The following is a 922,746-nucleotide window of genomic DNA, read 5'->3' as shown; positions in this document are numbered from 1 at the left end:
TAAGACGAACACAAATAAAGCAACTCAATCTGATATTTAAAAAGATTGAGTTGCCAGCTATTTTTAAATATTCAATTAGGACCTACTACTGAATGAGGTATATAGGCTTCTTCTAGAAAAGCAGTTTCTTCAGCTGTTAGCTTAACGGATAGAGAACCTACAGCGTCCTCCAGATGGGATATTTTCGTTGCACCAATAATTGGGGCTGTTATTGTTTCTTTTGATAGAAGCCAGGCAAGTGCAACGTGGATACGTGGAACATCATGTTTTTCTGCTATCGTTGCAACTCGTTCTGCCACCAATCGGTCTGCATCAGCAGTGGTATCGTATTTAGATTTTTGAATTTGGTCCGTTTTTGAACGATGTGTTGTTTCTGTCCAATCACGTGTCAATCTTCCGGATGCAAGAGGACTGTAAGGAGTCACACCAATTTTTTCTTCTTTACAGAGAGGAAGCATTTCACGCTCTTCTTCGCGATATATGAGGTTGTAGTGATTCTGCATTGATACAAAGCGTGTCCAATTATTTTTCTCTGCTACGTGTAATGCTTTTTGGAATTGCCAAGCATACATGGCAGAGGCGCCAATATATCTTGCCTTTCCGGCTTTCACCACATCATGCAATGCTTCCATTGTTTCTTCAATAGGGGTATTGTAGTCCCAGCGATGGATGATATAAAGGTCTATATAATCTGTACCTAGTCTCGTAAGGCTTTTATCAATTTCGCTCATGATGGCTTTTCTGGAAAGGCCCGCACCATTAGGACCTTGATGCATACGTCCATGCACTTTTGTTGCCAGCACAACCTCGTCTCGAATGGCATAATCCTTTAAAGCACGTCCTAGAAATTCTTCGCTGGATCCCATCGAATACACATTAGCTGTATCGAAAAAATTGATTCCAAGATCAAGTGCTTTTTTAATGATAGTGCGACTTTGCTCTTCGTTAAGAACCCATTGATGAATCCATTTTTCTGCTTCACCAAAACTCATACAACCAAGACAAAATCTTGATACATCCAAACCTGTATTTCCTAGTTTTACATATTCCATTTATATCATCCTCTCTTTGTCGCTCGTTTGTTGTAACCTCTTTCATTGTCTCATAATTTTTATACAATCAATAAACTCATTCGTCTCAAATCTTTGCCTAATACTATCAAAGATCTTTCAAGCTGAGAGAATAACAATTAAAATAAACTCAATTCAATTAAATCGAAGGAGAGGACAAATAAGAGATGAACATTAATTTGGACAAGCAGCAAGAACTAGGCAAACTTATTAGCAAGTATACAGATACAGATGGTGTTCATCCTACATCTATAGAATCATTATTTCTTATCCGTGAATCCATTATCAGTGAACCAGTCGCTAGAGTTAACGAAATTTCTTTTTGCATTATTGTCCAAGGAGAAAAGGAAGTATTGCTAGGTGAGGAACGCTTTACATATGGAGCGGGAAATTTTATTGTGGCATCAGTAGAGTTGCCGGTAACCGGGCAAGTAATTGATGCGTCGTATGATTTACCATATTTGGCCCTTAAACTTGAATTTACGCCAACGGATATATTAGAGGTTTTACATGAAACTGGTGTACGATCTGGTAAGAAACAAGATACGAAACGAGCACTGTTTATCGGAGAGTCAGAGCCCTCTTTATTAGATGCGGTAGTTAGGTTAGCTAGTTTGTTGGACAAACAAAAGCATATTCCAATACTAGCCCCATTATATAAGAAAGAAATATTGTATTGGGTTTTGCAGAGTCCAAATGGAGATGCACTGCAACAAATGGCTGTAGCAGGCAGCAATGCTATGAGAATTAGAGATGTAATTGAATATATCATTAGTAATTTTGAAAAGTCATTTCGAATAGAAGATTTAGCGGATATGGCGAATATGAGTGTGTCTTCCCTTCATCGACATTTTAAAGAGGTGACAGCTATGAGTCCGATTCAGTTTCAAAAGCAGTTGAGATTGCAGGAAGCAAAGCGTTTGTTATTGGTGGATTTCCCCGATATAGCTGAAGTTGCATTCCAAGTGGGATATGAGAGTCAGTCACAATTCACTCGTGAATATGCTCGGATGTATGGTTATTCACCTAGAGCAGATATGAAGAGATTTAAAGAGGAGCTAAAAAGTTTGATGTAAGGAGTGCTAATTAATAGAAGAGGCTGTCGATATTTTCTCGACAGCCTTATTAAGATAGTTATATATTTGCTTTTTATCAGGTTGGGATAACAACTACTTTGTTTTCGATTGTAATGATTATGCCCCTCTTTTGTTAGTTCGTAACAGGAATTTCAATTTTATTGTTTTTATGAATTTCTTCTGTTCCAGCTTTTAATGCAGTTTCGTAGTATGAACATTTATGTTCGATGAGTTCCATTGTTTTTTTTAGTTCTTCCATTTGTTTTTCCACCACAGATTTTCGATCCATAAACATATCGAATCTTTGCTGCAATGTGGTATCTCCATCAGTACACCAGTCAATGAAGGTCTTTATTTCTTTAATTGGCATGCCAGTCGATTTCAGACATTCAATGATTTTCAAAGCAGAAATATCGGATTCTTTGAACAAACGCTGACCGCTAGCCGTGCGCTCCACAAAAGGCATAAGTCCTTCTTTGTCATAGTAACGCAAGGTATAGGCAGTGACATGTAATTCCTTTGCCGCTTCGCCGATAGAATATGTCTTCATCGTATTTCTCCTTTTCTCCAATTATATTAATTGCGAGTTCACGCTATGAATAGGGAGGATTCTATCACATGACTTGCTGAACGTCAAAATGAAGATGTGATTGGTTTTAGTGTATCAAATACAAACAAAGATGTTTATATATAAAAAATAAAGCATTTGCTTGACTTAGAGTTGACTCTAAACATTACAATAGTTTGCAAGAGAAGAAAGGATATAACCTGTCCAAACATATTCTCTAAAAATATAAACAGTTATTGGAGGATTTATAAAATGGTTATAGCTAAAGCAAGAGCTGTTGACGGTCCAGAAAAACCCTTTCGAGCTGCTGAAATTGAAAGACGTGATCTTGATTTACATGATGTTTTAATCGAAATTAAGTTTGCCGGAATTTGCCACTCTGACATACATACTGCTCACGGTGAGTGGGGTCCAGTAAACTATCCGCTTGTACCAGGACATGAAATTGCCGGAATCGTTACGGATGTAGGTACCGAAGTAACGAAGTATAAGGTCGGTGACCGAGTCGGAGTAGGATGTATGGTTGACTCATGTGGAGAATGTGAGAACTGCGTAAAAGGTGAAGAACAATATTGTCATAAAGGAAATATTCCTACGTACGCAGGTGTAGATAAATATGGTGAACCTACACAAGGCGGATATTCTTCCCACATCGTTGTAACGGAAGAATTTGTTGTAAGTATCCCTGATAATATTGAACTTGATGCTGCTGCACCATTGCTTTGCGCTGGTATCACAACATTTTCTCCACTAAATCACTGGCAAGCTGGACCAGGCAAAAAAATTGCAGTCGTTGGTTTAGGCGGCCTGGGCCATATGGCTGTAAAGATTGCACATGCCATGGGTGCAGAAGTGACTGTTCTATCCCAATCATTGAAGAAGAAAGAAGATGGCTTAGAATTTGGTGCAAGTAACTACTATGCTACTAGCGATCCAGAAACATTCGAAAAGCTTGCCGGATCTTTTGATTTAATTATTAACACTGTAAGTGCAAAGATCGATCTGAATGCTTATCTTTCCTTACTGAATCTTGATGGCACTATGGTTAATGTTGGTGCTCCAGCTGATCCGTTGTCATTAAACGTACAGTCTCTCATCGGTCATCGTCGCTCGTTTGCAGGTTCGTTAATCGGAGGCATTCGCGAGACGCAAGAAATGTTAGATTTCTGCGCAGAACATAATATTGCTCCAGAAATCGAAGTGATTGCTGCTGACCAAATCGACGAAGCCTATAAACGCGTTCTTGCTTCAGACGTGAAGTATCGCTTTGTTATCGATAACAGTACGTTGTAATATATGTAACTTCCAATCTTAGAGGATGTCCCGTTGTTCGGCTTTGGGACATCCTTTTTAATACGAAATAAGCGGCTGTTCAGCTTGGCATAATTACAGAAATATCCTAAGGAAGGTGGAAACCATGCTGGTCACAAAGGTAACAGTGAAACTTCACCGAGGATTGCAAGCAAGGAACACTGCACTATTTGTTGATAAAGCGTGTTCCTTTACTAGTGATGTAATTCTTTCTAAAAGCGGAATATCCAGTGATGGAAAAAAGCTTATGAGAGTGATGGATTTGAATGTGAAGGATGGTGACGAAATCATGCTGATGGTAAATGGGTGTGATGAGCATGTTACTTTTGACACTTTAAAGAGTTTCCTTTTAGATGAATAGTAATTGCTATCACATCCTCAAACACTACTGTAAGAGTACATTTTTAAAATAATGATTGTATAAAAAGGAACGCAAGAGTATTCGTAGCGTTCTTTTTTCTTCGTAAAAGAACGAACTGCATGATTCAACTTGAAACACTATAGAATGACTTTTAATTGGTATTTATAGTTCTTATTCTAAATAAGAATAAAAGGTAACCGAATCTGAGTGCATTGAAGTGCATTTTGTATCTCAATATTCTTCTAACAGTGCAAGGGAGGATACAGATGAAAAAGACATTATATCTAATGAGGCATGGACAAACATTGTTTAACCAAAGAAAGAAAGTCCAAGGGTGGTGCGATTCACCACTGACAGAATTAGGAGTCAAACAAGCAGAGACTGCTGGTAAGTATTTTAAAGAGCGCAATATTATTTTCGATAATGCATACAGTTCGACGTCCGAAAGGGCAAGTGACACGTTAGAACTAGTAACAGATATGCCATATACAAGATTAAAAGGATTAAAGGAATGGAATTTCGGAACGTTTGAAGGGGAAAGTGAGGATTTGAATCCGCCGCTGCCTTATAATGATTTCTTTGTGAAGTATGGTGGTGAAGATCAAAAAGAATTGCAAGAAAGAATGGCAGCTGCTTGTCAAAAAATCATGGAAGAAGATAACGAAGTTGTGTTAGCCGTATCTCATGGGGCAGCATGCCGGAATTTTATGAGATATTGGGAACATACAAGTACTATCGTACAGCAAAATAAAATCGGGAATTGCTGTATTTTAAAATTTGAATATGAGAACAAGGAATTTAAATTAGTCGAGATCATTAATCATGATTTTAGTGACTTAATTGGTGATCTTACAATAGTTTCTTAACCTCAATATTACAATCTGGGACACTCCTGTGAGTGTCTTTTTAATTTGTTTAATACTAGTGGAGTTGGGTGGGAGGATTAGGCATTTATCTGACACGAATGGGATACCTGCTTAGTAATCAACTAATGCATAATAAAGGAATCGGGTGGTATATAAAGACAGATATAATGGAACAAAGTTTGAGTTAGGAGGATCTTATATGCAAAAAGTAAAATTAAACAACGGTGTGGAAATGCCTGTCCTAGGATTTGGAGTATTTCAGATCCAAGATCAAAATGAATGTGAACAAGCTGTTTATGATGCTATCATGGCAGGCTATCGTCTAATTGATACGGCTGCCTCTTATTTGAATGAAGAAGCAGTGGGCCGAGCAATCAAACGAAGTGGTGTGGCAAGGGAAGATTTGTTTATTACGACAAAACTTTGGGTGCAGGATACTGGTTACGCGAGTACAAAGAAAGCATTCAACAAATCATTGGATAGATTGCAACTGGACTATCTCGATTTGTATTTAATTCATTAGCCATTTGGGGATGTTCATGGGTCTTGGCGCGCAATGGAGGAACTGTATAAGGAAGGTAAAGTGAAAGCAATAGGAGTTAGTAACTTCCAACCTGACCGCCTGATTGATTTAATCATTCATAATGAAGTCGTTCCTGCAGTAAATCAGGTGGAAACACATCCGTTCTGCCAGCAATTAGAAAGTCATGACTTCATGAAAGAAAACGGCGTGCAGATAGAATCTTGGGGACCGTTTGCTGAAGGAAAAAATAACATGTTCGAGAACGAGGTCTTGGCCACAATTGCTGAGAAGTATAATAAATCTGTTGCTCAGGTAATTCTTCGTTGGCTGACACAAAGAGGAGTAGTCGCTATTCCGAAGTCTGTTCGTAAGGAAAGAATACTTGAGAACTTCGATATCTTTAACTTTGAATTAAACAAAGAAGATATTGCTAGCATAACGGAATTGGATACAAAACAAAGTCTGTTCTTTTCACACCGCGATCCAGAAATGGTGAAAGGGATCAGTACAAGGAAACTTGATATTTAAGAAGTATTTTTACATGCAAGGTTTATTAATCTAGCTATAATAATTGCTTTTCTTAAAAAACAAGCCGCTTCCAATTAGGAAACGGCTTGTTTTTTATTTTCCTTTTGTATTTGTCCTTTTTTTGTGTTAAACCTCAAAGCGGATGCCAGTATCACTACCATACCCACTATTCCGATCCAAACAAGGGTAGATACAGAGTTCCAAGTTAATCCTGAATGGAAAAAGAGCAGCTCTCGTAATCCTTCTACCATGAATCGCATAGGCAGCCAAGAGTAGATCCAGTCATGATAAAATGGTGACATCATTTCTGGAGCCATTGCTAGCAATGGTGCACCAAAGAAAAGCATTAGGATAAAAATAGGCATACCTTTAAGTCCTGTTAAAGAAAGTACAGCTGAAATCATTAGGAAGAAGCTGAGTGATGTGATAGATAAGAATAACGCTGTACTTGTAAAGTCTGGAATATGAAGTCCTACCATCTTATCAGCTAGCCAAGTTAAACCAAATCCTACGACAAGAGTTACAACCGCACCTGTTAGAATTTGAACCACTTTTACTGCCAAGTTCTCTTTTCGATTAGCTGTGGTTACTTTTCTAAGAGAGATGAAAACAATAGCAGCACTTGCTATACTAGCAATCCAAAGAGGTTGAAATAAAGAAGTAGGAGCATTCCCATTTGCGCTATTAGTTCCAGTTTCATTAACATTTGTGACTTTCTTTGCAATAGGAGAAGCCAGAACTTTAGCTTGCTCAGTTGATAATGATGCGCCTTGTTGTTCTAGTCCATCTAGTAGTTGTGTGCGAACAGTGTTATTTAGGTTGTCTACAACTCCATTCAACATTTGTCCTGCCATCGTTGACGCCATTGTATTCATACCTTGATTAATAAATATCTCGACTTCAGGTGATGAAGGCGTTGAAGTTTGTAAGGAAGACTGCTTTTCACTAAAATCTTTCGGTATAACCAAAGCTGCATAATATTTTTGGTTAGTTAATCCTTTTTGGACTTCCTCAGCGTTATTTACTTCAATCCATTTAACAGCAGGATCTTCTTGATCTGCTGTTACTTTTGAATTTTCTTTTATCATTTCCACTATTGATTGACCCATATTCAGTTTTGACTGATTCGGGATATCAACACCTGCATCCTCATTTACGATTGCAATTGGTAGATTTTTTGGTTCTGGTTGGACTGATGGAATAAGTGTCAGAGAAAAAATAAATATTATAACCAATGCAATTATTGGTGATAAGAATAGTAGTTTGTTTCTAAACATTATTGAACGCCTCCTAGCGGATACTTTATAATAATAAATAAACACCGTGTTGTTTATTACGTTCTAAATTATATGTAGGAATTAGATACTATACAATAGTCAGATATGGTAGATGTGTTGGTTACGGGACACCTTTACTAATTGTGTTGGATAAGTAAGGAGGAATTTACATGACTGACAGTAATATTGATTTAAGGGTAATACGAACTAAAGAATCCATTCGAGATGCACTCATAAAGTTAATCGATGAAAAAGGCTTCGAGGCAATTACAGTTAAAGATATAACAACAAAAGCGAAGATTAATAGAGGAACATTTTACGCACATTATCAAGACAAATTTGATTTAATGAAGAAGTGTGAAGAAGAAATTATGCTGGAGTTATCCAGTATTGTAAAAACAAAATTCCCAAGTGTTATGACTTCACTTAAAACAGAATCTGCGGCTGTGCAGCCATTCCCGCATACAGTTTCTGTATTCGAATATCTTAATGAAAATAGCGATATTATGAGAGCTGTATTAGGTCCAAAAGGGGACCTCTCATTTCAAGCAAGACTAAAGGAATTTATGTGGGAAACACTTTATGGTGATAATCCATTTGCTTTTGTAAAGGAAGAAAGTCTCCTTGTTCCAGGACAATATTTGTCTTCTTATTTAGGAAATGCAATGTTGGGAGTAGTTCAACAATGGTTGAACAGCGGCAGGAAAGAATCTCCTCAAGAAATGGCTCGTATCCTGACAACCATTACAGTTAATGGTCCTTTGTTTGCAGCTGGTATAAAAAAGTAAAGCAGCCTAACGGTCAGATCATCCAACTGATTGCGAGTAAAAAGTTAGGTTTGGTTTTTTCACTAAGAGTAAATCAAAGCTAGATAAGATAATTTGCATGAAACATAGAGTGAAAAAGACAGCGTATTAAAATAATTGCTGTCTTTTTTACTCTCTTTAGTTTTAAAAGTCGCTCTAGTAACGGTCTTTGCGTTCTTATTTATTTACTTTTTTGAGCGAGGATAATATAAACAGGCTGATTTGCAATTTTAGTTGACGGATAAATTTTATCAACTACAGAGAAGCCAGCATCAAGGATTTCAGTTTCCATATCTTCAGAAGAAACTCTCGGTCCAGTCGAAGCTTCAGTCTTTTCTAATTCAATACATAAGAACAAGCCTTTGTGTTTCAAGGTTCTGTGAATCTCTTTCAAAGCTGTTGCAAGGGGCTGAACTTCATGCAAAGAAATCGAAGCAATAGCTATATCAATATTATGATCTTCTAATGGAATATCTTTAAAGTTTCCTGCAACAGTTTTAATGTTAGTAATATCTCTTTCCTCTGCTACTGTGTCCAAGTGTTTAAGGATATCTTCATCATAATCGAAGGCGAATACCGTTTTCACACGATCAGCAATAGAAAGAGAAATATAACCAGTACCAGCTCCAAGATCCAGAACGCTGTCGTCTTTCTTAATAGGTATTAGCTCAAATAATTTATCTGCTGGAACTCTCTCTATATTTTCTAAGTTGTTGATTTTCTTTTGTGATTTTTGATTCATCTTAGCATCTCCTTTAATTAAAGATATATAAACTCTGTAATAACTATAATAGAAGTGCATCTTCTTGTAAATGGCAAGGCTCTACGATTCTCATAGATGCTGTAAGTTCGTGGACGAAAAAAAGCTGCCATTTGGCAGCAGGATGAGAATACAATTTGTTTCGATTATAAGTAAGCTTCGTTTGGATCAGAAGATAGTTCTTCAATAGTAAGAAAATCAAAACGTACTGTTTGATCCTTTCCTTGAGGGCTGCAAGCAAATAATCCAGCTGAAATAGGGGAGTCATCCGGAATGTCCAAATGAGCAATTCGCATTTGCATCCATTCTTCGCCATCCCATGAGAAATCGATATAACAGTTTTGAGCAATCCTGGATATACGAAAGTATAAGTCGATATCTTTATCCTGTACATATTGTGTTGACCAATCAGAAAATCCCTGGTTTGTAACTACGACGCCTAACTTACTCAAACTATTAGTTATATATTCTAAAGAAGTTTTCACCCATACATCCTTTGAATAGCGAATCATCAACCCTGCATGGTCATACTTTGCATTTGGCTGTGCCTTCACCTTAGTGGTCATTCTAAAATTCTTTTCGGTTTTCATATAAAGAAAATGCCCGTTATCATTTTCGAATCCATAATGTGTCTTTTGCCAGAAATCTGTTTTCGGATCAGTGTTTAAAACTAATTGAGAGCTCTGTGTATCAATAAACCATTTTTGAGGTTCAACACGCCATTGGAGTAAACTATTCAATTCTTTACTTTCAAATTTTTCTTCTAAAAGCGTTGGTTTCGCCACTTTAATCCCTCCAATTTCTGTAATTTGTTCATCTCACTATCATTATACTTTTTCTGTGTTACGAGTAAACCAGATAATTGAGGTGTCACCAATCTTCGAATGATGGATGGTATTATGATAGATTAATAAAATAATACAAATCAAAAAATCAGTTGATAAAGATATGGGCAGTGTGTATAATCCTCTTTATTGCGCCAAAAAATATATTATCTTCTTATCAAGAGAGATGGAGGGACTGGCCCCGCGAAATCTCGGCAGCGGAACTTAATTCTTTAAGTTGCTGTGCCAAATCCAGAAAGCTGAGGCTTGATAGATAAGAAGAGTGTTTTATAGTTATAAAACCTCTTCTTAATTAATATAAGAAGAGGTTTTTTTGCAGTAAATATCAAAAGAGGTGGAACAATGAAGAAGGCAAATCCATGGGCTCTGATCCCATTTGTTGTTTTTCTAATTTTATTTATTGGATCAGGAATTATTACAGGTGATTTCTATACCTTCCCTGTCATAGTAGCTATTACAATTTCAGCAGGTGTAGCTTTGGCGATGAATAGAAAAGAATCGCTCACTAAAAAGGTAGATATTTTCACCAAAGGTGCAGGAAATCCAAATGTAATGTTGATGGTTGTTATATTTCTTTTAGCGGGAGCATTTTCTGAGGTTGCAAAAGGTATGGGGGCGGTAGAATCTACTGTTAACCTCACTTTATCACTAATACCTCAAAATCTTCTCGTTGTAGGTTTATTTGTAATAGCTTGCTTTATTTCGTTGTCAATGGGTACATCGGTAGGAACGATAGTTGCATTGGCACCAATTGGTGTTGGAATTAGCGAACAGACCGATTTTTCTATGGCGTTAGTAATGGGGGCTATTGTTGGTGGTTCTATGTTTGGAGATAACTTATCGTTTATTTCGGATACAACAATAACTGCGGTTCGAACACAAGGCGCAGAGATGAAGGATAAATTTAAAGTTAACTTCTGGATTGTGTTACCAGCAGCCATTGTAACATGTATTATCTTAGGCTTTTTAACATTAGGAGAATCTGGACAAGTTGAACACTTAAGCTATAGTTGGATCAAAATCATACCCTATATTTTAGTTATTGTTTTTGCATTAATTGGTATAAATGTATTCCTTGTTTTGGTTTTGGGAATTGTACTTGCTGGTGCTGTTGGATTGTTGGATGGAAGCTATCACTTCCTGAGTTTGATTCAACAAATTGGAGATGGAATGGCCGGCATGTATGAAATTGCCTTCCTGGCAATATTAATAGCTGGAATGGTTGAGGTTATTAAATTTAATGGAGGAATTGACTTTCTTCTTCAACTCGCAACTCGAAGAATTAAATCCAAAAGAGGGGCTGAATTTAGCATAGCAGGTCTAGTTAGTCTTACAGATCTATCAACTGCTAATAACACGATATCTATACTGATTACTGGACCACTTGCTAAAAATATTGCTGATAAATATGGTATTGAGCCAAAAAAATCAGCTAGTATATTAGATCTTTTTTCTAGCTCTATCCAAGGTCTGTTGCCATATGGCGCCCAATTTTTAGCAGCCGCCACTGTAGCAGGAATATCTCCGATCAGTATAATCCCATACTGTATTTATCCAATTCTAGTAGGAATCTGCGGAGTTATCGCTATTCTCATTGGATATCCGAAAGCTAAGCAAAACTAAAAGTTTGCTGTAGGTTGTTGTTTAATAACAGTAAATTCAAGAAGAGCCATGTAATTCTCTCACTGTTCTTCTTGTCCATTTGATTGTCTCACTTTATGACTTGATTTTTATAGCAAGACCTTATACAATGTAGTGAATTGAATATTGCTAAATGTTTTCTAGGGTTCCGCAGCAGCTGCTGGTCTGGTCCGAGAGAAAACTCACAGTATTCACTGTGTCACGGAAGGATAAAAGCCTGGGAGAAACTGTTTAACAGTTACTCTCAGGCTTTTTTTCTTTTCCTGGACATACTAAATTTCGGAGGTGGAAGAATTGAACAAAAATTGGCTCATGGTTATTGTTGCTGCAGTATTTGAAGTCTTATGGGTTATTGGATTAAAACATGCAAGTGATACTCTGGAATGGGTTGGAACCATAATTGCGATCGTAATAAGCTTCTATTTGATGATAAGAGCTGGGCGCTATATACCAGTTGGAACGGTTTATGCAGTATTTGTAGGATTGGGAACAGCGGGTACCTTTTTCTCGGAAATTCTCTTCTTTGGGCAGCCATTCGTCCTTAATAAGTTCTTATTGGTAGCTTTATTACTTGCAGGTGTAATTGGGCTGAAACTTGTTACAAAAGATAAAGAAACAGAGGGGGCTGAACAGTAATGGCGTGGTCATTTTTAATCTTAGCTGGATTGTTTGAGATGTTTGGTGTAGCAATGATAAATAAACTGCATAAGGATAAAAGCTGGAAACCAGTAGCCCTACTGATTCTTGGATTTGGAGCTAGCTTTCTTTTTCTTTCTATTGCGATGGAGAGCTTACCAATGGGTACAGCCTATGCCGTTTGGACGGGAATTGGAGCATCAGGCGGTGCGATAATTGGAATGTTATTCTTCAATGAATCTAAGGATTGGAAACGAATTTTGTTTATTGCTATGGTATTGGGAGCAGCGGTAGGGTTAAAACTGGTCTCTTAAGAAGTCATCTCCGAATTGGTAGCATCCCACTTTGGGAAATTTTCTAAAAGTGTTATCATACTAAGTGGAACTGACGGTTAATGTGCTTATTTCTCAAATCATATCTCATCAGGAGCAGGTGATACATTGGATGACCTAATTGATAGATTGCAAACCAAAGCATTTGAACTAACGGAAGCACAGCGGAGAATTGCTGATTATGTTGTACAGCATCCTATGGAAGTAGCATTTCTTACTGTTGATAAGTTAGCTTCTACGGTAGGTACAAGTACAGCTACGATAATGAGGTTTTCCGCAGCAGTTGGCTACTCAGGTTTTTCTGAGCTGCAGAAAGAACTCCAAGCAAGCATGAAGCATAAAGCAGCTCCTCAAACCAGGCTGGAAGCCAATTTGAAAGATACTAATAAAAGTGAACTTTTGCAGCAGCATTTAGAGCTGCAATATAATAATATTCAGTATTCCTTAGACAATATTTCGGACAGTACATTACAAGAAATTATAAAGAAGATTGCAGCATCAGATAACATTTTATGTACGAGTGTACGGAGTGGTAGGCCAGTTGGAGAATACATAGCATTTGGGGTAAATAGAATTCTTGGAAATTGTAAATATATTGATGCGGATAAGAGTGAATGGGTCGACGAATCCATCAGCCTTACCTCGTCGGATCTAATAATAGCAGTGAGTTATCCGCGATATGCAGAAAGAATTGCAAATATGTTAGAAGTAGCAAAGTCCTGCGGTGCTGAAATCATACTAATAACAGACAGTTATTCTTCACCAATGACGAAGTATGCTGATTTCATCTTACCTTGTTCTTCTGCAAGTGCAGCTTCTCATAATAGCATTGTGTCAGCTATTTTTATCGTTGACTATATTTTAAGTGCTTTAGCTATAAATTATCCTGAAAGAACCAAGCCTAGACTTGATAAAATTAATGAAATACTTACGAAAATGAGTTATCACACAAAAAGGTGATGTGTGATAATTCATTTTTTATTTTAAAAATTTCAATGAAAGCGCTTTACCGTCGTGAAATAAAGTGGTATGATCACACCATCAAAGTAATAAACGTTACTTAATATTCATATAAAGTAATGTATATTACGAGGAGGGGTTATATATGGAAAGCGTATCGTTATTAGCAAACGAACTTATTGAGCGAGCTAAAAAACTAAATACTACGCTCCTTGCCGATGTGATGGGCTGTACAGGTTCGCTGGATTACCGTATCAAACCAGTGAGCACTGGTATGGAATTTGTAGGAACAGCACTGACAGTAAGCTTAAGACCTGGAGATAATTTGTTTCTCCACCAGGCAATTTATTCAGCAAAAAAGGGTCATGTATTAATGGTCGATGGAAAAGGACACACAAATAATGCTTACTTAGGAGAACTTATGGCTAGTTCAGCTCAGGCCATTGGTATAGAAGGTATTGTAATTGATGGACTAGTAAGGGATAAAAAAGCATTGGAAAAATTGAAATTCCCTATATACAGTAAAGGCTTTAATCCGAATGGACCTTTTAAAGATGGGCCGGGAGAAATAAACGAAGTGATTTCTTGCGGAGGGATCCGTGTTGCGCCAGGTGATTTAGTTGTAGGAGATGATGATGGTGTAGTAGTCGTACCTGCCAATCTAATTGACGAAGTGCTTCGTAAAGCGACAGAGAAATTGTCATATGAAGAAAAGCGTCTAGAAACAATTGCCCAGTATGCTCATCAGGAACGCCCTGATCCAATGTCATTAGCACCGAAATGGTTAGAAAATAAAATCAAACAATACCAAGAGTAGGGGTTGAGATTGATGAAATTAGGTTTTGTCGGGTTTGGGGAAGCTGCTTATGAAATGGCAACCGGATTGCATAGTGAAGGAATAGAAAAAATTTATGCTTTTGATGCATTATTAGATGAACCGAAATTATCTGATCGTATTAGAGAAAGAGCTTCCAAAGCAAATGTTGAGTTAGTGGGAAGCGCTGAAGAAGTTATGCAAATATGTACGATTGTTATTGCTGCAGTACCTGCCAACAAGACGTTAGAGGTAGCGCAATCACTAACTGACAGCTTTAAGGAAAATTTAGTTTATGTGGATGTATCTGCTGCCACTCCGGAAATAAAAAAACAAGTGGCAAGTGCAGTAGAGGATGAAGGTTCGCTATTTGTAGATGCAGCAATGCTTGGGCCACTACCTGTTTACAAACATAAGGTACCGATCTCTGCAAGTGGAAACGGTACAGATTTATTTATAAACAATTTAGCAGGATATGGCATGCAAATCACTAAAATAAGCGATCATCCTGGTGATGCTTCAGCGCTCAAACTTATTAGAAGCATTTATATGAAAGGTATCGTTGGTTTGATGGTGGAGTTTTTAGAGGCAGCCAAAACATACGGAGTAGAAGAACAGGCCATCCGTTCTATTGATGAAACGATGAACGCTAAGACTTTTGTTGAAACGATGAATCGGCTTGTAACCGGGAGTGCGCTTCATGCGAAAAGACGTGCTGTGGAATTGGGCGGCAGCATTGAGATGCTGCGAGAATCCAATTTAGATGCGAGTATTTCGATCGCTGCACAGAAGAAATTAGAACGCCTTGCTGAATTGGATATTCCAGAAAAGTATAAAGGAAGTAAGCCAGATACATGGGAAGAAGTTCTTGCGTTGTTAATGGATAAAAATGAAGTTTACAACACTTGAAATGAAAGCGTTTTAATGATGGTTAGAGCCAAGGGGAGGGAGAACAGATGACGGGTTTTATTGCATTAGTAGTGTTCATAGGAGTTATTATCATCTGGAATGTAATAGTGAAGCGCAACATGGGGGAAGCGATGTTTCTAGGCTTCATTGCCACCGTATTGTTTGGAGGAACTGATGCCCCAAGATTATTTTGGGACGGATTAGTATTTGCTTCCACTTACGAAGTATTATACGCTGCAGTTGCTTTTGTTTTCATGGCATTTCTAGTTGATCGGCTCAATTTGATTCAAGCTCTTTTACGAATACTCAATTCACTTATTGGAAAGCTGCCAGGTGGCGCAGCTTATATGAGTACGGTAGGTTCTGCTATTCTTGGAGCTCTCTCCGGTTCCAATTCAGCGAATACCGCGACAACCGGATCAATCACGGCTCAGTGGATGATCAAATCAGGATGGAGCCGTGAGACGACAGCAACTATCCTGGCTGGAAATGGCGGTTTAGGCGCTGCACTGCCCCCGAATTCCTCTATGTTCATTATGCTTGGGTTTGCACCAATAGGAGCTGTAGTTGCAGAGGGTGATCTGTATATTGCCCTTTTAATCGGTGGAGGTTACCAGGTTATCTACCGAATGATTTTAGTGTTCTTGCTAGTTAAGAAAAATGGTATCAAGGCTCTTCCGTCGGAGGATATCCTTGGCTTCAGGGAAGCTCTTAAACAAGGGTGGAAATCCATCTTCATTTTCTTCGGTGCATTGATTCCTATACTAGTTACTGTTGGTCCGCTTGCGGAAGCATTAAAGAACAATCCTAATATTGGACCAGAAGCAATGGACGAGATTTCATTGATTACTTGGATACCTATTTTAATCATGCTCATCAGTTTAATAATCGGCCGGAAGAAAACACCTGGATCGCTGGCAAATTGGTCTAAAATGTTATCATCTGCTATTCCGCAATTTACAACAATTGGCGCACTCATGCTATTTGCAGTAGCTGCCAGTGAAGTCCTTTCGCAACTAGGACTTGCGAATGATCTCAGTCAAATAACTTCTTCACTTGATATACCAAAATGGCTGATGGTCCTTATGGTAGGTATTTTGGTTACATTAGTAGCAGGACCGCTATCCTCTACAGCCACGCTTACTGCAGTTGGTTTGGTATCATTTTCTGCTTTAACATCTGCCGGAGTAGATCCATTGGTGGCAGTAGTAGCCATACTGGCATTTTCTTCAACTGAAGGCGCATCTCCTCCAGCTTCAGGGTCGATATTCATTGCATCCGGACTAGCAGGAGCAAGACCGGAAAAAACATTCATACCATTAATCTTATATTACATGCTGCCAATCGTAGGAATTGGCTGGCTAATAGGAATGGAGATACTGCCAGTATAAAAGAGATAGGGAGTTGGTAATGATGCGAAAACTTGCAGAATTGTTGTTTAAAGTATTTCTTGTAGCATTCCTGGCATGCGGTTCACTGCTTGTGTTCGGACAAATTCTAGGCTTAATTCTGCAAAATGGGGACCTTATTATCCAAAGTGCGGAATGGTTTAAAAATCCCACAATTATTTTAAGTGCAATATTCAGCCTTGTTGGTTTCTCGTTGAACTACTTGCCGAAGAAAAAAAGTGTTAATGACCAAGATAAAAGTATGTCCGGCAGTTGATATAGCACAAAAATTTGAAAGACCTGAGCCATAATGACTCAGGTCTTTCTATTTTTACGGCTGAGAGAAAAACAACCTTCAAAACGATAATTCCCTTTATTTCCGCAATAGAACTTGATCAATAATCCCGTAATCCTTCGCTTCTTTTGCACTCATAAAATAATCTCGGTCAGTATCGGCAGCTACTTTTTCGATTGGCTGGCCGGTAAAATCTGCAATCAATTGATTGATATGCTGTCTTTGTTTGATGATTCTTTTAGCAGTTATTTCAATATCGGCTGCCTGGCCTCTTGCACCTCCAAGTGGTTGGTGAATCATAATTTCGCTATTTGGCAGAGCATATCTTTTCCCTGGCGTGCCTGCAAGCAACAGCATTGCGCCAAAAGAAGCGGCCATGCCTGTGCAAATTGTCTGCACATCCGGTTTGATAAACTGTATCGTATCAAGTATTGAAAAACCAGCTGAAATTGAACCTCCAGGACTGTTGATGTAAAGCGAAATATCCTTTTCAGGATCATCTGCTGCTAGAAATAACAGCTGCGCCACAATAGCGTTAGCCATACTATCGTTGATTTCTTCACTCACCATAATGATTCGATCTTTTAACAGCCTCGAGTAAATGTCATAAGATCGTTCTCCCATATTCGATTGCTCCACTACATAAGGTATTGCTGTCACTAATTACACTCTCCTTTCGTTCTTCATAATTAGAACGAATTTAAAATGACATAAGATATGGGCAAAAAAAATAACTGCAACCTTAGGCTGCAGCCATATATAGATTCGAATTTGTTTGAAGGTAGAGCTTGGAAGTACGAAACACAGTAGGGAGAATGCGGATCATCTCTGCTGGATCGTCTCTGTTGAGAGACAATTCAATTAGCTCAAAAAACTCTTCCTGTTCTAAGTTTTCCCACGAGTTCCGTACAAGAGGATGTATCGTATCAGCTTGAATATTTATGCGTCCCCGATGTAGGAGTGCTTTTACAGCTGATTCGTTTAATTCGAGCAGATCTGCAATTTCGGCAGATTGATAATGAAAAGCTTCCTTTAAGACAAACACAATTAGCTGCTTTGGAGTAAGTTTTCGAAGCTGCTCCATATGCTGCACGTTGTCTTGTCTTTCAGCTAACGTTGTATCCTGAATCTCAGAAACAAGCTCTTCTTTCTTCTGTTTACGTATTCTGTCTATCCAGGCGTGATAAGCAATCTTTTTCAATAGACCGACAGACGGAGGGAAGGCCTCTTCGGGATATTTCATCAGCGTCTTTAAGACTGCCTCCTGCGTTATCTCTTCACTATCCCATTTATTTTTCGTCAGATACAAACAGTAATACGATAACTTAGCCATTGTTTCTTCTATTATTGATTGACGATCAACCTGTTTAGGCTGCTCCATTTTTTCACCCCTTTATTCCTTAGACGGTTTTAACTTCTAGAAAGATACGGGTACGCATTTAATTTTACTATAAGTGGATTGCTTACAGGATGCAACGACTCCGACAGCTTCGTATTACACATTTGAATTAGTAGGAGAAGGGACTCCGCCTTAAGACGGACAAAAGTCCATTCTGCAGATTGTTTTCCGGGTATTTCCATTTGATTATACTGTAAGTAACAAATGGAAAGAGGGTTGAAAGAATGGCAGAAGAAGCAACAGTAAGCAAATGGAAGCTGTTTCGCAATCGCAATTTTAGACTCGTTTTAATCAGTATGTTATTTTCTGCTCCAGGTTATTATGTTTACTTAATGGGTGCGGAGTGGTTAATGCTTTCCATTACGGATAATCGCTTTTATTTTGGAATGCTCTTTTTTGCAGCCTCCGTTCCTCGGTTATTATTCATTGTTATTGGCGGTATAACAGCAGATCGTTTTCCAAAGAAAATAATTCTGCTTCTATCTGACAGTTCCAGAGCAGTGTTGGTGGGTATTGTCATCGGGCTTTTGCTAACGGATATGCTGCAGCCATTGCACCTGCTGGTTCTGTCTGCATTGTTTGGTGTTTCTGATGCTTTTTCTTATCCTGCTGCAGGATCCTTGTTGCCGGAAGTGCTCCAACCGGAAAATCTGCAGCAAGGGAATGCGATGATTCAAATGACGAATATGATCAGTCCTATTCTGGGACCAGCTATCGGCGGAAGTCTCATTGTATTAGGTGGTTTTTCCGCAGTATTTACTCTTGCTATTTTTATGTTATTTGCAGCAACGTTGTCTATATCCTTGCTTCGAATCGTTTCAAGTAGGGAAGAAACTGCTGATGTGAAAAAATCAGCATTAGAAGATATAAAAGCAGGTTTCCACTATGTAAAGCATAATCCGCTTATCCGGACGATTATGACAGTAAGTTTCTTTATCAATTTCTTCTTAGTAGGTCCTATTTCTTTATCTGTTGCACTGCTGGCAAAGGACGTTTTTCAAACAAATGCGTTAGGCCTGACAATCTTGGAAGGTGCTTTAGGAGTTGGGTCTCTTGTAGCTGCTCTTAGCCTGGTGTTACTTAAAAATCTAAAAAGTCCTGGCTATACAGCGATCTTTAGTTTAATCATTATGAGTGCATTTTTCATATTATACGGTTCTGCTCTTCATTTCTGGTCTTCTGCTGCAGCTATTTTCGTTATTGGAATTTGCCTTCAACTCACCAATATCCCGATTTCAACTATGCTGCAGCAAACAACTGATCGACGGATGATTGGCCGAGTGATGAGTATTATGGCATTGGCTTCAACTGGTCTCATTCCAGTGTCCTATATGGTTACATCAGCACTGCTTGGAATTGGTATCAGTATTCAGGTTCTCTGTGTAACTGGAGGAATTCTTGTGATGATTACTGGGATTTTATGCTTGAGAAATAAACAACTTACTGCATTTAACAGTTATAATAAAGTAGAGCAACAAGAAATGGTATAAGCAGGTGGGATAGTATGAAACGAATATATAGTAATTTTTTTGCAATCGGAATAATAGTGATCGGTCTAGTGTTGATCTTGTCTAACATAGGTGCAATTGATTGGAATTACAGTCAGAGCTGGCATTATCTCTACCCCGTATTCATCCTTTTATTAGGGCTGAAAATATTAATAGATTTTTTGCGGGGTGAAGGAGGATTTTGGTTCGGCACATTTTGTATACTGTTTGGCGGACTTCTTATACTTGATCGTTTTGAAGTACTTGCATTTGAATTTAAAGATGTATTCAAGCTTTGGCCGCTTCTTATCATTTACTTTGGGTTTAGTCTGCTTCGCTTTGGCAAAAAGGGAACGACACGTAAATCTAGTGTGAATATTGAATGGGAAGCTGGCAGTAAAAAAAAGAAGAACAAAAAAAAGTATATGAAGAACCACAACTATGCAATAGGGGAGCATCGGTTTGAAAGTGAAGGCTGGACAGTTGAACCTACTCAGGTGAAGAATGCTGTAGGAGAGTACTATGTTGATTTTACGAAAGCTCTTATCCCGAACGATGAAATACCATTCCATATTAAAGGTTGGGCCGGGGAAGTACGGATAATCCTCCCCGATAATGTAGAATTTCGTTTGGAAGCATTGGTTAAGGCTGGGGAGATAAATGTTTTTGGAGAACTTTCAGAGGGCATCAACCGAAGCACATACTATGAAACTCCAGGTTATGCAGATGCTACCCGCAAGCTGGATATTTATGTCAACTATAAGGCCGGACGAATAAGAGTGGATCGGATTTGAGGTGACAGTGATGCTAAAAAAACTTAATAGTATTCGTTACTCATACATTAAAACCAATTTACGCACATTGTTTCTTAATGCAATACTACTTCTTGGTATCCTGCTGTCAATTTATGTTTTGCTGGAACCTACGTGGCTTAGTGTACAAGCTATTTTCACGTTCTGTATCCTATATATGCTTCTTCATTTTATTACATCCGTTTTTATTGGATTGCAAGACAGTAAAGAAATAAAGGATCGTATGGATTATATGTCTTTATTCATTGCAATGGTTGCTAATGGTAATTATCAAGCGAAAATTGTAGACAACAGCAACGATGAGATTGCGCGTATTGGTAAAGATTTAAATGAGCTGACAGATAAGATGCATACGCAGGTAAAATCGCTTCAACGTTTGGCGGATGAAAAGGCAGAGCTTGCCGATGGTGCACATCGAGCAGCAGCAATAGAAGAGCGCCAGCGCCTTGCAAGAGATTTGCATGACGCTGTTAGTCAGCAATTATTCGCGCTTACGATGATGTCAAAAGCCGGCATGAAGTTATTTGATAAAAATTCGGAAGCAGCAAAAGACAAATTTGCAGAAGTATCTCAGATTGCGCAGCAGGCTCAGACAGAAATGCGCGCATTGCTTCTGCATTTAAGGCCTGTCCATCTTTCAGGGGACTCTTTAAGCAGTGGCGTCAGGAAATTGGTTGATGAGTTGAAGCAACGTACTCAACTTATCTTTCATATACATATTGAAGATACGATGGAGTTGTCTAAATCGATGGAAGAGCATTTGTTCCGCATTATTCAAGAAGCTTTATCGAATACACTGCGCCATGCAGAAGCGAGTGAAGTAACAGTTGAATTGTTAACGAGGGGAATGGATGTGGCTGTTACTATTCAGGATAACGGAAAAGGATTTGATACAGCAGCTATGAAACATCGGAAAACATCGTTAGGATTAAAATCTATGCAAGAACGCTGTGAAGAACTAGGAGGAACGTTCATGCTGCGGGCAAGCGTTGGTGTGGGTACACAAATTGGTCTCCGAATACCGACGAACTGAAGGAGTTGACATGATGGTAAGAATTGCAGTAATAGATGATCATGATATTGTAAGAAAAGGGCTAATCGCATACTTAGAAACAGAAGATGGATTCGACATTATCGGGCAAGCGAGTAACGGTCGGGACGGAATACAATTAGTACTAACGGAGAAGCCAGATGTCGTACTCATGGATTTGATCATGGAAGATGGAACGGGGATAGAAGCAACCAAAGAAATCATAACAGCAGGGTCTGTTGCTAAAATTATTATTCTCACAAGCTTCTATGACGACGAACAGGTTTTTCCAGCTTTGGAGGCTGGAGCATTCAGTTATATGCTTAAAACATCAACAGCTGAACAAATTGCCGAAGCCATTAGAAAAGCAGCCAAAGGGGAAACAGTAATGGAAGCTGCTGTTGCTGCGAAAGTGATGAACAGCTTTCGCCAGAAAAAACAGCTCCTGCATGATCAATTGACCGAAAGGGAATTCGAAGTGCTGTGCTGTATTGGTCAAGGAATGACGAACCAGGAAATTGCGGATAAGCTTTACATAGGCATTAAAACAGTTAAAACACATGTGAGTAATACTTTGGCGAAACTACAAGTGAATGATCGAACACAGGCAGCGGTATATGTGCATCAGAATAACTTATTGAAGTCTTAATAATGTAGCATGCTAATGCGTTTACTGTACTGAATATTGAATTTAGAAGATGCAAGATATAAATTCGATCCAATGAAAAAGAATGCTATATGTTAGATGTAGCATTCTTTGCTGATTCTGCTTAGAGCTGGTTCTCGGGAAGTAAGAAGTGATATTACTTTCTATATCTGTTGCATGTTATTGCGGTTTGAAGCTTCATATAGTTATACATAGTTTGCGCGTGACGTCCTTCTTGCGTACGAGAATTGATTAGAGGACGCAGACGATTCAAAAACATCTGGTCGCATTCACATCGATTTCCATGTCTTCGATAACACATATCATGCTGTTTACACGCAGCATCTACTTTGTTGACTGGAGCACCTGGACCACTGCAGCCAGGTCCGCACCAGTTATATCCTGGAATACAGAAGCGGAAAAATTTTTGCGGCATCATTATCCCTCCTTATAAGAAACTCTATAGTCCAACCTATTCACTATGCATTCAAATTGTATATGCGGTTATCATAATTCAACTAATTCTTGTTAGTGTTAAAATGGAGATCATTAAAGATTATGATAAGAAAGCTAGGTTACTGACATCGATATAGTACATACATCTTTAATGTAGAAAGCTCAAAAAAAGCCGCTAATGAGCAGCTTTTAAAAGTTGTTGATTATAGTAATACATGCATGCAATAACCAAGGGAACCAAATTTTAGAAGTCAACTTTACTTATGTGCCTCAAATACTCTGGAAAGGAGTGGACGATTCTGATTCCACATTACGTTGACTGGAATACCAAAGAACTCTGAAAGCCGCCCGCTTGAAATCATGTCAGTTGTACTTCCAGAAGCAAAGACTTTCCCGTCCTTAAGCAGAAGTGTTTGATTAAAAGTAGGCAATATCTCTTCAATATGATGAGTTACATAAATAATAGTAGGGGCGTCTGGTTTTTTACTGATTCTTTCAATGGATTCCAATAAGGATTCACGCGCTAAAAAATCCAATCCATTGGCAGGTTCATCTAAAATAAGCAGGGGAGGATCGGCCATTAGAGCTCGTGCAATTAAAACGCGCTGTTTTTCCCCGAGCGAAAGTGTTTCGTATCGTCTATTCGCGTAAGCGAAACAGCCCAAATCGTGCAGCAGTTGTGCAGCTCTTGTTTTCATTTCATCTGTAGGTGTTTCATAGAGTCCGATGGATGCAAAGGCACCGCTAAGTACAACTTCAAAAGCATTATCACCCAGGTCAAACTTTTGCTGAAGCGAAGATGAAACAAAGCCAATTTGGATTCGCAGTTTTTCTGCAAGATAAGTCTTTCCAAATTCCATACCCAAAACACGCATGTTCCCGGTTGTGGGAAAAGTGTAGGCATTCAGTAAACTCAGCAGAGATGTTTTGCCAGAGCCATTCAGCCCGAATAATACCCAATTTTGGCCCTTTTCTATTTTCCAATCAAGATCCTGCAATATCCAGTTGCCGCCTCTTTTTAGTGAAACCTTCTCCAACTCTACTATCAATCTATTACCTCCCGCAGACTGTTAGCTATTATGGTAATTAAATCAGATATATCTTTTATTTTCAAAACATTTAAATAATTAAATGCATGGCGACTGCTTTACGTTGTAATTAGCCGCCTATATTGTGGATATCTGTAATTCTATCACTGCAGGCTCAGTAATTTGAATAAGTGCGATTTTGGACAATGTCCCTGAAAAAGGATCTAATCTTTGTTTGACTAGATGCTGAACAGCTGCCTGTTGATCTGGATTCAGATGGTTGGCGATTGTCATATGCGGAATCCAATTTTCAGGCGTATAAAGAGAAGGTGCAGCTTGCAGGCTATATATTTCCTGGTGGAGATCTGTTAACATACTGATCGGATCCGGAAGCAGCAGAAACGAATCGCTTTTCATAAAGCTGCCAAATAAACGGAAGCGTAAGGTAATAGCTTCGTAAAGACTCGTTAACTGCTCAATCTCCTGCAACAGATCTGGATTAAATTCCGTAAATGATGAAAAGGTAAGATGTGGGCGGTGCCCTTTACGCCGATAAGGATAATCTGTAATAGCTGTATTCCACAATTCTTCCCACAACTTCACTATCTTACTTTCGGTTACCTCATCAAAATATCCAACTATTGCGTACATCTGGTGTCCTCCATACGTTTCTGAATAAACTCCAAATAAAGCCGGACGATATTCACATCGCTTACCTTACTTAATGTTCTGCTTCCGACAACATCTTCAATTTCATTGAAAAGAAAGCTGCCGTTCTCATCAAACAAAAAGTCGATGCCAACAAAGCCAAAGTCGTAATGATCAACGATGCGTTGGACGAGTAGTTTCTCTTCCAGATTCAATGCGTAGAGAGATGCGCTTCCTCCCAGTGAGTAGTTTGCTCTGAAATCCCGCTCACTGCTGCGAAGAACAGCTGCAATGATTTCTTTGCCGATTACAAAAACACGTACATCTTTACCAGGTGTTGGAGCTAACTGCTGCATGAGGATAGATTGATCTGCATAGTGGTTCTGTAAATCCTGATACTGTGCTTCCGTTTCAACTAAATGTACTTCTTTACCACCACGGCCATTGGACGTTTTCAATACAAAAGGAAAAGCTATCGGTGGTTGAGGTAGAGGAGCATTTGTCTGAAAGTGCATATTTACCATCGGAATATCCAGTTTGGTGAGTTCCAGATGTGTTTTGATCTTGTCGTTAGCAAGAGCGGCAATCTCGGCATTATTGAAGCAGGCAATACCTGCTTGCTCCAGCTGTGCGGTCAACAAAGGATCAATTGTCCGCACGATGCTAAAGTCTGGGATGTGCTGTTTTTCTTTTGTATGTACAGATACTTGTCCATTATGAAGTGTGACTTGCAGATTTTCTGTGTAAACTAACTGTAAGTCTATGTTAAGAGAGTGGCTTTCCTCAAGGAACCAATCGATAAAAGCGGAATTACGTTCTGCGTCACTTCGATCGTAGATTAGCCACCCTCTCATGAAAGCACCTCTTTAATGTAGGAAATGATTGATTCTGTTACATCAACGCCTGTACAATCATAGATTGAACGAATATGGGCATTGGAATTCACTTCGCATACGAGCGGTTCTCCACCGGGACCGAATAACAAATCCACTCCAGCAAAATCAGTACCGACGGCAGCAGCTGCTGCGATAGCTAGTTCGGATTCTTTTTCTGTTGGCGTATACTGCTGCATACTGCCTCCGCTTGATACGTTAGCTCTGAAATCTGTTTCTGATGTCCGCATCATGGAAGCGACGATCCTGCCGCCGACGATATTGATCCGTATATCTCTGCCATGGCTTGTTTGGATATATTCCTGCAGGACGAATGGATTTGTTCCTATATCGCTAATCTTTTGATGTAATTCTTGTATACTATGGATCAAATATACTTGCTCTCCGAATGAACCGAAAGCTTCCTTAACGACCATCGGAAAGCCGAGCTCTGCAATAGCGGGATTAAAAGAATCCAATTGTACCGGCGTTGTGCCAGGGAAAATCTTCGGTGCGATTATCGTTTTTGGAATACTTATACCTGCTGTGGCAAGTGCCTGGTACATAAGAATTTTATTGTCGCAAACGGCAATCGCATTGCTGGAATTATAAAGGGGGATTCCCATTGCTTCGAGCTGCTGAGCAAGCGGAATATCTTTGTCGCTAAAAACGACAAAATCCGGTAGTTTCTGTTCTTCTTTTAGCAGACTGTTGTCTGTTCCCACCATACCGAGCAACGCATTATTTTTAATGATTTTCATAGTAATGTCTTGGGCATGAGCAGCACGCTGTATCCATTCAGCGAAATCAAGAAATTTTTTGCCGCCAAGATGGCCGTTATAAATGACCCAGCCAAGTTTTGGTGTAGCCATAATTGTAATTCCTTTCTTTAGGTGATGCCCAACAAATGATGAAATTATTTCTATAGTGGCAGCACAAACTAGTTTGATATAATAGTCAATTATACATGGAAGGAGATGCTTTATGTTTGCAAATCTAGCACAAGCGGAAGCTTTTTTAACCAGCCGCAGACATCTTGGCATCAAGCCGGGACTGCATCGGGTGCAGCAGCTGCTGAACGCATCAGCTAATCCCGAACGCCGAATGAAAAGTATACATATAGCTGGAACAAATGGCAAAGGTTCAACGTCAACATATCTAGCTAAAGCATTGACATATAACGGATATAAATCAGGTAGTTTCATTTCTCCAACACCAGGAGGATTCCTCGAGAGCATTCAAGTAGACGGCAAATGGATAACGGAAGAAGAATTTATCGCTGAATGTGATGCACTTCTTTCTACTATAGAAGAGATGGATCAACAGGACAATCATCCGAGTGAATTTGAAATTCACGTGAGTATCGCTTTTTCTTATCTTGCTAAGCATGCAGACATTAGCGTAATAGAAGCAGGTATGGGCGGCCGTGGTGACGCGACGAATGTCCTCCAGCAGCCTTTACTCAGCATTATTACCAATATCGGGCGCGATCATCAACGTTTCCTCGGGGATACGATTGAAGAGATTGCCGAAGAAAAGGCCGGTATCATCAAAGCTGGAGCTCCAGTGATTAGTGCAGTCACACAGAGCGGAGCGAGAGCAGTTATTGAGAATCAGGCGAATGCAGCGGCTGTGCCGATTACGTGGATAGACGAAAAGGACGCCGATCGACTTCAAATAAATCCGCAAATGAAAGGATCTCATCAAAAAGTGAATGCAGCATTAGCCGCGAAGGCATGTCATTTGCTGCAGGAGATGGGATTCTCAATTGATACAGATAAAGTGAAAGAAGCTATAAGTGAGGCTCAGCTTCCAGGCCGATTTGAACTTGTCGAAAGCACTCCTAGAATCATCCTGGATGGCGCCCATAACGCAGAAGGAATGGCAGCTTTCATAGAAACGGTCAAACAGAGCTACCCGAATGAAAGAATTGAAATATTGTTCAGTGCTTTTCAGGACAAACCATTCGCACAGATGATTCAGCAGCTTAAAGAAATTACAACTGATATTACTTTGACAACTTTCGATCATCCACGTGCAGCCGAACTGAAGACATTGTCAGCAGCATTCCCGTCAGTTCAAGTTGTGGCCGATTGGCAGGATTGGATGAGGCGGATTTATAATGATTATCAAACTGACACTGTCTATTTTGTGACTGGTTCTCTGCATTTTATTTACCAAGTCAGAAAGTATATTGTTCAAAATAGGAAAATGTGGTAGTTTAAATTATCTGAATCTTTATATGTACGGCTGATAGGAAGGAAGAAGCTAGATGGTGAACAGCAGCAAGAAACGTTGGATCTGGGCAGCTTGGGCTATCATTTGGCCAGCTTCCCTGTTTCTAATCTATCAACAGACAAATTTGGATAATTTGAAATGGCTTGATTTAGGCGCATTCACTGCTTTGGCTATTATTGTGGCGCTATTTCCAATCATGGTGAACCAGATTCCTGTCTTTTTCCTAAATGGTATTACGCTTGTCATTTACTTAAATTTTGGTTTGTTTGTAGAACTGATTATTACGACTATAAGTGTCACAATTGTGCTGCTGCAAGTGCGCAAGACAAAAAAAGATCTGTTTCGTATACCGTTAAATTATTTAATGTTCTTCCTGATGAGTGTCTCGGCAGCGGGAGTATATAATTTATTTGACCTTCCCGGAGACGCTTCCCAAGCATTGGAAACACCAATGCATATTATCGGGATCCTGGCTTACTCCATGACGTTATTCATGATGAATCATATCCTTATTACCCTGACCAGAAGATATATATATGGAAAGAGAGATAAATTCTTTGAGCGTAGCTTTTTCTGGGAATTCATGACGACCATCTATATCTTGCCAGCTGCACTGCTGCTGCACCTGCTTTATCACCAGATTGGCGCCGTCGCGGTTATCTTTATCGGTTTTTCAATTGTGAGTACATCTTATATATTGAGACTCTATTATAGAAGCAGTAATATGAATGAGCATCTTCGAAACGTCAGTGAAGTTGGGCATGAATTAACTGCACAGCTGAATGTTAAAGAGACATTGGATCTATTTATGGAACGAATTGTATCTGTCGTTCCAGCGGATCAAGCCTACTTGTATGATGTGACAAATGGCGAGGAACTGAAATTGATCCGACTATATGATCCCAAAAAGCTTTCTTTCTACCAAAAAGGTGATCGAATGAAAAAAGGCGAAGGCGTAGCAGGACTTGTATGGAAGAAAGGCGTCGGAGTTCGCTATGGAAAACGCAGACAATGGGTTGATAAGTGGAAGGTGATAGCTCCAGCTGATAGTGAAAGTCTTATGTGTTTGCCGATTGAACGTGATAATGAAATTATTGGTATCCTCGTGATTTTATCCGAACAGAGAAACATTTACGAGAAATATCAATTCATGCTGATAGAGTTGCTGGCAAACTTCATGGCCGTAAGCCTTCTTAATGCGCAGCATTATGAACAGACAAAACAAATTGGTGAGCGATGTGCTTTAACCGGTTTATATAACTACCGATATTTTGATGATGCGCTTAAGGGATTATTTCAAGAGGGTGCACCTAAAAAACCTGTGTCATTGATTATGATGGATTTGGATCATTTTAAACAAGTGAATGACACATATGGACATGAAGCTGGTAATGATGTACTGCGAGAGGTGGCTGCAAGATTGAGACAGGAGATAGGGGATGATGATGCGATTCTTGCTCGGTACGGTGGAGAAGAATTTGCCGTCATTTTACCTAACTGCGATTCTATACGAGCAGCGGAAGTTGCTGATTTATTATGGCACAGCATTATTGCACAACCTTTCCATACAAAAAATACATTAGATTCCGATCAGAACGTCTCCTTAAAAATGACTGTCAGTGTCGGAGTCGCGTCTTATCCTGAGAACAGTGAAGATGACTTGGAACTAGTCCGGCATGCCGATCGTGCGATGTACGTCGGTGCCAAGCAAAAAGGCCGAAATAGAGTAAGTATCTATCATGAACTGAATCAAAAAACCGAAAACATTCCTTCGTAAAAGGAATGTTTTTTTATAAAGTAATGCTTGACGTAACAAAGTGATTAATATATAGTTACTTACGTAAAGTAACTTAATGAATAAACACTACTGAGGAGGAACAAACATGGCAGTATTGAAATTAGATAAAGCACACAGCGGTATTGCATTCACAGTAAAACATATGATGGTTTCCAAAGCTAAGGGGAAATTCGAAGACTTCGACGTACAATTCAGTGGAGACTTGAATAATTTGGATAACGCATCCGTTACAGCAACAATTCAAGCGGCTACAATCAACACAGGCAACGCAGACCGCGACGGTCACCTGCAGTCCGGAGACTTCTTCGACGCAGCTAACCACCCTGCCATGACATTCAAAAGCAAATCTATTAAGAAAGTATCCGATGATGAATTCGAAATCACTGGAGACTTTACAATCAAAGACGTAACTAACGAAGAAACATTCAAAGTAGAATACAACGGCACTTCCAAAAACCCAATGGACGGCAGCACAATCGCCGGCTTCGAAGTAGAAGGCAAAATCAACCGTGAAGCATACGGTTTGACTTACAACGCAGCACTTGAAACAGGCGGCGTATTGATCGGTAAAGATGTTAAGTTCACTGCTGACTTTGAGTTTGTAGTAGAGTAAGAATGATATAGGAAAGACCTATCCCAGGGGATAGGTCTTTTATTTTTGATAAAGTTTCTAAGCAATATAGTGATGTATAGTTTTATGCTAACTGTCTTTAGGATTGGCTTAATTAATGTTGTGTAGTTAATGTAAAAATAGAGTTTATTTTTAAAATATTTAAATAGAGTTTGGTACAATTTATTGGGAGAGATAGGCGAGCAGCTTCTTAAAATTATTAAAGGAGGTGGGATAACTAGAAAGCGATTTTTGGAGTGAATTTCTTTAAAGGAGTGGTGCTATGTCGATTTTGCTTTTGATTTATTTCGTTGTTCTAGGAACTTTGTTCGGCTCATTCTACAATGTTGTAGGTATGAGGATACTTGAGGAGAGAATGTTCAAAACAGAACGTTCAATTTGTCCTGACTGTAAGCAGCAAATTAAAGCTTATGATTTGATTCCAATCATTTCCTATGTAATTCTACATGGTAAATGTCGAAACTGTAAAAAGCATATTTCACTCATCTATCCTGTAAATGAGCTTGCTACCGGTTTCCTTTTTGGTTATAGCTATTATTTGCTTGGAACAGGCTGGGATTTCGGTTTAGCTCTTCTGTTGGTATCAATCGGTGCAATCTTATTTGTGACGGATATGCGATTTCTACTCATTCCAAATAAAATCCTTCTGTTTTTTCTTCCTCTTTTCATTCTTCTTCGAATTATTACTCCATTGGATCCATGGTGGGACTCCATAATAGGATCTGTTATTGCGTTTATCCTACTTTTCCTTGTCATTTTACTCAGCCGAGGTGGAATGGGTGGAGGAGATTTAAAATTATTTGTATTACTTGGTGGCATACTTGGCTGGAAAGGAATTTTGCTCACTTTCATCCTTGCGTCTGTATTGGGTGCTGTTATTAGTCTTTTTCTTCTTTATATTAGGGTTTTAAAAAGGAATCAAGTAATTCCTTTTGGTCCGTATATATTAGCTGGAGCACTACTCACGTTTTTTCATGGTGATACAATCATAAGCTGGTACAGTCCATTTATCTTTATATGACTTTAGGGATAAAATAGAACAAATTGACGTGACAAATGCCTCGGAAAATAGCTATATTGCAACGATATCTTTACGGGTATTTTATAATCCTGCTTCTTAATTCGTAGAAAAGCGTGTTTGATAGGTTCATCCTGTCGAACACTCTTTTTTTGTCTCGACAGCATATCTCTTACTTCTTTTTCTAGCTGTGCTAGAGTTGAGCCAATCAATCATAAAAGAGGTGCCAGGATGGAAGAGAAAAAGGGATTTTCCGTCAAGATTGGCGGTAAAAAGCAGAAGAAGCAACAGCAGCAGTCAAAAGAAGAGATGATCGGTGAGGGAAGCTACACTCTTTATGACGAAGAAGCGGCGGCAACGGTCGAAAAGGATGTTCCTGTATTGGATCAGCTGAATAAGAAGAAATCAGAAAAAAATGCTGTATCTTTGTCTCCTTTTGCCAAGAAGCTGGCTGCGGCTGCACTGGGTGCAGCGCTTATCGGAGTCGTGCTAGGATTCCTGCTGCTTCGTTATACAGCGGGTATTGAATCTGAAACAAGTGGTGTGGCAGCTCCGATAGCAACACAGGGCGCTGCTGCTAACGCTGGAGCGTTTAGTGATTTGACAGCTTACGTTGTGCAGGGAGGCGTCTATAATCAAGAAGATATAGGGCAGGATGTTGTCCAGAAGTACGCAGATGCAGGAATCCCGGCAGTATTATGGGAAAAGAACGGTCAATTCTTCCTGCTGACAGGTATGGCAGGTTCTCAGGAAGAAGCTGATACACTTGGCTCCCAGCTGCAGGCTCAGGGTTATGAAAGTTATGTAAAGCAATGGGATCCAGGAGTCGAAGCTGCTAGCAGCGCTTGGCTGGACGAGCTGGCTGTTTTGCTTGCTGCAGGGGATAATCAAGATTCGGCTCTTTGGAAAGCTTGGCAGGAGAAAATTCCGGCGGAAGCTGAAAGCGTTAAAACGGCGTCTGATGAAGCAGTCAGCGCTATGGAGCAAGGATCGTTTACTGCTAGTATGTTGCTGCCGGTATGGCATGAAGCTGCTACTCTAGCTGCTGCCGGCCAATGAACTTAATTTTTCCGATCTAATTTCTACATTATCTCATAGAGAGACTTAATAAAATTTCTATTTGTCGATTTGAATAGAGTACCGTCTTCCGATAAGCTTCTCGTAACCTGTCTGCTACACAGGAATCCGAGTCAGAAGGAAGGCGGTTTTTTGTTGCATACTGAATTGGCGATAAAATCTGTGCCGAAGGAAGATCGTCCGCGGGAAAGGCTGCTGGAACTAGGTCCTGCTCATTTGTCTAATGCAGAATTGTTCGCCATCCTGTTAGGGAGCGGGACAAGAGATGAGTCTGTTACATTACTTGCACAACGTCTTTTGATGCATTTCGAAGGATTGCAGCTCCTGAGAGATGCGACCATTGAGGAGTTGACTGCTATTAAAGGAATCGGGACGGCCAAAGGAGTGCTTATTTTGGCTGCGATTGAGCTGGGACAAAGGCTGTATCGATACAAGCCGGCAGAACGTTATACAATCCGCAGTCCTAAGGACGGTGCAGATTACGTAATGGAAGAAATGCGTAATCTTAGCCAGGAGCATTTTGTCGTCTTGTTTCTCAATACGAAAAATCATATCATCCATCGTCAGACCATCTTCATTGGCAGTTTAAATGCCTCCATCGTTCATCCCCGCGAGATCTTCCGTGAAGCTGTCCGTCGTTCCGCTGCTAGCATTATTTGTGCACATAATCATCCCTCCGGTGATCCATCGCCTTCTCAGGAAGATATTCATGTTACAAAGCGTTTGCTGGAGTGCGGCAAGATGATTGGGATTGAGCTTTTGGATCATCTTGTTATCGGTGACCGGAAGTTTATTTCATTGAAGGAAAAAGGATACCTGTAATTACTATCTATTTTTCTGGTTTTCTCGTATAATTGGAACTAGCTTTGTAGAGAAGCGCCTAGCATGGTACACCTTACTAGCTGGCGCTTCTTCTGATGGTATGCTTTATTACCTTACAACGATGTCTATTGGATATAATATCTGATATGATAAAGTACAACATAATGAGACAATATATGAAAAGTATGCACTGCTGACAGCAGCTTTGCTGAAACACGAACGGACTCGGAAAAGGAGAATTAATTGTGGCGAAATTCAGTTTTTCACAAGACCTGGGCATCGACTTGGGCACAGCGAATACATTAGTTTTTGTAAAAGGAAAAGGCGTAGTCGTCCGTGAGCCTTCTGTCGTGGCGACAAATGTAGAAACAGGCCAGGTAGAGGCAGTTGGCGGCGACGCTCGTAATATGATTGGCAGAACACCAGGAAATATCCGTGTTATCCGTCCGATGAAAGATGGTGTCATCGCGGATTACGATACAACAGCTACAATGATGAAGTATTACATCAAGCAAGCACAGCGTAATCGTTCTTCCTTCGCGAAGAAGCCGAACGTAATGGTATGTGTACCGTCTGGTATCACAATGGTTGAGGAACGTGCGGTTATCGATGCGACAAAACAAGCAGGTGCAAAGGATGCTTTCCCAATTGCTGAGCCATTCGCTGCTGCAATCGGTGCAGGCCTTCCTGTATGGGAACCAACTGGAAGTATGATCGTTGATATCGGCGGCGGTACGACAGAAGTTGCTATTATCAGCTTAGGCGGTATCGTAACAAGTCAGTCTATCCGCACAGCCGGAGACGATATGGATGAAGCTATCATCCAATACATCCGCAAAACGTATAACCTTATGATTGGTGAACGCTCTGCAGAACAATTGAAGATGGATCTTGGTCATGCTGGAGTGCCAGAGCCGGATGAAGAAACAGAAATTCGCGGACGTGATCTGCTGACTGGTCTTCCAAAGACAATCAGTGTGAGCGCGAAGGAAATTTCAGGTGCTTTAGCAGATACAGTCAGTGCGATTGTGGATGCTGTGAAGCTTACATTAGAAAAGACACCGCCTGAATTGGCTGCTGATATTATGGATCGCGGTATTGTTCTTTCAGGTGGCGGTGCTTTGCTTCGCAATCTGGATAGCGTTATCAGTGAAGAAACAAAAATGCCAGTTTTTGTTGCGGAAAATCCGCTTGACAGTGTAGCTATCGGTACAGGTAAATCATTGGAGTACATCGAGCACTTCCGTTCACATCCACATGTGTTTTCCAAAGCTATCAAAAATTAAGTTGGGTGAATTATGAATTTCTTTAAGAAAAAAAGGATGTTCTTATTCCTGATTGCAATCATCATCCTTGTCGGATTGATAGGCTTTTCAACTAGGGATCGGAGCAGCCAGACATTACCAGAACAAATAATCAGTGATACCGTAGGGTTCGTGCAGAATATCTTCTCCAAACCTGCACAGTTCACCTCTACGGTAGTGACAAATATTAAAGATCTTAAGAACACTTATGAAGAAAACCAAGTGCTTAAATCGAAAGTGGACGATTACAAAGGCTTAATGTCCCGCAATCAGGAACTGGAACACCAGTACGAGGAATTGCAGCAGACAATTGACAAGTTCAATCAGTACACTTCGATGGATTATAACCCAATTCCAGCTGATGTAATTGTCCGGAGTCCGGAGGGTTGGTTCGATCAGCTGACAATTGATAAAGGGTCCGACGACGGCATTGACACGAACATGGCAGTAATGACAGCGAGCGGCTTAGTTGGAAAAGTTGAAGATGTTAGTCGCAGTACGGCATCTGTTCAATTATTAAGCGGATTTAATGAAACTAACCGTATATCTGCTAAGATTGACGGAGGAGAAAATGAAGACGGAGACAAACAGGCTCCGATATTCGGTTTGATTGAAGGCTATGATGAGAAGGACGGAATGCTGCTGTTTACAGGAGTAAAACCCGATTTAGAAATTAAAAAAGGATCTCTAGTCACTTCTTCTGGTCTTGGTGGAGTATTCCCAGAAGGTCTTCCAATCGGAGAAGTGGACTCAGTCGAACTGGATGAGTACGGTTTATCTCAAACGGTGCACGTTAAACCTACAGCAGACTTGTATGATATCGATAAGGTTTTAGTTATAGATGCTGCATCAGAAGACGCTTCGTCAGGTAACGGAAATGAGGGTCTGTGATGAAAAAGCTATATCTGCCTTTGATCATGCTTTTGATCGTTTGTCTTGAAGGAGTTGCCACCGCCATGCTGCCAGAGCAGTTCATTGGCGGTGACACATGGCTGATTCCGCATTGGAGTCTTTTGTTCCTTGTACTGATTGCTATGCTTTATGATTTGGATAATTCGTATTACAGTCTGTTATATGCACTTATATTCGGGCTGCTGAAAGATATCGTATATACAGATATGCTTGGCGTCTATATGTTCACATATGGATTCAGCATCTACTTAATTTTAGAATTGCGCAGAGTGCTGCATGGTAATATTCTTGTAGCTGCATTGCTGGGCATGCTGTCAATTGTTTTCGCCGATACAATCGGCTATTTTATCTATCATTTAATTGGCATCACGCCGATCGGATTCGGTACATACCTGATGCACCGTCTCTTGCCGACGCTAGGCGCCAACCTTATCATGCTTGTAATCTTGTATCTGATTTTCCACAAGCCTCTGCAGAAATGGTCCGATTCGCAGCTTAGAAGAACGACTAGCTTATAGAGAAGAAAATCAGACGACGAACGGAGGTGACCATCTTGATTGGAAACAAACAGATCATCACGATAAAAGGTACCCGGGAAGGGATATCCTTGCATATGGATGATGCCTGCTCTTTCGAGGAATTGATAAAGGAATTGGAAGAGAAGCTTGCTGCTAATCGTATTGATTCGGCTGATCACCTTGTAGGTGTACATATTCAATTGGGCAACAGGTATTTGTACAAGGAGCAGGAGGAAATCCTCCGTAAGATGATTACGAGTAAACAGAGATTAAAAATAGAATCCATCCATTCTGATGTCATTACGAAACAAGCGGCAAATGAGTGGAAGGAAGAAGCAGAAGTGAAGGCTGTCAGCCGTGTCGTCCGTTCCGGTCAGGTACTGGAAGTAAAGGGTGACTTACTGCTGCTTGGTGATGTGAATCCCGGGGGCTGTGTAACAGCTACTGGAAATATTTTCGTCATGGGGAATTTGCTTGGGATAGCGCATGCCGGCAAGGATGGCAACGTTGATGCTGTTATCGCTGCTTCATATATGAATCCGACGCAGCTTCGGATAGCGGATTACATCAGCCGCGCTCCCGATCATGAGACAGATGGTGTTTATATGGAATGCGGGCATATCGATGATGAACAGGAAAAGATTATCATTGACCGTTTGCAGGCAGTGATTCGCAAACGTCCGGGCATCAGCAGTTTCGAGAGGAGAATGTTAAATGGGTGAAGCAATCGTTATTACATCCGGTAAGGGAGGAGTAGGCAAGACAACTACTTCTGCCAATCTGGGAACAGCGCTTGCACTGATGGAGAAAAAAGTATGTTTGATTGATACGGATATCGGTCTACGGAATCTGGATGTTGTGATGGGTCTTGAAAATAGAATCATCTATGACATTATCGATGTAATTGTCGGCAGATGCGCGCTGAAGCAAGCGTTGATCAAAGACAAGCGTTTCGATCATCTTTACTTACTGCCAGCTGCCCAAACAAGCGATAAAACCGATCTGACACCCGATGGGATGGAAAAAATCGTAGCCGAGCTCAAGCCGGAATTCGATTACATCATCATTGATTGTCCGGCCGGTATCGAGCAGGGCTATAAAAATGCTGTAGCAGGAGCGGATAAAGCGATTGTCGTTACCACACCGGAAAAACCGAGTGTACGTGATGCGGACCGCATTATCGGCTTGCTGGAGCAGGAGGATATCGAACCTCCTAAACTGATCGTCAACCGGATCCGTAACCATATGGTGCAAGAAGGCGACATGCTTGAAGTGGATGAAATTGTCCAAGTGCTGTCAATCGACTTGCTCGGTATTGTTCTGGATGACGACGAAGTTATTAAAGCTTCCAATCACGGAGAGCCGGTTGCATTCCAGCCGAATACGAAAGCGAGTATTGCCTATCGCAATATCGCGCGACGCATTCTTGGTGAATCAGTACCGCTAATGAGCTTTGAGAGTGAGAAAGGCATGTTCAGCCGTTTGAAAAAACTTTTTTCCAAAAGTAAATGAACTTATGGTAAACTCGTAGCTCTGGTAAGAGTTACGAGTTTTTTTATGTCCATTACAAACAAGGGGAATGTACAACATGACATGGGATATTTTCAGTATTATAGGTACTGCTGCTTTCGCTATCAGTGGTGCTCTCGTCGCCATGGACGAGAAATATGATGTGTTCGGCGTATATATTTTAGGCTTTGTGACTGCATTTGGTGGAGGAGCGATTCGTAATCTATTAATTGGGTTGCCGGTCTCTTATTTATGGTCCCAAACGACTTTATTCTATATATCACTTATTTCCATTACCATCATCTTAATTTTTCCGAAGCTAATGAGCTATTCATGGAAAAAGGCTGGTTTGTATGCTGATGCGATAGGATTGGCAGCATTTGCAATTCAAGGAGCCCTGCATGCTTCCAGTTTGGATCATAGTTTGCTTGCAATAATGGTTGCCGCATTCCTTACAGGAAGCGGAGGAGGCATTCTGCGGGATGTGCTGGCCGGCAGGAAACCTTATGTGTTTAAAGCGGAGATTTACGGAACTTGGGCGGCTTTGGCGGGACTTGTCATTGGGCTTGGAGCTTCTGATCATCCTTTCCTGCTTTATGCTTTGTTTGCAGCGATCATTTTCCTGCGTATTTTTTCCTTTCATCGGAAATGGCAGCTGCCTGTACCGAAAATGCACTATCAATGAAGATCAGCTAATTGCTGATCTTTTTTTGTTATAATAAGGAAAAAGGGGGATGGCTATGAACAAGGAGCATCATCCATAACAACGAGGCGAGTACAAAATACGCTCTCCTCCCGCTTTGCTTGAAGGTTATCTAGCGAGTAAAAGGAGGAGAAATGATGAAGTTATTCAATCAGTTATTAGAAGACAGCAACACAGCCTTTACTGGATGGGACTTTTCTTTTATCGAAGATACTGGCAGAGTGCAATCTGAACTATTGCCCTGGTCATATGGCAGTAAAGCACGGAAATATCTTTTCGGAGCAAAAAGTCTGCTTGATATGGGAACAGGTGGCGGAGAGTTTCTATCTAAGCTGCTGCCGCTGCCAGATTACACTGTGGCGACAGAGAGTTACTTGCCAAATGTGCCAGTTGCCAGGAAGAGACTTGCTCCATTAGGAGTAGAACTCGTCCAAATCAAAGAAGACGATCAATTACCTTTCATGGATGAATCATTTGAAGTGATCCTAAACAAACATGAATCTTATGATGTAACAGAAGTAAGACGAGTGCTGAAACAAAATGCTATCTTTCTCACTCAGCAAGTAGGAAGAACGGATTGCGCTGAACTCAATCAGCTTTTGGGTGCGCCGATCAATCCTATGTATCAGAAATGGAATTTCCAGACAGCGGCTGAGGAACTAAAAGGGCAATTTACCGTGCTAGAATCAGCAGAAGCATTTCCGTCCATGCGTTTCTATGATATTGGAGCGGTTATCTACTATTTGAAGGCAATTCCTTGGCAAGTGCCGCGATTCTCAGTAGATGCTTACAGGGAAGCTTTATATGAATTGCATCTTATCATAGAGAAAAAAGGGTTCTTAGACGTGCGACAACATCGGTTCCTTTTAGCTGCTAGGCCGAAGTGAATTATTGCCTCCTATTTTGGGAGGCTTTTTTCGCTTGTTTTAATAACTCGTCCTCTTTCTTCATAGACTTGTACTAAGAAGGAGAGAGGGGTTCTTATTATGGGCAAGAATCTGCATTCGGTACGGAAAGGAATCGCTGAAAGGAAACGCCTGAAAGGGGAACAAATACAAAAAGGTATGGCCGATACGGTTAGACCTTTTACTGTGGATGAAGAGGAATCTCATGGGTTTCCGCCGCATCCAAAATATGAACCGCCTAGTTCGCAGGATAATTCGAAGTTTGCTTCAAGGTTCATGTTCCGGCTGATTTTATCTGCCAGTCTATTTTTTGGCACAGCCATCTACTTGCAAGCTGACCATCCGATTATTGAAAAGACGAAAGGAACAGTACTGACAGCATTGACGGAGGAGTTCCCTTTTGCTACCGTGAATAGCTGGTATCAAGAGCGATTCGGGGATCCGGTGGCGCTGAGCCCTAGTGGAGATAGTGCGAATACAGCAGAAGCTCAAGCGATGCCGGTTAATGGAACAGTCGTACAGCCATTTGAGGAATCAAAAGAAGGTATTTTGATTGAATCTGCACAGCAATCAGATGTTGTGGCAGTAGACGAAGGAATTGTCATTTTCGCAGGCAATGACCAGGAAACCGGAAAGACTATTATTCTCCAGCACGCAGATAAGAGCAAGAGCATCTATGGCCATTTGCACGCTATTGAGGTAAATCAATACCAGCGGATCGGAGCCAATGAAAAGATTGGTGAATTTGTACCGAATGCGGAAAATGCCCAGTCTGTCTATTTTGCTTTGCAGCAGGGGAGCAAGTATTTGAATCCGATCCAGGAGACGCAAGTTGACGCGCCATAATTGGCTCCCGCCTATTCACTTACATCCGGTATTCTGGGGATTTTTGCTTCTTGCTGTATTGACAGGGATGCTCATGGAAGTACTTATCCTATTCATCATCGTACTGCTGCATGAGATGGGGCATTTTATGGCGGCGCGCTATTTTCGCTGGCGTATCCGCCGTATCATGCTATGGGTTTTCGGTGGCGTAATGGAAACCGATGAACAGGGAAATAGACGAGCTTTGGAAGAAGCAATTGTCATCTTGTCAGGACCAGCAGTCCACATTTTTATATTTGCGGCTTTATATGGCCTTTCTGCCACGTCTACACCGGAAGCAGTGCTTGAGACAGCGTATATGTATAATACGACGATTCTTCTTTTTAACCTGCTCCCTATCTGGCCGCTTGATGGCGGAAAACTGATTGGTTTATTACTATCCTTGCAGCTACCCTATCGAAAGGCTCATACAATTCTTATCATTGTCAGCTGGATGATCGGGGTAGCTGTACTTCTGTATGTGTGTATAGCCACGCCCTTTACATTAAGTACAGTCAGCCTTCTCTGTTTTCTATTGTGGGAAAATCGGCTAGAATGGAAACGACGCTATTATGTGTTTCTACGCTTTTTGCTGCAGCGTGCTACATACGGAACGAATGCTGACATCAGCACTCCGATTTTCGCTACATCGGAAACGGCTCTTTTGGATGTACTATCCCAATACAGGAGAAACAGGCGGCACATAATTGTAGTGAAAGGGAAAAATGCATTATTGGACGAACAGCAATGCAGTGATATGTACTTTAAGCGGAAACAAGCACATTGTACAGTGGCGGATATTCTGCAACAAAACAGACAGTGAGGAAAGCAATGCTATCATTATATATATTTTTCAGAGGAACGGAAAAAGTAGCTTTAACAGTGGGGCGCGGGCAAGTTCAGGAAGTGTTCTTGGACAGGCCGGGAATAGGTTCGAAAGTAGGCAGCATCTTTAAAGGTATTGTTCGGCATGTGGATCATGGTTTGCAGGCGGCCTTTGTTGATTTTGGAGATGAACGGCAAGGATTTTTACAGCGTGAAGAAGTCCCGGCGTGCAAACAAGATCAATTACTCCGTATCGAGCAGGCAATTCAGGAAGGGCAGACACTCTTCGTTCAAGTCCAAAAAGATGCTTATGGTACAAAAGGAGCGAAGCTTTCAGCTATTATCACTATTCCAGGTAATGCACTCGTTTATTTGCCGAATGGGAACTACGTAGCTGTCTCTAGGAAATTGCCGGAAGAAAGAGCGGCCAAATGGAAGGCGCAAATGGCGGACCTGCTAATCCCAGGAGAAGGTGTCATTATACGTACGGAAGCAGATAAATTACCAGAAGAAGTTATATTGAAAGAATTGGAGCGGCTTCGAGGACGGTGGCATAGCTTATTAGTAAAGAATGCTGCCCCACCTGCGGTTATCTACCAGGATGCCCTTATTCCGGATCAGCTGCTCCGACGCTTGCCTGCAGGGAATATAGATGAAATCGTGGTGGATGATGGATTCGAAGCGAGACAGCTTCGCAAGCAGTTTCCAGAGCTTGGCGAGAAGATCAAGTGGGAAAGAGAGGCAGAAACACTTCTGCCTCAGCCGCTGTCTGTGCTTTGGGAGCAACTAGTTGCTCCGGTTACGAATATTGACAGAGGCATCACTCTGCATATTGATCAAACAGAAGCGCTGACGGTGATTGATGTAAACAGCGGCGGCTACACAGGACATTCAGACAAGAACCAGACAGCTGTCATGGTTAATCAGCTGGCGGCAAAGGCAATTGCCCGGGAAATTCGATTTCGAAATCTGTCTGGAATCATACTGATAGATTTTGTCTCCATGAAACGCCCGGACCAGCAGCGCGCTGTTCTTCAAACTTTCCGCCAAGCACTTCAGCAGGATGCGCAGCGGACAGAAGTCTATGGATTCACGAAGCTCGGTCTTTTGGAAATGTCGCGGAAACGGGAACGGCCGTCCTTGATGGAGCAGCTTCAGGAGCCGATTAACAGAAATCTTTCCTTTGAGACGAAATGTTTCCAGCTTGAGCGGGAAATCATTAGTCTGTCAGCAGAAAAAACATATATACTATCCGGTAAAAAGGAACACATCAAGCATTATCTTAAACTGGCAGGAAGCAATTCTGCTAATGCATCCGTGTTTGTAAAATTTCGGGATACAAATGAACTCAAGTTGACGGAGACAGATACGGAAACTGTTAGAAGAGATGGGTTAGATAGTCTTGACAATCTTTTTTGATGTATGATAACATCAGTATGTTACACGAGGTTAGCACCCGTGCTACAACCGCGCAGATCAGGTTACAAGCCCTAGTGCGCCTGTGATGGCGAGTCTGAGTTTAAGAGGAGGTGCGTTATGTACGCAATTATTGAAACTGGTGGAAAACAAGTTAAAGTAACAGAAGGACAAACTATCTACGTTGAGAAATTGGACGGAGAGAACGGTGCAGAAGTTACTTTTGACAAAGTATTGGTAGTTGGTGGCGACGATGTTAAAATCGGTGCTCCATTCGTTGAAGGTGCGACGGTTACTGCAACTGTTGAGAAGCAAGGCCGCGCTAAGAAGATCAACGTGATCAAGTTTAAAGCGAAGAAAAACTACAAACGCAAACAAGGCCATCGTCAACCTTACACTAAATTGACAATCGGCAAAATCAACGCGTAAGGCGAACCATGATAACTGTTACAATAAACCGTGTTGACGAGGATATTCACAGCTTTGAGCTTAGCGGACATGCGGAGAGCGGCCCTTATGGCTATGATCTTGTGTGTGCAGCTGTTTCGGCAGTTAGCTTCGGAGCAGTGAACAGCCTTTTCGTTCTCGGTGAGTTTGAGCCAGAGGTGGAGCAGGGCGGCGACGGTGGGTATCTACGTGTAGTACTTCCCGATCAATTGTCCGAGGAGCAGCTTGATAAAGCTTCTCTTTTGCTTGAAGGTATGCTTGTCTCTCTCCAAACGATTAAACAGGACTATGGGAAGCATATAAGAATTATTGAACAATAAGGAGGTGCACCACTATGCTACGTTTAGATTTGCAGTTTTTCGCATCCAAAAAGGGTGTTGGTAGCTCCAAAAACGGACGTGACTCTGAATCCAAACGCCTAGGCGCTAAACGCGCTGATGGTCAGTTTGTAACTGGCGGATCCATTCTTTACCGTCAACGCGGTACGAAAATCTACCCAGGAACAAACGTTGGAAAAGGAGGAGACGACACATTGTTCTCTAAGATCGATGGTGTTGTTAAATTCGAACGCTATGGCCGTAACCGTAAAAAGGTCAGCGTATATCCGGTAGCTCAAGAAGCTTAATTCTTGGAGAGAGACTCTAGCCTTCGGGTTAGGGTCTTTTTTTCTAATCCACATCTATTTGCACCACATATTGTTGAGTATGAAGAAGGAGTTGCCCTCTCAACTGCTTTTTCTTAAAGGAGGAATACAGTTGGAATATCATGAAGTGATGACGCTGTTAGGATTTACACGCCATGAATGGATGAATCGGCTCCAACTCCTACATAGCTATTCCAAATTAGGTAAGGATGAAAAGGTACAGGAAAAAATCGAGGAAGCCATTTATTTGGCAGATGAAGAGCGAAAGCTGTCCAATCTGAACATTCCAGAGACTTTCGTCTGGATTCTTTCATTCAACTGGACCTACTCTCAGTTTCGGATTAAATTCCATGTCGAAGAGTCCATACCGAAGATTTGGGAATATGACAAGAGAATTCGAGAAAACTTAGAAGCAGTAGTGGATGCATTAAGTGAAAGTGCGCAGGAGATGGAATTGTATGAAGGCTTGCTCCATGTAAAGACGCGGGAGGAAGAGCCAGTCATAGAAATGTCGTTTGTAGGAACGTTTACGGGCTGGAATAATTTACAGCTGATCGGCCAGAAAGATTATGTCCGAGAAGTGAAAATTGAATCATTGCCAGAGAAGAAATCACGCTGTACTATCGTACTGGCGTGCAATATATGAGGTGAAACCATGTTTGTAGATCAGGTCAAAGTATTTGTAAAAGCAGGCGATGGCGGTAATGGTATAGTTGCTTACCGCAGAGAGAAGTATATTCCACTTGGAGGTCCAGCGGGTGGGGACGGCGGAAGTGGCGGAGATGTCATTTTCAAAGTTGACGAAGGTTTAAACACATTAATGGATTTCCGTTACCAGCGTCATTTCAAAGCTAAACGCGGTGAAAACGGTATGAGTAAAGGGCAGCATGGGAAAAACTCAGAGCCGCTTATCTTGCCAGTACCACCGGGCACACTCGTTCGAGACGAAGATACAGGTGAAGTAATTGCCGATTTGACAAAACATGAACAAGAGGCAGTTATAGCGAAAGGCGGCCGCGGTGGTCGTGGAAATTCACGATTCGCATCACCGCGTAATCCTGCTCCTGACTTTGCTGAAAATGGTGAACCGGGTGTGGAGCGTAATCTTCAGATTGAGCTTAAATTGATCGCTGATGTTGGCCTAGTTGGCTTCCCGAGTGTTGGTAAATCCACATTCATATCTGTCGTTAGTGCTGCAAAACCGAAAATTGCGGATTATCATTTTACGACACTTGCTCCTAATCTAGGCGTTGTCGAAACGCAAGATCAGCGCAGCTTTGTATTAGCTGACTTACCAGGACTGATCGAGGGAGCACATGAAGGGATTGGGCTGGGACACCAGTTTCTGCGGCACGTAGAGCGGACTCGTGTCATTGTCCATGTGATTGACATGGCTTCGACTGAAGGTCGCGATCCGTACGATGACTATGTGACGATTAATGAAGAACTCAAGAAATATAATGAGGATCTTACAACCCGTCCACAAATCATCATCGCCAACAAAATGGATATTCCGGAAGCGGAAGAAAACTTGGTCGTTTTCAAAGAGAAAATACCAGCAGATATTGATGTATTTCCGATTTCTGCCATTACTCGTGATGGTCTTCAGGATGTGCTGTATGCTATTGCGGACAAGCTGGATCAGATCCCGAAAATCGAAAAACCAGTCGAAGATCAGACAGAACGTGTTGTGTATCGTTTCGAGGAAGCAGAGAAGCAATTTGAAATCACTCGTGATCCGGATGGAGCGTATGTATTGTATGGAGAACCGATTGAAAAGCTGTTTAAGATGACAGACTTCAACCGAGATGAAGCTGCTAGACGCTTCTCCAGACAAATGCGTGCTATGGGCGTAGATGAAGCATTGCGCAAGCGCGGAGCCAAAGATGGCGATATTATCCGTCTATTGGAATTAGAGTTCGAATTTATTGATTGATTCTGTGTGAGCCAAGGTGGGGAATAGCATGGCAGAGAAGGAAGAACAATTTTACCTCGTGCGCAGTGATGTACTGCCGGAATCGATGAAAAAAACATTGCAGGCAAAGGAACTGCTGGAGCGCAAAAAGGTTGCTTCTGTTTTCGATGCTGTACAGCAGGTTGACCTTTCACGCAGTGTTTTTTACAAGTATCGGGATGCTGTATTCCCGTTCCGCGCCATGGTGAAGCAGCGGATGATCACTCTTTTCTTCCACTTAGAGGATCGGACTGGTACGCTGTCCGAGCTATTGGCCATCGTAGCAAGATCAGGGGGCAACATCCTGACAATTCATCAGACGATACCCTTGCAAGGAAGAGCCAATGTCACCATATCATTGAATACGGCAGGCATGCATACTGATATCCAGTCGCTGCTGGATGAACTGAGAGCATTAGCATATGTAGATAAAGTAGAGATTTTGAGTTCGGAAGCTTAGGCAAGGGAGCAGAGGAAGATGAAGATCAGTTATCTAGGACCAAAGGGAACATTCACGAAAATGGCTGTAGATGCGTTATTCCCTGGTGAAGAAGCATATAGCTATGCGACAATCCCGCAATGCATGGACGCTGTCACAAATGGGGAAATGGACTATTGTGTCGTTCCAGTCGAAAATACGATTGAAGGTACAGTGCCAATTACGATGGATTATCTTATTCATCAAGCGAAACTGCCGATTGTCGGTGAGATTGTTATTCCGATACGTCAGCATTTACTTACGAAGAATGAGCTGGAGTTAAGTGAGATTAAAGCGGTATATTCGCATAGTCATGCAATTGCGCAATGTCATCAGTTTTTGCATACAAAGCTCCCGCAAGCGGTTACCCATGCGACTTCCTCCACTGGTACAGCGGCTGAGATGGTTGCTGATATGGAGGAGCCCGCAGCGGCTATCGGTAATGAACTGGCTGCAAAAGAGTTCGGTCTGACGATTCTGCAAGAAGATATCCATGACTATGCAAATAATCATACACGCTTCTTCATTTTGGCAGACCCTGCAGCGAAAGTACCTGAAACAATCGTTTCAAGTACTAACAGAAAGACGTCATTATATGTAACTCTTCCTCGTGACTACGCAGGTGCGCTGCATCAAGTATTGGCAGCATTTGCTTGGCGGAATATCAATATGTCGAAAATTGAATCCAGACCGATGAAAACTGGTCTGGGGAATTATTTCTTCATTATGGATGTAACGTGTGAAGCAGAGGATATACTCTTCCAAGGTGTACAACAAGAGCTAACAGCTTTAGGCTGCAGTCTCACGGTACTTGGAAGCTACCCAATCCATCAATATGAGAAAAAAGCCGGCGCGAATTTATAGTGTGCCGGCTTTTTCTATTTCAACCTTTTTGAATGTGATGCATAAGATGGTGAAGTAGTGCGTGAATTCATGAAAGGGGAGTTTCAGTTTTGAAGATTCATATTGTACAGAAAGGCGATACTATGTGGAGTATCGCGAGAAAATATGGTGTCAGCTTTGACGAATTGCGAGGATTAAACGGGCATATCCGTGAGCCGGAGCTTGCGGTGCCAGGAATGAAGTTGAAAATACCATCAACAGCAAAAGCAGTAGCAAAGGAAGCAGTTCTTCGCTCTGAAGCTGAAGGAAGCACACCGCCTGCAAACACAGGTCAACAAACACCTGCTCAAACGTTCCATAATACACCAGCGATCCAAGAAGATGACATGTCTGCTACTCCATATCCGATTATGCCGCAGATGCCGCAAATCTCTATGCCAGGTCAAGGTGGAAGCTCTTATCCGAATATGCCGCAGCAACAGGCTTATACTGGAGCACTTTCTATGCAGCCGATGCCGCAAATGCATCAAGGGCAGCAAATGCAAGGCTTTCCATCTTATCAGCAGCCCCATCAAGGTACCTGGCAGCAGCCACAGCACGGAAGCTGGCTGATACAGCAGCCAGGATATGGTGGCATGCCTATGCATGGCGGTGGAAATATGCCGGGAATGCAACCGGGCCAGATACAAGGCGACTGGAGCATGCAAGGAGGCCAACCAGGCCAGCAAATGCAAGGCGACTGGAACATGCAAGGAGGCCAGCCTGGTCAGCAAATGCAAGGTGACTGGAACATGCAAGGAGGCCAACCGGGTCAGCAAATGCAAGGCGACTGGAACATGCAAGGAGGCCAGCCAGGCCAGCAAATGCAAGGCGACTGGAACATGCAAGGAGGCCAGCCGGGCCAGCAAATGCAAGGTGACTGGGGTATGCAAGGAGGCCAGCCGGGCCAGCAAATGCAAGGTGACTGGAACATGCAAGAAGGCCAGCCGGGCCAGCAAATGCAAGGTGACTGGGGAATGATGCAAGGAGGCCAGCCAGGCCAGCAAATGCAAGGTGATTGGAACATGCAAGGAGTCCAACCAGGTCAGCAAAGGGAAGTGCCTTTTAACTCTTATGATCAACCAGCGCCTTATTCCTACCCGCCAGCGGCAATGCGCTCTTGTTGCGGTCCGGATATTCCTTTTCCTGCGGCACCAGAATTTACACAAGCACAGCCGGAATTCAGAGATCCTTACGGTGTACAACAGCCGCTCGCTGATTTCTATGAGCCTTCTCCTGCCCAAGATCTGCCGGGAGATGAACAAGAAAATAAGTGAAATAAAAAAAGCCCCTTCTACCGTTGAAGGGGCTTTCATTTATAATATACCATGCTCTTCGAAAATGCGGTGCATATCCTGACGATACTTATCTTCCATAGCAAGTACTTCTGCTTTGGACAAACCGGCGTGTTGAATGTGATTTCTAAGTATCAAGGTCGCTTTTTCTTCTGAGAAAACGCTCGCCATATTTGCTTCGCTTTTCGCTTCCACGTAGTGGAGGTACTTTTGCTGCGTAGTGTTTCTCACTTTTTATCCCGCCTTTGTTTTCAACTTTCTAATCCTTTACCACATATAATCGAAAAGAAAACCAGAAAAGTGTCGGTCAAACTATTATTTTTTCAAAAAAAACGGATAAAGAAGCGTTAACAGGAAAAAATGAAGGCAAATGTAACGGAATAGGGGTGGAAGATCATGAGACGTTTCTTAGTCTTTTGTTTGCTTTTCCTTTTAGTAATTCCAAGTGTAACAGTGCAAGCTGCGGATCCAGTAGAAGTGAAGGTCGTACTGCAACGTCAATATATTGATGGCAAGCAGACAGAGGTGACCCATCAAGAGAAAATCTATGCAATGGAAGATTTCTGGTCAACCTATCATGATTGGCAGCTTGTTTCCCAGAAAGAAGGTTTAGTTGTATTCAAACAGGAAGTGATGGATATTTCACCCTCGTTAAAGAAGAATGGCTATTTCGGTATATACAAAGGTAAGCTCACCATATTCGAAGGCCGGCCGGTAGATCAGCAAGCAATCCAATCGTTTTATCAGATAAATAAAGGAAAGTTGGAAAGTCATCAAGCGGAAGAGCTCGAAGATGGGATCAAGATTCAATCTAGAGAAGTGTATGAAGATGTCCTGGAAGCATTCCGTTCCAAAAACGATATAGCACCGCTACCAAGCTAAAGGATCGTCCCTCAGGAGAGGGAGATCCTTTTCCTGTTTTTCGCCATTAACCTTATACGAACATACGCTTGTGTGGTAAAATAGAAGGAAGTTATTGATTCAGGTAGGAGAGAAACAGCATGATAGCGTATGTTAAAGGCAAGATTACTGGAATTACAGAAGAAGCTGTGCTTGTAGAAGCACACGGTGTAGGTTATGAAATCATTTGCCCGAATCCTTTCCAATTCCAAATGGAAGAAGGCAAGGAGGCGCTTGTCCATACATATCATTATGTACGGGAGGATGCCCAGACATTGTTCGGGTTTAAGAATACAGAAGACAAGTTCTTGTTCCAAAAACTGCTTGGGGTGTCAGGGATCGGACCGAAAAATGCCTTGCAGATCCTAGCAGGTGTCAATGTCGAGGAATTTGTCGCAGCAATTGAACGGGAAGATGATAAGTTTCTGACAAGCTTCCAGGGTGTTGGGAAGAAGACAGCACGTCAAATGGTGCTCGATTTGAAAGGTAAGCTCGTTTATATGGTATCGCTTACTGCAATCGAAGCATCTGCTGGAACAGAAAGCAATACATCTAAGAAACGTCTTGCATTAGCAGATGCAGAAGATGCAATGCGGGCTCTAGGATATCAAGAGCGGGAAATTAAAGCAGTCTTGCCGCAGCTGAAAAAAGAAGATAGCGACAGTGCTGATCACCTGATTAAGAAAGGTTTGGCTTTGTTAAGTCAAAAGAAATAAAGGAGTGCGAAGATGGAAGATCGCATGATTACGAACAAATTGAAACAGGAAGACGAAGTGATCGAGCTCAGTCTGCGCCCGTCCACCTTAAAGCAATACATCGGTCAGCATAAAGCAAAAGAAAATCTGGCTATTTTCATAGAGGCAGCAAAGATGCGTGATGAGCCGCTTGACCATGTTTTGCTCTACGGACCACCAGGACTGGGTAAAACAACGATGGCGTCGATTATTGCCAATGAAATGGGAGTATCATTCCGGGCAACGAGCGGACCTGCTATTGAAAAAGCAGGAGATTTGGCAGCGATTTTAAGCTCGCTGGAAGCAGGCGATGTGCTGTTCATCGATGAGATTCATCGATTGCCAAGAGCGGTTGAGGAGATACTATATCCCGCTATGGAAGATTTCTTTCTGGACATTGTCATTGGAACCGGACCTAGCGCACGCAGCGTTCGTCTTGATTTGCCGCCATTCACATTGGTTGGTGCGACGACGAGAGCTGGATTACTATCTGCACCTCTCAGAGACCGTTTTGGTGTGCTGAGCCGCCTTGAATTCTATAATACGGAAGATTTGGCGAGCATTGTCGAGCGTACAGCAGTCATTTTCGATGTTGAGATTGAACCTTCTGCTGCCAACGAGGTAGCATTGCGTTCGAGGGGAACACCCCGGATTGCCAATCGCCTACTGAAAAGGGTACGCGATATATCCCAGGTCAAAGGGGAAGACTATATTACACAGGAAACAACCCATGCAGCGCTTAATCAGCTTCAAGTGGATGAAAAGGGCCTTGATCATATCGATCATAAGCTGCTGACAACAATCATGGATCAATTTCGCGGAGGCCCAGTCGGACTTGATACAATCAGTGCGACAATCGGAGAAGAGTCACAGACGATTGAGGATGTATACGAACCGTATTTGCTGCAGATTGGTTTCATACAACGAACACCGCGCGGTCGCGTTGTGACCCATCTTGCCTATGCCCATTTCAACCGGGAGGTGCCAGGGGCTTGACCGGCATTGGAAAAATCTTTATTCTTATAGGCGTTGTGTGTATTATAATCGGCATCATAATGTCGTTTGTTGGCAAACTGCCAGGAGATATCGTTTTTAAGAAAGGGAACACGACAGTCTACTTTCCGATCGTAACATCGATTGTAGTTAGTATTGTACTGTCGCTTATATTGTTCCTCTTCAACAAATTTCGCTGATACAGACTAGGAGTTAACAGGTATGGATATACAGGAATACGATTTTCATTTACCAGAAGAACTGATCGCACAGACGCCGCTTCTGGATCGGACTGCGTCAAGGCTGCTTGTGTTAAATAAAGAAGAGAAGACAATGGAGCACCGCCATTTTGCTGATATCGGTGACTATCTAAAGTCTGGTGACTGTCTTGTTTTAAATGATACACGTGTGCTTCCGGCACGATTGTATGGTATTAAGAAGGACACACAGGCAAAAGTAGAGATTCTCTTACTGAAGCAAGTGGAAGGTGACAGCTGGGAAGTATTGGTCAAACCGGCCAAGAAAGTCAAAGTCGGTACAGAGCTTAGCTTTGGTGACGGAAAACTAACAGCTGTATGTAAGGAATTACTTGAGCATGGTGGTCGGATTGTTGAGTTCCAATATGATGGCATCTTCTATGAAGTGCTGGAGCAGCTTGGTGAAATGCCTTTACCACCTTATATTAAGGAACAGTTGCCCGATCAGGAGCGTTATCAGACTGTGTATGCAAAGGAACAAGGATCTGCTGCAGCACCGACAGCAGGACTGCACTTTACGAAGGAGCTGCTTGCTAGTCTCCAGGAAAAAGGTGTGGAAATTGCGTTCATCACACTTCATGTTGGGTTGGGGACATTCCGCCCTGTAAGTGTGGATTCTATAGAGGAACATGAAATGCATGCTGAATTCTATCAGATGTCACAGGAAACAGCAGATCAGCTGACTCGGATCCGTGAAAACGGCGGACGGATCATCTCAGTTGGAACGACATCGACGCGTACATTGGAAACAATCACACGTGATCATGATGGAAAATTCGTGGCAGCAAGCGGCTGGACGGATATTTTCATATATCCAGGTTTCACCTATCGAGCTATAGACGGCTTGATCACTAATTTCCATTTGCCGAAATCCACATTGATTATGCTTGTTAGTGCATTTGCCGGACGTGACTTCATCCTTGATGCGTACCGGACAGCTGTAGAAGAACGCTATCGTTTCTTCAGCTTCGGCGATGCAATGCTGCTCGTATAGATTGATAATAGAAAGGGAACTACTATAATATGGCAATTCGTTATGAATTCATTAAACAAGATAAGCAGACAGGCGCTAGGCTCGGAATCGTACATACTCCTCACGGGAGCTTCGAGACGCCAACATTCATGCCAGTAGGAACACTGGCAACAGTAAAGACGATGAGTCCGGAGGAATTAACCGAACTTAACGCGAATATTATTCTATCAAACACCTATCACCTTTGGCTTCGTCCAGGTCATGAAATTATCCGCGAAGCAGGCGGCTTGCACAAATTTATGAACTGGGATGGCGCTATTTTGACAGATTCAGGCGGCTTCCAGGTTTTCAGTCTGAGTGATCTTCGTGATATTCAGGAAGAAGGCGTGCATTTCCGTAATCATATCAGTGGAGAGAAGTTATTCCTTTCCCCTGAAAAAGCAATGGATATCCAGAACGCACTTGGCAGTGACATTATGATGGCATTTGATGAATGTCCGCCATATCCAGCGACATATGATTATATGAAGGCATCGGTAGAGCGGACAAGCCGTTGGGCTGAGCGTTGCTTAACAGCACATGCTCGTCCGGATGTACAAGGACTATTTGGAATTGTACAGGGCGGTGAGTTTGAAGAACTTCGTAAACAGAGTGCACAGGATCTTGTTAGTATGGACTTCCCTGGCTACGCTGTCGGCGGTCTGTCTGTAGGCGAACCGAAGGACGTCATGAACCGTGTGCTGGAATTTACCACTCCATGGCTTCCGCAGGATAAACCACGCTACTTGATGGGTGTTGGTTCACCAGATTCCTTGATTGACGGTGCAATCCGTGGTATCGATATGTTTGATTGTGTGCTTCCGACTCGAATTGCACGTAATGGAACATGTATGACATCCAAAGGCCGTCTTGTAGTACGTAACGCGCAATACGCTCGTGATTTCGGTCCGATTGATGAGAATTGTGATTGTAAGGTTTGTAAGAATTATTCACGCGCTTACATTCGCCATCTTATCAAATGTAACGAAACTTTCGGATTTAGGCTAACTACTTACCATAACTTGCATTTTCTGATAGAATTGATGAGGAAAGTCAGAGAGGCGATCAAAGAGGATCGACTTGGCGATTTTCGAGATGAATTCTTCGAAAGTTATGGTTTCAACAAGCCGAACGCGAAGAATTTCTAGAAAGGGGGAGCAGTAAATGAATATTCAAAGTTTAATACTGATCGTATTAATGTTTGTCATCTTCTACTTCCTGTTGATTCGTCCGCAGCAGAAGCGTCAGAAACAGGTTAGAGAAATGCAGTCTAGCTTGAAAAAAGGAGACAGCATCGTTACCATCGGTGGTTTACATGGTAAGGTGCATGCTATAGACGAGGCATCTGTAGTCCTGACTACGGATGACGGCAGTAAATTGACGTTCGATCGTAACGCGATCCGTGACGTTAAACCTTCAGAAGTGTAAAAGACAAAGACAGGAGATTTCTCTCCTGTCTTTTTTATGTGCTCGTTTTAATGTTAACACCAATCATACCTCCGACTAGTGCAGCTGCTAGAAAGCCGCCATGCGTCAATAATTGTGTTCCTGAAAATCCTACCTGATAACCGAGATACTGATAGAGAAGGATGAAAAGAGAAAATCCGATTGCGGTCATACCGCCGAGCATCCAGCCTTTATCTTCGCCTTTCACTCCCGCAATGAAACCCCCGATGAACAAACTGAGTACTCCAGCTCCAAGGGTTGTCCAGTCCAGCATGCCTTTCCCCATCTCCGTGAAGCGAAGCAATAATGCTAGTGTGAAGCTGATGAATAGCAGCAGCGCAAATACGGTAATCCAACCATACAATATAGCTTGTACATTTCTTTTCACAAAGATCCCTCCAGCTAGTCTATATGGCTACTGTATGCTCGTCCGTTCAAATTAAGAACGAATAGAACCATTACTCTTACACAAAATAAACAAAAAGGAGGCGGGCATTTTGCTGGATACACTGGAATGGTCGATTATAGGAAGAACGATTCTTTCTTATATTGTCATCGTCGTTATTTTCCGCCTTATGGGTAAACGGGAGATTGGTGAATTGAGCATCATCGATTTAGTCGTTTATTTGATGTTAGCTGAAATAGCTGTATTTTCTATAGAAGACCCGAGCAGTCACTTGCTTCACTTTATCGTGCCGATGGTAATACTCTTGATAATACAAAGAGGCACGGCATTACTTTCCTTAAAGTTTCCTAAGATGCGTGATTTTATGGAAGGAAAGCCATCAGTCATAATTTCACGCGGTAAGATAGACGAGCATGAAATGCGCAAGCAGCGTTACAGCTTTTCTGATCTTCAGCAGCAGCTGAGAGAAAAGGGAACGAAAAGCGTACAGGATGTCGATTTTGCAATTTTGGAGACATCCGGAGAATTGTCTGTATTTGAAAAGCAGGATACAGATGATGGCAGCAGCGGCTTTGTTCAGCCATTGATTATTGATGGCGAGATTCAGCAAAAGGCGTTGGATACTATCAATAAATCTGATTCTTGGCTTCGCGGTGAGATGAAGCGCCATGGCCATCCTGATATTGGACGCATCTCGTATTGTACGCTTGACCAAGACCATAACTGGTATATTGATCGAAAAGATGAACGCTGAATTACATTATCGTTTTTTTCTAGTCAGAAACTGCTCTATTTCTGCTCTCGTTATAAACCCGAAACTGAGCATGAACAATAGATACAGGACAGTTAGAATGGAAAGTAATAATAAAAATGTTGGAAGGTTATATAGTGAACTGGCGAATATTCCCTTCAACAGATGTGCAGTAAAAGCTGTCAATCCTAGCAAACCAAGCATTTGACCGATTTCCTTCAACGATAATCTAAAACCAGCAACACGTGCTAGTGAGATCAAATGCAATAGAGTGATTAAAACTACTGTGACAATCATACTGATGGCTACTCCGATAATTCCAAACTTCGCATTGGAAGCCAATGAAACAAGTAAAATTATCTTAACACCTGCACCAATAATCGTATTCCACATCGCTGATTTGGCTGCGTCTAGCGCTTGCAGAGCGGTACTAAGCGGCATTTGAATATACATCATTAGGTAGAAAGGAGCCATGAGCAGGATGAATCGATCCGCGCTCTCGCTTCCGTACATATAATGAAGGATTGGACCTGCAAATACCGTCAGAATTACCGTTGCTATTGCACCTGAAGCAAAGCTTAGTCGTATTGCCTGGTGAATCCGATAATGTACGAATTGGTGTCTATTCTGTTCATTTGCCTCGCTGATAGACGGAAGTAAAGCTGTAGCAAGTGAATTCGTGATGAAAGTCGGCAGAAACAAAAGAGGCAGTGCATAGCCAGTAAGTTCACCGTACTGCCTTGTTGCCATTGCTGTTCCGACGCCTGCTAGGGCAAGACTTTGGGCAGTAAGTATTGGCTCTAGGAAATGGGTGCCGCTGGCAACCAGCCTGCTTCCGGTGGCAGGTAGGGCAATCGAGAACAGGCGCTCCAACGTCTGTTTGCCTCCCTTTAAAGCTGTTACGAATTGAGAACGAATTTTTACAGTCTTTTTTCGTTTAAATTGATAGAGCATATAAAGCAAAGAAATGAACTCTCCGATTAAAACTGAAATCATCGCCCCTAAAGCAGCAAATTCTACTCCGTAAGGCAAAAAGAATTTTACAAGGAAGACCGTACAGCTAATCCGGACAATCTGTTCAATTACTTGGGAGAAGCTCTGCGGCTTCATATTCTGTTTGCCTTGGAAATACCCCCGAAGTACTGCTGCAACTGCCAATATCGGAATGACTGGTCCGATTGCCAGCAATGGATAGATGACACGCGCATCTTTTAGCAGCTTGTCCGCCAGATACGGAGCTGCGAAGTAAAGAAATCCGACAAATATAATGCTGATGCTAAGTGTTACCGTTAGAGAAACGACAACGATTTTTTTGATTTGTTCGTTGTCTCCCCGCACATCTGCTTCTGCTACCCGTTTGGAAATAGCGGTGGGCAGTCCGAACTGGGTGATGGCAGTCGCCAGGAATAATGTCGGCATGGCCATCATGTATAGACCAATCCCTTCTTCCCCCATGACACGTGCAACGACAATCCGGTTCACGAATCCTAGGAAGCGGGTGATCAAGCTGGCAGCAATCAGAATGAGTGCCCCTTTTAGGAAAGTCTGCTTCGTCACATCGACAACCTGCCTTCTCAAATATTAGTTTTTCGGCTACAATTATATGTATGCATGAGATATGGCCAAGCATGACTAGCCTGAACAGAACAAGGCAAGTTGTTTTAGGAGGTAGAAACGTGTACGAAACAAAGACAGTAAATGAATGGAAGTCAGAAGTGATGCCTGCAGTGATCAGTAAAAAGGAAGAATTTCACCTGCTTGGATATAATAAAGCTTCTGCTGCAGATATTTGGAGCTGTATGGAGAAAAAGGTGTGGAAAAAAGAGAAAGATAAACAAAAGCGATTATATGAAGTAGTTGCTGATATTATGTCGCTGAATGTATCGGTTTATATGGGCTACTTGACTATGACAGTGTATGAGGAAGATGAGGATCTAATGGCATCCATTGCCGCTATCAATGGGCAATCCTGATAAGGGTAATGTTGACAGTGCTCGTTTATGTTTTCTATACTATGTGAGTATTTGACGGACGAGCACAGCATGTACATACAGGTAATTTTTATTGCAGATAAAGTCTGCAGCATATTAGGTTTCCGTTTGAACGGAAAATGGGAGGCAGTTGCATCATGGTGAAAAGAGGAAGAATAGTTGCCTTCTTCTTGATCGTCCTATTGCTTTTAGGAGCGATGGGAACGACGGTTAAAGGAATCGCAAATGATTTAAACTTAGGGCTCGATCTGCAGGGCGGATTCGAAGTACTTTATGAGGTAAGTCCACTGCAGGAAGGGGACGAGGTGAATACGGCAACGCTGAATGCCACAGCACAGGCATTAACGGAGCGTGTCGATTCTCTAGGTGTTAGTGAGACAAGCATTGATATCGAGCAGCCAAACCGGATTCGTGTCCAGCTTGCTGGTGTAAAGGATCAGGAACAGGCTCGTGAAATGCTGTCGACTACTGCTAATCTATCATTCCGTGACACTGCAGATAAAGAGTATTTGAATGGTACGGATATCGAGGCAGGAAGTGCGAAGCAAGCATTCGATCCGCAAACGAATCAGCCGCTCGTTACAGTGGAAATGAAGGACGCTTCAAAATTTGGTGAAGTAACGAGTGAACTATCACAGCGGGCATATCCAGAAAACCGTCTGGTAATTTGGCTGGATTATGAAGATGGAGACTCTTATGAAGAGGAATCTCAAAAACCTGAGAATGAACAGAAGTTTATTTCTGCTCCGGCGGTTTCTCAGACTATTAATAGTAAATCAGTTCAGATTGAAGGTAACTTCACAGTAGAAAGTGCGCAAGAGCTTGCAGATCTTCTAAATGCGGGTTCACTTCCAGTGAAGATGGACGAAGTATATTCAAACTCAGTTGGAGCTCAATTCGGACAGGAAGCGCTTGATCAGACCATGCTTGCAGGGTATATCGCATTCGCGCTAATCTTGCTGTTCATGATCGTGTATTACAGACTTCCAGGTTTGATTGCATCCATTACATTAGCAGTTTTTGCTTATTTGAACATACTTGTATTCGACTTGCTTGGTGTTGTTCTGACACTTCCGGGGATTGCAGCATTAATCCTTGGTGTGGGGATGGCAGTTGACGCCAACATCATCACATACGAACGGATAAAAGATGAACTGAAAACAGGCAAGTCACTCAAAGCTGCCTATAAAGCAGGTAACAAAAACTCATTGGCAACAATTACCGATGCCAACGTGACTACGATGATTGCAGGAATCGTACTGTTCATCTTCGGTACGAGCTCCATTAAAGGTTTCGCAACGACGCTAATCATCAGTATTCTATTGAGCTTCATCACAGCTGTGTATGGATCACGAGCATTACTCAGTTTGATGGTGAAAAGCCGTGCCTTCGATAAGCGACCAGGCTGGTTCGGTGTATCGAAGAAAAATATTCGCAAACTGAATGACAAAGAAGAGCGTGAAGTCACTTTCTATGGTTTGAAGCTGGATTTAGTGAAGCACAGAAAAGCATATTTTGCATTCTCTATTGCCCTTATGATTGCCGGGATCATTTGCTTGAGTGTATTTAAGCTGAATCTTGGTATCGACTTTACGAGTGGATCACGTGTGGAATTCGATTCCAACCAAGCTCTAACGACAGAACAAGTAGAGCAAAAGATGGATGATTTCGGCTTCGAGTCTAGAGAAACACAGCTTTCTGCTGACGGCAAACACGCCTCTGTCCGACTTGAAGATACGCTCACTAAGAACGAAGAAAATGAGTTGAAGAGCAGTATTCAAGATGAATATGGAGATGCACCGAGTATCAGTACCGTTTCGCCTATAATCGGTAAAGAACTAGCGAAAAATGGTTTGTATGCTGTCATCTTTGCATCGATTGGTATCATACTGTATGCAACGATCCGATTTGAATTCAAGTTTGCCGTAACAGCCATCTTGGCTTTACTGCATGACGCTTTCTTCATTCTGGCAGTATTCAGTATTACCAGACTGGAATTCGACATTACGATCATCGCTGCAATTCTAACCATCATCGGTTACTCGATCAACGATACGATAGTCACCTTTGACCGGATCAAAGAGAATATCCGTATTAAACGAAAAGTGAAAACGTTCGATGAGCTGGCTAAGATCGTAAATGACAGTCTACTGCAGACACTTGTACGAAGTGTGAACACTGTACTGACAGTAATAGTAGCAGCGATTATTCTCTGGATCTTCGGTGCTGCTTCAATTGCTAACTTCTCTATTGCGCTTATTATCGGGCTTGCTGCAGGGACATATTCTTCCCTCTTCATTGCATCACAGCTATGGCTCGTTTGGCGCGGCAAAAATATTGAAAAAAATCCAATCATCCATGAAGAGAAAAAGAAAGTGGAAGGACCGCAAGTCTGATTGGATAACCCCCGTATTAAATACGGGGGTTATTTTTTTTAGAATGGGGAATGTATAGAGTAGCCGCATTAGAAAGGAGCCAGCAAATGAAGGCACAATGGTATATCATTCTAGCAGTCATTTTTGCAGTACTTATTGCAGTATTCGCAGTCATTAACGTAGACAGCGTGCAGGTGGACTATTTATTCGGAACAGGTTCCGCCCCGCTAATCCTAATCATTTTGTTCTCCGTTTTGATGGGCGTCTTGATTACAGCATCTGTAGGAGGGTTGCGTATGTTCAAGTTAAATAGGGAAGTACGCGCTTTACGCAAGGATAACGATAAAAAAGCAGCTGAAATAACAGAACTACAAGAAAAACGTGCGGAACAAGGACATGAAGAACTAGATCGTCCAACAACAAATATATCCGATCCGACGACGAATACGTATCCTACATCCGAACGAATAAGAGATGAATACAAGCAATAACACATTGCTCCCTTGACCAGGCTCTAGTATAATAGCTTGGTTAGGGGGTCTTTTTTTATGTTGGAAAGTAGAATGAGATGGAAGGATAATAGCAGCCGCCCTTCAGCTCAAGAGCCGATGGGATTAGGTGTTTCTCCGCTTGTGGAGCAGCTGCTCGTACAGCGTGGAATCACGTCAGAAGAGGCTGCAAAACGGTTCCTTCATCCGTCTCTAGAGGACCTACACAGCCCGGAACTTATTTCTGATATAGATGTTGCAGCGGAACGGATTCATGCTGCAGTGGAGCAGGGTGAAAAAATTCTGGTTTTCGGAGATTATGATGCAGATGGTGTTTCATCCACTGTTGTTTTATTAGAAGCATTACGGGAGCTTGGAGCGGACTGTGATTATTATATTCCGAATCGATTTACCGAAGGATACGGCCCAAATGAGGCAGCTTTCCGAGCGGCAAAGGACAATGGCTATCAATTGATTGTAACAGTAGATACCGGTATTGCTGCGAACCACGAAGCGGAAGTAGCAAAACAAATCGGAATCGATCTTATCATCACTGATCACCATGAGGTGCAGGAAGCAGTTCCAGATGCTGTCGCAGTTGTACATCCGAAATGCTCGCCTGATTATCCTTTCCATGAGCTTGCCGGAGTAGGTGTCGCTTTCAAGCTGGCTCATTATTTACTTGGTTATTTCCCAAAACAGCTGCTTGATCTTGTTGTGATCGGCACGATTGCTGATTTGGTGCCGCTCGTTGATGAGAATAGGGTACTTGCTGCAGAAGGATTAAAGGCAATTGCATCGTCGACAAGGCCTGGAATCCGTGCACTGAGAGATAGCTGCGGACTAGATGGAGTTGTAACTGAAGAAGATATCGGCTTTAAAATAGGTCCGCGGATCAACGCTGTCGGACGATTGCAGGATGCTGACCTTGCTGTCGAACTGATGCTTGCAGCATCGTATGAGGAAGCTGCAGAAATGGCAGAAGAAATACAATCTCTCAATACAGAACGGCAGAATATCGTAGCTAAAATAGCTAAAGAAGCAGAAGCAATGGTAAGAGAACAGTCAGCAGAAGACAGCAGTCATGTTATCATCGTTGCCAAGGAAGGCTGGAACGAAGGGGTTCTTGGAATTGTGGCATCTAAATTGGTGCGAACTTTCGACCGTCCGGCAATCGTACTGGCAATTCATCCAGAAAAAGGCACGGCAAAAGGTTCAGCCCGCAGTATTGATGCTTTTGATTTGTTCCATCATTGTATGCAGGTTCGCGATCACTTCGTTGCTTTCGGGGGACATTCCCAAGCGGCCGGGATGACATTGGAACTGGAACAAGTGGAAAGATTGAGGAAAGCATTGAACCAAATGGCAGCAGAATCACTTTCAGCTAAAGATTTTAAACAAACTCTTGCTATCGACTTGTCGGTTGCCGTCGATGATGTGTCGATTGATTTGATCAAAGACATGGCTCAGCTTGCGCCTTTTGGTATGCAAAATCCAAAACCGCTCGTTAAGCTGACTTCACAGATGCGGGAAGTAAAACTCATCGGAGCGAATAAAAATCATCTTAAATTCGTATTCGCGGAGGATAACGTACAATTGGATGGTGTATGTTTTGGTCAGGGAGAGCTTTTCCCATTCCTCACTCCCGCAGATGATCTGGAAGTTGTTGGAGAATTGTCTATCAATGAATGGAATGGCAGACAGAAACCTCAAATTTTGATTGAGGATGTCGCAATTCGCTCTTGGCAGCTATTTGATCATAGAGGCAGCAAACAGCTGCAGAAGGTTGTTCATATTAAAGACGAAGAAGAGACAGCTGTCGTACGTTTTCGACCGAATACAGATTTAAGCTGGCTGTCAGATCAAATTCGTGTTCTTGATTTTGAAACAGAAGGTCTTGCTAATGCAGCAGGCAATATCAAGGCGGTCATTCTCGCCGATCTGCCTCGTCGTATAAAGGATATCACGTATGCATTGCAGCATATACAGCCAGATTTAATTTATACGTGCTATGACGTCAAGGAGAACGCCTATCTGCAAGGCTTCCCAGATCGTGATCAATTCAAGATATTTTATGCAATTGTGCTGAAGCAAAAGACGATTGATTATCGCCAGCTCGAAGATTATCTGAAAAACAGCCGGGGCTGGAGTCCGGAAAGGACCAAGTTTATTTCCGACGTGTTTTTTGAGCTGGAATTTGTTAAACTAGATAAGGATCAAATTTCAATCAACCAAAATCCTTCCAAACGTGATCTGGCTGACTCCAAAGTCTACCAGGGATTGAAGGAAGCGATAGAAGTCGAGAAGATCTTATATTATTCCGGCTATAAGGAATTGAGAGCGTGGCTGGAACGCGTACTTGAACGCGGGGAAGTTATCGAGGAGGAAGCAGTAAATGGATTATAAAAAATATATTACAGTCGTAGAGGACTGGCCGAAACCAGGTATCAGATTCAAGGATATCACCACATTGATGGATAACGGTCCGGCATATAAATCAGCGGTAAATGAAATCGTGGAATTCGCTAAAGATAAAAATGTGGACTTGATCGTTGGTCCTGAAGCTCGCGGCTTCATCGTTGGGTGCCCAGTATCTTATGCGCTGGATATCGGCTTTGCCCCTGTCCGTAAGGAAGGCAAACTTCCTCGTGAAGTTATCAAAGTTGCTTATGGACTAGAATACGGCGAGAATGTTTTGACAATCCATAAAGATGCAATCAAACCAGGACAGCGCGTTCTTATTACGGATGACTTGCTGGCAACTGGCGGTACAATTGAAGCGACGATTAATCTTGTTGAACAGCTAGGCGGTATTGTTGTCGGATGTGCGTTCTTCGTTGAACTGTCATATCTTGACGGCAGAGACAAGCTGGACGGATATGAAGTGCTTACATTGACTAGCTACGAATAATATCGAACATAACTAGAGTGCCTCTTTTGGGGCACTCTTTGTTCATTTTAATAAACAGATACTTGTCGAATAGAATGGATATTTGTTAAGCTTATAAAAAACATGTGACAGTTTAGAACCCTCGTCGCTTATGCAGACGATGAGAAGGAGTTTAACTAAAGAGATGCCAAAGGAAAAAGTTCTCACGGCCGAAGAGGTCATACAAGAAGCAGCCCGATATCTGTCGGACGAGCATATAGATTTTATCCGGAAAGCGTATGAGTTCGCCGAAAAAGCGCATGAAGGACAATTCCGCCGTTCCGGGGAAGCTTATATTATCCACCCTGTTCAAGTGGCGGGAATTCTTGTTCATCTGGAACTCGATGCTGAAACAATTGCAGGCGGCTTCCTGCACGATGTAGTGGAGGATACACCTGTTACGGTCGAAGAATTGGAAGCGGCTTTTAATGCCGAAGTAGCAATGCTGGTCGACGGTGTTTCCAAGCTTGGGAAAATTAAATATAAATCCAAACAGGCACAGCAGGCTGAAAATCACCGGAAGATGTTCGTTGCAATGGCGAAGGATATCCGGGTTATTTTAATCAAGTTGGCTGACCGGTTGCATAATATGCGTACACTGAAGCATCTTTCACCTGAAAAGCAGCGCCGAATTTCCAATGAGACACTGGAAATCTTTGCGCCGCTTGCGCACAGACTCGGAATCAGTACGATTAAGTGGGAACTAGAGGATACGGCTCTTCGCTATATGAATCCGCAGCAGTATTACCGTATCGTCCACCTGATGAAGCAAAAGCGCGATGAACGGGAAAGCTACATTGGGGACGTAATGGACCAAATTCGAAACCAGCTTAGTGATATTCATATCGATGCTGATATATTCGGACGGCCAAAGCATTTGTACAGCATTTATCGGAAGATGGAGTATCAGCATAAGCAATTCAATGAAATTTATGACTTGCTTGCGGTTCGGGTAATTGTGAAGAGCATCAAAGACTGTTATGCGGTTCTTGGTGTAATCCATACATGCTGGAAACCGATGCCTGGCAGGTTCAAGGATTATATTGCTATGCCTAAACTTAATTTGTATCAATCCTTGCATACGACTGTTATTGGACCAAAGGGCGACCCGCTCGAGGTGCAGATTCGTACAGAAGAAATGCATGAGATTGCGGAATATGGTATCGCAGCCCATTGGGCGTATAAAGAAGGTAAACAGCTTAATACTAGCACTCAAAAGAAATCATTTGAAGAGAAGCTGACATGGTTCCGTGAGATACTTGATTTCCAAAATGAATCCGATAATGCGGAGGAGTTCATGGAATCTCTTAAGCTCGACCTTTTCAGTGACATGGTTTATGTGTTCACACCAAAAGGCGACGTAATCGAACTTCCTTCTGGTTCTGTTCCAATTGATTTTGCTTATCGAGTTCATACTGAAGTTGGTAACCATACAGTTGGTGCCAAGATAAACGGTAAGATGGAGCCGCTTGAGTACAAACTGAAGAATGGCGATATTGTGGAGATGATGACTTCCAAGCACTCCTATGGACCTTCTCAAGACTGGGTTAAGCTTGCTCAGACAACTCATGCACGTAATAAGATTAAACAGTTCTTTAAGAAACAGCGCCGTGAGGAGAATGTTGCCAAAGGCAAGGAGCTTGTGGAAGAAGAAGTGAAACAGTCTGGCTTTGATTTGAAGCTCGTATTTACACCGGACAACCTTCGCAAGGTAGTTGAGAAGTTTAACTTCACGTCTGAAGAAGATATGTATGCGGCTGTTGGTTATCAAGGTATCACAGCTGCGCAGATCACGACGAGGCTTACCGAGAGTCTGCGTCGTCAGTATGAAAAAGAAGAAGTGATGGAGAAGACGATCGAAACAGCGAAGATGGCCAGTGCGTCAAAATCGGCTGCTTCAAGCCGCAAACGAGATTCCGGGGTACGAGTCGAGGGAGTAGATAATATGCTCGTTCGTCTTTCTAAATGCTGCAACCCGGTACCCGGTGACGAAATTGTCGGCTATATTACGAAGGGAAGAGGAGTCTCTGTCCATCGTTCCGACTGTCCGAATATGCAGACAGAAGATGCTCAAACGCGCAAGCTTCAAGTTGACTGGGAAAACAATGCAACCATTTCCAAGCAATATCATGTGGATCTTGAAATCACTGCTTTTGACAGACATGGCTTGATGAATGAAGTGCTGCAGGCTGTCAATGAGACTCGCACGCAGATTACTGCTGTTGATGGCAAGTCCGATCGGAATAAGCTTGCAACAATCCATCTGACTATCTTAATTCATAATATCGGCCATCTTCGTAAGATTGTAGAGCGAATCAAACAAATAAAAGATATTTATACAGTTACAAGAATGCTGCAATAAAGAAATGAGGCACAAGAGATGAAAGTAGTAGCACAGCTTTCAAAAGAAGCCTCCGTCACTGTTCGTGAAGAGGTTATCGGAAAAATTGGCAAAGGATTCATGCTGCTTGTTGGCATCACACATGAAGATACGGAAGCGGATCTTGATTATATCGTGAACAAGCTGATTAACCTCCGTGTCTTTGAAGATGCTGACGGGAAGATGAATGAGTCGCTCCTTCAAATCGGTGGCGAAGTTCTGTCCATTTCACAATTCACGTTATATGCTGATACGCGCAAGGGTCGCCGGCCCAGCTTCACTGACGCTGCTAAGCCGGATATTGCTATTAAGCTTTATGAACAATTCAATCAAAAGCTTATTGAAGCAGGCATTCACGTGGAAACTGGAGAATTTGGTGCACATATGGACGTGCAGCTTATCAATGAAGGACCTATTACCATTATTCTGGATAGTGCAGATCGGCCAAACAAGGAAGCATAATGCTTTCTTGTTTTTTTTGTATAAAAAACAGATGCAGCGAGAATACTAGTGATGAAAAAATCCGTAAAGGTGTGATCAGCTTGCGAGGCAGTGATACACAGCAGCATGTATTCGCGGCAGCTCGGCTGGATGCTATCCGGCTAAGAAGTGAACCGGCTTCTCTTATCGACGATCCATTTGTACCGGACATAACAGGATCGCCAAACAGTATAGAACGAAAAAAATTACAAGAACGGCTAAAACAATCTTGACAATCTTTCTTACAAACATGTACTATTATTACAATCTAAAGAAACCGGAAATCCGATGAGGGAAAGAGTAAGTCGAAATCACTGTGAACAGAGATCAGGCGTCATTGGCTGTAAGCGCCTGGCACAGCTTCGAACTGAAAGACATTCCTTAGGATCACTGTCGAACAACGCAGTAGACAGTGACGTAGCAGGCGTTAACTGACCAAGGTGGGATACAGCTGTATCCAACTAGGGTGGCAACGCGGGAAAAACTCCCGTCCCTTGTGTTATAAGGGACGGGGGTTTTTTGTCGTTATTTTTAGGAATCCGGGGATTGGGTCATTAGTCGAGGAGGGTATCACATGGAGATGAAAGCGCCAAGAGGTACACAGGATATCTTACCTGGTACATCAGAAAAGTGGCAGTATGCAGAGAAAGTTCTGACAGATCTGGCAAGTAAATTCAACTACAAAGAAATCAGGGTGCCAATCTTTGAACACACAGAGTTGTTCCTTCGCGGAGTAGGGGAAACAACCGATATTGTGCAAAAAGAAATGTACACATTCAAGGACAAAGGTGACCGCAGCTTGACGCTGAGACCTGAAGGAACGGCTTCAGTCGTTCGCGCATATGTACAAAACAAGCTTTATGGGTTGCCAGAGCAGCCAACGAAGTTGTTCTATCACGGACCAATGTTCCGCTATGAGCGACCGCAGCAAGGACGTATGCGTCAATTCGTTCAATTCGGTGTTGAAGCATTGGGTAGTGAAGATCCGGCAATCGATGCGGAAGTAATCAGCTTAGCGATGAGCGGTTATCAGCAGTTAGGCTTGAAATCATTGAAACTTATTATCAATACACTTGGAGATAAAGAAAGTCGTGATGCACATCGAACAGCTCTGATCGAACACTTCACACCTGTCAAAGATGAGCTATGCAGTGACTGCCAGAATCGCCTGGAAAAGAACCCATTGCGCATACTTGATTGTAAGAAAGACCGTGATCACCCTAAAGTGAAGAGCGCACCATCCATCCATGATTATCTAAATGACGAATCCAAAGCATACTTCGACGGTGTTAAAGCGAATCTGGATGCAATTGGTATTCCGTATGAAGTAGATCCGAATCTTGTCAGAGGCTTGGATTATTACAATCACACTGCATTTGAAATTATGAGTAATGCAGAAGGTTTCGGTGCTCTTACGACTCTTACAGGCGGAGGACGTTATAACGGTCTTGTTGAAGAAATTGGCGGACCATCCACACCAGGTATCGGTTATGCACTTAGTATAGAGCGTCTATTATTTGCTTTAGAAGCAGAAGGTATCGAACTGCCTGTTCAAGCTGGAACAGATGTTTATGTGGTTGCGCTTGGTGACGAAGCAGTCCAAAAAGAAGCTGCAAAGCTGACATATCAGCTGCGCTTAGCTGGAGTAACAGCAGATAAGGATTACCTTGGCAAGAAAATGAAGGGGCAATTCAAGGCTGCTGATCGCCAACAAGCCAAGTTCGTTGTTGTGCTCGGTGAAGATGAGCTGGAAAAAGGCGTTATCTCTCTACGTAATATGCAGGATGGACAGCAGAACGAAGTAGCAATCAAAGAAGCTGTGGATACAATCAAACAACAGCTGGATGGAGGAAAAGCGGATGAGTGAAAGACAAAAGGCAGGACTGCTACGAACGAGCCATGCAGACCAGATAGTAACAATTAAAGGATGGGTACAGAAACGACGTGATTTAGGCGGATTGATTTTTGCTGATATTCGTGATCGTTCAGGGATCGTTCAAGTCGTTTTTAATCCTGATGTATCCAAAGAAGCATTAGAAACTGCTGAGCAAATCCGCTCTGAATTCGTTGTGAGTGTTACTGGTAAAGTTGTGGAGCGCGAAGATGCTACTAAAAATCAAAACATGGCAACTGGTGAAATCGAAGTTGTTGCAGAAGAAATCAGTATCTTGAACAAAGCGAAAAGTCCAGCATTCCAAATTGAGGATAATGTAGATGCATCCGAAGATGTTCGCTTGAAATACCGCTATCTTGATTTGCGAAGAAAACCGCTACAGGAGACATTCCGTCTTCGCCATCAAGCAACGCAAGCAATCCGCAACTTCTTGAACGAAGAAGAATTTTACGAGATGGAAACGCCGATGCTGACTAAAAGCACACCAGAAGGAGCGCGCGACTATCTTGTACCAAGCCGTGTGCACCCAGGTGAGTTTTACGCGCTTCCGCAATCTCCGCAGCTTTTCAAACAGCTGCTCATGATCTCGGGCTTCGAGAAGTATTATCAGATTGCTCGTTGTTTCCGTGATGAAGATTTACGTGCTGACCGTCAGCCAGAGTTCACTCAAATCGATATCGAGACTTCGTTCATGTCCACAGAAGATATCATCGGCATGACAGAGCGCATGATGAAGCGTGTTATGAAAGAAGTGAAGGACGTTGAAGTTCAAGTACCATTCCCGCGTCTGCCTTATGCAGAAGCAATGGAACGGTTTGGTTCTGATAAGCCGGATACACGTTTTGGACTTGAATTGGTAGATGTAAGAGAAGCAGTAAAATCTGCTGACTTCAAAGTATTCCAAGATGCAATCCAGAATGGTGGACGCGTTAGCGCAATTAATGTCAAAGGACAGGCGGCTAACTTCTCTCGTAAGGATATCGATGCATTGACTGATTTTGTTAAGATATACGGTGCAAAAGGACTTGCATGGGTCAAAGCAGAAGCAGATGGTAGTTTGAAAGGACCAATTGCGAAATTCCTTGATGAAACAGTCCAGAGCGAGCTGAAACAAGTTCTTTCTGCAGAAGCTGGTGACTTGCTGGTGTTTGTGGCAGATAAGACGAAAGTGGTCTTTGATAGCTTAGGAGCATTACGAAATAAGCTTGGCCGTGAGCTTGGTCTTATCGATGAAACCAAATTCAACTTCCTTTGGGTAACAGATTGGCCATTATTCGAATACGACGAAGAAGAAGGCCGCTATTATGCAGCGCATCATCCATTCACGATGCCGGCGGCAGCAGATATCGACAAACTGGAAACAGATCCTTCCTCTGTTAAAGCTGAAGCGTATGATATTGTTCTCAATGGCTATGAGCTAGGAGGCGGTTCGCAGCGTATCTATCAAATGGATCTGCAAAACCGGATGTTCGAAGTTCTTGGCTTCACGAAAGAAGAAGCACAGGAGCAATTTGGCTTCCTACTGGATGCATTGGAATCAGGAGCTCCTCCGCACGGCGGAATTGCACTTGGTTACGACCGTTTCATCATGCTATTGTCTAATAGCACTAACCTTCGGGATACAATTCTGTTCCCTAAAACAGCATCTGCGACAGATCCATTGACAGATGCTCCAGATCCAGTAAGCAAAAAGCAGCTGGATGAGCTGTATTTAGATATTCAGAAAAAATCAGCAGGGCAGGAAGCATAATAGACAGAGTTACCAGTTGAAAACTCTGTTTATCCATGCTAATATAGTTCCATAAACAAATAGCAATCCTGATGTGTACGTTCTTCATATGTTTTGACCGATTACAGTGAAGTACGGGAGCCCGATAGTCTTCGCGCGGCATGCAAGCCTCCATGGAGTGGACGCATAAAGTGCGAATCAGGGCACCCACCTGCGGAGAGCGGGTTCAAAACTTCAATAGGACGGCACGATCGGGATTGCTATTTTTCCGTTAAAATGAACAAAGCAGCACACACCCTACTGGGTATGTGCTGCTTTTTATTTTGCGACTTGTTCCAAGTTGCCGTTTTTATCCATCCGGAAAGCAGGTGGTGCAAAGGCATCCTGGTCGTCGAAGATAACCATCTTCCTAGCACGATCCATGATTTGGATGAGCACTTGATAATCAGCTTTCATCGTCTTAAGCTGATTTTTTAAGCTCTCGCATTCTTCTGTAAGCTGTTCGTTTATATGGCGAAGGTTATGGTTCTCAGCTTCTAGCTGATGAATGGTATGTCGGCTCGTTTCACTAGTTTGATAACCTTGCTCCAATGATTGCAAGTAGCCAATTACTTGAGATAGGTTCAGATCTTCAGCTTGCGTGCTGCTATCGGTCTGTGTTTCAGTATGTTCACCAACAATGAATGTCTCTTGTGCGATTTCTGCTTCGAAACGGGCTGTTTCTTCATCCATTGTTATCGGGAAAGCTTGTTGTGTTTCCATCACGGACATCACTGGTACTGGCTGATGAACGGGTGCAGCAGCTGGTTTCTGTGCTCTTTGTTCTGCGCGTTTTTTCTCCTTGCGCTGTCGTTTGGCAATTGCAACGGCTTGTTCGTAACGGTTGCGGATTTCTGCGTTCCAGCGGAAGCCGCAAGCTGCTGAGGTGCGATTCAGTTTGTCGCCGACTTCATCGAAGGCTCTCAGCTGAGTGCTTCCTTCCCGAATATGCCGAAGCACGGTTTCGGCCAGCAATAAGTCGTCTTCATGACTCCACGCATCTTGTCTTACTTTAACCATATGGGCTAACACTCCATTTCTTATCTGTTAATCTACAAACATAGAAAGTAATAAAAACTGTTAGCCCCATTGTTACCGCAGACTCCTACTTGTATACCTGTAACCTCATTTTCTTTTTGTCACGCGTTCATAGACTTGTTTAAGAGCTTGTTCAAACTTGCCAGTGTCTACTGGTTCATAATATCGTCTGTTCTTAAGCAGGTCGGGTAGGTATTGCTGCTCCACCCAAGCACCTGGATAATCATGTGGATATTGATAATTTACGCCGCGGCCTAAATGCTTAGCTCCTTGATAATGGGCGTCCTTCAGATGAGCAGGCACCTCGCCGACTTTGCCTGAGCGGATATCCGATAGTGCAGCATTAATGCCTTTATAAGCACTGTTTGATTTAGGAGATAAACAGAGTTCTACAATGGCGTTAGCCAAAGGAATTCGTGCTTCAGGGAAACCTACGCGCTCAGCTGCTTCTACTGCTGCTAAAGCCCGAGGTCCGGCTTGCGGATTGGCTAGCCCAATGTCTTCGTAGGCACAAACAATCATCCGGCGCCCGATGCTGTCGAGATCGCCTGCTTCGATTAAACGTGCTAAATAATGTAAGGCTGCATTTACATCGCTGCCGCGTATTGATTTCTGGAAAGCACTCAATACATCATAATGTGCGTCGCCGTCTTTATCATGAGAAAAGCTTTTTTTCTGCATACAAGCTTCTGCTACTTCTAAATCAATTTTGACAGTTCCATCTTGTGCTGGGGTAGAGTATGCAGCAAGCTCCAGGCCGTTCAATGCTGCCCGCAAGTCGCCGCCTGATGCACTTGCAAAATGCTCCAATGCTTCTTTCGTAATATCCAGCTGCATTGCGCCCAGTCCTTGGTCAGGGTCATCTACTGCTCGCTGAAGTGCTTCTTTTACATCCGCCGGTTCCAGGCTATTCAATTCGAACAGATGACTTCGGCTCCGGATTGCCGGATTTATAGAATGATAGGGATTGCTTGTTGTGCAACCGATCAAAGTTATCAAATTGCTCTCAACATGGGGAAGAAGGAAATCCTGCTTCGCTTTATCAAGACGATGGACTTCATCTAGTATAAGAACGAGCTGACCGCTCATCTTTGCTTCTTCTACCGCAATCTCCATATCCTTTTTCTTATCCACTACCGCATTCAGTAGTTTGTATCGAATTTGAACACTGGAAGCAAGCGCGATGGCCATCGACGTTTTCCCTGTGCCCGGCGGTCCGTAAAGAATCATTGAACTTAATCGGTCTGCCTCCACCATCCGCCGGATCATTTTACCTTCTCCGACGAGATGTTTTTGGCCGATAATCTGGCTGATGTCCTTCGGCCGCATGCGGTATGCTAATGGTTGTCTGGCCATTTTTATTCCTCCATCCTGTTTCTGCTTGTCTTAGCGTATCCAGCGACCGGAGAAAATGCAAGCCACTTGCTATCCATGGTATAATATTTTCTGGTATAATAATCGTTATTGTTTTGGAAACCGAACATTACTGAGGCAGTTATGAGGAGTTTTATGAGATGAAAATATCGACTAAAGGACGATATGGATTGACTATCATGATCGCATTAGGAAAGCATTATGGAGAAGGACCAGTCTCCTTGAAGACTATTGCGACTGAAAATAAATTGTCCGAGCATTATTTGGAGCAGCTCGCTGCACCGCTTAGAAATGCCAGTCTGGTTAAAAGCATACGGGGCGCTAAGGGAGGCTATATGCTCGCTTCACCGCCATCAGAGATCACTGCTGGCGATATAATCCGTACGCTTGAAGGCCCGATTACACCTGTAGAGGGGATCGAAGAGGAGGAGCCGGCGAAGCAGCAGCTTTGGCTGCGCATCCGTGATGCCGTCAGAGACGTATTGGATACAACAACTTTAGAGGATCTTTGCACTCATGGAGATGATGAGAGCACAGATCCGTATATGTTCTATATTTAATGGAGGCAAGCAGTTATGAAACCAATCTATCTTGATCACGCGGCAACATCTCCGATGCATCCAGACGTCATTCAGGCTATGATTCCAGTGATGGAGGGTACATTCGGCAATCCATCCAGTGTCCATGCATTCGGCAGAGAAGCACGGCATATCGTGGATGTTGCACGTGATAAGGTTGCAGCAAGCATCGGTGCAACGGATAAACAGATCATTTTCACGAGCGGAGGTACAGAAGCGGATAATATGGCTCTTATTGGCGTGGCGAATGCCTGTCGCGAACAAGGTAAGCATATTATTACGACTGCAATCGAGCATCATGCTACACTACATGCAGCCAACTATCTGGAAAGCCAAGGTTTTGAGGTGACGTACCTGCCGGCCGATGAGTCAGGAGCAATTAAGCTTGCTGATCTGCAAACGGCACTTCGACCGGACACGGTGCTTGTATCTGTGATGATGATCAATAATGAAACGGGAGTCATGCAGCCGATCCAAGCTATTGGGGATCTGCTTCAATCTCATCCTGCATATTTCCATACTGATGCTGTCCAAGCTTATGGAACCGAGGAGATTGATGTTAATGCACTTGGAGTCGACCTTTTGAGTGTATCAGCACATAAAATCAACGGTCCAAAAGGAATTGGCGCGTTGTATCTAGCTGAGGGTGTTCGTATAAAACCGATCACTTACGGCGGGGAGCAGGAGCGCAAACGCCGTGCGGGAACAGAAAATGTTGCCAGCATTGCAGGTTTTGGTAAAGCAGCAGAACTTGCAATGCAAAAACGGACAGAACGCAAAGCAGCGTATCAGCTGCTTCAGGATACTTTCATTTCTGAGCTTACAATCGCCGGAATCGATTTTTCCATTAATGGAGAATCTGGTCAGCGTTCGGCTGGAATAGTCAATATCAGTTTTCCGGGCACGAATGTAGAATCGCTGCTGATGAATTTTGATTTATCCGGTGTTACTGTATCCAGCGGCAGTGCCTGTACAGCAGGTTCCGTTGATCCATCACATGTATTAAAAACGATGTATGGTGATGATGAACGTGTCACGAACAGTATCCGTTTCAGTTTCGGATACGGCAACACGGCAGAATCCGTCGCAGAGGCTGCCCAGACAGTCGCTGTTATTATAAAACGTCTAACAAAAGGAAAGGAGTGACAAAGATGAAAGAAAACAAAGATATTCGTGTTGTCGTCGGTATGAGCGGCGGTGTCGATTCTTCCGTTGCTGCCCTGCTGCTCAAAGAGCAAGGGTACGACGTAGTCGGCATCTTCATGAAAAACTGGGATGATACGGATGAAAATGGCTTCTGTACCGCTACAGAAGATTATGAAGATGTAAAAAAAGTTGCTAACCAAATCGGTATTCCATATTACGGGGTGAACTTCGAAAAGCAGTATTGGGATAAAGTATTCACGTACTTCCTTGACGAATATAAAGCTGGCCGCACGCCTAACCCGGACGTAATGTGTAACAAAGAAATCAAATTCAAAGCTTTCATGGACCATGCGATGTCTCTTGGAGCCGATTACTTGGCAACAGGGCATTACGCACAAGTCGTAGAGCGCGACGGCAAAACAGTTATGCTTCGCGGTTTGGATGAAAATAAGGATCAAACATATTTCTTAAACCAGCTGACAGAATCAACTCTATCTAAAGTTATGTTCCCGTTAGGTGGAATGGACAAGAAAGAAGTACGTCGTATCGCGGCTGAAAATAACCTTGCTACTGCAACGAAAAAAGATTCCACTGGTATCTGCTTCATCGGGGAGCGTAATTTCAAGAGCTTCCTAAGCGAGTACCTGCCAGCACAGCCTGGTGTCATGTCTACACTGGACGGCGTTGTGAAAGGTAAACACGACGGTCTTATGTATTACACAATCGGACAGCGTCAAGGTCTTGGTATTGGCGGCGAAGGCGAACCATGGTTTGTTGTCGGGAAAAACCTGAAGGAAAACATCCTTTATGTAGAACAAGGTTTCAATCATGATAGTTTGTACTCCGATGCACTGATCGCTACAGATATGAGCTGGGTTTCTGAAACAGAACTGTCTGAACCGATTACGGTAACAGCTAAATTCCGTTACCGTCAAAAAGACAGTAAAGTAACGGTTACACCAATCGGTGATAACAAAGTACGTGTCGATTTCCATGAACCGCAGCGCGCAATAACACCAGGACAAGCAGTCGTCTTTTATGATGGTGATGTATGTCTTGGCGGCGGTACAATCGATGATATCATTAAGAACGAACAACAGCTTGAATACGTCGGTTAAAACAGAAACCCTTGTCTTATGGCAAGGGTTTCCCTTACATAGAGGAGTGAAACAATGGATCATATTAAATCAGGAATAGAAGCTTTGCAAAAGCAGGATCTCGAGGGTGCTGCCAAGCATTTTAATTTAGCTATTGAAGAAAACCCAAACGATCCAGTTGGATATGTCAATTTCGGTAATCTGCTAATGCGGATGAATGAATTGGAGAAAGCAGAGCGTTTCTTTCAGCGTGCCATTGAGCTAGATGATAAGGCAGCGACAGCATATTACGGTCTTGGTAGTATGTATTACACTGGAGAAATGTATGAAAAAGCGATTCAGCAGCTGATGGAAGCAGTGAGCCTTGGCTTGGATGAAGGAGACGTTCATTATCTGCTTGGTATGTCCTTACAGCAAACTGGACAAGAAAAGCTTGCTCTTCCTTATTTGCAGCGTGCTGCGGAACTTGAAGACCGCGATGCGGCTATCGTTTTTCAATACGGGTTGGCACTAGCAAACGCAGGAGAAGTTGATACAGCTCAAAAGGTGCTGCTTGACCTATTGGAATGGAGTCCAAAGCACAGTGATGCCCATTATAATGTAGGTGTTGCCTATCTGTACCAGCAGCAGTTTGAAAAAGCGCTTGCTTATATGGATAAAGCGCTGGAAGCACAGCCAGATCATGAAATGGCTATGCATGGAAAGGCGCAAATAGAATTAATTATGGAGCAAATCGAGAACGAAGAGTAAGGAGCACAGGCGTATGGAATATGGGGAGACTGCCGAAAGCCCAAAAGGCTTTGTGAAAGGTGAATTATTGCATACGATTTTCCGGAAAGAAGAAGAACAGTTTTCCATTGTCCGGATCAAGGTATTGGAAACCAATGAGACGATTGAAGAAAAGGATATCGTCATCAAAGGATATATCGGAGAACTGGACCAAGGCGAGCCTTATCTGTTTTATGGTTCGATGGTCAATCATAAACGATTCGGTAAACAGTATGAGGTAACAGAATACAAGCGGTATGTACCAGAAACAAAGGATGGGCTTATTCAGTATCTTTCCAGTGATCTATTCTATGGTATCGGAAAACGGATTGCGGAAAGAATTGTAGCGAAGCTCGGTGAGAATGCGATAGCGGATGTTCTATCGAATGCGGATTTGCTGGATGGTATTCAAGGGCTGAACGATGAGAAAAAAGAACGGTTCCTCCACGACCTTCGTACGCATCAGGGCTTTGACCACGTGATGGTCCATTTGTCCAAGTACGGTATCGGGCTGAAGCTCGCACAAAAAATCTATAAGGTGTATCGCGATGAAGCAATCCAAGTACTGGAGAAGGATCCGTATCAATATGTATTTGATATTGAAGGATTCGGTTTCCATCGGGCGGATGAAGCGGCCCGTAAGAATAACTTGGAAATGGACCATAACAGCCGACTGCAGGCTGCTTGCTTGATGGTGCTGCAAGACAGCATGCAAGCAGGGCATGTTTATTTGCCGAATGAAGAAGTGCTGAAACAAGCATCAGTTCTATTGCGCAGTGCACAATTCGGTATCGGAGCAGAACAGATTGAAGAACAGCTTGGTGTGCTGCATGCTCAGAAAAAGGTTGTTAAACAGGAAGATCGGGTTTACCATCCTATGCTTTACTTTGCAGAGACTGGTTTTTGCAGCCATATGCAGCGGTTAACTGAAAAAGAAACCGAGACAGAAATTATCCAGGCAGAGCTTCTGAAGATAATTGGAAAGCTTGAGGAAGCGGAGACGATCAGCTACGGAAAAGAACAATTCGAAGCAATTGAGCAGGCATTGCAATCAAAGGTGATGATCTTGACCGGGGGGCCGGGTACTGGTAAAACGACGGTTATTAAAGGATTCATCAAAGCTTATGCCGAACTGCACGAACTGTCTCTCGATCCGAAGGACTATAAAGATAAAGATGAGAGTTATCCATTCGTCCTGACTGCTCCAACCGGAAGGGCAGCTAAGCGTATGAATGAATCAACGAATATTCCAGCCAGCACAATCCACCGTTTGTTAGGGTGGGACGGTAACGACTCGTTCGAACGGGATGAAGATAATCCGCTAGCTGGAAGGCTGCTAATCGTCGATGAATTTTCTATGGTCGATATTTGGCTCGCAAACCGTTTGTTCAAAGCCATTCCAGATGATATGCAAGTGTTGCTTGTCGGTGATGAAGATCAATTGCCTTCTGTCGGTCCCGGTCAGGTGTTATCCGATTTACTTCGTTCAGAGGCAGTCCCGTGTGTGATGCTGAAAGATGTGTATCGACAGAAAGAAGGATCGAAAATCATCACGATTGCTCATGCTATCAAGAATGGGACACTATCACAGGACGAACTGGAGAAGGACAAAGATTTCAACTTCATTCCTTGCCGGGAGCATCAAGTAGTCGACGTGATTACTCAGATTGTTGGCCGGGCCGTCGAAAAAGGCTGGGATTTGCGCGATGTGCAGCTACTGGCCCCGATGTATCGCTCACAAGCCGGTATTCATGAATTGAATAAGCAGCTCCAGCAGTTGGTTAATCCCAAGGACAAGCAGAAGCGAGAAATGGCTGCAAAAGATGTTATCTTCCGTAAGGGTGACAAAGTCATTCAGCTTGTCAATGATCCAGAGGAAGGCGTCTTCAATGGAGACATCGGCGAAGTAGTCGCTTTGTTTCGGGAAGAAGAAAATATCGAGCAGAAGGAGCAGCTTGTCGTTGCCTTTGAGGAAAAAGAAGTTGTCTATGAAAGCAAGGACTTATCGAATTTGATGCATGCGTATTGTATATCAATCCATAAATCACAGGGCAGTGAATTTCCAATCGTTATTTTGCCTGTTGTGCCAGGTTATCGCAGAATGCTTCGTAAAAATCTGCTTTACACCGGGATTACGAGAGCACAGCGTTCCTTGATCCTTGTCGGAGAAAAACAAGCGTTTCTTCAAGGAATTCAAACGGAAGACACGAACCAGCGCTATACTTCTCTTGTGGAGCATCTTGGTTTCCATGAACAGGGAGATGACATCGATCGGATGCTGCGTGAAGCAGAGGAAGAACAGGAAGATATCTCTCCATACGATTTCATGTAGTATATGAGAGGAAATAATTGGACATTCTAACATGTAAAAAGGATTTGGAGTGATCCAACATGTTGAAATGTCCGAACTGCAACAGCAAGGATATCGGAAAAATAGGGCCTGAACAGTATTATTGCTGGGGCTGCTTTATCGAACTATCTTATAAAGATGAGATGCTCTCCCTGCATCAAGTAGAGGAAGATGGTTCGTTGAGTTCCCTTGATGATTTGTTCACTGATGAAGAACGGAAATGCGACGGCGCATCATTCTAGTATTATGAAAGAGGCATCCCGTCTTTATCGTGTCCTCCTCTGGATGGTGACAATTGTCGTCGCCTTGCTGCTCTGTTTTCTAATAATTAAGCTATATCCATTTTATCGTTCGTTTCTGCTATTTTTAGGCGGACTATTCCTGCCATTCATCATTGCAGGCTTGATTGCTTATTTGCTTCATCCTATCATCGATTTTCTTGCTGCGTGGCGTCTGCCACGCTGGCTGTCGATCTTGATTATATATACGTTGTTTTTCGGTCTTACCGGGTTCCTGCTGTACAAAGGCTTTCCGGTTTTGATTAGTCAGGTGAAGGAATTCAGCCATAATCTGCCGGCGTTGACACAGCGTTATGATCATTATGTACAATTCATGTATGAACGAACAGCGTTCCTGCCGGAAACAGTACATGATCAAATGGATAGCATATTGCATGGCTTGGAACAGCGCGCGGAAGGATTTTTAAAAGATCTCCTGCATATATGGAACAAGCTGCCGCAAGTAGTCATTTTTCTTGTCGTAACGCCGGTTATCGTCTTTTATATTCTGAAAGATACGGATAAAATCGGCAATGCAGGTCTCATGCTGCTGCCTCGTCGTTATCGAGGCAATGTCAAAAGCTTAGTGCTGCGCATTGATAATAATCTAGGCTACTATATTCGCGGCGTGCTGCTTGTCAGCTGCATTGTTAGTCTTCTAACTTGGACTGCGTTCACACTGATCAAGCTACCATATTCCTTGGTATTAGCTTTATTGGTAGGAGCAACGAATATCATTCCATATTTCGGTCCTATCATCGGGGCCGTACCTGCTATTCTCGTCGGAATAACTATCAGCCCGAAAACTGCTCTCCTTGCTGGAATCATGGTTTTTATTATTCAATTGATCGAAGGGAACCTGCTTTCTCCTTTCATCGTCGGAAAAAGCATCCATATCCATCCGCTTCTAATCATTTTCGCCTTGCTTGTAGGAGGGGAACTTGGGGGTATTATTGGTATGATTGCTGCTGTTCCTTGTCTGACGATTATTAAAGCCTGCTTGGATACAGCAAAGGAGGCGGATGTTTGACAAATTCCGCTTTTTTCTCTATACTAACGCTTAGATTTATAGCTAAAAGCGATGAAGGTACAAGTACATGACGTCCTTTTATTAAGAGAGGAGATTCCTTGGCTGGAAGAATCTCCATAAAAGTGTGATGGAAAGCTATACTGGAGCTCTGAGTTAATCCTTATCGGCTGCGCACCGTTATCCGCGCCTAAAGGTGATAGACCATTTTCCGGTCTATAATCAGGGTGGTACCGCGATCATACTCTCGTCCCTGCATATGGCAGGATCGGGAGTTTTTTGTGTGTTTACATAATAAAGGAGGCATTTTTATGGAAAGATTAACGTCTGCTGAAGTAAGACAGAAATTCCTCGATTTCTTCAAGGAGAAAGGACATAGCGTCGAGCCAAGTGCTTCACTTGTGCCAATTGAAGATCCTTCCTTGCTATGGATCAACAGTGGCGTTGCAACGCTAAAAAAATATTTTGACGGACGAGTTGTGCCTGAGAATCCACGTATCGTGAATGCACAAAAAAGCATTCGTACAAATGATATTGAAAATGTAGGCTTTACGGCCCGCCATCATACGTTTTTCGAAATGCTTGGTAACTTCTCTATTGGGGACTATTTCAAAAAAGAAGCAATCCTTTGGGCTTGGGAATTCTTAACAGATAAGAAATGGATCGGCTTTGATCCAAATCGTCTATCTGTAACGGTTCACCCGGAAGATGAAGAAGCGTATCAGATGTGGCGTGATCTAGTTAAATTGCCAGAAGAGCGCATCATTCGTACGGAAGAAAACTTCTGGGATATTGGTGAAGGCCCGAGTGGTCCGAACTCTGAAATTTTCTATGATCGCGGAGAAGAATACGGCAATGATTCATCTGATCCAGAACTTTACCCAGGCGGTGAGAACGAACGCTATCTGGAAATTTGGAACCTAGTATTCAGCGAATTCAACCATAATCCGGATCACACATATACACCGCTTCCGAAACAGAACATTGATACAGGGATGGGTCTGGAGCGTATGGTATGTGTCATTCAAGATACGAAAACGAACTTCGAAACAGATCTTTTCATGCCGATTATCGAGAAGACTGCTACGTTTGCGAAAAAAGCATACGGTGAAACAGCAGCAGATGATACAGCATTCAAAGTTATTGCCGACCATATCCGTACTGTATCCTTCGCTATCAGTGATGGAGCGCTTCCTTCCAATGAAGGGCGAGGCTATGTACTACGTCGTTTGATTCGTCGCGCAGTACGTTATGCGAAGAACATTGGCATCGAGAAGGCATTCATGAAGGAGCTTGTGCCGGTTGTTGGTGAAATTATGGATGCTTTCTACCCGCAAATCCTAGAGAAACGTGACTTCATCGAGACAGTCATTCAGACAGAGGAAGAACGTTTCCATGAAACACTTGCGGATGGTCTGACTATCCTAAACCGAATCGTAGCAGAAGAAAAGGAGAAAGGCAGCAATGTCTTCCCTGGAACAGAAGTATTCCGTCTTTATGATACGTATGGTTTCCCGAAAGAACTGACTGAGGAATATGTCAGTGAAGAAGGCTTCACGATCGATGAAGCTGGTTTTGAGGAAGAAATGAAGCAGCAGCGTGAACGTGCGCGTGATGCACGCCAGAAAGTGAACAGCATGCACGTACAGGATAGCGTTCTGCAGGAAGTGGAAGCAGAAAGCACGTATGTCGGTTATGACCGCACTGAAACAGAAACAGCGATCCTTGCAATCGTAAAAGATAAGCAGCTTGCTGATGTAGCTGTTGAGGGAGACGAGATCTTCTTCATCTTGGAAGAAACGCCATTCTATGCAGAAAGCGGCGGACAAGTAGCAGACGAAGGCTGGGTGACGACGGAGACAGCAACAGTGCTCGTGCAAGCAGTTAAGAAAGCACCAAAAGGTCAAAATCTGCATCAAGCAGTAGTGAAGCAAGGACAGATTCAAGTGAAAGAAATCGTCCATGCAAAAGTTGATACAAGCAGACGTCAGCATGTAGTTAAGAACCATACAGCGACGCATCTATTGCATCAGGCACTGAAGGATGTATTAGGTACTCATGTTAATCAGGCTGGATCTTTAGTTGCTCCAGATCGTCTTCGGTTCGACTTTTCTCATTTCAATGCTGTAACAAAAGAAGAATTGGAAAAGATAGAAGAAATCGTTAACGAAAAAATTTGGGAAGAGCTTGCTGTCAGTACTTCCTATCAAAGCCTAAGTGATGCGAAAGAAATGGGTGCCATGGCACTGTTCGGTGAGAAATACGGCGATGTTGTTCGTGTTGTTCAAATCGGCGACTACAGCTTGGAGCTGTGCGGTGGTGTGCATGTGCGAAACACTTCTCAAATCGGATTATTCAAAATCGTGTCTGAAAGCGGTATTGGTGCCGGCACACGCCGAATCGAGGCAGTCACTTCTAAAGAGGCTTACCGATTCACGTTTGAGCAGCAACAGACTCTGTCTCAAGCAGCAGCTGAACTGAAAACAACTAACGAACAAGTACCTTCCCGAATTGAAGCAGTATTTGCGGATATGAAGGAAGTTCAGCGGGAACGCGATAGCCTGCGCAGCAAACTATCTCAGTTAGAAGCTGGTAATATCCTTGATAAAGTGAAAGAAGTGAAGGGTGTTAAAGTTCTTGCAGAACAAGTTGACGTAGCAGATATGAATCAGCTTCGCGGTATGGTCGATGATTTGAAACAGAAGCTTGAAAGCGGCGTTATCCTTTTGGCAGCAACAGCTGAAGGCAAGGTACAGCTAGCGGCTGGTGTCTCCAAAGACCTGATTGGACGCGGTCTGCATGCTGGTAACCTTATTAAAGAAACTGCGAAACGCTGCGGAGGCGGCGGAGGCGGACGTCCAGATATGGCGCAAGCTGGCGGTAAAAATCCGGAGCAGGTACCGGATGCACTCGCATATGCGGCAGTATATGTCGAAGAACAGCTTTGATTTTCCAAATCCGACAGAAAAGTATATACTGAGAAAAAGACTGGCAATTTAAGCGAGGTGGCTTCACGTGAGTTCGATGGATAAAACGATGAAATTCAACTTTCCGGAAGAACCGATGGACGAAAATGTCCGGGAAGTACTAATGTCCGTATACGAAGCATTGCGGGAAAAAGGATACAATCCAATTAATCAGATTGTCGGCTATTTACTTTCTGGGGACCCAGCTTATATTCCCCGGCATAAAGATGCCAGAAATCTGATCCGCCGTATGGAGCGCGATGAGATTGTGGAACAATTGGTAAAATTTTATTTGGAACAGAACAAATCATGACTGACATACTAAAGACGATTGGATTGGATGTCGGATCCAAAACGATCGGCGTGGCAATCAGTGATGGTCTTGGCTGGACTGCTCAGGGTCTGACTACGATTCATTGGAACGAAGAAGATTATGAAACAGCTAGAAATGAACTAGAGCAGATCATTCAGCAGCATGAAGTCAAGAGAGCTGTCATAGGACTGCCAAAGAATATGAATGGTACAATTGGTCCGAGGGGAGAAGCCTCACAGGTTTTCTCTCAGTGGATCAATGATGAATTTAAGCTCGAGACTGTGCTTTGGGACGAGCGTCTGACAACGATGGCAGCTGAACGAGTGCTGCTTGAAGCGGATCTTAGCCGCAAGAAACGAAAAAAAGTAATCGATAAGATGGCAGCAGTCATGATTCTGCAGGGCTTTCTAGATTCGAAACAATAAGGAGTGTAGCCATATGGCATTGGAAGAAAAAGAACGTATCATTATCCCAGACGAAAACGGAGAAGAACACTTATTTGAGGTTTTGTTCAATTTCGACGTGGATGAAACTGGACACTCATATATTGCGGTCGTACCGGCTGAACAAGCTGATGCGGATGATGAAGTTGAAGTGTTTGCTTTCCGCTATGAAGAAAAAGGCGATGACAAAGATCTTACATTATTCCAGATTGATTCAGAGGAAGAATGGGAAATGGTCGAAGAAATGCTGAATACACTTACTGATGAGGAAGACGGCATCTAATTTTGTAAAAGGCAGTCCTCTCTTTCCGATAAGGCAGAGAGGATTTTTTCTTGTAGCTTTATCCGCATAAATTGTCGGACGGGTGGTGACTCGCTTGACGTTTGTTGTATAATAAGGCGGATAAAGGAGGAAAGATAGCTTGACTGCCTCGAATGAAGATCTTTTTCAACAGAATCGGGACAGAAGAATGGAGGAAGCAAGCGTCGTGCGGAAAATAGTTTTGATGATCATATCCGTAATAATCGTACTTCTATTGATTGGTGCACTCGGAACCTTTATCTACGTGAATGCCAGTATGAAAGCTGTCGATTCAGACAATGATACGACACAAGTTGTCGAAGTTCCTATGGGAGCTACTGCTAGCTCAATTGGTCAATCCCTGGAGGAGCAAGGTCTGATTAAAAATGCTTTCATTTTCAGGCTGTATGTGAAGTTTTCTGGTGAAGCCAACTTCCGCGCGGGGAATTATGAGCTTTCCCCTTCTATGTCCATGCAGCAGGTCGTCGATGAACTTAACGATCCAGAGGCGGGGAACACCCCCTCTGCATCTGCTGCTGTTCCGGAAGGATCTGATATCGAGGAAATAAGCGTAATACTGTCTGGGTCACTTGGAATAGACCAGCAGGCTTTCCTGGATAAAATGAAAGATGAAGCTTATATCAAACAGCTGATAGATGAATATCCGGATATTCTGACTGAGGATATCTTAAATAAAGATATACGTTATCCGCTTGAAGGCTACTTATTTGCGGCCACTTATAACTTTACATCCTCAGATGATATCACTGTAGATAAGGTTGTCCATATGATGCTGGATAAGTCCCAGCAAATTATTTCACCATATTTGGATGGATTCAAACAGAAGAAATTAAGCGTGCATGAAGCACTAACATTCGCTTCACTCGTCGAAAATGAAGCAAGAAATGAAGATGAGCGCAAGAAGATTGCCGGAATCTTTTATAACCGTTTGGCAGATGATATGAGGCTGCAGACGGATCCTACTGTGCTGTACGCATTAGGAGAACATAAATCTCGCGTGTATTACAAGGATCTGGAAGTAGATTCTCCTTACAATACATATCGAAACAATGGGCTTCCTGTCGGCCCGATTAGCAACTTCTCAGAGAATGCGCTCGAAGCCGTCGTTCAGCCGGAAGAATCCGATTATTTGTATTTCCTAGCCGGAGATGATGGGGAAATTTATTATGCGCGGACATTCGATGAACATGAAGAACTGATCGAGAAGCATATGCATTTGGATGAGTAAGCAGGTAAAGTGAGGAAATGATATGTTACAAGCAATAATAGGATATTTGGAGGAGCATGTAGAGTCTTCTCCAGAATGGGCAAAGAAATTGGAAGAGCTTGCTGCAGAGGATCGTGTGCCGATAATGGAGCCGCTTGGTATCCAGTTTTTGATGCAGCTTGTTCGCCTTCATCAGCCAGATAAAATATTGGAGATCGGAACTGCAATTGGCTATTCAGCACTTATGATGCGCCACGCAAAACCTGATGTCAGCATCGTGACCGTCGAACGTGATGACGTCCGCCATGATCAGGCAGTTACACATATCCAAGAGCAAGGTGCACAGGATGATATTTTGATCCTTAAAGGCGATGCATTTGATTTAGAAGAGACAATCAGAGCGCATGCTCCATACGATTTCGTCTTCATTGATGCAGCAAAAGGCCAATATCAGCGATTCTTCGATGCCTACAGCGGGATGCTGAGTGAGCGCGGAGTCATTGTCAGTGACAATGTTCTGTTTAAAGGCTATGTGGCTGATGATAGCGAGGCAACACCACGCAAAGCTAATATCGCAAAGAAAATCCGTAAATACAACGACTGGTTATTCGAGCATGAAGCGTTCCACACAACGATCCTGCCGGTAGGCGATGGAGTAGCCGTCAGTGTGAAGAAGAAATGAACGAGGTATTAGGAAGAGGAGCAGGAGAAATGGCAAAGAAACCTATCATTATCGGTGTTGCAGGAGGATCGGGATCAGGAAAGACATCTGTCACAAGATCCATCTATAAACGGTTTACAGATAAGACAATTCTAGTTATCGAGCAGGACTCGTATTACAAAGATCAATCTCATCTTCCGTTCGAAAAACGTCTCAATACGAACTATGATCATCCATTCGCCTTCGATAATGAACTGTTAATGCAGCATTTACAGGCACTTGGCGAACAGCAGTCGATTGAGAAGCCGATTTATGATTACAAGATCCATACGCGTTCTGATGAAACAATACCAGTCGAACCAAAAGACGTTATTATTCTGGAAGGAATACTGATTCTTGAGGACGAGCGACTGCGCGATATGATGGATATAAAAGTATTCGTCGATACAGATGCAGATCTTCGCATCATCCGCCGTTTGCTGCGTGACATTAAGGAACGCGGACGGACAATTGATTCGGTGATTGAACAATATGTTAATGTAGTACGTCCGATGCATTTGCAATTCATCGAACCAACGAAGCGGTATGCAGATATTATCATTCCAGAAGGCGGAGAAAACCACGTAGCCATCGATTTGATGTCTGCGAAGATTGAAACGATCCTCTCTGGCCGCACTACGTGACTTGTACAGATAAGTATTGAATTTTCGGCGGGAATCTGCCATAGTATGGAATATGCATGAAAACGCTATAGAAGTTAGGCAAAGGGAAAGAATCTTTTAGAGCTCAAGGGGTGGTTGAATTGGCTACAGAAAAACAATATTACATGACGAATGAAGGTTTGGCGAAGCTGGAGGAGGAGTTGGAGTATCTAAAGACAACTCGTCGTCAAGAGGTTGTCGAGCGTATTAAAATCGCACGAGGCTTTGGTGACTTGTCCGAGAACTCCGAATATGATGCGGCGAAGGATGAGCAAGCATTCGTCGAATCCAAAATCGCTACAACTGAAAACATGATCCGCAATGCAGTGATCATTGAAAGTGATACAGATAATCCTGATATGGTAGGCATGGGTAAAACAGTTACCTTCATTGAGCTGCCAGACGGGGAAGAAGAAAGTTATACAATCGTCGGAAGTGCAGAAGCAGATCCGTTTGAAGGCAAAATCTCAAACGATTCTCCAATCGCAAAAAGCCTGATTGGCCATGAAATCGGTGAAGAATTGAGTGTCTCTACACCAGGTGGCGACATCCAGGTCAAAATTACTAAAGTAGAATAGACATAAAACAAAAGCTGCTTCCGAATGCTATGGAAGCAGCTTGTTTTATTGAGCCTGATGAAATGACTGTGCAGAAGATTTCTCAAACGGAAAAAAGGGTATAAGCTTTTGCAGGATAAAACTTTCTTTGTCTAGTGCAAGCAGAAAAGAAAAGACGACTTGTTCTTTCACACTAGTAAAAGATAAACAGCATTCTTCCGGTAAGAAGATAGAGAAGGTCTCGGCTTCCTTGTCGTAGCCGACATACTCGAACGATTCGTGCCCCCAAAGGTTCGTATCCATTCTTGTCACTTTCATCACGTTTATCTTCCTCCCCTTCCACAGGAATCATGATGACTGATCAAAGTAGTCCTACCTGCTTTTCTAATTTATATAGTTAGATATATATGCACAGAATCCTTCCGGTATGTCAAAATTAGAGATGCTTCAACAAAATCATCGAAAGAAAAAAGAGCTTATAATATGACTTTGGCTTAGCTTCAGTTCATAGTATAATAGAGACCAATGAGGAGGGATGAGCATGGCGGATGATAATCAGGATTTTTCCAGATTGAATAATAGAAACAGACGCAGAAAACCTAGGAAGTGGCTAACCGCTGTCCTGGCAATTGCGGGTGTCGCCCTAGTCGTCGTGCTGCTCGTAGCAGTTTTAAATGATAAACCTACAATGGAAAATCAGACAGCTGACGAACAGAACCAAAAATCCATCGCAGAACAACTTCAAGGCAATAATGATTCCAGCAATGGCGAAGATACAGAGCAAGCTGACGAAGAGAAGCAGGATGACGACGAAAAAGAGAAAGAAAAGGAAGACAAAAAAGAAGCCGAACCTTCAGATGATAATGTGAAGGAAGCTTACTCGAAGGACTGGGAGCCGGTAGGTACTGATCAGTCTGGAACACATACGACAACTTTTGAAAAAGGCACGCAGGACTGGAATGAAATGATGCAGGCAGTTGGAGGAGCAGTCGGATTGGATCCAGCCTCAATGACAGCTTGGTGGGTAGAGAACAATGGCAATGGCGGCAATGATGTTATTGCAACGGTCTCTGCACCTGATGCAGATGAAACATTCCGAGTGTTTGCAAGCTGGGTGGATGGATCCGGCTGGCAGGCAACAAAAGTGGAAGTACTGAAAGAAAACGATAGGAAGAGCTAAAGGAGTAGACGGAATGACAATCGGCATCATTGGAGCAATGGATGAAGAAGTAGCATTATTGAAAGAAACAATGGCAAACAAAAAGGAAGTAGTCGTAGCTGGTTACGAGATCACAGAAGGCACACTATCTGATAAACAAGTTGTCCTGCTTAAATCAGGAATCGGTAAAGTGAATGCTGCACTCGCTACAGCTATGCTGATTGAACGATATGCACCGCAAGCGATTATTAATACCGGTTCAGCTGGCGGTTTTGCTGCGAATCTGGAAGTAGGGGATATCGTCATCTCTGATGCTGTTGTTCACCATGATGTGGACGTTACAGCTTTTGACTATGCTTATGGTCAAGTACCGCAGATGCCACCAGCCTTCCAGGCAGATCAGGAGCTAGTACAACTAGCTAAGAGTGTTATCGATCAGTTCCCAGATACAAACGCAGAAATTGGTCTTATTGCGACGGGCGATAGTTTTATGTCTGATCCAGAACGCGTTGCATTTGTCCGGGACAAGTTCCCAGCAATGCTTGCAGCGGAGATGGAAGCTGCAGCAGTAGCTCAGGTTGCGTATCACTACGGAACATCTTTCGTGATTGTACGGGCTTTGTCTGACATAGCAGGTAAGGAATCTTCGGTATCATTTGATGCTTTCCTTGACCAAGCTGCTCGCAATGCAGCTACACTTATTATGAAAATGGTTGAACACCACTAATACTTATGACAGCAATTACCAGGTAATTGCTGTCATTTTTTATGTTACAATGTTGCTAGATTAGAAGAGGAGGCGACAAGATGAATAAAAGACAGCAGCAGTTGATTGACAAGATTGCAGATTACCGTCGTTTTGCATTGGCGCTTCTGATTCTTGGCAGTTATTTATACATTGGATCAATAATAAATGTTTATTTAACACCTTCAGATAAAGCAGATATTCTATTTGCCATGACTGGCGGATGCGTTTTTACAAGCGTACTTATTTGGTTCGCAATAGAACGATGGAAAAAACAATTAGAAAGCTAAAACTCCGGTATAAAACCGGAGTTTTTTTAATCCCATATATTCTCCCAAGCATAAGCTCCACCTACAAATAGCAGGACGAGGAAGGCAGCAATAAGCACGCCGGTGCTGGTTCGCTGCTGATAGTGACTTGATGAATGGCTGTTTGCATACATATTGGTAACCTCCTTCTTTAAAGCGAATTATTTGATAGTCAATGTTATGCTCTTACGTACGATGCTGACGATAATATTCATGGAAGATTTTCATCAACGCGCGCTTTTCAATACGTGAAACATAACTGCGGGAAATATTTAATTTTTTCGCAATTTCACGCTGTGTCATATCTTCTTCATTATTAAGTCCATAACGGCTGATGATTACTTCCTTTTCACGTCCGTCCAAGATGTCGATGTATTCCTTTATTTTTTCCACTTCCATATTCAACTGGATATATTCAATGATATCTTCATTCTCTGCTTGAAGAATGTCAATGAGACTGATTTCGTTTCCTTCCTTATCTTGACCAATAGGATCATGAAGGGAAATATCTTTTTTGGTTTTCTTTAGAGCTCTCAGATGCATTAGTATTTCATTTTCGATACACCTAGCTGCGTATGTAGCGAGTTTTGTGCCTTTATCACTCGAGTAGCTTTCGATTCCTTTAATTAGCCCGATTGTACCGATGGAAATAAGATCCTCCGCATCTTCGCCAGTATTTTCGAATTTCTTTACGATGTGAGCAACCAGACGCAAGTTATGTTCGATTAACTTATTACGGCTCGTTTCGTCCCCCTGCTGCATTCTTTCAATATGCAATGCTTCTTCCTCGGGAGGGAGAGGCTGAGGGAATGCATGATTCTTTACATAGGAAACGAAAAACATTGCTTCCTTTACTAGAAGTCCGATAGCACCAATAATACTCATTTCATTGCACCTCCTGTACACTCTCAAAGATTGCCTATACACTCACTTTATGTGAAGGAGTCTCTGAACGTGTCTGTCCAGGTGAAAAAGAAAAAGTGAATGCCTGATGGCATTCACTTTGATTTTTGTTGTTGTTTTTGTCTTCGTTTTTCTTTATCTATTGCTTCTTGGTATTGGTCCTTCAATGTTCCATATGGCTTTGCTCCACGAAGATGTGCTGCTCTGGATATAAGATGACTGGCAACAGGGGCAGTGAGCATGATGAACAGAACACCAAGTATCAGTTTCCCGCTTATGATTCCATATTCGGTGTAATGGAAGATACATGCTCCGATGAGTATGCTCGCAACACCTAACGTAGATCCTTTACTTGCTGCGTGAAGTCTTGTATAAATATCTGGGAAACGCAAAACACCGACTGAAGCGGTAAACATACTAAAAGTACCGCCAAGCAAAAATATGATAACTAAAATATCAAGGATGATATCAATCGTCTTCTGTATCAATCAAATCACCCTTTTCTAAGTAAATTGCAATCGCAACTGTTCCAATGAACAAAAGGATACCTATCAGCAAAACAATATCGTTGAAGTTAGGGGTGATCAGGATGATGGCGAGCAATGCAGCAAATGCCATAATATTTATTCCGATAGCATCTAGTGCAACGGCTCTGTCAGCATTGGACGGACCTTTCATCACTCGTATGATCAGTAAGAGGATGGAGACACTCAGCGCAATCAGACAGATAATGGATATCATCTGAATGATTTCTGCAAAGTTATCCTGCAGTGCACTCATCTCGTCACCTCCATAATATGTTTTTCAAAGCTATCCTTGATGGAGTGAACAGCGTCTTTCATATCAATAATATCCATAGCATGGATATACATTTCCTTTTTATCAGGAGAGATTGCCAGGGTGACTGTCCCTGGGGTCAGCGTGATCAAGATGGCCAATAGTGTTATTTCCCAATCTGTTTCTAACTCTGTTTCCATTGTAAAAATGCCGGGATTAATATCCAGTCGTTTGGCATAGACAAGCTTTGTAATTTCAAGGTTGGAAAGGATAAGCTCTTTAATGAAAATTACAAGCAAGGACAGAATCTTATACACCCTTCTCAAATAAAATGGCCCCTTCAGGAAGCGGCGCAGCAGGAATAACAGAACGATACCTACAATATATCCTGTTACAAATCCGGAAATGCTGTAGGACTCACCTAGGAACATCCACATAAAAGCTACGAGCAGATTAATACATATTTGAAAAGCCATTTAACGTCCCCCCTTCAATACAAGATCGATATATGCCTGCGGATTAAGAAGATAGTCGGCTATCTGCTGGACAGTTGGCAAGATTGCTTCGGCACCAACTCCGAGGAATACAGTAAATAGCATTAGGAATCCAGCTGGTAAAAGACGACGTGCATTATGTCGTTTTTGTTGTTTAATTGCTTCGCCTTCTCCCCAGAAGATACGAATAAATGCTCTCACGATAGAAAGTAGTATGAGTAAGCTTGTGAGCAGCATTATGATAACGGTAACTGCTTCGCCTTTTTCGAAAGCTCCTCGCACCAGAAGCAGTTTACCGATGAACCCGCTAAATGGAGGAACACCTGCAAGTACAAGACCGGCAACGAAGAACATCCAGCCTAGTACTGGGTGAGATCGTATCATACCACCCATTTTATTGATGTCCGACGTACCTGCTGCAGTAGCAATTGTCCCAGCCAGCAGGAAGAGCGCTGCTTTTACGATCATATCCTGGAGCAGATAATAGATGCTTCCGCTCAGACCGTCATGATTGAAAATCCCAATTCCAACGAGCATAAAACCGATGGCAGGAATGATATTATAAGCGACAATCAATTTTATATTACGTGATGCCAATGCGCCTATGACGCCGAGTAGCATGGTCAGATTACCAACCCAGATAAACAGCTGATCAATAATTTCAGGCTGCTGTTGGAAAATGAGCGTAAATGTACGGAGTAGGGAATATACACCCACCTTAGTCAATAGTGCTCCGAATAAAGCTGACACAACTGGATTTGGAACGATGTAGGAGTGTGGCATCCAGTAATACAGCGGAAATGCAGCACCTTTGGTCGCAAAGACAAAGAATAGCAGTATGGCGACCGTCGTGATAATGCCTGGCTGATCAGATGCTGCTGCTCGTTCAGCCAGCTGTGCCATATTAACTGTACCCAGCACAGCATATATGTAGGAGACAGCGGTAACGAATAACATGGAAGAAAACAAGTTAATCAATACGTACTTAATCGACTCGCGCAGCTGTACTTTCTTTCCTCCATGCGTGATTAAAGCATAAGATGCCATCAGCAGGACTTCAAAGAATACGAACAGGTTAAACAAATCTCCTGTCACAAAAGCACCTGATACACCAGTTACAAGCAAAAATACGAATGTATAAAAATAGAAGCTTTCTTGTTCCTCCGATACTGACGATGGTGCGTACCAAACGACAGCAAGGAGAATGATGGAAGTAGTTAAAACAAGTAAAGTACTCAAAGGATCCAGTACAAGGACGATACCGTATGGTGCAATCCAATCTCCTGCCTCCAGCACAATGCTGCCATCAATGAGGACCTTATAAAGAAGAAATCCCATAGTGATCAAATGGACTAGAGCAAAAAGCGCTGCTAAACGTCTTGTTAGCAGAACCCGGTTATGGGTGAATGCCAGTATTATACCGGCTAAGAATGGAATCAATATTGGTAAAATAGCAAAATTAGTCATGATCATTACCTCTTAATTCTTCCATATTATCTGTGCCGTTTGTTTTTACTGCCCGATAAGCCAAAACAAGAAGCAGACTGGTGACACCAAAACTGATAACGATGGATGTCAGAATTAGTGCCTGCGGCAGCGGATCAGTATAATTCTCTGTTCCATCAACAAGAACGGGAGCGGCACCACGTTTCAATTTTCCCATCGTCAGAATGAATAGGTGAGCCGCGTGTGACAGAAGGGCAGTGCCGATAATGATTCTGAGGAGCCGCTTCTGCAAAATGTTGTATACTGCGAATCCGAAGAGGATACCGGCAAGTACAATCATGATAATTTCCATCAGCGATCCCCTCCTTTTTGGCGCAGTTTGATAAGGGAATAGATTCCCAAAGCGGCAATAGCAAGTACAGTGATTTCAAATAAGGTATCCAGTCCCCGGAAATCGACGAGGATCACGTTTACGATATTGTCGCCGCCTCCAAGCTTATAGGAATACTTGACAAAATATTCTGAGATGCTAGGGAAGAGACGCTGACTGTAAGCAGCCAAGCCGACCAGCATCATCATAAGACCGCAAAGAGAGGCAATGATGAAATTGGTGATTTTCTTTGATCTTTTCTCTTTTCTTTCTTGCTCCATTTCCGGCAAATGGCGGAAGCACAGTAGGAATAGGACAACAGTGATCGTTTCGATACTAAGCTGCGTCAGTGCAAGGTCCGGCGCACGGAATAGGACAAACAAGATGGACAGACCGTATCCTACTACACCTAAAATGATGACTGCAGTCAGCTTTTTCTGTGATACAGTGCTTCCGAAGGCTGCGGCAATCATAATAAATGCTACCGCTAGCTCTGGCAGGCTTTGAGGAAACGAGACGGGTGAAGTATCAATATTCCGCAGATCGAAGGAGTTCGTTCCGAACAAAATCACTAAGGTTACAATCGAGATAACGCTTATAATGATTGCATTATATTGTCGGATAGAACCGTTTACGATACGGTCATTTACTACCTTGGTCTGTTTTTCACTAGCTGACAGAAGAGATGCATAGACGATATTTCCAGACAACTTTCCTGGCAGGACTTTGTATAGCACGGTCCAATATTTGCGAGTGATATACAATACGATACCTAAAGCAACTACAATTAGAGACATGATAAAAGCAGGAACGAGGCCATGCCAGAAATGGATGCTATGTTCTTTCATTGTCTCACCATAGACCGCATTTGCTGCTGGCTGCAATAAATGACGGCTGAACCAGTTCGGGAAAATACTTATCAATAGAACTCCTGAGACGAGCAATACAGGAGATGCCAGCATCCCGAACTTCGGATCATGGGCTTTTTCAGCTGTATCTTTCTCTGCCTTCCCTGTAAATGTACGGAAGTAAAAGTACATGCTGTACACAAAGGTGAAGATACTGCCAGCCACAGCCACATAAGGTACGATATTTGCTAGTACAGCAGCAAAATCGGTTGAAAATGCACGGTCGGCTGTCAAATCCCAAGAACTTGAGAAGAACTCTTCTTTACTATAAAACCCGTTCAGAATCGGCAGCGGCACACCAGCCATAGAGAAAGATGCCAGTATGCTGATTATTCCAGTCACAGGCATAAGCCTCCAAAGTCCTCCAAGCTTTCGGATATCCCGAGTTCCTGTCTCATGGTCGATAATCCCCACAGCCATGAACAAGCTACCTTTGAATGTTGCGTGATTAAGAATATGGAACATAGCAGCAAAGATAGCCGCCTCCGTCCCATAACCGATCATCGCCATGATCATGCCGAGCTGACTGATCGTGGAGTAGGCTAGAATCCCTTTGAGATCTGTCTGCCTGACAGCCATATAAGACCCCCAGAACAAAGTGACGAGACCGATTATAGATACGGCAATGAAAAATGCTTCGCTTTCTTTAAGCACTGGAGTAAAGCGGAGCAAAAGGAATAGACCGGCTTTAACCATTGTAGCGGAGTGCAAGTATGCACTGACCGGTGTCGGAGCTTCCATAGCGTCGGGCAGCCAGATGTGGAATGGAAACTGAGCTGATTTTGTACAAGCCGCTAGAAGCAAAAGCACGACAATCAGTGGGAACCAATCACTTGTTAGTATAAGGTCACCTTGTGTTAGTATTTCACGAATACTAGTAGTGCCGGTTACAAGGTGGAGAAGTACCAGTCCGCCGAGTAAGGCAAAACCACCAATGAAAGTGATTAACATTGATTTAAGGGCACCATCTGTGGAAGCCTTTCTAGTGAACCAGAAACTGATTAAAAGGAAAGAAGATACAGAAGTGAGCTCCCAGAAGGTGTAAAGGGCATAAATATTATCAGAAGTGACAATACCTAGCATAGCTCCCATGAACAACAGCAGATAAACATAGAAGGAGCCTAACCGTTCCTCGCGGTTAAGATAAAAGATAGAATAAAATGCTACAAGAGCACCGATACCGCTAATAAGTAAGGCGAAGAAAAGTGCCAGTCCATCAGTATAGAATGTAAAATCCAATCCAAGTGACGGTATCCAGTTGTATCGATATAGTATGTTGGTTTCCCCGCTAATCAGCAGAACGAGAAAGTATAGGAAGAGGGAGAGCGATGTAACAAACACCGCATATCCGGTATGTATCCTGTATTTGAATTTTGCGATGAATGGGATGCACATAGCAATTAAAAATGGCATCAGAATGGCAACGATCATATTATGGCAGTCCTCCTTTAAGATTATAGCTCTCAATAGTTACTTCTAATTTATAAAGTTTCTAAAAAATCCTATACCCAATTGTAAAGTAATTTAACCATACACTGCAACATACATTAACTCCTTCAAGAAAGAAAAAAAGCCTTACCGTTACGGCAAGACTGAGGGAGACGATGTTTAGCTGGTATAGCGGATCTTATGCGATAAGCCCCGTGACTGGATTTCTTTTTCTATTAGATGAATAAACTCTTGGCTCAAGTGGAGTTCGTTCGCCTTGTGGTAAGATTCGATCAGCAATTCATCAGACAGATGTTCCATCTTGCATTCCTCCTGATTGGAGATATCTTACTATCTTGCAGATCTTCTGTACGTGGGTTGGGGAGTTGATAAGTTATTAATAATGTATCACGAAAAAAATAGAGGGACAAGACGAGAGTTATCTACAGAAAACTGTTCATAACCTGTAGATAAAGTGTTTATAAATATGCAGAATTGATTCATATTGCGGTTAATAATGTGGACATAGTTATCCACAAGAAGAAGAATGTAGAGATTTGTCGAAAGGTTTTACTTCTGAAATCATGTGTATTGCATAAAGAAAGGTCGAAAAAAAGGGGAACAATGAAAGATTTTTTTGAAACCGTAGCTAAAATGTCTTATGATGGGTAAGTAACTGTTGAAGTGTACGAGATCGGAGGAAATCCACAATGCTAAAGAAGTTCTTGCCGAACGAGCATGTGAAAAGCATTTTTGATATAAAGCCAGAGAAATTGAAAGCGCAAGGAATCAAAGGAATCATTACGGATCTGGATAATACCCTTGTTGCATGGGATGTTGCAGATGCTACGCCGGAAGTGACCAATTGGTTCAAGGAAATGCGCGCACACGATATTAAAATTACGATTATATCTAATAATAATGAGCAACGAGTGAAACTGTTTTCTGAACCTTTAGAGATTCCTTTCGTCTATAGCGCAAGAAAGCCGCTGGGACGAGCCTTCAAGCAGGCTGTCAAGCAGATGAACCTTCAGAAGGATCAGATTGTTATGATTGGTGATCAGCTCCTTACAGATGTATTAGGGGGCAATCTGGCCGGTTTCTATACGATCGTTGTGGTGCCAATCGTCAAAACAGACGGAAAAATCACCAGAATCAATCGGATGATCGAACGACGGATACTCAACTATTTCAGAAGAAAAGGAAAGATTACATGGGAGGAATGAATGTGGAAGAATTGATTTGCCAAGGTTGCGGAGCTCCGATTCAAACAGAGGACGCTTCCTTGCCGGGTTATATCCCTGCATCAGCATTGGGGAAAAGTGATGAGGTCATCTGTAAGCGCTGCTTCCGGCTCAAGCATTACAATGAAGTCCAGGATGTTGCAGTGACTGACGATGACTTCTTTACGTTGATTAGTGAAATTAATAACAAAGATGGCATTGTCATCAAGCTTGTGGATATATTTGATTTTAACGGTAGCTTCATTTCCAGCATCAAACGGCTTGTCGGAGACAAACCAATTATTCTGGTTGGGAACAAAGTGGACTTGCTTCCAAAATCGACAAATCACGAACGTGTTAAACAGTGGTTGCGCGGGGCAGCCAAAGAATACGGTATTCAAGTGGCAGATGTACATTTGATTTCTGCAAAACGCGGAATCGGTATGTCGGAGCTTGAAGACAGCATTCAGGAATTGCGTGATGGACAGGATGTATATGTTGTCGGCAGTACGAACGTCGGCAAATCAACGTTCATTAACGCTTTGATCAAGCATTCAACAGGGATTAACGATGCGATCACAACTTCTTATTTTCCTGGTACGACGCTCGGATTCATTGATATCCCACTCGATGATACAAGCTCCCTTTATGATACACCAGGGATTGTTAACCGCCAGCAGATTGCCCATTATGTGACGGATAAGGACTTGAAAACCATCACTCCGAATAAAGAAATTAAAGCACGCATCTTCCAATTGAACGATAAGCAAACGTTGTTCATTGGCGGTTTGGCACGAATCGATTTCGAAAAAGGGGAACGTCAGTCATTTGTCTGCTATTTCTCCAACGCACTCGATATCCATCGTACGAAGCTTGAGAATGCGGATTCGCTTTACGAACGCCAAAAAGGAGAATTGCTTACCCCTCCATATCAGGAGCAGCTTGAGCACTTTCCACCTTTAAAGAAAGCAGCATTCAGAATTAAAGATCAAAAAACGGATATTGTCATTCCAGGATTAGGATGGATAACGCTGTCAGGTGAGCCTGCTTCGGTGACAGTCCATACACCAGAAGGAGTTCCGGCAACTATTCGCAGATCATTAATCTAAGGGGGAGCGAGAAGATGAAAATATTGAAGTTAGGCCTAATCGGCCATCCGGTGGAGCACTCTTTATCACCATGGATACACACACAATTCATGGAACAAGCTGGAATCGAAGGGGAATACAAGCTATATCCTATCGAACCAGATGTTTTTGATGAAAAAATTACAGCATTACTGCAAAGCGGGATTGATGGCTTCAATATTACGGTTCCATATAAACAGCGCATCATCTCATTCCTTGATGAACTAGATCCAGATGCAGCGAAAATCGGAGCTGTGAATACCGCAGTACGAAAGAACGGCAAATGGATCGGGTATAATACGGATGGATCGGGATATGTGCGTGCATTGGAACAGTTGATTCCCGCTCAAGAATCCTTGCATGTACTTATGCTTGGCGCAGGAGGAGCAGCTCGCGGCATATACCGGGCGCTAGTCGCTAATGGGTATCGCTATGTCGATATCGGCAATCGCACAGTTTCTAAGGCGGAGCAATTGCTGCAATTACAGGAACCGGAAACAATTACAGAGGTCCTGTCATATGAAGAAGCACAAAAGAAATTGGAAAGCTATGATATCATCATACACACATCAAGTGTCGGAATGAGCCCGCATGACCATGAGCAAATCATATCGTTAGCTAACCTAAAGCCTAATGCAGTGGTTAGTGATATCGTCTATAAACCGATTGAAACGATGCTGCTTCGCAGCGCCAAGCAGCAAGGAGCCACAATTCATCATGGTCATAGCATGCTTTTATATCAAGCACAGTACGCATTTGAAATCTGGTCAGGACAGCAAGTCATTATCGGAGACTTATTGAACCAACTGGAACAAAGATTAACGGAGGCATAATATGTTAACAGGTAAACAAAAAAGATATCTTCGCGCACAAGCGCATCATTTGAAACCAATTTTTCAGGTAGGGAAAATCGGTGTGAACGATAATATGCTCGTCCAAATCGGCGAAGCATTAGAAAAAAGAGAATTGATCAAAGTGAGTTTACTTCAGAATTGCCTCGATGAAAAAGAGGACGTTGCTGCAGCAATTGAAGAGGGTATAGGTGCCTCTATCGTTCAAATTATCGGCAGTACAATCATCCTTTATAGAGAATCAGAAGATAATAAACAGATCAAGCTGCCGTAAAGGAGTAAGACATGAAAAAAGTCGGGTTATTGGGGGGGACATTCGATCCGCCCCATCTCGGACATTTGTTCATTGCGCAGGAAGTCCAGCACAGACTTGGATTGGATGAAGTCTGGTTCATTCCTGCCCATGAAGCACCGCATAAACAGAAGTCCCAAACAGATGCGGTTCTTCGTCTCGAGATGGTGCAGGCGGCAATTGCGGAAAATCCTATTTTCCGTATGAATCCGATTGAGGTGGATCGTTTAGGCAAATCCTATACATTTGATACAATAAAGCTGTTGCAGGAAATGCATCCGAATACTGCATTCCATTTCATCATTGGTGCTGATCTGGTGGAGAGTCTGCACACTTGGCATCGTATTGATGATTTGATTGAAATGCTGACATTCGTAGGTGTCGGCCGGCCTGGATATGATCTGGAGACAACATACCCTGTCACTTATGTCGATATCCCGGAGCTTGAGATATCCTCGAGCATGATCCGGGAACGCGTTGAACAGGGAGCTCCTGTACACTATCTTATTTCAGGCGCAGTGTTCGATATTATAAAGGAGCAAAAGCTGTATGCAGAGAGATAAGGCATTGGCGATCGTTGAAAAACAATTAAAGAAACCTCGGTATGAACATACTATCCGTGTAATGGATACTAGCATCAGACTGGCAAAACAGTATGGTGCAGATGAAAAGAAAGCTGAGCTGGCTGCTATTTTTCATGACTATGCGAAGTATCGGCCACTCGAGGAAATGAAACGCTGGATCGAATCAGAACGGCTGCCGAAAGACTTGCTGGATTATCACCATGAATTATGGCATGGTCCAGTAGGAGCGCTTATGGTAAAACGTGAAGTCGGCATTAGCGACCCGGAGATACTGCATGCAATCACTGTACACACCACTGGATGTGTTGGTATGTCGATACTTGATAAAGTCGTATTTCTTGCAGATTATATTGAACCAGGCCGTGCTTTTCCCGGCGTGGATGATGTACGTAAAGTTAGTGAGAACAATTTGGATAAGGCGTGCTGGATGGCTTCCCGGAATACGATCAATATGCTCGTTTCGTTAAACCGGAAAGTATACCCGGACACTTTCCATGCTTATAATGATTTATTAAACTCTACTGGAGGTAACAAATAAATGGAAACTATTGATATAGCACAAATAGCAGCAAATGCCGCAGATGCGGTAAGAGGGGAAGACGTTGTCCTTTTGGAAATGAAGGAGGTCTCCTTGATTGCTGATTACTTCATGATTTGTCATGGAACGAGCGAGCGTCAAGTGCAAGCTATCGCTAGACGAATCAAAGAGAAAGCTGAAGAAGCTGGTGTAGAAGTGAAGCGTATGGAAGGAATGGAACAGTCAAGATGGGTTCTTGTCGATCTTGGAGATGTTGTTTGCCATGTATTCCATATCGATGAACGCAGATATTATAATTTAGAACGCCTGTGGGGAGACGCGCCGCAAGTGGAACCGGTATTCTCCCAAGAAAGCTGATGGCCGCATACGAGCGGCTTGCAGCCGTATATGAACGTCTGATGCAGGATGCGCCTTATGAGCCATGGCAGCAGTTCATGCAGGAGGTATTCCGTAAACACGCTCAAATCGAGATCAAAGAAATAGCCGATTTGGGTTGCGGAACGGGATATGTCACCAGGCAGCTGGCAAAGGCAGGATATCATATGACAGGTATTGATCAATCTGAGAATATGCTTGCCTTTGCTGCTTCCCGCGATACAAAACAGCAAGTGCGCTGGATACAACAGGATCTGCGGGAGCTGGAGACAATTAAAGCAGATGCTGCGATTAGTATGTTTGATGTAGTCAACTATATTACGTCACCACATGATGTGCAGCAAGCTTTCAACCGGATATGGCAGATGCTTGCTCCCGGCGGAGTGTTCCTGTTTGATGTCCATAGCATACGGCATATTGAAGAGGACTTGGCTGGTGAGGTTTTTGCTGAAATTCATGACGACCTTTCTTATACATGGTTCTGTGAAGCCGGCGAGGAAAAGGGAGAAGTATTTCACGACCTTACTTTCTTTACAAAAGAAACAGACTCGGATAAATACGATCGTTTTGATGAATATCATCATCAGCGTACATATTCCATTGATACGTATATCTCCTGGCTTGAGGAAGCGGGCTTTCGCGTGTGTGGAGTATACGGAGATTTTGATATAGAACGGACGGAGCACTTGGAACAAGCAGATCGGCTGTTCTTTGCATGTGTTAAAAACCAGGAGGCATAATCTGCTACCTGGTTTTTTTATGCAGGAAAAGCTAAGTATGTGTCGAATTTTTAGTTGTACAATCCCTTTTGAATTGCTTCCTTTTCCTCTCGGAATTTTCGGTGAGTTGCTTGGAATAATAGCGGAAACTGTTCTGTGGTTTCCTTCTCCAGTACTGCTATTCCTTCTCCTGTAATACCGCCCTTCACACAAACCTTTTTAATCAGTTCATCCAATGTATAATGCCCGTTTGCCAATAAGGTCCCGAGTCCGATAAGCATTTCCGAAGTTAAATGGGTAGCTTGTTCTTTACTGATTTCAGTTTCCGCCACTGCACCATCGATAAATCGCTGTGCGAGGTAGCTGAAGAAAGCTGGTCCGCAGGAAACAATATCTGAAGCTACTCTGGTTATATCCTCTGGAATATAAAGAGGATTTGAATAACTGCTAACTAAATCGATTAGCGCAGCTTTATTTCGATTAGACAGACTCGTTCCGAATGTCAGCAGAGTCGTACCTGCTGCGGCCCTGTTTGTGATACTCGGAATCGCTCTTGCTACCTGACAAGGTACGAGTACTTCGAGATCTTCAATCGAATATGGACTAGTAATAGATACTAGTACTTGATCCTGCTGTAATAGAGGGTGGAGCTCGTGGCAGACACCTGGTAAATGCGGTGGCCTCACACATAGAAACAAAATATCAGCATAATCCGCAATTTGGCTAGTGGAATCTGCTACATGTATAGATGGAAAAGCTTTTTTCCATTGAAGTGCCTTTTCGGCAGAACGGTTCAAAATCATAATATCTTCTTGGGCGATTGATCCGGAGTTCACCCATGTTTCCAGTAACATGCCTCCCATATTGCCAACTCCGATTATTCCCCATTTCGTCATTTTAAACTCCTCCTCTGCTCATTTTCTGATTGTTCCCATTTACGCTGCTACCCATTTTATGTTTTGAGGTTATAAAATATGAAAGGAGGTTCAAGGTGCAAATAATCAAACAATATAGCTGGGCTATCATACTGGCAGCTGTAGTATGCGTATTTTTAATTATGTGGATGAGGGAACCTAGAGGTGATGCTGCAGTGCAGCAACTTGAAGAAGTTAAAAATCCTTCTGATAATCAGATGCTCACAGAATCACCAGCTGAAAATCAAACTGCATCAGATAATGAGAAGGTCATGGTAGATATAAAAGGAGAGGTTCAGAATCCTGGTGTATACGAGCTTGCTCCAGACAGCAGAGTGGAACAGGCATTAAATGCAGCGGGAGGACTGACAGAGAACGCAGAGGGGCGAAGTATTAATCTTGCTCAGCGAGTGGCGGATGAACAGGTTATCTATGTAGCGGCTATTGGTGAAGCAGATGTGCCTGTTCAAACAGCGGGTTCGAGTACTTCCTCAGAGAAAATAAATATCAATCAAGCAGACAGCGAGGAACTGACAGAACTGAATGGCATTGGAGAAGCAAAAGCACAGGCTATCATTACCTTCCGTGAGGAAAATGGTCCGTTCACTTCGATCGAGCAGCTTACAGAAGTACCTGGCATCGGAGAGAAATCATTAGAGAATATGAAGGATCAGATCAGCTTATAGAGCTGGTTGACGGATGAGAAAGGGGATTGTACACTTACTCTAGAAAAGGAAAGGTGGCGAAACGTCATGGAACGAATCGCATGGAATCAATACTTTATGGCACAAAGCCACTTGCTGGCGCTGCGCAGCACTTGCCAGCGGCTGATGGTCGGTGCCACTGTAGTCCGCGATAAACGAATTATCGCCGGCGGTTACAATGGCAGTGTCACAGGCAGCAAGCACTGTGTCGATGAAGGATGCTATGTAATCGATGGTCATTGCGTGCGGACAGTACACGCAGAAATGAATGCTCTCTTACAATGTGCGAAATTCGGTGTTCCTACTGAAGGAGCTGAAATATACGTGACACATTTTCCATGCTTGCAATGCTGTAAAGCCCTAATACAAGCTGGCATCAAAACTGTCTATTATGCAAGTGATTATAAAAATCATCCTTATGCTGTTGATCTCTTTGCTGAAGCTGGTGTCACAACGGAACAGGTTGAGCTTGATGCAGTCGTAGTGGATACAAAGCCGCAAGAGACACGCAGTATGATGGAAAAAGTCGTGGACAAGCTCAAGCAGCTGGACGATACAGAAAGTCAACAACTCGCTGAAGAAGCTATGTCTCACTATCAACTCCGAAACAAAGAACGAATATGATTGGTAAATGGCATATTGTTGCGCTGGCAGCCCTTGGTGGGATGCTGGCGCATTCCTTACATTTTTCGATACTGCTAGTCATACTTGTTTGGCTGAGTCTGCTATATTACACAAAACGTATTCGATTACCGCTACTGCTGCTTTCTTCCATTGCCTCTCTTTTATTTCTCGGCAACAGTATCCTCGTACAAAAAATTCCTCCCCAACTGCCACTTAATGAGCCGATTCAGCTCACATCCGCAATATCAGATCTTTCCGAAACAAAAGAACGAATTCAATTCACTGCAGAAGATCCTTCTGGTTCTGCCTCCATCCAGGTGACATATTTCAAACAAGAGGAGCAAGAAGCTGTATCTGGTTTATCTGCAGGGTCCCAATGCATTATTAAGGGGAGTCTTGTACAGCCCGACCCTGCTACTAACCCAGGACAATTTAACTTTCAACACTATTTACGACAGCAAGGTATCTATTATGAGATAGAACTTCAGAATTTGGAGGATATCTCTTGTGCCGGAACATCACAATTCGGTCGGTTGTTAAAAGCAAGAACTGCGTTTTTGCATAAAACTGACAAGTTCCTTGACCCTCATACCGCTGCATGGGTGCAAGCAATGATTGCTGGCGAAGATAGCAATTTAGATGAGGAAACAGTAGAGCTGTTCAATCGCTGGAGCTTATCTCATATTCTTGCCATTAGCGGCATGCATATAGCATTATTTTCTGCAATCCTCTTTTTTCTCCTCACAAAACTCCAGATTCTCACGATTGAGAAGACATATTGGTTTTTATTTGTCTTCCTGGCTGTTTATCCCGTATTTGCGGGCGGTGAGCCTTCGGTATGGCGTTCCGCTTTAATGGTAATGCTCATCATGCTGCTTATGCGGTTTCGGATTAAACTGCCGATTATCGATAGTATCAGTATTGTTTTCATACTTTTACTCGTCCTCGACCCGTCTTATCTATACCATATTGGTTTCCAATTTTCGTTTTTAGTCAGCTTGGCGCTGCTATTGTCAGCTCGTTTATACACTGGTTCCTTCATCAGTGCACTGCTGGAAACAAGCTTACTAAGCCAGCTTGTTATCTTTCCTTTACAGGTCTCTCAATTTTATTTCTTGAATCCATTGTCGGTTTTAATGAATCTATTCACTATTCCGTTTTATACCTTTATTGCTATTCCGCTTTTATTGTTAATCAGTATTCTCCTGTATCCTCTGCCACATTTTGCTGCTCTTATCGGAGAAGGTTTTCGATTTCTCAATGAATTAGTAATTCGATTTATCCAATGGGTAGATGGTGTAGCTTTTTATCCTTGGGTAACAGGGGAGCTTCCGATAGGTATCTCACTGGTTTATTTTTTGGTTTTAATTCTATTTTGTTCTGCTTGGGAGGAAGGGAGGCGAAGAAAGGCTCTTTGGTATGGTGCTTTTCTCACCTCAATTCCGCTTACGGCAGTATTGCTGCCTTATACAAGCAGTACAGGATATGTAACCATGCTCGATATCGGACAAGGAGATGCGTTTGTTATTGAATTACCTTACCGCAGAGGTGTTTATTTAATTGATGCTGCTGGCAGTATTGGAATGGACTTTCAGCCAACTGATAAGAATTTCGACCAAGTGATCAAACCATTTCTGTATGAGCGGGGGATTGTTAAAGTGGACGGCATTTTTGCATCACATGCTGACCATGACCATATCGGAAGTATTGGTAAGCTGACAGAGGAATTTCATGTAGAATGGGTGCGTACATCGGTCTACTTTGACCGTTCAAAAGCTAGCCAGTGGCATTCAGATACAAAGATAATTCCTTGGAGAGCTGGAGAGATGCTCCGTCTGTCAGGCTGGGAAATTCAGCTGCTAGCTCCTTTCCGCGATAAAAAGGACCCAAACAAGAATTCGCTTGTCATGTATACGATGCTTGGCGGGAAGAGTTGGCTTTTTACTGGGGATATTGGCAAAGAGGAAGAAAAGGAAATCATCCGGCGGTACCCGTCAATGCAAACTGATATTCTGAAGGTCGGGCATCATGGCAGCAATACATCAACTGATACAGCATTTCTTCTGCAATTGAAGCCGGAGACAGCGCTTGTCTCTGCTGGCAGGAACAACCGATATGGTCATCCATCGCCAGAAGTGGTGGATAGCTTGTTACAACAAAACATCCGTATCTGGCGTACAGATACGGATGGGGCGGTCGTCTATGCCTTCTCAGGAAAGACAGGCACATTTAGCCCGTTCCTTCCATAAGATACGGTAGTTATAAATGAGGCAAATGAACTTACCACAGGCAACAGGTACTTACCTCGATTAGCAAGAGTTGTCACCTATAACTTGAGTGCTATCAGGATAACCTAGAGGTAAGAAAACACCGCTTCGCGTTACAGCCTCCGGAGCTGGCTAACAAGAGCGTTCATATAGATTGGGGGGGAACATTACAATGTTCTCCTCTGTTCCACCTTGCGTTAATTCCTATTTGCCGATACGATAAACAGTAGGATTACGTAGGAGTGAGAACATGTCATATACTGACGCTTTAAAAGCAATCAAGAAAAAGGATTTTTCACCTATATACTTACTATATGGCACGGAGTCTTATTTCATGCAGGATATAAAGGTAAAAATAGAGAAACAATTCGCCCTTTCCGATGGAACAAATGTTTCTGTCTACGATTTGGAGGAAACCCCGATCCAGGAAGTTATTGCGGATGCAGAGGAATATCCTTTTTTCAGTGAACAAAAATTAATACTTGCTTACCATCCTTTCTTTTTGAAAGCTAAGCCGGATAAGTCTGCAGTGGATCATCGTTTAGAGAGTTTGGAGCAGTATGTAGAAAATCCAGCTGCTTGGACAACACTTGTTTTGTTAGCTCCGTATGAGAAGGTGGATGAGCGCAAAAAAATTATTAAAAGCATTAAAAAGACAGGACAGGCTGTCGCCTGTTTGCCGGTTAAAGAATGGGATTTATCAGATTGGATCGTTACGTTAAGCAAGGAGCATCAAATTGTGCTGGAGGATGCAGTCGCTGATTTGCTCATCCAGGAGGCTGGAACCGACCTTTCCATGCTGCGCGGAGAAATTGAGAAGCTTGCTCTCTATGCAGGTGAAGGAAGTAAAATAACCTTGGAGATGGCGGAATCACTTGTTTCCCATCAGCAGACAAGCTCTGGATTAAAGCTTGTTGACAGCTTAATGGCAGGTGACTTGGCCAAGGCGATATACATCTTCCATGATCTGATCAAACTGAAGGAGGAGCCAATTGCTTTGATTGCGCTGCTTGCTTCCCAGTTCAGGACAATTTTGCATGTAAAGCTTCTGAAACATAAAGGGTATAACCAAGCGAAGATGGCAGAAGTAACGAAAGTTCATCCGTTTGTGATCAAGCTTGCCTTGAAGCGGGAAGCACACTTTTCTGAAGAAGAATTGAAGCATATTCTATTTTTAGCTGCCGAAACGGATGCTGATATGAAGCAGGGACGTATGGAGAAGAATCTAGCGTTTGAACTTTTACTTCAGCAAATAGTGACAATACGAAAAAAAGCCCGAATGGTTTAATAAACCACCGGGCTTTTTCTATTAAAAAACGATTCCTTCTAAAGGAATCGTTCTTCTAAGCATATTATGCGCCAATAGAGTTAACTTTTTTAGTCAAGTTAGACTTCTGACGGTTAGCTTTGTTGCGGTGGATAACACCACTTTGTGCAGCTTTATCAATTTTGCTTGAAGCTGTTAGAAGAGCTGTTTTAGCAGTAGCAGCATCGTTGTTGGAAACAGCAGTTTCCACGTGTTTCACTGCAGTACGCAAGTCGCTTTTCAAAGCTTGGTTTCTTAGACGGCTATCGTTGTTTACACGAACGCGTTTAATCGCTGATTTAATATTTGCCATGTTTGTTTCACCTCCGGCACATTTCATCTTACAACAAAAGCCATTGTACCAAAGCGGAGCGATGTTTTCAACAATTCTTTTCGCTGATGGTGTCACTTTTCGTATGATTTGCTGTTAATCTGCTTAAGCTAATGCTGACATTTTTGAAAAGTGGAGGGATAGTTTTGATCAAGCAGCTGCAAGTACGGACGGATTTAGCTATTGAAGCAAAGGACCTATATACATCGAGTGAACAGAAACAGGGAACAGCAGCAGGTATCTCAGTTACAGAGAAAAAAACAGAAGGTATTACCGTTAATTATGTACAAGTGAACGAAGAAGGATCAAAGCAGATAGGCAAGAAACCTGGTATCTATATTACGATTCATACTGATGCGGTAAAGAATCAGGACACAAAGCAGGAAGAAGAGACAGCACTTGTACTTGCCAAGGAACTGGAACAAATGCTGGCTGAGAACAACATTCCGACGAATGCGACTGGTTTGATAGTCGGACTAGGAAATTGGAATGTGACACCGGACGCTTTGGGACCGGATGTGATTGAAAAAATAATGGTGACTAACCATTTATTCAAGCTGCAGCCAGAGTCAGTGGAAGAAGGTTACCGGCCAGTTAGCGCCATATCACCTGGCGTAATGGGTACGACAGGTATCGAGACAAGTACTCTTATACACGGAATTATTGAAAAAACGAAGCCAGACTTTGTTATAGCAGTGGATGCTTTAGCAGCACGATCAGTCAGTCGTGTGAATAGTACAATCCAGTTATCCGATACAGGTATTCATCCAGGCTCTGGAGTAGGAAATAAACGGAAAGAGCTTAGCAAAGAAACACTGGGTATTCCTGTTTTCAGTATTGGCGTTCCTACAGTTGTTGACGCGGTCTCGATTACGAGTGATACAATCGATTCCCTTTTCAAGCATTTTGGAAGAGAGTGGAATGAGAAGGATAAGCCTTCAAAGGCCCTTGTGCCGGCAGGGATGCGTTTTGGAAAAAAGGAACTGACAGAAGAAGACTTGCCAAGTGAGGAACAGCGCCAGGCAATATTCGGAATGGTTGGCGGTCTTACTGAAGAAGAAAAGCGTCAGCTAATCCATGAGGTACTCACACCGCTTGGACATAACCTTATGGTAACACCGAAAGAAGTGGATGGATTCATTACCGATATGGCACATGTCATAGCAGCAGGTATTAATGGAGCTTTGCATGAAAAGGTCAATCCGGCGAATCTCTCGGATTACACTCGCTGATTTCTTTCAGAGGTTCTACTTCGAGCTTCTCTCTCATAGATTCTAGTAGAGTTCAACTAGATTCAAAAAGAGAGGAGCTTCTTTCTTGGGAAAAAAGAAGAACAGCTATAAGCGAAAGCGTTCAGGCGTACTGTTTATATATAAGCGGACACTCATACTTGTCGGCTCCATCCTTTTTCTATTGACCGGTATAGCGGCGTTAACTTCTGCTGGGCCGGCATACCGGTTGTCCTCACAAGCGATCACAGATTGGACAAGGCAGCTCGACAGCAGCATTTATCTGCATATACTTGGCAACGAAAACAAGATTTTCGAAAGTGTCAGACCAGAGGAAGCTCCATCAATCCAACTGTCTGCCGTTCTTATGCAAATGCTGACAACAATCAAACCGGATGACCCGCGTACTTTACTTGGCTCCGAAATACCAGGTTTCTCCCTATATGAGAACCAGATTGTCATTGCAGGAGAAGGAACAAACTATACGAACCTGCCAATTGAGTCGGCGCAGCCAGATCATGTTATCGAGGAAGAGCCAACTCAAGAAAAGGAAGAAGAAACACCATCAGAAGAAAATCAGAATCCACCTGACGATAGTCAGGAACAAAAGGATGAGGAGCCTGCGCCTTCAACAGGCGAAAAAGATGTTGTTTTTATCTACCATACGCATAATCAGGAGTCCTATCTGCCTTCCTTAGATGCTGACCAGAAAGATAGCGCTTATAACAAAAACTCTAATGTCACCGATGCCGGAGAAGCAATGGCCGAACGGTTGGAAGAGCTTGGTATCGGAACAATTGCTGACCAGACGGATATAGGAGCCATTTTAAATGAAAATGGCATGGCTTATCATCAATCCTACGATGCTTCAAGAGGAGTAGTTGAAGCTGCTGTAGCAGAACACAAAGATGTTTCCTTTGTTTTCGATATTCACCGTGACAGCTTGAAACGAAAAGACACGACGAAGGAAATTGAAGGTGACATATATGCAAAAGTTGTTTTTGTTGTCGGTGCTGAAAATAAAGAATATGAAAAGAATCTGAAGCTCGCAACGGATCTGCACAAAAAAATTGAAGCCAAATATCCTGGTCTGAGCCGGGGTGTTATTACAAAACAAGGTGCAGGAGTCGACGGAATTTACAATCAGGATGTTTCTGACAAAGCAGCCCTTTTGGAAATTGGCGGAGCGGAAAATACATTGGATGAAGCAACAAGAACTGCGGAATTGTTTGCAGAGATATTTGCTGAGTATTACTGGGAAGCAGAAAAAGTTCAAGGAGGACAAGCGGAATGAAATATGTAGTGGTTGTTCTGACGATGCTGACATTGTTCTTTGGCGGTATTTTAATTGGAATGGAAAAAGAGGATGTCCAGCAGGCAGAGCAGCCGCCCGCTGTGCAGCAGCAGGAAGGACAGCTGACTGCATCTTCCTCATTTGAGGGTGCAAAAAGCAAACCGGTGCTTAAAAATACAGCACCTGTATCGGATGAGGGAGCAGATAGCTCCATCGTCCAGCAGCTGGCGAGCGGACTTGGAAGTCTATTCACTGGTATTTGCTCTGTCATCATTACAGCAATTGAACAGCTTTCCATTGCTTTGTTCGGCTGAGGCAAAAGCGCTTAAAAACATTGAATAAACAGGGCGCAATTGCTATAATCAATGCTAGTTATTGTTACGGTTGCTTCTTATGGGGCAGCTTCGGACAATTTAGGAGTGATTTTGATTGGTAGAGACAAACAGACGAAATCAGCAGCATGTGCGGAATTTCTCGATCATTGCACACATCGATCATGGGAAGTCTACACTGGCTGACCGTATTCTGGAGAAGACTAAAGCTCTTACTGCGCGTGAAATGAAGGCGCAGTATTTGGATGCGATGGATTTGGAAAGAGAGCGCGGCATCACAATCAAGCTGAATGCAGTGCAACTTGAATACGAACGGGAAAATGGCGAGAAATATATATTCCATTTGATAGATACACCGGGACATGTCGATTTTACATATGAGGTATCCCGGAGTTTGGCAGCCTGTGAGGGTGCCATCCTTGTAGTGGATGCAGCTCAGGGTATCGAAGCCCAAACATTGGCCAATGTATACTTGGCGATGGATAATGACTTGGAAATCATCCCGGTTATCAATAAAATCGATTTACCGAGCGCCGATCCAGAACGGGTTAAACAGGAAATCGAGGACGTTATTGGAATTGATGCGAGTGACGCGATTCTGGCATCAGCTAAAGCAGGAATCGGTATAGAAGAGATTTTAGAGGCAATTGTTGACCGAATCCCACCACCGAAAGGAAATGAGGAAGCGCCGTTAAAAGGTTTGATCTTCGATTCCTTGTATGATTCCTATCGCGGTGTTGTTGCGTATACTTGTATTAAAGAAGGTTCCGTAAAAGTCGGAGACAAGATTCACATGATGGCTACCGGCAAGGAATTTGAAGTCAATGAAGTCGGTGTATTTAATCCGGCGCCAGTCAAAAAGGACGAGCTAGTCGTTGGTGACGTTGGCTACTTGACTGCCTCTATTAAAAACGTAAGTGATACGCGGGTAGGGGACACAATTACATTAGCGAATAATCCTGCCAGCGAGGCATTGCCTGGCTATCGCCGCTTGAATCCGATGGTTTATTGCGGATTGTTCCCGGTTGATGCAAGTAATTACAACGATTTGCGTGAAGCTCTGGAGCGATTGGAACTGAACGATAGTTCCTTGCAATATGAAGCGGAGACATCCCAGGCACTTGGCTTTGGATTCCGCTGTGGTTTCCTTGGACTTTTGCACATGGAGATCATCCAAGAACGGATTGAACGTGAATTCAATATTGATCTGATCACTACAGCACCAAGTGTTATCTACAATGTTGTCATGACCGATGGCAGCGAAGTGCGAGTTGACAACCCGGCGGCTTTGCCAGATGCACAATCACGTACGGAAGTGCAGGAGCCATATGTAAAAGCGACAATCATGGTACCAAATGATTACGTCGGTACAGTCATGGAGTTATGCCAGAAGAAACGCGGTGATTTCCAGGACATGCAATATCTGGACGATGTTCGTGTAAATGTCGTTTACGAAATTCCGCTTTCAGAGATCGTCTATGATTTCTTCGATCAGCTAAAATCTCAAACCAAAGGGTATGCAAGCTTCGATTATGAATTGGTGGGCTACAAGGCATCCGATTTGCAGAAGATGGATATTCTTTTGAATGGTGACACGATAGATGCGTTATCCTTCATCGTACACCGTGATTTTGCTTTCGACCGCGGTAAAGCAATAGTAGAAAAGCTGAAGGCGTTAATTCCGCGTCAGCAGTTCGAAGTACCAGTCCAGGCTGCAATCGGAAATAAGATTGTTGCCCGTTCCAACATTAAAGCGATGCGTAAGAATGTCTTGTCCAAGTGTTATGGAGGGGATATATCTCGTAAGCGTAAATTACTTGAAAAGCAAAAAGAAGGTAAAAAACGAATGAAGATGGTTGGTTCCGTGGAAGTTCCACAGGAAGCGTTCATGGCCATCTTGCAAATGGACGACGAATAAAAAACAGACAACCCTTGTCCTTAATCAGACAAGGGTTTGTCATTGCGGAAGGAGGCAGCATGATGAACGAAGTGAAATCCGCTTATATTCATATACCTTTTTGTGAACAGCTTTGTCATTACTGCGACTTCACGAAATTTTTCTATCGGGAAGATAGTGCAGATGAATATGTAGAAGCACTACGGAAGGAAATAGAGCATTATGTTCCGAACAAACAGCAAATGAACACGATTTTCGTTGGCGGCGGTACACCGACGGCATTGAATATGCAGCAGCTAGAGCATGTACTGAAGAGTGTGGACAGCGCATTTGATGTTCACGCAGCCAGAGAATATACATTTGAAGCAAATCCCGGGGATCTGACATTAGAAAAAGCTAAGCTGCTAAGGCACTACGGGGTAGATCGAATTTCCCTTGGCGTTCAAGTGTTCGATGATAAACTATTGGAGGCCATCGGTCGTGTTCACCGCGTCAAACATGTGTATGAAAGTCTTGATCTATTAAAACAGGCTGGCTTTGACAACATAAGTATTGACTTGATTTATGCTCTGCCGGGACAAACATTGGAGCAGTTTGGGCATACTGTGGAAGAAGCCTTACAGTTCGATTTGCCACATTATTCTTCTTACTCACTCCAGATTGAACCAAAAACAGTCTTTTATCAGCGTTACAAAAAGGGTACATTGAAAAAGGCGCCAGAAGAACTAGAAGCAAACATGTACAATCTGCTGCGCGATGAAATGAAATCACATGGCAGAGAGCAGTATGAGGTGAGCAACTTCGCGCTGCCGGGCAAGGAAAGCCAGCATAATCTTGCATACTGGAATAATGATTTCTACTATGGACTTGGAGCAGGTGCTCATGGGTACTTGCCGGGACGACGCGTTATCAACATTCGCCCACTCCCTGCTTATCTAAAACAAGCAAATGAAAATGGTATTCCAGTTTTGCATGAAGAATCTATTGGCCGCAAAGAGCGCATCGAGGAGGAGCTTTTCCTTGGGCTTCGGAAGAAAACCGGAGTAAGCAAAGCAAGTTTCCGTAACAAATTCGGTATCGAGCTCACAGATGTTTATCGCAAACCTCTGGATCTGCTGATTAGCAAAGGTTGGCTCACAGAAGATGCTGAACATGTTGCCATGACCGAAGACGGATTCTTGTTCGGAAACGATGTATTTCAGGAGTTCCTTTTAGAAGAAGAACCGGCAAGCGTTTCGAATTGACAATTTTTCTAGGCTTTGTTACCTTATATGTATATTTAGCACTCCCCATAAACGAGTGCTAATCGAGGTGATGATCATGCTGACAGAAAGACAGCTGCGTATCCTTCAGGTTATAGTCGACGATTTCATTCAAACGGCGCTGCCGATCGGTTCGCGTGCTATCTCCAATAAGCAGGACGTTGCCTATAGTGCCGCAACGATTCGTAATGATATGGCTGAATTGGAGCAGCTTGGCTTGATCGAGAAGACGCATACCTCATCCGGAAGAATACCTTCCGAAAAGGGCTATCGCTTCTACGTGGATCATCTACTGACACCGTTTCATTTGTCGCGCCAGGATACGTCAGCAATCAAACAGACATTTTCGACTAATATTCGTCAGATGGAAGAAGTCGTACAGCAATCCGCAGCTTTGCTTTCAGAGCTGACCAACTACACTAGTATCATTTTGGGACCGGAAATGCTGGAGACGAAGCTTAAGCATATTCAGATTCTGACTTTGTCGGACTTTAGTGCTGTCATGATTTTAGTGACAGACACTGGTCATGTGGAACATAAATCCTTCCGAATACCGGATGGGATGGACCATGCAGAAATGGAAAAGGTAGTCAATATCCTGAATGACCGTTTGGCTGGCGTACCGCTTATGATGGTGCCTGGCAGACTGAAGTCAGAAGTACAGGAATTGCTTAAGCAGCACACCGTCCATTTTGACACAATGTTCGCCTATCTGCGCTCGTTCATGGAAACGGAACAGCCGCTAAAGCTCTATTTCGGCGGCAAAACAAACATTCTGATGCAGCCCGATTTTCAGGATTTGAATAAGCTGCGAAGCTTATATACGATGATTGAGGAAGAAGGCGAGACAATCGCGCGTCTTCTCAAGGGAGAACAGAATGGTCTGCATGTTTCCATCGGCACCGAGAACAAGCTGAGTGCGATGCAGGATTGCAGCTTTGTCACTGCGAGCTATACAGCGGATGGCATACACATGGGAACAGTTGCCTTGCTGGGTCCTACCAGAATGGAATATTCCCGGGTAATGTCGTTAATGCATGTCTTAACGAACAAACTGACCAGCGCCTATCAGGACTGGCAGAAATGAGTTGAATATGGCTTGCTTCACCGCAAGCCTTTCATATAAGCAATGCTTTTCAGGAGGTGACCATCATGGCAAATGAAGAAAAAGAAAAAGTGAATGAAACCGAAGAGCAGGAAGCTGTTGAAGCAGAAGTGATTGACGCAGCCCCATCTGAGGAATCCGAAACTAACAATGAAGGCAGCGAACGACTCACGCAGCTCGAGCAAGAAAAAAACGAGATGTACGACCGTCTGCTTCGCTTGCAGGCTGAGTATGATAACTTCCGCAAGCGTACACAGAAGGAAAAGGAAGCTGCCAGCAAATATAGATCTCAGGATTTGGCGGAAGCTTTGCTTCCAGTTGTCGACAACTTGGATCGCGCCCTTCAAACTGTTCAGGATGAAGAAGCGAATAAAGGTTTCGTCGATGGTATTCGCATGGTATATCGTCAGTTATTAGATGCTTTCGACAACCAAGGTATCGAAACTATCGAAACTGTTGGACAGACTTTCGATCCGCATTTGCACCAAGCAGTTATGCAGGTGGAAAATGACGAATACGAACCAAATACTGTCGTACAGGAATTGCAAAAAGGCTATAAACTGAAAGACCGTGTCATTAGACCGGCTATGGTTCAAGTGAATCAATAAAGCACTACATATGCTGTAGAGGAGGAAAAATACAAAATGGGTAAAATCATTGGTATTGACTTAGGTACAACAAACTCTTGTGTGTCCGTAATGGAAGGTGGAGAAGCTCGCGTTATTCCGAACCCGGAAGGTAACCGCACAACTCCATCGGTTGTAGCATTTAAAAACGGAGAAAGACAAATCGGTGAAGTGGCGAAGCGTCAGGCTATCACGAACCCGAACACAATCCAATCCATCAAACGTCATATGGGTACGGATTACAAAGTGGAAATCGAAGGCAAGTCTTACACGCCTCAAGAAATTTCTGCAATCATCTTACAGTACATTAAATCTTTCGCTGAAGATTATCTAGGTGAAACGGTTGATAAAGCAGTTATCACAGTTCCTGCTTACTTCAACGATGCAGAGCGTCAAGCAACTAAAGATGCTGGTAAAATTGCTGGTCTTGAAGTAGAACGTATCATCAACGAACCGACAGCAGCAGCACTTGCTTACGGTATCAATACAGAAGAAGATCAAACTATCCTTGTTTATGACCTTGGCGGCGGTACATTCGACGTTTCCATCCTTGATATTGGAGATGGTACATTCGAAGTAGTTTCTACTGCAGGTGATAATCGTCTTGGTGGTGACGATTTTGACCAAGTGATCATTGATCATCTTGTAGCAGAATTCAAAAAAGAGAACGGCATCGACCTTTCTAAAGATAAAATGGCTATGCAGCGTTTGAAAGATGCAGCTGAAAAAGCGAAGAAAGATCTTTCTGGTGTTACGCAAACACAAATTTCCCTTCCGTTCATCACGGCTGGAGCAGAAGGTCCGCTTCACTTGGAGCTTTCTCTTTCCCGTGCGAAATTCGATGAGATTTCTGCTGATTTGGTAGAGCGTACAATGGGCCCAACTCGTCAAGCACTTCGTGATGCTGATCTTTCTGCAAGTGAAATTGACAAGGTTATCCTAGTTGGTGGTTCTACTCGTATCCCAGCTGTTGTGGAAGCAATCAAAAAGGAAACTGGTAAAGATCCTTCTAAAGGCGTTAACCCGGATGAAGTGGTTGCACTTGGCGCAGCAATTCAGGGTGGTGTCCTTCAAGGTGATGTGAAAGACGTTGTACTTCTTGACGTTACTCCACTTTCCCTAGGTATCGAAACTATGGGCGGCGTATTTACGAAATTGATCGAACGTAACACGACAATTCCGACTAGCCATTCTCAAGTATTCTCTACTGCTGCTGATAATCAGACAGCTGTTGATATCCATGTTCTTCAAGGTGAACGTGAAATGGCTTCTTACAACAAAACGCTTGGCCGATTCCAATTGACGGATATCCCGCCAGCACCACGTGGTGTACCGCAAGTTGAAGTATCTTTTGATATCGACTCTAACGGTATTGTTAACGTACGTGCGAAAGATCTTGGCACAAACAAAGAGCAATCCATTACAATCAAGTCTTCTTCAGGTCTTTCTGATGAAGAAGTAGAAAAAATGGTAAAAGAAGCAGAAGATAATGCTGAGGAAGATAAAAAACGCCGTGAAGAAGTAGATCTTCGCAACGAAGCTGATCAGCTTGTCTTCCAAACAGATAAAACATTGAAAGATCTTGCTGAAAATGTTTCTGAAGAAGATAAACAAAAAGCAGAAGCAGCAAAAGAGGAACTTAAGAAAGCATTGGAAGGTTCCGACTATGAAGACATCAAAGTGAAGAAAGATGCACTTTCCGAGCAAGTTCAAGCATTGTCTGTAAAATTGTATGAGCAAGCAGCACAGGCTCAGCAAGCACAGCAAGAGCAAGGCGGAGAGCAAGCAGGCGACGATGTCGTAGATGCTGATTTCGAAGAAGTAGACGATAAAGACAAAAAGTAAGACGATAAGTAAAATCTAGTATCACCCGACAAGTCAAAGCCGCTTCCAGAGCAGCTTTGACTTGTTACATGTTTAGCGCATTTGCTGCCTTTATGGCTTAATGGTATGATAAAATTTATGTAAAGATGAGAGTCGGGAGAGTGATTGTCAGTGAGTAAGCGGGATTACTACGATGTGCTTGGTGTCGGTAAAGAGGCCTCGAAGGAAGAAATAAAAAAAGCATATCGCAAACTTGCGCGCCAATACCACCCAGATGTGAATAAGGCGGAAGATGCAGCCGATAAGTTCAAAGAGGCAAAAGAAGCCTATGAAGTACTCGGCAATGAACAAAAGCGTACCCAGTATGATCAGTTTGGCCATGCCGGACCGCAGAGCCAAGGCTTCGGCGGAGCTGGAGCTCAAGATTTTAGCGGGTTTGGCGACATTTTCGATATGTTCTTCGGTGGCGGCGGACGCCGCAGTGATCCGAATGCGCCTCGTCAAGGTGCAGATTTACAATACACAATGACGCTTAGCTTTGAGGAAGCAATCTTCGGAAAAGAAACCGATATTGAGATTCCAAAAGAAGAGGAGTGTGATACTTGTCACGGTTCTGGAGCTAAACCAGGCACCAAGCCGAAGACTTGTACGCATTGTAACGGAAGCGGACAGCTTAATGTGGAACAAAATACACCATTCGGCCGTGTTGTGAACCGCCGTGTATGTAATACATGTAATGGAACAGGTAAAATCATTCCGGACAAGTGTAAAACATGCAGTGGTTCCGGTCGTGTGCGCAAACGCAACAAAATCCATATCAAAGTACCAGCAGGCATCGATGATGGACAGCAGATCCGCGTATCAGGTAAAGGAGAAGCTGGTGTCAATGGAGGACCTCCAGGAGATCTTTATGTTGTCATTCAAGTCCGCAGTCATGAGTTCTTTGACCGGGAAGGCGACAATATTTATTGTGAAATGCCGATTACATTTGCTCAAGCAGCACTTGGTGATGAAATTGAAGTGCCGACAGTTCATGGCGCAGTGAATCTTAAGGTTCCTGCAGGTACTCAAACCGGACGCACATTCCGTTTGAAAGGCAAAGGTTCACCAAATGTTCGCGGATATGGCCAAGGAGATCAGCATGTAAAAATTCGTGTTGTAACACCTACAAATTTGTCTGACCGTCAGAAGGAACTTTTGCGTGAACTCAATGATATTAGCGGTAATGACCCAACTGATGAACAGAATGACAGCATTTTTACACGTATGAGACGTGCGTTCAAAGGTGAGTCTTAATAAAAGGAGTGACGTGTACGTGAAATGGGCGGAGCTGTGTATCCATACTACGAATGAAGCGATTGAGCCGATTTCGAATATCCTGCATGAAGCAGGTGCCAGCGGTGTAGTGATCCAAGATCCAGAGGATTTGGTCAAGGATCACAAAACAACTTTTGGTGAAATTTATGCGCTGGATCCGAATGATTATCCGGCAGAAGGCATCTTTGTGAAAGCATATTTGCCACTTAACAGTTTTTTGAATGAATCGGTGAATGAAATCAAAGCTGCGATTACAAATCTGAGAGAATATCAGATTGACATTGGTGCTAACGAAGTGTCGGTCAGTGAAGTAGATGAAGAAGATTGGTCTACAGCTTGGAAGAAATACTACAAACCAGTAAAGATCTCTGAAACGTTCACTATCATACCGACATGGGAAGAGTATACACCAGTAGCAAGCGATGAAGTGATTATGGAACTTGATCCCGGCATGGCTTTTGGTACAGGGACTCATCCGACGACAGTACTAAGTGTACAGGCAATCGAACGTTATATAAGTAAAGGCGACATTGTTATTGATGTTGGTTCCGGTTCTGGTGTGCTGAGCATCGCTGCAGTATTGCTTGGTGCTGAGCATGTACACGCATTTGATCTCGATGATGTAGCGGTAAACAGTACTAAAATCAATGCCGAGCTGAATCAAACTGCTGACCGCATTACTGCCAGTGCGAATAATTTGCTTGAAGGCGTTGAGGTTGAAGCGGACGTTATTGTATCTAATATCCTTGCTGAAATCATCTTGAAATTTACAGATGACGCATACAAATTGATCAAACCAGGCGGTCTGTTCATTACGAGCGGCATTATCAGTCAGAAGAAAGGCGACGTAAAAGACGCCTTGATCGCATCTGGTTTCGATATTGTTGAAGTCAATGAAATGGAAGATTGGGTCGCCATCATTGCAAAGAAGAATTAAGGCAGAGGTGAGCGTATGCAGCGCTATTTCGTAGAACCTGCCAATTGGCAGGATAACCGGATTACATTGAATGGACAGGATGCCCATCATATTATTCGCGTGATGCGGATGAAAACAGGTGACACAATCATCTGTGTTCATCCGGATGGGCATGCAGCAAAATGTGAGATTGATGAATTGGCGTCAGATCATGTTACTGTATCCGTATTAGAAAAAGTTGACATGAATACTGAAATGCCGGTATCAGTGACGATTGCCCAAGGACTTCCCAAGGGTGACAAATTGGAATGGATCGTGCAAAAAGGAACGGAATTGGGTGCATCCGCATTTGTCCCTTTCCAAGCTGCTCGATCCGTTGTAAAATGGGACGAGAAAAAGAAGGACAAGAAGCGGCAGCGGCTCGAAAAGATTGCCAAAGAAGCTGCAGAGCAGTCCAGTCGTTTAATTATCCCTGCGATCGAAGATGTGCAATCATTCCAAATGCTGCTTGATAGCAGCGATACATATAAGCACAAATTGTTCGCTTATGAAGAAGCGGCAAAAGGGTTTAAGGCAGAGCCGCTTCGCTCTGTATTCCAGCACATTTCACCATCAGACAATGTGCTTGTCGTAATCGGACCAGAGGGCGGGTTCAGTGAATCAGAAGCAAATGCGCTTCAAAATGCAGGTTTTGCACCTATCAGGCTCGGGCCTCGTATTTTACGCACGGAAACCGCACCATTGTATATGTTGGCTAGTCTATCGTACCATTTTGAAGAATGAGGTGTTTTACCATGCCTACAGTGGCATTCCACACATTAGGTTGTAAAGTAAACCATTATGAGACGGAAGGTATTTGGCAGAAGTTCAAAGCTCAGGGCTATGAAAGGGTAGATTTTGATCACCAGTCTGACGTGTATGTAGTCAACACATGCACCGTTACGAACACTGGGGATAAGAAAAGCCGCCAAGTCATCCGCCGGGCAGTACGCAAAAATCCAGAAGGTGTCATTTGTGTTACCGGGTGTTATGCGCAGACTTCACCTGGTGAAATTATGGAGATTCCGGGAGTGGACATCGTTGTAGGTACCCAGGGCCGGGACAAAATGATTGAGCATATCGAGGAATTCAAGGTGAAGAAGGAACCGATCAACGGAGTCTCGAACATCATGAAAAACCGCGTCTTTGAGGAAATGGATGTTCCTGCCTTTACTGATCGTACGCGTGCGTCATTGAAAATTCAGGAAGGCTGCAATAACTTCTGTACTTTCTGTATTATACCTTGGTCCCGCGGATTGCTTCGCTCCCGTAACCCGGAGGACGTCATGAAGCAGGCTCAGCAGCTTGTGGATGCTGGATACAAGGAAATCGTCCTTACTGGAATCCATACTGCAGGATATGGTGAGGATATGCAGGATTACAATTTTGCAAAATTGCTGCGAGAATTGGAAAATAACGTACGCGGATTGAAACGAATTCGTATTTCATCCATTGAAGCAAGTCAGATAACAGATGAAGTTATCCAAGTACTGGATGAATCTGATAAAATCGTACGCCATTTGCATATACCGCTTCAATCTGGTTCTGATTCCGTTTTGAAACGCATGCGCCGTAAGTATTCTTCAGACTTCTATCGCAGCAAAATTGATAAAGTGAAGAAGGCTTTGCCTAATCTTGCCATTACAAGTGATGTGATTGTTGGATTCCCAGGTGAGACAGAAGAGGAATTCATGGAAACATACCGTTTCATTCAGGAAGTCGGCTATAGCGAACTTCACGTGTTCCCATATTCCAAACGTACCGGAACGCCTGCTGCACGTATGACGGATCAAGTGGATGACGAAACGAAGAATGAGCGTGTTCATCGTCTCATTACACTTTCGGATCAGCAAGCGAAGGAATATGCTTCTCAGTTTGAGAATGAAGTTTTGGAAGTCATTCCGGAAGAACTTTATGATGCAAATGAATCCGACACGTTATATGTTGGCTACACAGATAACTATTTGAAAGTGAAATTTGAAGCAACACCGGATATGGTTGGTAAAATTGTCCGCGTGAAGCTAACCAAAGCTGGCTATCCGTATAATGAAGGTCAATTCGTTCGAGTTATGGACGATGAGGAAGCAAGCGTAACTATCTAACTTGACTATAAAAGGAGTTATTTCTCTTGGAAAATATCGCTGCATATATTGATCACACACTACTTAAGCCTGATGCGACAAAGGAACAGATCGATGTTATTGTTCAGGAAGCGGCAACCCATAAATTCGCTTCTGTCTGTGTTAATCCTTATTGGGTTTCCCATTGTGCCCAGCAGCTGAAAGGTACAGATGTAAAGGTCTGTACTGTCATTGGTTTCCCGCTTGGCGCATCAACTAGTGCTGTAAAAGCTTTGGAAACAAAGGATGCTATTGATAAAGGTGCTGGCGAGATCGATATGGTCATCAACGTTGGTGCTTTGAAATCTGGTGATTTAGTGACAGTTGAGTCTGATATCCGTGCAGTTGTGGAAGCAGCAGCAGGTGTTCTGACGAAAGTGATCATTGAGACATCATTGCTGACTGAGGAAGAAAAAGTAACAGCTTGTGAGCTTGCAGTGAAAGCTGGAGCTGATTTTGTCAAGACTTCTACAGGTTTCTCCGGTGGTGGTGCAACAGTAGAAGATATTAAATTAATGCGTAAGACTGTCGGTCCGGACATTGGTGTTAAGGCTTCCGGTGGCGTACGTGATCGCGAAGCAACGCTAGCTATGATCGAAGCAGGAGCTACTCGCATTGGTGCGAGCGCAGGTGTTCAGATCATCGCAGGTGAAGCTGGAAGCAGCGATTATTAAGAAGAATTATGAAATGTGCATGATTCTGCACGTTTCTATTGACCAGGATTTAGCATTATATTATAATGAGCAAAGACATATGCAGCAGTGCATATGAGTTAGCACATTGTTGTATGCTTCGGAGGGAGGGAAATTAGCATGTCAAACACTACTCGCGTTCGCAAAAACGAGTCTCTTGAAGATGCTCTTCGTCGCTTTAAGCGCACTGTTTCTAAAAGCGGTACTCTATCTGAATACCGTAAGCGTGAATTTTACGAAAAACCTAGTGTACGTCGCAAGAAAAAATCTGAGGCGGCTAGAAAGCGTAAGTAAGCAAAGAGGGTGCAAAGAGATATGTCATTAACAGAACGTCTGAACCAGGATATGAAGACTGCCATGAAAGCAAGGGATAAGGAAACGCTCAGCGTAATCCGTATGGTGAAAGCTGCCCTGCAGAATGAAGCAATTCGTACTGGAAATGACACGCTGTCAGAAGATGAAGAACTTACCGTTTTATCTCGTGAGGTAAAACAACGAAAAGATTCCCTCCAAGAATTCCAAGAAGCTGGACGCGATGATCTTGCCCAGAAGCTTGAAGCTGAGCTTCAGGTACTGAAAGATTATATGCCAGAACAGCTTTCGGAAGAAGAACTTGAAGACATTATTAAACAGACCATCACGGAAGTAGGAGCTACTTCCAAGAAAGACATGGGCTCAGTCATGAGCGCTGTTATGCCGAAAGTCAAAGGCAAAACCGATGGTTCTTTAGTTAATAAACTCGTGAATAAGCACTTGTCTTAACTGATAGTTATATGAATATCTAAGGAAATCCCAATCATTGAATGATTGGGATTTCTGCATTTATACGAAAATTTATCTACATATGAAACCTTTTCTTAATCCAAGCGTATAAGTTACTGTACATAACAACTGAAACGAAACCAGTCGGGGTCAGGAGGATTTTCTATGCTGCAATATATCACGCTTCCAAGCCTTCAAACAGCGATGTCCAACTTCAGCGAAACGATGCAGACGTTGATAACTTCTCCGGTACTTGTTACAATCCTGCTTTCTATAGCTTTTGCTGGATTGGCAGTCGAGATGTTCACACCTGGCTTTGGAGCAGGCGGGATACTAGGGATCGCTGCCGGAGGAATCTTCCTTTACGGTCACATTGCGGCAGGACTAGTGACAAATACGGATATTCTGCTTTTGACTGCAGCTATCATTTTACTTGTCTTGGAATTATTCGTACCTGGAGGCATAGTGGGCATACTTGGTATGATAGGATTGCTCTGGGCGTTGTTCCGAATGTCGGCAGACAGAGCCGATATGATGATTAGCGTCAGTATTGCTTTTATTGTTACCATTATTGCTGTCATCTATGTGATTCGAATCGTTGGTTTTGAAAAGGGTATGTTTAAGCCGATGATCCTTCAGGAAACACTTAGACCAGATACGCTCCCTAGTTTAACGTCTATCATCGGTAAACGCGGTGTGGCAAAAACACCACTGCGACCGTCCGGTGTAGCTGAAATAGAGAGCAGGGTGATGGATGTCATCACAGAAGGCAGGTATGTAGCTAAAGGGTCTGAAATAGTTGTTATCCGTACAGAAGGCATGAAAATTATCGTCAGTCCAGTGACGAACAAGGAGGAAACAGAATGAATCAAGATATTATTGTACCGATTATTATTGCTGCAGTCATTTTGATTGCTTTGATTATCCTATTTACCTTCGTACCAGTTGCATTGTGGATTAGTGCCCTAGCAGCAGGTGTCCGTATCAGCATCTTCACATTGGTAGGGATGCGTTTAAGACGTGTTATTCCATCACGTGTAATCAATCCATTGATTAAAGCCCATAAAGCAGGCTTGAAGGTCGATACAAACCAGCTGGAGAGTCATTATCTGGCAGGAGGTAATGTCGATCGCGTCGTCAATGCACTTATTGCAGCACACCGTGCGAATATCGAATTACCATTTGAACGCTCAGCAGCGATCGACCTTGCTGGTCGTGATGTATTGGAAGCCGTGCAGATGAGTGTAAATCCGAAAGTGATTGAAACACCGTTCATTTCTGGTGTGGCGATTGATGGAATCGAAGTGAAAGCGAAAGCTCGTATCACTGTGCGTGCCAATATCGACCGACTTGTGGGTGGTGCCGGAGAGGATACCATCATCGCGCGTGTAGGTGAAGGGATTGTCAGTACCATCGGTAGCTCCACGAACCATAAGAACGTGTTGGAAAACCCGGATAAAATCTCACATAATGTGTTGGAGCGTGGTTTGGACTCTGGTACTGCATTTGAAATTTTATCCATCGATATCGCAGACATTGATATCGGTAAAAACATCGGGGCGATGCTTCAAACGGATCAGGCAGAGGCAGATAAGAATATTGCCCAAGCCAAAGCTGAAGAACGTCGTGCGATGGCTGTAGCGCAAGAGCAGGAAAACTTAGCACGCGTACAAGAAATGCGTGCGAAGGTAGTAGAAGCAGAAGCCGAAGTCCCGCTTGCGCTTGCTGAAGCACTGCGTTCAGGTAATATGGGTGTAATGGATTATATGAACTATCAAAACATCAATGCAGATACAACGATGCGTGATAGCATTGGCGACTTGTCAAACAATGAAGAGGAAGAACGTTAAGTTTTAGAAAGGTGGCAGGTGCATGTTTGATATGTTGCAATTTCTCGTGCCGTTAGCAATTGCTGCCATTGCTTTCTTCTTTAACGCAGCAGCCAAAAAAGGGGATAAAGAAAATAATGATCCCCGACGCACGCAGCCTCCGGTCAAGAACTGGCAGGAGAAGCAGCCGCGCACTAGCAAGGAACAGCGTCAGCAAAAGCAGAAGCAAGTTAAAGCACCAGAACTGGTTCAAGCGGAGCAGAAAGCTGATGAATTAAGGAAGCAGGCGACTGATGCAATCCAACAAGTTGTAGGAGTGCAAAGTGCCTCCTCTCTCCGTAGTAATAAAGAAGATCAAAAGATAGCTAAGCCTATCAGGCTGAAACGGCCGACTAGCAGACAATTAGCGGAACAAGTTCTCTGGTCGGAGATACTTGGAGAACCGCGTGCAAAAAAACCACATCGAACTTACAACAAGCGAGTCCAATAAAGGGCTCGCTTTTTTCGTGCGTCAGACTGTTCTTACTTCACCCTCTGCAACATAGAATGTGCAGAGGGGAGCTGGTGGAAATGAAAAAATGGCAGCAGCGGATCGGAAATTGGTTCACCGAGCATTTGGATATGCCTGCTGATGTGGTGCTTGAACTCCCTCGCATTACGACGATTGGCCATTTTCATGCCTATATCGAAAATCACAGAGGACTTGTGTTATTTTCGGATAACGAACTTAGGCTGCGGCTCAACACAGGTTTTCTTCGTATAACAGGGGAATCCTTCGTACTCAAAGTCATGCTGCCGGAGGAGATCTTACTCGAAGGCAAAATGAAGGAGTTTAAATTCATTGATTCATAAGGCAAGCGGATCGGGGAGGTACGTATGAAAAAGCACACACAGGATATTTATTTTACTGGATATGTGACCGTTCTGATTAAAGGGGACAGACCGGAGCTTTTTTTCAATCAGCTTGTGCAGGAGAAAGTCCTAGTCTGGGATATCATCAAAAAGGACAGCCAGACATGTGAAGCGAAGATCAGGAAACAGGATATAAGTAAGCTTCGCATGCAGCGAAGAGGGACAGGCTACAAAATACAATTCCGCAGCAAGCATGGTTTTCCTTTCCTCTTCACTGCATTGCTGCATAAGAAACCGTTGCTGCTTGGTATTGCCATCAGCATCCTGTCCATCTTTTTCCTATCAAATACAGTATGGAAAATCGAAGTAAGAGGCGTAAGCCCTGAATTAGAACATCAAATAGAAACGAAGCTGGACGATTATGGTGTACGTTTAGGGGCATTCAAGCTGACACTTGGTGCTCCAGTCGATATACAGCAGCGTTTGTTACAGGATATTCCGGATCTTCTTTGGATAGGAGTGCAAGAGAAAGGGACAACCTATGCATTGGAAGGTGTGCCGAAAACAATCGTAAAAGAAGAGGAACAACCAGGTCCCCGTCATCTTGTCGCAAAGAAAAAAGGTGTTATCGTCGATATGTTTGTATCAGAGGGAGTAGCGCAAGTTGGAGTCCATGATTATGTAGAGCCCGGGGATGTGCTTGTCTCAGGTTTAATCGGAAATGAACCGCCTCCTGTAAACAAGGATCAAAAGGATAAGACAGAGCAAAAGGATACACGCAAGCATGTTGCTGCGACAGGTAATGTCATCGCTAGGACGTGGTATAATGTGTCTGCAGCAGTTCCGCTTGAAGAAACATATACTGTTCTTAGCGGTAAGCAGGATAATAAATATGCCATTCAGTTTGGAGACAGCTTCCAGCTGCCGGTTTGGGGGTTCGGGGAAACCGAATTCAAGGATTCTCAGGAACAAACATCAGTCCGTCATCTCCGGTTCCTTCGCTGGGAGTTGCCGATTGGGATGGGGAAAACGACAGAATATGAGAGGGTTACCAAACAAGTAAAACGGACAAAGGAAGAAGCAATTGCACAGGCTGAAAAACTGGCCAAGCAGGATTTGCAGCTCCAAGTTGGCGCTGATGCTGACATTATTTCTCAAAAAATTTTACATGAGACTGTCGAGAATGGTAAAGTTAAATTAATCTTATACTTTCAAGTAAATGAAGATATTGCAACATCTCAACCTATATCTCAAGGAGATTGATTATGCCTGAAGACGTAAAACGTGTGAATCTGCAATTAAAAGATACCAATGAAACATTAGCTCTGTTTGGCACGGAGGATCGCAATCTAAAGCAGATTGAAGAACATTTCCGTGTATCCATTGTAACGCGAGGGGAAGAAGTTCGCGTAACTGGTCCGGAAGAAGAAGTCCGGACTACAGAGGAGCTGCTGCAAGCGTTGGCTGCTGTCATTCGACGTGGCATTCCAATCGGAGAACGTGATGTGGTTTACGCTATTGAATTAGCTAAAAAAGATAAGTTAGATCAATTCGAAACATTATTTGACGATGAAATAACGAAAAATGCAAAAGGCAAATCAATTCGAGTCAAAACGCTCGGTCAGCGGAATTATATCAATGGTATCAAGTCTAATGACTTGGTTTTCGGTATTGGACCTGCCGGTACAGGTAAAACATATTTGGCGGTCGTCATGGCCGTTAATGCCTTGAAAAAGGGTATCGTCAAGCGCATCATCTTAACAAGGCCAGCAGTCGAAGCGGGCGAAAGCCTCGGATTCCTGCCTGGCGACTTGAAGGAGAAGGTGGATCCGTATCTGCGTCCGTTATACGACGCCTTACATGATGTTCTCGGTTTAGAACAGACGACCCGTTTGATTGAACGAGGTACGATTGAGATCGCTCCGCTTGCTTATATGCGCGGGCGTACACTGGATGATGCTTTTGTTATCCTGGATGAAGCACAGAACACGACAAACGCACAGATGAAGATGTTCCTTACCAGACTCGGTTTTGGGTCCAAGATGGTCATCACTGGCGATTTGACTCAGATTGACTTGCCAAAAGGTGCTCTATCTGGTCTGCGTTCTATTGAAACAAAGCTAAGTAATGTAAAAGGTATATATTTTACTTACTTAAAACAAACAGATGTAGTGCGCCATCCGCTCGTGCAGCGGATTATCGAAGCGTACGAATCAGAGTAAAAAGGACAGGGCCCGGCTTCGGGTCCTTTTCGGTTCAGTCTGATAGGAGGGTAGAGCGTGGCTAGAAAGAAGTTCAAGGACCTGTTTAGAAGGAATTCTGGAGCTGGCGAACGTGCATTCATCCTGATAGGAGCAGTATTGCTAGGGTGCTTCTTCTTCATTACGACAGCTTCCAATGTGACGACAAAGAATTATGACGTCCAGATTTATGATGCAGCAACTGAAACGATCCGTTCGCCGATTACGATCGAGAATGAAGCCCAAACGGAAAGGCAAAGGCAGGAAGCCAGCCAGCAAATAGATGACCGTTACACAGTATCATCTGAAATCACCGAATCGAAAACGGATGCAGTAGAAGAGATTTTCTCTGCAATCGAACAAGCAAATGATGCCGATCAACCTATTGATCGAAGAGTCGAGTCAGTCAAGAACCTGCTTTCTGAATCTGTTAAGGAAGATTTGACGGATAGACAGTTGGAACAGTTAATCCAAATACCATCAGACGAAAGAGAAGTCAGTGAAAAAGTATTTGTAGATACTATGACTGGATATCTTGAAGATGGAGTAAAACGCGATGAGGTACAGCAGACGCAGGAAGAGATGGGAGAACGAATCGGTTATGCAGACGTGTCCGCTGGAGCTAAGCAAGCGCTCCGTTCGCTGACTAGCTTTGCCATTGTTCAGAATGCATCCTTTGACGCGCCGGACACAGCTTCAGCAAGAGCTGAAGCGCAGCAAAGCGTGGCACCTGTCATGATTCGTGCAGGCCAAATTATCGTTCAGGAAGGCCAGACGATCACGAACGATGTATATGAGGAATTGAAGCTCGTAGGTCTTTTAAACAATACAAGGAATGTCCTGCCACTCGTTGGTCTCGTACTATTTATGGCTCTCTTAGTCGGTGTTTTGGCATACGAAACGATACATACATTAAAAAAACAGACTAGACCGAGTAAGTCTGTCCTGTTGTTTACGTTTTTGCTTATGTGTATGTCTGTCCTGTTATTAAAGCTGGTTAGCGCACTTGGAACAACAGATCAGCATTATTATTTGCTGTTGCCTGCTGCATTTGCAGCTGTTCTATTCCGGCATCTGCTGAGCGAACGGTTCGCTATTGGATATGCAATCGTGTACAGTATATTGGCTGGAATCATCTTAAATGACGAAATACCTGGTTCTTTGAATATGGAGGCAACACTTTACTTCTTGTTCGCTCAACTCGCAGCTGTTTATTCTATTCGCAATGTAAAAGATAAGACTGCGATGGCAAAAGCGCTGCTATTACTGGCAAGTGTACAAGTAATTAGTGTATTGTTATTCTTATTCTTTGCATTCGAGAAATATGCTTGGGAAGCGGTACTGCTTTATGTTGGATTTGCCGTCTTTTCTGCCATATTGACAGTTATACTTGTAGCAGGTATTCTTCCGTTTGTCGAAGCTGGATTTGGAGTTCTTTCCGAAACGAAGCTTTTGGAATTATCGAAACCAAATCATCCGTTGCTGAAAAAAATCCTTACAGATGCACCTGGGACATACCATCACAGCATCATGGTAGCCAACTTGTGTGAAGCAGCATGCGAAGCAATCGGAGCGGACGGCCTGCTCGCCAGAGTCGGTGCTTATTACCACGATCTTGGCAAAACACGGCAGCCGCAGCTTTTCATTGAGAATCAAATGGGACGAAACAATCCGCATGACAAGCTGTCACCACGGCAAAGTGCGGAAATCATCATTCGCCATCCATATGATGGAGCACAAATGCTGTTAAATAACCATTTCCCAAAAGAAATTGTTGATATGGCCAAACAGCATCACGGCACATCGCTTTTGAAGTTTTTTTACTACAAAGAAAAGGAATATAATAAAGAAGTAAAAGAAGAAACTTATCGTTATCCTGGTCCAAAGCCGTCTACAAAAGAGGCAGCAGTCCTATCGATTTGTGATTCTGTTGAAGCGGCGGTTCGTTCCATGAAAGAGCCGACTCAGGAAAAAATCAGCAGCTTGGTAGACAGTATCATCAAGGATAAGCTAATGGATGGCCAGCTGGATTGTGCACCGTTGACGTTGCAGGATTTGCAAGTAATCAAAGAAGCGATTTGTCAGGTCCTTACGGGAATATTCCATTCCCGAATTGAATACCCGGATGAAGAAAAAGTGAAGGAGGCAAACTAATGCATATTGATTTTCACGATAAAACAAATAGCGTGACAGCAGATTATGTTGATCTGATTGATCGACTGATCCAATACGCAGCAGATGCAGAGGAAATAACAGAGGAAGCAGAGATGAGCATCACTTTTGTGGACAATAATGAAATACAGATAATCAACCGAAATTATCGTCAAAAGGATGCACCGACAGATGTCATATCCTTCGCCATGCAAGAAGAAGGAGAAGGGGAACAGCAGATCATCGGAGAAGAAATCCCAATTGTTTACGGTGATATCATTATTTCTGTCGACAAAGCTAAGGAACAGGCAGAAGAGTATGAGCATAGCGTAGAAAGAGAGCTCGGTTTTTTAGCTCTGCATGGTTTCCTGCATCTCTTAGGATATGATCATATGAACGAGGCAGATGAGAAGAAGATGTTCGGTCGACAAGAGGAGATTTTGAATGGCTTCGGACTCAAACGGGAAGAAAACTAAATCCGGAATCGGATTTCGCTATGCGTGGAATGGATTACGCTGGACATTCCTTGAGGAGAGGAACTTCCGCATCCATACGATCGCAGCATTAATCGCGCTAATAACAGGTGTGATTTTTCGAATAGATCCGGCTGAATGGGCGGCTATCCTTTTAAGTATCGGATTCGTTATTGTGACGGAAATGATTAATACAGTCATCGAGCTCATGATGGATCATCTTTCACCAGAGCAAAGCAAAGCAGCAGGCCTTATTAAAGATATTGCTGCAGGAGCTGTCCTCATTGCAGCCATCACTGCTATTTGTGTAGGCTTGGTCGTTTTCGTTCCGGAAATCATTTCTGTATTGTGAGAGGAAAACCGTCCATGAAGATGGGCGGTTTTTCTTGGTTTGGTTAGCGGCTAGCTACGGGAGCCAGGGACTGTGCCGTAAGCGATAAATACCTGCGTAAGGAAAGAACACCTTACTCCGGGCTTTCTTGCTTACCCCTCCGTTTCTAAACGGCCTTCTCCGCTTTTGGGTATCGGCTAGCTGCGGGAGCCAGGGACTGCGCCGTAAGCGATAAATCCCTGCGTAAGGAAAGAACACCTTACTCCAGGCTTTCTCACTTACTTCTTCATTTCTAAACGGTTCTGTCCGCTTTTGGTTATCGGCTAGCTGCGGGAACCAGAAACTGCGTTGTAAGCAATGAATCCCGCCGTGGGGAAATCACCCACTCTGGGCTTCCTTGCTTACCACTTCGTTTCTTAACGGTTCCCTCCGCTTTTGGGTTTCGCTTTTGATTTTTTTAACCCCTTTTGTCGAATGGATGAAGTGGCGGGGGATTTGTAGTAAGATAGAGATACAACATTTTATAGTACTTGAAGTTTTTATCGTACTAGTACTTGGAGGAATATAACAGCATGGAGAAAGAATTTCGTTCTGGTTTCATATCCATCATCGGGCGACCGAATGTTGGAAAATCAACTTTATTAAATCGTTTTGTCGGTCAGAAGATCTCTATAATGAGTGATAAGCCGCAGACGACGCGTAATCGGATCCAAGGTGTCCTTACACAGGATGACGCTCAGTTTATCTTTATTGATACGCCTGGTATCCACAAACCGAAGCATAAGCTCGGAGATTTTATGGTGAAGACTGCAGAGAATACAATGAATGAAGTGGACGCTGTCATGTTCATGGTCAATGCAGAAGAGGGCTATGGCAGAGGGGATCAATTTATCCTTGAACGTCTGCAGAGAGTCGAAGGCCCTGTTTTCCTAGTTTTGAATAAAATTGATAAGGTCCATCCGGATAAGCTGCTCGAACTTATCGAGTTGTATAAGGACAAGTTGGACTTCACAGAAATTGTCCCAATCAGTGCACTGGAAGGCAATAATACGGCGCGTTTACTTGAAACGCTAAAAGGATATTTGCCAGAGGGCCCTCAATATTACCCAGAAGACCAAGTGACGGACCACCCGGAACGCTTCGTTGTAAGTGAGCTCATTCGCGAGAAGGTACTGCATTTGACGCGGGAAGAAATACCGCATTCAATTGCAGTTGTCATTGAAGCAATCGAGAATCGCCACAGTGATACGGAAAAGGTATTCATCCAGGCGACAATCATCACCGAACGTAAATCGCAAAAAGGAATCATTATCGGCAAACAGGGCAGTATGCTCAAACAAGTCGGGAAGCTGGCGCGTAGAGATATAGAGATGCTGCTTGGTAGTAAGGTATTTCTCGAGCTTTGGGTTAAGGTGCAGCCTGATTGGCGAAATAAGCAAGCGCAGCTCAATGATTACGGTTTCAGCCGTGAAGAATATTGATAGCTGGTAATATTTAAAGCACATGGATTGAGGAGAGAGTGTCATCCTAACTAGGAGAATGTTTTGTATATTCATTTCTTAAAAAAAGCATAGAAAGGTGGACTTCCTGTGATTGATTTCCATTGGCAAATCTTTAGCAAGACCGGGAGTATCGAAACCTACTTATTGATGAAAGAAATTGAAACAATGTACAATTCACTAATACCTCCGGAGCAAGATAACATTATTGAGCTCCCAAGTTATAGACTTCAATCTAAAATGTAAGCAACAGGAGTGGGGAGAGAGCGTTGCTCCAAAATGTAGAAGGAATAATCCTGCGCACACAGGATTATGGGGAGACACACAAAATAATAACGATTTTCACAGAAGATCGCGGCAAAATTGCTGTGATGGCCAGAGGTGCGAAAAAGCCGAAAAGCAGGATGGCTGCTATAGCGCAGCCATTTATCTTTGGCTCATTTCTAGTACAGCTTGGTTCGGGTATGGGAGCCATGCAGCAAGGAGAACCTCTTCAAAGCTTCAGGTCAATTCGTGAAGACATCGTCAAAACAGCTTATGCGTCCTATATAGCGGAAATGACAGATAAGCTGACAGATAATAATAAGCCTGACCCTGATTTATTTCGTCAGCTGCTTCAAGTGATGGAATGGATCAATGATGGGAAAGATGCGGATGTTTTGCGCATCATCTATGAATTAAAGATGTTCCGTCGCGGCGGTTTCGCGCCGATAGTACATCAATGCGTTAATTGCGGAAATACGGAAATGCCTTACCGGTTTTCTGTACCGGAAGGCGGTATGCTTTGCAGACGCTGTATGCATCTCGATCCGGATGCATATGTTTTATCAGAAAAAGTTACAAAGCTCTTGCAGCTATTTTCGAGTATTGATATCTCCCGGATTGGCAATATTTCAGTTAAGCCAGAAACGAAACGGCTTTTGAACGAGTTACTTGATACTTATTATGACCGGTACGGCGGGTATTTCCTGAAAAGCAAGAAGTTCCTTGCTCAATTAGATAAACTTCAATAAAGGTTTGTTGACAATTAGTATGGCATTTTAGTATGATAGTTACAAAATCGACGGCTTGCGTTGAAGAAGAGTAGTATCCGTCCAGTGCTTTGCATAGCGAATCTGGGATAGTGGGAGCCAGAACAAAGGCAGACGGAGAAGGCGCTTTGGAGCAAAAGGAAAAAAGAGTGGCTTCCATTTGGGAGCAATTAGGGTGGAACCGCGGTAATCCCGTCCCTATGCTGTTTAGGCAGCATAGGGACGGGATTTTTCTTTGTCCATCCTGACGTTGATGAAAAGAAGATGGAGGGAATCCGATGAATATCCAAAATATGATTTTGACGTTACAAAAGCATTGGTCAGACCAGGGTTGTCTATTGATGCAAGCGTATGATGTAGAAAAAGGGGCAGGAACAATGAGCCCTATGACTTTATTGCGCAGTCTTGGTCCCGAGCCGTGGAACGTGGCTTATGTAGAGCCTTCTCGTCGTCCAGCCGACGGCCGCTACGGGGAAAACCCAAACCGTTTATACCAGCATCATCAATTCCAAGTGATCATGAAACCTTCACCAGACAACATCCAAGAACTATACTTGGAATCTCTTCGCAAACTGGGCATTGATCCATTGAAGCACGATATCCGCTTTGTTGAGGATAACTGGGAAAACCCAACGCTAGGTGCTGCTGGACTTGGCTGGGAGGTTTGGCTTGATGGTATGGAAATCACGCAGTTCACTTATTTCCAGCAAATTGGCGGATTGGAAGCAAAACCAGTTTCGGTTGAAATTACATATGGTCTGGAACGACTTGCTTCTTACATCCAAGATAAAGAAAATGTTTTCGAGCTTGAATGGACAGATGGTGTTACTGTAGCAGATATCTTTAAGCAGCCGGAATTTGAGCATAGCACGTATACATTTAAAGAATCTGATACAGACATGCTGTTCCAGCTATTTGATATGTACGAAAAAGAAGCGAAACGGATCATGGATCAAGGACTCGTCTTCCCTGCATATGATTACGTGCTGAAATGTTCCCATACATTCAACTTGCTCGATGCCAAAGGTGCTATCTCAGTTACGGAGCGAACTGGTTATATCGGCAGAGTACGGAATTTGGCAAGATCAATTGCGAAGAGCTATGTAGCAGAACGGGAACGACTTGGTTTCCCAATGCTGAAAGAAGGAGCGGATGAGCATGCAGAATAAGGATGTACTTTTTGAAATTGGTTTAGAGGAAATGCCGGCACGGTTTTTGCCTGGCACTATTGAGCAGTTGGAAACCAAAACGACTGCATGGCTGAATGAGTTAGGCCTCTCCTTTGAAAAGGTACTTGTACATGCTACACCGAGACGTGTTGCGGTTACAATTCTTTCACTTTCTGATAAGCAGCCTGACATTGAAGAGGAAGTAAAAGGACCTGCACTTCGAATCGCTAAAGATGAAGCAGGACAATGGTCGAAGGCAGCGCAAGGTTTCACGCGCGGTCAAGGTGCGACAGTTGAAGATATCTTCACGAAAGATGTGGATGGAACAGAATATATTTACGTGAAAAAGTTTGTTAAAGGTCAACATGCAGCAGACTTGTTGCCATCATTCAAAGATGTGCTGCTCAGCTTGCATTTTCCGAAGAATATGCGTTGGGGATCTGGCAACTTGCGTTATGCGCGACCAATTCGCTGGATCGTTGCATTGTACGATGAATCTGTCATTCCAATGGAGATAGCTGGAACAGAATCTTCAAATCTTACTTATGGTCATCGATTCCTTGGAAAAACGGCTACAATTGATAATCCTGCTGCGTATGCTTCTGTACTGGAAGAGCAATTTGTCATTGTAGATCAGAAGAAACGTCAACAGATGATCATTGATGGTATTCGTCAATTGGAAACAGCGAACGGCTGGCATATTCCGATCGATGAAGATCTTTTGGAGGAAGTGCTGTATTTAGTGGAATACCCAACTGTATTCCATGGTGATTTTGCTGCCAGCTTCCTTGATCTGCCGCAAGAAGTACTGATTACGAGCATGAAAGAACATCAGCGTTATTTCCCAGTAACAGATCCTTCTGGACAGCTTTTGCCACATTTCATCGGTGTGCGTAACGGTAACAGCGATCACTTGGAAAATGTTGCTCGCGGTAACGAAAAGGTGCTTCGTGCTAGACTCCAAGATGCGGAATTCTTCTTTGCTGAGGATAAAGCTCAGCCAATAGAGAAAGCACAAGAAAAACTGGCTAAAATGGTTTATCAAGTAGAACTTGGTACTTTGCAGGATAAAGTGGACCGGGTGACGAAGATTGCGAAGATGATCAGTGAAGCTGCAGCTATCGATAAGGAAACTGCTGCTCGAGCAGAGCGCGCTGCAAGCATTGCCAAATTCGACCTTGTGACGAATATGGTGAACGAATTCACTGAATTACAAGGTATTATGGGTGAGAAATATGCACGCCATTTCGGCGAAGCTGACAGTGTTGCTCAAGCAATTCGCGAACAGTATATGCCGCTTTCTTCCCATGGAGCGCTTCCAGAGTCTGTTGAAGGTACAATTGTCAGCATTGCGGACAAACTGGACACAATTGTAGGAAGCATGGTCATCGGTAATGTTCCGACTGGTTCCCAAGATCCTTATGGTTTGCGTCGTCAGGCAATCGGTATTATCCAAATGCTATTGAAGACAGACTGGCAAATCACAGTAGAGGAAATTGTTGACCGTACAGTGAAATTGTTCGAGCAGCAAGCTCTACCAACAGTTGAAAAGAACACTTACACAGAAGATATTCGCAATTTCTTCAAACAGCGTGCTTCTCAATTGCTGAAAGAAGAAGGCATCTCTCATGATGTAGTGGAAGCAGTTCTTTCTGTACAAATCGGTAACTATCCGTATACACTTGCTAAAGCGAAAACATTGCAAGTATTGCGTCAAGATGAGAACTTTAAACCAGTTCAGGAAGCATTGGGACGTGTCATTAACCTTGCTAAAAAAGGCGCGGATCAAGGTGTAGAAGAAGCGTTATTTGAAAATGAATACGAAAAGCAGCTCTACAGCATGCTCAATCAAAACAAAACTGCTTATATGGAAGCTGCAAGCAACCGTCAAGCGAAAGAAGCTTTGGATACACTGGCAGCGTTCGCTGACACTATCCATGCATTCTTCGACCATACAATGGTCATGGCAGAGGATGAAAAATTGAAAACGAACCGCTTATCATTATTGAACCAATTGGCTGCACTGATTCTTAGTTATGCTGATGTAACAAAAGTACAGTGGAAACAGGTCCAATGAGGGCAGTTCTTGGATAGAGGTGATGAACATGGATTTGTCTAAAAGACAACAGCAGATTATCGCGATAGTGAAAGAATCGGGTCCGATAACAGGTGAACAGATCGCGGAGCGGCTTAATCTGACACGGGCGACTTTGCGTCCTGACTTGGCAATCCTTACAATGGTAGGGTTCCTGGATGCAAGACCGCGTGTTGGTTACTTCTATACAGGTAAGACAGGTTCAGAGATTATTACAGAAAAACTGATGAAATACAAAGTGGAGACCTTCCAATCGATGCCGATTGTCGTCAAAGAGGATGATTCAGCTTACGATGCGATCAGCGCAATGTTCCTTAGTGATGTTGGAACACTTTTTGCAGTCGATCAAGACAATAATCTCGTTGGAGTTGTTTCTCGTAAGGATTTACTGCGAGCAAGTATCGGCAATCAGGTGCTACAGGATATTCCGGTTCACATCATAATGACGAGGATGCCGAATGTTGCTGTTTGTTATCCGGATGAATTGCTGGTGGAAGCGGCCAATCGGTTGATCGACAAACAAATCGACAGTCTGCCAGTCATAGAAAGATCAAATGAAGCAGGCGCAAAAGTAGTTGGGCGTATAACAAAGACAACAATCACGAAGGCTTTCGTAGAACTTGCTCGAAATGAACTTATGTAAATATAGCCAGGAGGGGAACCGATGGAGAAACCAATCGTCTATGTTGTATCAGATTCTGTAGGGGAAACAGCAGAGCTCGTTGTAAAAGCAGCATTAAGTCAGTACAATTTGGAAGAGCCGTTTGCTTTACAGCGTGTTCCTTATGTAGAGAACACGTCTATATTGGAAGAAACTTTGAAGCAAGCAAGCGAACGTCCATCAATTATTGCCTTCACAATGGTTAATCCGGATTTCCGGGCTTTCCTTACTAGCGAAGCACAAAGACAGGGTATTCCTTGCATCGATTTGATGGGGCCGCTTATGGATGCGATGGCAGATATGTTCCATCAGAAGCCAAAACTGCAGCCAGGCCTTGTCCATCGTCTGGATGCAGATTATTTCCGAAGAATCGAAGCGATTGAATTTGCGGTCCGTTATGACGATGGGCGTGATCCACGCGGTATTGCCCGTGCTGATATTGTACTCATTGGTGTATCACGCACATCCAAAACACCATTATCCCAATATTTGGCGCACAAACGTCTGAAAGTCGCGAATGTCCCGATTGTTCCGGAAGTAGATCCGCCTAGGGAACTTTTCCAAGTGGATCCTGCCAAATGCATAGGCCTTCGCATCAGTCCTGAGAAGCTGAATGACATTCGTAAGGAACGTTTGAAAGCACTTGGTCTTGGGGATCAAGCAAGCTATGCAAATATCGACCGGATTAATCATGAACTGGAACATTTTGATAAAATTGCCGAGCGAATTGGCTGTCGTGTAATTGATGTTTCCAATAAAGCAGTTGAAGAAACTGCTAATAGTATCTTAACTGTTCTCAACCAACAGGATTAAGTTAGTACAAAGTTAGTGTTAAGATTCTGTTTATCATGTTGACGGTCCTCCGGTAGAATCTTTACGATAAAAACAGAAGAGGTGACAGCAGACAATCTGTTGTTACCTCTTCTATTTCGTAAAATGATGTCTACAAGGAGACCTAACATGAAAAAACAACAGCAGATCCAATCTATTTATTTGATGCGGCTCTTAGCAATGTCACTTGTCGTACTCGTCCATGTGACGGGAGCGTATGCTACGGTTCTGCCGTTTGCAGGTGATGCGTACGAAAAATATCATTTTATCAACCGTATCATTCGAATAGAAGCAGGACTGTTCATAGCAATTACCGGCCTGGTTTTCTTTTATCAATACAAACACAAAAAGCTGACAAAGTCTTTATGGAAAGACTACTACAAGAAGCGGGTCAGCTTCATCTTGATTCCTTATATTATTTGGGCAATTGTATACGAGCTGCACAAGGCGATGCTCGGTTTTGGAGATTTGCAGCCAGCGGCAATTGCTAAGCGGATATTCTTTGGAGAAAGCTACTATCAGCTGCACTTTATATTTCTTATTGTCCAAATTTACTTAGTGCTGCCTTTGCTGATATGGCTGGATCATAAAGTAGCCATCTTCAGAAAATATATGTTTGTGTTCGGAGGCATACTGCAGATTGGTTACATTGCCCTGCAGACCTATATGCCGTTCAGCACGTTTCCATTATTCCTTCAATTGATGGGTACCTTATTGCTCGGCGGATGGATAGGCATACATTATGATAGAGAAAAAGCGAAAAGCAAACGCTGGTCGACCTGGGGTTGGCTCGTGATCAGTGGTATAGCAGGATCAGCTATTGCGATTTATTATTATCTTTCTGGAACGCTAGATGTCTTCGAGTGGAACAACATTCTGTATGAGAGTGTGAATTATGTTTTCCTTGTAACAGGCTGTTACAGCATTTTCCGGTTCGCTGAATCTATTGCAGACAAGCTTTCGACACCGACACTAGACAGATTACAGCAAATTGCGAGCTATTCCTTCGGTTACTATCTGCTGCATCCGCTTATCCTGGATTATGTGACAAGATCAATACCTGCGTACAGCAACTATTTGTTTCATATGCAGATACTGCTGCGCTATCTAGTTGTAATGGGAGTTTGTTTTTTGATCATCTATCTTTTTCATCGCTATGTGCCTTTTGCTTCGCTATTCTTCGGGAAATTACCTAAGAACAGCAGTTTGCGGAAGCATTCCAAGGCATCTTGATCGACAGTTAAAATAATGGCTTTTTTAAATAGTTTGTATTATAATTAGTTTTTGTGAAAAAATGTTGTTAGTATTAAATATGTTTAAATGGTAACCCTTGAGGTAAAAAGCTTTATAAAAATTTTACGAAAAAGGAAGGATTCCGCATTTTATTGTAGAATTAGTGAGACATGAAATCACATAACCCTATTGTCTATGTGGATGCAGATAGCTGTCCTGTCAAACAGGAGATTGTTTCTACATGTGCAGCCTATCACGTTCCTGTCCAATTCGTAACCACAATTAATCATCTGAGCAGTGATTCAGATGCATCCTGGGTGGTGCTTGACCCTGTGGATCAGGCGGTGGATTGGTATATTCTGAATCACATTACGCCTGGATCTTGTGTTGTAACGCAAGATCTTGCATTGGCTACTTTGCTTACAGTCAAGGGCGTATCAGTTATCACACCTCGCGGAGAGCTGATTACGGAAGAAGATGCCGATGAGATACTTCTAAGAAAGCACATGCGAATCCAAAATCAACGACAGGGCAAACGAATTAAGGGACCTTCCAAGCTGACAGCTGCCGACAGAAGAAGATTCCTTACTATTTTTTCGTCTTATTGTCGAAAAATGCAGGAATCAGACGAAAGTTGTTGAATTATATAGGTTGGTGATGTGGAATGGCTGGTGCAATACCAGAAGAAATAGTCGAGGAAGTCCGCAAATCAAATGACATCGTCGATGTGATCGGCGAGCATGTCCAATTAAAGAAACAAGGCCGGAACTACTTCGGACTTTGTCCTTTCCATGGTGAAAAATCTCCTTCATTCTCCGTGACCCAGGAAAAGCAGATTTTTCATTGTTTTGGCTGTGGAAAGGGAGGAAATGTATTTACTTTTCTAATGGAATTGGAAGGCCTTTCCTTCTCTCAGTCTGTTCAAAAGCTCGCTGAGAGAAGTGGAACAGAAGTACCTGCTTCCGTAGCGGAGCAGCAGGAACGCGGACAATCCCGTGAAGAGCAGACTGCACTTGAGGCAAATGAGTGGGTTGTTAAGCTCTACCATAACTTGCTGCGCAATACGAAAGAAGGTAAGACTGGTTATGAATACCTCCTTGGTCGCGGTTTGACTGATGAGACGATTGACACCTTCCAGCTCGGCTTTGCTCCAAACAGCAGAGATTTTACTGTGAAATTCCTTGAAGGAAAAGGGTACAAGCCACAAGAACTGCTTCATACTGGTCTGTTTTCAACCGATAAAGAAAATAAGCCCCAAGATCGCTTCCGCGGGCGGGTTATTTTCCCGATACGGAACCATCTCGGTAAGACAGTAGGATTCGGCGGCCGTACATTAGGCGGAGGTCAGGAACCGAAGTACTTGAACAGTTCCGAAAGTGAGCTTTTCCAAAAAGGAAGAATGCTGTTCAATTTCGATTTGGCAAGAAGTGAGATCCGCAAATCTGGCCAGGTTGTTGTATTCGAAGGATATAATGATGTAATTGCAGCGCATCAGGCAGGTGTAAGAAACGGTGTTGCGACGCTTGGAACATCTCTAACAGAGACCCAAGCAAGGCTTTTGAAACGGTATGCGGAACAGGTAGTCATTTGCTACGACGGCGATAATGCAGGGTTTGAAGCGACTTATCGAGCTTTGCAAATCCTGCAAAAGACCGGCAATCATGTACGTGTCGCAATGCTTCGGGATGGTCTCGATCCAGATGACTACATCCGCGAGCATGGAGCAGAAAAATTCAAACGATCCATCATTGATGCAGCGCTGACGGCTATGTCCTTCATGATGCACTACTTAAAGCAGGACTACAACCTTTCACTTGAAGGAGATCGCCTGCAGTATGTAGAAAAGGTATTGGATGAGATTGCGCAGATTGAAAGCTCTGTAGAACGGGAACACTATTTGCGGGAGCTGTCGAACGCAATGGATCTTTCCATGGATACGCTTGTCTCCGATCTTGAGCCCAGACTGCGCAAACGGGAAAGCAAGAGAAGAGTCAGCAACACTGCTAAAACGCCGGCTCCAAAGCAGCAATCCCGTCATTATGAAAAAAAAATACCAACTGCTTTTCAAACGGCAGAAAAACAGCTCTTGGCGCATATGCTTAGAACAGCGGCAATTGCGGATAAAGTACAGGAAGAGATAGGGGCTTCATTCATAACGGATCAGGTTCAGGTGATTGCTACTCATCTGTACGCTTTTTATGAAGAAGGCAATGATGCGGATGTGAGCCAATTCGTATCATCATTGGAGGATCCTTCCTTGCAGCAGCTGGTCATCCAGACAGCCATGCTGCCGGTGGTGGAGGATATCAGTGATCAGGAGATCAGTGATTATATTCGTACCATTAAGCGCGAGCAAGTAAATAAGACGGATATTAGCCAGCTGCTGGCGGAACAAAGGCAAGCCGAACAGGAAAATGATCCGATTCGGGCAGCACAGATAGCCATGAAAATCATGGAAATACGTAGAACTTTAAAAAGTTCTCTGTAACAATAGATAGCTTGATGTTTTGGAAGGAGGAGGACTTATGGCAGAGAATAAGCCAGCAGGTTCTAAAGTGAATGAGACTGAAATGACATTGGAGCAAGCAAAAGAACTCCTTGTTGAAATGGGTAAAAAGCGTGGAGTCCTTGCTTATGAAGAGGTAAGTGAGCGTCTTGCAAGCTTTGAATTGGATTCCGATCAAATGGATGAAATCTACGAGCACTTGAACGAACAAAATGTGGAAGTGATTGGTGAATCCGACCAGGACCCGAATATGAAACAAATTGCGAAAGAGGAAGAATTTGACTTGAATGACCTAAGTGTACCACTTGGCATCAAGATCAATGACCCTGTGCGCATGTACTTGAAAGAAATCGGCCGCGTCGATCTATTGTCAGCAAAAGAGGAGATTGCGCTGGCTGAACGCATTGAAGCTGGAGATGAAGTTGCGAAACGTCGATTGGCGGAAGCTAACTTGCGACTAGTAGTTAGTATTGCAAAGCGTTATGTAGGACGTGGTATGCTGTTCTTGGATTTAATCCAGGAAGGTAACATGGGTCTTATTAAAGCAGTTGAGAAATTCGATTACCGTAAAGGTTTCAAATTCAGTACGTATGCTACTTGGTGGATTCGTCAGGCAATCACTCGCGCAATCGCTGACCAAGCGCGTACAATCCGTATCCCTGTGCATATGGTGGAAACAATCAATAAACTGATTCGTGTACAGCGTCAGCTTCTGCAGGATCTAGGGCGTGAGCCATCTCCTGAAGAGATTGGTGAAGAGATGGAACTTACACCAGAAAAAGTACGTGAAATCTTAAAGATTGCTCAAGAACCTGTATCCCTTGAAACACCAATTGGTGAGGAAGATGATTCCCATCTTGGAGACTTTATCGAGGATCAGGAAGCAACTTCTCCTTCTGATCATGCAGCGTATGAACTGCTGAAAGAACAGTTGGAAGATGTACTCGATACATTGACTGACCGTGAAGAGAACGTGCTTCGTCTGCGTTTCGGACTTGATGACGGACGAACAAGAACACTTGAAGAAGTTGGCCGGGTATTCGGCGTAACTAGAGAGCGTATCCGTCAAATCGAAGCTAAAGCACTGCGTAAGCTTCGCCATCCAAGCCGTAGCAAACGCTTGAAAGATTTCCTAGAATAAGAAGGCTTTCGCTCAGCTATCATGTGTATAACCGCATGTAGCTGGGCTTTCTTATTGCCCTTAGGAATACATACATTTTACAAAAATTGAAAGCCGAATGCAAATTCTCTCAGCAAAAAGTGTGGGAGGATATTTTACAAAAAACACGTATATTTGACAAAGGAGTTGGATATAATGAACGTTTTATCATTGTCAGAGCGACTTTCAGCAGTTGCCGCCCAGTTGCCGAAATCTGCGCATTTTGTCGATGTTGGATCTGATCACGCTTATCTTCCTTGCTATGTATGTTTGCAGGATCCTTCCAGCAAAGCTGTAGCAGGAGAAATTAATGAGGGGCCCTTTCGCAGTGCTCAAAAACAGGTGAAGTTTCAAGGCTTAACTGATCGAATAGATGTACGTAAGGGTGATGGACTTGCAGTTGTTGAACCAAACGAGGTGAAGCAAGTCGTCGTCGCAGGTATGGGAGGTCCTTTAATTGCTTCGATCTTAGAACAAGGTAAAGATAAGCTTGGTCGTGTAGAACAGCTTATTGTCCAACCTAATATAGATGCTAGGGCTCTCCGTAAATGGTTCCAAAATAATGGTTTCGTTCTGCAAAAGGAACAGATCTTAGAAGAAGCTGGGCACATTTATGAGGTGTTGGTAGCTGTACGCGAGGGAAAGAGTATTTATCATGAGGATGCAACTGTACGTGAGAAGGAGCTTTTATTCGGACCGATCTTATTGAAGGAAAAAAATGCAGCTTTCCGAGCAAAATGGTCGGAGTACAAGCAGAAGCTCGAGCGCAACGTAGAAAACATGCAACAGGCGCAGCAAGTTGATGAAGCGAAGCTTGCGTCCTTCAAACAAGAGCTCGCATGGCTGGAGGAGGAATTGAATGACTGAAAAGCAGATGCTAATAGCTGATGTAATTGCGTACTTTGAATCATGGTGCCCGCCTTTACTTGCAGAAAAGTGGGATAATGTTGGACTGCAGGTTGGTACGCTTGATCAAACAGTCTCAGGTGTGTTGACTACATTGGATGTAACTGAAGCAGTTGTAGACGAAGCTATATCGCAAAATGCCAATCTGATCATTGCTCATCATCCATTATTATTTGCACCTCCAAAAAAATTAGATACTACTACGCCTAAGGGACGCATCATCCAGAAGCTTATGAAGCATGACATAACTGTGTATGCAGCGCACACTAACCTCGATATAGTCGACGGCGGTGTCAACGATTTGATGGCAGATGCCTTGGGTCTCGAACAAAAGCGGGTATTTCTACCTGCGGGGCACCAAACTTTCAAGAAGTTGATTGTTTTTGTTCCCAAGACACATGAACAAAACGTGAAGGATGCATTGCATACCAATGGAGCCGGAAATGTTGGCGACTATGAGAATGTCAGTTTCGTTTCAGAAGGAACCGGTTATTTTCAGCCGAATGCCAAGGCACAGCCATTCATCGGTCATGCAGGTGAACTGGAACGTGTAGAAGAGGTTCGAATCGAAGTTCTGGTTCCAGAAGAGAATGTAAGAAGCGCAGTAGCTGCGATGATAGAAGCACATCCATATGAAGAAGTGGCTTACGATATTTATCCTGTTGAAAAGAAAGGGAAAGCCTATGGATTAGGCCGTACCGGAAAATTGCCTTCTCCGATGACATTGAAGGAATTGGCGTTACTCGTGAAGCAGCAGTATGATGTGCAGCATGTACGATTCACTGGTGATGCGACTACTACAGTTGAAACAGTTGCAGTACTCGGAGGAAGCGGCAGGGATTATATCGACCAGGCATTGCAGCAAGCAGATGTGTATATTACAGGTGATTTAACATTTCATGAGACGCAAGATGCAATGCTAGCGGGACTTTGTCTGATTGATCCCGGTCATTATGCAGAGCAAATCATGAAGCAAAAAGTAGCAGATTATCTGCAAACTGCATTAGCAAATGTACCAGTACGTGTATCACAAGTGAACACAGATCCATTTCAAGTTATATAAAAAAACCGAGTCCAGTAAGGACTCGGTTTTCTTACGCTTTCTTAACTTTGACTTTCGGAAGGATCTTCTTCGGATCGACATTGAATTCCAGCTTCACATCTTCCAGATTCGCTGGATCAAACTTCTCGATAAAGTTGATAACTTCCTTCGTCACAGGAGTAGGAGTGGAGGCACCAGCAGTAATAGCAACTGTCTCGACGCCTTCCAGCCATTCAAGCTTCAACTGAGAAAGATCTTCGATACGGTATGCTGTCGTACCAGCAATCTCTTGAGATACCTGTGCGAGGCGATTAGAGTTGTTGCTTCGCGGATCACCGACAACTAATGTCAGATCAGCATCTTTAGCCTGTTCGGCGACTGCTTCTTGACGCACTTGTGTGGCCATGCAGATTTCCTGAATCATTTCAGTTTGCGGGAATTTCTCTTTTACGAGCTGCATTACATCGTAAACGTCCCATTGACTCATTGTTGTTTGGTTGGTTACAATCAGCTTTTGAGCGTCCAATTCAAGTTCTTGTACATCTTCTTCTGTTTGGACAAGATGTACCTTTCCTGGAGCGACGCCTATTGCACCTTCCGGCTCTGGATGCCCTTTTTTACCGATATAAACTACTTCATAGCCTTCAGCAACCTTTTCGCGGATCAGATCGTGTGTGCGAGTCACATCCGGGCAGGTAGCATCAAGGACAGTCAGTCCTTTATCGTGTGCACGCTGTTTCACTTCAGGAGATACACCATGAGCTGTGAATACAACGGTACCGCTGTCTATTTGTTCCAAAAGCTCCATTCGGTCTGAACCATCGAGTGTGATAACACCTTCTGTTTCAAATGCATTGGTTACATGGGCGTTATGCACGATCATGCCAAGAATATAAATCGGCCGGGGAAGATTCTCATCCCGCACGGCATTCTGCGCAATCACCATGGCATCTACCACACCGTAGCAATAACCTCGTGGCGCTATTTTAATTACGTTCATTCGCTGTGTTTCCCCCTTCTCCGTTTACACGGGACATCTATTTCTGGGTCTTCTCCATTATAAAGGCTAATAAGGAATATGACAAAGATTGTTTATTATCCTCGTGTAATCGTGCAAAATATGACAAAGTCCTCTATAATATAAAAGTAAGAGAATGACCAAAAGGAGTTACACATGAAAAATCACCAATTTAAACAATACGCGCTTCAGCCAACTGTCAACGAAGCGATTGATAAACTAGGCTTTGCTAATCCAACACCAATTCAGGAAAAAGTTATCCCGGCAGTTCTGCGTGGGGAGAGTGTTATCGGCCAATCCCATACCGGATCTGGTAAGACACATTCTTATTTGATTCCTTTGTTTAGTAAATTGAAGGAGAGCGAGCAGCGTGCTCAGTTTGTAGTCACAGCACCGACACGTGAACTTGCAATCCAGATATATGATGAAGCTCGTCATTTCATCAAGCTTGCTGGTAAAGAGAACGATTGGCATGCGAAGCTGTTCATCGGCGGAACAGACAAGAAAAGATCCATTGAGAAATTAAAAACTCAGCCGCAGATCATCATTGGTACACCAGGAAGAATTTTGGATTTGATGGAAGAGCAGGCACTGGATCTGTATCCAGCTGCAAGCTTCGTCCTTGATGAAGCGGATTTAATGCTGGACCTAGGTTTTATCAAAGATGTTGATCAAATTTTGACGCGCATGCGTCAAGATGTACAGCTGCTCGTTTTCTCTGCGACAATCCCTGAGCGTTTGCAGCCGTTCTTGAAAAAGTATTTGAACAATCCAAAGCACTTTGAAATCGGCGGTCATTTATCTCCGGAATCGATGGAGCATCGTTTAGTCCCGATGAGACACCGTGATGAAGCAGAGACTATCATGAAAATAGCAAGTGTCATCCAGCCATATATGGCCATTATTTTCGTCAATGGTAAAGACGCAGCCAATACATTGGCAGCAGAACTGACGGATAAAGGATTGCCGGTAGGTCTTTTGCACGGCGGACTTACTCCTAGGGAGAGAAAACGCGTACTTCGCGACATCCAGGAATTGCGTTTCCAATATCTTGTTGCGACTGACTTGGCTTCACGCGGTATCGATATTAAAGGTGTCAGCCACGTCATTAACGCGCAGCTTCCGAAAGAAGAACCATTCTATGTACACCGTGTAGGCAGAACAGCACGTGCTGGTATGGAAGGGACTGCCATCAGTCTATACAGTGATCATGACTTAGAACTGATTCAGAAACTTCATAAAAAAGGTCTCGAATTCACAACCTATGATATTGCTAATGGCGAATGGAAAGAACTGAAAGCGTGGAACGAACGAGTTACACGGAAGAAAACGGAATCTGATAATGAATCCCAAGCTTGGAAGCAAGTGCGTAAACCGAAGAAAGTAAAACCGGGCTACAAGCGGAAGATGCAGTATGAGAAAAATAAAATCAAGAAGAAGCTGGACCGAAAAGATCGTTTTAAGCGAAAGTAAGGAGAACGTGGATTTATGATAATCGGATCACATGTCAGTATGAGCGGTAAGAAAATGCTCTTGGGATCAAGTGAAGAAGCATATTCCTATGGCGCCAACGCTATGATGATTTACACAGGAGCACCGCAGAACACAAGAAGAAAGGCGATCGAGGAGCTGAACATTGAAGCTGGCCGGGCGCATATGAAAGAGCATGGTATTACAGATATTATCGTACATGCTCCTTACATTATTAATGTTGGCAACTCAATCAAGCCAGAGACATTCGAATTGGGTGTGAACTTCCTTCGCAGTGAAATCGAGCGCACAGAAGCTATTGGAGCGAAGCAGATTGTGCTGCATCCAGGTGCGCATGTAGGTGAAGGCGTCGCTGCTGGCATCCAAAAGATTATTGAGGGTTTGAATGAAGTGCTTGTGAAAGACCAGAATGTTCAGATAGCCTTGGAAACAATGGCTGGAAAAGGATCCGAGGTAGGATCCAACTTCGAGGAACTGGCGCGTATCATAGATGGTGTCACACATAATGACAAACTTTCCATCTGCTTCGATACTTGCCATACGCATGATGCAGGTTACGATATCGTGAACGACTTTGATGGTGTATTAGATCAATTCGATAGAGTAATCGGTCTGGACAGACTAAAGGTACTCCATGTTAACGACAGTAAAAATGAACGTGGAGCAAGAAAAGACCGTCATGAGAATATTGGATTCGGTCATATCGGCTATGATGCTTTGCGATATATCGTTCATCACGATCAGCTGCAGCAGCTGCCGAAAATACTGGAAACACCATTCGTTGGAGAAGATAAAAAGAACAAAAAAGCACCTTATGCGCATGAAATCGATATGCTCATAAACAACAGCTTCAACCCGAATTTAAAAGAGAATATCTTGGCTTAATAAAATACCCCGAAGCAGTAATTCTGCCTCGGGGTATTTTTCTACAACTTGATACCGTGTTCTTTGGCGAGCTGTAGAAAAATCTGATGGGTTTTTTGAGCGGTTTGTGTGTCGGTGATCTGTGCGAGTGCTTTTAGCATCTGCAGACGATCATCTTCTTTAAACGGATCTAACCTGTTTTGACGCAGAAATTGAACAATCTGGGATGCCTGCACGGGTGAAAGAGGCACTTGGTATTCTTGGCTATGCTCCAGGATCTCATCAACGGTCAAATTACGCAGCTTATTTAACACCAGTTTATGAACGATGAAATTCATTTGAAACCTCCAGCTCTAAGATGTGGATGTAGCATGCTAATTCCTTTATCTACCTGGTAAGTTTATGCCCAATCCACACAAACTAGAACCATACCTTACCCCAGATAAGGAGGATTCACATGGATAAGGAACAATTTGATCAAGATGTAAAAACAAAACGTGATGTCGAGACGGCAGCTGAGATATCTCCTGCTGAAGACCGTTATCGACGTTCTGAAAAAGAAGGCGAACAGCAAACGACTGATTCTGGAAAAATGTTTGGCTATATTGCCTTGATCTTATCTGTTGCATCTTTCTTTTTTGCACCGATCCTTGTCGGGGCGGCTGGTATCGTCTTCGGAGTACTGGCGAAGAGAAGAGGCGCAAATGTATTAGGGAATATCGCCTTAGTCGTAAGTATTTTAGCAATTGTCATTTCTCTATTCACAGCTCCATATGTATAAAAAAAGCTGACTCCGTCTGGAGTCAGCTTTTCCTTATGCTTTAGCTGCTGCTGCTTCTTTTTCTTTAGCTGCTTGTTCAGCGAAATATTCTTCAGCAAGCTTATCGATCTCGATTTTTAATTCTTCTACCATTGTCTCCTCAGGTACTTTACGGATGATTTCTCCGTGGCGGAACAATAGACCCTCTCCGCGGGCACCAGCGATACCGATATCCGCTTCACGAGCCTCACCAGGCCCGTTTACCGCACATCCAAGTACAGCAACTTTAAGAGGTGCTTTAATTGTGCTGATGTACTCTTCGACTTCATTTGCAATACTAATTAAGTCGATTTCGATACGTCCACAAGTAGGGCAGGAAATTAAAGTAGCCGCGTTGGAGGACAAATTGAATATTTTAAGTAACTCACGAGCTACTTTTACTTCCTCAACTGGATCTGCACTTAAGGAAATACGCATCGTACTACCGATGCCTTTACTCAAGATAGCTCCTAAACCGGCAGCACTTTTCACGGTACCGGCAAATAGTGTTCCGGATTCCGTAATACCAAGGTGGAGTGGATAAGGAATTACCTCTGCTGCTTTTTCATATGCTTCGATAGCCAATGACACATCGGATGCCTTGAGGGAAACGATGATATCGTGGAAATCAAGCTCCTCGAGTATTTTAATGTGATGCAATGCACTTTCTACCATGCCGTCTGCAGTTGGATAGCCATATTTCTCTAGAATATGACGCTCTAAGGAACCAGCGTTAACACCAATTCGAATCGGAATACCTTTTGCTTTAGCTGCGTTTACGACAGCTTCAACTTTCTCCCGCTTCCCGATGTTACCAGGGTTGATACGAATTTTGTCCGCTCCGCCCTCAATTGCTTTCAGAGCCAATTTATAGTTGAAATGAATATCTACAACTAGTGGGATATTTATGCGTTTCTTGATTTCAGGAATCGCTTCAGCTGCACGCTGATCAGGACATGCTACCCTTACTACTTGGCAGCCTGCTTCCTCAAGACGCAGTATTTCCGCTACAGTAGCTTCCACATCATGCGTTTTTGTTGTTGTCATAGACTGGATGACAACCTCGTTTTTACCGCCGATCGTAATATTACCAACATTGACCTGACGGGTATCTTGTCTGTGTATTAATGCCATTTATATATCGCTCCTTTGATTATCGCGAGGAAAACAGGGATATATCCTTATATTTTCCCATTATAATGCTAATACTGCTAAATTAGAAGTAACTAGGCTCAACTTTAATAAAATCTTCATCTAAGATAATGGGGAAAATAATAAGCGGATCCTGCATTCAGTGCATATGGATCCTTACCGGGATTCAATTCCTCGAAATCCACGATCACCTGTTCCATCGTAACGCGCAAGTCATTATTGTTCAACTCATTTGCTACAGAAAGTAGTGTGTCTCCTTGTTTTACCTGCAGAAGCACAGGCTGAAACGTCTCTTGAGTCATTTCCTGCTCTTCATCGTTTTCCGGTTCCTCCGTGTTCGTTTCTGCTGGTGTGGCTGGTACCGGACTGCCTATCGTAAGATCCTTCCATATGCTCATAAATAACGCGCAGCAAAACAAAAAAATACCGATCCGTTTCCACATAGATTTTCCTCCGCTCATCAAACGTGTATGTTATGTATTAGGCATAAGAAGGAAAATACCTTTATGATGAAACAAAAAGCATCTTAACTCGTATATAGATAGTAGGAGAAAGGAGTATGTGCATGTTGGATTATAATTGGCTGCCGGTCTTTATGACCGGACTTGGGACGATGTTTCTTATAGGTGAAATTTTAGTGAAAACCAAAGGTATCCTCTTTTTATTAGGGGCTGGCTTTATCAGTACTTTCTTTATCAGTTACTTGGATCCCTCTGCAATATGGTACATGCTTCCGCTGTATTTTGTCGGGATGCTATTAATCGTCATCGACGGAAAGCTTTTAAATGATGGTACGCTCAGCGTTATCGGTTTGCTGACGATGCTGTTAACAGTTGGATTCACAGCACCGAATTGGACCGCGGGTATTTATGCAATTATAGGAGTCATCCTTGGAGCTGTTGGTTCCTTCGTTTTCCTCAAGGCATTCCCAAAACGAGATATGTGGGGGAAAATAGCTCTGCTTGATACACTCAGTTCAGAAAAGGGATATAACTCGATGAATGAGACGTACGCTGCCCTTGTAGGACAAGAGGGAGAAGCGGTAACACCGATGCGTCCGTCAGGTACAGTACGAGTGGACGGCCGTGAGTTAAGTGCTATCACAGATGGAAAGTGGCTGGATCGAGGCAGCAGAATTAAAGTGACGAATGTAAGTGGTGCGAGAATTATGGTAGAGAAGGTCGAAGAGAATACTAATTAATTTACAAAAACAGCTAAATAAATTGTAAATTTCCATACAAGACCTTTACAAGCCTTCTAACAAATTCAATAATTGAATAGGAAACACTGAGAAGGGAAGGAAGGCTTGCTTTGTCTAATTGGGAATTTATCATCTTTGAATTTATCGGCGGTTTGGGCTTGTTTCTCTTTTCAATCCGTTATCTTGGGGATGGCTTGCAGCGAGCGTACGGCAAACAACTGCAAATTGCGATGCACAGATTCACCATCCATCCGCTTGTTGGAGTGCTATCAGGTCTTATCGTAACTGTTCTTATCCAAAGCAGCACTGCAACAAGCATACTTATTGTCGGGCTGGTCAATGCTGGTTACCTCACGTTAAGACAGGCTGTTTCTGTCATTATGGGAGCGAATATCGGTACGACTTTGACGGCGTTCTTTATCGGAATTGATTTAATTAAATTCGGTCTGCCGATCATGGCTTTAGGAGCATTTCTAATCTATTTCTTCGTAAATCAGCGTACACAGCAAATCGGGAAAGTATTATTCGGAGCCGGTGGTATTTTCTACGGACTGACTCTGATAGGGGAAGGGCTGCACCCTGTCCTTAGCATGGATTCTTTCCAGTCCCTGGCCACAAGTATGCACTCGAATCCGATAACAGGGGTTGCGATTGGGACATTCACAACAATTGTAGTGCAAAGCAGTGGTGCAACAATTGCTATCCTGCAGGAGCTTTATGCGCAGAATGGAATCGATTTGAAGGCGGCTATGCCGGTTTTGCTCGGGGATAATTTAGGTACAACTCTGACGGCTATGCTTGCCGCAATTGGCGCCACCGTCCAGGCTAAGAGGGCAGCGCTCAGTCATGTTTTGTTCAATGCAATCGGTATGGTAGTTTTTCTACTGATTCTGCCTTTATTCGTTGATATCGTGGCTTGGATGCAGCATACGTTCGAACTGAATGATAAGCTGACGATTGCGAGCGCACACGGTTTCTACAATCTTGCAAATACGTTATTGCTGCTGCCGTTTCTCGGTTTATTTGTCTGGATTATTACTAAGATAATACCCGGTGAGGAAGAGAAGCCGATGGCATTGACAAACCATCTTGATCCATTGTTCATTCAACAATCTCCGGTTCTTGCATTGGAGCAAGCAAAGCTGGAGGTATTACATATGGGCAGGCTTGCAGTAGATGGATTGGAACAGGCAAGTACATATGCAAATAATCATGAAAGACAATTCGCTGATTTGGCTATGCAGCTGGAAAAGGAAGTGAATCGGAAGGATAGGGAGATTACTGATTATCTTTCTAAAATTTCAACTAACACACTTTCTGAAGAAGAAAGTATCATGCATGCAGCTCTCCTAGATGCAATTCGGGATATTGAGCGTATCGGAGATCATTTTGAGAATGTTGTCGAGTTCGTCGATTTCCAGATTTCGAGTAACATCAAGCTGACGAGAGAAGCGCAGCAGGAACTCAACAGCATGTTCGATTTGACTATCATGACAGTAAAACAGGCTCTCGAAGCATTGGACAAGCAAGATCGAGAAACAGCGCTGGCAGTTCTCCAGAAGGAAGATAAAATTGATAAGATGGAACGTGCTTACCGGAAGTCGCATCTTATTCGTCTGAATGAAGGGAAATGTGCCGGATCTGCTGGAATTGTATTCGTGGATATTATCAGTAATTTAGAGCGTATCGGAGATCATGCCGTCAACATTGCGCAGCTGATATTGGGCGAGTAGACAGGAGAAATAATCTCCTGTCTTTATTTTTTGCTTGCACAAATATGAACAGACATGCTATAGTATTCCTGTCAGTTAACAAGAACGAAAAAACATAATAAAAACTTATGAAAAAACAATTGACAAGTTATTAAATGCATGATAAATTATATAACGTCGCTAATACATATCGTAATCGCGAATACATAACTTATCAAATTATTCCACAGTAGCTCAGTGGTAGAGCTATCGGCTGTTAACCGATCGGTCGCAGGTTCGAATCCTGCCTGTGGAGCCATATGGCGGTGTAGCTCAGCTGGCTAGAGCGTACGGTTCATACCCGTGAGGTCGGGGGTTCGATCCCCTCCGCCGCTACCATATTATCCTAAAGTCATGGCGGTTGTGGCGAAGTGGTTAACGCACCGGATTGTGGCTCCGGCATTCGTGGGTTCGATTCCCATCAATCGCCCTTTTAAAAAAACGGACCCTTAGCTCAGTTGGTTAGAGCTATCGGCTCATAACCGATCGGTCGCAGGTTCGAGTCCTGCAGGGTCCACCATTTGAAAAAAATCATATGATACATCTCGGAGGAATACCCAAGTTTGGCTGAAGGGATCGGTCTTGAAAACCGACAGGGGCTTAACGGCTCGCGGGGGTTCGAATCCCTCTTCCTCCTCCATGTCTTGGCTCGGTAGCTCAGTCGGTAGAGCAACGGACTGAAAATCCGTGTGTCGGCGGTTCGATTCCGTCCCGAGCCACTCCAAAGGCAGCTGTTCAAATGAACAGCTGTTTTTTTGTGTTAAAAACAAGCTGCTGGGAAGAATATACAAAGCTATTGAAGCAAAATGCTTGCCGTTTCAGACAAGCTTTGGTACGCTTTACGAAAAGGTAACCACCTTTGAATTACATATCATTTAAGGAGGAATAATCATGGCTAAATTTGAACTACCAGAATTGCCTTACGCATACGACGCACTTGAGCCTCATATCGATAAGGAAACAATGAACATTCACCACACAAAACATCACAACACATACGTGACTAAGCTAAACGACGCAATCTCAGGGAAAGCTGACTTAGAAAGCAAATCCTTGGAAGAGCTTGTTGCAGGTGTTAACGAACTTCCTTCTGACGTACAGACAGCTGTACGCAACAATGGCGGTGGTCATTACAACCACAGCCTATTCTGGAATCTTCTTTCTCCTAATGGCGGCGGCGAGCCGACTGGCGAAGTAGCTAGTGCTATTGCAAACAAATACGGTACACTAGATAAATTCAAAGAAGAATTCGCAGCTGCAGCAGCTGGCCGTTTCGGTTCTGGCTGGGCTTGGCTTATCGTAGAAAACGGTGAAGTTGAAATCGTATCTACTCCAAACCAAGATAACCCTGTAATGGAGGGCAAGACACCAATTCTTGGCCTTGATGTATGGGAGCACGCGTACTACTTGAAATACCAAAACAAACGTCCTGATTACATCAGTGCTTTCTGGAACGTTGTAAACTGGGATGAAGTAGAGCGTCTTTACAGAGAAGCAAAATAAGACAGTAAACCAAAAAGACATCAGCTTTTAGCTGGTGTCTTTTTTTGTGCATATCTCTTCTTTGTTGACAGATACTAAGTAGCAGTAAAAGGAGATGGCATTATGAAGCCGAACTTATTTACCGCGGATTCTGCTAAGAAAGAGCTGCATGTGCTGCTTATTATCGGGGCCCTTTACTCTCTCGGTATATTTCTGTCGAATACGTTTGTCAATATTTACTTATGGAAACAGACCAATGATCTAATCAATATTGCGATGTATAATTTAGCTATATATGTCGCTCAAACAATTCTCTTTACTTTGTCTGGAAGCTGGGCAAAACGAATCGACCGAGTCATCATACTCCGCATAGGTGTATTCTTCTTGAGTGTATTTTTTCTTCTGGTTTTATTTACAGGGGAAAAAGCAGCTTCTTATAATCTGCTTCTTGGCGCGGTGCTTGGAATAGGCTATGGGATGTACTGGCTGGCTTATTCTGTACTTACTTTTGAGGTGACAGAACCAGAAACAAGAGACTTTTTCAATGGCGTATCCGGCCTTTTGCAATCTTTAACAGGTATGATCGGTCCGTTTGTCGCCGGTTATATTATTACCAGAATGAACAATTCTCATGGCTATACACTGATCTTTGCTGTATCTTTCCTTTTGTTCCTTTTGGCTGTTATTTGTACAGCAGGTATAAAAAGAAGAGGGGCAGAAGGTAAATTCGGGCTGAGGCAGGTATGGAAGGAAGTTAAACGCGATGCGGCTTGGCGTAATACGGTGTTGGCTCACGTGTTTCAAGGTGTGAGAGAAGGTATCTTTACTTTCATCATATCTGTATGGGTCTTTATCGTTACGAATAGTGAGCTTTCGCTTGGTACGTTTAATCTCGTCTATTCCGCTTTTTCGTTTATCTTCTATTATATAGCTACCCGTTACATTAAAAGCAGGCAGAGAAAGACGGCTATCTTCCTTAGCGGTGTTGCACTATCACTTAGTGTCGTGCTTTTGCTGGTTGAGCTAAATTTTTCTACATTGCTAATTTATGCTGCTATCATCGGTGTTTTCTATCCGATTCTATACGTTCCTTATTTGTCTCTTACCTATGATGTTATCGGTAAGGCGAGGGATGCTGCAAAGCTGCGAGTAGAATATATTGTCCTTAGCGACGTGGCTACGAACATAGGCAGAATTATTTCTGTTGTACTATTGCTTATCGGAGTGGGGATCTGGGCAGATGCTTCCATTCCCTATCTAATGTTTATTCTTGGAACTGGACCATTTTTCATCTACTTTTTTACAAGGCATATCAAGAGCTTCGCGCCAGCTGCTTCAGTTAAGAAACTCCCGAAAAATGAAATCGCAGGAGACGACAATCGCTGACAGTCTATAGTAGAAGCGGACCGTGGATGATGATATAATGGGACCAGTATGTAAGAATGGGGGAACATTATGTCTAAAAAAAGGAAGAAGAAGCGTGCACTGCTTCCTTTCCGTCTCAATGTCTTGTTTGCGATTGTTTTCCTGCTGTTCTCTGCCTTGGTTCTGCAGCTTGGAGTTGTGCAGATCATCAATGGGGAGGAGCACCAGGCAGTACTGGAAGAGACGACAAATGATATCGCTGAAATTTCTGTTCCGCGCGGAATGATTTATGATAGCGAAGGAAATGTGATTGTCGGGAATGAGCCAGTCTATTCCATCACATATACTCCGCCAAAAAACGGAGATTCTTCTGAAAAACGTTTGGAAATTGCTACAAAGCTTGCCGATATCATCAAGATGGAAGATAAGGCAATCGATAAGATAACCGAGCGTGAGTACAAAGAGTATTGGTATGTATTAAACTCAGACGAAGCGAACGGCAGGATCACTGCTTCAGAAAAAGAGACCCTTGATGACTCAGAAGTATACGATCTTACTTTAAAGCGTATTACAGAAGACGATTATAAGGAACTTGAAAGTGATGATCATGCCAAGCAAATTATCGCTATCAAACGTGAAATCGATAGCGCTACTGAGCTTGTGCCGCATGTAATTAAGAATAAAAATGTCTCCGAGAAAGAATATGCGACGATTGCTGAAAGCATGGGCGAATTGTCCGGCATCAATGTTGCAACTGACTGGGAACGTTATTATCCATTTGATGGTTCTCTCAGCGGCATCCTTGGCGGAATTAAGACTGGTATCCCAGAAGGGGAAGAGGATTATTATAAGTCCCGTAATTATCAGCTGAATGACCGTATTGGTACGAGTGGACTTGAGAAGGAATATGAAAGTCTCCTGAAAGGTGACAAAAAACGTGTTCGCTATGTAACGGATAACAGCAACAGCATTGTGTCCCAGGATGTTATCTCTGAAGGACAGCGTGGTCAGGATCTTCAATTGTCCATCAATATGGACTTCCAGAAAGAATTGGACAAAATCGTACGCGATGAACTGAAAAGTGCCATCAATAAGCATCCAGGTGCAAACCGTTATCTAGAAGATGCAATGGCGGTAATGCTTAACCCGAATACTGGTGAAATCTACGCAGCCAGCGGACAGCATTATGACCGGGAAGATAATAAGTATGAATCTGCTGATATGAATACTGTCTTCAGCGCAAATGCGGTCGGTTCCACCGTTAAGGGAGCGACATTGCTTGCTGGATATCAAGAGGGTGTTGTAGAGATGGGTCAGACCTTCTACGATACGCCAATGAAAATTAAAGGCACGCCTGAAAAATCTTCTTATAAGAACATGGGTACTATTACAGATTTGCAGGCATTGCAAATGTCTTCCAACGTATATATGTTTAATGTAGCTTTACGATTAGGCGGCGAATATAATTATAAATACGGTAATAGTGTGAACTTTGACCACGATGCATTCCGGACGTTACGGAACTATTATAACCAAGTAGGTTTAGGTGTTGAAACAGGTATTGATTTGCCATCTGAATCAACTGGATACGTAGGTACAACCGGACAGGCAGGTAACCTGCTTGACTTCTCAATCGGGCAGTTCGACACTTATACTACGATGCAGTTGGCTCAATATGTATCCACCATTGCCAATGGAGGATACAGAATTAAACCGCATTTTGTAAGTGAAATTCATGAACCATCGAATGAAAAGGATAAATTAGGTCCGCTTGCGGAAACAAAGTCTCCGGAAGTATTGAATAAGATCACTGCTACGGACGATCAGATAAATCGAGTGAAACAAGGATTTGAAATGGTGTTCCAAACGCAAAAAGGTACTGCTTACAGTCATCTGAGTGCAAAAGCAAAAAATTATAATATTGCCGGTAAGACAGGAACTGCTCAGACTAGTATAAATGGTACTGACCTGGAGAACTGGACTCTAATAGGATACGCTGATGACGAAAATCCAGATATCGCATTCGCTGTCATGGTGCCGAATTTAGGTATTATCAGCGGTGGAACGCAATATCCTATCACGTATAACATCATGAACCGTGCACTTGAATATTATTACGAGCATACAGCTCCTGACGACGAAGACAAAAAAGAATAATAGTTATACCCAAAGAATCACTCCAATAAACGGGGTGATTCTTTTTTTTTCAACAAATTAATACTTAAGTTTACACAACCTTTACATTCCGTTTATTTTTCCTTAATAGAGACAAGTTAATATTGTACTTGTAAGGCAAATGAACTAATCGAATCACGTAGGGGGAAAATTAAACATGAAGAAGATGAAACTATCTGTATTGCTTGCAATGTTTGCACTAGTTATCGGTGTACTTGCAGCATGTGGCGGAAACGCTGGCGGCAATGAATCTGAAGGAGACACAAGCGGAAACAGCAACAGCGGCGGCGGAGAAGCTTCCGAAACTTCCATCGTTGTAGCAGGTTCTAGTGCAATGCAGCCTCTAGTAGCAGCAGCAGCTGAACAGTACAAAGGTGAAAACGCTGATGCAGACATTCAGGTTCAAGCAGGTGGTTCAGGAGCTGGACTTAGCCAAGTTCAGGAAGGTAGTATCCAAATCGGTAACTCTGATGTATTCGCAGAAGAGAAAGAAGGCATCGATGCTGGAACTCTTGTTGATCATCAAGTAGCGGTTGTTGGTATGACTGCAGCTATTAACCCTAATGCGGGTGTAGATGATCTTACTAAACAGCAACTAATTGATATCTTCACTGGTAAAGTGACTAACTGGTCTGAAGTAGGTGGAGAAGACCAAGAAATCACACTTGTTAACCGTCCTGATTCTTCAGGTACACGTGATACTTTCGTAAAATACGCTCTTGATGGCGAAACGCCAGCAGAAGGTGTTACAGAGGATTCCTCCAACACTGTTAAGCAAATCGTTGCTGACACAGACGGAGCGATTGGTTACTTGGCACTATCTTACTTCGATGACGATTCTATCGTAAAATCTAAAATCGATGGTGTTGAAGCTACAAACGAAACAATCGGATCTGGTGACTTCCCAATCTGGGCTTATCAGCACTCTTATACAAACGGAGAGCCTGCTGGCCTAGCGAAAGAATTCCTGGATTATATGCTTAGCGACGAAGTTCAAACTACAATCGTACCTGAACAAGGCTACGTTCCAATGACTGACATGCAGGTTGAACGCGACGCAGAAGGCAACCTTACTGAAAAATAATATTAAAAACATAAGGTAGATGCAGTGTAACACTGCATTTACCTTACTGTGGTTATATAAATTAGTTATATCACAGACAGCGGGAGACCATTTTTTAGGGTGTTCCTTTCCGCTGTTTTCATGAGGAGTTGTACAAGTTGGCAAAAGCATCAGTATCTCCATCAGCTGAAGAACGGCTGATTTTGACTAAGAAAAACAGACGGTGGGACGAAGTACGCGGACGTTCCCTCGTTACTATATGTGCAGTAATTATGATTGCAGCAACAATTGCTGTTACAGTATTCCTTGCTCAAAAAGGTTTGCAGTCCTTCACAGTCAATAATATTAATCCAATTGCATATCTAACTAGCGCGAACTGGAATCCAACAGGCGGAGAGAATGCATCATTTGGTATATTTCCATTTATTTTCGGCTCATTAGCTGTTACTTTCCTATCTGCATTAATTGCAGCACCGCTTGGTATTGGTGCGGCGATATTCATGTCTGAAATCGCACCGAAATTCGGTAAAAAAGTATTGCAGCCGGTTATCGAACTATTGGTAGGTATACCTTCTGTTGTATATGGTTTCATCGGGCTTGTTGTTCTAGTGCCATTATTACGAGATCATTTTCCTGGTATAGGTTTTAGTTTGTTTGCAGGTGTTATCGTCCTGACTGTTATGATTCTCCCTACGGTTACTACTATAGCAACAGATGCTATGCGGTCACTGCCTAACAGCTTGCGACAAGGATCACTTGCACTAGGTGCGACACGCTGGCAGACAATTCGTAAAGTATTAATTCCGGCTGCATTGCCTTCCTTACTTACAGCTATTGTATTAGGAATGGCTCGTGCGTTCGGAGAAGCACTAGCTGTACAGATGGTTATCGGTAACACACGTGATATCCCTGGCAGCATTTTTGACACAGCGGGAACTTTAACTACAATCGTTACACTGAACATTGGACATACGACATATGGCAGTATTGAGAACAATACACTTTGGTCGATGGGTCTCATCTTGCTCATCATTTCATTCCTATTCATCTTTGTTGTCCGTTACTTGTCCGGTAGGAGGAAAATCTAATGAACAGCAGAATCACAGATCGTATCGCAACAGGTGTATTTTACACAATCGCAGCAATAATGGTTGCATTGCTGCTTTATCTATTTTATTTCATTTTATCTAATGGGCTACCTCAGGTAACGTGGGATTTCTTAACTTCTCCTTCCAGCTCTTATCAAGCTGGCGGTGGTATTCGTGACCAGCTATTCAACTCCTTGTATATCCTGTTTATCACGATGATTATTACAGTACCACTAGGAGTATGTGGCGGGATTTACATGGCTGAATATGCAAAACCAGGCAAAATCACTAACTTTATTCGTACGTGTATCGAGATGCTGGCTTCTTTGCCTTCTATCGTCGTAGGTTTGTTTGGTCTACTGATCTTTGTTAACATCACTGGCTGGGGTTATACAATAATTGGTGGTGCTTTGGCACTTACTATCTTCAATATTCCAGTAATGGTTCGTGTTACAGAAGATGCAATTCGAAGCGTACCAAAAGAACAGAAAGAAGCGAGCTTGGCGTTAGGTATTACAAGATGGCATACAATTAAGACAGTCATTCTTCCATATGCCTTTCCTGGTATTCTTACAGGTGCAATACTAGCTTCCGGCCGCGTTTTTGGGGAAGCAGCAGCTCTGCTTTATACAGCAGGTCTTTCCACACCGACACTTGATTATGGAAATTGGAATCCATTCGCAGAGAATTCTCCGCTGAACATTTTCCGACCGGCTGAAACTTTAGCCGTTCACATCTGGTCTGTTAATACACAAGGTCTGATTCCAGATGTACGTGAAGTAGCTAATGGTGCATCAGCGGTTCTAGTCATTGCTGTACTTGTGTTCAATCTCCTCGCTAGATGGTTGGGCAGTGTCATCCATAAGAAGCTAACAGCAGGTAAATGATGAAGAGAGGAGTTCGTGATATGAACTATACAGCAGATAAACCAACAGAAACGAAAGCAGAAGATGAAATGGCTGCATCCAATACAAGAGCTTCTAAGAAAGAAGTTGTACTTGATGTAAAGGATCTCAGCATTTTCTATGGTAATAATGAAGCAGTGAAACGGGCGAATATGGGTATTGAGAAGAATGCAGTTACAGCACTGATCGGTCCTTCTGGCTGTGGGAAATCCACATTCATCCGTTCCATCAATCGGATGAATGACTTGATTCCATCCAGCCGAGCAGAAGGTGAAATCATCTATGACGGAATTAATATCCTTCGTAATGACATCAATGTTGTTGCATTGCGTTCAGAGATTGGCATGGTGTTCCAAAAACCGAACCCATTTCCTAAATCCATCTATAACAACATTACACATGCATTGAAATACAACGGTCAGAAAAATAAGAAGGTTCTTGACGAAATCGTTGAGGAAAGCTTACGTAAAGCTGCTTTATGGGATGAAGTGAAAGACCGTCTGCATCAATCAGCTTTATCACTATCCGGTGGTCAGCAGCAGCGTCTATGTATTGCTCGTACGCTTGCTATGGAACCGCAGATCCTTCTGTTGGATGAACCTGCTTCCGCACTGGATCCAGTATCCAATTCTAAAATTGAGGAACTTATCCTGCAGCTGAAAGAAGATTATAGCATCGTCATCGTGACACATAATATGTCGCAGGCATCTCGTGTGTCAGATAAGACAGCCTTCTTCTTGAATGGGGATGTCGTGGAATACGATGATACGAAGAAAATTTTCACTAATCCTTCTGAGACGAAAACAGAAGAATATATTTCCGGTAGATTCGGATAGGAGGCACGACAGCTATGCAAGTGGCAGCAGCGAAAGAGACAATTTTCCAAGTAAATGATCTGAACCTATGGTATGACGACTTCCATGCATTGAAGGATGTAAGCCTGGAAGCTTTGAATAATGAAATTTATGCGATTATCGGCCCATCTGGCTGTGGTAAATCCACATTCATCAAGACGCTTAATCTAATGATCAATATGGAGCCAGGTGTCAAAATGACTGGCGAAATTAATTATAAGAACAAAAACTTGCTTGATTCGAGAGTTGACTTGGTTGACTTGCGTCGTAAAGTGGGGATGATCTTCCAAAAAGGTAACCCTTTCCCGCAGTCAATTTACGATAATATTGTGTACGGACCAAAAATTCATGGTATTAAGAAGAAAAGTGAATTGGATGAAATCGTGGAAACAACATTGAAGGATGTTGCACTTTGGGATGAGGTGAAGGATCGCCTGAAGTCTTCTGCGATGGGTCTTTCTGGTGGTCAGCAGCAGCGTTTGTGTATTGCACGTGCGCTTGCGACGAAACCAGATGTCGTATTGATGGATGAACCAACTTCTGCACTGGATCCAATTTCCACTTTGAAAATCGAAGAGCTTATGTCTGAGCTTAAGAAGAAATATTGTATCGTAATCGTGACACACAATATGCAGCAGGCTTCCCGTATTTCAGATAAGACTGCATTCTTCCTGCATGGTCGTGTTGTAGAGTCAGCAGAGACTGGCAAAATATTCTCTAACCCGGAAGATAAGCGAACAGAAGATTATATTAGCGGACGTTTTGGTTAATTACGTATTGGAGGAGAACACATGGTAGCAAGAGAGCAGTTTTCAGCAGATTTGGAAGCAATCCAGAAATCAATTATTTCTTTTGCATTTGAAGTAGACACAGCTTTAAAGCAAGCTATCGACGCATTATATGAGCGAGACAGTGATCTTGCTTATAAAGTAATTGAGAATGATGAGTTATTAAATGAACGTGATCAGGAAATCAATGAGGCGACTATCCAATTAATTGCAATGCAGCAGCCTGTAGCAACAGATTTGCGTCGCTTAGTCGCTTTCCTTCGTGTATCCTCCGACTTGGAGCGAATGGGTGACCATGCAAAAAATATCGCGAAAAGCGTAAACCGTTTGAATGTATTAAGTCCGTATGACATTCCGCCGGCTATCCGTGATATGCAGGAAGTTGTCAGCAAAATGATTCATAGTGCTGTACAGGCTTTTGAAGAAGAAGATATTACGAAAGCAAAAAAGCTAGCTGATTTGGATAACGTAGTAGATAGTATGTACGGAGAGTTGTTCCGTGACATGCTGGATGAGCGTAAGGCACAGTCAGGGAAGCATCAACAGACGATGCAGCTCGTTTTTGTTGGTCGTTTCGTTGAGCGTGTAGGAGATCATATAACAAATATCGGAGAAAGTATCCTTTACCTTGTTAAAGGGACTGCAGTCGATCTAAATAAATAAGAAGCAGCGGCATATGCCGCTGCTTCTTATTTTGTCATTAATTTAGAAATGTCTTCGTACTTCATATCCGAACTAACGTGATAGGTACCGACTTGCAAAGCTTCACTTGCTTCTGTAACATCCAAATACGTACGAAATGCAGATGCATCTTCGATGATATCTGCTTCTTCAAGTTTAGTTGCTACATCATCACTCGTCATGCCAGTCTCTAGCTTGAGAGTAAATGTTTTAGGCTCCTCTTTTTTAGGTTTCTCTGGAGTCTTATTCTGAGCGTTCTTTAGCTCTTCATAGTCTTGATTAGACAACACATGATAGTCATTTTCTTCAAGCTCTTTTTTCATATCGTCTTCACTAGGTGTTACTGTTTCAACTGCTGCTGAAGCTGTTGTTGTTTCTTCAGTCTTTGGAGTATCTGTAAAATAAAGGGCCAGCATACAAGCACCTGCTAACAGAAGAGCAGTTGCGAATCCTTGGATTACTTGCTTCATAACTGTACCCCTGCTTGTTTGGCAATCCGGTATACATCATCTTCAGCCAGACTTGTTTGCTTTGCAATTTCCTTGATGGAAAATCCTTGCTGTTGCAGCTTTAGAATCTGCTGGAAGATAGCAGGTTTCTGTGAGGCCTTATTAGGTTTTGGTTCATGCTGTACAGTTGGCAGCAGCTCTTCTTCGAGAATTTTGACTTTCTTATTCAACATATATGTTTCTTGCATAGTCGAAAGGGTCAATTGTTCAATCTGTTGATCCATTTGTTTAAATTTATCTTGCATGAAGAAAGAGAAAATCCATAATATGATACCAGCTGTAAGAAAGGCGATAGCAGCGATTAACATGTTAGTATAAACCTCCTACTTATTGCTAACATAGTTATACCATACCAAGAAGCCACCGGATATATTGTTTTCGACATTTTTTGAAATAGTTATTGATAACGGTTGATTACCTAACATAAGTCTGCTATTATTAGATGGTCTGAAGATCGTTAAGTTTTCATACACTTATTTAAGATTGTTGGGAGGGATTATACATGCGTGTAAACATTACTCTCGCCTGCACAGAAACAGGAGATCGTAACTACATTACAACAAAAAATAAGCGTAAACATCCAGAACGCATGGAGCTTAGAAAATATAGCCCACGCTTGAAAAAGTATACGCTGCACCGCGAAACAAAATAAGTACGACAAAAAAACTCCCCCTTCAATTGGCGGGAGTTTTTTTACATATGAAGGAGGCAGAGCAAATGGAAGAAAAAGAAAAACTTCGACAGGAAGGGCTTCGTTTGCTGAAAGAAATGCCACAAACAGATAAACTGCATATTGAGCATCGGCTGGCAGAACAGCTATTTGCTTCCTCCGTGTGGAAAGATGCGAAAAGCATTGGTCTTACGATGGCTCTCCCGCATGAGTGGGATACCACTAAGCTGATTCATCAAGGGTGGCTCGAAAAGAAGAAAATATGTGTACCGCTTACAATCGAGAACCGAGCTATGCAGTTTTACCATATCGAAAGCTATAACCAATTGACAAACGGAGCATTCCACATCAAAGAACCGATTGCCGATCGCTGCGAACCTGCTTCGAAGGATACCATTGATCTTCTTATTGTTCCTGGTCTTCTTTTTGACATGTCTGGTTACCGAATTGGATATGGCGGAGGATACTATGATCGCTATTTAACTGATTATCAAAATAAAACGTTGTCACTGGCAAGCAGACAGCAAATAAAGCATTCATTACCTGTGGGACCTTTAGATCTTCCCGTCGATCATCTTTTGACAGATGATGGTTTTCTGTTTTAACCGAATAGGAGTATTCGGCTTCGGGTTAAACTAGGCTTATCCCGGAGGAAAGGAAGGGTGCCTATGTGGAAAACCCTCATTACAACGTTAACGTTGGCAGCAAGTATCGTATTTTTAGTACGGGAGCGGTATCGAGTGCTGAATGCACTTTTAGCCGTGACGGTTCTTCGCAAAGGTCTTATTCGGCTTTCAATGGGAATTGAACCTCTGCGTTCCCGGATGCTGCCGATTTTATTTAAACGCTCAGTGTAAACTGGGCGTTTTTCCATGACTTTTTTGATAAACTGTAGGCAAGAGGGGGAGAGGTATGACCTACAACGAAGAAACGGCCTATTATAAGATGATCAATCGTTTGTTAGCCGTTCATGGTTTTACATTTGTGAGGGCTGAAGATGATCTGAGAGTCTGTTGGCTCGAAAAGAAGCAAAATGGTATTACCCATGTGGTGAAAATTAATTATAGAACGTTTACTTGGGCGAACCATTTAAAACAGGATATTTTAAAAACAGCAAATCAAATACAAAATATGAGTAAAGGATTATTCTCCAAAAAGACGCGTATCCATAATGTCTATTTCGGTGAGCAGGAACCTGCGGATGATTGGTCGAAGCTAAAGAAACCGATGATCATCAAAAGCAAGCGTCCTATTCCGATGCAGCTTTATTATTTGGATGGAGTTTCTTATGAAAAGGAATCAGAGAAGTTATTCCGCCATTTGAAGCTTGATGACAAAATTACGTTGACTTCAGCTGATGAACAAGAGCTCGAGGTAGAGAAGAGCAGACTCCGAAGCTTGCTAGTCCAGCAGCAGCAAGCAGATCAAGCTGTATTTCATCGAAAAAAACCACTGCTTGTATATGGTCTTATCGGAATCAGTGTGTTGATGTTCCTATTGGAAACACTACTCGGTGGCTCGACAGATTCTTCTGTACTTGTTCAACTCGGTGCGAAATACAATCCATTGATTCTGGCAGAAAATGAATGGTGGCGAATTGTATCTTCGATGTTTTTACATATCGGAGCACTGCATCTTCTGACAAATATGTTGTCGCTATACTATTTAGGTACATTGACAGAGCAAATATTTGGTCATCGTCGTTTCTTTCTAATCTATCTCTTAGGAGGCGTCGTAGGCGGGCTGGCAAGCTTTGCTTTCTCAGATAATCTTAGCGCTGGAGCTTCGGGTGCCATTTTCGGTCTGTTCGGAGCGCTGCTTTATTTTGGTGTTGTTTATCCGAAGTTGTTTTGGCGAACGATTGGTAATGGTTTGATAGTTATTTTGCTTATTAACTTAGTGATCAGTTTCGCCGCTAGCCATGTAATTGATGTTTTCGCCCATCTCGGAGGCTTGTTAGGTGGCTTCGCCATTGCTTTGCTCGTCGGGATACCTGGTAAGAGAAATACAGGAGCTCGCATCGGAGGTACGCTTTTGTCGCTTGCACTTATTGCTGGTCTCATTTGGTATGGCTTAACGGGACCTGTGAATGATACACTGCGTCATGTACTTAAAGTGGAAGATGCGGTTAAGCAGAACGATTATGCTTCTGTTATTTCGGATGCAACGCTAGCCCTAGATGAAAGGGATTCTGTTTATGAGCATATGCTTTTATTCAATCGCGGTTTAGCTTACTACAGGACTGGAGAAATTGAAAAAAGTGCACAGGACTACGAGCGGCTGGTGAAATTAGCCCCGGAGGATCACGCTGCTCATTATAATTTGGCACTTGTCCTGCAGGAAGAGGGCAAGAACGAGGAAGCATTGAAGCACGCAAAGAGAGCTGTCGAGCTTAAGCCGGATGAAAGCCAGTATAAACAACTCCAGCAGAAGCTTTCTCAATAATATTGCAGTAGCTCTCTGTGCTGTCCGGTCTCATCCTGATAGAGGACACGCAGATGCTTTCCTGATTTATCAAACAGCAAAAGCGGGATATAAGTGGCAACTGTGCCTTTTTCCACTGCTGGACCGATTGGCAGTATGTAATTTCGATACAGTCCTTCCCATAGCCGGCTGATGATTTCTTGTCTTTTCTTATCTTCCGTAAGACCTGGGATTGCCGTAAAGTCGGTGGTCGGAAGAGCAGTGAGCGGTATTTCTGTATACTGACCGGCGGGAATGGATAATTGCTGTTTCGCGTCGGTCCAGACTTGCTGCAGTGTACGGCTAGTGTCTGTTTTTGCTATCTGTCGGGAGTGCATCTCTTTTTCATTTTTGGGAAATGAAAACAGCTCGTACGTATCAGACGTATAGGAACGAACACCGGACAACTTGAATGAACTAGTAATTTGGTTCTTGTGAAGTTCAGCAAAATGAAAAGAAACTGCATCCAGTTGTTTGTTCGGCTGAAGGATATGAGTTTTCTCCTGTGTAAGTCGGCTTGCAGGGTGCAGCCATTTATTCATCACTCCAACCAATTTGCCATTTTCGTACAATAGTCCAACATCCTGCCGTAAGTATGCTTCAGTATCGAGCGCGCTTGTAAGACGCCAATGAATGCGACGGAAATCCACTTTTTTCATTGAAGTAGATGTTTCCGTGAAAGCTGCCGAGTCATCAAGCGGGAAATGCTGAATCACAGGCTGTGGTTGCTGCATACGAATAAAATAAGTAGAGCACAGCACGTTGGAAAAGAATACGCAGCCAATTATAAGCCATTTTCGCATAAGTTTTCCTCCTCATTGGACAAACTCTCGCTTATTGATACTATGTAAGAGACCGATATGTTATGAAAGAGGGGATACAAATGCAGCAAATTGATCGAATATCAGAAACGTTGGAAAATTTAGTGCACATACCAAGTCCTTCAGGTTATACGAAACAAGCAATAGACTTTTGCAAAAGTGTTGCTGATACACTTGGATATAATTCAAAGGTAACAAATAAAGGCAGCCTGCTTATTACGGTACCAGGTAAAGACACAGCACGCCATCGCTTGCTGACTGCGCATGTTGACACACTAGGCGCCATGGTAAGAGGAATAAAAGCAGATGGTACATTGTCACTGGCAATGATCGGCGGTTTCCGCTGGAACAGTGTTGAAGGGGAATATTGTACGATACATAGCAAAGATAATGCTTTCACTGGCACAATCCTTATGCATCAAACGTCTGTTCACGTTTACAAAGATGCTGGAGAAGCAAAACGAGATGAAAAAAACATTGAGGTCCGAATCGATGAACAAACAACATCTCGTGAAGAAACAGAAGCACTCGGTATTCGTGTCGGTGATTTTGTGTCATTCGATCCTCGTTTTGTCCGTACTGATTCAGGCTTCATTAAATCAAGGCATTTGGATGACAAAGCAAGCGTTGCAATCCTGCTTGAACTGCTTCGGGGTTTGAAGGAGGACAGCCAACAGCTGCCATATACTACCCATATGCTAATTTCGAATAATGAGGAAATCGGTTACGGAGGGAATTCGAGTATACCTTCGGAGGTAGTGGAGTATATTGCAGTCGATATGGGAGCGATTGGAGACGGACAGGCTACTACAGAATATGATGTATCTATTTGTGTAAAAGATTCGAGCGGACCTTATCATTATGCTTTAAGAGAACAGCTTGCTGAGCTGGCTCAATCCAATGGTCTGCCATATAAGCTGGATATCTATCCGTATTATGGATCAGATGCATCTGCTGCGATACGTGCAGGATACGATATACGTCATGGTCTTATTGGGCCGGGCATTGCTGCATCTCATGCTTTTGAACGAACACATGAAAGTGCACTCACAGCTACGTATGCGTTGCTGGATTCTTATCTAAGAAGCAATATGTTTTGATTGTAAAGATTCGACCTGAAGTCAACCGACTTCAGGTTATTTTTTTTACATTAAGGCATATTGTTAAGAAGGTGTGAACGTATTCTTAAATCATTTTCAATTTTTAGTGAAGGTTGTTATAATAACTTAGGTGATGTGTATGAAAACGGTTTATGATGTGATGCAGTTATTGAAGACGTACGGTATTTTCGTATACATCGGAGACCGCAAGCTAGATCTGACGATGATGGTGGAAGAGCTGCGGGAGCTGTATGACAATAACCTATTGTCCATAGAGGAATATGGACAAGCAAATTTGATTCTTAGAAAAGAGATAAGTGCTTTATCGGATAGTCGAGAAGGAGCGGGAAACAATGAGTAAGGATGGATTATTGGTCGGTGTCGATATCGGCGGCACAACAATTAAGCTCGCCATTATCGATGAAACGAGCGAAATAGTGGAAAAATGGGAGATCAAGACGGATAAATTCGAGCAAGGTCTGCACATTCCGAAGCAGATTTGGGAAACAATCCAAGCAAAGCTCACTGAACGCGGCATTGCGAGGGATAGAATTCAAGGTATCGGGGTCGGAGCGCCGGGATTCGTAGTCCCGAGCAATGGTGTTATCGCTGAAGCGGTTAATGTTGGCTGGCGCGACTTCCCTCTTTCAGCCGAGCTTGGTGTACTTTCCGGATTGCCAGTTTTCATCGATAATGACGCTAACCTAGCTGCGCTCGGCGAAGTGTGGAAAGGTGCTGGAGCCCAGCAGGGTAATATCATTGCCATCACATTAGGTACAGGCGTAGGAGCAGGTATCATTGCAAATGGTCACATCGTGAACGGAATCAATGGTACCGCAGGAGAAATCGGCCATGTTACCGTCGAAGAGAATGGTGCACCGTGTAATTGCGGGCGAAAAGGCTGCTTAGAGACGATTTCTTCTGCTACTGGTATTAGCAGGCTGGCAACTGAAGCAGCCACTGTGCATCCAGAGAGTGGTCTTGGCCAACGCTTTGCAGAAAACGGTCGCGTTTCTTCCAAGGACGTTTTCGAACTAGCAGCTGAAAATGATCCAGCAGCTCAAAAAATTGTGGAGAGAGCAACTAGCATCTTGGCACAAACCTTAGCAAATGCGGCTATCCTTACCAACCCGTCCCGGATTATCATCGGGGGAGGCGTATCCAAAGCAGGAGACGCTTTGTTGGAACCTATCATGGAAGCGTTCAAGAAAGCGGCCCTGCCGCGTACAACATATGAATGTGAAATCGTGCCGGCTCAGCTCGGCAATGATGCAGGTGTCTACGGTGCTGCTTATTTAGTCAAACAGCACTTGGAAGAGACCACCAAATAAATAAAGAAATGCGTGCATGGCAGCAGCGCAAGTTGCTGCCATCTGTTTTACGCTTGGTTCTATTATGAGGAGGATTTTTACTTGAAACGAACATTCACTGCACCATTATATATTTTGGCGACAGTTTTGTTTGGACTGAAGACGTATATCATTTATCGTTTCCTATTCAATATCAGCTTGGATAATGCGATGCAGGAGTTCATACTGCTGCTGAATCCGTTTGTCAGTGCCTTTTTGGCTTTTGGTCTTAGCGTTTTATTCTCACGTAAATGGCAGATGCGGTATATCCGCTTCATTAGTCTCGTGGGTTCTATCATCTTGTACATCAACTTAATTTTTTACCGTCACTTCAGTGATTTTCTTACAGTGCCGGTCCTCATGCAAGGAAGCAATGCCGCAGATCTTGGCGGCAGTGTACTCAGCCTCATTTATCCACAGGACATTCTGCTGTTCTTGGATTTGGCTATCATCTGGTTCCTCAGCTACCGTTATAAAGAAAAAATGACGGTTGACTACGTTCGCAGAAAGAAAGTTTCAACAATGGCGGCTATTGCTGCTGTTGTAGTAATAAACATCGGACTTGCGGAAGCAGAACGCCCGCAGCTGTTCACACGCGGATTCGACCGGGAATATCTGGTCAAGAATATTGGCTTGTTCAACTTCCATGTATATGATGCAGTCATGCAATCAAAGACGGAAGCACAGCGCGTGTTTGCTGACGGAAATGAACTTCCTGAGATCCTTTCTTATGTAAATGAAGAAGTGGAAACAGAAAAATCAGCTAAATTCGGGCAGGCAGAAGGAAAGAATGTTATCTTCATCTCTCTTGAATCCATGCAGAGCTTCCTAATCAATAATGAATTGAATGGAGAAGAAGTTACACCATTCCTCAACAGTCTGACAGAAGACAAAGATACGTATTACTTCGAGAACTTTTATCATCAGACAGAACAGGGGAAAACCTCTGATTCTGAATTCTTAGTTGAGAATTCAATCTATCCGCTGCCGCGGGGAGCAGTATTTTTCACCCACGGTCAGAATGAATACAACGGAACACCTGAAATCTTAGGTCAGAGCGATTACACTACTGCGGTATTCCATTCGAACAACTCCAGCTTCTGGAACCGTGACGTTATGTATGACAGCCTTGGCTACGATACCTTCTATGATGAAAACAGCTACGATGTCATCACTGAAGGAGAAGACCAAAATACTGTCGGATGGGGCTTGATGGACAAACCATTCTTCGAACAGTCCATTCCATATCTTCAGGAAATGGATAAACCATATTATTCGAAGTTTATCACCTTGACCAATCACCATCCGTTTGATTTGCCGGAAGAAGAAGCTACTATTGATCAGTTCGACTCTAATTCCCAGACACTAAATAAGTATTTCCAAACAGCACGCTACACAGACGAAGCAGTACAGGAATTCTTTGAGCAGCTGAAGGAATCTGGTGAATATGAAGACAGCATCATCGTGATGATGGGAGATCATTATGGTATTAGTGAGTACCATAATAAAGCGATGAGCCAATACTTGGGCAAAGATATTACACCATATCAGCAAGTACAAAATCAGCGTGTTCCATTCTTTATCCATATTCCTGGTGATGGAAACGGACAGGTAATGGAACAAGTAGCGGGTCAGATTGATGTAAAACCGACCATCCTTAGTCTGTTGGGTATCGACGCTGAACATGACATCCAATTTGGTAACGATGTGTTTGCAGAAGATCGCAAAGACTTCACTGCTCTTCGAAATGGAGATTTCATCAGTGATGAGTATCTGTTCACCAATGATATGTGCTACGACAGGCTGACGGGTGAACCAGCTGAAGATATGGAAGGCGAAGAAGCAGAGGTATCCGGTGAGACTGGCGAACATATCGAAAGTGTTTGTGAACCGATTCAAGAACAAGTAACAAAAGAACTAAACTATTCTGACCGGATTATCTATGGCGACTTGCTCCGTTTCTATGATTTCCAAGAAGGTAAGGAAAAAGCAAGTTAACAAAAAGGATCGCTGCTTTCTGCAGTGATCCTTTTTACAATGAATTATAATAAGTTCGCAATGGAGAAAAACATAATGACAATCACAGAAATAACTGTGAAGATTGCCTGTGTTACTTGTCTTTTCTTGCATTCGGTAATAAGTGTGCAAACACAAAGAAATGCAATAAAAAACAAGATGATGGAAAGACTCACTTGCTTGCCCTCCTATGAGCAAAATAGTCGGTTTCCTGCTATACTTGTGATGAAGCTTGGCAAAGACCTTCTATATAGTAGTACACACATATATGCTTGTCGAGCCTTTTTTTAAAACATTCATCGGGAAGGAGCAGATGAGTAAAATGAAAATACATACATTAGGTCTTGGGCCGATGGGAACAAATTGTTACATACTGGAATCAAAGAACGATTGCTTGATTATTGATCCAGGCGGAGATAGCGTCAAACTAATCGAATGGATCAAGCAGAAAGAGCTGCGTCCGCAGGCAATCCTGCTGACACACGCCCATTTCGACCATATAGGTGCTGTCGATGATGCGCGCGACATTTATCATATTCCTGTTTATCTGCATGAAGAGGAAGCCGATTGGTTGGGCGACCCGGGAAAGAATGGATCAAAGATGTTTCCTGTCAAACAGATAACAGCAAGAGACGCGGATGAGAATTTGAAGCCAGGTAATATGAAGCTTGGTCACTTTGAATTTGAAGTCCGTCATACACCAGGGCATTCGCCGGGTAGTGTATCTCTCGTTTTCCATAAAGAAAAGTATGTCATCGTAGGAGATGCGTTATTCCAGCGAGGCATCGGAAGAACGGATTTGTATCGAGGTGATTTACCGACGTTGATGCAAAGCATCACAGATCAATTATTAACGCTGCCTGACTACTATGAAGTATATCCAGGTCATGGTCCAGAAACGACGATAGGGGAAGAGCAAGCGAAGAATCCTTTCCTAATATAAAAGAAGATCCCGCCAAATGGCGGGATCTTCTTTTTTTACTGGGCTAGCTGGATTCGAACCAACGATAACGGGACCAAAACCCGCTGCCTTACCGCTTGGCTATAGCCCATCGTACATAGACTATTTTGCACGAGATTGACTATCTTATACATCAAGAAGGATATTTTTTATAATAAATAATCGGTTCAAGACTTTCATCTGTTTTTATTTCGTATTGTACAAGTATGTGCTGCTCTTCTTCAGTGATCGTTATATTAGCCTCCAAAGCTTTATTATGGATTTTAAAGGTTTTATCATCATCTGCATTTAAATTCGGTAGATAGTGTTTTTCAACTGTCTTGAATGTGATTGATGCAGCTTGCTCTAATTTGTACTGTTCAAACAGGAGGTCAGTAGATTGCACTTTTGTTTGCAGAAGCAAACTGCCAGACGTAAGTAATAGCAGAAAGAAAGCTGTAAGGAACAAGAGGAATGGATGAAGGAATCCTTGTTCATTCCATATTAATCCGTTTTTCATATAACGAACCCTCTTTTCCTTTGACAGTTAAAACAATCGAGCTGCCATCCTGAATAATCTTTAAATCCTCGATATGATGCAGGTATATTTCATGTCCTTTCTCATCAACTTGTCGTCGAATCATATCTTTGTATTGCTCAAAAACAGTTGTTCTGCCTTGCTGGTCCTGGATGTAAAGCTTATCTTTTGCAGTATTTACAGAACCACCTTTGTGCGCCTCCATAGAAATGAAATGCAGTGCTTGCCTAACAGATACTGCTTCTGATTTTGTGTCTTGTGTCAAAGGATCCAGAAGTGGAGGAACCGAAGCGAGGATCAGCATTAATATACCCAATGCAAGTACCGCTTCAAGAAGCGTGAAGCCTTTATTATTCGAGATACCCATATAAGCAGCGCCTCTCCTCTCGCCCGTCTCCTCTTATGTCGATGCAGCCTTTTTTAAGACCATCCTCGACACTGAATTTTATTGCAATAGATAGCTTATCGTCTTTAATCTCTTGATCCTTTGGTGTTGATTTTGCGAGTTCATTTTGCAGCAGACTGTAATAAAATGTTCGTTTTTCCTGGATATAATGTTCCTTTTTAACGTCAATCCATAACGGCAGCAGCAACGTACATAGAAGAAGGAACATAGCGAAACTGAACAAAGCCTCCAACAGAAGAAAACCATCTTGATTATCTGGTGTCTTCATAACGGCCTCGCCCTTTGCCAAGTGGAAATACAAGCTTATCGGTTCCAGCAGGTGTGTGTATAGTGAAATTACCCGGAGATAGTGCTGTACCTGTTTGATTAAAGCCAAAGGACATTGCGTTAGGATAAATCTTGATTGTATATCCTTCTGGAATCTCCTGGACTAAAAGAACCTTCTTCAGTCTGCTTGAAGAGATCTGATATTTATCATCCTCTAGGTAGAGCTTAGCTGACCTGTCAAACTGCGTGTATTGCTGCAAATAAAGCAGGTCTTGTTCCAGTCGCTTTTTAAATTGTTTCGCTTCTGCTTCTACTAGTAAGTGCGAATATACTCCTGTGCCTATGCTGATGAGAAGAGAAGCAAGTCCTAGTACAATTATCAATTCAATCAAACTAAAACCTTTTTCTTTATGAACCTGATGCATTCGTCAAAGAAACCTCGCCTCCAGGACTTAGTACCAAGGAACGCTTTCCACCCTGACATGTTGTCTCGGTTAAATAGCCGTCTTGGAGCTGCGCAATGGAGGTTGGGGTGGTACCGTTGTCAATCTTATATGTTTGTACTTGGCTTTCAGCTAATTTTAAAAGGGCGTCACAGCCCTGTGTTTGGACGCGGTCATTCTTATCAGCTAGATTTGGTACAACAAGAATCATTAGCACCGAAATAACAAGCAAGACGATAAGCATTTCAATTAAAGTGAAACCTTTTTCATTTCGCATCAGATTACCTCTTTCTATAATGTATGGACCATTTGGAACATTGGAAGGAGCAAAGATAGATAGACAATGATGATGCACAGGGCCATGATACAGAGCAAAATAGGCTGAAGCAGAAAGAGAATTGATTTTGTCCGATCTTCCATTCTAGTCGTCATGATCTCCGCATACATCAGCAAATCCTCAGATTGTGACGACACATCATTTTCTTTCACCAAAATACTTTGAAGCTGGGCATCAAGCAGCGGGAAACCGGTCAGACATTCTTTCAATGAATAGCCGGAGGATAACTGAGATAGTAAGATACTGCTGTACAACTGCAGTATGTCGTGATATTGCTGTTTGGATAAGAGCTGGAGACTTTCATACAGTGAGAGCCCTGCCGAAAGAAGATTACCAAGCTGAATAGCGAACTGAAAACTTGTCCTTGTACGGGCCACAGTACGAACAACAGGTATGCGCTCTAAATAATAGCGTTTCTTTGCTGAGGGCCAGCGTTTTTGGAAATATCCTTGAAGAAAATATAGACTGATACCAATAACACCAAGAAGTAAGCTGGTATATAAAAGTACATTCACCAGTTTGGAGAAAAAGTGGAGAAGGTTTGCAGAGTCTGCGGAATAAGCAAATAGAGATAAAAATGAAGGATATACGTAGAGCTTCACAAACAGCAGCAGAAGCAGAATACTGAATAAAAGAAAAACGGGGTAACGGGTGACCTTCTTAAACTTGGCAAGCTGCTGCATTTGCTTCTGCATAGTTGTGTAGCTTCTTGCCAATGCATCTTCCAAGTTTCCGTCATGATGTGCCACATAAAAATGGATGACGATTATTGATGAGAATCGGGCGTGTGAAAAGGCCTCATCCAGCCTTAAACCTTGTCGGAGACCTTCTTGTAGTTTTTGGGTTGCCGCTTGCCATTGCGGTTGCCAGTGAAGAAAGTCCAAAGAGCGAGCCATATCATATCCTTGTGTTCTGAGCCGATGAAGCTGCTGGAGGAAAAGCATCTGCTGTTCCATAGACAGCAGTTTGTCTTCCTTCCTGAACCTGATAATTCTCTTTCGTGATAAAGCCATATGCATAGGCCTTCCTCCTAAGTTTCTCGAATGTCAGGAAAGACGTTTTGTTAGCTTTCAGCAGACGGCTGATTTGCACAGAATCGGCCAGCTCCATAATCGCAGCACGTGTTGGGTGGGGCTTTGTAATAGGAAGAAGTTCTAGCGAAGCAACACCAATTAACGTATGCTGCAAGTCAGCTATAGGTATTCCCATTTCCTTTAAGCGGTGAATGGCACCTGCAGCATTCTTAGCGTGGAGGGTACTGATGACAAGATGTCCAGTCCTTGCTGTTTCAAAGGCAAAACTGGCTGTGGATTCATCGCGAATCTCTCCAATCATCAGCACGTCTGGATCATGCCGCAGTGCTGCTTTTAAACCTGCTTGATACGTAAGGCCGGCCTTCTCATTCACTTGCACCTGCAGCATATTTTCCATTCTTTTTTCAATCGGATCCTCCAAAGTGATAGCCTGACATGCTTTGATACGCAACAAATCCTGCAGGATGCTATACATTGTCGTTGTTTTCCCGCTGCCGGTCGGACCTGTAAACAAAAGAATTCCTGTACTTTCCATTAAAATCTGCCGCAGTAAACTTATTTGAAACCGAAACAAAAACAGCTGGTCGAGCAAGGGAGCTTCACTTTGGGGAAGTATGCGTATTGCCAAACTTTCTGTTTGCTTGAGCGGCAGAGTTGAAAGACGAAGTGAATATTGCTTTTGTCCTTTGTACGAAAACGGCATTGCACCATCCTGAGGTTTTTGCATTTCGCCGATATCCATGCCACTTACGAATTTATAGTATGCAATGAGCTTGCGAAAGCTCGGAGTCGATAAGTGGCTATGAAGGACACGTTTTCCGTGTATCCGGACAAAAACGCTTGTTTCGTCTTCTTCTGGCGTAAAATGAATGTCAGATGCTTGTTGCTGTATCGCTTCTTCCATCAAATTTGCAGCAAAAACTGAAGGGCTCTCCAGCACTTATATCACCTCCTTTGCAGTTACAATACTATAAGTTCATGACAGCAGTCATACTTCGAAAAAACAGGAATCAGAAATGCTTTGGCGTGTAAAAAAGATTTCTCCCCATTAAGACAGCTTTCTTAATACAAATTGTATGGAAAGAAATGAAATTGGCTACGCTACAAGTAAAAGTAAGAGGAGGCTGTAACACATGTCTTCGAATGATTATTTCCGATTCGTAACGCAGGAGCTGGTGAAAAAGATGGATGCACCAAAGCAAGAAAAGAAACAGAAGGAAAAAGAAAAACACCAGCTGCACGGAAAGTGGTTTGGTGTTCTGCCATTTGCTTTCAAGCTGTTCTTCCGTAGTCGTAAAAAGTAAGAGGCCTGAACATGATCAGGCCTCTTTTTTATGGAGCAGTTTTCGCGCAGTTTCTTCAGAGAGATAGAAGATGCCTGCATTGATTGTTTCCATTTGAATGGATGGGATTAGTCTTTTATGAACTGCATCGAGCTCATTCTTGTACAATGCAGCTCTTTCTTCTTGGATTTCCGGTTCGAGCTCTTCCTGAGCGCTTTGATCGAAAAAATGCGCCAGTAAATCTTCTTCTTTTTTGAGCGTTTCTGCTGTTTCCTTCACCCAGCTATCATCGATAGTATCCAGATAAGTATGCATATAGCTACTGATACGCTGGTAGCCGCTCTGATATCGGATGATAGGGGAGAGGCAATAACATTGATCACTGATTTGCTGTTTGAATTCCACTTGAGAAAAGTTTTCCATCCAATCGGTTGCCAGCTGCCCATTCAATAGCTGTAATCCAACAGAATGTGTTTCTGTACGTTTGCGTTCACCTGAAAAATGCACGCTTAAATTACGGATGAGCCACGGATACAACGGTGTTCGTGAAGCAGTGTCCACCTTTTCATAAAGACGAGCAACTTGAGCGGAGTTACGAATGAGACGGAAGATCTTATGCAGACGAGGACTGCCAAAATGAATATGTTCAGCTTTCTCTGCTGTCTCATTAGGGTCAGTCAGGAGGGCTAGCTCCATTGGATCACCTTCCTGACCAAGTCTTTTCTTATAACGCCAATAAAACGGCCGATTCATTAATTCTTCATCCAGTTCTGGAGTCAGAAGAAACCGGAGCAACCCTTCTTTTTCCTCTAACAGCTGACAGCCATTTGATAGGAAAAATTTCCTCAGAAACTGATGGAGTGTGTGTCTATCCATGTAATTTATCCCTTTCCAGCTGTTCACCTGTCTCGGTTATAACCGCAGTCAGATTATCCAATTTCACTTTAATTTCTCCTTCGGAACGGGAGTCGGCGAAAATTCGTTTGATTTCTTTTTCTACATCAGACACTTGCAGTTCGGCTAAGATATGATCGAGATTTCCGATCACCCGCTCGAATAGGTTAATTTTCTTATAAAGCAATTCCAAAATGTGTGCTTCGAGTGTATTGCGTACGGCAAAATTAAAGATTTGCACATCCTTTTTCTGACCAAAACGATGAATCCGGCCGATGCGCTGCTCCAGTCGCATTGGATTCCAAGGCAAATCGTAGTTAATCATGTTGCTGCAAAATTGAAGGTTGATACCTTCGCCGCCAGCTTCTGTTGCAATCAGAACTTGTGCGTGTTTTTCGAAGAGCTCGCGCATCCAATCTTTTTTACCGGCCTTGAAGCCGCCTCGGAATGGAACGGATGATATGTCATGCTGCTTTAGCGTCCATTGCAAGTAAAATTGCGTGGCCCGATATTCTGTGAAGATGATGAACTTTTCTCCCGGTGGGGCAGCTTTGATCAGCTCTACCACTTTCAGTGCCTTGCTGTGCTGCGGTAGCTTTTCAATTTCTTTCATCACAGGCAAATAAGTATTACCGGTTTCCGGGTTTTCCTCCACCATTTTTTTCATAGACAAGTAAGCTGCTTCCCTGGAGCTGCATAACTCTCGTAGTAAAGTTATTTTAGCGAAAGTCGCTGCAGCGCTAGTGGAATCTTGCATATTCTCATACACTTGCCGCTCTTGTTCGGTGAAATCAATCCAAATCGTTTCCACTTTTCGCTTTGTCCATTGCAGTCCTGTTTCTTCACGTCGGTTGCGTACCATCACTTTGCGTATGAGCTCTTTTAAATAATGATGCTCTTCTGCATCTCTTCGATCATCTCCATATGTATCTTTGAATTGCTTATAGCTTCCAAGGTAACCAGGCTTAAGCAAGGATACGAGATTATAAATATCACTCAGTTTGTTTTGGACAGGTGTAGCGGTCAGCAGCAGACAATATTTCTTTTTAAGTGACTGGATAAAAGCATAATTTTTTGTCTGGCTGTTTTTCAGTTTATGAGCCTCATCGATTAGCACGAAATCATAGTCCTGCTCCAGGATGATTTCCCTGTGAGGAGAGCGCTTTGCCAAATCAATGGAAGAGACAATCACATCATAGTGCTCCCAAATATATTGCTTTCGCTGAGAAGCGGCTGGTATATGGAATTTAGAGTTCAATTCGTTAACCCATTGGTTGACAAGAGACGCCGGTACGAGCAGGAGTACTTTTTTCACCAAGCCGCGAATCATCAATTCTTTCAATACGAGACCTGCTTCGATTGTCTTCCCAAGACCAACTTCATCTGCCAAAATGGCGCGTCCGTTCATTTCTTCCACAACTCGCCTGCTTGCTTCCAGCTGATGGGGATGGAAGGTCATATGTGGCAAATATCCGGGAGCAACCAACCCGGTAAACGTATCAATATTCGTTTCTTTGGCCGCTGTATACGCCATTTGGAAATGCTCCCAAGATGCTTTTTCTCCTTCTTGCTGCAACACATCATCCATCATGTCGATGAAAGGTTTATCATCTTTTATATGCACCTGCATAGTGATTTCATCTCCTTATTCTTCGGAGTTTCATTTAAAAAGCTGAAAAAGATAGACACATTCTAAAAATGTTATGTTATAATGAGGCTGAAACCAGACATTATTAATATTTTTTATTAAAATGTTTGGATTTTGCTTTTTTATAGGTTGATTGTCTGTTAGTATGCCCGCGTTTTACAATTTCATAATCCGCGAGTGAATGTTGGAGGAGAGACCGCTATATGCGGCGCCGAAGGAGCAAATATTGAGTGAATCTCTCAGGCAAAAGAACTCCAACAGGACGCAACTCTGGAGAGTGCTTCCGTAGTAGAAGCCACCCAAGAAGCAACTATGGTCCAAGGACGATAAGAAACTTTCTGGTAAATGGACAGAGCCCCTCAAAGCTTTTTCGAGGTGGCTCTGTTTTTTGTTGCGAGGTACATAAGAGAGGAGCAAGATGATGAGTGAGTTGAGAAGAACCCCGCTTTATCCTGCTTATCAGGCTAACAGCAAGACGATCGATTTCGGCGGATGGGAACTGCCAGTCCATTTCAGCAGCATCCAGGAAGAACATCATGCAGTGCGGCAAGCAGCCGGGCTTTTCGATGTTTCCCATATGGGTGAGATTTTAGTTGAAGGACCAGCGAGCAAAGACTTCCTGCAATTTGTCCTGACAAATGACATTGAACTGCTCGTTCCGAATAAAGCGCAGTACAGTGTAATGTGTTATAAGGATGGCGGAACTGTAGACGATTTAATCGTTTATATGCTGGAGGAGAACCGTTATTTATTGGTTGTGAATGCCAGCAATACAGAAAAGGATTTCGAATGGCTGCTTTCTCATAAAAGAGAAGGTGTTACCATCGAAAATAAATCGGCGTCATACATGCAGGTTGCCCTGCAAGGACCTCATGCGGAACAAATCCTGCAGCAGGTAACAGACGAGAAATTGTCGGAAATTTCATTTTTCCGATTCGCTTATCCAGTGCAGCTGAAAGGTGCAAAAGGAGATTTTCTTGTCTCACGTACTGGCTACACTGGTGAAGATGGCTTTGAAATTTATGGGCCAGCTGAAAGCGGTAAAGCTGTTTGGGAGCTTTTGCTGGAAAAAGGCCAAGCATACAATCTTCAGCCTATTGGATTGGGTGCAAGGGATACATTACGCTTTGAAGCCAATCTGCCTTTGTATGGTAATGAACTGTCGAAGGATATTACTCCAATCGAGGCAGGTATTGGATTTGCAGTGAAAACGAACAAGTCTGCCGATTTCATCGGTAAAGAGACCTTGAAGAAGCAAAAAGAGAACGGAACGAAGCGCAAGCTTGTCGGCATTGAAATGCTGGAAAAAGGGATACCGCGCCATGGATATCCAATCTTCAGCGGGGAAGAACAAATCGGTGAGGTAACGACAGGAACGAAGTCACCAACATTGGATAGTTATATCGGGCTTGCGCTCGTACAAGTTGACGCTGCCGAGGAAGGCAGTATTGTGGACGTGCAGATCCGAAAGAAAAGGCTACAGGCCAAGGTTGTTGCAACACCATTCTATAAACGGAAATAGAAGGAGGATACAGCATGGATTTCAGGTACTTACCGATGACAGAGCAAGACAAAGAAGAAATGCTTCAAACGATAGGCGTGAAAGACACGGAGGAGCTTTTTTCTGATATTCCGGAAGAAGTTCGCTTGAAGGGACCGCTTCAGATTAAAGAGCCGAAAAGTGAAGGTGAACTGAAGGCTGAACTCGCTGCTTTGGCAAGTCGGAATGTGACGATGAAGACACATGCTTCCTTCCTTGGAGCGGGTGTATACGATCATTACATCCCTTCAATTGTGGATCATGTTATCTCAAGATCTGAATTCTATACAGCGTATACGCCCTATCAGCCTGAAATTTCTCAAGGAGAGCTGCAGGCAATCTTTGAATTCCAGACCATGATAGCTGAGCTGACTGGAATGGATGTAGCGAATAGTTCTATGTATGATGGCGGAACTGCATTGGCGGAAGCAGCAACACTAAGTGCTGGTCATACGAGGAAGAAGAAAATTGTCGTATCCGAAGCTGTACATCCAGAATCTCGTCAGGTGATCGATTCATACGGAAGAGGACAGCATTTAGAAATTGTCACAGTTCCACATAAGGATGGCTTGACAGACTTACAAGCATTGGAAGAAGCAATAGACGCAGATACGGCAAGTGTTATCGTGCAATATCCGAACTTCTTCGGACAGGTCGAACCGTTAGCAGATATTCGTAAAATCATAGATACTCAGCCAAAAGCGATGATGGTTGTCTCAAGTAACCCATTGTCTCTAGGATTCTTGACACCACCAGGCAGCTTTGGAGCAGATATTGTTGTTGGTGATACGCAAGTATTCGGTATTCCGGCACAATACGGCGGTCCTCATTGCGGCTATTTCGCAAGCTCAGCGAAATTGATGCGTAAGCTGCCGGGAAGACTTGTTGGCCAGACAAAGGATGAAGAAGGCAGACGTGGATTTGTTCTAACACTTCAGGCTCGGGAACAGCATATCCGTCGTGATAAGGCGACGTCAAATATTTGTTCCAATCAGGCATTGAACGCTTTGGCTTCTTCTGTGGCAATGAGTGCACTTGGGAAAAAAGGTGTAGCTGAGATGGCACACTTAAATATACAAAAAGCACTTTATATGAAAAAGCAGCTTGAAGCACACGGGCTGCAAGTCATCTTCCAAGGCGCCTTCTTTAATGAATTGGTTATTAAAGTAGACGACGATGCGGATGCACTGAATGATTATCTGGTTACACAAGGGTTTATCGGGGGGTATCACTTGGGACGGACAGATGATCGTTTGAAGAATCATATACTTGTTGCTGTGACGGAGCAGCGCACAAAAGAACAGATTGATACATTCGTAAGAGAGGTGGCGGCAGTTCATGCAAAACAATACTGATTTCCCATTGTTATTCGAACAAACGAAACCAGGCAGGACAGGATACAGCTTGCCGCCGCTGGATGTTCCGGAAACGGATCTTTCTGAGGTATTCGAATCAAGTTATATTCGCAGTGAGCCTGCAGAACTTCCAGAGCTAAGCGAGCTGCAAATCATCAGGCATTATACAGCTCTTTCAAGAAGAAATTACGGCGTCGACTCCGGATTCTATCCGCTCGGATCCTGTACGATGAAATATAATCCGAAAATTAATGAAGATGTTATCCGAATGGACGGATTCAGCCATGTCCATCCATATCAGGATACGAAAACGGCCCAAGGCGCACTGGAGCTTATGTTTGATCTTCAGGAGCAGCTAAAAGAAATTACCGGCATGCACGAGGTGAGTTTGCAGCCCGCAGCAGGAGCTCATGGCGAATGGACAGGACTAATGATGATCCGTGCTCTACATGAGAAGAACGGTGAGACACAGCGTACGAAGGTTATCGTGCCGGATTCAGCGCATGGTACGAACCCAGCTTCAGCCACTGTTGCTGGATTCGAATCTGTAACAGTTAAATCCAATGAAGAAGGACTAGTTGATTTAGATGATTTGCGACGCGTTGTTGGAGAAGATACAGCGGCATTGATGCTTACAAATCCGAATACACTCGGTCTGTTTGAAAAGGATATTTTGGAAATGGCCAAGATTGTCCATGAAGCAGGCGGTAAATTGTATTATGACGGTGCGAATCTAAATGCCATTATGGGTTATACAAGACCTGGAGATATGGGCTTTGATGTTGTGCACTTGAATTTGCATAAAACGTTCACCGGCCCGCATGGCGGCGGGGGGCCAGGATCAGGTCCTGTCGGCGTTTCAGAGGAGCTTGCAGCTTTCCTTCCGAAGCCAGTCGTACGCAGACAAGGAGAAGAAATCATTCTTGACGAAGACCGTCCAGACTCTATTGGCCGTGTGAAACCTTATTATGGAAACTTTGGTATTAATGTTCGTGCGTATACGTATATCCGGACGATGGGACCAGAAGGGCTGAAACGTGTAAGTGAATATGCTGTCCTGAATGCTAATTACATGATGCGCCGTCTGAGTGAAGCATTTGATTTGCCGTACACACAGCACTGTAAGCATGAATTTGTTCTTTCCGGACGCAGACAGAAAAAGCTTGGTGTCCGTACACTTGATATCGCTAAACGACTTCTTGATTTCGGTTATCATCCACCGACTATCTACTTCCCGCTTAATGTGGAAGAGGCACTGATGATTGAACCAACCGAAACAGAAGCAAAAGAGACTCTGGATAGTTTCATAGATACGATGCTGGAAATTGCAGCGGATGCTGAAAGTAATCCAGAAATCGTGCAAGAAGCACCGCATACGACGGTAGTGAGCAGAATGGATGAAACGACTGCTGCCAGAAAGCCAATTCTTCGTTATATACCAGAATAAAAAAAGAGCTTTGCACATGATGATGTGCAAAGCTCTTTTATTCGCCTTTTCGTTTGATCTTACCGCTCCAGGCTTTAAAACCGCCTTTTAGCTGATTAAGATCCTGATAACCTTTTTTGTGCAGCATTGCTGCAGTACGAACAGTACGTGTACCGTTTTGGTCATACATATAAACAGGCTTGTCCTTGCGGATTTCAGCCAAACGGTAGCGAAGCTGGGTTAGCGGGATATTGCGAGCACCTAGAATGTGTCCGCCATCGAATTCTTTCGGTTCACGAACATCAATCAGCTGTGCTTTACGGTATCCAGCTTTGAATTCTTCCTCTGTAAGAGTTTTCAGGTGTTTCTTCTGAATGAAATAGCGGATTACACTATATGCGATGAATACAATCAGTGCAATTCCGATAACTAATACTGCTTCCATGTCATTTCCCCCATCTGCAAATACTCCAACTTACATTATAGCAAGCAAGCGCTTATTTTCAAAGATTTTTTATAGCCGTTCAAACAAGTGTAACACTTTTTACCTGCTTCAACTTTGTTGGCTTGTTTGTCTGCTCGAAAAGGTGTATCATATAAAGATGTAGAAGTTGCAGTGGATTGAATGGAGGAATTTTATGCCTACACCGAGCATGGAAGATTATATTGAACAAATTTACATATTAATGGAACAAAAGGGATATGCCCGAGTGTCTGATATAGCAGAGAATCTGCAGGTACATCCGTCTTCTGTTACGAAAATGGTGCAGAAGCTGGACAAAGATGAATATTTGAAATATGAAAAGTACCGTGGCTTGATTCTTACTGATAAAGGAGAGCAGGTCGGCAAACGGCTTGTCTATCGGCATGAACTTTTGGAAGACTTCCTGCGGATTATCGGTGTCGAGGAAGAGAATATCTATCAGGATGTAGAAGGAATAGAGCATCATATGAGCTGGAATTCCATCGAGCGGATCGGCAATCTTGTGGAATATTTCCGGGAAGATAATAAGCGGAAAGAAGCATTAATCAAAATACAGCAAAAACAAAAGTCTTAACTCCTACCATCCATTTCGGATGGTTTTTTTGGTTCTAAAAGAGCACCTTCCTGATTAGGTATAATAAAAAGTCATCATGGAGCGTGCTTATGAAAATAGACGGCGTTTTCTCAGGTGGCGGGGTGAAGGCTTTCGCATTCATCGGTGCTATTCAGGCTGTGGAGAAGGAAAAATATGAGTTTGAGAATGTAGCTGGTACCTCTGCTGGTGCCATTGTCGCTGGTTTGCTGGCAGCGGGATATACCGGAAAAGAAATGGAAGCATTACTACAGGAAACAGATATCAGTAAATTCACTGATCCTATCAAGCTAACGAGGTATATTCCTTTTGCCAACTGGCTGACGCTCTATTTTAAGATGGGTCTGTACAAGGGGAACGCGTTGGAACGCTGGCTTTATGAAGCATTGGCAAAAAAGCAGGTATATACCTTTCAAGATTTGAAGCCAAGAACACTGAAAGTGATTGCCGCAGATGTAACATTAGGACGCTTAATTGTATTTCCGGATGATTTGGCTGAGACATATGGAATCGATGGCGGAAGTTTTCCTGTGGCCAGAGCCATCAGGATGAGCGCGGGTATTCCGTACATATTTATGCCGGCCAAACTGCTATACAACAATCGGAAACGAAGCCTGCTATTGGATGGGGGGGTACTGAGCAACTTCCCGATTTGGACACTGGAGGGCGATGAACGTCTATTAAGACGCCCGATTTTAGGTATGAAGCTAAGTGAAGCAGTACAAAAAATCCCAGTTCAAAAAGTCCATCAATCTTTTGATCTTTTTTATGCGCTTTTCAAAACGATGAAGGTAGCGCATGATATGCGACATATAAATCAGGAAACAGCGAAGGATATCATCTTTATTCCTGTTGAAGATATCGGAATGGCCGACTTCAATATATCAGCTATGGAAAAGGAAAAGCTGATTACAGTCGGAAGAGAGAAAGCGGAGCACTTCCTGAAACGCTGGCCATAAAAAAAGTCGGGCATCAGATGCTCGACTTTTTCCTTTTCTGTTTATTTCCTTCAATGACACGAAGCTGTGGACCGCGAGACCGATCTTTAACCGTTCGTTTTTTTCTTGCAGCGGAAGCTTTCTTAATGTTAGCAGTTTGTTTTGCTGGTTTGTTGACAGGGCGGGCTTTTGGCTGCTTGTATTTCTGTTTGGATTGCTTTACTGCTTTCTTATATTTCTGCATATCGCCGTTGCTGCCACCCCCGGCTCCAGCAGTACGGCCGCGCAAGCGTGTAAGTATAAAATAAAGCAATGCACCGAAGAGAACGGCACCTCCGATCCAAACGAGCACATTTTGGAAGAGTGCTCCTGGATTTGTCACGAGCTGCATGCTGACACCAATAACAGCAAGACCAATCAAAACAAAGACGATGATGGAAGACCCAGATCTACGCAACCCATTTTCCTCCTTTCCATGCCTTGATGGTGACATGGTTTCTTTATCTTACTATCTTTATACCACTATTCACCTGCACAGAATCATTTTCTAGCACTTTTTTGAAAGAAGCCAGCGCAACTTCCACTTGATCATCTTTCGGCTCTTTAGTTGTGACTAGCTGCAGCCAAAGACCTGGATAACCGAGGAAGCGAAGAACAGGGATATCACGAACCTTGTTCGTCAGCTGAAGCACCTCAAAAGAAAGTCCGATGACAAGCGGCAGGAGCATGATGCGGTTCACCATACGCCACCATAACGGATCCGTTGCAACGAACATATACACAATCACGCCTACTATGACAGTGAACAGCATAAAGCTCGATCCGCATCGATAATGAAGCCGAGATTGTTTTTGAACATTCTCTACGGTAAGCGGCAGGCCATTTTCGTAACAGTTGATCACCTTATGTTCAGCGCCGTGATATTGGAACACCCGTCTGATCAATGGTGTCAGGGAAACGAGATAAACATATGCAAGAAGCAAGATAAGCTTCAGGAAACCTTCCAGTGCAACCTGTTCGAATCTGGAAGGAAGCCACTTGTCGAAGAAATCCGCGACGAGTGCAGGAGTTAGAGTGAAAATCAATTTCCCAAAAATAAAGGATAATACTCCAACAGCACCGATACCGATAATCATCGCCAGCTTTGATTTCTTCTCCTCTGGAACAATCTGTGCATCGTCTTCCGGATTGACCCCATAACGTTCTGAGGAAAAGTTTAGATGCTTTGTGCCATTAGCGCTGGCGTGTATGATTGCTGCGATCCCTCGCAGTATAGGTATTTTTTTCAGCTTGGATAATTTCGGATTGTCTTGGCGTTCGACGGTTAAGTAGTCAATGCTCTCGTCATTTCTGCGAACGGCAGTAACGAAGCTGTTTTTTCCCGCAAACATGACACCTTCGATGACGGCTTGACCGCCATAGGTATTGGTTTGTTTATCTGACATAATTTCACCAGCCTCGTTTCGATTTCCTTCTATTTTACTAAAAAAATACAGATAACACTAGATGGCATCTGTGATTAAAATCGCTCGGTTAAGGAATGCTACGTATTGAGGTGAGTTTTATGCAGCAAAATCGGAAAACCGCATCACGTTTTAATAGAAGTGCTGTTGTGACTGGGTTCGTCGGCGGTGTACTTTGGTCAGCAATCGCATTGGTAGCGCACTTCTTTCATTTCACCGACTTGTCTGTGGCTGATTTCGTCCTCCGTTCATGGGTTTGGATGCCTTGGGCCGAAACATGGGTGGCTGAACTGCTCAGCATTTTCATAGTCGGAATTCTATCCATATTAATCGCTTATTTGTATTTTCTGTTCTTGAAAAAACAGCAAGGAATCATTCCAAGCATAATTTTCGGTGTTGTGCTCTGGGTTCTTGTCCAATTAGTGCTGGCGCCGATTATCCACGGTGTAGATAGTGCATTCCAAGCAGACCGGAATGCAAATATCACGACAATGTGCTTGTATTTGCTTTATGCTGTATTTATCGGGTACAGCATCAGCTTTGAATACCAGCAAAGCCAAGCATACCAGGAAAATTAAGCATTTCGAATTTTCAATCACAAAGCCTCAGTCTTATGTTACACTATGTGAAAGTTAAAATAATGTAACCAAAGGATGAAGAACGTGAATCGCTTAATGTTGATCAATGGACCGAATTTAAATTTACTCGGAACGAGAGAACCTGGTATTTATGGCAGTCATACGCTGTCTGATGTAGTTGCTGAAGTTAAAAAGGTAACAGACAGTTTCGGATATGAGCTGGAGGATTTTCAGTCGAATCATGAGGGAGCTATGGTTGATAAGATTCAGGAGGCAGGCCGTACATGCAGCGGAATAATATTGAATGCTGCTGCTTATACGCATACTAGCATCGCGATTAGGGATGCGATTGCCAGTGTTCCAATTCCGGTTCTTGAAGTGCATATTTCGAATATTCATACCCGTGAGGAGTTCCGCCATCATTCGATGCTGGCATCCGTATGTAAGGGGCAGGTCGTTGGTCTGGGGATTAAAGGCTACCGATATGCAGCGTTAGCACTGCTGGAGAAATAAAGGGAGAGGAAGAAACAGATGGAGAAAATAGAGAAATTACGCGCTTTAATGGAAAAGAAAAACTTGGACGCATTCATCGTAACGAGTGCTCAGAACCGCCGATACATATCAGGTTTTACAGGAAGTGCGGGGCTGCTTATCATTACTAAATCTAAGCAGTTGTTCATCACTGATTTCCGTTATATTGAGCAAGCAACAGAACAAGCTCCTGATTTTGAAATCATTGAGCACAAACAGTCCATCATTCAGGAAGCGGCTGCACAGCTTCTTAAAGAAGGTGCTCAGCAAGCTGGATTCGAGCATGAGGATGTTACTTTTGCGCTGTACCAGCAGTTCCAGAATGCTGTACATGCAGATCTTATTCCTTCTTCTGGCCTGATTGAGGAATTACGTTTGATTAAATCAGAAGCAGAGCTTGCTATCATGAAGACAGCTGCCGAGATTGCTGATGCAGCATACACACATATCCTTACTTTCGTGAAGCCAGGTATGAAGGAAATCGAAGTTTCCAATGAGCTTGAGTTCTTTATGCGCAAGCAGGGCGCGACGCAGTCCAGTTTCGATACGATTGTCGCTTCCGGATACCGTTCTGCATTACCGCACGGTGTTGCTTCAGATAAAGAGATTCAGAAGGGCGAATTGGTTACACTTGATTATGGTGCCCTTTACAATGGATATTGCTCGGATATTACCCGAACTTTCGCGGTAGGCGAGATAAGTGACAAATTACGTGAGATTTATGATATAGTACTAGAGGCGAATCTTCGAGGAGTAGCAGGCGTGAAACCGGGTATTACTGGTAAAGAAGCCGATGCGCTCACACGAGACTATATATCTGAAAAAGGCTATGGCCAGTATTTCGGACATTCTACCGGCCATGGGCTAGGTATGGATGTACACGAATCACCAGCTCTATCCTTCCGCTCCGATACGGTATTGAAGCCGGGAATGGTCGTAACAGTAGAGCCGGGGATCTACATACCGGAAGTAGGCGGATGCCGAATTGAGGATGATCTTGTGCTGACAGCTGATGGCAGTGAACGCCTGACGTTCTCCACTAAAGATTTAATTACATTGTAACAGCCGTTTTTCGAAGGAGGAAAACAATGATTTCAGTAAACGATTTTCGTACGGGCCTTACAATCGAAGTAGACAATGGCCTTTGGCAGGTTATCGATTTCCAGCACGTAAAACCAGGTAAAGGTGCAGCATTCGTACGTTCTAAGCTGCGTAATTTACGTAACGGAAACATCCAGGAAAAAACATTCCGTGCCGGAGAGAAAGTTTCTCGTGCACATATTGAACATAAAACGATGCAATACCTTTATGCTTCAGGTGACACACATACTTTCATGGACACAGACACATACGATCAGCTGGAACTTCAGACAGCGCAGATCGAATACGAACTTAAATTCCTGAAAGAAAACATGGAAATCAGTGTTATGACTTTCGGCGGTGAAACACTAGGTGTTGATCTTCCGAATAACGTAGAACTGAAAGTAGTAGAAACAGAGCCAGGTATCAAAGGTGATACTGCGAGCGGCGGTACGAAACCAGCTATCGTAGAAACTGGTTTGAGTGTGCAAGTACCTTTCTTCATCAATGAAGGCGATGTACTGCTCGTAAGTACTTCTGACGGGAAATACGTTTCCCGCGCATAAGCTATCTAAAGAGTCTCTTCCCTATATGGGAAGGGGCTCTTTTTTTGTGCATAAACAAACCCGTGACACATACATTACAGTATGGACAACATGTCCAATCGAAGTTAGAGGTGAGCAAGGATGAAGGAAATCCAGAAATTGTTTCGAGCGCCTTTACAAGCACTATTGTCAGAAAAGGTAGGAGGACGATGGGATAAGCTGCAGGAAATTCGCTGTCGGACGAACCAGCAGCTTGAGCTTTGCTTCGATGACAGAACCGAGTGGATTGAAGCGTCGCTAATGGAGGTTGCGGATGCACGGTTTATGCTGAATCAATTGAGTGATTTTTCTTTATATGCACTTGAAAATGAATTGCGAGAAGGTTATATCACCATTGCAGGAGGGCATCGGGTAGGTTTGAGCGGACAAGTCAATACAGAGGGCGGTATCGTCAAAGCTCTCAAGCATATATCCTCCTTCAATATAAGAATTGCAAAGGCCAGACCTGGAGCAGCGAGTAGAATTATGTCTTCCTTGTACAAGCCTGACGGCACTTGCCGCCACACGCTCATCATAGGGCCGCCGAAGTCCGGTAAAACGACTATTCTTCGCGATATAGTTCGTTCGCTATCAACTGGCTGGCAGCAATATCAGGCGATAAAGACAGCAGTCGTTGACGAACGCTCTGAAATTGGAGGCAGTATTAATGGCATTCCGCAGCACGATCTTGGAAAAAGGACAGATATCATGGATGCCTGTCCAAAAGCAGAGGGATTGATGATGTTGATTCGATCGATGTCTCCTGACGTGATTGTGGCAGACGAGATAGGGAGCGAACGTGATGTCCAGGCGCTTCTGGAAGCCTTGCACGCAGGTGTGAAGATCGTCTGCAGTGTTCATGGAGACAGCTTAGATTCCATCCGTCATCGTCCTTCCTTAAGGCCCTTGTTTGAACAGAAAGTGTTTGAGCGTATCGTCATTTTAAAGAAGGGTATGGCGCCTGGCGTAGTACAAGCAGTATTGGAAACAGCCAGTCCAGCAGGTGCAAACGCATGAAGTGGGTAGGAGCGATACTTGTACTTATCGCCGCTACTTGGGTGGGTTTCGATTTGTCACGCAGACTGCAGCAGCGCCCAAAGCAAATCCGCCAATTGATCAGCAGTTTGCAAGTGATGGAGGCTGAAATCCTTTATAGTCAGACAAGCATTATTGAAACAAGCGATAATCTGGCCAAGCAAGTTCCACAGCCGGCAGCTGCTTTTTTTCAATCTCTATCAGATAAACTGCTGCTGCACCCGGTAGATTTGTATGATTGCTGGGAAGAGACGACAGAAGCTTGGATAGACACAACAGCGCTAAAGACTTCTGAAAAAGATGTGTGGCTGCAATTCGGCCGTACACTTGGTCAGCATGATTTTGAACAGCAGCAAAAGCACATCCAGCTGGCCAAAACCCACCTGGAACGTGAGCTCGAGGAATCAGAAGAAGCGAACCAGCGGTATGGAAAAATGATCCGCAACCTCGGATTCCTGACAGGTTTGCTGATTGTACTACTGCTTATCTGAACGAGGTAAGAAAGGAGTCCGCTATGCTCGGTGAAGCAATGATTCTATTTCAAATAGCAGGTATTGGGATGATTGTCGCAATCATTCATACTGTACTGAAGCAAATGGGGAAGGAAGAGATTGCACAATTTACAACACTGATGGGATTCATACTCGTACTGCTCATCGTCTTGGGCAAATTATCGGAACTGTTCCAGCAGATCAAGTCGGTGTTCTTATTCCAGGGATGAGGCGATAAAGATGGATATTATTATAATCGTATCCATTGGCATTGTAGCGAGTTTGCTTGCTTTGATTGTAAAAGAACAAAATTCATCCATTGCATTTTTTGTAGTAGTAGTGACAGGCATCATCATTTTCCTGTTCATCCTGCAAAAGATTACAGGCATCCTGCTTTTGATTGAGCAGCTAGGTGAACGGGCAAATGTGGAAGGACTTTATATAAAGACGATTTTGAAAATCATCGGCATTGCTTATATCACGGAATTTGGTGCGCATTTAACACGAGATGCCGGATTGTCAGCAATTGCTGCAAAAATAGAGCTTGCCGGAAAGATCATTATCATAACGGTGGCCATACCGATTCTGACAGCGGTCATCGAGACAATCATGAGTTTCATGCCGGGCGGATAAGGAGCTGGATACGTTGAAACGCTGCTTGGTAATTCTTTTAGCTTTGTTTGGTGTACTTGCAGCTCCAGCAGCTGCTTATGGAGAAACAGGTCAAGCAGAAGAACAGGAAGTTGCGGTCACAGCATTCGATAGCCTTCCGACAGAAGAACTCACTGAGTATTGGGAGCTTTTGTCTGATAAGTACGGTCAGTTTATTCCGGAACTAGAGAAAGGCTCTTTCGTTGATTTTATCAAGCAGCAAGGAGATATCTCCATCCAATCATGGCTGAAAGGGCTTTTTGAATATCTGTTGTATGAGCTGCTGCTAAATGGAAAGCTGCTTGGTATTTTGATACTTTTAACGCTTTTCAGCAGTATCCTGCAGACGATCCAAACTGCATTCAATAAAGGCTCGATAAGCAAAGTCGCTTATCTGATCGTATGTATGGTGCTTCTGACACTTCTTTTGAACAGTTTCCGTTTGTCGGTGAATTACGCAATGGAAGCTATCAACGGTATGAGTGATTTTATGCTGGCTTTGATTCCGCTGCTGCTCGGGTTGATGGCTTCATTTGGAAGTCTTTCTGCTGTCGCTTTCTTTCATCCGATCATCGTTTTCCTTATCCATGCCAGCGGTCTATTGATTGCTAAGGTAATTATCCCATTATTCCTCATGAGTGCTCTTTTGCATCTTGTCAGTACAATCAATAAAGAATATCCAGTCACTCAGCTTGCTGACTTATTGAAAAACATAGGGCTATGGCTGTTGGGAATATTCTTTTCTGTCTTTCTTGGAGTCATCTCCGTACAGGGTGCCGTTTCAGCTGTTCAGGATGGTGTAGCGATGAAGACAGCTAAATTCGTTACTGGAAACTTCATACCCGTCATTGGCCGGATGTTTACTGATGCCACTGATACTGTGCTTAGTGCTTCGCTTCTTCTGAAGAATGCAATCGGAATTGTCGGGGTGCTGATTGTCTTAGCGATCTCCTTATTCCCTGCAATAAAGATTCTTGCTATCGCACTTATCTACAAAATTGCCGCAGCCTTGCTGCAGCCACTAGGCGATGGTCCAATCATCAAATCGATGCAAGTGATGAGTAAATATATCCTTTATATTTTCGCTTGCTTGCTCGTTGTTGCGTTCATGTTCTTCATTGCTATTGTGATCATTGTCGCTTCGAGCAACGTTACATTAATGCTGAGATAGGAGCTGATCACTTGGAAGCATTGCAATCATGGGTGATGCAGATCATTCTGTTCATCCTTCTCGCTTTTGTACTCGATATGGTTTTGCCCGACACCGATATACGTAAATACGTGAAGCTGGTCATGGGGCTCATGCTGCTTCTGTTATTCCTCAAGCCAGTATTCGCCTTATTCCAGGTCGATTCAACGAGAGCAGTGCAAGAAGCAATGGAAGGATTTGCTGCCCTTACAGATGCTCCTTCGATAGAAAATTCAATAGAAGAGAAGAAAAGTGAAATAGATTCCGTACAGCGCGCATATATTGAGGAACAGATGGCTGTCCAATTGAAGGACCAAGCAAATCCAACGCTGCAAGAGAAGTTTCATATGCAGATTACTGACATCGCAGTGGCCTTTAAGGAGGGAGAGGATGAGGAAACGACCGAAGCAATCGATTCCATCCAAGTGAAGGTGCAAAGTACCGACCAGGGATTACCGGAAGGAGAAGTCAGCGACGTCGTCATCGACAGTTCCCGTCCAATTGAAGCAAATGAACAGACCGAGGACATGGAGAGAGTGAAATCCTATCTGACCGAAATCTGGGAGCTTGAGGATCTGCCGCTTGAGGTCACCCAAAAAGGGGGGACAGGATGAAAAAGTTATTAGACAAGCTTTCCGAACAGTGGAAGCTGAAAGATTCTCAGAATAAGAAACCGACAAAGCTTGGATATTTGGTAATTGTCGGCCTGCTAGGTGCCTTACTTCTACTTGTAAGCGGCTTATTCACAGAACAGAAGGAGCCAGATAGACAAAACACCCAGCAGACTCAAAATTCAACAGCAGCAGAAACAGAAGAGACTTTCGCCAAGAAAGAAAACGACGCTTCTTCTTCCACTACAGATTTGGAAGCAGCATATGAGCAAGACCTAGTTGGCTTGCTGGAAAAAATCAAAGGTGTTTCCGAGGTGGAAGTAATGGTCAATCTGAACAGCACCCACCAGAAAATCTATGAAAAGAATCTGATCATCGGCCAGCAAACATCTGAAGAAACCGACCAAAACGGTGGAGAGCGGGTGGTGGAAGATGAAAATGAGGAGCAGCAAGTTGTTCTTGTCAGACAAGGAGATCAAGAAGTACCGCTGCTGGTAGAAACAAGAAAGCCAGAAGTGAGAGGGGTGCTTGTTGTTGCAAAAGGTGCAGAACAAGCAACGGTTCAGGAATGGGTTGTACAGGCAGTATCACGAGTCCTGGATGTACCGACACATCGAATTTCGGTTATGCCGAAAAATTAAGGGGGAATTGGGATGTTGAAGAAACAAACAGTATGGCTATTGACGATGCTGAGCTTGCTAATCGTATTGAGTGTTTATTATATGACTTCTCCAAACGGTGACGAACTAGCTTTTATCAATGACAAAGCGGATGAAAATGGGACAAGTACAACAGCTGGCGACTCCGGTGAAACCGAGTCTAAAGAAGAAGGAGAAGCAGATGTAACGACTGAACCTGCTAATGTCGATGAGCTATTTGCCAGCATCCGGATGCAAACGATGGATCAGCGAAGCGAAGCAAAAACCAGACTTGAAGAAATTGTTGCCAACTCCTCTACAAGCACAGAAGAAAAGAATGATGCCGTCAGCCAAATTGAGTTAATGGAGCAGTTCGCATCGAAAGAATCCATTCTGGAAGAATCAATCATCGCAGAAAAGGGCTATGAGGAAGTGCTTGTCCGAGCAGAAGATGGACATGTGCAAATTACTGTTAAAGCGGATAAAATGACGGCTCAAGAAGCCAACAGCATCATGCAGATGGCTGCTGATGAATTCACCGGTGCCAACGTTGATGTAAAATACATTCCGCAGAAATAAGATCTTGGCCAAACAAAAATCCGAACGATGCAAATTTCTTAGTGAATTTGCTTAGGTTCGGTTTTTTGTATTTTAAATGAGAATAAGAATTCCGCTCCGAGAGAATACTTCGCTTTCGGTTGGCACGGACTAGTTCTGTTTTCGTCTCGTATATGAAAGAGATGTTAGTAAAGGTACACAAGCGCAGTGCCGGAGCGGCAATTAGAACTTCGAATCTATAAATCAGTTATGTGTCAGTACCTTTTTCAATGAGAGGGTGTTTAGTACGATTTTGTTTGAAGTGGTGGTATGCTAGGGTATGATTAGCAGCAGGCTATACATAAGCAGGGAGAAGGCGTAAGCAGTGAAGACAGTATTCAGTTATCTTAAACCTTATTGGCTCATAATCGTAACTTCATTGATTTTTATCATGATGGAGCTTTCCGTTGAACTTGTGCAGCCATTTCTTTTGCAAAAACTTATTGATGACGGAATTGCTGCAGGTAATAATGAGCTTGTTATCGAGCTCGGCTTGGGGATGGTAGCAATTGCGATTATCGGCTTCGGAGCCGGAATCATCAATATCTTCTTTGCCGATCATCTTGGTCAAAGTGTTGGAAAAGAGCTGCGGGATCAAATGTATGAAAAGGTTCAGCAGGCTGAGCTTCAAGATATCCAGCGCTTTGGTACGAGTACACTTTTAACCAGACTGACAAATGATGTGAATCAAATTCAGTTGACACTTGTCATGTTCTTTCGTTTCATGATTAGGGCTCCTTTCCTGATTATCGGCGGAACTGTCATGGCTTTTGTAGTGAATGCACGGATTGCACTTATCTTATTGATCGTCATTCCTATACTGTTGATTTTCCTTCGTTTCATCATGAAAAGGAGTATCCGTTATTTCGGAACTGTGCAGCGCAGTGTGGATAAAGTTAACCATGTGATGAGGGAGAATCTTGTCGGACTCCGACTTATCAGGATATTCGTCCGAGAGCAGCATGAACAGAAGCGCTTTGAGCAGACCAGCAATGAGCTGCGTCAAAATATGCTGAAAGCATTTCGATATACAGAATTATCTGTACCTCTGCTCACTTTGGTAATGAATATTGCTATTCTGGCTATTTTATATATTGGTGGAATACAGCAGCAGACGAATGTCGGAGATATAGTCGCAATCGTTAACTATGCAACACGAATTACGGGTGCATTGAGTGTTGTCGGCATGCTGATCACGTTTTATGCGCGAGCGAAAGCATCCAGTACTAGAATTGCTGATGTTCTGGAGCTAGATACTCCTGCAGATGATGGTGAAACAACATCAGAAACTTTCCGCGGAAAAATAGACTTGGATCAGGTAACTTACCGATACCCAAATGGTAAATTACCAGTCATTGAAGAGTTTACGATGGAAATAGAATCGGGAGAACGTGTTGCCATATTAGGGGAAACAGGTTCTGGTAAGTCAACTTTGTTACATCTTATGATTGGCTTATATGAACCTGATAAAGGTCAAGTATTGGCAGATGATATGCCATTATCAAGTCTGGACAGCAAATCTTTTCGCCGACAAGTCGGATTTGTATCTCAGGATGTGCAGTTGTTTTCCGGTACAATCCGTGAGAATATCGCCTGGGGCGTACCGGATGCGAGTGATGAAGCAATTATTCGTGCTGCAAAGGATGCACAAATCTATGACACGATTAGCAAATTGCCAGATAAGCTTGATACAAAACTTGGTCAAAATGGGATCAATCTTTCAGGCGGTCAAAAACAACGGCTGACGATTGCAAGAGCATTGCTGCTAGAGCCATCACTTTTGCTCTTAGATGATAGTACAAGTGCACTGGATTTACAGACAGAACGAAAACTATTGGAGGCGCTCAAGCGGTATGAGTGTACGACAGTGCTTGTCACACAGAAACTTAGTACGGCAATGCAATGTGATCGAATTTTAATCATAGAAGAAGGAAAACGGACTGCATATGGTACAGCAGATGAGCTTCTGGAGCAATCAGAGCTGTTCCGTGCGATTCAGGCTTCTCAAGCGCAGAGGGAGGCGACATCATGAAAAAGTTATCCGATGCGTTCCGATATAAACGGCCGGCATATACGACAAATGCCAGTAAGCAGAAAGCAAAAGTAGAAAATCCTAAAGGCACGCTACTAAGGATTTGGCATTACATGCTTCTCGAAAGAAGACTTCTTTTCAGTACGCTAGGTATGATTATCGTGAGCTCTATACTAGCGTTGGTGGGTCCTGTCATTCTTGGACATATCGTTGACCGGTTTGTAAGTGGGGAGTATACGGCAGGATATCTTCTGCAGCAATTAAGCTGGCTGCTGCTAATCTATTCAGCTGTTGCTGTAATGACTTTTCTGCAAGGATATTGGATGATCACTATCTCGCAAACAGCTGTGTATTCAATCAGGAAAGATCTATTTGTTCATCTGCAGAAATTGAAGCTTGCTTTCTTCGATAAGCGGCAGCATGGAGAGCTAATGAGTCGGATGACGAATGATGTGGATAATATTTCAACAACGCTCAATACGTCTATGGTTCAGATTGTTTCCAGCATCATCACCTTTATCGGCATACTGGCTGTCATGGTTATACTTAGTCCGATACTTACAATTATCACATTGCTGGTTGTGCCGATCATGTTCATAGGCATCAAATGGATCACCAACCGTACTAGGCATGCTTTCAGAACACAGCAGCAAGCTGTCAGCAAGGTGAACGGTTATGCCGAGGAAAGCATATCCGGCCAAGCAGTCATAAAAGCATATGCCCAAGAAAGCAAAGTTATCGGTACCTTCCGTGACAAGACAGAGGAGCTACAGCATGCAGGTTTCTGGGCTCAAACTTTTTCCGGTTTCATTCCCAAATGGATGAACATGCTAAATAACATCAGTTTCGCGGTCATTGCCGGCGTTGGCGCTCTCTTAATCGGGTATGGACGTGCGGGTATAACAGTTGGTACGATTGTAATATTCCTGGAATACTCAAGACAGTTTACACGTCCACTGAATGATCTGGCAAACCAATTTAACTCCTTATTCTCTGCACTTGCCGGAGCAGAGCGCGTTTTTGGAATTCTGGACGAGCAGGAAGAACACCAAGAGACGGCGAAAGAAACAATATCAAAACTTCGTGGAGACATACACTTTGAGAATGTCACATTCACTTATGAAGGTGAACCGGCTCTGAAGGATATTAGTTTCTCTGTTCAATCAGGACAAATGGCTGCTTTTGTAGGCCCGACTGGATCTGGTAAAACTACGATCATGAATCTGATCGCCGGTTTCTATCAGCCTGATCAAGGCCAAGTAACAATCGATGATATGGCGCTTCCTGAGCTCGATTTAAGCAGCTATCGCAATCGAATCGGGGTTGTGCTACAGCAGGATTTCCTTTTCAAAGGTACAATCTTGGAGAACATCCGCTATGGCAAATTGGATGCTACCGATGACCAAGTTAAAGAAGCGGCCAAAGCGGCCAACGCTCACCGTTTCATCACCAGGCTGCCTGATGGATATGAAACGATAGTCGGACAGGATGGCGGCGGTCTTAGTCATGGACAACGGCAATTGCTGTCTATCGCCAAAGCATTGTTAAAAGATCCGGACATCCTCTTGCTGGATGAAGCTACATCCAGCATTGATACGATTACTGAACTTAGAATCCAGGAAGCAATGAAAGTATTGATGGAGGGGCGTACAAGTATTGTAGTGGCGCATCGCCTCAATACGATAGAACAGGCTGATAAGATATTTGTTCTACAGGATGGCGAAATAAAAGAACAAGGAAGTCATCATAAGTTGATAGAGCAAAAAGGCTTCTATTATGCACTACAGAACGAGAAAAAGCAGCATAGTTCGACCAGCTGATGCTTACTGTTAATCGTTAGGTGTTGCGATTTTTTTAACGTTTGCGTAAAATATGTTAGTGATTAAATCTGTAGGAACCATTTTGCAGGACCATTGTAAAGGAGTGCCAATATGCTTAAATTAGAAGAATTGAAAGAACTTATTACCTTAATTGACCAATCTTCAATAGATGAATTCGATTATGAAACTGAAGGGGAAAAAGTCTCCCTTCGCAAAAACAAAGAGGTTGTACAAGTAGCAGCGGCACCAGCGCCAGTTCAACCGGCAGTGAGTGCACCACAGGCACCAGTATCAGCTGCACAGCCTGAACCAGCAGCACAAGCTCCAGAAGCAGCTGCAAAGAATTATGATTACGAAATTACATCGTTGATGGTAGGTACTTTCTACAGCAAACCAAATCCAGATTCTGATGATTTCGTCAGCATTGGAGAACGGGTGGAGAAAGACACAGTAGTATGTATCGTGGAAGCGATGAAACTATTCAACGAAATCACTGCAGATGTTACTGGTGAAATCGTCGAAGTACTAGTGGAAAACGGAGAGCTTGTTGAGTATGGACAACCTCTGTTCAGAGTGAAGGCTAACTAAGGGGTTGACTCGTTGTGATTAAGAAATTATTGATTGCCAACCGAGGCGAGATTGCTGTCCGGATTATCCGTGCCTGTAACGAGCTGGATATTGAGACGGTCGCAATCTATTCGGAAGCAGATAAAGAAGCATTACATGTACAGCTGGCTGATGAAGCATATTGTGTCGGTCCCGCGCCAAGTAAAGAAAGTTATTTGAATTTCTCGAATATCATTAGTGTAGCGACGCTGACAGGTGTCGATGCCATCCATCCTGGATATGGATTTTTAGCAGAAAATCCTGATTTTGCAGAACTGTGTGCAGAATGCAACATCACGTTCGTCGGTCCTAGTGCATATGCCATCAATAAGATGGGAACAAAAGACGTTGCGCGTGAAACTATGCGTGAAGCGGGTGTTCCAGTCGTACCTGGATCAAACGGTATCGTAGCAGACGCCGAAGAAGGCAAGCAAGTTGCAGAAGAGATAGGCTATCCTGTCATCATCAAAGCAACAGCAGGCGGCGGCGGTAAAGGTATCCGAATCGCCCGTACAGAAGAAGAGCTTGTAAAAGGAATCAGTGTAACACAGCAGGAAGCAGCAACTGCTTTTGGTAACCCTGGTGTCTACTTAGAAAAGTACATAGAAGATTTCCGTCATGTGGAAATCCAGGTGCTTGCGGATAACCATGGCAATGCGATTCATCTTGGAGAACGTGATTGTACGGTCCAGCGCCGTATGCAAAAGTTGATCGAAGAATCTCCTTCACCAGCTGTTTCACCGGAAATCCGTGAGAAAATGGGTGCAGCCGCTGTGAAAGCAGCACTAGCTGTTGACTACTCCGGTGCTGGTACAATCGAATTTATCTTTGACCGAAAAGATCATACTTTCTATTTCATGGAAATGAATACACGTATTCAAGTAGAACACCCAGTTACGGAGCTTGTGACAGGTGTGGATCTTATCAAGGAACAGATTCACATTGCCAACAACGAGCCATTACGTTACGCGCAGGAAGATATTACATTCAACGGATGGGCTATCGAGTGCCGTATCAATGCGGAGAATCCATTCAAAAACTTCATGCCTTCACCAGGTAAGATCGATCTTTATCTTGCACCTGGCGGTTTCGGAGTACGTGTGGATGGAGCAGCTTATCAGGGGTATTCTATTCCGCCATTCTATGACAGTATGGTAGCGAAGCTGATCACGTTCGGTAAAACACGTGAAGAAGCAATCTCCCGCATGAAGCGAGCTTTGGGTGAATTTGCTGTTGAAGGTGTGCATACGACGATTCCATTCCATTCTCGTATGATGGAGCATCCGGTATTTGTAGAAGGGGATTTTAACACGAACTTCCTTGAAAACTACACAATCATGGAGTAAATAACCTAAAGGATGTGAGATCTTTGCAAGAGCAATCTTTCGTATCGATCGGTCATAAGGGAGCACTTGGCAATGTCATGCTTTCACCTGCTGTTATTGAGGTCATTGCCGGAATTGCAGCAAGCGAAGTGAAGGGTGTTATGGCAATGCGGGGCGGATTTGCCACTGGTGTGGCAGAGAAGCTCGGTAAGAAGGCACATGGTAAAGGTGTCAAGGTTGAACTCACAGAACAAGGAGTAGCAATCGACGTCTTTATCACAGTTAGTGCCGATTGCAGGATGCCCGAGGTAGCCAAAGACATTCAGCAGCATATCCGTCAGGCGCTGCAGACGATGACGGCACTTGCGACCAAAGAGATCAATGTCCATATAGTAGGTATACAACTCGATCAAAAAGCGGACACTGTCGAGTAGACTGTTTTCGTTGGAAAAGACCTTGGCTGGTTCGGCCCTGAGGTCTTTTCTTTTGTTCAAAGATAGATTTAAGCCTATATATCATGTTATGATTTGATGAGATGAGTTAAAAGGAGATAGAATATGAAACGACGTACGGCACGGGAAACTGCCTTCCAAGTCCTCTTCCAGATGGACATGAACGATATTCAGCCAGAAGAGGCTGTGGAAAATGTATTAGGAGAGCCGTTGCAGAATGCTTTTTTGGCTAGTCTTATTAATGGTGTAATAGAGCATAAAGCTGCAATCGATGCAAAAATTGCCGAGCATTTAGAGAATTGGTCATTCGATCGGCTTGCGAGTGTGGAGAAGACAGCATTGCGTATTGCTGTATATGAACTTCTTCATCATTCAGATGTACCACAGGGTGTAGTCATAAACGAAGCAATCGAGATTTCGAATCTATTCGGAGACGAGAAATCAGGCAAATTCGTTAACGGCGTACTATCAAGAATAATCAAAAAATAAGGGAGCGGATGAGCATGACAGCAGAATTAATCTACGGAAAAGAACTTGCAGCAACGATTCGAGAAGAACTGAAACAAGAAGCAGCAGCACTGAAAGAACAAGATATTCTGCCTCATCTTACCGTTGTCATAGTCGGAGACGATCCCGCCTCCAAATCTTATGTAAAAGGTAAAGAAAAAGCATCAGCTGAAATTGGTATCAGTTCTGATCTAATCGAGCTTCCAAGCGCGACGACACAGACGGAGCTGCTGGATCTTATTCAGCGACTGAACTTGGATGTAAATGTGAACGGCATTCTAGTCCAATTACCTCTTCCAGCACATATCGACGAACAAGCTGTCATTGACAGCATTGATCCAGAAAAAGATGTAGATGGCTTCCACCCTGCTAATGTAGGGAAGATGATGCTTGGAGAAGATACATACTATCCATGTACACCTTATGGAATCATTCAAATGCTGAAGTCGAAAGATGTAGAGATTGCAGGTAAAACTGCTGTTATCGTCGGCCGAAGCAATATTGTCGGCAAACCAATCGGGCAGCTGCTTTTAAATGAACATGCAACTGTTATCCATACGCATTCACGCACTCCTGATCTTAGAAGCTTTACAAAACAAGCAGATATCCTTGTTGTGGCTGTTGGACGTGAGCATATGATCAAAGCTGAGGATATTAAAGAAGGTGCTATCGTCATAGACGTAGGTGTGAACAGAAATGCAGCAGGCAAGCTAACAGGAGATGTCGATTTCGAACATGCGAAGGAAGTTGCCTCTATTATCACACCAGTACCAGGCGGTGTAGGTCCAATGACAATTACAATGCTGATGCTTAACACAATTAAAGCAGCCAGACGCCAAGCGGCAGCGGTAGTGTAAGGAGCAGGAAAAGTATGAGTGATGACCGTTATTTGACCGTGACTGCCTTGAGCCGCTATATGAAGCGAAAGCTGGAAACGGACAAGCATTTGAAGGATATATGGCTAAGAGCTGAAATATCAAACTTCAAACATCACAGCCGCGGTCATATGTATATGACGTTGAAAGATGACGGAGCACGGATTCAGTCTGTCATGTTTGCAAGTCAAAACAAAGGAATGAAATTTGTTCCCGAAAACGGGATGACCGTTCTGATCCGCGGAGAAATAGGCTTATATGAGCCACAGGGCCAATATCAGCTTTATATTCAGCATATGGAACCAGATGGTGTAGGAGCGCTGTATCAAGCTTATGAACAGCTGAAAGAGAAGCTGGAAAGAGAAGGCTTATTTTCTGCTACTCACAAAAAACCGCTCCCGGAATATCCGGAGCATATTGGAGTCATTACATCCCCAACCGGTGCTGCTGTGAGGGATATTTTGACAACGATCAAAAGGCGGTATCCAATTGTTAAAGTAACGGTTCTGCCTGTATCTGTCCAAGGTGATCGATCAGCTCCGTCGCTTGTGCAGGCTCTCTCTTATGCTGAAGAACATGATTTCGATGTGCTGATCATCGGAAGAGGTGGCGGCTCGATTGAAGAGCTTTGGAGCTTTAATGAGGAAATAGTTGCACGTGCTATCCACAGGGTAAGTATCCCGATTATTTCTGCAGTTGGTCATGAAACGGACTTCACTATCAGTGATTTTGTTGCCGATGTCAGAGCAGCTACTCCGACCGGCGCTGCTGAATTGGCAGTTCCAGCGCGTGAAGAACTGCTGCATCGTTTAGTGCAGTTGTCTAACAGGATGCATTATGTTGTCCGTCAAGGCTACAATCAAGAAGCAAACCGATTGGCAAAACTTCGAGGTTCTTATGCATTTCGTTATCCTGAGCAGCTTCTAAGGCAGAAGGAAATAGAACTGGACAAGCTTTCCGATCGATTAAGCAGAGCGGGTACGACTGCTGTGTCGGCAAGGCAGCAACAATTTACCACATTGGTCAATCGCCTTTCGCTTGTTCATCCAGGTAAACAGGTACAAAATTATGATCAGCAGCTTACTGCCCTGCAAGCTAGATTAAAGCAAGCAATGGATAAAAAGCATGAAAGAGAACAGCAAAAGTTTCTTCATCAAATAAACAAGCTTTCTTTATTGAATCCATTGGAAACGATGAAGCGAGGATACAGTATTTCGTACAAACAAGATACCCTTCTAAAGAGTGTTGATCAGGTTACTAAAGGCGATGATGTGCAAATCCATCTGGAGGATGGCACGATAGATTGTATTGTCAAGGAAGTGAAGGAGGATACAAATGGCTGAGGAGAAAAAACAGAGCTTTGAAGAAGCGATGCAGCAGTTGGAGGAGATTGTGAGCAAGCTTGAGCAAGGAGATGTCCCGCTTGAGCAGGCGATCGGCTATTATCAAGAAGGTATGAAGCTTTCCAAAATCTGTGGAGATAAGCTCGAGCAAGTCGAGAAGCAAATGGTGGAAATTGTGAATAATGCCGGCGAAACCGAGCCATTCACTGTACAGGAGGAAGAATAAGTGAGTGAAGCGTTGCAGGATTACTTGAAAGCAGAGCAGCAGCAGCTAAACGAGTACATGATGGATTTGCTCGAAAGTGACAACATGCTTCCAAACTCTTTAGCAGAATCTGTTTTATATAGCATGCGAGCTGGAGGCAAGCGGCTGCGTCCAATCCTGATGCGGGCAGCGTTTGAATCTTTCGGCGGACGTGGCGAAAAAGTCCTTCCAGTCGCTGCTGCGCTTGAAATGGTGCACACCTACTCTTTGATTCATGATGATCTTCCTGCTATGGATGATGATGATTATCGCCGCGGACAGCTGACAAACCATAAGAAATTTGGGGAAGCAACAGCGATTCTTGCAGGAGATGCACTTCTTACAAGAAGTTTCTCTGTCATCGGGCAAGCCACAGGGCTTCAGCCGGAGGAAAAAGTATACCTGATGTCTTATTTGTCTGAAGCTGCAGGTCCAACGGGTATGATTGCTGGGCAAACTTTGGATATGGAAGCAGAAGATAAAGAAAGTACGCTGGATGAATTAGAGCAAATACATAATCTAAAAACGGGTAAGTTATTAACATATGCAATTGTTGCCGGTGCTTATCTAGCCGGAGTTAAACCAGAAACTCTAGAGCTGATGAAACAGTTCGGTACTTACATCGGTCTGATTTTCCAGGTGCAGGATGATATCCTGGATGTAACAGGGGACGCTTCTGTCCTTGGAAAACCAGTCGGCAGTGATGAAGGAAACAAGAAGAGCACGTATCCTAAGCTGCTTGGACTTGACGGAGCGAAGGCGCAAATGGACAAATACGTTAATCTGGCCCATCATTGTCTGGAACAAGCGGAAATCAAGGATTCCAGATTGCATGAGCTTACCATTTATCTGAGCAGAAGGACGAGCTGACTGTTATTGATTGTAAGCTAATAGCCAACTGTGATATATTGCTACTAGGAATATAGGACAGAACTGATACGTACGAACATAGAAAACGCCGTTATCACATATGTGCTAGCGGCTCTTTTTAAATAGGCTCCTGCACGGCCGCAGTGCAGAAATTGTCTGAAATTGAGGTAGGGGAGATAGAAACAGGGTATAAAACCTACAGGATTGATTTCTTCGTCCGGCGCAGAAATGTACCTATTCATACTATGCTGTCAGGCTGATCAAGCCGGTGACAAAAGGGGAAGGTTATATGGATTTAACAGCAATTAAGAACCCGGCATTCTTGAAGGAAATGTCAAATGAGGAGCTAAGTGAACTTGCAGCTAGCATCCGGACATTTCTGATTGAAAAGCTGTCCGTCACAGGAGGACATCTTGGTGCGAATCTTGGTGTCGTGGAACTCACGCTAGCACTGCATAAAGCATTCAACAGTCCGCAGGATAAATTTATCTGGGATGTAGGGCACCAAGCATACATTCACAAGATATTGACCGGCAGAACCGCTGACTTTGAAACATTACGCCAATATAAAGGCATGTGCGGCTTTCCGAAACGGATCGAGAGTGAACACGATGTATGGGAAACAGGACATAGCTCTACATCCCTTTCTGCTGCAATGGGAATGGCGACAGCAAGAGATATGATGGATGAGAATTATGAGGTCGTGCCGATTATTGGAGATGGTGCTCTTACTGGCGGAATGGCTTTGGAAGCGCTCAACAATATCGGTGATGAGAAAAAGAATATCACCGTCATTCTTAATGATAATGAGATGTCTATTGCGAATAATGTGGGTGCGCTGCATCATGTTTTAGGAAGAATGCGCAGTGCAGGTAAGTACAAGCGTGCGAAGGATGAAATGGAAACGCTACTTAAAAAGATTCCAGCTGTTGGCGGTAAGCTTGCTACCGCAGCAGAACGAATGAAAGATAGCATGAAGTATTTCATGGTTCCTGGCATGTTCTTCGAAGAACTAGGTTTCACCTATTTCGGACCTGTTGACGGCCATAACTTCCAAGACCTTGAAGAAGCAATAAATTACGCTAAAAAGACAAAAGGACCTAAAATCATCCATGTTGTTACCCAAAAAGGAAAAGGGTATCATCCTGCTGAAAGTGACAAAACAGACAATTGGCATGGAGTCGGACCATATAAAATTGAATCAGGTGAAAAGATTAAAAGCTCCGCTACGGCACCTGCCTGGAGTAAGGTAATCAGTGAAGCTGTTCTTGAGAAAGCGCGTACGGATAAACGGATTGCAGTAATTACTCCAGCCATGATTCTTGGTTCCAAGCTAGAAAACTTCAAAAAAGAAATGCCAGATCGTCTTTTTGATGTCGGGATAGCTGAGCAGCATGCTACAACGATGGCGGCTGGTATGGCAACACAAGGTGTAAAACCTTTCCTTGCCATTTATTCCACTTTCCTGCAGCGGGCTTACGATCAGTTGCTTCATGATATTGCAAGACAAAATCTCAATGTCTTTGTTGGAATTGATCGAGCAGGTTTTGTTGGAGCTGATGGGGAGACACATCAAGGTGTATACGACATCTCGTTCCTACGAGCAATGCCGAATTTCACCATTATGATGCCAAAAGACGAAAATGAAGCGCAGCACATGGTTCATACAGCGTTGGCACATGAAGATGGTCCTATTGCTCTGCGTTACCCGCGTGGAAACGCACTCGGTGTACCAGTAGATGAAGCAACTCATGCATTACCTATTGGAAGCTGGGAAGTGCTAAAAGAAGGTACGGATGCTGTTATCCTGACATTTGGGACAACGATTCCACTTGCAATAGATGCAAGTGAGTCACTCGCTGCGGACGGTATTTCTGTTCGTGTTGTGAATGCTCGTTTTATCAAACCAATGGACGAAGCAATGCTGCATGAAATTTTCTCTTCTGATTTACCGATACTGACTATTGAAGAAGCTGCGTTAAAAGGCGGTTTCGGCAGTGGCGTGATGGAATTCGCTGAAGAAAATGGCTACAATGCGTCTTCTGTCAGACGATTGGGTATACCTGATTACTTTGTTGAACATGGAAGTGTACCGGAACAAATGGAGGAAGTTGGATTAACGAAGGAAAATACAATCGACAGACTCCGTAAAATAGTAAGAATGAATGAAGAGCAAAGGGCTTGAGTGAATGGCAAAAGTGAGATTGGATGTTCTCCTCGTTGATAGGGGACTTATCGAAACAAGAGAAAAGGCAAAACGGACAATCATGGCTGGACTCGTATATTCCGGCCAAGATCGTCTTGATAAACCTGGCATGAAGGTTGACGAAACAGCTGACCTTACTGTGAAAGGCAAAGTCATTCCGTATGTAGGTCGTGGCGGATTGAAATTGGCGAAAGCTCTAGATTATTTTGAAATCGATGTTGAAGGACGGACAATGGTTGACATCGGTTCTTCTACTGGAGGCTTTACAGACTGTGCTTTGCAGCGAGGTGCTGCTCGCAGCTACGCAATCGACGTTGGTTATAATCAGCTCGACTGGAAGCTCCGGAATGATCCACGTGTTGTTGTAATGGAAAGAACGAATTTCCGTTATGTTACACCAGATATGCTGACAGAAGGACTGCCGAATTTTGCGTCGATTGATGTATCTTTCATTTCCTTGCGCCTGATTCTACCTGCATTGAAGGAGATTTTAGCGCCAGGCAGTGATATTGTCGCGCTCATTAAACCTCAATTTGAAGCAGGACGTGAGCAGGTAGGCAGAAAAGGAATTGTGCGTGATCGGAAAGTGCATTTTGAAGTACTGGAGGATACACTGAAATTCAGTGAATCACTCGGTTTTCAGTATGAAGGACTGACTTTTTCGCCAATAACTGGAGGAGACGGCAATATCGAATTTTTAGCCCACTTAGCATGGGGTAAAGATACTGCAGCTGATTTCCCTGATACAGAAGCGATTAAATCAGTCGTTGACGATGCGCATCAGCAATTATCTGCGAAAAAAGGCGTGTCGGAGAAAGCGATGGAGGAAGACAATGAGTAAAATTCAACGACATATCAAAATTCGTGAGCTGATTACAAACAATGATATTGAAACACAGGACGAGCTAGTAGACCATCTGAAGGATTTAGGATTCAATGTGACACAAGCTACCGTTTCCCGTGATATTAAGGAATTGCACCTTGTCAAAGTTCCGACCTTTGAGGGTGCTTACAAATACAGCTTGCCTGCAGACAATCGGTTCAATCCGCTTGAAAAACTGAAGCGGCTTATCATGGATGCTTTTGTGAGTATTGATACGACGAGTCATTTTATTGTACTCAAAACACTTCCTGGTAATGGGAACGCGCTTGCTGTTCTTTTAGATAACCTGGATTGGGATGAGATTCTCGGTACGATTAGCGGTGATGACACGATTCTGATCATTTGCCGTACGGAAGCTGATACAGAATTTGTGAAAGATAAACTGCTGGCCATGCTGTAAACGGAAGTGAAATGAGGGGATACCATGCTTACAGAACTTTCGATTAAGGATTTTGCAATTATTGACCAAATACGGATACATTTTAAAGAAGGGCTTACTGTGCTGACTGGAGAAACGGGAGCAGGTAAGTCTATTGTCATTGATGCAGTCCAGCTGCTTAGCGGCGGAAGAGGGTCGGTTGAATTCATCCGCCACGGTCAGAAAAAAGCCGAGCTGGAAGGCCTTTTTATCATTGACTCACCTGATCACCCTATTTATGCTATTGGTGCTCAGTTTGGTGTGGATATTGATGATGGAATGGTTGTGCTGGAGCGTACCATGACGACAAGCGGAAAAAGTATTTGTCGTGTAAATGGCAAGCTGGTGACTTTGGCTATATTACGTGAATTCGGCAAGTCATTAATCGATATTCATACGCAGCACGAAACCCAATCTTTAATGGATGCAGATAAGCATATAGAGCTTTTGGATTTGTACGATGCAGAAGCGATTGGTAAAGCAAGGGAAGCCTATATGCTTCAATTCAAAGAACTTCAAAAATTGAAAAAACGCTACAAAGAATGGAATACCAATGAACAGGAAATGGCCCAGCGTCTTGACTTACTTAAATTTCAATACAATGAATTGAAAGAAGCGGAACTTCAGCCTGGTGAAGACGAACAGCTTACAGAAGAGCGTACAAAGCTAATGAATTATGAACGAATTTATCAATCGCTTCATGATGCGTATAACGCACTTTACGGTGAGCAAAAAGGATTGGACTGGGTAGGGCATGCTTTAGCTAGTCTTGAATCGGCTAGTTCCTATGATGATGATATACAGAAGCACCATCAGATGATCAGTGAACAATATTATCTGATGGAGGATCTCACATTCCAGCTGAGCAGTCAGCTTGATTCGCTTTCTTACAATCCAGAACGCTTGAATGAAATTGAAATGCGCTTGAATGAAATAAGCCGATTGAAAAAGAAGTATGGCCAATCGGTCGAAGAAATTTTAGAATATGCAGCGAGTATTGAAGATCAGATCGATCAGATTCAGAATCGAGACTCCCACATTCATCAGTTGGAGCAGCAGATAGAGGATCTTGGAGAAGATGCAATGCTTGAAGCAAAGCAGCTTCATGACCTCCGTGTTCAAGCGGCTGTCCAGTTAACAGACGCTATTCATGAGGAACTGAAGGATCTGTATTTGGAAAAAGCTCGTTTTCATGTTGATGTACAGTTAAAGAATGGGAATTCTGGTGATCCAGAAATGAATGGTAAGCCTGTCCAGTTGACCGCAGACGGTTTTGACGCGATTACATTCCATATCTCTACAAATCCTGGTGAGCCTTTGAAGGAACTGCACAAAGTCGCTTCAGGAGGGGAATTATCTCGTATCATGCTGGCGCTGAAGCGTATTTTCTCAAGACATCAAGGAGTGACAAGTGTCATTTTTGATGAAGTAGATACAGGAGTGAGTGGCCGTGTCGCCCAGGCGATAGGAGAGAAGATATATGGTATCTCTGTTGGCTCGCAGGTATTGTGTATTACCCATTTACCGCAGGTAGCCTCAATGGCGGATACGCATTTATTAATTGAAAAGCATGTTGAAAACAACAGTACGCATACATCTGTGACTGAACTTGGTCAAGACACTGCTGTCGAAGAAATCAGCAGAATGATGACTGGAACAGTGCTCACTGAAAAGACTAAAGAGCATGCAAGAGAACTGATAACTCTTGCTGGACAATACAAACAATCATGATCCTGCCAAGTATGGCAGGATTTTTCGTTTTAAATAAAGGAAAAGATAGGCGCTTTTTCTGATGTTTTCTGGGTTTAAAAAGCGTCTGTGAAAGTCAAACTAGAAGTACATAAACAAGCATGAACTGCTGTGGGGTAGGACTTCTAGGAGATGAGAAAATGAAGAATAAGGTAGCAGCACTGCGCATCGCCATTGGTCTTTGTCTGCTGGCTCTATTGGTAGCCGCACCATTGACAAAACCAGTACAGTCCTTTTTGAGCATACCCAAAACAATGACTTTGTTTTCAAATAATTATCTTTCTGAAGCTCTTCCGGCCTTTGGTGACGGAGAGGCTGTGGAAGCCATTGACCAAGAGATATTTCAGGGCCAATCAACAGGCAAACAAGACCTTGTTTACACGGTAGGCAGTATACCTGTCAAAAAGGTATCTGTTGATGTATTGAAAGATATCCGTATTGTTCCTGGAGGACATTCAGTAGGAGTTAAGCTTCATACATTAGGTGTGCTTGTTGTCGGTCATCACCAAGTAAGAACTGCCGAAACAAGTGTATCTCCTGGAGAAGATGCAGCTATCTATACTGGGGATATTCTCTTGAAAATTGATGAGAAGGAAATCCACAGGATGGAAGAAGTTGCTCCGATGATCGAAAAAGCAGGTAAAGCGGGTAAGCCTGTCAGCATTGAAGTGAAACGCGGCAGCCAAGTTTTAACCACTGAACTCAATCCTGCACTGGACGATAAGGATAAGCAGTACAGAATGGGTCTTTATATCCGTGATTCAGCAGCTGGTATTGGTACGATGACCTTCTACGATCCTGCATCAAAAAACTATGGTGCATTAGGTCATGTTATATCGGATATGGATACACAAAAGCCTATTGAGATTCATGACGGTACAATCGTCCGATCTAATGTTACGAGCATTCAAAAAGGAAACAATGGCAAACCAGGGGAAAAACTCGCTGAATTCAGCATGAACCGCAATTATATCGGAACTATCACGAAAAATAGCCCATTTGGTATTTTTGGCAAACTGGAAAGTGATATGCGTCAGAATGAGGAAGAAAAAGCACTTCCAATAGCTTTAAGCGAGGATGTAAAAAAAGGACCGGCAGTTATCCGCACAGTAGTGGATGGCGAAAAGATTGAAGAATTCGATGTGGAAATCGTCAATAGCGTACCGCAGGATCATCCCGCAACAAAAGGTATGATCATCAAGGTTACTGACAAGCGTCTGCTTGCTAAAACAGGCGGAATCGTCCAAGGGATGAGTGGAAGTCCGATCATTCAGGACGGTAAACTAATTGGTGCTGTTACACACGTATTCGTCAATGACCCGACGTCCGGCTACGGTGTGCACATCGAATGGATGCTGCAGGAAGCAGGCATCGACATCTACAAAAGCGATAAAAAAGCAAGCTGATGAAGGCAATTCCTGTTCGTTTACGAATAGGATTGTCTTTTTCTTTTTCAAGTCATACGGTATACTGTAAAGACAAGAAACACCTGTTCGGAACAGGCCGCGTCGCATGCTGTCGAATGATGGGCAGGATTACATACTCTGGAAATAAAAGCGAGGTTTTTTTCAATTTGGCAGGAATTGACCTTGATGTGTCGAAACTATAACGTGGAATCATAAGGGATATTAAGGGAGGAAGCTGGGAATGGATAAGATTAAAGCAGTTTTGGTCGATGACAATCGAGAGCTTGTGCAGCTTATGGAGGAATACTTTGAAGACCAATCCGATATAGAGGTAATTGGAACAGCTTATAATGGAAAAGATTGTTTAGATATGCTGGAAGATATCCAGCCGGATGTCGTTGTACTCGACATCATCATGCCGCATGTCGATGGACTGGCTGTTCTTCGTACATTAAGAGAAAGAACATCCGCACCGATGCCGCATGTAATCATGCTGACAGCTTTCGGTCAAGAAGAAGTAACGAAGAAGGCAGTCGATCTCGGCGCTGCTTATTTCATCCTTAAGCCCTTCGACCTTGAGAACCTTGCGGCACAGATCCGTCAGGTAAGCGGATATGGCGGAAGTTATGAATCAAGTCCAATTCGCGTAAAAGAGAAAAAACGCGATAAAAAGCCGAATCTGGAAGCGAGTATCACCAATATCATCCACGAAATCGGTGTGCCGGCGCACATCAAGGGTTATATGTACCTGCGTGAAGCAATTACAATGGTTTATAATGATATTGACTTGCTTGGTTCTATCACGAAGGTTCTTTATCCGGACATTGCTAAAACATATAATACAACAGCTTCCCGAGTGGAAAGAGCAATCCGCCATGCAATTGAAGTTGCTTGGAACCGTGGAAATATGGATAGCATCTCCTCTCTATTTGGATACACAGTCAGCATTTCTAAAGCGAAGCCGACGAACTCTGAGTTCATTGCAATGGTAGCAGATCGTCTGCGTCTTGAGCATCGTGCCAGTTGAGGCTGAAATAGAATAATTAAAATAAAGAGACCGAAAAACTTCACCATAAATAGTTTATTTTATAGTGTTAACGCTTCTGTTTATCAATCGTGATAAGGGAGGCGTTTTTATTTTGGATTATTATATGGTTACACAGTTGACTAACGGCCACTTAAAGGGTATACAATAGAACTATCGTTAGAGAGAGGAAGATACATACGAACAACAATTGTTATAATTCTTTACCTCCTCCTTATTTTGTCAAATATAATGATAAAATAAATTTCTTGAGGAGTTATACATTATGATTACTGCATTAATAGGAATTTTAATAGGTACGGGATTGTCATTTCAAACTGCTGTGAATTCACAGTTAAGAAAATTTGTTATCTCCCCGTATTTGGCTTCGATGATCTCGTTCGTTATCGGGGCACTATCATTGGCCGTCATAACTTTGATAGCAGGTTCGCCGCTTGGAATATCATGGGGATTTATTTCACAACAGCCAATATGGATTTGGCTTGGTGGTATACTTGGAGTTATTTTTCTTACGGTAAACATCTTACTATTCCCTAAACTTGGTAGTGTACAAACAGCTATAATGCCTATATTAGGGCAAATTATTATGGGTATGCTGATTGATAATTTTGGATGGTTCCATTCTATGAAGGAACCATTTGATGTGTATCGGATAGTAGGTATAGCTTTAGTTATGATTGGTGTTTTTTTTGCTATTGCCATTCAAGAAGTCAGATCAAGACGGGAAAAAAAGACTGAAAAAAATCCTAATCTGTGGATTTGGCGTTTAGTCGGCATAGGGTCAGGTATGCTGATGTCAACACAAGTGGCGATTAATGGTCAACTAGGAATTGTTCTGCATTCTTCCATACAAGCTGCTTTTGTCTCCTTCTTTATCGGAGCACTTACATTGATTGTTGTAGTCGCTTTAAAAGAACGCACTTTTGCCGGGGTAAGAAATCCGATAAAACAAAAAGCAGCATGGTGGGTTTGGCTAGGTGGATTCTTAGGAGCGGCATATGTTTTAATTAACATTTATTTAGTTGGACAAGTGGGGACAGGACAAACCGTTGTTTTAGTCTTATTTGGACAGATTGCAGGAAGTTTACTTATCCAACGCCTGGGACTGATGGGTTCTTATAAAACTCAAATTGATTTTATACAGATAGTCGGTCTAGTTATGATCTTGGCTGGAGTAGTCTTGATCAGGATGTTTTAATTGAGACAGTGGTCTGGAACGTACTTGTATTAGCTTTGCTTTAAGCTTTCATTATCAAAACATGATAATGAAAGCTTTTTTATATATTAAAGTTTATTGTAATATAATTATGTAAACTAAACTCCTCTCCGAAAGATGATATCCAATTCTATAAAAAAACAAAGTAAATAAAGACAAATAAAGACAAACAAAACAATTTAATGTATAATCCAATCATGAAGTGTTTTGAAAGCGCTTTATATATGCAGCTATTACTACTGTTTCAATACTTAGGAGGGGAATAATGGCGGAGAAACAAGGAAGTTTAAAGGCTACAATTACAGTTGCAATGTCCAACTACTTGGAGGCAGGTTCGATTGTTGCCGGAGCAGGCGGATTGACTTTATGGATGGAGTATCTGAATCTGAATGATGCAAAGCTTGGACTTCTCGGTGCATTGAGTGCAAATGGCTTCGGGTCGGCAATCGGAGCTTTTCTTGGTGGCATCCTGGTGGACAAGTATGGCAGAAAATTCATTTATAAGTATGATTTGCTTGTGTACATGCTAGGGATTTTGCTTATTATGTTTTCATTCAATTTCCCGATGCTACTCGTCGGTTATGTGGTGACTGGAATCGCTGTCGGAGCGGCAATACCAGCTGCTTGGACTTACATAGCGGAAGAAGCGCCGAAGGGAGAGAGAGCAGCGCGAGTCGGCTGGGGGCAGTTTGCTTGGTCGATCGGGCCGGCAATTACGCTGTTTCTATCAGTTTTATTGGCTCCTTTAGGTTTGCTTGGCAGCCGGATCATCTTTGCACAGCTCTTCGTCGTGGCTCTTATCACTTGGATTATGCAGCAGCAGATCAATGAGTCCACAATATGGACGGAGGAAAAAGAAAAAAGTCGAAGAGAAGTTGGGAAACAAGATGTATCATGGAAACAGCTGTTTACTGTTAAAGCAAATTTAAAAGCAATCGTGCTGCTTGTTGGCATCTATGTGTTTTGGAATCTTGTTGCAGGTGTTATGGGCTATTTCATGCCTTATATTTACGAAACCGTCGGTGGCTTATCTGCATCTCAGGCAAACTTACTGCAAGGCTTCCTTTGGACGTTAACTGTGGCAGCAACTTATTTTGTCTTCATTAAGCTTGGTGACCGGGTAAATCGTAAACTTCTTTATGGAGTAGGTGCGGGTATGGGGATCGCTGCGTGGCTTGTACTTACGTTTGGCGGAATGGGCATGTTCGAGCTGTACACATTTGTCGTCCTTTGGGGAATTGCAGCTGGTTTCGGAGCACAGGCATTTTATGGGCTTTGGGCAGGAGAGCTATTCCATACCCGTTACCGGGCAAAAGCACAAGGTTTTATCTTTGCCTTGGCGAGAATAGCAGTCGGATTGATTTCACTTGTTGTACCTTTAATGATAACTTCACTCGGATTCCAGTCAGCAGGTCTGGTCATGATTGGATTCCTTGTTATCGCCGCGGTTGTTGGTTTAATCATGGCACCAGAAACAAGAGGGAAGTCATTAGAGGAAATCCAGGAAGATCGGTATGGAAGTGTAGAAGAAAGAGCACGTCAGGCAAGGAATTAACAAAACAAAAATAAACAAATAAAAATAAAGATAAATACACAAATTTGCTCGATTCTAATGTATAATGAGTTCATTAAATGAAAGCGCTTCATCAATTACAGAAGGAGTGATAGAATTGGTACAGAATAAGTGGAATGAATCAAATGCAAATCAAGTGGAAGGATTGGGTGAACTCGTATATCGATCCAATCTGATTGGAAGTGACCGTTCTGTTTGTAACTGGGGCGGCGGAAATACATCTATGAAAACTACGGTGGAGGACTTTCGCGGACGCCTGGTAGAAGTTATGTATGTTAAAGGCAGCGGATCTGACTTGGCAACAATGGGCGCGCATAACTTCACCGGTTTGCGGATGGAGGATATTCGCCCTTTGATTGAAAGAGAATCTATGACAGATGAGGAAATGGTCGCGTACTTAAGTCAATGCATGATTGATGCTAGTCATCCGCGTGCGTCAATAGAAACATTGCTGCATGCGTTTCTTCCCTTTAAACATGTTGATCATACACATCCTGACAGCATTATTAGTCTATGCTGCGCCGATAATGGACAGGAAATTGCTATAGAAATCTTCGGTGAGCGATTCGTCTGGGTTCCTTATATCCGACCTGGATTTACTTTATCTAAAATGATCGCAGAAGCAGTTGCGGCAAACCCGCAGGCAGAACTTGTGCTGATGGAGAAGCATGGCTTGGTCGTATGGGGAGAGACAGCAAAAGAGAGCTATGATCGGACGATTGCTGTTATTAATGAAGCAGAAAGCTATATTTCTCAAAAGCAGTCAGAAACAAAAGCTTTCGGCGGAGAGAAGTTTTCAGTTTTGGATAAAGAAAAACGAAATCAGCTTATTACGAAAGTAATGCCAGCGATCAGAGGCGCAGTGAGTGGAGAAAAGAAAATGATCCTCAGCTTCGATGATAGCGAAGCTGTGCTGGAATTTGTGAATAGTGAACAAGCGCAGGAGCTAAGTCAGGTAGGAGCGGCGTGTCCGGATCATCTTGTACATACAAAGCGTACGCCTTTGTATATTGCATTCGATCCTTCAGCTGACAATACTGATGAACTGCTTCAAAAAGTAGAAGATGGTATCCAAAACTTTGCTAAAGATTATGAGGATTATTTCAATCGTCTTGCATCCGAGGGAGATGTAATGTTCGAGCCAGTGCCTAGAGTAGTGCTCATCCCTGGTGTGGGTATGGTCACGACTGGCAAGGACAAGAAGGCTGCTGATATTAGTGCTGCTTTGTATCATCGTGCAATTGCCGTGATGAAAGGAGCAACGGCACTCGGTGACTTTGTTTCCTTGTCCGAAGCGGAATCGTTTGCAGTGGAATATTGGCCGTTAGAGCTGTATAAGCTTTCCTTGGCACCACCAGAAGCTAGATTTAGTCGCTCTGTCGTTCTCGTAACAGGAGGAGCTGGCGGTATTGGAAGTGCTACATTGCGCGTTTTCCTGGACGGCGGAGCTCATGCGGTTGTTACCGATATTAATCTCGAAGGGGCAGAAAAGGTCGCTGGGGAGTTAAACGAAACATACGGGTCAGGACGTGCGATAGCGGTCAAAATGGATGTAACCGATGAGTCAGCTATCGCTGAAGCGTTCGAGACAGCTGTTCGGCAGTTTGGCGGAGTGGACCATATCGTCAATAACGCAGGGCTTGCTACAAGCAGTCCATTTGATGAAACAACATTAAAAGAATGGCAGCTTAATATGGATGTTTTAGGTACAGGTTATTTCCTTGTAGCCCGTGAAGCCTTCCGTTTGATGAAGCAGCAAGGCATTGGCGGAAGCATGGTATTTGTCGGATCGAAAAACAGCGTTTATGCCGGTAAGAATGCAGCGGCTTATAGTGCAGTGAAAGCAATGGAGATGCATTTGGCTAGATGTATTGCTGCAGAAGGCGGCGGATATGGAATTCGAGTTAACGGCGTCCTTCCTGATGCCGTGCTGCAAGGGTCTGCAATCTGGGGATCCAAATGGCGTGAGGAGCGTGCAGCAGCTTATAATATTTCACCAGATGAACTGGAGGAACATTATCGCAAACGCACGACACTTGGTGTCAATATTTATCCGAGTGATATCGCTGAATCCATTGCTTTCTTTGCCTCAGATGCAGCGCTTAAGACAACTGGCTGCATGATAACAGTGGATGGCGGCGTACCGGCTGCCTTCACTAGATAGGGGGATATCATATGCATATTGCTGTTGATATCGGAGCATCAAGCGGCCGACTCGTTTCTGGTGAAATGAAGGACGGAAAACTGCTTATACAAGAGATACACCGTTTTGCGAATGGCTACCAGAAACAAGGAGATCACCATTGCTGGGATATTGATCATTTGGAAGAGCAAATATTGCGAGGGTTAGAAATTGCCAAGCAGCAGGGTATCACATCATGCACGCTCGGAATCGACACGTGGGCAGTGGACTACGTGTTACTTGGGAAGGATGGTGAGCGGCTGCGTGATGTGATCGCTTACCGGGATTCCCGGACAGATGGTGTGATGGAACAGGTGTGGGAAAAGGTATCGAAAAGTGAAATTTACCGCAAAACAGGTATCCAGTATCAGTCTTTCAATACAATTTATCAACTCTTCACAGAAAGTGAGGAGCTAATTCAAAAAACGGATACGATATTGCTTGTACCAGATTATCTGCACTACAGACTTACTGGGAAAAAAGTGATGGAAGCGACTAATGCTTCTACGATGCAGTTAATGAATCCACTCACAAAGGATTTTAATGCTGACCTGCTTGCTTTAACAGGCTTTCATTCTAAGCAGTTTGCTCCACTGATTGAAGCTGGAACAATTATTGGTGAACTCGACGAGTCGCTTAAAAAACAGTATGACTTGCCCGTTTGTACTGTTATTGCTGTCGGATCGCATGATACCGCTTCTGCAATCGCCGGTGTACCTGCGAGCGGGAAGAAGTGGGCATATCTTAGCAGCGGCACCTGGTCTCTCATCGGAACGGAGCGAGAAAATCCCATTCTTGAGGACAGCAGTTTAGAAAAGAACTTCACCAATGAATGGGGTATCAACAACACATATCGATATTTGAAAAATATCATCGGTATGTGGGTGATTCAGGAAATCAGAAGAGTATATCCTGTTGATTATAATTTTGGTGAGATGGTGGAAGCTGCAAAGCAGACTAATTTGAAACAAGTAGCTTCGATTGATCTGAATGATGCAAGATTTTTAAAGCCGCACAATATGATTGAAGAACTCCAGGACTATTGCCGAGAAACGGATCAAAGTGTACCTGCCGATATAGGGGAGCTTAGTCTGACTGTATTTCATAATCTGGCTATTGCTTACAGCGAAGCTTTGAAAGAGTTGGAAGTACTTACAGGAGAGAGTATTCAAACGCTGCACATAGTAGGTGGCGGATCGCAAAATGCCGTGCTCAATCAGCTGACAGCAGATTACAGCGGATTACAAATAGTTGCTGGCCCTACGGAAGCGACAGCACTTGGAAATTTAATTGTACAAATGATAGCAGCAGGGGAACTGGAATCTTTGGATGCTGGCAGACAGCTTATCCGTAAATCGTTCCCTGTCGAGATTTTCACTCCATCCAGTCGAAATAAAATAGAGAAAAATAGGAGGACAGTCCATGATTCGAAAAGCTAGTGTCATGTATGTTTACCGGGATAAATTCGACGAATACAAAGAACGCCATGATCAGCTTTGGCCTGAAATGGAGCAAGTTTTAAAGGAGCATGGAGTCAGTAACTATAGTATCTTTCTGCATGAACCGACTGCTATGTTATTCGCCTATTTGGAGGCTGAATCAGAAGACAAGCATGCTAGTATCGCTGAAACGGAAGTTTGCCAGCGATGGTGGGCATATATGCAGGATATTATGCAGACTAATCCTGATCTTAGTCCGGTTAGTGAAACGGTGAAAGAAGTATTCCATTTAAATTGAGGAGGAAAGCGTATGACAGTGATTAAAGCGTATGAACTTGCGAAATCGATGTACGAAGCATTAGGAGTGGATGTTGAAGCGGCATTGGATAAATTGAAAACGGTACCAATAAGTATCCATTGCTGGCAGGGAGATGATATCGGCGGTTTCGAAGTGCAGCAGAATGAGCTGTCAGGCGGAATTGATGTGACAGGTAACTATCCTGGTAAAGCGACAACCCCGGAAGAACTGCGCGCAGATCTTGAGATGGCATTGCGTCTCATACCAGGCAAGCATCGTATCAATTTGCACGCTATTTATGCAGAGACAGACGGTCAGCATGTGGAGCGTAATGAAATCAAGCCAGAACATTTCCGTAATTGGGTAGAGTGGGCAAAGCAGCATGATCTTGGGTTGGATTTTAACCCAACGGTCTTTTCCCATGAAAAAGCTGCTGATGGATTAACGCTTGCACATCCAGATGAGGAAATCCGCCAGTTCTGGATAGAGCATTGTATCGCGTCCCGTCGTATCGGCGAGTATTTCGGAAAAGAACTCGGTACAGCGAGCCTAACAAATATTTGGATACCCGATGGCTACAAGGATGTACCAAGTGATCGTCTGACACCGAGAGAACGCCTAAAGCGCTCACTTGATCAGATTTTTGCTGTCGAAATCGATGAAAACTACAATATTGATGCTGTGGAGAGCAAGCTGTTCGGAATCGGTTCTGAGTCATATGTGGTCGGCTCACATGAATTTTACATGGGATATGCTTTAACTCGTGGTAAGTACTTGCTCATGGATACTGGGCATTATCATCCAACGGAGATGGTTTCGAACAAACTCAGCGGCACGCTTCCATTTACAGATAAGATTGCCTTGCATGTATCACGGCCGGTACGCTGGGACAGTGATCATGTAGTAACGTTTGATGATGAACTGAAGGAGCTGGCACATGAGCTGGTTCGTAATGATACGCTTGATAAAATACGAATCGGACTCGATTTCTTTGATGCAAGCATAAATCGTGTAGCTGCGTGGGTAATCGGTACCCGCAATATGCAAAAAGCGCTTCTATATGCTTTACTGACACCGCATGCAGAACTGAAGGAATATCAAGAGAAGGGACAATTCACTGAAAGGCTCATGCTGATGGAAGAGCTGAAGAGTTATCCATTCGGCGCAGTATGGGATTATTTCTGCCAGGAGATGCAAGTTCCGCGCGGGACGGCTTGGCTGCAGCATGTTCAGGAGTATGAAAGAAACGAAATGGCGCATCGGTAACACGTTAGATTATGCTACACTATAATCAAAACGTGATAAAGGCAGGAAAAGGGATGTTAGTTGCAGAAAGACAAAGGAAGATCGTAGAACTTGTCAACGAGCGGGCCAGCGTCCGGGTTACTGAACTCAGCTCTCTCTTTCATGTAACCGAAGAGACGATACGCCGTGATCTTGAGAAGCTTGAAAAGGAACAGCTTTTGCATCGCAGTCATGGCGGAGCAGTTCGCATAGAGGAAGGGGCAACTGAGATTGCCCATGAAGCACGTGAAGTGATGCGAATGCAGGAAAAGCAGGCAATCGCTAAAGCAGCAGTTTCAGAAATCCAGACTGGAGAGCGGATTATTCTGGATGCCAGTACGACAGCATGGTATATGGCGAAGGAATTGCCAAACATGCCGCTGACGATCATCACGAACAGCATTAAAGTGGCGCTCGCCTGCAGTACGAAGGATCAAATACGAGTTATTTCGCTTGGCGGACAGCTGCTATCGAAATCTTTATCCTTCGTCGGTCCACTGACGGAAAGGTCATTGACGACTTATTATGTGGATAAAACCTTTCTTTCTTGTAAGAGCGTGCATCTCGAACACGGCTTGAGTGATTCAAATGAACAGCAGGCTATCGTCAAGAAACAGATGATTGAGATAGCGGGGCAGACAATTTTGTTGGCTGATTCTAGTAAATTCGGAAAGCGTGCTTTTGCAACGATCACTGATCTTGGGCGTATTTCGAAGGTCTACACAGATACAGGAATCGATTCTGTCACAAAAAGCTATTTTGAAAAACAAAACATGGAGTTCCAAGCTGTGAACTAATCAACTGACCCCGCAAAGATAGCTTTGCGGGGTTGCTAAGGATGATACTATGCAAAAGAAATCACTTGTCCTGCTTATTCTGTTGATTTTTGTAAGCGCTTGCAATAAAAAGGAAATACTCTATGTGCAGGAAACGCCGCCGTCAGAGCCATATCCAGAGCAAACGGAACAAATCGATATTGCCATTGTGCCGAAAGTGATGGAAATTCCCTATTTCCAAGCTGTACAACAGGGAGTGGAAGAAGCGGCTAAGTCCTCTGGCGCTACTGTTCATTTTAAAGGTCCAACAACAGCTGATACTTCTCAGCAAGAAGAAATCATCCGTACTTTTATAAAAGAAAAGGTCGACGTTCTGGCGGTAAGTGTCATAGATCCAGATCGACTCTCACCTGTACTGGCAGAGGCGAGACGGCAAGGTATAACGGTTCTGACATGGGATGCGGATGCTCATCCTGAAGCCAGAGACTATTTTATCAATATGGTAGATGCTGAAATGCTAGGTGAGCATTTGCTGGACAGCCTGGCAGCACAAATCGGCGAGGAAGGCGAGTATATTATTCTTTCTGGGTCGCAGTCATCGCTCAATCAAGAAGAATGGCTGCATTGGATCAAACAGCACAATCGAGCTTATTATCCGAATTTGATACTTCAAGAAGTGGCTTATACAAATGATAATCCTGTCACAGCTTATCAGGAATCAAAACGAGTGGTGAAAGCATATCCGGATTTGAAGGGCATTATTGGAATAGCATCGCTCGGTCCGCCAGCCGCAGCCGCCGTTTTAAAGGAAGAGAATGTATCAGATGATATTGTTATAGTCGGCTTGGCATCTCCGCGTGACATGAATGAGCATTTGAAGGAAGGTGACGTCAAAGGGATCACTTTATGGAGTCCTAAGAAACTCGGTTTCTTGACTGTCATGATTGCAAAGCTGATGCAAGATGGTACTGAAATCGAAGATGGTATGTTCATAGAAGATGTTGGTAGGATCCAAGTAAAGGGAGAGCAAATCATTATGGGGGAACCGATTGATTTTACAGCGGATAATGTGGATCAATATGATTTTTAAAAAGAAATTCCGCAATCTTTCGTTAATGCATAAACTGCTGCTATCTTATACACTGCTTACCATCATACCAGTTGCACTGCTCGGTTTTTTCATTTATACAGCATATACAAAAGCTGCAGAAGAGCAAATCGGAACGCTGGTACCGCAAATGCTGGAACAGGCAAGTCAGCAAATCGATCGAAATGTACAGGACGTTACGAATATGCCCGAAAGACTGTATCAATCACAGCAGATGATCGAGATATTGAGGCAGGATAGCTTCCAGTCACATGCAGAAGCGATGCAGCAGCAATACGTGATGGAGCGCTATCTTTCCAGCAGTTTTCTTCATAGCAGTTCTTCTGATTTGCTCGGTGTGTTTGTCTTCTCTAAAAATAGAGTGTTCGCAGCCACAGCCAAAAGTTACAGCGGCTTTTCTAAAAGTGAGGCAGCTGTTTATGGCCAAAGCTTGGAGCTGGAAAAAGGAAGCATGATTCTTCTTCCGCAAGATACAAATCTTGTATTTGAAAATAATGCTGATTATCTTTTAATCGGTGTGCCGCTGCAGGATCGTGATAACCAAGCTTATCTTGGAACAATGTTCTTGGCATTGGATGTAGCATTTGTCGACCGCATTACAGGTACAATTAAAGAACATAATGCTGCCAGAATCATGCTTTTGGAAAAGGATTCTGGGAGAATTGCCTATGATTCTAAAAGTGAGAAAAGCGACCAAATTGTCCCAGAAGACTTTTATCCAATCGAAAATGGAAGCTTTCTGCAGGATGGTAAATTGATTGGTATCACTCCAGCGATACAGCAGGATTATGCTTTAATTTATGAAATACCTACAGAAAAGCTGTTTGCCAAACAGCAGCAAACCAGAACCATCTCAATTGTTCTTTTTTTGCTGTTCATTATATTCAGCGTGTGTTTGTATACCTTTGTTGCCTATAATGTATCGCAGCCTATTAAGCGTTTGATAGCTAACATGAGAAGCGTCCAAGGCGGGAAGTTTCAGCAAACGCTTCCGGTGACAAAACAAGATGAGGTTGGCAGACTGACGGAGAGTTATAATCATATGATTATTGAAATACGTGATTTAATTCAAAAGAATTATATGATCAGACTCAAGCAGCAGGAAGCTGAGTTATATGCACTCCAAACCCAGATCAATCCACATTTTATCTTCAATACTCTGGAAACGATCAATTATGCTGTTGAAGCAGGAGAACAGGAGGAAGTTATCAATATTATCACGACACTTGGTAGAATGCTGAGGTATTCCTTGGATAATGGCGTCAAATTTGTCTCCCTTACTGAGGAAATCAGGCATGTCGAAGATTTTCTGTCAATCCAGCAGTTCCGGTTCCTTGACCGGCTTACTTGGAAGACCGATTATCCTGACCCTGGAATCTCAACTGATGTCCAGGTTCCGAAATTCATACTCCAACCGATTGTCGAAAATAGCATTAAATATGGTTTGGAAACCAAGACTAGCATTCATATTGATATAAAGATTCACCAAACACCCGATATGCTCATTTTGACTATAAAAGATGATGGACCAGGCTTCGACCCGACAGTTAAAACGGAGCTGGAAGAAGAGCTTAGTCTGGAACCAGGGATAACCTCGAAATCTGCGCATTATGGGTTAAGCAATGTTAGCAATCGAATTAAAATGCTGTACGGAAATAACTATGGTGTATCACTGGAGAACAATCAAAAGGGTGCAACCGTACGACTTTACTTGCCATTTCGTCATGTTTCGGAAAGGGGAAGTCTTGATGCAGAATTTGCAAATCATGATCGTAGAGGATGAATATCGAATCCGTATGGGACTAGAGCGTTTTATCAGCAATCAGCCGCAATACGCGGTTATTGGTACGTTTGCTAATGGGCAAGAGGCATTGAATGAATGGAGACTTGGTAAAAAAGCCGAAGTCATTCTGACAGATATCAAGATGCCAATCATGGATGGATTAACGCTGATTACAGAGTTAAAAGAGGAAGGCTACACAGGAGAATTCCTTGTTTTGAGCGGTTTCGATGATTTTCAGTATGTGCAGCAAGCATTACGGAATCAAGTTGCCGATTATCTTTTGAAGCCAGTCGATAGGCAGCAGCTGCAAGATCGGCTACAGCAGCTGTATGAAAAGAAACAAGAAATAGAAAATGTGCGAAAACAGCAGAGTCAGAAACAAGAACAGCTTCTGTTGCTGCGTGCTCTTTCGAGTGAAAACAGCTTGGCTGATACACAATGGACAGAAATATTTCCATCTGGAACGTATTACACATGCCGTTTACAGATTCAAAACTTTCATCAGCAAAAAGCTAAACGAGATCCTGTTCGTTTTCACCAGGAGCTAAGTGCAGTTGTCCGAATATTTGATACAGAGCTGTCAAACCAATGGTCGGATTCATCCTTTTGGTGGTGGTGGGATCAAGAACAGAGCTTTGGTCTGCTTGTACATACAGAAGAGAAAAATTCTCCTATTCTTATCGATCGTATTGCTGAAACTCTATCTCACCGCACCTTCTTTAAGCTAACAGCTTCACCAGGACAAATACTGTACGAATTGGAATTGCTGCCGGCAGCAATGGAAGCAGAACATATGGAGTTAAAGCTCCAGCCTGTTTCTGTAGAAAGTCAATATACAGAAGCCCTTAGTGTTAACATCCAGAATATCTTGCATTCACTTCGATTTGCCTTTAAGCAGTTTGTTTTCGACGATATGGATACTGCTTTAAATAGGTTAAAAGAAGAGCTTGCAACAGCAGAGCAGCTGGACTCGGTAATAGCGCTTCTTCAATCCTCAGGTATCGAAATGCTGCATGATGTTAGTAAGCGATTACCCGTCAATGATGTTCACCGTATGCTTCAAAGATTAGGAAGAAACACGAGCCAAACCTTAACAGCATCTGAATTGCTTCAAGGCTTTGAAAATTGGACCAAAGATCTGGCAGATATGTGCATCAGATTGGATCAACATTCAGATCGAACAGCGGTGGAGCGGGCGAAAGCATTCATACATCAGCATGTGCAGGAAGCGATAACGATCGAACAAGTAGCAGCACATGTCTATATGAACCCGACATATTTCTGTGCTTATTTCAAAAAGCATACAAAAGAAACTGTACTGCAGTATGTTACCAAACAAAGGTTAGAGCTTGCCAAGCGCAAGTTGGAGGATACAGATGACAAAGTAACGATAATCGCTGATTCTGTCGGATATCATGATCATAAATATTTCAGTAAGCTGTTCAAAAAACATACAGGATTTGCTCCATCAGAATATCGGCGTTTGCGCCGGTAAGAGAAAAACAGAAGAATAACCTCCTATTCCGAAAGACGTCCCCTTCTCGAAGCGGGACTTTTTTCATACTCTTTATGTAAGCGCATTCAGCGGTGAAGGAGGGCAAGATATGACAAACGAATATGTACTTGAAATGAGAGGGATATCAAAAGCCTTTCCTGGTGTAAAGGCTCTGAACGATATGCAATTCCAGCTGAAGAAGGGTGAAATCCACGCTTTGATGGGTGAAAATGGTGCGGGGAAGTCCACTTTCATCAAAATCATTACAGGCGTCCATCAACCAACAGAAGGCGAGATGCTCTTGCTGGGTGAAAAAGTGTCTTTTCAAAATCCTAAACAAGCTCAGCAGCAGGGAATTGCAGCTATTTATCAGCACGTAACCAGTTATCCCGACTTGAGTGTTGCTGAAAATATATTCATGAATCATGAAGTTAGGCACCCTGTATGGAAGACGCTGAATTGGCGGGAGATGCATAAACAGGCTCGGCAGCTGCTGCGTGAATTAGGAAGCAGCTTAGATCCTAAAACTCAAATGAATACGCTGAGCGTTGCGCAGCAGCAAATCGTTGAAATAGCTAAAGCAATAAGTACAAAGGCAAAGATCATCATCATGGATGAACCGACCGCTGCACTAACTGCTAGAGAAAGTGAAGAGCTATATCGTATTACTGAAAAGCTGCGGGATGAAGGTACTTCTATTATCTTCATTTCCCACCGTTTTGAGGATATGTACCGACTCGCCAGCCGTGTTACCGTACTGCGCGATAGCAACTACATCGGCACTTGGGATGTGGAAGACATATCGAATGAAAAATTGATTGTCGCGATGGTCGGTAGAGAGATCAATCAGATTTTCCCTGATAAAAAGACGAGCGCAGGAGAGACAGTTCTGGATGTGAAAAACTTGTCTAAGCTAGGAGAATTCGACGATATCAGTTTTTCAATCAAAAGCGGCGAAATACTTGGTATGACAGGATTGGTTGGCGCCGGACGAACAGAGGTATGCCAAGCGATATTTGGCATTACAGCATTTGACAAGGGAGAAATACTGTTGAGCGGCAGCTCGATTCGCAATAAAAATCCACAGGAAGCTATGGATAATGGCATCGGATATTTGGCGGAAGATCGATTGGATCAAGGTCTGCTCGTGGATTGGAGTATTGAAAAAAATATAACGTTAGCAAATTTAACCGATCTATCGACCTTAACATGGATACACCGTGATAAAGAAAAACGGCAGGCTAAAGAATTTGGTGAAAAAGTGCATATCAAAGCTACGAGCATCTTTGATTCAGTCAATTCACTTTCCGGTGGTAACCAGCAAAAAGTAGCCGTTGCGAAACTGCTGACAAAGGATTTAAAAGTAATTTTGCTGGATGAACCAACGAAAGGTGTCGACATCGGAGCAAAAGCAGCTATATATGAAATCGTTCAGAATCTGGCAGAAGCTGGATATGCAGTTCTGTTCGTCTCTTCTGAAATGCCCGAGATTCTCGGTATGAGCGATCGGATCTTAGTAATGAAAGAGGGCAGGATTGCAGCCGATTTTGTCAACAGGGGAATCACTCAGGAGATGATTTTGGAAGCAGCAATGGGCGAAGAGCAAGTACAGGAGAAAAGCGGTTAAGAAGGAGGGGTCAAAATGAAAATTAAAACAGAAAATCTAGAAATGGAGAAGAAAAATCCGCTGGCACTGTTTTATCAATTCCGAGAGCTCGGGCTGTTTTTCTTCATCGTTATTTTATGTATCGGGGTACAATTGCGAAATCCTTCTTTTTTGACAGGAGAAAACATCCTTGATATGGCAACCAATACATCAATCCTGGTCATCCTTGCGTTAGGGATGATGATTGTTTTGATCACAAGGGGAATCGATTTGTCGATCGGAGCTGTAATTGCGCTTTCCGGTATGCTGACAGCGCAGCTTGTGGCAGCCAATCCATCAGTCAATCCGTTTCTATGCTTGCTTATCGGTACTGTAATTGGCGCTCTGTGCGGGATGGTCATTGGTGTGCTGGTTGCTAAAGTCGGCTTGCTGCCAATCATAGCTACACTAGCTTTAATGAATATTTTCCGTGGTCTTACGTTTTTAGTGAGTGATGGAGAGTGGGTTAGTTCGTATCAAATGTCGGAAAGCTTCGTGGAAATTGCAACCGGAACATTCCTGGGACTGAATCATCTAATCTGGATTGCGGTTCTTTTCTGCCTCGTATTCTTTTATTTTCTTAATTACACACGCACAGGCCGGCAAATCTATGCTGTCGGCAGTAATCCGCAATCTGCAGCTGTGAGCGGAATAAAACAAGGACGAATTTTATTCCTTGTTTATACCATTATGGGGGGATTATCTGGACTGTGCGGCGTCTTGTGGGTATCCAAATTTGCATCAGCGCAGGGAGATACAGCCTCGGGTTATGAACTTACTGTCATTGCAGCATGTATATTGGGCGGTGTCAGCATTGCTGGTGGTTCTGGAAAGCTAGCAGGCGTTCTTCTCGGAGCAATATTACTGGGGATTTTGAACAATGCACTGCCGCTTTTGAATGTGTCTCCATTCTGGCAAAACGGTATCCAAGGTTTTATCATCCTGCTTGCTGTTATCGTCAATGCCGTCGTGAAACGCCGTGTCGAACGAACTCATCTGCTTAGGAGGGCTGGCTGATGGAACAAAAAAAGCAAACATATCAACCTCGTACTCTAGAAACGAATTTGCCGTTCTCCTGGAAGCGTCTCTTCTTCCAATGGGAATGGATGCTGCTGCTCATATTGGTAGCCGTGCTCCTGCTCGGAAGCTATGTGTCACCTTATTTCCTGAATTATCCGAGTTTGCGAGACGGAACGATGGTCTTCCTGGATAAAGCATTGATCGTCTTTCCGATGGCGATGATCATGATCATGCGCGATATAGATATTTCTGTAGGTTCAACAGTTGCGTTATCGTCTGTTGTCATGGCCACGCTTTATACAAGTGCCGGTCTGCCGATGGAAGTGGCCATCATTGCTTGTCTAGCAACTGGTGCTATATGCGGTCTGATCAATGGACTCTTGATTGTGAAGTTCAAAGAGCTTTCTGCGGTCATCGTTACACTTGGAACCATGATCCTATACCGGGGCATTGCTTACATCATTCTGGAAGATCAGGCAGCAGGAGGCTTTCCTGAATGGTTCGGCTTCTTTGGATGGGGTTATGTTTTCGGAATACCGTTTCTATTGATTGTATTCGCAGTGCTAGCTGTCGTATTCGGCATCGTGCTGCACAAGACTACATTTGGAAGAAAGGTATTTGCCATCGGGAACAATCCGACTGCCAGTCGCTTTTCAGGTATCAAGGTAGATAAAGTCAAGGTGATCGTCTTCATGCTGGCAGGGTTGCTGGCTGCTGTGACAGCGATTTTCCTTACATCAAGGATGGGCAGCACACGGCCGAACATTGCTACTATGTATGAACTTGACATCATTGCGATGGCAGCACTTGGTGGAGTCAGCACAGCCGGCGGAAAAGGACGGGTGCTAGGTGTCGTCATAGCGGTCTTCATCATCGGCTATCTGCAATATGGACTAGGACTTATCAATCTTCCAAGTCAAATGTTTTTAATCATTGTAGGAGCATTGCTCATCCTGTCAGTTGCTATTCCGAAGCTTGGCGGGATGATAAAAAGAAAATGAGTATTCCAGCGCTTGCTGATACTAATAGATAATAAGGGGAGACCGAGATGAAAAAGTGGAGCAAATGGATTGCTATGATGCTGTTAGTAATGTTGCTGGCTGCCTGCAGCCAGGGAGCGCCTGAATCTAGCGGTGCATCTGGTGGTGGAGAGTCAAACGATGGACCGAAGAAATATGCTTTTGTATTTAAAAATACAGGCAATCCGTATGGTGAGAAAATGCTGGACGGTTTTGAAAGTACGATCAAGGAACTGGGCGGAGAAGTAATTCTGCGCTCACCAGATCAGCCAACTGCGGAAGGACAAATTCAGATAATCGAACAGTTGATCACGCAAAAAGTAGATGTTATCGCAGTAGCTGGAAACGATCCGGATGCATTGGAGCCGGCATTGAAAAAAGCAAAAGATCAGGGAATCAAAGTTTTGTCAGTCGATTCAGCAGTGAATGCTGCCAGTCGTGATATTCACGTGAACCAAGCTAACCCAGAACGCATTGGAAGGGTACAGATCGAAGCTGTATCTGAAATGATCGATGGCGAAGGTCAGATTGCAGTTCTGAGTGCAACAAGCCAGGCTACAAACCAGAATACATGGATCGAATGGATGAAGAAGGAACTTGAAAAAGAAGATTATAAAGATATTGAACTTGTAAAAGTGGCTTACGGAGACGATTTGCGTGATAAAAGTGTATCCGAAACGGAAGCATTGCTTAAATCTTACCCTGACTTGAAAGCAATTATTGCACCTACGACTGTTGGAATTGCCGCAGCAGGTAAAGTGCTCACAGACAAAGGTTTGGAAGGACAAATAGCTTTGACTGGCCTTGGCTTGCCAAGTGAGATGGCGACTTATATTGAAAGCGGTGTTAGCCCTTGGATGTACCTGTGGAACCCGATTGATGTTGGTAAAGGAGCTGCTTATGCTGCTTATGAACTGGGTGAAGGCAACATCACTGGCGAACTAGGAGAAAAAGTAGACTTACGTGATCTTGGTGAAGTGGAAGTGGTCGAAGACGGAGAAGGTACGCAGATTATGCTCGGAGATCCGTTCAAATTCGATGAAACGAATATCGATGAATGGAAGGATGTTTATTGATAAGTATTAGGCCGGGGAGCTTTTATCCCCGGTTTTTTACTAGCAAAATTCATGAAATAGATGTATAGATGGTATTACTAAAGCGGTGACATTTTTAGCACGCAGTCATTGATGTTTAATTGGTAAACAAATCTTACAAAAGGACATGGCAGGAAGCTTATCGAAATATAGAAGAGAAAACTTAATCTAAGGCCGTATAAAAAGCCATGCAAAATTAAATAACAAAAAGACTGGAAACAGGAGGAAAAATAGATGGGATATGAACTTAAAACAAAGGAAACAGACAATAGTGTGCTAGATTTTATCGATACTGTAGAAAATCCTAAAAAACGAGATGATGCTTATAAGCTTCTGGACATTTTTACAGAGGCAACGGGTCATGAAGCCAAGATGTGGGGTACGAGTATCATTGGATTTGGTTCTTATCACTACCGTTATGCAACCGGACACGAAGGGGATGCCCCGCTTGTTGGGTTTTCGCCGAGAAAAGCCAATATTAGTCTTTATCTGGCTCCGGGTGAACCTGATAGAGAAGAGAGCCTGCTGAAACTTGGAAAACACAAGACTGGTAAGGCTTGTGTGTACATTAACAAAACAGCTGATATTGATGAAAATGTCTTGAAACAATTAATACAAGACTCAGTTACTTTTCTAAGAGAAATGTATCCAGAATCATAAGGACTGATGCCAGCAAATTGAGCTGGCAATGTATTTGAAAGCGTTATCATTATTGAAAATAACTAGCGGGCAGCTTTTATCCACGTTTTTAGGAGGAGAGTACATGAAAAAAGCGAGAATTGGACTATATTCTGTAGGGTTGGAGGCTTATTGGAGTCAGTTTCCTACATTAAAAGAACGCTTGCTAGGATACAACCAGCATGTGAAGGACCAGATAGAGCAATGGGCAGATGTATGCAATTTCGGTCTGGTAGATTCGGAGCAAGCTGGCAGAACGGCCGGAGAATACTTTCAAGAGAATCAGGTGGATCTTATTTTCTGTCACGCCGCAACGTATTGTACGAGTGCTTCCATACTGCCGATTCATCGAATGTGTTCTGCTCCAGTCATTTTCCTTAATCTCCAGCCGACTCGCCAAATCAATTATGCAAAAACTTCTACTGAGGAATGGCTTGCACATTGTGGCGCTTGTCCAGTACCTGAATTTGCGAATGCGTGTCACCGAGCAAACATCTCATATCATGTTGTGAATGGTTTACTTGGACTCACAGAAACTCCATCTGTTTCTATAGCAAATGAAGTGACAGTTGAGGAACCGGAGGCAATTGCCGCTTGGGAACAGATCAAGGAATGGACTGTGGCAGCGACTGTTAAGCGCAGCCTGCAATATAGTAATTTCGGTTTTCTTGGAAACACATACAGCGGCATGCTGGATATGTACAGTGATTTTACTATGCTGCAGTCACAGCTGGGTATTCATGTAGACGTATTAGAAATTGGAGACTTAAAAGAACAATTAGAACAAGTGTCGGACGAAGAAATGCAGTCAAAACGAGCAGAAATAGAAAGTGTATTTACAATCAGTGATGATTCACACAGTGACCCGATTGCCAAGAAACCGACAGAGAATCAATTAAATTGGGCGGCAAAAGTGGCTGCAGCTGAGGAACAGCTCGCTGATCAAAGGAATTTAGCTGCTTTGACTTACTATTACCATGGTGCACCTGGCAGTGAGGAGGAAGCATTGCAGGCAGGAATGATTGTCGGGAACAGTCTGCTCACAGCTAAGCATGTACCATGTGCTGGAGAAGGAGACTTGAAGACAAATATTGCAATGAAGATCTGTGACTTACTCGATGCAGGCGGCAGTTTTGCTGAAATTGTACTTACAGATTATGTAGAAGGAACGATTTTGCTTGGTCATGATGGTCCATTCCATATAGCTATAGCAAAGGATAAGCCTATATTGCGCGGAATGGGTTTATATCATGGAAAGCAGGGTTCAGGAGTAGCTGTAGAAGCCAAAGTGAAAGCAGGCCCTGTTACTACATTAAATGTAACCCAGACAGTTGAAGGGAAAGTAAAATTCATAATCAGTGAAGGAAAGTCAATAGATGCTCCAATCATGCAAATTGGAAATACGCAGACCCATGTCAGCTTCAATGAGCATCCAGATACTTATATGACGAGATGGTTTAAGGAAGCCCCAACACATCATTGTGCACTGGCCGTGGGAAAGATAGCGTCTCAGCTTGAGAAAGTTTCCGTATTACTAGATGTAGAGTATGTGATTCTGTAAATTTTCCGTCCTCAAAATTACTATATTCTAACTGAACCGACTACACTTGTTAACTATAATTTAATTATGTTAACAAGTGTAGTCACTTTTTTCTCAAAATTATGTCTTTCATCTAGCCAGCAGAAGAAACTCTGTGATACTATTTTACCTATGTAAAGAAAAAGCGTAATGGAGAGAGACACATGAAGGTAGCAAAATTTGGTGGTAGTTCAGTAGCAAGCGCGGAACAGCTCCGCAAAGTAGCACAAATCGTGAAAGCTGATCAGGAGCGGAAGTTTATCGTCGTTTCTGCACCAGGTAAGCGAGATAAATCAGATACTAAGGTGACAGACTTACTTATTGCTATCGGAGAAGCGCATAGCAAAGGGGAAGACGTCAGTACACAGGTAGAAAGAGTTTTGTCACGATTTCGGTCCATTGTTGAGGAACTAGAGCTCGATAATAATTTGATTGAGCAAATAGCGGATCAATTGAAGGGCATCCTGTCTGATTCGATTCCTGCAGTTAATAAAATGGATGCATTAAAGGCGACAGGGGAAGATTCCCTTGCCAAGGTATTCAGTGCTTACCTCAATAAATTAGGCGTGCAAGCAGCGTATGTGAATCCTCAAGAAGCAGGCTTGCTTGTAAGAGAGGAATTAGGCGGTGCACGAATATTGGATGAGAGCTTCGAGCTTTTGTACAAGCAGCGTGACCGTGATGGAGTACTTGTCATTCCGGGCTTCTTTGGCTATACAAAAGAAGGTAAGCTTGCAACATTCCCACGGGGCGGATCTGATATTACCGGTTCTATCGTAAGTGCAGGCGTGAAAGCTTCTTTATACGAGAACTTCACCGATGTGGATAGTGTATACAGTGTAAACCCGAATATCGTCGATCATCCAAAAGAGATCAACACATTGACATACCGGGAAATGCGTGAGTTGTCTTATGCAGGTTTTTCGGTCTTCCATGATGAAGCACTGATTCCTGCCTTCCAAGCAAAAATACCAGTATGTGTGAAAAATACAAACAATCCTTCTGCACCTGGTACGATGATTGTTGCCGAAAGGGAAGTAGCTGGTAATCCAGTTATCGGGATCGCCAGTGATACAGGCTTTTTGAGTATCTATATCAGCAAATACTTAATGAACCGTGAGCTAGGGTTCGGACGGAAACTGCTGCAAATACTTGAAGAAGAGAATATTTCATTCGAGCATGCGCCATCCGGAATCGATGATATGAGCGTAATTCTCCGTGAAAGCCAGCTGCCGCCTGACAAAGAAGTTATTGTCGTTCGCAGACTTAAAGAAGAACTGCAAGCAGATCAAGTATCGATTGATCGTGATTTGGCTATGATCATGATTGTTGGTGAAGGAATGATCGAGACAATTGGTGTATCTAGCACTGCTACAAAAGCATTCACTGATGCGAATGTGAATATCGAAATGATTAACCAAGGGTCCTCTGAAGTATCCTTGATGTTCGGTGTAAAAGCACGTCAAATCAATGAAGCTGTGCAATCTTTGTATTCAGCATTTTTCCAGAAATAAAGAATCCGGGCAGCGTCTTTTCAGACGTTGTCCGGATTTTTAACTTTAAATCTAAAGAACTGCTATCTGGTATACTCCTCTTACGGCTTTTTAGCCCCTTTATAGCATTAGTGAAAACCTTCTTCAATCTTTTGAAAGGGTTTTCAATTATTTCTTTTAAACTTCAATTTATTTAAATCCCCAAGAATGATTCTTTAGTCTTTTAAAATTATATTGGATAAGCTCCCTTTTAATAGATCGATAATCAGTTTGTATATAGAAACTGTATATTAGTTCTATTGATTGTACTTACTCAGATGCTGAATAAACGGCAGGTATTGTCTGTTACTCAAAGGATGTTTCGATTTATTCTCCAATGGTAATCCTGTAAGTGGATTCAAACCTTATATTGCATGAAGGGTATAGAACTGACGGTTATATGAAGTGAGCATTTAAATAGCGGAGTATATCGAACAGAAAATTGTTTTCTATTTAATAAATGCAATACTTTGCAGAAGCAACTACGAAATAATGCATACTCACATTAGTGAGTCTTTTTAGTGGCAAGGATGTTTTCATTCCTCTAAAAAACATAGAGTTTTCCTTATTTATATAAGGGTTTCGTTCATTAACATCTTTGGGCGGAAATAGCGGGTTAGAGGTATGGATTTAATCAAAATTGAAGAGAAAGTCACTCCTTGCATGTCAAAAATCTTATTATTGCTAATTTCTGCAGACTAGTTTACGCTATATATGTGCAAAACTTTGCAGGATGTGATTATATTGAAACAATTACTTATTGTTGGAGCAGGAGAAGAAGCAGTTGAATTCATTAAATTGTTCCAACGGAAAAAAGGCTTTCGGATAGTTGGGATGCTAGTCAAACAACCAAGTGCAATCGTGAAATATCAAGCTGAACGATTAGATATTCTTCTCTGGAAAGACGTGACGGCGGAATCGCTTGATCATGTCGACTTTGTGCTGGAAACTTCAGAAAGATTAGCAGACTACCTTGAACCGACTTCCTGCAAAGCGGAAATCATATCCGGACAAAGTGCACAGCTGATGCTAGCATTCGCATCTCAAGAAGAGACAGAGAAAACTTCTACATATAATAACCAGCAGTTTCGCAGTAAAACGCTGGAGTACTTGCATGAGGGGGTCCTGTGCGTCAATCGTCAGGACGAGATTATATATATTAACGAAGCAGCCGAAAAACTGCTTGGCAGCAAGAAGCACCAAATGATAGGACAACCGATAACACGGATTCTGCCTAAATCGAGGCTGCCAGAGACTATTCGAAAAAGAGAGCGCTACGTGGATGAACAGCTAAGACTTCCTTCCGGTATTGAGATTGTCTATACCTGTGCTCCGATGGAAAATGACCAAAAGGAAGTAACTGGCGCCTTTACTGTAATGAAGAAAACAATTGATATAGTTTCTTTGGCAGAAAAACTTACAGATGCCAGAGAAGTGAAGTCGATGTTGGAAGCAATTATCGATTCTTCGCAAGAGGCGATCAGTGTAGTAGATGAAAATGGCATCGGTTTGATTGTCAATCCTGCTTATACACGGCTAACCGGATATACTTCTGAGCAGATAGTCGGGAAGCCGGCGATGACGGATATCATGGAAGGGGAGAGCTTGCATATGCAGGTTCTTCGGACACGCAGACCTGCCACGGGTGCTCGGTTGCGCGTCGGGAAGCACGGTAAGGAAATGATGGTCAATGCGGCGCCAATCATTGTTGATGGAAAACTTCGCGGAAGTGTTGGAGTGCTGCATGATATCTCAGAGCTGCATGAGCTGCAGGATGAAGTACAGCGAGCACGAAAGATTATCCGCAGTTTGGAAAACAAATACACATTGAATGATGTTATAGCTGATTCTGAAACGATGCAAGTCACACTCGAACAAGTCAAATTCGCTGTAAATGCAGATGCGCCATGTCTTTTGCGTGGAGATGCAGGTGTAGGAAAAGGTATGTTTGCAGCTATTATCCATAATGAGAGCAAACGACGCCATCGGCCATTTATCCGAGTAGATTGTACAGTTGGTGATGAACAAAGTTTAGAAAAACAGTTGTTCGGATCACTGCGTAACAGTCACGCTACTGGAATGATCGAAAGAAGTGACGGCGGCACTCTGTTTCTTGATGATATTGATGGCATGCCAATTCGTGTCCAGGAAAAGCTTTCAGATTTCATGGATACAGGCAAACTGCAGCTCGCCTCCGGGAAATTGAAACAAGTGGATGTTCGGATAATAGTTAGTGCGCGTCATCCGTTAGAGCGCGCCGTTTTCGAAAAACGTTTTTATGAACCATTCTTCGAGAGACTAAAGCGTATAACGATTTATATACCCGCTTTAGCTGAACGGATGAAAGATTTCGAAGGACTGTTATCCACAATTGTCCACAAGCAGAATCAGCTGCTTCAGTGTTCGGTTCAATCCATTTCTGAATCATCAATCGATGTATTGAAAGAAAAGAAATGGACCCATAATGTAAAAGAGTTGGAAACAACAGTGGCCCAAGCGATGACATTTCTGGAGAAGAAGGAACATGTCATCCAGCCGAAGCATTTGCAGATTTCTTCCTTGGATCAGCAGTCCTTTGCGGGCACATTACAGGAACAGGTGGAGAACCTGGAGAAGCAGCTGATTGAATCTGCTCTTCGGGCGAACGACTTCAATAAAAAAGCGACGGCAGATCAGCTTGGAGTGTCGATTCGTAATCTTTACTATAAGATGGATAAATATGATTTTGATAGAAGTGGCATGCAAGATTTTTCATAATGGGGAAGGAAGAGTACGATGCATAAGTTTACCGCTCTTGAAAAAATGGCGGCTGCGAAGCAGGGTTTCACTATTGCGATAGCAGCTGCAGATGATCCTTCCATTCTTAAGGCAGTAAAGAAATCGGCCGATCAGAAGATAGCAACATTTCTTTTGTATGGGGATATTGATCGGCTAAAACAGTTTATGAAGGAAGAACTGCTAACAGAAGATAACATTACCTGTATCCACGCGCCATCCGCAGACAGAGCCACAGATATGGCAATAGAAGCTTGGAAATCAGGCAAGGCGGATATGCTGATGAAAGGTATTGTCAGCACAGATGTGCTGGCGGGTAAGATATTGAAGGATAAAACAATGCTCAAGCCAGGCAGTATCCTGTCGCAGCTCGCCATCTTTGATATTCCTTCGTATCATAAGTTGCTTTTCCTGACGGATGCAGGTATTAATATTGCACCGTCGTTAGAAATAAAGAAAAAAATCTTGGACAATGCAGTATCTGTATACACGAAGATGCTCCACGCAGAACCTAAAGTCGCCGCACTTGCCGCTACTGAGAAGGTGAACTCTGCCATGCCGGCGACGACTGACGCTGCGCTGCTATCTGTCATGCAGCAGCGCGGGCAGATAACAAATTGTCAAATTGATGGTCCACTTGCACTGGACAGTGCATTATCATCTCAATCGGCTGCTATCAAAAAAATTGATTCGACTGTTGCGGGAGATGCGGATATCCTATTGGTCCCGGAAATTGAAAGTGGAAATATGCTATATAAATCATTTACCTATACAGCAGGAGCTGTAAGTGCTTCCTTGCTTGTTGGAACAAAATCACCTGTAATCCTCACATCCCGTGCGGACGACAGCAACAGTAAATATTTTGCAATATGCTTCGCAATAGCGGCAGCATCACTTGCCTAGGAGGAACTAAGATGAAAATCTTTGAAACGTTGGAACAATACGATTATGAACAGCTAGTCCTTTGCCAGGATAAAGAATCCGGTTTGAAAGCGATCATCGCAATCCATGACACAACATTAGGTCCGGCTCTTGGCGGTACAAGAATGTGGACATATGCAACAGAAGAAGATGCAATTGTCGATGCACTGCGTCTGGCAAAAGGTATGACATATAAAAATGCAGCTGCAGGCTTGAACCTTGGCGGAGGAAAGACTGTTATTATCGGAGATCCTAAAAAAGACAAAAACGAAGCAATGTTCCGAGCATTCGGTCGTTATGTACAATCTCTAAATGGTCGCTACATCACAGCAGAAGATGTTGGTACGACTGTAGAGGATATGGAACTTATCCATACAGAAACGGATTTCGTAACAGGTATCTCAGCTGAATCTGGATCATCAGGCAATCCATCTCCAGTAACAGCTTACGGCGTATACAAAGGAATCAAAGCGTCTGCTAAAGAGGCATTTGGTGATGACAGCCTGGAAGGTAAGACAATTGCTGTCCAAGGTATCGGAAATGTTGCTTATGCTTTGTGTGAACATCTTCATGCAGAGGGCGCAAAATTGATTGTGACTGACATTAATAAGGAAGCTGTCCAGAAAGCAGTGGAAGCATTCGGAGCAACTGCGGTAGATCCGGATGATATTTACGGCGTTGAATGTGATATCTTTGCTCCTTGTGCTCTAGGTGCAGTAATCAATGACGATACATTGCGTGTGTTGAAAGCGAAAGTAGTAGCTGGGGCTGCAAACAACCAGTTGAAAGAAGAACATCACGGACAAATCCTGTTCGAACGCGGTATCGTTTATGCACCTGACTATGTGATTAACTCCGGCGGTGTTATCAACGTTGAGGATGAACTCCACGGCTACAACAGAGAACGTGCACTTCGTAAAGTGGAGACGATTTATGACAGCTTGCAGCGTGTATTCGAAATCGCTAAGCGTGATGAAATTCCGACTAGTATTGCTGCTGATAGAATGGCTGAAGAGAGAATCGAAACAATGCGCAAATCCAGAAGCCAATTCCTGCGTAACGGCCACCATACTTTAAGCAGAAGATAATAACGAGGGGGAAACCGCGTGCACACAGCAGAAAACCGTATTTTAGCTATTAATCCAGGTTCTACTTCTACAAAAATCGGTGTGTTTGATGACGAGCATAACATTTTTGAGCGAGTAATCCGCCATGATTTAGAAGATATTGGTGGATATGAAAGAGTGATGGATCAGTACCAGTTTCGGAAACAAATCATTTTGGATGCATTGGATTTCGAAGGTATCAACGTATCCAAGCTAACTGCGGTCTGTGCACGCGGCGGACTGCTCCGTCCGCTTGAGGGCGGTACATATCGTGTGAATGAAGCAATGCTTGCTGATCTTAAAGCAGGCTATAATGGCGAACATGCCTCCAATTTAGGAGGATTGATTGCTTATGAAATTGCAAGCAGTCTTCATATTCCTGCTTTCATCACAGACCCTGTTGTGGTAGATGAATTGGATCCATTGGCACGGCTCTCTGGATTGCCAGGTGTAGAAAGAAAGAGCATCTTCCATGCATTGAATCATAAAGCAATTGCACGGAAAGCGGCAGCTGCCAAGGATAAGATCTACGAGGAAGCAAATATTATCGTCGTTCATCTTGGAGGCGGAATTACTGTCGGTGCACATCATCATGGACGCGTGATTGATGTGAACAATGGATTGAGCGGGGAAGGGCCATATACACCCGAACGCGCAGGGACAGTTCCTGCTGGTGATTTGATTGAGCTGGCGCTGACTGGTGAGTACACGAAGGATCAGCTTCTAAAGATGCTGACAACCAAAGGTGGTTTCATGGGTTATCTCGGCACCAATGATGGAAGACTTATTGCTGACCGGATTAAAAAAGGCGATCAAGAAGCAAGAGTGATATTTGAAGGCATGGTTTATCAGACAGCGAAAGAGGTTGGGGCTATGAGTGTTGTGCTTTCTGGAGAAGTCGATGCTATTGCAGTCACTGGCGGACTAGCTAATGATGAGCTGTTTATCTCCATGCTGAAAGATCGGGTGAGCTGGATTGCAGATGTGCTTGTGTATCCAGGTGAAAACGAGCTTCGTGCTCTGACTGAAGGTGCGCTTCGTGTCATGCGAAAAGAAGAAGCGGCAAAAGTTTATGTCGTATAGGAGGCAGAAACAATGGTAAGAGAATATGACATTGTCATCTTAGGAGGCGGTACGGGCGGATACGTGGCCGCTATCCGTGCTTCCCAATTAGGTTTAAAGACAGCTATCGTGGAAAAAGCAGAGCTTGGCGGAACTTGCCTGCACCGAGGCTGTATCCCATCCAAGGCATTGCTCCGTTCCGCTGAAGTTTACCGGCAAACAAAGGAAGCTGCAGCTTTCGGTATACATACAACAGATGTACGCCTGGATTTTTCAGGAGTACAGCAAAGAAAAGAAAAAATCATCGATCAGCTGCATCGCGGTGTTCAGCACTTGATGAAAAAAGGAAAGATTGATGTTTTTCAAGGATACGGCAGAATTCTCGGACCTTCTATCTTCTCTCCGACAGCAGGAACCATTTCTGTGGAATTTGCCGACGGCAGTGAAAATGAAATTCTACTTCCCAAAAACGTAATCGTTGCAACAGGTTCCTCTCCGCGTTCTTTACCGGGTATCGACTTTGATGAATCTAGAATACTTAGTTCTGAAGGTGCGTTGGCGCTGCAAGAGCTTCCGGAAAGCATGACGATTATCGGTGGCGGTGTTATTGGAATCGAGTGGGCATCAATGCTTCATGATCTCGGTACAAAGGTTACTGTACTTGAATATCAGGATCGGATCCTGCCTACTGAAGACGAACATATCAGCAAAGAAATGTTTAAGCAGCTCAAAAAGCGCGGTATCGTTATCCATACGAATGTGCAAGTAGAGAGTGCTGCAGCTGATGATAACAAGGTAACGGTCAAGGCGCAGATGAACGGAGAAGAGCAAGTTTTCGTTTCTGATAAGATTCTCGTCTCTGTTGGTCGTACGGCGAATGTAGGAGACATCGGGCTGAAAAATACTGATATCCAGTTATCAGAGCAAGGTTTCATCCAGACGAATGCTTTTTACAAGACGAATGAATCTCATATTTATGCTATCGGCGATTGTATCGGCGGTATGCAGCTGGCACATGTTGCCTCCAGAGAAGGCATCATCGCGGTCGAGCATATTGCAGACGTTCAAACGGAAAGCTTGGATTACAGCATGGTTCCGGCTTGTGTATACAGCTTCCCGGAAACAGCAAGTGTTGGTTTGACAGAAGCACAAGCGAAAGCGGAAGGTTATACGGTTAAAACAGGAAAAATGAGCTTCCAGGCAATCGGAAAAGCATTGGTATACGGCGAGTCTGAAGGCTTTGTGAAAATCATTGCCGATGAGAAGACAAACGACCTGCTTGGTGTTCACATGATTGGTCCTCATGTAACTGACATGATCTCAGAAGCCGCACTTGCCAAGCTGCTTGATGCAACACCTTGGGAAATTGGTCAGACGATCCATCCGCATCCGACACTCTCGGAAATTATCGGAGAAGCGGCACTTGCGGTCGATGGAGAGCAAATCCATGGCTAAGCTATTGAAGAAAGGGGGAGCGGCGATGTCAGAAACAAGACATGCTTCTCTAGGAATATCAGACGAAAAAGTATTGGAAATGTATAGATGGATGCTCCTGGCAAGAAGAGTAGATGAACGTATGTGGCTCTTGAACAGAGCCGGTAAAATACCGTTTGTTATCTCTTGTCAAGGACAAGAAGCAGCGCAGGTTGGCGCTGCAATGGCACTGGATAGAGATATCGATTATCTTTTGCCTTACTACCGTGACTTAGGTTTAGTAATGCCATTTGGTATGACTTCGAAAGATTTGATGCTCTCTGCATTCGCAAAAGCGGAAGACCCGAACTCCGGCGGTCGTCAAATGCCAGGACATTTCGGGAAGAAGTCTTCTCGAATCGTAACTGGCTCTTCCCCAGTGACAACACAAGTACCGCATGCTGTTGGTTTTGCGCTAGCTGCCAAAATGGAGAAGAAACAGCTGGTTAGCTTTGTAACATTAGGTGAGGGATCCTCAAACCAAGGTGACTTCCACGAAGGCTTGAATTTTGCGGGTGTTCATAAATTACCGGTAATTACGATGGTTCAAAATAATAAATATGCCATCAGTGTGCCTCAAGAAAAACAGCTCGGATGTGTGAATGTGTCTGATCGAGCTCAAGGATATGGCATGCCTGGATTCACAATTGACGGTAATGATCCTTTAGCTGTGTATCAAACTGTGAAAGAAGCGCGCGAGCGTGCACTGAATGGAGAAGGACCTACGCTTATCGAGACAGTAGGCTACCGTCTCACACCGCATTCCAGTGATGACGATGATATGACATACCGAGAAAAGCAAGAAGTCGAGGAAGAGCGTAAGAAAGATGGCTTGCTGACATTCGGTGCCTATCTGCGTGAAACTGGAGTTCTGACAGAAGACTTGGAAAAGCAAATGGAAGAAGAAATTAAACAAATCGTAAATGAAGCTACAGACTATGCTGAGCATGCTGAAGATCCGGAGCCGGAATCTGCACTGCTTCATGTGTATGCCGATTAAGGGGGAGAAACAATGCCAGTAATGTCCTATATCCAGGCGATTACGCAGGCGATGCGTGAAGAAATGGAAGCAGATGAAAAAGTATTTGTATTAGGAGAAGATGTCGGGAAAAAAGGCGGGGTGTTCCGAGCTACAGATGGCCTGTATGATACATTCGGAGCTGACCGTGCATTGGATGCGCCACTTGCAGAATCAGCAATCGCCGGTGTTGCAGTAGGTGCTGCAATGTATGGTTTAAAGCCGATTGCTGAAATGCAGTTCGCTGACTTCATCATGCCGGCGGTTAACCAAATCGTCTCTGAGGCAGCAAAAATCCGTTATCGTTCCAATAACGATTGGACATGTCCTGTTACGATACGTGCTCCATATGGCGGCGGTGTACATGGTGCGTTATATCATTCCCAATCCGTTGAGGCGGTTTTCGCTAACCAGCCTGGCTTGAAAATTGTTATGCCGTCCACGCCTTATGACGCGAAAGGTCTTTTGAAAGCAGCTATCCAGGATCCGGATCCAGTTTTGTTCTTTGAACATAAACGTGCTTATCGTCTCATCAAAGGCGAAGTGCCTGCTGATCCGTACACTTTGCCGATCGGGAAAGCAGATGTGAAACGCGAAGGTTCCGATATAACGGTTATTACGTACGGGTTATGTGTGCATTTTGCACTGCAGGCGGCTGAAAAGCTTGCTGCTGAAGGCATCGAAGCACATATCCTTGATTTGCGTACCATTTATCCGCTTGATAAAGAGGCGATCATCGAGGCTGCTTCCAAGACAGGTAAGGTTTTGCTTATTACAGAAGATAACAAAGAAGGCTCGATCATTGGTGAAGTTGCAGCTATCATCGGAGAGAATTGCCTCTTCGACCTGGATGCGCCAATTCAGCGACTGGCAGCACCGGATGTGCCAGCGATGCCTTATGCGCCTAGTACAGAGAAATACTTCATGGTTAACCCTGCTAAAGTAGAAGCAGCCATGCGAGAATTAGCGGAATTCTAAACGAGGTGTAATGATGACGATAGAAAAAATAACAATGCCAAAGCTTGGTGAAAGTGTCACTGAAGGTACGATTAGCACGTGGCTCGTCAAACCAGGTGATCAAGTTAATAAATACGATGCAATTGCAGAAGTGATGACAGATAAAGTCAATGCTGAAATCCCCAGCAGTTTTACTGGTGTGATCAAAGAATTGAATGTGTCCGAGGGTGATACGGTCGAAGTAGGGGCATTGATTTGTACAATTGAAACAGAAGAGGCAGGAGAGAAGAAGGAAACAAATAATCCTTCAACTGCTGCAGCTGAAACAGAATCAAGCAGTACTGCTACTGAAGATACAGCGATGAAATCACGTTATTCTCCGGCAGTTATGCGGCTTGCACAAGAAAATGACTTGGACCTTTCTGCTATAACAGGCACCGGGAAAGGCGGACGGATTACACGCAAGGACGTCGAAGCAATCATCGCGTCTGGTGAAAAGCCGCAAAAACAAGAGCAAAAGCAAACAGCAACTGCAGAGACTCCATCACCTGTACGAGAGCAAACAACTGAACCAGCACAAATAACACAGTCAGACGCTGCTGGTAAAGCTATACCAGTTACCGGTGTTAGAAAAGCTATTGCAAATAATATGGTTAAAGCAGCAACTGAAATTCCTCATGCATGGATGATGGTGGAAGTGGATGTTACAAATCTGGTTGCTTACCGTAATAAGGTAAAAGATACATTCAAAGAAAAAGAAGGGTATTCGCTAACTTTCTTTAGCTTCTTCGTAAAAGCAATCGCACAGGCACTGAAGGAATTCCCTCAGCTGAACAGCTCATGGGCAGGCGATAAAATCATCCAGCATGATGACGTGAATATTTCTATTGCGGTAGCAAAAGAGCAGGAATTATTTGTTCCGGTCATCCAATCTGCTGATGATTTGAGCGTAAAAGGTGTTGCAAAACAAATTACGAATCTTGCTAAAAAAGCTCGTACAGGCAAACTAACAGCAGCTGACATGCAAGGCGGAACATTTACGGTGAACAACACTGGCTCATTCGGTTCAGTTCAAAGCATGGGCATCATAAACTATCCTCAGGCTGCAATATTGCAAGTGGAATCAATTGTAAAACGACCAGTCATCATTAATGATATGTTCGCTGCCCGTGATATGGTGAACTTGTGTCTCAGCCTCGATCATCGAGTCCTTGATGGTTTGATTTGCGGACAGTTCATGGCCAGAGTGAAAGAGATTCTGGAAAACGTATCCGAGTCAACGATGCCGGTTTACTGAGTTCATAGAAATTGAAAGAGACTGAAATTGCTGATACACTTAAAATAGTGTAAAAGGAGGAATACCGATGGCAGATTTCAGAATGTTTATGAATGATATTGTAACGACTGCTAGGAAGGATCTTACCGATGCAGGATATACAGAATTAACAACACCGGAAGACGTGGATACCACGCTTAAAAACTCCGGAACGACACTTGTAATGATCAACAGCGTTTGTGGATGTGCCGGCGGGATTGCTCGCCCTGCAGCCGCGCATAGTCTGCATTATGACAAGCTCCCTGATCAGCTTGTGACAGTTTTCGCAGGTCAGGATAAAGAAGCGACAGAGAGAGCTAGACAATATTTCACAGGCTTTCCGCCAAGTTCTCCGTCATTTGCATTCTTAAAAGACGGCGAAATTGTTACGATGATCGAACGTCATGATATCGAAGGTCATGAGCCGATGGAAGTAGTCAATAGACTGCAAACATTGTTCGATGAGCATTGTAAAGAAGTTTGACAGAAGAAGTCCCCATCCTTTGGATGAGGGACTATTCTGCTTTTGATCACTATTGACGAGGAGCACCAATGTGAAAATAGGTTACCGAACGATTAAGACTGCGCTAGGAACACCGCTTGCGATATGGATAGCGGAGCTTCTGCAGCTGGAAAACAGTGTATCAGCAGGTATCCTGACGATTTTGTGCACTCAAGTAACGAGGAAAAAATCCTTTTTGGCCGCTTGGCATCGAGTGGCAGCCTGTTTGTTGGCAATCGTACTGTCTTTTTTGATTTTCGAGACAATCGGCTTCCACCCGATCAGTATCGGCATCTTGCTGCTAGTCTTCATTCCGATTACTGTCATGCTGCGTATCTCGCCGGGAATCGTATCAAGTGCTGTAATCATTTTGCATTTATATAATTCTCACAATATCACGCTGGATTTAATCGTTAATGAAATTATCCTTATAACTGTCGGGATAGGCGTGGCTCTCATTGTGAATTTGTATATGCCAAGCCTGGAAGCTACGATCCGACGTAAGCAGATTATTCTTGAACGGAATTTCACGAAGATTTTAGAAGAGGTGGCGCTGTATCTTCGAGAAGGGGATCAGTCTTGGTCAGGGGAAGAAATCACTCAGACCGAAAAAGTTCTGAAAGAAGCAAACCAGCTTGTCGGCAGGGATGTGGAGAATCATGTGCTCAGGTCAGAGCATCCATATTATGATTATTTCGAGATGCGGACAAAGCAATTTGCAATACTGAAACGAATTCTTCCACTTATAAGCAGACTTCCGGAGACGTCTTATTCACAGTGCGAGCAGCTGGCTCATTTCTTTTCCGGTCTTGCTGATTCAGTACATCCGGGTAATACGGCTGTACTGTTCCTGGAAGAACTCGAGTCGTTGCGACAGTCCTTTGATGAAGATCCGCTTCCAAAGACAAGAGAGGAATTCGAAACGCGTGCCCACTTGTTACAGCTATTGTACGAAATGAAGAACTACCTGGAATTGAAACAATCGTTCAAAGAAAGCGATGTACAACATAGAAATAGACAGAGGAAGCCACAATAAGAGCATAACCACCTTTAAGGAGATGTTCTTATGCGTACGATGCTTGTAGCTTTAACTTGTCTGTCTATCCTTTCCCCCTTATGGCCGTTTGGGGAGAATCCAGTGCCAGGAAGCCCGCTTATCATCGTCAACAAAACGACAAATCAGCTCGCCTTTCTTGATGATGGAAAAGTGATTAAAATATATCCAGTTGCCACTGGAAAGACACCTGAAGCTACACCTGAAGGATTATTTATGACATTGTTCAAAACAGAGTATCCTGCCTATACCCGTAAACAAATTGCAGGTGGTGACAAAGACAATCCACTAGGAAGCAGATGGATTGGTTTCAACGCGAATGATACACAAGGACGTACTTTTGGTATTCATGGGACGAATAGACCGGAGTCCATCGGCAGTCGAGTTTCAGCAGGCTGTATACGGATGCGGAACGAAGATGTTGAAGAACTATTTGAACAAGTTCCAGTCGGAACGAAGGTTAGAATCATGACAGGCTGGAAGTCGTTTGAAGAAATTGGGGTAGAAGATGGAGCTATTTTGTCTCCTAGAAGACAAAATAGCTCAGGGTGATTGCGAGTGTGGAAATAAGCATCGTGAATATCATCAAGTAAACCATGAATTTCATGGCAAAATTCTGCTTTGATCTTTTTTTATTATGCTTGGCCATTGAAGTGGATTCCCCCTTATCTGTTTATGTCCATTGTACAGGGAAGCGGCTAAGGGGACAAGGAGAAACCAATAGATAGAATAGGAGTACATAACTATGATAAAAGTAAATGAAAATCGTTTGGTCGAAGAGTTTTTCGAATTAGTCAAAGTTGACTCGGAAACAGGGAATGAAAAAGAAATCTCTGAAGTGCTAAAAAGAAAATTCACTGAACTAGGCGTTAAGGTTCAGGAAGATGATTCTATGGGGAAAACCGGACATGGCGCTAATAATCTAATTTGCACATGGGAAGGGGAGGTCGAAACAGCTGAAACAATCTATTTCACTTCTCATATGGATACAGTGGTTCCCGGTCAAGGAATCAAACCTCAGATCAAGGATGGATATATTACAAGCGACGGCACAACAATTCTCGGAGCTGATGATAAAGCTGGGCTCGCTGCAATACTTGAAACGATCAAAGTTTATAACGAGCAGAACCTGCAGCACGGTACAGTGCAGTTCATAATCACAGCTGGTGAGGAATCCGGACTTGTCGGCAGCCGGGCACTAGATCCATCCCTGCTGACAGCTTCATTCGGTTATGCAATTGACAGTGATGGCCCGGTGGGTGACATTGTCGTGGCAGCTCCAACTCAGGCGAAGGTGCTTGCTAAGATTTATGGCAAGACTGCACATGCTGGTGTGGCACCTGAAAAAGGAATTTCTGCTATAACATTAGCAGCAAGAGCAATTTCGAAAATGCCTCTTGGAAGAATTGATGAAGAAACGACAGCGAATATCGGAAGCTTCGCTGGTGGTAAACAGACAAACATAGTTTGTGATTACGTCGAAATCCTGGCCGAAGCAAGATCCTTGGAAACGGGTAAGATGGAAGAGCAAGTTGAGAAAATGAAACGTGCTTTTGAACAGACTGCCGAAGATATGGGCGGCAGAGCAGAGGTAGAAGTGAAAGTGATGTACCCAGGCTATAAGCAGCAAGCTGGAGACCGTGTTGTCGAAGTTGCTCGTGCTGCGGCGAAAACCATTGGACGCGATAGCAACTTAACAAGAAGTGGCGGCGGCAGTGATGCGAATGTGATTGCAGGCTTTGGAATTCCGACTGTCAACCTGTCTGTAGGCTATGAAGAAATCCATACAACTAATGAGCGTATTCCAGTAGCTGAATTGGTTAAAACAGCTGAACTGGTAGCAGCCATCATCCGTGAGGTTGCGAACAGCTGATAAATAGGAGGCGCATACCTCCTATTTTTTTTGCAAACATGATATAATAAGAACGACAGTTCGCATCGAGAGGAGGGACAGCATGCAAGCAAAGGGAAGGGCAATTTTCCATGTGGATATGAATAGTTTTTATGCTTCGGTTGAGATGGCATACGATCCATCGCTCCGTGGAAAACCGCTCGCCATCTGCGGAAACCCTGCCGAGCGGAAAGGTATCGTTGTGACAAGCAGTTATGAAGCGAGGAAGAAAGGTGTCCGAACGACGATGACGCTATGGGAAGCGAGGCGGTTATGTCCTGAATTGCTCGTGCTGCGCCCAAACTTTGAACGGTACCGGAAAGCATCCAGCGAGATGTTTAAAATTTTGCAGGAAGTGACACCTATTATTCAGCCAGTTTCCATTGACGAAGGATACATGGATGTAACGGATTACGCTCATCTGGGATCTTCTTTGGAAATTGCCCAAACAATTCAGGACCGTATCTTGAAGGAGCTGGATTTACCATGCAGCATCGGTATCGCTCCAAACAAATTTCTAGCCAAGATGGCTTCCGATATGAAGAAGCCGTTAGGTATTACAATATTGCGAAAGCGTGATATCCCTGAATTGCTATGGCCGCTTCCAATTGAAGAAATGTACGGTGTAGGAGAAAAAACTGCTGAGAAAATGAGGTCGCTCGGCATTAAGACAATCGGTGACTTAGCTCATAAGGATAGATATCAGCTGAAACGAGTCTTCGGTGTAAATGGAGAGAGATTGGCCAATCGTGCCAATGGTTTAGATGATCGACCGGTTGATCCGGAAGCAGTGAACAGCTTCAAAAGTATCGGAAGCTCACAAACACTACCGCAGGACACGACAGATGATAAAGAATTAGATAAATTATTACTGGACTTATCCAAAAGCGTGGAGAAACGCATGCACCGAAAAGAAGCGATTGCAAAAGGTATTCAGCTGATGATTCGTTATCATGACCGAAAGACGATCACCCGAAGTATGAAGCTGCAGCATTTTATGGAATCGGCGAACGAGGTGTTCAATCATGCGCAAAGCTTGCTGCAAAAGCATTGGAACGGGGAACCCATCCGTCTCTTAGGTGTCAGCGTTTTTGATGTGGCAGAAAAGAAAGATGTCGGCAAACAGCTTGATCTGTTCACCTACGAAAAAGAAGCATCAAAAGAGGGCTTATATCAGGCGATTGATCAACTGACAGCTAAATTTGGAAAAAATCCTTTTCGAACCTTACATTCATCAGCATCTGATAGTATGAGAACCAGCTTCCAAAAGGATTTTCTGGATGATTATAAAAAATAGCAGCGATTCTCATGAATCGCTGCTATTTTTAGGTATATCAAAGACGCGCATATCTTCTGCCAGCTCTGTTTCAGGGAAAACAGTCCGAGCTTGTTCTGTTAATAGCTGTGCATCGTCTTGGTGATATCGTGCTGAGATATGAGTCAGAATTAATTTTTTCACATTTGCATCGTTAGCTAAGCTTGCTGCTTGTAAGGCGGTTGAATGTCCATAAGCCTTCGCCATTTCTGGTTCATCTGCGGAAAAAGTTGCCTCGTGGACGAGAATGTCAGCGTCCTCCACATTATCCTTAAGTTCAGGCAGATATGTTGTATCACCTAAAATAGCTATTTTTCTGCCTGGCTTGTCCGGTCCGACAACATCAGATCTTTTAATTTTCTGCCCATCAGGTAATTCAGTTATTTCCTGGTTTTTGATTTGACGATAAATCGGACCAGGAAAGATACCCATTTGTCTGAGCTTCTCTACTTTAAGTTCTCCTTGTACAGCTTTTTCTTCTACGATATATCCAAGGCAGGGGACGCCATGAGAAAGCTGTACGGCATCAACAGTCCAGCCTTCATCTTCAAAAATCCGACCTGGTTCAATCTCGTGGATGATTAGAGAGCTTGCCACATTACTGCCGCTGACACGCAGAGAGACTTCGATGAATTCCTTGATGCCTTGTGGTCCGTATACTTCGAGCTGCAAATCGGACTGCTGGAACGATCGCGTAGATAATAAACCAGGCAATCCATATATATGATCCCCATGCAAGTGAGTGATGAAGATTTTTTCGATTTTACCAGGTTTCAATGGTGAATAAAGCAGCTGATGCTGGGTTGCCTCGCCGCAATCAAACATCCAGACTGCTTGCCGCTCCTGCGGCATCGACAGACAAATGCTAGTTACATTCCGATCTTTCGATGGCAGTCCTGCACCTGTTCCAAGAAAATGTAGTTCCATAATAAAAAGCCTCCTGCAGTTACCAGCCTCTCTTATAAGTGGCCGGTGCTTCCAATCTATAGTTCAGCTGTTCGGCTGCTTCGAGCGGCCAATACGGATTTCGCAGCATTGCGCGTGCGACAAAAACAAGGTCAGCACGTTCATTTTGCAATATCTCCTCAGCCATTTGTCCGTTTGTAATTAGGCCGACAGCTGCAGTATCGACAAGAGCATGCTTTCGTATCCGTTCTGCATGAACCACTTGATAGCCTGGGTACACAGTCGATGGGCCCTCAGGGACTACTCCTCCTGTGCTGCAGTCGATTACATCGACACCTTGTCGTTTCATTTCAATGCTGTAGTAAATAAAATCATTTATGCCATTGCCGCCTTCTGCATATTCATCAGCTGAAATACGGACGAATAATGGACCATCCCAAACTTGTTTGACTGCATCGAGCACTTCTCGAAGAAAACGGTATCGATTTTCTCGTGCCCCGCCATATGCATCAATTCGTTTGTTTGTCAGTGGGGAAAGAAACTGATTGATAAGATAGCCATGAGCAGCATGAATTTCGATCACATCGAATCCTGCTTCCTTTGTTCGAATTGCTGCCTTGCGATATGCATCGACCAAATCACTAATCTTTTCTTCTGTCAAAGCTTCCGGTGCGACTGACTCACCATCCCATGGCAAATTACTTGGTGCGACGATGGGATTTTCCGCTCTTGATTTTCTGCCGGCATGGCCAAGCTGAATACCACTTTTGCTGCCATGAGCTTGGATTCTTTCACTAACAGTGCGAAGTCCTTCTATATGTTCATCAGACCAGATGCCGAGATCTTGATCGGATATTCTTCCTTCCGGTGTAACAGCCGTAGATTCCAAGAAAACAAGTCCAGCTTGCCCAATCGCCCTGCTTTCATAATGGGTGATGTGAAAAGGAGTGACTTTGCCATCTTTTTCTTCGACGCTGTACATGCACATCGGGGAGACGACAATGCGATTTTTAAAGGTACGATTTTTATATGTGATAGGCTGAAATAATTTAGGTGTAGCCATTGTAGGACCTCCGATTGTTTGATTAACTAGTTATATAGCCCTTTTGCAATTCGAGTGCTCGATCTGGTACATCAGAGATGATAACATCACAATTCGCTTCAAGAGCTCGTAGTATATAAACTGGCTGGTTGACTGTATATACCCGTATGGGAACGTGATGCTGCAAGCAATCCTGAATAAGTTTCTTATTCAGCAAGCGGTATTTCGGGTGTAATGCTTTCGCTCCTATTTCTTCCATCAAGGAGAAAAGCTGACGTGGCCGTCTTGATGTAAGGAATCCTGTATCAATATCATCATCCAGATCAGAAATACGACGAATAGTATCTGTGTTAAAGCTTGATATAGTCGTTCTGTCTTTCATTCCATGATCCGTGAGGTGCTGTAAGACGATTTTCTCGATACCAGGGTAAGGGTACTTGTTCGTCTTAAGCTCCAGGTTGAGGAGCATAGGTGTCTTTTTTATCCATTGCAGAAAAGCATCTAAAGAAATGATTTTCTCACCGGCATAGTCACGGGAGAACCAGGCGCCGGCATCTGCTTGACTTAGTTCTTCATATGTAAGATTACGAACCAATCCACGTTTGTTCGTCGTGCGATTGATCGTTTCATCATGAATGATGACAGGTACTTGGTCTTTCGTTAGCTGCACATCTGTTTCGATGCCGTCAGCCTGCATCAGTTCTGCCAGCCGAAAAGCGGCCATCGTATTTTCCGGTGCATATTTGCTGGCACCGCGATGTGCAAAGATTTTGGTAGACATGGTTTCACCCCGAACTTGGACGTATAGTTGAATTGTGCGAGAAAAACTGGCAAAAGTCAATTTGAAAGGACGTGCTTGCATGAAACAGTGGCAAACGAAGGACGAATTAGTTGCATTACTGGCAGAGCTTGTCGAAATCGAGAGTATTACAGGTTCTCCCGAAGAGATCCGTTTTCCGGAGCATGTTCATATGCTTCTGGAACAAAAGCATTACTTCCAGCAGCATCCAAGTTACTTGCAGCTTCATCCGTTGAAGGACGGCCGTCAGCTTCTGACAGCACTAGTAAAAAAATCTGACAAAAAAGATACCATTATCCTGCTCAGTCATTTTGATGTCGTCGGAACAGAGGACTTTGGCACATTCCAGCATCTAGCTACTAAGGTGCATGACCTGACTGCGGCTTATATGAATGATGAAGTAGAACTGCCAGCGTATATTAAAGGTGAAATTCAGCAAGGAGAATGGCTTTTTGGCAGAGGGACGATGGATATGAAGGCAGGGCTTGCAATCCATCTTTCCATGTTAGAGCGTGCAATGGATGATAGTTTCGACGGTAATATTCTATTGTTGACTGTACCGGATGAAGAGGTGAATTCTGCCGGTATGCTGCGCGCACTTGAGGTTTTGCAGCAGCTTCAGACATCTGAGGAGCTGGTATACAAATTATGCATGAACGGAGAACCTGTGTTCAGCAAATACCCAGGTGATACAGGTAATTATATGTATAGCGGTTCCATCGGCAAAGTACTGCCCGGATTTTTCTGTTATGGCAAGGAAACACATGTGGGTGAACCCTTTGGAGGTCTGAATGCTAACCTGATGATTAGTTATCTGTCACAGGAATTGGAGCTGCAAGAATCTTTCATTGAAGAAGTGGACGGAGAAGTGACTCCGCCGCCGGTAAGCTTAATGCTGCGCGATCTGAAAGAAGCCTATTCTGTCCAGACTCCTGTATCTGCAGTGACGATGTACAATGTGCTGTTTTTGGAACAATCAATTCAAGAGATAAATACGAAATTAAAGCAAGCAATGGAGCGAGCAGCCCGGAAGATAGAAACACATTATCAGCAAAAAGCGAATCTTTCTGCGGCAAAATCGAATGCATTTCAGCCAATTGCTTTCAAAATTAAGACTATGTTTTATGAAGAACTTTATGCGCATGCTGTTAATCGGTTCGGTAAAGCAGAAGTGGAAAGAAGGCAAAACAGACTCGTAACGACTAGGAAGGAAGGAGATCGTGATTTTTCGACTAAGCTTGTTAAAGAACTGGTGAGCATGTGTCACGATCTAGCTCCTGTCATTGTTCTTTTTTACAGCCCGCCATTTTATCCTGCTGTTTCATCTAAGAACGATGTTTATATACAGAAATTGATTGCTGATATTCAGTCCGACGCAAGATCGACATTTTCTACTGATTTGACCGAAGTACAATTTTTCCCGGGTCTATCTGATTCGAGCTTTATTGGAAAGCCTACTTCAAAAACTGCGATACAGGATTTGATATCTAATATGCCATTGCAGCAGAAAGGCTTCACGTTGCCGGCTGATTTGATGAAAGGGTTGCAAATGCCAGTTTTACATCTGGGACCTTACGGTAAGGATGCACATCAGTGGACAGAACGTCTGGAAGTAACCTATAGTTTTGGCAAGCTGCCTGACTTGATGGAACGTGCCATTCGGTTTGCATTCCGTACATAATCAGATCGAAAGATGGGTAAACAGAAAGAGGTACAGCATATGGAAGCAAACAATAATACCATGTTGATTACCGGAGCTTCAAGTGGGCTTGGAAGAGAGCTGGCCGTTGAAGCAGCGGGAGCTGGCTATCAATTGCTGCTCGTCGCAAGATCTGAGGAAAAGCTGAAGAAGATAGCCGTGGAGCTTAATGAACGATTTCAGACGGATGTTACGTTATACATGGCAGATCTGAATAACGCCGAAGAATGGCAAGCTGCCTTGCAGCAGATCGTAAAGGAAAATCAGCGTATTGATGTATTGATCAATAATGCGGGCGTCGGTTATTTCCGTCTTTTCACTGATACAGAGCCAACGCAAATAGAAACAACCATGCGAGTTAATTCCCTGGCAGCAATGGAAGCTTCATCAGCAATACTTCCAGGTATGCTGAAGCAGGGGAGAGGACATGTAATTATGATTGGTTCAATGGCGGGTAAAGTAACTACACCTAAAGCAGCAGTTTACGGGGCAAGTAAGCACAGCATCATCGGCTTCAGCAATGGACTTCGCCAGGAACTAAAGCCTTATGGAGTTAAAGTAACAACGGTGAATCTTGGACCGATGAATACAAACTTTTTTGACACAGCTGATCCAAGCGGACGCTATCGTGAGGCAAGTGCCCGCTATATGCTTCAGCCTGATAAAGTAGCCCGTAAAGTCATTTCTAGCATCGGGAAGAACAAGCGTGAAATCAACCTTCCAGGCTGGATGGGTATCGGCAGCAAGATGTATCAGCTAATGCCGGGGCTGACTGAGAGGCTGCTTGGAGGACAGTTCAACAAGAAATGAAGGAGGAAGACAACATGAAATTAACGATTACAGAAACAGCTCTAGAAAAAATACAAGCATTACAAGATGAGACGCATCGTTATCTTGTCTTATTCTACGATACGGTGGGAATTGGCTGTAAGGTGAATGGCATCCCGACAGTCCGTCTTGCACAAGAACCGCGAGCACGTGATATCGAGGTTGAGAGTGATACTATACCCGCATTGATAGACCAAGAGCAGGAGGTATTTTTTGCCGAGGAAGTGAAGCTCGATTTCAGCAATAATGTGTTCCGATTATCCAGCAAAGAAGGCTACTTGAATGCACTGATTCCACAGACACACCTGACTCAGAAGGATTTCATAGAGAAAAAAACAGAAGCTAGCAGGGGAGATTCCTGCTAGCTTCTAATTTGCATTATCGATGGTTAGTATAATTAATTTGCCGGGTGACTTGCTGCATTTTCTCGTACGTTGCATCAGTGAGCGGATCAGTAGAGAGTCCGGCATTCTGTTTCACCTGCTCCAATGAACTTGCTCCCATAACCGCACTAGCTAGAGCTGGGTGCTGCAGCACATAACGCACAGCAAGGGAAGTGGCGGAAGTGCGCTCCTGCTCAGCCAGCACATGGAGTTTTTCACTGGCAGCCAGAAGCTCTTCGTAGGTGTGGGTCAGATAGCCATCTGCGCCTTTTTGTTTTACCTTCTCGCTGGCTTTGTCACTTAACATTCCTTTGGCAACACTGCCGCGTGCAAAGACACTGATATTATTATCTGTAAGAAAATCGAGTACTTGCTCCTCTGGTCGTCTGTCCAGTAAGCTGTACTGCATCATAACACTAACGATATTCGACCGCTTCACATATTCACGGATGACATTCGGACGAATAGAAGAAATACCGTAATAACGGATCAAGCCTTCATTTTTCAATGTTTCGAATGCGTCAATCGTCTCGTCGATATTGTCATCCATTGTCCCGCCATGAAGCTGATAGAGATCCAAATAATCAGTTTGCAGTCTGCGTAGGCTTTCTTTAATCTGTGACACAATATATTCCTTACTCGCATCCCAATGCCACGACTCTCCTCCAGGATCTAGCCGGTTTCCGACTTTGCTGGCAAGAATCACTTTGTCTCTTCTTCCTTTAAATGCTTTTCCAACAATCTCTTCATTTTTACCTTGATCATATAAGTCTGCTGTGTCGAAGTAATTGATACCTAGATCCTGTGCTTCGTGAAGCAGCCGAATGCCTTGCTGCTCGTCTGTACCGATACTCATTGTCCCGAAAGAAATTTCAGAAACTTGAAGATCAGAAGTACCAACTCGTCTTTTCTGCATTGTAAGGTCCCACCTTTCTTTTTATCCTACGTGTTCAGTGTAAGCGTAAGCAGAACTGCAGACAACTTATGTGTACCGGGCAAGCTGTGGTAAGATGAAAGCAGCGATATAAAGGAGTGTACATAATGAAGAAATTCGAAGAAAAAACAATTGATACATCCTCAATCTATGAAGGTAAAGTTATTTCATTAAAAGTGGATACTGTTTCTTTACCTGACGGAAATACTTCCAAACGGGAATTAATCAAACATCCTGGAGCAGTAGCTATCATCCCGATTACCAAAGAAGGGAAAATCATTTTTGTCGAGCAATACCGAAAAGCTCTAGAAAAATCGATTATTGAGATCCCGGCAGGTAAGCTTGAGCCTGGTGAAAAACCAGAAGTAACGGCTGTAAGAGAGCTTGAGGAAGAGACAGGCTATACAACTAAAACATTGAAAAAGCTTGGATCTTTCTATACATCTCCAGGCTTTGCTGATGAGTTACTTCATGTATACGAAGCAGATGATATAGAACTCCTTGCCCAAAAGGTAGCCGGTGATGAAGATGAATTTGTCGAGTTGATGGAACTGACTCTGGAAGAAGCGGAGGAGCTTGTAAAAGAAGAACGGATTCATGATGCGAAAACAATGTATGCCCTGCTGCATCTTCGCTTGAAGCACGCAACTAAGTAATAGTTCTATCAGACAAGCTTTCGTCATAGATTCTAGTAACTAGACTAGAATACGGAGGCAGATAAGATGAAACAGCGGGAGTTTATTCTCTTTCATCACTTAAAGCAGCATGCTACAAGCTATTTGTTCATGCTTGTTCTATTCCTGATCGGAATCATATTCGGAGCAATTGTTGTCAACAGCATGAACTTTACGCAAAAGGAAGATTTGTTTTATTATCTGGAACGTTTTTTTGCGCAGTTACAGCAAGGACAAGTAATCAGCAAGCAGGAGATTCTCCAATCGAGTTTTCTTGCACATCTCAAGTTTCTGTTATTCCTGTATGTGCTCGGTCTTTCCATCATCGGTATTCCAATCATCTGGATGCTGCTGTTCAGCAAAGGGCTCATGATGGGGTTCAGTGTTGGATTCCTTGTCAACCAGCTAGGCTGGAAAGGCCTTACGCTTGCAGCGGCAGCTGTTGCTCCGCAGAATCTAGTCGTCATCCCGCTATATCTTATTGCTGGTACGAGCGCGATGCTGTTTTCTGTTACACTTTTGCGTAAGCTCATCGCCAAGCGGTCTCCATTATCATTAAGACGTTATTTTTTCCAATACAGTACCATTTTCTTAGTTCTTATTGCAGGTTCTGCTGCAGCATCCATCATCGAAACTTTTCTTGCGAATCCTCTTCTGTCAATGCTTGTAAATGATTTGCTCTGAGTTTTTCTATCAATAATGATTATAATTAGCTGTTTATAATAATTATAATTTGACACCTTTTTCTCAATCAGTATATAATAAGTGTGGGATTACGAGGGAGGAATTCACTTGGAACACCGCATTGAACGCATAAAGAAGCAATTACATGCGCAGAGCTACAAGCTGACACCGCAGCGGGAAGCAACGGTACGTGTGCTGCTGGAGCGAGAAGAGGACCATTTAAGCGCTGAAGACGTCTACCTCCTCGTAAAGGAAAAAGCACCGGAAATCGGTTTGGCTACTGTATACCGTACACTGGAATTATTATCAGAATTGAAAATTGTTGATAAAATAAACTTCGGGGACGGCGTTTCCCGCTATGACCTTCGTAAAGAAGGGGCAACGCACTTCCATCATCACCTTGTCTGCATGGAATGCGGATCGGTCGAGGAAATTGATGAAGACCTGCTGGAGGATGTCGAGAAGATCGTCCAGAGTGACTGGGGATTCAAGGTGAAGGATCACCGGCTTACTTTCCATGGTATCTGCCGTGTCTGTCAGGCTAGTGAGAAGGAAGAAGAGCTCGAAGCAGCCACTGTGCAAGTGAACCGAACATCATAAGCAGATGAAGCCTTTCCAAGTAGATGGAAAAGGCTTTCTTTCGTTTCACTAACCAATTTACAAAACAACAGGAATGAGGTAACGTTATCCTGTACGTATAAATTCCGCTTTCTTTGGCATAGTCTGTTACAAAGACAAGTCTTAAGAAAGGGGAAATGTACATGAAGCGATTCATCTTCGACACCTGTAAACTTCTGCTCGTATTTGTAGCTTGCTCTACTTTCTTCTATTTTGGATTACGGTTCATCCATAGTGAATATGAGAGCTATCACCGCTATGACCCTCCAGAGGGAAATGCAGTGAAAGTGGCAGCAATGGAGCAGGAAAGTCTAGTGGATAGGATGACGTTATTCTTCCGGTTAGGAGAGTAGGATACATGCAGGAAGCACTGGATGACTTTATCCATTATTTGCAGATCGAACGGGGTCTTTCGGAGAATACACTGCAATCCTACGCCCGAGATCTGCGTACATATGCAAGATATCTTCAGGAAAATGAAGTGCAAGAATGGGCACACGTGACTCGAGCCAAGCTGACTGCTTATTTGCGCTGGCTGCATGATGATGGGAAATCAGCTGCGACGATAGCACGTACATTGTCCAGCATCCGACTTTTCCATCAGTTTTTGCTTCGCGAATACGGACTAAAAGAAGATCCAAGCATACATATCGATACGCCTAAGAAAGAACGTAAGCTGCCGAAGATCCTTTCTTCCGACGAAGTGGACAAGCTGCTCACATGTCCAGGAACTGACACTTTGACGCTTCGAAATCGCGCTATGCTGGAAACACTATACGCGACAGGACTACGAGTTTCAGAGCTCTTGGCATTGGAACTGGATGATCTTCATCTGGAAATGGGCTTTGTCCGCTGTTTTGGAAAAGGATCGAAGGAACGAATCGTCCCGCTCGGAGATATGGCAAAGGCGAGGCTGGAGGAATATTTAAACCGGTCGCGTAAGAGGCTGCTGAAGTCCAAAGCAAGCGATATATTGTTTGTGAATCATCACGGAAACCCATTATCTCGACAAGGATTCTGGAAGGTATTAAAACAGATAGCCCGGGATGCCGGGATACAGAAAGAAATCACCCCTCACACACTGCGTCATTCTTTTGCGACGCATCTGTTGGAGAATGGGGCTGATTTGCGTGCTGTTCAGGAAATGCTCGGACACGCAGATATCAGTACCACACAGATTTACACACATGTGACGAAAACAAGACTGAAGGATATTTACAAAACACATCATCCTCGGGCTTAAAGATGTAAATTAGGAGGCACTTAATTTGGATTTCAAACGCGTATTTCTTATAGTAATGGATTCTGTCGGCATCGGGGAAGCACCTGATGCGGAAGCTTTCGGTGATAAAGGAGCGGATACACTCGGTCATATCGCTTCTCACCGCGGTGGTTTGCAAATGCCGAACATGGCAGCACTTGGACTTGGCAACATTCGAGAAGTAGAAGGTATACAAGCTGCCAAACAGCCAAAAGCTTTTTACACAAAAATGCAGGAAGCATCTAATGGCAAAGATACAATGACTGGACACTGGGAAATTATGGGTTTACGTATCGATCAGCCTTTTCGAACGTTCCCTGATGGTTTCCCCGATGCATTGCTTGATGAATTGAAGCAGCGGACTGGACGCGGTATCATCGGTAACAAACCAGCTTCCGGTACAGAGATTTTAGATGAACTTGGTGAACAGCATATGGAAACTGGAGATATGATTGTCTATACATCCGCAGATTCTGTTTTGCAAATTGCTGCCCATGAAGATATCATTCCGCTTGATGAGCTGTACAAGATTTGTGAAATCGCACGTGAGATGACATTGGATGATCCTTATATGGTAGGGCGTATTATCGCTCGTCCATTCGTTGGTAAGCCAGGTGCTTTTGAACGTACTTCGAACCGCCATGACTATGCATTGAAGCCTTTTGGCAGAACGACAATGAATAGCTTGCAGGATGCGAACTTTGATGTCATCGCTCTAGGTAAGATTTCTGATATTTACGATGGCGAAGGTGTGACAAAGTCTGTTCGTACAAAGGACAATGACGATGGTATGACGAAGATTGTGGAAAGTATGGATGAGGATTTTACAGGCATCAGCTTCCTTAACTTGGTCGATTTTGATGCGAAATATGGTCATCGCCGCGATCCGGAAGGCTATGCACAGGCGCTGGAGGATTATGATAAACGACTTCCAGAAGTACTTGATAAACTGAAAGAAGATGATTTGCTTATAATTACAGCTGATCATGGTAATGACCCTGTAGCGCCTGGGACTGACCACACACGGGAATATGTGCCACTGATTGCTTACCATACTGGTGCAGATCATGGAGAGAAACTGGAATTGCGCAATACATTTGCGGATATCGCTGCAACGATTGCAGATAACTTCGGTATCGAAATGCCAGAGCACGGAACAAGCTTTTTACAAGCATTGAAAAAGGGGAAATGAACATGCAGGCAGAAGCAATCAAACAGGCAGCAGATTATATTAAAGAGAAACTGACGAGCACACCAAAGATTGGCCTCATTCTAGGATCCGGACTTGGAGTACTGGCTGATGAGATTACAGAAACAACAGTCGTGCCATACGGAGATATTCCGGGGTTCCCAGTTTCAACGGTCAGCGGACATAAAGGACAGCTTGTTATCGGGAAGCTGGAAGGACAAGATGTAATAGCTATGCAAGGCCGGTTCCATTTCTATGAAGGATATCCGATGGAGCTTGTAACTTTACCTGTCCGTGTAATGAAAGCTCTTGGTGTTCAATCATTGATTGTTACGAATGCAGCCGGCGGAATCAACGAAAGCTTCGAGCCGGGCGACTTGATGCTGATCACGGATCATATTAACAATATGGGAACTAATCCGCTAATCGGACCAAATGATGAAGAGCTGGGAGCTCGTTTCCCGGACATGTCTTCTGTGTACAGCAAAGAGCTTCTAGGCTATGCGCGTGAAGTAGCAGCTAAAATTGGACTTGGAGTGAAAGAAGGCGTTTATGTCGGCAACACAGGTCCATCGTATGAAACAGGTGCTGAAGTGCGGATGCTTCGTGTTTGGGGCGGAGATGCTGTCGGTATGTCTACAGTTCCGGAAGTAATCGTTGCCAGCCATGCAAAAATGGAAGTATTGGGTATTTCATGTATCTCCAATATGGCAGCAGGAATCCTTGACCAGCCACTTACACACGATGAAGTGATGGAGACTACGGGTCAAGTAAGGGAAGATTTTCTGCGTTTCGTAAAAGAGATTGTTAAGCAGCTTCCAATAAAATAAAGCAGGTGAACGAATATGAGAATGGTTGATTTAATTACGAAAAAAAGAGACGGCGGTAAGCTTTCCAAAGAAGAGGTAGCCTTTTTCGTCCATGGTTATACAAAAGGAGATATCCCTGACTATCAGGCTTCTGCCTTTTTAATGACAGTCTATTTCAATGGTATGACAGAAGAAGAAACAGCTTGGCTGACAGAAGAGATGGCCAACTCTGGTGAAACATTCGACCTTAGCAGTATCGAAGGTAAAAAGGTCGATAAACATAGCACAGGCGGTGTAGGTGATAAAATCACCTTGATTACAGGGCCGCTTGTCGCTGCTATCGGCATTCCAGTTGCGAAGATGTCTGGTCGTGGTCTTGGTCACACTGGCGGAACATTGGATAAACTTGAATCCTTCAAAGGCTTCTCAATTGATTTGAGCCGTGAGCAATTCATGGGATTGGTGAATGAAAATAAACTTGCAGTAGCTGGTCAGACCGGTAACCTGGCACCAGCAGATAAAAAGCTTTATGCGCTGCGTGATGTTACAGGAACGGTTAACACAATTCCACTCATCGCAAGCTCTATTATGAGCAAAAAGCTGGCTTCTGGTGCGGAAGCGATAGTACTGGACGTGAAAACAGGTTCTGGTGCTTTCATGAAATCATTGGATGACTCCAAGCAATTGGCAGAAACAATGGTTAAAATCGGTAAAAACCTTGGCCGTCAGACAGTTGCAGTCATTACGGACATGAACCAGCCACTAGGATTTGAAATTGGAAACAGCAACGAAGTGAAGGAAGCAATCCAAGTACTAAGTGGTGAGAAAATAACAGATCTACGGGAAATTTCTGTTGAATTGGCAGCTCATATGGCGCTTTTAGCTGATAAGTTCTCAAGCTACGAGGAAGCGCGTGCGCATCTCGAAGCATGCTTGGATAACGGAACTGCATTAGCAGCTTTCCGTACGTTCATCGGCGCTCAGGGCGGCGACACGGCGCTTGTCGATAACCCGGAACTTCTGCCTCAAGCGGATTATCATATTGAGGTGAAAGCACCTGTTGCTGGCTATGTACACAGCATTGATGCGGAAGGAATCGGAACGGCAGCTATGTATTTAGGTGCAGGCCGTGCAACAAAAGATGATGACATCGATCATGCTGTTGGTATCACATTGAAGAAGAAGCAGGGAGATGCTGTAGAGCAAGGCGAAACGATCGCTATTCTGCATGCACGTGATGCACAAGCGGCGGATTCCGCTGAAAAAGTCTTGGCTTCCTATACAATTGACACAGCTAAGCCTGAAAAAATGGAATTGATTTACGACGTAATTTCCTAACTTATAAAGCAGTCCTTTTTAAGGGCTGCTTTTTTTGTGTGCAAAATATTAATAAATCATTTCATTTGGGAGATTCTAACTGTATTACCGTAAACGGAGGAACCTTAAATGAAAAAAATGAGTCTATTAAGTTTGCTGATCGCTTTCGTTATCAGTCTTATGGCACTCCCGCCACAAACTTTTGCTGCAAAACAAGAAGGAACGACAGCGACAGCTAAATCATCTATTCTAATCGAACGTGATACTGGTCGTGTTCTGGCAGGTGAGAATATGGAGGAGCAGCTCCCGCCCGCTAGTATGACAAAAATCATGACGATGCTCTTGATTATGGAAGAAATTGATGCTGGTAAGCTGCGCTACGATGAAAAAGTCAGAGCAAGTGAGTACGCAGCAAGCATGGGTGGATCACAAATCTTCCTTGAACCTGGAGAAGAAATGACAGTAAAGGATTTATTGAAAGGCGTAGCTGTCGCATCAGGTAACGATGCGAGCGTCGCATTGGCTGAGAAGATTGCAGGTACCGAAGATGGTTTCGTACAAAAGATGAACGAGAAAGCAAGAGAACTAGGGCTGACTCACACAAAATTTCAAAATGTTACCGGCCTTCCTGCTAATGATCATTATTCGACGGCGAAAGATATGGCGATGATGGCCAGAGCATTGCTAGAGCACGAAGAAATCACTGAATTTACAAGTATTTATGAAGATTATCTGCGCAAGGATTCCGACGATCCATTCTGGCTTGTAAATACGAATAAGCTAGTAAAATTTTATCCTGGTGTTGATGGCTTGAAAACCGGCTTCACGAAAGAAGCAAGATATTGCCTCACGGCTACCGCCAAGAAAGATGGAATGCGGGTTATAGCAGTCGTAATGGGCGCTGAGACACCAAAGCAGCGAAATAATGAAGTGTCTCAGCTGCTCGATTATGGCTTCAACCAGTTTACGGTAAAGCAGCTTTATAAACAGGACCAGACTGTGGCCAAGCTTGATATGCTGAAGGCACGCGATAAAGATGTTCCGGTTGTGACTAGCACGCCAGTGTCGCTGCTTGTCAAAAAAGGAGAAAAGCTTGGGGAATTGACGACGAAAATCGTATATAACCCAGATCTCTCCCTTCCTCTAAAAGCTGGTGAACAAGTAGGAGTGCTGGAAGTAAAAGCTGATGGTAAACATGTTTCTTCAACCCCGCTCATCATGAAAGAAGACGTACCAAAAGCAAGCTATTGGCTGCTGATTAAACGCAGCTTTGACGATGTGGTGAAATTCCACTAATTCTGACTAAGACGTACGAGTTTCTTCTAATTTTGTCACTCGAAAGGTATTCGCCTTTTTCTGCAGAAATCTATAAGCAGATAAGGGAGGAGAAAAGCTATGGGGTTGACAGTTGATTATGAATTGAAAGAAACCATCTTGCTGGCACGTCTAAACGGGGAGCTCGATCATCATACAGCGAGCGAGTTGAAAGAAAGCTGGCAGTTTGCCCTGCAGCAGCCTGGAATCAAGCATATGGTACTGAACCTGGAATCTCTTTCATTTATGGATAGCTCTGGTCTAGGTGTCATTCTTGGCAGATATAAAGAATTAAAAGCAGAGGGAAGGGAAATGGTCGTCTGCAGTCTTACACCGGCTGTAGACAGACTGTTTCAGCTATCCGGACTATTCAAGATTATCCGATTTGAAGAAAATGAGCGCTATGCGCTGGAAACTTTCGGGGTGGTATTATCATGAACACGAATATGATGCGGTTCGCCTTTTCTAGTCAAAGCAGGAACGAAGCTTTTGCCCGTGTAACAGTTGCATCCTTCGTCTCTCAGCTAGACCCGACAATGGACGAGTTAACCGAAATCAAAACAGTCGTTTCTGAAGCTGTAACCAATTCTATAATTCATGGTTATAATTCAGATCCAGACCAGATGATTACAATTATCTGCACACTGTCTGATGATGAAGTGGAATTAATCATTCAGGACGAAGGCGTAGGCATTCCAGATGTGGATGAAGCGATGGAGCCTCTTTACACATCAAAACCTGATTTAGAACGTTCCGGTATGGGTTTTACTATCATGGAGAATTTTATGGACCATGTATATGTGCATTCCACAGAAGGCGAAGGCACAACAGTGACGATGAATAAGCAGTTCAATCGAAGCAAAGCCATGAGTCAGTAGGTGGGGCATATGGATGTATATTTGAAACAGCAGAAGGCAAAAGAACAGTTGACCGATAAGCAAGTGAAAACATACATCCAGTTAAGTCAGAATGGTGATAAAGAAGCAAGGGACATCCTTGTCGAAAGAAATGTACGGCTCGTTTGGTCTGTCGTCCAGCGTTTTATTAATCGCGGCTATGATCCTGATGATTTGTTCCAGATCGGCTGTATAGGGTTGATTAAGTCAATTGATAAATTTGATTTGTCATATGATGTACGCTTCTCAACATATGCAGTACCGATGATTATCGGAGAAATCCAACGTTTTATTCGGGACGATGGCAGTCTGAAGGTCAGTCGTTCACTTAAGGAAACAGCCAATAAAGTAAGAAAGAAAAAAGAAGAATTAACAAAAGCACTCAATCGCGTGCCAACCATTCAGGAAATTGCCAAGGAGCTGGAGCTGTCACCGGAGGAAATTGTCCATGCTGAGGAGGCCGCCAAGCTGCCTCATTCAATTCATGAGACTGTTTTCGAAAATGATGGAGATCCGATCACTTTATTGGATCAAATCGCCGAACAGGACGATAACTGGTTCGATAAGCTTGCCTTACAAGAAGCGATACAATCACTTGGTGAAAGGGAGCGGCTCATCGTCTACTTACGGTTTTATAAAGATCAAACACAATCGGAAGTATCTGAACGGCTCGGTATTTCTCAGGTGCAAGTTTCCCGACTTGAAAAGAAAATATTGGCTAGCATCAAAGAGCAGCTGGAAAAGTAGCTTTTGCACATCGTGCAGAAGCTTTTTTTATTGCCTGTAATTACCAGCATGTTTTTCTGTGCTTTTCCCATACTAAGTACAGAAACCCTTCTTCATAGGAGGAGAGGTGTATTATGCCAGCTATTGTTTATATCCGGTTCATCCGGAAAATCACAACTGCTCCAGAATCCGTAATCAAACTTAAGGATATCGCACATATTGCGAATGCTGGAGATTATAAGGAACGCATGCTCGACACCGTCATTTACCGTATAAACAAAAAAGACAGCAATATCGTTGTCCTTGATTGTTTTTCGGTATTCCAGCAGCTAATGAAACTTTTTCCGGAGCATGAACTGCAGTTGATAGGTGCGGAGCAAACGATTGTCCATGTCCAGCATGCAAAAAAACGCACCGTATGGCCTCTCGTCATTCTCATCTGGCTGCTCTTGTTCATAGGGTCAGCCATGACGATCATGAATTTTCACTTCGATGTTGCCATGGAGCCGGTGCAGCAGCAGATTCACTTTCTATTGACTGGAGAACGGCTTGTGCATCCGCTCTGGCTGCAAATTCCGTACAGCATAGGCATCGGAGTGGGGATGATTCTCTTTTTCAACCATGTATTCAAAAAGCGTTTGAATGAAGAGCCTAGCCCGTTGGAGGTAGAGATGCACAAATATCAGCGTGATATGGATGTTTATGTAGCTTATCACGAAAACGAATTGGAACAGCAGCATGTGGATCGCCACAGTTGAACTGCTGATCGGGCTCAGTGCCGGGCTTGCAACTGGAGCAGGATTTGTCGCTTTTCTGACTGTACTAGGTATTATTCCGAGATTGGTACAGCTTAGCAAGACACAGAATTTCCTGATTACTTATGAAGCAGGCGTCACTGCCGGTGCTTTCGCCGGAACGATTCTCTCCTTCCATTATTTTCATTTTCATGCGCCGATTCTTCTGATCACGCTTTGGGGTCTTTTGCATGGAATATTCGTCGGTATGCTTGCTGCAGCTTTGACGGAGGTGTTGAATGTGTTTCCAATCCTGACTAGACGAATTGGTCTGGATAGTAGTCTGATCTGGTTCTTTATGGCAATTGTCCTAGGGAAGATCACCGGATCCTTGTTCCAATGGCTTTTATTTTCCTATTAATCAAAGAGGTGACATCATGGATTCCAAGTTCAAGAAAGAAAATTACACCGATACAGCAAAAACGTATTATCCGAAAGTGCCATACGTCCGAAATTGTCTTAAAGCTTTCTTAGTGGGCGGTTTCATCTGTCTCATTGGAGAGCTGCTGACTAAGTTTTACATGCAAGTCTTTGATATGTCCCAGCAGGAGGCTGGTACGCCTACTGTCACAACACTAATCCTTATATCTGCGATATTGACTGGGCTTGGGATCTATGACCGAATCGCACAATTTGCCGGGGCAGGATCAGCAGTGCCGGTAACAGGATTCGCCAACGCTGTAACAAGTGCTGCCCTGGAATATAAGTCGGAAGGTTATGTGCTTGGAGTAGGTTCTAATATGTTCAAACTTGCTGGCAGTGTCATTGTATTCGGGGTTACGTCGGCCTATATTGTCGGCATTATCCGGTATATATTCAACCAGCTGATCGGGGGATAAAAGAAAATGGCGAAATTGGGCAAGCAATCCTGGACGCTGAATCAAAAGGTTTATATTCAAGAAACAGGGACGAGTGTAGGACCGAAGGAATCAAAAGGTCCATTAGGGGATTCCTTCGATAAATCTTACGATAATTTATACTGCGGAGAAGATAATTGGGAAATGGCAGAAAGAAAGCTCTTGCAGGATGCTATACAAATAACGTTGGAGAAAGCTGGTTTAAAGCAGCAGCATATTGATATGTTCATTGCTGGAGATCTGTTGAATCAGAATGTTAGTGCCAATTACACAGCACGTGATATGGATATGAGCTATCTAGGCATGTTTGGAGCTTGCTCCACTAGTATGGAAACGCTGGCCGTAGCGTCCCAATTGGTTGATGCTGGTGTGGCAGACCGGATTTTGACGGCTGTCTGCAGCCATAATGCAACAGCAGAGAGGCAATTCCGTTTTCCAACCGAATATGGCAATCAGAAACCTGCAACAGCAACTAGCACAGCAACTGGAGCTGGATGTGCACTAGTAAGCCGTGAAAAGAGTCAAATCAGAATTGAAGGTGCAACTATTGGTAAAGTGGTTGATTTCGGTGCAACAAATGCCTTCGACCTTGGAAGCGCAATGGTACCGGCAGCATATGACACGATCAAGAGGCATTTGAGCGATTTTGGCCGTACACCTGCTGATTATGATCTGATAGTTACTGGTGACTTATCGAGCGTTGGTTCTCCTATCCTAAAGGATATGCTCCGCAGTGATGGGATAAATATTGATGCCGTACATAAGGATTGCGGCAACTTGCTTTATAACAATGATCAAGGAATGCTTGCCGGTGGCAGCGGTACAGCCTGTTCCGCCATTGTAACGTACAGCCATCTCTTGGATGAGATGCGAAAAGGAACTTACAAACGGATACTGGTTACCGCAACTGGTGCATTGATGAACCCAACACTGATACGTCAGAAAGAATCAATACCAGCTATTGCACATAGTGTCGTACTCGTAAGGGAGGAGGTATAAGCATGGACTTTTTTTGGGCATTTGTAGTCGGCGGGTTTATTTGTGTTATAGGTCAGCTGCTTTTAGATGTTGCGAAACTGGATGCTGGACATGTGATGAGTACCTTCGTCGTTCTTGGCTGTGTGCTTGATGGATTCGATTTGTATGATAACTTGTTATCTTTCGCAGGTGCTGGTGCTTCGGTTCCTATCACTAGCTTTGGACACTCTCTACTTCACGGTGCCATGGAACAAGCTGATAAACATGGATTTTGGGGTATTGCACTCGGTATGTTCCAGCTGACTTCTGCAGGAATCGCTGCCGCTATTCTTTTCGGGTTCCTAGTGTCTGTATTCTTTAAGCCAAGGGGATGAACCCTTTATGAAGCGAGTAATTCTGATTACAGACGGAGATGCTTATGCAAAGCGAACAATCGACTATTTAGCTAAGAAGATCGGCGGGACGTCTCTTTCTTATCTGGCTGACAATCCGATGACTGTGGAAGCCAAAGCTATGGTTAATGCTATCCATGCAGCAAAAGCAGAACCGGTTTATGTCCTTCTCGATGATGGGGGTGTACCGGGTGTAGGCAGTGGTGAAATGCTGCTGCAGAAGATTGCGGATGATCCTGAGATCAACGTGATTGGAGCATTGGCAGTTGCGTCTCATACGCAAAATCGTGAATGGAGCCGCGTCAACTTCTCTATTGACCAGGATGGGGAACTGCAGCCATTCGGTGTAGATAAGGAAGGTGTCATTACAGAGGAAATCGGTCGTATAAACGGCGATACGGTGTATCTGCTTGACCAGCTGGATCTCCCTTTAGTGGTGGCGATCGGAGATATTGGAAAAATGCACGGCAAAGATGCAATTGAGATTGGCTCCCCAATTACAGAACAAGCACTCCGTATCATCCTAGAAAGGGAGGGAAGCAGAAATGGCTGATGAACAAAAAACGCCCATACCAGCAAAGATCGATGACGTAAATGAGTTTATGAAGGAGCGTGTTGGTGTCGGTGTCTCCTTCGACGTCGGTCACCGCACCTTGATCATTCTCAAGAAAAAAGTGGAAATCTACTACACCACCGGTCTTGCGGATGCTGAGGTTGTACAGCGTGTACTTTCGAAATTAATGAGTATCAATGATGACGAAAGAAACACTAATAAAGTTTCTGAAATCATCGAAAACCGATTGGTTCACATGCAAGTGAAGCGAACAGAAAGCATCGATGATTGCGTCGATCAGTTCCTTTCAGGATTGATTGTCGTATTCATGGATGGCTGTGATTTTGCTTTTGTCGTCGACACAAGATCCTATCCGGGCAGACAGCCGGAGGAGCCTGACACGGAGAAAGTCATCCGCGGACCTCGAGATGGGTATACGGAAAATATTATCATCAACACTGCCTTGACGCGCCGTAGGATTCGGGACGAACGGCTGCGACTGGAAATGATGCAGGTAGGAGAAAGATCGAAGACAGATATTTGTATCGCTTATATCGAGGACGTTGCTGACCCAAATTTAGTAAAACTGATTAAAAAAGAATTGAAGGAAATCGAAATCGATGGACTACCAATGTCCGATAAATCAGTCGAAGAATATCTCGTAAAGCAAGGAAACAGACCATTTCCTCTTGTAAGATATACTGAAAGGCCAGATATTGGCGCAGTTCATCTTTTTGAGGGGCATGTGCTTATCATTGTTGATACGTCACCAAGTGTTATCATTACACCGGCAACTTATTTTTCCCATTTGCAGCATGCAGAGGAATACAGAGAATCACCAGCACCTGGAACATTCATACGCTGGGTCCGACTAACGGGGATCTTTGTATCATTGTTCCTCCTGCCGTTTTGGTATCTGATCACAGTTCATCCGGAATTACTGCCCCAAAGCATCGATTTTATTGGTCCCAATAAGGATGACGGACATATACCATTATTTCTGCAAATACTCCTTGCAGATCTTGGTATAGAATTCCTCAGACTAGCTGCAATCCATACACCCACGCCGCTATCTACGGCAATGGGTCTTATCGCAGCAGTCCTGATTGGTGAGATTGCCATTAATGTAGGGTTGTTCACACCTGAGGTAATTCTTTATGTGGCGATTTCTGCTGTCGGTTCCTTTGTTACGCCAAGCTTCGAACTTAGTGTATCAAACAAAATAACAAGAATCTTCTTCCTCGTTGCAACAGCTATATTCGGGGTTCCGGGATTTGTCATCAGCATCACGTTAGCCATCTTGATTCTTGTAGGCACGAAATCACTAAACACACCTTATATGTGGCCGTTTATTCCGTTTAATCTGAAAGCACTTCTGGAGATTGCATACCGGACACCGGTTCCATTGACAAAATATCGTCCTTCCATTACCAACTCTCCAGATAAAACAAGGGCGCCGAATTCTTAGTTGCTAGAAAAATGAGAATATGGTACGTTTACCCTATCTATTTTTTACGACAGTACGGGTAGTGTAGCGTGTGAAGCGAAAGCTCATCTTCTTCCTATGCGGAAAGATGAGCTTTGTTTTTATGCCATATCCGATGAAGCCGTTGTTTGGAGGTTATTGTATGCAGCACCCTTTTGTAGTAAATGATCAGCACATTTTAGAAATAGGCGGAGTAGATGCCGTCACATTAGCCAAAAAATATGGTACACCATTATTTGTGTACGATGTCGGTGTTATCCGAAAAAATGCTAAGGCATTTGTCGAAGCCTTTGAAACATTAGGCGTCAAAGCTCAAGTAGCATATGCTAGTAAGGCTTTTTCTTCGGTTGCGATGGTGCAGGTAGCGAAGCAGGAAAAGCTTAGCTTGGATGTGGTCTCCCGCGGAGAACTGCATACTGCATTGAAAGCTGGCTTCCCGACTGAAAAAATTCACCTGCATGGCAATAACAAGAGCTATGAAGAACTTTCAATGGCTGTGGAACATAATATCGGCTGTGTGGTTGTGGATAACTTCCATGAAATTGCCTTACTGGAAGCGGTATTGAAGGAACAAGGAAAGCAGATGGATATTCTGCTGCGTGTTACGCCAGGCATTGAAGCACATACACATGATTATATTTTGACAGGCAATGAGGATTCGAAATTCGGTTTTGATATTAGCAATGGACAAGCTGAGGAAGCATTTCGTAAAGTGAAGGATAGCGAAGTGATTAGAATGAAGGGTCTGCATTGTCATATCGGTTCTCAAATTTTTGAAACTGACGGATTTTTAATGGCAGTGGGCAGGCTGTTCGAGCTTATCAAGGCTTGGAAGAATGATTATGGTTATGCTCCTGCAGTACTCAATGTAGGCGGCGGCTTTGGTATCCGTTATACGGAGAACGACGAACCGCTACCATTGTCAGATTATATCCATGCATTGGTATCACGAATCAAAGCAGAGGCCGAGGAAGCATCAATTGAGATGCCGGAAATCTGGATTGAGCCAGGAAGATCGATTGTCGGGAATGCGGCAGTAACGCTTTATACGATCGGTTCTGTTAAAGAGATTCCTGGTGTGCGTAAATATGTATCTGTTGATGGCGGAATGACGGACAATCTCCGTCCAGCACTTTATAAAGCTGTGTATGAAGCAAAAATTGCTAACCGCGCAGATGAGAAAGCAATAGAGACAGTCTCCATTGCCGGTAAATGCTGCGAATCGGGTGATATGCTGATTTGGGATATTGATTTGCCAAAAGCAGAGGCTGGAGATCTGCTTGCAGTTTTCAGTACTGGCGCGTACGGTTACGCAATGGCAAACAATTATAACCGCTTTGGCAGACCAGCTGTTGTCTTTGTCGAAGATGGAGTCGACAGACTTGTCGTCAGAAGAGAAGAAGCTGAGGAACTTACAAGGCTTGATCTTTCTTATGAATAAAAAAAATCCTGTATGCATCATGCATACAGGATTTTTTTTATTCTTCGTCGAAAACTTCTACAGTTTCCATTGTGTCGCCGTTTCTCATGTTGCGAGCGATTTCCAATCCGGAAGTTACTTTACCGAATACAGTATGAACACCGTTCAAGTGCGGCTGAGGCTCGTGTACGATAAAGAACTGGCTAGAGCCTGTATCTTTACCTGCATGCGCCATGCTCAAGCTGCCTGCTTCATGCTTATGAGGGTTACCTTCAGTTTCACATTTGATTGTAGTTCCGCTGCCGCCGGCACCAGTACCAGTCGGGTCGCCACCTTGGCTTACGAAGCCTGGGATGACGCGGTGGAACGTTACACCATTATAGAAACCGGAGTTCGCGAGCTTCTCGAAGTTCGCTACTGTGTTTGGAGCTTCCTCCGGATATAGTTCAAATTCAATTTTATCGCCATCCAACATTAGGATGTAACCTTTTTTAGCCATTTGCTTGTCCTCCTAGATTGAAGTGAGTATGTACTCGTGATGATTCTACCACATAAACCGTCACTCTCGCCAGATTCTGCTTCTATCCTTTGTATGGAGAGAGGAATGTAGGAGAAACTACCATAGAATTTCTTTGTTTTAGTCCGGCAGTAAGCGTATGGAGAAAATACAGTATGTAAAGTTGACAAAAAACGTAGATAGGTTTTAAATAAGACTACGTACGGCAGGAGTTGAACACAGTTGCAGGATAGTGACAAACAAGAGAAGGTACTTTTCTGGGTCATGATGGGAGCAAGCTTCTTATTCCTTCTGTCTTTGATCGGAAAGTTATTTTCTTAATGAGGGGTTATTATGCTAATACGATACAAGAAGTCAATGGAAAAAATCGCAATGGGACTTTTATCTTTCATGCCACATGTAAAAGAAGTAAAAAAGCTGCAGCAGACAATTCAGGAATACAATAACAATCCTAATTGGCACTTGTTTCTTTGGAAAGATGAAGATGATATCCTCGGAGCACTTGGAGTCGTGATCGAAGAGGATAAGGCTATCGTGCAGCATATTTCGGTCGATCCATCTCATCGAGGCAATGGCATCGGTAAGCAGATGGTTTGTGAGTTACGCAATATGTATTCGCCGATGCATCGAGTCACTGCGACGGATGAAACAAAGAATTTCCTTGAGAAATGCGAAACAGAAGCTTAAAATAAAAACCAGCCTCCTAAGAAGGCTGGTTTTCTTTATGCGCTCGGCTTATAGCCAAGCAGCACCTACGATAATTAGAAGAATGAAAAGTACAACGATCAAAGCAAATCCTCCGCCGTAGCTACCCATGGTTAAATTCCTCCTTTATAAAGTGTGACTCAGATAAAAGCCAGGATGTCTGAACATTTATCTTACGGTATAAGTTATGTAGAGAAGTAAGCCAGGGTATGGGCGGAAAGTGAACTTTTTTTCGGAAGGAGGAGATTTTATGCAAGGATACAGTGTGAAACTGGATGGGTTTGAAGGCCCGCTTGATCTGCTCCTGCATTTGATTAACCAATATGAAATCGATATTTATGACATACCGGTGGCAGTAATCACCGAGCAATATATGCACTATATACATACGATGCAGCAATTGGAATTGAACATTGCCAGTGAATATTTAGTGATGGCAGCAACGCTTCTTGCGATGAAAAGCAAGCTGCTTTTGCCGAATCAAGCAGCACTCGATGAAGAAGCAGCGATAGAGGAGGAAGATCCTCGAGACGAGCTTATGAACCGCTTGATTGAATATCGTAAGTTCAAGGAAGCAGCGGAAGAATTAAAAGAAAAAGAGCTGTCTGCTGATAAGCTTTACACAAGACCGCCAGCACCGCTTCCGGATAAACCGGAATTGAAACCGCTCGAGCCAGGTGAGGTTACAGTTTATGATATGGTAGCCGCCTTGCAGCGTGTTTTTCGCAGAAGAGAATGGAGCCAGCCGCTCGATACGAAAATCCAGCGTGCAGAAATTTTGCTGGAAGATCGAATGGGCGAAGTTCTGCATTCTATTAAAGCCAGAAAAGAAGGGGTCGATTTCTTCGAATTATTCCCGGAACGGACGAAGCAGCACATTGTTGTTACCTTCATGGCTATATTGGAATTGATGAAAAAACAACAGATTTTCTGCAAGCAAAAACAGCATTTTGATGAGTTAATCGTATTTGAAATGGGGATGCACGATGGAAGTACCGTATAACAGTATTCTGGAAGGGCTGTTGTTTGCAGCCGGTGATGAAGGACTAACAAAGAAACAGCTTATGCATGCATTGGAATTAGGAGAAAAAGAAGTCGAAGAGGAATTGGCTGCACTTAAGAAAGCCTACGAATCACCAGACCGCGGCTTATCAATTATGGAAATGAAAGGTGCCTATCATCTGACCACAAAATCAGAGCATGCAGCTTATCATCGTAAATTGCTGGATTCTCCACAAAACAGCAAGCTATCGCAAGCAGCGCTTGAGACGTTGGCAATCATAGCATATAAGCAGCCAATCACCAGGATCGAGGTTGAGGAAGTGCGTGGTGTTAAGAGCGAGAGGCCGATTCAGACACTTGTTGCCAGAGGCTTTATAGAAGAGAGCGGCCGCAAGGAAGGCATTGGCAGACCGATCTTATATGTTACAACACTTGCTTTCCTTGCTTACTTTGGTTTGCATACATTGGATGATCTGCCTCCTTTACCAGAAGGAACAGATGATCCCGAAGGCGCTGCAGATCTGTTCTTCGAAGATTTTCCTGCCGAATCGGATTGACAAGATTCCCCTAGCTTAATGGGTACATATGCTAGGGCGAGGTGAGTGACTTTGAACAGCAGAAATTATCTGGAAGCATTGCTGGAATGGAGTAAGGCAATGGAAGAACATGCAGGAGAGGCTTCAATAGAGGAATGGGAACCAGATCTTCGTGAACTGCAGCATAACCTGCAGCAGACACTATTATCTGAGGATACTATTGCACAGGAAGCTGTGTTGCAGCTTCGTCAGGATGCAGAGAGGGTAGCAGCCCGAGCGGAGCAGGCCAGCCGTCAGAATAGCGTTCGGTGGGGCCAGCACAGACTGCCGCCACTTCCTTACCGCTTTGACGCACTTGAGCCGCACATAAGCAGGGAAATCATGGAACTGCATTACACAAAACACCATCAATCTTATGTTGACGGACTGAATAAAGCAGAAGAGATGCTTTATGTGAATCGAGGGAACAAAACAAGCTCAGACTATAAGCATTATTTAAGAGAGCAGTCTTTCCATGGTTCCGGTCATTTCCTTCACACAATTTTCTGGTATAATATGTCGCCTAATGGGGGCGGAGAACCTTCCGGACAGCTGGCACAGCAGATCCGAAAAGATTTTGGAAGTTTCCAGAGGTTCAAGGACATGTTCTCCAAGGCTGCAGACAGTGTCGAAGGAGTCGGCTGGACTATTCTTCTTTGGGAACCGAGGTCGCATCACTTGGCTATACAGACACTTGAAAAGCATCAGTTTTTCAGTTTGGCAGATACAATTCCTTTATTAGTCTTAGACATGTGGGAACATGCTTATTATTTGCAATATAAAACAGAAAAGAAGCAGTACGTGGAAAACTGGTGGAACGTCGTCAATTGGGCCAATGTGACACAGAGATTTCAAACTGCTAAGCAAGTAAACTGGGCGCCATTCTAAGTGAAAGACCCCTATCCATGTGGATAGGGGTCTTTCACTTGTTCATAAGCTTGTCTTCTGTGCATACACTGATGATAGATGACTAAGGGAGGGTTTGAAACATGTTCAAGCGCGTTCTGGTTGTAATGATTGCTATAATCCTCTGTGCGATGCTCCTGCCAGGGCAAGCGGCCGCCAAACCTGGAGTATCTGCAGATGCTGCCATCTTGATGGAGCTTTCTACTGGCAGGATTTTATATGAAAAAAACGCATCTGATCCTAAAAGGATCGCCAGTATCACAAAAATCATGACCGCTATTATCGCTATCGAATCAGGCAAGATGGATGAAGAAGTCCATGTTAGTAAAAATGCAGTATACACAGAGGGCTCCTCCATTTATCTGGAGGAAGGAGAGGAAATACCGTTGAAAGATCTTGTGTATGGGCTAATGCTTCGATCCGGAAATGATGCAGCCGTAGCAATAGCAGAGCATGTGGGCGGCAGTGAAGAAGGATTTACCCATTTGATGAACGAGAAAGCGGCATGGCTTGGCATGCAGAATTCTCATTTTGACAATCCGCACGGTCTGGATACTGAAACACATCAAAGCTCCGCATATGACATGGCTTTATTAACAAAGTACAGCATGCAAAATGAGACTTTCCGTAAGATTAGCGGGACTAAAACATACAAAGCTGATTCCAAGATGTATGCCTGGGGAAATAAAAATAAGATGCTAACACGTTATTATGATTACTCTACCGGCGGTAAGACGGGCTATACGAAAAAGGCGGGCCGGACACTTGTGAGTACTGCAGAAAAAGATGGGATGGAGCTGGTCGTCGTCACGATAAACGACCCGGACGACTGGAGGGATCATATGAATCTCTTTGAATGGGGATTCGAGGAATATGAGCTTACCAAGCTGAAACAATCTGAGACAGGCACGTCTCTTATCTACCCGCTTTCCGAACAGGAAAAGAAACAGGCGCATACAATGACACAGCTCCTGAACCAGGACAAGCAAAAGGAAAACCAGCAGATTGGTTCAGATGTTTATTATTTGAACGAAAAAAAAATCGGTACAGTGCCTATTTTCGCAGTCCCGCAGACACCGACGCTAGCTGGTTCGACAAAACAGCTCTTTGATGATCTGGCTGGTGTCCGCTTATGGTGAACTATATATGGGCAATCATGGCGATCGGCGGCATTATCTATGCCATGATCAATGGCACGATGGATGAAGTAAATAAAGCCATCTTCAAAAGTGCAGATGATGCAGTTGTGCTTGCTATCAGTTTGATTAGTGTGATGGTATTTTGGCTCGGAATTACGAAAATAGCAGAAGCCGCCGGACTTTTAAAAGGTCTAGTGCGGCTGGCCAAGCCATTCATTGCCAGATTATTTCCGGACATCCCGAAGGATCATCCGGCAATGGGATATATATTGTCCAACTTGACTGCCAATTTCTTTGGTTTAGGAAACGCTGCGACGCCTATGGGAATTAAGGCAATGGAAGAGATGAAAAAGCTAAGCGGCAGTCCGAAAGCAAGCCGTTCGATGATTACCTTCCTTGCTATCAACACTTCAAGCTTAACGCTTATTCCTACAACAGTGCTTGCTGTTCGGATGAAATATGATTCACATTCACCCACCGAAATTGTCAGCGCTACCTTATTGGCTTCCATCATCTCTTTCATCGGAGCCATTCTGATTGATCGGCTCTTTTACGAAATCAGGCGACGGAAGGAGCGTCATGTATGAGTTTGCTTTCGACTGCAAGCATGTGGATCATTCCTTGTCTAATTCTTGTAGTACTAGTTATCGCGACTGCTAAACGACTGCCAACATATGAACTGTTTGTAGATGGCGGCAAGGAAGGCATCGGTCTGGCTATCTCGATACTGCCTTTTCTGCTCGGAATGCTTGTCTCGATTGCGATTCTTCGGGCTTCCGGTGCATTAGATGCTATTATCGGTCTGATTACACCTTTTTTGAGTTTTATTGGTATGCCTGCTGATATTGTCCCGCTGGCACTTGTAAGGCCGATCAGCGGAACAGCCGCACTTGGAATGACAACAGAGCTGATTGCGACCCATGGCCCAGACTCTTTCATTGGCAGACTGGCTTCTGTTCTTCAAGGGAGTACCGATACGACTTTTTATGTGCTTACTGTATATTTTGGTGCTGTCGGTATACGTAAGATGGGAGATGCATTAAAAGTTGGACTGTTAGCTGATGTTATTGGTATAATGGCTTCAATAATAGTAGTAACGATTATATTCGGAGCATGAGAGGCGTTGACAACCGTTAACGCTCTTTCTTTTGTTCCTAATGATAAAAAGTGAGGATCAGTAAATGGATAAACAAGCAGAACGCCTGCAGAAAGTAATCGCACACAGTGGTATTACATCAAGAAGAAAAGCCGAGACAATGATTTTGGAAGGAAAAGTCAAGGTTAATGGTAAGGTTGTAAAGGAACTTGGTATTAAAGTAACAGATAGAGACACCGTTGAGGTAAATGGTATACCGCTTGAAAAGGAAAAGTCCGTCTATTATATGCTTTACAAACCCCGCGGCGTCATTTCAAGTGTGCAGGATGAGAAAGACCGGAAAGTTGTGCTCGATATGATGCCAGATGTATTGGAGAGAGTTTATCCGATTGGCCGTCTGGATTATGACACATCAGGTTTACTGCTTTTGACGAATGACGGAGAGTTTGCCAACATGCTCATGCATCCTAGTCAGAAGATCGACAAAGTGTATGTTGCCAAAGTCAAAGGCATACCTTCCCCGGAAGAACTGAAACAACTGAAACGAGGTATTATGATTGACGGGCATAAATGCAAAGCTGTTTATGCAAAGCTGATGAGCGCTGACAGAAAGAAGAATACGAGCCTTGTTCAAATTATCCTACATGAAGGTCGTAACCGTCAGGTGAGGAAAATGATGGAGAAAATTCAATTCCCAGTTCAGAAATTAAAGCGCGAAAGATACGGTTTCTTAACACTTGAAGGGCTTCAGCCAGGTGCATATCGTAAGCTGACTCCTGAAGAAGTACATCGCATTAAACAGGAATACAAAGAAAATCGTAAATAATTTGTCAAAATTGGCAGCCCGCCGACATGCTATACTTGGCAAAGAGGTGAAGATACGTGACACCTATTCGTAAACGGCGTTTCATTGTACGCCTGACTGTGCTTGCCATACTGGCTTGCCTTGTTTTAATAGCATGCTGGCAGCTATTAGGAGAAGGAAAAGCGTCAAAAGTGGAAGCAGGTCAGCAGGCTCCTGATTTCATGCTGACGGATATACAGACGGGTCAAGAATTTAAGCTATCTGAAAAGCAAGGCAAAGGTGTTTTAGTCAATTTTTGGGCAACCTATTGCGAGCCTTGCAAGCAGGAAATGCCTTTGTTCGAAAAGGCATCTCATACATATGAAAATAAAGATGTAATTTTTGCTGCAGTCAATGTAGACGAAAGCAGCGTTGTCATTGAGCGGTTCCTAGATCTGTATAATTTGTCCTTTCCGATCTTATTGGATAATGGACAAGTCATGGAAGCATATGGAGTAGATGCCTTACCGGCTACGTTTTTCATCTCCCCTGACGGAACAGTTAACAGGACTGTTTATGGGCCGTTAGAGACGGAGCGGCTGGAAGAATATTTAGATGAGATTGTGCCTTGAGAAAAGAGGCGATGTATTTGCAGAAATGTTCTAGTTGTAAGCATGAAAACAATCTGGATAGCGAAGAATGCCAGCAATGCGGTAGTACTTTAAAGGGAAAATTGGATATGCGCTATGAAGGAGCTCGCCGGCGTTCCCAACAGCGTAACCAGACGCTAATTGATAAGGTATGGCGGTTTTTCGCTTCTGTGCGAAACGGCATGTATATCCTACTGTTGACAGTGCTTGCAACGGCGCTTGGCACCATTCTTCCGCAGCAGATATACATTCCTATTGGAAGACTGCCTCAGGAGTTTTACGAATCAGAATATGGTGTGTTTGGAAGTCTGTATCATAACTTAGGTTTTGATCAGCTGTACAGCTCATGGTGGTATATGACGCTGCTCGGTTTGCTTGGTGCCAGTATCTTAATAGCCAGCATTGATCGGTTTTTCCCTTTGTACCGTGCATTGAAGCTGCAGCCAGTGAAACGCAAGGAGCATTTTCTTAGACGTCAGCTGTACGTTCGAAATAAGGAAATAAGTGATCCTGAGCGTTTGTTGAGCCATATAGGAGGTAAGCGTTATCGTATTCGTCAAGATGGCGATGCCTATCTGGCGGAAAAAAACAGGTTTGCCCGATGGGGACCTTATGTGAATCATATCGGACTCCTTCTTGTTCTGCTGGCGGCATTTCTTCGTCTGTTTTCTTTCTTTTATCAAGATGAATTTGTATGGATAAGAGACGGTGAGACAGCGGTCGTACCTGATACCAATCAGTCACTGTTTATAAAGAATAAACAATTCAGTGTAGATACATATGATGTGGACGACCCGAAGTTCGAAGCAGCTATTGAACAAGAAGGTAGGACGATACCGAAAAGCTTTTCAACAGACATCATCGTCTACGAAGCTGAGAATCATATAGCTGGTGATACACCTGATTTGAAGGTATTGAAACAAATGCAGGTGTCGGTCAATCATCCTGTCAAAGCAGCCGGGTTTACAATCTATCAGTCAGGCTATCAGCTCAATGAGTTCAGCGGTTTGACTCTCCGCGCTGAAAATGAGGATGGTATAACAGTTGATTTTCAAGTCGATACCGAAGACCCCAAAGTGGAGTATGAACTTGCTAACGGGCTTCATGCAAAGTTAGTTGATTACTATCCAGATTATCAATTAAACGGTGATACTATTATCACCGCAACGAAATACCCTCGTAATCCCGCATTCGTCTTTGATATTTCAGAAGGTGATATGACGGAAAGACTCTTCATCTCAATAGATGAGGTTGTTTCGGAAACGGGATCGAACGAATACAACATAAAAGCAGTCGATTATGATACGCACAATGTGACTGGTTTATCAGTGAAACGTGATCTGACATTACCAGTATTCCTGCTCGGAGGTCTAATTTTCATGATGGGCCTCATCCAAGGACTTTATTGGCAGCATCGCAGAATATGGCTCCATAGGCAAGCTGATGGCACCTATCTGATTGCAGGACATACGAATAAGCATGCTTCCTCCTTTGAAAGAGAAATGGATCGTATCTTAGACGTGTACGATAAAGGGGAGAGGGGCTAATGGAAAAGTTATCGATCCTAAGCGGACATTTGCTGGAAGCCGCGTTTATCACTTACTTGCTTGGTATCATTTTATTCACATGGTCAGCAGCCAAACAGAGGCATGGTCTCACTGAGCGAATTGCCTGGGGAGTCACTGCTGCCGGATGGATCGCACAGCTAGGCTTTTTCATCCTTCGATGGGTGTACAGCGGACATGCGCCAGTAAGCAATTTATTCGAATTCATGACCTTCTTTGGCATGATGCTTGTATTAGTGCTGCTGATTATGTATCGGTTCTATCGCTATCCGCTTTTAGCGGTAATGGCATTGGTAATCAGCATTCTGATCATTGGCTGTGCTGCCATGTTTCCGCGTGAGGTAGCACCGCTAGTACCTTCTCTGCAGAGTCATTGGCTGTATATTCATGTAACAACGGCTGCACTTGGAGAAGCAGTACTTGCTGTCAGCTTTTTCGCAGGTTTTCTTTATATTCTGCATGAAACGGATCAAGAGAAACAGCATAAGAGGGTGTGGCTCATTGAAGCTATAATCGTTCTTATCTTATCGGTTGCAGGGTATATGCTGCTCGCTATTTCTTTCCGAACTTTCGGATATACTGCCAGTGTGATGACAGCAGATGCAAGCATCATCTATCAGCTGCCGCCTGTCTTTGTTCCGAGTGATATGGTATCTTCACCATTTCCGTTTGGGATATCTGTTCCGGATTGGATGCGTGGTGAAAATGCGGCACTGAAGCTTAATACAATCTTCTTATCCTTGCTTTCAGGCTGTGTATTGTATATTTTAATTCGTTTCTTCACAAGAAGAAGGATTGGAGCAGCACTTCAGCCTCTAGTGCGAAGAATGCCAAAAGATATGCTGGATGACATTGGCTATCGTTCTGTTGCAGTCGGTTTTCCTATCTTCACACTTGGTGCCTTAATATTCGCGATGATATGGGCCCAGCAGGCATGGGATCGCTTCTGGGGCTGGGACCCGAAGGAAGTATGGGCGCTGATCACTTGGCTTTTCTATGCTGCTTATTTACATATACGTATGCTGAAAGGCTGGCAAGGAATTCGATCCGCTTGGCTTGCAGTTATCGGCTTTTGTATCATTATGTTCAATTTGCTGGCAGTAAACTTGCTTATCGTAGGTTTACACGCGTATGCTTAACCTAAAAAGAGAAAAGGGGAAGGACCATGGAAACAGAAGCACATATTCTTGTAGTAGACGATGAAGAAAGAATCCGCAGACTCGTGCGCATGTATCTGGAGAAAGAAGGTTACACGCTCGATGAAGCTGCTGACGGAGACCAGGGACTTCAAATGGCAAACGAAACAGACTATGATGTTATTTTGCTGGATGTAATGATGCCTGGCAAGGACGGAATCGAAGTTTGTCAGGAAATCCGCAAGGAAAAGGGAACACCAATTATCATGCTGACAGCTAAAGGGGAAGAAGCTGACCGAGTGGAGGGCTTCGAAGTCGGTGCGGATGATTATATTGTGAAACCTTTCAGTCCTCGTGAAGTCGTTTTACGCGTCAAAGCATTATTACGACGATCTTCGACGACTAAATACTTGCATACTGATGCAAAAGCGAAGGATTTACTTGTGTTCTCTCACCTTACTATCGATAAAGATGCCCACCGGGTGACAGCGGATAATCAAGAAGTAACATTGACACCAAAGGAATATGAATTGCTGCACTTCCTCGCTTCGACACCAGATAAAGTGTATGGAAGAGAAGAGTTGCTGAAGCAGGTTTGGAAATATGAATTTTTCGGAGATTTGCGTACAGTAGATACTCATGTAAAAAGATTACGGGAAAAATTGAGCAAGGTTTCTGAAGAAGCAGCTAGCATGATTGTGACAGTGTGGGGTGTCGGATACAAATTCGAAGCGGATAAAAGCTGATGCTGTGGGGAAGTGTTGTTAACAAGCTATGGCTGACTATCTTGGTTCTTGTGTCAGTCGTCCTTGGTCTGCTTACTTTTCTGCTGCTGGAGTTCTTCGGTAATTTTCATATTGAAGAAGCAGAGGAAAGCCTTATGCAGACAGCTACGAAGGTGTCTATTTTACTGGAAGAAATCGATGATCGCAGCACCGTCTACGATACTGCAGAACGTGTGCAGGATCCGAATTCCCGCATAGCTATCCTTCAGAATGATGCGCTTTGGATATCAAATCCAGATGAGGCGGAGCCATTGCCTGATGTTGAACAGCAATGGCTGCTGAATGATGATACATTAAATAAAGCTGTAACAGAAGGAGAAGATGTTTCCAAACAGCTTATCTTGCCTAATACCGATAGAAGCGTAATCGTTGTCGGTACACCGTTGCAGGATGGGTCTGGAGCGGTTTATGTCTATCAATCGTTATCTGTCGTAAAAGAGACAGGTAATCAGACGACACAAATTATCCTGCTTGGAGCTGGAATTGCCTTTGTCCTTACAACTGTGTTTGCCTTTTTCTTGTCATCGAGGATCACGAAACCACTGATTAAAATGCAGGATGCAGCACTGAACGTTGCTAGAGGTGAATTCGGGACCACAGTGCCTGTTGTCACACATGATGAAATAGGTATGTTGGCAACTGCTCTCAACAAGATGGGAAAACAGCTGGAATTCAATATCAACGCACTCAGTCAGGAAAAAGAACATCTTGCCCGTGTTGTTAATGCGATGGTAGATGGTGTTGTCATGATCAACCGTCAAGGTGAACTGACCGTGACGAATCCGCCGGCTGAAGAATTTATCCATGATTGGCAGTTTGAAAATGGCGAAACATTCCATGAAGTACCAGGTGTCTGGCTAGAAATCATGGAAAGTGTTGTCTCAACTGCATCGGAGGTTACTCGTGAAGTGACGATTCAAGGGCGGGAATGGGTGATTATTGCTACGCCTCTTTATGATGATGCGGCAATTCGCGGTGCGGTTGCTGTTGTGCGAGATATGACGCAGGAACGCAGATTGAATAAGCTTCGTGAAGACTTTATCACGAACATCACGCATGAACTGCGCACCCCAATTTCCTTGCTGCAAGGCTATAGCGAGGCAATTATTGATGATATCGCTGATACTGTTGAAGCGAAAAACGAGCTTGCTCAAATCATTCATGATGAATCCTTACGAATCGGAAGGCTAGTCAACCAATCGCTTGACCTTGCTCGGATGGAAGCAGGCGATACAAATCTTGTGGTGGAAGAAGTAGAAATAAATCCATTCCTGGAGCGAATCGTCCGTAAGTTTCAAGGCTTAGCCGATGAACGAGAAATTAAACTGGGACTTGTCAATGCAGTAGATAAACGCACCTATCGGTTTGCTCCCGATGGAATTGAACAAGTACTTACGAATTTAATTGATAATGCCATTACCCATACTGAAAATGCAGGTGCTGTCCAAGTGTTGGTATCTGACGATAAAGATCAGCTTGTTATGATTGTAAAAGACTCTGGAAGCGGGATTCCTGAAGAGGATCTGCCTTTCGTGTTCGAACGATTTTATAAGGCTGATAAATCAAGGACGAGAAAAACTGCCAGAACCGGTAATGGCTTAGGGCTCGCTATTGCGAAGAATATCATTCAAGCACATGGCGGAACAATCAAAGTAACAAGTAAGCTTCATGAGGGGACAACATTCACTATTCGTCTCCCGCAGGATACAAACCTGACATAATATGATAAAATAAGCTGGATTCAAAGCGTACAAGGTGTCGAACAGACTTGATAGGGAACGCGGTGTGATTCCGTGACTGTCCTCGCAGCTGTGATTACCGCCGAAAAGAACATAACCACTGTCTTATTGGACGGGAAGGGTTCTTAGTAGATAAAGGTATAAGTCAGCAGACCTGCCCTGTGTGCTTGTGTTTCACCGCTTCGAGGACTGAGCGGGTGGGGCGGCAGCTTCTAATGCTCTTTCCTTTACTAAAAGGGAGGATTTTTTTATGAAAAAAGCACTACATATGTTATCAGCCTTATTGCTGGCAGCAGGCATCCTGGCTGGTTGCGGGACGACAGAACAGCCGCAGCAAAACCAACAGGCAGAGCAGCAGACCGAACAGCAGGTCACAGTAACACTATCTGAAGACGGAGAAGAGATTTCATCCAAGGAAGTCAGCTTTGAAGAAGGCGATATGCTGTTGGATGTGATGAAAGAGAACTTCGAAATCGAAGAAGATGCTGGATTTATCACTTCTATTGATGGCCACGCTCAGGATGCAAATGCGAACAAATATTGGCTTTTCACCGTGAATGAGGAAATGTCACCAGTCGGAGCGAATGAGGTTGAACTGAAAGACGGCGACGAGGTTGTCTTCAATCTGCAAAAATCTTAATGTTTACCACACGTAAGCTGACTCTTTTAGCAATGCTGACGGCACTTGCAGCGGTAGGAAGGATATATGCCAATGTGCTGTTTCCTTTTCTGCCAAATATGCAGCCGATGACAAGTGTCATCATCATTTGTGCTCTTTTACTAGGTCCGGCTGCAGGCGTCATTATCGCTGTATTGTCCACACTATTATCCAATATGATACTTGGTATGGGATTATGGACATTGTGGCAGATGCTCGCTTGGGGGTTGATTGGTCTGACATTCGGTTTAATAGGCAAGCTATGGAAAAACCCGCCACTGATTGTCATGACCGGTGCCAGCGTTTTGACAGGGTATGTCTATGGCATCTTGATTTCACTGCCGAATGTATTCATAATGGAACATTTTCTGGCGTACTATCTTGCTGGCGTAAGTTTCGATACAATGCATGCAATCGGTAATGGAATTTTCTTTTTCATCTTGTATCCTGTTTTGCGCAGGCTGTTCAGCAAATGGATTCCTGCCCCAATAAAAAGAACCACTTCCTCTTAACGGGAAGTGGTTCTTCATATATGGGATAATGCATCTTTTGCAATAACCAGATCACTTAACTTGATCGATTCGGTTGGACATTCTTCAAATGCCTCTGTCACATCCTCCTGCAATTCCTCTGGTACAGAGAAGGTACCAGTATTGCGGTCGAGCAGGACGAATGCAAGACCTTCATCATCATAATCGTATACATCGGGCGCGACAGCTCCGCATGTACCGCAGGCGATACAAGTATCTTGATCGACATATGTATACATTGCCATCCCGCATTTCCCCCTTCCGCTTTCACCAAAGCTGCTTCTTGCTTTATACTAAGTGTAGCGCGTACCGAAACGGAATACAAGCTTACAGAAAGGTTGATTGCAATGCTTCTGGCATCTATCATCATCCATGCCGCACAGCCCATACGTCAGGAACGGAGCGCGGCGTCCATCTATCATCTGCTGCAAGGCAAGCGTTCTGCCCAAACATTGCAGGATGCCCACATGTACGGTCTTACTAATTTATTTGGCATCTACCCAAAGCTGTCAAGACAGATATTCGACCAGGTAGCCGCCAATGCCTTGCAAGAAGAAGACCAGGATAATAAAAAAAATATGCCGTATTTCAATGGTATGGCCTATCAATCACAAACAGAGCCATTTCTGTATCGGCTGCTTTTGCTTGTTCAACTGCTTTCCAATCAAACAAAAGGGGAGAATCGGTATATTCCTGTAACTGATAACCTGGCTATTCAGCATTGGATTAAGCAGTTGTATCGACAGGAACAGCATCACTTAGAAGATTGGCGAAACGGAGTATATGAGGAATTATACTGCTTGCTGGAGAAACTGCCGCAGATACAGGCAGAGTTATTTGTCGATCGATTGACCGGATATCATCATATCGGTTTGACAACTTTACAGCTAGCAGAAAAGTATCATGTGCATGATACGGATGTGCTCCTTTATCAGACGTCGACTATTCACCATCTCTTACAGCAAGCAGAGAGCAATGCAGCAGCTTTTCCATATTTAGCTGCACTCATGGATAAACCCCAGCACAAGATTCGTTCCATAACTTCCACTGCGCAAAAGACACGGACTATGCTCGAACGAGGTATGTCAGTAGAGCAGATTGCGCTTGTCAGAGGATTGACGGAGAACACGATAAAAGACCATATTGTCGAAATAACTTGGCTTGATGGAGAAGCGCTTTCCAGTAAATTTATTTCTGATACCGATGCTGCTGTCATTCTGGAATGTGCTATGCAGGCTGGTACTAATAAACTGAAACAAATCCATGCTTTGCTGGAAGGGAAATATGATTATTTTCAAATTAGATTGGCTTTAGCATTGCGGAAAGAGCAGGAGGTGAAAGCATGAACGCCGATTTGCAAAAAGCATTGCATAAGTTCTACGGCTATGACCACTTCCGGACTGGGCAAGAGGAGATACTGCAAAGTGTATTAGAGAATCATCATACATTGGGAGTTTTACCGACCGGAACGGGGAAATCTATTTGCTATCAGCTGCCTGCGTTTATGCGGAGCGGACTAGTTATTGTTGTTTCTCCCCTTCTTTCGTTAATGGAGGATCAAGTGAAACAGCTGCGCGCTAGAGGATTCAAGCGGGTAGCTGCACTGAATAGTTTTCTCGATTATGAAGATAAACAACAAGTCATGCGAAATCTCCAGAATTACGATCTGTTATATGTTTCACCGGAGATGCTCCAAAATGATTTTCTGATCAACCGTCTGCAGTTGCTGCATATCCAATTGTTTGTAGTCGATGAAGCACATTGTATTTCACAGTGGGGGCAGGAATTCCGGACTGATTATCTGCGTCTGGCAGAAGTGATTCAGAATCTAGATTGTCCTCCAGTACTTGCGTTGACAGGAACAGCTACACCAGAAGTTCAAGTGGATATTCAGCATTTACTTGGAGATTTGGATATGGATAAGCATATCTATCCGATGGATCGGGAAAATATCTCATACTTTATCAGGGAAGTACAAGATCAACAGGAAAAAAATGAAACGATGCTAGCTTTACTTAGAAAGATTCAAGCTCCGACTATCATATATTTTTCGAGTCGAAATATGGCTGAAAGCACTGCAGGCATAATCCGGGCTAATATGCCGGAGATGCCATGTGCTTATTATCATGGCGGCATGGAAAACGAAGACAGGATATTGATACAACAGCAGTTCCTTGCCGGCCAGCTGCAGATTATTTGCTGTACAAGCGCATTTGGTATGGGAGTGGATAAAGAAGATGTACGCTTGATTATTCATTATCATTTGCCAAGTGACAAGGAATCTTTCATACAGGAAGTAGGCAGAGCCGGGCGGGATGGCGAAGAAAGCGTAAGCGTGGTTCTTTATAGTCCGGGAGATTGGCAAATCCCTATCCACTTAATCGAGCAAGACCTACCGGAGCAAGATTCGATTCAGCAATTGCTGCGTTTCCTTTATCAGCGGGTAAAAGCAGGACTGCTAGAACTGCCTTCCTACGAGCTGCTCATCCAGCATATTCCGATTAGTGAGACGCAATGGCGATTTTTACTTTATCAAATGGAGAAACATGATATAGTAAAGGGAAATCATCTGCATTATAAGGCAAATGCCTGGAAGGAATTCCTGGACCAGATAGAGAAGTTTGTTGGGAATAGGAAAAGGCATAAGCTGAAGCAGCTGCAGCGCATGAAGGAATGGGTCTATACGGATTCATGCAGACGACAGGCACTTTTTGCTGACTTCCAATCTGAAGTACGACCAGCAAAAGGCCGATGCTGCGATAATTGCGGCGATACCCTTGCTGATTGGCAGGCAGGTTTGACGAATGCACAGCCGGAACGTACTGGCTGGCGGGAGCAGTTGTATCACCTCCTGCAGCAGTAAAACGGAAATGGAAGGATGGACACTTCATGGCAAAGACAGAAGAGAAGGATCAGAATCTGGAGGAGCTGGTGGCATCCGTGACACAGTCTCACGGTGACGAAGAATTACCACCTGAGAAAGAAGAATCGGAACCAGCAGTTCAGCGTATCGATGTTCTTAATTTACCCCCACGCAGAACAATCCATGACGGACAGCGGACAAGCTTCCGGCTGCACTGGAATGGAGGTATTGCCAGGTTCATCCTCCTGACGGTCATCGTGCTAGCAGTGATAGTATTTATATTGCTGTATACAGATGTGCCGCTGTCGATACCAGCCTTATTTTAGTCCGTTTTCAGTTTGGACAACGAGGGTATTTTTAACTGAAAGATTAATATACTAACTATACGTACAAAACCTTTCTGTTCGAGGCTAAAACCTATCACGAAAATGGACGCTCCCAATGGGGGAGTGCCGCGTACAAAACATAAAGCGAATCATATGCTATCTATATCTAGAATGGCATCCAAGGGGGAAAAGTGATGAAGTTAGAGCGCGTATCATTAAATCAATTCAAGATCTTTCTTACCTTCGACGATTTAATCGAGAGAGGCTTGACTAAAGAAGATCTGTGGCATGATCTTCCGGGCGTTCATCAGCTTTTTCACGATATGATGTATGAAGCAAGCGATGAATTGGGCTTTGAATTGGAAGGTACACTTCTGGTTCAAGTGCATATTCTTCAAGCACAAGGGATGCAGATCATCGTAACACAGTATCCACAGACGGAAGACTTCGAAGAAGAAGAGGATTATATCGAGATGAAAGTGACACTTGACGAAAGCAGGGAGCTTATCTTCTCATTCACAGATTTTGAGGACATCATCAGCGTTTCACGTCAGTTGGACCAAATCGGCATTGAAGATGCCGCTGTGTACTTTATGAACGATCTTTATTATATGGAAATCCGCACGCAGCTCCATCCAGCGGCGCGGGAAAACTTGATTGCAGTCATGTCGGAATTCGCTAACCCAAGTATCGTAACCTCGGTTAGGCTGAATGAATATGGCAAGAAAATTTTCGAAAAGGATGCAATACGGCAGATCTGCACGTATTTTGCATAAGTTGCCGAAGATACCGGAGCATCCTCCGGTATCTTTTTGATTTTTGATTAAAAACACGGTTCTTGTTATCTATCTGGCTGCTTTTTTGTTAGAATGGATGTGAAGATTCGATGTGGTAATATCGCTAAACAAGATGGGGAAACATTTAGGAGGTACAGAACAGTGGCCGACAACGCTGCGGAATCTACCAACAACAAGCATAGGGACGTATTAGAATCGACACAGAGGGTCGTGCAATCGGCTTTGCAGAAACTTGGCTATCCAGAAGAAGTCTATGAATTACTGAAAGAACCGGTACGGTTAATGACAGTTCGTATTCCCGTTCGGATGGATGATGGCAGTACAAAGATTTTCACAGGGTACCGGGCTCAGCATAATGATGCAGTTGGCCCTACTAAGGGTGGCGTGCGCTTTCATCCGGAAGTAAGCGAGAATGAAGTAAAGGCATTATCCATTTGGATGAGTCTGAAAGCAGGTATCGTCGACTTACCTTATGGAGGCGGAAAGGGCGGTATTATCTGTGATCCCCGCGAAATGAGTTTTCGTGAGCTTGAAGGTGTAAGCCGTGGATATGTACGGGCAATCAGTCAGATTGTCGGACCGACGAAAGACATACCGGCGCCCGATGTTATGACCAACTCTCAGATAATGGCTTGGATGATGGATGAATACAGCCGGATGGATGAATTTAACAATCCAGGCTTCATCACCGGTAAGCCAATCGTATTGGGAGGCTCACATGGCAGGGAGACAGCTACAGCTAAAGGTGTGACGATTTGCTTGAAGGAAGCAGCTATGCAGAGAGGCATCAATATCGAAGGAGCCCGTGTTGTCATTCAAGGCTTCGGAAATGCTGGCAGCTATCTAGCTAAATTCATGCACGAAGCTGGCGCGAAGGTAATCGGTATTTCAGATGCTTACGGAGCGCTTCATGACCCGGATGGTCTGGATATCGACTATTTGCTTGATCGACGGGACAGTTTCGGAACAGTAACCAACTTGTTCAAGTCTACAATCTCCAACCAGGAATTATTGGAGCTTGATTGCGATATACTTGTACCAGCTGCGGTAGAAAATCAAATCACCAAAGATAATGCACATAATATTAAAGCTCAAATTGTAATTGAGGCTGCAAATGGCCCGACAACGTTCGAAGCGACCAAGATTTTAACCGAACGCGGTATCTTGATAGTTCCGGATGTGCTTGCATCAGCAGGCGGCGTGACTGTCTCCTATTTTGAATGGGTGCAGAACAACCAGGGCTTTTATTGGACGGAGCAGGAAGTAGAAGAGAGATTAGAAAAAGTAATGCTGAGAGGGTTCCAAAATGTATATCAGACTGCCCAAACGAGGCGAGTTGATATGCGGCTGGCTGCATATATGGTAGGTGTCCGAAAAATGGCGGAAGCTTCCAGATTCAGAGGCTGGATCTAATCATAGTGAAAAACATGCTCTTATCCTGAAGCGAAAAGGATAAGAGCTTTCTCTTTTCTTAGGAAAAGGGATGGAAAGGAGCAGTACAATGCAAAAGGAACGAGTAATTATTATAGGAGCAGGTCCATGCGGGCTGTCGGCAGCAATTGAGCTGCAAAAAGCCGGAATCGAACCTCTTCTTATCGAAAAAGGCAATGTTGTCAATTCAATTTATCAATATCCTACACATCAGACCTTCTTTAGTTCCAGTGAACGCTTAGAAGTAGGTGACATAGCATTTGTTACCGAAATGAAGAAACCTGTCAGGAACCAGGCGCTGGCTTATTATCGAACAGTGGCTCAGCGACAGAATTTGCGTATACATACTTTCGAGCGAGTAATGCAAGTGTCTGGAAGTGTTCATGACTTCACGTTAACTACGAAGACGATAAAAGAAGAAGAAAAACACTATAAAGCAGATTATGTTATTGTAGCAACCGGATATTACGATCAGCCTTACTTGATGAATGTACCTGGTGAGAATCTGCCGCACGTTTTCCATTATTTTAAAGAAGCCCATCCTTATTTCGGGAAAAAAGTGACGGTAATTGGCGGGAAAAATTCCGCCGTCGATGCTGTGTTAGAGCTTCATAAAGCAGGTGCCAATATTACAGCACTCTATCGCGGCAGTACGTATTCCAAAAGTGTAAAGCCGTGGATTCTGCCAGAATACGAATCATTGGCTCGTAATGGATACATCGACCATAGATTCAATGCACATATTAAAGAGATCACCGATACACAGGTTATTTATGAAGTAGAAGGTGAGACTCATTCAGTCGACGCTGATTTTGTTTTTGCGATGACTGGGTACCGGCCTGATCTAAAGCTACTGCTAAGCATGGGTATCTCAATACATCCAGAAACAGGAAAGCCTGACTATGATCCAGAAACGATGGAATCAAACGTTCCGGGTATTTTCATTGCGGGTGTAATCGCAGCTGGTAATAATAATAACGAAGTATTCATTGAAAATGGACGTTTCCATGGTGGACAGATTGCCCAATCAATTGCATCTCGCAACTGAAAGGAAGGAAATACATGATAAAAGGTAAAGTCGTATTGATCACTACTGGCGGCACAATTGCCAGTGTACCGAACGAAGAGAGCGGAAAGCTTGCTTCTGGAGAACTGACTGGCGAGGAACTGCGCAGCCAGATTGACCTGCCGGATCATATCGAAGTCAAAGTGGTGAGCGCACTTCAGAAACCGAGTATGCATATCACATTTGATGACTTGCTTACATTAAAACAAATGATTGAACAGCAATTAGAGGATCCGGAAGTAAAAGGGATTGTGGTTACGCATGGAACAGATTCGCTGGAAGAAACGGCTTATTTTCTTGATTTAACAATAGCGGATGCCCGGCCAGTTGTAGTCACAGGTTCACAGCGAGCTATCCATGAACTAGGCTCAGATGTGTTCATCAACCTGCGGCATGCGGTTCTGACAGCTTATGATGAGCAATTGCTGAATTGTGGGACTGTTGTTGTTTTTAATGAGCGTATTTTCCCAGCAAAATATGTTAAGAAAGAGCATGCCTCTAATATTCAGGGCTTCAATGCTTTCGGATTCGGATATTTGGGTATTATCGACAACGATAAAGTGTATCTTTACCAAAAGCCCGTTAAACGGAATACGTATGAGTTGAAAAGCAACCTGCCAGATGTGGATATCATTAAGTGCTATTTGCAAGCAGACGGTAAATTCGTGAAAGCGGCGCGTGAAGCAGGCGTAAAAGGTATTGTTTTAGAAGGCGTCGGACGAGGACAAGTCGCTCCGAATATGAAAGACGAAATCCTTCAATCCTTACAGGCAGGTATCAAAATTATTCTTACGACTGCATCTGAAGAGGGTAATGTATACACTACCTACGATTATGAAGGCAGTGCCTATGATTTGTATAAGGCTGGTGTTTTGCTAGGGAAGGATCAAGACAGTAAGAAAGCGCGTATCGAGCTTGCGGTAGCTTTGGCATCCGATCAGACAGATAGACTTTTATAGACCGCATTAATTATTTCCTGTTTCTTTCCAGTAACATATTCCAAAAAAATAGAGCACATGGTACGATAAGGAAAGATTGTTTGTTGGAAGAGGTGCTATCATGCTTACCATCCTTTCCGCAGCTATTGCACCTGCCCTCGCGCTCCTCACCTTCTTCTATCTGAAGGATCGTCTGGAACCCGAGCCGCTCAGCATGGTGCTGCGGACTTTCCTATATGGCGCTTTGCTCGTTTTTCCTATCATGTTCATCCAATATGCGATGAAAGCTGAAGGAATGAGTACGAATCCGATCTTTTATTCATTCTTCACTGTCGGGTTCATGGAAGAGTTCTTTAAATGGTTCATCTTCCTGTACACTGCTTTCAGGCATACCGAGATGGATTCAGTTTATGATGGGATTATTTATGGTGTCAGTATCAGCCTAGGTTTTGCTACGGTGGAGAATGTACTCTATTTATTTGCGCACGGAGTAGACTACGCTTTCACTCGGGCGCTCTTCCCGGTATCTTCGCATGCGCTTTTTGGAGTGTTGATGGGATATTACCTCGGCAGAGCTAAATTCGGTAGCTACCATCCTCGTTTGCGTATCTTTGCAGCGATGCTGATTCCATTTTTGCTGCATGGTTTATATGATTATATATTGGTGATTGTAACTTTTAATTGGATATACATTCTTGTACCATTTATGATTATCCTTTGGATAATCGGATTACGTAAAGTGCGGTCAGCTATTCAGCATCCTATCGAACAGATACATACAACAAAATAAAGAGTCGGGCAGTGAATCTGCCTGACTCTTTTTTTGTTGAATAATATGGACGCACCAGAAGAAAGCTATCGGTATCAGATCATAGTAGGTTGGAGGAAATGAACAATGGAAAGTAAAAAGTTTCGGCTTTGTAAATTGTTTTGTGCCGGTCTGATCCTGATAGGCGCAATTCTATCGGCACCTGTGCAGACTAGTGCCTTTTCCGAACAGGTGATCCAGCATGGAGCCACAGGTGACGACGTAGTGGAACTGCAAGCTCGCTTACAATATGCAGGATACTACAATAAAACAATTGATGGTGTATTCGGTTGGAGTACGTACTGGGCATTGCGCAATTTTCAATATGAATTCGGAATGGAGATTGACGGAGTTGCAGGTCAGCAGGCAAAAGACAAACTAGCATCCATTACAAAGTTTGATAAAGCTTTCGTTATGCGACAAATACAAGAAGGCAACACATTTACCTACTATGGAGGTACTCCGCAGGAAAACCAGGTGAAGAAGCGTGGTAATGGAGGTAGTGGAGGCAGTAATAATGCGAAAGCACCAAATACTTCCGCGGTCAATGTTCCTAATGGGTATTCACAGAATGATATCAAGCTGATGGCTAATGCCGTTCATGGAGAAGCGCGTGGAGAACCGTATGTTGGTCAGGTTGCAGTAGCAGCAGTCATTCTGAACAGAGTGGAAGATGCTTCTTTCCCGAACACGATCTCTGGTGTCATTTTCGAGCCAAGAGCCTTCACAGCTGTTGCTGATGGCCAAATATGGCTCACACCTGATGAAACAGCAGAACAAGCTGTATTGGATGCAATAAACGGCTGGGATCCGTCCGGCGGAGCAATTTATTACTTTAATCCGAACACAGCCACTTCACCATGGATCTGGGGCAGACCTCAGATTAAAACGATTGGTGAGCATATTTTCTGTATGTAGAAAGGAGAGCGAAAGATGTACAAATGGGTGATAATAGGTGTTCTGGCTTTAGCACTCGCAGGAACAGCTTTTTGGGGCTATAATGAACGCCAGGAAAAGAATGATATCAAGATTCAAGCAGAAAATAATTACCAGCGTTCCTTCCACGAGTTAACGTACCGGATTGATACGCTGCACGACAAGATCGGAGCGACGCTGGCGATGAATTCCAGGGATTCCCTGTCGCCTCAATTAGCAGAAATCTGGCGTTTATCTTCTGAAGCGCATACAGATGTCGGTCAGCTTCCGTTAGCGTTATTGCCATTTGAAAAAACAGAAAAATTTTTAACGAACATAGGTGACTTTACTTATAAAACAGCGGTTCGGGATTTGAACAAGGAACCATTGTCTGATGAAGAGATGCAACGCTTGGAAAAGCTGCATGATAATGCAGGGCAAATAAAAGATGAACTGCGGAATGTGCAGAATACGGTTCTCGGAGATAACCTGCATTGGACGGATGTAGAACTTGCATTATCGGATGATGAACCCGATCATTCAGATAACACAATCATCTCAAGTTTCCAAACGGTTGAGGATACTTCAGGCGGGTTTTCAGATGAAAAAGAATTCAATAGCGGTGCGCTGCCTGCTTCTAATGAAGAGCATAAATTCGAAGGTGTTACTGGTAAACGAATCAATCAAAAACAAGCAAAGACTGTTGCAGCAAAAGCTTTTGATTTGAATACGATCAGCGGTATTGAAGGCGGGAAATCAGGTAAGGGTTCGGATGTGCCACTCTACAGTCTCTCCTATCAAAAGGATGGGGAAAGCGGCTATGCGGATATAAGTCAAAAAGGCGGCCATGTTCTCACGCTTATGATGCAGCGGGAACGAGAAGAGCCGAAACTAGGATTGCACGATGCCCAGCAAAAGGCACAGGATTTCCTGGAAGAGCAGAAGCTAACTGAAATGGAGATGGTACAGAGCAGTCAGTATGATTCTGTCGGTATCTTTTTCTTTGTACCTGTCCAAAACGACGTGCGTATTTATGCAGATATTGTTCAAGTAAAAGTAGCATTAGATAACGGAGATATTCTAGGCTATAATGCCCGTGACTATTTTATGAATCACCATGAGCGTGATATACAAAAACCAAAACTATCGGAAGAACAAGCAACAGAAAAATTGAATCAAAATGTTAAGGTTCAAGAAACACATCTTGCATTGATTGAAAATGATACACACGAAGAAACGCTGGTGTATGAAATCATGGGTACACGAAATGACGATGATACGTATCGTATTTACGTGAATGCAGATACAGGAAAAGAAGAAGAAATCGAGAAACAGACAACAACAGAAGCGCGTTTTTTACAAAGTACGTAAAGGGGTAAGGCAAACAGCCTTCCCCTTTTTGATTATTTTTGTAATAATAGGAATAAAGAACGGTTCAAGGGAAGAGGAGAGGCGTTTGCTGAAAATTGGTAGCACTTTAGTCTTAGAAAAAAAAGACATATCAAAAAATGAGGAATGGGCGCGTTATCGAGCGAAAGTAATCGACATAGCTGAAGATACTATTTATATAGACTATCCGATAAATGAACAAACAAAAAGAACAGATATCTTCCCGGTAGGTACAGCTTTTAGAGCATTGTTTGTGACTGAAGAAGAGAGCGCATTCACATTCAGTACATCAATCCAAGGCAGGGAAATGATGAAAGTGCCGGCATTGAAACTGTCCATGCCAAATGAAAACAATATCCGGAAAATACAGCGCCGTCAGTATGTACGGATTTTGACGAGCACGGATGTTGCAATTCATAGTGATGAAGCAGGTATTGCTCCTATCTCATCCATTACGCTTGATGTTAGCGGAGGAGGTCTATCTGTACTGCTTCCTGAAAAGCATAATTTTACGGAAGGAATGAGCGTTACGCTGTACCTGGCATATTCCCTTCAAAAAGAAGGACCTGGTTTTCTGACTGCTTCTGGACGCATTGTCCGAATCGTCCGTAATGAAAAATCCGGCAAAATTATCGCTAGCATTCAGTTCGATGAGATTCTTGAACGGGACAGACAAGCAATTATTCGTTTCTGCTTTGAGCGTCAGCGGGAACAGCGAAAAAAAGGACTCCGAATCAGGTAGACTTCAAATAGACCAGGCTGCTATCCTGTGTTATGCTTTATTAGGTTTTATTCCAAGATTATGAAGAGAAAAAGGATTGAATTTAATGAATTCGAAAACTATCGCTATCGCAATTGATGGACCTGCTGCTGCAGGAAAAAGTACGGTATCCAAACTAGTAGCTAAGAAATTAAAATTCGTCTATGTGGACACTGGTGCTATGTATCGAGCGCTAACACTGACTGCCCTCGAAGCTGGAGCCGATTTAGAATCGGAGGAAGCTCTGCTTTCTTTGCTGCAAGGAATAGAAATTGTCTTGATGCAGCATGAAGACGGTCAAAAAGTGCTTGTAAACAGTAAAGATGTTACTGAAGCTATCCGCACGAATGAAGTAACAAATAATGTATCCATTGTAGCTAAGCATGCGCTGGTACGTGAAGAAATGGTAAGACGCCAGCAGAGCCTTGCAGCCGACAATGGAATTGTCATGGATGGCCGTGATATTGGTACTCGGGTCCTTCCCGATGCTGAAGTGAAGATTTTTATGATCGCTTCTGTCCAAGAACGTGCAGAGCGACGTTATAAAGAAAATATCTCCAAAGGATTCGAGGCGGATCTGGAGCAGTTGAAAGAGGAAATACGTCTTCGTGACAAGCTCGACTCCGAAAGAGAAGCATCTCCGTTAGTAAAAGCGGAAGACGCTGTTGAAATCGATACAACTTCACTATCCATTGATGGTGTTGTAGAAAAAATCCTTAAAGCCGTACACGAGGCTCTCGGAAGATAAGGAGTAGGGTTTATGTCTTTATATACCATAGGTAAAATGATCCTCAGTGCCGCCTTTTACCCGATGTTTCGCATAAAAGTGTATGGCAAGGAACATGTTCCTAAGGAAGGGCCAGTTTTGGTCTGTTCCAATCACATTTCTAATTTTGACCCGCCCATTTTAGGTATTACATGTCCGCGTGATATTGCCTTCATGGGAAAAAGTGAGCTTTTTAAACCTAAGCCACTTGGTTGGCTCATGAAAAATCTAAATGTATTTCCGGTAAAACGCGGTATGCAAGATCGCGGAGCACTGCGTGTAGGTTTGGATATCTTAGCAGAGGGCAAGACAATGGGTCTGTTTCCAGAAGGAACAAGAAGTAAGGACGGAAAATTAGGCAGTCCGCTTCCTGGAATAGGTTTCTTTGCTATGCGCTCTGAAGCAAAAGTTGTCCCTTGTGCGATTATCGGCTCCTATAAAGGGGTAAAGCCATTGAAGGTCATCTATGGACCACCGATCGATATGGAAGAGCTGAAAGAGCGTAAAGCACCAGCCAAAGAAGTATCACAGGTGATCATGGATGAAATTCAACTTCTAATAAACAAGCATGTCGGATAGATGCCCTATCACTTGACAAATATCTTCAAATGTTAGAAGTTAGAAAAAAGGACATTTCTATGTTTTTTTACTTATGTTTTGTCTCGTAAACTGAAGGAGGTCTCTTTGATGGATGAAATGAATGAGCAAGCTACGGATTTCAAGGAATTGTCTGTAGGCGATACTGTAACCGGTAAAGTGGTGAAAGTGGAAGATAAACAAGCTTTGGTAGACATTGGCTACAAAGTGGAAGGTATCCTGCCAATCAGCGAATTATCTAGTCTTCATGTTGAGCGCGCTGCTGATGCAGTGAGTGAAGGTGAAGAGTTGACACTAAAAGTGAAAAAAGTAGATGACGAAGAAGTCGTTCTATCCAAGCGCGCAGTTACTGCTGAGCTTGCGTGGGATGACCTGGAAGCGAAATTCGAATCCGGAGAAATCTTCGAAGCAGAAGTCAAGGAAGTCGTTAAAGGCGGTCTTGTTGTAGATGTCGGTCTTCGCGGATTCATCCCTGCTTCACTCGTAGAAACATATTTTGTTGAAGAGTTTGAAGGATACAAAGGCAAACCGCTTACGCTTAAAGTGGTAGAGCTTGACCGTGAACAGAACCGCGTCATCCTTTCTCACCGCGCAGTAGCTGAGGAAGAGGAAGCTTCCAAGAAGCAGGAAGTACTTGACAGTTTAGAAGCTGGTCAGGTAATTGACGGTACGGTACAGCGTTTGACTGACTTTGGTGTCTTCGTCAGCATCGGCGGCGGAATTGACGGTCTCGTACACATTTCTCAGCTTTCACATGAGCATGTTGAAAAAGCATCAGATGTCGTGACTGAAGGTCAAGAGATTAAAGTCAAAGTGCTTGGAGTCGACAAAGAAAACGAGCGCATCAGTCTATCCCTAAAAGAGACACTCCCTGGACCATGGGAGAACATCAGTGACCGTGCACAAGCAGGGGATGTACTAGAAGGCGAAGTGAAGCGCCTAGTGAGCTTCGGGGCATTCGTTGAAGTATTCCCAGGTGTTGAAGGCCTTGTACACATTTCCCAAATCGCTAACCGTCACATCGGTACGCCGCAGGAAGTGCTTGAACCAGGTCAAACAGTGCAAGTGAAAGTTCTTGAAGTCAACGAAAGCGAAAAACGCATGAGTTTGAGCATCAAGGAATTAGAACAAGATGAAAATGATGCTGTTATCAAGGAATATGAAAAAGAAGAAGAGCATTCCGGCTTCCAGCTTGGAGATATTCTTGGTGACAAATTAAATAAGTACAAGCAATAAAAATTAAAAGACCAAGGGTGCTCTAAGGACATCCTTGGTCTTTTTTTGTCCTTCGTGTATAGTTTTTCGCCTCACTTGTCATAATGCAGATACAAGGAGGAGTGAAAAATGGAAGGATTCTACTTTTTTTGGGCTACGTGGATCAGTTGGATCTTGGTAACCTTTTTTATGCGTCATTCATTAGCACGGACACTTTTTGCATTTGCCATACTGCTTACCATTTCATTATCTGGTTTTTCTTTTAATTTTGCCGGTCATCGTATATTTGCAACCGTTTTTCTGCTTGCTGTTATTGGCTACTTATTTATTTTTGCCAGTAAACGAGTGGGGCGCGGAACATTTGGAAGCATTTGTGTAGGAATTGCATATGCGGGAATGCTGCTTTGGGAGCTTACAAATCCAGTCGCACTGCTTATTCCGCGTGTTCTTCTGTTCTCGCTGACATTATTTGCTCTTGTCATTTATCTGACTCGGAATTTCCATTTACAGATTGGTATTATTTGTTTGGGTTTTTCCATCGGAGAAGTAGTTTATCTTTTATTATTAGATATCTATGGTCTCCAACAAGATGCCGGCAGCTTCAAATCTATGGATGTAATGGGAATAGTACTGCTGTTATTAATCTCGGCAAAGCTGCTTAGCATGCTTAGACAGTATCTGCGAAATAAGTCGAAATGGACCACCGGACGAACATGATGTCGAAAAATATTGTGTCCCTATGATGCTTTTGCTAGAATAAAACAGTTAGGTTGCAACAGAAGAACCAGCACATAAAGGAAAGTAGGAAAGGATGTTCCTTTCATGAGGAAATCAGTAGTTGCCATCGTAGGCAGACCAAACGTAGGAAAATCAACCATATTCAACCGTCTTGCCGGGGAAAGGATCTCCATTGTGGAAGATACACCTGGTGTGACACGTGACAGAATCTATACGGAAGCTGAATGGCTGAACCAGCCGTTTAACATAATTGACACCGGCGGTATTGAAATCGGAGATGCACCATTTCTAGTAGAAATCCGTGAACAGGCAGAACTTGCCATTGCGGAAGCAGATGTTATCATCTTCATGGTGAACGGACGTGAGGGTATCACGGGGGCGGATGAAGAAGTAGCTAAAATTCTATTCCGTTCCAATAAGCCAGTCGTACTGGCTGTCAATAAAGTGGACAACCCAGAAATGCGAGATCAGATTTATGAATTTTACAGCCTTGGCTTTGGAGAACCATTCCCGATCTCTGGTACACATGGTTTAGGTTTAGGAGATTTGCTTGACGCAGCTGTCCAGCATTTCCCTGAGCGTGCTGAGATGCAGGAAGACGAAGAGACAATTCATTTCAGCTTGATAGGAAGACCGAATGTCGGCAAATCCTCTCTTGTTAACGCACTGCTTAATCAAGAGCGTGTAATCGTAAGTGATGTTGCAGGAACGACGCGTGATGCAGTCGATTCAACTTTCACAAGAGAAGGGCAAGATTTTGTTATTATCGACACCGCAGGTATGCGAAAACGCGGAAAAGTATATGAAACGACCGAGAAATACAGTATCCTTCGAGCATTAAAAGCGATTGAACGATCTGATGTCGTCCTAGTACTGATTAATGCAGAAGAAGGTATCATTGAGCAAGATAAAAAAATCGCTGGTTATGCCCATGACGCAGGTAGAGCGGTTGTAATCGTCGTCAATAAATGGGATACTGTCGAATCAGATGAGAAGAAGATGAAAGAATTCGAAGATGAAATCCGAGCGCACTTCCTTTACTTGGATTATGCACCGATCGTCTTCTTGTCTGCTAAGACGAAAAAGCGGATTCACACACTATTGCCTGCAATTCTTACAGCAAGTGAGAACCATGCAAAACGTATCCAGACAAATGTATTGAACGATGTCATCATGGATGCTTTGGCAATGAATCCGGCTCCAACATACAAAGGTCAGCGTCTGAAAGTGCTTTATGCTACTCAAGTGGCTGTTAAGCCACCAGCGTTCGCAGTATTCGTCAATGATCCTGAACTGATGCATTTCTCTTATGTTCGTTTCCTAGAGAATAGAATCAGAGAAGCATTTGGATTCACTGGTACACCAATAAAGATTTTCCCTAGAAGAAGATCATAAACAGGGACGAGGAGGATTTTTATGACTCAACAGATAGCAGCAGTACTCGGTGCCGGCAGCTGGGGGACAGCCCTTGCCATGGTTTTGGCAGACAATGGACATGATGTGAGACTCTGGTCTCATAATCCGAATCAGGTTGCTGAAATTAACGAGAAGCGCCAGAATGAAAAATACCTGCCTGGAGTGACGCTTCCTGAGGCTATTACTGCTTATGCGGATATAGAAGGTGCTGTACGTGATGCAGCTGCTGTCATCCTCGTCGTACCTGCAAAAGCAACTCGTGAAGTAGCGGCAAAGCTTGCGGAATATATTCCGGCTGAAGCGGTCATTGCGCATGCAACGAAGGGTATTGAACCGAAAACGAGCAAACGTGTTTCTCAAATGATCGAGGAAGAGCTGAAGCATGTAACGCATCGTCCTGTTGTTGTATTGTCCGGGCCGAGTCATGCGGAGGAAGTAGCGAAAAGGCAGCCGACGACTCTAAGTGCCTCTTCTGTCGAAATGGAAGAAGCAAAAAAAGTCCAAGAACTATTCATGAATGAGAATTTCCGTGTTTACACTATCACGGATATGGTTGGCGTGGAACTTGGCGGTTCCTTGAAGAATATCATTGCACTTGGAGCAGGTATTTCTGATGGTCTAGGTTATGGGGATAATGCAAAAGCGGCATTGATTACAAGAGGACTTGCTGAAATCGCCCGCCTTGGAACGAAGCTTGGGGCAAATCCGCTTACGTTCATTGGCTTATCGGGTATGGGAGATCTTATTGTGACATGTACAAGTGTCCATAGCCGTAACTGGCGTACTGGTAATATGCTTGGTAAAGGCATGACATTGGATGAAGCGCTTGATCAGATGGGTATGGCTGTGGAAGGTGTTCGGACAACAGAAGCTGTAGCTGAGCTGGCTGTTCAAGCCGGAGTTGATATGCCTATCACTGAAGGAATCAATCAGGTCCTTTTCCGCGGTGCAAAAGCGAAGGATATCGTGGATCAGCTTATGACACGTTTACCGAAGCATGAAATGGATGATCTTCAAGATGTATTGAATACCCGCTAACGTTTTTTCACTTCTTGCATATACTGTTTCGTAGCTAATTTGCAAGGAGGAATGAACGTGGCAGACTTTCAAAAGAACTTGATTGATCAGATTCAGAAAAAATCAAATGTGAATGCTGATGATATCTACAAGGTGGCCAATTCTGTTAAAAGTGCGAACTTCCAAGACGAAGCAACGGTGCGTGGTTTGGTAAAGCAATTGGCTGCAATGGCAGGCAAGCCGCTTACACAGGCAAAAGAAGATAAAATCGTCAAAGCGATCATTGGCAACAATATGCCAGCTGATATGAACACATTAAGCAAATTATTCAAAAACTAACTGTGGCAATTGGGCAGAACAACTTACCATTCCTTGCCCTTTACGCATAAACTAACTCGCACCAGCATATTTTTCTAGGTTGCCTTGGGTATATTTAGTCTATTTCAAGAAGAAGCATCTGCTTCTTCTTTTTTTATTGGCATGATCCCTGAATACAGCGCATAGATTATCCGCAGAGGGCAATATGCTGTTCGTCCTTTCCTGCAAAACCGCCCTTTGATGCCAGCAGGCAAGGAATCCATTATTTCTAGCATATTTGGATAGGACAACATCATAAACTGCTAGTGTATGTAGCTAAGACTGTCCATGCATCGAAAGTAGATCGGGAGGGGATCTTTTGGAAAGAGTAGATATTTTTAAAGATATCTCGAAACGGACAAACGGCGATATCTACCTTGGGGTGGTAGGGGCCGTCCGAACTGGGAAATCGACTTTTATCAAGAAGTTCATGGAATTGGTTGTCCTGCCTAACATGGAGGACGAAGCAGAGCGGGCACGTGCCCAGGATGAACTGCCGCAAAGCGCAGCAGGCCGGACAATTATGACAACAGAACCAAAATTCGTTCCAAACAACGCTGTCTCCCTTCAAGTGGACGAAGGTCTGGAAGTAAGTGTCCGGGTCGTCGATTGTGTAGGGTATACAGTGGCAGGTGCGAAAGGTTTTGAAGACGAGAATGGACCGCGCATGATTAATACACCGTGGTATGAGGAACCTATTCCATTCCATGATGCTGCCGAAATTGGAACTCGTAAAGTGATTCAGGAACACAGCACCATTGGTGTCGTCGTGACAACGGACGGTTCGATTGGTGAAATTCCGCGCACTGACTATGTGGAGCCGGAAGAGCGTGTTGTATCTGAACTGAAGGAAGTTGGCAAGCCATTTATAATGGTTATCAATTCAGTAACACCGCATAACCAAAACACCGAGCTGCTTCGTCAGGAATTGAGTGAAAAATATGATATCCCAGTAATCGCGATGAGTGTTGAAAGCATGACGGAACATGATGTTTATAACGTGCTGCGGGAGTCGCTGTATGAATTCCCAGTCCTGGAAGTGAACGTCAATTTGCCGAGCTGGGTGATGGTGCTTAAAGAAGACCATTGGCTTCGTTCTAATTATCAGGTAGCTATCCAGGAAACGGTAAAAGATATAAAACGACTTCGTGATGTAGATCGTGTTGTGGGATACTTTGATGAATATGATTATATTGAAAGAGCAAATCTTGCCGGAATGGAACTTGGCGAAGGAGTAGCTGAGATAGATTTACATGCTCCAGATGCTTTGTATGACCAAGTGCTGAAAGAGATTGTCGGCGAGGAGATTCGCGGTAAAGATCATCTTTTGCAATTGATGCAGGATTTCTCTCATGCGAAACGCGAATATGATCAAGTATCAGATGCATTGCATATGGTAAAACAGACAGGCTATGGTATTGCTGCACCAAGTCTCCAGGATATGGCTTTGGATGAACCTGAAATTATTCGCCAGGGCTCCCGCTTCGGTGTTCGACTGAAGGCTGTCGCGCCAAGTATCCATATGATCAAAGTAGATGTCCATTCCGAATTTGCACCGATTATCGGCACAGAGAAGCAAAGCGAAGAGCTTGTTCGATATCTGATGCAGGACTTCGAGGAGGATCCGCTTTCAATCTGGGATTCAGACATCTTCGGTCGCTCCCTGAATAGCATCGTACGAGAAGGTATTCAAGGTAAAATTAGCTTGATGCCGGAAAATGCCAGATATAAATTAAAAGAAACTCTTGAAAGAATTATTAACGAAGGATCGGGCGGATTAATAGCGATCATTCTATGAGCGGCAAATGAGCCGCTTTATTTTTTTTGTCAAATATTATGCTGAAATGCGATAAATTTAAGGATTTCTGGCGTTTTGTGTTGAATTATGACGCTAAGTCGTATATTATAAGCGTTGATATCGCAACATGAGCGGTATTGATAGGTATAAAACCTATCTTTATGGTGAACAAATGATAGCAAATGCTATTGTCTTACTGTTCAAGGTAATGTCAGGGAGGTGTAATTATGAACAAAACAGATCTTATCAATACTGTTGCTGAGAAAAGCGATCTTTCTAAAAAGGATGCTACGAAAGCTGTTGACGCGGTTTTCGATTCAATCATGGATTCTCTTAAACAAGGTGACAAAGTACAATTGATCGGTTTCGGTAACTTCGAAGTACGCGAGCGTGCTGCACGTAAAGGCCGTAACCCGCAAACTGGGAATGAAATCGAAATCCCAGCAAGCAAAGTGCCAGCGTTCAAAGCCGGCAAGGCCCTTAAGGATAACGTGAAGTAATTACATATGGGCTAGGATGAGGGATGCCTGACTACATCAGGTGTCCCTCATTTTTATTTGACAAGCTTGCATACAAGACGAATTAGGACTTGCTATGTTATAATACTTTTTATACAGTTTGAAATACGAAAAAGGGCGCAGGTGATTGTTTTGTCCTATGCATCCACGGAAGAGCTACACACACTACGAAATAAAATAGAGAAGCGCATGCAGCAGGATTATCTGGACAAGAATACGGAAGCGCCATTCTTGGATGAGAATAAACTGCTGCTATTGCAGACGCTATTTGGTCAAACGAACCTGCCCGATAAGCAGCAGACAGACTATACGATCACTATCATGCTGATCCAGATGGCGCTGGATACGCACGATAAAGTGATTGTTACTACCAAAACCGACGAGACAGCTGATGAACGGAAGAACCGACAGCTGACCGTTTTAGCCGGTACTTATTACAGTGCGCTGTATTATCAGATACTTGCTGGCTTAGAAGAGATTGATATGGTGGCCTTATTAGCAACTAGTATCAAGGAAATCAATGAACAGAAGATGTCACTTCATTATGACGCGACAACGTCTGAAGCATTTTTCAAAAAGCTTGGACAGCTGGAAGGCTGCTTATTCCGAACAGCAGCTTCCCGTTTTATTGATACAGCAAGACTTGATCCGCTGGATGACTATTGCTTGATAAGCAGACTACAGCAGGAAGTCAGAGAAAAAAATCAAACTTCCCTGCTCGTAAAGCTTGCTTCGATCATCGAAATGGAACAGAGCGGACTGACTGTTATGCAGGTGATACAACAGGAGATAGAAGCTGCTAAACGCAGGCTTCTAGCAGGGCTGGATACACTGCCGCCAGCTTTTGCGAAGCTATCCCGTAAGCTGCTGCTTCAGGGGAATCGGCAGGAAGAGTTATTTCTGGAAGAAGGGTAATTATGGCACAAGAAACGAAAGAACAGCGTGTACATCACGTTTTCGAAAAGATATACGATCGCTATGATTTTATGAACTCTGTCATTTCCTTCAGGCGTCACCGTGCTTGGAGACGGAGTGTGATGAAGAAAATGCAGGTACAGCCAGGAGATTCAGCTTTAGATGTATGCTGCGGAACTGGTGACTGGTCCTTTTCTCTTGCTAAGGCTGTTGGTCCGAAAGGGCGAGTAACAGGTCTTGATTTCAGCAAGAATATGCTTTCAGTAGCAGAAAAGAAAAACACGGAAAAGTCAATTGAGCAGTTATCGTTCACTTGGGGAAATGCGATGGAGCTGCCGTTTGAGGATAATTCTTTTGATTTCGTGACCATCGGCTTCGGCCTGCGGAATGTTCCTGATTATCTCCAAGTATTAAAGGAGATGTATCGGGTCGTTAAGCCTGGTGGCAAAGTGGTTTGCCTGGAAACATCACAGCCGACAATGTTCGGTTTCAAACAAGTATATTATTTTTATTTCAAACGAATCATGCCAGTATTAGGTAAGCTTCTGGCGAAAAGTTATGATGAATACAGCTGGCTGCAGGAGTCTGCAAAGGATTTCCCAGGTAAGAAGGAGCTTCGCGGGCTTTTCCAGCAAGCTGGGCTGACGAATGTGAAGATTAAGACATATACAGGCGGCGTAGCAGCTATGCATATGGGAGAGAAGCCGGCAGTCAGGGACTGACTGGTAATATGTCTGGACGGATGAAGGTGACGTGAATGAAATTACCGATGATCTACTCATATTTAAAAAAGGACTTGGACAGAATCGAAGATGCGATGACCAACACGATTCGCGCGGAGCATCCTGTCCTGGAGGATGCGTCGGTACAGCTTCTCCGTGCCGGTGGCAAGAGAATACGACCGGTTTTTGTTTTGCTGAGCGGTAAGTTTGGCACATATGAATTGCCCCGGATACAAACAGTTGCCGTCGCACTCGAATTGATCCATATGGCTTCCCTTGTTCATGATGATGTTATTGACGATGCTGAACTCCGACGAGGAAAACCGACCGTCAAAGCAAAATGGGACAACAAAGTGGCCATGTATGCAGGTGATTACATCTTCGCTCGTTCCCTTGAATACCTTTCTAAGCTGGAAGAACCAAGGGCACACCAGATCCTCGCTCATACAATTGTCGAGCTGTGTGTTGGCGAAGTGGAACAGATTCGGGATAAATACCGGATTGAACAGCACTTGAAGGATTACCTTCGACGCATTCGCCGTAAGACAGCGATTCTCATCGCAGCAAGTGCTCGGCTCGGGGCAATTGCATCTGGTGCGCCGCTCGAATATGAGCGGGCATTGTATCGGTATGGGTATTACGTGGGAATGAGTTATCAGATCATTGATGATGTGCTCGATTTCACTGCATCTGAAGCGGATTTAGGCAAACCAGCCGGCGGTGATTTACTGCAGGGGAATATGACACTTCCGGCTTTATTGGCATGCGAAGATCGTTTCTTCAAAGAGCGGCTTACGCAAGCATTTCACAATACCGAAGCATTGGACCAAGAAGCTTTGCAGCCATTTATCCAGCACATTAAAACTTCAGACAGCATCAAGCGATCGTTGGAAATCAGTGACCGCTACTTACAGAAAGCATATCAGGAATTGGATAAATTGCCGCCAACAAGAGATCGTAATACACTGAAACAAATTGCTAGACATATAGGTAAGCGCAGCTCCTGATTGTAAAACGCTTACATTACTGGTATGATGACAGTAAAGTTCATAAAAGGGAGCTAGAATTAGTATGGAAAAAACATTTTTGATGGTTAAGCCGGATGGCGTACAACGTGGATTGATTGGTGAAATCGTAACAAGATTTGAAAAGAAGGGCTTAAAGCTTCTGGCAGGTAAGATAATGGTCGTGACAGAAGAGCAAGCGAAGACGCATTACATAGAACATGAAAGCAAACCCTTCTTCGGTTCGTTAATCAGCTATATTACATCCGGTCCGGTATTTGCTATGGTTTGGGAAGGCAAGGATAGCGTCGCATTAACAAGAAGTATGATTGGGGCGACTAAACCAACAGATGCAGCACCAGGTACGATCAGAGGCGATTACGCAGTTGAAATGAGCCGTAATCTTATTCATGGTTCTGACAGTGTGGAAAGTGCTGAACGGGAAATCGCAAACATGTTTAAAGCCGATGAACTGGTTTCTTATGAACAAGCAACAGCTAAATGGCTATATGAATAAATGAAAAATGCAGGCAGACTTGCCTGCATTTTTTTGTTATTTTCTTCTACCCACAATACTCTATATACAGTAAAATAGAACTAGATACATATAGACAGGGGAACATGACGTGGCAGCAGATTATGATTACTTTGTACAGCAAATCAAAACAAATACGGGTATCGACTTATCTCAATATAAAGAAGCGCAGATGCTAAGGCGTTTGACGACTCTTCGAGAAAAGAAAGGCTTTAAGGATTTTAAGGCTTATTTCCATGCAATCAACGGTGACGCAGCTCTGATGGACGAGTTCCTGGATCGCATGACCATCAATGTTTCTGAATTTTACCGTAATTATCAGCGGTGGGAAGTGTTAGAGCGACGCATCCTTCCTGAACTGCTTAAGAAGAAGAAGCCGCTGAAAATATGGAGTGCTGCTTGCTCTACGGGTGAAGAACCATATACATTAGCTATCCTTTTGGATCGTTACGCTAAAGGGACTTCGTACACAATTCACGCAACTGACTTGGATCAGCGCGTGCTGGAAACCGCAAAGGTTGGAAAGTATAACGAAAGGGCATTGAAAGAAATGCCAGCGGCAATCAAATCCGCGTATTTCAACCAAGACGGATCTGTATTCCAAATAAAAGATGAATTAAAGCAGCATATCCAATTCAAACAGCATAATCTGCTGGCGGATACTTACGATACGAACTACGATTTAATTATTTGCCGGAATGTGCTTATTTACTTCACAGAAGAAGCGAAGGCAGATATTTATCACAAATTCAGTAAATCACTGGCACCTAATAGTTATCTTTTTGTCGGAAGTACTGAGCAGATATTCAATCCGAATGTTTATGGCCTAGGGGCTGTGGATACATTCTTCTATCAAAAACAAAAAACAGACTAGGATAACTCCTAGTCTGTTTTCTTATTCTTTTATCCGTACTATTTTTGATACATGTTTATTGACGAATGCTGGAAGAAAAAAAGAGATAGCAAATACTAAAGAAAAAGCGATGATCCATGCGCGCAGCCAGTTCGAAAGCTGGAATGCATGTAATCCCGAATTAACAGCTGTTAATGTGAAAGAAATAATAGCGGTCATAATGGCAGCAGTGACAGCGCCGCAAAGAGCGCGGTGAATTTTAGAATTGACAATCATGTTCGTACTCCTTTTGTAACTAATCTCCAATAATTATATATTATCTTCAAAAGTTGTCAAATGAATTAAATGACGTATAATGAGGCTAAAGCTGCATGGAGGAGGCAGGATTCTAAATGGATGAAATTGATTATGAATTGCTGCGTCAGATGGCTGTAACCATAGGGGACGCAGCTAGAATTACTGATATCCCTATACGAAAGCTTAGATACTGGGAAGATAAAGGTTATATAGATAGTGTAGAGGAAAAAAAGAATACAACAAGACGATTTGATTATTATATGATCAAGAAAATTGTTCTTATGAAGGAATTACTGGAAGATGGGTATACCGTAGAGGCTGCCTCTAACAAAGCGGAAACCGGTCTTAGCACACTGCGGCACGTATTCGATGAACGCAGCAGTAAATAATGATAAGACACAGCTCAAAAATATTGTCAGAATAGTTCCCACTTAAGAAACAAGTTATGTTATAGTAATTAAAATTACAAAGAATAGAGACAACGGAGGAATATACATGCGCTACTTAACTGCAGGTGAATCACATGGTAAACAGCTTACAACAATTGTAGAAGGTGTTCCTTCCTATTTACCGTTGACTACCGATGATATCAACGAATCCTTGCTTGAAAGACAGAAAGGCCATGGCCGGGGCAAGCGAATGCAGATTGAAAAAGATTTGGTTGATATTGTAGGCGGTGTCCGTCATGGATATACACTAGGTTCGCCTATCGCACTTGTTATACATAATGATGATTTTAAGCACTGGATAGATGTAATGGGCGAGGATCCAGTCGAAGATCCTCAAGCTGTCCGTCGTATTGTTTCACGTCCAAGACCAGGACATGCAGATCTAAATGGAGCCTTAAAATACGGCCACCGCGACATGCGGAATGTATTGGAGCGTTCATCGGCACGTGAAACAGCAGCACGCGTGGCAGCTGGTGCTGTAGCTAAAAAACTTCTAGCTGAATTGGATATCAATATTGTCGGCTATACAAAAGAAATTGCCGGCATTAAAGCAGTTGAGTTTCCAGATTATACATATAAAGAAAGAGATAGTATATCGAAAGCATCGTCTGTACGTTGCCTTGATCCACAAGCTGCAGAACAAATGGTAACTGCGATTGATCAAGCAAAGAAAGACGGAGATTCCATCGGCGGTGTTGTGGAAGTTTTCGTAGAAGGTCTGCCAGCAGGCATCGGCTCTTATGTTCATTATGACCGAAAACTTGATGGACGTATTGCAGGAGCTGTAGCGAGCATCAATGCATTCAAAGGTGTTGAATTCGGAATCGGCTTTGAAGCAGCCAGACTGCCAGGAAGCCAAGTACATGATGAAATTGCATGGGACAAAGAAAATGGCTATTACCGCAAAACGAACCGTCTAGGTGGATTGGAAGGCGGTATGACAACAGGTATGCCACTTGTTGTAAAGGGTGTCATGAAACCAATCCCTACTCTTTATAAACCGCTTCAAAGTGTGGATATCGAGACGAAAGAACCATTCAATGCGAGCATCGAACGTTCAGATAGCTGTGCCGTTCCGGCAGCAGCGCTTGTGATGGAGCATGTAGTGGCCTTTGAAATTGCGAAAGCGATTCTTGAACAATTTCCTCATGATCAGTTTCCGAAGCTTCAGGAAGCGATCAAAAATTACCGGGAAGAAATCCGGGTGTTCTAATGGAACAGATTACAGTAAAAGCGAGTCAGTCTAGTTACAAAGTTTCTGTAGGTGCAGGTATCAGACATAAATTGTCTGATTTTCTGCCTAAGTCCTATCAAAATGTATTTGTAGTAACCGATACGAGCATTGCTCCTCATTATCTGGATGATTATGTATCTTCGCTTCTGCCAGATGCAAAGATAACAAAGAAAATCATCAAGCCAGGAGAAGCAGCAAAGAGCAAGGACGTTTATTTCAACATTCTTGATAGTATGTTTGAGGCAGAGCTTGACCGGAAGGCACTTGTGCTTGCTTTAGGCGGCGGTGTTATCGGTGACTTGGCAGGATTTGTAGCAAGTACATATATGCGAGGAATTGATTTCGTTCAACTTCCGACAACAATCCTTGCGCATGATTCGAGTGTTGGCGGTAAGGTTGCAATCAATCATGAAACTGGTAAAAATTTGATTGGAAGCTTCTATCCTCCTGTTGCTGTCATCTATGATGTTGACACTATTACCACACTTCCGGAAAAGGAAGTACGAAGTGGTTATGCTGAGCTGATAAAAGAAGCTTATATCGGAAACGCTGATTTCCTTAGCCAGCTGCTTGAACGAGAAAAACTCGACAAAGAAAATCAGGAACAGCTGATTCAGGACTTATCTTTAGGAATCCAGGTGAAAACGAAAATCGTTGAGGCGGATGAAAAAGAAAATGACCTTCGCAAGTTTCTGAATCTAGGTCATACACTCGGTCACGCTATTGAAGCTGAAGCAGGCTATGGCACATTTACTCACGGCGAAGCTGTCGCGATCGGTATGCTGTTTGCTTTAGAATTGAGTGAGAATAGATTTGGAGCTGATCTGCGTTTAGGCGAATTTCGCAGTTGGATGGAACGAAACAATTATCCTATGCATTTACCAGATCTCTCTGCCGAAAGACTCGTTAAGAGGATGCAAATGGATAAGAAGTCAGAGAACAAGGAAGTTCATATGGTGCTTCTTCGGGAAATCGGAGACCCGGTGACGGAAAAAGTCGATCATGACACGCTTCATGACGCTGTTATATCATTCCTTGAGAGGTTGAGCAGAACATGATACGAGGTTTTAGAGGTGCCACAACAGTAGCAGATAACGAAGAAAAGCAAATTATTGAAGCAACTGCAGCTATGCTGGATGAAATGGTCACAAAGAATGCCATAGATTCTGAGGATGTTGTCCAAGTACTCATTTCGGCAACCCCCGATTTGACAAAAATATTCCCCGCAAAAGCATTGCGAGTTTTTCGTGATGATTGGACATACGTACCTGTTATGTGTATGCAGGAGCTTTCAATCGAGAGCGGCTTACCGAAATGCATCCGCGTAATGCTGACAGCACGCACTGACTTGGCACAGCAAGACATTCATCACGTTTATCACGAGGAAGCAATTAAGTTACGTCCCGACTTAAAGGAGGAGCATCAATGAGAGCAAAACAGATTTTGAATGAATTGACAGCTTACAAACCAGGAAAACCGATGGAAGAGGTTCGAAAGGAATTTGGATTGGACCGAATCGTAAAACTTGCATCAAATGAAAATCCATACGGCTTTTCAGCTAAGGTAAAAGAGGCTTTGCCGACATTCGCTGACGAACAGGAGATCTATCCGGATGGATATGGTACAGCATTAAAGGAAAAATTGGCAAAACATTTTGGTGTAGGCTTAGATCAACTTGTTCTTGGAGCAGGCTCAGATGAAATCATTATGATGCTTTGCCGTACTTTCCTTGCGCCCGGGCTTAACACGGTAATGGCGCATCCTTCTTTCTCTCAATACCCTCATCATGCTTTGATCGAAGGAGCAGAGGTCCGAGCGATTGAAACGAAGAACGGATTCCATGACCTTCCAGCTATGCTAGAAGCAATTGATGAGAAAACAGGTATTGTTTGGCTATGTACACCGAACAATCCAACAGGAAACCATATTGCCAAAACTGACTTTGAAAACTTCCTTCGCCAAGTTCCGAAAGAAGTTCTTGTAGTAGCGGATGAGGCTTATGTCGAGTTTCTGGAAACAGATGACTACTTTGACACACTAGCTGCTTTGGGTGATTATCCGAATTTAATGACGCTTCGTACGTTCTCCAAAGCATATGGACTTGCTGCATTGCGTGTTGGATACGGAATCGGTCATCCGGAAGTTATCCATAAGATTAACGTTGTAAGAAGTCCGTTCAATAATACGACGATTGCACAAAAAGCAGCGATTGTAGCACTTGATGACCAGGAGTTCATCAAGGATTCCATCGCAAAGAATAACCAAGTGAAGCATAATTTCCTTGCATTCTGTGATGCTCACCAAATTAAATATTATGAGTCTCACACAAACTTCGTGTTGATATATGATTTGCCTGTAAGCGGAGATGCTGTTTTCCAGCATATGCTTTCCAAAGGCTTCATCATCCGTTCCGGAGATGCTCTTGGTATTCCGAACAGCGTCCGAATTACAATCGGTAATGAAAAAGACATGACTGAATTCACTGTATTGCTTGATCAATTCCTAACTAGCGTGAAAGAGAGCTAAGATGGAGACGGTCGTTATCGCTGGATTAGGTTTGATCGGCGGCTCGCTAGCTCGTAATATACAAACACACAAGGAAGTTCATCTTATAGGAGTAGACCAAAGGGAAACTACCCTTGAATATGCACTAAAGCATAAGATCATTGATGAAGCATCGTCTTCTTTCCAGGAAGCTGCACATAGAGCAGATATAATTATACTGGCTGCACCAGTTTCTAAGTCTGTTGAATTGCTACAAGAACTTGATAACATGAAGCTGGAAAAAGACGTGCTTGTAACGGATGTTTCTTCGGTTAAAGGTCCGATTTTTGAGCAGGCTGCATCACTTCAGTCCGACAAGGTATTCTTCGTAGGCGGCCATCCAATGGCTGGATCCCATAAACATGGTATCGAGGCTTCAAAAGCTCATTTGTTTGAGAATGCCATTTATGTTCTGACACCTGTACAGCGGGCTAAAGAAAGTGATATTAAGCGGGTGGAAAACCTGCTTGATGGTACGAAAAGCACCTTTATTACATTATCTGCAGAAGAGCATGATGAGATGACCGGAGTTGTATCTCATTTTCCGCATCTGATTGCATCCGCTTTAGTGCAGCAGGCAAAAAAATGGGAAGCCAAACATAGCTTTCTGCCGAAGCTCGCTGCAGGCGGATTTCGTGATATCACTCGAATTGCTTCGAGTAATCCGGGTATGTGGCAAGACATTTTCTTTCAGAACAAAGAGAAGATGGGAATGCTGCTTGACGACTGGATAGAGGAAATGCAGGCTTTCCGAAAGCTTTTGGCGGAAGATCAGGGGCAGCAGATTCATACTTACTTGGAAGAAGCTAAGCAATACCGGGATGGATTGGAACCTCGGAAAAAAGGTGCAATCCCAGGGTACTACGATTTGTATGTTGATATAACTGATAGGCCGGGAGCTTTGCAAAAAGTACTTACCAATGTCGCCGATGCAGGCTTGAGTATCGTAAATATTCAAATACTCGAGCTTCGTGAGGGACTGACAGGTGTTCTTCGTCTCAGCTTTTCAGATCAGAAAATTCAGCTGAAGGCTAAAGGTGTACTGGAAGTTTTCGGTTATGAAGTAAAGATAGAAGATTGAAGGTGAAAGCAGTGACAGATGTACGACTCAAGCCGACAGCAAAGGGACTTTCCGGTTCAATTACAGTTCCAGGCGATAAATCGGTTTCCCACCGAAGCATCATTTTTGGTGCTTTGGCCAAGGGGAAAACTACTGTCCGTCATTTCCTGACTGGAGAGGATTGTCTTCGGACGATAGATGCTTTCCGAGCGCTTGGCGCCTCGATTGAGCAGGACGGAGACACAGTTATTATTGATAGCGCTGGTAAAGACAGTTTCAAAGAACCGACAGTTCCGATTTACTTTGGAAATTCCGGAACAACAGCTCGGCTTCTGCTCGGTGTTTTTGCAGCTTTACCATTTCATATAACAGCATATGGAGATGCATCCCTTACTAAACGTCCGATGGATCGTGTTGTTATTCCTTTGCGTCAAATGGGTGCAAAAATTAATGGACGTGAACAAGGAAAATACTTGCCGCTGGCCATTGATGGACAAAAGCTTTCAGCTCTTACTTACCATACACCAGTCAAAAGTGCACAAGTGAAATCTGCTTTGCTGCTTGCGGGTTTGTTAGCTGAAGGTGAAACGCGGATTTCAGAAGATGTGAAGACTAGGGATCATACCGAACAAATGCTCAAAAGCTTCGGAGCGAACGTTGATGTAGCAGGAACGACAGTCACGGTTCAAGGCGGTCAGCAGCTCATCGGCACAGATGTTTATGTTCCCGGGGATATTTCCTCGGCTGCCTTCTTTTTGGTTGCTGCATGTCTTGTGCCCGGCAGTGAAATCGTACTAACTAATACCGGCTTGAATGACACACGTACCGGTATTTTGGATGTGCTGAAGCAAATGGGTGCTGATATGCAAATCAAAGAGCATGACATTCAAGCTGGAGAGCGAATCGGAGATATCACGATACGATATCGTCCTTTGAAAGGTACAGAGATTGGCGGGGACATCATACCACGGCTTATAGATGAGCTGCCAATCCTTGCATTGCTGGCAACGCAAGCTGATGGGGAGACAATCATCAAAGATGCGGAAGAACTTCGGTACAAGGAAACGGATCGTATCGAAGCGATTGCAGCTACACTGCGGAGCTTTGGTACAGAGGTCGAATTAACACCAGATGGAATGAGAATTCCAGGCAATCAACCTCTCAAAGGTGCAAATGCTGATTCCTTCGGTGATCACCGAATCGGAATGATGATTGCTATTGCCAGTTTGGTTGCAAACGGGGATACAATCCTTGGAGATGCAGACAGCATCAATATCTCTTACCCAACATTTTTTGAAGATCTTCGTGCGCTGCAAAATTGAATATGTCTGATTCCCAACCGGGAATCAGACTTTTTTGCTGTTCTAAAGCTATTGCTTTAGGTTACACTGAAGACAGATGGAAAAGCCGAGAGGCGTGTAAATAGAAGGAAGTGTGAAAAAATGGAAGAAATAAGAAAAGCAATAACACATATGGAAAATGATCAACCGCAAGAAGCAGTGGATACATTGGAGGCTTACTTGCCGGGTGCCAATGAAGAAGAAAAGTTCACGATAGCTGAATTATATATGCAATGGGGTATGCATGAAGAAGCAAAAGCAGTCCTGCTTCAGCTGGAGCAAATGTTCCCGGATGAGATGGAACTTAAAATGATGCTAGCTGAACTTTTCATTGATTTGAATGAAGATCAGGAAGCAATCGATAAGCTTGATCAGATTGTGGAGGATGAGGACTATTTTGTCCCAGCTCAGATGCAGCTTGCTGATTTGTATGAAGCGCAAGGTTTATTCGAAGTGGCTGAGCAAAAACTATTGGCAGCAAAACGATTCGATCCTTCCGAGCCTGTTATTGACTTGGCATTAGGAGAGCTCGCTTTATCGACCGCATCTTATTTAAAGGCAATCACTTATTATGAAAAAGTTTACGAAAAGCAGACTGTTATGGGTGATATCGACATCGCACTTCGCCTTGCGGAAGCTTATGCAGCTACAGGTGAATTCGAAAAAGCATTGACTTACTATCAGGAAACAGACGTGGATGACGTAGAACAGCTGTTTAGCTTTGGTTTCACTGCCTTCAAGCTATCCAGATACGATATTGCTATCAGCACTTGGGAAAAACTCCTCAAAGAGGAAGCGGATTATCTTTCTGTTTATGAATATCTTGCCAAGGCCTATGAAGAAGAGGGCTTGATGGAGAAGGCATTCGAAACGGCTGAAAAAGGATTGGCATTGGATGAGTATAATCAAAAGCTCTATTTCACTGCAGGCCGTCTTGCGAGACAGCTTGGCAAAAATGATCGAAGCTACTTCCTGATTCGTCATGCTATTGCGCTCGACCCAGGATATAAAGAAGCAATACTCTATTTGATTGAGAATTTCAAGCTGGATGAAGACCACGAGGCGATCATCGAGTTATTGACACATATCTTGGAAACTGATGAAGAAGATGCAGCATACCGTTGGGAGCTTGCACGTGCCTATAATGAAACTGAAACTTTTGATGAGGCATTAAAAGCATACAGGGAAGCATATACTAACTTCAAAGATGATAGCGATTTTCTAAAAGAATACGGATATTTCCTATTGGAGGAAGGGAGGATGCAAGAGGCTGTCGAAATACTAAAAGAGTATCTTCGTCTGGAGCCATCAGATATCGAAGTAGAAGAGAATATCAACCGGCTCTTGTCTCAATAAATGCATTGAATTGAAATCATTTCGCTTTCTGGGAGGGGGCACATATGAATATTTCCGTTACCATGCAGGATAAGAAGACGTTCATTCGCTGGTTCTTAGATAATTACCAATTGAAGCGCAGGGAAAGTGTCTGGATCTTGAACTACTTGATCAATCATGATTCATTTCTTGATAATGTGCATTTCATCCGTGAAGCAAGGTTCAGTCCCAGAGGAATCATCATATCCGCCCATTGTTCCGAAGAAGTACCGTTCCGGTTTTACAAGGACAACATCGTTACAACAGATGCAGAGAAATCATTCCATGATATTCGCATGAACAAGAAAGACCCGGTCTATATTCAACTCAATTTCAAGAACTCTCATCAAAGTATGGAGTATGTAGCGGTGCTGGAAGACAATCCTTTCTTGCCGGAAGATCATTACGTAACAAAAGAGGACCGGCAGCTGGCAACGAAGCTTCTAGATGCATCGCATTATCAATACAAGAAGAAGAAGCTGCAAGAAGCAATTGATTTGGCTCTTGATAAGAGAGATGAAAGCAAATTTCAGCTGCTTAGCAGGGCTATGCGTCAATTGAAAGAAGAGGCTGAAGATAAGATTGAAAACATATAACAAGATGCGCTATGACAGCGCATCTATTTTTTTATCTTTCTTGTTAAAAGTATCAATAGAAAAGAAGGTTTCTGCTAAAATAAAGTGACTGCTTTAAATAAGCAGATCAGAATACATAATAGAACTGAAAGGATAAGCACATCATGTATCATCTTTTATTCCATCGTTACAGCATCTTGTTATTGTTTATCATCAATCTTTTTGGAACGATATACGGGTATATATGGTATGGCTGGCAGCTCGAAATAACGCCGGCTATTTTCCTGCCTTTTGTTCCGGACAGCCCAACAGCAAGTCTCTTTTTCACAATTTTTCTAGGTTTATTTTTGATTGGAAAACAGAATGGTTATATCGAAGCACTAGCTATTGTTTCATTATTTAAATATGGCATATGGGCTGTTGTGATGAACCTTCTCACTTTAGCCGTAAATGGCTCACTTTCCTGGCAAGGGTATATGCTGATTGCCTCCCATTTAGCAATGGCTGTACAAGGCATTTTGTATGCACCGCTTTATCGAGTGAAACTGCGGCATCTTGCTGTGGCTGCCATCGTAGTCTTGCACAATGATATTATCGATTATGTTTTTGGTATGATGCCGATTTACGGTAATCTGATGGATCATATGCAAGTGATAGGATACTTCACTTTCTGGCTGAGCATTGTTTCCATTATAGTCGGTTATCTAGTCACACAGCGGAACTCATTAAGAAACAAAAACGAATAAGGCGGATACCGACATACGCGACTGTTTTATCGCATAGGCTGTAGGAACATCTAAAAAAGAGGGGATGCTTATGAAAAAGCTGCTTCTCGTCATTGTTCTGACAGCCTCTTTTTTTGTACTTGCTAACCTAGCTGAATTGCTGCTGCAGCCGCATACAGAGGCATTGTCGTCATCTTCCGACAAAATAGGTCAAACGTTTGATCAACGGTTTGAATCGCTGCCTACGCATTTGTATAGTGTTTCCGTGCCCGATAAAAACAGTTATGGAACAGGACGATTCTGGGGAATACTTGGTATTAGTGCAAGCATTGTAGGGACACTTGTGTATGTTGGCTATAAGAAGTATCGAGCTGAAAATGACAAAAGTGTGAACAACGATCCTAATAGTTGATTTTTTTCGAATTTTTGACTAAAATTGACCTTAATAAGTTCCAAATACTTTTACGGAGGAATGTATATGTCATTAGGTGCTTATATAATCTATATAGCACTTCTTCTGATTATCCCTTTATGGGCTCAATCGAAGGTGAAAAGCACGTATAAGAAGTATTCGAAAGTTGAAACGTCATCTCTAATGACTGGTGCACAGGTCGCAAGAAAGATTTTAGATGACAATGGTATATATGATGTGCAAATTGAAGAAACACGCGGAATGTTGTCAGACCATTACGACCCGCGTAACAAAGTGGTTCGTCTATCTACAGACAACTACCATGGTCATTCTATGGCAGCAGCAGCTGTTTCTGCCCACGAAGTAGGACACGCAATTCAGGATGCAGAAAGCTACGGATTCCTTAAATTCCGTACTGCACTTGCTCCAGCAGCTGCATGGGGTAACAATCTGTCCTTCTTCCTTATCATAGCAGGTGCTATCTTTGGATCCCTGCAATTCGTCGGACTTGGGATCGCGTTCTTTGCTATCGCAGTATTGTTCCAGGTTGTTACTCTGCCGGTCGAGTTCAATGCATCTAACCGCGCAATGACACAATTGGTTTCAACAGGAATCATCCGGAACGATGAAGAACGTTCCACTAAAAAAGTATTGAATGCAGCAGCAATGACTTACGTTGCAGCGGCTCTAGTAGCTGTAGCTGAGCTTGTACGCTTCATCCTTATGTTCTTTGTCGGTAATAACGAAGATTAAAAAAAGGCATCCCGAGGGATGCCTTTTTATTGTGTCTGAATGACCTTGATGAGTTCTCGTAGATAGTCTGGCAGATCGGGCGGTCGTCTGCTGCTTACAATGTGGCCGTCCACAATAACTGCTTCATCATGCCAGATGGCTCCGGCATTTGTCATGTCATCTTTAATTCCTGGTGTGCTCGTGACATTGACTCCTTCCAGAATACCTGCAGAGATCAACACCCAGCCAGCGTGGCAGATTTGACCGATTGGTTTCTTGTGAGTGTGGAAATGCCGAGTGATTTCCAATACGCTATGATAGCGGCGCAATTTATCCGGCGACCAGCCGCCTGGGACAAGCAATGCATCATAATCACTCGGAATGACTTCATCAAATGTTACATCTGATGTAGCAGGTACACCATATTTGCCTTTGTAGATTGTATTGGCAGCTTCACCTGCCAAATGAACTTCCGCTCCAGCCTCACGAAGTCTTAAGATGGGATACCATAGCTCCAGATCCTCAAAATCTTCACTTACAAATGAAAGTATTTTCTTGCCAGTAAGCTCCATCATCTCACCTCTTTCGTTTATTCTTTTCCACTTTACCAATTCAATCGTAAAAATGCATGCAATACGCTAGTCTGTATGATAAGGCTTTTTGTTTTCGTCGAGTGTAAAACCTTCACCCATTACATCATGCACCTCGCTAAGAGCGACGAAGGCATGTGGATCTACTGCAGTGATGATTGCTTTCAGTCTGACAATTTCATTCCGTGCGACAACACAATACAGTACATCGCGCTTTTCACCGGTAAAGCTGCCTCTGCCATCAAGAACAGTAACACCTCGGTCCATTTGTTTTAATATCTGATTGGCGATATCTGCACTTTGACTGGAAATGATGGTCGCACCTCTTGCCGAGTAGGCGCCTTCTTGAATAAAGTCGATAACTCTCGCTCCTACGAAGACTGCAACGAGTGTATACATCCCTCGGATCAGATCAAGATAGGTAAGGACGGATGTAATAATAACAACAGCATCAAAGAGAAACATTGTCCGTCCCATTGTCCAACCAGCATATTTATTAGCCAGACGGGCAATGATGTCGACTCCTCCGGTAGTACCTCCGAAGCGGAAGATGATACCGAGTCCGACACCAATGAACACGCCGGCTAAAAGTGAGGCAATCAGCAAGTCATCTCCTAAATTAATATCAAAGGAATATGTCTGGAACAAACGCAGGAATAGAGACACAGCTACTGTCCCGATTATTGTATATACGAAGGTTGTACGGCCAAGGAATTTCCATCCGATTAGAAACAGCGGAATGTTCAACACCAGATTCATAATAGCTGGATCCCAATCAAATTCAAAAAGTAAAATAAGCGTTATCCCGGTGAATCCGCCTTCACCAAGTTTATTGGCTATATTGAAATGAACAATACCGAACGAAAAAATGGCCGCGCCTAACAGAATGAACAAAATGTTCTTTATACGCAGTCTGAACATAATCTACCTCCTAAGATGACAATTCCTTCTATATTATAGACAACTATGCCTTTAGCTACAAATTTGCCCAATAGGTAAAAACATTTGTCAAATGCCGTATTTTTAAGCTAACATGGTAATGATATAGCGAAAGGAAGATCGCGCATGAATTCTACATATACAACAAAGGAAATACAAGAACGTGTTGACGCTTATATTTCCCAATTCAAAGAAGGTTATTTTTCACCGCTCAGTATGCTTGCTAGAATGACGGAAGAAGTCGGGGAGCTTGCAAGGGAAGTGAACCATACATATGGCGAAAAGCCGAAAAAAGCTAGTGAAGATGCAAATACAATAGAAGATGAACTCGGAGATATTATTTTCGTGATGACATGCTTTGCTAATTCCCTGAATATTGATTTGTCGGAAGCATTCGAGAAATCGATGACAAAATTCGAAACAAGGGATAAAGACAGATGGACGAAGAAGACACAGGAGGATCTACATAATGGCTAAAGATACGATCAGAATTATTGTAGCAGGACCAAGAGGACGTATGGGATCGGAAGCATTGCAGCTTATCGAACGGACAGCTCATTTTGAGCTAGTTGCAGCAATTGACCGGAAAAATGGAGGAAAGCGTGTCAGCGATATCGATGGTTTGACTGCAAGTGATGCTGTCATCTACGAAGACGCTGAAAAGTGCTTGGATAAAGTGGAAGCCGATGTGCTTATCGACTTGACCATTCCAGAAACAGGCTACAAGCATATGAGACTTGCTATCGAACACGGTGTGCGTCCAGTAGTTGGTACATCTGGTTTTACAGAAGAACAAGTAAACGAATTAGAAAAGCTAAGTGAAGAAAAGGGCATAGGAGCTATTATTGCACCGAACTTTGCAATTGGCGCTGTGCTTATGATGCAATTTGCCAAACAAGCAGCAAAATATTTCCCAACAGTAGAAATCATCGAAAAGCATCATGATCAGAAACTAGACGCACCAAGCGGTACGGCTGTAAAAACAGCACAGCTGATTCAGGAAGTGCGCGAACCTGCTAAACAAGGACATCCGGATGAAAAAGAGACGATAGCAGGAGCTCGCGGTGCTGATGTAGACGGCATGCGAATCCATAGTGTACGACTTCCAGGTCTTGTTGCCCACCAGGAGGTTATTTTCGGTGCACCAGGAGAGCAATTCACAGTTAAGCACGATAGTTTTAACCGCGCATCCTTTATGTCAGGTGTAGAGCTGGCTGTAGACCGTGTCATGAAGATGGATGTACTTGCATACGGATTAGAAAATATATTGGAATGAGGCGTTAGACATGCATATTGCTTTAATTGCCCACGATAAGAAAAAACCTGAGATGGTCCGCTTTACGGTCGCATATAAAGAGATGCTGAAAAAACATACTTTGTATGCGACAGGAACAACCGGTACACGTATCATGGAAGCTACAAATTTGCCGGTGGAATTGTTCCTGTCAGGTCCGTTAGGTGGAGATCAGCAAATCGGCGCCAAAATAGCAACAAATCAAATGGACTTGATTATATTCTTCCGGGATCCGCTCACTGCCCAGCCTCATGAACCTGATGTGAGTGCGCTAATGCGCCTTTGTGATGTGCATCGTATACCGCTAGCTACCAATTTGGCAGCAGCAGAGATTTTTATACGTGGATTAGATAGAGGAGATTTCGATTGGCGCAAGATCATTCGTGATCGTGAGCCGGAGCTATGAAAAAGCTAAAAATCGGAATTACTTGTTATCCGACGCTTGGCGGCTCCGGCGTCATTGCGACAGAACTCGGAAAAAAACTGGCTAAAAAGGGACACGACATTCACTTCATTACATCCAGTGTCCCTTTCAGGCTGGATATGCTGCTTCCGAATGTATTTTTCCACGAGGTCGAGATGAGTCATTATCCAGTATTTCAATACCCGCCATACGACTTAGTGCTAGCTAATAAAATGGCTGAAGTCATCGACGAGGAGCAGCTGGATATTTTGCACGTACATTATGCTGTACCACATGCTATATGTGCAATCCTGGCTAAGGCAATTGCCAAGCGTGATGTAAAAATCGTTACTACACTGCACGGTACCGACATTACGGTGCTTGGAATTGATAATGGGCTGCGCAAAATGATCATTCATGCGATTGAGGAAAGTGATGTCGTCACTGCCGTTTCACAAAGTCTTGTAGACCAGACAAGGGAAATGCTTGATGTCGCAAGTCCTATCGATGTTGTATACAATTTTGTAGATGAAGAAGTATACCAACCAACTGATGTGCGTGACATAAGAGAGCAGTTCGGTATCAAAGAAGATGAAAAAGTACTCGTACATATAAGCAATTTCCGTAAAGTGAAACGTGTACAGGATGTTGTACAGGTTTTTTCGTATGTACAGGAGAAATTACCTGCCAAGCTGATGCTGATTGGGGACGGTCCTGAGTATTCGGATATCCTGCGAGATGTGCAGCAGCGCGGCCTTGAAGATAAAGTCTTATTCCTAGGTAAGCAGAATAATGTTGCTGCGCTGTTAAATATGGCGGACATCATGCTGCTTCCTTCTGAAAAAGAGAGCTTTGGTTTGGTTCTCTTAGAAGCTATGGCCTGCGGGGTGCCGTGTATCGGAACGGATGTCGGTGGCATCCCAGAAGTAATACAGCACGGAAAGAATGGTTTTATATCGCAGCTAGGAGATGTGGAGCAGATGGGAGCATATGCATTGGATTTGCTAACAGATGAAAAGCTGTGGCAGCGATTTTCCGAAGCATCCATCCGTTATGCAGCAGAAAACTTCCATTCTGATCAAATTGTCGCTCAATATGAAGCAATTTATGAAGAGGTTTTGCAATGAAGATATTTGAAAAAGCATTCCGAGTCATACAGGAGCTCGAGCAGTATGGTTATGAAGCATATCTTGTCGGAGGAGCGGTGAGGGATTACCTTATCGGCAAAGCTGTTGGTGATTTGGATATTGCAACGTCAGCAACACCGGATCAGGTAATGAAGGTCTTCGATAAGGTCATACCGATTGGAATTGAGCACGGAACCGTACTCGTACGTTTCGAAAAGGAAAGCTTCGAAATAACGACTTTCCGGACAGAAGGAGCGTATTCTGATTACCGGCATCCTGATAGCGTAAACTTTGTTACGGATGTTGCAGCTGATCTGGCTCGTCGTGATTACACAGTTAATGCGATTGCGATGGCCAGAACTGGGGAGTTAGTAGATCCTTTTGATGGCAGGAGTGCCATTGAAAAGAAAGAGCTTGTAACTGTAGGCAAGGCCTTTGACCGTTTTCAAGAAGATCCGCTGCGTATGATGCGCGGTGTCCGGTTTGTATCACAGCTAGGGTACAATTTGGATCATGATGCACGAAAAGTGATGGAGAATCAGCGTCTGTGGTTGGCGCGTATTGCAATTGAGCGCGTAAGCATTGAAATGGAGAAATTAATCTCTGGTAAAGATGTGAAAACAGCTGTTCAGCTCTTACATGATACGGGATTATGGGAAGCAATGCCGATTTTTAAAGATCATCCTGAGCTGATGCGTGAGCTAGCTAAAAAAATCGAGCCTCTAGACAATTTGGCAGAATGGGTTGCCCTTTGTTCGTTACTTAGCGCAATACCAGTTCTTGATTGGGTAAAGAAATGGAAGCTGTCCAATGCTGTCAAACAAGACGCTCAGCACTTAGTGCGCATACTTCAAAGTAAGCTGGATGCTTGGGCAGTTTATCAGCTGCCAGTACATCTGGATGAGGGTTTTTGCCGGCTTGAGAAGATCTATAAAGAAAAAGATGTCCAAGATAACGTATTATCCATTAGACATACGCTCCCAATACGGAACAGTTCGGAACTGGCTATTTCCGGAGGAGATTTGACCAGCTGGTTTCCTGACAGAAAAAAAGGAAGCTGGATTCGTGATTTGCTGCTTGCTGTTGAAAAGGCTGTCGTTGAAAAAAAGATTCCAAATGATAAAGCACAGCTGAAGGAGTGGGTTATTCATGGATACAACACGTAATCGTCTCATCAGAATCCTTCAGGATCATAAGACGTCGTATATTTCCGGTCAGAATCTGTCCGAACAGCTTGGTATCTCAAGGGCAGCAGTCTGGAAGCATATGAAAGCGTTGGAAGCAGACGGGTATGAGATAGATGCTGTTCCACGAAAAGGATACCAAGTAAGACGATCGCCGGACAAACTCAGCAAAAATACGCTGAACTGGCAGCTGGATACCGAATGGATCGGACGTAAGATCATCTTTGAAGAAGAGCTTGATTCTACCCAAATTTTAGCCAAATCTTTGGCAGATCAAGGTGCAGTACATGGAACTGTTGTCATAGCTGATCAGCAGACGAGCGGTAAGGGAACAAAAGGGCGCAGCTGGCATTCTCCAGCTGGAACCGGTATATGGATGAGTTTAATCATCCGACCTGAATTCGGTCCGAGGGAAGCAGCGCAGCTGACGTTAGCTGCAGCAGTTGCAATTACACGCGTCTTCCGTCAAAACGACATTGATGCTGCTATTAAATGGCCGAACGATATCTATCTAGGTGGCAAGAAGCTTGCCGGAATCCTTACAGAAATGCAAGCGGAGCAGGATTATATTCAGCATATCGTACTGGGTATAGGAATCAATATCAATCAGACAGTGTCTGAGATTGATCCGGATATTCGCAAGAAAGCAACGTCTTTGCGTATCGAGACAGATAAGGAATGGAAGCGGCAGGAGCTTATTCATTTGATTTGGAAAGAGTTCGAGGATGTTTATTCGCTATACATAAATAAAGGTTTTCTAGATATCCGGGACGAATGGATGCAGTATGCTTTGCGTCTGGGGCACCGAGTAAAAGCAGCTACACCCTCAGCTGTTTTTGAAGCAGTTTTCAGAGGTATTGGGGAAGACGGCGAGCTAATTCTTGAAAATGATGATGGCAGTACACAGCGCTTATATTCTGCTGAATTGAAATGGAAAGAGGAGTAATAAAATGAAGACAAGACTCGATTTTCAAAAGATGAAAGAAAACAATGAGAAAATCACCATGGTCACTGCCTATGATTATCCGACTGCAAAATTAGCCCAGCAAGCTGGTATCGATATGCTGCTTGTCGGCGATTCGCTTGGTATGGTCGTACTTGGATATGATAGCACTATACCTGTAACAGTGGAGGATATGATCCATCATGGAAAAGCCGTTACTCGCGGCGGAAACGAGACGTTTGTTGTAGTAGATATGCCGTTTATGACTTACCACGTATCGGTAGAAGCAACTATACCGCAAGCGAAACGCATCTTCCAGGAAACAGGAGCGCAGGCATTAAAGCTGGAAGGAACAGATCAGGTCATCCTGGACAGTATCAAGGCTTTAGCAACAGGGGGTATCCCAGTTGTCGGTCACCTTGGTCTGACACCGCAGTCAGTCCACATGCTTGGCGGTTATAAAGTCCAAGGAAAAAGCGAACAGACAGCAAAACAGCTGCTGGAGGATGCACGAAAAGTTGAAGCGGCCGGAGCAATTGCTGTTGTACTGGAATGTGTGCCAAAGCAGTTAGCAGCACTTATCGCTAAAGCTATTTCTATCCCGGTTATTGGAATCGGCGCGGGTGCCGATGTTGACGGCCAAGTTCTCGTTTTCCATGATATAAGCCGGTATGGTGTCGATCGTTTGCCGAAATTCGCAGTCAGCTATGCAGACCTCAACGAAACGATTACAAATGTCTTTTCTACTTATCGGGAAAATGTAAAGAACAATATCTTTCCGAACGACGATCAAAGCTTCACAATGGATGAGGCAGTATTACCTAAACTAGGAGAATGAACATGAAGATCATTTCGACATTAGAAGCATTGCAGCAAGAGAGAGTACAGCTTGCAAAAGAGCAGAAGTCAGTTGGCTATGTCGCAACAATGGGCTTTTTACATGAAGGACATCAATCCCTGATGAAGCGTTCTAAAGCAGAGAATGATATTACAGTGCTTAGCATCTTCGTCAATCCGCTTCAATTCGGCGCGGGGGAGGATTTTGAGACATATCCCAGAGATGCAGTCCGCGATCAGTGTATTGCGGAACAAGAAGGCGTAGATATCGTCTTTATGCCAGAGGCAGCAGCAATGTATCCTGGTAATAGTACAATTAAACTGCATGTTGCTGACCGGGTAGATGTGCTTTGCGGCAAATCAAGACCAGGTCATTTCGATGGTGTTGTTACTGTTCTATCAAAGCTTTTCCATTTGATTCAGCCGGATCGTGCGTATTTTGGGCTGAAGGACGCACAGCAAGTAGCAGTTGTACAAGCCTTGGTAGACGATCTTAATTTCCCGCTTGAAGTGGTTCCGGTACCGACAGTCCGCGAGGAAGATGGATTAGCGAAAAGCAGCCGCAATGTCTATTTATCTAATCAGGAGAGACAAGTTGCACCAGCGATTCACCAAGCGCTACAGCAAGGCAAACAGAGCATCCAAAATGGAGAAAAGGATCCTGAAAAAATAGCATCTGCTGTAAAAGAATTTATAAACAGCCAAACAAGTGGTAGAATAGACTACGTTGAAATTTTATCTTATCCAGCATTGAAGCCAGTCAAGAAAATAGAGGAGCGTGTTATCATTGCCGCTGCTGTTTACTTCGACAAGGCAAGATTGATTGATAATTTAGTATTGGAAGCCGACGGCTCTATTATGGACCGTTTTTAATATAGGGGGAAATAAGATGTTTCGCACAATGATGAAAGCGAAGATACATCGCGCTCGTGTTACCGAAGCGAACTTAAACTATGTTGGCAGTATTACCATCGATACGCACATTCTGGAACAAGTGGGCATACTTCCTCATGAAAAAGTTCAGATTGTGAACAATAATAATGGAGCTCGTCTCGAAACATATGTAATCCCCGGTGAGCGGCATAGCGGAGTCATCTGCCTGAACGGTGCTGCTGCACGTCTTGTACAAAAGGATGATGTAGTAATCATCGTTTCCTATGCCATGCTATCTGAAGAAGAATTGGCTGACTTTAAGCCGAAGATTGCCCTGATGAACGAAGATAATACAATTCAGGAAATCATCGAGGAAGAACCGCCGCTTACTGTGATGATGTAACGGCATAAAAGAATCGTACGATAAGACTCTTATCTGTGATAAGAGTCTTTCTTTTCTAAGCAGTATGGAGGGTGGAGTATGGAAAAATTTGTAGTGGTGGATCTTGAAACAACAGGGCACGCGCCGTCGAATGGCGATAAAATCATAGAGGTCGGGATTGTCGTCATCCAAGGACGTGTGATCACAGATCAATTTCAGACGATGCTGGATCCCGGTATGCCGATTCCACCTTTCATTTCCCAGCTGACAGGTATTACTGATGAAGATGTGGCTGGTGCTCCGCAATTCGAAGATGTAGCAGAAGAGGTTTCTGCTTTCTTCAAAGATAGTTATGTGGTCGCTCATAATGCGAATTTTGATTTACGATTCTTGAACAGCGCTTTGGAAGTGGCGGGACTTTCTCCAATCCAGCGCCCAGTGCTTGATACGGTCGAATTGGCTCGTATTCTGCTGCCAACGGCACCGAGCTATAAATTGAGTGTTCTTAGTGAGCATCTTTCATTTGAACATGATCAGCCCCACCGGGCACTGTCCGATACGCTTGTAACAGCAGAACTTCTGTTGTCTCTTTTAGAAGAGCTAGGAAAGCTGCCATACGAGACAATTTCTCATCTATTAACGCTGGAACGATCATTGAAAAGTGATTTGCGCAGCTTGCTTGAGTATCGTTTGGAAGAACTTGCATTCGAGGATATACAGGATGAGGGGCTCGAGGTTTATCGAGGGCTGGCTTTTAGAAATGTGCATGAAGAAGACGATACCGTTTCTGTTATAAACCAATCTTTCGGTGAGATGGCGGACCAGCTGTATCAAAAAGAAGGCTGGCTGTCAGAGGGAATGAAAGGCTACGAGCCGAGAAAAAGTCAGCTGGAGATGAGTGAACAGATCTTTGATGTTTTCCAATCAAATAGACATGCACTTCTTGAAGCTGAAACCGGTACTGGAAAATCACTGGCATATCTTTTGCCGGCAGTCTACACTGCAGTAAAAGAAAAGAAACGCATCGTTATCAGTACGCATCTGACACAGCTTCAGGCACAATTGATGGACAAGGAAATTCCGCTTTTGCAGCGTATCCTGCCGTTTTCTTTCAATGTAGCACTGTTGAAGGGAAAGCAGCATTATTTAAGTCTCAGCAGATTTGAATCAGAGCTGCAGCAAACAGCAAATGACAATTATGATATCGTACTTACGAAGGCTATTTTACTTGTGTGGCTGACAATGACGGAGACAGGGGATATCGATGAAGTGAATCTGCCTTCCAGCGGAAAGCGATTTTTCTTGCATATGTCCGCGGATGCAGAGGATACGCAAGATCCATTTTCACCATGGTTTTCCCGTTCGTTTTATCAGCGGGCAAAAAAAGCAGCATGGCAGGCGGATATTATCGTAACGAATCATGCGCTGCTTTGCAGTGATATGCAGGAAGAATACCAGCTCCTTCCATCCTATCAGCGGGTCATCATTGATGAAGCGCATCATTTTGAAGCTACTGCAGCTAAGCATTTCGGATTGGCGCTAGATTATGTCTCAATCCACCATATGCTGTCTCATGCGAACAAAGTGTACGAGAAAGCAACAGATGAGCTTCCAAATTCACAAGCTGAGATGCTGATTTGGCAAAGTTTATGGGACCAAACAAAAGAAGAAGCAGATGAAATGTTCCGTTATATCCATGATTTTGTCTTGTCCCAGCATAAAAAGAAGCTTGGTACCAATGACATCGGCAGATTACAGCTGCGGCTTGAAGATGTTCGGGAGTCAAAACAAGTCTTAGTTATTGCTGAAATGAGCAACAGATTATTATTCGGTGTGCGGGACTGTATCCACCATTTGCTGCAGCTGACAAAAGCGGCAGACAAGCACGGGGATAAAAAGATCGCTGATTCTATACGGAACGCAGTAGATCAGCTGCAGACAATTATCGATGCTATTGAACGGATGTTCCTCATATATGACGATGAGGAAGTGAAATGGATAGAAGTCGATATGTATGGCGCCCGAAATGCGGTTTATTTATACAGTGAACCATTAGATATTGCTGATTTGCTGCTTGAACATTTCTTTTCGGAGAAGAAAAGTGTTGTGCTCACGAGTGCAACTTTAACAATGAAGCAATCGTTCGCTTTCATTCAGGAACAACTTGGTTTGGATGAACGTACCGTCACAAGACGCTTTGATTCTCCTTATTCGTATCAGGAGCAAGTGCAGCTGCTCGTTCCAAATGATTTTCCAGATGTACGAGGAAAAGATAACTATCCTTTCATCTATGCTGTTTGTGAAGCGATACTTAGTCTTGCCGCTATAACGGATGGACGGATGCTCGTTCTGTTCACTTCTTATGACATGCTGAAAAAAGCTCATGGACTTGTGAAGGAACTGACAGAGGATCAAGATTATACCTTGATTGCGCAAGGTATTACAAGCGGCAGCCGCGATCGGCTGAAAAAGAATTTCCAAAGCAATAAAAAAGCCATTCTATTTGGAACCAGTTCATTCTGGGAAGGCGTCGATATTCCTGGAGAAGACTTAAGTTGTCTGGTTATTGTCAGACTGCCATTTCAGCCCCCAGATCACCCAATATATGAAGCAAAGGCTGCCAAACTGAAAGCAGAAGGGAAGAATGCCTTCATGGAGCTTGCATTACCCAATGCAGTCATCCGCTTTAAGCAAGGTTTCGGCAGGTTGATCCGGTCTTCAAGCGATAGAGGAATTGTGTTCGTTTGTGATGACAGGATGATGAGAACTAAATATGGTAACTACTTCACCGCTTCTATACCGGATGTACCGACACATTATAAAAGTACAGCCGAACTTTTAGAGCTCGCGGAGGATTGGCTATAAAAAAAGTGCGCCACAAGGACGCACAACTGCTGGGGAGAAGGAAGAATTTTGTTGAAAAAACTTTTAACTCGTCTTAGAATTACACCAGGACAACTGGTATAATAAGAATTGGATTGCTTCTCAACATACATTAGTTTGCTGCAGAAAGCCATCTCTATGAGTAACAAATCATGTAAATGAATTGTTCGGAGGTAACGATGATGGAAAATAATAAAATGGAAACAATGTCCACTGTCCGTGTACAATACAGCAGCGACCTATACAAACTGGTCGATTCACTGAACCGTACATTAAAAGAAAAGGACTTGATGTTCGGATTAGCATTGGATGAGGAAGATCATGATACGGCGATATTCACGATTTACCGTACCTAAGTGGGCGAAGATAACATTGTTCAGCGCTCTAGCTGTTTTGATCATCGTCCTTGGCTGCGGTATATACGTTTATAGCACTGCACAAAATGCACGCACAGAGGGCTTTGAAGCTTCAGAGGATTTTGCACTTAAAAACACGGATTTAGAAACTGTTGATGAAGTGACACGCTTCAATGGCGAACATGTCTATCATGTCGTCAAAGGCAAGCAAGCCGATGGAGAAGATGCTATCGCTTATGTTAAAAAGAGCGAGAAGGATCCGAAACAGATCATTTATACGACCGACACAGCTGATGAACAGCAAGTCGAGAGCAGCTGGCAGTCAGCATGCGGCACTAATTGTGAAATGGATGATGTCCGTTTAGGATTGTACGATGATGCCCCAGCATGGGAAGTCACATTTCGCGATGAACAGGATCGCCTTGGCTACAGCTATTACACACTAGATGGTAACGAGCAGCTGGAAAGCTTTGCTTTATCCAACCAATATCAATAACACAACTACATATGTAGGACAGACAATGGAGGGTTCTTTTTGAAAACAACGATTGCTAAGCTTAGTGAACATGTAGGAGAAGAAATTACAATCGGAGCGTGGCTCCGCAATAAACGTTCCAGCGGGAAAATTGCATTTTTACAGCTGCGTGACGGAACAGGATTCGTTCAAGGTGTTGTCGTAAAAAGCGATGTACCAGAAGAAGTGTTCCAGACAGCTAAGAACATGACACAGGAAACATCCCTTTACGTTACAGGAAAAGTAGTGGAGGACAGCCGTTCTTCCTTCGGATATGAAATTCAAGTCAGCAATGTGGAAGTAATCCATGCTGCAACAGACTACCCAATAACACCGAAAGAGCATGGAACTGAATTCCTAATGGATAACCGCCACCTATGGCTTCGTTCTCAAAAACAGCATGCTGTGATGAAAATCCGTAATGAAATCATCCGTGCGACTTATGAATACTTCCATGAAAATGGCTATACGAAAATCGATCCGCCAATTCTTACAGGTTCCTCTGCAGAAGGTACGACGGAATTGTTCCATACAAAGTACTTTGACGAAGAAGCATATCTATCACAAAGCGGACAGCTTTACATGGAAGCAGCTGCAATGGCATTTAACAAAGTATTCTCCTTCGGTCCAACATTCCGTGCAGAAAAATCCAAAACAAGACGTCATTTGATCGAATTTTGGATGATCGAGCCAGAAATGGCATTCGTTGAGCATGCAGAGAGCTTGGAAATCCAAGAGAACTACATCAGCCACCTTGTTGCTTCTGTACTGAAGAACTGCAAACTGGACCTTGAAATCCTTGGACGCGATACAGAGAAATTGGCAAAAGTAACTGCGCCATTCCCGCGCATCACGTATGATAAAGCAATCGAATTGCTGAAGGAAAAAGGATTCGATGATATTGAGTGGGGCGAAGATTTCGGAGCACCGCATGAGACTGCTATTGCTGAAAGCTTTGACAAACCAGTATTCATCACTCATTACCCAGCTGCAATCAAAGCATTTTACATGAAGCCAGACCCGGATCGGGAAGATGTTGTACTTTGCGCTGACTTGATTGCACCAGAAGGCTATGGTGAAATCATTGGCGGATCCCAGCGTATCGATGATCTTGAATTGATGGAAAAACGCTATGAGGAACATAATCTGACTAGCGATGCATACAACTGGTACTTGGAATTGCGTAAATACGGCAGTGTGCCGCATTCAGGCTTTGGGCTTGGTCTAGAACGGACAGTCGCATGGCTATCCGGCGTGGAGCACGTTCGCGAGACAATTCCATTCCCGCGTCTTTTGAACCGCCTATACCCATAATATATAGATTACCTGGCGATCCCTTGTCGAATGACGAGGGATTGTCCTATTAATGGAAGGAGAACCCAGATGAATAACGACTTGAATTACCAACGAATGCTGGGAAATCCATTTTCCTTTCCCGGTATCCTAATGAATAAATATGTATCTCTTGGCTTGAATGAAACGGAAATGATGGTAATTTTGCATATCTGCTTTTTCCAGCAGCAAGGCATTATGTTTCCGACTACTGATGAACTAGCTAAGAAAGTAACGCTTTCTGAAAGAGATGTAGCACTGATATTACGCAAGCTCGTTCAGCGTAATTTGCTTCAGATTGAAGATGTACAGGAAGAAAATATGCGCAGCCAAGCTTATAGTCTGAACGGGTTATGGCATCTTGCATTTGCCGAAACCGTCTATCCAGAGCCTGAAAAGAAGAAAACAGACAAAGAAGAAGAGGCAGCAATATTTATTCTCTTTGAGCAGGAGTTCGGCCGGCCGCTTTCGCCTTTTGAAATAGAAACGGTCACCTTATGGCTGGATGAAGATATGCAGCCGCCATCTCTTATTAAAGCTGCTTTGCGAGAAGCAGTACTGATGAGTAAATTGAATTTCCGCTATATAGATCGTATTTTGCGTGAATGGAAGCGCAAAGGTATCCGCTCCGTAGATCAGGCCCGAAAGCAGAGCAAATCATTTCACGAGAACCAGAGACCCACAGCTGCTGCGGTACGTTCCGAGCAGCAAGCACCAACTCGCGATGTGAGTATTTACTACAACTGGCTGGAAGAAGATTGAGGAGGAAAAGCATACAATGCTGAACAAAACACAGATACGACGGGCATTGGATGTGATGCGTGACATGTTCCCGGAAGCAGCTTGTGAACTGGTGCACCGTAATCCATTCGAGCTGGTGATCGCCGTACTGCTGTCAGCGCAGTGTACCGATAACCTTGTCAATAAAGTAACAAAGGATTTGTTCCAAAAATATAAGACACCGGAAGGTTATCTAGCTGTTCCGCTTGAAGAGCTGCAGCATGATATTCGTTCTATTGGTCTTTATCGCAACAAGGCAAAAAATATCCAGAAGCTCTGTCAGACGCTGATTGATCAATATGATGGGATTGTACCGGACACACGTGATGAATTGGTCAAGCTAGCTGGAGTGGGGCGAAAGACAGCTAATGTTGTTGCATCAGTTGCGTTTCACGAGCCTGCCATTGCTGTAGATACCCACGTTGAACGAGTATCCAAACGGCTTGGTTTTTGCCGCTGGAAAGACAATGTGACCGAAGTTGAAAACACATTAATGAAAAAGGTGCCGCGAGAAGAGTGGAGCGATACGCATCATCGCATGATCTTTTTCGGACGCTATCATTGTAAAGCCAGAAACCCAAACTGTCTGGCATGCCCATTGAATGACATTTGCCGGGAAGGGAAGAAACGCCTGAAAGCCGAAGCAAAATAAAAAGACAGTCACTCCAAATCGAAGTGACTGTCTTTTTTCTGTCTGGTATTATTTTATTGTTGCTCGTCTGTTTCACCTTGATCAGTGCCAGAATCAGCATCCCCGCCGGTATCAGTTTCCTGATTACCTTCATCAGGGTTTTCTTCTTCGGTGTTACCTGATTCATCACCTTGATCAGAGTTTTCATTGCCATTTCCATTGTTGTTGCCGTTGTTATCTTCATTACCGTTACCATTGCCATTGTTCTGGTCACTGTTTTCATCGGCATTTTCATCTGGATTTTGTTCATCATTCTGATCTTGGTTCTGCTCGTCCTCATTTTGCTGATCTTCATTATTCTGATCTTCTTGATTCTCAGCATTTTCATCTGGATTTTCTTCTTCTTCTTCCGCGTTTTCTTCTTCACCAGGAACGGTGACAGAAGTTGATTTCGCCTCACTAGTTTCGCCATCAACTGATGCTGTAACAGCAATGTTGTAGGTTTGTCCAGCTTGAACGTTCTCAATTACGGCTGAAGTATCAGAAGTGGACGTAGAGCCGCTTGGATCAGCACTTACACTGAAGCTTGCATCACCGTCATAATTCCAGCTGATATTGATACTGTTACTTGCTTCATCATAGCTTGCAGAAAGTCCGGTTACTGGATCTATTTCTTCCTCTTCATATCTTTCTGAAGTTGCTCCAGGAAGATTACCCTTCAGGAATAATTCCGTCAGAATCTCGGAAGAGGGAGTACCAGCACTTGGAGAAGCAGCAGGGCGAGAGCCTCTTTCGACTTTCGCCTCCACTACGTCACTGGGTTTCTTAAAACTTTCTGTGTCTTTGCCTTCATGTACATTGGTCATGATTTGCTTGAACAGTTGTTTTGCGACATTTGTTCCAATTACACCGTTTCCGTCTTGAATCACTGTGTTACCCTTGGGGTTACCGGTCCAAACGGATAGGGTATAATTCGTTGTCAAACCATTCATCCATGAATCCGGACTACCTTTTTGGTCTTCCAGATTCGTTGTACCGGTCTTACCAGCAATATCCAAACCAGATACGTTTGCCATAGTTCCAGTACCTTCTGTCATAACAGAGCGCATCATGTCTGTAACCATATAAGCTGTTGATTCACTCATCGCTGCTTCAGATTCTGGTTTCATATCCAAGGTACTGCCATCGCTAAATTCAATTTTTGTAATAGCATATGGCTCCGTGTAGATTCCTTCGTTACCAAAAGCAGCATAAGCGCCAGCAATATCAATTGTATGGAACTGAGCTGCACCACCTATACTATCTCCATTTTTGATACCATCCGGAAATTCTAGACCTAAACCATTCGCAAATTGTTCTGCGTTTTCAGCACCTACAGCTTGGAATGTTTTGATCGCTGGAATATTATAGGATTTTGCTAGAGCAGTTCTTGCGCTCATCCAACCATGGAATTGATCATCGTAGTTACCAGGTGTCCAACTACCAATCGTAAGTGGTTCATCATTAATTTGTTCATAAGTAGACGTATAAACACCTGTCTCAAATGCTGGTGCATAGTCAAGAATCGGCTTCATACCAGATCCTGGCTGACGCCCGTCGCCTTGTATAGCATAGTTATAGCCACCAAGCTCGTTATTCCGGTTTCCACCAATAGCTCGAATTGCACCGCTTTGTGTGTCGAGCAGGGTAATACCAGCTTGCAGCTGATCGTCCGGCCATACAATGCCGCTGTCTTCGCTAAGAGCATTTTCTACAGTGTCTTGTGCATCTGGATCTAAAGTCGTATAAATCTTCATGCCATCAAGGTTAAGATCTGCATCTTCAAAACGCTCACTAAGTTCATTTTGAACTTCATCTAAGAAAGCACCATATTTGTTAGATTGCGGCTGCTTTTCAGTAAGCAAATCTTCGACATTCGTCTTTTTCGCTTCATCTGCTTCTGCTTGGGTAATCTTTTCATGCTGTACCATCAAATCAAGCACGGTGTTCATGCGTTGCTGTGCAAGATCTGGGTTTTCAAATGGATTATAAGCAGTAGGGCGCTGCGGCAGACCAGCTAGTAAAGCTGTTTCCGGCAACGTAAGATCATTTAGATCATCTTTACCGAAATATGTTTCTGCAGCTGTAGCAACTCCGTAAGCGTATTGACCGTAAAATACTTTATTCAAGTACATTTCCAGGATTTCTTCCTTAGAATATTGGCGGTCAAGCTGGAAGGCAAGCCACCATTCCTGCATTTTCCGTTTTACGGTTTTTTCTGGAGATAGGAAGGAGCGTTTGATGACCTGCTGGTCGATCGTACTACCACCTTCTGCACCGAATCCATTCTTAAAGTTGGAAACCAGTGCGCCGCCAGTACGGATAATATCGATTCCGTTATGTTCAAAGAACCGGGAATCCTCAGTTGCAGTGACTGCATCAATCAGTTGCTGCGGCAGATCGTCATAATTCACTTTCCGTCTGCTTTCCGAACCTAATTCCGCAAATTCGTCTCCATTCATGTCATAGACGATATTGGAAGCAGGATCAGATAGTTTTTCTTCATCCAGCTTAGGTGCTGTGGCTGCGTAATAACCAAATACGGCACCGCCCGCAACAACACATAATACACCTATTAATACAATCGTAAGTAAAATTTTCTTCCAAATAGGTCTTTTCTTCTTTTTCTGTTTTCGTCTTGATGCACGAGATTGGCCCTTTTCTGCCATTACTCCTCTTCCTCCGTTCTAAAATGAAGCTGGTCGATAATGTGCAAGTAATCGACCTTTGCCTGATACTTCATTGGAATAAGAAATCCTTCCTCACAGATCACCTCATAGGGAATAGATTTTCTTCCTCCATCATATTGACGTTTCCACCACGGAAAAAGTTTCTCTGCTTCGAAAAAAAATGTTTGATTATGTGCAGAAAAGCGCATAATGACGAAGCAGACAGCCCCATGACTGCATACATGCTCCATGTGGATAATCTGATGATCGTGGAAATTTGAGAGCGGGAAGCTGGTCTTGTTTTTAGTGACCTTGGCTTCGAAGTCTACATATTTTCCGCGATATACGCCATTATAATCCGTAGTGGATGCTTGTTTGAAATACGCTTCCTTAATTACCGCTGCACTTCGTTTTGGATAATCGACCTGGACAATCTGCACTGGGGTAGGTTTTTTATGGATGATAGCCTTTTGTTGAGCGAGGTAATACTCGTTTGTCTCATTGATATCTTCCTCTAAAGTCATCCCCCTGTTGCCGAAATCGATAGGCTGTGAGAGCCTCGATGCAGCTGGTTGTTTGATGATCTTTTTCCCGTTAGGATATTGCACGGTTTCTCCCCCCACTATAGGAATGATCATACCATAATCCTTAGAATACTTCACTTTGTGTCTGTAACTCAACTGAAAAAAGGGGCAATTCGATGACATTTACTGACATTGCGCGGTTGCTTGCTTCCATCGAAGAGAAAACAGCCACTGCAAACTTAGATAATATCCGAAGAACGATGGCTTATCAAGCTTTTTATGAAAGGAATCCAGAGATAAAATGGGCATTCCTAGCTTCAATGGTTTCCAGAAACGCCGGCTGGAATATGACAGATCTGCAATTGGATATGTTTCAGAGCTTACTGTCAGCCCGTATAAGAAAACAGCTTTTCTCTCTTTATGAGCGTGCCAATTGGCTCATCTTCTCTGATGCATATCCTCAGCTGCTTTTATATGAAGCACATAAAAAAGGACAAATTGATATGGTTGAACATTTGCGTCATTTTCGTGTTTCTGTCTTTATGGAAGAAACATGGCAGCGTTACTTAAAAGAGGGTGACAAGAAGCAGCTGCTTTATTGCCTTATTATTAACGAACAGCATGTCATCGGATCTCCTGTCATAGTCCAGCCATTTTATAAAAATCACATCTTCAGCAGGTGGCCATATCAGCTGCAGGATTTATTCCGTCTGAATGCTGTATTTTTCCCGACATTGGATGGGAACTTATATGGACTGTATGCTCACCATTTTACAAGTGTGGACGAGCGTATAGAAATAGGGAAGAAGTTGAGTCAGCTCCTTTTTGATGAGCAGCTTCATCCCGCTTTTTTGCAGTTTGCCAAGTTAGCTCCTTATACGGGGTCTCGAGATGATTATGAACATTTTGGTCGGTTTAGAACTACAGGCAGTAGTCCGCTGCGGACTTGTTATCCAGTCATTTCACACGAAGATAATATTCGAAGAGATTGGTACAAATATGGGGGCATCAAACGAAGTTGGCTCATTTCTGCAAAAAAAAAGCGACACCAGCCGACTGGATCGGTCTTTTATTGGAAAAGGAAATTGATGAAAGTAGCCGCATTAATCAAGAAAAAAAGCAAAGCGGTCAATTGATCGCTTTGCTTTTTTTAACTTATGTGGAAGGACGATTTGGTCCATCAAGTTTTTTGTCGTACCCGTCACCTGCAGTGCGTGCTGTCGGTCGTTTCTGGTCAGTCGATGTCTTTCTTTCCTGCTTTTTCATCATTCACCCTCCTTTATAGTTAGGATGAGCGAAACAGCTCTTAATCATGCGAATGTGCCCGTATTTTTTGTTGTTTTGTCAGCTGTGCAGGAGAAGTCTTATCTTAGCAGAAACAGTAAAGAAAAAGGGGGCATACGGATGAACAAGCAAAATGGTGTAACCAAAGAAGAATTGCAGCTGGCTCTATTCCAGCTAGCTGGCGCATATCGGAAATTGGACCAAAGACTCACCGTACAGGCGAACCGTTCCAGGACGACACTAAAACAGCCTTTGATTGAACGCGTACTCCGAGCAGAGTCCCAGCTAGATAAAAAGCATGATAAATGGAACCATGAGCATGGTAAATTAGCCTGACTGCTTGTATAATAGAACGACACGATAAGCAGAGAAGGGGTTATATTGACAACACTACCGATATATAATAAGCAGCTATCCGATTTGATGGCCCAACTGAAAGAACGATTTCTTACGCATGAGCCGCCAAGTGATAAGCATGACAAAGCATTCTTCGAGATGGTGAAGAAAGAAACAGAACCTATGTATCAGCTGCTTCAAGAGTGGCATCAGGCTGCAGCGGACTTTGTCCAGCAGCGTGAGATAAGTGTGCATCCACAGCAGGTACAGTCTACAGAAGAAAATGTTCATTTAATCATCTTGCATAGCTATTACATAGACATCCGGTCCGAACGATATATGGATTATCATCAATCGATCGGCTACGTCATTCAATTGCTTGATGAAGATATGGACCGATTAGAAGCACACGACGGAGAGGAAGAAAAACAATGACGAAAGAAGAATTGATTAATTTAGCTAAAGAAGCAAGAGAGCGTGCATATATACCTTATTCTAAATTCGGAGTAGGTGCAGCAGTCTTGACTAAGGCAGGAAACGTTTATCAAGGATGTAATATTGAAAATGCAGCTTATCCTGTTACATGCTGTGCTGAACGAACTGCCATTTTCCAAGCTGTTGCGAATGGCGAAAGGGAGTTTGCTGAGATTGCTGTAGTAGCGAATACAGAACGTCCAGTTCCTCCATGTGGGTCGTGCCGACAAGTGATGGCTGAATTCTTCCCTCAGGACGCTGTCATCCACATTTCAAACATGAATGGCGTTTCGAAGACTGTGACGATGGAAGAGTTGCTTCCGTTTTCTTTCCAGCCAGAAGACCTTTTCTCTGACGAAAAAGCTGCTCAGTAAAAATTAATGTAAATTAAAGACCTAAAGTGTTTTTGTGCACTTTAGATCTTTTTTTATTATTAATTTATCGTTCGATAGGTTTTAAAATAAGGCGAACAGGGTATTGGGAACTATTCGGAATGGAGGTCTGACCGTTGACTAAGAAAAAAGTAGCAATCATCGGGGCTGGTCCTGGGGGTCTGACAGCAGGGATGCTGCTTGCAGCCAAAGGATACAACGTAGAAATATATGAAAAAAATGAAGTGATCGGCGGTAGGACTTCACGTTTGAAGCAAGGTGAGTTCCAATTTGACCTTGGTGCTACTTTCTTTATGATGCCTCAGCTTCTAGAAGAGCTTTTTGAGGAAGCAGGCCGCAATCTTAATGATTATGTGCAGCTGCATCGGCTGGATCCATTATATACGCTCCGGTTTGGAGACGTTACGTTCACACCGCGAGTCGACAAACAAGATATGCTGGATGAAATAGAAAGGGTCTTTCCCGGCGAAAGCCAAGGTTTTATTCAGTTCATGGAAAAAGAGGGAGAGAAGTTCGACCGAGTTGAAAAGCTTCTACGCCGACCTTTCGTACATAGACGCACTTATTTGAGCAAGGAGGTGCTGCACGCACTCCCAAAATTGGATATGTTCCAGACTGTATACAGTAAGCTTTCTACATATTTTAATGATGAACGCTTGAAATATGCGTTTACTTTCCAAGCAAAATACTTAGGAATGTCTCCTTGGAAGTGCCCAGGAACGTTCACGATACTTTCGTATCTTGAACATAAATTCGGTTTGTACCATCCGATTGGAGGCGTCAACCGAATATGCGAAGCGATGAGACAAGTGATTGAGGAATATGGGGGCGTGGTTCATACTGGAAAACCTGTCGCCCAGATTCTTACAGAAGGCAAGCAGGCCACAGGTCTGCTTCTGGAAAATGGACTTCAAGTTCAAGCTGATGAAGTTATTATTAACGCGGATTATAGCTATAGCGTACAGCATCTGTTCGAAGATAAATGGAAAAAGAAATTCCAGAAGAAAATGGAGAACAAAAAATATTCGTGTTCGACATATATGCTTTATCTAGGTTTAAAGCAAGAAGTTGATCTTCCGCACCACATGGTTGTCTTTGCTGATGATTACAAAAAGAATGTAGAGGAGATGACAGAACAGTTCGTCCTTTCTGAGGATCCTTCTGTTTACATTCATTATCCAACAAAACTTGACCCAACGACAGCTCCTGCTGGGAAGTCTACAGTATATTTACTAATGCCGGTGCCGAATACAGAGGCTGACATTGATTGGGAGGCAGCAAGTCCTCATACTCGTCAGAAAATGCTTGATATTCTTTCACGTGAAACAGGTATTGAGAATATCGAGGATCTAATTGAAACAGAGCACCGTATTACTCCGTCAGATTGGGAAGCAATGAACATTCAGCACGGGGCAGTATTTAATCTTGCGCATTCATTAGATCAGATGATGTACAACCGACCACATAACCAAGTGAAAGAGCTCTCCCATTGTTATCTTGTTGGTGGAGGAACACATCCTGGCAGCGGCCTGCCGACTATTTTTCAATCAGCAAAGATCAGTGCTGATCTAGTTGAGAAAAACAATGGAGTTAAAACTTATCAATCGATAAAATCATCTCAAGAGAAGGTGACGATGTGAAGACGGCTATAATCGGTTCAGGTATTGGAGGTCTTACAGCTGCATTGCTTCTTGAAAAACAAGGACATCAAGTTACCGTCTTTGAACAGCAAGCGAATCCAGGGGGACGCATGCAATACGAAACAGAAGGTGAGTTTCGTATTGATCAAGGCCCGACAATTGTCCTCTTGCCCGATATGATTCGCAATGTACTGGATGCATGTGCTATTCCGCAGAAAGATCTCGAGCTTATCAAATGCGATCCGCTTTACAAAATTCATTATGCGGATGGCACTGCTTATACAAAATACTCTGATCCAGCAAAACAGAAAGAAGAATTGCTGGCAAAGTTTCCAAACCAAGAAGCGCAATATAATCAATTCATGCACGACATGGAAAACGTATACCGAGTTGGAGTGAGTCAGTTTTTGGAGCAAGGATTTTCTAACAGACTTCGTTTCTTTACGTCAAGCAACCTGCGCTTCCTTTATAAATCAAAAGCCTACCGTGACGTTCATAGCTTCATCAGTGATTATTTCACTGAACCGAAACTACAGGATGCATATGCACTGCAATCTTTGTATATAGGAGGTTCTCCTTATACGACACCTGCTATTTATGGTCTGATTTCTTATAGTGAGCATGCACACGGAATTTGGTATATCAAAGGCGGCTATGCTGGATTGATTGACACTTTGGTTTCTTATTGTAAAAAACGCGGAGTCACACTTCGATACAATGCAAAAGTTGATAAGATCCAGCAGGAGGGTAAAAGAGTTACCGGGATAGAGGTGGACGGAGTATCCGAGCCTTTTGATAATGTGGTGTACAACGGAGATTTTCCTGCCATTCATTCGTTACTTGGTGATAAAAAAGCTAAAAAGAAAAAGCAGCCCGCAGCTTCTAGCGGCTGTCTGCTCATTTATGCTGGCACCAATCGGACATGGGAAGAACTTCAAACGCATCAATTTGTACTCCCGGAACAATTTCAGCAAAATATGGAAGCAATTTTTGAATCCCGGACTATTCCAGAAGATCCCTCATTCTACGTATTCAACCCTAGTTCAATTGATCAAACCTGTGCTACTGCTGGAAAATCGGCTTTATATTTCCTTGTTCCTGTTCCATCTGGCGACCATATCAACTGGGAACAGCAGCAAGATCTGCTCGTTGAACGCGTTCTCCATAAAGCAGAGAAGACGCTTCTGCCAGGATTAATGGAATCAATCGAATGGATGAAGGTGAGGACACCAGCGGATGCCAGCCAAGCTGGATTGTATCAAGGAGGAAGCTTTGGAATTGCTCCCAATTTGCTGCAATCTGGAGGCTTTCGCCCGCAGAACAAACCGTTTGGCATTGATGGGCTTTATGCTGTCGGCGCATCTGTTCATCCTGGCGGAGGTGTGCCAATCGTCATGCAAGGAGCAAAAAATTTAAGTGATCTAATAAAGAGTGAGGTGGGAGACTATGCTCAAGAAACCGTACGCAAAAGCGTGTGAAAAGGCGATGAAGCAGCATTCTGCGAGCTTTTATCAGGCATTTCGCGAGCTTCCTTCTCCGCGTAAGGAAGCTGTGTTCGTTATTTACACTTTCTGCCGGATGATTGATGACAGCATGGATGAACCTGAAAAGAGCGTGTATACCCTAGATGAGCTGGAGTGGAACTTTCAACACCTCAGTAAAGCTGAAGGACACTTTATCTGGCCTTCCCTTCGCTGGCTATTTGATACTTTTCCTAATTTGGAACCAGCTCCGTTCTTCACCCAGATCAAGGGCCAGCGTATGGATGAGAAACATACTCATTATGAGACATTTGAACAGTTGGAAGAGTACTGCTATCATGTAGCCGGATCTGTCGGAGAAATGCTGCTGCCAGTATTGCACGATTACCCTTCGGAAAAAATTGTACAAGCTGGAATCAAACTTGGAAAGGCGATGCAAATCGTCAATATCCTGCGGGATGTCGGCGAAGACTTGGAAAGGGGCCGACGTTATATTCCGTTATCCATTTTGTCGGCTTATGATTATTCAGAAGAAGCATTTTATGCTCAGGAATTATCCATGTCTTTCCGCCAGGTAATCGACGACCTGACAAATACGGCTAACAGGTGGTTTGAAGAAGGAATGGAAGGTCTGAATACGTATCCAGAATCGAGCGCATTCGCAATTACTTTGGCTAGCAGCTATTATGCAGCAATCATGGATGTAATCAAAGATAATAATTACGATGTGTTCCACAAGCGCGCTTATGTATCACAATCACGTAAACTTGCACTCTACCAAAAAGCTAAGAAAGCTAGGAAAAGGGAATCAATTACATGATGTACCGCATCTTTGCTGTTTGGTTGTTAATTGGGCTTTTGCTTCTGTTATTCTGGGAGCTTCCGGAATGGCTATATTTCGCAAATAGTATCTTTATGATTCTCTATACGGCAGCAGTGCTGGTAGAAAGTAAAACCTACTTTTTCAGCAATATAAAAATTAATAAGATTTTCGCTGTTCTGTTTATTATTGGAGCTACCACACTGTTAATTGAAGCACTAAGCGTTTACACTGGATTTCCCTTTGGTGAATACGAATACACGACGATGCTCGGCTACCATGTGTTAGGAGTACCTTTTACAATCGCCATTGCTTGGGTTGGGTTTATTATTAATAGCACTATGATCAGCACACAGAAAAATAAGTGGCTGCGAGCTTTAGAATCAGGTGTGTGGGTCGTATTTATCGATCTCATACTCGATCCTGTCGCATTAGCTTGGGATTTCTGGCAATGGGATAATGGCGGATTTTATTATGGGATTCCGGCAACGAATTTTATTACATGGTTTTTCCTTGCTGCCATTTTGTCATTGCTGCTGCCGTTGCAAAAGGGTACAAAACCGTCAGTCCAGTCATATCGATTATTGGAATTGATGTTTCTGTTTTTTGGTTTGCTGGCTCTAAAAAAAGGTTTCGTCCTTGTTGCTTGTTTGGCCGTTCTGTTCATTCTTCTTACAGAAGGGAGGAGAGTGCTTGATTCAAGCAGAAAAAAAGCGCTGGTTCATTAAACTTTTCACCGCTTATCAACGTTATCATTTACTTCCCCGAAACTTTGAGCGAGTTGAAGCTACCGGGCATGTCCAGGTATCAGAAAAACCAGCTATATATATTGCAAATCACAGCTCTTGGTGGGATGGTTTGTTAATTTTTCAAATTACGGAAAAGCATTTAAATGGTAATCATTATATGCTTATGGCACAAGAAGGACTGGAAAAATATCGCTTCTTTCGTAAGCTTGGTGCTTTCTCTATTGATAAAACAAGAATTCGCGATGTTGTCGCTTCCCTTCAGTATGCGAGACAGTTGCTGGAAGGAGGCAATAACGTGTGGCTCTTTCCACAGGGTCAGATTTTGCATCAAGACCAAAGGCCATATGTTTTTGAAACGGGAATAGGATATTTGCTGCATCAGATGCCGGTACCTGTTGTTCCGGTCACCTTGCATTATCATTTTGGAGAAGAAAAGAAGCCTATTGCATCATTGCACTTCGGTGAACCAATTCATGAGGACTGGGAAAGCATGACAAGGACCAGCGTGAGTTTGTATCTATCAAAACTTCTGGAAGAACAAGCAGACGTGCATAAACAAACGATCATAGGCGGGCAGCATATAGAGCCCCAGGAACAGATCAGCTAGAAGGGAGAAGTGTTTATGCTTGTACTTTTACTTATCATCAACCTCTTGCTTCTTCTTCAGCTGGTTTGGATTCTATATAACAGCACAGCTTTTCCGAAAAGCCCAGTAATAGAGAGTACACCGATTAAGCCATTAAGCATATTGATACCTGCACGTAATGAAGCAGATAATATTGGACGTCTACTTGAAAGCCTGATTTCCCAGCAGGACTACATAAAAGAAATACTTGTATTAGATGATCAATCCACAGATGGAACATCTTCTGTTGTACGTGAATATCAGTATAAGCTATCCAACTTAAAACTTTATCAAGGCAAGGAGCTTCCTTCAGGTTGGACCGGGAAAAACTATGCTTGTCAGCAACTAGGTGAGTACGCGGAAGGAGAATGGCTATTGTTTCTAGACGCGGATGTAACATTGGAAAAAAACGGACTAGCATTATTGCAGCCGTGTCTTGACGATAATTATCGTATGATATCCGCGTTTCCGAGACAGCGTGTTCATACCTTTCTCGAACGTATGCTTGTTCCGTTCATGATTTTCCTCGTTATTTGCCACTTACCAATCCGACAAGTAATGAAAACTCAAGATCCTAAATTTGCTGCTGCTCACGGCGCTTTTATCTGTATTCACAAGGAAAGTTATCAAAAGGCAGGCGGTCATGCTGCAATTAAATCAGCCATAGTGGATGATATGGAACTGATGCGTCTTATGAAGCGGTCTCAGTTTCCTGTCGCTTTGCTACGTGGTGAGAAGTTCGCTAGTATGCGAATGTACGAAACGAACCGATCTGTATGGTTAGGATTCCGAAAAAATATCTTCACGGGGACTGGAAGCAATATATACCTTACTTTGTTTATTTGTTTGTTATATGCACTAATGTATGTGTTACCGATTGTTTGCTTAGTTTCCGGATTGTTACTTGGAGACAAACAGATTGTGCTCACAGCAGCTATAGCTTATCTAATAGGAGTAATGATTAAGATTTTCATTGATCTTCAGGCAAAGACAAACTGGTATACGTCCTTTCTCTATCCTTTAGCTTGCAGCTGCTTCATATTGCTTGCTTTGGATGCAATACGGATTCATATGAAAAGAGAGGGATATGAATGGAAAGGCAGGAGATATTACGAATGAAAAAGGCTGTTATTATAGGAGGCGGATTAGGTGGTTTAACGACCAGTATTTACCTTGCACATGCTGGCTGGGATGTTAAAATACTCGAAAAGAACAAAACACTTGGCGGCAAGCTCCAACAAGTTAATAAAGATGGTTTTCACTTTGATCTTGGTCCCAGTACCATTACACTCAAACATATCTTTGAACAAGTATTCTACGATACAGGACGTGACAGCCGAGATTATTTGACCTTTTATCCAATCTCCCCAATCGGGAAGAATTTCTTTCCGGATGGAAATATTGTCGAACTGACACCAGATGTAGCGAGGATGCAGGAGCAGCTGGCCGTCTACAGCAAAGCTGATGCTAAAGCGTATCCTGCTTTCCTTGCTGAAAGCAGAAGGCTGTTTCAGATATCTGAGAAGGCATTTCTTCATAAACCACTCTTTCTCTGGGAGGAGAAGCTACAGCCCGAGCTCTTGCTCAACTTTGCCAAAATTCGTCCAATGCAATCATTTCAAACATTATTAAAACGGTACTTTCGACATCCAAATACATTACGCCTATTTGGCAGGTACGCGACATATATAGGATCATCTCCTTATCAGGCACCATCCATTTTCGCAATGCTTGCATTTTTGGAAGCGGGGGAAGGAGTTCATGGCATTAAAGGCGGCACATATAAACTTGTGGAAGCATTTGAAAAGCTTGCTGTGGAATTAGGAGTTATTATCGAAAAAGAAACTGATGTGACAAGTATACGGACAAGTAAAGGTGCTGTAACAGGGGTTACGACTACCAAAGGTGACTATGCTTGTGATACGCTTATCGGAAATGGAGATGCCATAAGCTTGTACAGCGGGCTGCTGGATGAGTCCGATAGACCGCATTTTTCTGATCATAAAATAAAGAAAGTAGAGCCTTCTTTGTCTGGCTTTACAATGCTTTTGGGTGTTAAAAAGCGCTACACTCAATTAGCTCACCATAATGTTTTCTTTCCTTCCGATTATCAAGCAGAATTCACGTCGATTTTCAAGAAACAACAATATATTAAGGAACCGACTCTTTATATTTGTTTTTCAGGAGCAAGTGAACCGGATCTTGCACCTGTAAACATGAGCAATTTGTTCGTGCTTGCAAACGCGCCGTATCTTACTGGTATCAACCAGCTGCAGGATAAAGAACGGTATAAAGAAAAACTTATACAGCAGCTTGAAGATAAAGGACTTACTGCTTTATCGGAATCAATTATCTATGAAGAACTTCAGACTCCAGCTGATTTAGCGGTACGCACCCGTGCTTTTCGGGGAGCAATATATGGGATGAGCTCGAATAATCTTCAGCAAGCCTTTTTCCGAATACCGAATAAAGATACATATATTAAAGGTCTTTGGTTTGCGGGTGGTTCGACTCACCCAGGCGGTGGCACACCAATGGTCACATTAAGCGGAAAATTGACAGCACAAGCAATATTACAGGGATAGGTTAGAGCCAGGGGGAAACAGGATGACAGACAGATCCATACATAACCGTAAGGATGAACATATACATATAACATTGAATGAACAGGTACAAGGAAAAGGTATCTCAACTGGATTCGAATCGTACCGATTTGAGCATCAGGCTCTTCCTGAAATTAGTTTCGATTCAATTGATACCAGCGCAACATTTCTAAAAAAACAAGTGAAAGTGCCTTTTCTGATCAGCAGTATGACAGGCGGCACGCCCCGTGCTCATGAAATTAACCGGAACTTAGCAAGTGCTGCCGAAGAAAAAGGCTGGGCACTTGGGCTTGGATCCAGTCGAGTGGCGCTGGAGAATAAGACGGCTGCCGCAAGCTTTCAGCTTCGGGAAGAAGCGCCGACCATTCCGATTTTTGCTAATATAGGTGCTGTCCAGCTGAATTATGGCTATGGATCTGAAGAATGCAGTCAAATTGTGCGTTTAACAGGTGCAGATGCCATTGTGCTGCATCTTAATAGCATGCAGGAAATTTTCCAGGATGAAGGAGATACAGACTTTAGCGGACTTTTGATTAAAATTGCCAAAGTGGCTGATGCATTATCTGTACCGGTCGGTATCAAAGAAGTAGGCTTTGGAATTGCTTCTGACACATGCAGTCTGCTAATTGAAGCAGGTGTACAATTCATTGATACAGCAGGTGCTGGTGGTACTTCTTGGATTGAGGTAGAGAAATATCGTTCTCAGAATTCTATAAAGCAAAGAGCTGCGTCAGCATTTCTTGATTGGGGTCTTCCGACAGCTAAATGCGTCGAACAGCTGAGCGGGTTGCCAAAACCTCCAGACTGCCTGATTGCCAGCGGAGGGATCACAAATGGCGTTGAGGCAGCTAAAGCAATAGCTTTAGGAGCTGACATGGCAGGATACGGGCGTTCCATTTTGCCTGAAGCCGTGGATTCGAAAGATGCATTGCTTGAACGATTCGAGCAGCTGGAACTTGAGCTGCGGATCAGCATGTTCGGAATTGGGGCTCAAAACTTGGAGGCATTAAAAAATACGGACAGGTTAATCAGTCAAAACGCCTGAAATATAGGTTTTTGTCATAGTACATGTTTTTTCGCCCTTTCATATGTTATAGAGAATCCAATACAGAAAGGGGAAAGAACATGCGTAAAAGACATTGCTGTCCTCCTCCGCGTCCAGTACACCCAGTACATTGTGGTCCAGTACATTGCGGAACGAAGACGATAGTCGATCCTGTTATCAACAATGTACAACACACTTACTCTGAAGAGGTAATTGAGCATATACACCCAGTTCATACAACAGTGGTGAACCATCATAAAGTGAAGAATGTCCACGCGTATCCGCATACGACTTCTTTTGCTAATGAAAAATCGGTGGAACAGACACACCTAAGCCCGACTCACAACAGCCCACCGAGACCGAATCCTTGCAAAGACTGCGGTCCAATGCCAATGCCGATGCCGGCTCCAGCACCTATGCCAATGCCGCAACAGGTTAGCCCGCAAATGTATCAGCCAATGCCTGAGCAGCCAAAACCGCAAATGGCACCAAAACCTAAACCAACGCAGAAAAAGTGGTACTAATAGTCCTATTAGAGCTGGCGTCAGCCAGCTCTTTTATGTTTAGATAGAAACAGTGAAAAGAAGAGGAGCGCATGTCCCTAATGAAGAATTTATACGTTACTGGATACAAGCACTACGAAATGGGAATCTTTAAAATGAGTGATCCTCGTGTGCATTATATCAAGCAAACAATACGGGACAAGCTGGTCGGTCTGATTGAAGCTGGATTGGAATGGGTGCTGCTGTCCGGACAGACGGGTGTAGAGCTGTGGGCAGCCCAGGTTGTACTTGATTTAAAGGAAGAAGAATATGATATCCAGCTTGCTGTTATCCCGCCTTTTGATAATCAAGATGCGCGCTGGTCCGAAGATCTGCAGGAAGAGTATCAGGAAGTGATCATGCTTGCTGATTTTTACCAGCCGATATATGAAGGTGACTATAAGGGACCTTACCAATTCAAGGCACGTGATAAATGGATGCTGTCTAAAACCGAGGCTGCACTTGTCATGTTTGACGAAAACCAGAAAGGCAGTGTCGATTTTTTCCTAAAAGAAGCACGCAGCCACCAAGAAGCGCATGATTATGGGCTCTACTATATAACTGCGCTGGATTTGCAGGACACACTGGAGCGGGAACAGATGAACGATCCTACTTATTGGGATCAGACATGAGAAGAAAATTGACAATTACGGATGATTTTGAAAGAATGGACTTATATACAATTGTATAAATGAGGTGACTTGTGTATGGCTTTGGCAAACATCCAACTGACACAAAAAGATATCTTTGAAAAGAATTTTAAAACAGGTATGCGTGGTTATAACCAAGATGAAGTCGATGAGTATTTGGATAAGATCATTCAGGATTATGAAACATTCCAAAAAGAAATCGATCGGCTGAAAAGCGAAAATGAACGTCTTAGACAGCAGCAGTCCTCAAATGACACAACCAGATCAACCAGATCTGTACAGCAGCCTAAAGAACAAGCTCCACAACCAGCTGCTCCTGTGCGCGAGCGAGAGACACAGATGAATCATCAAGTGAATTATGATATCCTTAAACGTCTATCCAATCTGGAAAAGGCCGTATTCGGAAAAAAATTCGCAGAGAATGATGTTTGACGCTGGGCGGTCTTGACTATTGACGTCGAACCGCGTACAATAGGTTAGCAACTTAAAAATGAATGTTTGAGTAATCGCTGCAGTGATGCAGAGGAAAGTCCATGCTCACACAAGCTGAGATGCTTGTAGTGTTCGTGCTTGGCGAATTCATAAGCCAAGGTAGCAGTAATGCTAACGGCAGGCAGAAAGCCTAAGTCTTCGGATATGGCTGACATGTCTTGAAAGTGCCACAGTGACGTAGTCAGCTTGGAAACCTGCTGAGTGGAACGAGGTAAACCCCACGAGTGAGCAACCCAAATGTTGGTAGGGGCACCCTTGATTATGGGAATTCAACCTAAAAAGGGACAAGCGCTGAGCTTGTAGATAGATGATTACTACCGTTGTACGAGGCTGACCACCGCTCGCAGTGCATCGGTACAGAACATGGCTTACAGAACATTCATTTGGTCCACTGTATACAACAAACAGCCCTTTCTAACTGGTTTCAGCTAGAGAGGGCTTTTTAATACATAAAAGCGAGGTTTTACATGATGAAAAGGCAAGTGACCCTGATTGCCACTGCTGCGATGGGATTGGAATCAGTTGTTGCACGTGAGGTGAAGCAGCTGGGCTATGAAGATGTACAAGTAGACAATGGCAGAGTAGTATTCCAAGCGGATCCTTCCGCTATTGTGCGCTGCAATCTTTGGCTGCGCACAGCTGATCGTATTAAAGTATTGGTCGGAGAATTCAAGGCAACTACTTTTGATGAACTCTTTGAACAAACAAAGGCATTGCCATGGGAAACGTACATACAGGAAAATGGTGAATTCCCGGTAATCGGAAAAAGCGTCAAATCGACGCTTTACAGTGTTCCGGATTGTCAGCGCATCGTAAAGAAGGCGGTAGTAGAAAGACTGAAACAGAAGCAGGGCATTGCTTCCTGGCTGGATGAGTCTGGTCCAAGACACCGGATTGAAGTGGCTATCTTGAAGGACACGGTCAGTTTGACACTGGACACAAGCGGTACAGGCTTGCATAAGCGCGGTTATCGTGTTGGGCAAGGTGAAGCACCGATCAAAGAAACACTTGCAGCCGCAATGGTGCTTTTGACGAATTGGCGTCCAGATTTTCCGCTTCATGATCCATTCTGCGGTAGTGGTACAATTGCCATCGAAGCCGCACTAATTGGTCAGAACATTGCTCCTGGATTCAACCGCGAATTTGATGCTGAAAACTGGCATTGGATAAAATCCGACCTATGGGAAAAAGCGCTGGAAGAAGCAGAGGATTTAGCTAATTATGATCAAGAACTTCATATTTCCGGTTCGGATATCGACCATAAAATGGTGGAAATTGCGAAGGCAAATAGTATTGAAGCGGGTCTTGGCGAATTGGTCAACTGGAGACAGATGCAGGTGGCGGATTGGAATCCAAAGCAGGATAATGGCTATATGATCTCGAATCCGCCATATGGGGAAAGATTGGGAGATCGCCCTGAGGTGGAAAAGGCCTATAAAGAGCTAGGTTCCATCATGAAGGATAACCCTTCTTGGAGCGGTTATATTTTAACATCTCATGAAGGCTTTGAAACTTTCTATGGCAAGCAGGCAACTAAGAAACGCAAGCTTTTCAATGGTTTTATCAAAACCGATTATTATCAGTATTTCGGTAAACATATCTGAAAAAGGGAGCGGATAGTATGTCAGATGCAACACAGCAATATTGGGACTTGATCAAGGAACAAAAAGCGTATGAAGAAGCAATTGCCCTCATGCATTGGGACTTGCGGACGAAAGCACCAAAAGCCGGTATGGAATATCGAGCTGAAGCGATTAGCTATTTATCACAGCAGTCGCATCGTCTATCCACATCTGACAAACTGAAAGAACTGATTGATGAACTTAAGCCGATCGCTGAGGACGAAATTCTGATCAAATCACTAGCAGAAAGTGAAAAAGAATACGATCGCAACAAGAAAATTCCTGAAGCGGAGTTTAAAGCATATATCATGCTACAATCCAAAGCTGAATCTGTTTGGGGAGAAGCTAGAGAGAAAGGTGATTTCAGTTTGCTCCAGCCTTATTTGGAGGAACTGGTCACCTATAAGAAGAAATTCGCTTCCTATTGGAATGCTGAACAGCATGCTTATGACGTTTTGTTGGATATGTATGAGCCTGGCGTGACGATGGAGACATTGGACGAAGTGTTCCCGGCATTACGCAATTCCCTTACAAATTTACTCGATCAAATCAAACAATCGAACGTCAAACCAGATACTAGTGTGCTCCAGACACATTTCTCCAAAGAACAGCAAAAAGCTTTCACAGTTTCTGTCCTGGAAAAAATGGGCTATGACTTTGAAGCGGGAAGACTGGACGATACAATTCACCCGTTTGAAATCACACTGAACCCGAAGGATGTCCGAATTACAACTCGCTACGATGAACAAGATTTCCGTATGGCTGTCTTCGGTACAATTCACGAAGGCGGACATGCGCTGTACGAACAGAACATAGCAGAAAAATTAGCGGCAACACCTTTAGCAAGCGGAACGAGCATGGGAATCCATGAATCTCAGTCTCTATTCTGGGAAAACTTTGTCGCACGTAGCGAAGCATTCTGGAAGGGCCATTTTGAGGAATTCAAAACGTATGCTCCTGCATCACTGCAAGAGATTGATTTTAACACCTTCTATCAGGCAGTGAATGAAGTAAAAGCATCATTCATCCGGATTGAGGCTGACGAATTGACATACGCTTTGCATATCATGATTCGTTATGAACTGGAAAAAGCATTATTCAAAGATGAAATTACGGTAAAAGATTTGCCTGAAATCTGGAATAGTAAGATGGAAGAGTACCTTGGTATTGTGCCTGAAAGTGATGCCCAAGGTGTTTTGCAGGATATCCACTGGTCAGGCGGGGACTTCGGTTATTTCCCATCATACGCACTAGGTTATATGTATGCAGCCCAGTTCCATGCTAAAATGCAGGAATCTTTGGATATAGATAATCTGATAGAAAAAGGCGACTTTTCCCCGATCAAAGCATGGTTAACGGACCAAATCCATCAATATGGAAAAGCTAAGAAGCCGTTGGAATTGCTGCAAGATGTAACGGGTGAAGGTTTGAATGCTAATTATCTTGTAAGCTATCTGACTGAGAAATACAGTAAAATCTATCAGCTATAAAAAAAACGATGCAGACTAGTCTGCATCGTTTTTCTTTAGCTTAATGCTGTTGCCATATTTGGCACTTGCAAGTCAGCGTCTTTATAGATTCCTTCCAAGTCAGACTGGAAAGTATCAAATTGTTTCTGAGCAGCATCGAAGTTTGGTTCAGTTTGAGAAGCATCGATTGCTTTGCTCACTTCCTCAAAATATGCTTTAAAGGATTCAAGTGAAGCAGTGAAAGCTTCTTTCTCTTCATCTGGAAGATTGCTTTCCAGTTTGTAGTCAGCAAGCTTTGCTGCACCTTCATCAGCTGCTTTTTTAGCAGCTTCAGCGGAAGTTTTAATAACATCCTCAGTTGAAGCATCATCAGCTAGAGCAGCTTGATAATCTGCAATTGGTGCATAATTAGGACTGAAATCCGCAGTAAAGTTCATTTGCGTATTAATCAGTTCCTTTTTGACATCAGTCGTTTCTGTTTTTTCTGAACCGCCGTCTGATTTACTTTGTGAATCAGCGTTGGAACAACCTGTTACAAAGATGGCTACGATAGCCGTTAACGCAAGCAAATACATAAGCTTTTTCACGCTAACATCCCCTTTCTAATTAGCTTTTTTAGTTTAATGCTAACTTTTTGAATTGTAAATACTTAGGAGAAATGTTGCGCAAGTTTGAAAAATCTAATAAATTAAACAAAACGGAATTATCATAAAATCATTGAAACCGGAAACAAGAATGCTATAATTATAAGCGGATTCTGATAAAGGGGTTTTGCACGTTGACAAAACATAGCTTGGCCTATTTTCTAGATGATTTATGGGCAAAAGGGTTTAAACTGACTGATGAAGACATACAATTCATTTATTTTGGCAAAAATTATGCTAATGCACCTGATTGGAAAGTGATCTTTGCCGTACAAGTAACTTTGCGCTTTCAGCACGCCTTTGACGGCAGCTTCTACCTCAGTGTGCTGGATTTAATAGGAGAAGATAAGATACATACAAAAAAACAAGCAGAAGATCTGCTCTCGAGGAAAGGGTTCCAGCTTCAATATCATTGAGTCTGGCGAATCGCTTCCCGAGCAAGCTGATCTGCTGCTTTGTTTTGTTTTTCCGGTATCCATTTAATAAAGAAATGAGGGAACTGCCGGCTAAGCTGCATAATTTGTTCTAATAGCGGCTGGAATTCCTTGTTTTTTGTATATTCCTTGTCGATAGCTTGCACAGCCGATTGGGAATCCGAGCGCAAGGAGATGATATCGTCGGGGTGATCGCTCTGACATATTTCCAGTGCTTTGATGATGGCCCAAAACTCGGCATGATGATTTGTCATTATATCAAGCGGTATGCTGTATGACTGGCGCGCGCCATCTTTTATAATCACGATACCTGCGCCGCTTTGCCCTGGATTACCACTAGTGGCACCATCCGTATATACCTCGATCAATATCTTTGCCTCCTAATCGTTGATTTGCTTGTACATTCTTTTTGCTCCGTAAAGAAACGGTGTCGAGATAATGCTGACCACGAATTTCAACAAATATGTTGAGATGAAGATCTCAATCCATACTGACCATTCATATGTCCCTGCGAAGGCGATCGTACAGAAAACGAGCGTATCTAGCAGCTGACTGAGCATTGTGCTGCCATTGTTTCGCACCCAAAGATATTTATCATTTGGGAGCATTCTCTTAACGAGGGCATATAACCAGACATCCACATATTGACTGATGCCGTATGCAATCAAGCTTCCAAGTGCGACTCGCGGCAAGAATCCGAATATCGTGCTAAGGGATGAATTCGCAATGTCGCTTGGCGCCGGATCGAACACAAGAACAATCTGCATGATGATTGTCATAATGATCAGGGTAGAAAAGCCGAGACCCACTGCTTTTCTAGCGATTTTCTTACCATAATTCTCATTCAGTATATCTGAAGCCAAGAAAATGGTTCCATATATGATATTTCCCATTGTCGCTGTCAAACCGAACAGCTCAATCGTCTTCGTCACTTGTATATTCGCCAATACTGTAGCCATACCAACCCATACGAACAATCCAAGACGTCCGAACAGCCGATACATGATTAACAGCAGGACAAAATTTATAATTGCAAAGACAATCCAAAGTAAATCGTTATTCAATACTGCTCCTCCTAGAGAAAAAACTTTAGACAATGGAAGAGTATACGCGCTTTTCACAACGTATGCAACTTAGGACAGGGTATGTATACAGAAAAGCGACAACCCATTGGATTGCCGCTTAGAGTTATATTAGACTTTTTCTACGTTAGCTGCTTGAGGTCCTCTTTCGCCTTCGATTACTTCAAAGGATACTTCCTGACCTTCTTCAAGATTCTTGAAGCCTTCTTCCTGGATGGCGGAGTAATGTACAAACACATCGTTACCGTCCTCTACTTGAATGAATCCGTAACCTTTTTCAGCGTTGAACCACTTTACAATTCCGTTTGGCATATTCCTTATCCTCCTAAAGACGTTTCACAGAAAACGCATGTAATAATACAAAAAAGACGTGCATGAATTAAAAAAGGCAGTCTGCTAGAAGGGCGGAATTACTTAGCTCTTCTAACAAGCTGCCATTGTTCTTATTCCGCTCATCTTGTTTGCTTGACACAAATATAGCTCATTTTAAAATATGCGTCAAGTAGAGAAAAATGGCGCTTTGTTGGGAAAGTAATCGCTTTCTGAATGAATTGAAAGGCTGTATTTTGTCTTCTTTCTTGTCAATTTGCGACATTTTATGTTTTTTCATGACTGGCAATGCTCTTCGTTGATGGCTTGATGTGATTCTATTACAATATAATAAATCGTATGTTGTCGGAAGGAGGCGGAGGTTTGACAATTCAAATCGGTGTAACCGGGTGGGGAGATCACGATAAATTATACCCAGATGCAAAAGCTAGGCAGCAGAAATTGAAAACATATGCAACCCATTTTGATGTTGTCGAAGTAGATTCTTCCTTCTACGCCATTCAGTCTGTCAGTAATTATACAAAATGGGCAGAAGAAACACCTGATCATTTTTCGTTTATTATTAAAGCGCATCAAGACATGACTGGCCAGAGCCGGAAAAAGATGACGCGAGCAGAAGCGTCATCACTATTTGAACATTTTTTGGCATCAATTCAGCCCATAATAGAAGCAAATAAGCTAGCTGCGGTCCTTTTCCAGTTTCCTCCTTGGTTCCAGGTGGAAAAGACAAGCATCGATAGACTCCGTTTTATTCGTGAGCTGACAAAAGGGCTGCCGGTAGCGATTGAATTTCGTAATCAGTCCTGGTATGCAGAGGAATACAGAGACAAGACACTTCATCTGTTGCGTGAGCTAGAATTCATACATACAGTTTGCGATGAACCGCAGGCAGGGAGTGGTTCTGTGCCAGCAATTCCTGAAGCCACAAACGACCATCTGACGCTTGTGCGCTTCCACGGACGGAATGTACATGGCTGGAATCAAAACGGTCGCGATGATTGGCGAAAAGTCCGTTTTCTTTATCGATACAATTCGACTGAATTAAAAGAGTGGCGGGATACTGCATTGGAGTTAGAGCATTCCAGCACACGTGTCATTTTGCTATTTAATAATAATTCCGGCGGAGATGCCAGTGATAATGCCAAAGAAATGATGCAGCTACTTGGACAGAAGCTTCCGGATCCGCCGCCAGAACAACTGAACTTATTTGACTAGGAAGGGCGATGAATGATGGAACAGAAAAGACAATTAGAAGAAATGGAGCGTTATGCATATACCATATTTCGTAAAGATGCTACTGGGCACGATTTCTACCACATGAAACGGGTAGCTAAGATGGGACGGAAAATCGCGTTCGAAGAAGGTGCTGATCCGTTCCTGACAGAGGCAATTGGATGGATGCATGATATTGGTGACCATAAACTGTTTGATGAGCCGGCAGACGCTGTGGCTGAGGCACAAGGTTTTCTGCGGCGCATTGAATTGGAAGAGCATGTAATTCAGGATATCTTCCACGCATGCCGCAACATTTCCTTCAGTAAAGGGCGTACTCCTGATACATTGGAAGGAAAGATCATTCAGGATGCAGATCGTTTGGATGCAATAGGTGCTATCGGAATCGCTCGGACATTTGCATTTGGCGGAGCAGCCAGCCGCCTCATCCACTGGCCTAATGACCCCAAGCATTCGAGCATACAGCATTTTTATGATAAACTATTGAAATTGAAAGAAACACTGCATACAAAAACAGCATTGCGTATGGCTGAATCGAGACATGCTTACATGCAAGACTTCCTAAACCGATTTTTCGAGGAGTGGGAGATGCCGTGTGATGATATACGATAAAGGAATGATATATTATGACAACCTCTGAACAAGCATATTTGGATCTATGCAAATATGTTCTTGAAAATGGCACTAAAAAAGAAGATCGCACAGGCACTGGCACAGTTTCTGTTTTCGGCTACCAGATGCGCTTTGACCTGCAAAAAGGTTTTCCGTTGCTTACAACAAAAAAAGTCCCTTTCCGACTGATTGCAAGCGAACTGCTTTGGTTCCTTAAGGGCGATACAAATATTCGCTATTTGCTGCAGCACAACAATAACATCTGGAATGAATGGGCGTTTAAAAACTGGGTGGAAAGTGCAGCATATGACGGACCGGATATGACTGATTTTGGACGCCGTTCTCTGCAGGATGATAGCTTCCGAAAAACATACGAAACACAAATGGAGCGATTCAAGCAGCTGATTCTAACTGATGATAGCTTTAGCGAACGTTTTGGCCATCTTGGAGACGTGTATGGAAAACAGTGGCGAAACTGGAAAACAACACAAGGCGAAAGCATCGATCAATTGAAAGACATAATTGAAACGATCAAGAAAAATCCAGACTCCAGAAGATTGATAGTTTCCGCGTGGAATCCGGAAGATGTACCATCGATGGCCCTGCCGCCTTGTCATACGATGTTCCAATTCTATGTAGCAAACAATAAACTTTCTTGCCAGCTTTATCAGCGCAGCGGCGACATTTTCCTTGGTATCCCGTTTAATATTGCCAGCTATAGTTTGCTGACGCATATGATCGCCAAAGAATGCGGATTGGAAGTCGGGGAATTCATCCATACAATTGGAGACGCGCATTTATATACGAATCATCTTGAGCAAGTTGAAACCCAGCTAAGCCGTACACCAAAAGCATTGCCAACATTACAGATTAAAGACAGCTTGCATTCTGTTTTCGATGCTTCCATGGACGACTTGGAAATCATCGGGTATGAACCGCATCCTGCTATTAAAGCGCCAGTTGCTGTATAAGGAGGGACAAGTATGATTTCATTATTATTTGCAATGGATCAGAACCGAGGTATCGGATATAAAAATGACCTTCCATGGAGACTTCCGCGTGATCTGCGATTCTTCAAAGAAAAGACGACTGGTCAAATCATCGTTATGGGAAGGAAGACGCTCGATTCGATGAATGGTGCTCTGCCGAATCGGACGAATGTTGTGCTTACGAGAGATAAAGCGTTCCAAGCAGAAAATATTACTACTTTGCATGATGTGAAAGAAATAAAAGATTTGGCGGACAAGTACTCTGAAAAAGAAATCCTTGTTATCGGTGGAAGTGAGATTTTTTCACAGACATTGGATATCGCCGATCGTATTTATATGACGTATATAGAGGAAAGCTTTCCAGCAGATACGCACTTCCCAGACTTTCCATTGAAAGAGTGGAATGAAACATCACGTGAGAAAGGCGTCAAAGACGAACGGAATCCATACGATTATTATTTCATCCAATATGATCGGGTAAGGCAGTAAATGCTGTATGTATTTTTGCCGCCTGTTTTTTTCTTCTTACTTATAGTGCTGACAATTTATTATCCGGTGTGGAGGAAGAAGAGCGAAGTACAACCGAGAGAAGGTGAATAAATGCGTTCTTTTTATCATTTTATGATGACATACCGAGGACGAAAGAAACCAACGGATGAGAGCCAGCTTGCTGACTGGATGTTTGGAGATCATAATTTCCCAAAACATAGCTCATCTTACGACGAAATCAGCGAATACTTGGAATGGAACAGTCCTTTCCATGGAGCACTGCAGGTTTTTGATCGTCTATGGAGAACTTATGAAGCAACAGAATAACTAATTATTATGCCTGTATCAGCAGATACAGGCATTTTTTGTACCATTTTCAGGTAAAATTTTGTCAAATGTCATTGAAAGTTCAGATATTTATTTATACTATGGAACTAATGCAAGGTGGTGTAATTTTATGGAAGCCGTCGGGCTCGCTTTAATAAGTATCATATTGGCATATCTGCTTGGCTCTCAAAATGGCGCCTATTATATGATGAAATGGAAGCATGGGATCGATATTCGTACGACTGGAAGCGGGAACGCAGGGGCAACGAATGCCGGAAGAGCAATGGGGAAGACAGGTTTCTTTTGGGTGCTTGTCTTCGATTTAGCTAAAGGAATGCTAGCTGTGCTGCTTATCCGCTGGAGCGGTCAGACTGAACTTGTTGCGGGCTTGGGTGTTATTGCAGCAGTAATGGGTCATATATTCCCCATTCAGCTCCGCTTTAAAGGTGGAAAAGGAATAGCAGTTTCCCTCGGGGCATTTGTCATTTACTCTTTTCAAGCAACGTTCCTGCTGCTTGCTGTTTTTCTATGTATCTATCTTTTCCTTAGAAGATTCAGCATCTCAGGTTTACTTGCTTATGCCTGTACAGCCGTGCTGCTTCCATTTTTACGATTGGACATGCTAACTATTGCTATTTACGTTGTAGTGACTGTCCTTATCCTGGCAGCCCATCATACGCATTTGAAAGCTGCTTGGAGCTATTTGCTATTACGTAATGAAAGGTGACTTACGATGAATTCGACACAATTAAAGTACAAGATTGCTACCGAGCCATGGGAATTCGAACAGGTCCATGCGCTCAATTATCGTACCTTTACAGAGGAAATTCCACAGCACGAGACCAATCAGGAGCGTAAAAGAATAGACAGGTTCAATCAAGAAAATACATATATTATCGGCCTGGATGGGGATATGGTCGTTGCAATGATCGCCATCCGCTCAGTCAGGCCTTTTTCACTTGATGAAAAAATAGAGGGACTGGACGACTATCTGCCTCCTCATGATGCCAAATGTGAGATCAGATTACTGGCAGTAGAAAAAGCCTATCGTGATAGTTTCGTATTTTTCAGGCTAGCAGAAGCGCTTATTCAATACTGTCTCGAAAATGGATTTGATATGGCCGTTATTTCCGGCGTCTTACGGCAGCAGAAGCTGTATAAGCATATGGGATTCGTTGCTTTCGGACCGTTGACTGGATCAGGAGATGCACAGTTCCAGCCGATGTATGTGACGGAAGAATTGTTCCAGCGCAAAGCGCGGGCTTTTCAGCGCATTTTTTTGCAAAGCCAAGATTCGATAAGTTTCTTGCCAGGTCCTGTTCCAATGGCTGATCAAGTAAAAAGGGCAATGGGTGAAACAGCATGTTCCCACCGTGCACCTGCGTTTCTTGATCACCTTCATCAGCTGCGAGGGCGGTTAAAAAGTCTGACACATGCAGAGCATGTCCAAATAATGCTGGGTACCGGGACACTAGGAAACGATGCCGTTGCCGCTCAGTTGCGCACACTGACTGAGCAGGGCCTGATTCTTGTTAATGGAGAATTTGGATCGAGGCTGACAGATCATGCGCAGCGGGCGGGTCTGCATTTCAACACAGTGGAAATACCTTGGGGTGAAAGCTTTGATTATGAACACATATTGGCAGAGGCAGAAGCTTGTGATGCCGCCTGGATATGGGCTGTCCATTCGGAAACCTCAACCGGTGTGCTGCAAGATATAAATCAGCTGAAGTACATAACGAAGAAGACAAACAGCAAGCTGGTTCTGGATTGCTGCAGCTCCCTCGGCAATGTACCACTTGATCTGCGTGATGTGTTCCTTGCCACCGCTGGTAGCGGAAAGGGTGTAGCATCCTATGCTGGTTTGGCTTTCGTCTTCTATCATCATACAATAGAAATTTCTAACAGCATTCCGCGCTATCTGGATCTGGGTCTGTACCATACATATGATAGTACGCCGTTCACGCATTCTTCTAACTTGATCAAAGCTTTGTCTGCTGCAATCGATCAATGGGAAGATGCAAAACTGCTACAGCGGGTCAGTGAGTTGACGGATATACTAATTAAGCATTGTAGAGAGAAGGGACTGACACTCTTAGCAGATGCAGCATATGCGCCTGGCATCGTTACTATCGTTCTGCCGAAGGAGCAGCGTGCGGATATCGTTGGCCGGGAGCTTGCCCGAAAAGGCTGCTTGATCAGCTGTAATAGCAGTTACCTTATCGAGCGAAATTGGGTGCAAATTTCCGTCATGGGACATCATGAGGAAAAGGATTTGGAGCGTGTGACAGATGCGCTTGCTGTTCTGATCGGAAAGAAGGAAACAGTCGTCTGATGAACTTTTTTGCTACCGCAAAAGGATTCTGTTCGATAGGGGCAGTTCTCCTTTTATTAAAAATGTATCTTATTTGTATCATCTATTTTGATTTACCTTTATATGAACCATTTGATTACATTCAGCTATTTCTGTCCTGTTTGTCGTCGGTTGCCGTTTTATTTGTCTTGCTGTATCTATTTGCCAGGAAACTGCGCGCTGGCGCCTACCTTATTTTACATATCATCATAACTGGTATTCTGTACGGGAATTTGCTGTATTTTCGTTTTTATATCGACTTTGTGACACTGCCTATTCTTTTTCAGTTCAAAAATGTCGGGGGACTCAGTCAAAGCACTGCTGAATTGATGGATCCACTGGACTTACTGCTTTTCGCAGATGTCGTGATTCTTCTTTTATGGTGGATCTTTAAACGTCCGCATTCCCTACCTTTCAAGTGGAAACGAAAGGGTATACTCACTGTGAGCACTGCGCTATTAATAGCCATCAATGTCGGCTGCTCTTTTATCGGCGGAGGAGACCAGCATGATGGCAGTTATAATCGGTCAGCAATGGTGAGCACATTAGGACCAGTATATTATCACGGCTATGATATTTACCAAACGGCGCGCGCAGAGCTCAGCAGTACGTTTGCTACAGAACAGGATTATAAGAAGGCAGCAGCGTACTTAGAAGCTGCCGACACAGATATCACATCAGAATATTTTGGCGTTGCAAAAGGCAAGAATGTCATCTTAATTAACTTGGAATCCACACAGCAATTTGTCATCGGCAGAGAAGTGAAAGGAGAGGCAATCACTCCTTTCCTGAACAGCTTGATGGGAGAAAGTTTCTATTTTGATCAGATTTATCACCAGACTGCTCAAGGAAAGACCTCGGACGCTGAATTCATGTTCGATCAGTCTTTCTATCCGCTTACAAGCGGATCTGTCTATGTCAGGCGGCCGGAAAATGAGTTTATTGCTATGCCTGAAATCCTTTCAAAAAACGGATACCATAGCGCTTCGTTTCACGGCAACGTCGGCAGTTTCTGGAACAGGGAGGAAGCATATGATGCTTTTGGCTATGATGATTTCTTCTCAAAGGATTCTTATCAAGTTTCCGAAGAAAATTCCATTAATTACGGTATAAAGGATAAGGCATTCCTCGAGCAATCCATGCCTTATCTTGTAAAACTGAAGCAGCCGTTTTACAGTAAGTTCCTGCTGCTTACAAACCATTTCCCATTTCTGTTGGATGAAGAGGATATATTTATAGAGGGAGCAGACACAGGTCTGGATGTCGTGGACCGCTACTTCCAGACAGTTCGATATGAGGATGAAGCACTTAAAGAATTTTTCGGTGAACTAAAACGCACCGGATTATACGAAGATTCCATCATTGTACTCGTTGGTGATCATTATGGTATATCAGAGAACTATTATGATGGAATAGCATCGTATTTGGATGAGGATCTTTCGACACCGGAAGAGCTTGACTTACAGCGGGTCCCGCTGATCATACACGTACCTGGACAGAAGGGAGAAACCTTCCATAGTCCTGGAGGGCAGATTGATATCCAGCCAACCATCTTGCATCTCCTTGGCGTGGATACGGCTGCTTATCCAAATTTCGGCCAAGATCTGCTAGCTCCTGATCGTGATCCATTCGTTGTTTTCCGAGATGGTGATTTTGTTTCAGATGATGTCATCTACACAAAACAGCTTTGCTATGATAAGACTTCAGCTGAACAGTCAAAAATGGAAAAATGCTCTCCATATTTTGAAAAGCGTAATAAAGATTTATATTATTCAGATGCTATCCTGAATGGTGATCTTCTTCGTTTCGCTGATTGACGAAATCCGGTTCCTATTATGGGAACCGGATTTTTGTTGGTGTGAATTCATAAATTATTACGGTATCCATTACCTTAACTGCTTATTTCTGAATTATAGTTTCATATTTACATAATCTTTCCATCATGGTATTGTGTAAAAGGTCAATTCATACTTAGTTGATTGGAATTATATAATTTTATAAGGGGGATGATTTATTTGGACTTATTCACAGTTGTGAACATTATTATTCTTTTAGCCTTAATCGGCGTACTCTTTTACATGCAAAAGAATCATATTTCCTTTTCCAAACGAGTACTGACCGGATTGGGCCTCGGTATTGTGTACGGAGTTATACTGCAGTTAGTTTATGATCCGGCTTCTGAAACCATCGTCATGACAAATGATTGGTTCGGGTTGGTGGGAAGCGGTTATGTGAAGCTTTTGCAGATGATCGTCATGCCGCTAGTTTTCATATCGATTGTAGCTGCTTTCACGAGACTAGAGAAGTCTTCTAATCTTGGAAAGATAAGCGGACTTGTGATCGGTACACTGATGGTAACAACAGCAATTGCAGCTGCAATCGGTATTGCAGCTGCTGCAGGTTTTGATCTGAAAGCAATTGATATAACTGCCGGTGATGCGGAAATAACACGCGGTGAAGATTTGGAAACAAGCTTAACTGAAGTACAAAGTACGACAGTCCCGCAAAAAATATTAGAATTCCTGCCTGCTAATCCTTTCTTGGATTTGACAGGAGCAAGACCTACTTCCACGATTGCAGTTGTTATTTTTGCAGCATTTGTCGGGGTAGCTTACCTCGGGATAAGGAGAAAGACTCCTGAGCATGCTGCTTTCTTCCAAAAATTAATTGAAGCATTGCATAGTCTCGTCATGCGTATCGTTACATTGGTATTGCGTTTAACGCCATACGGCATACTTGCTTTGATGGCAAAGACAGTCGCAGGCAGTGATTTTAATGCAATCGCAACGTTAGGTAAATTTGTTATCGCTTCTTATGTCGCGCTGATTGCGATGTTCGTTGTTCATCTAATTGTGCTAGCTGTTTTGGGACTAAGTCCAAAGCAGTATCTTAAAAAAGTCTTTCCAGTACTGGCTTTTGCCTTCACTTCCCGTACGAGTGCCGGTACCCTGCCGCTAAATGTTGAGGCGCAGCGAAATAAACTGGGTGTACCAGAGTCAATCGCCAATTTCTCGGCATCATTTGGTATCACAATCGGACAAAACGGATGCGCTGGAATCTATCCTGCTATGCTTGCGGTTATGATTGCGCCTTCTCAAGGTATAAATCCTTTATCACCGTCATTCATTGCAACACTAATACTAGTTGTTATGATCAGCTCATTCGGTGTAGCAGGAGTAGGCGGAGGAGCAACATTTGCTTCTTTGATTGTTCTTTCTACAATGAATTTGCCAGTAGCTTTAGCTGGTGTATTAATATCGGTTGAACCGTTGATTGATATGGGGCGTACAGCACTCAATGTTAGCGGATCGATGGTATCAGGACTTGTTACCAGCCGAACGCTAGGTGAATTGGACACAAAAACATATGCTTCCAATGAAACACCAACGGAAAACATGGCACGTTAAAGCTAGTTTATCGCTATATTATACGAAAAAAGCCGCCTCCATCTAGGAGCGGCTTTTTTTATTGGAATGTGATATCTATAATATGGTCGAATGGAATGCGGATAGGATACAAGCTATTCTTTGTATCCAAAAGTAAGTATTGCTCAAACTGCTTCAGCCCTGTAACGATGCCTGACGCATGTTCCACATTGGGTCCTTTTCTGTACAACATATTGGCTTTCGTTTTACCTACCTGGATATAGCGCACCTTTTGTTCTAGTTCTTCCAGCTGCTGCTCATCCATGATCGGCGGCTTGGCTTTTCCAATATCTCTTCCCATCTGCTGCAGCATCTCCACATGCTCAGGAAGCATTAAAGATGTCCACTTGATTTTTCCTCGATCATTCACCATACGTCATTCCTCCTGTAAATAGTATAATCGAACGTATGTTCTTTTTCAAGTGACAGAGAACGCGCGTTCGTATATAATGAATATATGAATGATACAGAAAGCAGGGATCTTAATGGAAAGAGCCGCATTGGCAAAATTCGTTGAGCAGCAGGTTACAATAATTTATATGGCAAAGGACGGTTCCTTGACGAAACGCCAAGTAAAGATCGAACGAATCAATGAAGCATCCGTAACAGGGTATTGTTATTTGCGCAAGCAGCTGCGCACCTTCCGTATGGATCGAATTCTTGCCATCCAGCCACAGCGGAACATGTGGCGTATGTCCTCATGATACCTGTCATTCACCTGCTATCTCCATCCTGAATAAAGTATTGAGGGTTAACCCAGGAAAAGGAGAACATGTGATGACGATCTTGTACGACAGCTGTGTTACTGAAAATCACCCCAAGACTTCTTGGCAGCAAGAAGCAATACTTGCCTTCCATAATAAATTATCCGATCAGCAATCCCAGTTCCCTTGCATACCGGCCACGGTAGGGCATAGGCTTGGTCAATTCCGTTATGGATTTGCCGTTGATCCAACAACAGAAGATGCAGCTAAACAACTGGCGGATTTTCTGCACACATACGGACAGCAAGCAAAGGAATTTGGTTCTTATACTTCCCTGATAATATTCTTTGATACAACAAAACAGCAGGAGCAACACCTTGATGTACCTGCTTATTTCAATATTTTTTGGAATTTGCTCAGCAAAACGACAGCCCACGATTCACAGAGCTGGCCAATGCACATCCCAAATGATCCTGCAAATGCATTATGGGAATATTGTTTTGGCGGAGAGCAATATTTCATGTATTGTGCCACGCCAGCGCATTCTAATAAGAGAAGCCGAAATTTCCCTTGTATGTTGTTAGCCGTAACGCCAAGATGGGTGCTGGAAACATTCGAATCGAAACCGAAAGCTGCAGCTGGCATCAAACAGAAAATTCGGGAACGGATCCTCAAATACGATTCTAGTGACATTCACCCTGATTTGAATGCATACGGCAATAAGGACAATCTTGAATGGAAGCAGTACTTTCTCCATGATGACAATAGCTCTCCCTCCAAATGTCCTTTTCATAGAAGAAAGCAAGATTAGCAGTTTCCTACCGGTTCTTCCCATACCACCCTTTTCTAAATCATGCTAGAATAATAGCAGGAGGAATTCGTATGAAACTATTGCATACCGCTGATTGGCACCTTGGTAAGATCGTCAACAGCGTACATATGACAGAAGATCAAGCTCTTATCTTGGAGCAGATCAAAACGATAATTGATAGAGAACAGCCTGATGCGATCATCGTAGCAGGCGATTTATATGATCGGGCTATTCCGCCCCGCGATGCAGTGGAACTGCTGAACAATACATGGAACTGGCTGATCGGGGATAAGGAAATACCTGTATTGTCCATCAGCGGCAACCATGACAGCCCGGATCGTCTCGATTTCGGCAGCCAGCTGTTTAAGGCGAGTAAGCTGTATATCGAAACGAAGCTGCGGCCTGGTATGATTCCAGTCACACTGGAAGATGCACATGGCCCTGTGCATTTTCATCTTATTCCATATACGGAGCCTGCTGATGTACGTGCATTCTTTGGAGATGACAGCATTACTACTCACCAGCGGGCGATGGAGCGAATCGTTTCCTATATTACCGATACGTATGACATGGCAGAACGTCATATTTTTGTTGGACATGCCTTCCTGGCAGGCGGTATGGAATCAGATTCAGAGGAACGGCTCTCGATGATCGGCGGAAGTCCGTATGTGGATGCTGCTCTTTTCCAGCCGTTTACGTATGCGGCGTTTGGTCATTTACATCAAGCACAGCGGATCGGCAGTGACCATATACGCTACAGTGGGTCGCCGCTCAAATATTCCTTTTCGGAGGCAAATCATAAGAAATCAGTGACGATTGTGGAGCTTGATGCTGCTGGATTCCAATCATTTCAAAAGATTGATCTTACACCAGAACGGGATATGCGCATTGTGGAAGGATATTTTGATGAATTGATGGAAGGAGCAGCAGGAAATCCCGACGATTATTTGCATATACGTCTACTGGATGACGGGCAGCTACTGGATCCAATGGGAAAACTCCGCAAACTTTACCCAAATATTCTTCGATTAGAACGTAAGGCAAAGGTTGGAGCCAGTTCAATGTCCGACATCAAGCAAATTAAGGAAAAACAGCGCTTGTCGCATATGCAGCTGTTTGCTGCCTTTTATGAGGAAATGAAAGGTGAAGCCATACCAGAACACCGTCAGACTCATATGGAAGCGGTCATCCAGCGTCTAGTCGAGCAAGAGAGGAGAAGCTGATATGCGTGCCATAACATTAAACATGACCGCTTTCGGTCCTTATCATAAACCGCAGACGATCGATTTTCGAGAACTAGGAGCAGAATCTATCTTCCTAATTACTGGTCCTACCGGAGCAGGGAAGACAACGATCTTTGATGCGATTTGTTACAGTTTGTATGGACGCGCCAGCGGAAGTGACCGTGATCAAGATTCCCTTCGCAGCCATTTCGCAGCGCCAGGTGAAACGACGGAGGTACGCTATCGTTTTGCGCTCCGCGGTACGGAATATGAAGTTATTCGTTATCCAAAGCAGCAGAAAAAGAAAGAACGCGGAGACGGGTTTACGGATGATCCGGCAAGAGCAGAATTTTATGAGTGGAAAGATGGAAAGCAGGTACTGATCACCTCCAGGATCAAGGAAGTGAACGAGGCAATTGAAGAGAAGATTGGACTCGATTATGAACAATTCCGTAAAATGATCATGATTCCTCAAGGGGAATTCCGGAAACTCATCTCTGAGAATAGTAAAGAACGAGAAGAAATTCTCCAACGCATTTTCCGCACGTACTTTTATGAACGAATGACAGATGCGCTGAAGGACGAAGCCAAACAATTAAAGGAAAGTTTGCAGCAGACGGAATGGAAAGAACAGCAGCAGATCAGCAAAATCGAATGGCGTACACAGGAGCCCGCTGAGACAGACAGTGTACCCGAGACAATGCAGAAGCTGCAAATAGAGCTTGATGCTATTACAGAAGCTGTTAGCCAAGGCGAACTGGAACTTATACAGCATAAGAATATTTGGCAGGAACGCCAGCAGCAATATTATGAAGCAAAGCAGCTTCTTGACACGTTCAAACAGTTAGAGCAAGCGCTCGTTCAAAAAGAACAGCTTGAGCAGAAACTTCCTGATATAAAACAAAAACAGCAGCGTCTTCAGGATATGGAGCGCGCAAACCGCTTAGTGCCGTATGAGCAGCAGCTCGTCACCCGTAAACAGGAGTGGCAGCGTCAAGCAAAAGCCCAGCAAGAGACGAAAGAAAGAAAAGATCTGCTAGAGAAGCAGTATACCGCTATCTCCTCTTCTTATACAAAAGCAAAAGAACTGGAACCGCAGCGGAAAAGCCGGCAGGAACAACTGCAGCTGCAAAAACAGCAGCTTGAAAAGTGGAAAGAGTATGAGAAGCAGAAACTAGAATTAACACGCATTCAGAAGATGCTTGAAGATAAGCAGCGGCGTTTGCATATGTTAAAAGAGTCACACACAGAGAAGAAAAGCCAGCAAAATAAACTGGAACAAGACTTAAGCCAGGAAGCCGTACTGATTCAAGCGTTCTATGAGGAACAGGGAATACTAGAGAAACTTGAACGACAATTAGAAGAAGCTGCGCGATTGAAAAATGCTTTCAACCAGTTACAAGAAATGCGCACCGTTTATCAGCAGACCAAACAACTGCTGCAGGAAAAGGAAAACATTGTACAGCAACTGCGGCGTGACATTGCCGAGATGGAAGAAGCTCAGGCGGCCCACCACGCTGCACATCTTGCCGGACAGCTTGCATCTGGTGAACCTTGTCCAGTATGCGGATCCACCGAGCATCCATCACCGGCTCAGACTACAACGCATATCCAATCATTTGAGATGCTGAAACAAAAGAGAATGATGCTTGAAGATGCCCAGCGTGCATATGATGAAGTACAGAAAAAATATGTAGAAGCAAAATCGAATGGGCAAGCCATCCGCCAGGTGACAGATGAGCTATACCGTAACATTACCGGAGAAGCTTCTTATGATCAGGCAAAACTGGATGGATTAAAACAAGATATACAAACGAAAAAGGATCAAACAACTAGCTCCCTTCGTGCTAAGCAAGCAGAGCGCAAGCAGCTGGAACAGAAGAGACAGACACTTGAGCAGCTTAAACAAACGTTTGAACAAGAGCAAAAGGCCGCAGAAGAGCTCCAAAACGATCTGCGTACACTAGAAGAAACGTACACTCGCGCTGAGGCAGAAATAAGTTATCAACGCAAACAACTGCCTGAAGTACTGCAGGATCACTCTGAGTGGGAACATCAAATCAAGCAAGAAGAAGCTGCAATCGAAGCGGCAATTAACGAATGGGAAGCATTGCAGCATCAATTCGAGGAAATATCCAGAAGCAGACAGCAAATTGCAGCTGCTCTGGAATCAACTGCAAAATTCACAGCAGATTTGGAGCAAACTTACTTACGGGAGGAAAAAAACTTTCTCGCTAAGCTCGAAGAAGCAGGGTTTTCTGATACGGAATCTTTCAATAAAGCCAGCGGTTCGGAGCTGGACGTAAGAAAGCTTCAGGAAGAATTGGAACAGCATGAACAGCAGCGCCGCAGTGTTTCTGAACAGATCGAATCACTGCTCAAGCGAACCGATAAAAAGGAAAAGCCAGATTTAAATCTGTTTGAGCAAGCAGTGATAGAAGCCGAGAAAGTATTCGAAGCAAAAAATAGCAGCTTGAATATGGCAAAAAGCTACGCCTCTCATCATGAAGATATTAAGACTTCCTTATTGCGTCTTCAGGAAGAAGCGGCAGAGCAAAAAACACAGTATTACGATATTGGCGAACTAGCCAATTTGGCAAAAGGAGATAACAGTCTGCGACTTTCCTTTGAGCGCTATGTTCTAACCAGCTTCTTGGATGAAATCATTCTTCAGGCAAATATTCGATTAGAGGAAATGACAGATCACCGCTATCAGCTTAAACGAAGCGGACAAATTGCCAAACGAGGTGCCCAAAGCGGATTGGATCTTGAAGTAATTGACCATCACACTGGACAAGAACGCCCAGTTAAGACATTATCCGGCGGTGAGGGCTTTAAAGCAGCATTATCTCTAGCTCTTGGGATGTCTGATGTAGTTCAAGCGCATGCAGGCGGTGTTGAACTTGAAACCTTATTCATTGATGAGGGCTTTGGTACACTGGATGAAGTGTCACTTGAGCAGGCGATTGACAGTTTGAAAGGATTGCAGGCAAGCAATCGTGTACTCGGCATTATTTCTCACGTACCACAGCTGAAAGAAGAGATTCATACAAAACTGCAGATTGATACTTCACCGACGGGGTCATCTGCTAAATTTATTTTCCAATAAGGAGGAAGACAATTTGGGAACACCAATCAATTTTGAAACAGTTCTGCGTACAGAAGGAAAAGAAAAACGAATTGACAGCAAAGAAAATATTTTTCAGCTAAAACTGCAGGGATATCATATATTTCCCCTTCATCAACAGATTGATATCAAGCGTGCGAAAGATACCGACGAAATTGGCAGAGCAATCATTGTCGAATTGACGTTGAAAGAGGAGCAAACTATTTGTACGTATCAGCTTGTTTCGTTATCAAGCGTCAATTAACGACATATTATCCTGCTATAAAAGGAGATAGAGGGGGAATTTTGCGCTTGCCCGGGAAATAGGAGCTGAAAGAGGGAAATATATTGCCTTCATACGGAATAGAATGGAACAAAAGACTTCTTACTTGCGTAGACTGGTAGAAATATTGACGTGAGAAGAGGTATGTGAATGGCAAGAAATCTATTCGGTCCTTCCGCTTTCGGGCGACGAGGGCAGCCACCTGTAAGAAGGGACCCATTTCTTTCCCATCAAAGAGTTGCACCGCAGCCTCAGCCTCAGCGTACATCAGGCGGTTTGCCTGGTGTTCTGCAAAAGATTCTGAGACGTGGAAGCAGAGGCGCACAAACTGGGGCGAGGGCAGCTCTTCCTGCTAGCAGCAGTTCTTCTGGAGGAGTATCGTTACTTGACATGCTGAATCATACACAAAGCGCACTAAGAGCAGCTGAGTCCTTCATGCCGATGGTACAGGAGTACGGACCGATGGTGAAGAACTTGCCTTCCATGTTTAAAATGATGAAAGCTTTGAAGGACATTAACTTTGACGAAGACGATGAGGAAACAGCATCTGAGACAGAAGCAAAGGATGAGAATCAGGATAAGGATAAAAGCGAGGAAGGCAACAAGTCCTTGACTCCTATCTCTAAGGAAGAAAAAGCACCACCTCAACAGAAACTGAAGAAAAGCGGATCTGGATCTGGAAAGTCCCTTCCGAAAATGTATATTTAAGCGTGCTACTTGATTTTTTTCCGCAAAAGAGGAAAATATATAGCATACGATGAAGGAGGGATTTATTATGGCATTACAACACGCTACCTTTGCAGGTGGCTGTTTCTGGTGCATGGTCGAACCATTTACGGAGCGCCCTGGGATCGAAGCAGTAGTTTCCGGGTACACAGGCGGCGACAAACCAAATCCCACATACGAGGAAGTGTGCTCGAACACAACTGGTCATGTCGAGGCCGTTCAAATTACTTTTGATCCAGATATTTTCTCTTATGAGAAACTGGTAGAAACGTTTTGGCAGCAGATTGACCCGACAGATGCTGGCGGTCAGTTCCACGACCGTGGAGAATCATACAAAACAGCAATCTTTTACCATGATGAACAGCAGCGGCAAGTGGCAGAGGCATCCAAAGCGAAGCTGCAGGAGAGCGGACGTTTCCAGAAGGATATCGTGACCCCGATCCTGCCTGCCAAGCCGTTTTATCCGGCAGAAGAGAAACATCAGGATTATTACAAAAAGAACAAGTACCATTATAAGATGTACAAGCGTGGTTCCGGTCGGGAAGATTTCATCAAGCAGAACTGGTCTCCTAAAAAGGACAAAGCGAAGCTGAGAGAAACTTTGACTCCGATCCAATATCATGTTACGCAGGAGAATGGCACTGAGCGTCCTTTCGAAAACGAGTATTGGAATAATACTGAAGAAGGAATCTATGTGGATGTCATATCCGGCAAAGCATTGTTTTCTTCAAGAGACCAATATGACGCTGGCTGCGGTTGGCCAAGCTTTACAAGACCGCTTGATTCCTACGAAGTGAAAGAGAATATGGATCTTTCACACGGAATGGTTCGGACAGAAGTAAGGTCAACTGAAAGTGATTCGCATCTTGGTCATGTGTTCGATGATGGTCCTAGAGCAACAGGCGGACTGCGGTACTGCATGAACTCTGCAGCAATGAAATTTATTTCTGTCGATGAGATGGAAAAAGAAGGTTATGAAGAGTTTTTATATCTCTTTAAGTAAATAAATACAGTAACAGCTTTGCTCTTGTTCGCTTACACGATGGAACAAGAGCATTGTTTTGGACGAGGAGTATGAGAATGGATTCTACATTATGGATTGAATATGGCTGGATTCTTTTAGTATTGATTGGACTGGAAGGATTGTTAGCAGCCGATAATGCGCTTGTTATGGCGCTTATCGTAAAACATCTGCCTGCTGAACAGCAGCGCAAAGCTTTATTATATGGTCTGGGAGGGGCGTTCATTTTCCGATTCGCTTCCTTGTTCTTTGTCAGCTTCTTAGTGAACATTTGGCAAATCCAGGCTTTAGGTGCTCTTTATCTACTATATATTTGTATATCGAACCTTATTAAACTGAAGAAAAACAGCGGAGAGGAAGATGGCGAGAGTCCGTTTAGCAAAAAGAACTCCGGATTCTGGATGACAGTATTAAAAGTCGAATTAGCGGATATCGCTTTTGCAGTGGACTCTATTCTTACTGCAGTTGCACTTGCAGCTTCTCTATCGGCTACACCACTCCCACATATCGGCGGCATGGATGGCGGCCAATTCCTAGTTGTATTAGCAGGCGGTATGATAGGTCTGATTCTAATCCGAATCGCGGCTTCTTATATCGTAAAAATCCTGGACAAGCGTCCTGGACTTGAGGCAGCTGCATATCTAATCATCGGCTGGGTAGCAATCAAATTGGCTATTCACACATTGGCTCATCCTGCTTTAGAGATCATTTCAGAACATTTCCCTGAGTCTACGGGCTGGAATGCTACATTCTGGATAGTGATGGCTGTTATTGCCATTACCGGCTGGTTCTATAAACCTAAAAGCGAAAGGGTCTGACTTCAATGGGGGAAAACGGTCAATTACGTTCCATCCTGAAGTCTTATCTGATTGCCTTGATAGGCGGCGGCCTTTTCACTTTGCTGCATTTGCCGCTTCCTTGGATACTCGGTCCGGTAACGGGCCTTCTACTTTCCAAAATCTTCTGGAATAACCGGACAGCTGCATCACAGCCGCTTCGTAAAGTGAGTTATTGGCTGCTCGGTATCCAAATCGGTAACACGTTTACGGTGCATACTTTCCATAATGTACAGCCTTACCTATTAATCTATACGCTTTTGACATTATTATTAATTGTAATTTGTATGGTCAATGCTTATTTAGTCAGTAGATGGGTGAACGTGGATATGAAAACAAGTATGCTCGGCAGTATACCTGGCGGATTGTCTGCTGTATCGGCGCTGAGCGAGTCCATGAAGGCTAATACCGGACTTGTGACGATATTCCAGACAATTCGCCTTGTCAGCATTTTATTCATCATTCCGTTTGCTGCTACGCATTTGTTTATGGATGCAGGGAGTCAAGCAGCAGTACAGCTGCCGCAGACAGAGCAAGGAGCTTGGTGGACAATCGGGTTATATGTTGTCATGTACATAATTGCCCGTCTGACAAACAGATTCATCCCGTCATCGCTTGTTATCGTCCCTATGCTGCTCACAGCAATACTGCAAGTAAGCGGAATGCATTTATATCAGTTTCCGCATCTGTTTTTTGTCGCAGCACAGTTGACAATTGGCGTCTATTTAGGTCATTCTATTTCTATAAGAGATTTAAAAAAAGCTGGCAGACTTTGTCTCTATTATACTGGTCTGTCTATACTTCTTATTTTACTTTGCTTCGGGCTTGGCTACCTGTTCAGTTTGTTTACATCTTTAAATATGGCTACTTCTGTGCTCAGTATGGCACCAGGAGGACTCGTCGAAATGGCGCTGACAGCCCAGACGACTGGCGGAGACCCATCCATTGTCAGTTCATTGCAGACAATAAGGCTGCTTTTGGTCGTACTTGTCCTGCCGCTACTGCTGCAGTGGACGTTACCGAAGCTTGAGAAACATCAACGAAAGGAAGAAACGTAATGATCCACAAACATTGGCAAGATACAGAAACAATTAAACAAGTGGAATGTATCCACACTAACGCAAAAAAATATGTCGTGAATACGACTTTGACACCAGGAAAAATCTATGATGTTAAAAATGAAACAGAAGAATTCATTTTTATTATCGACAATACAAACCGCGTCGGCGCTTTCCGGAAAGATTATTTCAAGGAAGTGTAATAATTTAACAGAGTAAAGGCTAACCTAGTAGAGGTTAGCCTTTTTTGTTAGCTAGTATTTCCTATGCTTGTAATTGTCCGATGGTTAACCGATAATAAAGCTAAGCATAGCTAGAAGGAGATGGGGCTTGTGAAAAGGATTATTCTTGTTCGTCATTGCAATGCACAAGGACAGCATAAAGACTCGCCGCTAACGTATGAAGGAATTAATGAAGCCCGATTGCTTGCTGCTTTTTTAAAACGGCTGGACTTTCCAATCCAGCGTATCCTCTCCAGCCCCTTCTTTCGGGCCGTCGAGACAATTAAGCCTTTCGCAGATGCAGCTGATGTACCAATTGAGCTAGACCGCCGGCTGCAGGAGCGAATTTTGAGTGAAGAACCTGTTGACGATTGGCTGGAAGTATTGGAAGAATCGTTCGCCGACTTTGATATGCGGCTGCCCGGCGGTGAATCATCAAATGATGCCAGAGTCCGGGTACGTGCACTACTCGATGAACTAGAAGCAGAAGAGAACCTGGAAAACGTTGTTCTGGTCACGCACGGAAATCTTTTGGCGATCCTGATGAAGGAATTCCAGACTGATATTGGATTCTCTCATTGGAAGGGCTTTTCTAATCCAGATGTTTTTCTCGTGCAGCGCACTGGTGGCAGTTATATGGTTGAACGCATCTGGAATGTTTAAATAGTATCACTTGTGAGTATAACCATTAAAATGGTACAAAGCTTTTCATAAATTTCATCGACTTGGTCAAGGGGCAAGGGATTTTGTCCTTTGCCCAGTTCAATCGTGAAACCAGGCCGCTGATAGGAATCAATAAACCAATCTTTGAACCCCGCGTAATTATCGAGCTCCTTAACACCTCTGTATCCGCTGAGCTGTTCGATCTGAGCCACTAGCTCTTCGGTTGAAGGCGGCTCTTTTTCCTCAAAGCTCCAATAAATTTCCTCTCCTTGCGTATGAAGCGCCACGACAGAATCATAATCTTCTGCTTCTACGAGTTCATACATACCGATTGATTCTGGTTCTGTCAAAGGCGTGAGGCCTGGAAAGTCACGAGGCCCAGGCAGTTTCGGTTTTCTCAGTTGCTCATATTCCCACTTGGCAGGATATTGTTTATTCAAATCCACACCTGTTATATTCGCCTTCCAACCTTGAAAGTCGTAAGAACCTTCGTTCAGGAAGTGCGCCAGTTCTTCATAGTCATACGCAGCCTTACTACCGTGAATAACAAGATCAACACCATCCGGGTTAACCATCGGTACAATAGAAAGCGTCACGTCACGATATAATTTGCTTGCAGGGTGCCCGAAAAGCTTTTTATCATGGGTAACAGCAAGTAAGTACTCATTTACGAAGCGCATAAGAGCTAAAGAAGTAATCCACTCATTACCGTGGAAACTCGCATTTATATGGATTTTTTTCTTCCCTTTGCCAATTTGGAGTTCTGTTACTGGTTTTCCCAGTACCGATTTGTATACTGTACGCATACGTAAAAATGGAAAAAGCTGTTGAAGTGCTCTTATATCTTGAAGGCAAGCTGCATAATCATATTGCTGGCGGAAGCATGTTACTGGATAGGTCACTCGCTGCGGGAGTAGGAGCTTAGCACCTGCAGGGAAATAAGATGCGTTATACAATAGATGAACTAGTCGGAGCGGAAGCTTATAAGCAGATGCAAATACATCATCTGTCATCTCCTTATCGAGTGTAACGGAATTGGGAGCATAGCCAGGGACCTGAATAGGCTGCTGTGATTTTACATGCGTGGAAAGAAACGGATTTGCAGCGAACAGGACATACGTCGGGAGGTGGAATAATGTTGCCACCGTGCTTAACTGACAGCCTTCTTGCAGTGTTATTTCCATCTGAATAGCCTCCTTTGCTACAGTGTATGTCAAGTATGAAGTATTTAGGCTGAACGGGCAAGCTGTCAAATATTGAGTACGCCCGTTGTTATTATCGAATATTGTTGTTATAATTTGAATCGATAGGGTATAAATACATATAGTTCGTTGTATTTTGCGAAGTCGCAGTATACCTGGATAAAAACCGTGTCGAATGACCGGTTCATTCATAGTAGTAGAGGAGGCTGTACACATGGCTTTTGTCATTACTTCCCCATGTGAAGCGGAAAAAGCGGGCGAATGCATGGAAGTTTGTCCGGTTGACTGTATCGCGGAAGGAAAAGATATGTTCTATATCGATCCTGACATCTGCATCGATTGTGGTGCATGTGAAGCGGTATGCCCAGTTGAAGCAATCTTCATGGAAGATGAGGTTCCAGCGGAAGAAACCCCGTATATCGAAATCAACCGCAAGTTCTTCCAGGAAAACTAAGCAGATCCACTGCCAAGAGGCAGTGGATTTTTTTGTTTATCTTCTCCTCAAATAGGTTAAGTGTAACAAAAAAGGAGTTGTCGCTATATGTCGACTGGCAAGCATGAATCTTATTGGATTGATACAAGCGCTTTTCCGAACTATGAGAAGCTGCAAGAGGATACGGAAACAGAGGTTTGCGTAGTCGGCGGAGGCATTGCAGGAATTACGACTGCTTATTTACTTACAAAAAAAGGCTATAAAGTCACTTTAATTGAGGCATTAAAACCTGGTCACGGTACAACAGGTTATACGACTGCCAAACTGACAGCCCAGCATGACTTAATCTATGATCAGTTGATTAGTAAATTCGGTGAAGAAACTGCCCGGATCCACTATGAAGCAGCAATGGAAACAATCGATTTCGTTAGGGAAACAGAAAAAGAATTGCAAGCAGATTTTCAATTAAGTGTTGAGCCTGCCTACGTCTTCACTGACGAAGAGAAAAACGTAAGCCAAATTGAAAAGGAATGGAAAGCATATGAGAAGCTTGGCATACCAGGAGCTTTGGAAGATGAAATAGCTTTACCGGTTTCTGTACAAAAAGCAGTAAGAATGGATAATCAGGCACAATTCCATCCGCTTCTTTTCCTTCAAGCAATGGCAGAGTATATCAGCGCGCATGGAGGCCGTATCTACGAAGATACCCGTGCAGAGACGATTGAAGAAGGTGAACCAGCTACGGTTAAGCTGAAGGATGGTGGAAGTGTAACAGCTAAGCATGTGGTAATAGCCACTCACTTCCCATTTTATGATTTCAAAGGAGCTTACTTTGCACGTTTGGATGTTGCTCGATCTTACATTGTTGCAGGTAAAAGTCCACGTGATTACCCAGGCGGCATGTACATCTCTATAGATAGCCCATCCAGATCTGTACGAAGTGCCCGGGATAAAAATGGAGATACGATATGGCTCATTGGCGGTGACGGACATCGCACTGGTAAAGGAACCAACATGAAGGAGCATTATAGCAATCTTCGTAATTGGGGCCGATCCGAATTTGATATAATTGATTTTGATTATAACTGGTCCTCCGAGGACTTTATGAGCTTGGATCAGCTCTTCTATATCGGTCGTATAACGAAACGAACACAAAATCTTTATGTAGCAACTGCCTTCCGCAAATGGGGAATGTCCGGAGGTGTAACAGCAGCTAAGGAAATCACCTCTTTGATTGAAGAAGGCAAAAGCTTGTACAACGATATTTATGATCCAGCTCGGCAAGATGTTGCAAAAGGAATCGGTTCATTAGCTAAGAACATGGTCGAAGTAAGTAAGGAGCTTGTATCTGGCAAGCTCGAGAAAACAGATAAGAGCATTGAAGAGATGGACCGGGGAGAAGCAGGGAAAATACGACAGAACGGAAAACTGGTGGGAATATATAAAGATGATGAAGGTACTGTCCATAAAGTAGATACAACATGTACTCATATGGGCTGTGAAGTGCACTGGAATGATGCAGAGACAACCTGGGATTGTCCTTGCCACGGCTCCCGCTTCAGAGCAAGCGGTGAAGTAATTGAAGGACCAGCAGTAAAAGACTTGAAAAAAGTAGATTAAAAAAACGCTCGGCTCCTATGCCGGGCGTTTTTCGTTTACCTTACTTCAAAACGTTTAAAGCCTTGCTGTTTTTCTAAGTATTTTAAATCTACTTGTTTCACTTTTACAAAAGAATTCGGACCTTTGCGAATCTGCTGGATGAATTGTTCCACCCGGTCTGGATCTCCCTCTGCATCAACTCGGACAGTACCATCTGCTTCGTTCCGAACAAAACCTACTAACTCCAGATTTCGGGCGATTTCTGCAGCAGAAAGCCGAAAACCGACACCTTGAACTTTTCCGCCAACTACCATCTGTACACATTTCATCTCTATACCGCCTCCTTGCAGAACGTCTTCCCTGATAGCGTATACAAAAAACGTCTGATTAACACATCATTTATTTGGCAAAAATGGTGCTATTACAACAGATGGAGTGATAATCATGACACATAATAAAAGCTATTGGCGGGAGAAGACGGAGATTCCGCAATTTGAATCACTCCGTTACGATACGGAAAGTGACATTGTCATTGTTGGAGGAGGTATAACAGGTGTTGTCACAGGCTATATGCTAGCCAAAGAAGGTCGGCAGGTCACCATTCTGGAAGCAGACAGTCTATATAGCGGAACTACAGGTTATACGACAGCTAAGCTAACTGCACAGCATGGGCTCATTTATGATGAATATATCCAGCATTTTAATACCGACACAGCTAAGACACATTATGAAGCATGCATGGATGCTATAAAGTTTGTCAAAGAGTCGACCTCTGCGCATAGTATCGACTGTCATCTAACGGAACAGGACGCTTATATCTATACAAAGGAAAAGCAGAACATCACTAAACTAGAAAAGGAATATGAAGCATATCAGAAGCTCGGAATACAAGGAGAATTGACTGATTCGATTCCGCTTGGCTTTGACATAGAGAAAGCATTGACTATGAAGGGCCAATATCAGTATCATCCGTTGAAATTTCTTAATGGTTTGCTGAAAGTGATTCTTGATAATGGAGGCAAGATATACACAGATACACCAGTCGACACTATCGAAGAAGGACAGAATCCTGTTGTCGTTACAAAAAGCGGATTGAAGATCAGCTGTAAAAAGGTAGTCGTCGCTTCTCATTTTCCATTCTACGATGGTAAAGGCTTTTACTTTGCCAGATTGTATCAGGATAGATCTTACGTTGTAGCTGCCAAACCAAAAACGTCCTATCCAGGCGGCATGTATATCAATGCAGATACACCTTCCCGGTCTATACGCAGCATGGAAACAGAAGAGCATGGCACGTTACTTCTCATAGGGGGGGAATCCCACCGTACAGGCGAAGGCCATCCAGAAGAAACATACTACAAGGAACTAACCGACTTCGCTGCATATATGGGCACAGAGACTCCTATTTATATGTGGTCTGCACAAGATATCGTTACATTAGACAATCTTCCTTATATAGGACATATCAGCAAAGGCAACGATAATATCTTTGTCGCAACCGGCTATCGTAAATGGGGAATGACAAGCAGTATCGTTGCAGGTCTTGAAATCAGTTCACTGATTACAGCAGGAGTCAGCCGCTACAAAAATATTTATCAGCCATCGAGGTTTCAGGCTGACCCGGATTTGGGTAGTGTAACTAAGAATGTTATGGAAGTGGCGAAGGAATTTGTACTTGGTAAACTGGAACAGCCGTATGAGTATGTACCGAACCTAAAACGGGGCGAAGCGACCAAAGTGCGGTTTAACGGTCTGCTGCTTGGTGTGTATAAGGACGAAAGTGGAGAGATTCACCAAGTCGATACAACTTGTACCCATATGAAATGCGAAGTCAATTGGAATAGTGCCGAATCCAGCTGGGATTGTCCTTGTCACGGATCACGTTTTTCTGGAACAGGAGAAGTTCTTGAAGGTCCAGCGAAAAAACCACTAAAAAAATTGGATCGTGGGCTGAACAGTTAACAACTTGTTTACACATTCTCAAATCTTCCTTAACATCATATTGTTTTTCATTGCAGCATCGTTAGCATATAATTGTTAACGAACGTACCAAGAAATGTTGATGTCACAGGAGGATGAGTCATGAAAATTGTTGTAGCTGGTGGAGATGGTTTCTGCGGATGGCCGACAGCGCTTTATTTGTCAAAGCAAGGTCATGAAGTAGCAATCGTCGATAACTTAGTAAGACGTAAGTATGATGAAGAATTACGATCCAATTCCGTAACACCAATCTATTCCTTGGAAGAGCGGGTCGCGAAGTGGAAAGAGAAGACCGGCAAGGAAATCAAGACATACATAGGCGACTTGAATCATTATGATTTTCTAGCGGAAGTATTCCGTCAGACGCAGCCTGAGGCATTCGTTCACTTTGCGGAACAGCGCTCAGCTCCGTATAGCATGATTGATCGTGAGCATGCAGTATATACGCAGCAGAATAATGTGATCGGAAACTTGAATGTACTTTATGCAATCAAGGAATTCGCTCCAAATTGTCATCTGATTAAGCTTGGTACGATGGGAGAGTACGGCACCCCAAATATCGATATTGAAGAAGGCTATATTGAAATAGAACATAAAGGCAGAAAGGATAAACTGCCATTCCCGAAACAGCCGGGATCTTTCTATCACTTATCTAAAGTGCATGACAGTCATAACATCATGCTTGCGTGCAGAATCTGGGGCATTCGTGCAACAGATTTAAACCAAGGTGTTGTATATGGCCTTCATACAGAAGAAACAAAACTTGATCCGGTTCTAGCAAATCGTTTCGATTATGATGGTGTCTTCGGTACAGCATTGAATAGATTCCTCATTCAGTCAGCTACTGGCCATGACATCACTGTTTATGGCAGCGGCGGACAGACACGTGGCTTCTTGAATATTACAGATACAATCCGTTGTGTGGAAATCGCTGCAGAGAATCCAGCAGATGCTGGGGAATTCCGGGTATTTAACCAATTTACAGAAAGCTTCTCTGTGAAGGAACTTGCCGAGAAGGTGCAGAAAGTAAGCCGGGAAAAAGGTCTTGATCCAGAGATTAAATCTATCGAAAATCCAAGAGTGGAAGCAGAGGATCATTACTATAATGCGGTGAATACAAAGCTTCGTGATCTTGGTCTCGAACCTAATCTGCTTACTGACGATGTGCTTCGTGAAATTCTGGAGACTGCTCTTGAACATAAAGATCGTGTCATCAAAGAAAATGTGCTTCCTACGGTTACGTGGAAATAGGATAACACATTGAAAATCGTCATTATCACCGAGACATTCCTGCCATCGACTGACGGTGTCGTTACCCGGCTCACCGAAGCGATCAAGTACCTGCGCAGCCAGAAGCATGAGGTCGTCGTCATCGCTCCGGATTTAGGTGTAACTGAATACGAAGGCGCGCTTGTGGAAGGCGTTGGAACGGTAACAATGCCATTTTATCGTTCCAAGAAATTTTCTCTGCCTACAAGACGTATTAAAACTCTACTTGAGAAGCACAAGCCGGATCTCGTGCATGTGGCAAACCCTGCCTTAGTCGGAGTTTCAGGAATCCATTATGCACATAAGAAAGGACTGCCGCTTTTGGCATCCTATCATACGCATGTTCCAAAATACCTTGATTACTATAAGTTTTATAAACCTTTGAAACCATTATTCTGGTGGCATTTCCGCCGATTGCATAATGCAGCTGATATAAATCTGTGTACGTCTGCTGCTATTAAGCAGGAGCTTGACGAACATGGATTTGAGCGGATGCATGTATTACGCAGAGGTGTCGATGTAGAGAAGCGGCATCCAGATTTTCATTCTGAAAGTATGCGTGAGCGGCTTCTGCAGGGTGATCACAGTAAGAAATTGCTCATCTTTGTTGGCAGACTGGCGATTGAGAAGGAAATCCATAAGATACGTCCATTGCTGGATGAACGGGATGACTTAGCATTAGCTATTATCGGAGACGGTCCAGCACGTAAAGAACTGGAGAAGATATTTGCGGGGACAAACACGATGTTCACAGGCTTTCTTCATGGAGAAGAGCTATCCCAGGCGTTTGCTTCTGCTGATGCTTTTCTATTCCCGTCCATTACCGAGACACTCGGTCTAGTCATACTAGAAGCAATGGCTTCCGGTATTCCTGTTATTGCTGCTAAAAGCGGACCAACTTTGGAGCAAATTGAGGAAGGCAAAACAGGATTTCTCTTCGAAAATGAAGATGTCGCAAGCATGAGTAAAGCAGTTGGTAAACTCGATGACCTAGAATTAGCAGCTAAAATGAAACAGAATGTACGAATAGAAGCTGAGAGACATTCCTGGACGAATGCTTCCAGTGAACTATTTGATTACTATTTAGAGACTATCCAAGCAAGATCCCCCGTATATCAAGCAGTGCAAAACCCGAGCTCCAGATAACGGAGCCGGGTTTTTGCATGTTTAAGCTTTTTAGCATATGGTTAACAATAAGAAAAAGCACACGAAATGAGGTGCAGCAGCATGAAATTCTTCAAAGGACTGCTAATCGGGATCTTGTTAGCTATACCATTCTGGATAGTGCTGATTTATTTACTTTTCTCCCGTAAAGGTTGAAAATTAACAATGAAAGGGAGTAGTCACTATGAAAGCAATCACATTACAAGGTTTCGGCGGAACAGAGAAACTAAAACTGGAAGAAGCCGATAAACCAAACATAAAACCAGACGAAATTCTAGTCGCTGTAAAGGCATCAGCAATCAACCGAGCCGATATAGAGAAAAGAAAAGGAAATTATCCATCAAGTGATTTTGATCCGATTTTAGGATTGGAAATCGCTGGAATTGTAGAAGAAGCAGGAGCGGAAGCATACGGATGGGAAAAGGGAGACCGTATCTTTGGATTAATACCATCCGGCGGCTACGCAGAATACGCCGTACTTAACAGCAAGCTAGCAATGCCCATTCCAGAGCATCTAAGCTACGAAGAGGCAGCGGCAGTCCCAGAAGTCTTCTTGACAGCTTATCAGACGTTACATTGGCTTGGAGAGCTTAAGCAAGGTGAAACAGTCTTGATTCACGCTGGAGCAAGCGGTGTTGGAACAGCTGCTATTCAAATAGCAAAACAAGCAGGTGCAACAGTTGCTGTTACAGCTGGATCACAGGAAAAACTTGATTTTTGTAAAGAACTCGGTGCTGACATCACAATTAACTACAAAGAAGAAGATTTTGCTGAAAGATTAGCCGATACAGGTGCCGATGTTATACTGGATTTCATTGGAGCAACATACTGGGATCAGAATATCAAAACACTCAAAACCGACGGAAGATTGATCCTAATCGGATTCCTAGGCGGTACTGAGCTGGAAAATGTATCGATAACGCCGTTGCTTGCAAAACGCTTACATGTGAAAGGAACATTATTAAGCACAAGAAGCATTAATTACAAAGCTAGGCTGACAGCAGATTTAATTGATAATGTATTGCCATTGTTCGAATCACAAGCAATAAAATCAATTGTAGACAAAGTATTTCCGTTAGCAGAAATCGCAGAAGCACATGATTATATGGAAAGTAACAAGAATACCGGAAAAATCGTGTTACATGTGGCGGACTAACTAATTAGAATCAGATTGTGCAGTCAACATGCTGCGCAATCTGATTTTTTAATTTCGTCTCACTATCTTAAGAATACTTAGGTTTTGAGATATGAAACAACGTTTTTCATTTACTTCCGATAATATATATTATGTAAACTAATAAAAATAAAATTATCTAAGAAGTATTCCTGAGCTATTTTTATACCTCTTCTCCTTCATTTACATATAACAAGTTGCCCTTACTGGTATGAGTGTAATTATCATAATACTATGGGCGGATCTTCTATATCTTCAAAACAGCGCGACTGCAACTTTAAATCAATTACTTAGACTTAAAAATAAATAACTTAATGCTATTATCTATATAAAACTTTATCCGAATTTAAGTTCTTTATAATCTCACATCTTTATCAGTTACTGTAGAAACAATTTCACTACTGGTAAAGCTATGATAATTTGTTCCTGCGTAAAGTATTAGATTTTACAACATTCTCGCAAAATCATCCGTTGTCTCGATATGTATCCAGTATATATGCCTGAAACTTCTGTACAGCTAGTGATTTAAATCTACCTGTCGTCCATGAAATACCTATAGAGCGCTCAGATCTGGCGTTTTTAAGTAAGAGTTTACATAGATATGATTAATCAAGGCCTTCCAGATCAGACAAGATAGAAATCCCCAATCCTTCAACAACGAAACCGGCTACAGTTGCGATTTCTTCCCCTTCAAAGATAACTTCGAGAGTAAGCTGCACCTGCTGGAACATGTCATCGACAGTATAACCTAGTGCATAACCGGCCTTAGCATAATGAGACGTTCGCTTCAGCTGCATTACTTAGGAGTTGATGGAGAAACAGATATCTTCCCATACAAAAAAAGGGTGAATCTCAATGATTTCACCCTTTTGAAACAATTACTTATATAGTAAGTACTCTTTTCGAACCTTCTTAAATTCAGATAGTTCTTTCTGATAAGTTTTCGTGATTTCTGTAACGGATGCTCCTTCAAGAATCATTGTTCTGACCAGATCGTTTCCAATCAATTTATCAAAAAAGTTGTTGGAAAGAAATTCGAAATCATCTGGATACATGTCGTAAATTGTTTTAATGATGTGAAGACCTGTAGTTACCGCATCGAATTCATCGCGGTCTGTTATATAAATCTCAACACCATGGCTGAGTTTTCCAGCATGCTTTGAAGTTGAAGGTGTAAAGGATGCAGCCCTGAATTTCACACCTGGCAGACGAAGTGAATTCAATTCTGCTGCAAGATTTGTACTGTTGATATAAGGTGCGCCGATCAGTTCAAACGGCTTGGTTGTTCCACGCCCTTCTGACAGGTTTGTTCCTTCGATTAAACCAGTTGCAGGATAAACAAATATTGTGGAAACTGTCGGCATATTTGGTGACGGTAGGACAAATGGAAGTCCTGTGTCATCGAAATCCATAGACCGCCTCCAACCTTTCATTTTGACGACTTTCAAATCTGCTTTAATATTAAATTCTGTGTTGAAGAAACGAGCAAGCTCTCCGACTGTCATCCCGTGCTTTGTCGGAATTGGATACATCCCTACAAAGGAAGAGAACTCAGGTTCAAGTACAGGACCATCAACTGAAAGTCCGCCTAGAGGATTCGGACGGTCGAGCACGACAATTGGAATGTTGTTTTCTTTTGCTGCTTCCATGGCATAAGCCATCGTGTAGATGTATGTGTAATACCGTGTGCCGACGTCTTGAATATCAAAGACAAGCACTTCTACGTTTTTAAGCATTTCAGGTGTTGGTTTTCTTGTTTGTCCATAGAGACTGTAAACAGGTAGTCCTGTCTTTTCGTCAATATAAGATTCAACATACTCCCCTGCCTGAGCATCACCGCGTACGCCATGCTCAGGGCCGAATAAAGCTGTCAGTTCAATACCCGAATCATCATGCAGCAAATCAACAATGCTGTTCATTTTTGAATCAATACCGGTCGGATTGGTAATTAAGCCAACTTTTTTGCCTTTTAAAAGCTCTTTCTGATCATCTAAAAGGACCTCAACACCAGGCGTGACTTTATTATTTTTCTTTTTCTTATGGGCAGCAACTTCTTTTTCTGCAGGAAAAGCACTTAAAACAAGCATCAGAATTATAACCAGCAACAATCCCCTTTTCAATGGAACTCCTCCCCTTTATATAGGATTATTTAAGCGGCTTGCCTGAACGAATATCGAGTCCATAACCATAATGATAAAGAATTTCTTCAGGTTGATTGACAGATGGAATATCTACTGGTAATTTACCTTTTGGCTTTGATTCACCAAAAATCGTCTTAATACCGGCCGGAATGTTCGGCTGTCTATATGCTCCATTTGAATAGCCTTTAAAACCATAGACGGCAAGCACAGCTTTTGCTTCTTCAAAATTTCCAACATCATAAGGATTGCGCAGACTCATTAACACAAACTTTTTATTTTTTGCTTCAGCATCTTTCATGACAGCTCTTGGAAAAGCTGTTGCCCATTTGCTCGAATCCTGAATACTATCATCAATGACGCCATCGTTTACAGCAGGGTCATTTTTGACAACATAGGAACCGGTAATAACATAGTCTGCTTCATCAATCATAGCTGCCACTTCTCCATTGAACGACTTTTCTGAGAAAGCATAGCCAGTAATTTCAACATCTTTCTTCTTACCTTTTAATTCGTTTATACTTCTTGTCATCGCTTCTACTTGATCATCAAATGGAGCGAGCACAAGAACATTGTCACCTTTTTTCAGTTTAAAAGGGAGTGTCTTATCTTCGTTTTTCAAAAGAGTAACAGCATCTTCCGCCATGTTCTTTTCTTTCTTCAAATGCTCCTTGTTGCCGACTACTTTTAACGATTCAGCTACTTTTTCTTCAATAGGTGCATTGTCAGGAGTCAAAATACCGCGTTTTTCTTTCAATTTAAGGATTCTCTCAACCGATGCATTTACTTGCTCCATTGGGAGATCGCCAGATTCGATTGCTTCTAGCACTGCGTTATAAACGGAAGCCAAATTCTCTTCCATTTCCAAAGAGTTTACTTGCGCAGGCATTAACGCAATATCTACACCAGATTTTAAAGCTAATACAACGGCTTCTTCCTGACCAAAGTTGTCTGCAATCGCTTTCATATTAAGGGCATCTGTGACGATGACACCTTCAAACCCCATTTCCTCTCGAAGCAATCCTGTCAACACTTTTTTGGAAAGTGTGGCTGGAACCAAAATCTCCTGACCGTCTTTTTTGCTGATATACGTTGTATCATCAAAAGCAGGAAATTGAACATGAGCTGTCATAATCATATCTACACCTTCATCGATTGCATTCTGAAAGGGCAGAAGTTCTACAGCATGTAATCTATCCTTGTCATGTGTAACAAGCGGCAGACCGTAATGACTGTCAGTAGCGGTATCACCATGTCCTGGAAAATGCTTTGCAGTTGCAGCAATATCCGTGCGTTGCAGTCCTTTTATAGTCTGAATACCTAGCTTTGAGACAAGCTCTGGATTAGAGCTGTATGAACGGACACCGATTACAGGATTATCAGGATTGTTGTTTACATCCAATGACGGGCCGAAATTTACATTAACACCAAGAGACGATAATTCTTTCCCGATGATTTCGCCAGTTTGATAGGCATATTTTTCACTTCTTGTTGCACCCAACGCCATGTTGCCGGGCAGGTTCGTTCCCGTTTGCAGACGTGTCACAATTCCGCCTTCCTGATCAATGGTAATGAAAAGCGGTAGTTCCGGGCTTGCATCTTGTAAGCCATCTATCAAACGGACTGTTTGCTCAGTACCTACAACATTTTCGGCAAATAGGATAACGCCCCCTAAATGATATTTCTGAATGATGCTTCCCACTTCATCGTTCATCTCTGTAAAACCTGTTGCTTTGCTTTCCCCTTGCTTTTGCCAGTTGCGGAAATCCGGCATAAGCATTTGACCTACTTTTTGTTCGACCGACATTCCTTCAACAATTGCCTTCACATCTGTTTCAGCCTTCACATCTGTTGGTTTGATTCCAACTAATGCTGTAACTGAAAGTGCTGCAACTAAAGCGGCTGCCGCCCATTTCTTTTTAAACATACTCCCATCCCCTTATTAATTATTTGATACTGAAGTTTTGTAATTAGCTATCACTACACTCCAGTAGTTTCCTCTTATGACAACATCTCCGTAAAATGGATTACGGTTTTCAGTAAGCAGGACACTTCCCAAGTCTTGTTATGGGTTAATGATGGTTAGGACAATGAAGCGAACATCTCACAAGGAAAAAGGTTGAGAGAGCGACCGATTCAATGGCAGTAAGCCCGATGGTTACATCGCCACTCTCTTTTACAAGATTGAACACTTAAAGGATCCTCTTTTTTTGCAGGAAAAAGAGGTAGCGAACTAGACATAGTCCACATTTGTATTGGCTATGACAATTAGATACTTCAAAGTAAAAATGTTGTTCATAATAAATGCGGAGTAACTTTTGTTGGGCATTCGCTACTGTATTACAAACACCTATACAACAAACACGATTAACATAAATTACTTTTTATAACTGCAGCTGTATCATGGACAATCTGAACATTGGTTCTTTATATATAAGAATTGGGCTATTTCTAAAGCAGGGTGCTTTAATAGAGTGGGAAGCTTCAAATATAATTAATATTTTGAAAACTATGAGGGGGAATCGACAGTAAACGATAGATACTAAGACTAAGTGGTAGTATTTCCTATTTTATTATGACCTCCATATCTATTTTTCCCCAAGTTTAACATACTCCATTATAAGATGGTTCAATATTTGAATTTCTTTTAAATTCAGGAAAACTTGACTATTACCTTTTATATAGGACTGAAGGTTTACAATTCAGTACATATCAGGAAAGAAGAGTTGTGTTTAGAATACACAGCTCTTCTATCTTTTTATTAATTCTTCAATTGTCTAATTCTTTTTGTCAGTTGATTAAAACGCTCATCCAAATCCTTGTAAACCGTATCTCCAGGTGTTAGCATACTCAGCTTCCCTAATACTTCCTGCCGTTCATTCTCTAGCTGCATTAAAAGAATGTCATCATCTGCGTCTGTTTGCGCTGCTGAAGTACCTAGATTCTTCATCATCTTCCCATCCTGTATGATTAACTGCGTATCTGTCACTTTCTCTCTGAAATAGCGATCATGTGATATAACAAGCAGTGTCCCGCTGTATGCTGCGAGTGTTTGTTCAAGCTGTTCCCGGGATGGAAGGTCCATATGGTTTGTTGGCTCATCAAGTAAAAGGACATCCTTATCTGCCAGGATATGCTGCATGAGCTTTAGCTTCACGCGCTCTCCCATACTCATGTCTTCTATTGGCAGCATCCAGCTTTCTGCCTCAAAGCCGAGATGCAGAAGCAGCGTTTGTACCTTTCCTCTCTCTGCAAATGTTTCCTGATGAAAAATTTCTGCAGGTGCCTTATCTAACGGAAGGTCATAGACATCCTGTGAGAGATAGCCGATGTTGGCTGTTGGCGAGATCCATAATTCTCCTCCATACGGTTCATTACCAGTTATCATCCGGAAAAAAGTAGTTTTTCCGCATCCATTTGGACCTTGCAAACCGATTTTTTCTCCATGCTTGATAGTGAAATTGGCATCTTGAAAAAGTACCTTATCATCATATTGCTTGGTTACGTTTTTACATTCCAGAAATCGTTTCCCCTTTTTACGGGCAGAGCTTAGTTCAAAGGATACGCCATGATCAGGTACAACTGCTTCGACCTTCTCTTTCTCCAATTCCTTCTCCAGTCTCTTATGCTTGGATTTTACTGCCTTATCCATCCGTTTGGCTTTCTTTCGGTAGTATTCCTTGGCGCCTTCTTGCTTGGTGGATTGTGCATGTGCTTTGGCGCTCCAGTTTTGCAGCGAAGCAATTTGACCTTCTACTTGCTTGATGCGTTTCTGCTGTTTTTCAAAGGCGTGCTGCTGTGCCTCTTTTTCTTTTTGTCGATGATCTGTATAGGCAGTATAATTTCCTGCAAAAGTATGAAGCCTCTGTTCTTCTATAGACCATATCTTTGTAGCCACTCTATCAAGTAAGTAGCGGTCATGGGAAACAATCAGCAGTGTTTTATTTGTACTCTCTATCTCCTCTACTAGCAAGTTCACACTGTCTTCATCTAGATGATTAGTTGGTTCATCAAGCAGCAATACATCTGCCCTGCTTGAAAGGCCGTTCGCAAGCCTTGTTTTCAATTTCTCTCCGCCGCTCATATTTCGATATGAAACAGAAGGAACTCGCCATTTGCCGCGCAGTTTTGCTGCTTCAGACAGAACTGACTCAGAAGTATAGATGTCCCTTTCCTGCTCTACTATTTCTATCTCAATCGAATCCTCCGTCCATATTGCCCCTTCGGCCATATGCTCCTTACCTGCTACAAGTTTCAACAATGTACTTTTACCAGCGCCATTTCTTCCGATGATGCCGATTACATCACCTTGATGCACTGTAGCATTCGCTTGCTGCATGATAAGGCGTTCACCGTACTTGTAGGTCAATTGCTGTAATTTGATTAATTCTTTCATTAGTACTCGCTCCTTAACAATAGGAGGACAGAAAAAATCCTCCCAAAATAAATTGGAAGGATTAGCCGTACCAGAAATACACATACATCCTTGGAGAGGTATACGTTTCCGTTCAATTAGAAAATGGGCAGACTAATCCTATTTAATACGCGTTGAAAATGACTTTTCAATTCGTGAAAAAATAAGATTAGAACTTCATCGGTCACCCATCATCCTCTCGTGTTTGTTGGTTACAGTATATCAAACATAAAATGGAAGTCAATTACAATTAAATTAATTGCTCTTTTCGTTCTGTACCAGGGGCTAATACAGTCTCATCTAAACCAGCTTGATAAGGCTTGTCGACAGTAGCTTTAATGAATTCCGCTTTTGCTTGCTCGACTAGTGCCGGTTCCGTCAGAAGATCATAAGCGGTCAAAGCCATGATTCTTGCAGCATAGTGCATGCCCTTCAATCCAATACTTGTTCCGAATACTGCCGTAGCTTGCCACGCATGTACTTGGGTTCCAATTGGTCCACAAGTTGTACCGATACTAGCTAGTGGTGTGATCCAGCTTACATCGGCTACATCTGTCGAGCCAGGCATCGTTGTATCTTTCATTGTTATATTATAGAAATTCTTAGTCGGAAGTATATCATTGTAATCAAGCTGCAGCTGTCGGCGGGATTCCTCAATGAGTTTCGGATCCATTGACTTACGCAGAATAGCAGCATAAGCAACTTCATCCGAAGTGAAGCTTTCCATCGGGTAATCCTCCATATTGCGATAATTCACTGTATCCATTGTGTCATTTGTCAACATATGATAACAATTCGCTAAAAGTTCATGAGAAGTTGAAGTGCCAGTAATCAATGCTGCTCCTTTAGCTATATCATGCATTCGCATCAGCATATCCTCTACTTGTTCGCGGTTCTCACCTCGAAGGTAATACCATACTTCGGCTTCATCTGGAACAATATTCGGCGCTTGGCCACCGTTAGTGATAGCATAATGGATACGTGTGCCATCTACTAGATGCTCTCGTAGATAGTTGGCACCGATATTCATGATTTCCACTGCATCAAGCGCACTACGTCCGGCATGCGGTGCACCTGCTGCGTGTGCCGGAACACCATGAAAACGGAATTTGATAGAGATCATTGCTTGCGTACTATAATTTTGTACAACATTGCTCGTTCCTGGATGCCAAGTGAGACAGCAATCCAAGTCATCAAATACACCTTCTCTGGCCATAAAAGTTTTTCCAGAGAGCACTTCTTCAGCCGGACAGCCGTAATAGCGGATAGTACCGTCCACCTTGCCATTATCGATAAGCTGCTTTATTCCTAGCACTGCTTCTACAACAGCGGTACCAAGCAGATGGTGGCCACACGCATGACCTGGTCCGTTTTCGCTGACTGGATCCTTATAAGGCTTGCTCGATTGTGACAATCCTGGCAGTGCATCAAATTCGCCTAATATGCCGATGATTGGATGCCCACTTCCGTATTCCGCATAAAAAGCAGTTTCCATACCGCCGATGTTATCTGTAATACGAAAACCTGCTTCTGAAAGTACATCCTTTTGCGCTGTACTCGCATAAGTCTCCTCATAAGCGATTTGAGGATGCTGCCATATATCAAGTGCCAAACTTCCTGTGACGTGCTCCAACTCCTCCAGATTACGAACCAGCTCTTTTTTACTCATGAACTATCTCTCCTTCATTTTTAGTTTTAGATGCTTGCTTGTTTTCCAATAGTACACAGATAATGACTGTTAGGAACATACAGACCAAGCCTTTGAAGAAGACTGGGATTGGCAGCTGTGTCATCAAGATGCCGAAAACGATGCCGATTACACCGAAAAGTGGCTTTTTCATAGCCAATTGAGCGATCATCCCACCAAAGATTGCAGGAATGATATAAGCGAATGCAGCCTGAACGGATTCTGGAATTGCCGAGAGGATATACGAGCCTGCTAATATAACTGGAATCAGCACGGCGATATTCATAAAGCTCGCTGCCGCTATTGCAAGAGTTGCTGCTACCTCACCTTTTCTCGTACCTGGTTCTGCGCCAATTACCTGCTGAGCAGCTGCTGCAGAGGGCAGACACATATTAGCAATGTTTCCAGTAAGGAAACTAAGATACGTTCCAGATACTCCGAGTGTAGCGTAATAACTGACCGGCTCCACCACCCAAGCAAATCCAACGAGGGCGATATACGCAAGAAAGGCTGCGAATATGGCCTGCCAGCCGGGATGATAGCCTGCGACAAATGAAAGGTAAAGCGGCAATGCTGCCGATAAGACGATCACACAGCCAATCGTGAGCCTGCCCCAGAAATGGGCGTTCACATGAAAAGCATCGAATGATTGCTGCTGTGTTTCAATCAGCTGTTCTTGTACTACTACCTGTTCCGCTGTTTTAGCCATTATCTTTGCCTCCCTTTCTTATCCGATAAAGTAGCCGACTGTCAGTCCGCCGATGATAGCAAACCCTAAGGCCCATTCTTTCAGCCAATTCATTTGGAATTTGTTTGCTAGCAGTAAAGTGCCGATAGTTATGAGGATGCTCGTCATGATTACTAAGGTGTGACCTCCGCTTTTCACTGCTTCATTCGCTGCAAAGTACCCGAACGCACCTAGCATTGCTGCCGTTGAGATAATAACCATCTTTTTTGTGCCATTCTTACGTGCTGTAATTTTCTTTTGAAATGACCCTAACGACTTTGTAAAGAAAAACGTGACAATCAGCCATCCGGTGCCGCCTATACACAACGTCCAAGCAATAGTTGTGAAGGCTTCAGGACCGAAATTAGCTGATCCTAGCTCAGTACCATAAGCAGTTGACGCCATTTGGGCACCGAGTGACTCGGTAGCAGAGGATCCGATAATTGCACTGCGCATCATCGTTAGCGGATTTCCGATCAAAGTCATAAGTGAGACAGCAATAATAATATTGCCTAGAGCAGGACCGATGGCTGCAATTGCACCTGTCTTCATCGCACTTCGGGCCTCACGATCTGTCATACCTACACTGGCTTTTACTTGAAACGCAGATCGCATGAACACGACACCTTGAAAAATAACAATAGATACGACTAGCAGACAGAACACCCATAAAACACCGCTGTTCATGATCTCAGATATCTGCAATTTTTCGCCTCCTTCAATATAATTAATAATTCTGATTATTATGTTAATTGTGTTGTTACCTACTGTCAAAACCTTTATGAAAAACAGGCCTATCTGAGTAAAGATGCACACAAATCAATACGAAATCGTACCTATCACTTGTCAGTTTCTTTATCAAGAGGCATTCGATAAGTAACAAGCGTCGATACAAAATTGCTCCGAATTTAGAACAGTAAAAAGGCAAGCGCGTCTGTGTACTCGCACTTGCCTTGGCATCCAATAGCCCTATTTAATAACTGTATTCGATAATAAGGTGGGTACATTCTTTATAAGCCTCTTCCTTCATGTGGCTGCAATAATTCAGTCTTCCCAATAAAAGATAGCATCCATTACGATGTATTTGCCTGGTTCGCGGAAGATTGTCGGTATTGTTGTTTGAAAAGATAATGGCGAATTTGCGCTTTCGGCATCCAATAACTCATAATCATATTCTTTTAACACTCGTTTTAATTCTTCAGCTAGTGGATGTAACTTCTCGCTTACGTACAAGCGCCTGGGACCATCCAGCAGAGTGCCAAAGCCTCCCGTTAATTCTTCATTCGTTTTCATTCGTATTGATCTGTATCTTTCATCTTCACCCATTATTGCAACTGGAGCTAGACGACAAACGTCTAAGAGAACTCCTCTTATTTCTATATCTCGCTGTCCATTCTTTTCACAAACAACTGAAACATCTTCTTTGCGATAACAAAAAACTTCCACATAAGAAGCATAGCCACTGCCAAAGTGGTTCCACTCCGCTTCGCAAATGACGTTTGGTATCCGGTTAATCCGGTGATATAAGCGTTTTATATGAGCCTCAATCATTTCTTCATCTTTTGAGTCATAAGGAAAACTGTTACCCACCGCTTTACCGGCAATTAATTCTCTCAATTCTTGATTTGTGAACAACACAGCCCTCTCCAATCGATTTTAATCTATTTATGTTAAATAAAATTCTTCGCGCTTTATCTAACTGCTAGGTAAGCTTCCATGACATAAAAGACTCGTTCTCCTCATAAATCTAAACTATGGACAAGTTGAGGTGACAAATGTGGGAAAACAATCATTATTGAAAGGTACGATCATTCTTGCAGTTGCTGCTTGCTACAGCAAGCTGATCGGATTCATAAACGGAATCGTTTTGTCACGGCTCTTAGGCCCGGAAGGAATCGGACTGGCGATGATGGCAATGCCGATAACCGGTCTGCTGATTGCTATTACAGGCTTTGGATTGGAAGTGGCGGTAGCCAATTTGGTGGCAGAGAATAATGCGACGAATAATCGGACAAGACTGCGGCACGTCCTTTCCCTTTCATTTCTGATAACAGGGACTTTGGGAGTTATCACTTCCTTGCTACTGCTTGGACTGATCCACTACGTTCCAGGACTTTTATTTGCAGATGAACGTGCCATATACACATTCACAGCTATCATCCCGATTATACCGATTGTCGCGATTTCTTCTATCTTGAAAGGTTATTTTCATGGCAAGCAGTATATGTCACCTGGGGCCTTCGCTTCTATTCTGGAGCAGAGTGTACAGCTTGTAGTTACGTATATGCTCGTTCAATATTTGCTTCCTTACGGTTTAGGAGTTGCTGCTGCAGGTGCTGTCATCAGCATGGTCATCGGCGAAGCAATCTCTTTAGGTGTATTGATTGTAGCGTTCAACAGGCAAAAAGAATTCAAATGGCGTTTCTTTCATATTGTTCAGGATCTCATCCGTGACGGAAAACAGCATACACGAGATTTAATTCGTGTCGCACTCCCGAATACCGGCAGTCATTTGGTCAATAGCTTTGCTGGAGTTCTATTACCAATAATTATTACCCACAGTTTTCTTACAGCAGGGCTTACTGCCGAGACCGCTACCGAAACTTATGGCCTTTTAATGGGCTATGTCATGCCGCTAGTGTTTGTTCCGACATTTATCACACATTCCTTATCGACCAATCTGTTGCCGTCCATTAGTGACTTGTATGCACGTCGTCAATTTCAGCAGATGTACAGCAACATCAACCAAGTGATCAACGTTACGATGATGATTTGTATTCCATGGGCGCTGTTTCTTTACTTTTTCGCCACCGAATTGACAGGTTTGTTTTATCACTCGGAAGAAGCAGGGCTTCTTATTCAGAAGATGATCTTCTGTTTTATGCTCAGCTATTTACAGATTCCGCTGCAGGCCGTGCTAATTGGAATTGGGAAAAGCAGTGTCGTACTATACAACAATTTGATTGCAGCGCTTGCCAGTCTTCTAATGATTTACTTTGTTGCTTCTCAGCCGAGCATGGGTGTAAATGGAGTTATACTCGGTCTGAACTTGGGAGAAGTGCTTGGCACAGTACTTCATTTTGCAAGTCTATACCAGGCTGTACGCTTTCCCTTTAGCTTTGCCAGGTTTTATAAGCTCCTTATTGCCATCGTTTGTATGGCATCATGTGCGATCTTCCTTTATATGACACTGGACTCGTACATTTCGAATGGTTATGTGCTGCTTAGCAGTGTATTACTCGTTTCTGCCAGTTTCTATATGCTCCTCCTTCACAGATTCCGACTGTTCAAACAAGAGCTGTAACAGAATCATGCTTGAAGCCGATAATTCCGCTGGGTTATACTTATACTAGTAATTGAGGTGAAGAAATGTATAAACTATTAACACATAATGACCTGGACGGTGTCGGCTGCGGTATTTTAGCTACACTTGCTTTTGGAGAGGATGTTGAGATCCGCTATAATTCCATCAGCAGTCTGAATGAAGAAGTAAAGAAATTCCTAGCCGATGAAACACAGCATGAGAGAGCACTTTGGGTAACTGATTTGGCTGTGAACGAAGAAAATGAAGCTGCTATCAGCACTTTCATCAAATCTGGCGGAAAAGCCCGGCTTGTGGACCATCACAAAACAAGTGAGCACTTGAATGCCCATGATTGGGCATGGATTGCGACAAAGGAAGAAGATGGAACTCCTACGTCAGCTACAAGTATGTTATACGACGTTCTTGTCGAAGAAGGATATCTAGAAAAAACCAAGGCAGTAAGCGAATTTGTCGAGCTTGTTCGCCAATACGATACATGGGAATGGGAGAAAAGAAATAATGAAGCTGCCAAGCAGCTAAACGCACTTCTCTTCCTCCAAAGCATCGAAGAATTTGCAGATGAGATGATACAACGTCTGCAGCATAATGATACATTCGTTTTCAGCGACTTGGAGGAGAAATTACTTCAAGTACAAGACGCTCAAACAGCACGCTATATTCGTAAGAAAAGGAAACAAGTTGTTCCTATTAAGACAGATACATATCTAGCTGGAGTTGTTCATGCAGAATCATATCTCTCTGAATTGGGTAATGACCTAGGCAAGACGTTCCCTCATCTTGATTTAATCATTATGATTATGATGGGCACCAAACGGATGAGCCTTCGGACAATTCATGATGATGTGGATGTATCTGCTTTTGCAGGCAACTACGGCGGAGGCGGTCATCAGAAAGCTTCTGGAGCTTCCCTGACTGAGGAAGCATTCGATTTATTTGTAAAAAATGCGTTCGACTTGCAAACATTGCGACCTGATGCGATAGATAACAAATATAATGTCCCAGAGAACGATCTTGGGACGCTGTATGTAAATGAGCAGAATGACAAGTTCCTCATTGTGCAGCAAAACCGCAAATTTTATATTATGAAAAATCAGCAGCCCGCAGACATCGGATTTGATTCCTTTGAGGAAGCTGAGAAGCATCTGAAACGGGAGGAGCTTGCATTCCTCGTTACAGATCATCGCTATGTAAAATACTTGAGCGAACGCGTGAAGAAACAAGATATCATCGTGAATCAGCCAATCCAAAAAAATCAAGAAAACTAATAAAAAGGCGGAAGACACTTAAGTGTTTTCCGCCTTTTCTTTATGGTCCCTCAGCAGTCGCAATAGCTTGTTCTATCAAAAGAATATCATCATGAATTAAGCTTCGAATTTGTGGTTCAGGACATCTCTTATACTCATCCTCCAGCCGTTTCAGTTCTGCGTAGAATATATCCATCTCTGTAAAATGCATGATTTCGGCCTCCAAATGGCTTTTTTATTATATATGCCGAATGCAGCAGAAAATATACATCTTATGTAATATATTAATAGTTGTTGCAACAAGTGAACTATGGTAGAATCTCTAACATAGTTCAAATAGTTTTAATATTTTTTCTATTAAATTATCTGATTAATTAGAAATCGATTGTCATCTTGGAGGTAATCACTGTGAAAAAATCAATTCCGTTTTCTTATGTTATCGTTACAGGATTCATGTTATTTGCATTGTTTTTTGGAGCAGGTAATTTAATTTTCCCTGCTTTGCTTGGTCAGAGTTCCGGAACAAATGTAATGACTGCTAATCTCGGGTTTATCGTTACCGGTGTAGGCTTGCCGCTGCTCGGTATACTGGCTTTCGGGTTTTCTGGTAAGAACGATTTGCAAGATTTAGCCAGCCGGGTTCATCCTCTTTTCGGCTTTGTATTCACTATCGTTCTATATTTGTCTATTGGTCCGCTTTTTGCACTACCGCGTACAGGTACTGTGTCTTATGAGATTGGCATCCAGCCTTTCTTAAGTGACAATGCCGGATCGTTGCCTTTGATTATATATTCCATCTTGTTCTTCGGGATTACTTGTTTCTTCTCTTTAAAACCGGCCAAGATTGTCGATATAGTCGGGAAATACTTGACACCTGCTTTGCTGATTACCATTGCAGTATTAATCATTACTGTACTGGTCAATCCGTTAGGCAGTCCGCAGGAACCAACGGAAGCATACAGCAGCAAAGCATTCTTCAAGGGATTCCAAGAAGGTTACTTGACGATGGATACATTGGCAGCGTTCGTCTTTGGAATTATTGTCATCAATTCTGTGAAAAATATCGGAGTTACCGATCGCAAAGCAATTCTCGGATTCACATGGAAAGCTGGCTTGATCGCCGCAGCACTACTTGCTTTGATCTACACTTCCATATCCTATCTTGGTGCAACAAGTGTAGCTGGAATAGGTTTGATGGAAAACGGCGGTACCGTACTAGCAGGAGTTTCAGAAATATATTATGGAAGATTAGGCAACGTCTTGCTTGGTTTGATTGTACTAGGTGCTTGCTTAACGACTAGTATCGGTCTGGTAACAGCTTGCAGTAGTTACTTCAGCCGTCTGCTTCCAAAAGTTTCTTATTCTGTTATTGCTATCGTGCTTTCTTTATTCAGCGCTGTCGTTGCAAATGCCGGATTAGCGAACATCATCGCATTCAGTGTACCGGTCTTGACCATCATCTATCCACTGGCGATTGTTCTGATTTTCCTGACTTTCCTGCACGATGCTTTTAGTGGCAGCAGAGCCGTCTACTTGATCAGTCTGCTTTTCACTTTTGCAGTCAGTTTGATGGAAGGCTTAAACGCTGCCAAACTCCCTATACCTGGAGTACAGAAATTTTTAACAGACAATCTGCCAATGTATAGCTTAGGTCTTGGCTGGCTTATACCTGCAATTATTGGAGCGGCGATCGGGTATATCATTTACCTAGTTACAAAACCAAATCAGAGTGAAGTTAGAAATGCAGATACAAGATAATATGACATTGCATAAATGTTAATTTAATTACATCGTAAAACGCCTGGAATCATATCCAGGCGTTTTTTGATGTCATTATAAAGCTATAAGTTATACAGGTATTATACTAGTTATTGAGTGACTGTATAAATTCGTCCAATTCCTTGTCTGTGAACTGCCCTTGTGAAAAGATAATAAGCCCTCTGAGTGGCAAATCGCTCAGCATTGGAAACATCATCTTATCTACATTTTCCTCATCTTCAGGAATCAATAATAATTTTCCTCGCAGTGATAAAAGCAATTCCTCCATCTTGTCTTGATTTTGCGGGTCGTCGAGTACATCTGATACTGTGCTGTTTCTGTCGTAAACCATCTTAGGTGCAACTGTTTCTGTAACCTTAACTGTTTCACTCAAATGAATCGCTTCAGAAGAGCTTCCTACCAGAATATCAAAGCTACCTGTCTCTACACGCCATGCATGCTGTTCCGGGTCATAGAATGAAAAGGCTCTGGGATCCAACTCAATAGTCACTGTCTTACTCTCTCCGGGTGCAAGCAACACTTTTTCGAATCCTTTAAGTTCTTTAACGGGACGAACATTACTGCTTTCTCGATCCGAAATATACACTTGTGCCACTTCTTTACCTGCTCGCTTACCTGTATTTTTCAAGGTGAAGCTTATATTCAATGTATCAGAGTCTTGAAGCTTGTTAGCAGAAAGCTTCAAGTTATCATACAGAAACTCTGTATAAGATAGACCATAGCCGAATGGGTATAAAACTGGCATGTTTTTCTTCTCATAATAGCGATACCCTACAAAAATACCTTCCTGATAAACTACGCGATTTTTCTCTTGATTAAAATTGAAGTAGCTTGGTGTATCTTCTAGCTTTAACGGAAAAGTCTCAGTAAGCTTTCCAGAAGGATTTTCTTCTCCATAGAGAATCTTAGTAATCGCTCCTCCAACAGCTTGGCCACCTAGGTAGATTTCTACTATCCCGTCTACCTGGTCACGCCACGGCATTTCTACTGGAGATCCGTTAGATAATACGACAATTACATTTTGATTTTTAGCAGTAATTCGTTTAACAAGAAGTTCTTGGTTTTCAGGCAAACGGAGATGCAGCTTATCAAAACCTTCTGATTCAAATTCCTCTGACAAACCTAAGAAAAGAATTACTTTGTCCATTGATTCAGCTACTTTTTCAGCTTCTTTAATAAGCTGTTCTTGCTCGTCTTTTCCGTCGATACTATAACCACGAGCAAATTGAATGTTCTCTCCTGCCTTTTCTCGTAACTTATCAAGCGGAGTATCTAGCTTAGTAGGATTTACTTGAGAGCTTCCTCCGCCGCGATACCGCACGTTGTCAGCGAGGTCTCCGATTATAGCCACCTTATCTGTTGTGTTTAGCGGCAGAATATTCTTCTCATTACGAAGCAAAACAATGCTTTCAGTTGCGATTTCCTCTGCTAGGGCATGATGTTCGTCTTGGTTATAAGTTTTCTCCTGTTTTACGGCAGTTGTTTTAAACAGGATTCTCAAATAGGCAGCCAACCGTTCGTCCAATACACGTTCGTCTAATTCTCCAGCTTCTATAGCTAGTTTTATTTTCTCATCGGAAAGGCCACCTGTAGGGGGCATTTCAACAGCAAGACCTGCCTTCAAAGCTTGTACCCGGTCGTCAACTGCTCCCCAATCCGAAACAACAAATCCTTCAAATTTCCAATCGTCATGCAATATTTGCTGAAGCAGTTCTTCATGCTCTGAAGCATAATAACCATTTAACTTGTTGTATGCAGTCATTACCGTCCACGGCTGCGCTTTCTTTATAGCCTTTTCAAATGCAGGATAATATATCTCATGCAGTGTTCGTTCATCGACAATCGTATCAACTTCCATGCGGCGGTATTCTCTGTTGTTTGCGGCAAAATGCTTAACGGACGTTCCTACGCCTTTAGCTTGCATGGCCTTTATGTAATCTACAGCAAGCTCTCCAGCTACATAAGGATCCTCTGACAAGTATTCGAAGTTCCTTCCTCCTAGTGGTGAACGTTTTATATTGACACCAGGACCTAATACGATCTGTACATCAGCCGCCAATGCTTCATCTGCGATTGCATTGCCCAATTTAGCTACAAGTTCTCTATTCCAGGAAGATGCATATGCAGCTGGTGCAGGGAAGCACGTTGCCGCCTCACTCTCTGACATCGCGATAATATCCTCTCCAGACTTTCTAAGCCCATTGGGCCCATCTGAAAAGCGCATAGATGGAATGGATAATCTCTCTAATGATTCTGTTTCCCAAAAATTAGTTCCAGAGCAAAATCTTACTTTCTCTTCTAATGTCATTTTTCCTATAATATCGTCTATGTTGTTGTTCATAACTCTCCTCCGTTCGTATCATTATTTTTTACCCATAAATGAGAAATAGGTAAACCTGTCTGCGTATTGAAACCTCAAAGCAATCTTCAATGGTATACGTTTGAAAGAGGATCACGATAATATACTCAACTTAATAAAAGCAAAACTTTGGATTTATTATTCATTAGAATTTATAAGTTGCAGGCACAAAGATAAATGATTGATGCATACTAATAGTTATAAAAAAAATAGCTCAACCAATTAGTCGAGCTACCTAGATATAATTTCTTTTAAATATAAATGAATATTGAAGCTATCACACAGCATCTGTTTTAGGGAATGATTGCAAATCATAAGAGCAATTTTCAAGAATTTCAATAAAGATGTCAACAATGTCTGCATCAAACAGGCTGCCTTTGCAACGAATCAATTCAGCGGCGGCCTCGCGTACTGACATTCCTTCACTATAGGTGCGTACCGTTGTCATCGCGTCAAATGCATCCGCCACGCCTACTATGCGGGCAAATAACGGAATCTCTTCGCCTTTCAGTTGCTTTGGATAACCGCTGCCATCCATCCTTTCATGATGGAGCATTGCTGTATCAATTGATTTCTGAAAGAAACGGTTCGGCTGAATAGCGGAAAGGATACGGGCACCGATTTCAGTATGCGTTTTCATCAACTCGTACTCGTTTTCAGTTAATCCGGTCGTCTTTCGTAAAATTCGGTCTTCGATACCGATTTTTCCAATATCATGCAAAATAGCCGCCTGATATAATTCAAAACAATCTTGAGCATCCAGCTTCATTCTTTTTCCGATCAGCCAGGCATAGCGAGCTACCCTCTCTGAATGCCCCTTCGTCAGCGGGTCACGTGCATCAAGTGCTTCTGCAAGCATACGAATCATACTGACAAACATCTTATAGAGTTCATCGTACATTTGACTATTATGTAAAGATAAAGCTGACTGCTCCGCCAGTATGACAGCAAGCTCTCTGTCTCTAGTGTCGAAGTGACCTCCATCTTTTTTATCATTCAGCTGAATAGCTCCTATAATTTGCCCTTTCGCCAAAAGCGGTACAGTAAGGATGGAAGTGCTACGTGGGCTGAGATATGCTACAGAACTATTGATAACATTCTCCGTATCAGTTATCAATTCTGCCTCACCAGTCTTAACGACTTTTCCAACGATACCTTCCCCAATTGAAAGCGTGGACGTAGGCAGTGATTCAGTTGAAGTCCCGCTGGACGCTTTCGCTACTATCTGGTTCTTCTCTTTTTCAAGCACCCATAATGTTGCCTCTTTTGCTTCCGCAATCATTACCATTTGATCTAGGATCCCCTGGAAAATATCTTGCAGATCAATTGCGGCATTCAATTCCTTCAGGGCTTCTAGCAGTTTTGATAATTCTTTCACTTTTGACTCAAGCTTTGTAATAGTTGTCAAAACGCTTCCTCATTTCCCTGAACTCATACTTCCGTCATGGTACGTTCTTCCTGATATTCCTTGTTTTAAGTATAAGCGAACAACTGGTAAATTAGAAGCTGTTTTCCTACTAAACTGCGGCTTTGACTGATATTAATAAATCTATATAGCAATAAGTATATAAAAGAGCTAGCTTAGGACAATCTTTTCCATTTATGCTACGCTGGAAAGTAGAATTGGAAAGGAGAAATTATAATGCATAACAATATCCCTACCAAAAAGCTGCACGACGGCACAATTCTTCCTGCTGTAGGTTTCGGCACATACAGCTTGAAAGGAAGCCAGGGTGTTCAGGCTATACGCAGCGCTATCGATGCAGGTTATCGTCTTTTGGACACAGCTTATAATTATGAAAATGAAGCAACTGTAGGTCAGGCCATTAAACAACACGGTATTTCACGAGAGGAGATTTTGGTAACTTCCAAGCTTCCAGGCCGATATCATCAGCATGATAATGCAATTACAACGATACAGGAATCACTTTACCGAGCTGGTCTCGATTATTATGATCTATATTTGATTCATTGGCCGAATCCAAAACAAGACCATTATGTTGAAGCATGGCAGACGCTTCTTGATGCTCGTAAATGGGGCTTGATCCGTTCCATCGGTGTGTGCAACTTCCTTCCGGAGCATTTGGAGAGGCTAAAGGCAGAAACTGGTGAACTGCCTGTCATCAATCAAATTGAACTGCACCCTTTCTTCAACCAAGAAAAACAAAGACAGTATCATGAAGAAAATGACATTGTAACAGAGTCATGGAGTCCTCTTGGCAGAAAAACGAATCTGCTTGAGCACCCTTTGCTTTCTGAAATTGCCGAGAATCATGGCAGAACTGTCTCTCAAATTGTACTGCGCTGGCACTATCAGCTAGGGAGCATCGCTATACCTAAATCCGCTACTCCGAAACGCCAGGTAGAAAATCTCGCTATCTTTGATTTTGAACTGAATCATGCAGATATGGAGAAGATCAACAGTTTGACGATCTCAGACGGACGGATCGCCGACCAAGATCCAGCGGTTTACGAAGAATTTTAAAAAGAGCGATGTGTGATAGTCACACATCGCTCTTTTTATTTTTTCTCAAATTCCATTTTCCAGCTGTAATAGTCATTGTCTGGGTTCTTTTCATAAGAAAGATAAGCTGAGAATTTTTTGCCACGCTTACTTGTCATTCCTTTTACATGGGCCGTTCCGCTTTTCAACAGAGCTTTTACCATCGTCTTTGTTGGCTTCTTCCGCACTGCTGCTAGGAATTTATCGTTCTTCCAAATGATAAAGCTGCAGGTTTTCTTGTAATTTTTACAGCCAAATCCTTTATACCCTTCTACAACTTCACCACCGCAAGCGGGACACTTGCCTAGCACTTCATGGGTGATTGTTTGCTTTTCGATTGTTCGGATTGGTGCAGCTTCATCCTGTTTCATCGTCTGCACGGCATCCTTTGTAAAGGAGAAAATCATCTCCAGAAAATCTTCTCGGTCAACTTTTGCATCCTCTATATCAGCTAATGTCTTCTCGAGTCGCCCCGTAAAGTTTAAATCGAATAAAGGCTTAACCGGGAACGTTTCCACAAGTTTCTTTCCTGTATCTGTTACGTGAAGTTCTTTTCCTTTATTACCAATATAGTGAATGTCTTTCAGCTTCTTAATCGTTTCTGCTCTGGTTGCTGCAGTTCCGATACTAAAGCCACGCAGAACTTCGACAACCTCATCTTCATCCTGTTTGCCTTTGCCGCAAGTTTCCATAACACGTAATAACGTTCTTTCCGTATGCGGCTTTGGTGGCTGTGTCATATGAGAAGTGACGCTTGTTTCCCATGTATCCACCAACATGCCTTCTTGTACATCTGGAAGCAATGTTTCCTTTGTCTGCTGCTTCTCGACTTTCTTCCAGCCATCGACAAGCTGGATACGACCTTTTGAGATAAAGCTGCCAGATAGCGAGACATCCGGAATGACGGTTTCTAAAGTTGTCTCTTCATACACAGCGACTGGCATGAATTGCATGATAAAACGATTTTTAATCGCCGTATATACAAGCTCCTGATCGGGAGTAAGTCTTTTAGGCAGTACATATGTCGGTATGATCGCACTATGGCTCGATACCTTGCTGTTATTGAACACCCGTTTTGACCGGCTGAATTTAATCTCTGATTCGTAAGGCAATCCAGCTGCTACTTTTTTCAATACACCCGCCGCCTTGGATACAAGACTTTCCTCTAATGCTGTGCTGGATGTTCGTGGGTACGTAATATATTTCTTCTCATAAAGCGTTTGCGCCACTTTCAGTACTTTATCGGAAGTCCATCCGCTGTACCTTGCTGTCATATACCCTTGCAATCCAGAAAGATTGAACAATGGCGGACAGAATTCCTTCTTCTCTTCCGTCTGTTTATCCTTGATTTGGCCTTGTTTGCCTTGGATTTGCTGGAGAATATCCTGAAGTGGATCTCTTTCCTTGAATTTATCCGTTTTTCCTTCTTTATAGACACCTTCATAGAATTCCTTTTCAGGCGTACGGAAGGTTGCAAGCAGCTTGAAATATGGTTCTGGCTTGAACTGTCGGATTTCCTCATCACGATCATAGATGATCTTAAGCGTCGGCAGAAGAACCCGACCGATATTAAGAACTTGTCCGCGACCGCTCTGATAACGCAGTGTCGCTACCGAGGTAAGGTTAATCCCAATAACCCAATCTGCCCATTGACGGCCGATTCCGGCATCATAAAGAGGCTTCAACTCTGTGTTTGGCCGCAGTGATTGAAGACCGCGCAGTACTTCCTGTTCGGTCCACTCATTTAACAACAGCCGGTAAACTGGCTTGTCCGGCTTGATATAGTTGATGATACTGTCGCCGATCAGCTGTCCTTCCCGGTCATAGTCGCATGCAGACACAATTCTTCCGACATCTCTTCTTTGCATGAGGCGCTTTACGATTGCGATTTGCTTTTTCGCGCCAGGATCGGCAGCGTCGCGATTGCGCGGGCTCGATTTAATCTTATATTGGAAAGCATCAGGTACGAATGGGAAATTATCCAGTTTCCATCTAGCCATAGCAGTGTCATAATCTTTCGCATCAAACAACTGCAGCAAATGACCGAATGCCCACGTAATGATATAGTCAGGACCCTCATAAAACCCGTCCTGTTTTATTTTAATTTTTAATGCATCGGCGATATTCTTCGCAACGGAAGGTTTTTCTGCCAATATGACTGTCATACTCATATATAGATAAAACTCCTTTAATCTATCAAGCTCATAACTTCTATTTTAACATAAAAAAGCACTGACTCTGATGAAAGAGTCAGTGCTATATTTCTTAAAGTGCACCCAAGAGAGTAGAATGAATTGTACGAAGAACATCCCCGCGGCTAATTACTCCAACCACTTGTTTTTGATCGTTCAGAACCGGTATTTTTTTGAACCGGTGTTTTGCCAGGATGTTCACCACTTCTTCCATTTCGTCCTCTTCATGGACTGTGACTATTCCCCGTCTTTTAGCGAGATTCAGTACCGGATGATCTTTTAGTTCATTAACGATTTTGTCTATTTTCTCTGCTTTAAAGCTTACAGTTAGCAAGTAGTTGAAGACGACTGTATCCTTCGGCTGGATCCCTCGCAGAATATCTCCGTCACTGACGACGCCTACAATACGCCGGTCCTTATCCAGTATCGGCATTCCGCTGATCCTCCGATCAACAAACGTCTCCAAAACCTGCTTGACTGTGTCATGTTCGCTCGCTGCTATTACATCTGTTATCATGAAGTCTTTTGCTTTCATGAAAAAGCCTTCCTTCTGTATGGGATGAATGCTACACCTTTATTATACGCTTCCATGACGAAAACTGCTAAAAAAAAGACATCTGCGATAAGCAGATGTCTTTTTTTCATTCTTTTTCAAGTTGCTTTGTGCTGCGTACAGTATCGATCGGACGGACAAGTTTTTCGATTTGTACACGTTTTGGCTCTAAAAATGGCGGTAAGGAAAGTTTTTCTCCAAGCGTTTCATATGGTTCATCGCCCATGAATCCAGGGCCATCAGTAGCAAATTCGAACAAAATCCCTGGTGCTACTCGAGAATATAAGGATTCAAAGAAGTGACGATCCACATATCCTGAAGTTTGGAATTGGAAGCTGTGCATCCGTTCAATCCATTCCTCTAATACTGCACGATCCTCCACACGGAAAGCAGCATGGTGTACAGTGCCAAATCCTTGTCTTCCATCTGGCAAAATTGTATTGTGCTCAAGAACGATGCTTGCACCATTTCCGCCTTCGCCTACTTCATACAAATAGTAAGAACCTTCCTGTGCAACCGGACGGAAAACAAGTACTTTTTCAAGCATTTCCTTGAAATAATCAATATGTCCTGTTCGGACAAAAATCGGACCAAGTCCTGTGATAGCAAACTCTAAAGGTACAGGGCCGTCTTGCCATGGTGTCCCGGAAGCCACACCTTTATCATTTTCGTCACTTATCAACTGGTATTGCTGCTCATCAAAGTCCTCAAAGGACAATGTCTGGATTCCGAATTGCTCTTTGATGCCATGATGTTTTACTTCTAAGCGATCAAATCGTTTTACCCAATAATCCAAAGCTGCATCAGATGGCACGCGGAAAGAAGTTTTATAGATTTCGTTTGTCCCATGTGTTCCTTTCGGAATGCCTGGAAAATCAAAAAACGTCATATCTGTTCCCGCACTGCCCTTATCATCTGCGAAAAACAGATGGTAAGTTTGGATGTCATCTTGGTTCACTGTTTTCTTGACAAGACGCATGCCAAGTACATATGTGAAGAATTCATAGTTTTTTTCTGCACTGCTCGTAATTGCTGTTACATGGTGAATACCTTTTAAATGATTCATCTTTATCACTCCAGCCTGCTGATGGAATTACCTCGAATTCGAGATAAATATATTATGACTTATTCTCTGTGTGGTGTCAAATGGATAGAAATCAAAGAAACACCTTAATATTTTTCAATTACATCAATTCATTTCAATTTTATACTCAATTGAAGTGATACTACTGCTTTTTGTTAAATTTTCTTTTTTTGTTTTTGACCTGTTTTTGGTGCCGTCCGCCGCCTCCTCGCGTCTTCGTGTTCATAAGTAAGTTTCAATTTCTATCTAAAACAATAGAGGTCATTCTGCTCAAACAGAATGACCTCTATTTCTATATTACAAGCTCTTTTAGTTTCTTCGCTTTTCTTCTAAGCATATATATACCGAATATACTTAGTATAGTTATGGGAGCGGCAATTGATCCCTCTGCCCAGATAGGTAATCCGTTACTACTCATTAATACGGATGGCCACAAAGATAGACCATACATAGCCAAAACAAATAAGAGATAATTCGACAAACGTATGTATTTAGCAGCTCTTGATTGTACATCAGTAAAAATCTCTAATTTATCTGTTCCATCATCTTCTTTGCAAAAATAGTACCAGCCTCCAAACGAACTGACCAAATGCCATCCATCCATATCAAATAAATCAAAATAACTTCTGTCAGGAAAACCCATTTGGTGATCTAGTCGATACACCATTTTAGAAGGCGTCGCCGCTTTAAACGTATACTTGAACCATCTGTAATCTTCCAGTATCCAGCCTTCCTGGGCCATTTTCTGGAGCCAGACCTCTTCTTTCTGGTCATCCCACGCCCAGAACCATTTTCTTATCTTCTTTCTCTCTATCATTATTTTCCCCCTAACTGCTTTTCACTTATCTCAACAAGCTTTCTAAGCCGCTCGTATTCAGCAATTAATAATTCTCCCCCGACACCCGTCAGCTGGTATGTCTTTTTCGTATCCTGTTGGTCCACTTGACAAATCAGCTGCAGTTTTTCAAGTTTTCTAAGGACTCCATATAATGTACCTGGCCCTAGTCTGACAGACCCTTCACTAATTATCTCTACTTCTTTCATAATTCCGTAGCCGTGCAACGGCTCCTTAAGAACCATTAAAATATAATAGGTAGTATGTGTCAGAGGCAGCAAGTCTTTCACTTTTTTCGACAACATTTCACCCTCCTTTATATCGAGGCGCGATATATATCGCACCTCGATAGAATAACATAATATTTACAATTATGGTTATCGATTTTTTCTATACCAAATGTTAAAGTGGAAATATATCGGACGATACTTTCCGCAAAGCGCGACCGAGGACTGGTAATGCGAACAACATTGTCATTGTTTACATAAGCAGCTGCTTTGTTTGCGGCAATAAACTAGAAAGACTTTTTTCATCGTTTTACCATCATTGGCTTTGTGTTTACTGTTTTCAATTAGAAGTGCCGATCGCTTCTACAAGTCACAAAAAATAAGTGCCTGAACAATTGTCCAGGCACTTACCAATGCTTGACATCCTTGAAATCCCGCATGATAATGCGCGATTCTTTAATGTCCTGATATAATCGATATGGCTTGCTCGCTAGCCTGATTGGCAGCGTAAAGAGAAATTGGCTTAGGTCATCTTTATACTCCGTTGTCATTCGGGAAGGTTTTGAAAGAATACGATTTTGCCATTCTTCCTTGAATTCCTTTTGCAAATCTAGTCTGACGTCAATAGCGTGATGGCATTGCGTACAACAAATCGTTTTAAGCTTATCGTTGATGTACGTAATGGTAAATGGAGACTCCTCGCGACAATGGATACAATATAGCTCTGCTTCCATGCGGCTTTGTTTCACCGTTATCTCCTTCTTTCCTTATATCTAGCTTTAGTAAACTGAAACTCAAAGCAAGCGATATAATTCAGCGCGGTATAAGGCGCTACCTCACTCACTTCTTTGTTTCTAATTAAAACATTTCGCTATCCGCTTGCTGATATCCTGTCTATATTCCTCAATTTGTATGCATACTTTTCAACTCTTCATAAACAATTTTCAATATTTCTTCTTCAATGACCGGTCCTTCATCTTCATCCAGCATTCCGTTTAACAGGATAGAAAAAACTACACGTTCACCCGACTTTGTTTCCATATAACCCGATAACGAACTAACTCCGGTAAGCGTGCCCGTCTTTGCTTCGATCTTCCCAGCAAGATCCGTGTCGACAAAGCGATTGCGGAGTGTTCCACCGACCATGCGTTCCGCCTTTCCTGCAACAGGAAGAGATGTTTTAAATGCTTGAAACCAAGACTCCTGTTGTACTCTTGTAAGCAATGTCGTCAGTTGCCTCGCGGTTATCCCATTCACATGTGACAAACCAGATCCATCTCTTATGACCATTTTTTCCTTCGGCAGCTTCATCCCATCGAGATAGTGTTCTAACTGGTTAATGCCATCTTCCCAGTTTCCGGCTTTTTTCTTGCTGCCGATATGCTTTAGAAACATCTCAGCATGTCCGTTATTGCTTAGTTTCATATAAGGAATAAGTAGTTCCTTGAGCGGTGCAGATTCTTTCCGGAGCAGTTCTGTGTGTTTCATCGGTGCTTTGGCTGTTTTAGTAATACCTTCTACCTGGATACCGGATGCCTTCACATAGTCTTGAAAAAGGTGCAATACATATTCTGTTGGTTCCCAGACCGCAACCCATTCCTGCTCGTTTGCACCTGTTGCAATAGAGCCTGATATGACAATGTCATTACTTCCATGAGTTCGAGTTACTTCTAGCTCAGCTTCTTCGTTATCGGGTGCTATAACTGCATTGTTTTGAATCGTAACGTAATCCGTTTCCGGTACCACCTTTACCTCCGGTTTACCTGATGAGGAACTTGCATTCACCATGACCTTCACAGTTCCCGTGTCATGATCAGTATCAGGCGCTACTGTCAGGGCACTGATAGCAGCGCCATAATAAGCTGATTCGTCTTTCCAAGTTGTATCCTCACTGTAGCGTTCTTGATCAAAATACGTATCATCTGCAATGATATCACCGTTGATCTTCCTTATCCCTAATTCATGGAGCTGATTTGCCAGTCGCTGTATATCTTCGTATGTAAGAGAAGTATCTCCTTTACCAATCAAATATAGGTTCCCATTGAGTTGACCGCTTTTTATCTGTCCGTCAGTTGCAACTATCGTTTCGAAGCGATGGTCTTGTCCCAATTCATCCAGTACAGCAGCACCAGTCAAAAGCTTCATATTAGATGCAGGACGCATACGCTGGTCAGCATTTTTTTCAAAAATTGTCTTTCCTGATTGTTCGTCAGTAATATGAATTGCAAAGACTGCTCCTTGTAACTGTTCTTCATTTGCCAGATAATCTGTTAACCTATCTATCATCTTATCCTCTTTTCCGGCTACGTGGACATGTGTATGAGGTATCATACATGTAAAAAGCAGCAGTCCTAGAGCTAAAACCCACATCACTTTGCGAAGCATCAGCAACTCCTCCTTTTGCATATCCTACTTAACCTGCACGTTATAATGTATATGTATGTATTCTCCCTTAGTTTAACAAACTATCAGATTATTTAAAATATTGTTTGAAACATAAAGAAAAGACACCATTAAATGATGTCTTCGTCCTTGATATACAAGCATACCGGACAATGGTCACTGCCCATTGTATCTGCATGTATTTCCGCTTCTTGTATTTTATTTTTCCAACTTTCGGAGACGATGAAATAGTCTATACGCCAGCCGATGTTCCGTTCTCTTACTTTATTCATATATGACCACCAGCTGTAGGCGTCGTCACGATCCGGATAAAGGTATCGGAAACTATCTACGAAACCGGAAGCAAGGAAAGTAGTCATCTTTTCCCGTTCTTCTTTCGTGAATCCGGAATTGCCGTGATTTGTCTTATGGTTTTTCAAATCGATTTCCTGATGTGCGACATTTAAATCGCCACATAAGATAACAGGTTTTTGATTATCAAGTTCCTGCACATAAGAAAGGATCTTATCTTCCCATTCTAAGCGTTCATCTAAACGCGCCAAATCTCGTTTAGAATTTGGAGTATATACTGTAACTAAAAAGAATTTCTCATATTCCAATGTGATGATTCTGCCTTCAGGCTCGATCACACTTTCATCCAGTCCATATGTTACATGAAGCGGTTTATGCTTTGTAAACACAGCAGTTCCTGAGTACCCTTTACGCTCCGCGTAATTCCAGTATTGGTAATATCCAGGCAGATCCAATTCAATTTGACCATCCTGGAGCTTTGTTTCCTGCAAGCAGAAGAAATCTGCATCTTGCTCCTCAAAATAGTTAAGAAAGCCTTTCTTTACACAGGCTCGTATTCCATTAACATTCCATGATACCAGCTTCATTTCTCTACTTCCCCCGTTGTCTGTCTCTAATCTGTGATGTGCAGGATGATCTTTCCTGCATGTATTCTGCTTTCCATTAGCTGATGTGCCTTACTTGCATCCTCGAGCTTGAATTCTTGTATGCTAGGAAAAGTGATATCTCCCATTTCTACTAAACTGATAACTTGATCAGCAACATGCTTCAGATCTTCTGGCCGTTCTTTGCGTGTCGTTCCCAAGCTATAGCCAAGCAGTGACCGGCAGCTTGCATGCACATCTGACGTTTTAATAGAACCGGCTGCACCGCTGGCATTCCCGTAATTCACTAATCTACCATAGGAAGCAAGACAAGTAAAACTCTCTTCCATTACAGTACCGGCTAAAGAATCTAAAATAAGATCAACACCTGCTCCATCAGTTAAGTTCTGTACCGACTCTGATAGATTATCATAAGTAATACAATAATCAGCGCCGTGCTCCAATGGAAGTGCTGCTTTTTGAGTGGCGCTCACAGTTCCGATTATCTTACCAGCTCCAAGTTTTCTTGCAAGCTGAATCAGTGTTAGACCTGTTCCGCCAGATGCCGCATGGATAAGTACGGTTTCCCCCTTTTGCAGTCTCCCAACTCGCTCAAGCAACATGAAAGATAAAAAGGCAGGAACCGGACATGCAGCAGCGACAGCTGCCTCAACAGCATCCGGAATAGGATAGACGAGCATTGCATTCGCTATGGCATACTCCGCATAAGAACCTTCTTTCACAAATGCAATGACGCGTTCTCCTTCACGAAAACCTGTGACGCCTTGTCCAACTTTGTCAATGATTCCGACAGCATCTAGTCCAAGTATACCTGGGATTCCAGAACCCTTGGTGCCTTTCCGCTTTTTTATATCAGCAAAATGAACACTCGCTTTTAACACCTTTATTCTTACTTCTCCTATTGATGGTTCGGGTACTGATATATCTTTATATTCCAATACATCCGGACCACCTGTACTTGCCGCTACAATCGCTCGCATAATAAGCCTCCTACCTTATTGGGACATAGATGCAATAGTCATAATCAGCTATTCTCCGCATATTTTATCATATTGCAGTATATTTTCCGTCCAATTACTCTCGGGAAAAGGAGCTGTATTATGAGCCAGATCAACATGGAAGATGTGAAGACAGCAATTGAAAAGCGCATAAGTAAGCTTGAAGAACTGCAGCAGAAGGATGGATCTTGGCGTATGTGCTTTGAAGGTGCGATTTTGACAGATTGCTTCTATATAATTACCTTCACTTCCTTCGGCAAAGAAGCTGATACCGTAGAGAAACTGAAACTTCAATTATTTAAAAAGCAGCGGGACGATGGCAGCTGGTCAGCATATCCCGGTGAAAGGAACGGCAACTTATCGGCTACTGTCTTGGCTTATGCTGCACTTCGTTTTTCAGGAGTCTCTGCTAAAGATTTACGAACTGCAGAACGTTATATCAGCACTAACGGCGGCATCAACAAAGCTCACTTTATGATACGCTTTATGCTGGCAGTCCACGGTATGATACCTTGGCCTCACTTTTTGAAATTCCCGATGACTGCTTTACTCGTACCAACCACATTCCCGATAAATTTCTTCCAATTTAGTTCCTATGCCAGAATTCACTTTGTTCCGATGCTGTTATTGCTGAATAAAAAGTTCAAACGACTCAGCGTGAACAGCGTCCAGCTTGAACATTTGCTATATGAAGAAGAATGGGATGATTTTACAGATGCTCGTTCACCTTTTCGCACCATCACGAATGAATGGAGCCGTTTGGCCCGCCTGCCAGCTCGGCTGCATCGTGCTGGCTATAGATATGCAGAACAATATATGAAGGAACGAACCGAATCGGACGGAACACTCTACAGCTATGCCAGTGCCACTTTCTTCATGATTTACGCCTACCTGGCGCTCGGATATGAAGAAAACAATCCCAAAATTCAGCAGGCATTAAAAGGAATACATGGTCTTGTCAATGAAAACTGTAACGGCATCCATGTCGAAAATTCCACATCAACTGTGTGGGATACAGCATTACTAAGTTATGCACTTCAGCAGGCAGGAGCCCCTGTCAAACAAAACATGATTCAATCAGCCAATCACTATCTCCTGCAGCGTCAGCATGTCCAAAAAGCAGATTGGCAAATCCATCAATCAAGCGTGGAGCCTGGCGGTTGGGGGTTTTCTGATAGTAACACCAATCACCCTGATAATGATGACACAGCTGCCGCACTTCGAGCACTCACAAGACAGGCACGTCAGGACCTTACTGTTAAGCGTTCCTGGAAAAAAGGATCGGATTATTTACTAGCGATGCAAAATAAAGATGGTGGCTGGGCTGCATTTGAGAAAGACACGGATTGGTGGGTGTTAGGAAAACTTCCAATCGAAAATGCAGAAGATGCAGCAATTGATCCGTCTACTGCGGACTTGACTGGCCGAGTCATGGAATTCCTCGGAACGTATGCAAGTTTGAAAAAAGATCATTCTAGTATGAAAAAAGCTGTCCGCTGGCTGTATAAGCACCAGCAGTTAAATGGTTCATGGTACGGAAGATGGGGAGTATGTTATTTATATGGGACATGGGCAGCTTTAACTGGCCTTGCAGCCGTTGGTGTAAATCCGACAGAAAAGCATGTCAAGCGCGCAGTAAATTGGCTGAAAGCTGTTCAGCATGAAGACGGCGGCTGGGGAGAATCGTGCCGAAGTGCGGAAGTAGGAACGTACGTGGATTTACCAATCAGCACAGTCGTTCAGACCGCTTGGGCTATTGATGCACTAATCGCCTGTGGCGAACAGGATAGCAAGGAGGTACAGCAAGGCATCAGCTTTTTATTATCGGAGCCTTTGCTGCAAGCCTCAATTGACTACCCTACTGGCATTGGCCTACCAGGCCAATTTTATATCCGTTATGAAAGTTATTCCCATATATTTCCGTTACTTACTCTAAGTCATTACCGAATCAAAGCGAAGTCTTAACTAATACTTTTGACCATACCGCCATCAACAACAAATGCTTGGCCAGTAATATACGAATTGGCAGAAGAACAAAGGAAAACAGCCATGTTGGCAAATTCCTCTGGTGTACCATATCTGCCGATTGGAATAGATGCTTGGCTCTGGTGCTGTACTTCATCCAAGCTTTTGCCCAGCTGATCAGCAGTCTTTTGATCTAACTGATCGACCCGGTCTGTATGTATTTTTCCAGGACCAAGCGTGTTAATCAAGATATTATCTGGTGCCAATTCCTGTGAGAGAGACTTCGCCAAGCCGACAATCCCAGCACGGAATGTATTGGATAATAGCAAATTATCGATTGATTGCTTAATGGAAGATGAAGCGATATTAAGGATATGCCCGCCGCCATTTTCTTTCATGCTAGGCGCAGCTGCACGAATGAAACGGACGAAACTCAATAAATTCAGATCGAAAGCTTGCTGCCAATCTTCATCGGTAAAATCCATTAGTTTACCGGCCGGTGGTCCGCCAGCATTATTAACAAGGATATCAATCGATCCGGTATGCTGCTTTGCTGCCTCGACCGCTCTGGTAATAGCTTGTGCATCGGTGATGTCACAAACTGAATAAGCAACAAGATCATTCCCGGATTCTTTCATTATTTCATCTCGTGTCTGTTTTAATGCTTGTTCATCACGGCTGAGTATGTGGACGAAAGCACCTTCTTTGGCTAACTGTAAGGCTGTCGCCTTACCCAGTCCTTTGCTGGCTGCAACGACCAAAGCCGTCTTGCCTTTTAATCCTAAATCCATATGATCACTCCTTACTCTGCTGCTTTTGCGATTTTACTTCTGATCCAGCGAGCTGCTGTTTCTTCTGGAATCTCATATGTTCCACCTTCGCGAAGCAGTTGATTTTTATACATTGTTTGGACGAGCATGATTACTTTCATCAGTGCAACTCCTTTCTGGTTTTTATTATACACCGAAGCCGCCAAGCTGGCAGGCTTGGCGGCTTTTTCATAGGAATACAATATAATTTCGATGAACTACGGCTTTATGCCAAACCGAAGATGGATCAGACTCACGGTTTGTTAACATTTCGCGTAAATCTGCAGATGAGATATCACTGATTCCACGGGCAATTGTATCTCCATCAGTTGTCTTGATTTCAACGACAGCGGACGCTGAAAAAGTACCCTGTACTTCCGTGATTCCAATCGGCAGCAGACTTTTACCATGCTGCAGTAAAGCAACTGCAGCACCTGAATCAATCGTAAGGCTACCTGTCGCTCTGGCGTGATGCGTGAGCCATTGCTTCGTTTTGCGCTGTACCTCTGTCGCTTCGTCTCCTATATACGTACCCGCTCCATTACCTTGGGAAATTTCATGGAGCGTCGATTGGTCATTAGTCGTACCAATGAATACAGGCACGCCTAACTCAAGCGCAGTCTGAGCGGCTAGCACTTTGGAATACATCCCCCCGGTACCGACATTGGAACCGGAAGTCTGTTCAATGGATGCCTGCATTTCAGGAGGTATTACGTCTAGACGCTGGTACCGTTTCGCATCAGGATAGGTATTCGGATTCTTGTCATAAATACCGTCCACATCCGTGATTAGTATCAATAAATCAGCTTTCACTAGCCCGCTAACATAAGCAGACAGCATATCATTATCACCAAATGTTAGTTCTCGGATAGAGACTGAGTCATTTTCATTGATTATCGGAATGATATTACGCTTCAGCAGCTCCTGCAGTGTGTTGTAGCTGTTATGGTATTGATCGGCATTTGTGAAAACATCTCGCGTCAAAAGTAGTTGCGCGCATTTCATATCATGTTTGCCGAAAGCTTCCGTGTATGCTTGAACGAGCAGGCCTTGTCCAATCGCTGCCGCAGCCTGTTTCCCTTCGATAGTTACCGGTCTTGACGGGTATCCTAGCTGTCGGAATCCAGCTGCTACAGCACCGGATGATACAAGTATGACCTCATGTCCTTCTTTGATTAGTGCCGCTATTTGATCCGTATGCTGGCGAATTTTCGATTCACTCATTCCACCGCCATATTCAGAAAGCATACTGCTTCCTATCTTTACAATTATTCTTTTCATCATCCAGTCACCTTTTCGTCTAACAACTCATTTTAGTAACGATTATATAGCAAAATAGCACAAGCTCCTAGTCTATAAACAAAAAAACCTCCACAGCTTAAAGTGTGGAGGTCTATTTCGAATTAGTTGACTTCGATTGTCCAGCCGAATGTATCTTCTAGCTCGCCCTTTTGGATACCTACGATCGTATCATAGACGCGCTTAGCAACTTCACCAGTAACGCCATTGTTGATATCGTATGTTTCACCCTCATAGAAGAGCTTGCCGACTGGCGAAATGACTGCCGCTGTTCCAGTACCGAACGCCTCTTCCAGTTTGCCTTCTTTCTGCGCTTGAACCACCTCTGCAATAGAGACGCGGCGTTCTGTTACTGGATAGCCCCAGTGCTTCAGTAAATGAAGGACACTGTCACGTGTAACACCTTGCAGAATGCTGCCGTTCAGCTGTGGTGTAACGATTTCACCATCAATTTTAAAGAATACATTCATACTGCCGACTTCCTCGATGTATTTCTTCTCCACACCATCCAGCCAAAGAACCTGAGAGAACCCAGATGCAGCTGCTACTTCTTGCGCTTTCAGGCTTGCTGCATAGTTTCCGCCTGTTTTCGCATCGCCAGTACCGCCTTTGACTGCACGTACATAGTCATTCTCCACTGCAATGCTTACCGGGTTAATACCTTCTTTGTAGTAAGCTCCTACAGGAGAAAGAATGATGATGAACTTGTAGCTGACAGATGCAGCTACGCCAAGGAACGGCTCCGTCGAAATGATGAACGGACGGATATAAAGTGAAGTTCCTTCTGCAGTCGGGATCCAATCTTTCTCGACCGAAATGAGCTGTCGCAATGCTTCTAATGCCACTTCCTCATCCAAACGCGGAATACATAGTCTGTCATTCGAACGGTTGATACGCTCGAAGTTCTTGTCTGGACGGAATAGCAACACCTTTCCTTCATTAGTCAAATAGGCTTTCAAGCCTTCAAATACAGTCTGGCCATAATGGAAACACATAGCTGCCGGATCAAGCTCCAGCGGCGCATATGGCACAATCTGCGGATCATGCCAGCCTGTTTCTGCTGTATAATCCATTGTGAACATATGGTCAGTGAATACCTTTCCGAATTGAAGCGTGCTTGCTTCCGGTTTCTGTTTAAGATTCTCACTGCGCGTAAATGCAAAAGTTTGTTGTTTCAAAGCTAGGACTCCCTGTCATTTAAGATTTTCTTTCTCTTTTCAGCTAAATTGTTTCTAATGATAGAATATTGCGACAACAATATCTTATCCAAAGATTATATAGGAGATTCCAAAGAGTTTCAACCTAAAATTTTAACAAAATCTCATTCTGTATGTTACGATGGACAAAGATCAGGGAAAAGAGAAGCAGACAAACAAAGGAGGTACGGGGTATGGAAACGGGTACAATTATGTGGATTATCTGCGGTATTATCATCATAGGCGCAATTGTGGTCGCCGCTGTTATGATCATGAAAGCTGTAAAATCAATGCTTGCAACAAAGAAAAAAATCGATAAGACAATGGCACCAATGCAAGCGGATATGCAGACAATCAAGCAAGAGCAGACAGTTTTGCAGCAGCATCAGAAAGATATCCAGTCTAATGTCCAGTCTATTTCAGAAGGATCAAAGACTGTTATTTCTTCCATTAAACAAGCACCTTCTGCATTGAAAGAGCAATTCAAGCAGACACAATTTGAAAGCAAATAACCAGCAGTCATTTGACTGCTGGTTTTCTTTTGTTTATGTAAGTTCATTTAGTTGACGGAGTACGCTTTCTGCTTGCTGCATAGCTCCTTTTACATCCATGAGCTCACCAGTGAATTCTTTGATGCTTTCCTCGGTACGGCTGCTTATTTGCTCATTACTTTGAGAATGTGTCATGATGTTCTCGAATTTCGATGTTACATCTCCTAGCTGTACAGTTCCATTAGCAATTAGATCTTCTGCCGTCTCCATGAATTTGCTCACATTACTAATCTGGGAATGTGTATCTTGAATCAAAGCTGTGACATCAGAAACAGATGATTTCGTTTCTTCTGCCAATTTCCGGACTTCACTTGCAACAACGGCAAAACCTTTCCCTTGTTCGCCTGCCCGTGCAGATTCAATGGAAGCATTAAGTGAAAGCAGATTCGTCTGCTCAGCAATACCTTCCACTAACACAACAATACTGCCGATTTTAGCAGCCGCTGTCTCAAGTGTCGTCAGCTCTTTTTGCACCATATTCATTTGCTCTCCGATATGCTGCATCCGTTGCTGCTGGGACAATAGTCCTGCTTGACCTTCCTCGGAATGGTTCACCACTTCTTTTGCTGTTTGTTTCGTTTCATTACTTTGTTCTGTCAGTTTTGATGAGAATGCGACCAGCTCTTCTACAGCCAGGTTCACTTTCAGGAATATGCTTGTAAGACTCTCGGAAGTCGCTTGTATACTTTCATACAATTTATCCTGTTTTTCGATATGCTCAATATGTACGCGTTCATGCTCGATATTATAAGCATCCAACACAATTTGCTGTTCGATGTTAAAGATCTTTGTCGTGGCCAGTACGACTGTGCGGTAGGTTGCGAAATCAGTGAGATGCTGTTCGAATATGGATAACATCTGCTGCAATAAATCCTGAAAAGCTCCCATATACCATTTCGGCTCCAGTCCAATCTTCGCATGAATCAACGCAATCCGTTTGCGCTTCTCTACATAGTCAGCATCAACTTTTCCATCAAACATTTCCTGTATATGACGCTTCAGCGTCTGCTTCAATCGTTCAACAGAACTATTGCTTTCGATGATATCGAGCAAATTATCCTGATTTGTGATGTTCTGGTAAAAACGGCTTACGATACTTTCAATCTCCGCACAAACTAGTGGCTGCAATCCTGTCAACACTCGAAGATCATCTTCTGTCAGATGAATCATATCAAGTTGTTTTTTTAGCTCACCCTCAATTTTTAATACTACATTCGCTTCTTTAGATAAATTTGTGTGTTCCACTGTTTCTGCTTGTCTCTCTTTTTTGCGTTTCAATAACATGCTGATCCTCCTCATTGAATCCCCCATCCCTTGTATATCGGATGAATAGAGGCATTATGAAGTTGTTCTGACAAAATACTGGCAGAAATCCTGACAAGTTGCTGGATTGCATTTTCTTCTGAAGGCATAATAAAAGCAGAACCTCCGTTAAACGGAAATTCTGCTTTATCATCAAGGTAATACAGTCTCACCCATAAGTTGAAGATCAACCTGTTTAGCAACGTCTCTGCCTTCATTGATAGCCCAGACGATTAAACTTTGTCCACGGCGGGCATCGCCAGCTGCGAAAACTTTATCTACATTCGTACGATAATCTCCGTAGGCTGCTTCCACGCGTTTGTTTGGTGTAACATTAACGCCAAACTCTGTAAGCAACGGTGTTTCTGTGCCTTCAAAGCCGATGGCGATCAATACAAGTTCAGCAGGCCATACTTTCTCAGATCCTTCGACTTCCTGGTAGACAAACATACCTTTATCATTACGTACTTTCTGCATATCAATAGTATGCAATTCTTTTAGATTGCCTTGCTCATCCTTGACGAATTTCGTTGTCTGGATAGAGTATTGGCGCGGATCTTCCCCGTAAACTGCTTTCGCTTCTTTATGCGCGTATTCCAAACCGAATACATGCGGATATTCTGGCCATTGATTATCCGCACTACGAGCAAGCGGCAACTGTGGGTGTTTACCGAATTGCGTAACGCTTTTCGCGCCTTGACGAACAGCCGTTGCGATACAGTCTGCACCAGTATCCCCGCCGCCGATGACAATAACATCTTTACCAGCCGCATCAAACTCAGGCTGAACAGCTAGTTTGTCATCAAGTAACGCTTTTGTTGAGACGGTTAGATAATCCATTGCGATATGAACACCTTTTGATTCTCTACCTTTGATTACAAGGTCACGCTGCTGCTGAGCTCCAGTACATAAGATAACAGCATCATATTGTTCACGAAGCTCTTCAGCAAGGATATCCTTACCGATTTCTGTGTTCAGGATAAAGTCAATACCTTCCTGACGCAGTAGGTTGATGCGGCGTTCTACCACTTCTTTTTCCAGCTTCATGTTCGGAATACCATACATGAGCAATCCGCCAGCACGGTCAGCACGCTCGTAGACAGTGACTGTGTGACCAGCTTGGTTCAGCTGATCAGCACTTGCCATTCCTGCAGGACCAGATCCAATGATAGCGACTCTTTTGCCAGTCCGTTTTTGCGGAATGCGCGGTGTAATCCAGCCATTTTCGAAGCCTTTATCGATGATTGCGCGTTCGATATTCTTGATGGCAACTGCCGGATCGCTGATTGCTACTGTACAGGAACCTTCACATGGCGCCGGGCATACACGACCAGTGAATTCCGGGAAATTATTCGTCAGCATCAATCTTTCTAATGCTTCCTTCCATTTACCCTTATACACAAGGTCGTTCCATTCCGGAATCAGGTTGTAAATCGGACAGCCTGACGTGGCGCCGCCAATCTCCATACCGATATGACAAAACGGTGTACCGCAGTCCATACAGCGGGCTCCCTGTGTCTTCAGCGTAGCATCAGAGAAAGGAGCGGCGTATTCGTTCCAGTCCCGGGTGCGTGTCTTTGGATCACGTTCATTTGCTTCTTCTCTTTTGTAGTCGATAAATCCGGTTGCTTTCCCCATACTTCCACCTCTTTCTTAATGTACTGCTGCAGGTTTCTCGGATTCTTTCACTGGTTTTGGCTGCTGATTTTTCAATACGAATGCTTCCATAACAGCTTCTTCCTGCGATAGTCCAAGCTCACGCTGTGCATCAATTTGATGCATCATGCTGCGGTAATCGATTGGAATCACTTTAACAAAGTAAGCTAGCTCCGCTTCCCAGTTCTCCAGGATGAAGGATGCTTTCTCACTATCTGTGTAAGCCGCATGCTTCTCAATAGTGCTGCGCAGCTCAGCGATCTCTCTTTCATCAGACAATTGTTCAAAGTCGATCATCTCTGTATTGCAAAGCTGTTTGAATGCTTCCCGGTCAGCCGTATGAATGTAGGCAATACCACCAGACATCCCCGCAGCAAAGTTTTTGCCAACTTCACCGAGTATAACAACCTTACCACCAGTCATATATTCACAGCCATGCTCCCCGATACCTTCTACAACAGCTGTTGCTCCACTATTCCGGACAGCAAATCGTTCTCCTGCCATACCGTTAATATATGCTTCACCAGAAGTCGCTCCATACAGCGCCACGTTACCAGCAATTACGTGCTTCGCAGCAGATGCTTGGAATTCCGACGGCTTCTTGACAATTAATTTCGCACCGGACAAACCTTTACCAACATAATCATTGGCATCTCCCGTTACTGTTAAGGTCATTCCCTTCGGCGTAAACGCGCCAAAGCTTTGACCAGCTGAACCATGGAAATGCAGAATCACTGCGTCTTCTGGAAGTCCTGCTTCTGCAAACTTCTTGCTGATTTCACTGCCAGCAAGTGTTCCTGCAACACGGTTGATATTGCGGATAGGAAGTTCAAGATTTACTTGTTTCTCACCAGATAACGCTTTTTCAATATGCGGCAAGATATCTGTTGTATCCAATGCGATATCAATCTTATGGTTTTGCGGCGTATTGTAAGTCCGAGCTCCGTCGATTTGATGCAGCAGTCTGCTTAAATCCAGCTGTCCTGCTTTCCAATGCGATTGTGCTCTTTCAGATACTTCAAGTACATCAGTACGGCCGACCATTTCTTCCATTGAACGGAAACCAAGCTCTGCCATAATTTCTCTTACTTCTTGAGCAATGAATGTCATGAAGTTTACAACATGATCAGGATCTCCCATGAATTTCTTACGAAGCTCAGGGTTTTGTGTTGCGATACCAACTGGGCATGTATCAATATGACAAACACGCATCATAACACAGCCAAGAACTACTAATGGAGCTGTTGCAAAACCGTACTCCTCTGCACCAAGCAATGCCGCCATAACAACATCACGGCCAGTCATCAACTTACCGTCGGTTTCCAAACGGACGCGGTCACGTAAACCATTCAGCATAAGCGTCTGGTGTGCTTCCGCTAATCCGATCTCCCATGGAAGACCAGCGTGTTTGATACTAGTTTTCGGTGATGCTCCTGTTCCACCGTCATAACCACTGATTACGATAACATCAGCAGCTCCTTTAGCTACACCGGCTGCAATCGTGCCGACGCCGCCTTTGGCAACCAATTTAACACTGATTCTTGCATCGCTATTTGCATTTTTCAAGTCGTGGATCAGCTGAGCCAAATCCTCAATACTGTAAATATCATGATGCGGCGGAGGTGAAATCAAACCAACACCTGGCGTCGATTTCCGAACGTCAGCAACCCATGGATATACTTTCTTGCCTGGAAGCTGTCCGCCTTCCCCAGGTTTTGCACCTTGCGCCACTTTGATTTGCAGTTCATTCGCCTGCACAAGATAAGAGCTCATAACTCCGAAACGGCCAGATGCAATCTGCTTGATGGCACTTCGGCGGAAATCACCATTCTCATCTGGCGTATAGCGCTTAGCATTTTCGCCGCCCTCACCGCTATTACTTTTTCCGCCTAGACGGTTCATTGCAATGGCTAATGCTTCATGCGCTTCTTCGCTGATAGAGCCAAATGACATAGCTCCTGTCTTGAAGCGTTTCACGATGCTTTCAACTGATTCAACTTCCTCAAGCGGGATCGCATTAGACTTCTTAAAATCAAACAAATTACGCAGGAAACCAAGCCGTTCTTTATCGGCAGCCTCCGTGTATTCTTTAAACAGATCATAGTTATCACGGCGACACGCCCATTGAAGTGTATGAATTGTTTTCGGATTGAACGCATGATGCTCACCGTTTTTACGCCACTGATATTCACTGCCTGTTTCCAACGCCGACGTTGTGGATTTATAAGCTGCGTGATGACGTTTTTTCGCTTCTTCTGCGATTGTTTTCAAGTTAATTCCATCAATCTGGGATGTTGTTCCTGTGAAGTACTTAGAAATAACACCATGACTGATACCAACTGCTTCAAAAATCTGCGCTCCACGGTAGCTTTGTACCGTACTGATGCCCATTTTTGACATAACCTTAACGACACCCTCGGTCATTGCTGCAGCATATTGTCTAACAGCTTCTGGATAAGTCAGCACGATATCTTCGTTATCAATGCTTTCCTTCAGTGTCGCATATGCCAAGTAAGGATGGATGGCATCTGCACCATATCCAAGAAGTGTAGCCACGTGATGCACTTCTCGTACTTCACCGGCAGAAGCGATCAAGCTGACCTTCGTCCGAAGACCTTTCCGGACAAGGTACTGATGCAAGCCGCTCACAGCGAGCAAAGTAGGAATCGGTACATAAATATCAGACATAAGACGGTCTGTTAGTACAAGTACACTGACACCTTTACTGATTGCCTCTTCTGCTTCCTGGAAAATACGTTCCATACTTTTCTTCAGATTCTCTCCGAACAATGTATGGATTTCCTGAAGCTTGAAATTGCCGCTTTGTTCAGAAACCAATTGTTCGAGCTGATTGTTTGTTATAACAGGTGATGCTAATTTAATTCGTCTGCAATTCGTTTCATCTGGATGAAGAAGATTGCCTTCTTTTCCAAGATAAGAAAGCGTACTTGTAACGATTTGCTCCCGATAAGCATCAATCGGCGGGTTTGTTACCTGAGCAAATAGCTGCTTGAAGTACTGGAATAGAGATTGAGGTCGATCAGACAGCACAGCTAGCGGTGTGTCATTCCCCATTGCTCCGATTGGATCTTTTCCTTCTGATACAAGCGGAACAATATACTTCTGTACATCTTCATATGTGTAGCCAAAAGCTTTCTGTTTCGTAACAAGGTCCTCAACAGCACTATCATCTGAAACTGTCTGATCATTTAGTTCTACAATGTTTTCATCCAGCCATTGCTGATAAGGTTCTTCTGCGGCCATTTCCTGTTTGATTTCCTCGTCAGAAATTAAACGGCCTTGCTCCATATCCAAAAGAAGCATCTTCCCAGGACTTAGACGGTCTTTCAATAGAATGTTTTCTTCTTCTACATCCAGCACGCCTACCTCTGAGGACAGAATCAAATGGTCATCCTTTGTTACGTAATATCGTCCTGGACGCAGACCATTACGATCAAGGACTGCACCGATTTGTTTACCGTTTGTGAACGAAATAGCCGTTGGGCCGTCCCATGGCTCCATCAGTGTGCTATGATAAGCGTAAAAAGCACGTTTTTCTTTATTCATATATGGGTTTTTATCCCATGGTTCTGGAATCATCATCATCGCGGCATGAGCTGGTTTGCGGCCAGCAAGAACGAAGAATTCAAAAGCATTATCCATGATGGAAGAATCGCTTCCGTCTGTATCTAGAATCGGCAGGATTTTTTCTGTGTCTTTGCCGAATGCTTTCGAAACGAACTGTTTCTGGCGGGCACGCATCCAGTTAACGTTACCTTGAAGCGTATTAATTTCCCCATTATGGATGAGATAACGGTTTGGATGGGCACGTTCCCAGCTTGGGAATGTATTCGTACTGAAACGAGAGTGCACAAGTGCAAACGCACTTTCAAATAACGGATCCTGTAAATCCAAGTAGAACTGATCCACTTGTACAGATGTCAGCATTCCTTTGTAGACGATTGTCTCACTGGAGAAGCTAGCGAAATACAGATGCTGCTGCATTTCTTTTGCTTCATTTTCCGCCTGTTTACGGATTACATACAGCTTACGCTCGAATGGAAGACCTTTTTCTGTGTTCTCTCCTTTGCCGACGAAAAGCTGACGGACGAAAGGTTTTACATCCTTCGCCATGATGCCGATGTGCGTGTCATCGACAGGTACCGTGCGCCAGCCGATTACGTGCTGACCTTCTGCTTCTACAAAGGCGGTGATTTTACTTTCCAGCTCTTCCTGCTGAGCATCCTGTGTGTTGAAGAAAATCATGGCAACGCCGTATGAACCAGGCTCCGGTAACGAAAATTCAGTCTTTTCGGAAAAATAACGGTGTGGTAGCTGCACCATGATTCCTGCTCCGTCCCCTGATGCAGGATCGCTCCCTTGTCCGCCACGGTGATCAAGCTGGCACAGCAGCTGCAAACCTTTTTGGACAATATAATGAGCGGCTTTACCCTTCATATGTGCGTACAAACCGATTCCGCACGCGTCGTGCTCAAATTCCGGTCGGTATAAGCCTTGTGCTTTTGGTAGGAAATGAAATGCCATTATTAATCCCTCACTCTCTGTCTCGAACCGACATGTTGTCTTATAGTACATTGTAGGTTTTCTAATTGATCGAAACAATATATAATTTAGATAGAATCAATCTCATTTTGAGATAGATCGGGGGATTACCACATGGAATTACGTCAACTGCGCTATTTTATCGAGGTTGCACAGCGGGAGCATATGTCGGAAGCAGCCGAATATTTGCATGTTGCTCAGTCCGCCATCAGCCGGCAAATAAGTAATTTAGAGGATGAACTCGGAGTAGATCTGTTTGAACGGGAAGGCAGAAACGTCAAACTCACCAAAATCGGACGTACTTTCCTCTCCCATATCGAAACGGCCATGCAGGCAATCGATTATGCTAAAAAGCAAATCGACGAACATTTAGATCCAGAGCGAGGTTCAATTAAGATCGGCTTTCCAACCAGCTTGGCTGGTCAACTTCTGCCGACTGTCATTTATTCCTTCAAAGAAGCCTATCCGAACATCCAGTTTCAGCTTCGCCAAGGAACATATCAATTTCTAATCGAACAAGTGTCTCGCGGCGATATAGATATTGCCTTCATCGGCCCTGTTCCAAGGGACCACGATCGAATTGAAGGAGAAATCCTCTTCACTGAGAGCTTTTCTGCGCTTGTTCCAGTCGCGCACCGATTTGCAGAACGGGAGCAGCTACACTTAAAGGACTTGCAGAGCGAGCAGTTCGTACTATTTCCTGAAGGATTTAAACTGCGCCAGCTTGTGATGGATGGCTGCAAGAAAGCTGGATTTGAACCGACTGTGTCTTCAGAAGGGGAAGATTTGGATGCTATAAAAGGACTTGTTGCAGCCGGCATCGGCATCACTATTTTGCCAGAAAGTACATTCTATGATGCTACGCCCAGGATGACTACGAAAATACCAATTACGTTTCCCGAAGTCAGAAGGTCAGTCGGCGTCATCATACCGAAGGAGAGGCAAGTTGCGCCGTCTGAACGATTATTTTACGAATTCGTCCGGGATTTCTTTTCCCGCTTGCAGCAATTCAGATGAAAAAAAGAGATTGTGCATTTAGCACAATCTCTTTTTAATTTGCCAGCTGGTCGGCTGCACGCAATAAACGGCTTAGCTTTGTCAGTTCGAATTCTTCGAGCATGGCCTGTTTTTGCTTCTCATCTACTGCCCAAACAGCATCGACAAGCTCACAGCTGATTGGAACCTCGCAATGAATAGCAGCAAGTTTTCTGCTCAAATGCAAGTTGTCCAAATCCGATTCGATTTTTTTCCGCACACCTGCAGGAAGTTCTTCTAGATTCTCAAGCAGCTTATCAATATTTTTATATTGAGTAAGCAACTTAATAGCTGTCTTTTCACCAATACCTTTAACTCCTGGATAGTTATCGGAACTGTCCCCCATCAAGCCTTTCATATCAATAATTTGCGCTGGCGTCAGACCCTTTTGTTCAAAGAAGCTAGTTTCTTGGAATACTTCATAGTTGCCTTCGCCTTTTCTCATAATCGCAACATCAATATTCGGACGGACGAGCTGCAGCATATCCTGGTCACCGGTAAGAACGGTCACGTGATGTCCTTCAGATGCATAAAGGCTAGCCAATGTACCGATGCAATCGTCAGCTTCGTAATTCTTCAATCCGATATTTGGAATACCATAACCAGCAGCAACTTGCTTAACTGCTTCAAATTGCGGAATCAACTCAACAGGCGGTGCTTCGCGATTCCCTTTGTACGTATCCAGCATCTCACTGCGGAACGTTTTCGACCCCATATCCCAGCAAGCAGCAACATGAGTCGGTTCAAAATTATCAACAGCTGCAGCCAAATGACGGATAAAGCCATGTAAACCATTAGTTGGCATTCCCTTTGAATTAATCATGTAATAATTTCGGTAAGCAGTAGCATGAAATGCACGGAACAAAATCGCCATGCCATCTATTAATAAAATATGATTTTTCATACGTTTTTCATTGTCTCCTTCTTTTCTTTCATCCTTCTAGTTTACCATACTAGTACAAGTCATTTATATAGGGTAAAATAAGTCATATCGCACCAGGAAGGAGCTATTAATTATGACAACAAACTTTGCTAAAGCAACATTCGCAGGAGGATGCTTCTGGTGTATGGTAAAGCCGTTTGATCAATGGGACGGCGTTGAATCAGTCATCTCCGGCTATACTGGAGGACATGTCGAGAATCCGACATACGAACAAGTGAAAACAGGTACGACAGGACATTATGAAGCTGTCGAAATCACTTATGACCCTACGAAAATAACGTACAAGCAAATAGTGGATCTCTATTGGCCTCAAATCGATCCTACCGATGCAGGCGGCCAGTTCCAGGATCGCGGTGACCAATACCGAACAGCTATCTTCTATCATGATGATGTACAAGCAGAACTCGCACAGTTCTCCAAGAAAGCAATTGAAGAAAGCGGAAAGTTCAAGCAGCCGATTGTAACAGAGATTTTGCCTGCTTCTGTCTTCTACCCTGCTGAGGACTATCATCAGGACTTTTATAAGAAGGAAAAAGAAGCCTACGAAGAAGACCGCGCCAAATCCGGCCGTGATGAGTTCATCGAAGAACATTGGGATAAATAAGATACGAATAAATCAAGTTACAATAAATCAAGCAGGCATTTACCAATCAGCTTGGAATGCCTGCTTCTTTTATGTTTCATCATAAAATGGACGCTTACTTCCATTCAGCCCTTCTTGGACTTCCTACCAAAGTAAAACTTTACTCCTCCAACAAACAAGTAGCCTACCAAAGAGATGATAAAACAATTGATTGTTCGGAAACATTCAAAGTTTTTCACCCCTTTTTAAGAGTAATGATTTCATTTCATCTTACAGTTTACATAATATTATTATGGTCAATTTCGTTCTTGATCAGCTCATATGATTTCCATTTTGCTTCTTTATCGTAGATGTTGGTAATCAGCATGAACTCGTCGGCTTGATATTCCTCCTGTAGCCTCTCCAGCTCTTCCCTAACCTTCGCAGGCGTTCCAATAACACAGCGCTTCCGGTTTTGACGGATTGTTTCTTTATCAGTTTCAGTAAGCTGTCGCTTTTGTATGAGGTCAGGTGAGGGAATCTGCGTATCTCGTCCCTTTCCGACACTCAGCAGCCAGTGATCCTGACTCTCCGCTAGTTCTTCCGCCTTCTCCTCTGTCTCTGCACATACAACAAATATACAAACAATACCATATGGCTTTTCCCTTGTGACAGACGGACGGAATTCTTCCTTATATATAGGCATTGCATCCGGCTTAGCAGGACTGATGAAGTGACCGAACACAAAACCGATGCCAAGTTCTGCCGCTCGCTTGGCACTGCCTTCCGATAAACCAAGTACCCACAAAGGTGCTGGCTCTTTGACACGCGGGGATGCTTTGATTGAACGATAGGCATGCTCGCGAGGAAGGGAATTATGTAGGAACCCTTGCAGTTCCTCTAGCTTTCTCGGAAATTCACCCATCCCGCTTTCTGCCCCATCTGCCAAAGCACTTCGGGTCTGTTCAGTTCCGCCAGGCGAACGGCCAACACCAAGATCCACTCGCCCAGGAAAAAGTCCGGCTATTGTATGAAAAGTTTCTGCCACTTTTAAAGGACTATACTGCGGCAGTAGCACGCCGCCTGTACCAACTTTTATTTTATTCGTCGCACTAGCAATCCGCGTTGCCATAATTTCAGGCGCGACGCTAACTAAACCATTTGTATTATGATGCTCTGCAAACCAATAGCGCTCATAGCCTAATATCTCTGCGTGCTGAGCCAGTTCTACACTTTCCTGCAGTGCTTCTTCTGGCGTTACACCTCTTCTGACCGGTGCCTGATCTAATACGCTAAGCTTCATGCGCCCACCTCTTCTCTGCTCTTCTCCTTTTTATTTTAGGTAAAGTGGTAGGAAGCATACAAGATATTCGCTCAATAACGCTAAAGGTACTTTTCAAGGGAGATATCGTAAACACTCAAATCAGGTAACTTAGGTTAATATTTTTCGCTCTAAAGTATCCTCTACCAAGGACCAGGCTTCATGACAGCTTGGAGATGTGATGAACGGTTTAAATCCATGATTTAAATACATATTAATCGCTTGGTAACTTGTTGTTTGCGAAGTAAGATAGGCCTTTGAATGATAGTTGGCCAAGATATTCATAGCTGCACTTAGCAAAGGTTTGGATAGTTTTTTTCCTTGGTATGCAGGAACAATTCCCACCCAATGAATTCTCCCTAATATTTCTTCATCGTCTTTTAAGTTTCCATACCATGCCGTTGTGGTTCCAATCACTTCTCCATGTTCATTCTCAATGAACACACACCTACTTGTCATTTCATCAATATAGGCCCCAAATTCTTTATGAAAGTATTCTAGTGCAGATTCTTTATTTTCAAATTCATCTACACTTGCTTCCACACGTGCCCAATGATGTTCATCACCTTTCTCAAATAACCTAATTCGATATCCATCAGGAAGCGGATATTGAGGAATATGCAACAAATCTTCTCTCGCCATACTAAGAGAAATTCTTTTCATTTAAGTCAGCTCCTTATTCGATTCTATGCCTTGTCCATCGAGGCCCAAATGATTCGATTCACTATTTATGTATTCTGAGAAAAGAGTGTTTAATCTTAACCCTTTCTTTAAAAATACTCTGGAGTGTCATATTTGTTACCTTGTGCTGCGTCAAGTGACAATCGCAACCTAAACTCCCTATGATTACGTTTTCATTATAAGGCATTCAGAAAAGTAAATCACAACTTCATTACTTTTTTCATTCAGGTTATGCAGGGAGGTATTGGAAGAAACAGGAGTAACCATTGAGCCCATCTGTGTAACAGGTGTTTATACAACGTAATAAGTCATCTATTATGTGATGTACAAGGTGACATAAGAAGGAGGACAACAGAAAAAACAGCCAGAAGAGATCAAAGAGGCCGAATTCATAAAGCTTACAGAGGAAAATATCGGCGAATATATAACCCGTCCACATATAAAGTCTCGTACACTGGACTGCCTAAATTGGAATCATTCCGTTTCTTATGAAGCATGGGAAGTACAACCTTATGAGCGTCTAAAAAGACTCGATCCTCATGTAAGCCCTAATCAGGATTGAGAATGACTATCCACGAACAGTGAAATGCCCAGTTTTACTCCTGATGTTATTCAAAAAAGAGTGCAGAAATCTGCACTCTCACAAGACACAACTATCAGAACTTACTTAAATCCGGATAACCGCTAACCTCCCATGCCCCATCCACTACTAAACTTGTACCATTTATATAACTTGCATCCTCGCTTACAAGAAATATGGAAGGCTTAGCAATTTCTGTCGGGGTTGCTGCCCGCTGCATTGGAATTCTCTCCATAAACGCTTCATTCAATGACTTGTCTTCGGTAAAGTTGGTTGTAAGAGGCGTTTCTACTAGACCCGGCAGAATAGCATTCACCCTTATATTGTAACGAGCTAGCTCCAAAGCCCCGTTTTTGGTCAGCATCTCCACCGCAGACTTGGCTGAAGCGTACGCAGCACCTCCATACATTGGTACATGGGCATTTAGGGAGGAGATATTCACAATGGCCCCCTGATTTTGCTTTTTCATTTGAGCTGCCTGATGCTTCATTCCTAGAAAAACACCATGTAAAATAAGGTCTGTGGTAAAGCGCCAATCTTCTTCAGAAATATCAGTTATCGTTCCAGATTTATTAGCACCCGCAACATTAAAAGCAAAATCAATTTGTCCAAACTGTTCTACTGCTTGCTTCACAAGTGCTTCCTGATCAGCCGACTTTGTAACGTCCGTTTTAACTCCAATAAAGCTATCCCCTAATTCTTCTTTTAACTGTGTAAGTTTTTCTTCATTTACGTCAGCACCCAAAACGGTGGCTCCGTTTTTCAATAATTGTTCCGAGATTGCATATCCAATACCTGAAGCCGCTCCAGTAACTATTGCAATTTTCCCATCAAATGTATACGCATTCATTTTTATCCCTCCAGTAAAATAGGTCCTTATTTCTATTACCTTTTACTGGGTATATAAAACATATGTAACTATTTAAATGTGTTCTATAGCTATCAAGATTCAAGTAAACATTGATAGTTTTTCCTACTCACACACAATGACCTGCCTCGAAAACAACGCATTCAACCCCTTGTTAGCAACACATCGATCCACTATTGTAAAGCCAGCCTTCAAAATCATCTCGTCCATATCTTCTATAGTAAGAATAACCACTCTGTCGGCAATTCTTCTGGCATGCTTAATAATTGTGTACTGTTCTTCCACTGTCGCACTGGAATAGAGATTGTAAGGCATATCAACAATCGCGATATCGTAGTGACCTTCTTGCTCTGCAATATCTTGAACAACCACTTCTCCATGGTAGTTAAAGTGGGCGATATTTTCTCGGGCACCTTTAACAGCCAGCGGATTGCGATCAGCTCCGTTTATTGCTACACCCATCGAAAGAGCTTCCACAAGTACTGTGCCGATTCCGCAGCAAGGATCTATAATACTAACACCTGCTGGGTCTGGAGCCGCAATATTCACAACAGCTCTTGCTAGACGGGTACTTAGTGCTGTCGAGTATTCCTGAGGTTTTTTAGCATGATGTAGCCATACAGATTCACTATCTAGATAGCTGCCGAAATACCAGCGTCCTTGGAAAGGGATAATGCCAAACAGAACATCAGGGTTCCGCATTTCTGCCTCACCTATAATATTCCATCCAACTTCCTTCTCAATTACTCGCTGGTCCTCAAATTCAATCTTCTGGTTTTTGGGAAGATCATTAATTTTAATATAAACAACCTTGAAGGTTTTGTTATCAAGTTCAATCTGGCTTACTTGTTTAACAATCTCTTCAATAGAGTCCCCGTAATAAAGAATAGAAAGTCTTCCTTTTATAAATGGACTTCTGCTTGGTTCAACCATTCTTGTACTTTTAATAAGGTTGTCTGTTTCTTGTCCAAAAAGCATTCTTTGCTCTAACCTGCAAAGTGATCTTTCTTCCAGACCCATTGTATATACATATAAATATTCATTTATTTCGATACTTCGATTTTCCATACTTTAAGCCTTTCTTTAAGCCCGTATTCTTGTTAAAAAACCATTATACCAAAAGAAAAGGATTCAACTTAAAAAGTATGAGAAATTTTAAAATCCACATAATGAAACTAGAAAAATCTAGGAGCGTAAACAATGGCAAATAGTGAGGAAAGATTGAAGGATATCGAAATATGCATGCATTCCGGCGAAGTCCCGAATAGCTATAATGGTGCAATTATTTCGCCGACATTTAGCAATACTCTATTCGTTTACCCTACCTTTGAAGAATTAGGGAAAGCAGTGTCGAATGAACAAAACTATTTTGTTATACACGGGGAACGAACCCAACAGTACAAATAGCTGAACAGAAATTAGCTGAGCTGGAACGCTGGGAAGCCTGTAAATGCTTCGCTTCTGGAATGGCAGCCATTAGCGCTACATTAGTTAACAGTCTTAAGTGGGGAGATCACGTATTGTGATACTTCTCTTCTATGGATTTACTTCATATATGGAAAAGTTCAATGGATCGCCCTCTGTTATATATTTAACAGACATTGCCGCTATTGAACAAGCATTGCTGCCTACTACAAAAGTAATTTATTTAGAATGCCCTACTGACCATAATTTCAGGCTGGTTGATTTAAAGGCACTTGCCAGCTTGGCCAAAAACAAAGGAATTCGAACGATTATTGACAATACCTGGGCAACACCGCTCTTTCAAAAACCTTTAACACACGGCATTGATATCGTAGTACATTCCACATCGAAGTATTTAGGTGGACACAGCGATTTAATGGGAGGAGTGGTAATATCGAATAAGCAGATTATAAGTAAACTGTTCACCTATGAATTCATTTTATTTGGAGGAATAATGCCTCCTCAAGAAGCTTCCCAGCTATTACGCAGCCTACGAACTTTACCTAAACGCATGGCAAGACATACAGTGAATGCGCTTAAAGTTGCGAAGTTCTTAGAATCTCATTCAGCTGTTGAGGCAGTTCATTATTCTGGACTGCCATATCACCCTGACTATGAACTAGGACAAGGGCAACTAACAGGATACTCTGGATTATTAAGCTTTACGCTTAAGAATGCAAGCTATGGAACGGTGAAAGAGGTTATAAATAAAGCAAGTATTTCAAATTGGTGTATCGTGGGGTTCCTTTGAGAGCTTGATCATGTCTCCTAACTACGGGAATAATGCTGAACAGTTGAAAAAGGAATTTACCAGCCCAGGGCTGATCCGGATATCTAATGGGCAAGGAGATCCGAATGAGCTAATACAGGATTTAAAGCAAGCTTTAGCATGAACAGTAGCAATCGTATTGTAGCTTGTCTATGTAATATCCAGTGATTTTGTGATAAGTTGAATAATAGTATATTATTCAATGTATTCTTTTTATCAGTTAGCATAGCTGTTACTTCAAGTTTTCAATTTCCGTTCATTTCATACATTTGAGAGGGGAACAAACATGAAGCATGTAGCTCTAATCGGAGGTATCGTAGGACTGCTATTTTCAATAATAGCGCAGTTATTTGCTGTCATCGACGATTCGTACACATTCGGTAACATTTGGTTTTTAGGGGTGTTTAGCGGAATCGTTGCTATCGTTTGCTCTTTCCTTGTAAATAAAAGATCATTGCTGGCTGGCTGGTTACTAATACTAACTTCAGCAACCGGATTTTATGCGCTTGCTGGCCTATATTTAATTCCGGGTGCTATGACTTTATTAGCTGGTATTTATACCTTAAGCAGAAGAAATAACAACGGAACAAGTCATTGATAAGAAAGCTTCTCTCTTACAAATTAAGCATAAGGTAAGATGAAAAAAGAGCGTCACCACTCTTCTATCGGCGGACGCTCTCCTTTATTATTGCCTTTCTTCTGGAACCGGCGTGCTAGCTCTGCTTCAACTTCTTGCAGACTGACTCCTTGATTAGCGAGCAAAACAAAGCTGTGATACAGCAAGTCGCTTACTTCGGCAACCAATTCCTCTGGATCATCATTCTTTGCAGCAATAACGACTTCACCAGCTTCTTCAATTACTTTCTTGCCAATTTTATCTACACCCTTGTTATACAAGTAGTTTGTATAGGAATTCTCTACAGGGTGCTTTTTCCGGTCTTCTGCTTCATCCATAACTGTCTTGAATATATTCGCTTTTTCCTCTGTATCACCAGTAATTGGTGTTTCGTTGAAGAAACAGCTCACTTCCCCAGTGTGACACGCTGGTCCTTCTGGTATGACACTGATCAGGATTGTATCATTGTCACAATCCAGCTTCATATCGACAACCTGCTGGGTGTTGCCGGAGGTCGCCCCTTTATTCCAAAGCTCCTCTCGCGAGCGGGAATAGAACCATGTTTCTTTCGTTTCTACTGTTTTCAGATACGCTTCTTCATTCATATAAGCAAGCATGAGTACTTGCTTGGTCTGGCTGTCCTGCACGATCGCAGGGACAAGTCCTTTGCTAAAATCAGGCTTCACGAATACGTACCCCTTCCTGTTGGCAGCTTTGTTTCACTTCTTCGATGCTGAAGGTTTTATCATGGAAAATGGATGCTGCAAGAGCTGCAGATACATCTGTTTCCTGGAATACTTCTGTTATATGTTCAGGGCTGCCGCAGCCTCCTGAAGCAATTACCGGAATGCGAACTTCCTCAACTATTGCTTTCGTCAGCGGCAGATCGTAGCCGGTTTTCACACCGTCAGCATCCATGCTTGTCAGCAATATCTCCCCTGCACCTCTTGCTTCTGCTTCTTTCGCCCATTCTATAGCGTCTATACCAGTATCTTTACGACCGCCATGTGTTACAACGTGCCAGCCGTCATCAAAGCGCTTCGCATCGATGGCAACAACGATACATTGGGAACCGAACTTTTCTGCCCCTTTAGTGATCAGTTCTGGATCGACAACTGCTGCCGAGTTAACAGCTACTTTATCCGCGCCTGCCTGCAGCATGGTCTTCATATCCTCAATCGTCCGAACACCGCCTCCAACAGTGAAAGGCACAAACACATGCAATGCAGTTTGGCGCACAATATCCATCATCGTCGCACGGCCTTCATGTGTTGCCGAAATATCAAGAAAGACAATTTCATCAGCGCCGCTTTTCGAATAAGCCGCAGCCATAACAACAGGATCACCAAGTTCACGCAAAGAGACGAAATTCGTTCCCTTTACGACAGTTCCGTCTTTTACATCCAGACAAGGAATAATTCGTTTTGCGATCATATACTTTCCTCCTTGCTATAAGCCTTCTGACTGCTCTCGAACACACTCTGCAGCAGAAGCTGACCAACTTTTTCACTTTTCTCCGGGTGGAACTGGATACCGCAAATATTCCCATTTTGCACGATTGCAGGAATTTGTGTACCGTATTCCGTGCTTGCAACAATATATTCTTCCGGTGTGTTTGCCTGGTAGCTGTGCACGAAGTAGACATGCTTGCCATTTTGTTCTGTGTAAGTTGGGAAGCTTTCGCTTACTTCAAGTGCATTCCAGCCAATATGAGGAAGCAGATGCTTTGTTTCAATTTTATCAACTGTTCCTGGAATAAGCCCCAGTCCTTCTGTTTCGCCATGTTCAAAGCCCTTCTCAAATAACAGCTGCATGCCGACACAAATACCAATGAACGGCTTACGTGCAGCTAAATCAAGAAGCAGTTCACGTAAGTCACGCTTGTTGATTTCCTCCATCGCTGCTCGAAAAGACCCCACGCCTGGCAGGATAATATGCGTTGCTTGCTCGAATTCTTCTTTCTTATCCGTCAGGATCGTTTCATATCCTAGCTGTTTGCAGGCATTGGCAACGCTCGCGACATTGCCGACGCCGTAATCGACGATTGCGATCATTCAATCATCCCTTTCGTACTATTGACACCTTTGATATCAGGATTCACTTTAATAGCGACAGCCAGTGACTGGCCAAGAGCTTTGAACAAGGACTCCGCTTTGTGATGTGTATTGGATCCATAATGAACCTTTGCGTGCAACGTAATACTAGCGTGTACAGAAAACGCTTGGAAAAATTCGCGTACCAGCTCTGTATCAAAGTTCCCCAGTTTAGGATTTTCGAACTCAGCATCAAAAACAAGGAATGGACGCCCGCTAATATCTAGAGCTACAAAGCCTAATGTTTCATCCATCGGCACAAATGCATTGCCGTAGCGATTGATGCCTTCCTTTGTACCAAGCGCTTCTTTCACCAGCTGCCCGAGCACAATACCGGTATCTTCCACTGTATGGTGACTATCGATATGTAAATCTCCTTTTGCTTCTACAACTAGTCCTATTCTGGCATGACTTGCGAACAGTGTCAGCATGTGATCGAAGAACCCTACTCCTGTATTGATAGAAATGTTACTGTTATCATCCAGATTCACCTGCATATTGATGTCTGTTTCGAATGTTTTACGAGCTTTTTCTGCTGTACGCATTATTGCATCCCCCTGTCTCATTTGAACCGGATATTGATTGATTTACCGTGGCCAATCAGCTGTTCTTCCTCAGTCAGCTGTGTGATAGCCGTTCTAGCATGCTGCAATGCTTCTTTATTGTAATACGTGTATGTCGTTTTCTTAATAAAATCATCCACGCTGAGTCCTGATGAGAATCTTGCTGTGCCGTTTGTCGGCAATACGTGATTAGTTCCGCCGTAATAGTCACCGAGTACTGTAGGAGCATAGGAACCAAGGAAAACTGATCCAGCATGTTTTATCTTTCCTAAAGTCGATAACGAATCAGCTGTCTGGATTTCCAAGTGTTCTGGAGCAAAAGCATTCGAAAGCTCGAAGCTTTCCTCAACAGAATCTGTCAGAACAAGAGCACTATCCCCATGTATTGCAGCGCTTGCTATTGTTTTACGAGGCATATCTTCCAGCTGGCTCTCCAGCTCTTTTTCTACTGATTGAATCAAATCCTCACTGTTTGTTAAAAGGACAACTCTTGCATTTTCATCATGTTCTGCCTGAGCCAGTAAATCTGCTGCGATAAATGCAGGATCAGCAGTTTCGTCTGCGATGACAGCCACTTCGGATGGACCGGCAATCATATCGATACCTACTTGACCAAAGACAAGCATCTTCGCCGCAGCAACATACGCATTACCGGGTCCTACAATTTTATCGACTGGAGCTATGCTATCTGTTCCGTAAGCCAGAGCTCCAATAGCTTGAGCGCCGCCAATCTTATATATCTTATCTACACCGGCGATTTCAGCTGCTGCCACCAAAACAGGTGCGATATCACCGTTGTCTTTCACTGGTGTCACCATGATGATTTCCTTTACACCTGCCAGACGTGCTGGAATGGCATTCATCAGAATTGTCGACGGATATACCGCTGTGCCTCCAGGTACGTAGATACCGATTCGCTCCATCGGCAGGACCAGCTGCCCGAGCTGTTTGCCTTCTTCAGCAGCCATTATACGGGACGGAGTAACTTGCTTTTCATGAAAGATCCGGATATTCGCTGCAGCTTCCTTTAAAGCAGTCAGTGTTTCAGGTGCTACGTTGGCTTTTGCTTCTTGTATCTCGACTTCTGAAACTAGAAGCTGATCTGATGTTGTACCATCGAATTGCTCCGTGTATTTCTGAACAGCCTGATCACCTTCCAGCCGGACATCGTTTAAAATAGCCGATACAGCCTGGAGCACCTTAGGATCAAAACCGCTATCTGCTTTCCTGGTGCAAAACTGTTCCAGAAATTGTTTGCTTGTTAGTTTTTTCATGATTGTGCCACCTCTTCCTGTAAAACAGAAAGGTATGGCTGAAGGATATTACGTTTCATTTTTAAAGATGAACGGTTAGCAATAACTCTGGCCGTGAAGTGCTGGATATCTTCGATCACTTCCAAACCATTTTCTTTTAAGGTTGTGCCAGTTTCGACGATATCGACAATGGCATCAGCCAATCCAAGCAGCGGCGCCAATTCTACTGACCCTTCCAGCTTGATGATATCGACCGACTCGCCTTTTTCTAAGTAATATTGTTTCGTGATATTGGTGTATTTGCTGGCAATTCGTTTCTTCCGGTCCGGCCAAACTTTGTCCTTCTCAGCAGCAACCGCCATTTTACAAGCTCCGAATGGTAGTGGGAAGAGATTGAATACATCAGGCTGGAATTCAGCAATGATGTCTTCTCCTACAATTCCAAGGTCTGCGATACCATGCTGTACATACGTTGTCACGTCCACGCCCTTAGCGAAGAAATAGATTGCTTGATCTGTTTCAACACTTAGTTTACGTCCTTTTTCTACCAATGGAGTACTGTCAACGCCTCGTTCCTCCAAGTATGCGAGAAATTGCTTTTCGACTCGACCTTTAGTTAACGCGATGACTGGTTTCATTTTTCTACCACCTCATATCCTTCTCCGCTCTGAACCACTTTATAAACTCGATCGTAATTTTCGGCTGTTGCTTCTGTCCTGACGTCTACTACCGCATCTGGATATTTATAACGTAACGCTTCAGCTGCTATCAAACCTTTCTCATCTGTCAGCAAACATATGCGTTCTTGTTTCTCTGGTGCTGGCAGTGCAGTCGCTAGTACATCCATATCAAATGCCAAGCCGACAGCGCTCATTTTTCCGCCAAACTGCTCGTACAGCTCGTCATATCTGCCGCCAGAGAAGCATTCTGCGCCACTATCAGCAAGGAAACCTCTAAACATGGCACCATTGTAATATGGAAGCTGCTTTACACGACCCAGGTCGACGATGACATCCTGACCAAGCTCTTCAAGAGCAGCTGCAAGCTGCTGAAGCTCTTGGATTACAGGTAATAATTTAGAGTTATTTTCCCACTCCCCAGCAAATTTATCTAATATAGCTGTTCCGCCAAATGCATCTGCTAATGCAGCGACTGCTTCGGCTGTCTCTTCATTTCCTGTTTCTTTAACAAGACGATATACTTCATCTTTTCGCTTATCGTGCATCGCTTGTCTAATCTGAGAAGCAGCAGCTTCATCAAGTTTTAGCGAAGAAATGAACGTCTCAAAGATTTCCGTATGTCCTAGCTCAATGCTATACTGCTGCAATCCTAGTTCCCGTAGGAAGCGGACCGCCGTAAACAAACTTTCATATTCTCCAAACAGACCTGGGGTCCGGATGATTTCAATGCCAGCCTGATGACTTTCGACACCTGCATGATCCTTTTTGAAAACAGATCCAGCATAAGCCCATTTTTGCTGATTAGACTGCTGATTCGCAAGTGCACGAGCAACAGCAATCGTCCAATCCGGACGCAGTACTTCGATTTCCCCTTCTTCATCAAACCATTTGAGCATCTTTTTAAGCGTCATACCCGCATATGGATTGGTAAATGTTGTGCTATACTCAATAACAGGTGTTTCAATCGCTTGATAATTTCGTAAATTCACGACAGACTGGAATTTTTCATATATGGCAACACGATTGACAAGCTGTCGACCTGTCAAATCACGGCTTCCTGCTGGTAAGAACATCTATAAGCCTCCGATTCTTTCTTTATCATTCTACCACTTTACTTAGATAAAGGATTTCTGTTGATTTGAATGTAACATAATGAGATACTAACGTCAACACATAACGAAAGGAACAAAACTATGCCAGGAGATTTTCACGTACATACCCAGTATTGTCAGCACGGCGCAGACGATAAAATGGAAGCCTATGTATTGCAGGCAATCGAAAAAGGACTCACCCATTTATCATTTACAGAACATGCTCCGCTCCCGGAAAGCTTTACAGATCCCGCTCCACATCGTGACAGCACCATGGATCGGAACAAGGTTGAAGCTTATATAATTGAAGGAAAAACACTGCAAAAAAAGTATAAAAATGATTTGCAAATAAATATCGGCTTTGAAGTTGATTATATCAGAGGCTACGAACAAGAAACACAAACTTTCCTTGATACGTACGGTCCAGAAATGGATGATGGTATTCTTTCTGTTCATATGCTGCAAGCACCGGATAAGTCTTTTTTCTGTATAGATTATAGTGAAGAGGAATTTGGGCGTGCTGCTGATGCATTTGGCGGACTGACACCATTGTACATCGCCTACTATAACAGTCTTACATCTTCGGTAGAAGCTGAACTCGGTCCCTTCAAACCAAAAAGGATTGGTCACATTACGCTCATTCAGAAGTTTCAGCTAGCTTATCCTAAACCAGCTGACTTTTTAGAGGTACAACAGCACCTTCTAGAAATTATTAAGAAAAAAGGATATGAACTTGATGTGAATACAGCTGGTCTGTATAAGCCATTATGTAAGGAGATTTATCCGTCAGCCGAGCTTATAGCATACGCTGAAAAGTTGGATATTCCGCTAGTTCCTGGTTCTGATAGCCATGCTGCTGCGGGAATTGGCAAAGGTTTTGAGCAATTATCTGCTTATTCTCTCCAACTACCGCAGGGCTTACATATGTGAATAAGGGATAGCATCAGGAAAATGCGGATTTACAACGTTAAGCGTAATTCAAAATTTTATCAAGGAATAAAAAGTTAGGAGCAGCGTGTGTGAAAGAAATATATGAGCTTGTTAGTGAAGAACATTTGCAAAAGTATGCTGAGCTTGCGGTACGAATTGGTGTGAATGTGCAAAAAAATCAATTAGTGGTTATTCACAGTGACTTAAAAAATGTAACTTTTGCACGTCTTATCCAAACGGCATCCTATGCAGCGGGGGCATCAAATGTGGTGATGGACTGGACAGACGAACAGTCTACCAAAGCATTTTACTTACATGCCACAGATGATGCAATCGATCACTTTCCCGACTGGCAGCACCCGCTTTAAGGAGTGGGACGATGCGGGTGCTGCCTACATCCATATTATTTCTGAAAACTTCGATGTCTTTAAGGATGTTTCCCCAGAACGGATCAGCCGTTTTCAAAAGTCTTTCCGCACCAAGTTAGAGGATTATTATGCAAAGATTAGGTCCCACGAGGTACGCTGGTGTCTTCTAGCTGCCCCGTCCTTCTCATGGGCCACGAAAGTATTTCCTCACGTAAATAAAGAAGAAGCCGTGAAATCGTTGTGGCAAGCTATATTAAGAGGAGCGCGGGCAGATGGAACAAATCCTATCAAAGACTGGGAAAAACATGATCGAGCCTTCGAGTCCCGGAAAACGTTTCTAAACGCTCGCCAGTTTGACGCCCTGCATTTTACTAATAGCCTAGGAACGGATCTCATCGTCGACATGCCTAACAATCATGTCTTTATCGGCGGAGGGGTGACAGATATCAAGGGAATCAAGTTCTTTCCAAACATTCCCACAGAGGAAGTATTTTCGGCCCCTCATAAAGATAAGGTGAATGACAAACTCGTAGCCACGAAACCGCTTGTTTATGAGGGGAGGGTCATCAGTGATTTTTCCCTCAGTTTTCAAGATGGACGGATTACGGCCTATGATGCAGACACTGGCCTGGAAGCGTTACATCGTCTCATCGAAACAGATGAAGGTTCCCATTATCTAGGGGAAATTGCTTTAGTCTCCAATCATTCTCCTCTAGCTCAGATTGATATGCTTTTTTACAACACCTTGTTTGATGAAAATACGGCCTGCCATATAGGCATCGGCAACGCTTCCCCTTCCAACCTACAACATGGCAGCAAACTATCTGGAAAAACGTTGAAGGAAGCTGGACTGAATACGTCCCTTTTGTTAGTCAATATGGCCTTTGGTAGCGAAGATATGAACGTGGTAGGTATGAAAGAAGGCGAAACTGAAGTTTTATTAATGAAAAACGGTGAGTTTCAATTCTAATAATAAGGATTTAATGGTATCTATTAACGAAGTGATATGAAATAATTCTCTTTAAATAGTACTACGTTTTTTTAATAAGTTTTACCATCCACTCTCTTCTAATTACAAAGCAATCTAAGGGATGGATAAGTTGATAATTTACTATAATAGAAAACATGATCTAAGAAAGCAGGATAAGAGCACTCTTCTATTCTGCCTTTTTTAATTTTTAGCGGAAGGTTTGAAAAGCCCAAATTCTCAATATATAAGTTGAGAATTTGGGCTTTTTTTTACTGCTTTGTGAGATGGTATAAACAGAAAGCAATACGCTAAAGGACAGAAAAGATCTCATCTTAAAACAGGATTTTACAAGCAGAGACATTTTTCTGCTAATTTCATGCGCGTATATAGTGAATGAAGCAGGAGATCAATGAATAAAAATATAATTAAGTAAGGTCATACGAATGCTTTGTAAGTCATTTTAACTCGGTATTGCATCGAGTGCATGGAGTTGTAGTTTAAGAGCCCTTTATAAGAATAGGAGGATATAATGTTCTTCATTTTCTTAATTTACTTATCATTTATTAGCTTAGGATTACCTGATTCTATACTGGGATCTGCATGGCCGCTTATGAACACTGACCTGGGTGTTCCTATAGGGAATGCGGGTATTGCTTCAATTATTATATCTATAGGAACAATAGTATCCAGTCTGTTTTCATATAAGTTAATTAGAATCCTAGGCACTGGTAAGATCGTTATAATAAGTATATCTATGACTGCTATTGCATTGCTTGGATTCTCATTTTCTCCTTCATTTTTATGGCTATTATTATGTGCTATACCATTGGGTCTAGGTGCTGGAGCGGTAGATGCAGCTTTGAATAGGTTTGTTGCTACTCACTATGAAGCAAAACATATGAACTGGTTACATGCTTTCTGGGGAGTTGGAGCCCTGCTCGGTCCTGTTATTTTATCAGTATTGATTTTTTGGGGGAATTCTTGGAGAAGTGGTTATTTCACCATTTCATTACTACAATTTGCATTAGTCTTGCTGCTCCTATTTTCACTTTCAAAGTGGAAAAAATACGAAGATACTGATAGTAATAATATTCAATACACGAAAGAAATCAATTCAGAAAGCAAGATAGGATTGCTGAACTCGTTTAAGAAAAAAGGCTCTACCTTTGGAATGGCATCATTTTTCTTGATAGCATCTACAGAAGCTTGCATAATGCTTTGGGGTTCTAGTTACTTAGTCAAAATAGAAGATATTCCACCCGAAAATGCTGCTGGCTGGATCTCCTTATACTTTGTTGGTATGACAGCTGGTCGTATGTTAAGTGGATTTCTGTCAATCCGCATTAACAATGAATCTTTGATTCAGCTAGGTTGTTCTATGACTGCTTTCGGTTTATTGATTATGTTACTTCCATTACCAATCATTTTTACACTTCTATCGTTTATAATTATAGGGATGGGTCTGGCACCAATTTATCCTTCCATGTTACATCAAACTCCCGTTTATTTTGGTAAACATAAATCCCAAGCAGCAATGGGAATACAAATGGCGTTTGCTTACACAGGTGCTACTTTAGTGGCACCATTATTAGGACAGTCGCTGTCGAATATTTCCTTTTTGATATTCCCTTACTTTCTTCTAGTATGCGTAGCTGGAATAATGTTCTGTCGGTTGATACTAATTCGAGCAAGTAAGGTTAGTGTTGAGCCTGAACGATTAAGTCAATAATCCGTTTTAAACTACCTGAAATAGTATCACGTAAAAATAGATATCAACTACTATCTTTGCTTATTTCTAATAAGGAACGAGGTCATATATATGGACAAAAATATTAAAGATAGCCTGCACAATCGCAGTATGTATCTGCCAGGAAATAAAGAATTAGCAGAACGTCAAAACGCATGCCTAGAACGACTATACGACTTTAATCAAACGCGTCCAAGCGAAATAGATAAGAGAGAGGCTTTGCTCAAAGAGATGTTTGCTGAAATCGGGGAAAATTGCTATATTGAGCCCCCCTTTCATGCAAATTGGGGTGGCAACCACGTTCACTTTGGAAATAACGTATATGCTAACTTCAATCTAACTTTAGTTGATGACACCCATATCTATATTGGAGATTATACAATGATAGGTCCTAACGTAACGATAGCAACAGCTGGACACCCTATCTTACCTGAACTTCGTGAAAAAGCATATCAATTTAATGTACCAGTAACTGTAGGAAGAAACTGTTGGATAGGCGCTGGTGCAATTCTTCTACCAGGTGTTTCAGTAGGAGACAATACAGTCATTGGTGCAGGTAGTATAGTTACAAAGGACATTCCTTCAAATGTTGTAGCTGTAGGAAATCCGTGCCGAGTACTCAGAGAGATTACTGACCATGACAAAGAATTTTATTTCAAGAATTTAAGAGTAGCAGATAACTAATAAGGTGAAAGAAGCCACACTCAATTAAAGTGTGGCTTTTTGCTATATATTATTGAGTTTTATACTTAATGTCTGGAAACTCACAAGAAGACGTGACAGAAGAAGCATTGGCTTGATAAAAAGCAGAGAGAGCAGTTTTTAATAAATGGTTGGGATCATTCCTCCATCTATCCGGATTGGGGATCCCTTAAATGCAGAAGCATAAGGACTGCATAAGAATGCAGCTAGTCTTCCTATTTCAATTGGTCTAATAAATCGTTGTATATCAGATTGAGGTTGATTATTAATCATAAAATGTTTTTCTTTATCAGCAAATGAGATGTCCTTATCATTGTATATTCCCTCAATAATTTGCTGTACATTTTCCGATAAAGTTGGTCCTGGCATAATTGTATTAATAGTAACTTCGGAACCTTTTGTTAGAATGGATAGACTCTTAGATAAAGACAAGACCATGGATTTCGTCATACTATATTGAGGCATTAGTCCTGAAGGCATAGATGCTTCTTCACTTGCAATAAATAGAATGCGGCCATCATTATTTCCCAACATTTTCGGTAAATAATATTTGGATAAGCCATTTGCAGCTAATACATTGGAACGGAAGTATTTTTCCCATACGCTATCGGTTATATCTTCATATTGCATAATTTCATAGATGCCCACATTGTTAATTAAAATATCTACATAAGGAAACTTCTCAAATAATGCTTCTCTTTCATGAGAATCAACAATATCAGCTGTGGCACTTTGAGGAGAAGTGGTTGGGCAAGTTGATTTGATTTCCTTAACAACTCGTTCAACATCCTTTTCATTCCGTCCATTTACAAAAACGTTAACCCCTTCCTTAGCCAATTCTAAAGCAATTGCCTTGCCTATTCCCTTGGTAGAACCAGTAACTAAAGCAGTTTTATTTTTTAATGCCATTTCCATCTTGTTTTTCTCCTTTGGGTATTCATTTAAGATTGTTTGATTTTATGTTCAGCTCGCCAGTTCAAGGGGGTGTTATCTTCCCAGAAACGAAAGGCCCGATAAAATGAGCTTTGATCTTTATAACCTAGAAGAAAAGCTACTTCCTTAAGATCTAAAGATGGATTAGCTAAATATTCTCTCGCCTGTTCATGACGTACTTCCCTTAAAAGCTCTTTAAAACTTGTATGTTCATCAGTCAGCCGCCGTTGAAGGGTCCGTTCACTCATATCCAGTTCACTTGCTATATCTTTTAAATCTAGTTTTTCCTTAGTTAAGCTGCGTTTTAAAATCCACTTAACTATCTCTGTTATAGAGAGACGACCTGTGTGTTTTTCTAATGTTTGATCCAAAACTGGTGTTAAAATATCTAGTAATTCATCATTGTATGAAACAAATGGATGATCAAGATCGTCTTTGTCCAATATTAATCGATTACGTTCTGCAACAGTTTTAATAGGACAGCCAAAGTAATCTTCAAGCACCTGTACTTGATTCATTGCATATGTAAATTCTACTGAGGTTGCTTTTATAGGCAATCCTGTGCCGCGACGTCCTAGTTCTAGTAGAAATACAAGTAACGTACCAATTAGCAATGGTGGAACAGGTATATCAGTTCTATCCCAACTAACTTCGATAATGCACTGCTTCCCTTCTTCTACAATATGAATATTTTCCGGGGGACACATTTTTTTATAACTAGCCATTCTGTTTAAAGCATCCCTATAGTCACGAGCATGATAAGCAGCCAGTACAGGTGGTGGATATTGAGAAGTTTCTATTGCTGTTGGAAGCATAAGCATTCCACCTTCTATGTCATCAATAATGTCAGAAAAAGCCTGCCATAATGCAATGTATTGTTCCGTAGTAACCTCGGATTTGGTTATAACAGTCAGAGGCATTTTTGCCTTTCTAACAACTTCTTGAACCTTAATTCCTAGTTTAGAAAACCCCGCCCAGAGTCCATCGGGAATTCTGATATTACTTTGTGAAGTCATATCCTGCACCTCTCTTTATATAGACATATTTACGTAACCTGGCAAAATTCAAGCCAACATGATTGGGGATACTATTTTATTTTAATCCTATTATCTAGTTATGTAATTAGCATTACCTGACAATACACTTACAATGGACGTCAAACATCAATCTATAATCTTGGCAAGAGTCTAATGTTTATTTAGATAAATAGTGTTCAGGGAATGTAAAAAAGCTGAACACCAATAAGTGAACAGCTTTTAGCTATTTCGATATTTATTATAGTAAATCATATGGTATATGAAATCGAAATAAGCAGCAGATAAAATCTGCTGCTTACATTGATTAGCTCGGACGAACTAAAATTTTACATTCATTTTTATCCCCTATTAGTTTTTCAAACCCGTCTTCCACAATGTTATCTAACGCTATAATACTAGTAATAACTGGTTCAACATTCAATGATCCTTTTGCTAACAAATCAATTGCTTGGGCAAAGATATTATTGTAACCGAGTGAAGAATTGATTTTTTTCTCACTGACTACTTGCATTGTAGGGTGATAGTTAACTGGATTGGCAAAGACACTGACAATCATGAATTCCCCATTAGGTTTTATGCAATCAAGAGATTGATTGAAGGTAGCTTCCACTCCGGCAACATCAAATGAAACGTCCACACCGCCATTTGTATTATCTTTAATAATTTGAACAGCATCTTCTTCTGCTGGATTTATTACTATGTCTGCACCCATTTTCAATGCTAATTCCCTGCGTTCTTCACTAACTTCAGCAACAAAAATTTTACTTGCTCCTGCTGCTCTCAAACTCTCTGATAATAGCAATCCAATCGGTCCTGCACCAAAGAGAGCGACACTGTCTCCAATTTTAAATTTGCTTTTTCTGATTGCCTGCAACACAACAGCGAGTGGTTCTACTAAAGCTGCCAATTCATAGCTGAGTGTATCAGGTAGTGTAAACACATTCGCTTCTTTTACTACAACGTATTCCGCAAATCCACCATTCTCATGAATTCCGTATGATTTCATATCAGGACATATATTATAGTTTCCTGTTTTGCAGGTATCACACTCGCCACATCCCCAAATAGGTTCAACGGCTACTCTGTCACCAGCTTTAAATTTCGTTACATTGTCACCCACTTCAACAATTTCACCTGTAAACTCATGACCTAAAATCATTTTATCTTCTGTTACAAAGGTCTTATGTAGGTATTCATGTAAATCAGTACCGCATATACCTGCGAACTTAACTTTTACTTTAACCGTATCCTTGGACACTTCTGGTTCAGTAATATTTTCAACCTTTACGTTTTTCGATCCGTAATATACTAAAGATTTCATCGTATTATCCCCTTTTTTCAATTAACTAGTTATGTCCTAGTCTCTATTAGTTTGTAATGTCTTTGATGTATTGTCCAATATCATTGCTTTGTTCATCAAGATTTTGTATGTCTTCCATGAACTCCACCATTACACGGGATTGCTCCTCCGATGCAGTGGATACTTCCCCTATGCTCAATGTCAAATTCTCCATATTGTTCTGGATTTCTTGAAGTGACTGGCCAATCGTACCGACTGCTTCCTTCGTTCCAATAGATAGCTTTCGAATCTCATCTGCCACGACGCCGAATCCTCTGCCAGCATCACCAGAGCGGGCTGCTTCAATAGCTGCATTCAAGCCCAATAAGTTCGTCTGTGTTGAAATATCTTCAATCAGTTGAACAACCTTACTAATCTCCTGGGAGTTTTCATTTGCATGTGCGGCTTGACCATTAATATCTGTGCTCGTAGCAGAAAGCTCCTCAGCTTGCGCTGCAACTTGTTGTACTTTTCCTTGCAGACTGCTGACAATGGTGCGTAATTCATCCAGCTCTTTATCAAGAATCTCTTCGTCTTTTAAGGTTTTGGTGATTTGGAATACACCGACAATCTCCCCGTTTTCATCACGTATAGGATTAGCGGAGTATTGCATACCAACACCATAACGCTCTTTTGGAATATGTATTTGTACCTTTTCTCCATGAAGTGCTTGACGTAGTATATCGTTATCCTCAGAAAAAGCAAAATCGCCGACATTAACGCTATAGTCAAAGTCTTTCGACTGGGAAGAAAAGATAAAATTCTCTGTGTCAGTAACGACAACAGCACAATTTTCACCAAGGTTTTTTTTGATTTCAGGTGCTAATTTGACCAATGCTTGTAGTGTAAGATGCATATTGTAATCTCCTATTCCTGATTAGTTACTTTCTTCATTGTTTCAATGATTTGTTTGCTCTTTTCGTCCAAAGCTTGAATGTCATTCATGAATTCGACCATGACAACAGACTGTTCCTCTGATGAAGTAGAGACTTCACTAATGCTGAGTGTCAGATTTTCAATGCTGGATCTTATCTCTGTTAAGGATTTCCCGATAGTTTGCACTGCTTCCTTCGTATTATCGGAAAGTTTACGGATTTCATCCGCCACGACGCCGAAGCCTTTTCCTGCTTCGCCAGAACGAGCTGCTTCGATGGCTGCATTTAATCCAAGAAGGTTTGTCTGTGTGGAAATTTGTTCAATTAATTGAACCACTTCGCCTATTTGGCGGGAGTTTTGGTTTGCACTGTTCGCTTGCTGGTTAATGTCACTACTAGTAGCAGAAAGTTCCTCTGCTTGTGCAGCTACATGCTGTACCTTACCTTGCAATGCATCGATGACCTCATTCAGTCTGTTAAGCTCTTTATCCAGCTTCTCTTGATGCTCCAAAGTCCGAGATAAAGACAAAAGACCAACGATCTCGTTTGTTTCCTTATCCCGAATAGGCGTTATGGAAGTTACGACTGGTACACCGAAAACTTCAGGATCCTCGGTTTTGGAAATAATGTGTTCCCCTTTGATTGCTCGCAGATAAACCTCATGTTCATCTAGTCTTGTTTTTCCTGCTTCAACGTCTAGCTTCAAAAGAGTTGATGGAGCAAAATAGACAAACTTCTCTGTATCCATTACACCTATAGCAGCTGTCGGGCCTAGTGTATCTTTTATAATGGGGGCAATATTGACTACTGCCTGAATCGTAGAATTCATAAAACAAGCTCCTCCGTATGTATTCTTCTATATACATATCGGTCAGAAGTACTATAATGTGAAGCGCTTCACTAAAAAAAGTCTGATTTTGTCACAATTTGTAGAATGGTTTTATATAAGTGGAAAAGTAGATAGAAGAGTGGCCAAGACTCAAGATGCGATTAAAAAAGCATTTCTAGAGCTCATGAATGAAAAAAAATTCGAAGCTATAACTATTCAAGATATATCGGATAGAGCAAACTTGAATCGTAGTACCATCTATCTGCATTATTTAGATAAATACGATTTACTAGATAAGTTGATTGATCAGCATATCCAAACTCTCACAGAAATGGATATATGGGCATGTGAAGAGGAATGGGAAGATGCAATTTTAATCTACGTCAAATACTTTGAAGATAATTCTTTATTCTTTTCGACGATGTTGACAAGTAAAGCAGCAGCACCTTCTTTCCGTAGCAAATTTTTAAAGTATGCCAGAGATGGGTTTAAAAAAGAGTTGGAAGGATCAAACGTAAATAATAAGGGTTTGAGCGATGATATTATCGTAGAATTTGCTTCAAATGCATATGTAGGTGTATTGGAGACATGGTTAAAGGAAGGAATGACTTCTACTTCTCAGTCATTGGCAAAGGATTTGGGAATTTTGTTGGAGAGGATTTTATAAGATTTTTTTTGAAAAACAAAAGTGAAGCTGCTTAAAAAGCTGCTTCACTTTTTTCAATTGATCAATTAAAAGTCCACTTTAATGAACGAGGATCAAACCTATCGACTTTTTGTATCTCTTAAAGAACTTATTATGCAGAAGGCATAAATCTTTTACTGAACAGTTACTAATTCTGTAACTGTAAGATCAATATCCCATCGCTCTTCAATGATTCTTTCTTTCTTATCCGACCATTCCTCATTTGGTTTTTCCTCAGTTAACGTAAAACCAAATTTATTATAAAGGTGACGTGCTGCAACCAATTTGCTGAAAGTCCATAAATATACATGCTTATAACCACTCTCTTTACAGAAATTCATTGCGGTATTCATTAACCTTTTGCCTAGTCCTAAGCCTTGAGAATTTTCATTTAGAATAAACCATTTTATCTGTGCAATTGAATCACTGGTCTTCCCTACAGCGATGGAACCGACTTTCTCTCCATCCACTTCTGCAATCCAAAGCTGACTGCCATCTATATCAAGAATAAATTCACTTATGCCCTTCAGTACATAATACTCAAAGATAGATCCAAAATTATATTCTTGTTTGTAAAACTCTCCATGTAATTGTGCAACAAATCCTGCATCTCCAGGTTGAAATGGACGAATGACAACTTCCTTTTCTCCATAAGTCTTTGAATTTATAGATTGAATAGTTTCCATAGCTGCAACTAGGTCGGTTAAATCTCTATCAGGGATATGCTCAGTGATTTTTTCAATGCCACGTCTGCCCTTTTCAGCTAAGTCTGTGTAAATCTTTTCTCCATGATTTGTAAGATATAAAGCATACTGACGTTTGTCTTTTGTAGACTGTTCTTTTTTAAGGATATCTTCATTTTCCAATTGTTGAACAATCCGACTCATGTATCCACGATCAATACCTAACTTCTCCCGTATTTCAGTAGCAGTACAGCCACTATTCATATGTACCTCTGTAACAACCCTCGCTTCTGTTAAAGGTAGAGATGGATTGTATATTTCTTGATCAATTTTACCTAACACATTTGCATAATACCTATTAAAAGCACGGATCTTATCTAAGTAATGCATTCTTTTCATTATTAACCCCCCATAGTAAATGAATGTTCATATAATATATTTTATAGTTGCTTAAGTCAACTATTGTTATAAATGCTATGAGAGGAATCGTTCACTAACGCTAAGTTTAATTTTGAAAAAAGTCTGTATTTTTGTGCATTGTCTAAACTACTTTTGAAAGTTTTCGAAAATATTGCAGATGTCTTCTGTATACAGTCACGCACTTTTCGTCTAATTTTTAAAGAATATAAGAAAATTTGTCTATTGCTATATAATTTGTATGTGTTAGTATAATAGGTGCATTATTTGGAAAGCTGTTATTCAATATATCTGGATCTTTCCAAGCAGATAATTTTTGACCACTTCTCTCTTAAAGAGAAGTTTAAGGGCCATACGGACAGCCGGGTCAAATGCCGATTGGCAACTTTAGTTGCCCTATTGATTGAGTTAGAAGCTCAAATTTTATAAGTTGGTTACTTTACAACCAGTGCATCATCTGCACATCAACTTGTGAAACGGTCAATAAGAGTGGTAAAAGTAATTATTTGCTATTAGACTCTGATCCTTTTGATATATTCTTGAATATTAAAAAGCTTTCTTGCAAAAGACTCAGTTTAATTGAACTGCTTTTGTTATGGAATTACTATGCTATTTTAATATTGATAATTATATCTAAAGCAAGTGTGATGCGCGGTTATGCGTATTTGACACTTGCTTTTTTGTTTTAAGGGAGTTACATCAAGGTATTCTTTTCCTGTAGATAAGTAAGTGTCATGTACTCTTGGTTGTTTCGGTATTCTTCTTTGCTAGAAAAAATCTATCTTAGTTAGGAGACAAAAGAATGAGTAAAGCACTTATTATTGGCGCTGGCGGCGTGGCATCAGTCGCTGTCCACAAGGCAGTTCAAAATAGCGAGGTATTTGAAGAAATCTGTATCGCAAGCCGTACAAAATCTAAATGTGATGATTTAAAGGCTAAATTAGATGGCGGTAAAACAAAAATCACCACTGCACAAGTAGATGCAGATAACGTAGATGAGCTAATTGCTCTAATTGAAGAAGTAAAACCGGATATCGTAATGAACTTGGCTTTGCCTTATCAGGATTTAACGATTATGGATGCTTGTCTTGCAACAAAAACACACTATATGGACACAGCAAACTATGAGCCAGAGGATACAGCTAAATTTGAATATAAATGGCAGTGGGAATACCGCGAGCGTTTCGAAAAAGCAGGAATTACAGCTCTATTAGGCAGCGGTTTTGACCCAGGCGTAACAGGTGTGTTTTCTGCATATGCACTTAAACATTACTTTGATGAGATCGAATATATCGACATTCTTGATTGTAATGGCGGAGACCATGGCTATCCTTTCGCAACGAACTTCAATCCAGAGATCAACATTCGCGAGGTTTCTGCTAACGGAAGATATTGGGAAAATGGCGAGTGGATTGAAACTGAGCCAATGGAAATCAAGCGTGAGTATGACTTTGCTGAAGTTGGTAAAAAAGATATGTACTTGCTTTACCATGAGGAGCTTGAATCTCTTGCTCTAAATATTCCTGGTATCAAGCGTATTCGTTTCTTCATGACTTTCGGTCAAAGCTACCTTACACATTTGAAGGCTCTTGAAAATGTAGGTATGACTTCTATTGAACCGATTGAGTTTGAAGGCAAACAAATTATTCCGCTTCAATTCTTAAAAGCTGTATTACCAGATCCATCAACACTTGGACCACGTACAGTTGGCAAAACAAACATCGGCTGTATTTTCAGAGGTAAAAAAGACGGCCAAGACAAAACTTATTATGTATACAATGTTTGTGATCACCAAGCGTGCTATAAAGAAGTTGGTTCTCAAGCTGTTTCCTACACAACTGGCGTTCCCGCTATGATTGGCGCAGCTATGATCCTTACTGGTAAGTGGAACAAACCAGGTGTGTTTAATATCGAAGAGTTTGATCCCGATCCATTCATGGAAGAGTTGAACAAATGGGGCCTTCCATGGGTAGAAGATTTCAACCCTGTGCTTGTCGATGATTCAGCTGCAAAAGAGCAGGAGTCAGTACGTTAACATGCGGTTTGAAGAATTACCAACCCCTTGTTATGTAGTTGATGAAGACCTTGTAGAAAAAAATCTTAAAATCCTTAATGGTGTTATGCAGCGTACAGGAGCAAAAATTGTGTTGGCACAAAAAGCTTTTTCCATGACAACAATGTACCCTTTAATTGGAAAATATTTAAGCGGCACAACAGCGAGTGGCCTTTACGAAGCTCGCCTCGGTTACGAGGAAATGGGCAAAGAAAATCATGTCTTTGCCCCTGCCTATCGTGAAGATGAAATCGATGAGATCATATCCATTTGTGATCATATTATCTTCAATTCCTTTTCCCAGTTGGAAAAGTTCAAAGATAAGGCGCTTCAAGCCGGCAGGAAAGTTGGCTTGCGCATCAATCCTGAATGCTCTACACAAGATGGTCATGACATCTATGATCCCTGTGCGCCAGGTTCCAGATTTGGTGCGAAACAGGAAGATTTTTCTCAAGATTTGCTTGAAGGCGTCTCTGGACTACACTTCCATACCCTTTGCCAGCAAAATTCGGACGACTTAGAGACAACTCTAGATGCGGTGGAAGAAAAATTCGGCCAATGGCTACCACAAATGGAATGGATCAATTTCGGCGGTGGTCATCACATCACGAGAGAAGATTATGATATTCCAAGACTAGAATCTTGTATCAAAAGGATGCAGGATAAATATGGGTTAGAAGTATATCTTGAACCAGGAGAAGCCATTGCACTAAATGCAGGCTATCTGATCACTTCTGTCCTTGATATTCATAAAAATGGAATGGAAATTGCCATTCTTGACACTTCAGCAACTTGTCATATGCCTGATGTATTGGAAATGCCATACCGCCCTCCTCTATTTGGTTCAGGCGAAACTAGTGAAAAGCCATTTACTTATCGACTTGGCGGGCAAACCTGCCTTACAGGCGATGTAATTGGAGATTATTCTTTCGATCAGCCATTAAAAAGCGGCGATAGACTAGTCTTTGGAGATATGGCTATCTACTCCATGGTAAAAACCAACACATTTAACGGCATGCCGCTACCTGCCATAGCTGTACGAGATAAAGATGGCGATTGCCAAGTCGTACGCGAGTTTGGCTATCAAGACTTTAAGATGAGATTAGCTTGATTCAATTATAATTTCATACTTCACATCTTTAGGAATGCTGATTTTTTATAAATCGGACCATTCAAGTAGAGATGCTTTAAAAACCGGATTCTGAAAGAAGAATCCGGTTTTCTCATATAACTAGCCAGTTAAATATGAGCGAAACCTAAGGTCTACTTCTATAATACCTGGATACTAAGATACCTTTCTGAGAGCAGAGGTACTCATATGACGAGATCGTGCGCTAAGCTGTAGATCTCAACACCGCCAACTAATGGGATAAATATACAGTCTTTCAAATTTTAATTAAAGCTATTTACCTTAATGTATGTTACAGTGAGGTAAAACCTAAATTATTGTTGGCTTTTTACTCATCAGAACTCCAAGAGTCACCTTTAATGGAAAGGGGAACATTATGCTCACCCATGACATTAAGAAGGCATTAGAGTTTCTGATTCATTATGAAGATGTTAATATAACACACTCTTTTGATGAATATATACTCAGTTATTCTAAATTTACCGGTGGATTTCGTATAGAAAACACTTCGACTGGTCTTATTGATTTATTTAAAGATATTGAAACTTGTTCGGCTGCGGTGCACGACATTTTCATAAAAAAAGGTGTTTCAACCCTCTCCAATATAGTTCCATAATCAATTTGTGACAAAAAAAGAAGGGCAACCTATTTTCGGTTCCCCTTCTTTTTTTCTTACTCTAAAGATTAGCTTTGCACAATAAATTAATATTAGATGTACATTTAACTGAAATAATAGCAATTAATCTTTTCAATGTTTTAAGTGACTTTTATTGATTTTCTATTCACAACTGCTCTTGATATTTAGGTAAAAAGAAAGCTATAATTGCACCCACTAACGGAAGAAATGAAAGAATGGTGAATACTGTAGAAACACCAAAAGCGTCCGAAATACCGCCCATGAAAACAGAGCCAATTCCACCAGCTCCAACACCAAAACCGATAGCAAGTCCGGATGCAAGCCCTATACTTTGCGGCAGCATACGCTGCATATAGACTACACTTGCAGAAAACGAAGACAACACACTGAATCCGAAGAACAATAAAACAATAATTGATAAAACACCATGAACATGTGGAAAGATGAGCGCGAACGGTGTAGCAATCAGCATAGACAAAATAAGCAATTGTTTTGTACCAATCTTATCAGCCCACACTCCTCCTAAGTAGGTACCTAGTGCCCCTGCTCCCACAAATACGAAGCTAAGTATTTCTGCCTGCTGTACAGAAAGAGAGTCCATGAAAAATGGCAAAAAGACAACCACTCCAATTTGACACCAAGATCTGAGTATAATGATACAAGAAAGCAAGCTAGCTCCTAGATAGTTATTTGCGCCTTTTACTTTTTGGGTCGTCTTATGACGCTGAGTAATTATTAATTCCTCTTTTAACCAAGGTAGTATTTGAACAGTAATAAGCAAGGAGATGAACGCTATTGGTATAAGCCAAAGAAGTCCTTTTATCCCAGTATAGGTTATGAATACAGACACAATTAAAGGGCCAAATGCCTGTCCAGCGTTTCCCCCTACCTGGAATATTGCCTGAGCCAAGCTTTTCTTTGATCCCGATGCCAAATGCGTTCCTCTGGAGGCCTCTGGGTGAAATGCTCCTGAACCGAGCCCTGAGATTGAAATAAATAAAAGAAGCCAAGGTAATGATGGGGCGATTCCTGTTAGAGCCAGACCCATAATTGAACAGAATACCCCTGCTGGTAATAACCATACACGAGGCTTTCGATCTGCAATCATTCCAAAAAGCGGCTGAGAAACAGACGAAGTCAAATAAGACAATAAAACAATTAAAGTGGATTGGGTATAGTTTAATTCAAAAGCATGCTTGTAAAGTATAACTAAAGCAGGCACCATACCTGTTGTTACTAAATCATTTAAGAAATGAGAACCGCTAAACGTAAAGATAGCCCGGCGATAGAGGGGCTCTTGTTGTTGAGCTGATGACTGAGAAGCTTCCAATTAATGCACCTTCTTTATATATATAATCTCTCCTCTTCTATATTTTATATCAACCTAAATAATATGTCATAATAAAGATTGAATAATAAAGGAAACTACCGAAATTATTGTAAATTCCTAATAGTTTTAACCCAAGGAAGCCTAAGAAGGTGCATACAAAAAGGCTGTCATAATTGACAGCCTTTCGCGTATAAAGTATTTCTTAATATTGGTCTGATTCGCGACTTTTTTCCACTGCTTCATCCGTTGCTTCATTGGCAGCTAGTGAACCTTGTCCGAATTTAGTTTTTCCTGCTTCACGTCCAGGAAGCTTAGCTTCCTCGTTGTTTTCTTTGATTTCTTTCAGCTTCGCTTCAATGCCTTCCTTCACACGGCGGCCATACTCTTTATCTGCTTGTGTGAAGTGTTCAATCATGGCGCTTTGAATCGATTCATCACACACTGCTAACGCATTGGATAAGTTATTGATCAACTCGTCTCGCTCCCAATCTTCAAAGCTGCGATACGTTTCGCCTGCTTGTCCATAGTTATTCGGACGATCGATTGGAGCGCTCATTGCTGCTGCATTAAACGTAGGGCGATGCTGCGGACGCTCTCCTTTATCCGCTTCCTGTAAACCGCCCAGCATGGATGGTTCATAATTGATATGCGGATTATCGCCGGACTCTTTCGGGTCGCGGATATCCATTTGACCACGATGCTGATTGGTCTGGACCTGTGTCTTTGGTGCATTGACCGGCAGTTTCAAGTAGTTTGCCCCTACACGGTAACGCTGCGTATCGGAATAGGAGAATGTACGTCCTTGCAGCATTTTGTCATCAGAAAAGTCCATTCCATCGACAAGCACTCCTGTGCCGAATGCTGCTTGTTCGATCTCTGCATGATAATCGACTGGATTGCGGTCTAAGACCATCTTTCCAACTGGCAGCCACGGGAATTTATCTTCTGGCCATAGTTTTGTATCATCTAGAGGATCAAAATCCAGTTCTTCATGGTAGTCATCCTCCATGATCTGTACAAACAGTTCCCATTCAGGATAATCTCCTTGCTCTATTGCTTCAAACAGATCCTGTGTGGCATGGCCAGTGTTTTTACCTTGAATATAATTAGCTTCTTCTTGGGTCAGATTCCGGATGCCTTGCTTTGGTTCCCAGTGATACTTCACAAGGACAGCCTCACCCTTGTCATTTACCCATTTATACGTATTAACACCTGAACCTTGCATATGACGGTACGTTGCAGGTATACCATATGGTGAGAATAAGAATGTAATCATATGTGTTGCTTCCGGAGAACGTGAAACAAAGTCGAACATGCGCTGCGGGTTCGGAACGTTTGATACTGGATCTGCTTTAAATGCGTGAATCATATCTGGGAACTTCATCGCATCACGGATAAAGAAAATCTTAAGGTTGTTACCAACCAAGTCCCAGTTACCGTCTTCTGTGTACATTTTTACAGCAAATCCACGAGGATCCCGCTCTGTTTCCGGCGAATCTTTTGAGCCTGCTACAGTAGAGAAACGAACCATTAATGGTGTTTTCTTACCTTTACCTGAAAAGACTTTTGCCCTTGTATACTTCTCTACAGGCTCGTCTCCTACTTTTCCGTACGTTTCGAAGTAGCCAAATGCTCCGGCACCTCTAGCGTGTACAACTCGCTCTGGAACTTCTTCCCGATCAAAATGGGAAATCTTCTCGATAAAATGATAATTCTCAAGTGTTGCTGGACCACGGTCACCAATCGTACGGATATTCTGATTATCTGTAACTGGATGCCCCTGTCTCGTAGTTAACGTTTTTCTTTCGACATTTTTATCCTTATTCTCAGCCAAATTGGTGTACCTCCTTAGATTATTCGAAATAATTCTAACATTCTAATTTAGAATCTTCAATTATTATACTTGTTATTTAATATAAATTATTCAATTGTAATCATTACAATAAGTTGATCTTTCCGTTATAAACACCTAATTAAAGACAATTCTAATTTCCCCAGTTCTTATAAAAATTAAACGTAAAACTTGAAGTACTAACACGTATTATTTTAAAAAAGACTGTATACCAAATTGGTGTACAGTCTTTTAAATTACTCCTATTTATTTTCCGTAGTCACTTCAAGCGTTTATGGCTTTTTGTCCAACTTTTGAAAACTGATGTCCTTCAATATCAACATTCGGGATAAGTAATCTTTGCATACATGTTATCCTGATTCACTAATAGACTACATACACTGAAATACCGCTCTCGATAAAATGGGGAGGGATATCCTTAGTTTAGATACATTTAACCAATAAGTTTTAAACCTACTGCAGCACTAAGCACCATCGCCATAAACAACAGTCGTTTCCAACTTTTTGACTCCTCATAAAATAGGATGCCAACAAGTCCTGATCCGACTGTTCCTATTCCTGTCCATATAGCATAAGCAGTTCCCATTGGTAAAGATTGCATTGCTAAGCTCAGGAAAGTAAAACTGGCGGCTAGTCCTAATATAAACACGGAGAACGTTAACACAGTCTTCTTTTGACGTATCATGTTTAAACCTGTAACTCCAACAACTTCAAAGGCTCCAGCACATATAAGAAATATCCACGACATTACGCAGCAACCTCTTCTCTCTCCGGCTTTCCTGTCACTAACTTAAGACCAATAACACCAGTTAACAAGACAAGAATCAAGATTATCTTCATAGGCTTAAATGGTTCTCCAAAAGCCACTATTTCTAACAGTACTGTTCCTACTGTACCTAGACCAGTAAATACTGCATATGCAGTTCCAACCGGCAGTCCCGCAGTTGCCTTAGTAAAAAGTACGAATGAAGCAATAAGCAAGATTATAGTTCCACTCCATGTAAGTATATCGTAGGAATGCTTTAGTCCAGTAACCCAGCCTACCTCTAATACTGCCCCCATAACAACCAAAAACCAAGCGCGATTCATTAAAATTCTCCCTTCATTGCACGGATACCTTGCCAGTACACAAGCAAAGATTTTTCAGTACGCTCTTTTAAGCGCTCTGATGTACCGTACAAAAACTCTACAAATAATCCATCTAATAGTGTAAGAAAAGCTATTGCAGCAGCTTTTGAATCAACTGCGTATTTTTGTTCAAAAAGCGATTCAATTAAGTCCTCTAATTGATCAAGGTATTTATATGTTTCTTTTATTATTAATTCTCTGAGTTGCACTGGAGGAAAGAATGAACTCCTAATATAAAAACTTGTATTTGTATTCTTCTGGCAACGCTCCAAGTACTCATTAATAAATTGATTCAATAAATCTTTAAGAGATATGTCCTCATCATCTTCTAAAAATCTTTTAACAAATAATAATTCCTTTTCCACTGCATCTTGAAAGGCTTGCAGAAAAAGTTCCTCTTTACTTTTAAAGTGCGAATAAATAGACTGCTTTTTGATTCCTACATCACTAGCAATTGTGGATAGCGATGCACCTTCATATCCACTTTTAGCAATATGAATTTTTGCTATTTCAATTAGTTGATCAGATTTCATTATATCCCCCTTACGAACGGTCGTAAGGTAAAAATAACACTATACCAATATCTTGTCAAACCGAAATGTAAATTAATAAAATTAAAAGATAATGTTAATCTCTAGTTAGCCTCATTGGTCTGTTCGTTCCTGTTAAAAATTAGTGTAACCTGTTGTGCCAAACTTAACTGGATTGATAATCCTAGCAATCCGCTGATTGAAACACAAAAAAACTTCCCTTAGCAACAGTATTGTTAATTAACTGTTTACCTCAAGGGAAGCATTCTATATTTCATTAAAGAAGGTTTAAGTGTTATTTAATGAAATTTTTATTTACCTAAACCTGTTAGGAATTCAACAGTTTCTGGGTCGTAATGTGAGAAGAACAAACTTTGTTCTTGATCAAGTTGAGAAATTTTATTCATGTCCTCATTTGTTAATTCAAAATCAAAGACATCGAAATTCTGGATCATGCGCTCTTTCGTTACCGTTTTAGGAATTACAACTACATTGCGTTGAATGAGATAACGCAGTGCTACTTGCGCAACAGATTTATTATACTGCTCCCCAACCTCTTTTAGAGTTTCATTAGTAAAGAAATCATTTTTCCCTTCAGCAAAAGGACCCCAGGACTCGATTTGAGTACCGAACTTCTCCATTATCTTTTGTGCTTCCTTTTGTTGGTTGAAGACATGTGTTTCCACTTGGTTAACCATTGGAGTGATTTCGCTAAATTGAGCGATATCGATGAACCGATCAGGATAGAAATTACTTACCCCGATAGCTTTGATTTTTCCTGCTTTATAATACTCTTCCATAGCACGATACGTACCGTAATAATTATTAAAAGGCTGATGAATTAACAGTAAATCAATGTAGTTAGTTTGCAACAAACGCAAAGATTCATCGATGGATGCTTTAGCTTTTTCATAACCAGCATTAGAAATCCAAACTTTTGTCGTAATGAAGAATTCTTCCCGAGCAATGCCGCTTTTTCGAACTGCATTACCTACAGCTTCTTCATTACCGTATGCCTGAGCGGTATCAATGGAGCGATATCCGACTTCAATGGCTTCCGATACCACTCGTTCACATTCTTCAAGGTCATCGACTTGGTACACCCCGAAACCTAGTATTGGCATCTTGATTCCATTTGATAAAGTAATAGTTTCCATCATAAATCCCTCCTAAATGTATTCCTGAGACAAGTTAATCTTACTGCATTCGCGTTACACTAAGGCAAGTGAATTGATTCGTAATTTTCCCCTAGTAAGACATTATTAATCTATTAGTTTGCATTTCGCTCTACTTTCTATAATGTTTGAAGGACCGTTAAGAGCAATCTTAGAAAACTTTTATTTTTGTATCAGAAAACAGGCTTTACACTTATTCAGTGAACAGCCTGTTCTCATTCTTTATTTAGTCTTCCAATGAATCAAACAACTCATCGCTCACAGATTCCAGCCATTCAGGTTTACCTGCAGTTATTGCAATATGTTCAAACCAGCTATCCTTTGTAGCTCCATGCCAATGTTTTACACCATCATGTGTGACGATAACATCGCCAGCTTTTAAGAATTGCGCAGTTTTTCCTTCTTCTTGGTACCAGCCTTCTCCGCCTGTCACTAACAGAATTTGAAACCCATCACGGTGAATTTGCCAGTTATTTCTGCAACCTGGTTCAAAGGTTACGTTCCCAACCCCAACATTCACTTTAGGATCAGCAACCAGTGTTTGAAGGTAACTTTGTCCTACGAAAAATTGTGCAAATGCATCATTTTTTTCTCCCACAGGGAAAATGACGCCATTTTTCACTTCTTCATGTTTTGCCATCTTAATTCCTCCAATTAAATTTTCATTGGTTCTTGTGTAAATTAACTCCTACTACTATTTCTATTGCTATTCTTATTTTCCACTAAATACTGGGAAGAAGCTATGTTCACCATAATCCTTGATGAGCTCTATATTTTTTAATGTTTCCATATCATCATCGCTGATTGAAAAATCAAGTTCTGCATTATTTCTCATGTGTTCCGGATTTGCCGTCTTAGGAATCACTACAAGACCCAGCTGGATATCATAGCGCAAGCAAAGTTGAGCAACAGTTACTCCATATTTATCAGCTATCACTTTCACCTCTGCATTATCAAGAACTGCACCATGTGCAATTGGTGAATAAGCCTCTACCAGGATGTCATTCTTCTGGCAGAATTCAATTAATTCCATAGGAGTATTGCTTATATGTGCCAATACTTGATTTACCATAGGTTTGATCTCACAGTTCGCAAGAATGTTCTCCACATCATCCTGCAAGAAGTTAGAAAGGCCAATTGCCTTCACCTTGCCTTTCTTATAAGCATCCTCCATTGCTTTCCAAGCTTCCTTATTTTCTTCAAAGTAGCGGTTATCATCACGGAATTCATCCCATGGCTGTGGACTGTGAATAATCAGCAAGTCAATATAATTAAGTTTCATCTTTTTTAAAGACTCATCAATGGACTGAGAAACTGCATCATAGGTTTTTGCTTCTGCAACAACCTTTGTTGTGATGAAAAGGTCTTCTCTTGTCACACCGCTAGACCGAATTCCTTCGCCTACACCGGCTTCATTCATATAAGCCTGAGCAGTATCAATATGACGATATCCCATAGATACCGCATCACGTACCGCCTGCACTGTCTGCGCGTCATCCAGGAGCCATGTACCAAGACCTAACTTCGGAATTTCGATACCATTTGATAATTTGTAAGTTTCGTTCATCATGATTCTACTCCTTTGTTATTCTTTAGATTTTGTCCGTTACCTTAATTCGTTTACGCTAGCTAATGCGTTTAATGTCCTTGGAAAGCCTATATATGGAAGGCAGTGAGTGATAGCAGCAATCAATGTCTCTTTGTCATTTCCTACATTCTTGTTTCCTTGCACATGTGCTTTCACTTGACCTTCTGCACCGCCCAATGCACTGATAATACACAGAGTTAACAATTCCCGCGTTTTCAGATCTAGCCCTTTCCGAGTATAGAAATCTCCGAAGCAGAAAGCGGAGAGATAATCTTGAATATGCTTTTGATCATCTGGGGCACTTTCCCGCATTTTTGCAATTACATCACCGAATATTTCTGATTGAACAGCAATTCCTTTTTCCAGACGGTTATCTTCATTGACTGTTTTTTGGCTCTCAATAGGTAACATGATATTTTTCGCTTGAAAGACATCATTGATTTCATTTATAGCATTTAGCGTTTTAGGGAATCCAATGTACGGCACACACTGATAAACAGCCTCTTTGATTTCAATTGGTGTTAGACCAATATTTAAAGCTGCATCTACATGTGCTTTTAGTTGAGGCAATGTTTGGTTGGTGGCAAGAACAACTAGAGTAATCAACTCCCGATGTTTGTCAATCAGGTTACCTTGATAAAAGACTTCCCCAAAAATAAAACGGCTTAGAATGTCCTGAAAATCAGGATCAGTAGCCTGCACAGCAGTTTCTCCTTCACCAAATAGCTGCTTGAACTTTTCCTTGCTTTTTTCAATACGGTCCATAGCTAAACCTCCTAAATCATGCCGTATTTTATTACCTTTTATATTCGATATTTTAATGCGCTCACAACCGTATATTGATACGATACCGCACATATGTGTATAATATAGAACGATTAAGAGTTTCATACAATAATCAAAACCCCTAAATCTGTGCGTTTTTGCACAAAGTCATGCTAATTGTACGACAACTTTATGGAAGTCTGGTGATTATTAACAATGCCTAAAATAGATAGACGAGTACAGAAATCCCAAAATGCTATTAAAAATGCATTTATTGAACTCATGTCAGAAAAAAGCTTTGATCATATTACAATTCAAGATATTTCCGATAGAGCAAACGTTGGTCGAAGAACCATTTATGATCATTACATGGATAAATTTGACTTATTGGATAAGCTGATTGAAGAACATATCAACGAACTAAGGAAACTGTGCGAATCAGCTTCCGAACTGACTTTTGCAGAGGGCAACATGATTTGGTTTGAATACTTTGAACAGAATTATTCATTCTTTTCTACAATGCTATCTAGTAAAGGAGCACCTGCTTTTCGCAAGAGTTTTTTGGAATTCGTGGTAGAAGAATTGGATATCGACTTAGATCTTACTGAAGGGATTAATCAAGGATTAAGCAGAAACTTAGTACTGAGATTCTTTGGAGCAGCCATCGTAGAGATAGTAGAGGCTTGGATCACTAACAGATTATCTGAACCAGCTGATGTTGTTGCTAGGCAAATGGGTCAGTTGCTTGATAGGAATTTATAAATTCACTGGGGTTTTACTCTGCTCGATACATTAAGAGCAAATTATTCCTAATTCACTTAATCCTCCCCCTTTTCAAAAATAGTCACTTTCACTATCTATTAACCGAGTTTTTAAAGTTAGTATAGTAGCTTGCCACACCCGAATAAAAGTTTGCGATAAGGGTAATATACCTGTATAAACTATTAATAAGGTGGGAGAAATGATGAAACAAGAAGAATTGGAAACATTAAGAGATCTAATTAAAGACGTAGACACAGCAATGCTGACTACAGTAACTGAGGAAGGTCTTGTATCTCGCCCAATGAAAACGCAAGAAGTAGAGTTTGATGGCGACTTATGGTTCTTCACTAAAAAAGAGACTGATAAATATAAAGAAATCTTACATGACAAAGATGTAAATGTGGCTTATGCAGGTAAATCCTACGTTTCTGTTCGCGGAAGAGCTGAAATCGTTGAGGATTTGAATAAGAAAAAAGAATTATGGAGCAAAACATATGAGAAGATCATGCAAACGTCTTATGATGGCCCTACTGTTGTCTTGATTAAAGTTAAAGCGGAAGCAGCCGAATATTGGGATACAGGTAATTTTAAGAAACAGATCGCCTTCCTCTATAAGCGTATGAAAGGGCAAAGTTCTGAATCGACAGATGTTAACGAAACGATTGAGTTTAATAAATAATCCCATCATAAGAAGAGAGGGCAGAGTTTTTACTGGAAACTCTGCCTCTCTTTTATCTTTCCGTTATTAATTATATATTGTATTAGAAGACTCAGTAACAGAATGAATAATTATGTGTTTTGCTGAGACGATGGTGATCTTTTCACTAAGGTAACGTAGGCTATAACAGCAAGGATGCTAGTCATAAAAATAGTTACACCAAAGGGAACTGCAGACTCTTCCCCAGCAATACCTACTAACGGAGAAGTGATAGCTCCTAATGCAAATTGAAGACTGCCTAATACAGCTGCTGCGCTGCCGGCAATGTGTCCTTGTGACTCCATGGCCAGTGTAAAGGATACTGGTGCGATTATGCCGATAGCTACTGCGAAGAAGAAGATCGCAAGGAACAAAGCGATAAATGGTCCGTGAACTAGCACGACAACCAAGATGATAGCAGTCGTGATGAAAGCAATCAGCAGTCCTATGCGGAAAATACGATGTTCCCCAATCTGCTCGGATAACCGTTTAACAAGCTGGGATCCTAAAATAATTCCCAGTCCATTTAAGGCAAAAAGTACGGAAAATAGCTGAGGAGATATACCATACATATTTTGATAGATAAATGGAGTACCAGATACATAAGCGAACACTCCAGAAAACAGTATCCCATTGACAAGAGCGTAGCCCATAAAGCTCCGATGCCGAAACAAGGAACCGTAGTTATTTAAAAGCCCCTTGAAATTGCTTGAAACGCGTTGATCAACAGGCAAGCTTTCTTTTATTCCCCATGTGGCTATGCCTGTTAGGATGAGTCCTAAAAGACCAAGAAAAATAAATACTCCAATCCATGAAGTAAACGTCGTTACCGCGCTGCCAGCAGTCGGAGAAATTAATGGAGCCACATTACTAATCATCGTTAGAAGTGCCATGAATTTGACCATTTCTACTCCACTGTAGCGATCACGAACAATTGCACGAGAAATAACTAGTCCTGCGGAAGCTACAAAACCTTGAAAGAAACGTAAAAAAATAAATATACCGATGTTCGGCGAAAACGCACATGCTATTGAAAGGATAAAATATAGCAGCATTGAGATAAGCAATGGCTTACGCCTACCATGAACATCACTTAAAGGCCCTGCAACGAGCTGTCCCAGACCTAACCCTAATAGACTAGCAGTCAGGCTCGCTTGAATTAAAGATGCCGTTGTACTGAAATCATTCATCATTTCAGGAAGCGAAGAAAGATACATATCTACAGTAAATGGCCCTAGTGCTGAGAATACTGCTAATAACAGTGCGGTTCTAAAAAAATTGTTTTCTGTCTTAAATTTCATGTAATCACAGCTCCTTTGCCACGTCATCTTGCTCTCAAAAAGAACATATAGTTCAAATTCAAGGGCAATCTTTTCTTATCAGTCTTATTTATACTTTCTTAGTCGACTTGCTTTGTTGGGCGGATTATTATTTCGCTTACTGCTGCCGTTTCGGGTGTACCTATCGCATAAGCAACTGCATCTGCGACATCGCTTGCTTTTAAACCGTTAGTGTGCTGAAGATTCTCTATCCACGCCCTTCTTTCCGAATCATTTATGGTTGTATGAACTTTCAGTGTCTACTATTCCTCGAGAAATAAGCGTACTGAATGGTAATCACTGCATCATCACTTCTTGATACCGTCTTTGACCTCTCTTATATATTTTAGATATCACTCATACATATAACAAATACTTATATCTTATATCTTGATATGCTTGCTAAGCATGCCTAATTGTATATACTAAGTAGCATCAGGAGGGATCAATATGGAATTAAGAGTTCTGCGTTATTTTCTTACAGTGGCACGAGAAGGAAGCATTACAAAAGCTGCAAACTTTCTGCACGTTACGCAGCCAACCTTATCACGACAATTAAAAGACCTGGAAGAGGATTTAGGGAAGAAGTTATTTATCAGACGCAGTCACAGTATAGCCCTCACGAATGAAGGAATCCTCTTAAAAAAGAGAGCAGAAGAAATTATCTATATGACAGATAAATTAAAGACTGAATTCAGTTCCATGAAAGAAACAGTAAGTGGTGATGTTTATATAGGAGGCGGAGAAACAGACGCTATCAGGCATATTGCAAGGATAGTAAAGGAACTGCAGATAAGCTACCCTAATGTACGCTATCATCTTTATAGCGGAAACGAAGAAGACGTGACAGATCGGCTAGACAGAGGAATGCTGGATTTCGGGATTTTGATAGAACCCGCAGACCTTTCAAAGTATAATCATCTGAAAATTCCAGCCAAGGATCTTTGGGGAGTTGTTATGAGAAAAGATAGTCCTCTGGCTGAAAAAGCTACCATTCAAGCAGAAGATTTATTTTCCCTTCCGCTAATCTGTTCAAGACAGGTGATGAATCAGACTTATTCAAAGAATGAGTTTGCTGATTGGTTTGGTGAAAATCTGGATAAATTGAATGTTGTGACAACATATAATTTGGCATACAATGCTAGCATACTGGTGGAAGAAGGCATCGGTTATGCAATCACTCTTGATAAAATAGTAAATACATCAGAAGAAAGTAATCTTTGCTTTAAGCCTCTTGAGCCGAGACTTGAGTCCGGTCTAAACTTAGTTTGGAAAAAGCATCAGGTCTTTTCGGCCGCTTCTGATTTGTTCCTTCATGCTATACAAGCGAAATTTTCAAGCTGATCTATAGCCACAGGTGAAAATAGCTATAATCTAATTAATAAGTATGTCAATTACAAATAGTAAGTTATAATACCTTTTTAGCAAGACTTGGAGCATAAACAAAGAAGACTGAACACTAAGTTGTGCACAGTCCCCTTCGTTTATATTAGATATTCTTACAAAAATAGTCCTACAATTGTACCTGTCAGTATGGATCCCATCGTAGCCACTAGCAGAACCTTAAAGCCGACTTTAGCCAGAAGACTTGCCTGCTTTTGATCGATAGCTTGTACTGTTCCTAAGATCATTCCGATAGATGAGAAGTTTGCGAATGAAATCAAGTATGCTGAAACGATACCTACAGTTTTCGTAGACATGTCAGGTAGTATTTTGACGAAATCAGTAATTGCAACAAATTCATTGGCAGCTACTTTCGTTCCCATGACGGATCCTGCGTTAAGGATTTCCGAAGTCGGGATTCCCATAATAAATGCTACTGGAGCAAATACATAACCTATTAATTCCTGGAATGTCATTCCTACAATGCCATCTAAAATATAATTAACCATTGCAAGTAAAGCCATATAAGTAAGTAACATTGCTCCTACGATCAAAGCAGTTTTACCACCTAATATTGTACCGTTACCAATTGCTTCAAAGAATGATTTTTCATTATTCATCTCTTTTACATCTATCTCAAAGTCTTCTTCCTTTGTAACGGGAGCGACAATGGAAGATAAAATCAGACCAGAGAAAACGTTTAATGGCAAGGCCACTAGCACATATTCAGCTGGAATAAGCTGCAAATAAGCTCCAAGAGTCGAACAAGATACTGCTACAAGTGATGAACTAGCGACAATAAATAAACGGTTCGGACTAAGCTTGTGAATTTGCGACTTAACAGAAAGAATTGCAGTTGTATTACCGAAAATCATTGAATTTACGGCAACGAATGACTCAACCTTCGGAAGACCAGTTATTTTGGAAACAAAACCACCTATATACTTAATGGCGAATGATAGTATTCTGGTATAAGTTAAAATGGATAATAAAGCAGATACAAAAATAATCATCAAAAGAACGTCAAAGAAGAAATAACCCTTTGTAGATAAGTCACCCAATATGAATGCAATTCCTTCATGACCAAATGACAGTACTTTGGTAAATACATCTACAATTTTCTTGATGATCGTTCTGCCAATAGAAGTGTTCAGCAAGAACCAAGCTAGTATTAGCTGGACAACTAGCATGATACCAACAGCTCTATAATTGATATTCTTTTTATCATTTGACATTGCCCAGGCTACCGCAACTAAAACAAGTATTCCTAAAACCCCAATAATAATAGACAATTTCTTTTACCTCCAACTCTGCAAAACCACAACGGCAACAGTATTTTTTACTTAGCTTTGGATAATTTTAATAATTGTATAAGAAAGGCTGTGCCCTATCGCAACTTTTATTAAAATTTTTATTTATAAACGCGTGATTAATAATAAATCTGTTCTATAAAGTAACTTCTCGCTAAATATTTCATCTATTATTACATATATATCAAAGCATGATAACTCTTTTATTATTAGTTCTATTATTTACATTTTTCCTAAAATACTCTTAATTTATTTATTAAAATATTTCTATTAAATCTGAAAAAACAGTAAAAAGAAGCAGCTTTGAACTACGTGTTCAAGGCTGCTTTCTTTTGTACTTTTTCAGTTCACTCCTTTTTACAGTATCGCGGTTCAATATCTTTCCATTTACCTTTCTTTATTTCCTTTAATTGGTACAATATATATAACGAAGGAAGGAATGAGTCTATGAAGAAGTTTAGTAAGATGTCGTATATGTACACTGTAGTGCTATCGCTTGTTTTAGTGCTTACTGGTTGTACAAACAACAATAACGAAGAAAGTTCTTCAGTAACCCCCACTGCTTCGGCAACTAATCAGCAAGAAGTTAAAGAAGATGATGAGGTTGCCGATACTGATGATAATTCAGATTCCGAGGCAGACTCAGAAGCAACTGCAGCAGATAAATCAGAAGAAAATTCGACTGATGCATCAGAAACAGAAAAACTCAAGCACTCTTCTGAGGAAACTAATACTAATGAAAATTCAACAAATACATATAGCAAAGATGAACCATTAGCTGAATACTCCTCTCAGGAAATCGAATATGCACGAGTGTGGCTGCAGCTGGGACCAAACCAGCAGATTGATGGGTTGTATGTACGGCATATTCCAGCTGGCACAACACTAGAGCCAGATCATTTTCCCATTGTCAGCTATCCTGAAGATGTTGTTCAGCTTAGCGGGTCTCGCATAGTGGATGGATCTGTAACATATAGCAGTAATGGAGATGGCACGATCAATGTATACAACGTCCCCTTACCAGGACGTTGGTATGGTGGTTCACCCACTCCTCCAGAAGGTTTGGATGAGGAAACAATGAGAGAAGAATTAGAAGACATAATTAATAATACGGAGCTTGTTTACATTAATCCTGGAAACGATGACGCAGTCAAAAAGATCATTGAATTAATTAGTGAATAATTCGCTTTACCAATAGTGAGCTGCTATATGAACAGCTCACTATTGCTTATTCAAGCTTTTCATAAGGAGTGATGAAGATAGAATCAAACAATGTAATATATAAAGAAGTCCAAAAACCTAAGCAGCCTTTACTTTGGCTTATAGTATTATCTGTTGCTGCAATAATGTGGTACGGCCTCATTCGGCAAGTCATTTTAGGTCTTCCTTTTGGGAATAATCCAGCTTCAGATGCTATTTTAATATTGTTTTGGGTTATCTTTGGAATCGCATTTCCTCTAGTCATGCTTAAATGGACAAAGCTGATTATCGAAGTCCGAGAGGATGGTCTTTATATTCGCTATACACCTTTTCATTTACAATATAAGAAGTTTTTGTATAAAGATATTAAACATTATAAACCTATCAATTACAGTCCATTAAAGCGATTTGGCGGCTGGGGGTTTCGTGTGAATTTCAAAGGAGAAACGGGTTATATAATGAGCGGGAAACAAGGTATAGAGTTAACTTTAAAATATGAAACAGTAGTGATTAGCACTATTAAATCTGAGGAAATTATAAAGGGAATGGATGCTGTTCAAAAAGATAGACTATAAAAGTTTCTTGCTTTGATTGTTAAAAGGAAAAACTAGTATTACTCTCGGATATTCATGTTCGGACATCTCTTTTTTAACTCACTAATAAATTCTTCTTTACACATTGGTGAAATCGTTACACTTCCCCAAAATGCCTGTTTGGAATAAATATCGATTGCGTCTCTCGCTGACAATATTCTATAGCCTGAGAAAATATTATTTGAAGAAGTAATCTTTGTAATATCTTCGTACAAAATACGGCTTTTGTATGGCCCCCCTTGAACTAATAAGAAGTCTTGATAGTAAACATACTTGATTGAAAATACTGACCACAAAATTACTCCTGCAGGGATTAAAAATGTGCTAGACAATAAAAGAAATTCGAACAAGTCTATTTTGTTAAAAAAGAAAAGCGGCCAAAATGAAGCTAGCGCCAGTAAAAGAATTACAATCAAGATGAAATTAACGAAAAAAATATCTATTTTCGAACGAAATACCATCTAAATCACCTCGCTTCTATAACACTACATACGAGTTCTGTTCTACAAGGTTTCACATCAGAAAAAAGCTGCCGGGAATACCCAGCAGCTTTTCTATACTATTCTCTATCCAATGCTCGCACCGCAGGGCCCTCAACAACTTCACCAACAGCTGTAAATCGAGATCCATGACAGGAACAATCCCATGTGTGATCCGCATTATTCCAAGAGACGGGACAGCCGTTATGCGTACAGGAAGCACTCATTTCGTGCAGCTCCCCTTTTTCATCCCGATAATAAGCCATTGTCTGGCCATCTTTCTCAAGAATAGCGCCTTTTCCATTCTGCAGATCATCTGGTTTCACAACTGGTTCATTGCTGATACGATTTACATCGTCCTCACCGATACTAACAGCTTCTGCTTCTTCCATCTCCCGGCCAATCTTATATAAGTCGGCAAATGCATTGTCTTTGCCATCAATAAGATCTGCAAGCAAGGTAGCTGCTGCAACGCCATTGGACAAGCCCCATTTACCGAAGCCGGTTGCTGTGTAAATTCCTGGCGCCTCGTCACTCACTTTCCCAACGAATGGGAGCTGATCGGTTGTCAGAAGATCATGACTGGACCAATGCTCATAGAGTTCCTCTACTCCGAATTGTTCTTCAGCAAATTGATAGATTTTTTCATACCGCTCAAGTACAGAGGAGCCGTCACCAGTCACATGTGCCTCACCACCGACTAGGACATAATGGTCTTCCCCTTTTTTCAAACTGCGGATCGACCGCTTCGGATTTTCAAGACTGATATACATACCGTCTGGATAAGGCTTTTTCGATTTGATTGCGATACCATATGAATTTTTCGGATTCATATTTGAGGAGAAGTATTTATCCTCCACTTGTAGAGGGAAATGTGTTGCACTGACAACATGGTTTGCTGTAATGGTATGTCCGTTCTCAGTATGAACAACAGGACGAGACTCCGTATCGAATGAGACAGCTAACGTCTGTTCGTAAATGCTTCCGCCTCGAATCTCGATTTCTTTCAATAAGCCTGTTAAGTATTTCACCGGATGGAACTGGGCTTGCTGACGCATTACAGCAGCTGCTTTTATGGGGATATCTAACGGCATTGTATCTGCCAGATAACCATCGATATGGAGCTTGCGGTACGCCTCTACCTCTTTTTCGATTGTTTCCACGCCTTCGTCCAGCTGCGTGTAAACATAAGCCTCCTGCTCCTCAAATTCACAATCGATACCATGCTCGGCTGCTGTATCTTTCACATAATTGATTGCCTGCAGATTTGCTTGGAAATATTGCTTCGCTGTTTCCTCGCCATAGCGTTCAATCAAGCCATGATAAATAATATCGTGCTGCGCGGTCAGCTTGCTTGTCGTATACCCGGTTGTACCAGAGATCAACTCACGCCCTTCGATAAGTACAACGCTTCTTCCGCGCTTAGTCAGTTCGTATGCTGTCGTTATACCGGCGATTCCTGCCCCAATGACCAATACGTCCGTATCAAGATCTTTTTCCAGAGCTGGATAGGTCGGCATATCCGTTGAATTACGCCAGTATGATGATGGTTTCTGTGAAAATAGCTTTTTTGTTTGCTCCATAACTGCTAACCTCCTGGACTATTACCTTTTGGTTATACAGTATCCTGGATTAGCATCGGTCAAACTTTTTCTGGTAAAAGGGTAGCGAAAATTTGTACTGCTTGCTGCAGCTTCTGACGAGATGACGTGTCAGTCAAAGCCCGAAGCATACCCGTGTAATAACTTTCTAACTGCCCCGCGGCATTCTTCTGAAGTAGCGCCTCCTCTGACTGCCAGATTTCTTCGTAATGGCTATCCATAGCTGATGTATACACTTGCAGTATTTCAGCAAGAATCGGTTCCATCAGCTTGAGAAGTTCTTCTTTCAGCTTCTCTTTTCCGTTTTCTTGGAAAAAGACTTTTGGACTGCGATACAGTTTTTGTAATCGAGTAACTGCTCCTTGTTCAAAACGAAAATCTGTTTCTGGCAGCGCTGTTTCCGGAAGTTTCTGATCAGCAGGTGCTGCCAGAGATAACGCCTCGTTTACCGATTGAACGGCTTGTTCTAATCCACTCCTCCACCGCTCCATCTGCTCTCGGACTGTTCTGTCGACACGAATAGTAACTGCCCGGTATTCTTGTTCCAGCTGAATCTGGATTTGTTTCGCGAATTCAAGTATTTGCCGTGCTACTTCCTCTTTACCTGCTGCTCCACTGCTCTTAATTAGTGCTGGATTAAAGCATTGCTTAAACAAATCATTCGCTTCTAGCAGCTGTCTTTCTTTTACATAATGCAGCTGTTTTTCGATGCGCTGTATAATAGCTTGTTGAAACACAGGCTGTGTATATGTCCGTGCTTTGGCCAAAATTTCATCCTGTTCTTGCTTATACTGACGGACTTTCTGCAATTTCGCATTTTCATCCAAATCCATTGCATTGCTATACGTTTGCAGCTGTGCGTATTGCCTTTTCAATTCCCGCCTGGCGCCTTGAATAATGACTTCTGTTAGCTCGTTGCGGATAAAGTTATTAAGTTCTAGTTCCAGCTTGTTGAGCCCTGAATTCAATTTCCGGGAAGTCTCTTTCTCCTTCAAGCCAAGTAAGCTGCTTAACGCGAAGAGGCGCGGCTGTCTGATTTGGAAGTTTGCCAGATTGGCTGCTACATAGGAGGTAACATAGTTAACTTCTTCCTCATCCTTCGCCAAATCACTCGCATTAACGATAAAGAACATATTGTCTTTCTCCAACGCCCCTTTTACTTTGCCTAGTTGCTGGAGTACTTGTTCATCTGCTTTTGAAAATGCGTGATTATAGTACGTCACGAAAAGTATCGCATCAGCATGCTTCATGAATTGGAATGTCACATCTGTATGACGTGCATTGACGGAATCCGCTCCAGGAGTGTCAATTAATGTAACGCCTTGCTTAAGGAACTCATTTTCCAAATAAACGGTTATTTGTTCTATAAAGCAACTTAACGTCTCTTTCGTTACATGATCGCCGAACTCCTCGAACCGGATAATCTCTTCTGTACCAAGATTCGCGTGCACAACATTGTACCCCGTTTGAACCGCCTGCAGAAATGCTTGATGTCTTTTATCCTTAACTAGATCGGCTGGGTTTTCAGATAAGAAATCACTTAAGGTAAGTTGCAATCCGGTCAAACTTTCAATATCAGCCTCTATATGCTGGCGGGATTTCCATTTAACAAGCACAGTCTGATGAGGATGCTCTCTTGTAGCTTGCTTCAGCATATTGATTGATGCCGTAGTTGGATTCGGTGAAACCGGCAGTAAGTTTTCACCAAGCAATGCATTGGCAAATGAAGATTTACCAGCACTGAAAGCCCCAAAAAGCACTAATGTATAATCTTGATGAATCAGTTTTTCTTTTCTATTCTTGATGTCTTCTATTGCTGATTGAAATCCTTCGACACCATTGAGCGCAGATGCTGCTGTCTCTAATTGTTGCGCCATCTCTTCTGCGGACAGATTTGCAAATGATTTATGCTGCACAATTGGCTCTTCACGTGCTTCTGTTGTACTTTTTATAACAGGTTCCAACAAATTTAAGCTTTCTTTAAGCTCGTATCTATTCCTCATAGCCTGTCTTGCTTTTTCGATAGTTTCTGGATCCGAATTACGGTCTGTCTGGCGAATTTGCTCTGTGAGTCTTTCGTAAGAATGCTGCAGCTGGTTGATTTTATTATCGACTTGTTCATTTTCAGTTGCTTTCTTTTTTTCCTGTTTTTCTAGCTGTTCCGCTTGCTGGAAGGCAGTTTGAGTCGTTTGGATTGCTGCTTCTACGACTAAAAGGGCAGCTTTTTTGTAAGCCAGCTTGATATGATCCTCGACAGCAGCTGTATAGACCAATGTATATGTGCCATTTTTACTCGCTCCTGATTGAACATGCTGCTCAAGCAGATTTGTTGGCAGCTCTACCGAAAAATCCTGCAATAGTACTTGCACGGATTCTGTATACATATCATGCTTTCTAGCCCATTCGCTCAGCTTATCACGAATCCGCCAAACCAACTGCTTCTCGATTTGCTGATATATCAGCTCCTCTGTTTTAGCCCGTCGCTGTTCCCGTTCTTCTGCTGTTTTTCGTTTACTACCAAACAAACCTACTTTAAAGTCCGGAAAAGTGGATTCCAAATAAACTTCGGCTACTTCACGCACTTCAAAGGGCATCAGATTCGCATTTTTTAAAGTCTGCTGAATTGTCTCACGTCCGGCTTCTTCAGCAGTTTTTTGTTTTTCTCGCCAATTGCTGGCTGCATCCGCAGCAGTATGATCCAATTGATGACGCTGCTCCATCAATGCTGCTTGTTTTTCCGCTAATTCTTGTCTAACATCCTGCAAATAATAAGCAATCAAGCGTTGCTTTCCTCGCTCCAGTCCTGCTTTATGCAACTGTTCCTTTTTTGTAAGTAGTTCTTGCATCTTTTCTTTCACAGCATACAGTTGATTATGCTCATCGTCTTGTTCTTTCAATGTCGTATAATATACAGCTTCAGGGGTAATGTTCCACTGTTCAAATACATTAGTGACCCCGATTTGGAAATCAGTCCAAGAGAGTTCTTCTTCCCGATGCTTGTCAATTTGATTGATAATCAGATAAAATGGCTGTTTCTGTTCAGAAAGTTGCTGTAAAAAAAGCAGATTCACTTCTGACTGTACATGATTATAATCAGTCACATAAAACATACTGTCCACCAGATGCAGTGCTGACTCTGTCATCAAACGGTCTGCATCGTCACTCGCATCGATACCAGGGGTATCCATCAGTGCTATTTTGTCTGGGAGTACTGTCTGTTCATCTTGTATTTCGATTCTGCGAATATCTTTATTCCGACAATATGTATCCAATGTTTCCTTCCGGTACGGAGCTGGAAGTTCATATTTCGTTTCATCTGCTCCATAAGCGAACACTTTTGGCTGTCCACGCTGAATGGTAACGATATTAGCACTAGTCGGTATCGGACTGGCTGGAAGCACTTGATCACCAAGCAGTGCATTTATAAGCGAGCTTTTTCCGGCAGAGAAATGTCCTGTGAAGCAGATAAAGGCAGTTCCGTTCTCGGCTTTATCCACTAAATCAAGCGTTTTTTTACTATATTGTATTGCGTTTTCCGTTTCGAAATATTGATATAATGCTGACAGACTGAACAATTCCGTTGTTTCCGCTGTTCGCCGCATAGATGGCCCCTCCTCTTATGTATGCGCATTCATATTTTTTATTATAAAACAGGAAAACCGCACTTACCATTGTAAATGCGGTTTTCTTTTTATTCTCCCATATAAGGAATGCGGACATCAGTGTCCAAATCACCTGTAAACTGACTGAATGACAGTTCTTCACCCTTGAGCCAGCTGCCGAAATCGACTTCTGTTGGCTGTTGGTTTCCGATAGCAAATCCCATTTTCAATTCTTTTGGTTTGTAGACAGATGTGTGGATTGTTCCTCCCCAATTGCGATACTGGTCTGAGAAAACATCATGTTCTGGATCGTTCAAAAGACTAAAACCCTCCGCTGCATTAATATTTTCTTTATAATGCTTGTGGATGTTATCAAATCGTCTTTTGCTGTCAACAAGATGATGACGGTTCTCTTTTGTCAGCACTTCAAAGTGGTTTGTACTAAAGCTTGCTTCTCTTACGGCGGTACCGCGTGGGCTGCCTTCTACCACACGACGGACGCCAGCTGCATCATTTATTACGTAGTTAAAGGAGTGGCGATGCGGCATTTCTGTCAGTTTTTCAACTGCTTCTTCTGTCGTCGAACACGTTTCCAGAATAATACGCGAAAGCATATTACAAATGAAGCCTTCCTCAGGGAATCTTTGGTGCACAAAGTTGTAGCCAATGGTCAGACCTTTTTCATTCATCCCATCTATACGTCCAAGAATTCGCTGAGTAGGACCAATTGTAGCGAAATATTCTTGTTCTGATGGCTGGTACAAAAGGAAACGTCCTTCATATGTCTTTGGATGATAATCATAATTACGTGCAAGAAAGTCATTTCCAGCGACGATCGAACAGCCAGAGTTTATTCTCCACTCCTGCTGAAATCCACTGTAATCCATCAGCGTTTCATCGATGGAAAGGCCAAGTGCATCACTTAGTCCAGTAAGCTCTTCATAAATGCCAGGATGATAGCTTCTGAACATACGGAAAGCATCGGCTGAATCAACCGTGAAACGGCGACGGTTCCTCTCTTTTTGTTTTTGCTGATATGCATATAACGGTGTATTTTTCAGGCGTTCTCCTTGCATGACGCCGAATTCATAATGTGATCCACGGTAAGTGAGAACATTGGAATGTATCTGTTTCATAGCGGACCCTTCTTTTCTGCTTAGTATCCTCCTATTATCCATTACGATGCAGGGACGAGGGAAATGATATGCTTATCGTCATTTGATCTCACACACTGTAAGCTGAGGCGGATATGATTCAAGAATGCTCTTGTATGTAACTGTAATTTCGTCTCCGTTTTCTATGGAATCAGGTATTGTAGCTCCATTCAGTAGATACCGCATTTCTTCAGTTTTATCAATGACATAATGCTTATCTTCCGTAATTTCCAGATACCCTGTCATTTCTGGCAAGCATTCATTTAAGTTTTGTTCCTGATTGCTGCACCCTGTTATTAATACAACAAGAACAAGTAACCCCATAAGCCAGCGCATTTAGTTTTCACCAAATCGATTCGGTAAAGAACCTAAGTTGCACCAGTCACCATTCAGCTCTGATATACCAATAAAAAGCCACTCCAAAGGATACTCCTCCAATCTTAAAAAACGTTTTTTAGTCAGATTGTGATTACTGTTGCTGCATTTAACTAATTAAATAGGACATCACCAATTCTAAATGTAAGTATATGTTAAGTGTTAAATACAAGCACAATTAACGCTCCTTTTATTAAAATACACAAAAAAGAGACTGCATAGATTTTGCAGTCTCTTTTATTTAGATCAGCACCATGCTGCTCCAACGATAATAAGCAAAATAAACAAAACAACGATAAGCGCAAAACCTGCGCCGTAACTGTACCCTCCGTCGCTCATGAAAACACCTCCATATGTTATATGTGTAGTATATGAATAGCTCTAAACCCTTGTATGGTTATTAACCCATTTGTGCTAAAGGATTCGGAGGAACTATTCAAATAAAAAAGCAGCTGATTAGGCAAACCCTTTTATTTGAAATAGCCCGGGGTAGATAAAGCTTTGCATTAACACTCAAGTTAAATGGTGTCCTTAAATGATATGTACATAGTACGGATAATGTTATTGTTATCCGCCAATTAATTCATTGAATAATAAGACACAGTTAAGGGTGTCTCTTAAAAAAATGGGTTGTTCCAATCTTATAAACCTCAGAATAATACCCAATCAGCAGAAACAGACAAACATAAAATATATCATCCTTGAACAACAGGAGGTGTAATTATGGGACATGGTAAAGGCTTTGCGTTAATCGTAGTATTGTTCATCCTTTTGATCATTGTCGGTGCATCTGGCAAGGGTTACGGTGGCAGCAGCTACTAATTTAATTGTTTTCACTAATAATGCAGACAGGTCAAATGGCCTGTCTCCAACTTTAGTTTCTAAACCTGCTAGTTTGTACAAGATCCCCTTTGGACGAAATACATAAAAAAGACAACAAAAAGAAGCAGCTGCTCGCTGCTTCAATCTTCTTCACTATCATATGCGATGGTTATAATTTCTCCGGATTGTGCGTTGATGACAACTTCCGCTTCATCGTCAGCTGTTTTCAGCTCAAGCTCATAAACCGGAAGCCCATCTTCTTCATCAAACTCCGCATCGGTTACGCTGCCGCCTACTTCGTCAGTCGCAATTTTGATTGCTTCGTCCATCGTAATTTTCACTTCAGCCTGTGAAGCCTGCTTTTGTGAAGGAGCTGTCTGCTCTTTATCTGATTGCTGTTGATCATCGGCAGTTTTTTTGTTTTCATCCTGCTGCTGATCATCACCAGATGCTTGACTTTGATCCGTATTCGGTGAAGTTACTGTTCTGTTACTTTCTTTTAAACTGATTACTTCCCCGGTATTTCCGTTCAACGTCAAGTCATAGAGTTTCTCTCCATTTTCCAAATCAATATCATATCTCGGTTCGCTTCCGCTGCGATCCAATTCAATTTCGGTTACGGTTGCATTGTATTGTTTTTCCGCTTGCTGACGTGCCTGCTCGATTGTCATCTCCGGTTCTCCGGCTGATGCCTGCATCTGATAAATACCAAAAACAGCAACTATAAGCACGACAACTGCAGCAGGTATAATCCACTTTTTCTTCACATCTATCGCCTCCAGCTATGATCTATAGCCAGTATATAACTTCATCATTAAAAGAATAGTAAGTACTTTATTAGAATTTCATGAGAAGTTAAATCGGCAGCCGTACAGTGAACGTCGATCCCTCACCTAAAACGCTAGTCACATCGATCTTTCCATCATGCAGTTCTACAAGTTGTTTAGCAATGGCAAGACCAAGGCCGCTGCCGCCTTTCTCTCGTGTACGCGCTTTATCCACCCGGTAAAATCGATCAAAAATACGCCGCTGATCTTTCTCATCGAGCCCTTCTCCATAATCCGTAACACTCAGGATGGCTTCATTTTGGTCAGCTTTAACATCTATCTCAATCAGATCGTCACTATATTTGATGCTATTGCTTAGTAATATATAGACAACCTGCTTCAGCATATTGCTATCAGCCATAACCAATAAACCACGCTCCATGCGGACAATGATTTCCCTTTGGTATGCCGTTTCCATTGCTGCTGCACAGATTTCTGCTATATTGCCAAGGTCGACAGGTTCTTTTTGCAGCAATTCCGGATCATCTTTTGCTAAGATTAGCAGCTGATCGACTAAAGCCTGCATCCGTTCAGTTTCACTATGAATAGCTTGTACTGCTTCCTGCTGCACAGCAGGATCATCAGCACCCCAGCGATCCAACAGTTTGCTGTAGCTCTTGATGATGCTGATTGGTGTTTTCAGTTCATGCGAAGCATCAGATACGAATTGCTGTTGCTTTGTAAAGTTCTCTTCCAATTGATCGACCATTTCATTAAACGTTTCGCTTAGAGCATGCAATTCGTCATGACTTCTGTTTTCTGTTTCCATACGCTTCCACTTCCCGCTCTTGCGGATGGCCTGCATGGTCGATGTTAAAGCCAGAATTGGCCTTAGCAGGAAGCTGCTCAGCAGTCTGCCTCCGAGTATCGATGGAATCAAAATGATCAATCCCGCTATCGTCAGACAATATTTGAGCACTTGCAGTGTCTGCTCTAGGCTGACTAGCTCTTCTGCAACTTGCATTGTATAAATGCCATTATCCCGGATAACAGGAATTGATACCTCAGCATACCAGCTGCCGTTATGATAATACGTTTGATCCTGCTCCTGTGATGTGTACGTAAATGGCAGCTCACGATACTTTTCCGCTCTCGTGATTACGCCCTCACTTTGCCCGTCGGATCCTATAAAACGTACAAGTCCTTCAGTTGGCAAATCTGCTTGAAACAAGCTAGTACGTGACGTATCCTTCCAGTCGACAGTGGCGGCGGTCTCAGCCAAGGCACGCCCTTGTTCATGCAACCGATCAACACTATTATGCAAACTCACTTCACGGAACAGAAAGTAAATGGACATATTCACTATCAGCAACAGGATCACCAGTGTAACAATTATGTATAGTTGGATCCTTGTCCGCAGCTTCACTTTTCTTCATCCTTGATCGTATATCCGACACCTCGGACTGTCTTGATTAGTTTGCGCTTTTCACCTGTATCAATCTTTTTCCTTAGATAGCGAATATATACATCGACCACATTCGTGTCACCGGCATATTGGAATCCCCATACTCTCTCAAGCAGCTGATCACGTGTCAGAACCTGCTTTTCATGCTTCATAAGGAACAGTAGCAAATCATATTCCCGCGGTGTTAGCTCTATTTCCTTTTTACTGCGGATAACGGTCCTAGTCTTTTCATCGAGTGTTAAATCACCGACCTGCAGCAGCGGATCTTGTACTGCTGCAGCTGTAATAGTATGGCGCAGATGTGCACGTATGCGTGCCAATAACTCTTCGATTTCGAATGGCTTCGTCATATAGTCTGTCGCACCTAGATCAAAGCCGCTCACCTTGTCAGGCACTGCATCTCTTGCAGTCAGCAGCATTACAGGTACGTGCGCATCCTGCTTTCGGATACGACGAAGCAGTTCCATACCGCTCAGTGATGGCAGCATCACATCAAGTAAGATAAGTTGATAGGAATTTGCATAGAATGCCTCTAGTGCATCTAAACCGTCGTATTTTACATCCACAGCAAAACCCTCATGCTCAAGCTCAAGCTGCAGCAGCCTTGCCATTTTCTTTTCATCTTCCACTACTAGGATTGTCGTTTGCTCCATAGGCTCTGCTCCTTTTCCTTATGTCGCTTTGATTTCTCGGTAACTGCCTCCAAAATAAAGTACTGGATCACCGTCACGCAGCACCAAGTCTTCCACTTCTCCAATCAGGATAACATGATCACCAGCTACAACTTTATCCACTACCTTACACGCTAGATTAACAAGGGCACCGTCAACAACGGGAACTTCTTGCAGCTTTGTGATCGGCACAGGATTCTCCTGCTCTTTCTGCTTGGCGAATACCATGCTGACATCTTTTTGTTCATCTTTTAAGACACTTACTCCGAATGTAGGATTAGTTTGCAAAATATCATATAGTGACGCTTTTTTATCGATTGATATAGCAATAAGTTTCGGCTCCAGTGATACTGACATAAAAGCGTTCACTGTCATCCCTTTTATCTCTCCAGCAACCTCGGTTGTAACAATTGTAATGCCTGTTGCAAATTTCCCCATTGCATCTCTAAACGTTCGATTATCCATTCTGCTCCCCCGTTCATTTTGCTATACGTAAAACTATACCATGTAAAATGCGTCGCCTGTCAATTATTCTATCCTTGCCAAGTCCGTATTGTGCAGATAAAAAAGAAAAAAGAGAGGCTATCAGCCCCTCTAGTTTACATAATAATATTATTGTTCACTTAAGATTTATCCTCTGGAAATGCAATGTCATATATTGCTTCCGGATACGTGGCGATAACTTCTCCGTGACTATCTGTATCCAATACATAAGAACCATTGCTATAGCGATCATTTGCATTCAGACTCATCGGCTCAAGAATATGATCTTGTTTATCCTTTGTCACCATATGAATCGTCGCAGTTTGTTCCAATACGTAGAAACCAACAATTCGATGCGGGTTCTTTTTCAGCTCACGGAGCATAACAACGCCGCGTTTCGCTCTGCCAGATGGTTCAAATTCCTTCAGTTTCATCCGTTTTGCCGAACCTCTATGCGTAATGACAACAACACTTTGCGAATGTTTCAGTTCGAATGCTTGGGCACCAACAATATATTCGCCCTCTTTCAGCTGCATACCTTTGACGCCTGCTGCACGTATTCCAATCGGGCTGACTTCTTCTTCAGTAAACCATAAACCATATCCTGAATTAGTTGCCATGAATAGCTGCTTGTTTCCATCTGTCAGGGACACATGACAAACTTCGTCGCCGGCTTTTAAATTGATGGCAGTTAATGATTTGTTAGCTCTTGTTGCTTCATAAAGTTGGAGCTCACTTCGTTTCACAGAACCATTTTTTGTGAAGAAAACAAGGTAGCCGCCCTGTTTGAAATCACGTACTGGAATGCTTGCAATTACTTTCTCATCTTTATCCATACTCACGATATTGGCTAAATGCTGACCTTGATCCTTCCAGCGGATATCCGGCAGCTCATGCACAGGCATGAAACTAAATTTCCCTTTATTCGTGAAGACAAGAAGCTTGTCAGTCGTATTGATTTCCTGCATACCGATCAAGTGATCTTCTTCTTTAATTGCCAGATCCTCACCATTGGATGCTTGATAGGAACGAAGGCTTGTCCGTTTGATATATCCGTCATGCGTAACAGTGACAAGAACTTCCTCTGACGCGACCATTACTTCCAGATTGATTTTCAGTTCTTCGATTTCATCCTCGATCTCTGAGCGTCGATCTGTATGATAAGTCTTCTTGATAGTCCGAAGATCTTGCTTGATTACTTTCAACAATGTTTTTTCGTTCTTCAGAATATCTTCAAGCTTTTGAATCTGCTCATCCAGCTCCTGCGCTTCACGCTGCAATGCTGTAATGTCCGTATTCGTCAGACGATATAGCTGCAAGTTTACGATTGCCTCTGCCTGTGCTTCAGTGAAGCCGTAAGCAGCCTCGATCCGCTGCTTTGCATCCGCTTTGTCTTTCGATGCACGGATGGTTGCAATCAATTCGTCGAGAATGGAAATTGCTTTGATCAATCCCTCAACGATATGCTTGCGGTCTTTCGCTTTCTGCAGAGCATACGCAGATTGTCGCGTGACGACTTCTTTTTGGTGGCCGATATAAGCATCAAGCAGGCTCGCCAATCCTAACAGCTGTGGCGTTCTATCCTTGATTGCCACCATATTGAAGTTATAAGCGATCTGTAAATCGGTATTTTTATATAGATAATGCAGAATTCCTTGAGCATCTGCTTCTTTTTTAAGTTCAACTACGATTCGCATTCCGGTACGATCCGTTTCGTCCCGAACCTCGGCGACACCCTCAACTTTCCGGTCTAGACGCAGCTCGTCCATCCGCTTTACGAGATTCGCTTTATTCACTTCATAAGGAATTTCATCGATAACAATTTGTTGTTTACCGCCTTTAAGATCCTCGATGCTCGTTTTTCCTCGAACAATGATCTTGCCTTTACCGGTTTCATACGCCTTTTTGATTCCATCTACACCCTGAATAATACCGCCTGTTGGGAAATCTGGACCTTTCATAACGGTCATCAATTCATCTACTGTTGCATTCGGTTTATCCATGCGCATGATAACAGCATCGATAACCTCGCCTAGATGATGCGGTGGAATTTCTGTCGCATAACCAGCGGAAATCCCCGTTGAACCATTCACGAGCAAGTTAGGAAACTTAGCAGGAAGAACAGTAGGTTCCGCGTTCGTATCATCAAAGTTCGGAACAAAGTCGACTGTTTCCTTATCGATGTCGCGCAATAATTCAGAAGCGATGTGGGACAGCCTTGTTTCTGTATAACGCATCGCAGCCGGCGGGTCACCATCGACACTACCGTTATTCCCATGCATCTCAATAAGCACGTTACGAACTTTCCATGTTTGGCTGAGTCGAACCATTGCTTCATAAACCGAACTATCTCCGTGCGGGTGAAAGTTACCGATTACCGCACCGACAGTCTTGGCAGCCTTCCGAAACGGTTTATCATGTGTGTTTCGCTCATCAAACATTGCGTATAAAATCCGGCGCTGCACCGGTTTCAAACCATCTCTGGCATCCGGCAGCGCCCGGTCTTGAATAATATATTTACTGTATCTGCCGAATCGGTCTCCGATGACTTCCTCCAATGGCAGATCCAAATAGTTTTCCAAAAGAAATCCCCCTTAGTTGTGCAGCTTGTCGTTTTCGAGGATATTCCCGTCTTCTTCCATACCGAAAGCGACATTACTCTCAATCCATTTACGACGTGGCTCTACTTTGTCGCCCATCAGTGTCGTGATACGACGTTCAGCACGAGCAAAGTCCTCGATCGTAACACGGATGAGTGTACGAGTGCCAGGATCCATTGTCGTTTCCCAAAGCTGATCGGCATTCATTTCACCGAGTCCTTTGTAACGCTGGATCGTATAGCCATTTTTCAATTCCTGGACGATTTCACGCATCTCTTCATCGCTCCAGGCATAGCGGATTACTTCTTTTTTTCCTTTACCCTTTGAAACCTTGTATAAAGGAGGCAGGGCAAGGAATACTTTTCCAGCTTCAATCAATTCCTTCATGTATCGGTAGAAGAAAGTAAGCAGCAGGATTTGTATATGTGCACCATCTGTATCAGCATCAGTCATGATGACAACCTTGTCATACTGCACATCCTCTAAGTCGAATTCAGCTCCAACACCAGCACCTATTGTATGAATGATCGTTGATATTTCCTCATTTTTCATTACATCCTGCAATTTGGCTTTTTCTGTATTGATAACTTTACCGCGAAGTGGCAGGACAGCCTGGAACTTACGATCACGCCCCTGCTTGGCAGAACCGCCGGCAGAATCACCCTCTACCAAATATAATTCATTTTTCTGAGGGTTGCGGGATTGAGCTGGTGTAAGCTTTCCGCTCAATAACGTATCCTTGCGTTTTTTCTTCTTACCACTGCGGGCATCTTCCCGAGCCTTACGAGCCGCTTCGCGTGCTTCTTTAGCCCGAATTGCCTTCTTCACGAGCATGATGGAGATGTCGGGATTTTCGGAAAGGAAATAAGAAAGCTTCTCCGACACGAGCGCATCGACTGCAGAGCGCGCATCAGAAGTACCAAGCTTGCTCTTCGTCTGTCCCTCGAATTGAAGCAGTGATTCTGGAATACGAACACTGACAATCGCAGTCAGCCCTTCCCGGATATCAGTTCCTTCCAGATTCTTATCTTTTTCTTTTAAAAGGTTGTTACGGCGAGCATATTCGTTGAATACACGTGTCATACCTGATTTAGCGCCTGCTTCGTGGGTTCCGCCGTCTTTTGTACGGACGTTGTTGACAAAGCTGAGCATTGTTTCGGTATAGCCGTCATTAAACTGGAATGCGAAGAAGACCTCAATATCTTGCTGTTCGCCTTCGAAGGCAACGACAGGATGTAGAGTATCTTTCTCCTCATTCAAATAGTCGACAAAGGATTGCAGTCCATCGGGATAAAGATAAGTCTCTTCCTTATCGCTGCGCTTATCTACAATATGGAACGCCACTCCCTTTAGCAAGAAAGCCGCTTCACGCAGACGCTCAGCAAGCGTATCAAAATTGTAGCTTGTTACAGAAAACATGGACGGATCCGGTTTAAAGTGGATGCTGGTTCCTGTTTTTTTTGTTTTCCCTTGTTTCACAAGTGAAGTGGCAGGTTTTCCTCCATGCTCAAATCGTTGTGTATACATATTTCCATCACGATGGATCGTTACTTCGAGCCACTCGGAAAGTGCGTTAACGACCGATGCACCAACACCATGCAATCCTCCACTAGTTGAATAGCCGCCCTGGCCGAACTTTCCTCCGGCATGCAGCACAGTGAAAATGACCTCTGGAGTGGGTCTACCGGTAGCATGCATACCCGTCGGCATACCGCGGCCAAAATCCTCAACAGAAATACTGTTGTCTTCATGAATGGTCACATTGATTTTGTCACCATGGCCTGCCAGTGCCTCGTCCACGCTATTATCGACAATTTCAAAAACTAAATGATGTAATCCCCGGCTGTCAGTACTACCGATATACATGCCGGGACGTTTTCTGACTGCTTCAAGTCCTTCAAGCACTTGAATAGAGTCATCTGAGTAATGCGATGCTTGCTTTACCAATGCCACATCGGCTCCCTTCTTCATACAAAAAAACTGTTTCCAAGTCATTATTCCGTCATTATCATTGGAAAACGACAGTACGCTATGTTTATCATAACGCAAACATATGTTTGTGTAAACTAGCCCCCATGCTTAGCAGAGTCCAGTGTATGCCTAATTAAAAGTAGCAGAATAATGCCGGTCAATCAATCCACATTTTGGGATTTCACATAATTCCTCGTCTGCTAGAGGCGATTTTCGCTACATTTTTAGCCATTTTGCATGCTTTCTTATAAAAATTTCCGAAAAATAGCTTCTAGTACAAGATGGGGAAGAATTTGATAAATATGATGATAAGCTAAGTGATATATCATTATAGTTTTGCCGCAAAGGCATTTCTCACTATGCTATTTCTTATTCTTAACTTCCTATATATGTATACCTGCCATTAGGCAGGCAGAATATCATGTTCCACAAAATGTCTGAAACGGTTCTTCTGGTTTTTGCGGGTCTTCTGTATATTTTGGATCGATTGACGCATCCGTGTAAGGATCGGAAACAATCTCACAAAGACGATTGAACAGTGTGTAATCGCCGCCTCCAGCAGCTTCTAATGCTTCTTCCACCAAGTGATTTCGGGGGATCACATTGGGATTGGAATTTCGCATCATTTCACGTGCAGCTTTACTTCCATCTAAAGCAATTCGATCTTCCCAGCGTTCTTTCCAAGAACGGAAGCCATCTACTTGGTCCATTGAAGCGGTATCCCCTGTTGTCAATGCGCGAAATGTGTTCGTGTAATCCACTTCTGCTTGTTCCATCCACTTCAGCAAATCCTCAACCAGGGCTTCATCGCCATCTTTCACATTTACTATACCGATCTTCCGGTACATAATATCTAGCCATGCTTTTCTGTATAAACGCGGAAATTCACGTAAAATATCCTCAGCTTTTTTTACAGCTTTTTCTGGTACTTCATCGAATAGCGGAAGCACTGCTTCTGCAAAACGAGCTAAATTCCAGGCTGCAATCGGTGGTTGATTGGCGTATGCATAACGCCCCTGTAGATCAATTGAGCTGTATACGGTCATCGGTTCATACGTATCCAGGAAGGCACACGGTCCATAATCAATCGTTTCTCCGCTGATTGTCATATTATCCGTATTCATCACGCCATGAATAAACCCTACACTAACCCACTTTGCAAGCAGTGCAGCCTGGCGCTCCACAACTGCTTGGAAAAATCGCACATAGGTATCCGGCTGATTTGCAATCTCGGGATAATGACGCTGTATGCTGTAATCTGCCAAAGCTTTCAGCTCAAGCTCTGAACAAAATCTTCTAGCATATTCGAACGTTCCAACGCGAATATGACTTGCAGCAATCCTGGTAAGCACTGCACCAGGCAATTCAGTTTCCCGGTAGATAGGTTCACCTGTTGCAACGACAGCCAAGCTGCGTGTTGTCGGGATACCAAGACCGTGCATCGCTTCACTGATCACATACTCCCGCAGCATCGGACCAAGTGCAGCACGACCGTCGCCTCCTCTGGAATAAGGCGTACGTCCAGCGCCTTTAAGCTGGATATCTACTTTCTCCCCTGACTTGTTTTGCCATTCACCAAGAAGGATAGCCCGTCCGTCGCCAAGCATGGTGAAATTGCCGAACTGGTGACCGGCATATGCTTGCGCAATCGGACTTGCTCCTTCAGGAAAAGTGCTGCCCCCCAGCGTATCGAGTACACCTTCCTGTTTGATTCCTAGATGCGCTGCTAGCTTTTCGTTCCATTTCACCATCTGCGGTTCATTGACCGGATTAGGTTCCATGCGAGTGTAAAAAGTTTCAGGCAATGTCGCGTAGGAGCTTTGCAATTTACCATCTAAGTCCATGTTTATTCCTCCTCTTATCGTCTGCATTAGTTCTAGTATACGCTAATGATACAAGAACCCCATCTGCTAGAAGCAGATGGGGTAAAGTCAATTGCGTGTAGGTCCGACAAGCACACTATGAGCGACCTTGATGCATAGATCCATCAAGACCGTAAAGCCTTCCTGTTCTAAATAAGAGGCCGCTCCTTCATCATAGACACCTTGCTGGGTCCAGAATATACGGGCATTCGTCTTGCTTGCTTCTCTTGCCAAATCCGGCAGAAATTCTGACCGACGAAAAACATTGATAATATCAATTTTATCAGGTACATCAGCCAAACTTGGATAAGCTTTCTCGCCAAGAACTTCGGTCACGTGCGGATTAACGGGGATAATCTTATAGCCAGCCTGCTGCATCGCACGTGATACACCATAAGACGTGCGAGTCGGGGAATCTGACAACCCCACTACCGCAATCGTCTTCGCATTGACTAGTATCTCACGAATCTGTTCATTATCTGGATTTTGAAATGTCATTTTTCATGCCCCTTTCCTAGAGTAAACCTTCCTGTTCAAGGAATTCTCTTGCTACATCCTCTGGCTGTTTATCTTCGAAATCGACTTGATAATTCATCTCTGTCATTTGCTCATCTGTTATCTTACCCGCTAGCTGTCCCAATATGTCAGCAAGCTCTGGGTATTCATCAAGTGTCTCCTGACGCATTAGCGGAGCGCCTTGGTATGGCGGGAACAGATTTTCTGGATCGTCCAACGTGACAAGATCCAAATCTCTAATATAACTGTCTGTCGAATAGGCATCGATAATATCTACATCATTCGCTTCGACAGCTTGTTTGCGTATACCAGGATCCAATGTAGTCAGATCACCAAACTCGACTCCATAAAGGTCTTGTATACCTAAATAACCGTCTTCCCTGTCACTGAATTCTAATGTGAAACCAGCCGTCATCTCATCATCCATTTTGCGGAGGTCCGCAATGGTCTGTAAGTCGTTTTCTTCTGCGAATGAACGCTTCACCGCAAGTGTATACGTATTATTGTACGCCATCGGCTCCAGATATACCATGTCGAACGTTTCACTCATAGCTTCCTTCGCCTGCTCGTATACTTCCTGACCGTCATTACTTTCTGCTTGCTCACCAGCTAGTGTTACTAATGCAGTGCCGCTGAATTCCGGATAAATATCAATACTGCCGCTTTTCAATGCCTCAAACAGGAAATCTGTTTTCCCGAGATTCGGCTCTAATTCTACCTTCAAATCAGATTGATCCTCGATAAGGAGCTTATACATATTGATTAGAATGTTAGGCTCTGCATTCAGTTTTCCAGCGATTACAAGATCAGGCTGATTATCTTTAGCAACCACAAACGGTGTAACGACACCGATTATAGCTACGAGAAGCAAAACAACCAATGATTTAAAGCCAAACTTTCGGCTCGTTCGCTCGAAGATTCGTATAACCAAATCCAGCAAAATAGCAAGTAAAGCTGCCGGAATCGCACCAAGCAAGATGAGATTTACATCACCGCCACGATCAATTCCTAAAAGAATCAGTTCTCCGAGACCGCCGGCACCGATCAAAGCAGCAATAGTAGTAGTACCAACAATCATAACCATCGCAGTCCGTATACCCGCCATGATGATTGGCATCGCGAGTGGAAGCTCTACTTTCCGCAGACGACGGAAACTGTTCATTCCCATTCCTGTAGCTGCTTCTTTTAAAGCCGGATCAACTTCGGCGATACCGGTATATGTATTGCGGAGGATCGGAAGAAGTGCATAAATGATAAGTGCCACAACTGCAGGCTTCGTCCCGATACCTATCAATGGAATCAAGAAGGCCAAAATAGCGAGACTAGGGATTGTCTGCAAAACTGCCGCTACTGCTATAATCGGTTCTGCCAGCTTTTTGGAGCGGCTCAGCAGGAGACCAAGAGGTACTGCAATTGCTATACTGATAAGCAAAGCAATGATAGATATTTGAAGGTGTTCACCTAATGCTGACCAAAAGGAATCACTTCGCTGCTCGAATACGTTTAAGAATTCGCTCATTGTGTGACCACCCCATTCTTGACTTCGGTCTTACTCGCTAAATAAGTCAATAGCTCTTGTTGCGTAAGTGTACCGATTAGTTCATTGTTCTTAGTGACAGGAAGGATGCTAGTACCGGTATTTTCAAACACACTTACTGCTTCCAATACATTCATGTCATTCGGAATTTCTATCACATTTTGCTGTTTGCCATGCTCCACTGCACACAATACTTGTCCGTCATCAGTTGAAAGAATATAAGCTAGCTCCGAGTCAAAATTTCCTTCTTCGTATGCTGTTTGTGTCAGAATACGCGAAACTGTTTGGGAAGCTACAATATCTACCGCGGTCTGCCAAGGTGATTTTTTATCTCCTATAAAGTTGCGGACGAAGGAATCACGCGGCTCAAGTATTAGTTTTTGCGGTGTGTCCACTTGGATGATCTCACCAGCATTCATAAGACAGATTCGATCACCTAACGCTGTTGCTTCATCAATATCATGCGTTACGAAAACAATCGTCTTTTTAATCTGCTTCTGTAATTTACGTATATCTTTTTGCAGTCCTTCTCTGCTGATTGGATCCAATGCACTGAAAGGCTCATCCATCAGCAAAATTTGCGGATCCGCAGCTAGGGCTCGAATCACTCCGACTCGCTGCTGCTGGCCACCGGATAATTCAGAAGGCTTCTTTTTCATATAGATGGATGGCTCCATTCCCACCATTTGCATCAGTTCTTTTGCACGATCGTGAATTTCTTTTTTCTTCCACTTTTTCATTTCTGGAACAACAGCAATGTTCTCCTCTACAGTCATATGTGGAAATAAAGCAATCTGCTGCAGAACATAGCCGATATTCCAACGTAGTTCGTGTATGTTGTATTCTTTCAATTGTTTTCCGTTTATGTATATATCGCCTTCTGTAGGTTCAACAAGCCGGTTAATCATTTTCATCGTCGTTGTTTTGCCGCAGCCGCTTGGACCAATGAGTGTGAGAAGTTCGCCCTCCTTTATCTTTAAATTAAAATTTTTGATAGCCTCAGTTCCATCGGGGTAAGTCTTTTGTACGCCTTTGAATTCAATCATACCTTCACCTCGTATTATGTACTAAGTGTTCTCATACCCTTGCACCTAGGGATTTAATCCTATAGTATGTAAAAAGTTATGCCCATCCATGATACTTCGTGCTAAAATGGATAAGCAAGTAATAGGAACGTTTCGTTGTTAAAGGAGAATGTATATGGAATACGTGTTATTCATCCTGCTCGCCTATGTGATCGGTTCAATTCCATCTGCCCTGATTGTCGGCAAAGTAGGCTATAATATAGATGTAAGAGAGCATGGAAGCGGTAATCTTGGTGCGACAAACACATTCCGGATTCTCGGTAAAAAAGCCGGAACAATTGTTTTGATTGCAGACATCTTAAAAGGAACAATCGCTACAATATTGCCTGTTCTGTTCGGGTTCGATTTATATCTGCTCGTCATCGGTCTTGGAGCGGTCATCGGACACGTTTATCCGGTATTTGCTCGTTTCAAAGGTGGAAAGGCTGTCGCGACTTCAGCTGGAATTATATTGGGCGTAAATGCACTGCTTTTCGCCATTATTATTGCAAGTTTCGTCATCGTGCTGCTTGTCAGCAAATATGTATCTCTTGCTTCCATGACAGCAGGCGTTGTCGGCGTTGTTGTCTCGATCTTTATCGCACAGGATATCGTTCTTACTATCGTTCTCGGATTGCTGGCTATCTTTATCCTCTATAAGCATAGACAGAATATAGTCCGGATCATCAGACGTGAAGAACCGAAAGCGTCCTTCCTCGTGAAAAACAATTCCAGGTAAGCGGGATTGTTTTTTTTCATTTTCCCGGGAATTACTCGGTTCAGACAATTGAATTACGAGCTTAGCATCGGGTATACTTTAAGCTAGTCCATGCGACTTTGAAAGGAGTACAATTATGCAACACCTACACACACCAACTAGAAAAGAGCTGCCATCAAAGGCAGAACGTCACAAATTGTTCGGCTCCGTTGAGCCAGGCAAGAAGACGAAACCAGAAAACAAAGCCGATATGGCTGACTTACAAAATACGAAAAAGAACTTTCTTTTCCATATAGATGCAGTCGGCATTGCGAAAGTAAAACATCCGATCCAAGTGATCAGCAATACGCGTCCTGCTATGCAGACGACAATTGGAACGTTCGAATTTACCTCCAGCATTCAGCAAGATAGCAAAGGTACAAATATGAGCCGATTTACTGAACAGCTGGATTTGTATCATAAGAATGGATTTACTGTGTCAGTTAAAAGCTTACAGACATTCGTTGCTGAGCTTGCAGACCGCTTAAAACAAGAGGATGCACGTGTGAAAGTAACATTTCCATGGTTCTTTGAGCGAAGCGGCCCTGCTTCGGGGATGACTGGATTAAATCATGCTGACGCTACGCTTGAAGTAGCATATGACAAACATACCGGCTTCCGCACGACTGCTAAGCTTTCCGGCACAGTGACAACACTATGTCCTTGCTCTAAAGAAATCAGCGAATACAGCGCACATAATCAGCGTGGTATCGTGTCAATGGAAGTGCAGCTGACAGATGCGTTTGATGAAGACGTTCGTGACTGGAAAGAAGACTTGCTCGAAGCTGCCGAAAGCAATGCGAGCGCACGAATTCACCCTGTTCTAAAGCGTCCGGATGAGAAGATGGTTACGGAAACTGCCTACGAAAACCCTCGTTTTGTTGAGGATATGGTCCGTCTTGTTGCAGCTGATTTGTATGAGCTGAACTATGTGGAGAAATTCACTGTATCATGCAATAACGAAGAATCCATCCACCTGCATGATGCTGTAGCCACATTAAGCTACGACAAACGCGACGAAGAGGAGTAAGCAGATGGACAAGGTATTTTTAGCCTTGATCCGTTTCTATCGCCGATTTATCAGCCCTGTAACGCCGCCATCGTGCCGTTTTTATCCGACATGTTCCCAATACGGACTCGAGGCAATTAAGCGGTACGGTGCATGGAAAGGCGGCTGGCTCACCATTAAGCGTATTGCTAAATGCCAGCCTTTTCACCGGGGTGGTTTTGATCCAGTACCAGGTACAACGTGTGAGCACCATCATGAAAAAAAGCAGTAATCCCAAAAGGATTACTGCTTTTTATTTTGGAGCAGCTGAAATCTCTCCAGTTGCTCCCATTGCTGTTCTGCTTGGAGTATCCGAAGCTGATAGTCACCAATTAGATCGAAATGAAGCAGTTCCTCATGCTCATCAATCCAAGCTTCCTGTAAACCGTACTGCGCTCCCCAATCTATCAGCTTTTGCCGATCGGCACAGCCTGCTTTTGTCACTGTCTTTGCTTCAGGAAACCGCGCATCCAGCCAATAATGGGTCAAAAAAGCAACCTCTCCTTGGCGTACACGCTCCTTCCATATTTTCAGTTCATTACGTTTGATCCCAAAAGCCATCTGTTATGCTTCCAAAGCTTTCGAATAAGCAGCATGCCATTCCGGCAGGGAACGGCGAATGGATACCGGGCGGAAGGTTTCCTTTTTCACGACTGTATGAGTCGACGTTCCGGAAACACAAAGCTTACCATCTTCATTTTTGATTTCGTAGCGATACATCGTCCGAATGCCATCATAAGAATGCAGCCACGTCTCCACAACCGGCTTTTCTCCGTACCGTACTGGATAGTGGAAGTTTAATTTGGCATCCACAACTGGGGAAAGAAAGCCATCATCCTCCATCGCTGCATAGCGTAGACCTAATGTTTCTATAAAGTCGGTTCGGCCAATCTCAAACCAAACAAGGTAATTCACGTGATACACAACACCCATTTGGTCTGTCTCGCCGTATCTTACATTTATTTCTGATGTTGATTTCTTCATAAAGCACTTCTCCTAACCATTTCCCAAGCATTTTCTATATCTTTTTTCTCCAGCACATCCATTTCTATCTGCTCTTGTGCTTCTACAAGTCGAAGTGACTGGAACTGGATTGCTTCATCCAAGAGATTCGTAACGAATCTGGCATTTCCTGCTACTGTTACTGCTTCTAGACGATCTTTCAGGAAAGCTTCTGCTTCTTCTGAAAGGGTGTACGCATAATTTTCCATCGCGTGCTTAAATATTGCGACGAGTTCTTCACTATTATAATCTGGGAAGATGAAATACTTCTTAAAACGCGAAGCGAGTCCTGGATTGCTGTCGATAAATTGCTTCATCTCCTGCTGATACCCTGCAAGTACCACTACCAAGTTTTCATTATGCTTCGTCATCTCATCTACAAGCGTGTCAATTGCTTCTTTACCGAAATCTTGTGAACCACGGAACAAGCTGTACGCTTCATCGATGAATAATACTCCGCCAAGAGCATCGCGGATAACTGTTTTTGTTTTCGCAGCTGTTTGGCCAACATATCCCGCCACCAAATCACTTCGCGAAGCAACGACTAAATGTCCTCGCTTCAGCAATCCGCGCTCTTTCAGGATAGCAGCATAGATTTTTGCAATCGTCGTCTTACCCGTTCCTGGATTACCAGTAAAAACAGCATGCAGCTGAATTGGAACTGCAGGAGCTCCTTTACTTTTCCGTGCCTGCTGAATTTGCACAAAGGATGATAGTTTTTTCACTTCTTCCTTAATCGATTGTAGACCGATCAGCTGTTCCAGCTGCTGTAATGGTTCTGATTCATTTTCGTTTTGTTTTGGGTCTTTCACATCTTGTGCTGCCAGTGTCATATGATCAATCCAGGAATCTGTCGTCAGCTTTCGATCAGCTCCTTTTTGAAAAATGATGCGCAGCACAATATCCCTGACGGTCCGGGCATTACCGAATGTATCATCTACACGCGCTTGTTCGATGTTATCCTGCACGAGACGCAGAGCTTCGTCTGTAAAGAAGAAATCGTTCGAAAGTGCCGTATTCTCCGCAATTTGCAGGAGCTCCTCCGTCTCGAAGTCCGGGAGCTCGATGTAGTTTTGATCAGGTATTCTGCTGCGAAGACCAGGATTTGCAAACAAAAACTGACGAGTCTCTTCAGGATAACCCGCAAGAATAACAGCGAACTTACCACCATATTCACTGCTTGTCATACTGGAGACAAGCGTATCAATTACTGCCTGTCCATAATCATTTCCGCTCTGACCTTCTCGTTTTAAGCTGTACGCTTCATCTATGAACAGCACGCCGCCGATGGCCTGACGCACATAATTTGTCGTGTTCTCTTCACTCTGACCAAGATACGAACCAACCAAATGGGAGCGATTAACTTCGACAACATGATCAGATTCTAATAGTCCAAGCTGATGATACAGCTTAGCCAGCAAACGAGCTATCGTCGTTTTACCCGTTCCGGGGTTCCCTGTGATGACCATATGAAGACCCGGTTCATCTACCATCTGGAACCCAAATTGCTTTCTCTCCTGCTGATAACGCAGATAATGATAATAGTCGTGAATGTACGTCTTTACATCCTGCAGTCCGATCAGCTGATCCAGCACTTCTAGCGGACGGCTCTCGCTCGCCTGACTCAAAACATCAGGTAGCGCTTCCTTTACAGCTGTCAGGGATTTCAATATTTGCAGAACGGTTGCGTTCATAGCTGTAACTGGAGAACCAGTCTTTCTATTTTCTATCGTATCAATTGTCTGTTCCAGCAGAACAAGTAAATCCTCTAATTCCTCATAAGAACGGTTATATGCCGATGCAATTTTGCTGGCACCATCAATTCTGCGCGGATAAGCCTGTAATGCATCCGTCAGCTGACTGTGTAAGGATTGAGATTTCTTCAGTTTTGCAGGATCGAAATCCGTTTCCCTTATCGACCATACTGGCAATTCTGTATTCATCAATGCCTGGTAGTATTGATTCACTTGTGCGAATTGGTCGATTTCCATCACGATTGGATGAGTCCGTTCAGATGCAGCGAGCAGCTGTCTGCTGATTGGATCCTGTTTATGCACGCGCATGATCCGGTAAAAAGCGATGATCCGATACAAGCCTTGTCTTAAGGCTTCTTCCCCTGTATCAAGCTCTGATGCCATACGTAACGCCTCTATCTCTGATAGAGGCGGTGAGATGTCCATTGAACTCCATGCAATCACTTGTTCGGTCAGGGTTTTCTCTGTCTGTGCCACAAGTATGCCCCCTTTTCTACCATTATTTTAGCATACTACAGCCAGACAGGTGAACTGGCGGGACTTTATTTAACCCATTCCTCCAGCTGTTTCTTCGACACGGGGCCCGGAATAACCCGCTGATTGCCGGTTTTATCCACAACGATAGTGAAAGGTACCGCAACTTGCCGGAATTGATGTGCGACAGCACCGTCCTTATCAAGATAAACAGGTACTTGAAGTGCACTTTTCTCTACAAAGGCTTTCACTTGCTTATCGCTACGCTCACTCTTGGTAGCATTGATGCTATACACACTTACCTTTTTGCCTGCTGCAGCATGAAACTCTTCCAGTTCTGATAAATCCGATAGACATGTATCACACCATGTTGCCCAATACATAATTACAACCGGCTTCCCATCCGCACGTTCGATCAAAGCTTCGACAGATTCCAGTTCTACCGTTTTAGCTTGTACAATGGACGGAAAGATGAACAGCATAAGGCACAAGAGAAGTAATCCTCGTTTCATAAATATTCCCCCTTCGCCGTTTATTTTGGGCTAAAGAGAACCAAACTAACCAAAAAAGAAGCAGCCATTTCGGCTGCTTCTCCATAATTCTTATGCATGTTGCAGTTTGTCACGCAATACCATGTTCAAAATACCGCCATGACGATAATAATCAATCTCCACTTCACTGTCAAAACGTGCTACTGCTTCGAATTCAGTTACTTTGCCATCTTCAGCAGTTGCTTTTACTTTAACAATATCACGAGGAGAAACATTTTCATCAACTGAAACGTCGATGCTTTCGCGACCAGTCAAGCCAAGGGATTCCGCGCTCTCGCCAGACTGGAACTGCAATGGCAGTACACCCATCATGACGAGGTTCGAACGGTGAATCCGCTCAAAGCTTTGCGCGATGACTGTCTTGATTCCGAGCAAGTTCGTACCTTTTGCTGCCCAGTCACGAGAGCTTCCCATGCCGTAGTCTTCTCCAGCAAAGATTGCCAGCCCTGTCTGATCAGCTTGATATTTCATTGCTGCATCATAAATCGGCATTACTTCATCTGTCGGCCAGTAAGTTGTGTAACCGCCCTCTGTACCTGGTGCCAGCTGATTGCGGATACGGATGTTTGCAAATGTTCCGCGCATCATTACCTCGTGGTTACCACGGCGGGAACCATAGGAGTTAAACTCGCGAGGTGTAACACCTTTATCTTGCAAATATTTACCTGCTGGCATATCTTTCGCAATTGCACCAGCCGGGGAGATGTGGTCCGTTGTCACGGAGTCGCCAAACTTCCCGATTACGCGCAAGCCTTGTAACGGCTGCACTGTGCCGCTTCCTCCAGAGATGTTCTCAAAGAAGGTAGGATTCTGGATATAAGTAGATTCCGCATCCCATTTGTAAAGCGGTTGGTCTGTTGTGTCGATTTCATTCCATTTAGCATTGGAGTTGAAGACATCTTCATACTCTTTGCGGAAGATTTCCGGTGTAACAACCTCAGCAACTGCATCACGAATTTCTTTGTGAGTTGGCCATAGGTCTTTGAAATACACTGCTTTTCCGTCTTTATCGGTTCCGATTGGATCATTATCCAAGTCGATATCTACTGTACCTGCAAGTGCATAAGCCACAACTAGAGGCGGTGAAGCCAAATAGTTAGCACGCACAAGCGGGTGAATACGACCTTCAAAGTTACGGTTACCAGAAAGCACAGATGCTACCGTCAAATCGTTAGAAGAAATCGCTTCTTCGATTTCAGGAGACAACGGTCCAGAGTTACCGATACATGTTGTACAGCCGTACCCTACAAGCGTAAAGCCTAATTGGTCAAGATATGGCGTCAAACCTGCATCATCCAAGTAGCGTGTTACTACTTTAGAACCTGGTGCAAGGGATGTTTTCACATACGCTGGCACATTCAAACCTTTTTCAACTGCGTTCTTTGCAAGAATTCCTGCTCCAAGCATAACGTATGGGTTAGATGTATTTGTACAGGAAGTGATCGCAGCAATTGCGACAGCACCTGTTTTCATCGTGGATGTCTTGCCATCCGGATGGTGTACATCAACTGTTTTATCGAATTCACTCTTATCAAGTCCGAATCCTTGGTTGCCAGACGGTGCAGTGATTGAATCAACGAATGATTTCTGCATTCCGGAAAGCGGGATCAAATCCTGCGGACGCTTCGGACCAGAAAGGTTAGGCTCCAATGCGGAAAGATCGATTTCCACCAATTCTGTATACTCAGGATCGCGCGTTTCCGGTGTGTACCAGAAGTCGTTTTCCTTCGCATACTTCTCAACCAAGTCAATTTGTTCCTGGCTTCTGCCTGTCAGATGCATGTAGTTCAGTGTTTCTTCATCAATTGGGAAGAAACCGCATGTCGCTCCATATTCCGGCGCCATATTCGAGATTGTCGCACGATCCGCAAGCGGCATATCCGCAAGTCCCGGACCGAAGAATTCTACGAATTTACCGACCACGCTCTTTTGACGGAGCACTTGTGTCACCTTCAGAGCCAAGTCGGTCGCAGTGGAACCAGCTGGCATCGAACCAACGAACTTCACTCCAATTACATCAGGAGCCGGGAAGTAAGATGGTTGTCCAAGCATACTTGCTTCTGCTTCGATACCGCCGACACCCCAGCCAAGGACACCAAGTCCATTGATCATTGTCGTATGTGAATCGGTACCAACCAATGTATCAGGATAAGCAGTATACGAACCGTCTGCATCCTCGTTACCATGGACGACATTCGCTAAGTATTCCAGGTTAACCTGGTGGACGATACCAGTTGCAGGCGGAACAGCACGGTAGTTATCAAATGCTTTCTGTGCCCAATTTAAAAATTCATAACGTTCTTTGTTTCGCTCAAATTCCAATTCCATGTTCACTTTCAGCGCGTCTTGCGTGCCATACTTGTCAACCTGTACGGAGTGGTCAATGACCAGATCCACCGGAATTTCCGGATTGATTCGATCTGCATCTCCTCCAAGGTCGACCATCGCTTTCCGAAGGGAAGCGAGATCCACGACTGCCGGTACACCGGTGAAGTCCTGCAGGATAACACGGGAAGGCTTGAATGGTACATCGGTAATGTTCCCATTCCCCCAGTTTGCTAAGCCTTCTACATGCTCGTCCTTAATTGCAAAGCCATCATGCTGACGAATCAGCGACTCTAGCAGTACACGAATGGAGAATGGCAAACGGGATACTGTTCCGAGGCCTTTCTCTTCAAGCGCTTTCAATTGATAGTAATTGTACGTCTTTCCGTTTAATTCAAACTGTTTCTTTGCGTTGTATGAATTATTTCCCACCATCGTATGAACAAACCCCCTTGTGAATTAGCCTGCCCTATCACAATCTTATGATAGAACAGCACGAGCTAACATCGATTTGCACTTTTTATTCTAAATGAAAACGATTCATAAGTAAATTAATTAAGAGCAAAAAACACGCGTAAAATAGGGAATAGTAGCGCATTTTGCGCTGCACCTATAGATTTTGATAACGCTCGCATAAGGCTTTTGGAGGGAGGAATAATAGGTACTACGGAGGTGAGAAAATGGGAGATCAGAAAGGGAAACAACGCAAACACCCAGAAAAGGTAAATGAGCCGCTAAGCGGATCTAAGAAGGTAAAAAACAAAAATCATAGCAGACAAAAACACAATAGTTCTCACGACATGTAAAAGAAACATGGCCTCTTGCAGAAGAGGCCATGTATAAATATTATAAGCTAATTGGCAGGGACGCTCTGAAGGTGCTCCCCTTCGTTTCATTGCGTAGAATATCAAGTGCACCATTATGCTTGTCCAGTATTTGCGTACAGATCATTAAACCAAGACCCGTCCCTTCTTTCTTCGTCGTAAAGAAAGGCTCCTTGAGCTTAGCAAGCACCTCGTCCGGTATTCCTGGTCCCTCATCCACTACGTCTACTATACAGTCATTACCTTCTTGACGCTGCCGAATATCAATCTTACCGCCATTCGGCATCTCTTCAAGCGCATTCTTTATAAGATTGATAAAAAGCTGCTTGATTTGAGATCGATCACAGAGCAGTTTGCTATTTTCACCTTTTTCAAAGCTAATCTGGACATTCTGCAGACGCGCCTGAGAATAAAGCAGTGTAATGACATCCTGCAGCATTTCATGAATCGTTTCCGGTTCTTTGTTTTCTGCTACTGGCTTTGAAATGAATAGAAGCTCTGATGTGATTGTTTCAATTTTCTCTATTTCTTCAACCATAATCTGATAATATTCTTCTTTGCGGCTGATTCCGGCTTGAATGAGCTGGAGGAAACCTTTTAGACTAGTAAGCGGATTACGTATCTCATGCGCAATTCCCGCTGCAAGCTGTCCAGCCACACTCATCTTCTCTGAACGAAACATCATCTCTTCTATTTCTTTCTTATCGGACACATCCTTAGCAACGCCGACATAATAAGGTACGCCCTGATTCTCTGTCAAAGAGATGCTCGCTTCCATCCAAATATGTTTGCCACGGTTATCCAGTATTGTCAGATGGAATCGCTGTGGCCATTCTGTCGTAGACTCAAACCTATTCCGTAAGACAGGCACGTCACATGAATCTAAATACGCCAAAGAAGATGTACCGACTACTTCTTCCGGCAAATAGCCAAGCAGCCTTGTAATCGACGAAGATGTATAGTGAATGATACCTTCGTAGTCACAGACGAAAACTATATCAAATCCGTTTTGATCGATCCATTGCAGCATCGGTGCGGGAAGTTCAGCCAAAGAATGTGGATCAAAGCCAGTCGGATTAAATGAAGCCGCTTCTTTCTTTTTCTCTGTCTTATAGTCGTCTTCGTTCAAGCTCCTTCGCCCCCTTTTATGTGACCTTGTTCGTGCATCTATGTATGTATTAGTCCTTTTGTTAAGTATGTTACTACAATTATAGAAAAAACAAAACGTCCATACCACGATTTTCCTAAAACTTGTATAGACAAAACCTTTATATGAAAAAAGACCTTCTTACTGGAAGAAAGTCTTTTGACAACCATCAGGTGATCTGTAAGCTTCTCTCAAGCCGTTTGTACTTCCAAAACATCGCAATCCGCCAGGAAACGATCATACCGAATGCCAATAGGAAGAACACACCGCCCATCTCTCCGATTTCAATCGTCTGGCCGATAGCAACCTTCAACAAGACTCTAACAAATACGAGTCCAACAATGATTACTGCGAAAGCTTTTGAAGGCTTCAGAAAAATCTGTTCGTCCCGTACTTCGAAATTAGAAGTTAAGATCAAAAGACTTGAGAAAATAATCCCAGCTCCAAGTGAGAACCAGACTTCCCACCACGGCACACGAAACACCGGAAAAAGAAACATTAACGCACCAGTACTCATAAACAACGGCGGCAAAATGATTTTCTTCGCCGTCACCGGTCTGGCAGCTGCCCGCATTCGGACCATTGCAACAGCAAGGCCCATACAGGCAACCAGGATAGTACTAATGATAACAGGTAATGTCATACCCTTACCTTCTTTCAATTTACATTTCTTTAATTGAGAATACGTTCAACTGTCTCTATGACCCTTGCGTCCTCGAAAGGCTTCGTAATGAAGTCCTTCGCGCCAAGCTCGATCGCTTGCATGACAATACGTTGCTGCCCCATGGCAGAGCACATAATCACCTTTGCGTTCGGATCCTGCGTGATAATCTCTTTTAAAGCTGCAAGCCCATCCATGTGCGGCATTGTAATATCCATAAAGACGATATCAGGCTCTGTTTTCCGAAATTGCGAAACAGCCTCATGTCCGTCTGCTGCTTCTCCAACAATTTCATAATTGTTTTCAGTAAGCAGGCCACTCAATGTTTTCCGCATGAATTTTGCATCATCTACTATTAGTATCTTTGCCACTTGCATTCTCCTCACTGCTTGAACGATCTTGTGCGATTGACAGGATGATCGTAAGAGCTACACCAATAACGGTAAGATAGACCCCTAGATCAAAAAGCGTCGCTGTAGCCAATTCCAGCTCCCCTAAAACAGGCAAATGGATATACGTAAACGTCTGGCTCAGAAATGGCTGTCCAAATAGGAATGATCCTGCACTAGACAGGATAGCGATAAGCACACCCGTTACTGTCAAAACACGATAGTTGATCGGCAAGATCTTACTGACCGTTTTGACGCCATAAGCCATATACATGAGCACCAGAGCAGCAGCAGTCCCAAGTCCTCCTATGAATCCTCCACCCGGAGAATTATGGCCTGAAAAGAACAGATAGACCGAAAATCCGAGCAACAAAAAAGAAATGAGCACGGTTGTTGTTTTGAAAATAAGATTATTCGGTGAAAATTCCACATTCGACACCCTTTCCCTACATATTCTAAACTACTTCTCTCCTTTTTTCACGATTTAAAAACCGTAAAAGGAGAAAAAACTGGCTAGATAAGAAGTAATCTTTGTTGTTAGATCAAATAAAAGCAGAATACCTATCAGAATCAGGAAATATCCACTAATTTCATGCAGTATTTTTCCGGTTCTCTTTAATCTCTGCAACCGGGATCCAAAAAATCCCCAAATAAAAAATGGAATACTGAAGCCTAATACATAAGCTGCCATAAGCGGAACGGCCCCAAGGGGCTGCAATGCGGCGCTAGCCATGATGCCTGCCAGAATAGGACCTGTACAAGGTGTCCACCCCATAGAGAAGGAAAGTCCAATCAGGAACGAACCAGCATATCCAGGTGGCCTGCTTTTAAAACGAAGCAAAGTTTTTGATGTCTGCCACCTTCCTCCTAGCAACCCTATCTGCACTGCACCCAGCAGTATCAGAATGATCCCTCCAAAAACTCGTATGTAAGACTGATATGTAAAAAGCCATTCAGATAACGCCAGTGCGCTGTAGCCAAGCAGTAAAAAGATCGAAGAAAAGCCAATCAGGAAGAAAATTGTATGCAGTAACCATTTGGAAGAATGCCTTTCTTTTTCAGGTGAGCTTGGATTAACACCTGCCAAATAAGACAGAAATGCCGGATAAAGAGGAAGTACACATGGTGAAAGAAAAGAAAGGAATCCAGCAGTTACAGCCAGCAGTATAGTTACTTCCATATGAATTCCTCCTGTTAATACACTTATAAGTAAAAGGAACCCCGTAATTGGGATTCCAGCTTAAACTTCAATATATCATAGTTTAGAACATACCTACAGTTTGAGCATTTCGGTCTTTGATCACTCGATTATTAACATACCGATGGAATAGCCACTCACCGATCCCGATAATGACAGTGGCTATCAGAGAAGCTAGGATGACATTATTCTCGGGTTCCAGCAATGCATTTCCAAGTGTCCACAGCACAATGAAACTCAAAACCGCATCACTTACAGTCGCAATAGCATTCCGCTTCGGATAATCTCCGTTTGGTTTACTTCGGTCACCTGACCTGCTTAAAACAAGCAAATCACCAATTATATAGGCCGCTAACGTCAAGACAGCACTCATAAGCAGCACCGCCCCTACTCCTGCATTGAAAACAAGGGTGAAAACAATTAATAAAACAGCCAGAATCATGATGAACTTAATCAACAGTGCTTTCACATGTTTCATTTTGTTCACTCCTTTTTTCTTTCAAATACCATTATCACTGCAGCTTCAAACCTATTTGTTTGTATTAAAAGTGTTGCCTGCTTCATATGTTTCATACCTTGGCTTTCATTAAGAGGCTTATCCATTAAGGATCATCAACGCTGTTTTGGTATCATAATTTTTATAATTCTTTATCTATCGCTAAAGAATTAATCCTAACTAAAAGCTGATTTATTGCATTATAATCCGGCTTGTCAGGAAGTGGTGAATGCTCTGCTGCTTGTTTAAGATCATTATCTAACGACTCTATAAGCTCTTCAGCTTCACCAAAGGTATATTTACCATTCCTACAGTCTAGCAAAAAGCTGCGATTTGGTCTGTATGTGCTAAAGTTACCTGTCTCCAATATCTCAATAGCGCTTGTCAGCAGCCTCACGCTATGCATAAAGAACTTCGTGTCATATCCATAAAGATCAATCAAATCTTGTCTGCCGGATCTGCTATCATTCCTCTGCTTAAGCTTTTGAATCTGAGAGTTAGCATATCCTCCGAACTTCTTTTGTATTTCTCTAGAAAGGAATAGATGCCGACTATCTATTAATTGTTGTCCCAAGTCTGTTATTTTTATGTACTGCTCGTTTTTCAAGAATAATATTTCAATATTATTGGGCACTCCGACCATAGCGTCCTTAACGAACTTTGTGATATGAATAATATTGATATCTATATCGTCTTTCGAATTTTTAAAGTTCTTGCCTCCACTGCTGTTGTATTCGTTGAATGATTCCAGTCCTAAAAAGTAGCTTACTGGTGGGATACAAATTCCTTTATAATCTTTATCCGAGTCCTCCGTATTAGTGCCATATGCATAACTGCCTGTTGGAGCTAAAATGATGGTTCTTTCTTCGAGCCATTCATGACCGATGGATTCCATCTCTTTTCCATCCCCTTCCTTAATCAATAAATAGTGTTATCAAAATAAGCACAATAAAAACTTATGACATATTACACGCTCATCCTTCTCTGAATAACAGATGTGTTAGGTCACCATTTCCCGCATTCATTCATAAACTAAATCCAGATTGCAGCAAATAAAGGATGGGATAGTTATGCTCTATTTTACGGGGTTATTCCTCTTAATCATTGCCGTGAGCTTGGATAGTTTTGGGGTTGGAGTTACTTATGGTATGAGGAAAATCCGCATTTCCTTCATAGCGTTAATAATTATCATGCTCTGTTCTGGAGTTATGGTTTTGACGTCGATGACCATTGGGAGTGTATTAAGTTCTCTTATACCCTCTGGTGTTGCAGAAATATTCGGGAGCTTAATTTTAATTTCGATAGGATTATTTAGCTTATATAATGTTCTTGGATCAAAAAAGAATAAATTCACTGAAGAGAATTCTAAATTAGAAAGTAAATTGGAAGAAAAAGAATGGAAGCTCGAGATAAAAAGATTTGGTTTGTTTATAACAATACTTAAAAAACCACAAATGGCAGATCTGGACCGCTCAGGTACAATTTCAGCAAAAGAATCTCTAATACTAGGCTTTGCCCTTTCACTTGATGCATTTGGTGCTGGAATCGGAGCTACTATGGTCGGGAATTATTCCCCCTTTATAACTGCTATATTAGTATCTTTAATGAGTGGTATATTTATATTCTTTGGGATTAAATCAGGCTTAATTTTAGCAAAAATAAAATGGATGCAACAAGTAGTACTTTTACCTCCATTTCTCTTGATAGCTCTCGGGCTTATAAAAATGCTATAACATCGACACAGACACCAAAAATCCCCTCCTCAAATTAGGAAAGGGGATTTTTATGATGTATTAACTTGACTGAACTTCTCGTTCATTCAAGCCATTATAAATAGAAGTTGCTACCTTCTGATCTTCGTTAGTGGATAACTTATACCGATGTTTTTTGAAAACACTTTTTAAAGGTGTTTCATCTCTCTTGTTTATTTCAGAGCATTGATGGATTCCTTTATATCCCTATCTCTACCTTGGGAATCTGCCGTAATACAAATTCAATCCGATAAATCTTCTTGTCGTTATCTCTCACAAAACGAATCGTAGAATCCATTTCCCTTAGGGTAAGTAAAAACTGATCATCTCCAATTGGATCAAGTACTACAACAGGCATTCCTGCGGTTGCTAGATGCAGCTTTCCATCCTCTACATAAAATTCATTCATCATACCGTCACCTGATATGAATGTACCCTCATATTCTTTTAAACTTTCAAGAGATAAGTCTGCAGTCCCCACGTTTAAGTATGATGCATCGATGTCTTTATCCAAATGCTGTGTGGAAAATGCGCTGAAAAGCAGTTTCGAAGATGGTGCTCCTGCTAAGTTCGCAAGAGATACACCAGTTAGATTAAGTTCAGGCAGGATATTCATCTGGGCTGTTACCCCTTTCATATCTCCGCCATGATGAATAAGTTTATATCCAAAGAAATCTGGAATGATATTTAAACCGTAACCGTAAAAACTCCCATGAGCACATTTGATGTGCGGTGTTGTCATCAACTCCACACTTTCAGGGGACAGAATACGTGTACGACCAATCTCTCCGCTGTTCCGAATAATTTCTGTAAACTTGAGCATATCATTCACTGTCGATTTTAAAAATCCTGCTGCACGCATTGCTGGAGCGTCCCAAGGATTATTGGACCGGAATACAATTTCTTCGCCATCTTGCATTCGCATATCATATAAAACAGCTATATCTTCATAGTCATTCTTGTATTGAAAACCACTGTTATGCATACCAGCAGGCTCTAAAATATTTTCTCGCACATATTGTTCGTATGACATACCGCTTACCCGTTCAATTATTGCACCTAAAAGAGCATAGGCATCATTGGAATAACTGAATTCGGTTCCCGGCTCTCCTAGGAGAGTAAATTCTGTATTTGCGATAGAATTCATTAAATCTGCGTATGTATCAATTTCAGGAATCGCATCCAAAGGGCTATCTTGCTGCTGCTCTCCCCCGAATTTCGGATCCTTTTCCATGCTTCTCTTAACTGCACCTATTAATGTAAGTAATGGCGGCATACCCGATGTGTGCGTCAAAAAATGATGAATCGTCATTTGTTTTGTTTGCTCTTCATTCGGCGTCTTAAATTCAGGTAAAAATTTAATGACTGGATCTTTTACAGACAGTTTTCTTTTCTCTTGTAACTGAAGGATGCTAGTAGCTGTAAAGGCCTTTGTTATCGAGCCGACTCCAAAAACGGTATCTGCTGATAATGGAAGTTCGTCTTCCATGTCACGATGTCCAAACTCTTTTTCATAACACAATTCACCATCTTTAGCTAATCCAATCGCAAAACCAGGTACTTTGTATTTTTTCAAAATATCATCGCTATATTGTTCGAAATTATGTACTTTTGTTCCTTGTTTCATGGGTAAACCCTTCTCTCTTTATCTTGTCTTCAAGTTCATTTTAAGCATTTCAAGTTGATTTTCCATCAATCCTTAGAATGGAACTTTCTAAGACTTAAGACGGATATTAGTTACAAAGACTTTAGTATAAATGATCCAAGTCGTTTATAAGCATTATAAAACAACAAAAAACCACCCTCTCTACTTAAATTCTCAGCAGAAAAAGTGGTTCCTGGATTTTAATCACTTCTATCAGTAATCAAATCCCTTGTTTGCAATGCCAAATCGCCAACTTGAAACGTCAAAGCTATATAGAAATAATTGCTTATTTACCTTGTTGGTTATTCATTGCGCGCATCATTTGGTTGATTTTCTTTTGTGATGGTTTTTGACCCATTTGCATCATCATTGTACGAAGCATCTGTTCATTAATTGGCGGGTTCTTCTTAAGATAGTTCATCATGTACTTTCTGGCAATGAAAAATCCAAGTGCAACGCCGATAATCAATGCAGCCAGTGCTATAAGTACGACCCAGATCGGACTCATATTGGCTTCCTCCTTCAAAATATCTCTAATCTAGTATAGACAATCAAAAGGAAGAATACAATAGATGAACCCGTGATTGCAAGTCATTTTTTATGATAGGAGCAATCCAGCCGCAGTTGTTGGCTGCTGGCTCAATAATAAAAAAGGAAGAATCGAAGTGGCGGAGCTCTGAGAAGACCGTTTCTTCGGCAGTCGTCAAGGAATCGCAGACTACTCGAAGATAGTGCTGATCCGTCTCTATATGAACGCTATCATCCTGATAAAGAGCTTGCTGAAGTGGCGCTCCAGGAGAGAAATCATAGGTGATATAATCTAGCTGCTCCTGAACGTATACAGTATCCTCCACTTGACTGGAGAGGAAAAAACGATAGAGGATATCCGACTTATAAAAATAGCGGAAATAAATTTCGTGTTTTACCCAATAGACGAAGTATTCTTTCATAAGCTTGTCCCTCCTTCTCCTTTGAAAGAATAGTATACGTCAGGAACGATGCTTAATCCCTCGGAACGTGTTGCAAAGAGGCACGAAGTTGCGAAAGTTTACTCGAATTTTGTCATATAAGAAAAAGACCAGCCTTATTCCAAGGCTGGTCTTCACATTAATCCAAGATGGATTTTACTTTTTCAATAACATTCTCAACAGTAAAGCCGAATGCTTCAATCAATTTATCTCCGTTGCCAGAAGCACCGAAAGTATTAATACCGATTACTTTGCCTTCATCGCCAACATATCTTTCCCATCCAAGCGGAGAAGCCATTTCAATACCAACACGTTTCTTCACTGCAGGAGGCAAGACGCTATCTTTATAGGATTGCTCTTGAAGCTCGAAACGATCCCATGAAGGCATGCTGACGACAGAAGCCTCAATGTTTTGTTCCCTAAGCGCTTCTTGTGCGCGTACAGCCAACTGTACTTCTGAGCCAGTAGCAAGAAGCAAAACATCCGCAGTTTCCTTCTGAGCAGGACTTACAACGTAAGCACCCTTCTTCACGCCTTCATATGCAGCTTGCTGCGTAGATGGCAGTGTAGGAAGATCCTGACGCGTCAATACAAGTGCAGTTGGAACTTTTTCAGATTCAAGTGACAGTCTCCAAGCAGCTTGTGTTTCATTACCGTCTGCTGGGCGAACAACACTCAAACCTGGCATTGCACGAAGTGACGGAAGCTGTTCGATCGGCTCATGCGTTGGGCCATCTTCTCCGACTGCAATAGAATCATGTGTCAATACGTAAGTCACAGGTGTTCCCATTAGTGCAGACAAACGGATAGCCGGACGCAAGTAGTCACTGAATACGAAGAATGTACCACCGTACACTTTCAATCCGCCATGAAGTGCCATACCGTTTAATGCTGCACCCATTGCGAATTCGCGCACACCGAACCAGATATTGCGTCCGCTATAGTTCGCTTTAGAGAAGTTCTCTTCTTTTGCAAGCAATGTTTTATTCGAACCTGCAAGGTCAGCACTTCCGCCGAACAAGCTAGGCACAGCATCTGCGATTGCGTTCAATACTTTACCAGAAGCAGAACGAGTAGCAGTCTTATCTTTGCCCTCTTCATACGTTGGAAGCGTATCTGCCCATCCTTCTGGTAACTCTCCTTTAATTGCCGTAGATAATTCTTTAGCAAGTTCAGGGTGAGCTTCTTCGTACTTCGCAAATAGCTCATTCCAAGCATTTTCTGCTTCAGCACCGTTTTTAACGACCTTCTCTTCAAAATCAGCATAAACCTCATCTGGAACGTAGAAATCTTCATGTTTCCACTTGTAATATTCCTTCGTAAGTTTTACTTCATCCACACCTAGTGGTGAGCCATGAGAAGCACTTTTAGCTGATTTGTTCGGAGAACCGTATCCGATGACTGTTTTTACTTCAATCAAAGTTGGCTGAGTTGTATTTGCTTTCGCTTCTTTGATTGCTTCGCGAATTGCATCTACATTCTTACCTTCTTCGACACGGATAACTTGCCAGCCATAAGCTTTGAAGCGATCCTCTACGTTTTCAGAGAAGCTGTGGTGAAGATCACCATCAAGAGAAATATCATTGGAATCGTACAACACGATTAGCTTGTCCAAGCCAAGATGACCTGCAAGTGAAGCTGTTTCATGTGAAATACCTTCCATTAAGTCACCATCACCACAAATTGCGTATGTGTAATGGTCTACGACAGGGAAGTCCTCTTTATTATACTTCGCCGCAAGATGTGCCTCTGCCATCGCCATACCGGTAGCCATCGCGATACCTTGTCCAAGTGGACCAGTTGTCGCTTCGACACCATCCGTATGATGGACTTCCGGATGTCCTGGTGTACGGGAACCGTATTGACGGAAGGATTTTAAATCATCGATGGATACTTTGTATCCTGACAAATGTAAAAGGGAATACAATAGCATGGAACCATGTCCAGCAGACAATACGAAACGATCCCTGTTAAACCAGTGGGAATTCTTCGGATTGTGAGCCATGAAATCGGTGAAAAGCGTATAAGCCATCGGCGCTGCACCCATCGGCATACCTGGGTGGCCGGAATTCGCTGCTTCGATTGCATCGATTGATAACGTACGAATTGTATTAATGGAAAGCAATTCTGTAGTCTGAACCATGTAAACATCCCTTTCATCTAACAAATTATGTACTCTTGTTCATCCTATACAAAAATCCTCAGATTAACAAGGATTTATATATAGAAAAAGAAGGGAAAGGCTGTGCATAGAGCCAGCCGTCCCTTCTTATTTCTCATCACGTAATTGTTTTACTTTTTCTGGTGTAACGTCATTGCCTTCACGATCCATAACCGTCATCGACTTGAACTGGTTCTTGAATGAAGAACGTACATTTCCCAGATATTCCTGTCTTAGTTCTTTTTGCTCTTTCTGTTCGCTAAGGCTGAGTCCTTCTGCCTTGGCTTTATTTGCTAACGCATTTAGGCGTGCTAATTTATCTTTAGTTAACATGTGTATATGCTCCTTTAAGCATTAGAGTTAATATACCTATGTTACCCGCTAGCGTCTTCCGATTCAAGCGAAAGATACTCCTGGTACCTTCTATGTACGGTCGCCTTTGATACATTAAAGCCCATACCGCGCAGAACAGAGCTGATTTCTTGGAAAGTAAGCTTGTTGTTTCGCAGCCTGATTACTTCTTGAATCGGAAAGTCAATCCGCTCTCTGCCAGGTGCAGCCTGCTGGTTGCTCAAATTCTTACTTGGATCATATCCGGCCTCAATTGCCCTTCTCATACCTCGTTTAATTTTCATATTATGAATCTTCCGCTGATACTCCTCGACAATACCAACGATCTGGAGCACCATACCATCTGATTCTGAAAGCTGGAATTCACCGTGCTGGCTTAACGTATACACCTTGACCTCCAGCTTCTGAAGATGATGGAACAAGGCGATCTTCGTATTGCCTCTTCCTAGCCTCGTCTCATCCTGAATGAGAAGACAATCTGCTTCATGTGCTGTAAATATATCCAGCATGCGAAAAATTCCCGGACGTTCGATCTCATAACCGCTCTGTTTCTCTTCGATGATATCGATAACCTCTATGTTGGAGGACGCAGCAAGACTGATAAGCTCTTCGCGCTGACGCTCAATCGAGCTTGCTTGCTCGTCCTTTTCTGTACTTACTCTGCAATAGATGACTGCTTTCATTGATGTACCCTCTCACTTCGACTAATTAGACGCTCATTATAAGTGTAAAGTATAGGAAGAAAAGCGTGAAGCCGAAAAGCACATAATAGAATAGATCTGATTTTGCTAGTTTTTTGAACATGGTAGACCCCTCCGTTTTCAAGAACGTGCGTTCTCTTTGTTAATTCCATTATATACGAACATAGGTTCTAGTCAAGGCTTTTTTTCGAACGGATGTTTGTATATTGCAATCTATCATGGTATACTGTATGTAATAAAAATATATGCACGGGGTGTTCGATACATGATAAAACTATCGAAAAGACAGGAAGCGATTCTAGCATACATAAAGGAGCAGGTACTCGATAAAGGCTACCCGCCATCCGTTAGAGAAATTGGCGAAGCAGTTGGCTTGGCTTCAAGTTCTACAGTTCATGGCCATCTTTCCCGCTTAGAGAAAAAAGGCCTTATCCGACGTGACCCTACAAAGCCGCGCGCTATCGAGGTATTATCATTAGATAGTGAAGAACAAACAGATATTCCTCGCGGCGAGGCAAACTACGCTCCGGTAATCGGGAAAGTAACAGCTGGTATTCCAATTACAGCAGTGGAGAATATAGAAGAATATGTCCCTGTACCTAGCCATCTAGTAGGACCGGATGATAATATCTTTGTTTTGGTTATTGTTGGTGAGAGTATGATAGAAGCTGGTATTTTAGATGGAGACATGGTCATCGTCAAACAGCAGCAAACTGCTCAAAATGGAGAGATTGTTGTTGCGATGACAGAGGACAATGAAGCAACAGTGAAACGCTTCTTCAAGGAAGAAAACCAGATCCGACTGCAGCCAGAAAACAGTACGATGGATCCTATTATTTTGGATAATGTTAGCATTCTTGGTAAAGTAATCGGCTTATATCGCTCCATTCAATAAAAAAATCGGCTCCGGCCGGTTTTTTTATTTTTTTCATAGAATTTACATACTTTTAGCCTTCTTTCGACATATTTTTTGGGTATATTAGATTATGATATTACCAAAAGCTAGAAAGCGGGTGGTGTTGTGAAGCTGTTGTATAAGCTCTTCTGCAAGTTGCGAGGCCGTCATAAGATTGATAGTGTTACTGATTCGTGTAAATGCGGATATACAAGAAGCCACCGCAGAGAACAACACAGTATGGACGATTATTATCTTAAAGAACGCTAAAAACGGTATAAATAAGGAGCTTGCCTACATGGCAAGCTCCTCTTTTGTGTTTTCGTCATTCAGTTATAGAAGAAAGCTAGATATTAGTTTGTTTCTTGTATCTTTCTGCCAAAGTGATACTTCCTCCACTCTCCATAGAAATGAGTAACAGCCGTGCGGAATGCTGCATAAATCGGAACAATGAGTAACAAACCGATAAAACCAGCAATATTACCAGCAGCCAACAATAGTGAAATGACGGTAAGCGGATGCAGTTTCAATACTTTCCCCATCACATTAGGTGAAATAAAGGAACTTTCGATTTGTTGAGCTATGAACATGACTACTGCTGCCCATACAGCAAGCATAGGGTCCTGGAAGAATGCAACCAGCACAGCAGGAGCAGCGGCAAGATACGGCCCAAGGAAAGGAATGAAGTTTAACAGTAAACCGATTAAAGCAAAGATTAAGGAGTATTCCAATCCTATAATCAGATATCCTATATATAATAACGCTCCGACACAGCAACTTACGATAAACTGGCCTTGAATAAAGCTAGACAAAGTATGATCTAGTTTTCGCAATAATTCTTTTAAGCTCTCGGACTTATGTCCTGTAAAAAACTTTGTTAAAAATGGCTTTAGTTTATCTCCATCTTTTAGCATGAAGAATAAAAAGAACGGTATAAGGATCAGACCTACTGTGAAGCTGACTAAACCTGAAAGAAAACTAGTGAGATAGCTTAACGCTTGTTCTGTATAGTTTTCTAAATTATTGGAGAAATTCTGCACTGCACTGTTTATCTGATCTGGAACGGCTGAATAATTATCCTCCACGTTCTCTACGAGAGATTCAGCATGCTCCACTATAACAGGAACTTGTTCGGACAGTGCAGCTATCTGATCCTGTGCTATCGGTGCAATAAAACGAAATCCTAGATATCCAATTCCGATAATCAACAGAAATAAAATTAGAATTGCCGACCACCTCGGCAGCTTTAGCCGTTCCAGTAATTTAACCAACGGCCTAGTGATGTAAAACAAAAAGCCCGCTGCAATAAGCGGAAATGCTATTGCTTTTACAAATTCATATAACGGGGTGAAGATATAATTTACCTTCCCTAACAGCAGTATGATTGTCAAAATCAGTACCGCTGCTGTCAAACTCTGAAACCATCGTTTTTGCAGCATATTATGTACCATCCCTTGAATAGAAGTTCTATTCCATTTCCCTGCGTATTACTCAAAAAAACATATCTTTCGTAAGCATTTGTTAAGGAACAGAGTTTGGATATTCACGAGATACATTCGATGCAACGATAAAAAAGAAGGTTTCTGTAGTTTATTTTTTTCTTGTATGTCTGAAGTCTATATTGCTATAAACAATAAGAAGCCTGCCTAGACGGCAAGCTCCTCCTGTATGCTTTTATGTTGTTTCATTGCTAAATTAAGGGCATCGAGAAGAATACCCGGCGTCGCTTTCTCGTATGTCTCCCCTAACAGTTGCTTGGCTCCCGCTAGAATCCGCTGATTACCCATCAAAGCTAACAATTCATGTCCTTTTACTAAAATATCGTCAACGAAAACATCTCTGTAATCTTTAGAGTTTGTTACCACACCTGAAATGAACCCTTCTTGCAGAAGAACCTCCGCATGATGCACGACATCGTATGGTGTACACGTTCCGACAGCACATCGGTACTCTCTTGCTTTCGTTCCTTGGAGTTGGTCTGCTTCTAACTGTTCCAGTATTTCATGAAATAATGTAACGCGTAGTTTTGGCATTTGATCTCCTCCTTAATATAGTTCTATTATTTCACATATCAGCTTTTAATTTCTTGAAAAGTTTGTACATTATTTCACAAATAAGTGACAAGTTAGAGAACTGAATTAAATACAGCAATCCGTGGTATAGACTCTATAAGCATTTTATTGGAGGTGCAATATTGTCAAACTATCATACTACCCCAGACGGAAACGGAAATTGGCAGGTCAAGAAAGAGGGAGCAAAGCATACTTCAGGCAATTTTGATACGCAAAAGGAAGCAATGGATTATGGGAAAGAACTAGCTAAGAAAACTAAAGGGGAACATTTCATTCACGGACGAGACGGAAGAATTCGGGAACGAGATTCATATGGCAATGATCCATTTCCACCGAGAGGTTGAACAAAGTCATAACGTCTCATAAGAAGCTAAATACCTATAATCTCAGAATAAATAACAAAACCTGAAGATAGTTTCAGGTTTTGTTATACTAGTTTTTATTCTTTTATGCTCTATTAATATGCAATCCATCCCGCATCAGCCGCTATTACTTGCCCATTTACGAAGCTCGATTCATCAGAACCTAAGAAAAGAGCAAGTTGAGCTATTTCAGCTGGTTTTCCTACACGCGGCATTGTACCATTACCAGTCATTTGGCGGCCAGCTCCAAATTCAGAGATATTTGTCATAGAGGCACTAATGTTAGTCTCTACACCACCCGGAGCAATTCCATTACACCGGATATTAGATTGAGCGTACATATATGCCGTGTTTTTCGTCAATCCAGTTACTGCATGTTTAGAAGCTGTATATGCTGCCCCGGCACGTGCACCGCGCAAACCGCCAGCTGAGATATTATTTACGATTACGCCATGGCCTTGTTCCAAGAAGATATTCGTAGCAATACGCATTGCACGCATAACACCAGTAGTGTTAACAGCAAATACGCGATCCCATTTCTCATCCGTGATATCCCCCACCGGCTCCATTCCATCCATGATACCAGCATTATTAACCAAAATATCTAACTTACCAAACGCTCCTTTTGTTTCTGCGAATAATTGTTCTAAGTCCGCTGACTCAGCAACATTAGTACGATTCGCAATTGCCGCGCCGCCCTTCTCCTCAATAGCCTTAGCAACTGCTTTGGCGCCTTCATAATTAAAGTCAGATACAACTACTTTTGCTCCTTCTTTTGCGTAAAGCTCTGCTATTGCTTTCCCCATCCCAGAGGCTGCTCCTGTAACGATTGCCACTTTATCTTTTAATCTCATATCATTCATCCCCCATAGTTAATGTACAATTGTTCGATAAAATAATAATATATAATTGTAACCGCATTCAATCAGCAGAAAAAATCAAATTGTATAATATAGTACAAAATCAAAAAAAGTGTTTAATAAAGGGGGCTTTTATTTTGAATAAAAATGATTTGCGCGTATTAAAAACAAAACAGAATATACATCTTACATTAACAAATCTGCTAAAAAAGAAGCCTTTACCTCAGATAAAAGTAACGGAACTCTGCAAGCTAGCAAATATCAATCGAGGGACATTTTATTTTCATTATCAAGAAGTTGGAGATGTCTTTAAGGAATTTTTCGAGGAGATTATGATGGATTTAAGAGAATCCTATAATGAACCTTATCGTCATACAAAGTATATCGAAAAAGAAAAACTGGACCCAAAAACGGTACGTATCTTCCATCATGTTCAAAAATACGAAGAATTTTATAGGATTATCTTATCTAAGGAAGTGTCTGCAGAGTATTATTATATGCTGTTCGATGAAATACGCTCGATCCTTCTTGATGATAAATATACGGCTCATCTTGAAGAAAGCTATTTATATTCCTATTCCTCAAATGCAATTATCGGATTAATTATCGAATGGTACCGCCGTGATTTCCAAGAATCCGCTGATGAGATGAATATACATTTAGTTAATATTCTTAAGTTATATTGATACAATATAACAGATTTGTTTAATAAAACTAATAGCATGTGATTTTAGAAAAAGAATTCACAAAGAAGTGCTTTTAAACGATGGATTTCTTATTCATCCTCCCCTACAGAGGAGAGTCAAGTAATTGTAGATTACTTTTCGGAATAGGGCAGCAGTATTCCCTGTATCATATACAATACATCCTGAGAGGAACTTGTTGCCATTCCATCCACTCTCTTTTTAATAAAGACCACCCTTAGGCGGCCTTATCGTTATTATTATGTGAGATTGTCTTTTTACCCAATGAGTATAATCCTGATGCTGCAAGTCCAGCAAAGCCCCCTGACCATAGCCTCAACACTGCATCTAATTCAGTGAACGGCCAAGCTAAAAAGCCTACAAGAATACCTATGAGCAAGCTAATCAATGGCAAATACCGGTTGTTTACTGTGATTGTCTTTTTTAACAGTTGCACTAAAGCAATTACAATGGGGCTGATAATCGAAGCAAAGGTCATTACTTCTTCCATTTATCATCACCTCTTCTGTATTTGTACTTAGTAATTCCTTTCTGCAGTTCTGAATTCCTTCCATTTAAAAGATGTCCCAAGAGCCAGTAAATAATCAAAAAGACAACCTCGCCAGACCCCAAAATACTGGATATTTCTAACTAGGTTGCCTCATTTCACATGTATTATCTCGTTTATGCTGCCGATTATTAAATAAAATACTGGATAACATGATGCGTTGTTCTCTCCTAGCCAAGTATCTCTTGGTCGACTCTTGATAATACAGTATATCGCAGAATCAACCAAATTGATTAAACACCTTCTAAATATTATCTATTATACTCTTATGTGAAATCTATACTTTGCTTTCTAATTTAGGAAGTAATAAAAGCTATTTATAGATATATATGTTACGGTGAAGACAAATCTAAATTATCGATGGCTTTTTATACATCAGAAACCCAAAAGTCACTTTAATGGAAAGGGGAACTTATGCTTACCCATGACATTAAGAAGGCGTTAGAGTTTCTGATACATTATGAGCTCTTCAGTATCTCACACCATTTTGATGAGTACGTAGTCAGTTTTTCCAATATCACCCGCGGATTTAAAATCGAAGACAGCACTACTGGTATCATTAAAAAATATAAAGATCTTGAATCTTGTTCGTCTGCTTTATACGAGATACTGTCTAAAAAAGGCGTTACAACATTACCTTTTAAAAACCGAATCAAATAACTTCCAAACTAAAGAAGGTCAACCTTAAGTGGTTTGACCTTCTTTATATTTTTCATCGATTCTTTGATGTGGATATCGGACGCAGCTTCTTAAGATTTTGTAACCGCAATATTTAAATCTAGAGCCAATATTTATAAAGACCTTTCCACCTTAACTTACCGTATGTCACATGAAAAATTGTCGGTTGAAACCTAAAACTATAAACATGTGCACCTGTTATATAATCCGCCTCGAGGTTTGTATCCGCCCTGATGATACACATTTAACCAAAAGTACTTTATTCAATGCATTAAGTCGGATATTAAAAGAACAGGAATAGACCCTCTGCCTATCCATGGTCTGTGACATACACATCCTGTAATGTTACTTGAAGCAGGTGCAAGTATGAAATATATTCAGGAAAGATTAGGTCACAAGAGCATGGAAATAACATCTGATGTATACTCTCACATCTCTAAGAAACTGGAACAGAACACTTTAGACAAGTATGAAGACTACAAGAATAGAATGCGAGAATAATTATGGGGGGTGAAATGGGAGCTCTTTGGGGGCGGATTAAAAATAATGGAACAATAACAGAAAAGAAAAACCCTTGATACCAGTGGTATCAAGGGTTTCCTCAATTAAAAGTCTTCCATGTACTGTTCGCGTTCCCATGGGTGAACTTGAGTTCTAAACATATCCCACTCGATTTCTTTCGCTTCGATGAAGTGTTCGAATAGGTGATCACCTAGAGATTCAACGATGATGTCGTCGGATTTAAGCTGCTCAAGAGCATCGTATAGTGTAGCTGGAAGATCTGCTACGCCATTCTTTTCTCTTTCTGCTTTGTCCATAACGTAAATGTTACGGTCGATGGAAGCAGGTGCTTCCAAGTTGTTCTTAATTCCATCAAGTCCAGCAGCAAGCAATACGCTCATTGCTAGGTACGGGTTCGCAGATGGATCAACGCTGCGCACTTCTACACGTGTGCTTGCTCCGCGAGCAGATGGTACACGGATAAGCGGGCTGCGGTTTTTACCGGACCATGCAACGTAGCATGGTGCTTCATATCCTGGTACAAGACGTTTGTAAGAGTTAACTGTCGGGTTTGTAACCGCAGTGAAGTTAACCGCATGCTTCAATGTACCTGCAATGAATTGGTAAGCTGTTTCAGAAAGCTTCAACTCACCACTTTCATCGTAGAATGCATTTTTGCCGTCTTTGAATAGAGACATGTTACAGTGCATACCAGAACCGTTCACACCGAATAGTGGTTTCGGCATGAATGTTGCATGCAGACCGTGCTTTCTAGCGATTGTTTTTACTACTAGTTTGAAAGTTTGGATATCATCAGCATGTTTCAGTGCATCAGCATATTTGAAATCGATTTCGTGCTGGCCTGGCGCCACTTCGTGGTGAGAAGCTTCAATTTCAAAGCCCATCTCTTCCAGTTCCAATACGATATCACGACGAGTAGTTTCACCCAAGTCAGTTGGTGCAAGGTCGAAGTATCCGCCTTTATCGTTCAATTCCAAAGTAGGCTCGCCTTTTTCATCAAGTTTGAACAAGAAGAATTCCGGCTCTGTACCAATGTTGAATGCGCTGAATCCAAGCTCTTCCATTTTCTTGATGTTACGCTTCAGGTTGTAACGTGGGCAGCCTTCGAATGGCTCTCCTTCTGGAGTGTAGATATCACAGATGAAACGCGCCACTTTGCCTTTTTCGCTTGTCCAAGGGAATACAACGAATGTATCCAAGTCCGGATAAAGCTTCATGTCAGACTCTTCGATGCGTACGAAACCTTCGATAGAAGATCCGTCGAACATCATTTCGTTATCCAATGCTTTGTCTAACTGGCTAAGCGGGATTTCTACGTTTTTGATTGTGCCAAGCAAGTCGGTGAACTGTAAACGAATGAACTTTACGTTCTCCTCCTTGATAATCTTGATTACATCTTCTCTAGTAAATTTCGCCATTCTTTCTCCTCCTCTATTAATGGAAGAATCGTGATAACTCTCCCTGACGTAACGAAGCTTTGCCCAATCGGCCGGTATCCATTAGTTCCTGACGCAGCATCTGTCTTAGTGCTTTATCAGAGATTTCCGGTTCGATCGGTGTTTCAAGCATTTCTGCAGTCGGTTTTTCTCTGAACGGCAGCATTTGCTTGATTCCTGCAAGGTTGATTCCTTTATCGATCAATTCCTTGATTTCCAGCAGTCTATCCACATCGTTGAATGAGAAAAGACGCTGATTGCCTTCTGTTCTTGCTGGGAAAATCAGTCCGTTGTCTTCATAATAACGGATTTGTCTCGCTGTTAATGCAGTAAGTGATTTTACAATACCAATAGAGAACAAGGGCATAGATCGGCGATTTATGTCACTCATTTATCGTCCATCCCCTTTCCTTATGTACTCTACGTCTATTATAAACGTAGGTAATTTTAAATGTCAACACGTGTTAGCTTAGTTGACATGAAAATTTTTAGTATGCTTGATTAGTTGATATCAAGCCTTTTTCTAATAGATTCTGAGCTGCGTCAATAATAGCGAGCTTCACATGGGCATAAGTCAAACCACCTTGAACAAACGCTGTATATGGCGGGCGTATCGGTCCGTCAGCTGTCAATTCCAGGCTGGCACCTTGAATGAAAGTTCCAGCTGCCATGATGACATCACTTTCATAACCCGGCATCGGTGCTGCATGCGGTGTCACATGGGCATTTACTGGTGACGCATGCTGGATTGCCTGACAAAAGGCAATCATCTGATCTGCTGAGTGGAAGTTCACTGATTGGATCAAATCGACACGCTTGCTGTCGAATTTCGGTGAAGTCGTGAAGCCAAGCAGCTCCAAAAACCGTGATGTAAAGATTGCACCTTTCAGCGCTTCTCCAACCACATGTGGCGCAAGGAAGAATCCTTGGAAAAGCTCCTGCAGCATACCAAGTGACGCTCCCGTCTCTTTTCCGAGACCTGGCGCAGTCAAACGGTTGGCACACAACTCGATTAAATCGGCACGGCCAGCAATATAACCTCCCGCACGAACAATGCCTCCACCCGGGTTCTTGATAAGTGATCCGGCTATCATATCCGCACCAACATGCAGCGGTTCCTCTGTTTCAGCAAATTCTCCGTAGCAGTTATCAACAAAAATGATTACGTCGGGATACTTCTCTTTCACGAAAGAAATCATTTCACCAATCTCTGCAACAGAAAAAGAAGGTCGGTCGGCATATCCTTTTGAACGCTGGATTGCCACCACCTTCGTTTTCACGGAAAGCTTTGCTTCTACAGTAGGATAGTCAACTGCACCATCTGCCGTTAGATTAACAGCATCGTATGTTACACCGAAATCCTTTAGTGAACCTGTATCTTCTTCTCTGTTTCCAATGACACCTTCCAGCGTGTCATATGGTTTGCCAGTTATATAAAGAAGCTGATCTCCTGGACGTAAAACACCGAACAATGCAGTAGTTATCGCGTGGGTACCAGAAACGATCTGCGGCCGCACCAGGGCATCCTCTCCGCCGAACACTTCTGCGTATACTTGTTCAAGTGTCTCCCGTCCAAAATCATCATAACCATATCCTGTAGTAGGATTGAAATGACTGTCACTTACACGCTGATGACGGAATGCATCCATCACCCGTTTTTGATTTACCTCTACAATACGGTCTATTCCAGCGCGCTGGTCGCTTGTTTCTTCTTCTGTTCTTCTTGCTGTTTCGAATATCATGCTTCATTCTTTCCTTTCAACTGATGGAAAAGCGGATTATTTGGCAATACATACCCGCTCACTTCATAGGCATCCATTTCCTCGTTGTATTCCCTTTTCGTTAAAATCGTCTCCTGTGCTAGCTTGTCTAATAGACGGCCGCCAGAGGCAGGAACGATTGTATCATAAAATTCACTTGTTTCTTGGATCATTTCCTGCACTTTTTCCATTACAAGTCTGCGGTCTTCTTCTTTAAAAGCAGAGATTTGAACGTACGGATGTGCACTGGCAATGAAATCTTCTGTTAGTAAATCTGCTTTGTTGTATACTGTCAAAATTGGCAATTGATCAGCGCCAAGCTCTTTGAGCAGTTTCAGTACAGTATTCTGTTGCTGTTCATGATCAGGATGCGCACTATTCACCATATGAATGATGAAATCAGCTTCTGTAACTTCCTCAAGTGTTGAACGGAAAGCTGCGATAAGTGCTGTCGGAAGATCTTGGATAAATCCAACCGTATCTGTCAGTAGTGCTTGAAAACCTGATGGAAGTCGCATGCGGCGCGTCATCGGATCCAGTGTAGCAAACAGCTGGTCTTGCTCCAGGCTGTCGTTTCCGGTCACTCGGTTGAAGATTGTCGACTTCCCAGCATTCGTATAGCCGACCAAAGCAACTTGAAAAGCTTGATTCGCTTTACGGCGCTCTCGATAACGGGAACGGTGCGAGACGACAGCTTTCAGCTGCTGCTTGATCTCATCGATCCTGCGGCGGATATGCCTTCTGTCTGTTTCAAGTTTTGTCTCACCAGGTCCTCTTGTCCCAATACCAGCTCCGAGCCTGCTCATTTCTGTACCCTGTCCATAAAGTCTAGGCAGCAAATATTGCATCTGCGCCAATTCCACCTGCAGTTTACCTTCTCGGGTATGTGCACGTGTTGCAAATATATCAAGAATCAGCTGACTTCGATCTATGACTCGAACCCCGACTCTGTTGCTGATATTTTTCAATTGTCCTGGCGACAACTCGTCGTTGGATATGACTAGAAGCGGTTCTTCTTCCTCAACTAGCTCTGCAAGTTCCTCTAGTTTCCCTGATCCGAAATATGTACCAGGATGCAGGCGTTCCCGTTTCTGCGTGACAATTCCTGCCACTTCGCCTCCAGCTGTTTTTGTTAAAGCTTCTAATTCATCAAGCGAGGATTGAAATCGCTCTAATGTTTGATTCTGGTGATGGACTGCCATCAATAATACACGTTCCATACTGTCACCCTTTCCATATGTCATTATACCCTATCATAGAAGGAAAAAGCCTTCGCATTTTTGCGAAAGCTTAAAATCATCTTGTTAGAAATGTTGTCAGTTAGCATCATGTATGTGCTATTCAGTATAACTGACAACTTCACTTACTTTTTCATTCTTATTTTTACAGGTTATTATGGTCAATCTTTCACCATATCTCCTGTGTTGATTATCTTTATCTTCGCATCATACGACACATCTGCATCTGCAAAATGCATATCCCAACCTTTTTTCATCTTTTTATAATCCCTTGGATAACTAATCCTGAAACTATCGTGAAATTCGATAACGTCTGATTGATATTCTTTTTGAAGCTTATTCATCGTGTCTTCCATTAACTTGACTACCTTTTTTTCTGCCAAATGCTCGAGCTTTTGAATATAGTGCTCGGATAAATTGTTAGATGACTGAGACCAGTCCTCTGATATCCAACCCTGTGAGGTTACTTTTACACGGAAAGTCAGTCTGCCATCCTTGTATAGCGGCTCTACCTTTGTTTTATAATGCTGCACTTCATATACAATCGTATTGTCTTTTTCATCCTTGAAATTAAGCAGGCCACCCTTTCCTTCTCCAGTCAGCCAATTAATTCCTTGGACATCGTCATCTGTCAAAAAACCGGCGAGTTTATTATCTTTCCCTCTTATCACTCCTGCACCTTGCACCAATATAGTATTTTTCTCCTTGATTACATTCGGCAATATAAAACTAACATGCGAGGATAAATTAGCAGCAATATCGCCGACTCGCACTGGCGGGAGCATCTTCATTGTAGATGTTTCATTGTCAAAGATGTTGCCAATGTAGCTGCTTGGTATCTCCCCTTCTATATTCGTATCCAATACTGCGCTCGCTTGCTGCTTACTTAGCACCACAACTGGGCTTAGACGCGTCACATTATCACGTAAGATTTGGTCTAGCAAAATCGAAAGATCGTATCTCGTTGCCGTTTCTTGATTGATTACAATAGAAGCCAGATGATCCGTATAAACTGGATATGGCAACTGGAGGGATATACTGCGCAGAATATCGTGAAGGGAATCCCCTTCCAAGGTAATATCCTGATACATCTTTCCCTGTTGAGCGGATGCTTGCTCCCCCTTCTTCTTTGTGACAGCAATCTGCGTCGTATGCTTAATAGGAGTCTCTTTATTCTCACTGCTATCGAATCCAAAGCCAATGACAAAAGACATATCTTCAATATCTGAACTGTCCCAGCAGCCAGAGAGGAAAAGCAGCACTATAAGGCAAGCAAAAATGTTACGTTTCATCTTTTGTCTCGCCATCCTGCTTCAGCCTCCTTACAAGCGCAATCAAGAGAAGTATCCCAGGCACAATGAAAGAGAAGACAAAGCTCGTCCAGCCAATAATTGTTCCCATTTTTTCTAACTGATTCAAATCCCGAGGTACTAAACAAATAATGTACACCGCAGCTAATAGTATATAATTCGCTTTTTTATATGAAATACGCGTCAGCGTAGAGATCCCTTTTGCAGCCACATACTGACAGACAACATATGTTGTAAACATCTGAATCAGCCATACGACTAAAAATAGCGATTCAAAACGTTCAAACAAAATACCTTCATATTCATACTCTTGTATGAGGGCAAATGTCGGCCATTTTTGATGCTTCATTCTTTCTACTGATAGCCCTCCAGTAATGATTACGACTGCGAACAAATAAATGGAAACTGGTATTGCTAATCCAAAAAAGGCAACTTTTTTAGCATCTTTAGGATTCTGCATCATGGCAATGAATACAAGCAAAAACTCTAATCCGCTAAAAGTAAGGAATGTGGGCGTCAATCCTTTCAAAACAGGTGCTGCACCTAATCCGAACAGCGGCCGCAAGTTATTGAATTCAAAAACTTTGAAACCAAGAGCAAACACCAGTATAAAAACAAATATACAAAGAGGTGTGAGCAGCTCAATCAGCCGAGCAATAGGATTGATACCGCCTACTAACAAATACATTGCTACCCAGTACATACTGATAAGAATGACACTGATTGGCGTCTCTTCCAGCAAATAAAACTGGGTTAGTTCACCCATGGAACGGATTTCAAATGAACCGATCAAAAGGGCATATCCAATAAAGCAAACACTAAGTATTGTTCCTACCCATTTGCCTACAATTAGCTTATTAAATTCAAAAAAAGTAAGCCGGTTAAACCGAAGACTCAAAGACACGATAATAAGACATGATAGATATCCGCATATACCGCCTATAAGAACACATATCCACAAGTCAGGCGTTCCTACTTCAATCGCCAGCGTTCTAGGCAGTGTGAAGATACCTACAGCAATTAATGTTGAGGAAAGCAATGTTATCATTTGAATTGTTGTGATTCGAGTTGTCCCCATCTTCATATTCTGCAGCTCCTAGTATTTCTTTCTTCTGACTTGATCCTTTGGAAAATATTCTGCCGGCCGCTTTCTCATCGTAAACAAAGGCATGCGAAGGAAAAAGTCTTTCCAGTCATCTTTACTGTAAAGTGTGCCCGGCGTTATATACGGCACACCGAAACTCCTCAGTTTAACCGTATGGACGCAAATAGCCAAAAAGAATAAACTGATTCCGTATAGTCCAAGAAAAGCAGCGGAAAACATGGCAAGAAACCGGAGTACTCTTAGTGCAATACCTGCACCATACTGTGGTGAGACAAAAGAAGCGATTGCTGTCGCTGCTACAACTATGACCATAATCGGACTTACTAACCCAGCTTGAACAGCTGCTTCCCCGATGATCAGGGCACCAACCAAGCCGACTGTCTGTCCAACAGGCCTCGGAAGTCTGAGACCCGCTTCCCTCAGCAATTCAATCGATACTTCCATAAGAAGAGCCTCTATAATTGTTGGAAACGGAACCCCAATCCTCGTCCCAGCTATTGCCAGTGCTAAGTCTGTAGGTATCAAACCTTGATGAAACGACACGAATGCTATATAAAAGGATGGAAGGAAGATACTTAGGAAAGCTGCAACATAGCGAAGCATTCTTATCAGCGACATTGGAATCCAGCGCTCGTAATAATCCTCTGGTGACTGCAACATCATTGAGAACGTTGTTGGCACAATGAGTGCATATGGAGTGCCATCGAGCAATATGGCAACTCGTCCTTCCAAAATTGCTGCCATAACGCGATCTGGTCGCTCTGTTGATTGTACTTGGGGGAAAATAGACAAATAATTATCCTCGATCAGCTGTTCAATATAACCCGTTTCAGCTGCATGATCTATATCCAAATTATTAATTCGCTCTTTTACTTCCACTAAAAGCTTTTCGTTAGCGATATCCTTCAAATAAGTAACGCTCAACTGTCTTTTCGTTCTCTCCCCCACTTCAAAGTCTTCGAAGGTCAAATTTGGATCAGTAGTCATTCTGCGTAGCATGGCAGTATTATCACGGAGGTTTTCAATAAAACCCATCCTCGGACCCCTTACAAGAGTTTCAGTTATTGGCTCCTCCATACCACGTAATATCCATTTTTTTACACTCAGTACAAAAACTTCTTCTAGTCCGTCAACCAGAAGAAGAACAGAACCAGATAGGAGCTGCCGTACAATCTTATCTGAATCTTTCATCATTTTCACATCACTAACCTCAATCGTGTGAAGCAGCAGATAATCCTTTATGCTTTCTGTTTTGAAAAAGTTCAGCCCTGATTTCGCCTGTTTCGCATTCAGGAGTGGATGAAGAATAGACTGTTGCAACAGATGCTGATCAACCAATCCATCAATATGCACAATACTGCAGCTTCGATTATCCATTCCTAGCTTGAATTGACGGAAAATGATATCAGAGCTGTCCCCAACAATCGCTTTTATCTGTTCTACATTTACTGATATCTTTGTCGATAATACAAAATTTTGAATGAAGTGCTGCTCTTTTCGTTTATGTGTCTTTTTACGAAGTTCTTTCAATTTGTTGCTTAGCACTGTAAATCCGACTGGAATAAGAAATACAACGATAGTCCCCAGCCATACATCCGTTCGGATAAGAAATTCCAGTATATTTCCCATGATTTGCACTCCTTGCTAAGTATTGTTCCCTAGCAATTTATAGCTATACACACCATATATAAATGGGTATTCATGGAAAAAAGCTCAAGCGTGCTTTACACACACTTAAGCTTTTGATACACTACGTCATTCTTCTTGACTCAAATCAGCAACAGTCACTTTCATCAGTTCCTCAGTAGACAGATGGTGATCATAGCGCACGAGCCGGACCGCTTGCATCCGAATCGATTTTTCGATGATATTTCGTACAAACCGAGCGTTTGAAAAATCCGCTGTTCGTTTTGCTTTCTGCTGCACGATTATCTCTTTCAGCTTCCATTCTGCTTCTTTGGTCAATTGATACTCTTTTTCAGCAAACATTCCTTTTGCGATATCCATAAGCTGTTCGGATTTATAATCAGGGAATTCGAGTTGAATAGGAAACCGCGAGCGCAATCCTGGATTCAAGCTCATAAAATGCCCCATTTCTCTGGGGTAACCGGCAAGGATAAGTATGAAACGGTTAGAGGCGTCTTCCATATGTTTAACAAGCGTATCAATAGCTTCTTTCCCGAAGTCCTTTTCTCCGCCCCGAGCCAGCGAGTAAGCCTCGTCTATAAACAGGATCCCACCCATGGCACGCTGGACAAGAGCCCGCGTTTTCTGAGCAGTATGCCCAATATATTCTCCAACTAAATCTGCTCTTTCCGCTTCAATAAAATGACCTTTATCTAACACGTTCATGTCGTGGAAGACGGATGCAAGCTTACGGGCTACCGTCGTTTTCCCAGTACCGGGATTGCCTTCAAACAGCATATGCAGCACTTGCTTTTCTTGTTTTAATCCCGCTGCTTCCCGTTTCCCGTTGATATGGACATTTGCATAAATTTCTTTGATTGTTTTCTTGAGTTTTTCCATTCCGATAAAGGTGGAGAATTCCTGATCGATATGACGGAATGGATCGATATCGCGCTTGACAGTTCCACTTTGCAGCTGTTCCGTCTCCTGCTGCCTGTTTTTCAGGACGATATTGATTTTCCCTTTTGCATTCGTAACTTGAGCTTCCACATGATCACCCCTCACTGCTGTAGTCTACGCTCAAGACGGGTAGGCCGTGACAAATGCCCAATGGTCTTTTTCTACTTTATTCAGCAGCCGTGCGCTTTACAACCACAAAACAAAACGAGCGCCATATGGCGCTCGCTCCGATTTAGCTCTGTTCTTTATAATCCAGCGATACATTCTTCACTGGGGAGAATGTGGAAATCGCATGTTTGAAGATTAATTGCTGTCTACCTTCCGTTTCGAACAATACAGTGAAATTATCAAAAGCCTTCACCGTTCCGCGGATTTGGAAGCCATTTGTCAGGAAGACAGTGACCTGCATACGTTCTTTGCGTAACTGATTAAGATATTGATCTTGAATATTAACAGATTGAGACATCTATTCCCCTCCTAATTTCTATACGGTTCCTATTTCTACCTTTATTCCAGCTTTCCTGCAAGTTCTTCTAAAATAATTCTAAATTTTTCATTTTTTGTCGCAGGAGTGATTGCATACCAGTCCACATCCATCTTATTGCGGAACCAGGTATATTGCCGCTTGGCATATCGCCTGCTATTCTGCTTCAACTGGTCAACCGTATCTTCCCAGTCCATTTTCCCTTCCAGATAAGGGATAAACTCCTTATACCCGATTGCCCGCATAGATTGGGTATCTTGAATCCCACTTTCGACCAGACGCTTGACTTCTGCCAGCAAGCCTTCCGCTAGCATTTTATCAACTCGCAGATTTATCTGCTCATAAAGAAGATCCCGTTCCATATCCAACCCTATCATTATTGCGTCATAACGAGCATCTGGCTCTGTTTCTTCGTGATCACTCATTCTTTTCCCCGTACGATGGAATATTTCAAGCGCACGAATGACGCGGCGGATATTATTAGGATGAATGCGCTCTGCCTGCACTGGATCGACTGCCTGCAGCTGTTTGTGCAAATGCAGCGGACCATGAGTTTGAGCCTCCTGTTCCAGCTGCTGCTGATAGCTGTCATCTCGTTTTGCTTCTGAAAAATCATAAGCATAAAGGGCTGCTCGTATGTATAAACCGGTCCCGCCTGCAATAATAGGCAGTTTTCCTCGGCCTGCAATATCTTGAACACAAGCCTCTACATCGGCTTGAAAATCAGCAGCTGAATAATTTTCATCCGGATCACGGATATCAATCAAATGGTGCGGAATTCCTTGCTGTTCTTCTTTGGTTACTTTTGCCGTTCCAATATCCATGCTTCTGTATATCTGCATGGAATCGCCACTGATCACTTCACCGCCATATCTCTTGGCGATATCGATACTCAGCTGTGTCTTGCCGACACCAGTAGGTCCGACAACGACGATTACTTTCTGCTTGTCCATGTCATTCTCCTTCTTTAACATGTCATTAGTTTAGCATAACACTGCAAAGAAAGATAAACGAAAAGCCGTGCGCGTTACGCACAGCTTATCGATCGGCGTCAATAAGATATTTCGACAAGCGGATTGCCTCGTATTCCAGCTTGCCAAGTATATCAACAAGCAATCCTGCGGTCGCATCATCTTCCTGCCTTTTCGCAAGCGGTATGCCTGTTATCTTGATCTCTTGTGCCAGCTGACTATAATCATGGCGCATTGTCTTGACTACCTCATAATCTTCATCATCGGCCTCGGCTTCTTTTATAGTGGCTTCCTGCAGAAATTTACTCATGACAGCAATTGGTCTGCCACCGATGGCAAGTACTCGCTTACCTAAACATTTCTTTATATCATCCAGCTGCTCGTGCAAATCCTCGGTATATTGTTCAATCACATAGCCATATGGACCTTTTGCATACCAATGATAACGCTGTAGTTTTACGTGCAGCACACTCACATTGGCTATCTGCTGGTTAAGAAAGTCTACAAGATGTTGATTTTGCATGACTAACGCCTCCTCTGGCTGTCAGCATGCCCAAAATCAGAACAATCTATTCCAAGTAGCCTGGCCAACAATACCATCCACACCAAGTCCATTATTTCGCTGGAAATTGATGACTGCCTGCCTTGTATTCGGTCCGAAAATTCCATCTGCTGTTACGCCTAGCGCCCGTTGGATACGGCGCACATTTTCTCCTCGGGATCCTGACCGGATATAGCTTCCTGGATATCTGACACTCGTAGTCTGCTGCGCACTGCTTGCTGTAGAACCAATATAATTGAGCGGATTGACCGCATTGGATTTTTCAACATTCCATCTGCCTCTGTGCAATTCAAAATGCAGATGCTGACCAGTGGAATCACCTGTGTTACCCATATAGCCGATGAATTGACCTTGTCTGACAGTATCACCTACACGAACTTGCCGGGATCCGGAACGCATATGAGCATATACCGTTTCATACGTCTGACCATTTAGCTGGTGCACAATAAAGACAACTTCTCCATATGATGTAGATACATATGACCTGCTAACAGTACCTGCCGCTGCTGCGACAATACGCACTGTACCAGATTGGGCCCAGTCGACACCATTATGATCCGATCTTGCTCCTCGAAAGCCGCTTGTCAGCCTGCCTGTTGTCGGTTTGATGAATAATGCCATACGAATACTCCTTCCTGTCATTTTTTAGGTTACAGGATAGTATAAGCAGGCTGCCATACTGATGGAGCGGTGAATACCTAGACAAGCAAAAAAGGCGCAGTTGCCTGCGCCTATTGTACTCGTTTGAAGAGTTTCTCCAGTTCATAGGAAGTAAAACGGATAATAATCGGCCGCCCATGCGGACAAGTGAACGGATCCTGTGATGTGCGGAGTTCTTCTAAAAGATGAAACATATCATCATAATTTAGATGATGATTCGCTTTAATAGATCGCTTGCAGGACATCATAATAGCTGCTTCTTCTCGTAATTTTCGAATGTCCACTTTACTTTCTTGCATCACTTGTTCGACGATTTCTCGTATGATTTCCTCTTCAAAGCCTTTCGGGAACCATTGCGGATGGGATCGTACAATGTACGTGTGACCGCCAAACGATTCGAAAAACAATCCGACTGCCTCTAGCTCAGTCTTATGCTGTTCGACAATCAATGACTCTTGCTGAGTGAAATCAAACGTAAGCGGAATGAGCAGCTCTTGGAGCTCTTTTTCCACTTCTCCGATTTTTTCCCGGTAATACTCATATTTAATCCGTTCCTGAGCAGCATGCTGATCGATGAGAAAAAGGCCTTCTTCATTTTCAGCAAGTATATAAGTTCCATGATGCTGACCAATTGGATACATCGCAGGCACCGCATACTCCGGCTCCGTTTCTTTCTCAATCGCTACATACTCGGGTTCTTGCACTATATCAGGAGATGATTCAGTGAATATCTCAGGTTCCGGCTGCCGCTGCCGCTCTTCAATCATCGGAGGAACTGTTTCTTTCACTTTGTCAAAGAACCATTGCTCCTGTTCTGGTTCTGCTTCCGGTTCCTTTGCTGGTTTACTTTCAAAGAAAGTGAAGCTTTGCTGTTCACTTTTTTCTTGTATTTTCTTCTGTTTAGGTGCGACAGCTTCTGGAATCAGCCGCTGCTGTCGAAGTGCTTTTGAGACAAGCTGCTCAACAGCATCAAATAATTCCTTTTCTTTACTGAAACGAACTTCCAGCTTAGCTGGATGCACATTCACGTCCACTAAGACTGGATCCATCTCGATAGTTATGACGGCAAGCGGAAATCTCCCGATAGGCAGCAGCGTATGGTACGCCTGCATAACCGCTTTTGCCAAGACAGGATTACGAATGTATCTGCCATTAACGATGAACGATACATACTGGCGGGACGCACGATTTATTTCTGGTTTGGCCGCAAATACTTCCAGCTTGTAATCCAATGTTTCGTGTGATGCTTTGACCATTTTCTTAGCTACCGAATTACCGTAAATCTGAGCAGCAATCTGAAGCATATCTCCTCGGCCAGAGGACTGGAACATCGGTTTATCGTTATGAGTGAGTTCAAACCGTATTTCCGGGTGAGCAAGTGAAAGCCGGTTAATCACTTCTGAAACGTGACCAAGCTCGGTATGAATTGTTTTCATATACTTAAGCCGGGCTGGCGTATTAAAGAACAAATGCCGTACCGTCATCTCGGTTCCTTTACGAGCATCACATTTGCCTCTTTCTTTGATTGAACCGCCTTCCATCACAAGCTTCACACCAGCATTTTCGCCTGTGCTTGTCTTGATTTCCAGCTGGCTAACCGCTGCAATACTGGCTAATGCTTCCCCTCTAAACCCGAGTGTGCGGACATGGAATAAATCATGTTCATTTCGGATTTTGCTTGTAGCATGGCGGAAAAAGGCCCGTTCCACATCATCCGGTTCCATACCATCACCATTGTCGACAATTTTGATTTCGGTCAGCCCTGCTTCCTGAACCGCCACCTTAATAACCGTACTTCCGGCATCAATACTGTTTTCTACCAGTTCCTTGACGACCGAAGCCGGCCGCTCGACCACTTCACCTGCTGCAATCTTATTCGCTAAATCATCCGACATCAATTGAATCGCCATATGGGAACCTCCTTACTTTTTTGTTGCCATTTGCTGTAATTTATATAATAGATTCATTGCTTCAAGCGGTGTTTGCTCCATCAAGTTAATGGATGCAAGCTCCGCTATCACTTTATCAGCCTTATCGTTTTGTTTCGCTTTTTTCTTCTCTGGTTCAGGCTCTGAGAAGAACGATAGCTGGATGTCATCCTGCTCTTGCGTTGTTGGTTTGGATATAGCCGGTTTTTCTCCCTGTCCTTCTAGCTCTTGGAGAATATGGGAAGCACGCTCAATAAGACTCTCTGGCAGCTTAGCCAATTTTGCAACGTGAATGCCGTAGCTTTCATCTGCAGCTCCTTCACGTATTTGGTGAAGGAAGACAACATTGCCATCATGTTCTTCTGCTCTGACGTGGACATTCCGGAGTTTGTCCAAGTTCTCATCAAGACTCGTAAGCTCATGATAATGGGTAGAGAATAACGTCTTGGCATGGATATTGTTATGAACATATTCAATAATGGCTTGTGCCAGTGCCATTCCATCATATGTGCTAGTTCCTCTGCCGATCTCATCCAGCAGGATAAGACTTCTGTCGGTGGCATGCTCCAATGCATGTCTCGACTCCAGCATTTCAACCATAAAGGTACTCTGACCGGAAACAAGATCGTCCGCCGCACCAATACGAGTAAATATTTGATCAAACAACGGCAGATCAGCAGCTTCACACGGGACGAAACATCCAATTTGCGCCATGATGCTTGTTAAAGCCACTTGGCGCATATACGTACTTTTACCGCTCATGTTCGGACCGGTGATCAGCAGGATATCAGATGCATTTCCCATCTGCACATCATTTGGTACAAACTGCCCTGTTTTCATCACTTTTTCAATAACAGGATGACGCCCTTCTGTAATGGCCACGGACCGATTTAGATTGAATGTCGGACGAGCATATCGCTGCTTTTCACTCACTTCTGCGAAGCTTTGCAGCACATCCAGTTGGCTGATTTGATCTGCAAGCAGCTGAAGAGCAGGGATGTACGTTTTGACATGATCCCGAATTTCCATGAACAAGTTATACTCAAGTTCCACGCTCTTTTCCTGCGCTTCTAAGATGAGTGCTTCTTTTTCCTTCAGTTCCGGCGTGATAAAGCGTTCTGCATTGCTGAGTGTTTGTTTACGCTCGTATTTCCCTTCAGGAAGCAGCTGCAGATTAGCGCGTGTTACTTCGATATAATAGCCAAACACTTTGTTATAGCCGACTTTAAGTGATTTGATGCCAGTCTCCTCACGCTCTCGCTTCTCCAGTGCCGCAATCCATTGTTTTCCGTTTCTTGAAGCATCTCTGTACGTATCAAGCTGTTCGTGGAAACCGTCCTTCAAGATACCGCCTTCCCTGACACCGATTGGCGCATCTTCATGCAAACTTTTCTCAAGATATTCGCTCAACTCTGGGAGTGGATTAAGTGCTTTGCCCATTCGCTGCACTTCTTCTTCCGCAAAATCAGACAAAACCTGCTTCAATTCAGGCAGTTTCTCCAATGTACGTTTGAGCTGCAGAAGATCTCTGGCGTTAACATTTCCGAAGGCGACTCGGCCTGAAAGTCTTTCTATATCATAAACAGATTGTAAATGCTGACGGATTGTATCACGTTCGAAGAAGTGATCAAGAAAAGCTTGAACTAAATCCTGGCGTTTTGTGATCGCTTCTTTCTGAAGAAGTGGACGCTCCAGCCATTTCTTCAGCATCCGAGCTCCCATTGCTGTAACTGTGTCATCCAGTACCCATAGAAGACTCCCGTGCTTGCCCTTCTTCAAAATCGTCTCTGTCAGCTCTAAATTACGCTTTGAATACATATCCAGCGTCATGAAGTGTTTAAGCTCCATCACTTGAAGCGGCTTCAAGTGATCCAAACCCCGCTTTTGAGTTCTTTCCACATAGTTTAACAGCATGCTGAAGCAATCTAGCAATCTTGCATCTGCCACATCACCTGTAAGTATTTCCAGTGACGCGCTCGTGCTGCTGCTATCTTGGTAGGATAATGTGACACCAAGGCGCACCTGTAAAGCCTCCTGCAACTGCTGATCCAGCTCTTCGCTAATGACGATTTCCCGCACCGGCTGATTGTATAGCTCACTTAAAAGACTATCCAATCCACCTTCAAGCAAGGCAGCCCGATTTTCTCCCGTTGAAAGGTCATGATAAACAAGACTATATGTACGATCATTGTTTTCATGTACAGCTGCCAGGTAATTATTCTCCTTTTCATCCAGCATACCGTTTTCCATAACGGTCCCTGGTGTTATCAGCTGGACTACTTCCCGTTTTACAACCCCTTTGGCTGTCTTCGGATCCTCCACTTGTTCACAGATGGCCACTTTGTAGCCTCGCGATACTAGCGTTCTTATATAATTATCAGCTGAATGATAAGGAACACCGCACATCGGCACTTTTTCCTCAACACCAGCATTCTTGCTTGTTAAAGTGATTTCTAACTCCTTTGTCGCTTTCAGCGCATCATCAAAGAACATCTCATAAAAATCCCCAAGCCGGAAGAAAAGGAATGCATCCTTATAGTCGGCTTTTATTCTTAAATATTGCTGCATCATTGGTGTGTAACCTGCCATTTTCCTACTCCCCTGTTTCATTGCAATTAGTACTATTATAACACAGGTATTTTATCTGTTTCTTCTACAGTGTCATTCTGAATAATACAAAAAACGAGAGCATCAGCTCTCGTTCAGTCTTCATCGTCATCCTTTTTATCCAAAAAGTCAGGATCTACATCTTTAAAATCATCTTCAGTCAGCTCATAATCCCAATCTTCTTCCACATCTTCCACTACACAGCCATCAGGATCTACTTTCACACAAAGCTTCGTTTCTCCGATAACTTCAACAAGGAATTCCTTCTCCACTTCGACGAAAATCTTCTGTCCGTGCTGTACGATCTTGCATTCCAGACAGTTTGGCTGCTGAATTGCTTTTGCGTAAACCTCGAAATCGTCATCAACGCAGTTCTCGTCTTTGATGCTCAATTTTATCAATTCCTTATACTCTACACTTTCTGAAACAACATGTGTTTTCGTATTATCATTATACGAATACCATACGTTGATATCATAAGTGCCGACTACTTCCACCCCTTTATCACCTTTCTTTTTCGCGTGATAGCGGTGGTTGATGATCCAGCAGCCAAGGATGCTTGATGGTTTGTGTTCCGGACGGATATGATCGATATTCTTGCTAAATTTACGTCCGCGGCCAATGACCGCTTTCGTGATGATCTCACGGTAATTCTGCTCTAGAAAACCCATCTTGCAAAAACCTCCTCTTTTTACATAGTCATGTTATGCAGGGTGTTCACCTATGGTGTCAGAAAAAATACAATCTCCTACCACAGCTGGACGCTCCTTCATTCTATGCATGTGCCTAAAAGAAGGTTATTGAAAACTTTTCGACTGATGAACGTAAAAAAAATAAAAGCCCAAAAAAAAGAAACGGACTTATTTGTCCGCTTCATCATCCTTGAAAACCGTATGCTGGATGTTTTGGGTAATACTCTGTAGAATATGGTTCGTGACAACCTGGGATTCCTTGAATTCCTGGACGACAGGGATGCCATCGATTTTTTCCTGTATCTCATCGATTTCCTTTTCCATCTGCTGCTGTGCTTCCCGCTTACCATAAGCCTGAAGATTGACAGCCTGCTTCTGCTTCATTTTAATCTGATTGATATATGTTTGCACCTTCTTGTTCTCATTAAGCTTCGCTTCCAATTGGTGAAAGTGTTCAATCTCATCCAGATTGCCCATGTCATCAGCCAAAGCTTCCGCTTGCTTGAGAATATCTTCGGTGGAATAACTCATTAGATTTGTACCTCCGCTATTGTTTCTGCTAATTCACCATCGAGTGACCATGTCTTTGCCTTCGTAATCCTGACTGGAATGATTTTTCCGATTACTGACTTTGGCCCTCGGAAATTGACTAGCTTGTTCTTCTCGGTATAACCCGCCAAAACGTCCGGGTTCCGTTTGCTTTCCCCTTCAACTAGCACATGCACGATTTTGCCTTCATAAGCGCGCATGGATCTGGCTGCGTGTTCATCTATCATTCTATTCAACCGCTGCAGGCGCTCCCTTTTCACTTCCATAGGGATATTATCTTCCCAATTAGCTGAAGGTGTTCCTTCACGAGGAGAATAAATATACGTATACGCTGCCTCGAACCCAACTTCCTTTACAAGAGTTAATGTCTCCTGAAACTGCTCTTCGGTCTCATTCGGAAAACCAACTATGATATCTGTCGTAAGCGTCGCATTCGGGATAGAACGTCTGATCTTATTTACCAGAGTCAGATATTCTTCTCTCGTATACCTCCGAGCCATAACCCGGAGTATGTCACTACTGCCGGATTGAACAGGTAGATGGATATGATCGAGGAGATTGCCGCCTTGAGCTAGTACCTCTATTAGTTTATCATCAAAGTCCCTTGGATGGGAAGTCGTGAAACGCACACGTGGTATAGCAATCCGGCTGATTTCGTTCATCAAGTCCCCAAGCCCGAAATCCAAATCAGGCAAATCCTTACCATATGCATTCACATTCTGTCCCAGTAGTGTAATCTCCTGATACCCCTGAGCCGCTAGCTGGCGCACTTCCTGGATGATATCCTCCGGACGCCGGCTCCGCTCCTTACCACGCGTGTATGGAACGATACAATAAGTGCAGAACTTATCACAGCCATACATAATATTGACCCATGCCTTTATCTTACCTTTACGTGCTTTTGGGAGATTCTCGATGACATCGCCTTCTTTGGACCACACCTCCAGAACCATTTCCTTATTGAAAGTAGCTTCTTTTAAGAGCTGCGGAAGCCGGTGGATATTGTGTGTCCCGAAAATCAAATCTATATGATGATGTTTCTTCAAAATTCGGTTTACTACTGCTTCCTCCTGGGACATGCAGCCGCACACCCCGATTATTAATTCAGGCTTCTCAAGCTTTAATGGTTTCAAATGACCAATCTCTCCGAAAACTTTATTCTCAGCATTCTCCCGAATGGCACAAGTATTGAGGAGAATCACATCAGCCTCGTTTGTCTCCGTTGTCGGAGTATATCCCATCTCGATAAATAGACCAGCCATCACTTCTGTATCATGTTCATTCATTTGGCAGCCGTATGTACGGATGAGGAACTTCTTGCCAAGTCCAGCTTCCTGCATCTCTGCTGGAATAGTGAAATCATAATGGAACTGAACATCTTCCCTGCGTCGTTTCTTTGCCTGCTTCAAATTAGGCGGCTGGTACGTCGTCTGAAAATATTTTGCGAAATCAGCTGTGGTTTTCTCATGAAGCGGCTTCTCAACTTGTCTCGTCTGTTCTGCAGCTATCAAAGTCACGGATTTACGCTGTTCCTCATTCACTTGTTCCTGCTCCCCCATTCATTGCTCACTATTTTCTACATTATACCAGTGACTGAGATAGCGTCCAAGTATTGGAAATGAAAAAGCCCCGCCATTGGCGGGACTTATCTTGGTTCAATAATTAATTTAATGGCAGTCCGTTCTTCGTTGTCGATCATTATATCCGTAAATGCCGGAATACAAATTAGATCTACACCACTTGGTGCAACAAAGCCTCGCGCGATGGCGACAGCTTTCACTGATTGATTGAGTGCTCCTGCCCCGATTGCCTGTATCTCCGCTGAGCCACGTTCCCTTAATACGTTCGCGAGTGCGCCTGCTACTGAGTTTGGATTGGATTTCGCTGAAACTTTTAGTATATCCACCACTGGTACCTCCTTCGTTTACTGGACTACTTTCCTTTTTACTATATTTCTGCAAGATAGTAGATATGCCCATTTCGGGCGATGTCTGAAAAAAGTGATACAACCTGTCCTGGTTCATATCTGTAAACAAAAGTCCTAGTTGGTGAGCAGCAAGGATCAATCCATATACGGGTGGTCATCATTGATCAGGATGCGTTTGATGGAAGAAGCCTTCCCCGTTTGTGGATCCAGATCGATTACTACTCCATTTAATTGTGATTTACCCTTTTTTGGTACTTCAAAACGTACTGGAAGACCGGTAAGGAATCTTTTAATGACTGCTTCCCGCTCCATTCCAAGAATCGCTTCATACGGGCCGGTCATACCGGCGTCAGAAATATACGCTGTTCCAGACGGTAATACCCTTTCGTCAGCTGTCTGCGTATGCGTGTGAGTACCTACGACTGCACTGACACGACCATCAACGTACCATCCAAAAGCTTGCTTCTCGCTAGTTGCTTCACCGTGGAAATCGATGAAAATCAGATTCGTCCGTTTGCGCGCTTCCTCGATGAGTCGATCAGCTTCCCGAAACGGATCGTCTGCCGGCATCATGAAAGTTCGTGCCAATAAATTGATAATCGCTACTTCATGCTGATTTACCTTCACATAAATGATTCCCTTACCAGGTGTACCTGGTGGAAGATTTGATGGACGGACAAGGTATTTGGCATCATCGATGAATTCAAAGATATCCCGTTTATCCCATGTGTGGTTACCCATCGTGATTGCTTGTGCACCCCATTCGAGGAACTGCTTGTAAATACGTTCATTAATTCCTTTACCGTCAGCGCTGTTCTCTCCGTTAATGATTGTAAGTTGCGGCTGATAGCGCTGTTTCAAACGCGGTAAATATTCCTGTACCATTTGACGTCCCGGCTCGCCGACAACATCTCCGATAAATAATAACTTCATATTCAAATCCCTTTCTGCATCTCAACTTGTAGTAGGTATAGTTTAACATTAAAAAAAGCGGCACAGGGCCGCTTTCTTATTTTGCATATTCAACTGCGCGCGTTTCTCGGATGACCGTGACTTTAATATGTCCCGGATAATCCAACTCGCTTTCAATGCGTTTCCGGATATCTCGTGCGACCTTAATGGATTCCAAGTCGTTTATTTCATCCGGTTTAACCATGATACGGATCTCACGTCCAGCTTGAATTGCGAAGGATTTCTCCACGCCTTGGAAGGATTCTGAAATCTCCTCCAGTTTCTCCAGACGCTTGATGTAGTTTTCCAGTGTCTCACTTCTCGCACCCGGACGGGCTGCGGAAAGAGCATCTGCTGCAGCGACAAGCACTGCAATAATAGATGTTGCTTCCTCATCCCCGTGGTGGGACGCGATGCTGTTAATAACGACCGGATGCTCTTTGTATTTCATTGCGAGTTCTTTCCCGATTTCAACGTGGCTGCCTTCGACTTCGTGATCGATTGCTTTACCGATATCATGCAGGAGACCTGCACGTCTTGCCAAGGTAACGTCCTCGCCAAGCTCAGCAGCTAGCAAACCAGCTAGGTAAGCGACTTCTGTCGAGTGCTTCAATACGTTCTGCCCGTAACTTGTGCGATACTTCAATCTTCCCAGTATCTTCACAAGATCCGGATGCAAGCCGTGTACGCCTACTTCGAAAGTCGTCTCCTCACCTATCTCGCGAATATACTCATCCACTTCGCGTCTGGATTTCTCCACCATTTCCTCGATACGAGCTGGGTGGATACGTCCATCCTGGACAAGTTTCTCAAGTGCGATTCGAGCGATTTCGCGACGAACAGGATCAAAACCGGATAGGATGACCGCTTCAGGTGTATCATCAATGATCAGATCAATTCCCGTAAGCGTTTCTAACGTACGAATGTTACGGCCTTCCCGTCCGATAATGCGTCCTTTCATCTCGTCATTCGGCAAATTCACGACTGATACAGTCGTTTCCGCAACGTGATCGGCTGCGCAGCGCTGAAGTGCAAGGGAAAGAATGCTCTTCGCTTTCTTATCGGCCTCATCTTTGGCACGATGTTCCGCATCTTTGATCATGACAGCTGCATCGAAGGCAACTTCCTTCTCGACTTTGTCCAGCACGATTTGACGTGCTTCATCAGACGTATAGCCGGAAATTCGCTCCAGTTCGAGCTGCTGTTCTTTCACCAAGACTTCCACTTTGCTTTCTAATTCTTCAATTTGTTGTTGTTTTTCAGCTAATAATTGTTCCTTTTTCTCTAACGTAATTTCACGCTTATCAAGCGTATCGCTTTTACGGTCCAGATTCTCTTCTTTCTGCATCAGACGGTTTTCCTGTTTCTGCAGTTCCAGACGACGCTCACGTAATTCCTGCTCCGTCTGCTGACGCAGCTGGAAGTTCTCATCCTTCGCTTCGAGAAGTGCTTCCTTCTTAGACGTTTCCGCATTGCGATGGCCTTCTTCTACTATTTGCTTCGCTAATTCCTCCGCACTGGAGATTTTTTTCTCAGCAATAGATTTGCGAACAAGATAACCAACAACACCACCGACGATCAGAGCAAGCAAAATGGAGATGATTAGGTAAAATAGTTCCATGATTTCACCTCCCCTGCTATAAAATTGTACAAACATGTCTGTCGGCATGCACAATGTTTTTCATAAAAAAACTATGGTAACCTTTTGAGAAGTATAATAAAAAATAAAATTATACAAATCAATTTTAATCCTGTGTTCGCATGTTGTCAAGAAAACATGGAAAGTACTAGCAGATTAACCTATTTAAAAATGATGGCTGGGACAAAAGATGATTTTGCTTTCTTAAAAAGGTGAAAGGAGCCGCTCCGGTAGAATACTCTGCTTCCCTGCGGCAGCAGGTGAGCCTCCTTGTGCTAAACTCCGGAGTCTTACCCGGGCCTTAATCCCACGGTAGTCTTCGTATCTCGCCTGAGTTTATCTATTGAATAAAATACTTATTGTAAAATAAACCGAACTTTTAGGCAGAATCTAAGATTCGCCCAAAGTTCGGTTTATAAATGAGCTAAACATCTTTTGTTCAGACTCTTATCTTACATATCAAGTGTTTCTTGTTCTTCTGACTGCGCATCTTCTGGCAGCTTTTTATCTGCATCGAGGTTATAGTGGTCACGTACAGTCATTTGAATTGTTGTAGCAATTTCCGGATTTTCTTTCAGGAACTGCTTCGCATTTTCACGTCCTTGACCAAGACGCTCCTCATTATAAGAGTACCAAGCTCCGCTCTTCTGAACGATATCCAAGTCGCTGGCGATATCGATGAGTTCCCCTTCCCTGGAGATCCCTTCTCCGTACATAATATCAACTTCCGCTTGTTTGAAAGGTGGAGCTACTTTGTTTTTTACTACTTTGATTCTCGTTTTGTTACCGACCATGTCATTACCTTGTTTAAGTGTCTCTGCACGACGTACTTCCAAACGTACAGAAGAATAGAACTTAAGTGCGCGTCCACCAGGTGTTGTTTCCGGGTTACCGAACATAACGCCGACTTTCTCACGGATCTGGTTGATGAAGATAGCAGTCGTTTTGGACTTGTTGATTGCTCCAGACAATTTACGAAGTGCCTGAGACATTAGACGAGCCTGCAAACCAACGTGAGCATCTCCCATTTCCCCTTCGATCTCTGCTTTTGGTACAAGGGCAGCTACCGAATCGACAACAACGATGTCAACCGCTCCGCTTCGTACAAGCGCTTCGGCGATTTCCAATGCTTGTTCTCCTGTATCTGGCTGAGAAAGTAAAAGTTCATCGATATTGACGCCTAGCTTCTGTGCATAAACAGGATCAAGTGCGTGCTCTGCATCAATAAAAGCTGCTTGTCCGCCGTTACGCTGTGCTTCTGCAATTGCGTGCAAGGCAACCGTTGTTTTACCAGAGGATTCCGGGCCATAAATCTCGATAACACGGCCTTTAGGATATCCACCTACTCCTAACGCAATATCAAGTGCAAGAGAGCCGCTGGATACAGTAGAAACCTTCTGTTCTGCTCTTTCACCTAGTTTCATAATAGAACCTTTACCGAATTGTTTCTCTATTTGTCTCAAAGCCATATCAAGGGCTTGTTTACGTTCACTCAAATGTATTTCCTCCTTTGGATTATCTATTTCTATTTTAACTTGTTTTTTGAGATATAACAAGCAAAAAGCGAATAAATGTTCCCTTTTTTTATTTCTCCCGAACATACCAATAAAGACAATTCATCCAGGCAAAAAGAGCATTTATTCGCTTCAAACTTTAGTTAAATCATGATTTTAAATAATGAAACAGCATATCGAAGCCTTTTTTAACAGCCTGCGCCCGAACACCTTGACGCGAGCTTCGTATAGACAGCTCGGTAGTGCGTGTCTGTTTGCCTTTTTCATGAAGGCTGATAAAGACAGTTCCAGGCTCTTTGCCTTCAGAACTATCCGGGCCGGCAACTCCGGTGAAACTGATCCCGATATCGGCACCAGATACGCGTACCGCATTCTCGGCCATCTCAATTGCACATTGCTCACTTACCGTGCCATAGGTCTTAATCGTTTCTTCCTTCACACCAAGCACGTGCTGTTTCATACTAGGAGCATACGTGACGAAACTGCCAAGAAAGACCTCGGAAGCGCCGCTCAAAGAAACGAGAGCATCAGCGAACAGTCCGCCTGTCAGGCTTTCTGCACTGGCCAATGTAAACTGTCGTTGCTTCAGCAGTTCAAACACTTGCTGCTGAACAGATGTTTCATCATAGCCATAAAAGTATTGACCGACGCGTTCCATCACGTCTTTTTCAACAACATCAATCAAACGATCTGCTTCTTCCTTCGTTTCTGCACGAGCAGTAAGCCTTACAGCAACTTCCCCTTCTGAGGCATATGTTGCGATTGTTGGATTTTCCTGTACCTGAATCAAATCAAGCAAGTCCGTTTCCAGCTGTGATTCCCCAATTCCAATGAAATGAAGCAGGCGGGACTGCAAAACAGATTGAAGCTGATATTTCTCCCGCACATGAGGCAGAACATGATCTGACATAATCTGCTTCATTTCACGAGGGACACCCGGCATAAACGCCCACACCACACCATCATGTTCTACAAGCATACCTGGTGCCATACCTACTGTATTTTCCAGCACTTTTGCGCCGTCAAACACACGGGCTTGCTTATGGTTGTTCGGAGACATCGTGCGACCTCGTTTTACGAAGAACTCTTTGATCCGGTCCATGGAAACCTTGTCTTCATGCATTTCAAGGCCGGAAATGAGCTGAAAGGCTTCTCTTGTAAGGTCATCCTCAGTCGGGCCGAGGCCGCCGGTTACAAGTACAAGATCTGCATCGCGCTGCGCTTTCGCGAAGGACGATTGCACACGAGCAAGATTATCGCCTACTACATGATGATAGAATACGTTGATTCCGTGATCAGCAAGCTGCTTGGAGATATATTGTGCGTTCGTATTGTTAATTTGACCGATTAGAATTTCCGTTCCTACAGCTATCACTTCTGCATTGATTTGCTTCATTTTGTTTCGACTCCTTCATGACACTCCAGTTTCTTACAAAGTAGTCGACTCCGGAAACGATTGTCAGAATCAGTGCGAAATACAGGCAAATCGTTGCGAACGGGAAACCAAGATAAGAAAATGGCCAATTGTGCAATAGCAATGCGCTGATAGCGACAATCTGAACTGCCGTTTTCTGCTTGCCCATTTTGCCTGCAGCCATCACCGTACCTGCACCTGCTGCAACAAGACGCAATCCGGTAACAGCAAATTCACGGCTGATAATGATGATCGTAATCCAAGCCGGCGCTAAATCTAATTGTACCAGTAAAATAAGCGCAGCTGAAACAAGTAGCTTATCAGCTAGTGGATCAAGAAATTTACCAAGGTTCGTTACAAGATTATATTTACGGGCATAGTAACCATCCACCCAGTCGGTACATGATGCAATGATGAATAAAATCGCCCCAGCCAAATGGTTTACTGGGAGTGCAGTGTCACCGATATCGATAGTTCCCCAATCAAATGGAACTGCTAGCAAGATGATGAAGATCGGAATCAGGAAAATTCGTGATAAAGTAATTTTATTAGGTATATTCATGTCTGCCTCCTATGTATGTACAGATAAACATAAGTTAAACCCTTTCCATAGACGTAAAGGGTTTAACTTTTATCATTATTTCTTAATATTTACCATAATGGTCTGAACATCATTATCAATCGGGAATGCCAGTTCCTGACCATTAATCTCCAGTTTTGTTGCTCTTGCAAAGCCTGTTTTAATGGAAACTGTCTCCAAGTCACTTACATCTTGTTCAACAGCTTCACTGCCGGCAGCAATTGTGCCTGTATAAACATTACCAGCATTATTACCGTCACCGACCTGGAGCCACGCATCTCCATCTTCTGCAGAAAGTTTCAATGTTACTTCATCACCGGCGTTCTCCAGCGTATATGTTGTAACCGGATTGCTGGCAGTGCCTTCTTCGTCCACAGAAAGTTTAGGTTCTGTTTGCTCCTCTTCCTGCTGTGCTTGCTCTTCTTCCTCAGCAGCGTCATTCGCTTGCTCCTCAGAATCAGCAGACTCATCAGCAGTATCAGTTCCGGATTCCTGTTCACTTTCCGGTGAGGTTACTTGATCTTCATTTTGCTGCTGATTGGCGGAATTGTTATCATCGTTATTATTAGATCCACCTGCATAAATGAGGACAACTACAATAATGGCAGCCAATACAATCAGTCCAATGATAATGGAAGGTAAATAAGGGATGCCTTTGCGTTCCTTGCGAGGAGGTCTGTCATTTTCCCGAACGCGACTGCGTTCTTGACGGGAAGGTGCCTCACTCTCTTCTTGAACCGGGACAGCTGCCGGTGTTTCCTGCTGCTGCTGTTCTTTCGGTTCGAGCACTTCATCTGGATTAAGTCCTACTGTCTGCGCATATTCTTTGATGAAAGCACGTGTGTAGAATTCCCCAGGCATAACGCTGTGGTTGTTCTCCTCAATTGCTTTCAAATAACGCTTCTGAATTTTGGTGCGCTGTTGTACGTCCTCCAAAGTCATTCCTTTGGACTCTCTTGCCTCCCGGAGCTTTGCACCAATGTCCATTAATACCACCATCCATCTTTAAAATTGCTTAAATCTGTCTGAATTCCGGCTCATAGATGATTTTCTCATCATCATGATTCCGAAGTTCAATAATATAATCGAAATGATCCAATGTAAACTCCGTATCTCGGACAAATATATCTGGATGTTCGATTACCTTTGCTACAGGGAGCCGCATCACTTCGCGTACAAGCTCCCAATGACGCTCACTCGCGCGGCTGGTCGAAACAATACCGTCGATGATAAAGAGGTTGTCCTCATTGTATTCATCCTGCAGCAGCTGATTCCTTGCAGTTTGCTTCAGAAGGGTGCTGGAGACGAATAGCCAGCGTTTATTAGCGCTGACACTGGCAGCGACGATCGATTCTGTTTTTCCGACACGAGGCATCCCACGTATTCCTATTACCTTAGAGCCTTCCTGTTTAAACAATTCTGCCATGAAATCGACCAGAAGTCCGATTTCACTCCGGACGAAACGGAATGTCTTCTTATCATCCACATCCCTATGTATATACCTGCCATGCCTAACAGCAAGCCGATCTCTAAGTTTCGGCTCCCTGGACTTTGTGATATGCACATGTTCCATCGTCCGCAGAATGGAATGGAGGCGAATGATCTGCAATTCCTTTTCTGCTGAAAGCAGCATGCCGCGCCGTTGGTTTTCCACTCCATTGATCGTCTTGATGTTGATGGACAACATACCGAGCAAAGAAGAAATGTCCCCTAACAATCCGGGCCGGTTGTGCTGAATTTCATATTCTAAGTACCATTCCAATGTTTCCATAGAAAAGCTCCTTTACAGGAAAATAGCGTCTTATATAACTAAAACCTATCCTTACTATAAAGGAAAACGATAGATTAGAAAAGCCATAACAAGCTTATGAGAGGCTATAAAGAAAACCTGCTTCTTAAAAAAGAAGCAGGCTTGAATGAAGTTGGCCGCTTTATTTAGCGTGTATGGCCATTGTCTTGGACAAGCTTTACCATAATGTTGGCAATAGCTTGTTTCTCATCCTTAGACGCAACAGTCCAAAGGTCACGAAGAATTTTCTCTTCTGTGTTCTTTGCATCGACTTTCGTCGCAAGATAATCACCGATTTCATATGCAATGCCTGAGACAGTATCATTCTCCATCCCTTTGCCTTGCGCCTGATGCAGGCGATCACCTAGGAAGTCTTTCCAAGAATCAAAATTATCAAGAACAGACATGGTTTATTCCTCCTTCATTAGCTTGCATCTTAGCTTTTGACAGAAGGGGTTTCCTTATACAAAAAAAATGACTTAATTTCACCAGCCGCCATTTACTTGGAGAGCATGTCCATTCACATAAGATGAATTATCGTTAAGCAGATAACTGACAGCATTAGCCACTTCGCTCACTTGCCCGAACCGGTTCATCGGAATATCTTCTGTAAGCTGATTCTTTTCTTCTGAAGATAAATGGCTGTTCATTCCGGTATCGATCGCTCCTGGTGTTACAGCGTTGACTCGTACACCGCTCGTTCCGACCTCTTTAGCCAAACCTTTAATAAATCCTATTTGCGCAGCTTTGACACTGGAATATGCAACTTCAAAGCTTGCCCCTCTTTCTCCCCAGATAGAAGAAACAATGACGATTTCTCCCTTCCTGCGCGCAACCATCGGCGGCAGAATATGCTGGCATATACGCCATGGCGCCTTCACATGGACAGCAAGAAGATCATCCATCTCCTTGTTCGTCATATCCTGGAACATGCCATAATGGGCCATTCCGCCAGCATAAACAAATTGATCAATCGGGAAAGACAGAAAGCGGAGAAGCTCCGACAATTCCGCTTCGTTCGTCAAATCAGCTTTAACTGTTCCAAGTACACTTTCCTCTATATCGCGACACAATGCTTCCATCGCTTGTTCATTTTGATTGTAATGGAGCAGCAGCTGATGCCCTTCAGTGGCAAGCTGACGGGCGCAAGCAGAGCCTATAGCTCCGCTTGCGCCCGTAATGAAAATGATTCGGCCCATGCTTAGGCCTCCTGCGGCAGGATTTGGCAGACAGCCAAACGATCTTCGCTGAACCATTCTTTTAGGAAAGCATTCGCATCAGCAGCAGTCAGTTTTTCGATAGCTGGTACAATATCAAACAAATCCACTCCAGCAAGATGGTACTGGATGAAACGATTGGAGACGAACTCCAAGCTGTTCATTGCTCTAAGCATTTGACCGATTGTTTTCTTCTTCATCCGTTCCATTTCTGCCTCGGAAACGGTATGATCTTTCATTCGCTGGAGCATCCCTTTGACTGTATCGGCAAAGCGATCTGGCTCTTTCGTATTGCCGCCGATGATTGAGAAACCGAAGTTTTTCTCCAGACTTGTTTCAAAGCCGAAGCTGTCATCAATCAAATCGTTTTTATATAGTTCTTCATAATAGACACCGCTCTTAGAGAAATAATAATCCAGCACCATGTCTGTAAGCAGTTCTTGTTTCAAATACGCTTCTGGAGATGCATAATCTGTGTTCTCTTTAATCCCGACCATACATTTTGACACGCTGACAGGCATTCGGACTTGTTTTTTCTTTTCAGCTACGGTTTCAGGTTCTTCAGGGAAGAAGCGCTCGATTTTAGCAGGCGGGGCGAATTTTTTGCTATCTTGATTTGCCCGAATAAGTTCAATCATCTTCTCTTGATCAATATTACCTGTTACGAATAAAGTCATGTTCGAAGGATGGTAAAAAGTGTTATAGCAAGTGTACAAATCTTCCTTAGTAATTTCCTGAATGGAATCCACCGTTCCTGCAATATCAATTCTAACAGGGTGTGATTGGAATAGGCTTTGGATAGTTCCAAAGAAAGAACGCCAATCCGGCTGATCATCATACATCCGAATTTCCTGTGCGATAATGCCTTTTTCCTTTTCGACCGATTTATCAGAGAAATATGGATCCTGTACAAAATCAAGTAAGGTTGTTACATTCTCTTCAATATGAGAAGTCGCAGAAAACAGATAAGCTGTTTGTGTGAATGAAGTAAAAGCATTCGCTGATGCACCTTGTTTGGTGAAATCTTGGAATACATCCCGATCTTCTTTTTCGAAAAGCTTATGCTCCAGAAAATGCGCAATGCCTTCTGGTACGGTGATTTTCTCTTTGCCATCAAGTGGCACGAAGGTTTGATCAACTGATCCATAATTCGTTGAAAAGATCGCATAGGTTTTTGCCATCTCCGGCTTCGGCTGCAGGAACACCTTTAGACCATTCGGCAGCGTTTCTGCGTAGAAGGATTCTTGTAATTGTTCATAGTGTTTCTTATGCATTCTTCTCGGCCTCCTTATTCGTCAGCAGGTACACTGTATCCAATTGAACTTTTTTCGCCACTTGCAGTACATCTTCCGTGGTTACTTGTTGTATGGAATCAAGCATTTGCTCGATAGTTACGTTTTTATTTCCCATCACTTGCTGGTATAACGTTTCAATATGACCTGCTGGATTATCGATTGTCTCTAATATTTGACTCACAATGAGATCCTTCACTTCTTCAACTTCGGACCCTTCGAATTCTCCCGCTTGCATGGAAGCTAGCTGAGCGTCGATAATTTCTTTTGCTTTCTGATAATCTTTTGGATCGATACCAGAGAATACGAATAATAAACCTTTGTGGCTCTCAAAACGTGAAGCAGCATAATAGGCAAGGCTGTGTTTTTCTCTGACATTCCGGAAAAGCTTCGAACTCGGGAAGCCGCCGAATAAGCCATTAAACACTTGCAATGCTGCATAATCTGAATCATCGTAACGGATATTCGTCCGATAACCAAGGTGGAGCTTGGCTTGCTGTACATCTTGCGTCTCAATTACTTCCTGGACCTCATCAGAAGCTGGATGAACAGATGCTGTACGTTCTTCAAGTGGAGCAATATCTCTTTCTAGGAATGGCTGAACCGCCTTTTCAGCTAGTTCGCTCTCTACATCTCCAAGAATGTAAATGTCCATTTTATCCTGCTTGAGCATTTTCTCATAAAAGCCATACAGTTTGCCGCCGTCCATGTCTTTCAGTTCCTCTTCATACCCGTGCACATGAAGACTGTACGGTTCATCTTTACACATCTCATCGATAAGCCGCATATTTGCATAGCTCATCTTATCATCCTTCAACGCAACCATTTTTTGTTTTAGCGTTTGTATTTCGCGTGTAACGATTGACTCTGTAAAAGCGTTGTTTTCAGCTTTTGGCTCAAATAGGATCTCGCGCAGCAGATCAACTGCTTTTTCAAATAAAGGAGTACGGTCGCTCAAATAATTTTCATTGGCAACATCTAGACGAAGCGTGATGATATGCTTCTCCCCTTTTTTCGTACCTGAGATAGACAATATAGCACCATATAAGTCATCAAGTTTTAGACGTAAAGCACGAGCATCCGATAAATTGGCTGTACCCTGCTGCAGCACATATGGAAGCAGCGCTCTTGCTGTAATAGTCTCCCGCTCTAGCGGCGCCTGTAATTTTACGGCAATGCTGATTGTCTTATATTTTTTAGTGGGAATAAGGTGCAGCGTCGCACCTTTTCCTGTGATGATTTTTTCACCTGCGATTTTCATGAGGAACCTCCCTGGCTTCTGTTATGTATAGCTTCTGTAGTTTTGCTTATATATATCCGACAATCCTCGCTATGATTACCATATTAATGAAAAAAAGCCTAGAAGTAAAACGAATCGGATTGCATAAAAAGACCCGATGCATAAAAAGCATCGGGTCTTTCGTCTTAGCGGCTTCCTTTTACGTATGGAACACCGCTTGCTTTTGGTGCTACCGAACGGCCGATGAATCCTGCCAAAGCAAGAATAGTCAGCACATAAGGTGCAATCAGCAAGTAAACCTGCGGAACATTTTCAAGCAATGGAATAGATGAACCGACAACGCTTAAAGACTGGGCAAAGCCGAAGAACAAAGCTGCTCCCATTGCTCCAAGCGGATTCCACTTACCGAAAATAACAGCTGCAATTGCCATGAATCCTTGACCTGCAATTGTAGATATAGAGAAGTTCTGCGATATTGTCATAGCGAACACAGCACCACCGAGGCCGGCAAGAGCGCCTGAAATAATAACGCCTATATATCTTGTTGTATATACTTTGATACCATTCGTATCCGCAGCCATAGGGTGTTCCCCGACTGCTCGGATACGCAAACCAAATGGCGTTTTAAATAGCACGTACCACGCAACGAACGATAATGCGATCGCGATGTAAGATGTAAGATACATATTTTTGAAAAACATTTGACCGATGACCGGTATATCAACCAAGAATGGTACATTAGTAGTATAAATCGGCTGAGAGATAAAATCGGTTTGACCTTTCCCAAAAATCTGTTTGATCATGAAGACACCGAATCCAAGCGCCAGCATATTGATTGCTACCCCCGTAACCGTTTGATCGGCACGGAAAGTGATCGTAGCGACAGCGTGAATCAGTGAGAACAGTATACCTGCTACAATTGCAACCAATAAAGAAATCCATGGTGTAGCTGTACCCAGCGCATCAGCATAAAGAATATTGAATGTCACCGATGAAAAAGCCCCGATGACCATAAGTCCTTCCAGGCCGATATTGATGACACCTGAACGCTCACTATACACACCGCCTAATGCGGTGAAAATAAGAGGAGCGGCAAAGAACAGCGTTTGCGGAATAATGGAATAAAGGATATCCAGCATTTTATTTTTTCTCCCCTTTTTTCAATTGCAGCAGCGCCCAGCGAATGATAAAGCCGGAAGCAACAAAAAGAATGATCAATGCAATGACGATTTCGATAATTTCATTCGGCACACCAGCTGTGGACATGTTAAGCGAGCCCACCTTCAGGAATCCGAAAAGACTAGCTGATAATACAACGCCGAACGGGTTATTCCCGCCCAGAAGCGCTACAGCGATACCATCGAAACCAAGGTTTGAGAATGCTGTATTGGTGAATGCATTACCGAAGCTTCCAAGACCTTGCATCGCACCCGCAAGACCTGCAAATAAACCAGAAATCAGCATTGAGATGACAATGTTTCGTTCCACTTTCATACCTGCATAATTGGAGGCATGCTGGTTGTAACCTACAGCTTTCAATTCATACCCAAGCTTTGTGCGTTCCAGAATGACCCACATGACAAGCACCATCAATAAAGCAACGATGAACCCAAGGTGCAAGCGGGATCCTGTTAATCCGATCAAAAAATCATTCGTCAGTGATGCAGTTTGTTTAACTGGCTCTGTCGTCTCTTGATTATCTGTCAGCACAGAACGAATCAGGTAGTTCGTAATATGAAGTGCTATATAGTTCATCATGATACTGACGATAACTTCATGGACACCGAGTTTCGCCTTCAGGATACCGGGAATGAACGCCCATAACGCTCCTGCTGCTGCTGCTGCAAGAAGTGCAAGCGGCAAATGGATGAAAGCCGGTGCATCAATAGCAGTACCTACCCATACAGCTGCAACCCAGCCTACTAACACCTGACCTTCTGCACCGATGTTGAATAATCCGGTACGGAAAGCAAACGCGATTGCCAAACCAGTCAGTATATATGGAGTAATACGGTTAACTGTTTCTGACATGAAGAACGGACTATCAAATACGCCATTCCATAGTGCCTGATAGCCAAGAATCGGATTATAACCGAAAATAAGCATGATAATTGCACCGGCAACCAAACCAAGGATGACCGAGATGATTGGTATGATGAAATTGAACTTTGTGCTGGAAAACATTAGTTTTGCGCCCCTTCTTTCTCAAGCTTCGAACCTGCCATCAGTAATCCGAGCTCCTGTTCATTTGTTTCCTTCGGATTTACTGTTGCAATGATTTTCCCATCGAACATAACCGCAATACGATCACTTACATTCAAAATTTCATCTAGTTCGAATGAAACGAGCAAGACAGCTTTTCCTTGATCACGCTGCTCAATCAGACGCTTATGGATGAATTCAATCGCTCCTACATCAAGACCGCGCGTCGGCTGAGCTGCAATTAATAAATCTGGGTTCCGGTCAATTTCGCGACCAATAATCGCTTTTTGCTGGTTACCCCCAGATAGTGTTCGTGCTTTTGATAGATGACTAGGAGTACGAACATCGTATTCCTCTATCAGCGCTTTCGCTTTATCAAAGATCCGTTTAAAGGATAAGAAACCGCCAGTTGAATAAGGCTTTTGGTAATAAGTTTGCAAGACAATGTTTTCTCCGATAGAGTAATCGAGCACTAGACCAAGCTTGTGGCGATCCTGTGGGATATGACTGACTCCACTTTCTGTAATCGCGCGAACAGGCATATTGGTAATATCCTGATTTTTCAACGTCACTTTTCCTGCTGATTTCTTACGAAGTCCGGTAATTGCCTCAATTAATTCTGTTTGACCATTTCCGTCAACTCCGGCAATTCCGACAATTTCGCCTGCTCTGATATCAAGATCCAGTTCTTTCACCATATCCACATGGCGGGAATCCTGTACTGTCAGACCTTCAATGGAAAGAATTGTTTCTTTTGGTTCTGCAGGTTTCTTCTCCGTAGAAAAGCGTATTTCACGTCCAACCATTAGGGAAGCCAAATCATTCGGATTCGTTTCAGAAACCTCAACTGTTCCGATACCCTGTCCCTTCCTGATTACCGTACAGCGATCACAAACTTCCATGATTTCTTTCAATTTATGAGTGATCAAAATGATAGATTTTCCTTCTTTGATCAGCGTCTTTAGGATAACAATAAGTTCCTTGATTTCCTGCGGTGTCAAAACAGCTGTAGGCTCGTCCAGTATGACGACATTTGCACCGCGATACAATGTTTTCAGGATTTCCACCCGCTGCTGCATACCAACGGAAATATCACTGATTTTCGCTGTGGCATCCACTTGCAGACCGTATCGGTCTGAAAGTTCCTGCACTTCACGAACCGCTTTTTTCATATCGATCTTAATGCCTTTTTTCGGCTCACTGCCGAGAACGATATTTTGTGCAACTGTAAAGGTGTCGATAAGCATGAAGTGCTGGTGCACCATTCCGATACCTAATCTATTGGCAACATTCGGATCATTGATTTCGACTTTCTTTCCGTCTACGCGGATTTCTCCCTTTTCCGGCTGATAAAGGCCGAACAGGACGTTCATCAGTGTGGATTTTCCTGCGCCATTTTCTCCTAGCAGCGCATGGATTTCACCTTTTTTCACATGAAGCGTGATGTTGTCATTGGCGACAATTCCGGGAAATTCTTTGCGAATGTTCAGCATTTCGATTACATAATTCTCCATATTTTACACTCCTTCTCGGAATTACGAACTTTCTTTGATTCTGTTCAAAAAAAAATCGTCAAATGAAGCGGGGAATTGTCTAATTAAAAGACGCTTCAGTTGAAGATTTTTTTATAAAGGGCTAGAGTGCGTACTCTAGCCCTTCTGGTATTTTATAGAGAATCTACATATGCTTTCAGTTCGTCATCCGTAGTTGGAGCAGTTACATCACCATCGATGATCTTTTGCTTCCATTCGTCTACAGCTGCTTTGATATCGTCTGTGTATGCTTCTGTGTTTGTTTCTGCAATACCGATTCCATCATCTTTCAAACCGTAAGATACGATTTCTCCACCAGGGAATTCACCATCTTTGGATTTCTGCGCGACATCAGCTACTGCAACATCAACAGCTTTCAGCATGCTAGTAAGTGTCACGTTGTTATCTCCAATTTGGCCTTCATCATACTGGTCACGGTCAACACCGATTACCCAGTAGTTTCCTTCTGGATCATTGTTTTTCAAATCTTTTGCTTGTGCAAATACACCGTTACCTGTACCACCAGCAGAATGATAGATTACATCTACGCCGGAGTTGTACATATTGGATGCAATCAATTTACCTTTGTCAGGAGCACCGAAGGAACCAGCATACTGTACGTCCACTTCGATATCCTTATTGACTGATTTCGCACCAGCTACATATCCTGCTTCAAACTTCTTAATCAATTCACTTTCTTCTCCACCAACGAAGCCGATTTTACCGGATTCGGATTTCGTCGCTGCAGCTACACCTGCAAGGAATGAGCCTTGCTGCTCTTCGAAGACGATGCTCGCTACATTATCTTTTTCAACGACTGAGTCGATGATGGCAAAATGCGTTTCTTTATTCTGATCAGCAACCTTTGTAATATCCTCTGCAAGTTTGAAACCGACACCGAAGATCAGATCCGTATTGGATTGCACAAGGCGATTCAAGTTTGTTGCATAATCAGATGCACTGTTAGATTGAAGGTAGTCATAACCTTCTTTCTCTTTTAGGTCGTTCTCTGCACCAAATTTTGTAAGACCTTCCCAAGCAGACTGGTTAAATGATTTATCATCAATACCGCCAGTATCTGTAACCATAGCTGTTTTGAAGCTGTTGCTGTTGCTGTCGCTTCCGCCCTGCTCGGAGCTGCCGCCAGAACCACATGCACTAAGCACGATGCTTACGACAAGAAGTAAACCTAAAAGTGTTGCATAACGACGCATTTTCAAGATAGTAACCCCCAAATATAGATTAATCTAAGTTGAAGCTTGACACATAATTAGTAGATTAATAGGACATAATTACTACAATCCGCTTCACTCGAACATAATATATCATGCTTTTTACAGAAAATAAATACTTATTTTACAAAAAACACGAATATTTTCGTTTTTTTCGAGCTGATTCAACTACATTTTGGGACTTTTTCTCGAAAATTATGTCCTACGATAGTTTGTCCTCCGCTGACTTTGAGACTAACACTTGCCGTGGCTTACTTCCTTCATAAGGTCCTACTACTCCCCGTTCTTCCATTGCATCTATCAATCTAGCCGCTCTCGTATAACCAATTCGGAATCTGCGCTGCAGCATGGATACACTGGCACTCTGCATATCTGTTACAAGGAATACGGCGTCATGATAAAGTTCATCCTCAACCTCTGACTGTACTTCAGCTTCTTCATCTGGGATCATATCTGTCTGGTATTGCGCTTTCTGCTGTTCGATACAGTGATTGACAACGTTCTCCACTTCTTCGTCGGAAAGAAATGCACCTTGGATACGAGTTGGCTTGGAAGAACCGACTGGGATGAACAGCATATCTCCTCGACCGAGCAGCTTCTCAGCACCGCCACCATCCAAAATCGTACGGGAATCTATCTGAGAACTTACGCTAAAGGCGATACGTGACGGAATGTTTGCCTTGATAACACCAGTGATAACATCAACAGATGGTCGCTGGGTAGCGATAATCAAATGGATCCCTGCTGCACGTGCCATCTGAGCCAATCTGGTAATGGCATCCTCTACTTCGCTGGATGCAACCATCATCAAATCGGCAAGCTCATCAACTAGTACGACAATGAATGGCAGGAAAGGCTGCTCTTCATCATTCAATTCATTCTGCTTTTGAATATAGGCATTATATCCTTCTATGTTTCGAGTACCAGAATCAGAGAACAGATCATATCTGCGCTCCATCTCGGCTACAACTTTCTTCAGTGCTCTGGAAGCTTTTTTTGGATCCGTCACAACTGGAGTCAGCAAATGAGGAATACCGTTATAGACATTCAGCTCTACTTTTTTCGGATCAATCATCATCATTTTCACTTCATGCGGCTTTGCACGCATTAGGATACTTGTAATGATGCCGTTGATACATACACTTTTTCCGCTTCCTGTAGCCCCTGCTACAAGCAGATGGGGCATCTTATTAAGTTCAGCCACAACAGATTCACCTGATATATCACGTCCAAGAGCAAAACTCAGCTTGGAACCTGTTTTTACCTGACTGTTGTCCAGCACCTCTCGCAGTGATACGCTCGCGACTTCTTTATTCGGCACTTCGATTCCGACAGCTGATTTGCCTGGTATCGGTGCTTCTATACGTATATCCTTCGCTGCCAGTGCAAGTGCTAAATCATCGTGCAGATTCACAATCTTACTTACCTTCACACCGGTGTCCGGATAAACTTCATACTTCGTTACTGCTGGACCGACATGTACCTTGCTCACCTTTGCTTTAACTCCAAAGCTTTGGAACGTCTGCTCAAGCTTACGTGCAACTGCTTGAATCTGGGAGCGTTCTTGTTTCTGACTGTTCTTCTTCGGTTGTTTCAACAATGTAATACTAGGAAGCTGATAGTCCCTATTTTCGAGTTCTGACGCCGGCAATGCCTCTTTCTCATCAGAAGAAGGCTCTTCTACTGGCTCTTTTGGTTTCTCTTGTTTAGGTTCAATTATTTCAGGTTCCGGATCGGCGTAGGCAATATTCGTGAAATCCTGGATGATTGGTTCCTCATGAATAGGCTCCGGTTCTGCCTCTGCTGCTTCTTCCTTCTCTGCTAATACTTGTTGACGTTTCTGCTTCCTCTGCGGCCGTTCCGTTTTTTTACGCTCCTTCGTTTCTGAAAGCTTATCTTTCATTTTATCTGAAGAAGCACTCGCTCCTTTTCTTAGAAGGGCGAACAGCTTTTGAACGATGGAGCTAAGAGACGTATTGCTCAAAATCAAAATACCAATTAATACTAGGAAGAAAGCGATAATTTTAGCTCCTGTAGCAGACAGCAGATAATAGCTTAGCGCGAAAAGGATAGCTCCTACCATCCCCCCGCCTAGAGCCGCTGGATCAATCGTATCCTGCACATAAGCTAAATAATAGTTCCAGCTTGTCTTTATTATCGATGGTTGTTCTACTTGACTCAGCTTATCCTCGAACGCTTGAATATGGGTGAACAGTAAAATACCCGCGGTAATTGCATATAACCCAATCAGCTTCTTATGAAGCAGATTCGGCTTTTTGCATCTAGCCATCAAGTAGATGCCGACTCCGCCCATAAAGATAGCTAGCAGGAAATACCAGCTTCCGAAGAAGAAGCGGAATAAGTGCTCAAGTGCGTTCGGTATCGCTCCATCACTAATTGCTCCTGCACCGCTGCCGAATACCGCAAGAAATACTAATAATAGTCCAATTACTTCAAAGCTCATTACTTGCTTGAACTTGGTTTGTCGTTTTTTTGTTTTTCGTTTAGCCATTGTAGGAATCTCCTTGTTTTGCATTGCTTATGTACTTCTTTAGATGTAAAGAAAACCCCTGCCAACGACAAGGGTTTTCTAATTCATACGTCAGTTTGCCATCTAAATTCAGTATAACATAGCTAGCAAAAAGACGAACGTACGTATTCATTTATAAGGAGAACAATTTTCCTGGTGCACAGTCTTCATCAAGAAAATCAGCAGGATCTGTCGACATCAGCTGGTGAACACGATACATACCGTTACCTAAGTGTTCGGCCTGAACTGTTTTTCCGTTATATTGCATAATTTGGTGAGCTTCAAATTGTGTTGCCTCAACAGGAAAAATATCTTCTGCGGCAAGCGGCGTATACAAAATCATTGTAATTCCCCGTTCATTGCTGCTTTCCGTTGCTCCATCAATTCATTCAGCTTTTTCATTGCATGCTGTACTCCACCGACTTCATGGATCAGTCCATAGGAAACAGCATCGGTTCCAACTACATTCGTACCGATGTCACGTGTGAGATTTCCTTTCGCAAACATAAGCTCCTTAAATTTATCTTCAGTTATCGAAGAATGAGAGGTGACGAAACTGATAACTCGGTCTTGCATTTTATCCAAGTATTCAAAAGTTTGAGGAACACCGATGACTAAGCCTGTTAGTCTGATTGGATGGATGGTCATTGTTGCAGTCGGCACGATAAAGCTATAATCCGTACTTACAGCTATTGGAGCCCCTATGCTATGGCCACCTCCGAGCACAATAGATACAGACGGCTTAGAAAGTGATGCAATCATCTCTGAAAGCGCAAGACCCGCTTCGACATCTCCTCCGACTGTATTCATCAGCACAATTAATCCTTCTATTTTTGGATTCTGCTCGATTGCGATCAACTGGGGAATGACGTGCTCATATTTTGTTGTTTTATTCTGCGGCGGCAGCTGCATATGTCCTTCTATCTGACCGATGATAGACAGCACGTGAACACGGGAATCAGGTGCCTGGGCAACTGACGTCTGTCCAAGTTGCTGGATTTTTTCGATTATGGATTTTCCGCCTGATTCTTCGTTTTCATTCTCTTGATTATCGTTACGTTCCTTAGCCATATTCCTAGCTCCTTTCCATACTTGCTTTTAGTATGGACAGTGAGCCAGGCACCATACATAAACAAAGAAGCAGGAGGGATCCTCCTGCTTCTTTCGTCATTTATTTCAATAGCTTACTGACATTCTCTTTTTCTTCATCCGTTAGTTCAACTAAAGGAAGACGGACACCGCCTACTGCGACACCTTTTTGATTCAATGCCTCTTTTACTGGTGTCGGATTCGGAGCCTGGAACAATCCTTGCATCACCGGCAGAATCTGCTGATGGATGCGTGCAGCTTCTCCGACATTCCCAGCTTCAAATGCCTGCAGCATAGCCTGCATTTCGTTACCGACAATGTGAGAAGAAACGGATACGATACCATCACCGCCAATAGCAGCTATTGGCAGGGTCAAATCATCGTCTCCGCTGTACAGACTAAAATCATCAGGCGTGCCTGTAATGACCTTTGTCATGCTGCTCAAGTCACCAGTGGAATCTTTCACAGAAACGATATTCGAAATCTTCGACAGCTCAATCACAGTTTCCGCTTCAATCTTAACAACAGAGCGTCCTGGGATATTATACAGCATGATCGGCAGTTTCGTACTATTTGCAACTGCTTCAAAATGTGCATATAATCCGCGCTGGTTTGGTTTATTGTAATACGGCGCAACGATTAGTGCTGCATCGACACCAATATCTTCTGCTTCTTTTGTAAGCTCAATACTCGCTTGCGTGTTGTTGCTGCCAGTTCCAGCTATGATCGGAATTCGTCCGCCTACCGTTTTCACTGCATGGCGAAACAAAGTAAGTTTTTCTTCGTGAGAAAGCGTTGGCGATTCGCCTGTCGTACCAGCTACGACGACGGCATCTGTTCCATTCTCGATCAAATAGTCGAGTAATCGAGTAGTGGCATCAAAATCAATCTGACCTTGATTATCGAATGGGGTTACCATTGCTGTAATAACTTTACCGAATTTCATCGTAAAACTCCTCTGCCTTCAACAGTTATCATCTCTTATAAACTAAGTTCGAATGTTGCATGGAGCGCATTCACCGCTGCTATAAGATCCTTTTCATTAATCAATACCCAAATAGTCGTATGACTATCCGCTGATTGCAGGATATCGATTTCTTTATCCGTCAAAGTTTGGACGATTTTGGCCGTCACGCCAGGAATACCTGTCATACCTGCTCCGACTAGAGATACTTTTGCACAGTTATTGATTACCTTCGGCTTTAGTCCAAGCTCACGAAGGATATCCTGCGCAAGCATTACCTGCTCGGCAGCAATCGTATACACGACACCATTTGGTGAAATATTGATAAAGTCTACCGAAATATTTGCTTCGGCCATTGCTTTGAAAACACGGGACTGCGTTTTATAAGCATCCGTATCCGTTTCAATCTTAATCTGAGAAATACCAGCTAGATGTGCGATACCGGTAATAAGCCGATCAGGAATATCCTTGCCTGCAAAATTGTCTCTGGATGACGTCACTAGCGTTCCTTCTGATAAGGAACCTGTAGATCTGACACGCATCGGAACCTTTGCCTGCATCGCTATTTCAACTGCACGCGGATGCACCACTTTTGCACCTTGATATGCCAAGTTGCATATTTCTGTATACGTAACCACATCGAGCATACGTGCTTCTTCTACAACACGCGGATCGGCAGTCATGATGCCTTCTACATCCGTAAAGATGTCAATGTACTCCGCTTGTAGAGCAGCACCGAGAGCAGCAGCAGATGTATCGCTTCCGCCCCGGCCAATTGTAGTAATCTCTCCATCTTCTGTCATACCTTGGAAGCCAGCTACGACGACAACATCATGTGCCTCTAGCTCCTTCCAAATCCGTTCAACTCGCATTTCCTTGATTTTTGCAGCTGTAAAATCTTCATTGGTAATAAAGCCAGCTTGTGCCCCAGTTAATGCGGCAGCTCGAATTCCTTTTGCATTGAGTGCATTTGAAAAGACGACAGAAGAGATGACCTCACCGCAGGATAGCAGCAAGTCCTTCTCTCGTTTAGATATATGCGTCTCACCTGGTACACCGATTAACCCTAGTAAAGAGTCGGTCGCGTATGGATCCGGATGTCTTCCGATTGCCGATACGACGACCACTACTTTATTCCCTGCTTGAAGCGCTGCTTCGATATGCTGGATGGCTTCCGCCTGATTATCCCTAACAGACGTACCGCCGAATTTCTGGACTAACACTTTCATTTCTACACCTCAGACTGTAAGCAAGTTATGTTGGATTAAGCGTTCTGCGATTTGTACGCTATTCCACGCTGCACCTTTCAAGAGGTTATCGGAAACAATCCACAGGTGGAATCCGTTGTCATGATCAGGATCCTTGCGCACTCTTCCTACAAATACTTCTTTCTTACCGGCTGCAGAAAGCGGCGTTGGATAAGTTTGTGTACTCGGATCATCCTCAAGTATGATTCCTTCAGCCGCAGCCAATTTCTCCTGTATTTCTTTTACAGTAAGACCGCTTTGACCAAGCTCCACATAGACGCTTTCCGCGTGGGAAGTGAAAACTGGAAGACGCACACAAGTTGCTGAAACATGAAGGTCTTCTGCATGCATGATTTTCTTCGTTTCATTGATCATTTTCATTTCTTCATATGTGTAGCCATTATCCTGGAACACATCGATTTGCGGCAGCGCATTGAATGCTACCGGGAAGTGACGTTTATCACCTTTGACTGGCAGGACACTTGCATCCATGTCCTCGCCGTTCAAGAATTGCTGTGCCTGATCTTTTAATTCGTCAATTGCAACTGCTCCAGCTCCGGATACAGCTTGGTAAGTAGAGACGATGATCCGAGATAGCCCGTAAGCTTCTTTTAGCGGTTCTAATGCTGCAACCATCTGGATTGTAGAGCAATTCGGGTTTGCAATGATTCCTTTATGGAGTTTCAGATCTTCTTCATTTACTTCTGGTACTACTAAAGGAACCTCTGGGTCCATCCGGAATGCACTCGTATTATCGACTACTACTGCTCCGCGCTTTGCTGCTTCCGGTGCCAATGCTTTGGAGACAGAACCACCTGCAGAGAATAATGCGATATCAACACCTTCAAAGCTTTCCGGTTTGGCTTCTTTCACAGTATAGCTTTTGCCTTTGAAATCTATTTGTTGTCCAGCAGATCTGCTGGAAGATAATAAGGATAGCTCGCTGATCGGAAAATTGCGTTCTGCGAGAGTTTCCAGCATTTTTTGGCCTACAGCGCCTGTCGCGCCTACTACTGCGATATGATAACCTTGCTGAGTCATGAATAACCCTCTCCTCTGTCTATCTAAATGGATACGTATAATAGTTTTAACGCTAGCACTATTCTATCACAATTTTTCTATCATAGGTTATCGTTTGAGGAGTTTAGGAAAAACGTTGGACCAGCACTGGCTGCAGCTGCTTGTATTGCAATGCGGCTTCAATCGTTTCCGGAAGTTTTGTCATATCAGCAACAAGGGAGTTCGGCTTTTTATAAGGATCGTCTTGTCCGAATGGGATGAAATACATGTATTTCGCTGCCATCAGCCGCATTAAGTTAACCCCATTCAGCCCTAAGGCATCATTCGTACTGATTCCTAAAACGATAGGTTTCTCATTTCGTAATGTAGCTTTCGTTGCCATAAGTACTGCGCTATCAGTGAGTGCATTGGCGAGCTTCGACATGCTGTTGCCTGTAAGCGGTGCTATGACCATGCAATCTAAAGGTTCACGAGGTCCTAACGGCTCTGCTTCAGGAATCGTTTTGATTATTTTAGTTTTAGTCAGATCACTTATTTTCTGCAAATGATCCTTGGCATCTCCAAAATACGTATCAGTAAATTGAACTGTGTTGCTGACAATCGGCACCACTTCTGCTCCAAGTTTCACCAACTGTTCGATTTGCGGGAAAATTTCACTGTACGTACAATGAGAGCCCGTAATACCGAAACCGATCCTTTTACCTGCTAAACTCATATGTTACTCCTCCTTCAGCTGTTGGTTAAAATCTGCTTAATGACGACGGACAATATATTTCCAGCAGTTTTCGGGGCGACAATACCAGGCAGGCTTAATGCATGGATCGCTTCAATCCCTCGTTTTTTCGCATAATCAAAGTCTACTCCGCCCGGCTTGGAAGCAAGATCGATGATCAGCGTCTGAACAGGCAGCTGTTCGATGATTGCTTTTTTCACAACAAGTGCTGGTATTGTATTGATCAGGATATCAGTATCCTTTACCATTTCCGGGAGACGATCGAGGAAAAAGGCGCGCATTCCCATTTCACTTATTCGAGCAATATCGGCATCGTGAATCGATCCGACTTGTACCTTAGCACCAAGTGCATCGAATTTGCTTGCCACGCTTATACCGACACGCCCGAACCCAAGCACAACGACCTTGGAGCCATGAATAGTGAAATCAGTATGTTTGATTGCAGTCATAATAGCTCCCTCGGCAGTAGGGATTGAATTATAAATTGCGACATCATCTCTGTCGAACAAGGAAACAAGACGCAAATTTCGTTTCTCGCATAATTTTGTAAGATAGTCATTTGTAATACCTGTAAAAATGACACAATCCTTTGGCAGTTGATCTACCCAGCTCTCGGTCAGCTGAATATTCTTATCGGAGAATACTGTTTCAATCTGTCCATTAGAGCCAACTCCGGGAATTGGAAGAATAATTGCGTCCAGACTTTTTGGATTTATGTCCTCCAACTCCCGCTGGATACCGCCGGTGAAGCTTTGACTGATTTGTTCGAAGCCCACCGCAAATACAGATGCATTCGCACTGCACTGTAAGCTGCGAATCATCTCCAAGTAGCGGGCATCACCGCCAAGAACAGCGATAGTCAATTCAGTGGTCAAATTCTCACCTCGCTTTGAAGCGTATTTTCTTAAACTTTCATCAATGAGATTAGTTGCTTTCGAGTTATCATATGAGGATTACCGCAAGGAGTGATTGAATTGAGGCATACTGTAAACACAAAAAAAGCCAGTGCTTTATGCACTGGCTACATTTACGTACGTATTAAAATCATATGTTTTCCGATTGTCTGGATTTCTTCCCAGGCAATTCGATTATCGCTGCCTTCCTTGCGCAACCCGAACCATTTGTAATTCGGTATGAGAAATGCATCGATTTTTCCTGTGACAGGGTTGAACTCTATATCAGTCTGACCAAGCACACCTAAACGTTCGCCATTGTTCACATCAATGATCTCTTTATCACCTATGTCCTTGAAACGCAAAGCAGATCAGCTCCTTTTATTTTGGTGCAACAATCGCTCTTGCCTGTTCCTTACCGAATATCTGCTGGATGACAGCATCGACATCATCCATCGTCACTTTATCGATCTTTTCGATTAATTCATTTAAGGATGGATGCTTTCCGAGCAGCAATTCATTACGGCCATTTCGGCTCATTCTGCTGTTTGTACTCTCCAGTCCAAGCATATAATTCCCTTTCAGCTGCTCCTTCGTATTACGGAACTCTTTGTCAGTGATGCCATCTGCTTTCAGCTTCTCCAACGTCAGACGGATTGTTTCCTGAAGCTCATCCAGCTGTTCTTTGCCAGTTCCGGCATAGATAGTGAGCATACCGCTGTCCAGGTATGTACTATGATAGGAGAACACAGAATAAGCCAAGCCTTTCTCCTCTCGCACATCCTGGAATAATCTTGAACTCATGCTACCGCCCAAGACATTGTTCACAACTGTCAGACTGTAGCTTGCTGGATCATCCAGCTCCAGACCCTGATACCCGATTGTTAAATGGGCTTGTTCTGTTTCCTTGGATCGGCTGATTGTATTTGGTATGAATGGAGGCGCATAAAGCGCTCTATGAGCAGATTCAGCTTGGAACGTACCAAACTGGTCCTCTACAGTCTTGATGAAAGATTCGTCCACATTACCAGCCACAGAAACGACCATTTTCTCCGGCACATAATGAGACTCTTTGTAATTTCTTACAGACTCACTTGTGAAACTCATAAGCGTGCTTTCCGTACCGAGAATAGGCAAGCCCAGTGGATGTTTTCCGTAAGCAGCTTCTGCTAGCCAGTCATGGATAATATCATCCGGCGTATCTTCTGCCATCTTGATTTCCTCAAGAACTACTTTCTGCTCCTTCTCAATTTCCTCTTGTAAAAATTGAGATTCAAAGAACATATCAGCTAACACTTCTAGTGCGAATTCTTTATGTGTATCCAGTACTTTAGCGTAATAGCATGTATATTCTTTTGAGGTAAATGCATTGACCATGCCTCCGATAGCATCGAATGCCTCTGCTAATTCTTTGGCGGAACGATTTTTCGTACCCTTGAAGAACATATGCTCTAAAAAGTGCGACAAACCATTATTCTTCTCTTCTTCATTTCTTGAACCAGTCAAAATCCAAATGCCGATCGTAACGGAACGTACAGATGGCATGTTTTCTACTACAACTCGTAGTCCATTTTTGCAAGTGTGCGTTTGCAGCAAATTTAAATCCTCCCAATCAGCAATGTAACTCGCTGTACCATTATCTTCCTTCATTCAATATCGTATCCAAAGTCGATACACTGTACCCTTTGTCTTCAATAGCTTTTAACATATCAGCTAATCCAGCCTCCACAACAGGAGTGGGATGCATCAAAATAAAAGCTCCCGGATGCAGTTTTTCGGTCACGCGTTTCATCATAACAGGAACTGTCGGTTTTTGCCAATCTATGGTATCGACAGACCAAAGAATGGTCTCCATTTCCTGATCATCGGCAGCCTGAATGGTTCCATCATTAAAGCTCCCGCTTGGAGGTGCAAAATAGACTGGTTTATCACCTGTAATCGCATGGATGATTTCATTCGTCTGGCTTATCTGCTCCGCCGAATCGGTCTGGCTCATTCGACTCATATCAGGATGGTTGTATGCGTGGTTCCCAATGACATGCCCTTCTTCCTTGATCATTTCGACTAGCTGGTTATGCTCTTTCGCCCATTTACCTTCAATAAAGAAATTAGCTTTGGCATTTGCATCCTTCAATGTCTGCAAGATTGCAGGAATGTGATCTTCTCCCCATGAGACATTGATTAATAAGGCAACCTGCTCCTGATCTTCCCTGGCGCGGTATATTGGCGATGCTGGCAGCTCATCCAGTGTTATTTCAGGTTTTACTTCTTTTACTACAAGCAGCTCCCTATCGAATATACCTGCCTTCTTCATCTTTTCCAAAGAAGCGTCGACATCTACCTTGATGCCAGCCTTTCCGGGCACCTTTTTCCATATCTTATCGATTCGCGCATTTTCAGCCGGCTGTTCGACTTCTTTGCGCACCGCTTCTATTTCCTGCCGTAGCTCCTGTTCATCTGTCCGTACTGCTATATCAGAAAAAACTGGATGATGGTTGACAGACGCTGTCTGATACGGCATATGCCCGCTATCGATGAGCAGAAATAGCAGTGTGACAAATACAACCAGGTGAATGATAATCCGGTGCATTCCCATCCCTCCTCTAATCTAGCTTATGAGGGGATGGGACAAGGAAGAACAAGCATAGCATGTTTATCCGTTTAAAAAAAAGAAACTGGCTAGACCAGTTTCTTCTCTCTTACATTATTCTGCAGTTTCCTGCTCTTCTTTTTCTTTCTTAGCCTCGACCAATAACTGTTTATGTGAAAGGTTTACTCGTCCTTGACGGTCGATTTCCTTAACCTTCACTTTCAGTTTATCACCGATCTTAACAACATCCTCAACCTTACCTACACGTTCTTCAGCAAGCTCAGAGATATGAACCAAGCCGTCTTTTCCTTTGAACAATTCAACGAAGGCTCCGAATTTCTCGATTCGCTTCACTGTACCGTCGTAAACTTCGCCAACTTCGACTTCGCGTACGATGTCTGAGATAATCTGCTTCGCTTGTTCATTCTTCACAGATTCAGTTGAAGAAATGAATACAGTACCGTCTTGTTCAATATCAATCTTGACGCCAGTTTCTTCGATGATCTTATTGATTTGCTTACCGCTCGGTCCGATTACATCACGGATCTTATCCGGATTAATTGTCATAGTCAGGATCTTAGGAGCATAAGCGGAAAGCTCTTCCTTCGGTTCACTGATTGTTGACATCATATGACCAAGAATCTCCAGACGGCCTTTACGTGCTTGTGTAAGTGCCTCTTCTAAGATTTCACGGCTTAAGCCTTCGATTTTAATATCCATTTGCAGGGCTGTTACACCTTTTTCAGTACCGGCAACTTTAAAGTCCATATCGCCTAGTGCATCTTCCATACCTTGGATATCAGTAAGGATTGTATAATCATCACCAGATGCTACAAGACCCATTGCGATTCCGGCAACTGGTGCTTTGATTGGTACACCCGCAGCCATCATAGCCATCGTGCTGGCACAGATACTAGCCTGTGAAGTTGAGCCGTTTGATTCTAGGATTTCAGATACAAGTCGAATTGTATAAGGGAAATCCTTCTCATCAGGTATAACTTTCTCCAAAGCACGCTCACCAAGTGCACCATGTCCGATTTCACGACGGCCTGGTCCTCTGATTGGCCCAGTCTCTCCGACACTGAAATGCGGGAAGTTATAGTGATGCATGAAACGTTTTGTTTCTTCTGTATCCAAGCCATCAAGAATCTGTACATCACCAAGTGCGCCTAATGTACAAACACTAAGTGCCTGAGTCTGGCCACGTGTGAATAAAGCAGATCCGTGTGTACGAGGAAGTACGCCAATACGAGAAGACAATGGACGGATTTCATCCACTCCACGACCATCAGGACGAATCTTGTCCTTCGTGATAGCACGACGAACTTCTTCCTTCACAAGCTTGTCAAGGATGCCCTTCACTTGCTTGATCGTAGCTTCATCGGTTTCTTGTTCTTCATAGAACGCTACTATTTCGTTTTTCACTTCACTGATTGCCGCTTCGCGTGCTTTTTTCTCATGCACCTCGATTGCTGCTTTCAGCTGATCATAGCAGCGGCTCTTAACATCTTCAGTCAATTCCTTGTCCAAATCGAAGAGCTTAACTTCCATCTTCTCTTTACCGACAGCAGCAGCGATCTCTTCTTGGAAAGCAACAAGTCGTTTGATCTCTTCGTGACCGAACATGATTGCTTCAAGCATGATGTCTTCTGGCACTTCTTGCGCGCCTGCTTCTACCATGTTGATTGCATCTTTAGTTCCAGCTACAGTTAGGTCAATATCACTTTTCTCTTGTTGTTCTTTCGTAGGGTTAATGACGAATTCGCCATCAACACGACCGACGACCACACCAGCGATCGGACCGTGGAATGGGATATCAGAAATGCTTAGCGCAATGGAAGAACCGATCATCGCAGCAATTTCAGAAGAATAATCCTGATCCACACTCATAACCATGCTGATAACTTGTACATCATTACGGAATCCATCCGGGAATAGAGGACGAATTGGACGGTCGATTAGACGTGAAGCAAGTACTGCTTTCTCACTCGGACGTCCTTCTCGTTTGATGAAACCGCCTGGTATTTTACCTACTGCATATAGTCTTTCTTCGTAGTTCACTGTCAGCGGGAAGAACGGTAGGTCCTTCGGTTCCTTCGAACCAGTGACAGTGGATAGTACGGATGTATCGCCGTACTGGATGAGACAAGCGCCGTTCGCTTGCTTGGCAAGTTCTCCAATTTCAACAGAGAAAGTCTGTCCGGAAATCTCAGTGGAGAACACTTGTTTTTGGTCTGCCATGAATAAAGCCCCTCTCATTTATCTTGCATCATGTCCTGTCTGTATTATGCTCCAGTTCAGGCAACGTTTATAACACTATGTAAAATAGGTTTTCTCCTATAGAAAAAGCGGGAATAATTCCCGCTTCTTAGTCAATCTTATCGGCGTAGGCCAAGTTTTTGAATTAGATCACGGTAACGTGTAACATCTTTATCGCGAAGATAGTTCAACAAGTTACGACGGCGACCAACCATTTTTAATAGGCCACGACGTGAATGGTGATCTTTTTTGTGTGTACGAAGGTGATCGTTAAGTGTAGTGATTTCCTCCGTCAAAACAGCGATCTGTACTTCTGGTGAACCAGTGTCAGTGTCATGTGTTTTGTATTCTGCGATAAGTTGATTCTTACGTTCTTTTGTAATTGCCATTTGTTATTCCTCCTGAAAAATCTATTTGTAAACCCCATTCCCCGAGCAATCGCCGGAGCAGCAAATTGCCAAGCGAAGGTTTTCCATAGTCCAGATTACACTTTTTACAGACAGATTGCAAGTCTCTGGGACATGATTCTATGCAAAATATGCGCTAATTTGCTCTTTATCTCGATTCAGCTGTGCAACAAGTGCATCAATTCCGTTGAATTTGACTTCTTCCCGAATGAATTTCCTCCAGGAAACAGTCACATCTTCTCCGTAGATTTGTTCGTCGAATTCAAGGATGTGTACCTCCAAATTCGGTACCACTGCATCCTGCTGGAAGGTCGGCTTGAAGCCTAGGTTCGCCATGCCAGCATATGTTTGCCCTTTAACCAGCACCTCTACAGCGTAAACACCAACCTTTGGTAAGAAATACTCCTCAGCGATACGGATATTCGCCGTCGGATAGCCGATTGTGCGGCCTCGCTGATCACCTGTGATAACTTCTCCAGTCAACGTAAGCGGATGACCAAGTAAATCTACAGCACCTTCGATATCACCGTTACCTACCAGCTGACGGATTTTTGTCGAACTAATTTTTTCTTCCGCACTCTCTACTTTCGCTACCGCCTCATACGTAAAGGTATGCTGCTCAGCAGCTTTCTGAAGGGTATCCGCATTCCCTGCACCTTTTTTGCCGTATGTGAAGTCAAATCCGGATACTAAGTGACGAACTGCCAATCCGTTGATAAAGCGTTCGATGAAATTCTCCGGACTAAGACCAGCTAAATCTTTCGTGAAGCCAATCAAATAAAGATAATCGATGCCCATATTTTCCAGAATTGCTTCCTTTTCATGAAGCGGCGTCAGGTAATCCTCTCTAGTGTCCGCTTTGCCCAACACAACGGATGGATGCGGATGAAAGGTAACAACTGCACTTTTCAGCTGATTTTCCTGGGCAGCATCTATTGCATGCTTGATGACTTCTTGATGTCCGCGGTGAATGCCATCGAAAAAACCGATAGCTGCACTTACAGCCGGCATGTCATCCAGTTTCATTGTTTCTGAATAATTTAATTTAATCGTTTGCATCTGTGCCACCTGCTTTCCCTGATACGAATACTCGTTTTGGCTTCAGTAAATGTGGATAATCAGGATGTGTCTCATAAATACCGAGAAGCTGATCAGCTTTTTGTACACGGTAGAGATCTGCTTCCGCCGGCCGCGTGAGACGCTGGCCGTACCTGACCTTTAGTTCAATTGCTTCATCTGCCTCGATCAGCGGCATAAATTCAATCGCTTTCGTGACCGGCTGCAGCAATTGTTCCATATTTCCTGCTTCCATTGCCTCTTCCATTTTAGCAAAAGTAACCGTATCCTGTGTACGAAATGCTCCAGCCTGAGTCCGTTCCAGGCTGCTCATATGAGCCGGGTAGCCAAGAGCCTTGCCAATATCCACGCATAAAGTCCGAATATAAGTACCTTTCGAACAGCTGACCGTAAAACGGAACACGCTTCCATCTTCGCTTACAGATGCTTTATCCAGTACAATTTCGTGAATCGTCACATGTCGAACTGGACGCTCCACGTGTTCCCCTTTCCGGGCGTATTCATATAGTTTGCGGCCGTTTACCTTAACAGCAGAATACATTGGCGGAATCTGTTCGATGTCTCCAGTAAACGCTTGGAGTACCTTTTCAATTGCTTGCAAAGATATCGGTTCAGATACCGGTTTTTCTTCTATCACTTCACCACTTTTATCTTCCGTCTCAGTTGAAGTACCTAGTGTTATCTCAGCCACATAAGTTTTCGATGTATCTGTCAAATACGGTACAACCTTCGTTGCCTGACCAATACAAAGCGGCAATACACCCTCTACGTCTGGATCAAGCGTACCTGTATGCCCGATTTTTTTGGTTTGTAAAATCTTGCGTGCTTTGAACACACAATCGTGGGAAGTCATCCCCTTTGGTTTCCATAACGCTAGGATCCCATTCACTGCCAGCACCCCTTTTTTATGTAAAAAAAGAATCCCTTCCTCCCATGAAGGGCGAAGGGATTCTCCGTTGTCTCTTATCTATCGGAATCGTCAAGCTCTTTAAGAAGATGCTCGATCCGATTACCTTGTTCAACAGCTTCGTCGAATTCAAATGCAAGTTCCGGTGTTTTACGCAAACGGATGCGTTTGCCGATTTCGGAACGGATGAATCCTTTTGCCTTCGCAAGGCCAAGAAGTGTGTTATGCTTCTGCTTCTCTTCGCCAAGGACGGAGATGTAGACTTTCGCCTGCTGTAGGTCTCCAGTCACTTCAACATCTGTCACTGTTACGAAGCCGATTCGCGGATCTTTAATTTTTCTTGAAATAATGTCGCCAAGCTCTTTTTTCATTTGCTCTGCAACACGATTTGCACGTAGTTCACTCATATAATCACCTCATCATCATTCGGAGGGATGCTAAAGCCACTGTTTATCAGTAACTGTTCTCTCGATCTCCGGAAAAGAATCAATCAAGGCAAGCGCCTGGTCCATCACACGTTCAGCACGAACACGATCAGGAGAGGTCGTAACCAGCTCAAAGCAAGTGCGCTGCCATAAATCATGGTAGTCAGCTTCGCTGATGCTGATATTGAAGGACCCTCCAATTCGCGTTGTGATCCGTTTGACAACTGAACGCTTATCCTTGAGAGAATGCGCGTCATAGATCATACATTCTACAACGGCAGCCAGAATCATTTTCTTTCGATTTCTTCCATTACATATGCTTCAAAGACGTCGCCCTCTTTAAGATCATGGAAGTTATTCAAAGTGATTCCACACTCGTAGTTTGTAGCAACTTCACGAACATCATCCTTGAAACGTTTCAGGGAATCAATTTCGTCTTCCACGATAACTACACCATCACGGATGACACGGATGGAAGCATCACGTGTAATTTTACCTTCTGTTACATAGCTTCCTGCAATCGTACCGATACGGGATACTTTAATAATTTGACGAACTTCCGCTTGTCCGATGACTTTCTCTTCGAACTCAGGATCAAGCATCCCTTTCATTGCGGATTCGATTTCTTCGATAACTTTGTAGATGATGCGGTGCTGACGGATATCGACGTTTTCAGATTCCGCTGCTTTCTTCGCATTACCATCCGGACGAACGTTAAAGCCGATGATAATCGCATTTGAAGCAGATGCCAGGATGACATCAGATTCTGTAATTGCACCTACACCAGTATGAATGATGCGGACTTTTACGCCTTCTACTTCGATTTTCTCTAAGGATGCAGCCATCGCTTCTACGGAACCATGTACGTCCGCTTTCACGATTAAGTTGATATCTTTCACTTCACCTTGTTTGATCTGGTTAAACAGATCTTCAAGGCTGACACGTGCGCCAGTAGAACGGTTTTGTTCTACTTGCTTCTGCTGTCTTGCCTCACCGACTTGACGAGCTTGTTTCTCGTCTTCAAATACCATGAATTGTTCACCGGCATTTGGTACGACGTTCAATCCTGTAATCTCAACTGGCGTGGATGGAGGAGCTGTTTTCACACGGCGTCCCATATCATTCACCATTGCACGTACACGGCCAAATGCATTACCAACAACAATACTGTCACCGATATTAAGCGTACCATTCTGAACAAGCAATGTAGCAACTGGGCCGCGACCTTTATCCAATTGTGCTTCAATTACAGTACCTTCAGCTAAACGGTTCGGGTTCGCTTTCAATTCTTCAACCTCAGTTACGAGCAAGATCATTTCAAGCAGATCATCGATACCTTCGCGTTTTTTCGCAGATAGTTGGACGAAAATTGTGTCGCCGCCCCAATCCTCAGGAATTAGGCCATGCTCAGTAAGCTCCTGCATAACTCGGTCGGGGTTTGCACCTTCCAAGTCGATTTTGTTTACTGCTATGATGATTGGAACCTCAGCAGCTTTCGCATGGTTGATAGCTTCGACTGTTTGAGGCATAACGCCATCATCCGCAGCTACAACAAGGATTGCGATATCTGTAACTTGTGCACCGCGGGAACGCATGCTAGTGAAAGCCGCGTGACCAGGTGTATCAAGGAACGTGATTTTCTTACCATTTTCTTCAACTTGATACGCCCCGATATGCTGTGTGATTCCGCCAGCTTCGCCTTCCGTCACTTTCGTATCACGGATAGAATCAAGAAGTGTTGTTTTACCGTGGTCAACGTGTCCCATGATTGTAACAACAGCAGGACGTTCTTGCATGTCTTCTGTTTTATCTTCGATTTTGTAGTTATCTAGATCCGTTACATCAACATCTACTTCTTCTTCCACTTCAACGTCGTATTCTGCACAAATCATTTCAAGAGCATCTTTATCCAATTCCTGGTTCTTCGTTGCCATGACACCCTGAAGGAAGAGCTTCTTGATGATTTCAGTGGACTCCCTATGAAGTTTCGCTGCCAATTCACTGACAGTCAAAGACCCTTTGAAGGTGATTTTATCTGGAGTCGGCATTTCCGGACGCTTCTGCTGCGGTGCTTTATTGCGGTTATTGTTACGGCCGCCGCGTCTGTTGTTGTTCTGTCCGCCTTTGCCTGGTCTTTTAGCGCCATTACGCTGCTGTTGGTTGCGGTTCTGTGCACCGCCGCCGCTCTTGCTTTTAGGCTTATTGTTCTGTCCGCTATTATTTGCTGAGTTAGTTGTGTTTGCTGAGTTCCCCGTTTTAATCGCTACTTTCTCGCTACCCGCGCTTTTTGCTGTGAAGCTTTTATCCAGTCTGTCCTTTGCCGTTTCATTAATCGTGGACATATGGTTAGTTACTTCGATATTCATATCTTTCAATTTCGTGATAATTTCCTTACTGGAAACGTTCTTTTCTTTTGCGTATTCATAAACACGAATCTTTGACATACGTTCACCTCCGAGTGGATTCAGTGAGCAAAGATTTCAATTTGTCTGCAAAGCCTTGATCCATAATGGCAATTGCGACTCTGCCGGATTTACCAATCGCTTGTGATAATTGATCCCGGTCCTCCTCTACCTGCAGGAAGTCAATGTTGTAGAAATCAGTCTTGTTGCGAAGTTTCTTTAAGGTTTGAGGACCGACATCACTGGCAGCTATTACTAGCTTTGCTTTCTGCCGCTGGACTTCGCGGACAATTGCATCTTCCCCGAAGGTGCATTGTCCGGCACGTACAGCTAAGCCTAACAAATTCAAATAATTTTTACTCATGAGTTCTGACCTTTCGCTAATCGCTCAAGTTCTTCATAAATAGAATCATCGATCTGTGTATTCAAGTGGCGCGCCAGCGTATTTTGTTTCTTCGCTTTTTCTATGATAGCCGTATCCTTAGAGACATACGCACCGCGACCGTTCTTCTTGCCGGTTTCATCCACAAAGACTTCGCCTTCCTTGCTGCGGACAACCCGGATCAGTTCCTGTTTTGGCTTCATTTCGTTGGAAACCACACATTTTCGAAGCGGAACTTTCTTTTCTTTCATTTACAGCGCCCCTTATCAATATGTGTCTTCGTCGTCAAAATCGTCGAAGTCGTCTGCTTCTGCATCTTGCTTAGTCAATATGCCAAGCTCGATTGCTTCAGTCTCAGATTTGATATCGATTTTCCAGCCTGTTAATTTCGCTGCCAAACGGGCGTTTTGACCACGTTTACCGATTGCAAGGCTCAGCTGGTAATCAGGTACGATGACCGTTGTCGCTTTTTCATCCTCATCAACAAGAACAGAGATGACCTTGGAAGGACTAAGCGCATTTGATACGTATTCTACAGGATCTTCCGACCACTCAACGATATCAATTTTTTCACCTTTAAGCTCATTCACGATTGCTTGGACACGCTGACCGCGCTGACCAACGCAGGAACCGACCGGATCAACTTCTGCTTGAGATGCGTATACAGAAATCTTCGAACGATCTCCAGCTTCACGTGCTACAGAACGAATCTCTACAGTACCATCATAAATTTCTGGCACTTCCATTTCAAATAATCGCTTCAAAAGACCTGGATGAGTCCGAGAAACAAAAATGCTTGGTCCTTTGTTCGTGTTCTCCACTTTCGTTACATATACCTTCAAGCGATCATGGATTTCATATTTCTCCGTAGACATCTGTTCGCTTTCCGGCAATTTCGCTTCGATTTTTCCAAGATCAACATAGATGAATCTTGGATCATTGCGGGAGACGATACCAGTCATGACATCTTCTTCCCGATCTGCGTATTCACTAAAGATCACGCCGCGCTCTGCCTCACGTACACGCTGTGTAACGACTTGCTTCGCTGCCTGCGCTGCAATTCGGCCAAAGTCCTTCGGTGTTACTTCAATTTCAACAACATCACCGATATCGTACGTACCGGAAATAGCACGAGCTTCATCCAGTGTCATCTGTTGCTGACTGTCATCGACTTCCTCGACAACATCTTTACGGGCAAATACTTTCATGGACCCAGTTGTTTCATTCAAATCAACACGTACATTCGTAGCTGATTTGAAGTTCTTTTTATAAGCGGAGATCAAGGCTGCTTCCAGCGCTTCGATCAGGACGTCCTTATTAATCCCTTTCTCTTTCTCCAAATAAGTAATGGCATCAAAAAGCTCGCTGCTCACTCGTATATCCCCCTTTAGTTAAACGTTACAGCCAGACGTGCCTTCGCGATTTTCTCATATGGAAGGGACACTTCCTTTTTCCTCGCTTTGATCATGACTTCCAATGTCAATACATCGTCTTCGAACGCCTTCAATGTACCTTGATACTCTTTCTCGTTATCGATCGGCTCATACAGCTTTACATGTACTGTTTTGCCGATGCTTTTTGTAATTGCTTGTTTCGTTTTTAACGGTCTTTCCGCTCCTGGCGAAGAAACCTCAAGGAAGTATGGAAGATCAACCGGATCATTCTCATCTAGAATTGCACTCAACTTCTCTGAGACGATGGCGCACTCCTCGATATCAATGCCTTCCGTTTTGTCGACATAAACACGCAGGAACCAGTTCTTGCCTTCCTTGACGAATTCTACGTCAACCAACTCAAGCTGCAGCTCTTCCATGATCGGTTGTAGATAGCTTTCCGTAACTTCCGTTATATTAGCTGCCAAAATGCTTCCTCCTTTACTGCACGCTTTCAGGCGAATATTACTTTTAAAATGGGTAAGGGCGTGCCTCTCAATAGAAAACCCTTGCCCGAAATGGAAGCAAGGGAACAATGTTTATCATGTGCTTTTTGCTACAAAACAACGAAGAGGCGCTCCCCTTACAAACTTGATGCCGAATCCATGGTATGAAAAAGAGTGGGAAATCCCACTCTTGATCTGGTTCGTATCAATACCGCTATTGGATAATATACCACAAGTTTCTTATTTAGGCAAGAATCCTGTTAGAATAGCGAAAGCTGGTTCTGGTCAGCCATTCCTTCCAGACAGCCATGCTGATCCATATACTCCAATACCGTTTTACTGATCCTGCTTCGTTCACGCAAGTCCTCTTTTGATAGGAACTCGCCATCTTCCCGTACTTTCACGATATTAAGCGCAGCATTGGTACCTAGTCCGTCAATTGCATTGAAAGGCGGAATCAAGCTGTCTCCATCAACAAGAAAGTCAGTTGCACTGGATTTGTACAAATCTACTCGCTGGAAATGGAAGCCTCGCTCACACATCTCAAGGGAAAGCTCCAGTACCGTCACAAGGTTCTTCTCTTTTGGAGAAGCATCATGTCCCTTTTGGTTGATTTCGTTGATACGATGGCGGATTGCATCCGGTCCTTTGATCATCGTATCAAGCTCGAAATCACTAGCTCGTACACTGAAGTACGCTGCATAGAAGAGAATTGGATGATGCACCTTAAAGTAGGCAATTCGCACAGCCATGAGTACATATGCCGCTGCGTGGGCTTTCGGGAACATGTACTTGATCTTCAGACAGGAATCGATATACCAATCCGGTACATTGTTCTTCTTCATATCTTCTATCCATTCATCTTGGAGGCCTTTCCCTTTTCGGACAGACTCCATGATCTTGAACGCAAGAGATGAATCAAGGCCTCTGTGCATTAAATATACCATGATGTCATCACGACAGCCGATTACTTCAGGCAATGTGCAAATACCGCTGTTGATTAATTCTTGAGCATTACCAAGCCATACATCTGTACCATGAGAAAGACCGGAAATCTGGACAAGCTCGGCAAAAGTTGACGGGTTCGTATCCTCCAGCATCTGGCGGACGAAACGCGTTCCAAACTCTGGTACACCAAGTGTTCCTGTTTTACACATTATTTGTTCTGCCGTCACACCTAATGCGTCGGGTCCGGAAAAGATCTTCATCACTTCCGGGTCGTTCGTCGGTATTGTTTTCGGATCGATACCTGACAAATCCTGAAGCATTCGGATAACGGTCGGATCATCGTGTCCGAGAATATCCAGCTTAAGCAGATTATCATGAATTGAGTGGAAGTCGAAATGAGTCGTTTTCCATTCAGAATTGCGGTCATCTGCTGGGAACTGGATAGGTGTGAAGTCATATATATCTTGGTCATCAGGTACAACAATTATACCACCTGGGTGCTGCCCAGTCGTTCTTTTAACACCGGTAGTTCCTTGCACAAGACGATCCACTTCCGCGTTGCGGATATGAAGCTGATTGTCACTGGCATAGCCTTTTACATAACCGTAGGCTGTTTTTTCTGCTACAGTTCCTATTGTGCCGGCGCGATATACCTTGTCTTCTCCAAACAGCACTTTCGTGTAGTTATGGGCTTGCGGCTGATAAGCTCCAGAGAAGTTCAAATCGATATCGGGAACTTTATCACCTTTGAATCCTAGGAAGGTTTCGAACGGAATATCCTGTCCGTCCCTCTTCAATGATTCACCGCATGACGGACAATTTTTCGCAGGAAGATCGTAGCCACTGGCAACAGATCCATCATTGAAGAACTCGTGGTACTTACAGCCAGGACATACATAATGCGGCGGTAGCGGGTTTACCTCGGTAATATCGGTTAGCGTCGCAATCAATGACGAGCCGACTGACCCCCGAGACCCAACCAAGTATCCGTCTTCCAGTGATTTCTTCACCAGCTTATGCGAAATCAAATAAATAACGGCAAATCCGTGGCCGATAATACTTTTCAGTTCCTTCTCAATTCGTTTCTCAACTATTTCCGGCAATTCTTCACCATAGATGCTCCGGGCACGATCATAGCTCATCTGGCGCATTTCGTCTTCCGCACCATCAATATTAGGCGTGTACAGATCTTCTTTGACCGGTTTCACAGCTTCCATCATGTCAGAAACTCTCTTCGTGTTCGTCACAACGATCTCTTTCGCTTTTTCAGAAGGAAGGAAATCAAAGCAAGCAAGCATTTCTGGTGTCGTGCGGAAATGGACATCAGGCAAAGTCTGTCTGCTAAGTGGGTTACCATTCTGCGACTTGATCAAGATATTTCTATACTGCTTTTCGTGCTCTTCAATATAATGCACATTACCGGTCGCAACTACCGGCTTATCCAGATCTTCACCTAGTTCGACAATGTTGCGAAGGATGTCAAACAGATGTGCCTCATTCTGGACAAGCTCTTTCTCGATCAAATGATAATAGTTAGATGGAGGCTGCACTTCAATCACATCATAAAATGCCGCAGCTTCTGCTGCATCTTCCTTCGATTTTTGCATCATTGCCTCGAACACTTCACCTTTGTCACAGCCTGAGCTTATAATCAAACCTTCTCGATGCTGTTCCAGCTTGGAACGAGGAATTCTCGGTACACGATAAAAGTAGTCTACATGTGACATACTTACAAGCTTGTACATGTTCTTCAAGCCAGTTTCATTCTGCACATAGATTGTACAATGGTATGGACGGGAACGTTGATAGGCGTTTCCTTCCCCCATGTAGTTATTTAGCTGATTATGATTCATGATTTCTTTATTGAAGGCTTCCTTCAATAAACGCCAAAGCAAGTAACTTGTAGCTTCTGTATCGTAGATTGCGCGGTGATGCTGCGTTAATTCGATATCCAGGAATTTACACAGTGTATTCAAGCGGTGATTCTTCAGCTGCGGAAACAGGAATCTGGCAAGCTCCAGTGTATCAATAACTGCATTCGGTGCCTTCTCCAGACCAATTCGCTTGAAGCCTTGATTCAAAAAGCCCATATCGAAGCTTGCGTTATGAGCAACTAAAACATCATCGCCCATCCAAGCGTTAAAATCATTCAAAACGTCCTCGATTTCAGGCGCATCTACGAGCATATCGTCCGTGATGCCAGTCAAGTCAATTATCGTTTGACTAAGCTTTTGATGCGGATTGGCAAATCGTTCGAAGCGGTCTACAATTTCTCCGTCATGGAACCTCACCGCAGCCAGTTCGATTATTTTATCATAGGAAGCAGATAGACCTGTCGTCTCTACGTCGAATACGATATAAGTCGCTTTTTCCAAATTGATATCTTTGCTGTTGTATGCAATAGGAACCCCATCGTCGACAAGGTTGGCTTCCAATCCATAGATAACTTTTACATTGTTTTTCTTACCGGCAGCAAATGCTTCCGGATAACTCTGCACGACAGCATGATCTGTTATTGCGATACTTTCATGTCCGAATCTCGCTGCCGTCTCAATTAAACGGCTTGCTGATGTAACAGCATCCATTTGACTCATAAGCGTATGTGCATGCAGTTCGACACGCTTCTCCCCTTCTTCAGCTTCATCCCGGCGAAGAGTAACGGTGATCTGGTTGATGTCATTTGCCATCATAGTCAGTTCATTCGTGAAGTTGTCTGTTTGGATGCTTCCGCGTGCTTTTATCCACATACCTTTTTTGAGCTGCTTGAATTTATCAGCATCTTCATTACCTTTAGAGAACATTTTGATTTGGAAACTGTCAGTGTAATCCGTTACTTTCGCGATGAGCAAGTGACGGCCAGAACGCAATTCACGAATATCTACATCAAAAACATATCCTTGAACTGCCATGCGACGTTCTTCATCCTGAATATCCTGCATCAGTGTAATTTCGTCATTGATAGCATAACCGATCATAACTGGACCTTGAGGAGCCTCATCCTGCTTCTTCGCACGTTCTTCAGAATCCTTGATAGCCTTTTGAACAAGCAAGCTATCTTCCAGTGCTTTTTGCTCACGGAATTTAGTCATTTCTTCCACGCTTTGCTCCTGAACGGTGACAGTAAGCATATAAAGGCCCGCTCCTATTTTCTCACAATACGTTTGAAAAGCAGGTTCGAGTCTTTTCTTTAAAGCACTTGCTTCTGCTTCATTTCTCGCAGTTAACATAATCTTATTACCGTTAACTGTCGGGAGCTGCGTTTGGACAAGATCCTTATAAGCGGGTGACAGTTTGGGATAAGTTAAGACAAAATCCTTCCAATAATCCTGTATATGGTCACCTTCCACTGTATTCGTGACACATCGAATAGACCAATTCACAGCAGCAATGTGTGCGAAGGCTTCTGTCAGCTTAGCAGTAAAGATTTTATATATGGTTGGAGGCAGCAGATTCGCCAATTGAAAATGAAAGTGCCAAGACTTTTCTTTCGGGTCGACTTCCAATCTCTCCAGCTGACTCTCCTTGAAATGAGCTTCGATAGTTTCTTTATCTAGCTGGATCTGCTCAAGGAGCATGTCCATTTTCTCATTGCGACTTAAACTCATTGTGACTTCTCCTCCCCCGCTAGTGGTACTGCGGTCTTGCGAAAGCCCCTGTCAAAGGATTGACAAGGGCTTGTACATTTTTATAGATAAGCAGCTAGTTGCTCAAGCAAATCATTCTCATGTGAAACTGCTTCTTGTTCTGTATCACGGAACTTCACTTCCACTTGGCCATCAGTGGCAAGTTTACCTACTGTGACGCGAACTGGAACACCAATTAAGTCGCTATCTGCGAATTTGACACCTGCACGTTCGTTACGATCATCGTACAACACATCGACGCCCGCTTCAAGTAATCTTTCATATAAACGATCAGCCAATTCACGCTGTTCGTCTTTTTTCGGGTTAAGGCTAATCAGATGTACTTGGTATGGACTGATGGATTTAGGCCACACAATTGCCCCTTCTTTGCTGTGCTGTTCGACAGCCGCCGCAAGTGTACGCGATACACCAATTCCATAACATCCCATAATAAGATTCTGAGCTTTTCCTTGTTCATCAAGGAATTTAGCCTGCATTTTTTCTGCATAGAATTCACCTAGCTTGAATACTTGTCCAATTTCGATACCTTCCGCAAATTGGATTGTACCATTGCCGTCTGGAGATGGATCGCCAGCTTTAATGAATCTTAGATCAGCATATTGCTTCACTTGGAAGTCACGTTCTGGGTTCACATTTTTATAATGGAAGCCATCTTCATTCGCTCCGCAAGTTACATTAACTACATATTTAACGCTATTATCTGCAATAACGTCTATATCTTCATGTACATTGATTGGACCAAGAGATCCAAAGCCAGCACCAAGCAGTTCTTTCACTTCCGCTTCAGCGGCAAGCTCAACAATCTGTGCTTGGTAAAGGTTTTTCACCTTAATGTCGTTAATCTCATGATCTCCGCGTGAAATGACCATAACAAGACGGTCATCCACTTTGAATACAACTGCTTTTAGACCCTCTTCAAGCGTGTGACCAAGAAAATCTGCCACTTCCTGCATCGTCTTAACACCAGGGGTCTCGATTTTTTCAAGAGCGAGAGCTTCCGCATCAGGCTTTTGACCTTGATCAAGTACTTCGGCCATTTCAATATTGGCTGCGTAATCTGATACATCACTGAATGCAATCGTATCTTCTCCAACAGAAGCAAGTGCCATGAATTCGTGTGTATCCTTCCCGCCCATTGCACCAGAATCAGCTACTACTGCACGGAAATTCAATCCTACTCGTTTAAAGATGCGATGGTAAGCGTCAGAGATAGTCTCATAAGCTTCATCCAAACTTTCGTAATCAGCGTGGAAACTATAAGCATCTTTCATGATAAACTCACGACCGCGCAATAGTCCAAAACGAGGACGCTGTTCATCACGGTATTTCGTTTGGATCTGATACACCGTAAGCGGTAATTTCTTATAACTGTTTAATTCATCACGTACTAAACTCGTTGTAACTTCCTCGTGAGTAGGACCAAGTGCGAATTCCCGGTTATTCCGATCATGCATACGCATCAGCTCAGGTCCGTATACCTTCCAGCGTCCTGTTTCTTTCCATAGCTCTGCAGGCTGCAGTGCCGGCATAAGCATTTCGCTCGCACCGGTACGATCCAACTCCTCACGGATGATCGCTTCCACCTTACGCAGCACCTTCGTACCAAGCGGCAGATAGCTGTAGATTCCAGAAGCTGTCTGGCGGATATATCCGCCTTTGACTAATAGCTGATGGCTGATTGCCTCTGCGTCAGCTGGAACTTCTCTTAGTGTTGGTATAAATGTTTTACTTTGTCGCATTCTTCCACCTCTGCATCATAAAAATAGCCGCTGTATATCATTCCAAGTGACCACAATCATCAAAAGCATGAGCAAAGCAAATCCAATGAAATGGACTACTGCTTCTTTTTGTGGTTCAACTGGTTTACCTCTTAATGCTTCCACACCGATGAACAACAAACGTCCACCATCAAGTGCGGGCAGCGGGACGAGGTTAACGATCCCAAGATTGACACTGAGCAATGCTGTCCATTGGATCAGATTAATCAATCCCGTTTTTACTACTTGATCTGTCGCATCATATATACCTACTGGACCAGAAAGCGCATTGATACTAAGCTGACCAGTTATGAGCTGTCCTAAATTGGTTATGATCATTGTTCCGAATTCCCAGGTTTGCTGGAAAGTATAAGGAATTGCACCTAAGAAACTTTTCTCCATTGCAAGTGTTACACCGATTTGGCCGATTTGCTGATCGCCATTTTCAACAAGCGCAGGAGTCATCAGAAGCTGCTGCTCAGCACCGTCCCGGACGATTGTAGCCTCAAGTTCTCTTTCGGGGTTCTCTCGCACGATAGTCGTGAACTCTTCCCAAGTTTGCACAGGTGTTCCATCGATTGCTGTAATTTCATCTCCCGACTGAATCCCAGCTTCTTGTGCAGCTGATCCGTCTTGTACAGTACCTACGGCTGCGTTGTCAGCTGGTACTCCCTGTATTAGAGCAAGTATGAAAAACAACACAAGCGCAAGCAGGAAATTCATCATCGGACCGGCAAACAATTGCATTGCTCGCTGCCGCTTGTTCTTAGAAGCGAATTGTCGGTTATATGGAGCGATTTGAGTTTCTGTCTCATCCATAACGTACATAGCTTTCTCATGGACTGGGAAAGAAAGTCGTTCTTCCTCACCTATCTCATAACCATATATCAGCAGGCTATGATCCAAATCTGCACTTTCAACTTCAATAACGCGTGCATAAGGATGCTTGGATTTATTATTGACGATAATCTTTGTTACTTCCTGTTTGTCATTGAATTCCAGACCGATATGATGACCAGGCTTCAACTCCACGATTTCCGGATCTTCACCGGCAACGCGGACATATCCCCCAATCGGGAGTAGTCTGATCGTATAAAGTGTCTCGTTTTTCATCCAGGAGAAGATCTTCGGTCCAAAACCGATGGCGAATTCACGTGCTAGCATTCCAGCACGCTTCGCAAAAATCAAATGTCCGAGTTCGTGCACGAAAACGAGCAGCCCGAACACTAGGATAAACGCAATAATAGTTGTCACAATGGGCACCTGCCTTTATTGGATATAGGACCTCACTTGACTCCGCGTGAGACGATCTGTTTCCATGATTGTTTCCAAAGAAGGGAAAGATTCATAGACATGTGCATCTAGTGCGCGCGCTACATAATCCTCTATTGTCAGGAAAGAGATCTTCCCTGCAAGAAACAACGCTACAGCCTCCTCATTTGCAGCATTCAATACGGTAGTGGCAGTGCCGCCGGCTTTGCCTGCTTCGTATGCCATACGCAAACAAGGAAATCGTTCCATACTCATTTCTTCAAAGTGGAGTTTGCCTATTTCCACTAAGTTTAACCTTTTTGAAACGGCTAAATCAAGTCTTTCAGGGTAGGTGAGTGCGTACTGGATCGGAACCCGCATATCAGGTGTACCAAGCTGGGCAAGGACACTGTAATCCTTATACTCTACCATGGAATGAATGATGCTCTCCCTGTGCTGTACAACCTCGATATCATCATAATCAATTCCAAATAGCCAATGTGCTTCGATAACTTCCAAACCTTTGTTCATCATCGTTGCAGAATCGATGGTGATTTTTTGTCCCATACTCCAGTTCGGATGGCGCAGAGCATCTTCCAGCGTTACTTGTTTAAGCTCATCCCTCGTCTTATCGCGGAAACTTCCGCCAGAAGCGGTAATGATCAGCTTGTTTACGTCCTCAAGCTTTTCCCCATTCAGGCATTGGAAAATAGCTGCGTGTTCACTATCTACCGGAAGCAGATTGACACCATGTTTCTTCGCTTCAGTCATGACAAGATGACCAGCTGAAACCAGCGTTTCCTTATTGGCGAATGCTACCTGCTTCTTAGCACGGATTGCTTCTAGCGTCGCTTCAAGTCCGATACTGCCGAGAACAGCATTTACGACAACATCGACCTCACCTGCTGAAGAGATTGCTACCATTCCAGTGGAACCGACCAGGATTTCTGCATGCGGAAGTGTCTGATGAAGTTTCTCTTTTGTTTGTTCATCCTGTACAACTACTACAGCGGGTTCGAACTCCTTGATAAGCGGCAACGCTTTTTCAATGTTTCGACCAAATGCCATACTGTGAAGTCGAAATGCTTCCGGATGGTTGCGGATGACATCCAATGTCTGCAGACCGATTGAACCGGTTGCACCTAATAATGCGATTGTTTTCATCGGACACGCTCCTCTTTATACTCTATTAAATGAATTGAATTAAATGCAGGATCGGGAAAACAAAAATCATACTGTCGAAACGATCCAATATTCCGCCATGTCCCGGCAGGATTTTTCCAGAATCTTTTACAAGGTAATGACGTTTAAAAGCAGATTCAACCATATCTCCAAGCTGGCCGAAGAGAGCAATCAAGATACATACTCCCGCAACAATTAAAATGGAGCTGCTTACTGGGGAAATAAACTGGAATACAATACCTGCTACACAGCCAAGAACGAGGCCGCCTACGCCTCCTTCGATTGTCTTGTTCGGACTGATTGTAGGCCAGAGTTTACGTTTACCGAAAGCTTTTCCAAAGAAATAAGCTCCCGAGTCAGTTGCCCAAATAACAACCAGGACAAAAATGAACTTGGACAATCCTGATACCGTATGGCCTCCAATTATTTCATCCGGAGCGTTCCTCGTAATAATGAAATAGAGGAAACCAAAACCGACATATACAACCGTAATCAGCAGGAATCCTGCATCTTCGAAAGTGAATCGGTTCTTAGCCAGTACTGTGTAGCTCAGCAGTAGAATAACGGAGAATAACAGAATATCCGTTTTATTGATATGTAAATCAAACATTGTGTTGATCATGCCCAGGTCTGGGGCCAATAGCCCCCATAGCAACAGGACACTCACGACAGATGGTACTTTATATTTCGCGATTTTGCGCATACGCAACAGCTCGATGAAGGCGATGGTTGCGATCAAATAAATAAACGCCTCAAACCATACCCCGCCAAGCAGTACAAATATCATGAAGAATATGCCTGCGATAATCGCTGTGATCAATCGTTGCTTCATTGTTAAATATTCACCTCAAATACCGCCATAGCGCCGTTTTCTGTTCTGGAAATCACTGACCGCCTGCTCGAAAAGCAGTTCATCAAAATCAGGCCACAATACTTCCGTGAACCATAGCTCTGAATAAGCGCTCTGCCAAAGCAGAAAATTGCTTAATCGATGCTCGCCGCTTGTACGGATAATTAAATCCGGGTCTGCCAATTTTTCAGTATATAAATAGCGGGAAATACATGTCTCATCGATATCTTCCATTTGAAGTTTCTTGTCGGAGATATCCTTCATCATACTTTGTACAGCATGAACAAGCTCGTATCGTCCACCATAATTCAATGCGAAGTTGAGTATAAGACCATCGTTATGTTTCGTCTGCTCCATCGCTTCTCTGATTGCTTCCTTAGTAAAGGAAGGCAAACCTTCAAAATCTCCAATCGTCTGTACCTTAACGTTCTCTTCAATGAGCTCAGGCAGGTAAGTCGTTAGAAACTCCTTTGGCAGCTTCATCAAAAAATCTACTTCTGCCTGCGGCCGTTTCCAGTTCTCTTTGGAAAAAGCATACAGTGTAAGTACCTTCACATCGATCCGATTCGCAGCTTTAACAATCCGTCGGACAGTTGTCATCCCTTCTTTGTGTCCTGCAATTCTGGGAAGACCGCGCTTTTTAGCCCAGCGTCCATTTCCATCCATGATAATGGCCACGTGTCCTGGAATGTTTTCGAGCTTTAGAGTCGATGGCTGTAAGTCTATTCTTCTTTTCCTATTGAAAAAAGGAAGTTTAATCATTTTGAATCCTCCATTGGGCTTTTTTCTCTGCTGACTGAAAAGAGCCAGAGGCGCCCTGCGCAGTACTGCTCATTGCTTCTCGCAAAAAGAGCAAAAACCCCCTTTAGCAAGAGGGTCTTGTACTACTTATTTTACATGGTTAAGGGTCAAACTTCCAATATTTCTTTTTCTTTGTCTTTTGCAAGACCTTCAAGCTGGGTGATGTGCTTATCCGTTTCCGTCTGTACATCATCCTGGAAGCCTTTTAGTTCATCAGCTGTGATTTCTTTACTCTTCTCAGCTTTTTTCAATTGATCGTTGCTGTCACGGCGAATATTACGGATTTGTACTTTCGCCTCTTCTAGATATTTAGAAACGACTTTTACTAAATCCTTACGTCGCTCCTCTGTCAATGCAGGGATGCTAAGACGAATTAAATTACCGTCACTAGAAGGAGATAGGCCAAGATCAGCTTTTTGGATAGCTTTTTCGATATCGGAGATCGCTGTTTTGTCGTAAGGTGTGATAACAAGCATGCGTGCTTCTGGAGCTGTAATACTTGCTAGTTGGTTTAAAGGTGTGGAAGCACCATAGTAATCTGCATAGACGCTATCCAAAAGAGATGGGTTCGCACGTCCAGCACGGACAGTCGCCAGCTGTCTGGAGAAAGCCTGTACTGCCTGTGTCATCTTGCTTTTCGCATCAGAAATGATTGCTGTTGACATTATTTATTCCCCCTAATAATCGTTCCGATACTCTCACCGGAAACTGCTTTTTTGATATTACCTTTTTCACTAATAGAGAACACAAGTAGCGGAATATCATTATCCATACATAATGTGGAGGCTGTCGCATCCATGACTCCCAGTCCTTCGTTCAGGATATCCAAATAAGTTAGAGTGTCGTACTTCACAGCATCTGCTACTAATTTAGGATCTGCACTGTAAACGCCATCGACATTATTCTTAGCCATCAGGATTACTTCAGCCTCAATTTCAGCAGCTCTTAAAGCAGCTGTTGTATCAGTAGAGAAGTACGGGTTTCCTGTACCTGCTGCAAAAATGACAACACGTTTTTTCTCAAGGTGACGAATCGCCTTACGACGGATATACGGCTCAGCTACTTGGCGCATTTCGATAGATGTCTGCACTCTTGTCGGAACATCAAGGTTCTCCAAGCTATCCTGTAAAGCAAGAGAGTTCATCACTGTTGCCAGCATACCCATATAGTCAGCATTTGCACGGTCCATTCCCATTTCACTGCCAACTTTACCGCGCCAGATGTTACCGCCGCCTACGACAACTGCAACTTCCACTCCCATTTCTGCTACTTCTTTTACTTGTTCCGCAATCGAACGGATGACGGAAGGTTCAATACCATAGCCGACTTGGCCGCTTAATGCTTCTCCACTTAGTTTTAATACGATTCTTTTATAGGGTGCTGTAGTCATCATTGCCTCCAAAGGTATGTATTTTGTAAAAAAGGGAACACCAAGTGTCCCCTCTTTTTGTCGTACTTATTTTTTAACTTGGCTCATTACTTCGTCAACGAAGTTATCTTCACGTTTTTCCATACCTTCGCCCACTTCATAACGAACAAAGTTAACTACAGAAGCACCTTTGTCGGATACGTATTTCTTCACTTTTTGATCTGGATCTTTAATGAAGCTTTGTTCAAGCAAGCAGATCTCTTCGAAGAATTTACCAAGACGGCCTTCTACCATCTTCTCAACTATGTTTTCTGGCTTACCTTCGTTTAGAGCTTGTGTTTTCAATACTTCGCGCTCACGTTCTACTTCTTCAGCAGCTACTGCATCACGGGAAACGTAACGAGGGTTAACCGCAGCGATGTGCATTGCAACGTCTTTACCAAGCTCTGCATCAGTAGTACCATCAAGCAATGCCAATACACCGATACGTCCGCCGCCATGTGTGTAAGCGCCGAATGCTTGGTTGTTTTCTTTGCTTGCAAGTGCGAAGCGGCGAAGAGAAATCTTTTCTCCGATTTTCGCGATAGCAGCATTGATGTATTCACCAACAGTTTGGTCACCATTGATTTTTTGTTCCAATGCTTCTTCTACGTTAGCTGGTTTGTTAGTAAGGATATGCTGAGCAAGATCGTTCAATAATGTTTTGAACTGATCGTTCTTTGTAACAAAGTCAGTTTCACAGTTTACTTCAAGCAATACTGCATGATCGCCTTCTGTTGCGATGAAAGTTAAACCTTCTGCAGCGATACGATCTGCTTTCTTAGCAGCTTTCGCAATACCGTTCTCGCGAAGGTAATCAATCGCTTTCTCCATGTCACCATCTGTTTGTGTCAAAGCTTTTTTACAATCCATCATACCTGCGCCAGTTTTTTCGCGCAATTCTTTTACCATTTGTGCCGTGATTGCCATCGTAAATGCCTCCTTAGGGTTTGGACAATTCATTTCTTGAAAAAAGGGTGATAAAAGGTCCCCCCTTATCACCCTTCATCCATTACTCGCTTACAGCTTCTGTAGCTTCTTCAGCAGCTGGAGCTTCTTGGTCTTCCAATTCTTCACCTTGCTTGGATTCCAAGATAGCATCAGCCATTTTGGAAGTAAGCAATTTGACAGCGCGGATTGCGTCGTCATTTGCAGGGATCACGTAATCGATTTCGTCCGGATCACAGTTAGTATCAACGATACCGATGATTGGAATATTCAATTTATGAGCTTCTGCAATAGCGATTCTTTCTTTGCGTGGGTCGATAACGAATAGAGCGTCAGGGATTCTTTCCATGTCTTTGATACCGCCCAGGAATTTAACAAGACGTTCTTTTTCTTTAAGCAAACCTACTACTTCTTTTTTAGGAAGTACTTCGAAAGTACCGTCTTCTTCCATGCGTTCGATGGATTTCAAACGGTTGATACGTTTGCGGATTGTCTGGAAGTTAGTAAGCGTACCACCCAACCAACGTTGGTTAACAAAGTACTGACCAGAACGGATCGCTTCTTCTTTCACAGATTCCTGTGCTTGTTTCTTCGTACCTACGAAAAGAATAGTACCGCCATCAGCAGCAAGTTCTTTCACGTAGTTATAAGCTTCGTCGACTTTCTTAACTGTTTTCTGAAGGTCGATGATGTAGATGCCGTTACGCTCAGTGAAGATATATTTCTTCATTTTTGGGTTCCAACGGCGAGTCTGGTGACCGAAATGAACACCAGCTTCAAGCAATTGTTTCATTGAAATGACTGACATAGTGTTTCCTCCTAATGGTTTTTTCTCCTCCGACTGCTTCATCTTTTATCGGGAACTGACAATCTGTCAGCACCTCCCGTAAAAATCGGCAGACGTGTGTATTAACACCAAAAATAAATATAGCACAGCTATAACCATCAATCAAGCATCTTAGACATGTTTTTGTATTTTCTCAGCTTTTTCTTTTATTTTCACCATTTTTCTTCATTAAAAGAATCAATTCTACTTCCGTCTTCCCCATTCCGAGCTGCTTCGCAATCTCAACAGAAGATAACCCTTGATCATGAAGCTGCAGCACGCGGCTGAGATTGGACATGGATACTTGATCTTCTTCCTCCGCTGGTTGAGGCGGTGTGTAATCAGAAACAGGTCGTGTGTCGTCTTCTATTGCTGGAGAAGGTTGGCTGTTTTTCTCCTCCACGATTTTTTGCGAGTAGGCTTTTCCGGGCTGAAGTTCTGAATGAAGAAGTCGATCATTCTCTTCTTTCAATTCATTGAGTATCGAGCTGAGCATCGCTTCGTACTCTTGTTTATCTTTCTGCTGCCGGCTTTCCAGTTGCTGTATGTTTGATTGCAATGCGCGGATAGCTATGAAGGTCAGTAAATGAAGGAGCAGACTGGCACAGACTAGTAGTGTTATCATGGAGAACCTTCTTTCTATATAAATTGGAAATAGCTTTCAGCTAGTTGCTGAAAGCTTTGCTAGGGATTCCCGTAATTTGAATATGGCGCGTTTGTGAATTTGTGAAATACGTGATGTTGTCAATTCCAGTATGTGTCCAATTTCAGTAAACGTTAATTCTTCCTTATAAAAAAGGCTTACAACAAGCTGTTCATGTTCATTCAGCTGCTTAATGCTGTCTGTCAACTGCAAAACAAGTTCCTTCTGCAGCACTGCATCTTCCGGCTGCGGTGTCTTGAGATCAGGAAGAACATAGCTTGTATCCTGTTTGTCTTGCTTTGGCCGAGCTGGCTTGTCATCCATGGACAGAACATTAGAGAACAGCGCATCGCATACTGCCTCCTCTACTTCCTCCCGGCTCAAGCCAGTCTGCTTTGCGATCTCTATGCTGGTCGGTTTCCGTTCCAATGATTGTTCGAGTTTGCTCGCAGCTGCTTCTATTTTCTTCACTTTATCACGTACAGTCCGGGGAAGCCAGTCTTCCTTCCGCAGACCGTCCATGATGGCTCCTCTTACTCGGAACGAAGCATAAGTTTCAAATTTAAAATCCCGGCTTGGCTCAAACTTTTGTAAAGCATCATACAATCCTGTGTAACCGAAGCTTCTGACATCATCTCTGCTCACACTGGAGGGAAGGTGCGCAGCGATGCGCTGCGTATGGTAATCGACTACATGCATATACATCCGCATCAATTCATTGGCAGCTTCACTATCTTTTTTGTAAAACCAGCTGTTCCAATACTGCTGTTCTGTTTCTGATCCATAATTGATCATGAAACTCCCTCCTTTGTTTGCTGTTACGTCATAAGAATGAAGCTGCTCCATTATATGATCGCTTCCTCTTTGCTTACTGTTTTAATCTTCAAACCACATGTATTTGTATTGAATTCTATCGTACGTCCATTGCTCCCACCGACATCTTTGCTCTCGATGGGGATACGATATTCTCGTAGCTTTTGCTCCACTGCTTCTATATTACGCGGACCAATTCGCATTTTCTCGTCACTGGACATGAAGGAGAACATCTGCGCTCCGCCTGCAAGCTTCGCCTTGAAACGACTCTTGCTTGCACCGCGGCGCAGCAGATTAGCAATCAAGTCGTCTAAAGCTGTATCTGCATATTTGTTTCGGTTCATCTGTGTCTGCTTAGCCATATTAGAGTCAGGCAGCATGACATGTGCCATACCAGCAATTTTCTTTTGCTTATCGTATACAACAACCCCGACACAAGATCCAAGTCCGGCAGTCCGAAGATGCTCTGGATAGGTAGCAATTTTTGCATCGGCAATGCCTACGTGCAAGATTTCAGCTTCAGTCATCTTCCTCGACTCCTAAAGCACGAAATAAATGACCGAAGGCTTCTGGATGAAGCAATAGCAGAAATTTCCCCTCAACCATATGCTGCTGCTGATTCGGGTCGTTTAGTGCGATGACCGTATCGATGACGACGGTATAATCGCTTTCCTCCGCTATCTCGATTAAACCGTTTGCCAAGATGGCACCACCCATATCGACACTGATTTGCGGAACCGATGGCTGCATATTTACTTTGGCGAAGTCGCTAATTGCAGATAGATAGCTTCCTGCCAGGATGTTTCCCATCTCATGCAGCGCAGAAAGATTTATATCATCATGGGACGTGTTGGACCATGAAAAGCTCTCATTTCCAGTTATATAATGTACAAATAACTCTGCTTCAGCAGGTTGGAGCAAAAAGAACATATTTCCTGGCGCATCGCCTTGAACCCTAAGGTAGATGGCGGCCAGCGGCAGCTCAGCCCCGCCAATAGATTCAATCAGTTCATTAAAGTGACAGATTCGAACTGCTGGCACTTTCATATCGATATCTTGGCGGAGCAAAGTAGAAAGCGCCGTAGCTGCATTGCCTGCGCCAATGTTCCCTGCTTCTTTCAATGCATCCAGCTGATCTTCCGTTATATTACGAAGATCATACATTAGCTTTCGATAGACTTGATTGCTTCGATTTCATGGAATTTCAGAACTTTTCTAAGATCAAGTAAAATGACAAGTCTGTCTTCAAGTTTCACTACACCATCGATGTAATCGACATTAATTGCCCCAATGACTTGCGGTGCTTCTTCGATTTTATCTACTGGAATATCCACGACATCATTCGCTGCATCCACAATCAAACCCATTGATGTGTCATCCAAATCCACAATGATGATTCTTGTATTTTCATCGACCGGAGTCTCTTCAAGCCCAAGTCGGCTTCGCAAATCAACGATTGGCGTAACAACTCCGCGCATATTGATAACACCTTTGATAAAGCTCTCTGTATTCGGAACTCTCGTAATATGCTCCATCTTCTCGATAGACCCTACTTGTGTTACAGGTACTGCGTATTCTTCGTTTTTTAACTGAAAAACAATTACTTTCACATCTTGTATGATTTCTTCTGCCATGATGAACCCTCCTTATTTAATTAACGCATTGCTGTCGATAATAAGTGCTACTTGGCCATCTCCTAAAATAGTAGCTCCAGAGATAGCGAAAATTTCAGTTAAGTAATTTCCAAGGGATTTAAGGACGATTTCTTGCTGACCAATAAAGCTGTCCACAATTAATCCTGCTGATTTGTCACCTTTTTTAATAATGACCACAGAGTAATAATCCGTTTCTTCTTTTACTTCCGGTACTTGGAAAACTTCTTTTAAGGATACAAGCGGAACGACTCTGCCCCGGAAATCGATAACTGCTTGATTATGAACATGCATGATATCCGATTTCGGAATAATTGCTGTCTCAATAATCGAAGATAGCGGAACAGCATATTTCTCATTTTGGATCTCTACAAGCAGGACACTGATAATTGATAATGTCAGCGGCAATTCAATACTGAATATAGACCCTTTTCCTTCTTCAGAGTTTATTGTTATTGTTCCACCAAGTGATTCGATTGTATTTCTGACAACATCCAATCCGACACCACGACCTGAAATGTCTGAAATAGTGTCAGCTGTTGAGAATCCGCTTTGCATAATCAAGCTGAATACTTGGTTGTCATTCATGATTGCTGCTTGTTCTTTTGTAATAAGACCGTTCTTAATTGCTTTTTCAGTTACTTTCTTCCGGTTGATCCCGGCTCCATCATCGGTAATATCAATAAATACATGATTACCAGAATGATAAGCTTTCAGTTTGATCGTACCCGTTTCCGGCTTACCTAACTCTCGTCTTACTTCCGGCGTTTCAACACCATGATCCAGACTATTGCGAATTAGATGTACTAGAGGGTCACCGATTTCGTCTATAACTGTACGATCGAGCTCTGTTTCAGCGCCTTCAATTTGCAGATCGATTTTCTTGCCAAGATCTTTCGCAAGCTGTCGCACCATGCGTGGGAAGCGATTGAACACTTGATCAATTGATACCATTCGCATAGTCAGAACAATACTCTGAAGATCTCCAGAAATTCTCGCCATACGCTCGACTGTCTCATGCAGCTCTGGGTGTTTTACATCATCAGCAATCTGCTCAAGTCTGCCGCGATCTATGACTAGTTCCTCAAACAAATTCATCAAAATATCAAGGCGTTCAATATTGACTCGAATCGTCTTGTTGCTTTGCTGAGCTTTTTTCTCGATTGTTGTTACTTCAACCTTCTCTTCCTCCACAGAAGCAGTTACTTCTTCTTGACCTTCATCTTTAACGTGCTTATATGTATCGATGAAGAAGTTTTGAATAGAAACAGCATCGATTTCCGATACTTTAAGAACCTTTTCCTCGATAACTTCTTTCGGTTCTTGTGTCACAAGTAATACTTCAAATGTCAGATCAAATGCTTCATCTTCAAGCTGAGAGACATCCGGATTACTTTTAACAACCTCACCCAAACTCTCGAGCACTTCGAATACCATGTAAACTCGTGCAGCCTTCAGCATGCAATCCTCACGCAACGTCACTTTGGTGTAAAAGTTTTGGAATCCTTTTTCTTCACTTTCTCGCAATACCGCAAGCTCAAATTCATCTAAAATAAGACCTGATGTATCACTGACTGGTTCCTCTGCAACTGCAGCAGCAGCCTGAAGCGGTGCATCACCAGACTCAATTGCAGCAAGCTGGCTTACCAATTCACTTACCTCTTTTGTTCCTGCTCCTCCGGATTCAATATCGAGGACCATTTCTTCCAGACTATCAACAGCATCAAAAACAATATCAAGTATGTCCGGGTTGATTTTAATCTGATGGTTACGAATTGCATCAAGTACATTTTCCATTTGATGCGTCAAATTAGCTAAATCCTGATAACCCATCGTAGCAGACATACCTTTTAGCGTATGAGCAGAACGGAAAATTTCATTCACTACACCGATATCTTCCGGTTGCTTTTCAAGTTCCAGTAAATTCTGGTTCAAAGCTTGAAGATGTTCCTTACTTTCTTCTATGAATACACCTAAATACTGATCTATTTCCATTTGTTAACCCCCTCTAATAGATTGATTCTCTGCTGGATTGCCGAAGCGATTGATTGGACCGCACAAACATGATGCAGCAGTCCGGCTTCTGCAGCCGCCCTAGGCATTCCATAAACGACACATGATTCTGCTGATTCACCGATGCTGTATACAGATGGCAGCTTGGTCTTCATTTTTTTCAGACCCTCGGTTCCATCTGATCCCATGCCTGTCATGATGACTGTACAAACATCCACATTAACCAAACTGCTGATTGATTCGAACATTCTGTCTACAGAAGGCCGATGCCCCTTCACAGGGTCTTCCAATGTCAGTTTGGCGATAAGCCTGCTGTCTGCCTGTACAATCGTCAGATGATGTCCTCCTGGCGCGATATAAACTACGCCATTTCTTAAGGTTTCATTTTGTTCTGCTTCCTTGACTTTTATTGCACTTAGGCTGTCCAGTCTTTCGGCCAAAGACCTAGTGAATCCTACTGGCATATGCTGGACGACAACTACGGGAGCAGCAAGTGCAGAAGGCAGTTTACCGATAACTTCCTGTAAAGCTCTCGGACCTCCTGTAGAAGTACCGATTGCTACCAAATTGCGATCAGCGGAATTCTTCTCAGGAGCCTTCGCAATAACCTTTATCTCGGCTGTTTTTACTTGCTCTCTGATTGAGAGACGAGAGGATGCTGCTGCCACTACTTTCATGACCAGTTCATCCCGCACCTTATCCAAATCCAAGGATATAGAACCAGACGGTTTTGCAATAAAATCAACTGCACCGAGTGACATGGCATGAATGGTCATATCTGCACCTTGCTTCGTTAAGCTGGAGAGCATGACAACCGGGAGAGGATGTTTCTGCATGATTTGCTTCAGCGCATCCAATCCGTTCATGATTGGCATTTCTACATCCATCGTCATTACATCTGGCTTCAGCTGACTGATTTGCTCCAGACCATCCTTACCGTTGCGGGCTGTTCCGATAACTTCCAGCCGATCATCACTGCTTAGTAAATCAGAAATAATTTTCCGCATAAAAGCGGAATCATCAACGACCAAAACGCGGATCTTTCCCATTGCGAGTTCCTCCCGTCCAAATATCTCTTAATCTGCCTATAAATGATGTTCTTTCTTTAGGGGTTGTTTCTTCTACAGGTTTCAGATAGCTGGCTGCGAGCTGCTTTATACTAGTTCCCGCTTTTGAATCCTTTTGATTTATGAATGGCTCCTGCATTTTCACCGATTTGGGAACCTGTTTATCTTCAGGCAAAATTCCCAAGAGCAATATCTCAGTATGAAGAAATGTCCGTATTACTTCCTTCATTCGAGCTGCTGTATCCTGTCCCTCACGCTTGTCCAATGCCCTATTTACAAGCAGATACATCGGCAAATCAGCACTCCGCTGCTTGATATGCTTGATAAGGGCATATGCGTCCATCATACTGGTAGGTTCAGTCGTGGTTACAACAATACTCTCATCTGCTGCTAAGATGAACGATGCACTTTCTTCCGTTAATCCAGCTCCCATATCAAAGAACACAAAGTCATAGATTTGCTGTGCTCTTTCAAACTCTTTTTGAAAATGCGCGAATCCAGTACCGTCCATATGAAAGAGTTCATTCATTGCTGCACCTGCTGCAATAAAGTCGAGACCATCAGGTCCTGCTTCCACAATCTGTTCAAGTTTTAAACGGTTCTGAATCATTTCAATAAAAGAATGCTTCGCCGAAGTACCTAGCAATATTTCAATGTTTCCCATACCTAAATCCAAATCAATAAGCAGAACTGATTTTCCAAGTTTGCTTAGTGCTAACGAAAAGTTCAGAGCAAAATTCGATTTGCCAACTCCACCTTTCCCGCTGGCAACAGCTATGGTGCGTCCAAGTGACATGCGCTGGACATTTGCACGAAGTTTAGCCGCTTGATCATGCACGAGCTGTCGCCTCCATCACACGTCTAGCCAAGTGTGATGCAGATGGTGCGATAATATCATCCGGTACATCCTGGCCGTGGGTTAGATAAGCTACACCGATATGTGCTTGCTGAATAAGATTAAGGATACCTCCGTAGCGGCTCGCTTCATCCAATTTTGTGAAAATAAACTGCTTGATTGGCAAATGTGCAAACTGGTCATATATCTCAGACAGATCACTAGCTCTTGTCGTTATGGACAAAGTTAAATACGTTTCCGCGTCATGCTGCAAGTCAAGCGTGCGCTCCAGCTCTTTTACATAAGCGGAATCTTTGAAGTTTCTTCCTGCTGTATCGATGAATACCAAATCATAAGCTGCAAGTTTCTCTCTTGCAGCTTGGTAATCTTCGAGCGAATAAGCAACTTCAAGCGGAACTTCCAATATTTTGGCGTATGTGCGAAGCTGATCAATTGCAGCAATTCTATAAGTGTCAGTCGTAATAAAAGCAACTCTTTTTTTATCTACTAAAGCACTCTTCGCAGCAAGTTTAGCAATCGTTGTCGTCTTTCCTACACCGGTCGGACCTACAAGATGTATGAATTTCTTTTCAAACTGTGCGGGCTTTTGGACCTTTTCAAACCGCTTCACTAAAGTATCGAGCAGCACCTGTTCGACATCTTTACTCGCAGCGTCTTCCAATAGTCGTTCCATAAGTCCAGAAGCGATCTGCGGATGGACCTCATTGTGCAGAAGTCGATCATACAGTCCTTGCAATGGCAGTGCATAATGCCTGGTCTGGTTGGAAAGTGCAGAAGTTAACTCCTTTTTAAGAGCGGCCATCTCGGCTGCAAGATCAGTTTCTGCATTGTTTGTCTCTTTTATTTCAAGAGGCATAGCGTTAGAGATTGCCGGCTTTCGCTCAATAAGACTGTTACTCTTCGCATCTTGCTGATCCAATGCCGCAATGACTTCAATACGCTTCTTCTTGAAGAGTCCGAGAAATCCGCCGCTTGTCAGTTCTTTTGTTCGAAGGATGACTGCATCCTTACCTAGTTCACGTCTAATCTGAATCATTGCCTCGGGCATCGTGGCAGCAGTATACTTCTTCATTTTCATGCGACATTCACCATCCCGACACTCCTGATTTCTGTTGTATTATCCAATTCGTTGTATGATAGGACGACTGCGTGCGGCAAACTGCGATCAAGTAGTTGACGGACATACATCCGGATCGTAGGAGAGCACAAAACGATGACTGTCTCTTCTCTTAAGGACAAACGTTCTGCTTGCTCCATAACTGACTGTACGATTTTCTGCTGTGATTCCGGATCCATAGATAAATAATTTCCATGTTCTGTTTGCTGGATATGATCAGCTATGACCTTTTCAACAGCTCCAGAGACAGTTATGACTTGTAGCGGCTGACTGTTTTGTACATATTGCTTCGTGATTTGTGGTGCAAGTGCTTGACGGGCATATTCTGCCAGCAAATCCGTATCAGTCGTCATCCTGCCGAAATCAGCCAACGTCTCGAAAATAACCGGCAGATTCCTAACCGATACATGTTCACGCAGCAGTTTTGCCAGTACCTTTTGTACATCTCCAACAGACAGCGGTTCCGGCGTCACTTCTTCTACTAATATTGGATAAGATTCCTTCAGATGATCGATAAGCTGCTTTGTCTCTTGTCTGCCAAGTAATTCATGTGCATGGCGCTTTATTGTCTCCGTGAGGTGGGTCGATACGACAGACGGCGGATCAACGACCGTATAGCCTGATAGCTCTGCATCATCCTTCGTCTCTTCACTGATCCACTTAGCAGGCAGCCCGAAAGCTGGTTCGAGTGTTTCAATACCATCCAGTCCATCATCTTCCACACCCGGACTCATCGCTAAGTAGTGGTCCAACAGAACCTCTCCAGCTGCGACTTCGTTGCCCTTTATCTTCAGACGATATTCATTGGGACCTAACTGAATATTATCGCGTATCCGCACAACCGGAATTACAATACCTAGTTCGATAGCAAGCTGTTTACGGATCATGACAATCCGATCCAGCAAGTCGCCTCCTTGATTCGTATCAGCAAGCGGTATTAGCGCATAGCCAAATTCGAATTCGATAGGATCCATGCTTAACAGATTCACAACGTTGTCTGAAGACTTCATCGTTGTTTCCTCTTGCACTTCCTCGGTTACTTCTGCGACAGTCTCCTGTTTTTTCTGAATTCTGGACAAGAAATAACCAGTTCCAGCAAGAATAGCAGCAATTGTAGTTGTTAAGAAAAAGTTGATCGGTGTTAACCCAAGCAAAAAGACTGTTCCAGCAGCAATATATAATAGCTTCGGGTATCGGAAGAGCTGCCTTGTTAAATCACTTCCTAAGTTCCCTTCTGAAGCTACGCGTGTCACCACAATACCTGTTGCTGTAGAAAGCAGAATAGCCGGGATTATTGTTACCAACCCATCACCAATCGTAAGTCGTACAAAGGTATTCGTCGCTTCCTGGAAACTCATACCCATTTGCATTATCCCGATAATCAATCCGAATACGATATTAATTAACACGATAATGATTCCAGCAATAGCATCACCTTTTACAAACTTACTCGCACCATCCATTGCTCCATAAAAATCCGCCTCATTCTCTACTTTTTCACGGCGCTTTTTTGCTTCTATATCTGATATCATGCCGGCATTCAAATCAGCATCTATACTCATCTGTTTACCTGGCATAGCATCTAGCGCAAACCGAGCAGCAACTTCAGATACTCGTTCCGAACCCTTTGTGATTACCAGGAATTGTATGATAACCAAAATGATAAACACAACAAAGCCGACGAGTGCATTGCCTCCAATTACAAAACTCCCGAAAGTTTCAACTACACCACCAGCATGACCTTCTGAGAGTATTGCTCTAGTTGTCGATATACTCAGTGCAAGCCTAAAGAGCGTAAGCAAAAGTAAGAGAGTAGGAAATATAGAAAATTGCAGCGCTTCCTCTGTATTCATCGCTACCAAAATAACGATCAGAGCAAACGAAATATTTATAAGGATCAGTATGCTGAGAAGCCAATCCGGAAGTGGTATGATCAGCATGACGATCACTAAGATTACTGCTATAAGTACTGACATATCCTTAAGTTTCATGTTGTAATTCCTCTTCTCTTACATTTTACGCTCCGTGCGATACACAAAGGCGAGCACTTCCGCAACCGCCTGGAAGAATTCTTCCTGTATCGGCTGGTTTAGCTCCACATTCTTATATAATCCGCGTGCCAACGGTCTGTTTTCTACCATCGTTACATTGTTTGCTTTAGCGATGTCCTTAATTTTCAATGCTACGTGATCCATTCCTTTTGCTATGACGATCGGTGTATCGGACTTTTCATCGTCATATTGAATAGCAATCGCAAAGTGTGTTGGGTTCGTGATGACTACATCTGCCTTAGGAACCTCGCTCATCATACGCATCATGGACATTTGGCGCTGCTTTTCTTTTATTTTGGAACGAATCAAAGGATTTCCTTCCATGTTTTTATACTCATCCTTGATGTCTTGCTTTGACATCCGAATGTTTTTTGCAAAATCAAATCGCTGATATGCGTAATCCAGCACTGCTACAAATAACAAGGCAATCGTTGCTGCAAAACCCATGTTTAACGTTATCTTTCCGAAAAACTGCATTGCATTTTCAGGAGACTTCGTGAACATAGTCATAACTGTATCCATGTTCTGCCAAAGAACATAGAATGCGACTGCTCCTACTAATCCAATCTTGAGCAAGGATTTTAGTAACTCTACTAAAGCCCTAACTGAGAAAATCCGTTTTGCCCCTTGGATAGGATCAATTTTCTTCAAGTCAAACTTGATTGCTTCGCCACTGAAAAGCAAACCGAACTGCGCGAAATTAGAGACAAGACCAGCCATAATAGCAATCCCCATAACTGGACCAACTATTTTCGCAAGAGATATGCTCATCTCTACAAGCAGTGTCTGCACAGTATTCGCTGTAATATCCTGATTCAGATAGTGACTGAATACATGTGTGAAAAGCTGAAGGAACTGATCTTTAAAATAACCGCCCATCAATGCCAAGAGTCCTAAAGAGAATAGTAGTAATATTGCAGTATTAACATCCTGACTCTTAGCGACTTGTCCTTTTTTTCTAGTATCCTGCTGTTTTTTAGGAGTTGCTTTCTCTGTTTTTTCACCAGCGAAGAACTGCAGGTCCAAACGATATTTCATTTTAAGCCCCTCCAAACAGCACCATCAGATCGCGCATTGTTACAAGCATAAAGTCGAACAGCTGCCGAACTACTGTCATATAGATTCCCATTGATAGGAACAGCAGTACAAAAGCTATTAATATCTTAATCGGAGGCCCTACGACAAATACGTTCAGCTGCGGTACTGTTCTAGCAACAATTCCAATAGCTACATCTACTAGAAACAAACAGCCAACAAGAGGGATGCTCATCTGGAATGCTATCAGAAACATTTGGCTGAAGGAACGGAGCACCAATTCTACAATCGACTGATCACCGAATGGTACCATTTCATCCAATGGTATAAGCTGATAACTGTAAAAAATACCATCAATCAAGAGCAAATGACCGTTAACGGAAAGCAGGAACAGCGTAGCAATCGTATATAGAAATTGTCCTGTAAGAGGACTTTGAGCCCTTGTAACAGGATCAATGACATTGGCAATTGCAAAGCCCATCTGAAAATCGATTAACCCTCCAGCAACATTGATTGCTTGGATGACTATGAAAGCGAGCAGTCCGATTGACAGTCCGACCATCGCTTCCTTAAAAAGTAACAGAAAATACGTGTGATCAACAGGAACTGTCGGCCGATCAATCGTAAAGAATATGATCATGGCAAGGAAAAAACTGAATCCAATCTTAAATGTTGTCGGTACGTTTCTGTAAGAAAACAGAGGTACCGTAACAAAAAAGGCAACAAGACGAACTAAAATTAATGCAAATGCTGGTACAACGGTGTAATCAATTTGCGACAGCATCTACTCAGCCCACAAACCGATCCAGATTCTCAAGGATACCTGCGGTGAATTCGACCATTCTAGTCAGCATCCAGGGACCGAAGAAAACCAAACCAACTAATACAGCAACTATTTTAGGAATAAACGCTAGCGTCTGTTCCTGTATCTGTGTCGTTGCTTGAAATATACTTACAATCAAACCAACAGCAAGCGCCAGAATAAGCAAGGGTCCGCTGACAATCAGCACTGTATAAATTCCGCGTTCTGCGATGGAAATAACAAATTCACTGCTCATTAACGTTACGCTCCTTCATTCGCTAAAACCCTCGCAGCAACGAGGAAGTGACCAGATACCAGCCATCCACTAGGATGAATAACAGTATTTTAAATGGTAATGAAATGATTACGGGCGGTAGCATCATCATCCCCATCGACATGAGGATACTGGCTACTGCCATATCAATAACAAGGAAAGGAATGAAGATCATGAAGCCCATTTGAAAGGCCGTCTTCAACTCACTTATTGCAAAGGCTGGTACAAGCGTTGTTAGCGGAATATCTTCGACTGATTCCGGTCTTTCGATACCGGCATAATTCATAAATAAAGATAAATCCTTTTGTCGTGTTTCTTCCGCCATGAACATCTTGATCGGGCCGCTCGCTTCTGTATAAGCCTCATCTAGAGATATTTCATCATTCATCAATGGTGTAATAGCCTGATCATTAATTTCATTGAAAGTAGGCGCCATGATAAAGAAAGTCATGAATAATGCAATTCCGATCAATACTTGCGTCGGTGGTGTCTGCTGTGTACCTAAACTCATCCTAACAAACGATAGAACTACTACAATTCTTGTAAAGCAGGTCATCAAAATAAGTATTCCTGGTGCTAGGGAGAAGACAGTCAATAATAACAGCAATTTTACCGAGGTAGATACATTCTCGGGGTCGGTTCCAGAAAATATATTGATAAAATCATTCATCGTCTGTATCCTTCCTTTGCTGCTGTTTCAACCTGTTTCTTGACTGCTTCAGCTTCCCTATTTCCTCTTTGAAAAGATCCTGGAAATTGCTTGCGGATTCCTTTTGTTCCGTTTTATCTTCTTGCTGCTTTTCTTCTTGCTGTTTTCTGCTCGGCAGAATGTTTGCCAACAAAGCAGATGCCTTCATTTCCTGCTGATCCTGTTCTGTAAGCTCCTTAATCGTCTGCTCATCTTTAATTTCCGTAAGCAAATCGACATTGTCGCCGACACCCAGCATAAACACTTTTTCACCGACCCGGACAATCTGGACGGATTTGTTGTTACCTAGCGCAATACCACCTATGTTCTCCATAGCCCGTACCTGCTGAAACAGCCGATTCCGTTTATTTAAAAACTTCAGTAGGACATAGATCAGTCCGAGCACGACGACTAGCGCCAATGCAAGCTTGACCAGATTCAGAAAGGTCGATGTGCCTCCAGCTGCTGAATCAGCCGAATCTACTGGTGGTGTATTCTCTTGTTGATTTCCGGCTTCATTCATATCTTTGCATTCATCTGATTGGGCTGCTCCTTCTTTTAAACAATCCTCCACGCTTGCTGCCGCTTCGGCAGAAACAGGAGAAAGGATAAGATGCAGCAATACGACGAGCATGCATGCCCAGACTGTTCTTTTCATCATTTCCTACTCACCTTTTTAGCTTAATGCTTTTTGAATTGCCTCTACAACACGATCTGCTTGGAATGGTTTGACGATAAAGTCTTTCGCACCTGCTTGAATAGCATCGATAACCATCGCTTGCTGCCCCATTGCAGAACACATGATAACTTTTGCATCAGGATATTGGCTCTTGATTTCTTTCATTGCAGCAATTCCATCCATTTCAGGCATTGTAATATCCATCGTCACAAGATCAGGAGTTAGTTCCTTGTATTTTTCTACTGCTTGCTGACCATCTTGTGCTTCCCCTACAACTTCAAAGCCATTCTTAGTCAAAATATCCTTGATCATCATGCGCATGAATGCAGCGTCGTCTACGATTAAAATTCTGTTTCCCATATTTTCTCTTCCTCTCAATGGTCAAATTAGTTAATTGATTTCAATCTATCTGTTTGGCTTAAGATGTCAGTAACACGCACACCGAAATTCTCTTCGATGACGACTACTTCGCCTTTAGCTATCAATTTATCATTTACATGTATATCCACTGGTTCTCCCGCAAGCTTGTCCAACTCCACAACAGACCCGACAGACAGCTCAAGGATTTCCTTGATGGTGCGTTTTGTTCTGCCCAGCTCAACAGATACTTTCAATGGGATGTCCATCAGCAAGTCCAAGTTACGCGGTTGTTCAGCAGGCGGAGCTGCTGGTGTTTCAAAGCTCGTGAATGCTGCTTGCTGCACATTCGGCGCAGGCTGAGCAAGCCGTGTCTGCTGCGGTGCAGTTTGCTGCATCGTCTGCATTGGCGCTTCCTGAATAGTCGGCTGAGGCTGGCTCGGAGCCGGCTGTTGTGATACAGCGACAGCTTCCGGTTCTTCGGGAGCTGGGTGAAGCAGTTCGTCCACCATATCCTTGGCAAAGTCTGTCGACAAAAGCTGCATGATGGAAGAATCTATCAAGTTACCAATCTTCAAATCAAAGGAGACACTTACTAGTTGTTCATCCTCCGGCAGTTTTTCTGCCCCAGTACCAGCAGAAAGATCCATTAACGCAATTGATGGTGGCGAAATATCAATCTTTTTACTGAACACAGTACTCATACTCGTCGCAGCTGCGCCCATCATTTGATTCATTGCTTCCTGTACCGCACTCTGATGAATTTCATTGAATTCTTCAGCTGGAGCGTTTCCGTCACCGCCGAGCATCAAATCTGCAATTATTGCAGCATCACTCTGTTTAATAACAAAAAGGTTGGCACCAGAAAATCCTTCTGTATAGCTGACCTCAATCGCCACATTGGGTTGCGGAAACTTATCATATAATTCCGATCTATTTATTACAGCAGTTTTTGGTGTAGTGATATCGACCTTTTGATTCAAAAGTGTCGATAGTGTTGTTGCTGAACTCCCGAACGAAATATTACCAATTTCACCTAGTGCATCTACTTCCATAGAATTCAAATCTTCCTCAGGGAGGAGCTGCGCATCATCTGTGCTGCTTGAATTGTCGGATGTTCCATTTAATAATGCATCTATCTCTTCTTGGGACAACATATTGTCACTCATTTTCTTCCCCCCCTGTTTCAATCTCTTCCATTACTTGTATCGCCATTCTGTTTTTCTGTTTACCAGGCTGCGCTTTGAACTTCACTTGATTGTCTACTTTCACATCAAGTGGACGATCTATCGGCTGATTTAGCATCAAGACGTCACCTTCCCTAAGATTCATCAACTCTTCTACTTGAATCGATGTCTCTCCAAGGATAGCTTTTAAGTCGATAGAAGCTTTCTGAATACTTGTGGTTAAATCTCGCCATTCTGTTTCATTACCTTGTTTGTCTACAGGAGCTTGCATCCAGTAATGAATGGAAAGTTTCGACACAATCGGCTCCAGCACAACATGCGGAATACAAATATTGATCATGCCGGACGTTTCTCCAATGGTTGAATTCAGAGTGACAACAACAACAGTTTCATTTGGAGAAACCATCTGAATAAATTGCGGATTTACCTCGAATTCTTCCATCACTGGATCAACGTCTTCCACAGACTGCCAGGCAGCTTTTAGATTCTCCATACCAGACTCTAAAAACTGAGTCATCAAAGTCGTTTCGATTTCTGTAAGGTTGTTGATCTTATTCACACTTCCGCCGCTTCCGCCAAGTGTCCTATCCAGCATCGCAAAAGCGATAGTAGGATCATACTCAATCAGAATTTTACCCTCAAGAGGTGCTAAACTGTATGTGTTTAAGATAGTCATCGTCGGAATAGAACGTATGAACTCCTCGTATGGCACTTGATCTACAGAAGCGACCGAGATCTGGACAAATGTCCGTAATCTTGCGGAATAGAACGTTGTCAGCAATCTGGCGAAATTCTCATGAATACGCGTAAGACTGCGAATCTGATCCTTCGAGAAACGGAGCGCCCGTTTGAAGTCGTACGTTTTTACTTTTTTGGCTTTCTCATCCTGCTTCAGCTCATCTGCATCCATCTCACCGGAAGATATAGCGGATAACAGTGCATCGATCTCATTCTGTGATAAGACCTCTTCTGCCATGCACGTCACCTCCGTTCCTGCTTTTCAGTGGTTTATTGTAGTACTTTACTGATCGTATACACATCATCGATCTTGCCTTCTTGCATTTCTTCATTCATTTTTTTCTTAAGGTTTTCTTCTAGATCTGTTAAACCAGCCTGAAAATCCTCTTTATTAATCGTAGTCATTTCTTTGATTACGATATTTTTTAGCTGAAATTGTCTTGCAGTCACTTCTTCTTTTGCTTTCTCGCCATCTGTGATGAGTTGGAATTGGATACGGACGATACTACCATCCTCCAAATCAGTCGTAATCTCATCTGTTGCTACTGAATATTCCGCAAGCTCCGTTGCAGAAGGTTCTTTAGCCTCTGACGTAGGGCTCGTGAAGAAATTCCATGCAACAAAACCGCCAGCACCTAAAATGATGACAACCGATAAAATAATAATGATAACTTTAGCGTTCATGTTTTTCTTGTTTCTCCTTCACACTGATCAAACCGATAGATTGATAGAATTGGCGTATCTTTCTTGTCACTTCTATCTCCGACTCCCGAACGATGATCTTTTTATTTGATGTCAATGTGATCGTTGTGTCAGGAAAGGATTGTATCTGTTCGATGAATAGTGCATTCAATGTAAATGATTCTCCATTTAGTCTTGTTAGCTGAATCATGCTATGAAAGGGAGCTCTTAACTCCCTTCACCCCCTTCTTAACGTTTCAGGTTAACAAGCTCTTCTAATATCTGATCAGATGTAGTGATGATTCTAGTATTTGCTTGGAATCCACGCTGCGCGATAATCATGTTCGTGAACTCCTCAGAAAGGTCGACGTTGGACATTTCCAGAGCCCCTGAGACGATATCAGCTGTACCATTTTCACCCGGTGCAGAAATACCTGCTGCTGACAAACCTGCATTCGCAGAATTACGATACGTACTGTTTCCGTTTTTAACAAGGCCATCTGGATTGGAGAACTTAGCTACTCCGATTGTTCCTGCTGTTGTTAATTCTCCATCAGCAGAATTATATTGAACCTGACCTTGACTGTTAATACTAATATTAGTAGCTTCTTTATCAATGGTTATAGCTTGTCCGTCCGTACCAAGAAGAAAAAGACCGCTGCTATTAACAACTCTGCCTTCTCCGTCAAGATAGAAGTTGCCGGCTCTTGTAAAGCTGACAGTATTTGCATTAAGATCGTTATTCCCTGTTGGCGCTGAAGATAGAACGAACATTCCATCTCCTTCTAAAGCAAGATCCAACGTACGATCAGTAGTCTGACGGTTCCCTTGCGTATGTACGTTATCAATAGAACCGATTTTTGAACCTAATCCTACTTGGCTTGCATTCGTTCCGCCAGTTGTTGCTGTAGGATCATTGGATGCTTTAATTTGTTGGTTCATCAAATCTTGGAAAGTAATTCTGCTTTTCTTATATCCAGATGTATTAACGTTTGCGATATTGTTGCCGACTACATCTAAGTTTGTCTGAAAACCTTTCATACCAGAAATACCAGAGTAAAGGGAACGTAACATTGCTTCATCATCCTTTTCTTATTTATTTATTCGTTGCTTACTTTCGTCACTGCGTCTGCATAAATTGACTTTCCGTTTTCAAGCTCCAGAACTGCATAGCCATCCTTTTGTGTCACAGCTGTTACTTTACTTGTAATAGTGTCTGTGATTTCACCTGTATCCAAGTTGTATTCGTTATACGTTACTTGTTTATCGATCATATGGCTGTACTGAAGGACAGGTGACATGACTGTCTGATTTCCTGCAAGAGACTGAACAGCTTCCGAAATATTCATGACCTGCTCGAGATTAGTGAAAGAAGTCATTTGATCCACAAATTTCGAATCATCCATCGGACTTGTGGGATCCTGATTTTGCAGCTGAACCATTAAGATCTGAAGAAAATCATCTTTGTCCAATGTTGCACTTGGTGTTCTGGTTTTTTGTGAGTCTAGATAATAGCTGGAGTCAATTGCTCCTGTAGTCGTCATATCTTAATCTCCTTTTGTTCAAGCAAGATGTCCGCAAACGTTGATTCGTTATCTTCAAGCATTACATTCTCTTGCTGTCTTTGTTGCCGATTTGGCTGTTCCTCATCATTTTTCTGGAACATTTGCTGATCATTTCTTTCAGGAGAAGCTGTTTGGATCTGATCTGCTCGCTCAGAAATTGTTACCTGATGAGGAGAGAACATATGCTTGAGACTTGAAATATTGGATTCAAGCAAATCTTTAGCCTGTTTTGATGTAGCAATAATCTGAACGGTTATATCTCCATTCTCACGGACTAATTTCACTTGTAAATCGCCTAAGTTACCCGGTTTAAGCTGAATAGATAATTCCTTTAAGCCGTTTCTATCAGATAAAATGCCGCTGAACTTGACTGCCTGTTCAAGCTTTTGGATAAGCTCCTCACTAGCTTGCTCCGGCATTTGATCAGCTTGTTTCAAATGGAAGACCAGTTGCTCCTGTTTCGGAACCTGGAACATGCTGACTTGCTTTTGATCCACAAGCTGTGAATCACGTTGCTGTGACGCTGCTGAGCTAGTCGGTATTTTTTCTTCTCCACCTTTGGCAGCGGCGTCCACAAGCTGTCGAACCGCGTTAGCAGTCTCTGTACGTTTTGTCTCAGATTGCTGCGTCAAGGCTGTTTGGTTTCTAGCAGTCTGCGCTTCCTGCAAACTAGAGCCTGTTGCTAAACGATTTGATAGAGCAGATAGCGTATCGCGTCTGTCGGCTGACAAAGTATCTGAAACTACTGAGTTATTTGCTGTTTTCTGGACAGATGTATTATCTGCAGCAGTTTGTGTAACTTGCGTTTCTTTCTTATTTGTCAGAGACATTGAAAAGTTTGAACTTGTCATAATCTGCAGAGAAGCTATCTCTTTTGCACTGTTGCTTACCAGCCCGGTCGCGGCAGGAAGACTGCCATTCGTTAACTGTTCTTGCAACTGTTCAAGCTGCGCTAAAATGTCACTAACCGCTGAGTTTTTGTCAGTCGGTTTAATATTCTGTAAAACGTTCTCTGCCAGTTCCTTTAATTGTGTCGGAAGATAAGCAGTTAGCTGTTCCTCTCCAAGCACTTGTTCCAGCAGTTCCCAAGCATCTTCAGGCTGCTCTTGCTCCTCAAGCTCCAGTGAGCCATTTGAAGGGACTTTGTCGAATAATGCTTCCAGAATAACCTGCATATCCTGCTGATCTTGACTGTCTAAAAGCATAGTTTCACTGCCAGCTTGATCCTTTATGACTTGGTCCCCCGTTTTGGAACTAACCTGCCGGAATAGACTTTGAAACACATCTGAAGGAGCGGATGTGCTCTGCTGCACTTTAGGAGTGATGCTTGTCGGGAGCATAGACATAATGACATTATTCAACTGCCTCTCCCTCCTTTTCTGCGTCATCAACCATTGCACTTGTATAAGAAGCTGCCGCCTCAGGATCCATTGCAGCGAGAATAGTTCCCCTTTTTTTACTTGAAAGCTCCTGAATGACGCCTAGAGCCTTCTCATTATCCAGCTTACTGATGATTGCTGCTGCTTTTGCATCATCCATCTTGCTGAATGAAGATGCTGCCTCTTTAAATGGAGTCGCTACTGTTTCACCATCAGCAGTAGTTGCTTGCGTTGCAGCAGTATCAGTTTCTGGTTCAGTGCCATTAATCTGATTTTCCAGTTTGACAATTTGCTGATTTAGATCGTCAATCTCGGCATTTTTAGCATCCTCAGTATCTTTCATCATGTCGATGGTCGCTTGCTGGTCTTTGAGCTGCTGTTTCAGCTTTTCTGCATCAGCTGTACTGCTCGTTGTTGCGGCAGTTTCATCATTGACCATGTTCCCTATGACCGGAATGCCAGAGGCAAGCTTTGCTACGGATACGCCTGAGAACTCTAAAATCGCAATTACGAGCGCTGCTGCCAGTACGACAGGCAATAAGAAGTAGAGGATAAATCCTTTTCCTTTGCCTTTTTTCTTTTGTTGGTCTTTTTTTTGTTTCACCATATACTATCGTGCTCCATTTGCTAAGAATTGGCGGATCGATATGTCATCCATCTGCTTATTTTCTTCCTCCTGCAGCTTGCGCCATGCTTCCTGCCTCTTCTTCTCGAGAAGCTTTTCGATCTTTTTCACTTCGATGTATGCTTCCGATAGCAGTTCCTGCTTTTCGAGCATAGCGTTACGGGCGAATTGTACAGCTATCTGGGCCCGGTCAATACGTCGATTGATCGTTTCTAGGAATTCATGGTGTTCAGACAGCCGCTGGATAGGAACAGAAGCCGCTAAGCCATTTGAAAGTTGCGCTTCAGCATCTTCTTTCTTTTTAAGAAGTTCATACAAAGTTGTAGCTGCTGCTTCGAATTGTTGCTGTTTTTCTGCAAAAGCTTGCTGTGCGGTTTTGCGTTCCCGCTCTTTCATACGTAATATCTTTTCAAATACCTTTGCTTCAGCCATTAGATCATCCCTTTCCTAGCAGCTGCTTCATGAGCTGAATTGCATCCGGGCGACTGGTAAATTCGTGCATTCCTTGCTTAAGAAAATCTAAAATAGATTTTTGATAGCTAATCGCTTCATCTATTTCATTATTTGTACCTCTTTTGTAAGCACCGATTTGAATCAGTTCACGGTTTTCCTCATACAAAGCAAGCATCGTCCGTAAACGCTGTGCAAGCTGATAAACTTCTTCGTCGGTGATTTGCGGCATCACCCGACTTATTGATTTAAGGACATTCAAGGCAGGAAATTGGCCTTGTTCGGCTAGTTTCCGGTCTAAAACGAAGTGTCCATCCAAAATACCACGCACTGTATCGGATATAGGTTCATTCATGTCATCACCATCTACAAGCACGGTGTAGAACGCTGTAATGGCTCCAAGTTCATTTGTTCCTGTTCGCTCAAGCAACTTTGGCAAAGCGGCAAATACAGACGGTGTATATCCTTTTGTCGTAGGCGGCTCGCCTGAGGCAAGACCGATTTCCCTCTGTGCCATTGCGACCCGGGTGACCGAATCCATCATCAAGTTCACATGCATTCCTTGGTCACGAAAATACTCACAAATGGCAGTTGCGGTGTAAGCACCTTTAATCCGCATGAGAGCAGGCTGATCAGATGTTGCAACAACAATTATCGACCTTTTGATACCTTCCTCGCCAAGGTCCTTTTCAATGAACTCGCGAACTTCACGCCCTCGTTCACCTATCAGTGCGATAACATTGACATCGGCGCTGGACTTTCGGGCTATCATTCCTAGAAGCGTACTCTTACCGACGCCGCTTCCGGCGAAAATGCCAACTCGCTGTCCCTGACCGACTGTCAGTAGACTGTCGATTACACGTACTCCAGTCTCCAGCGGCTCTAGAATCCGTGGCCTAGTCATTGGATTTGGAGGATTGCGATCCGTTGTAAATGACTTCAAGCCTTTAGGGAGCATACTGCCATCTAATGGCTGTCCTAACGGATCAATGATGCTGCCAATAAGCCCATGACCGATCTTGACCGACAGTGGCGAACTAGTCGCTTCAACTAAACATCCAGGTCCAACATCCTTCAGTGGAGCAAAAGGCATAAGCAACACTTTTTCGTCATCAAATCCGACCACCTCCGCCAGGAACCTTTCTCCTGAACTTGAAGAAGGATGAATATAACAGACTTCGCCTACACTTGTGACTGGACCGTGTGATTCAATCAACAATCCAATGACCCTGTGAATTCTTCCATATCTTTTGTAGGTATCCAGATTATCTAACTCATCAACATATCGCCCTAACATCAAAGAGATTCCTCTCGTCTGATCTCAAACAACTTTTCACGGAGAACTGTTAGCTGTGAATCAATGCTCGCATCAATTCTTCCATGCTTTGTTTCAAGAATACAGCCGCCAGCAGGCAAATCATGCTGAGGCATAATCATTAGGTCAAAATCATTTCCAGTCAGCAAAGCTAATTCCTCTTTTTGCTGCAGGACGAGTTCATAACTATCTGTATGAACATAAAGTCGAAGATCGGATCGTTCCTTCCAGTCAGCAATAGCACCCTTTACAAGTGATAGATAGCTTTCTGGTTCATCTTTCAGTTTTTCATGAAGAATCTTTTCTGCAAGCTTCAATCCAAGGTCAAGCAGAGCATCCTCACTGCCTTCTACTGTTGCTTTGTAGTCTTGCTGAGCCAGTTCAATCAAATTTTGCGCTTCTTCGATCTTGGCGTTATACGATTGCAGACCTTCCTGCTGTCCTGCATCAAAGCCTTTTTGATACCCTTCCAACTGCGCTTGCTCGACCAATTCCTGCCGCTCGGTTTCCCACTGAACTCTTTGCTCTTCCACAGCCTGTTTAGCAGCTGTCAGTATTTGGTCAGCTTCCGCCTTCGCATCCTGGACATACTGCTCTGACCGTTCTTTCTCAGCTTGGAAAGAAACAGCTTGTTCAGCACCATCACCTGTTTCAAGCGACAACTTGATTGGTTTTATACCGATTACTTTTGACTCTTGCACTGCAACTGATTGCCAGATATTAGACAATGATGTCATCTCCTCCGCCACGGGATATGATTATCTCGCCAACTTCTTCCAATCGTCGTATAACAGAAACAATTCGGCTTTGCGCCTCTTCTACATCCTTCAAGCGTACAGGACCCATGAATTCCATTTCTTCCTTGAACGTCTGCGCCATCCGGTCAGACATATTCTGGAATACAATATCTTTCACTTCGTCGCTTGCCACTTTCAGAGAAAGCTTCAGATCATCATTTTCCACTTCTCTAATCACACGCTGTATCGCACGGTTATCCAAGGTGACAATATCTTCAAAGATGAACATACGCTTCTTGATTTCTTCGGCAAGCTCAGGGTCTTGCACTTCCAGTTCATCAAGAATGGTCCTTTCTGTACTGCGGTCTACTCCATTAAGTACTTCTACAACTGCTTGGATACCGCCAGTTTGCGTATAATCCTGTGTAGCAGTCGCTGACAAGTTCTTCTCGAGTATCTGTTCAACCTGACTGATGATTTCAGGAGATGTACTGCTCATTGTAGCGATACGCTTGGCAACATCCGCCTGCATGTCCTGCGGCAACTCGGACAATATCTGACCGGACTGCTCAGGATCCAGATAAGAAAGCACCAGAGCAATTGTCTGAGGATGCTCGTTTTGAATAAAGTTGAGAATCTGTGTTGGATCTGCTTTCCTTGCAAAATCAAATGGTCTTACTTGCAAGGTGGATGTCAGTCTGTTCATGATTGCAGCAGCTTCATCCACTCCTAGAGCTTTCTCCAAAATTGACTTTGCATAGGCGATGCCGCCTTGGGATATATAATCCTGAGCAATGGCAATTTGATGGAATTGATCAATGATAGATTCCTTCTCTGTACTGTCCACTTTCTTGACCGAAGAAATCTCAAGAGACATGCGCTCTATCTCTTCTTCTGTCAAATGCTTATACACGTTCGCAGCCGTATCAGCTCCAAGAGAGATCATCAAGACCGCCGCTTTCTGTTTTCCTGTCAAACGTCCTTTCACAGCTGCCATTCCTTCATTGCTCCTTTAATCTTCAGCCATCCAGCTTCGCAATAATTTAGCGAAGTCTTCTGGTGACTCTTGTGCTAATTTTTCCAGTTGCTTTTGTTTCAAAGCTGATTCCGTTTCTGGAGTATCGTCTATTTCTTCTACTACGACAGGTGCTACTGCCATTTCTTCTTCCTCCAGCAATTCATCTTCCTCTTCTACTTGATTCCTTCTGGAGCGTATAAGCATGAATACAAGCACTGCAACAGCAGCTAAAAGAACTCCGCCCGCAATATATGCCCATACTGGAATTCCTGAACCAGCTGCGTCATCTGATTGTGCAGCCTGACTTGCAGCGAATGGCTGGAAGACAACTGAGACACTATTTTCAGGGTTTATTGTCTGTGCTACTTCCGCATCAACGGAAGTAGACACGATCGAATTAAGAATCGAGGTGATGCTTTCTTCTACTTGTGTTTGTTCTTGCTGTGTTAGCTGTTGAGCTTCACCGTTCTGCGCTGCTGCATTCTTATTACTATCAACCGCAACTTGAATTCCGATATCACGGATACTATATGGACTCTCGGTAATCTCTTTCTTAATCTTGTTGAACTCATAGTTCACAGATTCTTTTACATTGTTATAAGCACCGTCTCCGGTAGTAGTTTCATCTTCGGCTGCTACGTTTGGAACTTCTTCTTCACCAGTTCCAGCAACGCCGCCTTCTTCCGTTGGTTCGCCTTCATACGTTTCTGTTATAGTCTCCACACTTACAGGCAAACCTTCATTATTTTCTTCATCAACAGGTTCTACAAGTTCCTCTGTACGTGTCTCCTGATCAAAATCGATATCTGTTGTTACCGATACACGAACATTCTCAGCACCCACCATTGCTGCTAGCATTTGCTGTACGCGCTGCTGGATTCCTTGTTCAACTTCCTGCTTGATACCCATTTGATTTGTATAAGCATCTCCGCCTGCTTTGGCAGTATCCATGTTGATGTACTCAAAGTCCTGGTTGGTTATAACAATATTTTCTTCAGGAAGATTTGGCACGGTCTTCGAAACCAAGCGATACATTGCTTCTACCTGCTCAGGCTGAAAATCATAGCCGGTTTCTGTATTCAAAACGATTGATGCAGAGGCTTCTTCTTGCTCGTCCGTAACGAATACAGGATCAGTAGGTTTATTAATTAATACATTTGCACTCTTGATACCATCTATATTGGTCAAAAGCGTAGACAACTCAGTCTGTAAGGCATCAAGTTTAATAACATCAAATTCATTGTCTGTCATGCCCCATGAAGCATTATTGCTAAAGAAGGAATAATCAATACTGCCCGTTTCCGGTAATCCCTCTGCGGCTAAATCAACGAGTAATCCTTCAGCCTGTGTATCTGGTACAAGGATAGTTGATCCGTTACCTTGAAGCTCGTACTTAACGCCTTGCGCATCCAATTCTTCTTTTATCTTGCCAGCTTCTTGGGCAGAAAGATCTTTATACAACGGAACCATCGTTTCTTTTGTCGCAAAAAAAGAAGTGATACCAATGATTAGAATAAGAACAATCGGGGTACCTATTATTAGTGCTTTTTGCCATCCAGGACTTTTCTGCCAGAAACTCGTTATCTTTTCTTTGTAGCTTGCAATTCGCTGATTCATCTTGTTCCCCCAAAGCATAGGTCAAATTCATAACAAAAGCATATCTACTTTGAATGAGGATACGTTATATATCCTACTTACATAGACATGCGCATCATTTCTGTATAAGCATCGATTGCTTTCTTCTGTACTTGTACAGCTGCATCCAGTGCTACACTTGCTTTTTGAGACGCAATCATAACATCGTGCAGGTTATCAACCTTTCCTGCAGCTAGGTCTTGTGTCATCTTATCTGATTCCTGCTGTGTTTCATTCAAGCTTTCAATTGCGGATTTTAAACTTTCTGTGAAGCTTGATTGTGCCTGCCCTGGCGTTGTCTGCTTTATAGAAGTTAGGCCACTCGTTCCGGCCATCCCGCTGATTCCTTCAATTGCCATTTGTTACACCCCTTTATTTTCCTATTTCCAAGGCTTTTTGAAGCATTCCTTTTGTCGCATTCATTGCTGTAACGTTAGCTTCATAGGATCGCGTAGCACTCATTAAATCTGTCATTTCCTTCAGAGGATCGACATTTGGCATTGCTACATATCCTTCTTCGTTCGCATCAGGTGAAGTTGGGTTATAGACCATCTGAAATTCGGATTCATCCTCGGTAATTTCAGAAACTCTCACACCGTTGGAATTGGACGACCTGCCCTGCGCACGTTCTAAGAAAGATGAAAAATTGTTTGTCCCCTGTGTCTCTAAGGAAACCATTTTGCGTCTGTATGGCACATAGTTACCATTTTCATCAATAGTTGCTCTTGTCGTCTCTGCATTCGCAATATTGGAGGATACTACATCCATTCGCAAACGCTGTGCTGTTAGCGCACTGGCGCTAGTGTTTAAGGAAGAAAAAATTGTCAAACTTAATTACCTCCTGTAATTACTTTGGAAAGGCTGTTGAATTTCCCGCTCATCCGGTCGACAAGCGCCTGATAATATAGTTGATTATCCGCTAATTCAGACATTTCCTTATCAATATCTACGTTGTTTTCACTATTGGTGTAAGAGGTATTTTCTTGCTTGGTTACTTGGAATTCCGACGCTGCCTCTGAGCTGCCAAATACCAGATGCTTTGAATTCGTACGCTTGGCAGTAAATCCTGCATTCATCGTCTCCTGCAATGTATCTTTAAATGAAACTGTTTCTGTTTTATACCCAGGTGTATCTGCATTAGCTATATTATTAGCAATGGTCTGATTTTTGAGATTGGCATAATCCAGTGATCGATCCAACGCTTGAATCGTTTTGCCATATAGGTCCATCGTAGTCCCTCCCAGAGTGCTATGCCTAACGTCGAAATAGCTCTAATGTACACGATAATTGTATTGAAACGAGGAAGATGTGTCTATATATTCTATGATAATTTTCTTATATATGTAAAAATGGTCTAAGCATACTAATCCTTTGTACCTATACATTAACCAACCACTTACAGAAATCAAGGTAATATTAGTATTAACTTTTTATACATCGTGATTAAAGCCTAATAAATCACAATTGTTATTAGATTAACTTCCCTTTAATTGTGTAATTACTAAACACATTTTCCTACTCAAATTAGACATTATTTGTAAGGGCTTTCTATTTTGTAAGTATTTACATGTTAAACGTAGTATAAGAGTCTCAAATATAAACCAAAAAAAAGAAGCAGGCTATTTGGCCTGCTTCTTCTGGTTTAGCTTGTGTGTTTTTGTAATTCAACTAGGAATTTGTTATTAAGAACTTTGATGTAAGTACCTTTCATCCCTAGGGAACGGGACTCGATAACTCCTGCGCTTTCAAGCTTACGCAATGCGTTGACGATAACGGAACGTGTAATACCTACACGATCTGCTACTTTACTAGCTACTAGTAAACCTTCGCTGCCGTCCAATTCCTCAAAGATGTGCTCGATTGCTTCCAATTCACTATAAGAAAGGGAGCTGATAGCCATTTGCACAACAGCTTTGCTGCGCGCTTCCGTTTCAATTTCTGCTGTTTTCTGATGTAGAATTTCCATTCCGACAACCGTCGCGCCATATTCAGCTAGCAGCAAATCATCATCACTGAAGTTTTCTGCAAGACGGCTGAGAATCAATGTACCAAGGCGTTCACCACCACCAATAATCGGTACAATTGTAGTTAAACCACCCTGGAAAAGATCTTTGTTCTCGACAGGGAATGCTGTGTAAGGGCTGTCGATACCAATGTTTGCAGTTGTTTGCTGAACTTGGAAAAGACCTTCTGTGTATTCTTTTGGAAATTGCTTTTCTTCAAGCATTTGCTTCATTCTGTCATTCTCGATTGCCTGGTTAATCGAAACACCGAGCAATTTACCACGGCGGCTTACGATAAAGATGTTACTCTCAATAACCTGTTGCAATGTGTCTGACATATTGTTGAAGTTGACAGCCTTTCCTGCTGTCTTTTGCAGCATAAAGTTTATATCTCTTGCTTTATCTAATAATTTCATGATTTCCTCCTGTAATGTTATAAAATATATTGACTGAGATCTTTATTTTTTGCGATTGATGCTAGTTTGTCGTCTACGTAGCTAGGGGTAATTTGAATTGTCCCCATGTTGATATCAGCTGCTTCAAAACTCAAGTCCTCCAGCAGCTTCTCCAAAATGGTATGAAGACGACGAGCACCGATATTATCTGTTTCCTGATTCACTTCAAAAGCCACTTCCGCTAGTCTGGTAACAGCTTCGTCCGTAAACTCAACATTTATACCTTCTGTCTCTAATAAAGCCTTATATTGCTTCAGCAATGCGTTGGAGGGCTCGACAAGGATCTTCTTGAAATCGTCGACAGATAGCTTCTCCAATTCAACACGGATTGGAAAACGTCCCTGCAGCTCCGGTATTAGATCAGAAGGCTTTGCCATATGAAAGGCTCCTGCTGCTACGAACAAAATATGATCTGTTTTAACAGGGCCGTATTTTGTTGTAACAGTAGAACCTTCTACGATTGGAAGTATATCTCGCTGGACACCTTCTCGGGATACGTTGGCACCTTGCTCACCTTTGGCAGCAACTTTATCTATCTCATCGATGAAGATAATCCCTGCTTGTTCCACCAGTTGTACCGCTTCCTGCGATACTTCGTCCATATCAATCAGCTTTTGGGCTTCCTGCTGAACAAGAAGCGGTCGCGCTTCAGATACTGGCAAACGGCGCTTTTTCTTTTTCTTCGGCATGAATTGCCCCAAAGCATCCTGCATATTCATACCCATCTGCTCCATACCGGATCCTTGAAGCATATCGTACATTGAGGATTGCTGCTCCTCAATTTCAATTGTAACCATTGTGTCTTCCAACTCGCCCATTTCGAGCATACGCTCTGTCCGAGCTCGTTTGGATTCAATTTCATCAGAAGGTTTTTCTTCTTGCTCTTCAGTCTGCTGCTGGTTAAAGAGCATCTCGAATGGATTTTTGAAGTTATTTGCCTGCTTTTTCGTCTCAGGAACAAGTAGCTTGACGAGTCGTTTCTTCGCCTGTTCCCCCGCTTTATCCTGAACAGCTTCCATCTTGTTTTCCCGTACAAGCCGTACGGAAGCTTCAGCCAAATCCCTTACCATCGATTCTACATCACGGCCGACATAGCCGACTTCAGTGAATTTCGTTGCTTCCACTTTAATGAATGGTGCCCCAACGAGTTTCGCCAGCCTTCTAGCAATTTCCGTTTTACCAACACCAGTCGGTCCAATCATCAGAATGTTTTTTGGCGTTATCTCATCGCGTAATTCACTATCAAGCTGCATGCGGCGATAACGGTTCCTTAATGCCACCGCTACTGACCTCTTGGCATTTTGCTGACCGATGATATAACGATCCAGCTGCGCTACGATTTGTTTAGGGGTTAAGTTAGCCTCCATCATTACGCCTCCAATGTCTCCAACGTGATTTGGTCATTCGTGAATACACAAATCTCTCCAGCAATTTCAAGAGCGGCCTGAGCGATTTCAGCTGCCGACTTCTCTTCGGAATATCTTTTCAGTGCTCGTCCTGCGCTTAAGGCAAAATTGCCGCCTGAGCCGATAGCCAAAATATCATCATCCGGTTCAATGACTTCCCCAGTTCCTGAAACAAGAAACATTTGCTCTTTGTTCATAACGATTAGCATCGCTTCCAGCTTACGAAGCACTTGGTCACTGCGCCATTCCTTCGCTAATTCCACTGCAGCTCTGGCAAGGTTGCCGTTATATGCTTCAAGCTTCCCCTCGAATTTTTCAAAAAGCGTAAACGCGTCAGCTACCGAACCAGCGAAGCCCGCCAGCACCTGACCTTTGAATATTCTTCTAACTTTTTTTGCTTTATGCTTCATGACAACTTGGTTGCCGAGTGTCACCTGTCCATCACCAGACATTGCGCACTCACCTTTATGACGTACGGCGAAAATAGTGGTGGCATGAAATTCAGAACTCATGGCTATCCATCTCCTTTATTCCCGATTCGCTCTCGGATGGGTATTCATATATATCGTACGCAGCCGATCTTTCGTCACATGCGTATAAATCTGTGTAGAGGACAGATGCTCATGACCAAGCAGTTCCTGCACAGCACGCAAATCAGCACCTTCATTCAGCATGTGCGTGGCAAATGTGTGGCGCAGCTTGTGCGGATGCAGGTGCATATGTACAGCGGACTGCTCAACCAGTTTATTCAGGATGAGACGAATCCCCCGTTCCGTAATCGGTTTTCCTCTGCTGTTTAAGAACAGTTTATCGGTATCTTCCTTCGCCTTTTCTAAAAGACGATTGCGTCCATCCTGTATATATCTCTGCGTTGCTTTTTCCATGAAACTGCCGAACGGAACATACCTCTCCTTACGGCCCTTTCCACGTACAAGGACGGTGCCAATAGCAAAGTCTATATCACCTAAGGTAATACCAGCACACTCGCTGACACGCATACCAGTACCGTACAGACACTCAAGAATAGCTTGATCCCGCTGTCCCAGCGGAGTTTCCAAATCAGAAGCCTCGAAAAGTTTCTCAAGCTCTTGTTCGTAAAGGAAGCTGGGTACATAGGAAGGTGCCTTTGGCTGAACAAGCCGTAAAAATGGGTTTGCCTTGACAATATCTTCCCGCTCCAGGTACTTGTAAAAAGAACGCAGACTGGATATCTTCCGTGATACCGTCCGTCTAGACAACTTCTTCTCATATAATCGTGTAAGAAATACGCGTACTACTCCGGGATCTACTTGCTCAAACAAAATAGATTCCGAATGAAGGAATTCAAGGAAAAAATTCACATCATTCAGATAATAGTAAACCGTATGTGGGGAAGCATGCTTCTCCACTTGCAAATAAGATTTGAACTCTTGAACGAACTGTTCTGCATTTTTCAATTTAATCGCCTCACTTCAAGCGTATAAAGCTTATCATAACTTCAAGCAGAGAAGCAAACGTTAGAAATTAAATTGTAGAAAAATTCTGAATTGAAGTCAATGTGCAATCAGCTTAAGCTTGATTTCAATTTTGCTTAAGTTTTAATCGGCTTTTCCAATTCATTAAACAAACCGAATTTAGCGTTCATTAACGGGAAATTCTTGCTGTTCGCATGCGTTATATAATGTGCAATACTTTCGATTACAGTTTTTCTGGCAACTTCACTTTATCAAGCGTGATTTTAAGCAAACTCTGTACATATTGATGCTGTTCTTTTCAATGATCGGAGCAGCTGCATCAAAGAAATGGCGAATCATTTGTCATACAGTCTTACCCCTCTAGTGTGTCAAGCAAAATTCCTTTCCAATCCGTTATTATAGACCTCGTATAATACTGTGTCAAATTATTTCCGGTTCCTGCTCTTGTTTTCACAAAGTCTTAACAATTCAAACAAAAAGACTCTGGCTATCATTAAGCCGGAGTCTTCTCGTACTACTGCTGAACTTCTTCTTTATAATCACAGCTGGAACAGGTAATCTGTGTTCCTTTTTTCGCTTTCTTTTCGACAAGCATGGATGTACATTTCGGACATGGTCTTGAAATAGGTTTATCCCAGCTTAGGAAATCACAGTCCGGATAGCGATCACAGCCATAGAACACTCGGTTTTTCTTCGACTTACGTTCGACTACTTCGCCTTCTTTACATTTCGGGCAAGTAACACCGATTTTTTTCAAAATCGGCTTCGTATTGCGGCAATCCGGGAAATTGGAGCAAGCCAGGAACTTTCCGTAGCGTCCCATCTTGTATACCATCTCATGCCCACATTCCTCACAGTCGATACCGGCCGGTTCATCCCTTATCTCTATTTTTTCCATTTCCTGTTCTGCTTTTTCCAACCGTGTATCGAAGCCTTTGTAAAACTCATCGATGATCGTTACCCATTGAGTCTTGCCATCCTCGATATGGTCAAGATCTTCCTCCATCTTCACCGTGAACTCCAAATCGATGATCTCCGGGAAAAATTCCTTCAGGATATCAATAACAATTTCTCCGAGTTCTGTCGGTACGAAACGCTTGTTGTCAAGCGTCACATAGCCGCGGCGCTGAATCGTATCCAGTGTTGGTGCAAATGTAGATGGGCGACCGATTCCCTGCTCTTCCATCGTACGTACAAGCCGAGCTTCCGTATAGCGTGGTGGCGGCTGTGTGTAGTGCTGATTCGGCGTGATCTGGTCCGCCTTCACTGTCATGCCTTCTTCCAGATTCGGAAGTAACCTGTCCTTTTCACTCGTATTATCATCATTACCTTCTACATAAACCTTCATAAATCCTTTGAATTTAACCTTGGATCCTGTAGCTCTAAACTCTACACCTTCATTTACAAGGTGGACTGTCATCGTATCCAGGACAGCCTGTGCCATCTGACTCGCAATGAAACGCTCCCAGATAAGTTTGTACAGTCTAAACTGATCACGTGACAGGATTGCTTTCACGCTGTCAGGATGCCGGAAAGCAGATGTTGGGCGGATACCTTCATGGGCATCCTGTGCACCTTCAGTTTGTTTCGTTTTGGTTCCTGAACCAAGAAACTCATCGCCATACGTCTCTTTGATGTAAGTGGCTGATTCTTCTTTGGCTGTGTTGGAAATACGAGTAGAGTCGGTACGCATATAAGTGATTAGACCTGTGATACCGCCTTCTTTTTTACCTAAATCGATTCCTTCATAAAGCTGCTGTGCCACCATCATTGTTTTACGTGCTCGGAAATTAAGTTTGCGCGCTGCTTCCTGCTGCAGCGAAGACGTTGTGAATGGAGCAGCTGGGTTACGTTTTCGTTCCCTTTTGTTCACTTTATCAACTTGGAAATCTTCCCCGCTTAATTTACCTAGGATCTCATTGACTTCTTCTTCAGACGCGAGACCAACCTTTTTACCATCTATTCCATAAAATGATCCTTCAAAATTGTCTTTGCCGGATTGGAAAGCTGCATCAATTGACCAGTACTCTTCTGGAATGAATTCCTTGATCTCGTTTTCACGGTCCATAATCATCTTAACGGCCACAGATTGAACACGTCCAGCACTCAAGCCTTTTTTCACTTTCTTCCATAGCAGTGGACTGATATTATAACCGACAAGTCGGTCCAAGATACGACGAGCTTGTTGGGCATCAACTAAATCCATATCGATACTGCGCGGATGCTTAAACGATTCCTTGATCGCATCCTTTGTGATTTCATTGAAGACTACGCGGCACTCAGAAGTTTCATCGATATTCAAGCTATGAGCTAAATGCCAGGCGATTGCTTCCCCCTCACGATCGGGATCGGCTGCGAGATATACTTTTTTTACTTTTTTCGCTGCACTTTTCAGTTCTTTAAGCACAGGCCCTTTTCCGCGGATGGTGATGTAGCGAGGTTCAAAATCTTCCTCTACATTGATACCCATTTGACTTTTTGGCAAGTCCCGGATATGTCCCATACTTGCTTTTACTTTATATTTTTTACCTAGATAACGTTCAATTGTTTTCGCTTTAGCTGGAGATTCCACGATTACAAGATAATCTGCCATATTGTTTCCTCCCAAGAGGTTTTCTTTTTCTGTTTTGTTTTTATATATATATTGTCCGATAAATCTTCCCTATTATTAAATACTTATATTCCGTTTGTCAAACATAACTTGCTATTTTTTGTAATAGAGCATACATAAATAAGCGAGTTTCTACTATATAATGTGTAACCATTTCGACTTATTACGTTCCCATTCGTCAATCAGTTGACCCGGTTCAAAGATGATTCCAGCTCCCTCAGATATCATCTGATGACAGCCTGCTGTTCGGTCCTCAAGAGGGTCTCCAGGTATAGCGAATACATCTCTCCCCTGTTCCAATGCATGCATGACGGTATGCATCGTACCGCTATGCTTTTTTGCTTCAACGACAAGTGTACAAATACCAAGTCCGCTGATAATCCGGTTTCTCTCTGGAAAATGATGCTGCTGTGGATTTTGATCGGGATAATACTCGCTGAGAACTAGCTGCGTGACTGCTAATTTATCAAATAATGCCTGATTCGAACGAGGATATATATGACGTAAGCCGCCTCCCAATACGGCAATTGTACTGCCATTGCTGCGAATGGCTGCGTGATGTGCCATGCTGTCGATTCCTTTTGCCATGCCGCTGACAATTGTCCATCCGGCAGCCACTAATGGCTCTAAAAAATAAGCTACTTTGGCAGCAGCAGCTTTGGTCGGCTGACGCGTGCCAACCACGCTGATTGCAGGCAGCCTATCAAGGAGCTCGATTTTACCTGCGGCATAAAGTACAAGCGGAGGATCAGGTATGTGCCTTAGAGCAGCTGGATACGCTTCATCAAAGCAAGTTAAAGTGGAAAAGGTCTGCATGTCCTTCTCCAAGGAGGTAAGATGTGTTTCGTCCTGCAGTTCGCGGAACAATGTAAGTGCAAAAGATTCGGGGAGCTGATAATAACTCATCAGTTCATGGAAGGATGAATGTAGAAGGTTGTCTAATTGAGGATCAAGTGTGAGGATGCGCTGTATGACCTTACGCCGTCCCCGCAGCACTCGGTGCAGCAACAATAATCTTTTACGTTTCTCCAATTTACCACTCCTGTCTCTGAAAAAGATAAGAAAGCGGGCCGAATAATCGGCCCACTTTCATCTTAATGCGTTTGACAGATTTCGTACAGTCCCTTTTCTTTGAGCACTTCAATCAAAGTTTCTCCCATAACCGCTGGCGTATCCGCTACTTTTACACCGCAAGCTTCCAAGACCTTGATTTTTTCGTCAGCTGTGCCTTTTCCACCAGAAATGATGGCACCAGCATGGCCCATACGTTTACCTGGAGGTGCTGTTGCACCGCCGATAAAGCCGACAACAGGTTTGTTCATGTTTTGACGGATCCATTCGGCAGCTTCTTCTTCGGCTGTACCACCAATTTCTCCGATCATGATAACCGCTTTCGTCTCTCTGTCTTCATTGAATGCTTTCAAAACATCGATGAAATCCGTTCCGTTAACTGGGTCCCCACCGATACCAACCGCAGTGGATTGGCCAATGCCAGCTTGTGTAAGCTGATGCACTGCTTCATACGTCAATGTACCAGATCTTGATACAACGCCGATATGTCCTTTTTTGTGGATATATCCAGGCATGATACCAATTTTGCATTCTTCCGGTGTAATGACACCAGGACAGTTCGGACCGATCAATCTTGTCTTCTTGCCTTCCATTGCTCGTTTCACACGAACCATGTCCATTACTGGAATATGCTCTGTAATACAGATAACCAAATCAAGCTCTGCGTCCACAGCTTCCAAAATCGCATCAGCCGCAAAAGCTGCCGGAACATAGATTACTGAAGCAGTAGCGCCAGTTTCGTGTACTGCCTCTTTCACAGTATTATAAACAGGTACACCTTCTACTTCGGTACCGCCTTTTTTCGGCGTAACACCGGCAACAATCCGGGTACCGTATTCAATCATCTGCTTTGTATGGAAAAGCGCCGTAGATCCGGTAATACCTTGTACGAGTACTCTTGTTTCCTTATTAATAAAAACACTCATGAATTTGTACCTCCCCCGTTAGTTTACAAGTGCGACGATTTTCTCTGCTGCATCTGCCATGGACGCTGCCGATGTGATGTTCAGTCCGGACTCCTCAAGCAGCTTCTTGCCCTGCTCCACGTTCGTTCCTTCCAAACGTACGACAAGCGGAATATCCAATCCGACCTGACGGGATGCACCGATTACACCTTCAGCAATAACGTCACATTTCATAATGCCTCCGAAGATATTGACTAAGATACCTTTAACATTTTGATCAGCCAGAATGATTTTGAAGGCCTCGGTCACTTTTTCAGTCGTAGCACCGCCCCCAACATCGAGGAAGTTAGCGGGATCTCCGCCGTAATGTTTGATAATATCCATCGTTGCCATTGCGAGACCTGCACCATTTACCATGCAGCCGATATTTCCATCAAGGGAAATATAGCTCAAATCATGCTTAGAGGCTTCGATTTCTTTTTCATCTTCTTCATCCAAGTCGCGAAGCGCGACGATATCTTTATGTCTGTATAGTGCGTTTTCGTCAAAGTTAAGTTTGGCATCAAGTGCCAATACTTGGCCATCACCAGTCGTAACAAGCGGATTAATCTCAGCAATGGAGCAATCCTTCTCTACGAAAGCCTGATATAAGCTCATCATGAAACCGACAGCTTTGTTCAGCGATTCCGGCGGAATATTAATAGCAAATGCCAATCTTCTAGCTTGATAGCCAGTCAAACCGACAACAGGGTCGATCGCTTCACGGAAGATTTTCTCCGGTGTCTCTGCTGCAACTTCCTCAATCTCTGTACCGCCTTCTTCAGACGCCATCATTACGATTCGGGATGTGCTGCGATCAAGAACAAGACCGATATAATATTCTTTCTGGATATCACAGCCCTCTTCGATTAGAAGCCGTTTCACTTCTTTTCCTTCTGGACCTGTCTGATGCGTTACAAGCGTCTTGCCTAAGATTTCCTCCGCGTATGTACGAACTTCATCCAAGCTTTTCGCTACTTTCACACCGCCTGCTTTTCCGCGTCCGCCGGCGTGGATTTGCGCTTTGACAACGCATACATTTGTGCCCAGGCTTTCAGCCGCTTCCACAGCTTCCTCGACACTGAATGCCACTCTACCAGCAGGAACAGACACACCAAATTCACGCAAAACCTCTTTGCCTTGATACTCATGAATATTCATTCTGTACCCTCCCCGTCAGATTCCGTGCAAGACCATTGTAAACGATTTCTTCTGCAAAAGTCTACCAAAAACTATGGAAAAGACAGAATCTACATAAAACTTATAAGGGCGAATAAAGAAGAGGGTGCCCTTTCGCTGAAAATTTATGAAAATGCTTTCATAAGAGAATTTATGGAATAAGCGTCCCCACTAACGGACGCTTATTTCCCTGCCTGTTTGTCTGCTTGGTAAATGAATGCAAAGACCTCGGCAACTGCCTCATAGAGATCTGCCGGAATCATCTCATTTACGTTTAACTCCGTCAATAGACCTACCAGAGCAGGATCTTGCTGCACCGGTACACCATTATCCCGAGCACGTTTTATAATAGCCTCAGCAGTCAGGCCCTTCCCACTTGCTGTAAGAACCGGTGCCTGCTTTTTGGCAGCGTCATATTTCAAGGCCGCTGCTTGCCGAACATATTTTTTCTCTGTCATATGCGATAGTCGACACCTTTCTGTTCTGCATGTACAGCATTCAGATTTGTATCAAAATGGCTTGCTTCTTTTGCATTTTTGCTCACTGTATATTTTACAGAAGAAAGATGATATCCGCTTGTATCAAGTGCTGCTTTCAATTTATGCTGAAGCGGACGCATGACTTGTTCTACTTTGCCTTCTGCTGTATAAATATGCAGACTGACAGCCTTTTTCTGCACGTACATATCCACTACCATGTCATCGAGAAAAGGTAAATGCAAATAAAACAAAATACGGCAATGCTCAGAAGATAACTGTCCATCAGCTTCTTTTCTGCCCTCCATCTCCATCAGAATATCTTTATCGAATCCAAACGGAGCTCCGGGAAGCTGAAGCTGAATGTAAGCCATTTGTTTATCATCCTGAACCTGAAGCAGCTGGCTTCCGGTAATTTGCTGAAGAAGCTGAGACGAAAGCTCTGCTCTTTCATTACCTTGTGCTGCGTGCTGCAGGAGCAATCCTTTCAAAGGCAGATCTGTAGCATCTGCATCGTTTAAGTCATGTTCATATGTAAACCCTGTCTGCTTGAAAATATCTTGCATGAGATTTTTAAAAAAATCCCCATCTTTGCTTTGCTCATTTGTTTGCGTCACTTGGAGAAGCTGTAGTAATTCTGTACTCTTCGCTAACAGCTGTTGGTTATCTGCATTCCCTTTTGTCAGCTGACTGAATATGTCTTGAGCCATTGGTGCCGACTGGAAGGGTTCCAAAGCTGTGCGCAAACTGCTGACTATTTCATTGGGCAGCGCCCGATCAGGAAACATACTAAGAAGCTGCCGGACAGTCGTCAGTGTAGTCTTGAGACTCTCTTGGGCAGCCAGAGATTGCTTGCCTACATGCTGCATCTCGGACATGAAACTATCAAGAGCTTGAGAAAACGGTAGTATACCTGCTGACCTGTTCGACAAACTACCAGATTCCTGCATTAATTGCTGCGGACCAGTTTTGCTTTCATCCAATTGCTTATCATATGCCAGCCATTCTCCTTGCCAATCAGCAAATGTTGGCACAGCAGCAGGTAAGGATGTGCGGATAGCTTGATACATATCTTGTTTCCCTGTTTTTGCCTCTTGGATGATTTGCTGTACAAGCTGTTGTTCATGTACTGCTGGTCCAGCAGGTGCTAATTTTCCAAGCAGCTGCTGAAGTGGCATTGCTTTATCACTTTCGACAGCTATAGTATTGCTGAACTCACGAAGGGAAGCTGTCATATCTTGTGTCTGTCGAGCTGTGATAGCTTGAAGGACATTTTCCGTTAAAGGCAGCTGTCGCTGAAGCATAAGCTGCAGTGCTTCTTTCTTTACTTCCATGGGCTGTAATTCTTTCTGCTGCAAAAGATTTAATGCTTGTTTCAGCTGAGGCATCGTAAATATAGTCTGTTGTTTCATCAAGCCCTCAACGAAGCTTGTATTCGTTTTATTCGGTTTCATACCAGCAAGCTCAATTAACTGAGCAGCATCAGCTTGCTTTCCAGCTGCCTGGGGCAGAACCTGCAACAAAGGACGCTCTCCGCCTTCTTTCACTTCAAACCAATAGGTGCCGCCGGTTGTCAGTGATGCCTGTAATTCTGCTATAACTTGCTTGGCACCGATTTGCAGCAATGCTTTATTATCAGGAAAAAACTTAGTAATCTTCCCGGTTACGACCTCCCCAGGCCGAAAGTTTCTTTCCTGTTGTGGCTGCTGAGCTTGTTTAATACCCTGGGAGCTTTGGATACTTAGGTGATGCATCATGTCACTTCCTTCTTAAACGCGGGAAAGATCCTTTATAGGAGCAAAGCTTAGTCGATGTAATGGGGTTATACCTTGCTTACGCAATGCTTCCAGATGCTGCTTAGTCCCATAGCCCATATGATCTTTGAAGCCATAACCCGGATAAGTTGTATCCGCCTCTTTCATCATCCGATCTCTTGTCACTTTCGCAATGATACTTGCCGCTGCAATCGAGACACTGCGCTGATCTCCCTTAATCAAGGTTTCATGAGTACAGGTCAATTCTGTAAGAGGCATAGCATCCACCAGTACATGATCAGGCGGACATTCTAACTCATCGACAGCTTCAAGCATTGCTTGTTTGGCAGCTTGATAGATATTTATCTCGTCAATTCTTTGGCTGCTTACGATACCAACTCCATAAGCAATACAAGTATCGATAATTTGCTCATATAAAGCTTCCCTTTTCCCCTCGCTCAACTGTTTCGAATCATTCAAGCCTGCTATGTAAGCGTCTCTCGGTAAGATTACTGCAGCTGCAACAACCGGACCCGCGAGCGGACCTCTGCCTGCTTCATCTATACCTGCGATATACTGCTTTCCATTTGCGTAATAGGCGTTTTCAAAGCTGCACATATGATCGTATTGTTCGCGAAGCTTCTGTTCTTTCACTTGTTTCCTTCTATGTGCGTCTATAAGTTTCTGAACACCTGTACGATGATCCTCTTGCCAGGATGAAAGCATTTCTTCCGAATATGTTCCTTCTTGTAAATGGGTTCGTATCTGCTGGATCGTCAATACATCTTTCATAAATAATCTTCCTTTTCTCTATTTATCGGTTATGTAAGCAAAAAATAAAGACATACATAAAGAAATATGTATGTCCGTTTATTACACTTCTGGTTTCTCAAATGTCACGTTCGTAATCCGCTTGCTGCGAAGATCCCGAATAATGATCTCGTACGTTTTTTCATAATTGACTGCACCGCCAGCTTCAAGTGCACCTCTGAACCGCCCGATATGGGTGAACATTTCGACTGTGTCCATGGAAATATCCTCTATCGCATATCTTTCCGCCACTTGCTTCGGATAATGCTCTTTTAGATAGTTTAAGATAAAAGTTGCTACTTCCTCCATCGGCAAAATCTGATCTTTGATTGTACCAATAGCAGCAAGCACTAAACCAACCTGCGGATCTTCGAATTTCGGCCAAAGAATCCCTGGTGTATCCAGCAACTCGAAATCCTTCTTCACTTTGATCCACTGCTGCTGTGTTGTAACACCTGGACGATCGCCTGTTTTGGCAATTTTTTTACTTGCAAGTCGATTGATAAGTGTCGATTTTCCAACATTCGGTATACCGATGATCATCGCACGACCAGGAGGCGGATTCTGCACGCCTCTACGCTTCCATTTCTCACGTTTTGCGGCATGCATATCGTGTGCGCGTTGAACAACACGCTGAATGTCGTTTTTTTCGTCAGCATTGACTGAAAGAGCCGGCGTACCTTGTTCCTCATAATACCGGATCCAAGCATCTGTTACCGATTTATCAGCCAAGTCTTTCTTCATGAGTACAACCATTTTTGGTTTATCGCCGAGAACTTTACGAAGCATCGGATTCTGTGATGCTTCTGGCGCCCTTGCATCCACCAGCTCAATGACAAAGTCTACGAGCTTTAGTTTTTCTTCTACTTCTCTTCTAGCTTTGGCCATATGGCCGGGAAACCATTGAATCGTCACGAGAATATGTTCCTCCTATTTTGTCAGACCGATGCGATCCAGCGGCCAGAACGTAAGCTGTACTTTACCGACAATTTGATCTTCCGGTATTAAGCCGATGTATCTGCTATCGGTTGAATTTCTGCGATTATCCCCGAGTACGAGCACATAGCCCTCTGGAATCTCTTCGTAATTGCCCGGCAGATCTTCAAGAGTGAAATCATTCGTTAGATTACCGCCATCTGCAAGCGCCGCTTTCTCACTATCCAGATAAGGCTCATCCACGATTTCACCATTTATATATAATGTATCATCGATCATCTCGACATGATCTCCCGGCACACCAATCACCCGTTTAATGTAATCCTTCGATTCAGTAGCGTGAAAGACTATAATATCCTTCTGTTCAGGCTCACCGAACCGGTAGCTTATCTTATTCACGATCATAAAATCATTATCATGCAAGGTTGGCTGCATGGAAGGTCCGTCAACTACAATCGGAGCAAACAGGAACATCCGAACGACCACCGCAATGATGACAGCGATGATTAAAGCCTTCAGCCAATCTAGCCATTCATTTTTCTGTTTGGCCATCTATAAGCCTCCAATTGTCTACTAGATCTATTTGGTCTATATAGCAAAAAAAGAGCTTGACGAAGCAAGCTCTCTTTTCTGGTACTTAGCGGATTTCTTTGATACGAGCAGCTTTTCCGCGAAGTTTACGTAGGTAATAAAGTTTCGCACGACGTACTTTACCACGACGGCTAACTTCGATTTTTTCTAAACGTGGGCTGTGTACTGGGAAAGTACGTTCTACACCAACGCCTGAAGAAATCTTACGTACTGTGAAAGTTTCTGAAATTCCACCGTTTTGACGTTTAATAACGACACCTTCGAATAACTGGATACGCTCACGTGTTCCCTCTACTACTTTAACGTGAACTTTAACCGTATCTCCGGGACGGAATTCAGGATGATCAGCGCGAAGCTGTTCTTTTGTAATGTCATGAATTAATTCCTGCATTCTGTTCAACTCCTTCTCACCAATGCTCATTCTCGCAAAAATACGACAGCGGAACATTGTAATATGGCGCTTACCGTTGTAAGCACAGCATTTAATATACCATACTTAGCCTATGAATTCAAAGCATTATTCAATCTTTTTGCCACTTTTTCACTTGATCACGCTCTTTGTCAGAAAGCTCTGCATCCGAAAGAAGATCAGGCCTTCTTGTAGCTGTGCGGTAAAGCGATTGTTCCCGGCGCCATGCTTCTATTTTGCCATGATCACCAGAGGTAAGGACTTCCGGCACCTGCATGCCTCTGAAGTCGGCAGGACGTGTATAATGAGGATGTTCCAGCAGTCCCGTTGAGAAAGAATCTTCAGGCGCAGAAGAAGCATTCCCCAATACATCAGGCAAAAGACGGACAACGCTGTCCATAACCGCCATCGCACCGATTTCTCCACCGGTCAGCACATAGTCCCCGATAGAGATCTCATCTGTCACAAGGTTTTCACGGATACGTTCATCGTATCCTTCGTAATGACCGCAGATGAAAATCAGATGCTCCTCTTTTGCCAATTCTTCCGCTTTCTTCTGGTTATACGGCTCACCCTGCGGACACATAAGAATAACACGAGGCTTAGCGGACCCCTCAGTCACATGTTCTATCGCATCGAAAATAGGCTGCGGCGCCAATACCATACCTGCTCCGCCTCCATATGGATAGTCATCTACTTTCTTATGTTTGTTCGTCGTGAATTCCCGGAAATTCACCAGATTAGGCTGAAAAGCTCCAAGTTCTTGGGCTCTTTTTAGAATCGAATGATTTAGCACACCTTCAAACATTTCCGGAAATAGTGTTAGAATGTCAATTTTCATAGATCAAGCAATCCTTCCATCGGTTCAATGACGATGCGTTTGCTTTCAATATCGATCTGTTTAACGACTTGTTCAATATAAGGCACTAGCAGATCCTTCTGCTTCGTACGTTGTACAACCCAAACATCGTTTGCCCCAGGGGATAGGATCTCTTTCACCTTGCCGAGCTCTTCTCCTTCAACTGTCTCAACTGTACAGCCGATAATCTCGTGGTAGTAGAACTCATCCTCTTCTAAATCGCTAAGCTGATCTTCACGAACTTTCAGGATACCACCCTTCAATTCTTCCACTTGATTAATCGTTGTATACCCTTGGAAAGTGAGCAAATCAAAAGTCTTATGTTTTCGGTGTGTGTTTACAATCAGTTTTTGGGGCTTACTGTTTTCGTCCTGGAACCAATACAATTCTTCTCCTGGCTCAAAGCGTTCATCGAAATCCGTGATTCGTACGACCCGGACTTCTCCAGCTATTCCATGTGTATTGACGACTTTTCCTACATTGTACATTTTTATATCCATAGTTTATCACCTTCATTATTCTATCCGGATGACGATGCCATCTTGGATGACGATTTTTTTCGATGTAAGCCCGTCCCATTTCATGCCTACTTCAACTTCAACAAGAGCTTCAACCTCTTGAATCATGATCTCACTGCCAATCGGCAGCATGTCCAGCTGCGTAAGCTGGAATGCGATCGTAGCCGCTTTTTCCTCTCGTTTCCGAATCTCTGCCTGGAAACGCTTGTGCACATCCTGTTTGGATACACCTTGTTTCTTTTCGAGTTTTCGTTTTTCGAACAACAGCTGTTGACACTCTTGGTCAAGTTGACGCGCTGTCTTTTGAAGACGTTCTCTGAGTGCTGTCTTGCTGGATTCAGTAATCACTTCATCGACGCGCAAGCTTCGGATAATCTTCATCGGACACCTGGCTTTCTGCTGGAAAAGCTTTTTTTACATTGTAAAAAAGGGAAAGGTTTCCCTCTCCCTTTTACAATATGTCCAGATAAATGCGTTTTTCGTGATCGGCGGATGCAGCACGCAGCACTGTGCGAAAGGCACGAGCATTACTGCCGTGCTTGCCGATCACTTTGCCAATATCAGATTCATGCACCTGAAGCTGATAGATGACCTTATGCTGTTCTTCCCTTTGATGCACGACGATCTGCTCAGGAAAATCAACAAGCGGAGCAACCATCGCTTCAATGAGTGCTTTCAGAATCGATCAGCCCTTTACTTCTGGTTTTTTGAGTCGTGGAACTTTTGCATGATTCCTTCGTTAGAGAAAAGGTTACGAACTGTGTCGCTTGGCTTAGCGCCTTTAGCCATCCAGTCGATTGCTTTCACTTCATCCATTTTAACCTCAGCTGGGTTAACTGTTGGGTTATATGTTCCGATTTGCTCGATAATACGTCCGTCACGAGGAGAACGAGAATCAGCAACTACGACACGATAGAAAGGGTTTCTTTTAGAACCCATACGTTTTAGACGAATTTTAACTGCCATGTTGTTGCACCTCCAAAATAATGTTTCTCACAAGATATGATTGTATCAGATTAAATAATCACTGTAAAGGGTTTTTACATTACATAAAAGGAAATTTCATTCCGCGTCCTTTTTTACCCTTTTGCATGTTCGTCATTTGCTTCATCATCTTCTTCATATCTTCGAATTGTTTCAGCAGACGATTGACCTCGGAAACACTGCGGCCAGAGCCTTTTGCGATCCGTTTCTTGCGGCTGGCATTGATTAAAGACGGCTCCTGCCGTTCTTTGCGTGTCATCGATTGGATAATCGCCTCGACGTACACAAGCTGTTTCTCATCCAGCTGAACATTCTTCATATTCTTCATCTTACCTGCACCAGGAAGCATGTCGAGAAGGTCACCAAGCGGTCCCATTTTCTTCACCTGGCTCATTTGCTCGAGGAAATCATCAAATGTGAAGCTCATACTGCGCATTTTTTCTTCCAAATCGCGTGCTTGCTTCTCATCGACATTTTCTTGTGCTTTCTCGATCAGTGAAAGCACATCTCCCATGCCAAGGATACGGGAAGCCATTCGTTCCGGATGGAAGGCTTCTAGCTGGTCTGTGCGCTCTCCCATACCGACGAATTTAATAGGTTTACCGGTTACAGCGCGGATGGATAGTGCTGCCCCGCCTCGTGTATCACCGTCAAGTTTCGTTAATACAACACCGGAAATATCGAGCTGGCTATCGAAGCTCTCCGCTACATTTACGGCGTCTTGACCTGTCATTGCATCTACCACAAGGAAGATTTCAGCAGGTTTGACGTTCGTTTTAATTTGTGTCAGCTCATCCATCAGCTTCTCATCTACATGCAGACGACCAGCCGTATCAATAATGACATAATCATGATGCTCTTCTTTTGCTTTCTTGATTGCCTCATTAGCAATATCAACTGGATTTGCTTCTGTCCCCATTGAAAATACCGGCAGGCTAAGCTGCTTGCCAAGTGTCTCTAGCTGATCGATAGCAGCCGGTCGATATACGTCAGCTGCTACGAGCAACGGGTTGCGGTTATGCTTTTTGCGCAAAAGGTTTGCTAGCTTACCAGTTGTTGTTGTCTTACCCGCACCTTGCAAACCAACCATCATGATAACAGTTGGCGGTCTGTCTGCGACAGCAATTTTGCTCTGCTCGCCGCCCATAAGCTGTGTCAGTTCTTCCTGAACAACCTTGATAACCTGTTGACCAGGTGTAAGGCTCTCCATTACTTCTTGACCAATAGCCCGCTCTTTGATTTTGTTGATCAGCTGTTTCACTACTTTGAAGTTAACGTCTGCTTCCAAAAGCGCCAGTCGTACTTCACGTGTCATTTCTTTTACATCTTGTTCTGTAACTTTACCGCGCCCGCGAATTTTTTGTATCGTACTCTGCAGTCGGTCGGCTAATCCTTCAAATGCCATGGAATCGACCTCCTAATCTAATTCTTTTATCTTTTGGATCAAGTCTTTTGCACCGGACTGGCTGCTGGAATCCATTATTTCTTCCAGCTCATCCAGCAGAGCGCTCCTCTCCTTGAAGCGATCATAAAGATGCAGCTTTTTCTCGTAGCTTTCTATCATTGCTTCAGTACGCCGGATATTATCATAGACTGCCTGACGAGAAACTTCAAATGTTTCTGCAATTTCCCCGAGTGACAAATCTTCCAGATAGTACATTTCCATGTAACTGCGCTGCTTAGGTGTAAGCAGTGCCTGATAAAAATCGAACAAATAGTTCATTCGAGTTGTTTTCTCTAACATGATCCGCACCCCTTGTTAAGTGAAATGCCTTTACAAAATTGTAGCCAACCTAGTGCGCAACTGTCAAGAAACTGCTATTCCGCCTGTTCCTCATCCTGCATCAGATCAGCAAATAAACCATATACAAAGGCATTTGGATCAAATTCCTGCAAATCCTCCATTTGTTCGCCAAGACCGACAAACTTGACCGGGATTTTCATCTCGTTCCGAATCGCCAAAACAATACCACCTTTAGCTGTTCCATCCAGCTTGGATAAAACGATACCAGAGACATTGGCTGTTTCTTGGAATGTCTTCGCCTGTGCAAGAGCATTCTGCCCTGTTGTTGCATCCAATACGAGCAGTACTTCATGCGGCGCTCCAGGTACTTCACGTTCGATAACACGATGTACTTTGTTCAGTTCGTTCATCAGATTCACTTTATTTTGCAAACGACCGGCAGTATCGCAAAGAAGAACATCGGCACCGCGGGCCTGTGCTGCTTTGATACCATCATAGATAACAGCTGCTGGATCACTGCCAGCATTGTGGCGAATTACCTCAACACCAGTCCGCTCTCCCCATACTTGCAGCTGTTCGATCGCTCCAGCCCGGAAAGTGTCTCCTGCAGCCATGACTACTTTCTTACCTTCTTGCTTCAGCTTATACGCCAGCTTACCGATACTAGTTGTCTTGCCGACACCGTTGACGCCGACAAACAAGTATATTGTAAGTCCGTCGTCATTCATTTTTAGCTTCTGAGGCTGTTCATCTTCATCACCTTGATATATTTCAACCAGTTTCTCTGAGATAACATCCTTAAGCTGAATAGTATCCTTGATGTTCTGACGTTTTGCTTCCATGCGGAGCTCATCCACCAGATCCATTACTGTATTAACTCCTACATCGGAAGCGATTAGTACTTCTTCCAATTCCTCAAAGAAGTCCTCATCAACTTTCCGATAACGTGCCATCAGATTATTCATCCGATCAGAGAAGGAAGTACGAGTCTTTTTTAGACCTTCTTTGTACTTTTCAGGTGTTTTCTGGTCTGTTTCGTTGTTTGTATTAGAGAATTTGTTTTTCAGTTTTTGAAAAAAGCTCATTTTGTTCTTCCTTTCTTATACCTTCACTAGTGTAGGCGCGTCTTCCAGACGGACAGAAACCAATCTGGAAACACCGGATTCCTGCATCGTGACGCCATAAAGAACGTCTGCTTCCTCCATTGTACCTTTTCTGTGTGTTATGGCAATGAACTGCGTCTTTTCGCTGAATTGCTTCATGTATTGAGCAAAGCGGCTGACGTTTGCATCATCCAGGGCCGCTTCCACTTCGTCCAGGATACAGAATGGTACAGGCCTTACACGTAAAATGGCAAACAGCAAGGCAATTGCTGTTAAAGCACGTTCTCCGCCCGATAGCAAACCTAGATTCTGCAGTTTCTTACCTGGTGGCTGTGCGATAATATCGACTCCAGTTTCCAGCAGATTATCAGAATCGGTCAACTTCAGCTCAGCGTGCCCTCCGCCAAATAGCGAGCGGAATACTTCCGTGAATTCTGTTTTAATTTTATTGAACACATCTTCGAACAGACGCTTCATTTCTTCATCCATTTCGTCAATAACGGCTAGCAAAGTTGATTTTGCCTGATAAAGGTCGTCCTTTTGTTCAGTAAGGAAGCTATATCTTTCATTAATCCGGTCAAATTCCTCTATTGCACCTACATTGACGCTGCCTAGTTCCGAAATAGCACGCTTAATCAGCTTCACTTCAGTTCGGGCAGTTTCGATATCTTCTGCTCTTCCAAACGTCGCCAATGCTTTTTCAAAGGTCAGGGAGTAGCTTTGCTGTAAATTCATCAGACGGTTTTCCAACTCAACATCCAAACGGTTCGAGCGGACTTCCTGATCTTGTACTTGCTGCACCAGATTCTGATGAAGACGATTTGCCTCTTTAACTGACAGCTCCTCTTGCTGCACCCAGTCATAGCGCTCCTGCCGTTCTGCTTTACGTTCCTCAATCAGTGTAGTTGTCTGCTGCTTATGCTGCTGCTTCACTGTGATCAGCTCAGCAATCTCTTCCTCTGTCTGACCTTTCTCACCAACTTCAGCCATTTGCTGAAGCACTCGCTGCTGTTCTTCATACTTCTGCTGTGTCAGCTCTAGCTGCTCGGTAAACTCACTGAGTCGCTGCTGCTGATTCTCAAGCTTAGCAAGGCTTTCTGCAGAGCGTATCTGAAGGGTTTGCTGTTCTTCTCGTTTAATTTCCTTTGTCTGCTGCCATGCTTGGTGGGTTTCAGTCAGTTCACTGATCTCCCGCTGTATATCCTGGAGCTGCTGGTCTAAACTCGCAAGCTCAGCCTGCAGCTGCTCAATGCGTTTTTCCACTTCTTCTCGTTCTGTGTCATACTGCGCATTATCCTGGTCATACATGGTGAGATTATCATTGGCATGCATAAAGCGAATGCTCGTTTCAGTAAATGCTGCCTGAAGCTCCTGTTCCGACTCCTGCAGCTGCTTCAAGCTGTGTCGGGTTTCCTCTGCTGAAGTTTCCAATTGCTGAAGTTCTTCTTTCAGCTGCGCAACTTTACGCTCGAATACTTCAGTCCGTGCCTGGAAATCGGATAGTTTCTCCGTGACTTCCTGCATTTCCTTTTCTCTTGTAAACAAAGATTGACTGTTGCGTTTTTGTGCTCCGCCAGTCATAGATCCTCCAGGGTTTACAACATCACCTGTCAGCGTAACGACGCGGTACCGTCTGCCAAGAGCAGCAGCAATCGCATTGGCATGCTGAAGGTCTTCTGCGATGACCACATTACCTAACAAGAAATCAACTGCCCGCTTGTACTGGGGATCAACCTGGATGAGATCTGCCGCGATACCGATGAATCCTTCCCGATTGGAAGCATTCCCTAACACATTCGCAGGAATCTGTTTAGGCTGAATCGATGATAGCGGTAAGAATGTTGCACGGCCATTATGTGTCTGTTTCAGCCAATTGATTGCCTGACGGGCACTTGCTTCCGTATCGACCACGATATGCTGGGCTTGACCTCCAAGAGCGGTTTCCATCGCAGTAACATACGCAGTTGGTACATCAATCAACTCGATGACAGCACCTTCAATTCCCTCGAGCTTTTGATCCTGACGAGCTTTAAGGACTGCTTTTACCCCTTGGAAGAATCCTTGGAACTCTTCTTTCATCTCCTGCAGCATTTCCTGCTTGGAACGAAGCTTCTCAATATGCTGGTACCCAGTGTACAGCTTGCTCTGTGCTTCCTGATACTGCTCCCGTTTTTGCGCCGCCTCCATCCGAAGTGAATCTGCTTTTTCCTCAGCTTGTTCACGGGCTTCGGTTGCACCTTTGAGACGCTCAGACAATTGCTCTCTTTTCTCACTGATTTCATCACGATTTGAAACGACGTCTTTGTATTTTGTACGCTGACGTTCTTTCTTCGCATCAATACCTGTGAGCTGCTGTTTGAGTGAGTTAGTCTCATTCCGCTTTGCAGCTTGTTCATTAAGCAAATCGATATAATCGCTTTTCTTTTCTTCGATTTGTTCACTCAAATCTTCCTGCGTACGAGATAGCTGTTTGTCCAAAGACCGTAAATCTGATTTGATGGCTTTGTTCTCTGTATCCAACGCATCCAAAGCTGCTTGCTCCAGGTCCAGCTGTTTTAACTGCTGCTCTAATGTGATTCCAAGCTGTTCAGTATCTTTCTCCAGTTTTTCTTTGTTTTCTGCAAGATGTTTGGAGCGCTCATTCAACAGCTGTTTCTTGCCTTCCAAATTCTCAAGCTCTTGTGTGACAATTAGCAAGGATGCTTGCAGTTCGTCAATAGAAGCATCCAACGCATGCAATTCTGTTTTCTCTGCCTCAAGAAGCTGTTCTTTTTCTCCAATTGTCTGCTTTTGGACTTCTAGCTCGCGTTTATTCACTTCAAGCTCCTGGAGGACCGCTTGCCACTCTTTATGTAATTGCTCGATCTCCGCAACTAGCAATCCGATTTCGACATCTTTCAGCTGTGCTTTCTTCTCCAGAAAATCCTTTGCGATAGCAGCTTGTTCTCGCAGTGGTTCAAGCTGTCCTTCAATTTCATACGTAATATCTTCTACTCGATTCAGATTCTCCTGCGTTTCTGCTAATTTATATTCTGCCTTCTTCTTTCGCTGCTTGTATTTGAGTACACCTGCAGCTTCTTCGAAGATAGACCGTCTTTCTTCCGGTTTAGAGCTTAGGATTTCCTCTACCTTTCCTTGACTAATAATAGAAAAGGCTTCTCTCCCTAATCCAGAATCCATGAACAAGTCGATGATATCTTTCAGACGGCAGCTTTGGTTATTAATCAAAAATTGGCTTTCTCCAGAACGGAATACCCGTCTGGTCACACTCACTTCCTGATACTCCAGCGGTAACGTCTGATCGGCATTGTCCAATACAAGTGTCACTTCCGCTACATTAAGCGCTTTTCTCGTATCGCTGCCCTGGAAGATGATATCTTCCATCTTGGATCCTCGCAGACTTTTTGCCGACTGCTCGCCTAATACCCAGCGGATGGCATCGGTTATATTACTTTTCCCGCTTCCATTCGGACCTACCACTGCCGTTACACCTGGTACAAAGTCAAGTGTCACTTTTTCGGCAAATGATTTGAATCCGACGGTTTCTAATCGTTTCAGGAACATACTCATTCTCCTATATTGAAAGCTTATCGCTTATTTCTGCATTGTTATTGGTTTCTCTTTTGTTTTTAACTTATTTATTTTATCATAAACTAAAGGTACATAATAGGTATCAATTACGTCAAAGGAGGCTCGTCCATGAAGCTCGAACAGGCATCAGAGGAGAATTTGTCCATCCTCATCAATGGCATCGCCGACCGGCTTGTTGTCGTCAACCGTTCCATCATGCAGCCAGAAGACTACCAGATTGAGAAGTACGATGATATTAAGTTTTTATATGATCATATTGAATCAAAAGGACAGCTCAGTGTATCTGAAACTGAAGCATTTATCCAGGAGCTGGCGAATTACCGAAAATAAAAAACGGCGGAGACTACTTGCTCTCCGCCGTTTTTTCTATTCAGTTAAAGCTTCCAAAGCAATACGGGCAGCCTGCTGTTCTGCTTCCTTTTTCGTCCGCCCTGCTCCTGTGCCGACAAGTTCCCCCTGAACCTTCAGCTCCGCAACGAATTCACGGCTATGGGCAGGACCTCTTTCATCAACGATCGTATACGTGATTACTTTATCTTTATCCTGCTGAATAACCTCTTGCAGTCTGCTCTTATAATCCATCGCATGTGAAAAAGCACCTTGGCTGATTTTTGGAAAGACGATTTTTTCGAAAAATCCGAGTACCACATCGAAATCCTGGTCAAGATACAAAGCACCGACAAATGCCTCGAACACATCAGCTAACAATGCAGGACGTGTTCTGCCCCCAGTGCGCTCTTCCCCTTTTCCGAGCAGCACATATGTACCAAGATCCATTTCTTTGGCGAAGAGTACGAGTGATTCCTCTCTGACTATAGCAGCACGAAGCTTCGTCATATTCCCTTCCGGCATATCAGGATAATGCTTGTACAGAAATTGTGATACACCAAGCTCCAATACAGCATCGCCAAGGAATTCCAATCGTTCGTTATCCGTCTTCTTCAGGTGACGATGTTCATTCACATAAGATGAATGGGTCAAGGCATTCTGCAACAAAGCTTCATCATGGAAATGGATTCCAAGCTTCTCCTGCAGTTTATATAAGCTCATTCTGCTGTCCCCACTTTCCATTTGTTGTGATGATGCGGAGAAAGTCCCGCCTACAAAGTGACGGGACTTTCTCCTATGCATCTTATTTAAATCTTACTGTTTGCTGTTTATGTAGTTTACAGCGTCGCCAACAGTAGCGATTTTTTCCGCATCTTCATCAGAAATTTCCATGTCGAATTGATCTTCCAATTCCATAACCAATTCCACAACATCAAGGGAATCTGCATCTAGATCTTCTTTGAAAGAAGCCTCTAGTGTTACTTTGGATTCGTCTACATCAAGACGATCAATAACGATTTGCTTTACTTGCTCGAATACATCTGCCATAGGAAATTCACCTCCCTTCGTTATTATAGGACATTTCGTCCTGGAAAACTACAATTTTTTCATTGTATTACATTACCATGCCGCCATCGATATGAATCGTTTGACCAGTAATGTAATTGCTATCTTCTGACGCAAGAAAACGAACGACACGCGAAACGTCTTCAGGCTTGCCTGGTTTACCAAGCGGAATCATGCTTTGCATCGCCTGCTTCTGCTCATCTGTCATTTCGTCCGTCATATCAGTCGTGATGAATCCTGGAGCAACAGCGTTCACAAGAACGTTTCGCGCAGCAAGCTCCTTAGCAGCCGTTTTCGTTAATCCGATGACTCCTGCTTTTGCAGCGACATAGTTAGCTTGCCCTGGATTACCGCTGACACCAACAATGCTCGCCACATTGATAATACGGCCAGCTTTTTGTTTCATCATTTGACGAGTTACTGCTTTCGTACAAAGAAATACACCTTTCAAATTAGTCTGGATGACTGCATCGAAATCTTCTTCCTTCATACGCATAAGCAAGTTATCTCGCGTAATACCAGCATTGTTTACTAGTATATCCAAACTACCGAATGCTTCAATAGTCCGCTTGACCATATCTTTTACGCTTTCTTCTTCTGCTACATTCGCTTGGATTACAATCGATTCCTGCCCAAGTGCACGGATTTCCTCTGCAACTGCCTCTGCTTTTTCTTTGCTTCCAGAATAGTTTACTGCAACGTTCACTCCATTACGCGCAAGTTCCAGGGCGATTTCTCTTCCGATTCCGCGTGATGCACCTGTAACTAGTGCTGCTTTACCTGATAGCATTTATTCTTCCTCCTTGTACCACGTCAAGAATGCTTGCAATGATTCGGGATCTTGAACATTGAAAGTTGTTGTGCGGCGGTTGATCTTCTTCACTAATCCGCTTAGCACTTTACCAGATCCCACTTCGACAATGGCATCCAGTTCGTCATTTTGAAGCATATTGACCACAGTCTCTTCAAAACGAACCGGTGAGTACAACTGCTGTACAAGCAGCTGCTCGATCTCTTTCTGATCTAGTACTTTTTCTGCTGTTACGTTTGCATAAACAGGAATTGATGCATCAGCTTTCTCCACGTCTGCAAGTTCAGACGCGAATTCCTCAGCAGCTTGTTTCATCAGCCTGGAGTGGAACGGACCGCTGACATTCAGCGGAAGCACACGTTTAGCTCCAGCTTCTTTCAAAAGCGGCTCTGCAAGTTCGATTCCTTTTTTCGTACCCGAAATTACAATCTGACCTGGGCAGTTGATATTCGCTGCATCAACAATTTCGCCATGCTCCGTATCAACTGTTTGAAGAGCAGTCTTGATGTCTTCCAAACTTAGACCTAATACTGCAGCCATGGAACCCTGTCCTGACGGATAAGCTTTTTCCATCAGCTGACCACGCTTGTTAACAAGCACAGCAGCTTCTTCTGCACGGAAAACGCCAGCTGCAACAAGTGCACTGTATTCTCCTAAGCTGTGTCCGGCCGTAACGACTGGTCTAACACCTTCATTTTGCAATACCTGATAGATAGCAGCACTTGTCAGAAGCAATGCTGGCTGTGCATTCTCTGTCTTCGTCAGTTCTTCTGCCGGTCCCTCGAACATTAAGGGTGTAATTGGCTGTGGCAATAATTCGTCTGCCGCTTGGAAAAGACTTTTCACTTCATCATATTCGTTGTACATTTCCTGACCCATGCCTACTGCTTGTGAGCCTTGTCCAGGAAACACAAAAGCTACTCGTTTCACTTAACGTCCTCCTCGTCTTTCTTCATGCTCTGAATCGTATCTTGGATAATTCCTGTTACATTATTTTCTGCCATTTGCTTTGTTTGCAGGATAGCAACTTGGATGGCACGCGCATTGGAGGAACCATGCGCCTTCACAAAAGGTGCAGCAAGGCCAAACAAAGCAGCACCGCCATATTCCGCATATTCTGTGCTAGCTTTGATTTCCTTCAGCTGTGGTTTCATCATAGCTGCCGCAAGCTTTGTCTTCGTGTTCTTTAAGAAAGCCTTCTTGATTGTCGTAAAGAACATCGAAGCTGCTCCTTCTATTGTTTTCAGGGCGATGTTACCGCTAAAGCCGTCCGTCACAACAACATCAAAATCTCCGGAAAGAAAATCTCGGCCTTCTACATTACCAATAAAGTTTATTGGTGCATTACTGAGAAGCTCGAAAGCTTTCTTCGTAAGATCATTACCCTTTCCTTCTTCCGTACCTACATTGAGCAATCCTACTCGAGGATTTTTGATTCCGCGAACTTTCTCCGCATAGATGGAGCCCATTACGCCGTATTGTAATAGATGGTTCGCTTTGGCGTCAATATTGGCACCAACATCAAGCAGGACAAATCCTTTTCCATCCACCGTCGGAAGAGTTGGCGACAGTGCTGGCCGCTCGATGCCTTTAATACGGCCGACTATCATAAGACCTGCCGTCATAAGGGCACCTGTATTTCCCGCTGAAACACAAGCATCGGCACGGCCTTCTTTTACTTCCTGAGCAGTCAGTACAAGTGATGACTGCTTCTTGCGCCGAATTGCCCGGACAGGTTCGTCATCTGCTGTAATGTACTCCTCTGTATGTATAATCCGGATATTCGCCGGACGAATCTCGCCGAGATGTGGTTCGATCTTGCTTTGATCTCCAACCAGTGTCAGCTCCAAGGATGCATCCTCTGTAGCTGCTAGCACGGCACCTTTGACTATTTCTTCCGGTGCGTTGTCGCCACCCATTGCGTCGATTGCAATTCGCATAACTTATTTCCCTTCTTTCACGCTCGAGCGGAACATCTCGAACGTACCTTTAAATACTTCTTCTTGATCAACAGCACTATCCACTTGGATGATCGTCCGCTTCCTGTCCTGACGAATAACTTTCGCTTTGGCTACTACCCGCTCATGGAGTTTCACCTGTCTTGTAAAGGTGATTTCCGAGTGGAAAGTAAGTGCGAACGGATCATCAATCAGCGCGACCGCCAAGGAATTGGCCTGCGCAAACAGATGATGCCCTCTGGCAATCTGATTTCGTGTGAAAACATGCTCCGGTTTAATATCCAATATACTTATCGCCCGATCATCTAACTCTAGGTCAATGATTTCACCAATTACCTCATCAATGTTGATGCTTTTCACGGTTTCATCCCACTGTGAATGAGCGACGTGCTTAATCCGTTCCCGCAGCTCCGGAATTGTCAGTTCCATTCGGTCCAATCGGATTGTTTGGATACTGACAGCAAATTTCTTTGCCAATTCCTCGTCTGTTATAAACGGTGTTTTTTCGATTGTTTCCCGCAGTAAGTCCTGTCTGTCTTTTTTGCTTCTTCTCATCTCTCCACCGCCAAAATTAAGACTAGGTACTAAAAGTAATATATAATAGCAGACCAGAATTTGCAACAGCCGTTTTTAGTCGAGCACATTCCCGTTCAGCGCAAACTCTGTATCCAACGCTTGCAATAAATTGCGGTAAGCCGGGTCATTTTCCAGTCTTTCTTCTGCAATGATTTGCTCCGCATCCTTACGCGCTGTTTCCAGTGCCCGGTAGTCGTGCACCATATCGCCAACCTTGAATTCCGGTATCCCGCTCTGCTTTTTACCAAAGAAATCACCAGGACCCCGAAGCTGCAAATCCTGTTCGGACAGCTCGAATCCGTTCGTTGTTTCTGTCATGATGCGCATACGTTCTTTTCCGATTTCCCCTTTTGGTTCGGCAATCAAGATACAGTAACTTTGCGCATCCCCACGACCTACTCGTCCCCGCAGCTGATGCAGCTGGGATAGCCCGAAGCGCTCTGCATCATAGATGATCATCAGCGTAGCATTCGGAACGTTCACACCAACTTCCACTACTGTGGTAGACACAAGAACTTGAGTTTCATTGTCGGCGAATTCTTTCATTACCGCGTCTTTTTCATCAGATGGCAAACGTCCATGCATGAGTCCGACACGAATATCCGGCTCAAAAACAGCAGAAAGCATTTGATGCAGATCGACAGCATTCTGGATATCCAGCTTGTCCGATTCTTCGATCAGCGGGCTTATAACATACGCCTGATGACCGGCTGCGACTTCTTTCCGGATGAAATCCAGCACCCGATCTATCGTATTTTCTTTTACCCAATATGTTTCTATTTCTTTACGCCCAGCTGGCATTTCATCAATAGCCGACACATCCATATCGCCGAATGCAGTAATGGCCAGTGTCCTTGGAATCGGAGTAGCAGTCATGAATAAAACATCGGGATGAAGACCTTTATCACGAAGTGTTCGGCGCTGTGCAACGCCAAATCGATGCTGTTCGTCAACTATAGCTAGAGCAAGATTTTTAAAATGCACTTCATCCTGGATCAGCGCGTGTGTACCGACAACAATGTCCACTTCCCCATTTACAATCTGTTCGAGGACCGCTTTCCGGCGTTTGCCTTTGACACTTCCAGTAAGCAGTGCTACTGTGGCGAATCCTTCCAGCATATTAGCTAAAGACTGCGCGTGCTGTTCTGCTAAAATCTCTGTCGGGACCATAATTGCGCCCTGTTTACCTGCTGTAACTGCCGCATAAAGCGCAACAGCTGCAACAGCTGTTTTACCAGATCCAACATCCCCTTGTAAAAGGCGGTTCATTCGGTAAGAAGAATGTAAATCCCGCATAATATCCTTCAGCACACGCTGCTGGGCGTTCGTCAACGTAAAAGGAAGAGTGGTTACAAAAGCTTGTACCTTCTCTTGATCATACGCTAAGCTGCCTCCAGCAGACGCTTCCCGTTTTTGTTTTCGGATAAATTGCATTTTCAGCTGGAACAATAAAAATTCTTCGTATGTGAATCGTCTACGACCATGAGCCAGCGCTTGTCTGTCAGGCGGAAAATGCATATAATGCAATGCCGTTTTTCGGTCTGGCATTTTATAAGCTGCTAAAAAGGATGCTGGAAGAATTTCCGCGATGTCTTCCTCATACTGTTCCAACGCCTGCTTTACGCTTTTTTGCAGCTGTCGTACTGTAACTGTACCTTTCACACCGTAAACAGGCTGAACAGGAGTCAGCTCATCTGCTCCGCCAACTTTGAAGTTGCTGACAGTAAGCTGCAGACGATGCTGATCCCACTTGCCTGTCATTGTCACCTTTTTGCCCGGCATAAGCTGTTTCTGGGCAAATGCCCGATTGAACATGATCGCCTTCACTGCAACATTCTCCACTAGGAGCGTTACAGTTAGTTTGTTCTTTTTCCGTCCATAATATTGCACTTGAGCCGGTGAGGTGATTTCACCTTCAATCGTCACTTTATCATCATGAATCAGTTCAGCTAACGGCTGGACATCGAAGACATCATACCGATACGGCAGATGAAAAAGGAGATCTTCGACTGTGAAGATCCCCATATTCGCCAATCCTTCCGCAAGCTTTGCACCGATTCCCTTGACTTGATCAACCGGTTGCTTTAACACATTCCTCACTCTTTCCCTTTCGTAATCCCGTATATCATATCTGCCAAACGGCGTCCGGTCGGCGTAGCAGCCAACCCGCCTTCAGCTGTTTCCCGAAGTGCTGATGGCATACTCTTACCGATCCGGTACATAGCTCCAATCACTTCATCACAAGGTATCCTGCTTGTGATACCCGCCAATGCCATGTCAGCAGATACGATTGCATTAGAAGCCCCGGCTGCATTTCGTTTGATACAAGGCACTTCTACCAGGCCAGCAACTGGATCACATACAAGACCAAGCATGTTTTTTAACGTTATTGCAAACGCTTCGGAACTTTGTTCTGGTGTTCCTCCAGCCATTTCTACCACAGCCGCACTAGCCATCGCAGCAGCCGAGCCTACTTCAGCCTGACAACCGCCTTCAGCACCACTGATGGATGCATTGTTGGCGACAACAAATCCAAATGCTCCTGCTGTGAACAGGAAACGGATCATTTGCTCACGAGTCGGATTCAGTCTTTCTTTAACAGCGAATAACGCTCCCGGCACACAGCCCGCACTTCCTGCTGTTGGTGTGGCGCAGATCATTCCCATCGCTGCATTCACTTCGTTGGTTGCAACAGCTTTACTTACGGCATCTAAAAGCAGATGACCAGAAAGGGTGTTGCCTTTCGCCATATACTGCTGAAGCAAAACAGCATCATTTCCTGTCAAACCAGAGTGGGATGTAACTCCCTTCAACCCGCGTTCTACTGCTTCTTCCATAATTTGCAGGTTCCGTTCCATCTGCCCCATAACTTCTTCACGGGAACGCTGATGTATATCCATTTCCTGGCGTATCATAACTTCCGAAATGGATATACTGTCTGCATTCGCTTGTTCAAGCAATTCCGCTACATTGCGAAACATATTCATTCCTCCTGTTTAATTGATCAAGCGGGATACACGGTTGATGTGCGAAGCTTTTTCTAAAACTTGCATCACATCATCCTCCACGTTTTGATCCGTCTCGATCACCATGAGCGCATCCTTTCCGACATCCTTACGGGAAACTTCCATATGCGCTATATTTATTTCGTGCCTCGCTAAAATTTGAGTCACGGAAGCTATCGCGCCAAAGCGATCATTATGCATAATCAAAATAGCGGGCTTATTACCTGACATACGCAGTTCAAAGCCATTTAGCTCTGTAATTTCTACTTTTCCGCCGCCGATAGAAATACCGACCAGCTCCATGCTGCTGTCATCTGTCCCAAGCTTTATTCTTGCAGTGTTTGGATGTTCTGTAGCAGCTGTATCTTCAATGAATTCGATTTTCATATTGTGTTTTTCGGCTGTTTCCAATGCGAACCTGATTCGATCATCATCTGTATCATAGCCAAGCAAACCACCAGCAATAGCTAAGTCCGTACCATGACCGCGATACGTTTTCGCAAATGATCCATAAAGATGTACCGTCGCCCAAGTCGGCTGTAGTCCGAAAATGAGTCTTGCGGCGCGGCCAATACGGGCAGCCCCGGCAGTATGCGAACTAGATGGACCGACCATGACCGGTCCAATAATATCGAATACGGATTGATATTTCATAGGCTCACTCCTTCTTCTTCTATTTTAGCATGTATCACACATATGTTCCTACTAGAACCAATGAAAAAAGCTCCCGTTAAGGAGCCTTTCCCCATCATTATTCAACTGCGACCAAGTACGTGTAGACAGGCTGATTTCCTTCATGAATCTCGAGTTCCGCTTCAGGGAATTTCCCTTCAACAAAATCCTCCAAGCGATCATCAGTATCTTCCGCGTCTTCACCGCGAATAACTGTTATCAATTCATCTTCTTCACTGACCATTTTCTCAAGCAGCAGCTCTAAGGCTTCTTCTGCGTCAGAAGCTGCTGCAATGATTTTACTTTCCTGGATAGCTATGAATTGTCCTTCTTTAATTGATACGCCTTCGATTGTCGTATCACGAACAGCATGTGTCACTTGTCCGGATTTCACTTGTGAAATGGCTTCTTTCATAGCCTCAGCATTGCCATCTGATTGCTGGGTAGCATCGAAAGCAAGCAACGAACGCATACCCTGCGGTATCGTTTTTGTCGGAACTACAAACACCTGCTCCTCTGCCATTTGGGCTGCTTGTTCAGCAGCCATGATGATATTCTTATTATTAGGCAAAATATAGACAGAGTCCGCGTTAGCAGTTTTAATGGCGTCAGTGATGTCCTGTGTGCTAGGGTTCATTGTCTGTCCGCCCGAGATGACGACATTTGCACCAAGGCTCTCAAACAATGCTTTGACACCTTCTCCCATTGCAACTGTCACAATGGCATGCTGATTGCGTTCCTTCTTTTCTTTTTTACCAACAATAGCTGCATGCTGTTCACGCATGTTTTCTATTTTCATGTTGATCAGACTGCCGAATGCTTGACTATATGTCATCACTTCACCTGGATACTCGGTATGAATATGGACCTTTACGACATCTTCATCCGCGACAACAAGTAAGGAGTCTCCTCGACCGTTCAATTCCTCACGATAAGCCTGCTCATCGAAAGGATGTTCCTGAAGCTTGTCCGCTTCGAATTTGACCATAAATTCGGTGCAATAGCCATACGTGATATCAGCTGTATCCAAAAAATCCTGCGCTTGCTTGTGATGCTCCGCACTGACGAGATTCTCCATCTTGCCATGCTGCACCTCAGCAGGCAGTTCTTCTCCTGTCAGAGCTGCAAGGAATCCTTCATAAACAGTAACCAAGCCCTGGCCCCCACTGTCAACAACACCGACTTCCTTTAGAACAGGAAGGAGATCAGGAGTACGACTTAGACTTTCCTTGGCAGATTTCACGACATACCTGAATAACTCTATTGAATCAGCTTCAGTTTTTGATTTTTCTACCGCAGCGGCTGCAGCATCTTTTGCTACAGTAAGAATCGTCCCTTCCACTGGCTTCATGACGGCTTTATAAGCCGATTTGACACCAGCATCCAGCGCATGGGCAAGCTTGCCTGCTGTCAGATCCTTTTGCCCTTCCAATGCTTTGGCAAAGCCACGGAAAAGCTGAGAGAGAATAACGCCAGAGTTGCCTCTTGCTCCCATCAGCAGACCTTTGGCAAAGGCCGCAGCAAGTACACCGACTTCTTGACTGTCAGCTTCTTGAACAGCCTTTGCCCCAGACGTTATTGTCAAATTCATGTTTGTACCTGTATCGCCATCCGGCACGGGAAATACATTCAGCGCATCTATCGTCTTAGCGTTATTCGCCAGATGATTTGCACCAGTCAGAAGCATCCCCGCAAATGTCTTTCCATCCACATTTCCAACACTCAAACTGTTTCCTCCTTAAATCTGCCGGCTATCTTAGTCTGCAGAAACACTGACGCCTTGTATATAAATGTTCACAGAGCTCGTCAGTACGCCCAATGCCCGATCCAATGTATATTTCACTTGGGATTGCACATTATGTGCAACCTCGGATATCTTCGTTCCATAACTTACAATAATATGTAAGTCGATCTGGACTTTGTTGTCCGCCTGGGTTACAACTATCCCTTTCGAGTAGTTCTCCCTGCGGAGAATTTCTGCTATGCCGTCACGTAATTGATGTCTGGAAGCCATACCAACGATGCCATAGCATTTTACCGCGGCACTTCCAGCCAATGTTGCGATCACATCCGTGGCGATCGTAATACTTCCATCTTCTGTAGTCAGATGAAGGGTCATACGGCTCCTCCTAACGCTTCTCAAATCTATCCCTACTATACTATATGGAAACTCTATTTGAAAGCGGATTAAAAATAGCCCTTTTTACAATGCCAGCTAAACAGTTTACTGTCAAGTAATTTTTCTTGATATATTTTTGTTAGATTATTGCATTACGTGCCGAGTTGTGATAAATTTGTTTAGTGTTAAAAATTAACTCGTAATATTAGGAGGGATAACATGGGACGCAAATGTGTAATCACAGGACGTACTACTCGTTCTGGTAATGCTCGTTCTCATGCCATGAACGCTAATAAACGTACTTGGAAAGCAAACGTTCAAAAAGTTCGCATTCTTGTTGATGGTAAACCTAAAAAAGTTTACGTTTCAGCTCGTGCACTTAAAAAAGGTAACATCGAACGCGTATAAATAGCATTTCTAAAATACTTTTATGGTAGCATTCGCATGCGACAAAAAAAGCACCCTTTCTCGAAAGGAGTGCTTTTTTTGTGCTAATCTTTTTTAAACGTTCCGATAATGACGCGGACGAAGCCACCGATGAACCTCGGGAGTTTAAAGGTATAAAATTTCATAAGATCCCCTTCCTCCTTTTTCCTGAGCAGCCTAAACGCTGTAGCTTTTAAACATCCTTGCTCTTTATCATTATTACTATGCCTGAAGCAAATGAATAAGTACCAGATTGTGCAACAAGCTCATTAGAGATGGACAATGTTTCTCCCCAATGGATTGAAGCATCTGTTAAAGGATATTTAAAGCCAGTCAAGGTTAGACCATTAACTTGCTCAGAGAAGGAAAGAAATGATATATAACGATATGTATCATCTTGTTCTATCCGGTATGTACCAGGTCGGTGCAATCGAATATTATTCTGCCAATCGATAATGACTGCTTGCTCGAAACTGTCAAGCAGGCGGTAAAGCATCTGAATGTTTATTAGTTCATGATCAAGTCTTCCGCCGGTCACCCCATACACAGCCACATCAGTAGCACCCAATTCTTCTGCTTTCCGGATGGCGAGTTCAAAATCCGTTTCATCTTTTTCAGGTGGATAAACCAGCATCTGATCAGCGTATCGACGGATCGTAACCAGTTCTTCTTCCGATACAGAATCAAAATCACCAATTGCCACCTTCATCCGGATGCCCGCAGATGCCAGCGCTAGTGCTCCCGCATCTGCTCCAATCCAAATATGATGATGTTCAGGATATAAATCCGGCAGTCTACCCGCGCCGCCGACAAGCCCGATACTAAGCTTGGTACTCATACGTTATTCAGCCGCTTCCCGGATTGCTGCAATCGCCGCAGCCCGATCTTCCTGATTATAGACAGCACTTCCGGCAACTAGCACGTCCGCACCTGCATTTGTACATAGTCCCGCCGTTTCAATATTCACACCGCCATCAATCTCGATTTCAAAGTCGAGCTCGAGTGCTTCGCGAAGACTAGACAGCTCTTCTACTTTCTTCAACACGGAAGGAATAAATCGTTGGCCGCCAAAGCCTGGGTTCACCGTCATCAATAACACCATATCCAACTCTGGCAAGATCTCTTCAATCAAGCTTACTGGAGTGGCAGGATTCAATACAACACCGGCTTTAACTCCTTGCTCTTTGATCATCATGATTGTACGATGCAAATGAACACATGCCTCTTGGTGGACTGTAATGATATCCGCTCCCGCCTTGATGAATGCATCAATGTATTGATCTGGGTTTTCGATCATCAAATGTACATCAAGGGGCAGCTTAGTCACAGGACGAATCGCCTCCACAATAAGGGGACCGATTGTAATATTCGGGACAAAATGACCGTCCATTACATCGACATGGATGTAGTCGGCTCCGCCTTTTTCTACATCCCGAATTTCATTTGCCAAATTTGCGAAGTCAGCTGAAAGAATAGATGGTGCGATTTTCGTCATCATTAATACCTCGGCTTTCTCGATTTGATTTCCTCTAGGAACTGCAGATAATGTGTGTAACGGTATTCAGGAATCTCTCCTGATTCGACTGCGTCCTTTACCGCACATTTTGGTTCCTTGTGATGCATACAGCCTCTAAATTTACAGTCGTCTTCACGCTCCCTGAATTCAGGGAAACAAGATGGCAGCTCTTCGGCTTCCAATTCGGTGAACTCCAATGAGCTGAATCCAGGTGTGTCCGCAACAAGTCCGCCGCCGATTGGTATAAGCTCCACATGTCTTGTCGTATGGCGCCCGCGCCCTAGACTTTCAGATATCTCATTTGTTTCTAAGTCCAGGCGCGGATCGATAGCGTTCAGCATTGAAGACTTGCCCACACCAGATTGCCCTGCGATAACCGAAATCTTGTCTTTCATGTGCAGCTGTACTTGTTCTAAATTAGTTTCTTCTTTGGAAGATAACATCTCAACTGAATAGCCAATCTGTTGATAATCCTTTTTAAACGCTTCGATTCTGGCCAATTGATCTGCTGACAGCATGTCCATTTTTGTAATGAAAATAACTGGCTCGATAGCTTTTGACTCTACTAGTACAAGGAAGCGGTCAAGCAATGCTGTGCTGAAATCTGGCTGAGCTGCTGATGTTACGATGATCGCCTGATCGATATTGGCGATTGGGGGCCTGACTAGCTCATTCTTCCGCGGACCAACATCCAGCACATAGCCTTCTTGCTTTGTCTCCGCTTCGAATTCCACTTGATCACCGACCAGCGGCGTTATTTTTTGTTTGCGGAATACCCCTCTGCCACGGCATTGATAGGTTTCTCCGTCTTCTGTAAGCACATAGTAAAACCCACTCAGTGCTTTCATGATCTTACCTGATGGCATTTATTCACCTTCCCTGTCTTCATACGGAACCGTTTTTTCCAAAACTACTTCATCATCACGCAATATACGATATTCAGCTTCTCCGCCAGCCGGTATGCTGAGAGTCAGCGTAATTTCCTCGTCTTCTGTAATAGCACGTTCATCATAAAGCTCAGTCACATCATGGTCTGCGTCACCAACATAGATCTGAACTATCTGAGGGACTGGATCTTCCTCTGTTTCTTCGGTCTGTTCGTCTTCGCCTGTCTGTGTTTCATCAGGCTCATAAGGAACAGTGAAGGTAACCGTGTGCGTCGCAGGAGGCAAATTCTCCGGACCAGTTGATACGTACAGATCGACACTGCCATTTTCTTCAATCGATTGGCCTGAGCCTGGATCATGCCGGATTACAATACCCTCCTCGACTTCATTTGAAGGCTGTTCAATGAAATTACCATCTAAATCATTCTTGTCTAAATAAGATTGTGCTTCTTCTTCCGTCATACCAGTCAAATCTGTGAGCGTCACCGCTTCTGGCCCTTTGCTTACTTCAAAGATGACAGTTGTATCCTCCGGAACCACTTTTGTTCCTGCTTGAGGCTGGATTTGGGATATGATTGTACCAACAGGTTGATCAGAGAACTCCTCGTAAGATCGTACATTCTTATATCCCTTATCATCCAATAGTTTTTCCACTTGAGAGAACGACTTGCCTTCGTAATCATCAAATTCTTCTTTTTCTTTGCCGATACTTGTATATACCGTCACACTGGAGCCTTCCTTAATCTTACTGCCTGCTGACGGATCTGTTTTAACGACACTTCCCTCTTCTACAGTATCAGATGCGGTTGCTTCCCGTTTTACGTGAAGATCCAGATCGGATAACTTATCGACTGCATCTGCATAGGAATCATTTCTCACGTCAATCATCGTAACTTCTTTCGGCGTCGTAGCAAGCACGATGCCTATTCCTGTACCTGCAAGCAATAAGAGGATGACAATTAGCCATATAAACACTTTCAATCGTTTCTTCTTCTTTTTTGGCTTTTTCTGCTCTTCTTGTTTCGGTGGATTTGTATGACCGTTATGTACGATCGTATCAGCTAATGATGCTTTGTTCAGATCCTTCTCTGAAATAATCGGGATCGCTTTCGTTGTGTCGCCATCTTCCTTAGGAGGAGCATAACGCTCTTCGTTTGCCCTGGACGGATCCAGACATGTTTCTAAATCTGTCTCCATATCATATGTGCTCATGTAGCGGTAAAAAGGATCCTTCGTCGTGGCCTTCAAAACAATATTCTCGACACTTTGCGGAATATCGCCAGCCCAGCGTCTGACAGATGGCGTGTCAGTCTGTAAATGCTTTAGAGCAATACTGACAGCAGACTCACCGGAAAATGGAAGACGGCCGGTAAGTAATTCGAACATGACAATACCGAGAGAATAGACATCGGACTTCTTGGTAGCTATGCCCCCCCTTGCCTGTTCTGGTGACAAATAGTGCACAGATCCCAGCATGGCATTCGTCTGGGTTAATGACGTTGCACTCAGTGCAGTAGCTATACCGAAGTCGGTCACTTTTACTTTTCCATAATCATCAATCAGGATATTTTGCGGTTTGATGTCACGATGAACGATTCCGTTTACGTGTGCATGTGAAATCGCGGAAGTGACTTGTTTCATAATATCGACTGTATCTGGCACCACAATAGAACCATGAGTCTGTATGTATTGCTTCAATGTCATTCCGCTGACATATTCCATGATCATATAGTAGATGCCATCCTCATCTCCCACATCATAAATCGTAACGATATTTGGATGTGAAAGACTAGTTGCCGCATGGGCTTCCCGATGGAACCTTGCAATGAATTCATCATCGTTTGCATATTCCAGCTTCAGGACTTTAATGGCGACTTCGCGATCGAGGATGATATCCTGGCCAAGATAAACATTTGCCATACCGCCTCCGCCGATCAGACGGTGAATTTCGTACCGTTCATTCAGCGTACGTCCTTCGAGCATGCTATGCACCCTCCCGGACAGGTGTATCAGCCAAATCAGCGATAATCAGGGAGATATTATCTTCTCCGCCTCGCTCATTGGCAACCGTCACGAGCTGCGAAGCGATATGTTCGATCTCTTCTCCAGATGTGAGGTACTGCAAAAGCTCCTGCTTGTCGAATTTGTTTGATAGCCCATCTGAGCACAAAAGCAAACGATCTCCTGCTTCCCAAGTGATTGACACTAAGTCCATTTCCACATCTTTATCAGTTCCAAGTGCACGCAGCAGGACATTCTTACGGGGATGGTGCTCGGCATCTTGTTCTGTTATTTCACCAGATCGGACCAGTTCATTTACAAGGGAATGATCCTGTGTCACTTGTTTGAACCCTTCTTCATTCAACAAATAACAGCGGCTATCCCCAATATGGGCGATTGTAACAAAATCATCTGTACATACTGCGGCTACAATCGTCGTCCCCATACCTGCCAATTCTTCACTCTGACGTGATTCTTCATACACACTTAGATTGACATCTTTGATTGCTTGCTTGATAGCCTCTTCTGTCTTTTGCGGAGAATCGAAGGAAGCAGCAGTCTCCCACCAGTTGCGTAAATGGGAAATAGCTAGCTGACTGGCGACATCACCTGCTTTATGTCCGCCCATACCATCGGCAATGACAGCAAGATATTGGGCATGGGAATTGGAGAATACCCCGCCTGCATCTTCGTTATGACTTCTGATCTGACCACGATCGGTAATGAAAAAACCTCTCACGCTTCTCACCTCATCTATATGCAGTCTGTTTGCTGCTCCAAATTTATCCTACCACATTTTTACCCTTTTCTAACAAGTCGGACAAGGAAAAAGCCATCGGTATCAAAATCCTGCGGGAATACTTGCAAACCAGCATCGGTAAGACCAGGAGCATTCTTAACAGCTTGCGGCAAATCAGCCTGGAATTCTGGATCGACTTCGAAATTCGGATGCTGCTCTAAAAATGCTCGGACAACTTGTTCGTTTTCTGCTTGATCAACTGTACAGGTACTGTACAATAGCTTTCCGTCTTTTTTCAAAAGCGGAGCTACCTGTTCCAGCAGATCAGCCTGAATCGAAGCAAGTGACAAAACGTCTTGTTCCGATTTATGGTACTTAATATCCGGTTTTCCTCTAAGTACGCCCAAACCAGAGCAAGGAGCATCAAGCAAGATACGATCAAAACTCTCTGGCTGGTGCCGCTCCTGCAAGTTACGTGCATCTGCCTGATTGGATTCGATTATTGTCAGATTGAGCTTCTCTGCTTTTTGCTGAACCTGCTTCGCTTTCTTAGCATGCAAATCATACGCATAAAGCTTGCCCTCATTCTCCATTGTTTCTGCAATATGTGTCGTCTTTCCGCCCGGTGCACTGCATGCATCCAGTACAGTCATACCGGCTGCTGCATCAACCATCTGACCAGCTAGCATACTCGTCTGATCTTGGACAGTCACTTGATTGGAAAGGAACAAATCACTTTTCAGGATATTCCCATCTTCTACGATAATCCCTTGCGGATTGATGTTGGAAGGACGAACAGTAAATCCTTGAGACTCCAGTTCTTCCATCGCTTCATCGCGTGTTATCAGCATGGGCTGTACGCGCACACTTATTGGTTTCTCCACTTGGTTTACCGCACACATTTCACGAGCTGTCTTCTCTCCATATTGTGCAATCCAGCGCTGGACAAGCCATTTTGGATGACTCGTTTCCAGCGAAATACGCTCTGCTGGGTCTTGGATGTCATCCAATTTAGGGAATCCTTTTCGCTGTGCATTACGCAGTACAGCATTTACAAGCGATGCGATACCTTTATGCCCCCGTTGCTTAGCAATTTCAACGGATTCGTGGATAACGGCATGGTCAGGCACCCTGTCCAATACGTACATTTGGTAGAAAGCAGATAGCAAAAGCCATTTCGCCCATGATTCCAATTTCTTTGTTACAAAATGACGAAGAAAATATTCTAATGTCAGTTTATAAGATAATGTTCCATAAACGATTTCGGTTAGCAGTCCTGTATCTCTGCTGTCAAAACCTTTATTACGGATTGTCTGATCCAGCAGCAAATGACTGTAGCCGCCCTGATCTCCAATACGAGATAACAATGTAACAGCTGTATCACGGAGTTCATACTTCTTCATGCTGGCCCAACCTTTCTCCAGCTTGCAATTCTTTACCAACACCGCGCAGATAATCTGCTGCAGTCATTTGTTTTTTACCCGCTGGCTGTACCTGTGTTAATTTGACTGCTGTATTGTTTCCGCAAACTACGATAATGCCATCGGCTTCAATGCTAGCAATCTCTCCTGGCGCTCCATCATATTCACTGTCCAGAAGTTCACTCCACCAAATCTTGAAAGGCTTGTCCTTGTAGGTCGTGAAAGCCACCGGCCACGGATGCATGCCTCGGATATGATTGAAAACTTCCCAATTGGATCGGTTCCACTCAATCACTTCTTGCTCACGTTTAATTGTTGGAGCAAATGTGACTTTTTCTTCGTCCTGTTTGATTGGATTTACGGAACGAGAAAAGATATCTGGAAGAATATCATGAACCATTTCCGCTCCAAGCGTTGCTAATTTATCATGCATCGTTCCTACATGATCTTGCAATGTAATTGGTACCGCACGCTGCAGCAGCATATCGCCGGCATCCAGTTTTTCGACCATATACATGATAGTAACGCCAGTCTCAGCTTTTCCTTGCTGAATAGCATAATGGATCGGAGCACCGCCTCGAAGTTCTGGCAGCAAACTAGCATGAACATTGATACATCCAAATTTCGGATAATCAAGCAGCTCCTTCGGCAATATCTGTCCAAACGCAGCCGTTACGATCAAATCCGGCTCATAGGAGAATATTTCTTCATAACTTTGCTTGATTTTTTCTGGCTGATAAACCGGAATTCCGTGCTTGAGAGCTTCCTCCTTCACAGGTGAACTGGTGAGGATGCGCTTGCGGCCTTTCGGGCGGTCAGGCTGGGTGACAACAAGCACCACCTCGCAATCTTCCTCCGTCAGCTGTTTAAGTACAGGTACTGCAAAATCTGGTGTACCCATGAATACGATTCGTTTCATTCAAAAAAGCTCCTTTCCTACATGAGCGAATACGGCTGTAAATCAACGTGTATTTGCAAATCTTCTTTTTTCCGCGCATCTTCGTAGTGATGAAGGATTCTTCTGATCACATCCCGAAGGTTCGGTTCGTTTTTGTATTTTACCATGCACTGGAAGCGATATCTATCTTTGATCCGCGCCAGCGGCGATGGAGTAGGTCCAAGTATCCGGACCTGATCGGACAGGTGCTTCTGGAGCAGCTGTACAATCGTCTGTGTCGTCTGCATTGCTTTTACTTGGTTCTGGTGACTGACCGTCAATAAAGCCAGATAATAATAAGGCGGATATTGAAAAGCTCTCCGTGTTTGCATTTCCGTCTGGAAAAATGGACGATAATCCCCTGCTGCAGCAAGTTCAACACTGTAATGTTCCGGAGAATACGTTTGGATGATGACTTCTCCAGGCAAACTGTGCCGACCAGCTCGTCCGCTCACCTGTGTCAGCAGCTGGAACGTCTTTTCCGCAGCACGAAAGTCAGGCAAATGCAGCATAGAGTCTGCCGCCAGGACACCGACAAGCGTTACTCTTTCGAAATCCAGCCCTTTTGCAATCATCTGGGTACCAAGCAGAATATCGGCTTCTCCTCTGCCAAATGCGCCAAGCAGCTTTTCATGCGCACCTTTGCGCCTTGTCGTGTCAACATCCATTCGAATGACACGGGCTTCCGGCAGCAGTTGTGTGAGTGATTCTTCTACTTTTTGTGTACCCGTACCAAAATAACGTATCGTATCACTTTCACAAGCAGGGCAGATGGAAGGCATTCGCTCTTCGTAGCCGCAATAATGGCATTTAAGCTGCTCACTGCTTCTATGGTATGTGAGCGTTATATCACAATGCGGACATTCCACTGTATGACCGCAGTCACGGCACATGACAAATGTGCTGTATCCGCGACGGTTGAGGAAGAGAACAATCTGTTCTTTTCTACGAATGCGTTCTTTCATTTGTTCCAGCAGTTCTCGGGCAAATATTGACCGGTTGCCAGCATGCAGCTCATCTCGCATATCAATGATCTGATAATCTGGCATCGACGCATGATTCACACGCTCTGGAAGCTCCAGCATATGGTAGACACCTTTTTCAGCTCTAGCATATGATTCGAGTGAAGGTGTCGCACTACCAAGAACAACCGGAGCATGATGATATTTCCCACGAAAAACAGCAATATCGCGGGCATGATATTTGGGGTGATCTTCCTGCTTGTAACTTGTTTCATGTTCTTCATCTATAATGATTATTCCCAGATTTTCAAAAGGAGCAAAAATGGCAGATCTGGCACCGACGGCTACCTTAACTTGCTTACGCTGAATCTTTCGCCATTCATCGTACTTCTCACCGGCTGATAAAGCACTGTGCAGCACAGCAACATCAGAGCCGAATCTTCCTTTGAAACGGTTGACTGTCTGGGGAGTAAGTGCTATTTCAGGTACTAGAACAATCGCTTCCTGCCCTTTTTCCAGCACCTGCTGGATTGCCTGCAAATAAACTTCTGTCTTCCCGCTTCCAGTAACGCCGTGCAGCAGAAAGACTTCATGCGTTTGGGACTGGATGCTTTCAAGTATCGGTTCAAGAGATTTCGCCTGTGAATCTGAAAGCTCTAAGGGTTTCGTACGCTCAATTTGCTTATCCTTGTATGGATCACGGAGTATTTCTTTATCATATGACCGAAGTAATCCGGCATCCAGCAAGGGCTTAAGCGTAGAGCCTGTCGTCTCGTACATTTCAAGCAAATGCTTCTGCGCGATTTGACCTGGCTCTTCAATGAAATGCTCAAGAAGCGCTCTTTGTTTCATAGCGCGAGCGTTCACTTTTCCTAGCGCCTCTTGAAGTTCCTCAACAGAACTGTCTGCATCAATCATCCGGATTGTTTTCTTCGTTTCTTTAGAGTTAACTTGGTAGCGCAGTTCTATTTGACCCGCTTTGATCGCCTGTTGCAGAACCGCTAAAGGAACACCGCTATGCTCGAATTGCTCGTACATGCTAGTATCTTCTTCTTGAAATAGCGGCATCAATGCTTCTGATATATTCCCAGTCCTCACAAGTACTTTCTGATATGTCGCCTTCATCGCTTGCGGCAGCATCGCCTGAAGGGCGGTGATATGGAAACTTAATGTCTGCTCCCCCATCCATACTCCTAAATCAAGCAATTCTGGGGTTAACGCCGGAAGCAGATCCATTGTTTCCTGAATTTCCTTTAGCTTGTCCACTTCAGCAGAACTGCTGATCTCCAGGACGAAACCCATGATGCGGCGATTTCCAAATGGTACGATGACACGCATTCCCGGCTGGAGTACGTTGATCAATTTTTCAGGAATCAAATAATCATACACGCGGTCGGTCTGACTGGCCGGGACGTCAACAACAACCTTCGCGATGTTCATTTTCTGTCAGCCTCCATATCTTGCACAATCTCATCCAGAATCCGGTGGGCAATCTGTTTTTTCGTATCAGAAGGCAGGTGCTGTTCCTTGCCTTCTCTGTTTAAGTAAATCACTTCGTTGGTGTCAGATTGAAAACCTGCGCCTGTCTTTCCGACTGTATTCACACAAATGGCGTCTAAATGCTTCCGCTCGAGCTTTCCTATGCCATATGCTACAGCATCATTTGTCTCAGCAGCAAAACCGACAAGGAACTGATGCTGCTTCCGCTGTCCGAGTGTCAGAAGTATATCGGTAGTCCGTTCCATTTCAATGGACAAGTTTCCATCCTGTTTTTTCACTTTAGAGTCGAATGTTTGAACCGGTCGATAATCAGCTACAGCTGCAGCTTTGATAACGATATCCTGCTGGTCGTATACTGATAGTACCTGGTCCAGCATCTCCTGGGCACTTGTAATATCTATCCGTTTTACCCCAAGAGGTGTAGCTAACTGGGATGGTCCGCTCACAAGCGTCACATCTGCCCCGCGTTTAGCAGCGGCCTCTGCCATAGCATAGCCCATCTTGCCCGAAGAATGGTTCGTGAAGAAACGTACAGGATCAATCGTTTCCTGGGTTGGTCCTGCCGTTACTAACACTTTTTTACCTTCTAGATCACGCTTGGGCTCTGTTCTTTCTTCTAGGATTCGGATAATGGATTCCGGCTCTTCCAGTCTGCCCTTACCAACATATCCACAAGCAAGGTAACCAGCTTCTGGTTCGATAAAGTGGTAACCCCAGTCATCCAGCTGCTGCATATTACGGATTACTGCAGGATGTGCGTACATATGAACGTTCATAGCAGGCGCAATGTAGACAGGTGCCTCTGTTGCAAGCAATGTAGTCGTCAACATATCGTCTGCTATACCTGCAGCAAGTTTTCCTATGAGATTAGCGGTTGTTGGCGCAAGCAGGAATAGGTCTGCTTTATCTGCTAAATCTATATGAGCAATTTTCTCTGGGTGTTTTTCATCAAAGGTATCCGTATATACCGGGTTACGGGATAACGCCTGGAACGTGAGCGGTGTCACGAATTCTGCTGCATGCTTTGTCATGATGACATGAACATCTGCACCCCGTTGTGTCAGTTTGCTCGTCAATGCACATGCCTTATATGCAGCGATGCCTCCGGAAACTCCCAGACAAATAGTCTTACCAGCTAAATTCATTACACTTCCCCCTCCTGATGCACAATAAGAAAGAAACCCCCGCTTGGTGTTCACCATCGCGAGGGCATCTCCATCGGATGCACCTGGCATCCTCACCGTTTATTCTTCTGTATATTCCAATTGGTCAGCTTGGATTTCTTCCAGTGCGATACCAACGTATTTATACGATTTCGGGTTTGCAATCTTCGTTGTCTTCGTCTCTTGCAGCTGACGTGCACGCTGTGAAGACAAAGTAACCAGTGTGTATTTCGAATTGATCTTTTCCTGTAGTTTATCAATAGACGGTTCTAGCATCATATCAATTAACCTCCAATGCTTTCTTGTATTCTTTTGCGACGCGTTCACGTTTGCAATGCTCACTTTGGACAATGGACTGAATCTTCGACACGGCGTGATCCAGCTGATCATTGACGACCACATAGTCATAAGCATCCATCATCTCGATTTCGTCACGGGCAGCATTCAGACGGTTCTTCACAAGTTCCGGCGTCTCTGTACCGCGTCCGACAATACGATTCTTCAATTCCTCCAGGCTAGGCGGAATGAGGAAGATAAAGACTCCTTGAGGGAAGTTTTCCTTCACCTGAAGAGCACCTTGTACCTCGATTTCAAGAAAAACATCATGACCTGCTTCCAAAGTCTCTTCTACGTAATCCCGGGGAGTACCATAATAATTGTCCACATAGCTCGCATATTCCAAGAGCTTATTCTGGCCAATCAAACGCTCGAATTCTTCCTTCGATTTATAGAAATAGTCCACACCATCTTGTTCTCCTGGCCGCATGTTTCTAGTTGTCATGCTAATTGAGTAACGCAAATGTGTGTCCTGTTCGAATAATGCCTTCCTTACCGTCCCTTTTCCGACACCGGATGGTCCCGACAGGATGAAAAGGATCCCTTTCTGTTCAATCATGTGCTTCCTCCTAGCTATTCCTCAGATAGTTCATCGTCACGCAGGACACGCTGTCCCACCGTCTCGGGCTGTACAGCCGAAAGGATGACGTGATCACTATCTGTGATGATGACAGCTCTTGTTCGCCGACCATATGTAGCATCCACCAGCTTATTCGCATCACGGGCAACCGTGATGATCCGCTTAATGGGAGCCGATTCAGGAGAAACTATCGAGATTATTCTGGTTGCGGAAACAACATTCCCGAACCCGATATTAATCAATCTTAAACTCATCTTGCTTCTCCCTTCTTGCTGTACTGCTCTTTTGACTGGCGTTTCAAACTTCTTATAATGTCATGAGAATCCGCTCTACAGCTCTAATTGTTAGAAGCATCTTCTTTTCATTATACCTTTATCATCAATTAAACCATATCTTATTCATTATAATTATATCTTAAACCAAACTCAACACTATTCTATATTTTGCACTTGCTCTTTTATTTTCTCCAGCTCCGATTTCATGCTTACTACGATTATACTGATAGAGGAAGCGGTCGATTTGGAGCCGATCGTATTCACTTCCCGCTGCATCTCCTGCAGGATAAAATCGCATGTCCTGCCGACAGGTACAGTCTTCTCAAGGTTTATAGCAAGCTGATCTAAATGACTCTCCAATCGGATGAGTTCTTCGGTTATATCACCTTTTTCAGCTAGCAGTGCTATTTCCTGATACAGACGGCTGTTCTCCGGCAATCCACCATCAACGTAGCTTGTTATCCTGTCCTCGATGCGCCGTTTATAAGCTTCCATCACCTGCGGACGCAGCTCTGCCAGCTGCTTCAGCATGGTTTGGATGTCAGTCATCCTATTTTGGATATCCTTTGCTAAAGCGTTGCCTTCTGCTGTACGCATTTGGATGAAGGCTTCTAATGCGCCATGCAGAGCCTTTTCAACCAAGTCCGGTAGTTCTGTCAGCTCTGGCTGCGCTTCTTCCAAAAGGATATCAGCAGATTGAGACAGCAGTGTATCTATCGTAATGTCTCCTCGAAGATCAAAAGCGGATCGTATAGCTCTAAGCTTAACCATATATTCCTCAGCTAATTCCCAATCAATGGATAATTCGCGTTTTCGCAAACCTCCGCCATCGATATCCACTATTAGTTCCAGCTTGCCTCTGCTGACAGACTGCTGCAGCTGATCCTTTACAGACGTTTCAAGATAAGCAGCCGCTTTTGACAGCTTGCATTTGATATCTAAGTACCTGGAGTTGACACCCTTCAATTCCGCTGTAACCGTGAGACTGTTTCCGGATGCCACACTCCTGCCATACCCTGTCATGCTTTTAGTCAAGCTAATCCCTCCGGCTTTTTAGTAGTCACAGTGTATCAGAATCAAGACTGTTTGTCCTGTATCAAGAACGCGGTAAACATAAAAGCATGCTGCCTATGTATCCTGGCAGCATGCTTCTTATTTATTTCTTTAGAAAACCGAAGAGTACGGTAGGAACAGCGCTTAGCCCCATAATCAACAACCAATCCCGCATAATTAAGTCTGTCGTATGGAAAATCGGCTGTAGCGGGCCGACATAAATAACAGCAAGTAATAAAATGAGGGATGACAGCACGGCACCTATGAGCCACATATTTCCAAATGGATTGCGAGCAAACACCGATTTTTCACTGCGGCAGTCAAATACGTGAATCAGTTGTGCCATAACTAATGTAGCAAACGCTGTTGTCTGTGCATAAACAAGTCTTTCCGGATCTCCTTGGTACATGAGCATGAAAGCAATGATTGTCACAGATCCTATCAGAATACCTCGGGTAACGATTTTCGTACCAAGTCCCCTCGCAAAGATACCTTCGTTCGGATGACGCGGTTTTTGCTTCATCACTTCATCTTCAGCCTTGTCCATACCGAGGGCAATGGCTGGCAGACCATCTGTCACTAAATTCACCCATAAAATTTGAATAGGTACTAACGGCATTGGCAACGCCAGAATCATGGCAAATAGCATCACCAGGATTTCACCAACATTGGAAGCTAGCAAGTAGCGCACAAACTTTCTTATATTGGAGTAGATTGTGCGTCCTTCCTTGATGGCTGCTTTAATAGTGGCAAAATTATCATCCATTAAGACAAGTGCACTTGCTTCTTTGGCAACATCTGTACCTGTGACACCCATGCTGATGCCTATGTCGCTTGCTTTGATCGCCGGTGCATCATTGACGCCATCACCGGTCATCGCAACAATATGGCCGACATTCTGCAGAGCTTGGACAATTCTAAGCTTATGTTCCGGAGTCACACGTGCAAACACGTACATACTATCTACATCTGCCTGCAGTTCTTGATCTGACATGTGGTCTAGATCCTTACCTTCTACGACTCTGCCAGCTGGAGGCAGAATATGAAGCATATTGGCAATTGCGGCGGCTGTCTTCACATGATCACCTGTAATCATGATCGTTTTAATTCCAGCTTTACGACAATCAATGATTGCATCTTTTGCTTCCTTGCGCGGCGGGTCGATCAGTCCGTTCAGACCGATAAATATCATTTCTTTTTCCAGCTCTTCTTCTTTCGGCTGATATCCAGCTGGAAAGTGCCGGACACAAACAGCAATCGTTCGCAGTGCTTTAGCAGCCATTTGATCTACAGCTTCATACAATACTTTCTTATCCTTGCCAGCAAGCAGTTTTTTCTCTGCTCCATGATACGCAGCTTTTTCTATTAAAACATCTGGTGCGCCTTTCGTAATCGCAATCAGTTTCCCTTCAGGTGTCTTGACCAGAACGGTCATTCTTTTCCGCTTGCTGTCAAAAGGTATTTCATGCACAATGCTATAGCTGGATAAGTCGTCCACTTCAATTCCTGCTTTCTTCCCAGCGACAACAAGTGCCCCCTCAGTCGGATCACCATCGATCATCCAGCGCTTTTTTTTCCGGAATGCCTTTGCATGGCTCGACAAAACTCCATAACGAAGGAGATGGATAAGTGCCTCTTCCTTCGTTTCTTTCCCATTCCGGTAAAAACCACCTGATGGATCGTAGCCATCCCCTGTTACCGTAAAGGTGTTTCCATCGAGATATATCTCTTTGACTGTCATTTGATTTTCTGTAAGTGTCCCAGTTTTATCTGAACAGATGACTGTGGCTGAGCCAAGAGTCTCCACAGCAGACAGCCGTCTGACGATAGCTTTTTGTTTGATCATACGCTGCACACCAAGTGAAAGGGCTACCGTCACAATTGCTGGAAGTCCTTCCGGTATAACCGCTACCGCAAGTGAGACACCAGCAATAAGCATCTCGTATAACGGATTGCCTCGATAAACTCCCGCAAGAACTGTTAACGCTGTGAGAAGTAAGGCAATGACAATGAGTACCTTTCCGAGCTTCTCCAGTCTTCTTTCAAGCGGCGTCTGCTTTCGTTTTGTATCAACAAGAAGTTCAGCAATTTGCCCGACTGCCGTATTCATACCGGTTCCAATGACGATTCCAGTACCGCTTCCCCGTGTTACAAGAGAGCTCATGAATGCGATATTGTGCTGATCCTGAGGCCCCAGTTGATCAGCTTGCAGTTTCTCTGTCACCTTGACAACAGGCAACGATTCTCCGGTAAGTGCAGATTCCTCTGTTTCCAGACTTGTCACACTAACCAAACGCAGATCAGCAGGTACTCGGTCACCTGCAGTCAGTGATACGACATCACCAACGACCAGTTCTGCCGATGATATCCTCGCCCATTGTCCATCCCGCAGCACACGCGCCATCGGGGCATTTAATTCCTTCAGTTTGCTGAGAGATTTTTCAGCATTTCTTTCCTGAAAGAAGCCAATCAGCGCATTTAACAGAACGATCAGCAGGATGGCAATGCTATCGATATACTCGCCCAACAGTCCAGAGACGACCGTCGCTGCGAGAAGCACCAGAACCATAAAGTCTTTGAACTGTCCAAAAAATAGCGCAAGCTGGGAAACTCCTTTTTCCTCTTTCCATTCATTTTTTCCATCCCGCTTCAGCCGCTGGTCTACTTCCTTTGTGCTAAGTCCTTTATGTGTGTCGGAATTTGTCTGTTGGGCTGTTTCCTCTGCTGAAACTTGATACCATCGCACATTGCATACCTCCACCCTTATTTCTAAAGTAAATGTATGCGTGCTTGTCCGATAAAATGCTATACTAGCAGAGAATGAGGTGAAACATATGGCATTTGACGGAATAGTAACTAGAGCGATGGCCAAAGAGCTGCATGATACATTGGCAACTGGCCGTCTGTCAAAAATATACCAGCCGACGGATACGGAGATCGTGCTCACCTTCCGCAGCAAAGGGAAGAATCACGCACTATTATTGTCGGCGCATCCAAGCTATGCACGAGTGCATATTACAAACGATACCTATCAGAATCCCCAGAATCCTCCGATGTTCTGTATGCTTCTACGAAAGCATCTGGCAGGCGGGTTTCTTGAAAAAGTAGAGCAATTCGAAAATGAACGGATCATCCAGCTTAGTTTCGTCAGCAAAGATGAGCTTGGTGATCAGACATCCAAACGTATTATTATGGAAGTGATGGGAAAACACAGTAACATCATGCTGGTAGATAATGAAACGGATATGATCATCGACAGCATTAAACATATCTCATCCAGCGTGAACCGACACCGGACAATCCTTCCCGGTCAGACGTACAAGCTACCTCCGAGTCAGGAGAAGCTGAACCCGTTTACTTTGGAACCAACAGAGTTTGCCCGGAAGCTTGACTTCAATACTGGCCAGATAAACAAACAGATTTTGAATATGCTGCAAGGTGTATCTCCTGTTTTGGCCAATGAAATGGCCCAGCAAGCATATTTGGGTGACAAAGAGAAATACGCCCAGGTTTACACACTTTTCATTGATAAGCTGAAGCAAGGCAACTATGAGCCTACTTATTTTAGAGGAAAGAAAGAAGACTTCTACGTCATGGATCTTTCTGGCATTGATGGTGTGCGAGAACAGTACAGTTCAATGAGTGAACTGATTGATGCTTTTTATTCCGGAAAAGCCGAACGCGATCGCGTGAAACAGCAGGCTGGCGACTTGATTCGTTTCTTGAAAAATGAACGAGATAAGAATATCCGCAAGCTTTCTATCCATGAAAACACACTGAAAAAAGCTGAAAAAGCCGACAGTTATCAGCGACGCGGGGAACTGCTGACTGCTCATATGCATCAAATCAAACAAGGTGATACAGAGGCTGTCGTCACCGATTACTATGATCCTGATCAACAGCAGCTCACCATTACACTCAACCCGAATAAAACACCAAGTGAAAATGCCCAAAGCTACTTCAAGCAATATAATAAATTGAAGAAATCGCGCACGATGGTTGAATTGGAGCTTGAGAAAACGAATGCAGAAATCGACTATATTGATCAGCTCATCCAGCAAGTAGAAGGCGCTCGGGAGCAGGATGTCGAAGAGATTCGTGAGGAATTGCGGGAGCAAGGCTATTTAAAGGCAAAAGCCCAACAGAAAAAGAACAAAAAACCGAACCTGCCGCAGCCGGAAACTTATACCGCGACAGATGGCACAACGATACTCGTTGGACATAATAATAAGCAAAACGAATACTTGACGATGAAGCTTGCCCACAAGCAGGATACTTGGCTTCATACGAAGGATATACCAGGTTCTCACGTTGTTATTCGCGCGACTGAGCCAACCGAGGAAACATTGGAAGAAGCAGCAAAACTAGCTGCTTGGTTCAGTAAATCAAAACTTTCTTCTTCGGTACCCGTCGATTATACAAAGATTCGTCACGTGAAGAAGCCCAACGGTGCGAAACCTGGTTTTGTAACGTATGATCAGCAAAAGACGTTGTATGTTACTCCAGATGAGCAGTTTGTGAAACGTTTGGGAAAAAAATAAAGACGTGCGCTTCATATCAAAAAGGAAAACGCAGAGGCTTATGCCTTCTGCGTTTTTTTATGATTTTGTATAGATTAGAAATGATTTGTAGTGATACCTCTTACACCTTCCAGTCTCTATGTTCGTTTGGTGTTTCATATTCAATCTCAAGAAATGTACTTCCCCATCTTCCTTTAGACTGGACCTCAACACTTAAAATACATAAATCATGTAGGTAACTTATAAAAAGGAATCATTCAAAAACCAAAGGAGATGCGCAAAGATAAATGACGACTGGGATTTTATTGCAGATTCCAGAAAAAGTATGGATTATCTTTTTATTGAATCTAGCAGTCTATTAAATTAGAATAATAAAGGCAATATTACTTACATTTACCAATTCTAAGTAATATTAGAAAAGACAGCTTGTTATACATAAGAAGGAGTTACATTGTGAAAAAATCATTTATTAGCATGCAACAAGGTGAAAACAGCAACTGGCGATACATATTATCTTTGTTGTCGATTTTCTTCTTTTTGCTTTTAAGCGGCATCGCTTATGTCATCATACTACTAGTAATCGACCCAGCTGCACTAGATACGCCTGATCTAACATTAGGAAACCCGATATTAGACTTGGCCTTGTCACATATAGAATATCCTTTTTGGTTATTGGGTCTCTGGTTCAGCATGAAAGTCATTCATAAGCGTCCATTCAGAACACTTATTACCCCTTATCAAAAAATTAATTGGCAGAGGATCGTATTCGGATTTCTTATTTTCTTTGGTCTTATGATGATTTCATCCATTATAGACTTTCTGGTATTCCCAGATGATTTTTCTTTACATGACTTTAATATCTCTAATTATATTTGGCTGGTGCTGATTGCATTATTACTTGTGCCAATCCAGACAACTTGTGAAGAATTAGTATTTAGAGGATTTATTCTACAATGGTTAGGTAAAGGAATTAAAAATCCTATTTTACTATCCATTATCGTTGGAAGCATATTTGGCTCTCTGCATTTTGCCAATCCAGAGATGAGTGATGGAGCACTATTCGTAGGTTTTGATTATGTATTTACTGGCTTCATGCTTACCTATATAGCGATAAAGAGCAATTCAGCCGAATTATCCATTGGTGCTCATGCAGCCAACAACGTTTTCCTTGCATTATTCTTTACTTCGGATAACGATGTTTTTGGAGAAATCCCATCCCTATTTGTAGTTTTAGATGAGTCTCCATTTTACAGTGCCCTTATGTCTTCAATCATCATTATTACTTTTTATGTCATCACGGTAAAAACTAGATTTGGAAAACGTATGAACAATGAACACAAACAGATACAATAACACACAAAAGAGGTTCTGCCTGCAAGCGGAAATTCTTTTAGTATTGTTTTTAGATTTTGCCAATAAAAGAATTCTCTACTTATTGATGATAGACCTTCTGCTATAAGTTCGAAGGTCTTTTCCTCTCTTGTTGTTAGTTTAGTGTGGAGCCACATGAGTTAACCCCCTTCCCCCCACCTTTTAGTCCTTCATCAACTAGATACTGTGTATACTGTTTCCATTCATACCGGAAACAGTTATTAATATTATGTTCATTATGTTCGTCTGCAAGGCATCAGCTTTTGTTTGAACATTATTTTATTAATTTTACCTTTCTTAAGCTTCAAGAGAATCATGATGCGTTTGGAGAAAGAATTTAGATTGTTTATAGCTATAATTGATTTTTGAAAAAACAAATGGCTGACCATTCTTGAGATGTAAATTACCCTATTAATTTGTAATAGAAATTGCCGGTTAAAAGTGTGCCAAATGCATCCTGCGCGAAATCCGGCACTTCTCCAAAAAGAACATACCCTTCAGATTGATAAAGTAAATTGGCCGGTCCTTCTTTCTCCGTATCAAGCAATAACAGAGTTTTGCCATCTGCTTTTGCTGCTTGCTCAGCATGCTGAAGCAGCTTTCTGGCAACGCCTTTCCTTCTGGCTTTAGTACTGGTCATCAACTTACCTATCTCTGCACGATGACGACCATTTTCTTTGTTGCTATAATGCAGCTGGACAGTCCCAGCAATTTGGCCATCGATTAGCCCTATAAATAGCTTTACTTGTTCCGAGAGTACATTATCCCAATAAGATAATGCTGTTTCCTTGCTCATTGGATGCAAATAATTCATGGATGCGCCATCAGCAACTACCATTTGGAACAAACTTGCAAGCTCTTCTCTATATTCGCCGATCACTCTAATCTCTTTAATTTCCATAGATGCACTCCATTTCTATTTATTCAAGCTACTTCTAAACCCATATTCCCTCCATTAGTTGAGTCTTTCACCTAATTAAACAATAAAGTAAATGATGCGATATTTCCGTATATAGCTATCTATAACAGGATATTTTTAAACACTGTAAACATTAACTGTTAACTTGTATATCAGAAGTAGCATATAAGACTGCAGTTCCACCCATCGCAACTCTCTCACCTTCAAAACGGCAATGGAGAGTACCGCCTCTAGCTGAAAGTTGTCTAGCTACCATTTTATCTTCTCCTAGTTGTTTCGCCCAATATGGAATTAACTGAGTATGTGCAGATCCACAAACTGGATCTTCGTTTACCGCTATTTTTGGAAAGAACGCACGTGATACGAAATGGTATGCATTGTGTTCAGCTGCTGCTGTAACAATGACACCCAATCCATCTGGAAGTGCCTTAAGCTTAGAAAAATCAGGAGACAGTCCCTTCACTGCTTCCTCATTCCCTAGAACAAACATTAAGTCTCTATCCAGATAAACGCTCAATGGCTTTACTCCTAGGGCGTTAATCATTTGTTCTGTCAATTCAATTTGCGAAGGCATTCTACTCGGAAAATTTAATTCAAATATTTCTCCCCTACGTTCGACGCGAAGTTCCCCACTTTTTGTCTCAAATACGAAAGAAGCGTCTTCAGTAGCATAAAAGTTTGCTAGCACATAAGCAGTAGCGAGCGTAGCATGACCACAAAGGTCTATCTCTCCGCCTGGTGTAAACCATCGCAACTCGTAATAGGATCCAGTTTTAACAGTAAACGCTGTTTCTGAAAGATTATTTTCCGAAGTGATTTTTTGCATCAAACTGTCTGATATCCATTTTTCCATAACACAGACAGCTGCAGGATTACCTTCAAATACCTTCTCTGCAAATGCATCCACTACATACATTCTCATTAAAACAACTCCTTTATTGCAAACTGTAAAAATGCTTATTCTGAATAGTAACACAACATAATGTATAACACGCAATGTAATAGTAAAACAGCTATTATGGCTAAATAAAACAAGTACCTCCAATTTCTAGATAGAGTCTAAATTTTGGAGGTGCAGTTCAGTTGTTAAAATTATACGGGTCTCTGGCTGTATGACCCGGTCGTTCTTTGTTTCATCTGTAATTGAATCATCTTGTCAGCTATTCACGATATGACCCAAAAATAGGAAATTATATCTCTATCTGCCCGATTTTCAGCCAGCCGCTCTCTTTCTGCTCCTCGTTAGCAAAATGGAATGATTTCGCGTTAGAGTTAAAATTCGATAAAGGATTAACGACTCTGACTAAAATATCATAATTACCAGCACTTAGTTCTGATGCGTCAGCAGACCACTTGAACAAAGCCTTATTATCTTTCGTCTCTTTGTCATGTGGTAATACGTATGATAGATCCCAATCGGTTGTCCATTCTTTGATGTTACCGTTCTTATCCCTTGCTGCGATTTCGACTTCCCAATCATAATAGAAAGGAGCCACACCTGTATTTTCAATTTCAATAGCTGCTTGCAATTGGCTATCAGTTGCGTCTACGTAAGCAGTTGGCACAAAATACTCGTAACCTAAACTACGTGAACCTTCACGGGCTCTCTCAAGAGCATCTCCTTCTAGCGGCGTTTGGAAAACTTCTTGGATTTTTAACCAAGACGCATGAGTTAATTCCAAGCTTTTGTAAAAATCTTCTCCTTGCGCCCCTTCGATTGGCTCACCTAGATATTGGGGCGGATCGTTATCCCACATATCAATTTGAATTTCCGGACGCATTTCCCCACCGATAGGTTCTGCTTTCCATTTATCCATCACTTGATTGTCTTGCAGACGGCCGATAAAGTGCCAGTCTTCTCCACCCAAACTAGCAGGTAAAGTCTGAAAGGCAAAAGAGTCATCGTGATAACCTATATTCAAGTCACGATTAAATTCGGATGGATAACGCGCAAGTATTTTTGTTTCATCAAATGCATTGTCAAATCCTTGAAGAATGGCTGTTTGATTGGCCAGGTTTGGCATCCAATCTGTTGCACGTCCATCTTTTTGTTCAGCCAATTCACCATCCCAATCTCCAGCCGGAGTCGAGCCATCTTGCGGATAAGTGTGCCATTCCCCCCAAAAGCCTATTAATCCAGCTTGAATGAAACCAATTCTTGGGTCACCATCGTACTTAGCACCAAGGGCTTCAATAAACTGCTGCAATGCGGTGCTTAAATTCTCATCATTATAGTCGGGTGAAACACTTGTTCCCTCTGGTCCTCCGTTGCTATTATAGGAATAGTCTTTCGTTTCCAACCCAAGATCCAACAAAAACTGCGGAATTCCTGATGGTCTATTTGGATAATCTAGATACACCCTAAAAATAGCCTGATTTCCTCTTGAAGCTATATCATCTATCCTGGATTCCAATGTGCTCCAGTCATATTCATTAAAATTCGTCATAATATCATTCAGAGGTATATAGAAGTACTCCATACTGTATGGCATCTGATTATCTATCTGCCATTCTACTGATTCACTAAAGGGTAGAAATCCTTTTAACGGGTTATCGATTGGCGCTGCTGTGTAATTAAGATTAAAGGTGTTAGAAGGAGTTGCCCAGTCAGGAGCCAAAGTGCTTTCAGAAGCACTCCATCTACTGATAGAATCTATATAAATTTCATTCGTCGGATTTGCCTGTGGATTATAGCCAAATTCAAACCCTTCTACCAAGGATAAATTAAGATTATTCTCACAGACTTCTGGGCATTGCCATGCTTTTTCCGTAAATTGATCCCAAGCAATACGGATATAGCCAGTAAAATCTGCTGGAACACTTAGCATGCTTTCAAAAGAATTCTCTTCCCATGAAGAGCTGCCGTCCTCTTTCAAGGAAGCCGTAAAAGTTCCTTCTTGTCCAAAAGCTTTTGATTCAGATTTAATATCGAAGTTAAATTCCAACGGTTCATCTGCATCGTTATGTATCCAAAATGAAATGCCAGCAGAATCTGTCCAGTCACTGACAGTAAAATTATGAGATAGTGATACCCAGGAATCTAAAGGCTCATTCGGGGCAATCTTCATTGAATTTGTACCATCATTAGCTTGCTCTTGATTTAAGGACCATTCAGCACCATTTCCTTCTGATGACCAAAGTCCATATGCACTTTTTAATTCATCATCTGAAGTATAGTTTTCAAAGTCGTCAATTATTGTATTGGTTGCTGAAGACGCTGCATCAACTTTCAGATTTGCTGGTGTGACTGTTAAAGTTATAAGTAAAGCAAAAACCAAGAAATATTGTACTAATTTAGTATTTCGACTCATAATAACCTCCATTTAGTATTGAATAAGATTTATTCTAGCTTCCTAAATACGCTAGATCAGACCTTCGCAAGCCTTTCTACAATTAAGGCAGTTGCCTTCTTCATTTAATCTGAAAAATCCGACTCTTAGTATTTTTATCGGTTAGATTTCGAGTTTGATTAGTTCTGCTCTAAATTAATAAAAGCTCCTAACTAATTCTTCATTTAATCACCCGCTCCTCTCAAGACATTTAATTTAAAAAAGCCCATCGTAAGTCTTTATGATGGGCCATTTTTTAAAAATATAACTCTGATCTTTGTATCTACAAGTGTTAATTTAATTCGTATTTGTTTTTTCTTTTACTTTATATGTTAAAATTTTCTTATGAATACGTAGGTTGAGTCTTCGTTTATTCTTTTCCTTTAAGGATTCTCTAAATTTACCTTCACTGAAAAAGAGATTTTATCACACAATAGAAAAGGGCTTAATAGAAATGAAAAAAGTTGAAATAATGGATGAATATTTTGATTCTCATCAAGGAAAAATCACTAGTTCTGAGATTTGCAGCATTGTAACGACCGTCTTTGATTTAAATTTGGAAACAAAGCCTATTCTGGGAGAGATGACGTCTTCAGAGAACAAAGCTAAAATGGCTATAGATTCTAGACTCGCCCAATATGAAAAAGAAATTTCAGGTGCAGAAATACGCGAACTGATCAATCAAATTTTTGGTATTAACTTAGATGCGGTGTCCTCTTTAGATGGCTCAAGGATTTCCTTATTTTCAAAAGATCAGTGGATCAATCGACAAGACCGAGACTTATTTGTAGTTCATACCGGGCCAGGGGATGTCGACGTGATGATTTATCCAACAGACTTCTTTATTGAACGGACTGGTTTAAAAGAGCTACCAGAAGATTTGAAGCAAGAATTAATCAATCTAGGATTCTACTTTGATAACGAAGTCGGGAATTACTACTATGCAGACGCACATGAGAATGCCGTTCCCGATGCCTTTAAGGGACAAACGATTGGTGCTATTTTAAAAGTCATTCGCCAATCCTATCAAAATTTATAAAAATAAAAATCATATAGGAAATCCTATATGATTTTTTTGTTATTCCGATATCGTTTATTTTCCAAAAGAAGATAAAAATTTAACACGATCTCCCATAGGCGGGGTGTTATTATCGACTAAAGCAATCTCAAGTACTGATGGACCATTCAGATTCGTTAAGCTATCTATCACATTTTGATTGATATCTTCTAAATCTGACACTCTATAGCTCGGTATATTCATAGCTGCGGCCATTGCACTAATATTGATTGGTTCCTGTTCGAAAGATGTATGAGTTCTTTTGAATTGCAGCGCATGTCCGTGATATACCATACCTAATCTCGCATTATTCATTACAACAAACAAAATTGGCAAATTATACTCTTTTGCTGTTGCTATTTCCATTCCGTGCATGAAAAAGCAGCCGTCCCCTGTAATACAGACAACAGGGCGTTCTGGTTCAGCTAATTTTGATCCTATTGCAGCACCGATTCCACTTCCCATGGCGCCAAAATGTACATTAATATTATATGTATCAGAATCCAAGACCTTCATATGATGGATTACATAGGACATGAATTCGCCAATATCAATGGTGTACCTAGTTGATGTTGGCACATATTTTTGAATAGATAGAAGGACATTTTTCGTGTTATATTCCTCCATATGCTCCTCTGCCTCATTATTCTTTTCTACAGCCAGCTCAGTGCTTTTGCTTTGTAACCCCAAAGCCTTTAATTCTACAATTAGATGTAATAAGCTTAAATCTATATCTCCCAATACTGGTATATCAATCTCGTATTTCCTATTAAACACAGAACGGTCAAAGTCCATTTGCACAGAGAAACGATTCCTTAAAAGATTACCGTTATAGTTATTCGTCGCTGTTTCACCTAAGCTGGATCCTACAATTAATAACGCTTGTCCGTCACCTTCATTTATTAGCTCCGAAGCAGCCTCATGACCTGCAAAACCGAAGACTCCTACTAAAAGCGGGTGCTGCTCAGGAATATACCCTTTTGCTTGCGGAGATGTTATAATCGGCCAATTAAGCAATTCTGCCAACTCTATTAACGCCTCAATAGAATTCCGTACTCCCTGCCCTGCAAAGATATAACCGCTTTCCCTTTTTAACAATTCTCGAGCCACAGTTTTAATAGTGTCGTGTTCAGGAACCATTGGCAATCGTTTAGGTGGGTTATGCAGTTCAGTATGATTCAAAGCAGCATGTTGAATATCTATCGGGATGGCAATATGTACTGGTCCTGGTACGCCTGAAATGGCAATTTCCGTTGCAATTTCAACTTCTCTTAGTAAATCCTTTGCGTCACTTACGGTTACACTATATTTGGTAACAGATCGAAATACTGGTTCAACGTCTAATTCTTGAGAAGCGTTCAAACCTACTGTATCAACTGGTACAGCACCAGTAATGAATAACACAGGTAAGTGCTCCCGCATAGCATTGGCTGCGCCTGTTACGAGATTGGTGGCACCTGGTCCGCTGCAGCCGATACATACGCTCAGTTGATTAGAATATTTAGCATACGCAGCTGCCATGTAAGATGCCGCACCTTCATGCTTTGTTACGATCGGTGTTAATTCAGGCATATCATAAAGCTCATCAAAAAATGCATTGACAGAACCTGCTGGAATACCAAATATATGCTTAATTCCATTAGCTTGTATATATTCTAAAACAACTCGAGCTGCTTTCATTTTCATTCTCCATCCTATATTCAATTTTTTTATCCTTTTCATAGAAAGTATTTCTTGGCGATATCTTCAGCCAGCATAGGACGGCTGAAAAAATATCCTTGCATCAGAAAACAATCTCGGGCACATAAATATTCCATCTGTTCTTTTGTTTCAACACCTTCAGCAATAACCTCAAGATTTAAATTCTTGGCCAGCATTATTATCGTGTTGGTTATGGCGGCATTATCTTTTATCATATCTTGTACAAAAGATTTATCTATTTTCAATGTTGATATCGGCAGATTTTTCAAATAACCCAATGATGAATAGCCCGTGCCAAAATCATCAATTGCAATATTTATACCTAGTCCTTTTAATTTCTTCATTGTTTCTAAGGTTAAGTCTGTATTTTTAACGATAAGATTTTCTGTAAGTTCTAAATCTAAATACTTTGGAGACAGCCCGACCTTCTTTAAAACATCCTCTACAGTTGAAAAAAGATTACGCTGTTCAAACTGACGAACGGATAAATTCACGCTCATATTAATTAAAGGGAAGCCTTGATCATGCCATTCCTTTAATTGCTTACAAGCCTCTTCCAAAACCCATTCGCCTATTGGGACAATTAACCCAGTTTCTTCAGCAATCGGGATAAATTTATCTGGCGAAATCATACCATGCTCTGAATGGTTCCACCTGAGTAAAGCCTCTACTCCCACGATATTATTCGTCTTACAGTCTATTTGCGGTTGATAATAGATTATGAGCTCTTTCCGCTCTAAAGCTTTATACAAAGCATTTTCCAGCTTTATACTTTCAAATGTTCTGTTATCCATTCCTTCACTGAAGAAATGATAATTATTTCCAGATATATCTTTCGATTTGTACATTGCTGTGTCTGCATTTTTAATTAGGGTTTCAGTCGTATCACCGTTATCTGGAAATAAACTAATACCAATACTCGTTTTCATGTAAATTTCATCATCCACTAATTTAAATGGTTCAGAAAAAGAATCAATTACCCGGTTCACAACCTTCAATACTTCTTTTTCATTTTTTATATTGGGCAAATAAATGGTGAATTCATCTCCCCCTTGCCTCGAAACTGTTGTACTTTTTGATACACAAGCACTCAATCTCTTTGCAACATTTCTTAGAAGCAAATCACCAATACTATGCCCGAGCGTATCATTCACCAGCTTAAACCGATCTAAATCCAAATATAAAACAGCTAATTTTTCTCCATTCGATTGGGCATAAGCAAGACCTTGATTTAGTCTGTCTTTTAAAAGTACTCTATTTGGTAAATCTGTTAAACTATCAAAATAGGCATGATATTTAATTTCTTCCTCCATCTGTTTCCTTTGTGTTATGTCTTTGAATGTGACAACTTCCCCCACGATTTCATTTCCTTCCTTTATGGAGGAGATCACATATTCGACTGGAAAATTTGAATTATCTTTCCTAAAGAACCATTCTTCTTTGTTATAATAATTTCGATTTTCATCAAAACCAGATGACGAATGCAGCTTACTTTCTGTTTCGCTGCCATTGAAAATCAGACTAGAAGGTTTCGCTATTAATTCACGCTCTGTTTCATAACCTAACATAGATGCACCAGCTGGATTACAAAAAGTAATGTTCTTATTCAAATCTAAACCGAAAATCCCTTCACCAGCAGAATTGAGTATCAATTCCTTTTCACGGCTCAGCTGCTGCAGCTCGGTTATCACTCGTTCCAGTTCTTTATTTTTCACAGTTATTTCCGAGGTTCTCTCCTCAATAATGACTTCCTGTTTTTCCATATACAAAAGATTGGACAGGGTGGAGGCTGTTATATCCACAATGGATTGTGACAGCTCTATTTGCTCCTCAGAATAATGGAAATCGCCATCTTCAAGATTAACAATTGATATTTGGCCTAATACCTCTCCCATTGAAACCAATGGCAGCATGAATAAACCTTTTATACCAAAATTACGGCAAACATCATGGTTTGGGCGTGAATCTGCATACACATCTGGAATCAATACTGACTTTCTTGTTTTAATGACCTCTTGCATGACTCTATCATTGCTTTGGTCGATTTGTATTATATTATGTGTCCTGATCCAATCTTCTTCTGTCCAGTCGGAATCCGTGCTTAACTTCGCTGGTGTTATTTTCTTTTCTGCTAATGGATCCAGCAAATGAACTCCAATATTATAGTTTTCTAAAACTCCTCCTAAATAAGAGAAACAAGTATCAAGGCTTTCTTGCATGGAAGAACACATGGATAAATCACGTGTCACATCAAGCAATCGTTGTTTCTCGGCAATAAGATTCTCTTTATGTGTTAAATTGTTCGCATTTTGAATAGCTACAGCTGCCATATTCACATATGCCTCAACCGTTTGGATTTCAGATTCTGTTAAATTCATCGGGATTCCATAATCAAATAAAAAAACAAGACCGAACAGCTCTTCTTCAAAAGAGATAGGAAGTACAAGTAAAGATTTGATTTGAAACCCTTCAACAGCTCGCTGATCTGGCCGGCTGTCCATTGACGTATCAGGTATATAGATTGCTTTTTTTGTTTCACTTACTTCTTTTGCCAGTAAATCGAATTCCATATCAATGACATGCATATCCAATGTCCAACCATTAATAGTTTCTGGCTTTCCTACGTAACCTCTAAAAGTACCATCTTCTTGCGGCAAATAAATACCAACAGAGTCGCATTGCACAATTTCTTCAGAAATCGCTGTTGTTACTTGCTCCAATACTTCACGTAAATCTAGTTTTGTATTGATCATTTTGGTTATATTTGCAAGTCGAGAATACCTTGTTTGATCCTTTGACATCCCTATATTCTCCATTCTCCTGGTGTTATCAGGTTGCATCGCTATTTGAATCTCTTATCAAAGTAAAAACAAACCACATATTTTTACTATATTTTTCATACTTAATCGACATAATCTCTTATATTTCTCATTGTATATTGTTTTATGGAGCTTTAATATACAAATATAGAAGAACGATAATAATACACGGAGAAATCAGCTTAGAATGCGCTGATCTTTACTAATAACAATAAGAGAATTTAAGATTTTGCGGATCAAAGGGCAACCTAATGAGATAGAAATATCCTATTTGTTGTTTCCTCCTTTTTAAACATTCTACCAAAATTTTCTTATATAGAAAAACACACCAAAATAATCTTTTAGTGTGTTTTACAGTTTCCTCATTATATCTGAGAATCATAAATAGAAATGTATTTATCGCTGCTTCTCTTTACAACTCATTACGCCATTCTAGAAGTTCCTGTTTTTCCTGAGAAGTTATCGTTGTTTCTTTTGTAAGTATATCTACTAACTCATCAAAATTAGTCAACGTCTCAAATGGAACACCAATTGCGGCAAAGTTATCATCCGCTTTTTTCAGATTGTAGCTGAATATCGCCAATACCTTTGTCACTATTGCCCCCGCTTCCTGCAGTGCTTGAACCGTGTTAATGACAGAGCCACCAGTTGAAATAAGATCTTCAATGACGACGACATGTTTACCTGCAACGTTGGCTCCTTCGATTTGGTTGCCTTTTCCGTGTCCTTTTTTGCTGGATCGGACATAAATCATCGGCAGATCTGCTTTATCAGCAAGCCACGCTGCATGTGGGATTCCGCCTGTAGCACATCCTGCGATGATATCCGTTTCCGGTAATTCAGCGAGTTTCTGCTGAAACTGCCGTGCTATAGCTGTCCGCACTTCCGGATGACCAAGCGTCAGCCGATTATCGCAGTAAATCGGCGAGTGGATACCAGATGCCCAAACAAAGGATTTAGAGGGATCAATTTGAATCGCATCGATAGAGAGCAATGCTTCTGCAATATTAGTTGTAGTTGTCATAGTTTTTCCACTCCTCGATTACTTGTTCGTATGCTTGTTTTGGGTTGGATGCTGCTGTAACGCTTCTGCCGATTACGAGATAGTCTGCTTGCATTTTCCTAGCACCAGCAGGTGTTGCGATGCGGTGCTGATCATTTTTGTCGGATCCTGCAAGCCGTATTCCTGGGGTGACAGTCAGGAAGTCTGTTCCGCAAGCTTCCTTGATACTAGCGGCCTCATGAGGAGAACAAACTACCCCATCAGCACCTGCTGCTTTGGACAATTCTGCAAGATGCAAAGCATAAGCAGCAAGCTCCATCGGCTGTTTAAGGTCGGTCTGAACCGTGTCTTCATCCATTGATGTCAGCATAGTAACAGCTATCAATTTAGGAACTGTAACTCTTGCTCCTTGCAACAGACCTTCTTTTGCCGCTTCAATCATCTTTGCTCCGCCTAACGCGTGAACATTGAGAATATCTACATCTAGTCCTGCTAGATTACGCATAGCACTTTTGACGGTATTCGGTATGTCATGCAGTTTAAGATCGAGGAATATTGGATGATTATTCTCTTTCAGCTGGTGAATGATGTACGGCCCTTCTCGATAAAAAAGCTCCATTCCGACTTTAACCGGAACCTCAGCAAGACTATGCCGTTCGAGGAAATGCAGCGCTTCTTTCCCGGTAGGGAAATCAAGCGCGAGATAGATTGGCGTCTGCATATTCATGCCCCTTTCCGATTGCGTCCTCGACACTTGTGAAACCATATTTCTGTAAGACATCAGGCAAGTTCTGAATGATTTCAGTACAGACGAATGGATGCTGGAAGTTAGCAGTACCTATTGCTACAGCTGATGCGCCCGCTAAAAGGAATTCCAAAACATCCTCTGCTGTTGTGACGCCTCCCATACCGATGATTGGCAAGTTGGTCATTTGACGTATCTGGTAAACCATACGAATCGCTACCGGTTTTATGGCAGGTCCAGACAATCCGCCTATTTTATTAGCAAGCAATGGTTTTCTTCCCGCTAAATTAAGTTGCATACCTGTTAGTGTATTGATTAAGGACAACCCATCTGCCCCGCCTTCTTCCACTGCACGGGCGATAACCGTAATGTCGGTGACGTTTGGAGAAAGCTTGACATAGACTGGCACTCCACTTACTTCTTTCACCGCTGCTGTAACCATTTTGGCAAGCTCCGGATCGGTACCGAACTGAACACCGCCTTCTTTCACATTCGGACAGGAAATGTTTAGCTCGATTGCTTTTATGACTGGATCTCTGCTGATTTTACGCGCCACTTCCACATACTCTTCCACCGTGCTGCCTGCCACATTGGCAATGATCGGCGTGTCATATCCAGCCAAAAACGGAAGCTCTTTTTCTATGATTTGGTCCACTCCAGGATTTTGTAAGCCAATTGCATTGAGCATACCCGAAGTAGTTTCAGCAACACGCGGAGTCGGATTACCATAACGTGCTGTACCGGTTGCCGCTTTAATCGTAATCGCGCCGAGAAGGTTCAAATCATATAGCTCTGCATATTCCTTACCGAAGCCGAAACATCCGGAAGCTGGTAAAATAGGATTTTTCATCTCCAAGCCTGGAAGATTCACTGCTAAGTTCATGCTAGCACAACCTCCTTCGCCCGGAAGACGGGACCGTCTTTGCATATTTTCTTATAACCGCTTTCGCTGTCAGGTGCTGGTACGACACATGCGAAGCAAGCACCAATTCCGCATCCCATTCGCTGTTCAATCGAGATGTAGCCTTCTTCCTCTTCAAGCTGGGTAGAGACAGCTTTGAGCATGCCTGTTGGACCACAAGTAAAAAATTGATCGAAAGTGAATGCTTCTTTTTTAATAATATCCGTCACAAATCCTTGTTCTCCGGCGCTTCCGTCATCTGTCGCAAGATAAAAGTTTCCAAGTTTACGAAATTCTGCTTCATAGAAAACTTGCTCTTTGTTTTGGAATCCAGCTACCATCGTTACCTGGATGCCTGTTTCCCTTAGCCGCTGTGCCAGATAATAAAGAGGTGGTACGCCGATTCCACCGCCAACCAGCAATGCATGCTCTATTTGAAGTTCATCGACTGGATAACCTTGACCACATGGTCCAAGCGCATCCAGCTGATCTCCCGGCTCTGCTTTGGCCAGTGTGTTTGTACCTTCTCCGAGAAGTTTGAAGATGATCGTGATGGTGGACTCCTGCTTATCTACACCAGCAATACTGATCGGACGGCGGAGCATATGATTGCTGCCTTCTCCTACAAGCAAATGGAGGAATTGACCGGGCAGGATGTTCTCCTGCGCCATCTTTCCCCTAAAAGTCATTTGCACTGTATCTTTTGCAATTGTCTCTCTGCTGATAATCTCAAGATGTTCATGAATCAAGATGATATACCTCCTGCTACTACAGGTTTGGCAGTGAACGTCATCGATTCAATAATAGTTGCGATCGCTTTAGCCGTATCTAAACTAGTCAGACAAGCAATACCATGCTCGACAGCTTCTCGTCGGATAAGGAAGCCGTCCGATCTAGGCTGTTTGCCAGAAGTTAATGTATTTACCACAAATTGTACATCGCCGTTTTCAATAATTGAGATAACATTCTGTTCAGAAGCACCGACTTTTCCTACTGTTGTAACCGGAAGTCCTGCTTCTTCGACTGCTGCACTCGTTCCTTCGGTTGCGTACAACTGGAAGCCGAGCGCATAGAATAGTTTGGCGATTTCCAATGCTTCTTCTTTATCTTTATCAGCTACAGTGAGTAGAATAGCGCCTTCTTGCGGTAAAGATAGACCAGAAGCAAGTAATCCTTTGTATAGAGCTTTTTCAAGTGTGCGATCATGTCCGATTGCTTCGCCTGTTGATTTCATTTCCGGCCCGAGCAACGTATCGACACTTCGCAGCTTCTCAAAGCTGAATACAGGTACTTTCACGTACACATCCTCTGGTTCCGGTAAAAGTCCGGAAACATAACCCATGTCAGGAAGCTTTTCACCTAAGATTGCACGCGTTGCGATATTTGCCATCGTTACGTGCGTAATTTTGGACAGGAACGGAATCGTTCGGCTGGCACGCGGATTCACTTCCAGGACATAAGCTTTGTTTTGATGGATAACGAACTGGATATTGATTAAACCTTTTACTCCAAGAGCCTTCGCGATTTGCATTGTCGCATCTATACACTGCTGGCGGCATTCCTCGGTTATCGTCTGTGTCGGATAGACAGCAATGGAATCTCCTGAATGGACACCGGCACGTTCGATATGCTCCATGATGCCTGGGATGATCGTCGTTTCACCATCACTAATGGCATCTACTTCCACCTCGATACCAGTCAAGTATTGGTCAATCAGAACTGGATGATCATGTCTGACATGCACACGTTTCTCCATGTAAGTCTGTAATTCCTCATCATTGTAGACGATTTCCATATTGCTTCCGCCTATCACATAGGAAGGACGTACAAGTACGGGATAACCTATCTTTTCTGCTGTGGCTGCAGCATCCTCTAGTTTTGTGATAGAAGCTCCATCTGGTTTGGCAATCTTCAATTCATCAAGCAGTCTTTCGAATTTATCCCGGTCTTCAGCCGCATCAATTGCCTGCAGAGACGTTCCGAGCACCTTCACACCGCGACGCTCCAACCCTTCTGCAAGGTTGATAGCTGTCTGACCGCCAAATTGAACGATGACACCCAGCGGGTTCTCAAGGTTGACGACATGCATCACGTCTTCCAGTGTGAGCGGTTCGAAATACAGCTTATCGGACACACTGAAATCTGTCGAAACAGTTTCTGGATTGCTGTTGATGATGATTGCTTCATAACCCGCTTCCCGGATGGCCAGGACGCTATGGACTGTTGCATAGTCGAATTCTATTCCCTGTCCTATTCGGATCGGGCCGGAACCGAGTACGATCACTTTTTCTTTATCGGAAGCGGCAGATTCATTTTCTTCTTCATAAGTGCTGTAGAAATAAGGAGTTTGCGATTCAAATTCCGCTGCGCAAGTATCCACCATTTTATATACAGGTTGCAGGTCGTTTTCAATACGGAACTCGTATACTTTGTCCTCGGTTGTATTCCACCAGTAAGCTATTTCCCTGTCTGAGAATCCTTTTTGTTTTACTTCCTTTAATAATTCCAGTTCCCATGGCTGTTCTTGTAACGCTGTCTCCATTTCAATCAGTGCTTCAATTTTCCAAAGGAAGAAGCGGTCAATTTTAGTTAGTTCGTGTAGCTGTTCAATTGTGTATCTGCGGCGAAAAGCCTCAGCTAGGACAAACAGTCGTTCATCATCAGCTTTGATAAGCCGATGTTCCATCTCCTCATCGCTCATGGATTCAAGATTGATAGATGCAAGACCGTTTGCTTTGTTATCAAGGGAACGGACACCTTTCAGTAAAGCTTCTTCCACGTTACGGCCAATCGCCATTACTTCTCCAGTAGCTTTCATTTGTGTTCCTAGTTTGCGGTTGCCGCTGACGAATTTATCAAATGGGAAACGTGGCAGCTTGGCGACAACATAGTCTAGTGCTGGCTCAAAGTAAGCGTACGTTGTTCCTGTCACTGGATTCTTAATTTCATCCAATGTTAATCCTACAGCAATTTTAGCTGCCATCTTGGCGATCGGATAACCCGTTGCCTTGGAAGCAAGTGCGCTTGAGCGGCTAACACGAGGGTTTACCTCGATGATGTAATAGTTAAAGCTGTGCGGATCCAGTGCCAGCTGTACATTACAGCCTCCTTCAATCTGCAGCGCCTTGATGATTTTTATCGAAGCATTTCGCAGCAGCTGGTATTCGCGGTCGCTCAGTGTCTGAGAAGGTGCGACGACAATGCTGTCCCCTGTATGAATGCCGACTGGATCGACGTTTTCCATATTACAGACAACGATAGCCTGATCATTTTTATCTCGCATTACTTCATATTCGATTTCTTTGAATCCGGCAATATTCCGTTCAATTAGACATTGTGTTACTGGGGAGAGCGCTAATCCATTTTTTGTGATCTGTTTCAATTCTTCTAGGTCGTAGCACATTCCTCCACCTGTTCCACCCAGTGTATAAGCCGGACGTACAATAAGAGGGAAGCCGATCTTTTCTGAAAAGGCGACTGCACCTTCTACTGTAGTAACGATCTCGCTCTCTGGTACTGGTTCTCCAAGACGGTTCATCAAATCGCGGAATTGCTCTCGGTCCTCTGCCTGCTGGATTGCTTCAAGGGATGTACCAAGCAGTTCAACACCGAATTCTTTCAAGATACCTGAGTTATCAAGTGCAACAGCCAAGTTCAAACCTGTCTGTCCGCCAAGTGTTGGCAGCAATGCATCCGGCTGTTCTTTACGGATAATCTTACTTAGGAATTCCACCGTCAGCGGCTCCATGTAAACAGTATCCGCAACAGTGTGATCCGTCATGATGGTAGCAGGGTTGGAGTTAGCGAGAATAACCGTATATCCTTCTTCGCGCAGTGCCTGGCATGCTTGTGTACCGGAATAGTCGAATTCCGCTGCTTGCCCGATTACGATCGGTCCGGAACCAATGACAAGTATTTTCTGGATATCAGTGCGTTTAGGCATAAGTAGCTTCCTCCTTGGATGTTTGTTTGATTTGTGCTGTCATAGTAAGGAAGTTATCAAATAGATGGCGAGTATCCTCAGGACCAGGTGCTGCTTCCGGATGATATTGCACACACATGACCGGATAATTCCGGTGTTTAAGACCTTCTACTGTTCCGTCATTCAACGCGACTTGCGTCAAAATGAGATCCGTCGCAGCTAGGGATTCCTTTGTAACTGTATAGCCATGATTTTGTGAGGTGAGGTATGTTTTTCCTGTCTCCAAGTCTTTGACAGGATGGTTGGAGCCCCGATGCCCGAACTTCAGTTTTTCTGTATTAGCACCAGCTGCCAATGCAATTAGCTGGTGACCGAGACAGATACCGAATATAGGTACTTGGCCTATTAGCTCACGAATAGTTTGTATGGCGGGTTCCACATCTTTCGGATCACCAGGTCCATTCGTCAGCATAATACCATCAGGGTTTAAATGGAGGATTTGTTCGGCTGTGTAATGCCAAGGTACAACTGTGATATGACAGTCGCGGGCCGCCAATTCTCGAAGAATGCCGTGCTTCATGCCAAAATCCATAACTACGATGCGTTTGCCGCGTCCTGGTACGACATAAGGTTTAGCTGTACTCATACGTTGTACTTGATCGTTTGAAAGTGTGATTGATTCCCAAGTAGCATGTTTTTCAAGTGTCTCGACTGCTTCTGTCAATCTAGCTTTCATTGCGCCTTGTTTGCGGATGATTTTTGTCAGTTTACGAGTATCAATTCCTGCGATGCCAGGTATCTGATGAAACTTGAGGAAAGCATCAATCGTGTGCTGTTTCCGGAAGTTAGAAGGTGCTGCAGCTGCTTCTTTCACAACCAGTGCCTGAATGGATGGCTGTATGCTTTCGAAGTCATCGCTGTTGATACCATAGTTGCCGATCAATGGATACGTCAGTGTAACGATCTGACCGCAGTAGGAAGGGTCGGATATAATCTCTTGATAACCTGTCATTCCTGTGTTGAAGACGATCTCTCCAGTTGTTGCGCTATCGCTGCCAAACGCTGTGCCAGTAAATACTGTACCGTCTTCTAGGATAAGTTGTCGTTTTTTCATTTTACCGCTTCCTTTCTGTAGACGATTTCTCCGCCAAAGATTGTCATCGTCGGCTCTCCTTTGTAGCGCCAGCCGATAAATGGTGTATTTGTTCCTTTTGATTGGAATTGATCCGGATTTACTTCCCCTTTAGCTTCAAGGTTCAATACAGCTAAGTCTGCTGCTGCACCGATTTCGAAGCGGCCATACGGAAGACTGAATGCCTGTGATGGCTTGATCGTAAGCCAATCAATCAGCTGATTGAGCGTAAAGATATCTGTCTCAACAAAGTGTGTGTAAAGCAGGCTGAAAGCAGTTTCTGACCCAACGATACCGAATGATGCATCCAGCATGCTGACGTTCTTCTCTTCTGCTGTATGCGGTGCATGATCTGTCGCGATCATATCAATCGTTCCATCAAGCAGTCCCTCGATCAGTGCCTGACGATCAGCGTCAGATCTGAGCGGCGGATTCATCTTGAAGTTTCCATCGTCTGTTTTGATATCTTCATCGATCAGAAGCAAGTGATGCGGTGTCACTTCGGCAGTCACACGTATACCAGCGCGTTTTGCATCTCGAACTACCCGGACTGATTCCTTTGTACTCACATGGCAGATATGATAATGACAGCCAGCAGCTTCAGCCAGCAAAATATCACGGGCTATATGTACAGACTCGGAAACACTATTGATACCCGGCAGACCAAGTCTCTCGCTAGCTGTACCTTCGTGCATGACTCCTCCTGGAACGAGACTGTCGTCTTCGCAGTGTGCTACAACAGGAATTCCGAGCCTTGCAGCGCGCTGCATCGTCTCCAGCATCATTCCAGCTGACTGGATGCCAAGGCCATCATCGGTAAAGGCAAAAGCTTCTTGCATGTTTTCCATGTCTACTATCTCTCGGCCTAATTGCTGTTTCGTGATAGCAGCATACTGCAGGACGCGAATTACGCCGCTTTCTTCGTTGCGAGCCATGATGGATTGCAGCGTTTCTGGGCAGTCTGGTGCAGGTCTGAGGTTAGGCATAGCAGCTACTGTCGTAAACCCACCTCTGGCAGCTGCTTTTGTACCTGTTTCAATCGTTTCCTTTTTTTCTGCTCCTGGTTCACGCAAATGTACGTGAACGTCCACAAAACCTGCCGTTACAAGCTGACCTTCCAAATCTTCTACATGATCTTCTGCTGTAATATGGATTTGATTAGCAATATCAGAGATGATTCCATCCTCGATTTTCACCATTACTTCTTCCAGTTTCTGATCAGCTGTTAACTGCTTCGCGTTTGTTAAGATTGTAGCCATGCTTGATTCCCCATCCTTCCAATAGTGTAATAATAACTGCCATTCGTGCCGCTACGCCGTTTTCCATCTGGCGGAAGATTCTAGAGCGTGGTGCTTCAACGAGACTGTCGTCGATTTCAATGCCTCGATTGACTGGTGCAGGATGCATAATGATCGCATGCTGCTGCATCCTTTTTTCTCTTTCTACAGTCAGTCCGTATTGTTCCAGATAATCAGCAGACCCGCCTTTTGTTTCGTGGCGTTCAAACTGGATACGAAGAAGCATCATGACGTCACATTGTTCTACTGCCTCATCCATACTCAATACCGGGATACCAAGTGTTTCATCCATCCATTCCGACTTGCCAGCTGCAAAGACGTGCGCCCCCAATTTGCGCAGTGCCATTGCATTACTTCTAGCAACCCGACTGTGACGAATATCACCGGCAATCACGATTTTCAAGTCCTTGAATTGTCCATACTCCTGGTATATCGTCATTAAATCAAGCAAGCATTGTGTCGGGTGCTCCCCTTTTCCGTCACCGGCATTAATGACCGGTATATCCAGCTTTTCAGCAAGCATATCTGCTGTCTGTTCCTCTGGATGACGGATGATAATGACAGAAGCGCCGATCGATTGAAGGGTCTTCGCGGTGTCGTAGACGGTCTCGCCTTTTGTCACGCTGGATGCCTCTGCGGCAAAGTCCAGCACTTCCAGGCCGAGTTTCCGTTCTGCTACGGTAAAGCTCATCTTCGTCCGTGTGCTCGGCTCGAAGAATAGATTGGCTGCGAACAGCTGCTCCCTGTATCCTGATACCCCCTGTACCTGTATGTCTGTAGCGAGCTGTACGAGCTGTAGCAGTTCTCCTGCAGTAAGATGCTTCATCGATACGAAATGCTTCATGTCCTTCTCCTCCTTATTTGGATGCTGCTTGTTTCTGATCCTCGACTGTGAACAGACTGCCATTTCCAAGACCGGATTCTTTGCCCGGCAATACAAGGTTCAAGACGACACCAACTAGTGCTGCTAATGCCATGCTGTTAATTTCTAAGTCTAGATCGGCAATCTGGAAGCGAAGGAAAGCTCCGCCGATTCCGATGACCAAGATAATCGAGCTGATGATTAAGTTACGTTTGTCCCCTAAATCCAGCTGACTGTCAATCATTGTCCGCAAGCCGCTAGCAGCGATAATTCCAAAGAGCATGATACTCACGCCGCCCATGACGGCAGATGGTACTGAGCTAATCAAAGCTGTGATCAAGCCCGTGAAGCCGAACAGTATAGCAAGTACTGCTGTACCACCGATGACGAAGACACTGAACACTCTCGTGATTGCCAGCACCCCGATGTTTTCCCCGTAAGTTGTGTTCGGTGGTCCACCAAGCAAGGATGCGATTATCGTCGCTACTCCGTCACCTGTCAGTGAAGAATGTAAACCTGGCTTGACGAGCATGTTCTGATCGACAATCTTAGATAATGCAAGCTGGTGTCCGATATGTTCGGATACCGTTACAACTGCTATTGGCACCATGGTGAAGAAGAGCTGCCAGCTGAATACATCGGCGACGTTGTAATCGACAAACGGTATGGTAAAGTTCGGTACAGTGAAGATTCCGCTAAAGAAAGCACCGATGCTATCCGCTGTAACAATCTGGTTCCAAGCCGCCTGTACACCGCTTGTGTCAACGATTCCTTGCGTGAGGGCGAAGACGTACCCACCGATGATTCCGATTAGGACCGGAATCAATCCAAGGAACCCTTTCAGGAAGATTGAAGCTACTACTGTTATTGCTAACGTAACTAGTGCGATTGTGAAGTATTTTGTGCTGTATTCCCCTGTGTCAGGTGCATTCATTGCCATATCCACCGCAGTAGGTGCCAGTGCCAGACCGATGACGATGATGACTGGTCCAACAACAATCGGCGGTAACAGTTTGATGATACTTTTCATTCCACCGAGACGGATTGCGAGTGCAACTACACCATAAGCAAGACCTGCGAAAAAGCTGCCAATCATGGCGCCGCCGATTCCAGCAGCTTCAATCGATTGCGTTATCGGATAGATAAAGGCAAAACTCGAGCCTAGATAAGCTGGCACTGACCCTTTTGTGATCAAGATGAATGCGAGTGTGCCGACGCCGCTTGATACAAGTGCTACAGCCGGATCAAGTCCGGTTAGCGCCGGCACCAGGATCGTGGCACCGAACATTGCGAATAAATGCTGTAAGCTGAATATGATCCATTGATTCCATTTTGGTATGTCGTGTATGTTTAGTGCTGGCTTCATCAGTTTCTCTCCTCTTTTTCCCCTATAAAAAAAGCCTCTTCGCGATTATGGTCGCAAAGAGGCACACGTCTGCCACTTCCGTGACGACGTAGCTTGCGACCTTGTAAGCCTCTCTGGACTTCCATTAAAGGTCCTTATTCATTTTCGTAAATATCCACGCTCTCGTAATCATCCGTCTCTTCCAACTCGACGACGATGACTTCCGATTGAGATGTCGGAATGTTCTTCCCGATATAATCGGCCCGAATCGGTAGTTCCCGATGGCCTCGGTCGATTAAAACTGCTAATTGGATCTGCGCTGGACGTCCCGCGTCCATGATCGCATCCATTGCAGCTCTAACCGTTCTTCCTGTGTATAATACATCATCAATCAAGATGACATTCTTATTCGTTAAATCCGTTCCAAGCTTTACTGGCTGCACCATCGGCTCCTGATTGTCAGAAGCATGTGCCAAATCATCACGGTATAACGTGATATCCACTTCTTCAAGCGGTACAGTCACTTGTTCAATTCCTTCTATCTTCTGCTGCAGGCGTTTCGCGATGGGAACACCTCTCGTCTGGATACCGACAAGCACCAAGTTTTCAGGTCCTTTATTGCGCTCTAAGATCTCATGTGCAATCCTCGTAAGTGCACGTCCAATCGCAGCCTGATCCAGCAGGGTTGCTTTCTTATTCATTTTCTTCCCACCTTCCCTTGAAGCTATGAAAAAACCCCTTATCACCATGAGGCAATAAGGGGCTTGGATACATACGTATCCTGTTCATCTCCGCTTCCTTATCAGCCTCTCTGGACTGTCTTAAAGGTTCTTATTCAACTTCATTCAGTATCGCATGTCAGGGAACTACTGTCAAGCATTGAACTTCAACTTGTCCAATTCCTCTTGGAACACAGCTGGAACAGGTGCTTCGAAATGCATCCATTCTCCTGTGATTGGATGGTTGAAGCCAAGAACAGCAGCATGAAGCGCTTGACCGTCGATATCCAACGTTCTGCGCGGACCGTATTTCGGATCTCCAGCAAGCGGATAGCCGATATATTGCATATGAACACGAATCTGGTGTGTCCTGCCTGTCTCTAGTTTACATTCTAGATACGTGAATTCTTCGAAGCGCTCCAGCACTTCGAAATGTGTCACAGCAGGCTTTCCGTTTTCAACGACTGCCATTTTCTGGCGGTCATTCTTGTCACGTCCAATTGGTGCTTCAATTGTACCAAACTCGTGGTCAATCACACCATGGACAATTGCACGATATTTTCGTTCAATGTCATGTTCTTTCAGCATATCTGTCAATTTTTGATGCGCTTTATCATGCTTAGCGACTACTAAAAGGCCGCTTGTATCCTTGTCAATACGATGCACGATCCCAGGACGCATTGTTCCGTTGATACCAGAAAGATCTTTCAGATGGTAAAGCAGAGCGTGAACCATCGTACCAGACTGATGACCGTTGGATGGATGTACTACCATACCGCGCGGCTTGTTCACAACTGCAATATCCGCATCTTCATAGATAATCTCAAGCGGAATATTCTCCGCTTCAATTTTCATTTCCTCAGGTTCCGGAATCGACCACTCGATTACGTCTCCCTCTTGCATAGTATACTTATTCTTAACCTTGGTGCCGTTCACAGTAACAAGATCTTCTTTGATCCAGCTCTGCGCCTGACTCCGGGAGACATCCTCCTGGATATCAGATAACAGCTTATCTATGCGCAAGCCCGCTTGCTCGGCTGCGACTGTATGTTCCAACTTACTCATGCTTCTTTTCTTCCTTTCTTTCGCTCATCAAGCAGCATTGCAATAATGATGAGGATTACACCTACAACCAGACAAGAATCTGCCACGTTGAAGATTGGATAATGATAGTCACCGAATCGTGTATCAACGAAATCGACGACTTCCTTACGAAACAGACGATCGATGAAGTTACCGATAGCTCCGCCTAGTACAAGCGAAAGTCCAATGCCCGTCAATTTGCTTTCCTTACTATATTTCACAATAAAATAGCTGACTATGACAATAACTATTGCTGTTACAAGATAGAAGAACCAAAAATGACCTTCTAAAATCCCCCAAGCCGCTCCTCGATTACGATGAGAAGACAGGTACAGGAAATTTTCGATGACCGGAATTGACTCTCCTTCTGTCATATTTTTCACTACAGCCAATTTCGTTAGCTGATCAATGATGATCAGAATAATCGCGATGACAAAATACATGGACTCCATTTCCTCCGTTCAATACAATCTATCTTGCATTTTACCATAGATACGATGAAAAAGATTGTCCAGATAAAAAGAAAAACTCCGCCTAAAAGCGAAGCTTTCTCTTCTTACGCGTGATAGTGTGCTTCCACGATGCTAGCACAGCGTGAACATAGTTCAGGATGCTTCTCATCCTGTCCAACAGTGTCGGAAGCAACCCAGCAGCGTTCGCATCGGTCAGCCGGATGTTTTTCCACACGGACAGCCACATGCTCATAATCAGCAGCATCAGCATCTGAATCCACCACATTAGCTTCAGATACGATAAGCAATTGATGCAAATTATCAATTCCTTGAAGCAGCTGTTTTGTTTCATCATCTTTGGCAACGATCGTTAGTTTGGATTCTAATGATTTACCGATGACTTTCTCACTGCGGGCAATTTCCAATGCTTTCAAAACATCATCGCGTACTTTGATGAAATGATCCCATTTTGTCAACAGTTCATCATGATCTGCAATTTCTACAGCTTCTGGGAAGTCTGACAGTTGAATGCTCTCTGCTTTCTCACCAGGGATGTAACTCCATGCTTCCTCAGTTGTATGAGCAAGGATAGGTGCAAGCATTTGCAGAAGCGATTTTACAATTTCGTAATACGCAGTCTGAATGCTGCGGCGTGCTGGATGATCAGCAGCCTCGATATAAAGGATATCTTTACCGAAATCAAGGTAGAACGCACTAAGTTCTACTGAACAGAAGCTTAGGATTGCAGAATATACATCAGCAAATTCGTATTTGTCATAGCTCGCGCGAACGTGCTTAGTCAAATCAGAAAGCTTCGCAAGCATATAGCGATCTACTTCCACCATGTCAGCATGCGCTACGCTATCCTTAGCAGGATCGAAATCATGCAAGTTGGCGAGTAAGAAACGGAATGTATTCCGGATTTTACGGTAGCCTTCGGATGTCTGTTTGATGATCTCATCAGAGATACGAACATCAGATTGATAATCAACTGAAGCAACCCATAGACGAAGGATATCTGCACCATACTGCTTCATGATTTTCGCCGGTACAACGATGTTGCCAAGCGATTTACTCATTTTCTTACCTTTACCGTCCAATGCGAATCCGTGGCTAAGAACTGCTTTGTACGGTGCTTTACCTGTTACAGCAACAGCAGTAGTCAAGGAAGAGTTGAACCATCCGCGATATTGGTCAGAACCTTCAAGGTATAAATCTGCCGGACGCTGCAATTCCGGACGGTTTACTAACACACCTTGGTGAGAAGAACCAGAATCGAACCATACGTCCATGATATCTGTTTCTTTCGTGAAGATGCCGTTCGGGCTATGCTCGGAAGTAAAGCCTTCTGGTAATAGATCTTTCGCTTCTCTTTCGAACCAGATATTTGAGCCGTGCTCAAGGAACAGGTCGGAAACATGCTGGATTGTTTCTTGCGTGATGATTGGCTCTCCATTTTCCCCGTAGAATACAGGAATCGGAACACCCCACGCACGCTGACGGGAAATACACCAGTCCTCGCGATCACGGAACATGTTATAAAGGCGTGTTTCGCCCCATTTCGGGAACCATTCCACTTCTTTGATCTGTTCAATGATTTGTTCGCGGAATGCTTTGATGGAAGCGAACCATTGAGCAGTTGCACGATAGATAACTGGTTTCTTCGTACGCCAGTCATGCGGGTAAGAATGCGTGAAGAACTCAAGTTTCAGTAATGCGCCTTTTTCTTCAAGCAGTTCTGTGATTTCTTTGTTGGCCGTATCATAGAATACACCTTCAAAACCTGGTGCTTCACTTGTGAATACACCTTTGTCATCTAATGGGCTGATGATTGGCAATTTGTATTTCTGGCTGGCAAAGAAGTCTTCCTCTCCGTGTCCAGGTGCTGTGTGTACACAACCTGTACCGCTGTCAGTCGTAACATGTTCGCCAAGAATGATCAACGATTCACGGTCATAGAAAGGATGCTGTGTTGTAACATACTCCGCTTCTTTTCCTTTGAATGTTTTCAGTACTTCAGGACTGCTCCATTCAAGTGTTTCGGTAACGTTGCTAAGCAAGTCTTCTGCCACAACATATTTTTCTTTGCCAACTTGTGCTACAACATACGTCACTTCTGGATGAAGAGAGATCGCGACGTTAGCAGGCAATGTCCATGGAGTTGTTGTCCAGATGATGAATTTCTCGTCACCTTGGAACAAGTTTTTCCCGTCTTTTACTTGGAAAGCTACATAAATCGATGCAGAGCGTTTGTCTTGGTACTCGATTTCCGCTTCTGCCAAAGCAGATTCAGAAGATGGAGACCAGTATACTGGCTTCATACCTTTGTAGATGTAGCCGCGCTCTGCCATTTCACCGAAGACTTTAATTTGTGCTGCTTCATAATCCTTCGTCAATGTGATATAAGGATTATCCCAATCACCGCGAACACCTAACTGTTTGAACTGTGTGCGCTGGTTATTGATTTGCTGCATTGCATATTCCGCGCAAAGACGGCGGAATTCTGCGACAGTCATTTTCTTGCGGTCAACCTTCTTCTTCGTAAGTGCTTGTTCAATCGGTAGTCCGTGTGTGTCCCAGCCTGGAACATATGGTGCATGAAAGCCGGACATTGATTTATAGCGAACGATAAAGTCCTTCAATACTTTGTTAAGCGCATGACCCATATGAAGGTCACCATTAGCATATGGAGGTCCATCATGCAAGACGAAGAGCGGACGTCCTTCCGTTCTTTCCTGCACTTTTTTGTAAATGTTTTGTTCTTCCCATTCCTGCTGCATTTTTGGTTCTTTGTTCGGCAGGTTGCCGCGCATCGGGAAAGCCGTTTCCGGCATCAGCAATGTTTCTTTGTAATCCAATGTGATTTCCTCCTTATGATGACCGATAATTTTGGGCAAAAAAACGAGTCTCTCATCATCCCAGAAGGGACGAGAGAGACTCGCGGTACCACCCTTATAGACAGACTAGTATCATCTATCCACTCGAATTCGTAACGTGAATGAGACGTCCATTTCTACTGCTTGCGGTTCGAATGGAAACTAGCGGGTGATGTTCGAAAGAAATACCGTACCAGGCTCTCACCTTCCCTGGCTCGCTTTGAAAGCGGTATGGACTTCCTACTGTCCCGATCACAGTCTTTATATCATGGTCATGTTGTTTGCTAATAATAGTAAAATTATATGTAAGTTTGCGAAAAACGTCAAGCGTACTTTATTCCGCCGTCTCTTCCTCAGGTTCATAAGCAACTTCTGTTGCGAACAATCCATCCCAATCATCCGTTTCAATCATCTCAAGTTGCGCTTCCACAAGCATCTTCAATCGTGTGCGGAATACTTTTGCTTGTTTTTTAAGATCCTCAACTTCCAAAGCAATCTGACGGGACTTTGTAAGGGATTCATTGATGATACGGTCTGCATTCTTTTCTGCTTCCTTAATGATCAGCTTGGACTCTTTCATTGCATTGCCTTTTACTTCTTCAGCAGTCTCCTGCGCCACAAGGATCGACTTATTTAGTGTCGTTTCAATATTATTGAAATGACCAAGCCGTTCTTCGAGCTGCTGCATGCGCTCTTCCAAATCCTTCTTCTCACGGATGATGATCTCATAATCCTTGATTACTCTATCGAGGAAGTCGTTTACATCATCTTCATCATAACCGCGGAATCCGCGGGCGAACTCCTTATTGTGAATATCCAAAGGTGTTAATGGCACGACGGCCACCTCCTGTTAAAGAATCTATAATAGCTGTTATTCGACAAAGATAGCATAAAATAACCGTTACGGCTACTTTAATTTTTCCAATGTAATGCGCTGCTTGTCCTTCTTCGTTGTACCTTTCACTTCTGCAAGCTTGCCTCTGCCCATGCCTCGCAAGGATAGGAGATCTCCTTCAGCCAGCTGAAAGCTGACATCCTCGACCGTCTTGAAATTAACTTTAACAAGACCTTTTTGAATACGCTCAGCTGCCTGCTGGCGTGACATACGATAGAGCTCTTTTATGATAGCATCCAGCCTAAGAGAGGAAACGGTTGTTTCGCTCGTAACCCATTCCACCTCTTCAGGCCTGAACCGATTTGGATCCACCGATTCCCATGTTACCTTGGCTCTTTTGACCACAACTAAATTTGCACGTATGTAGGTAGTTATATCTGATGTAGTGAAAAGTTGTATTACGCCTTCACCCACACTGATATCGCCCAATTTTTTACGATCAATTCCAAGGGAAAGGAAAGATCCCATTACATCTCGGTGTTCCAGTGTGACAAACTTTTCGGGATAAGTAGCCTCAAGCAGCTCGATACTAAAATCCCCAGGTGTAATTGAATCATATAGCGGTGCGATAATTCCCCGTTTTCTTTCTGCTTTCTCCGTTCCGCCTGACAAAGACCACTGCAGTTCAGTTTGGCCGCCTAACAGCTGCCTGAAAATAAGCTGTTCCCGGGGATCCAGGAAATCGGTCACCCGGGGCTGGTATTGACGTTCCACTTGTTCCATCCAGGAAAGGATCTGATCGATAAAAGGGCGTTCCTCTTCCCGGTAATGCTGATAGATGCTCACGTTACTATATACTCCTTATCAATAGAAAATCGCCGCATAAATTGTATACAATCCACTCTCCGCTAATCGTAAAACAATAATTCCAACAATTGGAGAAAGATCTATCATTCCTAGTGGCGGGATAAACCGTCGAAATACATCCAAATATGGTTCACAGATCCTGCCTAAAATTTCGCCGAACGCCGACTGCCTGGCTCCCGGGAACCATGACATGAGAATATAGATAATTAGCGCAAAGGAATATACTGTGAAAACTGTACTAATTACGTACCAAAGCATTTGCTTCTACCACCTCTTATTATAGTCATCCTGCTCCTCTATCATATCGGATATGCTACCGGCAAGTTCAATATTGTCCGGAGCACACAGGAAGGTTTGACTGCCCAGCTTCTGGATATCTCCATTGAGGGCGTAGACTGTACCGCTAAGAAAATCGACAATCCGTTTTGCCTGATGATGGTCAACACGCTGCAAATTGAGCACGACCGCTCTCCTGTTCACAACATGATCGGCGATTTCTTGCGCTTCGTTATATGTCCTCGGCTCACAAAGAACTACTTTAGAGGACGATTGTACACTTTTCAGGCTGACAACGTTCTGATTTTGATTACGCTCTCGCCCGTTCTGTGGATACGGCTCGATTTCCTCTTGTTCGTTTTGCTGTTCTTCGACGTATTCATATTCTTCATCATCTACAGTAAAGAAATTTCTCATCTTATTTTTGAAACTCATTTTCTTCACCTCGCTCATTTATATGGACCTACAAGAGCAGAACCGACCCGGATATGAGTCGCTCCTTCTTCTATCGCGATTGTGTAATCATTACTCATTCCCATGGATAAGTATGTACAAGGTGCATGCAGCATATCTGCAGCTCTTACTTCATCTCGAAGCTGCCTCAAACCGCTGAACACACTGCGAAGTACATCTTCCTTCTCTGTATTCGGTGCCATTGTCATCAAACCGACAACCTCAATTGCCGGAAACCCTGCAAGCTGCTGGATAAAACCTAGCGTTTCTTCAGGTGACACGCCTGATTTGGTAGCTTCTCCGCTCACATTGATTTGGACAAAGCATTTGATTTTCTTTTCTGCCCGTTTTTGAATTTCCTTCGCAAGTGACAATCTGTCTAATGCATGCAGATAGTCCACCTGATTGATGACATCTTTTACTTTTCTTGTTTGCAGACTGCCGATGAAATGCCATACAGCTTTTTCTCCGATAGCTGCCTGCTTCTCAAGAAAACCCTCGATCCGATTCTCGCCCAAATCGACAATACCAGCATCGACAGCTTCTTCTGTTCGTTCAATTGTAACATATTTCGTAACGGCAAGGAGTGTTATATCCTCGGAATTTCGTCCGGTTTTAGCGGCTGCTATGTTAATTTCCTGCTGGATCTGTTTCAAATTCTCTTGTACTGTATTCATGCCTGCTCCTCTTTCATCCCGATAAAACCGATCATCCTTCCGGTTTTTCCTTGATCTTCCCGATGTGAATAAAACTCTGGGGAATCGTATGTACAGTATGCTGCTGTAAGTATGTTATCATCTTGAATGCCTGCTTGCAGCAAATACAACCGATTAAGCATCTGCAAATCAAGATAGTATCGATCAGATCCGCTTGGCAACAGTACCTTAGCCCGGAACTCCTCCGGTATCTGCTGTACAATATAATCGTCCACTTCATATCTGTTTTTCGATATACATGGTCCGATCATCGCTTGTATACTTTCTCTGTCTGCTCCATTTGTACAAAGAGCCTCAACCATTTTCCCCGCCATATCAGCAACAGTTCCACGCCAGCCAGCGTGTGCCATTCCAATCCAGTCACTTGTGCTATCGAAAAAATAAAGAGGCACGCAGTCAGCAAAGAAAGCAGCTAGAAGCATACCTTTTTCATTGGTGATAAGGCCATCCACGGATGGGAGACTATCAGTTAATTCCCTACTTCCGCGACCAGCTTCCCTTTTGGTGGCGACTGCAATTTCTGTCCCATGGACTTGTTCTCCTAATATCCATGTATCCAGAGGAAACTGAATAGCTTCGGCAAGAAGCTGACGGTTATGGACAACATCTTCTGGCTCATCGCCGATATGAAGTCCCATATTCAGACTATCAAAAGGTGCTTTGCTCACACCATTGTATTTTGTTGTAATGCCACTTACGATGTTAGCAGGAACTGACCATCCGCCAAGCTCCATATACATCCCCTTCAAGTTGGAAGCTGTTTCTTTCATATGGTACTCACTCCTCTGATTGCTTTTATAGTACCATATTTCAGCTGTATTCTGTACAAGATTACTTGCCCGCCACCTCCGTAACAGGTGCTTGCTCAGGACTTTTGATCAAGATAACATCTGTTCCAATCGTGATGATCTGATTCCATGGAACGACTAATTCTTCTTCCTTTCCGAACAGCCCCATCATCTTCCCGCGAAGTGTCACAATAATTGCTGATATATGACCATTTTGCTCATTGATCTCCAAATCAGACACATTCCCTACTTTTTTCCCATTCTCCATCAGAACAATATCCTTCATTTGCAATTCGGTTAGTGTCATCATTTCTTGGCCCCTTTTCTTTTTTTCTTTTAGTCTATGCGGCCAAGCTTAAGATTTAGCATATAAATATAAAAGAGATTTTTTGCCAAACAAAAATCCGAACAGTGCAAATTTCTCAATAAATTTGCGCTGTTCGGACCTTATTCGGATTACGAGTATTACTTAACTTGTTATTTCTTAGCTTCACTCGAACATTTGTTTATTCATCTCTTCGATTGCTGCTTTTTCCAAACGCGATACTTGTGCTTGAGATATACCGATTTCATCGGCGACTTCCATCTGTGTCTTGCCTTGGAAGAAACGCTTATTCAGAATCATTTTCTCTCTTTCATTCAAACGATGCATTCCCTCTTTTAACGAGAGGTTATCCAGCCAGTTAGCATCATTTTCCGACTCGCTGCGAAGCTGATCTAAAACGAATATCGGGTCACCGCCATCGTTATAGATCGGCTCGAACAAGGAAACCGGATCTTGGATGGCATCCATTGCAAATGTTATATCAGAAGGTTGTACGCCAAGCTCGGCAGCAATTTCTGCTGTTGTTGGATCTTTAGAAGTTTTCGCAATCAGCTGCTCTCGTACTTGCAAAGCTTTGTATGCTGTATCACGCAAGGAACGTGACACACGAATCGGATTGTTGTCTCTTAAGTAGCGGCGGATTTCTCCAATGATCATTGGCACTGCGTATGTAGAAAAACGCACATTATGCTTCAAATCGAAATTATCAATGGATTTCATTAGTCCAATACAGCCTACTTGAAAAAGATCGTCGACATATTCACCTCGGTTATTGAAACGCTGAATAACACTGAGCACGAGGCGGAGATTTCCATTGACGAGTTCTTCACGGGCATAAATGTCGTCTTCTTGCTGCATGCGGATGAAAAGCTTTTTCATTTCCTCATTTTTGAGTACTGGCAGTTTTGAAGTATCTACTCCACATATTTCCACTTTCTGTCTCGACATGTTACTTGACCTCCCGAATGAAGATACGATGCAAGCACAGTATCTCCCCGCGGGAATTTTTTTATGCAAAGACAAAAAGTGCCTGACATTGTCCGACTATGGACGAATACAGGCACCAGTAAGGCTTAGACCATTTTATTAAATTCTTTTTGCAATCGGCGTATGATCTTTTTCTCCAGCCGCGAAATGTAGGATTGAGAGATACCAAGCATATCAGCCACATCTTTTTGCGTTTTCTCTTCCTGACCGATTAGCCCAAAGCGCAGTTCCATGATTTGCTTTTCTCTGTCATTAAGCTGTTCCAATGCTCTTTTTAATAAATTCTTATCTACATTTTTCTCGATATCCTTCGTAATGATATCATCATCTGTTCCTAGAACATCTGATAAAAGCAGTTCATTGCCATCCCAATCAATATTGAGCGGTTCATCAAAACTAATTTCTGATTTTAGTTTGCTATTACGGCGTAAATACATGAGGATTTCATTTTCGATACAGCGGGAAGCGTATGTTGCAAGCTTGATTTTTTTCTCTGGATTGAATGTGTTCACTGCTTTGATCAAACCAATTGTTCCAATACTAATCAAATCTTCGATATTGATACCAGTATTTTCGAATTTCCTTGCAATATATACCACTAGACGCAGATTGCGCTCGATGAGCATCGCCCTTGCCGATTTATCACCTGTAGGCAGAAGTTGGAGCAATTTGAACTCCTCTTCTTTCGATAATGGGGGTGGCAGGGCCTCGCTACCACCGATATAGTAGATTTCCTTTCGCTTGATTTTAAGCTTGACGAGAATTTTATACCACCATATTTTTAGCTTCCATGTTTTCATTCCCATGTTTATCTCCCTTCTCCTTAGCCCGCTTGCGTGCTGGCATCGTGTACAAGTGACGGATGTAGCAGACAGTGATAACGGTGATCTGCGGTAAGATTGCCGAATTGGATTCCAATCCAGACCCGGTCCGTTTCAATCGGGCTTTGATCCATTTCAATCAGGATGCTATCCGGCTTTAAAACCAACATTAGAGCACCTTCCCCATTCACACCCTGATACGGAACGACAGAAAATTCATATGGCCAATCCTCAGGCAATAAATCCAAATCCAAATTGTCGTTTGCTCGGGCTAACAGCTGCCAATCTTCTTCAGTGAACCAGTTTCGTAAAAAAAGTTGATCACAGATTACGACAGGCCGCTTCGTCAGCGGATCAGACAGGTGATTCCCGCTATCGATGAAGCCGTCTGTTTTATGTGAAATGCCATTGATGCTCACTTGAACGGTGTGCAGCTGATCATAACGGAATTGTTCAAAGCGCTGCTTGTCCATTCTGCTTTTTGTAAAGTACAAAGCAATCGGAAACATGATGGCTACGAAAAGCCAGCTGACGTGATCACCATATCCTGTGCTTACAGTCAAGAATGAAGCAGGAGTGAATGCAGCTTGGGTCTGCAGCATATAATGGATGGCGAACAGACTGCCTCCTGCTGCGAAGGTAATAAAATAAAATAACAGCAGCATTTTAAGAAAACGGGTGACAGACCGGAATCCGAAAGCAGTCCAGATGATTAGCATGGAAAAAAGTAATTTCCCTACCGGGTGGGCCAGAAAGCTGTCTGGAAAATAGACTGTTACTGGAACAATGAGTGAAGCAACAACGGCGCCTGCAAATATACGAAGCTTGGGTACTTGCAACCTTGCAATTGCTTGCGTGCATAATAACAGCAGCCAGTCCAAAAAAAGATTGAGTGTCCAGACTGCATCCAGATAGATTGTCACGTCAGCTAACCCCTTCTCCTTTAATAGATGAAGCTAGTATAACGGAGAGTAGATTCAAATGCTGTCAGTTTATGCACGCAGCAGCGCACTATTTTTATGTATTTTCCGCCTAATTTGTCTAACATTTCTTGGCATAAAAAAAAGGATAGCATCATAGGATGCTATCCTTTTTACTTATTTTCTGCGGTTGCGATTGCGTAGGAATGTCGGGATATCCAATGTATCCTCTTCCTGCTTACGCGGCTGTTGCTGCTGTGGAGATGGTGTTTCTCGGCGCAGTTCTTCCCGCTCTCTTCTTCTTTCAGAAGTTGCTGGCTGCTGCGGCTCCCGAGTTTCCTTCTCTGCCGGACGTGCTTTCGGACGAGGAGCATTCATAGCTTGCTGGATTTGAGCTTCATCGAAACCTGTCGCAATTACAGTCACGACGATTTCATCTTTCAAATCTTCATTGATAACTGAACCGAAGATTACGTTCACTTCCTGGTCAGCTGCACTCGTTACGATATCAGCCGCTTCCTGTACTTCATACAGGCTTAGGTTTGTGCCCCCGGAGATATTCATAAGAACACCGTGTGCTCCATCAATAGAAGTCTCTAATAACGGAGAACTGATAGCTTTCTTCGCAGCCTCAGTTGCGCGGTTTTCACCAGTTGCAATACCGATACCCATTAGTGCTGATCCTTTATCTGCCATGATCGTTTTCACGTCGGCAAAATCGACGTTGATCAAACCAGGAACAGCAATTAATTCGGAAATACCTTGTACACCTTGACGAAGGACATTATCCGCTTCACGGAATGCCTCAAGCATCGGTGTGTTTTTATCAACAATTTCAAGCAAGCGGTCATTCGGGATAACGATAAGTGTATCTACGCTGCCCTTTAACGCATCTGTTCCAGCTAGAGCCTGTGTCTGACGTTTACGCCCTTCGAAAGAGAAAGGACGTGTAACGATTCCGACTGTTAGAGCGCCAAGCTCTTTGGCAATCTGTGCAATAACTGGTGCAGCACCTGTACCAGTTCCGCCGCCCATACCTGCTGTAACGAATACCATGTCAGCTCCTTGAAGAACTTCCTGGATTTGTTCTTTGCTTTCTTCTGCTGCTTTGCGACCTACTTCCGGGTTGGCACCAGCACCAAGTCCGCGAGTTAGTTTCGCACCAATTTGCATTTTAACATCTGCTTTAGATAGATTCAGTGCCTGTGAATCTGTGTTCACTGCGATGAAGTCCACGCCTTGGACGCCATGTTCGATCATTCGGTTGACGGCGTTGCTTCCGCCTCCGCCGACGCCGATGACTTTTATTGTCGCTAATGTTTCCATATTTGTGTCAAACTCTAACATCTTAACGTCCTCCTATTTACAAACCGTCTTTCCCTTTAATCGAGCTGACGTGTCTGTCTTAATCGAAAAAGTACTTGAACAGGTTAGCAATACCTGATTCTTTCTTTTTTTCTTCGCCTTTTTTCTTTTCTGATTTAGCAGGTTTCGCCGGTCTTCTTTCCGGCTCATCGAAGTCTCCCTCTGTTACAGCAGAGAAGATCTCCTTCCCTTGTATTCTCGCATTCCGATAGGCAAATTGCAAGATTCCAACGGCGCTTGTAAACTGCGGTTCCCGCACTCCTAAGTAATCCGGGATTGCTAGTCTTACATTCGCTTGGAAGCAGTCTTGAGCCAGTTCAAGCATACCTGGCATCATGGATGTTCCTCCAGTGAGGACATAGCCGCCCGGGAGTTCCGGGAATCCCATGCGCTTGATTTCATTGTCGGCGTATGCAAATATCTCCTCAACACGGGCTTCTACAATATCCGCGACATCAAGCTGGGAGAAGTTTTGTTTCTTGTTGCTGCCGATAATCGACGCTTCGAAAGTCTCTTCCTCCCTGGCATCATCGTAGAAAGCGTGTCCATATCCAATTTTGATTTCTTCCGCTTGTTCAGAGGAAGTCTTCAGCCCGATAGATATATCTTTGCTAATATTTTCGCCACCAAGAGGAACGACACTAGTCGCCATTAGCTGGTCATTGCCAAACACAGAGACAGTCGTATTGCCTCCGCCGATGTCGATCAATCCGACACCAAGGTTCTTTTCATCCTCTGAAAGGGCGACAGCCCCTGCAGCCAATGGCTGCAGACATATATCCATCACTTCTAAGTTGGCTTTTTCTACGCATTTCAATAGATTATGTAAGACTGTGCGGGAACAAGTAATAATTGTCCCTTCCATTTCTAATCGTACACCGATCATGCCACGAGGGTCATTGATACCGTCCAATCCATCTACGATGAACTGTTTTGGAACCACATCGACTATCTCACGTTCAGGCGGGATGGACACAACCTGTGCCGCATCAAGTACACGTGCAATATCCTCATCGTCTATCTCTCTGGTTTCACTGGATACAGCCACCACACCATGACATGGATGCAGTTGAATCTGATTACCATTAACACCGACGACTACACGTTCGATTTGCATGCCGACCATCCGCTCTGCTTGTTCAACAGCAGTACGAATTGATTGGACAGTTTGATCGATATCGACGATGGCGCCTTTTTTCAGGCCTTTCGATTTTGCCGTACCGACACCGATTATGTTAAGGGAATCCTGAAATACTTCCCCTATAATCACTTTAATATTTGATGTTCCTACATCTAAGCTGACTAAAATTTCACTGTTGTTCACGTAAGGCACCTCCTAATCCTAGAGACATGTCGCCCAGCATTGTTTTTACATTTTTCATTTCATAAATTAACCTTAGTATTGAGACACGCATAATTATAACAAATTTCACGAGAATTTTTGCCTAAAAAGCGACATTCTGTAAGAATTTAGCCTAATATACTCGTATTTGATTCGACTATACCGCATATAGCCCGTTTATTCTACATAAACTGACAAAATACCATGAATTTCTGCTTATTGGCCTTCTTCTTGTTCGCTTTCTTCTTTTTCCTTCTCGGCAGGCTCGAAATAGGTACCAACTCCCATATGGAGTACACCATCGACTTCTGGGTCAAGCTGCGCCGCAATACTAGGATACGCCTCCATGTTTGTGGCGAAGGTGCGGATCGTTCCTTGTACTTCCCTGCCATCGTTCATGAATAATTGAATGACGAATTGATTGTCTTCTGTCGGCTTATAATGTATCTCAGATATGAGACCGGTTATAGAAGCTGGCAGCTGGCCAAGCTCTTCTGCCATTTCTTTTAGATACTTATCATCAGAAAAACCATAGAGTGTCGGGGCATCCGAGTTTGGCTGATCCCATTTCTTCTCAGAAATACTGCCATTGGTAAGCAGCGCGCGATAACTATCAGCCTGCTGCAAATACCCTACTCTCCCAAGCTCCGTCACTTTGATCGTGACAGTGGCAGGAAAGCCTCGGCTTATTGATACCTTTTCTACTTCTTCATTTTCTTCTATTCGCTTAATTGCTTCGTCCTTATCAATTCGCCACATATTATCTGAAGTAGTCAGTCCGCTGCTTTGAATAATAGTTTCTTTAGGCAGAAATTCATTTCCTTCCACTTCAAGACGGTGAATATTGCTTAATGGCGATTGCAAATACACAATGATGAAGATTAGTACGAAGAAAATAGACAAGTAGAATACAAGTCGTCTATTCGCTTTTTTCTTTCTCGCTTGTTTTAATTTCGGGATACGGTCTTCGATGGAAACAATTTTCTTTTTTTCGCTCATTTCCTCTTCTTCCTATGCTGTACAGTCGAAAAACTGCTTGTATTGTAATTATAAAATTATAACACATTCATTTAGCGGAAAGAGTCAGTAACCAACAAATTGTAAATAATCCGCTTTTTAAAAAGGTTTCTTTACCTAATTACATAAGAAGCCGCAAATTTCCTTCTTCAATGGGTCAAGAAATGAAAACTTCTTTTTCTTTCATTCTGTCTCTGCTATTCTTCTCTCCCATTCTACCATTACATTCGTACTAATGTGCTTTGTTTTGTCGGTCAACCCCTGTTTTTTATATCGGTAAAAATATCCAGATCTTCTCTCTGCCAAATCCAAATACGTACAGATCGGACTCAGAATGGGATGAGGCAGAGTGTGTTACTCGTTATGTACATGTGTTAACAAGGGCTTAACCTGGAGAATTATAGTACAGAAAAAAGAAACCTCCTATCAAGAGGTTTCTTCCCTCAAATCGTTCCAGATACCTGATAAATCTGTTTTAAAAGTATTTCACAGGCAGGACTCTTGGAAAGCTTGATTATATTACCCGCTTTAGCAACCCACGAAACCCAATTAACCAAATTTATATCTTAACCACTTGTATTACTTATTAGCCACCTTTACTTTACACTGCTGACAGCATGATTTCGGCGTATTGCCTCAACAAACTGATTCGTTTGCGTTTTAATTCTTACACCAGTTTCTTCGTCTGCAACTGGCTGATCGGGGTTCTCCTTATTTATATGATGGTCGCACAAATACACTCCCTGCAAAGACTCTCCCTTTAGATTTGCAATCAGGGGTTTTAACGCATAATCTATCGCTAGCAAATGCGCAGGGCTTCCGCCAGTCATGATTGGAAGTACCGGTGTATTCTTAAACGCGTTCTGAGGCAATAAATCAAGTAATGCTTTTAATACGCCGGTATAAGCTGCTTTGTATACAGGAGAAGCAACGATTAATCCTTTGGCACTGCTGACAGCTTTACCTGCTTCCACAATTGCAGGACTGTCGAACCTTGCAAAAATCAAATCCTCAGGCGCAAAATCGGTAACACTAATTTCCTTAACGGTTAAGCCTTGATCCGCAGCCAGTTTTCCGGCAAAGTTAGCTGCCAGCTGCGACCTAGAATTTTGGATGGACTTCCTGAAAGAATAATTATGTCTGTCAATTTGTCATTCTCCTTTTTTATGTAATAAAGTGATTAAACGAAAAAAGCTCTCTTTTCCGAAGAAAAGAGAGCTTGGTATAATCGCCCGCACCCTTATCTTCCAAGAATTTAATCTTGCTGGATTTAGCACCTTTCTGACATAGTCAGAGGTTGCTGAAGCTTCGTCGGGCCAGTCCCTCGGCTTCTCTTGATAAGAACTGTATGAAATTGTCTACAATATTACGTGCCTTACATAAAAAAGTCAATAACAATTATCTAAAAATTTTAAATATGATGTTTTTTTCGTGTTTAGCATGCTACTAATGTGAGAATAGTCTTCTGTACGATATTAACACGGCCTCATTACATACCGTCTTAGGTGCCTATCTAAAAATGCGACTCCCACAAAAGTTTTCAAAGCTTACTATACCTGCTGACATTCAATAGGATACCGACAGAGCTAAGCGTAAGTGTAAGAGAAGACCCACCGTAGCTTAAAAACGGCAACGTAATACCGGTAACTGGAATCAACCCTATAACAACACTGATATTAATCATGCATTGGATAGCGATCATACCGGTGATACCTAATGCCAGCAGACTGCTGAAGCCATCAGGCGCCCGTAGTGCAACTTGGATGCCTCGCCACAGAAACAGCAGGAAGAGAAGCATAACACCTGCGCCGCCGATAAACCCGAGCTCCTCTGCTAGAATGGCAAAGATGAAATCCGTCTGTGGCTCTGGCAAGTAGAAGAATTTTTGCAGACTGTTGCCTAAGCCCAGTCCCATTAATCCGCCAGGACCGATCGCATATAATGATTGTATGATCTGAAATCCTTCCCCTAAAGGGTCTTCCCACGGATCCAGAAAGGCTGTAATACGCTGAATACGATATGGCGCAGACAAGATAAGCGCTGCGAAAGCACCTAGTCCTAAAATGCCCAGACCAACGAAGTGTGAGATTCTGGCTCCGCTCACTAAAATCATCACCATACAAGTAAGTACAAGTACCACACCAGTTCCAAGATCCGGCTGGAGCATGATCATACCGAAAGCTGTAAAAACGAGCAGGAGCGAAGGCAGAAATCCTTGCTTCAAGGAAGTTATATATTTCTGCTTGGCCGAAAGATATACAGCTAAATAGATGATCAAGCCTAGCTTAGTAAATTCAGAAGGCTGGATACTGAAAGCCCCTACCCCAATCCAGCTTCTCGCACCACCGCGGACCAATCCGACGCCGGGAATCAATACGGCAATGAGCAAAACAAAGCAAATCAAAAGTAAAACCTTCGCATATTTTCGCCAAATCTCATAATGCAATCTGGAAATGACCAGCATAGCTCCTAAACCAACACCGGCGAACAATAGCTGCCGTTTGGCAAAAAAGAAGCTATCGTCAAATTTATATTCCGCCCATACAGCAGAAGCACTATACACCATGATGATACCGATTGTCAGCAGGCCACCGATAGAAAAGAGCAATAGCCAGTCCGTCTTCGGAAGATTAGATTTACGCAAAGAAAAACCCCATTTCCTTGGATTGGAATTGGGGGTCCGCATGCAGCGAAGCGGCTGAGCAGGACAAGCCCCTACTCTAATGTATGTACCGCTTCGATAAACATGTCTCCTCTTTCTTCAAATGTTCGGTACTGATCCCAGCTTGCACATGCTGGAGATAGCATAATCACATCGCCGCTCTCAGAGATGCGATATGCAATTTCAGCTGCCTCTTTGACATCCTTCGCATGTTCGATAAGCTCGATCCCAGCCATATAAGCAGTCTCTCGCAATTTTTCAGCTGTTTCACCGAAGACGATCAATGCTTTCACATGTTCCATGAACGGAACAAGTGTCTCAAACGTATTACCGCGATCTAAACCGCCTGCAAGCAGGATAATCGGCTGATCGAACGAGGATAATGCTTTGGAAGTTGCCAAGATATTAGTAGCTTTTGAATCATTATAGAATGCACGGCCATTGATGTGCTTGATGTACTGTAACCGATGCTCAACGCCTGAAAAAGTCTTCAATACTTGCTGAATACCTTCATTAGTTGCTCCGGCCAGCTTAGCAGCAGCTAAGGCAGCCAGTATATTCTCCAGCTGGTGGCCTCCGACAAGCAAGATGTCTTTCATTGCTGCAATCGGTTCATCTTTGAAATACACATGTGTATCATCATACCATGCACCATCTTCCAGCTTTCTTGACCCAGAAAAAGGAACAAGTGTTGCTTTTGCTGCTTTAACTATGTCACGAAGTCTCTCATCTTCCGCATTATAAACAAGATAGTCACCTGCATCTTGTTTACGGAAAATATTCGCTTTCGCTTGTTCATAGTTTTCAAGAGAATGGTGATAATCCAAATGCGCTTCAAAAATGTTCAGCATAACGCTTATATTCGGACGGAACTGATCAATACCTTGGAGCTGGAAAGATGAAAGCTCCAAAACAAGCCGGTCATCTTCTGTTGTCCTGTCGGCAACTTCGGATGCGGCTGTACCGATGTTCCCCGCTACGTACGTACTTACCTGACTTTCTTTTAACATCTCATAAGCAAGCGTTGTCGTCGTAGTCTTACCATTTGATCCAGTAATACCGATCAAAGTGCCCTTATGAAGCAAACCAGCAAGTTCCACTTCCGTCAGAACTGGAATATTTCTTTCCATTGCAGTTTGTACGATAACATTCTCATAACGAATTCCTGGGTTCTTGATCAAAACATCAATACCTTCCAGAAGTTCTACTTCTTGCACGCCAAGCTTCACTTGAGCACCTTTTTGCTCTAGAATTTGGACCAATTCTTCCTGATTCGATGCATTCAAATCACTTACCCGGACATTGCGTCCATGGGCAAGCAATGTGCTGGCAGCAGCGAATCCACTTTTAGCCAAACCTAGTACAAGCACGTTTTGATATGGGAATTTGGTTTCAAAATCACTCATCATAATCCCACCTTCATGTATACACCGATGACAGCGAATAACAGTCCTACAGCCCAGAATGTCGTTACAACACGCCATTCAGACCAACCGGACAGTTCATAGTGATGGTGAAGCGGGCTCATCTTGAATACCCGTTTTCCAGTTGTTTTGAAAGAAATAACCTGAATCATTACTGAAAGTGTCTCGATAACGAAAACACCACCGATGACAATCAGCAGAATCTCCATTTTAGTTAGGATGGCTACCGCTGCAATTGCGCCGCCAAGTCCTAGTGATCCTGTGTCTCCCATAAATACCTTCGCAGGGTGCGCGTTGAATACAAGGAACCCTAGCAAAGCTCCGACTACCGCTAATGAGAACACAGTAATTTGTGTTTGCTGTACGTCATAGTACGCTACTACAGCGAAAGCTCCGAATGCAATCGCAGCTGTTCCTGCCAAGAGGCCGTCCAGTCCATCTGTCAAATTGACAGCATTGGATGCCCCGACAAGCATAACAAGAATCAAGAAGAAATAGCCCCATCCGAGGTCCCACTGAATCGATGTTCCCGGAATCTGTATGTACGTACCGAAATCATTGTATCGAAGCAGTGCATAAAAAACGATCGCAATTATGATTTGGCCGATCATTTTTTGCTTGGAGGTTAATCCAAGGTTACGTTTCATTGCTACTTTGATGTAGTCATCCAGGAATCCTAGCAAACCGTATCCGATTAATACGAATAATAGCAGCCACGTTTCCAAGCTAATATGGATATTGCCTATTGCATGCATTATCCATGTAGATACGACAATGCTGATCATGATCATCACGCCGCCCATTGTCGGTGTACCCGACTTTTTCATATGGGATTTTGGTCCTTCCTCACGAATACTCTGACCGAATTTCAACCTGCGTAGAAATGGTATGATTATTGGAGAAATAAGGACGGTGACGATGAATGCTACTGCAATTGTCACAAGTAATAGTGCCACGTTCATTGATGTTTTCCTCCTTTAAAAAGCACCCGTCCAGTGTATTACTGGCGCCAGTGGCGCCATGTTTCTGATTACCAGCTATTAATTCTCTTCCATAACAGCGATTGTGTCAAGTATCGATTCCAGCTTCATGCCGCGAGATGCTTTCAACAGAACGATTGTATCCTGCTCAAGCAATGGCAGCACTGCCACAGCTAAGGAATCCTTATCGCGGAAGTGAATGGCTGTAATTGGTGTATCTTTCAATGCATCAGTAATTTCATCTGCATCCTCACCCACCGTAAATACATGCGTAGTATCTGTGGTGATAGCTTCTGCAATGTCCCGGTGATAGCGTTTGGATTCTGCCCCTATTTCATAGATATCACCAAGCACGAGAATACGTTTAGCAAAAGGCAGTCCCTGTACTGTTCCAATGGCTGCTTTCATCGATGTTGGAGAAGCGTTATATGCATCATTAATGATTTTACTTCCATTCTTCCCGGTAAGCTGTTCCATACGCATTCCAGTCATTGACGGAGTATGCAAAGCATGCTGGATTAGCTGCTGACTGACACCCAACTCTTTTCCAAGAACGATTGCATAGCCTGCATTCCGTACATTATGCGCACCAAGCAAAGAAAATGTGTAATTTTCACCGTTCACTGTAAATGCAGTTGCTGCATCAAGTGTCTGCTCAATCTTGAGCTGCTGTTTATTATGTTCTTCAAAGCCGCACGTGATCGTTGTCTCATTATCGTGATGGAACGCAAGCAGTGGCTCATCTCCATCAATAATCAACACACCATCTTCAGCTAAGCCGGCTGTAATCTCACTTTTTGCCTTAGCAATGCCTTCTCTTGATCCAAGGAATTCGATATGCGATTCCCCGATATTTGTAATGATTGCATAATCCGGCTGCGCAATATGCGACAATAGCTCGATTTCACCAAAGTTGCTCATACCCATTTCTAAAACAAGCACTTCACAGGAAGACTGCATAGATAAGACAGTGAGCGGCAAACCGATATGATTGTTAAGGTTGCCTTTGGTCGCCAGCACTTCATATTTCTCTTTTAAAACGCTAGTAACTATATCTTTTGTAGTCGTTTTACCGTTCGAACCGGTGATGCCAACTACAATCGGATCAATAGCTTCTCGATGCGCTTTAGCTAGTTTTTGTAATGCTTCAAGCGTATCATCAACCAAGAACAGCACGATACTAGAAGCAACTTCCGGAATCGGTAATGATCTGTCCCATAAGGATGCAACTGCCCCCTGTGATACTGCCTGTTCAATAAAACCATGTGCATCGAAGCGTTCTCCCCTTATTGGGACAAATAAGCTATCTGGCGCTTCTTTTCTGCTATCGGTATTCACTTCTGCAATGGTAAATTCCTGCTGCTTCGTTGCATCTGGGAATACACCATATAGGAAATCACTTGAAAATAACATGGTCATTCTCCTAATCCCGCTCTTTTGATGGCTTCTGCTGCAACAAGACGATCATCGAAATCAAGAACTTGATTTCCAACGATTTGATATGTCTCATGCCCTTTACCCGCTATTAACACGATATCATCATCTCCGGCAAGCTCGATGGCACGCTGAATTGCTTCCGCTCGGTCTGGGACAATTACATACTGATCTGATTCTAATCCTCGGACCATATCATCAAGAATATCTTGCGGATCCTCAGAACGCGGATTATCTGCAGTGAAGATAGAAGTATCCGAATATTGGACAGCTTTTCCTGCCATAAGCGGACGTTTTGTTTTATCACGGTCACCGCCGCAGCCTACTACAGTTATTATATTGCCCTTCACGAATGATTTTATCGTAGTAAGGACATTCTCCAACGAATCTGGTGTATGTGCATAGTCGACAATCACACCAAATGACTGTCCAGCCATAACAGGCTCAAACCGACCCGCTACGCCAGTCGTCTCTTGCAATGTACTGCAGATGGTCTCAAACGGAATACCGCTGCATAGAGCCGCACCTACGGCAGCAAGCATATTGTAAACATTAAATTTACCCATTAGCTTACTCGTGATTTTTGCTTCACCCTTTGGCGTTTGAAGTAAGAAAGTCGTACCATTAGATGCCAGCTGAATATCCTTGGCCATAATGTCAGCTTCCTTATCAATCCCATATGTGCAAATTGGCTGTGCAGTTGATTTAGTCAATGCCTCTGCATAGCGATCATCTGAATTGATCACAGCGTATTTCGAATGCTCTGGGTCAAAGGTATTACCTAACTGAGAGAATAAAAGACTTTTTGCATGGAAATAATCCTCAAAGCTTTCATGATAATCAAGATGATCCTGTGAGAGATTCGTGAATACAGCAATATCAAAATCGGTGCCATGCGCTCTTCCCATGTCCAAAGCGTGAGAAGATACTTCAATGACAGCCGTATCGACTCCTTCATCGACCATTTTCCGGAACCCTTTTTGCAGGAACAACGCATCCGGTGTCGTATTTTTCACCGGAAACGTCTCGTCCTTGATTTTCATCTGAATCGTACCAATAACGCCAGTAGCTTCCTCGTTAGCACGGAATATACTTTCCAGCAAATATGTCATGCTCGTCTTGCCATTGGTACCAGTGATACCGATAACCCGCATCTCTTTTGATGGGTGAGCATAAAAAGCATTTGCTAATGGAGCTAAAGCGCGAAGTGTGTCTTTTACTAGAATGACTGGAATGGATACATCTAGCGGACGTTCTGCTAAAATAGCTGCCGCTCCTTGCTCCTCGGCCTGTCTGGCAAACGTATGTCCGTCGACGACGGCTCCGTCTATGCATATGAATAGATTGCCAGATTTAATTTCCCGGGAATCGATAGTTAATCCGGTAATGTTGATTTGTTCATGATCCGCCTGCTGTTCATAGAAAGGCAGTGCGGATAAAAGTACTGCTAGTTTCAAAGTTGCCACGTCCTTCATTTATCCTTACAAAATGCAAAGTAATATTATTTTGATTGATTGAGGCGTAAAAACCTTTCCCCATTATACCAGAATTTATGTCCGCAGGAATGGTTCATCCGATTTATTCAGGCGGGTTTTCAGATAAATACAGCCGGATAGTCGATCCTGCCTTCATCTTTGTTCCAACTTTTGGTTCTTGATCGATAATATACTCACCTTTTCCGCTCAATTCCAGATTCAGAGTAGTATAATATTCCGTCAGTTCTCTCTTTTTCATACCGACGAAATCAGGTGCTTCTGCCGGCGGCTCTTCCGGCCAGCTGTATGATTTCTCTAAACCGTCCTTCTGCGGTTCTACTCCCATCGAACGAAGACTGTCCTCAAGAATAGTACCTACGATCGGTGCCACAACTTTACCACCAAACTGAATCGTATTTTTCGGATTATCAATTGCAACATATACAACGATTTCCGGGTCATTTGCAGGTGCAAATCCCACAAAGGAAAGAATATAGTTATTGTCCATATACGTTCCGTTAGCCCCTACTTTTTGGGCTGTTCCCGTTTTACCGCCAATTCGAAATCCTTCTCGAAAGGCCCCTCGACCTGTACCTTTTGCTACAACGTTTTCTAATGCATAACGTACTTGTTTTGATGTATCCTCTGACACTACCCGTCGTTTCATGACTGTCTCGGTGGCTGTCTCCGCGTCACCGGTAACTGGATCCTTCCACGACTTTGCGATATGAGGCTGATACAAGTATCCTCCGTTGATGGCAGCTGATACACCCATTACTTGCTGAATCGGTGTCACGGAAACACCTTGTCCGAAAGCGGTGGTAGCTGTCTCCACCTGTCCGATCTTTGTGGGATCGAAAAGAATACCTTTTCCTTCCCCTTGCAAGTCGATACCAGTTTTCTCACCGAATCCAAAATCTTTAATATATGAGAATAGGCGATCCGTTCCGAGTTTCTGTCCTAGTGACACAAATCCCGGGTTACAAGAATTCTGTACAACTTCTAAATATGTTTGATCACCATGTCCGCCGCGTTTCCAGCAATGCAATGTGGCACCGTCCACTTTTATTGCACCGCTATCATGAAAATGATCATTCTCAAGGTCCACTACCTTCTCTTCCAATGCGGCCGCAAGTGTAATGATCTTGAAAGTACTACCTGGCTCATAGGAACTCCAAATCGGCAGATTCCGGTTATACGTATCAGGATCGGCTTCGTTATAATTTTCCGGTTCAAATGACGGTCTTGAGGACATTCCCAGAATTTCACCTGAATCTGGATCTACTGCCAATGCTATCGCACCGTCCGGATTGTATTTTGCTTCTGCATTATCCAGTTCCCGCTCAATAATTGTCTGAATATCAGAATCGATCGTCAGCTGAAGGTCCAGACCATCCGTCGGTGGCGAATAGACATCAGCCATATCTTCCAAACGATGTCCTTTTGCATCAGAGAAAAACGACAGACTGCCTGATTCTCCACTCAGTTCTTCATCATAGTATGCCTCCAGACCCATTAATCCCTGGTTGTCTATACCACTGAAGCCTAGTACATGAGACAGATAATCCCCATTTGGATAATGCCGTTTCGAATCTTTGGCAATATAGACACCTTCCATGTTCAGCGCCTGAATTGCTTCTGCCTGCTCCTCGGAAATTTTTCTTCCTTCAGGATGAATCCTCTCAATGGATGCTTTCTTCGTAACATGCTGTAATGCCTTGTCCTTTTCCATCCCAAGAATTTCCGCTAGCTTCTCTGCTGTATTATCAGGATCTTTGATCTGACGTGGTACGACCATGACAGTTGGTGCAGACACGTTCTCTGCCAGCACATCCCCATTACGGTCGAGTATTTTCCCTCTTTCGGGTTCAAACGTGATATTTCTGCTCCAGGAATCCTCAGCCTTGTCCACCAAGTCCTTACCTAAGACAAACTGGACGTATGCTAATCGGATTCCGATAACTAGGAACACGATAAAAGCCAAAACAAAAACAGTGACCAACCGCTTGCGCATCGTAACATTGGATACTCTCTTCAAACAAATCTCTCCCTCGTATACAAAGGTAGGCTTGTATCCATGTTATGACGCTTGGCAAGCGGATAGACCACTGTCCTGTTTTCTTATGTCGAGAATTCGACAGCAAGATAGTCGTTCTTATTCAGTTTCGTTCCTTTTTTGATACTTTGTGTTTTAGCATAGCCACTGTTGATTGTTTCAACATCCAGCTCGAGCAGTTCTCCCAACTCAAGCACTTCACGCATGGACCAGCCTTTAATATTAGGCATCGTTGGTTCATCCGTGACAATGATGGCGCGTTCACCCTCAAGAATGGTTTGGCCGCTTTCAACACTCGTTGTAGCAACTTTATTACCCTCACCGACAACCACTACGTCCATGCCAGTATCTTCTAGGGCTTTCTTTGTTGCGTTAACAGACATACCTTCAATATCAGGTACTCGTTTTTCAGAGACTTCATTTTTATCGTCGGCCTGGTCCGGACTGATATCCATGTAATGCAGCGCGTTTTCCATTACATTTTTGAAGATGAAGGAAACAGGTTCGCTGCCTGTCTCTGTCGCACTCAATTCAGGCTGCTGCACAGAAACATACATGATTAATTCTGGATCGTCAGCAGGTGCCATGCCGAGGAAGGAGAATAGATAGTTCTCTTTCCCCGTCATATACTTGCCGGTTTCCGAATTTGGAATCTGGGCTGTACCTGTCTTCCCTGCTACACTATAATCATCCAATTTATACGGTTTACCTGTACCATGCTTAGATGTTACGACTGATTCAAGAATCTTCAAAGTCTCATCAGCTGTTTCTTTCGAAATTGGCTCAGCTTGTACTTCGGTCTTTTTCTGTTCAACTGTCTTTTTCGTATCAGGATCAACAATTTTATCAATGATATGCGGTGTCACCATTTTACCGTCATTGGCAATAGCACTTGCGGCGGTAACCATCTGAATTGGAGTTGCTGTTGTTCCTTGCCCAAAAGATGTACTGATTTTCTCTGCTTGATAGTTATACAAAATTGTACCTGCTATTTCACCTGGTAAATCAACACCTGTTTTACGATCGAAATGGAATGCTTTTAAGTAGTCGAGGAAAGTATCCTCGCCCATTTTATTTGCAACAAGATTGGCAACGGCTACGTTAGAAGAGCGCTGGATCCCTTCCAAATAGCTTATTGTTCCCCAGCTCTGGTTATAATCATGTATATCAGTATCCTTATCAACCTTAAACGAACCTGACTTATACATTTCATCTGGATTCCATTTTCCTTCTTCAATAGCAGACGCGACTGTGAACATCTTCATAGTCGATCCCGGTTCCATTGGATTGGAAATGGCATCATTATACCAGTTTTCTACATTTTCCGGATCATTTGGATCGTAGCTTGGCCGGTTACTCATAGCAACAATCTCTCCAGTTTTCGGGTTCATGACAATCGCACTGACTTTTTTCGGATTATACTTCTCATCTACTTGTGTGAGCGTATCTTCCAATAGCGTCTGGATCTTCTGATCAATCGTTAGATAGACATTGTCACCATCGTGCGCTGCAGATACTTCTTCATTTGGATTCAATAGCTTAAATCCGTAACCGTCACGTTCGTAGGATATATTCCCGTTTTCGCCGGCAAGCTGATCGTTCAACTGCTGTTCAATACCTGTCAGACCCGAAATTACACCATCTTGTCGCTGCGCTAGCCCGATCACTTGAGAAGCGAAAGTACCATTTGGATAAAAACGCTTGGCCTCTTCTGTGAACTGGATACCAGGCAACTCAAGTGCTTCGATCTTTTTCTTCTGATCTTGGGATAATCCGCTTCCTGCTGAGCCGAACTCCACTTGCCATAGACCTTTATCGATACCTTTTTGCAAACGTTCCTTTAAGTCGGCTGGATCAGCGTCAATGATATCCGCTATTTCTTCCGCTGTCTTATCCACTTCCGTCACATGGATCGGATGGTCCTTATCCGCGGAGTACTTTTCACTAACAATCGCATAAATAGAATAAGTTGGCTGATCATACGCCAACTCCATTCCATTGCGATCCAGTATCTTCCCTCTCGTCGCTTCGAGCGTGTACGAGTCGGTCCGCTTACTTTCCGCGAATTCTTTTAAATTGACCCCGGCGACTTCACCGGATGCCTGGATGAACAAGAAACGTCCAGCTAAGACAAGAAAGAGCAAGGCAAAGGCAGATAACAGAAACATCGCCATTCTTTGTGTCGTCTTGTTCTTTTTCATATTGACAGTACCTTTCTTATTCAGAGACTTTGTTTGCTTCTTTTACTTTAGCGCTTTGTACCTTCAAACCTGCATCACGCGCAATATCGATGATGCGCTCTGGTTTGCTTAATTCTTTCACTTCATAAGTCAGATCTTTATTCGCAACCTGTTGGTGGCTGATTTCGGAATCCAGTGCTTCCAAGTCACGGTTGACGTTATAAGTGGAAGCTGCGAAGGTGACGAAATAAGCTGCTGCAGCCAAGATAACTAAGCTGAAAACGGCATATAAAACCTTTTCTCCCGGCGTAATCCATGTTTTCTTATTAACTTTTACTTTTACCTGTCGTTTAGGCTGCTGCTGCGGTCTTTGTGCCGGACTGCTCTGCTGCCAGCTTCTTGCACGTTCTGCGCTCAAGCTTATTCCTCCCCTGTATTAGAATTCGAATTTAGGACTCCACGGTTTTATTTTCTCTGCTACGCGGAGTTTTGCGGAACGGGATCTTCTATTGTCTTCCAGTTCCTCTTCACTTGCCAATATTGGCTTTCTCGTAATAAGAGCAAACGGTGCCTTACTATCCTCCGGCAAAATTGGGATATTGCGCGGGACAGGCAGCGGTGTGCTCCATGATTTGAATGCCTGCTTACACATTCTGTCTTCCAGCGAGTGGAAGGTAATAACTGAAACTCTGCCTCCGACTGCAACTATCTCTGCTGTTTGCTGCAGCGCGTCCCGGAAAGCTTGTAATTCATCATTCACCGCAATCCGGATTGCCTGAAAAATTCGTTTGGCCGGATGGCCGCCTTTTCTTCTTGCTGGTGCAGGAATAGCTTCCTTGATCACTTCCACAAGTTCAAATGTTGTTTCAATCGGTTTCATTTCTCGTCTTTTCTCTATTTTTCTTGCAACTTGCTTGGAAAAATTCTCTTCTCCATATTGGAAGAAAATCCGTACAAGCTGCTCGTAAGACCACGTATTAACCACCTCGTAGGCAGAAAGCGCCTGGTGCTGGTTCATGCGCATATCAAGCGGCGCATCGTGCTGATAGCTGAATCCTCGTTCTGCCTGATCGAGCTGCGGTGAGGATACACCAAGGTCGAATACAACTCCATCGACTTCCGTGACGCCTCTTTCCTCTAATTCGCTTTTCAGATCTCGGAAATTTGCCTGGATGTATTCGATTCGATCGCCATACTCCGCGAGTCTTGCCGCTGTGGCCTCGATCGCTTGCTTGTCCTGATCAAACGCATACAGTTTACCTTTATCAGATAACTGCTTCAAAATCACTTCGGAGTGACCGCCTCCACCTAGGGTGCAATCCACATATGTACCTTCTGGCTTCACAGCGAGTCCTTCAATCGTCTCTCTGTTCAGCACACTATAATGTTCAAACAAGCTCTTACATCCTTTCGACTGCCATCAAATATCGAAGTCAAGCATATTTTCAGCGATTTCAGCAAAAGATTCCTCAGATTCATCAAAATAGGAATTCCATTCGCTCTCCGCCCAGAATTCGATCCGGCCAGACACACCAATAATGGCAACGTCTTTTTCCAGCTTCGCATATTTCCGGAGCGGTGCAGGGATATTGATTCTCCCTTGCTTATCAAGCTCACATTCGACTGCTCCTGAAAAGAAGAAGCGAGTGAATGCACGGGCATCCTTCTTGGTCAATGGCAGCTTTTTTAGTTTTTCTTCTAGGAGTCTCCATTCCTCCATAGGGTATCCAAACAGACATTGGTCCAATCCACGGGTCAGTACAAAACGTTCCCCCAAGTCTTCTCGGAACTTGGCAGGTACGATAATACGTCCTTTTGTATCGACCGTATGCTGAAATTCCCCCATGAACATAGACTCCGCCCCCACTTTCCATTTTCATAGTACCACATCGCCCCACATTTCACCACCTCAATATTCACACTTTTTAATAGCATTTTCTCCCTTACCTAGCGCTTTTTCGGAGTTTTGTGCACAAAAAAACGTGCATGGTCGTCGACCAGACACGCTTTCTGTTTCATTATAACGTTACGATATGGTGGGGAGTCGTGAAATCATAGCTTTTCTGCGCTAATTCGTGCCAAATCTCCACTCCATGCGTATTCCATATTGAAAATATACTCCACGTCCGCTCCTGCAGCCCATTTTCTGGGTGAAGCGTACATTGGATATGGTCAAAGTGGGATAATGCCACACCATGCTGTTCTTTTATTCTAGCTTCCATTCGCTTGACCAGAAAATCAATATCCTCCTCTAAATGACGAAGATTCTTTTCTGCTAAGCTTCCGAGATCATCTGCTATAGATGCGGCACTATGCCGCAATGGGGCGTGCAAATCAGCCATGGCCCGCTTCACTTGTTCGGAAACAACAGCAATTGGAGGTTGCTGCTGAGCAGCAAGATAATGAATCTTTTCTGTTTCAACGCCGGTAGCAATAGCTTTTTCAGGACTAAGACGGTAACGACCGAGCAACTTCTCTGTCTTGCTGTCCAGCATTGTGAAGGACAAGCGCGGCATGACAGGCGGCATGTTAAAACCAACCGCCTGGAAGCCTGGTTTCAGATTCGCCCAATAAGCGATTTCTCCAGGCCCGGCAATAAAAGCAAGCACCGGCATGAGATAATCCTGCATAAGCGGGCGCGTGACAACATTGTTGCTGAGTCTTTCCGGTGCCGTTTCCGCTATCAGCAATAACTCTTCTTCCGTAAAGACTGCCTCATTAGCTTTACCTCGCCACTTGCCTTCGCTGTCGCGTATAAGCAGTGTTCTTTCACCATCAATATAACAGAACAGGTTAGCATCTTCTGTTTCTGCACCTAACACATCGGCGTAGCCCATCTGCTGAAGTTCCTGAGACGCTCCATAAACGCCTTGGCTTATCTCCTGTTGCTTGCTGATCAACTCTCGGAAAAATGGGCGCTCTATTTGCCGCAGTTCCGGATCACCGGAATCCAAAAGAACCAAACCTGTATTTTTATATAGAAAATGTATAAATTTCGCGAAGAAATCGACGAAGGTCTCCGATTGGTCCATTATATTACTGACCGTGGAGTGAATATCCTTTGTGTAAGCTGTCTCTGGCAGGGCAGCTATTACTTCCTGTAAGAAATCGTGCATCAATCCGTTGTCTAGCACGACATCAGAAGCTGCTATCTTTTCAGCCAAATGCTGTTTCCACTTGTATTTCTTCAACTTGTTGCGATTTGGAAGGAAGATATGATTAATCTCGTCGACATCATGATCCTCGCCTGCTATCCAGAAAACTGGTATGACAGTTGTGCCCAGTTTTTTACTTTGCTCGGAAGCAAGGGAAATGATGGAGGTAATCTTATGCAATGTCAATAAAGGACCTGTGAAAAGGCCTGCCTGCTGACCACCGACAACAGCCACTGTTTTAGAATCACCTAATTTATCGATATTATGGATCGTAGCTTGATCTGCTCCCCAATCTCTATTACATTTGTGAAGAAGTTCAACTAGCGCCTCTCTCGGGAATTTACGAGCTTCAAGCTCCTCCAGTCTAGTCGCATAGCTTTCTTGGCGAAATGGAGAAAAATCGAATTTCCCCATAATAGAAGGAAGCTCTGCCCGATAATCGGTCACCAATTTGTTCGGACTTTCCAGTCTCATTGGTTGTATTACCATATTAAGTACTCCTTTATATAACGTCTGATATGTATTACTGTCTAATAAATGTAACGATAACACCTGCGACAAGCAGCAGGAGGTAAAGCGGACCGAACAAGAGGAAGCAGATGCGCAGGAAGATGCGCCACACATGCTTAAAGACGATCTCACCGCGATACTTATAATGCATAAGCACCACCAGAATGAACAATACCGCAAGGAATCCTATCATATAACCGATCACTGTATGCTGTAAAATGATTTGCAACATAATCATAACAGAAAAGATATAGAATACGGCAGTAGTTTGCACGCTATGGAGAAAAGCATTCCGTCTTTTATGGATGATCCGTCTGGCTATCAAATAATAAATCCAAGTAGCAAGCGGCGGTACAGTGATTGCTGCCGCTAAAAGGTAAGCGAATAAGTGGGTCATAGATAAGTCCTCTCCTGCTGTTTCGTAAGTCCAAGTATACTATAGTACACAAAATCCGTATAAGGAACGGCTTGTTTTGCATGATCCCTGACGTATCCAGATATAGATTCGATCTCTGTCTGTCTTCCAGCTTGTATATCTCTGTGCATGGAGGACAGATTAGCTTTCGTAGCATTTATGATTCGGCGAACATTTGCCCATTGCTGCACTCCCTCTAAACCTAGCGCATCTGCTGCTTCTTTGCATAATACCTTTGCTATTCTTTCAAAGGCAGGATGTTCCAGCAGTTCACCATTCTTCACCCGATAAATTGCAGTCAACGGATTGATAACAGCATTGGCAATCAGTTTTGTGCCTAACATCATATGCCAATTCTGCTCAAATAAGATTGGGAAATCTGGTTTATTCAGCTGATTCACAAGTACTTTAGCGTAATGGTCACTCAGATCCGCCAGGCGAATTGCTGCTTCTCCCGTATGCTCTACGGTATGAGAATTTATCCTTAAAGCTCCATGTTCGACAGACCCGACGATGATTGGATAATTAAAATCTTCTTCCTGCAAAAAGTCCGTATGATTCATACCGTTTTGAAGGAAAACTACAGCAGCATTAGCATGCAGCTTCAACTTTTCCCAAATTGCCTGCAAATCATATTGCTTCACACAGACAATCCATACATCCGGTTGCCCCAAATCCTGCCAATCAGCAGCAGGCAACGCCTCCACCGTTATCACTTCATCCCCGAGATGAAGACCTTTCACTGTAATCTCATCGGACTGTTCTCGCGTTCTTGTCAAAAGCCGCACATCATGAAACCTGCCGAGTTTGGCGGCTGCAAGTAACCCGATCGCTCCTCCGCCGATCACATTGATTTTCATGTCCGTTCCCCCATTCGTTCTATACCTAATTGTTTATTTTAGCAAAAGAACTGACAGTATGGATATAAGAAATATAACGCTTGAATTTGTAAACGTTTTCATATATATTGAAAACATAAGGCACACAGTGAAATTTTTTAATACGGAGAGGGGAATCTGTATGACATTTGCTAAAGTGGAAAAATTGCCGGTGAATTATAAAACTGCTGAGGATTTCGAACGCTTTGCTGCACAGGGGAACGCAGAGCTTTCTATGTTGGATGAGTTCCAACTCAGTCTCATTGAAAGCGACGACGATACGCTTTTCTACGGAATCTACATGGATAAAGAGCTTGCAGCGAGAATGGCGCTTACCTTCGTGAACGAACAACGTGACAATACGTTTTATCCGCCAAAGGGATATGTGGAAATCTCCAAATTGGAAGTGCTGCCATCATACCAAGGAAATAAACTTGGTTCATCTCTTGTTGAATTTGTGCAGTCCTTCGCCAAACCAGTTCGCACAAAAGCAAGGGTAAATTCGGAAGCTTTCTGGAACAGACTTAATTTCAAGGACAGCAGCAAAAAAGAAGATGGCTTGTCCGTTATGACCTGGCAGCCAACAAAATAAAAAGCCCATTTGGGCTTTTTTTATTTGGTCTCAGCTTCCTCAATTACCCAACGGCATAGTTTCTCCATTTCTATGCACGCGTCCTGGTACCGTTTAATTTGATCCTTCAGCTTTGCATTTTCTTCTTTAAGTGTCCGAAGTTCTTCCTGCGGTTCTTTTCTCGGCACTTGAAAATTAAGTTTTACTTTCTCAAGCAGATCAATTGCTGCTTCTAAACTGATGGACTCTTTATCTTCCTTCACCGGAGCAGTTTCTTTATCTGACACTGGAACCTGCTGTTTCCGCTGTTGTTTCGCAATTTCGATATCCGTTTGATAATATTGCCGGAGCGACGCATTCCAACGGAACCCACAAGCCGCTGCTGTACGGTTAAGCTTTACCGCGACATCCCGGAAGGCATCCAGCTGCGTCTTCCCTTCCTGAATAAAATCCAGTACAGTATTTGCAAGCATTACATCCTCTTTATCCGACCATGCATCTTGTCTCGTACTCTTCAAAACGCTTCCCCCCTCTTCTATTCTGCTATCAATGTATGCGAGAGGGAAAAATGCTAGACTAGAAAACGGACGATAGAATATAAAAAAAACATCTATCGGCAATATTGCCGACAGATGTCGTCTTTCTTTCTTACGCTTCAACCACTGCTTTTCCATCGTAATGTCCGCAAGATCTGCAAACGTGGTGTGGTTTTGCAAGTTCTCCACAGTTAGAGCATTCTACCATTCCAGGTACATGCAATTTTTTGTGTGTACGGCGTTGGTTTTTTACTTTTTTAGAAGTTCTTCTTTTAGGTACTGCCACGGTCCTACACCTCCTTCAATCGTTACAATGCTTATTCGTCGTCCTTTTTCAAGAGAGCTTGCAGTTTCTCGAGCCTCGGGTCGATCTTGTCCTGCTGTGCTTTCTCACTGGCAAGCTGCCAGCCTTCTCCTTCTTTCGCGGCATTATCCAATGCCTGCGGATCGTCGGAGAAAACACGGAAAGGAACATCCAATAGGATATTTTCCTCTATATACGGTTTCAAGTCAAGCAGTTCTCCCTCAATAGGATGAATCTCTGACTCGTCATCCGCGCTTGCATATGGAGACAAAGTAAACAGTTCAGTCGTTTCAATATGGAATTCATACGGTACATCTACCAGTGTACGCGCACACGGAAGAATCATCTTACCATCTATTGCGAACTTGACAGTTATATCGTTTCCATACGAAGTCGCCTGACCGCTGACCTTCACCGGATCAATCCGACGAATATCATTTTTGCCCTGGATGTCTGACACATCCACTTGCTCTGTAAATTCGAAAGGTTCAAGACCTTTAGCTTTAAGCTTTTGAACCGGAATTTTCACGTTAATTCACCTCATGGCAACAAAAGTAATTGTAAAAAAAAACAGAAGCTTTGTCAATATATTTTCTTTACACCATGGCAATAATTAGCCTATATTCTTAGTAAAGAACATTATTTCTATTATAACACGTTCGAAAAGCGGAGAAAACCGTTTAGAAACGAAGGGATAGGTGAGAAAGCCCGGAGAGTGGGTGAACTTCCCATTCGCAGGGATTTATCGCCTATACCGCAGTTTCTGGTTTTCGAAGCTAGACAACAAAGAAAAGCAGAGAAAACCGTTTAGAAACGGAGTGGTAAGTAAGAAAGCCCGGAGTGGGTGTTCTCCCCACGCAGGGATTTATTGCTTACAGCGCAGTTTCTGGTTTTCAGAGCTGGATCACAACAAAGAAAAGCGGAAGAAACCGTTTAGAAACGAAGCGGTAAGTAAGGGAGCCCGGAGTGGGTGTTCTTCCCACGCAGGGATCAATTGCTTACAGCGCAGTTTCTGGTTTCTGGAGCTAGACAACACACGAAAAGCGGAAGAAACCGTTTAAACTGGTGCTAACGAGTAAGCCCGTGACAGACCTAAAATACAGAAAGGAGTCTTCATTATGAAAGCAAATGGTCTCATCGTTGAATACAACCCTTTACATAACGGTCATGTTTATCATATACAGCAGGCACAAAAATTAACCGGCAGCGATTGTACGATTGCTGTAATGAGCGGAAATTTCACACAGCGAGGTGAACCGGCCATTTTGGATAAGTTCAGTCGTACAAGAGCGGCACTTTCTGCCGGTGTTGATCTGGTTGTCGAATTGCCCTTCCTTTATGCAGTACAGCACGCTGATTTGTTTGCAAAGGGAGCTGTTTCTATCCTTGATGCACTGAAAGTAGACCACCTTGTTTTTGGTTCTGAAAACGGAAGTATCGAACCTTTCCATCAAGCACAAAAGGAACGGATTAAAAATCAGGCAGTATTTGAGAGTATTCTGAAACAGGAGCTAGATAAAGGCCTATCCTACCCGGAAGCGAATCGTACAGCGTATGAATTAGCCGGAATCAGCTCTACACTCGATCTTAGCAGCCCTAATAATATATTAGGATTTGCATATCTTCAGGCCGCAAATGCGCTTAACACACCAATGCAGGTCGATACAATCCGCCGTATACAAGCAGATTATCATGAACAGTCGATTACCGGCCCGATTGCAAGTGCCACGTCAATTCGCTCTGCTTGGCAGGATGAGAAGACACAAGAAGTGAAAGCAGCAGTGCCAATAAAGACGTTTGAATTATTGGAAACTAAAGAACTTCACAGCTGGGAAGCCTATTTCCCACTGTTACGCTATCTTATCTTAACTAGACCTGCTGAAACCTTACGTCAAATCCACGGAATGGATGAAGGATTGGAATACCGCTTTAAGAAATATATTCACCAGTCATTGGATTTTCAGCAGTTTTTATCTTTACTTAAAACGAAGCGCTATACATGGACACGGCTCCAGCGCGTTTGTGTTCACATATTATCTAATACACAAAAGCACATAATCAACGAACATCTTGATGAAGCAGCATACCCGTATATCCGTATTCTCGGCATGACTAAAACTGGACAGGCATTTCTCTCTTCAAGAAAAAAGCTGCTTGGGGTTCCGCTTTATACTCAATTGAAGGACGGCATGCATCCAGTTGCTGATTTAGAATTGCAAGCTGCAGATGCATATTACAGTATTTTACCTCCTAAAATAGCTGCTGCTTCACGCAGACAAGAGATATCTCCGCCTATATTCGCATAGTAAAAGGATGCATCAAATCGATGCATCCTTTTTATTATTTTGCAGGCATTTCTTCTAAGTATTTTTTAGCATCATCAAAGGTATTGACTGGTACAACTTTCATATCTGTATCGATATCTTCTGCTGTTTGTTTTGCAACCTGATAATTTGAATCCTCAGCACCTTGTTCATTTGGAGCAAAGAAGACGTCGCAGCCTTCTTTATCCGCAGCTACAACCTTCTTGTCAATTCCGCCTATACGGCCGACGTTTCCTTCATAATCTACTTCACCGGTTCCGCAAATCTGAAGGCCCTTCGTCATATCTTCCTTTTCCAGCTGATCGTAAATTTCCAAGCTGAACATAAGTCCCGCACTTGGTCCGCCGATTTGTCCGCTTGAGAAGGTCACTTCAGGATCTTCTGTGACATCACGATCGGTTACGAGCGTAATCCCAATACCAGGTATTTGGGTATCCGGCAGTGCTTGGAGCTTTAATTTCTTCTCCAGCTGTTTGTCATCTCGTTCAATTTTCAAGGTAATAGTATCACCCACACGTTTGGACGTGACATAACTAGTCAGATCTGTTGCTTCTTTCACTTGCTGGTCGTCTACAGCCGTGATGTGGTCACCTTGCTTGAGCTGGCCATCAGCTGGCAAATCATTAACGACAGACACAACATATACGCCTTTGTAATCGATTTGCAGTTCTGCACCCGCTGCCTCATAGGCAACGACGGTAGAAGCTTCTTGAGAGCTCTCCATCTGCATCAGCTGTGCTTGTGTGTATTCTTCCTCGGAAACACCCTCCGGTATAACATCTTCAAGTTTTTCGATTTGATGATATGGCAGTATTTTAGCCATCACATATTGGAATGGCGTTGCTTGCCCGCCCCGTACGGTGACAAGGTGCATATCACCTTCGCTCTTCTCGCTGCCATCTACAGAGACAATTGGATCAAGCGCATCTGCTGCACCCGGCTTGTATACATAATATGGCATTCTGTAAATTCCGGAAAAACAGAAGACGATGATCAGCAGCAGAATAACGAACAAGATATAACGTGTATTCTGTTTCATCTACAAGTTCCCCTTCTGTGCCCGCTTTCTCTACTTATTCAGAAGAAGAAGCATATTTCCCAATTGAGCACGCGTATAGTTAAGATAGCCTGTACAAACTGGCTGAATTTAGTTTACTACTTCGAATTCAAGAAGTACAGCTGTCACAAATCGGAGGGATTTTTTGTGCAAAAAATGAAGTCAATTCTGCTGGCTGGAGCTACATTGCTGCTGGCGGTCAGCTTAATTATGTATCCGGACCCATCATTGCAGGCCAGTATACGTGGATTGAATATGTGGTGGGAAGTCGTTTTTCCATCCCTCCTGCCTTTCTTTATCACTGCAGAACTGCTGATTGCGTTTGGAATGGTTCGTTTTATAGGAGTATTCTGCGAGCCGATCATGCGGCCTTTATTCAATGTTCCCGGCGTCGGCAGTTTTGTGCTCGCTATGGGAATGGCCAGCGGATATCCATCAGGTGCCAAACTGACAAGCCGGCTTCGCCAAGAAAAACAGCTGACAAAGATTGAAGCTGAACGTCTTGTATCTTTCACAAATGCGAGCAACCCTCTTTTTATTGTTGGTGTAATTGCCGTAAGCTTTTTCGGGGAAGCCGAGCTTGGCATGCTGTTAGCAGCAGCGCACTATGGAGGGAATATACTTGTAGGTATCTGCATGCGTTTCTACGGTCGATCCGAACCCCGCTCGTCTTACGTTAGGGAAAAAGGGCTGATAAAACGCGCCTTTCGGGAATTGCATGAAACACGTATGGCTGATAAAAGACCATTCGGAAAGATTTTTGGAGATGCCGTCGTAAATTCTATTCAAACATTACTTATGATTGGCGGATTCATTATCATGTTTTCCGTTTTTAATAAGCTATTATTCATTTTAGGCATCACGGATTTCCTGGCATATGGTTTAAAGCTGCTGACTAGTATTTTTGGTATTCCAGCTGAATTAGTTGTCCCCATGTTCTCCGGATTATTCGAAATAACAATGGGTGGCCAAATGATTGCTCAAGCATCAGGATCAAACTTTTTCTTCCCTATCATTATCGTCAGCTTCATTCTTGCATTCAATGGTTTTTCCGTCCAAGCCCAAGTTGCAAGTATTCTCGCTGAAACAGACATCCGATTTGCTCCGTACTTTTTTGCCCGCCTGCTTCATGGGTTCATTGCTGCTGGATTAGCAGCAATTCTTTATGGACCACTTTATGCCAGACATCAGGAAACAAGTATTTTGACCTTCTTACAAGAAAAAACAGCTCCTGATACTACCATGGAGCTGCTTCGTTTTCTTTCGTCTCTCGGCCCTGCATTCACGCTCTTCATGCTCGCAGTAGGAACACTGATTCTGCTGAGACGCCGATTAAATTAAAATTTTTGCTTGATGGCTTCTTGTACAGGAGGCGGCACAAGCTTACTGATGTCAGCTCCAAAGCTTGCTGCTTCCTTCACGATGCTGGAGCTCAAGAAACTATAAGCAGAATCTGCTGTTATGAAGATAGTCTCTAATCCTGGCTCTAGATGCCTATTAATACCGCTGATCTGCATCTCATTTTCAAAATCACTCACAGCCCGCAGACCACGGACAAGCACTTTCGCATCATGTTTTCTGGCAAAATCGACGGTAAGACCTTCCGCTTTAACAACTGATACGTTTGAGATATGTCTTACCGACTGCCGCAAAAGCTCCATTCGCTCTTCTTCGTTGAACAGTGGTTTTTTCTTGCTGTTCACTGCCACAGCCACAATTACTTTATCAAATATTGCTGCAGCTCTCTGGATAATGTCTACATGACCATTTGTGACTGGATCGAATGAACCGGGATACATAGCAATCGTCATCACTCATCCTCCCGAGCAGCTTGATAGATGGTAATAGCGGTAGTATTTCCATACACGTCTTGTTTTACAGCTTGCAATCCAGCGATGAACTCCGGCAGTTCCTTCTTCGCATCGTGCTCACAAACGATTCGTCCATCTGCTCCCAAAATACCTGCTTCACTGATTTGCTCCAGAAGACCTTCGTATGACATCTTATGATACGGCGGATCCAGAAAAATAAGATCAAACTGTTTCTCCCTTTTTACGACAGCTTTCAGTGCACGAAGCGCATCATTTCGATATACTTCCGAATTGTCCGTCAGCCTCAAGGTTGTCAGGTTCTGTTTGATTGTCTCGACAGCCTTCCCTTGCTTATCTACAAAGATACAATGTGTCATTCCTCTACTCAAAGCTTCAATCCCAAGTCCGCCGCTTCCCGCGAACAGATCCAGACACTCTCCACCATCAAAAAAAGGTCCTAGCACCGAGAACAAGCTCTCTTTCACTTTATCCGTTGTCGGTCTTGTCAATTGGTTAGGGACAGCCTTTAACGCCCTGCCTTTATGTTCTCCAGCAATCACTCGCATTGCATTCCACTCCTTCAAAAAACGATGTATATTCCCGCCTAAGCCGGTCCATACTGTACTATTGAAGCGGCTATCACGCTAATAGCTGCTTCATGAACACGGAGAAGACTTACGTTTCCCCATAAGCTCTTCCTCCGGTTTCTCCTCTCCCTTTGCCTGTTTGTTTTCATTGGAAACAAAAGGCGCCTGCAGGGCTCTTCCCTGCAGGCTTTTTTTATATACCAATCTTATAATCGTATTCTTTCGCTTTATCCTGTTTCGCATTCTCGAAATCGGTACGGATGAAGGGACGGTAAGATAACGCCGTCTTAGAGACGAATGGCAGTTTATTCAATGCTGCTTCCCTCTCTTCTGCTTCCTCCAGGTTCACGTATATCATCGCATATTTAAGCTTTTTGGATACAAAAACAAGATGTCCATGCCGCTTCAGCTGCTTGATATTCTTCATATGCTGGAACCATACGACGATTCCTTGCCGTTTTGTCAACATAAATGATGTTCCTCGCTTTACAGCTTTTTTCTTAGTGTAGCAAAGCCTGCCCCCTTGGAGCAACACAAAAAAACCGGCAAGCCGAAGCTTACCGGAATATTGTCAGGAAGCACACCCGCAGGCGCCGCCGCTTCCACAGCCGCAGCCAGAGTCTTTCATGGCCGCACCTGACCGCGGAGCTTTGACATTCTTGCTCACAGTCATGGCAAGTTTGGCACTTATATCATCAAGCAGTTTTTGCAGATTTCGTTCTGCTATTTTAAATGCCGCAACGTTGGCATCCATATCCATCTCACGCTTCTTGCTGCGGATTTCCTTCATGATGAAGCTGTAATCAGGGTGGTATCTGCCGAATCGCTGCACTTCTTCATACTGTTCCTTTATAGCCGTGAATGCGTCGATTTTCGCTTTCGTTTCGCTATTCTGGTAGAGTGCGGATTGCGCGGAGTTATATGCCGCCATCACTTCCGAATCACGGATCATCACACCCAAATGCTCGGACTTCTCCAGAAGCTCAACGAATTCCATAGTTGCAAACATGTAACCACCTCCCCTATTATCATACCAAATAATAGGGAAATGAAAAGTGTTTAATCCCGCATTGCTCTTGCCATTTGAATCAGCATGTTCACCATGCTCAACTGATCCCCAAACTGTCCGATACGCTGCGGCACCGTTTTACCGTAAAAATAGTTCGCCTGCTTTTCCAAATCTGTGAATGTGCTCGGGTCACGCGCAAGTGTGCGGTACCATACCGGGTGAAGTCTGACAAAACGGAGCAGTTCTTCCCGGTGCTGCAGCCTTTGATAGATTTCCTGCCGCATCACCCTACCTCCTTTTAGTCCTTATGAAAGAACGTTGGTGTCTTCTTCTTTGAAGGAAACTGTTGTTTCACACCTTGATATTGTCCGATCAATTGCTTGATATTTTCAAGCGCTCCATTCAAATGATGGATATGGCCCTGCAGTTTTTGTAAGTCTAACTGATTTGCCATCCCCATCACCTTGTTGAACATTTCTTTTCCTGTCTCTTCTGATTCCTTTTCAGTTTGCTCAGCCTCTGCTTCTGCCGCTGTTTCTCTTTCTGCATTTGCATTCTGCCCATTTTTATATGCTTGCCAGCTCGGATCCTCTTCACCCAGCAGCACCCACTTTTCATAGTATGGCTGCCACCCTGTTTGATTCTGCCTAACTTCTTGAATCAGCTTAGGATGCTGCTGAACGAATTGTCTGAATTCCTGAATAGAAGGATGCAAATTCGTATCTGACATTACATTCATCTCCTAACCAGATAAATACCCTCTCTGACCAATGTATGAAAGACTCAGGCAAATGACACAAAAAAAATGGGGTTCCTCAGCGGAAACCCCATTATTGTAAAAGAAAATTCTGCGTATAGTAGTAACGATACACGCCTACACCTAGCTCTTCATAGGATGCGTCAAGCAGCGTCTTACGATGTCCTTCACTATTCAGCCAGCCAATCATTGCTGCAGGAGCATCTGTATAGCCAGCGGCGATGTTTTCTCCTGCACTTTGGAATTTGACCCGACCGTCCGCCAGCCGATCTCCAAGTTCCTCACCACTTGGTGTCACATGAGAGAAATACTGCTGCTTCTGCATATCTTCACTATGGCCAAGCGCAACAGCGGCTACCTGATCGTTCCATTTTAGCGGCGGCACATCAAAATGTGAACGCATAACATTCGTTATATCAATTATTTGCTGTTCCATTCCTTCCTGCACCTGCTGCCATTCTTCATCCGAAACTTTAGGCTGTTCAGGAAGCTGACCAGTATACGTTACGTCGTAAGGACGCTCCATTACGAGCTGTTCATCAGTCAGCACTCGTACTGCGGTTAGTTCGTCCTCAAATGTATCGAAATAGAACTGAGCGAACAAACCATCTCCAATCTGGGCAAGCGGCTGTATCTGCTGATCCTTATCCTTCAGCTTGAATGTATATCGGTTGCTATCATATCGGAATGAAACTTCTTCTTGAAGCGGATAATCCTGTTCTACTTCTTCCCGGTTCTCACCAAGCTTCGCTTTTGCAAGCGATGCTTCACCAACGGCAAAGGCTGTGACAACACGCCCGTCTTTTACACCATACTGAGCATAAGCATCACCTTTATCATATATATACCACTCATAACCATAAGAAGACTGATCAATTCTATTCGGCTCACCTTGATCCTCTTCTAATGTTTCAGGCGCTTGATTGATCCAACGTTCTATATCACCATTCGGCTTCTGTTCAGCTTCCGCCTTTGGTGTTTGCTCTGTATCTCCTGACTTTGTATCCTGGGCAGGAGCCAGATAATCATCCTTGTTCCAAAAGAACAGCACGCCTGCTCCCACTACGAGTAACAATAATACGATTCGTAAACTCTTCATGCATCCTGCCCCCTTTCCATAAGTTGCACCTATTATAATACAAAATCCAATTTGGAGATAGTCGACTCCTTCGACAAGCTTCACATACCATCTGCGGGAAGCAGCTGTCCATACGTCCGGAACTGAATCAAGCCTCCTACTGGACCAAGCTTTTTGAAGCCGCACCTTGTCAAGACTTCCTGCTTTTCTTCCTCCTCTGGCTTACAAAATGCATGAATTGTTTCGATGCCATGCTTTAGCAGCCAATCGCAAATGCTGATTATTGCTTCATCTTCGTATTTTTTCCCTTGCATCTCTTCGCGAATATCAAAAAATAATTCAGCTTCAGCAGCATCTTGTGAAGGTTGTTTTATGAAAATGTCCCCAACCATATCCTTTTGATATTTTGTATGTAAAATCCATGGTCCAAAACCAAAGCTTGTCTGTCCAGTTTCGAATTCTTCGAGATAAAGAGGTAGCTCGGCCTTCAAGGCATTTGTCGGCCAATCTGTCACATAAGAAATTTCCTGTTCATAAAAGAAGGTGACAGGAAATCGAACAAGCTGCTTTCCCATCTCCATTGTTATAGCTTTCATAGTTAAACGCGGTGTTTCCATATCCATTTACTTTCCCTCTCTCCGATGCACATTTATGGTTCTTATTCCCGATACTTCCTACTACATAAACACAAAAAAGACACCTCCATATTGGAGGTGTCTTTAATTAGAAGATAGCAGGAGTTGTGAAGATCACAAGTGCGATAAAGAAAATCATCAAGTAATTAAGGCTATAGACGAACATCCATGTTGCCCACTTAAGATCATTTTTCATAAAGAACCCAGCGATACCGATTGCAAGCCATCCAACGTTCAATACACTGGCGATGATAACAAATACAGTTCCCAGAGAAGTTAGGTAGAATGGAAGCGGCAGCAAACATGCTGTATAAACAACAATCTGGCGCTTCGTAATTCCAAAGCCGTATACAGAAGGCAGCATCGGGATATTAGCAGCTTTGTAATCATCTGCTTTTTTCATAGCTAAAGCTAAGAAATGCGGTGTCTGCCAGATAAACATGATAGCGAAAACGATCCATGCTTCTGTGCTTAAACCGCCATCGATAGCAGCGTAACCGATTAGCGGAGGAACCGCTCCGGAGAAGCTTCCGATTGCTGTGTTGATTGTATAACGACGTTTAGACCACATCGTATAAAGTACAACATAAGCAAACCAGCCGAAAATACCAATCGCTGCAGCTTGCCAAGTTGTCAGGAATAAAAATCCTGCGCCAAGGACTGTGAATCCAATTCCCATCGTAAGTACAACAGAAAGCGGAATCGTACCTGTTACCGTTGGACGTTTCTTCGTCCGTTTCATCACGTGGTCAATATCACGATCATAATAGTTGTTGATCACACATCCGCCAGCAATGACCAATCCGCTTCCGAGCATCATGTAGATGAATGTCGGGATATGATCAACGAATTGTTGGTTCGTCATATAAAGTGCGAGCCAGAAACCGCCGAAAGCAGTCAACAGATTTGAATTTATAATACCAGTTTTTATAAGCGCCTTAAAGTCTGTCCACAGACTAGTAGTAGAATCGGCCTGTTCAGCACCGTTCAATACTTGTGAAGAAGTTGTTTCGATCTTTTCCACACCAGCACATCCTTTCTGCTTGGTTAAACATAATTCTTGTATACTATCACACTTTTAACATTGTAACACGTCCAGCTCCGTCAAATGAAACGGTTTTTGACAATTTGCTGAACTAATATCTTATCTTCTCAATCTATTCTTTAAAACGGCAAAGCACAGGTCATAAAATTGACAATAAATTTCCCCTTCTTTAAATTGATTTCATGTTACGATAGGCTTAATGTTTTTATCCTAGGTATAAGTTTGTATATAAGAGGTGTTTATACGTGAAATTATTGAAATCCTTATCCGTGATCAGCACTGTAGGTATGCTGTTCATCTTGCTAGGCGGGGCCCTTGTTACAAAGACAGGCTCAGCTGACGGCTGCGGACAAAGCTGGCCGTTGTGTGAAGGTGCATTAACCAACATTACGCCCGAGCTTATCATAGAAGTTGCTCACCGATTTGTTTCTTCAACAATGGGGATCGTCATTCTGTTACTGGCAATCCTTGCTTGGCGCAAAATCGGTCATATTCGAGAAGTTAAGTTCTTGTCTATCGTGGCAGTAGGCTTTCTTGTACTACAAGCATTAATCGGTGCTGCAGCTGTTGTTTGGCAGCAATCCGACACTGTATTGGCGCTGCATTTTGGTATCTCACTTATTTCATTCGCTTCTGTGCTTCTGCTTACTCTCATAGTATTCGAAGTGGACAAGAAGTTCGATGCCCGCGCGCTCGTCATCCACAAAGGGATGCGAATTCAATTTTATCTACACACAATTTTCATTTATTTGGTCGTCTATACCGGAGCGCTTGTACGTCATATGAATGCAAGCCTTGTATGTGGAGATTTCCCACTATGCTCTAACGCAGATCCAGGACTTTTTGGATTGAGCACAGCACAAATGGTACAGATGCTCCACCGCGGCGCAGCAATGCTAGCGCTTGTCTGGTCCTTCATCATCATGGTTCAGGTGCTTCGTCGTTACAAAGGGCACGCAGTGATGACGAAAGGCTGGATCATTAGCTTCTGTCTTTTAGCGGCACAAGCTGTCGTCGGAGCGCTCGTCATTTTCACTGGAATGAATCTATTCGTGGCTCTCATGCATTCCTTGATTATCAGCGTCTACTTCGGAATCATGACATACTTTATCATGCTATCCTTCCGAAGCGCAAAATACGAAAAAGAACTATAAAAAAATCCACTGCCATTAAGCGGCAGTGGATTTTTTTTATTGAAATTCTATTAGCAAATCTCCAACCTGTATCGGTTCTCCATCTTTAACGTTTACTTCTTTAATCGTTCCATCGAATGGAGCTTGTACTGTTGTCTCCATTTTCATCGCTTCTGTAATGAGAAGCTGCTGACCCTTTTGTACTTGCTCACCGGCATTAACCAGTGATCTAATAACTGTTCCAGGCATTGTTGCACCAATATGCTTCTTGTTCTGTTTATCAGCTTTTGGTGTCGTTTTTACTGTTGCCTGAACTTGTTCATCACGCACTAGAACCTCGCGAGGCTGTCCATTAAATTCGAAGTAAATTGTCCGCATTGCATCCGGACCCGCTTCTCCGATTGCGACAAGCTTTACAATCAAGGTCTTTCCAGGTTCGATTTCTACTTCGATTTCTTCATCCAGTTTCATACCATAGAAGAATGTTGGTGTTGTCAGTACAGACAAGTCACCATAAGCTTCTTTGAAGGCAGCGTAAGTTTCAAATACTTTCGGATAAAGGGAGTAAGCAGCAACATCCTGTTCCGTAATGTCAGCTTCCACTTTCTTTCCCAATTCACTTCGCAGCTGATCAAAATCGACTGGGGGCAGCAATTCGCCAGGCCGGTCTGTTATTACTTCGCGATCCTTCACTATCACCTTTTGCAATTCTTTCGGGAAGCCGCCATATGGCTGTCCGAGGTAGCCTTGAGCGAATTCGATTACAGAATCCGGGAAGTCAAGAGCTGCACCTCTCTCAATAACACTAGTTTCATCCAAATCGTTTTGAACCATAAATAACGCCATGTCACCTACAACCTTAGAAGAAGGCGTTACCTTGATAACATCTCCGAAAAGATCGTTTACCCTTCTATACATTACCTTCACTTCATCCCAGCGGTCGCCTAATCCAACTGCATTAGCCTGTTGCAGCAGGTTGCTGTATTGTCCGCCTGGCATTTCGTGCAGATACACTTCTGCATGAGGAGCTTTCATGCCGCTTTCGAAGTCGCTGTAGCGGTTGCGGACATCTTCCCAATAAGAACCAAGCTCGTCATAATTTTCGACATTAATGGATGGTCTGCGCTCCATCCCCTGCATCGCATGATAGAAAGAGCTGGCGCTAGGCTGAGAAGTAAGGCCAGCCATAGATCCTGCTGCTACATCGACGACATCAACACCAGCTTCTACAGCCTTCATATATGTCAAGACACCGTTGCCGCTTGTATCATGCGTATGCAAATGAATCGGAAGTGATACGGTATCCTTCAAAGCGCTGACTAGATCATAAGCAGCCTGCGGTTTTAGCAGTCCTGCCATATCTTTGATACCAATAATGTGAGCACCTGCTGATTCGAGTTCTTTTGCCATCTTCGTATAGTAAGCAAGATCGTATTTCGTCCGACTCGGATCCAGGATATCCCCACTATAACAAAGCGCAGCTTCTGCTACCTTATTTTGCATTCGTACTGCTTCGATAGCAGGCTTCATATTTTCAATCCAGTTCAAGCTATCGAAAATACGGTATACATCTATGCCAGCTTCAGCACTCTCTTTAATGAATTTCTCAACAACGTTATCCGGATAGTTTTTGTAACCGACAGCATTGCTTGCACGAAGCAGCATCTGGAACAATACATTCGGCATCTTTTCCCGTAGTTTAGTCAAGCGCTCCCAAGGATCTTCCTTTAAAAATCGATATGCAACGTCAAAGGTAGCGCCGCCCCACATCTCGACAGAAAATAGATTAGGCAATAGTTTGGCAGTTGGCTCAGCAATTGTTAATAGATCCTTCGTTCTTACACGTGTAGCAAGAAGTGATTGGTGAGCATCACGGAAGGTCGTATCCGTCAACAAGACTTCTTCCTGCTCTCTCAGCCAGTCGGAAAGGCCTTCAGGACCATGTGCGTCCAGAATCTGCTTTGTTCCGTTCTGATAATCAAGTCCTTTTGAAAGCTTCGGAACTCTTGGATAAGGAAATTCCGGTTTCTCGACCTTTCCACCGCCATCAAATCCATTAACAGTTGTATAGCCGATATACTGGAGCATTTTTGTTCCTCTATCCTGACGTTTAGGGAAGTCAAACAGCTCTGGTGTTTCATCGATAAAACCAGTCGTATAGTCAGCTGACAAAAACTTATCATGCAATATGACATTTTCCAAGAATGGAATGTTAGTCTTGATACCTCGAATACGGAACTCGCGAAGGTTTCTTTCCATCTTATAAGCAGCTTGTTTGTAATCCGCTGCCCACGTCGAAACTTTTACAAGCAAGGAATCATAATAAGAGTTGATGACGGAACCTTGGAACGCATTTCCTCCATCTAAACGAACACCAAAGCCGCCACTGGAACGATAAGCCATGATCTTTCCGGTATCCGGCATAAAGTTATTAAGTGGATCCTCTGTTGTCACACGTGCTTGAATCGCATAGCCGTTTGTTTTAATCTCCGACTGTGCAGGGATATGAAGACGTTCATCTGAAAGGCTGTACCCTTGGGCAAGCAAAAGCTGTGTTTGAACGATGTCTACTCCTGTAACTAGCTCCGTGATCGTATGCTCTACTTGAACACGAGGGTTAACCTCGATGAAATAGAAATTGTTATCTGCAACAAGAAATTCAACAGTTCCAGCATTTAAATAAGAAACATTTTTCATTAATTTAACGGCAGCATCACAAATTGCAAGTCGAAGTGATTCCGGCAAACCGACGCTTGGAGCTACTTCAATAACTTTTTGATGCCTTCTCTGTATAGAACAGTCACGCTCGTACAAATGTATAATATTTCCGGCACTATCCCCAAGGATCTGTACCTCAATATGTTTTGGATTTTCAATAAGCTTCTCAACATACACTTCATCACTGCCGAATGCAGCTTTAGCCTCTGATTTGGCTCGCTCATAAGCCTCGGCAAGTTCATCCGCAGAGCGTACAACACGCATGCCTCGTCCGCCGCCGCCCAATGAAGCTTTGATGATGATTGGATAGTTATGGTTCTCGACAAAAGCTTTCACTTCGTCCAGCTCTTGGACCGGTCCATCGCTTCCTGGGATGACTGGTATTTCTGCAAGCAACGCTTGCTGTCTCGCCTTCACTTTATCCCCAAACATATCCAGCTGTTCGCTGCGCGGGCCGATGAAGATAATTCCTTCTTCTTCACAGCGTCTGGCAAAGTGGATGTTCTCAGAAAGGAATCCATAACCTGGGTGAATAGCATCAGCACCAGAAGTTTTCGCAATTTCGAGAATATTCTCGATATCAAGATAGGCATCAATCGGCTTTTTCCCCTCGCCGACTAAATATGCCTCATCTGCTTTGAAGCGGTGACTGGAGGATTTATCCTCTTTAGAATATATAGCAACAGTATGTATTCCAAGCTCGACACAAGCTCGGAATACACGTATCGCAATTTCCCCTCTATTTGCTACTAGAACTTTGTTGATTCCCCTTAGTTCGTCCATCGTTCTCCTCCTCTAGTCTTTTCCCTGGTTTGTGTAGTAGTACTAGTGGTGCGGATCCTCTGTCGATTGGAGGGACGTCTTCCCCGCTTATCTTGCGTAAAGGTGCTTTCTGACACAATCAGCTCTTGTGAACGTACATGCTTGGCAATGTTATTCAATATACCCATAGAAGCGAATAGAATCATCAAGGATGTACCGCCGTAACTGACAAATGGCAGTGTAACACCTGTGATTGGCAATAGACCGGTGATCGCGCCCAGATTGATGAAGGTCTGGATCCCCACCATCGACGAAATGCCTATTGCCAATAATGAACCAAAACTATCTCGACATTGTCTGGCAATATAAAATCCGCGCAGTACAATGATTGCAAGCATTGCCAATACTGCAGCAACTCCGACAAATCCGAGTTCTTCCGCTATAACAGCCATAATAAAGTCTGTGTGCGGTTCCGGAAGATACCCTAGCTTTTGGATGCCTTGTCCCAATCCATCTCCGAAAATACCGCCATTTCCGATAGCAAGATAAGATTGTACAAGCTGGAAGCCTCCGTCTTGAACGTTGTCTTCACTGAATGGCTGATAAGCTCCAGTAAATCGTGAGATACGTTCTTCGTTGATCATGTGCGGCAACACAGCGAGTATTAGCCCGACACCTGCAGCAATCAGAAGACTCAAATGCCTCAAACGTATACCTGCGCTGACTATGATTGAGCAGGAAATCAGAAATACGATAGAAGCTGAACCAACATCCGGCTGAATCACGATCAAGCCAAGTATAAGCCCTAATGCAATAAGAGGCGGCAAAACACCTTTTGAGAAACTATCCAGATATTTCTGCTTCTTGGCATAAACAGCCGATAGATAGATGATCATACCGACTTTAGCCAGCTCTGCCGGCTGCAGGCTGAAGAAGCCAAGATTAAACCAAGATCTGGATCCATTCACTTTACCGGTGAACAAAACTAATACAAGCATGGCAATGATAACTAGCATGATTGGTTTTATCCACTTCTGGAACTTCTGATACGGGACAAAACAGAAAAATGCAAAGACTGGCATCGCTAAAGCAATCCAAATCAATGTTCTGATAAAGAAGGAAGTGGCTGGCTGATCAAATTTAACAACCGCTACCGTATAACTTGCACTATATACCATTACTGCACCAAATGCAGTCAACAGCAACGGAGTGAATAGCAAAGTAAAATCGAAATTACGCAATCTTTTTTTCATCTTAAAGCTCCCATAGTATGTATTTTACGATCGTTACAAATCGCCAGATTCATAGAATAATAAAAAAACCCCGCCGAATTAAAGGGCAATGGGGTTTCATCTTTCGTATGGGATGCCCGTACAAGCAATTGCAGGCGGCCGTAAGCTTTAAGGACGCATAGACCGCTGCGCTGCCTCATGCAGCACATTCAACTGCCTTTCCAAGTTTTCAAGAAGCTCTTTTCCATCTTCTTCTTTCACGAGATTCAATCGAATTGCAAAATCTATCTCACGTGACAAACCAAACATTTGTGTATCGAGTACTTCTTCATAAAGCGGACATTGCGGCATCGTCAAATTGTCCATCTGTACTTTGATTAGTTTAAGTATTTTATCAGCATCCGCCAAAAGAAGGGCATATGCTTTCTCTTGATTACTAACGGTGATCTCAGATATCAATATTATCCCTCCGTTAAACAGACTTCTTCTATACAATTCTAGCGGTAGTCCTGCTAAATTGCAAGACACGTCCAGGTAATATTTTTGTCGAATCGTTGTCAATTGTCACAATCTTTATGTTAAGCTATATTCGTAGATACTCTGAAAAAGGAAGTGTCGCTATATGGTAATCACCCTGACAGGCAAAGTTGAGTTTCCACTCACACTTGATCCATCCGTCTGGATTTTTGATGATCGCAAAATCCTTTTTGAAAACGCTTTTAAAGAGGTTGAGTCAATTCCTGCTACGGAAGAAAAGCACTGGGATCGCTCTATTTATCAGCAAAAAATGAAGCCACCTATTAATAAGAGCCTTACAAAGGCAGAGAGAAAACTGGCACTTGAAAACAGTTATGTAATGCCTATTTCCGACTTTCTCAAAACAGCCAGTATACAAGAAGATGCCACGCATGCGGTTTTTCTGACAGACTCTGGTGAAGAAATCGTTCCTTTGGACGAGCTTAAGGCGAGCATGTTTCTGTTCGCAGTAGATGGGCGCAGCATTAAAGAAACCGGACCTGCTCACTGCTACCTGCCCAGCAGGAAGGAAGATCCGATCAAAGCTATTCGTCAGATAAAGATCTGCTAAGGTTCCTGTTTAGAATCTACTATGAGCGGATATGACTGATAGAGACTTTTTGTAAGATACACACAATGGCTTATCGTATGGTAAACTGAAAAAGTATTATACTCTCCTGAGGTGATAGCATGCGTGTAAAATGTGTACTTTGCGATAAAGTCGAAGAAATAGATGATGGAAGTCCGCATGCGAAAAAACTGCGGAATCGGCGCAATAGCATGCATATATGCAACGATTGCTCAGACCGTATCGCAATGCGGACGAAGGAACGGAAAGCGACCGGGAATTTCAATTTATACCGGGAAAAGAAGACAGATGAACCTTTAATTTAATAAATGAGGTGAAACGATGTCAAAGGGATTAGCTTTACTGACTGCAATATTAGTTATTGCTTGCTTCGTAGCAGCAGGCGTGACGATCAGCTACCAAAACTATGGCTTAATGACAGTCGCGATCATCGCCGGTTTCTTCATTATGGGTGCTGGTATCTTCGCAAAACGAAAAGGACAATAAAAAAAGACGGGCTATCCGTCTTTTTTTATTTTAATTCGATGTAATCCTGAATCAATTCCTGGTGGATGCTGCTATTTGCTGCAACAACTGTCGTCTTATTCAGGAAGTCGACAGGCTCACCAGTTGCATCAGTCAGTTTTCCACCTACTTCTTGCAGCAGTACAAAGCCACCAGCATAATCCCATGGCTGCAGACTGAAAGTTAAGTAAGCATCTGTAATCCCTTCGGCAAGAAAAGCAAGCTCCAAAGCCGCTGATCCATAAGCACGAGTTCCCATTGCACGATAGACGAGCTGCTGCAGCTTTTCTTCGTTCACCCGACGGTTGGGGCAGAGCCAGAAATGGTTCAGCTCGATAATCGATTGATCGAGCGTCTTTTCGGGAAGCATTGGCAGCTGAAAATCTCCTTTAAATGCCCCTTCACCACGTTTTGCGTGATAAAGCGTATCCTCCATCACATTATAAATTATCCCAATTTCCGCAATACCGTCATGTATAATTCCTATTGAAATAGCGAAATTTGATTTCTGATGGACAAAATTCATCGTACCGTCTATCGGGTCGATTATCCACACTGTACCTTTCGTTTCGGAAACAGCTTCTCCGATACCTTCTTCCCCTAGCACTTTATGCGATGGATAGTTTTCACGTATTCTTTCCAAAAAGAAAGACTCAACTGCTTTATCCATCTTTGTTACAAGATCTTTCGGGCTTGACTTTGTCATGATCTCCAATGGTTCATCCATCTTCTCTTTGATAAGCTGTCCTGCTTCCAGCACCCACTGTTGTGCTTGCTTATGCAATGTATGCTTCATTGATTGCTCCATCATGTGCCCCCCATTCTTTCCACTAGCTTATCACAAATAGTTTAAGATTCGAATCGATTCAATTGCTCGCTGAGTACACGAAGCTTCGCTTTTGCTTCCTTCACTCCTTTGTCATCTTCCTTCTGCATAGCATCAGACAAAGTAACTAGAAAATAATCGATCTCAAGGCGTATAGCAGGCACCTTCTCCTGGGCTTCTCTTTTTCGTAAGGCTTCCATTACATCACGCATCTTGATCTCCTCCTATCTATTTAAACCATCTATCAAGTTGTTTCTTTTTTACCACTGCTATGCGGTTTGTAAACCTTTCCTTACTTGCATTTTAACTATTGGACGGGTATGATGAAGGAAGATTTCTGCAAGGAGTGACTCTAATGACCGCATTATTCACAAAAGAAGATTTCGATGTTTTTACAATAGATGGTTTAGATGAAAGAATGGAAGTGCTGCGCAGCCGTCTTTCTCCAAAACTGGAGATGCTTGCTACAGAACTAGCACCATATGCAGAACAAGTGACAGACCATGATATGTATGTTCACGTTGCTAAGCATGCACGACGCACGAAGAATGCGCCGAACGATACATGGTCCGCTCTAGCTTCAAGCAAGCGCGGATATAAAAAGCTGCCTCATTTTCAGATTGGGCTGTGGGGTACACATGTCTTTGTCCAATTCGCACTTATATATGAAAGTCCTTTAAAGGAAACGGTTGGCCAGAAGATGGCAGAAGCTAAAAAGCAGATTCTAGAAAATATTCCTTCTCACTACGTTTGGTCTATGGATCATATGAAACCCGATGCTGCTCCTATATCAGATGAGCTATATGACAAAATTGCAGATCGATTGCAGCATGTCAAAAAAGCGGAACTAGTATGCGGAATTCATCTGCAGCCTGATGATCCAGCGCTTGCTTCTAAAGAAGCTTTCCTTAAGGTGTGTCAGGATGTTCTAAAACATACAGCTATTCTTTACGAACAAGCGGCTTATCAGCCCGTATAACGCATAAAACCCCCATTCCTTAAACAGGAAGGGGGGTTTTTTTACATTTTGATTTTTGCACCAGATGGAGCGGCCTTGGCTTTCTGAACAGCTCTATAGCTGGAATAACCGGAATCTTTTTGAAACTTGGCGTCCAGCTGCTTTTCTTCTGATTTAGATGGTACAACTTGCTTGAAACGTTCATACGCAAGCAGCAGATCTTCGCGCAAAATTCCATCTTCATATGTACGCTCTACTAATGAAAAGAAATTCACTACGTCAATGATCTCTGTTTTCGTCCACGTTTCATCAATTGGATAGCTGTAATTCATTCTATCCCTCCTTTTCCCTGGATAATAGTGTAACACGAAAATAACTTTCCATGCGATGCTAGTAATCTTGATGCAGTTTTGCTATAATTCTTTTGTTTTTAACATGTAAAGAGGTGTCAGCTAAGATGTTTTCACAAGAACAAGCACCACTATTCGACGGTGTGCGCAAGCATGCGGCGAATAAACCATTGCAATTTCATATACCAGGACATAAAACCGGAAAAGGAATGGATAAAGAATTCTCAGAATATATAGGTGAGAATGCCCTTTCCATCGATTTGATAAATATAGAACCTCTGGACGACTTACATCATCCTCACGGGATGATCCAAGAAGCACAGCAGCTTGCGGCCAAAGCCTTCGGAGCAGACTATACATTCTTTTCCGTTCAAGGAACAAGCACTCCTATTATGGCAATGGTCATGAGTGTATGTAAACCAGGGGACAAGATCATCGTACCCCGGAACGTCCATAAATCTGTAACCAGCGCGCTCATCTTCTCAGGAGCGATACCTGTTTTCGTGCATCCTCAACTGGATCACAAACTTGGCATATCACACGGTATCACTCCGGAAGCTGTTGAAAAAGCACTGGAAGCAAATCCGGATGCAAAAGCTGTCCTCGTCATTAATCCGACTTACTTTGGTGTGGCTGCCGATTTGGCACATATCGTAGAAATATCCCACCGTTATGAAGTCCCTGTTCTTGTCGACGAAGCACATGGTGTTCACATTCACTTTCACGATGAAATGCCTGTTTCGGCCATGGCTGCAGGTGCAGACCTCGCTGCTACCAGTGTCCACAAGCTTGGAGGTTCTTTGACACAAAGCTCTATCCTTAATCTGCGTGAAGGACTGGTACGCCATGAACAGGTTCAAACAGTTCTTTCCATGCTCACATCAACGAGCACATCTTATATTCTGCTCGCATCATTGGATGCTGCGCGGCGTCAGCTTGCAACAAAAGGTCAGGATATGAATACTCATGCTATCCAGCTGGCAAATGACGCACGCCAAAGCATTAACGGCATAGATGGTCTGTATTGTGCCGGTGAGGAGATTCTTAGCTCGGAGGCAGCCTTTGCCATGGATCCGACTAAACTGCTTGTATCTGTAAAACAGCTCGGCATATCCGGCAGCGAAGCAGAACGCTGGCTGCGAAAAGAAAAAAATATCGAGGTTGAACTTTCCGATTTATATAACTTGCTGTTTTTGATTACACCTGCTGATTCAGTTGAAGAAATTCAGCAGCTTATAGATGCATTGACAGATCTGGCAGATCTTCATCAAGCAGAAATCTCAGCTACCGAGATTGAGGTATCTGTACCAGAAATTCCGGTATTATCGTTAAGTCCCCGTGATGCTTTTTATGCTGATACGGAAGCAATCCCGCTTACAGAAGCTGAAGGTCGAATCAGTGCTGAATCCATTATGGTCTATCCGCCAGGAATCCCGATATTCATTCCAGGTGAAATCATTAGTGCCGATAATATCAGCTATATTCAACGTAACCTGGAAGCAGGTTTGCCGGTGCAAGGTTTAATGGATGAATCAATTGAATACATCCGCGTTATTAAAGAGCACCGTGCCTTCCGATAAAAAAACTCCCCATATGGGGAGTTTTTTTATGAAGGTCGCTCTATTGTTTCCGGATCGACAAGCTCATAGCCTTTATCTCTTAAGCCCGTCACAATGTCCGGTACAGCTTGTGCTGTCCATTCTCGATCATGCATGAGCAAATTCGCACCATTTCCTAACAGTTCCGTGTTAACCATAATATCCGCTAAAGCGTCACTGTCCTGGTACTGACTCTCCCAATCATAACCGTAAGTCCAGTTCATCACTGTCATTCCTTCATCTTCTGCCAGCTGCCTGCTGTAGTCCGTATTCTCTCCAAACGGAGCTCTGAAGAATTCGGGTTTTTCACCAATGATCTCTTCAACCTGTTCGTTCACTTTGATAATTTCTTCTTTTGCTTCTTCTTCGGTCAAATCATTCAGATTGGCATGACTGTATGTATGGTTTCCGATCGCAAACCCCATGTCATGAATTTTTTTAAGTGTCTCTTTTTCTTCATCAGTCGTTAAAAAGTGACCATTAACGAAAAAGATTGCCGGTGCATCAGCTTCCTTCAAGGACTCTGCAATTTCTAAAGCATGCTTATCCGGTGCATCATCGAAGGTCAGCAGTGCAACCTGTGCATTGGCATCGTCGATTGGGACTATGGAAGAAACTTCAGAAACCTTATATTGCGGTTCTTGCTGCTCCTCCTGTTTCTCTGCCTGCTTCTCTTCAGCTTCCTGCTGTTCAACGTTCTCTTCCTCCGCATTCTCCTTCGTTTGTTCCTGCTCAGAAGATGCACTCTTTGTACTTTCCGTTTGATCCGATTCACTGTTCGTCTGTTCTGTACTAGCACATCCGCTTATCAGTACAGCGGATAAGCAAAAGAGTGTAGGAAATAATAAAAATCTCTTCACCAAAAAAAACCTCCAATTTGACATAATACTGCCATTATAGAGGAAAGATTTGGACTTGTAATGCAAGAAGGTCAAAATATGTCGAGTTTAGGAGAAATGTACCGGTTAAGGTTTACTAATTTGTCAATACGGGTAGGAACTTCAAGTAGACATTGTTATACTATTCACTTACGTGAAATTATACGAGCTTTAAAGCAGAAAGGATTTTTTTATGAAGAAAACAACAAGTGTATTTTGGTGGGGAATTGGAATTGTGGTAGCTTTCCTTATTTGGGGCAGCATTCCAGAATCTGTACTTCCCAACGGAAATACTGCGAATGTGACAAATACCATTCAAACTTTCCTGATTGATCAGTTTGGCTGGTTCTACTTAATTGCTACCACAATTTTCCTCGGTTTTGCATTTTTCCTCATGTTCTCCAAATACGGAAAAATTACATTAGGTAAACCTGACGACAAACCAGAATACAGCTACATATCTTGGTTTGCAATGCTGTTTAGTGCTGGTATGGGGATTGGTTTGGTTTTCTGGGGAGCATCAGAGCCACTGAATCATTTCAATAATCCGCCTACAATCGTAGAAGATGCGCAAACTGCTGAAGCAGGATCAACTGCTCTATCCTACAGCTTTTTCCATTGGGGACTGCATCCTTGGGCCACTTACGCGATACTTGCGCTGGCAATTGCTTACTTCACCTTCCGCAAGCAATCTAAAGGCGGCGTAATAAGTGCGATCTTGGAACCAATTTTCGGTGATCGCATCCATGGTCCGCTCGGAAAACTTATTGATATCATTGCAGTTTTTGCGACTATTTTCGGTGTAGCTACATCTCTAGGTCTTGGTGCTATTCAAATTAGCGGTGGACTATCCTATATTTTTGATGGAATAGAACCAACCTTTAGTACTGAATTACTCATTATTGTAATTGTTACAATATTATTCATTGGTTCTGCATTAAGTGGTTTAGACAGAGGTATAAAAATCCTAAGTAATGCTAATATAATATTTGCAGTTTTGCTTATGCTTGCTGTTCTGTTTTTAGGACCAACTAATTTTATTCTTAATTCCTTTGTAACTTCCTTAGGACAATATGTACAACACATTCCAGAATGGAGTTTACGCCTGACACCTTATGAATCTGATAATTCTTGGATTGGAGATTGGACTTTATTCTACTGGGCATGGTGGATTGCATGGGCACCATTCGTCGCAACCTTTATCGCCAGAGTATCAAGAGGACGAACAATAAGAGAATTCGTCACTGGTGTATTATTAGTACCTACAATCTTCGGTGCTATGTGGTTTGCAGTATTCGGCGCTACCGGCATTCACATGGAATACTTCCAGAATATCGATATATTCGGTGATATTACAGCACTTGGAGAAGAAGTAGGATTGTTCGCAATGCTATCTCAGCTTCCAGGCGGAATGATTCTTTCCGTTCTTGCATTATTGCTTATTGCTACATTCTTCATTACCTCTGCTGACTCAGCTACATTCGTTTTAGGGATGCAGACAACAAATGGCGATCTAAACCCTTCTAAGTCAGTCAAATTGATTTGGGGTTTGATTCAATCTGCAACAGCTGCGATTTTGTTATGGGTTGGCGGTGCAGATGGTCTAGGCGCATTACAGACCGCTTCGATTATTGCAGCCTTCCCATTTGCGATAATTTTGATCTTAGTAGTCATTTCTCTAATTATCACCTTTAAAAAGGAAGCAAAACGACTAAATCTGGATAACAAACCAGAAACACCAGCGAAAAAGACAGGAGATTAACTCTCCTGTCTTTTTCTTTTTGCAGGATTTCTCTGAAATTTATCGAAGAGTAATCCCCAGAAGAGGTGATTTTATGGAGGAAATAAAAGCTGCCATTATTCAAGCTAGAGGAAGTGCATATGAAATAGGAAAGAATACGGCTGCCGCATATGCTAAAAACCCTATTCTACAGCAATTCAGCCAGCTTGCTTCACAACAGACCAATTATGAAGAGATTAAAGCATTGTTCTCTGATTATGCTCCACATTTATTAGACGAATTGCAAGGGTTGGCAGATGGTTTAGGCTTATCGCTACAAGATGCAGCTGTGCTGTACAGTGGCTATAATTTGCCAAGACCACAAGCCCTCGGATGCTCCGCTTATGTCGATCAATTTCAATACGTACGCAATTATGATTTTAGCCCTTCTCTTTACGATCATTGCCTTAGCTTCATTGCGCCAGAAGAGGTTTTTGGATCGATTGGTTATAACCTTCAGCTAATTGGCAGACATGATGGAGTAAATGAGAAGGGATTGGCAATAGGTCTGCACTTTGTCAGTAATTCAGGATACCAAAAAGGCTTATCTGCTTGGTCTGTTCTTAGGATAGCACTTGATACGTGTGAAACGACTCAGCAAGTTATTAATCTGTTTAAAGAGCTGCCACACGCAGCTTGCTACAACTTTTCGGTTGGTGATGCACAAGGTTCTCACGCTGTCATTGAGGTTGCTCCAGAGAAGCTTTGTGTAAGGTCTTCTAGGGCAGGGTTAAACTGTGTAAATCACTTTCAGCACGGTGAATTAGAAGCATTTAATCGACAAGATATGACTAGTTCGGTTAAACGGGATAACTTCCTTCTAAATTTGGATAAATCCGAAATGACGCAGGAGGAATTATTTGATTTATTTTCTGATCCAGCTTCTCCCCTCTTCTTCGAGGACTATGATCAGCTGTTCGGTACTTTACATACTTTTGCTTATTCATTTCAAACATGGCAATTAATAACTTCCTTATCTCGAGGTAATCCGTTAGAAATAGACATAGAGGATTGGTTTGCGGGCAAAGATTTAAAGATTGATATGTTATATGGAAGAATAAAAAAAGAGCCTACCCCTGAAGGATAGGCTCTCTCTTATTATTTTACGATATGGATAGGTGTGCCGATTGCAACTTCAGCAGCTTCCATAGTGATCTCACCTAGAGATGGGTGAGCATGGATTGTAAGTGCAATGTCTTCAGCTGTAATTCCAGATTCAACCGCAAGGCCAAGCTCAGCAATCATGTCGCTCGCGTTAGGACCAGCGATTTGAGCACCAAGGACAACACCGTCTTCTTCACGAGTGATAAGTTTCATGAAACCATCACTATCGTTAAGAGAAAGCGCACGACCGTTTGCAGCAAACGGGAATTTAGAAGCTTTTACTTTGTAGCCAGCATCTTTAGCAGACTGCTCTGTATGACCTACAGAAGCAAGTTCAGGCTCAGAGAAGACTACCATCGGAATACCATTGTAATCGATAGCAGATGGTTTACCACTGATTGCTTCAGCAGCGATCTTACCTTCGTAAGATGCTTTGTGAGCAAGTGGCGGGCCTTCTACGATATCACCGATTGCATAGATGTTCTCGATGTTTGTACGGCATTGCTCATCGATTTCGATAAGTCCGCGATCAGTCATCTTAACGCCAACGCCCTCAAGGCCGATTTCAGCAGTGTTAGGACGACGACCAACAGTTACAAGTACGTAATCAGCATCGATAGTTTCTTCTTTACCTTTTGCTTCATATGTTACTTTTACGCCGTCAGCACTTTCTTCAACGCCTTTAGCCATCGCTTCTGTAACGATGTTAACGCCTTTTTTCTTCAGTTTACGGGAAACAAGAGAAGTCATTTGTTTCTCGAAACCACCAAGGATATCTTTCAATCCTTCAAGGACAGTAACTTCAGTACCGAAGTTAGCATAAGCAGTACCAAGCTCGATTCCTACGTAACCGCCGCCGATAACAACTAGTTTCTTAGGAATTTCTTTAAGGTTAAGAGCACCTGTAGAATCTAGAACACGATCAGTGTACTTGAAGCTAGGAAGCTCGATAGGTGTAGAACCTGTAGCAATAATACAGTTGTTGAAAGTATAAGTCTGAGAGCTCTTCTCATCCATAACTTTAACAGTGTTTTTATCTACGAAGTAAACTTCACCGCTAACAACGTCTACTTTATTACCTTTCAATAGACCGCCAACACCAGAAGTAAGCTTGTTTACTACACTAGCTTTCCATTCTTGTACTTTGGAGAAGTCTACTTTTGCACCTTCAGTAGAAATACCAAGATCTGCATCACCATGAGCATATTCCACTTTGTGGCCAGCTTGGATCAATGCTTTGGAAGGAATACAACCGACGTTTAAACAAACACCGCCAAGGTTTCCTTTTTCTACTACTGTTACTTTCTGCCCTTCTTGTGCAGCGCGGATGGCAGCTACATAGCCGCCAGGTCCCGCACCTACCACAAGAGTATCTAATTCGATTGGGAAGTCTCCTACTACCATTTCTTATCCCTCCATCATGATTAGTTGTGGATCAGCCAATAGACGTTTCAAGTGGTTCATTGCTGTTTGAGCAGTTGCACCATCAACGATTCTATGGTCGAAGCTTAGAGAAAGTGCAAGCACTGGAGCTGCAACGATCTCGCCGTCTTTAACGATTGCTTTTTCAGCAATACGTCCTACACCTAGGATAGCTGCTTCAGGGTAGTTGATTACCGGAGTAAACCACTGACCGCCTGCAGAACCGATGTTTGAGATAGTGCTGGAAGCACCTTTCATTTCGTCCGGAGCAAGTTTACCATCACGTGCTTTAACTGCAAGCTCGTTAATTTCCTGGGAAATTGTGAAGATAGATTTGCGATCCGCATTTTTCACAACTGGTACAAGAAGACCTTTTTCAGTGTCAGCTGCAATACCGATGTTGTAATAATGTTTTGTAATGATCTCGTCTGTCGCATCATCGATGGAAGAGTTCAAGATCGGGAAGTTTTTCAATACAGAAACAAGCGCTTTTGCAACGTATGGAAGATACGTAAGCTTGATTTCTTTTTCAGCAGCAACCGCTTTGAATTTCTTACGGTGTGCAACTAGCTCAGTTACATCTACTTCATCCATCAATGTAACGTGAGGAGCTGTAGTTTTAGATTTAACCATCGCTTTTGCGATTGCGCGACGGATTCCGCTCATTTTCTCTCTGGATTCAGGGTATTCATCACCAGAAACAACTGGAGCAGATTGTTTTTGTTCTGCAGCAGGCTTTTCATCAGCTTCAGCTTGTGGAGCAGCTTTAGCAGCGCCACCGTTTTTGAAGCTATCGATATCTTCAGCTAGCACACGGCCGCCTTTACCAGAGCCGGATACTTGTTTGATATCAACGCCTTGCTCACGTGCATATTTGCGTACAGAAGGCATAGCGATGATTAGGTCGCCAGATGGAGCTTCGCCAGCTTCAGCTTTAGGACCTTCTTCTTTGATTTTTTCAACAGTTTCGTTAGATTCTGTTCCATTAGCTTGGATGGAAGTCTGTTCTTGCTCAGCTGGAGCCGGAGCATCTCCGCCAGCAGCATCGCCAGCTTCACCATCGAAAGTGATAAGTGTATCACCAACGATTGCAACTTCACCTTCGCCTACAGAAATCTTGCTTACTGTACCCTCGTAAGGAGATGGAATCTCTACTACTGCTTTATCGTTTTGGACTTCGCAAAGTACGTCGTCCTCTGCTACTGTGTCGCCTTCTTTGACGAACCATTTTACGATTTCACCTTCGTGAATACCTTCACCGATATCCGGCATTTTGAATTCGAAAGCCAAAATAATTACCTCCTGATTCTGCTTTTAGAAATTGATTACTTCGTTTGCTTTTTCCACGATGTCGTTATGGTTTGGAAGCCATACTTCTTCTGCTTGTGAGAAAGCAAATACAGTATCTGGTGCAGCTACACGCATAACCGGAGCTTCAAGATGAAGGATAGCGCGCTCTTGGATCTCAGAGATCAAGTGAGCTGCGATACCTGCTTGACGCTGTGCTTCCTGCACAACAACAACACGGCCAGTTTTCTTAACAGATGCAAGAACTGTATCAAGATCGATCGGGCTTACAGTACGCAAGTCGATAACTTCAGCAGATACATTGTTTTTCTCAAGTTCTTCTGCAGCTTTCAAAGAAGCTTGTACCATTGCGCCATAAGCGATCAATGTTACATCTGTACCTTCACGTTTAACAGCAGCTTTACCAAGTTCAACAGTGTATTCCTCTTCAGGAACCTCTTCACGGAATGAACGATAAAGTTTCATGTGCTCAAGGTAGATAACCGGATCGTTGTCGCGGATCGCAGAGATCAAAAGACCTTTTGCATCGTAAGGGTTAGATGGGATAACTACTTTAAGACCAGGCTGTTGTGCCATAAGTCCTTCAAGGGAATCCGCGTGCAACTCAGGAGTGTGCACACCGCCGCCGAATGGCGCGCGGATTGTAACAGGAGCACTTTGCGTGCCGCCGGAGCGGTAGCGCAAACGAGCCAATTGTCCGCTAATTGCGTCCATAACTTCATATACGAAGCCAAAGAATTGAATTTCAGGTACTGGACGGAAGCCTTCGATCGCAAGACCTACAGCCATACCGCCGATTGCAGATTCTGCAAGTGGTGTATCGAATACGCGGTCTTCGCCGAATTCAGCTTGCAGACCTTCAGTCGCACGGAATACGCCGCCGTTTTTACCAACGTCTTCCCCGAAGACCATAACGTTTTCGTCATTCTTCAGTTCCGTACGGAGAGCATCAGTGATTGCTTGGATCATTGTCATTTGTGCCATGACTTACTTCGACTCCTTTTCTTTGTACACTTCCAATTGTTCTTCAAGGTTAGAAGGAAGTACTTCGTACATGTTGTTGATTAAGTCGGAAACTTTCATTTTCGGATAGTTATCCGCATCTTTGATCGCAGCTTTGATTTCTTCTTTCGCTTGATCGATCACTTTGTTTTCTTCTTCTTCAGACCATAGACCTTTAGCTTCCAAGTACTTGCGGAAACGTACCAATGGATCTTGTCTTTCCCACTCAGTATCCATTTCTTCTGTACGGTAGCGAGTTGGGTCATCACCAGCCATTGTGTGCGGGCCGTAACGGTAAGTTAGTGTTTCGATCAAAGTAGGACCTTCGCCATTGATCGCACGCTCACGAGCTTGTTTTGTAGCAGCATATACAGCAAGTACGTCCATACCATCTACTTGGATACCAGGGATACCAACTGCAACAGCTTTTTGTGCCAACGTTTTCGCTTTAGTCTGTTTCTCACGAGGAACAGAGATTGCGAAGTGGTTGTTTTGTACAACGAAGATTGCAGGTGCATCATAAACTGCTGCAAAGTTCATACCTTCGTAGAAGTCTCCCTCTGAAGTACCGCCGTCACCTGTGTAAGTGATTGCAACGGATTTCTTGCCGCGGCGTTTCATACCTAATGCAACACCAGCTGCTTGTGTGTACTGAGCACCAATGATGATCTGTGGGCTTAGCGCGTTCACACCTTCAGGGAATTGGTTTCCGTGGAAGTGACCACGAGAAAATAGGAATGCTTGATAAAGTGGAAGACCGTGCCAGATAAGCTGCGGTACATCACGGTAACCAGGCAAGATGAAGTCTTCTTTCTCCAAAGCGAAATGCGTACCAAGCTGGGACGCTTCCTGACCTGCTGTTGGAGCATAGAATCCTAGTCTACCTTGTCTATTCAATGCAATGGAGCGCTGATCAAGGATGCGCGTATAAACCATTCTGTGCATTAATTCCTTCAATTCTTCATCTGACAAATCCGGCAAAGCTTCTTCATTTACAACTTCGCCATTTTCGTTAAGGATCTGAAGCATTTCAAACTGTTCTTCAATACCTTCTAGCGTACGTTTCAAAGCTAGTCACCTATCCTTCCTAGAACTATATTTACTGTAATAGCCTTTCCAAAAACACAGGAAGTACCACAATAGTTTACTGTACCCGCTCTGCCTCCGGTTTAACCGGTTACAACAGAAGTACACAAAACTGTTACATAAATCATGATAACAAATAGTGATACAATTCATGTCCTGTTATAGTTTAGCTTATCTTGCCGGAAAACGTCAACATCTTAGATTAGATATTGCTAATAATTTATGAAAACGGTATTAAAGAAATCTTCACAATTCTCGGATTCTCAACTGTACTACACAATATTTTAACACTGTATCAGTACAATTAAAAAAACCCTCCTCTCATTTCGAGAAAAGGGTTTTTGCTTATTCGTTCTCTACATTCAGACCAGCAGCTTCATAAAACTGCTGTTTTTGTTCATTGAATGCTTCGGTCTGGGAATTAAATTCCTCATTGGCCGTTTTAATTTCTTCGTAACCTGCATTTATCTTTTCGATTTGGCTGGTTAATTCATCCTGCGTAATGTCATCTTGCTGGAACATATCATACAACGTGTTATCTTCATCCAACGCTTTCGTATATGCCTCATGGAGTTTGTCATATGCACTGTATCGCGCCTCCATCGTATCATAAAGTGTTTGAGCCTTCTGCTTTGCGTCATCACTTTCCAGCTCATCGATGATAGAATCCACTTCCTCGAACTCAGCTTGTGCCTTATCCAAGCTTTCTTTTTCCTTCGCAAGCGCATCTTTACGCTGCCCGATCAAATCGATTGCTTCTTGGGATTTACTTTTGATTTGATCCAATTCATCCGTACCCAGCTGCAAAATCTCGTTGTATAAGTCCTGTTCTTTCTTTTCTAAATCTGTCAAAGACTCTTGCTGCTCGACATATCCTGATTCCAGAGATACAGTCTCCTCTAAATGATTGTAGACTTGTTCCTCCGGCGATGCATTGTTACATGCAGTGAGTCCCACAGCGCTCCCCATCAGGAGTATGCCTAATCCTAACTTGCGCAAAACGTATCCTCCTCTGCCATGTTACCCACAGCTTCTATGTATTCTCCTACATTGTATACTAAACGCAAAATTCACGAAAGAAATACGATAAACGATTCTGTAAACTGATTCTGGTGTCATACAGACATTCTTGTGATACACTATAGAACGGAAAAGTAACAGTGCAAGGAGTGATCAGCATGATTACCATGGAAGATATTATCCGAGAAGGCAATCCGATTCTTGAACAAGTTGCTAAGGAAGTGGAACTGCCGGCATCGGAAGAAGATAAACAAACATTAACAGATATGCTTGAATACTTGAGAAATAGCCAGGATGATGATCTGGCGGCAAAATATGATCTTCGCCCCGGCGTAGGTCTGGCTGCTCCGCAAATTGGTATTTCAAAGCGAATGATAGCTGTCTATTTCGAAGATCCTAACGGTGCCTTCTATGAATACGGTCTCTTTAATCCAAAAATCGTCAGTCATTCTGTCGAAAGTACTTATTTAATGAGCGGAGAGGGCTGCCTGTCGGTTGATCGTGAAATACCCGGGTACGTACCTCGCTATTCCCGTATTACTATTAAGGCTGTCACCTTGGAAGGCAAAGAAGTCAAACTGCGCCTGAAAGGCTACGCCGCTATAGTCTTCCAACATGAAATCGATCATTTGAACGGAACAATGTTCTATGATCGTATTAATAAAGAAGATCCTTTCGCACAGCCGGATAACTCTAAACCGATTGAATTATAAAAAATGCGCACTCTTTGAGAGTGCTCATTTTTTTATATCAACCCAGCCTCTTTCAGACCAAGCGCTAATCCGTCTTCATCTACATGCGCTGTCTGGATGTCAGCCAGCTCCTTCAATTCCGGTACTGCATTCCCCATCACAATACCAGTTCCCGCAAATTCAATCATTTCCAAATCATTCAGTCCATCACCACAAGCATATGTTGATTGTACAGAAAGACCTGCTGCTTCCAGCAATTTCATAACTCCGATTTTCTTAGATCCATTACCGGGCAGTACATCACAGGAGAGCGGATGCCATCTGATGAACCGGACATGCTCATGATGTTCTGCATAATCTTGTTGTTCATGGTCTTCACAAAATAGGAGCGCTTGGTAAATCGGTTCATGATGAAAATAGTCTTTATCAATTTCAGGATATGTAAACCCTAGAGATGCTAGACTGTCACGTACAAAGCCATTATCAGTTTCCGATGCCTTCATGATCGTATCTCCCATAAACACCATCGCATGCTCTTTCTTGGAAGCTTCATTATATAAATGCAGCAAATGATCCCGTTCAATTGGATTGCGATGGATGACTTCCCCTTCAAAGACAACGTACTGACCGTTATAGCTTACAAAAGAAGTAATACCAAGCTCATTGCGAATATCCTCAAACATAAACGGAGCCCGCCCCGTCGCTATTGCAACGTAATGTCCATTATCCTTCAGTGCCTGAACAGCTTCCTTTGTTGCCTGCGGGATTTCACCCTTTGTGTTCAGTATTGTGCCATCGATATCCAGGAATACGATTCTTTTCTCCATAGTACATCCTCCTCCTAGTCTTTCCTGCCCTTGCATCTTTCTTCTCTACTTCTTATAATCGAGTATAAGTTATGCAGGTTCGTCGAAAAATATCTTTACATGAATCCCAAGAGAAAACAACCATCCCTTCCTTTTATCGGCAGTTTTTTTGAAAGTATGCTGTGTTTTTGTTTTCATCTTAGCGTTTTCATACTATACTGTAAGTAAGAGGGATTGGACGGGTAAACGTTTTTTCTTGCTTTTCTGCGAAACGAAAGGAGTTGCTTCGTGTGCTCAAGCGTTTGAAGGAAAAGTTAAAGAAACGGTGGAAAGATTTATTTGGCCAAAAACGACGAGTGCCTACTACGTGCGGACAAGATCTAACTGAATAGCAATACGTCAGCAATTCGGTTTTCACACAGACTTGCTCCGTTCGTTATGGATATATAGCAATTGTCAACCATAAGAATAGGAGAGATAGATATGGTATTTAAAGTATTTTATCAAGAAAAACCATCCGAAGTTCCTGTACGTGAACGCTCTAAGAGCTTGTACATGGAAGCGGAAAGCATTAGACAGGTACGTAACACACTAGCAGATCGTGACATCAACATCGAGTTCATCCAGCCGCTCGATGAAGCACATCTTGCATATGAGAAACAATCTGAAGACTTCAAATTGGAGCAAGCGAAATGAAATTCGTAAAAAATGACCAAACAGCAGTTTTTGCCATTGGCGGACTCGGAGAAATCGGCAAAAACATGTATGGTGTCCAATTCCAGGATGAAATCATCATAATCGACGCAGGAATCAAATTCCCTGAGGACGAGCTTCTCGGTATTGATTATGTTATTCCTGATTTCACTTACATCGTTCAAAACCAGGATAAAATCAAAGGTTTGTTCATTACTCATGGTCACGAAGACCACATCGGCGGCGTACCATACCTCTTAAAAGAAGTGAACATTCCGATTTATGCAGGGAAACTTGCAATGGGAATGATCAAAAATAAGCTGGATGAGCATGGTCTATTGCGCAATGCAAAGCTTAACATTTATGGTGAAGATGACATCATCAAGTTCAGAAAAACTTCTGTCAGCTTCTTCCGTACAACACATAGTATTCCGGAATCATTCGGTGTAGTCGTTAAGACCCCTCCTGGCAACATCGTGCATACTGGTGATTTCAAATTCGATTTCACTCCGGTCGGACAGCCAGCTGACATAGCAAAAATGGCTGAAATCGGCAAAGAAGGCGTACTTTGCTTACTATCCGACTCTACAAATAGTGAAGTCCCAGGTTTCACTATGTCTGAACGTGTTGTCGGTGAAAGTATTAACGATATTTTCAGACGCGTTGACGGCCGCTTGATATTTGCTACTTTTGCTTCCAATATTCACCGGTTGCAGCAAGTAATCGACTCAGCTGTAAAAACTGGCCGTAAAGTTGCCATTTTCGGAAGAAGTATGGAAACAAATATCAACCTAGGTATCGAACTTGGATTCATCAATGCACCGAAGGAAACATTCATCGATTCGCATCAGATTAATCGTCTGCCTGCGAATGAAGTTGTTATTCTTTGTACTGGTTCCCAAGGTGAACCAATGGCTGCACTTTCTCGAATTGCTAACGGAACACACCGTCAGATTCAGATTCAGCCTGGCGATTCGGTTGTCTTCTCGTCTTCTCCGATTCCAGGTAACGCGATTAGCGTAAGCCGCATTATCAACATGCTGTATCGCGCAGGAGCGGACGTTATTCATGGAGCATTGAACAACATCCATACTTCTGGTCACGGCAGTCAGGAAGAACAGAAGCTAATGCTTCGCTTGATGAACCCGAAATACTTCATGCCAATCCACGGTGAATACCGTATGCTAGTCGAGCATATGAAGCTTGGTAAACTTACTGGTATTAGCGAAGAGAACTCCTTCATCATGGATAACGGAGATGTATTGGCATTAGGCAAAGATAGTGCTGCTATTGCAGGTAAGATTCCATCTGGGTCCATCTATGTAGACGGTAGCGGTATTGGTGATATCGGTAATATCGTATTACGCGATCGCCGCATCCTTTCTGAAGAAGGACTTGTCATTGTCGTTGTGAGCATCAATATGAAAGAATTCCGCATTGCTTCTGGTCCAGATATCATTTCCCGCGGTTTCGTTTACATGCGTGAATCAGAAGACCTTATCAATGAGGCACAAAAAATCGTTTCTGCCCATCTGAATAAAGTGATGGAAAGAAAAACAACTCAATGGTCTGAAATCAAAAATGAAATTACAGATACAATTGCGCCGTTCTTGTTTGAAAAAACGAAACGCCGCCCAATGGTACTTCCGATCATCATGGAAGTATAATAAAAAGCCTGAGCTTATCGCTCAGGCTTTTCTTATTTCAAGAGACGTTTAACTGACTCTTTCATATTTGGAAGCTCTATTTTCCCGGTAGAGAAGAATTCTTTTATTAGATATTCAGTGTATTTTACAGCTTGCTGGTAGGAAATTTTCCCAGGCAGCGGCGCCATATCCTCAATTACCACATCGATTATTGCTGGTTTATCAGACAGGAATGCTTGTTTGATGCTCGTTTCCAAGTCTTCAAACTTCTCAACTCGGTAGCCTTCTCCTCCACAGGATTGAGCGAATTGAGCGAAGTTCATCTCTCCCATATCAATTCCGTAGTTGGAGGAACCAATCGTCGCTTGTTCAAATTTGATCAAGCCAAGCTGGCTGTTATTAAGAACAATCACTTTCACTGGCAGGTCATATTTAACCGCGGTGACAAAGTCCTGCATATTCATGCTAAAGCCGCCGTCCCCGCATATAGCGATTGCCTGCTTATCTGGATATGCCATCTTCGCTGCTATGGCACCTGGCAATCCGCAGCCCATCGTAGCAAGTCGACCCGATACAACAAAATCCTGTTGGGTCAAAGGCAGATATCGCGTAGTCCAAACAGTTACATTTCCTACATCAGAAGAAATGACGGCGTCTTTGTCCATATTCTTTTCTAAAGCATACATAATTTGCGGAGGCTGTATTGGTGATTCCTCTCTTTTCTTTTGCACTTGAAGCTGTGTATGCCATTCCTTCATTTTAGCTTGATATTTTTCGATGTAAGAAGTCTCTACCTTTTCCTCGGTGATTGTAGTTAATTCCTCCAGCACTTCTTTGGCATCTCCTGGCAACCCCACTTCTACAGGATAGATACTTCCGATGGCGCTAGCTCTATTATCAATCTGAATTGCAGGTAAGTTATCCGGTAAGAACGAACGATATGGGAAGCTGGTCCCTACAAGCAGCAGCAAATCCGCCTCATTAATCGCTTCATAAGATGGCGTTGTCCCAATCTGTCCATGCTGTCCCAAGTTATAACTGTGATGATCCGGAATAATTCCTTTACCTAGCAGGCTGAGAATAATCGGGGATTTGATATGCTCCGCAAATGTAAGCAGCTCAGTACGAGCATGCTTAGCTCCTTTTCCCGCTAATATTATTGGTTTTTTCGCCTTATTAATCAGTTTGACTGCTTCCTGTAGATCTTGCTTAGCAGGAGCAATTTGGGGACGCGCATAGTTGGCAGACGTTTTACCGGGCTTTTCAGGATGCTTCTCAGCAAACAAATCATCCGATACTACAAGTACACTGACACCTGAGTTAGCATATGCTTCCCGGATAGCTTGATTCAAAAGATCTGGCAGTTGTTCGAACGATTCTGCTCTTTCATTGAAAACAGCAACGTCTTCAAACATTTGTTCCAGTTTAACTTCCTGGAAAGCACCCGTCCCGAGCTCATTGGTAGGTACTTGTCCGACAATAGCAAGTACAGGTGCTTTATCTTCACGCGCATCGTATAAGCCGTTCAGCAAATGGACCGCTCCTGGTCCCGCAATCGACAAACAGACCCCAAGCTTACCTGTAAGCTTGGCATAGGCAGCAGCAGCAAGTGCTCCCGCTTCCTCATGACGGACTTGAATGAACTTAAGTTCGTCCTCCTTCTTATGTAAATCACTGATGAATTCGTTAACCGAATCGCCTGGGATGCCGTAAATATGGTCTACACCCCAATCGACTAATTGATCAGCAAGGACTGCTCCAGTTCTTCTTTCAAACATAATAACATCTCCCGTTTCAAATTTTTCCTCCTAATGTATGTAACCTTTTTTGGGCATATAAAAACCCAAACAGTCCAACTGTTTGGGTTTAAAAGTTCATTCATCTGCTAATGAGCGCTCAAAACGCGCTAGATCACGATCCGCACCAATTACGATCAGCACATCTTCTGTACCGAGTTCTGCATCCGGTGAAGGGCTCACGTTAATCTCATTTGCCTGCTTGATAGCAACTACGTTACAACCATATGCAGCACGGATGTCCAGTTCTATCAGGGACCTGCCAGCCATTTTCTTGCCGGCACGCACTTCCACGATGCTATGCTCATCACTAAGTTCCAAGTAATCAAGAATGTTATTGCTAATAATTTTATGGGCTATTCTTCTTCCCATATCACGTTCTGGATGGACTACGTGATCGGCACCTATTTTACTCAGTACTTTTTCATGGTAATCATTTTGAGCTTTGACAGTTATTTTTTTTATGCCAAGTTCTTTTAGCATGAGTGTTGTCAGGATACTCGCTTGGATATTCTCACCGATTGCCACAATCACATGCTCGATATTACGGATCCCCAGCTCTTTTAATACCTGTTCATCCGTCGTATCCGCGATAACAGCATGAGATGCAATATTACGGAATTCATTTACCTTATCTTCTTCGATATCAATTGCCAGCACATTGAAACCTTCTCGGCTCAATTCCATGCAGATACTGCCTCCGAAGCGGCCTAATCCGATTACTGCAAATTCTCTTTTCATCGTACTTCCTCCACTATTCCATAAACTAATCTTAGTCTATCACAAACAGTCAAGGGTTGTATTATTTCTTTCCTTTTACATATTCTGCATCGAATAGGAACATCCGCATGACAAGTATTAGAGAAGGAATTAACATGAGCAAGCCTCCACCGAAGGCAAGCAGCAGAGCTGTTCCCATTTCCGGAAGTGTTGCATCGGCCGCCACTTGGATTTGGTCATACAGTATATACGGCATATGGCCGATACCATAACCGAGAAGAGCGAAAAAGAATTGCAGCATCACACAAATGAAGGAAAGACCGTAGTTCTTTTCTTTGTACATGAAATAAACTGCGCCCAAAAAGAATAGAACGGAAAGGCCAAACATCCACCATAAATCAAGCATATTATTATAATGTTCTGGATTCTGTCTGCTGATCGCAATAAATGCCGTCAAACTAGCAATAATCTGCGGAGCTGACCAGAAAAGAGCATACGAACGCAATATTTTACGTGCAGGTTCATCCCCAGCTTTGTTCGCGTAGTAAGTCAGGAAATTAGCACTGATATACAGCACAGAAACGATAGCTAAGAATACAACCGCCCAAGAGAATGGGTTTGTGAGCAGCTCCGTATAACGTAAATGTATACTGCCACCCTCCTCACGTAAAAAACCTCCTTCTGAAATTGTCAGTCCTGTTGAAATGGCAGCTGGTATAAGCAGCCCACTTGCACCATAAAGAAAAGTGTAAAGCAAGCTACTGCGAGAACCATAATTTTCAAACGCGTAGAAGGATCCCCTAATACCAATTAGGACAAGAATTATCGATCCTGGTATAAGCATAGCAGATCCGTAATAATAACCGGCATCTGGAAAGAAACCTGCCAATCCGTAGTAAAAGAAGATAAAGAATACGTTGGTGATTTCCCAGACAGGAGATAGATAGCGTGCAATTAACCTGTTTAATATATGATCTTTCTTCGTCTGCTTGGCGTAATAAGCAAAGAAACCGGCACCAAAATCAATCGATGCGATAATCAGATAGGCAAAGAGGAAAAACCATAAAGCTGACAGTCCTAATACTTCGTAGCTCACCTCTGATCACCTCCAAACAATGTATCTGGAAACCGCTGCTCCCATTCTTTCTGTATAGGATTTTTCTTATACAGTCTGACAAGTATAAGCGTGACGAATGTTCCAAGCAGCACATACAGAACAAGGAACATTGCAAAGGCGTAATGTACATAAGGGGAAGAAACTGCACCTTCAGCAACCCTCAAGTATCCTCTCATGATCCACGGCTGCCTCCCTACCTCGGCAAAAATCCATCCGAATTCGAGAGCGAGCATTGCAAATGGTGCATTCACTACAATTGCGCGTAATAACCATTTATTATATTGGTCCCTTTTCTTCCAAAACATGAACACAAGAAATAGCATACTGATCATGATGCTATAAGCGCCAAGTGTGACCATCAAATCGAACATATAATGGATCCACAGAGGAGGTATCAGGTCGGCATCAACCTTATCCAAACCGGTTACTTCACTATTGAAATCCCCGAAGGATAAGAAGCTGAGTATTTTCGGCAGATGGATTGCTCCCTTGATTTCATTGTCATCCGTTAATCTTCCGAAGAGGATCAGATCTGCACCTTTCTCTGTTTCAAAATGCCACTCTGCTGCTGCTAGCTTTTCCGGCTGATAAGATGCTAAAAATTTAGCGGAAGTATCTCCTGCGATGGCTGTGAATATGGAAAAGACCAATGTAACAATCATCGTCAGTTTCAATGCTTTCTTATAGTAATTGTTATTGCCGTATTTCAAAATGAAAAATGCTGTTAACGCTGCAAGAATGGCGCCACACGTCATATACGAAGAAGTCAGCACGTGGAAGACTTTCGATGGTGTGGCTGGATTGAGTATAGCCTTCAGTGGCTCGACAGACGTGATTGTCCTGCCAGCAAGCGTAAAGCCTTGCGGCGTATTCATGAAGGCATTCACACTAGTAATAAAAACTGCACTTAATCCCCCACCTATAATGACCGGCAAGGAAAGATACCAGTGTGTGTATCGTCCTTTAAAACGGTCCCACGTATAAATATAAGCGCCAAGAAAAATAGCTTCAAAGAAGAACGCAAAAGTCTCCATGAATAGCGGAAGACTGATGACATGACCTGCAATTTGCATAAATGTTGGCCACAGAAGAAAGAGTTGAAGACCAATTGCTGTACCAGTTACTACTCCGACAGCTACAATGATGACGAATCCTCGCGTCCATCGTCTCGCGAGTAAGATATAACTTGGATCTCGCTTCCGGATGCCGACATACTCGGCAGCACTGATCAACAACGGAACACCAACACCGATTGTCGCGAAGATAATATGGAAGACGAGCGTCATCGAAGTAAGCATACGGGCTAAAATGACACTATCATATGCGAACAATGTTATCCCTGCTTTCTGTATAGATAATCGCTCCTCTTGTTATGCCCAGAGAAATAAAAATTACCCAAAAGAAAGAGCGTATCCCATTAGAGATACGCCCTTTCTTATTTTTCGTCTGATTGGAATTGGGTTTTAACCAGTTCATAATACTTGCCTCTTACATCCATCAGCGTCATATGGTTGCCTTGCTCCAAAATACGGCCTTGTTCCAGTACGATAATATTGTCTGCTTCTCTTATTGTAGAAAGGCGGTGGGCAATCATAATAGCTGTACGACCTTGCAGCAAGGTTTTCAATGCATGCTGAATTTTCAGCTCCGTTTCTGTATCAATGCTGGCTGTTGCTTCATCAAGAATGATGATGCGAGGATCAGCGAGCATAGTACGAGCAAAAGACAGCAGCTGCCTTTCTCCAGCTGACAAGATATTGCCTCGTTCTTCTACTTCCGTTTCATAACCATCGGCTAAGCGCTGGATGAAATCATCGGCTCCGACAATACGTGCAGCTTCCCTTACTTGTTCGTCCGTTGCTTTCGGATTACCAAAACGGATATTTTCCATGATGGTACCTGAAAAGACGAATGTATCTTGTAAGACGACACTGATTTGCTGCCTTACATCCTGAAGTCTTACATCACGTAAATCTTCACCATCTATTTTCACAGCCCCAGCAGTTGGATCGTAAAATCTGCTGATCAAATTAGCAATCGTCGATTTTCCTGAACCAGTATGACCAACGAGTGAAACCGTCTGCCCTGCTTCCATATGCAAATCGATTTCTTGAAGTGCAATCCGATCAGAGTTGTAAGCAAACACAACCTTCTCAAACCGGATATCTCCTTTTATGTTCTGAAAAGGTTTTGCATCCTTCCGATTCTCAACATTCGGTTCTTCGTCCAGAAACTCAAAAATTCGTTCCGATGATGCCATCGCTACAAGCAGCTGATTATATATCTGACCTAAACGGGAGATTGGCTCCCAAAACATTCCTAAGAAGAAAGCAAAAGTAACGAAGGTTCCAATTTCAATTTGATTCGATAGAATCAAATGAGCACCATATGCGATCAGAATCACTGTACCGACGGCATTACTTAGTTCTACGAAAGGGCCAAAATACGCACTCTTTTTTGTAGCAATCCGTTCACTTTCGAAGTTATCCCGGTTAAGCGCTTCGAAATAATCTGTGTTTTCCGGCTCCTGAGCATAAGATTGCGTCACACGAATGCCTTGTATCGCTTCATTTAAATGCGAATTCATCCGTGATTTTTGCATCCTTACTTGCTGCCAGGAACGTCTGATGCTTCTCCTAAGCCTTGTTGAGATGAAGAACATAAGCGGCAATATGATTAGGACTGCTAATGCCAGTTTCGGACTAAGGAAGAACAAGATGGCTATGATACCGATGAGCATGACAGAATCTGTTAACAGATTGATAATTCCATTCGTGAAAAGCTCTTGTAAGGAGTTAATATCATTAAGAACTCGAACAAGAATGGAGCCTGCTGAACGGGTATCGAAAAAACGATGCGACAGATGCTGAATATGACTAAACAATGTTTTCCTCAAATCATAAATCACATGCTGTCCGAGGATGTTTACCCATTTGATTCGCAGTATATTAGCCACATAGTTGAGCACATACAGCACTCCGATAACAATTACCAAATAGATAAGGAAGCGGGTGTCTCCTGATGAAATTGCCATATCAATCGCCACTTTACCGATAAGTATCGGAATGAGCAGACGGATAATTGTAGAGAGAAGCATCGTAACAATCGATCCTGGCAGCAGTGTTTTGCTGTATGGTTTCATAAAGCCAAGCAGTCGCCTTATTTGAGCCCAGTCGAAGGGCTTCTCCATCGCCTGATCCTGTGAATAATGAAATCTTTTTGTATGCTTTTTCTTATTATATTGCAGGTTTTCCATAGGCTCGCCTCCTTACTGCGCTGAGCGCATGATTGCTTTTTGATCTTGATATTGAATATCGTAGATACGCTGGTATAAGCCACCGTTTCGCAGCAGGAAATCATGTGTGCCCCGTTCAGCAATCTCTCCTTCATCCAATACAAGAATTTCATCAGCATGCTTAACGGACGATATACGATGCGCAATAATGAATGTTGTACGGTTTTTCATTACTTCCTTCAGTGCTTTTTGTATTTTAACTTCTGTCTGCATATCAACTGCACTCGTCGCGTCATCCAAAATCAAGATGCTAGGGTCGATCAGCAGTGCTCGTGCGATTGCGATACGCTGCTTCTGCCCTCCGGACAGACCCATTCCCCGTTCACCAAGCAGTGTGTCATACTGATTCGGCAATTCCATGATAAAGTCATGGGCCTGGGCACGTTTGGCTGCATCCACTATTTGGTCGAAGCTGACATTATCAGGATTTCCGTATGCAATATTCTCTTTAATCGTCGTCGAGAAGAGAAATGCCTCTTGTAAGACGAAGCCGATGTGCTGTCTAAGCGTTCTTAGATCATAATCCTGTACAGGCTTGCCATCTATGTAGATATCGCCTGATGTAGGTTCATAAAAACGGGTCATCAGCTGGGTTATACTCGTCTTTCCTGATCCTGTTCCGCCCACGAGACCTATTATTTTTCCTGGTGGTGCATCGAAGCTGATTTCCTTCAGTGCCATGTCGTCATCCTTGGCATATTGAAGTGAAATCCTATCAAACGTTACATGCCCACTTATCTGTCTCGTACCGATTGGCTGTTCCAGCTGTTTAATATCCTCTTTTGCTTCAAGAACTTCCAGCAGCCTTTCCCCTGAAGCCTTTGCTTGAGAAAACATATTGATAATGAAGCCAAGATTCGAGAGCGGGCCGAGGATATAGGAGACAAGACTGAAGAATGCGACAAGAGCGCCTAATTCAAGCTGCCCAGAAATCACCAGATATCCTCCATAAGAGATGAGAACAACCATACAAATATTGCCGATCAATTCCATGAGTGGGAAGAACTTTGCCCACACCTTGGATGTGAAAATATAGTTATCACGATATGTGGAATTATTATCTGTGAATCGATCAATCTCAAAATCCTCACGCGATAAAGATTTAACTGTATTCATTCCGCTAATATTTTCTTGCACCCGAGTATTTAGCACACCTAATGATGTTCTGATATTACGGAAAGCAGGATGCACACGCCGGTCGAAACGATAGACAACCACCGCTAAAAACGGCATGGAAACCATCGTAACAAGCGCAAGCGGAATGGAATAGGCGAACATAACAGCAAGGCTAATTACGATCAGCAAGACAACGCGCAGGAATTGCCCTACTCCTGCCGACAAGAAAAAACGGATACCCTCTACATCCGCGGTCAGCCTGGACATTAAATCTCCCGTGCGGGCATTATCATAATACGTAAAGCTCAGTCTTTGCAGCTTCTGGTAAAGACTGTTCCGCATCCGGAAAACAGTTTTAACTCCGAATAAATCCCCTAAATACTGCTGCAGGAAATTGGCAATCCCCTTAATGATCATTAATATGACGAATCCAGTTGAGATAATCGGAATAAGATTATACTGATTACCTAGAACTACGTCATCAATCGTAATTTGCAATATGATTGGATAGACAACCGTGATGGCCGTGACAATGGCGATGAATAGAAGCGATAAATAGAAGTTGCGCCGGTATGGCCAATAAAAGTCCTTCAATTTCTTGAATATGTGCAAACCCTTCTCCCCCTCCAAGATTAGTCGCATGTTCTAATATATCGGGTTCCGAACTAATTTACCAGCTTAAATTAACGATTATTTAAAAAAGTTTGAATTTATGTTAAATAAAAAAAGCATCGTTTACACGATGCTTCGATAATGGTCTTGCAGGAATTGTACATAACGCTCCAAATCCTTTGTCTGCTGAAAACTAGCTTGTGCCATCTGAGCACTTCCGCCACCCTTACCACCAAAATCAGAGAGAGTTGTACGGAATAGGTTACCGCTATGAAATTCATCTAATCTGTGGGTTAATACAAGCTTCCGTTCAGCAGCATCTGACAAGATGACAAACTCCTTGCCCGCTTCAAGCAGCTTGGCTGCCATTCGCTGCAAAGCCTTAACGTTTTTTCCTTCAAAAGAACGAACTGCGATAGGAGCTTTTGTTTGGATGAGCTCCACCACTTCCAATTCTTCAAGTCTTACTTCAAGCTCTTCGGCTCTTTTAACAGCTGCTTGCAAATCGGCTGCTTGTTTCCCAATTCTGTCGAGAACTTCCTGACTGTTTGTTTGGAAGTGATCTGCAGCTTTTTCCACAATGCGAAACATATTTCTAGTAGTTTCTAAGGCGCGCTTGCCACATTGGAAATAAATTCGCTGGCCCTGCTTTTGTTTTTCTGTTTTAAGAATTTTGATCAATCCTACTTGCCCGGTTGATAATACATGTGTACCACCGCAAGGATTGTATTCTACACCATCAATTTCAACAATACGAACGTCTTCGGTTACAGATGGCTGCTTGACCACAGGCAGTTCAGCCAGCTGTGCTGCTGTCACATAGTAGCTCGAAATCAGACGGTTATCATAGATTAATTCATTCACCTTTTGTTCTGTCAATTGCAGTTCAGCTTCTGTCAGTTTATTACCAGACAAATCAATTGTCACAGCTTCCTGCCCTAAATGAAATCCAATAGTTGGGCGATCTAAAACGAGACGAAAAGCAGCGGATAGTAGATGCTGTCCAGTATGCTGCTGCATCAAATCAAAACGATATTCCCAATCTATCCGGCATTCGACTCTTCCTTTGACATTAGACTCCAAACCGTAATACGGCACAGCATCCTTGCTCTCAACAGCTTTGACTTCCAATTCGGCTATTGTACCTCGGTCTGCAGGCTGCCCACCTCCACCAGGGTAAAATGCTGTTTCTTTCAGTGACACATAATAAAGTCCATCTTTTTCATATGTATCGTCAACTTCTGTTTCCCACTTTTCACAAAAAGCGTCTACTCTGTATAGCAGCTTGCTCATATCGATCATCCTTTATTTTCTGATAGAGCAAGCTTACCATGAATCACTAATAAGTAGAAAGCCCGCTTAGCTGTATCTTAAAGCATCCAGTTGATTTATCAACATTGTTGTGAAATTACCGCCAGACTGCATATGTCGCAACCTTCCCTTTCTGTCTAGTAAGACAATGCATGGCAGTTTTTGTACTCGGAATGTATTCTTCATTTGATGCCTTTGATCGAGATAGACAGGCAAATCAATATTTTTATTAACTGCATAGTCATGTATCTTTTGTATATCTAAATCGGATGTTGAGCGTGGAACATGAACTAATAGAATGTCAAAAAACTGCCTTTCATGATTTGCAAAATCTAGAAAAACAGGCATTCTTTCTTTACAGATTGTACAGCTAATAGACCAAAAGTAAATGATAACCGGCCGACCGCCTACTGTTTGCTGAGGTGGATAAAGCCAATTTGATGCCTGCTGGTCGATTGCATTTGGTAGTTGGGGCATCATAATGGAGCACCCTTCCTCTCAAGCACTTCATCACCAGGCTGCCAATTCACACCACATGCCTCACCTGTTTGAAGTGCCTCCAATACACGCAGCAATTCTGATGTCTCTCGCCCTACCAAATCAGCATGCATTAAATAATAACAAATCTTACCTTCTGGATTGACGATAATTGTAGCTCGTACAGATGTATAGCTTTTCCCATCTAGCACACCGTAAGCTTGAGATACATCACCAGTAAAATCAGAAGCTAGCGGATAGGTGACATTTTGAATGCCATTCTGATCCCGCGGTATTTTCTGCCATGCAACATGGGACACGAGACTATCTGTAGAAATTGCGACTACATCTGCATTTAATTCACGTACTGTATCAATATGATCTGCTAAATCATTCAATTCAGTAGGACAAACTGTACTGAAATCACGAGGATAAAAAAAGAGCACCAGCCATTTCTTCGTATCAATCTTCTGTTTTAAGCTGATGTTTGCCGTCTTACCATCAGGCATGACAACTGGCAGCTCGAACTGAGGTGCAACACTTCCGATCATGGGCTCTCCCCCTTCATCTATACCTGTGTCACTATATGCATAGGAGCTCCATGTGTTACGGAGCGTTTCATTTTTAGCTATTCCGGGTACTCTCCTAGGAGCAGAAAATTGTAAAAGGAGACATGGTATGAACTTTCTAACAGACGGACTACAGTTCAACTACGATGGCTTAATCGAAAAATCCGTGTCAATCGGATTGCAGCTGCTGCTAATCATAATCGGTTATTTCGTTTTGCGAGCTGTCGGAAAGAAACTTATCAGCACGAGCTTGAGTAAAGCAAGTTCTAAACAGCGTATTTCAACAAGCAGGATGATGACATTGGAAAAACTGCTTATCAATACATATGGGTATACCTTGATTTTCCTCCTAATAGTCATGGTATTTGGAGTGTTTGACATTCAAATCGGCCCTTTGATTGCAGGAGCTGGGATTATCGGACTTGCTATTGGTTTCGGTGCCCAAGGCCTGGTGAGTGATATTGTGACTGGATTCTTCATCCTTTTGGAGCGTCAAATAGAAGTTGGAGATGTTGTTACCACATCTGGCTATAATGGTGTTGTAGAGGAAGTAGGATTACGGACGACACAAGTGAGAAGCTTCGATGGCACGTTGAATTTCATCCCGAATCGTAATATCAACGGCATCAGCAACCACTCTCGCGGTAATATGCGTGCTATGGTTGATATCGGCATCAGCTATGAGGATGATATTGATCATGCCCTCAGGGTTCTGCATGAAATATGCGAGACGTTCCAGCAAGACGAACGTTTCCGCGAAGGTCCAGATGTCATTGGTGTAGAAGAACTCGGAGCCTCTGAAATCACCTTGCGTATCATCGGTCATACAGCCAATATGGAACAATACGGTGCAGAACGCGATATGAAAAAGGCAATCAAGGAAGCCTTCGACAGAGAAGGCATTGAAATCCCTTATCCGCATCAAGTATTTCTGCAGCGAAAAGAAGAAAGCGCAAAGCAATAAGCTTTGCGCTTTTCTTATGCGTGATTTAGGTAAGCTAAAACGGCTTCGACACCATATTCCAATGCCTGTTCATCTGGCTGCAGCTTACTATGATGCAATCCGTAAGTCGAATTGACACCTAACCAAAACATAAAGCCGGGAATCTCCTTCAACATATAGCCAAAATCCTCCCCAGTCATTGCTGGCGGAGCTTCCTTATACGTCAAGGACGTTTTTGCTATAGCTTCTTGGAATGATTCCACCTTGGTTCTATCATTGTACACCTGGTAATAATTCGAACCATAATCAATCTCAATCTGACAGTTGTGGCTGATTTCCAGTCCTTTTGCCTGCTGCTCGATATGCTGCTTCACTAAAGCAATAGCTTCTGGGTCCATCGTTCTGATTGTTCCTTCCAAACGAGCAGTCTCCGCGATTGTATTTTGCACAAATCCGCTTTCCATCTTCCCGATCGTTATAACCGCACTTTGCAACGGATCCAAATTACGCGCTACTATCCCCTGCATATACGTCACAAAGGTACTAGCCGCTACAACCATATCCTTTGTCAAATGCGGATACGCAGCATGTCCGCCTTTCCCTTTGAAATCAAGGAAAAGCTCGCTTGTATTAGCGAATAATAATCCCGGTCTGGAAGAAACAGTACCTAATGGCAGTTCTGGAGCGATATGAAGAGCGAATATTTCATCCGGCCACCACTCTTTCAAAATACCGCTTTGCATAAGCGGCAGAGCTCCTCCCGGCCCTTCCTCTGCAGGCTGAAAAATGAATACGACGTTTTGTGCAGGCTGATTTTCAGCACAAGCGGTCAATGCGCCTAAAGCAATTGTCATATGCAGATCGTGCCCGCAGGCATGCATACGTCCTTCATGCTCAGATTGATATGGCAGCCCGGTGGCTTCCGTAATCGGTAATCCATCGATATCAGTACGATAAGCAATTGTTTTTGACCCGACAGACCCGGTCACTCTTACGATAATACCAGTCCGCCAAGTTTTTATTTCTAAATATTCCTGGGAAAGTTTGTGAATATAATCCAGCAGATATGCCTGTGTTTTTACTTCCTGGAATCCAAGTTCAGGTATACGATGCAAATCCCGTCTAATCTGTATCAATGTATATTCCATGCTATCACCTGCTTTACATGATAATAAAAAAAGGAGCAGCAGCTGCTCCTTTTTCCTTTTTAGTTCAATTTACGAAGTTCCTGACGAATCTCTGTTTTTGATTTCGTCTGGTCATCGATTTCTTTCAATACGCGTGCCGGTGTTCCGCCAACAAGTGTATTTGGAGCTACATCTTCCGTAACGATTGCGCCAGCAGCAACAATCGCTCCTTTACCTACTGTAACACCTTCTAATACAACAACGTTAGCACCGATGACAACATCATCTTCGATTACAACTGGTTTCGCAGATGGTGGTTCGATAACACCTGCCAAGACAGTACCAGCTCCGATGTGGCAGTTCTTACCAACAGTTGCTCGTCCGCCCATAACGACGTTCATATCGATCATTGTACCTTCACCAATAACAGAACCGATATTGATAGAAGCACCCATCATGATAACAGCTCCATCACCGATTTCCACTTGGTCACGGATAACAACACCTGGCTCGATGCGGGCATTGATTCCTTTCAAGTCCAATAGAGGAATCGCAGAGTTGCGGCGGTCATTCTCGATGACATAATCCTCAATTGTTTCTGTATCTTTCAAAAAGCCTTCCAACTCGCTCCATTCACCGAATAGAACTGCTGTGTTCGCTTCAGGGAAAGCTTTTACGTTTTCTGGGTAAGCTAGCGTGTCCAGGCCTTTTCCTTTTACATATACTTTAACTGGTGTAGATTTTTTACTATTCGAAATGAAAGAGATGATTTCATTTGCGTCCATCATTTTCACGGTTTTTGCCTCCTATGTAACTACGTATGGAATTACTTTATCAAAACTTTTACTAATCAACAAGCTTTTTCAACATGCCTGGCTTTTCGCCAAAAAAACATCTTCAGACATTGGTCTTATCGACAGTTGGATGGTAGTGCACTTGTTCGTGCAAATACCTGTTCATTTTTTTGAGAATCGCCCTTCGAGTCAGAATTCCCTCGAAATATCCTTCCTCATCAAGCACACAAAGAAATGCGTGGTTCACCACAGCCTTCAATGCTGTTAGAAACGAATCCGACTTCTTCAATACAGGTACATCTGGCAGCATCGTCTCCGACACTTTAATTTCGGAAAGCTTCTCCATCTCGAATCTCTCCATACCGAGCACTTCATTCAAGATTGCTGTCTTCGATATCATACCCTGCAGTCTATACGTATGATCAAGTACGGGAATGACCGAATAACCTGATTTAACAAGCACGAGCAAAGCGTGCTCTAACGGGTTATTCAATTGAACGTGAGCAACTTTTTCAGACTCGATCATCAAGTCCTCTACCGTTATTCCAGTGAGTTCCTGCAACTCTAATTTTGCCATTCGATCTCTCCTTTTTCAGCGGCAATAGAAGGAGGTCAATCACCTATACCAGTTTACCACAACCCACTGCAGGCTACCAATTTCGACAACGTACGCAAAGTGTCACATTTAGGCGCCTGCACCATAAAATATTTCCAGGATTGACTCTGTTTTTATGGTGAAAAGCTAGAAAAAGCATTATACTGAAACAAAGCAGAAATGAGGTAAATAATTGGAAACTTATATTTTCACGAAAAAAGAGGAAGCTGCCCACTCGATCACGCATGGGTTCGGCGCTTTACTGAGTATCGCAGCTCTTGTGGTTGCGGTGGTCCTGGCCAGCTTTACTAAGGATCCATGGATCATCGTCTCTGTTACTATCTATGGTACGACGATGCTGCTCATGTATCTCTCTTCGACAATCGTCCACGCCTTGCCCGAGGGAAAAGTGAAGGATATATTCCAGATTATCGATCACGCAGCGATCTATCTTTTCATCGCTGGTACTTATACACCCTTACTGTTGATCGGCCTCAGAAGCTCACTCGGTTGGACCATTTTCGGTATCGTTTGGGGCATAGCACTAGGAGGAATCATCTTCAAGATTTTCTTCGTTAAGAAATTCTTGATCATGTCTACTGTTTTCTATCTCTTGATGGGCTGGATGATTGTCCTAGTTTGGGAACCAATGCTGGCAGCGCTGCCGCAACTGACGATTCTTTATTTGGTCATTGGGGGCCTTTTCTATACAATCGGTGCTGTGTTCTACGTTTGGCGAAAGATTCCCTACCATCACGCTGTATGGCATTTGTTCGTGCTGGCGGGCTCGGCGTTCCATTTCTTCGCCATCCTGTTCATCATCTAATTACAAAAAAGGCATTCTCTCCATTGAAAAGGGGAAGAGTGCCTTTATTACGGATAAAAGAAGGTGCATGTTTGTTATGAATAAGAATTGGATCTCAGCTGCTGTGGGAACAATTATAACCGGAGCTGGCTTTGGATATATGTATGCACGACATATAGAACCAGCAAAGCTGGTGACTAAGTCATATACACTGACAAGTGAAAGACTTCCGAAATCTTTTCACGGACTGAAAATCGTTCAATTCAGTGATTTGCATTTAGGCTATCATTATTCCATTAGGAAGCTGAGACGTTTAGTTCGTCATATACAAGAACAGAAAGCCGATGTTATTGTATTTACTGGCGACTTTGCCGATCGTCCGATCCGTCTGAAATGGAAGCAGGAGATTGTCGATTGCTTAACGACACTTCAGGCTCCATTCGGAAAGTACTGGATTTATGGCAACCATGATTATCGTGACGAAAGCGAAGCAATTGTTGCGAAGTATATGGAAGCTGGAGGATTCACTGCACTGCATAATACAGCTACATTCCTAAAACGCGGACAGGAGCATATCGTTCTTGCTGGCATCGATGATGTTATCCGAAGCACACCGAACCTGCATGCAGCCACTCGCCATAGCGATGAGGATTCCTTTACTATCCTATTGGCACACGAACCGGATTTAGCTGAAAATGTAAGACATTTGCCTGTAGACGTTCAATTATCCGGCCATTCGCACGGCGGCCAGGTGCGAATTCCTTTTTATGGCGAAGTGATTGTACCTCCATATGGCAGACGATATGTGGACAGTCATTATGAAATCGGCTCACGGCCATTGCATATTTTCGTCTCCAGAGGTATTGGCACGACTAGGATGCCAATTCGTTTTGCATGTCCGCCAGAAATATCAATACTTACCCTGCAGCATGGACCAAAGCAAGTCGAGCTTAAAAAATAAAGAGCTTGCCAATCGTACAGCTTTTCTGTACTATAGTACCATTCTCCGATAGGGTCAATTCCTACACTAGGAGGTTTACTCGCATGAAAGTGAACTGGACATTAGAGGATATAGCAAAAGCGTTGTTCGTCGTCAATCGACACGCAAAAACAGCTTCTGATCCAAGCCACTTATATCAATTAAAGAAACAAACAGTAGCAAAACTGCTGGAACAGAACAAAGCAAAGAAAATCGGACTGCATTTCTCTGAACACCCGAAGCTCAGCAGACAGCACTCCACTATGCTGGTACAAATAGCAGACTATTACTTTCATATCCCAGCTGCAAAGGAAGATTTCAAATCACTGCCGCATCTTGGAGAATTGGACAAGACTTTTCGGAACCCAAGGCCAAACCTCTCCCTTTCTCAAGCAAAAAGGATTCTTTCCAGCTATTTGGATATACCTCAGCAGGATACCAAACCTAAACAGCAGACACCTGTGAGCAGATCGGCATATTATACGCCTTCCTCACTTGGTCAGTTCACCTGGCCAGACAAGAAAAAGCATCGCAGCTAAGCTGTACGCTTTTTCTTTTTATCACTTAAAATAGTAAATAACCTAAATATGATAAGCACGCTGCAAATTAAGGTCATTACCAGAAGAAGATTTCCTTCTAAAGATTCCCACTGCAGCCAACCAGATCGGTGTAAATAAACTAAAGCCGCATGCGCACATAATACAGATAAAATATAGTACCACTGCTTTTTTACGAGCCACCTGACACTGAAGAATATAACTGCAAAAACAGACAGAATGCCTAATAGACTCATTATAGGTAAAATCATCAACGCATACCTCCTTTCCATAGTTTCGACTAAAAATAACCTACCTAGACAAAAAAATCCCGCTAGAGTCGGGATTCCTTTGTCTTCTTACACTATGTTATAATGTATCAATCGTTATTCCATTTGATCAGCCGGAATGCCATATCTATCATCGAGCGACTCTTCAATTTTAAGCATTGCCTGATCATCTTGTAATAACTCATTTTTGTTTTGCGTGATCAATTCTTCTAAAGAAAGCTTGCGGGGTCTCATTAATATTAGCCTCCCTATATATTTTCCTTTAGCTATTCCCAATACTATCACGTTATAATCAAAATTGTTTGAACATTACGTTAAGAAAGTATGACAATGGAGGATCTCAGATGGAACATCTTATCAATCCGCGCGTTACAAACATACAAATCTCCGGCATTCGCCGCTTTTACAATCTTGTTGCAGATAAAGAGGATATGATTAGTCTGACGATTGGTCAACCTGACTTCACTACCCCGCTTCATGTTAAGGAAGCAGGAATCGAGGCCATACGTTCTGACAAGACGACGTATACACCAAATGCTGGTCTAATGCCTTTACGTCAGGCAATCAGTGATTTTTACACAAAATATGCTCCCGTCTACCGCCCGTCCGAAGAAATCATCGTAACTGTTGGGGCATCACAAGCTATTGATATTACACTGCGGACTATCCTGCAGCCAGAAGATGAAGTGATTTTACCAGGTCCAGTTTATCCTGGTTATGAACCGCTTATCTCGCTGGCAGGTGGAAAACCAGTTTTGGCGGATACAACCGAAAATGGCTTTAAATTGACGGTATCCATATTAAAACAATACATTACACCGAAGACGAAATGCGTGATTCTGCCGTATCCATCCAACCCAACTGGAGTAACACTTACATATGATGAATTGGAAGAGATTGCGGACTTTTTAGCTGACAAGGAAATATTCATATTATCAGACGAGATCTACAGTGAGTTGACGTACGATGATGCTCATGTATCGATTGCCAGTTTCCCGCAGGTTAGGGATAAAACGATCATTATTAACGGCTTGAGTAAATCCCATTCCATGACCGGCTGGCGAATCGGATTTACTTTGGCACCCGCATGGCTGAGTACGCATATGCTCAAAGTCCATCAATACAACGCTACTTGCGCTACTTCTGTCAGTCAGTACGCTGCAATTGAAGCGTTGACGAATGGACTGGAAGATCCAGTTGACATGCGTGAAGCATATCGTGCACGCAGGGACTACTGCTTGGAGCGCTTAGAAAACATGGGATTGACTGTCGAGAAGCCAAATGGGGCATTTTACATTTTCCCAAAATTCTCGATCAAAGAAATGACTTCATTGGAACTTGGTTTGGCATTAGTGGATAAAGTAGGTCTTGCTATCGTACCAGGAGATGCATTTTCTCATCTTGGTGAAGGATATATGCGGATTTCCTATGCGTACAGCATGGAGATGCTCCAAGAAGGTATGGACCGACTGGAACGTTTCCTATCTTCTAATACATTGGCATAAGAAAAAGGACAGGTCGATGTACCTGTCCTTTTTTATATCTTTCTTTTAGCTTCATATAAATTCAGCAGCTTGTCCAATTCCTGACTTTTCGCAATCGATTCACTGCTTGTAAATCCTTTTTCAAATGCTACTTCTGCCATTTGCTCACGCAGTACCTCAATCTGCTGCGTCAGCCTGTTAAGATTGATTAGTTTGTTGGAGTGCTGCAGACAATATCTGGCGTGTTCAGGCAATATCATTTAATCACCATTATCCCTCATTAGTTACAAATCTTTTCCATTACTTATCATGCCAAAAGATCGAATGAAAGTAAAGTTTAACAAGCACTTTTCACACTTTTTACATAAGTAATGACAAGCTTCGTCCTTTCTTCCTATCATTCGCTAAAAGCTGATGGAACCAAATTAGAACACTATCCATAAGTGTGTGTTGTCCTCGCTGCGCTAAATAACACGCGAAGGAATTAGTATTTGAAAATGGGCTAACGTCTATACCTCTTTACGCTCTGCGCCATATAGTAAGGTGTAAGCTTTAGGAGGTGAAACAGAATGGGTTACGGATTCGGCGGTTTCGGCGGAGGCAGTTACGGTGGTGACAACTACGGCGGAGGTTATGATTGCGGTTGCAACAACAAAGGCAACGGCTTTGCTTTGATCGTAGTACTTTTCATCTTGTTGATTATTGTTGGTGCAGCGTTTTACTGCTAATAACCACAAAAAAGACGGCATCCTTGATGCCGTCTTTTTCATTAACCGATAATGATTCGCTCTTTAGGATAGTGGAAGTTAGCTGTCTGCGAATTTCGTTGCAAGGAATACAAGAACGTCAGGATACCGACACGCCCTAGAAACATTAGCAGCATTAATACAATTTTACTTGCATCACTCAGTTCTGGTGTAATACCGAGACTCAAACCAACCGTACCGAACGCGCTACATACTTCAAAAATCACTTCAGTTAGCGAAAAAGGCTCAATAGAGACAAGAATCACAGCTGAGGTGAATACTAAAATCATACCGAAGATCGTCACATTAATGGCCTTGAAAAGATCTTCCGGATGAATTTCCCGCCGAAGGACAGTAATTTGCTTGTTCCCTCTGGCAAAATGGTATAGCGCAATGACAACCAATGCCAAAGTGGTAGTTCGGATACCTCCTCCGGCACTACTAGGAGAAGCCCCGACAAACATCAGCGCAGACATGAACAGCTGATTTTGTTCTGTTAGCTGCGCAATATCCATCGTTGCAAGTCCCCCACTTCGAGTGGTTACAGATTGAAATAGGGAGTAAAACAGTACCTCGTGCCAGGATTTCCCCACAAAGAAATTCCGTGAATCAAGTAAAGCAATTATGATTGCACCCACAAAAATAAGTACCATAAAAGTAATTGAAGTTAGCTTTGCGAATAAAGAAAATCGAATAAAAGTGCGCTCATCCTTAGAAGCAAAGATATACTGCTTCACCTCAATCAGAACCGGGAAACCGATTGCTCCCAGAACTATGAGCAGCATATGTACGAATTGCACAAAATAATCATGTCGAAAAGGAATAAGTGACTGTCCGGTTATATCAAAGCCCCCGTTGGTCGTCGCGCTAATCGCGGCAAATAAACCTTGAAAATAAGCCTCACCCGCTGTAGGGAAATATTGCAGATAATAAGTACCAAGGACAAGGAATCCAATCAGTTCTATCGATAAGACAACAATCAGAATCTGTCGCATAAGATTAACTGCTCCGCGAAACGATACTTGATTCTGATCAACCATGATCAGTCTCCGTTCCTTGAAACCGATTTTCTTACCGAACAGCAGCCATACAAACGTCCCTAGTGTCATGACGCCAATCCCGCCCAACTGCATCGTGAAAGCTATGAAAATGATACCAGTTGTGTTGAAATATTCATGAATCGGGACAGAAGCAAGTCCTGTAACACTTATAGAGCTTACAGCCGTAAATACTACATCAACAAAAGATAAATCAGTGCCTTCTTTATGAGCCACTGGCAATGCCAATAAGCACGTAGAAATAACTACAGCTGCTAAATAAAACAAGATGATCAATCTGGTTGGCGAAATGTTATTCAGCCATCGCCAACGCGGGTCATAGGTACGCATACAAGAGCTCCTTTAATTGCACGTTTCAAATGTAGTCTATTATAGCAGGCATATTGGAGAATAGCTCGCTTTTTCAAGCGTACTTACTCCGTGGTTCCAGCTCCGCTGGTCAATATCTCTTCCTCTTCCATTCCTTCTTGACGCATCCTTTTTATTGAAGCGAATAGTTCCATTTTTTCTTCCCTTGCAAGCGTACCTTTCATAATTACATTTCCTTCTTCACCTAAATCATTCACTTCCTGTACATGAACAAGGAACATTGCTGGGCGGTTTTCTGGTTTTGTGATTCGCACTTGTGCAAGAAGCACTTTTCGGCTTTCGGATAATGCTTGTACGCTCTCCAAATCCGTTTTACCTAAGACCGCTTCCAGCACCCATTCATTATCCTCTTCCTTATTGATGATCAATCCCTCCGACAGTTTCATTTCTTCTTCGTTTAAGAAGTCTTGGTCTGTCGGATATAAAGTCAGTTCTACAAGTTTGAATGTTTTCAAAGGTACCTCTCCTTTTAACATGTCCAATTATGTCTTTTTCTCTATCTTATCAGAACTTTTCCAATCCGTATGTATAGTATATCTGATGTTTTCTGTACATAGTGCCAGGGTACAGAGTTAGGATATAGCCAGGAAGGATGATACTATGCATAAACTGGATTTGATCGTAATAGGCTCTGGCGTAAGTGGCCACAGCACTGCTTCAGCAGCTAGAAATAAGGGTTGGACTGTGGCCGTTATTGATGAGAAACCATTTGGAGGTACATGCCCTCAATGGGGATGCGACCCAAAGAAAGTACTAATTGAAACAGTCAAGATTCAGGATGCTTTTGACAGAATGAAGGGTTATGGATTAACTGGAGATGCACAGCTGGATTGGAGCAAGCTGCGCGAACATAAGGAGACGTTCACGAAACCAATTCCCGAATCGACAGTTGAAGAGTTTAAAAATGACGGCATTGAGGTGCACCAAGGGCACGCCCAATTTATTGATGACCATACAATAGAGGTAAACGGAGAAAAGCTTCAAGCCTCCTATTTTCTAATCGCTTCAGGAGCTTCCCCAACTAAACTGCCGGTAGATGGATTCGAAAATCTCGTTTCAAGCGATGCATTTTTTGAACTCGATGAGCTACCTCAGGAAATGGTACTGATCGGCGGAGGATATATTAGTTTTGAATTCGCACATATTGCTGCTCGTCTTAACAGAAAAGTAACCATTATTCATCGTGGAGAACGTCCTTTGGAAGGCTTTGATGAAGACGTCGTCAATCATTTGGTTGATTACAGCAAAAAACTTGGTATTGATATTAGAACGAAAACGGAGCTGGAAGCTGTAGAAAAGCAAGGGAATGCATTCACTGTTTCTATCCGTTCTGAAAACAACACAGAACAGCTATCTGCTGACATCGTCATTCACGGCGCAGGCAGAGCACCGAATGTTCATAACATGGGACTGGATCGGACATCCATTTCTTATAGCAAGAAGGGCATTAAGGTAGATAAAAATCAGCAAAGTATATCAGCACCGCATATTTACGCTGCAGGTGATTGTGCTGATGACGGCAAGCTGCCCCTTACACCTCTGGCTACAGAAGCTGGAAGCCGCGTTATACAACACATGTTGGAAGAAAAGCAACAGGATGATTTCAATCATGTTCAGCCTTCCGTTGTTTATACGATCCCAGGAATTGCTTCGGTTGGTGTATCAGCAGACGATGCTGCAAAATCACAGGACAAGTATACTGTCATCAAACAAGATTTGAGCTCCTTCTTCACAAATAAAACGACCAGACTGGAAGAAGGGTACAGCAAAATTATTTTAGATAAAGAAAAGCAAATAATTGTTGGCGCGCATTTGTATGCAGCTCATGCTGAACATTTAATTAATGTCTTCACATTGGCAATTGAAATGGAAGCACCAGTTAAAATGCTGCAGTCTTTGCTTTGGGCATATCCGACAGCGGAGAGCGACATATCAAGTATGCTTCAGTGAATAAGAAAAAACCGCCATATCTGGCGGTTTTCTTATGCTTTATATGCCTTTACATAATATACTTCTTCATTAAAGTCTCCTTGCGTCACTTCAAATCCAGCCTTAGTCAATTTATCTGCAAGGAGGTCCGCGCTGTGATCTCTGCTGTAGCCGAGCGCTACCATAATACCCTTTTCAATAGTAACTCTGTACATTTCCTGCGCTGCAAGATCAGGGTCATCCGTGTTATCCAGCACAAATGCTGCTAGACCTCGTTGGAAGGATGCGTCGGGGAAATTCAACCTACCTAATCCGCTAGGCATCCGGTCGATATTAGTCAGTGTTTCCTCCTCTGCACGAAGAGCTAATTCTTCTAATAAGGCTTCATCTTTTTCCAGTGCTGTGACGCGATCTTTTGTTTTATGTGCGATAGGAATAACCAGATCCCCGTTTCCAGCACCAAAGACTATTACTTTTTCTCCGCCTTCTATTTCCAATAGCTCCAGCACTTCTGCTGTGGAAACTTCTGTTGTCTTATTCGCCATACGACTCTCTCCTTTTAAATCAATTAGTTCTGTATTGCCCTTACTATGCGTTGCTAAACGTCTCTTCCCTATGCTCTCACGCATTAACATTTTCTATCCTTCAATCAAAAAGGACAGCTGGTACATCCAGCTGCCCTTTCAACTCGTATATTTGTCAGTTTGAATTTTGCGGTCAATAAAGTAACATAGGTCTCCTATTTTCGGAAAGCGTTCGAATTCCATATTAGCAGGGTTCTCTGCATCGATTAGTGTGATATCCCAATAACGCAGTAATTCATAATAACTTCTCAAAAATAGCTCTCGATCACCATTATAAATTTCAGACATATTTGAAGCTGTCGTTTTAAAAGCATATTCAGGAAGTACATTCTTCGTATGTTTATCTACATATTTAACCACAGTCAAATATATTTCGTATTCGATCCCTTTCATTTTGGCGACCTGACATAAACATTTCTTAGTTTTAACTTGATCCATATCAATAATATCTGCCATATTGTTTCCTCCTCGCTCGGACTGGAAACCTCGATTTATATTCAGTTTATCACAACACACAGCATCTGTATGTCGATTTTCAAAGAAATAGACATACTATATTGAATTTTTGTAATTATTATTGTTGGTTTTATTTTTTAGTCAGCGGGTACACATGTAGTACATCAAATTCAGCTAAAAAGGAGAATACAACATGAAACCATATTTAAGAGAGTACACAAACGATGAAAAACTACAAGAAGACATTCAACTTTTAAGCACAAAAGGCGTAAACAAAGATAACATCTACGTATTATCACATGATGATGACAGAACAAAAAGAGTATCCAGTAAAGTAGATGCCAATACAATCGGGTTATCTGAGATGGGAGCTAAAAGTGCTGTTGGCACCATGTTCAGTAAACAAGGTGATGAACTACGTGCTAAATTGAAGGAAATCGGTTTTTCTCAGGAAGAAGCCGAGGATTTCGAAGAAGATCTCGATGAAGGGAAAATCTTCTTAATTGTAACAGAAACAGACAACGTTGAAGGCTTGCTAATCTAAATGAAAAGGCACTGTCCACTGAGACAGTGCCTTTTTTCATTTCTTTGGTAAGATGAGTTTCGGCTGAGCCAAAACCAGAATGAGAATAACGATGATGCTGGCTATAAAGCTTGGCAGCAAATAGGAACCATTGTATATAAGCGAGTATGCCCATACCGTTTGTCCTGGAGCAGCTGCAGATCCGAAGAAGACCATTCCGCCTACAAAATGCGCAGCGAACCTTCCGATACTGCCAATCAATGTTCCGATGATCAAGAAACCAATAAGCCTAGTCCGGTTATTCTCTTTTGCCGCTTTACGAGCTGAACCAGCTGTTACAGCTGCCAGTCCAACTAAAGTGAAGGCCAGAGGATAATCTAAGAAACCTTGGACAACATGTATTATATAAGGGTTAGTGACTAATTGAAGCAATGCTACAACAAATCCTGTTGTTAGTCCACCTTTCCATCCCCAGCGAAATGCCATTAAGAATATTGGAACCATTTGCAAGGAGATACTGCCCCCCTGCGCCCACGCTTTAAATGAAAATAAGTCCAGTACAAATGCGAGTGCGGCGAATATTGCCACCTCAACTAAAAATAAAACCCTGCTTCTTGATTGCATATATTTTCTCCCCTAATAAAGAATGCAACAAAAAAACAATGCTGCAGAGGGATCCCTTCCGATGGCCCAGTGTGCATTGTTTCCCCATCAAAGAAGCTACATCCCTACGCGAGTGCTAACTCACAGGTTCAAAGGGTCTGGACATACGTCCATCTCAGCCAAAATGGCTCCCCCTGCAGGCTTTTTTGTACCGTTTTGTTTTCTGTTGTCTATCCATTATATAGAAAAATGATAGCGCTAGCAAGAATTATTATTATTTCCTATAGATGAAATTTTACCCAAGTGCTAATTTTAGCAATTTTATTACTTTTACTTCATCTAACGAAATTATTTGAATTCGAGAAAAACTATGACGTATAATGGACACTGTTCTTTAAAAAGGGAGGATTTTTTATTATGGATACACCAGCTACAATCCCACAAGGGAAAAAGCATCCAAAGGGATTGTATCTTCTCTTCTTCACGGAAATGTGGGAAAGATATAGCTATTATGGTATGCGCGCTGTTCTAATGCTCTACTTAACTGCTGCAGCAATAAGTGGCGGGCTAGGCATGGATACACAAAAAGCCGCAATGATTTATGGTTTGTATACAGGAATTATTTACTTCACGCCAATTATTGGCGGTTACTTGACAGACAAGTATATCGGCCTGCGTACTGCTATCACTATTGGTGGCGTAACAATGGCGATCGGAGATTTCACAATATTCCTATTCAACAATCAGTGGGGATTATACATTGGTATGTTGTTCCTAATACTTGGTAACGGATTTTTCAAACCGAATATCTCAACACATGTTGGTGAGTTGTACCACCCGATGGATAAACGTAAAGATGCTGCATTCACCATCTTTTATATGGGTATCAACATCGGTGCATTCTTCTCTCCTCTAGTTGCCGGATTCCTTGCTGAGGATTTGTTCCATACAACTGATGCTGCCGGTATCGAGCACTTTGGATTCAAATGGGCCTTCTTGGCATCTTCCATTGGTATGGTTATTGGGCAATTGATCTTCAGTACTTTGGGTAAAAAATATCTAGGTGATATTGGTACTAAACCTGCACGATCTAGTATAGCTACAGAGGGTGTACCTGCTAAAATGACATCTGCTGACAAGAAGCGTACAGGTGCAGTCTTGATTCTAGCTGTATTCATCATCTTCTTCTGGGCTGGTTTCGAACAAGCAGGTACTTCACTCACCCTATATACAAGGGACTTCATTGATAGAAGTATCGGTGGTTACACAATTCCTGTTTCATGGTTCCAATCTGTGAACCCGCTGTTCATCGTCATCCTTGCGCCAATCGTTTCTGCTGTTTGGTTGAAATTAAGTAAATCCAAACGCGGCGATTTCCGTACGACGACGAAAATGTCTATGGGTATGATTCTATTAGGATTAGGATTCATGATTTTAGTTCCTGCAGTGCTCTATACAGGAAGTGATGAAGGAGATATTGTACACAAAGCAAATATTCTATTCATCGTATTCACTTATCTGTTCCATACATTAGGTGAGCTATGTCTGTCACCTGTCGGTCTATCGATGGTAAGCCGAGTGGCGCCAGTCAAGATCGCTTCTCTATTGATGGGTGTCTGGATGGCTGCAACGGGTATCGCTAGTCTAATCGCTGGAAAGCTAGCTGCATTAACAGAATCACTTGGTTATGTTGAAATTTTCAGCATCATCGGTGCAGTGGCTATCGTAGTAGGTATCATATTGTTAGCTGTTTCCAAGAAACTGCAATCCATGCTGGATGCACGAGACTAACACATAGAAACACAGTTCCCTTTTGGAGCTGTGTTTTTTATATGTATTCCTTTTCTTTCGCTATGTAGACTGCTTGTGAGCGGTTCTGGGCTCCTAATTTATCCAAAAGTTCAGTGAAGTAGTTTCGGATTGTACCTGACGATAAGAATAGTTCTGCAGCTATTTGCTTTGTAGAGAATCCTCTTTCAGCGAGATGAAGTATCTCCTTTTCTCGTTATGTCAACGGATTGTCATCTCCCTGCACAAATTGATAAGTAATTTCTGGGCTGATTACCGTGCGACCATGGTATACAATATCCCTCACAGCATGCGCCAACTGCTCACTTGGTGTATCCTTCAGCAAATAACCCTCAACCTTCATCTTCATGGCTTCTTTCACATAAGCAGCCGTAGAAAAGGTAGTCAGCACCTTTTCTTCACGGCTGTTTTGCCGCATTAGTTTGACCACTTCCAAGCCATCATATTTGGGCATTTCAATATCAAGAATTAATAAATCAAAAATTTGTGTTTCAAGTGCTTGCAAGACTTCCTCACCATTGGCAGCTTGATTGGTGACAACGAAATCTTCCTCTAAATCGAGCATCATCGCCATTGCAACTCGAAGCATATTCTGGTCATCCGCCAACAGCATACGAATCATTACTATTCCCTCCTTTAGTTTGTATAGGAACTATTACTATCAGGTGTAAGCCGCCATTTTGCCGCTTACGGAAATGGGCTTCCCCCTTCATTAGACTGACTCTCTTTCTAATTCCGTCCAATCCGTTTCCTTCTTGTAACAGCATATCATCATAGCCACCATTATCTTCCACGTGTAAATGCAGATGGTTATTGGATTGTGTAACCCGAATTTTACAAACGGTGGCGTTACTATGACGGATTACATTTGTGACAGCTTCTTTGAGTATATAGGCAAGCATTGTTTCCTTTGAACTGTCCTTTAATGAAGATATATGCTGCTCCAATTCAGAAGCAATACCAGCTTCTTTCAATCTAAGCTTCACTGCTTCGTACTCCTCCTGCAAAGAAACAAGGCGCAAATCGCTCACAATTTCTCGCATTTCTTGAAGCAGTGATCGTGATAACTGCTGGATATCATGTAATTCCCGCCCTGCTCGTTCCGGATACTGGTATAACAGTTTTTTTGAAATGTCGCTTTTAACTGAAATTGTCGATAAAGTTTGTCCTACCGTATCATGCAAGTCACGTGCAATCCTATCCCGCTCACGCTCCTTGATCAATTCTTCTACTTGCTTTTTTGTATCAGTAAGCTCCTCATTGACTGCTTCCCATTTGCGGTACCACTTTTCTTGTACTTTCCATACTGCTGGTGTAATAATGCTGATCAAGATACCAGGAGAAATAAATCCCCATTCCCATTCATGAATCCCATATATATCCGTGAGAATCATGAAGCCTGTAACAGTATTAACTGTTAAATATCCAATCCAGAATTTCGCTGGACTTTTCACTACATAAAGCATATTAATCGCATATAATAGCAAATAGAAAAAAGACTGTTCGATAAAAAAAATTAAATAAGCAACTAGTATGATTAAGGTGATTGCGGAAGAAAAAGTCCGTTCCGGCCGCCAATAGATTTCCCTGTAACAAAAAAAGATGATAATCATTATTAAGAGAGGAAACCAGAAGCGAAAACCTTGCTCTCCAATCAAATACAGTAAAGTGAAATAATAATAGGCCAACCATAAATGTGGTATATAGCCATCCTCTTCCGGAAACAGGCGGAATTTCTTCACATAGTCAGCTCCTTTGCCTATACTGCAAAACCATTGCACCTATAAAGAATACCAAAAAATAACAGACAAGAATTATAATATTAGAAATTTCAATACCCTCTCCTGATGCTATATTCCATGCACCCCATGCAAACAAGTATGATGGAAGCTATTCACCAATCATTTGCACCCAGTTAGGAAATGTTTGCAGCGGCATCCAGAGACCTCCTAAAATAGCTAGTCCTAACACTACTATATTGGCGGTTACAGATGCGGTCTCAACCTTTCTAGACTGAGCAATTAAAATTCCTATTGTTAGAAATAGAATCGACCCTGCAAGCAGCCATATGCTAGTCATTACCCATTCTTCTAAAGTTCGATTGAATCCTTTCCATGCATTAACAACAAGGAAAAACAAAGAAACAATGAGTGTGTTCAGCAATAGCTGCGTGATAATTCGAGAAATAAAATACTGTGGTGGCGAAAGAGGATGGGTAAACAAATAGTTCATCCAAGACTGTCTGCGGTCATACATAATTTGAATGCCAAATGTTTGTACAGAGGTCACTACCAAACTATAGCAAGTCATGGAGATGAGAAAATAATAATCAAAGTCAATTCCGTCGACAGCTGAACCTCTATTAATATAAGTGAACAAGGTATAAAACACGAAAGGCATAAGTAAAGAGAAACATAAAAAGTATCTATCTTTTATCATTCTTTGGAGTTCCATCACAACTGTTACGATAATAGATTTCATATACCAGCTTCCTCTCCTTCCAGTCCCTCAACATACTGCTCAAGAGTATCACCCTTTATTTCAAGTTGCGAAAATCTGATATTGTTCTGAATCAGCAACTTCAGTTCAAAATCCGCATCTTCCGTTAGCTTTCGATATAAGCCTTCCTGCTGTATATATCCCACAGAGAGCAACAAACTCTTATTCTTGGGATCAGTTCGAAAGCTTATTGACTTTTTGTCCATCTTTATTTCCTCAATAGGACGATCTATTTTTATAACCCCGTCCTCAAGATATAACAATCGTTCCGCAAGCTCTCCTGCCTCTGATAGAATATGAGTCGTCAATAACACACTTACTCCATCCGAACGCACTGCAGACAATTGCTTGCGAAATTTCCGTTTAGCTTCCAGATCCATACCTGCTGTCGGTTCATCCATGATTAACAGCTTTGGTTTTACCGCAACAGCAAGTTGGAATAATAGACGCTTCATTTGTCCAGTACTTAATTTTTCTGCCAGCACCTTTCTTTTTGATTCCAGCCCTGCATCCTGTAATACTGTCTGGACCTGTTTTTTTCTGCCATGCAAAGAGAGCACATACGAAGCGAATTGTAAGACCGTTAAATTCCCAATCATGGAAGGTGCTTGTGGTACATACCCAATATGAGGCCTAATACCTTTCCATGTCATACTTCCTCGATCCTGTTTTAGCATTTGTAAAACAATTTTCAGCAAAGTAGACTTGCCAGCTCCATTCGCTCCTAACAAAAGAATACTCTCACCCTCTGCCATGTGGAATGTAATATCTCTTAGTACCGGCTGCCCTTTAAATGATTTATTAATATGATTTATCCTTAGCATAACCCCACCTCCTGCTATCAGAATAACTTGACAGATTGTAAGGAGTAAGAAAGTAATGTCATGAAAAAAGATGACAATTGTCATAAAAAAAGACCACTCAAGTGAGTGGTCTTCCTTTGTTATTCTGCAGTCAATCTTAAGAATTCTTCGATGTCCTGCTTACAAACTTCGATAGCTTTAAGCCAGAATGATTTGTCAGTCAAGTCCTCCTGCAAATGCTTCATTGCCAAGTCTTCAACCGTCATGCGGCCAGTATCCTCAAGCAAAGCATTATAGGAACGTTCAAAGTCTTCCGGATTCTCTGCTGCTTTTGCGTAAATACCTGTGCTGAACAAATATCCGAATGTATACGGGAAATTATAGAATGGTACGTCTGTTGCGTAGAAATGCAGCTTGGATGCCCAGAATGTTGGATCGTATTCATCTAGCTGGTCATTATAGGCTTCTTTCTGAGCATCGACCATCAACTCGCGCAAGCGTGCAGCGGATACGAGTCCATTTTTGCGTTCTTCATAGAATCTTGTCTCAAACAAGAAGCGCGCATGGATATTCATGAAGAAAGCGATACTGCGCTGGATCTTCTCCTCAATCAACGCAATTTTCTCATCCTTTGTCGCTGCTTCTCTCACTGCAGCATCAGAGACAATCAATTCTGCCAATGTGGAAGCTGTTTCCGCCACATTCATAGCATATTGCTGATTCAGCTGCTCTACATCGTTCATTGCATAGCTATGATACGCATGTCCTAGTTCATGCGCAAGCGTCGACACGTTAGAAGCTGTTCCACTGAAAGTCATGAAAATACGACTTTCTTTCTTTTCCGGAAAGCTGGTACAAAAGCCGCCAGGGCGTTTGCTATTACGATCTTCTGCTTCGATCCATCGCTTCTCGAATGCTTGCTGTGAGAAGTCTGCCATCTGACTGCTGTACGTGCGGAAATTCTTCACGATGAAGTCAGCGGCTTCGTCGTATGATACATGTTTCGTTGCAGAAGAGAGTGGCGCATCGATATCATACCAGCTCAATTTTTCCAGACCAAGGATCTTCGCTTTGCGCTGCAAGTATTTCACGAATGAATCTTTCTCATCTGAAATTGCTCCCCACATAGCGTCAAGCGTGTCTTGGGACATACGGTTATAAGCTAGCGGCTCTTTCAGCACACTGTCCCATTTGCGGTGCTTGTATGTCTGCAGACGGAAACCAGCAAGATGATTAATCGTTTCCGCAAAGAAATCTTCTTTTTCTGTCCAAGCTTCCTGCATTCTTGCAAACACATGCTGTCTTACCTGGCGATCAGGTGCATCCATTTTGTTGGCTGCTTGGCCAACGGAATAGGATTTTTCCGCTCCATCAATCTCTAATGGCACTTGGATGCTGCCGACAATTGTGTCATACATGCCTCCCCAGCCATGGTAGCCATCAATCGCTAAATCATTTAACAATATTTCTTGTTCAGGTGAAAGCTTCTCAGCAGCCTCTTTTTTACGTTCATCAAGAACGAATGCATAATTAATCAGTTCCGGCTGCTCGAGCAACTGCTCCCATGTCTGCTGCGGAACTTGTGTAATAACCTGATCCACACCAGTAAGCGTTCCGCTGTAAGCAGCCATAAGTTCATCTTTCTTTCCAGACCACTGCTTCGCTTTCTTATCTGTCACATCCTGTGCTACAAGACACTCAACGAATGCAACAACCTCGAATACATGTTTAGCAGATGTCTCCCACTTCTCCACAATACGAACCAAGCCAGCAGTATCTTCAGCCTGATCCGGTACTTGAAAGGCTTCCAATGCCTGTTTCCAATCAGTTAGAGCTTGATCTGCTTTTTGTGCAAATTCCGCAAGTGCAGAAGAGTCACTGCCACCCGGGAAAATAGCATCCAGATCCCATGTTTGTCCATACTTATTTGTCATATGTATACCTCCTTAAAACTACCTTTCTATTATACGCTCCGAGTTATTGACTGAAAAGTTTTAGTGTTCGATATTTTTCAGCATGGATATAATGACAAAAGGTCATAGCTCTAAGGATGCTATGACCTTTCTGTTATTATACAAATCGTGTTCCATTAAGATTACGTGTTTCTGCTGTAGCTGATGTGATATTCGAAGTTGGTACTACTGTTACGCTTACTGTATAGGTTGCGACTCCAGTAGTTGTAACCACATCTACGAACGTATTTGGCAAAATGATTCGATAAGTTCCCGCAGCCGTACCTGTTCTGCTGATAGTCACCTGATTTAGGATGGTGGCATCTCTTCGAAGAGTAGCAGTAACACTTACTGACCAGTTCGCAGTTGCTATAACTGCAATCTGTGAAGTTAAATCCAATTTCACATTATTACCTGCCACTACTGCTGGAGTAATGGTGCTGATTACCGTATCAGTATTAAGAGGGACTGGAAGTGCTACTGTTGCCTGGCTCGCTGCTATTGCACTGACGGAAGGAAGTGCACTGCCTGTGGATCCCGTTGGTCCAGTAAGACCAGTTGTTCCAGTTGGCCCGGTGATTCCAGCAGGTCCGGTGGTTCCCGCGGCTCCGGTTGGGCCGGTAGTTCCTGCTGCCCCGGTTGGACCGGTTATTCCAGCAGGCCCGGTGGTTCCCGCGGCTCCTGTTGGGCCGGTGATTCCGGCAGGTCCGGTGATTCCCGCGGCTCCCGTTGGGCCGGTTATTCCGGCAGGTCCGGTGGTTCCCGCGGCTCCTGTTGGGCCGGTAATTCCTGCTGCCCCGGTTGGGCCGGTTATCCCGGCAGGTCCGGTGGTTCCCGCGGCTCCCGTTGGGCCAGTTGTTCCGGCGGCTCCGGTGATCCCTGCTGCCCCGGTTGGACCGGTGGTTCCAGCAGGCCCGGTGGTTCCCGCGGCTCCTGTTGGGCCGGTAATTCCTGCAGGCCCGGTGGTTCCCGCGGCTCCCGTTGGTCCGGTTATTCCGGCGGCTCCGGTGATCCCTGCGGCTCCCGTTGATCCAGTTGTTCCGGCTGCTCCGGTGATCCCTGCGGCTCCCGTTGGACCGGTGGTTCCAGCAGCTCCGGTGGTTCCAGCAGGTCCTGTGGTTCCCGCGGCTCCCGTTGGGCCGGTGATTCCAGCAGGTCCGGTGATTCCCGCGGCTCCCGTTGGTCCAGTTGTTCCGGCTGCTCCGGTGATCCCTGCGGCTCCCGTTGATCCAGTTGTTCCGGCTGCTCCCGTTGGGCCGGTTTCCCCTGTCACTCCAGTGAGTCCGGTCGAGCCGGTTTCTCCTGTTACTCCAGTAAGTCCAGTTAATCCAGTTTCTCCTGTCACTCCAGTGAGTCCGGTCGAGCCAGTTTCTCCTGTCACTCCAGTGAGTCCGGTCGATCCGGTTTCTCCTGTCACTCCAGTGAGTCCGGTCGATCCGGTTTCTCCTGTCACTCAAGTGAGTCCGGTCGAGCCAGTTTCTCCTGTCACTCCAGTGATCCCAGTTGATCCGGTTTCCCCTGTCACTCCAGTGAGTCCAGTTGATCCAGTTTCTCCTGTTACACCCGTTAGTCCGGTTGATCCAGTTTCTCCTGTCACTCCGGTGAGCCCGATTGGCCCGGTTTCTCCTGTCACCCCAGTGATCCCAGTTGATCCGGTTTCTCCTGTCACTCCAGTGATCCCAGTTGATCCGGTTTCTCCTGTCACTCCAGTAAGTCCGGTCAATCCAGTTTCTCCTGTCACTCCAGTGATCCCAGTTGATCCGGTTTCTCCTGTTACACCCGTTAGTCCGGTTGATCCAGTTTCTCCTGTCACTCCAGTGAGCCCGATTGGCCCGGTTTCCCCTGTCACTCCAGTGATCCCAGTTGATCCGGTTTCCCCTGTCACTCCAGTGATCCCAGTTGAACCAGTTTCTCCTGTTACTCCAGTGATCCCAGTTGATCCGGTTTCCCCTGTCACTCCAGTGAGTCCCGTGGATCCCGTTTCTCCTGTTACTCCAGTAAGTCCAGTTAATCCCGTTTCTCCTGTCACTCCAGTGAGTCCGATCGATCCTGTTTCTCCTGTCACTCCAGTGAGTCCGATCGATCCTGTTTCTCCTGTCGCTCCAGTAAGTCCCGTGGATCCCGTTTCTCCTGTCGATCCAGTGAGTCCGGTCGATCCTGTTTCTCCTGTCGCTCCAGTAAGTCCCGTGGATCCCGTTTCTCCTGTCGCTCCAGTAAGTCCAGTTGATCCAGTTAATCCAGTTTCTCCTGTCACTCCAGTGAGTCCGATCGAGCCAGTTTCTCCTGTCGCCCCGGTGAGTCCGGTCGATCCTGTTTCTCCTGTCGCTCCAGTAAGTCCCGTGGATCCCGTTTCTCCTGTTACACCCGTGAGTCCCGTGGATCCCGTTTCTCCTGTCGCTCCAGTAAGTCCCGTGGATCCCGTTTCTCCTGTCACTCCAGTGAGTCCGGTCGATCCTGTTTCTCCTGTCACTCCAGTGATCCCAGTTGATCCGGTTTCCCCTGTCACTCCAGTGAGTCCCGTGGATCCTGTTTCTCCTGTTACACCCGTGAGTCCCGTGGATCCTGTTTCTCCTGTTACACCCGTGAGTCCCGTGGATCCTGTTTCTCCTGTTACACCCGTGAGTCCCGTGGATCCTGTTTCTCCTGCTACACCCGTGAGTCCCGTGGATCCTGTTTCTCCTGTCGCTCCAGGGAGACCAATGGATCCTGTTTCTCCTGTCACTCCAGTGAGTCCAGTTGATCCCGTTCCTCCGGTTACTCCAGTGAGTCCTATTGGCCCGGTTTCTCCTGTTACTCCAGTGGGTCCTTGTGCTCCAGTTTCCCCTGTCACTCCAGTGAGTCCCGTCGATCCAGTTTCTCCTGTAACCCCCGTGAGTCCTGTTGGTCCAATTCCCCCAGTAATGCCTGTAATTCCAGTAGCACCGGTCACACCAGTAACACCCGTACCCCCTGTTACTCCCGGTGGTCCTGTAATTCCTGTAGGACCTGTTACTCCAGTTACACCTATTCCGCCCCCAAAAATCGAAAGACTCACATCATCGACCAATATGCTGCCAAGAGCTGAATCTGGAAGTGTGTTGATCAACAAAAAGATTTGGGATGTTCCTTGAGGTGCTGTTACGGAGATGCCAGTAACTTCTCTCCAGCCTTGTAGCGGTGCAACGGGTATACTGTCTGAGGGTATATCCAATAGCAATCCTCGTCCCGCTGTTTGGAAGTTCGCTGTTAGAAAGATAATTTGAATCTGTACTGTCGGTGCAGACTGTTCACTTTCTCTCGCCAAGTAAACTGACAGATTATAGTTGTAGCCTGCAATAACAGGTGACACGTATTGTGCTATGAAAGCAGTCTCCTGACCTCCATCCAGTCTTGCTGCATAGTTTCCACTATGTGTATATTGCTGTGTTATAGATGCAAAAGATGAGACCCACGGTACTAGACTGCCAGATTCGAATCCGCCATTCCTTACGATGTTCTGGTCAGGCATCGTTTTTTTCTGCCTCCTTCAAGTATTAAAGATCCTACTCACACAATTTCTCTCCTATAACTATTCAAATGAAAAGCTTCTTGAACCCTTGTTTAACCTATATTCCTATAAGTTTTCCATAAATGTACAAGTCCGCTCAATTCACTAAATCAAGGGCCATAAAAAAGTTTTCTGCCAGATATTCTAACAACAACCCCTTCACCAGCGCATTGGTAGCGCTTACAAGTAGTTTGAATGGTTTAAAGAATCTGAAAATTTATTCAATAAGCTGTTGACCTAGCTTTGGTTAGGCGTTATGATAACTGACAATTAATCAAATAAATGAATTTTCAAATTATTCAATTCAACTAATTTATGCGCATTCAACACGTAAAGAGAAAAAGAACTTTTGCAACTGGGAGGTGTTTTGATCCAATGCGAAGTGACATGATCAAAACAGGGATTGACCGCGCCCCGCACCGCAGTTTGCTGCATGCGACCGGTGTTAAAACGTCTGACTTAGGAAAACCATTCATCGGTGTTTGTAACTCTTACATCGATATCATTCCAGGACACATGCATTTAAACAAATTCGCTGAAGTAGTAAAAGACGCTATTCGCCAAGCAGGCGGTATCCCCTTCGAATTCAATACGATTGGTGTAGATGATGGCATCGCGATGGGCCATATCGGCATGCGTTACAGCTTGCCGAGCAGGGAGATCATTGCGGACAGTGCGGAGACTGTCATACAGGCGCATTGGTTCGACGGCGTCTTCTATATACCGAATTGCGATAAGATCACACCAGGTATGCTGATGGCATCAGCAAGGACGAATGTCCCTTCTGTCTTTGTATCCGGAGGCCCGATGGAAGCTGGTGTAAGCCCAGATGGGAAACCATTGAACCTAGTATCCATGTTTGAGGGTGTAGGTGCTGTGCAGAACGGGACCATGACCGAACAGGAATTAGCTACAATCGAGCAGCTTGCTTGTCCGACTTGCGGATCCTGCTCTGGTATGTTCACTGCAAACTCTATGAACAGCTTAATGGAGATGCTCGGTATGACCGTTCCGGGAAATGGAACACTGCTTGCTACATCCGACGAGCGACATGAGTTGATTTATGAGGCTGCCAGACATCTGATCCGACTTGTAAAAGAGGATATTCGTCCGCGAGACATCATGACAAAGGAAACCTTTGATAATGCATTTGCTTTGGATATGGCTATGGGCGGATCAACAAATACGGTGCTCCACACAATCGCCATTGCTCATGAAGCTGGCATTGAATACGATATGGCAGACATTAATAAAATCGCTGAGAAGGTTCCTTACCTCTCGAAAATCAGCCCAGCGTCGGATTACTCGATGCATGATGTTCACCTGGCTGGTGGTGTCAGTGCCATCATCAATGAGTTATGTAAAATCGACGGGCTGCTCCATAAAGAACGGATTACGATAACCGGTAAAACTATTGCTGAAAATGTGGAAGACTATGAAATTTTGAATAAAGATGTTATTCGTCCATTAGATAATCCATACAGTCCAGTTGGCGGTCTAAGTATTCTGTATGGCAATCTAGCTCCCGACGGCAGTGTCATCAAAGTCGGAGCTGTTGATCCTTCCATCAAGAAATTCCTAGGTGAAGCAATTGTCTTTGAATCACAAGATGAGGCTCAGGAAGGAATCACGAATGGAACCGTGCAGGCAGGACATGTCGTCGTCATTCGTTACGAAGGTCCAAAGGGTGGACCAGGGATGCCAGAAATGCTCTCCCCTACTTCCGCTATTGCAGGACGCGGTTTAGCGAAAGAAGTCGCTTTGATTACAGATGGCCGTTTCTCAGGTGCAACCCGAGGCATCTCTGCCGGACATATTTCTCCAGAAGCAGCAGAAGGCGGACCGATAGCATTTGTTGAAAACGGCGATCCAATTTTGATCGATCTGGAAACACGCAGCATTGAATTGCTTGTTGATGAAGATGTTCTGGATAAACGCCGACAAAATTGGAAGCAGCCAGAACCTAAAATCAAATCAGGTTATTTAGCGAAATACGCAAAGCTCGTAACCTCAGCCAATACTGGCGGAGTGATGAAAATATAACCAAAACGAAGACGGGACCATAGAGACGGAAGCATTATATTCACAGAGAGCCAGGGACGCTGGAAGCCTGGCAATATAATCCGTCATCTCTCTTCCCTGAGCGCGAAGCTGAATTACAGTAGGCTGAGCCAGGTGTACGGCACCTGTTACCAAAACGGAGCTAGCATTTTTAGCTTCACGAGGCAGTTTACCGTAAGGAAGCTGTGAACTTGGGTGGTACCGAGAAAAGCAAAGTCTTTTTTCCCCATTTCTTGCAAGATTGCTTGAATGGAGAAAAAAGGCTTTTTTCATATAACAAAATCTATTGGAGGGATATAACCATGAAGGTGAAGGCACAAGCCGTACAAGAAAGAAAGCCCACTGCCAAAGTTCCGAAGACAGGTGCTGATTTATTTGTAGAGTCGCTGCAGGCAGCAGGTGTTGATACAATTTTCGGCTATCCGGGAGGAGCCGTACTTCCGATTTACGATGCCCTATACCGAGCTGAACCTCGATTCCAGCACATCTTAACTCGGCATGAACAAGGAGCCATACATGCCGCAGAAGGCTATGCACGCGTTTCCGGTAAACCGGGAGTTGTAATTGCAACATCTGGACCTGGTGCGACAAACCTTATCACCGGAATTGCCGATGCCATGATGGACTCCCTGCCGCTTGTTGTATTCACTGGTCAAGTAGGAAGAAGTGTTATTGGAACAGATGCATTCCAGGAATCAGATGTTATGGGGATCACTACTCCGATTACAAAGCACAACTATCAAGTTCAAAAGCAGGAAGATATGCCACGCATTATTAAAGAGGCGTTCTATATCGCAACAACTGGCCGCCCTGGTCCTGTGGTAATCGACATCCCAAAGGACATTTCGGGAGAAGTTTACCAAACAGCCGCTGCTGAGGAACCGATTCACCTTCCGGGTTATCAACCGACAATGAAGCCAAATAATAATCAAATCAAAAAGCTGATCCATGCTATTTCGACAGCCAAGCGCCCAATTTTGTTAACTGGAGCAGGTATTCTGCACGCAAAAGCATCTGAAGAAGTTCGAGCATTCGCAAAGCGTTTTCAGCTGCCTGTCACATCCACACTCCTTGGACTTGGAGCATTCCCTGCCAGTGAACCGCAATTTCTCGGCATGGCTGGCATGCATGGGACATATGCAGCCAACCGCGGACTGTATGAATGCGATTTATTGATCAATGTCGGGGCCCGATTCGATGATAGACTTACTGGCAATCTGGTGCATTTCGCTCCACAAGCAACAATTGCACATATCGATATCGATCCCGCTGAAATCGGTAAAATCATTCCTACTAGCATTCCAGTTGTGGCAGACGCAAAAGCTGCATTGCAACAACTGCAAACAGCAGAAGCAGAAATGCCTGATACCGAGACCTGGCGAAATCATTTGCAGAACTACAAGGAAGAATATCCGCTTTGGTATAACAACCCGGCTCAGGACCTTATCCCGCAATGGGTAATGAAGGCAGTACACAAAGCAACCGATGGTAATGCCATTATTACAACTGATGTCGGGCAGCATCAGATGTGGACAGCTCAATATTATGGCTTTGACAGACCGAACCGTTGGGTTACATCAGGCGGGCTCGGCACAATGGGATTTGGTTTTCCTGCGGCCATAGGAGCTCAGCTGGCATGTCCAGAGAGTAAGGTTATCAGCGTAGTCGGAGATGGCGGTTTTCAAATGACGATGCAGGAGCTTTCCGTCCTGCAGGAGCGAAAGCTGCCAGTTAAGGTATTGATCGTCAACAACCAAAGTCTAGGCATGGTAAGACAATGGCAGGAGTTCTTTTATCAGGAACGATATTCCGAATCACTGCTCAATATCCAGCCGGATTTCGTCAAGCTGGCAGATAGCTACGACATTAAAGGCGTACGTTTGGAAACACAGGAGCAGCTAGTAGCAGAGCTACCTTCCCTGCTTCAATCCGACGAACCTGTTGTTATTGATTGCCGCGTGTTGCGTCAGGAGAATGTGTTCCCTATGATCGCACCTGGAAAAGGGCTGCATGAAATGATTGGAGTGAGTCGATGAAGCGTATCATTACGGCCACCGTTCAAAATCGGAGCGGTGTGCTGAACCGGATAACCGGTCTGATGCAGAAAAGACAATTCAATATCGATAGTATTTCGGTCGGCAAAACTGAGGTGGAGCAAATCAGCCGAATGACCTTCGTCGTTGAAGTAGAAGACATGCAGAAGCTGGAGCAGCTTACAAAACAGCTTCACAAGCAGATCGACGTACTGAAAGTCGCTGATATTACCGACCACGCTATCGTAGCTAGGGAACTGGCACTCGTAAAAGTTGTCTGCCCCCCTGCCAGCCGGAATGAGCTGCAAAGCATCATCGCTCCTTTCCGAGCTAGTGCAGTTGATATCAGTAAAGACAGCATGATAGTTCAAGTAACTGGCGATTCGGATAAAATCGAGGCTTTCCTCGAGTTGGTCCGACCTTATGGAATCAAGGAATTGACTAGAACTGGTGTGACGGCCTTCCTACGTGGGCATCAGCCGCAAGCTGCGGATGGAAACACGTATTCACTTATAACCAATTAAAAATGGAGAGGAATGACGAGAACATGGCAAAAGTTATCTATCACAATGACATTCAAGAAGAGGTTTTGAAAGGTAAAAAAATCGCAGTAATCGGTTATGGCTCTCAAGGCCATGCTCACGCGCAAAACTTAAAAGAAAGCGGATTTGATGTTGTTGTCGGAGTTAGGCAAGGTAAATCATGGGATCAAGCAGTTGAAGACGGACATGATGTGCGTTCTGCTTTTGAAGCGGCTCAAGCGGCGGATATCATCATGATGCTTGTTCCAGATGAACTGCAGCCAGATGTATATAAAGAGAGCATTGAAAAGAACCTGGAAACAGGAAATGCCCTTGTTTTTGCACATGGTTTCAACGTTCATTTCAACCAAATTGCACCTCCATCTAATGTGGATGTATTCCTTGTAGCACCGAAAGGTCCTGGTCACCTTGTTCGCCGTACCTTTACAGAAGGAGCTGGTGTACCTGCCCTATTCGGTATCTACCAGGATGTGAGCGGAACTGCAAAAGAAGTTGCGCTAGCATACGCCAAAGGTATCGGAGCAGGTCGTGCAGGCATCTTGGAAACAACATTCCAAGAAGAAACTGAGACTGATTTGTTCGGTGAGCAGGCAGTCCTTTGCGGCGGTCTTACGAGCCTTGTCAAAGCAGGCTTCGAAACATTGACAGAAGCAGGTTACCAGCCGGAAGTTGCCTACTTTGAATGTATGCACGAATTGAAATTGATTGTTGACCTTATGTATGAGGATGGTCTCGAGGGGATGCGCTACAGTATTTCTGATACAGCTCAATGGGGCGATTTTGTTTCCGGTCCGCGAGTTGTTAATGACGAGACGAAAGCTCGCATGAAAGACGTACTGGAAGATATCCAAAACGGTGCTTTTGCGAAAGGCTGGATCTTGGAAAACCAAGCTAACCGTCCACAATTCAATGCAATCAATGCAAAAGAAACAAACCATCAGATCGAAACAGTCGGCCGTGAGCTCCGCGAATTGATGCCATTCGTCAAACAAGGCAAGAAAAATCAATCCGCTGAGGAAGTGATCGTCCATGGCTCAAATAAAATTTTTTGATACAACATTGCGTGATGGCGAACAAACACCTGGAGTCAATCTGAACAAACCGGAAAAGCTTGAAATCGCCCGTCAGCTGGAGCGCCTCGGAATGGATGTATTGGAAGCGGGTTTTCCCGCTTCCTCCGAGGGTGATTTCCTCGCTGTTCAAGAAATTGCCCGAACCATTAAAACAACTGCCGTCACGGCATTGGCCCGGGCTAAGCAAAGCGATATCGATACCGCTTGGGAAGCATTGAAGGATGCAGAGCAGCCGAGAATCCACGTCTTCTTGGCTACCTCCCCTATCCATATGGAATACAAGCTGAAAAAAACGCCGGAGGAAGTGCTTCAAACTGCTGTCAAAATGGTCACCTATGCAAAGGAACGATTCCCAATCGTCCAATTTTCTGCAGAAGATGCTTCCAGATCTGAACTGCCATTCCTTGCGCAAGTCGTAGAAGCTGTCATAGATGCTGGTGCGACAGTAGTAAACTTGCCTGATACTGTCGGTTATGCGACACCCGCCGAATACGGCAGAATGTTTGCTTATATGAAGAAAAACGTTCCGAATATAGAAAAAGCAGATCTATCAGCACACTGTCATGATGATTTGGGAATGGCTGTTGCCAACAGCATTGCCGCAATTGAAAATGGCGCAACCCAAATTGAGGGTACGGTGAACGGCATTGGAGAAAGAGCCGGGAATGCAGCACTTGAGGAAATTGCTGTTGCCCTTCATATCCGGAAAGATACGTATCAGCACTCCTCTCGCATGGTTCTGCATGAAATTAAACGGACCAGCAGCTTGATAAGCAAATTGACTGGTATGACTGTGCCAGGCAACAAAGCCATCGTCGGAGATAATGCTTTCGCCCATGAATCTGGGATCCACCAGGACGGGATGCTAAAGCATGCAGAAACCTATGAAATCATCACGCCGGCACTAGTCGGTATGAATGCTACCAATCTAGTTCTCGGAAAGCATTCCGGCCGACATGCATTTAATACTAGAGTTGCAGAACTTGGTTTTGGACTTTCTGAAACACAGCTGCAGGAAGCCTTCGACCGCTTCAAACGTTTGACAGACAAAAAGAAAGAAATCACTGATGATGATCTCTTTACAATAGCACTAGATGTCCAGACAAAACACGACCCAGTGAAGACGTATGAAGTAAAAGCTCTTCAAGTAACGATGGGTCCACAAAATCTGCCGACTGCAACAATAGCTCTGCAAACACCAGATCATGGTATTAAGGAAACAGCCCGGACTGGACATGGAACGGTCGAAGCTATCTACAATACATTGGCTGCTTTAATTGATGAACAAGTGACACTCACCGACTACCGCATTCATTCTGTCGGTAAAGGCGAAGATGCTCTCGCTGAAGTGCATGTACAGCTGCAAGTAGACGGCGATCCTTTCACCGGCCGAGGTACCGCGAATGATGTACTAAAAGCCTCAAGCCATGCTTTTGTTAACGGCGTGAACCGTGCTTTGCGTGCTGCAACAATGAAAAAGGTTCAAGCATTAATCTAAACCTGACCTGGAGAGTGTTAACTATGCAAAAGAACATCGTACTGCTTCCGGGAGATGGAATCGGTCCTGCTGTGACAGAAGCCGCTGCTTCTGTCCTGCAGCAAGTGGCCGATATCTTTTCCCACAACTTCATCTTCACTAGTAAGATGATTGGCGGTGCTGCCATTGATACATTCGGGGAACCACTGCCAGCAGACACCCTTCAAGCTTGTAAGGACACAGATGCCATTTTACTTGGTGCTGTCGGAGGACCAAAATGGGATCAGCAGCCTCCTCAACTGCGACCGGAAAAAGGACTGCTTCAGCTGCGCAAGGGCTTAGGCCTTTTTGCTAACTTGCGGCCGGTCAGAACCTTCCCTTCTCTGCTTGCTAGTTCTCCGCTCAAGCAGGAAATTGTCGCAGGAAGCGATTTATTGATTGTAAGGGAGCTGACTGGCGGGCTGTACTTTGGTCTCCCAAGCGAACGTCGTGATAATGGTAAAACCGTTGTCGATACCTTGCAATACGAAAAAAGTGAAATCGAACGGATTGTCGAGACAGGTTTCCAGAGTGCTATGCTGCGAGATAAACGTTTGGCTTCTGTCGATAAAGCTAATGTACTTGAATCTAGTAAGCTATGGCGTGAAATCGTCGATGAAAAAAGCAGGGACTACCCAGAAGTAAAAGTTGAGCATATGCTCGTAGATTCTACTGCAATGAAACTCATTACGAACCCAACCTACTTCGATGTCATTGTCACAGAGAACCTATTCGGCGATATCCTGAGCGATGAAGCATCCGTGCTAACCGGTTCACTCGGCCTCCTCCCTTCTGCCAGCTTGCGCGAGGACCAACTCGGTTTGTATGAGCCAGTCCATGGCTCCGCTCCGGATATAGCCGGCAAGGATATTGCTAATCCGCTTGGAGCAATTCTTTCAGCCGCGATGCTGCTTCGTTATTCTTTCGGGATGGAAAAAGAAGCCGACGCCGTTGAAGCTGCTGTAGACGACGTGCTGCAAAGCGGTTATGGCACTCAAGATATGCAGGTAAATCCTGAAAGAATCGTCGGTACAAAAGAAATGACCTCCCTCGTCATCGAACAGCTGACGGCAGCAAAAGTGAGTTCTTAAGAAAGGACCTGAGACCAATGAAGCAACCAAAGACGATTATCGAAAAGATATGGGAAAAACATACTGTCGTACAAGAACCGGATAAGCCAGATCTCTTGTATATCGACTTGCACCTTGTGCATGAAGTAACATCTCCGCAGGCTTTTGAAGGCTTGCGTCTGGCTGGTCGGAAAGTACGGCAGCCGGAACGCACATATGCAACTGTTGATCACAACGTACCGACGATTCACCGTCCATTGATCCGTGATGAAGTAGCACGAAAACAAATGGAAACATTGCGGTCCAATTGTGCTGAATTTGGTATCCGTCTAGCTGATATCGACCACCCGGATCAAGGTATCGTGCATGTTATCGGCCCGCAGCTAGGTTTGACGCAGCCCGGTAAAACGATTGTATGCGGCGACAGCCATACATCCACCCATGGCGCGTTTGGGGCTTTGGCATTTGGTATTGGTACAAGTGAAGTAGAACATGTGCTTGCTACCCAGACACTTTGGCAAAACAAACCAAAGACACTGAATGTGCATATTGAAGGATCCCTTGGAACTGGTGTGACTGCGAAAGATTTGATTTTGGCCATTATTGGTAAATTCGGCGTTAAGTTCGGAACCGGATATGTACTTGAGTATACCGGCGAAGCTATCCGTAAACTATCAATGGAAGAACGAATGACAGTATGTAACATGTCCATAGAAGCAGGTGCCAGAGCTGGCCTTATCAGCCCGGATGAGACGACGTTTGAATACCTGCGTGACAGAAGATATGCTCCGGAAGGTTTAGATTTCGAGGCTGCTGTCTCTGAATGGAAAAACCTTGTTACGGATGAAGGTGCAGCTTATGACCACACCGTATATTTGGATGCATCAGAAATCGAACCGCAGGTCACTTGGGGAACGAACCCTGGTATGTGCCTTCCGATATCCGCAAATGTTCCAGACCCAGCGCTTATCGAGGATAAGGACGAAAGAGCTTCTGTCGAGCAAGCCCTCGCTTATATGGGCTTGGAGGCAAATCAGCAGCTGACTTCCATTGAAATCCAGCATGTTTTTATCGGCTCCTGTACAAATTCTCGAATTACAGACTTGCGCAAGGCTGCAAGTGTCATTAAAGGAAGAAAGGTCCACCCCTCTGTCCGTGCCATGGTCGTTCCAGGTTCGTTCACTGTCAAGATGCAGGCTGAACAAGAAGGACTGGATCAACTATTCCAAAATGCAGGATTTGAGTGGCGTGATGCAGGCTGCAGCATGTGTTTGGCAATGAATGAAGATGTTGTGCCCGCAGGTGAACGTTGTGCTTCTACCTCGAATCGTAATTTTGAGGGTCGTCAAGGAACTGGAGCCCGAACTCATTTAGCCAGCCCGGAAATGGCAGCGGCGGCAGCAATCGAGGGACGCTTTGTCGATGTCCGACAGGTAGTCGCACCAACTGTGTAAGGAGGATAGAAAATGGAACCTATCAAAACTCATAATGGACTTGTCTATCCGTTGCCAAAACGTAATGTCGACACAGACCAGATCATACCTAAACAATTTTTAAAGCGTATAGAACGAGCAGGTTTCGGGCAATTTCTCTTTTATAACTGGCGTTTCGATGAGAATGACCAGCCACGCACAGACTTTTCTTTGAATCAGCCGAAATATGAAGGTGTCTCCGTCTTAATCGGCGGTGACAATTTTGGGTGTGGTTCGTCACGTGAACATGCTCCATGGGCCCTCTTGGACTATGGATTCAAAGTTATCATTGCGCCTAGTTTTGCAGATATTTTCTATAATAATACAACTAAAAACGGGATACTCGCTATCCGCCTGTCAGAGCAACAAGTAGACTATTTGCTCAATCAGGCAGAAAAAAATTCTTATACACTGACAATAGATCTGGAAAAACAGAAAGTATATGATAAGCTAGGTTTTGAGGCAGGCTTTGACATTCCTGCCTATAATAAACATATGCTATTAAATGGACTAGACGAGATTGGCATTACATTAAGTTATGCTGATCAAATAACACAATTTGAACAGACACATTAAAGGAGTGTGAAGGCATTGGGGATTGCTTAAGTCAGAAAAAGATACAAGCAGCTACAGCTTATTTGAAGGGTTTAGTACATCATACGTCAATCAGAACATCCACTTCATTAGATAGATTGATGGGCAGGAACGTATATCTGAAGATGGAGAACCAGCAGAAGACAGGTGCCTTCAAAGCACGCGGAGCCATTTTTAAAATTGGCTGCATGAAGGAATCGGACGCAAAGCGAGGAGTTATCGCTGCATCTGCCGGCAACCATGCACAAGGAGTTGCTCTTGCAGCAGCAAAACGCGACATTCCAGCTAAAATCTACATGCCAATTCATACGCCGACGCCAAAAGTGGAAGCAACCAAAAGCTATGGTGCAACGGTTGAATTAGCAGGTGAAACGTTCCAGGAGGCGCTATTTGCTGCCCAAAAGGAGCAACAGCATTCTGGGAGTACTTTCATCCATCCATTCGATGATATTGATATCATCGCTGGACAGGGCACGATTGCTGTAGAAATGCTGGCAGATCAGCCTGAACTCGATACACTCATAGTCCCGATTGGAGGCGGCGGCCTGATTAGCGGTATCGCTTTCGCCGCCAAGCAGATCAAGCCTTCGATTCGAGTCATCGGTGTGCAAACGGAGGCAGTGTGTGCTACCTATCATGCATTTCATAAACATTTGATACCATCTCTCCCTTGCCCAACAATTGCTGAGGGGATTGCTGTCAATGAGCCAGGTAAAGTGACATTGCCGTTGATTCAGCAATATGTGGATGATATCGTTACTGTTTCTGAGCGTGATATAGCTGCGGCCGTCTTGCAGTTGCTAGAACGGCATAAGACGCTTGCAGAAGGTGCAGGTGCCGCTAGCTTTGCAGCACTGATGCGCCATCATCAGAGTATACGTTCTGATCATTGCGGAATCATCATCAGCGGTGGGAACTTCGATCTTCATAAGCTGACAGAGCTGCATGCACTTACTATGCATCTCCCCGCCAACAGCTTGGCATAAGAAAGAGCAGGAAGCTTTTGCTTCCTGCTCTATTTTTCTTTTTCCGGCTTCAGTCTGCCAGCTTGCTTCAGCTGTTCCCGAAGCAAATATTCGATTTGAGCGTTCACACTGCGAAAATCATCGTCTGCCCATTTCTGCACCATATCATAGATATCCTGGTTGATACGTAGCGGAAAACTCTTCTTTTTAACCATATGACCCCTGCTTTAATATAGTGATCCATTGTTCACGACGGGCTGTGTCCCGCGATCGGAAACAATGGCCACCATCAGATTATTCACCATTTGCGCTTTGCGCTCTGGATCTAGTTCCAAATCGCCTTCATTCAAAGCTTCCACAGCATCCATCGACATTCCAACTGCACCTTCTACAATCATCTTGCGGGCAGCAATGATTGCTGCTGCCTGCTGACGCTGCAGCATCGCTTGAGCTATTTCTGTTGAGTAAGCAAGATGCGTGAAACGTGCTTCCATTACTTCCACACCTGCTTCATTCAGGCGCGCTTCCAGTTCCGCCTGCAGCTTACCCGTAATTTCATCACCATTCTCTCGCAGAGAAAACCCTGATTCGTTGAAATTGTCGTATGGATAATTTGAAGCAATATGACGGACTGCCGCTTCACTTTGGATAGCGACGAATTCTTCGTAATCATCTACATTGAACGCGGCTTTTGCTGTATCTACTACACGATACACAATCACTGCAGCTATTTCAATCGGATTCCCTTCTATGTCATTTACTTTCAGCGTCTTGGAGTTAAAGTTACGGATGCGCAAAGTAATCCGCTGTCTCGTTGTCAGAGGGATAGTCAGAAATAAACCATTGGCGCGGATTGTACCAATATATTTACCGAAGAACGTTACGACGTAGGCTTGATTAGGGGGAACAATTACTATTCCAGTTACCAGTAATACAGCAACAAGGATGAGAACGACAGCTATAACGATAGCCTCTTGCATCAAACTGAAAATACCAGCTCCTGCACAAGCAAGGATGATCAACACTCCGAGGAAACCATTTAAGGAAGAAGCTTGCTTTTCTTTCATACACGTCACTCCTACATTTTCATATTAAAGTGATATCACTTTAATATTATTATATATTCTGACAACACACTTTGCAACCCGCAGACAAGCATATATACTTAAAGAAAAAAGATCGGGGAATTCACATGCTATATCAGGTCTTCAGACCGTTTCGATTATTGCACCGCTACCTTGTAGATAAAAGATATCCTCAAGGTGCGTATATTGCCGAGAGATACCGCGTCATCCGTAAACTCGGCTCCGGCAGCTATGGTACCACTTATCTGTGCGTTGATAATATACAGCAGAAAACATGTACAGTGAAACAGCTCCGGCGCAGCAGGCAAGGGCGGAAGAAATATTTCCGCATGTTTCAGCAGGAGTATGAGTTGCTCCGAGAACTTAAGCATCCTTCCATTCCGTCTGCCAGTGCCTTCTTCCATACGGATGACGGCTATTTCTTTGTCATGGATTTTGTTTCCGGTGAAAATCTAGAACAGCATATTTTTGATACGAAAAAGCAATATTACGAAAAAGAAGCTCTTGCGCTGACTATCGATGTAGCCCAAGTTGTGGACCATCTGCATTCACGTCGTATCTACCACGGTGACATCCGCATTCCGAATGTCATGTTAGCAGCGGGACATGCTTCTCTTATTGACTTTGGTCTGGCGAAGCAGTTCAGCGGTCCAAAGAGTTCTGAGGAGCAAAGTCGTCTGCAACAAGATCTGTTCGATTTAGGTGACATCCTGCTTTATCTTTTGTACACCACATTTGAAAAAACAACTAAAAAAGCTCTTCCTTGGACGGAAGAGCTCACTTTATCACCTGCTTGCAAGCATGTACTAGAGAAATTATTAGGCATTCAGGAACCTTTCTCTTCTGTATCCGAGACGATTGATGCCTTGAAAAAAGCAAAAGAAGCAGCAGATTAACTGCTGCTTCCATAACCACGACGCTTGTAACGGCTGCTGCCGCCATATCGATTACGGCCATAGCCGCTGCTGCCGCTTGAACCATAACGTCTTCCACGATGACCACTGGAATCATAACGGCGCCCGCGATGACCGCTGGAATCATATCTTCTGCCGCGGCGATGGCTGCTGCCACCTGCGGATTCTTTTAATTTACGGATGAATTTCTTGAACATAGATTTCCCTCCCTAAATAACAACTTGTCTATTTACGAAAATGATAACATGTTAGTTCCAAGAAGTACGTTTCTTTACAAATACTTAATATTTTGTCATCGAAATGAGTCTTTCCAATCTATCCTCAAACTCCTCCATACGAATAAACCGACCTTCTCTGATCTGTTCTTTTCCTTCTGCAAATACCAAGATAGTAGGTGCTCCAAATGCAAGGAATTTCCCTGTTACTTCCTGTACCTCACTGGCATCTGCATATCCTAGTTCGACTTCTGGTTGCCGCTGCAGCATATCCTCTATTCGCGGCAGCAAGGCCTGGCAGACACTGCAGCCTGGAGAAGAGATGAACAAGACAGCAAGTCTATTCGAACTAATAAAACCTTCCACTTCGTCTATGCTATGCAATTTCATTCTACCCACCTGCTTTTTGGTTGTTTCCTCCATCATATAGAATCATACCCCTCGATGGCGAATGATATGATATAGTAGGTTCTGGGGATATCCAAACATATTTTGACAAAATGCTAGATTAGCAGATTAAAGGAGAAACACATATATGGCAAAAGACGATAAACAGGAGTTGCGTCGCTCACAAAAAAAGCGGAAGAAGTCCCGCAAGAAGCGCGTAATTCGCAATATATTTATTATAGTAATACTTTTGATTCTCATCCCGGCAGCTTATGCTGGTTATCTTTATGTAAAAGCAGGTAATTTGGCCAATGATTCTTTCGTAGATGATGGCCGTGACAAATCATCTCTTCGCGACAGTGCAGTAGATCCTGCCGAAGATAGCGTCAGCGTCTTGTTTATAGGTTCTGATTCAAGCCAAAAACGGGAACAGGACAATATCGGTAAACGTTCTGATACGATGATTCTGGCTACATTCAATAAAGATGATAAAAGTATTAAAATGCTGAGCATTCCACGTGATACGTATACCTACGTACCTTATCTTGAACGCAACACAAAAATAAACGGATCGTATAACGGCGGCCCTACAGCAACAGTAGAAGCAGTCGAAGAACTGACTCAGGTTCCAGTCGATTATTATATCGATGTAAACTTTGAGGCTTTCATCAGTGTTGTCGAAGCATTAGATGGCATAACAGTTGACGTACCATATGAACTGAAAGAAATGAATTCCAAGGATGAAAAAGGTGCTATCCACCTACAGCCAGGTGTTCAAACCCTGAACGGAGAAGAAGCACTAGCCCTTGCTCGTACACGTAAGCAAGATAGTGACTTTGCCCGTAACGATCGCCAGCAGCAAATCATCGAAGCGATGATGGATAAAGCGACCGACATGAGCTCAGTTCTTAAATATTCCAGTCTTCTGGATGCTGTCGGCAATAATATGACGACGAATATGACATTTGACGAGATGAAGAGTTTCATTTCTTACGGTGTAAACAATGAATTGACAGTGGAAAGCTTGAAGCTCGAAGGTCAAGGTGGAAATGGAATTGTTCCTGGCTATAATGCCTACGCTTTCCTTCCTGATGCAACATCATTGGCTAACGCTACACAGACAATGCGAGATCAGCTAGAACTCCCTGCTCTTGATAATACAACATCTACAACCTCGCCTTAAAAAGGCGAGGTTGTTTTATACTTCTTTTGGAACGACGACACGAATTTCTCCCGGTAACACTTTAGCTTCAAAAGGAAGCGGCTCTCCTTCATCTCCATCAATGTTAACGACGAGCTCTGTATCAGAAGCAACGCTGATTTCTTTAGCTTGGAAATAAGTAACTTGCTCATTAGATGCCAAGTTACCTTTGAAGATATCGGGTATCAGCTTAACTGCCTTCGGAATGGACAATTCATTCAAAATGAAGACATGAAACAGATGATCATCTACTTCAGCTTGGTCAGCAAACTTCTCGAAACCAGCTACGGAGTTTGTCAGTGCGACTAACATCATATAAGCTTTGTCGTTATATGCTTCCTTTTCTCCTGTATGAACACTGATTCGAAATGGCGTCTTATCTCGAAATGCTTTCGCTCCCTCCATCAGATAAGCAAAATGACCGTATTTGCTTTTTTCTTCTGGGGAAACATCATACACCGCTTCCGCAATCACACCGACAGCAAGTACGTTCATGAAATATCGATCACCTAATTTACCAATATCGACAGCTTTTATATGATAATCCTCCAATAACGCTAGTGCCTGCTCCGGTTTTCGAGGTATTTGCAATGCTCGGGCAAAGTCATTCACTGTACCTAGCGGAACAAAAGCAAAATTAGGCTGCTGCTCCTTTTCGGCTAACCCATTGATACATTCATTGATCGTCCCATCTCCGCCCATCGCCAGTAGCGTTTCATATGTACCATCGCAAGCAGACGCAGCAAACTCGGTTGCATCCCCCTCTTTTTCCGTGTACTTTACTACCACTTGTTCGTGCCGCTTACCGAGTAGCGCCACTGCTTGTTCCTCGTATTGCATCGCTTTTTCCTTCCCTGATGAAGGATTAATAACCAGCATAGCCCGCACAGCTTCCGCCTCTTTCTCTTTTTTCTTTCTTATACCCTTGTTCAGAAACAAATCAAACAATTAGAGAATTAATTGACAAAAGTATTAAAAAAGACCTCCAGCAGAGGTCTTTTTATCTTAGAAATATAAATGCAGCAAGAAAGCCTATCAAAATGAGAAGAATGACCCCAGTTACCTTCCAGCTTAAACCGCCTACTAAATCAACAAGATTTCCATTTTCACTTCTGTTGAATGCATCGCTTACATTTCCAGTTGGATTTCGTTTTATTTCTTCTTGTCTCAATTTTTCTCTTCGCATTTCAGGAGTTTCTCTTTCATTACTCATTACTGCACCCCTCTCTTTTTAAAAAAGCCAGCTTTCTTCATGAAAGCTGGCTAATTTTAATTCAATCCTTCGATCGAAATTTGCTCTATCGTTGCTGATAATGCTCCATCTTGCATAGCAGCTTCAAAACTGACTTGGTCTCCCTCTTTCAGAAAGATTGCATATGGTGCATCAGTAGAATTAATGCTGTAGATGACATCCTGATCCCTCAGCAAGAATTGAATCGTTTTCGCTCCGGCATTGTCACTGGAAATGTAGAGACGATTCACTTCTCCGCTCACTTGCTGCACAGGAGCATCACCTGTGGATTCTGCTGTACTCGTATCTGCGCTAAGCTGCAGTCGATATGCTTCCAACGTGCTTTTCGCATTATCTCCAAAAACAACATAGTCAGAATCAGCCGCTCGAACATATGCATACTGCTTGAAGATGCCATTGGAATCGAGCACACTGATTACCCAGGTAGGATTACCGTCGATATTGTAAAGTACCGGCATTTTTCCTTCCCATTTTTTCTCTGGATATTCCTTCTCAACTACCTGCACAGCACCGGAAGAATCCATAATGCCATTATTCTTCTCACCACCGAAGAATGTTACTTCCCCTGTCCGGCCATCAACCATTGAGTAGCCAAGGGCAGAGTCGATATTCTCTTTTGGTGATTTGAAATCGGTGAAGTATTGGATGCTTCCATCTTCAGAGAAGACAGATGTCACGCCATGCTCCGTTCCGTTGTCGTTCGGAATCTTCACGCCGGCTTTTCCGAAGTGACGGTTCCAGAATCCACCGCTGTATTCCCCATAATACGTATTGAGCTTACTAGCCATTTCGGGTGATATTGTGTTCTCAATAAAATCTGGTGCTTCATCAGCGTCATAAATTTTTGACTCTCCGTTATACGGGTTCACAACGACAACCTGAATATCATCACCATTCGCTTTTTTAGTGAAAAGCTTCGGCTGATAGACAGTCTGAACGTACCATGCTTTTCCTTCTTCATCGACTTCCAAGCGCGCTTCCCCCTCCTGGATGTAGGACGGATAACGGGAATAAATTATGCGCTGTAAATCTTTATGGAAGTAAGCCGATGGTACATAGGATAATTTATTTTCTACAAATTCAGGCTGCGCACCAAGGTCTGTCGCATCAATAACAAAGTACCCGGATGTCTCTCCGCCTTTCAGCCATTTGAAGAAACCATCAAATTCTACAGGTGCGATGTACTCATTCGTACCACCAACTGTCTGAGTTTGAAGACTGCCGAGATGATAGAGCTGTGTATCCGGCACGACGCTCATTTTCTTGTTCATCTTATTACGAACAGAGCTAGGCGCAATTGCTATTGGTGTCTTATCTTCATCCAGTGGTTTTGCTTCTTCCTCATTCGATTTAACAACATGATCATACGTTGACTGATAAACGGCAAAATTGGCTACTACAGAGACCATTGCTCCAACTAACACAACTGCAAATAAAATAGCTGCAAGAGCGATACCTGTGTTTTTCGATTTCTTTTCTGCTTGTTTGTTTGCAAGTAGCGGAAATGCTGCAAAGAAAATGCCGATTGCGTTCAGCCACAAGATATTTTGAAGAATAAATGCTGGTAGCACGAAATAGATGATAATAACCAGTACGATATAAGCGGCAACACCTGCTGCAAAGTACTGCTTAAGCTTTGATTTACCTCTTCCAGCTGCCAAGTCAGCCAGAGCAATAAGGATAAAGCCAGCAAGACTGGCTAAAGCGATTAAAAATATCATGCTGTTCCTCCTTTTGATGTCGTACTAACTATACGGTATAAAGGAGTGAAATGTTTCATGTATAGACCATTATGTTTGACACGGGTATAAGACTGACTCTGAGCATAAGGATTCAGAGTCGCTAATTATCGGCTGTAAACTACGTATGTACCGCCTATTAAATCATGGAGTCCCCGCCTATCCTCCATCACAAGTACCATAATGGCACTAACCAGTAAGGATATGCCGAGAGTAATAAACACCAGCAGACCATTGCCAACAACCTCTCTAAGAATCATGTTGGCAAACGTAACATCTTCCCCATCTATTCGTTTGATTTTAATTCCCGTGAGCCGCTTTCCGATGACATATCCTTTCCACAGAACCGGAAGAACTGTCAGATATATAACATAACCAATATCCCATAAGTAACCTTCAGACCATTGAGTAGAAAATTCTCCATTTATGAAGTTGAGCAAAATAGTGATAGGTATAATAAGAATAAACGTGTCAATGATACTAGCAAAAAACCTGATTCCAAATCCGGCCCGATTCCTTTCAATCATTACTAACACCCCCCACCACCATTTTAACATATACTTCCATTTCCATAATTATTTATATATGCATTGAAAAATGGACTGCTCCAAAAAAGCAGTCCGTTAGCAGATTACTTGTTTATTTCTTTTTTTTCAGTTCAAATCTGTCAAATGCAGCCCAATTACCAGCATTAGCATCAGAACATACTCCAACTTCGATCTGGCCGCTGGTCACGTGAATATCATCTATCTTGTACTGTGTATAACTAGTTACCGGACTTGAGCCAATGTCAGCTACTTTTTTTGCTCCGCCGTAATCCTTTGCGAAGAAGCGAAGCTCGTTCTGACCACCACCTGAGCGAACCCAAACGCTTGCCTCATATGTGCCATCTGGTATGTTTGTTACCTTTTGTGCGCTCTGCTGCTTATAAGCATCCCAGTGCCAATGTGTAAGTTTGTAAATACCGGTAAAAGGTTCATCTGCGTCTGCTTTATGTGCTGAAACACCATTATTTCTTTCCGTCCACTGATCTAACGTTCCCGTTTCAAAGCTAGCGTTTTCAATCAGGTTGTTGTTTTCCTGTTGAGAAGGACGCGGCCATTCATAGGTCCCTACCGTTCCTGCTGGCAGTGTTGCAGCGAATTGCTTGCCTCCTGATACAACGCGGAACTTCTGGGCTTTGTCTGTCTGATTAATAACCACTGTTACGATAGAGTTGTCAGGATTTAAGAAAGAGACATTTGTAACAGAATCCTTATATCCATAGTTGCTGTCTATCCGCTTCGCACCACGATCAACAAACTTTGAATAATTACCTGTCATATAATACATTGGTATCTTCCAATACTTATTTACATTTTCTGCATTTTGTATCAACATTGTTGGATCTGGAGTACCGATCCAATGGTGGGTGTTGATATTACTATCAAGCATCGTTACCCATGCATTGTAGCTTGCTGCACCGTTTCTAAAGTATTGAGCAATTCTATCTGCTCCAGCAGTCCCCCACACAGATCTTTCGGTAAGATGAATGGTCTTATCCGAATACGTTCGGCTTATTTCCCCCATTGATTTAGGATCACCGGCATAATCATGGAAGGCGATTCCATCTATCGACTCCTCTGCCGCTTCGTCTTCGAAAACGTTTGAAACGTAATCACGAGCTTCACTGAAGTTATGATCAAATGTCCATAGTTTTGTGTCTAAATGATGGTTATCCAGTTCTTTCCGGAGTAAAATTGCCAACTCTCTTTGCTGTTCCGGTGGCATATACATACTCGGATAATCGATTTCCAGCAGTGGTTCATTTTGCATTGTCATTGCATATATTGGGATTCCCTGAGATTCGTATGATTGGACAAATTTCCGATAATAAGCTGCCAGCACTTCTGTATTTCCCTCTTCTAACTTACCGCCAATCAAGCTTTTATTTGTTTTCATCCAAGCTGGTGGACTCCATGGTGAGGCAAATATTTTAATGTCCGGATTAATTTTGAGCGCTTCCTTTAAGGTTGAAACAATATTCAAATCAATATCACGTTGAATCGAAAACTCCCTTAAATCATAATCTGTCTCTGTAATAGGAATATCATTATAGGTATAAAATGCATCTTGTGCGGTAAAATCCGAGGTTCCAATCGTGATCCGAATAACATCCATCCCGATTCCCTTTTTTGGGTCAAACAGATCTTTAAGCTTGTTTTCGCTTACCCGGAGCCATTTTCGACAGATTATAGATAGAAGATTCTTATAAAGAGGTACCAACTCCTAGCATCTCCTGATACTGCCTGTCTGGGTCTACAAAGATCGTTGTCCCGTTGATTTCTTTTTCTTTCGTAATCTTAAGAGATGACTGCTGATCTAGCTTATACTTTATTTCTTTTGGTTCATCGTACCAGCTTCTGTCAGCCGGAGCATTTTCCGAGCTAAACCATACCTTCACTTCTTCTTGTCTTGGTTTGGCCAGTGTTGACCCTGGAAACATTGACATAGTAAGAACGGCAATAAGAACAACGAATAACGGTTTTGACTTTCGTTTTACGCCACGCATGGCCTTCATCCTCCTTTCAGGTGGAAGCTTATCTTTATACTATTCACTCTATATTAAAGCGCTTACATTTTGTAGGTACCAAGCTCCTGAATTGTTTACCAAGTTATTTAGCAGCTGAAAAATAAAAGAACTTCTGTAGAAGTTCTTTTGAGATGTTAGTAATCAATAGCTACATTGATGCCGTAATTTTGTTCAAATTTATTATTTACCTGAAAAAAGTTTACTTTTGCAGAAGGTTCATACATTCAGAATGTCTTGTAAGGTATGATCAAGTGTTTTAAATCTGAAATTGTAACCTTCTCGTTCTAATCGATCAGGGATGACCCAGCGGCTTTTTAGAACCAGCTCAGTTTCAGTCTGAATAAAAACGGATCCTATTTCCAGTAACCACTTAGGGGCGGGCAAGCCGATCGGAGCATTCATTTCATGTCTTAGTTTATTCATTAATGCACGGTTTGTAACAGGTTGCGGTGCAGAACAATTGAAAACACCGCTCAACTTCTTCTTATCTCTCAAAAAGAGTGTAATTTGAAACAAGTCTTCAATATGTATCCAGCTGAACATCTGTTTTCCTGAACCTTGAATCCCGCCTAAACCGAAACGCACTAAATTCCGATACGGGGTCATGACTCCGCCCCCTTTACCCAATACAATAGCAATTCGCAAAGCAATCTGCCTTGTTTCTGGCAGCTTATATGAAAAGAATGTATCCTCCCATTTGGTAGCAACATCAACTGAAAATCCCGACCCTATCTCCCCTTCAGCTTCTGTCATCGGACGATCCTCTGCGTGACGATAAATGGTTGCAGTACTGCTATTGATCCAGAGTTCGGGCGGATTGCTGCAGGACTGGACAGCCTCACCTAAGATTTTTGTAGTTGCTACCCTTGAATTCATTATTTCTTGCTTATTTTTTTCATTATATCGACAATTCACAGATTTACCCGCAAGGTTGATGAGAAGTTCAGCGCCTTCCAATGCTCTTTGTATGGACAATCTATCTTCCCAATTAATGTGTTGTTTTTGCCTTGAGATAATGATGACATCGTAACCTAATTCCTGAAATCTCTTTTGTAAGAAGTCCCCAATAAACCCTGTCCCTCCAGCTATGATTACTTTTTTCATAGATAGACTCCTTTCTTACTTATCAATTTTGAAATCATCATACAATAATATTCCATCTCCTTCTGAAGACAGAACCTTTATAATGCGGTCATCACCTTTTGGAAAGTTGTAATTGAAAGTATCGAATGATGCAAAAAAACTGGTTTCAGATCCAGAATCAATAATCATGCATCCGCTTGAAAACCAATATTGGCTTTAAGCGGTATATGTAACCACTCTTCTCTCTTCTTATCATATTTTTCAAGTACATATTCACGACCTATAGTAATGAAAGTGTCACTATTATTTAGTATCCGAAATATAAAACCTTCTTCAGAATTTAGACTATCATCTTCTATCTCAAGGAGTACATCTTCTGTAGTCGTTATTTCATCTGTGTACTTACTAGGCTCAAGCTCTATTCCACCACACCCTGATAGAAAGATTAACAATAACAGAAGAATGATTTGTTTCACCTAGCTTCCACCTCCATACGTAAACTTTATCACACACTCCCCTTACAAAAATACCCAATTAAATTAAAAATAGATTTAATTTACGAACTCTATCCCTTCTCTAATGGGCTGCCGAATCCGGGCATGAAGTGAGCAGCTAGATGACGCGGCTTGGACTAGTACATTTATTAAAAGAGAAAAAAAAGACTGAAGAGAAAGCTCTTAATTCTCTACAATCTTTTTTATTAAATGAAAAGATAATCTGCTAGAATCACTCTCTGTAAACTCAAAGCAAAAGATACTTGACTTGTTAACGTATCCAAAGTTCACTATACTTTCTCTAGGAGGGGATAAAAATGAGTGAAGACATATCGAAAATTAATTATCGCGAAGTAATTGAATATTCATTGGATCCCTTAATTGTACATACAGATCTAAAGATAATTTATGTTAACCATGCTGCTGAAGTCTTCTTCAAAGGAAAACGTGAAGACATCATCGGAGCAAGTCCATTAGATATATTTCATGAAACTTCAAAATCAGCGATACATAAAAGAATCCAATCGGCATATGCCAAGCCTGCCGAGGTGATAGAGGAATCAATCTTCAAACTGGACGGTACAACAGCAGATGTGGAATTATACTGTCATCCTGTTTTCATTGAGGATACGCAGGCTATCCAAACATATGTCAGGGATATCTCTTACAAGAAAGATGCCGAGAGGAAAAGCAGGGAAATGATGAACCAAATCAATGAACTTTCAGCTACCCTAGTGCCTCTTTTAAACGGTATAGCTATTCTACCTTTAGTTGGTTCGATAGACGAGGAGCGTGCAAGACAGCTTTTACAACTGGTTCCCCTTAAAGCAAAGCAGCAGGATGTGCAATGTTTAATTATTGATTTCTCAGGTATCTTACAACTTGATAAAGTTGTAACAGATTATCTCTTCAAGATTAATCACGTTCTGTCTCTGCTCGGTATAAAGTCTATCTTTACTGGTATAAGACCAGAGCTTGCGATAGAAGCTGTTGAAATGGATCTTAGCTTGTTATCCTCACCAACAATGTCTACAGTAAAGGATGCTTTAGATTACCTTGGAATACATTGATTTAGAGCTCCCTCTTATTCTAATAAATCATTTCAATCCTATTTAAAGAGGAGCCGACATTTTAACGGCTCCTCTTTAAATATATTACCTTAAAGTAAAACCCTCTCAACTGCCAAAGGCCTTAAAGCATTTGTTTCATCAATATAAATAAACCCATCATACCGCTGGGCCATATGAGAGGGCACATAATTACCGAACTGTTCAAACTCCGGACGATACACTACACCTATCGCTCGATGTCCGATTTTCTGCTGGAATAAATGTTCATTTTCTTTATCGAAAAAAAGCATTTTATCATGTGCGCCGGCTCGGTGCATGAGGTCCTCCCATGATCCCCTAACTGCTTTTGGAACAACCTTTACATCATGATTGACTCCCCATTCATCCGCAGCTATTACAGTTCCGCTGTGTGTACCGAAGCCTATAACATAAACATCTTCAGGAGCATTTTGCTGTCGCATTAACTCTCCTACATTGACCATGCCGTTATGCGCCATATCTGTGGCCCGGGCGTCTCCAACATGTGTGTTATGCTCCCAAACGATCGCCTTACCTTTTGATCCATAAAACTTCATTACTTCATTCAACGCATGTACCATATGGGTATCTCTTATGTTCCAAGATTCCTCATCACGGACAACCATAGAACGATAATAATGCTCTGCATTATATGCTACGAGCGCATTAACCTCCAGGTTCAGACGGAGCTCTTCTTCACAAGGATACTGGTCTTTCTTTTTTTGAATCGTTGTCAAAAGCTTGGCTACTTGGTCAATACAGCCTTCCGAATACAAACCAGCAGAAACAGCATATTCTTGGTTGTCCCTGTTGAATGGTTCAAAACAAGTAAATGCTTTTTTAGCTATCTCCACGTCAGGAGAATCAATCTTACTTAAATAAGCAATTACTTCCTCCATGGATTCCCAAAGACTGTACATATCTATTCCGTAAAAGCCGACTTTCGGCTGCACATCATGCTTTTCATTGTATTCTTTCATCCACTCTACCAAATCGATAATTTCTTCGTTCGCCCACATCCATGTTGGCCATCGATTAAAACTGCTGAGGACATCCCTAGCTGATGTGCTCTCTGTATCGTAACCTTTAATATATCGGTTTACAGCCTGACATGCCGGCCAGTCACCTTCCACTGCTACAAAGGTAAAACCCTTCTCTGTAATCAGCTTTTTGGTTATCTCCGCACGTACGGTATAAAACTCAGACGTTCCATGGGATGATTCTCCCAACAAAACAAATTTTGCACTTCCTGCTTTTTCATTGATGATACTTAAATCTGCTTCACCTGTTAACGGAATTGCGTGTTTTTTGATTGCTTGTATGACCTTTAAGTCCATTCAAACCCAACTTTCACTCTGAATTATGTTAGGTTTAAATTGTGATAAATCAGATGAAAAAATACCTTGAGTTATAACGCTTCGCTTTTTTTAATCCACATACTTCTGCTTCTTCTTCGACTTAAGCATATCTCCCGTCCAGCCTTTTGCCTTCAAGAACCAATATACTAAAAGAGTTGAAATGAGGATCAAAATCAGAGCTCCGGCATACCCGAATTTCCATCTTAATTCCGGCATACTATCAAAGTTCATTCCCCATAATGCACCGAGCGCCATGACCGGAGTAAAAAGCACAGTCATAACAGTAAGTGTCTTCATAATTTCATTGCCTCTGAAAGAAGATACAACATCTTCAAAATCGATTAGACCTCTGATTTCCTCTTCATAAGCTCGAACAAGATTCTGACACCGTTCAAAACGATAATTTGTTCGTTTAAAATGCACGTTCTCCGTATATTTTTCTCCAAATGCTTCTACAACGCCAGTCTTAACTTCAATGAATGGAATCAGAAAGTTCTTCCAAACTAGTATTTCATGGCGGTTTTCAGCAATTTTATTAAGCAGCTTTGTATCATTATTTTCTTTTACCTGCCAAAGTAAATCCTTCAATCGGACTTCGTATTGATCAATTTTATGTAAAAAAGCAGAAACAATCTCCCCAAGAAGAATCATAAAGCCTTCAATCGCATTAGTTGCACTTTGCATTTTAGCGAGAATCTCTTTTTGTGTTGTGGTTGGCAGCAGCTTAAAATCAAGTGCTGTTGTTAGTAATGTATTTTCTCTTACAAAGAAGTGAAAAAGATGCTTTTCTTCTTTTTTATGTGCTTCTTGTACATATATGAGCGAGCCCCAAAGAGCAAGAGAGTCCTGATCTGTCGTCTTCATTTGCAGACTATTCGTGTCAGAAGCATGTATATGCTCTACCCATGGAATATCCATTGTATACGTGTTAAATTCGTCTTTTCTCCCTAAATCCTTCTTCTCATTTACCTGAAGCCACTCCCATGCTGTACCTGAAAAAGCGTGCTTCTCCATGTTTTCCCCTCCATCTTTTCTTTTTCTAATTCCCCTAGATTCTGCAGGATAATCCTTTGCCCTCCATCCATTTACTGGAGGGATTCATATCTAAGGAAAGTTAAATATCAGAATGTTTCAGCAAGAAACCCTTTACAAATTAAGCTATCTTTTTTACTATAGATGTATCAATTGCATAAGCTTGCGACGCACTGGGGGAGCTGGTAACGGCTGAGAGGAATCGAATGATTCTGACCCTTTGAACTCGATCTGGATAATACCAGCGTGGGGAAGTGCAGCCAGAATTGTCCTATTTCTTTTGTATATTCTGCGACTGCACCCTATGGTGCCGTCGCTTTTTATATGCAAAAAATTAGGAGGAAATCATTATGGAAACACAAAATTATTGCGGAACTAGCCGGATTGCCGGCTGCAGTTTTTCGGTTTATCCGATGGCAGACAGGTTCAAAGAAATAATATTAGAGGCATTGAAAACTGTAGATACGTCGAAAGTATGGATTGAGACTGATGATGTAACCACACTAGTACGCGGGAGAATTCCACACGTATTCGATGTCACTTCTGCTATTTTCATAGCGGCAGCTAAAGATGGCGATCATGTTGTGTTCAATGGTACATATTCCATCGGCTGTCCTGGTGACTCTACTGGTGATGTTTATATGGCCGAGGACGAGACAAAGCTCAATATTTCAAATGTAAAAAATATCAAGCTTGAGACAGCATCCAAATTCTCACTTTACCCTTTGGGAGGCGGAAATTACATGGACACCATCTACAGCCAGATTGAAAATATGCGTTCTCGCGGAATCACTGTTTCCAAGTCACATTATTCCACGCGACTTGATGGCAATGCTTTTGACGTCTTCGATGGTTTGGAGCATGTTTTTACTGAAACTGAGGCGTCTGGTTCATCCCATACTGTTATGACGGTGACAATGTCAGCCAACAGTCCGTCTGCTAAGGGTGTAATCAAATGAAAAGTTGGCGCATGAAAGATATCGTCGTCATGGCAGCACTTGCTGTCGTGTTCGGCATAGTTTATCTCTTATTCCTGCCGGTCAACGTCGTCATGATGGGACTAATAGGACCGATTGGAACTGACATCATCTTCGGAGTATGGTTTCTTGTCTCGATCGTTGCAGCTTATATCATTCAAAAACCAGGCGTTGCTCTTGTTTCGGAAACCATTGCTGGTATTGTCGAGGTTTTGATCGGCAGCAGTGTCGGACCAATCATCATTCTTTCTGCAATCGTGCAAGGACTTGGTGCTGAAGCAGCATTTGCCATTACACGCTACCGCTCTTATCATGTTCTTGTATTGATGGGTGCTGGTGTTGGGGCTGCCATTACAAGTTTCATCTGGGGTTATTTCCGCGGCGGCTTTGTCGCTCTTGATCCTTCTTACGTGATACTTATGCTAGTTGTCCGGATCATAAGCGGAGCTGTCATAAGCGGCTTGATCGGCAAAGCAATCAGTGAGGCGCTGGCGAAAACTGGCACATTGACGAGCTTCCCGCTCGGTAAAACATATCGCCATCGAAAAGCAGGATGAAACAGCCCCTTCTGGAAGTTGACCAGCTGACTGTCACATTTGAGGAAGAAAGCTGCTCTACCTTAACTAATTTGAGCTTTACGATACAACAAGGAGACAGCATTCTCCTTCTTGGACCTAGTGGTTCCGGAAAGAGCACACTCACGTACTGTTTGAACGGGTTGTATCCAAAAGAACTAGACGGGAAGATGAGCGGCAATATCTCCTTTGCTGGATCCAATATTGAGGAATTCAAAAGCGGAAAAATCAACTTAGAGGTTGGAACTGTATTTCAAGATCCAGAAACACAATTCTGTATGCTAACCGTAGAGGATGAGATTGCCTTCGGCCTAGAAAATAAGAAGATTTCTCCAGATTTGATGGAGTCAGAAATCGATCGAGTTCTCTCGCTTGTCGGATTGCAGCATCGGAGAAAAGATCAAATCCACACCCTTTCCGGAGGGCAAAAACAAAAACTAGCACTGGCAGCAGTTCTGGCTCTGGAGCCTCGCTTACTCATTTTAGATGAACCGACTGCCAATCTGGACCCGGCTGCTAGTAAGGATCTTGTTAAAACAATCCGTCACTTAAAAGAACAGCAGGATATCACACTCTTTATCATCGAGCACAATATTGACTACTGGCTTCCAATTATTAACCGGACGATGCTACTGGATCGAGATGGCTCGCTATTCTTTGACGGAGACTTGCGTGAGGCGGTCAATCTCTATGACGAGGAGATGCAGCAGCGCGGCATTTGGCTGCCAGAAGCTGTTCTTCTAGCCAAGCAAGCACAGCTTGCAAAGCCCTGGCCGCTTACGATTGACCTTCTCCCTCACGGCTTGCAGTTCCAAACAGAAGCACCAGAGATTAAGCAAACCAAGAAGTATATTGTCCACGTAGAAAATGCTATCTTTCGCAATAAAGATAAAGTCTTGCTAGATATCCCTGCCCTAGATATTCAACAAGGAGAATTAATAGCCATTACAGGCAAAAACGGCAGCGGAAAGACGCTTCTTTCTCGACTGATAACCGGATTGCTGAAGCCCACAGCTGGGGATATCGAGTTTCTCGGAAAAAAACTTCGTCGCTGGAAAACCAATGAACTTTATCAGCAAATCGGTTATGTGTTTCAAAATCCTGAGCATCAGTTCCTTACCGACTCTGTTTATGGAGAGCTTGCCTTTGGTCAGACAGTAAGCGAGGAAGAAATACAGAAGTCTTTGGAGGAAATTCAATTAGCTGATCAAGCCGACAAGCATCCTTTTACCTTGAGCCAAGGTCAAAAAAGACGACTCAGCGTAGCAACCATGCTTGTCCAAGAGCCTCAGCTCCTCGTGCTTGATGAGCCGACATTTGGCCAAGACAGCCATACTACTGAAGTATTGATGGATCTAATTTGGAGACATCATCAGCGCGGATGCACAATTATTATGATCACGCATGATATGGACCTTGTCGACCATTTCGCTTCACGCGTTTTGATTGTTGATCAAGGGCGTGTAGTAGAAGATAACTACCCTGCATCTATATGGAAGAAAACAGATCTGTCCGACTACGGGCTCTCCCTTCCTGCAAAAGATGCTTATTATAAGCGAATGCAGGAGGACAGCCTCTATGCATAATATCAACCCTAGCATCAAAGCAGGAACAGTGACGCTAGCTGCAATCGTTATCGCTTTTCTCTTTGATCCATTAGCACTTCTTTTGTACATAGGCTGGACGATCGCTGTAACATTGCTGTTCGGGAAGGTGCAAATAAGGAAGTATCTCCTCTATCTGCTTCCCTTCACTCTGTTCGCAATCGGTATGCTCGTATCCACTCTGCTATTTGCAAAGACACCGGAGAATCCATCTGTCACACAGCAGTTCCTCTTCTGGGACTTGCCGAGAGAAACAGTACAGAATGCACTTGCATTAGCTATCCGTGTGTTCAGCTATAGCACGCTATCCTTGCTTTTCGTCCTGACGACAGATAAAGTGGCGTTCATATTAAGTCTGATTCAGCAATGCAGAGTTTCGCCTAAGCTGGCATACGGTATTTTAGCTGGCTATCGCTTTTTACCGTTACTAAAAGATGAGTTAACAACAATTCGCTCTGCTCATCTTATTCGCGGAGCCAAAACGAATACAAGCAAATTCAGCCGATACAAACAATACACTATTCCCTTGCTGGCCAGCGCTATTCGTAAAGCCGAACGGACAGCCATTGCCATGGAATCAAAGGGTTTCACAGGAGAAAGAGATCGAACATTTTACCGTACTTATCATACAAGTTGGATAGATTGGATCTTTGCTGCAGTTATGCTAGGTGCTATTGTTCTATGTATCATTGTTTCCAAATCGTTTCAGTAAACAGCAGAAGGGTTATAATGGAGAAAAAAGGAGAGATGAAGATGTGCGGCAGATTTACATTACTCACTCCCTGGGAAGAGCTCCTGCGCACCTATGATGCTGTCTCAGAAATGGAAGAACTCGAGCCAAGCTACAACATCGCACCAACGCAGCAAATTGCAGCAGTCATCCATGACGGTAAAAAACGTCGACTGGGAACACTGCGATGGGGGCTCATTCCACCATGGGCACCAGATAAGAAAATAGGCAGCAAAATGATCAATGCCAGAGCCGAAACACTTCTGGAAAAACGCAGCTTTAAGAAAGCCTTCCAAAAACAGCGCTGCCTTATTCCCGCTGACAGCTTCTACGAATGGAAAACTGAAGACGGTAAAAAACAGCCCATGCGCATTCAGCGCAAAGATAAAACACCCCTCACATTCGCGGGTCTGTGGGAGAAATGGCAAGATGAAGATGGCTCTAATATTTTCACCTGCACCATCATCACAACCGAAGCCAACAGCTTCATGCAGCAGATTCATAACCGAATGCCGGTTATACTCTCATCTGCTTCTCAGGACATCTGGCTCGATTGGGAACAGCAAGACCCAGATAAATTGCAGTCATTGCTGAAACCTTATTCTGAGGAACTGACTGCTTATCCTGTTTCTACGCTGGTGAATTCGCCGCGAAATAATAGTGAGGAATTGATTAATCCGTTGTGAAAGGAGCATGCCCGGGGCATGCTCTTATTTTTCAGCTTTTAAACTACTATAGCTTTTTGTTTTCAAACAATGTAACTTCTTTGCAGCTGATAATAAGTCCCTGGTTAAACTGGAGATACGATCACTGAAAAAACGAAAAACCGACCGGCAGTTGCCGATCGGTATATATTATTTAAGCTGAAATACTGCTTCTTTTCCTTTAGAAATGTCTTTAGCATCTTCATTTCTAATCGGACCAATCTCTATCTCGAAGGATTTATCCTTCCACAATTTGTCGTATTCTTCTTTATCGAGAACATACACTTGGAGTAATTCGCCTGATTCGCCACTCTCTATCACTTCAGAAATCCTATAGTTAGTTAGCATACCTTCATTTAATTGCCACCAGGAATCATCTACTGTTAAAGTCGAGCTTATGCTTCCTAGTCCAATGTTTTCATCGGTTTTGTTATCCAGTGCAAAATTCACTGTTAGTAAGACCACTCCGTTGAAATCTTCAAACCGTGGTGCTTCCTCCATATTCGGTGTAAACTCTGTAAATTGGTATCCTTCCAGCGTTACCGTAGTATCGCCAAGCTCCTGACTTTCACCGATACCCTCTTTCTGATCTAGCATTGCTTTCTCACCCATATTTTCAAGGGTAGTTGCATCCTCATAAAATCCTTCATTTATGTCTGTGGAGCTTTCTTTGCTTGTATTTTCAGTATCTGCAGATTCAGATTCCTCTGCAGCAACGCTTCTAAAATCAATTATGAATGAACCTTTCCGACCGATTGCTGTTGAAATATCATCCGGATCAGTCTGTGCTGTTGGTGCTTCGATTGTACCTTCACCAGCCGCAATAGCTCCATAAAGCTCGGATTCACCAAGGGGATATGTATAAGTACCAGTGACAGATTCACCAGCTTTAATCAGATACTTATTATCCGGGTTAAGCTTAACAGGTAATTGTCCTTCTTCCGGAAGAATCTCTCTATAGTTGTTGTACTGCTGCGTCGCTCCGGGAATACTCATATACATAGATGGCATGTAGTGAACATCTTCATCTGTATCATTCGTAATCGTATATTGAGTTAGAACGACAGCACCATTGGTTTCATCATTGAAAGGAATGCTGTAGTCTGTGTGGAAATCTTTCAGACCAACAATGGAGTATTGATCCAAAGAAGCTGTAACACCATCCATATCGTGGGTTTGTGGATCGGTACTCTCGTAGAAAACTGTTGCTTCTTCCGCATCTGTAGTTGTCTTCATATAATCAATTAGTTCGGCAAAATCTCCAGATTCGGAATCAACTGCAGCGGGTTCTTCGCTACCTGTTTCTTCATTTTTATTTTCACTGTCATTTTCACTCGCTGCTTTCTCCTCGGATGCAGCAGTTTTCTCCTCTGTGCTTGCTTCTTTATTATCAGCTCCACATCCACTGATAATGAATACAGAAAGCATTGCACCAAATAAAATCATTAACTTTTTATTCATAGTTCAACCTCCGTTCAAAACTTACAATAAGCGTAACATGTTCTATAATCTGACAATATCGGCAGAAAGAAGTAAATTTCGCTATATTCCTTTTCCATTTCTGGGACTTCTCTGTCTTTCTTTGTAGTATAGAGTACCCAAATCGCTCTATAATGCATAAAATCAATGTTTTTTACCTCTTTCCACCACTTCAACACTACATTTCAAGTAGAAAAGATAATCAACTAATGTGAATTTAGTTTGCGGATAAACCCTGCTTCTCTAGGCTAGTGAAGGAAGCACGTTGTGTTCATGTTGAAGAAAAAAGAAGGTCTGTTTTATTTATTCTGAGATAGACATTCTTTTCCCTGAAATATTCCTTTGGCTCTTTCATTAGCTTCATAATTTGTCTATCAGGCACCTTCCTGATCTACTACAATGTAATAACTCAATTTTATAAATATTGATATGACAGTTCGTTCTGCTCCTACGTTTAATAGATTTCTATAGTAAGGTCTCTAAGGTAAATTTCTTATAATATATTGAGGATTAGCTTCAAATTTTAAGATAGAGACTATTGAAAGGAGCATACCTATGGCATGCTCCTTTTTAAGGTGATAAATATTGTGTCTCTATCTCTTCGAATTTTAAAAATGCTTGGGTCGAATGGAATTATATCCTCAATAAGCTTAACATCTGATTTAGGTACCCTCCGAAGCCATGCATCTCTATCAATTCTAGGCAACTTTAGATCCTCTCCTACTAGTAAGGAACCAGTGCTAACCTGGTATTCATCATTTCTTTCCTTTAAAACTTCAACTTTTTTACCTTGAATATCTCCGTAGACTTGTATCTTCACACAATCCCTTAATTCACTTGGTTCTACTACTCTAAGCTCCACTCTGACACTTATCTACAAAAGTCTCATCAATCTTACTTCTATCCTGAGTTAGTATCTTTAAGTTTCCATCCATTCCTTTAGTTAATTTTTACTCTGCATAGTTAAATTCACCGTAGAAACCTCTTCCAAAACAACACCTTCCCGTTTTAATAATTTATGCATCTCACATTTAGGCTTCCATTCTAATTGTTCTTCGATGCTGTTCTAACACAAGATCATATAAATAATGAAAAGCATCAGACTCATTCTTATATTCATTAATAATATAGTGTCCTAGCCGTTCACGAGTTTTATATACTGTCCATACCTTGCCATTAAAGAAACATCCTATTATGTAAGGTTCATCTGAAATTTTGTCCAACTCAATTTGAAATTCACCTAGATTTAGATTGCTTTCCTGTATTTTTTCAATAAATTCAGCCATTAACATAAATCACCTCATTAATAATGTTAAGGTTTCAAAGCTGATTAGTTGCAATCAACCTACAATCATAACGATTTGTTCGGTTCTGTCTAATAAATCCTTCTATTGAAGAAAAGTTGCAATAGCTGTAAAAGGAGCATGCTACTGACATACTCCTTTGATCCATTCATAAATGATTAAAGACTACCGTACTCTTCCATCACTGCCTTATCGGCACAGAATTCATAGTATTTTTTTATTAGATTATCTATAAATTCTTTTTTAACTATCTTATCTAACCATTCGTTGGGAATAAGACCCATCTTATAATACATACCCGCTAAAGAACCTGTAATAGATGCTACAGTATCTGTGTCATCACCTAAATTTACGGCTGTTAGTATTGCCTCTTTAAAAGTGGTGGTATTCCCAAAACTCCAAATCGCAGCCTCTAACGTATGTACTACATATCCATCAGAAGCAATTTCATTGATTGGTAATTTCAAGAAATCTTCTTCAAAGATTCGTTTATAGTGATGTAATTCTGTTCTGTAAGCATGATCCTCGTTAAAATTCTCAACAAACAAATTTTGTATACCCTTTAAAGCATTTGATAGTGAATTATTATGATATAACCTAAGTAATAGTTCGACAAATATGATAGACCCCACTATAGCACGAGGATGAGAATGAGTAATTTCCGTATATGTTTTTATAATCTCTGCTTTCCTCTTAAAATTAAAGTCATTGTAAAGCAAAAATGCTATAGGTGCTATTCTCATAATCGCTCCATTACCATTATCGTATTCAGAATCTCCACCACATTTTGGTGCTGGGACTTCATTTTTATATCTTTCTATAGCTTTACTAGTTGCGATACCAATATCAAATGTCTTACCGAAAGGTGTAAAATAACCCGAATCCCTGTATCGTACAAATTTATCCATCAAATTATCTATATTACCATTTTCAATAATATTTTCAATCAAACACAAAGTCAGCGAAGTGTCATCAGACCAAGTTCCTGGAGGCTGATTATGAGTTCCATATCCTGTTATATCATTTATATTAAAAGTACCTCTTTTTTTAAATTCCACTGGAACACCTATCAAATCTCCTAATATACCGCCATACATAGTTGGAAGTACTCTCTTTTTTATTTTCAAACTAAGATTTATCTTATTATCATCGTTCCATCTATCTTCCATTCTTCTACCTGACATCCTTCCACCTTCCTTTGTAGACTGTATGACTTCTATTAAATATGCCTCTTCTTTATTGTATAAATTTTACTACACATCAAGAATGAAAAATCTTTAAAATGTAAAGCAAAACTTATTTTTTGCTAAATAGAGCTCTTTTGTAACTGATAGGGAGTGTGGAATAACAAAAAAAAGACAAAACAGTTTTACCGTACTTAGTTAATTAAAAATAAACCTTGAAAGTTTAATAACTTATCAAGGTTTATTTTCTTATTACTTAATTAAATCTTATCTTTTATTTCATTCATAATCGCATCATCTTTATTTATCCACTTTTGATAAATACCTTTATCTATCAATTTCATACTTAATTTTTCCCAAATCTTATAATCACCAGTCATAGTAACAATGGATATCATGTCACCTCTTGTTTCAACCACTTCAAATTTATAACCTTTATAAATTGCTTCTATCCGTTTCTTATAAATTTTTTCTATGTCATTTTGATGGACATACTTTACATATATGGTGTTATCGGCAATCGTTTTATTTTCGAATCCAAACAGTTCAGCTTGGGAATCTTCGGAACGCAAAATTATCTTTCCATCAGCTTTAATTCCTGCAGCATATTCTTTTCCCTCATATATCGCAAAAGTATTATTTTTCATAGCCCCATATATAACTCTAATGACTCCTCAAAATTCTTCAACCTAGAAGATATAATTCTCTTAGAGTCTCTATAAAATCAGAATCCTTTTTCACTTCAATTATATTAACAAGATTATAAAATAGCTTTAATTTAACAGAATAATTATACAGAACAACTGCTGCACTATTTAATTTTCTAGACTTATCTATATAAACTTTAGTGTCACTTTTCCCTAAAAACAGAACATTATATTTATCGTTTGTACCTTTTTCTAGAAGTATTCTTTTTGGCTTTAGTACTAAAAAGGAATAAAACTGCTCATCTAAATTGGTTTTAAATATCTTTTGAATATGATTTAATGATTTTGCTTGCTCAATCTCATTTTGCACATTTGCATCATATTTTCTTACTTCTAACTTACTCTTTGAAAAAATATAAAGTGCCACTATGGATTTATATTCATCTGAAAATGAATCTACTTTGTATTCATTTCCTCTAACAACTTCAAAAAGCTCATAAATATTACTTACTTTATCTAAGGTTAACTTGATAGTGGTTTCAGGGTAATCTTCTCCACTTACCGGTGCAACACAAATAATATCTTTTTCTCTTTGAAGCACTTTAAATTCACTATCAATTAATTTATATACACTACTTAAGTCCATATTTTTACTCCTTTATGGATTTATTTGTTTAATAACTTTAAGCTCTATTAATTCTTCTATCGAGTAAGGACGACCATTTGGTTTATATTTAATTATTTGAGTTCCCCCACCTGGCTGATCAAACCAAGGAGCAATTTTACCCAGAGTTACTTCAAAATCATCAGTAACCTCATATACATAATAAGGTGCTAGTTCACTATGCGGAGCCAAAGCTCTACTTGGAAACGAATCGCTTTCAGGAGCTAAGAATGAACCTGCCGGGTTTCCATATCTGTCTATTCTCATTCCAGTATGTAATGTCTCAGTTTTCTGAGTTCCTGAAACAAATCCATCATTAGGCGGCCAATGAATTGCTCCTGTTTCTTGATCATAATATTTTGGATTCTTATATACGCTTTCATATTTTCTATATAATTCTTGACTAGGTGGGTAATCCCATTTCTTCATATTTTCAGGAATCTCAATGTCATCTAGTTGTTTACTAACCTCACTAGAGACTTTCGCGCTTTTCGAATCTATCCTTCCTACATTGTTACTACTCACTGGATTAACTTCGGCAGAACCTTTTACAGGTCCTACGCTACTCACACTAGAATCTCCATTCTTCATCATAATAGGACTTACATCGCCAGCCAAATTATGTGTGAATGAGAGATTCTCACCTCCAGCTACTTTCTGTAGTTCCTGAACCTTATCCTGTTCCTTCACAGCCCACTGACTATTACGAAGTCTGTTAGATGCTAGCTTATTGGCATGTTCTGTCAGACTAACAACATTATCTGTTTGTCCAGCAGCACTTCCTGTACTAGGTGTTTTCACATGCAGTCTTTCTGTTGGAATTTTCAACTCGATTACGTTATCGACTTGCTTCACTGCTGTATTCGTTTTATTTATCTTGCTTGCAGATTGGCCCACATCAATCACTTTACTTGTCGTACGAGCAGTTCCGCTAAAGGTTGTTACAGCTTTTCCAATTGGCAGTATATCAATAGGTGCGAGTATACCCCTTGTCCAGCGTTCTGTCGTATCTAACTCTCGGCCGGAAGCCCAGTCTTGTCCTGAGATTGCACTACCCATTTCCACTGTCGCATAAGCCGCTCCTAGTACTGCACCAGCTGGCGGGCATACAACGGTTACGCCAACGATGACGACTAAAGCTGCAATATTCACCCAAAACTCTTTTGTAAACTGCCCGTCCTCAATCGATTCATATTCAAAGGCTCGCGTATTAACGGCAGCAGTGCGGTAATCCTCGTAGCTGATATCCTCATCTGGATTCTGCACTTTCCATTCCTCAAAAGATGCTTTGATCTGGTCGGCGTAGTAGTTATCCCCGCTTAGTATATCATCTATGGTGATTTCTGTTTTCTCAGTCGTGTATTCTTGATAGGAGCCGTAATAAGAGATTGGGATTGTTTCGGTTGCACCGATATGGTTCTTGGTCGTGTAGTTGGATATGGAAGAATCGCGTACTTTCTGAACAAATTCATCTATGTCTTCATAAAAGGGCTGATCGATCTTGTCCTCCACAATATCTCCGACACTTCCGCTGTAATCCTCTAATACCTTAAAATCCTCAAACAAACGCTGATACTTATTTTTATCGCTTGTATAAGAGAACGAGACAACACCGTCTGAATCATACTTTGCTACCTTCTCGCTTGCTTCGTCCAAGTTGTCCGTAATATCTTTCATTGTATCGATCATGCCCTTGCCCCAAGCACCAAGTCCGATCAGGTTTCGCAGGCTGTCCCTTGTTTTCTCCCATTGACTGCTTCGATATTTAACGTCCAAGCATTACACCTCCAATGCATCAATGATTTTTAAAGCGATGGCTTCGTCTGTTTCGATCATTGTGTTTAAGGTATCAATCACCAAGGAGGAAATACGTGCATAATGATCCTGCAGCTCCATGAACTTCTCATTCGCTTCAGGATAAGCCTCAATAGCTTCCATCGCTTTTCCTTCTTGATAGAATTTTGTATTTTTTATATCCTCGATTGCTGGCACAGCATTTGACTGTAAATCTTCCATGATTGCCATAAGCTGCTTATAAATATCTGTAATCTCTATCGGATCGACTGTGATTGCTCCGCTGGCCATTTATCATACCCCTACTTTCTGTCGATACGGGAAGTCCAAGGCATCGAACAAAACCTTCATGAACCAGTACTGGCTTGCTTGGTAATACTGTTTCTGTGTCGTATCAATCATGATCAACTTTTTGTCCTTCGACAGGACAAGCCATTGTTGGTAATGATTCGGATTAGTGTTTATTTGCGGTTTCACACGAGGATGAAATAGCTCTATATTGACGATATCATTAGTCACTTCAATTTCTTTAATTGCATCCTTATCCTCAAGCGACAGTTCTCGTTGTAGGAAATTCTTCTCCTCTTCAGCTGGTTCACGGTTCAGTAGAGGTACTTTCTCTCCTAGCAGTTTCAGAACAAGCGGTTTGGCCATGACATACAATTTGTAAGTCTTATCAGCAGTTTCAACAAGGATAATGACTTCTTCCGCTTCTTTTTCTCTGAAAGCAAACATAAGGTTGTTGATCCGAACATATTTCTGGCTAAAAAAGTATGTATACAAGGTCTTAATGATGACAGCGCCAGATTTAGTCAGCGAACCTTTTTTATCAAAGACGCCCTTATTTATAAGCTTTGCATGCGCTTGGCTCCATGGTTCCTCTCCTTGTAGCTGAAAGATTTTCTTATCCGGCAAGCCAAATAATGCTTCTGCATCAAACGCCGCAGCAAGCAAATACAGCTCCGTCACATCAAAGGTATCGATATCCGTCTGTGTCATAGGCTTTTCACTTCCTTCACCAAGTTGTCGTTTTGGAAGTCAGCCTGATAATCAGCGATGTTATCCAGTGCCTTTTTTTGCAGTGAAGCTGCATCCTTAAGGTCAGCATGATACTGAAGCAGCAGCTCCAAGTAGGCAAGGAAGCTGTCACGTGACTTCCCTTCCCACTTCGAACCCTGCACAAGGGAAAGCAGAGCTTCCCCCTGAGAATAGGTATTATCTAGCGATTCTTTCAGCTTTGATGCTGATGATTTGGCTGTGTCCAATTCAGCTTGATCAATAATCACATCCTTTGCCACGCCTTAGTCCTCCTTCGCCTCGTCCATTGCTTTTCGTTTATAATGAAGATACCGTTCGTACGCCCTGTCAGTAGCAGTAACTAGCTTAATGCGGTAGTCTTTTTCGTTATCCAAGTAATCTGTCAGCTTCTTATCAAGTCTTTCCTGTGCTGGAATGAAGTCATTACTAGGAATAGCATCTTCCGCCATACATGGTGTGCTTCCTTTATAGGATGAAAAATATGACTCCGCTTCACTGACCAGCTTGTCGTGTTCTGCCTTTGCATCCTCAAGCTTATGGTACAGCTTCAAGTACTCATCTCGTTTCTTTTCCGTATCTGTCTTAAACCATAAAATCGACATGTTTCCACTCCTTTCTTAGCATAAGGAAGTTGAAGTTAAATCTTATTCTGTGATTTTCACTTTCACATGCTGATGATCCATGGCTACATAGCATTCGTACGGTCCAGGATATTTTTCCTGGCGGATAAACGGCTGCTTGAAAATATCCTGATCGCCTAAGCGCATTCCGACGAGACCAAAGATGGCTTGGCTGCGAAGGTATTTTGGTACTTGCTCATAGCTCATGCCAAGATAGTTGTAGTCACTGCAGATGATAAAGTGAATGCCGGTTTTGCCGCCTCTTTCCATCATGAGGGTCGCTTCTTCGAGCGTTAGTCCAGCGCGTTCGGTGAAGTCCTGCAGGTCTGTAATTAGGACGATCCATTTAGATTCCACTGTTCCTTCTACATTTCGTTGTTTAATTTCATTGATAATTTCATTTTTGATTGCGGCTATTCCAATACTTTCGGATACATATGCCTGCATATCTTCCCCAATGTTTTCCAAATCCTTATCAGCTGTATCTATTAGAATCGTTTGATACACTTCTTTCAGTAAACTAACGTTCTTAGCGACAGATCTGATCATACGATCTAATCCATCTTTCCGATCGCTGATGACTGTCATGTGATCATATTGCTCTGGATTATAGGCAACAGGCAAGACCTCTTCAAAATCAAGTCCAAGCGGTACTTTCTTCTCTTCCAATATCCGTTTGGTACGGCGCTGTTCCTTGAATTCTAAGAAGTCCACAACACCTTCTGGCATCATCGGGATAGCATCAGGATAATCACCATCCCACACTTCGTTCATGTCTTTAGCTAAATCTTGAATCCGATCAAGAATCTCCAATGCTTCTTCTCCGTGTTCAGGCAGCATGGTCTGGAATAATGCTGGTTCCTCCATTTTCACAAGGCCTCGACCTGCGATTTCTTCAATTTCAATGTCAGTGCGCCCCACGATTGATCTTGCTTCGTTGGACTCGATCAGATACAAAGCGATTTGTGTCTTTATATTTGAGAGTAAAGGCATGCGCATAGCACTTTGGCGGCCGGCACTGATAATCAGATGAATACCGATGCTGGCACCTTCTCGGGCAATTTGTGTGATAACTTTCTCGAAATCATCACCAAAATCACTGTCTCTGACAGACTCATAGTTATCGATCACAATACAGATATTCGGCACGGTCTCTCCGCTTGCCTTTTCAAACAAGCCTATGTTCGCCACGCTGTATTGGCTCAGCTTTTGTTTACGCAGCTTCATGACTCCAGTTAGCATCCGGATTAATTTGCCTACTTTCTCGACTTGATCGACGAGGAATGTATCCGCAACATGCGGCAGACTCTTCAGTGGCAGCAATCCATTCGTACCAAAGTCAAGCAAGTACACATGAAGATGTTCCGGATTATGCTGTCTAACCAAATCCATGACAACTGTCTGCAAGAATGTTGACTTCCCGTATCCAGGACTTGCAAATACAGCGATATGTCCATCTTTTGATAAGTTCAGTGTAAGAGGAATCTGCTGCTGCATTTCTGGCTGATCGAGTAAACCAATCACCAGCTCCAAAGGTTTTTTCGGTTCTTTCCATGCGTCGCGGAATACCACTGGGTGAAGTTCCGGTCCGAATATTTTCTCTGGAAGAGGCGGTAGCCATGGGCGTGCTAACGGCTCTATCTGCTGCTGCTCCGTGTAATCAGCAATATGATCAATAACAGCATCGAGCTCTGATGGAATTTTTTCGATAGACTCTTTCTGCTCCAGTCCGCTTAAATCTTCTGTCAGGATATCGTATTGACCAAGGTCATTGATGCTATAAATTGTAAGATCCACATGGTCTTCATCATTTTTATCTGGAATATAGTCCGCTCCGCTCCATGCACTTTGGAACAGTTCATAGATTTCATTGTTACCAACCTGCAAATAAGAGCGACCCGGCAGTGTAATTTCCGCTGCATCTGGTGTTTTGATAATTTCATTCGAATCGCTTGCATTTTGTACTTTCAATGCCAACTTAAACTTGGAGTTGGACCAAATTTGATCATCGACTACACCACTTGGTTTCTGCGTCGCAAGAATTAAGTGGATCCCTAAGGAACGTCCGATACGTGCTGTAGAAACAAGTTCTTTCATGAAATCAGGTTGTTCGGATTTCAATTCGGCGAACTCATCCGAAATAAGGAATAAATGCGGCATCGGTTCAGCTGCTTTTCCTTGTTTAAATAACTTCTGATACTGGTTAATATGATTCACATTATACTCTCCGAAGAGACGCTGTCTTTTCTGTAATTCTGCTTTTATAGAAGCCAAAGCACGCATTGATTGTGCACGATCCAGGTTGGTGATCGTTCCCATCAAATGCGGCAGTTTACGGAACAGATTCGCCATCCCGCCTCCTTTGTAATCAATCAGAAGGAAGGCGACTTCATACGGATGGAAGTTTACAGCAAGCGAAAGGATATAAGACTGGATGATTTCCGATTTACCAGATCCTGTCGTACCCGCTACCAATCCGTGCGGACCGTGTGCTTTCTCATGAAGGTTCAGCTGGACAATATCTTCTTTTCCTCGCAGCCCAAGCGGTACAGCGAGAGTCTTATAGGTCTCATTTGCACGCCAGCGTGCTTGAATCGCTAATTCTTCTACCTTTTCTACACCATACATCTCGAGGAAGGTAACTTGTTCTGGAATAGAATTTTTCAAGTTTTGAAGATGGTTTAACGGTGCCAATGCTCGTGAGACAGCTTCCTTATTGAAATCCTTTGGAAAATGATCTGGCTTGAAGGCTTTGTTTACTAGTTCTGCTTCTTCCAGAATGATTTTTCCGTCATTGCTATCACGAATATCGATTACTGTTTTTACATGCTCTGGTAATGCCCGCATCACATCTTGAACGAAGACGAGTGATACACCGTATTCACTTGGATCTTCATTGAAGAATTCCATAATCGTGTGATCCAGTATCAGCTTCTCATCGGTAATTAACACAACATAATGTGGTGAGAAATATAGCTTCTCATTTGAATTGCTTTTTTCATCAACTTGCAGCTTCCGCTCTTTTAGTACTTGATACAAACTGTGCAGGACCTGATCACGGGAACGATCATGGTAGATAAAGCCGCGAACATTGATGTCTCGCACACTTGCATGCGGCAGCCACCGCATCCAATCCCACTCTTTCTTTTCTTCTTCTGGAAAGATTGTAACGAATTGAAGATCATGATAGCTGTGGAATAAGGAAAGCTGCATCACTAACAGCTGAAGCTGTTCCAGTACAAGCTTTCTCTGCCCAATATAACCGACCGGTCCCTTCGTCAGTGATGTAATAACAGGAACATTATGCAATTCCTTGAACTGGTCGAGTAATTGTCTTGCTTCATCTACCAGATCATCTTGTTCCTGCGTGAATTCTTCCTCGTTGTAAGTAATTTCAAAGCTTGTATCCACTCTTCCTAGTCCTGTACGGAAGTTCAAAAAGTCATGGTGGTAAGCTGTTTTCTCATATATGCGAGCTTCCGTAGCAGCGGCCATTTCAGATATTTTCTCTACATCAGGATAGTGGTAATGCAGTGCATGTCGCTGTTCTTCACTTGCATGATAAAGTTCCTTTGTTTTTCGTTTCAGATATCGCTTATATGTTTCTTCTCTATGTTTCATATCAGCCTTATATTTGCGCACATTTTTCACATAAGACGTAATGGAAAAGATTACCGTAACTACAGTAGCAACTACCATTACAATAATGAAAATTCCGCGGGGCTGAATTAATGAAATAACGATTAAAGCTGCTATCATAACAAGGGGTGGTACGATATTCCTTGCCAATTGCTCACTCGGCTTACTTGGCTTACTGGCGGGTTTAGCAATAGTTCGTTTCTCCTCGGGCTCCCGGTAAATGATGCGCGGGGAACGATGATAATCCGGATATTCCCCGCCATATGGTTTTTCTTGGCCAATCAATTCCATTAAGGAGGATTCGAGATCTCCATTCGTTTGAATTTCAATAGTGTCGCCATATACTGTCAGCAAGACGCCATCTGCGAATAAGATATCTCCATCTTTCACCTGCACATCATCTTGGATTAGTTGGTAGTTATGGTAGACCTTTCCGCTGCGTAAATCTAAGTGAAAACCAGACACACCCGTTCCACGCAGAAGTACAAAATCGGCTTGCCAATGCTGTTTACTAATATCATTGTAATCCGCTGCACCGAATGTAACAGATTGTTGGCCAGCAATATCAAATACGTTGCACTTTTTTGCATCAACCAAATAGAGCTGCAGTTCTCCTATTTGTTTAGCAGCTCGAATTTCTTCCTGCTGATATGATAGTTTCTGTCCGTCCCATTCCAGCTCTATTGCAGTTGCCAGTCCGGCTATAGTCACCTGATTCCTGCGTCTATCCCCGATAATCACGGTCTGACCGGATTGTGCCGGCAAATGGCATTTATGAAGTTTATCTTTATATGCTACGAGCAGTGTTTTATGTGCCATCTATATTACGTCCTCTCTATGCACTCCATCCATCGCAGACAGACATCATTTCTCTTCTTTATTCTCATCGTTATTTTCTTCTTGTGCGTTCTGCTGTTCCTCTGATGCAGCTTCCTGATCAGGGGCTGCCTCTGTCTCTGATTCCTCACCGAGAGGATCTAAATTATATTCTTCTAGCATTTTATCCAGTTGATTTTGGAAATCTTCAACTTCTCTATCTCGATCCGTTCCAGATAGATCCGGATTGTTCTTTACTTGTTCAATCTTCTTGATCAAGCCATAGATAATCAACTGTGGATCGTCGATATATTTAGCTTTATCTAAGGAGGTATCCAATTCACCACGGCCATTGTAAATCCAATAAAGCAGATAATCCTGGTCACTTTTCAGTGTCACATTCTTTAAAATTGATTCTTTTTCTTCGTCAGATAAAGCTTCTACCTGAATATAGGAGTACGCCAATGTATATTTTGTCTGGCTAGGCATCTTCTCCGGATCTTCTTCTGCCAAAGTTGAAATGACGTCATTGTAATTATTCGCCAGGAACTCGCCGTGCGCTTCCAATTGCTTATCTTGGAAAGGGTCCTTAATCAGCGCTAAGTAAACAAGCGGTGCAGCCAGCAAAACACTAAGGATGATCATGATGATGGATAAACGTTTAAATAATCTAAAACGTTTCGTCGGTAAGAAGCTCATTGTCTTATCTGTTTTTTTCTGTTCTTTTGCATAGCTCTCTTGCAGGAATTGTCTTAAAGCTTCAATCGTTTCAAGCTTTTGGATTTTCTTCTCATAATCTGATTCATTTGCATTCTCAAGGGAGCCATGATAAAGCTGATCGAATGAATATTTCTTAGAGAACATGGCGATGCTCAAGCATTTATATTGTTTTAGGAATGTCTCTGACTGCATATCGAATGGGGGTACGATATCACGGACGCCGCGGTGGATCACTTGCGGCATCAGATTCTCATCAAAGACGAGATTGTCAGGATGAAGGAAAAACGTGATCCGGCTGGAAAGGAAGCGTTCAAGTTTGCCAACATTACTCAGAATGCGCAGTTTATCATCCTGACGCAGCTTTTGGATGTCAGACCACTTTTTATGATTGGGATTGATGTTGTAGATGAATGCTAAAGTATCTTCCTCTTCTTGTACCTCCATTGGCACAAACTGTTCGGAAGGTTGATCCATTAAATGCAGCTGCCGCATATCCTTAACCGTGGTTTGGGATTTGGGCATTGTTATCCGGATTGCTTGTTTGTCCTGCTGCAAGGTATATGTAGCGTTATCCAATTCTATTTTTCTCTCATTCATGTTTTGCTGGCTCCTTCACAATTAGCACACACGGCTCTATAAATTACAAGACTACTAGTACATCGCCGTCTGTGACTGGATAGTCTCTTAGATAGTCATCATCCGCCAGGACAAGATGCTTGGTCACAATCTTAATCGTGGAATGGATGTGGGTTGTTTCAATATGCAATGTATCCATCACGTGATGAAGCAGCTGCTTCACCGTTAGTTGGGTAGGAATACGCAAGTCATAGACAGATCCTTCTCCACTAACAGATTGCAGGTCCATCGTGACGTTAATATGTTTCGTATTGGCCATCGTGTTTCTCCTAGTCTAATAATTTTCGCATCATCATATATAATCCGATGCATAACGCAAGCGCAATCCCGATTAGGAAGTAAAGTACTCCGTTTCCAGAGTCCGTCTCAGTCTGATCTGTTTCCTTCTGACCACTGGCCGCTTCCGAGGTATAGTCTGCGGTAAATAATTTATCCTGGACTTCCTCTAATGGTGCTTGCTGGTTGATATCAAGTGTAAAAACACTATCTTGCAATGCTTCAACATCTTCCTTCTTCACTTCAGCTTTTTGCTGAATATCATCGGTTGTTTCGTCATTGAACAGTCCTGGGAAAACTTTTTCCTTCTCTGTTTCCCGGATATCTGCCCCAACATCTTTTTCCTTTTGTATTCGGTCGATTTGCATCTGGAGACTTCCGCGTTCATTTTCCTCAGAATTAACTTCTGCTGATACCTCTATAGGTAGAAGTATCAGCAGAATAATTGTGAATATGAACGCCAAATCAACCAGCTTCCGTTTGGTTGTCATCGGCATTATCTACTCCTTTATCCGATTGGCTAATGACCAATAGGTTGGCAAGGACACCAATAGCTGCTGCAATGACCAGTGCAAAGATCGCAACAACGTAGTTGACCGAGCCTTCTACAATACGAAGCATAAATGTTTCCATGTACTGCAGAGGAGAAAACTTCTCAATTGTCGGGAATGCTGTGCTTGCTGTCCCGATCGCATCTGTAAAGAACAGATACAAACTGAATATAGCCAACAAGATGAACATCCCAATCATTTTCATTTGTCTTAACAAGTATGTCGCTATCAACAGCATTGCCGTAATAAGGAGAGCCATGACAGCAGTCAATTGAAGCTTATTCAAATCGTCAATTGGCAAATAGTAGCTAGATACAATTCCAATGACAATACCTTCCAGCAGCCCGATACCGGCTGTAATGATTGTAATTGGTGCATGCTGTACCATTAGTGATGTATCAGACGCAAATTGATCATCCTGTTTACGTCTCATATGCAAAGTTGAGATGACATAAGCTGTGAAGAGAACGACAATGAAACTAATCAACACAAGATAATATGGCGTGAAGACTGTCTCGCTTTGAGCTGCAATCGTACCTTCATTGCTTGTTTGTACAGGATTGGAAAGGAAATCATATAGATTTTCGTTCTGCCTGTCACCAACTCGGCTATTTGCTAACACTTCCGTGAAATTCTCAGTGAAGTTCTGATCATCTGACAGCTTGTCTGTCAGATTGGAAGCAAGTGTTTCCGCATCGCTCACGAGCCCAGTACCGCTTTGTTCAATCTCTCTCGCTTGTGTATCAATGTTGTCAAATGTCTCATAAACTTGATCAGCTGTATTCGTATTGCTTTGTGCTTGCTCAGCTAATGATTGACTCGACATCAGAAGCGGCTGGAATTCACTGCCCAATGTTAGGACTGCCTCCTGTTCACCCTGTGCATTCGTCTGAATCTCTGTCTGTCCCTCAAGAAGTGCCAGCACTTGATCACGCCACGCAGTGACATCTTCCAATGTTTGATTCACATTGTCATTCAAGACAGCTGCTTGCTCTGTTGTTGCAGCAACTTGGCCAGTTAATGTATCAGCATCTGCAATAGCTTGCTGTACCCGCGACTGATAGTCACCGACTTGCTGTCGGAAAGCTTCTGCCGGTGTTTGAAGCTGTTCAGTAACGCTGCCGGTGATTTGGCCTGTCATGTAATCTGCTAGAAGATCCTTGATGTCTTTTTTGTTGAATAAGTAAAATAGGGAGTTATTAGTAGCCAAATCATTTAAGCTTGCAGAACCAAAATTATCTGGTAGTCCATGCAATCCGAAACCATAATAGCTCTCGTATAGTGAGCCAAGTTCTTGATAAGCAGAAATTGAGTTTGTCACTGTACGAATTAATGTCTCCGTCGTATTATCCAAATCCTCTATGGGCGTACTGATTCGATGCTGGATGATGTTGTCTTTGATATACAACTTCTCTGGTTCATCTTTTTCTTCGTCATCTTCATCTGGTTTGTCAGTGCCTGGCTGTTCCTCGGAATCACCTGGTTCTTCATCTTCACCAGGTTCACTTGGCTGACCTGTTCCTCCATCCCCTGGGTTTTCATCCTGATCATTTTCTGGCGGGGTTACTGGGGTTTCCGTCTCATCTTCATTAGGCTCGTTTCCTTCATCAGGAGAAGATTGATCATTCTCTCCATTTTTGGATGGTAAGTCTTCTACGGGTGTATCTTCTTCGGTGACAGCATCTTCTTCAGCTGACTGATTCCCGTTATTTTTGACTTGAATTGTTGCAAGAAGATTTCCATTTGTAGCCTTATAAGCCAAATCATCTGGTTTATCTACGTCTCCCAGGTCCTTCTGCTCCAGAGTCCAGCTCCAATTAATCGGCTTGTAAACATCGAAGCTTCCCTCGTCTTTCCGCAGGGTAAGATTCACTTTAAATTCGCCCTCACGGTTAGCTGGTAATTTCACTTCCCCGTTCTTTATTGCATCAGTAAATCCTTGTTCCGCTTCACCTGGTAGCTGAATCCCCAGATGTTTAATAGTGAAACCTTCTGGAACTTGCAGTCGAAATAACTGGCCTTCTTTTTTATTTTCTGGAATGTTTACAGTATCTGTTAACTGAATACCTTCTCGAAGCTTCTCATTCAATCTGTCAAACTCATCTTTCAAGATTGTAGACGGGTTCCGATCAATACTCACACCCTTATTTTCCCGATATTTTTCTGTCATTCGAATGACATTAGTAATCTCATTTACAGTACTATCCGGCAAGCCCACACCTTGAAAATCTTCTGTGTTCAAAGAAGGCAGCTCACCAATAGCACGGTTGATTCTGTTTCGAGCAACTTGATTAGGATCTTCAAACAGCTTATTGATATTCAACATCTGATCTTCATCAAGTTCTTCTTCAATCGTACTCCTGATTCTCTCTCCAACCTTAGCCCTGAATTGCTCATTGCTTTCCGTAAGATAAGCGTCAATATCCTGCTGAAGGGCTGCAACTCTTTCAGAGGAATCCTGCAGCTGCTGCTGTAGAGATACAGAGCCACTATAGATATTCGTCGTATTCAAGGAAGTTGCAGGACGAGCCATAACCGTATCAACAACACCTTGCTGACTTGCTGCGAATTGACGGTTAATTGCCTCATTCGTTGCAGCTAGCTGATCTAGACGCTGGTCCACTTCCCCTGCCGTCAAACCTTGACTGAATTGGTTCATTTGATCCTGGAAGTTTACTAGATCTGTATTATTTGTTTCTTTTAAATTCATCACATCGTCCAGATTGCTGACGAAGCCTTCTCCAAGCTGAGTTTCATCAACAAGCTGTTCTTCATATGATGCCAAAAGCTCACCGAAACTTGTAAAGCTATCCTTAGACACTTCTGTATTTTCTCTTACCATACCGAATTGATCAGTGTAGCCAGATAATGGCTGGAACACATTTGAGTTATAAGAATTCGTATATGCCGCTTGACGGTTGACCATCTGACCGATGCTATCCTGTGCATTCTGCAGATTTCCAATGATGCTGGCAAAATACACATCGATAACTCTTCTGTTAAAATCATTCAGGATATCACTTGCTGTTTTCTCCGCCTCTTCTTTTAAACGAGGATTTTCGGATGCATTTATCTTGTACTGAAGCACTACTTGTTCAGGTGCCTCTGCTGTTATATTGAGCGATTTCTCCGAAAAGTCGTTGGGAATTACGATCATCATATCGTATGTATTATTCTTCAAGCCGCTTTCCGCAACTCCCCGACTTACGACGAACCACTCGTGATTTTCATTCTCACTAACCGAGCTGACAAAGGCATCACCGAAGGCTAAATCAGTACCATTAAAAGTAGAGCCTTGGTCTTCATTGACAAGTGCAACCGACATATTTTGTGTTTTCGGCTGTTCCGCTGTCTTCGTCGTTTCCTGATGCAAGGTTAAGTAAGATAAACCAGACGCTAACAGTACGATAAGTACTAAAAATAAAATCCATCTTTTATCAAACTTTTTCAATGTATTATCAACTCCTGGTGTCTCCAGTTTATAGATTATGTGTTGTAAGGATTAAAAGAATATGCATGGCAAAAGCACATATTTTTTTACAGTAATTGGGCTACATAACGCATGCGTCATGCAGCCCACCCTGTCGTTTCATGCGACGGTCAAACAGCAGCCAAAAGGGTGCTTATCTGAATCCGAAGTTTTGTGATAGTGCTTGGTCTTGATCTTGTACTGCTTGAGCTGTTTTCTCAAGCTGTAGTTGGATATCAAGCATAAGCTGAGAGAACTCCTGAACTTTAGGTTGCAGCTGTATGAATTGTTCATCAAAGCGATCGAAAGCTCTACCTTCCCACTCTGAACGAAGTTGTACTTGTAAAGCATTAAGATCGCTTAGAATTGAGTCGATCTGTTCAGAACTATTACGATATCTCTTTGCGTGGCTTTGTAACTGCTCCGGGGTCATGCGAATTTGTCCCGACATTTGCTCAGCTCCTCATTTAATTGATTTACAGAAGGTTGTAACGATTCCAATAAATGTATACCCAATACCTTCTAAAATAAATCCTAAAGAAAGGAAAAATTAAAGTCAACGGAGTATGAAACGATTTCCAGAAATTAAGCGTTAAGTCCCGAAATCCAATAGGCTTATATCCCGGTTTATGAAAAGAAATAATTTAGTACCATTATAAAAGTCTTATAAACTGGTAATTTGAGGTATTGTGTAAAATTGGCCCGAATTATAGACTGAAAGGATTTTACAATTATTTAACACAAATAATGCAAGTGCATACCAATTACAAATAAATAAAAAAGAGCATGTGTCTCCACATGCTCCTGCTTTTAAGCGATTAATTTTAAGCCAACAGCCGAAGCCAGTATCATCGCAATACAAACAAGTCTCTTCCAATCTTTCGATTCCTGGAAGAAAAGCATCCCGACGATAGCTCCTCCGGCAGTTCCTATACCAGTCCAAATAGCATAAGCAGTCCCCATAGGAAGGTACGACATGCTATAGGATAAGCAGCCAAAGCTTCCCGCGAATCCGAGAATGAATATGCTGATGTTCTTGAAGCTAGGCTTTTCATTAAGTTTGTTGATCATTGTCACACCAAGCACTTCAAACATGCCTGCGATGATAAGCACAATCCAAGCCATCAAGCACCCTCCTCCGTCTGTTTGTCTCCCGTTACGAGCTTAAGACCAATAACACCTAATAAAAGAACGGCAATCAATGCGACCTTTGCTAGTTTGAAAGGTTCACCGAAAAATAACATATCCACAATAACGGTACCCGTCGATCCGATACCGACGAATACCGCATATACGGTTCCGACAGGCATATGCTTGCTTGCCTGCAGCATTAAATAAAAGCTAAGCAAAATACATATGATCGTACCTGCCCATTCAAGTGTGTTATTCGCGTGCTTTAGCCCGATAACCCATAAAACTTCAATCAGACCGGCCAGCACGACGCTAAGCCACTGTTTTGTCATGATTATTTCCTCCAATCAAAAAAGCCTGGGAGATAGAAATCTCCCAGGCTTTTATCCTTCCGTGTCACAGCAATGCTGTGCGTTTTCTCTCGGACCAGACCAGTGTAAACTGCGGAACCCTAGAAAACTATCTGCCATATTCATCTGGTCATTATAAAGGAGATGAAAGCATAGTGCAAGCAATTGTGAGACAAAGTATTTATACTAACTAAGTCAGGAGGAATTACGATGCAATCTTTTAAAACACTATTTCAACAGCGAATCAATATGGACAGCGAAGTGACCTTTGTTACACTGCCTATGCTATTACAACATTTCGCTCAGGCCATTCCATTTGAAAACCTGCGAATTATCGATAAAAATGAGAGCCTTTTATCAAAAGAAGGTCTGCAGGAAAAAATTCTAATCCGCAGCGAAGGCGGCGTTTGTTATGAACTTAATACACTTCTTTATCATTTCTTAGAAGAATGTGGATTCGATGTCACCTTATTATCTGCCCGTATTTACGATCAGCAGGCGAATGACTGGAGCGTTACTGGTGATACCCATGTTACTATCCTTTTGAAGCATCATGGGGACGAATATATTGTGGATGCCGGATTTGGAGCTAATATACCGCTTGCCCCCCTACCTTTATCAGGAGAAGTTATGACAACTGATAACGGCCAATTCCGCATAAAGCCTGCTGAGAAAGGTTATATGCTGGAATTAAAATTAGCAGGCAGAGACAACGATTGGCGTACAGGATATAGTTTTACGGAAAATAACCGGATAACTAACGTAACCGAACTGGAACAAATGCAGCTGATTATCGAGACACATTCTGCTTCTCCTTTTAATAAGTCTCCACTGCTTACCAAAAGGACTGCAGATGGACTTTACATTCTAACTCCTTCTTCTTTTACGAAATGGCACAACGATGTCCCTGTAAAGCAAGCGATTGACGAGGAAGAATATAAAATGTTATTACAAACTAAATTTGAAATGCAGGGGCCGCAATAAATGCGGCCTCTTTTATATGGGAGTCCGGAAAGACTGCAGAGATTCTAATTATGGCCGCTCTCTCGTACTATCTGCTCTTCATGATGTAAATAAAAATGGCTTCCGAGAATTTCTCATCTCCGAAGCAGGACCAATCGAATTTTATGAACGAATATTCCCATTAAAACTATACACAAAAGAAAAGGGATGACCATCATGGTCATCCCTTTCAATTAATTTAATTTCTCACCTTGATAAACATCCGCTGCTAGTGGCGCACTAAGCATTTCCTTAGCAGATGCAATGAATTTTTGGAAGTGGCTGCTTGTATTATGTGCTTGAACAGCCTCCATGTCCTTCCAATTTTCCACCATTACAAAGCTGTTAGCATCTTTTGGATCTTGGAATAGGTCGTAGCTGTTATTACCTGATTCAGCTCGGCTTCCGTCCATAACTGCTTCGATTTCTTGAAGAAATTCTTCTCTTTTCTCTGGTTTAACTGTCATTCTAGCGTGGATAATAATCATAGTTTATCTCTCCTTATTTCCATTCTGTAATTTGTTCTACCGGCATCCGGTAGGATTTGTAGCCTGCATCTGCTGCTTTCCCGATAGAAAGCAGCATGACTGGAACATAACGGTCTTTATCCAAATCGAATGCTTCTGCAATTTGATCTTTCTCAAATCCGCCAATCGGATTTGTATCATAACCATATGCCTTCGCAGTTAGCATCATCTGCATGGATACTAAACCGCCATCGATCAAGATTGTTTCTCGGTTCCCTTGTTCTGAAATTCCGGAAAGCAATTTGCGGATAGAAACAACTTGCTGATCTTTGACTTCCTGCGGCATTAGACCATTCTCTACCGCTTTTCCATAGATTTCTTCCAGATAATCAAGATTATTCATATCAGCAAAAACAGCGATTACTGCAGAAGAAGTTTTCACTTGCTGCTGATTGAATCTAGCAAGCGGTGCAAGCTTAGCTTTAGCTTCCGGACTTTCAATAACAACAAATCGCCACGGCTGCAAATTGACGGAAGATGGCGCCTTTGTTGCTGCTGACAGCATTTCGCTCATTTCTTCCTTGCTGATTTTTACGTTTTCATCATACGTACGGATGGAACGGCGATCCTGAACGATTTGCAGGAACGCTTCTTTATTATATAGTGGTGTTTCGTTCATATGTCTTCTCCTCCTAGCTCAATCTTCGTGACGCGAGAGACATTTTCACTGACTTTGCTCAGCATTTGCAAGAATTGTTCTAACTCTGCTTCCGAAAAGCCAGCTAAAGTCTCTTTCACAAATTGGCTTTTCTCTTGATAGGATTGCTCGATATGACGCTTTGCTTCATCCTCCAGCTTCACCCAAGTAGCTCGCTGATCTTCTGCCTTCTTATAGCGTACAATCGTACCGGCAGCTTCAAGCTGTTTTAAATGTCTTGTAACAGCGGCAGCATCGATATTAACTTCTTTTTGCAATGCTGATTGAGTCACTTCCTCATGCTGTAGTAAATAATGGAGAATCTCCACACGAGAAGGACTGGCTCCTAAGCATGCCTCGAACTTAGAGCAGAGCTCTTTATTTACAGCCTGCAACTGTAGGAAAATCTGCAGTCGGACGGAACAAGCAGTCATCGGCATAACCTCTTTCTAATTAGTTGATACATCAATAGTTGATAGGTCAATAATATATCGAAGCAATTATATTGTCAATCCTCTTGCTCCAATAAAAAAAGAGCGGGGCTTCCCCCACTCTTATTGCGTCGTTTCTTTCCAGCTGCCGTCCATCACCATTTTACCTGGCCATGTGTATGCTGTTAGTCCTCCATCAACAATCAAGTCCTGACCTGTGATATAGGAGCTATCATCTGATACAAGGAACAAAACGGCCTTGGCAATTTCGTCCGGAGCCCCAAGCCGGCCCATCGGTGCAAGCCATTTATTTGATTCACGGAATGCTTTCCCCTGTTCTTCTTCTTTCGATCCTGACAACTCATCAATTAGAGGTGTTTCAATTGTACCTGGAGAAACAGAGTTTGCTCGGATTCCTTGTCTGCCATAATCAATGGCTGTTGCTTTTGTGAAGTTTATGATGCCACCTTTGGCTGCATTATAGCCAGATCTGTCGAGATCTGCGAAACTGCCGCTCATAGACGCATTGTTTACAATAGCGCCTTTCCCATTATCTAGCATAAGCGGAATAAGGAATTTGCTCATAAGGAATGTTCCACGCAAATCTGTCTTTTGGATGCTGTCGAATAATTCAATTGGATATTCATGTACTTTGCCGCCTTCCTGATCGATACCGGCATTATTAAAGAGCACATCTACTTTCCCATATGAATTCTTCACCTGATCAGCAAATTGCTTCACACTATCTTCGTCAGAAACATCTATCTCATAGGCTTCAGCTTTTCCTCCAGCCGATTGAATCGCTTCTACCAAATCTGTCATCTCGTCTTTCTTGATATCGGCTACTAGTACAGTAGCTCCTTCTTCTGCAAATAAAGATGCAGTTGCTCGTCCGATACCGGTAGCACCACCAGTCACGACTGTAATACGATTATCTAATTTCCCCAATGCTAACAACTCCTTCAGGTATGCTTCCCTAATGTTTTACCGGTCAAAGGTAATGTAAAACATACTTTTAGTGATAGCAGCAAGTATTGATGATCTTCAGTTTTTAGGTTTTCAGTTAGAAGCTAGGTCAAGCACAGTTAAAAATCACTTTTAAGTTCGTCAATATTAGTTAATGAATCCGAGCGTATTATCGGTAAAATACATGATTGCCAATTTGCTCCACGTGCTCTTGTGTTTCCGCTATCCAGTTTGTAGTAGCTGTTTCCGGATTCATAAACCAAACGATATCCTGCATGTTGTCTTTTTGTACCAATGCATCAGCCACAGCTTGTACCGTTTCATCCGTCGGTTCACTTTTCCAGATGACACCTGAGCCTACTGGCTGAAACTGACCCTTCTGCATAATCACATCATGGATAGTATCAGGGAACTCATCACTTTCGATACGATTAAGTACAACAGTGGCCACTGCCACCTTGCCTGGATAGTCTTCTCCACTCGTCTCCGCTTGAACCAATTTTTGGAGCAGCTCTATTTCCTCTGTTGTATATTGTTTTTGCTCGATTTTTGCTTTTGCCAAATCCATTGTTCGGTCATCTCTATCGGTTAAAACTATGGCGGCTGGCCCGTTTACCGAATGTGTATCTTTATCTGATAACATAGGCTGGGTTCTTTCATCCGCATAAACTCTTGCAGGGTAGACATTCTGTTTCAGATCCTTTAATGGCAGGTATAAAACCAGACATAGGTTACTGACAAAAAAGAAAGTCAATAAAAAAAGCGTAAGAAGTTTCTGCATAATCAAGTCCTTTTCTTCGTTATGTATGTGCATAATCAGTCCATAACGCTTATTACCCAGTCACCTTGTTTAACAAACATGAAGATGTCTTTAATAGAGTATGTTCCTGTCCGCAAAACTAGTCCTGCCAATGAGTTTCTAGCTTGGAAATCTTTTCTCTTTCGCCATGATACTTGCCCACCCTTCCCTAGACTGCTGTGCATACAGTAAAGGGACAGGAGGAATGATTATGAGCTACACGCACTATTCGCATCCATATGGACAAACAACTTATACGACAGACTATAGAACGAATCAAGAGGATCAGCGCTTCGGATTCGCTTTTATACCATTCATCGGCGGACTTGCTGGAGGTCTTCTTGGCAGCGCACTAATTAGCGGACCTGGATATGGTTATAAATATGGATATAACGCTCCTTACCCGGTGCCTTATCCTGTTCCTTATCCATATCCGACACCTTATCCTTACAACAACTATTACTATCCTACTCAACAGCGTTGAAAATAGAGGGACAGCTTGACTGTCCTTACATAATTACCGCCAGGAGTGCCACACTATCGGCAGGAGGTGGGATAGATGCAGAAACAGGATAAATCGAATCAGCGTGATGAATCCGCAGAAGCGATTGGTTTGGATCAGGATGAGCAAGTAATGAATGGTGATTACGGACATCCAGAGACTGAATATGAAAACAACGCCCACAAGCAAAAGAAAACACAGCTTTAAAAGCTGTGTTTTCTTATATTAGATAAATTTGGAAGCTATATAAGTCACGACGAACCATACTGCCAGAGCAATGACAATCCCTAGCATGAACCCTTTAATAAATGTAGACCGACTGCGCACCTGCCTGCACCTCTTTTGCTTTTTAACAATAGTCTTTACTTAGCATCCGCTTTTTATAAGTGCGCAGTTCTTTCTTATTTCTTAGCGACAGTATCAGTCTTAGCGCCTTGCTTAGCCGTCTGCTGCTGTTTTTGGTAGTCTTCCCGGAACTTGTCCCTCGCAGCGGAAAAGATGCAGAGCATACCCAACCCTCCCATATTCTTGATACTTCTGTTTTGCCAAGTTGACTGCATGTTAAAACTTCTTTTTTACAAAAATTTCATCTAAGGAGTAATTTTTTATTTGCCGGCCTCGTTGCGGAGAACAGCTACTATGAATTCAACGTTCCGCCAGATGAGTTGTTAGCTTTATTCCGAAGCATAATATGCTTCTGCCGCTTTGGCTGCCTGTTTACGTAATACTGAAAATGGCATACTGCCTTTCTCCCTTTTAAGCTTCACGAGCAGCTGCTGCCACACTTCCTCTTCCCTGATGCTGTCCAGCAGTTCATGTCCTTCCCATGTCAGACCATAAATGAGCAGTTCCTCTTCTTCCTCTTCCTCATCTAAAACAATGTCTAACTTTATTAACTTTGCTTCTTTCATCAGCTGCAGGTGATAATTCATTTCTTCCTCGGAATACTCATCTTCCTCTGTTACTTCCAGTGCGAAACCTCCCTCAGTGAATTCTGCTTCAATATCCAATAAGAGACTCCTGATAAGAGACATATCCCGTTTCAATAGCATCACCTCTATCCATTATTTCTGTCTTTGAATCGATTTTCCTTCAAGAAAAAAAGACTCCCTATACATAGAAGTCTTTTTTCACTATTATCGTAGCTCTAAAAGTATTTCATCTGTCGTATATTGTGTCTCTCTTCCTCTTACCTGCAATGATACCAACTCCCCTTCACGCCATGCTGGAGCAGCAATCGGAAGAGATGCTTGATAATCCTGACTATTTGTTCGAATCACATAATGTCTTTCTGTTCCTTGGAACTGGCTTATGATAACTTCTCCTTTTAACCCGTCTGCATCTGCCGGTAACAGCTGCCATTCCTCCGGTCTGACAGGGAAGAGCTGCTTTTGTTTCAGCTGTACTGATACACCATTATCCTGCCAGCTTAACTGACTGCCTGCAGGAATAAAATGATTGCCATTCCATGTGCCTTCTACTAAATTTGCCTTTCCAACAAATGTAGCCACAAAAGGAGTTTTTGGATTCTGATAGATGGTTTCTGGAGTATCAGCTTGTTCAATCTGACCCTGCTGCATGACAAGCACTCGATCAGCCATTGCCAGCGCCTCTCCTTGATCATGTGTAACATAAATGATAGTGGCACCGAGCTTTTTATGGATCTGCTTGATTTCCTTTCGCATACTGATACGCAATTCTGCATCTAAAGCACTTAAAGGTTCATCCATGAGCAGAATATCCGTTTCCGGTGCTATTGCCCTCGCTAATGCTACACGCTGCTGCTGTCCACCTGATAATGCTGCAGGATATCTCTCTCGAAAAGCTTCCATCCCGACAAGCTGCAACACCTCCGTTATTCTTGCTGCTTGTTCTTCAGCCGTTCGTTTCTGTGAAAAACGATGATTTTTCAAAGCAAAGCGGATATGTTCCTCTACCGTCATATGAGGCCAAAGGGCAAAAGATTGAAAAACCATGCCTATATTACGATTTTCCGGCTTGCTGCTATGCTTAGAATTAGCTACTTCCGTATCGCCAAATCGTATTGTTCCAGCAGTGGGCTTCATGAAACCAGCAAGCATTCGCAGCAATGTTGTTTTTCCGCAGCCAGACGGACCAAGAATAGCGAGGAACTCGCCTTTTTGAATCGTCAAATCTACCTGACTTAGTGCTGCAGTTTTCCCGTAATGTTTTTCTAATCCCTGCAATGTAATCATGCTTTACTCCCCCTTTGTTTGCCTTTGCGCTGCACAATGAGATATGTAAGTCCTCCGAGAAGAATTGCCAAGACAATCACTGATGAGAAAGCTGTCGAGTACGTGCTGTAACCAGCTTGTTCAAAACTGAAAATAATTACTCCGACTGTCTCGGCACCGCTGGACCAAAGCATACTGGAGACAGTCAGCTCTGTCAGCGAAGTTAGGAAAACAAGTAACGCACCACTTAGAACTCCCGGCAGAATAAGCGGCAGCAGAATTTGTTTCCATCTTGTAAAAAGATTAGCACCATTCGTCCGCGCAGCCTCCTCCATCCGAGCGTCCAGCTGCGAGAAAGCAGTATAACTGCCCCGGAATTGCAGAACAAAGAATCGCGTAATATAAGCAATCAAAAGAATAGCAGGTGTGCCATATACACCTGGATACCAGCCCGGCAATGGCTGCATCCACATCAAAATGATGCACAGCGCCAATACTGTTCCAGGAAGTGCGTAAGGCATCGTAATAATCGCTTCTAATACCTTCGGAAATCTACCTTGTTTGTAAGAGCGGTAATAAGCAAATAAAGTGCCGAAAACAAGACATACAATCGCGGTGATGAGCCCTAATAAAAGACTATTACCTAACGATCGAATCACCTTTTCATCCTCAAATAAAATATAGCGATAATTTTCAAAGGATAAATTCTCCCATGTCAAATCGATACCATATGCCCGAACGAGACTGACTGTACCCATTGCCAAGAATGGCACAAGGCTTGTACCTAACAGAAAAATCCAGAGAACTGTCTGCAGAATCCTCCGCTGACTTGATGGCAGCTGGATGCGTGGCTCATTATCTGGCACAGTTGTTTCTGTAACCTTGCTTCTTCTTAAAAGCCATACTTGTATCAGCGTAGCAGCAACAGCAACGATACCAAGCAACACAGAAAGAACAGCTGCCCGACTGAAGGCACTCGGCCCATATCCAATGACTTGCTCATAGATGTATGTACTCAGTACCCGAATGTTTGCCGGTATCCCAAGAAAAGCTGGCACACCGAAATTATCCAGATTAGATAAGAAAGCAAGCAGTGCCCCGCTGCATATACCCGGCAATGCCATCGGCAAAATCACTTTTCTCCAGCTTGTGATACGTGATGCTCCTGCCACCATCGCAGCCAGTTCTGCATCACGTGGAATTCTGCGGAACACTTGTACTGTCATCAAATAGACAAGCGGGTAATGTGAAATACCAAGTACAAATATGATACCGCCGACACTGTATAAATTAGGAATAAGCCAATCAGGCAATCCTTTAAGCGGACCGGAACTGCTGAAAAACTGCACCCAAGCGAGTGTCGTAATATACGACGGAATGATAAAAGGCAAATAGATGAACAACTGCATAGCAGACTTACCACGAACATCCGTATATGCCATGATGGCAGCCATCATTAAGCCAAGAATCACGGACAAGACAGTACTGCCAAGGACAATATAAATTGTGTTCCAAAGTGTTCTCCACGTAACAGACTCCTTGAGCACCTCTGAATAAGCACCGAAAGAGATAGTCTCTCCAGAGGTGAAACTCATTAGAAGCAGCCTGAGAATCGGCAATAGGAAAAAGAAGAAAAGAATCAGCGTTCCGACTAAAGCTGGAAGCTTGCGGAGGGCGATATGCCTGCCTTTATCCAGCTGCCTTGATTTCATGGTTAGTTGCATGGGTTGCCCTCCTTTTGCTTATTTACCGAACATGTCCTCGAATTGCTGTTTGTCTTTATTACGAGATGTATACAGTGCCTCAGTATCGGCCTGTAACACTTTCATTTCATCGTATGTCTTCAAACCTTCTGGCGCATCGATTCCATCCCGTATCGGAGTATATCCCAGCTCCGCTGCTAGCTTTTGCCCTTCCTCAGATAAAACATAATCTACGAATGCTTCTGCTGCTGCACTATTATCGGTATCCTTCGTGATCCCGATCGGTTCAGTAATGACAGGTACACCCTCTTCTGGATAAACGAGCTCAACTGGAGATCCATCCGTCTTTGCCCTGGCAGCAAGATAGTCAACTATCACACCATACTGCTTGTCACCTGAAGCAACCGATTTGAGTACATCACCATTTCCTTTTACAACTGATGTTTCCTGATTCTTGAGCTTTTCATAGAATTCCCATCCAAAATCATCCTGTCTGGTCAATACACCAAGATTATATGCGGCAGCACCAGAGTACAGCGGACTAGGCATGACTGTTTGAGCCTTTGCATCAGCTTCAGTCAATGCACTCCAGCTAGTTGGTACATCACCTGCATCGGTATTGGCTACGATTCCTGTCGCCATGATTTTCGTACCTGTATAATAATGATCTGCATCTTCGAATTCATCCGGGACGGCATCCAATTCTCCTGACTCATAGGCCTGCAGCATATCCTGTTCTTTCAGATCCTCAAATGTCACACTGTCTGCCACGAGCAGGACGTCTGCTTGCACATCACCCGCCATTTTCTCCGCATTCAGCTTGGATATTACCTCTTCAGTACCAGAACGGTAGGTTTCCACTTCGACTTCCGGGTAGCGTTTTTCAAAGCCCTCTACCAATTTCTGAGCATCAGCATCCGGCTGGGATGTATAGAAGCTGAGCGTACCGGCAATTTCTCCGTCTGAAGCATTTGCACTGGTTTCAGCGTCCTCTTGTCCGCATGCTGTTAGTGCAAACAATGCAGTGCCCACGATACCTGCCATCCATTTTCTTTTCATCCCAATCTCTCCCTTTACTCTGATGTATTTGTCTCCATAGATTTGAACCAGCGTTCTACTTGTTCTTGTTTCCGCTTATAATTTGTTCGCAATTCAATCGGTGAAACGGTTATGTATCCTTCTTTCAATAAAAGATACTCGCGTGCCGGTTCAAAATCCGTTAGTTCCAACAGCTGATCCTTCAGCCAGTAATATACTTCCCCGTGCGGATCATGCAGGCCAACAAAGCGATATCGCGATACACTCATGTCCATTGGAATGACTTGTATCCCTTTGAACTCCCGTTTATCGATATTTGGCAAATTGACATTAAGTAAGCCTACGGATTTCGATCTATGCTGAAGCAGTACTTCGGCAACCTGATAAAACAGCGTCTTGACCTTGGAATAGTTTACATGGCGAGGCGAACTGCTGTTTAAGCTGACTGAAGCTGACGGTATTTGATGGAGGGAAGCTTCTATCGCCGCTGACATGGTACCAGAATGATATATGTCACGTCCCAGATTAGGACCAAGATTGATCCCAGAAAAAAGGAAGTCCGGTTTTTCTGGCAGCAGTACTTCCACACCAAGCTTTACACAATCAGCTGGTGACCCGTTAAGGCTCCAAGCTCCAGCAACACCTGGAAAATGGTACATCTCCTTCACACGAACAGGCTGACGCAAAGTAATAGATTGACTAACAGCGCTATACTCCTGGTCTGGACAAACAACATATACTTCACCAAAATGCTGCAGTGTCTCGATCATTGCCTCTGCACCTGGAGAGAAAATTCCGTCGTCATTGGTAACCATTATTTTCATGTGACGCCCTCCTTTACTTGCCCATAGCCACCCAAATAGCTGTCAGCTGTGTTAGGCACAACTCTTTTCAAAGGGGCATTCCAGGGAAGCATTAACGAAAAATAAATATCTTTCACAGCATAACTCCTTTCATTTGTTCCTATATTGTTAACTGTACAAGCTGATTGTGAAGCTAGTGTTTAAGTTTTTGTGAAGATATGTTTAATTGTTGTAAAAGAATGAAAATTGTTTTTGACAGCTTTCTCTCTATCAAAACAACGTTTATCATTCACTTAGCCAAACCAAAAGTAAATAATTTACATTTTATACACAAATTGATGTTGAGTTGTAAAAATTGAATATCGCAAATATATAAATAGCATCATCTTACTGGGTTTTTAAAGCAGATACTTTTTACCTAATTTTCGTTAGAAGTCAGCTAATAAAATGCAGATTATACTAAATTGCCACAAAATTTTAATGGTATATTCGATTTAATTCATATACATTCGCTATTTCCTATGAGACAATGGGTTTAGAAACATAAATATACTAGGTTAGGAAGTGGGTTCGATGCTCTACAGAATTGTCCGAGAAGCGAACGGAACGAAAACCTACCTAAAACATTCCAGTTCAACTTCAGAAATGCTGTTTCAAAGTGAAACGGAAGCAACAGATCTGATGCAGAAGCTTAATTCACAGACAAATAGCGATGTCCGGTGGTCGGTTCAAGCTAGTATAGAATAAAAGCCATATCCTAGTGGATATGGCTTTTTCTTTTACGTATTTACACTAAATCCTTCTGTAACTATCTTTTGAAAAAGAGGATTAATTATTTGTCTTTCGGTTCCTTTTAGATGATTCTCTATAAAGGATTGTTCTTTTGCGAGCAGCTGAAGGATTGCAGCAGCCGCTTTCTGATGACCTGCTGGAGTGACGTTTTCCAGGATTATATTAAACTCGTTGTATATAGAAGAAGGCAGTAGCTACTCGGCTCGTTTTAGACCAAGTTGTGCTCGATCAGGAGCATAATGATGCAAAAGCATCCTGGACAGCGGATCAGTAACTTGCTGAAGCATAGCTGCTGCCCATGCACTATTTTCTTTCAAAGCAGCTTTGCGATACTGGAATAAGAACCATGTCAGATCTATTATCTGGTTTCCGTATTCTTCATCTGTCATCGTAAGCTTTTGGGTTCCTTTGAATTGATCCAGCAATTGATCCGGATCATAAAGAACTCTAAAATGGTCACTTTGTTTGAAAGTCTTTTCAGTAACGGTGAACAAATCCACATGAAGGAAGTCATTATAAACAATAATCAACTGTGGCGCGATAATAAATAGCTCCTCGCTGTATAAAACATCTTTGTATTTGGAAAGCAAGGGCAATCTCTTTGCCAGGAAGTTATTCAAGTTATGCTCTTCTACGAGACAATATAAATCTATATCAGAGTATGGGTCCTGTTCTCCTCTCCCAAATGATCCTTTCACAAATACCGCATTAACCTCTTTTTCATTCGCTAAAATATCTACTAGACTATCAAGTGCTGCTTGATGCATCAAGCTCCCTCCTTTTTCCATTTATTCCTCTCACTTTACACTAAATAAAAAGAAACTCCAACACTCGTTAGAAGTGTTAGAGTTTCTTTTAGTTCAAATATGGTATTGGGTTCACTGCATTTGATTTACTGCCGTTCCATGGACCTGTGTGCAATTCGAAATGAAGATGCTGTCCTTGGGACATGCCTGTATTCCCCATTGTACCGATCTGCTGTCCTTGGGACACACGCTGACCAGCACTTACTTGCATAGACGTCAAGTGAGCATATACCGTCGTGTATGTTTTCCCGTCAATAGAATGGCTCACAAAGATTACATTTCCGTAGCTGGAAGAATAGTAGGCTTGTGACACAGTTCCAGAAGCTGCAGCCCAAATCGGTACATTTGATCCGCGCTTAGCAATATCAATTCCGTAATGGAATGTACCCCATCTTGGTCCAAAACCAGAAGTAATGCTGCCTGGTGCCGGAGTAATGAAATCACCACTGGAAGCAGGAGCTTTAGTTGGTTGCTGCTCCTGTTTAGGTGCTGGTTTTGCCTGCTGTTTCGGCGCAGATGAAGCAGAATTAGAAGCCGTTGATTTTGATTCAACTGTTTGCTTTTTCGTAGCTGTTTCTTGCTTCGGCTCTTGTTTTACTGCCGGCTTGCTAGCAGCAGATGCAGCAGCTTTTTCTTCTTCTTTTTCTGCTTTGGCAGCTGCTTCTTTCTCAGCCGCTGCTACTCTAGCAGCTTCTTCCTGTTTCTCTTGCTCAGCACGCTGACGCTCTTCTTCCTTACGTGCTTCTTCCTCTGCCTTTTGCTTATCACGGTAAGCAACCTCTGCAGCAATAGCATCTTCTTGTGCAGCAAGCAATGCAGATTCCTCGCTAAGACTTACAAGCTCTTCAGAAGTCAGATCATATTCTTTCATAACATCTGCGATCAGCTTGTCCTTCTCTTCCTGCTGGTCCGTCAAGGTTTGCTTTGTCTCTTCTAAGACATCCGCCTGTTTCTCAACACGAACAAGCTTTGTTTGACGTTCTGATTTCTTAGATTCAACATCTGCCAGATCCTGCTGCTGGGCTTCCATCAATTCTTGATCAGCTCCCATGATAGTGCTTACGGCATCAACACGGTTAAGGAAGTCCGAAAAACTCTTCGATTCCATAATAACATCCAAGTATTTTACCTGACCGCCGCTTTTCTGCAAAGAATGGATCCGATCCTTAAGCAAACCGTGACGCTCTTCAATCCGGACCTCCAAGTCAGCAATCTCACTTTTCAATGTATCAATGTCTGTTTCCAAACTGGAAATCTCTGACTCTGTATCTGCTAGCTTTGTATTCGTTTCACCGATTTTGCCATCGATTTTCTCTAACTCAGCGCGGAGTTTCTCAGCAGCAGCTTGCAGGTCATCCTGCTTCTTTGTCTTTTTTGATTGCTGCTCTTCGTTCTCCGATTTCTTCCGTTCGACTTCATCTCTTTGTTCATCTAAATCTTCATAGGCATAAGCAACATTACTAGATACCGGCAAGACAAGTGCAGCAGTTCCGATCACTGCAGCCAAACCAATATGCAGCCATTTTTTTCTCAAATCTGTTCCCCCTGTGAATCTATTTATAGTTTTCATAGCCCTAGTTTGATTAATCTGTAATGAAATAGAAAATAAAGTAATCTCCGGAAACAGTATACTATACGAAAGTGTGACAAAACATTACAATAATGTTTCAAATTCACCGCTAATAGAAATGAATGGTACATCTTCCTGTAGAAAATGAAAAAAGCATGCACAATAACTGTGCATGCTTTCTATAAAACAAATAATACGATAAATGACACGATATAGATGAATGCTAATAATATCCCCAAAATCAAGAAAGGTACCCTCATCTGCTTACTTTTTACAGCTCCATAGAACAAGAGCCCGACAGTAAGCAAGGCCACCGCCAAGATCAGAATCAAACGCACGCTTGGTGGCATGATACAGCATCTCCTTACAAAAAATAATCTATTTTTTTATTATAACACGATAGAAAGGCACACTGCTTTGATTTATGTCCATTCTTTAACAATAGCCATCAATTCTGATAACTCTTCTATCCTGTAGCTATGCAAACCTACTTATACGAAAAGGTTTCATATCCACTGTCAATTCCTTCTCCATTGCCATCTCACTTAAGGTTTCCCCTACCGCACTGGCAAATTTGAATCCATGACCGGAAAAACCGAGAGCATACATAACTTCTGGGTGCTCCGGATGATAATCAATAATAAAATCTTCATCAGGAGTCATACTGTACATGCATGTTTTCCCTTCTCGAAGCCGAAATGTTCCGCTACCCATGAACCGAGATAGGAAGCTTTGCAGCTCTTCAGCGTCTCCATCATGGAAAGGGGCGCCCTTTTGATCTGGATGTATCGGCAAGCCGGTGTCATGGCGTCCGATTTTTAATCCTGTTCCGTTAATATCAGGAAACCCATAATAAGTACCTATATCTGTGTCAAAGCTAAAGCAAGGGAATTTATCTTCATGGAAGGTTGCATCGGCATGCAGCCAAGCGAATGTCTTCCGAGTTACTGTAATCGGTATCTGCAGCCCGAGCTGCGACAATATTTCTGCACCCCATGCTCCTGCTGTGACAATCAGCTTCTTTCCTCTATGTATCCCATCTTTAGTCTTAACTTCAACATTACCCTTCTTTATTTGTACCTCTTCCACACGCTGACCACCTGCAAGTACGGCTCCATGTGATACTGCAAGGTCTGCGTATCCATTTAAAATCGGATCCGTTCGCAAATAACCTGCATCTTTTTCATAAGCTCCCATATAATCAGCTGGTGTGGTCAAACCCGACCAACGCTTTTTCATTTGATTTGATGTAAGTTCTTCTACGTGAAGATCATATTTTTCCCCGCTCTTAAGGACATTTTGTATAAATGGACTCGATTCAGGACCGCAGTTCAATACTCCTGTTTCAATAAAAATGTCCCTTCCGAGCTTCTGCTCTAAATCCTTCCACAATTCTCTAGCTCGGAGAGCGAACGGCACATAAGCTTCACCTTCGCCATAGGCATGACGAATGATCCTCGTTTCTCCATGGTGGCTGCCATGGTCATGAGGAGGGTGATAGCTATCCAGCATTAACACTTTCCGACCTTCCTTTGCCAGATGGTAACCTGCACTCATCCCCATTGATCCGGCTCCTAGAATAATAATGTCATATAGCATGCTTTCACCTCGTCTTTTCAATAAATTAAGCATATCGAAAGAGGAGTTGGCGGACAACCTATAGAATTATAATAGTTCCAGAAAAAAGACTGTATTTTACCTAGTATAAAGGATGCGATTATGTGCCATTATACTGGAAGTATTAGAAATTCACGGTAGTAGAGAAAACCTATGGAGAAGGAGTGCTTAGAAAATGGATTCCCAATTGGACAAAGCTATCCAATATATTGATAAAACCCTTGCGGAAGGTCTTTTTGATCCAATGTCACGACAGGAAATGTTGGAAACGAAACAAAGGCTGGAGCGAGCTGCAAATCAGGAGAAAAGTCCCTAAAACGGCTTTAAATCAGCTTTCAAGGACTTACTGACACTGGTTGAATTTACAGAAACTATCCATTATAGTTATTTCTGTCATTATTTTACCTTAGTCAGGAGCGATTTTTTTATGGAACCACAACAAAGAGACCAACAAAGCAATGGTCAAATGAGAATTATGCAATGGGTATGGACAATAGTATTGACAGGTATTCCGATTGTCAATATCATCATGCTAATTATTTGGGCAGCTGACCGTGCCAATCCAAGAAGGAACTTTGCCATTGCCACATTTATCGTAATGGCCGCAGTTATTGTCATTTATTTCATTTTCTTTATCATTTTCATGATCATCGGTGTATCCCTTATTCCAGACACAGATCCAACGTATTCCGACACTTACTATTATTGATAACTTGTCAGAATGTTAGCAATTCTACTGCTAGACTTCTAAAATCTGCGAAAATATCATATGATAGAGGTTGCAGACAATAATAGAGGAGTTTTTAGTCGTGACAGTACTTACGAAAACCGAAAGTCTGGATAAAGTTCTTGCTGAGATGAACATGCGTTCTAAGAAGAAGCGTGCTCGCAAGAAATTCATCAAGCAGGCAATTCAGCAGCTGGCATCTGAAAACGAAACAGCTGTAGCGGAAACGCCGCTAGTCGAGAAAAAAGCAGCATATGCTTATGATAAGCTTCCTGTAGGATTCATGATTAAGATCGGAAAACAGCATTTCTCTGAGGAAGCTATCTTCCGTTTCTATTACAATCAGAACCATCCTCAGGAGTATAAAAACAAAGAATTGCTGACAGAACGTTTCCAGACATTAGTGGAAGCAGCATCTGGTTCAACCAAGACTAGTTTGATCGAAGCTCTTGATCAACAGACTTCCAAATAAAAATGACCGCTCAAGTTTTTGCTTGGGCGGTTATTTTTGTATCGTACTGTCAATTTGAATACTTTTCAAAGCCTGGCTCGCGAGTTGATCCGCTTCTTTATTCTTCTTTCTATCCACATGGTCATATTGCACCGTTAAACCGATTTCCTTTACCAGATCATCTACTTTGTCTGCCCAGTATTTCAGTTCTTTTTCATAAACTGGCCACTCATCCGACATCTGATTGACGACGGTACGGGAATCTGTGAATACCTCGATCTCCTGCTCTTTCACTCCTAGTTCCGATAAAACACCTATGGCAAAATGCAGTGCTGCATATTCTGCTTCATTATTTGAGATAAGCTGCTCCATCTCCTGATTACGGCGAAGACGGTATTCTTTTTGATTTTGTTCATAATGAATAACACAGCCTAGTCCGCCTTTACCTGTTCCTTTATCAAAGCCCCCATCCACATACACGCGGACATTATGCGGCTCTGTTACAAGTTCCTTCATGTAGTTGCGCAATTCTTTTATTGACCATTCTGTCTCATATTGATCCAAGATCTCTATTTGAGGTATTCTTCCGTTTTGCTGCATATCTTCCATTAGTAAAAGCACAGCACCTGGCGGTAAATAATCAGATAAGAATTCCGCATCCGTCCCTTTAGGTGTGCGATATGTCATCTTCATACGTAGTTTCACTTTGTCACCCCTCTCTTCTATTCTACCCCATTTCTTTATATTTTTATTTTTTGAATAAAAACCTTTGCTTTGTTTTCTGAATTATTGTATAGTACCAAAGGGCGAACGAAATAAAAGACACCATCAAAAATAATTCGTCTTTAGAGGGGTATAAACATGGAAAATGTATTTGATTACGAAGATATTCAATTAATTCCCGCAAAATGCGTAGTAGATAGCCGTTCAGAATGTGATACGACTGCTACACTTGGAAACCATACATTCCGTCTGCCAGTCGTACCGGCAAACATGCAGACAATCATTGACGAAAATATTGCCACTTATTTGGCTGAAAATAATTATTTCTATGTGATGCATCGCTTTGAACCAGAAACAAGAGAAGCATTCATCCAAAAAATGCAGGAACAAAATCTGATTGCCTCCATTAGTGTTGGCGTTAAAGAAGAAGAATATGGTTTCGTTGAAGGACTCGCAAGCAAAGCTTTGGTACCCGAATTTATTACGATTGATATCGCACACGGTCATTCCAATGCTGTTATCCGTATGATTCAACATATTAAAAAGCATTTGCCAGAGAGCTTCGTTATTGCTGGAAACGTCGGTACACCTGAAGCAGTTAGAGAGCTTGAGAACGCCGGTGCGGACGCAACAAAAGTAGGAATCGGGCCAGGTAAAGTTTGTATTACAAAGATCAAAACAGGTTTTGGAACTGGCGGCTGGCAGCTGGCAGCATTACGCTGGTGTGCAAAAGCAGCAAGCAAGCCAATCATCGCTGATGGCGGTATCCGGACACACGGCGACATTGCCAAATCAGTACGCTTTGGAGCATCAATGGTTATGATCGGCTCCTTGTTCGCCGGCCATGAGGAATCTCCTGGTGAGACAGTAGAAAAAGACGGCAAGCTTTTCAAAGAATATTTCGGTTCTGCATCTGAGTTCCAAAAAGGTGAAAAACGTAACGTTGAAGGTAAGAAAATGTTCGTTGAGCACAAAGGATCTCTTCAAGATACTTTGACAGAAATGGAACAAGATCTTCAGTCTTCCATCTCTTATGCTGGTGGTACGAAATTAGAAGCAATCCGTAACGTTGATTATGTTGTTGTAAAAAACAGCATCTTTAATGGCGATAAAGTATATTGATAAAAAGGCTGTCGAAGTAATTTCGACAGCCCTTTTTCATTTAATCAGAAAGTTTGGTCATCAGTTTGCTTTCTGTTCTTTCTTGATGTTAACAATTTTAACTATTCTAATAGCGGTAGATATGATCATCACAAGAGACATGATAATGAATAATACAAACAATAACCTGTCCCTACTAAGATCATCAAAGATAGTATAGGTTACAAGTAGGTATACTGCCCATGTGCTAATTATCTTTAAAATAAGATTAACAAAGTCAGATTCAAACATACTGCACCCCCATGTTCGAACATTCAGATATATAACTCATTATAACATATCCTCACTATATAAAAGACGCCGCGCAGCGTATCTGCCTTCTTCATACTAAAACAAATCCCTCAAACTGATAATCATTCTCATTGACTTTTTCCCTTGCTTTCTGGTAGCTTTAAAGGAGAACAAGTTTATGAGGAGGCAATCCTATGTTTGTCAATCAAGTTATTTTCGAAGGTGCAGTCGATGCCCAAGATAAAATTATAAATAAAGTGAAGCATACGATGGAGGAGCTGACTGATGTAGCTGGATTGCATTCAGCCGAATGCTGGAACAAAGATACAAAAAAAAGTGATACAGTTGCTTATGCCATCGTAACGAAGTGGGATCAAAAAGCTGATTTCGTAGCATGGATCTCCCGAGAATCACATGTTGCAGAGCACCGTGCTATGCGCAAAGAGAAAAAAGACAAAGATCAAGCGCCAGTTATGACGAAAACACTGTTGCAATACGAAGAAGCAAGCTTCGCGTAATACTAAACCCCCTCTGCCTAAGCAGAGGGGGTTTCTTTATGCTCTTTTGATGGTGAAGGTAAAGCTGTGATCTCCATCAGAAGTTAGCGTATGCTCCGGATGTACTGGTGCTCCCCAGCTATCATCGCCACCTACACCCATCTGTTTTCCAGAAACAGTCAGCACCGTATAGTGTACTGGAGGCAATTCATAAGCATGATTTGCTTGCTCGATTTCCCATGCTGTGTGCGGAGAAGCATTGCATGTAATCGGCTTATCATCAGAATGAAGCTCTATACCGCTTCCTTTTACATCAGTGAGCTTCAGCCAGCGCACTCCAGTCCTTGTGCCCGATTCCTGTGGTCGGACATATGCAGTACCATTTGTTTCAACAGTATTCTGGAAGCGGCAGAGTCTCGCTCCTTTATTTCTGTCTGCATAGTTTTCTTCCGGACCTTGGGCAAACCATTCCAGATTGCTATATGCTGCAGAAGTACGGAAAGTGAGAGCAAATGTCGGCAGATCGGGTAAATCTTCTGCTCCTTGGTACACTGCTTTCACACGTATAGCACCATCTGGGAACACAGAATAGATTGTCTGTACCTGTAGCTTTTCTGCTATGGAAAATGTATAGCTGAATGTCACATCCACTTGCTCTGTCCCGATATCCAAAGCTACATCCGTACACTTCCTCGCTACACTGGCTGCCAGCCAGACCCCGGCAGTATAGCTTTGCTGGTATCCATTATCATTATCTGTGCTTGCACGCCAGAATGTTGGATGAGGCGGTGTCTCAATCAGTTCCTCTCCGTCATAACAAAGCGACGTCAAACTGCCAGCAGCTTTAGAGAATTGAACGCTGAAATCATCACCATGTACGCCGATGTTCACATCACCTTCGACTACGCGGAGTTTACCGGTAGCTTTCGGGGTTTCTGCTTTACTTTCCCAAGCATATTGTCCAAATGCAATCTCGTATCCTGCATCTGCCCATAATGCTGCTTCACGCAGTCTCATGCCAGCATCGATTGTATATGTTCCTGGTTCAGCTAAAACGCTTGCTGGAATACCTATTTCGTATTCTGCTTGTTGACCAGCTGGAACACTCTGTTCCATGCTCTGTTCATAACAGCTTTCCCCTTCTCTTCGCACTGTCAATACCAACTCATAAGCACTTGTATCAGCAAAGAGATTTTCATTGCGCACCACTATCTTTTTATCATCTATATCCAACTTAATATTCTGATAAAGATATTTCACTTCCTGCATTTTCGGAGAAAGTTTACGATCAGCAAAGACGATGCCATTTGTACAGAAAATATAATCCGACGGTCGGTCATGGAAGTCACCGCCGTAAGCCAAAAATTCCTGGCCGTATCGATTCTTTTTCAGTAATGCCTGATCCATATAATCCCAGATAAAACCGCCTTGGTACATCGGATAGGCATTTTCCAAATCGGTATATTTGTACATTCCGCCCAATGAGTTGTTCATTGCATGGGAATATTCACAGCTGATAAATGGTTTCTCCGGATCATTTTCAAGATACTCTATGATGTCATCAACTTTGGCATACATGCGGCTTTCCATGTCGCTTGCTTCATCATACTCTCGTGCGTGGAACACACCCTCGTAATGGACAAGCCTGCTCGGGTCCTTTTCTCTGAAGTAGTTCGCCACATTGACGATGACTTCCCCAGCATATGATTCGTTACCGCAGGACCAGATTAGAATTGACGGGTGGTTTTTATCCCGTTCCAACATGGATACAGCACGGTCCATTACGATATCTTGCCACTCAGGCAAATTGCCCGGGACGTTCCAGGAAGGCTCCACCTGTCCAAGCTTCTGCCAGGAACCATGCGATTCCAGGTTCATCTCATCGATAACATACAAACCATACTCATCACATAACTCATACCACCGAGTTTGGTTCGGGTAATGAGAAGTACGAACAGCATTGATATTATGCTGCTTCATCGCTTTGATATCCCACAGCATATCTTCTTCGGTAACGACCCTTCCTGATCGTGCATTGAATTCATGGCGATTGACACCTTTGAAAACAACGCGCTTACCGTTCAGACACATCACTTTGTCTATCATCTCGAAACGGCGGAAGCCAACGGTCTGCGGAATGACTTCGACAAGCTGTCCTTCCTCATTGAAAACCTGCAGGTAAAGAGAATATAGATTAGGATTCTCCGCACTCCATAGTTGTGGTGTATCAACATCGAACGCAACGACAGCTGTCTTGTCTTGGAACAAACCTTCCGCTTCCTGCACCAAGCTACCATGTTTGTCATATAGACTTCCTGTTAGCTTCGCACCCGCTGGTATTGTCTCTTGGAATAGCATCGCTGCTTTCAAAGAACCTTTCGAATACGTATCATCTAACCTTGCTTGTACAGACAGATCAAAAACATGAAGCTCTGGTGTTGTATACAGATACACATCGCGGAAAATACCAGAGAAGCGCCAGAAATCCTGGTCTTCCAGCCAGCTGCCTGTACTGCGCTGATATACTTCTACTGCCAATTTGTTCTCACCAGGCTGGAGGTATGCTGTCAGGTCGAACGCAGCTGGTGTAAAACTATCCTCGCTATAGCCGACAAATTGTCCATTAAGCCAAACGTAGAAAGCAGACTCCACACCTTGGAACGAGATATACAATGGCATGTTTTCCATGTGCTTCGGCACGGTAAAATGTTTCACATAGCTGCCGACAGCATTATCCTCCATCGGCACTTGAGGCGGTCGGATATCATGAATACCATCCCATGGATACATCGTGTTCACATATTGAGGTGTCCCATACCCCTCCAGCTGCATATGGGCTGGAACAGAGATGGAATCCCAGCGGCTGCAGTCGTATGCTGAATCGTAGAATTCTGCAGGTCGAGCAGCAGGATTCTGCGCGTAATGGAACTTCCACTTACCATTCAAGCTCTGGCGCCAAGGCATATCCTTCTTTACCTTAGCCTGTTCCAGAGTTTCAAAGTACACATGATCGGAATGAGCCGGCACACGATTCACCGCGAACACACTCGTATCCGAAAGCCAATCCAAACTTGCAGTTACCTTTGTATTGATTGTCATAATCTCTTCCTCCCTCTTTATCTGTTACTTCACGGAACCCATCATTCCTGCTACGAAATGCTTCTGCATAAAGAAGAATATAATCGCTGTTGGCAATGTAGCAATAACAATCGCCATCATGATCATGCCGTAATCCGGCGAGTAGCTGGAACCAAGATTCGAAATGAGCAATGGTATCGTTTGGTTTTCAGGTGATTGCAAGACAACTAGCGGCCAGAGATAGTTATTCCAGCTGGCCATGAATGTGATAATGGCTGCAGCTGCATATGTTGTCTTCATCGTCGGTACATATATTCGGAAAAAGATGCCCAGCTCCTTCAAGCCATCAATTCGACCTGCTTCCAAAATTTCCTTTGGAAACATCTTTGTACTTTGACGGAAGAAGAAAATCAGAAATGCCGTGGTGATGGTTGGCAGGACAACCGCCGATAAAGTATCAATTCCGATAAACGGCAATATCGGTGTGAAGCTACCAAACATACGGAACAAAGGCACCATCAAGGCAGCAAATGGAATCATCATGGACAGCAGCAAGATATTGAATACGATATCTTTCGCTTTGCTGCGGTAAATTTCAAATCCATATCCTGCCAAAGATGCTATCAGCAAACTAAGGACGGTTGTAGCAACTGCAATAATGGCAGAGTTCGTTAATGCGGGTACCAAATCAACTGTTTGGAGCAGGTTCTTAAAGTTCTCAATAAAATGTCCACCCGGCAGCAATTTCCCCCTTGTTACGTCAGAAGATGTGTTTGTCATGCTGACAACCATCCAGTAAAACGGGAAAATAGAAATGATCGCACAGATGCTAAGGAACAGATAACCGATTACTTTGTTGGATGATTTCATTTCTTATCGCCTCCCGCTTTGAATTGTATGATTGAGAAGATAACGATCAGGATTACGATGGCATAGGATACAGTAGCAGCGTAACCAAAGTCAGGCGTATATTTAAAGGACAAGTTATAGATATATTGGGAAATAGTCATCGTTGAGTTCCCAGGTCCGCCGGCTGTTATGTTCATGACCTCATCAAACAATTGCAGTGTTCCGATAGTCGATGTGATGGATGTAAATAATATGATTGGCTTCAGCATCGGAATCGTTATTTTGAAGAACTGCTGAATAGCAGAAGCACCATCAATTTTTGCTGCTTCATAAATGGATTGATCCACGTTTTGAAGAGCAGATAGATAAAAGATCATATTGTAGCCAGTCCATCTCCATGTGATTGCCAGAATGATAGTAATTTTCGCCCAAAACGGATCTGTCAGCCACTGGACAGGCTCAGAGACAAGATTGATTTTCATTAGCGTCATATTCACAATGCCATCTGGTGCAAATAAATACTTGAACACAACTGAATAGGCAACAAGAGACGTTACACACGGTAAGAAAATGGCGGTACGGAAAAATCCTTTCCATTTCAGTGTCTTATTGTTCAGTACTACTGATAGGAATAAAGCCAGTAAAATCATAACTGGTACTTGGATGATTAAATAGATGACCGTATTCTTTACCGTTGTCAGAAACACAGGATCCTGGAATAGACGGATATAGTTTTCGAATCCGACGAACGACAGATTTACGCCGGTGCCAGATTGGAACGACATTATCAATGCCTGCACCATCGGGAAGAAATAGAATATTCCAATTAGCAGTGAGGCTACAGCTACGAATGACCAGCCAATCAATGTATTTTTTAGTCGGAGGGAACGTGCTGGGCGCGGTGCTGGTTTTTTAGCAAGTTTTTCCGGTCCTAGTTTTTCAGGGATGTTCATAAGTTTGGGCTCCTTTCGAAAGAAGCCCCGGGAGGCAGCATGTGTTCGCGGCATCCCAGGGCACTTGGATTACTTCGCTTGCTGTTCTGCCAGCGATTGTGCGTTTTCCATAACCGTATCTAAATCTTCGCCCTGCAAGTATTTCTGGATTTCATTCGCAAGGATATCCTCGATCACATACGTATGAAGACCGTAATTGACCTGTGGAATTTCTTCTGTCCAAGCTGCGAAATCAGACATTATCTTCTGACCGCCAAAGAACTCATCTTCTGCTTGGTAAGCTTCGCCTTCTGCTGCAGGCTGATAGGTTCCTACACCGCCTACTTCTTCAACGAACTGCTGATGGAAATCAACATCGGCACCGAATGTCTGGCCTAAGAATTCAGCTGCTTTTTCTTTACCAGGGATGTTCAATACATACCAGGAGCTACCGCCCAAGTTGGATGCATTCACTGAGTCCATGCCAGGAAGTTTAGGAAACGGCGCTACGGCCCATTTACCTGATTGAGACGCTTCTGCTTTAACAGAAGGTGTGATCCAGTTACCACTTGGCAGCATAGAAATATCACCATTATTGATTGTGGCAATGTACTGGCTCCAGTCTGCATGCGGTTTAACCAAGTCTGCATCAATCATTTCTTTATACAGACGGAATGCTTCTTTCAGCGCATCATTATTAGCTATGTTCGGAGTTACACCATCTTCCTCCAAATACCATGCACCACTTGTCTGAATCATCATACGCAATAGCCCTAGATCTTTTGGATCCTGTGTGATCATTTGCTTGCCTGTAGCATCCTTAACTGCTGTACCAATTTCAATCACTTTCTCCCAATCAGCATCCTGTAGATCATCGATGCTGTAGCCTGCTTCTTCTAAGTAGTCAGTTCGTACATACAAACCAGCTACACCAGAATCGAAAGGAACTCCATACTGTTTGCCTTCAAAGCTAGTTGGTGGCTGTTTGTACTTTGCAAAGTCATCAATTGAGATTGCATCGTCAACCGCGTAAAACATATCTGGATAGGACTGCAAGAAGCTTTGTGCACGATAGTCCTCAATCAAAACGACGTTCGGAAGACCTTTCGTTGTTCCGGAGCTGAGACTTGTGTTCAGCTTTTGGATGATATCATCTTGTGCGTACTCGATGATTTCAATATTCAGCTCACTGTTTTCTTCTTGGTAAGCTGTTTTCGCAAGCTCCGCTGCTTTTATATTGAAGTTTGGATCCCATGCCCAAACTTTGATATCGTTCGTATCTGCATCTGCTTCCGAGCTGGAACCAGAAGAACACGCAGACAGAACGAGCAAACTAACAAATAAAAGTGCTAAAAACTTTTTCATCCTATTTACCCCCTCATTTTTGTAAGCGCTGTCTTTCTGTTTAAATATTAGCATGCGTCCGCTATCTTCTGTTAGGAAATTATTGAGTCATACTAGGATTTAATCTTTATATTGATAACGCTTACATTATCGCGATTTAGGATTATTTTTTGTTATTTGTATTTTCTTTCTTAATTTACTCCTATACGCTCCCTTAAAGCCGACAGTCAATGAAGATGGTCAGCATTTTGAATTAAATCGCATCTCTTTCATCTTCTTTTACTGCAGGTAATCTTAAGCTCACTTTCGTCCCCTGACCTGTCTCACTCGTGATGGTCACACCATAATCTGTCCCATAAAGAAGCTGAATTCGTTCATGGACATTTTTAACTCCTATACCGGAAAACAGTTGTCGATTGCGGTTCGTATTGGGCAGATCTGTACAAGCTGCCATCCCATCGCCATCATCGGCTATTTCACATACAAGATCGTCTGCTTCTTTCCATACAAGCACCGAAATTGTGCCTTTAGCTGTTTTATTGAAAGCATGGAAAAATGAATTCTCGATAAAAGGCTGCAATATCAGTTTCGGAATAAGATAGTCCAAACAATCCGGAGACACCATGAATTGTACCTGAATCCTATCTCCGTACCGTTTCTGATTGATTAGCACATAGTTTTTTAAATTCTGAAGTTCAAGCTCTACGGTAACCGACTCATCTACATTGCCAATTGTATTTTGCAAAAGCGTGATGAACGCATCAATTGTTTTCTCAGCTTCTTCTCTTTCTCCCATCATGACCAGGAACTTGATGGAAGCCATCGTATTATAGAGGAAATGCGGATTAATTTGCTGCTGCAATGCAGCCAGCTCAGCATGGCGCTGCTGTTTTTGTGCTTCGATGAGTTTTTCTACATACACTTGTAGTTCATCCATCATGCTGTTAAAAGCAGTACCAATTTGGTTAGTTTCGTATGTACCTTCATATACGAGCCTTCGCTTAAGTCCCTTCTTTGGTACTGCTTCAATATCTTTGACAAGTTTCGATAAGGAATTGGTCAGCCGCTTCGTAACAAGAAAAACAATGATTAGCGCAAGAACAACAACACCTGCAAGCAATAATGCAATCTGCTTTGTATCAATCAGATTGCCTACAGCGGTCTGTTTGTCCACCATATTTATAAGGTACATATCAAAATAAGGCAGATATTCTGCCAGCATAATCTGATTTATATCCTGAAACTCGACCTCCTGGTATGTTTCTCCTTCAGTTTGCATATTCTCCGCCTGCTGACTAAGCTCTGGAAGCGATTGTCCAATTACATTCGTTAAACTGCTCGAGACCACTTTGCCGTTACGATCCAGCACATAAAAATCATTCCCCGGCTTTACGTAGTCTGTATAAAAGGAACGCAGCTGCCCCTCCCTAATTGGAAAGTAGACCGAACCATATGATTGATCTGTTTCCCGATCAAGGAGAGCCTTCGCCGCAATGACATAATTATCGGAGGCTTCTCGTGAATCTTGAAAATAAAGCAGCTTGTTCGGTTCCTTGGTGATTGTTTCCGTAATATCATGATTACGAATATCTGTAGGGGCAGCTGGCCAATACGTAAAGTTCGTCCTGTATGAGATTGCCTCTTGATCTGCAATTGCAATCTCCACGTTTTGATCACCAAGCTGTTCCCGAAGATGATCAATTTGGCTCATCACAAGGTAAAGACTTAATATACGCTCATTATCAGGCTCTTCCTCTGATAAATAGGCCTCTATTGTACTGCTCTGACCGATATCGGTAGCTGCCATTACGATGCTGTAATTCAACTCTTCGAAATCATATTGAATTTGATCGATTATTTGGGAATTTGTAATGCTGAACTTCTCAACAAAAAATTGCTCAGCCATCCGAATTGTCGTAAGAGTAACGGTAATAGCTACTAAAATTATTAGTGCAACTGTTATAAGGAACATCTTCATAAACAGGCCATTAGGCTGAAGCTGGTCTTTAATTTTCATCAGCTATTCCTCCTCAGCTCATTATCCGTTTTCGCCGGTATTGCGAAGGAGAATAGCTCGTTTGCTTTTTAAAAACACGACAAAAATAACTATGATCTGAGAACCCGACTTGCTCACTAATCTTTGAAATAGGTATATCGTTCTGCCTTAACAAGGTAATAGCTGCCTCAATCCGGACACGGTTAAGGTACTCGCTGAAGCCCTCCTTACTATGTGTGGAAAAATAATTGGATAAATAAGAAGGGCTGAAATGGAAATGGTTCGCAATATCAGATAATGATAACGATTCATGATAATGCGCCTTGATATAGTCTGTCAGTTTCCTCATATGCCCCTGTTCTTCCTCTGTTTCCACAATCTTCATTACTTCCTTTAAAAAAGAATCAACCGTCTGATTAGCTGTGTACACATCTGCTGCTTGGCCGACGTTTTGAAAATAGGTGTACTTCTTCTTCTCAAGCACTTCTGTTTGATAATCTTTATTGCCAAGCAGAACAATCAGATTGAACATAATATTATTGAGAAATGCTTTGTATTCGGCAACATCCTGTTGATAATTCTGTACATTCTGACCGGTATGTTCCTGTAAATATGAAAAAGCTTCCTGAAAATTGTCCCGCTTGCACTCTTCAATAAAGCGAACCAATTGAAAGTCCTGCAACTTACCAGGCAATGGTGGCAGGCTTTGGTCAGATAAATAAAAACTGTCCGGAAAGAAGAAACGATAACTCTCCACTCTTTCCAGTTCCTTTTGCTTTCCTTTTAGTTCGGAAAGATTATCGAAAACTTCTGTACTGCAAATAAAACCTGATTTGGGTAATCCGGAAAATACATCTTCTCCTAGTATTCGGTCGCCATTCCATAAATAAATATGCAAATCCGAAGTTGATAAGATTGATGTCAAGATTCCATCCTCATTAGTTAAGAAATCTTGAAGATGCATCATTTTTTTGTTTGCTTCGTAATTATGGCTTAGTACCTGAAAATACTTATGAGGAAAATAAGCTGCTGCTTCTTCTTCCAAGCTAAGATCTGTTCCTTCATATAGACCTCTTAATTTATCCTTTAAAGTTTGCTGATGCTCTCCTTCACTGCTGAGATGAAACCCTTCCAGTTGTCCTGCTGCCAGGCGCAGAGCCTTCAGCAGCACCTCTGCATTCAATTTTGGTTTGAGAATATAATCGATAACTCCGTTCTGAAAAGCACTTCGTACATAATCGAATTCACTGAAGCTGCTCAGTACGATCAGTCCGATATGCGGGAATTTTTCATTTACGATCCTCGTCAAGGCTTCTCCGTCCATAATTGGCATGACGACATCTGTGATAACAATATGTGGGTTCAGCTTTTCAATCAGTTCCAGTGCTTCTTTTCCGTTTGAAGCCTCCCCTACTATTGTGAAACCTTCCTTCTCCCAATCCAGATAGTGTTTGATTCCTTGTCGGATAAGAATTTCATCATCGACAATTAATGTCCTGCACAATCCCTTTGTTTCCAAAATGCATGACACCCCTTTATCAAGCCTCTGCTTAATTCTAATTGGAAAGCGCTTTCTTTAATAGTGTTCCGGATTCTAATATTTGTCAAGGTGAGATGGCTTGAACATACTTTAAATAACACGTTTTGTTAGTAAATTATGATAAGATGAATATAACCTATTTTTTCCAAAGGGAGAGACGACTGTGACACTGCGTGAACGACGGAGAAAACGAAAAAGGGAAGCTGATCCGAATCACAAATGGGATATTCTCGATATTCTTCTTTATGTACCAGAACTGCTGATTTTACCTTTTCGTTTACTACTGTGGATTGGCCGCGGCATTTTGCGTTTGTTTCAGATTGGACCTTAAAAAGGAGAACATTGATGGGAAATACAATCACAATCTTGATTATTATTTTAGCAATCGGCAGTACGATTTACTTCGGTATCCGTTCATTACTTCGGCGTTTCGGGTCTAAGTAAAAGCTTTGCTCATGTGATATGCATAATAAAGAAGCACCAGCCAATTAGCTGGTGCTTCTATCGCTTAGGAAGAAACCCACTGTTTCAGTTCCGAACTTTTTTCTGCGTGATACTTCTCCAATTATATGTGATGGTGAAACTGTGACTTTATGGCATGTACTATAAAATTTATTCATCAAAATGTGATCGCACCCGTTACGATTGCCACAAGAATAATAAATAAAGAAGTCAAAACAGCCCATTTGACTGCATATCGCTGAAATGCACCAAGATCAATTTTCAACATGCTGACAAGAAGTATCGTAGAGGCTACAAGCGGACTCATAAGATGCACCGGCTGCCCTAAGATGGATGCCCTGGCGATTTCAATAGGATCAACTCCATAAGCAGAAGCAGCCTCTGCGAATATCGGAACCATCCCGAAATAATAGGCATCATTTGAAAGCACAAAGGTTAATGGAAGACTTGTGATAGCGACAACCACCGGGAAAAGTTCACCCATGGAAGGCGGAACGATCGCGACAATAGAACCTGCTATTGCATTGACCATTTCTGTTCCGGATAGTATTCCAGCAAATACGCCTGCTGCAAATACAAGTAATACAACCGTGATGGCATTGCTTGCGTGTTCAGCAATACGCTCTTTTTGTACCTGGATATTTGGGTAATTGATTGATAGAGCCAATACAAAACCTATGAGGAAAAGTACAGCAGGATGCATGATCCCCATAACTAGCAATACCAAAATAGCTATAACAAGGAACAAGTTAATCCAGCGCAGCTGCGGCCGCTTCAATAAATCTCCTTCTAATGCCGCAGCCATATATGGTTCGGATGCATAGGAATCAGTCTCGATTTTCGTTACACCTATGCGCTTGCGTTCTTTAAGACCTAGCATAAAGGCTGTAAATATAACGAAAATGATACCTCCCAACATCGTTGGTAGAAGTGGAACAAAGAATTCAGAAGGATCCAATCCAAGTACCGCGATTGCTCTAGTTGCAGGACCTCCCCAAGGAGTCATACCACTGATAATACTTAAAGCAAGCATCGCAACTGTTGCCATAACCAATGGATTCATACCTATCCGTTTATACAAAGGCAGCATAGCAGAAACCGTAATCATATAAGTGGTCGTGCCATCTCCGTCCAATGCAATTAGCATTGCCAGCACAGCTGATCCAATCGCAATTTTGACTGGATCTCCTTTTACTAATACGAGTATTTTCTTAATCAAAGGATCGAATAGCCCAGCATCAATAAGGATTCCGAAAAACAAGATAGCAAATAACAGTAAGGCCGCTGAACTGGCGACGGTTTGCAGTCCATCTAAGATCATATCCCCAAGACTTCCTCCAAAACCTCCAATTAAAGCAAAGAAAATCGGTGTAATCGTCAAGGCTACAATGGGAGAAAGCTTTTTAGACATAATCAGTACAGTAAACACGATCATCATGGAAAACCCTAATATCGTTAGCATGTTAATTCCCCTCTCTTTGAATACGCTTTCATTTACTTGTTTGAAGAAGCATTTGACATAGCATATTACATAGCAGGAGATAAGTTAAATATAACTATTTTTGGAAAACTCATAAGTATTTTTTATATTGTCACATGCTGTTCCTGTTTCAGAAAACCGATGAACGCCTTCACCACTTGAAGATCGAGTGATTTAGGGTCATACATTAACCATGTTTCACGAAGCAAAGGCTCCTTCTTTTCATTTGTCAGACCGATACGGTATAGCTGATCGGATTCACGAAGGCAAATTTCAGGCACTATCGAATAACCTAAACCATGTTTAACCATCTCTTTACACGTTTCCTGCCGATCCACTTCCATTGCTGTAAGCGGTGCATGCTGCAAATGCTCATGTATCCATCCATCAATGATCGTTTTCAAGGAAGTATCGGTATTGTATTTAATGAAAGGAAGAAGCGGCAACTGCCCGATACTGATTTGCTGTTTAGAAATAACATACAGTTGTTCTCTAGTTAGAATTTCCTTTACTCCTTGCCAGCGATGGTTCCCACGCAGTATGCCTAAGTGTACATCCCCCTCATCCAGTAATTTCATCACTCTTGTACTCCAACCAGTCTGTACATTGTATTGGACATTCGGATAGAAAGAAGAAAATTTCGCCAGCAATCCCGGTAGCTTATATTGAGCAAAGTTACTGGAGACCGCTAATCGAAGCGTGCCTTGGACCTCTTCGCCTAGGTTCGCTAAAGCATCTTTCGTTTCTTTCAGCTTTCGCAGCATCTCCACGGCATACTCAGAAAGATACTCTCCCTCAGCTGTTAACGTGATTCCTCTATTCCGTTTGGTAAAAAGCTTTACTTGAAAATTGTCTTCAATCTTTTGAATTCGATATGTCAATGAAGGCTGAGAAGTGAATAATCGTTCCGCGGCTTTTGTTACACTCTTTTCTTCTCCTAATAGCTTTAATAAGATCCAATCTTTCTCATCCATTGCTCACCCTCCTAGGTACTTTCTCACAGTTATAAAATAAATTTTAACTTCAGGAAAAATTATTGTATTTTATTTTATCGATATTCAAGACTATGCTGTCAGTATAAACTACTTCATCTATAAAAGGACGTGAGCTGATGGAAAAGATTCGTGTTGTTTACATGCGCGGCGGTACAAGTAAAGGCGTTTTTCTTCATGAAACAGACATGCCTGCTGAAAAGGAGAACTGGACGCCTTTTCTTCTCGATTTAATGGGCAGCCCTGACAAACGGCAAATTGATGGATTGGGAGGCGCCAATTCACTAACAAGCAAAGCTGCCATTATAAGAAAAGCAGAGCAAGATAAAGACTTTGATGTCTACTATACATTCGCACAGGTAAGTATTACAGATGAAACAGTTGATATGAACGGTAACTGTGGCAATATATCTTCTGCTGTTGGTCCCTTTGCAATCCAGGAAGGACTTGTCCCTGCCACCGACCCAATCACGACTGTAAGGATATGGAATACGAATACTCAAAAGTTGATTCTTGCCGAAGTAGCCGTCAAAGATGGTGACGTCCAAATAACGGGTTCGACAGCTATACCTGGAGTACCTGGTTATGGATCGGAAATAGCTTTGACATTTTGCCATGCAGAAGGTTCCGTAACAGGTGAATTATTGCCTACCGGAAACGTTACTGATGTACTTGAAACGAGCTTTGGCAGCATTGTCTGTTCTATCGTTGATGCAGCCAATCCTCTAGCATTTATAGAAGCTGCTGACCTCGGTTTAGAAGAAACTATTCTGCCCGATGCATTCACAGAAGATGATCTGGAACGATGCGAGGAAATACGTGCTGCTGCCGCTGAACTCTGCGGGTTTGCCACTAGAGATAAAGCTACTAAGATGTCTCCGGCAGTCCCAAAACTAACATTGATAGGAAAAGCAAAAGCCTTTACTGATACAAACGAGAACATTTACTCCACTCAGGATATGGATATCCATGTACGTATGCTATCGATGCAAAGACCTCATGAAGCACTTGCCATAACTGGCGCAATTTGCACTACCGCAGCATGTGCCATTCCTGGAACATTGCCTCATACGCTTGCAAGAAAAACTACCGGCAGCTTACGCATTGCCCATCCATCCGGCATTACTGAGACTGCGTATGCCAGCTTATCAGAAATAAAGGTTATCCGTACGGCGAGGAGAATTCTTGAGGGAACTGCATATGTAAAGCAGAACTATAACTTTGAAGAAGTTATTGCTGCAAAGAATTAAAAAAGCTGTCCATCATGACAGCTTTTCCTTTGCCTTGATCAAATCTAAAATTTAAATATCTTGATACTCAGAATCATCTTGTTAAAATGAGCTTGTTCGCAGCGACTGTAATATTCTCTTTTAAGTAGGAAGGTGCATCCTCATGTACCATTATATCCTCCATCGTCATCCACATCACTTCCCCCACTTCTTCCATGCTCTTTGCATAAGGTTCACCAGTTATATGCTGACAAAGAAAAACGATATCAATAACGTGGGTTCCTTTATCCGTAACAAAAGAAGAGCTATTCACATAAGTAAGATCTTCCACTTCAATTCCTACCTCTTCAAAGATTTCACGCTTTAGTGTCCTTTCCAAAATATCGGTAGACACGCCCTCCAAGTCACACTTTCCACCTACCATGGAAAGACATCCTGCTGCATGCTCTTCTTTTTCACTTCTTTTAATCATCAACCACTTACCATCCCGGTAAATAGCACCTTCAACATTGACTACAAACATCGATAATCCTCCTCACAACTATCTTTCTTTGTAAAGAATACCATTTTTAAGTCAGATAATTAATTTTAGATATTCACTACTAAAGTTTTTCATAATTACATTAAATACATTTAGAAACTGAAGAATTCATTTAAACATTAATTAAAGAATGCTATTTAAATCAAAAAAACGATGCTGTGTTTCAGCATCGTTTTTGTTTACTATCTTCTATGTTAGACTCATTCTTTTTGAGTCTATATTACCTACATTCAATAACTCTTCAAAAGCCTTTATATTTGCATCAAAATTCGGCACAGTTTGTGATTCTTCAGCTAATTTTACTAGTTGTACAACTAGATCATTATAAGGTGTTGCTATACCCGTGGCTACTGCTCTGGTTGGGACAACTCCATTAATGAAGTCAATTTCAGTTTTGCGTTTCTTCTCAAGATCCTGAAGCATGCTTGCTTTTAACAACCTAGAAGGCTGCATCACTACTCTTAATGTTGAAATCCGTTCAGGAATATCTTTTTGACTTTTTATTTCTAGTGAAGCTATATCGAAACCATTCATCTTAGCAAATTCTATACCATTTTCGTGCCCAACTTTAATCGTCTCATCAGCAATATGAGCTGCACTAACGATGCCGATATCACTATCAAGAATGTCGCCATATTCTCCGTTTAATGCAGCAGATAAACCACTGAATGCATTATTGATAAGCAGTTTAGACCATTTTGTTCCAACTAAATTATCGGAAATATGTGTACCACCCACTAGGTCTAAAGCCGATTTAATACGCTGAATTCTTTCCGTTGTTTCACCGTTTAATTCTCCAATTTGAAAAGCGTACTTCTTAAATTGTATGTATTCAGTTGTAAGGCTGGATACACCTGGTTCAATAAATGTGGCTCCAAATTCAACAGAACCTGCAATAACTCGTTCGTCACCAACTATAGCAGCTACGCTCTTTTCAGGTATACCATTCTGCAAAGAACATACCACACTATCGTCATTCAAAAATGGCAGCAATTCTCGAAGGACAGCGTCGTTATATAATTGTTTAGTTAGAAGTAAGACTAAATCATATTTTCCGGACTTGTTCTCAGGTGTAATAGCCTTCACATTTGCTTGAAACTCAGTCGTACCAATCACCTTAGCACCAGTCTGATTTAAAGCATCTACATGTGCTTGGTAAGAATCGATTAATTCGACATCCATTCCGCCATCAGCAAGATAGGCTCCGACTATGGTTCCTAAAGACCCAGCTCCTAATACTGCAATTCTCATAATAATTTCTCCTTATCTTTGTCCAGATAGTTATAGATAGGTTGTGCTGCATTTAACGTTAAATCTGTAAGGATATGCGATGCTGAAACGACTTCTAATACAGGCAGATCTGCAAGAGGTGCCAATGCATGTTCGAATAATTGAAGTCGAGCAGGACCTGACCATGCTCCTTTAATATCAATATCAGTTATTTGTGTTCGGACTAAATCACATATCTTTAAATTACCAGTGTAATCAGTTGCAACTTTGACCATAAAAGTAGGACGACAAATTTCACTTTTGGCTTTTTCCTTCTCCATTTCAGAATGTTTATATCCCATCGTTGCAGTTGCCACACGTAGACTGCCATAATCCAGCGTACCAACAAGCGTATCAGAATCTACATATAATTCAGGCGCACCTAATTTTTTTGGATATGCAGTAAGTTCACGTCCACTTGCAATGGCTGGGAAATTGTCCACATACATAGAATGTACGTAATCTCCCTCTTCTCCATTAAAACTTACGGGTATTACTTGGCCGGCCTCTGTATAAGCACCAAGTCCTGAAACATCGGGCATCCACATTACTTCAAATTTTACTAGGGGTTCCGTAAATTCAAGCGGTTCCGGCACTGCTGCACGTAAAGCTTTTTCATCTGTTCGATAAATAATATTAAGATATTCACGGTTTACAAATTTATAGGGTGGCATAGGGTAAGCAGGTGCTGTTAATGGTGTATTGAAATTCTTTGCTATATTGTTGACATCGATTTTCATGATATAACACCTCTCTTTTTTTATTCAATGAACTAAACATTTCTAAAAAAACTGATCTTACTTTTTTTCTTAATGCCTGACTACGAATAAAGCATACATCTACATTTACATTTAATCTAATACATATTATGTTATATATATATTTATCTCAGTAAATAAAGGGGATTTCTAGATGGAATTACTTCAGCTAAAATACTTCCAAACAGTTGCCGGAACACATGTCTAAAGCTGCAAAACAGTTGAATATAGCACAACCTTCTTTAAGCCTGACTATTAAAAGACTTGAGGATGAACTAGAAACAAAACTTTTTGAGCGGAGAGGCAGAAATATACAATTAAGTTCCTCAGGTATCATTCTTTTGAAACATGTAAACAGGATTTTTACTGAGATTGAAAATGCACAAATGGAAATTCAATCCGACGAACGTCAAATTTCTAACACTATAAGGATTTCCATTTCCAATGCACGATTTCTTATCGGGTTAATCAGCAGATACATTAACCTTTTTCCTGAGTTAAAAGTTCATCAGGGAATTAAAGAGAAAAGCGATATAATGTCAAGTTTAAAAAAAGGGGAAATTGATTTAGGAATAGCAGGCCATCCTATTGAAGATGAGGAGATAGAAAGTTGTGTATTAGTTAATGAAGATATTGTTCTGGTCTTACCCCTAAATCATAAGTTTGCGGGTAAATCTGAACTTTCTTTACGAGAATTAGAGAACGAGCCTTTTATTTCTCTTGCCGACAATGAAGAATACAGCGAATTCACTAAAAATCTTTGTAAAAATTCTGGATTTATTCCTAACAATATATTTGAGGTAGATTCATACTTACTTTTAGAAATAATCAAAGTAAATCAGGGGGTTTCTTTACTTCCTATTTCAGTCTGTAGACAATTGAAATTAAATTACATTAAAATAGCTGATATTTCCCCTACCTATACGATAAGCCTTTCTTGGGTGAAAGGTAAATTACTATCTCCTTCAGCAAAAAACTTTCGAGATTTTATTATTGAGTACTATAAAGATAACTATAGAATGTTTAAGGTAAATCAATAAATCTCCACGAAAAGAATCTAAGTTGGTAGAATTGCTGATGAAGAAAAATTGCTTTGGAATTAGAAGAAGAACTTGAGGTCACTAGCGGTCATCACTATCATAGAAAAAAGAGCCTTTTTTATAAGGATCTTTTTTCTATATCAATGATTAATCAGGAATTGTTTATTGGATAATTTAAATGATACGGTGCAAGTTAGAGGATGCGTATAGCTTTAGATGTACTCTCCTCTATTACATCAGAATCAACTCTTACATTCTATGTACTCAATGCATACGACCTGCCCATTCTATAATTGCAGTTTCTAATAAATCAGTGCCAATACCAATTTGTTCAATTGCTGTATATTCATCAGGATGATGGCTTAAACCATTTTTAGAAGGTACAAAAATTAATCCAGTTGGACATAGTATTGCCATATTCATCGCATCATGTCCTGCACCACTCGTCATATGCATATATGTATATCCTTTTAGCTCACAACTTTCAGTTAAGGATTGAATAACTTCTTTATCAAGATTAATAGGATGCTCATTGCTCAATTCACTATACTCGATGCTAACACTACGCTTTTCCTCCACTTGTTTAATTGAAGTGAACAACTTCTCGATCACTCTATTTTTTGAATCAGTAGAGGTTCCGCGTATGTCGATTTTCATTGTCGCCAAATCTGGTATCACATTCATTGATCCAGGTTTAACTTCGCATGCCCCTACAGTTGCAACCGTTCCGTTACGAGCTTCCATTTTTGCAGCCTGCTCCAGCTGCAGAGCTATTTCCGCTGCACCCAATAAGGCATCTTTTCGATAGTCCATTGGTGTTGTTCCTGAGTGAGATGCTTGCCCTTTTATTTTTAATTCAAATCTTGTAGGTGCAGCAATTCCTATAACTATACCAATCTGTTTTAATTGCCTTTCTAACACTGGTCCCTGTTCAATATGCAGCTCAAAGAATACTTTAAACTCCTCATTCCTACGGTTACTTCTTTCTATCCCACTGAAGTTAAGGGAACATTCAGAAAATACATTAGATATAGATTTCCCTTCACTATCCTTAAGTTCAGCCACAGATTCCTTGTCTAATAAGCCTGCCATTGCCTTGCTGCCTATTGTAGAAACACCAAATCTTGAGGATTCTTCACATGCAAAAGCAATGATTTCAATCGGGTGTTTTGTTTCAATCCTTTTATCATTCAAGCTGCGAATGACCTCAAGAGCTGCGATAACACCTAATGTACCATCATATCTCCCACCCTGGATCACTGTATCTAAATGAGAACCGCATGCTACTACAGGAAGATCAGGATTGCTCCCTTCCCTGCGTGCTATCACATTGCCACTGGCATCCATTCGAACAGTCATTCCTTCTTGTCTGCAAAGATAGCTAAAATGTTCAGCTGCTTGTCGTTCTTCTTTTGAATAGGCTAAGCGAGTTACCCCTTCTTCTGATTGGCTAAATTGGTTTATTTCAAGTAGTGTCTTCTCTAAACGTTTTAAATCCATATTCTACCCCCAGCACTATACATTACAAGGCTATTTTTTTCATCTTAACGATCATTTGTCTTCTACCGATTTGATAGGTTCTATTACCTCAAGTCCACTTCCATCGAAAGGAAACAGACCTTCCCTTATTTTCTTCTGTAGTAAATCCAATGACTTTAAAGCATATTCTTTTATATCAGCAGAATAACCATACTTTACACTGTTGCTTTCAAATTCATCTTCGTCGACGATCATCCAGTCTGCGTTTCTTCCTTTCACAAAGTCCAGATCTAAATCCACAAAACTAATTTGATCCCCATGAAGCACAGAAGGCATCGCAATATTGCAGTAATACGAGAGTATTTTACCTTCCTCAATCTCCATGGCTACTGTATAACCCTCTTTCAAGAAGAAGTACTCCAACGACGTAACATCTATTGTGAAGGTTGTATTTTTCGTATGGTGTTTCATCTCTCTTCCACTTTCACAAAGCACCATCGCATACTCTGATGTTTTTCTTAATAATCGACCTTTCCATTCATAGTGCGGAATGTTGGGATATTTAAGTGATTTCATATGTATCATTTTATTCAAAGGTACACTCTCCTAGATTGGTGAATTACCTCCCATAAGATTTCAGGACCTTACTATTTCTGTAAATCAAAGGTATCTTCTATCATAACTTACTAGCTACTTAACATTTCAACCAAGAAGATATAACAATTACAATTTTAGTAATATTCAATAAAATCAGTCTATCATAGTTTTTAACTGAATAGACAAAGCTCTCGAACTTCTTCCAGACTTTGAACAAAATCAATCAACTGTTTATATATGTCCATCTTGAATGACTTTGCAGTCTATAAAAAGCGAGCAATAAGAATATATGTAAGGAGAAGTATTGATGAAAAAGAAACCCGTGAATGTTTCCTTCTTTAGTTACCAAGTTTATTATGATCCGTCTTACAACATACGAAAAAGCAGGCTCATTATTTTAATGAACCCACTTCTGAAATTGCGTAATCTGGATTATTAGTGAATATACCGTCGACTCTTAAATCTAGCATTTTATCAGTCAAATTTTTCTCATCATCATAGTAATAGACATGGAGCTGAAGATTATAGTCATGAATCTTTCTAACCAAATCAGCATCAACACTACCCGCATATATCCCTACACCTATAGCATAATTTTTAGTATGCTGCATGGTATCATCATCAAGTTCTTGCACCTCTGCTTTACGCAATAATCTAACAAAAGGAATATCCTTATTAATTTCGTGGATTGTAATCATACTTTCTTCTGAAAAGGACTCGATAATTACTTTTTTCTTTTTAATTAAGTCCTTACTATTGAGGATAGAAACCAACTGTTCCTCCATTCCTATATTACCTTCGCTATCTGTTCTTGTCTCTATATAATAATGGATGGAATCACCATAATGATCAACAATCTCCTGAAGCGTTAGGATTTTTTGCTTTTTTTTAACATGAAGCTGCCTTAACTCATCTAACGTTAAGTTTTCAACTCTTCCAGTACCATCTGTTATACGATCCACGTCCTCATCGTGAATTGCTACTAGCTCTCCATCTTCAGTCTGACGTAAGTCAATTTCTATATAATCCGCTCCGTCTTTCTCGGCATCTTCATAAGATAGAAAAGTATGCTCAGGCTCTATTTCAGAAGCCCCTCTGTGTGCGATAATTAATGGTTTATATGTAGGTACGTCATTATTCTCGCTTTCTTGATTAACAGCAGGTACACAAGAACAAAGAAAACATAAAATGAATAAATAAAAGCAAAAAATAGATGATTTTTTCATAACTTTACTAAACTACCATAACAAGTAAAATATTACAATAATATTTGAATTACTTTAACTGTAATAAACCACAAAAAAATCCTACTATCGACGCTTATCGATTTTTATTAAAGCAAGTGCTCCCACTATGTTTTGTTGAGTAAGAGTTAATCGGGGATGTGGTATGAAGTGAGCCCTTTGTATTAATCCACCCAGTCTCTTTCTCGCAATAATGAACGATGAGTTATTATAACTAATATAGGTTTTGTATACATACATGACAGCTCCTTACACGTATTAAAATAATAAAATGAGCCCCTATGTTTTATAGGGGCTCTTTCAAAAAAATTAGAATCCAGCTTCATACTGCTTCGGTACAATATTCTCTTTCCTCAACTTCTTTGCAGCTTCTAAAGTCCAGTATGGATTTCTTAGCATTCCTCTTCCAACTTGTACAAGATCTGCTTCTTCATTTCCTATAACCGCATTTGCTAGAATCAGATCATCGAGTCTGCCGACAGCCATGACTGGGACTTGCAGTGCTTCTTTGATTTGACGTGCTAATGGTACTTGGTAAGCCGCATGTGTACCTGGTCTTCCCCATGGAGCAATCTGTCCTTCACCGCCGGAGGAAATTTCAAACACATCCGCTCCCGCATCTTTGCAAGCTTTAGAGAATTCGATACATTCCTCTATACCATAGCAGCCTTCCACATATTCTCTTGCCGAAATTCGCATAATCAACGGCATATCAGCTGGCATTTCTGCTTTTGCTGCTTCGATGACTTCATGACCGAATTTAGTCAGGTCTTGACCATATTCATCATCACCTTATTTGTTAGTGGAGAATGGAATTGGTGGATAAGGTAACCGTGCGCACCATGGATTTCGATTGCATCAAATCCAGCTTGTACTGCACGTCTTACAGCTAAGCGGAATTTCTCGACCATACCTTTCACTTCTTCAGTTGTCAAAGCTCTAGGTGTTTTAGAATCCTCATCAAATGGAATAGCGGATGGTGCCACTGGCTCTGCTGCATCTTCTGCTTTACGTCCCGCATGAGCGATCTGGATACCGATTAAATCAATTTAATGAACAAACTCAATCACAAAACAGACCAATGTAAATGCACATGGTCTGTTTTTTTCAGAAGATTACTCCATTAATTTGTCTTTAATTTATTTCCTTGAGCAGATACGTTTTCATTTTGTTCACTTAGTTTTTTAGACAACTTATGTCCTTCAATATCTACATTAGGAATTATCTTATCCAGCCATTTAGGCAGGTACCAAGTAGCATGTCCCATCAGCTTCATTATTGCCGGAATAAGTGCCAGGCGAACGATGAAGGCATCAAACAACACGCCGAATGTCAGAGCTAGTCCCATTGACTTGATCATCGTATCTCCCGCAAAGATAAATCCAGCAAATACAAAGATCATGATTAAACCTGCAGCTGTTACGACAGGACCACTATATTTTAGACCTGCTAAAATGGATCTGACCGGATCCTTGGTGATTGTATATTCTTCGTGCATGCGACTAACAAGAAATACCTGATAGTCCATTGCTAAACCAAACAAAATACCGATAACCAGAATTGGCAGGAATGCCAAGATTGGTCCTTCTTGCGGAATACCGAGCAAGCTATTAAGATATCCATCCTGCAAAATGAACACGGAAAAACCTAATGTCGCAGTCATAGTAAGTAAGAATCCAGCTACTGCTGTGAGCGGCACTAATAAGGAACGGAATACAATCATTAGCAAAATAAACGCAAATCCAACAATGATTACACCAAAGGTAGGTATTGCATCATTCAACTTTTCAGCAATATCAATATTAATAGCCGTCAGACCAGTAACTCGGAATTCAATATTCTCTCCACCATCATTTAGCGAGAGCTTTCTGATATCATGGACAAGGTCGGCTGTGCCACTATCATTTGGACCTGTTTCTGGTATTACGTTAACGATTGCATACTTCCCATTTTCATTAGGCATGGCTGGTGTTACTTGGCTTACATTATCCAGTTTGCCAATCTCTTCTGTTGCTTTTTGGAATTGCACTGTCTGATCACTGCTTGTTCCAGAAGCATCAACCAAAACAGCTAAAGGTCCGTTAAAACCTTCACCGAATCCATCCGCTAGTAAATCGTATGCTTGTCGTGCCGGATCATCTTCTGCTTTCATGCCATCGTCAGGTAAGCCTAATCGCAGATCTGTAGCCGGGATGCTGATTATTACCAAAATCACGATGCTGATAATCGCAACAATCAAAGGCTGCTTTGTAACGAATCGTCCCCAAGCGTTCGAGTCAGTTTGTCCTTTTTGATTTTTGCTTGATTTACTTAGCAGACGGTTCTTCTTATCGATTCTTTTGCCTACAAGGGCTAAAACAGCAGGACCAGCAGTAATGGAAACTAGTACTGCGAAAAGTACACTTAATGCAGCCGTAATCCCCATTGCTGCAAGGAATGGAATACCGATTACAGTCAAACCACACAAGGCAACAATAACTGTCAGCCCTGCAAATATTACTGCTCCACCAGCTGTACCATTTGCTCTTGCAATAGATTCGTTAATCTCAATACCATCTCTTACCTGCTGTCTATGTTTTGAGAAGATGAACAGCGCATAATCTATTCCAACAGCTAAGCCGATCATGACGGAGAGTGACAAACTGAATGATGTAATGTCGAACATACTTGCACCAATCAGCGTTACGCCAATGCTGGCAACCAAACCAAGTATTGCGTTCAATATCGGTAATCCGGCTATGACAAACGATGCAAAGGTGATACTTAATACGATGAAGGCCATTACGATCCCAATTACTTCGGAGATTCCACCGATTTCTACTTCAGACGGTATGATTTCGCCTTTCATTGCAACTTGTAATCCTTCGTTCTTGGCAATTTTAATACTTTTTTCTGCATGTTCTAACGAAGATTCCGGAACATCGGCGGCAGCTTCTTTATATGTGATATCAGCATAAGCAACAGCTCCATCTACACTAACGGTCTGTGCTTCAAATGGATTTGCTGCAGATGCTACTTGGTCATCTTCCATTATCTTATCAAGCACGTCGCTGATTGCTTGCTGAGAAGATTCAGATGTTAATTTCTCGTTACCTTCTGCACCAAACACAATTCTTAACGACCCAGCATCCGATCCACTTGGGAATTCTTTCTGCAATAAAGCATTTGCTTCCTCAGATGGTGTTCCCGGTATACTCATATCACCGGAAAAAGACGGTTTTAAAAGAAATGCAGAAATAAAGATGATTGCAATTAAGGCAATCCATCCTACAAGAACAGTCTTTTTATGCAATGCACTCCATTTTCCTAATCTATATAACAATGTTGACATAAAAATCTCCCTTCTAATTTTAGAACCTGAACGTCTTACTCCATTCATATTAAAGGGAGAGCAAATAAAAAAAACGTACGTTTGGGCAGTACGTTTTTAAAAAGTCTACAATTTATTATAGTTAAGGTGAATCAACCCAGATTCAATGGCTACAGCAACTGCTTCCGTGCGGGAATCCACACCCAATTTATTAAAGATAGCAGTTAGCCTTGATTTTACTGTCCTTTCTGAAACACCTATATCAAAAGCAATGTCCTTGCTCGTCGTCCCTCTGGCAACTGCTTGAAGAATAATGATTTCCATTCGAGAAAGCTGGACCTTTTCTTTTATATGTTGCCTTTTATCCTGATAATCCCGGATTCTCTTCATCATGTCCTCTCCTATGAGGGTCTCCCCATTCATAGCAGTATCCATAGAATGAAACAAAGATTGGAGGCTGGTATCTTTTAGAAGGTAACCTTTTGCACCTAAAGCAAATCCTTCTGCCAGCAATTGATCTTCATTATAAGTTGTGAGAATGATAATAGGCAGCTTAGGATGCGTAACTGATAGCTTACGAATTGCTTCCATGCCGCTCATGACAGGCATGTACAAATCCATCAGTATTATATCGGGTACTAAATCATTTACAAGCTGGATTGCTTCTGCCCCATGTCCAGCTTCGCCTATGGTTTTATAATTTTCATTTGTTTCAATAAGCAATTTTAGACCTTCTCTTACGACTACATGATCATCTACGATAAGTACTTTATACGTCATTTAATCCTCTCCATTCTCCGGAATACTGACCGTCACTGTTGTACCTTCCCCCAATGTGCTGCTAATGCGGATCTCTCCGCCTAAAATCCTTACACGTTCTTTCATACCAATTAAGCCGTAATGCCCTTGTTTATTTGAAATCTCTTCTGTGTCAAAGCCAACACCATTATCCTCAACTTTTAAACGGATATGTGTATCCAAAGTGCTTGTAATAGAGATAAACACTTCACTTGCCTTGCTATACCTTGCGATATTCAATAGGCATTCACTGACGATTCTGGATAGGTGCTCCGTGACTTTCGGTGATTGTGACTGCATGACTCCATAATCCAAACTGCAAGGTATAGCGGTTGCAGTCGTAAACTGTTGGGTATTCTCTCGCAAGATATACTCCAAGTCGATATTTTCTTCGTGTAAACGTAAGTCATCAATTACAATTCGGGAATCTGCCAATACGGAGCTTGCACCTTTCATAGCCAGTTGTGCTATTTGCTGCGCTCGCTCCTGATTTCCACTAGTGAGGTGAGCATTTATTGCTTCGAGCTGCATCTTAATACCGGCAATTCCTTGTGCCAGCGTGTCATGCAAATCGCGTGCCATTCGCTGTCGCTCACTATACAGCGTTAGATTTTCCACCTGGTGATGTGCCTCTTCCAGTTCCTGCAGAATTTGTTGCGTTCTTATTCTTGCATTTACCTGTTTAAAGAAGATTGCAGCATAGGCAACAATTATTAAAGTAGCAGGAATAACGATAACAAAGTAGGTAAACAAACCTTCATTCGGAATAATGATGACTGATGCAATAATAGAAAGACCTGATAATATTACAAAGAACGCAACTCTGTTTCTCCCAACCATCCCTACTAGCTGACCTAAGAGCAAGGGAAACAATGCAATAATTGTTACAGAAACGTTGTACATTAAAAAGGCACTTCCATACACAATTAATCCTTGGACAACAAAATACATCCAAGCTCTCCTCGGCAGGAACCTATTTGAAAACCAATATAACGTACTAAACATAATGATCAGCAAACTAAATGAAGTGCAATGCAAAACAGAACTTCCCGATACAATTTGTATAACTAAAGAAGCAGTAAAAGTAACAAAGATCCAAATTAACCCTGGTATCCTTGCTGCGACCATATTATTGTTTTCTTGTTTTATATTGTTTTGAGTGTACACATGATTATTCATCTATTTTCTCCTAAAGATATCCTTAAGAATAGTATGCACTATACTAGGATGTTCTGTCTTTCCCGTTCGGGCACTTCACTCTAGAATACTTATTCTTTCGTGTACTTCTTTTTAAGAAGTATCATGAACCATTTCTATAAGCTTACATCTATTAAGCACAAAAAAAGAGAAGGAATACCCTTCTCTCTTCATACATTACTCCATCCATTCCGGCTTATGAAATTCTGTAAACTCTGCCTCAATCACCTTAGCAAATTCCTCCGACTCTACTGCTTCCTTTATATCTTGAACAAATTGTTCATCTTTGTTTTCTGTTGAGACAACTACTCGGTTCTGGATATCCTCCGGCAATTCGTCAAGTGCAAGTGCAGTCGCTAAGTCGATGCCAGCTGATATAGCGAAATTCCCGTTAATAGCAGCTAAGTCGACAGACTCCAATGTACGTGGCAGCTGGGCTGCTTCTACAGGTTCAAAATTTAATTTTTTCGGATTGCTTGTGACATCTTTCTCAGTGACGCGCAGTGGATCAGCGTTTTCATCGATTTCTATTAGACCGTTATCTCTTAGCACAGTAAGACCGCGCCCCAGATTAGTCGGATCATTAGCGAGTGCAACTGTGCTACCGTCTTTTATTTCATCCAGTGACTTGAATTCATTTGAATAAATACCGATAGGCGCTGTGGGAACTGTAATAACGCTAGTCAGATCCATATTATTTTCTTCGGCAAAGGCATCCATATATACTTTGTGCTGAAATAGATTAGCATCTAGTGAACCCGTTTCCAACGATTTGTTCGGCTGCACATAGTCGTTGAACTCCTTTACTTCCACTGTATAACCTTTATCCTCTAAATATGGTTTTACGCCTTTTTCAAGCATGTCGCTATATGGAATGGTTGCGCCTAAAACGATTTTTTTATCGGCTGAAGCACTGCTTTCTCCGGAACCGCAACCTGCTAAGACTGCCGTGAATATTGCTGCAAAAAATATTAGAAGAGCTTTTTTCATTATTCCATCCCCCTGATAATTCATCTTTTTGATACGACTCTTGCTACAAGATCGCCTAGGTATTGAACAACTTGTACGAGTACAATCAGCACGATAACCGTAGTGAACATAATTGTATTATCATAGCGATAATATCCATACCTTATTGCCAAATCACCTATTCCGCCTCCGCCTATCGTGCCGGCCATCGCTGAATACCCGATAAGACTAATAGCTGTAATGGTTAGTCCTGTTATTAAGCCAGGTTTGACTTCCGGAAAGATGATACTTTTGATAATCATCCACGGAGAGGCACCTACTGCAATAGCAGCTTCAATCACACCCTTGTCTATGTCCCTGGCTGAGGACTCTACGATTCTTGCATAAAACGGTATAGCCGCAACAGATAAGGAGACAGAGGCAGCTAAAGGCCCAATGGTCGTATTGAGAAGAAATTGCGTAAACGGCAGTAAAAAGACAAGCAGAATGACAAAAGGAACGGATCGAATGAGATTGATAATCAAGCCTGCTACTCTTTTTACTAGTACGTTTTCTAAAAATAATCCGCGATCTGTTACAAATAATAAAATCCCAAAAGGCAATCCGATCAAGATCGCTACAGCTAAAGCGATGGAGACCATTAAAAGCGTTTCAAGAAATGCTTGGTTCAATTCAGGCAAGATGGCGATTACGCGTTCCATCATCAAACACCTCCACCTTGCTTACTTTGTCTCTGAGATAAGCAATTGCTTTATTTACTTCCGCTTCATTTCCGTTCAATTCCATCACAAAAATCCCTAACGGCTTGCTTTGAATATACTCTACCTTGCCGTGTAGAATATTACCGCGAATAGGAAAGGCCTGCAGCATGTCTGATACAACTGCTTCTGCAGCGATACTGCCTTTGAATTGGAGCCTGACTAACTTTCCATTGATCTCTCCTAGTAATTCTTCCGGAAGGTCAAAATTAAGCACTGTTTGAATAAAAGATACTGTCAACGGATTAGCAGGATCGGAGAAGATATCATAAGTTGACCCTTGCTCAACCACTTTTCCATCCTGCATCACTGCACAGCGGCTGCATATCTCTTTTACAACCTCCATTTCGTGTGTAATGACAACGATGGTCAAACCTAGTTCTCTGTTTATTTTCTTAAGTAAAGATAGAATCGACTTTGTCGTACCAGGATCCAAGGCAGAAGTAGCTTCATCACATAAAAGAATTTTCGGCTGATTTGCAAGCGCCCGTGCAATACTGACCCGCTGTTTTTGACCGCCGCTAAGCTGTGCTGGATACTGATCTCTTCGATCCTCCAGTCCCACCAGGGCAAGCAGCTCCTCTACTCGCTGTTTTATTTGCTTTTTGTCTGCTCCTGCAGCTCTTAATGCAAATGCTACATTTTCAAATACTGTTTTAGAGGAGACAAGATGAAAGCCTTGAAAGATCATACCTATTGATTGTCTGGCTTTTCGCAGATTCTTAGGCGACAGCTCATGCAAATTAACTCCATCAACAAAGACCTTTCCCGACGATGGCTTTTCCAACAAGTTGATGCAGCGCAGCAATGTACTCTTGCCTGCTCCGCTGTAACCAACGATTCCAAATACTTCACCAGCTTCAACAGTTAATGTCACATCATCAACGCCAATGATTTGCTTGCCCTTGTTGATGTACTTCTTTGTAATGTTCTCCAGTTTTATCACCTTTCTTCTCCCTCTCCTGTCGGTATTTTCACCGGTCTATAATTACTTGCAGGATGCCCAGATGGAAGTCTGCTTGATTCATAGTCAAACAGTTTCTCTCTCAAAGTACCTGTTTTATAAGACTGTTTATAAAGCCCGCGTTCTTGAAGAATCGGGATAACTAGATCAATAAAAGACTCGAGATCTCCTGGTGTAACAAGATGATTCAAATTAAAACCATCAACTCCTGATTCCACGAATTGATGCTGGATAGCATCTGCTACCTCTTGGGGATTCCCGACTATCAAACTTTTGTCAGGCGTATCGAATCGCTTCAATGCTTCGCCTACTGTCAGCTGCTTTGATGCATCCTTAGTCAACGAGGCTGCTTTATAGTGGCCACCTTCAGTTGTTTTGCCATATGTAAATGGCTCGTCAGGATCTAACTCTTCATATTCGGATATGTCATAGCCACTTGCGCCAAATTGTGCCTTGGCTGCATCTGAACTCCAATGACTCGTGTATTCCTGATATTTTTGCTTTGCCTCTTCTGTTGTTTTTGCTACAATGACGCTCAAGAAGGAGAAAATTTTAACATGATCTGGATTCCGTCCATGCTTGGCAGCTCTCTCCCTTATATCCTCTGCATAATAACGGATACGTTCAGGCGTAGGTCCTCCAACGAATACACATTCGGCATGTTTGGAAGCAAATTCCCGCCCCCGTTCGGATGTACCGGCTTGATAAATGACAGGCGTCCGCTGCGGCGAAGGCTCACTCAGATGCGGTCCCTCAACCTGGAAAAATCGACCTTCATGATTGATTTCATGCACTTTTTTAGGATTTACTAGAACTTGATTCTGAATATCTTCAACAACTGCATCCTCCTCCCAGCTGCTTTCCCATAACTTATAAGAAACCTGCAGGAATTCATCAGCAATCTCATACCGCTCATCGTGTTTAATCATGTCGGTCAAGCCAAAGTTACGAGCAGCATTCGGTAAATAGGAAGTCACAACATTCCAAGCAACTCTTCCATTTGTCAGATGATCCAATGTGGAAAAACGTCTCGCATTCCCAAATGGCGGTTCATATGTAGTGCTTACCGTAACCGCAAATCCAAGATTATCCGTAACACTGGCCATTGCTGAAACCAATAAAGCAGGGTCGTTCAAAGGAACCTGAAGGCCGTCTCGAATAGAAGGAGCTTTACTATTACGATAAACATCATATACACCTAGCACATCGGCAAAAAAAATCGCATCAAACTTACCGCGCTCCAATAGCTTTGCCAGCTCAACCCAATAATTCAAATCCTTATACTGCCTATGACGCTTACTCTCCGGGTGCTTCCATAATCCATGCGAGTTATGCATTGCACTATTCATATCAAATGCATTCAAAATGATTTGCTTTCCCATTTTTATCCCTCCATGTTTACAAATAAAAGACCCCTTCTCGGATAAGAAGAGGTCTTACTTAGTCGACGCAGGCGTACAACGTCCACTCTCTTCTCATCTTTCAAGCTAGTAGCTTGCTGGAATTGGCACAGTACTGCAGCAGTCTGTTGCCGAGGCTTCAAAGGGCCAGTCCCTCCACCTCTCTGGATAAGAAATGCTTATTGAATTAAAGTTCAATATACAGGACAGTACTTTGCCTGTCAATCAAGTTTTCTAAATTAAATATATAATTGACAATATTCCGTATATGACTTATATTTATGCCGACAACCGAATAAACAAACTTATCTAGAGTCAGGGTAGGAACTGGTCCAGCGACCCTGCAGCAACCGCTTGTTTGAAGTAAGGTGCTAAGTCCAGCAGACTGACACGTCTGAGAGATGAGAGAGAATGCTTACATAAACCTCACCTCTTTCTCAGGAAAGAGGTTTTTAATTTAGTTGATAAGGAGAATGATAATGCGAGATACCGCCGAAAAAACGAAAGTATTTGATCAAGTGATACAGCAAGCAAGAAACCTTTCTGAAGAATTCAAGCTACGTGCAGCTCATATTGATGCAAGCGGTGAATTTCCTTATGATAACTTCCAAGCTTTAAAAGAGAACGACTTCTTGTCGCTGACTGTGCCAACGGAATACGGGGGCAAAGGATTAAACCTTGTAGAGTACTTACAAGTTCAAGAGATACTTGCTCAAGGCGATGCTCCTACAGCTCTGTCATTTGGCTGGCAGCTAGGTATTGTACTGGAAAATGCCGAAAGTAGAAAATGGGATGAACAAAGTTTTCAAGATCTTAACAACAAAATCGTACATGACAAAATTCTTCTTAATTTAGTACAAACAGAAAACGCTACAGGCAGTCCTTCAAGGGGAGCAGCTCCGAGGACGACTGCAAAACTGGAAGGTTCAAAATGGCGGATCAATGGTCGTAAATCCTTCGCTTCCATGGCTGTTGCTTTGGACTACAGCATTGCCACCGCCACTATACTACCTTCTGGAAACAAAGGCTTCTTTTTGATCGATCACTCTCTAGAAGGAGTCTCAGTGGAGGAAACATGGAATAGCATCGCAATGAGAGGAACAAGAAGTGATGATTTGATTTTGGAGGACGTGCTTGTGGATCAGGATGCTTTGCTTGTGGAAGAGAACAAAGGCACTTCCACTCCAAGAGGCTGGTACTTACAGATTGCGGCTGTGTACCTTGGTATAGCTGTTGCTGCTAGGGACTACACCATTCAATTTGCTTCCGAATTCCAGCCGGTTTCCTTGCCCGGTCCAATTAAAGATGTCCCAGAGGTTAGAAGAAAAATTGGTGAAATAGAACTCGCACTCTTCAATGCCAGAGAAGTACTTTACTCTACCGCTAGAAAGTGGGTAGAGCATCCTGAAAAGAGATTTGAAATGAGTCCGGATTTAGCTGCCGCTAAACATATTGTCACCAATAATGCTAACGAAGTTGTGGATCTGTGCATGCGTATAGTTGGAGCCAGAAGTTTGTCTGCAGACAACCCGCTACAGCGACATTTCCGTGATGTGCGGGCTGGATTACATAACCCGCCTACTGATGATGCGGTAGTTTATTCGCTGGCGGATGCAGCGCTTCGTCAGTAAAAAACTCCTGGATCCCATAGTGGATCCAGGAGTTTCTCTATTTACCAAGCATATGCATACGGTGCCGAGCCGCCTGGACCTGGGAAAATCTCATCCAGCCGTTTTAAAACAGAATCATCTAGATTGATTTCCAGTACACGTAACGTACTTTCAAATTGTTCAACCGTACGCGGCCCGATAATTGGCGCTGTAACAGCAGGATTAGCAAGCTGCCAAGCCAGGGCAATATTATCCTGTGTTTCTCCTAATTCCTCACTCAGTTGTCCGAACTGTTCCAATTGCGCTCTCTGCGCATTGATTTTATCACCAATCTTATCACTTCGACTTCCCGGCATTTTTTTGAGAGCATTCCGTCCGAGCAAACCTCCATCCAGAGGACTCCAAGTAATCATTCCTATTCCAAGTTGTTTCGCTGCTGGCAGTACTTCTAATTCTGCAAAACGACAGTTCAGATTGTATTTATGCTGCTCCGATACCAGCCCTAAAAAGTGTCGGTTCTTTGCAGCATTTTGAGCGTTGGCAAGCTGCCATGCTGCAAAGTTACTGGAGCCTACATAGCCTATCTTTCCTTGGTTGATTCCTAATTCAAACGCTCCCCAAAGCTCTTCCCACGTTACAGCTGGATCAATATGATGCATTTGATACAATTCGATATGTTCCGTTTGTAAACGCTTTAAAGATTCCTCAAGATGGCGCCGAATTTTATAAGCTGATAATCCAGATTCATCATTTGGTCCATCAGCAGCATCACGCATGCTTCCGTACACTTTCGTACCTAGTACTACTTTCTCTCTTCGACCTCCGCCTTGTTTGAACCATCTACCAATAATAGATTCTGTAAGGCCAGGATTTTCACCACCGTATACATTCGCTGTATCAAAGAAATTAATGCCGGCATCAAGTGCTGCATCCATAATGCGAAAAGCATCCTTTTCCTCTGTCGTTGTACCAAAATTCATTGTACCTAAACAAAGTCTGCTTACCTTCAAACCAGATTTACCAAGGTATTGATAGTCCATGTGAAGATCTCCAATCTAAAATTTAATTTATATTACATGAATCTCATTTTTATTTTTTTCCCTTTTCTACTGGATTCTCCTCATATGAAAGCCAATCGCTATAGCTTCCAGCATATAATTTCACATTATCAAACCCAGCCATTTTCAAAGCAATGTAGTTAGGGGCTGCTGTTACGCCTGATCCGCAATATACGATGATTGGATCTTTAGAATCCAGCTCAGCAAATCTTTTCTTTTGTTCCTTGCTATCTTTAAATGAACCTTGTTCCAATCCTTCCGCCCAAAACTTGTTGATGGCACCCGGGATATGGCCCGGTATTCTATCTATTGGTTCCACTTCTCCTATGTAGCGTCGATCCTCTCTTGAATCTATTAATATTGGAGACTTTTTCTCTTGTTCGACAACTTCTTTTACTTCCTCATAAGAAACCAGCATCTCTCTTCTAATATTCACTGTAAATTCAGCTGTTTCATATTCAGGTATATCTTCTGTCGTCATGTAGCCTGCCTCAACCCAACCTTTGAAGCCTTCGTTCAGTACAACTACGTTTTCATGACCTAAAAATCGAAGCAGCCACCAAAACCGGGAAGCATAAGATCCTTCTCCACCGTCATAGGCAATTACCGTCTTTGCATTGTCGATTCCGGCTTTCTCAATGTCGGATTTAAATTGGGCTATGTGTGGCAGTGGGTGCCTTCCTCCATGCTTTGAGACAGGAGCGGATAACTGTTTCTCTAAATCAAAATAGACAGCACCAGGAATATGACTTTTTTTATAAAGCCTGTCTCCTTTTTCCGGATCCCCTAAATCAAAACGGCAATCGACAATTTTAACCTGCTCATTATTTAATTGTTCATACAGCCATTCCTTACTCACAACAAAATTCACCTTGCATAACCCCTAACAAATTTAGAATAAAAGCCTTTAAATCTATTCTTTAAAAATCCTCACACATATTATATATACTAGATAGAAATGTTCGTTTCCTTCAAGTTCTCGAAGGTAATGCTTTTAGTTTCAACGAAGGCCATTATTTTACAGCGTTCCTTCCGTGAGGTTTTTGTTGCAGTCACTCCAGATATAAAGTTACAATGAAACCGTAGGGATATAAATTAAACTAACAACCCTTTTGATACTAATGGAGGTATATCGGTTTGATAGCAAAAGAAAATCTACCAGTCTGCCCGGTTGCCACGACAGTCGGCCTAATAGGAAGCAAGTGGAAACTACTCATTTTACAACAATTATTAAAGGAAAGAAAAAGATTCAATGAGCTTAGGAGAAGTATAGACGGTATCAGCCAAAAGGTTTTGACCCAGAACCTTCGATCAATGGAACAAGACGGCATTTTAGTTCGATATGCATACGCAGAAGTGCCGCCAAGAGTGGAATACGAACTCAGTGAATTAGGAAATTCATTGCGTCCGATCATTTCCGCAATGGATACTTGGGGAGTAGAATATTTAAATACGCTAAAAGATATGCAAGAGGCAGAATGATGGTAGGCTCAGTAAAATAAATACACTCACATGCAGGGACTAATTCCCGTTTATGTGAGTGTGTTTTTATTTGCATCAGCTGTTAAAATGTACGGATTCTTACTACTTCTTTTTGTCCTTCATCATCCTAATAAACAAAAAGACGATGATAAACATTATAAAGTAATTCATCGGATTCTTGAAGATACTTATATTTAGTGAGAGCTGCAGTATTAACCATGAGGCAAATATCGCTAGTATCGATGGTATGATAATTTTGTACATTTTAATCACCTTCTATAAAACCGATTCAGTATATCCAGCCTCTATCACATGCTGACAAAAAGTTATTTCATATCAATCAACTTCAATTTAGCGATATCCCAAAGCCCTTCCTTATAGTCCTTATCCCAATCGCTTACAGACAATTCAGGCAGGTGCTCTGATGGAAAATAACGCCTTACATTTTCGTTAGCTTTACTCAGAAACAACTCATTCACTTCTGACTGGTGGAAGATAATTTGCGACGGGTTTAACAATGCGCTGATGGTTTGAATTAATTTTGAGATTAGTGATACAGACTTCTCATCTTTTATATCAAAGCCACTCTCTGGAAGGAATCGTTCTTTATCATTTAACGGAATAAATGAGATTTCTCCACTGAACATCGTGTGCCCTTTTACTAGTTTTCCATTAATCAGAATACCCGCGCCTGGTCCATTTGCTCCCATATATATGTAGACAAGGGACGCTTCACTGGTTAGACCCTTTCTGTTCTGGTAACCGATAACAGCAGCATTCATGTCGTTCTCAATTGCTACTTCAACTGGAAGATTTAAAATATCTTTCATATTTTGGTTTGCATAGAGAGGATATTCAGGAATGTAGCTTATTACGTCTCCGTTTACAGCTCCGGGTATGCCCATTGCAATTGTTCGGATGGAAGGATCATTTGCTAGTTTCTTTTTCAAAAATGCAGATAAAGTATTTGGCTCCTGCTTTAAGAAGCTCTCCGCAGTATCTTCATGTATCTTTTTGTTGAAGGCATCCGTGATGACATACTTTGTTTCCTCTTTTTCCAAGTAAACTAGCAATGTATGTGCAAAGTCAGGATTATAAGCATAACTTTGAGCTCTCCTGCCTCCTGCAGATGGTAACAGGCCCAAGGAGAGCACTTCTCCTCGGTCCACCATCTCCTTGATGAACTTGCTGGCAGTTGGAAAGCTTATCGAAAGAGAGTTTGTGATTTCCGCTTTTGACATACTAGGAGTGTTCAACAGCGCTTGCCGTATACCTCTTATAATGTTTGCTTTCACCTGATCCTGCATTGTCATCTGATTATCCAACGTAATACCTTCCTTCTATACTTCAATAGCTTTGAGAATACGTGCAGGGTTGCCTCCAATCACAACATTGTCAGGTACACTCTTTGTTACAACAGACCCCGAAGCAACAACTACATTATTGCCGATAACAACTCCTGGATTTATTACCGCGCGTCCGCCAATCCATACATTATCTCCAATGGTGACCGGCTTGCCATACTCTAGACCAGAATTGCGTTCTGCTGGTTCCAGAGGATGTGTTGCTGTGTAGATATGAACCCCAGGGCCAAACATGCAATTATCTCCGATACGTATTTCACATACATCCAGCATAACACAATCAAAATTCGCATAAAAATTCTTTCCAACATGGATGTGAAAACCATAATCACAGCGAAATGTTGGCATAATGGTTGTTGTTTCATCAGCAGATCCCAACAGCAGCTTCAGTATCTCTTTACGATGCTCTTCCTCATAACCTCTTGTATAATTGTATTGATAAATTAGCTCTTGCGCCTCGACTCTGTTTTGCACTAATTCTTTGTCACCTGAAAGGTATAATTCACCTGCTGCCATTTTCTCTTTTTCTGTTAACAACATTTCTTTTCCATCCTCCTATATAGTAATTTCTACGATATTTCCTTCTGGATCTTCTATGACGCTTTCATAGTAGCCATCTCCTGTTGTACGAGGTTCACCCTGGATCGTATAACCGTCATTTCTGAGTCTTTCAGTTAATATATCAACCTCTTCTTTGCTTCCTACAGAAAATGCTACATGTGCCCAGCCTAATTGATCCGGCTGTGATTCTTTATCAATTCCCACCTTTTTCATTAGTTCCAATCTGGAACCGCTTGAAAAAGTAAGGAAATAAGAAGCAAAACCTTTCTTGTCATTTACATACAGATTGTTACTCTCAGCTCCAAAATAATGTGTGTAAAATTTCTTTATACGCTCAATATCTTTCACCCAGATGGCTACATGTTCAATTTTCATTCGTTAGCTCCCTTTCATCAACACTTATTAAACTAGTTTAATAAGTGTACATAAGATAATTTACTTCATCAAGTTAATCATTTTCTGAATCGTTAGCAGTACTCCATTTTCTTCGTTCGTTTTCGTTATAAAACTGGCTGCTGCTTTCGTATTGTCACAAGCATTCGCCATTGCAAAACTATAGTCTGCAATATCCATCAACTCAACATCGTTTTCCCCATCTCCAAAAGACATCGTTTCTTCTTTCGTCGCCCCCACAATTTCTTGCAGCTTTTGCACGGTTTTCCCTTTGTGAACGTCAGCTGCTGTAATATCCAGCCATGCCGGTTCAGAAGCGACCATATACATCGGTGCAGTGTATGTCTGCTTCAACAAGTGCTCTTTAAGTGCCACCGAACCAAGTGATCTATCAAAGACAGTAATTTTTACAAGCTCAGATTCAATAGCAGTTAAATCATCCGTTTTTTTAACTTCCTTGTATGAATTTCGGACTACTTTATAGTCAGCTTCAGATATATCTGACCTTACGTATGCAGACTCTCCAGTACACGCAATCACAGTTACCTTTTGATTATTAGCCTCAATATTACGTATAAGGTCATTCCCCAATTTCTTATCGAGTGGGAAATCTTTTATCAGTTCACCATCTCTTTTAATGCGAGTGGCGCTATCTCCCAGCACCCAAATATCAGAATGTCCTTCAAAAAGTTCTTCGACCCTTTCGCACTGTTTCCCTGTACAAGCAGCAAAGATTACACCGTTTTCTTTCATCATTTTGTGAGTTTCGTCAAAGAGTTCTTTGTCAAAGCTGCCCTTGTTATTCAAAAAAGTCCCGTCTAAGTCTGTTACAACCAGTTTTAGCATATATCATATCCCCTTCACTTGTGATAAGTACGAATGAAGCATACATCCTGGGATCGATTTCATGTCAATAATTTTTTATTCGAAAAGAATTGGAAGACAACACATAATGTACACAAAGCATATTTATAATGAGAATAATTAGAATAAACAAAGGAGACGTAAGATGTTATTGCTATTGATCGGCATTCTCGTTGTAGTCGTTATTACCGTCACCACTCCTAAAGATCTTTTTCATTCTCCAGATGAAATCTCTGCAGCTATCGCACAAAAAGCCAAAAGAGACGCAGCAAGCTACATAAATACAAATAGAAACAACATCAGCAAATCTGACCTCCACAACTAATTAACCTGCAAATAAAGCTGTAATTAAAAAGAACAACAAGCTGACAGCTTGTTGTTCTTTCATGCATAATGTAGGTTATTTTTACCTTATAATGTTTTAGTCAATATATAATCCACTTGTTCTTCATCACCCATATGAAAGGAATGAGCTCCAGTTTTAACAAAACCATTTTTAATGTAAAAATCAATTGCGTTTTGATTTTTTTCCCATACCCCAAGCCAAATAACATTTTTTCTTGATTCAGTAGCTAATTCTATTGCTTTGTTCATTAGGTATTTGCCTAACCCTTGTTTTTGAAATTTACTTCTTACATATATCCTTTCAATCTCTAGTGAATCATCGTTCATTTCTTCAGTCTGCGCATCATCTGTGTTTACCTTAAGGTATCCAGCCAGTTCTTCATTTAAATATATGAAAAAGAATTGGGAAGAGGTATTTAATAATTCATTTTCCAGCTTATTCGAGGCATATGCTTTATCCAAATAAACCTTCATATTCTCAGGTGTATTTTGGTCTTTAAATGTATCGGTAAAGGTTTCGACACTAACTCTCTGAAGTATCTGTAGATCTTTTATGCTGCATTTCTTAATACTTATAGACGTCATGAAATGTATAGCTCCCTCACATAATCAATAGTTTCGCTTGTTTCCTTTTTTCACATATTCCCAGTCTGTTTCAATATTATTTCTGACTTTTTGCAGAAGAATGTGAATGGTTTCTACTTCTTCTTCAGATAACCCAGCTAACGCAACCTTATCCGAATGATCATTTTCTCTTCTTATGAAATGATAAACACGTTCCCCTTTTTCTGTTGGGAACAGTTTCTTGATTTTTTGATTATGCTCATCATCTCTCTTATCAATAAAGCCATTGATCTCAAGCTTTTTTATAGAACGCGCTGCAGTTGTTCGATCTACTTTAATCATTTCTGCTAGCTTTTCTTGAATAATTCCTGGATTTTCAACAATTCGAACCAGATACAAATACTGCCCTTTGGCAAGATCATATTCTTTAAATTCTATATTGCTTATAGAATCCAGTGCTCTAGCTATCATTCCTATCTCGCGTAGAATCTCCTTCATATTTACAACTCCATTTATTTTTTGCTATGTATAAATAGTAAAGGTTTTTTGTTGCATTTGCAACAAAAAACCTTTACTTGAATATGCAATCCGCAAGTAGTAAATCTCAAAATTCTGAAGCTTCGTTCATTTACAAAGCTTAGATATATAAGTATTGAAAACAGCTACGCAAGCAATACAATAACACCAACAAACTATGTATCCATTGAAATTAAGACAGCTTCTTTGGTAGGAATTATTATATGGAGGATAAAAAGTGGACTTGATTATAGTTCTGATTATGTTGCTGATCAAATTCATTTTTTGTATAAAGGACAGTGCATAACTAATATTCTATTTGTATGTACGGTAAGAGAGCAGTAAAACCCTAAAAAAATGCGTGTCCTTATAATGGACACGCATTTTTCATTTTCTCTTTAGATTATATCCTATAACAAGTATCAGTACCCATATTGGCAATATATAAAGAGCCAGACGATAATCCGGAATAAAGCCCATAATAACAATTACCGCTATTAGGAATAGCAGTACGACATAATTGGATAACGGATACAGCGGCATCTTAAAGGATAGCTTGCTTGCTGCTTTCTTACCTATGCGCTTACGAAATGCCAAATGAATAGTAACAATCATTATCCAATTGATGATGCCTGCAACCGTTGCGATTGCCATCACGTAGCTAAATACCTTTTCCGGGAATAAGAAGTTGATAATAACAGCAATTCCTGCTACTCCTGAAGAGAGTAAAATAGCTGGTACTGGTGCTCCTGTCCGGGTCCCCACTCGCTGTAAGAACTGCGGTGCGTTGCCTTGCTTTGCTAAGGAGTGCAACATGCGGCCATTGCTGTACAAACTGCTATTATGCGCTGAAATAGCTGCAGTCAAGACAACAAGATTCAATATTCCAGCTGCTGCCGGTATACCGATACCATCGAGTATTTGGACAAATGGACTGCTTTCCCCATCAATTTGATTCCATGGGAAGATAGACATAATTACGAGTAATGCACCCACATAGAAAATCAGGATACGGTAAACAACTTGATTTATTGCTTTTGGAATAGTCTTTTTTGGTGTATCAACTTCCCCACCTGTAATACCTACTAGCTCGACGCCACCGAAGCTGAACATAACGAGTACAAGTGAGAGAAGTACACCTGTCATCCCGTTCGGCAGGAAGCCTCCTTCATCAAAAAGATTTGAGAATCCGATCGGTACACCGTTATTTCCTATTCCTGTGAAGATGATTATCAAGCCGAGAATTATCATGCCAATAATAGCTACCACTTTGATCAGTGCGAAATAAAACTCGAATTCACCAAATAGCTTAACACTTAATAAGTTGACGCAAGTAATTAAAATAAGGAATGCGAAAGCAGTTACCCAAGTCGGTATGTCCGGAAACCAATATTGGACATATATGCCGACGACCGTCAACTCAGCCATCGTCACTGCTACATAATTAAACCAATAGTTCCATCCGGAGAAGAATCCGAAAAAGTCTCCTAAGTTTTCATAAGCATAATAACTGATTGAACCAGAGTTTGGCGTATCAACAGAAAGCTCACCCAAGGCCCGCATGATAAAGTAAATCATCAAGCCGCCTATCAGATAAGCAAGTGAAATAGCCGGCCCTGCTAATCCAATGGCTGAAGCAGAACCATAAAATAAACCAGTTCCAATTGCTCCGCCTAATGCAATCATCTGCACATGACGGTTTTTCAATCCTTTATGTAAATCATTTGATCGGTTGTTTCGTTCCATGTCAAAACCCCTTGCTACATTAAACTCATCTCTTGCCTCTCGTACATTCTTGAACGACTACATAATATTGTACTTAGGCTATAATAACAATATTTTCATCAAAATACACACCTAGCTATAAAACAGCTTGAGGTTAACTACTCAAATTCTTTTAAATATATTTAAATGATTAATTACATCGATTTCTTAAAAATTGAATATAAAGTCTAGAATAGCTTGGACTTAGAACACTCATAAAATTCTACCATGATTTTTCATATTGAGCTCATTACACAATGCAATTATTAATTTGGTAAATAAAAAAAGCTTGGAACCTTAATGTACCAGGGGTTTCAATCTTTTAGAATGTAGTGATTCAGACTGGGAAACAGATTGGTAGTGCGAAAAAAGCTTACCATTACGCTCCTAGAAAGGACACATATTTGCAAGTAGTTTTTAAATAATTTTGATAGGGAGTATCATCTAATGACTATTCAGAAAAGAATCATTTTTATTTTAGTTGGCATTGTAGTTATCAGTCTTTTAGCTTCTATGTTTTTATTGAATAGTGATAAAACCAAACACGGTGAGGACACAGACAATGAGGTGGATCTTAGTTTCTGAGATAACTTTATTAGTGATAATTCGCCAATGTCATTTAATATCTTTGGTGCACAATATCCAAAAAATGAAGATGTTTCTATTTCTGATTTAATTAAAGATGTTAAATTTTGCTTTAGAAACACAAATCATAATCTGTACAAATGAAAAAGCCCTCTATAAGGGCTTTACTTTTGTGAGTTCTGTTTGGGGTATTGATAATTATGATTTAGACGCTGCAAATAGCCCATCAATAGAACAACTAATGCTCGATGAATTGACCTTTATCCTTCTGGCATGGTGGTGACTGTAAAGGCACTGCAGTAACGCCAATAAAAAAAGGTGTACGTAAATGTTTACGTACACCTTTGAAATAGCTGATTTACCATTGTAACCTAGCTATCTCCTTGTTCTATCGCGGTTTCTATAATTAATTTAGCTCGCATTAAACAACTAACTAATTTAAATATAGTTCTCTTAACATTTTGTACAAACTAGTTCTTCATCTAGTATAACAAATCCATCATCGTAGTTTATAATCTGCATGCAATTTGCACAAAATCTGGGCCATCCTTCTACTCGCCAAGTTGCTAAGATGCTTAAATCTATCCCGTATGCATATGCAGTCCACTCATGTATATCCATTTTTAAATCTTCTCGAATGCTTCCTTCTAACTCATCACGATGAAATTTATCTGTAATTTCATCGATAGCTTCATAAGCATCATCTTCTGATAATTTTCCATCATAAACTAGTTTTAAAATATTTATCATTTTCTACTTAATATCCTTCCTTTTACTGGATCTTTGTATAAAGCTCCAGAATTTGGGTTTAAGGACCCGAGAAAAAGATCTAGGGGTTTACTCACCTACCATTCCGTCATTATCACGATCGTCCATGTTCGGGTATAACCAATGTTATATTTAGGTTATATAGGGAAATGAGTTGATAATAAAAGGACCGAACATTTTAGATATGTTTAATATGTTAGGTCCTTTGTATATTTTCTTATTCAATTAAAGCACCCGATAGTTTAAGTGTAACAATTCACAAACTAATGATTTTCATCCACACATTATGAATGCTACACCTTTGCAGATGAATTAATGGTTAACTCCTATATATTTGATCAAAAGAAACAAATTCGTTCTTATGATATTTTAAAAGAAGCTATAGCATCTATCTAATCCATCTGGCTGAAGAACAGCAAAAGACAAGCAAACCACTTCCCTCCATCATAATGAACTAGTTTTAGAACATGCACTTGTAAAAAATACTAAGAGAAATAACAAGCTCAGCTCAATACACGAATCCAAGAGCTACAAGCTGACAACGAACGTGTATGTGCGATATATCAAAGTCGTTTAAAAGAGCTTTTGAAAATTAGACAAATAAAAATTAAACAGGTGGAGCCTCATTTTGCGGCTCACCTGTTTTACTTTAAATACATTACTAAATTTCATTTTGACAACTAACGTTCTAGTAAAGCTTGTTCACCCTGTGCTTTTTCACTGGGATCTTTCGATATTAAGGTTTTTATTCCATTTTATACCACCTATATATGAAGGGATTCAACAAATACAATAGCTCTTTACCAGCTAATATCACTTATTCCTTGTTCAACTATCCTTCCCCTATAGCACCATAAGAAAAAGGCTTCCCTTTTATTTAAGGATAGCCCCCTTTAATTTAAGTATAATTATTCACAACTTATTTTTTCTTTAGAATGAAACCATAATTGTAATAGGTAGTATATTTTTTATTGCATTCTAATTACTCAAGTAAAAAAGGAGTAGAAATGTTCCTACTCCTTTTTTCTTGAAACTTAGATCTTTATTATTAAACGTTATACAAACCACCATCAATAGTATAAGAAGATGAAGTAACGTAAGATGATTCATCAGATAGTAAAAATGCAATAAGATTTGCTACTTCATTAGGCTCACCATATCGTTTCATTGGTACAGCATCGTTGTAAGCATGTTTTGCAGCTTCCGCATCTTCTGATACATTTGATTCAATATTACGCATCATTTTTGTGTTAATAACACCAGGGTTAACTGTATTCACACGAATATTATGAGCTGCTACTTCTAAAGCTGCTACTTTATTAATACCCATTACAGCATGTTTAGATGAATTATATAGCCCCATACTTGGAGCTCCAGTTAATCCAGCTACAGATGATGTATTAACAATGGAACCAGCATTTTGTTGTTTCATTACAGGTAATACATACTTAAGACCAAATAACACACCTTTAACATTGATTCCATATACAAAATCAAAGTCTTTTTCTGTAATTTCTTCTATTAATTTAGCTGGTCCTTCCACTCCTGCATTATTAACGAACCCATCAATTCGACCAAATTTAGCGATTGTTTGATCTACATAATTTTTAACATTCTCTTCACTTGATACATCTGCTTGTACAACTAAACTGTTATCTTGAGTTAAATGAAGCTCTGATTGTACAGCTTCAATTGCTTCTTTATTTAAATCTACCAGTACTACCTTTGCACCACCATTTGTTACTTTTCTTACTACTTCTTTCCCAATTCCGCCCGCTGCACCTGTTACTATAATCACTTTGTCTTCAAAACTCATTTTTAAATCCCCCTTGTAATTAAAGATTGCAAAAAGTAATATAAGATAAAAATAAAATATGGCTCTTTATTTTTATCTTTTCCCTAATTCAATTGTACTATTCTGTTTATAATTGACAATCATTAAGATATCATTATGTGTCTATTAAATAGACACTTATGATAATTTTGTTTATATAGAGGAGATTCTTTCATGATTAAAAGGTACTGCGATCATAATGCTTATAATCGCAGTACCTTTTCTGCGTAAGTTTGGGTTACTTGAAAAACCTAGTGTTAGCTTGTTTCAAAGAGTATGCCAACTGAAAGATTCACCGCTAGTTCCTGAAGCGGCCTATAAGTCAGGAGCCGTCACCCCTACTGCCGGGTTATAAGGAGGGGGCGCAAACCCATTAAGCGACTGATCAAATGTGGGCTTTAAAGAAGTAAAAAGGACTAATCGCTGAAGCAGTGATTAGTCCTTTTTGTTATCTCTATTAAATTTAGCGGCTTACTCGCCTACCATACCGTCGTTATCATTATCTTGCATATACTTGTACAACCAATGTTATATTTAGGTTATAAGACTTTAACGCTTGGTATTAAAAGAGCCACACATATTAGACATATCTAAAATGTTAGGTCTTATTTTGATCTCATCTTCAACTAACTCCCCCTATAATGGAAGAACTATTGTTTTGAATAACACATTATTTATCCTTGTTTCGTAATTTTTCAAGGATTTCATAATTAGTTTTATTTAGCTTCCTTAATGAACCCTCAATTGATATACTAACCGAGGTAATAAGTAGCAGTGCTCCTGCTTCCTCCCTTTCTCTGGAACAATATTCGTAACATAAGTAAGTGCTACTGGTTCAAAGAAAGCTTTTGAAACGAAGAGAAAAAATAGACAAAGATATATATGCCTAATAGAGCTGAAGAAGGGAATCATTGCTACTAAAGTTGCAGAAATAATATCTGTGCCAATCATTATTCTCCGAATGTTCATACGATCAATAGAACTCCAAGACCAAAACTTCGTTAAATAAATAATGAGGTCTTGGTTTTTTCACTAATATTCTATTTAGGATTTCTCTTCGCTCCCATCAAGTAGTAGAATTTATTCACTAAAAATAAAGAGATTAACCTCTATGTAATGTTTTACCTATCAAATATCTTCTTATACTCAATGTCCTCAACAGTTTTCATATCTACAATCCTAAATGTATTATGCACCTTTTTATCTTCTAATTTCTTTACAATATAACGATCCTTTTCGTAGACATCTATAATTAAATATGTATCATTATCTATACTTGTAACAGGGAAAACTTCTTCCTGTCTTGCATATCGTTCACCCATTAAAAGGCACGATATATAAAAGATACAGATGCCTGACAAAAAGAATACAGATACTTTAAATATATAATACTTATTATCCATTCTAAACAATATCCAAAGTAGTGTAACAACGGCAATTATACTTAGAGTGATTAGCAAGTATATGATCTTGTAATATAAAAAGAGAATTACCAACGCAATTACTGATAGGATTAGAAGTGTTACTCCCATGATATAATTGTAAATTTTTTCAGAAAATCCCTTTTGCTTTAAACTATCTACAAATTTCCCTTCCGCCTCGATAGCCGTTCTGGTTAAAGGAATTGAAATAATTATAGCGTAAGCAATAATGAGTAGTGCAATAAAAAAACCTATAATATCAGTAACGAATATAGCTATCCGAATATAGCTATGTTGTTTAAATTAAATTGTACAAGTTGGCTTGGTATTCGAAAAGCTGAATAATAACCAAGTTTTAGCACAAAGGAGAACATATATAAAAGCAATGTTATAATTGCTATTAATGATGTGCTTTCAAATAAATGATTCTTAAGTACGTATTTAATATTATTTTTCGATTTCTCGTTCAAAATTCATCCCTCATTTAAATTAATATGTTACTTATAATATCGGGTTCTTCCATAAATTTATTTAACAGAATCTCCAACCTGAGATTAGATTTTATTCACTACCTCTTTAAGAAGATCCTTTTGTAAAACTCTCCAGAGATTCTTCTTTATACACGTCCACCCAGCTCTTAGCAGTCTCATTTAGCACCGACAGAAACCTCATTTACTTATGGTACAGTTCACCGTACTTACTTAAGAGGCAAAAAAACTACATTATACTACTTTATAGAAACTTCCTGCGTAAGTTTGAGTTCCTTGAAAATCCTAGTGTTAGCTTGTTTCTAAGTGTATGCCAACCGAAAGATTCGCCGCTATTTCCTGAAGCGGCCTATAAGACAGGAGCCGTCACCCCTAATGACAGATTATAAGGATGGGTCGCAAACCCATTAAGCGACTCATTAAAAAGTGGGCAGGAAAGAAAGAAAAGGACTAATCGCTAAAGCAGTGATTAGTCCTTTTTGTTATCTCTCTATTAAATCTAGCTGCTTACTCGCCAACCATACCGTCGTTATCATTATCTTTCATACACTTGTACAACCAATGATCACTCGTTATTGGCATACTGAACCCTGCTGCTTTTGCTTCTGCGATTGTAACCTGTCCATTACCGTTTGTATCAACACTAGAAAGATCCCCTTCATTTGTGGAGGAACTTGCTGATTCGGAATCGGAGTCCTTATTTCCGGTTAGTCCCAGTGATTCGTTTACTTCATCAGGGTTCACATTGTCAAATGTATCAACGATCTCGTTACCCATTAAAGTATATGTATACTTATAACTTGAAGGAATCTGCGTTTCCGTATCCGGATAGGTGATAATGGCTTCAAAATTAGTGGCTCCACCTGCATCACGAATACTTTTTTCCATATACGCTTGATCACCATGTCGATTGAGCGTACTTTCTTGAGGAGTGATATTATAAGCATTCGAGACCCCTCCGAGAGAATCAGCAATGACATGTCCTTCATCTAAAATATCACTTTCGACACCAGGAACCTTTGCCTCATCAGAATAGTATCTACCAGACGATGTTACAGGTTCGGTACTGTCATCTTGTAAAATAATTTCCTCAGCAATTACACGTACCAATTGCCCGTGCTCGTTAGTAAACGCCCAATATTCACGTTCCCCAAAACCAATATCAACGACCACGTTCGGTTGACGATAGCCAGACAAATTACCACCATCGACTTCAAGAATATCGTATCCCGGAAACTCTTCTTTATTTGCTCCGGTTGCGGTTTCCTCTACATCAGACTCCTCTCCTTCTGGTTCCTCCCCAACCTCCGCAACAGCTTCCTCCTTTTCACTTTTTGTATCTGGATTCTCTGCTGCTACTACTTTAGAAACTGTTTCTTTATCGGTAGTGGCTGCATCTTCTACATTGGTACAACCAACCATAAAGATAATTGTTAAAAGTAAGACTAAATAGTTTATTTTCTTCTTCATTTTAGAACTCTCCCATAAGTTTCATACCAATCACTCTAACACTCTAAAAGTCTAATTATATATTGATATTCTAAATTCCAAGACGGATAAGTTAATATATCTATATAAAATTTTCCCTAGGGGATTCATAGAGTTCCTGACCTAATATTAGTGATTAGTACTTCTAATTGATATTTAATATACTGCTACCTACACTTATTATTTGATAGACATCTTCTCTAACCCAATTACGCGCAGTAACTACCTCATTCCCAACTGGTCTTCGTACATTGTACGAATTTTTCGTTAGCAAAATGTTAGCATTTCAATCTATGCCAGTTAATTTCAGCTAACAAGCATAAAAAAAGGCTTGAACCCTTATGTACCAAGGGTTTCAAGCCTTTTTAAGTTAGTGATTCCGACTGGACTCGAACCAGCGACCCCTACCCTGTCAAGGTAATGCTCTCCCAACTGAGCTACGGAATCGATATGTAATGTAACGTCTTGTATTATTTTATAAAAGATATATAGGCTTGTCAACGCTTTTAGGAAATGTTAATTCGGGTAATCTAAAACACATAAATTGACTTCCTATTATAAGGAGCGTATAGTACCAAAGATAACCTGTTGGTTTTTATAAAACCCATGAGTTTTAAGTGAGGTGATGTGATGGATCGTAAAACAGAAATTATACTTGCTGCAAAGCATAAGTTTGCAGAGTTCGGCTTCCAGCAAGTATCTATGCAGTCGATTGCGGAGGCTTGTAAAATATCGAAGGCTTCTATATATAAGTTGTTCGATTCTAAGGAAGCTTTGCTGAATGAGCTTATTCAATACAATCATCAGCAGCTGACAAATAAGGCCGCTTTGATAGAGGCTGACAAGAGCTTATCCCCTGCGGCACGATTTGAGCGGAAGATTGTGATGGAGATTGATTCTTTTAAAGAAAACAAACATCTCATTCAAATGCTGATGTTTTCCCCTCCTTTTAAGGAATCGTCTGAGCTGCAGCGGCATATGAACAATGTTCGCGCTATTCTAATCAAGTGGCATCAGGATATGCTGCTGAATCTTTATGGAGAAAAAGTGGAGCCATTCAAATGGGATATGACGCTCAATCTGTTAGGGTTGCTAAACCCTTATTTAAAAATGATGGCAGATGGTGCAATTCTACGAGATCCTGCAGATGTTGCACATGAATTGAAGCTAGTAATGGATGCAATAGTTAAAGACAAGTTGACACGTCCTCCACTTCTTAATGAGCAGCATATCCAGTTGCATTTTCATGCTGATTTGCCAGATGCTCCTGGTAAAGAAGAATTACTGCATACAATTTTACAGCAAATACGCGGAATAACTGTAACCGACTTACAGGACAGTTCGTTGACAGAAGCTGTTGATCATTTGGAGAAAGAATTACTTAAAACTGAGCCCGCTTCCTATTTGATTGAAGCGCTGCTAACTTACTTAGATCAACACAATACTTTGAAAGAAAGTATCCGAGCAATTCGGCTACTGTTATGAGGAGGAATACAAATGGCGAATCAGACCGCTCAGATTAATCGAAAAGCAACGGTCACGATTTTCATCATCGGTGCATTCGTGACAATTTTAAACCAGACATTGTTGGTTACGGCGCTGCCCCATATCATGCAAGATTTTGATATAACCGCAGATCAAGGCCAGTGGCTAACTACTGCTTTTATGCTGACAAACGGGATACTCATTCCGATAACAGCATTTTTAATAGAGAAATATTCCACACGAAGACTATTTCTGTTCGCCATGATTACATTCAGCATCGGGACACTAATTGCGGCAGTTGCACCATCATTTAGCCTCTTACTAATTGCCCGTATCATTCAGGCAATCGGTGCTGGTATTATGATGCCGCTCATGCAAACTGTCTTCCTGACCATCTTCCCGCCGGAAAAACGTGGGACAGCAATGGGGATGTTTGGGCTAGTTATCGCGTTCGCTCCAGCTATCGGCCCTACGCTAAGTGGCTGGATCGTAGATAGTTTCTCTTGGCATTACCTGTTCTATATCGTATTGCCAATTGCCGTCATTGATTTAATTTTGGCGATTTTTATCCTGAAGAATGTAACTACTTTAAAGGAATCCAAAATCGACGTGCTTTCTGTCGTTTACTCATCTATTGGTTTCGGTGGTATCCTTTATGGATTCAGTTCTGCCGGTACGAATGGCTGGGTGAATTGGGAAGTAATGGGCACACTTGGCGTAGGTGCATTGTCATTGATCTTGTTCATCGTCAGACAGCTGCAGCTGGAAAAACCGTTGCTGGAGTTCCGGGTGTTCAAGAACTTCACTTTTACGATCACAACCATAATGGGGATGCTAGTCTTCGGTTTGATGATTGGGACAGAAACTATCCTGCCATTGTATACGCAGAACCTTCGTGATGTCAGTGCATTCCATTCCGGATTGATGCTGCTGCCTGGCGCGATCGTGATGGGTGTTCTGTCTCCATTCGTTGGGATTATCTTTGATAAAATTGGGGCGAAACTGCTGGCCATCGTCGGGTTCCTTCTGATGACTGTGACAACTGTTCCGTTCGCTTTCATGGAATTGGATACATCCCTTACGTTCATTATTGTTATCTACGCATTGCGTATGGCTGGTACAGCCCTTGTCATGATGCCGTTAACGACAGCTGGAATCAACGCACTTCCAAACCACTTAATTCCGCACGCGACGGCAATGAACAATACATTCCGGCAAGTCGGCGGTTCAATTGGTACAGCCATTTTGATTACTATTATGACCAATACGATTAAGTATGGTGACTTCACTAATCCCGCTGATGCACAGGTGACTGGTATGGGTGCTGCATTTATTGCAGCAGTTATCTTATCAGCAATTGGTTTGATTTTAGCTTTCTTCTTGAGAAAGAAAAATGATTCTGATGGCAGAAGTACACAAACGAAAAAATTAAGTGTGGATAAATAAAAAGAAATGATTGAACTCCAAGGCAGAAGCTCACCAGTAATAATCTGATGACCTTCTGCCTATTTTCTATTATTGGAAAAAATGTACTTATGTAGGGCATTAGATTATAATAGGAAATAAATGCTAACAATGAGGTCGATTTTTATCATTAAGAAAAAAGTAATAATTATAATCTTTTGTGTTTTAGCTATAGTAGGAATTCTAGTATACTTCGCTGTACCTTATTTATCAGTTAAACACGATAAAGAATTGGAAGAAAGCTTAAATAAGCTAATAAAGGAAGACAATAGCAAGACTATTGATATCGGAGATTTAATAACATACGATTGGGAACGAGCTTATATGTTTCATCCTTATACTGAGGAAGCAGATATGAAAGATATATTGGGATTAAAGTTTCATGATCCAGTTGGTATGGCATTAATGGATGACGTAGAGCTCTTAGTTGTAGTGAAAGATGACAACACGTTTGAATATGCTAAAATACAACGCGGAAATGGTGATTTATCGATGGGAGTAGAATATATAACTCCTAAAAATGATGTTGTAGAAATCACACACCCTTAAATAGAAAAACCGATCAACAACTGTTGATCGGTTTTGTTTTTGCCTTAAAAATACCCTTTGCAGTCTATACCAAGTCATCAATACACCACTATTAGGTATATTAAAAAAGAAAAAAAGACTCCCGAAGGAGTCTTTTTAACTAAATTAGATTTTGTTAACGTTAGCAGCTTGTGCTCCGCGTTGACCTTGTTCGATATCGAAAGTAACTTTTTGACCTTCGTCTAAAGATTTGAAGCCTTCGCCTTGGATAGCGCTGAAATGTACGAATACATCTTCTCCGCCTTCAACTTCGATGAAACCGAAACCTTTGTCTGCGTTAAACCATTTTACTGTACCTTGTTCCATGATATTGCCTCCTGTTGTGGGTTGCCCACAAATATATTACTACCCTTGTTCAAACATACTATCTCAAGATAAAATGCTTCTTGCAAATTTTACACCGAACAAAAATAACTAAATTCATCATAACATATAGAATTGAATATAGCAAATACAGAAAAGTAGATAAATTTTAAAGTGTAAAAACCTGGATTTATCTTACTTATATCCATCCCCCTTGCCTTGGGGTTTTATAAAGTATCTCCAATATGATAATAGAATTGACCAAAGACTACTGCTTCTAGGCAGCTCAAAATTCCTCGTTTTTTTACTTTATTTTACATATATATACAAATTATTCGTGCTTTTTATGTGGCAATCTATTATACTTTGATAGCGCAGTTGCGTAATACGTGAAGGTGGGCAAGTACATGTTCGATAATATATTCGTACCAGGGCTAAACGGCATTGCCAGTTTTGTTTTTTGGTACCCATTTGTCATGTCGCTGTTTTGGATTGCTGGTACGCTTGTCTATATATGGTTTCGTGATAAAGACCCAAAAATTGATTTTGATAAGGTTGATTGGCCGCTGATCAGTTTTTTGGTTCCTTGTTATAATGAGGAAGATACAATTGAAGAGACTTTAGATAATTTACTAGGTTTGGATTATCCGAAGAAAGAGATCATTTTGATTAATGATGGCAGCAAGGATAATACGGCAGCCATCCTGAAAATGCTGAGTAAAAAACATCCGAGCATCCGAGTTATTCAGTCGTATGAAAACCGCGGAAAAGCGAATGCTCTTCATCTCGGCGCGCATGCAGCCAGAGGTGAGTTTCTGCTTTGCTTGGATTCAGATGCGATTCTTGATAATGATGCGCCATATTATTTGATTCATCATTTCCTTCATAAGGGGGAGCGTCTTGGAGCCGTTACCGGGAACCCGCGCATACGGAATCGAAATACACTGCTTAGCCGGATGCAGCTTGTAGAGTACTCCTCTATTATTGGAGCAATCAAGCGGACGCAGCGGATTCTCGGAAAAGTTATGACGGTTTCAGGAGTTGTCGTTGCGTTTCGTAAGCGAGCTCTTTTAGATGTAGGTTTATGGGATCGTGATATGATCACCGAAGATATCGCTGTCAGCTGGAAGCTGCAGCAGCGCTTTTGGGATATTCGCTATGAGCCGCGGGCACTATGCTGGATGCTTGTCCCGGAGAGTTTGAAAGGAATTTGGAAGCAGCGCGTCCGCTGGGCACAAGGCGGACAGGAAGTTATGCTGCGCCACTGGCGTGTGCTGTTCCGCTGGAATCAGCGCCGTATTTGGGTTGTTTACTTAGAACAATGGATCAGTACGATTTGGGCATTCGCTTGGTTGTTTGTGACCGTATCACTTCTGCTAACTGCAGAGACTTTCCAGCAAATGCTCATCTGGATCACTTTTACTTCCTTCGCCCTTGTGTTTATGAGTCTAATCCAACTCTTCATTTCTTTGCACATTGATTCGAAGTATGACAAAGTGAAACGGTTTTACCTTTGGGCATCCTGGTATCCTGCTATTTATTGGATCGTTAATACAGGTGTCGTTATGAGTGCGTTTCCTCGTGCCATTGCATCACGTTATAAAGGAGGCTATGCGACATGGAAAAGCCCAGACCGCGGGATAAGCAGGAACAAGTGATTATTCTCGAAAAGCAGTCTTTACCGCGGTTCATTGTGAGCCTGCTATTCACACTGCTTATCTGGATTTATAGTCTGTTTGTCGTTTGGTTTTTCGCCTCTGCTTTATTCGATACAAATGATCGGTACAGCGGCATATTGAAAATTGCTTTCAAGACTTCAAATGCCGAGGTTCGGACGTTCATGCTGATTGGCGTGTGTATTTTTTTGTTCTTCCTTCTCTACTTCTTATTCTGGAGAACGTACAATAAGAAACGTTTTGGAAGCAAGACGCGACGCAAGTCTCCAATGCCAGCTACAGTAGATGACTTGGAGAAGCTGGAACTCATTCCAGCAGAAACAATTAAGAAACTGCAAACGAGCAATTATATTGAGTTTGAGAAGAATCCGGTACGAGATTTAGAAAAATGAGAAGAATTCTTTTAATCCTACTTGGTGTAATAATACTAGGGTTGATTACTTTTCGTGCTATTCACTTGTTTGAGGCTGACGTAGCCGAAGAGACAAAGATTGATCATGCTTTGAATCAAGATGGCTGCCTAGGATTGAATTATCATAGAGTAAGACGCCCGACAATCTTTAATAAGACTGTCTCATTCTTCACTCGGTCGGATGAGCTGACACGATATAGTGTCTATACCAATGATTTCGAGGCGCAACTTCAAAAGCTTAAAAGTATGGACGTTACCTTTGTTACACCAGAAGACATCGATCGCTACCAGAAAAAAGGATCTTTTCCGGATCGTTGCGTGTGGATTAACTTTGATGATATTGATCGGACTGTGTATGAAAATGCTTTTCCGATTCTGGAAAAAGAGAAAGTATCTTTTACTCTTTATGTGATCGCTGGACATGTTGGAGAGAAAGACTTTCAGAATCTGCAGATGGCTACTTGGCCGCAGATACAGAAAATGGTCGACAGTGGACTTGCAACAATCGGGTCGCATACATACGATATGCACAGACTTGAAGCAGACAAACCACTGTTTCTGAATGATAATAATCTAGATGCCTTCGCAAAAGATTTAGAGAAAAGTAAAACTGCGATTGAGAAACATTTAGATATTGATCCTATCACCTTCGCCTATCCCTATGGAAATA

General features: G+C 42.8%; 933 protein-coding genes, 8 tRNA genes, 2 other RNA genes, 6 pseudogenes, 11 riboswitches and 4 other annotated features (1 of these 964 only partly in view). Of the genes and pseudogenes, 456 read left to right on the top strand and 493 right to left on the bottom strand.

The features are described 5' to 3' along the window. Nucleotides 1-71 precede the first annotated feature (71 nt). On the bottom strand, nt 72-1,052 hold the full coding sequence (locus GZ22_RS09745; RefSeq protein ID WP_038561781.1) for an aldo/keto reductase: 981 nt from the start codon (nt 1,050-1,052) through the stop codon (nt 72-74). Nucleotides 1,053-1,237: 185 nt separating this feature from the next. On the opposite strand from GZ22_RS09745, the gene GZ22_RS09740 reads away from it, so the two are divergent. Further along, nucleotides 1,238-2,146 carry an AraC family transcriptional regulator gene (locus GZ22_RS09740; RefSeq protein ID WP_038561777.1) on the top strand — a complete coding sequence of 303 codons (909 nt, stop codon included), beginning with the start codon at nt 1,238-1,240 and terminating at the stop codon, nt 2,144-2,146. 133 nt (nt 2,147-2,279) lie between these two features. Here the strand turns inward: GZ22_RS09740 and GZ22_RS09735 are convergent, their stop codons facing one another. Then, nucleotides 2,280-2,696, bottom strand: coding sequence for a MerR family transcriptional regulator (locus GZ22_RS09735; RefSeq protein WP_038561774.1), 417 nt, complete (start codon nt 2,694-2,696; stop codon nt 2,280-2,282). A gap of 270 nt (nt 2,697-2,966) precedes the next feature. Between GZ22_RS09735 and GZ22_RS09730 the strand changes: the two genes are divergently transcribed. The 4 genes and pseudogenes from GZ22_RS09730 to GZ22_RS09715 all read left to right on the top strand — a co-directional run bounded on the left by GZ22_RS09730 (nt 2,967) and on the right by GZ22_RS09715 (nt 6,303). Beyond that, nucleotides 2,967-4,007 (top strand): NAD(P)-dependent alcohol dehydrogenase, encoded by a 1,041-nt coding sequence (locus GZ22_RS09730; RefSeq protein WP_038561771.1) that lies wholly within the window; start codon nt 2,967-2,969, stop codon nt 4,005-4,007. A 124-nt stretch (nt 4,008-4,131) separates the two neighbouring features. Continuing rightward, a complete protein-coding gene (locus GZ22_RS09725) occupies nt 4,132-4,386 on the top strand; it encodes an HPr family phosphocarrier protein (protein ID WP_038561768.1) in 255 nt (84 codons plus the stop codon). 266 nt (nt 4,387-4,652) lie between these two features. After that, complete coding sequence (locus GZ22_RS09720) at nt 4,653-5,252, top strand: histidine phosphatase family protein (protein WP_038561765.1); 600 nt, start codon at nt 4,653-4,655, stop codon at nt 5,250-5,252. A 199-nt stretch (nt 5,253-5,451) separates the two neighbouring features. Next, nucleotides 5,452-6,303, top strand: a pseudogene (locus GZ22_RS09715) (aldo/keto reductase). A 74-nt stretch (nt 6,304-6,377) separates the two neighbouring features. Here GZ22_RS09715 and GZ22_RS09710 read toward each other — a convergent pair. Further along, nucleotides 6,378-7,580 (bottom strand): YhgE/Pip domain-containing protein, encoded by a 1,203-nt coding sequence (locus GZ22_RS09710; RefSeq protein WP_038561762.1) that lies wholly within the window; start codon nt 7,578-7,580, stop codon nt 6,378-6,380. Nucleotides 7,581-7,750: 170 nt separating this feature from the next. Between GZ22_RS09710 and GZ22_RS09705 the strand changes: the two genes are divergently transcribed. Next, a complete protein-coding gene (locus GZ22_RS09705; protein ID WP_038561759.1) occupies nt 7,751-8,368 on the top strand; it encodes a TetR/AcrR family transcriptional regulator in 618 nt (205 codons plus the stop codon). A gap of 199 nt (nt 8,369-8,567) precedes the next feature. On the opposite strand, the gene GZ22_RS09700 is transcribed toward GZ22_RS09705, so the two are convergent. Both GZ22_RS09700 and GZ22_RS09695 read right to left on the bottom strand, forming a co-directional pair. Beyond that, nucleotides 8,568-9,128, bottom strand: coding sequence for a class I SAM-dependent methyltransferase (locus GZ22_RS09700; protein WP_038561756.1), 561 nt, complete (start codon nt 9,126-9,128; stop codon nt 8,568-8,570). 164 nt (nt 9,129-9,292) lie between these two features. Next, a complete protein-coding gene (locus tag GZ22_RS09695) occupies nt 9,293-9,931 on the bottom strand; it encodes a DUF1349 domain-containing protein (RefSeq protein ID WP_038561753.1) in 639 nt (212 codons plus the stop codon). 211 nt (nt 9,932-10,142) lie between these two features. Beyond that, nucleotides 10,143-10,251, top strand: a riboswitch (SAM riboswitch). 82 nt (nt 10,252-10,333) lie between these two features. On the opposite strand from GZ22_RS09695, the gene GZ22_RS09690 reads away from it, so the two are divergent. The 8 genes from GZ22_RS09690 to GZ22_RS09655 all read left to right on the top strand — a co-directional run bounded on the left by GZ22_RS09690 (nt 10,334) and on the right by GZ22_RS09655 (nt 16,948). After that, the gene (locus GZ22_RS09690; protein WP_038561750.1) at nt 10,334-11,614 is read left to right on the top strand and encodes a Na+/H+ antiporter NhaC family protein; all 1,281 of its coding nucleotides are present in this window, start codon (nt 10,334-10,336) and stop codon (nt 11,612-11,614) included. Nucleotides 11,615-11,761: 147 nt separating this feature from the next. After that, nucleotides 11,762-11,858, top strand: a riboswitch (guanidine-I (ykkC/yxkD leader). 68 nt (nt 11,859-11,926) lie between these two features. Further along, nucleotides 11,927-12,268 carry a DMT family transporter gene (locus GZ22_RS09685; RefSeq protein ID WP_038561747.1) on the top strand — a complete coding sequence of 114 codons (342 nt, stop codon included), beginning with the start codon at nt 11,927-11,929 and terminating at the stop codon, nt 12,266-12,268. Then, nucleotides 12,268-12,582, top strand: coding sequence for a DMT family transporter (locus GZ22_RS09680; protein ID WP_038561744.1), 315 nt, complete (start codon nt 12,268-12,270; stop codon nt 12,580-12,582). The genes GZ22_RS09685 and GZ22_RS09680 overlap by 1 nt, the downstream gene beginning before the upstream one ends. Nucleotides 12,583-12,708: 126 nt before the next feature. After that, nucleotides 12,709-13,560, top strand: a complete 852-nt coding sequence (locus GZ22_RS09675; protein ID WP_038561741.1) for a MurR/RpiR family transcriptional regulator — start codon at nt 12,709-12,711, stop codon at nt 13,558-13,560. 145 nt (nt 13,561-13,705) lie between these two features. Then, nucleotides 13,706-14,377, top strand: a complete 672-nt coding sequence (locus GZ22_RS09670) for an RraA family protein (protein WP_038561738.1) — start codon at nt 13,706-13,708, stop codon at nt 14,375-14,377. Nucleotides 14,378-14,389: 12 nt separating this feature from the next. Next, entirely contained in the window at nt 14,390-15,283 is an 894-nt protein-coding gene (locus GZ22_RS09665; RefSeq protein WP_038561734.1) for a DUF1932 domain-containing protein, read from the top strand. 47 nt (nt 15,284-15,330) lie between these two features. Next, nucleotides 15,331-16,674, top strand: a complete 1,344-nt coding sequence (locus tag GZ22_RS09660; protein WP_038561731.1) for a TRAP transporter large permease subunit — start codon at nt 15,331-15,333, stop codon at nt 16,672-16,674. A 19-nt stretch (nt 16,675-16,693) separates the two neighbouring features. Further along, nucleotides 16,694-16,948 (top strand): hypothetical protein, encoded by a 255-nt coding sequence (locus tag GZ22_RS09655; RefSeq protein ID WP_245609655.1) that lies wholly within the window; start codon nt 16,694-16,696, stop codon nt 16,946-16,948. A gap of 96 nt (nt 16,949-17,044) precedes the next feature. On the opposite strand, the gene clpP is transcribed toward GZ22_RS09655, so the two are convergent. Continuing rightward, nucleotides 17,045-17,626, bottom strand: a complete 582-nt coding sequence (gene clpP / locus GZ22_RS09650) for an ATP-dependent Clp endopeptidase proteolytic subunit ClpP (protein ID WP_038561728.1) — start codon at nt 17,624-17,626, stop codon at nt 17,045-17,047. An 82-nt stretch (nt 17,627-17,708) separates the two neighbouring features. Further along, nucleotides 17,709-18,347 carry a sigma factor-like helix-turn-helix DNA-binding protein gene (locus tag GZ22_RS09645; RefSeq protein WP_051748174.1) on the bottom strand — a complete coding sequence of 213 codons (639 nt, stop codon included), beginning with the start codon at nt 18,345-18,347 and terminating at the stop codon, nt 17,709-17,711. Between the two features lie 242 nt (nt 18,348-18,589). Here GZ22_RS09645 and GZ22_RS09640 point away from each other — a divergent pair, with 242 nt between their 5' ends. The 4 genes from GZ22_RS09640 to GZ22_RS09625 are packed head-to-tail and all read left to right on the top strand — an operon-like array spanning nt 18,590 to nt 22,343. Further along, the gene (locus tag GZ22_RS09640) at nt 18,590-19,855 is read left to right on the top strand and encodes an MFS transporter (RefSeq protein WP_051748172.1); all 1,266 of its coding nucleotides are present in this window, start codon (nt 18,590-18,592) and stop codon (nt 19,853-19,855) included. A gap of 14 nt (nt 19,856-19,869) precedes the next feature. Next, on the top strand, nt 19,870-20,646 hold the full coding sequence (gene liaF, locus GZ22_RS09635) for a cell wall-active antibiotics response protein LiaF (protein WP_038561725.1): 777 nt from the start codon (nt 19,870-19,872) through the stop codon (nt 20,644-20,646). Nucleotides 20,647-20,656: 10 nt separating this feature from the next. Further along, nucleotides 20,657-21,697, top strand: a complete 1,041-nt coding sequence (locus GZ22_RS09630) for a sensor histidine kinase (RefSeq protein ID WP_038561721.1) — start codon at nt 20,657-20,659, stop codon at nt 21,695-21,697. A gap of 13 nt (nt 21,698-21,710) precedes the next feature. Then, entirely contained in the window at nt 21,711-22,343 is a 633-nt protein-coding gene (locus GZ22_RS09625; protein WP_038561718.1) for a response regulator, read from the top strand. A gap of 154 nt (nt 22,344-22,497) precedes the next feature. Here the strand turns inward: GZ22_RS09625 and GZ22_RS09620 are convergent, their stop codons facing one another. The 5 genes from GZ22_RS09620 to GZ22_RS09600 all read right to left on the bottom strand — a co-directional run bounded on the left by GZ22_RS09620 (nt 22,498) and on the right by GZ22_RS09600 (nt 26,216). After that, nucleotides 22,498-22,776, bottom strand: a complete 279-nt coding sequence (locus tag GZ22_RS09620) for a phospholipase A2 family enzyme (protein WP_038561715.1) — start codon at nt 22,774-22,776, stop codon at nt 22,498-22,500. Nucleotides 22,777-23,053: 277 nt separating this feature from the next. Continuing rightward, complete coding sequence (locus tag GZ22_RS09615; protein ID WP_038561712.1) at nt 23,054-23,845, bottom strand: ABC transporter ATP-binding protein; 792 nt, start codon at nt 23,843-23,845, stop codon at nt 23,054-23,056. A gap of 117 nt (nt 23,846-23,962) precedes the next feature. Then, a complete protein-coding gene (locus GZ22_RS09610; RefSeq protein WP_038561709.1) occupies nt 23,963-24,475 on the bottom strand; it encodes a 2'-5' RNA ligase family protein in 513 nt (170 codons plus the stop codon). Then, nucleotides 24,463-25,326 (bottom strand): ATP-grasp domain-containing protein, encoded by an 864-nt coding sequence (locus GZ22_RS09605; protein WP_038561706.1) that lies wholly within the window; start codon nt 25,324-25,326, stop codon nt 24,463-24,465. The genes GZ22_RS09610 and GZ22_RS09605 overlap by 13 nt, the downstream gene beginning before the upstream one ends. Continuing rightward, on the bottom strand, nt 25,323-26,216 hold the full coding sequence (locus GZ22_RS09600; protein ID WP_038561703.1) for an ATP-grasp domain-containing protein: 894 nt from the start codon (nt 26,214-26,216) through the stop codon (nt 25,323-25,325). The genes GZ22_RS09605 and GZ22_RS09600 overlap by 4 nt, the downstream gene beginning before the upstream one ends. A 112-nt stretch (nt 26,217-26,328) precedes the next feature. Between GZ22_RS09600 and GZ22_RS09595 the strand changes: the two genes are divergently transcribed. The 24 genes from GZ22_RS09595 to GZ22_RS18385 all read left to right on the top strand — a co-directional run bounded on the left by GZ22_RS09595 (nt 26,329) and on the right by GZ22_RS18385 (nt 47,565). Further along, entirely contained in the window at nt 26,329-27,564 is a 1,236-nt protein-coding gene (locus GZ22_RS09595; protein WP_038561700.1) for a bifunctional folylpolyglutamate synthase/dihydrofolate synthase, read from the top strand. Nucleotides 27,565-27,616: 52 nt separating this feature from the next. Beyond that, nucleotides 27,617-29,359, top strand: a complete 1,743-nt coding sequence (locus GZ22_RS09590) for a sensor domain-containing diguanylate cyclase (RefSeq protein ID WP_038561696.1) — start codon at nt 27,617-27,619, stop codon at nt 29,357-29,359. 106 nt (nt 29,360-29,465) lie between these two features. Then, on the top strand, nt 29,466-29,993 hold the full coding sequence (locus GZ22_RS09585) for a YceI family protein (protein WP_038561693.1): 528 nt from the start codon (nt 29,466-29,468) through the stop codon (nt 29,991-29,993). Between the two features lie 280 nt (nt 29,994-30,273). Continuing rightward, complete coding sequence (locus GZ22_RS09580) at nt 30,274-31,032, top strand: prepilin peptidase (protein ID WP_038561690.1); 759 nt, start codon at nt 30,274-30,276, stop codon at nt 31,030-31,032. Nucleotides 31,033-31,260: 228 nt separating this feature from the next. Next, complete coding sequence (locus GZ22_RS09575; RefSeq protein ID WP_038561687.1) at nt 31,261-32,088, top strand: SPOR domain-containing protein; 828 nt, start codon at nt 31,261-31,263, stop codon at nt 32,086-32,088. 153 nt (nt 32,089-32,241) lie between these two features. After that, on the top strand, nt 32,242-32,928 hold the full coding sequence (gene radC, locus GZ22_RS09570; RefSeq protein WP_404819712.1) for a RadC family protein: 687 nt from the start codon (nt 32,242-32,244) through the stop codon (nt 32,926-32,928). Nucleotides 32,929-33,173: 245 nt separating this feature from the next. Beyond that, the gene (locus GZ22_RS09565) at nt 33,174-34,214 is read left to right on the top strand and encodes a rod shape-determining protein (protein WP_038561683.1); all 1,041 of its coding nucleotides are present in this window, start codon (nt 33,174-33,176) and stop codon (nt 34,212-34,214) included. A 12-nt stretch (nt 34,215-34,226) separates the two neighbouring features. After that, on the top strand, nt 34,227-35,123 hold the full coding sequence (gene mreC, locus GZ22_RS09560; RefSeq protein WP_038561680.1) for a rod shape-determining protein MreC: 897 nt from the start codon (nt 34,227-34,229) through the stop codon (nt 35,121-35,123). After that, the gene (gene mreD, locus GZ22_RS09555; protein ID WP_051748165.1) at nt 35,123-35,662 is read left to right on the top strand and encodes a rod shape-determining protein MreD; all 540 of its coding nucleotides are present in this window, start codon (nt 35,123-35,125) and stop codon (nt 35,660-35,662) included. The genes mreC and mreD overlap by 1 nt, the downstream gene beginning before the upstream one ends. A gap of 35 nt (nt 35,663-35,697) precedes the next feature. Next, nucleotides 35,698-36,384, top strand: coding sequence for a septum site-determining protein MinC (minC, locus tag GZ22_RS09550; RefSeq protein WP_038561677.1), 687 nt, complete (start codon nt 35,698-35,700; stop codon nt 36,382-36,384). Continuing rightward, on the top strand, nt 36,377-37,174 hold the full coding sequence (gene minD / locus GZ22_RS09545; protein ID WP_038561675.1) for a septum site-determining protein MinD: 798 nt from the start codon (nt 36,377-36,379) through the stop codon (nt 37,172-37,174). The genes minC and minD overlap by 8 nt, the downstream gene beginning before the upstream one ends. Nucleotides 37,175-37,250: 76 nt before the next feature. Continuing rightward, nucleotides 37,251-37,856 carry a trimeric intracellular cation channel family protein gene (locus GZ22_RS09540; RefSeq protein ID WP_038561671.1) on the top strand — a complete coding sequence of 202 codons (606 nt, stop codon included), beginning with the start codon at nt 37,251-37,253 and terminating at the stop codon, nt 37,854-37,856. Nucleotides 37,857-38,008: 152 nt separating this feature from the next. Next, nucleotides 38,009-38,761 carry a class I SAM-dependent methyltransferase gene (locus GZ22_RS09535; protein WP_425427760.1) on the top strand — a complete coding sequence of 251 codons (753 nt, stop codon included), beginning with the start codon at nt 38,009-38,011 and terminating at the stop codon, nt 38,759-38,761. 99 nt (nt 38,762-38,860) lie between these two features. Beyond that, nucleotides 38,861-39,625 (top strand): M23 family metallopeptidase, encoded by a 765-nt coding sequence (locus GZ22_RS09530; RefSeq protein ID WP_038561665.1) that lies wholly within the window; start codon nt 38,861-38,863, stop codon nt 39,623-39,625. Continuing rightward, nucleotides 39,612-40,466 (top strand): M50 family metallopeptidase, encoded by an 855-nt coding sequence (locus GZ22_RS09525; protein ID WP_038561662.1) that lies wholly within the window; start codon nt 39,612-39,614, stop codon nt 40,464-40,466. The genes GZ22_RS09530 and GZ22_RS09525 overlap by 14 nt, the downstream gene beginning before the upstream one ends. An 8-nt stretch (nt 40,467-40,474) precedes the next feature. After that, on the top strand, nt 40,475-41,887 hold the full coding sequence (locus GZ22_RS09520; protein ID WP_123921898.1) for a ribonuclease E/G: 1,413 nt from the start codon (nt 40,475-40,477) through the stop codon (nt 41,885-41,887). Between the two features lie 36 nt (nt 41,888-41,923). Continuing rightward, nucleotides 41,924-41,993, top strand: a sequence feature (ribosomal protein L21 leader region). An 11-nt stretch (nt 41,994-42,004) separates the two neighbouring features. Next, on the top strand, nt 42,005-42,313 hold the full coding sequence (gene rplU / locus GZ22_RS09515; RefSeq protein ID WP_038561656.1) for a 50S ribosomal protein L21: 309 nt from the start codon (nt 42,005-42,007) through the stop codon (nt 42,311-42,313). Between the two features lie 8 nt (nt 42,314-42,321). Further along, nucleotides 42,322-42,651: a ribosomal-processing cysteine protease Prp gene (locus GZ22_RS09510; RefSeq protein WP_038561653.1), complete on the top strand. Its 330-nt coding sequence runs from the start codon at nt 42,322-42,324 to the stop codon at nt 42,649-42,651. Nucleotides 42,652-42,665: 14 nt separating this feature from the next. Next, nucleotides 42,666-42,956, top strand: a complete 291-nt coding sequence (rpmA, locus tag GZ22_RS09505) for a 50S ribosomal protein L27 (RefSeq protein ID WP_038561650.1) — start codon at nt 42,666-42,668, stop codon at nt 42,954-42,956. A 130-nt stretch (nt 42,957-43,086) separates the two neighbouring features. Next, entirely contained in the window at nt 43,087-43,620 is a 534-nt protein-coding gene (locus GZ22_RS09500) for a Spo0B domain-containing protein (RefSeq protein WP_038561647.1), read from the top strand. Between the two features lie 9 nt (nt 43,621-43,629). Beyond that, a complete protein-coding gene (obgE, locus tag GZ22_RS09495; protein ID WP_038561644.1) occupies nt 43,630-44,910 on the top strand; it encodes a GTPase ObgE in 1,281 nt (426 codons plus the stop codon). A gap of 28 nt (nt 44,911-44,938) precedes the next feature. Then, nucleotides 44,939-45,388: an ACT domain-containing protein gene (locus GZ22_RS09490; protein ID WP_038561641.1), complete on the top strand. Its 450-nt coding sequence runs from the start codon at nt 44,939-44,941 to the stop codon at nt 45,386-45,388. A gap of 18 nt (nt 45,389-45,406) precedes the next feature. Further along, on the top strand, nt 45,407-46,270 hold the full coding sequence (pheA, locus tag GZ22_RS09485; protein WP_038561640.1) for a prephenate dehydratase: 864 nt from the start codon (nt 45,407-45,409) through the stop codon (nt 46,268-46,270). 89 nt (nt 46,271-46,359) lie between these two features. Beyond that, nucleotides 46,360-47,565, top strand: a complete 1,206-nt coding sequence (locus GZ22_RS18385; RefSeq protein ID WP_038561637.1) for a LysM peptidoglycan-binding domain-containing protein — start codon at nt 46,360-46,362, stop codon at nt 47,563-47,565. Between the two features lie 39 nt (nt 47,566-47,604). Here the strand turns inward: GZ22_RS18385 and GZ22_RS09475 are convergent, their stop codons facing one another. After that, a complete protein-coding gene (locus GZ22_RS09475; protein WP_038561634.1) occupies nt 47,605-47,814 on the bottom strand; it encodes a hypothetical protein in 210 nt (69 codons plus the stop codon). A gap of 165 nt (nt 47,815-47,979) precedes the next feature. Here GZ22_RS09475 and GZ22_RS09470 point away from each other — a divergent pair, with 165 nt between their 5' ends. The 7 genes from GZ22_RS09470 to yajC all read left to right on the top strand — a co-directional run bounded on the left by GZ22_RS09470 (nt 47,980) and on the right by yajC (nt 52,907). Further along, complete coding sequence (locus GZ22_RS09470; RefSeq protein ID WP_038561631.1) at nt 47,980-48,465, top strand: BofC C-terminal domain-containing protein; 486 nt, start codon at nt 47,980-47,982, stop codon at nt 48,463-48,465. 119 nt (nt 48,466-48,584) lie between these two features. Then, nucleotides 48,585-49,199 (top strand): Holliday junction branch migration protein RuvA, encoded by a 615-nt coding sequence (gene ruvA, locus GZ22_RS09465; RefSeq protein ID WP_038561628.1) that lies wholly within the window; start codon nt 48,585-48,587, stop codon nt 49,197-49,199. Nucleotides 49,200-49,211: 12 nt separating this feature from the next. Further along, the gene (ruvB, locus tag GZ22_RS09460; RefSeq protein WP_038561625.1) at nt 49,212-50,213 is read left to right on the top strand and encodes a Holliday junction branch migration DNA helicase RuvB; all 1,002 of its coding nucleotides are present in this window, start codon (nt 49,212-49,214) and stop codon (nt 50,211-50,213) included. A 5-nt stretch (nt 50,214-50,218) separates the two neighbouring features. Beyond that, on the top strand, nt 50,219-50,410 hold the full coding sequence (locus tag GZ22_RS09455; RefSeq protein ID WP_167332585.1) for a DUF2905 domain-containing protein: 192 nt from the start codon (nt 50,219-50,221) through the stop codon (nt 50,408-50,410). A gap of 22 nt (nt 50,411-50,432) precedes the next feature. Beyond that, on the top strand, nt 50,433-51,461 hold the full coding sequence (gene queA, locus GZ22_RS09450) for a tRNA preQ1(34) S-adenosylmethionine ribosyltransferase-isomerase QueA (protein ID WP_038561619.1): 1,029 nt from the start codon (nt 50,433-50,435) through the stop codon (nt 51,459-51,461). A gap of 29 nt (nt 51,462-51,490) precedes the next feature. Then, entirely contained in the window at nt 51,491-52,627 is a 1,137-nt protein-coding gene (gene tgt, locus GZ22_RS09445; RefSeq protein ID WP_038561616.1) for a tRNA guanosine(34) transglycosylase Tgt, read from the top strand. 16 nt (nt 52,628-52,643) lie between these two features. Beyond that, the gene (gene yajC, locus GZ22_RS09440) at nt 52,644-52,907 is read left to right on the top strand and encodes a preprotein translocase subunit YajC (protein WP_038561613.1); all 264 of its coding nucleotides are present in this window, start codon (nt 52,644-52,646) and stop codon (nt 52,905-52,907) included. 34 nt (nt 52,908-52,941) lie between these two features. Here the strand turns inward: yajC and GZ22_RS09435 are convergent, their stop codons facing one another. Next, nucleotides 52,942-53,313, bottom strand: a complete 372-nt coding sequence (locus GZ22_RS09435; protein ID WP_038561610.1) for a TIGR04086 family membrane protein — start codon at nt 53,311-53,313, stop codon at nt 52,942-52,944. Between the two features lie 112 nt (nt 53,314-53,425). Here GZ22_RS09435 and GZ22_RS09430 point away from each other — a divergent pair, with 112 nt between their 5' ends. Beyond that, on the top strand, nt 53,426-54,085 hold the full coding sequence (locus tag GZ22_RS09430) for a DUF421 domain-containing protein (RefSeq protein ID WP_038565850.1): 660 nt from the start codon (nt 53,426-53,428) through the stop codon (nt 54,083-54,085). Between the two features lie 6 nt (nt 54,086-54,091). Here the strand turns inward: GZ22_RS09430 and spoVB (GZ22_RS09425) are convergent, their stop codons facing one another. Then, entirely contained in the window at nt 54,092-55,639 is a 1,548-nt protein-coding gene (gene spoVB / locus GZ22_RS09425) for a stage V sporulation protein B (RefSeq protein WP_038561607.1), read from the bottom strand. A gap of 119 nt (nt 55,640-55,758) precedes the next feature. On the opposite strand from spoVB (GZ22_RS09425), the gene GZ22_RS09420 reads away from it, so the two are divergent. The 11 genes from GZ22_RS09420 to ssrS all read left to right on the top strand — a co-directional run bounded on the left by GZ22_RS09420 (nt 55,759) and on the right by ssrS (nt 68,610). Next, the gene (locus GZ22_RS09420; protein ID WP_038561605.1) at nt 55,759-56,055 is read left to right on the top strand and encodes a post-transcriptional regulator; all 297 of its coding nucleotides are present in this window, start codon (nt 55,759-55,761) and stop codon (nt 56,053-56,055) included. Between the two features lie 155 nt (nt 56,056-56,210). Beyond that, nucleotides 56,211-58,469: a protein translocase subunit SecDF gene (secDF, locus tag GZ22_RS09415; protein WP_038561602.1), complete on the top strand. Its 2,259-nt coding sequence runs from the start codon at nt 56,211-56,213 to the stop codon at nt 58,467-58,469. Nucleotides 58,470-58,555: 86 nt separating this feature from the next. Next, nucleotides 58,556-58,939, top strand: a complete 384-nt coding sequence (locus tag GZ22_RS09410; RefSeq protein WP_084160708.1) for a LapA family protein — start codon at nt 58,556-58,558, stop codon at nt 58,937-58,939. A gap of 57 nt (nt 58,940-58,996) precedes the next feature. Then, complete coding sequence (recJ, locus tag GZ22_RS09405) at nt 58,997-61,342, top strand: single-stranded-DNA-specific exonuclease RecJ (protein ID WP_038561599.1); 2,346 nt, start codon at nt 58,997-58,999, stop codon at nt 61,340-61,342. Continuing rightward, complete coding sequence (locus tag GZ22_RS09400) at nt 61,332-61,847, top strand: adenine phosphoribosyltransferase (RefSeq protein WP_038561596.1); 516 nt, start codon at nt 61,332-61,334, stop codon at nt 61,845-61,847. Before recJ ends, GZ22_RS09400 begins: the two co-directional genes overlap by 11 nt. Before the next feature lie 163 nt (nt 61,848-62,010). Next, nucleotides 62,011-64,227: a RelA/SpoT family protein gene (locus tag GZ22_RS09395; protein WP_038561593.1), complete on the top strand. Its 2,217-nt coding sequence runs from the start codon at nt 62,011-62,013 to the stop codon at nt 64,225-64,227. A gap of 18 nt (nt 64,228-64,245) precedes the next feature. Next, nucleotides 64,246-64,707 (top strand): D-aminoacyl-tRNA deacylase, encoded by a 462-nt coding sequence (gene dtd / locus GZ22_RS09390; protein WP_038561591.1) that lies wholly within the window; start codon nt 64,246-64,248, stop codon nt 64,705-64,707. 80 nt (nt 64,708-64,787) lie between these two features. Then, on the top strand, nt 64,788-64,958 hold the full coding sequence (locus GZ22_RS18605) for a hypothetical protein (RefSeq protein WP_164072067.1): 171 nt from the start codon (nt 64,788-64,790) through the stop codon (nt 64,956-64,958). A gap of 46 nt (nt 64,959-65,004) precedes the next feature. Continuing rightward, nucleotides 65,005-65,223 (top strand) — a binding site (T-box leader). A gap of 76 nt (nt 65,224-65,299) precedes the next feature. Beyond that, nucleotides 65,300-66,592, top strand: coding sequence for a histidine--tRNA ligase (gene hisS / locus GZ22_RS09380; protein WP_038561585.1), 1,293 nt, complete (start codon nt 65,300-65,302; stop codon nt 66,590-66,592). Continuing rightward, the gene (gene aspS / locus GZ22_RS09375; RefSeq protein ID WP_038561582.1) at nt 66,585-68,369 is read left to right on the top strand and encodes an aspartate--tRNA ligase; all 1,785 of its coding nucleotides are present in this window, start codon (nt 66,585-66,587) and stop codon (nt 68,367-68,369) included. Before hisS ends, aspS begins: the two co-directional genes overlap by 8 nt. Before the next feature lie 62 nt (nt 68,370-68,431). After that, a non-coding RNA gene (ssrS, locus tag GZ22_RS18250) (6S RNA) lies at nt 68,432-68,610 on the top strand. Between the two features lie 56 nt (nt 68,611-68,666). Here the strand turns inward: ssrS and GZ22_RS09370 are convergent. Together GZ22_RS09370 and GZ22_RS09365 are read right to left on the bottom strand one after the other, a co-directional pair. Beyond that, nucleotides 68,667-69,407 (bottom strand): RsfA family transcriptional regulator, encoded by a 741-nt coding sequence (locus GZ22_RS09370; RefSeq protein ID WP_038561578.1) that lies wholly within the window; start codon nt 69,405-69,407, stop codon nt 68,667-68,669. A 105-nt stretch (nt 69,408-69,512) separates the two neighbouring features. Next, entirely contained in the window at nt 69,513-70,781 is a 1,269-nt protein-coding gene (locus GZ22_RS09365; protein ID WP_038561575.1) for a replication-associated recombination protein A, read from the bottom strand. Between the two features lie 158 nt (nt 70,782-70,939). Here GZ22_RS09365 and cymR point away from each other — a divergent pair, with 158 nt between their 5' ends. The 15 genes from cymR (at nt 70,940) to greA (ending at nt 85,234) form a co-directional block, all read left to right on the top strand. Then, a complete protein-coding gene (gene cymR, locus GZ22_RS09360) occupies nt 70,940-71,359 on the top strand; it encodes a cysteine metabolism transcriptional regulator CymR (protein ID WP_038561572.1) in 420 nt (139 codons plus the stop codon). A gap of 15 nt (nt 71,360-71,374) precedes the next feature. Next, nucleotides 71,375-72,523 carry a cysteine desulfurase family protein gene (locus GZ22_RS09355; protein WP_038561569.1) on the top strand — a complete coding sequence of 383 codons (1,149 nt, stop codon included), beginning with the start codon at nt 71,375-71,377 and terminating at the stop codon, nt 72,521-72,523. Nucleotides 72,524-72,528: 5 nt separating this feature from the next. Next, nucleotides 72,529-73,641: a tRNA 2-thiouridine(34) synthase MnmA gene (gene mnmA, locus GZ22_RS09350; protein WP_038561566.1), complete on the top strand. Its 1,113-nt coding sequence runs from the start codon at nt 72,529-72,531 to the stop codon at nt 73,639-73,641. A 54-nt stretch (nt 73,642-73,695) separates the two neighbouring features. Then, complete coding sequence (locus GZ22_RS09345) at nt 73,696-74,370, top strand: tetratricopeptide repeat protein (RefSeq protein ID WP_038561563.1); 675 nt, start codon at nt 73,696-73,698, stop codon at nt 74,368-74,370. A gap of 13 nt (nt 74,371-74,383) precedes the next feature. Continuing rightward, a complete protein-coding gene (gene recD2, locus GZ22_RS09340; protein ID WP_038561560.1) occupies nt 74,384-76,720 on the top strand; it encodes an SF1B family DNA helicase RecD2 in 2,337 nt (778 codons plus the stop codon). Nucleotides 76,721-76,779: 59 nt separating this feature from the next. Next, on the top strand, nt 76,780-76,980 hold the full coding sequence (locus GZ22_RS09335; protein ID WP_038561557.1) for a hypothetical protein: 201 nt from the start codon (nt 76,780-76,782) through the stop codon (nt 76,978-76,980). Continuing rightward, nucleotides 76,946-78,046, top strand: coding sequence for an AI-2E family transporter (locus GZ22_RS09330; RefSeq protein ID WP_164072065.1), 1,101 nt, complete (start codon nt 76,946-76,948; stop codon nt 78,044-78,046). The genes GZ22_RS09335 and GZ22_RS09330 overlap by 35 nt, the downstream gene beginning before the upstream one ends. 42 nt (nt 78,047-78,088) lie before the next feature. Continuing rightward, nucleotides 78,089-78,301, top strand: a binding site (T-box leader). 53 nt (nt 78,302-78,354) lie between these two features. Beyond that, nucleotides 78,355-80,991, top strand: a complete 2,637-nt coding sequence (alaS, locus tag GZ22_RS09325) for an alanine--tRNA ligase (RefSeq protein WP_038561554.1) — start codon at nt 78,355-78,357, stop codon at nt 80,989-80,991. 67 nt (nt 80,992-81,058) lie between these two features. Beyond that, a complete protein-coding gene (locus GZ22_RS09320) occupies nt 81,059-81,322 on the top strand; it encodes an IreB family regulatory phosphoprotein (protein ID WP_038561551.1) in 264 nt (87 codons plus the stop codon). Beyond that, a complete protein-coding gene (gene ruvX / locus GZ22_RS09315) occupies nt 81,319-81,747 on the top strand; it encodes a Holliday junction resolvase RuvX (RefSeq protein ID WP_038561548.1) in 429 nt (142 codons plus the stop codon). Before GZ22_RS09320 ends, ruvX begins: the two co-directional genes overlap by 4 nt. 13 nt (nt 81,748-81,760) lie before the next feature. Then, entirely contained in the window at nt 81,761-82,048 is a 288-nt protein-coding gene (locus GZ22_RS09310) for a DUF1292 domain-containing protein (protein WP_038561545.1), read from the top strand. Between the two features lie 139 nt (nt 82,049-82,187). After that, on the top strand, nt 82,188-83,315 hold the full coding sequence (gene mltG / locus GZ22_RS09305) for an endolytic transglycosylase MltG (RefSeq protein WP_038561542.1): 1,128 nt from the start codon (nt 82,188-82,190) through the stop codon (nt 83,313-83,315). 22 nt (nt 83,316-83,337) lie between these two features. Then, nucleotides 83,338-83,976: an O-methyltransferase gene (locus tag GZ22_RS09300; RefSeq protein WP_038561539.1), complete on the top strand. Its 639-nt coding sequence runs from the start codon at nt 83,338-83,340 to the stop codon at nt 83,974-83,976. A 29-nt stretch (nt 83,977-84,005) separates the two neighbouring features. Further along, nucleotides 84,006-84,638, top strand: coding sequence for a uridine kinase (udk, locus tag GZ22_RS09295; RefSeq protein WP_038561536.1), 633 nt, complete (start codon nt 84,006-84,008; stop codon nt 84,636-84,638). A gap of 119 nt (nt 84,639-84,757) precedes the next feature. Next, nucleotides 84,758-85,234, top strand: coding sequence for a transcription elongation factor GreA (gene greA / locus GZ22_RS09290; protein WP_038561533.1), 477 nt, complete (start codon nt 84,758-84,760; stop codon nt 85,232-85,234). Between the two features lie 45 nt (nt 85,235-85,279). Here greA and GZ22_RS09285 read toward each other — a convergent pair whose 3' ends face one another. Beyond that, nucleotides 85,280-85,534, bottom strand: a complete 255-nt coding sequence (locus GZ22_RS09285) for a hypothetical protein (RefSeq protein ID WP_123921897.1) — start codon at nt 85,532-85,534, stop codon at nt 85,280-85,282. 220 nt (nt 85,535-85,754) lie between these two features. Between GZ22_RS09285 and GZ22_RS09280 the strand changes: the two genes are divergently transcribed. The 3 genes from GZ22_RS09280 to GZ22_RS09270 all read left to right on the top strand — a co-directional run bounded on the left by GZ22_RS09280 (nt 85,755) and on the right by GZ22_RS09270 (nt 87,407). Next, nucleotides 85,755-86,393, top strand: a complete 639-nt coding sequence (locus GZ22_RS09280) for a YrrS family protein (RefSeq protein WP_038561531.1) — start codon at nt 85,755-85,757, stop codon at nt 86,391-86,393. Between the two features lie 13 nt (nt 86,394-86,406). Further along, complete coding sequence (mtnN, locus tag GZ22_RS09275) at nt 86,407-87,099, top strand: 5'-methylthioadenosine/S-adenosylhomocysteine nucleosidase (protein ID WP_038561528.1); 693 nt, start codon at nt 86,407-86,409, stop codon at nt 87,097-87,099. A gap of 80 nt (nt 87,100-87,179) precedes the next feature. Next, a complete protein-coding gene (locus GZ22_RS09270) occupies nt 87,180-87,407 on the top strand; it encodes a YrhC family protein (RefSeq protein ID WP_038561525.1) in 228 nt (75 codons plus the stop codon). Between the two features lie 26 nt (nt 87,408-87,433). Here the strand turns inward: GZ22_RS09270 and GZ22_RS18990 are convergent, their stop codons facing one another. The 9 genes from GZ22_RS18990 to sda form a co-directional block, all read right to left on the bottom strand. Next, on the bottom strand, nt 87,434-87,559 hold the full coding sequence (locus GZ22_RS18990; RefSeq protein ID WP_281176640.1) for a hypothetical protein: 126 nt from the start codon (nt 87,557-87,559) through the stop codon (nt 87,434-87,436). 52 nt (nt 87,560-87,611) lie between these two features. Beyond that, the gene (sigK, locus tag GZ22_RS09265; RefSeq protein ID WP_038561522.1) at nt 87,612-88,310 is read right to left on the bottom strand and encodes an RNA polymerase sporulation sigma factor SigK; all 699 of its coding nucleotides are present in this window, start codon (nt 88,308-88,310) and stop codon (nt 87,612-87,614) included. Nucleotides 88,311-88,423: 113 nt separating this feature from the next. Continuing rightward, entirely contained in the window at nt 88,424-88,816 is a 393-nt protein-coding gene (gene mnhG, locus GZ22_RS09260) for a monovalent cation/H(+) antiporter subunit G (RefSeq protein ID WP_051748159.1), read from the bottom strand. Further along, the gene (locus tag GZ22_RS09255) at nt 88,797-89,108 is read right to left on the bottom strand and encodes a monovalent cation/H+ antiporter complex subunit F (protein WP_038561519.1); all 312 of its coding nucleotides are present in this window, start codon (nt 89,106-89,108) and stop codon (nt 88,797-88,799) included. The genes mnhG and GZ22_RS09255 overlap by 20 nt, the downstream gene beginning before the upstream one ends. Then, the gene (locus GZ22_RS09250) at nt 89,105-89,581 is read right to left on the bottom strand and encodes a Na+/H+ antiporter subunit E (protein ID WP_038561517.1); all 477 of its coding nucleotides are present in this window, start codon (nt 89,579-89,581) and stop codon (nt 89,105-89,107) included. The genes GZ22_RS09255 and GZ22_RS09250 overlap by 4 nt, the downstream gene beginning before the upstream one ends. Continuing rightward, nucleotides 89,582-91,066, bottom strand: a complete 1,485-nt coding sequence (locus tag GZ22_RS09245; protein ID WP_051748157.1) for a Na+/H+ antiporter subunit D — start codon at nt 91,064-91,066, stop codon at nt 89,582-89,584. Beyond that, nucleotides 91,059-91,397 (bottom strand): Na(+)/H(+) antiporter subunit C, encoded by a 339-nt coding sequence (locus GZ22_RS09240; RefSeq protein ID WP_038561514.1) that lies wholly within the window; start codon nt 91,395-91,397, stop codon nt 91,059-91,061. Before GZ22_RS09240 ends, GZ22_RS09245 begins: the two co-directional genes overlap by 8 nt. After that, nucleotides 91,397-93,754, bottom strand: a complete 2,358-nt coding sequence (gene mbhE / locus GZ22_RS09235) for a hydrogen gas-evolving membrane-bound hydrogenase subunit E (protein WP_038561510.1) — start codon at nt 93,752-93,754, stop codon at nt 91,397-91,399. Before mbhE ends, GZ22_RS09240 begins: the two co-directional genes overlap by 1 nt. Nucleotides 93,755-93,931: 177 nt before the next feature. After that, entirely contained in the window at nt 93,932-94,072 is a 141-nt protein-coding gene (gene sda, locus GZ22_RS09230; RefSeq protein WP_038561505.1) for a sporulation histidine kinase inhibitor Sda, read from the bottom strand. Nucleotides 94,073-94,461: 389 nt separating this feature from the next. Between sda and GZ22_RS09225 the strand changes: the two genes are divergently transcribed. Genes GZ22_RS09225 through GZ22_RS09190 form a run of 8 tightly spaced genes read left to right on the top strand, consistent with a single transcriptional unit; the run spans nt 94,462 to nt 99,481 of the window. Further along, on the top strand, nt 94,462-94,977 hold the full coding sequence (locus GZ22_RS09225) for a YqeG family HAD IIIA-type phosphatase (RefSeq protein ID WP_038561502.1): 516 nt from the start codon (nt 94,462-94,464) through the stop codon (nt 94,975-94,977). A gap of 2 nt (nt 94,978-94,979) precedes the next feature. Beyond that, nucleotides 94,980-96,083, top strand: a complete 1,104-nt coding sequence (gene yqeH / locus GZ22_RS09220) for a ribosome biogenesis GTPase YqeH (RefSeq protein WP_038565830.1) — start codon at nt 94,980-94,982, stop codon at nt 96,081-96,083. A 14-nt stretch (nt 96,084-96,097) separates the two neighbouring features. After that, nucleotides 96,098-96,934 carry a shikimate dehydrogenase gene (gene aroE, locus GZ22_RS09215; RefSeq protein ID WP_038561498.1) on the top strand — a complete coding sequence of 279 codons (837 nt, stop codon included), beginning with the start codon at nt 96,098-96,100 and terminating at the stop codon, nt 96,932-96,934. A 1-nt stretch (nt 96,935) separates the two neighbouring features. Then, nucleotides 96,936-97,226: a ribosome assembly RNA-binding protein YhbY gene (gene yhbY, locus GZ22_RS09210; RefSeq protein ID WP_038561495.1), complete on the top strand. Its 291-nt coding sequence runs from the start codon at nt 96,936-96,938 to the stop codon at nt 97,224-97,226. Between the two features lie 11 nt (nt 97,227-97,237). Then, the gene (locus GZ22_RS09205; protein ID WP_038561493.1) at nt 97,238-97,807 is read left to right on the top strand and encodes a nicotinate-nucleotide adenylyltransferase; all 570 of its coding nucleotides are present in this window, start codon (nt 97,238-97,240) and stop codon (nt 97,805-97,807) included. Then, entirely contained in the window at nt 97,794-98,366 is a 573-nt protein-coding gene (gene yqeK, locus GZ22_RS09200) for a bis(5'-nucleosyl)-tetraphosphatase (symmetrical) YqeK (RefSeq protein ID WP_038561491.1), read from the top strand. The genes GZ22_RS09205 and yqeK overlap by 14 nt, the downstream gene beginning before the upstream one ends. Further along, nucleotides 98,367-98,723, top strand: a complete 357-nt coding sequence (gene rsfS / locus GZ22_RS09195; protein WP_038561489.1) for a ribosome silencing factor — start codon at nt 98,367-98,369, stop codon at nt 98,721-98,723. It begins immediately after the preceding gene. After that, nucleotides 98,723-99,481 carry a class I SAM-dependent DNA methyltransferase gene (locus GZ22_RS09190; RefSeq protein WP_038561487.1) on the top strand — a complete coding sequence of 253 codons (759 nt, stop codon included), beginning with the start codon at nt 98,723-98,725 and terminating at the stop codon, nt 99,479-99,481. Before rsfS ends, GZ22_RS09190 begins: the two co-directional genes overlap by 1 nt. A gap of 50 nt (nt 99,482-99,531) precedes the next feature. On the opposite strand, the gene comER is transcribed toward GZ22_RS09190, so the two are convergent. After that, nucleotides 99,532-100,356, bottom strand: coding sequence for a late competence protein ComER (gene comER / locus GZ22_RS09185; protein ID WP_038561485.1), 825 nt, complete (start codon nt 100,354-100,356; stop codon nt 99,532-99,534). 95 nt (nt 100,357-100,451) lie between these two features. Here comER and GZ22_RS09180 point away from each other — a divergent pair, with 95 nt between their 5' ends. The 4 genes from GZ22_RS09180 to holA all read left to right on the top strand — a co-directional run bounded on the left by GZ22_RS09180 (nt 100,452) and on the right by holA (nt 105,257). Next, on the top strand, nt 100,452-101,060 hold the full coding sequence (locus GZ22_RS09180; protein ID WP_038561483.1) for a ComEA family DNA-binding protein: 609 nt from the start codon (nt 100,452-100,454) through the stop codon (nt 101,058-101,060). 66 nt (nt 101,061-101,126) lie between these two features. Beyond that, a complete protein-coding gene (locus tag GZ22_RS09175; RefSeq protein ID WP_038561480.1) occupies nt 101,127-101,702 on the top strand; it encodes a ComE operon protein 2 in 576 nt (191 codons plus the stop codon). Further along, a complete protein-coding gene (locus GZ22_RS09170) occupies nt 101,699-103,951 on the top strand; it encodes a DNA internalization-related competence protein ComEC/Rec2 (protein ID WP_051748155.1) in 2,253 nt (750 codons plus the stop codon). Before GZ22_RS09175 ends, GZ22_RS09170 begins: the two co-directional genes overlap by 4 nt. Before the next feature lie 268 nt (nt 103,952-104,219). Then, the gene (holA, locus tag GZ22_RS09165; protein WP_038561476.1) at nt 104,220-105,257 is read left to right on the top strand and encodes a DNA polymerase III subunit delta; all 1,038 of its coding nucleotides are present in this window, start codon (nt 104,220-104,222) and stop codon (nt 105,255-105,257) included. Nucleotides 105,258-105,321: 64 nt separating this feature from the next. Here holA and rpsT read toward each other — a convergent pair whose 3' ends face one another. Continuing rightward, the gene (gene rpsT, locus GZ22_RS09160; RefSeq protein ID WP_038561473.1) at nt 105,322-105,588 is read right to left on the bottom strand and encodes a 30S ribosomal protein S20; all 267 of its coding nucleotides are present in this window, start codon (nt 105,586-105,588) and stop codon (nt 105,322-105,324) included. Between the two features lie 131 nt (nt 105,589-105,719). Between rpsT and gpr the strand changes: the two genes are divergently transcribed. The 37 genes from gpr (at nt 105,720) to GZ22_RS08980 (ending at nt 143,050) form a co-directional block, all read left to right on the top strand. Continuing rightward, nucleotides 105,720-106,838 carry a GPR endopeptidase gene (gene gpr / locus GZ22_RS09155; RefSeq protein WP_038561470.1) on the top strand — a complete coding sequence of 373 codons (1,119 nt, stop codon included), beginning with the start codon at nt 105,720-105,722 and terminating at the stop codon, nt 106,836-106,838. 85 nt (nt 106,839-106,923) lie between these two features. Continuing rightward, complete coding sequence (spoIIP, locus tag GZ22_RS09150; RefSeq protein WP_038561467.1) at nt 106,924-108,129, top strand: stage II sporulation protein P; 1,206 nt, start codon at nt 106,924-106,926, stop codon at nt 108,127-108,129. Further along, nucleotides 108,126-108,443 (top strand): hypothetical protein, encoded by a 318-nt coding sequence (locus tag GZ22_RS09145; protein WP_038561464.1) that lies wholly within the window; start codon nt 108,126-108,128, stop codon nt 108,441-108,443. The genes spoIIP and GZ22_RS09145 overlap by 4 nt, the downstream gene beginning before the upstream one ends. A gap of 115 nt (nt 108,444-108,558) precedes the next feature. Further along, nucleotides 108,559-110,379: a translation elongation factor 4 gene (lepA, locus tag GZ22_RS09140; protein ID WP_038561461.1), complete on the top strand. Its 1,821-nt coding sequence runs from the start codon at nt 108,559-108,561 to the stop codon at nt 110,377-110,379. Nucleotides 110,380-110,441: 62 nt separating this feature from the next. Continuing rightward, nucleotides 110,442-111,602: a radical SAM family heme chaperone HemW gene (hemW, locus tag GZ22_RS09135; RefSeq protein ID WP_038561458.1), complete on the top strand. Its 1,161-nt coding sequence runs from the start codon at nt 110,442-110,444 to the stop codon at nt 111,600-111,602. Between the two features lie 76 nt (nt 111,603-111,678). Then, nucleotides 111,679-112,707, top strand: a complete 1,029-nt coding sequence (gene hrcA / locus GZ22_RS09130) for a heat-inducible transcriptional repressor HrcA (RefSeq protein WP_038561456.1) — start codon at nt 111,679-111,681, stop codon at nt 112,705-112,707. A 65-nt stretch (nt 112,708-112,772) separates the two neighbouring features. Further along, the gene (grpE, locus tag GZ22_RS09125) at nt 112,773-113,333 is read left to right on the top strand and encodes a nucleotide exchange factor GrpE (protein WP_038561455.1); all 561 of its coding nucleotides are present in this window, start codon (nt 112,773-112,775) and stop codon (nt 113,331-113,333) included. A gap of 36 nt (nt 113,334-113,369) precedes the next feature. After that, complete coding sequence (dnaK, locus tag GZ22_RS09120; protein WP_038561453.1) at nt 113,370-115,196, top strand: molecular chaperone DnaK; 1,827 nt, start codon at nt 113,370-113,372, stop codon at nt 115,194-115,196. Between the two features lie 150 nt (nt 115,197-115,346). After that, entirely contained in the window at nt 115,347-116,471 is a 1,125-nt protein-coding gene (gene dnaJ, locus GZ22_RS09115) for a molecular chaperone DnaJ (RefSeq protein WP_038561452.1), read from the top strand. Nucleotides 116,472-116,490: 19 nt separating this feature from the next. Then, nucleotides 116,491-117,429 (top strand): 50S ribosomal protein L11 methyltransferase, encoded by a 939-nt coding sequence (gene prmA, locus GZ22_RS09110; RefSeq protein ID WP_038561450.1) that lies wholly within the window; start codon nt 116,491-116,493, stop codon nt 117,427-117,429. Between the two features lie 15 nt (nt 117,430-117,444). Continuing rightward, nucleotides 117,445-118,191: a 16S rRNA (uracil(1498)-N(3))-methyltransferase gene (locus GZ22_RS09105; protein WP_038561447.1), complete on the top strand. Its 747-nt coding sequence runs from the start codon at nt 117,445-117,447 to the stop codon at nt 118,189-118,191. A gap of 11 nt (nt 118,192-118,202) precedes the next feature. Beyond that, complete coding sequence (mtaB, locus tag GZ22_RS09100) at nt 118,203-119,549, top strand: tRNA (N(6)-L-threonylcarbamoyladenosine(37)-C(2))-methylthiotransferase MtaB (RefSeq protein ID WP_038561445.1); 1,347 nt, start codon at nt 118,203-118,205, stop codon at nt 119,547-119,549. A 26-nt stretch (nt 119,550-119,575) separates the two neighbouring features. Beyond that, nucleotides 119,576-120,241 (top strand): deoxyribose-phosphate aldolase, encoded by a 666-nt coding sequence (deoC, locus tag GZ22_RS09095; RefSeq protein WP_038561442.1) that lies wholly within the window; start codon nt 119,576-119,578, stop codon nt 120,239-120,241. Between the two features lie 138 nt (nt 120,242-120,379). Beyond that, a complete protein-coding gene (gene rpsU / locus GZ22_RS09090) occupies nt 120,380-120,553 on the top strand; it encodes a 30S ribosomal protein S21 (protein WP_077308578.1) in 174 nt (57 codons plus the stop codon). Nucleotides 120,554-120,574: 21 nt separating this feature from the next. Next, a complete protein-coding gene (locus tag GZ22_RS09085) occupies nt 120,575-121,021 on the top strand; it encodes a GatB/YqeY domain-containing protein (protein ID WP_038561434.1) in 447 nt (148 codons plus the stop codon). 165 nt (nt 121,022-121,186) lie between these two features. Further along, nucleotides 121,187-121,888, top strand: a complete 702-nt coding sequence (locus GZ22_RS09080; protein WP_038561432.1) for an NfeD family protein — start codon at nt 121,187-121,189, stop codon at nt 121,886-121,888. Then, a complete protein-coding gene (floA, locus tag GZ22_RS09075; RefSeq protein WP_038561429.1) occupies nt 121,885-122,871 on the top strand; it encodes a flotillin-like protein FloA in 987 nt (328 codons plus the stop codon). The genes GZ22_RS09080 and floA overlap by 4 nt, the downstream gene beginning before the upstream one ends. Before the next feature lie 22 nt (nt 122,872-122,893). Then, nucleotides 122,894-123,340 (top strand): hypothetical protein, encoded by a 447-nt coding sequence (locus GZ22_RS09070; protein WP_038561427.1) that lies wholly within the window; start codon nt 122,894-122,896, stop codon nt 123,338-123,340. An 80-nt stretch (nt 123,341-123,420) separates the two neighbouring features. Beyond that, nucleotides 123,421-123,702 carry a sporulation protein YqfC gene (yqfC, locus tag GZ22_RS09065; RefSeq protein WP_038561424.1) on the top strand — a complete coding sequence of 94 codons (282 nt, stop codon included), beginning with the start codon at nt 123,421-123,423 and terminating at the stop codon, nt 123,700-123,702. Nucleotides 123,703-123,726: 24 nt separating this feature from the next. Then, on the top strand, nt 123,727-124,965 hold the full coding sequence (gene yqfD / locus GZ22_RS09060; RefSeq protein WP_038561421.1) for a sporulation protein YqfD: 1,239 nt from the start codon (nt 123,727-123,729) through the stop codon (nt 124,963-124,965). Between the two features lie 2 nt (nt 124,966-124,967). Next, the gene (locus GZ22_RS09055) at nt 124,968-125,924 is read left to right on the top strand and encodes a PhoH family protein (protein ID WP_038561419.1); all 957 of its coding nucleotides are present in this window, start codon (nt 124,968-124,970) and stop codon (nt 125,922-125,924) included. A 57-nt stretch (nt 125,925-125,981) separates the two neighbouring features. Further along, nucleotides 125,982-128,096: an HD family phosphohydrolase gene (locus GZ22_RS09050; RefSeq protein WP_051748153.1), complete on the top strand. Its 2,115-nt coding sequence runs from the start codon at nt 125,982-125,984 to the stop codon at nt 128,094-128,096. After that, a complete protein-coding gene (gene ybeY, locus GZ22_RS09045; RefSeq protein ID WP_038561416.1) occupies nt 128,096-128,569 on the top strand; it encodes an rRNA maturation RNase YbeY in 474 nt (157 codons plus the stop codon). The genes GZ22_RS09050 and ybeY overlap by 1 nt, the downstream gene beginning before the upstream one ends. Then, nucleotides 128,538-128,918 carry a diacylglycerol kinase family protein gene (locus GZ22_RS09040; RefSeq protein ID WP_038561414.1) on the top strand — a complete coding sequence of 127 codons (381 nt, stop codon included), beginning with the start codon at nt 128,538-128,540 and terminating at the stop codon, nt 128,916-128,918. Before ybeY ends, GZ22_RS09040 begins: the two co-directional genes overlap by 32 nt. A 551-nt stretch (nt 128,919-129,469) precedes the next feature. Then, nucleotides 129,470-130,378, top strand: a complete 909-nt coding sequence (gene era / locus GZ22_RS09035) for a GTPase Era (RefSeq protein WP_038561411.1) — start codon at nt 129,470-129,472, stop codon at nt 130,376-130,378. A 108-nt stretch (nt 130,379-130,486) separates the two neighbouring features. After that, nucleotides 130,487-130,642 (top strand): YqzL family protein, encoded by a 156-nt coding sequence (locus GZ22_RS19050; RefSeq protein WP_084160705.1) that lies wholly within the window; start codon nt 130,487-130,489, stop codon nt 130,640-130,642. Between the two features lie 23 nt (nt 130,643-130,665). Further along, nucleotides 130,666-131,409: a DNA repair protein RecO gene (gene recO, locus GZ22_RS09030; RefSeq protein ID WP_038561409.1), complete on the top strand. Its 744-nt coding sequence runs from the start codon at nt 130,666-130,668 to the stop codon at nt 131,407-131,409. A gap of 296 nt (nt 131,410-131,705) precedes the next feature. Next, a complete protein-coding gene (glyQ, locus tag GZ22_RS09025; RefSeq protein WP_038561406.1) occupies nt 131,706-132,596 on the top strand; it encodes a glycine--tRNA ligase subunit alpha in 891 nt (296 codons plus the stop codon). Next, nucleotides 132,586-134,673 carry a glycine--tRNA ligase subunit beta gene (gene glyS / locus GZ22_RS09020; RefSeq protein ID WP_038561403.1) on the top strand — a complete coding sequence of 696 codons (2,088 nt, stop codon included), beginning with the start codon at nt 132,586-132,588 and terminating at the stop codon, nt 134,671-134,673. Before glyQ ends, glyS begins: the two co-directional genes overlap by 11 nt. Nucleotides 134,674-134,701: 28 nt before the next feature. Next, a complete protein-coding gene (gene ccpN / locus GZ22_RS09015) occupies nt 134,702-135,334 on the top strand; it encodes a transcriptional regulator CcpN (protein ID WP_038561401.1) in 633 nt (210 codons plus the stop codon). A gap of 21 nt (nt 135,335-135,355) precedes the next feature. Beyond that, nucleotides 135,356-136,165, top strand: a complete 810-nt coding sequence (locus tag GZ22_RS09010) for a pyruvate, water dikinase regulatory protein (protein ID WP_038561398.1) — start codon at nt 135,356-135,358, stop codon at nt 136,163-136,165. A gap of 147 nt (nt 136,166-136,312) precedes the next feature. After that, on the top strand, nt 136,313-137,416 hold the full coding sequence (locus GZ22_RS09005; RefSeq protein WP_038561395.1) for an acyltransferase: 1,104 nt from the start codon (nt 136,313-136,315) through the stop codon (nt 137,414-137,416). A gap of 170 nt (nt 137,417-137,586) precedes the next feature. Beyond that, nucleotides 137,587-138,057, top strand: coding sequence for a YaiI/YqxD family protein (locus GZ22_RS09000; RefSeq protein ID WP_038561393.1), 471 nt, complete (start codon nt 137,587-137,589; stop codon nt 138,055-138,057). A 23-nt stretch (nt 138,058-138,080) separates the two neighbouring features. Continuing rightward, complete coding sequence (dnaG, locus tag GZ22_RS08995; RefSeq protein ID WP_038561390.1) at nt 138,081-139,904, top strand: DNA primase; 1,824 nt, start codon at nt 138,081-138,083, stop codon at nt 139,902-139,904. A 37-nt stretch (nt 139,905-139,941) separates the two neighbouring features. Continuing rightward, on the top strand, nt 139,942-141,063 hold the full coding sequence (gene rpoD / locus GZ22_RS08990) for an RNA polymerase sigma factor RpoD (RefSeq protein ID WP_038561388.1): 1,122 nt from the start codon (nt 139,942-139,944) through the stop codon (nt 141,061-141,063). 174 nt (nt 141,064-141,237) lie between these two features. Next, entirely contained in the window at nt 141,238-141,948 is a 711-nt protein-coding gene (locus GZ22_RS08985; protein ID WP_038561386.1) for a tRNA (adenine(22)-N(1))-methyltransferase, read from the top strand. Continuing rightward, nucleotides 141,941-143,050 (top strand): Nif3-like dinuclear metal center hexameric protein, encoded by a 1,110-nt coding sequence (locus GZ22_RS08980; RefSeq protein ID WP_084160704.1) that lies wholly within the window; start codon nt 141,941-141,943, stop codon nt 143,048-143,050. Before GZ22_RS08985 ends, GZ22_RS08980 begins: the two co-directional genes overlap by 8 nt. 31 nt (nt 143,051-143,081) lie before the next feature. Here GZ22_RS08980 and GZ22_RS08975 read toward each other — a convergent pair whose 3' ends face one another. Then, nucleotides 143,082-144,029 (bottom strand): 4-hydroxy-3-methylbut-2-enyl diphosphate reductase, encoded by a 948-nt coding sequence (locus GZ22_RS08975; RefSeq protein ID WP_038561383.1) that lies wholly within the window; start codon nt 144,027-144,029, stop codon nt 143,082-143,084. 174 nt (nt 144,030-144,203) lie between these two features. Between GZ22_RS08975 and GZ22_RS08970 the strand changes: the two genes are divergently transcribed. After that, nucleotides 144,204-145,520, top strand: a complete 1,317-nt coding sequence (locus tag GZ22_RS08970; RefSeq protein WP_038561381.1) for a DEAD/DEAH box helicase — start codon at nt 144,204-144,206, stop codon at nt 145,518-145,520. Nucleotides 145,521-145,535: 15 nt separating this feature from the next. Further along, nucleotides 145,536-146,423, top strand: a complete 888-nt coding sequence (locus tag GZ22_RS08965; RefSeq protein ID WP_038561378.1) for a deoxyribonuclease IV — start codon at nt 145,536-145,538, stop codon at nt 146,421-146,423. A 41-nt stretch (nt 146,424-146,464) separates the two neighbouring features. Here the strand turns inward: GZ22_RS08965 and GZ22_RS08960 are convergent, their stop codons facing one another. Beyond that, nucleotides 146,465-146,740, bottom strand: a complete 276-nt coding sequence (locus GZ22_RS08960) for a DUF2624 domain-containing protein (protein ID WP_038561376.1) — start codon at nt 146,738-146,740, stop codon at nt 146,465-146,467. A 119-nt stretch (nt 146,741-146,859) separates the two neighbouring features. Here GZ22_RS08960 and GZ22_RS08955 point away from each other — a divergent pair, with 119 nt between their 5' ends. Beyond that, nucleotides 146,860-147,183 (top strand): MFS transporter, encoded by a 324-nt coding sequence (locus GZ22_RS08955; protein WP_038561373.1) that lies wholly within the window; start codon nt 146,860-146,862, stop codon nt 147,181-147,183. A gap of 33 nt (nt 147,184-147,216) precedes the next feature. On the opposite strand, the gene ispG is transcribed toward GZ22_RS08955, so the two are convergent. Together ispG and GZ22_RS08945 are read right to left on the bottom strand one after the other, a co-directional pair. Continuing rightward, nucleotides 147,217-148,335, bottom strand: a complete 1,119-nt coding sequence (gene ispG / locus GZ22_RS08950) for a flavodoxin-dependent (E)-4-hydroxy-3-methylbut-2-enyl-diphosphate synthase (RefSeq protein ID WP_038561371.1) — start codon at nt 148,333-148,335, stop codon at nt 147,217-147,219. A 116-nt stretch (nt 148,336-148,451) separates the two neighbouring features. After that, entirely contained in the window at nt 148,452-148,796 is a 345-nt protein-coding gene (locus GZ22_RS08945) for a type IV pilus assembly protein FimV (protein ID WP_038561368.1), read from the bottom strand. A gap of 122 nt (nt 148,797-148,918) precedes the next feature. Between GZ22_RS08945 and GZ22_RS08940 the strand changes: the two genes are divergently transcribed. From GZ22_RS08940 to phoU, 17 genes are all read left to right on the top strand, one after another. Then, nucleotides 148,919-149,554: an NfeD family protein gene (locus GZ22_RS08940; protein ID WP_318576599.1), complete on the top strand. Its 636-nt coding sequence runs from the start codon at nt 148,919-148,921 to the stop codon at nt 149,552-149,554. Between the two features lie 110 nt (nt 149,555-149,664). Further along, nucleotides 149,665-151,287: a Na/Pi cotransporter family protein gene (locus tag GZ22_RS08935; RefSeq protein ID WP_038561354.1), complete on the top strand. Its 1,623-nt coding sequence runs from the start codon at nt 149,665-149,667 to the stop codon at nt 151,285-151,287. 202 nt (nt 151,288-151,489) lie between these two features. Beyond that, a tRNA-Asn gene (locus tag GZ22_RS08930) sits at nt 151,490-151,564 on the top strand. 3 nt (nt 151,565-151,567) lie between these two features. Continuing rightward, nucleotides 151,568-151,644: transfer RNA gene (locus tag GZ22_RS08925), tRNA-Met, on the top strand. A gap of 18 nt (nt 151,645-151,662) precedes the next feature. Beyond that, a tRNA-His gene (locus tag GZ22_RS08920) sits at nt 151,663-151,735 on the top strand. A gap of 13 nt (nt 151,736-151,748) precedes the next feature. After that, a tRNA-Ile gene (locus GZ22_RS08915) sits at nt 151,749-151,825 on the top strand. A 27-nt stretch (nt 151,826-151,852) separates the two neighbouring features. Beyond that, nucleotides 151,853-151,945, top strand: a tRNA-Ser gene (locus tag GZ22_RS08910). Nucleotides 151,946-151,951: 6 nt separating this feature from the next. Continuing rightward, nucleotides 151,952-152,024 (top strand) — tRNA-Phe (locus GZ22_RS08905). 172 nt (nt 152,025-152,196) lie between these two features. Next, nucleotides 152,197-152,808: a superoxide dismutase gene (locus GZ22_RS08900; protein ID WP_038561352.1), complete on the top strand. Its 612-nt coding sequence runs from the start codon at nt 152,197-152,199 to the stop codon at nt 152,806-152,808. Nucleotides 152,809-152,910: 102 nt separating this feature from the next. Next, nucleotides 152,911-154,173 carry an MFS transporter gene (locus GZ22_RS08895; RefSeq protein WP_051748151.1) on the top strand — a complete coding sequence of 421 codons (1,263 nt, stop codon included), beginning with the start codon at nt 152,911-152,913 and terminating at the stop codon, nt 154,171-154,173. A 69-nt stretch (nt 154,174-154,242) separates the two neighbouring features. Continuing rightward, nucleotides 154,243-156,309 carry a peptidoglycan D,D-transpeptidase FtsI family protein gene (locus GZ22_RS08890; RefSeq protein ID WP_038561349.1) on the top strand — a complete coding sequence of 689 codons (2,067 nt, stop codon included), beginning with the start codon at nt 154,243-154,245 and terminating at the stop codon, nt 156,307-156,309. Between the two features lie 175 nt (nt 156,310-156,484). Next, nucleotides 156,485-157,411 carry a phosphate ABC transporter substrate-binding protein PstS family protein gene (locus GZ22_RS08885; protein ID WP_038561347.1) on the top strand — a complete coding sequence of 309 codons (927 nt, stop codon included), beginning with the start codon at nt 156,485-156,487 and terminating at the stop codon, nt 157,409-157,411. Between the two features lie 137 nt (nt 157,412-157,548). Further along, the gene (gene pstC / locus GZ22_RS08880) at nt 157,549-158,478 is read left to right on the top strand and encodes a phosphate ABC transporter permease subunit PstC (RefSeq protein WP_038561344.1); all 930 of its coding nucleotides are present in this window, start codon (nt 157,549-157,551) and stop codon (nt 158,476-158,478) included. Beyond that, the gene (gene pstA, locus GZ22_RS08875) at nt 158,478-159,365 is read left to right on the top strand and encodes a phosphate ABC transporter permease PstA (protein ID WP_038561341.1); all 888 of its coding nucleotides are present in this window, start codon (nt 158,478-158,480) and stop codon (nt 159,363-159,365) included. Before pstC ends, pstA begins: the two co-directional genes overlap by 1 nt. 68 nt (nt 159,366-159,433) lie before the next feature. Beyond that, nucleotides 159,434-160,219: a phosphate ABC transporter ATP-binding protein PstB gene (gene pstB / locus GZ22_RS08870; protein WP_038565822.1), complete on the top strand. Its 786-nt coding sequence runs from the start codon at nt 159,434-159,436 to the stop codon at nt 160,217-160,219. A gap of 14 nt (nt 160,220-160,233) precedes the next feature. Next, nucleotides 160,234-161,007 carry a phosphate ABC transporter ATP-binding protein PstB gene (gene pstB, locus GZ22_RS08865; protein WP_038561333.1) on the top strand — a complete coding sequence of 258 codons (774 nt, stop codon included), beginning with the start codon at nt 160,234-160,236 and terminating at the stop codon, nt 161,005-161,007. 21 nt (nt 161,008-161,028) lie between these two features. Continuing rightward, nucleotides 161,029-161,688 (top strand): phosphate signaling complex protein PhoU, encoded by a 660-nt coding sequence (phoU, locus tag GZ22_RS08860; RefSeq protein ID WP_038561329.1) that lies wholly within the window; start codon nt 161,029-161,031, stop codon nt 161,686-161,688. 26 nt (nt 161,689-161,714) lie between these two features. Here phoU and GZ22_RS18015 read toward each other — a convergent pair whose 3' ends face one another. Both GZ22_RS18015 and GZ22_RS08850 read right to left on the bottom strand, forming a co-directional pair. Further along, nucleotides 161,715-162,176 carry an endolytic transglycosylase MltG gene (locus GZ22_RS18015; protein WP_051748148.1) on the bottom strand — a complete coding sequence of 154 codons (462 nt, stop codon included), beginning with the start codon at nt 162,174-162,176 and terminating at the stop codon, nt 161,715-161,717. After that, nucleotides 162,173-162,523: a helix-turn-helix domain-containing protein gene (locus GZ22_RS08850; protein ID WP_051748146.1), complete on the bottom strand. Its 351-nt coding sequence runs from the start codon at nt 162,521-162,523 to the stop codon at nt 162,173-162,175. Before GZ22_RS08850 ends, GZ22_RS18015 begins: the two co-directional genes overlap by 4 nt. A 194-nt stretch (nt 162,524-162,717) precedes the next feature. Here GZ22_RS08850 and rpmG point away from each other — a divergent pair, with 194 nt between their 5' ends. The 4 genes from rpmG (at nt 162,718) to GZ22_RS08830 (ending at nt 165,330) form a co-directional block, all read left to right on the top strand. Beyond that, on the top strand, nt 162,718-162,867 hold the full coding sequence (gene rpmG / locus GZ22_RS08845) for a 50S ribosomal protein L33 (RefSeq protein WP_038561326.1): 150 nt from the start codon (nt 162,718-162,720) through the stop codon (nt 162,865-162,867). Between the two features lie 65 nt (nt 162,868-162,932). After that, the gene (locus GZ22_RS08840) at nt 162,933-163,490 is read left to right on the top strand and encodes a 5-formyltetrahydrofolate cyclo-ligase (protein WP_038561323.1); all 558 of its coding nucleotides are present in this window, start codon (nt 162,933-162,935) and stop codon (nt 163,488-163,490) included. Between the two features lie 63 nt (nt 163,491-163,553). Continuing rightward, on the top strand, nt 163,554-163,742 hold the full coding sequence (locus GZ22_RS08835; RefSeq protein ID WP_038561320.1) for a hypothetical protein: 189 nt from the start codon (nt 163,554-163,556) through the stop codon (nt 163,740-163,742). 55 nt (nt 163,743-163,797) lie between these two features. After that, nucleotides 163,798-165,330 (top strand): rhomboid family intramembrane serine protease, encoded by a 1,533-nt coding sequence (locus GZ22_RS08830; protein WP_038561317.1) that lies wholly within the window; start codon nt 163,798-163,800, stop codon nt 165,328-165,330. On the opposite strand, the gene GZ22_RS08825 is transcribed toward GZ22_RS08830, so the two are convergent. Continuing rightward, the gene (locus GZ22_RS08825) at nt 165,324-166,151 is read right to left on the bottom strand and encodes a hypothetical protein (protein WP_038561314.1); all 828 of its coding nucleotides are present in this window, start codon (nt 166,149-166,151) and stop codon (nt 165,324-165,326) included. The two genes, GZ22_RS08830 and GZ22_RS08825, sit on opposite strands and share 7 nt — an antisense overlap. Before the next feature lie 80 nt (nt 166,152-166,231). On the opposite strand from GZ22_RS08825, the gene GZ22_RS08820 reads away from it, so the two are divergent. From GZ22_RS08820 to GZ22_RS08795, 5 genes are all read left to right on the top strand, one after another. Then, complete coding sequence (locus GZ22_RS08820) at nt 166,232-167,269, top strand: M42 family metallopeptidase (RefSeq protein WP_038561312.1); 1,038 nt, start codon at nt 166,232-166,234, stop codon at nt 167,267-167,269. Between the two features lie 139 nt (nt 167,270-167,408). After that, nucleotides 167,409-167,630, top strand: a complete 222-nt coding sequence (locus GZ22_RS08815) for a YqgQ family protein (RefSeq protein WP_038561308.1) — start codon at nt 167,409-167,411, stop codon at nt 167,628-167,630. Next, nucleotides 167,623-168,600: an ROK family glucokinase gene (locus GZ22_RS08810; protein WP_038561305.1), complete on the top strand. Its 978-nt coding sequence runs from the start codon at nt 167,623-167,625 to the stop codon at nt 168,598-168,600. Before GZ22_RS08815 ends, GZ22_RS08810 begins: the two co-directional genes overlap by 8 nt. Nucleotides 168,601-168,681: 81 nt before the next feature. Further along, nucleotides 168,682-170,616: an LTA synthase family protein gene (locus GZ22_RS08805; protein ID WP_038561302.1), complete on the top strand. Its 1,935-nt coding sequence runs from the start codon at nt 168,682-168,684 to the stop codon at nt 170,614-170,616. A 331-nt stretch (nt 170,617-170,947) separates the two neighbouring features. Beyond that, nucleotides 170,948-171,577: an MBL fold metallo-hydrolase gene (locus GZ22_RS08795; protein ID WP_318249993.1), complete on the top strand. Its 630-nt coding sequence runs from the start codon at nt 170,948-170,950 to the stop codon at nt 171,575-171,577. 38 nt (nt 171,578-171,615) lie between these two features. Here the strand turns inward: GZ22_RS08795 and GZ22_RS08790 are convergent. The 8 genes from GZ22_RS08790 to comGA form a co-directional block, all read right to left on the bottom strand. Further along, nucleotides 171,616-171,686 (bottom strand) — tRNA-Gln (locus GZ22_RS08790). Nucleotides 171,687-171,728: 42 nt separating this feature from the next. Next, nucleotides 171,729-172,094: a hypothetical protein gene (locus GZ22_RS08785; RefSeq protein WP_038561291.1), complete on the bottom strand. Its 366-nt coding sequence runs from the start codon at nt 172,092-172,094 to the stop codon at nt 171,729-171,731. Next, nucleotides 172,069-172,479 carry a competence type IV pilus minor pilin ComGF gene (gene comGF / locus GZ22_RS08780; protein ID WP_038561288.1) on the bottom strand — a complete coding sequence of 137 codons (411 nt, stop codon included), beginning with the start codon at nt 172,477-172,479 and terminating at the stop codon, nt 172,069-172,071. The genes GZ22_RS08785 and comGF overlap by 26 nt, the downstream gene beginning before the upstream one ends. Then, complete coding sequence (locus tag GZ22_RS08775) at nt 172,463-172,786, bottom strand: hypothetical protein (RefSeq protein ID WP_038561284.1); 324 nt, start codon at nt 172,784-172,786, stop codon at nt 172,463-172,465. Before GZ22_RS08775 ends, comGF begins: the two co-directional genes overlap by 17 nt. After that, nucleotides 172,770-173,210: a type II secretion system protein gene (locus tag GZ22_RS08770; protein WP_038561281.1), complete on the bottom strand. Its 441-nt coding sequence runs from the start codon at nt 173,208-173,210 to the stop codon at nt 172,770-172,772. The genes GZ22_RS08775 and GZ22_RS08770 overlap by 17 nt, the downstream gene beginning before the upstream one ends. Next, nucleotides 173,194-173,505, bottom strand: a complete 312-nt coding sequence (comGC, locus tag GZ22_RS08765) for a competence type IV pilus major pilin ComGC (RefSeq protein WP_038561277.1) — start codon at nt 173,503-173,505, stop codon at nt 173,194-173,196. The genes GZ22_RS08770 and comGC overlap by 17 nt, the downstream gene beginning before the upstream one ends. A 14-nt stretch (nt 173,506-173,519) precedes the next feature. Further along, nucleotides 173,520-174,521 (bottom strand): type II secretion system F family protein, encoded by a 1,002-nt coding sequence (locus GZ22_RS08760; RefSeq protein WP_038561274.1) that lies wholly within the window; start codon nt 174,519-174,521, stop codon nt 173,520-173,522. Then, nucleotides 174,463-175,539, bottom strand: coding sequence for a competence type IV pilus ATPase ComGA (gene comGA / locus GZ22_RS08755; protein ID WP_342666738.1), 1,077 nt, complete (start codon nt 175,537-175,539; stop codon nt 174,463-174,465). The genes GZ22_RS08760 and comGA overlap by 59 nt, the downstream gene beginning before the upstream one ends. Nucleotides 175,540-175,732: 193 nt before the next feature. On the opposite strand from comGA, the gene GZ22_RS18240 reads away from it, so the two are divergent. Beyond that, nucleotides 175,733-175,903: a YqzE family protein gene (locus GZ22_RS18240; protein ID WP_084160700.1), complete on the top strand. Its 171-nt coding sequence runs from the start codon at nt 175,733-175,735 to the stop codon at nt 175,901-175,903. A gap of 15 nt (nt 175,904-175,918) precedes the next feature. Here the strand turns inward: GZ22_RS18240 and GZ22_RS08750 are convergent, their stop codons facing one another. Together GZ22_RS08750 and GZ22_RS08745 are read right to left on the bottom strand one after the other, a co-directional pair. Continuing rightward, nucleotides 175,919-176,758: a YqhG family protein gene (locus GZ22_RS08750; RefSeq protein ID WP_038561271.1), complete on the bottom strand. Its 840-nt coding sequence runs from the start codon at nt 176,756-176,758 to the stop codon at nt 175,919-175,921. Next, complete coding sequence (locus GZ22_RS08745) at nt 176,751-178,406, bottom strand: DEAD/DEAH box helicase (RefSeq protein WP_038561268.1); 1,656 nt, start codon at nt 178,404-178,406, stop codon at nt 176,751-176,753. The genes GZ22_RS08750 and GZ22_RS08745 overlap by 8 nt, the downstream gene beginning before the upstream one ends. A gap of 195 nt (nt 178,407-178,601) precedes the next feature. After that, nucleotides 178,602-178,689, top strand: a riboswitch (glycine riboswitch). A 3-nt stretch (nt 178,690-178,692) separates the two neighbouring features. Next, nucleotides 178,693-178,779: riboswitch (glycine riboswitch) on the top strand. Between the two features lie 66 nt (nt 178,780-178,845). Between GZ22_RS08745 and gcvT the strand changes: the two genes are divergently transcribed. The 3 genes from gcvT to gcvPB are packed head-to-tail and all read left to right on the top strand — an operon-like array spanning nt 178,846 to nt 182,766. Beyond that, on the top strand, nt 178,846-179,946 hold the full coding sequence (gene gcvT, locus GZ22_RS08740; protein ID WP_038561265.1) for a glycine cleavage system aminomethyltransferase GcvT: 1,101 nt from the start codon (nt 178,846-178,848) through the stop codon (nt 179,944-179,946). Between the two features lie 14 nt (nt 179,947-179,960). Continuing rightward, nucleotides 179,961-181,319, top strand: coding sequence for an aminomethyl-transferring glycine dehydrogenase subunit GcvPA (gene gcvPA / locus GZ22_RS08735; RefSeq protein WP_038561262.1), 1,359 nt, complete (start codon nt 179,961-179,963; stop codon nt 181,317-181,319). Then, nucleotides 181,303-182,766 carry an aminomethyl-transferring glycine dehydrogenase subunit GcvPB gene (gene gcvPB / locus GZ22_RS08730; protein WP_038561259.1) on the top strand — a complete coding sequence of 488 codons (1,464 nt, stop codon included), beginning with the start codon at nt 181,303-181,305 and terminating at the stop codon, nt 182,764-182,766. Before gcvPA ends, gcvPB begins: the two co-directional genes overlap by 17 nt. Before the next feature lie 37 nt (nt 182,767-182,803). Here gcvPB and GZ22_RS08725 read toward each other — a convergent pair whose 3' ends face one another. Further along, the gene (locus GZ22_RS08725) at nt 182,804-183,190 is read right to left on the bottom strand and encodes a rhodanese-like domain-containing protein (protein WP_038561256.1); all 387 of its coding nucleotides are present in this window, start codon (nt 183,188-183,190) and stop codon (nt 182,804-182,806) included. Between the two features lie 193 nt (nt 183,191-183,383). On the opposite strand from GZ22_RS08725, the gene mntR reads away from it, so the two are divergent. Together mntR and GZ22_RS08715 are read left to right on the top strand one after the other, a co-directional pair. Beyond that, nucleotides 183,384-183,803: a transcriptional regulator MntR gene (gene mntR / locus GZ22_RS08720; protein WP_038561253.1), complete on the top strand. Its 420-nt coding sequence runs from the start codon at nt 183,384-183,386 to the stop codon at nt 183,801-183,803. Between the two features lie 89 nt (nt 183,804-183,892). After that, nucleotides 183,893-184,780 (top strand): patatin-like phospholipase family protein, encoded by an 888-nt coding sequence (locus GZ22_RS08715; protein WP_038561250.1) that lies wholly within the window; start codon nt 183,893-183,895, stop codon nt 184,778-184,780. A gap of 13 nt (nt 184,781-184,793) precedes the next feature. On the opposite strand, the gene GZ22_RS08710 is transcribed toward GZ22_RS08715, so the two are convergent. Together GZ22_RS08710 and GZ22_RS08705 are read right to left on the bottom strand one after the other, a co-directional pair. After that, on the bottom strand, nt 184,794-185,216 hold the full coding sequence (locus GZ22_RS08710) for an SA1362 family protein (RefSeq protein ID WP_038561247.1): 423 nt from the start codon (nt 185,214-185,216) through the stop codon (nt 184,794-184,796). Nucleotides 185,217-185,259: 43 nt separating this feature from the next. Further along, entirely contained in the window at nt 185,260-186,204 is a 945-nt protein-coding gene (locus GZ22_RS08705) for a DUF1385 domain-containing protein (protein WP_038561244.1), read from the bottom strand. Nucleotides 186,205-186,323: 119 nt separating this feature from the next. Between GZ22_RS08705 and GZ22_RS08700 the strand changes: the two genes are divergently transcribed. The 56 genes from GZ22_RS08700 to GZ22_RS08425 all read left to right on the top strand — a co-directional run bounded on the left by GZ22_RS08700 (nt 186,324) and on the right by GZ22_RS08425 (nt 246,444). Then, a complete protein-coding gene (locus tag GZ22_RS08700) occupies nt 186,324-186,800 on the top strand; it encodes a YqhR family membrane protein (protein WP_051748144.1) in 477 nt (158 codons plus the stop codon). Nucleotides 186,801-186,884: 84 nt separating this feature from the next. Continuing rightward, nucleotides 186,885-187,313 (top strand): type II 3-dehydroquinate dehydratase, encoded by a 429-nt coding sequence (gene aroQ / locus GZ22_RS08695; protein ID WP_093879611.1) that lies wholly within the window; start codon nt 186,885-186,887, stop codon nt 187,311-187,313. Between the two features lie 18 nt (nt 187,314-187,331). Further along, nucleotides 187,332-188,393, top strand: a complete 1,062-nt coding sequence (locus GZ22_RS08690) for a M24 family metallopeptidase (protein WP_038561234.1) — start codon at nt 187,332-187,334, stop codon at nt 188,391-188,393. 26 nt (nt 188,394-188,419) lie between these two features. Beyond that, a complete protein-coding gene (efp, locus tag GZ22_RS08685; RefSeq protein ID WP_038561230.1) occupies nt 188,420-188,977 on the top strand; it encodes an elongation factor P in 558 nt (185 codons plus the stop codon). A 120-nt stretch (nt 188,978-189,097) separates the two neighbouring features. Next, the gene (gene spoIIIAA, locus GZ22_RS08680; protein WP_038561227.1) at nt 189,098-190,012 is read left to right on the top strand and encodes a stage III sporulation protein AA; all 915 of its coding nucleotides are present in this window, start codon (nt 189,098-189,100) and stop codon (nt 190,010-190,012) included. Beyond that, nucleotides 190,009-190,521 carry a stage III sporulation protein SpoIIIAB gene (spoIIIAB, locus tag GZ22_RS08675; protein WP_038561224.1) on the top strand — a complete coding sequence of 171 codons (513 nt, stop codon included), beginning with the start codon at nt 190,009-190,011 and terminating at the stop codon, nt 190,519-190,521. The genes spoIIIAA and spoIIIAB overlap by 4 nt, the downstream gene beginning before the upstream one ends. A gap of 23 nt (nt 190,522-190,544) precedes the next feature. Beyond that, nucleotides 190,545-190,751: a stage III sporulation protein AC gene (gene spoIIIAC / locus GZ22_RS08670; RefSeq protein ID WP_038561221.1), complete on the top strand. Its 207-nt coding sequence runs from the start codon at nt 190,545-190,547 to the stop codon at nt 190,749-190,751. Between the two features lie 4 nt (nt 190,752-190,755). Further along, on the top strand, nt 190,756-191,154 hold the full coding sequence (gene spoIIIAD, locus GZ22_RS08665) for a stage III sporulation protein AD (RefSeq protein WP_245609722.1): 399 nt from the start codon (nt 190,756-190,758) through the stop codon (nt 191,152-191,154). A 13-nt stretch (nt 191,155-191,167) separates the two neighbouring features. Next, complete coding sequence (spoIIIAE, locus tag GZ22_RS08660) at nt 191,168-192,343, top strand: stage III sporulation protein AE (RefSeq protein ID WP_084160698.1); 1,176 nt, start codon at nt 191,168-191,170, stop codon at nt 192,341-192,343. A gap of 11 nt (nt 192,344-192,354) precedes the next feature. Then, nucleotides 192,355-192,975: a stage III sporulation protein AF gene (spoIIIAF, locus tag GZ22_RS08655; RefSeq protein ID WP_038561214.1), complete on the top strand. Its 621-nt coding sequence runs from the start codon at nt 192,355-192,357 to the stop codon at nt 192,973-192,975. After that, complete coding sequence (spoIIIAG, locus tag GZ22_RS08650) at nt 192,972-193,613, top strand: stage III sporulation protein AG (protein ID WP_038561211.1); 642 nt, start codon at nt 192,972-192,974, stop codon at nt 193,611-193,613. The genes spoIIIAF and spoIIIAG overlap by 4 nt, the downstream gene beginning before the upstream one ends. A gap of 12 nt (nt 193,614-193,625) precedes the next feature. Then, nucleotides 193,626-194,189 (top strand): SpoIIIAH-like family protein, encoded by a 564-nt coding sequence (locus GZ22_RS08645; RefSeq protein ID WP_038561207.1) that lies wholly within the window; start codon nt 193,626-193,628, stop codon nt 194,187-194,189. A 343-nt stretch (nt 194,190-194,532) separates the two neighbouring features. After that, a complete protein-coding gene (locus GZ22_RS08640) occupies nt 194,533-196,239 on the top strand; it encodes an ABC transporter ATP-binding protein (protein ID WP_038561205.1) in 1,707 nt (568 codons plus the stop codon). After that, nucleotides 196,233-198,059, top strand: a complete 1,827-nt coding sequence (locus GZ22_RS08635; RefSeq protein WP_038561202.1) for an ABC transporter ATP-binding protein — start codon at nt 196,233-196,235, stop codon at nt 198,057-198,059. The genes GZ22_RS08640 and GZ22_RS08635 overlap by 7 nt, the downstream gene beginning before the upstream one ends. 111 nt (nt 198,060-198,170) lie before the next feature. Beyond that, nucleotides 198,171-198,647 (top strand): acetyl-CoA carboxylase biotin carboxyl carrier protein, encoded by a 477-nt coding sequence (gene accB / locus GZ22_RS08630; protein ID WP_038561199.1) that lies wholly within the window; start codon nt 198,171-198,173, stop codon nt 198,645-198,647. 14 nt (nt 198,648-198,661) lie between these two features. Next, nucleotides 198,662-200,011 (top strand): acetyl-CoA carboxylase biotin carboxylase subunit, encoded by a 1,350-nt coding sequence (gene accC / locus GZ22_RS08625; protein WP_038561195.1) that lies wholly within the window; start codon nt 198,662-198,664, stop codon nt 200,009-200,011. A 23-nt stretch (nt 200,012-200,034) separates the two neighbouring features. Further along, complete coding sequence (locus GZ22_RS08620; protein WP_174416613.1) at nt 200,035-200,424, top strand: Asp23/Gls24 family envelope stress response protein; 390 nt, start codon at nt 200,035-200,037, stop codon at nt 200,422-200,424. 123 nt (nt 200,425-200,547) lie between these two features. Further along, on the top strand, nt 200,548-200,931 hold the full coding sequence (nusB, locus tag GZ22_RS08615; RefSeq protein ID WP_038561192.1) for a transcription antitermination factor NusB: 384 nt from the start codon (nt 200,548-200,550) through the stop codon (nt 200,929-200,931). Between the two features lie 14 nt (nt 200,932-200,945). Next, a complete protein-coding gene (folD, locus tag GZ22_RS08610; RefSeq protein WP_038561189.1) occupies nt 200,946-201,806 on the top strand; it encodes a bifunctional methylenetetrahydrofolate dehydrogenase/methenyltetrahydrofolate cyclohydrolase FolD in 861 nt (286 codons plus the stop codon). A gap of 14 nt (nt 201,807-201,820) precedes the next feature. Further along, nucleotides 201,821-203,167 (top strand): exodeoxyribonuclease VII large subunit, encoded by a 1,347-nt coding sequence (xseA, locus tag GZ22_RS08605; RefSeq protein ID WP_038561186.1) that lies wholly within the window; start codon nt 201,821-201,823, stop codon nt 203,165-203,167. Next, on the top strand, nt 203,160-203,393 hold the full coding sequence (locus GZ22_RS08600) for an exodeoxyribonuclease VII small subunit (RefSeq protein WP_038561183.1): 234 nt from the start codon (nt 203,160-203,162) through the stop codon (nt 203,391-203,393). Before xseA ends, GZ22_RS08600 begins: the two co-directional genes overlap by 8 nt. After that, nucleotides 203,394-204,281 (top strand): polyprenyl synthetase family protein, encoded by an 888-nt coding sequence (locus GZ22_RS08595; RefSeq protein ID WP_038561180.1) that lies wholly within the window; start codon nt 203,394-203,396, stop codon nt 204,279-204,281. It begins immediately after the preceding gene. A 289-nt stretch (nt 204,282-204,570) separates the two neighbouring features. Continuing rightward, entirely contained in the window at nt 204,571-206,466 is a 1,896-nt protein-coding gene (gene dxs / locus GZ22_RS08590; RefSeq protein ID WP_038561177.1) for a 1-deoxy-D-xylulose-5-phosphate synthase, read from the top strand. A gap of 4 nt (nt 206,467-206,470) precedes the next feature. Beyond that, nucleotides 206,471-207,328: a TlyA family RNA methyltransferase gene (locus GZ22_RS08585; protein ID WP_038561174.1), complete on the top strand. Its 858-nt coding sequence runs from the start codon at nt 206,471-206,473 to the stop codon at nt 207,326-207,328. Then, nucleotides 207,321-207,770, top strand: coding sequence for a transcriptional regulator AhrC/ArgR (gene ahrC / locus GZ22_RS08580; protein ID WP_038561172.1), 450 nt, complete (start codon nt 207,321-207,323; stop codon nt 207,768-207,770). The genes GZ22_RS08585 and ahrC overlap by 8 nt, the downstream gene beginning before the upstream one ends. A gap of 24 nt (nt 207,771-207,794) precedes the next feature. Then, nucleotides 207,795-209,519 carry a DNA repair protein RecN gene (gene recN, locus GZ22_RS08575; protein WP_038561170.1) on the top strand — a complete coding sequence of 575 codons (1,725 nt, stop codon included), beginning with the start codon at nt 207,795-207,797 and terminating at the stop codon, nt 209,517-209,519. A gap of 158 nt (nt 209,520-209,677) precedes the next feature. After that, on the top strand, nt 209,678-210,943 hold the full coding sequence (gene spoIVB, locus GZ22_RS08570) for a SpoIVB peptidase (RefSeq protein ID WP_038561168.1): 1,266 nt from the start codon (nt 209,678-209,680) through the stop codon (nt 210,941-210,943). Nucleotides 210,944-211,184: 241 nt separating this feature from the next. Further along, the gene (spo0A, locus tag GZ22_RS08565; RefSeq protein ID WP_038561165.1) at nt 211,185-211,970 is read left to right on the top strand and encodes a sporulation transcription factor Spo0A; all 786 of its coding nucleotides are present in this window, start codon (nt 211,185-211,187) and stop codon (nt 211,968-211,970) included. Between the two features lie 283 nt (nt 211,971-212,253). After that, nucleotides 212,254-213,186 (top strand): DMT family transporter, encoded by a 933-nt coding sequence (locus tag GZ22_RS08560; RefSeq protein WP_038561163.1) that lies wholly within the window; start codon nt 212,254-212,256, stop codon nt 213,184-213,186. A gap of 283 nt (nt 213,187-213,469) precedes the next feature. Continuing rightward, the gene (locus tag GZ22_RS08555; RefSeq protein WP_038561160.1) at nt 213,470-214,759 is read left to right on the top strand and encodes an MFS transporter; all 1,290 of its coding nucleotides are present in this window, start codon (nt 213,470-213,472) and stop codon (nt 214,757-214,759) included. 115 nt (nt 214,760-214,874) lie between these two features. Next, nucleotides 214,875-216,941 carry a bifunctional rhamnulose-1-phosphate aldolase/short-chain dehydrogenase gene (locus tag GZ22_RS08550; RefSeq protein WP_038561157.1) on the top strand — a complete coding sequence of 689 codons (2,067 nt, stop codon included), beginning with the start codon at nt 214,875-214,877 and terminating at the stop codon, nt 216,939-216,941. Nucleotides 216,942-216,952: 11 nt separating this feature from the next. After that, nucleotides 216,953-218,398, top strand: coding sequence for a rhamnulokinase (gene rhaB / locus GZ22_RS08545; RefSeq protein ID WP_038561154.1), 1,446 nt, complete (start codon nt 216,953-216,955; stop codon nt 218,396-218,398). Next, entirely contained in the window at nt 218,382-218,696 is a 315-nt protein-coding gene (gene rhaM / locus GZ22_RS08540) for an L-rhamnose mutarotase (RefSeq protein ID WP_038561151.1), read from the top strand. Before rhaB ends, rhaM begins: the two co-directional genes overlap by 17 nt. Nucleotides 218,697-218,708: 12 nt before the next feature. After that, entirely contained in the window at nt 218,709-219,962 is a 1,254-nt protein-coding gene (gene rhaA, locus GZ22_RS08535; protein WP_038561148.1) for an L-rhamnose isomerase, read from the top strand. Between the two features lie 53 nt (nt 219,963-220,015). After that, nucleotides 220,016-220,777, top strand: a complete 762-nt coding sequence (locus GZ22_RS08530; protein ID WP_038561146.1) for a DeoR/GlpR family DNA-binding transcription regulator — start codon at nt 220,016-220,018, stop codon at nt 220,775-220,777. A gap of 49 nt (nt 220,778-220,826) precedes the next feature. Then, a complete protein-coding gene (locus GZ22_RS08525; protein ID WP_038561143.1) occupies nt 220,827-221,846 on the top strand; it encodes an autoinducer 2 ABC transporter substrate-binding protein in 1,020 nt (339 codons plus the stop codon). Beyond that, entirely contained in the window at nt 221,836-223,647 is a 1,812-nt protein-coding gene (locus GZ22_RS08520) for a sensor histidine kinase (RefSeq protein ID WP_164072061.1), read from the top strand. Before GZ22_RS08525 ends, GZ22_RS08520 begins: the two co-directional genes overlap by 11 nt. Continuing rightward, on the top strand, nt 223,613-225,142 hold the full coding sequence (locus GZ22_RS08515; RefSeq protein ID WP_038561140.1) for a response regulator transcription factor: 1,530 nt from the start codon (nt 223,613-223,615) through the stop codon (nt 225,140-225,142). The genes GZ22_RS08520 and GZ22_RS08515 overlap by 35 nt, the downstream gene beginning before the upstream one ends. Before the next feature lie 109 nt (nt 225,143-225,251). Then, on the top strand, nt 225,252-226,769 hold the full coding sequence (locus GZ22_RS08510; RefSeq protein ID WP_038561137.1) for a sugar ABC transporter ATP-binding protein: 1,518 nt from the start codon (nt 225,252-225,254) through the stop codon (nt 226,767-226,769). Between the two features lie 15 nt (nt 226,770-226,784). Further along, nucleotides 226,785-227,804, top strand: a complete 1,020-nt coding sequence (locus GZ22_RS08505) for an ABC transporter permease (RefSeq protein ID WP_208596720.1) — start codon at nt 226,785-226,787, stop codon at nt 227,802-227,804. Further along, nucleotides 227,804-228,808 carry an ABC transporter permease gene (locus tag GZ22_RS08500; protein WP_038561134.1) on the top strand — a complete coding sequence of 335 codons (1,005 nt, stop codon included), beginning with the start codon at nt 227,804-227,806 and terminating at the stop codon, nt 228,806-228,808. Before GZ22_RS08505 ends, GZ22_RS08500 begins: the two co-directional genes overlap by 1 nt. A 47-nt stretch (nt 228,809-228,855) precedes the next feature. Next, on the top strand, nt 228,856-229,902 hold the full coding sequence (gene rhaS, locus GZ22_RS08495; protein ID WP_038561131.1) for a rhamnose ABC transporter substrate-binding protein: 1,047 nt from the start codon (nt 228,856-228,858) through the stop codon (nt 229,900-229,902). 252 nt (nt 229,903-230,154) lie between these two features. Next, nucleotides 230,155-230,580 (top strand): DUF1801 domain-containing protein, encoded by a 426-nt coding sequence (locus tag GZ22_RS08490; RefSeq protein WP_038561128.1) that lies wholly within the window; start codon nt 230,155-230,157, stop codon nt 230,578-230,580. Between the two features lie 103 nt (nt 230,581-230,683). Continuing rightward, entirely contained in the window at nt 230,684-232,159 is a 1,476-nt protein-coding gene (locus GZ22_RS08485) for an L-fucose/L-arabinose isomerase family protein (protein WP_038561125.1), read from the top strand. 182 nt (nt 232,160-232,341) lie between these two features. Further along, entirely contained in the window at nt 232,342-233,691 is a 1,350-nt protein-coding gene (locus tag GZ22_RS08480; RefSeq protein ID WP_038561122.1) for an aspartate kinase, read from the top strand. Nucleotides 233,692-234,453: 762 nt separating this feature from the next. Continuing rightward, the gene (locus tag GZ22_RS08475) at nt 234,454-236,466 is read left to right on the top strand and encodes a sigma-54-dependent Fis family transcriptional regulator (protein ID WP_038561119.1); all 2,013 of its coding nucleotides are present in this window, start codon (nt 234,454-234,456) and stop codon (nt 236,464-236,466) included. A gap of 18 nt (nt 236,467-236,484) precedes the next feature. Beyond that, complete coding sequence (locus GZ22_RS08470; RefSeq protein WP_051748140.1) at nt 236,485-237,387, top strand: phosphate acyltransferase; 903 nt, start codon at nt 236,485-236,487, stop codon at nt 237,385-237,387. Nucleotides 237,388-237,398: 11 nt separating this feature from the next. Beyond that, nucleotides 237,399-238,493: a Glu/Leu/Phe/Val family dehydrogenase gene (locus tag GZ22_RS08465; RefSeq protein ID WP_038561117.1), complete on the top strand. Its 1,095-nt coding sequence runs from the start codon at nt 237,399-237,401 to the stop codon at nt 238,491-238,493. Nucleotides 238,494-238,511: 18 nt separating this feature from the next. Further along, nucleotides 238,512-239,594 carry a butyrate kinase gene (gene buk / locus GZ22_RS08460; protein ID WP_038561114.1) on the top strand — a complete coding sequence of 361 codons (1,083 nt, stop codon included), beginning with the start codon at nt 238,512-238,514 and terminating at the stop codon, nt 239,592-239,594. 12 nt (nt 239,595-239,606) lie between these two features. Beyond that, nucleotides 239,607-241,028: a dihydrolipoyl dehydrogenase gene (gene lpdA, locus GZ22_RS08455; RefSeq protein WP_038561111.1), complete on the top strand. Its 1,422-nt coding sequence runs from the start codon at nt 239,607-239,609 to the stop codon at nt 241,026-241,028. Next, the gene (locus GZ22_RS08450) at nt 241,021-242,046 is read left to right on the top strand and encodes a thiamine pyrophosphate-dependent dehydrogenase E1 component subunit alpha (protein ID WP_425427801.1); all 1,026 of its coding nucleotides are present in this window, start codon (nt 241,021-241,023) and stop codon (nt 242,044-242,046) included. Before lpdA (GZ22_RS08455) ends, GZ22_RS08450 begins: the two co-directional genes overlap by 8 nt. A 12-nt stretch (nt 242,047-242,058) precedes the next feature. Beyond that, nucleotides 242,059-243,042, top strand: coding sequence for an alpha-ketoacid dehydrogenase subunit beta (locus GZ22_RS08445; RefSeq protein WP_038561108.1), 984 nt, complete (start codon nt 242,059-242,061; stop codon nt 243,040-243,042). 13 nt (nt 243,043-243,055) lie between these two features. Next, nucleotides 243,056-244,318, top strand: a complete 1,263-nt coding sequence (locus GZ22_RS08440; RefSeq protein WP_038561104.1) for a dihydrolipoamide acetyltransferase family protein — start codon at nt 243,056-243,058, stop codon at nt 244,316-244,318. A 67-nt stretch (nt 244,319-244,385) separates the two neighbouring features. Continuing rightward, nucleotides 244,386-244,820: a BrxA/BrxB family bacilliredoxin gene (locus GZ22_RS08435; protein ID WP_038561101.1), complete on the top strand. Its 435-nt coding sequence runs from the start codon at nt 244,386-244,388 to the stop codon at nt 244,818-244,820. A gap of 70 nt (nt 244,821-244,890) precedes the next feature. Continuing rightward, nucleotides 244,891-245,874, top strand: a complete 984-nt coding sequence (locus GZ22_RS08430) for an aromatic acid exporter family protein (RefSeq protein WP_038561098.1) — start codon at nt 244,891-244,893, stop codon at nt 245,872-245,874. Nucleotides 245,875-245,904: 30 nt separating this feature from the next. Continuing rightward, a complete protein-coding gene (locus GZ22_RS08425; RefSeq protein WP_038561094.1) occupies nt 245,905-246,444 on the top strand; it encodes a L,D-transpeptidase in 540 nt (179 codons plus the stop codon). On the opposite strand, the gene GZ22_RS19110 is transcribed toward GZ22_RS08425, so the two are convergent. Further along, nucleotides 246,419-246,478: a hypothetical protein gene (locus GZ22_RS19110; protein WP_366249913.1), complete on the bottom strand. Its 60-nt coding sequence runs from the start codon at nt 246,476-246,478 to the stop codon at nt 246,419-246,421. The genes GZ22_RS08425 and GZ22_RS19110 overlap by 26 nt on opposite strands. 159 nt (nt 246,479-246,637) lie before the next feature. On the opposite strand from GZ22_RS19110, the gene GZ22_RS08420 reads away from it, so the two are divergent. Together GZ22_RS08420 and GZ22_RS08415 are read left to right on the top strand one after the other, a co-directional pair. Next, the gene (locus GZ22_RS08420; protein WP_038561091.1) at nt 246,638-247,765 is read left to right on the top strand and encodes a M20/M25/M40 family metallo-hydrolase; all 1,128 of its coding nucleotides are present in this window, start codon (nt 246,638-246,640) and stop codon (nt 247,763-247,765) included. A gap of 82 nt (nt 247,766-247,847) precedes the next feature. Further along, entirely contained in the window at nt 247,848-249,080 is a 1,233-nt protein-coding gene (locus GZ22_RS08415; protein WP_038561088.1) for a DNA polymerase IV, read from the top strand. A gap of 9 nt (nt 249,081-249,089) precedes the next feature. Here GZ22_RS08415 and rnz read toward each other — a convergent pair whose 3' ends face one another. From rnz to GZ22_RS08400, 3 genes are read right to left on the bottom strand one after another with little or no spacing between them, the layout of a single operon-like run. Continuing rightward, nucleotides 249,090-250,025 carry a ribonuclease Z gene (gene rnz, locus GZ22_RS08410; protein ID WP_038561085.1) on the bottom strand — a complete coding sequence of 312 codons (936 nt, stop codon included), beginning with the start codon at nt 250,023-250,025 and terminating at the stop codon, nt 249,090-249,092. 19 nt (nt 250,026-250,044) lie between these two features. Then, complete coding sequence (namA, locus tag GZ22_RS08405) at nt 250,045-251,067, bottom strand: NADPH dehydrogenase NamA (protein WP_038561082.1); 1,023 nt, start codon at nt 251,065-251,067, stop codon at nt 250,045-250,047. Nucleotides 251,068-251,089: 22 nt separating this feature from the next. Then, a complete protein-coding gene (locus GZ22_RS08400) occupies nt 251,090-251,827 on the bottom strand; it encodes a glycerophosphodiester phosphodiesterase (protein ID WP_038561079.1) in 738 nt (245 codons plus the stop codon). Between the two features lie 79 nt (nt 251,828-251,906). On the opposite strand from GZ22_RS08400, the gene GZ22_RS08395 reads away from it, so the two are divergent. From GZ22_RS08395 to GZ22_RS08385, 3 genes are read left to right on the top strand one after another with little or no spacing between them, the layout of a single operon-like run. Continuing rightward, on the top strand, nt 251,907-253,526 hold the full coding sequence (locus GZ22_RS08395) for a M20/M25/M40 family metallo-hydrolase (RefSeq protein WP_038561076.1): 1,620 nt from the start codon (nt 251,907-251,909) through the stop codon (nt 253,524-253,526). Nucleotides 253,527-253,565: 39 nt separating this feature from the next. Beyond that, complete coding sequence (locus GZ22_RS08390; protein ID WP_038561074.1) at nt 253,566-254,354, top strand: SDR family NAD(P)-dependent oxidoreductase; 789 nt, start codon at nt 253,566-253,568, stop codon at nt 254,352-254,354. Nucleotides 254,355-254,368: 14 nt separating this feature from the next. Continuing rightward, nucleotides 254,369-254,737, top strand: a complete 369-nt coding sequence (locus GZ22_RS08385; RefSeq protein WP_051748138.1) for an iron-sulfur cluster biosynthesis family protein — start codon at nt 254,369-254,371, stop codon at nt 254,735-254,737. A 13-nt stretch (nt 254,738-254,750) separates the two neighbouring features. Here GZ22_RS08385 and GZ22_RS08380 read toward each other — a convergent pair whose 3' ends face one another. After that, complete coding sequence (locus GZ22_RS08380) at nt 254,751-255,671, bottom strand: aldo/keto reductase (protein ID WP_038561072.1); 921 nt, start codon at nt 255,669-255,671, stop codon at nt 254,751-254,753. A 125-nt stretch (nt 255,672-255,796) separates the two neighbouring features. On the opposite strand from GZ22_RS08380, the gene GZ22_RS08375 reads away from it, so the two are divergent. The 20 genes from GZ22_RS08375 to lysA all read left to right on the top strand — a co-directional run bounded on the left by GZ22_RS08375 (nt 255,797) and on the right by lysA (nt 271,678). Beyond that, nucleotides 255,797-256,345 (top strand): NUDIX domain-containing protein, encoded by a 549-nt coding sequence (locus tag GZ22_RS08375; protein ID WP_038561070.1) that lies wholly within the window; start codon nt 255,797-255,799, stop codon nt 256,343-256,345. A 66-nt stretch (nt 256,346-256,411) separates the two neighbouring features. Next, nucleotides 256,412-257,047: a stage II sporulation protein M gene (spoIIM, locus tag GZ22_RS08370; protein ID WP_038561067.1), complete on the top strand. Its 636-nt coding sequence runs from the start codon at nt 256,412-256,414 to the stop codon at nt 257,045-257,047. A gap of 108 nt (nt 257,048-257,155) precedes the next feature. Further along, on the top strand, nt 257,156-257,647 hold the full coding sequence (gene fur, locus GZ22_RS08365) for a ferric iron uptake transcriptional regulator (RefSeq protein ID WP_051748136.1): 492 nt from the start codon (nt 257,156-257,158) through the stop codon (nt 257,645-257,647). A 161-nt stretch (nt 257,648-257,808) separates the two neighbouring features. After that, on the top strand, nt 257,809-258,018 hold the full coding sequence (locus tag GZ22_RS08360; protein ID WP_038561065.1) for a DUF4227 family protein: 210 nt from the start codon (nt 257,809-257,811) through the stop codon (nt 258,016-258,018). 5 nt (nt 258,019-258,023) lie between these two features. After that, nucleotides 258,024-258,908: a site-specific tyrosine recombinase XerD gene (xerD, locus tag GZ22_RS08355; RefSeq protein ID WP_038561061.1), complete on the top strand. Its 885-nt coding sequence runs from the start codon at nt 258,024-258,026 to the stop codon at nt 258,906-258,908. A gap of 25 nt (nt 258,909-258,933) precedes the next feature. Next, nucleotides 258,934-260,118: a phosphopentomutase gene (gene deoB / locus GZ22_RS08350; RefSeq protein WP_038561058.1), complete on the top strand. Its 1,185-nt coding sequence runs from the start codon at nt 258,934-258,936 to the stop codon at nt 260,116-260,118. Between the two features lie 2 nt (nt 260,119-260,120). Further along, on the top strand, nt 260,121-260,945 hold the full coding sequence (locus GZ22_RS08345; RefSeq protein ID WP_038561054.1) for a purine-nucleoside phosphorylase: 825 nt from the start codon (nt 260,121-260,123) through the stop codon (nt 260,943-260,945). Between the two features lie 15 nt (nt 260,946-260,960). After that, nucleotides 260,961-262,262, top strand: a complete 1,302-nt coding sequence (locus tag GZ22_RS08340) for a pyrimidine-nucleoside phosphorylase (protein ID WP_038561051.1) — start codon at nt 260,961-260,963, stop codon at nt 262,260-262,262. A gap of 108 nt (nt 262,263-262,370) precedes the next feature. After that, nucleotides 262,371-263,537 carry a D-alanyl-D-alanine carboxypeptidase family protein gene (locus GZ22_RS08335; protein WP_038561047.1) on the top strand — a complete coding sequence of 389 codons (1,167 nt, stop codon included), beginning with the start codon at nt 262,371-262,373 and terminating at the stop codon, nt 263,535-263,537. 99 nt (nt 263,538-263,636) lie between these two features. Next, nucleotides 263,637-263,993: an anti-sigma F factor antagonist gene (gene spoIIAA / locus GZ22_RS08330; RefSeq protein ID WP_038561044.1), complete on the top strand. Its 357-nt coding sequence runs from the start codon at nt 263,637-263,639 to the stop codon at nt 263,991-263,993. Next, the gene (gene spoIIAB / locus GZ22_RS08325; RefSeq protein ID WP_038561041.1) at nt 263,990-264,433 is read left to right on the top strand and encodes an anti-sigma F factor; all 444 of its coding nucleotides are present in this window, start codon (nt 263,990-263,992) and stop codon (nt 264,431-264,433) included. The genes spoIIAA and spoIIAB overlap by 4 nt, the downstream gene beginning before the upstream one ends. Before the next feature lie 9 nt (nt 264,434-264,442). Further along, the gene (gene sigF, locus GZ22_RS08320; protein ID WP_038561038.1) at nt 264,443-265,198 is read left to right on the top strand and encodes an RNA polymerase sporulation sigma factor SigF; all 756 of its coding nucleotides are present in this window, start codon (nt 264,443-264,445) and stop codon (nt 265,196-265,198) included. A gap of 113 nt (nt 265,199-265,311) precedes the next feature. Then, entirely contained in the window at nt 265,312-265,935 is a 624-nt protein-coding gene (locus tag GZ22_RS08315; protein ID WP_038561036.1) for a stage V sporulation protein AA, read from the top strand. Beyond that, on the top strand, nt 265,916-266,332 hold the full coding sequence (locus tag GZ22_RS08310) for a stage V sporulation protein AB (protein WP_038561034.1): 417 nt from the start codon (nt 265,916-265,918) through the stop codon (nt 266,330-266,332). Before GZ22_RS08315 ends, GZ22_RS08310 begins: the two co-directional genes overlap by 20 nt. Nucleotides 266,333-266,348: 16 nt before the next feature. Then, nucleotides 266,349-266,810, top strand: coding sequence for a stage V sporulation protein AC (gene spoVAC / locus GZ22_RS08305; protein WP_038561032.1), 462 nt, complete (start codon nt 266,349-266,351; stop codon nt 266,808-266,810). Between the two features lie 6 nt (nt 266,811-266,816). Beyond that, a complete protein-coding gene (gene spoVAD, locus GZ22_RS08300; RefSeq protein ID WP_038561030.1) occupies nt 266,817-267,827 on the top strand; it encodes a stage V sporulation protein AD in 1,011 nt (336 codons plus the stop codon). A gap of 2 nt (nt 267,828-267,829) precedes the next feature. After that, complete coding sequence (spoVAE, locus tag GZ22_RS08295) at nt 267,830-268,180, top strand: stage V sporulation protein AE (protein WP_038561027.1); 351 nt, start codon at nt 267,830-267,832, stop codon at nt 268,178-268,180. A 7-nt stretch (nt 268,181-268,187) separates the two neighbouring features. Continuing rightward, nucleotides 268,188-268,751 carry a stage V sporulation protein SpoVABEA gene (gene spoVAEA / locus GZ22_RS08290; protein ID WP_038561024.1) on the top strand — a complete coding sequence of 188 codons (564 nt, stop codon included), beginning with the start codon at nt 268,188-268,190 and terminating at the stop codon, nt 268,749-268,751. After that, nucleotides 268,744-270,219 (top strand): spore germination protein, encoded by a 1,476-nt coding sequence (locus GZ22_RS08285; RefSeq protein ID WP_038561021.1) that lies wholly within the window; start codon nt 268,744-268,746, stop codon nt 270,217-270,219. Before spoVAEA ends, GZ22_RS08285 begins: the two co-directional genes overlap by 8 nt. Nucleotides 270,220-270,379: 160 nt before the next feature. After that, complete coding sequence (gene lysA / locus GZ22_RS08280) at nt 270,380-271,678, top strand: diaminopimelate decarboxylase (protein WP_038561017.1); 1,299 nt, start codon at nt 270,380-270,382, stop codon at nt 271,676-271,678. A 37-nt stretch (nt 271,679-271,715) separates the two neighbouring features. Here lysA and GZ22_RS08275 read toward each other — a convergent pair whose 3' ends face one another. Continuing rightward, nucleotides 271,716-272,156 carry a peptidylprolyl isomerase gene (locus tag GZ22_RS08275; protein ID WP_038561014.1) on the bottom strand — a complete coding sequence of 147 codons (441 nt, stop codon included), beginning with the start codon at nt 272,154-272,156 and terminating at the stop codon, nt 271,716-271,718. Nucleotides 272,157-272,507: 351 nt separating this feature from the next. Here GZ22_RS08275 and GZ22_RS08270 point away from each other — a divergent pair, with 351 nt between their 5' ends. Next, nucleotides 272,508-272,861 carry a GNAT family N-acetyltransferase gene (locus GZ22_RS08270; protein ID WP_038561012.1) on the top strand — a complete coding sequence of 118 codons (354 nt, stop codon included), beginning with the start codon at nt 272,508-272,510 and terminating at the stop codon, nt 272,859-272,861. A gap of 48 nt (nt 272,862-272,909) precedes the next feature. On the opposite strand, the gene GZ22_RS08265 is transcribed toward GZ22_RS08270, so the two are convergent. Then, nucleotides 272,910-272,990 carry a YjcZ family sporulation protein gene (locus GZ22_RS08265; RefSeq protein WP_038561009.1) on the bottom strand — a complete coding sequence of 27 codons (81 nt, stop codon included), beginning with the start codon at nt 272,988-272,990 and terminating at the stop codon, nt 272,910-272,912. 139 nt (nt 272,991-273,129) lie between these two features. On the opposite strand from GZ22_RS08265, the gene GZ22_RS08260 reads away from it, so the two are divergent. The 14 genes from GZ22_RS08260 to GZ22_RS08195 all read left to right on the top strand — a co-directional run bounded on the left by GZ22_RS08260 (nt 273,130) and on the right by GZ22_RS08195 (nt 285,426). Continuing rightward, nucleotides 273,130-273,882, top strand: coding sequence for a segregation/condensation protein A (locus GZ22_RS08260; RefSeq protein WP_038561006.1), 753 nt, complete (start codon nt 273,130-273,132; stop codon nt 273,880-273,882). Next, nucleotides 273,866-274,438 (top strand): SMC-Scp complex subunit ScpB, encoded by a 573-nt coding sequence (scpB, locus tag GZ22_RS08255; RefSeq protein ID WP_038561003.1) that lies wholly within the window; start codon nt 273,866-273,868, stop codon nt 274,436-274,438. Before GZ22_RS08260 ends, scpB begins: the two co-directional genes overlap by 17 nt. A 45-nt stretch (nt 274,439-274,483) precedes the next feature. After that, complete coding sequence (locus GZ22_RS08250; protein WP_038561000.1) at nt 274,484-275,344, top strand: superoxide dismutase; 861 nt, start codon at nt 274,484-274,486, stop codon at nt 275,342-275,344. Nucleotides 275,345-275,445: 101 nt separating this feature from the next. Beyond that, a complete protein-coding gene (locus GZ22_RS08245) occupies nt 275,446-276,501 on the top strand; it encodes a D-alanyl-D-alanine carboxypeptidase family protein (protein ID WP_038560996.1) in 1,056 nt (351 codons plus the stop codon). Further along, nucleotides 276,495-277,088, top strand: a complete 594-nt coding sequence (locus GZ22_RS08240) for a nucleoside recognition domain-containing protein (protein ID WP_038560993.1) — start codon at nt 276,495-276,497, stop codon at nt 277,086-277,088. The genes GZ22_RS08245 and GZ22_RS08240 overlap by 7 nt, the downstream gene beginning before the upstream one ends. Then, entirely contained in the window at nt 277,085-277,618 is a 534-nt protein-coding gene (locus tag GZ22_RS08235) for a spore maturation protein (protein WP_038560990.1), read from the top strand. Before GZ22_RS08240 ends, GZ22_RS08235 begins: the two co-directional genes overlap by 4 nt. 64 nt (nt 277,619-277,682) lie before the next feature. After that, nucleotides 277,683-278,423 carry a pseudouridine synthase gene (locus GZ22_RS08230; protein ID WP_038560987.1) on the top strand — a complete coding sequence of 247 codons (741 nt, stop codon included), beginning with the start codon at nt 277,683-277,685 and terminating at the stop codon, nt 278,421-278,423. Nucleotides 278,424-278,479: 56 nt separating this feature from the next. Further along, nucleotides 278,480-279,013, top strand: coding sequence for a thiol-disulfide oxidoreductase ResA (resA, locus tag GZ22_RS08225; protein ID WP_051748134.1), 534 nt, complete (start codon nt 278,480-278,482; stop codon nt 279,011-279,013). 107 nt (nt 279,014-279,120) lie between these two features. Next, nucleotides 279,121-280,578, top strand: a complete 1,458-nt coding sequence (resB, locus tag GZ22_RS08220) for a cytochrome c biogenesis protein ResB (protein ID WP_164072056.1) — start codon at nt 279,121-279,123, stop codon at nt 280,576-280,578. Continuing rightward, nucleotides 280,578-281,735 (top strand): c-type cytochrome biogenesis protein CcsB, encoded by a 1,158-nt coding sequence (gene ccsB / locus GZ22_RS08215; RefSeq protein ID WP_038560984.1) that lies wholly within the window; start codon nt 280,578-280,580, stop codon nt 281,733-281,735. The genes resB and ccsB overlap by 1 nt, the downstream gene beginning before the upstream one ends. 26 nt (nt 281,736-281,761) lie before the next feature. Beyond that, on the top strand, nt 281,762-282,478 hold the full coding sequence (locus tag GZ22_RS08210; RefSeq protein ID WP_038560981.1) for a response regulator transcription factor: 717 nt from the start codon (nt 281,762-281,764) through the stop codon (nt 282,476-282,478). Continuing rightward, nucleotides 282,478-284,238 (top strand): ATP-binding protein, encoded by a 1,761-nt coding sequence (locus tag GZ22_RS08205; protein WP_174416612.1) that lies wholly within the window; start codon nt 282,478-282,480, stop codon nt 284,236-284,238. The genes GZ22_RS08210 and GZ22_RS08205 overlap by 1 nt, the downstream gene beginning before the upstream one ends. 15 nt (nt 284,239-284,253) lie before the next feature. Beyond that, a riboswitch (cobalamin riboswitch) is annotated at nt 284,254-284,432 on the top strand. 74 nt (nt 284,433-284,506) lie between these two features. Beyond that, on the top strand, nt 284,507-284,896 hold the full coding sequence (locus tag GZ22_RS08200; protein ID WP_038560975.1) for a DUF4430 domain-containing protein: 390 nt from the start codon (nt 284,507-284,509) through the stop codon (nt 284,894-284,896). Continuing rightward, nucleotides 284,896-285,426 carry an ECF transporter S component gene (locus tag GZ22_RS08195; RefSeq protein WP_038560972.1) on the top strand — a complete coding sequence of 177 codons (531 nt, stop codon included), beginning with the start codon at nt 284,896-284,898 and terminating at the stop codon, nt 285,424-285,426. Before GZ22_RS08200 ends, GZ22_RS08195 begins: the two co-directional genes overlap by 1 nt. A gap of 14 nt (nt 285,427-285,440) precedes the next feature. Here the strand turns inward: GZ22_RS08195 and GZ22_RS08190 are convergent, their stop codons facing one another. Continuing rightward, nucleotides 285,441-285,689 carry a ferredoxin gene (locus GZ22_RS08190; RefSeq protein WP_038560969.1) on the bottom strand — a complete coding sequence of 83 codons (249 nt, stop codon included), beginning with the start codon at nt 285,687-285,689 and terminating at the stop codon, nt 285,441-285,443. A gap of 102 nt (nt 285,690-285,791) precedes the next feature. Here GZ22_RS08190 and GZ22_RS08185 point away from each other — a divergent pair, with 102 nt between their 5' ends. The 25 genes from GZ22_RS08185 to GZ22_RS08065 all read left to right on the top strand — a co-directional run bounded on the left by GZ22_RS08185 (nt 285,792) and on the right by GZ22_RS08065 (nt 309,209). Beyond that, nucleotides 285,792-286,790, top strand: a complete 999-nt coding sequence (locus tag GZ22_RS08185; protein WP_038560966.1) for a YpbB family protein — start codon at nt 285,792-285,794, stop codon at nt 286,788-286,790. Beyond that, complete coding sequence (locus tag GZ22_RS08180) at nt 286,787-288,307, top strand: RecQ family ATP-dependent DNA helicase (protein WP_051748130.1); 1,521 nt, start codon at nt 286,787-286,789, stop codon at nt 288,305-288,307. The genes GZ22_RS08185 and GZ22_RS08180 overlap by 4 nt, the downstream gene beginning before the upstream one ends. 26 nt (nt 288,308-288,333) lie before the next feature. Next, nucleotides 288,334-288,633, top strand: a complete 300-nt coding sequence (locus tag GZ22_RS08175; RefSeq protein WP_038560963.1) for a hypothetical protein — start codon at nt 288,334-288,336, stop codon at nt 288,631-288,633. A gap of 194 nt (nt 288,634-288,827) precedes the next feature. Then, nucleotides 288,828-289,409, top strand: coding sequence for a genetic competence negative regulator (locus GZ22_RS08170; protein ID WP_038560960.1), 582 nt, complete (start codon nt 288,828-288,830; stop codon nt 289,407-289,409). A 162-nt stretch (nt 289,410-289,571) separates the two neighbouring features. Further along, on the top strand, nt 289,572-290,843 hold the full coding sequence (locus GZ22_RS08165; RefSeq protein WP_038560957.1) for a Glu/Leu/Phe/Val family dehydrogenase: 1,272 nt from the start codon (nt 289,572-289,574) through the stop codon (nt 290,841-290,843). A gap of 88 nt (nt 290,844-290,931) precedes the next feature. Continuing rightward, a complete protein-coding gene (locus tag GZ22_RS08160; RefSeq protein WP_038560954.1) occupies nt 290,932-291,909 on the top strand; it encodes a YpdA family putative bacillithiol disulfide reductase in 978 nt (325 codons plus the stop codon). A gap of 14 nt (nt 291,910-291,923) precedes the next feature. Further along, the gene (locus tag GZ22_RS08155) at nt 291,924-292,886 is read left to right on the top strand and encodes an asparaginase (RefSeq protein WP_038560950.1); all 963 of its coding nucleotides are present in this window, start codon (nt 291,924-291,926) and stop codon (nt 292,884-292,886) included. 100 nt (nt 292,887-292,986) lie between these two features. After that, nucleotides 292,987-293,655 carry a glutamic-type intramembrane protease PrsW gene (gene prsW, locus GZ22_RS08150; protein WP_038560947.1) on the top strand — a complete coding sequence of 223 codons (669 nt, stop codon included), beginning with the start codon at nt 292,987-292,989 and terminating at the stop codon, nt 293,653-293,655. 105 nt (nt 293,656-293,760) lie between these two features. Then, nucleotides 293,761-294,591: a spore cortex-lytic enzyme gene (sleB, locus tag GZ22_RS08145; protein WP_038560944.1), complete on the top strand. Its 831-nt coding sequence runs from the start codon at nt 293,761-293,763 to the stop codon at nt 294,589-294,591. A 15-nt stretch (nt 294,592-294,606) separates the two neighbouring features. Next, a complete protein-coding gene (gene ypeB / locus GZ22_RS08140; protein ID WP_038560941.1) occupies nt 294,607-295,959 on the top strand; it encodes a germination protein YpeB in 1,353 nt (450 codons plus the stop codon). Nucleotides 295,960-296,044: 85 nt separating this feature from the next. After that, nucleotides 296,045-296,719 (top strand): flagellar brake protein, encoded by a 675-nt coding sequence (locus GZ22_RS08135; RefSeq protein ID WP_038560938.1) that lies wholly within the window; start codon nt 296,045-296,047, stop codon nt 296,717-296,719. An 85-nt stretch (nt 296,720-296,804) separates the two neighbouring features. Further along, nucleotides 296,805-297,485 carry a (d)CMP kinase gene (gene cmk, locus GZ22_RS08130; RefSeq protein ID WP_038560937.1) on the top strand — a complete coding sequence of 227 codons (681 nt, stop codon included), beginning with the start codon at nt 296,805-296,807 and terminating at the stop codon, nt 297,483-297,485. A 12-nt stretch (nt 297,486-297,497) separates the two neighbouring features. Next, entirely contained in the window at nt 297,498-298,082 is a 585-nt protein-coding gene (locus GZ22_RS08125) for a lysophospholipid acyltransferase family protein (protein ID WP_038560936.1), read from the top strand. Between the two features lie 108 nt (nt 298,083-298,190). Next, nucleotides 298,191-299,336 carry a 30S ribosomal protein S1 gene (gene rpsA / locus GZ22_RS08120; RefSeq protein WP_038560933.1) on the top strand — a complete coding sequence of 382 codons (1,146 nt, stop codon included), beginning with the start codon at nt 298,191-298,193 and terminating at the stop codon, nt 299,334-299,336. 108 nt (nt 299,337-299,444) lie between these two features. Then, nucleotides 299,445-300,032 (top strand): YphA family membrane protein, encoded by a 588-nt coding sequence (locus GZ22_RS08115; RefSeq protein ID WP_038560931.1) that lies wholly within the window; start codon nt 299,445-299,447, stop codon nt 300,030-300,032. Nucleotides 300,033-300,137: 105 nt separating this feature from the next. Beyond that, the gene (der, locus tag GZ22_RS08110; protein WP_038560928.1) at nt 300,138-301,448 is read left to right on the top strand and encodes a ribosome biogenesis GTPase Der; all 1,311 of its coding nucleotides are present in this window, start codon (nt 300,138-300,140) and stop codon (nt 301,446-301,448) included. A gap of 21 nt (nt 301,449-301,469) precedes the next feature. Then, the gene (locus GZ22_RS08105) at nt 301,470-302,507 is read left to right on the top strand and encodes an NAD(P)H-dependent glycerol-3-phosphate dehydrogenase (RefSeq protein WP_038560925.1); all 1,038 of its coding nucleotides are present in this window, start codon (nt 301,470-301,472) and stop codon (nt 302,505-302,507) included. Nucleotides 302,508-302,564: 57 nt separating this feature from the next. After that, the gene (locus GZ22_RS08100; protein ID WP_038560923.1) at nt 302,565-302,825 is read left to right on the top strand and encodes a stage VI sporulation protein F; all 261 of its coding nucleotides are present in this window, start codon (nt 302,565-302,567) and stop codon (nt 302,823-302,825) included. 337 nt (nt 302,826-303,162) lie between these two features. Next, the gene (gene spoIVA, locus GZ22_RS08095) at nt 303,163-304,641 is read left to right on the top strand and encodes a stage IV sporulation protein A (protein ID WP_038560920.1); all 1,479 of its coding nucleotides are present in this window, start codon (nt 303,163-303,165) and stop codon (nt 304,639-304,641) included. 227 nt (nt 304,642-304,868) lie between these two features. Continuing rightward, on the top strand, nt 304,869-305,141 hold the full coding sequence (locus tag GZ22_RS08090; RefSeq protein ID WP_038560918.1) for an HU family DNA-binding protein: 273 nt from the start codon (nt 304,869-304,871) through the stop codon (nt 305,139-305,141). A 150-nt stretch (nt 305,142-305,291) separates the two neighbouring features. Beyond that, nucleotides 305,292-306,074 (top strand): heptaprenyl diphosphate synthase component 1, encoded by a 783-nt coding sequence (locus GZ22_RS18010; RefSeq protein WP_051748127.1) that lies wholly within the window; start codon nt 305,292-305,294, stop codon nt 306,072-306,074. Nucleotides 306,075-306,076: 2 nt separating this feature from the next. Then, nucleotides 306,077-306,796, top strand: coding sequence for a demethylmenaquinone methyltransferase (gene menG / locus GZ22_RS08080; protein ID WP_038560915.1), 720 nt, complete (start codon nt 306,077-306,079; stop codon nt 306,794-306,796). A gap of 35 nt (nt 306,797-306,831) precedes the next feature. Beyond that, on the top strand, nt 306,832-307,803 hold the full coding sequence (gene hepT / locus GZ22_RS08075; RefSeq protein WP_038560912.1) for a heptaprenyl diphosphate synthase component II: 972 nt from the start codon (nt 306,832-306,834) through the stop codon (nt 307,801-307,803). Between the two features lie 64 nt (nt 307,804-307,867). Further along, the gene (ndk, locus tag GZ22_RS08070) at nt 307,868-308,317 is read left to right on the top strand and encodes a nucleoside-diphosphate kinase (protein ID WP_038560909.1); all 450 of its coding nucleotides are present in this window, start codon (nt 307,868-307,870) and stop codon (nt 308,315-308,317) included. A 109-nt stretch (nt 308,318-308,426) separates the two neighbouring features. Then, nucleotides 308,427-309,209, top strand: coding sequence for a CheR family methyltransferase (locus GZ22_RS08065; RefSeq protein ID WP_038560906.1), 783 nt, complete (start codon nt 308,427-308,429; stop codon nt 309,207-309,209). A 21-nt stretch (nt 309,210-309,230) separates the two neighbouring features. On the opposite strand, the gene GZ22_RS08060 is transcribed toward GZ22_RS08065, so the two are convergent. After that, a complete protein-coding gene (locus GZ22_RS08060) occupies nt 309,231-309,464 on the bottom strand; it encodes a DUF2798 domain-containing protein (protein ID WP_038560903.1) in 234 nt (77 codons plus the stop codon). A gap of 116 nt (nt 309,465-309,580) precedes the next feature. Here GZ22_RS08060 and GZ22_RS08055 point away from each other — a divergent pair, with 116 nt between their 5' ends. The 12 genes from GZ22_RS08055 to GZ22_RS08000 all read left to right on the top strand — a co-directional run bounded on the left by GZ22_RS08055 (nt 309,581) and on the right by GZ22_RS08000 (nt 319,951). Further along, nucleotides 309,581-309,874 carry a MerR family transcriptional regulator gene (locus GZ22_RS08055; protein WP_038560900.1) on the top strand — a complete coding sequence of 98 codons (294 nt, stop codon included), beginning with the start codon at nt 309,581-309,583 and terminating at the stop codon, nt 309,872-309,874. A 106-nt stretch (nt 309,875-309,980) separates the two neighbouring features. Continuing rightward, the gene (gene aroC / locus GZ22_RS08050; RefSeq protein WP_038560898.1) at nt 309,981-311,147 is read left to right on the top strand and encodes a chorismate synthase; all 1,167 of its coding nucleotides are present in this window, start codon (nt 309,981-309,983) and stop codon (nt 311,145-311,147) included. After that, nucleotides 311,147-312,226: a 3-dehydroquinate synthase gene (gene aroB, locus GZ22_RS08045; RefSeq protein ID WP_038560895.1), complete on the top strand. Its 1,080-nt coding sequence runs from the start codon at nt 311,147-311,149 to the stop codon at nt 312,224-312,226. The genes aroC and aroB overlap by 1 nt, the downstream gene beginning before the upstream one ends. Beyond that, the gene (gene aroH, locus GZ22_RS08040; protein ID WP_038560892.1) at nt 312,223-312,597 is read left to right on the top strand and encodes a chorismate mutase; all 375 of its coding nucleotides are present in this window, start codon (nt 312,223-312,225) and stop codon (nt 312,595-312,597) included. The genes aroB and aroH overlap by 4 nt, the downstream gene beginning before the upstream one ends. After that, complete coding sequence (gene hisC, locus GZ22_RS08035) at nt 312,594-313,694, top strand: histidinol-phosphate transaminase (protein WP_038560890.1); 1,101 nt, start codon at nt 312,594-312,596, stop codon at nt 313,692-313,694. The genes aroH and hisC overlap by 4 nt, the downstream gene beginning before the upstream one ends. Before the next feature lies 1 nt (nt 313,695). Then, on the top strand, nt 313,696-314,793 hold the full coding sequence (locus tag GZ22_RS08030) for a prephenate dehydrogenase (RefSeq protein ID WP_038560887.1): 1,098 nt from the start codon (nt 313,696-313,698) through the stop codon (nt 314,791-314,793). A gap of 11 nt (nt 314,794-314,804) precedes the next feature. Continuing rightward, nucleotides 314,805-316,094 (top strand): 3-phosphoshikimate 1-carboxyvinyltransferase, encoded by a 1,290-nt coding sequence (aroA, locus tag GZ22_RS08025; RefSeq protein ID WP_038565795.1) that lies wholly within the window; start codon nt 314,805-314,807, stop codon nt 316,092-316,094. Nucleotides 316,095-316,214: 120 nt separating this feature from the next. Next, a complete protein-coding gene (locus GZ22_RS08020; RefSeq protein WP_038560886.1) occupies nt 316,215-317,468 on the top strand; it encodes a tetratricopeptide repeat protein in 1,254 nt (417 codons plus the stop codon). Between the two features lie 44 nt (nt 317,469-317,512). Continuing rightward, entirely contained in the window at nt 317,513-318,082 is a 570-nt protein-coding gene (locus GZ22_RS08015; RefSeq protein WP_038560883.1) for a ReoY family proteolytic degradation factor, read from the top strand. Between the two features lie 143 nt (nt 318,083-318,225). Then, the gene (lhaT, locus tag GZ22_RS08010; protein ID WP_038560880.1) at nt 318,226-318,807 is read left to right on the top strand and encodes a lipoprotein heptaprenylglyceryl N-acetyltransferase LhaT; all 582 of its coding nucleotides are present in this window, start codon (nt 318,226-318,228) and stop codon (nt 318,805-318,807) included. A gap of 70 nt (nt 318,808-318,877) precedes the next feature. Then, nucleotides 318,878-319,198, top strand: a complete 321-nt coding sequence (locus GZ22_RS08005) for a sporulation protein YpjB (protein ID WP_038560878.1) — start codon at nt 318,878-318,880, stop codon at nt 319,196-319,198. A gap of 66 nt (nt 319,199-319,264) precedes the next feature. After that, nucleotides 319,265-319,951, top strand: a complete 687-nt coding sequence (locus GZ22_RS08000; protein WP_038560875.1) for a zinc metallopeptidase — start codon at nt 319,265-319,267, stop codon at nt 319,949-319,951. Nucleotides 319,952-319,977: 26 nt separating this feature from the next. On the opposite strand, the gene GZ22_RS07995 is transcribed toward GZ22_RS08000, so the two are convergent. Both GZ22_RS07995 and GZ22_RS07990 read right to left on the bottom strand, forming a co-directional pair. Next, the gene (locus GZ22_RS07995; RefSeq protein ID WP_038560872.1) at nt 319,978-320,502 is read right to left on the bottom strand and encodes a type 1 glutamine amidotransferase domain-containing protein; all 525 of its coding nucleotides are present in this window, start codon (nt 320,500-320,502) and stop codon (nt 319,978-319,980) included. Between the two features lie 66 nt (nt 320,503-320,568). After that, the gene (locus GZ22_RS07990; protein WP_038560871.1) at nt 320,569-321,441 is read right to left on the bottom strand and encodes a YitT family protein; all 873 of its coding nucleotides are present in this window, start codon (nt 321,439-321,441) and stop codon (nt 320,569-320,571) included. Nucleotides 321,442-321,585: 144 nt separating this feature from the next. Here GZ22_RS07990 and GZ22_RS07985 point away from each other — a divergent pair, with 144 nt between their 5' ends. The 15 genes from GZ22_RS07985 (at nt 321,586) to nth (ending at nt 335,019) form a co-directional block, all read left to right on the top strand. Continuing rightward, complete coding sequence (locus GZ22_RS07985) at nt 321,586-321,936, top strand: nucleotide pyrophosphohydrolase (protein ID WP_038560869.1); 351 nt, start codon at nt 321,586-321,588, stop codon at nt 321,934-321,936. After that, a complete protein-coding gene (dapB, locus tag GZ22_RS07980; RefSeq protein ID WP_038560868.1) occupies nt 321,929-322,735 on the top strand; it encodes a 4-hydroxy-tetrahydrodipicolinate reductase in 807 nt (268 codons plus the stop codon). Before GZ22_RS07985 ends, dapB begins: the two co-directional genes overlap by 8 nt. A gap of 10 nt (nt 322,736-322,745) precedes the next feature. Then, on the top strand, nt 322,746-323,159 hold the full coding sequence (gene mgsA, locus GZ22_RS07975; protein ID WP_038560866.1) for a methylglyoxal synthase: 414 nt from the start codon (nt 322,746-322,748) through the stop codon (nt 323,157-323,159). Then, nucleotides 323,156-324,283 (top strand): N-acetyl-alpha-D-glucosaminyl L-malate synthase BshA, encoded by a 1,128-nt coding sequence (bshA, locus tag GZ22_RS07970; RefSeq protein ID WP_038560865.1) that lies wholly within the window; start codon nt 323,156-323,158, stop codon nt 324,281-324,283. Before mgsA ends, bshA begins: the two co-directional genes overlap by 4 nt. After that, a complete protein-coding gene (locus GZ22_RS07965; protein WP_038560864.1) occupies nt 324,280-325,449 on the top strand; it encodes a CCA tRNA nucleotidyltransferase in 1,170 nt (389 codons plus the stop codon). Before bshA ends, GZ22_RS07965 begins: the two co-directional genes overlap by 4 nt. Further along, nucleotides 325,433-326,413, top strand: a complete 981-nt coding sequence (locus tag GZ22_RS07960) for a biotin--[acetyl-CoA-carboxylase] ligase (RefSeq protein ID WP_038560861.1) — start codon at nt 325,433-325,435, stop codon at nt 326,411-326,413. Before GZ22_RS07965 ends, GZ22_RS07960 begins: the two co-directional genes overlap by 17 nt. A 4-nt stretch (nt 326,414-326,417) precedes the next feature. Continuing rightward, complete coding sequence (gene panB, locus GZ22_RS07955; RefSeq protein WP_038560860.1) at nt 326,418-327,248, top strand: 3-methyl-2-oxobutanoate hydroxymethyltransferase; 831 nt, start codon at nt 326,418-326,420, stop codon at nt 327,246-327,248. Between the two features lie 2 nt (nt 327,249-327,250). Next, nucleotides 327,251-328,120: a pantoate--beta-alanine ligase gene (gene panC, locus GZ22_RS07950; RefSeq protein ID WP_038560858.1), complete on the top strand. Its 870-nt coding sequence runs from the start codon at nt 327,251-327,253 to the stop codon at nt 328,118-328,120. Nucleotides 328,121-328,136: 16 nt separating this feature from the next. Beyond that, a complete protein-coding gene (gene panD, locus GZ22_RS07945; protein WP_038560856.1) occupies nt 328,137-328,523 on the top strand; it encodes an aspartate 1-decarboxylase in 387 nt (128 codons plus the stop codon). A gap of 78 nt (nt 328,524-328,601) precedes the next feature. Further along, nucleotides 328,602-331,367 (top strand): ATP-dependent DNA helicase DinG, encoded by a 2,766-nt coding sequence (gene dinG, locus GZ22_RS07940; protein WP_038560855.1) that lies wholly within the window; start codon nt 328,602-328,604, stop codon nt 331,365-331,367. Between the two features lie 200 nt (nt 331,368-331,567). After that, entirely contained in the window at nt 331,568-331,741 is a 174-nt protein-coding gene (locus tag GZ22_RS18235) for a YpmA family protein (protein ID WP_084160690.1), read from the top strand. Then, nucleotides 331,707-332,237 (top strand): cell wall elongation regulator TseB-like domain-containing protein, encoded by a 531-nt coding sequence (locus GZ22_RS07935; protein WP_123921893.1) that lies wholly within the window; start codon nt 331,707-331,709, stop codon nt 332,235-332,237. The genes GZ22_RS18235 and GZ22_RS07935 overlap by 35 nt, the downstream gene beginning before the upstream one ends. Nucleotides 332,238-332,276: 39 nt before the next feature. Continuing rightward, nucleotides 332,277-333,569, top strand: coding sequence for an asparagine--tRNA ligase (asnS, locus tag GZ22_RS07930; RefSeq protein ID WP_038560851.1), 1,293 nt, complete (start codon nt 332,277-332,279; stop codon nt 333,567-333,569). Between the two features lie 69 nt (nt 333,570-333,638). Further along, entirely contained in the window at nt 333,639-334,349 is a 711-nt protein-coding gene (locus tag GZ22_RS07925) for a DnaD domain-containing protein (protein ID WP_038560850.1), read from the top strand. A gap of 16 nt (nt 334,350-334,365) precedes the next feature. Then, the gene (gene nth / locus GZ22_RS07920; protein ID WP_038560848.1) at nt 334,366-335,019 is read left to right on the top strand and encodes an endonuclease III; all 654 of its coding nucleotides are present in this window, start codon (nt 334,366-334,368) and stop codon (nt 335,017-335,019) included. A gap of 53 nt (nt 335,020-335,072) precedes the next feature. On the opposite strand, the gene GZ22_RS07915 is transcribed toward nth, so the two are convergent. Together GZ22_RS07915 and recU are read right to left on the bottom strand one after the other, a co-directional pair. Then, nucleotides 335,073-337,706 (bottom strand): transglycosylase domain-containing protein, encoded by a 2,634-nt coding sequence (locus tag GZ22_RS07915; protein ID WP_038560846.1) that lies wholly within the window; start codon nt 337,704-337,706, stop codon nt 335,073-335,075. Then, complete coding sequence (recU, locus tag GZ22_RS07910; RefSeq protein ID WP_038565793.1) at nt 337,706-338,314, bottom strand: Holliday junction resolvase RecU; 609 nt, start codon at nt 338,312-338,314, stop codon at nt 337,706-337,708. The genes GZ22_RS07915 and recU overlap by 1 nt, the downstream gene beginning before the upstream one ends. Before the next feature lie 92 nt (nt 338,315-338,406). Here recU and GZ22_RS07905 point away from each other — a divergent pair, with 92 nt between their 5' ends. Next, the gene (locus tag GZ22_RS07905) at nt 338,407-339,366 is read left to right on the top strand and encodes a DUF2515 family protein (RefSeq protein ID WP_038560845.1); all 960 of its coding nucleotides are present in this window, start codon (nt 338,407-338,409) and stop codon (nt 339,364-339,366) included. Between the two features lie 19 nt (nt 339,367-339,385). Here the strand turns inward: GZ22_RS07905 and GZ22_RS18765 are convergent, their stop codons facing one another. Beyond that, entirely contained in the window at nt 339,386-339,499 is a 114-nt protein-coding gene (locus tag GZ22_RS18765) for a spore protein (protein ID WP_281176681.1), read from the bottom strand. 135 nt (nt 339,500-339,634) lie between these two features. Between GZ22_RS18765 and GZ22_RS07900 the strand changes: the two genes are divergently transcribed. From GZ22_RS07900 to GZ22_RS07825, 17 genes are all read left to right on the top strand, one after another. Beyond that, complete coding sequence (locus GZ22_RS07900) at nt 339,635-339,850, top strand: hypothetical protein (protein WP_038560843.1); 216 nt, start codon at nt 339,635-339,637, stop codon at nt 339,848-339,850. Between the two features lie 45 nt (nt 339,851-339,895). Further along, nucleotides 339,896-340,285: a DUF1798 family protein gene (locus tag GZ22_RS07895; RefSeq protein WP_245609708.1), complete on the top strand. Its 390-nt coding sequence runs from the start codon at nt 339,896-339,898 to the stop codon at nt 340,283-340,285. Then, the gene (locus tag GZ22_RS07890; protein WP_038560842.1) at nt 340,282-340,698 is read left to right on the top strand and encodes a cytidine deaminase; all 417 of its coding nucleotides are present in this window, start codon (nt 340,282-340,284) and stop codon (nt 340,696-340,698) included. Before GZ22_RS07895 ends, GZ22_RS07890 begins: the two co-directional genes overlap by 4 nt. A 134-nt stretch (nt 340,699-340,832) precedes the next feature. Further along, the gene (locus tag GZ22_RS07885; protein ID WP_038560840.1) at nt 340,833-342,356 is read left to right on the top strand and encodes a phytoene desaturase family protein; all 1,524 of its coding nucleotides are present in this window, start codon (nt 340,833-340,835) and stop codon (nt 342,354-342,356) included. Beyond that, a complete protein-coding gene (locus GZ22_RS07880; RefSeq protein ID WP_038560839.1) occupies nt 342,353-343,834 on the top strand; it encodes a phytoene desaturase family protein in 1,482 nt (493 codons plus the stop codon). Before GZ22_RS07885 ends, GZ22_RS07880 begins: the two co-directional genes overlap by 4 nt. Continuing rightward, nucleotides 343,803-344,657 carry a phytoene/squalene synthase family protein gene (locus tag GZ22_RS07875; RefSeq protein WP_051748126.1) on the top strand — a complete coding sequence of 285 codons (855 nt, stop codon included), beginning with the start codon at nt 343,803-343,805 and terminating at the stop codon, nt 344,655-344,657. The genes GZ22_RS07880 and GZ22_RS07875 overlap by 32 nt, the downstream gene beginning before the upstream one ends. Next, nucleotides 344,654-345,385 carry a carotenoid biosynthesis protein gene (locus tag GZ22_RS07870; protein WP_051748124.1) on the top strand — a complete coding sequence of 244 codons (732 nt, stop codon included), beginning with the start codon at nt 344,654-344,656 and terminating at the stop codon, nt 345,383-345,385. Before GZ22_RS07875 ends, GZ22_RS07870 begins: the two co-directional genes overlap by 4 nt. Continuing rightward, nucleotides 345,351-346,013, top strand: coding sequence for a lysophospholipid acyltransferase family protein (locus tag GZ22_RS07865; protein WP_051748123.1), 663 nt, complete (start codon nt 345,351-345,353; stop codon nt 346,011-346,013). The genes GZ22_RS07870 and GZ22_RS07865 overlap by 35 nt, the downstream gene beginning before the upstream one ends. A gap of 15 nt (nt 346,014-346,028) precedes the next feature. Further along, nucleotides 346,029-347,150 (top strand): glycosyltransferase family 2 protein, encoded by a 1,122-nt coding sequence (locus GZ22_RS07860; protein ID WP_038560837.1) that lies wholly within the window; start codon nt 346,029-346,031, stop codon nt 347,148-347,150. Beyond that, nucleotides 347,147-348,616 (top strand): phytoene desaturase family protein, encoded by a 1,470-nt coding sequence (locus GZ22_RS07855; RefSeq protein ID WP_038560835.1) that lies wholly within the window; start codon nt 347,147-347,149, stop codon nt 348,614-348,616. Before GZ22_RS07860 ends, GZ22_RS07855 begins: the two co-directional genes overlap by 4 nt. Nucleotides 348,617-348,638: 22 nt before the next feature. After that, complete coding sequence (fni, locus tag GZ22_RS07850) at nt 348,639-349,679, top strand: type 2 isopentenyl-diphosphate Delta-isomerase (protein WP_038560833.1); 1,041 nt, start codon at nt 348,639-348,641, stop codon at nt 349,677-349,679. A gap of 80 nt (nt 349,680-349,759) precedes the next feature. Further along, nucleotides 349,760-350,203, top strand: a complete 444-nt coding sequence (locus GZ22_RS18005) for a CotD family spore coat protein (protein ID WP_051748121.1) — start codon at nt 349,760-349,762, stop codon at nt 350,201-350,203. An 80-nt stretch (nt 350,204-350,283) separates the two neighbouring features. Beyond that, a complete protein-coding gene (locus GZ22_RS07840) occupies nt 350,284-350,853 on the top strand; it encodes an SLOG family protein (RefSeq protein WP_038560832.1) in 570 nt (189 codons plus the stop codon). Nucleotides 350,854-350,928: 75 nt separating this feature from the next. Further along, nucleotides 350,929-351,303: a cell division regulator GpsB gene (gene gpsB, locus GZ22_RS07835; protein WP_038560830.1), complete on the top strand. Its 375-nt coding sequence runs from the start codon at nt 350,929-350,931 to the stop codon at nt 351,301-351,303. 62 nt (nt 351,304-351,365) lie between these two features. Beyond that, nucleotides 351,366-351,739: RNase P RNA component class B (gene rnpB, locus GZ22_RS18230), an RNA gene on the top strand. A gap of 94 nt (nt 351,740-351,833) precedes the next feature. Next, complete coding sequence (locus GZ22_RS07830) at nt 351,834-352,967, top strand: THUMP domain-containing class I SAM-dependent RNA methyltransferase (RefSeq protein ID WP_038565781.1); 1,134 nt, start codon at nt 351,834-351,836, stop codon at nt 352,965-352,967. 17 nt (nt 352,968-352,984) lie between these two features. After that, nucleotides 352,985-354,475: a carboxypeptidase M32 gene (locus GZ22_RS07825; protein ID WP_038560828.1), complete on the top strand. Its 1,491-nt coding sequence runs from the start codon at nt 352,985-352,987 to the stop codon at nt 354,473-354,475. A gap of 35 nt (nt 354,476-354,510) precedes the next feature. Here GZ22_RS07825 and GZ22_RS07820 read toward each other — a convergent pair whose 3' ends face one another. Further along, nucleotides 354,511-355,041, bottom strand: a complete 531-nt coding sequence (locus tag GZ22_RS07820) for a hypothetical protein (RefSeq protein WP_038560827.1) — start codon at nt 355,039-355,041, stop codon at nt 354,511-354,513. Nucleotides 355,042-355,232: 191 nt separating this feature from the next. Between GZ22_RS07820 and GZ22_RS07815 the strand changes: the two genes are divergently transcribed. Beyond that, on the top strand, nt 355,233-355,514 hold the full coding sequence (locus GZ22_RS07815; protein ID WP_038560825.1) for a DUF6123 family protein: 282 nt from the start codon (nt 355,233-355,235) through the stop codon (nt 355,512-355,514). Here GZ22_RS07815 and GZ22_RS07810 read toward each other — a convergent pair. The 3 genes from GZ22_RS07810 to GZ22_RS07800 all read right to left on the bottom strand — a co-directional run bounded on the left by GZ22_RS07810 (nt 355,508) and on the right by GZ22_RS07800 (nt 356,926). Beyond that, entirely contained in the window at nt 355,508-355,900 is a 393-nt protein-coding gene (locus GZ22_RS07810) for a ribonuclease HI family protein (RefSeq protein WP_038560823.1), read from the bottom strand. The genes GZ22_RS07815 and GZ22_RS07810 overlap by 7 nt on opposite strands. A 12-nt stretch (nt 355,901-355,912) precedes the next feature. Continuing rightward, the gene (locus tag GZ22_RS07805) at nt 355,913-356,596 is read right to left on the bottom strand and encodes a queuosine precursor transporter (RefSeq protein WP_038560822.1); all 684 of its coding nucleotides are present in this window, start codon (nt 356,594-356,596) and stop codon (nt 355,913-355,915) included. Nucleotides 356,597-356,725: 129 nt separating this feature from the next. Next, a complete protein-coding gene (locus GZ22_RS07800) occupies nt 356,726-356,926 on the bottom strand; it encodes a cold-shock protein (RefSeq protein WP_038560820.1) in 201 nt (66 codons plus the stop codon). A 357-nt stretch (nt 356,927-357,283) separates the two neighbouring features. On the opposite strand from GZ22_RS07800, the gene GZ22_RS07795 reads away from it, so the two are divergent. The 9 genes from GZ22_RS07795 to GZ22_RS07755 all read left to right on the top strand — a co-directional run bounded on the left by GZ22_RS07795 (nt 357,284) and on the right by GZ22_RS07755 (nt 366,354). Continuing rightward, the gene (locus tag GZ22_RS07795; RefSeq protein ID WP_038560819.1) at nt 357,284-358,159 is read left to right on the top strand and encodes a DUF72 domain-containing protein; all 876 of its coding nucleotides are present in this window, start codon (nt 357,284-357,286) and stop codon (nt 358,157-358,159) included. A 12-nt stretch (nt 358,160-358,171) separates the two neighbouring features. Then, nucleotides 358,172-358,789 (top strand): HD domain-containing protein, encoded by a 618-nt coding sequence (locus GZ22_RS07790; RefSeq protein WP_038560817.1) that lies wholly within the window; start codon nt 358,172-358,174, stop codon nt 358,787-358,789. 14 nt (nt 358,790-358,803) lie between these two features. Further along, nucleotides 358,804-359,760 carry a thymidylate synthase gene (locus GZ22_RS07785; RefSeq protein WP_038560815.1) on the top strand — a complete coding sequence of 319 codons (957 nt, stop codon included), beginning with the start codon at nt 358,804-358,806 and terminating at the stop codon, nt 359,758-359,760. A gap of 12 nt (nt 359,761-359,772) precedes the next feature. Then, nucleotides 359,773-360,267 (top strand): dihydrofolate reductase, encoded by a 495-nt coding sequence (locus GZ22_RS07780; protein ID WP_038560813.1) that lies wholly within the window; start codon nt 359,773-359,775, stop codon nt 360,265-360,267. Nucleotides 360,268-360,378: 111 nt separating this feature from the next. Continuing rightward, the gene (locus GZ22_RS07775) at nt 360,379-360,594 is read left to right on the top strand and encodes a YozE family protein (protein ID WP_038560811.1); all 216 of its coding nucleotides are present in this window, start codon (nt 360,379-360,381) and stop codon (nt 360,592-360,594) included. 130 nt (nt 360,595-360,724) lie between these two features. Further along, nucleotides 360,725-361,321, top strand: a complete 597-nt coding sequence (plsY, locus tag GZ22_RS07770; protein WP_051748119.1) for a glycerol-3-phosphate 1-O-acyltransferase PlsY — start codon at nt 360,725-360,727, stop codon at nt 361,319-361,321. A gap of 6 nt (nt 361,322-361,327) precedes the next feature. After that, nucleotides 361,328-362,929: a GNAT family N-acetyltransferase gene (locus GZ22_RS07765; protein WP_038560809.1), complete on the top strand. Its 1,602-nt coding sequence runs from the start codon at nt 361,328-361,330 to the stop codon at nt 362,927-362,929. After that, entirely contained in the window at nt 362,929-364,764 is a 1,836-nt protein-coding gene (locus GZ22_RS07760; protein WP_051748118.1) for an LTA synthase family protein, read from the top strand. The genes GZ22_RS07765 and GZ22_RS07760 overlap by 1 nt, the downstream gene beginning before the upstream one ends. Before the next feature lie 189 nt (nt 364,765-364,953). After that, entirely contained in the window at nt 364,954-366,354 is a 1,401-nt protein-coding gene (locus tag GZ22_RS07755; RefSeq protein ID WP_038560807.1) for an L-cystine transporter, read from the top strand. Nucleotides 366,355-366,412: 58 nt separating this feature from the next. Here GZ22_RS07755 and GZ22_RS07750 read toward each other — a convergent pair whose 3' ends face one another. Further along, complete coding sequence (locus GZ22_RS07750) at nt 366,413-366,745, bottom strand: YolD-like family protein (RefSeq protein WP_051748115.1); 333 nt, start codon at nt 366,743-366,745, stop codon at nt 366,413-366,415. 112 nt (nt 366,746-366,857) lie between these two features. On the opposite strand from GZ22_RS07750, the gene GZ22_RS07745 reads away from it, so the two are divergent. From GZ22_RS07745 to GZ22_RS07695, 11 genes are all read left to right on the top strand, one after another. Next, nucleotides 366,858-367,076, top strand: coding sequence for a WYL domain-containing protein (locus GZ22_RS07745; protein ID WP_038560806.1), 219 nt, complete (start codon nt 366,858-366,860; stop codon nt 367,074-367,076). Between the two features lie 73 nt (nt 367,077-367,149). Continuing rightward, on the top strand, nt 367,150-367,887 hold the full coding sequence (locus tag GZ22_RS07740) for a YqcI/YcgG family protein (RefSeq protein ID WP_038560805.1): 738 nt from the start codon (nt 367,150-367,152) through the stop codon (nt 367,885-367,887). A 71-nt stretch (nt 367,888-367,958) separates the two neighbouring features. Next, entirely contained in the window at nt 367,959-369,110 is a 1,152-nt protein-coding gene (locus GZ22_RS07735; protein ID WP_038560803.1) for an exonuclease SbcCD subunit D, read from the top strand. A gap of 1 nt (nt 369,111) precedes the next feature. Further along, nucleotides 369,112-372,219, top strand: coding sequence for an AAA family ATPase (locus GZ22_RS07730; RefSeq protein WP_038560801.1), 3,108 nt, complete (start codon nt 369,112-369,114; stop codon nt 372,217-372,219). 13 nt (nt 372,220-372,232) lie between these two features. Continuing rightward, nucleotides 372,233-372,481 (top strand): DUF2584 family protein, encoded by a 249-nt coding sequence (locus tag GZ22_RS07725; protein ID WP_038560799.1) that lies wholly within the window; start codon nt 372,233-372,235, stop codon nt 372,479-372,481. A 168-nt stretch (nt 372,482-372,649) separates the two neighbouring features. Next, on the top strand, nt 372,650-373,207 hold the full coding sequence (gene vrrA / locus GZ22_RS07720; RefSeq protein WP_038560797.1) for a VrrA/YqfQ family protein: 558 nt from the start codon (nt 372,650-372,652) through the stop codon (nt 373,205-373,207). Between the two features lie 67 nt (nt 373,208-373,274). Beyond that, entirely contained in the window at nt 373,275-374,228 is a 954-nt protein-coding gene (msrA, locus tag GZ22_RS07715) for a peptide-methionine (S)-S-oxide reductase MsrA (protein WP_038560794.1), read from the top strand. A gap of 77 nt (nt 374,229-374,305) precedes the next feature. Further along, the gene (locus tag GZ22_RS07710; protein WP_038560791.1) at nt 374,306-375,064 is read left to right on the top strand and encodes a TerC family protein; all 759 of its coding nucleotides are present in this window, start codon (nt 374,306-374,308) and stop codon (nt 375,062-375,064) included. 5 nt (nt 375,065-375,069) lie between these two features. Further along, complete coding sequence (locus GZ22_RS07705) at nt 375,070-376,140, top strand: AbrB family transcriptional regulator (protein WP_038560788.1); 1,071 nt, start codon at nt 375,070-375,072, stop codon at nt 376,138-376,140. Beyond that, nucleotides 376,140-376,343 (top strand): DUF6501 family protein, encoded by a 204-nt coding sequence (locus GZ22_RS07700; protein WP_038560785.1) that lies wholly within the window; start codon nt 376,140-376,142, stop codon nt 376,341-376,343. Before GZ22_RS07705 ends, GZ22_RS07700 begins: the two co-directional genes overlap by 1 nt. A gap of 120 nt (nt 376,344-376,463) precedes the next feature. Further along, nucleotides 376,464-377,024, top strand: a complete 561-nt coding sequence (locus GZ22_RS07695) for a histidine phosphatase family protein (RefSeq protein ID WP_407705170.1) — start codon at nt 376,464-376,466, stop codon at nt 377,022-377,024. Here GZ22_RS07695 and GZ22_RS07690 read toward each other — a convergent pair. Beyond that, on the bottom strand, nt 377,021-378,208 hold the full coding sequence (locus tag GZ22_RS07690; protein WP_038560779.1) for a M14 family metallopeptidase: 1,188 nt from the start codon (nt 378,206-378,208) through the stop codon (nt 377,021-377,023). The genes GZ22_RS07695 and GZ22_RS07690 overlap by 4 nt on opposite strands. Before the next feature lie 232 nt (nt 378,209-378,440). Between GZ22_RS07690 and GZ22_RS07685 the strand changes: the two genes are divergently transcribed. Together GZ22_RS07685 and GZ22_RS07680 are read left to right on the top strand one after the other, a co-directional pair. Then, complete coding sequence (locus GZ22_RS07685; protein ID WP_038560776.1) at nt 378,441-378,680, top strand: ferredoxin family protein; 240 nt, start codon at nt 378,441-378,443, stop codon at nt 378,678-378,680. Between the two features lie 87 nt (nt 378,681-378,767). Further along, complete coding sequence (locus tag GZ22_RS07680; RefSeq protein ID WP_038560773.1) at nt 378,768-380,279, top strand: FAD-dependent oxidoreductase; 1,512 nt, start codon at nt 378,768-378,770, stop codon at nt 380,277-380,279. Between the two features lie 35 nt (nt 380,280-380,314). Here the strand turns inward: GZ22_RS07680 and GZ22_RS07675 are convergent, their stop codons facing one another. Then, nucleotides 380,315-380,587 carry an acylphosphatase gene (locus GZ22_RS07675; RefSeq protein ID WP_038560770.1) on the bottom strand — a complete coding sequence of 91 codons (273 nt, stop codon included), beginning with the start codon at nt 380,585-380,587 and terminating at the stop codon, nt 380,315-380,317. Nucleotides 380,588-380,702: 115 nt separating this feature from the next. On the opposite strand from GZ22_RS07675, the gene GZ22_RS07670 reads away from it, so the two are divergent. The 4 genes from GZ22_RS07670 to GZ22_RS07655 all read left to right on the top strand — a co-directional run bounded on the left by GZ22_RS07670 (nt 380,703) and on the right by GZ22_RS07655 (nt 385,827). After that, nucleotides 380,703-382,220: an FAD-dependent oxidoreductase gene (locus GZ22_RS07670; protein WP_038560767.1), complete on the top strand. Its 1,518-nt coding sequence runs from the start codon at nt 380,703-380,705 to the stop codon at nt 382,218-382,220. A gap of 120 nt (nt 382,221-382,340) precedes the next feature. Continuing rightward, nucleotides 382,341-383,489 carry an NAD-dependent epimerase/dehydratase family protein gene (locus GZ22_RS07665; protein WP_038560764.1) on the top strand — a complete coding sequence of 383 codons (1,149 nt, stop codon included), beginning with the start codon at nt 382,341-382,343 and terminating at the stop codon, nt 383,487-383,489. 9 nt (nt 383,490-383,498) lie between these two features. Then, complete coding sequence (locus GZ22_RS07660; RefSeq protein ID WP_038560761.1) at nt 383,499-384,653, top strand: glycosyltransferase family 4 protein; 1,155 nt, start codon at nt 383,499-383,501, stop codon at nt 384,651-384,653. A gap of 202 nt (nt 384,654-384,855) precedes the next feature. Continuing rightward, a complete protein-coding gene (locus tag GZ22_RS07655) occupies nt 384,856-385,827 on the top strand; it encodes an NAD(P)H-quinone oxidoreductase (protein ID WP_038560758.1) in 972 nt (323 codons plus the stop codon). A 623-nt stretch (nt 385,828-386,450) separates the two neighbouring features. Here GZ22_RS07655 and GZ22_RS07650 read toward each other — a convergent pair. From GZ22_RS07650 to GZ22_RS18000, 8 genes are all read right to left on the bottom strand, one after another. Next, nucleotides 386,451-386,642 carry a type 2 periplasmic-binding domain-containing protein gene (locus tag GZ22_RS07650; protein WP_038560755.1) on the bottom strand — a complete coding sequence of 64 codons (192 nt, stop codon included), beginning with the start codon at nt 386,640-386,642 and terminating at the stop codon, nt 386,451-386,453. An 81-nt stretch (nt 386,643-386,723) separates the two neighbouring features. Further along, complete coding sequence (locus tag GZ22_RS07645) at nt 386,724-387,932, bottom strand: exo-beta-N-acetylmuramidase NamZ family protein (protein ID WP_084160813.1); 1,209 nt, start codon at nt 387,930-387,932, stop codon at nt 386,724-386,726. A gap of 58 nt (nt 387,933-387,990) precedes the next feature. Further along, the gene (locus GZ22_RS07640; protein ID WP_038560749.1) at nt 387,991-389,910 is read right to left on the bottom strand and encodes a glycoside hydrolase family 3 protein; all 1,920 of its coding nucleotides are present in this window, start codon (nt 389,908-389,910) and stop codon (nt 387,991-387,993) included. A gap of 834 nt (nt 389,911-390,744) precedes the next feature. Further along, nucleotides 390,745-392,379, bottom strand: coding sequence for a ribosomal protection-like ABC-F family protein (abc-f, locus tag GZ22_RS07635; protein ID WP_038560746.1), 1,635 nt, complete (start codon nt 392,377-392,379; stop codon nt 390,745-390,747). Between the two features lie 268 nt (nt 392,380-392,647). Further along, nucleotides 392,648-394,066 (bottom strand): amidohydrolase, encoded by a 1,419-nt coding sequence (locus GZ22_RS07630; RefSeq protein WP_038560743.1) that lies wholly within the window; start codon nt 394,064-394,066, stop codon nt 392,648-392,650. Continuing rightward, nucleotides 394,059-394,793: a small-conductance mechanosensitive channel gene (locus GZ22_RS07625; protein WP_038560740.1), complete on the bottom strand. Its 735-nt coding sequence runs from the start codon at nt 394,791-394,793 to the stop codon at nt 394,059-394,061. Before GZ22_RS07625 ends, GZ22_RS07630 begins: the two co-directional genes overlap by 8 nt. Before the next feature lie 18 nt (nt 394,794-394,811). Continuing rightward, nucleotides 394,812-395,516 carry a DUF5058 family protein gene (locus GZ22_RS07620; RefSeq protein ID WP_051748114.1) on the bottom strand — a complete coding sequence of 235 codons (705 nt, stop codon included), beginning with the start codon at nt 395,514-395,516 and terminating at the stop codon, nt 394,812-394,814. Nucleotides 395,517-395,855: 339 nt separating this feature from the next. Continuing rightward, complete coding sequence (locus GZ22_RS18000) at nt 395,856-396,446, bottom strand: hypothetical protein (RefSeq protein ID WP_051748112.1); 591 nt, start codon at nt 396,444-396,446, stop codon at nt 395,856-395,858. A gap of 142 nt (nt 396,447-396,588) precedes the next feature. On the opposite strand from GZ22_RS18000, the gene spoVB (GZ22_RS07610) reads away from it, so the two are divergent. Both spoVB (GZ22_RS07610) and GZ22_RS07605 read left to right on the top strand, forming a co-directional pair. Continuing rightward, nucleotides 396,589-398,115, top strand: coding sequence for a stage V sporulation protein B (spoVB, locus tag GZ22_RS07610; protein ID WP_051748110.1), 1,527 nt, complete (start codon nt 396,589-396,591; stop codon nt 398,113-398,115). A gap of 65 nt (nt 398,116-398,180) precedes the next feature. After that, a complete protein-coding gene (locus tag GZ22_RS07605) occupies nt 398,181-399,401 on the top strand; it encodes a DHH family phosphoesterase (protein WP_051748109.1) in 1,221 nt (406 codons plus the stop codon). A gap of 40 nt (nt 399,402-399,441) precedes the next feature. Here GZ22_RS07605 and GZ22_RS18595 read toward each other — a convergent pair whose 3' ends face one another. Further along, nucleotides 399,442-399,591 carry a hypothetical protein gene (locus GZ22_RS18595; RefSeq protein WP_164072054.1) on the bottom strand — a complete coding sequence of 50 codons (150 nt, stop codon included), beginning with the start codon at nt 399,589-399,591 and terminating at the stop codon, nt 399,442-399,444. 197 nt (nt 399,592-399,788) lie between these two features. On the opposite strand from GZ22_RS18595, the gene brnQ reads away from it, so the two are divergent. Beyond that, entirely contained in the window at nt 399,789-401,138 is a 1,350-nt protein-coding gene (gene brnQ / locus GZ22_RS07600; RefSeq protein ID WP_038560737.1) for a branched-chain amino acid transport system II carrier protein, read from the top strand. 106 nt (nt 401,139-401,244) lie between these two features. On the opposite strand, the gene GZ22_RS07595 is transcribed toward brnQ, so the two are convergent. Together GZ22_RS07595 and GZ22_RS07590 are read right to left on the bottom strand one after the other, a co-directional pair. Continuing rightward, nucleotides 401,245-403,500, bottom strand: a complete 2,256-nt coding sequence (locus GZ22_RS07595) for a glycoside hydrolase family 3 C-terminal domain-containing protein (protein ID WP_038560734.1) — start codon at nt 403,498-403,500, stop codon at nt 401,245-401,247. A gap of 295 nt (nt 403,501-403,795) precedes the next feature. Next, nucleotides 403,796-404,926, bottom strand: coding sequence for a GAF and HD-GYP domain-containing protein (locus GZ22_RS07590; RefSeq protein ID WP_038560731.1), 1,131 nt, complete (start codon nt 404,924-404,926; stop codon nt 403,796-403,798). A 234-nt stretch (nt 404,927-405,160) separates the two neighbouring features. Between GZ22_RS07590 and GZ22_RS07585 the strand changes: the two genes are divergently transcribed. Further along, nucleotides 405,161-406,003: an aldo/keto reductase gene (locus GZ22_RS07585; protein ID WP_038560728.1), complete on the top strand. Its 843-nt coding sequence runs from the start codon at nt 405,161-405,163 to the stop codon at nt 406,001-406,003. A 35-nt stretch (nt 406,004-406,038) separates the two neighbouring features. Here GZ22_RS07585 and GZ22_RS07580 read toward each other — a convergent pair whose 3' ends face one another. The 9 genes from GZ22_RS07580 to GZ22_RS07540 form a co-directional block, all read right to left on the bottom strand. Then, a complete protein-coding gene (locus GZ22_RS07580) occupies nt 406,039-408,186 on the bottom strand; it encodes a type IA DNA topoisomerase (protein WP_038565766.1) in 2,148 nt (715 codons plus the stop codon). Between the two features lie 100 nt (nt 408,187-408,286). After that, nucleotides 408,287-408,748, bottom strand: coding sequence for a CBS domain-containing protein (locus GZ22_RS07575; RefSeq protein WP_038560725.1), 462 nt, complete (start codon nt 408,746-408,748; stop codon nt 408,287-408,289). Nucleotides 408,749-408,854: 106 nt separating this feature from the next. Then, nucleotides 408,855-409,832, bottom strand: coding sequence for a ring-cleaving dioxygenase (locus tag GZ22_RS07570; RefSeq protein WP_038560722.1), 978 nt, complete (start codon nt 409,830-409,832; stop codon nt 408,855-408,857). A gap of 310 nt (nt 409,833-410,142) precedes the next feature. After that, a complete protein-coding gene (locus GZ22_RS07565) occupies nt 410,143-410,667 on the bottom strand; it encodes a DUF2812 domain-containing protein (protein WP_038560720.1) in 525 nt (174 codons plus the stop codon). Further along, nucleotides 410,667-410,987 (bottom strand): PadR family transcriptional regulator, encoded by a 321-nt coding sequence (locus GZ22_RS07560; protein WP_038565765.1) that lies wholly within the window; start codon nt 410,985-410,987, stop codon nt 410,667-410,669. Before GZ22_RS07560 ends, GZ22_RS07565 begins: the two co-directional genes overlap by 1 nt. 332 nt (nt 410,988-411,319) lie before the next feature. Beyond that, on the bottom strand, nt 411,320-411,661 hold the full coding sequence (locus tag GZ22_RS07555) for a hypothetical protein (RefSeq protein WP_038560718.1): 342 nt from the start codon (nt 411,659-411,661) through the stop codon (nt 411,320-411,322). Between the two features lie 154 nt (nt 411,662-411,815). Next, nucleotides 411,816-413,297 carry a D-alanyl-D-alanine carboxypeptidase/D-alanyl-D-alanine endopeptidase gene (dacB, locus tag GZ22_RS07550; protein ID WP_038560716.1) on the bottom strand — a complete coding sequence of 494 codons (1,482 nt, stop codon included), beginning with the start codon at nt 413,295-413,297 and terminating at the stop codon, nt 411,816-411,818. 128 nt (nt 413,298-413,425) lie between these two features. Continuing rightward, nucleotides 413,426-414,193, bottom strand: coding sequence for an exodeoxyribonuclease III (locus GZ22_RS07545; protein ID WP_038560713.1), 768 nt, complete (start codon nt 414,191-414,193; stop codon nt 413,426-413,428). 26 nt (nt 414,194-414,219) lie between these two features. After that, nucleotides 414,220-415,191: a quinone oxidoreductase family protein gene (locus GZ22_RS07540; RefSeq protein ID WP_038560709.1), complete on the bottom strand. Its 972-nt coding sequence runs from the start codon at nt 415,189-415,191 to the stop codon at nt 414,220-414,222. A 120-nt stretch (nt 415,192-415,311) separates the two neighbouring features. Here GZ22_RS07540 and GZ22_RS07535 point away from each other — a divergent pair, with 120 nt between their 5' ends. Continuing rightward, nucleotides 415,312-417,174, top strand: coding sequence for a terpene cyclase/mutase family protein (locus GZ22_RS07535; protein WP_038560706.1), 1,863 nt, complete (start codon nt 415,312-415,314; stop codon nt 417,172-417,174). On the opposite strand, the gene GZ22_RS07530 is transcribed toward GZ22_RS07535, so the two are convergent. The 4 genes from GZ22_RS07530 to GZ22_RS07520 all read right to left on the bottom strand — a co-directional run bounded on the left by GZ22_RS07530 (nt 417,171) and on the right by GZ22_RS07520 (nt 420,460). After that, a complete protein-coding gene (locus GZ22_RS07530) occupies nt 417,171-417,965 on the bottom strand; it encodes an SDR family oxidoreductase (RefSeq protein ID WP_038560703.1) in 795 nt (264 codons plus the stop codon). The two genes, GZ22_RS07535 and GZ22_RS07530, sit on opposite strands and share 4 nt — an antisense overlap. A gap of 11 nt (nt 417,966-417,976) precedes the next feature. After that, nucleotides 417,977-418,105: a hypothetical protein gene (locus GZ22_RS18985; RefSeq protein ID WP_255212160.1), complete on the bottom strand. Its 129-nt coding sequence runs from the start codon at nt 418,103-418,105 to the stop codon at nt 417,977-417,979. Between the two features lie 67 nt (nt 418,106-418,172). Beyond that, nucleotides 418,173-419,267, bottom strand: coding sequence for a glutamate 5-kinase (proB, locus tag GZ22_RS07525; protein ID WP_038560700.1), 1,095 nt, complete (start codon nt 419,265-419,267; stop codon nt 418,173-418,175). Nucleotides 419,268-419,386: 119 nt separating this feature from the next. Further along, a complete protein-coding gene (locus tag GZ22_RS07520; protein ID WP_038560697.1) occupies nt 419,387-420,460 on the bottom strand; it encodes a branched-chain amino acid aminotransferase in 1,074 nt (357 codons plus the stop codon). Between the two features lie 212 nt (nt 420,461-420,672). Here GZ22_RS07520 and GZ22_RS07515 point away from each other — a divergent pair, with 212 nt between their 5' ends. Next, complete coding sequence (locus tag GZ22_RS07515) at nt 420,673-420,990, top strand: hypothetical protein (protein WP_038560694.1); 318 nt, start codon at nt 420,673-420,675, stop codon at nt 420,988-420,990. Between the two features lie 33 nt (nt 420,991-421,023). Here GZ22_RS07515 and GZ22_RS07510 read toward each other — a convergent pair whose 3' ends face one another. The 3 genes from GZ22_RS07510 to gltB form a co-directional block, all read right to left on the bottom strand. Further along, nucleotides 421,024-422,313: a globin-coupled sensor protein gene (locus GZ22_RS07510; RefSeq protein ID WP_038560691.1), complete on the bottom strand. Its 1,290-nt coding sequence runs from the start codon at nt 422,311-422,313 to the stop codon at nt 421,024-421,026. Nucleotides 422,314-422,484: 171 nt separating this feature from the next. Next, nucleotides 422,485-423,969, bottom strand: a complete 1,485-nt coding sequence (gene gltD, locus GZ22_RS07505; protein WP_038560688.1) for a glutamate synthase small subunit — start codon at nt 423,967-423,969, stop codon at nt 422,485-422,487. 15 nt (nt 423,970-423,984) lie between these two features. Beyond that, on the bottom strand, nt 423,985-428,532 hold the full coding sequence (gltB, locus tag GZ22_RS07500) for a glutamate synthase large subunit (RefSeq protein ID WP_051748107.1): 4,548 nt from the start codon (nt 428,530-428,532) through the stop codon (nt 423,985-423,987). A gap of 132 nt (nt 428,533-428,664) precedes the next feature. Between gltB and gltC the strand changes: the two genes are divergently transcribed. After that, complete coding sequence (gene gltC, locus GZ22_RS07495) at nt 428,665-429,567, top strand: glutamate biosynthesis transcriptional regulator GltC (protein WP_038560685.1); 903 nt, start codon at nt 428,665-428,667, stop codon at nt 429,565-429,567. 34 nt (nt 429,568-429,601) lie between these two features. On the opposite strand, the gene GZ22_RS07490 is transcribed toward gltC, so the two are convergent. After that, the gene (locus GZ22_RS07490; protein ID WP_038560682.1) at nt 429,602-430,489 is read right to left on the bottom strand and encodes a 5'-3' exonuclease; all 888 of its coding nucleotides are present in this window, start codon (nt 430,487-430,489) and stop codon (nt 429,602-429,604) included. Between the two features lie 112 nt (nt 430,490-430,601). On the opposite strand from GZ22_RS07490, the gene msrA (GZ22_RS07485) reads away from it, so the two are divergent. Beyond that, on the top strand, nt 430,602-431,132 hold the full coding sequence (gene msrA, locus GZ22_RS07485) for a peptide-methionine (S)-S-oxide reductase MsrA (protein ID WP_038560679.1): 531 nt from the start codon (nt 430,602-430,604) through the stop codon (nt 431,130-431,132). Between the two features lie 256 nt (nt 431,133-431,388). Here the strand turns inward: msrA (GZ22_RS07485) and GZ22_RS07480 are convergent, their stop codons facing one another. The 4 genes from GZ22_RS07480 to GZ22_RS07465 all read right to left on the bottom strand — a co-directional run bounded on the left by GZ22_RS07480 (nt 431,389) and on the right by GZ22_RS07465 (nt 435,608). Continuing rightward, a complete protein-coding gene (locus GZ22_RS07480; protein WP_038560676.1) occupies nt 431,389-432,393 on the bottom strand; it encodes an LLM class flavin-dependent oxidoreductase in 1,005 nt (334 codons plus the stop codon). A gap of 129 nt (nt 432,394-432,522) precedes the next feature. Then, nucleotides 432,523-433,074, bottom strand: a complete 552-nt coding sequence (locus tag GZ22_RS07475; RefSeq protein ID WP_038560673.1) for a GNAT family N-acetyltransferase — start codon at nt 433,072-433,074, stop codon at nt 432,523-432,525. 674 nt (nt 433,075-433,748) lie between these two features. Next, complete coding sequence (locus GZ22_RS07470; RefSeq protein WP_038560670.1) at nt 433,749-434,522, bottom strand: SDR family NAD(P)-dependent oxidoreductase; 774 nt, start codon at nt 434,520-434,522, stop codon at nt 433,749-433,751. Between the two features lie 123 nt (nt 434,523-434,645). Next, nucleotides 434,646-435,608 carry a TRM11 family SAM-dependent methyltransferase gene (locus GZ22_RS07465; protein WP_038560666.1) on the bottom strand — a complete coding sequence of 321 codons (963 nt, stop codon included), beginning with the start codon at nt 435,606-435,608 and terminating at the stop codon, nt 434,646-434,648. 132 nt (nt 435,609-435,740) lie between these two features. On the opposite strand from GZ22_RS07465, the gene GZ22_RS07460 reads away from it, so the two are divergent. The 4 genes and pseudogenes from GZ22_RS07460 to GZ22_RS07450 all read left to right on the top strand — a co-directional run bounded on the left by GZ22_RS07460 (nt 435,741) and on the right by GZ22_RS07450 (nt 437,371). Then, nucleotides 435,741-435,947 carry a hypothetical protein gene (locus GZ22_RS07460; RefSeq protein WP_038560663.1) on the top strand — a complete coding sequence of 69 codons (207 nt, stop codon included), beginning with the start codon at nt 435,741-435,743 and terminating at the stop codon, nt 435,945-435,947. Then, nucleotides 435,944-436,066: a PLP-dependent transferase gene (locus tag GZ22_RS19105; protein ID WP_084160812.1), complete on the top strand. Its 123-nt coding sequence runs from the start codon at nt 435,944-435,946 to the stop codon at nt 436,064-436,066. Before GZ22_RS07460 ends, GZ22_RS19105 begins: the two co-directional genes overlap by 4 nt. Nucleotides 436,067-436,095: 29 nt before the next feature. After that, nucleotides 436,096-436,897, top strand: a pseudogene (locus tag GZ22_RS07455) (trans-sulfuration enzyme family protein). Between the two features lie 162 nt (nt 436,898-437,059). Continuing rightward, nucleotides 437,060-437,371, top strand: coding sequence for a hypothetical protein (locus GZ22_RS07450; RefSeq protein WP_038560659.1), 312 nt, complete (start codon nt 437,060-437,062; stop codon nt 437,369-437,371). Between the two features lie 53 nt (nt 437,372-437,424). Here GZ22_RS07450 and hisIE read toward each other — a convergent pair whose 3' ends face one another. The 7 genes from hisIE to GZ22_RS07415 are packed head-to-tail and all read right to left on the bottom strand — an operon-like array spanning nt 437,425 to nt 443,051. Then, complete coding sequence (hisIE, locus tag GZ22_RS07445) at nt 437,425-438,075, bottom strand: bifunctional phosphoribosyl-AMP cyclohydrolase/phosphoribosyl-ATP diphosphatase HisIE (RefSeq protein ID WP_038560656.1); 651 nt, start codon at nt 438,073-438,075, stop codon at nt 437,425-437,427. After that, complete coding sequence (hisF, locus tag GZ22_RS07440; RefSeq protein ID WP_038560653.1) at nt 438,065-438,823, bottom strand: imidazole glycerol phosphate synthase subunit HisF; 759 nt, start codon at nt 438,821-438,823, stop codon at nt 438,065-438,067. The genes hisIE and hisF overlap by 11 nt, the downstream gene beginning before the upstream one ends. After that, nucleotides 438,820-439,443 (bottom strand): imidazole glycerol phosphate synthase subunit HisH, encoded by a 624-nt coding sequence (gene hisH / locus GZ22_RS07435; RefSeq protein WP_038560650.1) that lies wholly within the window; start codon nt 439,441-439,443, stop codon nt 438,820-438,822. Before hisH ends, hisF begins: the two co-directional genes overlap by 4 nt. Continuing rightward, nucleotides 439,440-440,027: an imidazoleglycerol-phosphate dehydratase HisB gene (gene hisB, locus GZ22_RS07430; RefSeq protein ID WP_038560647.1), complete on the bottom strand. Its 588-nt coding sequence runs from the start codon at nt 440,025-440,027 to the stop codon at nt 439,440-439,442. The genes hisH and hisB overlap by 4 nt, the downstream gene beginning before the upstream one ends. 17 nt (nt 440,028-440,044) lie before the next feature. After that, nucleotides 440,045-441,322, bottom strand: coding sequence for a histidinol dehydrogenase (gene hisD, locus GZ22_RS07425; protein WP_425427804.1), 1,278 nt, complete (start codon nt 441,320-441,322; stop codon nt 440,045-440,047). Further along, nucleotides 441,316-441,936, bottom strand: coding sequence for an ATP phosphoribosyltransferase (gene hisG / locus GZ22_RS07420; RefSeq protein ID WP_038560643.1), 621 nt, complete (start codon nt 441,934-441,936; stop codon nt 441,316-441,318). Before hisG ends, hisD begins: the two co-directional genes overlap by 7 nt. Then, on the bottom strand, nt 441,933-443,051 hold the full coding sequence (locus GZ22_RS07415) for an ATP phosphoribosyltransferase regulatory subunit (RefSeq protein WP_038560641.1): 1,119 nt from the start codon (nt 443,049-443,051) through the stop codon (nt 441,933-441,935). The genes hisG and GZ22_RS07415 overlap by 4 nt, the downstream gene beginning before the upstream one ends. Nucleotides 443,052-443,171: 120 nt before the next feature. Between GZ22_RS07415 and hisJ the strand changes: the two genes are divergently transcribed. The 5 genes from hisJ to GZ22_RS07395 all read left to right on the top strand — a co-directional run bounded on the left by hisJ (nt 443,172) and on the right by GZ22_RS07395 (nt 447,768). Next, a complete protein-coding gene (gene hisJ / locus GZ22_RS07410) occupies nt 443,172-443,999 on the top strand; it encodes a histidinol-phosphatase HisJ (RefSeq protein WP_038560639.1) in 828 nt (275 codons plus the stop codon). Nucleotides 444,000-444,088: 89 nt separating this feature from the next. Then, a complete protein-coding gene (locus tag GZ22_RS19145) occupies nt 444,089-444,367 on the top strand; it encodes an aminopeptidase (RefSeq protein ID WP_245609705.1) in 279 nt (92 codons plus the stop codon). Then, nucleotides 444,315-445,337 (top strand): aminopeptidase, encoded by a 1,023-nt coding sequence (locus GZ22_RS07405; protein ID WP_245609704.1) that lies wholly within the window; start codon nt 444,315-444,317, stop codon nt 445,335-445,337. The genes GZ22_RS19145 and GZ22_RS07405 overlap by 53 nt, the downstream gene beginning before the upstream one ends. Before the next feature lie 529 nt (nt 445,338-445,866). Further along, nucleotides 445,867-447,066, top strand: a complete 1,200-nt coding sequence (locus tag GZ22_RS07400) for an MFS transporter (protein ID WP_038560637.1) — start codon at nt 445,867-445,869, stop codon at nt 447,064-447,066. A 90-nt stretch (nt 447,067-447,156) separates the two neighbouring features. Beyond that, complete coding sequence (locus GZ22_RS07395; RefSeq protein ID WP_038560635.1) at nt 447,157-447,768, top strand: sugar O-acetyltransferase; 612 nt, start codon at nt 447,157-447,159, stop codon at nt 447,766-447,768. Nucleotides 447,769-447,906: 138 nt separating this feature from the next. Here GZ22_RS07395 and GZ22_RS07390 read toward each other — a convergent pair whose 3' ends face one another. The 5 genes and pseudogenes from GZ22_RS07390 to GZ22_RS19100 all read right to left on the bottom strand — a co-directional run. Beyond that, entirely contained in the window at nt 447,907-448,701 is a 795-nt protein-coding gene (locus GZ22_RS07390; protein WP_038560632.1) for an SDR family NAD(P)-dependent oxidoreductase, read from the bottom strand. 26 nt (nt 448,702-448,727) lie between these two features. Then, nucleotides 448,728-449,735, bottom strand: a complete 1,008-nt coding sequence (locus GZ22_RS07385; protein WP_038560627.1) for an AraC family transcriptional regulator — start codon at nt 449,733-449,735, stop codon at nt 448,728-448,730. A gap of 325 nt (nt 449,736-450,060) precedes the next feature. Beyond that, entirely contained in the window at nt 450,061-451,077 is a 1,017-nt protein-coding gene (locus tag GZ22_RS07380; protein WP_038560624.1) for a 2,3-butanediol dehydrogenase, read from the bottom strand. 46 nt (nt 451,078-451,123) lie between these two features. After that, nucleotides 451,124-451,951: a methyl-accepting chemotaxis protein gene (locus GZ22_RS18980; protein WP_038560621.1), complete on the bottom strand. Its 828-nt coding sequence runs from the start codon at nt 451,949-451,951 to the stop codon at nt 451,124-451,126. 11 nt (nt 451,952-451,962) lie between these two features. Then, nucleotides 451,963-452,295 (bottom strand): annotated as a pseudogene (locus GZ22_RS19100) (methyl-accepting chemotaxis protein); the annotation flags it as partial. A 619-nt stretch (nt 452,296-452,914) separates the two neighbouring features. On the opposite strand from GZ22_RS19100, the gene GZ22_RS07365 reads away from it, so the two are divergent. Then, nucleotides 452,915-453,466, top strand: a complete 552-nt coding sequence (locus GZ22_RS07365; RefSeq protein WP_038565761.1) for a TetR/AcrR family transcriptional regulator — start codon at nt 452,915-452,917, stop codon at nt 453,464-453,466. Nucleotides 453,467-453,618: 152 nt separating this feature from the next. Here the strand turns inward: GZ22_RS07365 and GZ22_RS07360 are convergent, their stop codons facing one another. After that, nucleotides 453,619-454,566, bottom strand: coding sequence for a bifunctional helix-turn-helix transcriptional regulator/GNAT family N-acetyltransferase (locus tag GZ22_RS07360; protein ID WP_038560615.1), 948 nt, complete (start codon nt 454,564-454,566; stop codon nt 453,619-453,621). Nucleotides 454,567-455,386: 820 nt separating this feature from the next. Between GZ22_RS07360 and GZ22_RS07355 the strand changes: the two genes are divergently transcribed. Both GZ22_RS07355 and nspC read left to right on the top strand, forming a co-directional pair. Next, nucleotides 455,387-456,619, top strand: a complete 1,233-nt coding sequence (locus tag GZ22_RS07355; protein ID WP_038560612.1) for a saccharopine dehydrogenase family protein — start codon at nt 455,387-455,389, stop codon at nt 456,617-456,619. Nucleotide 456,620: 1 nt separating this feature from the next. Further along, a complete protein-coding gene (gene nspC, locus GZ22_RS07350) occupies nt 456,621-457,748 on the top strand; it encodes a carboxynorspermidine decarboxylase (protein ID WP_038560609.1) in 1,128 nt (375 codons plus the stop codon). An 800-nt stretch (nt 457,749-458,548) separates the two neighbouring features. On the opposite strand, the gene GZ22_RS07340 is transcribed toward nspC, so the two are convergent. The 9 genes from GZ22_RS07340 to GZ22_RS07300 all read right to left on the bottom strand — a co-directional run bounded on the left by GZ22_RS07340 (nt 458,549) and on the right by GZ22_RS07300 (nt 466,771). Then, complete coding sequence (locus tag GZ22_RS07340; protein WP_038560604.1) at nt 458,549-459,733, bottom strand: MFS transporter; 1,185 nt, start codon at nt 459,731-459,733, stop codon at nt 458,549-458,551. Between the two features lie 202 nt (nt 459,734-459,935). Then, nucleotides 459,936-461,567 carry a catalase gene (locus GZ22_RS07335; RefSeq protein ID WP_038560601.1) on the bottom strand — a complete coding sequence of 544 codons (1,632 nt, stop codon included), beginning with the start codon at nt 461,565-461,567 and terminating at the stop codon, nt 459,936-459,938. A gap of 451 nt (nt 461,568-462,018) precedes the next feature. Then, entirely contained in the window at nt 462,019-462,333 is a 315-nt protein-coding gene (locus tag GZ22_RS07330) for a DMT family transporter (protein WP_038560599.1), read from the bottom strand. Beyond that, complete coding sequence (locus tag GZ22_RS07325; protein WP_038560596.1) at nt 462,333-462,674, bottom strand: DMT family transporter; 342 nt, start codon at nt 462,672-462,674, stop codon at nt 462,333-462,335. Before GZ22_RS07325 ends, GZ22_RS07330 begins: the two co-directional genes overlap by 1 nt. Next, nucleotides 462,674-463,246: a TetR/AcrR family transcriptional regulator gene (locus GZ22_RS07320; protein ID WP_038560592.1), complete on the bottom strand. Its 573-nt coding sequence runs from the start codon at nt 463,244-463,246 to the stop codon at nt 462,674-462,676. The genes GZ22_RS07325 and GZ22_RS07320 overlap by 1 nt, the downstream gene beginning before the upstream one ends. Nucleotides 463,247-463,554: 308 nt before the next feature. After that, nucleotides 463,555-464,400, bottom strand: a complete 846-nt coding sequence (locus GZ22_RS07315) for an aldo/keto reductase (RefSeq protein ID WP_038560589.1) — start codon at nt 464,398-464,400, stop codon at nt 463,555-463,557. Nucleotides 464,401-464,644: 244 nt separating this feature from the next. Further along, nucleotides 464,645-465,058 carry a cupin domain-containing protein gene (locus tag GZ22_RS07310; RefSeq protein WP_038560585.1) on the bottom strand — a complete coding sequence of 138 codons (414 nt, stop codon included), beginning with the start codon at nt 465,056-465,058 and terminating at the stop codon, nt 464,645-464,647. 72 nt (nt 465,059-465,130) lie between these two features. Next, a complete protein-coding gene (locus GZ22_RS07305) occupies nt 465,131-465,988 on the bottom strand; it encodes an aldo/keto reductase (RefSeq protein ID WP_038560582.1) in 858 nt (285 codons plus the stop codon). Between the two features lie 36 nt (nt 465,989-466,024). Continuing rightward, nucleotides 466,025-466,771, bottom strand: coding sequence for a carboxymuconolactone decarboxylase family protein (locus tag GZ22_RS07300; protein WP_038560579.1), 747 nt, complete (start codon nt 466,769-466,771; stop codon nt 466,025-466,027). A gap of 216 nt (nt 466,772-466,987) precedes the next feature. On the opposite strand from GZ22_RS07300, the gene GZ22_RS07295 reads away from it, so the two are divergent. Together GZ22_RS07295 and GZ22_RS07290 are read left to right on the top strand one after the other, a co-directional pair. Continuing rightward, nucleotides 466,988-467,533, top strand: coding sequence for a TetR/AcrR family transcriptional regulator (locus tag GZ22_RS07295; RefSeq protein ID WP_038560575.1), 546 nt, complete (start codon nt 466,988-466,990; stop codon nt 467,531-467,533). A gap of 190 nt (nt 467,534-467,723) precedes the next feature. Then, on the top strand, nt 467,724-468,212 hold the full coding sequence (locus tag GZ22_RS07290) for a pyridoxamine 5'-phosphate oxidase family protein (protein WP_099046360.1): 489 nt from the start codon (nt 467,724-467,726) through the stop codon (nt 468,210-468,212). 110 nt (nt 468,213-468,322) lie between these two features. Here the strand turns inward: GZ22_RS07290 and GZ22_RS07285 are convergent, their stop codons facing one another. Beyond that, complete coding sequence (locus GZ22_RS07285; protein ID WP_038560569.1) at nt 468,323-469,531, bottom strand: multidrug effflux MFS transporter; 1,209 nt, start codon at nt 469,529-469,531, stop codon at nt 468,323-468,325. Between the two features lie 468 nt (nt 469,532-469,999). Here GZ22_RS07285 and GZ22_RS07280 point away from each other — a divergent pair, with 468 nt between their 5' ends. Further along, the gene (locus GZ22_RS07280) at nt 470,000-470,893 is read left to right on the top strand and encodes a LysR family transcriptional regulator (protein WP_038560566.1); all 894 of its coding nucleotides are present in this window, start codon (nt 470,000-470,002) and stop codon (nt 470,891-470,893) included. Nucleotides 470,894-471,048: 155 nt separating this feature from the next. Here GZ22_RS07280 and GZ22_RS07275 read toward each other — a convergent pair whose 3' ends face one another. Next, entirely contained in the window at nt 471,049-472,224 is a 1,176-nt protein-coding gene (locus tag GZ22_RS07275) for a NupC/NupG family nucleoside CNT transporter (RefSeq protein WP_038560563.1), read from the bottom strand. 483 nt (nt 472,225-472,707) lie between these two features. On the opposite strand from GZ22_RS07275, the gene GZ22_RS07270 reads away from it, so the two are divergent. Together GZ22_RS07270 and GZ22_RS07265 are read left to right on the top strand one after the other, a co-directional pair. Then, nucleotides 472,708-473,424 carry a hypothetical protein gene (locus GZ22_RS07270; RefSeq protein ID WP_174416611.1) on the top strand — a complete coding sequence of 239 codons (717 nt, stop codon included), beginning with the start codon at nt 472,708-472,710 and terminating at the stop codon, nt 473,422-473,424. Between the two features lie 71 nt (nt 473,425-473,495). Then, complete coding sequence (locus GZ22_RS07265) at nt 473,496-474,017, top strand: DUF6141 family protein (protein WP_038560559.1); 522 nt, start codon at nt 473,496-473,498, stop codon at nt 474,015-474,017. A gap of 38 nt (nt 474,018-474,055) precedes the next feature. On the opposite strand, the gene GZ22_RS07260 is transcribed toward GZ22_RS07265, so the two are convergent. From GZ22_RS07260 to GZ22_RS07235, 6 genes are all read right to left on the bottom strand, one after another. Continuing rightward, nucleotides 474,056-474,496 carry a PH domain-containing protein gene (locus tag GZ22_RS07260; protein WP_038560557.1) on the bottom strand — a complete coding sequence of 147 codons (441 nt, stop codon included), beginning with the start codon at nt 474,494-474,496 and terminating at the stop codon, nt 474,056-474,058. A gap of 98 nt (nt 474,497-474,594) precedes the next feature. Continuing rightward, complete coding sequence (locus tag GZ22_RS07255) at nt 474,595-476,097, bottom strand: FAD-dependent oxidoreductase (RefSeq protein ID WP_038560554.1); 1,503 nt, start codon at nt 476,095-476,097, stop codon at nt 474,595-474,597. Between the two features lie 59 nt (nt 476,098-476,156). Further along, complete coding sequence (locus GZ22_RS07250) at nt 476,157-479,717, bottom strand: dynamin family protein (RefSeq protein ID WP_038560552.1); 3,561 nt, start codon at nt 479,715-479,717, stop codon at nt 476,157-476,159. Between the two features lie 89 nt (nt 479,718-479,806). Next, nucleotides 479,807-480,853: a C45 family autoproteolytic acyltransferase/hydrolase gene (locus tag GZ22_RS07245; RefSeq protein ID WP_038560550.1), complete on the bottom strand. Its 1,047-nt coding sequence runs from the start codon at nt 480,851-480,853 to the stop codon at nt 479,807-479,809. Nucleotides 480,854-480,931: 78 nt separating this feature from the next. Next, entirely contained in the window at nt 480,932-481,207 is a 276-nt protein-coding gene (locus GZ22_RS07240) for a DUF3221 domain-containing protein (RefSeq protein ID WP_038560548.1), read from the bottom strand. 285 nt (nt 481,208-481,492) lie between these two features. Continuing rightward, the gene (locus GZ22_RS07235; protein ID WP_038560545.1) at nt 481,493-481,585 is read right to left on the bottom strand and encodes a YjcZ family sporulation protein; all 93 of its coding nucleotides are present in this window, start codon (nt 481,583-481,585) and stop codon (nt 481,493-481,495) included. Nucleotides 481,586-481,969: 384 nt separating this feature from the next. Here GZ22_RS07235 and GZ22_RS18215 point away from each other — a divergent pair, with 384 nt between their 5' ends. Further along, nucleotides 481,970-482,068 carry a YjcZ family sporulation protein gene (locus tag GZ22_RS18215; RefSeq protein WP_084160683.1) on the top strand — a complete coding sequence of 33 codons (99 nt, stop codon included), beginning with the start codon at nt 481,970-481,972 and terminating at the stop codon, nt 482,066-482,068. A 140-nt stretch (nt 482,069-482,208) separates the two neighbouring features. Here GZ22_RS18215 and GZ22_RS07230 read toward each other — a convergent pair whose 3' ends face one another. The 10 genes from GZ22_RS07230 to GZ22_RS07185 all read right to left on the bottom strand — a co-directional run bounded on the left by GZ22_RS07230 (nt 482,209) and on the right by GZ22_RS07185 (nt 494,986). Continuing rightward, complete coding sequence (locus tag GZ22_RS07230) at nt 482,209-482,835, bottom strand: PepSY domain-containing protein (RefSeq protein ID WP_038560543.1); 627 nt, start codon at nt 482,833-482,835, stop codon at nt 482,209-482,211. 88 nt (nt 482,836-482,923) lie between these two features. Further along, nucleotides 482,924-484,261, bottom strand: coding sequence for a sensor histidine kinase (locus GZ22_RS07225; RefSeq protein WP_038560540.1), 1,338 nt, complete (start codon nt 484,259-484,261; stop codon nt 482,924-482,926). After that, a complete protein-coding gene (locus GZ22_RS07220) occupies nt 484,258-484,953 on the bottom strand; it encodes a response regulator transcription factor (protein WP_038560538.1) in 696 nt (231 codons plus the stop codon). Before GZ22_RS07220 ends, GZ22_RS07225 begins: the two co-directional genes overlap by 4 nt. Before the next feature lie 18 nt (nt 484,954-484,971). After that, nucleotides 484,972-485,436 (bottom strand): flavin reductase family protein, encoded by a 465-nt coding sequence (locus GZ22_RS07215; protein WP_038560536.1) that lies wholly within the window; start codon nt 485,434-485,436, stop codon nt 484,972-484,974. 158 nt (nt 485,437-485,594) lie between these two features. Next, nucleotides 485,595-488,036: a DNA topoisomerase IV subunit A gene (gene parC / locus GZ22_RS07210; RefSeq protein WP_038560533.1), complete on the bottom strand. Its 2,442-nt coding sequence runs from the start codon at nt 488,034-488,036 to the stop codon at nt 485,595-485,597. Nucleotides 488,037-488,048: 12 nt separating this feature from the next. Then, entirely contained in the window at nt 488,049-490,025 is a 1,977-nt protein-coding gene (gene parE, locus GZ22_RS07205; protein WP_038560530.1) for a DNA topoisomerase IV subunit B, read from the bottom strand. Nucleotides 490,026-490,444: 419 nt separating this feature from the next. Continuing rightward, entirely contained in the window at nt 490,445-491,869 is a 1,425-nt protein-coding gene (locus GZ22_RS07200; RefSeq protein ID WP_038560527.1) for a protein adenylyltransferase SelO, read from the bottom strand. An 87-nt stretch (nt 491,870-491,956) separates the two neighbouring features. Further along, nucleotides 491,957-492,385, bottom strand: a complete 429-nt coding sequence (locus GZ22_RS07195) for a CoA-binding protein (protein ID WP_038560524.1) — start codon at nt 492,383-492,385, stop codon at nt 491,957-491,959. A 16-nt stretch (nt 492,386-492,401) separates the two neighbouring features. Next, on the bottom strand, nt 492,402-493,922 hold the full coding sequence (locus tag GZ22_RS07190) for an ABC transporter permease/substrate-binding protein (RefSeq protein ID WP_038560521.1): 1,521 nt from the start codon (nt 493,920-493,922) through the stop codon (nt 492,402-492,404). After that, nucleotides 493,919-494,986, bottom strand: coding sequence for an ABC transporter ATP-binding protein (locus GZ22_RS07185; RefSeq protein ID WP_038560518.1), 1,068 nt, complete (start codon nt 494,984-494,986; stop codon nt 493,919-493,921). Before GZ22_RS07185 ends, GZ22_RS07190 begins: the two co-directional genes overlap by 4 nt. A 154-nt stretch (nt 494,987-495,140) precedes the next feature. On the opposite strand from GZ22_RS07185, the gene plsY (GZ22_RS07180) reads away from it, so the two are divergent. The 3 genes from plsY (GZ22_RS07180) to yidD all read left to right on the top strand — a co-directional run bounded on the left by plsY (GZ22_RS07180) (nt 495,141) and on the right by yidD (nt 497,041). Beyond that, a complete protein-coding gene (gene plsY / locus GZ22_RS07180) occupies nt 495,141-495,743 on the top strand; it encodes a glycerol-3-phosphate 1-O-acyltransferase PlsY (RefSeq protein ID WP_038560515.1) in 603 nt (200 codons plus the stop codon). Between the two features lie 115 nt (nt 495,744-495,858). Beyond that, entirely contained in the window at nt 495,859-496,791 is a 933-nt protein-coding gene (gene folE2 / locus GZ22_RS07175) for a GTP cyclohydrolase FolE2 (protein WP_038560512.1), read from the top strand. Between the two features lie 4 nt (nt 496,792-496,795). Beyond that, nucleotides 496,796-497,041 (top strand): membrane protein insertion efficiency factor YidD, encoded by a 246-nt coding sequence (yidD, locus tag GZ22_RS07170; RefSeq protein ID WP_038560509.1) that lies wholly within the window; start codon nt 496,796-496,798, stop codon nt 497,039-497,041. Between the two features lie 11 nt (nt 497,042-497,052). On the opposite strand, the gene GZ22_RS07165 is transcribed toward yidD, so the two are convergent. From GZ22_RS07165 to acnA, 5 genes are all read right to left on the bottom strand, one after another. Further along, nucleotides 497,053-497,370: a hypothetical protein gene (locus GZ22_RS07165; RefSeq protein ID WP_038560506.1), complete on the bottom strand. Its 318-nt coding sequence runs from the start codon at nt 497,368-497,370 to the stop codon at nt 497,053-497,055. 3 nt (nt 497,371-497,373) lie between these two features. Then, nucleotides 497,374-497,793: an acyl-CoA thioesterase gene (locus GZ22_RS07160; protein ID WP_038560503.1), complete on the bottom strand. Its 420-nt coding sequence runs from the start codon at nt 497,791-497,793 to the stop codon at nt 497,374-497,376. Beyond that, nucleotides 497,790-500,042, bottom strand: a complete 2,253-nt coding sequence (locus GZ22_RS07155) for an AAA family ATPase (RefSeq protein WP_318250011.1) — start codon at nt 500,040-500,042, stop codon at nt 497,790-497,792. The genes GZ22_RS07160 and GZ22_RS07155 overlap by 4 nt, the downstream gene beginning before the upstream one ends. A 65-nt stretch (nt 500,043-500,107) precedes the next feature. Next, complete coding sequence (locus tag GZ22_RS07150) at nt 500,108-500,551, bottom strand: TlpA family protein disulfide reductase (RefSeq protein WP_051748103.1); 444 nt, start codon at nt 500,549-500,551, stop codon at nt 500,108-500,110. A 90-nt stretch (nt 500,552-500,641) separates the two neighbouring features. Continuing rightward, nucleotides 500,642-503,350, bottom strand: coding sequence for an aconitate hydratase AcnA (gene acnA / locus GZ22_RS07145; RefSeq protein ID WP_038560500.1), 2,709 nt, complete (start codon nt 503,348-503,350; stop codon nt 500,642-500,644). Nucleotides 503,351-503,595: 245 nt separating this feature from the next. Here acnA and GZ22_RS18970 point away from each other — a divergent pair, with 245 nt between their 5' ends. Then, entirely contained in the window at nt 503,596-503,721 is a 126-nt protein-coding gene (locus tag GZ22_RS18970; protein ID WP_084160682.1) for a small acid-soluble spore protein P, read from the top strand. Between the two features lie 40 nt (nt 503,722-503,761). Here the strand turns inward: GZ22_RS18970 and GZ22_RS07140 are convergent, their stop codons facing one another. From GZ22_RS07140 to GZ22_RS07110, 7 genes are all read right to left on the bottom strand, one after another. Beyond that, a complete protein-coding gene (locus GZ22_RS07140) occupies nt 503,762-504,868 on the bottom strand; it encodes an ATP-binding protein (RefSeq protein ID WP_038560497.1) in 1,107 nt (368 codons plus the stop codon). 187 nt (nt 504,869-505,055) lie between these two features. After that, nucleotides 505,056-505,529, bottom strand: coding sequence for a CcdC family protein (locus GZ22_RS07135; RefSeq protein ID WP_038560495.1), 474 nt, complete (start codon nt 505,527-505,529; stop codon nt 505,056-505,058). 29 nt (nt 505,530-505,558) lie between these two features. Beyond that, nucleotides 505,559-505,924: a response regulator gene (locus GZ22_RS07130; RefSeq protein ID WP_038560492.1), complete on the bottom strand. Its 366-nt coding sequence runs from the start codon at nt 505,922-505,924 to the stop codon at nt 505,559-505,561. After that, nucleotides 505,893-506,366: a Na(+)/H(+) antiporter subunit B gene (locus GZ22_RS07125; RefSeq protein WP_038565755.1), complete on the bottom strand. Its 474-nt coding sequence runs from the start codon at nt 506,364-506,366 to the stop codon at nt 505,893-505,895. The genes GZ22_RS07130 and GZ22_RS07125 overlap by 32 nt, the downstream gene beginning before the upstream one ends. Nucleotides 506,367-506,420: 54 nt before the next feature. Continuing rightward, nucleotides 506,421-507,116, bottom strand: coding sequence for a cytochrome c biogenesis CcdA family protein (locus GZ22_RS07120; RefSeq protein WP_038560489.1), 696 nt, complete (start codon nt 507,114-507,116; stop codon nt 506,421-506,423). 82 nt (nt 507,117-507,198) lie between these two features. Continuing rightward, nucleotides 507,199-507,612 (bottom strand): YndM family protein, encoded by a 414-nt coding sequence (locus GZ22_RS07115; protein WP_038560486.1) that lies wholly within the window; start codon nt 507,610-507,612, stop codon nt 507,199-507,201. Between the two features lie 160 nt (nt 507,613-507,772). Next, the gene (locus GZ22_RS07110; protein WP_038560483.1) at nt 507,773-508,525 is read right to left on the bottom strand and encodes a nucleotidyltransferase domain-containing protein; all 753 of its coding nucleotides are present in this window, start codon (nt 508,523-508,525) and stop codon (nt 507,773-507,775) included. Between the two features lie 175 nt (nt 508,526-508,700). On the opposite strand from GZ22_RS07110, the gene ytaF reads away from it, so the two are divergent. After that, nucleotides 508,701-509,363 carry a sporulation membrane protein YtaF gene (gene ytaF, locus GZ22_RS07105; RefSeq protein ID WP_038560481.1) on the top strand — a complete coding sequence of 221 codons (663 nt, stop codon included), beginning with the start codon at nt 508,701-508,703 and terminating at the stop codon, nt 509,361-509,363. 217 nt (nt 509,364-509,580) lie between these two features. Here ytaF and GZ22_RS07100 read toward each other — a convergent pair whose 3' ends face one another. From GZ22_RS07100 to GZ22_RS07075, 6 genes are all read right to left on the bottom strand, one after another. Continuing rightward, on the bottom strand, nt 509,581-511,008 hold the full coding sequence (locus GZ22_RS07100) for a serine hydrolase domain-containing protein (protein WP_038560478.1): 1,428 nt from the start codon (nt 511,006-511,008) through the stop codon (nt 509,581-509,583). Nucleotides 511,009-511,312: 304 nt separating this feature from the next. Continuing rightward, entirely contained in the window at nt 511,313-511,534 is a 222-nt protein-coding gene (locus tag GZ22_RS07095) for a YneF family protein (RefSeq protein ID WP_038560474.1), read from the bottom strand. A gap of 43 nt (nt 511,535-511,577) precedes the next feature. Continuing rightward, the gene (sirA, locus tag GZ22_RS07090) at nt 511,578-511,976 is read right to left on the bottom strand and encodes a sporulation inhibitor of replication protein SirA (RefSeq protein WP_038560470.1); all 399 of its coding nucleotides are present in this window, start codon (nt 511,974-511,976) and stop codon (nt 511,578-511,580) included. Between the two features lie 157 nt (nt 511,977-512,133). Then, nucleotides 512,134-514,137 carry a transketolase gene (tkt, locus tag GZ22_RS07085; RefSeq protein WP_038560467.1) on the bottom strand — a complete coding sequence of 668 codons (2,004 nt, stop codon included), beginning with the start codon at nt 514,135-514,137 and terminating at the stop codon, nt 512,134-512,136. A gap of 126 nt (nt 514,138-514,263) precedes the next feature. Then, a complete protein-coding gene (locus tag GZ22_RS07080; protein WP_038560464.1) occupies nt 514,264-514,488 on the bottom strand; it encodes a DUF896 domain-containing protein in 225 nt (74 codons plus the stop codon). 41 nt (nt 514,489-514,529) lie between these two features. Further along, the gene (locus tag GZ22_RS07075; protein ID WP_038560461.1) at nt 514,530-515,189 is read right to left on the bottom strand and encodes a YneB family resolvase-like protein; all 660 of its coding nucleotides are present in this window, start codon (nt 515,187-515,189) and stop codon (nt 514,530-514,532) included. A gap of 283 nt (nt 515,190-515,472) precedes the next feature. Between GZ22_RS07075 and lexA the strand changes: the two genes are divergently transcribed. Next, nucleotides 515,473-516,102, top strand: coding sequence for a transcriptional repressor LexA (gene lexA, locus GZ22_RS07070; RefSeq protein ID WP_038560458.1), 630 nt, complete (start codon nt 515,473-515,475; stop codon nt 516,100-516,102). A gap of 353 nt (nt 516,103-516,455) precedes the next feature. On the opposite strand, the gene GZ22_RS07065 is transcribed toward lexA, so the two are convergent. Both GZ22_RS07065 and GZ22_RS07060 read right to left on the bottom strand, forming a co-directional pair. Next, a complete protein-coding gene (locus GZ22_RS07065; RefSeq protein ID WP_038560455.1) occupies nt 516,456-517,541 on the bottom strand; it encodes an AI-2E family transporter in 1,086 nt (361 codons plus the stop codon). Nucleotides 517,542-517,748: 207 nt separating this feature from the next. Then, nucleotides 517,749-518,135, bottom strand: coding sequence for a hypothetical protein (locus GZ22_RS07060; protein ID WP_038560452.1), 387 nt, complete (start codon nt 518,133-518,135; stop codon nt 517,749-517,751). Nucleotides 518,136-518,296: 161 nt separating this feature from the next. Here GZ22_RS07060 and GZ22_RS07055 point away from each other — a divergent pair, with 161 nt between their 5' ends. Beyond that, nucleotides 518,297-518,518 carry a DUF2188 domain-containing protein gene (locus GZ22_RS07055; protein ID WP_051748100.1) on the top strand — a complete coding sequence of 74 codons (222 nt, stop codon included), beginning with the start codon at nt 518,297-518,299 and terminating at the stop codon, nt 518,516-518,518. 113 nt (nt 518,519-518,631) lie between these two features. On the opposite strand, the gene GZ22_RS07050 is transcribed toward GZ22_RS07055, so the two are convergent. Next, the gene (locus GZ22_RS07050; protein WP_038560446.1) at nt 518,632-519,390 is read right to left on the bottom strand and encodes an SDR family oxidoreductase; all 759 of its coding nucleotides are present in this window, start codon (nt 519,388-519,390) and stop codon (nt 518,632-518,634) included. Between the two features lie 143 nt (nt 519,391-519,533). On the opposite strand from GZ22_RS07050, the gene GZ22_RS07045 reads away from it, so the two are divergent. Further along, the gene (locus tag GZ22_RS07045) at nt 519,534-520,082 is read left to right on the top strand and encodes a TetR/AcrR family transcriptional regulator (protein ID WP_038560443.1); all 549 of its coding nucleotides are present in this window, start codon (nt 519,534-519,536) and stop codon (nt 520,080-520,082) included. A gap of 235 nt (nt 520,083-520,317) precedes the next feature. Here the strand turns inward: GZ22_RS07045 and GZ22_RS07040 are convergent, their stop codons facing one another. From GZ22_RS07040 to smc, 122 genes and pseudogenes are all read right to left on the bottom strand, one after another. Then, nucleotides 520,318-520,590, bottom strand: a complete 273-nt coding sequence (locus GZ22_RS07040) for a holin (RefSeq protein ID WP_038560440.1) — start codon at nt 520,588-520,590, stop codon at nt 520,318-520,320. Between the two features lie 1,340 nt (nt 520,591-521,930). Then, nucleotides 521,931-523,265, bottom strand: coding sequence for a type I glutamate--ammonia ligase (glnA, locus tag GZ22_RS07025; protein ID WP_038560434.1), 1,335 nt, complete (start codon nt 523,263-523,265; stop codon nt 521,931-521,933). Between the two features lie 16 nt (nt 523,266-523,281). Continuing rightward, nucleotides 523,282-523,674 (bottom strand): MerR family transcriptional regulator, encoded by a 393-nt coding sequence (locus tag GZ22_RS07020; protein WP_038560431.1) that lies wholly within the window; start codon nt 523,672-523,674, stop codon nt 523,282-523,284. A 97-nt stretch (nt 523,675-523,771) separates the two neighbouring features. Further along, complete coding sequence (locus tag GZ22_RS07015; RefSeq protein WP_038560428.1) at nt 523,772-525,025, bottom strand: methionine gamma-lyase family protein; 1,254 nt, start codon at nt 525,023-525,025, stop codon at nt 523,772-523,774. Beyond that, on the bottom strand, nt 525,022-526,263 hold the full coding sequence (gene hflX, locus GZ22_RS07010; RefSeq protein WP_038560426.1) for a GTPase HflX: 1,242 nt from the start codon (nt 526,261-526,263) through the stop codon (nt 525,022-525,024). Before hflX ends, GZ22_RS07015 begins: the two co-directional genes overlap by 4 nt. 179 nt (nt 526,264-526,442) lie before the next feature. Further along, on the bottom strand, nt 526,443-527,588 hold the full coding sequence (locus GZ22_RS07005) for a Ger(x)C family spore germination protein (RefSeq protein ID WP_084160681.1): 1,146 nt from the start codon (nt 527,586-527,588) through the stop codon (nt 526,443-526,445). Next, on the bottom strand, nt 527,563-528,675 hold the full coding sequence (locus GZ22_RS07000) for a GerAB/ArcD/ProY family transporter (RefSeq protein WP_051748098.1): 1,113 nt from the start codon (nt 528,673-528,675) through the stop codon (nt 527,563-527,565). The genes GZ22_RS07005 and GZ22_RS07000 overlap by 26 nt, the downstream gene beginning before the upstream one ends. A gap of 12 nt (nt 528,676-528,687) precedes the next feature. Beyond that, a complete protein-coding gene (locus tag GZ22_RS06995; protein WP_051748096.1) occupies nt 528,688-530,325 on the bottom strand; it encodes a spore germination protein in 1,638 nt (545 codons plus the stop codon). Nucleotides 530,326-530,451: 126 nt separating this feature from the next. After that, a complete protein-coding gene (locus GZ22_RS06990) occupies nt 530,452-531,372 on the bottom strand; it encodes an AAA family ATPase (protein WP_038560418.1) in 921 nt (306 codons plus the stop codon). 142 nt (nt 531,373-531,514) lie between these two features. Further along, entirely contained in the window at nt 531,515-531,748 is a 234-nt protein-coding gene (gene hfq, locus GZ22_RS06985; RefSeq protein ID WP_038560416.1) for an RNA chaperone Hfq, read from the bottom strand. 41 nt (nt 531,749-531,789) lie between these two features. Then, nucleotides 531,790-532,719: a tRNA (adenosine(37)-N6)-dimethylallyltransferase MiaA gene (gene miaA, locus GZ22_RS06980; RefSeq protein WP_038560414.1), complete on the bottom strand. Its 930-nt coding sequence runs from the start codon at nt 532,717-532,719 to the stop codon at nt 531,790-531,792. Between the two features lie 85 nt (nt 532,720-532,804). Continuing rightward, the gene (locus tag GZ22_RS06975; RefSeq protein WP_038560412.1) at nt 532,805-533,260 is read right to left on the bottom strand and encodes a Dps family protein; all 456 of its coding nucleotides are present in this window, start codon (nt 533,258-533,260) and stop codon (nt 532,805-532,807) included. A 36-nt stretch (nt 533,261-533,296) separates the two neighbouring features. After that, nucleotides 533,297-533,443, bottom strand: coding sequence for a peptidoglycan-binding domain-containing protein (locus GZ22_RS18845; RefSeq protein ID WP_245609720.1), 147 nt, complete (start codon nt 533,441-533,443; stop codon nt 533,297-533,299). 81 nt (nt 533,444-533,524) lie between these two features. Further along, nucleotides 533,525-533,920 (bottom strand): annotated as a pseudogene (locus tag GZ22_RS18840) (M23 family metallopeptidase); the annotation flags it as partial. Nucleotides 533,921-534,030: 110 nt separating this feature from the next. Continuing rightward, nucleotides 534,031-535,869: a DNA mismatch repair endonuclease MutL gene (gene mutL / locus GZ22_RS06965; RefSeq protein WP_038560409.1), complete on the bottom strand. Its 1,839-nt coding sequence runs from the start codon at nt 535,867-535,869 to the stop codon at nt 534,031-534,033. Nucleotides 535,870-535,881: 12 nt separating this feature from the next. Next, nucleotides 535,882-538,476 carry a DNA mismatch repair protein MutS gene (mutS, locus tag GZ22_RS06960; protein ID WP_038560406.1) on the bottom strand — a complete coding sequence of 865 codons (2,595 nt, stop codon included), beginning with the start codon at nt 538,474-538,476 and terminating at the stop codon, nt 535,882-535,884. Between the two features lie 113 nt (nt 538,477-538,589). Further along, the gene (gene cotE / locus GZ22_RS06955; protein WP_038560403.1) at nt 538,590-539,165 is read right to left on the bottom strand and encodes an outer spore coat protein CotE; all 576 of its coding nucleotides are present in this window, start codon (nt 539,163-539,165) and stop codon (nt 538,590-538,592) included. A gap of 189 nt (nt 539,166-539,354) precedes the next feature. Beyond that, the gene (locus tag GZ22_RS06950; protein ID WP_038560401.1) at nt 539,355-539,717 is read right to left on the bottom strand and encodes a YlbF/YmcA family competence regulator; all 363 of its coding nucleotides are present in this window, start codon (nt 539,715-539,717) and stop codon (nt 539,355-539,357) included. Further along, nucleotides 539,717-541,276, bottom strand: coding sequence for a tRNA (N6-isopentenyl adenosine(37)-C2)-methylthiotransferase MiaB (gene miaB / locus GZ22_RS06945; RefSeq protein ID WP_038565749.1), 1,560 nt, complete (start codon nt 541,274-541,276; stop codon nt 539,717-539,719). Before miaB ends, GZ22_RS06950 begins: the two co-directional genes overlap by 1 nt. A gap of 104 nt (nt 541,277-541,380) precedes the next feature. Continuing rightward, on the bottom strand, nt 541,381-541,641 hold the full coding sequence (locus GZ22_RS06940) for a stage V sporulation protein S (protein ID WP_038560399.1): 261 nt from the start codon (nt 541,639-541,641) through the stop codon (nt 541,381-541,383). Nucleotides 541,642-541,797: 156 nt separating this feature from the next. Beyond that, nucleotides 541,798-542,595 (bottom strand): TIGR00282 family metallophosphoesterase, encoded by a 798-nt coding sequence (locus GZ22_RS06935; protein WP_038560397.1) that lies wholly within the window; start codon nt 542,593-542,595, stop codon nt 541,798-541,800. Nucleotides 542,596-542,671: 76 nt separating this feature from the next. Beyond that, entirely contained in the window at nt 542,672-544,234 is a 1,563-nt protein-coding gene (gene rny / locus GZ22_RS06930) for a ribonuclease Y (RefSeq protein ID WP_038560395.1), read from the bottom strand. A gap of 470 nt (nt 544,235-544,704) precedes the next feature. Beyond that, a complete protein-coding gene (gene recA / locus GZ22_RS06925) occupies nt 544,705-545,748 on the bottom strand; it encodes a recombinase RecA (protein WP_038560393.1) in 1,044 nt (347 codons plus the stop codon). Between the two features lie 166 nt (nt 545,749-545,914). Further along, entirely contained in the window at nt 545,915-547,162 is a 1,248-nt protein-coding gene (locus GZ22_RS06920; protein ID WP_038560391.1) for a competence/damage-inducible protein A, read from the bottom strand. Next, nucleotides 547,101-547,742, bottom strand: a complete 642-nt coding sequence (gene pgsA, locus GZ22_RS06915; protein WP_084160680.1) for a CDP-diacylglycerol--glycerol-3-phosphate 3-phosphatidyltransferase — start codon at nt 547,740-547,742, stop codon at nt 547,101-547,103. Before pgsA ends, GZ22_RS06920 begins: the two co-directional genes overlap by 62 nt. Before the next feature lie 75 nt (nt 547,743-547,817). Continuing rightward, nucleotides 547,818-548,747, bottom strand: coding sequence for a helix-turn-helix domain-containing protein (locus tag GZ22_RS06910; RefSeq protein ID WP_038560387.1), 930 nt, complete (start codon nt 548,745-548,747; stop codon nt 547,818-547,820). Nucleotides 548,748-548,775: 28 nt separating this feature from the next. Then, nucleotides 548,776-549,531, bottom strand: a complete 756-nt coding sequence (locus GZ22_RS06905) for a DUF3388 domain-containing protein (RefSeq protein WP_038560384.1) — start codon at nt 549,529-549,531, stop codon at nt 548,776-548,778. A gap of 164 nt (nt 549,532-549,695) precedes the next feature. Next, nucleotides 549,696-549,956, bottom strand: a complete 261-nt coding sequence (locus GZ22_RS06900; RefSeq protein WP_038560380.1) for a DUF3243 domain-containing protein — start codon at nt 549,954-549,956, stop codon at nt 549,696-549,698. Nucleotides 549,957-550,034: 78 nt separating this feature from the next. Then, nucleotides 550,035-550,748: an elongation factor P 5-aminopentanone reductase gene (gene ymfI, locus GZ22_RS06895; protein ID WP_038560377.1), complete on the bottom strand. Its 714-nt coding sequence runs from the start codon at nt 550,746-550,748 to the stop codon at nt 550,035-550,037. 2 nt (nt 550,749-550,750) lie between these two features. Continuing rightward, the gene (gene yfmH / locus GZ22_RS06890) at nt 550,751-552,040 is read right to left on the bottom strand and encodes an EF-P 5-aminopentanol modification-associated protein YfmH (protein ID WP_038560374.1); all 1,290 of its coding nucleotides are present in this window, start codon (nt 552,038-552,040) and stop codon (nt 550,751-550,753) included. Next, a complete protein-coding gene (gene yfmF / locus GZ22_RS06885) occupies nt 552,033-553,319 on the bottom strand; it encodes an EF-P 5-aminopentanol modification-associated protein YfmF (protein WP_038560371.1) in 1,287 nt (428 codons plus the stop codon). The genes yfmH and yfmF overlap by 8 nt, the downstream gene beginning before the upstream one ends. 164 nt (nt 553,320-553,483) lie before the next feature. After that, complete coding sequence (locus GZ22_RS06880) at nt 553,484-554,437, bottom strand: ABC transporter permease (protein ID WP_038560368.1); 954 nt, start codon at nt 554,435-554,437, stop codon at nt 553,484-553,486. A gap of 1 nt (nt 554,438) precedes the next feature. After that, nucleotides 554,439-555,482, bottom strand: coding sequence for an ABC transporter permease (locus GZ22_RS06875; protein ID WP_038560364.1), 1,044 nt, complete (start codon nt 555,480-555,482; stop codon nt 554,439-554,441). Next, nucleotides 555,482-557,014, bottom strand: coding sequence for an ABC transporter ATP-binding protein (locus GZ22_RS06870; RefSeq protein ID WP_038560361.1), 1,533 nt, complete (start codon nt 557,012-557,014; stop codon nt 555,482-555,484). Before GZ22_RS06870 ends, GZ22_RS06875 begins: the two co-directional genes overlap by 1 nt. Before the next feature lie 152 nt (nt 557,015-557,166). Further along, nucleotides 557,167-558,252 carry a BMP family lipoprotein gene (locus GZ22_RS06865; protein WP_038560358.1) on the bottom strand — a complete coding sequence of 362 codons (1,086 nt, stop codon included), beginning with the start codon at nt 558,250-558,252 and terminating at the stop codon, nt 557,167-557,169. 214 nt (nt 558,253-558,466) lie between these two features. Further along, complete coding sequence (locus tag GZ22_RS06860) at nt 558,467-560,776, bottom strand: FtsK/SpoIIIE family DNA translocase (protein ID WP_038560355.1); 2,310 nt, start codon at nt 560,774-560,776, stop codon at nt 558,467-558,469. Between the two features lie 151 nt (nt 560,777-560,927). Next, nucleotides 560,928-561,137: a YlzJ-like family protein gene (locus GZ22_RS06855; protein WP_038560352.1), complete on the bottom strand. Its 210-nt coding sequence runs from the start codon at nt 561,135-561,137 to the stop codon at nt 560,928-560,930. After that, complete coding sequence (locus tag GZ22_RS06850; RefSeq protein ID WP_038560347.1) at nt 561,134-561,865, bottom strand: ClpP family protease; 732 nt, start codon at nt 561,863-561,865, stop codon at nt 561,134-561,136. The genes GZ22_RS06855 and GZ22_RS06850 overlap by 4 nt, the downstream gene beginning before the upstream one ends. Before the next feature lie 100 nt (nt 561,866-561,965). Further along, nucleotides 561,966-562,829 (bottom strand): 4-hydroxy-tetrahydrodipicolinate synthase, encoded by an 864-nt coding sequence (gene dapA / locus GZ22_RS06845; RefSeq protein WP_038560344.1) that lies wholly within the window; start codon nt 562,827-562,829, stop codon nt 561,966-561,968. 35 nt (nt 562,830-562,864) lie between these two features. Then, nucleotides 562,865-564,076, bottom strand: a complete 1,212-nt coding sequence (gene dapG, locus GZ22_RS06840) for an aspartate kinase (protein ID WP_038560341.1) — start codon at nt 564,074-564,076, stop codon at nt 562,865-562,867. A 9-nt stretch (nt 564,077-564,085) separates the two neighbouring features. Beyond that, nucleotides 564,086-565,135, bottom strand: coding sequence for an aspartate-semialdehyde dehydrogenase (locus tag GZ22_RS06835; protein ID WP_038560338.1), 1,050 nt, complete (start codon nt 565,133-565,135; stop codon nt 564,086-564,088). A 103-nt stretch (nt 565,136-565,238) separates the two neighbouring features. Beyond that, the gene (gene dpaB, locus GZ22_RS06830) at nt 565,239-565,829 is read right to left on the bottom strand and encodes a dipicolinate synthase subunit B (RefSeq protein WP_038560334.1); all 591 of its coding nucleotides are present in this window, start codon (nt 565,827-565,829) and stop codon (nt 565,239-565,241) included. Nucleotides 565,830-565,843: 14 nt separating this feature from the next. Next, the gene (gene dpaA / locus GZ22_RS06825) at nt 565,844-566,722 is read right to left on the bottom strand and encodes a dipicolinic acid synthetase subunit A (RefSeq protein WP_038560331.1); all 879 of its coding nucleotides are present in this window, start codon (nt 566,720-566,722) and stop codon (nt 565,844-565,846) included. A 152-nt stretch (nt 566,723-566,874) separates the two neighbouring features. Next, on the bottom strand, nt 566,875-567,105 hold the full coding sequence (locus GZ22_RS06820; RefSeq protein WP_038560328.1) for a YlmC/YmxH family sporulation protein: 231 nt from the start codon (nt 567,103-567,105) through the stop codon (nt 566,875-566,877). 16 nt (nt 567,106-567,121) lie between these two features. Then, nucleotides 567,122-568,336, bottom strand: coding sequence for a M16 family metallopeptidase (locus GZ22_RS06815; RefSeq protein ID WP_038565746.1), 1,215 nt, complete (start codon nt 568,334-568,336; stop codon nt 567,122-567,124). Nucleotides 568,337-568,376: 40 nt separating this feature from the next. Continuing rightward, nucleotides 568,377-569,330 (bottom strand): polysaccharide deacetylase family protein, encoded by a 954-nt coding sequence (locus GZ22_RS06810; protein WP_245609703.1) that lies wholly within the window; start codon nt 569,328-569,330, stop codon nt 568,377-568,379. Between the two features lie 114 nt (nt 569,331-569,444). After that, a complete protein-coding gene (locus GZ22_RS06805; protein ID WP_038560320.1) occupies nt 569,445-571,571 on the bottom strand; it encodes a polyribonucleotide nucleotidyltransferase in 2,127 nt (708 codons plus the stop codon). Between the two features lie 137 nt (nt 571,572-571,708). Further along, complete coding sequence (gene rpsO / locus GZ22_RS06800; protein ID WP_038560317.1) at nt 571,709-571,978, bottom strand: 30S ribosomal protein S15; 270 nt, start codon at nt 571,976-571,978, stop codon at nt 571,709-571,711. A 138-nt stretch (nt 571,979-572,116) separates the two neighbouring features. Next, nucleotides 572,117-573,055, bottom strand: coding sequence for a bifunctional riboflavin kinase/FAD synthetase (locus GZ22_RS06795; protein ID WP_038560314.1), 939 nt, complete (start codon nt 573,053-573,055; stop codon nt 572,117-572,119). After that, nucleotides 573,042-573,962, bottom strand: a complete 921-nt coding sequence (gene truB, locus GZ22_RS06790; protein ID WP_038560311.1) for a tRNA pseudouridine(55) synthase TruB — start codon at nt 573,960-573,962, stop codon at nt 573,042-573,044. The genes GZ22_RS06795 and truB overlap by 14 nt, the downstream gene beginning before the upstream one ends. A gap of 74 nt (nt 573,963-574,036) precedes the next feature. Next, complete coding sequence (gene rbfA / locus GZ22_RS06785) at nt 574,037-574,387, bottom strand: 30S ribosome-binding factor RbfA (RefSeq protein WP_038560306.1); 351 nt, start codon at nt 574,385-574,387, stop codon at nt 574,037-574,039. Between the two features lie 30 nt (nt 574,388-574,417). Further along, nucleotides 574,418-574,696 (bottom strand): DUF503 domain-containing protein, encoded by a 279-nt coding sequence (locus tag GZ22_RS06780; protein ID WP_038560303.1) that lies wholly within the window; start codon nt 574,694-574,696, stop codon nt 574,418-574,420. After that, complete coding sequence (gene infB / locus GZ22_RS06775) at nt 574,693-576,849, bottom strand: translation initiation factor IF-2 (RefSeq protein WP_038560300.1); 2,157 nt, start codon at nt 576,847-576,849, stop codon at nt 574,693-574,695. Before infB ends, GZ22_RS06780 begins: the two co-directional genes overlap by 4 nt. A 4-nt stretch (nt 576,850-576,853) precedes the next feature. Beyond that, entirely contained in the window at nt 576,854-577,171 is a 318-nt protein-coding gene (locus tag GZ22_RS06770; protein WP_038560297.1) for a L7Ae/L30e/S12e/Gadd45 family ribosomal protein, read from the bottom strand. Further along, nucleotides 577,168-577,440, bottom strand: coding sequence for an RNase P modulator RnpM (rnpM, locus tag GZ22_RS06765; RefSeq protein WP_038560293.1), 273 nt, complete (start codon nt 577,438-577,440; stop codon nt 577,168-577,170). The genes GZ22_RS06770 and rnpM overlap by 4 nt, the downstream gene beginning before the upstream one ends. A 15-nt stretch (nt 577,441-577,455) precedes the next feature. After that, nucleotides 577,456-578,562, bottom strand: a complete 1,107-nt coding sequence (gene nusA, locus GZ22_RS06760; protein WP_038560290.1) for a transcription termination factor NusA — start codon at nt 578,560-578,562, stop codon at nt 577,456-577,458. A 14-nt stretch (nt 578,563-578,576) separates the two neighbouring features. Further along, nucleotides 578,577-579,050, bottom strand: a complete 474-nt coding sequence (gene rimP, locus GZ22_RS06755) for a ribosome maturation factor RimP (protein WP_038560288.1) — start codon at nt 579,048-579,050, stop codon at nt 578,577-578,579. Nucleotides 579,051-579,328: 278 nt separating this feature from the next. Then, on the bottom strand, nt 579,329-583,621 hold the full coding sequence (locus GZ22_RS06750; protein ID WP_038560285.1) for a PolC-type DNA polymerase III: 4,293 nt from the start codon (nt 583,619-583,621) through the stop codon (nt 579,329-579,331). An 80-nt stretch (nt 583,622-583,701) separates the two neighbouring features. Continuing rightward, a complete protein-coding gene (locus GZ22_RS06745; protein WP_038560282.1) occupies nt 583,702-585,399 on the bottom strand; it encodes a proline--tRNA ligase in 1,698 nt (565 codons plus the stop codon). Between the two features lie 15 nt (nt 585,400-585,414). Further along, nucleotides 585,415-586,671 carry an RIP metalloprotease RseP gene (rseP, locus tag GZ22_RS06740; RefSeq protein WP_038560279.1) on the bottom strand — a complete coding sequence of 419 codons (1,257 nt, stop codon included), beginning with the start codon at nt 586,669-586,671 and terminating at the stop codon, nt 585,415-585,417. A gap of 15 nt (nt 586,672-586,686) precedes the next feature. Then, nucleotides 586,687-587,832, bottom strand: coding sequence for a 1-deoxy-D-xylulose-5-phosphate reductoisomerase (locus tag GZ22_RS06735; protein ID WP_038560275.1), 1,146 nt, complete (start codon nt 587,830-587,832; stop codon nt 586,687-586,689). A gap of 25 nt (nt 587,833-587,857) precedes the next feature. Next, nucleotides 587,858-588,682, bottom strand: a complete 825-nt coding sequence (locus GZ22_RS06730; protein WP_038560271.1) for a phosphatidate cytidylyltransferase — start codon at nt 588,680-588,682, stop codon at nt 587,858-587,860. Between the two features lie 15 nt (nt 588,683-588,697). Further along, nucleotides 588,698-589,462, bottom strand: a complete 765-nt coding sequence (locus GZ22_RS06725; RefSeq protein WP_038560268.1) for an undecaprenyl pyrophosphate synthase — start codon at nt 589,460-589,462, stop codon at nt 588,698-588,700. 146 nt (nt 589,463-589,608) lie between these two features. Next, nucleotides 589,609-590,166, bottom strand: a complete 558-nt coding sequence (frr, locus tag GZ22_RS06720; RefSeq protein ID WP_038560265.1) for a ribosome recycling factor — start codon at nt 590,164-590,166, stop codon at nt 589,609-589,611. Then, nucleotides 590,166-590,891, bottom strand: coding sequence for a UMP kinase (gene pyrH / locus GZ22_RS06715; protein ID WP_038560262.1), 726 nt, complete (start codon nt 590,889-590,891; stop codon nt 590,166-590,168). The genes frr and pyrH overlap by 1 nt, the downstream gene beginning before the upstream one ends. A 66-nt stretch (nt 590,892-590,957) precedes the next feature. Continuing rightward, entirely contained in the window at nt 590,958-591,839 is an 882-nt protein-coding gene (gene tsf / locus GZ22_RS06710) for a translation elongation factor Ts (protein ID WP_038560259.1), read from the bottom strand. Nucleotides 591,840-591,921: 82 nt separating this feature from the next. Continuing rightward, nucleotides 591,922-592,665, bottom strand: a complete 744-nt coding sequence (gene rpsB / locus GZ22_RS06705; RefSeq protein WP_038560256.1) for a 30S ribosomal protein S2 — start codon at nt 592,663-592,665, stop codon at nt 591,922-591,924. Between the two features lie 172 nt (nt 592,666-592,837). After that, the gene (locus tag GZ22_RS06700) at nt 592,838-593,308 is read right to left on the bottom strand and encodes a DUF6115 domain-containing protein (protein WP_038560253.1); all 471 of its coding nucleotides are present in this window, start codon (nt 593,306-593,308) and stop codon (nt 592,838-592,840) included. A gap of 36 nt (nt 593,309-593,344) precedes the next feature. After that, the gene (locus GZ22_RS06695; RefSeq protein ID WP_038565744.1) at nt 593,345-594,121 is read right to left on the bottom strand and encodes a FliA/WhiG family RNA polymerase sigma factor; all 777 of its coding nucleotides are present in this window, start codon (nt 594,119-594,121) and stop codon (nt 593,345-593,347) included. A gap of 50 nt (nt 594,122-594,171) precedes the next feature. Next, on the bottom strand, nt 594,172-594,666 hold the full coding sequence (locus tag GZ22_RS06690) for a chemotaxis protein CheD (RefSeq protein ID WP_038560250.1): 495 nt from the start codon (nt 594,664-594,666) through the stop codon (nt 594,172-594,174). Further along, a complete protein-coding gene (locus GZ22_RS06685) occupies nt 594,659-595,303 on the bottom strand; it encodes a chemotaxis protein CheC (RefSeq protein ID WP_038560247.1) in 645 nt (214 codons plus the stop codon). The genes GZ22_RS06690 and GZ22_RS06685 overlap by 8 nt, the downstream gene beginning before the upstream one ends. After that, complete coding sequence (locus GZ22_RS06680) at nt 595,303-595,773, bottom strand: chemotaxis protein CheW (RefSeq protein WP_038560244.1); 471 nt, start codon at nt 595,771-595,773, stop codon at nt 595,303-595,305. Before GZ22_RS06680 ends, GZ22_RS06685 begins: the two co-directional genes overlap by 1 nt. Before the next feature lie 12 nt (nt 595,774-595,785). Beyond that, nucleotides 595,786-597,786, bottom strand: coding sequence for a chemotaxis protein CheA (locus GZ22_RS06675; RefSeq protein WP_038560241.1), 2,001 nt, complete (start codon nt 597,784-597,786; stop codon nt 595,786-595,788). Then, the gene (locus GZ22_RS06670; RefSeq protein ID WP_038560238.1) at nt 597,777-598,853 is read right to left on the bottom strand and encodes a protein-glutamate methylesterase/protein-glutamine glutaminase; all 1,077 of its coding nucleotides are present in this window, start codon (nt 598,851-598,853) and stop codon (nt 597,777-597,779) included. Before GZ22_RS06670 ends, GZ22_RS06675 begins: the two co-directional genes overlap by 10 nt. Further along, the gene (locus GZ22_RS06665) at nt 598,825-599,709 is read right to left on the bottom strand and encodes a MinD/ParA family protein (RefSeq protein ID WP_051748094.1); all 885 of its coding nucleotides are present in this window, start codon (nt 599,707-599,709) and stop codon (nt 598,825-598,827) included. The genes GZ22_RS06670 and GZ22_RS06665 overlap by 29 nt, the downstream gene beginning before the upstream one ends. Beyond that, nucleotides 599,702-600,805, bottom strand: coding sequence for a flagellar biosynthesis GTPase FlhF (gene flhF, locus GZ22_RS06660; RefSeq protein WP_038560235.1), 1,104 nt, complete (start codon nt 600,803-600,805; stop codon nt 599,702-599,704). Before flhF ends, GZ22_RS06665 begins: the two co-directional genes overlap by 8 nt. Further along, complete coding sequence (gene flhA, locus GZ22_RS06655) at nt 600,802-602,835, bottom strand: flagellar biosynthesis protein FlhA (protein WP_038560232.1); 2,034 nt, start codon at nt 602,833-602,835, stop codon at nt 600,802-600,804. The genes flhF and flhA overlap by 4 nt, the downstream gene beginning before the upstream one ends. Before the next feature lie 18 nt (nt 602,836-602,853). Continuing rightward, complete coding sequence (gene flhB, locus GZ22_RS06650) at nt 602,854-603,933, bottom strand: flagellar biosynthesis protein FlhB (protein ID WP_038560229.1); 1,080 nt, start codon at nt 603,931-603,933, stop codon at nt 602,854-602,856. Between the two features lies 1 nt (nt 603,934). Beyond that, nucleotides 603,935-604,714: a flagellar biosynthetic protein FliR gene (gene fliR, locus GZ22_RS06645; protein ID WP_038560226.1), complete on the bottom strand. Its 780-nt coding sequence runs from the start codon at nt 604,712-604,714 to the stop codon at nt 603,935-603,937. A 4-nt stretch (nt 604,715-604,718) separates the two neighbouring features. Beyond that, entirely contained in the window at nt 604,719-604,988 is a 270-nt protein-coding gene (gene fliQ, locus GZ22_RS06640) for a flagellar biosynthesis protein FliQ (RefSeq protein WP_038560224.1), read from the bottom strand. Nucleotides 604,989-605,010: 22 nt separating this feature from the next. Continuing rightward, nucleotides 605,011-605,676: a flagellar type III secretion system pore protein FliP gene (fliP, locus tag GZ22_RS06635; RefSeq protein WP_038560221.1), complete on the bottom strand. Its 666-nt coding sequence runs from the start codon at nt 605,674-605,676 to the stop codon at nt 605,011-605,013. Continuing rightward, nucleotides 605,669-606,355: a flagellar biosynthetic protein FliO gene (locus tag GZ22_RS06630; RefSeq protein WP_038560218.1), complete on the bottom strand. Its 687-nt coding sequence runs from the start codon at nt 606,353-606,355 to the stop codon at nt 605,669-605,671. Before GZ22_RS06630 ends, fliP begins: the two co-directional genes overlap by 8 nt. A gap of 15 nt (nt 606,356-606,370) precedes the next feature. Continuing rightward, nucleotides 606,371-606,733, bottom strand: coding sequence for a response regulator (locus GZ22_RS06625; protein WP_038560215.1), 363 nt, complete (start codon nt 606,731-606,733; stop codon nt 606,371-606,373). 26 nt (nt 606,734-606,759) lie between these two features. Further along, on the bottom strand, nt 606,760-607,899 hold the full coding sequence (fliY, locus tag GZ22_RS06620) for a flagellar motor switch phosphatase FliY (protein ID WP_038560212.1): 1,140 nt from the start codon (nt 607,897-607,899) through the stop codon (nt 606,760-606,762). After that, nucleotides 607,892-608,893: a flagellar motor switch protein FliM gene (gene fliM / locus GZ22_RS06615; RefSeq protein WP_038560209.1), complete on the bottom strand. Its 1,002-nt coding sequence runs from the start codon at nt 608,891-608,893 to the stop codon at nt 607,892-607,894. Before fliM ends, fliY begins: the two co-directional genes overlap by 8 nt. Nucleotides 608,894-608,925: 32 nt before the next feature. Continuing rightward, entirely contained in the window at nt 608,926-609,339 is a 414-nt protein-coding gene (locus GZ22_RS06610; protein ID WP_038560206.1) for a flagellar basal body-associated FliL family protein, read from the bottom strand. Beyond that, on the bottom strand, nt 609,329-609,547 hold the full coding sequence (locus tag GZ22_RS06605) for a flagellar FlbD family protein (RefSeq protein WP_038560203.1): 219 nt from the start codon (nt 609,545-609,547) through the stop codon (nt 609,329-609,331). Before GZ22_RS06605 ends, GZ22_RS06610 begins: the two co-directional genes overlap by 11 nt. A 38-nt stretch (nt 609,548-609,585) precedes the next feature. Continuing rightward, complete coding sequence (gene flgG / locus GZ22_RS06600; protein WP_038560200.1) at nt 609,586-610,410, bottom strand: flagellar basal body rod protein FlgG; 825 nt, start codon at nt 610,408-610,410, stop codon at nt 609,586-609,588. 26 nt (nt 610,411-610,436) lie between these two features. Continuing rightward, the gene (locus GZ22_RS06595) at nt 610,437-610,880 is read right to left on the bottom strand and encodes a flagellar hook capping FlgD N-terminal domain-containing protein (protein ID WP_038560197.1); all 444 of its coding nucleotides are present in this window, start codon (nt 610,878-610,880) and stop codon (nt 610,437-610,439) included. Continuing rightward, the gene (locus GZ22_RS06590) at nt 610,877-612,262 is read right to left on the bottom strand and encodes a flagellar hook-length control protein FliK (RefSeq protein WP_038560194.1); all 1,386 of its coding nucleotides are present in this window, start codon (nt 612,260-612,262) and stop codon (nt 610,877-610,879) included. Before GZ22_RS06590 ends, GZ22_RS06595 begins: the two co-directional genes overlap by 4 nt. Continuing rightward, a complete protein-coding gene (locus tag GZ22_RS06585) occupies nt 612,255-612,887 on the bottom strand; it encodes a MotE family protein (protein ID WP_038560191.1) in 633 nt (210 codons plus the stop codon). Before GZ22_RS06585 ends, GZ22_RS06590 begins: the two co-directional genes overlap by 8 nt. A gap of 3 nt (nt 612,888-612,890) precedes the next feature. Further along, complete coding sequence (gene fliJ / locus GZ22_RS06580) at nt 612,891-613,337, bottom strand: flagellar export protein FliJ (RefSeq protein WP_038560188.1); 447 nt, start codon at nt 613,335-613,337, stop codon at nt 612,891-612,893. 4 nt (nt 613,338-613,341) lie between these two features. After that, nucleotides 613,342-614,652, bottom strand: a complete 1,311-nt coding sequence (gene fliI, locus GZ22_RS06575; protein WP_038560185.1) for a flagellar protein export ATPase FliI — start codon at nt 614,650-614,652, stop codon at nt 613,342-613,344. Beyond that, nucleotides 614,652-615,398, bottom strand: a complete 747-nt coding sequence (gene fliH / locus GZ22_RS06570; protein WP_051748092.1) for a flagellar assembly protein FliH — start codon at nt 615,396-615,398, stop codon at nt 614,652-614,654. The genes fliI and fliH overlap by 1 nt, the downstream gene beginning before the upstream one ends. Beyond that, the gene (gene fliG, locus GZ22_RS06565) at nt 615,391-616,404 is read right to left on the bottom strand and encodes a flagellar motor switch protein FliG (protein ID WP_038560182.1); all 1,014 of its coding nucleotides are present in this window, start codon (nt 616,402-616,404) and stop codon (nt 615,391-615,393) included. The genes fliH and fliG overlap by 8 nt, the downstream gene beginning before the upstream one ends. Before the next feature lie 15 nt (nt 616,405-616,419). Continuing rightward, entirely contained in the window at nt 616,420-618,042 is a 1,623-nt protein-coding gene (gene fliF, locus GZ22_RS06560; RefSeq protein ID WP_038560179.1) for a flagellar basal-body MS-ring/collar protein FliF, read from the bottom strand. 77 nt (nt 618,043-618,119) lie between these two features. Next, nucleotides 618,120-618,419, bottom strand: a complete 300-nt coding sequence (gene fliE / locus GZ22_RS06555; protein WP_038560176.1) for a flagellar hook-basal body complex protein FliE — start codon at nt 618,417-618,419, stop codon at nt 618,120-618,122. Nucleotides 618,420-618,432: 13 nt separating this feature from the next. Next, nucleotides 618,433-618,888: a flagellar basal body rod protein FlgC gene (gene flgC, locus GZ22_RS06550; protein WP_038560173.1), complete on the bottom strand. Its 456-nt coding sequence runs from the start codon at nt 618,886-618,888 to the stop codon at nt 618,433-618,435. A gap of 2 nt (nt 618,889-618,890) precedes the next feature. Next, on the bottom strand, nt 618,891-619,289 hold the full coding sequence (flgB, locus tag GZ22_RS06545) for a flagellar basal body rod protein FlgB (protein WP_038560170.1): 399 nt from the start codon (nt 619,287-619,289) through the stop codon (nt 618,891-618,893). Between the two features lie 413 nt (nt 619,290-619,702). Further along, entirely contained in the window at nt 619,703-620,479 is a 777-nt protein-coding gene (codY, locus tag GZ22_RS06540; protein ID WP_038560167.1) for a GTP-sensing pleiotropic transcriptional regulator CodY, read from the bottom strand. Between the two features lie 17 nt (nt 620,480-620,496). Next, a complete protein-coding gene (hslU, locus tag GZ22_RS06535; protein ID WP_038560164.1) occupies nt 620,497-621,885 on the bottom strand; it encodes an ATP-dependent protease ATPase subunit HslU in 1,389 nt (462 codons plus the stop codon). Nucleotides 621,886-621,887: 2 nt separating this feature from the next. Then, entirely contained in the window at nt 621,888-622,436 is a 549-nt protein-coding gene (hslV, locus tag GZ22_RS06530; protein ID WP_038560161.1) for an ATP-dependent protease subunit HslV, read from the bottom strand. 15 nt (nt 622,437-622,451) lie between these two features. Continuing rightward, entirely contained in the window at nt 622,452-623,360 is a 909-nt protein-coding gene (gene xerC / locus GZ22_RS06525) for a tyrosine recombinase XerC (RefSeq protein ID WP_038560158.1), read from the bottom strand. A 532-nt stretch (nt 623,361-623,892) separates the two neighbouring features. Continuing rightward, nucleotides 623,893-625,971, bottom strand: a complete 2,079-nt coding sequence (topA, locus tag GZ22_RS06520; RefSeq protein ID WP_038560155.1) for a type I DNA topoisomerase — start codon at nt 625,969-625,971, stop codon at nt 623,893-623,895. Nucleotides 625,972-626,124: 153 nt separating this feature from the next. Then, on the bottom strand, nt 626,125-627,021 hold the full coding sequence (gene dprA, locus GZ22_RS06515) for a DNA-processing protein DprA (RefSeq protein WP_038560151.1): 897 nt from the start codon (nt 627,019-627,021) through the stop codon (nt 626,125-626,127). A 62-nt stretch (nt 627,022-627,083) separates the two neighbouring features. Further along, on the bottom strand, nt 627,084-627,986 hold the full coding sequence (sucD, locus tag GZ22_RS06510; RefSeq protein WP_038560150.1) for a succinate--CoA ligase subunit alpha: 903 nt from the start codon (nt 627,984-627,986) through the stop codon (nt 627,084-627,086). Nucleotides 627,987-628,004: 18 nt separating this feature from the next. Continuing rightward, nucleotides 628,005-629,165, bottom strand: a complete 1,161-nt coding sequence (gene sucC / locus GZ22_RS06505) for an ADP-forming succinate--CoA ligase subunit beta (RefSeq protein WP_038560147.1) — start codon at nt 629,163-629,165, stop codon at nt 628,005-628,007. A 200-nt stretch (nt 629,166-629,365) separates the two neighbouring features. Beyond that, the gene (locus tag GZ22_RS06500; protein WP_038560145.1) at nt 629,366-629,641 is read right to left on the bottom strand and encodes an EscU/YscU/HrcU family type III secretion system export apparatus switch protein; all 276 of its coding nucleotides are present in this window, start codon (nt 629,639-629,641) and stop codon (nt 629,366-629,368) included. Further along, a complete protein-coding gene (locus GZ22_RS06495) occupies nt 629,638-631,416 on the bottom strand; it encodes a hypothetical protein (protein ID WP_038560142.1) in 1,779 nt (592 codons plus the stop codon). Before GZ22_RS06495 ends, GZ22_RS06500 begins: the two co-directional genes overlap by 4 nt. A gap of 12 nt (nt 631,417-631,428) precedes the next feature. Next, nucleotides 631,429-632,205 (bottom strand): ribonuclease HII, encoded by a 777-nt coding sequence (locus GZ22_RS06490; RefSeq protein ID WP_038560140.1) that lies wholly within the window; start codon nt 632,203-632,205, stop codon nt 631,429-631,431. 81 nt (nt 632,206-632,286) lie between these two features. Next, nucleotides 632,287-633,138 (bottom strand): ribosome biogenesis GTPase YlqF, encoded by an 852-nt coding sequence (ylqF, locus tag GZ22_RS06485; protein ID WP_038560138.1) that lies wholly within the window; start codon nt 633,136-633,138, stop codon nt 632,287-632,289. Nucleotides 633,139-633,153: 15 nt separating this feature from the next. Further along, nucleotides 633,154-633,711, bottom strand: coding sequence for a signal peptidase I (gene lepB / locus GZ22_RS06480; RefSeq protein ID WP_038560136.1), 558 nt, complete (start codon nt 633,709-633,711; stop codon nt 633,154-633,156). An 85-nt stretch (nt 633,712-633,796) separates the two neighbouring features. After that, nucleotides 633,797-634,141, bottom strand: a complete 345-nt coding sequence (rplS, locus tag GZ22_RS06475) for a 50S ribosomal protein L19 (RefSeq protein WP_038560133.1) — start codon at nt 634,139-634,141, stop codon at nt 633,797-633,799. A 130-nt stretch (nt 634,142-634,271) separates the two neighbouring features. After that, nucleotides 634,272-635,000, bottom strand: coding sequence for a tRNA (guanosine(37)-N1)-methyltransferase TrmD (gene trmD, locus GZ22_RS06470; protein ID WP_038560131.1), 729 nt, complete (start codon nt 634,998-635,000; stop codon nt 634,272-634,274). Continuing rightward, nucleotides 634,997-635,518: a ribosome maturation factor RimM gene (gene rimM / locus GZ22_RS06465; protein WP_038560128.1), complete on the bottom strand. Its 522-nt coding sequence runs from the start codon at nt 635,516-635,518 to the stop codon at nt 634,997-634,999. The genes trmD and rimM overlap by 4 nt, the downstream gene beginning before the upstream one ends. A gap of 15 nt (nt 635,519-635,533) precedes the next feature. Further along, a complete protein-coding gene (locus tag GZ22_RS06460) occupies nt 635,534-635,917 on the bottom strand; it encodes a YlqD family protein (RefSeq protein WP_038560126.1) in 384 nt (127 codons plus the stop codon). Between the two features lie 70 nt (nt 635,918-635,987). After that, nucleotides 635,988-636,203 carry a KH domain-containing protein gene (locus GZ22_RS06455; protein ID WP_322787256.1) on the bottom strand — a complete coding sequence of 72 codons (216 nt, stop codon included), beginning with the start codon at nt 636,201-636,203 and terminating at the stop codon, nt 635,988-635,990. A 26-nt stretch (nt 636,204-636,229) separates the two neighbouring features. After that, the gene (gene rpsP / locus GZ22_RS06450; protein WP_038560121.1) at nt 636,230-636,502 is read right to left on the bottom strand and encodes a 30S ribosomal protein S16; all 273 of its coding nucleotides are present in this window, start codon (nt 636,500-636,502) and stop codon (nt 636,230-636,232) included. Nucleotides 636,503-636,581: 79 nt separating this feature from the next. Beyond that, nucleotides 636,582-637,925 (bottom strand): signal recognition particle protein, encoded by a 1,344-nt coding sequence (gene ffh, locus GZ22_RS06445; protein ID WP_038560118.1) that lies wholly within the window; start codon nt 637,923-637,925, stop codon nt 636,582-636,584. Nucleotides 637,926-637,937: 12 nt separating this feature from the next. After that, nucleotides 637,938-638,264, bottom strand: a complete 327-nt coding sequence (locus GZ22_RS06440; RefSeq protein ID WP_038560117.1) for a putative DNA-binding protein — start codon at nt 638,262-638,264, stop codon at nt 637,938-637,940. Between the two features lie 74 nt (nt 638,265-638,338). After that, nucleotides 638,339-639,349 carry a signal recognition particle-docking protein FtsY gene (gene ftsY, locus GZ22_RS06435; protein ID WP_038560113.1) on the bottom strand — a complete coding sequence of 337 codons (1,011 nt, stop codon included), beginning with the start codon at nt 639,347-639,349 and terminating at the stop codon, nt 638,339-638,341. A 15-nt stretch (nt 639,350-639,364) separates the two neighbouring features. Then, nucleotides 639,365-642,931 (bottom strand): chromosome segregation protein SMC, encoded by a 3,567-nt coding sequence (gene smc / locus GZ22_RS06430; RefSeq protein WP_038560111.1) that lies wholly within the window; start codon nt 642,929-642,931, stop codon nt 639,365-639,367. A gap of 135 nt (nt 642,932-643,066) precedes the next feature. On the opposite strand from smc, the gene GZ22_RS06425 reads away from it, so the two are divergent. Then, nucleotides 643,067-643,288, top strand: coding sequence for a DUF1128 domain-containing protein (locus tag GZ22_RS06425; RefSeq protein WP_038560108.1), 222 nt, complete (start codon nt 643,067-643,069; stop codon nt 643,286-643,288). A gap of 36 nt (nt 643,289-643,324) precedes the next feature. On the opposite strand, the gene rnc is transcribed toward GZ22_RS06425, so the two are convergent. The 11 genes from rnc to GZ22_RS06370 all read right to left on the bottom strand — a co-directional run bounded on the left by rnc (nt 643,325) and on the right by GZ22_RS06370 (nt 653,494). Next, nucleotides 643,325-644,008 (bottom strand): ribonuclease III, encoded by a 684-nt coding sequence (gene rnc / locus GZ22_RS06420; protein ID WP_038560105.1) that lies wholly within the window; start codon nt 644,006-644,008, stop codon nt 643,325-643,327. Between the two features lie 93 nt (nt 644,009-644,101). Continuing rightward, nucleotides 644,102-644,335 carry an acyl carrier protein gene (gene acpP, locus GZ22_RS06415; RefSeq protein ID WP_038560102.1) on the bottom strand — a complete coding sequence of 78 codons (234 nt, stop codon included), beginning with the start codon at nt 644,333-644,335 and terminating at the stop codon, nt 644,102-644,104. 67 nt (nt 644,336-644,402) lie between these two features. Then, nucleotides 644,403-645,143: a 3-oxoacyl-[acyl-carrier-protein] reductase gene (gene fabG, locus GZ22_RS06410; RefSeq protein ID WP_038560099.1), complete on the bottom strand. Its 741-nt coding sequence runs from the start codon at nt 645,141-645,143 to the stop codon at nt 644,403-644,405. Continuing rightward, a complete protein-coding gene (gene fabD / locus GZ22_RS06405) occupies nt 645,144-646,094 on the bottom strand; it encodes an ACP S-malonyltransferase (protein ID WP_038560097.1) in 951 nt (316 codons plus the stop codon). Continuing rightward, nucleotides 646,091-647,104, bottom strand: coding sequence for a phosphate acyltransferase PlsX (gene plsX, locus GZ22_RS06400; protein WP_038560094.1), 1,014 nt, complete (start codon nt 647,102-647,104; stop codon nt 646,091-646,093). The genes fabD and plsX overlap by 4 nt, the downstream gene beginning before the upstream one ends. A 3-nt stretch (nt 647,105-647,107) precedes the next feature. After that, nucleotides 647,108-647,677 (bottom strand): transcription factor FapR, encoded by a 570-nt coding sequence (gene fapR, locus GZ22_RS06395; protein ID WP_038560091.1) that lies wholly within the window; start codon nt 647,675-647,677, stop codon nt 647,108-647,110. A 75-nt stretch (nt 647,678-647,752) separates the two neighbouring features. Beyond that, nucleotides 647,753-649,789, bottom strand: coding sequence for an ATP-dependent DNA helicase RecG (gene recG / locus GZ22_RS06390; protein ID WP_038560089.1), 2,037 nt, complete (start codon nt 649,787-649,789; stop codon nt 647,753-647,755). Nucleotides 649,790-649,794: 5 nt separating this feature from the next. Continuing rightward, nucleotides 649,795-650,679: an L-serine ammonia-lyase, iron-sulfur-dependent, subunit alpha gene (gene sdaAA, locus GZ22_RS06385; RefSeq protein WP_093879862.1), complete on the bottom strand. Its 885-nt coding sequence runs from the start codon at nt 650,677-650,679 to the stop codon at nt 649,795-649,797. A 15-nt stretch (nt 650,680-650,694) separates the two neighbouring features. Then, nucleotides 650,695-651,357 carry an L-serine ammonia-lyase, iron-sulfur-dependent subunit beta gene (gene sdaAB / locus GZ22_RS06380; RefSeq protein WP_038560084.1) on the bottom strand — a complete coding sequence of 221 codons (663 nt, stop codon included), beginning with the start codon at nt 651,355-651,357 and terminating at the stop codon, nt 650,695-650,697. A gap of 97 nt (nt 651,358-651,454) precedes the next feature. Further along, nucleotides 651,455-653,101, bottom strand: coding sequence for a DAK2 domain-containing protein (locus GZ22_RS06375; RefSeq protein ID WP_038560081.1), 1,647 nt, complete (start codon nt 653,099-653,101; stop codon nt 651,455-651,457). Nucleotides 653,102-653,131: 30 nt separating this feature from the next. Continuing rightward, complete coding sequence (locus GZ22_RS06370) at nt 653,132-653,494, bottom strand: Asp23/Gls24 family envelope stress response protein (protein WP_038560079.1); 363 nt, start codon at nt 653,492-653,494, stop codon at nt 653,132-653,134. Between the two features lie 219 nt (nt 653,495-653,713). Between GZ22_RS06370 and rpmB the strand changes: the two genes are divergently transcribed. Next, nucleotides 653,714-653,902, top strand: coding sequence for a 50S ribosomal protein L28 (rpmB, locus tag GZ22_RS06365; protein WP_038560076.1), 189 nt, complete (start codon nt 653,714-653,716; stop codon nt 653,900-653,902). A gap of 83 nt (nt 653,903-653,985) precedes the next feature. On the opposite strand, the gene spoVM is transcribed toward rpmB, so the two are convergent. The 15 genes from spoVM to GZ22_RS06295 all read right to left on the bottom strand — a co-directional run bounded on the left by spoVM (nt 653,986) and on the right by GZ22_RS06295 (nt 670,036). Next, on the bottom strand, nt 653,986-654,066 hold the full coding sequence (gene spoVM / locus GZ22_RS18200) for a stage V sporulation protein SpoVM (RefSeq protein WP_077309667.1): 81 nt from the start codon (nt 654,064-654,066) through the stop codon (nt 653,986-653,988). 47 nt (nt 654,067-654,113) lie between these two features. Then, entirely contained in the window at nt 654,114-654,758 is a 645-nt protein-coding gene (locus GZ22_RS06360) for a thiamine diphosphokinase (RefSeq protein WP_038560074.1), read from the bottom strand. Between the two features lie 3 nt (nt 654,759-654,761). Continuing rightward, complete coding sequence (gene rpe, locus GZ22_RS06355; protein ID WP_038565738.1) at nt 654,762-655,415, bottom strand: ribulose-phosphate 3-epimerase; 654 nt, start codon at nt 655,413-655,415, stop codon at nt 654,762-654,764. A gap of 2 nt (nt 655,416-655,417) precedes the next feature. Further along, nucleotides 655,418-656,302, bottom strand: coding sequence for a ribosome small subunit-dependent GTPase A (rsgA, locus tag GZ22_RS06350; protein ID WP_038560071.1), 885 nt, complete (start codon nt 656,300-656,302; stop codon nt 655,418-655,420). Continuing rightward, the gene (pknB, locus tag GZ22_RS06345) at nt 656,303-658,306 is read right to left on the bottom strand and encodes a Stk1 family PASTA domain-containing Ser/Thr kinase (protein ID WP_038560069.1); all 2,004 of its coding nucleotides are present in this window, start codon (nt 658,304-658,306) and stop codon (nt 656,303-656,305) included. Nucleotide 658,307: 1 nt separating this feature from the next. Beyond that, entirely contained in the window at nt 658,308-659,063 is a 756-nt protein-coding gene (locus tag GZ22_RS06340) for a Stp1/IreP family PP2C-type Ser/Thr phosphatase (RefSeq protein ID WP_038560065.1), read from the bottom strand. A gap of 59 nt (nt 659,064-659,122) precedes the next feature. After that, the gene (gene rsmB / locus GZ22_RS06335) at nt 659,123-660,466 is read right to left on the bottom strand and encodes a 16S rRNA (cytosine(967)-C(5))-methyltransferase RsmB (protein ID WP_038560063.1); all 1,344 of its coding nucleotides are present in this window, start codon (nt 660,464-660,466) and stop codon (nt 659,123-659,125) included. Then, the gene (gene fmt, locus GZ22_RS06330) at nt 660,453-661,403 is read right to left on the bottom strand and encodes a methionyl-tRNA formyltransferase (RefSeq protein WP_038560060.1); all 951 of its coding nucleotides are present in this window, start codon (nt 661,401-661,403) and stop codon (nt 660,453-660,455) included. Before fmt ends, rsmB begins: the two co-directional genes overlap by 14 nt. Nucleotides 661,404-661,420: 17 nt before the next feature. Next, nucleotides 661,421-663,823, bottom strand: coding sequence for a primosomal protein N' (priA, locus tag GZ22_RS06325; protein ID WP_038560057.1), 2,403 nt, complete (start codon nt 663,821-663,823; stop codon nt 661,421-661,423). Continuing rightward, entirely contained in the window at nt 663,820-665,028 is a 1,209-nt protein-coding gene (gene coaBC, locus GZ22_RS06320; protein WP_038560055.1) for a bifunctional phosphopantothenoylcysteine decarboxylase/phosphopantothenate--cysteine ligase CoaBC, read from the bottom strand. The genes priA and coaBC overlap by 4 nt, the downstream gene beginning before the upstream one ends. A gap of 99 nt (nt 665,029-665,127) precedes the next feature. Further along, nucleotides 665,128-665,325, bottom strand: a complete 198-nt coding sequence (rpoZ, locus tag GZ22_RS06315; RefSeq protein ID WP_281176674.1) for a DNA-directed RNA polymerase subunit omega — start codon at nt 665,323-665,325, stop codon at nt 665,128-665,130. A 1-nt stretch (nt 665,326) separates the two neighbouring features. Then, complete coding sequence (gene gmk / locus GZ22_RS06310) at nt 665,327-665,941, bottom strand: guanylate kinase (protein WP_038560052.1); 615 nt, start codon at nt 665,939-665,941, stop codon at nt 665,327-665,329. Nucleotides 665,942-665,955: 14 nt separating this feature from the next. Next, a complete protein-coding gene (remA, locus tag GZ22_RS06305) occupies nt 665,956-666,216 on the bottom strand; it encodes an extracellular matrix/biofilm regulator RemA (RefSeq protein ID WP_038560050.1) in 261 nt (86 codons plus the stop codon). 177 nt (nt 666,217-666,393) lie between these two features. Continuing rightward, a complete protein-coding gene (locus GZ22_RS06300) occupies nt 666,394-667,272 on the bottom strand; it encodes a YicC/YloC family endoribonuclease (protein ID WP_051748090.1) in 879 nt (292 codons plus the stop codon). A 121-nt stretch (nt 667,273-667,393) separates the two neighbouring features. Further along, a complete protein-coding gene (locus GZ22_RS06295) occupies nt 667,394-670,036 on the bottom strand; it encodes a cation-translocating P-type ATPase (RefSeq protein ID WP_038560047.1) in 2,643 nt (880 codons plus the stop codon). An 88-nt stretch (nt 670,037-670,124) separates the two neighbouring features. Here GZ22_RS06295 and GZ22_RS06290 point away from each other — a divergent pair, with 88 nt between their 5' ends. Both GZ22_RS06290 and GZ22_RS06285 read left to right on the top strand, forming a co-directional pair. Then, entirely contained in the window at nt 670,125-671,831 is a 1,707-nt protein-coding gene (locus tag GZ22_RS06290; RefSeq protein WP_038560045.1) for an Rqc2 family fibronectin-binding protein, read from the top strand. Nucleotides 671,832-672,263: 432 nt separating this feature from the next. After that, nucleotides 672,264-673,163, top strand: coding sequence for a CPBP family intramembrane glutamic endopeptidase (locus GZ22_RS06285; protein ID WP_051748088.1), 900 nt, complete (start codon nt 672,264-672,266; stop codon nt 673,161-673,163). 421 nt (nt 673,164-673,584) lie between these two features. Here GZ22_RS06285 and GZ22_RS06280 read toward each other — a convergent pair whose 3' ends face one another. From GZ22_RS06280 to GZ22_RS17995, 3 genes are all read right to left on the bottom strand, one after another. Beyond that, nucleotides 673,585-674,082, bottom strand: a complete 498-nt coding sequence (locus GZ22_RS06280) for a GNAT family N-acetyltransferase (protein WP_038560042.1) — start codon at nt 674,080-674,082, stop codon at nt 673,585-673,587. 151 nt (nt 674,083-674,233) lie between these two features. After that, nucleotides 674,234-675,022, bottom strand: a complete 789-nt coding sequence (locus tag GZ22_RS06275; protein ID WP_038560040.1) for a PhzF family phenazine biosynthesis protein — start codon at nt 675,020-675,022, stop codon at nt 674,234-674,236. Between the two features lie 268 nt (nt 675,023-675,290). Continuing rightward, nucleotides 675,291-677,411 carry a DUF4832 domain-containing protein gene (locus GZ22_RS17995; RefSeq protein WP_051748086.1) on the bottom strand — a complete coding sequence of 707 codons (2,121 nt, stop codon included), beginning with the start codon at nt 677,409-677,411 and terminating at the stop codon, nt 675,291-675,293. Nucleotides 677,412-677,883: 472 nt separating this feature from the next. Here GZ22_RS17995 and GZ22_RS06265 point away from each other — a divergent pair, with 472 nt between their 5' ends. Beyond that, on the top strand, nt 677,884-678,468 hold the full coding sequence (locus tag GZ22_RS06265) for a hypothetical protein (RefSeq protein ID WP_038560037.1): 585 nt from the start codon (nt 677,884-677,886) through the stop codon (nt 678,466-678,468). Nucleotides 678,469-678,522: 54 nt separating this feature from the next. Here GZ22_RS06265 and GZ22_RS06260 read toward each other — a convergent pair whose 3' ends face one another. From GZ22_RS06260 to GZ22_RS06055, 42 genes are all read right to left on the bottom strand, one after another. Beyond that, complete coding sequence (locus GZ22_RS06260) at nt 678,523-680,166, bottom strand: thiamine pyrophosphate-binding protein (protein WP_174416623.1); 1,644 nt, start codon at nt 680,164-680,166, stop codon at nt 678,523-678,525. A gap of 38 nt (nt 680,167-680,204) precedes the next feature. Next, on the bottom strand, nt 680,205-682,988 hold the full coding sequence (locus GZ22_RS06255) for a bifunctional diguanylate cyclase/phosphodiesterase (RefSeq protein ID WP_038560032.1): 2,784 nt from the start codon (nt 682,986-682,988) through the stop codon (nt 680,205-680,207). A 430-nt stretch (nt 682,989-683,418) separates the two neighbouring features. After that, nucleotides 683,419-684,030 (bottom strand): orotate phosphoribosyltransferase, encoded by a 612-nt coding sequence (gene pyrE, locus GZ22_RS06250; protein ID WP_038560030.1) that lies wholly within the window; start codon nt 684,028-684,030, stop codon nt 683,419-683,421. Next, nucleotides 684,014-684,730 carry an orotidine-5'-phosphate decarboxylase gene (gene pyrF, locus GZ22_RS06245; protein WP_038560027.1) on the bottom strand — a complete coding sequence of 239 codons (717 nt, stop codon included), beginning with the start codon at nt 684,728-684,730 and terminating at the stop codon, nt 684,014-684,016. Before pyrF ends, pyrE begins: the two co-directional genes overlap by 17 nt. Continuing rightward, nucleotides 684,702-685,637, bottom strand: coding sequence for a dihydroorotate dehydrogenase (locus GZ22_RS06240; RefSeq protein WP_038560025.1), 936 nt, complete (start codon nt 685,635-685,637; stop codon nt 684,702-684,704). The genes pyrF and GZ22_RS06240 overlap by 29 nt, the downstream gene beginning before the upstream one ends. Next, on the bottom strand, nt 685,634-686,404 hold the full coding sequence (locus GZ22_RS06235; protein WP_164072049.1) for a dihydroorotate dehydrogenase electron transfer subunit: 771 nt from the start codon (nt 686,402-686,404) through the stop codon (nt 685,634-685,636). Before GZ22_RS06235 ends, GZ22_RS06240 begins: the two co-directional genes overlap by 4 nt. After that, nucleotides 686,401-689,598: a carbamoyl-phosphate synthase large subunit gene (carB, locus tag GZ22_RS06230; RefSeq protein WP_038560019.1), complete on the bottom strand. Its 3,198-nt coding sequence runs from the start codon at nt 689,596-689,598 to the stop codon at nt 686,401-686,403. Before carB ends, GZ22_RS06235 begins: the two co-directional genes overlap by 4 nt. Then, the gene (locus GZ22_RS06225; protein ID WP_038560017.1) at nt 689,591-690,691 is read right to left on the bottom strand and encodes a carbamoyl phosphate synthase small subunit; all 1,101 of its coding nucleotides are present in this window, start codon (nt 690,689-690,691) and stop codon (nt 689,591-689,593) included. Before GZ22_RS06225 ends, carB begins: the two co-directional genes overlap by 8 nt. Beyond that, complete coding sequence (locus GZ22_RS06220) at nt 690,688-691,968, bottom strand: dihydroorotase (RefSeq protein ID WP_038560014.1); 1,281 nt, start codon at nt 691,966-691,968, stop codon at nt 690,688-690,690. Before GZ22_RS06220 ends, GZ22_RS06225 begins: the two co-directional genes overlap by 4 nt. After that, nucleotides 691,928-692,851, bottom strand: a complete 924-nt coding sequence (locus GZ22_RS06215; RefSeq protein ID WP_038560011.1) for an aspartate carbamoyltransferase catalytic subunit — start codon at nt 692,849-692,851, stop codon at nt 691,928-691,930. The genes GZ22_RS06220 and GZ22_RS06215 overlap by 41 nt, the downstream gene beginning before the upstream one ends. Before the next feature lie 13 nt (nt 692,852-692,864). Further along, a complete protein-coding gene (locus GZ22_RS06210; RefSeq protein WP_038560008.1) occupies nt 692,865-694,235 on the bottom strand; it encodes a solute carrier family 23 protein in 1,371 nt (456 codons plus the stop codon). A 134-nt stretch (nt 694,236-694,369) separates the two neighbouring features. Continuing rightward, nucleotides 694,370-694,915, bottom strand: coding sequence for a bifunctional pyr operon transcriptional regulator/uracil phosphoribosyltransferase PyrR (pyrR, locus tag GZ22_RS06205; RefSeq protein ID WP_038560005.1), 546 nt, complete (start codon nt 694,913-694,915; stop codon nt 694,370-694,372). A 171-nt stretch (nt 694,916-695,086) separates the two neighbouring features. Continuing rightward, on the bottom strand, nt 695,087-695,998 hold the full coding sequence (locus GZ22_RS06200) for an RluA family pseudouridine synthase (RefSeq protein WP_038560003.1): 912 nt from the start codon (nt 695,996-695,998) through the stop codon (nt 695,087-695,089). Next, nucleotides 695,995-696,459: a signal peptidase II gene (gene lspA / locus GZ22_RS06195; protein WP_038560000.1), complete on the bottom strand. Its 465-nt coding sequence runs from the start codon at nt 696,457-696,459 to the stop codon at nt 695,995-695,997. The genes GZ22_RS06200 and lspA overlap by 4 nt, the downstream gene beginning before the upstream one ends. 113 nt (nt 696,460-696,572) lie before the next feature. Further along, the gene (gene ileS / locus GZ22_RS06190; protein WP_038559997.1) at nt 696,573-699,326 is read right to left on the bottom strand and encodes an isoleucine--tRNA ligase; all 2,754 of its coding nucleotides are present in this window, start codon (nt 699,324-699,326) and stop codon (nt 696,573-696,575) included. A 62-nt stretch (nt 699,327-699,388) separates the two neighbouring features. Continuing rightward, nucleotides 699,389-699,609 (bottom strand) — a binding site (T-box leader). Between the two features lie 69 nt (nt 699,610-699,678). Beyond that, entirely contained in the window at nt 699,679-700,179 is a 501-nt protein-coding gene (locus tag GZ22_RS06185; protein ID WP_038559994.1) for a DivIVA domain-containing protein, read from the bottom strand. Nucleotides 700,180-700,251: 72 nt separating this feature from the next. Next, the gene (locus tag GZ22_RS06180) at nt 700,252-701,025 is read right to left on the bottom strand and encodes a YlmH family RNA-binding protein (RefSeq protein WP_038559991.1); all 774 of its coding nucleotides are present in this window, start codon (nt 701,023-701,025) and stop codon (nt 700,252-700,254) included. 18 nt (nt 701,026-701,043) lie between these two features. Then, nucleotides 701,044-701,304 carry a YggT family protein gene (locus tag GZ22_RS06175; RefSeq protein ID WP_038559989.1) on the bottom strand — a complete coding sequence of 87 codons (261 nt, stop codon included), beginning with the start codon at nt 701,302-701,304 and terminating at the stop codon, nt 701,044-701,046. Nucleotides 701,305-701,310: 6 nt separating this feature from the next. Continuing rightward, nucleotides 701,311-701,757: a cell division protein SepF gene (locus tag GZ22_RS06170; RefSeq protein ID WP_038559986.1), complete on the bottom strand. Its 447-nt coding sequence runs from the start codon at nt 701,755-701,757 to the stop codon at nt 701,311-701,313. A 14-nt stretch (nt 701,758-701,771) separates the two neighbouring features. Further along, nucleotides 701,772-702,452 (bottom strand): YggS family pyridoxal phosphate-dependent enzyme, encoded by a 681-nt coding sequence (locus GZ22_RS06165; RefSeq protein ID WP_038559984.1) that lies wholly within the window; start codon nt 702,450-702,452, stop codon nt 701,772-701,774. Beyond that, nucleotides 702,449-703,261, bottom strand: a complete 813-nt coding sequence (gene pgeF, locus GZ22_RS06160; RefSeq protein ID WP_038559981.1) for a peptidoglycan editing factor PgeF — start codon at nt 703,259-703,261, stop codon at nt 702,449-702,451. Before pgeF ends, GZ22_RS06165 begins: the two co-directional genes overlap by 4 nt. Nucleotides 703,262-703,322: 61 nt before the next feature. Then, nucleotides 703,323-703,589 (bottom strand): YlmC/YmxH family sporulation protein, encoded by a 267-nt coding sequence (locus tag GZ22_RS06155; protein WP_038559979.1) that lies wholly within the window; start codon nt 703,587-703,589, stop codon nt 703,323-703,325. A gap of 180 nt (nt 703,590-703,769) precedes the next feature. Continuing rightward, nucleotides 703,770-704,552 (bottom strand): RNA polymerase sporulation sigma factor SigG, encoded by a 783-nt coding sequence (gene sigG, locus GZ22_RS06150; protein WP_038559975.1) that lies wholly within the window; start codon nt 704,550-704,552, stop codon nt 703,770-703,772. A gap of 125 nt (nt 704,553-704,677) precedes the next feature. Beyond that, nucleotides 704,678-705,391 carry an RNA polymerase sporulation sigma factor SigE gene (sigE, locus tag GZ22_RS06145; protein ID WP_038565729.1) on the bottom strand — a complete coding sequence of 238 codons (714 nt, stop codon included), beginning with the start codon at nt 705,389-705,391 and terminating at the stop codon, nt 704,678-704,680. A 23-nt stretch (nt 705,392-705,414) separates the two neighbouring features. Then, nucleotides 705,415-706,335 carry a sigma-E processing peptidase SpoIIGA gene (spoIIGA, locus tag GZ22_RS06140; RefSeq protein ID WP_038559972.1) on the bottom strand — a complete coding sequence of 307 codons (921 nt, stop codon included), beginning with the start codon at nt 706,333-706,335 and terminating at the stop codon, nt 705,415-705,417. Between the two features lie 174 nt (nt 706,336-706,509). After that, entirely contained in the window at nt 706,510-707,679 is a 1,170-nt protein-coding gene (gene ftsZ / locus GZ22_RS06135; RefSeq protein WP_038559969.1) for a cell division protein FtsZ, read from the bottom strand. 58 nt (nt 707,680-707,737) lie between these two features. Further along, complete coding sequence (gene ftsA / locus GZ22_RS06130; RefSeq protein ID WP_038559966.1) at nt 707,738-709,021, bottom strand: cell division protein FtsA; 1,284 nt, start codon at nt 709,019-709,021, stop codon at nt 707,738-707,740. Between the two features lie 234 nt (nt 709,022-709,255). Further along, entirely contained in the window at nt 709,256-710,038 is a 783-nt protein-coding gene (locus tag GZ22_RS06125; RefSeq protein WP_038559964.1) for a cell division protein FtsQ/DivIB, read from the bottom strand. Nucleotides 710,039-710,652: 614 nt separating this feature from the next. Beyond that, the gene (ssuE, locus tag GZ22_RS06120; RefSeq protein ID WP_245609718.1) at nt 710,653-711,126 is read right to left on the bottom strand and encodes an NADPH-dependent FMN reductase; all 474 of its coding nucleotides are present in this window, start codon (nt 711,124-711,126) and stop codon (nt 710,653-710,655) included. Nucleotides 711,127-711,293: 167 nt separating this feature from the next. Further along, nucleotides 711,294-711,400, bottom strand: a riboswitch (SAM riboswitch). Nucleotides 711,401-711,596: 196 nt separating this feature from the next. After that, entirely contained in the window at nt 711,597-712,700 is a 1,104-nt protein-coding gene (spoVE, locus tag GZ22_RS06115; protein ID WP_038559961.1) for a stage V sporulation protein E, read from the bottom strand. A gap of 71 nt (nt 712,701-712,771) precedes the next feature. Next, nucleotides 712,772-714,127, bottom strand: a complete 1,356-nt coding sequence (gene murD / locus GZ22_RS06110) for a UDP-N-acetylmuramoyl-L-alanine--D-glutamate ligase (protein WP_425427799.1) — start codon at nt 714,125-714,127, stop codon at nt 712,772-712,774. Beyond that, the gene (mraY, locus tag GZ22_RS06105) at nt 714,124-715,104 is read right to left on the bottom strand and encodes a phospho-N-acetylmuramoyl-pentapeptide-transferase (RefSeq protein WP_038559955.1); all 981 of its coding nucleotides are present in this window, start codon (nt 715,102-715,104) and stop codon (nt 714,124-714,126) included. The genes murD and mraY overlap by 4 nt, the downstream gene beginning before the upstream one ends. 78 nt (nt 715,105-715,182) lie before the next feature. After that, nucleotides 715,183-716,535 carry a UDP-N-acetylmuramoyl-tripeptide--D-alanyl-D-alanine ligase gene (locus GZ22_RS06100; protein ID WP_038559952.1) on the bottom strand — a complete coding sequence of 451 codons (1,353 nt, stop codon included), beginning with the start codon at nt 716,533-716,535 and terminating at the stop codon, nt 715,183-715,185. A gap of 2 nt (nt 716,536-716,537) precedes the next feature. After that, a complete protein-coding gene (locus tag GZ22_RS06095) occupies nt 716,538-718,013 on the bottom strand; it encodes a UDP-N-acetylmuramoyl-L-alanyl-D-glutamate--2,6-diaminopimelate ligase (protein WP_038559949.1) in 1,476 nt (491 codons plus the stop codon). A 121-nt stretch (nt 718,014-718,134) separates the two neighbouring features. Continuing rightward, nucleotides 718,135-720,069: a stage V sporulation protein D gene (locus GZ22_RS06090; protein WP_038559945.1), complete on the bottom strand. Its 1,935-nt coding sequence runs from the start codon at nt 720,067-720,069 to the stop codon at nt 718,135-718,137. Nucleotides 720,070-720,152: 83 nt separating this feature from the next. After that, nucleotides 720,153-722,288 (bottom strand): penicillin-binding transpeptidase domain-containing protein, encoded by a 2,136-nt coding sequence (locus GZ22_RS06085; RefSeq protein ID WP_038559941.1) that lies wholly within the window; start codon nt 722,286-722,288, stop codon nt 720,153-720,155. Between the two features lie 16 nt (nt 722,289-722,304). Further along, the gene (gene ftsL, locus GZ22_RS06080) at nt 722,305-722,685 is read right to left on the bottom strand and encodes a cell division protein FtsL (RefSeq protein WP_038559938.1); all 381 of its coding nucleotides are present in this window, start codon (nt 722,683-722,685) and stop codon (nt 722,305-722,307) included. A gap of 18 nt (nt 722,686-722,703) precedes the next feature. Further along, nucleotides 722,704-723,663 (bottom strand): 16S rRNA (cytosine(1402)-N(4))-methyltransferase RsmH, encoded by a 960-nt coding sequence (rsmH, locus tag GZ22_RS06075; protein ID WP_038559935.1) that lies wholly within the window; start codon nt 723,661-723,663, stop codon nt 722,704-722,706. A gap of 24 nt (nt 723,664-723,687) precedes the next feature. Beyond that, entirely contained in the window at nt 723,688-724,119 is a 432-nt protein-coding gene (gene mraZ / locus GZ22_RS06070; RefSeq protein WP_038559932.1) for a division/cell wall cluster transcriptional repressor MraZ, read from the bottom strand. Between the two features lie 166 nt (nt 724,120-724,285). Next, on the bottom strand, nt 724,286-725,911 hold the full coding sequence (gene bshC / locus GZ22_RS06065; RefSeq protein ID WP_038559928.1) for a bacillithiol biosynthesis cysteine-adding enzyme BshC: 1,626 nt from the start codon (nt 725,909-725,911) through the stop codon (nt 724,286-724,288). 34 nt (nt 725,912-725,945) lie between these two features. After that, a complete protein-coding gene (locus GZ22_RS06060) occupies nt 725,946-726,329 on the bottom strand; it encodes a DUF3397 family protein (protein WP_038559925.1) in 384 nt (127 codons plus the stop codon). Next, on the bottom strand, nt 726,326-727,207 hold the full coding sequence (locus GZ22_RS06055) for a 2-dehydropantoate 2-reductase (RefSeq protein WP_038559921.1): 882 nt from the start codon (nt 727,205-727,207) through the stop codon (nt 726,326-726,328). Before GZ22_RS06055 ends, GZ22_RS06060 begins: the two co-directional genes overlap by 4 nt. A 160-nt stretch (nt 727,208-727,367) precedes the next feature. Between GZ22_RS06055 and GZ22_RS06050 the strand changes: the two genes are divergently transcribed. Continuing rightward, a complete protein-coding gene (locus tag GZ22_RS06050) occupies nt 727,368-727,817 on the top strand; it encodes a GNAT family N-acetyltransferase (RefSeq protein ID WP_038559918.1) in 450 nt (149 codons plus the stop codon). Nucleotides 727,818-727,837: 20 nt separating this feature from the next. Here GZ22_RS06050 and GZ22_RS06045 read toward each other — a convergent pair whose 3' ends face one another. From GZ22_RS06045 to GZ22_RS06040, 3 genes are all read right to left on the bottom strand, one after another. Next, the gene (locus GZ22_RS06045) at nt 727,838-728,314 is read right to left on the bottom strand and encodes a hypothetical protein (RefSeq protein WP_038559916.1); all 477 of its coding nucleotides are present in this window, start codon (nt 728,312-728,314) and stop codon (nt 727,838-727,840) included. A gap of 130 nt (nt 728,315-728,444) precedes the next feature. Beyond that, nucleotides 728,445-728,618, bottom strand: coding sequence for a 50S ribosomal protein L32 (gene rpmF / locus GZ22_RS18195; protein ID WP_077309792.1), 174 nt, complete (start codon nt 728,616-728,618; stop codon nt 728,445-728,447). Between the two features lie 31 nt (nt 728,619-728,649). Then, nucleotides 728,650-729,165 carry a YceD family protein gene (locus GZ22_RS06040; protein WP_038559913.1) on the bottom strand — a complete coding sequence of 172 codons (516 nt, stop codon included), beginning with the start codon at nt 729,163-729,165 and terminating at the stop codon, nt 728,650-728,652. Between the two features lie 589 nt (nt 729,166-729,754). Between GZ22_RS06040 and GZ22_RS06035 the strand changes: the two genes are divergently transcribed. Then, entirely contained in the window at nt 729,755-730,942 is a 1,188-nt protein-coding gene (locus GZ22_RS06035; RefSeq protein WP_038559911.1) for a nucleotidyltransferase, read from the top strand. A 34-nt stretch (nt 730,943-730,976) separates the two neighbouring features. On the opposite strand, the gene GZ22_RS06030 is transcribed toward GZ22_RS06035, so the two are convergent. After that, nucleotides 730,977-731,999, bottom strand: a complete 1,023-nt coding sequence (locus GZ22_RS06030; protein ID WP_038559909.1) for a SepM family pheromone-processing serine protease — start codon at nt 731,997-731,999, stop codon at nt 730,977-730,979. A gap of 174 nt (nt 732,000-732,173) precedes the next feature. Here GZ22_RS06030 and ylbJ point away from each other — a divergent pair, with 174 nt between their 5' ends. After that, nucleotides 732,174-733,358, top strand: coding sequence for a sporulation integral membrane protein YlbJ (gene ylbJ, locus GZ22_RS06025; RefSeq protein ID WP_038565728.1), 1,185 nt, complete (start codon nt 732,174-732,176; stop codon nt 733,356-733,358). Here the strand turns inward: ylbJ and coaD are convergent. From coaD to cyoE, 9 genes are all read right to left on the bottom strand, one after another. Next, nucleotides 733,355-733,831: a pantetheine-phosphate adenylyltransferase gene (gene coaD, locus GZ22_RS06020; RefSeq protein WP_084160671.1), complete on the bottom strand. Its 477-nt coding sequence runs from the start codon at nt 733,829-733,831 to the stop codon at nt 733,355-733,357. The genes ylbJ and coaD overlap by 4 nt on opposite strands. Next, nucleotides 733,828-734,412 carry a 16S rRNA (guanine(966)-N(2))-methyltransferase RsmD gene (gene rsmD / locus GZ22_RS06015; protein ID WP_281176672.1) on the bottom strand — a complete coding sequence of 195 codons (585 nt, stop codon included), beginning with the start codon at nt 734,410-734,412 and terminating at the stop codon, nt 733,828-733,830. Before rsmD ends, coaD begins: the two co-directional genes overlap by 4 nt. Before the next feature lie 196 nt (nt 734,413-734,608). Next, nucleotides 734,609-734,884: a YlbG family protein gene (locus GZ22_RS06010; protein WP_038559903.1), complete on the bottom strand. Its 276-nt coding sequence runs from the start codon at nt 734,882-734,884 to the stop codon at nt 734,609-734,611. 102 nt (nt 734,885-734,986) lie between these two features. Further along, nucleotides 734,987-735,424 carry a YlbF/YmcA family competence regulator gene (locus GZ22_RS06005; protein WP_038559900.1) on the bottom strand — a complete coding sequence of 146 codons (438 nt, stop codon included), beginning with the start codon at nt 735,422-735,424 and terminating at the stop codon, nt 734,987-734,989. A 50-nt stretch (nt 735,425-735,474) separates the two neighbouring features. Continuing rightward, nucleotides 735,475-735,708 carry a YlbE-like family protein gene (locus GZ22_RS06000; RefSeq protein WP_038559896.1) on the bottom strand — a complete coding sequence of 78 codons (234 nt, stop codon included), beginning with the start codon at nt 735,706-735,708 and terminating at the stop codon, nt 735,475-735,477. Between the two features lie 14 nt (nt 735,709-735,722). Then, nucleotides 735,723-736,154, bottom strand: coding sequence for a YlbD family protein (gene ylbD / locus GZ22_RS05995; RefSeq protein ID WP_038559893.1), 432 nt, complete (start codon nt 736,152-736,154; stop codon nt 735,723-735,725). 100 nt (nt 736,155-736,254) lie between these two features. Beyond that, the gene (locus GZ22_RS05990) at nt 736,255-737,280 is read right to left on the bottom strand and encodes a CAP domain-containing protein (protein ID WP_038559890.1); all 1,026 of its coding nucleotides are present in this window, start codon (nt 737,278-737,280) and stop codon (nt 736,255-736,257) included. Nucleotides 737,281-737,360: 80 nt separating this feature from the next. Then, entirely contained in the window at nt 737,361-737,882 is a 522-nt protein-coding gene (locus GZ22_RS05985) for a GNAT family N-acetyltransferase (RefSeq protein ID WP_038559887.1), read from the bottom strand. Nucleotides 737,883-737,982: 100 nt separating this feature from the next. Then, a complete protein-coding gene (gene cyoE / locus GZ22_RS05980; protein ID WP_038559884.1) occupies nt 737,983-738,918 on the bottom strand; it encodes a heme o synthase in 936 nt (311 codons plus the stop codon). A gap of 308 nt (nt 738,919-739,226) precedes the next feature. Between cyoE and GZ22_RS05975 the strand changes: the two genes are divergently transcribed. Beyond that, nucleotides 739,227-740,093, top strand: a complete 867-nt coding sequence (locus GZ22_RS05975; RefSeq protein WP_051748458.1) for a COX15/CtaA family protein — start codon at nt 739,227-739,229, stop codon at nt 740,091-740,093. A gap of 36 nt (nt 740,094-740,129) precedes the next feature. On the opposite strand, the gene pyc is transcribed toward GZ22_RS05975, so the two are convergent. The 3 genes from pyc to GZ22_RS05960 all read right to left on the bottom strand — a co-directional run bounded on the left by pyc (nt 740,130) and on the right by GZ22_RS05960 (nt 745,243). Then, nucleotides 740,130-743,573 carry a pyruvate carboxylase gene (gene pyc, locus GZ22_RS05970; protein WP_038559877.1) on the bottom strand — a complete coding sequence of 1,148 codons (3,444 nt, stop codon included), beginning with the start codon at nt 743,571-743,573 and terminating at the stop codon, nt 740,130-740,132. Further along, nucleotides 743,561-744,805 carry a putative lipid II flippase FtsW gene (ftsW, locus tag GZ22_RS05965; RefSeq protein WP_084160669.1) on the bottom strand — a complete coding sequence of 415 codons (1,245 nt, stop codon included), beginning with the start codon at nt 744,803-744,805 and terminating at the stop codon, nt 743,561-743,563. The genes pyc and ftsW overlap by 13 nt, the downstream gene beginning before the upstream one ends. Before the next feature lie 147 nt (nt 744,806-744,952). Further along, nucleotides 744,953-745,243: an Fpa/YlaN family protein gene (locus GZ22_RS05960; protein WP_038559874.1), complete on the bottom strand. Its 291-nt coding sequence runs from the start codon at nt 745,241-745,243 to the stop codon at nt 744,953-744,955. A 163-nt stretch (nt 745,244-745,406) separates the two neighbouring features. On the opposite strand from GZ22_RS05960, the gene GZ22_RS05955 reads away from it, so the two are divergent. The 3 genes from GZ22_RS05955 (at nt 745,407) to GZ22_RS18585 (ending at nt 746,375) form a co-directional block, all read left to right on the top strand. Continuing rightward, nucleotides 745,407-745,871, top strand: coding sequence for a hypothetical protein (locus tag GZ22_RS05955; protein ID WP_038559871.1), 465 nt, complete (start codon nt 745,407-745,409; stop codon nt 745,869-745,871). A gap of 119 nt (nt 745,872-745,990) precedes the next feature. After that, entirely contained in the window at nt 745,991-746,194 is a 204-nt protein-coding gene (locus GZ22_RS05950) for a YlaI family protein (RefSeq protein WP_038559869.1), read from the top strand. A 16-nt stretch (nt 746,195-746,210) separates the two neighbouring features. After that, nucleotides 746,211-746,375: a DUF5325 family protein gene (locus GZ22_RS18585; protein WP_164072046.1), complete on the top strand. Its 165-nt coding sequence runs from the start codon at nt 746,211-746,213 to the stop codon at nt 746,373-746,375. A 25-nt stretch (nt 746,376-746,400) separates the two neighbouring features. Here GZ22_RS18585 and GZ22_RS05945 read toward each other — a convergent pair whose 3' ends face one another. Both GZ22_RS05945 and GZ22_RS05940 read right to left on the bottom strand, forming a co-directional pair. Then, nucleotides 746,401-747,204 carry an inositol monophosphatase family protein gene (locus tag GZ22_RS05945; RefSeq protein WP_342666733.1) on the bottom strand — a complete coding sequence of 268 codons (804 nt, stop codon included), beginning with the start codon at nt 747,202-747,204 and terminating at the stop codon, nt 746,401-746,403. Between the two features lie 38 nt (nt 747,205-747,242). Continuing rightward, entirely contained in the window at nt 747,243-747,431 is a 189-nt protein-coding gene (locus GZ22_RS05940; protein ID WP_038559862.1) for a hypothetical protein, read from the bottom strand. 143 nt (nt 747,432-747,574) lie between these two features. Here GZ22_RS05940 and GZ22_RS05935 point away from each other — a divergent pair, with 143 nt between their 5' ends. Next, nucleotides 747,575-748,198, top strand: coding sequence for a YktB family protein (locus GZ22_RS05935; protein WP_038559858.1), 624 nt, complete (start codon nt 747,575-747,577; stop codon nt 748,196-748,198). Nucleotides 748,199-748,239: 41 nt separating this feature from the next. Here GZ22_RS05935 and GZ22_RS05930 read toward each other — a convergent pair whose 3' ends face one another. Then, nucleotides 748,240-748,509 (bottom strand): UPF0223 family protein, encoded by a 270-nt coding sequence (locus GZ22_RS05930; protein ID WP_038559855.1) that lies wholly within the window; start codon nt 748,507-748,509, stop codon nt 748,240-748,242. Nucleotides 748,510-748,634: 125 nt separating this feature from the next. Between GZ22_RS05930 and GZ22_RS05925 the strand changes: the two genes are divergently transcribed. Then, nucleotides 748,635-750,107 carry an aminotransferase class I/II-fold pyridoxal phosphate-dependent enzyme gene (locus GZ22_RS05925; protein WP_038559853.1) on the top strand — a complete coding sequence of 491 codons (1,473 nt, stop codon included), beginning with the start codon at nt 748,635-748,637 and terminating at the stop codon, nt 750,105-750,107. 26 nt (nt 750,108-750,133) lie between these two features. Here GZ22_RS05925 and GZ22_RS05920 read toward each other — a convergent pair whose 3' ends face one another. Then, nucleotides 750,134-750,985 carry a polysaccharide deacetylase family protein gene (locus GZ22_RS05920; RefSeq protein ID WP_038565724.1) on the bottom strand — a complete coding sequence of 284 codons (852 nt, stop codon included), beginning with the start codon at nt 750,983-750,985 and terminating at the stop codon, nt 750,134-750,136. 211 nt (nt 750,986-751,196) lie between these two features. Between GZ22_RS05920 and GZ22_RS05915 the strand changes: the two genes are divergently transcribed. Both GZ22_RS05915 and GZ22_RS05910 read left to right on the top strand, forming a co-directional pair. Further along, on the top strand, nt 751,197-752,765 hold the full coding sequence (locus tag GZ22_RS05915; protein WP_038559851.1) for a glycine betaine uptake BCCT transporter: 1,569 nt from the start codon (nt 751,197-751,199) through the stop codon (nt 752,763-752,765). Nucleotides 752,766-752,838: 73 nt separating this feature from the next. Continuing rightward, nucleotides 752,839-753,870, top strand: coding sequence for a C45 family autoproteolytic acyltransferase/hydrolase (locus GZ22_RS05910; protein WP_038559847.1), 1,032 nt, complete (start codon nt 752,839-752,841; stop codon nt 753,868-753,870). An 11-nt stretch (nt 753,871-753,881) separates the two neighbouring features. On the opposite strand, the gene lpdA (GZ22_RS05905) is transcribed toward GZ22_RS05910, so the two are convergent. The 5 genes from lpdA (GZ22_RS05905) to GZ22_RS05885 all read right to left on the bottom strand — a co-directional run bounded on the left by lpdA (GZ22_RS05905) (nt 753,882) and on the right by GZ22_RS05885 (nt 759,704). After that, entirely contained in the window at nt 753,882-755,291 is a 1,410-nt protein-coding gene (gene lpdA / locus GZ22_RS05905; RefSeq protein ID WP_038559844.1) for a dihydrolipoyl dehydrogenase, read from the bottom strand. Nucleotides 755,292-755,294: 3 nt separating this feature from the next. Beyond that, on the bottom strand, nt 755,295-756,599 hold the full coding sequence (locus GZ22_RS05900) for a dihydrolipoamide acetyltransferase family protein (protein ID WP_038559841.1): 1,305 nt from the start codon (nt 756,597-756,599) through the stop codon (nt 755,295-755,297). A 24-nt stretch (nt 756,600-756,623) separates the two neighbouring features. Then, complete coding sequence (locus GZ22_RS05895; protein ID WP_038559838.1) at nt 756,624-757,601, bottom strand: alpha-ketoacid dehydrogenase subunit beta; 978 nt, start codon at nt 757,599-757,601, stop codon at nt 756,624-756,626. A 3-nt stretch (nt 757,602-757,604) separates the two neighbouring features. Next, the gene (gene pdhA / locus GZ22_RS05890; RefSeq protein ID WP_170937536.1) at nt 757,605-758,648 is read right to left on the bottom strand and encodes a pyruvate dehydrogenase (acetyl-transferring) E1 component subunit alpha; all 1,044 of its coding nucleotides are present in this window, start codon (nt 758,646-758,648) and stop codon (nt 757,605-757,607) included. Nucleotides 758,649-759,050: 402 nt separating this feature from the next. Further along, nucleotides 759,051-759,704, bottom strand: a complete 654-nt coding sequence (locus GZ22_RS05885) for a YkyA family protein (protein WP_038559831.1) — start codon at nt 759,702-759,704, stop codon at nt 759,051-759,053. A 179-nt stretch (nt 759,705-759,883) separates the two neighbouring features. Between GZ22_RS05885 and def the strand changes: the two genes are divergently transcribed. Then, nucleotides 759,884-760,438, top strand: coding sequence for a peptide deformylase (gene def / locus GZ22_RS05880; RefSeq protein WP_038559828.1), 555 nt, complete (start codon nt 759,884-759,886; stop codon nt 760,436-760,438). 32 nt (nt 760,439-760,470) lie between these two features. Here def and GZ22_RS05875 read toward each other — a convergent pair whose 3' ends face one another. Beyond that, a complete protein-coding gene (locus GZ22_RS05875) occupies nt 760,471-761,244 on the bottom strand; it encodes a Cof-type HAD-IIB family hydrolase (protein WP_038559825.1) in 774 nt (257 codons plus the stop codon). Between the two features lie 462 nt (nt 761,245-761,706). Between GZ22_RS05875 and GZ22_RS05870 the strand changes: the two genes are divergently transcribed. Together GZ22_RS05870 and rnjA are read left to right on the top strand one after the other, a co-directional pair. After that, a complete protein-coding gene (locus GZ22_RS05870) occupies nt 761,707-761,919 on the top strand; it encodes a DNA-dependent RNA polymerase subunit epsilon (protein WP_038559822.1) in 213 nt (70 codons plus the stop codon). After that, the gene (gene rnjA, locus GZ22_RS05865; protein ID WP_038559819.1) at nt 761,916-763,583 is read left to right on the top strand and encodes a ribonuclease J1; all 1,668 of its coding nucleotides are present in this window, start codon (nt 761,916-761,918) and stop codon (nt 763,581-763,583) included. Before GZ22_RS05870 ends, rnjA begins: the two co-directional genes overlap by 4 nt. Before the next feature lie 32 nt (nt 763,584-763,615). Here the strand turns inward: rnjA and GZ22_RS05860 are convergent, their stop codons facing one another. From GZ22_RS05860 to GZ22_RS05820, 9 genes are all read right to left on the bottom strand, one after another. Then, a complete protein-coding gene (locus GZ22_RS05860) occupies nt 763,616-765,340 on the bottom strand; it encodes a pyruvate oxidase (protein WP_038559815.1) in 1,725 nt (574 codons plus the stop codon). 96 nt (nt 765,341-765,436) lie between these two features. Next, on the bottom strand, nt 765,437-766,099 hold the full coding sequence (locus GZ22_RS05855; protein ID WP_038559813.1) for a potassium channel family protein: 663 nt from the start codon (nt 766,097-766,099) through the stop codon (nt 765,437-765,439). Nucleotides 766,100-766,160: 61 nt separating this feature from the next. Next, nucleotides 766,161-767,174: a cytochrome d ubiquinol oxidase subunit II gene (locus GZ22_RS05850; protein WP_038559810.1), complete on the bottom strand. Its 1,014-nt coding sequence runs from the start codon at nt 767,172-767,174 to the stop codon at nt 766,161-766,163. Continuing rightward, nucleotides 767,171-768,526 (bottom strand): cytochrome ubiquinol oxidase subunit I, encoded by a 1,356-nt coding sequence (locus GZ22_RS05845; RefSeq protein WP_245609702.1) that lies wholly within the window; start codon nt 768,524-768,526, stop codon nt 767,171-767,173. The genes GZ22_RS05850 and GZ22_RS05845 overlap by 4 nt, the downstream gene beginning before the upstream one ends. A 104-nt stretch (nt 768,527-768,630) precedes the next feature. After that, a complete protein-coding gene (locus GZ22_RS05840) occupies nt 768,631-770,451 on the bottom strand; it encodes an ABC transporter ATP-binding protein (RefSeq protein ID WP_038559807.1) in 1,821 nt (606 codons plus the stop codon). A gap of 12 nt (nt 770,452-770,463) precedes the next feature. Next, complete coding sequence (locus tag GZ22_RS05835) at nt 770,464-772,218, bottom strand: ABC transporter ATP-binding protein (protein WP_038559804.1); 1,755 nt, start codon at nt 772,216-772,218, stop codon at nt 770,464-770,466. A gap of 123 nt (nt 772,219-772,341) precedes the next feature. After that, the gene (locus tag GZ22_RS05830) at nt 772,342-773,511 is read right to left on the bottom strand and encodes an alanyl-tRNA editing protein (protein ID WP_038559801.1); all 1,170 of its coding nucleotides are present in this window, start codon (nt 773,509-773,511) and stop codon (nt 772,342-772,344) included. A gap of 66 nt (nt 773,512-773,577) precedes the next feature. Next, entirely contained in the window at nt 773,578-774,009 is a 432-nt protein-coding gene (locus tag GZ22_RS05825; RefSeq protein WP_051748079.1) for a TlpA family protein disulfide reductase, read from the bottom strand. Continuing rightward, nucleotides 774,006-774,557 (bottom strand): peroxiredoxin, encoded by a 552-nt coding sequence (locus tag GZ22_RS05820; RefSeq protein WP_038559798.1) that lies wholly within the window; start codon nt 774,555-774,557, stop codon nt 774,006-774,008. Before GZ22_RS05820 ends, GZ22_RS05825 begins: the two co-directional genes overlap by 4 nt. 127 nt (nt 774,558-774,684) lie before the next feature. Here GZ22_RS05820 and GZ22_RS05815 point away from each other — a divergent pair, with 127 nt between their 5' ends. Then, nucleotides 774,685-775,539 (top strand): mechanosensitive ion channel family protein, encoded by an 855-nt coding sequence (locus GZ22_RS05815; protein WP_038559795.1) that lies wholly within the window; start codon nt 774,685-774,687, stop codon nt 775,537-775,539. A gap of 14 nt (nt 775,540-775,553) precedes the next feature. Here the strand turns inward: GZ22_RS05815 and GZ22_RS05810 are convergent, their stop codons facing one another. From GZ22_RS05810 to cbpB, 3 genes are all read right to left on the bottom strand, one after another. Continuing rightward, on the bottom strand, nt 775,554-776,666 hold the full coding sequence (locus tag GZ22_RS05810) for an N-acetyldiaminopimelate deacetylase (protein ID WP_038559792.1): 1,113 nt from the start codon (nt 776,664-776,666) through the stop codon (nt 775,554-775,556). Between the two features lie 59 nt (nt 776,667-776,725). Beyond that, nucleotides 776,726-777,439 (bottom strand): 2,3,4,5-tetrahydropyridine-2,6-dicarboxylate N-acetyltransferase, encoded by a 714-nt coding sequence (dapD, locus tag GZ22_RS05805; RefSeq protein WP_174416610.1) that lies wholly within the window; start codon nt 777,437-777,439, stop codon nt 776,726-776,728. Nucleotides 777,440-777,542: 103 nt separating this feature from the next. Next, on the bottom strand, nt 777,543-778,016 hold the full coding sequence (cbpB, locus tag GZ22_RS05800; RefSeq protein ID WP_051748077.1) for a cyclic-di-AMP-binding protein CbpB: 474 nt from the start codon (nt 778,014-778,016) through the stop codon (nt 777,543-777,545). 211 nt (nt 778,017-778,227) lie between these two features. Between cbpB and trhA the strand changes: the two genes are divergently transcribed. From trhA to GZ22_RS05785, 3 genes are all read left to right on the top strand, one after another. Next, nucleotides 778,228-778,860, top strand: a complete 633-nt coding sequence (gene trhA / locus GZ22_RS05795) for a PAQR family membrane homeostasis protein TrhA (protein WP_038559789.1) — start codon at nt 778,228-778,230, stop codon at nt 778,858-778,860. 76 nt (nt 778,861-778,936) lie between these two features. Beyond that, on the top strand, nt 778,937-779,800 hold the full coding sequence (locus GZ22_RS05790) for a metallophosphoesterase (protein ID WP_038559786.1): 864 nt from the start codon (nt 778,937-778,939) through the stop codon (nt 779,798-779,800). A gap of 83 nt (nt 779,801-779,883) precedes the next feature. Next, nucleotides 779,884-780,357, top strand: a complete 474-nt coding sequence (locus GZ22_RS05785) for a YkyB family protein (RefSeq protein WP_038559783.1) — start codon at nt 779,884-779,886, stop codon at nt 780,355-780,357. A gap of 383 nt (nt 780,358-780,740) precedes the next feature. Here the strand turns inward: GZ22_RS05785 and GZ22_RS18190 are convergent, their stop codons facing one another. Beyond that, complete coding sequence (locus GZ22_RS18190) at nt 780,741-780,878, bottom strand: FbpB family small basic protein (RefSeq protein WP_084160665.1); 138 nt, start codon at nt 780,876-780,878, stop codon at nt 780,741-780,743. A 110-nt stretch (nt 780,879-780,988) separates the two neighbouring features. Between GZ22_RS18190 and GZ22_RS05775 the strand changes: the two genes are divergently transcribed. After that, nucleotides 780,989-782,149 (top strand): aminotransferase A, encoded by a 1,161-nt coding sequence (locus GZ22_RS05775; protein WP_038559777.1) that lies wholly within the window; start codon nt 780,989-780,991, stop codon nt 782,147-782,149. Nucleotides 782,150-782,181: 32 nt separating this feature from the next. On the opposite strand, the gene GZ22_RS05770 is transcribed toward GZ22_RS05775, so the two are convergent. Next, nucleotides 782,182-782,388, bottom strand: coding sequence for an aspartyl-phosphate phosphatase Spo0E family protein (locus tag GZ22_RS05770; RefSeq protein ID WP_038559774.1), 207 nt, complete (start codon nt 782,386-782,388; stop codon nt 782,182-782,184). Between the two features lie 309 nt (nt 782,389-782,697). Here GZ22_RS05770 and GZ22_RS18760 point away from each other — a divergent pair, with 309 nt between their 5' ends. Then, on the top strand, nt 782,698-782,856 hold the full coding sequence (locus GZ22_RS18760; protein WP_084160664.1) for a YjcZ family sporulation protein: 159 nt from the start codon (nt 782,698-782,700) through the stop codon (nt 782,854-782,856). Between the two features lie 41 nt (nt 782,857-782,897). Here the strand turns inward: GZ22_RS18760 and GZ22_RS05765 are convergent, their stop codons facing one another. Further along, entirely contained in the window at nt 782,898-784,262 is a 1,365-nt protein-coding gene (locus GZ22_RS05765; RefSeq protein ID WP_038559770.1) for a TrkH family potassium uptake protein, read from the bottom strand. Between the two features lie 83 nt (nt 784,263-784,345). Next, the gene (locus GZ22_RS05760; RefSeq protein ID WP_038559767.1) at nt 784,346-784,756 is read right to left on the bottom strand and encodes a YwpF family protein; all 411 of its coding nucleotides are present in this window, start codon (nt 784,754-784,756) and stop codon (nt 784,346-784,348) included. Nucleotides 784,757-784,901: 145 nt separating this feature from the next. On the opposite strand from GZ22_RS05760, the gene GZ22_RS05755 reads away from it, so the two are divergent. Continuing rightward, entirely contained in the window at nt 784,902-786,251 is a 1,350-nt protein-coding gene (locus GZ22_RS05755) for a dihydrolipoyl dehydrogenase family protein (RefSeq protein WP_038559764.1), read from the top strand. A 32-nt stretch (nt 786,252-786,283) separates the two neighbouring features. Here GZ22_RS05755 and GZ22_RS05750 read toward each other — a convergent pair whose 3' ends face one another. Both GZ22_RS05750 and GZ22_RS05745 read right to left on the bottom strand, forming a co-directional pair. Then, a complete protein-coding gene (locus tag GZ22_RS05750) occupies nt 786,284-786,775 on the bottom strand; it encodes a class I SAM-dependent methyltransferase (protein ID WP_038559761.1) in 492 nt (163 codons plus the stop codon). A gap of 138 nt (nt 786,776-786,913) precedes the next feature. Continuing rightward, nucleotides 786,914-787,270, bottom strand: a complete 357-nt coding sequence (locus GZ22_RS05745) for a hypothetical protein (RefSeq protein ID WP_038559758.1) — start codon at nt 787,268-787,270, stop codon at nt 786,914-786,916. Nucleotides 787,271-787,463: 193 nt separating this feature from the next. Between GZ22_RS05745 and GZ22_RS05740 the strand changes: the two genes are divergently transcribed. Further along, nucleotides 787,464-787,814 (top strand): YflT domain-containing protein, encoded by a 351-nt coding sequence (locus tag GZ22_RS05740; RefSeq protein WP_038559755.1) that lies wholly within the window; start codon nt 787,464-787,466, stop codon nt 787,812-787,814. A gap of 36 nt (nt 787,815-787,850) precedes the next feature. On the opposite strand, the gene thiT is transcribed toward GZ22_RS05740, so the two are convergent. After that, nucleotides 787,851-788,417 carry an energy-coupled thiamine transporter ThiT gene (gene thiT / locus GZ22_RS05735; RefSeq protein WP_038559751.1) on the bottom strand — a complete coding sequence of 189 codons (567 nt, stop codon included), beginning with the start codon at nt 788,415-788,417 and terminating at the stop codon, nt 787,851-787,853. Nucleotides 788,418-788,501: 84 nt separating this feature from the next. Beyond that, nucleotides 788,502-788,601, bottom strand: a riboswitch (TPP riboswitch). A gap of 212 nt (nt 788,602-788,813) precedes the next feature. Between thiT and GZ22_RS05730 the strand changes: the two genes are divergently transcribed. Next, nucleotides 788,814-790,187 (top strand): peptide MFS transporter, encoded by a 1,374-nt coding sequence (locus tag GZ22_RS05730; protein WP_038559748.1) that lies wholly within the window; start codon nt 788,814-788,816, stop codon nt 790,185-790,187. A 37-nt stretch (nt 790,188-790,224) separates the two neighbouring features. Here GZ22_RS05730 and GZ22_RS19095 read toward each other — a convergent pair whose 3' ends face one another. The 8 genes from GZ22_RS19095 to GZ22_RS19090 all read right to left on the bottom strand — a co-directional run bounded on the left by GZ22_RS19095 (nt 790,225) and on the right by GZ22_RS19090 (nt 798,946). After that, complete coding sequence (locus GZ22_RS19095) at nt 790,225-790,389, bottom strand: response regulator transcription factor (protein ID WP_084160809.1); 165 nt, start codon at nt 790,387-790,389, stop codon at nt 790,225-790,227. 12 nt (nt 790,390-790,401) lie between these two features. After that, the gene (locus GZ22_RS05725; RefSeq protein ID WP_084160662.1) at nt 790,402-790,827 is read right to left on the bottom strand and encodes a response regulator; all 426 of its coding nucleotides are present in this window, start codon (nt 790,825-790,827) and stop codon (nt 790,402-790,404) included. Next, the gene (locus tag GZ22_RS05720; RefSeq protein ID WP_038559745.1) at nt 790,802-791,947 is read right to left on the bottom strand and encodes a sensor histidine kinase; all 1,146 of its coding nucleotides are present in this window, start codon (nt 791,945-791,947) and stop codon (nt 790,802-790,804) included. Before GZ22_RS05720 ends, GZ22_RS05725 begins: the two co-directional genes overlap by 26 nt. A 148-nt stretch (nt 791,948-792,095) precedes the next feature. Next, nucleotides 792,096-792,686, bottom strand: a complete 591-nt coding sequence (locus GZ22_RS05715; protein WP_038559742.1) for an ABC transporter permease — start codon at nt 792,684-792,686, stop codon at nt 792,096-792,098. Beyond that, complete coding sequence (locus GZ22_RS05710) at nt 792,683-793,528, bottom strand: ABC transporter ATP-binding protein (protein ID WP_038559739.1); 846 nt, start codon at nt 793,526-793,528, stop codon at nt 792,683-792,685. The genes GZ22_RS05715 and GZ22_RS05710 overlap by 4 nt, the downstream gene beginning before the upstream one ends. Before the next feature lie 119 nt (nt 793,529-793,647). After that, nucleotides 793,648-795,441, bottom strand: coding sequence for a M3 family oligoendopeptidase (locus tag GZ22_RS05705; protein ID WP_038559735.1), 1,794 nt, complete (start codon nt 795,439-795,441; stop codon nt 793,648-793,650). 136 nt (nt 795,442-795,577) lie between these two features. Then, nucleotides 795,578-796,912, bottom strand: a complete 1,335-nt coding sequence (locus GZ22_RS18965) for a collagen-like domain-containing protein (RefSeq protein WP_281176671.1) — start codon at nt 796,910-796,912, stop codon at nt 795,578-795,580. After that, nucleotides 796,913-798,946 carry an NTTRR-F1 domain gene (locus GZ22_RS19090; protein WP_123921889.1) on the bottom strand — a complete coding sequence of 678 codons (2,034 nt, stop codon included), beginning with the start codon at nt 798,944-798,946 and terminating at the stop codon, nt 796,913-796,915. 414 nt (nt 798,947-799,360) lie between these two features. On the opposite strand from GZ22_RS19090, the gene ilvD reads away from it, so the two are divergent. From ilvD to GZ22_RS05655, 9 genes are all read left to right on the top strand, one after another. Next, nucleotides 799,361-801,028 (top strand): dihydroxy-acid dehydratase, encoded by a 1,668-nt coding sequence (ilvD, locus tag GZ22_RS05695; RefSeq protein ID WP_038559732.1) that lies wholly within the window; start codon nt 799,361-799,363, stop codon nt 801,026-801,028. Nucleotides 801,029-801,348: 320 nt separating this feature from the next. Further along, entirely contained in the window at nt 801,349-803,082 is a 1,734-nt protein-coding gene (gene ilvB / locus GZ22_RS05690) for a biosynthetic-type acetolactate synthase large subunit (RefSeq protein WP_038559729.1), read from the top strand. Next, nucleotides 803,079-803,603 (top strand): acetolactate synthase small subunit, encoded by a 525-nt coding sequence (gene ilvN / locus GZ22_RS05685; protein WP_038559726.1) that lies wholly within the window; start codon nt 803,079-803,081, stop codon nt 803,601-803,603. Before ilvB ends, ilvN begins: the two co-directional genes overlap by 4 nt. 23 nt (nt 803,604-803,626) lie before the next feature. After that, entirely contained in the window at nt 803,627-804,673 is a 1,047-nt protein-coding gene (gene ilvC, locus GZ22_RS05680) for a ketol-acid reductoisomerase (protein WP_038559723.1), read from the top strand. Beyond that, entirely contained in the window at nt 804,651-806,192 is a 1,542-nt protein-coding gene (locus tag GZ22_RS05675; RefSeq protein ID WP_038559720.1) for a 2-isopropylmalate synthase, read from the top strand. The genes ilvC and GZ22_RS05675 overlap by 23 nt, the downstream gene beginning before the upstream one ends. 23 nt (nt 806,193-806,215) lie before the next feature. Further along, nucleotides 806,216-807,301: a 3-isopropylmalate dehydrogenase gene (gene leuB / locus GZ22_RS05670; protein ID WP_038559717.1), complete on the top strand. Its 1,086-nt coding sequence runs from the start codon at nt 806,216-806,218 to the stop codon at nt 807,299-807,301. A 17-nt stretch (nt 807,302-807,318) separates the two neighbouring features. After that, nucleotides 807,319-808,734: a 3-isopropylmalate dehydratase large subunit gene (gene leuC, locus GZ22_RS05665; protein WP_038559714.1), complete on the top strand. Its 1,416-nt coding sequence runs from the start codon at nt 807,319-807,321 to the stop codon at nt 808,732-808,734. 12 nt (nt 808,735-808,746) lie between these two features. After that, complete coding sequence (gene leuD, locus GZ22_RS05660) at nt 808,747-809,328, top strand: 3-isopropylmalate dehydratase small subunit (RefSeq protein WP_038559711.1); 582 nt, start codon at nt 808,747-808,749, stop codon at nt 809,326-809,328. Between the two features lie 62 nt (nt 809,329-809,390). Next, nucleotides 809,391-810,332 carry a threonine ammonia-lyase gene (locus GZ22_RS05655; RefSeq protein ID WP_038559708.1) on the top strand — a complete coding sequence of 314 codons (942 nt, stop codon included), beginning with the start codon at nt 809,391-809,393 and terminating at the stop codon, nt 810,330-810,332. Nucleotides 810,333-810,361: 29 nt separating this feature from the next. Here GZ22_RS05655 and GZ22_RS18175 read toward each other — a convergent pair whose 3' ends face one another. Next, on the bottom strand, nt 810,362-810,526 hold the full coding sequence (locus GZ22_RS18175; protein ID WP_038559705.1) for a type II toxin-antitoxin system antitoxin: 165 nt from the start codon (nt 810,524-810,526) through the stop codon (nt 810,362-810,364). Nucleotides 810,527-810,538: 12 nt separating this feature from the next. Continuing rightward, nucleotides 810,539-811,378 (bottom strand): SPFH domain-containing protein, encoded by an 840-nt coding sequence (locus GZ22_RS05645; protein WP_038559702.1) that lies wholly within the window; start codon nt 811,376-811,378, stop codon nt 810,539-810,541. Between the two features lie 125 nt (nt 811,379-811,503). Here GZ22_RS05645 and GZ22_RS05640 point away from each other — a divergent pair, with 125 nt between their 5' ends. Next, a complete protein-coding gene (locus GZ22_RS05640) occupies nt 811,504-812,292 on the top strand; it encodes a serine/threonine protein kinase (protein WP_038559699.1) in 789 nt (262 codons plus the stop codon). Here GZ22_RS05640 and GZ22_RS05635 read toward each other — a convergent pair. After that, nucleotides 812,289-812,507, bottom strand: coding sequence for a hypothetical protein (locus GZ22_RS05635; RefSeq protein ID WP_038559696.1), 219 nt, complete (start codon nt 812,505-812,507; stop codon nt 812,289-812,291). The genes GZ22_RS05640 and GZ22_RS05635 overlap by 4 nt on opposite strands. 84 nt (nt 812,508-812,591) lie before the next feature. After that, nucleotides 812,592-812,915 (bottom strand): thioredoxin family protein, encoded by a 324-nt coding sequence (locus GZ22_RS05630; RefSeq protein WP_164072045.1) that lies wholly within the window; start codon nt 812,913-812,915, stop codon nt 812,592-812,594. 145 nt (nt 812,916-813,060) lie between these two features. On the opposite strand from GZ22_RS05630, the gene GZ22_RS05625 reads away from it, so the two are divergent. Beyond that, nucleotides 813,061-814,095, top strand: coding sequence for an LCP family protein (locus GZ22_RS05625; RefSeq protein ID WP_038559694.1), 1,035 nt, complete (start codon nt 813,061-813,063; stop codon nt 814,093-814,095). Between the two features lie 15 nt (nt 814,096-814,110). On the opposite strand, the gene GZ22_RS05620 is transcribed toward GZ22_RS05625, so the two are convergent. From GZ22_RS05620 to GZ22_RS05590, 7 genes and pseudogenes are all read right to left on the bottom strand, one after another. Continuing rightward, on the bottom strand, nt 814,111-814,992 hold the full coding sequence (locus GZ22_RS05620) for a diacylglycerol/lipid kinase family protein (protein WP_038565707.1): 882 nt from the start codon (nt 814,990-814,992) through the stop codon (nt 814,111-814,113). A gap of 121 nt (nt 814,993-815,113) precedes the next feature. Next, nucleotides 815,114-815,326, bottom strand: a complete 213-nt coding sequence (locus GZ22_RS05615; RefSeq protein ID WP_038559691.1) for a DUF6366 family protein — start codon at nt 815,324-815,326, stop codon at nt 815,114-815,116. A gap of 56 nt (nt 815,327-815,382) precedes the next feature. Next, on the bottom strand, nt 815,383-817,086 hold the full coding sequence (locus tag GZ22_RS05610; RefSeq protein WP_038559688.1) for an MFS transporter: 1,704 nt from the start codon (nt 817,084-817,086) through the stop codon (nt 815,383-815,385). A gap of 125 nt (nt 817,087-817,211) precedes the next feature. Next, nucleotides 817,212-817,631 carry an RDD family protein gene (locus GZ22_RS05605; protein WP_038559685.1) on the bottom strand — a complete coding sequence of 140 codons (420 nt, stop codon included), beginning with the start codon at nt 817,629-817,631 and terminating at the stop codon, nt 817,212-817,214. 571 nt (nt 817,632-818,202) lie between these two features. After that, nucleotides 818,203-819,595, bottom strand: a pseudogene (locus tag GZ22_RS05600) (glycoside hydrolase family 30 protein); the annotation flags it as partial. A gap of 297 nt (nt 819,596-819,892) precedes the next feature. Next, nucleotides 819,893-820,780, bottom strand: a complete 888-nt coding sequence (locus GZ22_RS05595) for a TIGR01777 family oxidoreductase (RefSeq protein ID WP_038559682.1) — start codon at nt 820,778-820,780, stop codon at nt 819,893-819,895. Between the two features lie 164 nt (nt 820,781-820,944). Then, complete coding sequence (locus GZ22_RS05590; protein WP_038559680.1) at nt 820,945-821,235, bottom strand: immunoglobulin-like domain-containing protein; 291 nt, start codon at nt 821,233-821,235, stop codon at nt 820,945-820,947. A gap of 335 nt (nt 821,236-821,570) precedes the next feature. Between GZ22_RS05590 and GZ22_RS05585 the strand changes: the two genes are divergently transcribed. After that, complete coding sequence (locus GZ22_RS05585) at nt 821,571-822,323, top strand: PAS domain S-box protein (RefSeq protein WP_038559677.1); 753 nt, start codon at nt 821,571-821,573, stop codon at nt 822,321-822,323. A gap of 89 nt (nt 822,324-822,412) precedes the next feature. Here the strand turns inward: GZ22_RS05585 and GZ22_RS05580 are convergent, their stop codons facing one another. Together GZ22_RS05580 and GZ22_RS05575 are read right to left on the bottom strand one after the other, a co-directional pair. After that, nucleotides 822,413-823,678, bottom strand: a complete 1,266-nt coding sequence (locus GZ22_RS05580; RefSeq protein ID WP_038559674.1) for an erythromycin esterase family protein — start codon at nt 823,676-823,678, stop codon at nt 822,413-822,415. Nucleotides 823,679-823,768: 90 nt separating this feature from the next. Beyond that, nucleotides 823,769-824,713, bottom strand: coding sequence for a magnesium transporter CorA family protein (locus GZ22_RS05575; protein ID WP_038559671.1), 945 nt, complete (start codon nt 824,711-824,713; stop codon nt 823,769-823,771). 183 nt (nt 824,714-824,896) lie between these two features. Further along, nucleotides 824,897-825,001: riboswitch (TPP riboswitch) on the top strand. A gap of 80 nt (nt 825,002-825,081) precedes the next feature. Here GZ22_RS05575 and GZ22_RS05570 point away from each other — a divergent pair. From GZ22_RS05570 to GZ22_RS05550, 5 genes are read left to right on the top strand one after another with little or no spacing between them, the layout of a single operon-like run. Continuing rightward, the gene (locus tag GZ22_RS05570; RefSeq protein WP_038559668.1) at nt 825,082-825,690 is read left to right on the top strand and encodes a YkoF family thiamine/hydroxymethylpyrimidine-binding protein; all 609 of its coding nucleotides are present in this window, start codon (nt 825,082-825,084) and stop codon (nt 825,688-825,690) included. Then, nucleotides 825,687-826,265, top strand: a complete 579-nt coding sequence (locus GZ22_RS05565) for an ECF transporter S component (protein WP_038559664.1) — start codon at nt 825,687-825,689, stop codon at nt 826,263-826,265. The genes GZ22_RS05570 and GZ22_RS05565 overlap by 4 nt, the downstream gene beginning before the upstream one ends. Further along, nucleotides 826,262-827,869, top strand: coding sequence for an ABC transporter ATP-binding protein (locus GZ22_RS05560; protein ID WP_038559661.1), 1,608 nt, complete (start codon nt 826,262-826,264; stop codon nt 827,867-827,869). Before GZ22_RS05565 ends, GZ22_RS05560 begins: the two co-directional genes overlap by 4 nt. Further along, a complete protein-coding gene (locus GZ22_RS05555; RefSeq protein ID WP_038559657.1) occupies nt 827,862-828,599 on the top strand; it encodes an energy-coupling factor transporter transmembrane component T family protein in 738 nt (245 codons plus the stop codon). Before GZ22_RS05560 ends, GZ22_RS05555 begins: the two co-directional genes overlap by 8 nt. Nucleotides 828,600-828,640: 41 nt before the next feature. Then, nucleotides 828,641-829,303, top strand: a complete 663-nt coding sequence (locus GZ22_RS05550; protein ID WP_038565704.1) for an SOS response-associated peptidase — start codon at nt 828,641-828,643, stop codon at nt 829,301-829,303. A 168-nt stretch (nt 829,304-829,471) separates the two neighbouring features. On the opposite strand, the gene GZ22_RS05545 is transcribed toward GZ22_RS05550, so the two are convergent. From GZ22_RS05545 to GZ22_RS05455, 19 genes are all read right to left on the bottom strand, one after another. Beyond that, nucleotides 829,472-830,782, bottom strand: coding sequence for a DUF5068 domain-containing protein (locus GZ22_RS05545; RefSeq protein WP_038559655.1), 1,311 nt, complete (start codon nt 830,780-830,782; stop codon nt 829,472-829,474). 571 nt (nt 830,783-831,353) lie between these two features. Beyond that, a complete protein-coding gene (locus tag GZ22_RS17990; protein ID WP_123921888.1) occupies nt 831,354-831,662 on the bottom strand; it encodes a hypothetical protein in 309 nt (102 codons plus the stop codon). A 169-nt stretch (nt 831,663-831,831) separates the two neighbouring features. After that, a complete protein-coding gene (locus tag GZ22_RS05535) occupies nt 831,832-832,092 on the bottom strand; it encodes a hypothetical protein (protein WP_038559652.1) in 261 nt (86 codons plus the stop codon). A 170-nt stretch (nt 832,093-832,262) separates the two neighbouring features. After that, the gene (locus tag GZ22_RS05530; protein WP_038559649.1) at nt 832,263-833,288 is read right to left on the bottom strand and encodes an ADP-ribosylglycohydrolase family protein; all 1,026 of its coding nucleotides are present in this window, start codon (nt 833,286-833,288) and stop codon (nt 832,263-832,265) included. Between the two features lie 260 nt (nt 833,289-833,548). Beyond that, a complete protein-coding gene (locus GZ22_RS05525) occupies nt 833,549-833,935 on the bottom strand; it encodes a hypothetical protein (RefSeq protein WP_038559646.1) in 387 nt (128 codons plus the stop codon). 37 nt (nt 833,936-833,972) lie between these two features. Continuing rightward, on the bottom strand, nt 833,973-834,581 hold the full coding sequence (locus GZ22_RS05520; RefSeq protein WP_038559642.1) for a hypothetical protein: 609 nt from the start codon (nt 834,579-834,581) through the stop codon (nt 833,973-833,975). Between the two features lie 12 nt (nt 834,582-834,593). Next, nucleotides 834,594-836,375, bottom strand: coding sequence for a TNT domain-containing protein (locus GZ22_RS18830; protein ID WP_051748072.1), 1,782 nt, complete (start codon nt 836,373-836,375; stop codon nt 834,594-834,596). Nucleotides 836,376-836,378: 3 nt separating this feature from the next. Further along, nucleotides 836,379-836,684 (bottom strand): hypothetical protein, encoded by a 306-nt coding sequence (locus GZ22_RS05510; protein ID WP_038559639.1) that lies wholly within the window; start codon nt 836,682-836,684, stop codon nt 836,379-836,381. A gap of 3 nt (nt 836,685-836,687) precedes the next feature. After that, on the bottom strand, nt 836,688-837,392 hold the full coding sequence (locus GZ22_RS05505; protein ID WP_038559636.1) for a DUF5081 family protein: 705 nt from the start codon (nt 837,390-837,392) through the stop codon (nt 836,688-836,690). Continuing rightward, nucleotides 837,389-837,691, bottom strand: a complete 303-nt coding sequence (locus GZ22_RS05500; RefSeq protein WP_038559633.1) for a WXG100 family type VII secretion target — start codon at nt 837,689-837,691, stop codon at nt 837,389-837,391. The genes GZ22_RS05505 and GZ22_RS05500 overlap by 4 nt, the downstream gene beginning before the upstream one ends. A gap of 3 nt (nt 837,692-837,694) precedes the next feature. After that, complete coding sequence (locus tag GZ22_RS05495) at nt 837,695-838,033, bottom strand: hypothetical protein (RefSeq protein ID WP_051748071.1); 339 nt, start codon at nt 838,031-838,033, stop codon at nt 837,695-837,697. Nucleotides 838,034-838,075: 42 nt separating this feature from the next. Next, nucleotides 838,076-842,509, bottom strand: coding sequence for a type VII secretion protein EssC (gene essC / locus GZ22_RS05490; protein WP_038559630.1), 4,434 nt, complete (start codon nt 842,507-842,509; stop codon nt 838,076-838,078). A 45-nt stretch (nt 842,510-842,554) separates the two neighbouring features. Next, nucleotides 842,555-843,823: a type VII secretion protein EssB gene (essB, locus tag GZ22_RS05485; protein WP_038559627.1), complete on the bottom strand. Its 1,269-nt coding sequence runs from the start codon at nt 843,821-843,823 to the stop codon at nt 842,555-842,557. A 43-nt stretch (nt 843,824-843,866) separates the two neighbouring features. Next, nucleotides 843,867-844,121, bottom strand: coding sequence for an EsaB/YukD family protein (locus GZ22_RS05480; RefSeq protein ID WP_038559624.1), 255 nt, complete (start codon nt 844,119-844,121; stop codon nt 843,867-843,869). 10 nt (nt 844,122-844,131) lie between these two features. Next, a complete protein-coding gene (gene essA, locus GZ22_RS05475) occupies nt 844,132-844,629 on the bottom strand; it encodes a type VII secretion protein EssA (protein WP_038565697.1) in 498 nt (165 codons plus the stop codon). Then, nucleotides 844,604-848,140 carry a type VII secretion protein EsaA gene (esaA, locus tag GZ22_RS05470; protein WP_038559621.1) on the bottom strand — a complete coding sequence of 1,179 codons (3,537 nt, stop codon included), beginning with the start codon at nt 848,138-848,140 and terminating at the stop codon, nt 844,604-844,606. The genes essA and esaA overlap by 26 nt, the downstream gene beginning before the upstream one ends. A gap of 172 nt (nt 848,141-848,312) precedes the next feature. Continuing rightward, on the bottom strand, nt 848,313-848,609 hold the full coding sequence (locus tag GZ22_RS05465; RefSeq protein WP_038559619.1) for a WXG100 family type VII secretion target: 297 nt from the start codon (nt 848,607-848,609) through the stop codon (nt 848,313-848,315). Nucleotides 848,610-848,968: 359 nt separating this feature from the next. Next, nucleotides 848,969-849,283, bottom strand: coding sequence for a DMT family transporter (locus GZ22_RS05460; RefSeq protein ID WP_038559616.1), 315 nt, complete (start codon nt 849,281-849,283; stop codon nt 848,969-848,971). Continuing rightward, a complete protein-coding gene (locus tag GZ22_RS05455; protein ID WP_038559613.1) occupies nt 849,283-849,621 on the bottom strand; it encodes a DMT family transporter in 339 nt (112 codons plus the stop codon). Before GZ22_RS05455 ends, GZ22_RS05460 begins: the two co-directional genes overlap by 1 nt. A gap of 38 nt (nt 849,622-849,659) precedes the next feature. Then, nucleotides 849,660-849,755: riboswitch (guanidine-I (ykkC/yxkD leader) on the bottom strand. Between the two features lie 94 nt (nt 849,756-849,849). Between GZ22_RS05455 and GZ22_RS05450 the strand changes: the two genes are divergently transcribed. Beyond that, nucleotides 849,850-850,623, top strand: coding sequence for an arylamine N-acetyltransferase family protein (locus GZ22_RS05450; RefSeq protein ID WP_038559610.1), 774 nt, complete (start codon nt 849,850-849,852; stop codon nt 850,621-850,623). Nucleotides 850,624-850,835: 212 nt separating this feature from the next. On the opposite strand, the gene GZ22_RS05445 is transcribed toward GZ22_RS05450, so the two are convergent. The 5 genes from GZ22_RS05445 to GZ22_RS17985 form a co-directional block, all read right to left on the bottom strand. Continuing rightward, a complete protein-coding gene (locus tag GZ22_RS05445; RefSeq protein ID WP_038559607.1) occupies nt 850,836-851,129 on the bottom strand; it encodes a putative quinol monooxygenase in 294 nt (97 codons plus the stop codon). Nucleotides 851,130-851,142: 13 nt separating this feature from the next. Continuing rightward, nucleotides 851,143-851,787 (bottom strand): nitroreductase family protein, encoded by a 645-nt coding sequence (locus tag GZ22_RS05440; protein WP_038559604.1) that lies wholly within the window; start codon nt 851,785-851,787, stop codon nt 851,143-851,145. After that, nucleotides 851,784-852,239, bottom strand: coding sequence for a MarR family winged helix-turn-helix transcriptional regulator (locus GZ22_RS05435; protein ID WP_038559603.1), 456 nt, complete (start codon nt 852,237-852,239; stop codon nt 851,784-851,786). Before GZ22_RS05435 ends, GZ22_RS05440 begins: the two co-directional genes overlap by 4 nt. A gap of 120 nt (nt 852,240-852,359) precedes the next feature. Beyond that, nucleotides 852,360-853,184, bottom strand: a complete 825-nt coding sequence (locus GZ22_RS05430) for an SDR family oxidoreductase (RefSeq protein WP_038559600.1) — start codon at nt 853,182-853,184, stop codon at nt 852,360-852,362. 187 nt (nt 853,185-853,371) lie between these two features. After that, nucleotides 853,372-853,845, bottom strand: a complete 474-nt coding sequence (locus GZ22_RS17985) for a cell wall hydrolase (protein WP_164072042.1) — start codon at nt 853,843-853,845, stop codon at nt 853,372-853,374. Nucleotides 853,846-854,212: 367 nt separating this feature from the next. Between GZ22_RS17985 and GZ22_RS05420 the strand changes: the two genes are divergently transcribed. Both GZ22_RS05420 and GZ22_RS18375 read left to right on the top strand, forming a co-directional pair. Next, complete coding sequence (locus GZ22_RS05420) at nt 854,213-854,485, top strand: hypothetical protein (RefSeq protein ID WP_051748068.1); 273 nt, start codon at nt 854,213-854,215, stop codon at nt 854,483-854,485. A gap of 75 nt (nt 854,486-854,560) precedes the next feature. Then, complete coding sequence (locus GZ22_RS18375) at nt 854,561-854,710, top strand: DUF4021 domain-containing protein (RefSeq protein WP_099046358.1); 150 nt, start codon at nt 854,561-854,563, stop codon at nt 854,708-854,710. 467 nt (nt 854,711-855,177) lie between these two features. Here GZ22_RS18375 and GZ22_RS05415 read toward each other — a convergent pair whose 3' ends face one another. From GZ22_RS05415 to surE, 5 genes are all read right to left on the bottom strand, one after another. Next, nucleotides 855,178-855,537 (bottom strand): DUF2513 domain-containing protein, encoded by a 360-nt coding sequence (locus GZ22_RS05415; protein ID WP_281176683.1) that lies wholly within the window; start codon nt 855,535-855,537, stop codon nt 855,178-855,180. 102 nt (nt 855,538-855,639) lie between these two features. Further along, nucleotides 855,640-856,719: an ABC transporter ATP-binding protein gene (locus GZ22_RS05410; protein WP_051748066.1), complete on the bottom strand. Its 1,080-nt coding sequence runs from the start codon at nt 856,717-856,719 to the stop codon at nt 855,640-855,642. Next, on the bottom strand, nt 856,716-858,422 hold the full coding sequence (locus tag GZ22_RS05405) for an ABC transporter permease (protein ID WP_084160657.1): 1,707 nt from the start codon (nt 858,420-858,422) through the stop codon (nt 856,716-856,718). The genes GZ22_RS05410 and GZ22_RS05405 overlap by 4 nt, the downstream gene beginning before the upstream one ends. A gap of 18 nt (nt 858,423-858,440) precedes the next feature. Beyond that, nucleotides 858,441-859,460 (bottom strand): ABC transporter substrate-binding protein, encoded by a 1,020-nt coding sequence (locus GZ22_RS05400; protein WP_038559589.1) that lies wholly within the window; start codon nt 859,458-859,460, stop codon nt 858,441-858,443. Between the two features lie 14 nt (nt 859,461-859,474). Then, nucleotides 859,475-860,263 carry a 5'/3'-nucleotidase SurE gene (gene surE, locus GZ22_RS05395; RefSeq protein WP_038559585.1) on the bottom strand — a complete coding sequence of 263 codons (789 nt, stop codon included), beginning with the start codon at nt 860,261-860,263 and terminating at the stop codon, nt 859,475-859,477. 552 nt (nt 860,264-860,815) lie between these two features. Here surE and GZ22_RS18580 point away from each other — a divergent pair. After that, nucleotides 860,816-860,989 carry a hypothetical protein gene (locus GZ22_RS18580; RefSeq protein ID WP_164072040.1) on the top strand — a complete coding sequence of 58 codons (174 nt, stop codon included), beginning with the start codon at nt 860,816-860,818 and terminating at the stop codon, nt 860,987-860,989. A gap of 239 nt (nt 860,990-861,228) precedes the next feature. On the opposite strand, the gene GZ22_RS05390 is transcribed toward GZ22_RS18580, so the two are convergent. The 4 genes from GZ22_RS05390 to solA form a co-directional block, all read right to left on the bottom strand. Then, nucleotides 861,229-861,801, bottom strand: coding sequence for a nucleotidyltransferase domain-containing protein (locus tag GZ22_RS05390; RefSeq protein WP_051748064.1), 573 nt, complete (start codon nt 861,799-861,801; stop codon nt 861,229-861,231). A gap of 88 nt (nt 861,802-861,889) precedes the next feature. Further along, nucleotides 861,890-863,374: a murein hydrolase activator EnvC family protein gene (locus GZ22_RS05385; protein WP_038559582.1), complete on the bottom strand. Its 1,485-nt coding sequence runs from the start codon at nt 863,372-863,374 to the stop codon at nt 861,890-861,892. A 215-nt stretch (nt 863,375-863,589) separates the two neighbouring features. Further along, nucleotides 863,590-863,760 carry a hypothetical protein gene (locus GZ22_RS18575; protein ID WP_164072038.1) on the bottom strand — a complete coding sequence of 57 codons (171 nt, stop codon included), beginning with the start codon at nt 863,758-863,760 and terminating at the stop codon, nt 863,590-863,592. A 127-nt stretch (nt 863,761-863,887) separates the two neighbouring features. Further along, complete coding sequence (gene solA / locus GZ22_RS05380; RefSeq protein WP_038559578.1) at nt 863,888-865,009, bottom strand: N-methyl-L-tryptophan oxidase; 1,122 nt, start codon at nt 865,007-865,009, stop codon at nt 863,888-863,890. A 193-nt stretch (nt 865,010-865,202) separates the two neighbouring features. On the opposite strand from solA, the gene GZ22_RS18570 reads away from it, so the two are divergent. The 3 genes from GZ22_RS18570 to GZ22_RS05370 all read left to right on the top strand — a co-directional run bounded on the left by GZ22_RS18570 (nt 865,203) and on the right by GZ22_RS05370 (nt 866,226). Next, nucleotides 865,203-865,343, top strand: coding sequence for a hypothetical protein (locus GZ22_RS18570; RefSeq protein WP_164072036.1), 141 nt, complete (start codon nt 865,203-865,205; stop codon nt 865,341-865,343). 111 nt (nt 865,344-865,454) lie between these two features. Beyond that, nucleotides 865,455-865,736 carry a hypothetical protein gene (locus tag GZ22_RS05375; protein WP_038559575.1) on the top strand — a complete coding sequence of 94 codons (282 nt, stop codon included), beginning with the start codon at nt 865,455-865,457 and terminating at the stop codon, nt 865,734-865,736. 100 nt (nt 865,737-865,836) lie between these two features. Continuing rightward, nucleotides 865,837-866,226: a hypothetical protein gene (locus GZ22_RS05370; RefSeq protein WP_038559572.1), complete on the top strand. Its 390-nt coding sequence runs from the start codon at nt 865,837-865,839 to the stop codon at nt 866,224-866,226. Nucleotides 866,227-866,256: 30 nt separating this feature from the next. Here the strand turns inward: GZ22_RS05370 and GZ22_RS05365 are convergent, their stop codons facing one another. Beyond that, nucleotides 866,257-866,910 (bottom strand): reverse transcriptase-like protein, encoded by a 654-nt coding sequence (locus GZ22_RS05365; protein ID WP_038559569.1) that lies wholly within the window; start codon nt 866,908-866,910, stop codon nt 866,257-866,259. Nucleotides 866,911-867,066: 156 nt separating this feature from the next. On the opposite strand from GZ22_RS05365, the gene guaC reads away from it, so the two are divergent. Together guaC and GZ22_RS05350 are read left to right on the top strand one after the other, a co-directional pair. Further along, nucleotides 867,067-868,050, top strand: a complete 984-nt coding sequence (gene guaC, locus GZ22_RS05360; protein ID WP_038559566.1) for a GMP reductase — start codon at nt 867,067-867,069, stop codon at nt 868,048-868,050. A gap of 464 nt (nt 868,051-868,514) precedes the next feature. Then, a complete protein-coding gene (locus tag GZ22_RS05350; protein WP_038559560.1) occupies nt 868,515-868,838 on the top strand; it encodes an antibiotic biosynthesis monooxygenase in 324 nt (107 codons plus the stop codon). Nucleotides 868,839-868,874: 36 nt separating this feature from the next. Here the strand turns inward: GZ22_RS05350 and lacZ are convergent, their stop codons facing one another. The 6 genes from lacZ to GZ22_RS05320 form a co-directional block, all read right to left on the bottom strand. Then, a complete protein-coding gene (gene lacZ, locus GZ22_RS05345) occupies nt 868,875-871,916 on the bottom strand; it encodes a beta-galactosidase, LacZ type (RefSeq protein ID WP_038559557.1) in 3,042 nt (1,013 codons plus the stop codon). A gap of 24 nt (nt 871,917-871,940) precedes the next feature. Beyond that, nucleotides 871,941-872,765, bottom strand: coding sequence for a carbohydrate ABC transporter permease (locus GZ22_RS05340; protein WP_038559554.1), 825 nt, complete (start codon nt 872,763-872,765; stop codon nt 871,941-871,943). Next, nucleotides 872,762-873,697, bottom strand: coding sequence for a carbohydrate ABC transporter permease (locus GZ22_RS05335; RefSeq protein WP_038559551.1), 936 nt, complete (start codon nt 873,695-873,697; stop codon nt 872,762-872,764). The genes GZ22_RS05340 and GZ22_RS05335 overlap by 4 nt, the downstream gene beginning before the upstream one ends. A gap of 69 nt (nt 873,698-873,766) precedes the next feature. Beyond that, entirely contained in the window at nt 873,767-875,041 is a 1,275-nt protein-coding gene (locus tag GZ22_RS05330; protein ID WP_038559548.1) for an ABC transporter substrate-binding protein, read from the bottom strand. 232 nt (nt 875,042-875,273) lie between these two features. Beyond that, nucleotides 875,274-877,037: a sensor histidine kinase gene (locus tag GZ22_RS05325; RefSeq protein ID WP_038559545.1), complete on the bottom strand. Its 1,764-nt coding sequence runs from the start codon at nt 877,035-877,037 to the stop codon at nt 875,274-875,276. Nucleotides 877,038-877,050: 13 nt separating this feature from the next. Continuing rightward, nucleotides 877,051-878,535, bottom strand: coding sequence for a response regulator transcription factor (locus GZ22_RS05320; RefSeq protein WP_038559542.1), 1,485 nt, complete (start codon nt 878,533-878,535; stop codon nt 877,051-877,053). A 184-nt stretch (nt 878,536-878,719) separates the two neighbouring features. Between GZ22_RS05320 and GZ22_RS18565 the strand changes: the two genes are divergently transcribed. After that, nucleotides 878,720-878,887 carry a hypothetical protein gene (locus GZ22_RS18565; protein WP_164072034.1) on the top strand — a complete coding sequence of 56 codons (168 nt, stop codon included), beginning with the start codon at nt 878,720-878,722 and terminating at the stop codon, nt 878,885-878,887. 288 nt (nt 878,888-879,175) lie between these two features. Here GZ22_RS18565 and GZ22_RS05315 read toward each other — a convergent pair whose 3' ends face one another. After that, entirely contained in the window at nt 879,176-880,480 is a 1,305-nt protein-coding gene (locus GZ22_RS05315; RefSeq protein ID WP_038559539.1) for a CitMHS family transporter, read from the bottom strand. A 122-nt stretch (nt 880,481-880,602) separates the two neighbouring features. Then, nucleotides 880,603-881,472 carry a LysR family transcriptional regulator gene (locus tag GZ22_RS05310; protein WP_038559536.1) on the bottom strand — a complete coding sequence of 290 codons (870 nt, stop codon included), beginning with the start codon at nt 881,470-881,472 and terminating at the stop codon, nt 880,603-880,605. Between the two features lie 137 nt (nt 881,473-881,609). On the opposite strand from GZ22_RS05310, the gene GZ22_RS05305 reads away from it, so the two are divergent. Continuing rightward, nucleotides 881,610-882,740, top strand: coding sequence for a 2-methylaconitate cis-trans isomerase PrpF family protein (locus tag GZ22_RS05305; RefSeq protein WP_038559533.1), 1,131 nt, complete (start codon nt 881,610-881,612; stop codon nt 882,738-882,740). Between the two features lie 73 nt (nt 882,741-882,813). On the opposite strand, the gene GZ22_RS05300 is transcribed toward GZ22_RS05305, so the two are convergent. The 3 genes from GZ22_RS05300 to GZ22_RS05290 form a co-directional block, all read right to left on the bottom strand. Beyond that, the gene (locus GZ22_RS05300) at nt 882,814-883,242 is read right to left on the bottom strand and encodes an NUDIX hydrolase (RefSeq protein ID WP_038559530.1); all 429 of its coding nucleotides are present in this window, start codon (nt 883,240-883,242) and stop codon (nt 882,814-882,816) included. Nucleotides 883,243-883,449: 207 nt separating this feature from the next. Continuing rightward, a complete protein-coding gene (locus GZ22_RS05295) occupies nt 883,450-884,511 on the bottom strand; it encodes a ketopantoate reductase family protein (protein WP_051748062.1) in 1,062 nt (353 codons plus the stop codon). Continuing rightward, the gene (locus tag GZ22_RS05290) at nt 884,508-885,269 is read right to left on the bottom strand and encodes an acetoacetate decarboxylase (protein WP_038559527.1); all 762 of its coding nucleotides are present in this window, start codon (nt 885,267-885,269) and stop codon (nt 884,508-884,510) included. Before GZ22_RS05290 ends, GZ22_RS05295 begins: the two co-directional genes overlap by 4 nt. 218 nt (nt 885,270-885,487) lie before the next feature. Here GZ22_RS05290 and GZ22_RS05285 point away from each other — a divergent pair, with 218 nt between their 5' ends. Continuing rightward, nucleotides 885,488-886,327, top strand: a complete 840-nt coding sequence (locus tag GZ22_RS05285) for a LysR family transcriptional regulator (RefSeq protein ID WP_245609701.1) — start codon at nt 885,488-885,490, stop codon at nt 886,325-886,327. 264 nt (nt 886,328-886,591) lie between these two features. On the opposite strand, the gene GZ22_RS05280 is transcribed toward GZ22_RS05285, so the two are convergent. The 11 genes and pseudogenes from GZ22_RS05280 to GZ22_RS05230 all read right to left on the bottom strand — a co-directional run bounded on the left by GZ22_RS05280 (nt 886,592) and on the right by GZ22_RS05230 (nt 899,025). Then, a complete protein-coding gene (locus GZ22_RS05280; protein WP_038559524.1) occupies nt 886,592-887,827 on the bottom strand; it encodes a Zn-dependent hydrolase in 1,236 nt (411 codons plus the stop codon). A 51-nt stretch (nt 887,828-887,878) separates the two neighbouring features. Continuing rightward, nucleotides 887,879-888,391 (bottom strand): DUF402 domain-containing protein, encoded by a 513-nt coding sequence (locus GZ22_RS05275; RefSeq protein ID WP_051748454.1) that lies wholly within the window; start codon nt 888,389-888,391, stop codon nt 887,879-887,881. A gap of 404 nt (nt 888,392-888,795) precedes the next feature. Further along, on the bottom strand, nt 888,796-889,629 hold the full coding sequence (locus GZ22_RS05270) for a glycerophosphodiester phosphodiesterase family protein (RefSeq protein ID WP_038559520.1): 834 nt from the start codon (nt 889,627-889,629) through the stop codon (nt 888,796-888,798). Between the two features lie 327 nt (nt 889,630-889,956). Next, a pseudogene (locus GZ22_RS05265) lies at nt 889,957-890,687 on the bottom strand (oxidoreductase); the annotation flags it as partial. Nucleotides 890,688-890,770: 83 nt separating this feature from the next. Further along, nucleotides 890,771-892,978 carry an MMPL family transporter gene (locus GZ22_RS05260; protein WP_051748060.1) on the bottom strand — a complete coding sequence of 736 codons (2,208 nt, stop codon included), beginning with the start codon at nt 892,976-892,978 and terminating at the stop codon, nt 890,771-890,773. 105 nt (nt 892,979-893,083) lie between these two features. After that, nucleotides 893,084-893,737, bottom strand: a complete 654-nt coding sequence (locus GZ22_RS05255; protein ID WP_038559517.1) for a response regulator transcription factor — start codon at nt 893,735-893,737, stop codon at nt 893,084-893,086. After that, on the bottom strand, nt 893,738-894,706 hold the full coding sequence (locus GZ22_RS05250) for a sensor histidine kinase (protein WP_051748058.1): 969 nt from the start codon (nt 894,704-894,706) through the stop codon (nt 893,738-893,740). 423 nt (nt 894,707-895,129) lie between these two features. Continuing rightward, nucleotides 895,130-895,942, bottom strand: coding sequence for a MetQ/NlpA family ABC transporter substrate-binding protein (locus tag GZ22_RS05245; RefSeq protein ID WP_038559514.1), 813 nt, complete (start codon nt 895,940-895,942; stop codon nt 895,130-895,132). A gap of 20 nt (nt 895,943-895,962) precedes the next feature. Then, complete coding sequence (locus GZ22_RS05240; protein ID WP_038559511.1) at nt 895,963-896,628, bottom strand: methionine ABC transporter permease; 666 nt, start codon at nt 896,626-896,628, stop codon at nt 895,963-895,965. Then, nucleotides 896,594-897,625 carry a methionine ABC transporter ATP-binding protein gene (locus tag GZ22_RS05235; RefSeq protein WP_038559508.1) on the bottom strand — a complete coding sequence of 344 codons (1,032 nt, stop codon included), beginning with the start codon at nt 897,623-897,625 and terminating at the stop codon, nt 896,594-896,596. The genes GZ22_RS05240 and GZ22_RS05235 overlap by 35 nt, the downstream gene beginning before the upstream one ends. Continuing rightward, the gene (locus tag GZ22_RS05230; protein WP_038559505.1) at nt 897,622-899,025 is read right to left on the bottom strand and encodes an LLM class flavin-dependent oxidoreductase; all 1,404 of its coding nucleotides are present in this window, start codon (nt 899,023-899,025) and stop codon (nt 897,622-897,624) included. Before GZ22_RS05230 ends, GZ22_RS05235 begins: the two co-directional genes overlap by 4 nt. 90 nt (nt 899,026-899,115) lie before the next feature. Further along, nucleotides 899,116-899,218: riboswitch (SAM riboswitch) on the bottom strand. A 127-nt stretch (nt 899,219-899,345) separates the two neighbouring features. After that, nucleotides 899,346-899,451, top strand: a riboswitch (SAM riboswitch). Nucleotides 899,452-899,522: 71 nt separating this feature from the next. Between GZ22_RS05230 and GZ22_RS05225 the strand changes: the two genes are divergently transcribed. Continuing rightward, a complete protein-coding gene (locus GZ22_RS05225; protein ID WP_038559502.1) occupies nt 899,523-900,674 on the top strand; it encodes an acyl-CoA dehydrogenase family protein in 1,152 nt (383 codons plus the stop codon). A gap of 41 nt (nt 900,675-900,715) precedes the next feature. On the opposite strand, the gene GZ22_RS05220 is transcribed toward GZ22_RS05225, so the two are convergent. Together GZ22_RS05220 and GZ22_RS05215 are read right to left on the bottom strand one after the other, a co-directional pair. Continuing rightward, on the bottom strand, nt 900,716-901,693 hold the full coding sequence (locus GZ22_RS05220; RefSeq protein WP_038559499.1) for an aldo/keto reductase: 978 nt from the start codon (nt 901,691-901,693) through the stop codon (nt 900,716-900,718). A gap of 49 nt (nt 901,694-901,742) precedes the next feature. Further along, on the bottom strand, nt 901,743-902,582 hold the full coding sequence (locus GZ22_RS05215) for a sulfurtransferase (protein WP_038559496.1): 840 nt from the start codon (nt 902,580-902,582) through the stop codon (nt 901,743-901,745). A 266-nt stretch (nt 902,583-902,848) separates the two neighbouring features. Between GZ22_RS05215 and GZ22_RS05210 the strand changes: the two genes are divergently transcribed. Further along, nucleotides 902,849-903,193, top strand: coding sequence for a winged helix-turn-helix transcriptional regulator (locus tag GZ22_RS05210; RefSeq protein WP_038559493.1), 345 nt, complete (start codon nt 902,849-902,851; stop codon nt 903,191-903,193). 102 nt (nt 903,194-903,295) lie between these two features. Here GZ22_RS05210 and GZ22_RS18825 read toward each other — a convergent pair whose 3' ends face one another. The 5 genes from GZ22_RS18825 to GZ22_RS05185 all read right to left on the bottom strand — a co-directional run bounded on the left by GZ22_RS18825 (nt 903,296) and on the right by GZ22_RS05185 (nt 906,357). Continuing rightward, complete coding sequence (locus GZ22_RS18825) at nt 903,296-903,457, bottom strand: hypothetical protein (protein WP_038559490.1); 162 nt, start codon at nt 903,455-903,457, stop codon at nt 903,296-903,298. Between the two features lie 62 nt (nt 903,458-903,519). Continuing rightward, nucleotides 903,520-904,518 carry an ROK family protein gene (locus tag GZ22_RS05200; RefSeq protein WP_051748054.1) on the bottom strand — a complete coding sequence of 333 codons (999 nt, stop codon included), beginning with the start codon at nt 904,516-904,518 and terminating at the stop codon, nt 903,520-903,522. A 15-nt stretch (nt 904,519-904,533) separates the two neighbouring features. Beyond that, nucleotides 904,534-905,094 (bottom strand): maltose acetyltransferase domain-containing protein, encoded by a 561-nt coding sequence (locus tag GZ22_RS05195; RefSeq protein ID WP_038565670.1) that lies wholly within the window; start codon nt 905,092-905,094, stop codon nt 904,534-904,536. 18 nt (nt 905,095-905,112) lie between these two features. Further along, on the bottom strand, nt 905,113-905,493 hold the full coding sequence (locus tag GZ22_RS05190) for a VOC family protein (protein WP_038559486.1): 381 nt from the start codon (nt 905,491-905,493) through the stop codon (nt 905,113-905,115). A 60-nt stretch (nt 905,494-905,553) separates the two neighbouring features. Further along, on the bottom strand, nt 905,554-906,357 hold the full coding sequence (locus GZ22_RS05185) for an HAD-IIB family hydrolase (protein ID WP_038559483.1): 804 nt from the start codon (nt 906,355-906,357) through the stop codon (nt 905,554-905,556). Between the two features lie 163 nt (nt 906,358-906,520). On the opposite strand from GZ22_RS05185, the gene GZ22_RS05180 reads away from it, so the two are divergent. Further along, entirely contained in the window at nt 906,521-906,700 is a 180-nt protein-coding gene (locus GZ22_RS05180; RefSeq protein WP_038559480.1) for a hypothetical protein, read from the top strand. Nucleotides 906,701-906,786: 86 nt separating this feature from the next. On the opposite strand, the gene paiA is transcribed toward GZ22_RS05180, so the two are convergent. The 7 genes from paiA to GZ22_RS05140 form a co-directional block, all read right to left on the bottom strand. Continuing rightward, nucleotides 906,787-907,305, bottom strand: a complete 519-nt coding sequence (gene paiA, locus GZ22_RS05175) for a spermidine/spermine N(1)-acetyltransferase (protein WP_038559476.1) — start codon at nt 907,303-907,305, stop codon at nt 906,787-906,789. 24 nt (nt 907,306-907,329) lie between these two features. Next, nucleotides 907,330-907,782: a MarR family winged helix-turn-helix transcriptional regulator gene (locus GZ22_RS05170; protein ID WP_038559473.1), complete on the bottom strand. Its 453-nt coding sequence runs from the start codon at nt 907,780-907,782 to the stop codon at nt 907,330-907,332. A gap of 405 nt (nt 907,783-908,187) precedes the next feature. Beyond that, entirely contained in the window at nt 908,188-909,546 is a 1,359-nt protein-coding gene (locus tag GZ22_RS05165) for an amino acid permease (RefSeq protein WP_038559469.1), read from the bottom strand. Between the two features lie 1,056 nt (nt 909,547-910,602). Beyond that, nucleotides 910,603-910,899, bottom strand: a complete 297-nt coding sequence (locus GZ22_RS05160; protein ID WP_038559466.1) for a hypothetical protein — start codon at nt 910,897-910,899, stop codon at nt 910,603-910,605. A gap of 1,066 nt (nt 910,900-911,965) precedes the next feature. Next, the gene (locus GZ22_RS05155; protein WP_038559463.1) at nt 911,966-912,733 is read right to left on the bottom strand and encodes an SDR family NAD(P)-dependent oxidoreductase; all 768 of its coding nucleotides are present in this window, start codon (nt 912,731-912,733) and stop codon (nt 911,966-911,968) included. 2,434 nt (nt 912,734-915,167) lie between these two features. After that, on the bottom strand, nt 915,168-916,130 hold the full coding sequence (locus tag GZ22_RS05145) for a DNA/RNA non-specific endonuclease (protein WP_038559457.1): 963 nt from the start codon (nt 916,128-916,130) through the stop codon (nt 915,168-915,170). Nucleotides 916,131-916,522: 392 nt separating this feature from the next. Next, nucleotides 916,523-916,595 (bottom strand) — tRNA-Val (locus tag GZ22_RS05140). Between the two features lie 183 nt (nt 916,596-916,778). Here GZ22_RS05140 and GZ22_RS05135 point away from each other — a divergent pair. The 3 genes from GZ22_RS05135 (at nt 916,779) to GZ22_RS05125 (ending at nt 919,646) form a co-directional block, all read left to right on the top strand. Then, the gene (locus tag GZ22_RS05135; RefSeq protein ID WP_038559454.1) at nt 916,779-917,633 is read left to right on the top strand and encodes a TetR/AcrR family transcriptional regulator; all 855 of its coding nucleotides are present in this window, start codon (nt 916,779-916,781) and stop codon (nt 917,631-917,633) included. Nucleotides 917,634-917,645: 12 nt separating this feature from the next. After that, nucleotides 917,646-919,079 (top strand): MDR family MFS transporter, encoded by a 1,434-nt coding sequence (locus tag GZ22_RS05130; RefSeq protein WP_038559451.1) that lies wholly within the window; start codon nt 917,646-917,648, stop codon nt 919,077-919,079. A 129-nt stretch (nt 919,080-919,208) separates the two neighbouring features. Then, nucleotides 919,209-919,646, top strand: coding sequence for a hypothetical protein (locus tag GZ22_RS05125; protein ID WP_038559448.1), 438 nt, complete (start codon nt 919,209-919,211; stop codon nt 919,644-919,646). Nucleotides 919,647-919,790: 144 nt separating this feature from the next. On the opposite strand, the gene GZ22_RS05120 is transcribed toward GZ22_RS05125, so the two are convergent. Further along, on the bottom strand, nt 919,791-919,991 hold the full coding sequence (locus GZ22_RS05120) for a cold-shock protein (protein ID WP_038559445.1): 201 nt from the start codon (nt 919,989-919,991) through the stop codon (nt 919,791-919,793). A 404-nt stretch (nt 919,992-920,395) separates the two neighbouring features. Here GZ22_RS05120 and pgaC point away from each other — a divergent pair, with 404 nt between their 5' ends. The 3 genes in view from pgaC to GZ22_RS05105 are tightly spaced (each overlapping or abutting the next) and all read left to right on the top strand, a layout consistent with a single transcriptional unit that may run on beyond the window. Beyond that, nucleotides 920,396-921,646 carry a poly-beta-1,6-N-acetyl-D-glucosamine synthase gene (gene pgaC / locus GZ22_RS05115; RefSeq protein ID WP_051748052.1) on the top strand — a complete coding sequence of 417 codons (1,251 nt, stop codon included), beginning with the start codon at nt 920,396-920,398 and terminating at the stop codon, nt 921,644-921,646. Beyond that, nucleotides 921,607-922,056, top strand: a complete 450-nt coding sequence (pgaD, locus tag GZ22_RS05110) for a poly-beta-1,6-N-acetyl-D-glucosamine biosynthesis protein PgaD (RefSeq protein WP_038559442.1) — start codon at nt 921,607-921,609, stop codon at nt 922,054-922,056. Before pgaC ends, pgaD begins: the two co-directional genes overlap by 40 nt. Then, nucleotides 922,053-922,746, top strand: partial view of a polysaccharide deacetylase family protein gene (locus tag GZ22_RS05105; RefSeq protein WP_038559440.1) — the 5' portion only. It continues 182 nt past the right edge of the window; 694 of the gene's 876 nt are visible here — the first part of the coding sequence; the start codon lies at nt 922,053-922,055; the stop codon falls past the right edge of the window. Before pgaD ends, GZ22_RS05105 begins: the two co-directional genes overlap by 4 nt.

Origin of the sequence: Terribacillus saccharophilus (assembly GCF_000725365.1) — a bacterium.
GTDB lineage: Bacteria > Bacillota > Bacilli > Bacillales > Amphibacillaceae > Terribacillus > Terribacillus saccharophilus.
The sequence above is the reverse complement of the archived record's forward strand: the minus strand, read 5'-3'. Positions and strand labels throughout refer to the sequence as shown.

Coding starts and splice junctions, on each gene's coding strand:
- GZ22_RS09700 (WP_038561756.1), bottom strand. CDS start 9,128: ATGAATCAAAAATCACAAAAGAAAATCAACAACTTAGAAAATATAGAG.
- GZ22_RS08815 (WP_038561308.1), top strand. CDS start 167,409: ATGAAAACGGTTTATGATGTGATGCAGTTATTGAAGACGTACGGTATT.
- GZ22_RS07765 (WP_038560809.1), top strand. CDS start 361,328: ATGAATTCGACACAATTAAAGTACAAGATTGCTACCGAGCCATGGGAA.
- fliF (WP_038560179.1), bottom strand. CDS start 618,042: ATGAATCAGCGAATTGCAAGCTACAAAGAAAAGATAACGAGTTTCTGG.
- GZ22_RS05565 (WP_038559664.1), top strand. CDS start 825,687: ATGAAAAGTTGGCGCATGAAAGATATCGTCGTCATGGCAGCACTTGCT.
- mreC (WP_038561680.1), top strand. CDS start 34,227: ATGAATTTCTTTAAGAAAAAAAGGATGTTCTTATTCCTGATTGCAATC.
- yhbY (WP_038561495.1), top strand. CDS start 96,936: ATGTTAACAGGTAAACAAAAAAGATATCTTCGCGCACAAGCGCATCAT.
- GZ22_RS06460 (WP_038560126.1), bottom strand. CDS start 635,917: ATGAAGATTATCCGAAGCTTGCGCGTCGATGAAGTGATTACTGAATCC.
- GZ22_RS05225 (WP_038559502.1), top strand. CDS start 899,523: ATGCGAGATACCGCCGAAAAAACGAAAGTATTTGATCAAGTGATACAG.
- GZ22_RS07320 (WP_038560592.1), bottom strand. CDS start 463,246: ATGAAATCTGATCAACTAATTGAAATAGCAAAAATTCATATTGCTAAA.
- GZ22_RS08750 (WP_038561271.1), bottom strand. CDS start 176,758: ATGGATAGACACACACTCCATCAGTTTCTGAGGAAATTTTTCCTATCA.
- gltC (WP_038560685.1), top strand. CDS start 428,665: ATGGAATTACGTCAACTGCGCTATTTTATCGAGGTTGCACAGCGGGAG.
- miaA (WP_038560414.1), bottom strand. CDS start 532,719: ATGGACAAGCAGAAAGTAATCGTCGTTGTCGGACCTACTGGTGTCGGC.
- GZ22_RS08585 (WP_038561174.1), top strand. CDS start 206,471: ATGGCAAAAGTGAGATTGGATGTTCTCCTCGTTGATAGGGGACTTATC.
- GZ22_RS05520 (WP_038559642.1), bottom strand. CDS start 834,581: ATGGACTTAAGTAGTGTATATAAATTAATTGATAGTGAATTTAAAGTG.
- rhaA (WP_038561148.1), top strand. CDS start 218,709: ATGACAGTGATTAAAGCGTATGAACTTGCGAAATCGATGTACGAAGCA.
- GZ22_RS06425 (WP_038560108.1), top strand. CDS start 643,067: ATGAAGCTCGAACAGGCATCAGAGGAGAATTTGTCCATCCTCATCAAT.
- GZ22_RS17985 (WP_164072042.1), bottom strand. CDS start 853,845: ATGTTATCAGATAAAGATACACATTCGGTAAACGGGCCAGCCGCCATA.
- GZ22_RS08940 (WP_318576599.1), top strand. CDS start 148,919: ATGTTGGATTATAATTGGCTGCCGGTCTTTATGACCGGACTTGGGACG.
- GZ22_RS18570 (WP_164072036.1), top strand. CDS start 865,203: ATGGATTCCCAATTGGACAAAGCTATCCAATATATTGATAAAACCCTT.
- GZ22_RS05580 (WP_038559674.1), bottom strand. CDS start 823,678: ATGGACTTAAAGGTCATACAAGCAATCAAAAAACACGCAATTCCGTTA.
- GZ22_RS07735 (WP_038560803.1), top strand. CDS start 367,959: ATGAAACTATTGCATACCGCTGATTGGCACCTTGGTAAGATCGTCAAC.
- GZ22_RS05940 (WP_038559862.1), bottom strand. CDS start 747,431: ATGCGTGATGTAATGGAAGCCTTACGAAAAAGAGAAGCCCAGGAGAAG.
- GZ22_RS07605 (WP_051748109.1), top strand. CDS start 398,181: ATGTATAAACTATTAACACATAATGACCTGGACGGTGTCGGCTGCGGT.
- GZ22_RS07675 (WP_038560770.1), bottom strand. CDS start 380,587: ATGAAATGTGTACAGATGGTAGTTGGCGGAAAAGTTCAAGGTGTCGGT.
- GZ22_RS09055 (WP_038561419.1), top strand. CDS start 124,968: ATGCCTGAAGACGTAAAACGTGTGAATCTGCAATTAAAAGATACCAAT.
- spoIIIAA (WP_038561227.1), top strand. CDS start 189,098: ATGAAGGAAATCCAGAAATTGTTTCGAGCGCCTTTACAAGCACTATTG.
- GZ22_RS08125 (WP_038560936.1), top strand. CDS start 297,498: ATGTCTTTATATACCATAGGTAAAATGATCCTCAGTGCCGCCTTTTAC.
- GZ22_RS09395 (WP_038561593.1), top strand. CDS start 62,011: ATGCCAAAGGAAAAAGTTCTCACGGCCGAAGAGGTCATACAAGAAGCA.
- GZ22_RS09280 (WP_038561531.1), top strand. CDS start 85,755: ATGGCGGATGATAATCAGGATTTTTCCAGATTGAATAATAGAAACAGA.
- GZ22_RS07705 (WP_038560788.1), top strand. CDS start 375,070: ATGGGGGAAAACGGTCAATTACGTTCCATCCTGAAGTCTTATCTGATT.
- gcvT (WP_038561265.1), top strand. CDS start 178,846: ATGAGTGAGTTGAGAAGAACCCCGCTTTATCCTGCTTATCAGGCTAAC.
- GZ22_RS08705 (WP_038561244.1), bottom strand. CDS start 186,204: ATGTCAGATAAACAAACCAATACCTATGGCGGTCAAGCCGTCATCGAA.
- prsW (WP_038560947.1), top strand. CDS start 292,987: ATGCTTACCATCCTTTCCGCAGCTATTGCACCTGCCCTCGCGCTCCTC.
- GZ22_RS08770 (WP_038561281.1), bottom strand. CDS start 173,210: ATGCATCAGGTTCATAAAGAAAAAGGTTTTAGTTTGATTGAATTGATA.
- GZ22_RS08960 (WP_038561376.1), bottom strand. CDS start 146,740: ATGAATTTCATCGTTCATAAACTGGTGTTAAATAAGCTGCGTAATTTG.
- gpsB (WP_038560830.1), top strand. CDS start 350,929: ATGGCTTTGGCAAACATCCAACTGACACAAAAAGATATCTTTGAAAAG.
- GZ22_RS07800 (WP_038560820.1), bottom strand. CDS start 356,926: ATGCCAAACGGAATTGTAAAGTGGTTCAACGCTGAAAAAGGTTACGGA.
- GZ22_RS09730 (WP_038561771.1), top strand. CDS start 2,967: ATGGTTATAGCTAAAGCAAGAGCTGTTGACGGTCCAGAAAAACCCTTT.
- GZ22_RS05145 (WP_038559457.1), bottom strand. CDS start 916,130: ATGAAGAAGAAAATAAACTATTTAGTCTTACTTTTAACAATTATCTTT.
- pgeF (WP_038559981.1), bottom strand. CDS start 703,261: ATGAAAGAAACAGCTTCCAACTTGAAGGGGATGTATATGGAGCTTGGC.
- GZ22_RS09600 (WP_038561703.1), bottom strand. CDS start 26,216: ATGGCTACACCAAAACTTGGCTGGGTCATTTATAACGGCCATCTTGGC.
- GZ22_RS07040 (WP_038560440.1), bottom strand. CDS start 520,590: ATGGAAGAAGTAATGACCTTTGCTTCGATTATCAGCCCCATTGTAATT.
- paiA (WP_038559476.1), bottom strand. CDS start 907,305: ATGACGTCTATAAGTATTAAGAAATGCAGCATAAAAGATCTACAGATA.
- GZ22_RS08810 (WP_038561305.1), top strand. CDS start 167,623: ATGAGTAAGGATGGATTATTGGTCGGTGTCGATATCGGCGGCACAACA.
- GZ22_RS06770 (WP_038560297.1), bottom strand. CDS start 577,171: ATGAGTAAAAATTATTTGAATTTGTTAGGCTTAGCTGTACGTGCCGGA.
- GZ22_RS05630 (WP_164072045.1), bottom strand. CDS start 812,915: ATGAAATTGCATAGCATAGACGAAGTGGAAGGTTTTATTAGTTCGAAT.
- GZ22_RS05435 (WP_038559603.1), bottom strand. CDS start 852,239: ATGACTGCTTGTTCCGTCCGACTGCAGATTTTCCTACAGTTGCAGGCT.
- GZ22_RS06880 (WP_038560368.1), bottom strand. CDS start 554,437: ATGCTGGATATCCTTTATTCCATTATTCCGCAAACGCTGTTCTTTGCC.
- rpoZ (WP_281176674.1), bottom strand. CDS start 665,325: ATGATGCTAGAACCGTCTATTGATAAACTACAGGAAAAGATCAATTCG.
- GZ22_RS08185 (WP_038560966.1), top strand. CDS start 285,792: ATGCTTCTGGCATCTATCATCATCCATGCCGCACAGCCCATACGTCAG.
- GZ22_RS05410 (WP_051748066.1), bottom strand. CDS start 856,719: ATGATTACATTGCAGGGATTAGAAAAACATTACGGGAAAACTGCAGCA.
- GZ22_RS05640 (WP_038559699.1), top strand. CDS start 811,504: ATGCTATATCAGGTCTTCAGACCGTTTCGATTATTGCACCGCTACCTT.
- GZ22_RS09540 (WP_038561671.1), top strand. CDS start 37,251: ATGACATGGGATATTTTCAGTATTATAGGTACTGCTGCTTTCGCTATC.
- ftsW (WP_084160669.1), bottom strand. CDS start 744,805: ATGAAAAAAAGATTGCGTAATTTCGATTTTACTTTGCTATTCACTCCG.
- GZ22_RS07325 (WP_038560596.1), bottom strand. CDS start 462,674: ATGAATCGCGCTTGGTTTTTGGTTGTTATGGGGGCAGTATTAGAGGTA.
- spoIVB (WP_038561168.1), top strand. CDS start 209,678: ATGAAGAATAAGGTAGCAGCACTGCGCATCGCCATTGGTCTTTGTCTG.
- essA (WP_038565697.1), bottom strand. CDS start 844,629: ATGACAACCAAACGGAAGCTGGTTGATTTGGCGTTCATATTCACAATT.
- GZ22_RS07360 (WP_038560615.1), bottom strand. CDS start 454,566: ATGAAAAGAATGCATTACTTAGATAAGATCCGTGCTTTTAATAGGTAT.
- fliJ (WP_038560188.1), bottom strand. CDS start 613,337: ATGGCTGAAGCAAAGGTATTTGAAAAGATATTACGTATGAAAGAGCGG.
- ruvX (WP_038561548.1), top strand. CDS start 81,319: ATGACTGACATACTAAAGACGATTGGATTGGATGTCGGATCCAAAACG.
- GZ22_RS07860 (WP_038560837.1), top strand. CDS start 346,029: ATGCTTGTACTTTTACTTATCATCAACCTCTTGCTTCTTCTTCAGCTG.
- GZ22_RS18005 (WP_051748121.1), top strand. CDS start 349,760: ATGCGTAAAAGACATTGCTGTCCTCCTCCGCGTCCAGTACACCCAGTA.
- hemW (WP_038561458.1), top strand. CDS start 110,442: ATGAACGAAGTGAAATCCGCTTATATTCATATACCTTTTTGTGAACAG.
- GZ22_RS09070 (WP_038561427.1), top strand. CDS start 122,894: ATGTTTGATATGTTGCAATTTCTCGTGCCGTTAGCAATTGCTGCCATT.
- GZ22_RS05985 (WP_038559887.1), bottom strand. CDS start 737,882: ATGGATATGGAAACACCGCGTTTAACTATGAAAGCTATAACAATGGAG.
- GZ22_RS07935 (WP_123921893.1), top strand. CDS start 331,707: ATGATACGGCGATATTCACGATTTACCGTACCTAAGTGGGCGAAGATA.
- GZ22_RS09330 (WP_164072065.1), top strand. CDS start 76,946: ATGAAGAACGGAAATGCGACGGCGCATCATTCTAGTATTATGAAAGAG.
- GZ22_RS05130 (WP_038559451.1), top strand. CDS start 917,646: ATGGCGAATCAGACCGCTCAGATTAATCGAAAAGCAACGGTCACGATT.
- infB (WP_038560300.1), bottom strand. CDS start 576,849: ATGTCAAAGATTCGTGTTTATGAATACGCAAAAGAAAAGAACGTTTCC.
- glyS (WP_038561403.1), top strand. CDS start 132,586: ATGCAGAATAAGGATGTACTTTTTGAAATTGGTTTAGAGGAAATGCCG.
- sirA (WP_038560470.1), bottom strand. CDS start 511,976: ATGAAAGAATACTTCGTCTATTGGGTAAAACACGAAATTTATTTCCGC.
- GZ22_RS08505 (WP_208596720.1), top strand. CDS start 226,785: ATGAAAATTAAAACAGAAAATCTAGAAATGGAGAAGAAAAATCCGCTG.
- GZ22_RS18585 (WP_164072046.1), top strand. CDS start 746,211: ATGTCAAAGGGATTAGCTTTACTGACTGCAATATTAGTTATTGCTTGC.
- GZ22_RS07115 (WP_038560486.1), bottom strand. CDS start 507,612: ATGAAACATGTGAAAGCACTGTTGATTAAGTTCATCATGATTCTGGCT.
- GZ22_RS07755 (WP_038560807.1), top strand. CDS start 364,954: ATGATTTATTTGGACTTATTCACAGTTGTGAACATTATTATTCTTTTA.
- GZ22_RS08970 (WP_038561381.1), top strand. CDS start 144,204: ATGAAAAATCACCAATTTAAACAATACGCGCTTCAGCCAACTGTCAAC.
- pgaD (WP_038559442.1), top strand. CDS start 921,607: ATGGAAAAGCCCAGACCGCGGGATAAGCAGGAACAAGTGATTATTCTC.
- GZ22_RS09690 (WP_038561750.1), top strand. CDS start 10,334: ATGAAGAAGGCAAATCCATGGGCTCTGATCCCATTTGTTGTTTTTCTA.
- rpe (WP_038565738.1), bottom strand. CDS start 655,415: ATGACGAAAATCGCACCATCTATTCTTTCAGCTGACTTCGCAAATTTG.
- GZ22_RS08795 (WP_318249993.1), top strand. CDS start 170,948: ATGAGTAAAATGAAAATACATACATTAGGTCTTGGGCCGATGGGAACA.
- rplS (WP_038560133.1), bottom strand. CDS start 634,141: ATGCAGGAATTAATTCATGACATTACAAAAGAACAGCTTCGCGCTGAT.
- GZ22_RS09670 (WP_038561738.1), top strand. CDS start 13,706: ATGGAAAGCGTATCGTTATTAGCAAACGAACTTATTGAGCGAGCTAAA.
- rhaS (WP_038561131.1), top strand. CDS start 228,856: ATGAAAAAGTGGAGCAAATGGATTGCTATGATGCTGTTAGTAATGTTG.
- GZ22_RS09535 (WP_425427760.1), top strand. CDS start 38,009: ATGATGAAGTTATTCAATCAGTTATTAGAAGACAGCAACACAGCCTTT.
- GZ22_RS06595 (WP_038560197.1), bottom strand. CDS start 610,880: ATGACGACTACAGGAGCAATTGACTCCAGCTATTATCTAGACTCACAA.
- GZ22_RS19090 (WP_123921889.1), bottom strand. CDS start 798,946: ATGCCTGACCAGAACATCGTAAGGAATGGCGGATTCGAATCTGGCAGT.
- GZ22_RS08260 (WP_038561006.1), top strand. CDS start 273,130: ATGCAAGGATACAGTGTGAAACTGGATGGGTTTGAAGGCCCGCTTGAT.
- GZ22_RS07545 (WP_038560713.1), bottom strand. CDS start 414,193: ATGAAGCTGGTATCATGGAATGTTAATGGAATACGAGCCTGTGTAAAG.
- GZ22_RS06750 (WP_038560285.1), bottom strand. CDS start 583,621: ATGAGTTTAAGTCGCAATGAGAAAATGGACATGCTCCTTGAGCAGATC.
- xerD (WP_038561061.1), top strand. CDS start 258,024: ATGCAGGAAGCACTGGATGACTTTATCCATTATTTGCAGATCGAACGG.
- folD (WP_038561189.1), top strand. CDS start 200,946: ATGACAGCAGAATTAATCTACGGAAAAGAACTTGCAGCAACGATTCGA.
- GZ22_RS09005 (WP_038561395.1), top strand. CDS start 136,313: ATGAAAAAACAACAGCAGATCCAATCTATTTATTTGATGCGGCTCTTA.
- GZ22_RS05405 (WP_084160657.1), bottom strand. CDS start 858,422: ATGCAACTAACCATGAAATCAAGGCAGCTGGATAAAGGCAGGCATATC.
- GZ22_RS05745 (WP_038559758.1), bottom strand. CDS start 787,270: ATGGCAGATATTATTGATATGGATCAAGTTAAAACTAAGAAATGTTTA.
- GZ22_RS18980 (WP_038560621.1), bottom strand. CDS start 451,951: ATGCATCTTACACTACAAGCATTGGTCAAATTAGCACCTGAAATCAAA.
- GZ22_RS08340 (WP_038561051.1), top strand. CDS start 260,961: ATGAGAATGGTTGATTTAATTACGAAAAAAAGAGACGGCGGTAAGCTT.
- fliE (WP_038560176.1), bottom strand. CDS start 618,419: ATGGCAATTGAAGGAATCAGCGGGATGGCCGGAACGAGTGGCCTAACT.
- folE2 (WP_038560512.1), top strand. CDS start 495,859: ATGCAACACCTACACACACCAACTAGAAAAGAGCTGCCATCAAAGGCA.
- GZ22_RS09225 (WP_038561502.1), top strand. CDS start 94,462: ATGCTAAAGAAGTTCTTGCCGAACGAGCATGTGAAAAGCATTTTTGAT.
- GZ22_RS08345 (WP_038561054.1), top strand. CDS start 260,121: ATGCAGGCAGAAGCAATCAAACAGGCAGCAGATTATATTAAAGAGAAA.
- sucC (WP_038560147.1), bottom strand. CDS start 629,165: ATGAATATTCATGAGTATCAAGGCAAAGAGGTTTTGCGTGAATTTGGT.
- GZ22_RS05270 (WP_038559520.1), bottom strand. CDS start 889,629: ATGAAAAAATCATCTATTTTTTGCTTTTATTTATTCATTTTATGTTTT.
- fliR (WP_038560226.1), bottom strand. CDS start 604,714: ATGCTGTCGCAAATTGATTACACCGTTGTACCAGCATTTGCATTAATT.
- GZ22_RS05260 (WP_051748060.1), bottom strand. CDS start 892,978: ATGTCAACATTGTTATATAGATTAGGAAAATGGAGTGCATTGCATAAA.
- ffh (WP_038560118.1), bottom strand. CDS start 637,925: ATGGCATTTGAAGGATTAGCCGACCGACTGCAGAGTACGATACAAAAA.
- GZ22_RS06670 (WP_038560238.1), bottom strand. CDS start 598,853: ATGGGAAAGATCCGCGTTTTGGTCGTTGATGATTCCGCTTTTATGCGG.
- GZ22_RS06500 (WP_038560145.1), bottom strand. CDS start 629,641: ATGACAGAGAAAAAATATGTTCGGCAAGCAGCGGCCTTGAAATATGAC.
- namA (WP_038561082.1), bottom strand. CDS start 251,067: ATGGCTACACCTAAATTATTTCAGCCTATCACATATAAAAATCGTACC.
- bshA (WP_038560865.1), top strand. CDS start 323,156: ATGAAAAAGCTAAAAATCGGAATTACTTGTTATCCGACGCTTGGCGGC.
- GZ22_RS05710 (WP_038559739.1), bottom strand. CDS start 793,528: ATGCTAAGGATAAATCATATTAATAAATCATTTAAAGGGCAGCCGGTA.
- GZ22_RS08525 (WP_038561143.1), top strand. CDS start 220,827: ATGCAAAAGAAATCACTTGTCCTGCTTATTCTGTTGATTTTTGTAAGC.
- GZ22_RS06745 (WP_038560282.1), bottom strand. CDS start 585,399: ATGCGACAAAGTAAAACATTTATACCAACACTAAGAGAAGTTCCAGCT.
- lpdA (WP_038559844.1), bottom strand. CDS start 755,291: ATGGTAGTAGGAGACTTCCCAATCGAATTAGATACTCTTGTGGTAGGT.
- GZ22_RS08715 (WP_038561250.1), top strand. CDS start 183,893: ATGAAAATAGACGGCGTTTTCTCAGGTGGCGGGGTGAAGGCTTTCGCA.
- msrA (WP_038560794.1), top strand. CDS start 373,275: ATGGCATTACAACACGCTACCTTTGCAGGTGGCTGTTTCTGGTGCATG.
- spoIIAB (WP_038561041.1), top strand. CDS start 263,990: ATGAACACGAATATGATGCGGTTCGCCTTTTCTAGTCAAAGCAGGAAC.
- essB (WP_038559627.1), bottom strand. CDS start 843,823: ATGAATGAGAGAAAAATAGAATTGGATAACGCTACATATACCTTGCAG.
- GZ22_RS06495 (WP_038560142.1), bottom strand. CDS start 631,416: ATGATGCATCACCTAAGTATCCAAAGCTCCCAGGGTATTAAACAAGCT.
- GZ22_RS05120 (WP_038559445.1), bottom strand. CDS start 919,991: ATGGAACAAGGTACAGTAAAATGGTTTAACGCAGACAAAGGTTTCGGT.
- yajC (WP_038561613.1), top strand. CDS start 52,644: ATGAATATTCAAAGTTTAATACTGATCGTATTAATGTTTGTCATCTTC.
- flhF (WP_038560235.1), bottom strand. CDS start 600,805: ATGAAAATGAAGAAGTATACTGCTGCCACGATGCCCGAGGCAATGATT.
- GZ22_RS08160 (WP_038560954.1), top strand. CDS start 290,932: ATGCAAAAGGAACGAGTAATTATTATAGGAGCAGGTCCATGCGGGCTG.
- GZ22_RS09345 (WP_038561563.1), top strand. CDS start 73,696: ATGGATCATATTAAATCAGGAATAGAAGCTTTGCAAAAGCAGGATCTC.
- GZ22_RS07830 (WP_038565781.1), top strand. CDS start 351,834: ATGAAAAGGCAAGTGACCCTGATTGCCACTGCTGCGATGGGATTGGAA.
- GZ22_RS08745 (WP_038561268.1), bottom strand. CDS start 178,406: ATGCAGGTGCATATAAAAGATGATAAACCTTTCATCGACATGATGGAT.
- GZ22_RS09145 (WP_038561464.1), top strand. CDS start 108,126: ATGAAATATGTAGTGGTTGTTCTGACGATGCTGACATTGTTCTTTGGC.
- ruvA (WP_038561628.1), top strand. CDS start 48,585: ATGATAGCGTATGTTAAAGGCAAGATTACTGGAATTACAGAAGAAGCT.
- GZ22_RS09660 (WP_038561731.1), top strand. CDS start 15,331: ATGACGGGTTTTATTGCATTAGTAGTGTTCATAGGAGTTATTATCATC.
- GZ22_RS05300 (WP_038559530.1), bottom strand. CDS start 883,242: ATGTTTGTAGTCAATGTTGAAGGTGCTATTTACCGGGATGGTAAGTGG.
- GZ22_RS05170 (WP_038559473.1), bottom strand. CDS start 907,782: ATGAAGGAGATTCTACGCGAGATAGGAATGATAGCTAGAGCACTGGAT.
- GZ22_RS05160 (WP_038559466.1), bottom strand. CDS start 910,899: ATGATAAATATTTTAAAACTAGTTTATGATGGAAAATTATCAGAAGAT.
- GZ22_RS06085 (WP_038559941.1), bottom strand. CDS start 722,288: ATGAAAAAGAACAAGACGACACAAAGAATGGCGATGTTTCTGTTATCT.
- rsmB (WP_038560063.1), bottom strand. CDS start 660,466: ATGAAGAAGTATGAACTCCGTGATACAGCTGTTACATTGTTATCTCGT.
- rplU (WP_038561656.1), top strand. CDS start 42,005: ATGTACGCAATTATTGAAACTGGTGGAAAACAAGTTAAAGTAACAGAA.
- GZ22_RS07015 (WP_038560428.1), bottom strand. CDS start 525,025: ATGATATTCGAAACAGCAAGAAGAACAGAAGAAGAAACAAGCGACCAG.
- GZ22_RS05675 (WP_038559720.1), top strand. CDS start 804,651: ATGGCTCAAATAAAATTTTTTGATACAACATTGCGTGATGGCGAACAA.
- GZ22_RS09630 (WP_038561721.1), top strand. CDS start 20,657: ATGCTAAAAAAACTTAATAGTATTCGTTACTCATACATTAAAACCAAT.
- ccsB (WP_038560984.1), top strand. CDS start 280,578: ATGGAAAAGTTATCGATCCTAAGCGGACATTTGCTGGAAGCCGCGTTT.
- GZ22_RS07060 (WP_038560452.1), bottom strand. CDS start 518,135: ATGCCAAAACTACGCGTTACATTATTTCATGAAATACTGGAACAGTTA.
- GZ22_RS17995 (WP_051748086.1), bottom strand. CDS start 677,411: ATGAGTCGAAATACTAAATTAGTACAATATTTCTTGGTTTTTGCTTTA.
- GZ22_RS05255 (WP_038559517.1), bottom strand. CDS start 893,737: ATGACGTATAAAGTACTTATCGTAGATGATCATGTAGTCGTAAGAGAA.
- GZ22_RS07730 (WP_038560801.1), top strand. CDS start 369,112: ATGCGTGCCATAACATTAAACATGACCGCTTTCGGTCCTTATCATAAA.
- GZ22_RS05605 (WP_038559685.1), bottom strand. CDS start 817,631: ATGATTGAAAGGAATCGGGCCGGATTTGGAATCAGGTTTTTTGCTAGT.
- GZ22_RS08465 (WP_038561117.1), top strand. CDS start 237,399: ATGAAAATCTTTGAAACGTTGGAACAATACGATTATGAACAGCTAGTC.
- dacB (WP_038560716.1), bottom strand. CDS start 413,297: ATGCTTCGCAAAGTGATGTGGGTTTTAGCTCTAGGACTGCTGCTTTTT.
- ccpN (WP_038561401.1), top strand. CDS start 134,702: ATGGATTTGTCTAAAAGACAACAGCAGATTATCGCGATAGTGAAAGAA.
- GZ22_RS05530 (WP_038559649.1), bottom strand. CDS start 833,288: ATGTCAGGTAGAAGAATGGAAGATAGATGGAACGATGATAATAAGATA.
- dapB (WP_038560868.1), top strand. CDS start 321,929: ATGGCTAAAGATACGATCAGAATTATTGTAGCAGGACCAAGAGGACGT.
- glyQ (WP_038561406.1), top strand. CDS start 131,706: ATGAATATCCAAAATATGATTTTGACGTTACAAAAGCATTGGTCAGAC.
- GZ22_RS05990 (WP_038559890.1), bottom strand. CDS start 737,280: ATGAAGAGTTTACGAATCGTATTATTGTTACTCGTAGTGGGAGCAGGC.
- GZ22_RS07585 (WP_038560728.1), top strand. CDS start 405,161: ATGCATAACAATATCCCTACCAAAAAGCTGCACGACGGCACAATTCTT.
- GZ22_RS07475 (WP_038560673.1), bottom strand. CDS start 433,074: ATGAAAAGAATTTCTCTTAGTATGGCGAGAGAAGATTTGTTGCATATT.
- GZ22_RS05450 (WP_038559610.1), top strand. CDS start 849,850: ATGCAATCTTTTAAAACACTATTTCAACAGCGAATCAATATGGACAGC.
- gmk (WP_038560052.1), bottom strand. CDS start 665,941: ATGATTGAACAGAAAGGGATCCTTTTCATCCTGTCGGGACCATCCGGT.
- dnaG (WP_038561390.1), top strand. CDS start 138,081: ATGGCTGGTGCAATACCAGAAGAAATAGTCGAGGAAGTCCGCAAATCA.
- GZ22_RS09040 (WP_038561414.1), top strand. CDS start 128,538: ATGGCTTCGGACTCAAACGGGAAGAAAACTAAATCCGGAATCGGATTT.
- GZ22_RS07650 (WP_038560755.1), bottom strand. CDS start 386,642: ATGCAGCTGAAGCGAACGTCTCATTATGCTAAGGCCGGTTATGCACTA.
- priA (WP_038560057.1), bottom strand. CDS start 663,823: ATGAACATCGCGAAGGTTGTTGTTGACGTCCCGGCCAGTCAGACCGAC.
- GZ22_RS08515 (WP_038561140.1), top strand. CDS start 223,613: ATGCAGAATTTGCAAATCATGATCGTAGAGGATGAATATCGAATCCGT.
- GZ22_RS05935 (WP_038559858.1), top strand. CDS start 747,575: ATGACCGCATTATTCACAAAAGAAGATTTCGATGTTTTTACAATAGAT.
- sigG (WP_038559975.1), bottom strand. CDS start 704,552: ATGTCGAGACAGAAAGTGGAAATATGTGGAGTAGATACTTCAAAACTG.
- plsY (WP_051748119.1), top strand. CDS start 360,725: ATGGAAGCCGTCGGGCTCGCTTTAATAAGTATCATATTGGCATATCTG.
- GZ22_RS07630 (WP_038560743.1), bottom strand. CDS start 394,066: ATGAGTAAAAAAGAGCTGGTTCGTAATCTGGAGGAGTTGGAGCACGTC.
- GZ22_RS07745 (WP_038560806.1), top strand. CDS start 366,858: ATGGAAAGAGCCGCATTGGCAAAATTCGTTGAGCAGCAGGTTACAATA.
- GZ22_RS05180 (WP_038559480.1), top strand. CDS start 906,521: ATGTTATTGCTATTGATCGGCATTCTCGTTGTAGTCGTTATTACCGTC.
- yfmH (WP_038560374.1), bottom strand. CDS start 552,040: ATGCATAAGAAACACTATGAACAATTACAAGAATCCTTCTACGCAGAA.
- GZ22_RS05930 (WP_038559855.1), bottom strand. CDS start 748,509: ATGAATTACAGCTATCCAATTGATGAAACGTGGACGAAAACAGAGATC.
- GZ22_RS06855 (WP_038560352.1), bottom strand. CDS start 561,137: ATGATTTTGTATACGCCGCTTGCCGCAGAAGATATTTTTCCTGTTGAG.
- fmt (WP_038560060.1), bottom strand. CDS start 661,403: ATGAAACGAATCGTATTCATGGGTACACCAGATTTTGCAGTACCTGTA.
- GZ22_RS09335 (WP_038561557.1), top strand. CDS start 76,780: ATGTTGAAATGTCCGAACTGCAACAGCAAGGATATCGGAAAAATAGGG.
- GZ22_RS06170 (WP_038559986.1), bottom strand. CDS start 701,757: ATGAGTTTCAAAAATAAGATGAGAAATTTCTTTACTGTAGATGATGAA.
- ypeB (WP_038560941.1), top strand. CDS start 294,607: ATGTACAAATGGGTGATAATAGGTGTTCTGGCTTTAGCACTCGCAGGA.
- GZ22_RS06835 (WP_038560338.1), bottom strand. CDS start 565,135: ATGACTCAGCAAGGTTATCATATCGCAGTAGTAGGCGCGACAGGCGCT.
- floA (WP_038561429.1), top strand. CDS start 121,885: ATGAATCAAGATATTATTGTACCGATTATTATTGCTGCAGTCATTTTG.
- GZ22_RS09170 (WP_051748155.1), top strand. CDS start 101,699: ATGATTGGTAAATGGCATATTGTTGCGCTGGCAGCCCTTGGTGGGATG.
- GZ22_RS06215 (WP_038560011.1), bottom strand. CDS start 692,851: ATGAAGCATTTCGTATCGATGAAGCATCTTACTGCAGGAGAACTGCTA.
- GZ22_RS08200 (WP_038560975.1), top strand. CDS start 284,507: ATGAAAAAAGCACTACATATGTTATCAGCCTTATTGCTGGCAGCAGGC.
- scpB (WP_038561003.1), top strand. CDS start 273,866: ATGGAAGTACCGTATAACAGTATTCTGGAAGGGCTGTTGTTTGCAGCC.
- GZ22_RS08985 (WP_038561386.1), top strand. CDS start 141,238: ATGAACGTTTTATCATTGTCAGAGCGACTTTCAGCAGTTGCCGCCCAG.
- GZ22_RS09300 (WP_038561539.1), top strand. CDS start 83,338: ATGTTACAAGCAATAATAGGATATTTGGAGGAGCATGTAGAGTCTTCT.
- rimM (WP_038560128.1), bottom strand. CDS start 635,518: ATGGATATAAAAATGTACAATGTAGGAAAAGTCGTCAATACACATGGA.
- efp (WP_038561230.1), top strand. CDS start 188,420: ATGATTTCAGTAAACGATTTTCGTACGGGCCTTACAATCGAAGTAGAC.
- GZ22_RS07710 (WP_038560791.1), top strand. CDS start 374,306: ATGGATTCTACATTATGGATTGAATATGGCTGGATTCTTTTAGTATTG.
- GZ22_RS07300 (WP_038560579.1), bottom strand. CDS start 466,771: ATGGACCGTATTGAAAAAAGCAAGGAAAAGTTCAAGCAGCTATTTGGT.
- GZ22_RS09530 (WP_038561665.1), top strand. CDS start 38,861: ATGGGCAAGAATCTGCATTCGGTACGGAAAGGAATCGCTGAAAGGAAA.
- GZ22_RS07065 (WP_038560455.1), bottom strand. CDS start 517,541: ATGCTGCAAAAACGATGGTTTCAGAGTTTGACAGCAGCGGTACTGATT.
- GZ22_RS08485 (WP_038561125.1), top strand. CDS start 230,684: ATGAAAAAAGCGAGAATTGGACTATATTCTGTAGGGTTGGAGGCTTAT.
- GZ22_RS09645 (WP_051748174.1), bottom strand. CDS start 18,347: ATGGAGCAGCCTAAACAGGTTGATCGTCAATCAATAATAGAAGAAACA.
- GZ22_RS07315 (WP_038560589.1), bottom strand. CDS start 464,400: ATGGAAACTATTACTTTATCAAATGGAATCAAGATGCCAATACTAGGT.
- spoVAE (WP_038561027.1), top strand. CDS start 267,830: ATGGACTTTTTTTGGGCATTTGTAGTCGGCGGGTTTATTTGTGTTATA.
- GZ22_RS18375 (WP_099046358.1), top strand. CDS start 854,561: ATGCAGAAACAGGATAAATCGAATCAGCGTGATGAATCCGCAGAAGCG.
- GZ22_RS05335 (WP_038559551.1), bottom strand. CDS start 873,697: ATGAACATCCCTGAAAAACTAGGACCGGAAAAACTTGCTAAAAAACCA.
- GZ22_RS07785 (WP_038560815.1), top strand. CDS start 358,804: ATGACAACCTCTGAACAAGCATATTTGGATCTATGCAAATATGTTCTT.
- GZ22_RS06050 (WP_038559918.1), top strand. CDS start 727,368: ATGACATTTGCTAAAGTGGAAAAATTGCCGGTGAATTATAAAACTGCT.
- GZ22_RS08385 (WP_051748138.1), top strand. CDS start 254,369: ATGAAATTAACGATTACAGAAACAGCTCTAGAAAAAATACAAGCATTA.
- GZ22_RS18215 (WP_084160683.1), top strand. CDS start 481,970: ATGGGACATGGTAAAGGCTTTGCGTTAATCGTAGTATTGTTCATCCTT.
- GZ22_RS05975 (WP_051748458.1), top strand. CDS start 739,227: ATGCTGTTCATCTTGCTAGGCGGGGCCCTTGTTACAAAGACAGGCTCA.
- GZ22_RS06780 (WP_038560303.1), bottom strand. CDS start 574,696: ATGATTCTGGCTGCCGTTGTAGAATGTATGATCTATGACGCGCATTCT.
- GZ22_RS08480 (WP_038561122.1), top strand. CDS start 232,342: ATGAAGGTAGCAAAATTTGGTGGTAGTTCAGTAGCAAGCGCGGAACAG.
- GZ22_RS06275 (WP_038560040.1), bottom strand. CDS start 675,022: ATGAGAATGTATGTAGTGGATGCATTTGCAGAGAAGGTATTTGAAGGT.
- GZ22_RS07415 (WP_038560641.1), bottom strand. CDS start 443,051: ATGTTCTTACCAGCAGGAAGCCGTGATTTGACAGGTCGACAGCTTGTC.
- sigF (WP_038561038.1), top strand. CDS start 264,443: ATGGATGTATATTTGAAACAGCAGAAGGCAAAAGAACAGTTGACCGAT.
- GZ22_RS05755 (WP_038559764.1), top strand. CDS start 784,902: ATGCATAAACTGGATTTGATCGTAATAGGCTCTGGCGTAAGTGGCCAC.
- rnjA (WP_038559819.1), top strand. CDS start 761,916: ATGAAATTCGTAAAAAATGACCAAACAGCAGTTTTTGCCATTGGCGGA.
- GZ22_RS07655 (WP_038560758.1), top strand. CDS start 384,856: ATGAAAGCAATCACATTACAAGGTTTCGGCGGAACAGAGAAACTAAAA.
- GZ22_RS18240 (WP_084160700.1), top strand. CDS start 175,733: ATGTCTTCGAATGATTATTTCCGATTCGTAACGCAGGAGCTGGTGAAA.
- coaBC (WP_038560055.1), bottom strand. CDS start 665,028: ATGAATTTAGCTGGTAAGACTATTTGTCTGGGAGTTTCCGGAGGCATC.
- lspA (WP_038560000.1), bottom strand. CDS start 696,459: ATGTATTTTGTCATCGCGATTATTCTGATCATCATTGATCAGCTAACG.
- GZ22_RS06680 (WP_038560244.1), bottom strand. CDS start 595,773: ATGGCAGAAGAAATCATACAAGATGTGAAAGTAATTGTTTTTCAGTTA.
- GZ22_RS08335 (WP_038561047.1), top strand. CDS start 262,371: ATGAAAAAAATGAGTCTATTAAGTTTGCTGATCGCTTTCGTTATCAGT.
- GZ22_RS05245 (WP_038559514.1), bottom strand. CDS start 895,942: ATGAAAAAAGCTCTTCTAATATTTTTTGCAGCAATATTCACGGCAGTC.
- ilvC (WP_038559723.1), top strand. CDS start 803,627: ATGGCAAAAGTTATCTATCACAATGACATTCAAGAAGAGGTTTTGAAA.
- aroC (WP_038560898.1), top strand. CDS start 309,981: ATGCGCTACTTAACTGCAGGTGAATCACATGGTAAACAGCTTACAACA.
- gpr (WP_038561470.1), top strand. CDS start 105,720: ATGCTGACATTTTTGAAAAGTGGAGGGATAGTTTTGATCAAGCAGCTG.
- smc (WP_038560111.1), bottom strand. CDS start 642,931: ATGTTCCTGAAACGATTAGAAACCGTCGGATTCAAATCATTTGCCGAA.
- mutL (WP_038560409.1), bottom strand. CDS start 535,869: ATGGCGATTCAATTGATGTCGGATGATTTAGCGAATAAGATTGCAGCA.
- nspC (WP_038560609.1), top strand. CDS start 456,621: ATGCGGTTTGAAGAATTACCAACCCCTTGTTATGTAGTTGATGAAGAC.
- aspS (WP_038561582.1), top strand. CDS start 66,585: ATGAGTGAAAGACAAAAGGCAGGACTGCTACGAACGAGCCATGCAGAC.
- GZ22_RS18015 (WP_051748148.1), bottom strand. CDS start 162,176: ATGAAGCAAGTAATCCAAGGATTCGCAACTGCTCTTCTGTTAGCAGGT.
- GZ22_RS07160 (WP_038560503.1), bottom strand. CDS start 497,793: ATGAAGAAATCAACATCAGAAATAAATGTAAGATACGGCGAGACAGAC.
- glnA (WP_038560434.1), bottom strand. CDS start 523,265: ATGGCGAAATTTACTAGAGAAGATGTAATCAAGATTATCAAGGAGGAG.
- hrcA (WP_038561456.1), top strand. CDS start 111,679: ATGCTGACAGAAAGACAGCTGCGTATCCTTCAGGTTATAGTCGACGAT.
- GZ22_RS06605 (WP_038560203.1), bottom strand. CDS start 609,547: ATGATTCAGCTAACAAGACTAAATGGAGAATCATTTACATTGAATGCA.
- GZ22_RS08210 (WP_038560981.1), top strand. CDS start 281,762: ATGGAAACAGAAGCACATATTCTTGTAGTAGACGATGAAGAAAGAATC.
- GZ22_RS05460 (WP_038559616.1), bottom strand. CDS start 849,283: ATGGCTTGGATTGTGCTTATCATCGCAGGCATGTTTGAAGTGCTTGGT.
- yqfC (WP_038561424.1), top strand. CDS start 123,421: ATGAAAAAATGGCAGCAGCGGATCGGAAATTGGTTCACCGAGCATTTG.
- flhB (WP_038560229.1), bottom strand. CDS start 603,933: ATGAAATATCGTTTGGACCTGCAGTTCTTCGCTGGTGAAAAAACAGAG.
- GZ22_RS07020 (WP_038560431.1), bottom strand. CDS start 523,674: ATGAGTGACATAAATCGCCGATCTATGCCCTTGTTCTCTATTGGTATT.
- GZ22_RS06870 (WP_038560361.1), bottom strand. CDS start 557,014: ATGGAGAATTATGTAATCGAAATGCTGAACATTCGCAAAGAATTTCCC.
- GZ22_RS07530 (WP_038560703.1), bottom strand. CDS start 417,965: ATGGATTTAGGATTAAAAGGCAAGACGGCTTTGGTCGTTGCAGCCAGC.
- nth (WP_038560848.1), top strand. CDS start 334,366: ATGCTGAACAAAACACAGATACGACGGGCATTGGATGTGATGCGTGAC.
- leuD (WP_038559711.1), top strand. CDS start 808,747: ATGGAACCTATCAAAACTCATAATGGACTTGTCTATCCGTTGCCAAAA.
- hisS (WP_038561585.1), top strand. CDS start 65,300: ATGGAGATGAAAGCGCCAAGAGGTACACAGGATATCTTACCTGGTACA.
- yidD (WP_038560509.1), top strand. CDS start 496,796: ATGGACAAGGTATTTTTAGCCTTGATCCGTTTCTATCGCCGATTTATC.
- GZ22_RS05950 (WP_038559869.1), top strand. CDS start 745,991: ATGCGTGTAAAATGTGTACTTTGCGATAAAGTCGAAGAAATAGATGAT.
- GZ22_RS06100 (WP_038559952.1), bottom strand. CDS start 716,535: ATGTTATTTTCAAGTGATTTCCTATATGGTGTATTCCCAGATGCAACG.
- GZ22_RS06625 (WP_038560215.1), bottom strand. CDS start 606,733: ATGGGAAACAGAATTTTAATCGTAGACGACGCTGCATTCATGCGCATG.
- GZ22_RS08530 (WP_038561146.1), top strand. CDS start 220,016: ATGTTAGTTGCAGAAAGACAAAGGAAGATCGTAGAACTTGTCAACGAG.
- GZ22_RS07900 (WP_038560843.1), top strand. CDS start 339,635: ATGAACAAGCAAAATGGTGTAACCAAAGAAGAATTGCAGCTGGCTCTA.
- yqeK (WP_038561491.1), top strand. CDS start 97,794: ATGCAGAGAGATAAGGCATTGGCGATCGTTGAAAAACAATTAAAGAAA.
- GZ22_RS08195 (WP_038560972.1), top strand. CDS start 284,896: ATGTTTACCACACGTAAGCTGACTCTTTTAGCAATGCTGACGGCACTT.
- GZ22_RS05190 (WP_038559486.1), bottom strand. CDS start 905,493: ATGAAAATTGAACATGTAGCCATCTGGGTGAAAGATATTGAGCGTATA.
- mreD (WP_051748165.1), top strand. CDS start 35,123: ATGAAAAAGCTATATCTGCCTTTGATCATGCTTTTGATCGTTTGTCTT.
- GZ22_RS08850 (WP_051748146.1), bottom strand. CDS start 162,523: ATGTTAATCGCTGCTATCGCCTTTCTTACAGCTGGTATCATATTATGG.
- GZ22_RS08310 (WP_038561034.1), top strand. CDS start 265,916: ATGTGGATCGCCACAGTTGAACTGCTGATCGGGCTCAGTGCCGGGCTT.
- acnA (WP_038560500.1), bottom strand. CDS start 503,350: ATGGTGGGAAATAATTCATACAACGCAAAGAAACAGTTTGAATTAAAC.
- comGC (WP_038561277.1), bottom strand. CDS start 173,505: ATGCGAAATGAAAAAGGTTTCACTTTAATTGAAATGCTTATCGTCTTG.
- rpmG (WP_038561326.1), top strand. CDS start 162,718: ATGCGTGTAAACATTACTCTCGCCTGCACAGAAACAGGAGATCGTAAC.
- acpP (WP_038560102.1), bottom strand. CDS start 644,335: ATGGCAGATGTATTCGAGCAAGTAAAGCAAATCGTTATTGATCGTCTT.
- cotE (WP_038560403.1), bottom strand. CDS start 539,165: ATGGGTTTTCTAGAGCAGAATTACCGTGAGATCATCACGAAAGCGGTC.
- pyrE (WP_038560030.1), bottom strand. CDS start 684,030: ATGACAACTACAACTAATATTGCAGAAGCATTGCTCTCTATCGATGCG.
- GZ22_RS07380 (WP_038560624.1), bottom strand. CDS start 451,077: ATGAAATCTTTAGTATATTACGGATCGAAAAACGTAAAGGTTGAAAAT.
- sdaAA (WP_093879862.1), bottom strand. CDS start 650,679: ATGTTTCGCAATGTAGCGGAATTGCTTGAACAAGCGAATGCAGACAGT.
- GZ22_RS07825 (WP_038560828.1), top strand. CDS start 352,985: ATGTCAGATGCAACACAGCAATATTGGGACTTGATCAAGGAACAAAAA.
- GZ22_RS08840 (WP_038561323.1), top strand. CDS start 162,933: ATGGAAGAAAAAGAAAAACTTCGACAGGAAGGGCTTCGTTTGCTGAAA.
- GZ22_RS09205 (WP_038561493.1), top strand. CDS start 97,238: ATGAAAAAAGTCGGGTTATTGGGGGGGACATTCGATCCGCCCCATCTC.
- GZ22_RS09370 (WP_038561578.1), bottom strand. CDS start 69,407: ATGGTTAAAGTAAGACAAGATGCGTGGAGTCATGAAGACGACTTATTG.
- GZ22_RS05915 (WP_038559851.1), top strand. CDS start 751,197: ATGAAGAAAACAACAAGTGTATTTTGGTGGGGAATTGGAATTGTGGTA.
- fni (WP_038560833.1), top strand. CDS start 348,639: ATGACAGACAGATCCATACATAACCGTAAGGATGAACATATACATATA.
- GZ22_RS06735 (WP_038560275.1), bottom strand. CDS start 587,832: ATGAAAACAATCGCATTATTAGGTGCAACCGGTTCAATCGGTCTGCAG.
- GZ22_RS05595 (WP_038559682.1), bottom strand. CDS start 820,780: ATGAAAAAAGTAATCATAGCTGGAGGGACAGGGTTTATTGGGGACTTC.
- tkt (WP_038560467.1), bottom strand. CDS start 514,137: ATGGTTCAGACTACAGAATTGCTTTCCATTAATACAATTCGTACGTTA.
- hflX (WP_038560426.1), bottom strand. CDS start 526,263: ATGGAACGTGTATTATTGATGGCAGTCCATCACCAGAATCAAACATTA.
- GZ22_RS07305 (WP_038560582.1), bottom strand. CDS start 465,988: ATGATGAACGAAACTTACAAATTATCAAATGGTATCGAAATTCCGAAG.
- GZ22_RS05480 (WP_038559624.1), bottom strand. CDS start 844,121: ATGGCCAATACGAAACATATTAACGTCACGATGGACCTGCAATCTGTT.
- GZ22_RS07490 (WP_038560682.1), bottom strand. CDS start 430,489: ATGAAAAATCATATTTTATTAATAGATGGCATGGCGATTTTGTTCCGT.
- GZ22_RS09240 (WP_038561514.1), bottom strand. CDS start 91,397: ATGGAAATTATCATGATTGTACTTGCCGGTATCCTCTTCGGATTCGCA.
- pstB (WP_038565822.1), top strand. CDS start 159,434: ATGGCTGCATCCAATACAAGAGCTTCTAAGAAAGAAGTTGTACTTGAT.
- GZ22_RS08955 (WP_038561373.1), top strand. CDS start 146,860: ATGGATAAGGAACAATTTGATCAAGATGTAAAAACAAAACGTGATGTC.
- hisJ (WP_038560639.1), top strand. CDS start 443,172: ATGCCAGGAGATTTTCACGTACATACCCAGTATTGTCAGCACGGCGCA.
- GZ22_RS08155 (WP_038560950.1), top strand. CDS start 291,924: ATGATAAAAGGTAAAGTCGTATTGATCACTACTGGCGGCACAATTGCC.
- GZ22_RS09735 (WP_038561774.1), bottom strand. CDS start 2,696: ATGAAGACATATTCTATCGGCGAAGCGGCAAAGGAATTACATGTCACT.
- GZ22_RS08965 (WP_038561378.1), top strand. CDS start 145,536: ATGATAATCGGATCACATGTCAGTATGAGCGGTAAGAAAATGCTCTTG.
- accB (WP_038561199.1), top strand. CDS start 198,171: ATGCTTAAATTAGAAGAATTGAAAGAACTTATTACCTTAATTGACCAA.
- GZ22_RS08000 (WP_038560875.1), top strand. CDS start 319,265: ATGTCATTAGGTGCTTATATAATCTATATAGCACTTCTTCTGATTATC.
- GZ22_RS06905 (WP_038560384.1), bottom strand. CDS start 549,531: ATGGAAACATTGGAATGGTACTTAGAATATGAAATTCAGCACAACCGG.
- GZ22_RS07760 (WP_051748118.1), top strand. CDS start 362,929: ATGAACTTTTTTGCTACCGCAAAAGGATTCTGTTCGATAGGGGCAGTT.
- GZ22_RS05550 (WP_038565704.1), top strand. CDS start 828,641: ATGTGCGGCAGATTTACATTACTCACTCCCTGGGAAGAGCTCCTGCGC.
- obgE (WP_038561644.1), top strand. CDS start 43,630: ATGTTTGTAGATCAGGTCAAAGTATTTGTAAAAGCAGGCGATGGCGGT.
- GZ22_RS05825 (WP_051748079.1), bottom strand. CDS start 774,009: ATGATGCCCCAACTACCAAATGCAATCGACCAGCAGGCATCAAATTGG.
- hisG (WP_038560643.1), bottom strand. CDS start 441,936: ATGAAACCAGTCATCGCGTTAACTAAAGGTCGAGTCGAAAAGCAATTT.
- GZ22_RS07625 (WP_038560740.1), bottom strand. CDS start 394,793: ATGGCTAAAACAGCGGAACAGGTAGTAGTACAAGAACAGCTGATTGAA.
- GZ22_RS07465 (WP_038560666.1), bottom strand. CDS start 435,608: ATGGAAAATCGAAGTATCGAAATAAATGAATATTTATATGTATATACA.
- ndk (WP_038560909.1), top strand. CDS start 307,868: ATGGAAAAAACATTTTTGATGGTTAAGCCGGATGGCGTACAACGTGGA.
- GZ22_RS05765 (WP_038559770.1), bottom strand. CDS start 784,262: ATGCGTACCTATGACCCGCGTTGGCGATGGCTGAATAACATTTCGCCA.
- ilvB (WP_038559729.1), top strand. CDS start 801,349: ATGAAGGTGAAGGCACAAGCCGTACAAGAAAGAAAGCCCACTGCCAAA.
- GZ22_RS07185 (WP_038560518.1), bottom strand. CDS start 494,986: ATGATTGAATTCAAAGGCGTACAAAAGACTTACCCCGATGGAACTGAG.
- GZ22_RS06175 (WP_038559989.1), bottom strand. CDS start 701,304: ATGCTTTGGTACGTAATTAGTACAGTTTTCACAGTATATTCCTTTGCG.
- GZ22_RS09605 (WP_038561706.1), bottom strand. CDS start 25,326: ATGAGAGGGTGGCTAATCTACGATCGAAGTGACGCAGAACGTAATTCC.
- pyc (WP_038559877.1), bottom strand. CDS start 743,573: ATGGACGAACTAAGGGGAATCAACAAAGTTCTAGTAGCAAATAGAGGG.
- GZ22_RS06030 (WP_038559909.1), bottom strand. CDS start 731,999: ATGAAACAGAATACACGTTATATCTTGTTCGTTATTCTGCTGCTGATC.
- thiT (WP_038559751.1), bottom strand. CDS start 788,417: ATGCAATCAAGAAGCAGGGTTTTATTTTTAGTTGAGGTGGCAATATTC.
- gcvPA (WP_038561262.1), top strand. CDS start 179,961: ATGGATTTCAGGTACTTACCGATGACAGAGCAAGACAAAGAAGAAATG.
- GZ22_RS08830 (WP_038561317.1), top strand. CDS start 163,798: ATGACCTACAACGAAGAAACGGCCTATTATAAGATGATCAATCGTTTG.
- GZ22_RS05420 (WP_051748068.1), top strand. CDS start 854,213: ATGAGCTACACGCACTATTCGCATCCATATGGACAAACAACTTATACG.
- GZ22_RS05290 (WP_038559527.1), bottom strand. CDS start 885,269: ATGAAAATCGATGTCAACAATATAGCAAAGAATTTCAATACACCATTA.
- phoU (WP_038561329.1), top strand. CDS start 161,029: ATGGTAGCAAGAGAGCAGTTTTCAGCAGATTTGGAAGCAATCCAGAAA.
- bshC (WP_038559928.1), bottom strand. CDS start 725,911: ATGGTAATACAACCAATGAGACTGGAAAGTCCGAACAAATTGGTGACC.
- trmD (WP_038560131.1), bottom strand. CDS start 635,000: ATGAAAATTGACATTCTAACACTATTTCCGGAAATGTTTGAAGGTGTG.
- lacZ (WP_038559557.1), bottom strand. CDS start 871,916: ATGACAATCAATACAAAGGTAACTGCAAGTTTGGATTGGCTTTCGGAT.
- GZ22_RS08390 (WP_038561074.1), top strand. CDS start 253,566: ATGGAAGCAAACAATAATACCATGTTGATTACCGGAGCTTCAAGTGGG.
- aroE (WP_038561498.1), top strand. CDS start 96,098: ATGAAAATATTGAAGTTAGGCCTAATCGGCCATCCGGTGGAGCACTCT.
- rpoD (WP_038561388.1), top strand. CDS start 139,942: ATGGCAGAGAATAAGCCAGCAGGTTCTAAAGTGAATGAGACTGAAATG.
- cymR (WP_038561572.1), top strand. CDS start 70,940: ATGAAAATATCGACTAAAGGACGATATGGATTGACTATCATGATCGCA.
- GZ22_RS08020 (WP_038560886.1), top strand. CDS start 316,215: ATGGAAGAAATAAGAAAAGCAATAACACATATGGAAAATGATCAACCG.
- GZ22_RS06690 (WP_038560250.1), bottom strand. CDS start 594,666: ATGACTGAAGCTGAAATCTTGCACGTAGGCATTGCCGATGCAAAAATT.
- GZ22_RS05785 (WP_038559783.1), top strand. CDS start 779,884: ATGAAAGTGAACTGGACATTAGAGGATATAGCAAAAGCGTTGTTCGTC.
- GZ22_RS08115 (WP_038560931.1), top strand. CDS start 299,445: ATGGAAGGATTCTACTTTTTTTGGGCTACGTGGATCAGTTGGATCTTG.
- ilvD (WP_038559732.1), top strand. CDS start 799,361: ATGCGAAGTGACATGATCAAAACAGGGATTGACCGCGCCCCGCACCGC.
- dpaB (WP_038560334.1), bottom strand. CDS start 565,829: ATGAGTTTAGCAGGTAAAAGGATCGGTTTCGGTATTACGGGCTCTCAT.
- GZ22_RS09365 (WP_038561575.1), bottom strand. CDS start 70,781: ATGGCCAGACAACCATTAGCATACCGCATGCGGCCGAAGGACATCAGC.
- GZ22_RS05280 (WP_038559524.1), bottom strand. CDS start 887,827: ATGGATTTAAAACGTTTAGAGAAGACACTACTTGAAATAAACCAATTT.
- ftsY (WP_038560113.1), bottom strand. CDS start 639,349: ATGAGCTTTTTTCAAAAACTGAAAAACAAATTCTCTAATACAAACAAC.
- GZ22_RS07135 (WP_038560495.1), bottom strand. CDS start 505,529: ATGACATTACCTGTTATCATTAGTACTATCCTGGTTGCCTGTATGGGC.
- GZ22_RS05820 (WP_038559798.1), bottom strand. CDS start 774,557: ATGATCGGAAGTGTTGCACCTCAGTTCGAGCTGCCAGTTGTCATGCCT.
- GZ22_RS05400 (WP_038559589.1), bottom strand. CDS start 859,460: ATGAAAAGAAAATGGATGGCAGGTATCGTGGGCACTGCATTGTTTGCA.
- GZ22_RS05510 (WP_038559639.1), bottom strand. CDS start 836,684: ATGGCCAGCGGAGCAATCACAGTCGATCCGATAGAGATTACAGATATT.
- hepT (WP_038560912.1), top strand. CDS start 306,832: ATGAAATTACCGATGATCTACTCATATTTAAAAAAGGACTTGGACAGA.
- GZ22_RS09010 (WP_038561398.1), top strand. CDS start 135,356: ATGGAGAAACCAATCGTCTATGTTGTATCAGATTCTGTAGGGGAAACA.
- GZ22_RS05440 (WP_038559604.1), bottom strand. CDS start 851,787: ATGAACGAAACACCACTATATAATAAAGAAGCGTTCCTGCAAATCGTT.
- GZ22_RS07270 (WP_174416611.1), top strand. CDS start 472,708: ATGTCGTATATGTACACTGTAGTGCTATCGCTTGTTTTAGTGCTTACT.
- GZ22_RS18985 (WP_255212160.1), bottom strand. CDS start 418,105: ATGAAAGTAATCATGCTCGTCCAAACAATGTATAAAAATCAACTGCTT.
- GZ22_RS05165 (WP_038559469.1), bottom strand. CDS start 909,546: ATGGAACGAAACAACCGATCAAATGATTTACATAAAGGATTGAAAAAC.
- GZ22_RS06935 (WP_038560397.1), bottom strand. CDS start 542,595: ATGAAGTTATTATTTATCGGAGATGTTGTCGGCGAGCCGGGACGTCAA.
- GZ22_RS08975 (WP_038561383.1), bottom strand. CDS start 144,029: ATGAACGTAATTAAAATAGCGCCACGAGGTTATTGCTACGGTGTGGTA.
- GZ22_RS05615 (WP_038559691.1), bottom strand. CDS start 815,326: ATGAGTAATGAAAGAGAAACTCCTGAAATGCGAAGAGAAAAATTGAGA.
- GZ22_RS07330 (WP_038560599.1), bottom strand. CDS start 462,333: ATGTCGTGGATATTTCTTATATGTGCTGGAGCCTTTGAAGTTGTTGGA.
- GZ22_RS07695 (WP_407705170.1), top strand. CDS start 376,464: ATGGGGCTTGTGAAAAGGATTATTCTTGTTCGTCATTGCAATGCACAA.
- GZ22_RS08360 (WP_038561065.1), top strand. CDS start 257,809: ATGAAGCGATTCATCTTCGACACCTGTAAACTTCTGCTCGTATTTGTA.
- GZ22_RS08060 (WP_038560903.1), bottom strand. CDS start 309,464: ATGATTGTCAATTCTAAAATTCACCGCGCTCTTTGCGGCGCTGTCACT.
- GZ22_RS06795 (WP_038560314.1), bottom strand. CDS start 573,055: ATGCAAACGATTAAATTAAATTATTCAGAAACAATGAAACTGGATGAC.
- plsY (WP_038560515.1), top strand. CDS start 495,141: ATGGAATACGTGTTATTCATCCTGCTCGCCTATGTGATCGGTTCAATT.
- GZ22_RS09665 (WP_038561734.1), top strand. CDS start 14,390: ATGAAATTAGGTTTTGTCGGGTTTGGGGAAGCTGCTTATGAAATGGCA.
- liaF (WP_038561725.1), top strand. CDS start 19,870: ATGAAACGAATATATAGTAATTTTTTTGCAATCGGAATAATAGTGATC.
- GZ22_RS07875 (WP_051748126.1), top strand. CDS start 343,803: ATGCTCAAGAAACCGTACGCAAAAGCGTGTGAAAAGGCGATGAAGCAG.
- hisB (WP_038560647.1), bottom strand. CDS start 440,027: ATGCGTACAGCAGAAAAAGCTCGTAAAACATTCGAAACAGACATCAAT.
- rpsB (WP_038560256.1), bottom strand. CDS start 592,665: ATGTCAGTCATTTCAATGAAACAATTGCTTGAAGCTGGTGTTCATTTC.
- GZ22_RS07640 (WP_038560749.1), bottom strand. CDS start 389,910: ATGTTTAAAAAGAAATGGGCGGCAGCCGCTTTAGTTGCAGCACTTTCA.
- GZ22_RS05560 (WP_038559661.1), top strand. CDS start 826,262: ATGAAACAGCCCCTTCTGGAAGTTGACCAGCTGACTGTCACATTTGAG.
- recJ (WP_038561599.1), top strand. CDS start 58,997: ATGTTGGAAAGTAGAATGAGATGGAAGGATAATAGCAGCCGCCCTTCA.
- GZ22_RS07400 (WP_038560637.1), top strand. CDS start 445,867: ATGTTCTTCATTTTCTTAATTTACTTATCATTTATTAGCTTAGGATTA.
- GZ22_RS05635 (WP_038559696.1), bottom strand. CDS start 812,507: ATGTTCAAGAAATTCATCCGTAAATTAAAAGAATCCGCAGGTGGCAGC.
- GZ22_RS08275 (WP_038561014.1), bottom strand. CDS start 272,156: ATGGCTAAAAAAGGTTACATCCTAATGTTGGATGGCGATAAAATTGAA.
- GZ22_RS09250 (WP_038561517.1), bottom strand. CDS start 89,581: ATGGCTTTTCAAATATGTATTAATCTGCTCGTAGCTTTTATGTGGATG.
- GZ22_RS07580 (WP_038565766.1), bottom strand. CDS start 408,186: ATGACAGTCATATTGGCAGAAAAACCTTCCGTTGCGAAGAATATCGCC.
- GZ22_RS08380 (WP_038561072.1), bottom strand. CDS start 255,671: ATGCAGAAAAGACGAGTTGGTACTTCTGATCTTCAAGTTTCTGAAATT.
- GZ22_RS08775 (WP_038561284.1), bottom strand. CDS start 172,786: ATGAAGACACCAGATAATCAAGATGGTTTTCTTCTGTTGGAGGCTTTG.
- GZ22_RS05620 (WP_038565707.1), bottom strand. CDS start 814,992: ATGCTGGTTATTAATCCTTCATCAGGGAAGGAAAAAGCGATGCAATAC.
- GZ22_RS18595 (WP_164072054.1), bottom strand. CDS start 399,591: ATGCATTTTACAGAGATGGATATATTCTACGCAGAACTGAAACGGCTG.
- cmk (WP_038560937.1), top strand. CDS start 296,805: ATGAATTCGAAAACTATCGCTATCGCAATTGATGGACCTGCTGCTGCA.
- GZ22_RS07110 (WP_038560483.1), bottom strand. CDS start 508,525: ATGGAATCCATCGGTCATGAATGGCTCGAAGAAAGAACCATCATTTTA.
- mntR (WP_038561253.1), top strand. CDS start 183,384: ATGCCTACACCGAGCATGGAAGATTATATTGAACAAATTTACATATTA.
- GZ22_RS05455 (WP_038559613.1), bottom strand. CDS start 849,621: ATGACAAAACAGTGGCTTAGCGTCGTGCTGGCCGGTCTGATTGAAGTT.
- spoIIIAG (WP_038561211.1), top strand. CDS start 192,972: ATGAAAAAGTTATTAGACAAGCTTTCCGAACAGTGGAAGCTGAAAGAT.
- GZ22_RS05230 (WP_038559505.1), bottom strand. CDS start 899,025: ATGGGAAAGCAAATCATTTTGAATGCATTTGATATGAATAGTGCAATG.
- GZ22_RS18825 (WP_038559490.1), bottom strand. CDS start 903,457: ATGTACAAAATTATCATACCATCGATACTAGCGATATTTGCCTCATGG.
- GZ22_RS05415 (WP_281176683.1), bottom strand. CDS start 855,537: ATGTCTCTTATCAGGAGTCTCTTATTGGATATTGAAGCAGAATTCACT.
- ruvB (WP_038561625.1), top strand. CDS start 49,212: ATGGAAGATCGCATGATTACGAACAAATTGAAACAGGAAGACGAAGTG.
- GZ22_RS07575 (WP_038560725.1), bottom strand. CDS start 408,748: ATGAAAGCAAAAGACTTCATGATAACAGATGTAATAGCAGCGAGCGAA.
- pknB (WP_038560069.1), bottom strand. CDS start 658,306: ATGCTCGAAGGACGTACGCTGAATGAACGGTACGAAATTCACCGTCTG.
- GZ22_RS08285 (WP_038561021.1), top strand. CDS start 268,744: ATGGCTGATGAACAAAAAACGCCCATACCAGCAAAGATCGATGACGTA.
- pgaC (WP_051748052.1), top strand. CDS start 920,396: ATGTTCGATAATATATTCGTACCAGGGCTAAACGGCATTGCCAGTTTT.
- GZ22_RS07250 (WP_038560552.1), bottom strand. CDS start 479,717: ATGCGGCGAACAGCGGAAACAACGGAATTGTTCAGTCTGTCAGCATTA.
- GZ22_RS06585 (WP_038560191.1), bottom strand. CDS start 612,887: ATGGTGAAACAAAAAAAAGACCAACAAAAGAAAAAAGGCAAAGGAAAA.
- GZ22_RS08240 (WP_038560993.1), top strand. CDS start 276,495: ATGGTGAACTATATATGGGCAATCATGGCGATCGGCGGCATTATCTAT.
- spo0A (WP_038561165.1), top strand. CDS start 211,185: ATGGATAAGATTAAAGCAGTTTTGGTCGATGACAATCGAGAGCTTGTG.
- GZ22_RS07120 (WP_038560489.1), bottom strand. CDS start 507,116: ATGGAAGTAACTATACTGCTGGCTGTAACTGCTGGATTCCTTTCTTTT.
- GZ22_RS06200 (WP_038560003.1), bottom strand. CDS start 695,998: ATGAGTAAGTTGGAACATACAGTCGCAGCCGAGCAAGCGGGCTTGCGC.
- guaC (WP_038559566.1), top strand. CDS start 867,067: ATGGAAAATGTATTTGATTACGAAGATATTCAATTAATTCCCGCAAAA.
- GZ22_RS06995 (WP_051748096.1), bottom strand. CDS start 530,325: ATGGGAAATATACTGGAATTTCTTATCCGAACGGATGTATGGCTGGGG.
- ymfI (WP_038560377.1), bottom strand. CDS start 550,748: ATGGGCCGAATCATTTTCATTACGGGCGCAAGCGGAGCTATAGGCTCT.
- grpE (WP_038561455.1), top strand. CDS start 112,773: ATGGCAAATGAAGAAAAAGAAAAAGTGAATGAAACCGAAGAGCAGGAA.
- GZ22_RS09620 (WP_038561715.1), bottom strand. CDS start 22,776: ATGCCGCAAAAATTTTTCCGCTTCTGTATTCCAGGATATAACTGGTGC.
- spoIIIAB (WP_038561224.1), top strand. CDS start 190,009: ATGAAGTGGGTAGGAGCGATACTTGTACTTATCGCCGCTACTTGGGTG.
- tsf (WP_038560259.1), bottom strand. CDS start 591,839: ATGGCAATCACGGCACAAATGGTAAAAGAATTGCGCGAAAAAACTGGC.
- rnc (WP_038560105.1), bottom strand. CDS start 644,008: ATGAGCTTATATAAACTGCAGGAGAAGCTTGGAATCCATTTCCATGAT.
- sigE (WP_038565729.1), bottom strand. CDS start 705,391: ATGAAAACATGGAAGCTAAAAATATGGTGGTATAAAATTCTCGTCAAG.
- GZ22_RS07265 (WP_038560559.1), top strand. CDS start 473,496: ATGAAGATAGAATCAAACAATGTAATATATAAAGAAGTCCAAAAACCT.
- GZ22_RS06860 (WP_038560355.1), bottom strand. CDS start 560,776: ATGGCTAAACGAAAAACAAAAAAACGACAAACCAAGTTCAAGCAAGTA.
- GZ22_RS08230 (WP_038560987.1), top strand. CDS start 277,683: ATGGATAAACAAGCAGAACGCCTGCAGAAAGTAATCGCACACAGTGGT.
- GZ22_RS09175 (WP_038561480.1), top strand. CDS start 101,127: ATGGAACGAATCGCATGGAATCAATACTTTATGGCACAAAGCCACTTG.
- holA (WP_038561476.1), top strand. CDS start 104,220: ATGTCATATACTGACGCTTTAAAAGCAATCAAGAAAAAGGATTTTTCA.
- msrA (WP_038560679.1), top strand. CDS start 430,602: ATGACAACAAACTTTGCTAAAGCAACATTCGCAGGAGGATGCTTCTGG.
- hisC (WP_038560890.1), top strand. CDS start 312,594: ATGAGAGCAAAACAGATTTTGAATGAATTGACAGCTTACAAACCAGGA.
- cbpB (WP_051748077.1), bottom strand. CDS start 778,016: ATGGCAAAATTAGAGTTGCAGGAACTCACTGGAATAACGGTAGAGGAC.
- GZ22_RS06700 (WP_038560253.1), bottom strand. CDS start 593,308: ATGATAACACTACTAGTCTGTGCCAGTCTGCTCCTTCATTTACTGACC.
- era (WP_038561411.1), top strand. CDS start 129,470: ATGGAGAAAGAATTTCGTTCTGGTTTCATATCCATCATCGGGCGACCG.
- ylbJ (WP_038565728.1), top strand. CDS start 732,174: ATGAAGTCAATTCTGCTGGCTGGAGCTACATTGCTGCTGGCGGTCAGC.
- GZ22_RS05860 (WP_038559815.1), bottom strand. CDS start 765,340: ATGTTTGAAAGAAGAACTGGAGCAGTCCTTGCTGATCAATTAGTCGAT.
- GZ22_RS05125 (WP_038559448.1), top strand. CDS start 919,209: ATGAGGTCGATTTTTATCATTAAGAAAAAAGTAATAATTATAATCTTT.
- mtnN (WP_038561528.1), top strand. CDS start 86,407: ATGACAATCGGCATCATTGGAGCAATGGATGAAGAAGTAGCATTATTG.
- GZ22_RS08835 (WP_038561320.1), top strand. CDS start 163,554: ATGTGGAAAACCCTCATTACAACGTTAACGTTGGCAGCAAGTATCGTA.
- GZ22_RS05585 (WP_038559677.1), top strand. CDS start 821,571: ATGAGTGAAGACATATCGAAAATTAATTATCGCGAAGTAATTGAATAT.
- GZ22_RS07460 (WP_038560663.1), top strand. CDS start 435,741: ATGGCAAATAGTGAGGAAAGATTGAAGGATATCGAAATATGCATGCAT.
- GZ22_RS05575 (WP_038559671.1), bottom strand. CDS start 824,713: ATGGAGAAGCACGCTTTTTCAGGTACAGCATGGGAGTGGCTTCAGGTA.
- spoVM (WP_077309667.1), bottom strand. CDS start 654,066: ATGAAATTTTATACCTTTAAACTCCCGAGGTTCATCGGTGGCTTCGTC.
- GZ22_RS07385 (WP_038560627.1), bottom strand. CDS start 449,735: ATGACTTCACAAAGTAATATCAGAATTCCCGATGGACTCTGGGCGGGG.
- GZ22_RS08690 (WP_038561234.1), top strand. CDS start 187,332: ATGGAGAAAATAGAGAAATTACGCGCTTTAATGGAAAAGAAAAACTTG.
- yqfD (WP_038561421.1), top strand. CDS start 123,727: ATGAAAAAGCACACACAGGATATTTATTTTACTGGATATGTGACCGTT.
- GZ22_RS09080 (WP_038561432.1), top strand. CDS start 121,187: ATGCTGCAATATATCACGCTTCCAAGCCTTCAAACAGCGATGTCCAAC.
- sdaAB (WP_038560084.1), bottom strand. CDS start 651,357: ATGAAATATCAATCCGTATTCGATATTATTGGACCGGTCATGGTCGGT.
- remA (WP_038560050.1), bottom strand. CDS start 666,216: ATGAGTTTAAGATTGATTAATATCGGGTTCGGGAATGTTGTTTCCGCA.
- rnz (WP_038561085.1), bottom strand. CDS start 250,025: ATGGAACTACATTTTCTTGGAACAGGTGCAGGACTGCCATCGAAAGAT.
- GZ22_RS08645 (WP_038561207.1), top strand. CDS start 193,626: ATGTTGAAGAAACAAACAGTATGGCTATTGACGATGCTGAGCTTGCTA.
- GZ22_RS05840 (WP_038559807.1), bottom strand. CDS start 770,451: ATGGAAAACCTGCAATATAATAAGAAAAAGCATACAAAAAGATTTCAT.
- GZ22_RS08395 (WP_038561076.1), top strand. CDS start 251,907: ATGAAACAGTGGCAAACGAAGGACGAATTAGTTGCATTACTGGCAGAG.
- GZ22_RS08105 (WP_038560925.1), top strand. CDS start 301,470: ATGACTCAACAGATAGCAGCAGTACTCGGTGCCGGCAGCTGGGGGACA.
- GZ22_RS18175 (WP_038559705.1), bottom strand. CDS start 810,526: ATGGTTAAAAAGAAGAGTTTTCCGCTACGTATCAACCAGGATATCTAT.
- GZ22_RS07255 (WP_038560554.1), bottom strand. CDS start 476,097: ATGGAGCAAACAAAAAAGCTATTTTCACAGAAACCATCATCATACTGG.
- ilvN (WP_038559726.1), top strand. CDS start 803,079: ATGAAGCGTATCATTACGGCCACCGTTCAAAATCGGAGCGGTGTGCTG.
- udk (WP_038561536.1), top strand. CDS start 84,006: ATGGCAAAGAAACCTATCATTATCGGTGTTGCAGGAGGATCGGGATCA.
- leuB (WP_038559717.1), top strand. CDS start 806,216: ATGCAAAAGAACATCGTACTGCTTCCGGGAGATGGAATCGGTCCTGCT.
- GZ22_RS08980 (WP_084160704.1), top strand. CDS start 141,941: ATGACTGAAAAGCAGATGCTAATAGCTGATGTAATTGCGTACTTTGAA.
- carB (WP_038560019.1), bottom strand. CDS start 689,598: ATGCCTAAACGCACTGATATCCAGAAAATACTTGTCATTGGTTCCGGA.
- GZ22_RS08440 (WP_038561104.1), top strand. CDS start 243,056: ATGACGATAGAAAAAATAACAATGCCAAAGCTTGGTGAAAGTGTCACT.
- fliQ (WP_038560224.1), bottom strand. CDS start 604,988: ATGAGCAGTGAATTTGTTATTTCCATCGCAGAACGCGGAATTTATACA.
- GZ22_RS06975 (WP_038560412.1), bottom strand. CDS start 533,260: ATGCAAAATCAACATCTTGTAGACTTTCTTAACCAGCAGATAGCCAAT.
- GZ22_RS09640 (WP_051748172.1), top strand. CDS start 18,590: ATGGCAGAAGAAGCAACAGTAAGCAAATGGAAGCTGTTTCGCAATCGC.
- rhaM (WP_038561151.1), top strand. CDS start 218,382: ATGATTCGAAAAGCTAGTGTCATGTATGTTTACCGGGATAAATTCGAC.
- GZ22_RS18990 (WP_281176640.1), bottom strand. CDS start 87,559: ATGTATGCAAACAGCCATTCATCAAGTCACTATCAGCAGCGAACCAGC.
- GZ22_RS05285 (WP_245609701.1), top strand. CDS start 885,488: ATGTCTAAAGCTGCAAAACAGTTGAATATAGCACAACCTTCTTTAAGC.
- recN (WP_038561170.1), top strand. CDS start 207,795: ATGCTTACAGAACTTTCGATTAAGGATTTTGCAATTATTGACCAAATA.
- GZ22_RS07795 (WP_038560819.1), top strand. CDS start 357,284: ATGTTGTCGGAAGGAGGCGGAGGTTTGACAATTCAAATCGGTGTAACC.
- GZ22_RS07395 (WP_038560635.1), top strand. CDS start 447,157: ATGGACAAAAATATTAAAGATAGCCTGCACAATCGCAGTATGTATCTG.
- lpdA (WP_038561111.1), top strand. CDS start 239,607: ATGGTAAGAGAATATGACATTGTCATCTTAGGAGGCGGTACGGGCGGA.
- GZ22_RS18190 (WP_084160665.1), bottom strand. CDS start 780,878: ATGAGACCCCGCAAGCTTTCTTTAGAAGAATTGATCACGCAAAACAAA.
- GZ22_RS08820 (WP_038561312.1), top strand. CDS start 166,232: ATGCAGCAAATTGATCGAATATCAGAAACGTTGGAAAATTTAGTGCAC.
- rbfA (WP_038560306.1), bottom strand. CDS start 574,387: ATGAGTGAACTACGTGCAAATCGTGTTGCAGAGCAAATGAAAAAAGAG.
- panC (WP_038560858.1), top strand. CDS start 327,251: ATGAAGATCATTTCGACATTAGAAGCATTGCAGCAAGAGAGAGTACAG.
- GZ22_RS07670 (WP_038560767.1), top strand. CDS start 380,703: ATGACACATAATAAAAGCTATTGGCGGGAGAAGACGGAGATTCCGCAA.
- GZ22_RS09355 (WP_038561569.1), top strand. CDS start 71,375: ATGAAACCAATCTATCTTGATCACGCGGCAACATCTCCGATGCATCCA.
- GZ22_RS09740 (WP_038561777.1), top strand. CDS start 1,238: ATGAACATTAATTTGGACAAGCAGCAAGAACTAGGCAAACTTATTAGC.
- sucD (WP_038560150.1), bottom strand. CDS start 627,986: ATGAGTGTTTTTATTAATAAGGAAACAAGAGTACTCGTACAAGGTATT.
- GZ22_RS08445 (WP_038561108.1), top strand. CDS start 242,059: ATGCCAGTAATGTCCTATATCCAGGCGATTACGCAGGCGATGCGTGAA.
- GZ22_RS05340 (WP_038559554.1), bottom strand. CDS start 872,765: ATGAAATCATCCAACAAAGTAATCGGTTATCTGTTCCTTAGCATCTGT.
- recD2 (WP_038561560.1), top strand. CDS start 74,384: ATGGAATATGGGGAGACTGCCGAAAGCCCAAAAGGCTTTGTGAAAGGT.
- GZ22_RS05945 (WP_342666733.1), bottom strand. CDS start 747,204: ATGATGGAGCAATCAATGAAGCATACATTGCATAAGCAAGCACAACAG.
- GZ22_RS06900 (WP_038560380.1), bottom strand. CDS start 549,956: ATGTCTGTTCTTGATAATTTTGATTCTTGGAAAGACTTCCTAGGTGAT.
- GZ22_RS06920 (WP_038560391.1), bottom strand. CDS start 547,162: ATGAAGCAAATCAATGCAGAAGTGATAGCTGTAGGAACGGAAATTCTA.
- GZ22_RS07470 (WP_038560670.1), bottom strand. CDS start 434,522: ATGAATGCGTATACATTTGATGGGAAAATTGCAATAGTTACTGGAGCG.
- GZ22_RS07840 (WP_038560832.1), top strand. CDS start 350,284: ATGAAGAATTTATACGTTACTGGATACAAGCACTACGAAATGGGAATC.
- GZ22_RS07995 (WP_038560872.1), bottom strand. CDS start 320,502: ATGGAGCTTACTGGCAAGAAAATACTTTCATTTGTAAGTGAAGATTTT.
- GZ22_RS07200 (WP_038560527.1), bottom strand. CDS start 491,869: ATGGACTTAGATGGTAAATTGCAAAGCTCCTACGCGACATTGCCTGAA.
- GZ22_RS05830 (WP_038559801.1), bottom strand. CDS start 773,511: ATGAGCAAGCTGCTATACAGAGTAGACGCTTTTTGTGAAAAGTGGGAA.
- GZ22_RS08190 (WP_038560969.1), bottom strand. CDS start 285,689: ATGGCAATGTATACATATGTCGATCAAGATACTTGTATCGCCTGCGGT.
- GZ22_RS07985 (WP_038560869.1), top strand. CDS start 321,586: ATGAATTCTACATATACAACAAAGGAAATACAAGAACGTGTTGACGCT.
- fliY (WP_038560212.1), bottom strand. CDS start 607,899: ATGAGTGACAATATGTTGTCCCAAGAAGAGATAGATGCATTATTAAAT.
- GZ22_RS05910 (WP_038559847.1), top strand. CDS start 752,839: ATGGAGGAAATAAAAGCTGCCATTATTCAAGCTAGAGGAAGTGCATAT.
- GZ22_RS06910 (WP_038560387.1), bottom strand. CDS start 548,747: ATGGACATTGGTGCAAAGCTCCGGGAGGCAAGAGAGTCCAAAGGAATG.
- GZ22_RS07645 (WP_084160813.1), bottom strand. CDS start 387,932: ATGCTTGTTTTAAGTGCTTTTCCTGCAGAAAAAGAAGTTGCTGCCCAT.
- GZ22_RS05750 (WP_038559761.1), bottom strand. CDS start 786,775: ATGGCGAATAAGACAACAGAAGTTTCCACAGCAGAAGTGCTGGAGCTA.
- GZ22_RS18235 (WP_084160690.1), top strand. CDS start 331,568: ATGGAAAATAATAAAATGGAAACAATGTCCACTGTCCGTGTACAATAC.
- rhaB (WP_038561154.1), top strand. CDS start 216,953: ATGCATATTGCTGTTGATATCGGAGCATCAAGCGGCCGACTCGTTTCT.
- GZ22_RS05295 (WP_051748062.1), bottom strand. CDS start 884,511: ATGAGAATTGCAGTATTAGGAGCTGGGTCTTTAGGAACCATAGTCGGA.
- GZ22_RS18765 (WP_281176681.1), bottom strand. CDS start 339,499: ATGATGAAAAAGCAGGAAAGAAAGACATCGACTGACCAGAAACGACCG.
- pstA (WP_038561341.1), top strand. CDS start 158,478: ATGAACAGCAGAATCACAGATCGTATCGCAACAGGTGTATTTTACACA.
- fliM (WP_038560209.1), bottom strand. CDS start 608,893: ATGGCAGAAGAGGTCTTATCACAGAATGAGATCGATGCACTGTTATCC.
- GZ22_RS07130 (WP_038560492.1), bottom strand. CDS start 505,924: ATGCAAGTGGCAAAGATACTAATAGTAGATGATGCAAAATTCATGCGG.
- proB (WP_038560700.1), bottom strand. CDS start 419,267: ATGATGAAAAGAATAATTGTAAAGATAGGAAGCAGTATGCTTTCTGAA.
- GZ22_RS08560 (WP_038561163.1), top strand. CDS start 212,254: ATGATTACTGCATTAATAGGAATTTTAATAGGTACGGGATTGTCATTT.
- GZ22_RS07075 (WP_038560461.1), bottom strand. CDS start 515,189: ATGAAAGCAGTCATCTATTGCAGAGTAAGTACAGAAAAGGACGAGCAA.
- GZ22_RS07540 (WP_038560709.1), bottom strand. CDS start 415,191: ATGCGAGCGATTGTAGCGGCAAGTACAGGTGGTCCGGATGTATTGGAA.
- GZ22_RS05250 (WP_051748058.1), bottom strand. CDS start 894,706: ATGTATTTTGTTGTCCAAGGATTAATTGTGTATGGAAGTGCCTTTTTA.
- GZ22_RS07690 (WP_038560779.1), bottom strand. CDS start 378,208: ATGGAAATAACACTGCAAGAAGGCTGTCAGTTAAGCACGGTGGCAACA.
- GZ22_RS05445 (WP_038559607.1), bottom strand. CDS start 851,129: ATGATTATTATCCACGCTAGAATGACAGTTAAACCAGAGAAAAGAGAA.
- GZ22_RS07855 (WP_038560835.1), top strand. CDS start 347,147: ATGAAAAAGGCTGTTATTATAGGAGGCGGATTAGGTGGTTTAACGACC.
- GZ22_RS09575 (WP_038561687.1), top strand. CDS start 31,261: ATGGAAGAGAAAAAGGGATTTTCCGTCAAGATTGGCGGTAAAAAGCAG.
- GZ22_RS06125 (WP_038559964.1), bottom strand. CDS start 710,038: ATGAGCGAAAAAAAGAAAATTGTTTCCATCGAAGACCGTATCCCGAAA.
- spoIIAA (WP_038561044.1), top strand. CDS start 263,637: ATGGGGTTGACAGTTGATTATGAATTGAAAGAAACCATCTTGCTGGCA.
- GZ22_RS08885 (WP_038561347.1), top strand. CDS start 156,485: ATGAAGAAGATGAAACTATCTGTATTGCTTGCAATGTTTGCACTAGTT.
- hfq (WP_038560416.1), bottom strand. CDS start 531,748: ATGTCTCAATCTGTTAATATTCAAGATCAATATCTTAATCAGTTACGC.
- GZ22_RS08090 (WP_038560918.1), top strand. CDS start 304,869: ATGAACAAAACAGATCTTATCAATACTGTTGCTGAGAAAAGCGATCTT.
- GZ22_RS07790 (WP_038560817.1), top strand. CDS start 358,172: ATGATGGAACAGAAAAGACAATTAGAAGAAATGGAGCGTTATGCATAT.
- GZ22_RS06630 (WP_038560218.1), bottom strand. CDS start 606,355: ATGATGAAAAGAACAGTCTGGGCATGCATGCTCGTCGTATTGCTGCAT.
- rpsT (WP_038561473.1), bottom strand. CDS start 105,588: ATGGCAAATATTAAATCAGCGATTAAACGCGTTCGTGTAAACAACGAT.
- GZ22_RS06060 (WP_038559925.1), bottom strand. CDS start 726,329: ATGACCCACTTATTCGCTTACCTTTTAGCGGCAGCAATCACTGTACCG.
- flhA (WP_038560232.1), bottom strand. CDS start 602,835: ATGAAACTTAAGGATATGTCAGTACTTATAGCAGTAATCTTAGTGATC.
- GZ22_RS05855 (WP_038559813.1), bottom strand. CDS start 766,099: ATGAAAAGAGAATTTGCAGTAATCGGATTAGGCCGCTTCGGAGGCAGT.
- GZ22_RS09580 (WP_038561690.1), top strand. CDS start 30,274: ATGTCGATTTTGCTTTTGATTTATTTCGTTGTTCTAGGAACTTTGTTC.
- queA (WP_038561619.1), top strand. CDS start 50,433: ATGGATATACAGGAATACGATTTTCATTTACCAGAAGAACTGATCGCA.
- ytaF (WP_038560481.1), top strand. CDS start 508,701: ATGCTCTATTTTACGGGGTTATTCCTCTTAATCATTGCCGTGAGCTTG.
- pdhA (WP_170937536.1), bottom strand. CDS start 758,648: ATGCTTCAGATCCTTAACGAAAATGGCGAAGTTGTAAATGAAGAAGCT.
- dapG (WP_038560341.1), bottom strand. CDS start 564,076: ATGAAAGTGTTAGTCCAGAAATTCGGCGGTACGTCTGTTAGGGATAAT.
- GZ22_RS07595 (WP_038560734.1), bottom strand. CDS start 403,500: ATGAACAACAACATAGACGATATTATAGGAAAAATGACATTAGAAGAG.
- secDF (WP_038561602.1), top strand. CDS start 56,211: ATGGTGAAAAGAGGAAGAATAGTTGCCTTCTTCTTGATCGTCCTATTG.
- ahrC (WP_038561172.1), top strand. CDS start 207,321: ATGAGTAAAATTCAACGACATATCAAAATTCGTGAGCTGATTACAAAC.
- GZ22_RS05625 (WP_038559694.1), top strand. CDS start 813,061: ATGGCAAAAGACGATAAACAGGAGTTGCGTCGCTCACAAAAAAAGCGG.
- GZ22_RS05810 (WP_038559792.1), bottom strand. CDS start 776,666: ATGGAATATACATTGATACAGATTAGACGGGATTTGCATCGTATACCT.
- GZ22_RS09310 (WP_038561545.1), top strand. CDS start 81,761: ATGGCATTGGAAGAAAAAGAACGTATCATTATCCCAGACGAAAACGGA.
- GZ22_RS07005 (WP_084160681.1), bottom strand. CDS start 527,588: ATGGCGAGACAAAAGATGAAACGTAACATTTTTGCTTGCCTTATAGTG.
- GZ22_RS07165 (WP_038560506.1), bottom strand. CDS start 497,370: ATGGCTTTTGGGATCAAACGTAATGAACTGAAAATATGGAAGGAGCGT.
- GZ22_RS06695 (WP_038565744.1), bottom strand. CDS start 594,121: ATGATCAATTATGGATCAGAAACAGAACAGCAGTATTGGAACAGCTGG.
- GZ22_RS05275 (WP_051748454.1), bottom strand. CDS start 888,391: ATGATACATATGAAATCACTTAAATATCCCAACATTCCGCACTATGAA.
- GZ22_RS09190 (WP_038561487.1), top strand. CDS start 98,723: ATGGCCGCATACGAGCGGCTTGCAGCCGTATATGAACGTCTGATGCAG.
- GZ22_RS08760 (WP_038561274.1), bottom strand. CDS start 174,521: ATGGAACAGCAGATGCTTTTCCTCCAGCAGCTTCATCGGCTCAGAACA.
- GZ22_RS05730 (WP_038559748.1), top strand. CDS start 788,814: ATGGATACACCAGCTACAATCCCACAAGGGAAAAAGCATCCAAAGGGA.
- abc-f (WP_038560746.1), bottom strand. CDS start 392,379: ATGAAAGAATTAATCAAATTACAGCAATTGACCTACAAGTACGGTGAA.
- GZ22_RS09655 (WP_245609655.1), top strand. CDS start 16,694: ATGATGCGAAAACTTGCAGAATTGTTGTTTAAAGTATTTCTTGTAGCA.
- gltB (WP_051748107.1), bottom strand. CDS start 428,532: ATGGCATTTCATTTCCTACCAAAAGCACAAGGCTTATACCGACCGGAA.
- GZ22_RS07310 (WP_038560585.1), bottom strand. CDS start 465,058: ATGGCAAAACATGAAGAAGTGAAAAATGGCGTCATTTTCCCTGTGGGA.
- GZ22_RS05525 (WP_038559646.1), bottom strand. CDS start 833,935: ATGAAAAATAATACTTTTGCGATATATGAGGGAAAAGAATATGCTGCA.
- GZ22_RS18970 (WP_084160682.1), top strand. CDS start 503,596: ATGGGAGATCAGAAAGGGAAACAACGCAAACACCCAGAAAAGGTAAAT.
- dinG (WP_038560855.1), top strand. CDS start 328,602: ATGGAAAAATTTGTAGTGGTGGATCTTGAAACAACAGGGCACGCGCCG.
- GZ22_RS09585 (WP_038561693.1), top strand. CDS start 29,466: ATGGCAGTATTGAAATTAGATAAAGCACACAGCGGTATTGCATTCACA.
- GZ22_RS08415 (WP_038561088.1), top strand. CDS start 247,848: ATGCAAGCAAAGGGAAGGGCAATTTTCCATGTGGATATGAATAGTTTT.
- fabG (WP_038560099.1), bottom strand. CDS start 645,143: ATGCTATCAGGTAAAGCAGCACTAGTTACAGGTGCATCACGCGGAATC.
- sleB (WP_038560944.1), top strand. CDS start 293,761: ATGGAAAGTAAAAAGTTTCGGCTTTGTAAATTGTTTTGTGCCGGTCTG.
- GZ22_RS08785 (WP_038561291.1), bottom strand. CDS start 172,094: ATGAAAAACGGATTAATATGGAATGAACAAGGATTCCTTCATCCATTC.
- GZ22_RS06010 (WP_038559903.1), bottom strand. CDS start 734,884: ATGTTGACAAAACGGCAAGGAATCGTCGTATGGTTCCAGCATATGAAG.
- murD (WP_425427799.1), bottom strand. CDS start 714,127: ATGATGAGTGATTTTGAAACCAAATTCCCATATCAAAACGTGCTTGTA.
- GZ22_RS08825 (WP_038561314.1), bottom strand. CDS start 166,151: ATGCGAAAATGGCTTATAATTGGCTGCGTATTCTTTTCCAACGTGCTG.
- rpsP (WP_038560121.1), bottom strand. CDS start 636,502: ATGGCAGTTAAAATTCGTCTAAAACGTATGGGTTCTAAAAGAAACCCT.
- GZ22_RS06950 (WP_038560401.1), bottom strand. CDS start 539,717: ATGAGTTATTCCACCGAAGATATTCTCAAGCAAGCGGAAGCTTTGGCT.
- GZ22_RS07150 (WP_051748103.1), bottom strand. CDS start 500,551: ATGAAACGAGGATTACTTCTCTTGTGCCTTATGCTGTTCATCTTTCCG.
- GZ22_RS08375 (WP_038561070.1), top strand. CDS start 255,797: ATGAAGAAATTCGAAGAAAAAACAATTGATACATCCTCAATCTATGAA.
- GZ22_RS06725 (WP_038560268.1), bottom strand. CDS start 589,462: ATGATTAAACTTCCTTTTTTCAATAGGAAAAGAAGAATAGACTTACAG.
- GZ22_RS07685 (WP_038560776.1), top strand. CDS start 378,441: ATGGCTTTTGTCATTACTTCCCCATGTGAAGCGGAAAAAGCGGGCGAA.
- GZ22_RS06225 (WP_038560017.1), bottom strand. CDS start 690,691: ATGAAAAAACGACAACTTATCCTAGAAGACGGTACAGTATTTACTGGC.
- panD (WP_038560856.1), top strand. CDS start 328,137: ATGTTTCGCACAATGATGAAAGCGAAGATACATCGCGCTCGTGTTACC.
- GZ22_RS07355 (WP_038560612.1), top strand. CDS start 455,387: ATGAGTAAAGCACTTATTATTGGCGCTGGCGGCGTGGCATCAGTCGCT.
- GZ22_RS05870 (WP_038559822.1), top strand. CDS start 761,707: ATGGTATTTAAAGTATTTTATCAAGAAAAACCATCCGAAGTTCCTGTA.
- GZ22_RS06000 (WP_038559896.1), bottom strand. CDS start 735,708: ATGCGGCAGGAAATCTATCAAAGGCTGCAGCACCGGGAAGAACTGCTC.
- GZ22_RS08900 (WP_038561352.1), top strand. CDS start 152,197: ATGGCTAAATTTGAACTACCAGAATTGCCTTACGCATACGACGCACTT.
- GZ22_RS06730 (WP_038560271.1), bottom strand. CDS start 588,682: ATGAAGCAACGATTGATCACAGCGATTATCGCAGGCATATTCTTCATG.
- spoVAEA (WP_038561024.1), top strand. CDS start 268,188: ATGAAGCGAGTAATTCTGATTACAGACGGAGATGCTTATGCAAAGCGA.
- GZ22_RS09270 (WP_038561525.1), top strand. CDS start 87,180: ATGAATAAAAGACAGCAGCAGTTGATTGACAAGATTGCAGATTACCGT.
- GZ22_RS08555 (WP_038561160.1), top strand. CDS start 213,470: ATGGCGGAGAAACAAGGAAGTTTAAAGGCTACAATTACAGTTGCAATG.
- fapR (WP_038560091.1), bottom strand. CDS start 647,677: ATGAGAAGAAGCAAAAAAGACAGACAGGACTTACTGCGGGAAACAATC.
- panB (WP_038560860.1), top strand. CDS start 326,418: ATGAAGACAAGACTCGATTTTCAAAAGATGAAAGAAAACAATGAGAAA.
- nusB (WP_038561192.1), top strand. CDS start 200,548: ATGAAACGACGTACGGCACGGGAAACTGCCTTCCAAGTCCTCTTCCAG.
- GZ22_RS07680 (WP_038560773.1), top strand. CDS start 378,768: ATGTCGACTGGCAAGCATGAATCTTATTGGATTGATACAAGCGCTTTT.
- GZ22_RS08055 (WP_038560900.1), top strand. CDS start 309,581: ATGGATGAAATTGATTATGAATTGCTGCGTCAGATGGCTGTAACCATA.
- GZ22_RS05815 (WP_038559795.1), top strand. CDS start 774,685: ATGAACTTTCTAACAGACGGACTACAGTTCAACTACGATGGCTTAATC.
- GZ22_RS08245 (WP_038560996.1), top strand. CDS start 275,446: ATGTTCAAGCGCGTTCTGGTTGTAATGATTGCTATAATCCTCTGTGCG.
- GZ22_RS09470 (WP_038561631.1), top strand. CDS start 47,980: ATGAGACGTTTCTTAGTCTTTTGTTTGCTTTTCCTTTTAGTAATTCCA.
- pyrR (WP_038560005.1), bottom strand. CDS start 694,915: ATGAATAAGAAAGCAACCCTGCTGGATCAGGCTGCGATTGGACGTGCA.
- GZ22_RS09490 (WP_038561641.1), top strand. CDS start 44,939: ATGGCAGAGAAGGAAGAACAATTTTACCTCGTGCGCAGTGATGTACTG.
- GZ22_RS05155 (WP_038559463.1), bottom strand. CDS start 912,733: ATGAGTTTTGAAGACAAAGTGATTATAGTAACAGGTGCAGCGGGCGGA.
- GZ22_RS07080 (WP_038560464.1), bottom strand. CDS start 514,488: ATGTTAACTAAAGATAAATTAGCACGCCTAAATGCGTTAGCAAATAAA.
- resB (WP_164072056.1), top strand. CDS start 279,121: ATGCGCTATGAAGGAGCTCGCCGGCGTTCCCAACAGCGTAACCAGACG.
- GZ22_RS07990 (WP_038560871.1), bottom strand. CDS start 321,441: ATGTTCAGACTGCGTATAAAGAACATTTTGTTCATTCTGTTAGGCGCG.
- GZ22_RS05715 (WP_038559742.1), bottom strand. CDS start 792,686: ATGAAATCTATTATCGTAACAGTTGTGATGGAACTCCAAAGAATGATA.
- GZ22_RS05705 (WP_038559735.1), bottom strand. CDS start 795,441: ATGACAAATAAGTATGGACAAACATGGGATCTGGATGCTATTTTCCCG.
- GZ22_RS05535 (WP_038559652.1), bottom strand. CDS start 832,092: ATGTTAATGGCTGAATTTATTGAAAAAATACAGGAAAGCAATCTAAAT.
- fliP (WP_038560221.1), bottom strand. CDS start 605,676: ATGAATGATTTTATCAATATATTTTCTGGAACCGACCCCGAGAATGTA.
- alaS (WP_038561554.1), top strand. CDS start 78,355: ATGGAAAGATTAACGTCTGCTGAAGTAAGACAGAAATTCCTCGATTTC.
- flgG (WP_038560200.1), bottom strand. CDS start 610,410: ATGTTACGTTCCCTTTACTCTGGTATTTCTGGTATGAAAGGTTTTCAG.
- GZ22_RS07960 (WP_038560861.1), top strand. CDS start 325,433: ATGGATACAACACGTAATCGTCTCATCAGAATCCTTCAGGATCATAAG.
- GZ22_RS07740 (WP_038560805.1), top strand. CDS start 367,150: ATGACGATCTTGTACGACAGCTGTGTTACTGAAAATCACCCCAAGACT.
- GZ22_RS06610 (WP_038560206.1), bottom strand. CDS start 609,339: ATGAACGCTAAAGTTATCATTATTATTTTATCGGTTGTCATCATTTTA.
- GZ22_RS09710 (WP_038561762.1), bottom strand. CDS start 7,580: ATGTTTAGAAACAAACTACTATTCTTATCACCAATAATTGCATTGGTT.
- GZ22_RS06675 (WP_038560241.1), bottom strand. CDS start 597,786: ATGGAAATAGATCAGTATTTAGGTGTATTCATAGAAGAAAGTAAGGAA.
- GZ22_RS06155 (WP_038559979.1), bottom strand. CDS start 703,589: ATGATGACACTAACCGAATTGCAAATGAAGGATATTGTTCTGATGGAG.
- GZ22_RS05315 (WP_038559539.1), bottom strand. CDS start 880,480: ATGCTAACGATATTAGGGTTTTCCATGATGATCGTGTTTACTGTACTG.
- GZ22_RS05610 (WP_038559688.1), bottom strand. CDS start 817,086: ATGATATTTTTAATCGCTTTAGCCAGTCTTGCTGGCTTTATCCTTATT.
- GZ22_RS09410 (WP_084160708.1), top strand. CDS start 58,556: ATGAAGGCACAATGGTATATCATTCTAGCAGTCATTTTTGCAGTACTT.
- GZ22_RS06210 (WP_038560008.1), bottom strand. CDS start 694,235: ATGAAGCCAGCACTAAACATACACGACATACCAAAATGGAATCAATGG.
- GZ22_RS08600 (WP_038561183.1), top strand. CDS start 203,160: ATGGCTGAGGAGAAAAAACAGAGCTTTGAAGAAGCGATGCAGCAGTTG.
- GZ22_RS05645 (WP_038559702.1), bottom strand. CDS start 811,378: ATGAAAGAAAAGCAAGCTTCTTCCTTAAATGGTTTCCTCGGAGTGTTG.
- mraZ (WP_038559932.1), bottom strand. CDS start 724,119: ATGTTCATGGGGGAATTTCAGCATACGGTCGATACAAAAGGACGTATT.
- GZ22_RS07450 (WP_038560659.1), top strand. CDS start 437,060: ATGAAGCATGTAGCTCTAATCGGAGGTATCGTAGGACTGCTATTTTCA.
- GZ22_RS05325 (WP_038559545.1), bottom strand. CDS start 877,037: ATGAAAATTAAAGACCAGCTTCAGCCTAATGGCCTGTTTATGAAGATG.
- GZ22_RS08420 (WP_038561091.1), top strand. CDS start 246,638: ATGATAAAAGTAAATGAAAATCGTTTGGTCGAAGAGTTTTTCGAATTA.
- GZ22_RS05570 (WP_038559668.1), top strand. CDS start 825,082: ATGGAAACACAAAATTATTGCGGAACTAGCCGGATTGCCGGCTGCAGT.
- GZ22_RS07750 (WP_051748115.1), bottom strand. CDS start 366,745: ATGGTGAATGATCGAGGAAAAATCAAGTGGACATCTTTAATGCTTCCT.
- GZ22_RS07295 (WP_038560575.1), top strand. CDS start 466,988: ATGCCTAAAATAGATAGACGAGTACAGAAATCCCAAAATGCTATTAAA.
- essC (WP_038559630.1), bottom strand. CDS start 842,509: ATGGCACATAAAACACTGCTCGTAGCATATAAAGATAAACTTCATAAA.
- GZ22_RS08270 (WP_038561012.1), top strand. CDS start 272,508: ATGCTAATACGATACAAGAAGTCAATGGAAAAAATCGCAATGGGACTT.
- ybeY (WP_038561416.1), top strand. CDS start 128,096: ATGCATATTGATTTTCACGATAAAACAAATAGCGTGACAGCAGATTAT.
- GZ22_RS07700 (WP_038560785.1), top strand. CDS start 376,140: ATGATCCACAAACATTGGCAAGATACAGAAACAATTAAACAAGTGGAA.
- dxs (WP_038561177.1), top strand. CDS start 204,571: ATGGATTTAACAGCAATTAAGAACCCGGCATTCTTGAAGGAAATGTCA.
- comGF (WP_038561288.1), bottom strand. CDS start 172,479: ATGGGTATCTCGAATAATAAAGGCTTCACGCTTCTTGAAGCGGTACTT.
- GZ22_RS05775 (WP_038559777.1), top strand. CDS start 780,989: ATGGAACATCTTATCAATCCGCGCGTTACAAACATACAAATCTCCGGC.
- GZ22_RS09510 (WP_038561653.1), top strand. CDS start 42,322: ATGATAACTGTTACAATAAACCGTGTTGACGAGGATATTCACAGCTTT.
- GZ22_RS08175 (WP_038560963.1), top strand. CDS start 288,334: ATGGCAAAGACAGAAGAGAAGGATCAGAATCTGGAGGAGCTGGTGGCA.
- GZ22_RS05740 (WP_038559755.1), top strand. CDS start 787,464: ATGAAACCATATTTAAGAGAGTACACAAACGATGAAAAACTACAAGAA.
- fliI (WP_038560185.1), bottom strand. CDS start 614,652: ATGTTAGGGCGATATGTTGATGAGTTAGATAATCTGGATACCTACAAA.
- codY (WP_038560167.1), bottom strand. CDS start 620,479: ATGAAATTATTAGATAAAGCAAGAGATATAAACTTTATGCTGCAAAAG.
- mnmA (WP_038561566.1), top strand. CDS start 72,529: ATGAAAGAAAACAAAGATATTCGTGTTGTCGTCGGTATGAGCGGCGGT.
- GZ22_RS06255 (WP_038560032.1), bottom strand. CDS start 682,988: ATGTCAAAGGATCAAACAAGGTATTCTCGACTTGCAAATATAACCAAA.
- GZ22_RS08265 (WP_038561009.1), bottom strand. CDS start 272,990: ATGGGTAGCTACGGCGGAGGATTTGCTTTGATCGTTGTACTTTTCATT.
- lepB (WP_038560136.1), bottom strand. CDS start 633,711: ATGGCCAAACAGAAAAATGAATGGCTAGATTGGCTGAAGGCTTTAATC.
- GZ22_RS09745 (WP_038561781.1), bottom strand. CDS start 1,052: ATGGAATATGTAAAACTAGGAAATACAGGTTTGGATGTATCAAGATTT.
- hisH (WP_038560650.1), bottom strand. CDS start 439,443: ATGATCGCAATCGTCGATTACGGCGTCGGCAATGTCGCGAGCGTTGCC.
- GZ22_RS07000 (WP_051748098.1), bottom strand. CDS start 528,675: ATGAAGATGGGGACAACTCGAATCACAACAATTCAAATGATAACATTG.
- rpmB (WP_038560076.1), top strand. CDS start 653,714: ATGGGACGCAAATGTGTAATCACAGGACGTACTACTCGTTCTGGTAAT.
- surE (WP_038559585.1), bottom strand. CDS start 860,263: ATGAAAATAATGGTTACCAATGACGACGGAATTTTCTCTCCAGGTGCA.
- frr (WP_038560265.1), bottom strand. CDS start 590,166: ATGTCAACAGCAATCATTTCTGATGCGAAAAGCAAGATGACACAGGCA.
- gltD (WP_038560688.1), bottom strand. CDS start 423,969: ATGGGGAAAGCAACCGGATTTATCGACTACAAAAGAGAAGAAGCAAAT.
- GZ22_RS06850 (WP_038560347.1), bottom strand. CDS start 561,865: ATGGCTAAGGAACGTAACGATAATCAAGAGAATGAAAACGAAGAATCA.
- GZ22_RS06035 (WP_038559911.1), top strand. CDS start 729,755: ATGAAAGCAAATGGTCTCATCGTTGAATACAACCCTTTACATAACGGT.
- GZ22_RS07780 (WP_038560813.1), top strand. CDS start 359,773: ATGATTTCATTATTATTTGCAATGGATCAGAACCGAGGTATCGGATAT.
- GZ22_RS07775 (WP_038560811.1), top strand. CDS start 360,379: ATGCGTTCTTTTTATCATTTTATGATGACATACCGAGGACGAAAGAAA.
- gcvPB (WP_038561259.1), top strand. CDS start 181,303: ATGCAAAACAATACTGATTTCCCATTGTTATTCGAACAAACGAAACCA.
- GZ22_RS06290 (WP_038560045.1), top strand. CDS start 670,125: ATGGCATTTGACGGAATAGTAACTAGAGCGATGGCCAAAGAGCTGCAT.
- lexA (WP_038560458.1), top strand. CDS start 515,473: ATGATAAAACTATCGAAAAGACAGGAAGCGATTCTAGCATACATAAAG.
- GZ22_RS07535 (WP_038560706.1), top strand. CDS start 415,312: ATGAGCCAGATCAACATGGAAGATGTGAAGACAGCAATTGAAAAGCGC.
- GZ22_RS07905 (WP_038560845.1), top strand. CDS start 338,407: ATGACATTTACTGACATTGCGCGGTTGCTTGCTTCCATCGAAGAGAAA.
- rsgA (WP_038560071.1), bottom strand. CDS start 656,302: ATGCCATCAGGTAAGATCATGAAAGCACTGAGTGGGTTTTACTATGTG.
- GZ22_RS08005 (WP_038560878.1), top strand. CDS start 318,878: ATGAAAAAGCTGCTTCTCGTCATTGTTCTGACAGCCTCTTTTTTTGTA.
- mraY (WP_038559955.1), bottom strand. CDS start 715,104: ATGAACGTGGCACTATTACTTGTGACAATTGCAGTAGCATTCATCGTC.
- dapA (WP_038560344.1), bottom strand. CDS start 562,829: ATGAAATTCGGTAAAGTTATTACAGCAATGGTAACCCCATTCGATAAT.
- GZ22_RS07570 (WP_038560722.1), bottom strand. CDS start 409,832: ATGAATCATTTAAAAGGTATTCACCATGTAACAGCAATTACGAGCAGT.
- GZ22_RS08725 (WP_038561256.1), bottom strand. CDS start 183,190: ATGGAAGCAGTATTAGTTATCGGAATTGCACTGATTGTATTCATCGCA.
- GZ22_RS06240 (WP_038560025.1), bottom strand. CDS start 685,637: ATGAACTTAGCAGTGAATCTTCCAGGCTTGGAGATGAAAAATCCTATT.
- topA (WP_038560155.1), bottom strand. CDS start 625,971: ATGGCAGATTATCTTGTAATCGTGGAATCTCCAGCTAAAGCGAAAACA.
- GZ22_RS18580 (WP_164072040.1), top strand. CDS start 860,816: ATGCTCTACAGAATTGTCCGAGAAGCGAACGGAACGAAAACCTACCTA.
- GZ22_RS08470 (WP_051748140.1), top strand. CDS start 236,485: ATGCATAAGTTTACCGCTCTTGAAAAAATGGCGGCTGCGAAGCAGGGT.
- leuC (WP_038559714.1), top strand. CDS start 807,319: ATGAAGCAACCAAAGACGATTATCGAAAAGATATGGGAAAAACATACT.
- ispG (WP_038561371.1), bottom strand. CDS start 148,335: ATGGCATTAATACACAGACAAGATACCCGTCAGGTCAATGTTGGTAAT.
- GZ22_RS05390 (WP_051748064.1), bottom strand. CDS start 861,801: ATGCATCAAGCAGCACTTGATAGTCTAGTAGATATTTTAGCGAATGAA.
- GZ22_RS08400 (WP_038561079.1), bottom strand. CDS start 251,827: ATGTCTACCAAAATCTTTGCACATCGCGGTGCCAGCAAATATGCACCG.
- GZ22_RS09520 (WP_123921898.1), top strand. CDS start 40,475: ATGCTATCATTATATATATTTTTCAGAGGAACGGAAAAAGTAGCTTTA.
- GZ22_RS07925 (WP_038560850.1), top strand. CDS start 333,639: ATGAATAACGACTTGAATTACCAACGAATGCTGGGAAATCCATTTTCC.
- yfmF (WP_038560371.1), bottom strand. CDS start 553,319: ATGAAAATCGCAGGTGAAAAAATCATCACAGGAAAAGGTGCGACGCTG.
- def (WP_038559828.1), top strand. CDS start 759,884: ATGATTACCATGGAAGATATTATCCGAGAAGGCAATCCGATTCTTGAA.
- rsfS (WP_038561489.1), top strand. CDS start 98,367: ATGGAAACTATTGATATAGCACAAATAGCAGCAAATGCCGCAGATGCG.
- GZ22_RS07285 (WP_038560569.1), bottom strand. CDS start 469,531: ATGAAATTTAAGACAGAAAACAATTTTTTTAGAACCGCACTGTTATTA.
- GZ22_RS07195 (WP_038560524.1), bottom strand. CDS start 492,385: ATGACATTTCAAAATCCAGATAATGAACAGATTCGTGAGATACTAGTC.
- GZ22_RS05875 (WP_038559825.1), bottom strand. CDS start 761,244: ATGGAGAAAAGAATCGTATTCCTGGATATCGATGGCACAATACTGAAC.
- spoVAC (WP_038561032.1), top strand. CDS start 266,349: ATGGATTCCAAGTTCAAGAAAGAAAATTACACCGATACAGCAAAAACG.
- GZ22_RS05465 (WP_038559619.1), bottom strand. CDS start 848,609: ATGTCGGGACAAATTCGCATGACCCCGGAGCAGTTACAAAGCCACGCA.
- GZ22_RS05925 (WP_038559853.1), top strand. CDS start 748,635: ATGTTTTCACAAGAACAAGCACCACTATTCGACGGTGTGCGCAAGCAT.
- GZ22_RS07240 (WP_038560548.1), bottom strand. CDS start 481,207: ATGCGCTGGCTTATGGGGTTACTTGTTCTTGTTGTATTAATAACAGGG.
- GZ22_RS08490 (WP_038561128.1), top strand. CDS start 230,155: ATGGGATATGAACTTAAAACAAAGGAAACAGACAATAGTGTGCTAGAT.
- minD (WP_038561675.1), top strand. CDS start 36,377: ATGGGTGAAGCAATCGTTATTACATCCGGTAAGGGAGGAGTAGGCAAG.
- spoIIIAC (WP_038561221.1), top strand. CDS start 190,545: ATGCTCGGTGAAGCAATGATTCTATTTCAAATAGCAGGTATTGGGATG.
- GZ22_RS07870 (WP_051748124.1), top strand. CDS start 344,654: ATGATGTACCGCATCTTTGCTGTTTGGTTGTTAATTGGGCTTTTGCTT.
- mgsA (WP_038560866.1), top strand. CDS start 322,746: ATGCATATTGCTTTAATTGCCCACGATAAGAAAAAACCTGAGATGGTC.
- GZ22_RS06260 (WP_174416623.1), bottom strand. CDS start 680,166: ATGAAAGCAGCTCGAGTTGTTTTAGAATATATACAAGCTAATGGAATT.
- xseA (WP_038561186.1), top strand. CDS start 201,821: ATGAGTGATGACCGTTATTTGACCGTGACTGCCTTGAGCCGCTATATG.
- GZ22_RS07190 (WP_038560521.1), bottom strand. CDS start 493,922: ATGAGCGAATTCTTAAACGTATTCGAGCAGCGAAGTGATTCCTTTTGG.
- GZ22_RS05375 (WP_038559575.1), top strand. CDS start 865,455: ATGGAACCACAACAAAGAGACCAACAAAGCAATGGTCAAATGAGAATT.
- GZ22_RS09400 (WP_038561596.1), top strand. CDS start 61,332: ATGGATTATAAAAAATATATTACAGTCGTAGAGGACTGGCCGAAACCA.
- comER (WP_038561485.1), bottom strand. CDS start 100,356: ATGACGAAATGGGGAATAATCGGAGTTGGCAATATGGGAGGCATGTTA.
- GZ22_RS07405 (WP_245609704.1), top strand. CDS start 444,315: ATGCCACAGATGATGCAATCGATCACTTTCCCGACTGGCAGCACCCGC.
- GZ22_RS09245 (WP_051748157.1), bottom strand. CDS start 91,066: ATGACTAATTTTGCTATTTTACCAATATTGATTCCATTCTTAGCCGGT.
- dnaK (WP_038561453.1), top strand. CDS start 113,370: ATGGGTAAAATCATTGGTATTGACTTAGGTACAACAAACTCTTGTGTG.
- GZ22_RS09105 (WP_038561447.1), top strand. CDS start 117,445: ATGCAGCGCTATTTCGTAGAACCTGCCAATTGGCAGGATAACCGGATT.
- pgsA (WP_084160680.1), bottom strand. CDS start 547,742: ATGAATATACCTAATAAAATTACTTTATCACGAATTTTCCTGATTCCG.
- sigK (WP_038561522.1), bottom strand. CDS start 88,310: ATGAGTATTATTGGTGCTATCGGACTTCTAGTAAAGGAAGCAATGTTT.
- GZ22_RS07280 (WP_038560566.1), top strand. CDS start 470,000: ATGGAATTAAGAGTTCTGCGTTATTTTCTTACAGTGGCACGAGAAGGA.
- GZ22_RS05310 (WP_038559536.1), bottom strand. CDS start 881,472: ATGGATGAGAAAGATTGGATCTTATTAAAGCTATTAGGAGAAGAAAAG.
- GZ22_RS07515 (WP_038560694.1), top strand. CDS start 420,673: ATGGAAACGGGTACAATTATGTGGATTATCTGCGGTATTATCATCATA.
- GZ22_RS06220 (WP_038560014.1), bottom strand. CDS start 691,968: ATGGCTACAATCTTAACAAACGCGAAGCAGTTAACAGCTGATCAGAAA.
- solA (WP_038559578.1), bottom strand. CDS start 865,009: ATGCTATATGACATTATTATTCTAGGAGCCGGATCAATGGGGATGAGT.
- GZ22_RS09255 (WP_038561519.1), bottom strand. CDS start 89,108: ATGAGTGCACTGCAGGATAACTTTGCAGAAATCATTCAGATGATATCC.
- GZ22_RS05135 (WP_038559454.1), top strand. CDS start 916,779: ATGGATCGTAAAACAGAAATTATACTTGCTGCAAAGCATAAGTTTGCA.
- GZ22_RS08205 (WP_174416612.1), top strand. CDS start 282,478: ATGCTGTGGGGAAGTGTTGTTAACAAGCTATGGCTGACTATCTTGGTT.
- GZ22_RS08450 (WP_425427801.1), top strand. CDS start 241,021: ATGGCTAAGCTATTGAAGAAAGGGGGAGCGGCGATGTCAGAAACAAGA.
- GZ22_RS07565 (WP_038560720.1), bottom strand. CDS start 410,667: ATGATAGAGAGAAAGAAGATAAGAAAATGGTTCTGGGCGTGGGATGAC.
- GZ22_RS06490 (WP_038560140.1), bottom strand. CDS start 632,205: ATGAAAGATGTATTGACGATCCAGCAGATACGAACCCATTTACAAGAA.
- ftsZ (WP_038559969.1), bottom strand. CDS start 707,679: ATGTTAGAGTTTGACACAAATATGGAAACATTAGCGACAATAAAAGTC.
- GZ22_RS05220 (WP_038559499.1), bottom strand. CDS start 901,693: ATGGACTATCAATACCTTGGTAAATCTGGTTTGAAGGTAAGCAGACTT.
- GZ22_RS08510 (WP_038561137.1), top strand. CDS start 225,252: ATGACAAACGAATATGTACTTGAAATGAGAGGGATATCAAAAGCCTTT.
- GZ22_RS06440 (WP_038560117.1), bottom strand. CDS start 638,264: ATGTTAGAGAAAACAACTCGAATGAACTATTTGTTCGATTTTTATCAG.
- GZ22_RS08170 (WP_038560960.1), top strand. CDS start 288,828: ATGAAGTTAGAGCGCGTATCATTAAATCAATTCAAGATCTTTCTTACC.
- GZ22_RS09000 (WP_038561393.1), top strand. CDS start 137,587: ATGAAATCACATAACCCTATTGTCTATGTGGATGCAGATAGCTGTCCT.
- rpsO (WP_038560317.1), bottom strand. CDS start 571,978: ATGGCAATTACAAAAGAACGTAAGAATCAACTTATCGCAGAATACAAA.
- pyrF (WP_038560027.1), bottom strand. CDS start 684,730: ATGCAGACGCCAATCTATCTCGCGCTTGATTTCCCTACCGGGAAAGAA.
- GZ22_RS07215 (WP_038560536.1), bottom strand. CDS start 485,436: ATGGATAATCGAACGTTTAGAGATGCAATGGGGAAATTTGCAACAGGC.
- fliG (WP_038560182.1), bottom strand. CDS start 616,404: ATGGCAGCTGTGAAAGGACGTTTGACAGGAAAACAGAAAGCGGCGGTC.
- der (WP_038560928.1), top strand. CDS start 300,138: ATGAGGAAATCAGTAGTTGCCATCGTAGGCAGACCAAACGTAGGAAAA.
- lysA (WP_038561017.1), top strand. CDS start 270,380: ATGCAGCACCCTTTTGTAGTAAATGATCAGCACATTTTAGAAATAGGC.
- GZ22_RS07510 (WP_038560691.1), bottom strand. CDS start 422,313: ATGTTATTGAAACGCAAAAAAGAGAGACAAGCAGAAACAGTGGAACAC.
- GZ22_RS08500 (WP_038561134.1), top strand. CDS start 227,804: ATGGAACAAAAAAAGCAAACATATCAACCTCGTACTCTAGAAACGAAT.
- parE (WP_038560530.1), bottom strand. CDS start 490,025: ATGAAGAAGGGAGCCGATGTGGCATTGGTAAAGCAAGCATCGCATTAC.
- GZ22_RS09610 (WP_038561709.1), bottom strand. CDS start 24,475: ATGTACGCAATAGTTGGATATTTTGATGAGGTAACCGAAAGTAAGATA.
- spoIIM (WP_038561067.1), top strand. CDS start 256,412: ATGAAACAGCGGGAGTTTATTCTCTTTCATCACTTAAAGCAGCATGCT.
- rny (WP_038560395.1), bottom strand. CDS start 544,234: ATGGAACTATTTTACCTAATCATCTCCATTTTGCTTGCTCTGATCGTC.
- sda (WP_038561505.1), bottom strand. CDS start 94,072: ATGGAACATCTGTCTGATGAATTGCTGATCGAATCTTACCACAAGGCG.
- GZ22_RS07480 (WP_038560676.1), bottom strand. CDS start 432,393: ATGAAGCTTAGCGTATTAGATCAGGCACCGGTCAGAAGAGGTGTAACG.
- GZ22_RS07050 (WP_038560446.1), bottom strand. CDS start 519,390: ATGAGATTAAAAGATAAAGTGGCAATCGTTACAGGAGCAGCCTCTGGG.
- GZ22_RS05545 (WP_038559655.1), bottom strand. CDS start 830,782: ATGAATAAAAAGTTAATGATTTTATTTGGTGCAATGCTTTCTGTATTC.
- GZ22_RS08315 (WP_038561036.1), top strand. CDS start 265,312: ATGCCAGCTATTGTTTATATCCGGTTCATCCGGAAAATCACAACTGCT.
- GZ22_RS09625 (WP_038561718.1), top strand. CDS start 21,711: ATGGTAAGAATTGCAGTAATAGATGATCATGATATTGTAAGAAAAGGG.
- vrrA (WP_038560797.1), top strand. CDS start 372,650: ATGGCAAGAAATCTATTCGGTCCTTCCGCTTTCGGGCGACGAGGGCAG.
- GZ22_RS08945 (WP_038561368.1), bottom strand. CDS start 148,796: ATGTGGAAACGGATCGGTATTTTTTTGTTTTGCTGCGCGTTATTTATG.
- GZ22_RS18760 (WP_084160664.1), top strand. CDS start 782,698: ATGGGTTACGGATTCGGCGGTTTCGGCGGAGGCAGTTACGGTGGTGAC.
- GZ22_RS06005 (WP_038559900.1), bottom strand. CDS start 735,424: ATGTTTGCAACTATGGAATTCGTTGAGCTTCTGGAGAAGTCCGAGCAT.
- aroH (WP_038560892.1), top strand. CDS start 312,223: ATGATACGAGGTTTTAGAGGTGCCACAACAGTAGCAGATAACGAAGAA.
- GZ22_RS05505 (WP_038559636.1), bottom strand. CDS start 837,392: ATGACACAGACGGATATCGATACCTTTGATGTGACGGAGCTGTATTTG.
- GZ22_RS06875 (WP_038560364.1), bottom strand. CDS start 555,482: ATGTTTTCCAGCACAAAGTTCAATTTCATCATACCAATCATCTCGGTC.
- GZ22_RS08235 (WP_038560990.1), top strand. CDS start 277,085: ATGAGTTTGCTTTCGACTGCAAGCATGTGGATCATTCCTTGTCTAATT.
- GZ22_RS08425 (WP_038561094.1), top strand. CDS start 245,905: ATGCGTACGATGCTTGTAGCTTTAACTTGTCTGTCTATCCTTTCCCCC.
- GZ22_RS06370 (WP_038560079.1), bottom strand. CDS start 653,494: ATGACCCTTCATCTGACTACAGAAGATGGAAGTATTACGATCGCCACG.
- GZ22_RS06265 (WP_038560037.1), top strand. CDS start 677,884: ATGAAAAAAGTTGAAATAATGGATGAATATTTTGATTCTCATCAAGGA.
- spoVAD (WP_038561030.1), top strand. CDS start 266,817: ATGGCGAAATTGGGCAAGCAATCCTGGACGCTGAATCAAAAGGTTTAT.
- GZ22_RS08895 (WP_051748151.1), top strand. CDS start 152,911: ATGAAGCCGAACTTATTTACCGCGGATTCTGCTAAGAAAGAGCTGCAT.
- GZ22_RS06280 (WP_038560042.1), bottom strand. CDS start 674,082: ATGGAAATTAAAGAGATTAGAGTGATCGGCGAATATAGAGAAGAGCTT.
- GZ22_RS05350 (WP_038559560.1), top strand. CDS start 868,515: ATGTTTGTCAATCAAGTTATTTTCGAAGGTGCAGTCGATGCCCAAGAT.
- GZ22_RS07095 (WP_038560474.1), bottom strand. CDS start 511,534: ATGAGTCCGATCTGGGTCGTACTTATAGCACTGGCTGCATTGATTATC.
- GZ22_RS06165 (WP_038559984.1), bottom strand. CDS start 702,452: ATGAATACAGTACAAGAGAATTTGAAACAGATCCAGCAGGAAATTAAC.
- GZ22_RS05790 (WP_038559786.1), top strand. CDS start 778,937: ATGAATAAGAATTGGATCTCAGCTGCTGTGGGAACAATTATAACCGGA.
- GZ22_RS05305 (WP_038559533.1), top strand. CDS start 881,610: ATGGAAAAGATTCGTGTTGTTTACATGCGCGGCGGTACAAGTAAAGGC.
- ylbD (WP_038559893.1), bottom strand. CDS start 736,154: ATGTCAGATACGAATTTGCATCCTTCTATTCAGGAATTCAGACAATTC.
- pheA (WP_038561640.1), top strand. CDS start 45,407: ATGAAGATCAGTTATCTAGGACCAAAGGGAACATTCACGAAAATGGCT.
- GZ22_RS05725 (WP_084160662.1), bottom strand. CDS start 790,827: ATGATTCGTATGCTGTTGGCGGATGACCAGAATATGCTTCGAGTTGCA.
- GZ22_RS05330 (WP_038559548.1), bottom strand. CDS start 875,041: ATGAAAAAGTTTTTAGCACTTTTATTTGTTAGTTTGCTCGTTCTGTCT.
- GZ22_RS06685 (WP_038560247.1), bottom strand. CDS start 595,303: ATGTATGATCTTCGTAATATAACGGAAGATCAGCTGGATGCATTGAAA.
- GZ22_RS09720 (WP_038561765.1), top strand. CDS start 4,653: ATGAAAAAGACATTATATCTAATGAGGCATGGACAAACATTGTTTAAC.
- GZ22_RS05895 (WP_038559838.1), bottom strand. CDS start 757,601: ATGGCACAAATGACAATGATCCAAGCAATCACTGATGCTCTCCGTACG.
- plsX (WP_038560094.1), bottom strand. CDS start 647,104: ATGCGAATTGCAATCGACGCAATGGGTGGCGACAACGCACCGGAAGAA.
- menG (WP_038560915.1), top strand. CDS start 306,077: ATGGCACAAGAAACGAAAGAACAGCGTGTACATCACGTTTTCGAAAAG.
- GZ22_RS08435 (WP_038561101.1), top strand. CDS start 244,386: ATGGCAGATTTCAGAATGTTTATGAATGATATTGTAACGACTGCTAGG.
- GZ22_RS07915 (WP_038560846.1), bottom strand. CDS start 337,706: ATGGCAGAAAAGGGCCAATCTCGTGCATCAAGACGAAAACAGAAAAAG.
- rnpM (WP_038560293.1), bottom strand. CDS start 577,440: ATGAAAGAAAAGAAAGTTCCGCTTCGAAAATGTGTGGTTTCCAACGAA.
- pstB (WP_038561333.1), top strand. CDS start 160,234: ATGCAAGTGGCAGCAGCGAAAGAGACAATTTTCCAAGTAAATGATCTG.
- GZ22_RS06055 (WP_038559921.1), bottom strand. CDS start 727,207: ATGAAAATCAATGTGATCGGCGGAGGAGCGATCGGGTTACTTGCAGCC.
- GZ22_RS07235 (WP_038560545.1), bottom strand. CDS start 481,585: ATGAGCGACGGAGGGTACAGTTACGGCGCAGGTTTTGCGCTTATCGTT.
- GZ22_RS09705 (WP_038561759.1), top strand. CDS start 7,751: ATGACTGACAGTAATATTGATTTAAGGGTAATACGAACTAAAGAATCC.
- GZ22_RS06810 (WP_245609703.1), bottom strand. CDS start 569,330: ATGCACCGGATTATCATTCACCTGGTTGTATTTGTCACACTGCTATTT.
- GZ22_RS05955 (WP_038559871.1), top strand. CDS start 745,407: ATGGTAATCACCCTGACAGGCAAAGTTGAGTTTCCACTCACACTTGAT.
- GZ22_RS09680 (WP_038561744.1), top strand. CDS start 12,268: ATGGCGTGGTCATTTTTAATCTTAGCTGGATTGTTTGAGATGTTTGGT.
- GZ22_RS07665 (WP_038560764.1), top strand. CDS start 382,341: ATGAAAATTGTTGTAGCTGGTGGAGATGGTTTCTGCGGATGGCCGACA.
- GZ22_RS05770 (WP_038559774.1), bottom strand. CDS start 782,388: ATGATATTGCCTGAACACGCCAGATATTGTCTGCAGCACTCCAACAAA.
- GZ22_RS09590 (WP_038561696.1), top strand. CDS start 27,617: ATGGTGAACAGCAGCAAGAAACGTTGGATCTGGGCAGCTTGGGCTATC.
- pyrH (WP_038560262.1), bottom strand. CDS start 590,891: ATGACTACAGCACCCTATAAAAGAATCGTATTAAAACTAAGTGGAGAA.
- GZ22_RS05185 (WP_038559483.1), bottom strand. CDS start 906,357: ATGCTAAAACTGGTTGTAACAGACTTAGACGGGACTTTTTTGAATAAC.
- GZ22_RS07220 (WP_038560538.1), bottom strand. CDS start 484,953: ATGGAGCAAACGACAATCCTAGTAGTGGAAGATGAAAAGAAAATGGCA.
- GZ22_RS08180 (WP_051748130.1), top strand. CDS start 286,787: ATGAACGCCGATTTGCAAAAAGCATTGCATAAGTTCTACGGCTATGAC.
- GZ22_RS06805 (WP_038560320.1), bottom strand. CDS start 571,571: ATGGCAGACCAAAAACAAGTGTTCTCCACTGAGATTTCCGGACAGACT.
- GZ22_RS05495 (WP_051748071.1), bottom strand. CDS start 838,033: ATGTCGATTTTATGGTTTAAGACAGATACGGAAAAGAAACGAGATGAG.
- mtaB (WP_038561445.1), top strand. CDS start 118,203: ATGCCTACAGTGGCATTCCACACATTAGGTTGTAAAGTAAACCATTAT.
- rpsU (WP_077308578.1), top strand. CDS start 120,380: ATGTCAAACACTACTCGCGTTCGCAAAAACGAGTCTCTTGAAGATGCT.
- GZ22_RS07100 (WP_038560478.1), bottom strand. CDS start 511,008: ATGAAACAAGGAACAAAAGTACATAATTTCGAACAATATAGCGATGAT.
- tgt (WP_038561616.1), top strand. CDS start 51,491: ATGGCAATTCGTTATGAATTCATTAAACAAGATAAGCAGACAGGCGCT.
- hslV (WP_038560161.1), bottom strand. CDS start 622,436: ATGAGTTCTGAATTTCATGCCACCACTATTTTCGCCGTACGTCATAAA.
- GZ22_RS08520 (WP_164072061.1), top strand. CDS start 221,836: ATGATTTTTAAAAAGAAATTCCGCAATCTTTCGTTAATGCATAAACTG.
- rpsA (WP_038560933.1), top strand. CDS start 298,191: ATGGATGAAATGAATGAGCAAGCTACGGATTTCAAGGAATTGTCTGTA.
- flgB (WP_038560170.1), bottom strand. CDS start 619,289: ATGGACCTATATGGCAAAACGATTCAAGCGTTGGATCGATCACTGGAT.
- GZ22_RS08890 (WP_038561349.1), top strand. CDS start 154,243: ATGTCTAAAAAAAGGAAGAAGAAGCGTGCACTGCTTCCTTTCCGTCTC.
- GZ22_RS05555 (WP_038559657.1), top strand. CDS start 827,862: ATGCATAATATCAACCCTAGCATCAAAGCAGGAACAGTGACGCTAGCT.
- mutS (WP_038560406.1), bottom strand. CDS start 538,476: ATGGCAGGTTACACACCAATGATGCAGCAATATTTAAGAATAAAAGCC.
- hisF (WP_038560653.1), bottom strand. CDS start 438,823: ATGATCGCAAAACGAATTATTCCTTGTCTGGATGTAAAAGACGGAACT.
- mbhE (WP_038561510.1), bottom strand. CDS start 93,754: ATGATCGTTGCCATTCTGATGCCATTTTTAATTGCTATGTGCATCCCA.
- GZ22_RS06360 (WP_038560074.1), bottom strand. CDS start 654,758: ATGAGTACCAAGCTTAGTATCGGGCTTGTCGGCGGCGCGGGTAGACTG.
- GZ22_RS07260 (WP_038560557.1), bottom strand. CDS start 474,496: ATGGTATTTCGTTCGAAAATAGATATTTTTTTCGTTAATTTCATCTTG.
- lhaT (WP_038560880.1), top strand. CDS start 318,226: ATGTATCATCTTTTATTCCATCGTTACAGCATCTTGTTATTGTTTATC.
- dtd (WP_038561591.1), top strand. CDS start 64,246: ATGAAAGTAGTAGCACAGCTTTCAAAAGAAGCCTCCGTCACTGTTCGT.
- GZ22_RS08030 (WP_038560887.1), top strand. CDS start 313,696: ATGGAGACGGTCGTTATCGCTGGATTAGGTTTGATCGGCGGCTCGCTA.
- GZ22_RS07890 (WP_038560842.1), top strand. CDS start 340,282: ATGACGAAAGAAGAATTGATTAATTTAGCTAAAGAAGCAAGAGAGCGT.
- GZ22_RS09085 (WP_038561434.1), top strand. CDS start 120,575: ATGTCATTAACAGAACGTCTGAACCAGGATATGAAGACTGCCATGAAA.
- GZ22_RS08700 (WP_051748144.1), top strand. CDS start 186,324: ATGCAGCAAAATCGGAAAACCGCATCACGTTTTAATAGAAGTGCTGTT.
- hslU (WP_038560164.1), bottom strand. CDS start 621,885: ATGGAGGCTAACTTAACCCCTAAACAAATCGTAGCGCAGCTGGATCGT.
- aroB (WP_038560895.1), top strand. CDS start 311,147: ATGGAACAGATTACAGTAAAAGCGAGTCAGTCTAGTTACAAAGTTTCT.
- GZ22_RS07390 (WP_038560632.1), bottom strand. CDS start 448,701: ATGGAAATGGCATTAAAAAATAAAACTGCTTTAGTTACTGGTTCTACC.
- GZ22_RS07965 (WP_038560864.1), top strand. CDS start 324,280: ATGAAGATATTTGAAAAAGCATTCCGAGTCATACAGGAGCTCGAGCAG.
- GZ22_RS09595 (WP_038561700.1), top strand. CDS start 26,329: ATGTTTGCAAATCTAGCACAAGCGGAAGCTTTTTTAACCAGCCGCAGA.
- GZ22_RS08015 (WP_038560883.1), top strand. CDS start 317,513: ATGAATATTTCCGTTACCATGCAGGATAAGAAGACGTTCATTCGCTGG.
- rpmA (WP_038561650.1), top strand. CDS start 42,666: ATGCTACGTTTAGATTTGCAGTTTTTCGCATCCAAAAAGGGTGTTGGT.
- GZ22_RS18575 (WP_164072038.1), bottom strand. CDS start 863,760: ATGCCACCAAGCGTGCGTTTGATTCTGATCTTGGCGGTGGCCTTGCTT.
- GZ22_RS07245 (WP_038560550.1), bottom strand. CDS start 480,853: ATGAAACAGATACATTCCAATGTTCTCACTTACCGTGGATCACATTAT.
- GZ22_RS09725 (WP_038561768.1), top strand. CDS start 4,132: ATGCTGGTCACAAAGGTAACAGTGAAACTTCACCGAGGATTGCAAGCA.